Genomic DNA, 922746 nt, shown 5'->3' with positions numbered 1-922746 from the left:
GAACGTGCGAGCCGTGACGCAAAACCGCGCGATGGCGGCCTGCTGCGGCGTTTCGACCGGGCGCGTGGATATGCTCGCGTTCGGGCTTGGCTCCGGCATTGCCGGGTTGGGGGGCGTGGCGCTTTCTCAGCTGGGTAACGTCGGCCCCGAGCTCGGCCAGGGCTATATCATCGACTCCTTCCTGGTGGTGGTGCTGGGCGGCGTCGGGCAGCTTGCCGGGAGCGTGGCGGCGGCGTTCGGGCTGGGCATCTTCAACAAGATCCTCGAACCGCAAATCGGCGCGGTGCTGGGCAAAATTTTGATTCTGGTGCTGATCGTGCTGTTCATTCAGAAGCGGCCACAGGGGCTGTTTGCGCTCAAAGGGAGGGTCATTGACTGATGAGTATGCCGCTGACTTTAACACTCGGGCGTAAAGCCCCGCGCCTGACTTTGGTGTTGGGGACGCTGCTGGTGATTTTGCTGCTGACGCTGCCGTTTCTGACGCTGTTGCCTGCCAGTAATCCGCTCAGCCTGTCGACCTACACCCTGACGCTGATCGGCAAAATCCTTTGTTATGCCATCATCGCGGTGGCACTGGATCTGGTCTGGGGCTATGCCGGGTTGCTTTCCCTCGGGCACGGCCTGTTTTTCGCTCTTGGCGGGTACGCCATGGGCATGTACCTGATGCGCCAGGCCGCCGGTGACGGGCTGCCCGGCTTTATGTCGTTTCTCTCCTGGAATGAGCTGCCGTGGTACTGGTCCGGCACACAGTACTTCGCCTGGGCGCTGCTGCTGGCGATGGCGGCCCCGGGGCTGCTGGCGTTTGTGTTCGGCTATTTCGCCTTTCGCTCAAAGATTAAGGGCGTGTACTTCTCTATCATGACGCAGGCGTTGACCTATGCGGGGATGCTGCTGTTTTTCCGCAATGAAACCGGCTTCGGCGGCAATAACGGGTTTACCGGCTTTACCACTCTGCTGGGGATGCCCGTTACAGCGGTTGGGACGCGTATCGGGCTGTTTATCGCTACCGTGCTGCTTTTAGTGGCAAGCATTGGCCTCGGCTTCTGGCTGGCGCGCAGCAAGTTTGGTCGCATTCTGACGGCGGTGCGCGATGCGGAAAACCGCCTGTCGTACTGCGGGTACGATCCCCGGGGCTTCAAGCTGCTGGTGTGGACGCTTTCTGCGGTGCTGTGCGGCTTAGCCGGGGCGCTGTACGTGCCGCAGGTGGGCATTATTAACCCGGGCGAAATGTCGCCGACCAACTCTATTGAGGCCGCTATCTGGGTGGCGTTGGGCGGGCGCGGGACGCTGATTGGCCCGGTGCTGGGCGCGGGGCTGGTGAACGGGGCGAAAAGCTACTTCACCATGGCGGTGCCGGAGTACTGGCAGCTGTTCCTTGGCCTGATTTTTATTCTGGTGACGCTGTTTTTACCGCGCGGGGTAATTGGCCTGCTGCGCAAAGGAGAGAAATGATGCAGCCTGCCGAATCTCTTTTTACCCGCCAGTACCCCACGGATCGCTTTCGCGAACAGACCGATCCGGTGCTGGCGCTGGAAAATATCAACGTTAACTTCGATGGGTTTCAGGCGTTAACCAACCTGTCGCTGAATATCGGCGTGGGGGAGCTGCGCTGCGTGATTGGGCCGAACGGCGCGGGAAAAACCACGCTGATGGACGTGATCACCGGCAAGACCAAGCCCCAAAGCGGCAAGGCCTTTTACGATCAGTCCATCGACCTGATGCGGCTGGAACCGATTGAAATCGCCCGGCGGGGCATTGGCCGTAAATTTCAAAAGCCCACGGTATTCGAGGCGCTGACGGTCTTCGAGAACCTGGAGATCGCCCAGAAAAACGAGAAGTCGGTGTGGGCAAGCCTGCGGGCAAAACTCAGCGGCGAACAGCGCGACCGCATTGATGACATGCTGGTGACGCTGCGGCTTGCCGGGGAGCGCCATCGCCGGGCCGGGCTGTTGTCCCACGGGCAAAAGCAGTTCCTCGAAATCGGCATGTTACTGGTCCAGGAGCCGCATTTGCTGCTGTTGGACGAGCCTGCGGCGGGCATGACCGATGCCGAAACCGAATACACGGCGGAGCTGTTTCGTAGCCTGGCGGGGAAGCATTCGCTGATGGTGGTTGAGCACGATATGGGCTTTGTGGAAACCATTGCCGACCACGTTACCGTGCTGCATCAGGGGCAGGTGCTGGCGGAAGGTTCCCTGCGCGAAGTGCAGGCGAATGAGCAGGTTATTGAGGTCTACCTTGGCCGTTAAGGAGCAAATATGCTGCAGGTGAATGAGCTTAACCAGTATTACGGCGGCAGCCATATTCTGCGCGGCGTCAGTTTTGAGGTCCGCGTGGGGGAAGTGACCTGCCTGCTCGGGCGTAACGGCGTGGGGAAAACCACGCTGCTGAAAAGCCTGATGGGGCTGGTGCCGGTGAAAGGCGGCAGCGTTAGCTGGCAGGGGAAAACCATCACCCAGCGCAAACCATACCAGCGTGTTCAGGCCGGTATTGCCTACGTGCCGCAGGGGCGGGAAATCTTTCCGCGGCTGACGGTAGAAGAAAACCTGCTGATGGGGCTGTCGCGATTTTCCGGGCGTGAGGCAAAGGCCGTCCCGGACGAGATTTACCAGCTCTTTCCGGTGCTAAAAGAGATGAAGCTCAGGCGGGGCGGCGATCTCTCCGGCGGGCAGCAGCAGCAGCTGGCGATTGGCCGCGCCCTGGCCTGTAAGCCACAGCTGCTGATTCTGGATGAGCCGACGGAAGGGATCCAGCCGTCGATCATCAAAGAGATCGGCCAGGTGATTCGCCACCTCGCCGGGCGCGGGGATATGGCAATTCTGCTGGTGGAACAGTTTTACGATTTTGCCGCAGATCTTGCAGACCAGTATCTGGTGATGTCGCGCGGGGAGATAGTCCAGCGCGGGCACGGCAGCGCCATGGAACAGGAAGGCGTTCGGGGGCTGGTGGCGATATAAGTGGTCTGCCAAAAAATACCGATTGTGGTACTTTTGGCTGAACCTCTGTGCGCCTATAGTTTTCGACATTCACCATCGAATTCCAGAGGTTAGCATGTCGTTTACCGTCAACAGTTTCCAGCAGCCGATTGGCTTATCTCTTCCTGACTGGCAGCGCCGCCCGCTGCCGGAGCGCGTCACGTTAAACGGACAGTTTTGCCGCCTCGAGCCATTAAGTGCGGCCCGGCACGGGGCGCAGCTTTGGCAGGCCTGGGGGCAGGCTGAAGATGCGAGAGGCTGGACTTATCTCAGCGTTGGGCCGTTCGATACCGAAGCCGATTTTATGCAGTACATTGCCGGGGCAGAAACAAGCGCCGATCCTTTTCATTTTGCCGTGGTGGATACCGCCAGCGGCCAGCCGCTGGGCACGCTGTCGCTGATGCGCCTTGACCCGGCGAACGGCAGTATTGAAGTCGGCTTTGTGGTGTTTTCGCCGCTGCTGCAGCGTACCGCTCTGGCCACCGAAGCCCACTTTTTGCTGATGAAGTATGCGTTTGAAACACTGGGCTACCGCCGCTATGAGTGGAAGTGCGACAGCCTGAACGGGCCATCTCGCCGCGCGGCGCTGCGTCTGGGCTTCCGTTTTGAAGGCGTGTTCCGCCAGATGGGCATCTATAAAGGGCGTACCCGCGATACGGCGTGGTTCTCTATCACCGATGGCGAGTGGCCGCTGGTGAAAAGCGCGTTTGAACGCTGGCTTGCCGCGGACAATATGCCTCACGGCGAACAGCGTGTTGGGTTGGCGGCTATTCGCGACGCACTTAGCCGGCAGAAAAGCGAACCCGCTCGGCAGGTGAATGTCCGCCTGTTAACGGCGGGCGACCGGGCGCAGTGGCAGGCGCTCTGGCAGGGCTATCTGACCTTTTATGATGCTCAAATCAGTGACGGTGTCACCGATTTGACCTGGGAACGTTTGCTGGATGCGCAGGAGCCGCTGTGGGGATTCGGGGCTTTTGACGACCAGGGAACTATGCTTGGTTTCACTCACTTCCTCTATCACCGCAGTACCTGGTCAGCAACCCACTACTGCTACCTGGAAGATCTGTTTGCGACGCCTCAGGTGAGGGGCAAAGGCGTTGGTCGGGCGTTGATTGAAGCGGTACGCCAGCAGGCTGCAGCCAACAACAGTTCGCGTCTGTACTGGCATACCCATGAAACCAACGCCACCGCGCAGACGCTGTATGACAAAGTGGCGAAGAAGTCCGGCTTTATCAAATACGAAAAAGACGTGTAATCACGAGCGCCTCGTCAGGCCGTTATGGGCTGGCGGGGCGGCGTATTCATGCCGATCACAATGGCGTAGTAAGCCAGTACAATTGTCGCCATCAGCACCACGAACAGCATGTAAGGCGGCAGCCAGCTCAACAACAGCCCGGTGACCAGCGGGTTGCAGGCTCCACCAAGCCAGCCGAGCTGCTGGGCGGCAAAGTAGCTTGATTTCAGCCCCGACGGCGCGATGTTGTCGACAAGCATGTATTCCCCCGGCGCGTAGATCAGTTCCCCAATGGTAAACACCAGCGAAGACAAGCCCCACAGCCACAGGTTTGTGCCAGAAATCATAAAGCCGCCGAGGCCGCAGACGAAAAACAGCGTGCCGTAGAACATCATCTTTTTGATGTTATCGGGGCGGATGTTTTTACCCAGGAAGTACTGGAAAGCGACAACCACAATGGCGTTGACCGACAGCACGACGCTGACCACCTTTTCCGCCAGCCCGGTATCGCCGATAACAATCGCATATTGCGACAGGCAGCCGGCGAACGCGCCGTAAACCATCGAGCCTAAAAATGCCGAGGTCGTGAACCACATCAGCTGTTTGTCGCGCAGCATCATGCGCGGCGACGGCAGCACCTTGTCTTCCATTTCCGTGGCGCGGCTGCTTACTGGCTGGCTTTGTACGTAACGGGCAATCATCAGAATCGGCAGCAAGGCGGTCATGGCGGAGAGCCAGAACGGCAGATTGGTGCTGTACATCACCACGAAGGTGCCTATCGGCGGGCCAACCGTCCAGCCAACGTTGACGAAGGTGTAGTTGAGGGAGAAGATTTTGGGCTTCAGGCTGATGTCCAGCGTTTCGGAAAACCAGGCTTTCACCACCACGGAGAACACGGTGTAAGAGCAGTTGATAATCGAGTAAAACAGCACCACCAGCCCGGCGTTGTGCACCAGCGGGATAACCGCAAAACCGCCGAGGAAGATGACGATAGCCAGCAGCATCGCTTTTTTCTTATCAAATTTATCCGCAAGGATGCCAAACCACAGGCTGAAGATCACCCCGGCCACCAGCGCGATAGTAATCGCCAGGCCGATATCTTTCAGCGCCATGTGGTATTCGCGCGAAAGATAAATAGTCATAAACGGCAGCGTCAGGCCGCGCCCGATAGTCAGCAGCAGCGAAGAGATAAGTAACACAGTTGTTGCAAGTTGTTTGCCTGCAAACAGATTTCTGAGGGCGGTCATGTCAGCCTGTTTTAGTCATGGTGAGGTAAGAGAACGAGAAAGATTTATCACGAAAAATCAGCCTGGTATAGCAACCAGATCTGACATAAGCACGATACATCACATCTGTACTCCTGACAAAAAGTGGGATCTGTATCTATTTACTCAGGGGGATAAGGTTTATTTTTTTACAAATCGATAATAAATACAGGGCGGGACAATGACGCGTAAAGATGGATTGCTGGCGCTGCTGGTGGTGGTGATTTGGGGCGTGAATTTTGTGGTGATCAAGCTGGGGCTGCACAATATGCCGCCGCTGATGCTGGCGGGGCTGCGCTTTTTGCTGGTGGCGTTTCCGGCCCTGCTGTTTGTGGCCCGGCCAAAGCTGCCGTTCCGGCTGCTGGCGGGCTATGCGCTGACCATCAGCTTCGGGCAGTTTGCCTTCCTGTTTACCGCGATCAAGTTTGGCATGCCCGCCGGGCTGGCCTCACTGGTGCTGCAGTCTCAGGCGTTTTTCACCATTATTCTGGGAACGTTTTTCTTTGGCGAGCGGCTGCAGGCTAAGCAGCTGGCCGGGATCACCCTGGCGGTCTTCGGCGTGCTGGTGCTGATTAAGGGCAGTTTCGAAGGCCAGCACGTCGCGCTGCTCGGCTTTATGCTGACGCTGGCGGCGGGCATGAGCTGGGCGTTCGGCAATATCTTTAACAAGATGATCATGCAGCATGAACAGCGCCCGGCGATCATGTCGCTGATTGTCTGGAGTGCGCTGATCCCGGTGCTGCCGTTTTTTGCGGCAAGCTGGCTGCTGGATGGGCCGGCAACGATGCTGCAAAGCCTGGTGAACATCGATACAACGACCATTCTGTCGCTGATCTACCTGGCGTTTATCTCTACCATTGTGGGCTACGGTATCTGGGGCACGTTGCTGGGGCGCTATGAAACCTGGCGCGTGGCGCCGCTGTCGCTGCTGGTGCCTGTGGTGGGTATGGCCAGCGCGGCGTTGCTGCTCGGTGAAAAGCTGACGGTAATGCAGTTGCTGGGGGCGATACTGATTATGGGCGGGCTGTATATCAACGTCTTTGGTCTGCGTTTTGGCCGGTCGGTGAAGCGGGCTTCATCCTGATATTCGCGGCACCCGCCCAGCATCGGGCGGGTCAGCCTTTATCTTACGAACGCGAATGACCGTGGTAGTACGGGGAGCCCAGCTCTTCTGAACGTTCAGCCGCCGTTTGCTGCGGGCCTTTAGACAGTTGACTGCCGGAGCAGGTGATCATGTTGCCGTAGTTGGCCTGGGTGGCGTTGAAGCTGCCGGACTGCTCCGCAAGAGCGTTGGTTGATGCCAGCGCCAGAAGGAGCGCGGCTGCGGAGATGACTTTCATATTTCCTCGGTTACGTCTGTAAAACGGACGGTGATGCGTTAGTTACACAAACTGCAATACTGGTTGTACGGGTGCAGATATTTGCCTTCGCCAGCGAGACGGGTTACGCGGTACTTGTGCGGCGGCACCGAGAAGTAGTTCTTGAAGGTGCGGGTTAACGTCTGCTGCGATTCAAAACCGTAGCGCTCGGCCAGATAAAGGATCGGTTCGTTGCTCTCTTTAAGCTTCAGGGCGATTTCGGTCAACTTACGGTTGCGGATGTACTGGCCCATTGAGTGGCCGGTTTCTTTTTTAAACATCCGCTGCAGATGCCACTTGGAGTAGCCTGAGCGCTGAGAAACCTTCTCCAGCGAGAGCGGGGTTTCCAGGTTCTCTTCAATCCACCCCAAAATGCTTTGAATTGTGACCGCATCATTGTTGCGTCTGGACATCGTTTCACCTCTTTGCAGGTTTACGGCAATACCTTTTTCAACAGGCGATAAAGCGTATCGACTTCGTCGTCCGTAAGGTTTTTAGTGAGTTCTTTATGGAGGCTAAGCCCCACCAGGTTTCGGCATTCTTCACACAGCGCCACGCCTTCCGGCGTCAGCCTGATCAGAACGCCGCGCTTATCGTTGGGGTTCGGCAAACGCTCGACCCAGCCTTTGCACAGCAGGCGGTCCAGCATTCGGGTTAACGCACCGAGGTCAACGGAAAGCACTTTTTTCAGCTCGACTGGGGTAATACACACTTCATAGTGAATGGAGCACAGCACCTTGAACTGGGTCGCGGTGATATCCAGCGGGGAGAGCGAATCGTTTAACAGGCGATCTTTATGCTGATTCACCATGTGGATCAATCGCCCGAGGGGGATCATTTCGTTAAACAGATCACAGGTGCTTTTCACTATGTTTGCCCAGGCAAGTAGATTAGTCACGGCAGATACTATTGCCGAGGCAAGTATAAGTCAACGTGATGATTCAGCCTATGCCACGAAAAGCTAAAACGCTTCAACAGCGGTCAGTAAACTGCGGGCTGCTATAGTCTAACCTGCGCTATAGCTGCTCAATAAAGGACAAAAAAGGATAAAAATATGATGGATTTACTCAGGGCCATCGGCCTTGGCCTTGTGGTACTGCTGCCGCTGGCGAACCCGCTCACCACCGTGGCGCTGTTCCTTGGGCTCTCCGGAGACATGAATAGCCGGCAGCGCAACCGCACGGCGCTCATGGCTTCGGTGAATGTGTTTGTCATCATGATGGTGGCGTATTACGCCGGGCAGGTGGTGATGAACACCTTCGGGATTTCGATTCCCGGGCTGCGTATTGCCGGGGGATTGATTGTCGCCTTTATCGGCTTCAGGATGCTGTTCCCGCAGCAAAAAGCGCATGAATCGCCGGAGGCAAGAAGCAAGTCGGAAGAGTTAAGCGAAGAGCCGGAAGCCAATATTGCGTTTGTGCCGCTGGCGATGCCGAGCACGGCGGGGCCGGGAACCATTGCGATGATCATCAGCTCCGCTTCAACCGTGCGGGCAGGCTCCGACTTCCCGGGCTGGGTCATTACCGTTGCGCCACCGCTGATCTTCCTGACCGTCGGCGTGATTCTCTGGGCCAGCCTGCGAAGCTCTGGGGCAATTATGCGTATGGTGGGTAAAAGCGGCATCGAGGCGATTTCCCGCCTGATGGGGTTCCTGCTGGTGTGTATGGGCGTGCAGTTTATTATTAACGGCGTGCTGGAAATTATTAAAACTTATCCTGCCTGATTTGAGCGTGATCGAAAAAAATGCCCTCGTGATGAGGGCATTTTTGTTAATGCGTAGGCCGGGGCTGCTCTTCCAGCGTCACCGGCCAGCGGCGGAACACCAGAATGGACCAGACCAGCGCGATAAGCGCCGGAATCGCGCCGATAAAGCCGATATCTGACATGGAGATATGCAGGCTGACCTGATTCCCCACCAGCGCGCCCGCGCCAATGCCGATATTAAAGATCCCGGAGAACAGCGACATCGCCACGTCGGTGGCATCCGGCGCCAGGGCCAGGACTTTAACCTGCATCCCCAGGGCCACGATCATAATTGAAATACCCCAGAACAGGCTGAGCCCGGCAAGGGTGAGTTCGCTTTGCGCGGCGGGCAGCAGGAGCACCAGGCAAGCGGCCATCAGCGCAATCGCGCCGGACACCAGCCCCGAAGCGTATTTATTCCCCCATTTGCCAAACAGCACGCTGCCGATGATGCCCGCGCCGCCAAACAGCAGTAAAAGCAGGGTGGCAAAGTTAGCGCTAAGCCCGGCAATTTGCTGGACGAAAGGTTCGATATAGCTGTAGGCGGTGTAATGCGCGGTGACCACCACCGCGATTAAGGCATAGATATTGACCAGCGCCGGGCGGCGGAACAGTTTGGGCACGCTCGACAGCGAGCCAGAATGCTCGCTCGGCAGTTTGGGCAGCAGTTTCATCAGGCAAAACAGCGTGATGGCCGCCACGACGCCAATGACGAAGAAGGTGGTACGCCAGCCGAAATACTGCCCGACGATACGCCCGATCGGCAAACCCAGAACCATTGCCAGCGCCGTGCCGGTGGCGAGCAGGCTTAACGCCTGCGCTTTTTTGCCCGCCGGCGCCATGCGAATGGCCAGGGAAGCGGTAATCGACCAGAAAATGGCGTGGGCGAAAGCAATCCCAATGCGGCTGATTACCAGCACGGTAAAGTTCCAGGCGAGGAACGACAGCACGTGGCTGACAATAAACAGCAGGAAAATGCTAATCAGCAGGCGGCGACGTTCAACCTGGCTGGTCATCAGCATAAAGGGCAGCGACATCAGGGCCACCACCCAGGCGTAGATAGTCAGCATGATCCCGATCTGCGCGGTTTCCATGCCAAAGCTTTGCGCAATGTCGGACAGCAGGCCGACGGGCACAAATTCGGTGGTGTTAAAAATAAAGGCGGCGACGGCGAGAGTGACGACCCGCAGCCACGCCGTTTTGCGTGAAACGGTAGCAATTGTCATAAGGGAATATGCAGGTAAATAAGGGGCAGGAATGGGGCGATCATAAAACCATCAGATCGGCGACACAACCCATTTTGTGATTTATGTCTCATTTGGGGCTAGCGCCTGAGTACGGTAGAAAAAAAACAGCACAGTTCGGGCGAGTATGTCATGGTAGAGGTGAAGAAAATAACAATGAAAAGCAGGAGTAACGCCAATGCAAGCAATTGACTTTTATATGGTAGATGCCTTCGCAGACGCAACGTTTGGCGGCAACGCGGCGGCGGTTTGCCCGCTCAGCGAATGGTTGCCGGATGAAACGCTGCTGAAAATGTCGCAGCAGCATAATCAGTCGGAAACGGCTTTTTTCGTGACCACGGATGAGGGCTTTGAGCTGCGCTGGTTCACCACCCAGGGGGAGATCAACCTTTGCGGGCACGCTACGCTGGCGGCCTCCCACGTTATTTTCGAGCATCTGGATTACCCGGAGGCGACGATCCGTTTCAGCACGCGTTTTGTTGGCCCGCTGACCGTGACGCGTAGCGGTGAGTGGCTGACGCTGGATTTCCCGGCCTGGGAAACGCAGCCGATTGCGCCGCTGCCGGAACTGCTAGCGACGCTTGGCATCAGCGAGTGTAAAGAGCTGCGAGTCGGGCGTGATTATATGGTGGTGCTGGAAAGCCAGGCGCAGGTTGAGGCTATTCAACCCGATATCAACGCCATGATCCCGCTGGAAAAAATGGTCTGTATTACCGCCGCAGGTGAAGGCGAGTATGACTTTGTTAGCCGTTTCTTTTGCCCGGGGGAATCGGTGCCGGAAGACCCCGTCACCGGTTCAACCCACAGCATGCTGATCCCTTACTGGGCGGATAAGCTGAATAAAACGCATCTGCTGGCGCGGCAGGTTTCTTACCGCGGCGGCGATCTGCGCTGCCAGTACAAGGGCGACCGGGTGTTGATTGGCGGCAAGGCCGTGACCTATCTGGTGGGGAAAGTGCTGCTTCGCTAACTTTCCGGGCAAAATTCACCGGGATTAGTGAATGCAGTTCATAAAGGCTGGCACGTCGGAAGCGATTATTAAGCAATCCGTCCGTGCCAGCCTTTATTGCATTCCATTATTCAGGAGAAAAACATGCCTTATTCCCTGGGTGTTATTGTCGTTATCGACAGCGGACAGATTGCCCAGGCAATAGCTGTAGCAACCAGTATTTATATTCTTAACCCACAGAATGCAGACCACTTAATAATGAGGCGGAGATGAGTTCACAAAAAGGTCATTTATTGAGATCTGCCTTAATCTTACCTGGTACAGAATATAATCCGCTTAATTTCTATTAAGCAGGGGACCAAATGCCTTTTCAAACGAGGGTAGCGGAACCTGAGTCAGTTCGATGACACTACAAGTTGTTCCAAAACAGTCCACCAGAATTTCGGGAAAGAGTTTTTCCTTAATTTTTTTACTTAAGACAGCGTTAGCCATACGGACACTAAAATGAAGTGGTGCATAAATCATCCTTAGGCGTTCTAGTAAATGCGGACTATGTTGCCCGACGAAGTACACTTTTCCTCGTCCAGGAATGAGAAGGTTTTTCACGTTTATCGCCACTTGAAGCTCTGCTAATGCAATGTTTTCAAAATAGATTTCATCAAATTTGCCCATGTAACTAAAATTAACTGTTTTCGTGATATCGGCCACAAAATCAGGTCGAATACCAGGATCAATATCCAGAGTGTATTCAGTTATATGATTATGCGGTACAACAAGGTCTTCCCTGTATCCTTTCCCACATCCAATAATTAAACAGCGTGGATGAGTTGTTTTAAACATTTCTTATTACCTCGAGTTGACGTTGCTCGCAATTTTTTAAGAATCAGCCACTCACGGCCAGGTTAAAAAAATTACTGAGCAATAATTTAATTATTAATTGCATCTTAACCACGCGACCCAACTGCTCAAATGTTACGTATTCTAAGTGCTGGGTTATCTATTTAACTGCAATATCATTGCAGATCTTGCCTGCGGAAACCACAGTGTTTATTTTTTATTTTCAGCCAGGGTGGATTGTTGAAAATGAAATGCAGATTTAATCCTTTATAAATGCAAGTTACTGCAGATTGCCCTCCGCGTCGGCACCGGCAAACATATTTTGCTGGCCGATATCACGCCGGAAAATAGCAATGCTGCACAGCACTGCTTATTACAGATCGGTTTCCGGGGGAGTACCGCCCCCGTGGATGTTTGCTCGCGGGAATCTATTCAGCAACCTGTCGAGTCAGGCGTTTCCAGCAGAGAAATAAAAGCGTCAAGCTGGCGGGTTTTGGCGTCTCTGCGCCACAGCAGCCAGGTATCAAGATAGCGCTTATCCTCCGGCAGCGGCCAGGTGCTCACCTGATGGCTGCCCGGCATACTCTCCAGCATACTCCGTGGCATCAGCGCCAGGCCTGCGCCTGCAATGACGCAGGCCAGCATCCCGTGGTAAGACTCCATTTCGTGGATCTTGCCCGGCATAGCCTGGCTGTCGTGAAACCAGCTCTCAAAGTGACGGCGGTAGGAGCAGTTGGCCCGGAAAGCGTAAATACTTTCGCCGTTAACGTCGGCCCCGCTGAGAATAGGGGCATGATCCGCAGGTGCGACGATAGTCATTTCTTCACGGTACACCGCCACGCCTTCAAGAGAAGGATGCAGCACCGGGCCGTCAACAAAGGCGGCGGCGAGGCGGCCTTCGAGCACGCCGTCAATCTGGTCGCCGGAAGGCCCGGTGGTGAGAGAAAGGTGGATTTTCGGGTAACGCTGGTTAAAGTTTGCCAGCACGCCAGGAATGCGCACCGCCGCCGTACTTTCTAACGAACCCAGCGCCAGCGGGCCCTGGGGTTCATCGCCGGACACCACCATACGAGCCTCATCCACCAGCGCCAGAATGCGCTTGCTGTAGGCCAGGAAGCTGTGGCCGGATGGGGAGAGCTTCAGCCGCTGGTTCTCGCGGATGAACAGCGCCACGCCCAAGTCCGCTTCCAGCTGCTTGATGCGGGTCGTGAGGTTCGACGGGACACGGTGTACCTGCTGCGCGGCGGCGCTGATGCTGCCGGTTTCAGCGACGGCGTTAAACATTTCCAGCTGAGTGAGGTCCATGGCTTTCTCAAATCGTGAAGGGTTTGCTTAGTATTATTCATTTTTAAACTTTGTGCCTCAAGGCTACTGTTAACATCTCATTCACCTGTCGAGGCACCACCATGCAATCAGTAACCGGGCAAACCCACGCCATTTCACGCAATCCCGCTACCGGTGAGCGCATTGCGGTTTATCCTTTTGAGAACGCCGCCCAGATTGATGCCGCGCTGGCCCGTAACCAGCAGGCTTTTAACGCCTGGCGCGTTACCCCGCTTAACGAACGTGCGCAGAAGCTGCGTGATTTGGGCGAGGCGGTGCGTAAACACGGCGAAGTAATGGCACAAATGATTACCGCCGAGATGGGCAAGCCTATTTTGCAGGCGCGCGCTGAAGTGGCGAAGTCCGCTAACCTTTGCGACTGGTATGCCGGGCACGGCCCGGCCATGCTGGGGGCAGAAGCGACTCAGGTTGAACACAATAAGGCCGTGATTGAATACCGTCCGCTGGGGCCGATCCTGGCGGTAATGCCGTGGAACTTCCCGCTGTGGCAGGTGCTGCGTGGGGCGGTGCCGATTCTGCTGGCCGGTAACAGCTATATTCTGAAACATGCGCCAAACGTGATGGGCTGCGCCGAACTCATTCGGCAGATGTTTGTTGACGCGGGCTTTGTGCCTTCTTTGTTCGAACTGCTTAACGTGGCACCGGAAGGGGTCAGCCAGGCGATTAACGACCCGCGCGTGGCCGCCGTCACCGTGACCGGCAGCGGCAGAGCAGGTGCTGCGATTGGTGCCCAGGCAGGTGCCGCGCTGAAAAAATGCGTGCTGGAGCTGGGCGGGTCCGATCCGTTTATCGTGCTGAATGATGCCGATCTCGACGAAGCCGTGAAGGCCGCCGTGGCCGGGCGCTTCCAGAACACAGGGCAGGTTTGTGCCGCCGCGAAACGCTTTATCGTTGAAGAGGGAATTGCCGCCGCCTTTACCGACCGCTTTATTGCCGAACTGAAAAACTATGAGGTTGGTACGCCGCAGGAAGAAGCTAATCGCATTGGGCCGATGGCACGCTACGATCTGCGTGATGAGCTGCATGAACAAGTGACAACGTCACTTAAACAGGGCGCAAAACTGCTGATCGGCGGGGATAAACTGCCTGGCGAGGGCAACTACTATGCGCCGACCGTGCTCACTAATGTCACGCCAGAGATGGCCGCGTTCCGCCAGGAGCTGTTTGGCCCGGTGGCCGCGATTACCGTCGCGCGCGACAGCGAACATGCCCTTGAGCTGGCAAACGACAGCGATTATGGCCTGTCCGCGACGGTTTATACCACGAATGAACAGCTGGCGCTGGAGATGGCGGCACGCCTCGAATGCGGCGGGGTATTTATCAACGGCTATAGCGCCAGCGATCCGCGCGTGGCGTTTGGCGGGGTGAAAAAGAGCGGGTTTGGCCGCGAGCTTTCCCATTTCGGGCTGCATGAGTTCTGTAATATTCAGACCGTGTGGAAAGACCGGCGCTAGCTTAGCCCACCTGACGTCGGTTTGCCGGGGAGGAATAATGCTTGTTTTCCCCGGTAAGGGCAGACGTTATGCTGGTTTATGCCCGCGCAATCAGTAAAAAGTAAGGCCGCCGTGAAGGTGGCCTTGTTTGTCATGAGAATGAAATAATTCTGTCATTTTCGCTCAGTACACTCGCGGCATCGTTGTGTTACTGAAGAAAATCATGAACATAAGTCAAATTTTTCGCCGTTTAAATCCCTTCAGGTTGCTTGCCCGTCGCCCTCGTGAGTTCGGGCTGCTGAGCGGGGTGGTTGGCGTTATAGCACTCTTTTCCGTGCTACAAATTCTCTCCACCGTGTCCCTGTCCAACATCCTGCACGAAACCCGCCAGAGCGTCCTCGAAAATAACCAGCTTCATCAGCAGCAGGTGGTCATGGAGAAGGCGAGAACCTCGCTGCTGATGACCAGTGACCTGCTGAACCGGGCGGGCGTTTACTTTATGCAGGACAAAGAGACCGGGTCGGTCGGCAGCTGGAACAGCCTGGTGGATGAGGCCGACGCCGCCCTGAAAGTTTCGCAGCAGAATTTTGCCGCCTGGCAGCAACTTCACCCGGCGGGCAGCGAGAGCCTGGCCAACAGCTATCAGCTGTTCTTCGGCGGATTGAAAGAACAGCTGGAAGGGATGCAAAAGAAGGCCTCCATCGATGCTTTCTTTGAAGTGCCGATTCAGGCTTTCCAGTCCGATTTCAACGAGCAGTACGCGCGCTATCAGACCGAAGGCGAGAAGCAAACAGCTGCGGCCAGCCACACATTGCTGGGCAGCCTGAGTCAGGCGCAAACGCTGTTTATTATCGCGCTGGGTATATTACTGGTCGTGGCGATTGCCGTCTGGCTGGGCGTGGCTCGCTGGGTGATTCGCCCGCTGCGCAGCCTTATCGAACATTTACATATTCTGGCCGCCGGCGATCTGTCGCGGCTCCCCGCTGAGCGAAAACTGGTTAACCGCGAGGTGAAACAGCTGCACGGCAGCGTACTGGAAATGCAGCAGGGCATTCAGCAACTGGTGCAAGAGGTGCGGGAATCCTCGGCCATCCTGTTAAGCAATATTGGCCAGCTTGCGGAAGGGAATAACGAGCTGTCTAGCCACTCTTCACAGCAGGAGCAGGAGCTGGAGAAAGTCACGCTGCATATCACCGAGCTGGAATCCCGCGTGCAGGAAAACAGCCAGTACGCTATTCAGGCGAACCAGCGCGCGGACGAAGCGCGTGAGATGGTGGCCGGCGGCGACCAGATGATGCACACGGTGAATACGTCGATGCAGGATATTGTGACCCGTTCCTCTGAGATGCGCGGCATTGTGGCGATGATTGATAACGTCGCTTTCCAGACCAATATTCTGGCGCTAAACGCCGCCATTGAGGCGGCTCATGCGGGCAACCAGGGGCGAGGTTTTGCGGTGGTGGCACGTGAAGTTGGCCTGCTGGCGAAACAGAGTAGTCAGTCGACCAGAAATATTCAGTCGTTGATAAATAACTCGCTGCAGGGTATTGAGCAAGGCAGCGAAGCCGTCTCAGAGCTGGAGACGCAGTTGAAGAATGTGATTGCCCTGGTGACCCGCCTGAGCGGGCTGCTGAATGAAATTTCCAGCGCCTCCGTTGACCAGGGCGCCAGCGTGCATCACGTCACGGCGCGGATCACCACGCTTAATCAGGCGGTGAGCCAGACCGGGCTGCTGATTAAGGCCTCGGCTAATACCTCAAAACGTTTGCTGGATGAGTCCCAACGCCTTGAAAAAGCGGTCGCTCGCTTTCAAATGACCGCCTGAGTTCGTCTTATTATCGGCCCGTGGCTCTGGTATACTTTCGCCGCTTAACATATGCCTCAGGAGCGCACGGTGCCGGTTCAATTAAACAATCAGTTACTGGAAGAGATCCTCGACCAGGTTCGCCCTTTGCTGGGTCAAGGAAAGGTCGCGAATTATATTCCGGCGCTGGAAGAGGTTTCCGGCAATAAGCTCGGGATTGCTATTTGTACCGTGGACGGAGAGTTCTTCAGCGCCGGGGATGCGTCAGAGCGTTTTTCTATTCAGTCTATCTCTAAAGTGCTGAGCCTGACGCTGGCGATGGGTCGCTATGATGAAGCTGAAATCTGGCAGCGCGTTGGCAAAGAGCCGTCCGGCCAGCCGTTTAACTCTCTGTTACAGCTTGAGCTTGAGCAGGGCAAACCCCGCAATCCGTTTATTAATGCCGGTGCGCTGGTGGTCTGTGACATGCTGCAAACCCGCCTCAGCGCGCCCAAACAGCGGATGCTGGAAGTCGTGCGGGCGCTCTCCGGTGCCGACGATCTAGTCTATAACACACGCGTCGCGCGGTCTGAATTTGAACATTCGGCACGCAATGCCGCGATTGCCTGGCTGATGAAGTCATTTGGTAATTTTGAGAATGATGTCATTACGGTGCTGCAAACCTATTTCCATTACTGTGCGCTGGAAATGAGTTGTCTGGAGTTAGCCAAAACGTTTTTATTTCTGGCCAATCAGGGGCGGGCTCTGCACATTGCTGAACCGGTGATCTCTGCTCAACACGCTCGGCAGATTAATGCGCTGATGATCACCAGCGGCATGTATGACGGCGCGGGGGAATTTGCCTATCGCGTGGGGTTACCGGGGAAATCGGGCGTGGGTGGCGGGATTATCGCCAACGTACCGAATGAAATGTCTATTGCCGTGTGGTGTCCGGAGCTGGATGCTTCCGGTAACTCACTGGCCGGGACGGCCGCGCTGGAAATTCTCTCTCAGCGCATCGGGCGCTCTATTTTTTAACCGACGCAGTTATTGCAGTAATAATAATCCCGGTATGCGCAACCATAGCACGCCAACCAGGCTAACGGTGGCCAGCACGGCCAGCATTATGGCGGTAATGATGAGTCGTTCCGCCCAGGGTGTTTTACGCATTTCAGCTCCGGGAAATCTTACGTTTATGGACTATAAGGCAACGACGTTAAACATCGGTTAAACCTGAGGCTGCTAATTATTCCCCGGCAATAAGTCTGAATTTTTAGCCACAAAGCCTGCCGTTGACAAAAGGCGGGGGAGAAGGTGGCAAAAATTTTACTTATGGCTGATAGTTCATGCGGAACGCTGGCGAGTTGAGTGAATTTTCTTCTTTCTCTCAATGCCCTGGATTGTTAGCGGGATAAACATGCTAAGCTAATGCTTATTTTCGCAATCACCTGATGGCGCTATTTATTTTCAGCGGTGATGAATAGATATGAACCAGGATAGCATGGTTAATCGACCTAAGTTTTCATTCTTTTCCCCCGATAAAATGCTGTTAAATGCGATCAGTGTTTTTGCGCTTACCACGCTATTTTACTTCTTTGGCGCTTCGCTTCGGCTGGTTAACGATCTTTCGCTATTCTGGCCGCTGAATGCGGTGCTGGTCGCCATCTTTGTGCGTAATCCGTGGCTGAACAAAGCCATTTATTATTTTATTTGCTATGCGGCAATGCTGGTTTATGACGCCTTTACCACCCAGTGGGGCTGGCAGTCTACGATCATCAACTTTTCAAATATGGTGTTTATTGTCACCGCCGCCCGTTTATTGCTGCGCTATTCGCGCAATATGGATGAGAGTAACTGGGCGCTAAATGCGTTTAATATTTTTAACTTTTCTCTGATTGCCGCCATATTATCTTCATTATTTGGCGCGGTAGGATCGCTGGGGATAAGCGGCGATTACCATGAAAAGTTTATGCCGCTCTATGCTGACTGGGTGAGCGAGCAGTTTTCAACCGGCGTGCTGATGCTGCCCTGTTTGCTGACCGCCAGCTGGCCTTCCTGGCGGAAACTGACCGGTATCGTGCCGTCAGACATGTATCCGTTTTTTTCCGTGGTGATTGCAGTCTGCACGGCGATGATTATCGGCGGGGCGGGCAGCCTGGCGTTTCCGCTCCCTGCGCTTATCTGGTGCGCCATTCGCTACCCCCTGCCGGTTACTGCGCTGCTGACGCTGATTACCGGCGGGGTGGAAATTGTGCTGGTGGCCCACGCGGCAATTAATCTCCATTCCGAACAACCGCTGCTGCTGGTCGATCAGATGTTCTCGGCGCGCCTGGGCATTGCCACTATCGCGATTTGCCCCCTGATTGTTTCCATCAGCGTGGATGCCATTAATCAGCTGATTAAGCAGACTTCGCTGCGTGCCGACTATGATTACCTGACGGGCGTTTATTCCCGCTCCGGGCTGTTTGAAGCACTCAAGCGCAGTGGGCGACATCAACCAACCCCGCAAGAGCCGCTGCTGTGCGTGATGCTGCTGGATATTGATTTTTTCAAACGAATCAATGACAGCTGGGGCCACGAATGCGGGGATACCGTGCTGGCCTCTTTCGCCAGCAGAGTGCTGGACACCGTAGGTGAGCGAGGAATGGTGGCGCGCATCGGCGGGGAAGAGTTTGTGGTGGTGTGCCGGGTTCGGGATAACCAGCAGGGTTTTGAGATTGCCGAGCAGATCCGCAAAACGATTGAAGTCAGTACTTTTCACTACGAAGAACAATCGCTCTTTATCACCGTCAGTATTGGCCTGGCTGAGGCGGCGCTGGGTAATAACACGCTGGAAGCAACCTTTAATCAGCTTATTCCCGAAGCGGATAAGTATTTGTATTTATCGAAGCGGCAGGGGCGCAATAAAACCAGCGCGAGTAGCTTCCACGCCGAAGTGTTTCCGGCCTCGCACATGCGTGATTCTTAATAGCCATGTTCACTTCGGATCCTTTATTATCGCGTAGTATGCCCGTGCAGTTTGTCGTGGCTGGTTCGTTTGCCTGAGATAGTTATGCGTACACCCGATCCTCACAAAAATGCCAGAACTCACGGCGCTCGCTTCGTTAATCGCATGTATATCATGCGTATGCTGGGGACGTTTCTGTGCTTCTTGCCCCTCTTTTCGGTACTGAATGAGCAGCAGTCCTCTGTGCCAGTTATGGCGCTGTTGGTCGTTAACGCTTTTGTCTGGCCGCACGTGGCGCTGTTAAAAGCGCGCTTTTCTGCTTCTCCCGTCAAGAGTGAAAAACAAAACCTGGTGATCGACGCGGCAGCCGGGGGCTTCTGGATTGCGATGATATCGCTCAGCGCGCTGCCGTCGGTAGTGATTATCACCATTCTGGTTTCCGACCGGCTGGCCGCCGGGGGAAAACCGCTGATGAAACGAGCGATGCTGGCAATCTTGCTTGCGTTTGGGCTGACCTGGATAAGCCACGGGATGCCGTTTAGTCCGGCGGTTTCTGCCCGGACAATGTACGCCACGCTGCCGCTGATTGCCGTTTACACTATCGCGCTCAGTATGCTGACGGCTTCGATAGCGCTGAAGCTGCGGGAAAAGAGCCGCGAGCTGGAAAACATTGCCATGATGGATCCCCTGCTGGGGATTGCCAACCGCCGCCTGCTGGAACGAAAAATCAGTAATGAGCTGGCGCGGCTGCGCATTGCCTGCGGCAGTTCGGCGCTGATGTTTATCGACATAGACAATTTCAAAGAAGTGAATGACCGTTTCGGGCATAAAGTGGGGGACGCCATTCTGATGGCGGTGTCCGACGTGCTGCGGATTGTCGCTCGCTCCAGCGACACGCCGGCACGCCTTGGCGGGGACGAGTTTGTGGTCCTGATGCCGAATACATCCCTGGAGGAAGCCGAAGGTATTGCCCAGCGGATCCTGCTGGAGTCCATTAATGTTCGAGTCCTGCCTGAAAAAAATGCGTTCTGCACCCTGAGTATCGGGATTGCCTGTGCGACAAAACAGATGCCGGATGCCGCCGAATGGTTAAAAGCGGCAGATGATGCACTCTATAACGCTAAACGTGCCGGGAAAAACCGCATTTACGCCGCCTGAGTAATGATCATCTAAACTGTAAGCAGACCCTATGATGAGTCTGCACCGGAGGATGAGATGCTCGATACCACCCTGACCGACGAGCTGACGGGCCTGCTGAACCGTCAAGGCCTTATGTTTTTGGGGCAATACGCCACGGGGAGCGCTAACCGCCGGGCTGAGCCGCTTTCTCTGGTATTTATCCACCTTGACGGGATGGCGCAGATTAACGACAGTTTGGGCCATGAGCAGGGCGATCGTGCGCTGGTCGCTTTCTCAGAACTTATGCGTTCTTCTTTCCGTGAAACGGATCTGATCGCCAGGCCGGGCGGCGATGAGTTTGTTCTGCTTTTTAACGGGACGAATGAAGAAGGGGCATTTATCGCCATGCAGCACCTGCAGGGCAAAGTGACCGATTTTAATCAGCGAGCAGATAATCGCTGGATGCTCTTCTTTCGCTGGGGATGCGCGGAGTACGACCCGCAGCGGCATCTCAGCTTTGAGGATGTGATAGCTGAAGCCGGCCAGGCTGGGGCAGCGGGCAGGATAAAATCATGAAAAGCTACAGACGATCGGTGTAATCATAATTCCTTATAGTGGAATGGAATTAACATCCTGAGTGGATATCTCCTCTGATGCGCTTTCATTGGCTGCAGCAAGGGGACAGTCTATTCTGGAACGAAAACCGCATCCTCCCAAACCGCCCATCCATATCTTTTCTGAATAGTGGGTTTCTGAGTTACCGGGTAAGCTGGTCTATTCTTATGTCCGGTAATATTCCGACATAACTTTTAACCACTGTTCAGGAGTCGCTGTGCCCGAGTATCGTATTCGTTCCCTGAAGGCCTGTGAATTTGCTGCCGCAACCGCATCATTAACGGATGTACTGATTGATTGTGTGGCTGGTGGGGCTTCGGTCAGCTTTTTACATCCTTTGGCGCCGGAAAAGGCCGCGGCGTTTTGGGGGGAGGTTGGCCAGAGCGTGGCGCGGGGAGAACGCACGCTGATTGTGGCGGAAGATGGGCAGGGGCGCATTGTGGGCACCGTGCAGCTGATCACCAGCCAGCCGGAAAATCAGCCGCACCGGGCCGATGTGGCCAAACTTCTGGTTCACCGCGTGGCGCGGCGGAAAGGCATTGCCCAGCGCCTGATGGCTTATCTGGAAGCCGTTGCCACCACGCAGGGAAAATCAGTTCTGGTACTGGACACCGCAACCGGCAGCGATGCGGAGATATTCTACCAGGGCATGGGCTGGCAGCGCGTGGGGGATCTCCCTCATTATGCGTTAATGCCGGACGGCAGCCCGTGCTCCACGACGTTCTACTACCGTAATTTATGATGCTATAAGTGACGGTGTCACTTATTCGATGCGTTTATGCTGACTCAGGCATGATATAGTGCCTGCAATATGGCAGTTGCAGGCATTCAGTATGGAAAACGCAGCCCTCTGGTTCCGGCAGTTTGGCGAACCTGAACAGGTCTTAACCCTCGAACAAACGCCGCTGGCGCCGTTTATCTCCGGCACGCTCCGGGTGCGCATGCACTACGCGCCCGTCAATCCCTCGGATCTTATTCCCGTTACCGGGGCTTATCGCCACCGGGTATTTCCGCCGCGTATTGCCGGGTACGAAGGCGTCGGCATTGTTGAGCAGGCGGATTCTCCGGAGTGGATTGGCAGGCGTGTGCTACCTCTGCGCGGGGAAGGCACCTGGCAGCGATGGGTTGACTGCCCGATTCAGTGGGCCGTGCCTGTGCCGGACAGCGTTCCGGATGAGCTTGCGGCGCGCGGATATATCAATCCTCTGGCGGCCTGGTTAATGCTGAAAAAGTGGCCCGTGGTGGGAAAAAGCGTGCTGGTCACGGCGGCAGGATCAACGTGTGCTGGTTTACTGGCGCAGTGGGCCAAAAGGCAGGGCGCCACGGAAGTCTATGGTGTTTACCGCTCGGCACAGCGTCTTCCGGCGTTGCTTAAATCCGGCATTATCCCGCTGAGCGGGGATGACGAGCATCGCATTGCCGAAGCTGCTGGAAAAGTTGACGTTGTGTTTGACGCCGTGGGCGGTGAGTTAGCCACATTGATGCTCGATCACCTTAATCCGAATGCCGAGTTGGTTTCTTACGGTTTGCTGAGCGGGAAGGCGTTCTCTCCGCGCGGAAAGAACATTACCGCGCAGCGATTTCATCTGCGCGATACGCTGGCGGTCACGCCGGTTGCAGAATGGCAGGGCTGGTTTATCTCACTCTGGGAACTGTTGCTACAAACGCAGCAGCCCGATGCGGCGGTGTATGCGCTGGAGGAGTGGCGGCAGGCGCTGGCGCTGTTCCGTGAACCTGGCCGCCAGCGTAAACCGTTGCTAAAACTGTAGGCGTTATTTATCCCCGAGGATGGTATTCAGCGTTTCGGCATCCGGCATGCCCTGATGCTGCTGCAGGCGGCCTTCGGCATTCAGGTAGTATATTGAGGGCGTGGCATTGCCGCCGAGATCGTCCATCAGCGTCAGGTTATCTTTTAGGGCCTCCCCGATAACCGGATCTATTTTCTCCGGTTTTTGCAGCGCCAGCTTACCTTTGCTGTTCTCATAGTCGGCGAGCGTTTTGGCCGGATCTTTCGACATCAGAATTGCCGCCGCTTTTTGACCGCTGTCCGGGCGCAGCATCCCGACGAGCAGCACCCGGAGCTGAACTTTACCCGACTTTATCCATGGCTGAGCCTGCTCCCAGAACTGGGTGCAGTACGGGCAGTATGGATCGGCAAACACGTAGACAATGCGCGGGGCTTTTTCGCTTCCGGCGGCTATCCAGCGGTGTTTCTCAAGGTTTTGCCACATGGCTTTGGCCATCGGCGCATAGACAAATTTCTCCACTTCCGCGTCGCTGAGGTTTTTCCCTTCGGCATCGACCATGTTGCCCATAATGGCGTGCTGTTTATCCGGCGTCAGGTATACGATGGTGCCTTGCCCCTGATACTGCATGGCATAAGCCTGCAGGTCGCCCGGTGCTTTAAATTCCCCTTTCAGCTCGAAGCCTTGCTTTTCCAGAGCAGCTATCGGCGCAGGCAGTTCAGCGCCAGCGGCAAAGGCCGACGCGTTAAAAAGCAGGGCCAGAGAAACGGACAGGGCAGATATTTTTTTCATCGAGCGGTCCTTAATTAAATGCTATTTTCTTCAAAGGGTAACATTCCTTTTTGCGTTAAGTCATCAGACTCATTTTCCTTTACGTAACGGAGCATTTCGGAGGTCAGAGAATGACGGTCAGACGAGCCACGCTCAATGAAGCTCAGGCGCTGTGGACAATAAGAAACGAGGCCATTCGCTTTGGCTGTCGGGAAACTTATCCAGAAGATGTGCTGGCCGCATGGACGCCAGATGAGATGCCCGAGGGTTACCGAAATGAAATCGTGAATAATCCTTTTTTTGTGGCGGATAATGAAAACGGCGAGCCGGTCGCCACGGGATTTTTGGATTTGAAAAACGGTTCGGTTGAGGCCATTTTTACCCTGCCGGCCTGGACGGGCCGGGGGCTGGCCAAACAGATCCTTCAGGCCATCAAACAGGAAGCGAGATCGAGGGGAATGAGCAGGCTGACGCTTTCCTCCACGCCAAACGCCCGCGATTTTTATCTGACGCAGGGATTTCGCGTGGTGAAAGAGGGGCTTTATCCTATGTCGCGCGGCGGCACACTGCTGCGCTGCTATGAGATGGTCTGTGAGCTGGATCCTGACATGTGAAAGGTGCCTGAATGAACGATCGCATCGATTACCAGATTGAAAAGTACAGTTTCACCGAAATAGAAGAGCCGCCCCGCCTCAGCCGCCAGTGGGAGGAAGTCAGGCAGGAGTTCCAGAGAGAGCCTCAGGACGCGGAGCAGCGCCTGCGCCTGGCGTTGCTGAACGTGGATTACGTGACCAGTTTCGAACTGCCTTTTAGGCTGCTGCTTCTGCGGGCGCCGCAGCTGATCGACAAGCTGCGCGGTGAGCTTCAACTGAGCCAGAAAACTGTGGTCATTAACGACAACAAGCGCGGAGAAGTCTACAGCATAAAAGACGATCTCAGCGCCGTGCCGGACGCCTTCCGCTATCGTTTCTCGAATCGTATACGCAGAATCGATCCGGGCGGTACGCCCGCGACGGCCTGGCAGCAGATCGCGCTGCAGGTCAGAAATCCGAGGGATCGGCTGAAAGTCGCCCTGGAAGGCGGGCTTCAGGTCAACGCTCTCGACGGTTTGTTTTGGTTTGGGCTGCAGCGCATTGCCGCCGATATCTCAGTGCTGAGGCAGTCCGGGATGCCGATTATCACGACAGAACGCACGGTCTTCGACAGCCTGACGGGAACGACCCGCCCCATTCCTGCCTACAGTTTGTAGCCTGAAATCGCACGGTGAGGAAAATGATGGCAAAGGAATACCTTTAAGGTTGAGCGAACATCAGAACAGGAAAAAATGATGAACTTCAGCCATATGCGTATTGCCCGTCCGGTGAGCAGTCTTGAAAGAAGCCGGGAGCTGTACTGCGAGGGACTTGGTCTTCAGCAAATAGCACAATTTAGCGATCACGACGGTTTCAGCGGCGTGATGCTGGGAGGTCCGTCGCTGGGCTGGCATCTGGAATTTACGGTCTGCCAGCATCATCTCATTACTCCCCGACCTACCGAAGATGACTTACTGGTGCTTTATGTGCCCGATCGTGTCGAATGGGAGGCCTTCTGCGCCAGAATGGTGACAGCCGGTTTTACCCGGCTGGGTGCATTCAACCCTTATTGGGACGTGAAGGGGGCTACTTTTATCGATCCCGATGGTTATCGGGTGGTTTTGCAGAAGAGCGACTGGTCACTTTAGTCAGCGGTATTAACGCCTCAGACCTTTGGCGTACTCGACAAGCTGATCGACAACGATATTCCAGCCGATGAAGAAACCCATTTCCTCATGTGCCAGTCGGGCTTCTGGTGTACGGTGGCGGGCGATAGCCGTGTAGCGCGTTTTGTCGTTGTCCGCATCTTCCAGAAGCAGGATCGCCGTCATGAACGGATTTTCAGCAGGCTTCCAGTCTTCGCCGTAGGCATCGGTAAACACCAGCTTTTTACCGTCCACAATATCCAGCCAGACACCGTTATTACGCATTTCATTCCCGTCGACGTTAAACACCGTATTGAAACGTCCGCCAACCCGAAGATCTATGTCACAGGCCGTTACGCTATGAGGCCGGGGCACAAAGAACTGCCTGATATGCTGCGGCTGGGTCCAGCACTCCCAGACAAGCTGCCTGGGAACGTCAATAATGCGCTCTAGTTTTAAATCGGTTTCAGCATCCAGATTCATAGTATTTCCTCGGCGAGTGGGTACCCGTATAGCCTGGCTGAGGATCCTTTCTACGGCTAACTATTTTGCTGTTGTAGCTGCCGGGTACGCAGGCCGCTTAAGCCTACGGCCAGTAACGTCGTTCCGGCGGCCAGCCAAAGATTGAGGGTAATGGCCTGCGACTCAAACGAGGCGGCATTTCCGTAAATAGCCAGCACAATACCGACGATGGCCGCCCCGAGACACTGGCCGAAAGTTCGCATAATGGCCAGTATGCCTGAGGCGTAGCCGCTATTTTCTCGTGAGGCGTTAGCCATCATCTCCTTGTTATTAGGGCTCTGGAAAATACCGAAGCCAATGCCGCATACCAGGCTCCGTAAACCGATGTCCCATGCCTGAGCGTGGGCGGGCAACAGGGCTAAAAGTATCAGGCCAACCGCAAACACGCCTAAGCCTGTGGTGGCGATAAGCGCCGGCGAATGTTTGTCGGCCAGTCGTCCGGCCCGGGGCGCTGCGAGCATTATTCCCACAGGCCAGGGCGTAAAGAGCAGGGCCGATGCAAAGGCGCTGTAGCCATAAACGTTCTGGAATAAAAACGGCAGGGCGACAAATGTGATCCCTTGCCCGATAAACGAAATCAGAGACGTCAGGGCCGCCAGCGAAAATCGCGCGGAGGCGAACAGCGTCAGCGGCAGCAGGGGCTGAGCGGCGCGGCGTTCTCGCCAGATAAATGCCGCGCCCGCCAACAATGCCGTCAGGCTATAAGCCACCGCCTGGGCAATACCTCCGCTTTTAGTAAAGCTGTCGGCGGCCACGATCAGCGCGCCCAGCAGCAGAGCAGACAGAAACGCACCGGCGTAGTCAAAGGGCTTGGGATGGGTGGCCTTTTCCCCCGGCAGGACGCGGAGGCTGAGCCAAAGCGCCACAATGCCTAGCGGTAAATTAACCGCAAAAAGCCATTCCCAGCCTAAGGTCGAAAGAAGCGTTCCCCCAAGGAGCGGCGCTATGGCCGTACTGGTAGCGATTAAGAATGCGTTCAGACCGAGGATCCTGCCCAGCAGGCGGGTGGGGAAAACCGAACGCAGGATTGCCGGGGAAATGCTCAGTACCGCCGCGCCGCCGATGCCCTGCAATATCCGCATCAAAACCAACATCTCGAGCGAGGTGGAAAGCGCACAGCCCGCGGATGCCAGCGTAAACAGGCTCAGCCCAAAGACGAAAATTTGCCTGAATCCCAGCCGGGTCGCCAGCGCGGCAAAAATCGCCAGCGTCATGGCGGCGGCCAGCAGATAGCCATTCGCGACCCAAACCGCGTCGCTGGCGGAAACGTCGAGCGCACGGGCAATATTTGGCAGCGCGATGTTCACCATTGAGCCATCGAACACCGCCATTGTGACCGTCGTCATCACGGCAAGCATCGCCATCATACGCGGGCGGCCCGGCAGGCCCTCATCCCCCGGCTGGTTTGAAAATAATTCCATCGTTGTTCCTTCCCGCTGCGCGGTCATCAGTCTCAGGTTGTCAGTGCTGCAAATATAGTGATACTTAAAGAGAGGTGGAAGACGCATCATATGCAGATAATAGTTGCACCAGACGCCATATCTCTTTACAGGATGCCTGAATGAATGACCCCGATCTGAATTTGCTGCTGGCGCTGGATACATTTCTGGCGGAAGGCAGCGTGGCTGGCGCCGCGCGACGCCTCGGACTCAGCGCGTCGGCGATGAGCCGCACGCTGAGCCGCCTGCGGGCGGCAACCGGCGATCCGCTACTGGTCAGAGCGGGCAGAAATATGGTGCTGACGCCCTATGCCGAAGCGATTCGCGAGCGGGCGAGAAACGCGGCGCTGGAGGCTCGGGCTTTGCTGAGCCCGTCCACGGCAGAGCTAACGCTTTCGACCCTGGAATGCACGTTTATCCTCCGGGCCAACGATGGTTTTATCGAAGCCTTTGCGCCTGCGCTTATCACTGCAGCGGCGGCTGTAGCGCCTCGAGTGCAGCTGTGCTTCACCTCCAAACCTGAAAAAGGTCCCCGGCATCTGCGTGAGGGCCTGGTCGATCTCGAAATCGGAGTCGTGGGCGAAATGGGGCCAGAAATACGGCTCCAGGCGCTATTCCGCGATCGGTTTGTTGGCGTGGTCCGCGCCGGTCATCCTCTGGCCGCTCTGCCTGAGGTTACCGTCGAGCAGTATCTTTCGTACGGGCACGTGGTGGCCTCCCGGCGGATCCGGTCAACTCGCGGGCCTGTAGACGATGCCCTCGATGAAAGAGGGCTGACGCGCAAAATTGCCGCCATAGTGCCGTCATTTCCTGCGTCGCTAAAGGTCGCGCAGGCGTCCGATCTTATTGCGCTGGTGCCTGCTTCTTTCCTGCTGAATCAGCCGGTTTTGGCGGTTGAGGGAGAGAACGCGAGACTGGCAATGTTTGAACTGCCGGTGAAGACGAGAGCCATTACTGTGTCCCAAATGTGGCACCCGCGTTCAGAGGCAGACCTCGCGCACCGCTGGCTTCGGCAGCTGGTACTAAACATCTGCCGACAAAGGGTAGGCGATCTGTCTTCATAGGGGGAACGCCGCGTTTGTCCGCGATATTATTCGCATTAGCGAACGCTGGCGCAGGGTGATACTGGCGTTTATGATAAGGGCCACTCTGGCACCGTCCGGCATCAACACAGAAACGCATGGCTGCGGCACCGTCTGCGCGATGGGCTCGTTTCTTAAAATAAGGATGATTATGCCTTCAGCAGTTGGATTTGGCCGCATTGCAGCGACGTTGCCTGTCAAAAATATGCCTGCCGCACTGGCGTTTTACGTGGGCGTTTTAGGCTTCACGAAGCGTTTCGAGAACGGCGAACCCGTTGGGTTTGTCATTCTCCGGCAGGGGGAAAGCGAGCTGCATCTTACGCTCCAGCCTCAGCATAAGGCCGCACATTTTCCGGTGGCCCATCTTCTGGTTGATGACATCGGGGCGCTGTTTGCTCTCTGTCAGCAGGCAGGCGTCAGGATCGTGAAGGTGCTCCAGGATAAAGAGTATGGCCTGCGGACGTTTGTGTTTGCCGATCCCGATGGGAACCGGATAGACGTCGGGCAGAGAGTCGATAAGCCAGGTCCGGGGGAATAGCCTGAATCAGTCATAAAAAAAGCCGCTGCGGGAGACCGCCAGCGGCTTTTTAATGGGAGTGGATGTGCATCCCGGGCACGACTTGATGAATGAAAAACTACCATTCATTAACGATCATCACCGTATCTGCTGAAAGTTTTACTTTAGTCACTTTAGGCGGCATCGGCTTGGGGAGTATAGTCATTCTCACGTCGAAATTTCCGCTGACGGACGCCAGGGACATTTTGAAGGGAGTGAAAAGGCAAAGGGCCAGCAAAAGTTGTTTCATATTAATACAGTTTGTTTACTTTTATTTAAAATCAATCGATTGGTCAAAATTATATCATATATGATGCCGCCGAGGGAACGGCTGCCGCTTTATTAACACTTAAAGCGTGTTTCAGACTGAAAAGTTAAAATTCTATAAATACGATAATTCAATGATATTTAAGGCAAGAGGTGGTTTATATGAGGTTTACGTCGCTACTCGCCAGGCTGTGTCTGGCTTCCTCCCTGATCTGGTCGGGCACCCTGTGGGCCGCTACCGAGCAGGCAATGGACGCGAATTTAGATAAGTTATTCAGCTCGCATGAAAACTATCATGCGTTTTTTGATAATTTTAAAACGCAGATTGCCGCGCAGAATAAAGCGGAAGTGGCAAAGCTAATTTCCTATCCGATAAAGATCGCGCTGGCGGGTAAAAAAGTGCAGATCAAAACGCCGCAGCAGTTCATTAAAAACTATGACGCCATTTTTACGCCGGATCTAGTGGCGGTGGTTAACGCGCAGAAATATCAGGATCTTTTTGCGAATTATCAGGGGCTGGCGATCGGCAAAGGGCAGATTTGGTTCTCCGGTATTTGCCAGGATAATCAATGTAAAAAATCAACCGTGCTGGTTATTGGCATCAATAAATAGCGTGGGGCTGGCCGTCATTCACGGCCAGCTTATCAGACATTACAAGGCAGCCAGATAACGCCGGTAGTTATCCTCTATCGCTTTTAGCAACTCGCTATCTTCGCTCTGGTGGAGGAGCGCCGAGCGCTCAGTACCCAGATCAACGCTTTCACATTGCGGGTAATACGCGGCCCGCAGCGACGGTTTGATGGCGTTAAAATAAGCCGTCGTGGGCACCTCAAAGGCGGCGGCAATATGCAGGGCCGACGAATCACAGGTATAGACTTTACTGGCGTGACGAATAATGGCGATGTAGTCAGACGTTGTCCGGGAATGAGAAGAAAGATCGATGCACTGCGGGTGATCTATTTTTCCAAAGCCTGCCACGGGCAGACCGTGCTGCCGATAGATATGATCGACTAAATCAACCAGCACGGCAGCCGGGATATCGCGAAGCGGCGTGCTGGCGCGGTGATTGAACAGAACGTAACGACCCTGCAGGGGGGAAGTTTCCTCTGGCATTCCGTCGCGTAGCCAGCGGTTAGCTTTTATCTCTTCGGGTACCCTCTCAGGGGCAATCCCCAGGTGGCGTAAGAAGAAATCGTGCATTTCCTGAGTGGCGAAATCCTCCCGGAAAAGCTGGTTCCCCGCGTCAATCAGCGCATCATATCCCTCCAGTGAAGCCAGTTCCTGAGGCATGAAATGCAGCTCATCGATCACTTTCCCCGCTAGCCGGTAAATCTCTTCCACATAAGACTGGCAGGTGTGAGGGCGCAGTACCGTCAGATGAAGTTTGGGATTTATGGCTTTAATAGCGTGCAGCGCTGCAATCCCGATCAGCGAATCTCCGAGCGTGACGCCCATGCCGTTGATAATACAGAGCCGCTGGATCTGGCTATAGTCGAGAGAAAAGGGACGTAAAGCATAGTTATAAATGCCGGGCTGCCGTAAAGCCTGCAGATGAAGACTGCGCTTCAGCTCAAAAGGCAAAGATTCAAGATCGTAAGAGGCGACTAGCGTTTTATCATCCTGGAGCAAACTTCCGACAAAAGTTTGAAGCGTAGGGTTCATGGGGTTCCTGGGATCTGGCCAGCACGGCGTAGAATATCCCTCTCACCTTAATGAGATTCAACCTGCTGTCAATTTCCTGCCATCGTTTTTTCAGCAAACCACCGGCATATAAAACGCACTACCAGGGAATCAACCCCATTTCATGTAATGCACCCAGAATCAGCGCGATAGACATGCAGGCATCAAAGGGATTAGGCATCGTGTTTCACCTTTACACAGAGCGTCGCTGGTTAAATTATAGCCTGTTTTGTGTGCTATTCACGAGATGACAGCCAGTCCCGGGTATTAACTCAGCAACCCGGCGCCCACGTTGACGGAAAGTCCCAGAATCGCCAGGTTGAAGATAAAAGAGATAACTGACTGCAGCAGGGTTATTTTACGCATGCCGGTTGTGCCGGTTGCCACATCAGCTGTTTGTGCGGCCACGGCGATGGTGAAAGAGTAATAAAGGAAATCCCAGTAATCCGGGTCGTCTGGTTTATCAGGAAAGATCATCGGGGTGATCTCTTTGCGGCGATGTAAATAATGTTGATGTGCATAGTGCATCGCGAAAACACTGGGCAGCAATGTCCAGGAGACGACCAGCGTCATTGCCGTCAGTAAAATATGCAGCACAAGCGGGGTTCCGGACAAAGAACGCAGCGACGGAAGTTCGCTCATAATCGCCACGAGGCTGGCCATGCAGGCAAAGATAAGCAGGCTCAACACAAGCGCGGCGCTTTGATCCTGTACCCTGGCTATTCTCGGGATGTCGCAGACTTCCGTTCGCAGCATACGAAACCAGATAAAAATCAGGTAAAGCCAGGCCAAAACATTCCAGCCAATCAACAGCCGCTGCAGCGTGCCGAGCTGGGCGGGAAGGGCGAAGTAACAAGCGACGCCGGCAGCCACTGAAATCAATAACCGCAGGCGGGCGAACAGGTGAGTCCTTAACGAAAAGCTCATGGGGTGATTTATTCGACGAGAATTAGATAAGTTAACTGTAGACGAGGCTAAAGCCATGATGGTTTGCAAGGGCAGATAAGTAGCGATTTCTTGACCATCCATTTGCATTACCTGCGTGAATTCTGACGCACTGGGATGCTGTCAAAAAAGGAATACGGCTTAGACAATCTTCACTTCGCCAACTGAAAAGCTGTTGGGCGGTATCCTTTCCCTCCAGAGGATACCTTTATCCCTCACTGAAAACGCCAGAGCATAAAGTGCATTTCTGGCGTGGTTATCTCCGATGATTAATGCAATGCCTTCGCAATAGCGCTGAACATCAGCGAAGCTTCCAGCGGCTGGGCGCTGAACGACGGTTCCGCCTGCGGCCAGGTTGACCACTGGACGATCACCAGATTTTCCGCACGGTTGACCATGATCATCTGCCCATAAATCCCCAGCGCCCACATGGAGCCTTTCAGCGAATCCTGCGGCGTTGGTACCACGTTTTTAGCGTTGGCAGGCACTTCGTTATTCCACCACTGATAGCCATACAGCCCCTGTGGATGCGCCGCAGAGACGGAGTTTTTCGCTTTGTTCCAGTCGGCCGACTGTGCAACCCAGTTCTCCGGCAGAACCTGCTTACCGTTCGGCAGGCGGCCGTTGTTCAGCACGAATTCGCCGAAACGTCCCCAATCTTCCAGCGTGGCGTTAAAGCCGTGTGCGCCAACATCATGCAGGTTTTTGGTATAGGCATGCCATACACCATCGTTCGCCATACCGTACGGCCGCCAGATATTGTTCTCAAGGTAGGTAGCAAGCGTCATACCCGTTGCGCGCTCCAGCACATCGCCCAGCAGCCATGCACCGCCGGAGGAGTAAGACCACACTTCACCCGCAGGGTGGGCGCGTTTCAGACCAGAAACCAGCGAGCGGACGCAGTCATAGGTACCCGCGTGCGCTTCACACTGCGTGAGTTTGGCGAAGTCAGACTGCGGGTTGGCGTAATCTTCATTCCACGCCACGCCAGAGGTGTGTTGAATCAACTGTTTCAGCGTCACGCCGTTCCAGGCAGTGCCTTTCAAATCAGGTTCATACTGCGTGACCAGATCGTCCATTGAGTGGATTTTTCCCTCTTTTAAGGCCACACCCACGAGTGTAGACACCACCGATTTCCCCACAGAACGAGAGGTCCAGAGTGTGGTGTCGGTATTGCCTTCACCAAGATATTTCCAGGCAATTTTACCGTCCTTCAGTACCAGCATACCGCTGACGTTCTGGCGTTTAATATAATCCTGTAGCGTCCATAGTTTGCCGTTGACCTGATAGCGAGCCTGCGTCAGTGGTTTTTCAGCCATCGCTAACGGCACGGATTTGCCGTGGTGGAAAACATCGCCCTGATAATTACGGTAATCGTTACGAAAACCGATAACACGCTCGGCTTGATCCCAGCTCAGCATCGTTTTGGTATCGGGAAGTTTTGCATCAAAAGGGGCCGGGCAGGCGGTGAGTTCGGTGCCTTCACAAGCCGCCATTACGGGAGAGGATAGGAATGCACCAGCCACCAGACCTGCCAGAAGGCAGTACTTTGCAGGCAAGGATTTATGTTTATTAATCATAGCGTTCTCTATTTAAGTTAAACCCATAGACATGTTGTCCCGGCGGGATGACGGGATGGATGTAGTATAAAAATGACCGCACTATAATAAAAAACGCGTAATGGGGGATAATCCCCCATAAACACGACAAAAGGAGCCCAACGTGCCGTCTTTGTCTTACTCTTTTTCTCAACTTGAAGCCTTCACTGCCGTTGCGGAACACGGCAGCCTGATGAAAGCTGCGATGAAGCTGGAGAAAGATCGCACCACGCTGCGCGATCTTATCGATCTGCTGGAAGATAGCTTTGGCTACCCGCTGTTTGTCCGCCAGGGGCGATCGCTGCAGCTGACAGCAGAAGGCGAACAGCTTCATCGCCAGGCGCACCTGCTGTTGCGTCAGGCAAGAGCATTCGATCAGTTTGCTCGTCAGGTGCCGTCGACGGAGGTTCAGGAGCTGGGCGTCGCCTACGACCCCTTTACACCCCGCCGTTTTTTGAAGGCATTAATTACGCGGATGGCAACGCGGGGGATCCGTTTGAGTCTGAGATGCACCTCGCGCGCGGAAGGCGAAAAAGCGCTGACGAGCGGGGTGGTCGATCTGGGCTTCTTTCAGGCCAACAATCACAGCGTCGGCAGCGACATGGAGTGGCGTGCGCTCGGGTCCATCGACATGGATTTTTACGCCGCAGAGCCGCTGTTTGAAGAAGCCAAACGTCCGTGTTCACTGCTTGACCTTTCTTTGACGCCACAGGTGGTGATGCACTCCACAAGCGACGTACCAATGGCGCGGCGGCTGCAAATCTCCGGGAATATCATTGTGGCCAATGAGCTTGAAATGCTGCGTAGCCTGATGGAAGCCGGGTGTGGATGGGGATTTTTACCGACTCATTTTGAGGCGGTGCGTTGGAAAAATGTTATGGCGATTCCCACGGTGGTGGGCAATGAAGGTATTAGCCAGACTATGGTGACGATTTGGCGGCCGGGGAGCGAAAAGCGGATGCTGATCGATGATTCGCTGACCTGGTTATCTGCGCTGTGGCGAGAGGTGAGCACGCACAAGGAATGGGACGTGTAACTTTGAATAGTTCCGGCATCTGAGCCAGGCTCAGCGCTTAACGGTAAAGCAGTACCTAACGTAAGAAAAGGGAGGTATCTCAAAAATCACAATATGCTGATTGCCGTGGCGGCACCACAGAACCACCAAGTAATAGACCCATGGATTGAATTTAACTATTTTGCGACTGTCATTACCTTCGCTATGACCGTGTACTTGAGATCCCCAATAATGCGGATGCAGAGTATTTGAACAAACTTTATACCAAGAGGCCGGGGGAAGAAATCAGTCTGCCTCAGGCTAAAGGCTGGCCTATTAAAAATAATACCTGTAGTAATTTCCTGACCGGCAGTCTGTAGTGAAGGACGGTCAAGCCGTAGAAGGATGTGCGGCGTATTATCCGATCAGATGAATACTGACGTCATCCAACTTTCTCCGACCCGTTTATGCAGACAAAATCTGGTTAATGCTTTTCAGCCCGGCTCTGCGTAGTGCGGTATGTTTATAGCGACTAACCGTCCGGTAGGGGATCCCCATCTTACGCGCGATGAGCGCTAACCGGTCGCCGTTGAGCAGCGCGCCGAGAATATACCGTTCTTCCGGGAGGTAAAATCGGGCATTTCTGCGGATGTTTCCCCGGGAAGGATTAACCAGGGCTTGCCGAAGGACGCCGGTCAGCTTGAGCAGCGGCATGCTTTTATCGATCACGGCATAAAACCCGGCCGTTTGTAGCGCCCGGCTCAGGGCCACTGATTCGGCGTCCGTGAGCAAAACATACCTGCACGACGGGTAATAAGGCATGTTCAGCAGCTGCGGCAGAACATTGGCCCGAGGGTCAATGCCGCAGATAACCATATCTGGCTTCGATTCAATCATCAGTTCCAGAAAGTGTGGCAGAGTCTGGGGAGTGCCAATCACCTGGCTCTCTAATTCGCTTTCGCACAGGCCTGCCAGACCCAGAGTGGCATACCCGCAGGGGTCGAAGATTAAAGCGCGCGGGTTACTTTTCGCGGCAGCCTTACCTTCGGCTATATTTTTTTCCATAAGCTATTTCCAGCCAAATTAGCCGCTCTAAGACGAGCGGGAATATAAGTGCTTACAGGGTAATGAGGAAAAGATTAAGGGTGTATCAGCCGGCGCTGGATTGTGCGTAGGAATAAGATAGAAAGGGTGTAGGGAAAGTATGACAATGGCGACAATTGCTTAGGCGTGAAACTCCTATTACACTGATAATTAAAGCGAACTGACAACGTGACTTTGGCTTTTCTTCCCCAGTCCAACAGGATAATAAATGAAAAACGTACTGATTGTTGATGACCATCCTGTCGCCAGGCTGGCAGTAAGAATGGTGCTGGAGAAGGAAAACCTGACCGTTATTGCCGAAACTGATGATGGCCTGCAGGCCATTCAGCTGGTCAGGAAAAATGCCCCGGATTTGGTGATCGTCGATATTGATATTCCCTCAGTCAACGGCATTGACGTGGTGCAAAGAATGCGCCGCGACGGGTTTAGCGGCGGGATCCTGGTACTCACCGGCAAAGAGGGCGATCACTACATTCGCCGCTGTGCCAGCGCCGGCGCGGACGGGTTTGTCAGCAAAAAGAATAATCTTTCCGAACTCAGCGACGCCGTGCGCGCGATCCGCAGCGGCTATGGCTACTTCCCCCGGCATCTGGCCAGGAGTGATGTTGCCGCCGGTGATGCGGCGGCAGATAAAGACAAACTGGGCGATCTGTCGGCGAAGGAGCTGGATGTGCTGCGCCATTTGGCTAAAGGCGTCAAGGTGGTCGACATTGCCCGCCAGATGAACATCAGCGACAAAACCGTGAGTACCTATAAAAGCCGCCTGATGGCCAAGCTCGGCCTGAAAACGATGATCGAACTGTACGATTTTACCCAAAAACATAACCTGGACTGACGCCGTGATGCGCGCCTTGCTGCTTTGCTGTTTTTTATTGAGCTTGCCCCTGGGCGTCCTGCGGGCGGAAGAGCCGAAGTCAATGACGCTTCACAGCCGGGAAACCGTCGCCCCGCTGAAATTCACGCTAAGCGACAGCGACTGGCGCTGGTTAGGGGAAAAGCGCCTCGTCAATATCGCCATTTATCAGCCCGCCACCCCGCCGTTTAACATATCTCCGGACGAGCAGACCTACGAAGGCATCTCCGCCGACTACGTGCTGCTGGTGATGCGCTACCTGGGCGTGCGGTTTCAAATCCTGAATTACGCCAGCCGTGATGCGGCGCTGGATGCCGTGCGCCAGGGCAAGGTGGATATGCTGGTGGATGACGGCACCGGGCAGATAACTGCCCCGCAAGGGCTGGCGTACAGTCAGCCGTTTATTCCCGATCGCCCGGTGCTTGTTTCGCGCCAGGCAGACATTACCGCGCCGGTCACTCTGTCAAAAGGGGCTCGCATTGCGGTGGCGGAGAACTGCCAGTGCGAAGCCTGGGTCAAACAGCGCTATCCCGGCACCAGGGTGACGGTATTCCCGACGGCGCCAAACGGCATGTCCTCGGTGGCCTTCGGCGAAAATGATTACTACATCGGCGGCTTTACGCTGTCGAGCTTCCTGATAGAACGCAACTTCATTAACACGCTGTCCATCGTCGATATTTTGCCCGACAGAAGCAACGGCGCGCGCTTTATTTTCAAACAGGACAACAGCGTGCTGATGCGGGCGGTCAATACCGTGCTGGGGGCGCTTACGCCGGTGGAGCACAAGGTTATATTCCGCCACTGGAGCCAGGGGCCAAACCTGTGGCTTTTTGAATCCACGCTGCCGCTTAGCGAGCGCGAGACGCAGTGGCTGGCGCAGAACAAAGATCTGCGCGTGGTGATCAATCCGCTGGACGCGCCGTTTACTCAGCTAAATGCCCGGCAAGAGTTTCAGGGTATTGCCGCGGACGTGCTGCGGCTGATCCATCTGCGTACCGGGCTGAACTTCACCGCCGTGACGGCAGACAACATGCCGGATATGTTGGGCGCCGTGGCAAAGCACAGGGCCAGTCTGTTTGCCGCCGTCAGCTTCAGCCAGGATCGCGATAAACAGCTGCTATTGACGCGCCCCTATGTGCAGCCGGAGTTCGTGCTGGTCGTCAAAGAGAGTCCTGCCGCCCCGGCTAACATCAGCGGAGCCAAAACGGTGGCCATCACGCCGGACAACGTGCTGCGCGGGCAGCTTGAAAAGCAGTACCCACAGGTCCGGTTCATCGACGCGAAGAGCGCCAGCGTGGCGATGAAAATGGTGGCCGACGGCAAGGCTGATGGGGCGGTACATAACCTGATCGGCGCCCGCTACATGATTGAAAATGTCTTCCCGGGTCAGCTGAAAATTGCGGCGAGGGTCGCCGATAAACCCGCGCTGATTGGTTTTGCCGTCGGGCGCGACAGCCCTGAGCTTTACTCGATTTTGAACAAGGCGCTGGCGGATATCCCGCCACGCGACATCTCGCTTATTGTCAATAAATGGCAGACGACGCCCAACGTTAAGCTGAATACCTGGTCTGAGTACCGGCACGAATTCTACTGGCTGGCCGCCATCTTCTCGGCGCTGGTGCTCACCTCGCTGGTATGGGTGTATTACCTGCAGCGCGCCAACCGATCGCGCAAAGAGGCTCAGGCCCGGCTGCAGGAGCAGGCCACGTTTCTGGCAACGCTGTTTAACGGCACGGCGGTGCCGGTGTACGTCATCGGGCGAGATGGCCGCATTATCAACAGCAATGCTGCGTTTGCGCGCTTTTTTGACCTCATGCCGGGTAACCTTCTGCAGCAGCCGCTGAGCGAGGATAAACATCCGCTGGCTGCGGTCTGGCAGCAGCTTGAACCGGGGCTCGATTCTCCCGAAGGGCTGGCGGCCTCGCCTCAGCGTTTTCTGGTCAATAACGGCGCTGAAGCGCGGGCTATCCTGCACCAGGCCGTGGCCTTCCGGGATAAAAACCAGCGTATCGCCGGGCTGATATGCAGCTGGCAGGATATGACGGAACACGATCGGCTGCTGATGGAAACCTCCTGCTCCCGCGAACAGGCGGAGCAGGCCAACCGCAGTAAAAGCACCTTCCTCGCCACCATGAGCCATGAAATACGCACCCCAATTGCCGCCATTATTGGTTTACTGGAGCTGGCGGTTACCAGTAAAGGGCCGCGGGAGAACGAGGCCGAAGCCGTGCGCGTGGCTTACGAATCAGCCCAGTCGTTGCTGGGCCTGATTGGCGACATTCTGGATATGGCGAAAATCGAGTCCGGCAAACTTGAGCTTACCCCGGAATGGGTCCGGTTTGATTCTCTGGCCGCGCCGATTGTCAGAGTGTTTGAGGGCCTGGCGCGGCAGAAAGGGCTCCAGCTGAGCTGCCATGTCGATCCGCTCCATCCCGATGAAATTTGGATAGATCCGATGCGCCTGCGGCAGATCCTGTCCAATCTCGTCAGCAACGCGATTAAGTTTACGCCCCAGGGTTCGGTGGCCGTGCAGGTCAGCTGCCCGGCTGATGGCGGCCAGGGGCAGCTGGTCTTCTCCGTGTCGGACACCGGCATCGGCATTCCCCAGCCGGAACAGGCCACCATTTTTGACCCTTACGTCCAGTCAGAAGAGGGGAAAAAGCAGAGCGGCACCGGCCTCGGGCTGGCTATCTGCCAGCAGCTGGTCACCATGATGGGCGGGACCATTACCCTGCACAGCCAGGCCGGGAAGGGCACGCGGATCGAAGTTTGCGTGCCGGTTAACTACCGGGACGGCGAAGAGGTGCAGGCCGGTGAGAATGAGGCGCAGGCCAGCGTTCTGCCTCCGCTTAATATTCTGACGGTGGACGATCACCCGGCCAACCGCCTGCTGTTAAAACAGCAGCTTCTGCGCCTGGGGCATCGGGTCACCGAGGCTGAAAATGGGGCACAGGCGCTGGAACTGTACCAGGCCGGGGAATTTGAGCTCGTGATTACCGACTGCAGTATGCCGGTCATGGATGGCCTGGAACTCACCCACCGGCTCCGGGCCGGGCCGGGCAGCCCGCTGGTTATTCTTGGCCTGACAGCCAACGCTCAGCCGGAAGAGCGCAAACGCTGCATTGCAGCCGGAATGGATGACTGCCTGTTCAAACCGCTTCGGCTCCCGCAGCTTGAAGCGGTGTTAAACCGCATTCCCCGGCAGGAAACCAGTGCCCAGGCCGAGGCTCTCGAGCTGGAGATACTGGTAGATTTACCGGCGCTAAGGGCGCTGGCCAGTCATGACGCAGAGCTGCTCCGTGGGTTACTCAAAGCAACTTATGATGAAAACCAGCGTGACGCCGGTCGCGCCCGGCAGCAGCTGGAGCAAGGTGACCTGGAGGGGCTGGCGCAGAGCCTGCACCGCCTGGCGGGCAGCACCCGGATCGTCGGGGCGAACGACGTGGCTGAGGCGTGCCACGCCCTGGAACAGCGGTGTGCGAAAGAACCCGAGCGCGAAGCGATAAACGCAGGGTTTGAGGACGTGACTCAAAAACTTAGCGCTCTGAACCGGGCAATCGCCCGGTTTATCGGTATAGAAGCGGCGTAACGGTTCCTTGTTGGCCCGTTACGCCAGCACTTAATTGAAGGTGACCAGCACCTCGGCGGAGGCTTTGATCTCTCCTGTCTGTAATTTGTCGCCGCCGGAGCAGAGCCGCCACGTCATCGTATTATTGATGAGTTTGCTTGTTTCGGTCGCACCAATTTTACCTAAATCTAGTGGCGTGGTATCAAACCTTACGCCGTTCACGGTGCCGCATAATCCTTCCGGCTGGCCGGACAAGGTCCCGGTCAAATAGGCGCCGTTAGGATCGCCGAAAGCCAGCTTATTGATTTCTGACGTTTTATACAGGCCGCTAAGCGCATTAAAGCGCACCTCTATATTGGTATCTTCGGTGTCTTCATCCTGGGTACAGGCCACATTGAAGGGTACCGTTTGCTCCTTTAGCTTGGCATCACGGTTTATATTCCGCGGCACATCGCCAAAATTAATATCCCGGGGCGTGTCAATATTGCACTCTAATGTGGAAATGCGCAGCGTGGTGCCCGGTGGGAACCAGGATTCCATGATGTTCCCCGTACGATCCGGGGTAAAAGACGCCGCGTGAATATCCGGGAAACGGATGCCGCGTCGCATCCTCTGCGTCCCGTCTGCCACAATGACCCAGTGGCCCTCAAATCTCACGGTGCGGGCTTCATTCGGGTCAAGAAGTTCGCTCCAATTATCAAATGCGCTCATAGTAAAGCACCATTGCCGATCGGTTTTTGACGGCCGCTGCAGCGGTAGCGTCTCCTCGTGTCCCATTGCAATGCCCCTGATATTGGCATGTCCCCCTTCGGTGGTAAAATTCCCACTGATGATGGCCCTATTTCCTGCCCCCCAACCTGAAGGGGATTGCCAGACTTCGCTATAAAAATTGATTCGCGGCGCAATCCCCACGCCGGGCGCAATTTCGTAAGCCAGTACTCCGGCAATCTCTGTTAGCTTACTGGCCTCAATACATTCGAAAGGTTGGTCAGACAGAGAAACATAACCCTCGGGAGACATGCTTTTCCCATCATTTAACATGCCGTATATCCCAACAGTACGCTGAAAACCGGCCCATAAAATTCCGGAGCCTTTGCCAATGGTGATGGTGTCTTTGGCCTGCGTGGTGGGGACGGCAGAAAGCAATAGTGCCGCTGCCGCCAGTATGTGGGGAGTATTCCTTAGTCGTTTCATCATTTGTCATTATCTCATTACTGGCAGACAGCCGTCAGGCTGCGGACCGGGTTCGTCGTGGAAGGCTGCTGGTTTTTAAGGTTAAAGCTGGCCCGGCACTGCTGGGTCGCCTGCTGGCCCCATTTCAGTAACAGGCTGCCTTGCTCCGGCAGGCCGCTCATATAGACCTGCCCGGCGTCGCCGACGATCCCGCTAATCGGTTCACCTTCGGCGGTGTTAACCAGCGTGGCCGTGGTGCCAAAGGGCACCGCTGCGCCCGCGTGCTGCAGGGTGATTAACGCCTGGTAGCCCAGCCGGGTATTGAACTTTGTCATCACCACCGCCCCTTTGGTCGGATAGACGGTATTGCTGGAGTGGGTGAGGTCGACATCATCGGGCAGCGTCGACGGGTCGAGGCTGATGTTGTTCGCCTGATAGTCAGATAAATAAGGCACTACGGCATAGCCGAAGCCGTCAATGGCCGTGCCGCCTACGCCCGCGCGAGTGCCTTCCGCGCCTGGGGCATGGACAATGGCTACCGAACTGCCGAGCGACCGGCTGAGCGTCACGCCGCCCGGATGGATAACCAGGCCGCCGCTGCCGGACAGGTTCAGCGAACGGGTGCCGCTGGTCTGGCTGTAGCCCGCCGATACCGAGCCTTTGCTGCCGGACCAGGCGCCGTTCAGCGAGGTGCTGTCGCTCTGGGCCCGCTGGTTACTCCAGCCCTGGCGCACGCCCCAGGACAGGCTGGAGTCCAGCGCGCTGCCGCTGAGGCCGGCCATCTGCTGCACCTGGCCGGTGTTGCTGCGGGTGGTCTGGTAGGTGGCATAGATCCGGTTCAGGGCGGAAGAGGCGCTGAACAGGCTGAAGGGCACCATCATGTTGAAGGCCAGCTGGCGGTTTTCCGGCCAGTTACCGTCGCCGCGGGTTCTGTCGATGGTGTAGGCCAGGCCGTAGCTGACGCCACGGTAGCTGCCGTTATAGCCGGTGGAGAGCGTATTTCTGACCTTGCTTTTGCCCCAGTAATCGTTGCGGGCGGCCGACACAAAGACCGATCCCAGGCCACCCAACTGCTGGCTCATATAAAGCTGGAAGGTGGACCGCGCCCGGGCCAGCGCCCACGGCTGGGTCTCTTTTTTCAACTGATAGCCGAGGCTGTTGTAGTCTGAAAAGCTGTAATAGTCGCTGGTCGAGTAGCGGTAGGCGGCCAGGTCAATGGTGGTACCGGTGCTGAGCATACTTTTGGCGTAGCGCAGGCGGTAAGACTCACCTTTTTGCTGCTCTTCCATGCCGGGTATTTTGGCGCGCGAGGCCGTGACGTCAGCCGAGACGGCTCCCAGTTTCCCCAGCGAGACGCCCGCGCCGGTCACCAGCGAGAAATAATCCCGCGCCGTGAGCGCCCCGCCGTAGAGGGTGAAATCATAGGGCAGGCCGAGGATGGCGGTGCCCTGCACAAACTCAGCCTCGCGCGATCCCACGGTAATGCCGCCGTTATAGCGGCCGGCGGTCACTTCATATTTTACTCTGCCCGGACGGCGCATCACCGGCACCGAAGAGATGGCGATCGTCTGGCTGTGAACCGTGCCGTCGGCTTCGGTGACATACAGCGTCAGCTCTCCGGCCTGGCCGGTTTGATTCAGATCGTCAATACGGAAAGGCCCGGGGGCGACGTAGGTCTGATAGACAATCGAACCGTTTTGCATCACCGTGACGCGGGCGTTACTTTGTGCGATGCCTTCAATGACCGGCGCAAAGCCGCGCTGCACATAGGGCAGCATCTCATCGGACGAACTTAGCTTTACCCCACGGAAGGGAACGCTGTCGAGCACGTCCCCGGAGGTGCTGCTTTCCCCCGCCAGCAGCTCCGATCGCCATGCCGCAATATCTCGCATCAGATAAGTATTGGAAAAATCGGTATGTTGATAACTTTGCCCCGCCTGACCCGGCGAGGTTTGCACGCTACGCGTCCAGTAGGCGTTGCTGCGCAGCCGCCAGGCGTGCAGGTTGGCGCCCAGACTCGTGCTGGCATACAGGTTGGTGTTTTCACTGCCGCCCGGCTGGCTGCTGCGGCTGCCGTTGAGGCTGTAATTCAACAGCAGCGCCGGCACGCCGTGGTCCCACAATTCCGGGTCAACCACGCCGCGCGAACTCGGCTGCATGGCGACCTGCGGAATGCTGAGTTCAAGCTCCAGTTTGGCAAAGTTAAACCGGGCGCTGGCGTGCTCGATCAGGTCGCCAATCGGCGGGGTAGCCTTGTCATCCTCAAGGGCGCGAAACGCCTCCAGCCCCTGGGTATTCACTCCGACCTCGCGTAAAAATACGGGCGTCAGCTGGGGCACCACGTTGCCCTGAGTATCCTCGGCAAAATCAACGGCGTGCTGGCCCATATCGGTGCGGTTAACTTTCACCGTCACAACGTAATTGCCCGGCGGCACCTTGCCCGAGGTTGAGAAAACGCTTAAGTCGACGGACTGCGCGGGCACGCCGTTTAAGGTTAAGAACGCCGGGTCAAAATAGTCCTCGGCGAACGCGGGCGACAGCGGGGCCAGCAGCGCAAGGCTGACCAGCCTTGAGAGCAGTTTGGGGCTCGGATTTTTTGGTTTCATTATTTTGGTTTCCATTGCGTCTTCGGCCCCACTAGTCCTGCTTCAGCGGCTCGGTATGCCAGCCGTCTTCATCAATCAGCTGCCACTCAATCTGGCCAGCGGCGCCCTGCGGGAAGCGGTAGGTCTGCTCGCCTTTCGGCGGCACCATCAGCCGGAGCTGAGCTTTATCCAGGGTATTTTTGCCCACGCTCAGGCGGGCAAAGGTCAGCCAGTAGGGCGTGGGGTTTTTGGCAATCAGGGCGTCTCCCCGGCGGGTGAAACTCAGCTTCCCGGCAACATCTTCGATGGCATACTTTTCCAGCCCTTCGGGGCGATAAAAGACCTTTATGCTGTTCACGACCGCCAGCACGACCTTGTTTTCACTCTGTTGTTTAGCGTCCGTTTTTTCGGCAGGAATGGCTTTCATGGCGATGAAAAAGACCGATTCGCGATCCTGAGGCAGCGGCTCCGCATTGCGACGAATGCGCACGGTCAGCTCGCCGTTGGCCTCCAGGCGCTCCAGCGGCGGGGTGACGATAAAAGGCGCATTAATTTGGCGCGCGTTATGGATATCAATGCTGCCGGTGGCCGGGTCGACCGGGCGAATAAAGGATTGCACCAGCCACGACCGGCTGGTTTTGTTGTGCGCCGTCAGCGTGACGCCTTTTTTCTCTGCCGCCGGGTAAACCACGCGGGTGACGTAATAAGTGAGGCCCTTGCCGGAATGACCCGGCTCAGCGCTGGCCAATGAAGGCTGCAGCAGAGCGAATAACACCAGCAGGCAGGAGAAGGTGTGGCTTATCTTCATGGTAACTCCGTAGGGGCCGCGTCGGCCTTGCAGAGCGGGGCCAGCCCGCCGCGATCGTTCACCCCCTGCCATGTCACATGGTGTGTGGGTCCCGCCGCGTCTAAAACCTGCCTGCCGAAAGGCGGCAGCATCAGCGGGGAGGCGTCGGCCTGGTGGGGTTGACCGTCCAGGGTTAGCACCCCAAGGGTGATAAAGTAGGGCGAGGGATTACGCACGCTCAGCCCGTTCCCGCTGCGGGAAAATCGCAAATCACAGGCGGGTAATTCATTGTTGAGCTTCAGCTTTGCCGGGCGATAAATCAGCTTGAGGTTAAAACGCAGGCCCGCCGAGACCTGGGCCGCCGCGTCGCTTTGCTGGCTGGCCGGAATCGCTTTAATTGAGAGATAAAACAGCGACTCCCGATCTTGTTCAGGCGGCTGCTCTTTGCGCAAAACCCGCAGGGTTTGTTCTTTCCCTGCGGCCAGACGAAACAGCGGCGGGGTGACAATAAACGGCGTACCTGTGTCAACCCCATCCAGCGTGGTCAGGCTCCGGCTGTGGATAAGCCAGGCTCTGTCGCTGTTGTTTTTGACGATCAGGGTTTGCGTTTTCTCGGCTGCGTTGAACACCAGTCGCGTTTTGGTCAGCGCAATTCCGCCGCCGTCGGCCAGGGCGAACAGCGGCAACAGAAGGCCCGCCACGCCCGAAGCACAGCTTAAAAGACTCAGCAATTTCATCATGACCTCAGGGGTGGTTGAGGGTGAACTCGATGGTGGCGTTAACTTCGCCCAGCGTAGCCGCCCGGCAGTTGGCAGTGGTGCCGCAGATCAGCCCTGCATAAAAGGTCAGGGTCTGGTTCGGGATTACCGAGCCGGACGTGTCTAAGGTGACTTTCCCGCCGTTGGTCAACGCCGTATGGCTGTAATCCGGCGGGGCATCGCTTTTCACCAGCATCACACCGACATTTTTTGCCGTGGAGGTTGCGTCATCGCGAAAGGCCCATTTCCCGAGGTTTTGCCCCTTGCCGCTGACGCTGATAAAGGGCTTCAGCGAGGTGGAGACATTGCAGTTTGAAATCTGTAGCTCCACTTTTTTAGCGCCAATAAGCCTGGATGCTATAAGCTCTGCAGGTCGCACCGGGTCCAGCAGCAGTTTGGGAATATCAAGTTCAAAATCGCAGCTGCCGGGCACCAGGTTGGCGGAAAAGTTGATCACGGTTAACGACCCGTGACCTGGGTTCAGCCCGGAGAAAGCCAGCAGCAACAGCAGGCCCGCCGATGCCTCAAGGCAGCTTCTGGCTAAACGCATTGTCACCCCCGTGGTCGTCGATAGTTTTCCACTTCACCGTGCCCTTCGCGGCGGGCAGCGGCCAGACATAGCTGGCAAACGGGGCGATCATTTTGGCGTCCGCTTTATCCAGAGGCAGTTTTTTCCCTTCAAGGCTGAGATGAGCAAAGCTGACGTGGTAAGGCGAGGTGTTGGTGACTTTTAAGCCCTGGCCCACGCGGGAGAACTGCAGGTTTTTTTGTGCATCCAGCGCGGTACCCGGCAAGCCTTTTGGCCGGTAAAACAGCTTTATACTTTTGCCCACGCCAAAACGAACCAGGCTGTTGCCGCTTTCATCTTTTTTGCTTCCTGGAATGGCGCTGGCGCGGAAATAAAACACGGACTCACGGTCGGCGGGTAAATTTGCTCCGCTGGCGAGGATGCGTAAATCATGCGTGCTGCCCGGCTCCAGGCGAACCAGCGGCGGGATCACGTTGAAAGGCGCGGGTTCGGCATGGGAGGAGACTTTGCTTATCCCGGCCTGCACCAGGTAAGGGGTTGTTGATTCGGTATTTCTTACCGTGACGTTAATACTGTTGCTATCTGCAGGATATACCAGTCGAGTAGTATTAATGCCAAACCCTGCGGCCTGAGAAATAGCCGGTAAAGTAAGCAATGCGGTGAGCGAGAGACTATTTCTGATAGCATTCAACATGGTTATATCCTGGCAATAATGCGGGCGCAACCTGCGCCCGTGGTTATTATTTAAATTAGTTGTAATCAAACTGGAAGGTAATTGGGGTGACAATGCTTCCTGACTTGGCTGTATTAGCCACAACGCTTGCCAGACCCACGGTAAACTCCTGGCTCAATTTATCAAACTTAGCGCCTGTCGCGGGATCGGGAGTAGGTGTTGCTGATGCATCAAATTCTGCCAGTTTTACCGCCTCTTTATTACTGATGTAGGTTGTCTCGCCTTTCTTCGACAGCATGATACCGACGTCGGAGGTGGACTCTGTATTAAACATATCATCATGCAAGGTCAATGTAGGGGCAGTAACAATCAGAGAGGCAATGCCGGTTGTATCGCCTGCAGCAGGATCTGAGCAATTATTCAGCTCAACCTTAAAGTCATTCTTACTACCGGCAACGGGTGTTTTTGCCGTGCTAAAATCAGTGGCGACGAAGTTACCGATATTAAGCGCCGGGGTACTCATAACCACATCACAGGTTGCTTTGGATACGTTCCCGCTAATGGTAATAATTCCGTTAGACCCTGCGGCCTGAGCCGGAACCATCGCGGCCATCATCAGCAGAGCGGCAGGGGCCAGTGTGTAGAAAGATTTACGCATATCAAAATTCCTTTATCTTTAATTAAATGTTTTACCGTCACTCAAACCGAGTGAAAGGGGCTGTGATGTCCGGCGTTAATAATCGCTTGCGTAGCCTGTGGCAAACAAAAGCTATTACTGATGGCGGACATCTGCTTTATTCGCAAGGTGATGCTATCTTGCGTTGAAATATAATAGGGGGAGGTGAGCAGCAGAAATAGTCAGTGGGCGATGTGTTACCTGTAGTCTCTCCATGGTGATAATGTAGGGGGACGACTACATGGCAAAGGCTTAAATATTTATATCACCTCTTGTGGCGGGAAATAATAGTTATTGGCAAACAGATTCCCGTCATCCCTTCAGCTATAGCTGACGCCAATGTCATCCATAGCTTACAAAAGTTAAAGCAGTCGGTGATATTAATCGTAGGGCAGCCCGATAATACTCGATTGAACCGCTCACCATTTTTTACCCCTACATTGGCCGCATCAAGGTGGCGGGAAAAACGCTGACCCAGGTCCGGGGGCTAAGGACCAGCCTCTGGTTTGAAACTATGGAGACAGGCCGCAACGTGGTGATCATTTGTGGCGCAACCGAAAAAGCGGCAAAACCTTTCTCAGTACATCGCTGGCTACGCTGGTGGCGCAGGCCGGGCAGAAGGTGCTTTTTATTGACGCGGATATGCGCCGGGGCGATGCCCATAAAATGTTTGGTCTGGATCGCAGGGAAGGTCTGTCGGCCTTGCTGAACGGGGATGTATCCAGTCAGCAAGCGGTAAGCCGCTTCCACGCTGGAGGATTCGACGTTATTACGCGGGGGAGATCCCGGCAGGATCCCATCCCATTGCTGGTGGGAGAAAGTTTCCCGGCTTTACTGGCCTGGGCGAAAGAGACTTATGACATGGTTATTGTCGATACTCCGCCCGTGCTGGCCGTAAGCGACGCGGCGATAATCAGTAAATCCGTTGCGAGCCTGACGCTGCTGGTGACAAGGGCAAGGCTTAACAGCCTGAAGGAAACCACCCAGAGTATTACCCGGCTGGAGCGAGAAGGCGTTCAGGTTAAAGGGATAGTGCTCAACGGCGCGGTCTCAAATGCGATGACGGAGTACTGTTCCGGTTACCGAAGCGCGGGATATCGCTATCAGTCTGAGGATGAAAGCGCCGAAACAAATCGGGCATAAGAGAACCCGGCGGGGGAGCCAGCTCTCACCGCCTTTTCATCGTTGGCTGGGCCGCGATAAAATCATCTATCGCCTGGTTCAGCGTCTGTACCTCCCCGAGCACGGCATCCAGCGTTTGTGCCTCAATGGCATAGCCCCCAGGTTGCCCGCAGCGCTTTTCCAGGTTAGCGCACAGGGTCGCAACCTTTATTGCCCCAATGATCCGCGCTGAACCCGCCATCCGGTGTAAACTGCGGGTCATCCCCGGCAGGTCATCTTCATCGAAACAGAGTCCCGCCACCTGAATATCACGCAGATTTTCGTCACGCGTGGTACACAGTAATCGGGTTAACATCTCGTCATCATCATGCACAAGTTCGCGCAGGGCGCGTATATCCAGCAGCGTACTCAGGGTATCCGGCTGCCACTGAGCTGCGCCCGAAAGGCGAGGGATCCCGGCAAGTAACGCTTCCAGCTGAGGCAGACGCAACGGTTTAAACAGGCATTTGTCCATGCCGGCCGCCAGGCAGCGAACGCGTTCCTCCGGCTGAGCGTTGGCCGTTAGCCCCATGATAGTCAGGCCGCCAGGCTGCTGATTACGCAGCCGCCGCGTCAGTTCAAACCCGTCCATCACCGGCATATTACAGTCGGTGATCACCAGCTGAATATTGTGCTGGTGCCAGAGCGTGAGGGCCTGTTCGCCGTTTTCAGCTTCAATCACGGTGTGCCCCAGCCGCGTTAACTGGCGTTTCAGCAGCAGGCGGTTCGCCGGGTGATCGTCTACCGTCAGAATGGTCAACGGCAGAGAACTGTTTCCCGGCAACGGCGCGTTTTTCCCTGGCAGGATTTTCGTCTCTCGGGTCAGAACCGGAATACGCACGCAGATGCGGGTGCCGCGTTTAGGCTTACTGCGCAGCTGTATCGTCCCGTTCATCATCGCTACCAGCTGCTCGCAAATAGCCAGTCCGAGGCCGGTACCGCTCTGTTTTTTTCCCGCCTCTGACTGTTCGTAGGGGTTGAAGATCAGCCGCTGTTCCGCCTCGCTAATACCAATCCCGGTATCGGTCACCACCATTTCGAGTATCGCCTGCTCGTGCCGGCCGGGTAAACAATGCACCTGTACCTCAACGGAGCCGTGGCTGGTGAATTTAATGGCGTTGCCGATCAGATTGGAGAGAATTTGCCGCAGACGCATCGGATCCAGCAGCAGTTCGTCCGGGTGCAGGATATCAACCTGGTGATGCAGGCGGAGTCCTTTTTGCCGCGACAGTCCCTCAAAAACCCGAACAACCGGCTCGGTGAGCGCATCAAACCGCACCCACTCCGGGGACAGTTCCAGCTTACCGGACTCAATTTTAGCCATATCCAGAATGTCGCCAATCAACCCCATCAGCGACAGCGAGGATTCATAAGCCACTCGCACCGACTCGTGATCTTCTTGCCGGTGATGCTGGGTCACCGCCAGCTCCAGCAGGCCAATAATAGCGCTGATCGGGGTTCGAATTTCGTGGCTCATGGTGGCGAGGAAAGTACTTTTCGTTCGATTTGCCTGTTCGGCATGCTCGCGGGCCAGGGAGAGGTCGGCCAGCAGCCGCTGGTGGTCGGTAATATCCTGCCAGCTGCAAATTAGCCCGGTTATGCTGCCGCGCGTGTCGCAAAAAGCCTCAAACTGATAGATCACGTCGCGATCTTCTACACCGTTATTGATCTTCCCGCGCTGAGGAACCAGACAGTACCCGCCGTCGCCTGATTGCGCCGCCTGTGTCTGATAAATGGCGTGCAGAGGATGGCCAGCGGAGGAGGGCTGCAGCGCGTAGACAGCGTCTGCGTTATGACGGAAGAACTGTTCCCAGGCGGGGTTGTGGTTGATCAGCTTCCCGGCCGTATTAATCACGCAGACGGGCACCGGCGTACCGTTAAATAAGGTTTCAAGAAACTTGGCCTGTTGCTGGAGGCTCACCTGAGCCTCTTTTCGCAGGCGCACCGCCCGGTGCAGGTGGTAATTCCAGAATGCCGACGTAAGCCCCAGAAGGGCTAATATCCCGGCCAGCCAGTAAAACTCACGCCGATAGGTGAGCCAGGTTTCAAGCTTGATATCCGGCGTCCCCTGCCATTTGGTGGCCAGCTGCGAGATATCCCGGGGAGGAATCGCCGCCAGTGCCATATTTAAAATACTCAGTAACTCGGGGTTATCCCGCGCTACGCCAAAGGCAATGAGGGCCGGCTCTTCCCCCAGTCGGGTGGCTATTGTGAGCCGGCCCCGGAAATAGCGGTCAATCATATAGCGGGCGGCAATCAAATTATTCACCGCGCCATCCACGCGCCCTTCATCAACCATTTGCAGGGCAATGCTGGTATTTTCAACGACGATCAGTTTGATTTTTGGGTAATTTTTACTTAGCCAGGTGGTCAGGGCGTGGTCAGGGGTAATGGCCAGGGTCCGGGTGGCCGCCAGCGTCATTGGGGTCGTCAGCGTGTTCTGGCTGACCATCACATAAGGCGGCCGCGCGTAGGGCCGGGTGAAAAGCACTTTTTCTTCCCGCCCGGGGCTGAAGGGCAGGGAGCCGATAAAATCGGCTTCATGATGCTGAACCATAGCCACCATTCCGCTCAGAGTGGCGGCTTCAACCATTGTGAAGTTGATGCCAGTGCGCAAATGGATCAAACGCAAAAGGTCGGCCGCCATGCCGTTAAACCGGTTTCGGCTGTCGCTGAGGGTGAAAGGAGCTTCCATGGAATTGACCACTACGCGCAGCGCTTTATGCTGCTCAAGCCAGCGTCGCTCTTTGTCCGTGAGCTGAAGCCGGGCGGCAGGTTTCCATACCCCAAGACCTTGGCTCCAGTGGGCAAAGATTAGCTCGTGCTGCCGCGGTGTCATTGCGTCCAGGACGGTGTTAATACTTCGCAGGAGGGGGGCATTGTTCGCTGAAAAAATAAAGCGTGGGCCGGTGTTTTGATCTTTAAAGACATTGACGACCGACAGCGTAGAGGCATAGTTGCGTTCAATGAGATAGCTGGCGGATATCAGATTGCCAATAAAATAATCATTCTCGCCAAAGGCGACTGAGGCCAGCGCGCTTTGGGCCGAGGGAAAACGCATGATGCGGATTCCCGGATAGTTGGCTTCAACCCAGCTGTCGCTCAGATAGCCATCGGCCATGGCTATTTTGCTTCCGGCGGGCAGGGGATCAAGATCCGACATCGACGTTTCCCGGGATACCAGCACTGGATGATCGGCCACAAACTGGCGGCTTTGTAATAGAGCGTGGTCCGGCTGGCGCTGACCGCCTCCGTCATCGATGAGCAAATCGCTTTCGCCGTTGGACAGGGCGTTTAGCGCGTGCGCTCTGTCGGCGTAATAGACAATCTGGAAACGCAGACCAAGAGACTGGAGGATCAGCGCGGTATAATCGCTGGAAAGGCCTTCCAGCGTGTCGTTATCCACCACAAGGTCAAAAGGCGGGTTCTCTGGCCCATAGACACCTACCTTTAACTCTCTTTTTTCCCCGAGCCAACGCCAGTCGCTGTCTGCGAGAGAGAAGGTTAACGCCGTCCAGGGTTCCCTGCTGTGCAGGCGCATGGGGGATGCCGTCTCGGCCCGGAGACCGGCAAAGTTAAGGCCGAGAAACAGCGCAAATAAAACGAGTAAACGGGGCATGAGGGTATTAGTCGATATTATTCCGCTGGGTAAATTCGTAGAGTTCAATCATGTTTTCTAATTCCAGCTTTTCTAATACCCGGCTCTTATAGGTGCTGACTGTTTTATCGCTGATATTCATCACCTTCGAAATATCAACCACCTTCATACCGCGGGCCAGTAAAGTTAATACCTGCAGCTCCCGGGTAGAGAGGCTGGACATTTTTTGCTGATCGCTAAGTTCCCCGCTGGCCGAGCCCTGGCGTCCACGATTGAGCGGGAAAAAGCCATACCCACCTTTAATGGCGCGCACCGCGTCCTGCAGCTCCGTCAGATTATTGCGTTTACTGATAAAACCGTCGGCACCGGCATTGACGCAGCGCTTCACATAATGTTCGAGATCTTTGCCGCTTAATACCAGAATCCCGCCCGTGAAGCCGTTATTGCGAAGGCGTAAGACGAGATCTATCCCATTCAGGGAGGGCATATCGATATCCAGAATAATCAGCTCAGGCGAGTGTTTTCTGGTGAGCGCCAGCGCCTCCAGACCGTCGTCCGTCTCTGCGCAAACTACCATGTTGTCTTTTTCAAGCAGCAGCCTGACCGCCATGCGAACAACCGGATGGTCATCAACAATAAGAACATCCTTCATAATATAATCCTGTGAGTTTATTTACGGCTGATAATGCGATCCAATCATTTAATTATTTTCAAAATAATAGAGTGATAAGTGCTTGTTGGCAATGTTTAATTTAGTCAGGATCCCCCTACATAAATTATATCCTTTGACTACAGTAAAATCGCTGCCCCCTGATATTGGAATAATAATTTGTGATTTATAATATAACGGGAACGAAATGGTTGGCGTGGCGACTACCGGCATACCTTACCTGAATCCTTCTGCGGTACTATCCTGACCTTTAACTTTTAATTATTCCACAATATATATTGATACTATCAGGTTAATAGATCGGCAAGTTGATTAAAACTTGAAGCATTTATATCAAATTGCGTAGGTTCAGGCTTTGCATCAACATTTCCATTTGGGCCTGATTCTAATGGCCGGGATATAAATGCTGTACGCATGCCTTGTGCTTTAGCACCGTTAAGATCCTGTTTATGGCAGGCGACCATTAAGATTTCCTCAGGCTTTAATCCCAGATACTGGGGAGCAAGTTGATACACTTTTGGGCTGGGCTTTACTGTGTGCGCTAATTCTGACGTCATAATTAAATCCCAGGGCAAGTGACGTAATTTTGCCAGTTTTACCATATCTGCCATATCCGCATTGGACAATGTTGCAAGAGTAAATCTCTGCTTCAAACGATTTAGTCCAGATAAGGTGTCGGGCCATAATTCTAATCGTTGCCAAACAGAATTAATGCTCGCTAACTCTCGTTCACTAAAGCCATGACCTCGCATGATATTATCAAGCGCCTCACGGCGAAGTGAAGACAGACTTTGCCATGGACGTTTTTCGTTGTAGATTTCTGCGAATCCTGAAGGATATAGACCATGCCAACTGTTAGCAATTGCTCCCCAGTCCAAATTAATCCCTTTTGTTCGATTGATTATTTGTCCCTCATGAACAATTGTACCCCAATGGTCGGTGCACGTTCCTATGACATCAAAAACCAGCGCTTTGATCGTCGATGTATTGTGTTCCTGAGTGAGCGCCTGGGCTCGCTGAGTGAAGGATGATGATACGCCCCCAAATGCCATCGCCGTACCAATAAATAGTAAGTTACGACGTGATACTGACATTGATGTAATTTTCATTAATATTCTCTTTTATTCAGGTGTTAACTATTTTAAAAAATATTTTCCCGAGCGAGAGTGAGATCTAATAATTTCATAATGACCTGTTATAAAAATAACAGGTATAAATCTGTAATGATTAAAACATCCGAGATACAACGCTTTATAGCGAGTTTTTCAGTTTTGCTACAAATGCATTTCCAAAGGCATCAGAAGAAAAGGGTTGCTGGCCGCTGACGACTTCACGGTCTTCTACCACATTAACGGCCCATAGCCCGAGGCGATCAACATGTGCGCCAGCCTGCGCCAGGCCATCAGCGGCATAGTACGACACGTTGCCACCTAACTGGGCCTGGGCTCCTTCAACAGCGCTTTCTTCCGAACGAGAAAAAACCGTCAGGCGGTAACCGGCATAGGGCCAGTTTTTAGCGAGGGAGCCTGCAAGCTCGGGTTTTCCTGCCGCCAGCGCCTGAGTGAAAGCGGCCGCGTCGGGCAATGTGGAAATCAACGCCGCCGGCCCGTGGCAAATTACGCCTGTCGGTTTTCCCTGTTGGTGGAAACCGGTCAAGATTTTTCCAAGATCTTTATCAGTGGTCAGGTCCTGCATCGGTGACCAGCCTCCGGGGATAAATACCCCGACAAACGTCTTAGTACCGCCTTTGAGAATGTTTTTAAATGTCTGAGGATGCTTGAGAGCGTCCACGCCCTCAAGATAGCTCACCGCTTCGGCGCGTTTTTTATCGCTGCCATCATAGAAAATTTTATCGTTGGAAGCCTTATCGAACGTGACAGGATTGCCTTTCGGGTTAGCAAAAACGGGCGTGTATCCTGCTTCGATAATTTTACGCAGCGGGATCTCCAGCTCATCAAGGTAATAACCTGCGTGATAGGTTTTACCGTCGCGAAGCGCCACGGTTTGCTCGCTCGACAGTATTACCAGCACTTTACCTCGTTCACTCGCCTGCGCCGTGCCGGATGCCGCGAACGATGCCAGGAGGATCGCTGAAGCGATACCTTTACGAAGCAGGTTTATTTTTTGCGATTTCAGAATAGTCATACAGTTCTCCGCAGCTACGCATTGACAGGGAAGGGTGCAGCCAGGCTGGCGGCTGCATCAGCGATGTAGGAGAGAAGATAATGCTAATGGGCAATGGCTGAAATGACGTAAAAACTACGTTTTTAGGACATTAAGGTGGCGCCAGCGCACAGGTCGCTAGCGGGCGTTACGGCGGATGGTTTGTGGTGGCAGGCCGAAATTACGCAAAAAAGCTTCGCGCATCCTGCGCCGATCGATAAACCCTGTCTGGTCGGCAATTTGCTCAATGGTGTGTCGCCCTTGTTCCATCAGAAAACGAGCCGCTTCGAGCCTCAGGTTTTCCACTGCTTGTGCGGGCGACTGACCGGTTTCGGCTTTAAACGCGCGGCTGAACTGGCGTGGACTGAGATGGGCCACTTCCGCCAGTTCTTCCACGTTCAGCCGGGCGGCGAGATTTTGACGCACGTAGGTAAGCACGGTCTGAATACGGTCAGATTTGGATTCCAGCTCCAGTAGCGTTGAGTGCTGAGACTGGCCGCCAGCCCGGCGATGGTAAACCACCAACGCCTGAGCAACACGGTGCACAATCTCGGCTCCCAAATCACGCTCAACCATTGCCAAACCGAGATCTATACCCGCCGTCATTCCAGCTGACGTCCAGATATTGCCGTCCATGGTATAGATACGATCCTCATCCACATCAATTTGCGGAAACCGTGCCTGTAGCCCTCTGGCATAGGCCCAGTGTGTAGTTGCGCGCCTGTTTTCTAACAGGCCAGCCTGTGCCAGCACAAAAGCCCCGGAGCAAATGGACGCGACTCTCCGGGAAACCGTCGCACTGGCGCGAATAAAATTGAGCACTCCTGGCGGAGAGCCGTCGATAATAGATTCGCCTCCCGACACAATGATGGTGTCGAAATGGCGATCATCAAACGGAGAAGACATTACCGCTAGTCCACCGGATGATGTCACAGGGCCACCATGCAGGGATAGCACACTCGTGTCATAAAAGGGTGCTTTGTTGACTTTATTAGCAGTTTCAAAAACCGGCAGGGCAGCCAGCGCCATCGACTGGAATCCTTCCATAACCACAAATCCAAGAGTATGCATGCTGTACTCCAAATAACTCAGCAGCGATATTTTGCACTATAAGTAGGATTTTTAACTGTTGCAATCGGTGAAAAGGTCAGGAAGTAATCCAGATAATACGCCTGGGCACCCACACAGATCTTCGTTATTTAATGTAGCCCCCGGGTCATACCCAAACACGACATTATCACCCGGACGACTATATTTACGGCGACCCAGGTAGAATATCAATTATCATTAATGTCACTAACAGGGCTAAAATAATTGTGTCTCCGTTTATCTGCCGGGGAGCATGCCGCGCGAAGTGTGGTATGGCCGAAGCTAAAACCCTTCCTCAGGGAATATCCAGAAATTAATCTCGAACTGGTGGTTGATAACGGCTTTGTCAATATTGTTGAGGGGCGTTTTGATGCCGGGATACGCCTGGGCGAAAGCGTGGATAAGGACATGATTGCGGTAAGAATTGGGCCGGATATGAGAATGGCTGTGGTAGGGGCGCCGTCTTATTTCGCTGAAAATCCTGCACCTGAAACGCCGCACGAGCTACAAAATCATCGGTGCATCAATATGCGCCTGCCGACAGCCGGTGGGCTTTACCACTGGGAGTTTGAGAAGGAAGGGAAACCGTTACGGGTCAGAGTAGAAGGGCAGGTAACCTTTAATCTGCAGGCGGAACGAATTGATGCCGCGTTATCCGGTTTTGGTATCGCCTGTATACCTGAAGACAGAGTGCAGGAGTATATAAAGGCAGGAGAGCTTATTCAGGTTCTGCAGGACTGGTGTCCATCTTTCCCCGGATATTACCTCTACTACCCGAGCCGTAAGCAGCATCCGCCCGCTTTTGCGCTGATGATTGATGCACTTCGCTACCAGGAATAACGGGTCCGCCAATTCCAGCGGCCCCGTCCGGGTATTAACGGCCCACTCGAGCCTGATGTTCAGGGGAGTATCGTTCGCCGACGATTGTAATGGTTTCAAGCGCCTGCGTTATCTGACGTAAGTCATCCTGCGAAAGAATGATGTCGGCAGCCCCCAGGTTTTCCTCCAGTCGGTGCAGTTTGGTGGTACCAGGGATAGGAACAATCCACGACTTTTGTGCCAGCAGCCATGCCAGCGCGATTTGCGCGGACGTCACGCCTTTCTCTGCCGCCAGCTCACCCAGCAATAAGACCAGCTTTTCATTGGCTTCAATCGCCTGCCCGGCGAAACGCGGCACGGTGCTGCGGTAATCATCCTTAGCAAAAGTGATTCCTGGCTTAATTGATCCCGTCAGGAAGCCTTTGCCTAATGGGCTGAAGGGAACGAAACCAATGCCCAGTTCTTCCAGTAATGGCAGGATCTCCTGCTCAGGCTCGCGCCACCACATTGAGTATTCGCTTTGCAGGGCAGTGACAGGTTGTACGGCATGTGCACGACGAATGGTTTGCGCACCGGCTTCGGACAGGCCGAAATGTTTAACTTTGCCTTCAGCGATCAGGTCTTTTACGGTACCTGCAACATCTTCAATTGGGACATCCGGATCGACACGATGCTGATATAGCAGATCAATAACATCAGTCTTGAGACGGCGTAACGATCCTTCCACAGCTTCACGGATATGCTCCGGTCGGCTGTTTAAAATCTGTTGCTTGTTGTCTTCGCCAAAACTAAAACCAAACTTGGTGGCGATAACCACGCGGTCACGAAACGGTTTTAAGGCTTCACCGACAACCTCTTCATTAAGGAAAGGGCCATACACTTCAGCGGTATCGAAGAAGGTGACGCCACGTTCAACCGCAGCGCGAATGAGCTCGATAGCCTGTCGGGTATCGGTCGCCGGGCCGTAGCCGTGGCTTAAGCCCATGCAACCAAGCCCAAGTGCGGAGACTTCGAGTCGGGATTGACCCAGATAACGTTTTTGCATTGAATGAATACCTCTTTAATGACGCGGCGGTATCGATCAGGCGGTATCCCGTATCGATAGCATCAATAACGGCTCTTTCGCATTCAGCGGCATCAGACATCTGAAACACACCAAAGCCAACCAGGGGCATTTCAATCCCGTTGTTCAGTTTTACCGTTTGCATGACGTAATCCTTCAGCTGTTGTGTTGGAAAAGCATAACGCAAACTGATTTATTCGATTAGATGGGATAATCAGCTAGGGTTTATTAGATTTGTTCATTAAAGAGAACGTCCGCCTCAAGAAGCTACTCGCCGAAGCCATGCTGGATAAAGAGGCACTACAGGTGGCTTTGGGTCGAAAGTACTGACGACAGATCAGAAGCGGGAAGCATAACGTCCGGTAAGTAGAAGATGGGGGATAGGTAAGTGTATGATTAATCGTGGTCTGTGGCCGGTTATGAACTAAATGAGCAATGAATTTAATTTAACATAATATACATTATGCGCACCATTAAGACGTTAGAGAGAATCCAGCATTATGGTACAGGAAAACCCAGCCATCAGGTCACGGTCCATCAGAACGGCTCTGGTGAAGCTGTCTCGCCGGATTAGTCCCAAATCTATATCAATTACTGCGCGGCTTGGCCAACCCCGACCAGCACCAAAACAAGTTTTGTCACTTCCCGGCGTTACCGTTAAAAACATGAATGCCAAAGCCTTTGCAGCCACAATAACTTCTGTCCTATTTTTTCTAATCGCAGTACTCTCTCTGGTGCAGCCATCCCGACTGTATATAACGGGAGCACCCTATGACCTATGAATGTTACTGTTTGTAGCTCTCCGGCAATTTCGCGATGTAAATCGAAGGCTCCATATCAAAATCGCTGGTAAAATTCTCATTTTGTTGGATTGTTTTGATCACATGATTTTTTTTAAAGCCTGTAGAGCAAATAATTATATCAACAATCAATAGCGATAAATCATTCATCGACTTTAGACCTATTTTTACCAAAATACGATTCTTTATGGCAGACACGGTTTTTATGGATCGATTTTCTTCTCGTGCAATTGATTTTTCTGTATCCCCGGATGTTAACCGCTTGACAATTATCATTTGCCTCAGTGTGATGTTGTTCTTTTCTTTTTTCCTCCCCTGCGCGCTATCAGACAAAAAACGATTAATGCTTTCTATGCTATCTCGTTTGGACAGACAACGAGAGTGAGAATAAAGCTTTTCCACTGGAATATCATATACGAGCGTTATAGCTGGTTTTTTTTCTGACATCCAACATACAAGTTCTCTGCTCATAGCTAAAGATCGAATGGATATTATGTAAAGCGTGTACGCTCTGCCCAGAATTTCTCTCAAGCATGTTTTAATATCTGTAAAGAAAACTGTGTCAACGCCATTGAATGTGATTTCCTCTAGCCCCACGAGATAGTAAAAATCATCTGATATTACACAAACTCTATGCATTGTAATGCTCTTATTAATCTGTAAATTAATTTTACATGTAACTTGAATGCCGATGATTGGTGTTTTTATTACATGTAGGCGGAATGATTATGGGAACACCTAAGTTAATCCACTTACTTTAACTTGTATCTTCATTCGTTTTCTCTTCATGATTTTTTTGCCTGAGAATTATCTTACGAGAGAGCGGTGGAATTTTCTATCTTAGCGTGGCAGACTTTATATTTATTAAATTTTGTTAAGGTTATGTGTGTTTATAATGATATCAGTTAATATATAACGTAATGATAATCATGAGTTATTAACTACAAGATTGCCTCTTGGTTACATGTTGATAACGAGGTCTTAAAAAAAGTAAAACTTAAAGAGATTGAATTTTCTAGAGGAGATGGAATGTCTGAAGTTATTTTAGTCAATCATCAGGTAAAATTTGATCCTGGCAACCACACGCTTTCATCGTTAAGCGCCCCAAAAAATTTTGTTACTCTGCCGGCATCAACAGCACGTTGCCTACACCTATTGCTGTCACAACATGGCCAGGTTATCACCATTAAACAGTTTCACACGTTAGTTTGGGGAAAGAACAAAACAATTGTTTCCAATAATACGATCTATCAGAATATTTCGATTATAAGAAAGGCATTGACCTGTGTGGGAGGTGATAAAAATATTATTGAAACTCTGACACGGCGTGGGTGGTGTGTGCCTGAAACCGTTGACATTAGTATTGAAAAAAAAGGAAAACCAATCGCGGGTATTGAAGGAAAAATGCTTGAGTCTCCACTGAAGAGGAACGAGGTACCGGCAGAGAAAGCACCGAAAAAACCCGTGAATATAATTAATGTAAATAACAATATGCAATCTAATAACAGTTTATACCCATGGGTATATTTAAGTGTTTTACTGATTATTGCATTGTTTATGCTTACCTTTATTTACTGGACATAAGCTTCTTGTCAGGCTTTCCAACTAAGAACGGCGTTATATTGCCTGGCCAGGATGGCATGTGATTCTCTCCCATTGTGCATGGTGCCTTGACTATTGCTCCATTATTCATTGACTGTTTCTTGATGTGTCTCTGACATGCTAAGAAAAATTCATATGAGGTGGGAAACGTGCTGATGTATCGAAAATTGATGTGTTGGGTATTTGTATTATGTTCTATAGCTGCGCTAAGCGGCTGCGTATCCCTTTTTTAAGTGCCAGAGAGACTATGAAATCGTTAATTATCCTGATGGTATATTCATCTATTTTTGCACTTACCGGATGCTTGTCCGTTGGCACCCACCTGTTTACCCGATAGAGGTTACATTGTCTAAGGGATGCCGAAAGAGCATTTACCCTCCTTTACTGCATCACCATGCTAATACGACTTCTTGTGGGCGTTGGGCAGAACCACCCGTATGTCCAGGTGGTTCTGGGAATGCTAGTTCAGAAGAATGATGACTTCGCATGCCAGCCATCAACTGTCAGAAACCAGTTGACCATTATTACGCGACGGGAATATGCCAAAGTTATCCTCGCCCCAAAAACGCCAGTTGTTCACTGGAACCGAATGATGTAATCGACGTTCACGTTGGTCGGTCGGGATTCTTTATCCCCCCCGCTGATGGTGTGAGTGTGGATACCGTCAGTAGAGGTTGGGGATGCAGTGGTATTATTCTGCGCCAACTCTACCCCCATCACGACATCGATGGTATGCGTATCGGTCGGGACGTTATACATCGTATGATTATGGTCGCCGTCGGTTGAGGTGATGAACGGCGTGACCGGAGCCCCTGTTAGAGACACGTTGGTGGTCGTTCCCACCGCGATGCTTCCTGCCCCAATCACAAAATAGCCCCGCAAATCGGGTACCTTGAATTTCAGTGGAGCTTCACCAAACTGGCTTCCGATAACGCTGTAAAGCGCCTGGAAAGAAGCAATGCGCAGGGCGCTGCCATCACAGGGTAGCCAGCCGTCGGCCATGAGCTGGGCGGTTACCCCAGGATCGGTAATATCACCGCCAAAGCTCATAATCGATCCCACTGGAGGCGCGGCCAACTCAATATTGTCATTGGCAATGAGGAAGTTGGCGTAGATATTCTCTGGCCGTGTCTCTTTGTCCCCGCCGATAAGCGAATGGTTATGATCGCCACTTTGGGAAGAGGTTGTATAAGCATCTGTCCATTCCATACAATTGTAAGCCAAAGGGCCTGATGCCCCATAGGCGGCATTGTGGTACTGGTTTGGAATCAAGGTGATGTTGTGTGCATGGGCACCCGCGTTATCGATGACTATGCCTTTTATGGATGCGCCTGTTGCATAATATTGTGCAGAACCAATGGCGTCACCGGTATTACCGCCGGTATTTAATGCGTGTCTGTTTACTGCATCGGGATCTCTGCCGGTGACGTGACTGGTGCCTCGTAAGAAATAGCCTCTGAAATCGGGCACATTGAATACCGCAACGCCGTCCCCGCCATAGTTATAGAAAATGGTGCTCATCAGGTTGCCGTAGGTATTGATACTGTACGCTGCACCGTTGCATTTCAACCAGCCGGTCGGCAGCGTATTTAAAGTGCCAGCGAAACCGACAACTGCGCCCGCTGGAATGATGCCGGAGGTGGACGAGGATTCGCTGACTTTAATAATGTAATACAGGGCAATATTGATTGGCTGTGTCGCGTTGTCAAAACCTGAAACCGTATGGCTGTGCGCTCCGGCGTTTTGTAATGTCGCATTGCCACTCCATCTGGCCATGGAATAGGTTGAACCATCCCAGGCCATATGCATATCTGAAGTAAGATGCTGGCAGGTATGCGTGTGCAGCCCGGCATGTTGCAGTACCCATTGATTAGCAGGCAGTGCTGTCGCGGTTTTTTCTAATGAACCGGTATTGTTGCCAGTTGCCCCGCCGGTAGCCGCTGCTACCCGGTTAGCCGCATCGGGATCTACTCCTTGCGTGCTGTCAGAGGTGCCCCTCAGGAAACGATTGCGCAGATCGGGCAAATTAAAATTATTGCCACCTCCCCCATTGCTCGTGCCAATCGCCGAGAATAAATCGGCGAACTGAGTGGTATCTAAAGATTTACCGTCGCAGAGGTACCAGCCTAGTTGATTTAAAGCATCGATCTTTGCGCTGGTCGATAAATCACCGCCGTAAGCGATCACGCTGCCAATAGGAAGACTGTGTGTAGTCGAAGAAATTAAAGTATTCATATCTTTCATAACCTCATAGAGTTATTTCAATGATTACTAAAAGCATTTAACTTTTTAACCTTCCTTTTGGCGTTTGTTTTTTAATCACCACAAGGACTATAAACGTATAGCACAGTAAAAATATTAATGAGGGATATTTATTTTTATAATAAATTCAAATAATAACATTGAGAATCCAATTTAAGCCATGCTTAAATTTCACTGAAAACCAAGTGTAAAATTAATTACCTTTGATAAGGCATGGTATATTATGTATCACTGATCTCGGCGATTTAATAATGCGCCTTCTTATTTAAATCATATGACTTTGAATATACGGTGAGAATCCTGGCATACACACTTATTCACTAATAATATTCATCTCAATGAAGATAATATGCTGAAGAAGAAAACGAATGTAATGTTGGGACAGAAAAAATCTCAATAAAACACATACTCGCTGTGGTTCTGAGTCGGTTCACGTCAGCGTTTAAAAAACAGCATCAGCCCTGAGACATAACCTATGTGTAAAAGTATGATGCCGCTAATTTCGTCAAATTCGTATGTGGTTTTCTTTAAAGGGGCGCTTCGGGTGACAAGATCGCACACTCTTTATCCAATAGCGCCTCCACCGAGGCCCGATTATTGCGATCCCAACCTCGCTTCGTGGTGAGCAAAATGAACCCTTTTTGATCGCCATAAGCGGTTGGAATGACGGCCACGCCCCACTCTGCCAGCTGTTCCGGCGATAAATGAAAATAGCTGGCGACGCTGTGAACAGGGTCAATTCCCATCACCGTCGGCTGCATCACCCGTCTCGCATACCAGGTGTAACGCAGGAGTTTATCGGGCAAGGGGCGCCATTCTTCCGTGATAAAGGGACGTTCTGCCAGCATCTGACGCCTGACGTCTTCCCGCAGACAGGTCAGATGAATATGAAGCTGGTTTTGGCTGCGGCCATAAGCCGAGTTAAGCGCCAGGCCAAGTTTATCGTCGGGAATTGGGCCGCCATACTGCCAGTCTAAAAGACGACGCATAAGCCAGGCATAGCCGAAATAGTCCGTGCGCCCCGCTGCTGCCAGCGCCGGGCTTTCGATGCCGGTCATCTTTGCTGTGGGGACAAGAATAAAATGGTAGAGGTAGCGCGGGTTCTGGATAACGCTAAAACCCTGGGCCTGCCCTTCAGGCATATAGATCTGCTGGCACGGCGCCGGGTTGCTCGTATGCTGATAGTTAGTCATGCAAACCTTATCGACCACGCCCCACAGTGCATCGGAGCGGGCACAGCCCACCAGCATAAAGATCCCTGTCAGGATTGCCCCTTGTTTGAAGCCGGCAGAAACCCGAGCCGCGATCCCGCTTCTTTTCATTATTTCTGCATCCTTACCGGTGAGCAACGGAGGGCTACGTTTATCCATAAAGCATAATCGGACACACGCCTGAGTGAATATGTTTTATTTTACAGAAATCTATACCCTCAGTACGCATTCATCTTTCATTCCTGGAGGTTTGCAATGGCAAGGATTTTTATTACTGGCTCGGCCGGTGGTCTGGGGAAAATGGCCGCTCAGCGTTTAGTCGCCCAGGGGCATCAGGTGGTGTTGCATGCGCGAAATAAAACGCGCGTGGCCGAGGCTCTCAAAAAGACACCCGGTGCAGAGGCAGCTTTTGCGGCTGATTTGTCGAGCATTGCCGAGACTAAAGCCCTGGCGGAAGCGGTCAATGCTTCGGGCCACTTTGACGCGATTATTCATAATGCCGCCGTCGGCTATCAGGAGAAAGAACGCCTGATGACCGTCGATGGTTTACCGCAGGTGTTTGCCGTGAATACCCTGGCCCCGTATATCCTGACGACGCTGATTCAACGCCCCAAACGCCTGGTCTATTTGAGTTCGTCGTTGCACGCCGAAGGAGACGCCACGCTGCAGGATCTGGCGTGGGAAAATCGGCGCTGGGACGGGCCGCAGGCTTATTCCGATTCGAAGCTACACATTACGCTACTGACATTTGCTATTGCCCGCCTTTGGCCTGAGGTGCGCTCTAACTGCGTGGACCCCGGCTGGGTCCCCACCAGGATGGGGGGCGTGGAGGCGACGGATGCGCTGGAACTCGGCCCAGACACTCAGGTGTGGCTGGCCGCAGATCCTTCGCTCGATAAAGCGCCAACCGGCGGGTATTTTTATCATCAAAAGGCAAGCAACGCGGTTAAAGACGCCTCCGATTCCGTTCTTCAACAGCGTTTATTTGCCGCTTGCGCGCAGTATTCCGGCATTGAGATCGCGTAATCACTGAGGTTGATTTTCCATGGGAAGGCCACGGCTTTTCCATGGTTCACTATTTTAATGTCCTGCCACCGGCGGGAAACGCTGAAAATAATCCATCAGAAAATCAATGCAGACCTTTAACTTCGCCGAGCCGCTGGTGCGGTTGGAATAAACCGCCCAAATATTGGCGGGCTGGTGCCAGTCGGGCAAAATCTGCACCAGCTCACCGCGGGCAATATAGCGCTGCACTTCCCATTGGGAACGCAAAATAATGCCGTGCCCCTTCAGCGCCCAGCTTAATGCCACGCTGCCGTTGTTGGAGGAAAGCTGGCTGCTGACGTGAACCTGTACGCTCTCCTCGCCGTTGGTTAACGGCCACACACCGAACTGCGCGCTACGCTCCTGAATGACAAGGCATTTATGGGCTTTAAGATCGGCTATGTTTTCTGGCATCCCGTGTTTTACCAGGTAATCCGGGGCGGCGCAGAGTATGCGGTTGTTGGTGGAGAGCTGCCGGGTGATATACAGGTCTTTGATATCGTCACCCACGCGAATTTCTATATCGACGCCCTCTTCTGGCAAATCAACGACTCTGTCCGTCAGCGTTAGCTTGATATTTAGCGCCGGATAGCGCTCCGCCAGCGCCGAAAGTGCATCCGGCATATACGTTGAGCCAAAACCAAACGAGCAGCTCATCTGAATATTGCCTTCCAGCGTGTCCCGCCAGGCGGCAAGCCCTGAGACAAAATCGCCCATGCTCTCCAGCACCGAAAGCGCACCGCTCAGCGCCTTATGGCCGTCGGCCGTTAAATGAATCGCGCGGGCACTGCGGTGGAACAGCCGCATCCCCAGGCTTTTTTCCAGCAGCGCGATGCGTTTGCTGACATAAGACGGAGACAGCCCCAGCTCCGCCGCCGCGTTGGCAAAGCTTTCTTTGCGCACCACGGTGACAAAAACATTCAAATCTTCAACAAGCGGCCAGGCGGCGCGTGGGGTTTCGTTGGGGCTCATCGGTATGCCATTTTCTGCGTCAGGTTAAGAAAGGCATAATAGCGCTCAACAGCACATCAGGACACTCCTCTTGCGGACTGTGCCCGCAGGGCATGGCTCGCCCACGAACGTCCAGCGCTTTTTCCTGCCAGGTCGCGGGGACATCATACAGCTGGCCCACGGTGCCTTTCTCCCCCCATAACACCAGCAAAGGGCTGGTAATACGCAGATGCTTGTCGGCTTCATCATCCTCAAGGTCGATAGTGGCCGAGGCGCGGTAATCTTCGCAGATGGCCCGCAGCGTATCGGGATTCTGGTAACAGCGCAGGTACTCGGCAAACGCTGCAGGTTCCGTCGCGCCTGGGGTTTTAAGCTGGCCATCAATATGTTTACGCAGGAAAAACGCCGGATCTGCGGCGATCATTTTTTCCGGCACAGGCGAAGGCTGGATCAGGAAAAACCACCAGAAATAGCGGGTAGCAAAAGTTTTGTCCGTCAGCGCATACATGGTTGCCGTCGGGGCGATATCAATAAAAATGCTGCGCTTAACCTGCGCCGGGTAATCCAGTGCCAGGCGATGCCCGACACGCGCCCCGCGATCGTGCCCCATAAAAGCAAAACCGTCCTGGAAACCGAGCCGCGCCACCAGCAGGACAATATCTTTCGCCATCTCTCGTTTGGAATAGCGGCGGTGAACTTCATCGCTGGCGGGCTTCGCGCTGTCGCCATAGCCGCGGATGTCCGGCATGATGACGGTGAAATGCTGTGCCAGAACCGGCGCGATTTTACGCCAGGTCACGTGGTTTTGCGGGTGGCCATGCAGTAAAACTAACGGTTCACCCTGTCCTCCCACGGCGGCGCGCAGGGTAATCCCGTTTTCCAGCGCCACGTCCATGAGCTGGAAACCCGGGATAAAGGGCGATTCGCCCCTGTCGCAAATAAATTCAGCGTTCTCTTTCATCATTGAAAATTAATCCTGAGTCAGTAGCCACGGATGCGCAGCAAAATGGCGCTGTTCAAACTCGCGAATCTCCTGCTGAAACTGCAGCGTGTAGCTGATGGCATCGTGACCCTCCAGCAGCATATGCTTTTTCAGCTCATCGACCGTAAAGGCAATATCTTTGCCCTCCACGCCAATCTGCTGCCTGGCGAGATCGACAGTAATGCGGTTAGCTTCAGGATTGTTTGCCGCCTGCGCCAGCCGCTCGATATCCTCCGCTGGCAGCGTCAGGGTCAGCACGCCGTTACGCTGGCAGTTGTCGTTGAATATCCCGGCGAAGCTGGTACCGATCAGCGCCCGTATGCCAAGTTGACGTAACCCCCAAACCGCATGTTCACGGCTGGAGCCGCAGCCAAAGTTAGGGCCGACGATAAGAAACTGCGCGTCCCGCCATGCGGGCTTGTTGAGGATAAACTCAGGATTCGGTGAGCCGTCGGTCAGAAAACGCTGGTCGAAGAAAACGCCTCGGTCCAGATTGTTACGATCGATACCTTTCAAAAACTGCTTCGGCATAATCACATCGGTATCAATGTTGGCTGCCATCATCGGCGCAGCCACGCCGGTGACGTGGTTAAAGGGTTCCATTTACGCCTCCCCCTGCTGTAAATACGGACGGACATCGGTGAGATGACCAGCCACTGCCGCCGCCGCGACCATGGCTGGACTCATTAAATGCGTTCTGGCCCCGGCCCCCTGGCGGCCAGCGAAATTACGGTTGGTACTGGAGGCGCAGCGGTCACCCGGCTGCAGCACATCTTCGTTCATCGCCAGGCACATGGAGCAGCCTGACTGCCGCCATTCAAACCCGGCGTCGATAAAGATCTGAGCTAAACCTTCTTGCTCGGCACGGGCGCGAACCTGCGTTGAGCCCGGCACAATAATTCCCCTCACGCCCGGCGCAATTTTTCTGTCTCGCAGCACCTCGGCAACCGCCCTGAGATCTTCAATTCGCCCGTTGGTGCAGGAGCCAATAAACGCATGGGTAATTGGAATCTGGCTCAGCGGCGTGCCCGGCGTGAGTCCCATGTATCTCAGCGCATTTTCAATATCACGACGTTTGGCCGCATTAGACTCACTGGCAGGATCGGGCACATATTCAGTGATGCCCCCGCCCTGGTCCGGGCTGGTACCCCACGTCACACGAGGCGTTAAGTTGGCGCAGTCGAGCACAACTTCTTTATCAAACACCGCGTCAGCATCGCTGTAGAGCGTTCGCCAGTATTTCAGCGCCTGTTCCCACATCTCGCCTTTGGGTACACGCGGTGCCGGTTTGATGTAGGCATAAACTTTTTCATCAGGTGCCATAAAAGCACCCCGTGCTCCGGCTTCGACCGCCATATTACAGATGGTCATCCGCCCTTCCACGCTAAGCGCATCAATGGCGCTGCCGCAGAACTCGATAGCAAAACCGGTCGCGCCGTCGGCACCAATTTCAGCGATCAGCAGCATGACAATATCTTTTGCCGTCGCGGCAAACGGCAGCTCACCGTTGACCGTCACGCGCAGCGTTTTTAGCTTTTTATAAGCTAACGTCTGCGTCGCCAGCATATGCTCAATTTCAGAGGTACCGATGCCGAATCCAAACGCGCCAAACGCGCCGTAAGTGGTGGTATGGCTATCCCCTGCGGCAATCACCATGCCCGGCAGCACGATCCCCTGTTCATGGGCGACGACGTGTTCAATACCCTGGCGTGGATCCATTACGTCGAACAGCTCAAGGCCAAAATCACGGCTGTTGGACTCAAAGTAGCGAACCTGCAGCTCGCCGCCCGGATCGGTCATTTCTGGCGTACGCTCTGGCCGGGTCGGGTTAACGTGGTCCACGTTGAGCAGGATACTGTTTGGCTGCCAGACCTTGCGGTTGGCGTCACGCAGGCCGCTAAATGCCTGCGGGCTGGTGTATTCGTTGAGGATGGAACGGTCGATATACAGCAGGACATTGCCCTGATCGTCCAGAGGGCGGATGACGTGGCTATCGATAATTTTATCGTACAGCGTTTTAGGCTTCATGACGGGTCACCTTGTTGCTCTCACAGCATAAAATAACGGCGTGCTGGCACGCAGATAAAAAATGAACAATTTCTACAGGAATAGTAGCAACCGGGTGATTAGGCTGTCAGTAAAGGCATGATGCACAAGCGTAATATGATAAAACACGAAATGTGTTTCATTTATTGTGATGATAAATAAGGATTTTGATCGCAAGCAAGGTTAGTCCGCATCGGCTTTACTTCACGGCGTTAGAGATTGACTTGATGTCGAATAGTATGAAAATGCTTGTTGTTCACCGACTGGCAAAATCTGGAGCACATCATCGCCACTTCAAGCCGCTTCTTCTCTGCCGCCAGGGGAAAAAAACCTGGCGCGATACTTGCCGCCGCGCTGCTTCTGGCGAGCTGCGCCTCTAAACCGCCGGTTTCTCTCGTCACGCCCTTGCCGGGCACTAAGCCGAATGTGACGACCCCTTCACAACATCATGAGCCGATGCGTGGCGTCTGGCTGGCAACGGTTTCCCGTCTGGACTGGCCACCGGTTTCATCCGTTAACGGCAGCAGCGCCGCCTTGCGCATCAGCCAGCAGCAGCAGGCGTTAAAAGACAAGCTGGATAAGCTGAAGTCATTGGGCATCAATACGGTGTTTTTCCAGGTGAAACCCGACGCCACCGCCCTGTGGCCTTCGAAGATTTTGCCGTGGTCAGATATGCTGACGGGAAAAATTGGCGAAGATCCTGGCTACGATCCGCTGCAGTTTATGCTCGATGAGGCGCATAAACGCGGCATGAAGGTACACGCCTGGTTTAACCCCTACCGGGTTTCTACCAACATCACGCCAGGCACAGTTGCCGCCCTGAACCGCACGCTTTCTCTGCAGCCCGCCAGCGTTTATGTGTTACATCGCGACTGGATAAAAACGTCCGGCGACCGCTTCGTGCTTGATCCCGGCATCCCGGAAGTGCGCGACTGGATAACCAGCATCGTCGCCGAAGTTGTTTCAAACTACGCCATCGACGGCGTGCAGTTTGATGATTACTTCTATACCGAATCACCGGGATCTACGCTCAACGACAGCCAGACTTACAGAACCTACGGCCAGGGCTACGCGTCCAAAGCCGACTGGCGGCGGCACAATACTGAGCAACTTATCGAGCAAGTCTCACGCACCATCAAACAGCTTAAGCCCGGCGTTGAGTTTGGCGTAAGTCCGGCGGGCGTCTGGCGCAATATCTCCCACGATCCGGCCGGGTCTGAAACGCGCGGCGCAGCAGCCTATGACGAGTCCTATGCCGACACGCGTCTCTGGGTGCAAAAAGGCCTGCTGGACTATATTGCCCCGCAGATCTACTGGCCTTTCTCCCGCAGTGCCGCCCGCTACGACGTGCTGGCAAACTGGTGGGCTAACGTAGTGAAGCCCACTCACACGCGTCTTTATATTGGGATTGCGCTGTATAAAGTCGGGGAGCCATCGAAGAATGAGCCTGACTGGACGGTGAGCGGCGGCGTGCCGGAGCTGAAAAAGCAGCTCGATTTGAACGACGCCGTGCCGCAAATTAACGGCACCATTTTGTTCCGGGAAAATTATCTTAACCAGCCCCAAACCCAGCAGGCGGTGAATTACATCAAGGAGCGTTGGGGGGAATAAGTTACGATTCGGGAGAAAATAGATGAGAATTAATCAAAATGTTTATGGTGTTATTACGCTCAATGCTATTGAGCTTATTAAACAGCATTACCCGCCAACTGAAGCATGGTCTCATGCTGTGAAAGGTAAAGAAAAAGGCTGCCCTAAATCGGCATTTCTGGCTTTATGTCAGTTTGGTTGGGTTCAAGACATACCCTGCGGAGAATATCTTTCTTCTCGCGCATTGAACGGACCTAATAAGGATTATGCCATCCGGGCTGCGCAGATTTTGCTCGCCAATCCCGGAGCTGACTATACTCCTCGTCAGCTGTGGGCATTGAGCCTTGTCGACTTCATCTTGCCACCAGCCAACCACAATCAGCAAATGAACGTGGTGCTCGCCCTTCAGGAAGCTGGCCTCCTTATCGAAGGTGCGATACCGAACGTTAACTATAGCCCGACCCGCTTACACTAGATGAAAAAAACCGGATCGCCCTTCCCTGGGCAGATCCGGGGGCTGTCTTACTGACCAGCCAGGTCGTCATACACATTGCGCAGCCGGGTGCGCAGATACAGAACGGCTTTGTGTTTGCGGGAGAGCAGCGCCTGCACGGTGTCGCCGCTCTCTGCCGCCAGTTCCTTCACGCTATAGTCGTGCAGCTCGGTTTTGATGAACACCTCACGCTGCGGCGCAGGCAGCTCCGACAGGGCCGTCTCCAGCTCTTCCCACAGCAGCTGCTTCAGGTACTCGTCCTCCGGCGTTTGCGGGATCCCGAACAGCGTTTCGGCCAGCTCATCTTCCGGGTAATCGTCCTCTTCATCTCCGCCAAACCAGCTCGCCAAAGGCAGCTCGCGTTTTTTCCTTGCCCGGTCAGTCATTTCATTTCGGGCGGCGCGGAACAGCCAGGCGGCGACGTTCTCCACCGGCTGTTCAACCTTCATAAGCTGATAGCTGACTTCCTGCAGAATATCGTCGGCGTCTTCACGCCCGGCGGTTCTCCCGCGAATAAACGCTTTCAGTCGGGTGCGGCAGCCGGCCAGCGCTGCCATCAGCAGAGATTCCCCCACTATTCCGGCTTTCATCGTCGTCACTCAGCGTCCGGTTTTTTAGCGCTGTTTTCATCTGGCTGGACTGGCTGCACCGGCGGCTGAGGCTGAGGACGTGGATCCGTTTTCTCATCCCAGCGGGAATGCCAGCCGCAGCGGTCGCGGTGACCAAAGCCAAATTTCTCGCGGCGATGCTGCATAAACTCTTCGCGCTGCTCCGGCGTCATTTGCATCCAGCGTTCGTGCATGCGGCGACGGGCTTTGCCAAACATGCCCGGGCGGAAGCCCAGGCCACCGAAAAGAATGCGGCACAGCGCCAGCAGGCCTAAAGACTGCCAGAAGCCAATCTCTTTCACGCCCAGCAGGCCAGGCAGCACCGCATTCCACAGCGTCATCACGATCAGGCCGAGTGCGACAAACAATGCCACGCAGAGCAAAATCGGCTTACCCATGCGGTGGCCACAGAATCCACGGCGGCGGTGTTCATGTCGGTGCATATCAAAATCTCTCATTATGTTTACCTCAGTAAAGTCACGGCTAATCACTTGTGATGAGGTAGACGAATCAGCGCGAGAAATATTGCTAAAAAATTCAAAATTTATTTTCACGCCACCGGGTAAGCGCCTGCGCATACGCTTCTGCCTTCGTTTTCAGCCCCGCAGCGTCGAGCTTATCGGCAGTGTAGACCACAAACGGGGTATGCCAGGTCAGGCCGCAGCGATTTGCCGTGGCCCGAAGGGGGGCTAACAGAGATTCGAGGGTAAAAAGATTACGGCCTCCGGGACGATAAGCTTCCTCCACGTTACCGGCGGTGACCGCCACATACAGCGGCGTTCCTTCCAACTTTCGCCCCTCCTCCTCGTAATGCAGGTAGAACATCCGGGTCAGCACCGCGTCCTGCCACTGGCGCATAATGGCTGGCATGGAGTACCAGTGGATCGGGAACTGCAGCACAATGCGGTCGGCGGCAAGTAGCCGGGCCGCTTCGCGCTCGCCGTCGCGGTAAATGTCGAGCCCGTCAGGGTAAAGCGCCTGGACATCGACCACCTCAACGTGTTCAAGTTTTGCAACTTCTTGCGCCAGCGCGGCATTGGCGCTGGAACGGGACAAATCCGGATGGAAAAGTAAAATCAGGGTTTTGTTCACGGGGCGTCTCCTTGGGTTGATGAGACGATAATGGCGAGGCCCAGAAAATTACTCCAACAGATAATCAAGATAATCTATTATCTGTCGTATGAATTTAAGAACGCTGGATCTCAACCTTCTGGTGGTGCTGGACGCCCTGCTTGACGAGGCGCACGTCACCCGTGCCGCCGACAGACTTTGCCTGTCGCAATCTGCCACCTCTGCAGCCCTTGCCCGCTGTCGCGATCTTTTTCACGACGAACTGCTGGAGCGTGGCAGAGGCACCATGCGGCTGACGCCCCTTGCTCAGTCTCTTCGTGCCCCGCTGAAATCCGTGCTGGGCGGCATTACTGAACTTATCGACCTGCCGGTGATTCCCCTGCATCAAATTAAGCAGCAACTGCGGATAACCATGGCGGATTTCCCGGCGCTGTTCGTGCTGGTGCCGTTGATGCAAAAACTTCAGCAGTCGGCCCCGGGGATTGGCCCCATCGTTCAGGGCTGGGCTGGCGCGGAACGGGCTGAAACAGCGTTGCTTAACGGCACCACGGATATCGCTATTTCGGTCTTTCCTCAGCCTGCCGCGGACATTCACAGCGAACTGTTAATGGACGAGCACTACGTCGTGGCGATGCGTGAGGGACATCCTGCCGCATCCGGGTTTAGCCTTGAGCGCTGGCTCGCCTGGCCGCACATTATCACCTCCGGGAAAGGGGAAAGCGTCACTCCGGTGGATGCGGAACTCTCAAGGTTGGGATTACGCCGCCGCGTCGGGCTGGTATTACCGAATTTCCAGATGGTGCCGCAGTTGCTGGCGGCATCGGATATGCTGGCCCTGCTGCCTTCCCGGGTCATACCTTTTACTGAAGGGCTCGTCGCCTTCCCCGCCCCTGTCGCTCTGCCGGGATTTTCACTGCACCTGGCCTGGCACAAACGCCGAAGCCAGGATGTGGCCCTGCAGCACGTGGCCGCTATACTGGTAGGGCTTTTAACCTGATCAAACCCGGGGCTGAGCGAGCACAAAATCGACAAAGGCTTTCAGCGGCATGGGGAGCTGGCGGCGGCTCGGATAGTATAGGTACAGCCCCGGATAGTAAGGGCACCAGTCCTCAAGTACCCTGACAAGACGCCCCTCATTCAGCGGGGCGGTGACCAGGTCTTCAAAAACATAGGCCAGGCCGCTGCCGTAGAGCGCCGCCTCGGCAATCAGCCCCATGTCGTTGAGCGTTAACGGCCCTTCTACCGCGTTATCCATCTTGATCCCGTCTTTTTCAAATTCCCAGCGGTAAAGACTACCGCTTGAAAAACGCAGACGAATACACGGCAGCGCCCGCAGATCCTTTGGGTGCCGGGGAACGGGGTAGCGGGTAAAAAACTCGGGGGTTGCCACGACCGCCGGGCGTATAAAGGGGCCAAGCGGGATTGCCACCATATCCGCATCCACCGTCTCGCCAAATCTCACGCCGGCATCAAACCCGTCTGACACTACATCCACCAGGGAATTATCGGCATCGATTTCCACGTTAACGTCCGGATACCGGGCAATGAATGTCGAAATAAGCGGCAGCAGTACGAGCTGTGCCGCAGGTCTGCCAGCGTTAATGCGCAGTGTCCCCATGGGCTGGCCGCGGAATTGGCTAAGATCTTCGAGGGCGGCATCAATGTCACGAAACGCAGGCTGAAGCCTTGCACACAGCCTTTGTCCGGCATCAGTCAGCGCGATGCTTCGCGTCGTCCGGTTGAATAATCGGACGCCTAACCGTTCTTCGATGCTGCGAAGCGAATGACTGAGCGCCGAAGGCGTTACGCCCAGTTCAACGGCGGCGCGGCTCATATTACGGTGCGTGGCAATCGCCAGTACCCACGCCAGTTCGTTATTACTGACCTTTTTCATTTGTGAGCTCTCTTCATAAGGTCATCAAGTTTTATTGGTATTAAATCAATTATTGCCGGGAGGTACATTACACACAATCTCGTGAATACGGCGAGTTTTTCTGATGAGGTAAGTCTATGAAAGTTTGGTTTATTACCGGTGCATCCAGAGGATTTGGCGCGCTTATCGCCGAAAAAGCACTTGAAGCAGGTGATGCCGTGGTCGCCACTGCGCGGAACCCTAAGCACATTGTTGAGCGTCTGGGTGAACACGAAAGGCTACTGTCCGTTGCGCTGGACGTCACTCATGAGCAGCAGGCTCAGGCAGCCGTCAATCTTGCCCTGCAGCGTTTTGGTCGCATCGATATTCTGGTGAATAACGCGGGCTACGGGTTGTTAGGTGCCGTGGAAGAGGCCAGCGCAGAAGAGGTGGAAAAAATCTTTAAAACGAACGTCTTTGGCCTTCTTTCCGTCACCAGAGCCGTACTGCTGCAAATGCGGACGCAGAAGTCAGGCCATGTGATGAACATCTCGTCTATCGGCGGATACCGGGCATCTCTGGGCTGGGGCGTCTATTGCTCAACAAAATTCGCCGTGGAAGCGCTGAGTGAAGCCCTGTTCCACGAGCTTAAGCCATTAAATATCAAGGTTACGGTGATTGAGCCAGGATATTTCCGCACCGATTTCCTCGATCGGCAATCGTTGAGTAGCACAGGCCGTCAGATTGATGACTATGCACCGACGGTGGGAGAGATGCGTAAATTTGCCGCTCAGGTGAACCACAGGCAGCCGGGCAACCCTCAAAAACTGGCTGAGGCGATTATTCAACTCTCTCAAACGCCAGTGCCACCGCTTCGATTGCCGCTGGGGAGCGACACAGTTGCCGCCCTTCGGGAGAAAAATAACAACGTGAATGATGAACTGGCGCGGTGGGAGGATCTTGCTCGCTCCACTGACTTCACCCGGTAAAACGGCTATACGCCGGGCATGGACTTCACAGCCCGGCTTCGCGCACCAGCATTTGCAGTAATTCAGCGGCGGGCATTTCGCGGATCAGGTTCACGCCCTGCCCGGCCCAGTGCGCGCTGTAGCCCTGGTGACCGTGGCTTTTTGCAAGGCCGGCAAGCACTTTACCAATATCGTAGGCCACCGGATAAGCCGGGACGGCATGCTGGCCAGCAGTCCGCCCGTGGCGGCAATAATCGTTTTCCAGGCTTCTGGCTGCCCTGCCTGAGATAGCGTGGGTCATTTCCGTCTGGTGCAATCGGCTGGATTTCAGCCGCTGCCGGTAGCCTGCATCGGCGGCTGACTCAGGGCAAAGCAGAAACGCGGTACCCAGCTGTACTGCATCCGCCCCCACGCTTAGCATGGCGTGAATACCGGCCCCGTCCATAATCCCCCCGGCGGCAACAATGGGCAGATCCACCTGTGTTTTCAGCAGCTGTACCAACGCGAAGGCGCTGAGCTGGGTATCGTGAGCTTTATCGTCGAACATCCCGCGATGCCCGCCCGCTTCAAAGCCCTGCGCCACAATAACATCCACACCGTTCGCCTGGATCAGCAAAGCCTCTTCGGGCCGGGTGGCGGTGGCAAGCGTCACAATTCCTTTGTCACGGAAGGCCTGCACAACGTCGCGATCGGGCATACCAAAATGGAAGCTGACCGCGGCCGGAGCCGTCTCCAGCAGCATCTCCAGCATTGCCTCGTGGCCAATAAAACTTTGATAAATTTCGCGGAGCGCTTCCGGCGGCGTGCCGCCAAACTCAGCGAACAGCGGCCGCAGGCTATCAATCCATGCGCGTTCCAGCGCCTCATCCCGTTTGGCAGGCTGATGGCAAAACAGATTCACGCTGAACGGGCGCGAGGTTAAGGCCTGCGTTTTCAGGATGGCTGCCCTGGCATGTACGACGTCGCTCGCGCCAACGCCCAGCGAACCAAGGCCACCGGCATTGCTGACCGCCGCCGCCAGTTCCGGGGTGGAGACGCCCGCCATAGGGGCCTGTATGATGGGATGGTCTATCGCGAGCAGTTGGGAAAGGCTACGAAACATGGCGCTACCTCAGGAAATGAGAGATTGAAGGCTTAACATCTTATTTGAAGATGTTAATATCAAGATCATTATCATATTGAGAATGAAAAATATGAACCACACCACACTGCAGATGTTCAAAATCGTTGCCGAAGAACAAAGCGTGACGAAAGCAGCCCAAAGGCTCGGCCGCGTGCAGTCGAACATCACCACCCGCATTCAGCAACTGGAAGAAGATCTTGGCGTCGCGTTGTTCGTGCGCGACAGCAAGAAAATGATCCTGTCGCCGGAAGGCGAAAGTTTTCTCTCCTACACCAAAAAAATACTTAGCCTGGCGGAAGAAGCCCGACAGGCGCTGCATCCGGGTAAGCCTGCGGGGGCACTGAATATGGGCTCGATGGAAGCCACCGCAGTCAGCCGCCTGATGCCGGTGTTCCAGCAGTTTCACCATCGGTACCCTGATGTCGCCCTCACCTTAACCACCCAGCCGACGCAGCAGCTGCTGGAGCAGGTTCGCCACGCTTCGCTGGACTGCGCCCTGGTGAGTTTGCTGCCGGAAGCCGAGGGACAGGTTCACTGCCCCGTAGATCTTGAGTCCATGGACGTGTTCACTGAACGCCTGGTGTGGCTCGTGCCTGAAACCGCCAGCGGCAATCATCCTCGTCTTGCCGCTTTTCCGCGCGGATGTTCCTATCGGGCGCGCGGTGAGGCTTTGCTCAACGCACAAACTCTGGTGGAAGTGCAGGACGTCAACTCTTATCACTCGATGATCGCTTCCGTTGCCGCAGGACGCTGCAGCGGCGTGCTCCCGGAAAGCGTCGCGGCGACGCTGGCTTTGCCGGAAGGAACGCAGCAACAGTTTGTGGCCGACGCGCTCACCCAGCTAGTCTGGCGCAAGGGCTACTGCTCCACCGCGCTTGAGGCGATGAAGCAGATTCTCGCCTCAGCCAGCAACCTTTGAACGCCCCGCCAGCACCAGCCCGCCGGCCAGCAGCAATGCGCCGGTGGCGGCGGCTAATGACCCGTTAAAATTGCCCGTTAAGCCGTAAAGCTCCCCGGCAACCAACGGCCCAATAATCTGCCCGATGCCGTAAATAGCGGTCATCGCCGCGATCATGTTGAAGCGTACCAGATGCGCCAGCCTCCTGGCTTCCGGTAAGGCTATCGTCACCGTGCCGGTGAACGTAAAGCCCACCAGCACAGCGCTTAACAGGCAAAAAAGCAGCGAGTGGCTAAAGGCCGGAAGTACTACGCCCGCGGCCTGAACCAGAAGATTGGCGGCAAAAGCGCGGCGATAACCATACTTCAAGACGATGTGATGCCAGACAAAACAGGACGGTATCGCGGCCAGGCCAAAGATAGCCCAAAGCTGCACCGGATCCAGCGTACTAAGTGACCCGGAAAGAAAAAGCGGTAAATAGGTGGCCGTAATGATATACCCGAAGCCCGCCAGGCCGTAGATAGCCAGCAGTTTCCACGCCGCTTTAGCATTCTCTGCCGCCGACTGAAGCTGACTGGAAGCCTGTCTTTGGTAGTCGATCAGATAATCCGGTGGGCTAAGCAGCAGTTTATAAACCAGCGTAAACAATAGCAGCGCAGCGATCCCGCACAGCAGCCAGATTTGCTGACTGGTGTAGCCATAAGCTTTACCAAGCGCGATAAATTCCGCAGATAAAAAGATCCCCAGCCCAACCCCGGCATACAGCACCGGCGCGCCGGTATGGTGTTTCATGTGCTGCAGAAGCCACAGTGAAGCCGCAATCAGCGACACCGCGCTCAACAGGCCGGCAAACCCCCGAACCGCTACCACCGCCCACGGCGATTTCGTCCATGCCAGCAGAAGCAGGCAGCCAATGGTTAACCCGACGGAGGCCATGTTTAACCGCCGCGCGTCAGCAGGCTTAGCTTTCGCCAGCAGTAAGGCACCAATAAGATAACCTGCGTAGTTAGCCGATGCGGCGAGGTTGCCCTGATGCAGCGACAGCAGCCCTTCTTTCAGCATCACCGGCAGAATGCCGGTATAGGAAAAACGCCCGTAGCCCATACCTATCGCCAGCACCACTGCACCCGCAAGCGCCAGCTGCAGCGCCCGAATTTCTGGCCTGAAATGCATTGTCATGACCCTCACCGTTTCAATCTCTAAAAATGAATGTTATTTTTATTTAAATCTTATTTTGAGATTAATATCGGCAGGAGCAACAAGCAAGCGGCTTTTCTGCCGCTTTGCATTTCATCGGAAGATCACAGCTGACGCAGATCGGTTTCTATGCGCTGGATCCAGCCTTTGGCCGTCTGGGTTTGTGCCAGCAGCAGCGCAGACTGCAGCGCCATGCTGAGTTCCAGGCCATATTCTGGTTGGCCACCGTAACGAATGTGCGCCTGAACCCGCATCAGCTCGGGCAGGTTCCAGAGTGATTGGTTGACGTCAAGCGCGGACAGCCGCTCGGCGATCATCGCTTCGGCTACCTCTGGCTGGCCTTTTTGCGCCAGCGCGGCGGCGAAATCAGACAGAAAAAGTGAATAAGCGGGATCAAAACCGTTATCCCGCAGCCGGGTAAGCATGGCGAGGATCTGCTGGGGAAGTACCGTTTCAGGCTGCTGGCGAAGCCTGCCCCAAAAGGTAAAAGCGGCCGCATAAAGCCGCCAGAAGCCCAGGCCGTGTTCCAGGGCGATGGCCTCAATCTGCGAGGCTACCTGTAGCACTCCAGCGGTATCTCCGGTTAAGGCCGCCAGCGTGCAGGTGCCTTCCGCGAGGGCCGCACACAGCGAACAGGCATGATCCAGCGCCCGGGCTTCTTCCACCGCCAGCTGCGCCGCTCTTCTGGCTTTCGCCACATCGCCAGTCACCCACAGCGCCCGCACCAGGAAAGCCCAGCCCGCCACGCGCTGATCCAGCCCAAAGCGGAAAGGCGCTCTCTGGCTGTCATCATCCACGGTGCGATCCAGCAAAGCCTGAATTTCGCTGAGCGCGGCCTGTTGCTCGCCGGAAAAATGCAGCGCGGTGCCTGCCAGGCGACGGGCGGTTAATAGCGCGCCGTAATCACCGGTTTGTGTCGCCAGTTCAGCCATTTTTTTGCCGTTCTCTGCGGCATCGGCGTAGCGGCCACTGCGCAGGTGATACAGCCACAGCCCGTACTCGGACTGTAATTGCATTTCCACATCGCCAAGAGTGCCGGCAATCTCCCCGGTTCGCCGCCAGGCCTGACCGTTTTCTTCAATGGGCCCCTGCGCCCAGCCCAGCGCCGAGCCCAACGCGGCCTGCATTAGCATCTCTTCACGCGGCGTGGCCTGACCATTGTACGAATCGTTAATTGCGCCGGTAATCCGCTGGCGACACTCGCCGTGGAGCGAAAGCTGGATCCAGAACGGCGTGGCGTTAGCGAGAATACTGCGTCCCAGCGGGGCGTTTTGACCCACACCAAAACACCAGTCTGCGGCCGCACGGAGATCGTCAATTAAATAGCCATACTGACGGCGCCACTGCGGACTGGACTCTTCGGCCCAGGCAACTTTTGCCCGCACCATGCTGTCGGCCACAAGTTGTGCATGGCGAAGAAAATACGGGGTGCTATTTGGGGCCAGCGTCCGGCGAGCGTACGTGCGCACAATGTTGAGATAGCGATACCTGGCCGGGCGCGTGCCCGCCTGCAAAACCAGCAGGGATTTCGCCACCATGCTGGCCACCACGTCGCTGACCTCTTGCTGATCTAACAATCCTTTCGCGGCGGCAAGGTCAAATTCACCGGGAAACACCGCCAGGGCATGAAACACTCGCTGTTCTTCAGCCGTAAGTAATCGATAACTCCAGTCCAGCGCCTCGGCCAGCGTTCTGTGCCGGGAAGCCGTCACTCCCGGCGTTTCGGGTAACGTCTCCCGCCCGCTCAGGTCGGCCAGCACGGCATCCGGTCCCAGGTTGGCAACGCGAGCAGCCACAATTTCCAGCGCCAGCGGTACGGCATCCAGCAACCGGCAGAGCGCCAGGATCGGCCCGATATTCTCTTCGCTCAGGCGGAACGCGTAATCCACCGCTTGAATACGCTGTACCAGAAACTCAACCGCGCTAAAACTTTGTGCCTCGCTGGCGGCCAGTTGTGCTGGCGGCAAAGTCAGCGGCCCAACGCGGTAAACCTGCTCCCCTTCAATCCCCAGCGGAGACTGGCTGGTGAGCAAAATGCTCAGTAATTCGTTTCGCTGTAGTAGATGCTCAATTTCCCTGGCGCAGGCGGCCGACAGATGCTCACAGTTATCAATCACCAGCAGCGCGGGGCGTGGCTGCAACGGCCCCGCGCCACGAATACCGGCCAGTGCCGCCCGCAAAACTGGGGCTGGATCTGATCCGGCGTTCAGGCTGGACAGGTCGGCAAAAAAGACGCCATCGGGATAAAGACTGGCGGATTCGCGGGCCACTTCCAGCAATAGCCGGGTTTTGCCGATGCCCGCCGGGCCCGCCAGCGTACAAATAGTATGCTCGATCAGCCGTTTTCTGATTTCACCCAGTTCTTTTTCGCGCCCTATCAGCGGCGAACGGGGACGAGGTAATGCCGTTGAAGAGGTGATGACAGGCAGAGACGACGTGGCCGCCTGCAGTTTATTCACCGTGGCGGTAAAGCAGTAGCCCCGGCCAAACACCGTGGTAATCAAATGGCGGTCGGGACCAAAAATTTTGCGCAAAGCGGAGATTTGCGCCTGCAGATTATTCTCTTCGACGATCTCTTTTGGCCAGACGGTGGCCAGCAGCGTCTCTTTGGTCACCACCTGCCCCGCTTCGCTGACCAGCAGCCGGAGCACGGCCATTGCCCGCTCGCCCGGCTCCAGCCGAACGCCGTCCCTGAGCAGCAATCCCAAATCCGGAAACAGCTGATAGCGACCAAAGACCACCATGTCGTCATCTCTTTCTGAGCGGAGTTGGGGCTCGTCGGCAGGCATAAGAACGGTCGCTTTTCAGGTGATTTCAGAAGTCTGAAATTCTAGGGCAAAGATTGCGGACGGACAATCGTTCAGCATCAGGGCTCGTCATTCCCAGAGATAAAAATCATGTCGGATAATCCCCTGAGCATCACCCTGAATCGTCCGCCCGAGGCGGAAAAGAATTCGCCTTTAACCTCCACTCTGCTGCTGATAATGGCGCTGGCCTGCGGGGTTTTTGTTGCCAATGTCTACTACAACCAGCCGCTGCTGGAACTGCTTCAGCAGGCGTTTCCGGGGCAGCTTGCGCTGGTCAGCCTTGCGCCGACGGCAACGCAGCTTGGGTTTGCCTTTGGTTTGTTCTTGCTTGTACCGCTGGGCGACAAGATTAACCGCCGCACGCTGATCCTTTGCCAGTCTGCGGGGCTTTCGGTAGCGCTGGCGTGCCTGGCCTTAGCGCCCAATGTTGTCACAATTATTATTGCCTCCGCTGCGGTGGGCGTAACCGGCTCCGTGGCCCAGCAAATAGTGCCGTTCGCCGCCGAGCTGGCTAAACCGGAACGCCGTGGACAGGTGGTCGGCACGGTAATGAGTGGCGTATTGTGCGGCATACTGCTTGGCCGGGCCGTGGGCGGTTTTAGCGGCGATCACTGGGGCTGGCGAGCGACCTTCTGGCTCGGTGCTGTGGCAACCGCATTCGGCTGGCTGATGCTGTTCTTTACCCTGCCGCACCACACGTCCGGTAATAAACAGAGCTACATGACCCTGATGCGCTCGCTGGTTTCTCTGTGGCGGGAAGAACCGCTGCTGCGTCGGGCGACCTGGATTCAGGCCGCGCTGTTTGGCTCGTTCATCGGCCTGTGGACCATTCTGGCCTTGCAGCTCCATGCCGCGTTTCATCTTGGTGCAGACGTCGCCGGTCTGATGGGCATTGTGGGTGCCGTAGGCATCCTGGTTGCGCCGCTTGCCGGGCGAATTGCCGACCGCCGGGGACCGTATGCCGTCATCGGGCTTGGGGCGCTGGTGATGGTCATCTCGTTTGCGGTGCTGGGGCTGTGGACTTCGCTCACCGGGCTGGTGATTGGCATCATCCTGATGGATCTGGGCGAGCAGTCGGCGCTGATCTCTAACCAGCACGTGATCTATGCCCTGAGGCCGGAAGCCCGTAGCCGTATCAATACGGTCTTTATGAGCGGCATGTTTATCGGCGGCGCGCTGGGATCCTGGGGCGCGAGCCTGATGTGGCGACTCGGCGGCTGGGAACTGGCTTCGATGCTGGGCGGTGGGCTTAGCCTTATCGGGCTAATCATTCATCTGATCGGGCAGCAAAAACGCGGTTAGTGCCCCAGGCGGCGGCACGAAAAGCGCCGTCGCCTGAAGCATGAGACGTTACTGAATCAGCACGCCCTGAACGAGGTTGGCCTTCACTACGGTCACCTGAGGGATTTTCAGGGCTTCCATGTAGCCCTGAACCAGTAGCAGGTTGCTGACGTCGGTGGCCCGGTAATCACCGCGTAGCTCTGAATCCCCTTTCCAGACCTGGCTGGCGGAAGATTTTTGTAGATCGGCGAGGGTGTAAACCTTTTCATTGAGCTGCTTGCTGACGGAGAAGTCATGCACCCCGCCGATACCCACGACGGTACGCTTAGCCAGCGCCTGTTTCATCTCCGGGCTGACGTGAGTGGTGGCATAGAAGCGAACAAAACGCAGCACGCCGTCACGCAGGGAACCAATCGGATTTGGCGAGCTAACATCATGCAAATCTTTGTTTTTCACCACGTCGATGATGTAGTTCTTCAGCGTGACGGAGGCCAGCTTGCCCTGGTAAATCTCCGGCTGCCATTTGTCGTGTTTTTGCAGCCAGGTCGTCATTTGCATCGACCCGCCGCCAATGTCCCAGACCACCATCTGGTCGTCTGCCAGCGGCACGGGCATCGAGGCTTTGGCGGACAGGAAGCCCAGCTCGGCCTCCTGTTCCTGAGTGATAATTTTTAGATTCACCGGAGCAGCACGGTTGAAGGCATCGATCGTCTGCTGGGCGTTAGACGCGCTGCGAAAAACAGCGGTAGCCACGCCGTTAAAGCGGGCGGGATGATAGCGGGCAGCCTCTGCAGCTAGCTCACGCAGCGCCGTCTGCCCCTGCTGTTGAATCGCTGGGCTGAGAGTGTTATCTGCAGATTTGGATAAATCTTCGTTAAAACCGATTGGACGCTGATCTTCGAACAACACTTTGTTGATGCGCCGCTGGCAGGTATCCACTTTGGCAACCACCAGCTTGGTGGTGCCGGAGCCCATGTCGATGCCTGCCCGGGTCTCCTCACAGCCAGCTGCGTGGGCCGCAATGCTCACGCCGGGTAATGTCGCTACCACCATCAGGGAAAAAAAATTGCGTCGAAATATTTTTGTCATATTGAGTATCCACTGTCGATCCATTAAAAAGCTATTGATAACGTAGCTTTAATATTCGGTAAAACATTTTTTAACAATACCTGCTGATTTTGTTGGAAAAAGTGCCGGCATTGTTCAGTGCAGGGGCCGGCAGGTATCAACGGCGTTAATGATAAAAGCAAGGGTAAGGACATAAAAATGAAGAAAAGTTTAGTGTGTGGCGCAGTAGCGCTGGTGCTGGTCAGCCTGACGGGTTGCGCAAACCAGCAGCAGGCTGCGGATCAAAAACTGGCGAGCCAGACGGTAATGGCGGTGGACTGGTTCCAGCAATCCGGCGAATACCGCGCGCTGGCGTACCAGTCGTTTAACAGCGCTCGCGCCGCGTGGGATCAATCCGCTAAACAGGGTAACGCTAAGCGGGCCGTTATCGTCGATCTGGATGAAACCATGCTCGACAACAGCGCCTACAGCGCGTGGCAGGCCAAAAACAACAAAGCGTTTGACGACAAAACCTGGTCCCGGTGGACTCAGGCTCGCCAGGCGCTGGCCGTCCCGGGCGCGGTGGATTTTGCTAACTACGTGAACAGCCACGGCGGCACGATGTTCTATGTGTCCAACCGCGACAGCAAAGACTTTGACGCCACCGTCGCCAACATGAAAGCTCTGGGCTTTACCGGCGTGAGCGACAAAACCGTGCGCCTGAAAACCGACAGCTCCAACAAGCAGGCCCGTTTCGATGCGATCAAAGCCGAAGGCTATGACGTAGTAATGTACATCGGCGACAACCTGAATGACTTTGGCAAAGCGACTTACCACAAGGATCAGTCCCAGCGTCAGCAGTTCGCCAGCGATAACCGCGGCAAGTTTGGCACCCAGTTCATTGTGCTGCCGAACCCAATGTACGGCGACTGGGAAGGTGCTTTAGCGCCAGACTACTACAAGCTGAATACTGCCCAGCAGGCTGAAGCGCGCGAAAACGCACTGCGTACCTGGTCCGGGAAATAAGTTTTCTGGCAACCCCACCCATGCGGTGGGGTTTTTATAGTGATAGTTAAAGGATGAAGGACATTCACTTTATCTATAATCCAGCAGGTAAAGAGCTTGATTTCGGCTGCTACTTTTCATATCCGTATAAATTGATCCTGCCCGAGAGATACTCGCCCAAATAGACTTCGCTAATTTTATTAAAGCCTTGCTTGATAACTTCATTTTCTAACCAGGCGTTGTCCTTGTTAAGGATTTCGAGCAAATCATGGTTAGCTAAACCATCAACTATAATTGGGTAGCGTATATTCTCATCACCACTTTGTATAATGGTTAATTGCCCATTCTGCTCGAGAACCACTCGCTTCAATTGTTCTATTTCATAAATGCCATTGGCCCTTAACTTGAACATCAAATCATTCGCAGAAACACCATTGCGTAAACACTCCCTAACATTGACACTGCCATTATGTACCAGGGTGATTGGCTTGCCATCAATAATCCTTTTAACTAGCCGATTGTTCTCTTTTAAAAATTTAAGAACAAAGACGAGGAAGGTCCATATAATTAACACCAAAACAAACTGTAGTACTGTTATCGATTCATTATAAATTACGCCACCGATAATCCCCCCGAGCACATAGTTCTGAACCTGGTCCATTGCGGATGAAGGCGCCAGATTGCCCTTCCCCATGAGATTGATTTGAATAATCAGACATAGTATCCCCAAGCCCAATTTTATCATGATCGGCGTATAAATTATCATTTCTGTTCCTCAGTTTTTTATGATTTCTATGCCTGGGTTTACTAACGACACCTCAACTAAACTATATGTTTTTTGATCCGGGCTTAAATTGACGCGATAGTAAAGATCATTAATTTTAATGATGATGCCATCCGAGAGTTGTACTGAATTTGAAAATATAGAATCTATACCCACTTCTTTTTCTTTTGATAGCAATTTAACAAAACTCACCATTTGTGATGATTGAGAGTGTATATTTTGACTGTCAGTATAATCTGCATACTGAACACCAGAAATGAAGAGTAAAAATAAAAACACTATAATTGTTAGGTCTCGATATTTAGTTTGTAAGCGATGACGCATGTACAGGCTAAAAAAAACGATCAGGATAAATAAAGTACTAAATATAATGATGTATTTTAAATAATCATTAATATTAGACTGCGTTTGTAGATACTCAATGCCATAAAATCTCATATAGTTATAATCCCTAACCCCTTAAGACCCCATTTTTTATTATAGTAACACATTGGCATTTCCCGCCCTAACGGCCGCGATCCGGGCTTTCTCCTCCCTGCCAGTTCACCCCTATCCCCCCTCCCTGCTTTCCATGTTGAAAACCTCTTGATCAACATTTAGTCCAGATATAGATTATTTGTCTAAATCTGGCCGCGCTTGAGAGGACACATGGCCCCGAACATTACGCTGCGCAATATTGAACAGGTTCCTGCCCCCGTGGGGCACTATTCCCATACCGCTACCGCAGGCGGTTTGGTGTTTATTTCCGGTCAGCTTCCCGTGGCGGCGGACGGCACGCCTCGCTGCGAAGCGCCCTTCGAAGAACAGGCTCAACTGGTGCTGCAGAATATTGAATCTTGCCTGGCCTGCGCGGGCGTAACAAAACAACATCTTGTCTCAGTGCGGGTGTACATCACTGATATCAATCTCTGGCCGCTGTTTAACAGCATTTATGCCGCGTGGATCGGTCAGCATCGCCCTTCCCGCGCGGTGGCCGGCGTGGCACAACTCCATTACGGCGCGGCGCTTGAAATTGAAGCCGTGGCGCTCTCTGAATAAGACAACCGTTTAAAGGTGGCAAAATGAGTGAATTAGTTCTCCCCGTTTATGAAGATGTGGTCGCGGCGGCTCAGCGCATTGCAGGCCATGCCAACCGCACCCCGGTCATGACGTCCCGCACCGTGAATGAAGAGTTTGGTGCCGAAGTCTTTTTCAAGTGCGAAAACTACCAGCGAATGGGGGCGTTTAAGTTCCGTGGGGCCATGAACGCTCTCGCTCAGTTTACGCCGGAGCAAAAAAAAGCTGGCGTGGTGGCCTTCTCCTCCGGGAACCACGCTCAGGCGATTGCGCTCTCCGCAAGGCTGCTGGGGATCCCGGCCACCATCGTGATGCCGGAAGATGCCCCGGCGGCTAAAATTGCCGCCACGCGCGAATACGGCGGCAAAGTTATTCTCTATAACCGCTACACCGAAGACCGCCAGCAAATCGGCAAAGATCTGGCTGACAAATATGGCCTGACGCTGATCCCGCCTTACGATCACCCGCACGTCATTGCCGGCCAGGGCACCGCGGCGAAAGAGCTGTTCGACGAAGTTGGCGAGCTGGACGCGCTGTTTGTCTGCCTGGGCGGCGGCGGGTTGATTTCCGGCTGTTCGCTGGCGGCGCGCCACCTTTCCCCCAACTGCAAAGTCTACGGCGTGGAGCCGGAGGCCGGGAACGATGCCCAGCAGTCACTCCGGCATCGACAAATTGTGAGGATTGATACGCCCAAAACTATCGCCGACGGCGCACAAACCACCTTCCTCGGGGACTACACCTTCCAGATGATTTGCCAGAACGTGGACGACATTTTCACCGCCACTGATGAAGAGCTGATCGATTCGATGAAGTTTTTCGCCGAGCGGATGAAAATGGTGGTCGAGCCGACGGGCTGCCTTGGCTTTGCCGCCGCGCGCGGAATGAAAGAGAGCCTGCGCGGGAAGCGAATCGGGATTATCATCAGCGGCGGCAACGTCGATATCAGCCGCTACGCTGAGTACCTCGCCGGCCCGCGTTAATTAACAGGAGAAATAGAGTGTCAAAATCAGAAAACAGTGCCCTGCTCGACCAGCTAGAAAACATCGCCCAGGGGTTGAGTGAAACCTTCGCGCCTTTTTGCGAGGTGGTGGTGCACGACCTGACGCAGCCCGAGCACTCTATTCTCTCCATCCACAACAACCTGTCTGGCCGCGAGGTTGGCCAGGGCGCCACGGAAATGGGGCTGGCGCGCATCGCCTCCCCTGATTTTCCGGCGGTGATCGCCAATTATGCCAACCAGTTTGCCGACGGACGCCCGGTCAAAAGCACCTCGATTGGGCTGAAAGATGACGCCGGGAACTATGTCGCCGCCCTTTGCCTCAACCTGGATATGACCTTGTTCAGAGGGATGCAAAGCGCACTCGCCCGCTTCACCGACACCAGCCCTGGCCCGGTGGAAGAACATATTGAACCCGCAGGTTCTGAAGCCATCCGGCTGAGAATCGATCGTTATGCGGCTGGCATAGCCACCACGCCGCGCGCGCTGAAAACTTCAGAAAGAATTGAGCTGTTGCAGACGCTGAAAAAAGAAGGATTACTGGATATCCGTAAGTCGATGGAGACCGTGGCGCAGCATCTGGGCGTTTCCCGGGCATCGGTTTATTTGTATGCAAAACAACAGCCGTCCGTTGACGACACGGCATAATTTAACCGCAGTATTTTTTGTCAGGGTAAACAAATGGGTTCTTTGAAGTGGCTGATAGCACCTCTATTTCAGGAGCCACAGCGCTCCGGTTCTTTGTTTCATCTCTTCACCGGGCTGCCGGTTGCGGCACTTCTTCTCAGCGTCAGCGGCTGCAGTTCCGCCAGTAATAACGCTTCATCTTCCCTGAAGCTGGATCGCCAGCTCAATGAGCAGATTGTGATGTTGCCCGTGCAAATAGAGGGTAAAACCGTTGAGCTGGAAACCACGCTGTATAAGCCTCCGGGCAACGGGCCTTTTCCCCTGCTGTTGATGAACCACGGTAAAAATCCGGGCAATGCCCGCACGCAGCCGCGTTCCCGTCATCTTCAAATTGCCTCTGTATTTGTTCATCGGGGATTTGCGGTCGCGATTCCGATGCGGGAAGGTTTTGCGGCCTCCGGCGGCGACTACCCGAAAGACGGATGCGATGTGCGTCGTCACGCGTTTGATGAAGCAGATGGCGTGGCTGCCGCCCTCAAGGAACTGGTCAAACTGCCCTACGTTGACCGCTCACGCATTGTGATTGCCGGCCAGTCTGACGGCGGGCTGGTGACTATGGCGCTGAGTACGCATCCACTTCCCGGCGTGCTGGGCGTGATTAATTTCTCGGGCGGTCTGCGCCAGCCAAAATGTGAAGGCTGGCAACAAAATCTGGTACGCGCCTATGGCGCGATAGGCAAACAGGCTCGCTACCCGTCGGTTTGGTTCTATGGCGATAACGACCAGCTCTGGCCGCAGCCGATGCCGGAGCAAATGTTTAATGCCTACACCGGCAACGCGGAGGGCGACGCCGGGCATGCCCGAATGATCGATATCGGCACCTTCGGCAAAAACTCCCATGACTTTGCCGACAGCAAAGCGGGCGTGAAGCTGTGGTATCCGCAGGTTAAAGCATTTGTCGAGTCTCTGGGACTGCCGTTCCAGCCTGTCTCTATTTAGGGCCGTGAATCGCTTTCCTTAGCGCGCCGGGCGTTAAGCTATAGCGAAGGCGAAACCGACTGATAAAACGGGACAGAGAGGCGTAGCCGACCTGTTCCGCTATTCTTCCCAGGGGCGTATCGGTGGTTTGCACATATTCCATAGCAAGGGAAAGCCGGACGTCCTCCTGGATCTGACGAAAGCTCTGCCCCTCCGCTTTGATTCGCCGGTTCAGCGTTGAAAGGCTCAGGCCAAGCCGCTGGGCAAACTGTTCCAGAGTATGGGGCACGGCGGGATCTTCGGCGATGTGGGCCGTTATCTGCTGGCTGAGTGTGGATAACGGCGCTTTGGCTGCAACGCTATAGCCGGCTAGCGCCAGGCGCAGCAGTACCCCTTCTAAATGATAATTCAACAGCGGGGCCGGCTCTCCGGTGGACGTGGAGCGGATCAGGCGCTGCCATGCTTCGTGGATGTCTGGGCTAAGCGGCACTGGAGCCGTGGTGGTTATTAGTCTACAGGCTGCAGTAACATCCCTGTAGCGGGCGTTAAACTCAGCCAGCGCCGGAGCGGAAAACGAGACAACAAGCGCCTCGTAACCTGAATCATCCGGAATGTGCTGCATGGGGATATGCTCATGCGGGGCATAAAAGATCAGGCTGTTGCTGCCCGCACTGCATTTCCCGCCGGGCAGATCCATGATCTTTGTGCCCCGGAGCACCAGGCAAAAACCGGGGCGCAAGAAAGTCATATTTCGCAGCGCGTGACGTTGATGGGCATGGTAGCGAGTCAGCTCTATGCCCTTGTCTTGTGGCTTATTTTTTACCGGGAGTACCATACACCGGACGTAGCTCCGCTTTGGCTAATACATGGGCATTAAGCTGATAGCCGACCAGAGCCCCACTGCTTTCGGCAGTCACGGGTAACGTCGGGGTATCCAGAGCCCAGATAGTAAACAAATACGGGTGTGACTTAAAGCCTGGCGGTGGGCAAGCCCCGCCGAAACTGGCGGAACCGTAGTCGTTACGCCCCTGCACGGCCCCGGCAGGCAGATTCTGGCCCGACACATTCCCGGCATCCGTTTTCAGCTCGTGAACGTCGGCTGGAATGTTGACCAGCGTCCAGTGCCACCAGCCGCTGACTGACGGCGCAGAGGGATCGTAAACCGTAATGGCGAAACTGCGGGTACCTTTAGGTGCGCCTTGCCAGGAAAGATCGGGGGAAACGTTGTTCCCGTGGCAGCCAAATGCGTTAAAAACCTGCGCCGGTTTCAGCATCTCGCCGTCAGCAATGGTATGGCTCAGCAGACGAAAGTCGCTGGCCTGTGACTGGGCGGTAAATAAGAGCGTGCTAACGATAAGTGAAGTGCTAAGACATTTGAACATAACCGGTCTCCTGATGTGTTGAGGAGACGAAGCATAGCCCCGGCAGCGCGGGGACGATGTGCGGCAAAATTCAATGTTTGTGCAGAAAATGTCACGCTCTGTTCTCCGGCGGGAAACGCGAGCTGTAAATCTCCTTCAGCCAGTCGATAAACACCCTCACCCGCGGTGAAAGCTGCCGGTTTTGCGTGTACACCGCGGATACCGCGATGGCCGGGCTTTGCCAGTCAGGCATCACTTCTACCAGCCGACCTTCGCTCAGTGCCTGTTCAACGTGGTAGCGCGGGAGCTGAACCAGGCCGCAGCCGCGTAGCGCACAGATCACGTAATTCTCAGCTTCGTTGACCGTCACCCAGCCTTTCGGCGAATAAGCCCGTCGCTCGTTATCGATAATGAATTCAAAGGGGTAATTCAGGCCGCCGGTCGTCGAGAAAAAGTTCACGCACTGGTGCTGGTCAAGATCGTCCGGATGCGCAGGCACGCCAAACGCCGCCAGATAATCCGGGCTGGCACATACAATTTGCGGCAGATCTGCCAGGTGACGGGCGACCAGCGAAGAGTCCTGTAATTTACCGGCGCGCACCACGCAATCTATCCCCTCGCGGACTAAATCCACCAGCCTGTCGCCGCTGCTTATAATCAGTTCGATATCCGGATAACGGCGATGAAACTCGTCCAGGCGCGGCAGCACGATGTGCGAGGCATGCGTTCCCTGCAGGTCAATACGCAGGATACCGCGAGGCCGGGCCACAACCGGGCGCAGTGCGGCTTCGGCATCATTCAGCTCAGCAAGAATGTACACACAGCGCTGGTAGTACGTTTTCCCATCCTGAGAGGCTCGCACATGCCGGGTGGTGCGCTCCAGCAAGCGGCAGCCCAGTTGGCTCTCCAGCTCTTTAATGGCATTGCTTGCCGTGGCCCTCGGGATACCAAGCTGATCGGCGGCCTGGCTGAAACTGCCCAGCTCAACAATGCGGGTGAACAGCTGCAAAGTGTCAAATTTATCCATCTGCTATTATTAACCAAAACGGAATTATTTAATCAAATTAGCACCATTTATCCCGAAATCAAAAACATTAACAATGCACCCACGCCCACTCGGGGCGATTCACTCACCGCATCTGGAGAACAACATGACGACTGCAAAGAAAACTGCCCTGGTGACCGGCGCTTCCCGTGGAATTGGCCGGGCAATTGCCGAAAGACTGGCCCGCGACGGCTTCACCGTCGTCGTGAACTACGCCGGAAATAAAGCCAGCGCCGATGAAACGGTCCAGGCGATTAAAAACAACGGCGGGAACGCCGTGGCGATTCAGGCCGATGTCTCTTCTGAAAGCGATGTCACCCGTCTGTTTGCCGAAGCGAAAGCTCTCCACAACCAGCTGGATGTGGTGGTGCACAGCGCGGGCATTATGCCGATGGTGAAAATTACTCCAGCAGGCCTGGCCGAGTTCGACAAAATCATCAATACAAATCTGCGGGGCGCGTTTATGGTGCTGGCCAACGCCGCAGAGTCTCTGCAGGATGGCGGCCGCATTATCGCCCTTTCAACCAGCGTTATTGCCAAATCATTCCCGGCCTATGGCCCCTATATCGCCTCCAAAGCCGGAGTTGAAGGCCTGGTGCACGTCCTCGCCAACGAACTGCGTGGCCGTAATATCACCGTCAACGCCGTTGCACCGGGGCCAACCGGCACCGACCTGTTCCTGAACGGTAAAACCGAAGAGCAAATTCAGGCCATCGCCAGCCTCGCCCCGCTGGGGCGCATCGGCACGCCAGAGGAAATCGCCAGTATTGTGGCGACATTGGCTGGCCCGGACGGCAGCTGGGTGAACTCTCAGGTGATCCGCGTTAACGGCGGCTTTGCATAAGACTGGCGACCAACAGGAGACAAACATGCAGCAAATTATACTGATAACCGGCGCATCCAGCGGCTTTGGTGCCTTATCCGCGCGCGCCCTCGCCCATGCCGGGCACACCGTTTACGCCAGTATGCGCGATATTTCAGGTCGCAATGCTCCCCAGGTTGAAAGCCTGCAAGAGTATTCGCGGCAACACGGCGTGGATCTTCGCGCCATTGAGCTGGACGTGCAGTCCGAGGCTTCTGCGGAGGCGGCAGTCGCGCATATCATCGCGGAGCAAGGCCGGCTGGACGTCGTGGTGCACAATGCCGGGCATATGTCCTTCGGCCCTGCCGAGGCATTTCTGCCGGAGCAGTTCAGCCAGCTATTCGACGTTAACGTGCTGGGCACCCAGCGGGTTAATCGGGCGGCGCTGCCTTATCTGCGTCAGCAAAGAAAAGGTTTGTTGCTGTGGGTCGGCAGCAGCAGCACTCGGGGCGGCACTCCGCCTTATCTGGCACCCTATTTTGCCGCCAAAGCTGCGATGGACGCCGTGGCCGTCAGCTATGCCGCCGAGCTTAGCCGCTGGGGCATTGAAAGCTCGATTCTGGTGCCGGGGGCTTTTACCAAAGGCACCAATCACTTCCTGCATTCCGGCAAGCCTGCGGACAGAGAGCGTGAGCTGGCCTGGACCCAAACTGGCCCAACCGCTGGACTGGAAGATGAAGCGCTGAAAGGCCTGGCGGCCTGTGAGCCAGAGGATGCCGACGTTGCCGACGTGGCGGCGGCGATGGTGGATATTGTGAATGCGCCGTATGGCAAACGCCCGTTCCGCGTGCACGTTGATCCCTCTGATGACGGGGCCGAAGTGGTCAACGCCGTGGCCGACCGTATCCGCAAGGAGTTTTTGCAGCGTATTGGTTTAGGCGACCTGCTGACTCCCCGGCAGTAATCCCCAGCCTGCGGCTTATCTCGCAAAGTTAAGCCGCAGGCCATTTCCTGGAGTGTTTTATGCGAACGTCGTTATTTCTGCTGAGCGGATTTTTGCTCGCCAGCGGCTGTTACCTGCTTATCCGCCTGTTTAGCCCGGACTACTCGCCAGCTCAGGCAATTATCGCCCGAGGCTTTGCGGTACTGTGGTGCCTGATTGCGGCGCTAAATATGCTGATCGGCGTCATTAAAGTAGGCTACGGCTGGGGCGAAGAACTGACCATTTTTGTCGTTATTTTCGCCCTGCCGGTGGTGCCGCTTTTGTGGATTGTTGAGCACTAATAGGGGGCGGCCCATCGCTCGTTAAGCCTATTGTTTAAGCAAAAATTGCCCGGCTGCTTTGAGCGAGATGCTGACGTTAAAGGCCGCTAAAGTGAAGAGTGACTAACCCTGTGTTTTAAGTTCGAAGGGTTCAGATATTGCCCACCGGGAAGCAAAATGTGCCTGATACTGAGACACGATGTGAGGCATGTTTTTCATAACGATGACATTCTCGCTGTTATCGTACTCTGCTGATTTTGCATAATTAAATGAACCTGTTTCTACTGTTGAACCATCAACAATCATCATCTTATCGTGCTGAATATGGTAATGCCCATCAATGCGCAGCTCCACTCCATGGCGAGTAATGTCGCGCATTGCCGCCAGTGATGTACTGCCTTTATTTCGACGTTTATCGATAACGACTTGTACTCTAACGCCTCGCTGTTGGGCTGCATCCAGTGCAGCAGCAATATCGTGGGCCTGAAATGCATATGCAACCATCTCGATAGAGGAGTGCGCTGAATTGATGGTATTTAGTACAAGCTGTTGTGCACTACCTTCCGGAGAAAATCCCACCTCTATTGAAGGGGCTGCAGAAGCTGAACCAGTAATAATGAGCAGTAAAAAGGCCAATTGTTTCATAGCGGCTGTTCCCAATGAGTCTTCGATAACGTTCAGGAGTCCTCATTACCGGGTCTACTGCTGCAGGAATGAGGACATCAATAATACTCCTGACGTCCGCATTTGGCACGGAGCGGACAAACTTGCTGGGATAAAACCGAAATGAGCGAAGAGCAGACATTTCATAACTTGCATTAGTCAACCTGACGAGCGTTCCATTCGTCGCGCGTGATTTCCCAGAGTTCGGAATCCTGCAGGCCGCTGACATACTCTTTCTTTTCAGTCCTGATAAGCCGCATGCCGCTACTGTCTGAAATACGTCTGGAACGGCTATTGAGAGCCGCTTTCGGCGCACGCAATACTGTCTTATTTAATGTATTAAACCAGTAATCAGTCGCGGCATTACTGGCCTCACGCATAAAACCCTGCCCCTGATATTCCTGCGCTAGCCAAAATCCACGGTTATTATCCTCAACGTCGTAAAGGCAGATTAAACCCATAAGTTCGTCAGGGGTCTGACGGTGTCTGATAGTCCAGATCCAGGCAATCCCTTTTTCCATATCAGGCAGGGCAACGTTATTGACGTAATTTTCAGCCCCGTTATCCGGATAGGGCCAGGGTACTGAGGAGACCATATAGCGAACGATCTCCCATCGTGGATAAAGCACCTGAATCTGTGAGGCATCTTCGGCGGCTAATGGCTTTAACAGCAAGCGTTCTGTATGGAGTTCTGGTATTTGCATATGTACTTCTCCTTCCCGAGTAAATATCTATTTCCGTTTTACCTGAAGCATTTGTAGTCCAGGCCCTCATCGCATTTATCGTCAACGAATTTGCCTGAGAACGTCAACCCACCAGCCCACTCACAAAGTCCAGAAATGCCCGGGTTTTCGCCGGCACATGATGCCGGGAGGGGTAATACGCATAGAGCGGGAATCGATGATCTGACCATTCGGGAAACAGCGGCACCAGCCTCCCAGAAGCGATGTATTCCTCGCTGCCCAGCTCGAATATTTGCACAACGCCCAGCCCCGCAAGACAGGTACTGAATGCGGTTTCCGCATCATTCACCGTTAACAGGCCGCGCGGCTGGATCATCAGTTTCTTTTTCCCCTGATGAAATTCCCAGCTGAAGGGCTTCCCCGTCAGCGGCTCGCGGAACAATACGCAGCGGTGCGGCTCCTGCTCCAGTTCCTGCGGTGTTTCAGGCCGCCCAAAACGCTGCACGTATTCAGGCGAGGCCATGGCAAATACTCGCGTGTCGAACAGCTTTCTGGCTATCAGCGATGAGGACTGAGGGTGACCAAAGCGCAGCGCCAGATCGAAGCCATCAGAAATAAGGTCCCCCAGTTCGTCCCGGCTGCGCAGCTCGATTTCAAGCTCAGGGTGTTTATCCATTAAAGTGCCGAGGCGTGGCCCTAAAACCTGGCTGGCAAACAGCGGATCAACATTCACCCTCAGTCTGCCGCGAATGCTCTGCCCGTCCCCTGCCGCGCCGCCGGTGACTTCGGCCAGGGCGCCAATCAGCGGCATAACCTGCTCGTAGAACGCCCGCCCCTCATCGGTCAGCCGCACTGAACGCGTGGTGCGGTCAAACACGCGAATACCGAGCCGCTTTTCCAGGCGTGCAATCGCCCGGCTGACGCCCGACTGCGACATATCGAGCATTTCGGCGGCAGCGCCAAAGCTTAGCGTATCCACTACCGCCGCCATCACGTCCACGCCTTCCAGCAGTTGCGAACTTAAGGCTCTCATTATTGACTCTCAGTCATAAGTGATATGCCTTTCATGCTATCGCATTCTGCCCGGCGCGACGCCACAATTTGTTCGTCATCTCGACCTGTTCACATTTTCAGGATGGTTTTATGCATTCAAGCAGTACACATATCGCTGCGCCGCAGGGCGCACACGTTTCACGGGCCCGCAGCATCGCGGCGGTGCTGGCGCTTAGCCTGGGTTGTTTCACTTTTGTCAGTACCGAACTGATGCCGGTGGGGGTGCTGCCGGGCATGGCTGCCGGGCTAAACGTTTCTCTCGGCGTGGCCGGTTACCTGGTCACTATTTTTGCTTTTATGGTGGCGCTCACCGCCGCGCCGCTAACCGGACTGCTGGGGCACATCAACCGCAAAGCGCTAATGTCTGGCCTGCTGGCCGCCTGCTTTGCGGGCAACCTGATTACCTGGCTGGCGTCGGACTATTTTGTTGTCTTTGTGGGCCGTATTCTGGTGGCCGCGGCTATCGGCGTATTTTGGTCCACGGCGGTGGTGACCGCCGTGCATCTGGTGGCAGCACGTAACGCCGTGCGGGCGACGTCCATCGTGTTTGGCGGCGTTTCTCTGGCCACGGTACTCGGCGTACCTGCGGGCACCATGCTGGGAGACTTTTACGGCTGGCGGGCGGTTTTTGCCGCGCTTTGCCTCCTTTGCCTGGCCGTTTTCACGCTCATTGTCTGGTCCGTTCCGGCGGTGAGGATCGCCCGGTCCGCTAAGCGCGGAGCGATTTCAGCCGTGTTTAAAAACGGCGCATTGCTGGCCATTTTTGGCATCACCGCGCTGGTCGTCTCCGGTAATTTCCTGGCTTACACCTATATCACGCCTTTTCTCGAACAAGTTGCCGGCCAAAGCAGCGGGCAAATTAGCATGTTGCTGCTGGCGTATGGTGCCGCGGGCGTGGTGACTAATTTTGCCGTGGGACCTTTTGCCGCTCGCGCTCCGCGCACAAGTCTGGGGATTGTGGCCGCATTGTTTGCCGCAAGCCTTGCCTGTCTGAACGTAGCCGCCGTAAGCCACGCATCGATCTTTGCGGCCATCGCGCTATGGGGGGCGGCCTACGGCGCGCTGCCGGTGCTGCTGCAAACCCTGGTGTTCAGGGAAGCGTCTCGCATGGAGGGCGGCGCGGATGCGGCAACTTCGGTCAACGTGTCGGTGTTTAACGCGGCAATTGGCTTCGGCTCACTGGTCGGCGGTGTGCTGATAAACCTGACCGGACCGCGCCCTATTCCCTACGTGGCCGCCGCTTTTGCGCTGGCCGGTCTGCTGGCGGTGATAGTGACCCGTGAAAGCAAATCCCGTGGTGGCTGATGGCCTTTTTACAACACCTGGCCAATCATGATTTTATGTCCTTCTGGCGTCGCGACGAGAAATTCGCGCATCCCGTGTGGACGGCTGGCCGGTGGTTGTAAAATGATGGCACCACGCCGGGTAAACTCGGCGTAGAGTGCATCCACGTCATCAACATGCAGATAGCCGAAATAACTGTGATCCCCAAGGGAAGCTGGGGCCAGCGCCTGCGGGCAATGGCCCAGCATCACCTTCACTGTCCCTCGCACCGCTAATTGCCAGCCGTTCGTGCCAGGCCATTCAAGGGTAAAGCCTAACGTATCGCGGAAATAACCTGCAATGTCATCAAGGTTGTTTACCGCCAGCACAAAGGCAAAAGGCGTAATATTATTAGTCATTTACAATCTCTTCAGGCTGAAAATTTCAGTGTAGAGCCGTTCATCATGTATCGCAAGAACGCCCTGTTTGTCATTTTTTTGTCATTTGTACGTCAGCACTTTGTTGGCGCCCGGGAACTACATTGGTCCTGACCCCCTTGTTGAATCCTGAGGATAGATCATGAAATTACGCCATCTCTCTGCTCTCGCCACCCTTGTGCTGGCGTCTCTTGGTACCACGGCGGCCCATGCCGACACCGCACCTGCTACACAGGAAGTGAAAAATATCGTGCTGGTGCACGGCCTGTTTGCCGATGGATCGAGCTGGGGCAAAGTTATTCCCCTGCTGCAGGCCAAAGGTCTGCACGTCACGGCGGTACAGAACCCGACGACCTCTTTAGATAACGATGTTGCCGCAGTAAAACGCGCCCTGGCGCAGCAAAACGGCCCGGTGATTCTGGTTGCACACTCCTACGGCGGGATGGTGATTAGCCAGGCGGGTGATGAGCCAGAAGTCAAAGGCCTGGTGTATATCGCCGCCCGCGCCCCGGAAGCGGGTGAAGATTACCCGGCGCTCACCAAAAAATACCCGGCGGCACCGGCTTCCGCTGGCCTTAAATGGAACGACGACGGCTACGGCGCGCTGAGCGAGTCGGCATTTATCCACGATTTCGCCGGCGACCTGCCGGAAAGCGAGGCCAAAGCCTATTACGCGGTGCAGCAGCCGATGGGCAAAGCCATCACCATGGCGAAAACCACGGTTGCCGCCTGGCATGACAAGCCGACCTGGTACGCGGTATCGACCGAAGATCGCACGATCAACCCGGATCTGGAGCGGTTTATGGCGAAGCGGATGCACGCCCAAACCATCGAGCTAAAATCCAGCCACGTTTCGCTGATTTCCCAGCCTGAAGCGGTGGCTAATCTGATCATGAAAGCGGCGCACGTGCCTGGCTACTGAGGTTCACGCCTCTTATAATGACGAGACTGGGGCGGTCTCCACGCCCTTTTCTCTTTTTTTGACGGGACCCGCTGCTTGAAAATCCTCATTATTGAAGACGAAGCGAAAACCGCCGCCTACCTGGTGAGCGGACTGAACGAAGCGGGCTATACCGCAGACTGGGCGGCCAACGGCATTGACGGCCTGCATCTGGCCCGGGAAGAAAATTATGACCTGATTCTGCTGGACGTCATGCTGCCGGAAATGAACGGCTGGACGGTAATGGAGCGTTTACGCGCCCACAGCCAGACGCCGGTGCTGTTTCTGAGCGCACGCGGCACGCTGGAGGACCGTTTACGCGGACTTGGTCTGGGTGCCGATGAATACCTCGTCAAGCCTTTCTCCTTTGCCGAACTGTTGGCAAGGATCCGCATTATTTTACGCCGCGGCCAGCCGCAGGCCGAAGCCGAAGAAGTGCTGACGATGGCCGATCTGCTGGTGGATGTCGCCAAATTTCGCTGCGAGCGCGAAGGCAAGCGCATCACCCTGACCAATAAAGAGTTCAAGCTGCTGGTGTGCTTTCTCCAGCATCCGGGGCAAGTTCTGTCGCGAACGTTTCTGGCTTCCCGCGTGTGGGACATGAATTTCGACAGCGACACTAACGTGGTGGACGTCGCGGTGCGCAGGCTGCGGCAAAAAGTGGACGACCCCTTCCCGGTGCGGCTAATCCATACCGTGCATGGCGTGGGCTACCGCTGCGAGCCAGAGTCATGAAGCGTACTTCGCTAACCTTCCGCCTTGCCGTGTTGCTGGCCGCCTTTTCCTTTGTGGCGTTTACCGTCATGGGCAGCGCGCTCTATTACGCCCTGCGCCAGCAGCTTTCTATCCGTGATGACGCGGCGCTGGTTTCCCGCGTGGACCAGATCAGTACGCTGCTGCGGGATCTGGATGCGCGGCAGTTGATCCGCGAAAAGCCCCATTTGTTTGCCAATATGCTGGGCAATACGGAATCTCTGCTGGTGATCCGCTATGTGGGCGGTGCCACATTGCTGGAAGTTAACCCCATGCAGCGCGCGCTTCCCACCGTGACGCCGGTTGCCGCCAATCAGCGGCTGACGCTTGAGGCCGTACATCACGCCAATAATGCGGACGGCACGCCGATGGTTTACATGGCGGCAATTAGCCCCTCGGCCAATAATTTACCGCAGCTGGAGATTGTGTCGGCACGGGTGCTGAGCGACAGAACCCATATTCTCGAAGAGTATCGCAACAAGATTATTCTCTTTGCCTCGATGATGGCGGCCATCTCGGTCGTGCTGGCGGTGATCTTTGCCCGCCGTGGCATTTCGCCTTTGCGTCGTCTGGCCGATCGCACGGCGACTATTGGCACCCAAACGCTCTCGTCGAGGCTGGATAAGCAGGATGTGCCGATGGAGCTTGATGCGCTGATTGACCAAATCAACGCGATGCTCGAGCGGCTGGAACGCGGGTTCCAGCAGTTAAAACAGGTCAGTGCCGATATGGCCCATGACCTGCGCACGCCGATAACCACCCTGCTCGGCCAGACAGAAGTTGGCCTCGGCGCGGCGAGGGACAACGCCTATTACCAGCGCCTGTTGGGCTCGAACTTTGAAGAGCTGCAGCGTATGTCGCGGATGATAGACAACATGCTGTTTCTGGCCCAGGCGGAACAGCCTGACCAGGAGATCCAGCGGCGTGATATCGACATTGTTGAAGAGATTCACCGCCTCGGTGAGTATTTTGAGGATCTGGCCGCCGAGCGTGAGGTGACGATTCAAACCCACGCCAGCGGCACGGTCAATGCGGATGCCCTTCTGCTGCGCCGGGCGCTGGCGAACCTGCTGTCTAACGCGGTGCGCTATGCCGAGCCCGGCAGTGAGATTGAGATTGCTGCCAGGCCTGAAGCGGAAGGTATGTCCATCGTGGTGATGAACCGTGGGGAGACCATTTCCCCGGCACACCAGGAAAGGCTTTTCGACCGGTTCTACCGGGCTGACCCTTCCCGCAACGACTCGGCGCACTCCAGCGGACTTGGCTTATCCATCGTGCATTCCATCATGCAGTTGCATCAGGGGCGCTGCTGGGTAGAAAGCCAGGCCGGGGTGACCCGCTTTGGTTTATGCTTCCCTGACCGAAACTAGCCAAACGCCTCAGGCTTTTTTGTCTGCGGCCAACAGTCCAAAAAGCGCTGAGTCAGAAATCACGCCGTTGATTTCCCAGCGCTGCCGCAGCAGCCCTTCCTGAGCAAAGCCCAGCTTTTGCAGGGCGGCTGCAGAAGCCTGGTTGCCAGGATCAATTTCAGCTTCGATGCGACGCAGATTAAGCACTTTAAAGGCATAGCTAATCAGCGCCTCGGCGGCTTCGTTAACCAGTCCCTTCCCCCAGTGCTCGCGCCCCAGACCAAACCCAATCTCGGCGCGGCGGGAATGAAAGTCAAAGCTGAAAAGCATACATTTTCCCGCCAGCTGGCCCGACTGTTTATCCCGAATGCACAGCGTCAGCGCAGAACGGTCCTGCATCTCTGCCGTTCTGCGGTCGATAAAACGCAGAGCATCGTCAAGGGAGCACCAGGGCGCGGAGTTCCAGTATTTCATCACCTGTGGATCGGAAAAAATGCTGAGCAGTGCCGGGGCATCTTCCGGCGAAGGTGGCGAAAGTATCAGACGCGGAGTTTCAATCACCACGTTGAACGGTGAGGCGTGTTCAGCCTGCTCTTCAGCAAGAAGCGTTCCGGCCGGGTAGCAAAAAGTTTGCATAACGTTATTTCCCTATAGCGATGGTGGCAGGCTGTTTTTTATGAATGCCGACGTAATATTTTGGCCGGAAGATAGCGCTGCATCGGCGTGGGCGACTGCCCGTCAATCAGTTTGCTGATCAGGTCATAGCAATGAAAAGCCAGCTGGCGGTTATCCTGCTGAATGGTGTCGATGCGCACCGACAGCGAGTCATAGAGGTAGTGGTCGTCAAAGCTGGCCAGGTGAATGTCGCTCTCCAGCAGGTTGTGCTGGCTCATGTAGCGCAGCACGCCCTCAAGCAGGCCGCAGGCGGCGGTAAACAGCGCTTTGGGCGGACGTCCAAGCTGCGCGCACAGTGCAGCAAAGGACTCATAGCCTGAGCTCGGATGATAGTTGCCGTGAATGATCCACTCCGGGCGCAGCGTGACGCCCGCCTGAGCCAGGCCCTGGGTAAACCCTTCCAGCCGATCCCGCGTGGGGGAAAGCCTCGGCTGGCCGCCTAAAAAGTAGAATTCATCCGCATGCTGGCGGGCAATCGGGGCGATCAGCTCGGCGGTAGGCTGCACGGAGTCGGTGGCAACCAGCGGCAGCGCGGTGTCGTTCATGTGCCGGTCAAACAGCACCACTGGCAGCTGCTCACTCAGTTTGTGGTAATCCACCGCTGTCAGCATGCTGGAGGCGACAATCAGACCGTCAACCTGGCGCGCAATCATGTTGCTGACCACCATGTTTTCCTGGCCCGGATTTTCGTCAGTGCAGGAGATAAGTAGCTGAACGCCCGCTTCACGGCAGAGCATTTCCAGCTCGTGGGAGAAAACGGCGAACCCGTAGTTGGTGATTTCCGGGACCACAAGCCCAATGGTATGGCTGCGGTCATCCCGCAGCGAGCGAGCGTGAATGCTCGGCTGGTAGTGCTGCTGTTGCGCAATCGTCATGATGCGTTCGCGGGTGGCCTGGGCTACCCTCAGCTCTTTGCCCCGGCCATTCAGGACCAGGCTGGCGGTCGCCTTTGAGACGCCCGCCAGTTCGGCAATATCTTTAATCGTGACGCGTTTGGTTTTTTTCACAGCGCAACCGTGGCAATGAGTCGAAAACCCTCATTGTATCATGCAGGAACGCAGCGGCCAGTAGCGCAACGTGACCGCCGACTCACCGTTGAAAGAGAGTCGCTCCGAAGGATGCGGGAAATAGCGGCTGCTCATCACGCCTTCCCCCTGATTGATGAAGATCTCAACGCTTGAGCTGTCGCAGAGGATCTGCAGCGAGGCAACCGCGCCATGCCAGTAACGGTGAAGCGGCTCGCCCGTCGCCAGGCTCGGACGCTGAAGCGTAATGCCCTGCCCGGTAACGTCCAGCGTCAGGCCGCCGCCAAAGCGGAGACTGAAGCGACCCGTGGCCTCTATCTGGAGTTCCAGGCGCGTTGCATCCAGCGCCGGAGCCAGGCTGGCTGGCCCCTGCCAGCGCTGTTCTTCTTCGCGCAGCAGAGCCAGTTCCGCTATCGGGTTTTGATAAAGCTTGCCGTTGTTAAGCGTAAGCTCCCGCAGGCAGGTCATCTGGTGGATCCAGCCCTGTTCACGGGTTGGCTGCAGCATCTCCTCGCCGTCCGGCACGCCCATCCAGCCGACGAGCAAACGCCGCCCGTCCGGCGCCAGTGCCGTTTGCGGGGCATAGAATTCAAAGCCTGCATCCAGTTCGTTCAACTCGCCGTGGCTGAATGTCGCCGTGGCGTAATCAAAGTCGCCAACCAGATACGCCGCAGGGTAAACGTTCAGAAAGCGTTCATTTTGACGAGCCAGCCCCTGCGGGCAGCAGAGCAGCACATGTTTACCGTCAAGAGGGAAAAGATCGGGGCATTCCCACATATAGCCTGCGTCAGCCAGCCCGTGGACGCCGTTCCCGGCAATTTCGCCTCTGTTTTCCCAGTCGCGCATATTCGGCGAAGAAAACAGCAATACCTTGCCCCGCTTGTGAAGATCCTGCGCGCCCAGCACCATGTACCAGACGCCCTCGTGCTGCCAGACCTTCGGGTCCCGCACATGTCCGGTGTAGCCCGCAGGCAGCGGTAGAACTGGCCCCATTTTGTCAAAGCCACCGGCGCTGTTTTCCACCGCAAGGCATTGCCAGGCCGTGCGGCTGCCGTCATCAAACTTAACATTGCCGGTGTAGCACAGCGCCAGCCTGCCTTCGAGGTCAACGGCGCTGCCGGAGTAGCAGCCGCTGCGGTCGTATTCTTCATCCGGCATCAGCGCCAGCGGCTCGTGTCGCCACTGCACTAAATCAGCCGAACTCCAGTGGCCCCAGCACTTGTATTTATGGTCCGCCGCCAGCGGGTTCCACTGATAAAACAGGTGCCAGCGCCCGGCAAACCAGGTAAATCCGTTCGGATCGTTCATCAACCCGGTCACCGGGGCGTGATGCCACTGCGGATAGTGTTTATCCTGCAGGGCCTTGGGCTGGCCTGTCATCACGGCCTGCAAAATGGCCGGTAAACGGGAAGCAAGCGTCATGCTTCAGACTCCGCTTTGTATTTCAGCAACAGGGAGAGGATGAACGCCACGCCAAAAGCGATAACCATCCCGATGATGTAGTTCACCAGCGAACTGGCCTGCACAATAGCCATGCCCGGCAGCGCGGTTAAGCCGACTGCCGTCATGTACACATGCACGGAAACCACCCAGGCCCCGCCCGCTGCGCCGCCCACTAGCGCCGCAATAAAGGGTTTAACAAACCTGAGGTTGATCCCGAAAATCGCCGCTTCGGTAATCCCCAGCATGGCAGAAAACGCCGAAGGCAGCGTAATTGCTTTGATTTTCGCATCCCGGGTTTTAAACCATACCGCCAGGCAGGCTCCGCCCTGCGCGACGTTTGCCATTGCCCAGATAGGCAGCAGGAAATTAACGCCGATGGCCGGATTGCCAAGCAGCCCGGCCTCAATAGCGTGGAAGCTGTGGTGAATACCCGTGATCACAATGACGGAATACAGCCCGCCAAAAAGCAGCCCGGCGAGCCAGCCCGCGTGGGCAATAAGCGTGCTGAGCACGAATGAGATGCCGTCCCCCAGCGCGCGCCCGGCCGGGCCGATAATCAGCAGCGCGATAAAGCCGGAAATGATGACCGTCAGGAACGGCGTCAGGATAAGATCCAGCGCATCCGGGATCACCCGGCGCAGCTGTTTCTCCAGCAGACTCATAAACCACACCGCCAGCAGCACCGGGAAAACCGTACCCTGGTAGCCAATCATCGCCACTTCCAGCCCAAAGAAGTTCATGGTGTGGAACCCGGCCGCCACGCCCCAGGCGTTGGTTAACGCCGGATGGGTTAAAATTCCGCCCAGCGTCGCGCCCAGGTAGGGGTTGCCGCCGAACTCACGGGCGGCGGTGAAACCAATCAGGATAGGCAGAATAATAAACGCCGCCGAGCTGCACATATCCAGCATGATATAGAGCGCATTATCCGGGCTGACCCAGCCGTAGGTTTTCACCATCCCGAGCAGCCCCATCAGCAAACCTGAGGCCACAATGGCAGGAATGATTGGCACAAAGATGTTCGACAGCAGACGGGCAATGCGCTGGAACGGATTCAGCTTTTTCGCCGCAAGATCTGCGGCTTCGGACTTGCTTGACTCTGCAATGCCTGCGGCCTGAATAAAGGCCGCATACACTTTATTCACTACGCCGGTGCCAAAGATGATTTGCATCTGCCCTGCGTTGCGAAAACACCCTTTCACGCCGTCGACTTTGCCAATCGCCTGTTGGTCTGCCAGCGCATCATCCACCAGAACCAACCGCAGCCTCGTTGCGCAGTGGGCCGCGCTGGCGATATTGTCTTTGCCGCCCAGCAGAGGAATCAACTCGCGGGCAATGTGATTGAAATCCATAGTCACCTCTAAACGCTTTCTTGTTATGTCGTGACACTCCCGCCGCAGCGGGAGGCCAGTTCGTTAAAACCAGGTTTCCATCTGAACGCCAAAGTTCCATTCCCCACTGGCGTTAAAGCCGCTGCTGCCGAAGGCGTCATTGCTGGCGTATTTGTCCAGTTTGCTGCTCCAGTCCATCCAGGTGGCAAACAGGCGCAGTTCCGGGCGGCTGAAGAAGTCGCCGATGCTGCCGGCCTTCAGCGTTGGGGCAAAGGTCAGCTTGTAGAAGCTGCCGTTGACCGCATTACGGTCTTTGTAGCCTTCTGGCCGCAGATCCATGTACTGATAGCTGCCCTCGAACGCCAGAGCAAAGTTCTGGGTGACTTCTTTGATAAGCCGCGCGTTGACCGTGGCCCATTCATAGCTGTCTCCCTTCACGTAGCGATCTTTACTGCTTTGCGCCAGCAACGCCGGGGCAATATGCCAGCCGCCGCCAATCGGCGTCACGCCAAAGCTGGCAAAACGCCAGGTATTCGCCTCCGACAGCAGCGCACCGTCCGACCCGATCCCTTTTACTTCGGCGCCAAGACCGTGGCCGTAGAGCAGCGCGGTTTTAGCGCTGCCTTCGCGCAGGCCGTAGAAGCTGTCGTTATGCAGCCCTACCAGAGTATGCACGCCGGTATTGGCGGCTTCTTTTTGAATCAAATCGCCATTGGCATCTTTTCGATCGTCGTTATCCTTTGCCCGCAGCCCGGTGACCATCAGCTGGAACGGCCCGGCAAAGTGATTCATGGTCAGCATATAGTTCTGGACGGTGTTGCCGGTGTCTTCGAGGTTGCCAAAATTACGGCCATAGACCGCAAAGTTGCTGCGCAGCCCGTCGTTCCATTTCACGTCATACACGCCGCCGCCGGTGCCGGCGAGAAACACCACGTCGGAGTCCAGCCAGTGAATGTCGAAATTGTCACGATCGAAGCGCTTGCCTGCCCACCAGGTACTGCCTTTCAGCGGGCCATCAAAGCCGGGGAGATTCCCCAGTTCGGCGAAGGCCTGGCGAATATTCAGGTCGCTGCTGTCCGCCGACCAGTCGTTGTAGGTCTTTTGCCCGTCCGCGAGCATAGCTTTAAAGCGGGTGGTGGTGCCATTGTCCAGCGTCTGGCGGTGCTCCAGATTCAGCTCAACGTAGGTATCGGCCTCGTTACCCAGTCGCCCTACTGCCCCCCCGGTTTCCCCGGCGGGCGTTAAGTAAGGGCCGCTTTTACTGCTGGATGCAGAATCATTCATTAACAGGCCGGAACGCGCGTAGCCGTGGAACTCAAAGCCAGTTTGCTTATCTGCTTTTGATTCCAGTCGGGCGGTACGGTCGGCCACCGCCTGAGTGGTTGCCTGAGTTTGCTGTTGTTGAGTGGCGAGAAGTTGCGCTTTGCTTTCGGCGGCGCTGGCGCGTTGTTCTGCGGCCTTCGCCCTGCTTTCTGCATCCTGTAAGCGCTGCTCCATCGCGGCAAGGCGTGATTCTATGCTGTTTAAATCTGTGGCGGCCTGCGCGGACGCCGTGCCGATCAGCAAGGCTATCATCACCGCCAGTTTCTTTTTCTTATACATGTTCGTCGTATCCCTGAGAGGCTAATGTCATTTGTTTAGCTAAACCGGTTTAGTTGAAAAAGGGTAACCAGGGCGAAATACCGAAGGCAACGAATTTTGCTAAACCGATTTAGTAAATGTGACAGGCACGACAATCAGAATATATTTTTACCGTATTACAGCGATTGCTCGACCTCTTCCCGGTGAGGCAGCGCGGTCATCGCGCCTTTCGCCGTTGTCGCCAGCGCCCCGCAAAGCTGTGCCTGAGCGATAATCCCGGCCAGTGCTTCTTCGCTGTCGGGTAAGCCCTGGGTCGCCAGGCCGCTGAGCAGCCCGGCAACAAAAGCATCGCCTGCCCCGGTGGTATCCACACAGACCACGGGCCTGGCATCAAAGTGGTAGATCTGACCGTGGTAATACACCAGCACGCCTTCCTTGCCCTGAGTGACCAGCAGAAGTCGCATAGCAAAGCGGCTGACCAGCTTTTTAATGCCCTCATGGAGATGGGTTTTCCCGCTGATAAAAATCAGCTCTTCGACGGAGAGTTTCACCACATCGGCCAGCAGCAGCGCCCTCGTCAGGCAAGCCTGTAGCTCTGCAACGTCATGCCAAAGATCGGGACGGATATTAGGGTCAAAGCTGACCTGGCCCCCGGCTTTTTTTATCTGCTCCATGGCGGAGAACGTCGTGCTCCGGCTGGGTTCCGCGCTTAAGGCTATCGAGCAGACATGCAGCCACTGCCCATGGCTGAAGGACGGAATATCATCGTATTCAAGGAATAAATCCGCACTGGGGCGAACCATAAAGGTGAACGTGCGTTCGCCGTGTTCATCCAGATCTACCACCACCGTGGAAGTTCTCTGGTTGGCATCCAGCCGCATAAATTCGGTGTTTACTCTTTCTTCCTGCAGCGTGCGTCGCATAAAGCGACCAAAGGGATCGTCCCCCACGCGGCCAATAAATCCGCTGCTGCCGCCGAGGCGCGCAATCCCGACGGCAACATTGGCCGGTGCCCCGCCAGGGCATTGCAGCAACCGGCCATTACCGTCCGGAAGCAGATCGACGACGGCATCGCCCAGAACCCAAACTTGTACGCTCATGGTGTCTCCATTCGTAAGCTAAATATTGCTAAACTGGTTTAGCTATTTAAGCACACTCACGGAACGTGCTGAAACAAAATTCCTGCCGATTTGAGGACTTGTGTAACCAAAGTTCTTGGCCTGACGGTGTCGGATGCAAAATCGCTGTGCCATAATATTGCGCGAAAACTTACCGAATGAGCCTTACTGGCAAGACGTTACGTCGAAAAAAGAGTATGCACATGGACATCAAACCAAAAAAACATCGCTCGCTTTACATCCCTTACGCCGGACCCGTTTTACTTGAATTCCCCCTGTTAAATAAAGGCAGCGCTTTCAGCATCGAAGAGCGCCGCAATTTCAACCTGCTCGGCCTGCTGCCGGAAGTGGTTGAAACCATCGAAGAGCAGGCGGAACGCGCCTGGATTCAGTACCAGGGCTTCAAAACCGAAATCGACAAGCACATCTACCTGCGCAACATCCAGGACACCAACGAAACCCTGTTCTACCGCCTGGTTGAAAATCATCTGGAAGAGATGATGCCGGTGATTTACACCCCAACCGTGGGGGCCGCCTGTGAGCGCTTCTCAGAAATCTACCGCCGCTCTCGCGGGGTGTTCATCAACTACGAAAATCGTCACCACATGGACGATATTCTGCAGAACGTGCCGAACCACAATATCAAAGTGATCGTGGTTACCGACGGCGAACGTATTCTCGGCCTGGGCGACCAGGGCATCGGCGGGATGGGCATTCCTATCGGGAAGCTGTCGCTGTACACCGCCTGTGGCGGCATCAGCCCGGCCTACACCCTGCCGGTAGTGCTGGACGTCGGCACCAACAACCAGCAGCTGCTGAACGACCCGCTGTATATGGGCTCTCGCCATCCGCGCATTACCGGCGACGACTACTACGAGTTTGTGGACGAGTTTATCCAGGCCGTGCGCCACCGCTGGCCGGACGTGCTGCTGCAGTTCGAAGACTTCGCGCAGAAAAACGCCATGCCGCTGCTGACCCGTTACCGCGACGAGATCTGCTCGTTTAACGATGACATTCAGGGCACCGCCGCTGTGACCGTCGGAACGCTGATCGCCGCCAGCCGTGCGGCAGGCAGCCAGCTCAACCAGCAGAAAATCGTCTTCCTGGGCGCAGGCTCCGCGGGCTGCGGCATCGCCGAGCAGATCATTGCCCAGATGCAGCGCGAAGGGCTGAGCGAAGAAGCCGCCCGTGGCAACGTGTTCATGGTTGACCGTTTTGGCCTGCTCACCGACAACATGCCTAACCTGCTCTCCTTCCAGACCAAACTGGTGCAGAGCCGCGAAAGCCTGGCGGAGTGGGATCTGGAAAACGAAGCGATTTCCCTGCTGGACGTGGTGCGTAACGCGAAGCCAAACATTCTTATCGGCGTTTCCGGCCAGACTGGCCTGTTCACCGAAGAGATCATTCGCGAAATGCACAAGCACTGCGCTCGCCCAATCGTGATGCCGCTGTCTAACCCGACTTCCCGCGTGGAAGCCACGCCGCAGGACATCATCACCTGGACCGATGGCGCCGCGCTGGTGGCCACCGGCAGTCCGTTTGATCCGGTGACCTGGAAAGATAAAACGTACCCTATCGCCCAGTGCAACAACGCCTATATCTTCCCTGGCATTGGCCTCGGGGTGATTGCCTCCGGCGCGTCGCGCATTACCGACGAAATGCTGATGGCGGCGAGCGAGTCGCTGGCTCAGCATTCTCCGCTGCTGAACAATGGAGAAGGCATGGTGCTGCCGGAGCTGAAGGACATCCAGAAAGTGTCCCGCGCTATCGCCTTTGCCGTGGCGAAGATTGCCCAGCAGCAAGGCGTAGCGGTAGTGACCTCTGCTGAAGCCCTGAAGCAGGCCATCGACGACAACTTCTGGCTGCCGGAATACCGCGACTATCGCCGGACTTCCATCTAACGAAGCCATTGTGGTACATGTTCAAACCCGCCTTTCGGCGGGTTTTTTATTTTCCGTTTCGCGCCTTAAGAAAGTCCAGAAAAGCGCGGAAAGCGGCGGACGGATGCTTACGATTCGGGAAATAGAGGTGAAAACCCGGCAGCTCCGGCAGCCAGTCATCCAGGACGGAAATCAGTTTCCCGCTCTGAAGGTGTGGTTCGGCCATCTCCCGCAGCACATAGGCCAGGCCCACGCCGTTAAGCGCCATGTCGAGAGCAATATCCAGATCGTCCACAACCACGGGTCCACTCACAACGACCTCCTCACGGCGTTCAGCTTGTTCAAAATACCAGCCAAAAGCTTTCCCGCTGGGGTAACGGAATTGAATGCAGTGGTGTTCAGTTAACCTTTGTGGCTCTGCCGGGATCCCATGCTGAGCAAAATATGCCGGCGTGGCGACAACCGCGTAGCGTACCGGCGGACCGACAGGAATAGCTTTCATATCCTTCTCTATAACCCGGTTGAGCCTCACGCCCGCATCAAGCTGCGCCTTGACGATATCGACCAGCCGGTCATCCATCTGCACTTCAACCTGAATATCAGGGTACTGACGGGTAAAGTCGGCAATCAGCGGCGCAAGCTGAAGTCTGCCGCCCTGGCGCACAACATTGAGCCGAATAATGCCCATCGGCGTATCTCGATAAAGGTTGAGTTCGTCGAGCGTGAGGCTGATGTCATCAAAAGCTGGGGCAACATTCTCATACAGTTTTCTTCCCGCCTCGGTGAGCGATACGCTGCGCGTCGTCCGGTTGAACAGCCTGACTTTAAGCCGCTCCTCCAGTTGTCGAATGGAATGGCTTACGGCCGAGGGCGTTAGCCCAACCTCTTCCGCCGCCTGACGAAAACTGCGGTACTTCGCCACAATCACGAAATAGCTGAAATCCACCAGCTTGATGCTCATTAGTGAATATTCCTCACTTCCCCAAGAAAATTCATGATCTTTATTACACACCAGGCGGGGGATAAAGTCTCGCTATCGCAATAGATATCCCTGATAACGAGGTTTTAAGATGAAAAACATTAAATTAGAAAAAGTCTTCATCGCCGGTGGCTACGGCATGATTGGGTCAGCCATCGCCCGCCAGATTCGTGAGCATTTTCCTGCGGTTGAACTGGTGATTGCAGGCCGTAATCCGGCAAAAGGCGCGAAGTTAATCGAGCAACTGGGGGGCGCGCACCCGGCGTTTATCGACCTCACCGGAGCGGAAGTGCCTGAGCACGCCGCTAACGCGCAGCTTATTATTGCCGCCGTGCCGGACCCTAAGAACCTGCTGGCGGAGTTTGCTATCAAAAATAACATCGCCTTCATAAATATTACTCAGGCAACGGGTGACACCATTTTGCCGCTGCTGAATTTCACTCAGCGATATCGGCCGACTCAGCCCGTCGTTCCGCTGGGCTATTACGAAGCGGGCCTGTTTTTACCGCTGGTTAGCCTGCTTGCTGCTGATTTTAGCGTTATTGATAGCGTGCAGCTTTCTGCGCTTCACGATCCGGCCGATCCGTTGGGAGAACTTTCCAGCAGCGAATTAGGCAACGAGCTTGCCCCCGCGCTGATTCGGGACTCAGGAAGCTGGACGCATTCATCCACTCCCCGGGATATCACTCTCCAGAATGGCGAAGTGATTCAGGGCGTGCCGTTCAGCATACTCGATACCACCGCGGTGGCCGCTATAACCAGCGCGAATTCGGTCAGGCTGGATATCGCGGCGGGCACGTCAATGGGTATGCATCAGCATGGCAAGCCGTCTATTGACCTGTACGTTGATATTGCCGGCACGGATAACGCTGGCGAGCATGTCAGAAAGCGCGTGATTGCCTCTGACCCACGCGGGCAGGCGCATATGACCGCCTTTGGCGTACTGACGGTGATTAAGGCGATGCTAGACAGTGAAAAAGGAGGCCTGGTTGCCGCTGAAATGCTGCTGGATATGGCTGCGGCGCTGCAGCAAATGAAAGACGCCGGGATCGCCATTTCCCGCGAATAAGAAAAATATCAATGCAGGGTCCTGCATTATATTCATCACGTTAATGAAGAAAGACCCACCTATAAACGATTCAGGCCGTAGGTATCAATATAAGTAAATATATGTAACTATATACAATGATCATTGTTGCGGACTGGAATTATTGATACTTTCCCGGCAGTTTAACCACACTCAAAAAAGGGAAATGTTATGAGGAAAGTGTCAGCTTTTATCGGTTCATTACTGCTGGTTTCTGGTTCCACATGGGCCGCGCCCGCTAAGGATTGTGTGAAAGTGGACAAAGCCGCGATAGAAGGCTTGTTCGACCGCTGGAATGACTCGCTAAAGACTGGAGATGCTAAAAAAGTCGCTGATACGTATCTTACCGATGCGGTGTTATTGCCTACTGTGTCAAACCAGGTACGTCTGACGGACGCCGAACGTGTGGATTATTTTGAACATTTTCTGGCGAAAAAGCCGGTGGGTAAAATTGACAGCAGAACGGTTAGAATTGGCTGCAATAAAGCGATTGATGTAGGGACCTATACCTTTACCTTTGAGGATAAAACGACGGTTTCTGCACGATACACTTTCACCTACGCCTGGGATGGCAGCGACTGGAAAATCTCTTCACACCACTCTTCCGCGATGCCTGAAGTTTAATTAATAAAGGCGGTGACGTTTGTCACCGCCTTTATTGGCTTGTCTGAATACCAACAGGGCCACTTTAATCGTGCGCGTTTCGTTTCTTGAAAAGCGATTATGGCTTTTTGTAGGCGTAACTCAGCAGAATAGGATCGTCAGGGACCTGCGTGAACTGCGTGATTATCTGGTGGTAGTCCGCCGTTGGGTCAAGATCCTGCAGTTTTTGCGGGTACAGGTCTTTGGCTAAGATTTCCATCCCGATAATGTTGTACGGGTGATTATAGAAGTGGTGATACACGCCGTAGACCTTGCCTTCTTTTACCGGCTCGATGTTCTGGAACGTGTTACGGGCCAGCAGTTTACTGAAGGTGGCGTTCACTTCCTGCGGTGTACCGCCGTAGCCAAACGGCAATACGCTCGGATTCGGGCGTTTAGAGCCGGACATAATATAGACGTCAGGCTTCATGGCGATGATCTGCTCCATAGAGACAAACCCGGCGCTGCCAGGCAGCAGCTTAGAACCAATGTTCCTCCCGCCTACCGCTTCCACCAGCGCGCCCCAGCCGTTGTGCCCGTGGGTGAAGCAGCAGTTCTCGGTGTTACCGGCGATCGGCTCAATAAACACCGTAGGTTTGTTTTTAACATCGGCCGCCACCTGCTGAATGCGGGCCAGGTGCTGCTGGTAATAGTCAGTGTACTCTTTGGCGCGTTTCTCCTGATTAAGCACGGTGCCCAGCAGCTTCACGCTGTTGGCGGTGTTCTCCACCGGGTGCAGCTCATAGTCAACAAACACCACCGGAATATTGAGTTTTTTAAGGGACTTAATAACGCCGGTTTGCTCCAGCGCAGGCTTGGCCCGCAGTTGCGCAATCATGATGTCCGGCTGCTGCGCCAGCACGCTCTCAAGGTTGACTTCGCCCTGATCGCTAAAGCCCATATCAATAATTTTGGTGGCTTCAGGCCATTTGCCCTTCAGCACATCCCAGGTTTGGGTGTCCTGTTTTTTCGGCAGGTTATTCCAGGCTACAACGCGTTTGAACGGATCTTCACGGTCAAGCAGCGCAAGCGACAAAATGTCTCGCCCATCCTGCAGGATCACATGCTGAGGTTCTTTTTCGATAGTAATACGCTGGTTATCCATGTCGGTAACCGTGATGGGATAAGTAGTTGCGCCGCAGCCCGCCGAAGCGAGCAGTAACCCTGTCAGGACCAAATTTGCTTTCATTGATTGATGCTCTCCATGAGAAAGAGATTAGTTATTATTACTATTTATATTAATAAAGCCTTAATTTCCCGCGGTATGGCAAGCACTGATTGGTTTAATTTTATTACGTGACAATGTCACAAAAACTTAAGCAAAATCGTAAATATATCGATACACCTCCCGTAACCCTCATTTGACGCATCTACGCTTTTCCCTTACCCTGCGCGGCATAAATGTATACAGCTCTTCGTAAATTCAGAGGAAAGCGTGAAGAACAGGACTCTTGGCAGTGTTTTTATCGTGGCGGGAACCACCATTGGCGCAGGCATGCTGGCGATGCCGCTGGCATCTGCTGGCGTAGGGTTTAGCGTCACGCTGCTGATGCTCGTCGGCCTTTGGGCACTGATGTGTTACACAGCACTCCTGCTGGTAGAGGTTTATCAGCACGTTCCGGCGGACACCGGTCTGGGTACCCTCGCCCGGCGCTACCTTGGCCGCCCCGGCCAGTGGTTAACAGGCTTCAGTATGCTGTTCCTGATGTATGCCCTGACGGCGGCTTACATTAGCGGCGCCGGTGAACTGCTGGCGGCAAGCCTTAGCCAGTGGCTGTCCACTTCTATCTCCGCCACTTCTGGCGTGCTGCTCTTTACCGTTGTGGCGGGCGGAATTGTCTGTATCGGCACCCACATGGTTGATATGTTTAACCGCGTGCTGTTCAGCGCCAAAATCATTCTACTGGTGGTCATGCTGGCCCTGATGATGCCGCATATCCACCACACCAACCTGCTCACAATGCCGATTGAGAAAGGCCTCGCGCTTTCCGCCATCCCGGTCATCTTTACCTCGTTTGGCTTCCACGGCAGCGTGCCGAGTATTGTCAGCTACATGAACGGCAATATTCGCAAGCTGCGCTGGGTGTTTATCGTCGGCAGCGCTATTCCTCTGGTGGCCTACATTTTCTGGCAGCTCGCCACCCTCGGCGCCATTGACTCGCCAACCTTTACCGGGCTGATGGCGGAGCATTCCGGGCTGAACGGCTTCCTGCAGGTTGTTCGTCAGGTGGTGGCCACCCCTCACGTTGAGCTGGCGATTCATCTGTTCGCCGACTTCGCGCTGGCCACCTCGTTCCTCGGCGTTTCCCTGGGCCTATTCGACTACCTCGGCGATCTTTTTGCCCGCAGCCGGAAAGCCTCTGGCCGCCTGCAAACCGGCCTGATGACGTTCCTGCCGCCGCTGGTTTTTGCCCTGTTCTACCCGCAGGGATTTGTGATGGCGCTGGGCTATGCGGGCGTTGCGCTGGCGGTGCTTGCCCTGCTGGTGCCGTCGATGCTGGTGTGGCAAAGCCGCAAACAGCATGCGGAGGTGACGTGGCGCGTGGCGGGCGGTAAGCCGCTGCTGGGGCTGGTCTTTGCCTGCGGGATCGCGGTGATTGTTATTCAGTTCCTGATTACCGTCGGCCTGCTGCCGGAAGTCGGTTAACGCTCTCGATATTCACGCGGGGCATTCGTCCCGCGTTCTTCATTTTTTCTGCTAATTCCCCGCTAAATCATCAGGATTTTGGACATAAAACCAGTAATTATGTAAGCAGAGTTAATATTGTAAATGCTAATTATTGTTATTATCATCTCAATTCCCATTATAAAATCGCTTCAGTTCAGATAAACAACATCATGAATCGCATTCCTTTTGGTTCTACTTTCGTTCGCCAGGCACTTCTTAATTCAAAATTATTAATCATTTCAACCTTCATCGTTGGGGCTCCGGCTTTCGCCGCCGACAAACCGAAGGAAGACACCTTAACCGTGGTCGCCAACGCTAACCCGGACGGTTCACCAACCAGCTATACCCAGGATGACTCCTCCATCGCCTCCCGCAGCAAAACGCCGCGCAGCGAAATCCCGCAGTCCGTTAGCGTGGTCACGCCGCAGGTGATTGACGACTACGCGGTGACCTCGGTCAATGACGCGATGAAGTTCGTCAGCGGCGTCACGCAGAGTAATACTCTCGGCGGCATCGAGGACGGTTTTGTCAAACGCGGCTTCGGCTCGAACAGCGACGGCTCCGTGTTTATTGACGGGGTGCGCAGCAACCAGGGCCTGGCGATGGATTCCAGCATCGACCATGTTGAGGTGCTGAAAGGCTCGGCCTCCCTGCTCTATGGCATCCTGAACCCTGGCGGCGTGATTAACCTCGTCAGCAAGAAACCGCAGTACAGCTGGAACACCCACGTCAGCGGCACCAGCAGCAGCAACGGCGGTGGCTCCGGCATGGTTGACGTCACCGGCCCGCTCGGCAATGGCTTCGCCTTCCGCCTGGTCGCCGAACGCCAGCATGAGGATTACTGGCGGAATTTCGGCACCGACGAACATACGCTGATTGCCCCGTCGCTCAGCTGGTACGGTGACAAAGCCTCTTTCAATATCAGCTACGTAGAATATAAGTTTGATATTCCGTATGACCGCGGCACGGCGTTTATCAACGGCAAACCGCTCAACATTCCTTACGACCGCCGCATTGACGATTACGCCAACCATGCCTGGGGCAAAAACAAACGCCTGACGACCAACTACTCGTACAAGCTGGATGACACCTGGGAAACGAACCTGAACTACGCCTGGATGCAGCGCCGCTACGACAGTAACGAAGTGCGTGCCACGGCGGTCGATCCTAACAGCGGCCTGGTTTCCCGCCGCGCGGATGCTAACCGCGGCTTTAACCACCAGACGGATTACGCGTCCTGGGACATCAGCGGCAGCCCTGAACTGCTGGGCATGACCCACGACATCACGCTGGGCGCGGATTACGAGCAAAACGAAACCTACAAGAAGTATTCGTACCGTGGGAAGGTGACGAAAACCTTCAATATGTATAACCCGGTGTACGGCGTCTCGCCGGTCACCAACGGCAGCACCTATAGCGATTCCAACAGCAACCTGCGCACTAATCTCTACAGCCGCTCCGTGTTTGCGAAAGACAGCATTCATCTGACTGACCAGTGGATTGCCGTATTGGGTGGCCGCCTGCAGCGCTATACCCAGACCTCCAGCGCCGGTTGGGTAAACCCGCAAACCACGCTGGAGGACCGGGGCAATGCCTTCCTGCCGCAGCTTGGCCTGGTGTACAAAATCGTGCCTGACGTGTCGCTGTACGGCAGCTACAGCAAGTCGTTCACCCCTTCCACGCAAACGGACGACAACGGCAACGTAGCGTCCACCGAAAAAGGGACGACGTGGGAAGTGGGCGCGAAATGGCAGATGGCACCTCGCCTGACCAGCAGCCTGGCGCTCTACCGCATTGATGAAAAAGACATGTCGGTCTTTATCAACGGCGTGACCCGCAATATCCCGAAAGCGCGCTCCACCGGTGCGGAATTAGAGCTTAACGGCGAAATTGCGCAGGACTGGAACCTGACGGCGAACTACAGCTATGACAAAACTGAGATCGTGGAAGATAACATCAATCCGGTGAACGTCGGCAACCGCCTGGTAAATGCCCCGACGACCATGGGCGGACTGTACCTCAGCCACACCCTGCGTTTCTCCTGGCTGCCGGGTGAATTACGCCTGGGCGGCGGCGGGCGTTACGTCGGCAGCCGCGCGGGTGACCCGGAAAACAGCTTCACCATGCCGGCATACACCGTGGCGGATGCGTTTGTGGCCTGGGACAGCAAGCTGCTGGGCAAAAATACCGAGCTGAAGCTGAACGTCAAAAACCTGTTCAACCGCGAGTACTATGAATCCAGCGCCGGTAACCTGCGCGTTATCGAAGGTGAACCGCGCACCGCTTATCTCTCCGCCAGCGTGGACTTCTGAGATGAAAAAGTCGCTGTTGCTCGCGGCCCTGCTGGCGCTTAGCGCCGGCAGTCAGGCCAAAACGATAACCGATATTCTGCAGCGTAAAGTTGAGGTGCCGGATAACCCGCAGCGCCTGGTCGTCGGTGAAAGCCGGATGATTTACACGCTCGCCCTGGTGGAGGACGGCAACCCGGCGAAGCTCGTGGTCGGCTGGCCTGCGGATCTGCAGCGTCTGGATCCGCAGACCTGGAACCGCTACACCGAAGCGTTCCCGGCTATCAAAGACATCCCGATTATCGGCAACAATAACTTCTCACAGATAAGCGTGGAGAAGGTTATCGCCCTGCGTCCGGACCTGGTGATTCTGCCGATCTACGCCAAAAAAGAGAGCAATCACGACAGCTTCCTTACCCAACTCACGCAGGCGCACATTCCGGTGATTTACGTTGATTTCCGCGTGGATCAGCTGAATAACACCATTCCCAGCCTGCGCATTCTTGGCGAAGCGCTAAACGACCAGCCGAAGACGGAAAAGTTTATCGCCTTCTATCAGCAGCACATGGCGAAAATTGCCCAACGCCTGGCTGAGGCTAAACCCGTGAAGCCGACGGTAATGTTGCAGCTGCATCTGGGCGATAAAAGCGACTGCTGCACCACCGTCGGGCGCGGCAATCTGGCGGATCTGCTGGCCTTTGCCGGCGGGGATAACATTGCCGTGAGCCGCTTCCCCGGCGTGTATGGCAAGATATCCCCGGAAGCGCTGCTGACGGTGAACCCGGATATTTACATCGCTACCGGCAGCGCCGGGCCGGATCAGACAGACCGGTTGAAATTGGGGTCGGAAGTCACAGCCGTTCAGGCGCAGCAAAGCTTTACGCAGGTGCTTAGCCAGCAGAAAGTGATTTCTAATCTGAACGCTATCCAGAGCGACAAAGCCTGGGCGGTCTGGCATAACTTCTACCTCTCGCCGTGGCATTTACTGGACGTTGAGTTCTTTGCCAAAACGTTCCACCCACAGCTGTTTGCGGATATGGATCCCCAGCAAACGCTGGATGAGATGAACCAGCAGTTTCTGGCGGTGAAAGAAACCGGCACTTACTGGACGAAACTGAAGTAGCCTGCGTGCGGGTCAGGCGCTCTGACCCGCCAATTTTACTAGTTGTATCTTTCATCCCTCAGGTAGACAGTAATGAAAACTTGTCTTCTTTCATGAGGTGTTCATGTCTACCACGTCCCCCGTTCAGCCCACGCTTCACCTCCTCTGCGGCAAAATTGCGGCCGGTAAATCCACCCTTAGCGCAAAGCTGATGGAAACGCACGATACTATTCTGGTCAGCGAAGACAGCTGGCTCGCGGCGCTTTACGGCGAGCAAATGCAAAGCGTGGCAGATTATGTCGCCTGCTCAGGCAAACTGAAAAAAGCGCTAACGCCGCATCTTGTTTCCCTGCTGAGGAACGGGCTTTCGGTGGTGCTCGATTTCCCGGCGAATACGCTGGCGAACCGCCAGTGGATGAAGTCGATTGCGGATGAAGCCGGGGCAGATAATCGCCTGCACTATCTGGACGTGCCCGATGACGTTTGCCGGGAGAGATTACGCGCCCGCAACAGCAGCGGAACTCATGATTTTGCCGCTACGGACGCGCAGTTTGATTTGATTACCCGCTATTTCGTTGCGCCCGATGAGCGCGAAGGGTTGACGATAATCCGCTACCCATAAGGTGACATTGTCACCTTTTAAAATTGACTAAAGGCTGTAACCCGGCTTTTTCAGCAGCGAATCCATCTCTGGCGCAATCTGCGTATCCCACACTTCGGCTTTCCAGTTCGCCTGATCGATCATTTTCAGCGCCACGGACAGCGACTCGTCCTTCGAGCCGAAGTGCTTTTTCAGCACGTCACACATTTCGCTGGCCACGGCCTGCTTTTGCTCTTCGGTCAGCTCACGGGGGAAACATTTGATTTCGATATGCGGCACGGTGATTCTCCTTTTTGTTGTTGAACAGTAGTTTTACTGCTTCAAGAGGGGATCGGGCAAGCGGCGGGTAAAAGAAAGGCCAGTTTGACTGGCCTTGAATGGTTACTGGATTTTTCGCGCCGGCGCTTTTCTGACCGGCGACTGTTCCGCTTTGTAATAGCTGGCGGTACTGCGCGGCAGCGGCGCTTTGCCGCGAATCGCATCGGCAATTTTTTCACCGATCATAATGGTGGTGGCGTTCAGGTTGCCGGTAATAATCTGCGGCATGATGGAAGCATCCACCACGCGCAGCCCCTGCAGGCCGTGAACCCGGCCCTGCTCGTCCACCACGGCCATGTCGTCGTGCCCCATTTTACAGCTGCCGCACGGATGGAAAGCAGTTTCCGCATGATTACGCACAAACTCATCCAGCTGTTCGTCCGTCTGGCAGTCAACGCCGGGGCTGATTTCGCGGCCACGGTATTTATCCAGGGCGGGCTGCTGCATGATCTCGCGAGTAATACGAATCGCGTCGCGGAACTCCTGCCAGTCCTGTGCGTGAGACATATAGTTGAACAGAATACTCGGGTGCTCGTGAGGGTCGCGCGATTTCAGCTTCACGCGGCCCCGGCTTGGAGAACGCATAGAGCCGACGTGGCACTGGAAACCGTGCTCTTTCACCGCGTTTGAGCCGTTGTAGTTAATCGCCACCGGCAGGAAGTGATACTGAATATTCGGCCAGCTAAATTCTTCGCGGCTGCGGATAAAGCCCCCCGCTTCAAACTGGTTGCTCGCGCCTACGCCGGTGCCGTTAAACAGCCACTCTGCACCGATTTTTGGCTGGTTGTACCATTGCAGCGCCGGGTAAAGCGACACCGGTTCTTTGCATTCGTATTGCAGGTACATTTCCAGGTGATCCTGCAGGTTTTCGCCCACGCCCGGCAGGTCATGAACGACAGGGATCTCAAGGCTTGCCAGGAATTCTGCATCGCCCACCCCAGAGCGCTGCAGAATTTGCGGCGAAGCAATCGCGCCGGCGCTCAACAAAACTTCTTTGCGCGCTTTTGCCACGGAATGCACCGGGCTATCGTTCACCAGGTATTCCACCCCAACCGCCCGCAAATTATCAAAGATAATGCGGTCAGTGGTTGCATGGGTCACGATGGTCAGGTTTTCCCGGCGCTTTGCCTCGTCAAGATAGCCACGAGCGGTGCTGGCGCGACGCCCTTTTGGCGTCACGGTGCGGTCCATCGGCCCAAAGCCTTCCTGCTGATAGCCGTTCAGATCGTCGGTACGCGGATAGCCCGCCTCAACGCCCGCTTCGATCATCGCGTGAAACAGCGGGTTGTTCCCCTGCTTCGGCGTCGTAACGGACACCGGGCCTTCGCCGCCGTGATAATCGTTGGGGCCGATATCGCGGGTTTCCGCTTTACGGTAGTAAGGCAGGCAGTCCAGATAGCTCCAGTTCTCCAGGCCCGGCATCGATGCCCAGTTGTCGAGATCCATCGCGTTTCCACGGATGTAGCACATGCCATTGATCAGGGATGAGCCGCCCAGCCCTTTGCCTCGCCCGCACTCCATACGGCGGTTGTTCATATACGGCTCGGGGTCGGTCTCATAGGCCCAGTTGTAGCGCTTGCCCTGCAGCGGGAACGCCAGCGCCGCGGGCATTTGGGTGCGGAAATCAAAGCGGTAGTCCGGGCCGCCTGCCTCGAGCAGCAGGACGGTGGTGTCGGGATCTTCCGTTAAACGTGCAGCTAAAACATTACCTGCGGAACCCGCTCCAATAATGATGTAATCAAATTCCATTCATCCTCCTCAGGTGGGGTTAAAAGATTGAGTGCCAGGTGCCCATCTCCAGCTGGATTGACTTAACTTGCGTATAGCTTTGCAGCGTCATCAGGCCATTTTCGCGACCAATGCCGGAATGCTTGTAGCCGCCCACAGGCATTTCTGCCGCCGACTCGCCCCAGGTATTAATCCAGCAAATCCCGGCCTCAAGCTGGTGAATTACGCGGTGCGCACGAGTGAGGTCGTTAGTGACTACGCCCGCCGCCAGGCCATAATCCGTGTCGTTAGCGCGGCGAATCACTTCCTCTTCTGATTCGTAGCTGAGGATTGACATTACCGGCCCGAAGATTTCTTCGCGGACGATAGTCATCTCATCCCGGCAGTCGGTGAACACCGTGGGCGCAACCCAGGCACCGTTATCAAACCCTTCTCCGCGCAGCTTGTCGCCGCCGCACAGCAGCGTCGCGCCTTCTTCACGGCCGGATTCGATGTAGCGCAGGACGTTTTCGCGATGCGGGAAGCTGACCAGCGGCCCAAAGTTGGTGTGCGGATCCATTACGTCACCGGCGCGAATGCGGCCCACGCGCGCCACAATTTTCTGCTCAAACTCGGCTTTCAGCGCCGCAGGGATGAAAACGCGAGTACCGTTGGTGCAGACCTGGCCGGAGCTGTAGAAGTTGGCCATCATCGCGATGTCCGCCGCCAGGTTGAGATCGGCGTCATCAAAGATAACCAGCGGAGATTTACCGCCCAGCTCCATCGTGACCTGTTTCAGCGTGGTACCGGCGGCATTCGCCATCACCTTTTTGCCGCTGGCTACGCCGCCGGTGAAGGAAACTTTGGCAATGCCAGGGTGTTCCGTCAGCAGTTGGCCCGTTTCTGCGCCAACGCCTGGTAGCACGCTAAAGACGCCGTCCGGCAGCCCGGCTTCGGTGTAGATTTCGGCAAGCTTAAGTGCGGTAAGCGGCGTCACTTCGCTCGGTTTGAAGATCATCGCGTTGCCAGCCGCCAGCGCAGGGGCAGACTTCCAAAGCGCAATCTGAATCGGGTAATTCCATGCGCCGATCCCGGCCACAACGCCCAACGGCTCCCGGCGGGTGTAGACGAATGAGGTATCCCGCAGCGGGATCTGCTGGCCTTCCAGGGTGGTTGTCAGCCCGGCATAATATTCCAGCACGTCTGCACCAGTGACGATATCGACGGCGGAGGTTTCGCTGAAGGCTTTGCCAGTGTCTAGCGTTTCCAGCTCGGCCAGCTCATCGTTACGCTCGCGCAGAATGTCGACCGCGCGGCGCAAAATGCGTGCACGCTCAACGGGCGTTTTTGCAGCCCATATTTTCTGGCCTTTCTTCGCCGCGGCCACGGCGCGGTCAACGTCTTCCCGGCCAGCGGCCTGAACGACCGCCAGCACTTCGCCGTTAGCCGGGTTAATGGTTTCGAACGTTTTACCGCTGAGCGCATTCACATAAGCGCCGTCGATATAGAGCTTTTGTTCACCCAATCGGGACATGATTTCTCCTCGCTAAATTAGCTTTTCACCGCAGTAAGATGCTGGTTGATGAATTGCGTGGTCAGTACGCTCGCCGCTTTGCGGTCAAACGGTTTGCCGCTCAGGGCCGCCCGCAGCCAAAGGCCGTCTATCAGCGCCGCGAGGCCATAGCCCGCCAGCCGGGCTTCCTCCTGTGGCAGCTCGCGCCTGAACTCGGCGGTGAGCGTGGATAACAGACGGCGGCTGCTCACCTGCTGTAACCGGTAGAGCATCGGCTGGTGCATGCTGCTGGCCCAAAATGCCAGCCAGGCTTTCATCGCCGCGCTGTGCGTTTGTGTCTCGTCAAAATTTCCGTCCACGATGGCGCACAGCCGCCGTTCGGCAGAAGCGCCAGGTAAAGCTTTCAGTCGCCCCACCACCGCATCGCGGAGCTGGGCGGTGACGTCCCGCATGGTGGCCTCCAGCAGGCCGTTTTTATCCTGGAAGTAGTGGCTGATGATGCCGGTCGAGACCCCGGCCCGGCGGGCAATTTGCGCCACCGTGGCATCATGCATGCCGACCTCATTTATGGCGTTTAATGTGGCGTCGATCAGCTGTCTTCGCCTTATCGGCTGCATACCTTTTTTTGGCATCGCCCTGCTCCATTCATCAGTAATTGTTATCTATTTAAGCGTTTATTGATTGAACGTTCAATATAAAATGTGTATTAATTGTTACGCAACGGCGTGAAAACAGAGAAACATTCGCGTTCCAGACAATGAAAATGAGGATTTTATTTGAATAAATACAATGCATTAAGTTTAAGTGTCAATTTAAGACCATAAATTGATTATGGAATTGTTAAAAAGCAATCTCACCTGCATTCACAAGAAAAACTTAACTGCTCATCTGAGTAGTCACCGTTACTTAACCTGAGGTAATCGATGACGAGTCCCGTTACTGCTCCTGCTACCAGTGAAAAAGACAAAATCAACCCGGTGGTGTTCTACACGTCCGCCGGGCTGATTTTGTGCTTTTCCCTGATGACCATCTTCTACAGTGATTTTTCCGCTAATCTGATTAGCCATACCCTAAGCTGGGTCTCCTCCCGCTTCGGCTGGTACTACCTGCTTGCCGCCACGCTCTACATTGTGTTTGTGGTGTTTATCGCCTGCTCGCGCTTCGGTTCTATAAAGCTCGGGCCGGAACAGTCCAAGCCCGAATTCAGCGTGCTGAGCTGGGCGGCAATGCTGTTTGCCGCCGGGATAGGCATCGACCTGATGTTCTTCTCCGTTGCCGAGCCGGTGACGCAATATATGCAGCCGCCGGAAGGTGCCGGGCAAACCATTGAGGCGGCGCGCCAGGCGATGGTCTGGACGCTGTTCCACTACGGCCTGACCGGCTGGTCGATGTATGCGCTGATGGGCATCGCGCTGGGCTATTTCAGCTACCGCTATAATCTGCCGCTGACGATTCGCTCGGCGCTGTACCCGATCTTCGGCAAGAAAATTAATGGCCCGATTGGACATACGGTGGATATCGCGGCGGTGATCGGCACGATTTTCGGCATTGCCACCACGCTGGGGATCGGCGTTGTGCAGCTGAACTACGGGCTGAGCGTGCTGTTTGACATCCCGGACAGCCTGGGGGCTAAAGCGGCATTGATCGTTCTGTCGGTGATTATCGCCACTATTTCGGTCACCTCCGGCGTGGATAAAGGTATTCGCGTGCTTTCCGAACTGAACGTGGCGCTGGCGCTGGGCCTGATCCTGTTCGTGCTGTTTATGGGCAATACCGAATTCCTGCTCAACGCGCTGGTGCTGAACGTGGGCGATTACATCAATCGCTTTATGGGCATGACGCTAAACAGCTTTGCGTTCGACCGCCCGGTGGAATGGATGAACAACTGGACCCTGTTCTTCTGGGCCTGGTGGGTGGCGTGGTCTCCGTTTGTTGGCCTGTTCCTGGCGCGTATTTCACGTGGCCGTACCATTCGTGAGTTCGTGTTAGGCACGCTGATTATTCCGTTTACCTTTACGCTGCTGTGGCTTTCGGTGTTCGGCAACAGCGCGCTGTACGAAATCATTCACGGCGACGGCACCTTTGCCCAGGAAGCGATGGCGCACCCGGAGCGCGGCTTCTACAGCCTGCTGGCGCAGTATCCCGGCTTCACCTTTAGCGCATCGGTGGCGACGATCACCGGCCTGTTGTTCTACGTCACCTCGGCGGATTCCGGCGCGCTGGTGCTGGGGAACTTCACCTCTAAGTTGAAGGACATTAACAGCGATGCGCCCAACTGGCTGCGTATCTTCTGGTCCATTGCGATTGGCCTGCTGACAATGGGGATGCTGATGACCAACGGCATTTCCGCGCTGCAGAACATGACGGTGATTATGGGCCTGCCCTTCAGCTTCGTGATCTTCTTCGTGATGGCTGGGCTGTATAAATCGCTAAAAATTGAAGATTACCGCCGCGTCAGCGCCAGTCGCGACACCGCGCCGTATATGATGACCGCGCAGGATCGTCTTGGCTGGAAAAAACGCCTCTCCCGGCTGATGAACTACCCCGGCACGCGCTATACGCAGAAGATGATGGATACCGTTTGCTACCCGGCGATGGAAGAGGTTTCTCAGGAACTGGAACTGCGCGGCGCGAAGGTCGAACTTTCCGTTGAGCCGCCGCTGCCGGATGAGAAGCTGGGGCACCTTGAACTGCGGGTGCATATGGGCGACGAACAAAACTTTGTCTACCAGATTTGGCCGCAGAAGTATTCGGTGCCGGGCTTTACCTACCGCGCCCGCAGCGGGAAGTCGACCTATTACCGGCTGGAAACTTTCCTGCTGGAAGGCAGCCAGGGCAATGACCTGATGGACTACAGCAAAGAACAGGTGATCATCGACATTCTCGATCAGTACGAACGCCACCTGAACTTTATCCACCTGCACCGCGAGGCGCCGGGGAACAGCATTACGTTCCCGAACGTGTAGCGGTTAGCACATCTTCTTATACGCGGCGGGCGTAATGCCCATTCGACGCACGAAGGCCCGCCGCAGCGTATCCACTCCGGAAAACCCGCTGGCGGCGGGTATCGCTTTTACCGGCAGCTCGCCGGACTCCAGCAGCTGCCTCGCCTTTGCCACTTTTTCGGCCTCCAGCCACTCGCCCGGCGTGATCTGTATTTCCTGATGAAACAGGCGCGTTAAATGCCGCACGCTGAGGTGAATATGTGCCGCCATCTGCTGGACCGTGGTAACTTCCGCAATGTTGGCGATGGTCCAGCGCTGGAGATCCTGCAGCGCGCTGCGGCCGCTGAGCGAGGTTCTCTGCTCGCGGATGAAGTGGTTCTGGTTCACTGGCCGCTTGAAGAACATCACCAGATTAGCCGCTACGTCCTGCGCGACTTCCCGGCCCAGATCCTCTTCCACCAGCCTTAGCGCGAGATCCAGCCCGGATGTCACGCCTGCCGCCGTGCGTAATGTCCCGTCCATGATGTACAACGCGTCGGCGCTGACTTCCGTTTCGGGGTAACGGGCGGCTAAAAGCGATGCAGCTGACCAGTGGGTAGTGACTTTCCTGCCTTTTAATAAGCCAGTTTGTGCCAATAAAAGCGCGCCGGTACAGACGGAGCCAAAGCGGCGGCTCTGGGTACAAAGCGCGATCATTTTTTTGCCCTGTTCGGCGCTAAGCGTTCTGTCTGCCGCATCCGGCGCACCGGCGACCAGAAATGTGGTTTCCCGCCCGCCCTCCGCGCTTTCCAGTACATCGTCAGCCAGCAGTTTAACCCCGGATGAAGCGACAATTGTCGGGGCTTCCAGCGCAACAATTCGTGAGTGATAAACCTCGCGGCACAGCACGCGGTTTGCTTCGGCAAACACGTCCAGCGGCCCGGAAACATCCAACAGTTGAACGCCCGGCACCGCCAGAATCAGGATTTGATGCGCCATTCTCTTCTCCACGTCGCGAACTGCGGCATAAGTCTTAAATCGTCGTTATGCGACCATTCAAGACATTTCAACGGAGGCCTATGCTACTCCAACACCAACATGAGGAGAAAGAGATGAGCTTAAAAATTAATGGCATTGCCATGCCTGATACCCAAATGGCGCGTGAAGCTACCCAACTGGTCCGCGACACCGAATCAGATTTACTGTTCCACCACTCCAGCCGGGTTTACTACTGGGCGGCGCTGGCCGGGCAGCGACGTGAACTGAAGGTTGATCATGAGCTGCTGTACATCGGCTGTATGTTCCACGACATGGGGCTGACCCACGAACACTGCAGCTGCGACAGGCGCTTTGAAGTGGATGGCGCGTTTGCCGCGCAGGATTTTATGCGTCAGTACGGCGTTAGCCAGGCCGATATCGACAAAGTGTGGACGGCGATTGCCCTGCATACTACACCGGGTATTCCTGAGTTTATGGCTCCGGAAATTGCGCTGGTCACGGCTGGCGTGGAAATGGATGTGCTTGGGATTGATTACGACAAATTCAGCGCGGAACATCGCGAGCAGGTGGTAAAACTGCATCCTCGCCCTGCGGCATTCAAGGAAGAAATTATTCAGGCATTTTACGACGGGATTAAAAACAAACCAGCCACCACGTTTGGCAACGTGAAGGCCGATGTTATTCGGGATAAAGAGCCTGCGTTCGAGCCGCTGAACTTCTGCAGTATTATTCGCGCTTCCCGCTGGGCGGGTTAAGCAAAGTCAGGCGGGTGGCTTAGCGGTCACCTGCCCTGCACGGCGGCAAGCGAATCAAGCCCGGTGCCAGGCTGCGGATCGTGAGCAAAAGCGCCAATAACCATAAGAGAGAGGATAATTGCCAGAAAGATGTTTTTCATAACCTGTGTTAACCGCTGAGCCGCCTGATGAGAACCGCCGATATGCTAAAAGAAAAAGGCTCAAATTGATAAAGGAAATTTTCAAAGTAACGTCAATTTTTGAATATTCCTCATATTATTCGGCCTTTTACCCTTGCACTGGTTTTGAAACAAGATATATCCACTATCTACGCGCGTACCGCTGCTATTTTATTTTGAGTTTTTGGATGTAATTTTACGATCCAGGCGGATCGCCGCAGCGCGCTGGCACGAACTGCGGCGTTAAAGTGGAAAGGTCAGGCTGGTTTTATCACGCCAATCCGTACCAGCATCGCTGAAAACTCTTCGAGGCTGATGCCATGGCGCGGATGGTCGAAGCGCAAATTGAAGTTTTTCTGCAGCAGGTCATAAACGTCTTGTGCACGGGTAAAGACCGGTGCGTTTTCCCCGGCGCTGTAGAGCGTATTTTTTTCGCCATTGGCCTTGTACAAACTCAGCGTCAGGCAGTGGCGGAAGTGCGACTGCGGCCACGTTGCCACGTAGTGGTTCCCGGCTTCGTAATCAGAGTCGTACTGCGGTTCGAGGCTAAAGCGATACAGGTTAATCACCTTGTCGGCGTCATGGAATTTCAGCAGCCAGTCGTGGTCAACGCGTTCGAAACTGTACACGCCATGCGTCGTCTGCTGCATTTCACCGGCCACCAGACGAACCGGTTCAGGCAGCGTTTTACCGCCGAAGCCGACGTCAGCGATCCAGTCCTGGCCGTCGACGGTAACCTTCGTGAGGCGATGCGTCCTCGCGGGCATCTGCGGCGGGTTGGCCAGCAGCACGCGGGCCGCTAAGTTTTCCACCTCAAAGCCAAGCTCGGCGAGAACATTGCGGAACAGGCCGTTTTGCTCAAAACACCAGCCGCCGCGCCCGGCCACGACCAGCTTTTCAAAGACGCTTTCGTCGTCGACATGGAGCGTTCTGCCGAGCAAAACGTCCAGGTTCTCAAACGGAATAGCGCAGGCGTGCGCCAGATGCAGCGCACGTAACGTTTCTACGGTGGCGCTGCGCGGCCCGTGATAGTTAATACGGTCGAAATAAAGCCCCAAGTCTAATGCCATTTTGCTGATTCCCTGCTGCGAATGAATGGCCTCACTATAAATGCGGAGCCCCGCGGGCAGATGATCGTTCGTGCTTTAAAGCATGCCGTTTCTGCCCAACACTTTATTGAGCTGAGGCAGCGCACGAACCTGATTAGCCACGGCGGCGAGCTTCGGCGTGTGTTGGTCAAACCAGGCCTGCCGGGGCCGCCAGCGGGTCATTGCCGGCAGATACAAATCCAGCAGCGTCAGCCGTTCGCCAAAAATATAGGGGCCAGCACCGAGCTGCGTTTCAAACCACAGCCACAGCGACTCGCGGTAGCGGTAAAGATTTTCGGTGAGGACCGTGGCCTCTTCTTCTACCCAGCGTTCACCGTAATCGCCGTAGGTGAAGGTGGGATAAACGTTGGCCACAACCCAGATAAGCAGGCGGTAAAACTGCTGCCGCTCAGGTGTGCCAATGGGCGGGGCGTACTGCGGGTGACGGTCGAGGATCCAGAGCGCGATGGCCGCGCTTTCGGTCAGCACCTCTCCGTTTTCCAGCACAAGGGTTGGCACCTGCGCCAGCGGGTTAATCTCCAGCAGCCGATCCCGCATTGGCCCCGCTGTATCAAACCCATCAACGTCGATGAATTTGTAAGGTTCCTCAACCAGCGTTAGCATCAATTCAGTAATGGCCGACCCAAAACTCGACACGCCATACAGTTTGTACATAAGTTTCTCCCGGCTTTCGCGTTATGTGTAGAATAGCCGCCCTACCAGCGTCTGCGAGAAGGAAGCCTGCAATGAAAGCGAAATCTGTGACACTGTACGATGTTGCCGAGCTGGCAGGCGTGTCGTATCAAACCGTTTCGCGAGTGATCAACCAGGCTTCGCACGTTTCGGCGAAAACGCGGCAAAAAGTTGAAGCCGCGATGAAAGCGCTGAACTATGTGCCTAATCGCGTGGCGCAGCAGCTGGCGGGGAAACTCAGCCAGACGCTTGGCCTGGCGACCACCACCCTTTCCCTGCATGCCCCTTCGCAGATTGCGGCGGCGATAAAATCCAAAGCCGGTGAGCTGCAGTTCAACGTAATGATTTCGATGGTTGAACAGCCCGGTGTGGAAGCGGCCTGCGGCGCCGTGAATAGCCTGCTTGCCCAGCGCGTTGACGGGCTGATTGTGAACATTCCGCTGGAAGCGTCGGAGGTGGCAGCCGTGCAGGCGGCCTGCGGCGATGTTCCCGTGTTGTTCCTTGATGTTTCGCCGGAGGTTTCGGCTAATCATATTGTTACCGACGCCGCTTCAGGTGCCGATCTTGCTGTGGAACATCTGGTCACACTGGGGCATCGCCATATTGCCTTGCTTGCTGGCCCTGAAAGCTCGGTCTCAGCCCGGCTGCGGCTTGAAGGCTGGCAGCGAACGCTGGCGGAGCATCAGCTTGCGCCTGCGGCCTTTCTGCGTGGGGACTGGAGTTCTCTGTCAGGCTACCAGCAGGTTAGCCAGCTTTTACGCGACGGGCAGAAGCCGACGGCAATTCTTGTGGCTAACGACCAAATGGCGCTGGGCACCCTGCGTGCCATTCACGAAGCCGGGTTCGTGGTGCCGCAGGACATTTCCGTTATTGGTTTTGATGACACCGAAGATAGCGCCTGTTTTCTTCCCCCGCTGACGACCATCCGGCAGGACTTCCGGCTGCTAGGCGAAGCCAGCGTGAACGGCATGGTGGCGCTTATTCATCAGGGAGGTGAATTAGCGGTGCTGCAGCCTGTCAGCCTCGTAGAACGCAAAACGACAGCCGCACCGGGTAGCCTGATGCAGCCCACGGCGGCACAGCTGGCCGACGAGCTTTCCCGCCTCGCGCAGCAGATTTCGCGCCTGAAATAAAACCGGGGTTCTTTGTGAGGCCCATCACCGAATACGGCGTGATGGCTTTACTCCTGAACAACTCACGCTAAATTGTGAGCGAATAACAATCATCTCGCAGGCGCATCACTATGACCAATATTTCACCTTCGCTCCATGCCACGCTGGCCCGCCGCGACTGGGAATCCCCCGGCGTGACCCAGCTTAACTCGCTGGCGGCTCATCCCCCGTTTTCCAGCTGGCGTTCGCTGGAAGATGCCAGGGATGATAAGTGCTCACCGTCGCGGCAATCCCTTAACGGTGAATGGGCGTTTAGCTATTTTCCTCGTCCCGAAGCGGTGCCGGAGAGCTGGCTCAGCGAAGATCTTCCTGAAGCCGACGCTATTCTCGTCCCGTCGAACTGGCAAATGCTGGGCTACGATGCGCCCATTTATACCAACATCACCTACCCGATTCCGGTCAACCCGCCTTTTGTACCGCAAGACAATCCCACAGGTTGTTACTCGCTCACATTTGAAGTCGATGAAACCTGGCTGACGAGCGGGCAAACGAGGATTATTTTTGATGGCGTTAACTCCGCCTTTCATCTGTGGTGCAACGGCGTCTGGATCGGCTACGCCCAGGACAGCCGTCTGCCCTCCGAATTTGATCTCAGCGCCGGGCTAAAACCCGGCTGCAACCGTATTGCGGTGATGGTGCTTCGCTGGAGCGACGGTACGTATCTTGAAGATCAGGATATGTGGCGCATGAGCGGTATTTTCCGCGATGTTTCGCTGCTGCATAAGCCGGAAACTCGGCTTGCCGACGTCCAGTTGCAGACCGATATTAACGAAGATTTTTCGCGCGGCGAGCTGCGGGCGTTAGTCAAACTTGAAGGTCAGAACATCAGCGCCTGCGAAGTACTGGTACAGCTCTGGCGCGGCGAGACATTGCTGGCGGCGAAACAGCAGGCTATCGGCAGTGAGATTATTGACGAACGCGGGGCTTATCACGACCGTACTACCCTGCATCTGCCGGTTGAACAGCCGCTGTTGTGGAGCGCAGAAGTGCCGAATCTCTATCGCGCCGTGGTTGTCCTGCAGCAAGGCAATGCGCTTATCGAAGCCGAAAGCTATGACGTTGGTTTCCGTAAAGTGGAGATTACCGGCGGGCTGCTGAAGCTCAACGGCAAACCGCTGCTTTTGCGCGGCACCAACCGGCACGAGCATCACCCGGTCAACGGCCAGGTGATGGAGGAAGAAACAATGCGGCGCGATATTCTGCTGATGAAGCAGAATAACTTCAACGCCGTGCGCTGCTCGCATTATCCCAATCATCCGCTGTGGTACAGGCTGTGCGACTTTTACGGCCTTTATGTTGTGGATGAAGCCAATATTGAAACCCACGGCATGGTGCCGATGAACCGCCTGAGCGACGATCCGACGTGGCTGCCAGCAATGGTCGAGCGCGTGACGCGCATGGTGCAGCGCGATCGCAATCATCCGTCCATTATCATTTGGTCGCTCGGCAACGAGTCCGGGCACGGCAGCAATCACGATGCCCTCTACCGCTGGATAAAATCCAACGATCCCACCCGGCCAGTGCAGTATGAAGGCGGCGGCGCGAACACGGCGGCCACCGACATTATCTGCCCGATGTATGCCCGGGTAGATCAGGATCAGCCCTTCACGCAGGTGCCAAAGTGGTCGATAAAGAAATGGCCGGGACTGCCTGAAGAAAGCCGCCCGCTGATTCTGTGCGAATACGCCCACGCGATGGGCAACAGCCTGGGCGGGTTCAGTAAATACTGGGAGGCATTTCGCCAGCACCCCCGGCTGCAGGGCGGTTTTATCTGGGACTGGGTCGATCAGTCGCTGGTGAAACATGATGAAAGCGGCCAGCCCTGGGCGGCCTACGGCGGCGATTTTGGCGACACGCCAAACGATCGGCAGTTCTGCATGAACGGCCTGGTCTTCGCCGACCGCACGCCGCATCCGGCGCTGCATGAAGCGAAGCATGCGCAGCAGTTCTTCCAGTTACGCCTGTTGCCAGACAATGGGCTGGAGATCACCAGCGAGTACCTGTTCCGCCCCAGCGACAACGAACGGCTGGTCTGGACGCTGAAACTCGAGGGTGACGTGCTCGCCAGCGGTGAACTGGCGCTGGACCTGGCCCCAGAACAAACCCGCGTGCTTCATCTGCCGCTGCCGGAGATTACGCGCCCCGGTGCTGTCTGGCTCAATGTCGACGTCCGGCAGGTACAAGCCACCTCATGGAGTGAGGCCGGGCATTGTTGCGCTCGGGCGCAGTGGCAGTTGCCGTCCACATTAGTCCGGCCCACAACCCTCCCCGGCGGTTCAGCGCCGTTGCTGCAAATGGACGACAGGCATGCCGATGTGTTCCACGGCGATCAGCACTGGCGCTTTGAGCGTAGAAGCGGCCTGCTTTGCCAGTGGTTTAGCCATCAGCAGCCTACGCTCCTCCAGCCGCTACAGGATAATTTCACACGGGCACCGCTGGATAATGACATCGGCATCAGCGAGTCCGCGCATATCGACCCTAATGCCTGGGTGGAGCGCTGGAAGGCCGCAGGCATGTACGACCTGACGCCGGAACTGCTGAGTTTCGACGTTGACAGGTTGGCCAACGCGGTGCTGGTTCGCACCGTCCACAGCTGGCAGGGCAACGGTAAAACGCTGTTTATCAGCCACAAAAACTATCTTATCGACAGCGAGGGCGTGCTGCATATTACGGTGGATGTGGACATTGCCTTCGGCACGCCAGCCCCGGCGCGCATTGGCCTTTGCTGTCAGCTTGCGGATATTGAATCTGAGGTGAACTGGTTTGGCCGCGGCCCGCATGAAAACTATCCCGACCGCAAAAGCTCAGCGCTGATGGACAGTTGGACGCTGCCGCTGGCGGACATGTACACGCCCTACGTTTTCCCGAGTGAAAATGGCCTGCGCTGCGATACCTCGTCGCTTGAATACGGCAGCCACCGCTGGCGTGGGGCGTTTCACTTCAATCTCAGCCGCTACGGCCAGAAACAGCTGCGGGAAGCCACGCACCGGCATTTATTGAAAGCAGAAGAAGGCAGTTGGCTGAATATAGACGGCTATCATATGGGCGTGGGCGGGGACGATTCCTGGAGCCCGAGCGTCTCGCCGGAGTTTCTGCTCTCCGGGTCGCATTATCACTACGCGGTTAGCTGGCAGAAAAAGTAGTCGAAAAGGCCGCCTGTTGTGCAGGCGGCCTTTACGCGTTCACAATCATCTGGTGATGGAAGAAATACCCTATTGCTCGTTAAAAAAAATGGAAAATCAATTCATTGATTTTCGGCTGATAACCACGAAGAGGGAAAAACCACGCTTTTTCCCTCTTCGTCAGCAACGTTAACGTGCCAGCCAGCCGCCGTCGACGGCAACGGTGTAGCCGTTCACGTAGTCTGACGCCGGTGACGCCAGGAACACAACCGGCCCCATCAGATCCGATGGTAGCCCCCAGCGCCCGGCCGGGATGCGATCCAGAATCTCACTACTGCGATCCGCATCCGCTCTTAACTGCGCGGTGTTGTTGGTGGACATATAGCCCGGAGCAATCGCATTGACGTTGATATTGTGTTTCGCCCATTCGTTCGCCATCAGGCGGGTTATACCCATGACGCCGCTTTTGGACGCGGTATAAGAAGGCACGCGGATCCCACCCTGGAAAGAGAGCATCGACGCAATATTGATGATTTTCCCCCCGCTTTTCTGCTTAATAAACTGCTTCGCCACCGCCTGAGAAAGGAAGAAAACCGTTTTGAGATTCACGTTCATCACGTCGTCCCAGTCCTGCTCCGAAAACTCGAGGGCATCCTGGCGACGAATGATCCCGGCGTTGTTCACCAGAATGTCTATGCGCCCATAAACGGCGGCGGCTTCATCGGCCACGTTTTTCACATTCTCATAGCGGCTCAGGTCGGCAGAGATATTCACGAAACGTCGCCCCAGCGTTTCAATTTGCTGGCGGGTTTCCTGAGGTTCGGCAATGTTTACGCCAATAATGTCGCAGCCCGCCTGCGCCAGGCCAACCGCCATACCCTGCCCCAGCCCGGTGTTACAGCCGGTCACCAGCGCAACCTTTCCTGTTAATGCAAACTGATCTAAAACCATGGTGTTCTCCTTGTGTTCGCTAGCGATTCAGCGGATATCTTTCATGGCAATGTGGTCCATGTCGTCGAAGGTTAAATTTTCGCCGATCATGCCCCAAATGAAGGTGTAGCGTTTGGTCCCGACGCCCGAGTGAATGGACCAGCTTGGCGAGATCACCGCCTGCTCGTTGTGCAGGACGACGTGCCGGGTTTCCTGGGGTTTGCCCATCATGTGGAAGACAATGGTGTCTTCATCCATGTCGAAGTAGAAATAAACCTCCATGCGGCGCTCATGAGTGTGGGTGGGCATTGAATTCCAGTTACTGCCCTCCTCAAGTCTGGTCATGCCCATGCTGAGCTGGCAGGTGTCGAGTATCTCCGGCACCAGATACTTACGAATGGTGCGCTTATTGCAGCTTTCCAGGCTGCCTAACGGCGCGGCCACCGTATCTGCGGCGGTAATGGTTTTTGTTGGATACGCGTGGTGGGCTGGCGCGCTGTTGTAATAGAGTTTGGCCGGCGTTGCGCTGTCCACGCTGGTGAACGTTACCTCTCGGGAGCCTTTGCCGATATACATCGCTTCTTCTTTTTCTACGCGATATTCGCTGCCATCGACAATAATCACGGCTGCACCACCGATATTAATCACCCCAAGCTCACGGCGTTCGAGGAAATAGTTCACGCCGAATTGCTTACCGACCTCTTCGCCAATAGAAACGCTTTTATTTACCGGCATAATGCCGCCAATCACGATGCGATCAATATGGCTGTAGACCATCGTGTATTTATCGGCTTCGAAAATCTTTTCAACTAAAAACTCTTTTCTAATCCCGGCGGTGTCGAGCGTTTTAGCGTGATCGCTGTGAATACTTTGTCTGATATCCATGTATAACTCCTTAGTCTGCAATAATTTTAATGCGAGCGAGTCCCTGGCATTGATTTGCCATAAAGGGAAGGTGTAATTAACTTAAAATGTCGGGTGTATATTTGCTTGAACGATTAATGCGTCGGTTGTTTAGCCATAACGACTTTTTGCTTCGGCAAAGATTTTTTTACCCGCTTTGCCCAGAGGGCGGTAAGAATAGGCACCAGGATAGAAGTGACAATCACGCTGGTGGCGACCAAAGCCGTTGCTGCCGGGGCCGCAGGGGCAAATTCAGGTACCATCTGTGCAATTAATACAGGGGTCGCCACCGCAGCACCCGCCGAACTCGAGGCGGCAATACCTGCCGTTCCATCGCCGCCACCGAGGAATTTATCGGCAAGAATAAGTGGAATGCCGGTGATTACAATAACCCCCACCCCCAACAGGATCCCGGCAAAGCCGGTTTCGGCAATGACCTGCAGCTTAATGGTATTGCCAAGCGCAAAGGCGAAGAACGGGATCAGTGTTTGCACCGCACCCCCGAACATTTTACGCAGTTCAGGGTCAAGATTGCCCAGAGCAAATCCCACCAGGAAAGGCAGCACGGCCCCAATGAACAGCTGTGGTTCAAAGGAGGCTATCCCTGCAGTACCGAGTATCACCATGGTCATCAGCGGCCCGGACTCTAGCGACATCAGCACAAACGCTCCGGCTTCTTCTTTAGAGCCATATTGATTCATCAGTGCGGCATAAAGCCCGCCGTTGGTCATGTCCATCGCCGCGACCAGTGCCAGCGTGGAAACCCCGGCAAAAATACCGACTTGAACGCCGTTTAGCGGCAGAAAAGCCCCTGCGACCATCGCCACCCCCCATGCGGTGGCAATCTTGGTCACAACAAGTACGCCTGACTTTCTTAACATCGTGCCGGTGGCTTTGAGCTCAATCGACGCCCCCATACAAAAGAACCAAACGGCAAGGATCGGCACCGTGCCGGTAATCAACCCGTTGGTAAATGAGCCAAGATATTTGCCGGTGCCGGGAGCAAAGGTGTTACACAGGGCGCCTAAAAATAGCGGCACCAGCATTAATCCCCCGGGGATTTTATCTATTGCCTTCTTAATTTGCATATCTGTTTCCTCGATAAAAGTGTTAGTCAATGGATTTTTTATTGCAAAACCCCAGACGTAAACCTCCGAGAATAATCCTCGGATAATTTACGGCCTGGTTAATACAGGTTTACTATTTAGTTATTGGGCTAGACTTCAGGCCAAAGTTTAATGCATTTGATATTTTCTCAGTGGTTGCCAGCAAATGGTTTAAATACTCTTCTTTTTTACCATTGGTGAATTGTGAAACCATGCCCGTTAACCCGATGGCGCAAAGTACATTGCCTTTAACGTCAAATACCGGGGCGGAAATACAGCGAATTTCATTGATATTCTCGCCATCGTCGTAGGCCCAGCCCTGCTGTTTCACCAGGGCGAGATGCTCTATAAAGTGCGTCTTGTCGGTGATGGTAGACTCTGTTTTCTTCACGAAAGTGGCCTTCGCCAGAATCTGTTCAACCTGCTCGATGGGCCGCCAGGCCAGCAGGATTTTCCCCAATGAGGTACTGTGCAGCCGAATGCGCTTCCCTTCCCAGGAGGTTAAAATAATCGCCTGTGGCGACTGAATTTTGCTGAGGAAAAAGGCTTCATCACCTTCCATAATGCCCTGGTGGCAGGTCAGCCCGGTGAGTTCGACCAACTCGTGCAGGTAAGGAATGGCCTCGAGACGAATATCCAGCCCGCTTGTCGCCAGGCCCCCCAGCTCAAACAGATGCAGCCCGAGAGCGTAACGCCCGTCGACGCGCATACGGAGCAGGTGCGTGGCGGACATCACCTCCAGCAAATGGTGGGTGCTGCTTTTCGGGATAGCCAGTTGGGTACTGATTTCGCTAAAACTGGCGCTGCCTTTTTCCGCAATAAAATCAAGAATAGCCACCAGTCTGACGGCTGCCGGCGCTTTACTCTCTTTTAAATTCTCGGGAATATGCATATTTATTTCCATTCAGCGATTCGTTTTATATATAGAACGCTTTTTGTTTTATATATCGAACCTATTTCACGACGTGTTTTACGCTGCTTTTGTTTCATATATAGAACTAAGGGATTCATATGTGAAACGATATACAAAAATTAGCCTAAAAAACGTTATGTGATGCAACTTATTATTCTTGCCTGTTATTTATAACTTAAATGCGTGAAGCGGATCACAGTTCGTTATTTTACTGATATCTTTGTCTCCCGAGGGTGGTTATTTAATAAAAAAGACGTTCCCTCGCGCATTGAATAAAGGATGTTATATGATTGTTGGAAATATTAATGAATTAGGTTTGAATCCGTGGCTTCCGGCGAAAATAACCGAGGTATTGGATTATGTTTTACAGAACATCAACGCTGAGTCTCATGCAGGGAAATACGATGTTGCGGGAGAGAACGTGTGGGTGATGGTCATTGAAGGGAATACCCGGTTAGCCGCTGAAGCCCTTCCGGAATATCATGAGAAATACCTTGATGTGCAAATTGTTTTGGCCGGACAGGAAGGTATGGCGTTTAGCCTGAAACCGCCGCACACGGAAGTCATGGAAGATAAACTGGCGGGGAATGATATTGCTTTTATTGGAACGCCGGATGATGAAACTATGATTACTATGAATGCCGGGGACTTTATTATTTTCTATCCCGGCGAAGTACACAAGCCACTCTGCATGCTTAATGGCAATGCCGCTCCAGTCAAAAAAGCAGTCATTAAAATAGCGAAAAATTATTTGTAATATGCTCCCGGACATTCTGTTCCATGCAATGTCCGGGGGGAATGAAATTAACACGTCAGGCTAAAGCTTTCGTCAATAAGGCCAAGGATTAATTCATCTGGTACCTTGTCAATTAATACCGTTACCCAATGTTCTTTGTTCATGTGATATGCCGGTAAAATTCCCGGCTGCATTCTCAGCGAGCCAACGGCGCCAGGCATCACTTTGACGTTGAGAATATCGACCACCTCATCGCTTTCCAGCCCCAGCTTTGCGGCGGAAATACTCAGCACCACGCCAAACCATTTCCGCTTGTAGCGATGGCGCAGCACGGCGTAGTCCTTAAACTTGTCCCACGGGTAGTCGGGCTCGACCTGATACTTCTCAAACACCGCCGCGAACAGCGCTTCTCGTTTCATCGTTTTTCCTTAACCAGCGACCCGGAAATCTTATCCGGGCTCGCGGGTAGTATAACCACAATTATTCGCAGCCGGTGCCAGGGTTAACTTTTTGCGGGGAGCGTTTTCTTGTCCGGGCTTATCACCAGCCAGACGGAGAAACAAACAATGACTGCCCCGATGATAAACGCTTCGCTAATGGTTTCGTGCAAAATGAGGTAGCCCCACAAGACACCGAACGGTGGAATGAGAAAAGTCACCGTGAGGCTGCGTAACGGCCCGATATCGGCAATTAAGTGGAAGTAAAAAATATAGGCCACGGCGGTACAGAGGATCCCCAGACCCAGCACGCTGAGCCAGACATCGCCCTGCAGCCAGTTTATTGCCGGACCGGTCGCCACGCTCCAGGCAAAGAACGGTAACAGGAAAAGCGTGGCCCCGATTTGACTGCCGAAGGCGACGATTTTAGGGTCAAGCCCGCCTTTATTGGAGATCCAGCGGCGGGTTAAAAAGCCTGCCACACCGTAGCAACTCGTGGCCACCAGGCAGGCGATAATTCCGGCGATCTTCTCCCCGCTGGAGTGCGCATCCCCGACCGAAGTAATCACCATTATCCCTGCCAGGCCCAGCACTACGCCCAGCCATTTTCGCGCCGTTAATTTCTCACTAAAGAAGGAGAAGCCAATAATGGCGCCCATTAGCGGCGTGGTGGCGTTTAAAATGGCGGAGTATCCGGCAGGTAACCATTTTGCGGCGAGACAATACATAAAAAAGGGCAGCCCGGAGTTAATTGCGCCCAGAATAAGCGCCGAACGGAATTTCCCCTCAAAGCGGAAGGATGATCTCAGGGTGAAAAGAATCACCGCCAGCCCTGTACAGCCAAAAAACACCCTTAAAAAGGCCGTATTTACCGCCCCGAACGCTGGTGCCGCTATTTTCATAAAAAGGAAGCTGGCTCCCCACACCGCGGCAAGAAATAACAGCCGGATATAATCTGACACACGCATGCCTTCACCCTTCCCCATAAAATAAACGGTTGTTTATTATTTTGCTGGCTGAAACCCATTCAGCCAGCAAAACTTTAAACGAGCATCCGCGAAAGAAAAACCGTTTTCTGTTTGGGGAGAATTAGTTAGCAAGATTTAGGGGAAAGCAGACGACCCGCCAAACTCGAGATAAATTTTTGCCAGATTCTGGAGCTGGTTGAAGCGATTTTCATCCAGCAATAGCTCTGCCTGGCGGCGTTTCTCCTGGGCATCTAGCCAGAATGAGATACGCGCGGCGCCCTGGCGGTAACGTACCTCATTCAAGCGCTCAGACTTACGCGCAAGATCCAGCCCCTCCCGGAGTCTTATCTCCTGAGCCAGGAGCTGATCGCGCAGGGAGAGTTCGTCTTCAAGGCTGCTCATCGCCTTATAAAGCGACTGTTTAAACGCCAGCACCCGCTGTTCGTAATCGTTACGGGCAATTTTCACCTCCACGCCCCGCTGCCGCCATTCCAGGAACGGCAGCGTCAGACTTGCGCCAACGGAAGCGATGGGATTATGCAGCACGTTTAGCAGCGAGCTACTGCCGGAACCAAGCGATCCCGTCAGGGTGAATGCGGGATAGTATTCGGTGCGCCGTATATCAACATTGGCCAGGGCTTCACGCACCCGCCACTCTTGCGCGCTGATATCGGGCCGATGCATCAGTACGCTGGCAGGAATGTTGGCGTTAACCTGCGGCAGAGGGCCGTCGGGCAGTTTTGTAGGCTCAACCACAGAGCTGCCCGGAGCGGTACCCAGCAGCACGGCCTGCTGATTCAGAACCTGCAGCCGCTCTCGCTGCAATCCAGTGAGCCGATTTTCCTGCGCCAGTAAACTTTGCTGCGCGTCCACAACATCCAGCGCGGAAGCACCTCCTGCACGATAACGAGCCCCGGCAAGGCGAAGCGTTTCTTTTGCATAGCCGATGCTCTGCAGGAGGACATTGATTTGTTGGTTCACAAAGCCAATGCGCCAGTAATTATTGCTGGCCTCTGAAAGCAGCGTCAGGCGTGCGGCGCGTAAATCTTCTTCGCTGGCATGAGTTGCCCACTCCGCCGCATCGCGCTGGCGTGCTATTTTGCCCCAGAGATCAAGCTCATAGCTGGTGCTGAGACTCGCGGCGCTGCTTTTTGTCCAGCCTGACGAGTTATTGAGCTGATTTTTCCCGTCTACGCCTAGTGAACCTCTGAGCCCGGGATCGTTGGTGATACCGACTCTTTCCGCGTCGAGTCTCGCCCGATACACCCGCAGTACGGCAATCGCGACATCGTTATTGCTGGCCATAACCTGGCGCAGCCAGTTATCCAGGTGGGGATCGTTAAACGCCTGCCAGTCAAACGGGGCCAGGTCGCGGGTAGCATCGCTCTTGTCCCAACTGGCGGGATAGCGTACTTCCGGAGCGTGATAGTCGCTTTTAAGCGTATTTGCGCAGCCTGCGCTCAGCGCGGCAGAGAGGCACAAAGCCAAAGGTGATAAAATTTTCATAGGTTACTCGCTGGCCAGTGAAACGACCGGGTCCATCCTTGCCGCTTTTCGGGCGGGGAGATAACCGAAGATCATGCCGATTAAAGTTGAACAGCAAAACGCGGCGGCGGCGGCCTGCCACGAATAAATAGCCGTGAACATCCCGCCTGCCAGGGCGGTAAATAGCGCTCCGGCGGCATACGACAGCGCAATACCTAACGCGCCGCCAATCAGGCAGACCAATACGGCTTCAATCATAAACTGCTGCATGATGTCGCTCCGCCGCGCGCCTACCGCCATACGCACGCCGATTTCATGGGTTCGTTCGGTGACCGACACCAGCATGATGTTCATCACGCCGATACTGCCGATCATCAGCGAGATGCAGGCAACCATCAGAATTAAAATGCTGAAGGTCATCGAGGTACGCTCGATAGATTTTCTGATCTGTTCGAAGTTATAGAGCTGGAAATCTTTTACGCCGTGGCGCTGAGTAAGTAGCTGGGAGATAGCGCTCACCGCCGCTTCGTTTGCCACATTGTCTTTCAGCCGGACGCTGATGCTGGTCAGCACCGGCTTGCCTACCATGCGGTACATTACCGTGCTGTAGGGCATCCACACGGTAATGCGGTTTGGCGCGTAGCTCCGGTTATTGCTTTGGGCAATGCCCACCACCCGTGCCGGCACGGAACCAAGAAAAACAATTTGCCCCAGCGCCTGTAATCCGGCGGCGTCGAACAGCGCTTTGCGGGCATTTTCATCAATAATGACCTCCTGCAGAGCGGTACGGTCGTCCCTGAAGGTGGTCCCTTCCAGAAGCTGAATGCCATTAACGCGGAAGTGATCTCGCCCGACGCCGTTTATAGACGCGGTTGCAGACTTACCCAGAAAACGAATGTTGTCCGAGGCGCTTACCTCCGGGCTTACGCTGTCGACAAATCCCTGCTTTGCCAAAGCCTCTGCGTCAGCCGGCACCAGAGTACGAATGCCCTCAATGCTGTCATCAAAGAAATCTCGCCCGGGATAGATACTCACCACGTTGGTGCCCAGATCTTTAATGTTCTCCAGCGTCTTTTGCTTCGCGCCCTCGCCCAGTGCCACGACGGTCACAACGGCGGCAATACCGAAAATGATCCCGGTCATGGTGAGCGTGGTGCGTAAACGATGCGCGTTCATCGCTTTGAGCGCCATTTGCAGCGATTCACGCGTGCGGTCGAGCATACTTTGCCAGCGGCTTTGGCGGGTACGGTTAGGCGGCGGCAAAGTTTGCGTGGCGGTGACCTTACTGCCGCTATCGGCGATAATTTCTCCGTCTCGCAGTTCAATAATCCGCTGAGCGTGCTGGGCCACCTTCATGTCGTGAGTCACCATCACTACCGTATGGCCACGCTGGTTAAGTTCGCTCAGGATGGCTAACACCTCCTGCCCTGACTGAGAATCCAGCGCGCCGGTTGGCTCATCGGCCAGAATAATTTCCCCGCCGTTGATCAACGAGCGGGCAATACTGACGCGCTGCTGCTGGCCGCCAGAAAGCTCGCCGGGCTTATGGTGCTCACGCCCTTCCAGGCCCAGCCTGCCAAGCAGTGCGGCGGCGCGCAGCCGGCGCTTGTCACGCTCGGTGTTGGCATAAATAGCGGGAATCTCAACGTTGCCCAGCGCGCTAAGGTCAGGCATCAGATGGTAGCGCTGGAAGATAAAGCCGATATGCTCCCGCCGAACCCGGGCCAGTTCATCCGGCGAAAGCTGGGCGGCATTTTGCCCGCCAATGTAATAATCGCCGCTGTCGGGCACGTCGAGACAGCCCATGATATTCATCAGGGTCGACTTACCCGATCCTGATGCACCGATGATCGCCACCATTTCCCCGGCGGCGATGGTCAAATTGATGTTTTTCAGGACGGTCAGCGCCTGACCGCCGTTACCGTAGGTCCGGCTAATGCCCTTCAGCTCGATGATATTACTCACAGCACAAACCCTTCCCCAGGCGCTTTCTCACCCGGCTGTGACAGCACGACATTTTCCCCGACTTTTAGCCCTTCGAGGATCTGAATATCCACGCTGTTGGTGATCCCGGTTTTCACCTCTCGGGCCTCCAGCTTGCCGTCAGCCAGCAGCACCTGCACCTCCTGCTTATTCCCTTCAGCTTTATGCACGGCCTGAATCGGGACCAGCAGTGCATCTTTGGCTTCACCGGCCAGCAGCGTGACCTGTGCCGTCATCGCGATGCGCAGGCGATTGTCTGGGTTAGGCACGTCGAGCAGAGCGTTGTAGTAAACGGAAGCATTTGAGGTGCCAGACCCTGATGCCGAACTGCTCCCGGCAAGAGAGTCATCTTTCATTACCGACTCTGGCGCCAGCTCAACGGTGCGCAGCGTCGCGTCATAGTGCTTGTCCGGCTCAGAGAAAATCGTGAAACGAGCCTTTTGTCCCGGAGAAATACGGGTGATATCGGCCTCAGAGATCTGTGCTTTGATGGTCATCACATCGAGGCGAGCCAGCTTGATAATCGTCGGCGCACTCTGGCTGGAGTTCACCGTCTGCCCCTGCTGCGTGACCACGGCAATAACTACGCCGTCCATTGGCGCAACGACTCGGGTATAACCCAGATCGACGGTTTTCTTATCTACTTCGATTTGCGCCTGGACAAGCCTGGCATTCAGAGAGAGTAATTCCGCCCGCGTAGTGGCGAGCGTAGCCTCCGCAGACTCAAAATCCTCACGCGAACTGGCGTCCTCGCTCAGCATTTGCCGCTGGCGTTTGAACCGCAATTCAGACTGTTTCAGGAGCGCTTGCTTAGCCTGCAGTTCGGCTTTGACCACATTGAGTGCGGCTTCGGCGTTACGCAGGTCGTTACGCTGGGGCACATCATCAATGTCGGCAATGGACTGCCCTTTGGTGACATGGTCGCCCAGCTTCACTTTGAGCGACTTGACCTGGCCTGAAACCTGCGCCCCGACGTTAACGCGTTCGATAGCATCAATACGACCGGTTGCCAGGACAGAGTTTTCGATATCGCCCTTGCGTACAGGAGCCGTGACATAATCAGGTGTATCGGGGCTTCTGAGGAAGAAGAACAGAGCGATGGTGAGGGCAATTATCAGCGCTACGGCCACGGCAATGGCACGGCGAGAAAAGTGTTTCAATAGCATTGGGCAGGTTTTCCATAACAATAAAAGCGATGATCCCAGAAACTCATAGTGAACGCCCCAGTCTCTACTGGAGCTAAACACGTTTCATCTGTTTGGATTTTATTCAGGTCGGCACAAAAGGCTACCTGTTTACCTCACTGAGACTCATTCCGCTTAGTATTGTTCCTGCGAACAGAGATTATTCTGCGGTATTTAAACCGTTTCATGCCGCGGCAAAGATAATGTGAAGGTACTACCTCGCCCCGGCTCACTGACCACGCTGATTTTGCCGCCGTGCAGTTCCGCAATGGTTTTCACAATCGCCAGCCCCAGCCCGGTGTTTTCCGTGGCGCTGCGGGAGGCTTCTCCCCGGAAAAAGCGATCAAAAATCAGCGGCAGATGTTCGGGTTTGATGCCTTCGCCATTATCACTCACGCTCAATATCACCCGTTCATCGGCAATTTTTGCGCTGAGCGTGATAAGTCCCTTTTCTGGCGTGTGGCGCAGCGCATTAGAGAGCAGATTAGAGAACGCGCGCTGGATAAGCTGCGGGTCAGCATAGAATGAAACGTCTCCCCGGCTTTCGAGGGTGATCTCTTTTTCTTCTGCCAGAATGTCGTAGAAACCAATCAGTTTTTCGAATTCATGGGCGCTGCTGAGCCATTCGGCATTCAGCACTTCGCGGCTGTTGTCCGCCCTGGCAAGGAACAGCATAGAGGAGATCATGCGCGACAGACGTTCGCCCTCTTCAATGATTGCCGCCAGCGTGTCCTGATACTCTTCGGCGCTGCGATCTTTGGTCTGAATGACGCTGGCGGCCGAGATCAGGTTATTTATCGGCCCGCGCAGCTCGTGGGCAATGTCCGAGGAAAAGCGATTTAGCTGATGGAACGAAGCTTCAAGGCGCATCATCATGCGGTCAAACGACGCCGCCAGCGCGTTCAGCTCCGGCGGCCAGCGCTGATCCAGGATCCGGGTATGCAGATCGTTGGCGTGAATTTTCTCAATTTCAGTGGTGATCGTGCGCAGCGGCGCTAATCCCCTTCGGGCAAGCCACCAGCCAAAGGCGGCAAACAGCAGAATCGCCAGCGCGGCGAAAAACTGCATTCGCTTGTAATAGGTATTAATGATTTCATTGTTGCCGGAGACGTTGAGCGCCGCCTGCACCAGCCATTTCTGGTTATTTTTGAGGGTGAACAGCGTGGAGGTAATTAAGTATTTTTGCCGGATATTCTCTGCGCGATAATGCCATTCCCGGTAGCTAAACCCGGGGCCCGGCAGCGGAAAATCCTGCTCCGGGATAACCATATTGTTGGATTGCGCGTACACCTTACCTTCCGGGCTGAAGATGCGCAGCGACAGGCGCTCCTGCCGCACCACGGACTCCAGCAGCTCGGTTTGCCACTCCTCCCCGTTGTCCTGGCGCTCGCCAATCGCCGTGGCAATTTCCTGCTGGAACTGGATAGAACTTTGCAGCTCCAGCTCATCTTTATGGTTGAGCTGCTGGCGCATGGTCGAATAAAGCACGCCGGACACGCTGTAAAGCACGATGGCCATCGTGACGGAGAAGTAGAGCGTCAGGCGCGCCGTGATCGACAAATGCGACAGTTTTATCATCCGCGTAATTCCAGCACGTACCCCGCGCCGCGCAGGGTGTGGAGTAATTTATCCTCAAAACCGTCGTCAATTTTGTTGCGCAAACGGCGGATGGCGACGTCTATGACGTTCGTTTCCGGGTCAAAATTCATGTCCCACACCTGCTCGGCAATCACCGTGCGGGAGAGCACTTCGCCCGAGCGGCGCATCAGCAGGCTTAGCAGCAAAAATTCTTTTTGCGTCAGCTCTATTCGCACCCCGGCGCGGGACACTTTGTGCCGCAGAAAATCGAGCTTCAGATCGCCCACCTGCAGCAGATTTTCTTCAAGAATGGCGGTGGGTGGCGCGGAGCGGCGCAGAATCACCCGCGCACGCGCCAACAGCTCGCTAAAGGAAAAGGGCTTGATCAGATAATCTTCCGCGCCCAGTTCGAGGCCATGGACTCTGTCCTCCACATCATCCCGCGCGGTCAGAAACATGATGGGCGTCTGTTTTCCGGCCTGCCGCGCCATTTCAATGATCTTCCAGCCGTCAATACCGGGCAGCATCACGTCAAGGATCGCCAGGTCATAGTCAGTGGTCAGGAGATAATGCAGGCCGTCGATACCGTTCCCGGCGACGTCGACCACGAAGTCGTTCTCGCGCAGCCCTTTGGCAATGTACTCCGAGGCCATTTTCTGATCTTCCACCAGCAGAATTTTCATCGTCACTCCTTCGTTCCTTGTGGGTTGCCGTCAAACAGCAGGAACAGAACCGGCGTAATAAACAAGGTGATCAGCTGCGAGAACAGCAGCCCCCCGACAATCGCCACGCCCATCGGCTGGCGCAGCTCGGCCCCGGCCCCCAGACCAAGCGCAATGGGGATCGCCCCCATGATGGCGCAAAGCGTGGTCATCATAATCGGGCGGAACCGCTGCAAGCAGGCCTGCATAATCGCATCATGCGGCGTCATGCCGTGTTCACGCTGCGCCACTAACGCGAAATCTATCATCATGATAGCGTTCTTTTTGACAATACCTATCAGCAGCAGAATACCAATCATCGCGATAAACGTAAGATCGAGATTAAACAGCCTGAGCGCCAGCAGCGCGCCCACTGCCGCCGACGGCAGGCCAAGCAGAATGGTCAACGGGTGGATCCAGCTTTCATACAGCACGCCGAGAATCACGTAAATCACCGCCAGCGCCAGCACAATCAGCCAGATCTGGCTGCTTTGGGACTGCTGGAACAGCGCCGCCTGCCCGGCGTAGGTGCCAAACACCGAAGACGGCAGATGAATCGCCTGCTGGGCCAGGGCAATGGCCGCCGTCGCATCCGACAGCGATTTCCCCGGCGCAAGGTCGAACGAAAGCGTAATCGCCGGCAACTGCCCCTGGTGGTTGACCGCCGTCACGCCCTGGGTGCGCGAAATCGTTGTAAAGGTGGTGATGGGCAGTAGCGCCCCACTTGATGACCGGACATAGATTTTCGACAAATCACTTTCGTCCTGTCGGAACGGCTCCTGCACTTCCATGATCACTTCGTAGCTGTCTTCCGGGGCATAAATTGTCGACACCTGGTAAGTCCCGAAGGCGTCATACAGCGTGTCGCGAATCTGCTGAATATCCACGCCCATCAGCGAAGCTTTGTTTCTGTCGATGACCAACTGCGCCTGTAGCCCGTTGAGCTGGGCGTCGGTATTCAGGCCGACAAACACCCCGCTTTTTTGCATCTCTGCCATCAGCCGGTTGGCCCAGTCGTTGAGGCTGGTATCGCCGCTGCTGACCGCCTGCAGCGTGTACTGGTAGCTGCTTTTCGCACTGCGGCCGCCCACGCGCAGGTTTTGCACCGGGCTAAAGTAAACTTTAATGCCCGGCAAATAGCCGGTTTCCGAACGCAATTGTTTCAGCACCGCGTCCAACGGCGGGCGCTGACCTTGATCTTTTAGCGTCAGGCTTAACTGCGTGGTGTCGTGGTCAACGCGGGTCAGTACGTCGCTGACGCTCGGATCTTTCATTAGCGTTTTGCCCAGCTGCTGCGCCACGCCCAGCCGACCGAGATAAGACATATCCTGCGGCGCATCAATGCTGGCGGTGATCTGCCCGATATCTTCCTGCGGGAAGAAGCCTTTCGGTGAAAACCAGTACAGGCCGATGGTCAGCGCAATCGTGCTGAGCGCGACGCCGATCATAATCACGCGATGAGACACGGCCCATTCCAGCCCGTTCCCGTACTGGCGGCGCAGCGCTTCGAACCCACGCTCAAAGACCTGGCTCCAGCGCGGTTCAGGTTTGTCTTCCGGCGTATGCTCGCGGATAAGTTTAGGGACCAGCAAAGGAATAATGGTCAACGATGCCGCAGCCGAAACCAGAATCGTCAGCGACACCACATAGGCAAACTCGTGGAACAGCAGGCCAATCGTCCCCGGCATAAAGAAGATCGGAATAAACACCGCCACCAGGGAAAGCGAAATGGAGATAACGGTGAACGCCACCTCTTTCACCCCTTTCAGCGCGGCGCGATACGGCGTTTCCCCTTCTTCCATGTAGCGCATGATGTTCTCCAGCACCACAATCGCGTCGTCCACCACCAGGCCTACGGCAATGGTCAACCCCATCAGCGAGATATTGTCGAGGCTCAGGCCAAAGGCGTACATCAGGCCGAAGGCACCGAGCAGGGAGATCGGCAGGCTGAGCGCCGGAATGATCGTCGCCCGAATATGGCGCAGGAACATCAGGATCACCATCACCACCAGCGCGATGGTCAACAGCAGAGTTAACGTCACGTCATGAATCGCCGCTCGGATCGACAGCGAACGGTCGTTCAGAAACTTCACGCTCACCGACGACGGCATTTGTGCCTGCAGTTTAGGCATCAGTTGGCGAATGGCATCGATGGTGGAAACAATGTTCGCGCCGGGCTGACGCTGCACGCTGAGTACAATCGCGCGGTTACCGTTCACGGCGCTATAGCTCAGCGTATTTTCGATGCTGTCCTGCACGGTGGCCACATCTGATAGCCTGACCGGCTGGCCGTTTCGCGTGGCGACAATAACTTTGGCGAAGTCCGCCGCGTTGCGCAAATCGCCGCTGGTTTGCAGCATCACCATCTGGCGTTTACCGTCCAGTTCACCGATCGGCGAGTTGTCGTTGGCGGCCGCGAGCGCGGTATGCACATCCTCCAGCGTCAGATTTGTCGCCGCCAGCTTGTCCGGGTTCACCTCCACGCGCACGGCATAGCGTTTCTGCCCCAGCACCGTCACCTGCGCCACGCCGTTCAGGGTGGAAAGCGCCGGTGAGATCAGGTCATCCGAGAAGCGATTCAGGTCAGACAGCGCCATCGACGGGGAATCGATGCCAATTTGAATGATCGGCGCATCCGCCGGGTTAATTTTGCGGAATGACGGCGGCGTGGTCATCTGCGACGGCAGCTGCTTTAACGCCTGGTACAGCGCGGACTGCACGTCCACCGCCGCCGAATCAATATCCCGGAACGGATCGAACTCAATGACTATAGTCGTGGCGCCCTCCAGGCTGTTGGAGGTCATGTTCACCACGCCGGGAATGGTCGACAGCTTTTTCTCCAGCGGTGTCGCCACCGACGAAGCCATGGTTTCAGGGCTGGCACCGGAAAGCGAAGCGCTGACCTGAATCGTCGGCGTGTCGTAGTTGGGCAGCGCGGCAATGGGCAGTTTAAACCAGCACACCGCGCCGGCGACCATCACCGCCAGCCACAGCAGCATCACGGCAATTGGCCGTTTCAGGCATTGTTCGGCAAATGTCATGATGCAGACCCCGCTGGCGCGTTAACCACCTTCACGGCCATTCCCGGACGCAGGGCGTTGGCCCCTTCCAGCACCACTTTCATGCCGGGCTGAATGCCGCTCACCACCGCCATTTGCTGCTGGATGCGCAACAATGTGACCGGTTGCGTTGTGGCGTGCATTTGGGCGTCGATAACGTAGACAAAATGCCCGTCGGGGCCGTCCTGCACGGCCTGAGGCGGTAAAACAACGACATTCGGCGTGCTGCCCGCGCTGACCGTAATGTTCTGCCAGGCCCCCGGCCAGAGCTGGTTTTCACCGTTCGCAAAGCGGGCTTTAAAGTTCACCGTGCCGCTGTCCTGGCTGACGGTGTTATCAATGAAACTGAGCGTGCCGGTCACCGGTTTTCCGCTGGCGTCGGTCACCTGCACCTCTACCGGCCCCTGATGCTGCGCGGCGACCACCGCATTGAGATCCTGCTCCGGCAGGGTAAATTCTGCGCCAATCGGGTCAAACTGATTAAGACTGACCATCGGTAGCGTGCTGCCCGGCTGCGCAAGGCTGCCGATGTGCACGTTCAATGCGCCTGTTTTGCCGCTGACTGGCGCGTAAATGCGGGTCCAGGCGAGCTGCGCCTGGGCGGTGTGAATATCATCCTGGGCGGACTTGTACTGCGCCGCCGCCTGCTGTTGCGCGCTGACCAGCGCATCCCAGTCTGAAGACGAAATATAGTGGGTTTTCAGCAGCGGCTGGCCACGGCTGAGATCGCGAGCGGCTTTATCCAGCTCGGCTTTAATGACCCCCAACTGGGCCTGGGCGTGACCCAGCGCGGCCTGCTCTTCGGCATCATCCAGCACAAACAACAGCTGCCCTTGCTTAACAAAATCCCCTTCGTGGAAGGCAACCTGGCTCACCGGGCTGGTGATTTGCGCGCGAATATCCACCTCATTGAGCGACACGAGATGCCCCTGGGTGGAGAACGTTAGCGGCAGCGTTTGGCTGGCCGCGGCTATCAGGCTAACTTTCGGCAGCGCCGTTTTTTTTTGCGTTGCCGGCGATGAGGCCTGGGAGTACAGCCAAAGTCCTGCCACCCCCGCCAGCACGCAGGCCATCGCCAGCCCTTTTTTTGACCATTTTATGTTCATGATGCAGCGCTTCTCTGAGTCCCGGTATAGCAGGAATGTTACGCCCGTCACACCAACAGAACGCCGCCACTAAAATGACAAGTTTGTAATTTTGCTTCTCATTCAATTTTCTGCCAGGATTCCTCGCCCTCTTTTTCACGGCCTCCGCAGCCAGAATTAACGGGCGGAAAAGGACGGCGCTTTTTAACTCAAAGGCAGACAGGAATCTCAATGAAAACAAAGACTGAAGCGGAACACCGCGCCGCCAAACGGCGCTGGTTGAATTCTCAGGACTCGGGGTATCACCAGGCGATGGGCAATCGCCACGTGCAGATGATTGCTATCGGCGGTGCCATCGGTACCGGCCTGTTCCTCGGCGCAGGTGCGCGCCTGCAGGCAGCAGGGCCCGCGCTGGCGTTAATTTATCTGGTTTGCGGCATTTTTTCTTTCTTCATCCTCCGCGCTTTGGGCGAGCTGGTTATCCATCGCCCGTCCAGCGGCAGTTTCGTCTCCTACACCCGTGAATTCCTCGGTGAAAAAGCCGCCTACGTTTGCGGCTGGATGTATTTCGTCAACTGGGCGATGACCGGTATCGTGGACATCACCGCCGTGGCGCTCTACATGCATTACTGGGGCGCGTTTGGCGATGTGCCGCAGTGGGTCTTCGCCCTCGGCGCGCTCGCCGTGGTCGCGGCGATGAACATGATTGGCGTGAAATGGTTTGCCGAGATGGAGTTCTGGTTTGCGCTGGTCAAAGTATTGGCTATCGTCGCCTTCCTGATCGTCGGCACCATTTTCCTCGGCACCGGGAAACCGATTGACGGTAACAGTACCGGGTTCCATCTGATAACCGATAACGGCGGTCTCTTCCCCCACGGTCTGCTGCCTGCGCTGGTACTGATTCAGGGCGTAGTGTTCGCCTTCGCCTCTATCGAATTAGTGGGTACCGCCGCCGGGGAATGTAAAGACCCGAAAACCATGGTGCCGAAGGCCATTAACAGCGTTATCTGGCGTATCGGCCTGTTCTATGTTGGCTCCGTGGTGCTGCTGGTTCTGCTGCTGCCGTGGAACGCCTATCAAGCGGGGCAAAGCCCGTTCGTGACCTTCTTCTCGAAGCTCGGCGTGCCTTACATCGGCGACGTGATGAATATCGTGGTGTTAACCGCCGCGCTCTCCAGCCTGAACTCCGGTCTGTACTGCACCGGGCGTATTCTGCGTTCGATGTCGATGGGCGGTTCCGCGCCACAGTTCATGTCGAAAATGAGCAAGAATCAGGTGCCGTATGCCGGGATTCTGGTCACCAGCGGCGTGTACGTGCTTGGCGTGTTCCTCAACTATCTGGTGCCTTCGCAGGTGTTTGAGATCGTGCTGAATATGGCGTCTCTGGGCATCATCACCTCCTGGGCGTTTATCGTGCTGTGCCAGATTCGCCTGCGCAAGGCGATTAAAGAAGGGAAAGCGGACGACGTGAGCTTCAAGCTGCCGGGCGCGCCGTTTACTTCCTGGCTGACGCTGCTGTTCCTGCTTGGCGTGCTGGTCTTGATGGCGATGGATTACCCGAACGGGACGTTCACGATTGCTTCTATTCCGGTGCTGGCGATTCTGCTGACGCTGGGCTGGTTTGGCGCCCGCAAGCGCGTGCATGAAGTGGCTCAGCAGGTTCACGATCACCACGAGTAGTGCCCCTCACCCTAACCCTCTCCCCACCGGGGAGAGGGGAATACGTGTCCCCTCTATCACCTTCCTCGCCATCACATTCGCAGTAAACTCATTCACAATACCCCGCTAAACACCACCGGGCCGGTCGGCTGCCCGGTTGGCGAACCGCCCTGCGGCTCAAGGCTGATGGCGATCGTCACACCTCGTGACAATGTCACGTTTCCGTTGCTCACCTGAGTCACAGATTGACTGTCCAGAAGCCCCAGAGAGACAGGCTTCGCGCCCACGGGAATCGCCCAAAGCTGCAGGCTATTGCTGGCGGAGATGGAGGCCGGCTGCAGCGGCGTCAGGCGCAGCGTTTTACGGTCGCTGTCGGCGCTCACCAGCCACTGCCCTTGCTGGCTGGCACCGTTAAGCACCATAAGTGGTGCCAGTTCCGGTGCTTTGCTACTGAAGTATGGCACCAGCGCAACCGCAGCAAGCCCGGCGGCAAGCGCCCAGCCGAGATAGTTCCAGTTCCAGCGCGAGCGCACGACGGCATTACGCTCGGGGGGCAGGCTTAGCTGAATTTTCTTCCACACCGTTTCCGGCGGAAGCTGAGGCTGGGTCTGGCTGTCCAGTCCACCAAGCAGGGTTTGCCAGCGGCCCACGAGCGCGGCGAGATCCGGCTCGGCATGGAGACGTTTTTCGAAGCGCAACCGGGCACTCCCGCGCAGCGTGCCCAGCGCGTATTCAGAGGCCAGGGCGTTATCTATTTCTTGGCTGCTGTTCATAGTCCGACGCAATCCTTAAGGTGATCCAGCGCCCGGCGGATCCAACTTTTCACCGTGCCGAGCGGCTGCTGTAGCCAGTCGGCAATATCGCCGTGGGACATCCCCTGATAGTAGGCCAGCACCACGCTCTGCCGCTGCTCGCTGGTCAAATTGTCCAGACAACCGCGCAGACGACCTGCCTGTTGTTCATCGCCCCAGCCGTTGTCCCCTTCACTTTCTATTTCCGCAGCGTTGTCGCTGAGTTCGTTTTCCTGATTTGCCGCACGGGACTGGCCGCTACGCAGCCAGTCGATACAGCGGTTACGCACAATGTGGGTCAGCCAGGTCACGGGGGCGCTGATGGCCGGATCGTAGCCTGAAGCTTTATTCCATACCGTGAGAAAAGCATCGTGCAGAATCTCTTCGGCCCACGCCCGGCGCTGCACGGTACGCAGCGCCACGGCAAACAAATGGGGGGACGTCAGGCGATAGAGTTGTTCAAATGCGCGGCGGTCGCCTTCAGCAACCGCCCGCATCAGTTTTACCTGCTGTTCTACCAGAGTTTTATCCATAATTTTCTCGACCAGGCGACGGGCCTGGATCGAGTATAGACACTCACTTCGGCATCAGTACGGTATCAATCACGTCTATCACGCCATTTTTCTGGTTCACGTCATAGGTGCTGATATTGGCGATGTTGCCTTTCCCGTCTTTAATCTGAATATTGTGCGGGCCATTGTTCATGATCCACAGCGGCTGGCCGTTCACCGTTTTTAATTCTGCGCTGCCGCCACCCTGCTGGATTTTTTTCTCCAGCGCTTTCATGTCGTATTTCCCTGCCACCACGTGGTACGTCAGGATGCTGGTCAACGTGGCTTTATTTTCTGGTTTCACCAGGTTGCTGACCGTGCCCGCCGGCAATTTGGCAAAGGCGGCATCGGTTGGGGCAAAGACGGTGAACGGCCCTTTGCTCTCCAGCGTATCGACCAAACCAGCGGCTTTCACCGCCGCAACCAGCGTGGTGTGATCTTTAGAATTCACGGCGTTCTCAACAATATTTTTTGACGGGTACATCGCAGCCCCGCCGACCATTACGGAATCGTTCGTCATTGAGGCAATGCTCAGCGTACTGAAAAAAGCGGAGGCGCACACGGCGGAAGCAAAATACTTGTTCATGTTGAATTCCTCAATTGTAGGGAGCAAGAGAGTTGCTCACAGTCTGATATACGATGGAGGGTGCGCCGCTGGATGCAGAAAAAATTAAAAATATTTCGCCGTTAATTTCCTCAGTCATAACCCATTGTTAACGTTACGTGCGCTAATAATTTTCAAAACTTAAACACAAGAACTAACATATACAGTTCACAATCCTGACAATTGCGCATACCGTAAAACACTCCCCGATGAAGAAACCCCAGAACAAGACGCTCCACACGCATAAAACCGCCCTTTCCCTTCTCCTGATCCCGGCTTTAGCTCCCGGCTTTACGCAAGCCGCTGACACACAGGCCAAAGACGAATCCACGCTGCTGGTCACCGCTAAACCGACAACCGTTTCTGAGCTCGATACGCCAGCCGCGGTCAGCGTGGTGTATGGCGATGATTTGCGCCAGGCAGCTCCGCGGATTAACCTGTCGGAGAACCTCGGCAGCGTGCCGGGACTGCAAATTCAGAATCGCCAAAATTATGCTCAGGATCTGCAGCTTTCCGTGCGCGGCTTTGGCTCGCGCTCGACGTACGGCGTGCGCGGCGTGCGCATGTATGTGGATGGCATCCCGGCCACCATGCCCGATGGCCAGGGGCAAACGTCCAATATCGATTTGAACAGCGTGGACAGCGTGGAAGTGCTTCGCGGCCCGTTCTCCGCGCTCTACGGTAACTCTTCCGGCGGCGTGGTTAACGTCAAAACGGAAACAGGCCGACAGCCGCCAACCGTTGAGGCCAGTAGTTACTACGGTAGCTTTGGCAGCTGGCGCAACAGCGTGAAGGCCACCGGCTCAACCGGCGACGGCACGCAGGCCGGGGATGTGGACTATGCAATTTCCGCCTCGCGCTTTACAACGCACGGCTACCGTGACCACAGCAGCGCGCAGAAGAATCTTGGGAATGCAAAGCTCGGCGTCCGCCTGAACGATGTCAGCAAGCTGACATTGCTGTTCAACAGCGTGGATATTGACGCCAACGATCCCGGCGGCCTGACCGAGCAAGAGTGGCGCGATAACCCAACGCAGGCACCCCGCGCCGATCAGTACAATACGAGGAAAACAACGAAGCAAACCCAGGGCGGCCTGCGTTACGAGCGCCAGCTCAGCGAGCACGATGATTTAAGCGTGATGATGTACGCGGGCGTGCGCGAAACAACGCAGTATCAGTCCATTCCTGTGTCAGCGCAAAAAAACGCAAACCATCCTGGCGGCGTGATCCAGCTGGCAAGGCATTACCAGGGCATTGATACCCGCTGGACGCACAACGGCGAACTCGGCAGCGTGCCGGTCAGCTTCACCACCGGGCTCGACTACGAGACGATGACCGAGAAGCGCAAAGGTTACGAGAACTTTGTGACGGTCAATGGCGCGACGCTGCTAGGGGAACAAGGTAATCTGCGCCGCAACGAACGCAACCTGATGTGGAACCTCGACCCGTACCTGCAAACCACGTGGCAGCTCACCGACAAACTCAGCCTGGATGCGGGCGTGCGCTACAGCTCGGTCTATTTTGATTCCAACGATTATTACATCGTCGGGACAAACGGCGACGACAGCGGCAGCGCCAGCTATCACAAGTGGCTGCCTGCGGCGTCGCTGAAATATGCCGTCACCGACGGCTGGAATATTTACACTTCCGCTGGCCGCGGGTTTGAAACGCCGACCATTAACGAACTTTCTTACCGCGACAACGGCGCGTCCGGGCTTAACTTTGCTCTGCAGCCGTCCACCAGCACCACGGTAGAAGTGGGCAGCAAAAACCGCGTTGGCAATGGCCTGTTTACCGGCGCCCTGTTCCAGACCGACACCGATAATGAGATCGTGGTTGATCAAAGCGGCGGCGGGCGTACCACCTATAAAAATGCCGGCGAAACTCGCCGCCGTGGGCTGGAACTTTCCCTCGATCAGCAGTTTGCCGCCGACTGGCGACTGAAAATGGCCTGGACGTACCTGGAGGCGACCTACCGCACCAACGTATGCGGGGCAAATGACTGCCGCGGTAACCGAATGCCGGGCATCGCCCGCAACATGGGTTACGCGTCGTTTGGCTACGCGCCTGAAGACGGCTGGTATGCAGGCGCGGATGTTCGCTACATGAGCGATATCCAGGCGAATGACCAGAACAGCGCCAAAGTCCCGACCTGGACCACCGTGGGATTGAATACCGGCTACAAGCTGCACGTGCGGCAAAACTGGCTGCTGGACATCTGGGGACGAGTTGATAATCTGTTCGACCGCGATTACGTCGGATCGGTGATTGTCAATGAAGGCAATAGCCGCTATTTCGAGCCAGCACCGGGTCGTAACTATGGCGTGGGCGTCAACGTCAGCTACAGCTTCCAGTAAGTTTTTCCCCTCCGGCTTTTGTCGGGGGGAGATTAAAAAGGAATTTTATGTCACCTAATCTCACCCTTCGGGATGCCACGCTGGCGGACATCGAGACTATTTTCACCATCCGAACCAGCGTCAAAGAGAATCATCTGTCGCGCGAAGAAATGGCCGAAATGGGCATCACACCGCAGACTATTGCCGAGATTATTGCCGAATCGCCGTGTATCTGGCTGGCAGTCGTGGACGGTGAGCCAGCGGGGTTTGCAATGGCGATTGCCGAAGAGGCCTGCCTGTTTGCCATGTTTGTTCTGCCTCAGTTTGAAGGCCAGGGCGTCGGCAGACTGCTGCTGGAAAAAGCCGAGGCGTTTCTCTTTGCTCAGCAGCCCACTATCTGGCTTGAAACGGCGGCAGCCAGCCGCGCCGCTGCGTTTTATCAGCGCCACGGCTGGCTGGCTGTGGGTGAGCAAGGTGGGGAAGATATTCGCTTCGAAAAATCACGCCCCGCAGCTGCGAAATAACAACTCCCTTACCCATCGGTGCGCGCTGTCGTGATGCGTGCGCGCATGCCAGGCGGCGACTTTGGTAAAACCAGGGATCGCCAGCGGCGGCTGATGGCTGACGATATTCGCTTGTCCGGCAATAAGCCTCGCGGGTACCACGGCCATCAGATCGCTGGTTTTTAAAATCTCGGTTAAAAATAAGAAGCTCTGCACCGACAGGCTAACCCGCCGCGAACGCTTTATTTTTTGCAAAGCGCTGTCGGTCACGCCGCTAAACTCCCCGCCGCTCCACGACACCAGCGCATGATCGCAGGCGCAAAACTGATCCAGGGTGATCCGCTGCTGCCGGGCCAGGCTATGCTGCTGCCCCATCGCACAAACGTAATGCTCCTCATAAAGCGTATGAACGTGGAGGTCAGCCGGCAGCGAAAAAGTCGTCATGATGGAAAGGTCCAGCTCGCCGCTTTCAAGCATCGGCTGAAGCTGGCCGTCAACCGGCGGGCGCACCGAGACGCGCATATTCGGCGCTTCACGCCGGAGTGCATTAATAAAAGGCAGCACGATGGCCTGCAGCGCGTAGTCCGTGGCCGCGAGGGTAAACGTCAGCGTAGACGTTTTAGGGTCGAACTCAGCCGGGCGCAGCAGCAGTTCAACTTCGTGCAGGATGCGTTTCACCGGCTGCTCGAGCTGTAACGCTCGCTCCGTTGGCACGATGCCCCGCTGGCTGCGGATAAACAGCGGATCGTCGAAGCTTTCGCGCAGCCTCGTCAGCATCCCGCTAACGGCAGGCTGTGTCAGGGACAGGCGCGAGGCGGCCCGCGTCACGCTGCGTTCCTGCAGCAGAGCGTCGAAGGTTTTCAGTAAGTTAAGATCCAGACTGCGTAAATCGCGCATCGCTTGCCTCCAGATATAAAATCACATTATATCTGAGATAAAATTTGACGATTGGTTTTATATCCAGCGTGTCGATATTCTCGCCTCACAGCAACGAAACGTGAGGAATCCAACGTGCATTCAATTCATTGGCCGCAGGGCTTTATCCCCGGTTTTAGCGACAACTTCGCTTCTAACGAAATCATTATGACCGGACTGGACGCCAGTGAAGTCTGGCGCTGGCTGACGCAAACCTCGGCGTGGGAACGCTATTACAGCAACGTGTCCGATATTGTGTTTCATGATGCCAGCGGGCCGACGTTAACGGCAGGGTCGCGCTTCCGCTTTACGACCTTTAGTTTCCCGGTTGAAGCCGAAGTGGTGGAGTTTGTTGCCCCGCAGGGGGAAATCCCAGGCCGTCTCGCCTGGCACGGCTGGGTTGGCAGCGCAGAGTCTCCCGAGCTGGACGTGCATCACGCCTGGCTGATTGAGAATCTGTCGTCTGGCCGGGTACGCATCTTGACTCAGGAAACGCAAAACGGGCAGCCCGCGCGTGACCTGGCGAGCACGTTGCCTAACCCTATGCTAAACGCACATCAGGAGTGGATTTGCGGCCTGGCAAATTATGCGCTGAGCCAGAAGAAATAGCGTTAAGGTTTTTGCCCCGCCGTCTGTGCCGTCTGCCAGCGTTATAAAATACCCACCCTGTAGCGCTGTTCCTCATCGGCCAGCGCTCTCCCCGGCCGTATCGCGTGCTAATTTCCTTACAGGAAAAGAGTGTTGTCCAGATGGCAATTCGTATCTGCAGGATTCTCCCCTTATGCTGAGCGTCGCTATTACACTGAGGACGCCATGACACGCTTTCTAATCTGCAGTTTTGCCCTGATTTTGCTCTACCCTGCGGGCATTGATATGTATCTGGTCGGTTTACCGCGTATTGCGGCCGATCTTAACGCCAGCGAGGCGCAGCTGCATATTGCCTTCTCCGTTTATCTTGCCGGAATGGCCTGTTCCATGCTTTTTGCCGGCCGCGTGGCGGACCGCTCGGGGCGTAAGCCGGTGGCAATATTCGGTTCGGTGATTTTTATTGCCGCCTCCCTGATATGCGCCTCGGCGCAGCACAGCACGCTGTTTCTGGCGGGCCGGCTGGGTCAGGGGATCGGGGCGGGAGCCTGCTACGTGGTCGCTTTTGCAATTCTGCGGGATGCCCTGGATGAGCGACGCAGAACCAAAGTGCTCTCGTTAATGAACGGAATCACCTGCATCGTGCCGGTGATGGCGCCGGTGCTGGGGCATCTGATTATGCTTATTTTCCCGTGGCAAAGTTTGTTCTATACCCTGACCGGAATGGGGCTCGCGGTATTGCTGCTTTCCCTGCTGGTACTGAAAGAGACGAGGCCAGCAGCCAACGGTGCCAGCTCATTGGCTTCTTTGCCGAAAGCCGAATCGCTGATTAACCGTTTCTTCCTCAGTCGGCTGGCCATAACAACCCTTAGCGTAACGGTCATCCTCACCTTCGTTAACACCTCCCCCGTGTTATTGATGGAGGGGCTGGGCTTAGCTCGCGGGGAATACGCCACCACAATGGCGTTAACGGCCGTCGTCAGCATGAGCGTTTCATTCTCTACTCCGTTTGCCCTGAGCGTATTTCAGCCCCGCACAATGATGATAGCGTCTCAGACGCTGTTTCTGGCGGCGGGTATGCTCCTGAGCATGGCCGATTCAAACTTGCTCACGCTGGTCGGACTCACGCTTGTGTGCGCAGGTTTCTCCGTCGGATTTGGCGTGGCCATGAGCCAGGCGCTGGGGCCATTTTCACTTCGGGCAGGAGTAGCCAGCTCAACGCTCGGAGTGGCACAGGTGTGTGGTTCATCATTGTGGATATGGCTGGCCGCCATTTTGCGTATCGATGCGCTGAATATGCTGATCGGAATTCTGATTGGCTGTAGCATTGTCAGCCTTTTACTGATTTTCCTTGTCGCCTCTCCCAGAGCCGTAGTTGAGTATGAAGAAAACAATCAACAGCCTCGATCTTAATTTGCTGCTCTGCCTGCAGTTGCTGATGCAGGAGCGCAGCGTCACCCGCACGGCAAAACGGCTGAGCGTCACGCCTTCGGCGATCAGCAAATCGCTGGCAAAACTGCGGGCGTGGTTTGATGATTCATTATTTGTAAATACTCCTCAGGGACTCGTCCCTACGCCACTGATGGTGAGCATGGCGCAGGAACTGGCGGACTGGATGCAAATGAGCCATCAGCTGCTGGATAACGCTCACCATGAGACGCCGAGCGGACTGAAGTTTGAGCTTGTGGTTGAATTACCGCTGATGATGATCATGTTCAACGCCCTGTCGCAGCAGATTTATCAGCGCTATCCTCAGGCGACTATCAGGCTGCATCACTGGGATTACGACGCGCTGGACGCCATTACGAGTGGAAGTGTGGATGTTGGTTTCACCGGCCGTGAGAGCTATCCGCGTTCTCAAGGACAGCTGAGTCTGCCCTTGTCTATCGACTGTGAAGTGCTCTTTTATGACTCTCCCTGTGTCTGGCTGAGGGAAGATCATCCGGCTCTCCAGGAAGAGTGGAACCTGGACACTTTTTTGCGCTATCCCCATATCAGTATTTACTGGGAACAAAGCGATACCTGGGCGCTGGATGATATCCTGAGAGAAATGGGGCGCAAGCGGGATATTGCGTTGAGCCTGCCGGGATTCGAGCAGTCTCTGTTTATGGCCGCTCAGCCCGGGCACTCTCTGCTGACGACCGCTCCGGGCTACTGCCGGCATTACGGCCAGCTTCACCACCTGCCGCTGGTCTCCCGCCCGCTGCCGTTTGATGCCGGGCTTCTGCAAAAATTCCGGGCACCCTATATGATGATCTGGCACAAACGTAACCGGCATAACCCGAAAATTATCTGGCTCAGGCAGGCGATTAAGGCGCTTTATGCCGATCTCGTTATCGGCGGTAAAACAGCCAATGTCTAAACGTTTTCCAGCTAAGCAAGGCCGATAGAATCCCGGCGCGAGTGAATGTTTCTTCCCCCGCGCCAGGGCAGGCTCTAGCTGCGTTCGATGTCTTTTGCCGCCTGATCCAGCGTGTCGATAATCTTATACAGCGTCTCTTTTGACAGCTCGGCGCTGCCCAGTTTGGCGTGCAGCGCCGTTTTAAAATTATGAATAGCCCGCTGCACTTCGGGCAAACGGCGGTTGTCGCCGAGAACGCCAAGGGTAGCGAGTCGAGTGGTCACCGCTTCCAGTTCGAGCTGCTGCTCTTCAAGCGAGGTTTGTCCTTCCGCCGTCAGCGTGAAGGATTTTTTCCCACTTTGTCCTTCGCCCACGGTAATAAAGCCCATCTCCTCCATCAGCGTCAGGTTCGGGTAAATAATACCGGGGCTCGGCACATATTCCCCTTTCGCCATCCCTTCGATGGATTTGATCAGTTCATAGCCGTGGGCCGGGCCATTTGCCAGCAGATGCAGGATCAGCAGGCGGATATCGTTGGCGTCAAACAGACGTTCGCGGCGATGGCGAGCGCGCCCCTCCGGGTGGCTTTGCTCATGGCGGCCATGACCGCCCCTGCCGCGATGCTGTTCGTGGCGCTCGCATTTGTGCTGTCTCAGATGATGAATACGCATAGTTTGGGACCTTATTTGTCATGCCAGTAGGCGACGGCGCGCACCAGGTCGGCGTCCAGGCCGCGGTCTTCCAGCAGGTAATCTCCCAGCGCTTTAGCCTCTTTGCCTTCGCCAACAATCCAGATGTAATAGTCGTCGGCAGGGATCTCAATCTGCTTCAGGTACCCGGCGATCTCCGCGTGAGTCAACGCCCGCACATTTACCGCAGGGAATTCGTTCAGATAGCCCAGGCTGTCGGAATGGTGGCAGTTAACCAGGACTTCGACCTGAACATCCTGACTCAGCGACTGCAGACGGCGGCGCACCGCAGGCAGCCCGCTTTCATCGGTCACGTACAGCTGCCAGTGATAATCCGTTGGGGTGACCAGAGAGCCCCGTGGGCCACCGATGAACAGCTTGTCACCCGGCTGCGCATCTTTCGCCCAGCTGCTGGCTACGCCGCCGTCGTGTAAATAGAAATCCAGGGTTAATTCACCGCGTTCGGCATTGAAATCCAGCGGCGTATAGTCACGCGACTGTGGGCGAGCCCCCTCTCCCCAGACAATGCCCTCGCTGGTGACCTGTGGCGGAGTGAATTCGCCATTTTCAGCCGGGAAGAAGACTTTGATGTGGTCGTCAAATCCCTGGGAAGAGAAATCTGCCAGCTGTGGGCTGGTGAAGACCAGGCGGTAAAACGTATTGGCAATCAGCGTTTTCGTTTTAACCGTTAATTGACGAAACTTCAGTTCGTTACGAACCCGAACCGGCACTTTTTTAGCGTTATTTTGCGTTGTCATAGCGTACCTTTTAGGTGTGTAAGATATATCACAGACATATCTTAGTGTACGACTTTGCGTCTGTCTTTATCATTTTGCGGCGTTATCATCAGGTTTAAGCAATCAGAATGACATCCATTCCGACAGCGTGCCGCCGGGATCGCAAATTGACAAAACGATGCTTTTTTGTACTTTCCCTTATCGCAAATTCGGTTCTAAACTGAAGTTGGCATCAGCCAGTTGTTAATCCACTCACCAACCTACTGACCAGGGAGGCCTGACATGTTTCCTGAGTACCGTGATTTGATTACCCACCTGAAGTCCGAAAACCCCCGCTTTCTCAGCCTGTTTAACAAACACAACCGTCTTGATAGCGAGATTTTGCGCAAGGAGGGGCCGCAAGGGACGGGATACAACGATGAAGTTGTGCAGATGAAGAAAGAAAAACTGAGGGTAAAACAAGAGCTTTATCAGATGTTGAAACAGGCGAGCCAGCCGGCCTGATAGCATTGAAACCGGGGAAGGGTTTGCCCTTCCCTTGTTGTCTCCAGAGGTTACAGCCCCACACCCAGCGCCCGCAGTATGCCAATCATTTTCCCAGCCCCCAAATAGTTCAGGTGATCGCCGTCGCGGAAATCTTCGCGTGCAAAAGCGGGATGTTCTGAGAGGTCGATAAAACGCGACTGCGCCCCTTCAAGGTCTGTAAAATATTGGCGATGCGTCTGTTTCATCTCAGCATCAAGATTGCCCACGTAGTCTGACGGGAAAGGCGGCGTTAGCCAGATAACCTTTTTGCCTTTTGTCGCCAACTGGACGCTCATCTCAGCCACGCGGGGTTTATTCTCTGCAAGCGTTGTCTGGTGCTTCACTGATTTCGAGTGAGAGATCCCCCGCTTTCGAGCTTCCTCTTTCTGCTGCATGGCAGGGAGTGAGTCGCTGCGGGCAAAGACAAGGCGTGCGGACTCACAAATTTGCTCCCTGGCATTATTATCCTCGAGTCCATTTATCGCTTGCCCTTGCACCGGCGTCGGCATCACCAGCCGGCTAAACGCCTGCATGCCGTCGGCGGTTATCCCTTCTTCCGGTTTGATCCTGTAATGGCTATTGAGCTGGCTCCAGGCGTGGATGATTTGCTGGTTAAAGCCATCTTTTGTTTTTAACAGGTCGCTGTACAGATCAAAGAAGCCCAGGCAATACACAAAGTTTTGCACGTGCGGATAACGCTCAATAATATGCGCCGTTAATTGCTGGGCCTGCTTCAGCCCCAGGCTGTGGGTAGAAAGATTTATGCTGTGTTCAAACAGCGCGTCAGGGAAGCCATAAAAACTGTAGGAGTTACCTATAATGACTGTTCTGACGTTTGGATTAGCCAGCGCGGTATATTGCTGCGCCAGCAAATGCGTGTACTGAGTAGCTGTTGTGCTTAAGGGAATGAAATTATCAATCAGCAAATCGTACAACGAAATGCAGCCTATGGCCTGAGGATGTTCAACCGCAAAGGCCAGCTTTAATCCCTGCGGATCGTAGAGAATAAAAGGGGCCGTGCTGGCGGAAATTTTGTTATGAAAAGCGGTGATTTCCTGCTGATTTGTCTCTTCATAACTGAGGTAATAGAGGTTATTGATGGCCGAATCTCTGAAGCGCGACCCGAGCATTTGCAGCTTGTTCAGCTCGCCAAAATAAAAAATATCGATACCGTTGCGCGCCAGCGCGCTCAGCCAGAAAAGATAGAGTGACAGGTAGAGTTGATTCAGGTTTTGCTGTTTACCTTCCAGCCAGTCACTCAGGGCATTAATCAAATCGAGCGTAATATTGCTTTCATCCAGGCACGTCTGGTTTGAGAAAAGATAATCGGCGAGCCTCTGAGGAACCTGAGCCGCCTGCTCAGCGTTTTCTATGTCCCTCAGAAAATGCTGGAGCTGTTTTAAAAAGTGATTTTGCATAATGTCTGGTTGTATTCGCGCAAGAAGTATCGCTGATACTACCAGCCACCAATACAAGCAAACGCACGATTACCCCCCTTCCATCATGCTAATCTCGGGCGAAGGATTAGCTCACCAGCCGGAACGAAATCTCGTACAACGCATTCAATCCCGGATAGATTTCACCAATCACCTGTTTAAGCTCTGCCAGCGTCATGTTCTCCTGGCGGGCGTGTTCCTCGTCCAAATCATCAAGCAGCACCGGCTTCACACTGGTCACGTCGATCGTACAGAAATAGACGTCATCTTCGTAGCGGCCCACGCGCAAACGCTGGCCGGGCTGAAAATGGGATTCGCTGCTGTCGCGCAGTGTAATCGTTTTTAGCCCGGCGATAATGTCGTGCTCAAAGCGGCGGAAAAAAGTGATATCGTTAGCCATGCTACCTCCTGATAAACATTCGGCAGCATGATAAATCCCTTAGACGAACGGCGCTAACGGATCCGCCGTTTCAAAGGCGATTTTTCTGTCTGCCACCGGCGGGTAAATGAGTTCCTGAGTAATCGACAGCTTAATTTTCTTCGCTTCCTCGCGCACGTGCGTCACTTTTTGCTCCCAGCCTTCGGTAAACACCGCGCCCCAGCCGCCGAGATCGAGACAGGTGACATAGTTAATCTGGCGGTATGGCAGTGGAGTGATGTCCAGCAGGCTTGCCGCCACGTTATAGCCCACAAAGCGGCCCAACATGATGGCGTGCTGGCAGGTCATGAGCGCGAGGTTGCCCTGTTCATCCGTCTCGGCACGCGCCACATCCCCCGTCGCAAAAATAGCTGGCTGCCCTTCCACCCGCAAAAAGGCATCCACGTGCAGACGGCCTTGCTTATCACGCGAGGCATTAATCTGCGCGGTTAGCGGGCTGGCCTGCACGCCAGCGGTCAGAATTACCGTGCTGGAGGCGATCCGTTCGCCGTCGGCCAGTACAATGCCGTTCGCATCAATTTCGCGGACGTCGGTATTCAGTCGCCACTCCACGCCCAGCTCTTCGCTGGCGGTCGCAATAACATCCCGCAGTTCGCGGCTGTAGCGACCGCCGATTTTATCGCCCCGTTCCACCACAATAACGCGAGCATTTGTTTCCTGGCCCAGTACCGCGCGCAATCTTCCCGGCAGTTCGGTCGCCATTTCAATGCCTGTAAAGCCACCGCCACAGACAATGACCGTGTTGCGGGCTTCGCTTTCCGGCTGCTGCGCTAAGTCTGAAATGTGCTGCTCCAGGCGCAGGGCGCTCTCGAGCTGGTCGAGGTCGAAAGCATGCTCTGCCGCGCCGTCGATCAGGTCGCGCTTGAGGTTGCTGCCGGTAGCCAGAACAAGCCGATCGTACTGTCGCGGTGTGCTATTGCCCTGCTCGTCACGGTACCAGACGCACTGATTGACGCTGTCGATACGCTGCGCCTCGCCTTTCACAAAGGCCACGCCGGTGACGTCGAACAGCGGCTGAAGAGGAGCGACCAGCGAAGCCACCTCGGTTTCGTAAAAACGTGGGCGAACGCGCAGCTCAGGCTGGGGAGCCAGCACGGCGATCTCAATGTCGTCACGGTTATGCATCGCCACCAGTCTGGCCGCGCTCAGGGCCGCCCACATACCGGCAAAGCCGGCGCCAAGGATCAGGATCTTCTGTTGCATGGTTCTACTCCGGTAAAGGCCCTCAGTGGCCAACGACTGCGACTATACTTGTCGCAGTTAACTACGACAAGATCTTTCGGAGTTTATTTTTAATCCTCTGTTTTCGGGGTTACAGATTGCATCACGTGAGTAAAATCCCTACATTACCTGGATTAAATGAGTCGGAGGCAGCATGGCGTTTTACAGTTCGGGCGTGGAGTACGGCATTCATAGCCTGATATGCATGGTGGATGGCAAAGGCGAAGGCCGCGAAATGAACGTGCGCGAAATCGCCGAACTGCAGGGCGTGCCCTACGACTACCTCGGTAAAATTTTCACCAAACTTTCCAGGGCTGGGCTGGTCATCAGCAGCGAAGGTAAAGGCGGGGGATTTATCCTTTCTCGCCCGCCGGACCAAATCAGCGTGCTGGACATTGTGGCAGCCATCGACGGTGAAAAAAGTATTTTCGACTGCAAAGAGATTCGCCAGCGGCTGGCCGTGTTTGAAGCAACGCCGCCCGAATGGGCCTGCGAAGGGATTTGCGGCGTGCGCGCGGTAATGAACATTGCCCAGCAGCGTATGGAAGAAGCGCTAGCCCAGCATACCGTACTGGATCTGGCCCGCCGCATGTACCGCAAGGCACCGGATGAATTTGTTATCGAAGTCCAGGACTGGATCCGCGACCGGCGGAGCAATTAGCCTGTCGCTTAGTACAATTTCGCAAGTTCAAAGCCAGCCAGCGCATAAGCCGCTGGCTTTTTTGTTTAAAAAACAGGCTTAAACCGGCAAAAGATGGCTCGTTTAGCCATCCCCCATTCCGGACATCCGAACGGCTTTCCTTCCCTACCGCCAGAACAGCACATTATATTACTTTCCGATCTAAACGACGGGTTTATGTTCTTTAGAAGCGTCAATTCGCCGCCCTATCATTCCATACATGAACACTTTTCATGTTGAGAGAACGATGATTGCCGATTCCGTCCTGGACCTGATAGGCCATACCCCGCTGCTGCGGCTTAATCACCTTGATACCGGCCGCTGCGAGCTGCTGCTTAAGCTGGAAAACCAAAACCCCGGCGGTTCAATTAAAGACCGCGTTGCCCTGTCGATGATCGAACATGCCGAGCGCAGCGGTAAGCTGCAGCCGGGGGGCACGATTATTGAAGCCACAGCGGGCAACACCGGGCTGGGGCTGGCGCTGATTGCCACGCAAAAAGGGTACCCGCTGATTCTGGTGGTGCCGGACAAAATGAGCCAGGAAAAGATTTTCCACCTGCGGGCGCTGGGCGTGGACGTGCGCCTGACCCGCTCGGACGTCACTAAAGGCCACCCGGAATATTACCAGGATTACGCCCTGCGGCTGGCGGCAGATATTCCGGGCAGTTATTACATCGATCAATTTTCTAACGCCGCAAACCCGCTGGCCCACACCAGCGGCACGGCCGTTGAGCTTTGGGAGCAAACCGGGGGCCACATTGACGCCATCGTCGTAGGCGTCGGTTCCGGCGGCACGCTGGGCGGCCTGCAGCAGTTTTTCCACCAGCATTCCCCGCAAACCGAGTTTGTGCTGGCCGATCCCTGCGGATCCATTCTTGCCGATGTGGTTGAGCACGGTAGACATGGCGAAGTGGGCAGCTGGCTGGTGGAAGGCATCGGTGAAGACTTTGTGCCATCGCTTGCCGACTTTGAGCGCGTCCAGCACGCATACCGGATCGGCGACCGCGAAGCGTTTTCCACGGCCCGCGAATTGCTAACCCACGAAGGCATCCTGGCGGGTTCTTCTACTGGCACCCTACTCGCCGCCGCCTTGCGCTATTGCCAGGCACAGAACACGCCGAAACGCGTGGTCACCTTCGCCTGCGATAGCGGTAACAAATATTTATCAAAAATGTTTAACGATCAATGGCTCAGCCAGCAAAACCTGGCGTAACTATTAAGGAAAATTCATGAATAAATTTGCTACCCAGAGCGTGCACAGCGGTACTTTCGAGGATGCACACGGCGCGGTGATGCCACCGATTTATGCCACATCGACTTTTGCCCAACCGGCACCTGGCCAGCATACCGGTTTTGAATACTCGCGCAGCGGCAACCCCACCCGCCAGGCGCTGGAAACGGCGATTGCCGAACTCGAAGGCGGCCAGCGGGGTTACGCGTTTGCTTCTGGCCTCGCGGCTATCTCAACCGTGCTCGAGCTGCTGGACAGCGGCAGCCATATTATCGCCGTTGACGACGTGTACGGCGGCACATGGCGACTGATTGAAAACGTGCGCAAACGCAGCGCCGCGCTCCAGGTAAGCTGGGTAAAGCCTGACGATCTCGACGGGCTGCAGGCGGCCATTCGGCCTGAAACACGCATGATTTGGGTGGAAACCCCCACCAACCCGCTGCTTAAGCTGGCAGACCTGGCGGCGATTGCGGATATCGCCAAACGCCATCACCTGATAAGCGTGGCCGACAACACCTTCGCTTCGCCTGCGCTTCAGCGCCCGCTGGAGTCCGGGTTCGATATCGTGGTGCACTCTGCCACCAAATACCTGAACGGCCATTCTGATGTTGTCGCCGGGCTGGCGGTGGTCGGCGCTAATGACGACCTGGCGCAGCAGCTTGGTTATTTGCAAAATGCGGTCGGCGGCGTGCTCGACCCGTTCAGCAGTTTCCTGACGCTGCGGGGTATTCGTACTCTGGCGTTGCGCATGGAACGCCACAGCAGCAACGCGCTCCAGCTGGCAGAGTGGCTCCAGACGCATCCTGAGGTAGAAAAAGTCTATTTCCCATGGCTGGAGACTCATCCGCAGCATCAGCTTGCGCGCCAGCAAATGTCGCAGCCTGGCGGCATGATTTCTATTGTGGTTCGCGGGAATGAAAAACGAGCCGAGGAAGTGATCCGCAAGCTGAAGCTGTTTACGCTCGCCGAAAGCCTGGGCGGCGTGGAAAGCCTGGTCAGCCAACCCTTCAGCATGACCCACGCTTCTATTCCGCTCGAACAGCGTTTAAGTAACGGCATTGTGCCGCAGCTAATTAGATTGTCGGTGGGGATTGAAGATGCCGGAGATTTGCGGGCCGATCTCGCGCAGGCGCTGAGTTAGCCGAACGCCAATTAATGCTGCCATAAATATAAATGATGGCCTTTTGCTGGCTCTGAGCACATCCAGAGTAATACAAAAGGCCATTTATTTGCTGTGCGTTAATAAATTAAAGACGTTTAGTCTTTAACCAAAGTACTGTCGGCGTAAAATATCTGCTCCGTCGTCTATCGCTTTATGAATTGCTTTCACGCTGCGCTTTTCATCTTTTTCGGCCAGGGCTTCCAGCAGATCGTCGTAATTATGATGCCCCTGAGTCATTTCTTCCGACTGCGGGTACAGATAATTAAAGCATGGTCCAATGCGCACCCAAAGCTGCTCAATTAATACGGTAAGCGTTGGCATCTCTGCGTACTCAAACAGTTGGAAACGAAACTCCCGATTGGCCTGCAGCGCCGCCTCAACGCTGATATGTTTCGCTTCAAGAAACGCATCGCAAAGCTGCTGCAAACGGGCGAGTTTGGTTTTATCCATGTAACGCGCCGCCTGCTCTACCGCCATACCCTCCAGATTTTTACGGATGGTTGTAATTTCGTGGTAGCGCCCCAGAGAAATTTCAGGCACCAAAAAAGCCTGCGCCGGCGTCGCGTCCAGTGCGCCAGAAGAAACAAGACGTAAAAGCGCTTCACGCACAGGCGTAATGCTGGTGCCAAGCTGCTCTGCAATCTCTTTGGTCACTAATCTTGCGCCGGGTTTTAAGGTTCCCACGATCAACGCACTCTTTAACCTGCCCTCGACTTGCATGGTTAAACTCATTCTTTGCGCTTTTTCTAAGTCAAGCATGTTTATTTCCTATAGCAAAATAACTACTTTGTATTTGCAGTTTAATAACTGGCTTGTCATCAATGGAGTATATAGGATATATCATGTACTCTTACCACAAATTTATACCACCATGCGAATTAACCTGACGAAACATTCGATATCCGTCAATAATTTAGACGGTAACGTATAGGGATTGACTACAATGAAAGCATCTGGCCGTAAGCTCGCAACTCTGGCTGTATTAATTAGCCTGGTAACCCCCTTTAGCTACGCAAGTGAATTAGTTATAGCCCAACCTGCTTCCGCCACCGCGATGGATCCCGGTTTTCTTAAAGAAGCCGCCACCCTGGTGGACAATATTTTCGATACGCTGGTCCTGCGCGATAAAAACATGCAGCTCCAGCCCGGTCTTGCCACCTCCTGGAAAGCGCTGGATGACACGACCTGGCAATTCGATCTGCGCCCTGGCGTTACGTTCACCAACGGTGAACCCGTTAACGCGGCGGCAGTGAAATTCTCTATTGACCGCATTCTGGACCCGGCCAACCACGCGCCAACCATCTCTTACATCCGCACCATCAAGTCGGTAGAAGTGACCGGCGACTATCAGATTCGTATTCACACGGATGGCCCGGACCCGTTGCTGCCAACCCGTATGAGCCGTTATCCGACCTACATCGTGCCGCCTGCCTATGTAAGTAAAGTCGGTGCTGCGGAATTTGCACGAAAACCTATTGGTAGTGGAGCATATACATTAAAAGAATTTATACCAGATGAACGTGTCGTTATGCAGGCTAATCCACATTATTGGCGTGGAAAACCTACAATTGACCAGGTGACATGGCGTCCAATCCCGGAAGCAACTGCCCGCATTACCGCCCTGTTAACAGGGGAAGTACAGCTGGTTGACAGCGTCCCTGCTGACCTCGTTTCTACGCTGAAAAATAAACCGGGCATTCATCTTGAACAGGTGAAAGGCGGCGGATTGACTATTTACCTCGGCCTGAAGAATGGTGAGAAACCTTTAAGTGATGCCCGCGTTCGACAGGCGCTGTCGCTGGCGCTGAATCGTCAAGCCTATACCACCCAGCTGCTGCACGGTTTTGGTACGCCAACCGGCACCATGGCTGGCGCCAAGGACTTTGGTTACCTCAATGTTCCGGCCCCTGAGCAGGACATCGCCAAAGCTAAAGCCTTGCTTAAGGAAGCGGGTTACCCGGACGGCTTCACGCTGAAATTCCAGGCGCCGCGTCGCTATATCGCCAGCGCCGAAGTGGCTCAGGCGATTGTGCAGGACCTGGCTGCCATCGGCGTGAAGGCGCAGCTTGAGGTGCCTGAGTGGTCCGTCTATACCCAGCAGGTGGCTTCCGGTAAACAGGCGGAAATGTACATGCTGGCGTGGGGCTCAACCCAAACCCTGGATGCCGATGCCGCGCTGTACCCTATCCTGCACTCCGGCGAGCCTTACTCCACGGTCAGCAACCCTGAACTGGATAAACTGCTGAACGCCAGCCGCTCAACGGTAGATGCGAAGAAGCGTGAAGTTATCCTGCAGGATATCCAGAAAGTTGTCGCCAAAGAGCAGCCGCTGATCCCGCTGTACCGCGAGGATTCTCTGTATGCCAACAGCGACAGCCTGAACTTTACCGGTCGCGCCGACGCCCGCATCCCGCTGTATGATTTGAGGCTGAAATGATTTTTCCCGGACGCGCCCTGACCCGTCGCCCTCGCCGCCTGATCTCAGGTGACGGGGCGCTGGGGGGCTTATTGCTTGGCATCGTGATCCTGCTGGCACTGGTGGCCCCGTGGCTGCCCTTGCCCGACCCGTTAACCAACAACCTGGCGGATACCTTCCTGCCGCCGGGCAGCGAAACGGCAAGCGGGATGCACTGGCTCGGCACCGATCAGCTCGGGCGCGATTTGCTGGCAAGGATCCTGGCGGGTACCCGCCTATCCCTGACGGTGGTGTTACTGGCGGCGGCAATTGCCGCCGTTATCGGCACCCTGCTGGGCATGCTGGCAGGCTATGTTGGCGGCTGGCTGGATGCCGTTATCATGCGCCTGATGGACATCCAGCTGGCGGTGCCGTTTATTCTGCTAATTTTGCTGGTGATGGCGCTGTTCGGCACTTCACTGGAAAACATTATTCTGATCATGGGCGTGACCAGTTGGGCGATTTACGCCCGCGTGGCGCGCGCCAAAACGCTCGAGCTACGCGAACTGGAATACATCGAAGCCGTTCGCGCCATGGGCTTTTCCACGCCGCGTATTCTGCTGCGACATATTCTGCCTAACCTCGCCACGCCGCTGGTTGTTCTGCTGACGCTGGATATTCCAAGGCTGATTGTCCTCGAAGCCTCCATTGGCTTTCTCGGGATGGGGATCCAGCCGCCAACGCCTACGCTCGGCAACCTGATTGGTGAGGGCCGTTCCTACATGCTGCTGGCGGAATGGCTGGTGCTGTGGCCGGGGCTGATTATCGCGGCGCTGGTGGTCGGCTGTAACCTGCTCGGCGACAGCCTGCTGCGTAAAACCCACACGAGGCTCGACTGATGCTGCGCTACATTCTTTCCCGCTTCGCGCAGGCCGTGCTGGTGATGTTTGGCGTCTCGCTGCTGATCTTTTACAGCCTGCACCTGACCGGCGATCCTGCCGCGGTGATGATGCCGCCCGGCTCTTCCCAGCAAGAAATAGACAACTTCCGCCACGCAATGGGTTTTGACCGTCCGCTGCTCTGGCAATACGGCCATTACCTGACCGGCCTGCTGCACGGCGACCTTGGCCTGTCGCTCCGCTATGATCAGCCAGTGACCGAGCTTATCGCCCAGCGCGTGCCTGCCACGCTGCTGCTGGCCGTTTCTGCCCTGGCGTGGAGCACCGTAGTTGGCCTGCTGCTTGGCCTGGTGAGCGCGGTCTGGCGCAACAGCGTTTGGGACTTACTCGCCCGCCTGTTTGCCTTCAGCGGCCAGGCCGTGCCGGTATTCTGGCTGGGTCTGTTGATGATTATCTGGTTCAGCCTGCATCTACGCTGGCTGCCCTCCAGCGGCTACGGCACCTTCAGCCATCTGATCATGCCCGCCATCAGTCTTGGGGCCTATTACATGAGCGCCATTGCGCGCCTGGTGCGTGCCAGCCTGATCGACGTACTGGCTCAGGATTACATCCGCACGGCGCAGGCCAAGGGGCTAAGTTCGTGGCGGATCCTGATTCGCCACGGCCTGCGCAATGCGCTGATCCCGGTCGTCACCGTGCAGGGAATGTATTTCGCTTCCCTGCTGGGCGGCGCGCTGGTCACCGAAATTATTTTTGCCTGGCCCGGCATTGGCCGCCTTGCGGTGCAGGCCATTCAAAACCGTGACTTCCCGCTGGTGCAGGCGATTGTCCTGCTGGCCGCGCTGGTGTTTGTGGTGGTGAACCTGATCATTGATTTGCTGTATGTGGTACTGAACCCGAGGATCCGGCTATGAAGTCACTCGATGCAACGCTGGATCTCCTGCACCAGCTGACGCCTTTCCGCAGCGTGGCGGGCAATATCGACCAGCAGCGCGACCTGGCGCAGTGGCTCGAGCGTTGGTTAATTGAAGAAACTGATGCTGAAGTGCTTTACCCGGTCAGCCAGCAGCTTCAGGACGACGCACCGCCGCTGGTACACGTGCGAATTAATATCGGCTCACCACGAACCCTCGTGCTGTACAACATGTACGACGTGATGCCAGCCGAAGAAGATGGCTGGGAGGTCGATCCGTTCGTGGGCGGGCTCAAACACTGGTCGGATAAAGGCGATGTGTTTATTTCCCGCGGGGCTGAGAACAACAAAGGCCCGCTGGCAGGCATGCTGAGGGTGGTGCGCGATCTCTACCATTCGGGCCGCCTGCATACCAACATTGAAATCCTGCTGGAAGGCGAAGAAGAGATTGGCAGCGGCAACCTGCGCCGTTACCTCGCCCGGCAGCCTTGCCCGGTTTCCCCGGCAGAAGCGGTGCTTTTCCCTTCCCTGTGCGAATACGGTGGCGGCGCACCGCGCATTTACCTCGGCTTCACCGGCCGCAGCGGTGGCCGCTTGGTAGTCAAAGGCGGCAGCTGGGGCGGCCCGAAGGCGGCGATTCACGCCAGCAACGCCGCATGGATCGATAGCCCAGTCTGGCGGCTGGTGCAGGTGTTAAGCACTCTTGCCCCGCCTCACGCCAACGGCGTGCTCGAAACGGGCGAGCTGGACGAAGAAGCCAGCTCCATTCTGGACGACCTCGCGCGGGAATTTAACCTGGCGGACGAACTGACCTTCCGCCGCAGCGAAAAATACGCCATCACTGGCGACAGTTTCAGCAACCTTGCATACCTGCTGGGCAGCGCGGTGCTAAGCGTGTCGGAGATAGCCAGCCTGCCGCGCGGTGCTCAGGGCGTGATCCCCCCGGAAGCCTTCGCCGATGTGGTGCTAAGAACACCGCCCGTCGTCGATGGCGAACGCCTGATGCGGCGCATAAAAGAACAGCTTGCCAGCCCGGCACTTGCCGGAGCGGTGCTCGAGCCGGGGGACAGCTACCCCGGCTACCGCTTCAGCATTGATGACGTCGGCGTGCTTGAGCTGATGGCGAGCTATCACCAACAGCAGGCAAAACCGCAAATCTGGCCCTGGGCGCCAGGCTGCGCCCCGGCCTACGCCTTCGCCCCTGTGGCACCAGCCTTCCTGATCGGCGGCCTGGGCTACGGCGGCAACGCCCACGGCGTGAACGAATTCGTCACGCTCAGGGGCTTACAACGCTACCAACAATCGCTTAATGACTGGCTACTTGCCTTTTAAATACGGCCAGCACCCGGGAACCAGACAGGATAATGCATGAAAAACGTCAATGATTTTGAACGTGTTACGCTCGGATTCTTCCCCACGCCGCTGGAATCTTTACCTCGTCTGAGCGAAACGCTAGGCGTTAACGTAAAAATTAAGCGCGACGACTACAGCGGTTTTGGCGGCGGCGGCAACAAAGTCCGCAAGCTGGAGTACCTGATGGCCGAAGCCTGCCGCGAAGGGGTAAAAGTGGTGATAACCACCGGCGGTCACCAGTCTAACCACGCGCGCATGGTCGCGGCGGCCGCCCGTAAATTTGGCATGAAGCCGGTGCTGGTTTTACGCGGCGATGAGCCACAGACTTATCAGGGTAATCTCCTGCTGGACAAACTGTTTGGGGCAGAGCTGCAGTTCCTCGACCCGGAAGGCTATTTCACCCAGATTGAAGGCGCGATGCAGGCCCATGCCGATGCGGCCACGGCTCGCGGCGAAAAGCCGATGATCATTCCGCTGGGAGGTGCCACGGCGCTAGGTGCGCTGGGCTATGTGCGCGCCGTTGAAGAGATGGATGCTCAGCTTCGCGCCGCGGGCGAATCTGCCCCGGACGTGATTATCGCCCCCACCGGCTCCGGCGGCACGCTGGCCGGGCTGTATGTCGGCGCCCGCCGTTACTGGCCGCAAACGCAGATTATCGGCGTCAGCGTCAGCGCCAAAGCCGACTGGTTCCAGACCCGAATCTCCGCCATGGCCGAGGACTGCGCTCGCCTGCTCGACTGGGATCAAACCTGGCAGCCGCAGGATATCCTGATCGAAGACGGATTTGTTGGCAGCGCCTACGGCGTGCCTTCTGACGGCGGCATTGAAGCGATTTATCAGGTCGCGCAGCAGGAAGGCGTGCTGCTGGATCCGGTTTACACTGGTAAAGCGATGCACGGTTTAATCACCCTCGCGAAAGAAGGCCGTATTGCCACCGGCAGCAGCGTAGTGTTCATGCACTGCGGGGGCTCTCCGGCGCTTTACCCGTTCGCTCAAAAACTTCTGGAGCACTGATCATGCAGATAGTGAACCGTCAGCAGGTGGTCGACCTTGGGGGGAATGATCCGGTACAGGCTCTGCAGGACATCGAGGATACCGTGCGGCTGCTGAGGCGCGGCGAGGCAGCGATGCCCGCCGAAACCCACGTCAACCTCGATACGCCGCTGGGGAAGGTTTACGCCCTCCCGGCCAGGGTCGGCGGGCGGTTCAATGCGACGGGCGTAAAATGGACGGCGCATCGACCTCGCGCCAACGACGGCTATCCACAGGCGATAGCCACCACGCTGGTTAATCGCGCAGACAGCGGTTTGCCGATAGGCCTGGTCGAAAGTAGCAGCCTGACCGCGACCCGAACCGCCGCCGTATCGGCCCTCGCCTTGAAGCTGGCGGCTCCCCGCCGCCCTTCACGTGTTTTATTGCTCGGCGCTGGCGTGCAGGCCCGCGCTCATCTCGAGATGCTGGCTGCACATTTTCCCGATCTGGACATGGTCTATTGCTGGAACAAAACGCCGGAGCCTCTCGCCGACATGCTCAGCCATGCCGACAAACTCCCCTGGCCTGTCACCCAGTTTGAAACACTAAGCGATGCGCTGCGCCAGCACTGGGACGCGCTGATTACCTGCACCAGCGCCAGCGAGCCGTTTTTACGCCCTGGTATCTGGCGGGCCGGCACCCTGGTGCTGCAAATCGGCTATCACGAAGTGGCCTTTGAGACGATTGCCGCCGCCGACAAGGTAGTGGTCGACCTTTGGGGAGACTTCAAGCTGACCAGCGCCAAAAGCCTGTTCCAAATGTACCGGGCCGGGCTTTTTGACGAGCAAAACGTCTCTGCAGATTTAACAAATTTACTGGTCGATGGCTGGCGGCCTGCGGAAACGGACAAGGTTTATTTCTCTTCTTTCGGCCTCAACGTGTTTGATATCGCCCTCGCTGCCCGCGTTCTAAGCGCGGCGGCTGAACAGGGCAAGGGCAGCAATCTGCCTTTTGGCTGGGAGACCGCCGATGCTGATTAACGCTCCCGATCTGGTAAAACGAATCGAGAACGGCGAGACATTTGCGCTGATCGATGTCCGTGAACGAGAGGCCTGGCAAACGGCCTCCCTACCGGGCGCGCTGAATCTTAACGTCTATGACTATTTTGTGTCTGACTCGAGCCCGAAAGGTTACGCCGCGATGGCCGGGGCATTTGTTCATGCCTGGCAACAGCTCGGTATCGCGAGCGGAGCTACGCCGGTATTCTTCGAGCAAACCGTGGGCATGCGATCTCCGCGTGGATTATGGTTTTTGTGGTTTGCGCTGGGTGCAGAAGGACTGATTCTGGACGGCGGTGTAGAAGCCTGGGCAGATGCCGGGGGAAAATTAACGCCGGGGAAAGGCCCAGCTGCGATTGTTTCTGACGCCGGAGCCCCTGAATGTCAACCGGCCATGGTTCGGCTGGCCGCCACCCGCGCCGAAACGATCGACGCCGATCCGGCATCAACGCTGCTGCTGGATGCCCGCAGGCCAACGGAATATGACGGCAGCTTTGTGCATGAATGCTGCGCGCGAGCGGGACGCATTCCTGGCTCAAAACTGCTTTTCTGGGAAGATGCAGTCGAGCATGGCCGGTTCAAATCCGCTGCAGCGCTGGCAAGCCTTGCCGCCGAAGCCGGATTTACGCCGTCAAAAAGAGTGATTGCCTGGTGCCACCGTGGCGCTCGCGCCGCCACGGTTCTGGTGGCTCTCAAACTTGCAGGTTACCAGGACGTGGCCGTTTACGTCGGCTCCTGGCACGAATGGGCGAGTCACCCGGAATTACCGCTGCTTAGTGGGGAATAATCACCCCACCTTCCGCAGCTTCAGCGCCTGCTGAATATCCGGCGCGGCGGCAATCAGCTGCCGCGTGTATTCATGCTGCGGCTTGTCCAGCACCTGCTTTGTGGCCCCCGTCTCCACAATTTCACCGCGATACAGCACCACAACTCTGTCACACGCCTGACGTACGGCGCCAAGGTCGTGGCTGATAAACAGCACGGTCAGACCCAGGCGGTCACGCAGATCGGCGAGCAAGGCGAGGATCTGCCCTCGCACCGAAAGATCCAACGCCGAAACGGCTTCATCGGCCACCAACAGTTCAGGTTCAAGCGCCAGCGCGCGCGCAATGGCAATGCGCTGCCGCTGCCCGCCGGAGAAAGCCGACGGCAGACGATTCGCCGCCGCAGCATCCAGCCCGACCAGCTCCAGTAATTCGCGAACGCGGCTTTGAACTTCCCCCGCGGGTCTCAATTTATGCACGCGCAGCGGTTCGGCAATTTGCTCACCCACCGGCATTTTGGGATCGAGGCTGGCGTAGGGATCCTGGAAAATAATCTGCGCCCGGCGGCGCATCCCCTGCCGCTGCTCACGGCTGGCGCGACGTACGTCCAGACCATCAAAAATAATGGTGCCGCTGTCTGCCGGAATTAAGCCTATGGCCGCCCTGCCGAGCGTCGTTTTACCCGAACCGGACTCGCCGATCAGCCCGACGATCTCGCCTCGCTCAATTTCGAGGCTGGTAGGCTTGAGCACGGTCTGGCGGCTGTCCGGGAAAAACGGCAGCGTATGCCCCTGCGGGTAGCTTTTGGTGAGCTGCGACAGCTGCACCAGCGGCGAACGGGTAACGTCTTTGCGCCTGGCGGGCTGAGGCTCCGGCTGAGAAGCGGCAATCAGCCGACGGGTGTAGTCGGCCTGCGGCGCGGTCAGCAGCGTTGGCACATCGCCCTGCTCAACAATATTGCCCTGATACAGCACGCAGGCACGGTCTGCATAGCGAGCCACCACGCTTAAATCGTGGGTGATGAACAGAATGCCCATCGCCATTTCCTGCTGCAGTTCCTGTAGCAAAGTCAGGATTTGCGCCTGAATGGTGACGTCCAGCGCGGTGGTGGGTTCGTCGGCAATCAGAAGCGCAGGTTTGCAGCTAATGGCGCTGGCAATCATCACGCGCTGGCGCATGCCGCCGGAAAGCTGATGAATATACTGTTTTGCCCGCTGCTCAGGGTTCACAATCCCGACCCTGTCTAACAATGCGACAGCCTCACGGTGCGCCTGCTTCCAGCTGAGCTTTTGGTGGCGCACCAGCACTTCCGCAATTTGCTCCCCCACTTTCAGCACCGGGTTCATGCTGCTCATCGGCTCCTGAAAAATCGTGGCGATTTGCTGCCCGCGAAGCTCTCGCGGATAGGTTTTCCCCACAGCCGATACAACCTGTCCGTTAAACGTTACGTCACCGCCCGTTTGCCGCACGCCCCCCGGAAGCAAACCCATAACCGCCAGCGAGGTTAACGTTTTCCCCGAGCCTGATTCGCCTACCAGCGCAACAATCTTCCGGCGTGCAACGCTGAATGAAGCGTCCCTCACCAGAGGTTTACCTTCCAGCGTACTGATACAAAGCGAATTAACGGTTAACAGCGGGGTTTGATCGGTCATACGGGTTCCAGACGGGTGCTAACAGCGTGATTTTTGAGACTATAATATCTGCCCCAGTGCGACAAGATGATTTGCTGATAGCTTATTCATTTGGTCTTACTCTTCGGCATTATTTATACTTTAGTCATGCCGACCTGATGTGATTGCCGCCATGACAACTCAAACTCTTCCCCGCCGCTGGGCGCTGCCTGCAGGCCTCGTGGCCTTGCTACTGAGCGGGCTGGCGCTGGTGTTTATCAGCCATCACTGGAGCGCTTTTATTCAGTGGTGCCTGAGTATGCAGATCAGTCTGCATCGCTACCTGGTCTTCTACTTACTGCAAATCAACAACCACCAGTACATCGGCGGCGTCTGGCTGCTGGTCGGCAGCTTCTTTTACGGCGTACTCCACGCCATCGGCCCTGGGCACGGTAAATTTATCGTCACAACCTACCTAAGTACCAACCCGGAAACGCCTCTCGCCGGACGAGTGGTGCCGTTTCTCGGCAGCCTGATGCAGGGCGTGAGCGCCATCGTATTTGTCTTTGTGCTGGCGATTGCGCTTAATTTGTCCAGCGGCGATCTCAGCGAAAGTCGCTGGTATGTGGAAAAAATAAGCGCGGTGATGATTGGCTGTTTCGGGATTTTTATTGTGCTGAAAGCGCTGCGACAGCAAGCGCCGCTCAGGATGAAATCCTTCACGCCGATAAGCAGTGATGCACCAACGCTGAATCATCATTCACACGATGATCGGTGCGGCTGTGGGCACAACCACGGTGTTGGCTACGATGGCCGGGGCGGTAACTGGCTCACGCACCTGGGCGTCATTCTGGCGATTGGCGCTCGGCCCTGCAGCGGGGCCATCATGATTCTGGTGTTTTCGAATGCGTTGGGATTTATTAGCTGGGGCATTGCCGCGGTGATGACTATGGCTTTTGGTACAGCCCTGTCGATTCTCGGACTGTCCGTGTTGGTCACCCACACCCGCGACTCGGTGGGCAAACTCTGGCTTTCGCGCACTCCTACTCAGGTTCGCATTATCACTACCGGGCTGAAAGTGATTGGCGGCTTGCTGATCGTGCTTTTTGCCGTGGTGCTATTTATCACCACGATTCCCGTTAGCGCCAACGGCGACTTTATCGCGGCAGGCTGTTAGTTCAGAACGGGTTAGAACAGAGAGAACAGCAGCGCGACCGGGAAACTCATCGGCCAGGTGGCGCCAATCAGCACTGAACAAAGCAGCTTAATGCGTTTAGAGTCTTTGGCGAGCAGCCAGGTGATCCCGGCGCAGATTAACGCCATTACGGCGTAAAAAACCAGCATGTGTTGATAAAGCGTCATACAAGACATTACTACTTGTTAAAAATTTTTGCAGAATATGCTCTTTTTTATGACGCAGATCAAGTTTAGAAACTTTATTTACTCAGTAATAGCTGACTTCCGTCGTCACCTGCTGCCGCTGGGTCTGCTGCGTTTTTCCGATGCCGGTCACCAGCGTGATGTCGCAGGCGATGGGCGACAAGTGCTCGTCGTAGCGGCAGTGGCTTTCCGTCGTCAGGAACGGCGTTCTCATCGTTTCAGTCACCAGTTTGTAGTCAAACGGACGGCGCTCCGCATTCTCGTAGCTGACTTTGGTTTGCGAAGCCACTTTGTCATTCAGGTAAAAATCGATCTGACGAGGGAGACCGTTAGCATAGTATTCATGGTGAGCGATGCGTTGCCCGCCCGGCATGAAAAAAATATCTTTCAGCAGCCCGCCAGGCCAGTAGGCGTATTTCACTTCGCCCAGCTCATCTTTTCTCTTTTTCACCAGACACTTTTCATCAAGCTTGAGGGTTAACGGTTTGCCGTTTTGGGTCCCCGTCAGGGCGTTGCCTTCGCGGTGAAGCTGTAGCACCATTTTTTGCGCCGAGTCTCTGATATCAAGGCTGGTAACACACCCGGCACGGTCTACCTTCAGTCGGTTCTCATAGTTAACCTCCCCTGACGGATGCTTCATGACGGTATGCATTTCGCGCACGTTGCCTGCCGGGGCATTGAAATCAAACATTGTCGCCAGGTTGGCGATAACCGGGTTTCTTGCCGTTTGGGCATAAGCGAAAGAACAGAATACAAGTGGGATTGCCAGCAGAATGGCTCTTTTCAACGTCATACATCATCCTTGAAAGCAGGCCAACACCTCGTCGGCAAATAGCAGAAAATAAACAGATTAATTCTGAGGTTTAACGTGACACTTTACGCGATCCACCAAACAAAACCCACCGAAGTGGGTTTTTAGGGCACTTACAGCTTAGGAATAATCAGTACCTGTCCGGGGTAAATTTTATCCGGGTGGCTTAGCATCGGCTTATTCGCTTCAAAGATGGTGTTGTACTTATTGGCATCGCCGTAGACATGTTTAGAAATGGCGCTCAGGGTATCGCCCGATTTCACCGTATAGTAAGTGGCTTCCTGCGCAGCATCCGTCGCCTGAATATTATTTTCAACGCTGCTGATACCGGCCACGTTACCTACCGCCACCTGAATTTTTTCTTTCAGCGCCTGAGTCAGCCCATCTCCCCCGGAGATCACCGCTTTGCCGTTTTCTACGGTAACATTCACTTTGTCAGCGCCCGGAATGCCGCTGTTTTTCAAATGCTCCTCAAGCTTGCTGCCCTGCTCGCCTTCATTCCCTTTCAGCGAATCCCACAGTTTCGCACCTGCGTCTTTGACAAAATCAAATAATCCCATGGTCTTTTCTCCTGTTTACTGGTCCCTGTAAGCCTGGCAAAAGCAGCCAAAACCGCCAGTCGCACGCTCAGTGCTTAATCATCACATGCCGAATAACGGTGTAATCCTCCAGCCCGTACAGCGACATATCTTTGCCGTAGCCCGACAGTTTTTGCCCGCCGTGCGGCATTTCGCTCACCAGCATAAAATGCGTGTTCACCCAGGTGCAGCCGTACTGCAGCCGGGCGCTCAGGCGATGTGCCCGGCCCACGTCCTGCGTCCATACCGAAGAGGCCAGGCCGTAGCTGGAGTCATTGGCCCACGCCAGCACCTGCTGCTCATCGTCAAATTTTGTGACGCTGACGACCGGGCCAAACACCTCTTTTTGCACAATCGCATCGCCCTGCTTCGCCCCGACCAGCAGCGTAGGCTGGTAGTAATAGCCCTCGCCGGCGACTTTACTGCCGCCGGTAATCACTTTGATATGCGGCAGCGCTTTGGCTTCCTCCACGGCTTTGCTGACTCGCTCAAGATGTGCCTCTGAACTCAGCGGCCCCAGCTCGGTGCTTTCGTCCTCAGGAGGCCCATATTTGAGACTGGCCACGGCTTCCCCGAGCAGCTCAACCAGCCGGTCGTAAATCCCGCTTTGAGCGTAAATCCGGCAGGCGGCGGTGCAGTCCTGCCCGGCATTGTAATAGCCAAAGGTTCGCACGCCTTCGACCACCGCCTGGAAATCCGCATCGTCGAACACGATAACCGGCGCTTTGCCGCCCAGCTCCATGTGCGTGCGCTTAATTGACGGGGCGGTGTGGCTAATAATGTGTTCCCCGGTGGCGATAGACCCGGTGAGCGACACCATCCGCACTTTTTCATGCCCGGTCAGCGCATCGCCGACGGTTTGCCCGCGCCCAAACAGCACGTTAATCACGCCCGCCGGGAAGATATCCTTCGCCAGTTCGGCTAGCTTAAACGCGGTCAGCGGCGTAATTTCGGACGGTTTGATCACCACGCAGTTCCCGGCGGCCAGCGCCGGAGCCAGTTTCCAGGCCGCCATCATCAGCGGATAGTTCCAGGGAGCAATAGACGCCACCACGCCGACCGGATCGCGGCGGATCATCGAGGTGTGTCCGCTCAGATATTCTCCGGCGGTCAGGCCGCCCAGGCAGCGGCTCGCCCCGGCAAAGAAGCGAAAGACATCCACCACCGCCGGGATCTCATCGTTGAGCACGCAGTGGAAAGGTTTGCCGCAGTTCTGCGACTCCAGCCTGGCGAAGGCTTCCGCGTGTTGCTCGATGGCGTCCGCTAGCGCCAGAAGATGTTCGGCACGTTCTTTCGGCGTCGTCTGCCCCCATGCGGCAAAAGCTTTATCCGCCGCCAGGACCGCATCGTTAACTTGCTGAGCCGTGGCTTCCGCCACCTCCAGCAGCACCTGCCCCGTGGCCGGGTTGTAGACAGGCTGCTTCTCTCCAAGGCCAGCCACAAGCAGGCCGTTAATCAATAGCTGACTTTGCATCCCTATCTCCTTTCCCGTTCTGATAATCATGGCCCCAGCGGCGTTCTGGCTTAAAAGGACTGAAGTAAAAAGCATAGCGCCGGCTTGACGGCGGCAGCGGTGTCGGGCGGTGATTTTCACCAGGTTGTGATGCACTGCGCAGTAAGCCGGCCCCGGCGCTCCCCTTTGGTATAACAGGCCGCGGCGCAAATGAGGTATCTATTGAAAATTAATATGAAAAGAAGGCGGGATCCCCCTATGCTTTAGGCAGTCTTTTTCTTAGTTCACCGCCAGGAGGCACCATGAGTATTTCCGCCCGCAATCAGTTAACCGGCACCATCAGCAACGTCACGGCCGGCGCCGTTAACGACGAAATAGAATTAACCCTGAACGGCGGCGGCAGGCTGGTCGCGGTGGTGACCCGCAGCAGCAAGGAAGCGTTAGGCCTTGTTAACGGCAAAGAAGCGCTGGCACTGATCAAAGCCCCGTGGGTGGTGCTGGCCAGTGAAGACTGTGGCTATCACTTCTCCGCCAGAAACCAGTTTCCAGGCGCGGTGAAAGCCATCGCGGAAGGCGCGGTGAACACCACCGTGCATATTCAGACCGACGCGGGTTTTGCATTAACCGCCGTGGTGACTAACGAAGCGGCAGATGAAATGGCGCTTAAGGTGGGGTCCCGCCTGCTGGCACTGGTGAAAGCCTCATCCGTGCTGATTGCGGTAAAAAAATAACGCCTTAACGTCCGGCAGCCACTCCGGCTGCCGGTTTTAACTCACTTACTTGTAGCTTACGTCAAGCTTGCTGTAGGCCACCACCGATTCAGAACCATCCTTGTTTTTGTCCTGGTTGTAGTTGCCCGCCTTGAAGTATAGCTGGATCCCTTCCCAACCCTGCTTCGGATAGTCAAAGGTTTGGCTGGCCTTTTTGCCGCCGGCGCTGGCCTCCACCGTCACCTTCATGCCGCTCGCCGTGCCTTTGGCTTTGATGCTGTAATCAATCTTGTCTTTCAGCCCGACGCCCGAAAGCAGCGTGGTGCGTTTTTCCGGGTCGCCGTAGTTTTCTTTCACGCCTGCCACTATCGCGCCGTCTTCCCAGCGCAGTTTCAGCATCTCTGAGCCGCCGGGTTTGTCGCCGTGAATTTGAGCAAAAATAATCGAGCGCGTGGACGGATTTTTGACGATATACACCGACCCGCGCTGCTCATTGTCAAACTCGCTGCCGTTAACAAAATTGTGCGTGGCTCTCAGCTCGACGCGAGGAAATTCACTGTGCGGCGTAGATCCAAACCCGGACGGGGCTTTAAACACCATCGCCCCCGCCGGAATGGCAGAATCACAGCTTTTGTCCCCACCGCAGTTGCTGTAGAAATAGCGGTTATGCAGCCCGGGCGTGATTTTCACCTCATTCGGTTTTTCGCTGCCATCAAAGGATTGCAGCAAATAGTCCTTTGTCACCACCGGATAATTTTCGCCCGGCGCGTTCTGGCCGCTCTCGGCCCATGCACTGCCGCTAAGCGCCGCCAAAAACAAACTCACCGGCAGCCCGTAACTTACTGTTTTTCGCCTCATCTTTAACCCCAATGCAAAATGTAAACCTCGCAATACCAGCTAACCATTAATCAGCGTAGATGCTTTACTTAAAATCTGTTGCTGTGGCATATCAGTAGTAACAACGGGTTTCCGATAATTAACCTGATGCATGAAGGGAACAGTCATGATTAAAAAACTGCTTGTTTCAGTCCTGTTTGCGGCCAGCTACTCCGCCTTCGCGCTGGCGGATAACGCAGGGGCAGCGTTTAAGACGTTTCCGCTCGGCAAGCTTGAGCTCACCGCCCTGCACGATAAAGACAACGCCCTGCCCAACGATGGCAAAGTGATTGGCATCAACGTGGGAGAAAAAGCCGTGGCCGAAGTGCTGTCCGCCGCCGGCGCGCCAACGGACAGTATTAAGCTCAGCGTCGATGCCCTGCTGGTGAAAGACGGCAGTAAAGTCATTCTGCTGGATACCGGGCTTGGCCCCAACGTTCAGGGCCAGCTGGTTGAGAGCCTCGCAAAGGCGGGTTATAAGCCAGAGCAGGTAACCGATGTGCTGATCACCCACGTTCACGGCGACCATGTTGGTGGCCTGCTGACGGCGGACGGCAAGCAGGCATTCCCCCACGCCACGGTGCAAATCTCCGCCCCGGACTGGGCATGGCTGCAAACGCTGCCGAAGATGAAGGCGCTGGCTGAGGCCATCCAGCCGCAGGTGAAAACCTTTAAGCCTGGCGACCAGGTGCTGCCGGGGATCACCTCTGTGCCGCTGCCGGGCCACACGCCGGGGCACGTTGGCTACCAGATTGTCTCCGGCAAGCAGCGACTTTTAGACATTGGCGACTCGGCGCACAGCGCGATTGTGTCGCTGACGAAGCCCGAATGGGCGATTGCCTATGACAACGATCGCCAGGAAGGCATAGCCAACCGCAAAGCGCTGCTGGCCAAACTGGCCGCCGATCGTGAACTGATTTTTGCCCCGCACTTCCCGTTCCCGGGCGTCGGGCATATTGTGGCTAAAGGCGACCATTACGTTTTTCAACCGACAGAATAGCGGTGACACAAGCCGATTCGCCGGCTTTTAACCTTCCTGCCGGTGAATCTGATACCAGACATGCCGGAGCAGCGGATGCTGCTCCGGCACCATGGGATGGTCAAACTCTCCGCTTCGGCGCATGCCCAGCTTCTCCATCACCCGCTGAGACGGCAAATTTGGCAGTGCGGTAAAAGCCACAATGCTGTCCAGATCGTATTCGTCGAAACCAATGCGCAGCGCTTTCCTCGCGGCCTCAGGCGCGTACCCTTTGCCCCAAAACGCTTTTCGAAGCCGCCAGCCGATCTCGACACAGGGGCCAAACGGCAGCGAGTAGCCAGGGCGATTCAGGCCAACAAACCCGGCCAGCTCACTGCTGTGTTGCTCTTCCACCGCCCAGAAGCCAAAGCCGTTTTCAGCCATACGCTGGCGGAATGTCTCGAGGTAACGCTGGCTTTCTTCCGACGTCAGGGGCTGCAAGAAATAGCGCATCACCTCCGGGTCAGCGTTCATTTCGGCAAACGGAACCAGGTCCTCGTCTCGCCACGCTCTCAGCAGCAATCTTTCAGTCTTGTACATGGTGTTCCTCAATCAATTCCTTGATTAAACGTGACAACGTCACCACCGCCTGACGCTCTCTTTCGCCCCAGTTCCACGAGGCGTTGAAGCGGAAATAGTTATCCCAGGCCCTGCCGGTGGTGAACATTTTCCCCGGGGCGATGCTTATCTTATGCGCCAGCGCCCGCTCGTTAAGCAGGCTGGTATCCAGCCCCTCCGGCAGTTCAATCCACAGGAAATAGCCGCTTTCGCTGCGGTGGATTTTGACTTCAGGAGGGAAAAGCTCACTTAGCGTTTGCCAGGCCTGCTGCTTGCGTTCTGCCAGCTGTCGCCGCAGGCGGCGCAGGTGTGTGTCATAGCGGCGGGTAGCCAGAAAATCGACCAGCGCCAGCTGCATCGGCGAACTGGTGGACAAGGTGCTCATCAGCTGCAGCTGCTGAATTCGGCGGGCGTGCTTCCCGGCGGCAACCCAGCCAATGCGAAACCCGGCCACCAGACATTTTGAAAACGAGGAGCAATGCAGAGTCATGTCGTGGGCATCATACGCCCGGGCAGGCAGCGGCCTTTCACGCCCGTAATAAAGCTCGCTATACACATCATCTTCAATCAGCGTGACGTTATGCGCCTGTAACAGCTGCACCAGCTGCGCTTTTTTCTCCGGCGGCAGCGTCACGCCCAGCGGGTTCTGGCTGTTAGTCATTAACCAGCAGGCTTTGACCGGGTATTCGGCCAGAGCCTGCGCCAGGGCATCGAGATCGATCCCGCTTACCGGGTCGGTGGCGACCGAGAGCGCTTTCAGCCTCAGACGCTCCAGCGCCTGCAGCGCACCGTAGAAGCAAGGGTTTTCGACAATTACCCAGTCACCCGGCTCGGTAACCGCCTGCAGACTGAGGTTGAGCGCCTCAAGCGCGCCGGCGGTGATAACAATTTCGTCCGGTGAAACATGCATCCCCTGCTGGGCGTAGCGCTGGGCGATGGCGTGGCGCAGCGCTTCGTTGCCCGGCGGCAGGCTTTCAATCACGCTAATGGCGGTCGCCGTTTTGCTGACCGCCGCCATTGAACGGTGGAGCGCCTGGAGCGGAAACAGGCGAGGATCCGGGAACGCAGAGCCAAACGGCACCACGGAAGCATCCGTGCTTGCCTGCAGCACATCAAAAATATAGGTATTGATATCGACGGTTTCTGCGCGGGTGACCTGCACCGCAGGCGGCGCAGTGCGTGCCACGGGTCGGGGCGCAACGTAGTAGCCGGACTGCGGTCTGGCCACAATCGCCCCCTGGCTTTCCAGCATCTGATAGGCGTGGCCGACGGTCATAAAGCTCATGCCGCTGTGGCTGACCTGCTCACGCAGCGACGGCAAACGATCCCCTGGCTGCCAGACGCCGAGGGCAATCTGGTCGAGGATCTGCTGTGCCAGCTGCTGGTACTTTTTCATGCGCTGCTCCCTGTCTATATCACAGCGCTAAAAATACGCTGTTTTGTACAACTGTTATAGTCAGAAAGTGATTTTTTAACACGGAAAAACGGGCGGTAAAACCGCCCGTGAAAAGGTAAACGTGGGGATTTTACTTCACATCGGCCAGCGCGGTTTTCTCAACATACGGCTTCATCAGGCTGTCCGCCGTTTGCTGGGCGGACTTCGCTGCCGCTTCCGGGGTCACCTTTTGATCGTTCACCACCGCCGCCAGCTGGTTTTCCATCGCCTGACGAACGGCAACCGTTTCATAAGTCGAATACCAGGGATGGGCATATTTCAGCTGATCCAGCGCGATTTGCGCCCGCGGATCTTTCTGCAGGTACTCTTTCATTTCCGGCGTGTCGTAGGAGGCCTTCAGCGGGGAGAAATACCCGGTGAAACGGCTCCACGCGCCGTTAACCTGCGGGCTAACCAGATACGTCAGGAACTGATAAGCCGCCTTTTTCTGCGCGTCGGAAATGCCCTTGAAGCTAACCAGGCTCGCGCCGCCGATAGGCACCGCCCGCTGTTCTTTGGCGGGCATCATCGCCACTTCCATATCAAAATCTTTGCTGTTTTCGCGCATAAAGCCCAGCGCGCCGGTGCTCAGCATCGCCATGCCCAGTTTACCGCTGAAGAACGCAGCGCTGATCTGCTTGGAGTTAAGCACGCCGGACGGCATCACTTTGTCGCGGTAAACCATGTTCTGCCAGAAGCGCAGCGCGCCAATGGTGGTCGGCGAGTCGTAATACACTTCGCCCGGATAGTTTTCGTTGAAGTAGTTGCCGCCGTTGGCACGTACCAGCGAGGAGAAGATCCAGCCGCCGTAATCGTCGTTGGTGGACGGCAGCATGATGCCCCACTGCCCTTTGCTGGCATCGGTCAGCTTCTTCGCATCGGCCAGCATTTCGGCCCAGGTCTGCGGCGGCTGCTTGATGCCCGCCTGATCGAACATCGTTTTGTTGTAGTACAGGATTGGCGTGGAGTTATGGAACGGAATCGCGTAAGTCACGCCCATGACCTGGGCATTCTTGTGCATTGCCGGCCAGAAGTCGTTCATCAGGAAATCGCCCGCCTTACGGTTGCCGTATTTAAACAGCTCGTCCATCGGCAGAATTTCGTCTTTTAGCGCAAGGTCGGTGGTGAAGTTGGCCGACATAATGACCAGCGCCGGCGGCTGCCCGGCTTTCTGGGCGGATTCCGCTTTAATTTTGGTGGTGTCGTAGCTGCCGGTAAAAATACCGCGGACTTCGACGTCCTGCTGCGAATCGTTAAACGCCTTGATGACGCGGGTCATCTCCATTGTCAGCTTGCCGTCGACCGGCGCCGGGAACATAAAATCAATTTTCTCTTTTGCCAGCGCTGCGCCGCTCACGGCCAGCGAACAGCAAACGGCAAGCGCCCGCCATTTATGCATCAGGGGGTTAAACATGGTCAATCTCCTGGTGTAAGTTGTGGTGAAGGTCTGTGTGGAAAAGGTGTATATCCGATGAAGAAAAACCGAGGGTAAGCGTATCGCCTTTTTCTGGTACCTCGCCGCGGTGGCGACGGGTGTAGCGTAACGTTCCCAGGGGGGTACTGACATGGAGCAGATAATCTGCGCCCATCAGTTCTCGTTGCAGCACCGTCGCCGTTAGCGTCAGGTGCCCGTTTTCTGGCCTGTCGGTGAGGTGCTCGGGGCGGATCCCGAACCAGACGCTTTGCGCTTTTTCCGCCGCAGGCGGCAGAGGCAAATTCATCGTGGCGGGCAAAACGCGGCCGTTTTCACAAGGCAGAGAAACCAAATTCATGGCCGGGGAGCCAATAAAACCGGCAACAAACAGGTTGGCTGGATGGGCATAAAGGTGCTCCGGCTCGCCCACCTGCTGCACCACGCCGCCGTTCATCACCACTATGCGATCCGCCATCGACATGGCTTCCGTCTGATCGTGGGTGACGTATATGGTGGTGGTTTTAAGCTGATGGTGCAGCGCCATGATGCTGTCGCGCACTTCGGTGCGCAGGCGTGCATCCAGGTTAGAGAGCGGTTCATCCATCAGGAACAGACGCGGATTGCGCACAATGGCTCTCGCCATTGCCACACGCTGGCGCTGTCCGCCGGACAGTTTGGCCGGTTTACGGTCGAGCATTTCACCCAGCTGCAGCATCGTGGCCACCTGCTCGAGGCGCGGCTGCCAGCTGGCTTTATCTTCTTTACGGATCTTCATGCCAAAGGTGATGTTGTCCCGTACCGTCAGGTGCGGAAACAGCGCATAGTTCTGGAAGATCATCGCGAAGTTGCGCTCACGCGGCGACATCGCCGTAATGTTCTCGCCGCCGAGCCAAATCTCGCCGCCGCTAACCTCTTCCAGCCCCGCCAGCATCCGCAACAGCGTACTTTTGCCGCAGCCGGACGGCCCGACCAGAACCACAAACTCGCCTTCGTCGATGCTGAGCGACAGCGCGTTCAGCGCCGCTTTGCCTTCAAACTGCTTGCTTACCTGATTCAGTCTTAGCATGGCGATTAATACTCATCCGTCGGGCAACTGATCGCCGCGTCATACAGCCACGGGCCAGCATAATGCGCCAGAGAATGCTGATAGCTCACCCACTGGTCGCCCACCTGGCGGTGCATCAGACAGGACGGCGGCGACAGATCGTAATACGGGCGGCTGTCCTCAAAGTGATACGGGACCTGGTGAACCGTGCCGGGAATCGTCGCTATCGTTGCCTGGCGGTATTGGGTCATCGTCAGGCTGTGGTTGTGGCCGCAGAAAATACGCACCAGCGACGGGAAACGGGCGACCAAATCAAGCAGCAGGTGGCCGTTTTCGCAGGCGATTTTGTCCATTTGGGCGTTGCCCAGCGGCAGCGGCGGATGGTGCATAAAGACCGCCGTGGGCTTGTCGCCGCTCGCGGTTAACTGCGCTTCAAGCCAGGACACGGTATTGTCGGTCAACCAGCCTTTAGAGTGCCCGGCGAGGCTGGAGTCGATAAACAGCAGCCGGGTATCGAAGTCGTCCACCGCATAGCGGATGTTTTCCGGGTCGTCCCCCAACGGCGGGCAAAGCGGGCGCAGGTATTCCAGAAAATGCGATTTATCGTCGTGGTTGCCGGGGATCAAATAAAGCGGCGACTTGATGGTGCCGAGCACCTGGCGCGCGACCTCGTACTCTGAAGGGCGCCCGCAGTTGACGATATCCCCGCTGACGATGACCGCATCCGGGCGCTCACGCAGCGCGTTCAGCTGCGAGGCCACGTCGGCATTGCCCGCGTTGATGTCGATAAAGCCGTACAGTTTCTGGTTCTGACTGCGGAAATGGGTGTCGGAAATATGGGCCAATAACATCACTCAACTCCTTACTTGATACCTGAAAAACCAAAACTTCGCAGAAACTGCTTCTGGAAGGCGATAAAGGCGAGCATCAGCGGCAGGCAAACCATAATGGTCCCGGCGCTGATGGTGCCCCACTGGCCGCCGGATTCGGCGCCCATAGCAAACGAAACGAGCCCGACCGTCAGCACCTGCTTGTCCGGGTCGTTGAGCATCATTAGCGGCCACAGGTACTCGTTCCAGTGGTAGGTAATACTCACGGTGGCGAAAGCCAGCACCGACGGCCAGCACATCGGCAGCAGCACGCGGTAAAGCACCTGCCACCAGCGGCAGCCCTCCATCAGCGCGGCCTCCTCCAGCTCTTTCGGGATGGCGAGAAACGCCTGACGCATCAGGAACACGCCGAACGCGGAGGTGAAATACGGCATCATCACGCCGGTCAGCGTATTGAGCAGGCCCAGCGCTTTGAGCGTCATCATGTTCGGCACCATCATCACGACGGGCATGATCATCAGCTGCACCAGAAACAGCAGGAACAGCATTTGCTTGCCGCGAAACTCATGGCAGGCAAAAACGTACCCGGCGGAGGTGATGGTGATGAGCTGCACGAAGAAAGTACCGAAGCTGAAAATCAGGGTATTGGCGTACAAGCTGAGCCAGTCGGCGCTCTGCCACGCATCACGGAAGTTATCCAGCGTGAGCGGAAAACGCGGCAATATTGAGGCCATGCCTTCCCCGAAGGTGCTGGCGCTAAAAGCCGATGAAAGCATCCAGATAAACGGACTAACCCACAGCAGCGCCAGGCAGCACATCAGCACGGTGAGCGTCGCACCCTTTGATTTTCGCAGGCGCAACCACAGCGGCTGCGGTACGCTACGCGCGTTGACAACGGACCCAGAAAACTCAACGCTCATGGTGGGCGCCCCTTTCCAGCAGTTTGAGGTTAACGAACGAGAAGACAAACAGCCCGGCCAGCGTCAGGAAGGTGGCGGCAGAGGCTTTGCCTAAATCATGGGTGTCCCAGGCGAGACTCTGGATGTAGTAAAGCAGCACGGTGGTGGCGTTATCCGGCCCGCCGCGCGTCATCACCGCTACGTGGTCAATCTGCGTAATCGAGTAGATAAGCGCCGTGGTTACCACAAAGCTCAGCGTCGGGCGAAGCAGCGGTAAAGTGACTTTGAAGAATACCTGCGTGGAGGTTGCCCCTTCCATGATCGCCGCTTCACGCGCCGAGGCTGGCAGGCTTTGTAAGCCGGCGAGGAAGAACAGCATGTAATAGCCGGCGAACTTCCAGACACCAATCAGCGCCAGGGCGTACAGCGCGCTGTTGCTGCGGCCGAGCCAGTTGTTATTCATCGGCCCGAACAGCTTCGCCAGGTAGTAATCCAGCATCCCCATGCCCGGCATAAAGATGAACAGCCACAGCGCTGCCGCACTGACCATGGGAATGATCATCGGGAAGAAAAACGCCGTCCGCAGCCAGCGGTTAACGCGGTGGTTTTCCCACAGCGCAACCGCCAGCAGCAGCGCGAGCGCCACGCCGGGGATCACGGTCAGCACGATATAGAACAGATTATTCACCAGCGATTTCCAGAAAACCGCGTCGGCAAAAAGGCGAACATAGTTGCCTGCGCCCACATACGCGCCGGCCTCGCCCGCCAGACGCGTATCAAACAGGCTGTCGTACACCGAGCGGATCAGCGGGAACCAGGTAAAGAGCAGTAAAAAGATCAAAGATGGCGTGAGGATCAGCCACGGAAGCCAGGGACGTTTTGCCATTGTCTGCAAACCTGTCAGGGGTCAGAAGTCAGTCAGTATGGGAGGGGTTTATGGCAGAAACGTGACGGGGAAATGGCAGTTTTGCGCCAGATAAAACAGGCAGCGTCCCGGCTGAGGGATAACTGCCTGTCGTTCAAAGAGATTGTCTTTGCAGGGATATATTCTTTAACCGTGCAAGAATGCTACTGCATCTGTTCCAGACTGGCCTTTTTCGTTTTGCGGTTATAAAGACACAGTTCTTTGCCAGGCACCGGCTGGCTGTTCTTAAATTTGTAGTTGCCTGAAATCACCACCGCCGAGTAACCGACCTCGTCGCTGAAGTCAGTGCGCTTCCCTTCTATCTTTTTCTCCTGCAGGGCGCTGATGGCGAGACAGCTTTTTTGCACGTCTTTGTCCAACTGCTGCCAGGCCGCTTCCGAGGAAGCCAGGCTGCTAAAGGTCGTCAGTAAAACCGGAATTGCGGCGAGAGCATATCGCTTCTTCATGGACACCTCGAAAACAAACGGATAACGGGCTTTCACTCCCCTCAGGCGGATAATCTAAAACATTATCCGCCCGGAATTATCTGTATTGTAGCCAGGGCCCTGTATCACTTGCCCAGCTTCGACAGCATCTCAGGCCGCATAAACTTATGGATGACCAGCATAAACAGCAGCGACGGTACCAGCAAAATCAGCGCGGTAATCGACGATACCTGGTAATTCCCGGACATGCTGGCGTTGTAAAGCAGCAGCGGCAGCGTGGTGATATCCGGCGCGCCGACGAAAAAGGTGCCGGTAAACTCATCCAGCGATTCCAGGAACACGAAAATCCCGGCGGCCATGATCCCCGGCAAAGCCTGCGGCAGCACGATATGCCAGAAGGTAAACAGCGGCCCGGCGCCTAAATTACGGGACGCCCGCGCCTGCAGCGGATCGACAGCCGAAAACGCGGCGACGCAAATCCAGACTGAATACATCAGGCCATGTACGCTGTGCACCAGCACCACGCCAGCCACCGTGCCGTTCAACCCCCACTGATAGAAAAGCCGGGCGATGTTCATATACACCGTCAGGTTTGGAAACGCCTGCGGGATCAAAAACAGCAGCATAAACACCACCCGGAACGGCATCGCGCGACGGGAAAGCGCGTAGCCTGCGGGAACGGAAATCAGCAGGCAAACCAGCACCGACAGCACGGCAATAAACACGCTGGTCAGCAGCGAGCCGGACACATCGCTGTACGGGCTAAACACCTGATACCAGTACTTTAATCCCCACTGGTTCGGCAAGGTATGCGGATAAAACCAGCTTTCCGCCACCGTCCAGATCAGCAGGTTCAGCAGCGGGCCAAACATCGCAAACAGCATAAAGGCCAGCAGCAGCCCCTGCAGCGGCAGGCCGAATCGGCCTTTTATCAGGCTCATGCTTCCCCTCCTTTCTGGCGCAGGCTGTGGCGCAGATAAAACCATGACAGCGCCCCGCAAATCAGCAGGGAGATCACGCCCAGCGCGTTAGCCACCGCATAATCGCTGTAGGAGTTAACGCGGAATGCCATGTCCACGGTCAGCATCGTTGGAGTCCCAGTGCCAATCATCAGCGGCACGGACAGCACGGACATCATGGTCACCGTGGAAAGCACCAGCGCGACGCCAATAGCCGGTAACACCTGCGGTAAAATAATGTCGAACAGAATGCGAACTCGCGAAGCCCCCAGGTTTCTGGCAGCCAGAACCTGCGAAGGCTCCAGCGCCGCCATCGCCCCACAAATCAGCAGGGTGGCAAACGCCAGCTGTTTCCAGACAAAGGTAATGATGATCCCTTTCCAGCCGAGCCAGGAGATCGTGTCCAGTGGCTGCACCAGATCGCTGGCAACCAGCAGGTTATTCATCAGGCCGTTTTTAGCCAGAAACGTGCGCATCATCTGCGCGGCAACGATAAACGGAATAAACAGCGGCAGGCGGTAAAGCATGCCCAGCAACCGAACAACAGGGCGGCAGGAAGAAAGCGCGATCACCGCCGAGATCGTTATCGACAACGCGGCCAGCAGCGCAACCGACACCAGCACGATAAACACCGTGAACAGGATATCGTTGGAGTACAGCGCCAGGACTTTGGCAAAGTGCTGTAACGTCAGCGCCCCGGCATCAGAAGTAAAGGCGGCCACCAGAGAAAAGCCCAGCGGGTACAGAAACAGCACCACAATCATCAGCGCGGCGGGGCTCACCAGCAGCAGATAGTTTAACGAAACGCGCATAGCAAACCTTTGAACTTGAGCATGGCGCCCGACCTGAACCGGGCGCCAGGAAAGGATTAGTTAGACACCTGGCTTTCGTACCCTTCTTTGATGTCGTCAAAGTAAGGCGCTATCGGGAAGCTCTTGCCGTAATCGGCGAGCGCTTTCGGGGAAATCTCGGCAAACAGTTTGCTCCAGGTTGCGTCGTCCAGCTTCGGTTTGACGTACTTAGCGTCAATGCCCGGATACCAGTTGAACTGCTTCACGATCCCGTCGGCCTGCACTTCCGGGCTGGTTGCCAGCGCAATGAACTCGCGCGCCAGCTCAGGCTGTGCCGCTTTGGCCGGCGTGACGTAATACATCGGCTGCCCCGGCATGCCCGGTGAAAGCAAAGCGAGCTTGATGGACGGCGGCAGTTTGCCCTGATCTTTCCAGGTGTAGAACATATCCACCCAGACCGGCCCCATGGCGATTTCCCCGCGGGTCAGCATATCCAGCGTACCGGCGTTGCCCGGCGTAAAGGTCACGTTCTTATTAAACGCTTTCAGCTTCTCAAAAGCCTGTGACCAGTTTTTCTCTACGCTCTTATCGTAAGGCAAGGCGGATAAACGCTGGGCGTCGGTGCCGTAGGCGTAGATCCAGCCAACGACAAAACTGACGCCGGACATGCCGTTTTTAATACCGTTGTAGCCGAACGCCTGAGGGTGTTTCGCCGCCCACTCAACCAGCTCGTCATAAGAGGCCGGTGGCGCTGTCATGGTTTCACTGTTCCAGGCGATGGCCGTCTGGCTCAGGAACATCGGCATCACATAGCCGTCCACGTTCACGCCCAGCGCATTTTTCGCGTTATCCGCGGAGACCATGTCGCCCGTTTTGATGTGCTGGCGGTATTTTTCCAGCAGCCCTTTTTCCACCAGTTCGCCGCCCGCTTTCTGGTGAACCACCGCCACGTCGATATCCCAGGTTTTGGCCCCGCTCTGCTGCTGAGCGCTCAGTTTTTCGATGATTTTATTCGAGCCTGCGTCCCCCGGTCCGGTGCCGACCACGCGCACTTTTACCCCCGGATGCGCGGCCTCAAACTTTGGCCCCAGCCAGGTTTTGACGTAATCCACCATATTCTGGTCACCGGCGGTGGCCACGTTTAAAACGGTTTCCGCCTGTACCCCATAACTTAAAAACAGCGCCGTTACGGCGGCAAGTCTGGTTTTAGTAAACATAATTACCCCTCAGAAAAATAGACTGGTTCAAGCTGTGTAGGACGAACTAAAAATATGCAGGGCTGACTCAGGCACATGCAGCCTGACTTTTGTATTCAACGGCAAATTATCAACAGAGTCGGCATGGAAAAGACGCTGCCGGCAGCGAATGGCGTAGCGATAGTTGTGGCCAATAAAAGCATTTTGCTCAACCACCCCTTCAAGCGTTAATCCACCCTCCGGGAAAGACTTATTTAATGATGAAAGCGCGGCATCCGAACTTCTGAAATAGACTTCCTGGTCACCGCTATTATTTAGCGAGGCCAGGCCCAGGGTATTTATTTCTTCCGCCGTAATACAGTTATCGGCTCCCATAAAATCAGCCACAAAGGGTGTGGCGGGCTTTTGATAAATCTCTTCCGGGGTGCCGGTTTGCTCGATTTGGCCGTTATTCAGCACCACAATGCGGTCGGCCATCACCAACGCTTCCTGCTGGTCGTGGGTGACGATCACCGAGGTGAAGCCCAGCTTTTTCTGCAGTTGCTTGATTTCGTGGCGCACGTTCAGTCGGACTTTGGCATCCAGGTTCGACAGCGGCTCATCCAGCACCAGTACGTCTGGCTCGATGGCCAGCGCGCGCGCCAGGGCCACGCGCTGCCGCTGCCCGCCGGAAAGTTCGGTGATTTTAGCCCCGGCAAGGCCGGTCAGGTTCACCATCTGTAATAGCTCAAGCACTCTGGCCTGAATCGCGTCCCGCCGCCACTTGCGTAGCTTCAGGCCATAACCAATATTTTGTTCCACCGTTAAATGCGGCCACAGCGCATAGCTTTGAAATACCATGGTGATATTTCGCTGCTCCGGCGGGCTTTGGGTAATATTATTCCCGGCCACAACAATATGGCCCTGCTTAACAGGAATAAACCCACACAACGCGTTCAATAACGTTGTTTTCCCGCAGCCGGACGGGCCCAGCAATGCAATCATCTCGCCTTTCTTCACGGCAAGATTAATTTCTTTTAGCACCACCTTTTCGCCGTAACTAATTTGCAGGTGCGCCATTTCCAGGTAGCTCATAACGGTATCCGACATGTTTGTTTACGTCTTTTTTGCTCTGAATGAACACGTGTTCATTTCACTGTAAAAAAAATGAAACGCCGCTCAGAGATGATGTGAGCCTACTGTGGCGTGTCTTTGTGACACTTTAATTAACCGCGATAAATTTTTAGCGAGGGGCAATGAAAATCGACGTGCTTGGCTGCGGCAGCGCTTTCTCCCGCTGGCAAAATACTTCCGCGCTGCGGATTGTTGATGACGAAAACCGGCAATGGCTTATCGACTGCGGCCCCACCATTCCCCGTGCGCTGTGGCAGCGCGGCGGCGGCATCAACGACATCGACGTGCTATTTTTCACCCACGTGCATCCCGACCACTGCACCGGGTTAACGGCGCTGCTTAATCACTGGAAGAGTTTTGCCCGCCAAAAGCCGCTGGTGATCTACAGCCAGCCGGCACAGCGCGAAGTGTTGATGCAGCTGGCCTCGCTCGCCAACTGGCCAGAACCTTCGCTCTGCTTCCCCATCGAATGGCGCGACAGCGAAGCTGATTTTCACTGGCATCACTGGCGGATTCGCACAGCCCCAACCCGCCATGAAATGGCCAATCTGGCGCTGCGCGTGGATATCCGGGAATATGCTTTGTTCTATAGCGGCGACGGGCGGCCCACCGAAGCTTCCATCGCGCTGATGGCCGGTGTGGACCTGGCGTTTCAGGAGTGCGCCTCGCTGTCTGAACTGGCGGAGGACGCCTCCCACGGTGATTTCCCGGGCTGCATGAAGCTCTTTACGTCGCTGGGGTTGCCGTCACTGGGGTTGTATCACTGTAACGATGCCATTTTGCCCGCGCTGAAGCTGGCCTGCCGCCCCCACGCCGGGCTGTTCGTCAGCCAGGACGGGCTGCAGTACGACTTCCATCAGCAGCGGTTTTACACTGAGGATTATTTGCCTTGAGTTCGTCGATGCATAAACAAAGCGTGACCGCCGAAGATGTGGCCCGCCGGGCGGGCGTTTCGCGCGCCGTGGTTTCCCGGGCGCTGAGCAACAACGGCAGTATTTCCCCTGCCACACGGGAACGCGTGCTGCAGGTAGCCGAAGAGCTTGGTTATCAGGTCAATTTTCTTGCCCAGGGCCTTAACCGTCGCCGCAGCCATCTGATTGGCGTCATCGTGTCGCGCATCAACGATCCGTTTCGCAGCAGCCTGCTTGACGGCCTTCTCAGCGAAATTCAGCGCAACGGCTTTCAGGCTCTGGTGACAGAGATCCGCTCTGAGCAGGAGCTGGCGGAAACGCTGCGCCACTTCACTCAGTTTCGCGTCTCCGGCGTCATCGTCACCTCCGGCAAGCCTCCCGAAGCGCTGGTGAACGAGTGCGTGCAGCAGCATATTCCGGTGGTTGGCATCAACCGCCAGCCCGACATTCCCGGCGTGGATTACGTCTGTTCGGATAACGCCGCCGGGTCGGTGCTGGCCGCCGAACAGCTGGTCAACAGCGGGTGCAAACATTTTGGCTGGCTCAATAATCACTCTTCTACCTGGGCCGGCAGAATGCGCGGCGAAGCGTTCCGCCAGGCGCTGATCGAACGTGGTGTAAACGTTGAGCAAAACCTTGCTTCGCTGCTTTGTGCAGAGGAAGGCTATGAAGGCGGCTGGCAGGCCGCAGCGGCCGTAACGCAGATCCCCGACGGTATTTTCTGCGCCAACGCTCAGCTGGCGTGTGGCTTTCTCGACGGGATGCGCCAGCGCGGCAAATATGCTCCACAGGATTTTCAGCTGATCGGCTTCGACAACACGCCACAAACGGCGCAGTACAGCTACCGGCTCACCACCCTTAACCAGGACGTGGCGGAAATCTCCCGGCTGGCGCTGGCTCACCTGCTGGAGCGCGCCCGAACGCCTGCACAGCCTTCACGCACCAGTTGGGTGAAGGTCAACCTGATTCACCGACACACGTCAATCTCCCTTACTTAAGAGCAAAACATGACCGAACAACAGCTACAGGCGTTATGCACGTTAATCCGCGAAGCCGGCGCCCGCGCCCAGGCGCTGCGCGATGCAGGCTTAAGCGTGGAAAAAAAAGGCCGCCAGGATTTCGTCTCACAGGCGGACATTCTGGTTGAGCAAGAGATTAAAAGCTGGCTGCAGACGCATTGCCCTCAGGACGGCTTTCTGGGGGAAGAAAGCGGCCTGGTGGAAGGCGAGCGTGGCGTCTGGGTACTCGACCCGGTTGACGGCACCACTAACTTTATTCTTGGCATGGACTACTGGTGCGTCTCCCTGGCTTACGTCAGGCAGAATGTTATTGAGCTGGGGATTATCTATGCCCCCGATCGCGATGAGTTCTTTTTCGCCCGGCACGGCGCGGGCGCATTCCTGAACGATAAACCGCTCAAGCTGCACGATCCGTCCCCGGAAGGCGTGGTCATCGGCCTGGGCCGTTCCAGCCGCGCGCCGGTTCCACTCTATGCGCGCACTATAGAAGATGTGCTGAGCGACGGCATGGAATACCGGCGTTTTGGCGCAGGCGCGCTGATGCTGGCGCACGTTGCCGCGGGCCAGGTCCACGCCTACTACGAGGAGCATATGAACAGCTGGGACGCGCTGGCCGGGCTGCTGCTGATCACCGAGGCGGGCGGCAGCAGCACTGCATTTCTCGCCAACGGCGGCCTGTTGCAAGGTAATCTGGTACTGGCCGGCTGCACCAGCGTGCAGGAAAGGTTAATGGCGCTGCTGGATGGCGAAATGAATTGATTAAGCCCTCTGCAACTTAGCTAGTTCTGAAGTAGTGCAACGTTCTCATGGGGTATCCAACCCCATTCCCCTTCAGATGTCTCTGCCCAGTACCAGCCGTTCAAAGAGCGCTTGACGGTAAGTCTCTCATTCACGTTTACCGTCAGTTCGTGTGCAGTGTAGTCTTCCAGACAGACCGCTTCATGCGGCCCCGACAGGGTAAAGATTTGCTGCGGCGCCCAGCCTGACTTGCCGCATGAGAGCGTGACCCACACCCAGCCGCGCCACTCGAGATCGCTATGGCTAATGGCGACGGTTTCATGGCGTTTGATCTGAATGGGATTCGGGAAAGCTGAGAGATAATTCCGGGTAACAATCACGACGCTATTCACAATACGGCCTCCATTGCTCAGTGAACAGCTAAAGCCTGGCACAACGCTGGTTACTGCGAAAGTCACCTTTGTGCCCTTCGGGCTAAATCGCCCTGAAGGACAAAAAGGTTAGCATTCAGTGCTCAATCACAAAGTCTTCGTCATTGGTCCGCCAGCGCAGCGGCGGTGACAGGCTGTAGTTCCCTTCTCTGAGAAAACGGCGCTGCTCAAGCTCAACTCGCGACGTATCTTCGTGGGCTTTTTCTTCCCGCATAATAGTCACCCGGGCATCTAAAAACGCGTTCAGCCAGGCTTTCTCGTTACCGCCCTGTGAGGGTGTTTGGGCTACTTTTTTTGCCGCCGCACGAATGCCACCGAACGCCTCCCGTTGATCACCCGGCCCATGCATCACCAGCGCATCATGGTAGATAAACTGCCCGAGCGTGCTCAGCCCGTCGTCTTTCGCTTGCTCGACGGCGGGCTCCAGATACTGCTCCGTCAGAATTTCATCCTGCGCCTCCCGAAATGCGGGATCTTTTGCCGCCCGTCTCCAGGCATCAACAAAATCAGGGTCAAGTCCGGTATGGGCGCTACTTTCTTCTTCCGCGAGCTTTTTCAAGGCTGGCAGATACTTCGCAAGCGGGTTGGCCGCCCGCTTTGACGTGTAGCGCTCCACAACGTCGAGCATATCGTCATTGGCGGAAGTAAAGCCGATCAGACCAGCGGTATAGCCGCGATCGTCGTCGATATCTTCTATATAGGCATACTGTTTTCGCCAGTCCAGCGAGGAGTTTTCCGCGCTGGAGACCAGCTGCATGGCGATCTCTCTTTTGGCGGGGGACAACAGATCCAGGGCAAAAGCCGGGGACGCCAGGCAGAGTCCAATCAGTAAAAATACGCCAAACTTCGGTGACAGCATCTTGTTCCCCTAAAAGAGTATTCGCGATATAGACTGGAAAGTTTGGAATTAGTTCTCAGCCAAACTGTTATCCCTTTTTCGTGCCCCTCTGTTTCTACATCCCGGACGTGGTGCGGCCTACAATCGAGCCGAATAATTTGCTATGCGGAGTTCTGCATGTTCGGTTTAGACGCTTTTCACCTGGCGAGGATCCAGTTTGCTTTCACTGTCTCCTTCCACATTATTTTCCCGGCCATCACCATCGGGCTTGCCAGCTACCTCGCGGTACTTGAGGGGCTCTGGCTTAAGTCTAAAAACCCGGTTTACCGCTCGCTGTACCACTTCTGGTCGAAGATTTTTGCCGTTAACTTTGGCATGGGCGTGGTCTCCGGGCTGGTCATGGCCTACCAGTTCGGCACCAACTGGAGCGGGTTCTCGCAGTTTGCCGGCAGCATCACCGGCCCGCTGCTGACCTACGAAGTGCTGACCGCTTTCTTCCTTGAAGCCGGTTTTCTGGGCGTGATGCTGTTCGGCTGGAACCGCGTTGGCCCGGGCCTGCACTTCTTCGCCACCTGCATGGTAGCGCTCGGCACGATTATCTCCACTTTCTGGATCCTCGCCTCAAACAGCTGGATGCAAACCCCGCAGGGCTTTGAGATCCACAACGGGCAGGTCGTGCCGGTGGACTGGCTGGCGGTGGTCTTTAACCCGTCATTCCCTTATCGCCTGCTGCATATGTCCGTGGCGGCGTTCTTGAGCAGCGCTTTCTTCGTCGGGGCCTCCGCCGCCTGGCATCTGCTGCGCGGCAACAGCACACCGGCCATTCGCACCATGTTTTCAATGGCCCTGTGGATGGCGGTGATTGTCGCCCCCCTTCAGGCAATGATCGGCGACATGCACGGCCTGAATACGCTCCAGCATCAGCCGGCCAAAATCGCCGCCATTGAGGGACACTGGGAAAACCGTCCCGGCGAGCCGACGCCGCTGCTGCTGTTCGGTCTGCCGGATATGGACCAGGAGCGCACCCGCTTTGGCCTGGAAATCCCGGCGCTCGGCAGCCTGATCCTCACCCACAGTCTGGAAAAACAGGTGCCAGCCCTGAAAGAGTTCCCGAAAGAGGACCGCCCTAACTCGCCGATTGTCTTTTGGTCGTTCCGCGTGATGGCGGGCTTAGGCATGCTGATGATCCTGCTCGGCGTCGCCAGCCTGTGGCTTCGCTACCGCGACCGGCTGTTTGAGAGCCGTCCGTTCCTGCGTTTTGCGCTGTGGATGGGGCCATCGGGGCTGATTGCCATTCTCGCCGGGTGGATTACGACGGAGGTTGGCCGCCAGCCCTGGGTCGTTTATGGCCTGCTGCGTACCAAAGATGCCGTGTCTGCCCACGGTACGCTGCAAATGAGCCTCAGCCTGGCCGCTTTCTTTGTGGTGTACATGTCGGTGTTTGGCGTCGGCTACGGCTACATGATTCGGCTCATCAAAAAAGGCCCGCAGCCGTTCGACGACCATCCGGCACAAGGCACCCCATCCCGCCCGCTGTCTGCGGTCGCTGAATCACTCGAGGAGACGCGCTAATGGGCATCGATTTATCTGTTATTTGGTTTGTGATTATCGTCTTCTCCACCCTGATGTATATCGTGATGGACGGTTTCGATCTGGGGATTGGCATTTTGTTTCCGTTTATTCGCGACGCTGAAGACCGCGATGTGATGGTCAACAGCGTGGCACCGGTCTGGGACGGGAACGAAACCTGGCTCGTGCTGGGTGGGGCTGCCCTGTTTGGTGCCTTCCCGCTGGCGTATGCGGTTATTGTCGATGCCCTGACTATTCCACTCACGCTGATGCTGGTGGGGCTGATTTTTCGCGGCGTCGCCTTCGAGTTCCGCTTTAAGGCCACGCCGGCGCATCGCCCCTTCTGGGACAAAGCGTTCCTGGGGGGATCGATTCTGGCGACTTTTTGCCAGGGTATTGCCGTCGGAGCCGTTATCTCAGGCTTTTCAGTCAGCGGGCGGCATTTTGCCGGTGGCCAGCTTGACTGGTTGACGCCGTTCAACCTGTTCTGCGGCCTGGGTCTGGTCATAGCCTACGCTTTACTGGGTGCCACCTGGCTGGTGATGAAAAGCGAAGATCCGCTGCAAAGAAGAATGCGGAGCCTGACCCCGGCATTGCTGCTGGCGCTTTTGGCCGTGATAGCGGCGATCAGCCTCTGGACGCCGCTTCGCCACGCGAATATTGCCGAGCGTTGGTTCTCCCTGCCAAATCTGCTGTTCCTGCTGCCGGTTCCGCTGCTTGTCGTGCTCTTAAGCCTGTGGCTCTGGCGCAGCGTGCGGGCAACCGACAGCCTGCACGCCACGCCGTTTGTGCTGACGCTGGGGCTGATTTTTCTGGGCTTTAGCGGGCTGGGCATCAGCATCTGGCCAAACATCATTCCGCCGGACATCACGCTGTGGCAGGCCGCTGCGCCACCGCAAAGCCAGGGCTTTATGCTGGTTGGCGCGCTGTTTATTATTCCGATAATCCTGGTTTACACCTTCTGGAGCTATTACGTATTCCGCGGGAAGGTGCAGCCTGGCGAGGGCTACCATTGATGAAAGAGACCGCTAAACGTGTCATGTGGATGGTTATTCTATGGAGCGTCAGCGTATTTGCGCTGGCCGCAGTGGGGATGGGTTTTCGTCTGCTGATGACCGCCGCAGGCTTTAAATCTTAATTCGCTGAGCCGTACGTCGTGGGAAGGAATATGTTCAGTCCTTCCCCGTTAACTCATCCTAAATCCATGGTGAAGAAATTGATTTTCTTTAGAACTGTGCTAATTCTTTAATGCGTTAATGAGGAAAAACAGTTAACCATTTCAATGAAACATTCAGAGGATGACAAAGATGAAATATATGCTACCCGCACTGGCTTTAGCGCTGTTAGTTTCGTCACCTGTTTTTGCGGCAAAACAAATTACTCATGAAGAATCATCTGGTTATACAAAAATTGGCGATCTTTCCCTGGAACAAGACGGGACCCCGACCGTCGGACACAAGGATTTATCCAAAGAGGTAAATCAAAAGTGTGAAGCGTCCAACGTGAAGCCTGCCGACTGCTTTTATGTGATAATCGCCGCCACCGGCGACGAGTCTAATCATAAAAATATTAATATCGAAGTCTTTAAGAAATAAATAACCAGACGGCCCTAAAACAGGGCCGTCATTCATTTTTATTTCACTTCTGTTTTCACGCTAGCCTGCGGTACATTACGATATTGTAATATTCCAGCGGCAACATCTAAATAACGCAGCGAAAAATACACTCTGTCCTGCCCCGCTGCGGGTTTGACAGACATTAAGCGCTCCTGATCGGCAGTAGAAACAGGCTCGGCGCTAAAGTGAGCGGTATTTTTATCCTGACGGAAGAGTTCGATCACCTCACCGCTGCTTTGCGTTTGCCGGTACAGCGCTCGCGCAGCTGGCGTTAACACGCCCGTCCCGGCCCCGTCCTGCACCCAGATTTTCACCCCGCTGTGGCTCAAGGTGGTCACCCATTTTTGGTAGCCATCCGGCGACATATTGCCGGCAAAGAAGCTGCTGACGGCAATCGGTTTATCGGCCACCGAGGCGAGAGACTCATGGGTTTTTGTCAGCCATGCCAGCGCGGCCTGCTGCATATCCGGACTTCGCCAGCGGCGGTCGTCCAGCTCGCTGCTGATGTACCAGCCCGCAATGTTTTCAGCCCCGAGCACCTGTGTCCAGCGCGTGGCAACCGCCACGTCCCGGGCGCGCAGCAGGTTAAAATAACTTTCAAGCGCAGTGAGCGGCTGATTTTGCCGTTCGAAGAATTTATCGTCCGCGGCCAGGCCCAGCACCAGCTTCAGCCCGCTGCTTTTGACCAGACGCGCCTTCCCTTCCAGCCAGTGCTGCGACTCCCCGCCGGCGAAGGCGTCCCCATAGCGGCTCCACTGAAAGACCAGAGTATCAATGCCCTGTTGCTTCAGCTGCGCCAGCATCGTGGTCCATTGCTGGTCGGTCATCGACATATCACGCAGCTGGGGCTGATACATTACCGCGTTAATGGCAAAGGCAGACGCCGGGCAAAACAGCACGGCCGCCAGCGTTAATGCCGGAGTAAATTTCATTACCAACGCACTCCTATGGTAAGGAACAGACTGTTTTTGGAATCTATATCGCGGTTACGGCCGTCGAATACCCGCTGGTATTCCAGCCCCACGCTCGCCTTGTGGGGATAAGCATCATAATGTGTTTCGCCAAACCAGGTGTTATAGCGAACGCCTACGCCGCCGAGCCTGTTATCCGTACTGCGTGAATGCCGCGTCTGGTTGTTGTACTGCACATGCCAGTAAGGTTCGATCGTGTGTCGCGCCGAAACCTTGTGGTGCCAGCTTTGGCGGTAATCGGCCGTGTACAGCTGATAGTCGTATTTCACGAAATGCGCCGCGTCCAGATAGAGGTTCTGCGCAAACCAGCCTTTACCCAGCGGGTGCCAGTCATCGCTGTACTCCCCGCCGTTCAGGAACGAGGCGCTGGCTCGCAGCATCATATCCGTCCGGGCATCGTTCGCCTTATCGAGAGGAAGCTGCTGCTCCACCGCCAGATAAATAACCTGCTCACGCAATGGCTTCCAGCGAACGCCCATTCCCACCATCGGCTGATAGACAGGCGCGATATTGCTGTGCCCTGCGCTGCCGCCAAACAGTCGGGTATAAACCGAAAGCTGATCGCCATCCAGAATTTGATTCTGACCAATGCGGTATTCAGCTTCAGCCTGGCCATAACTACGGTTGCTTTTATCTCGTGAGACGCCGCCGCCTGCGCCCGCTTCATTTTTAGAGGCGGAAGTCAGGCCCAGCGAACTGTCAAAGGAGAACGTCCAGCGCCGCTGGCTATCTTCGTGCACGCGGCGGAAGGCGAAGCGCTCTTTTTGCTGCGCGTCGGTTAAGCCTTTAGACGGGGTCAGCGTGTTGTCGATATCATCCACAACGCGCTCGCTGTAGCGTTTGGTTTGCGGCTTGTCATCCAGCCGCTGGTTGATATAAACCATCTGTCGCAGGATTTCCGGCGAGTCAGGCATGGTTTGCAACGCTTGCTCCAGCTCGCTGCGCGCGCCGGGCATATCTCCCGCTTTAAACAGCGCAAAACCGCGCGTGGCGTGATCCTGCTCCGGCGGGGTCTCAAAGTTCAGCTCCGGCATGGCTCGCTGCCAGGCCACCTGTCGCCAGTAGTCAAGCGCGGCGCTGTCTTTCGCCAGCCAGGCGCTGCGCGCTGCGGCACGGATGTCTTCATCGCTAAGCGTTTTAACCGGCACGCTCCGCAGGCTACTTTGCGCCAGCGCGTAGTCTTCTACGGCAAACGCCAGATAAGCCACCTGCCGCGCGTAGTAAGGATTAGCATCGCGGGATTGAGCCTGCTGGGCGGCATACAGCGCCATTCCCGGCGAGGTTTGCTGGTAGCATTCCGCGAGGTGCGACCAGCTCTGCGCATCGTACTGCGGCGACATGTCGCCCAGGATGGTGATGACTTTATCGCACTGGTCCTTAAGCACGCGCGCCTGAGCCATACGGATTTCAGCGCCGGAAAGCGGTTTGGGCTTCACAACCGGCAGCGCCGTCTCTGGTAGCTTCAGCCCGCCCCACGTCACCATCAGATAGCGCCAGTTATGTTTCTCACTGTCCGTATCAAAGGCAGGCTTGTGGCTGGACAGGTAATTTTCCAGTTCGGGATGTTTCTTGCGCTCCGCCAGGGACTGCGCGTAGGCCAGCTGCATACCCGGCGTGTTCATGACGCCCTGCTGCTGGAGATCCAGAATACGGCGATCGCGCCCAAGATGAAGCAGGATGGCAAACCACTGCTGATACTGCTCTTCGCTCAGCGTCGCCAGCCTGTCCTGCAGGGCAAAGCCGCGATCGGCAGTTTGCCACTCCTGCAGATAAATAGCGCGCTGAGTCAGGTTGTTAATCAGCGTGTGCCCCGCAGGCGAGGTGCGAAACGCATCGTCGTTGAACTGCTGCAGCGCGATATCCAACGCCCCAAGCTTAACGGCAAAGTTACCCACTTCGGCGCGGCATACTACGGAAGGAGAAGCGTTGCATTCGTCGTTAAACGCCAGCAGTTGCTCACGCGTTGTCACATTTTTAGCTGGACGGGGAATAGCGTCCCTCGCCCGACGGACCTGCGCATTGTCGGGCGTTTTGCGTAGTTGCTCATTCAGCAGCGCGGCCGCTTTATCGTCATGGTGAAAATGGCGATACGCTTCGGCAAGCCAGAGCGTCAGTCGGACGCTATCCGGGGCCAGCTCGCGGGCGTGCTGAAAACTGCTGATGGCACGCTGCTCATCGTTGGCTTTCAGCGCCTTTTGCGCGCGCTCAATGTGTGGATACACCTTGAAGTAGCGGTAATCGCTTAACCCCAGATCCTCTTTCGAACCTTCGGTGGCCGCCAGGGAATACCCGGCGATCATCAGGCCGCATGTCAAAATAGCTAACGGTTTAAGGCTGAACTTCATGCTATTTCTCCCGCAAGGCTGGAGATTTGCAGGCTGCTTAACCCGGCTTTATGCATCAGCCCATTTAAAGAAGGCTGGAGTATTTTTTGCTGTTCCAGCGCGCGATCGACCGCGTGTTGGTCGACAACTTGTTCCTGCACCAGGAAATCACCAAACTGCATTTCACTGCGCTCGTAGCGCAGCAGTACTGCTTTCAGGACCGCCTCATCCAGGTGACTTTCCGTAATCAGCACTTCGGCAAACAAAATTTGCCCGGAGACATACTCCTGCCAGATAGCCTCGGCCTGCTCCGGACTTAACATTTCCGCATTTACCGCTCTGCTGAGCAGTTCCGACGGGTCGTTTTCAGACTGGAGATACCAGCGACGTAGCCCCACCACAACTTCACCACGCGGCACGATAACGTAACTTACTGGACGCTGAACTTTGCGCCCCAGCGCAGCAAGAGAAACGGGGTCAATGGCGCTTTCACTGGCAAAAATCAGCGTTCCCTGCTCCTCGCGTAGCGGAAGCACCGCGTAGTGCAGCGCCACATTTGCCGGCACCGATTTAACCAGCGCCTCATCTAAACGACGGCTGTCGATGATTTCCATCGGCACGCTTGCCTGTTCCGCCAGAGCATTCGCTAGCTGTTGGGCCGTAATCACCCCTCGATTAACGAGGCTACCCCCAAGTTTGAGGCCAGGTACTCTGTTTTGCAGCGCTTCCATCAGTTGCTCTTCGCTGATAACGCCCTGGCTGACCAGGATTTCACCCAGCGGACGAAGAGCACGGTTGCGGGTATTGACTGTCGGGAAGTCATGGGTTGTTTTATCCCAGGCAACGCGCCTCGGATCTCCATGCTGGATCACCTGACGAATTGCACGCCAGTTGGCCATAAAGTTGATTAAGTTGCCCCAGAACAGGCGTGGAATGGACATCAGTCCCTGCCCTAAGCCGTAGTAACCGGTGACGAAAATAATTCGCTGTAAAATTCGGTTGGCCATCAGGAAAAAGTTTATCCACAGCAGAGTGCTGAGCCATGCGCCGCCGACAAAGATCGACAGGAACTGCCAGGCGCCTTCTACGCTGCGCTGATAAATTAACAGCGCCACCAGTTGCAGCATCACCAGCATGGCGGCAAAACTCAGGAAGTTAGCCACGGCGCCTTTCCGGTCGCGCCACAGGAAGTAGTTAAGTACCCAGTTATTGCTCCAGCGATGCGTCTTAAATCCCTGAAAAACGATACCAATAATCCAGCGGGACTTTTGGCGCACCGCAGTCGTATACGTATCCGGGAAATATTCGCGCACGCAGATCACTTTTGCGGTGCGTTTACGCTGGCCGAACGGCCTTGCGGAACGATCGGTGTCATCCACCACCGGGAAGCGACAGAATATCTCCTCCATCCCTTTTTGCCGCAGGCGGAAACCGATGTCATAGTCTTCGGTCAGACTTTGCACATCAAAGGCGATACCGTCACCATCGGCAAGCAGCGCCAGCACCGCGCGGCGGCTGAAGCAGGTGCCGACGCCAGCGCTTGGCACCTGGCCTGCCAGCGCCTCACGCACCGGGACATCCTTGCCGTGCAGCTCGGAGAACTCGTCGAGATAGCTCAGGCTGGTGAAATGGGTCCAGCTGCGCTCGAAGGGGTAAACCGGGATCTGAATCAGATCTTTACGATCAACGAGGTAGTTGAACAGCCGCAGCTCCATCGGGGAGATAACATCTTCTGCATCGTGCAGAATAAACCCTGAAAAGGAGAACCGGGCGTTACGCTCAAACTGCAAAATCGCATCAAGGATATTATTCAGGCAGTCGGCTTTACTGGTTGGGCCTGGGCGGGCGCAAACCACTTTGTGTACGTTAGGGAAACGGGCACACACCTCATCGACGTCGCGCTGCGTGTCAGGGTCGTTGGGGTAGGTACCGACAAAAATATGGTAATTCTCGTAGTCGAGCGTGCTTGCCGCAAGGCTCGCCATATTGCCAATAACGCCGGTTTCATTCCAGGCCGGCACCATAATAGCAAGCGGCTTTTCCTGTGGTTCATACAGCTGCTTATAGCCTAAATGATTATGCCGACGATAAACGGTACAGGCGCGCCAAAGGCGGCGGACCCAGAACACAATATCAATAAACAGATCGTCGATTCCGCTGATAAGCATCAGAATCGCCAACCCAATCGCTATGACCTTCAACCCATACAGATAAGTAGAAAAATAGTCTACTAACCAGTCCATGCCTCACCCCGAGGTTATTTATCGTTAACGACACTACACGACATCGCAGGCATACGGTCAGCCTCAAATGTTACCGGTATCATAGTTGATCAGAAAAATCTTACAAAGGATAATATTTTGCTATTTTCTTTCCTCAACATTAAAGACACTGCTCATTAACCATATAACCAGCTCAAGATTCTTTAATTAACAAATTAAACAGTTCATAAACATTCATCAGGATGAGTTCGCCTTTTTACCTGCCCGTCTTTCGAAAAATACGGCACCAGGTCAAAATAGCGCTCCGCAACCGCCGTCTCTCACTGGATACACCGACATGACCTACAGCTGGCTTATTCTCGCAATCGTTGCCGAAGTGATTGCCACCACCGCGTTAAAACTTTCCGATGGTTTCAGCCGCCTGTGGCCAAGCGTCGTCACGATTCTTTTTTATGCTGTCGCATTTTACGCGCTATCTATTACCATGCGCACTATCCCAACCGGGATCATTTATGCCATATGGTCCGGCGCCGGCATCGTGCTCATTGGTATGATTGGCTGGCTTTTCCTCGGGCAAAAACTCGACTGGCCTGCGCTGGCAGGGATGGCGCTGATTATACTCGGTGTGCTGGTGATTAACCTCTTTTCTAAATCCGTTGCACATTAACGAGCGCCGTCAGGGCTGTCTTATCACGGCAGCCCGGGTTTGTTAATTTTGCTCGGCCACCATAATGGCCATCGTGTCCGGCTCCAGCGCCCGGAAAATATGCGGCTGATCTGCCGGGTAGCAAATATAGTCTCCGACGCCCAGCTCTGCGGCAGACTCCGTCAGGCCGACCAGAGCCCGCCCCTGCGTCACAATAATATGCTCCACCGAACCCGGTGGATGCGGCTCTGAAAGCCTTGGCGTGCCGGGCTGCGCTTCGACCAGATAGATATCCCGACGCACGCCTGGCGGACAGGTTGCCAGCAAAATAGCGACATAATTAGCCTGTTCGGCGGCAATGCGGCTGCCCTCACCCCGGCGAATAATCTGCGTCCGGGCGCTTTGCGGCTCCAGCAGCGTGGCGAACGGAATATTTAACGCCACGCACAGCGCCCAGAGCGTCTCCAGGCTAGGATTACCGTTCCCGGCTTCCAGCTGTGAAAGCGTGGATTTCGCAATCCCGGCCCTGCGGGCGACTTCCGCCAGCGACAGCCCCGTCCGCCCACGTTCACGCACCAAACTTTTTGCGATGGTGTCTATTGGCTGGGTCATAAAACTCCCCCACTGTTCGTTAAAATGAACGATTCGTTCGCTTGATATGGTAACAGATTGCGGTCATTATAATGGCGATTTCGTTCGATATGGAAAACATAAGATGATGCGAGAACATCTCCGCACCCTGCCCGGAGACACCAAAAAAGCGATATTTCTGGTCTGCCTGGCCGTCGGCGTCGTGGGCGTCTCCTACGGCTCGCTGGCGATGGCCTACGGGTTCCCGCTCTGGCTGCCGGTTCTGGCCTCTTTTGTGGTGCTGGCGGGGGCATCCGAATTTATGTTTATCGGTATTATTGCCAGCGGCGGGAATCCTTTTGCCGCCGCGATGGCCGGTCTGCTGGTCAACGCCAGACATATTCCGTTTGGCGTCGCCGTGCGGGAGCTGGTGGGCACACGCCTGCTAAGCCTGTTGGGCTGCCATATCATGAACGACGAAAGCGTGGTGTTCGGACTGTCCCAGGCCACGCCTGAAAAACGCAAAGCCGCCTACTGGCTCTGCGGGGCTGGCGTCGGGTTCTTCTGGCCCGCAGGAACGCTGCTTGGCGCAGGCGTAGGCAGCCTGCTTCCCTCTCCGGAGGTTATCGGGCTGGATGCTGTATTCCCGGCTATCCTGCTGGCGCTGGTGATCCCGGCGTTTAAAAGCCGTACTACCCTGGTTCGCGCCTCGACCGGAGCCGCCATTTCACTTGCCGCCACGCCTTTCGTCCCCGTTGGCCTGCCGGTGCTGCTTTCAATGCTGGGCCTGCTGGCGAGGAAAAAATAATGACCAATACATTCACCGTGCTTGCCGGCCTGGCCGTGCTCTCCGCAGGAACATGGCTGATGCGCTTCAGTGGCGCAAAGCTCGGCAGCAAGCTGGCGCTTTCCGAACGCTCGCAAAAGCTGCTTAACGACGGAGCAACGACGCTGCTGTTTTCGGTGGCGCTGGCAACCACCTTTTTTGAAGGTGCGCACTTCGCCGGATACGCCAGGTTTGCAGGCGTTGCCGTGGCCGTAATCCTTGCCTGGCGCAAAGTACCGCTGATTTTTGTCATTATCGCCGCGGCGCTGGTTACCGCACTCCTGCGCCTCGCCGGTCTTCACTGATGGGCTGCCGCTTTTGCGCGGCCCTTTGCATATTCAGCCTTAACCGCAGCGCAACAAAACGCCTTCCTTGCCCGTTTTTACCTTGCTGACAAACCTTTAAATCACTTTTGATTCACCGAATAGTTTCGCGCGGGGATTATCGCTAGAGTAGCCAGGTTGTGTACTGACGCTGCCCCTCATCCCGGCCTTATCCCCAAAAGGGGATAAGGTGGAAAACAAACGACAGTGAATTTTTTATCCCCTCACTCCTCAGAGGAAAGAAAAAACAAGCTTCCGGGTGTTTTTATCCCCTATCCCCTTTGGGGAGAGGGTTAGGGTGAGGGGCGCAAACAACAATGGCTCAAGAAAAAACACCCACGAGGCGTGGCAAGATGGCAATAAAACAACCGCTCAACATTATCCTGTTATTAATTGTTACCGCACTCTTCTCCGGCCAGACCATGGCTGAACGTCACGGACATGAATACTTCGTGGTGAAAGATATGGACATTCAGCTTAGCCACCAGGCAGACAGCGACGAACTGCGCCAGGCGGCAGAAGATTCCGCTGATGATTTTCGCGAACACCATCATGCGGTCACCCACAGACGGCCAGCCACCTATTTACGTTAAGTCGATTTTCAACAATCGTTAGTAAATTTTCTTCGTTCTCATCCTTTATTGCCTGAGTTGTTATGGGTTTCAAGGCGCTGCGTGCGCCGCTAACAATCAGACAATAAAGGATAACACCATGCCATCATCGCCTCGCCAGAATACGATCGCTCGCGGTCTGGCATTAGCAGCAGCCTTTGCTGCTTTCAGCCCCAGCGCCGCCCCGGTAAAAGGCGGGGAATTGGTCTACCTGGAACAACAGGCTCACACTAACCTTTATCCTCCGGCCGGGGGCTTTTACCCTAACGGCGGCATCCTGAACCAAATTACCGACAAACTGACCTGGCAAAACCCCAAAACGCTGGAAGTGGAACCGTGGATCGCCGAATCCTGGACCAGCAATGCCGACAAAACCGAATACACCTTCAAGCTGCGCCCTGGCGTGACTTTCTCCGACGGCACCCCTCTGGATGCCAGTGCCGTGGCCAAAAACTTTGATACCTACGGCCTCGGTAACAAAGCCCTGCGCCTGCCGGTATCTGAGGTGATCAACAACTACGACCATAGCGAGGTTGTTGACCCGCTGACCGTCAAATTTTTCTTCAAAAAACCGTCACCGGGATTTTTACAGGGCACGGCAACCATCGGCTCCGGCCTGGTTTCCCTGAAAACGCTGTCGCGCACCTTTGACGAGCTGGGCGATGCCCGCAACATCATCGGTTCCGGCCCGTTCGTGGTGCAAAACGAAACCCTGGGCCGGGAAGTCGATCTGGTCGCGCGGAAAGACTACCAGTGGGGGCCGAAAAACAGCCCGCAGCAGGGGCCAGCTAACCTCGACGGCATTAAGATTCTGGTGACGCCGGAGGACAGCGTACGCATCGGCGCGCTGCTGGCGGGCCAGGCGGACTTTATTCGCCAGGTGCAGGCCTATGACGAAAAACAGGCCACCGATCAGAAGTTCCCCATTTACGCCGCCCCGACCCGAGGCGTGAACGACGGCATAGCGCTGCGCCCGGATAACCCGCTGGTCGCTGACGTCAAAGTTCGTCAGGCGCTGCTGCACGGCACCAACGCTCAGCAGGTTGTCGACACCCTGTTTTCCGCCAACTATCCGGTTGCCACGTCGGTGATCGCCAGCACCGCAGCGGGCTATGTTGACCTGCGCGACAAGCTGAAATATGACCCGGCGCTGGCAAACAAACTGCTTGATGAAGCCGGATGGAAAAAAGGCAGCAACGGCATTCGCCAGAAAGACGGCAAGACGCTGGCGCTGACCATTTACGAATCCCTGCCGCAGCCGCAGAACAAAGAAGTGCTACAGCTGGTTGCCCAGCAGTGGAAGCAAATCGGCGTGGGCCTGAGCGTGCGCGCCGGGGATGCCGGTAGCCGGGTGCTGGATACCAACGATCCGCAGAAAACCGGGGTTAACGTCATCGAAGTGGGTCGCGCTGACCCGGACGTGATCAAAAGCCAGCTCCATCCGGCCAACCGCGATGCCCTGCTGCAAAAAGGCGGCCTCAGCGCCGCCTCCCAGTTTACCGACGACAAGCTGAACGCCCTGCTGGTGGGGATCTCTTCCGAAGTGGATCCGCAGAAGCGCCTGGCGCTGGCGGGCGATGCCCAGTGCTATCTTATCGACCAGGCCTACGTCATCCCGATCTTTGAAGAGCCGCAGGTCTTTGCCGGTGCGCCGTGGCTGAAAGGCGTGGCGTTTGAAGCGGTCGGACGCCCGTCGTTCTATGCCGCCTGGCTTGAAAAACACTAAGGGGCAACCATGACACGTTATCTGGCCGGGCGCATAGCCCAGGCGTTGCTGGTACTGTGGGCGGCCTATAGCGTGTCGTTCATTCTTCTGCAGCTCTTGCCGGGCGATGCCGTCCTGATCAAATTCCAGAACCCGGATCTCGGCCTGAGTGCCGAACAAATTCAGGAGATGCGGGTGATCTATGGCGAAAGCACCCCGCTCTGGCAGCAATATTTGACGACGCTCGACCATATGCTGCGCGGTGAGTTTGGCTACTCCATCGAGGCTGGAGTGTCCGTCAGCCAGCTGATTGCCGCCAACCTTCCTTCGACGCTGCGGCTGGCCGGGCTGGGTTTTGCCGCCGCAATTATTCTTGCCGTGGGCATTTCAGCGGCCTCAACCCTCGCCCCGCTTCGCTGGCTGAGAGCGCTCTTTGCCAACCTTCCGGCGCTGTTCATTGCCGTCCCGACGTTTTGGCTCGGCATTGCGCTTATCCAGCTGTTTTCCTTCCAGTGGCGGCTGATCCCGGTGATCAATCCCGGCTTCTGGCAGGGGCTGATTTTGCCGGTCGCCACGCTTGCGGTGCCCATTAGCGCCCCGCTGGCCCAGCTGCTGATGCGAAATATCGACCAGGTGCTGACTCAGCCGTACGTCGCCGTTGCCAGGGCAAAAGGCGGCAGCCGCGCAGGGGTACTGTGGCGGCACGTGGCGCGCAACGCCCTGTTGCCGGTGCTGACCGTGGCCGGTTTGCTGCTGGGCGAGTTGATTGCCGGGGCGCTTATCACCGAAACCGTCTTTGGCCTCAACGGCCTGGGCCAGCTGACGCAGCGGGCGGTGAATAATCAGGATGTCGCCGTGCTGCAGGCGGTGGTGATGATCTCCGCCCTGAGCTTCGTGGTCATTAATCTGCTGGTGGATGTGCTTTATCCCCTGCTCGATCCGCGCCTTAAGTCTATTCGGGGAGTCACCGCATGACGACTGTTGATATCAATACCCCGCTGCCGCGCCGGGCGGTAAGCCGCTTTTCGGGCCTGCGCGCTAACGTTCAGCCCGGTCTTTGGCTGGCCTGGTTAACGCTGATTATTGTCGCGCTTTGGGCATTGTTCCCGGCGCTATTCACTCAGTGGAGCCCAACCGAAGGCGTCCCGGGCGCGCAGCGCCTTGCACCTCAGGCCGGACACTGGCTGGGCACCGATCAGCTTGGCCGCGATCTCTACGCGCGAATCGTCTGGGGCGCATCGCATTCGCTTTCCGGCGCGCTGGTCGCGGTCGCGCTCGGGCTGGTGGTCGGCACTGCACTTGGCGTCCTGGCCGGGGCAACCGGCGGCAAAACGGAACACGCGCTCATGCGAGGCGTGGATGTCCTGCTGGCGATCCCCGGTCTGCTGCTGTCGCTCAGTGTGATTATTCTGCTTGGATTCGGCACCGTAAACGCCGCCATCGCGGTGGGCGTGACGTCTATTGCGAACTTTACCCGCCTCGCCCGCGCGGAAGTGGTTCGTATTCGCCACAGCGATTACGTCGAGGCGGCGGTCGGCAGCGGCGGCACCTTCCTGCAGGTGCTGTGGCGCCATATTTTGCCGAATGCTTTGACCTCCGTGTTCGCCTTTGCCGCGCTGCAGTTCGGCTCCGCCATTCTGGCGCTGTCTACGCTGAGTTTTCTGGGTTATGGCACGCCGCCGCCAACGCCGGAATGGGGCCTGTTGATTGCCGAAGGTAGGAACTATCTGGCAACGGCCTGGTGGCTTTCCACCTTCCCCGGCGTGGTTGTCGTGGCCGTCGTGCTTGCCGTCAACCGTCTTAGCCACCATTTTGCCCGGAGATCGTCATGAATACACCGCTGCTAAAAATCACCGACCTGAGCATCGCCTGGCGCCAGCGCGGCGGTAACAAACGCGTGGTGCATAACGCCTCCTTTAGCCTGAACGCTGGCGAGGTGCTGGCGATTGTGGGCGAATCCGGCTCAGGGAAAACCACCCTCGCCCAGTCGATTATTGGGCTGCTGGGCGACAACGGCGTAATTGAATCCGGTGAAATTCAGCTCAACGGGGAAGCCATCAGCCGCTGGTCTGAACGCCAGCTCGATGCCCTGCGAGGAGCCAGCATCAGCCTGATCCCGCAGGATCCGGGCAGTTCCCTGAATCCGGTAAAAACCATCGGCGAACAGGTGGCAGAGGTGCTGAAACTTCACACGCGGTTGCCTAAAGCCGAGCGGGAAAGCCAGGTTGTGGCCCTGCTAGAAAAAGTGGGCTTGAGTCACCCGGCGCAGCGCGCGGGGCAATATCCGCACCAGCTTTCCGGCGGGATGAAGCAGCGGGTGCTGATCGCCATGGCTATCGCCCTGAAACCCGCGCTGATTATCGCTGATGAGCCCACCAGCGCGCTGGACGTTACGGTGCAGAAACGCATTCTTGATTTGTTGGATACTCTGCGGCGCGAGTCCGGTACGGCGGTGCTGTTTGTGACACACGACCTGGCGCTGGCCGCCCAGCGTTCCGACCGTATTCTGGTATTCCGCGACGGGCGAATCCAGGAGGCTGGCCCGACGGCTAATGTGGTTAAGCAGCCTAAAAATCCTTATACCCGCCAGCTGTTTGCCGATGCGCCAGGGCTGTCGCGCACGCTGCGAGCCTGGCCTTTACGCGCCCCGCAAACGGCGGCCATCGAAATCCGTAACCTAAGCCAGCACTTCTCCCTGGGGAGAGGCACTGACCAGACGCTCCGGGCTCTGGACAACGTGTCATTTACCGTAGCCAAAGGCACCACCCACGCGCTGGTTGGCGAGTCAGGCTCAGGTAAATCCACGCTGGCGCGCATTCTGCTTGGCTTCCAGAAGCCGGACAGCGGGCAAGTGCTGATCGACGGCATCGACACCACCGATCTCAGCCCGGAAGCGCGCCGCCAGCTCCGGCAGAAAATTCAGCTGGTGTACCAGAACCCCTTTGCCTCGCTCGATCCGAGCCAGACGCTCTTTCGCATCATCGAGGAGCCACTGCTTAACTTCGGCAAGCTGTCGAAGGCCGAGCGGCGCGCCAAAGTAGAGGCGATTACCGAACGCGTGGCGCTCCCGCTGGAGGCGTTGACCCGCAAACCTCGTGAGCTTTCCGGCGGGCAGCGGCAGCGCGTGGCTATAGCCCGCTCGCTGATTCTTGAGCCACAAATTCTGGTGCTGGATGAGGCCACCTCTGCGCTGGATGTCACGGTACAGGCACAAATTCTGCGCCTGCTCGACGATCTGCAGCAGCAGCTCGGCCTGACTTACCTGTTTATCTCCCACGACCTCGCCACCGTGCGCCAGCTGGCCCACAGCGTTTCGGTGCTGCGCGCCGGAGAACTGGTGGATAACGGCCCGATTGCCGACGTATTTAACGCCCCGGCCAGCGATTACACCTGGCAGTTGCTGAACGCTATTCCCGATATTGGCTTTGGCCATAAGGACGTTGCATGACCATTAAACGACTGGGCTTTTTTACCCGCCTGCTTGACCATGCCCCGGCAGCCGAACGCTACCGGCTGGCAACGGAACAAATTATTCACGCCGAATGGCACGGTTTTGATGCCGCCTGGGTGGCGCAGCACCACTTCCACGAAGCCGAAGGCGGCCTTCCCGCCCCGCTGGTGTTTCTCAGCCACGTGGCGGCCCATACCCGGCGCATCCGCCTTGGCACAGGGATTATTACCCTGCCGATGGAATCCGCGCTGCGCGTGGCCGAAGACGCGGTTGTCCTAGATCTGCTGAGCGGCGGGCGCTTTGAACTTGGCGTCGGCTCCGGCGGCACACCGGGCTCCTTTCCGGCATTTGGGTTACAAAGCGCGGAAAGGGGCAAAATTTACGCCGACAACCTCTCATTGCTGCGCTCAGCCCTGAACGACGAGCCGCTGGCGGGCACGGATAACCATCTTTACCCGGCCTCCCCGCAGCTAAAAAACCGCATCTGGCAGGCGACTTTTTCCGTTGACGGCGGCGCGCGGGCTGGAAAAGCGGGCGACGGGCTGATGCTTTCCCGCACTCAGCCTCGCCAGGCCGACGCGCTGGATACCCCGCTGGATGAGATACAAAACCCGATCATCGATGCCTATCTGGACGCCTTGCCCGACGGCGTTGAACCTCGCATCCTCGGCTCCAGAACCGGTTTTGTCACCGACGACGGCGAGCTGGCAAGGCAGCTAGCGGCCAAAGGTCTGCGCCAGCAGGCAGAGCAGCACCGGGCGCAGGGGCATCCGGTGCCGGGCGATACCCTGGATAGCCATATTGCCTCGTTTGACGTTCACCTGGGCACGCCGCAGCAGGTCATTGCCTCCCTGACGCGCGACAGCACGCTCCAGCGCGTGACCGACCTTTCGTTCCAGGTGCACTCCATCGATCCGCCGCATGCCTACATTTTGCGTTCTATTGAACTGCTGGCGCAGCAGGTTGCCCCGGCGCTCGGCTGGGTTCGCAGCAGCGCCCGCCCAACCTCTACCTCGTCATTGTCTAAGGAGTCATTATGAGTCATTCGGATTTGCTCAATCATCTGGCGGGCGTTATTCCCGGCACCGCGCTTGCAAAAGCGCGTGAAATCCGCGAGGCCGCCACAGCCCACGCGCAGGGCAGCTATGAGGCGCTTTTCGGTGAGGCCAGTTCAAGTGGCCTGAGCCTGCCAGAAAGGCTGCATCTCGCGAGGCGAGTGGCAGACTGGCACGACGATGCCCGGCTCACGGACCATTACGCCCAGCGTCTGGCTGGCCAACCCGCCAGCGAACGCTTTAGCGCTTTACTCGATCATGCCGAAAGACTGAGTTTCCAGCCGGTGCAGGCAGGCCCGCAGGACGTCCAGACGCTGATTCAGGCGGGCTTTAGCGAAGAAGAAGTGGTGACACTGTCACAAATTATTGGCTTCGTGGCCTTCCAGAGCCGACTGCTGCGCGGCCTGCGCCTGATTGGCGGCCAACCGGTTGACGGTGAACAGGTTCGCATTCCCGCCGCCGGCGAGTGGCACCGCCAGCCGTTAACCGCCAGCGGCAAATCCGCCCCGGTGACATTTACCCAGGCCGAGCTTAACTGGGAACCCTGGATAGCCGCCCTGCCTTACGCGGAATTCGCCCCGGAACAGCAGGAAACCCTGAAACGTTTTGGGCACCAGGACTCGGATTATTTCCGCCTGCTGGGCCGCAATCTGCCGGTGCTGGAACAACGCACGCTCACCGATAAAGGCATTTTCTATACGCCGGGCGGTTTGCCCCGCGCCGAGCGCGAACTTGCCGCCACGGTTGCCAGCAAGATCAACGGCTGCATTTACTGCGCCTCCGTGCACGCCCGCAAGGCCAGCCAGCTGTCAAAACATAACGAAGCGATTGAACGTCTACTGGCCATCGAACCTGGTGGGGCGCTGGGCGACGGGCAATCCCCTCGCTGGCAGGCAGAAATTAATTTTTCGGCGGCATTATCCGCCACTCCGGCAAGCGCCAATGCGCAACAGATACATGCCCTGAGGGAACTGGGATTAAGCGAGCTTGAGTTGTTGGATTTGGTGCAGTCCACGGCCTTTTTCGCATGGGCCAACCGTCTGATGCTGACCCTGGGCGAGCCGTATAACTGATTGCAGGCAGGCAAACGTGCCGGGGAAATATGATCCACCGGCACGCTTAAGTGAAACCGTCACGGATGATTAATGATTCGCCGCCTGACGAAGATCGCACACCCGGATAGCTTTTCCTTCTGAACGCGGCAGGCTGCCGCAGTTCACGATGGTGATATCCGTTGAAATCCCCACCATCGACTTAATGCGGTGGCGCAGCTCATGGCAAACCGCGCAGCGCTGTTCGTGGCTGAGATACAGGCTGCTTTCCTTCAGTTCCACCTTGATCGCCAGGGTATCCAGGTGCCCGCGACGATGCACCTCCAGCTGATAATGCGGCGCCAGGTGCTGGAATTTCAGGATCTCCTCTTCCAGCTGGGACGGGAACACATTCACGCCCCGGATAATCAGCATATCGTCTGAACGGCCGGTTATCTGATCCATTCGGCGCATGGTACGAGCGCTGCCCGGCAGCAGGCGCGTTAAATCGCGGGTACGGTAGCGGATCACCGGCAGCGCCTCTTTGGTCAGCGTGGTGAACAGCAGTTCGCCGTGCTCGCCGTCGTCCAGCGGAACACCGCTCTGCGGGTCAACGATTTCCGGGTAGAAATGGTCTTCCCAAATCGTCGGGCCATCCCGGGATTCCAGGCATTCCATTGCCACGCCCGGCCCCATCACTTCCGACAGGCCGTAGATGTCCAGCGCGGTAATGCCCAAGCGACGTTCGATTTCCGCCCGCATCGCTTTGGTCCACGGCTCCGCACCAAAGACCCCGACGCGGAGCGAGCAGCCGCTGGCGTCGCCGCCCATCTGCCGTTCCAGCTCTTCAATCAGGTTCAGGCACCAGGACGGCGTGACCATGATCATGTCCGGTTTAAAATCACGGATCAGCTGCGCCTGTTTTTCCGTCTGGCCGCCGGACATCGGGATCACTGTCGCCCCGAGGCGCTCTGCGCCGTAGTGCGCCCCCAGCCCGCCGGTAAACAACCCGTAGCCGTAGGAGACGTGAATTTTATCCTTTGGCGTTCCGCCTGCGGCACGCAGCGATCGCGCCACGAGGTTAGCCCAGGTATCAATGTCGTTTTGGGTGTAGCCCACAACGGTAGGTTTGCCCGTGGTGCCGGAGGAGGCATGAATGCGAACTACCTGCTCCATCGGCACGGCGAACGTGTCAAAAGGATAGTTATCGCGTAGATCCTGCTTGGTGGTGCACGGGAACAGGCGAATATCTTTCAGCTCTTTAAAATCGTCAGGGTGCACGCCCACGGCGTCAAATTTGCGCTTATACATCGGGACGTTGCTGTAGGCATGGTTCAGCGTCCATTTCAGGCGCTGCGTCTGCAGGGCCTGAAGTTCATCCAGCGATGCGGTTTCAATCGGTTCCAGCTTAGTTTCAGAGGTTATCATTATTAGGGTACTCGCAGGTTTGACTAGCTCACACGCTCAAGGACCAGGGCAATGCCCTGACCCACACCGATACACATGGTGCAAAGGGCATACCGCCCGCCGTGCCGGTGCAGCTCCAGGCTGGCCGTTAACGCCAGTCTGGCACCGCTCATCCCCAGCGGGTGTCCCAGGGCAATCGCGCCGCCGTTAGGATTCACATGCGGGGCATCATCCGGGAGCCCCAGTTGGCGAAGCACGCCGAGCGCCTGCGCGGCGAAGGCTTCGTTGAGTTCAATCAGATCCATGTCGTGGATGCTTAATCCGGTCATCTCCAGCACTTTACGAACCGCAGGCACCGGCCCCAGCCCCATCAGGCGAGGCTCCACGCCCGCCGTCGCCATCGCGACAATGCGCGCCTTAGGCGCCAGGCCGTGCTGCAGCGCGGCGGCTTCGCTGGCGATAAGCAGCGCTGCCGCCCCGTCGTTCACGCCGGAAGCATTGCCCGCCGTCACGACGCCGTTCGCGCGGAACGGCGTTTTTAGCGCCGCCAGCTGTTCAAGCGTGGTTTCCGCACGCGGGTGCTCGTCTTCCCTTACTTCCGTCACCGCGCCTTTGCGACCGCTTAGCGTGACCGGCACAATCTCTTCAGCCAGAATGCCTGTCTGCTGCGCGAGAGCGGTACGCTGCTGGCTGCGAAACGCAAACCGGTCCTGGTCTTCACGGCTTATTTTTAACAATTCCGCTACATTCTCTGCCGTTTCCGGCATGCTGTCAGTACCAAATTGCGCTGCCATGAGCGGGTTCACAAAACGCCAGCCAATGGTGGTGTCAAACATCTCGGCCTGGCGCTGGAACGGCGAGCTGGCTTTGCCCATCACAAACGGTGCCCGAGACATGGATTCCACCCCACCTGCCAGCATGAGCTGAGCGTCACCGGCTTTGATGGCGCGAGCCGCAAAGCCCACGGCATCCAGCCCGGAGCCGCACAGGCGGTTGATCGTGGTGCCCGGCACAGTCTGTGGTAAACCGGCCAGCAGCGTCGCCATGCGCGCCACGTCGCGGTTATCCTCCCCGGCCTGGTTCGCGCAGCCAAAAATCACGTCGTCTACGGCGCTCCAGTCGAGAGTGGGATAGCGTGCCAATAGCGCTTTTAGCGGCAGCGCGGCCAGGTCATCCGCACGCACGCTCGCAAGCGCGCCGCCGTAGCGGCCAATCGGGGTGCGTACCCCATCGCAAATAAAAGCCTGACTCATAATTTTTCTCCTGAAACCGTCGTCCCGATGCGATGGGCGCGGCCGCGAAACAGCGCCAGCGTCTTCTCGTCCTGATTAATGATCTCGATGTCGTAGACGCCCGTCTGCCGCCCCTGCTGGCGCACCCGAGCCACCGCTTTAAGCCGGTCCCCTGCCTTGCCGGGACGCAGAAATTCAATGCTGCAGCCGGAGGCTACCGCCGCCAGCCCCTGGCTGTTGCAGGCGTAGGCAAAAGCGGTGTCGGCGAGCGTAAACAACTGCCCGCCGTGGCAGGTCTGGTGCCCGTTAAGCATGGCCTCAGTGATGGTCATGGTGAGCAGCGCAAAACCGTCGCCCATCTCAACCACTTCAATGCCCATCTGTCTGGCGCAGTTGTCCCGCGCGTACATCACGCGGGCGTTATCCCAGGCGTTAGTGCTCATGTTGGTTCTCCAGCAGCGCGCGCTGGCGCAGTAAAGAGGTCGGGCGGTAGCGTTCTTCGCCGTAATGGCGCTGCAGATTTTCCAGCAGCGTGAGGATGTTTTGCCAGCCCAGCCGGGCTCCCCAGGCCAGCGGCCCGTGCGGATAGTTCACGCCGAGCTGCATGGCGGTATCGATGTCGGCTTCAGCGGCCACGCCTTTTTGCAGCGCGTCCAGCGCCTCGTTGGCGAGCATCGCCACGGTGCGCCAGGCCAGCATGCCGGGATAGTCGTTAATCACCAGCACCTGTTTGCCCTGCTGCTGGAAGTAATGGGTGACCTTCGCCAACTGCTGAGGCGTGACCGAAGCCGACGGCGCTAACACTTCCAGCGAAGACTCGGCGAGTCTGTCCCGCAGCACTACCGGGCGTTTCAGCTCGGCCGACATGGCGGTGGCCGTAATACCGCTGGTTATGGAAACGGCGATGTCGTCGATTTCAAGAGTTTTGCCGACCTGAGCGACCTGTTTAGCCGCCAGTTCGGCAGGCACTTTAGGCTGATACTCCGGTTTCACCTCAAGCGGCCAGCGGTAGACGCCCTGCCCGGTTTTCTTGCCCAGCCGCTTGCCAAGCACCAGTTCCTGCTGGGTGAGAGAAGGCAGGAAACGACGCTCCTGCCAAAAGGCGTTAAACACCGAGCAGGTGACGGCGAAGTTGACGTCCTGACCTATCAGATCCGTTAACGCCAGCGGCCCCATCGGGAAGCCCGCCCCGTCGCGTAACGCGGCATCGATAGCCGCCGCCGGGGCAACCTGCTCCTCCAGCGCGCGCCAGGCTTCGGCATAAAAAGGCCGTGCCACGCGGTTAACGATAAAGCCCGGCGTGGAATGGCAACGCACCGGCTGTTTTCCCCAGCGCAGAGCCAGCTCGCAAAGCCGCTCGGCGATCTCCGGCGAGGTTTCCAGGCCGCTGACCACTTCGACCAGTTTCATCACCGACGCAGGGTTAAAGAAATGCAGTCCGACCACGCGCGCCGGGTGGCTGATGCCGCTGGCGATGGCGGTGATAGAAATGGATGAGGTATTGCTGGCAAAGACGGTCTCAGCCCCGCAGACCGCCGCTAAATCGCGGAAGATGGCCTGCTTGACGTCAATTTGTTCGGCGGCAGCCTCAATCACCAGCGCGGCCTGAGCCAAATCTGCCAATGTTTCTGCCGGATGCAGCCGGGCAAGCGTTGACTGACGGAGCGCCTCGTCAAGTTTGCCTTTGCCTACGCGGGCGCTGAGTACGGTATCAATGCCGTCTATCGCACGCTTTGCTGCGCCGGGCTGAATGTCGTACAGCCACACCGGATGACCCGCGCTGGCGGCCACCTGGGCAATACCTGCGCCCATGGTGCCGCTGCCAATCACCGCAATCACGGCCTCAGGAGTTAACATACTTATTTCCCCTTAAAGGTGGCCGGGCGCTTCGCCAGAAAAGCAGACACCCCTTCGCGGTAATCTTCGCTGCGGCCAGCCAGGCGCTGATAGTCGCGCTCCAGGTCGAGCTGGGCGTCCAGGGTGTTGATTTCCGAGGCGTAAAGCGCCTGCTTGATAAGCCCCAGGCCAAAGGTCGGCTGGGTGGCAAAGTGCTGGGCCAGCTGGCGGGCGGTATCGCTGAGCTGCTCGTCGTCCACGACCTGCCAAATCATGCCCCAGTCGTGCGCCTGTTCGGCGGTTAGCGTGTCGCCAAGTAACGCCAGCCCCATGGCACGCGCCCGCCCGGTCAGGCGAGGCAAGAACCAGGTGCCGCCGCAGTCGGGCACCAGCCCCAGCTTGCTGAAAGACATAATAAATTTTGCTGAACGCGCGGCGATAACCATGTCGCAGCCCAGCGCCAGCGTAGCCCCGGCTCCCGCCGCCACGCCGTTAACCGCCGCAATCACCGGCTTCGGCAATTTCGCCAGGCGGCGCAGCAGAGGGTTATAAAACGTTTCAACCGAGTAGCCGAGGTCCGGGGCGTCACCGCTTGGGTCAACGTTGCGATCGTTGAGGTCCTGCCCGGCACAGAAGCCGCGTCCTGCGCCAGTGATTAGCAGGCAGCGGATGGTTTCGTCCCGCTCGGCCTGGGTGAGAATTTCCGCCAGTTGGCGATGCATTTCGTCGTTGAAGCTGTTCAGCCGCTCCGGGCGGTTGAGGGTCAGGGTCATCACCCCGTTTTGCACATCGCTGACAATAAAACTCATGATTAACGTCCTTTGAATTCAGCAGGTCGTTTTTCCAGGAAAGCGGCGAGGCCTTCCCGACGATCTTCGGTGGCGGCGAGCAGCGTAAACAGCTGGCGTTCCTGCAGCAGCCCCTGGCTCAGGCCCGTGTTCTGTGCCTGTTGAAGCGCATTTTTGGCGGCCTGCAGCGCCAGCGGCGCATGACGGGCAATACCGGCGGCAAGCTTCTGGGCGTATTCCAGCGTCAGGGCTGCGGGATGCACTTCGGCGACCAGCCCGGCACGTAAAGCCCGATCCGCGTCGATAGCTTCGCCGCTCAGCACCATGCGGTAAGCCAGCGCTTTGCCTACGCTACGAATAAGCCGCTGCGTGCCGCCCGCGCCGGGCATAATCCCCAGCGTAATTTCCGGCAGGCCGAAGCGCGCGTTATCCCCGGCCACGATGATGTCGCTCAGCAGCGCCAGCTCGCAGCCAGCCCCGAGCGCATAGCCGTTCACGGCAGCGATCAGGGGTTTAGGGAAACGCTCGAGACGAGCCCAAAGCTGTGGCCGGGGGTCGTTGAGCGTGGCGGGCATATCCCGGCTGGCCATCTCTTTGAGATCGGCTCCGGCAGCAAAAAAACGTTCGTTGCCGGTAATGACGACGGCACCAATGGCGGCGTCCTGCTGCGCAGCTTCGAGCGCTTCGGCAATCAACGTCAGCAGCGCGTTGTTGAGCGCGTTCCGCGCCTGCGGGCGGTTCAGCGTCAGGGTTAACACCCGGCCGTTTTGCTGGCTAAGAAGTTCGCTCATCACAACCCCTGCGCGTCAAAGTCGAGCACCACGTCGTCGCCCTTCGGCAGCGCCTGACAGCTCAGGACGTAGCCTGCGGCCAGCTGATCCGGCTCCAGGCTGTAGTTGACGCCCATTTCCACTTCGCCCTGCAGCACCTTGCAGCGGCAGGTGGCGCAGACGCCGCCTTTGCAGGCATACGGCAGATCCGCGCCCTGGCGCAGGGCCGCGTCGAGAATGCTTTCGTCCCCGGCGGTCAGGGTAATCTGGCGATCTACGCCGTCCTGGCGCAGGGTAACGGTTTTACCTGCCGCCTGAGCGCGGGAACGGGCACCCGGCGCAATACCCGGCGTGTTGAAATGTTCGAGGTAGATATCCTGAGGCGCGACGCCCATCTCTTTCAGCGCGGTTTCGGTGGCCTGCATCATGCTTTGCGGGCCGCAGATAAACGTGCGGTCAAAGCCTTTGACGTCCAATAGGTGGTCGCCAAGCTGCTTCAGTTTTTCGCCGTCCAGCCGGCCGCTGAGCAGGTCGCTGTCCGACCTTTCCTGACTGAACAGGTAAATCAGCTGCAGGCGCTGCGGGTAGCGATCTTTCAGGTCGGCCAGTGCCTGGCGGAACATCATGCTGGCGCTGCTGCGGTTGCCGTAAACCAGGGTCATGCTGCTTTCTGGCTCGGTGGCGAGCGTGGCGCCGATAATGGCCAGCATCGGCGTGATGCCGGAGCCAACGGCGAGCGCCAGATAGTTGCCGCGGGTTTCCGCTTCCGGCTGGTAGCCAAACGTTCCCTGCGGCACCATCACCTCGATCGACATCCCAGCGGTTAAATCGCTGACCGCATATTGTGAAAAACGGCCGCCTTCAATGGCTTTTACCGCCACGCAGATTTCGCCGGGATCCTCAGAGCGGCAAATAGAGTAGCAGCGGCGCAGCTCTTCCCCGCCCAGCCGGGCTTTCAGCGTTAAATGCTGCCCTGGACGAAAGCGATACTGCCCGCGCAGCGCGTCCGGCACCGCAAAGGTAATCGCTACCGCCTCTGCGGTTTCGGGTTCGATGCGTGCCACTTTCAGGGAATGAAACGTTGTCATGGCATCCTCAAATACATTTAAAGTAATCAAAGGGTTCCCGGCAGCTGTCGCAGCGGTAAAGCGCTTTACAGGCCGTGGATCCGAATTCACTGATGAGCGACGTGTGTTCGCTCCCGCAGCGTGGGCAAGTCACCTGGGCGGCGACCGTCGCGTGGCAGGCATGTCCCTGCGGCGGGCTGATGCCGTATTCGCGCAGCCGGGTTTTAGCCTCCGGCGACATCCAGTCCGTCGTCCAGGCGGGATGCAAAACCTGCCTGATGTGCACCGGGCTCAGCTTTGCGGCTTCCAACGCTTCCCGGATGGCGGCCAGCAAAAATTCAGTGGCCGGGCAGCCGGAATAGGTTGGCGTAAAACCGATATGCCAGCCGTCCGGGCGGTGCTCGACGCTGCGCACCATCCCGAGGTCAGTGATGGTCAGCACCGGGATTTCCGGGTCACTGATTTCACTCAGCAGACGCCAGACATCGCGGACGGCAGCGGGCTGAAGCGTGGCGGTTTGCATCCTCTCCTCCTTACCACTGCTGGTTCGGGTAAGCGCGCTGCAGGTACTGCATTTCAGCCAGCAGCGGGCCGAGGTGTTCGGTGTGTAAGCCTTGCTTACCGCCGGTGCGGTATGGCTGCTCTGCCGGCGCCTGCAGCGAGGCATCGCTCAGTCCGGCGGTCACTTCCTGCAGCCATTCGGCCTTGAGGCTAAGCGGGTCGACGGCGATGCCCTGCTCCGCCAGCATGGTTTCCAGCTCGTCGGCAACGAACATTTCGCCGCTGAAGCGCCATAGTTTGTTTAAAGCACTTTGCGTTTTTGCCTGCGAAAGCTCAGTGCCGTTGCCCAGGCGAACCAGCCAGCCACGGCTGAAGCGCAGGTGATAGCGCACTTCTTTAATGGCTTTGGCTGCGATGGCCGCCAGCTGCGGATCTTTGCTTTCTACCAGGCGGCTGAACAGCGAGACGTGCCACGCGTCCAGCAGGTACTGACGCACCAGCGTTTCGGCGAAATCACCGTTGGGCTGTTCCGCCAGCAGCAGATTGCGGTACTCGCGTTCGTCGCGGCCAAAGGCCAGCCTGTCTTCGTCGAGGTGCTCGCCTTCGCGTTCGGCGGCGTAGGTCAGGAAGTTGCGCGCCTGGCCGAGCAGGTCGAGGCCAATGTTGGCCAGCGCCAGATCAATCTCCAGCTCCGGCGCATGGCCGCACCAGGCGCTCAGGCGCTGTGCCAGCACAAGGCAGGTGTCGGCGAGACGCAGGCTGTAGGTCGCTACAGGATCGAGTGTCATTGGCGGCCTCACATGTGCTCGATGCCGTCAGGCAGCGTGTAAAACGTTGGGTGGCGGTAGACTTTGCTGTCTGCCGGGTCGAAAAATTCCGGGCGCTCTTCCGGCTGGGAGGCGACGATTTCGCTCGCTTTCACGACCCAGATGGAGCAGCCTTCGCTGCGGCGGGTGTAGGCGTCGCGCGCGTTTTCCAGCGCCATCTGGTCGTCGGCGGCGTGCAGGCTGCCAACGTGGCGATGGGACAGTCCTTTTTTATTGCGAATAAAGACTTCATACAGCGGCCAGTAAATTTTGCTCATCTCTTACTCCTTCAGGCGGCGGTGCGGGCCTGTTGTTTTTCGGCATACGCAAGGGCGGCTTCGCGCACCCATGCCCCCTCTTCCCAGGCTTTGCGCTTGGCGGCGAGGCGCTCTTCGTTGCATAAGCCGCGCCCGGCCACCACTTCGTTGAATTCCTGCCAGTCGATGTCGCCAAATCGGTAATGCCCCGTGGCCTCATCGCGATACAGATCGGGATCCGGCACGGTCATGCCCAGCAGCTCAACCTGCGGCACGGTATTGTCGACAAAGCGCTGGCGCAGCTCGTCATTGCCGAAGCGTTTGATTTTCCAGGCGAGGCTTTGGGCGCTGTTCGGCGAGTTGTCGTCGTTGGGTCCAAACATCATCAGCGCCGGCCACCAGAAGCGGTTAATGGCGTCCTGCAGCATCTGGCGCTGTTCGGGGCTGCCGTTCGCCAGCACGGTGCAGGCTTCAAATCCCTGCCGCTGGTGGAAGCTTTCTTCTTTGCAAATTTTCACCATCGCCCGGGCGTACGGGCCATAGGAGGTCCGGCACAGCGCAACCTGGTTAACGATGGCGGCCCCGTCCACCAGCCAGCCAATCACGCCGATGTCGGCCCAGTTGAGCGTCGGGTAGTTAAAGATGGAGGAGTATTTCATCTTGCCGTCCAGCATCTTCTGGTAGATATCTTCCCGGGCGCAGCCCAGGGTTTCCGCCGCGCTGTAGAGGTACAACCCGTGCCCGGCTTCATCCTGCACTTTGGCCAGCAGAATGGCCTTGCGGCGCAGGCTGGGGGCGCGAGTTATCCAGTTACCTTCCGGCAGCATGCCGACGATTTCCGAGTGCGCATGCTGGCCTATCTGGCGGATCAGCGTTTTGCGGTAAGCCTCCGGCATCCAGTCCTGTGGTTCGATGGCGGTTTCCTGCTGGATGCGCTCATCAAAGCGTTCTTGTTCTGTCACGGCATCACCTTATGATTCAATTTAACTCAATAAGCTGCGATATTGCGAATCACTTCATGATTAAAAGTTACAGATAAGTTAACGAAGATCGCAAAGATTACACCGCATGTTTGTGAGGCTTATCACGCTAAATATCGTAAAAATGATATTTATCATTGATATAAATCAATAATAAAAAACACAACCCATCACAATGTTAACAATTTATTAAATTACAGCTTGATTTTTATGATTCATAAAACAAACACTGTAATGATTAAATGCAGTATGTAATGGAGAATGAGATGCAACAGTTAACCAGCTATCTGTCCGGGACGTGGTTTAGCGGCCAGGGAAAAGAAAGAACTATTTTTCATGCCGTTAGCGGCGAACCGCTGTGGCAGGTGACCAGCGAAGGAGCGGATATGGCGGCGGCAAAGCGCTTCGCCATTGCGCAAGGTGGCAAAGCGCTGCAGGCGATGACGTTTATTCAGCGTGCCGCGATGTTAAAAGCGGTGGCTAAGCACCTGCTGGCGCAGAAAGAAGCGTTTTACCAGGTCTCTTACCAGACCGGTGCCACCCGCGCCGACAGCTGGGTAGATATTGAAGGCGGCATCAGCACGCTGTTTGCCTACGCCGGAATGGGCAACCGCGAGCTGCCGGACGACACGCTGTGGCCGGAAGACGAATTGATGCCGCTGTCCAGACAGGGGGGATTCGCGGCCCGCCACGTACTCACTTCGAAGTCAGGCGTAGCGCTGCACATCAACGCCTTTAACTTCCCCTGCTGGGGAATGCTCGAGAAACTGGCCCCAACCTGGCTGGCCGGGATGCCCGCGATTATCAAGCCCGGCACGGCGAGCGCGCAGTTAACTCAGGTGATGGTGAAAGCGATTGTGGAATCAGGGCTGGTGCCTGACGGAGCGATAAGCCTGATCTGCGGCGGCGTGGGCGATCTGTTTGAGCAGCTGGATGAGCAGGACGTGGTGACGTTCACCGGCTCGGCCAGCACCGGCCAGAAGTTACGTTGTCACTCAAATATCGTTGCCCGATCAATTCCCTTCACCATGGAAGCCGACTCGCTGAACTGCTGCGTACTGGCGGAAGATGTCACGCCTGAACAACCTGAATTTGCGCTGTTCGTGCGGGAAGTCGTGCGCGAGATGACCGCCAAAGCCGGGCAAAAATGCACCGCCATTCGCCGGATTATCGTGCCGCAAAGCCGGCTGGGTTCGGTGATTGAAGCGCTGAAAGCGAAACTGGAAAAAATACAGCCCGGCGACCCGGCACTGGAAGGCGTGCGCATGGGGGCGCTGGTCAGCCTTGAGCAGCGGGATGACGTGCAGCGGAAAGTCGACCAACTGGTTGCCGCCGGCTGTGATGTCCTGCTGGGCGGCAAGGCCGATACTGCACAGCCGGGCGCGTTCTTCCCGCCAACCCTGCTGCTTTGCCAACAGCCTGACGAAACGCCTGCGGTGCATGAGCTTGAGGCCTTCGGCCCGGTAGCGACCGTGATGCCATACCGGGATGCCGAACATGCCATGGCGCTGGCTCGCGCCGGTCAGGGCAGCCTGGCGGGGACGCTGGTGACCGCCGATGAGCAAACGGCACGTCACTTTATTCTCGGCGCGGCCCGCGCTCACGGGCGCATTCAGGTGCTGAACCAGGAGTCTGCAGTGGAATCCACCGGGCACGGTTCTCCGCTGCCAATGCTGGTGCACGGCGGCCCAGGCCGCGCGGGCGGCGGGGAAGAACTCGGCGGCCTGCGGGCGGTGAAGCACTATATGCAGCGCACCGCCATTCAGGGCAGCCCGACGATGCTCGCCGCCGTTAGCGGGCAATGGAACTACGGCGCTAAAGTACACGAGGACGCCGTGCATCCATTCCGCAAGCATTTTGAGGAGCTGCGCATCGGGGAAAGTATTCTGACCGCCCGCCGCACCGTAACCGAAGCTGATATCACCAACTTCGCCAACCTGAGCGGCGACCGGTTCTACGCCCATACCGACAAAATTGGCGCGGCGGAGTCGTTCTTCGGCGAGCGCGTCGCGCACGGTTACTTTGTGGTGTCTGCCGCCGCCGGGCTGTTTGTTGACCCAGGCGTCGGGCCGGTGATTGCCAACTACGGCATGGAAAACCTGCGCTTTATCGAGCCGGTAAAAATCGACGATACCATTCAGGTGCGCCTGACCTGCAAACGCAAAACCGCCAAGCCGCAGAAGACGGCGGAAGATAAGCCGGTTGGCGTGGTGGAATGGGCGGTGGATATCACCAACCAGCATCAGCAGATTGTTGCGCGCTACTCGATCCTGACGCTGGTGGCCCGTCTGCACGGTGATGTTGCCTGTTAGGCCTTAAACGTGAGTACGGTCAGGCATCGCGTCTGGTTTTTACCCTCACCCTAACCCTCTCCCTGGCAGGGAGAGGGAATAAATAACGAGTCCCATCGTTTCCCTCTCTGCCACGGAGGGAGAGGGAAGAAACAAATCCCCGCAGGTTGCCTTCCCCCTCTCCCTCTGGGAGAGGGCCGGGGTGAGGGCTGGATTTAGCCCGACGCTCATCGACCCGGAGTCACAATCCTCCCCAATTCCGCATTCTGGCAACCACAGCAAAACACTTGGCAGGGAGCACAAGGGAAGCTCTGGCGGAAGTTGTTATGTTGAATCCGACAGTCTTTATCCAGCACGCACATAACAACACAACGCACTTGTAAGGTGAGAAAGCGATGACAATGAAAACTGGAAAAAAAGCGCTGGCGCTGGCTATTGCGCTCCTGACTTCGGCGGGGATTAACGCCCCCGCTTTTGCCCACGGCGGCGAGGCACATATGGTGCCGATGCAAAAAACGCTGACGGATTTTGGCGCCGACGTCCAGTGGGACGATTACGCGCAGATGTTCACCCTCGTGAAAGACGGTGCCTATGTGAAGGTGAAGCCTAATGCCACCTCCGCCATCGTTAACGGCAAAACGCTGAAGCTTGAAGTGCCGGTGATCTTTAAAGGCAAAACGGCGTTTATCTCCGAAGGGTTTATCAATGAAGTCTTCCAGTCCGGGCTGGATCAAACCTTTGCCGTCGAGAAGAAGCCGCACCCGCTGAACTCTCTGAGCGCCGACGAAATTAATAAAACGGTGGAGATAATCAAAGACGCGGCTGACTACAAGCCGACTATTCGCTTTACCGAAATCTCACTACGCGAGCCGCCTAAAGAACAAGTCTGGAAGTTTGTGATGGACGGCACCAGCGTCAGCCAACCACGCGAGGCGGACGTCATCATGCTGGATGGCCGCCATATTATTGAAGCCACGGTGGATCTGGCCGCCGGGGTAGTTAAGAGCTGGAAACCTATCGAAGGCGCACAGGGCATGGTGCTGCTGGACGATTTTGCCAGCGTGCAGTCAATCATCAACAACAGCAAAGAATTCGCGGAAGCGGTGAAAAAACGCGGTATCAGCGATCCGTCGAAGGTCGTCACAACGCCGTTGACGGTCGGCTATTTCGACGGTAAAGACGGCCTGAAGCAGGATCAGCGCCTGCTGAAAGTGGTGAGCTACCTTGACGTTGGCGACGGCAACTACTGGGCGCATCCGATTGAAAACCTGGTCGCGGTGGTGGATCTCGAGCAGAAAAAAATCATCAAAATTGAGGAAGGCCCGGTCATTCCTGTGCCGATGACGCCCCGCCCTTATGATGGCCGCGACCGGCAGGCCGCCAACCTCAAGCCGCTGGATATCATTGAGCCGGAAGGAAAAAACTACACCATTACCGGCGACACGATTCACTGGCAAAACTGGGATTTGCACCTGCGCCTGAATTCCCGCGTTGGCCCGATTATTTCCACCGTGACTTACACCGACAACGGCACTAAACGGAAGATCATGTATGAAGGATCGCTCGGCGGGATGATTGTGCCGTATGGCGACCCGGACATCGGCTGGTATTTTAAAGCGTATCTCGACGCAGGAGATTACGGCATGGGCACGCTCACGTCCCCTATCGTGCGCGGCAAAGATGCGCCGGCTAACGCGGTTCTGCTGGACGAAACCCTGGCCGATTACACTGGTAAACCCACCACCATTCCGCGAGCTATCGCTATTTTCGAGCGTTACGCCGGGCCGGAATACAAACATCAGGAAATGGGGCAGCCGAACGTTAGCAGCGAACGCCGTGAGCTGGTGATCCGCTGGATCAGCACCGTCGGCAACTACGACTACATCTTTGACTGGGTCTTCCATCAGAACGGCACCATTGGCATTGATGCAGGCGCGACCGGTATTGAGGCGGTCAAAGGCGTGAAGGCCAAAACCATGCATGATGCCACCGCCAAGGAAGATACCCGGTACGGGACGCTGATCGACCATAATATTGTCGGCACAACGCATCAGCACATCTACAACTTCCGCCTGGACCTGGACGTGGACGGCGAAAACAACAGCCTGACCGCGATTGACCCGGTGGTGAAGACAAATACCAGCGGCGGCCCACGCACCAGCACCATGCAAACGAATGAATACGACATCAAAAACGAGCAGGACGCCGCGCAGAAATTTGACCCTGGCACTGTCCGCCTGCTGAGCAATCCGAACAAAGAAAACCGCATGGGCAACCCGGTGTCCTACCAACTGATCCCCTACGCGGGCGGGACTCACCCGGTCGCCACCGGCGCGAAGTTTGCCCCGGACGAGTGGATTTATCATCGCCTGAGCTTTATGGATAAGCAGCTGTGGGTGACCCGCTACAACCCGGATGAGCGCTATTCCGAAGGGAAATACCCGAACCGCTCCGCACACGACACCGGTTTAGGTGCATACAGCAAAGACAATCAGTCGCTTGAAAACACGGACAACGTGGTCTGGCTAACCACCGGCACCACGCATATCGCCCGCGCCGAAGAGTGGCCCATCATGCCGACCGAGTGGGTACATGCCCTGCTGAAGCCGTGGAATTTCTTTAACGAAACGCCAACGCTTGTGAAATCAGAGAATACAGCGAGTAAATAGTACAATTTACGGCGCACCATTTCGGTGCGCCATTGTTTAAATAATAATTTATATATTGAGATTATTTATCTCTTTCATCTCAGGTAATAATGACGATCGGGTTCAATCAATTTAGGCTTTAGGCGCACTCCCTTTGCATTACGAATAGCACCTACTTTATTTACGATGTGTGGCAGCCCGCCAAGAACAAAATATACTTCCTCAAACTCACCATATGCCCATATTTTTCTTTGCGTAATATTAGCCAACTCTTGTGCTACACTGAGCTTGCCTGAGGCCGGTTCAGCCGCCCCCGAATAACAAGCAACTAAATGCAAAGGTCTTTTATCTTTGGCTAAGTCCAGTGAGTGCCTGCGAATAAGATAATAATAGAACTCCCTGGGCGTAAAATGGGTGCTGCGCACGCCAGCACCAACTACTCTAATTCCATCGGTAACAATATTTAACTTTCCATTCATATTACCATGAACCATAATCCCGGGTTCACCCGTACCCAAAAAGTCACTGACATATCCATGTGAGTCTTTAAAGCATTTAATTATTTCAAGAAAAAATGTTTTATAGTGAACTACTGGTTTTGCATTATCAGGATTTAAATTTATCTGCAAATTTTTTTTCAAATCCACCAGATTTAAATTCCCTTGCTGCTGTGACACGTTCTTTTTAAAAAAACTCATGATACTCCTCGGCTTATTTAATTCAAGCGAACTGTGAAGAGTATTGAACCGTGAGATAAAACGCCATATATAACACATTAATTAAGATGTCAGCCTGACTAAAAGCAATCTGAAACCGAAGTTTTTATTCACTGCGAAAGTACTAAAAAGTGGCCAATTATGTCCACCAGGTGGGTGCATGCCCTGCTTAAACCATGGAATTCCTTTAACGAAACGCCAACGCTTCCTAAGTCAGCGGAAATGAGCAGTAAATAAATGAATTGCGGCACGCGACTTCAGCGCGCCGTTTATTTAAGACTAAGTTAAGACTAAGATCTGATTGCCTGCCAGCCGTGAATCAGCAGCGACTGGAAGAATGACGTTGCGCTGGCAAATCCTGCTTCGCGCAGCAGCGCCTCGGTTTGGGCTGGCGGCAACAAAAGCAACCGCTGGTTGAGCTCAGCTTTCACCTCAGAAATATCCCTCTGCCGTTGGGTATAAGCCTGCTGCAGCGCGACCCAGTTTCTTAATTGTCCGTCAAAATCGGGATCCGCCATATCTCCCGCTATTTCAGCGGTAATCAGCTGCCCGGCTGGTTTAAGCCTGTCTCCAATCTGCCGGTAGATCCCATCCCGCTGCGGATGTTGAATAAAATGCGCGACCAGCAAACAGAGTGCAGCATCAAATTTATCCTGTTCGGGAACGTCTTTGACGTGACCTTCAATCAGCCTGCAGCGGTCGCGCAGCCCTTCCCGCTCGAGCTTCTCTGCGCAGACGGCCAGCATATCGGGGGAAGGATCGACCCCGGTAAAACGCCACTCGGGATGCTGCTTTCCCAGCCGGACGATTTCGGTGCCGGTACCTACGCCAACGCAAAGCACTTTCGCCTCCGCCCGAAGATCCCTGAGAAGCAGAGACAGTAAGGCGTACAGGTTGTTAGAGATGTCTTTCAGACGTTCGCTGCTGGCATCGTACTGGCGGGAAAACTCTGCATTAAAAATATCATTTGTGTCGGTCATGATTTCACCTTCTGAAGGGATCCGGGTCTAACATCGGCGATCCGTGAATGAAAACTAAGTAAAAACCGCCATATCATGTAACTTACAATATAACATGATATTGATAATGGAAAGACATTCCGGTCTCCGCTGCAACCTCCCGCTCGCTTGTTTTTCACCCAATACATACCCACGCAGCAAAGCAATAATATTTCCTCTACACGGAAGTATTATTTCCGCAGAAAGTAGAAAAAACCAAATGAGGAAATTAAGCACTTTTAGTTAATAAAAAATCAAAAACAAGAAAAATCAGGATGATGTTTTTTATTTCAAACTACAAATGATATACTCTAAAACGAATTGAACTTGCCATCACCCTATAAAAAGCACGTATAACGTGTATTTTATCTCTGCCTTTAGCAGTCGTTTTATGGGGCATTTGCGCCATAGCTGAATACCGAGAAAAAACAATATGACACGACACAAACTTCAAGACACCATCGAAAAATACAGCCAACAAGTTAAAAAACATCCTCGTTTTCGAGAAGCCATACAGCATCATTATGATCACCTGCTAATCACCTATAAAAAACAACCTCTTTTTTATAAAACCATTCTGCAAAGCTCGCGCTTTCATGTGGTTCTGGCCCTGCTCTGTTTTCACTACGGTGACCGCCAGGCGGTGCTCGCAGACATCAAAGAGTTTTGCGTAAAAATGGGGTTGACCAGCCTGAACACCGTGAATTCTCTGGTCACGCTCCTGCGCATCACCGGCAGAATGACGCTTGAAAAAAGTGAGGACGACCGCCGGGTCCTGCTGTATTCGCCGAGCGTAAAGGGCCTCAATGAAACCCGCAGCTATATGCAAATATCCATCCCTTCATTGAAATTTTTGCTACCGGAAAATGCTCTGTCGTTTCACGCCCTGGAGGATGAAAACACATTTGCGAATTTTTTCCGGCGCAGCGCCAACCTTCTTTTTGACGAAGTCATTTTAAGTCGACTGGTACCCAACAGCGCCATGTTTGTTGATAAAGATGCCGGGCATATCATTATGTTGAGAATATACCTGGGGGCAAAACAGGATGATGATGGCCGCTGGTGGCTAAAGCCTAATTATAATAAAACGTCCAAAGATCTTTTTGTGTCGAGAATGCATCTGAGACGCATTGTTAATTGCGGCATTATGGCCGGATTATTCAGTGAAGACAGTGAAGGCAAGCTCGAAATACACCGAGCCTTTATGGAGACGGCTGAGTCTTATTTTGGATATTATTTTTCCTTTATCATGTACGGTCTGGATATCGACCCGACGATATTTTAAACAACATCAAGCCGGCTTTCGCCGGCTTTTTTGATTATCGTTCTCTGAGCGCTTCCTTTGCTTTATTCAGCGGTTTCAGCAGATAATCGAGTACCGATTTGCTACCGGTTTTAATATCCACGGTGGCAATCATCCCCGGAAATATCGGAAACATTTTGCCGTCCCTGTTTGTCAGTTGGCTGACATCGGTGCGGATGTAAACCCGATAGTAGTAAACATCACGTTTGACCTCATCCTGAATCGTATCCGGTGAAATAGTGGTCACCATGCCCTTTAACCCGCCATAAATCGAGTAGTCATAGGCGGTGATTTTCACCAGTGCCTTTTGGCCGGGATGAATAAACGCCACGTCACGAGGTGAAATTTTTGCCTCAATCAGCATTTGATCGTCCAGCGGAACCAAAGTCATGAGTTTTCCGTTTGGCGGGATGACGCCGCCCACCGTAGTGACCTCAATGCCCTTCACTATCGCCCTGACCGGCGCGGTAAATTTGAGCCGGGTTAACGAATCCTCTCGCCCGCGCATCACTGACCGCTGGGTTTCAATTTCTTCGTTAGTTTTTGCCAGCTCTTCGCGCGCGCGCACGTAATACTGGTTCTGCATTTCGGTAATTTTGTTTTCCAGCTCGTTTTTTTGTCTCTGCAGGCGCAGGACTTCCACGCTGCTGGCGGCCCCCTGTTTAACCAGCGGCTGCGTCATCGCCAGCTCGCGCTGAACCAGCGAAATGGCTTCCCGCAATCCGGCAACGCCTTTTTCAAGGCTGCTCCGGCGCGAGTTATAAAGCGCGGTTTCCTGGCGAACAAGTTCGCTATCTCCGGGTAACATGTCGGGAAAAACCAGCGGCGTGGCGCCCACTTCTGCCTTCAACCGTGCGGCGGTGGCCATCGCCGCATGTAGCCTGGATTCACTCTCCTGCACGCCAGACTCGGTTTTCGTGCGATCAAGCTGCGCAAGGACCTGGCCCTTCTCTACAATATCCCCCTCTCGAACGTCCAGTTTGTAGAGGATGCCGCCTTCCAGGGACTGAATAACCTGCTCGCGAGAGGACGGCACGACTTTGCCAGACCCGGTGGTCACTTCGTCCAGAGTGAAAAAATTTGCCCACAAAACAAAAGTGAGCAGCATCACGCCAAGCGCCCACGCCACCAGGCTTGCTCGCGGAAGCGCCGGCTCTTTCAGTCGGCTGTTATAACGCGTGATGTCGTTCATGCCCGAACCTCCGTGTCACCTGCCGGCTTTAAGGTCGCGGTTCTGCGAGGGGCAGCTTTTTTTTCCATAAGGCCGTGCTGCTGTAAGATTTGGTCTCGTGGACCGTCCATTACGATGCGGCCGTTATCCAGCACGATGATGCGGTTAACCAACTGCAAAATTGGGATGCGATGCGTGGCCACCACCAGCGTGCGGTTGCCGAGCCACGGGCCAAGCTGCTGAATAAGCTGCTGCTCGCTGACTTCATCCAGCCACGCTGTAGGTTCATCCAGTAATAAGATTTGCGGCTGCAGGATCAGCGTTCTGGCCAGCAAAAGTGCCTGCCGCTGGCCTCCCGATAGCCCACTACCGCCTTCGCTTATCGTGTAGTTGAGGCCGTTTTTCTGTTTTTGCACAAATTCCAGCGCCCCGCTTAGCGCCAGCGCCCGGTAGATTTCTTCGTCCGTGGCTAACGGGCGCCCCATGGTGAGGTTGTCACGTATTGAGCCGAAGAATAGCCGCGCCTGCTGGCTGAGCAGATTCATATCGCGCCTCAAATCGGCAGTGTCGATTTGCCCGAGACTGGTGTCGTCCAGCAAAATCTGGCCGTGCTGAGGCGTTTGCATCCCCGCCAAAAGCTGAAGTAGCGTGCTTTTACCCGAACCGTTTCGCCCGAGCAGCGCAATTTTTTCCCCGGCGCGGATCGTCAGGCTGGCAATGTCCAAATCGTTGACCTTCTCTTCTTCATCGTAATAAAACGCCGCGTAGTTAAGCTGGTAGTTCCCCTGCAGGTGGGCTTTATGCACTTTCTTGCCCTGTTCAGGATCGTCCAGCGGGCGCTGCATCAGGTCGTCCAGCCCTTTGCGCGCCACCTTCGCCTGCTGCCAGCGCGAAAGCACGCCGGAAATCTGCGCCAGCGGCGCGATGGTGCGTGAGGCCAGAATAGAAGTCCCCACCAGGGCGCCGGTGGTCATGTCGCCGTTAATCACCAGGTAACAGCCGACGAGCAGCACCACGGCGTAAACGATGGACTGCACTTCCTGCGTCCAGGTCATGAGCAGGCTGGTCAGCCAGCGCTGTTTCATCCCGACCGCCGCGGCAACGTCGTTGGTGTTGTTCCACTGGTTCTGGAACCGCTGTTCGGCGCGCAGCAGTTTAATGTCTTCGATGGACTGGACGGCTTCTACCAGCGTGGCATTGCGAATGGCCGACTCGCGCATCCCCTCATTCGAAAGGTGCGCCAGCGGGCGCTGCACCAGTAAACCGGGGATCAGCAGCAGCGGGATCGCCAGCAGCACAACGAACACCAGCGGGCCGCCTATTAGCCAGAGAATAAAAACAAACAGCAGGAAGAACGGGATATCCGATACGGTGCTGATGGTGGTGGAGGTAATCAGCTCGCGCACAGACTCCAGCTCGCGAATTTGCGAGATAAAGGAGCCGGTAGATTTTGGCCGGGCGCTGTTTTTAATGCGTAACGCCCTGGCAAAAACCCTGTCGGAGATGCGCAGGTCGGCTCTTTTACCGACCACATCGGCAATATGAACGCGCAGCATACGCATAGTAAATTCAAAGAGAATAGCCAGCATGACGCCGCCAAACAGCACCCACAACGTCGGGACCGACTGCGACGGCACCACGCGGTCATACACCTGCATGGAGAAAATCATCCCGGCCAGCGCCAGCACGTTGGCCGCCATCGCCACCAGCATGATATCGCCGTAGCGTTTCCAGTCTTTCAGCGCCAGCGTCCAGAACCAGTTTTTCTGATAGGGCTTCACGTAATCATCGACGCGCGCATCGGGAATTGAATTCAGCGGGCGCAGCACAACCAGGCTTTTTAGCCTTTTGGCCAGCACATCCCGAGCGATCACCGTCTCCAGACCGCCATCGCCGCTAAGCTGCAGGCTTAGTTGCCCGTGATTATCCATATGGGTAACCACCGCTATCTGGCCCCCCTCAAGCTCGGCCACCAGCGGCAAGCGCCACGGGTCGATAAGCGAGACGTCCGCCGGGGCATGACGCATCGCTAAACCAAGCTGGCGGGCCATATCTTCCAGCACCAGCTGCTGGGGGCTTTGGTTTTCCTGGTTAACCACCACGCGGACGTGCTCTTCCGAGAAATCCAGCCGATAGTGGTGCGCGACGGCCAGCATGGCCTGCAGCCAGGGTTCATAGCTTGTATTCGTTGAGGTCATGGTGTTTCACATCCTGCGAAAATGGCAAAAAACGCCTGTGTCGTCCTTTCCGCGGCTTGTTTCATAAACATGTTTTGTACCGGGTAATAAAAATTAAACTGCTGATATTCCGCCGGACTTAAGGCCCGGCGGAATAAGGGCTAGATAACTAACAGTTGGTGGTTAGCCAGCAGCGTGGCGAGATCGGTTTGTACCCCGTTGAGCGTGACTACCGTGGTCGGGTCAAAGACGCCGCCCTTGCCGTCGCGGTCAATTTGAATCTCAGTGCTGCTGCCGTTCTGCACCACTTTGATGTAGTCCCCGATATTGCCCGCCCCGGCCCCCAGCTGCGCAACGCCATTAATGTAATGCGCCGATGCGTCCCCGGCGTAGCCGCTGCCCTGCAGCAGCTCGCGAAGGTCAATGCGATCGCTGTCCGCCGTACCTTCCCAGGTCCCCACGCTGAAGCCGTTCACCACATCATGGCCGTTGCCGCCGGTGGCATCCGAACTGTTCAACAGCTTGTAGAGCAACGTATCGTGGCCGCCGCTGCCGATGTTGAAGGTGTCGTTGCCGCCGCCGCCTTCAAAGGTGTTGTTCCCGCTATTGCCGGTGATCACGTCGTCATGGCTGGAGCCGACGATCCCTTCGATGTTGGTGAAGGTTGCCGTGTTAAAGCCGGTGTTTTGCGCCCCGGTTTTGCCCAGATCAACGGTGATGCCTACCCCGGAGTTACGGAAGTCAACCACATCCATCCCGCCCGTCGCGCTCCAGGTCTGGTGATCGGATGAAGTTTCCCAGCCGCCGCCGCCGTTATAGACGTAGGTTCCCTGCTCGGCGATAAAGGTATCGTTATAGCCAGTGCCGTTCAGCGTACCGCCGTGAACGCCGGTGGCGGCCTCCGCCGTCAGGGCATAGCTTTCTTTCCCGTCTCCGGCGGTTAGCCCATTCCAGGTCACATTGCTGGTGACGCCGTTAATCGCTCTGACCAGCTCGGCATGGTAGGTTTCATTCGGGTTGAGGCCGTAGAAGCTCACCAGCGCCGACGCGTCGTTCGCCCCAATGCCCGACTGGGCGTTGATAATCTGCGTCGAAACCAGCTTCCCGGCAGAGTCATACAGCCGGACGGTATTGCCGTAGAAGACGTTGATCCCTTCACTGTCGACAATGCGCAGGTGCATCGCGGTACCCGGGGCGATGGTATTGGTGTTGGCCACCAACACCACTTTCCCGTTTTGCTGAGAAACCAGCAGATCCTGAGTACCGTTCCAGTCGTAGTCAGCCACCGCAACGCCCGTGACGTTAACCAGTCCTTTTGCCAGCTGGCTTTCGGTCCAGTTCTTGCCGGTGCCGTCGTTGCTAAACAGACGCGCTGTCTGACTGGTGCCGTAGGTGGAAAACTTAACAATATCCATGTCGCCATCACCGTCCCAGTCCACGGCCACGGACATATAGCCTGCGTTAGCCGCCGTGGACGTAGACTCCACGCTGGTGTAGTTGCTGTTCAGCTGACCATTGCCATCGTTGTAGAAAATCTTCCCGCTGTAATTCACCGTCGCAGAGGTCACGCTCCGACCGGTGGCGATATAGAGATCCAGGTAGCCATCGCCGTTGAAGTCGGCCCACGTCATGGAGGCAGCGGTCGTCGTGTTCGCCGCGTTATCGACAAACACGTTGGCAATAGACTGCAGGGTCGTCAGCTTGCTGCCGTTGTTAGAAATCACGCTCAGCGCACTGGTCCCGTTGCTGTTGGTATGCTGAACAATATCGATGTTACCGTCATTGTTGATGTCCACGCCGGACAGTTCGCGGTAGCTGACGCCGGTCAAGCCGCCGTTGCCATTGGTCCCGTCGGCCACCATGCTACCCTTGTTGTTAATCAGGTAGGTTCTGGAGTCCCCCCCGGCGTCACCGTAGGCCAGATCGACATAACCATCGCCGTTTTTGTCATAGGCGATAACGCCGCCGTACCAGATCGTGGTGCCGTTGGCCTGGGTACTGGTGGTATAAGTGCCATTGGCGTTGGCGATCCACATGGTCTGTACCGCGTTGCCGTAAGTGGTTTCCGTGCCGTAGATATCAACGGTGCCGTTACGGTCAAAGTCCAGCGCGGTGTAGCTGACGGTATTCGCACGCGTATTAGGCAGCGACGTCTGCGTGTAACTGTTCAGATCCGTGCCGTTGTATACCGAGGTATTGGTCACCAGCGTCCACAGGCCGTTATTGTTGAGCATTAACGTGCTGGCGCTGTTGTTCGCATTGCCCGCCGTGCTCGCCCAGCTGGTGTCATTGGCCGTTTCGGCATGCACGACCAGCGATCCTGTCTGGATCCCGGTGTTGTTGCCGTTACCCGCGCTGCTCTTCACTTGGGCGGTGACGTTGTAGCTGTTCAGCCCCAACAGGTCGCTGTCAGGAATTTGCAGATACCAGCGGTTGGATGAAGGATCGACCACCACCGGACCTCCGCGCTCGGAGCTGTACGTTTTGCCATTCACGGTCACGACCACGAATTCACCATTCATCAGTTGAGCACTGACATCCCCGGTGAGAATCGGCGTGGTATCTGAAGTCGATACCGCATCTACGTGGGCAATTGTCGTCGGCACCGAGGTATCGACCGTCAGCGTGAAGTCGTTCGACTCGGTGTAGTTCCCCGCTTTGTCCGTCACGCGCAGAACATAGTGGTAATTTCCGTCCAGCAGGCCAGAATCCGCAAAGGTCCAGCTTGTACCGCCGGTAATGGTCACCTTGCCTACCAGCACGCCATCGCGGAAGATCTGGGCAATTTCACCGTCGGCCAGCGCATGGTTCAGCGTACCGTTCAGGACCGGTGATGTATCGTCGGTGGAGTAGCTGCTGTCGAAATTACCGGTACGCTCGCCGTTATTATCCGTATAGCTGACGATAGTGCCGACGGTATCCGGCGCTACGGTATCAACGGTGACAACCTGGGCTGCGGTTGAACCCACGTTTCCGGCCTGATCGATAATCCGCACCTGATAAAGATGGTCGCCGTCCGGCAAAGTACGTCCATCCACGTAATGCCACGCCGTGCCGTTCACCACGGCATCCACCCAGCTCTGACCGCCGTCCAGGCTGATTTGCACGCGTTCGTCGCTGGCAAGGGCGTGGCCCAGGGTGCCGTTCAGCGTCAGCGTGGTATCCATAGTGATAAAGTCGCTGGCGCTCTGCCCGGTATCATCCGAAATACTGTCGATGGTGATGCCGTAGGTTGGCGCGACGGTATCTACCGTTACCGTCTGGCTGGTGGTTGCTCCCACGTTTCCGGCAAGGTCGACAACGCGAACCTGCCAGGTGTGGTTACCGTCCGCGAGCTGGCGCCCATCGGTATAGCTCCAGCTTGTCCCGTTGACGGACGTGGCGTTAACCCAGCTGGCTCCGCCGTCGAAGCTCACCTGAACATATTCATTTTTGCCCAGCACCGCGCCAAGTGAGCCGTTCAGCGTCAGCGTGTTATCGTTGGTGATAAAGTCGCTGTTGCTGAAGCCGCTGTCGGTGGTGATGCTGTCCACGGTAACGGTGATAGCCGCATCCGGCGACGTGGTGTCTACCGTTACCGTCTGAGAAGCGCTCTGCCCGACATTACCCGCAGCGTCGACCACGCGAACATAGTATTGATACGTGCCGTCGGTTAACGTTCGCCCGTCGGTAAAGTACCAGGTTGTGCCTACCGTGGTGACCGTTTTCCAGGTGAGGCCGCCGTCCATGCTTATCTGCACATATTCGCCGTCCAGCAGTGAAGCGCCCAGAGAACCGTGGATAGTCAGCGAGGTGTCGCTGGTGACAAAGTCGCTATTACTCAGCCCTGTATCGTCGGCAATGCGGTCAATGGTGACGGATTTGCTCGCATCCGGTGCCACGGTATCAACGGTGACCAACTGGCTGGTGGTTGCCCCGATATTGCCCGCATCATCAATCACGCGCAGTTGATAGAGATAATCCCCGTCGGCCAGCGTGCGGCTATCGATGTAGCTCCATGTGGTGCCGCTGATACTCACGTCAACCCAGGTTTTTCCGCCATCAATACTGATCTGGGCATGTTCACCGACCGCCAGCGTTCCCCCTAACTTGCCGCTAATGGTCAGCGTATTGTCACTGGTAATAAAGTCGTGCGCATCGAGACCCGTATCCTGGGTAATGGCCTCAACGGTAATGGTTTTACTGGCATCCGGCGCAACAGTATCAATAGTTACATTTTGCGTTGCCGTCGAGCCCACGTTGCCGGCATTGTCGATGACGCGTACGTTATAGGTCACGATACCGTCCGGCAGCGTGCGCCCGTCGGCATAGCTCCAGGATTTGCCGTTAACCACAAGGTCAATCCAGCTGGATCCCCCGTCGAGGCTTATCTGCGCCTTTTCGTTATTGCCGAGTGCCGCGCTCAGGGAACCTTTCACCACCACCTTGTTATCGGCGGTAATAAAGTCGGTCTTGCTCAGCCCGGTGTCGTTTTGCAGAGCGTCAATGGTAATGGTCATCTGCGGCGGTGTGGTGTCCACCGTGACGGTGCGATCTGCTCCCGCACTGTTACCGATGCTGTTGCTGACGCTGGCATGAATCACATACGAGCCGCCATCGACCAGCGCGGAAACCGCACCGCTGCCGAGGGTGTAGCTCCAGGTGCCGTCGCCGTTGACCGTGGTGGTATAGCTCTGATTATTCAGGGTGATAGTCACCGTCTGGCCCGCAGGCGCGTTGGTCACGCCGCTTATCACCAGCGGCGTGCCGTGTTCTGCGGCGCTGACAATGTTGTCCTGCGCGAAGTCATTGACACTGATGGTCGGCACCTCGCCGTTCAGGGTCACCTGCTTATTCGCACTGCTGCTGTTCCCGGCTTTATCGCTAACGCTGGCGGAAATCTGGTAACTGCCGTCTGTCGCGCCCAGGAAGTCCTGTGCCGGGACGGTCACAGACCATGTTCCGGTGTCGCTCACCACCGCCTTATAAGAGTGATTATTGAAGGTAATGGTTACCGTCTGCCCAGGCTGAGCGTCAGTGGTGCCGCTAATGACCTGGCCTGCCTGCTGCTCGGCGCTGTTGATGATGTCGTCCCCCGCCACCTTGTTAAAGGTGATGCCTGGCGGGGTGGTGTCCACCGTCAAAGTACGATCCGCGCTGCCCGGGTTTCCTGCCTTATCCTGAACGGAGGCGCTAACGTTGAAGTCACCGTCGGTAAGCTTCGCCAGGTCGTCCGCGGCAACGGTCACGCTCCAGGAGCCGTCCGCCTGCACCGTAGCTTCGTAGCTCCCGCTTCCCAGCTTAACGGTCACTTTTTGCCCGGCTTCCGCGCTGCTGGTGCCGCGAATGGTTAACGGCAGCTGCTGTTCCGCCGCGTTGATCACGTTGTCACCGGAGATATCGGCGAGGGTGATGACCGGCGCTGCGGTGTCTATGGTGATGTTATGGCTTGCCGAAGTGGCGTTATTTGCGCCGTCCGTCGCCGATGCCACGACCGTGTAGCCGTTACCGTGCACCAGGTTTTGTACCTGATTCGCCGGCACGGTAACGCTCCAGCCGCCGCCTTGTTGAACAGTGGTGTGGTACTGTACGCCGTTCAGCGTAACGGTCACCTGAGTGCCCACGGCAAGTTCAGCGCTACCTCCGCCGATAACCAAATCCTGCTGAGATTCTGCGGCGTTAATCACGTCGTCATCGCTAATAGTCCCGATGGTTAGCCCGACACGGACGGCGTTAACCTCAACCGTATGGGTGTTAGTGCCCTCGTTGCCGGCGCTGTCGGTGAGCGTGGCGGTAATCGTTGCCGTGCCGTTTTTCAGCGATGAAATCGCCGAAGCCGGGACGCCTATGCTCCAGTTGCCGTTGGCATCTATCTGGGTGACATACTGAGTGCCGTTGAGGGTAATAACAATTTTATTCCCTGCCGCTGCGCCGCTGCTGGAGCCAGAGATAATCTGCGCCTGAGCGTGCTCTTCAAAGTTGATGATGTCGTCACCCGCCACGACGTTAAAGCCGATCGTCGGCGCGGTGGTGTCTAGCGTTATCGTTTTGCTGCTGGTTGATCCGTTGCCCGCCGCATCGCTGACGCTCGCACTAAGCTGATAGTTGTTATCTGCCAGGCTCCCCAGGGCTGTAGCATCAAGCGTTACGCTCCAGGTGCCGTCCGCTTTCACTACGCCAGTATAGGTTTTTCCGTCCAGGGTCAGCGTGACCGTCTGTCCGGCTTCCGCGTTTGACGTTCCGGTGACGACGACGCCCGCGCCTGCTTCTGCGGCATTAATAACGTTGTCCGTGGCAATGGGGTCAATGGCAAGCCCCGGCGGCGTGGCATCCACGCTGAACTCACGCTCTGCGCTGGCTCCGTTGCCGTTCACGTTAGTCACGGTAGCTTTTACTGACGCATCGCCATCCTTCAGCCCAGCCATATCGCCTGCTGGCACGGTGTAACTCCAGCTCCCGTCGGCCGCAACCTGCGCCGTATAGGTGTGCCCGCCAAAGATAAGGGTGACGTTTTGCCCGGCCTCAACGTTCTGAGTCTTACCTGAAAGAACCAGATCGGCCCCTTTCTCAGCCGCGTTAAGCACGTTATCTGCTGTGATAGCGTCAACGCTGACCGCAACCGGGCTGAGGTCGACATTCACCATGCGATCGATAGAGATCGGGTTCCCCGCGCTACTGCTGCCCGCGGCGGTAACAGTGACATTGCCTGCCGCCCACTGGCTGACATCTTCCGCAGGTACGGCGGCCGACCAGGTTCCGCTTGCGCTCACCGTTGCCAGGTAGCCTTTGCCGTTGATGGTGACGGTCACGGCACTGCCTGCGCTCATACCGCTGGCGCTTCCGCTAACAATCAGGTTCTGATTGTGTTCAATGGCGTTGATCACATCGTCCCCCGCCACGGTGTGGATCCGAAGACCCGGCAGGCTGGCATCAATGGTAAATTCACGTTCTGCCGTGCCGCTGTTGCCGTGCCCGTTAGTGACCGAGGCCGTGGCGGTGAGTTTTCCGTTCCCCAGGGCGGTAAGCACGCTAGCAGGCAGGTCGAGGCTCCAGCTCAGATCGCTCTGCACCGTCGCGGTGTAGGTTTTCCCCCCCAGATTGATCGTGACTGTGTCGCCGGCTGCCGCATTGCTGACTTTTCCGCTCAGAGTCTGGCCTGCTGCGATTTCAGACGCGTTAAGGACGTTGTCTGCGGTCACTGGATTAATCGTGACGCCCGGCGCGGCGGTGTCTACCAACAAACTGGCGTGAGTGCTGGCACTGTTGCCGATAGCGCTTGTTGCGGTAGCGGTCAGCGTATAGTTGGCTTCGCCCAGCCCGGCCAGATCGCCCGGCTGAACGTCAACGCTCCAGTTACCTCTGGCGTCGGTGGTGGCGGTATAATTTTTACCGTTAAGCGTGACAATAACCGCAGTGCCCGGGGCCAGATTGGCGCTGGTCCCGCTCAGGGTTAGTGTTTCCCCTTTTTCACTGGCGTTAAGCACGTTGTCACCGCTTACCGGATTGAAGCTGAGCGACGGTAAACCGGTATTGACCACAACGTCATGGCTACCGATCCCCGTATTACCTGCTGCATCCGTCAGGCTGGCGTGAATAGTGACGGTGCCGTCCGCCAGCTGGCTGACGACGCTTGCCGGGACGCCAATGCTCCAGTTGCCCGCAGCGTCCACGGTGGTGGTCCAGCTGTTGGAGCCAATGGTCACGGTAATTTTGTCCCCTGCCGCAGCGCCGCTGCTGGAACCGGAGATAATTTGTGCCTGCCCGTGCTCGGCGAGGTTAATCACATCGTCGCCCGCAACCACACCAAACGAGATGGTCGGCACGGTGACGTCCACGCTGAAGTTATGGTTCGCGGAGGTGTTGTTGCCTGCGGCATCGCTGACGCTGGCTTCAACTGAATAGACGCCGTCGCCAAGCGCAGAAGCCTTCTCCGCCGGAACGGTTATGCTCCACGTTCCGTCAGTCTGCACGGTGCCGGTATAAGTTTCATTGTTCAGCTTCACGGTCACGGTCTGGCCCGGTTCCGCATTGCTGGTACCGTTGATGACCAGCGGCTGCCCGGCCTCGGCTGCATTGAGCACGTCATCCCCGGCGATAGTGTTGATTTGCAGGGTTGGGGCTGCGGTATCCACGCTGATTTCACGCCCGGCCGATGCTCCGTTACCGCTCACGTTAGCGACGCTAACTTCCACAGAAGTCTCGCCGTCTTTCAGCCCTTTCATATCATTAGCCGGTACGGTAAATGTCCAGCTACCGTCGCTCGCTACCTGAGTAGTGTAGGTGTGCCCGGCAAAGGTAATGGTGATGGTCTGCCCGGCCTCCACATTCTGTGTTGCCCCGGACAGCAATAAATCAGCGCCCTTTTCGGCTGCGTTCAGCACGTCGTCCCCGGCAATCTGGCCGATGGTTATCGCCACCGCGCTGAGATCAACATTGACGGTGTGATCGATGGACACCGGGTTGCCTGAGCTGCTGATTCCGCCTGCCGAAACGGTAATATCGCCGGCCTGCCACTGGCTGACTTCGTTTCCTGGCACCACGGTCTGCCAACTGCCGTCGGCGCGTACCGTCGCGGCATAGTCTTTACCGTTGATGGTCACGGTTACCGCACTGCCTTCGCTCAGGCCGCGGCTGGTGCCGTTGATAATCAGGTTCAGGCCATGTTCAATGGCGTTGATAACATCATCGCCCGCAATGGTATTAATCCGGATGCCCGGCAGGGCCGCGTCGATAGTGACTTCGCGAGAACCGGTACCGGTGTTACCCGCGCCGTCCGTCACGGAAGCATTAATTTTAAGCGAGCCGTCGCCCAGCGCGGTCAGCACATCCTGGCTAAGGGCCAGGCTCCAGGTGAGATCGCTTTGCACCTTCGCGGTATAGTTGACGCCGCCGATATTAATGGTCACGTCTGCGCCGGCCTGCACGCCGGTCACGCGCCCGGTGATCGTCTGGCCAGCGGCCAGCTCGGAGGCATTGATAATGTCGTCGATCGCCACGGCATTGATAATCACGCCCGGCAGCGTAGAGGCGACTTCCAGCGTGCTGCTCTGGCTGCCAGCGTTGCCCACGCCGTTGCTGGCGCTGACGGAAACCTCATAGAAGGCCTCGCCAAGTTTGCCCACGTCGCCTGCTGGTACGGTGGTGGACCATTTGCCGTCGTCGCCCACGGTAGCGGCATAGTTTTTACCGTTCAGATGTACGGTGACGGCGCTCCCGCTCGCCAGCCCGGTAGAGGAACCGCTGATGATGACATCCCCGGTTTTCTCATCGGCATTGAGGATGTTGTCCCCCGCAATAATGTCGATAGTCAGGGTTGGTGCCGCGGTATCGACCTTGACGCTGTGAATCGCATCGCCGGTATTGCCTGCTTTGTCGGTAATGGAGGCCGTCACGGTGTAGGTGTTATCGCCCAGCGCGCTGATATCCGCCCGCGGGACGCCGACGCTCCAGTTCCCGCCCGCGTCCACTACGCCGGTGTAGCTTTTACCGCCCAGATTAACGGTAACAATATCGCCAGCCTGCGCGCCGGTGCTGGTACCGGAGATCACCTGCGCCTGGCCGTGTTCGGTCTGGTTAATCACGTCGTCAGTAGCGACGGTGCCGATGGTCACTTCAGGCACGGTTTTATCAACCAGCACGTCGCGGCTGGCGCTGCCCGGGTTGCCCGCGCGGTCTTCCACGCTTGCGGTGACGGTGACGTTACCATCAACCAGTTTGCCGACGTCCGATGCAGGTACGGTCAGACTCCAGTTTCCGTCTGCCTTTACCGTTGCCTGATAGCTTTCGCCGTTCAGCTGCACGGTCACGGTCTGGCCCGCCTCTGCGGTACTGGTTCCGCTGATAATCAGATCCTGCTTAGCCTCTGCGGCATTCAGCAGGTTATCCTGGCTGACAGGATCCACGGTCAGGGTAGGAGCAAGGCTGTCGACGCTGACGTTTTGCGCCGCTTCTGTGCTGTTGCCATTTTTGTTGGTCACGCTCACCTGAACGGTGGCGTCACCCTCTTTCAGGTTCACCATATCCGCCGCCGGAACGGTGTACTTCCAGCTGCCGTCCGCCTGAACCGTGGCGGTGTAGGTGTGCCCGGCAAAGGTAATGCTGACGGTTTGCCCCGGCTCTACGTTTTGCGTCGTGCCGGAGAGTTCGAGATTGGCGCTCTTTTCGGCGGCGTTCAATACATTATCGCCGGTTATGGCGTTAATGCCGATCACCACTTCGCTGAGATCGACGGTAACCTGATGCTGGATAGTCACATCATTTCCCGCGCCGCTGCTGCCCTTCACCTCAATGGTGACGGCACCTTCTGCCCAGCGAGCGACATCTTCTCCCGGTACGGCGGCCTGCCAGCTGCCGTCCGCGCGAACGGTTGCCGCGTAGTCTTTACCGTTAATCGTTACGGTTACCGCGCTGCCCGCGCTGAGGCCGGTGCTGGTACCGTTGATAATCAGGTTCTGGTTATGCTCGATGGCGTTAATCACGTCATCGCCCGCGACGGTGCCCACGCGCAGCCCCGGCAGGTTCGCGTCGATAACAATATCGCGACTGCCGCTGCCGGTGTTGCCGTGTCCGTTGGTCACAGAAGCGGTAATGGTCAGCTCGCCGTTGCCCAGCGCGGTGAGGATCTCTTTGGAAACCGACAGGCTCCAGCTTAAATCGTCCTGGACGGTCGCCTGATACAGCTTGCCGCCGAGATTAATAGTGACAACGTCACCTTTCGCCGCCCCGGTGACGAGGCCGCTGAGCGTCTGGCCGCTGGCAATTTCCGTGATATTGAGAATATTGTCGCTGGTGACGTTATTGATAGTGACGGTTGGCAAGGCGCTATCGACCTGCACGCTGTGGCTGTCGCTATTGCTATTGCCGTGGGCGTCGGTTACCGCCGCGGTCACCGTGTAATTAGCTTCACCCAGCTTGCTGACGGCAGAAGCCGGAATCGTTGTGCTCCAGCTGCCGTCGGCTCCGGCCACGGCCTGGTAATTAATCCCGTTCAGGGTGACGGTGATGAGGGTGCCAGCGGGCTGGTTGCTGGTTCCGGAAAGCACAAGGTCCTGCCCCTTTTCCGTCGCGTTAATAACGTCATCCACCGCAATGGCGGCAATCGAGATCGCCGGCAGAGCTGTGTTGACGCCCAGCGCGCGATCGGCGCTGCCGCTGTTGCCAGCCGCATCGGTGACGCTGGCGGTGATGGTGTAGCTGCCGTCCGCCAGGCCATTAATGACCGACGCCGGGATGCCGACGTTCCAGTTACCCCTGGCATCAAGCGTTGTGGTGAAGGTGAACGACGTTCCCTGCCCGTTGGTCACCACGACGGTAACCACATCCCCCGCAGCAGCTCCGGTGCTGGTGCCGCTCACGGTGTGGGCCTGGTTATGCTCGCTGGCATTAATGATGTCATCGCCTGCCACGGTATCAATAGTCAGCTTCGGCTCGGTAATATCAACCAGCATGCCGCGATCGGCGTTTGCAGGGTTTCCTGCTTTGTCAGCCACGGATGCGTTGACGGTGATAATGCCGTCCTTGAGCGCGGCTAAATCATTGGCCGGAACGCTGACTCTCCAGCGGCCATCGGCGCCAACGGTCGCGGTATAGTTGACGTTATTCAGCGTCACCGTAACGTCCTGCCCCGGCTCTGCGCTGCTGCTGCCGCTGACAATCAGCGGCTGCCTGGCTTCTGCGGCGTTAAGCAGGTTATCCCCGCTCAGCGGATCGATAAGTAACGTTGGCGCGCTGGCGTCCACGCTGTATTCCTGGGCGGCGTTTGCCGGGTTACCGTTCACGTTGCTGACGCTGACGGTCACCTGAGCATCACCGTCTTTCAGTTTTGCCATGTCGGCGGCAGGTACGGTATAGCGCCAGCTCCCGTCGTCATTCACGACGGTGGTATAGCGATGCCCGGCGAAGGTAATGGTGACGGTCTGGCCCGGCTCAACGTTAGTGGTCAAGCCGGAGAGCACCAGATCGCTGCCTTTTTCTGCCGCGTTCAGCACGTTATCGGCCGTGACGCTATTCACGCTGATGGACACCGGCGCTAAATCGACGTCCACGATACCGTCGATGCTGACCGGGTTTTGGGCGCCATCCTCTGCTTTTGCGGTTACCGTCAGCACGCCGTCAGGCCAGCGGCTAACGTCGCTTCCCGGTACGGCGGCGCTCCAGGTGCCGTCGGCGTTTACCGTTGCCAGATAGTCTTTCCCGTTTAGCGTCACGGTCACCACGCTACCCGCGTTGAGACCGATGCTGGTGCCGCTGACAATGAGATCCTGGCTATGCTCCGCGAGGTTGATCACGTCATCGCCCGCGATAGTATTGATACGCAGGCCCGGCAGCTGGGCTGCGATCGTGATGTCATGATCCGCGCTGCCGGTGTTACCGCGCCCGTTGGTGACGGAGGCGTGAACGGTAAGCTCACCATCGCCCAGCGCGGTGAGCATCTCTTTGCTCAGCGGTAAACTCCAGCTCAGGTCGCTCTGGACGATAACCGTATAGCTTTTACCGCCAAGAATGACGGTAACTTCATCTCCTGCCGCCGCGTTGAACGCGCTGCCGCTGAGCACCTGTCCGGCGTTAACCTCCGCCAGGTTGATGATGTTGTCGCCCGCGACGGTATTAATAGTGATGACAGGCAGCGAGCTGTCGACCAGCACGCTGTGACTGGCAGAATTGCTGTTACCGCTGGCATCCGTGACCGATGCGTTAACGGTATAGCTAGCCTCACCCAATTTTGCGACGTCCGGCGCCGGGATCTTAACGCTCCAGGCACTGCCGTTGACGACGGCAGCATAGTCAACGCCGTTCAGATTCACGGTGATTTGTGTCCCGTCCGGCTGGTTGCTGGTCCCGCTAATGGTGACTTCTGCGCTCTTTTCTGCCGCGTTAATCACGTCATCCTGCGCGATGACATTGATGGTGATTTGCGGCAGTCCGGTAGCAACATCAAATGCCAGCGAGCTACCGCCGACGTTGCCTGCTTTATCCGTCACCGCGACCGTTGCGGTATATTTGCCGTCTGCCAGACCGCTTATCACCTCTGCAGGCAGGCCAATGCTCCAGTTTCCACCGGCGTCCAGCACCGTAGAATACTCGACGCCGTTAACGGTGACTTTTACGCTGTCGCCCACGGCCGCGCCGGTGACTTTACCGGACAAGATCTGCGCCTGGGAATGTTCGGCGCGGTTAACGATGTTATCGCCAGCGAAAACATTGATGGTGACCACCGGCACGGTGGTATCGACCAGCATGCCGTGGTTGGTGCTGGCCGGGTTGCCAGCTATGTCGCTGACGCTGGCGCTGATAGACCAGTTACCGTCGGTTAGATTAGCCAGATCTGCAACCGGCACGGTGACGCTCCAGGTGCCATCGGCCAGCACCTGCCCGGTGTAGCTTTGGTTATTGAGGTTCACGGTGACCGTTTGCCCCGGCTGCGCGGTGCTGGTACCGGTGATGACCAGGTCTTGTGCCGCTTCGGCATGATTAAGAATATTGTCAGCCGTGACGCTGTGGAGCGTGATTGACGGCGGCTGGGTATCGACCAGCACTTCCCTTGCGCCGCTGGCGCTATTACCGCTGGCATTGGTGACGCTCACGGACACTTCTGCGCGGCCATCAATCATGTCGCGCATATCCGCCGCTGGCACGGTATACGTCCAGTCACCGTTTTCGTTAACGGTTGTGGTGTAGGTGTGCCCGGCAAATTTAATGACTACAGTTTGCCCGGTTTCTACGCCCTGAGTTTTCCCGCCCAGGGTAAGATCTGCAGCCTTCTCAACCGCATTCAGCATGTCATCGCTGGTCACGCTGTTGATGGAGATAGCGACGGAGTTCAGGTCAACGTCCACCGGGCGGGAGACCGCAACCGGGTTGCCCCATTCATCGGCAGAACTGGCGCTAATGTCCAGCTTACCGTTCGGCCAGCTGGCCAGATCGCTTGCCGGGATCCCTATTTGCCAGGTGCCGGTGGCGCTTACAGCCGCCGGGTAATCTACGCCATTCACGCGAACGGTAATAATTGTCCCGGCGTTGAGGTGCGAGCTGGTGCCGCTCACCGTCAAATCCTGATGCTGCTCGATGGCGTTAATCACGTCATCCCCGGACACGGTATTGATGCGCAGCCCCGGGAGCTGGGCGTTGATATTAAAGCTGCTGTCACCCCGGCCGGTATTGCCGTGACCGTTGGTCACGGAGGCGACTACGGAAACATCGCCATCACCCAGCGCCTGCAGGTCGCCCGCAGAAACAGTGATGCTCCAGGTCAAATCGCTTTGTACTTTGGTGGTGTAGTTTTTTCCACCTACGTTAAGGGTAACCGTGTCGCCTTCATGCGCGCCGGTGACTCGCCCGCTCAGCGTCTGGTCGTTAGCGATTTCGCTGTTGTTGATGCGGTTGTCGCCCGCGAAGGTCGAGACCACTACCGTAGGCAGTGCCGTATCAACCAGCAGCGTTGCGTTCGCCGTCCCCGTATTTCCCGTACTGTCCGTGCCGCTGACGCTCAGCGTGTAAGTGGTATCGCCCAGCTTGACGACATCCTCAACGGGTACCTGAACCTGCCAGACACCGCCCTGAACGTCCGCGGTATAATTGACGTTATTCAGCCTGACGGTGACGGTGCTGCCGTCCGGTAAATTGCTGGTGCCGCTCAGCGTTAACGGCTGAGTCGCCTCAATGGCGTTCAGCACGTTGTCCTGGCTTATCGGATGGAAGGCAACCGCAGGCGGCGTGGAGCTGACGGTGATGTCATGCTCTACTCGGCCACTGTTTCCCGCCGCATCGGTGATGGTTACGGTCACGGTATTTGTGCCTTCCGGCAGCGATGAAATGACTTCTTTAGGTACGCCCACGCTCCAGCTGCCGTCCTGCTGCACGCTGGTTTGGAAGGTTTCTCCTCCAATAGAAACGGTGACCTTGTCTCCAGGGGCTGCGCCACGGCTGGTGCCAGAAATGATCTGTGCCTGATCCTGTTCGCTGACGCTGAGAATATCATCCCCGGCCACGGTATTGACGCTGGCTTCCGGCGGCGTGGTGTCTACCAGCAGGGACGCGTTAGTGGTGGTGGTGTTGCCCGCTTTATCGCTGACGCTGAAGTTCAGCGTGTAGCTATTGTCCGCCATAGTCTGCACATCATCCGCCGGCACGGTCATGCTCCAGCTGCCGTCTGCGCTTACAGTTGCGGTATAGGTTTTGCCGTTCAGCTTAAGCGTGACCACCTGCCCGGCTTCGGCGTCAGTTTTACCGCCGATGATCGCCGCCGCGCCGTGTTCAGCCGCATTAATAATGTTGTCGCCGGCGATGGCATTTACCGTTAGCCCAGGCGCTTTCGTGTCCACCACCAGCGTTTCGCTGGCAGAGACATTGTTGCCTGCGGCATCTTTCCCGCTCACGGCTACCGTCCAGCTCCCGTCCGCCAGGTTTTTGGCGTCGGCTGCAGGCACGGTTACGCTCCAGCTACCGTCGCTACCTACGGTTGTGCTGTAAGTTTTCCCGTTCAGGGTGAGGGTTAACGCTGTGCCGCTGGCCAGCGCCTGCGAACTGCCGCTGATGATAACGTCATTTGCCTGCTCCGCAGCGTTGATCATATTGTCGCCTGCCGTCGTCGCGACGGTCAGTGAAGCCTGAGCGGTAACAACATTGAGGGTAATCTCCCCGGCAGAGGTGACTTTATTGCCGTCGATTTGCACCACGCTCCAGGTGTGCGTCCCGTCCGACTGCTCGCTCAGCAGCACTTTCCAGTTGCCGTTGCTGTCGACCATGGTGCTGGCAATGGTGTTGCCGTTGCTGTCTTTGACCTGAATAGTGGCTCCCGGCTGCCCGGAGCCGCTGAAGGTTGGCGTTGCGTCGTCGGTCACCGCGTTGCTGCTCAGCAGCCCTTTGCTGTCGCCTTTGTTGTCGGTAACCGTGAACGTTGGCCGGGCGCTTTCGACCTCTTTGGTATTGTCGATAACGGTGGTGTGTGACTTCCCGCCGCCGTGTGCCAGCAGCGCCCCGATACCCGCCCCCCCGGCCACGGCACCAGCAACCCAGCCCCACGGCACATCGCCGAGCGCAGAGCCGTCCATGAATGGTGCAATGGATTCGATGGGGACGGAGGTTGCCGTTAAAGCCGTGCCCTGGGTGCCAACCGCGGCGCCCGCTTCGTCGAAAGTGATATGCGTCAGTGCCTTGCCGTCATCAAACACCAGTTCTGAATGGTGCCCAGACCGCCCTTCTTCCTCCACAAAATAGCCATTGCAGCGAATAACGCTGCCGTCTTTCATGTATACCAGCAGATCGTTGCCCTGACGCAGATAGTGCGCCACATCTTTAGCGCTGCCGTGAATCTGAATGACAGAGGGGGATGAAAGCGAGACAGAGAGATTCCCATCGCCTGTTACCAGGGTTTTCTCTGCGTCCTTGCGGGAAATAACTTCAAGAATCTTACTCATAGCACTTCTCCTTATATATGCCGGAACGAGGCATACGGTATTAATTTTTGGATGTGGATACCCCTGAGAATTCCGGATCTCATTTCACATCAACTTATTTTTATGTGGCGGGGCTAAGCCACTACTTTCACACCATTTATTTCAAATCCGGTAATTTCGAGGCGGCATTTTTCTCGACTCCTGTCAGGGGCAATAAATTATCAACGGCGGCAGCGTAATTTACCGCCGCCTGCCAGCCGTCGAAGTCCGCATTTATTTGTGCATAGGCCGCCTGGAACACATCCTGCTCCACGCTTAATAAGTCGTTGAGACTGCGCTTGCTTAATTTATATTCATTTTTATAAACTTCCCGCGCGCGTCGGGCATTTTCCAGCTGGAGTTTTCCCGCCGTTTCACGGCCTCTGGCCCCGTTCCAGTCAGCCATTGCCACAGACGCTTTTTGCAGCACGTCGAATTTCGCCTGCTCAACCTGAGAGGCCGCAATACGTCTGGCTCCCTGAGCCTGCTCGACCTGAGCGGAGACCGCGCCGCCCTGATAGATAGGCGCGTCCACGCTCAGCTGAATCTGATCGTCCCAGTACGCGCTGTTGTTGGACTGGTAACGAGTGCGCCCGCCCTTAAGGCTTAATGTTGGCCAGTGGCCCGATTTCGCTTTATCTACGGCATACCCTGAGGACTCACGCATGGCCTCCGCCGCCAGCACGCTCGGGATCAGCGAGTAATCAATGTTGTCGAGCGGTTCCTGTTCAAGCGCCAGGCGTACCGGCATGGCCTGATATTGCGCGGCGCTGATTCCGGTTAATACCGCCAGTCTCGCTTTCGCGCTTTGGAGCGCCGCCTGATATTGTTCAAGCGTTGAGCGCATACCGGCAATGCGAGTCTGGGTTTGCAGCACGTCCGAACTCGAGCTCAGCCCGGCATCCGCCCGCAGCTTTGCCATGGTGTTGACGTTTTGCAGCGCGGCAATACTCTCTGTCGTTGCCGCGATCAGCGCCTGGTTACGCTTCACATCGACATAGGCCTGCGCCGTTTTTTCTGCCACACCGGTCAACGTCGCCATAAGCTGGTAGCGATAGCTCTCACGCTGGCTCTCCTGCTGACTAATGTTGCTGCTGGTTTTCCCAAAGTCATACACCAGCTGCGTCAGGCTAAGCCCGTAGGCAGCCGAGTTCTTGAGGGAACCGCTGGAGTCCGTGGTACGCGAATGCCCGGTGCTGCCGCTGAGGGAGATCTGCGGCATCCAGGCGCTTCGGGCTTGATCAATCTGCGCCTGACCAATCCCGAACTGAGCTGCCTGCTGAGAAACGGCAGGATCGCGGTCAAGTGCGAACAGAATACTTTCGTTCAGCGTGAGGGTTGCCGTTTGCGCGATGCCGGGTGCTGTGGCCCAGGCCGGCGCTGGTGCGGCATTCACCCGCATGCCGCTGCCGAAAAAAATAACGGCAAGCATCGCGACCGGCAGGGAATAAGACTGAAGCATAAACGGCAATATCCTTATCCATTAAATAATCAGGATGATGTTGCTCCTTCCTGTATTGGGAATAAACAGGCACGGATGAGTAGCTGATGTATTTAAACGACTGTAATGGTTGAATTAAAACGCCCACATTATGGCGCCCCGTTTATTTCTGGAGCGAGACGTTGTGACTATAAAGAGGTAGAAAGCTGTCGATCGCTTTCATGTCTTCTTAATAAATGAAGGTCATGATTTCACGTTGCCTTTTTATATAAAGGCGTTACGCAATATGACTTATTTAGTCCTGCGGAGCAAATCACTTAGATCCTTTTTCCGAATCATCCCTAAGAAAAATCCTACCAAATAAAAATTAACCTCACCAATGATTTATTGTTAAGAGTATGTTGCTCAAAAGGAGAGGCTCTGAAAAAACAGATCGATTGATCTCGTGAATAGAGACATCGTGATAAATAGCTAATAGTTATAATTCATAAACTTATGGCATAAGCATTGATTTACATCAATTTTACATTCCAGCGAAATTCTTCAATAAATCCGGGCTGCTCATTTTTGGTTGTTTTTCCATAAATGTTACATTGCCGCAAGTTCTACGCAAAATAAGGGCGTTGGGCAGATGTTAACCCGGGGAGATCGTCACGGAAAAAAATCATTTCATGACTAAAATAACGTCTTCTTGACAAAAAAATGCAAAAAAAAGACCGGGGGGAAACCCGGTCTGAAGGTAGCAACATTTCTTATCAAGATTAATGGTCAAGATCGGACAACGATCTTCCCTCGCGGGAGGGGACCTGCAGATTACCAGCGGCAACTTATTCCGGGACGTGATAAGTACCGAAATGTGCCAACGTTCAGTAACGCACGCACACGGTTTTGGTTTCGGTATAGGCGTCAAGCCAGTCCGGGCCAAAATCACGCCCGTAGCCCGACTGCTTCATACCGCCAAACGGCATATTCGCGTCGATCAGCGTATGGCTGTTCACCCAGACCGTGCCCGCCTGTATGCGGCCGGTGTACTGCATCGCCGCCTGCAGATTGTTGGTCCACAGGCTTGCCGTCAGGCCGTAGTCGCTGTCGTTGGCCTGTCGCAAGGCTTCTTCCGCATCCGCCACGCGCACGAGGTTAACCACCGGGCCAAACACCTCTTCTCTGGCAAGGCGCAGAGAGGCGGCAGGGTTCACTACCAGCGTTGGGGCAATATAGTAGCCGCTGCCCTGCGGGCCTGAATTCCCGGAGATTAGCTCCGCGCGCTGCTCTTGCGCCTGCGCCAGATATCCGGCCACTTTTTCCTGTTGCACTTTCGATACCAGCGGGTTGATGTGGGCCGCTGGGTTCATGCCCGCCCCCACCTGCAGCGATTTCACCGCTTGCTCAAAGCCGCTCACCAGCGTGTCGAACAGCGGGGCTTCGATATAGATCCGCGAACTGGCGGCGCACACCTGCCCCTGGTTAAGAAAGCTGCCCGCCATTAAGCCTGCAATCACCATCGCCGGATCGGCATCTTTCAATACGATTGCCGGGTTTTTCCCCCCCAGCTCCAGCGTGACGCGCGTTAGCCTGTCCGCTGCCGATTTGGCAATGCCTTTGCCCGTCGCCGTCGAGCCGGTGAAGCTGACTTTGGCAATCAGCGGATGTTCGGTCAGGGCTTTACCGCAGCCGGATCCGCTGCCGGTGACGACGTTAAATACGCCGTCCGGCACGCCTGCTTCTGTAGCCAGTTCGGCCATACGCAGCAGCGTTAGCGGCGTAGTTTCTGATGGTTTGACGACAATCGAGCAGCCTGCCGCCAGCGCCGGCATCACTTTCCACATGCCAATAAGCAGCGGGAAGTTCCACGGCACGATCCCGGCCACGACCCCAACGGGTTCTTTGCGCGTCCAGGCCTGATAGCGCGCCCCTTCCGGCATCGGGATAGAAACATCCAGCGTCTGGCCGCTGATTTTCGTTGTCAGGCCTGCGGTATAGCGCATCCAGTTCAGCGTGCAGCCCACTTCAAATGCGCGAGAGATGTTAATGGACTTGCCCTGCTCCAGCGTTTCAAGCTGCGCCAGTTCTTCCGTGTTTTGCTCAAGCAGGTCGGCAAACCGCAGCAGGATACGCTCCCGCCCGGCGGGCAGCATGTTTGCCCAAACGCCGCTGCTGAAGGCACGCCAGGCAGACGTTACCGCGCGATCCACATCGGAAGCGGTAGCATCGGCGCTGCTGGAAATTTGCTGCCCGTCAGCCGGGTTAAAGACCGGCAGCCGCGCTTCGCTGTCTGACGGCTGCCAGCGGCCGTCAATGTACAGCCCATGTGAACGCTGAAGAAACTGTCGCACACTGCCCAGCACGCTTACCGTTTCTGGCTCAGTCATAGCATCTCCTTATCAAGGTCATTATCGTGTAGCCCACCTTCATTCTAGGCGCTATGTTGAGGTTAGGGTTTTCTCCGGCTGACATTCGCTTTGCTGGTTGTGACACGCTACACAAATGTTGATGATGATTCTTTTTTTGAATCACGTTTACCTATAGTTATTGGCTTCTGGCGGCAATCAGTGAGGGTATATGGTAGAAAAGCAGTGCAACGAGCGATTCGAAAAATGGCTTGACCAGGTGAATCGCGCATGTGGTCGTTTTTCAGGTGCGGCGCTGGAGAGCGGGTTTCACGGCAGCCTGAGCGAACACCTTGCCCATGCCATTAAACTTAGCGTGGTGGAAATTAACCAGGCACGCCTGCTGCGCACAAAGCAGGAAGTTACCCAAAGCAACGACGCCTGGTTTTATACCGTTTTTCAGCTGGAGGGCGAAGCCGTCATGGAGCAAGGCGATCGCCAGGCCGTGCTTACTCGGGGTGATATTACGCTGATTGATGCTGCCCGCCCCAGCTGTTTTACCTACACCGACGGGGCGAAGCAGGTTTCGCTTTTACTACCGCGCCATCTGCTGGAACAGCACCTTCGCCAGGGCGAAGTCCCCTGCGCACAAAGACTCTCCGCAGAGATGCCTGTTGTGCGCCTGAGCCACGGCTTGCTGCGTGAAAGTATGGGTAGCGAGGGGCTCAGCGGCGGAGAAAGTGAAGCCACGCTCGAAGCGATTGCCTGCCTGCTCGCGCCGGCGCTGATTCAGCACAGCCTGCCGGGCTCAAAGCGCGACCGCCACCTGCAGAAAGTCATGTCGCTGATTGATGACCATATTCAGTCCGAAACGCTGCGCCCGGAGTGGATCGCCGCCGAGTCGGGGATGTCGGTGCGCAGCCTTTACCGACTGTTTGCCGATAAAGGCCTGGTTGTGGCGCAATACATTAAGAATCGCCGACTGGATCTCTGCGCCCAGGCGCTGCGCACGGCCAGCCACAGTGAAAAACTGGCGGGGATTGGCTACAGCTGGGGATTTGCCGATCACAGCCATTTTTCAACGGCGTTTAAGGGCAGGTTTGGCGTGTCGCCGGGGGAGTATCGCAAGCGTTTTCAATCAGCCTGAAAGGCAACCCTCACCCCGGCCCTCTCCCAAGGGGAGAGAGGGGAGACAAATGAGGGGGAATAGACATAAAGCTACTTCTTCATCCACTGCCCGTTCAGCCCGCGGACGTATTCTCCGGCAGGTGCCCTGTCCACCAGCTTCTGACCGGCCAGGCGAGCAACCTCATTGAGCGAGACATTGTTGGTGTCCGCCAGCTGCTGATAGTGCTGGGCGCGACCTTCATTGATGCTTTGTACCAGTGCCAGCGTCTCCGGATCCTGCTTGATGGGCGCAATATAGCCGCTTAGCGTTTCGCCCACCCGCCCCTGCTCACGCGCTTCGTTTAGGGTCAGCGCCATCACGGATGTGCTGAACAACAGGCCAGCCAGCAGCACGCCTTTAATCATAGAGTTCATCGCCGTTCCCCTTCTCAGAACAGATCGCTACGGTTTTTAAGCAGGCTTTCAACGTCTTTATCCACTTTGATGTGGATTTCGTGTTCGATTTTGACGTTCATATTGATGGTGATCGGCTCTTTAGGGGCGGCCACTTCAATGCGCGGCGTGCAGCCTGTCAGCATCAGCGCCGCCGATGCCAGCAGCACAGGGGTAAAATAGTTCATTTGGGTTCCTCACAGGCTTCACCGGGCTGGGTGCAGCGAGCCGTTGGCAGCGCGGCGTTCTCTTCCAGCCAGGTTTGTAAATTATCGCCAAAGCGCAAACTGCGCCACAGGGTAAACAGGTTTTCCTGATGGGTATAGTTGAGATTGACGGTGTTAGTTTTTCCCTCCACGTGGCTGATGCCGGTCACGCTGGAGCGCATCCTGACCACGCCGAGGTTGTCGAGGTCGATTTGTGTCCATGAGCGCGAGATCTCCATGTAGCGCAGCCAGTTGATTGCCGCGCCAGCCGCCATGTTGTTGTCCACGATGGCATCCGCCATGTCTTTGTCCATGCGGAAGGTCATTGGGCCAGGGTTGGTCAGCCAGCCGTCTTTGATAATCCACTGCGGGTGATTGAGCCACAGCGGCAGCGCGCCGTTGAAGCGCCCGGACATACTGAACTGTTTAGGGTTGATGGCGGTGACGAGCTGGCTGGAGGAGAGCCCCTGCAGCCGTAAAAGCGCCGCGTCCCGCTGGGGCATGCGCAATTGCTGCATTGAGATCTTGCCGCCCAGCACATCCGCATTGACGTTGGTCAGCAGCAGCGGCTGCTGCTCGCTCCATGGATACCAGCCTTCCAGATCGGCGGTGATGTTTTGTGCCGCTATCTGGTTGCGAATTTCAGCAATGCGCAGCGTGACCGGCCTACGCCTGCCAAAGTGCCAGGTTGAATCGCTAAAGCGGAACGGCAGCACAAAATCGACGCCGTTAATCTGGTTATCCGGCATCCACACGCTGCCGCTTTTGACCACGCCGTGGCCCCCGGCTTCAAAGCCCTGCCCGGCCGCCGCGGAGAAGGCCACCTGGGCGTAGAGATCGCCCCCTTTCAAATCCATTTTCCAGTCGGCGGGCAGCAGCGGCTGGAACACGGTAAGCGTCTGTTTTGGCCACCACGCGTTGCCTCTCAGGCGCTCCCCGTCCCAGCGTCCGACCACACGCACCGGGCCAATTTTCCCGGCGTGTAAATTGCCTTTGAACAGGAAAGCGGTCGGGTTTTGCCCGTCCACGCTGAATTTAAGCGTCGATGGCGGCAAGGTGCTGCCGCCGCTGAAGGTGGTCGCCCCCGCGTCCAGGGAGAAATCGCCGGTGAAGATCTCTTTTTCTTCGTTCCGCTCCCAGCGCAGCGGGTTGTCCAGGCTAAGACGAGGCTTCGACATCAGCATTGAGCCGTACTGCAGCTTGTCGAAACCGGTGGACAGCGAACTCAGTTCAATGGCGCTGTCACGCCATTCGCCCACGCCGCGAACGTCCCATTTTGCCTGCATCGGCGTAAAGCTGCCTTTGCCCCAGTAGCGCCATTGCCACAGCCCGGCGTCCGGCAGGAAGTCATTGGCTTTCCCGTCCAGATGCAGTTCCACGGCGCCCATTTCATTGTCGTGGGCGCGTAAGATAGCCTGTAGCCTGCCGTCGATGCCTTTACTGGAGACTCGCACGCCCGCCAGCGGCCAGCGCACATCGTCAATATTCAGCGTTTCAATCAGGCGGCCACGGGAGCGCAGCAAGGCGCCCGGATGGAACAGCAGCGACGGGTCGGTCAATGCGCCCGTCAGTTCACCGGGCAACGCGGCATAGAAAATCAGCTGGTCCTGCTTCGCCTCTCCGGTGAGCTGCAGCGGCAAAGCGCTGTCGGTCAGGCTGAGTTTTCCAGGGCCGAAGTTAAGCACGGCGTTGCCCTTCCCGGCATCGCCCTGAGTCAGCACATTCAGCCGCCCGGTGAAAATGGCGTTATCCAGCCCGGCCTGCCAGTTATCCACCTTCAGCGACACTCCGCCACCCAGCGGGAAACCTTCATAAGGCCAGCGCCACCGCCCGGCGTTAATCTCAAGGGCGTTTTCGCTCAGGCGCCAGGGAATGCTCAGCAGCGGGGGCTCATCGCCTGACAGCTTTTTCACCGTCAGGTTACCGGCGTTAGTATGCCAGTTCAGGGCCACGTGCAGCCTGTCCGGCTCCTGCGGAATTTGCACCTGCGTGGCCACTTGCCCATCCGTCGGCAGGCCATCCGGCACCAGCGGGAGCGTTAAGTCACCCACCAGCTCAAGCGGCGGAAGCCCTTCGAATGCCCCGACTTTCAGGTCGCTAATTTTCAGGTTTTGCCCTTTAAGCGTGGCGGAAAGCGTGAGCAATTTCCCCTGATAATCCAGCTGTTGCTGCTGCGGGGTCAAAGAGAGATGCAGCGCCCCCGCATACTGCAGCCACGGCGTGACGTTAAGCTGGTCGATAGTCAGCCAGGTGTTCGGCAGCATTTTCTGCCATTCTTCAAGGGTGCGAGGTGCGGCGGGAGCCACATCATCGGCGGGGATCTGGCTGATGCAGTCTGGATTGAGATTCAGCTCCGCGAGGTGCAGCCGCCAGCGACTCGGGTGGTTGAGGCTTGCATCTTTGAGGCTGGCAAGCTCGCACTCCCCCGCCAGATAGCGAAGATCGGGGATAATAATCGCCCCGTTGTGCAGGCGCGGGCTGGCCTCCAGCGCAATGCGAGTGCCCTGTGGCAGCCAGATCCCGGCGAGCGTCGGCAGCCAGTACGCCACCGTGAGCAGCAGCGACAGCGGCAGCAGAATCAATGCAAGTATCAGCGCAAGCGCGGCTTTATATTTACCCTTCATGGGTGGTTAATATCCTGATTCAGCGACAATTTAAGCCGAAATATGTCATTATTCTGGCACGATTCAGGCCGGGCGTGAAGGCGGCGGCAAGAGTAAGCATAGTCTGTCCGGGAAGTGAAATAGTCACCTGCCGTTAAAATTTCAGTTTATAAATTGTATGATTATTTTAAGCATGATAGTTTTGGAACCAACCCTTTCTGGAGATAAGTCTTATGAAACTTGCGGTTTATAGCACAAAACAGTACGACAAAAAGTATCTGGAGCAGGTTAACCAGGAATATGGCTTTGATCTTGAATTTTTTGACTTTCTGTTGAGCGAAAAAACCGCCAAAACGGCCAACGGCTGCGACGGCGTGTGTATTTTCGTTAATGATGATGGTAGTCGCCCGGTGCTGGAAGAGCTAAAAAAACACGGCGTTAAGTTTATCGCGCTGCGCTGTGCCGGCTTTAACAACGTCGATTTAGACGCGGCGAAAGAGCTTGGTATGCCGGTGGTTCGCGTCCCTGCCTACTCGCCGGAAGCCGTGGCTGAACACGCTATCGGGATGATGATGTGCCTTAATCGTCGCATTCATCGCGCCTACCAGCGCACACGTGACGCCAACTTTTCGCTCGAAGGCTTAACCGGTTTTACCATGCACGGCAAAACGGCAGGCGTGATCGGCACCGGGAAAATCGGCGTTGCCGCGCTGCGTATCCTGAAAGGGTTTGGCCTGCGCCTGCTGGCGTTTGATCCGTATCCGAGCGCTGCGGCGCTGGATTTAGGCGTGGAATATGTCGATCTCGAAACGCTGTTTGCGCAGTCCGACATTATTTCCCTGCACTGCCCGTTGACGCCGGAAAACTATCACCTGCTCAACCACTCCGCCTTTGATCAAATGAAAGACGGCGTGATGGTGATAAACACCAGCCGCGGCGGGCTGATTGATTCCCAGGCCGCCATCGACGCGCTCAAGCACCAGAAAATCGGCGCGCTGGGCATGGATGTGTACGAGAACGAACGCGATCTGTTCTTTGAAGATAAGTCTAACGATGTGATTCAGGACGACGTGTTCCGCCGCCTTTCCGCCTGCCACAACGTGTTGTTTACCGGCCACCAGGCATTTTTGACGGCGGAGGCGCTGACCAGCATTTCCGAAACGACGCTTGAAAACCTGCGTCAGCTGGATAAAGGTGAACCTTGCCCTAACCAGTTGAATTGATTTTCCGCCCGCCTCTCGCAGGAGGCGGTTAATTTTAAGAGTATCCTTACTGATTCATGCGCCACATCCTGCGAAAGTGGCGCGCTTTCATTGATGACTGATAAAACTTAGGGAGAAGAAATGAAAAAGTTCGCTTCACTGATGCTGGCAAGCGTAGTGCTGGCAGGTTGCGCCCAGCCGTCGGATTCCGATAAAGGTGCCGTGACCGCACAAGATTTGCAGCACCATCGCTTTGTGCTGGAGAGCGTAGACGGTAAGCCTCTGGACGTGAAAAACAGCAAACGCGCGCCTGAGCTTAGCTTCGGTGAAAATATGCAGATTTATGGTCAGATGTGTAACCGCTTTATGGGCCAGGCAACCCTGGAGCACAACACGCTGAAGGCGAAAGGCGTGGGCATGACGATGATGCTTTGCAGCGACCCGCTGTTGAACGACCTGGATCACCGTATTAATGACATGCTGACCAGCGGGGCCAAAGTTTCTCTGGCTAACCAGCAGCTGGTGCTGAAGAGCGGCCAGCATACGCTGACGTACAAACTGGCCGATCTCGTTAATTAATCAGTAGCTTCCACAGGTGCCAGCGGCAAGCGAGTTTTCGTTACAGCGCTTGCCGTTCGGCATGGCACACATGCCAATCGCGCTGCCGTCCAGCTGACGCGCAACGCTCATCGTACCGCCAATCATCGCACAGTTCGCTTCGCCCTGGCTGGACATTGCCGCCCTGAGGCCCGGAGGAACGTGGGCCGCAGTGGCCTGTTGAGGGGGTTCATTACTGCATGCCGATAATAACAGTGCGGCACAACCGGCTAAAAACGCAGCGCGCATGGCTTCTCTCTCCCGTCTGAATATGCAAAACCTTTGCATAATGGCGCATGGTTCCCGCTGCGTCGAGAGCATAAGGCAATAAAATGTGTTGATTTTTGTGGCACAGATCACCTTTCAAGCCAAAACATCAGAGTTTTCTGAGCATCCTTAATTCCTTTTATGATTCAGCGCAGTACGTCCCCAGGTTATTTCACTGTTAATCGTGGATCAATTTGTGCACTCGGCAGGCCCATAACTTCTAATGGCCAGGGTGGACACACTATAATTGAGGAATTACAACGGGGCTCCAGGCTTTCAGGCGAGTCCCTTTATTTTGCGCAATGTAAGGGTGTCTTATGATCACTATCGACGGCAACGGCGCAGTCGCCTCCGTGGCGTTTCGTGCCAGCGAAGTAATTGCCATCTACCCGATTACTCCCAGCTCGACAATGGCGGAACAGGCGGATGCCTGGTCGGGCGACGGCAGGAAGAACGTGTGGGGCGATGTCCCTCGCGTAGTCGAGATGCAGTCTGAAGCAGGCGCGATTGGCGCGGTGCACGGGGCGCTGCAAATCGGGGCGCTTTCCACTTCGTTTACGTCATCGCAAGGCTTACTGCTGATGATCCCGACGCTGTACAAGCTTGCGGGCCAGCTGACGCCATTTGTTCTCCACGTTGCCGCGCGCACCGTGGCCACCCACGCGCTTTCCATTTTTGGCGATCATTCTGACGTGATGGCCGTGCGCCAGACCGGCTGCGCCATGCTGTGCGCCAGCAGCGTCCAGGAAGCACAGGACTTCGCACTGATTTCCCATATTGCGACCCTGAAAAGCCGCGTGCCGTTTATTCACTTCTTCGACGGCTTCCGCACCTCGCACGAAATCAACAAAATTGTGCCGCTGGCGGACGATACCCTTCGCGGCCTGCTGCCGCAAAAAGAGATCGATGAACATCGCGCCCGCGCCCTGAACCCGGAGCATCCGGTGATTCGCGGGACTTCGGCCAACCCGGATACGTACTTCCAGTCCCGCGAAGCGACCAACCCGTGGTACAACGCGGTTTACGCGCACGTTGAACAGGCGATGAACGACTTTGCCGCCACCACCGGCCGTAGCTATCGTCCGTTTGAGTATTACGGCCACCCGGAAGCGGAGCGCGTGATTATCGTGATGGGCTCCGCCGTCGGCACCTGCGAAGAAGTTGTCGATGAATTGCTGACCAGGGGCGAAAAAGTCGGCGTGCTGAAAGTGCGCCTGTACCGCCCCTTCTCCGCCGAACATTTGCTGGAAGTTCTGCCGCAAACCGCGCGTCAGGTGGCGGTGCTTGACCGCACTAAAGAGCCGGGCGCCCTTGCTGAGCCGCTGTATCTCGACGTGATGACCGCGCTTGCCGAGGCAGTAAGCCGTGGCGAGCGCGAAACGCTGCCTCGCGTGATTGGGGGCCGCTACGGGCTGTCATCCAAAGAGTTCGGTCCGGAATGCGTCCTGGCTATTTTCAATGAACTTCGCGAAGCCAAACCGCGCCCGCGCTTTACCGTGGGCATTTACGACGATGTGACCAACCTGTCGCTGCCGTTGCCGGAAAATACCCTGCCGAACCGCGCTAAACTCGAAGCGCTGTTTTATGGCCTGGGCAGCGACGGCAGCGTGTCTGCCACCAAAAACAATATCAAAATTATCGGTAACTCCACGCCGTGGTTTACCCAGGGTTATTTCGTTTATGACTCCAAAAAGGCCGGGGGGCTGACGGTTTCTCACCTGCGCGTGAGCGAGCAGCCGATCAACTCCACCTACCTGATTGAGAAAGCCGATTTCGTTGGCTGCCACCAGCTGCAGTTTATCGACAAGTACCAGATGGCCGAGCGCCTGAAGCCCGGCGGTATTTTCCTGCTGAACACGCCTTACGCCGCCGACGAGGTGTGGAGTCGCCTGCCGCAGGAAGTTCAGGCGGTGCTCAATCAGAAGCAGGCTCGCCTGTACGTCATTAACGCGGCGAAGATCGCCCGCGAGTGTCATCTTGGTGCCCGTATCAACACCGTAATGCAGATGGCATTCTTCCACCTGACGCAGATCCTGCCTGGCGACACCGCGCTGGCAGAGCTGCAGGGCGCGATTGCCAAAAGCTACAGCAGTAAAGGGACGGAAATCGTCGAGCGTAACTGGCAGGCGCTGGCGCTGGCTCGTGACTCCCTCGCCGAAGTGCCTCTGCAGGACGTTAACCCGGAAAGCGCAATGCGTCCGCCAGTTGTGTCCGACGCTGCGCCTGATTTTGTGAAAACAGTTACCGCCGCGATGCTCGCTGGCCTCGGCGATGCCCTGCCGGTTTCCGCCCTGCCGCCGGACGGGACCTGGCCGATGGGCACGACCCGCTGGGAAAAACGCAACATCGCCGAAGAAATTCCTATCTGGAAGCCGGATATTTGTACCCAGTGCAACCACTGCGTCGCCGCCTGCCCGCATTCGGCTATTCGTGCCAAAGTGGTTCAGCCTGAGGCAATGGAAGGCGCCCCGGAAGCCCTGCAGTCGCTGGACGTGAAGTCCCGGGATATGCGCGGCCAGAAATACGTGCTGCAGGTAGCGCCGGAAGATTGCACCGGCTGTAACCTTTGCGTAGAAGTTTGCCCGGCCAAAGATCGCCAGAACCCGGAAATCAAGGCGATTAATATGCTGTCTCGCCTTGAACACGTTGAAGAAGAGAAAGAGAACTATGACTTCTTCCTCGCGCTGCCGGAAATCGATCGCACCAGCCTGGAGCGCATCGATATCCGTACCTCGCAGCTGTTAACGCCGCTGTTTGAATACTCCGGGGCCTGCTCCGGCTGCGGCGAAACGCCGTACATTAAAATTCTGACCCAGCTGTTCGGCGACCGTATGCTGATCGCTAACGCCACCGGCTGTTCGTCTATTTACGGCGGCAACCTGCCATCCACGCCGTACACCACCGACGCAAACGGCCGCGGGCCGGCATGGGCTAACTCGCTGTTTGAGGATAACGCCGAATTTGGGCTGGGCTTCCGCCTGACGGTGGATCAGCACCGCGCCCGCGTGATGCGTTTACTGGGCCAGTTTGCCGATAAACTTCCGGCCGAGCTTAATGAGCAGCTTCACGCGGAAGCGACACCGGAAGTCCGCCGTGAACAGGTTGCCGAGCTGCGTAAACATCTGGCGAACATTGACGATGCTGATGCCCGTCAACTGGTCACCGATGCCGATGCGCTGGTGGAGAAATCCATCTGGCTGATTGGCGGTGACGGCTGGGCCTATGACATCGGTTTCGGTGGCCTCGACCACGTGCTGAGCCTGACCGAAAACGTCAACATTCTGGTGCTGGATACGCAGTGTTACTCCAACACCGGCGGCCAGGCGTCTAAAGCCACGCCGCTGGGCGCCGTCACCAAGTTTGGCGAGCACGGCAAGCGTAAAGCACGTAAAGATCTGGGCGTCAGCATGATGATGTACGGCCATGTGTACGTCGCGCAGATTTCGCTGGGGGCACAGCTGAACCAGACGATGAAGGCCATTCAGGAGGCGGAGGCTTATCCTGGTCCATCGCTGATCATCGCCTACAGCCCTTGCGAAGAGCACGGCTACGATCTGGCGCTGAGCCACGATCAGATGCGCCAGCTGACCGCCACCGGCTTCTGGCCGCTTTATCGCTTCGACCCGCGTAGGGCTGATGAAGGCAAGGTGCCGCTGGCGCTGGATTCCCGTCCACCGTCCGATGCGCTGGCCGATACGTTAATGAAGGAGCAGCGTTTCCGCCGCCTGAACGCCCAGCAGCCGGAAGTCGCCGAGCAGCTGTGGAAAGATGCCACCGCCGATTTGCAGAAGCGATACGACTTCCTGGCGCAGCTGGCGGGTAAAGCGGAGAAGGTTAGCGAGTAATCGGGGGAATTACCCTCACCCCGGCCCTCTCCCTGGAAGGGAGAGGGGGAAAACATAGACTGGCACTCTTTTATTCCCTCTCCCCATAAAGAGAGGGGGAAAACATAGACTGGTGCTCTTTTATTCCCTCTCCCCATAAAGAGAGGGGGAAAACATAGACTGGCGTTCTTTTATTCCCTCTCCCCATAAAGAGAGGGGGAAAACATAGACTGGCGTTCTTTTATTCCCTCTCCCCCATAAAGAGAGAGGGGAAAACATAGACTGGCGCTCTTTTATTCCCTCTCCCCATAAAGAGAGGGGGAAAACATAGACTGGCGTTCTTTTATTCCCTCTCCCCCATAAAGAGAGAGTGAAAGCATAGACTGGCGTCTTTTTATCCCCTCTCCCCCATGGGGAGAGGGTTAGGGTGAGGGGAAAACACGCCCACCCCGTTTCAGATACCTTCGCCCCTGTGGGAAGAAGGTCAGGCGGAGGAGAAAACGCGTTTACTTCAGCAGGCGAACCTTCACTGATTTACCTTTGATTTTGCCCTGCTGCAGCTGTTTCCATGCATGACGCGCCACGGACTGGCGCACCGCAACGTAAACATGGATTGGGTGGACGTCGATTTTGCCGATGTCCGCACCTTCCAGCCCCATATCGCCGGTTAACGCCCCCAAAATATCGCCCGGACGCATTTTGGCTTTCTTGCCGCCGTCAATGCACAGCGTCGCCATTTCCGCTTCCAGCGGCTTCACGGAAACGCCGGACGGCACCTGCTGCCATTTCAGCGAAAGATTCAGCATTTCAGCCAGCACGCTCGCGCGCTGCGCTTCTTCCGGGGCGCAGAAGCTGATAGCCAGCCCGCTTTGCCCGGCTCGCGCGGTACGGCCAATGCGGTGAACGTGCACTTCCGGGTCCCACGACAGCTCGTAGTTAATGACCATTTCCAGCGCTTTGATATCCAGCCCACGTGCCGCAACGTCTGTTGCCACCAGCACGCGGCTGCTGCCGTTGGCAAAACGCACCAGCGTCTGGTCGCGATCGCGCTGTTCCATGTCGCCGTGCAGCGCTAACGCACTTTGATGCCGCTCGTTCAGCGCATCGCACACGGCCTGGCAATCTTTTTTGGTGTTGCAGAACACCACGCAGGACGCCGGCTGATGCTTGCTGAGCAGCGCCAGCAGCAGGCCGATTTTGCCCCCGCGTGAGATTTCATAGAACTGCTGTTCAACGGACGGCAGCTCATCAACGGTATCAATTTCGATAGTCTGCGGGTCGCGCTGAATCCGTCCGCTGATAGCGGCAATGGCTGCAGGCCAGGTGGCGGAGAAAAGCAGCGTCTGGCGTTTGGCCGGCGCATGGGCAATAACTTCATCGATGGCGTCGGCGAAGCCCATGTCCAGCATACGGTCGGCTTCGTCCAGCACCAGCGTTTGCAGAGCCTCCAGCTTCACCGTCTCTTTTTTCAGGTGATCTAACAGGCGGCCCGGCGTGGCCACGATAATGTGCGGCGCATGCTGTAACGAATCGCGCTGTACGCCAAACGGCTGGCCACCACACAGGGTTAAAATTTTAATATTTGGCATGTAGCGCGCCAGGCGACGCAGCTCTTTGGCAACCTGGTCGGCCAGTTCGCGGGTTGGGCACAGCACCAGCGACTGGGTTAAAAACTGGCTGGCATCAATGTGCTGCAGCAGGCCAAGGCCAAAAGCTGCGGTTTTGCCGCTGCCGGTTTTGGCCTGAGCACGGACGTCTTTTCCGGCCAGAATGGCGGGCAAGGCCGCTTCCTGAACGGGCGTCATTTCGTGATACCCCAGTTCGCTAAGGTTGGCGAGTTGTGCTTCAGGTAAAGCGTTCAGTACGGAAAAAGCGGTCACAATGGTCATCTCTTAATAATAACGGGCAGGCGCGTATGCTAGCAGATTCGCGTGGTTCAGGCGTGAGTTTATCAATTTTGCTGCGTTAGCGAGTGAAACAGTAAAAACGGTGCCTTTCGCTAAGGCACCGTTTTCCATTGGGAATAATAGCGCTATTCGCTAATCGGCAAATAACCCTGCCATTCTGGCCTGAAGCGTTCGCCCTGCTCCGCTTTTTCCAGATGGATAAAATAATCCCCCACGCTTTCTAACAGCAGGCAGTCATCGACATCTTTCAGGTTGTCTTTGTGCTGCTGGTAGCTTTCGACCAGCAGGTTGGCAATCGCCTTCTCTTTTGCCAGGGCCGGATTTTCAGCCACGAAGAAATCAAAGTCATGCAGCTCCGCCAGCGTTTTCGGGCTGTAGCCGCCGACGTTCACAAAAAAGAGCTTTGGCGTTTGCTCAACGGGTTTATCGGAAAGACTGATGCGGTAGCCGTCGGCCCAGCGCAGCTTGCCGTACCCGTCGATATGGATTTTATCTTTGTCACCAAACCAGGCCGCCCGCAGCGCGGGCCACGCGTCCTCTGGCTTCTCTGCAGCCACAAACTGGACGTCATGCACTTCGATATTGGATTTTCCGGCATTGCCGCCCACATAAAAGACGTAAAGTTCCATTTGTTCTCCTTATTAATCGCTATATAAAATAATATATAACGATTGATATTTGAATGACTTTCATGTGGCAGAAAGATTGATCGCAAGCAGGAAGACGGATAAAAAAACGATTACTATGCTTGAGCTTTTCGCCCTAAGCTAAATCAGCAGCCAGAGCAGAAGCTTAAACAGACAAGGAGCCAGAATGTTCGAAGATAATGACTATAAGCTGTATGTCATCGTGAACCGCACTGCCGACGTCAGCGTGCAAATGAATGCCGTGGGCCACCTCTGCGGCGGTATTATGCTTAAAGTCGATGAGCCTGTATTTCATGACTATCCCAACCAGGATAGCGGCTTAAGCGCCTGGATGAACCATTATCCAGTGGTTGTACTTCAGTCTAAAAACAGCAGCCAGTTGGGGACGACGCTGGAGAAATGCAGGGAAGAAGGCGTGCTGTATAACTTCTTTACCACCACCATGCTGTCGCACTCTTCTGAGCAGCAGATCAAAGATACGCGCGACACGCCTTTCGCTGAGCTCGATTTTGTTGGCATCGCGCTGTACGGCGAAACGGAAAAACTCAAACCGCTGACCAAAAAGTTTTCCGTCTTTAAAGGTTAAACATTCCGGGTAATGATGCCTCGCGCAGTTACCCAACCCTTACCCTTCGTCTCCGGCGTAAAAATTGATGATGTCATCTTCAAACCAGCAGCCCACTTTGTAATACATCGCACAGCCAATCAGAAAACTGGCAATGAGTATTAATGCTGTCAACAATCCTTTCACTTAGAAACACTCTCCCATGATACTTGCTGTGATATTGACAGGCCGGTTGAAAAAAAGTTCAGCGGCGAAACTATTCTGGCCATAGCACGATCATCACAGACGCTTCGGTCTTTGCGATGGCAATTCTGTCACAACGTTCTGGTTAAACTAGGGTTGCTAATTTTCTGAGCAAACCAGGTGTCATTGTGTCCGATAACCACCTTCATTTCAAAAACGTCAGCGGTTTCTTTTTCCGCGCCGTTCCGGCGGAGTTCCTCAGTAGCGTGCTGTCGCGCACCCGGCCCGATTCCCCAGGACGTTATCATCGCCCGGGGCAAACAATTCTTTATATGAGCCCGGTACCTGAGTGGGCAAGGCTGGCGGTTGCCGCCCATATGCAAAAAGACGGCAAGCCGCGGCTGCTCGTCCCACTGTATGTCGAAGGCGCCAGGGTGCTGGACCAGCGAGATGAATATTCATGCCTGGCCTTAGGCATCAACCGCGATCTGTCTAATCACTGCTGGCTCAGCGCTCTGCAGCAAAATATTGAACCGCCTTCCTGGCAAAATGCTGACCGGGCTCGCTTCTCCAATGCCGATGGCATTATCGACCGTTCCCGAAGTATTCCCGATGGCTGGCACCTGAATTTATTCCGCTGGAACGAACTTGGCGGCCCACGCGTCGCGGTGTGCGGGGAACCGATCGCTGTTCCGCTTCCCGAAAAAGTGAATGTGTAACGGCAGCACATTCAGCACACCCACGCCTGCGGCAGATCGGCATAGCGAGTGGTATAGCGCGGCGACAGCATATCGCGCTTCATAGCCCACGGCTGCTGTATGCCCTGCCCGGCAAAATAGAGCGTGCCTTTGCCCTGTTTTTGATTCAGAAAGTCCAGCACGGTCATTAATTTTTCGCCGTTAGGGCGTGGAATATTGCTGTCGAACAAATCGAATTGCGCCACGCCCTGACTAAAAAAATCCCCCAGCATAACGCCGGCTTTCTGGTAGCGATGCCCCGACTGCCAGATAGCGTCCAGGCTCTGCAACGCGGCCTGGATAATATCCCGGCTGTCCTGTGTGGGGATAAGCAGCGAGACGGACGAGCAGTTGCCGTAATAGGGTTCGTTCACGGCAAACGGACTGCTTTTCACAAAGGCAGAGATCACCCGGCAATATTGGTGCTCAGCCCGCAGCTTTTCCGCCGCCCGGCTGGCGTAGCTGCCGATCGCCTGGCGCATAGCCTCATACTCGGTAATGCGTTCTCCGAACGAACGGCTGCAGATGATCTCCTGTTTGGCGGCGGAGAATTCATCCATTTCAAGGCATGATTCCCCGCGCAATTCGCGCACGGTTCTTTCCAGCACCACGCTGAAATGCCGTCGAATAAAACGAATATCCGCGTCGGCAAGCTGTAAAACCGTTCTGATGCCCATGTCGTCGAGTTTTTTCGACAGCCGCCGCCCCACGCCCCAGACTTCGCCCACGGGCAGCTGTGCCATAAGCCAGCGCTGGTGCTTCGGGCGGGATAAATCAACCACGCCACCGGTTCGCTCTTGCCAAGTTTTTGCTGCCAGGTTTGCCAGTTTAGCCAGCGTTTTTGTCGGCGCGATGCCCACGCCCACCGTCAGGCGGGTGCGCTGGCGAATGGTCGAACGGATCGTCTGGCCAAAGGCCTTCAGGTTGTAGCAATTGCTCACGCCCGTTAAGTCACAAAATGCCTCGTCGATGGAGTAAATCTCGACCCTGGGCAGCAGCTCTTCAAGCACGCCCATCACCCGCTCGCTCATGTCGGCATACAGCTCGTAGTTGCTGCTAAACGTCAGCACGCCATGCCGCCTGAGCGCCTCTTTCTGTTTAAAAAAAGGCGCCCCCATTTTGACAAAGGGCCGGGCTTCCGCAGAGCGGGCGATGACGCAGCCGTCATTATTGGATAAAACCACCACCGGCTTTCCGGCTAAATCCGGGCGGAATGCCGTTTCGCAGGAGGCGTAGAAGCTGTTGACGTCCACCAGCGCAAACATGTTTAGCCCGCCGCTTTGATGATAAAAGTGACGATGCCAAAAATATCGAGTTCGGCCTCATCGGTGACGGGAATCGGTGCCCAGGCGCTGTTCATCGGCAGTAGCATCACCGTGGGGCGAAGCTGCAGGCGCTTCACGGTGAACGCCCCGTCAATCGCCGCAATCACAATATCGCCCTGTGACGCGGTTCTTGAGCTGTCCACAATCAGCAAATCCCCTTCGCCAATTCCCCCTTCTACCATCGAATCCCCCGCCGCCTTTACGAAATAGGTCGCGCCGGGATTGCGCACCAGCAGCTTATTAAGATCGATACGTTGCTCAACATAGTCCTGAGCCGGTGACGGAAACCCGCACTGGACCAGGTCAGCAAAGAGAGGAAAGGAAGCGTCCGGGCAACAGGCCGCAGGTTTGAGAAGGTTCATGATACCGCCAATACAAATACTGTTTAAATATACAGTATCAGGTAAAAAAGACACTTCAAGTAAGAAAACACGTACTTTTGCTAAGCCCTTCGTTTTGCAAACGAAAAAATTCGAGCATGCTGGCAGAAACCACAAAAGCCTTCAGGTGTAATGGGCATAAGCATAATGATATGGTCGATTGCAGGCCCGTTACCCAACAAAAGGACGCGTGATGACACAGCCAGTGAGTCAGGATTTGCTTAGCCAGCTCGAAACCCCGGAAGATGCCGCGGCGCTAAGCTGGGTGGAAAAACAAAATAAGCGCACCACGGACAGGTTTGCCACGGGAGAGCGCTTCCAGCAGATGCGGGGCGCGATCCTGCAGTCGCTGGACGATAAAACCAACATTCCCTGGGGGAGCCACTACCGCAACGCGGTGTATAACTTCTGGCAGGATGACGAACACCCTCGCGGCATCTGGCGCCGCACCACCGAAAGCTCTTATTTTACCGCCGAGCCAGAATGGGAAACGGTGCTGGATGTCGATCGCCTGAACGAAGAGGAGGACGCGAACTGGAGCTATCACGGCGCCGATCTCCTCCACCCGGACTATTCCCGGGCGCTGATATTTTTATCCAGCGGCGGCGATGCCTGTGAAATTCGTGAATTTGATCTGATAAATAAAACGTTTATCCCCGAGGGTTTTTTCCTGCCGGAAAGCAAAAGTTCGGTCAGTTGGCTGGATGAAAACACGCTGCTGCTGGCGCTCGATGCAGGGGATGATACGCTCACCACCTCCGGCTATCCACGTCGCGTCTATCGCTGGACTCGAGGGACATCACCGCAGGATGCGCCGCTGATCTACGCCGGTGAAGCAACGGACATGGCCGTTTCCGCCTGGCATGATGATACCCCCGGTTTTGAGCGGGATGTGGTGCACTGCAGCAAAGACTTTTACCACGGGCAAACCTGGCTTTTGACCGGCCAGAATACCCTGACGCTTATCGCCATTCCGGAAGATGCCTCCTGCGGATTTTTCAAAGACTGGCTGCTGGTGACGCTGACTTCCGACTGGACAATCGCTGAGACAACCTGGCCTGCAGGCGCTCTGCTGGCTATTGATTTAGCTGATTTTCAGCGAGGTGAGCGCAATTTCATTTCGCTCTTCACGCCAAATTCGCGCACGACGCTGCAAGGCTACAGCTCAACCCGCGATTACCTTCTGCTGAACCTGAGCCAGGACGCCGTTGAGAAGGTCGAATTTGTGAAAATCGACGGCGGCCAGCGGCACTGCATAAAAACGCTTGAGCTGCCCGATTTTACCAACGTTTCCGCCGGCGGCATCGACGATGAAAGTAACCGCTACCGGCTGGTCAGCCACGGTTTCCTGCAGCCCCACAGCCTCAGCTATGGCGATCTGGACGACGACACGCTAAGCCTCGTGAAACAGGATCCAACCTGCTTTGACGCGGGAGAATTTAGCGTGACCCAGCACTTTGCCCTTTCACTGGATGGCACCCGCGTCCCCTACTTCCAGGTGGCCGCCAAAGCACTGGCGCTGTCCGGTGATAATCCGACGCTGCTGTACGGTTACGGTGGATTTGAGGTTTCTTTAACACCGCATTATCTGGACTCAAAAGGCGCGACGTGGCTGCAAAAAGGCGGGGTTTACGTCGTCGCGAATATTCGAGGTGGCGGTGAATACGGCCCCGGCTGGCACCAGGCTGCGCTCAAACAGCATCGTCATCGTGCCTGGGAAGATTTTACCGCTGTCGCAAGCGATCTGGCGGCGCGGAAAGTGACCTGTGCCGCGAAGCTTGCCGCTCAGGGTGGGAGCAACGGCGGCCTGTTGATCGGTAATATGCTCACCGACTACCCAGAATTATTTGGCGCGCTGGTGTGCGAAGTCCCGCTGCTGGATATGCTGAACTATCCCCGCTGGCTCGCGGGAGCCTCCTGGATTGCCGAGTATGGCGACCCGGACATTGCCGAAGAACGAGAGTGGCTGCAGCGTTATTCTCCGTTCGACAAAGTGTCCGCCGATGTGAATTATCCCCCCACGCTGTTCACCACCGGCACCCAGGATGACAGGGTTAGCCCGGCCCACGCGCGTCGGATGGTGGCGCGGATGCAGCAACAAGGGCACGACAACGTCTGGCTGTATGAGGAAACGGATGCCGGCCACGGCAGCGCGCCGGAAAATAGCCAGACGGCGGCCCACCAGGCCATGATCGAAGAGTTTCTCTGGCAGATGCTGACCGGGAAATAAGCGCGGGCGGTGCGTCAAAGGCGCGCCGCCTCATCATTAGCGCACCTAATGCAACAGCATATTTTTTAATTTTTATTTATCGCTCAAACGCTATTTAATTCGTCCTCAATCAATGAAAAGGAGACGGATAAATGGCTGGCGAGAATAACCTGGCAATCCTACTGAGCAATGCTGCCCCGGAGCTTAACCTGGGTAAATATGTTTTTTGCACTTTAGCCTCACCTTCTGCGGAATTAAAAGATGCCGCCATTGTGACCGTCCGCGAGGCTGAAGGCGTCACCCTGGTCCTGCCTCAGGATCTGGCTGATAAACATGCCGTAAGCTACGACTACGTCGCCAGTTGGATCACCCTGAAGATTCACTCATCCCTCGCTGCCGTTGGCCTTACCGCCGCATTTTCACGCGCGCTGGCGAAAAAAGGTATCAGCTGTAACGTGGTGGCTGGGTATTATCACGACCATATTTTCGTGGCCCATAAAGATACCGAGTCGGCGATGGCGGCCTTGTCATCTTTGGCATCCGAGGCATAAGCGGGGAAATAAGAAGGGGAAGCTTTCGGCCTCCCCTGATAACAGCGCTATCAGCTGCGGATAAATTTCAGGATATCCGCATTGATGGTATCGGCATGCGTGGTATGCATCCCGTGAGGATAGCCGGGGTAGATGTGCAGCGTGCTGTTGCTGAGCAGTTTATCCTGCAGAATAGCCGCATTTTTGTACGGCACAACCTGGTCGTCATCGCCCTGCAGAACCAGAACCGGCACGGTGATGGCTTTCAGATCGTCGGTCTGGTCGGTTTCTGAAAACGCTTTGATCCCTTCATAGTGGGCCTTCGCGCTGCCGGCCATGCCCTGCCGCCACCAGTTCCGAACACTCCCCTCAGAAACATCGGCGCCCTGGCGGTTAAAGCCGTAGAACGGGCCTGAGGCAACATCAAGGTAAAACTGCGCACGATTTGCCGCCAGCGCCTTACGGAAGCCGTCAAACACCTCGAGCGGCGTTCCGCCCGGATTACTCGCCGTTTTCACCATCAGCGGCGGAACGGCACTGACTAAAACGGCTTTCGCAACGCGCCCCTGAGGCTGCCCGTATTGGGCGACATAGCGAGCTACTTGCCCACCGCCGGTTGAGTGGCCGACGTGCACGGCATTTTTAAGATCCAGATGTTCCACCACCGCCGAGGCATCTGCCGCATAATGGTCCATATCGTGCCCGTCGCTGACCTGGTCAGAACGGCCATGCCCGCGTCTGTCGAACGCGATAACCCGGAAGCCTTCGCCTAAGAAAAACAGCATCTGGTTATCCCAGTCATCGGCGCTGAGCGGCCAGCCGTGATGAAAAACAATCGGTTGCGCCGTTTTCGGCCCCCAGTCTTTATAAAAGATATTGACGCCATCTTTCGTCTTTACGAATGTCATAAACCTCACTCCTTGCTGCTATGAATGTTCGGTAACCTGGTAAAGCATAGTCGATGGAGGTGGCATGACCGTAAATCCTGCTGGCATTCGCCGCCGCAATCCGTACCCTACGCGCCGGCATGACACGCTGCGCGTGTTGGATTCAGAGCCCGAGACTTTCATGACCGCTCAAAAAAAACAGTACAACCTAAACAAGTTAGCCTTTTGTTCTTAAATCCTCTGATTTTTAAATTTTATTTATTTTTCAGACAATTAAATCGCAAAAACAATCCCAACCAAGTACCCGGAACCTCCTTTTTAATGCCCTTCTCCTTATAAAAATAAAGGGGATCGTTCACCAATTATTGCTTTAAACCGATCACAAAAAATAAAATCATCTATTTTGCGTTCAAGAAACACTTCATTGCGGAAGAGCATGTTATGATTACGGTCAATTAGTTGATACTGTAAATCCTCATCATGCAAAAAAACAATGAAATAGAAATATTAAGGGCCGTGGGAATTATATTTGTAATAATGGCTCATTTAAACGTTTTTTTAACCTGGAACCCTTCATGGGTTTCATTAATGAATAGTAATTTTCAGTATTGGGGTGGGGTTGATCTATTCTTCTGTGTTTCTGGTTTTGTCATAACGAAAAGCATCTACAATAAATTACTCTCTAGCAGTGACGGAGTGAAAATAAATGTATTGAAGACGTTCTGGATAAAACGAGCTTTCAGATTACTCCCTGCCTCTTTGTTCTTCATAACATTAACATTTATCTTAAGCCTTTCTTATAACAACCACGGAGCATATGGTTCCCCATCTGCTAATTTTGCTGATATAATCACTCAGCTTTTTCAGCTTTCTAACTTTAGATATCATTTATGTTCTACTGGAGCATTTGAGTGTGGGAAGAACTCAATATACTGGTCTCTGTCACTGGAAGAGCAGTTTTATATATTAATGCCCTTACTCGTCTTAGCCCTCAGAAACAAAACACCTGTCTTCCTTATAGCTCTGATTTTAATTCAAGCACCTTTGATTAGACCAATGTTTTCACTTCCGTGGATGATTAGAACGGATTCCATCGCCTGGGGCTGTTTAATCGCCATAGCCAGCAATTCACAATTTTATAATCGTATAAAACCCGCATTTTTACACAACAAACTTGCTAGTATGGTAGTTTCAATGGCGTTGATTTTATCTCTTGCATTTATTACCCACGGCCATGGTTTTGTATATAACTTGAGCGCAATGGCGATAGTAAGTGCGCTGATGGTTTTCATCGCATCTTACAATGATGGCTTGTTATTTAAATACATTAAAAACAACACTATTGCATTATGGATTGGCTCTAGATCTTATAGTATCTATTTGTGCCATGTACCCTGCTTTTACTTTGTATCTGAGACCATTCAAAACATATTCCATAGAGAACTCAATGGCAGTGATACATTCAGAATGTTATTTTTTGGATTGCTGTTGACATGCCTGATTGCTGAATCATCGTTCCGAATTCTGGAAACACCGGCAAGAAGGTATGGGAAGGAATTGCTTCAGAAAAGATTCAGCAAAACTGCGTTTTAGATTATAAAGCGCTGTGTTCAAATACAGCACAGCGCGTTTGTATTATCTATCAAGCAATACACATCATTCTATTTAATCAGTAAAATACCGATGTATTTTTGATCAACAGAAAACAAAAAAACTCCGAGGCGGGTCCGCTCGCTTCTTGTCTGGCGGTAGTGCTTGTTAATCGCAGCGGGTGGTCCCGCCCCCAGGGTAGTTGTCTCAAAGTGGCTCACACCAGTTACCCTCAATCGCCATGGCATGGCGCTTGAGCTTTCTTCTGATCTGTTTAAAGCTGGCAGCTTCGTTTTTATGCCGCTCATGCATAAGGGCGAACAAAAACCGTATGACAACGTGTCGAGCATTGGTGACCGTTGGGGCGCAGCTGTAAAACGTGCTGGAATTCGCCGCCGGAATCCGTACCATACACGCCACACTTACGCATGCTGGTTATTGTCGGCCGGTGCGAATCCCTCTTTTATTGCAAGTCAGATGGGGCATGAAAACGCGCAGATGGTTTATGAAGTCTATGCTGCATGGATTGAAGAACTGAGCGGCGACCAGGTGAATAGGCTTCACAGTAAGCTGGCGCTTTGAAAAAGTTTGCCCCTTATAGGCCCCTTTTGGTTTCAGAGACAGTAAATAATGCAATCGAATCAAGAAGCTACAAAAAAAGAACAGTACAACCTGAACAAGTTACAGAAGCGCCTGCGCCGCAACGTGGGTGAAGCGATTGCCGATTACAACATGATTGAAGACGGCGACCGCATCATGGTTTGCCTTTCCGGCGGCAAAGATAGCTACACCATGCTGGAAATCCTGCGTAACCTGCAGCAAAGCGCGCCAATCAGCTTTAGTCTCGTGGCGGTAAATCTCGACCAGAAACAGCCGGGGTTTCCTGAGCACGTGCTGCCTGCCTACCTGGAAAGCATCGGCGTTGAATACAAGATTGTGGAAGAGAACACCTACGGCATCGTGAAAGAAAAGATCCCGGAAGGCAAAACCACCTGTTCTCTGTGTTCGCGCCTGCGTCGCGGCATTCTTTACCGCACCGCCACCGAGCTGGGCTGTACCAAAATCGCCCTGGGCCACCATCGCGACGATATTCTGCAAACGCTGTTCCTGAACATGTTCTATGGCGGCAAGATGAAGGGCATGCCACCGAAGCTGATGAGCGACGACGGAAAACATATTGTTATCCGCCCGCTGGCCTACTGCCGCGAGAAAGACATTGAGCGTTTTGCCATCGCCCGCGAATACCCAATTATTCCGTGCAACCTGTGCGGCTCGCAGCCGAACCTGCAGCGCCAGGTGATTGCCGACATGCTGCGCGACTGGGATAAACGCTACCCGGGCCGCATTGAGACGATGTTCAGCGCGATGCAGAACATGGTGCCATCACATCTCTGCGATACCGAGCTGTTTGATTTTGCAGGCATTACCCACGGTGCAGAAGTGGTGAACGGGGGCGACCTGGCGTTCGATCGCGAAGAGATCCCTATGCAGCCCGTCGGCTGGCAGCCGGAAGAAGACAGCGCTGACGCCCCGCTGCAGCGTCTGGATATTCTGGAAATTAAATAATCCCCATTCCCTCTCCGTCCGGAGAGGGAAAACTTCAATGGTGTGTCGGCGGGTCGATTATCGGCCTTGGATCCGGGTCGGTCGGCGGATCGGGTATGGGCTGTGGCCGCGGAAGCGGGTCGGGTACCGGCACGGGTTCGGTGGGGAAAGCCGGGTCGCTCATCATCAGGCTGTTGCGATACAGCATCGTCATCTCCTGGGTGGGTGAATCGCCCTTTAAAGCATAGTCCACAAATTGCAGGCAAAAAAAAGCCGACTTTGAAAGTCGGCATGGTATGAATCAATTGTGCTATGCAGTAATTCTAAAAAAGGAAGTAAGACAATATGGAGCGCAACGCCCATCGCTTGACGTTGCATTCACCTGCAAGAGAGAGTTTGCCGCGGCAAGGCTTTCGGTTTCTTGATTTTGCTCAATAACAGCGCCGTTTTCGCCCACAAACTCGTTCCAAATCCCGCAACTTTACAGCCATTTACTGCGATGTAACCACCAGGCAACACCACCAATCATAACCACCAACATTATGCAGAACAGTGCAAAACCGAAGGCCCAGCCTCCGCCGGGAATACCGCCGAGGTTCACGCCAAACAGCCCGGTTAAAAACGTGCTGGGTAAAAATACCATCGCCATCAGCGACATGGTGTAGGTCCTGCGGTTTAAGGATTCCTGCATGACCTGGGAGATTTCATCAGTCATCACGCCGGTGCGGGCGATGCAGGCGTCGATTTCGTCCAGCCCCCTGCCCAGCCTGTCGGCAATATCCTGCATGCGGCGGCGCTGATCGTCGTTCATCCAGCTGAGCCGCTCGCTGGCGAGGCGCGCATAGACGTCACGTTGCGGAGACATATAGCGCCGCATGACAATCAGCTGTTTACGCAACAACGCCAGCGCCCCACGAGGCGGCACCTGCTGGTCGAGCAAATTGTCTTCAAGGTCGATGATTTTATCGTGCATTTGCTCGATAAATTCGCTGGCGTGGTCGGTGAGCGCATCGCAGGCATCCACCAGCCAGCTGCCACAGTCGGTCGGGCCGGTGCCTTCATTCAGGTCGTTCACCACATCATCCAGCGCAAGAACCTGCCGCCTGCGGGTTGAGACAATCAGCCGTTCGTCAATGTAGAGCCGCACGGCTACCAGCTGGTCCGGGCGTTCATCGGTATTGCCGTTGATGCAACGCAGAGTGATTAGCGTGCCGTCACCCACGCGAGAAACGCGGGGACGCATGCTTTCACCGGCTAACGCCTCCCTGACATAGTTCGGCAACAGAGGCGTGTTGGCCAGCCAGTCGGCGCTGTCGGCGTTGGTGTAATTCAGGTGTAGCCAGCAGGGATGCTCGCTGTCGATAATTTCATTGTTGTCGAGAGGCCTGACGCCGCCCCTGCCATCCAGTTGCCAGGCAAACACCGCGTCCGGCACGTGCAGCTCGCTGCCTTTAATTACATCCACTGCGCAATCCTCAAGCTGAATCAGTTCTTTCTGTCAGTCTAGCCATCTCTGAAACGAAGGCAACCACCAGAGGTTATCAAACGCGCTGAATTTGCAGAGAAAAGAGTAAATAAAGCTTAACCGGAGACATAAAAAAACCGGGCGATGGCCCGGCTCTTGCTAGCGTAACTGGCTGTCTTTCGAGCCACGGCGGTTATAGCCTGAGAATGTGGCCCGCCGCGCATCTTCCGCCTGCTGGCAGCGAATACACAACCGCACGCCCTGAATCGCTTTGCGCCGTGCTTCCGGAATGCGTTCGCCGCATTCTTCGCAGTATTCGAGGCTTTCGCCCTTCGGTAGCTCGCTGCGCGCTCTGGCCACAGCGTCGTCCACGGTACTGTCGATTTGCTCCTGAACGGCGCCGTCATTGGCCCAACCTGATGCCATCTCGTCACCTCCGCAATCGCTATGCCTGAGGTGACGATTGTAGCACTTTTTCTGATTAAACTTTAGCCATACTTAGTGTTTGATAATATACATCGTGCGGCTGTAGGCCACGTCTTCCGGGTTGTTGATCGGATAGCCCTTCAGCCACGGTTTGATCAGGCGACCGTTGGTGTACTGGTAGATTGGCGCGATAGGCGCTTTTTCCTGAATGATTTTTTCGGCGGCGTTGTAATCCGCATTCCGCGCTTTGTCGGTAGTTTCCTGCGCGGCCTGGGACAGCAGCTTGTCGTATTCCGGGGAATTGAAGCGTGAAATATTCCCGCTGTGGGTGGACGTTAGCAGCGACAGGAAAGTAGAAGGTTCATTGTAATCCCCGACCCATGACGCACGAATGACGTCGAAATTGCCGGTGTTGCGGCTATCGATGTAGGTTTTCCACTCCTGATTTTGCAGCTTCACGTCAACGCCCAGATTTTTCTTCCACATCGACGCAACGGCAATCGCTATCTTCTGGTGGTTTTCAGAAGTGTTGTACAGCAGCGTCAGTTTAAGCGGTTTGGCATCGCCATAGCCGGCGGCACGCAGCAGCATTTTCGCCTGGGCGTTCAGCTCCTGCTGGCTCATGTCTTCGAACGGAGAGCGGTCTGGCTTAAAGCCCGCGGTAACGTCAGGCGTAAAGCGCCAGGCCGGTTTCTCTCCCGTGCCCAACACTTTTTCAGCCATCAGGCGGCGGTCGATGGTCATACTCAGGGCGAGGCGAACGCGAGCATCCGCCGTCGGCCCTTTTTGCGTGTTAAACGCATAATAATAAGTGCCAAGCTGCGGCGGCGTGTAAACCTGCCCCGGAATGTCCTTCAGCAGTTTCTGGTAGAGATTTTTCGGGAAAGATTCGGTGATGTCGATATCGCCGGCCAGGTAACGCTTGGTGGCCGCCGACTCCTGGTTAACAGGAATAAAGGTCACTTTGGTCAGCACCGTTTTCCCGTTGTCCCAGTAATTTTTATTCGGCACCACAACCAGCTTCTCGTTCACCACGCGGTCCTGCAGCGTAAATGCGCCGTTGCCCACGAGATTGCCGGGTTTCGTCCATTCATTACCCAATTTTTCAACAACCGCTTTAGGCGTGGGATAGAAGGCAAAGTTTGCCGCCAGGCTTGGGAAGAACGGCACGGGTTTATCAAGCTGTACGCGCAGCGTTTTAGCATCTACGGCAGTAACGCCGAGCTTATCAGCCGGCATTTTCCCGTCGATAATCGCCTGCGCATTGGTGATACCCGCCAGCGCGGCAAACCAGGCAAACGAAGAGGTATTTTTAGGGTCAACCAGCCGCTGCCAACTGTAAACAAAATCCTGCGCGGTGACAGGCGTTCCATCCGACCAGCGGGCGTTATCACGAAGTGTAAACGTCCAGATGCGGTTGTCGTTGCTTTGCCATTTGGTGGCAACACCCGGCACCAGCTCACCCTTTTCGTTTTGGTTAACCAGGCCTTCAAATAAATCGCGAATAACCTGAATTTCCGGCAGACCAACCGCTTTGATTGGGTCCAGGCTCGCAGGTTCATCTTTAATATGTCTGACTAACTCCTGACTGCTCGCCAGCTTCGTTCCCGCAGGAACATCCGCCGCCCAGGCGCTTTGCAGCATGGCGGCCACGGCCAACGCACAACAGCTAAAACTGAGGCTTTTTTTCATCGCTTTCCTTCCGTGTTTTTGCATTCAGGAGATTGGTGTAAGTTACTGTAGCGTAATTTATTCTTTTGATTCCAGGAAAAAGCTCACATCTGCGGATTAAGGTGAGTTTTCCCTAAAACATTGCTATTAATGACGTTAATAGCCGCTTTATTCAGTGAGAGGAATATCATGCCCACGACCCGCCCTCGCCCCCAGCGCGGCCACCTGCCGCCGGGCTGTGAACGCTACGGCAAATCGGTACTAGGTGCGCCGTTGCTCTATTTCCCCGCCACTCAAACGGAAGAACGCAGCGGACTTATCATTGCCGGTACTCACGGGGATGAAAACGCCGCGATGGTGGCGCTTTCCTGCGCCTTAAGAACGCTTGAGCCTCAGTTCAGGCGGCACCACGTGGTGCTGGCGGTTAACCCGGACGGCTGCCAGCTTGGCCTGCGCGCCAACGCGCACGGCGTCGATTTGAACCGCAACTTCCCGGCGGCCAACTGGAAAGCTGGCGATACCGTTTACCGTTGGAACAGTAGCGCGGACAAGCGTGACGTGGTGCTTTCTACCGGGCAAACGCCGGGCTCCGAATCAGAAACCACCGCGTTATGCCAGCTTATTCATCAGCTGCAGCCCGCCTGGGTAGTCTCTTTTCACGATCCGCTGGGCTGTATTGAAGATCCGCACAGCTCCGCGCTGGGGCACTGGCTGGCTGAAGCCTTTGCGCTCCCGCTGGTGACCAGCGTTGGCTACGAAACACCGGGGTCGTTCGGCAGCTGGTGTGCCGATTTAGGCCTGCCGTGCATTACGGCTGAATTCCCACCGATTTCAGCCGATGAGGCCAGCGAGCGCTACCTGCGGGCGATGACTGACCTTTTGCACTGGCACAGATAAGCATTAGGGATAGAGTTTTCCCGTTTCAAAATGCAGCGAGGGCTCCACGTCGACGGCAAGCCAGGTGGGGCCATCGAGATCGGCAAAGCGCACCTTAGCCGCCAGCGGTAAAGCGGCGGCAATGGCGCGGGATGTGCAGAGCATACAGCCGAGCATGACATCAAAACCCTGTTCCCGCGCGGCCTGAGCCAGCAATAATGCCTCAGTTAAGCCCCCGGTTTTATCGAGCTTAACGTTCACCATATCGTAGCGTCCGGCAAGCGCTGGCAGGCTGCTACGGGTGTGACAGCTTTCGTCGGCGCAAATAGGCAATGGGTGAATAAAATTCGCCAGCGCATCATCATCCCCCGCCGGCAGCGGCTGTTCCAGCATTGCCACGTTGAGATCGGCCAGCAGCTGGCAGCGGGCGGCCAGGCCATCGCTCCGCCAGGACTCGTTGGCATCCACAATCAAAATGGCTTCCGGCACCGCCGCCCGGATGGCCACCATTCGTTCGGTGATAAGGCGATCGTCCAGTTTCACCTTGAGCAGACGGGCGCCCTTCTGCCAAAGCAAAGCCGCTGAGGCAGCCATTTGTTCCGGGGCGGCAATCGTAACGGTTTGCGCCGTGGTCACCATTTCCGGCAATTCGACGGCGTTCAGGGCCGATACCGTGGTGTGTTTCTGGCGGGCTTCAAGGTCCCAAAGCGCGCTGTCAATGGCGTTCCGCGCCGCCCCAGGCGGAAGAGCCTGCTGTAATTCAGCGCGCGTCATGCCACGCTCAAGCTGTGAAAGTACCGTGGTGACCTGGGCCAGCACCGAAGCATCGCTTTCGCCATAGCGTGGATACGGCGTGCATTCGCCGACGCCTTTTATGCCGTCCTGTTCGATTTCGACCACCACGACAACCGCCTCGCTGCGGGTTCCACGCGAGATTACAAATGGCGTATGGAGCGGCCAGGCTTCCTGGTAAACTTTCACTGTTCTCATCATCAGTCTCCCTTGGGGTTATCGCCTGAGTATAGCGAGCCCACGCTTTTGCATGTACTTTCAGTTTTTTATGTTCATCACGGATTTCCTGGAATACACTGTTCCCGGCGTTAATTTTATGTAAAAGGAAGATTAAACATGTCACAAACCGTTCATTTCCAGGGCAACCCGGTCAAGGTTGCAGGTCAGATCCCACAGAAAGGCAGCAAAGCCGCCGCCTTCTCTCTGGTCGCGAAAGATCTTTCTGACGTTGCGCTGAGCCAGTTTGCCGGCAAACGTAAAGTGCTGAATATTTTCCCAAGCATCGACACCGGCGTGTGTGCCGCGTCCGTGCGCAAATTCAACCAGCTGGCTACCGAGCTGGATAACACCGTTGTGCTGTGTATTTCTGCCGACCTGCCGTTCGCTCAGTCCCGTTTCTGCGGCGCTGAAGGCCTGAACAACGTTGTCACCCTTTCCACCCTGCGTAACCCTGAGTTCCAGCAGACCTACGGCGTCAGCATTGCCGAAGGCGCGCTGAAAGGCCTGACCGCACGTGCGGTAGTGGTTATCAATGAAAACGATGAAGTGATCTTCAGCGAGCTGGTGAATGAAATCACCACCGAGCCGGATTACGCTGCGGCACTGGACGTGCTGAAGGCTTAAGCCTCAGACCTGTATGAAAAGAAAACCCCGGATTTCCGGGGTTTTTTGTTTTTACTCTTCGCCCTTCTTCTGGCTCAGGCCATATTCGCGCAGCTTGTTGGCGATCGCGGTATGGGAAACACCCAGCCGTTTTGCCAGCTTACGCGTACTTGGATAACTGCGGTACAGCTGCGTTAACACGGAACGCTCAAAACGGCTGGTAATATCGTCCAGCGAGCCTTCCATCGCCTCTTCCCCCACGGCCAGGCTGGCCGAATCGAAGTCCGGCAACAGGATGTCCTGAGGGCGCAGCTCGTAGCCTTCCAGCTGAGTTAACGCGCGGTAAATGGCGTTTTTCAGCTGACGCACGTTACCCGGCCAGCCATAGCGGGTCAGCACGCTGCTTAAATCGTGAGACAGCTTAGGCCGCGGTACGCCCTGCTCGTCGGCAAAGCGCGCCACAAACAGCTCCGTCAGCGGCATGATGTCCTGCGGGCGATCGCGCAGCGGCGGCAGGTTCAGGGTCAGGACGTTGAGGCGATAATAGAGATCCTCGCGGAACTCGCCTTTCTGCACCAGCTCCACCAGATTTTTTTGTGTCGCGCAAATCACGCGGACATCAACATGCACCTCATGCTCTTCGCCGACGCGACGGAACGTGCCGTCGTTCAGGAAGCGCAGCAGTTTGGTCTGCATACGCGGCGACATTTCACCGATTTCGTCCAGCAGCACAGAGCCACCGTTGGCCTGCTCAAAGAAGCCTTTTTTCCCTTCGACGGCGTTGGCATAAGCCCCGGCCGCGTGACCAAACAGTTCGCTTTCGATCACGTCGTCAGGAATAGAGCCGCAGTTCAGCGCCAGATAAGGTTTTTGCGCTCGCGGGCTGCTCAGGTGGCAGGCATTGGCCAAAAGATCTTTGCCCGTACCGGTATCGCCCACAATCAGCAACGGGGCATTCAACAGCGACAGTTTGCGCGCCTGCTCAACCACATGACGCATTTTCTGGCTGACGGCGACAATCTGGTCGAAGGCACTGAAATCGCTGCTGGAGAGATTTTGCAGCTGGCGCCCCATGCGCACGGTAGAGCGCAGCATCACCACCGCGCCAACCAGCAACGGCTGATTATCTTCGCCGTCCAGGTGAACCGGGGTGATCTCCAGCAGGAAGTTTTGCCCGTGGATCACAACATGTTCGGTGTGGGAGTCGTGCGGTTCGCTCTCCAGCCAGCGGGTAAAGTTAAATCCGCTGATCAACGTGCCCGCATTATGGTTACGCAGACGATCTTCGCTCTGCCCGAACAGCGCGCAGCTTGCCGGATTGGCCAGTTCAACTTTGCTGCGCATATCCAGCGACAGCACCGGCTCCGGCAGCGCCTCAAGTAGCGCACTCAGGGCGCGATGTTCGCGCTCGGAAGGCATCCACGGCACTTTACGCACGTCGGTAACGTCTGGGATGCGGCGAATTTCCGCCATCAGGCTGCTGAAAGATTCAAAATCAAGGGAGGAAAAATTAAGGTAAATACGCCCGATCGGGTCAATTTCGATACCGCGCAAATCAATACCGCGCAGCACTAACAGATCGAGCAGTTCACGAGTGAGACCAAGGCGGTCCTGACAAAAGACTTCCAGACGCATGCAGGTGACCTTATGTTACGGAAAACGGCCTATACGATCTTCAGCCGGGCTGAAGGACCTCATAGAGTTGCAGGGATAATAACGCAGTTAGCCGTTAGCAAGAAGATGCCTGTCATGAAATGTTGACACTAAAAGACAAACCACTGGTCAACAAGCACGAAATTTATACGTGTGCTGTAAACAACAAAGGGCAGCCGAAGCAGCCCTTTAGGTCAATGATACAAATTCAGTTGGTAGGTTTGTTTTTCCCGGAGGCCAGCGTCTCTTTCAGCTGAACCAGAAGCTGTTTGCGGAAATCCCCCAGCCGGGGCTTGTCATCCTCCAGCCACGGCAGCGGACGGCAGAGCTCCATCGCCTTAATGCCCAGGCGGGCAGTTAACAGCCCGGCCCCAATCCCCTGCGCGGCGCGAGCCGAAAGTCTGGCGGCAATGTCCTGCGACATCCAGTCCATGCCGACTTCACGCACCAGCTCGCTCGCCCCGGCGAAAGCAATATTCAGCAGCACCAGGCGGAACAGGCGAATACGGCTGAAATAGCCCAGTTCGATACCGTACAGCGTGGCGATGCGGTTGATCAGGCGCAGGTTGCGCCAGGCAATAAAAGCCATGTCCACCAGCGCCAGCGGGCTGACGGCGATCATCAGCGTGGATTCGGCAGCAGAGCGGCTAATTTCACGCCGGGCCTGAGCGTCCAGTACCGGCTGAACAAGCTGAGCATAAAGCGCCACGACTTCCCGGTCGTTGTGGGTTTCATGGATCGAGGCATACCAGCGCTGCAGCGCCGGATGGCCTTTATCCAGCCCGGCCTGGCTGGCCAGTTTTTCGCAGAACGCCCGCCCTCTGCCCGTGCTGTGACTGGCGAGCAGTTCTCGTGCCTCGTCACGCTCTTCGGCACGCTGGCGCAAACGCCACAGCCGCCGCCATTCGCTGGCAATCGAGCCGACGCCAGCCGCGACGATAAGCCCCCCGGCAAGGCCGCCGCCAAGCGCGATCCAGTCCTGAGTCACAAAAGCGTTGTGGGTCCACTGTACGCCCTGGGCCACGACGCTGACGCCAAACAGCGCCAGTCCGGCTGTCACCATTTTGCGCCACAGGCTGCGTTTCGGTCTTAAAGCAGCCTCAATAACGGCCTCGGCCTGCCCTTCTTCGTCGGCGAGCGTTTCAACGCTGGTGGTGATCGGGGTAAACTTTTGCGCTTCCGGTTCACTGAACGCGTGTGCCGCTTTCCAGTCCTGCTCTTTTTCCGCCTCCAGCGGCTGCGCAAAATCGATGCGCGGTTTAATAGGATCGCTCATCGCAATTTATCTCCAATTAAAAATTCCAGCGCCGCGTCCAGCCTGATGTGCGGCAGCGGACGGTCAACGTCCATCACCTGCGGCCGGAACTGTTCGAACTGAAAGCCCTGATTTTGCCAGAAAGCATTGCCGGGCAGGCGCGAAGGCACCTCCCCCGGATACACCGTCAGCGGCGCACCGTCGCACAGGCGATTGCCGCGCAGCGCCGGAATTTGCTCCCCCTGCACGTCCACCATGCCGCTTTGCGTTGCCTGCACGGAGGCCAGCCCCATGCAGTCCATGCTGATGCCTTCGAAGGCCGCGTTTTGCCAGGCGTCCTGCACCAGCTGTTGCAGGAGAGAAACCATGTTAGCGTGCTGGTCTACCGTGACATGGTCGGCTTTGGTGGCGGCAAACAGCAGCTTATCGATCACCGGGGAAAACAGGCGACGGAACAGCGTGCGCTGCCCGTAGTGGAAGCTTTGCATTAGTTGGGTTAACGCCAGGCGCATATCGTTGAACGCCTGGGGCCCGCTGTTGAGCGGCTGCAGGCAATCCACCAGCACGATCTGTCTGTCGAAGCGCAGGAAGTGATTCTTATAGAACCCTTTCACCACCTTTTCACAGTAGTAATCAAAACGCGCGCGCAGCATGCCGATGTTGCTGGCCTTATCCGCCTGGGCCAGCTTCGACTCACCAAAAGCATCCACATCCGGCCACGGGAAAAACTGCAGCGCGGGCGCGCCCGCCATATCTCCGGGCAGGACAAAGCGCCCCGGCTGAATAAAATGCAGCCCTTCTTTTTTGCAGCGCATCAGGTAGTCGGTCCACGCTTCGGCAACCGCCGCCAGGCGGTTTTCATCGGCGGGAGCGAGAGGATCTAAACCCTCGCAAAGGCGACGCCATTCCGCCGACCACTCGGCACGCTGGCCCTGCAGCAGGCCTGTCATCTGGCGCGACCAGCTCAGGTAATCCTGCGCCAGCATGGGCAGGTCAAGCAGCCACTCCCCCGGATAATCAACAATCTCCAGGTAAAGCGTGGACGTGTCTTTGAAGTGGCGCAGCAGCGAATCGTTGGAGCGGTAGCGTAACGCAAGGCGCATTTCGCTTACGCCACGAGTCGGCGTCGGCCAGGCCGGTGGCGTGCCGAAAAGCTGCGCCATGCCTTCATCATAGGTGAAACGCTGAATGCCCAGATCGCGCTGCGGCACGCGCTTAACGCCAAGCAAACGATCTTCACGCGCGGCGCTAAGCATTGGCAGCCGTGCACCGGTGTGAATGCCCAACAACTGGTTGACCATCGCGGTGATAAATGCGGTTTTACCGCTGCGGCTCAGCCCGGTTACCGCGAGGCGTAAATGACGATCAACGCCCCGGTTTACCAGGGCGTTAAATTCGTTTTTGAGTCGGTTCATAAGCGTCCTGATTGCCTTCCGCTGCAGAAAATACCTTTATTGATAATATCAAATGGGGCTGATTACCAAGAATCAAAACATTAAGCGGAACATTTCGCCGCCGCGAGGAGGGTTATTTTGCCATGCGGCGGTCGTAACGGTCAGAGACGTTGCGCAGGATGCGGGTCAGTAACGGCTCCAGCACCACGGCCAGTATCATTTTCAGCGGGCGGCGGGCTACCGATTTGATTGCCCACGCCGCAAAACCCGCCGGGCCGAACCGCAGCGCGGCAAGTAAAGCAAGCTTCCCGGCAAGTTTCAGGCCTGGTTTAGCTTTCTGGCTGACGGAATGGAATGTAGTCATTGTCTCTCCAAAAGCGGTTAATTGCGGTGGGTGGTTAGCATTGAGCCTGTGCGCCCTCACCCCGGCGTTCTCCCCCAAGAGAGGGAGAAAACCTGTTTATCCCCTCTCCTGGGGAGAGGGTTGTTTTACAGCTGGCGAAAACGGCTGCGCAGCGTGAAAGTGTCAGACGTAATGTAACGCTCCATTGAGCGTAAACGTTGCTCACCGGCGGCCAGTTCCGCATCCACCGCGTTCAGCAGATCGCGGTTGGTCGGTTGCGTATCTTTTTCATCTGCGCCGTAGGGCATCGGGTCCAGCACAAATGTCATCACGATGTAGGCCACCAGCACAAAGAACGACAGGCCAAAGAATATCGATAAAATTGCAATGGCGCGGACCAGTTTGACCGGCACATCAAGGTATTGCGCAATACCCGCGCAAACTCCTTTTACCATCCCTTTCTCAGGGATACGCCACAGCTTACGACCGGAAAATGAATTCACCATTAGTTGTTTCTCCAGTTCGGGTGTTCAGCATCAAGGATCTGTTCCAGAGACTGAATGCGCTCCCGCATCTGTCGCGCCTCATCGGTCAACTGGGCGAGCCGCTGCTGCTCACTCTGTGAAAGCTGCCCAGCATCAGGACGATTGCTGTAGTGAAGCCACAGCCAAATCGGTGCCACAAACAGCACAAAGATGGTCAGCGGGATAGCAAGAAAAAGCGCAGTCATGTGTACTCCTTACGGGTCAGGCTTGAGTCGCGATGCGCCGGGCGCATCGCGGCCTGGATTATTATTGACGATCCTGGTTCATTTTTGCTTTCAGCGCAGCTATCTGGGCGCTGATTTCATCATCGGCTTTTAGCTCGGCAAACTGCGCGTCCAGAGACTTCTGTTTGCCAAAGGCGTGGCTTTCCGCCTCGGATTCCATCTGGTCGATGCGGCGCTCGAAAGATTCGAACCGGGCCATCGCTTCATCCAGTTTACCGCTATCCAACTGGCGGCGAACATCGCGTGAAGAAGAAGCAGCCTGATGACGCAGGGTCAGCGCCTGCTGGCGAGCGCGGGTTTCGCTCAGCTTGTTTTCCAGCTCGCCGATTTCTTTCTTCATGCGCGCCAGAGTTTCATCCACGTGCACAACTTCATTTTCCAGCGTGACGATCAGGTCGGTTAGCTTCTGTTTTTCAATCAGCGCGGCACGCGCCAGATCTTCTTTTTCTTTACGCAGCGCAAGCTCGGCTTTTTCCTGCCATTCGGCCTGCTGCGCGGTAGCTTGTTCCACACGGCGGCTCAGCTGTTTCTTTTCGGCCAGCGCGCGGGCTGAAGTGGAACGCACTTCTACCAGCGTGTCTTCCATTTCCTGAATCATCAGGCGCACCAGCTTCTGCGGATCTTCCGCTTTCTCCAGCAGGGAGTTGATGTTCGCATTCACGATGTCGGCAAAACGAGAAAAAATACCCATAATTCAATCCTCTTAGTCATTATCTCAGGTGCCAGGCACTCTGCTCTGACAGGATATTGCAGCATCCGTGCCAACTTTTTACTTCATTGATTAATAAGAATTAATGTAAATTTGACGATCCCACAAAAGCCGCTATAGTGGTTAAATTAACTAACTATTAGGGAATTTAACCATGCCTGAAAACAAGGACAGCCTCATTGGAGAAGCTAATAGCTTTCTGGAGGTCATGGAACAAGTTTCCCGCCTGGCCCCGCTGAATAAACCGGTGCTGGTCATCGGCGAACGCGGCACCGGGAAGGAACTCATCGCCAACCGCCTGCATTTCCTCTCCCGCCGCTGGCAGGGGCCTTTTATCTCCCTCAACTGTGCGGCACTGAACGAAAACCTGCTCGACAGCGAGCTGTTTGGCCACGAAGCCGGCGCGTTTACCGGCGCGCAGAAGCGCCATCAGGGTCGTTTTGAACGAGCTGAAGGCGGAACGCTGTTTCTTGATGAGCTGGCCACGGCCCCAATGTTGGTGCAGGAGAAGCTGCTGCGGGTGGTGGAATACGGTGAACTTGAGCGCGTGGGCGGCAGCCAGCCGCTACAGGTGAATACTCGCCTCGTCTGCGCCACCAATGCCGATTTACCGGAGCTGGCCGAACAAGGGAAATTCCGCGCCGATTTGCTCGACAGGCTGGCGTTTGACGTGGTGATGCTCCCGCCCCTGCGCGAGCGGCGATCGGATATCCTGCTGCTGGCCGATCACTTTGCGATTCAAATGTGCCGGGAACTTAATTTGCCGCTGTTCCCCGGTTTTACCGGGATGGCCTGCGAGACGCTGCTTAACTACGGCTGGCCGGGCAATATCCGCGAGCTGAAAAACGTGGTTGAGCGCTCGGTGTACCGCCACGGCTCAAGCGATGAGGCGCTGGACAATATTATCCTTAACCCCTTCACTCATAAACCTGCCCCGCTCCATCAGGCCAGACAAGAGGCTCCGGCGCACCTGCCCGGCCTGCCGCTCGATCTGCGAAGCTGGCAAAACGAGCAGGAGAAAAACCTGCTGGAACAAAGCCTGAAGCAGGCAACTTTTAACCAGCGCCGGGCTGCAGAACTGCTGGGCGTGAGTTATCATCAGCTACGAGCGATGCTGAAAAAACACCAATTAAGCAGCCTGACGCCGGACTGAGCGGCGTTTTTTTCATCGTCCTGCGCAGAAAATTGCCGATCGTCACCAGTAATTTTGGGGAGAAGGCAAGAGTGCGATACACTTTGCCCATCACTTGAGATAACTCAAAAACTTATGCGCGGAATGCTCTCCTCCCTGTTACTGGGTTTATGCTGCCTGAGCGGCGCGGCGCGTGCCGCTGCGCCCGCTGAAAAACCGGCAGATATTCGCCGCAGTGGCTTTGTTTATTGCGTCAACGGGCAGGTCAACACCTTTAACCCGCAAATGACCAGCGGCGGCCTGACCGTCGACACGCTGGCGGCGCAGCTTTATGACCGCCTGCTGGACGTTGACCCTTATACCTATCGCCTGGTGCCTGAACTGGCGGAAAGCTGGGAAGTGCTGGATAACGGCGCGACTTACCGTTTCCACCTGCGCCACAATGTCCAGTTCCAGACTACCGCCTGGTTTAAACCCACCCGCGCGCTAAACGCCGATGATGTGGTGTTTACCTTTGAGCGTATCTTCGACCGCAACCATCCGTGGCATAACGTTAACGGCGGCAGCTACCCCTATTTCGACAGTCTCCAGTTCCCGGAAACGGTGAAAAGCGTTCGCAAGCTGGATGACAATACCGTTGAATTCCGCCTCAATAAGCCGGACGCCTCCTTCCTCTGGCATCTGGCGACCCATTACGCGTCGGTGATGTCCGCCGAATACGCCGCGCAGTTGACCAAATCTGACCATCAGGAATTGATGGACAGACAGCCGGTCGGCACCGGCCCTTTCCTGCTCAGCGAATACCGTGCCGGGCAGTACATTCGCCTGGCGCGCAACCAGCACTTCTGGCGCGGCGTACCGCTGATGCCGCAGGTGGTGGTCGATCTCGGTTCCGGCGGCACCGGCCGTCTTTCCAAACTGCTCACCGGCGAATGCGACGTGCTGGCCTGGCCTGCGGCAAGTCAGTTGACTATTCTGCGCGACGATCCGCGTCTGCGCCTGACGCTGCGCCCGGGCATGAATATCGCGTACCTGGCGTTTAACACCAACAAGCCGCCGCTGAATAACCCGGCCGTTCGCCACGCGCTGTCCCTTGCCATTAATAATCAGCGCCTGATGCAGTCTATTTATTACGGCACGGCAGAAACGGCCGCATCCATTTTGCCTCGCGCCTCCTGGGCCTACGATAACGACGCAAAAATTACCGAATACAACCCGGCGAAAGCCCGTGAGCAATTACGGGCCCTGGGCGTGGATAAACTGGAACTCCGCCTGTGGGTGCCGACCAGCTCCCAGGCCTGGAACCCAAGCCCGCTCAAAACCGCCGAGCTGATTCAGGCGGATATGGCGCAGATTGGCGTGAAGGTGATTATCGTGCCGATGGAGGGCCGCTTCCAGGAAGCCAGACTGATGGACATGAACCACGATCTGACGCTTGCCGGCTGGGCAACGGACAGTAACGACCCGGACAGCTTCTTCCGCCCGATGCTGAGCTGCGCGGCCATCGGCTCGCAAACTAACTATGCCCGCTGGTGTAACCCGCATTTCGACAGCGTGCTGCAAAAAGCGCTCTCTTCCCAGCAGCTTTCCGCCCGTATTGAAGCCTACAACGAAGCGCAGGATATTCTTTCCGCAGAGCTGCCGGTGCTGCCGCTGGCCTCTTCGTTAAGGCTGCAGGCCTACCGCTACGACATGAAAGGCCTGGTGCTCAGCCCGTTCGGCAACGCCTCGTTTGCAGGCGTGTCCAGGGAAAATGAAGAGGCGAAAAAATAATGATCATTTTCACGCTACGACGATTATTGCTGCTGCTGATCACTCTGCTGTTTCTGGCGGTGGTCGGCTTTAGCCTCAACTATTTTACGCCCCACGCGCCGCTGCAGGGTGCCTCGCTGTGGAACGCCTGGGTGTTCTGGTTTGAGAGCCTGTTGCACTGGGATTTTGGCGTCTCAAGCATTAACGGCCAGTCGATTAACGAGCAATTACGCGACGTGTTCCCGGCCACCATGGAACTGTGCATTCTGGCCTTCGGCCTGGCACTGCTGATTGGTATTCCGGTGGGGATGCTGGCGGGCATCATGCGCAATAAGTGGCAGGACAGGCTGATCAGCGCCCTGGCACTGGTCGGTTTTTCTATTCCGGTGTTCTGGCTGGCGCTGCTGCTGACGCTGTTCTTCTCGCTGACGCTGGGCTGGTTCCCAGTCTCCGGGCGTTTTGACCTGCTTTATGAGGTTAAGTCCGTCACCGGCTTTGCGCTGGTGGATGCGTGGCTCTCGGACTCGCCTTATCGCAGCGAAATGATCGTCAGCGCCCTGCGCCATATGGTGCTGCCGGTCGCCGCCCTGGCCGTCGCCCCGACCACCGAAGTGATTCGCCTGATGCGGATCAGCACCATCGAGGTGTTCGATCAGAACTACGTCAAAGCCGCCGCCACGCGCGGGCTTTCCCGCTTCACTATTTTGCATCGCCACGTGCTGCACAACGCGCTGCCGCCGGTGATCCCTCGCCTGGGCCTGCAGTTTTCAACCATGCTGACGCTGGCGATGATCACCGAAGTGGTCTTTAGCTGGCCGGGCCTTGGCCGCTGGCTGATTAACGCTATCCGCCAGCAGGATTACATGGCGATTTCCGCCGGGGTGATGGTGATTGGCTCGCTGGTGATTATTGTTAACGTGATTTCCGATATTTTGGGCGCTATGGCCAACCCACTGAAGCATAAGGAATGGTATGCCTTACGATAGCGTCTACCGCGAAAAGCGACCGCCAAGTACGCTGCGTCTGACGTGGCGTAAATTCTATGGCGATACCACCGCGATGATTGGCCTCTACGGCTGCGGCGGCCTGGCTATTCTGTGCCTGTTTGGCGGTCTTTTTGCCCCGTATCAAATTGACCAACAGTTTCTGGGCTATCAGCTTTTGCCGCCGTCATGGTCCCGCTATGGGGAAGTTTCGTTCTTCCTCGGTACCGACGATCTTGGCCGTGACGTGCTAAGCCGCCTGCTGAGCGGCGCAGCTCCGACGGTGGGCGGCGCGTTTGTCGTCACGCTTGCGGCAACAATCTGCGGCATCGTGCTCGGCGTGATAGCGGGGTCGACCCACGGTCTGCGCTCAGCGGTGCTGAACCACATTCTCGATACGCTGCTGTCGATTCCTTCTCTGCTGCTGGCGATTATTGTGGTCGCCTTTGCTGGCCCCCATCTCAGCCATGCGATGTTTGCCGTCTGGCTGGCGCTGCTGCCGCGAATGGTGCGTTCAGTCTACAGCGCGGTGCACGATGAACTGGAGAAAGAGTACGTGGTCGCCGCCCGTCTGGATGGCGCTTCCACGCTAAATATTCTCTGGTTTGCCGTCATGCCCAATATCACCGCCACGCTGGTAACAGAAATCACACGAGCGTTGTCTATGGCTATTCTGGACATTGCCGCACTCGGTTTTCTCGATCTTGGCGCGCAGCTCCCTTCCCCGGAATGGGGCGCAATGCTCGGTGATGCGCTGGAGCTGATTTACGTTGCGCCCTGGACGGTAATGCTGCCGGGGGCTGCCATCATGATAAGCGTCCTGCTGGTTAACCTGCTTGGCGACGGCCTGCGCCGCGCGATTAACGCGGGGGTGCAATAATGCCGCTACTTGATATCCGCAATCTGACCATCGAATTTATGACCTCCGAAGGTTGGGTAAAAGCCGTCGATCGCGTGAGCATGACGCTGGGCGAAGGGGAAATTCGCGGCCTGGTCGGCGAATCCGGCTCAGGGAAAAGTCTCATCGCGAAAGCTATCTGTGGCGTCACCAAAGATAACTGGCGGGTTACCGCCGACCGTATGCGCTTTGACGATATCGACCTGCTGCGGCTCTCGCCGCGTGAGCGTCGCCGCCTGGTGGGCCACAACGTGTCGATGATTTTCCAGGAGCCACAATCCTGCCTGGATCCGTCGGAAAGAATTGGCCGTCAGTTGACCCAAAATATTCCCGGCTGGACTTATAAAGGCCGCTGGTGGCAACGCTTTGGCTGGCGCAAGCGCCGCGCCATCGAACTGCTGCACCGCGTGGGGATTAAAGATCACAGAGACGCCATGAGCAGCTATCCGTACGAGCTGACGGAAGGCGAATGCCAGAAGGTTATGATCGCTATCGCGCTGGCAAACCAGCCTCGCCTGCTGATTGCGGATGAGCCCACCAACGCCATGGAGCCGACCACGCAGTCGCAGATTTTCCGTCTGTTAACGCGGCTCAATCAGAACAACAACACCACCATTCTGCTGATTAGCCACGACCTGCAGATGCTGAGCCAGTGGGCGGATAAAATTAACGTGATGTACTGCGGGCAAACCGTGGAAAGCGCGACGAGCGAAGAGCTGGTTGCCACGCCACACCACCCGTATACCCAGGCGCTGATCCGCGCGATCCCTGACTTTGGTAGCCCGATGCCGCACAAGAGCCGGTTAAACACTATGCCGGGCGCGATTCCGCTGCTGGAGCAATTGCCGATGGGCTGCCGTCTGGGGCCACGCTGCCCTTATGCCCAGCGCAAATGCATTGAAGCGCCAAGGCTTGAAGGGGCGAAAAATCACCTCTACGCCTGTCATTTCCCGCTGAATATGGAGAGTCAGTAATGGTCGAAACGCTGCTGGAAGTCCGCAATTTAAGTAAGACGTTTCGCTACCGTACAGGTTTGTTTCACCGCCAGCACGTCGAAGCGGTGAAGCCGCTCAACTTTACGCTGCGCGAGAAGCAGACGCTGGCGATTATCGGGGAAAATGGCTCGGGTAAATCTACGCTGGCAAAAATGCTGGCGGGGATGATTGAGCCGACCACCGGCGAGTTAGTGATTGACGATCACCCTCTCCACTTCGGCGATTACTCCTGGCGTAGCCAGCGGATCCGCATGATATTCCAGGATCCCAGTACTTCCCTGAATCCACGCCAGCGCATCTCGCAAATTCTGGACTTCCCGCTGCGGCTAAACACCGAACTTGAGCCAGAGCTGCGGCAAAAGCGCATTCTGGACACCTTGCGCATGGTTGGCCTGTTGCCGGACCACGCCAGCTATTACCCGCATATGCTGGCGCCGGGTCAAAAACAGCGTCTGGGCCTGGCCCGCGCGCTGATCCTCAGGCCGAAGGTCATTATTGCCGATGAAGCGCTGGCGTCGCTGGATATGTCCATGCGATCGCAGCTGATTAACCTGATGCTTGAACTGCAGGAAAAACAAGGCATTTCTTATATTTACGTGACCCAGCACATTGGCATGATGAAGCACATCAGCGACCAGGTGATGGTGATGCACGAAGGCGAAGTGGTGGAGCGCGGCAGCACGGCCGACGTGCTCGCCTCCCCGCTGCATGAGTTGACTAAACGGCTGATTAACAGCCACTTCGGCGAGGCTTTAACCGCTGACGCCTGGCGTAGGGATCGTTGATTTAGACTACTTCGCCACGATCATTCTCCCCCAACTTCCACTAGATAATTTGAGTTGCAGGTAGGCGGCAAGGGAGCAGTTTTCAGGAGCTTACTGAAGTAAGTGACTGAGAAATGGGCGTGCAGCCAACACCCCTGCGGCTCAAATTATGACGTGGAAAAGTGGTCGGATTAACGCTTACGCGGGAGTCATGTTAGAATCGCCCGGTCTTAACGTCGGCCTGCCTGTTTTTTCACCTGCTGGCCGCAACAACAATGACTATTAAGGATTAAAGCTATGGGTTTTCTTACCGGTAAACGCATTCTGATCACTGGCGTCGCCAGTAAACTCTCCATTGCCTACGGTATTGCACAGGCGATGCACCGCGAAGGCGCCGAGCTGGCATTCACCTACCAGAACGAGAAGCTGAAAGGCCGTGTGGAAGGTTTTGCTGCCGAGCTGGGTTCAAGCATCGTGCTGCCTTGCGATGTGGCTGAAGATGAGAGCATCGAAGCGCTGTTTACCGAACTGGCGAAAAGCTGGCCGAAATTTGACGGTTTCGTTCACTCCATCGGCTTCGCACCTGGCGATCAGCTGGATGGCGACTACGTGAACGCCGTTACCCGTGAAGGCTTTAAAATTGCCCACGACATCAGCGCATACAGCTTCGTTGCCATGGCAAAAGTTTGCCGTGAAATGCTGAACCCAGGTTCCGCCCTGCTGACCCTGTCCTACCTGGGCGCAGAGCGTGCAATCCCTAACTACAACGTTATGGGCCTGGCCAAAGCATCTCTGGAAGCTAACGTTCGCTACATGGCTAATGCCATGGGTCCAGAGGGCGTGCGCGTGAACGCCATCTCCGCTGGCCCAATCCGTACTCTGGCCGCTTCCGGTATCAAAGACTTCCGTAAAATGCTGGCCCACTGTGAAGCCGTTACCCCGATTCGTCGCACCGTAACCATTGAAGACGTGGGTAACTCCGCAGCCTTCCTGTGTTCTGACCTGTCTGCCGGTATCTCCGGGGAAGTGGTTCACGTTGACGGCGGCTTCAGCATCGCAGCCATGAACGAGCTGGAACTGAAAGACTAATTTCTGTTCCTGAGCGAAGCGGGCTGCGGCCCGCTTCGCTATTTCCCCCTGCTTTCCTCCCCTGAATCCGATTTAGTTATACCTTTCCGATATTTATTATCACCGATCATTCTTTTGTCACCTCCCGAGCTTGCGCCAGGATAAAACAGCGAACCAGGCCCGGTTTCCACGTTGTATCCGGGTCTGCAAACTTTTTGACCAAGGAACGACCATGGAACAACGCCGCTTTTCTGGTAAAAGCCACTGGTATCATGAAACCCAGTCCAGTCTGTGCCCGGCGGATGTACTGCCTTTAGTTCCCGAAGCAGCGCAGGTTGAAGACCGCTTTCTGCTTGATGTAGCCCCTTCTGAAGCACAATTGATTGTTGAAGCCCCGTGGCTTGATGCCGCCCGAGCGGTAGCCGATGTGCTGCTGCCGGAAAGGATTAACGTGACGCGTTTACACACCCTGAGTAGCTACGATCGCCTGAGCACGGCGCTGACCGTTGCGCAGGTCTACGGGGTCCAGCGCCTGTGTAACCACTATGCCGCTCGCCTTGCTCCCCAGCCCGGCCCTGACTCATCCCGCGAAAGCAACCGTCGCCTGACTCAGATCACCCAGTTTGCCCGCCAGCTTGCCAGCCAGCCGACGCTTATCGACGATAGCGCCTTAGCGCAGTTGGATGAATGCGGCCTCTCGGTGGACGATATTGTCTCCTTTACCCAGATTATCGGCTTCGTGGGCTTCCAGGCGCGCGCTATTGCCGTCTGGCAAGCGCTGCAGGGGCTGCCCGTTCGCTGGCTGCCTGGGCTGGACGGGCAACAGGACGCGGAACCTGCGTTGTTTACGCCGTACCCGGTCAACTGGCTTCCGGGGCTGGCGCCCGTTGAAATGCGTTATGCCCGGGCGGAACAGCTGGAAGTCTTGAGCATCAGCCAGCCGCTGCGCACGCTGCGTGATATTGCCTGGCTGCTTGCTCACGATGAGCGGGCGCTGTCTTACCTCAGCCAGCTTACCCGTCTGTTCTGGCAGACCACCGCGCAGCAACCAGACGATGCGCTACTGGTGGTGATGCTGACGTCACGGATTAACGGCAGCGCCGCCTGCTTTAGCGATGCCGCGGCGGCCTGGCAGGGAGATGCTGGATTACCGGACGCGATGCGCAACGGGGAACGGGCGCTTAACGCCTGGAGTCACAATCACCCTCGTGAAAAAGCGATTATTCAGGCCGTGCAGCTGTTAACCCGCGCCCCGGACAGATTTAGCGCCGCGCAGATTCAACCTTTGTATGAGCAAGGTTTTAGCGAGCAGCAGGTGCTGAAATTACTGGTTAGTGCCGGGCTGTCCGGGTGGATAAACCGCCTGAAAATTGGCCTGGGAAATACCGCTCAAGCGCTGAATCCATAAGCCTTCACGGCAATCAGCGCTTGCCGCAAGGTACGGTTTCGCGTAAAACTGTCAGCCGCTCTTTTGGCCACGAAAACGAAACGATATGCTTCAGGATAACCCGCTGCTCGCGCAGCTAAAACAGCAACTGCATTCTCAGACTCCACGCGCTGAAGGCGTGGTGAAAGGCACGGAAAAAGGGTTCGGCTTCCTCGAAGTCGATGCGAATAAAAGCTACTTTATTCCGCCGCCGCAGATGAAAAAAGTGATGCACGGCGACCGTATCAGCGCCGTCATCCACACCGATAAAGACCGTGAGTCCGCCGAGCCGGAAACGCTTATCGAACCTTTCCTGACGCGTTTTGTTGGCCGCGTTCAGAAAAAAGACGACCGCCTGTCAATTGTGCCGGATCATCCGCTGTTGAGAGATGCCATTCAGTGCCGCGCAGCTCGCGACGTGACCCATGACTTCCAGAACGGTGACTGGGCGGTAGCTGAAATGCGCCGTCACCCGCTAAAGGGCGACCGTGGCTTCTATGCCGAGTTAACGCAATTCATCACCTTCGGCGACGATCACCTTGCGCCGTGGTGGGTGACACTGTCACGCCACAATCTTGAACGCGAAGCGCCGGACGGCGTCGCCACCGAGATGCTTGACGACGGCCTGGTGCGCGAAGACTTAACGTCGCTGGATTTTGTCACCATCGACAGCGCCAGCACCGAAGATATGGACGATGCGCTGTACGTTGAAGAACTTGCCGACGGCAAACTGCAGCTGACCGTGGCCATCGCTGACCCAACGGCGTGGATCGCAGAAGGCAGCAAGCTCGACGGCATCGCCAAAATTCGTGCCTTTACCAACTATCTGCCTGGCTTCAACATTCCAATGCTGCCGCGCGAGCTGTCAGACGATCTCTGCTCCCTGCGAGCCAACGTTGTCCGCCCTGTCCTCGCCTGCCGCATGACCATTGAGCAGGACGGCGCTATCGCCAGCGACATTCATTTCTTCGCCGCCAATATCGAGTCCAAAGCCAAGCTGGTTTATGACGAAGTCTCTGACTGGCTGGAAGAGAAAGGTGGCTGGCAGCCGCAGAGCGACGCCATTGCGCAGCAAATTCGCCTGCTGCATCGCGTTTGTCTGACCCGCAGCGAATGGCGCCAGACCCACGCTCTGGTCTTTAAAGACAGGCCGGACTACCGCTTTGTTTTGGGCGAGAAAGGCGAAGTGCTGGATATCGTGGCCGAGCCGCGTCGTATCGCAAACCGTATCGTTGAAGAGTCGATGATTGCGGCTAACGTTTGTGCGGCCATCGTGCTGCGCGAGAAACTGGGCTTCGGGATTTATAACGTTCATACCGGTTTCGATCCGGCCAATACTGAACAGCTGGCAACCATGCTGCAAACCCACGGCATCACCGTGGACGCGCAGGAAGTCCTTACGCTGGACGGTTTCTGCAAACTGCGCCGCGAACTGGACGCCCAGCCTACCGGGTTCCTGGACAGCCGCATTCGCCGTTACCAGTCGTTCGCCGAGATCAGCACCGAGCCTGGCCCGCACTTCGGCCTTGGTCTCGAAGCCTATGCCACCTGGACTTCCCCAATCCGTAAATTCGGCGATATGGTTAACCACCGTTTGCTGAAAGCGATTATTAAAGGCGAAGCGGCGACGCGTCCGGCGGAAGAAACCACCGTCCAGATGGCGGAACGTCGCCGTCTGAACCGGATGGCCGAGCGTGACGTGGGCGACTGGCTGTACGCTCGCTTCCTGAGCCCGAAAGCCGGCACCGATACTCGCTTCGCAGCAGAGATTATCGATGTTAGCCGCGGCGGGATGCGCGTACGCCTGGTGGACAACGGGGCCGTGGCATTTATCCCTGCACCGTTCATCCACGCGGTACGTGATGAGCTGGTTTGCAGCCAGGAAAACGGCACCGTGCAGATCAAGGGCGAAGTCGTTTATAAAGTGACCGACGTTATCGACGTGACCATCGCGGAAGTTCGCATGGAAACGCGCAGCGTTATCGCTCGCCCTGCGGCCTGATCCTGATTTTCACCGTATAAAGCCGGGCGCTCTGCCCGGCTTTTTCATTTCTGTCATCTCAATGTGCCGATATATTGCACATCCTCTGCAAAAACAAGATCTTTTCCTCTTTACCGGGGCTTTAACATCGGCCGTCTGTTGCTACTATAAATAATAGATTTAGGTGATATTTTCCCCTGAGGCTCAGGAGCACGAATGAAAGACGATTTGGAGCAGAACCTGCTTTATCGTTACCTGGGGACGACCAGCCCCTACTGGCGTCTACCGGCGGACAGCAACGCCCTTCAGCTGGCGGCCAGCGAAGATTCAGACACCGGCCAGGTGGTGGCGCTGGACATGATACAGGCCGACGAAATTCGTCAGATGACGGTGATTACCTCCAGCCTGACTATGACGCTGTCGCTGTTCGGCATAGAAGTCCCGGTGCATATGGTCGGCCGCAAAGTGTCTAAACGCGAGTGGGCGGGCACCGCCTCGGCCTGGCACGACACCCACTCGGTGGCCCGCGACCTGGTCCAGGGCCTCTCTTTTGCCGAGCAGGTTGTCTCTGAAGCGAATTCAGTCATTGTCATTCTTGATAAACAGGGAAATATTCAGCGCTTCAACCGGTTAAGTGAAGAATACACCGGGATGAAAGAGCATGAGGTCATCGGTCAGAATGTCTTCAAGCTGTTTATGAGCCGCAGCGAAGCCGCCGCCTCAAAGCGCAATATCAGCGGATTTTTTCGCAATGGCAGCTCCTATGAAGTTGAACGTTGGGTCAAAACCCGTAAAGGCCAGCGGCTGTTTTTGTTCCGCAACAAGTTTGTCCACAGCGGCAGCGGCAAAAACGAAATCTACCTGATTTGCTCCGGCACCGACATTACCGAAGAGCGCCGCGCGCAGGAGCGACTGCGGGTGCTGGCCAATACCGATACCATCACCGGACTGCCTAACCGCAACGCCATTTACGACCTGATCACCGAGGCCATCGCCAAACGGGGCGACACGCAGGTCGGCATCGTTTATCTGGATCTCGATAACTTTAAAAAAGTGAACGATGCCTACGGCCACATGTTTGGCGATCAGCTATTGCAGGCCGTGTCGCTGGCGATTTTAAGCTGCCTCGAAGAAGGCCAGGTGCTGGCGCGCCTCGGAGGCGATGAATTTATTGTGCTGGCAACAAACACCTCTCAGGGCTCGCTGGAAGCGATGTCTTCCCGCATTCTGACCCGCCTGAAGCAGCCCTTCAGGATCGGCCTGATTGAGGTCTATAGCGGCTGTTCGCTGGGTATCTCTCTCGCCCCGCAGCACGGGGATGAACGAGAGAATCTGATTCGTAACGCCGACACCGCCATGTACACCGCCAAAGAGAGCGGCCGCGGGAAGTTTTGCGTGTTCTCTCCCGAGATGAACCAGCGGGTATTTGAGTATTTGTGGCTGGATACCAATCTGCGTAAAGCGCTGGATAACGATCAACTGGTGATCCATTACCAGCCCAAGATGACCTGGCGCGGCGAAGTCCGTAGCCTGGAAGCGCTGGTGCGCTGGCAGTCTCCGGAACGGGGTCTGATTCCTCCTCATGGCTTTATTTCCTATGCCGAGGAGTCCGGCCTGATTGTGCCGCTAGGGCGCTGGGTGATGGTTAGCGTTGTGCAGCAGGTGGCGAAGTGGCGGGACAAAGGCATTAATCTCCGCGTGGCGGTCAACGTGTCCGCCCGCCAGCTCGCCGATCAGACTATTTTTAGCGATCTCAAGCAAGCGCTGAAGGATCTGAATTTTGAATATTGCCCGATTGACGTTGAACTGACCGAGAGCTGTCTTATCGAGAACGAAGAGCTGGCGCTGTCGGTTATCAAGCAATTCAGTCAACTGGGAGCGCAGGTGCATCTGGATGACTTCGGCACGGGGTACTCGTCCTTATCGCAGCTGGCGCGCTTCCCTATCGACGCCATTAAGCTCGATCAGTCCTTTGTGCGCGACGTGCATAAACATTCCGTGTCTCAGTCGCTGGTGAGAGCCATCGTGGCCGTGGCGCAGGCGCTGAATTTACAGGTGATCGCCGAGGGCGTGGAAAACCAAAAAGAAGACGCCTTTCTTACCAAGAACGGCGTCAACGAACGGCAGGGGTTCTTATTTGCAAAACCAATGCCCGCTGCCGTGTTCGAGCGTTGGTTTAAGCGCTATCAGGCCAGAACAAAGCGCTAGCCCGCTTTACGCAGAGCCGTCGACGTATGGCGGTTTTGCAGCATGACTAGCCGTTCCATGTAGGCAATGTCCTTGTCCTCCAGGCAAAATGCGGCATCCACCCAGTCTTCGGTGATATCCATCAGTTCTGAGCGCGGCAGCTGTAACACGCGCTGCCGCGCGCGCAGCATGGCCTTCACGCCGTTAAGTTTAGGCTGTAGGGTATCGATGAAGGTACGCGTGGCCAGGTATCCCTGCCCTGGCTCAAACAGCTGATCTACCAGCCCGTGCTGCTGGTACCATTCCGCCGTGTGGGACTCGCCCTTATAGATCAACTCTTCAGCAAGTTTCATGCCCGAGCGGCGAGCAACCAAAGAGTACGCCCCCATCCCGGGAAACAGGTTGAAGGCAATTTCCGGGAATCCCAGCCTGGCATCGCGCTGTGCCAGCAGGAAATGGTGCGCGAGCGCCGCCTCAAATCCGCCGCCAAGCGCACTGCCCTCGACCATCGCCAGGCTGATCGCCCCCGTATCAAAACCGCGAGACGCAGCGTGCACGCAGTCCACGCAGGCGCGGGCATAAGCGCGAAGTGCCTCCCGACGCCCATTGCGAATAGTTTCCACAAAAAAGCCTAAATCGCCGCCGGTATTGTACATTCCGGGGACCAGCGAGCCGGTAACCCAGAAATCGACTTTAAATCCGGCCTTCTGGACGATATATCCCAGGTTCATTATTTCCTCGATAAGTCCGTGATTGAAGCAGGGGCGCGGGCGGGCACGAAGCATCATCCAGACTGTACGGCGTTCTTCTTCGTAATATCCAGACAGTTGAGTAAAACGTGCAGTGTCAGTAAAGAGTTTGCAGGTTGGTTGGTTGATAACTGTCATAGCCAGATCCTCATTAAATGAATGTGCGGTCATCGCAGGATCAGACTAATCCACGGCTGTAGTTTGATGAATGCAGCGTAAGGATTAATAATTAATGCTTATATGTTGTGCGATAATTTATTGAAGAATAAGGCTAAGAATTCGCCGACTGCCCTTCTCTTTAACGGCTATTTTTTGCATTATGGATAAATGATTCATTCCCTAACACAGACAGGATTAACCATGCCAACACTGGATCCACAGCAGCTTGCCAAACGTATTGATACCGTGCTGGATATTCTGGTTGCCAAAGATTATGCCTCCGCGATAAACAACCTTGAGATCCTTAAAGCGGAATTGCTGAGCATAAATAACGATGAAAACAAGCAGGACGGCGAGCAAAAAAAGTCGCCCTGGGAAATTTAATTCTTTTGGAAATATAGGCCACCGCGAACGGTGGCCATAAATGATTAGAGCGTTAACGAGCCGAAAGCCCCCTGCCAGTCTTTTTCAAACCCGTCTATCGCCGCCGTCACCGCAGGCGTGACCAGCATCTGTTCGACCACATCAATCGGCAGCGTGATCGCTTCGCAGCCGGCCAGAAGGCATGACATCGCCTGGTGCGGCGTGCGGAAGCTGGCTGCCAGCACTTTCGCGTCAGGGGCATGCAGCGTCAGAAGCTGCTGGAGATCCTGCACCATCTGAATTCCGTCCCCGCCCTGAGCATCCAGCCGGTTCACATAAGGCGCAACGTATTCAGCGCCCGCCAGCGCGGCCAGTAGCCCCTGCGTCGCGCCATAAACTGCCGTACCCAGCGTTGGGATCCCGAGGACTTTAAGCTGTTTAAGTGCCGCCAGGCCTTCCGGCGTAGTAGGAACCTTAACAACCAGCCCTGGTACCCGCGTGGTTAGCAGCTGTGCCTCTTTCACCATTTCATCAGCATGGTTCGCAATCACCTGAGCAAACAGCTGACCTTCGCCCCCCAGAGCATCCTGCAGTGCAGGCAGCACTTCCCACAGGGATATTCCCGCTTTGGCAACGATGGAAGGGTTGGTGGTTACGCCCTGCAGCGGCAGAACACGGGCAAGACGCTTAACGGCGGCAACATCTGCGGTATCTAAATACAGTTCCATTACGCTCTCCAGAATTAGAGTGATCTCTCATTGACCGCATCATAACCCGACTGTCGATTGATTAGCTGATCAATATCAATATAACTTTCATTCGAAAGTAATTTAATTTACGAAAGAAACAAAACAGAGATGATGCCATGCTGTTCAATATTCAGCGCTACTCCACGCACGATGGCCCAGGGATCCGCACGGTGGTCTTCCTGAAAGGATGCTCGCTGGGCTGCCGCTGGTGCCAGAATCCCGAAAGCCGTAGCCGTGAATGCGACGTTTTGCTGGACCGCCGTTTGTGCATCGCCGGCTGCGAACTTTGCCAGCAGGCCGTACCGGACGTGGTTTCCCGTGTAGACAGCGAACTGGTTATTGCCCGTGGCAAACTCAACCCCAATGCTATCAATGCGCTGAGGGAGTGTTGCCCTACCCAGGCGTTGACCGTCTGCGGTGAAGTAAAAACGGCGGATTCTATTATGGCCACAGTGCTGCGCGATAAACCTTTTTATACTCGCAGCGGAGGGGGGATTACGCTTTCCGGCGGGGAGCCTTTTATGCAGCCAGAGCTGGCGCGGGAACTGCTACAGCGCAGTAAAGAGGCCGACCTGCATACTGCCGTGGAATCCTGCCTGCACGTGCCCTGGAAATACATTGCGCCTTCATTACCTTTTTTGGATTTGCTGCTGGCGGATCTTAAGCACGTAGACAAAGCGCGCTTTCAGCAGTGGACCGACGGCAACGCCGAACGCGTGATGGATAACTTTCGCAAGCTGGCCGCCCGCGGCGTAGAGATGACCATCCGCGTGCCGTTGATTCCCGATTTTAACGCCGATGAACGCTCCATCCGCGCCATCAGCGATTTTGCCGCCGACGAAATTGGCGCGAAATCTATCCATTTTCTGCCTTATCACACCTTAGGGATTAACAAATACACCCTGTTGGAGCAGCCCTACCTGGCCGCCAGCAGGCCGCTTGATGCACCAGACCTTCTGCACTTCGCCGAACAGTACGCCAGCCAAAAAGGCATGACAGCCTGGATTAGAGGATAATCATCATGACCGAACTGAACCTGAATTTTCTCAGCCCACGTATAAAGGCGCACAAAGAAGCGCTGATACATATCGTGAAGCCGCCGGTCTGCACCGAGCGTGCCCGCCACTACACTGCTGTTTACCAGCAGCATCAGGATAAACCGCTGCCGGTTCGCCGCGCGCTGGCGCTGGCCCATCATCTGGCGGAGCGAACCATCTGGATCAAACATGACGAGCTGATCGTCGGCAACCAGGCAAGCCATGTGCGCGGGGCGCCGTTCTTCCCGGAATACACCGTGGGTTGGATTGAGAGCGAAATCGACGAGCTTGGCGACCGTCCGGGTGCCGGCTTTTCAATTTCCGACGCGGATAAAGCGGCCATGCATGAAATTTGCCCCTGGTGGCGCGGACAGACGGTGCAGGATCGCTGTTATGGCATGTTTACCGACGAGCAAAAGGCACTGCTGGCGACCGGGATCATAAAAGCCGAAGGCAATATGACTTCCGGCGACGCTCACCTGGCGGTGAATTTCCCGCTGCTGCTTGAGCTGGGTATTAGTGGGTTGCGTGACAAAGTCGCCGAGCGACGCGGGCGTTTGCAACTTACCGACTGGGACGACCTGCACAAAGAGCAGTTCCTGAAGGCCATTGATATGACTTTTGCTGCCCTGAGCGACCATATATTACGCTACGCAGAATTGGCGAAGAAAATGGCCTCCGACGAAAAACGAGAGGCACGCCGGGATGAACTGTTGGCGATCGCTGAAAACTGCGAACATATCGCCTGCAATCCGCCGGTCACTTTCTGGCAGGCTTTACAGCTCAGCTATTTCGTACAGCTTGTACTGCAAATTGAATCCAACGGGCACTCCGTCTCCTTTGGTCGGCTCGATCAGTACCTTTATCCGTGGTACCGCCGGGATGTAGAATTACAGCAAACCACCAGCCGGGAACAGGCCATTGAACTGTTGCAAAGCTGCTGGCTGAAGCTGCTTGAGGTGAATAAAATTCGCTCCGGCTCGCATTCAAAAGCTTCCGCCGGCAGCCCGCTTTACCAAAACGTCACCATCGGAGGACAAACGCTGGTGCACGGCGTCGCGGTGGATGCCGTTAACCCGCTCTCCTGGGCCATTCTTGAGTCCTGCGGCCGCCTGCGCTCAACTCAGCCTAACCTCAGCGTTCGCTATCACGCCGGGATGAGCAGCGACTTCCTTGATGCCTGTGTGCAGGTGATTCGCTGCGGATTCGGCATGCCGGCGTTTAACAATGATGAAATTGTTATCGAGGAATTCATAAAGCTTGGCGTCAGCCGGGAAGATGCTTATGACTATGCGGCTATCGGCTGCATTGAAACCGCCGTCGGCGGAAAATGGGGCTACCGTTGCACCGGCATGAGCTTCATCAACTTTGCCCGCGTGATGCTGGCAAGCCTTGAACATGGCCGGGATGCCACCAGCGGAAGCATCTTCCTCCCACAGCAAAAGGCGCTGTCTGAAGGCAATTTCACTTCGTTTGACGAAGTCCTCGAAACCTGGGACCAGCAAATTCGTTATTACACGCAAAAATCGATCGAGATCGAATGCGTGGTAGATACCGTGTTGGAAGAAAACGCGCACGATATTCTTTGTTCGGCGCTGGTGGATGATTGCATTGAACGAGGCAAAAGCATCAAGCAAGGCGGCGCCAAATACGACTGGGTTTCAGGGCTTCAGGTCGGGATTGCCAATCTTGGGAATAGCCTTTCAGCCGTAAAAAAACTGGTCTTTGAACAGGGCATCATCGGGCAGCAACAGCTGGCGGATGCCCTGGCCAACGATTTTGCCGGGCTGAGCGGCGAGCAGCTTCGCCAGCGACTAATGAACGGCGCGCCAAAATACGGCAACGACGATGACGAAGTCGATATGCTGCTCGCCCGCGCCTATCAAACCTACATTGATGAACTTAAGCGCTATCACAACACGCGCTTTGGCCGCGGCCCTGTTGGCGGAACATACTACGCGGGAACCTCTTCTATTTCAGCAAACGTGCCGTTTGGCGCAGCCACAATGGCCACACCGGATGGCCGGAAAGCACATACACCTTTGGCAGAAGGCGCCAGCCCCGCGTCCGGGACCGATCATCTTGGCCCTACGGCAGTTATCAGTTCCGTGGGCAAACTGCCGACCAATAAAATCCTCGGCGGTGTTTTATTGAACCAAAAACTGAATCCTTCAACGTTAGATAATCCGCGCGATCGTGAAAAATTAATGTTTATGCTGCGCACCTTCTTCGAATCACACAAGGGCTGGCACGTTCAGTACAACATTGTCTCCCGCGAAACACTGCTTGAAGCCAAACAAAATCCTGATAAATATCGAGATTTGGTGGTAAGGGTTGCAGGATACTCGGCCTTCTTTACGGCCTTATCTCCTGACGCGCAGGATGATATTATAGCCCGCACGGAACATACTCTTTGACGAGAAGGCGGGGTTAATCCCCCCGCCTGACTACTGGCTGACATGAACTCAAGACAACAAATTATCCTGCAGATGGTTATCGATCAAGGCCGGGTTAGCGTCGCCTCTCTGGCGAAAACAACCGGCGTTTCAGAAGTCACCATCCGCCAGGATTTAAACCTGCTGGAAAAAAATAATTACCTTCGTCGCACGCATGGTTTTGCCGTCCCGCTGGATAGCGATGACGTTGAAACTCGCATGATGAACAACTACACCCTCAAGCTGCAGCTTGCGCAATATGCCGCCTCGCTGGTGAATGATGGTGAAACCGTGTTTATCGAAAACGGCAGCAGCAACGCGCTTCTCGCCCGTACTCTGGCGGAGCAAAAAAAGGTCACGCTGATCACCGTCAGCAGCTACATCGCCCATTTGCTGAAAGACACCGATTGTGAAGTCATTCTGGTCGGCGGGATCTATCAGAAGAAAAGCGAAAGCATGGTCGGGCCGCTTACCCGCCAATTTATCCAGCAGCTGCATTTCAGTAAGGCTTTTATCGGCATCGACGGTTTCTTGCCAGAAACCGGTTTTACCGGGCGCGATATGCTGCGTACCGACGTGGTGAATTCTGTGCTGGAGAAAGGTAGCGAGGCCATTGTGCTGACGGACAGCAGCAAGTTTGGCAACGTGCATCCGTATACTTTGGGCCCGATTTCACGCTTCAACCGCGTTATCACCGACGCCGCAATTAGCCAGGAGACGCTGGAGCAACTGAAAGCAGTCCACCTGCAGGTGGATATTGTTGACCCCTACGCCGCCGTCTAAGTCTCTGTTGCCCGTGCCGCGCGCGGGCTTCTTCTCTCTCAGAATATTCCCACGCTTGAATTAAGAGTTTTTACCTGTGTTAATCATACGGAAAAAATAGAATAGAATTTAGCGATATAACAGGGAGTAATAAACGCACCTGCCCTTTTTTAAGCTTATATCGCGACATCGTTTCACGAACCGTCCGGTAAAGTGGTGAATTCTTACTATACTTACCTGAGACTGGCTTCCGTGAATCAATTATTCTGGAGAAAGTATGATGACCTTAAATAACAAAAAAGTGGCCGCTGCAATGCTGGCTATTACCCTCGCAATGTCCCTGAGTGCATGTTCTAACTGGTCTAAGCGTGACCGCAACACGGCAATCGGCGCAGGTGCCGGTGCGCTGGGTGGCGCAGTACTGACCGACGGCAGCACGCTGGGGACGCTTGGCGGTGCGGCAGTAGGCGGTATTATCGGTCACCAGGTGGGTAAATAAGGCAGGACGCCAGCAAAAGCTAACTCGCTTTGACGAATTCATTACGTGTTAATTTTCAGGTCTGACTAACAGCAGTAAAAATAAAAGGCCACGGTATTTGCCGTGGCCCAATAATTAATATTATTCCGAATTACCCGCCCGCGAGTTTCACTTTCATGCCTTTCGCTTCAAGCAATGATTTTATCAAATCGCGCTTATCGCCCTGGATTTCAATCACGCCGTCTTTGACCGCCCCACCGCAGCCACATTTCTTTTTCAGCTCCGCAGCAATGGCTGCCAGCGTCGCATCGTCGGCATCAATACCAGAAATCAGGCATACGCCCTTCCCTTTGCGGCCGCTGGTCTGCTTTTGAATGCGCACAATGCCGTCGCCTTTTGGGCGCTGAACTTCAACTTTAGGTTCGTCTATACGCCCGGTTTCCGTGGAGTAAACCAGCCGGCTGTTATTGTCTTTCATCAAGCCCCCTGCACCAGCGAGGCGCGAATATCGCGCAAAGTCTGCGCCGGGTCAGCAGATTGGGTGATCGGACGCCCAATGACCATAAAGTCTACCCCGGCTTGCTGAGCCTGCTGCGGTGTCATGATGCGGCGCTGGTCGCCGGCATCACTGCCAATCGGGCGAATGCCAGGGGTAATAAGCTTGAATTCTCGGCCTAATGCCGCCTTAAAACGTACCGCTTCTTGCGCAGAGCACACTACGCCGTCCAGGCCACACTCTTTGGTCAGCGCCGCAAGACGCTCGGCATAATCTGCCGGGCTGGCGGTAATGCCCAGATCGGCCAGGTCGCTGGCTTCCATGCTGGTCAAAACGGTAACGGCGATCAGCAACGGCGCATCTTTCCCAAATGGGGCAAGTGCTTCTTTTGCGGCGCACATCATTCGGGCTCCACCCGTAGCATGAACGTTGACCATCCACACGCCCATTTCTGCAGCAGCAGCTACGGCCCGCGCGGTGGTGTTCGGGATATCGTGGAATTTCAGATCGAGGAAGACATCAAACCCGCGCTGTTGCAGGTCGCCCACCAGCTGTGGACCAAACAGGGTAAACATCTCCTTCCCAACTTTCAGACGGCAGTCGCGCGGGTCGATACGGTCGACAAAGGCCAGGGCGCTATCGCGATTATCATAATCAAGAGCAACGACTATCGGCGATTCAGTGGCAACACGGGAGGAGGATGACGCAGTTGAATTCATGGCAAAACCTTCTGACTGTTGGGCACCAGCGCGGCGCAAAAAAGTTAAACGGCAGCATTCTACTCGTCAGCCAGGTAAATTTACAGCCGCGATTGCCCCCTGCTAAGCGAAAGTTGCACGATGCTGAAACTGGGGACGATGAAGCATTTATTAGTATGTTGTAACTAAAATATGGGTTTTTAAAAAACGCGGGCTATTGCCCATCCAGCCCGCGAATTGGTTTCACCGTTGACCAGGCGCGGCAGGACGGGCAATGCCAGTACATGGTGTAGGCAGTAAAGCCGCATTTTTGACAGCGATAGCGGGGCTTGGTGCGAATTTGCTCGCCAACCATATCCCTCAGTACCATCAAGCTTTCTTTCGCTCGCCCTTCCTCCGCCTCATGCAGGTGGTAATCCATCAGACGATGGAATACCCGCATTGTTGGATGCCTTTGCAGTTGACGGTTGATATACATCTGGGCCGTTTCAGCGCCTTCGCGCTGCTCGAGAATACTCGCCAGCATAAGCTCTGCCACCGCCCCGCTGTTTTCTTCCACGCAACGCTTGAGGAAAGTTTCCCACTCGTCAGGTTTGCCTAGCTGCTGATAGCACACCTGCAGCATCTCCAGCGTTTCGCTGACCAGTTCGCTATCTTGCTCAATTACGCGTTTTAACGAGTCTACCGCTTTGGCATATTCGCCTTTTTCCATGAAAATACGCCCCATCATGATGGAGACCCGGGCGCAATTTTTATCCGCAGCCGCCCCTTTTTTAAGCAGGGACATGGCCTTGTCCGTGTCGTCATTGCCAATGTTTTGCAGCGCAAGTTCACAGTAGAAGTGCGCGATTTCCACACGCTGTTTGTCTTTGCCGAGCTTAACCAGCCGTTCGGCCACGTCGATGGCTTTCTGCCAGTCGCTTGTTGCCTGGTGAATTTGCAGCAGCTGCTGCAGCGCGCTGATGCGGAAGTCGGTTTCGTCGATAAGCTGGCTGAACATATCTTCGGCGCGGTCATAAAGCCCGGCGGCCATGTAGTCTTTGCCGAGTTGCTGCACGGCAAGCAGACGCTGGTCGTAGTTGAGCGACGCGCTTTCCATCAGCGACTGGTGGATACGAATGGCCCGATCAACCTCGCCACGCTGGCGGAAGAGATTCCCTAACGTGAGGTGAGCTTCAACGGTGCCGGTGTCCTCTTTAAGCATATCGAGGAACAGATCGACCGCTTTGTCCTGCTGGTTAGCCAACAGGAAGTTCACCCCGGCGACATAATCGCGAGAAAGGCGACTGGCCTCCTGCTGTTTGTCTTGCAGCGCACTTCTGCGCCCCATGTACCAGCCATAAGCGGCTGCAACGGGTAACAGCAGAAACAGCAGTTCCAACATAAAAGATTATTCCTTCACGGCCGGCACAACGGGCGCCGAAACATCAGTAGTAGGGGTAACCTGCTGCTCAAGACGTTTAATTTTTCGCTCAGCACGGGCCAGGGACACACGGACGCGCAGCCAGAACAGACCGCAAATCAGCCATCCAAGAATAAACCCTGCCGCAAACAGCGTCGCCAGCAAAGTAGACACCCGGTACTCGCCTTGCGCTAACAGGTAATTAAAGTTCACAACCTGATCGTTTTGCGCCCCTAAAGTGATAGACACCACAAAGATGGCAAGTACCAGTAAGAAAATGAGTAAATATTTCACATGACATCCCGTTATGTGGTCACAGCTGGCTTAGCTATGCCAAAAATGAGTCCCGTAGGTATAAACTACCATTTCAGGCGAAACCGGGGAATCCATTAACCTCCCCGAATGCATAAGAAATGGGGGTTAAAACGCTATTCTCAACTTTTTTCATGCCGTTCGGCTATTTCCTGGTCTTCTTCTGCCGGCGGAGTCAGCGGCCCACACCAGCGCTGCGCCAGCCACGTCGCCAGAATAACTAACAAACCAGAGATAATCGTGGCGACAACCAGGTCACGTGGCCAATGCATGCCCAGCCACAGTCGACTTCCCATTACGCCAGTTGCCCATAACAACAATACCGCCAGGGTAAACGTCCGCCTGCGCGGCCAAAGTAATCCTACGCCCAACAGCGCCCAACTGGCAGCAAACATCGTGTGACCAGAAGGAAAAGCGAAGCCGGTTTCGAACTGCCAGTGTTTGCGTAACCAGCCGGGAATTTCATCCTGCCCTTCCAGCTGCGCTTTCACCAGTTCCGCACGCTGAGTACGCTTTAAAGTGTAGAACTGGTCGGTAGTGATATGGTGAGTTTTTTCCAGCCAGACGACGAATGGCCGGGGTTCCTGCACTTTGTTCTTGATAACGGACTTAATGCCCTGACCTATAAGGATAGCGGCAGCTAGGATAGCAAATAACATTAGCGCAGGCTTAAGGCGATAACGCAGGCACCACAGAAACCAGGCACAAAGCACAACATGCGTAATGACGCCCCAGGGCTGCGTCACGGTCTCAGTGACCCAATAAAGCATTTTTAACACGCTTTCATCGCCTCCAGGGGCCCATTCCCAGCCGCTGAACCAGACGATTAACGGCATGATTAACAGAAGCGTTGTGCCTGCGGTGATGCGTTTTGCTATTGCCTGCATGAAAACCTCATGATAATGAAAGCCTTTAAAGAATAACCGAAAAATGCCCAGGAAGGTTAAACCGCGAGGCCGTCATTGGCAAAAATGGCTTTTTAATCTGTCAATGAAGCGAACGACCGCGCGTTATGGCAAAATATCTGACATTAACGTACAGGCCAGACTTCTGGCAGACACCACGGTGTCAAAATAAGTACCTGGAGAATCACATGCAGCTTAAACGTGTGGCAGAAGCCAAACTGCCAACCCCCTGGGGCGATTTCCTGATGGTGGGTTTTGAAGAAGTGGCAACGGGGCAGGATCATGTTGCCCTGGTTTTCGGTGATATTAGCGGTGAAGAGCCCGTGCTCGCACGCGTCCACTCCGAATGTCTGACCGGTGATGCGCTGTTCAGCCTGCGCTGTGACTGCGGCTTCCAGCTTGAAGCCGCGTTAACCCACATTGCTGAACAAGGGCGTGGCGTGCTGCTTTACCATCGCCAGGAAGGCCGTAATATCGGGCTGCTGAATAAAATCCGAGCCTATGCGCTGCAGGATAAAGGCTACGACACGGTAGAGGCTAATCACCAGCTCGGCTTTGCCGCCGACGAACGTGACTTTACGCTGTGCGCCGACATGTTCAAACTGCTGGGCGTGGATGCCGTGCGTTTACTCACCAACAACCCGAAAAAAGTCGAAATTTTGACTGAAGCCGGGATCAACATTGTTGAGCGCGTACCCCTCATCGTCGGACGCAACCCGAAAAATGCGCATTATCTCGACACCAAAGCAGCCAAAATGGGCCATCTGTTGTCTGAGTAAAGACGCTCATCTCGTAAAAAAGCCCCTTTTCAGGGGCTTTGTCGTTTCTTACTTCAGCATATTCCTGATCACATAATGCAGGATGCCGTCGTGACGGAAATAGGTCAGCTCATTGCCGGTATCAATGCGGCAGCGGCAATCAATGACCTGTTGGCGCCCATCGGCAAAGGTCAGCGTAACCGGGACGCTGGCGCCAGGCTTCAGTTGGTTTAACCCGCTAATATCCAGCTTTTCCTCCCCCGTTAGCCCCAGCGTTTTTCGCGTGACGCCCTGAGGGAACTCCAGCGGTAAAATGCCCATGCCGATAAGGTTCGAGCGGTGAATGCGTTCGAACGATTCGGCAATGACCACCCGTACGCCCAGCAAGCGAGGGCCTTTGGCCGCCCAGTCGCGGCTTGAACCGGAGCCATACTCTTTCCCGGCGATTACCGCCAGCGGAATGCCCCGCTCTTTGTAACGCATTGCAGCGTCATAAATAGACAGAACTTCTTCACCCGGCAGTAACCGCGTCATGCCGCCTTCAACGCCCGGCACCATCTCGTTGCGAATACGAATGTTGGCAAACGTCCCGCGCATCATTACTTCATGGTTACCGCGACGCGAACCGTAGGAGTTAAAATCTCTGCGCTCTACGCCATGCCCCTGCAGGTAGCGCCCCGCCGGGCTGTCAGGTTTAATGCTCCCCGCCGGGGAAATATGGTCGGTAGTGACCGAATCCCCCAGCATCGCCAGCACGTTAGCCCCGTGAATATCTTCCACTGGTTTTGGCTCGGCGCCCATCTCGTCAAAGAACGGCGACAGTCGGATATAGGTTGAGTCGTCCTGCCAGCCGTAGGTGGCCGACCGCGCCACCTCAATGCTGCGCCACTCTTCGGTACCTTCAAACACTTCAGCATATTCTTTGTGGAACATCTCGGTAGTCACCTGCGCGACAGCCGCAGCAATTTCCTGGCTGCCCGGCCAGATGTCTTTCAGGTAGACGTCAGCGCCATTTTTATTCTGCCCTAATGGCTCTTTAGTCAGGTCGATGTTCATGTTGCCAGCCAGCGCGTAGGCGACGACAAGCGGCGGTGAGGCCAGCCAGTTCGTTTTCACCAGCGGGTGAATACGGCCTTCAAAGTTGCGGTTGCCGGAAAGCACCGCGCCCACGGTAAGATCGCCTTTTTTAATCGCCTGCTCGATAGGATCGGGCAGCGGACCAGAGTTGCCTATGCATGTAGTACAGCCGTAACCCACCAGGTTAAAGCCCAGCTCATCAAGGTATGGGGTTAATTTGGCTTTCGCCAGATAATCCGAGACCACCTTAGATCCCGGCGCAAGCGAGGCCTTCACCCAGGGCTGCGGCTTCAGCCCCAGACTGACGGCTTTTTTAGCCAGCAACCCTGCCGCCATCAGCACGCTGGGGTTTGACGTGTTGGTACAGGAGGTGATAGCGGCAATCACCACGGCGCCATCCGGCAATTGATGCTCTTCGCCCGCCAGCGTGTAGCTGACCGGATGACGATCTTTGTGGGAAGCGTTGACTTCAAGCTCGTTGCTGGCGGCAAACGCTTTTGGCACTCCACCGAGTGGGACACGATCCTGCGGGCGTTTTGGCCCGGCCAGGCTTGCCTCAACGTCATGCATGTTTAAAGAGAGCGTGCTGGTAAACACGGGTTCATCCCCCGTATTGCGCCACATGCCCTGCGCCTTAGCGTAAGCTTCAACCAGAGCCACCTGCTCTTCACTACGCCCGCTGAGGCGCATATATTCCAGCGTTACGCCGTCGATCGGGAAGAAACCGCAGGTCGCACCGTATTCAGGAGACATGTTGGCGATAGTTGCCCGGTCGGCGAGCGGCAGAGAATCAAGCCCGTCGCCGTAAAACTCAACAAATTTGCCCACTACGCCGTGTTTACGCAGCATCTGGGTGACGGTCAGCACAAGGTCCGTCGCGGTGATCCCTTCCCGCAGTTTACCCTCTAGCTTAAAGCCGACCACATCGGGGATCAGCATAGATACCGGCTGGCCCAGCATCGCCGCTTCAGCTTCGATACCGCCCACTCCCCAACCCAGCACGCCAAGGCCATTAATCATCGTGGTATGCGAGTCGGTGCCAACCAGCGTGTCAGGGTAAGCGACAAGTTCGCCGTTCTGTTCTTCACTCCAGACGGCTTTGCCCAGGTACTCAAGGTTCACCTGGTGGCAAATGCCGGTACCGGGTGGCACAACGCTGAAACGGCTGAAGGCCTGCTGGCCCCAGCGTAGAAAGACATAGCGCTCGTGGTTGCGCTCCATTTCAAGACGAACGTTTTCCTCGAAGGCATCGTTGTCGCCGAAATGGTCGACGGTCACCGAGTGGTCAATCACCAAATCGACCGGGGAAAGCGGGTTAACTTTCGCCACATCACCGCCGAGGCGCTTAACCGCCTCACGCATTGCGGCAAGATCGACCACCGCCGGTACGCCGGTGAAGTCCTGCATCAGTACCCTGGCAGGACGATAGGCAATTTCGCGGTCGGCGTGGGCCTGTTTCAGCCAGCCGGCCAGGGCATGAATATCTTCGCGGGTGACGGAGTCTTCATCCTGCCAGCGCAGCAGGTTCTCCAGTAAAACTTTTAGCGACTTAGGTAACCGGCTGATATCCCCCAGCTCTTTTGCGGCCAGCGGCAAGCTGTAGTAATGCCAGGTTTTATTTAGCGCCCGTAGAGTGTCCTTACTGGCTTCGCGTAGGGTTAACGACATAGCTCCTCCTTTATGACAGGGATAGCGAGTGCCCTGATTATTCGCAGGGTCACTATTAAAGATAACACAAACCTGCCGTAACGATTTGATAACAACCCAAATTGATAAATGAGGCGAAGGGAATAAACCGTGAATAAACAAACGCCCCAACGGAATGTCGGGGCGAGAGGCGAATCGGGAGCATTATTCGAAGCAGTATGACAGCGGCGCTCAGCCACTCAACGAAGATTAATTCGCGAAGACACGCAACACTTCTACCCAAAACAAGGCAGACAGCGTGAAAGCACCGATCCATGACCAGTATTTCACGGCATTGTGATTATTCATAGAGTTAACTCAATGTGACTATATGCAACAAGACTGCTTAATTAAGCAATCACCAGAATGTATTGCTGTGTGTAATTAATAGTGAATAACAGGTTACCCTGCGGTAAATAAAAAGCACTTTTAATTCCGCAGAAAAAATAAACAATTCAATAACGATTTTATTGTTTTTTGCTATCGTCTTCAGAAAACAAATCAATAAAGGCCTGCTGCTGTTTCGTCAGCGTCCAGCCTTCAGGTGTCGTGCTTCCCTCTTTCTTAACGTCTTTTCGTGGTTTGCCGCTGTTGCGGGCCACAACTTTAGGTGCAGGAACCCTATCCCGAGTAGACATAGCTACCCCCAAAAATGCCAGGCAACCAGCGCCACAACCAGCCAGAACAAGGCTGACACCAAAAACACCGCGATCCATGCCTTGCGTTTCAGGGATGGATCCTGCTGCGATTCCTCACTGCCTGATGACATTGCTAGCCTCATACAATCGACACCACTTATCGTAACGTTTCTAAACAATCGGTATAACTAATCGCCAGTTGGGATTAATCCTAAAGAAACTCTAGCTCAAAAGCCAGAAAAATTGCGCAATAAGCAGGAGAAAAGATTTAATCTTTTGACCTGAAATAAATAATCGAAACACCAGGTTTGCGCAACCACGAATTATTTACTAGCTGTGTCTCTTAATTGCGACACAATAACCATTAACAGGATGTGGCTTATTTGAGGGAATGGGAATAACGAAGAAATGCGTTTAATTCTTGTTTAATAATGACTCGGGTATCTTCGGATGCGCCGAAGATACCCTGGGGAATTATTTGGCGGGTAATTTTATATCTTTAAACATCGCTTCAATATCTTCGTTCGAGCGTAATGCCACGGCGGTATCCACCACGTCACGGGTTAAATGTGGCGCAAAACGCTGAATAAAATCATACATATAACTGCGCAGGAAAGTGCTGCGACGGAAACCTATTTTCGTCGTGCTGTGGCTAAATACGCCCTGGGCTTCGATACGGACTAAATCCGGGTCTGAAATCGGATCTACCGCCATGCTAGCAATGACCCCTACTCCGAGTCCCAGGCGAACATAGGTTTTAATCACATCGGCATCGGTGGCGGTAAAGACGATTCGCGGCGTTAACCCTGCGCGGTTAAAAGCAGTGTCCAACTCGGAACGGCCGGTAAAACCAAAGGTGTAGGTGACCAGCGGATACTGCGCCAACTCTTCGATGCTAACCGACTCTTTCGACGCCAATGGGTGATCCGGCGTAACCACAATGGAGCGGTTCCAGTGGTAGCAAGGCAGCATCACCAGGTCATCATAAAGATGAAGCGCTTCGGTGGCGATAGCAAAATCGGCATTGCCTTTGGAAACCGCCTCTGCAATCTGCGTCGGCGAGCCCTGATGCATATGCAGTGAAACCCGAGGATAACGCTCAATAAAGCCTTTAATCACGCCAGGCAGCGCATAACGGGCCTGTGTGTGGGTTGTCGCCACATAGAGCGAGCCTTTGTCAGGCCAGGTGTGTTCTCCGGCAACGGACTTGATGGCGTCGACTTTAGACAGCACTTCACGGGCGATACGAATAATTTCCTGCCCCGCAGGGGTGACCTGGGTCAGGTGTTTTCCGCTTCGGGCAAATATTTGTATCCCCAGCTCGTCTTCCAGCATACGAACTTGCTTACTGATCCCCGGCTGAGAGGTATAGAGCCCTTCCGCCGTAGAAGAGACATTAAGATTGTGGTTTACGACTTCAACGATATAACGCAGCTGCTGTAATTTCATAGCTTACCGTCCAGGGTCAAAGGCCCCGGCGCAATGGGCGGGGTTAAGACGCAGAAAAAACGAAAATTGACATTGCTTTACTCACTATATCAGTTATAGCTACTTTGTATAGATGGGATAAAAAGATAATAAACGAGTTATATAAAGCACCATAAAAAAACCGGAGACAGGCTCCGGTTTTCACAGGTTCAGGCAGAATTACTTCTTACCAACGACCCATTTGCCGTCAACGAAGAAGGCTGACCAGCCGGTCGCTTTACCGTCTTTATCAGAAGCCACGTATTGCTGCTTCGTTTTACGACTAAAGCGAACGAACGCTTTATTCCCCTCTGGATCTTCCTGAGGAGCGTCGGCCAGATAGCGTAGCTTCTCCGGCAGGCGATCGCGGAAGCGATGCAGCTCTTCAACCAGCGGCGCGCGCGTTTCACGAGATTTCGGGAACGTGTTCGCGGCCAGGAAGACGCCAGCGGCGCCATCACGCAGCACGAAATACGCGTCAGACTTCTCACACGGCAACTCTGGCAGCGGCACCGGATCTTCCTTCGGTGGCGCTACTTCGCCGTTACGCAGGATCTTACGGGTATTTTTACACTCGTCATTAGTACAAGCCATGTACTTGCCAAAACGCCCCATTTTCAGGTGCATTTCGGAGCCACATTTCTCACACTCAACGATTGGGCCGTCATACCCCTTGATGCGGAATTCACCCTCTTCGATTTCGTAGCCATCACAGGTCGGGTTATTACCGCACACGTGCAGCTTGCGCTTCGGATCGATAAGGTAGCTGTCCATCGCCGTGCCGCACTTCTGGCAGCGACGCTTGGCGCGCAGGGCGTTAGTTTCCGCATCGTCACCTTCCAGCACGTTAAGAACTTCGTTCTCCGGCACCAGGTTGATGGTGGTTTTGCAGCGCTCTTTCGGCGGTAACGCATAGCCAGAACAGCCGAGGAACACGCCGGTACTCGCGGTACGGATCCCCATTTTACGGCCGCAGGTTGGGCAGTCGATGCTGGTCAGAACCATCTGGTTCGGACGCATACCGCCTTCTTCCGGATCCTGCTCCGCTTTCTCAAGCTGGCCGCTAAAATCAGTGAAGAAGTTGTCCAGCACGCCTTTCCATTCGGCCTGGTTATTGGCCACCTGGTCAAGACTGTTTTCCATTTGCGCCGTGAAGTCGTAATTCATCAGCTCGCGGAAGTTCTCTTCCAGACGATCGGTAACAATTTCACCCATTTTTTCAGCGTAGAAACGGCGGTTCTCAACGCGCACGTAGCCACGATCCTGAATGGTTGAAATGATAGAGGCATAGGTAGACGGGCGGCCAATTCCGCGTTTTTCCAGCTCTTTCACCAGCGACGCTTCGCTGAAACGCGCAGGCGGCTTGGTAAAGTGCTGGGCTGGAAGCAGTTCAACCAGCGTCAAAGATTCGCCCGGATTCACCGCCGGTAAGGTGCGATCTTCATCCCCCTTGCGCAGCGCAGGCATCACTTTCGTCCAGCCATCAAAGCGCAGCGTGCGGCCACGCGCCTTCAGACGGTACTCACCGGCTTCCACCGTCAGCGTGGTGGAGTCGTATTTCGCTGGCGTCATCTGGCAGGCGACGAACTGGCGCCAGATCAGCTGATAAAGCTTCTGGGCATCCGCCTCCATGTCTTTTAAGGCTTCCGCCTGCACGGCCACGTCAGAAGGACGAATCGCTTCGTGCGCTTCCTGAGAGTTATCCTTGCTGGCGTATTGATTGGCATCCGCCGGCAGGTATTTCTTACCGAAGTTTTCTTCGATGTAGCCGCGTACCATGCTCACCGCGTCCTGGCTCAGGTTAGTAGAGTCAGTACGCATATAGGTAATGTGGCCCGCTTCGTAAAGACGCTGCGCCATCATCATGGTTTTCTTCACGCCGAAGCCAAGGCGGGTGCTGGCAGCCTGCTGCAGCGTGGAGGTGATGAACGGCGCCCCCGGTTTGCTGCTGGTCGGCTTGTCTTCACGATCCAGAACGGTGTAACGCGCTTTTTCAAGCAGGCTAACGGCCGCCATGGTCTGCTCGCGGTTAACCGGACGGAATGGTTTGTCTTTATGGTGACTCACCTGCACCGGCAGCGCATCGCCCTTCGGCGTCGACAGGTTGGCATCAATTTCCCAATATTCTTCCGGGACGAACGCTTTAATTTCGCGCTCACGTTCAACTACAAGGCGAACCGCCACGGACTGAACGCGCCCGGCAGACAGGCCACGCGCAATTTTTTTCCACAGCAGCGGAGACACCATATAGCCCACAACGCGGTCCATAAAACGGCGCGCCTGCTGGGCATTCACACGGTCAATATTCAGTTCACCCGGCTTTTCAAACGCCTGACGAATCGCATTCTTAGTGATTTCATTAAACACCACGCGGCTGTAGCGGGTGTCGTCGCCGCCGATAACTTCCCGCAGGTGCCAGGCAATGGCTTCCCCTTCGCGGTCAAGGTCGGTTGCGAGATAGATGTGGTCTGCTTTTTCTGCCAGTGATTTCAGCTCGGAGACCACTTTCTCCTTGCCAGGCAGCACTTCGTAATGAGCATCCCAGTCATGCCAGGGATCGACACCCATACGGTTGACGAGCGCTCCGCGTTCATCCTTTTTGACCTTTTTGGCCCCTTTGGCGGCGGTAGAGTCAGCGCTCTTCTTGGTGGTTGATCCACTGGTCGGCAAATCACGGATATGACCGACGCTGGACTTCACCACGTAGTCGTTTCCGAGATATTTGTTGATCGTTTTGGCTTTTGCCGGGGACTCAACGATAACGAGAGCTTTACCCATTTTCACCTTTACCTATTTAATTCTTCCAGGAATACGTCGCAAATTTTCACCTTCCACTGGCGACGCGCTTTTTTATATTGCGGCAGCGTAGAAGGAGATCAACTCTTTTTTTCAATAACCTGCAACACCCACGGCTCACTCATCGGGTATTGAAGGCCAAAAGTCTCAAACAAGTGGCATAGCACGACGGAAGTTTGGTCGAATGTCAAGCAATTCTGTTGCCAGATTTGCGAAAGCGTCACACTCTACCTGATAAAATATGTTACGCAACTTTATTAGCATGCAATACCGGATCCCGCCAGCACGGTTAACTTTTTTAAGGCCACAGGGTTTACAGGGAAAATTTGCCCTTTTCCCTCAAGCGGACGTAAACTAGCGCCAGTTTTTTAAGGAGAACATCATGCAAGAGACAACTCAGCCTATTGACCGCGAATCCCTCCTCGCAGAGGCGAACAAAATCATTCGTGAACATGAGGATTTCCTGCACGGAATGGAAGCCACCGGCGTGGAGCAAAAAAACGGCGTGCTGGTCTTTAGTGGAGAATACTTCCTGGACGAACAAGGTTTGCCCACTCCGAAGAGTACGGCGGTGTTTAATATGTTTAAACACCTGGCCCACGTCCTGTCAGAAAAGTATTCGCTGCAGGGCTAAACGAAAAGCGAGGCTTAAACGCCTCGCTTTTTTGCTTTACAGCAGTGGTTTTTCACCACGCTGCCACCAGCGCAACAGCAGGCGATCTAAGCTATTCGCCGCGCTACCGGTGAAGCGGTCCATCACTTTTTTGCGCTGCAAATAACGTACATTAATAGCGTCAAAATCTTTCATCATCCCCAGCAGCAGATCGTCGCTGGTCGCCACGTCATCAACCAGACCTTTTTCTTTCGCCTGGGTACCGTACCAGTGCTCGCCCGTAGCCACTGATTCGATATCAAGGCCCGGACGCATGCTGCTGACAAAATGTTTGAACAGGTGATGCGTTTCGTTGAGATCTTCCCTGAACTTCTCACGCCCCTGCTCAGTGTTCTCACCCAGCAGGGTCAGCGTGCGCTTGTACTGCCCCGCGGTGTGCAGCTCCACGTCGATGTCATTGCGCTTAAGCAGGCGATGGAAGTTAGGGATTTGCGCGACAACGCCAATCGAGCCGATGATCGAGAAGGGCGCGGCCACAATGCGCTGGGCCACACACGCCATCATATAGCCGCCGCTAGCCGCCACTTTATCCACCGCAATGGTTAAAGGCACGGCTTTGTCCCGCAAGCGCTGGAGCTGTGATGCCGCTAGCCCGTAGCCATGAACTACTCCGCCAGGGCTTTCCAGCCGCAGCAAAACTTCATCCTTGGGTTTAACTACCGATAGCACGGCGGTAATTTCTTCACGGAGCGAGCTGACTTCGTGGGCATCCATACTGCCTTTAAAGTCGAGGACGTAAAGCGTCGGCTTGCCTGAACTGACCTTTTCGCCACGTTTAGCCCGCGCCTTTGCCTGCTTCGCTTCGAGCTTAAGCTTTTTCTTTTCTTCTTTAAGCCACAGCTTCTGCTGATGCGGGTCGAGCATAGCGACCTGCATCTCCTGCTGTACATCCTGATACTGCTCGCTCAGATTCGTCAGCCTTAGTTCACCCCGGCCCTGTTTCTTACGTTGCGCAACGTTCACCAGGATAAGTGCAACGGCACCAATTGCCACCACGATGGTCACCGCTTTAGCCAAAAAAAGTCCATAGTCAGCAATCAGATCCACATTTACCGCCTTTATCACCAAGCATTGTTAATCTCCGCAGTGTACCCGAGCGGGCACACGTTCGTCTGTAAGTAACTATAAAGGCAGCATGAGGGCATCCTTAAAAGATTTGGCTCGGGGAAATTTTTGCAAAATGTTAATCCTTAGCATTGTCTCCGGCTGACTGATTGAAATACGCCCGTCTTTAAGGCATAAAGCCAGGTAACTTAACGAGAAATAAGACGTGAGCATATTGCATCACGCGAGGAGTAAAACCGTGCACTATCAGCCGCAAGATAATTTACTGAAAAATCGCATTATTTTAGTGACCGGTGCCAGCGATGGCATCGGCCGCGTCGCCGCACTCACCTATGCCAGATTTGGTGCTTCGGTGATTTTGCTGGGGCGCAATGAGCAAAAACTCCGCGCCGTCGCCGGTGAGATCCAGTCTCACGGTTTGCTCCCCGCGCACTGGTTCACGCTTGACCTGGCTACCGCCACGTCGGGAGATTGCCATGCGCTGGCTAACAAGCTTAGCGCGCTGGTTCCCCGCCTCGATGGCGTCCTGCATAATGCCGGTATTCTTGGCGATGTCGTGTCGATGGACAAGCAGGATCCCGACACCTGGCAGGCCGTCATGCAGGTGAACGTCAATGCGACCTTTTTCCTGACTCAGGCTTTGCTTCCTTTATTACTTAAATCCGAATCTGGCTCTCTGGTGTTCACCACCTCAAGCGTGGGTCGCCAGGGCCGCGCTGGCTGGGGCGCTTACGCCGCCTCGAAGTTCGCGACGGAAGGCATGATGCAGGTGCTGGCGGAGGAGTATAAGCAGCACAACCTGCGCGTAAACTGCATCAACCCTGGCGGTACTCGCACCGCAATGCGCGCCAGCGCCTTCCCCACGGAAGATCCGGCTAAACTGAAAACGCCCCGGGATTTAATGCCGCTTTATCTCTGGCTGATGGGCGACGACAGCCGCCGTAAGACCGGCATGAGTTTTGATGCCCAGCCTAACCGTAAACCGGGGATTTCAGAATGAGCGAAGAGCGTTATCAGCAGCGCCAACAGCGCCAGAAAGAAAAGGTTGATGCGCGCATTGCAGAAGCCCAGCAGGAACGCGGGATCCTGATAGTCTTCACCGGCAACGGGAAAGGTAAAACAACCGCCGCATTCGGCACCGCTACCCGCGCCGTAGGCCACGGCCAAAAAGTCGGCGTCATTCAGTTTATCAAGGGCCAGTGGCCGAACGGCGAACGTAATCTGCTGGAGCCACACGGGGTTGAGTTTCAGGTGATGGCGACAGGCTTTACCTGGGAAACGCAAAACCGGGAAACGGATACCGCCGCCTGTCTTGCGGTGTGGGAGCACGGCAAACGGATGCTGGCAGACGCCACGCTGGATATGGTGATCCTCGACGAGCTGACCTACATGGTGGCTTATGATTATCTGCCGCTGGAAGACATCTTAAGCGCGCTGGCTAACCGCCCGGCGAATCAGACAGTGATTGTGACTGGCCGCGGGTGTCACCGCGATATTCTGGAGATGGCCGACACGGTGAGCGAACTCCGCCCGGTTAAGCATGCGTTTGACGCCGGGGTGAAGGCGCAGATGGGTATTGATTACTAATAAAAAACCCCTCAAAAGAGGGGTTAAGATTTAGCTGCCACTGCCGTTATTACGGCTGCTGCTGGCGCGGCGGTTACCACCGGTCACTTGGGTGTGACGCTTCACGGCACGACGAATCTGGTTCGCTTTCATGCGGCGGCGATCTTTTTCTACCGCCACTTTACTGCTGGTTTCTTCCGGCAGTTCCACCAGCGTACGCAGGTAGTTTGTCTGCGCCAGGTCAAGCTCGGTATAGCCCCCGCGCGGAAGTCCTTTCGGTAGCTTAATGTCACCGTAACGCACGCGAATAAGGCGGCTCACCTGAACACCGACAGATTCCCACAGGCGACGAACCTCACGGTTACGGCCTTCGGTCAGGGTCACGTTATACCACTGGTTAATGCCTTCCCCGCCGGTGAACTTGATGGTTTTGAACGCCGCCGGGCCATCTTCAAGCTGCACGCCACGAGACAGTTGTCTTACTTTGTCGTCATCCACCTGGCCAAACACGCGTACGGAGTATTCACGCTCCACTTCACGGCTTGGGTGCATCAGGCGATTTGCCAGCTCCCCGTCGGTGGTGAACAGCAGTAAACCACAGGTATTCACGTCCAGACGCCCAACGGCAATCCAGCGTGCACCGCGCAGCTTTGGTAAACGGTCAAAAACGGTTGGGCGCCCTTCCGGGTCGCTGCGGGTACACAGCTCACCTTCCGGCTTGTAATAGGCCAGCACGCGGCAGATCTGTTCCGCTGATTCACGGATGGAGATCAAATGACCATCGATGCGGATTTTAAGCGACTGGGTAATTTCAACGCGATCGCCCAGCGTGGCAATTTTACCGTCAACGCTTACGCGGCCTGCAGAGATAATGGTTTCAATCTCACGACGGGAACCATGGCCAGCGCGAGCCAGCACTTTTTGTAACTTTTCGCTCATTGAGCTTCCTCGGGTGTCGCCTTCACAGGCGTCGATGGAAAGAATATATTTTTCAATTACTTAATTAATTGAAGTGTCAGGCATTATACATGACTTTTGCAACCATGTAACCCGCTAATCACCGTCTGTTTCAGGCCGTTTGCAGGCGCTTTTCCACCCGTTTTGAAAGCATATAAATAACCGTCGCCATGACCACGTAAAAGAGCGCCGTCAGAGAATAGGTTTTAAAAAATTCAAAATTGCCTGCCGCAAGCTCCTGCATACGGGCAAACAGTTCCGGATACTGCACTAAAAAGGCCAGCGAACTGTCTTTCAGATTATAGATGACCTGATTGGTCAGCGCCGGAATTGAGCTCCGTAAAACCTGAGGCAGTATGATCCAGAGGTAGATTTGCGCCGGGCTAAAACCTTGCGCGGCGGCGGCTTCTATCTGCGTTTTGTCCATCCCATTGTAGGCCGTAAGCAGATAAGCGGCATTGTAGGCGGCAATATTCAGCGTAAATCCCAGCAGGGTGACTTCAAATGGCGTCAGCCGGATAGCCAGCTGCGGGAGTCCGTAATAAAGAATATAGATGATGCAGATTAGCGGCGTGCCGATGAAAAAAGATTTGTAGCGCTCAACGAAACGCGCCACCTTTGGGCGGCGGCTAAGGCTAAAGTAAAAAACGACGATACCCAGGAGAAAACCTGTTAGCGACATCGCAACGGTTAATCCTATCGTGGCGCCAATCCCCCGTATGATGAGCGGCCACTGATCTAAAAAATCATGGTAGAAACTGAGCAGATTGCTAGCCATGACTTGTGTTCCCAAAAAATTTTTCCACCTGTGGCAGGCCACATTTCGCCAGATATTCCACCGCCCCCTGAGCCTGAATCACGCCGCCGCTCATAAATATCACGTTCTGACTAATTTGCCCGGCAAAAGCAATATCATGCGTGACGCAAACCGTCGTAACCTTACGGTGTGATAGCCGGTTAATCAGCTGAGCCACCTCCTGACTCATCAGCGGATCCAGCGCGGAGGTAGGCTCATCGAGAATGATAATCTCGGGTTTCATCACCAGGCTTCGTGCCAAAGCTACACGCTGTTTTTGCCCGCCGGAAAGCTGAGCCGGAAACTTTTGCTCATGGGCAGACATATCAAAATAGGCCAGCTCCTCCCGCGCCATCGCATTCGCCTGCGCCCTGCTCTTCCCCTGAAGCTTTCTCAGCGCCAGGGTTAGATTATCGAGCACGCTAAGATGGCGGTATAAAGCAAAGCTCTGAAACACGAAGCCGATTTTGTTGCGCAGTCTCTGAGCGCTCCGCTGATCCTTCAGCAGATTTTCACCCTGGAAACAGATTTCTCCCGCGTCGGGCAGCTCAAGCAGATTAAGGCAGCGAATTAACGTGGTTTTTCCGCAGCCGGATGGGCCCATAATAACCTGAGTGCAACCCGTCTCTATTTCCAGATTGATACCGCTAAGCACAACATTTTCACCGTAGCGCTTACTGAGATTTTTTACCGTTAGTATCGCCATCCCGCCCCCGTAGCTTATTCCACCGCATAGCGGTTCTTAATTTTCGTTAAAACAATCTGAAAAAACTTATAAATGAGGAAGTAAAGCACGCCCGCCAGCATGTAGATGCTCATGCCAAGCATGGTAGATGCGGTCAGTGCTTTTGCCTGCCCGAGGATCTCGGTGACGCCCACGGTGTAGGCAAAGGGCGTGTTTTTCAGGATCGCCGTCAGTTCATTCATCACGCCGGGGACGGAAAAACGCAGCATTTGCGGAAACTCAATGAAGCATAAAATCTGCCAGGCGCTAAAACCGCTGGCGCGTGCAGCCGCCATTTCCTGCTCATCCACCGCTAACAGAGCCCCCCGAAACACTTCGGACAGATAAGCGCCCCCGATTAATCCCAGGCTTAAATTCATTGCCACAAGCGGAGGCACGCTAAAGCCAAACCCGGGCAGGCCGAAATAGATCAGGAAGAGCAGTACCAGGACCGGAATAGCGCGCAGAATAAACACCATCAGATCAAGGATCCGCCCCACGCGACTGCCGGTGAGCCGCCGCAGCGCGGCGACTCCCAGCCCCGAAATAAAAGCCGTTGCAAAACAGGACAGAGTGATAACAAAGGTGTACACCACGCCATGCAGCAGCAGGCCCGTAATATCGAAGAGCTCTTTAGCCAGCATGGGTTATGATTTCAGCCATTTATCCATAATGGCGGCCAGCTTTTTCGGGCCTAATTGTTTCAGATAAGCATTGAAGTCGTCGCGAACCGGAGAGCCCTGCTGGAACGCAAAGCCGAGGTGATCCACCCCTTTGAAAGAGTAACTGATAGCCAGCGGCATTTTTTGATGGAAGCGATAATTGTCGTACACCGGCTCTTCGATAAAGGCCAGATCCAGGTTTCCGTTTTTAAGATCGGTCACCGCTTCGTTGTAGGACGGGTAGAGCTTTACATCGGCAACGTTATAGAAGCCCTTCGGTTCCAGGTCGCTTTTGATCAAATCGGTATACGCCATACCGCGGGGGTAGCCAATACTGTATTTTTTGAGCTGCGCCAGGTCGGTTATTTTCAACTTTTTAGACGCCAGGCTAACAAGGTTGAACGAGTTTTCGTAATAGGAGTCAGAGAAATCCATCACTTTTTTACGCTTATCGGTGATGGAAATGCCGGAGAACGCGACGTCAGCCTGTTTGCTGGCTACGGCACCTAACATGCCGTCCCAGTCATACTCTTTGGTTTCAATTTTGCAGCCGCGGGCCTTGCAATAATCATTGAAAATCTCGAGATCAACGCCCTGTAGCTTCCCGCTCTGGTCTTTAAATAGCATTGGGGGTGAATTAGGTGAAATAGCCACAATCAGCGTTTTACCTTTCACCGGATCGGCGGCGTAAGCCCCTGATGCGGTAATGGCTAATAAAGAGATCAATACCGCTTTTTTGATATTTTTCATATTAATCCTATAGCGTAAAATGAAATGGTTTAAGGTGTATAAATATTCATTTCGGACTTAGCGCTGGCGATGCTACGTAGACGGTAAATTATCGTCAATATGGATAAATTTCTTGCATTACCGCATCTGGCATTATTAAAAACCAAAGAATTGTGGCGAACTGGATTTAAACATTGAAGAAAATAAGAACAACAATATCCAATAAGAAATGAGAGCGTGCTCCTTGCGCAATCCTGCTAAAAGGTTTCAACATCACTTCGAATGTAACTGTTTATTAACCATCTGATTTTACACAGTATTATAAAATGTTAAGCAGAATATTAATAGCGCAGTAAATTAATTATGAAATCGCTCTCATACATAAATATTATTATATTTATTCATGGTTTTTTATTATGCCTTCAGCAGCTAATTAGCTTATCGACATTAAGGTTATCCCATTGTTTTGACTGCTTATGAAACTTCGGCACATAAAAAAGAGGCCAGGGGCCTCTTTTTAGTTATCACCGTCCAGGGATTAATTCGTAGGTACACCAGAAAATGATAACCGGGCGTTTTTTCGCTCTATATTCGCGGGTACTCCAGCAAGGAATACCGGTCGGCCTTCGCTTTGCCAAAGGTCGTATGTCGTTCGCTGACTGGCTGTCAGCGTTTTGTCAGACCAAATCATAATGTGGTCCGCATGAATACGGCTAAGATCCGGGCAGGGAATGCCGCGATCCAGGACCTCAACGCAAAAACCGTCGCTGGCAAAACGGATCCCTTCCAGCCAAAGCTCGACGGGATCTTCAAGCGACAGCGCCAGAATAAACAGACTACCGCCCGGGCGCTTACGCCCGCTGGCCAGGACGAACGTCGCATATTCAATCAGCGCCGTATCAAGTAATGCGCTACTCATCGCCTGTTCCTGCTGTGCATCAGCGTTAAGCCATAGTCTCAGCGGGCGGATAACCTCATCAATAAAAATGGCGGGCGGGACTTCGCGGCCATAGCGCCAGATGAGCCCCCGGAGCTTCGCCGGCTGCATCGCTTCACACTGCGCCAGCAGGGCTTCCTGAACGTCGAGCCATCTGAAAGGCGGAGATATCTCCTCGCCTTTCAGCAGCGCCAGCATATCCGACAGAGCTACCCCTTTCTCAAGCCAGCCAACAATCGCGGCGACCTGCGAACAGTGGGTAAAATCAAAAAAACGGTGCCCGTTCTCATCCACCTGCGGCTTGATCAACCCATAACGCTGCCAGCTACGAATATTGGCGGGCGTCACGCCGCATTGAGAAGCCAGAACATCAATGTTAAATCGGGCCATAGCGATTTCCTTACAGGAAAGGTTTAACGTCCCCGACGCCCTCGCGCATAACAACCGGCGCGTCTTCAGTCAGATCGATAACCGTGGTGGGCTGCTGCCCCAGATAGCCACCGTGGATAACCAGATCCACCACTTTCTCGAGGCGATCTTTGATCTCTTCAGGATCGGACTCGGTAAACTCGCTACCCGGCAGCATCAGCGAAGTCGAGAGCATCGGCTCATTCAGCACTTCAAGCAGCGCCAGCGCAATCGGGTTTGACGGCACGCGCAAACCGATAGTTTTACGTTTTTCCTGCAGCAGGCGGCGGGGAACCTCTTTGGTGCCCTTCAGGATAAAGGTGTAATTCCCCGGCGTGTTGTTTTTAATCAGACGGAATGCCACGTTGTCGACAAAGGCGTATGTCGACAGCTCCGACAGATCCCGACACATCAGGGTAAAGTTGTGGCCATCGGGGAGCTGACGAATACGGCAAATGCGCTCCATGGCGCCCTTATCTTCAATCTTGCAGCCCAGCGCATAGCCGGAATCGGTAGGGTAAACAATGACCCCGCCTTTACGAATAATATCGACGGCCTGATTAATCAGGCGCGGCTGCGGGTTATCCGGGTGGATATAAAAAAACTGACTCATACTGCCCTCTCTTTAGCGATGCGGCTCTGCTCCCAGTGCTGCCAGACGGGCTCAACGCCCGCCGGTAGCCACAGCTTACGGCCCAGTTCAATCCACGCGCAGGGTAGATGAAAATCAGACCCCTGCGACGCCAGCAGATTAAACTGCTTAGCGTAGCTCGCAAGCTGGGTGCGTTCGTTGGGAGCCTGCTGGCACTGCGCAACTTCCATGGCATCGCCACCGTGTTCGGCAAAGTGCGCCAGCAGTCGTTTTAGCCATTTTGCGGTCAGGCCGTAGCGCCCTGGATGCGCCAGCACCGCCTGCCCGCCAGAATGATGAATTACATCAATAGCTTGTTCTATTGTACACCACTGGGGCGGAACGTATCCGTTTTTCCCCTTAGCCAGATACTTTTTGAAAACATCGCCCATATTGCTGGCTTTGCCCTGCTCGACCAGAAAACGAGCGAAATGCCCGCGGGTAATTGCCCCGCTGCCTGCGTGACGCATTGCCCCTTCCAGCGCTCCGGGAATACACGCTTTATCCAGACGTTCGGCAATCATTACGGCGCGCTGGCTGCGGCGTTCACTTTGCTGTTCAAGAAAAAGCTTCAGCGCCGGGTGCTGTTCATCAATACCCAGGCCAACGATATGGATTTCGTGATTTTCCCAGACGGTGGAGATTTCAACGCCGCTAATTAACTGTAGCGGTAAATTCAGGCGCTGCATTTCAGCCCTTGCGGCAGGCAGACCAGCCACGGTGTCATGATCGGTAATGGCAAGTACCGTGACGCGCATATCTACGGCGCGATTAACCAAAGCTTCAGGAGACAACAGGCCGTCCGAGGCGGTAGTGTGGCTGTGTAAATCGTGGATCGTGGCCAAGGTGGGCTCGCTCAAAATGGCTCCAGAATGGATAAACAGAAATTTAGCGGCCCATGATAACGATAATCGGCTATTTTAAAAAATCAGTATTGACAATATAGCCGCGAACCAGTTTACTAGTACGCAAGTTCACATGACGAGGTATCTGAAATGAAAGCGATGAATTCCCTGCACGGTTGGTGGCGTACTCCCTGAACTCGGGCGGTGCGATCGCGTACGCTGTTTAACAGCACAGATACCAGGCCCGCCAACGATGCGGGCTTTTTTTTGAACAAAATTTGAGAACTAAAATGCAAACACAAAAACCGGCACTTGAACTCCTGAGCAGCGAAGCTGCCTACCGTGAAAACCCAACGGCCCTTTTCCACCAGCTGTGCGGCGCGCGCCCTGCGACGCTGCTGCTGGAATCCGCAGACATCGACAGCAAAGACGACTTAAAAAGCCTGCTGCTGGTCGATAGCGCCATGCGCATTACGGCCTTAGGTGACACCGTCACCTTACAGGCCTTGTCTGCTAACGGCGCTTCCCTGCTGCCTCTGCTGGATGCCGCCCTGCCGGCTGGTGTCGAAAACGAGCACTTCCCGGATGGCCGCACCCTTCGCTTCCCAACGGTCAGCACGTTATTAGATGAAGACGCGCGCCTGTGCTCGCTGTCGGTCTTTGACGCATTCCGCATTATGCAGGAACTGGTGAGCGTGCCCGCGGATGAACGCCATGCGATGTTCTTCGGCGGTCTGTTTGCCTACGACCTGGTGGCCGGTTTTGAGGACCTGCCGCAGCTTAAACAGCACAACCGCTGCCCGGACTACTGCTTCTACCTGGCCGAAACCTTATTGACCATCGATCACCAGAAAAAACAAACCCGCATTCAGGCCAGCCTCTTTACGCCTTCCGTGAGCGAAAAACAGCGCCTGCAGAAACGCACCGAACAGCTGCGCCAGCAAATCAGTGAAGAGCCCGCTGCCCTGCCGGTGCAGAAAGTTGAGCACATGAGCTGCGATGTCAATCAGACAGACGAAGAGTTCGGGGCGGTTGTTCGCCAGATGCAAAAAGCCATTCGCATCGGTGAAATTTTCCAGGTTGTGCCGTCCCGCCGCTTCTCGCTGCCTTGCCCGTCACCGCTGGCGGCTTATCAGACGCTGAAGAAGAGCAACCCAAGCCCGTACATGTTCTTTATGCAGGACAACGATTTCACACTGTTCGGCGCCTCCCCGGAAAGCTCGCTCAAATATGATGCCACCAACCGACAGATTGAGATCTACCCGATTGCCGGCACCCGCCCTCGTGGCCGCCGCGCCGACGGATCGCTGGATCGAGACCTGGACAGCCGCATCGAGCTGGAAATGCGTACCGACCATAAAGAACTCTCAGAACACCTGATGCTGGTTGACCTGGCGCGGAACGATCTCGCCCGCATTTGTACGCCGGGCAGCCGCTACGTGGCGGATTTAACCAAAGTCGACCGCTACTCCTTCGTGATGCATCTGGTTTCCCGCGTTGTCGGCGAGCTGCGTCACGACCTGGACGTGCTGCACGCCTACCGCGCCTGTATGAATATGGGCACCCTGAGCGGCGCGCCGAAAGTGCGTGCGATGCAGCTGATTGCCGGGGCCGAAGGCGTTCGTCGCGGCAGCTACGGCGGCGCGGTGGGTTACTTCACCGCCCACGGCGACCTCGATACCTGCATCGTCATCCGCTCAGCCTACGTCGAAGACGGCATTGCCACCGTGCAGGCCGGCGCTGGCGTTGTCCTTGATTCAGACCCGCAGTCCGAAGCCGACGAAACCCGCAACAAAGCCCGCGCTGTTTTGCGCGCCATTGCTACCGCGCATCACGCCCAGGAGATTTTCTAATGGCTGACATTCTGCTGCTCGATAATATCGACTCATTCACCTATAACCTGGCGGACCAGCTGCGCGCGAACGGCCACAACGTGGTGATTTACCGTAACCACGTCCCGGCACAAACGCTGATCGAACGCCTGGCCACCATGGACAACCCGGTGCTGATGCTGTCCCCTGGGCCAGGCGCCCCAAGCGAAGCGGGCTGCATGCCGGAATTACTGACACGAATGCGCGGTAAACTGCCGATTATTGGCATTTGCCTCGGCCACCAGGCCATTGTGGAGGCTTACGGCGGCTACGTCGGCCAGGCGGGCGAAATCCTGCACGGCAAAGCCTCCTCTATTTCCCATGACGGTGAAGCAATGTTTGCCGGGCTGCCTAACCCGCTGCCGGTGGCGCGCTATCACTCCCTGGTGGGCAGCAACATCCCTGCCGGCCTGACCATCAACGCGCATTTCGACGGCATGGTGATGGCGGTTCGCCACGAGGCTGACCGGGTTGTGGGCTTCCAGTTCCACCCGGAATCCATTCTCACCAGCCACGGCGCCCGCCTGCTGGAGCAGACCCTCGACTGGGCGCTGCAGAAGCTGAAGCAGGCCAATACGCTGCAGCCGATCCTCGACAAGCTTTATCAGGCGCAAACCCTGAGCCGCGAAGAGAGCCACCAGCTGTTTTCCGCCATCGTTCGCGGTGAGCTGAAGCCAGAACAGCTGGCGGCCGCGCTGGTCAGCATGAAGGTGCGCGGTGAACACCCGAACGAAATAGCCGGGGCTGCATCCGCCCTGCTTGAGCACGCCGCGCCGTTCCCAAGCCCGAGCTACGAGTTTGCCGATATCGTCGGCACCGGCGGCGATGGCAGCAACAGCATTAACATCTCCACCGCCAGCGCCTTTGTCGCCGCCGCGGTCGGGCTAAAGGTCGCCAAACACGGCAACCGCAGCGTTTCCAGCCGTTCGGGCTCCTCCGATCTGCTGGCAGCGTTTGGCATCAACCTGGAAATGAACGCGGATGCTTCCCGTAAAGCGCTGGACGAGCTGGGCGTTTGCTTCCTGTTTGCGCCTAAGTACCATACCGGTTTCCGCCATGCGATGCCGGTTCGCCAGCAGTTGAAAACGCGTACCCTGTTCAACGTTTTAGGGCCGCTGATTAACCCGGCGCATCCGCCGCTGGCGCTGATCGGCGTCTACAGCCCGGAACTGGTGCTGCCGATTGCTGAAACCCTGCGCGTACTCGGCTATAAACGCGCAGCTGTAGTTCACAGCGGCGGCATGGATGAAGTGTCGCTCCATGCGCCGACGCTGGTTGCTGAGTTAAATAACGGCGAAATCAAAAGCTACCAGCTGACTGCGGCCGATTTCGACCTTCCGGCCTATCACCAGGAAGCGCTGGCGGGCGGCACGCCGGAAGAAAACCGTGACATTCTGACTCGCCTGCTACAAGGTAAAGGTGAGACCGCGCACGAGTCTGCCGTCGCGGCTAACGTCGCGATGCTGATGCGATTGCACGGTCATGAAGACTTGAAGGCTAACGCCAAAAAAGTGCTGGATGTATTGCGCAGCGGGGCCGCATATGACCGCGTCACCGCGCTCGCAGGGAGAGGATAAGGGAATGCAGGAGACCGTTTTAAACCGCATCGTGGCTGATAAGGCGCTGTGGGTCGAAGCCCGCAAACAGCAGCAGCCGCTGGCGAGCTTTCAGAATGATATTGTGCCAGCCACGCGGAACTTCTACCACGCGCTGCAGGGTGCCCGCACCGTTTTCATTCTTGAGTGCAAAAAGGCATCCCCGTCTAAAGGGACGATCCGCGATGACTTCGACCCGGCACGTATCGCCAGTGTTTATAAGCATTATGCGTCTGCCGTGTCGGTGCTGACCGACGAGAAATACTTCCAGGGCAGCTTCGATTTTCTGCCGATCGTCAGCGGGATTGTCAGCCAGCCGGTGCTTTGCAAAGACTTTATTATCGACGCCTACCAGATTCATCTGGCGCGCTTTTACCAGGCGGACGCCTGCCTGCTGATGCTCTCGGTGCTGGACGATGAACAGTATCGCCAGCTGGCCGCCGTGGCCCACAGCCTGAACATGGGCGTGCTGACCGAAGTTAGCAACGAAGAAGAGCTGGAGCGCGCCATCGCGCTCGGGGCCAAAGTGGTCGGTATCAACAACCGCGACCTGCGCGATCTGTCCATTGACCTGGACCGCACTCGCCAGTTAGCGCCTCGTCTGACCCACGGCGTGACGGTGATCAGCGAATCGGGCATCAATAATTACGCCCAGGTTCGTGAACTCAGCCACTTCGCCAACGGGTTCCTGATTGGCTCGGCGTTGATGAGCGAGGATGACCTGAACGCCGCGGTACGCCGCGTGTTGCTGGGTGAAAACAAAGTTTGCGGCCTGACCCGAGGGGAAGATGCTCGTGCGGCGCAGGAAGCCGGGGCTATTTACGGTGGCCTGATCTTCGTCCCGACTTCGCCGCGTTTTGTCAGCGATGAGAAAGCCGCCGCAGTCATTGCCTCCGCCCCGCTTCGCTACGTGGGCGTATTCAGAAATACGCCGGTAACAGAAGTTGTGCAGAAAGTAGAAACGTTCTCACTGAGCGCAGTTCAGCTTCACGGCGCTGAAACCCAGGCATACATTACTGAGCTGCGAGCGCTGCTGCCGGAGAAAACACAAATCTGGAAAGCGTTGAGCGTAGGAGACACGCTTCCTGAGCGGAATCTTCAGCACGTCGATAAATACGTGTTCGATAACGGCCAGGGCGGCACCGGGCAAAGCTTTGACTGGCGACTGTTAGCCGGACAAAAGCTGGACAACGTGATTCTGGCGGGCGGCCTCGGAGCGGATAACTGCGTTGAAGCGGCTAAAGCCGGCTGCGCGGGACTGGATTTCAACTCTGGCGTGGAAAGCGCGCCGGGAATAAAAGATGCTAACAAGCTGGCTGCGGTCTTCCGGACCCTGCGGGCTTACTAAGGAAGAGATACCATGACTTTACTGAACCCTTATTTTGGTGAATTTGGCGGGATGTACGTGCCGCAGATCCTGATGCCTGCTTTGCGCCAGCTCGAAGAAGCTTTCGTGGCGGCGCAAAGCGATGCTGAGTTCCAGGCGGAGTTTACCGATCTGCTGAAGAACTACGCGGGCCGTCCAACGGCGCTGACCAAATGCAAAAACCTTACGGCTGGTACCAACACCACGCTGTACCTCAAACGTGAAGATCTGCTTCACGGCGGCGCGCACAAAACTAACCAGGTGCTGGGCCAGGCGCTGCTTGCCAAACGCATGGGCAAAACCGAAATCATCGCCGAAACCGGCGCGGGTCAGCACGGCGTAGCTTCTGCCCTCGCCAGCGCCCTGCTCGGCCTGAAATGCCGTATTTATATGGGAGCCAAAGACGTCGAGCGCCAGTCGCCAAACGTCTTCCGTATGCGCCTGATGGGGGCCGAAGTCATTCCGGTGCACAGCGGCTCATCCACCCTGAAAGATGCCTGTAATGAGGCGCTGCGCGACTGGTCTGCAAGCTATGAAACCGCGCACTACATGCTCGGCACCGCCGCAGGTCCGCACCCGTTCCCGACCATCGTGCGTGAATTCCAGCGCATGATCGGCGAAGAAACCAAAGCGCAGATTCTGGAAAAAGAAGGTCGCCTGCCTGACGCGGTAATCGCCTGCGTGGGCGGCGGTTCTAACGCCATCGGCATGTTTGCCGACTTTATCGACGAAACCAGCGTGGGCCTGATTGGCGTTGAGCCAGCCGGGCACGGAATCGAAACCGGCGAACACGGGGCGCCGCTGAAACATGGCCGCGTGGGGATCTATTTCGGCATGAAGTCGCCGATGATGCAAACCGACGAAGGGCAAATTGAAGAGTCGTACTCTATTTCTGCCGGGCTGGACTTCCCGTCCGTGGGGCCGCAGCACGCGTACCTGAACAGCACTGGCCGCGCCGATTACGTCTCTATTACCGATGACGAAGCGCTGGATGCCTTTAAGGCACTGTGCCGCAGCGAAGGGATTATTCCCGCGCTGGAGTCCTCCCACGCCCTCGCCCATGCCTTAAAAATGATGCGCGAGAACCCTGAAAAAGAGCAGCTGTTGGTAGTGAACCTCTCTGGCCGCGGCGACAAAGACATCTTCACCGTCCACGATATTCTGAAAGCACGAGGGGAAATGTAATGGAACGTTATCATCATCTGTTTGAACAGCTGCAGGCCCGCAAGGAAGGCGCATTCGTTCCCTTCGTGACGCTGGGCGACCCAAACCCTGAGCTTTCGCTGAAAATTATTGATGCACTGATTGAAGGCGGCGCGGACGCGCTCGAGCTGGGCATTCCGTTCTCCGATCCGCTGGCGGATGGTCCAACCATCCAGGGCGCGGCGCTGCGGGCTTTCGCCTCTGACGTGACGCCAACCCAGTGCTTTGAAATGCTGGCGACGATCCGCCAAAAATACCCGGAGATCCCGATTGGTCTGCTGATGTATGCCAACCTGGTCTTTAACCGTGGCATCGACGAATTTTATGCGCTGTGCGCCAAAGTGGGCGTGGATTCCGTGTTGGTTGCCGACGTGCCGGTGGAAGAGTCCGCTGAATTCCGCCATGCCGCAATGCGCCACAACGTCGCGCCTATTTTCATCTGCCCGCCAAACGCCGACGAAACGCTGCTGCGCGAAATTTCGGCTCATGGCCGGGGTTACACCTACCTGCTTTCCCGTGCAGGCGTTACCGGCACCGAAACGCGCGCTCAGCTTCCGCTGCATCATTTAATTGAGAAACTGGGTGAATATCAGGCCGCGCCGCCTCTGCAAGGCTTTGGTATTTCCGAACCGTCTCAGGTACGCGATGCCATTGCCGCCGGTGCTGCAGGCGCGATTTCAGGCTCTGCGGTGGTGAAAATCATCGAAAAAAACCTGACACAGCCTGAAGTAATGCTCAGCGAACTGAAACAGTTCGTGCAGAACATGAAAGCCGCCACGCGGGGTTAAGGTAAACAAAAACGGCGGCCGACCGGTTTAGTCCCCCGATCTGCCGCCGTATTAACAGAAATTGTGGTTATGTTAACTGGCTGCTTTATTTTCCAGCTCTTCCTGATATTCAAAAAAGCGCTGTCTGAATCTCATTGGATCTTTAATAAAACGAATCGGCGCGTGACCAGCCCCGGAATCACTGATCACCAGAGAACCATAACCCAGCATGCGACCAATAATCCCTTGTCGAACCTGAAGGCTGGATATTTTCTTAATCGGGATTTCAACGGTATCACGTTTAATTAAGCCCGATTTAGCGATCAGTCGCTTATTAGTAATAGCCGCTTCATTGGAGCGTACAACAAAATACCCCAATGGAATCAGGATAAAACCAACGATGGTCATGAACCCTAAAATTAGCCCCCAAAGGATCCAGGGCAGCCATGCCCACAGAGTCACCTGCCCACGATATAAAACTTCTTCATTGCCAATTAAGTTGGAGTCGATATATGCCATTTTTCTACCCATTAAAAGAAGACGGAGAATAATAGCATCTCATTTCAGAATATGACTAATTGAAATTTAATGTACGCACTCAAAGAAACTGGCTATTAAACAGCCAGTTTCTTCCGATGAAGAGAGGCTTAAAAACGGTAACCCGCAGAGAACATAAACACCCACGGGTCGATACGCGTCTTGATGCTCTGCTGATCTTCCCCGGCTTTAAATTTCACCGTGGTGTCGATGTCCATATACCAGACGGACATGTTCAGCAGCCAGTCTTCGTTCACCAGATAATCCAGCCCGACCTGACCCGCAGCGCCCCACGAATCTTTCACTTTCAGATCGCTCAGGCCCGCGCTTTTGCCGGTGTCGTTGAAGCTTGCATCAAAGAAAGTGGTGTAGTTTACCCCGACGCCCACGTAAGGCCGCACTTTGCTGCCCGCATCGCCAAAGTACCACTGCGCCATCAGCGTAGGCGGCAGCTGGTGCACGGTGGCAAGGTCACCGGTTGGCCCTAGCCCGACCTTGTGACGGAACGGCGTCGCCGCCAGCAGCTCAATCCCGATGTTATCGGTGACCATATAGTCGAAGGTCAGCCCCAGCTGCGTATTGTTATCAACTTTAAAGCCGCCCATTTTGAGCACGTCATCCGAGCCAGCGGTGGGTCGAACCGTCGCGGTACCCGCGCGCATAAAGAATTCCCCCGCCTGATGCGCCGACGCCGCACCGGACAAACATCCCATCGCCAGTAATGCCAGTGTGAGTTTTTTCATAGCCCTTCCCTTGTTATGGTTTTTAACAGCGGGCTGAATATACTCAGAAAGAAGTACAAAGTGATCTAACACCGATCACACTTTATCCTCTAATTTAACATTCAATGATCTGGATTAATTTTTGGTAGCGCAGTTAAAAACAACAAACCGAAACCAGATCAACTTTGTGAATAATCACATCCTGAAAATTCTTCCTCATCCGCCTCTTGCAAAAAGCCCTGCCCTGGCTAATTTGGGTGTTCTCCTCAACCGTTGAAACGTGAAATCAGAAGTTGCAGGTGCAAGATGAGCGATAACCCTTGTATGACTTGTGGTGCATGTTGTGCTTACTTTCGTGTCTCTTTCTACTGGGCTGAAGCCGACGACGCCGGCGGCCTGGTCCCTTCGCATTTAACCGAGCCGGTGACCCCTTTTCTGCGCTGTATGAGCGGCACTAACCAGCGCAACAGCCGCTGCGTGGCGCTGGAGGGCGAGCCAGGTCAGCGGGTCAGCTGCGGCATTTATGAGAATCGTCCTTCGCCGTGCCGCGAGTTTGCGATGTCCGGGGAGGACGGCGTCACCAACGATGCCTGCAACCGGGCACGAGCCCGCTACGGCCTGGTGCCCCTGTACGGAACTGACGCTATTCAACCGCTTATAGAAAGTCTTTGTGGTGCCACGGCAGCCTCATCCAGGGTACAATTGCCCCCAGATTGATAACCGCTAGCAACATCAAGGAGAGTGCATGTCTATCACGGCAGGTTCCGTATACCGTGACACGGGGAATTTTTTGCGTAATCAGTTTGTTACCATATTGCTGATTGCGTTACTTTGCGCCTTAATTTCGGTGATTATTGGCCGTGCGTTCTCGCCCAGCGAAGAACAAATGGCGATTCTGAGTGAGGGAGATAACCTGGCGGGCAGCGTCGGGCTGTTTGATTTAGTGCAGAATATGTCGCTGGAACAGCAGCAAGTGTTACTGAAAGCGTCTGCGGCCTCCACGTTTTCGGGCCTGATTGGCAACGCTATTCTGGCGGCCAGCATGATGGTGCTGATGCAAATCGTTTCTGCAGGCCAGCGCGTAAGCGCCCTGCGCGCGATTGGTGCCTCTGCGCCCGTGCTGCCCAAAATGTTCATTCTGATCTTCCTGACCACGCTGCTGGTGCAAATCGGGATCATGCTTGTGGTTGTGCCCGGCGTGCTGCTGGCTATCCTGCTTTCGCTTGCGCCAGTGATGCTGGTACAGGATAAAATCGGGATTTTCCGCTCTATGCGCAGCAGCCTGCGCCTTGTGTGGGCGAACATGCGCCTTGTTGCCCCTGCGGTCGTCGCCTGGCTGGCGGCCAAAACAGCGTTACTGCTGCTGGCATCCAGCTTTGCCGCGCTGTCGCCGGAAGCCGGGGCCGTGATTGCGAATACCATAAGCAACCTGATTTCAGCCGTGCTGCTGATCTACTTATTCCGCCTGTACATGTTGATACGTCAATAACCTTCCCCGACTCCTGACCGCGCGTTATAGTCAGGAGTCACCTCTTTACGGAACAGATTATGAAGCAGTTTCTCGACTTCCTGCCCCTGATTGTCTTCTTTGCTTTTTATAAGATGTACGACATTTTTGTCGGCACCTGGGCGCTGATCATCGCCACCGCCCTCGCCCTGGTTTACAGCTGGGTGAAGTACCGCAAGGTGGAAAAGACCACGCTGGTCACCTTCGTGATGGTTGCCGTGTTTGGCGGCCTGACCATTTACTTCCACAATGCCGAATTCATTAAGTGGAAAGTCACGCTGATTTACGGCCTGTTCGCCGCGGCGCTGCTGGTGATGCAGTTCGGCATGAACAAGCTGCTGATTCAGAGCATGCTGGGTAAAGAAATCACTTTGCCAACCGAGGTGTGGACTCGCCTGAATATCGCCTGGGCGCTGTTCTTCATCGCCTGTGGTTTATTGAATATTTACGTGGCGTTCTGGCTCCCGGAAAGCATCTGGATTAACTTTAAAGTGTTCGGGCTGACCGCCATCACGCTGGTCTTTACCCTGCTGAGCGGCGTCTACATCTACCGTCATATGCCAAAGGAAGAGCAGTAATGCCGAACGAATTACCGCAAGGTGAATTAGTGCTGCGCACCCTGGCGATGCCAGCGGACACCAACGCCAACGGCGATATTTTTGGCGGCTGGCTGATGTCGCAGATGGACATGGGCGGCGCCATTCAGGCCAAAGAAATTGCTCATGGCCGCGTCGTGACCGTGCGTGTGGACGGCATGACCTTCCTGAAACCGGTGGCGGTGGGCGATGTAGTGTGCTGCTACGCCCGCTGCGTTAAGCGCGGGACAACGTCCATCACCATCAATGTGGAAGTCTGGGTGAAAAAGGTCTCTTCTGAGCCTATCGGCCAGCGCTATAAAGCCACCGAGGCGATTTTCATCTACGTAGCCGTGGATAAAGAAGGCAAGCCTCGCGCGATACCTCAAGCCGAGTGACTATCCTGCCCGGTTACGCCGGGCAGTTTATTTTCCCCTCACGCGACCGGCCGGTTTTCCCCCATTTCCTGCAGAAGATAATCAATAAACAGGCGCGTTTTGGCCGGAATCAATCGACCCGGCGGCATAATGCCGTAGACGCCGCCCCGATCCTGGCCTTTCCAGGCCGGCAACACCCGAACCAGTTGCCCACAAGCAAGCTCGGTCGTGATAAGCCAGTCGGGCACCAGGGCAATCCCCACCCCATCCACCGCCGCCTGCAGCAGGGCTTCTGAATTGTCCGTCTGCAGCGGGCCCTTAATTCGCACGGTGGCTTTGCTGTCGCCGTTCACCAGAATCCAGTCTGGCCAGCTGGCATGACTCACCAGTCCCAGGCAATGATGCTCGCTGAGGTCCGCGGGGGAAGCGATCTCGCGCTGTGCCAGCCAGGCCGGGGAAGCGACAAGCTGGTATTCAAACTGCCCCAGCGTGCGGGCAATCAACGCGCTGTCGGTCAGACGCCCGACGCGGATGGCCACATCGTAGCCCTCGGCCACCAGATCCACCAGCCTGTCGGTAAACCTGACGTCCAGGTGAATGCCGGGATACTCGGCTAAAAAGGCCGACAGTTTGGGGGTAATCCAGCGTCGGCCAAAGGTCAGCGGCAGAGAAATTTTAAGGTTTCCAACCGGGGCAGCCGTGAATTCACTGACTTCCAGCTGAGCATTGCGTAACTCATCCAGGATGCCCCGCACGCGGCGGTAAAAAAGCTCCCCGGCCTCGGTCAGCACAACATGACGCGTGGAACGAGCCAGCAGCCGGGTACCCAACCGTGATTCAAGGTGCTGAATTCTTCTGGATATCACGGTAGCGTTACGGTCCAGCACGCGCGCGGCTCCGGCAAAACCGTTGTTTTCCACCACCGCGGCAAAGGCGGCCAGCTCGTCAATTTTAAGATGCTCGCTGAATTCATGCATATTTTGCATTAAACAAATGCTCCAGTGATGGATTATCTACATTTATGCAGATGATACAGTGCTCGCGAACTTATTGAGGAGTAAATGATGAAAACTTTTCTTAGCATTGGGGCCGGGCCGGGGATCGGCTATGCCACGGCGGAACGCTTCGCCCGTGAAGGTTTTGTGGTGATTTTAGCCGCAAGGAATGCATCGAAACTTGGCGAACTTGCGGCACGCCTCGCCAGCAAAGGCTTCCTGGCGCACGCTAAGGTTGTCGATGCCGCCGATGCCAATGCCGTTGCAGCTTTAATACAGGAGACTGAGACCGAATTCGGCACCCTCGACGTGGTGCACTACAACGCGGCGCATCTGCACCCGGGGTCAGTGCTCGACCAGCAGATCGCCACCTTTAACCCCGACCTTGCGGTCAATATCGGCGGGGCGCTGGCCGCCTCCCAGGCCGCATTGAAAACTATGTTTGCCCGCGGACGTGGCGCCCTGTTGTTCACCGGCGGCGGCTGGGGAGTGCACCCCAACCCGGAATACATCTCGATCAGCATTGGCAAAGCAGGCGTTCGCGCCCTGGCGCTGGGGCTCTTCCCATATGCCAGAGCGCATGGCGTACACGTAGGATCCGTCACGGTAGCAGCGCTGATTGAGCCGGACTCCGCCGAGGCCACCGGCGTGGCCGATACGTTCTGGGCGCTGTACCAGCAGCCCGAAGCCGAATGGGTGGCTGAAATGACGTTTAGCGGATAAAAGTTAGCCTGATTCTGATGGCGGTAAACGCCCGGCAGCGCCGGGTATCATGCAAATCCTGAAGAAGGTCTGTAAGTTCTCAGCACGCAGGCAACGCCAGGTGAGCTTATGGAGGCGATCGGCAGGCCGTATAGGTAAGGTGCTAACTGACTGGCATATAAAGTAAAACCCCGGCCTGGTGGCCGGGGTTTTTACAGGATTAATCAGGATCTGATGGGGGCACTTTACGGGCTTTGCGTTCATCTAGTTTGGCGAAAATCCAAGATCTAAATGCTGTCGCTGTTCCTGCAATAATACTGGCAACTAAAACATGTTTAATATCTGATTGTTTAATATCCACTTCATGACTAATAACAAATTTCACAATTATTAGAGCCACGGAAAAAAATATTACGCAACAGAAAACCATATATGCAATGCTCAGAAACAGTAAGCCTACAGTAGCTTTATTTTTTCGTTCCATTTATTTCATCCTTTACTGCATTGCTGATAAATTCGCCACCTATAGCACCAATAATATCACCTGTGGGAGCTGAACCTGAACCTAAAACAGGGCCTGCTTCCTGTTAATACAATTTTTTCCGCTTTCTTTATTGGCACATCTGAAGTAATGAGATTATTTTTATAACCCCACTTTATATCACACCATGAAAGATGAATGTTTTTATCAATAAAATCAAAAGGTATTGGATATAAATTCATATTATTTTACCTTAGGAGGTCGTTGGTTAGGAATACCAGTAATGCTACCACCTTCAATAAACCTTTGGTGCGTTACGTTTCCTTTATTATCATAGATATATTCAAATATACCTTTCTTATCGTTAAAGGCTCCTTCAGTTTGCAGTGGTTTTCTTTCTATACCATCGCCGCCTTTGATAGTGAAAACTTTTCCATCCATCAATTGCTCACGGCTCAGATAACTTGCTCCCCTATGAGTAGATCTGGTTTTAACCCACTACCAATACGGTCTGCGTCCAGAATTTTATTAACAACCGAAGATTTTAATGCTGTTTCTACCATACCAGTGGTCTTCGCGATCACTTTCTCCGTCAGTACCACGCCTCCTTTTACCACTCCGGCACCACCAGCGAGCAGACTGGCAATATCCGTAACTAACTTCCCACCTTCAACACCGGCATTAAATGACCCGCTGGCTCCAGCATTCTGGTACTCGACTGTGAGTTTATCTATTCTGTCGATATAGGACTGTTTGATTGCATCGCTTACATTACTCAATGCCCATCGCCATCGAATAAAGCAGCAATAGAATTCCAAGTATCAGCAGGGCTCATTCCTGCTTTTACAATCCCTTCAACGGTTTCGTACAATGAAGCAGGAACCCCGGCAATCATGCCTGCTGCAAAACTGCCGTCCTGTCCCAGATCGATGGCTGTCCATTTGGCCTTAGCACCGGCTTTGCAAGCAATGCTCTGACATTCAGCAATTTCTTTATCCCTCTGAACCTGCTGTTTGATGCTCAGATAGTTATTCTCAACCAGACTCACTATAACGTGCTGGAAGTTTGTACCCTTCCGGTATTTCAGGCCAAGAATCTTGCTGATTTATCATTACAACGTCATCAATAATATCCTGGTAAAGATTAGACATGTTTAAAGATGCTATTCTTACCCTTGTTAATGCACATCTAATAGCCACTTGATCTTTTTCTTTTATTGTTTCTTCAAGCAATTTAGTCGCGTTTAAAAAGTCAGCAGAATATTTTTCGTAATTTCCAACGACATCTGATTCAATATTTATACTGGATGCTATTTTTTTCTCTACCATAAGAGTGAGAAGACTACATTTTAGCCTATTTAAGGATGACATCATTTTAGTTTCCGTCCTTCAGCTTCTTGAGTTTTTCTTTCATTTATAGAACCATCTAAATTCAGAACAGCCCTGAAGTTTCCTCGTTTATCAAAAACTTCAATATGATCTTTATGTAGACCATCCAGATAAAACTGATCGCCTTTTTTAATCTAACCACCAACATTATCAGTGGCTTTATAAATGCTCTGCCCCTGGTATTGCTGATTGGTTTTTTGGGTATTGTCCTTAATGGTGCTACCAAATCCCGGCTGCTTCAGGAATTCGCCCATATTTCCAACAGAATTTTTATTTGGATCATATCCCTGATTTTCCATGTGATTTGGTAGATCAGGAGCACCTTCATTATTACCTGTATTGTTCGGTAATTGTTCTACCGACTGATCTCCGCCAGTGTGGTTTGGTCCGATATTAATCTGACCGCCATTATTACCCGTATGATTCGGTCCGGTATTACTCTGACTATTATTGTTCCCTGTATGATTTGGCCCGATATCAACCTGACCGTCGTTATTTCCCGTATGGGAAGGGCCATTTTCTCCCTGATTTATCATTGCCTTAATTGCCGCAATAGCAACCTGAGTCGCTACCGGACAATCTCCCCCAGAGAGGCACTGTTTCACTATGTCACTACCAAACTTTTTCACCACTGCATCCAGCTTTTGCGCCAGCACTGCATTAGCTTCCGTCTGTGGTGTCGTCTGCCCTGCCACTGGCGGAGGTGGTGTCATTAGACTGAGTAAGAAATTATTCTCAACCGCATTCTTCCCGGCCTGCGCGCCCGTGGTCGCCGCTGCGGTGCTGTTCCCCACCACGCCGCCGGCGATCCCTGCCGCCATAGTGCCCAGCAGGCTAACGAGCTGTTTCTGGTCCTGATTCAAATCTCCAGGTTTTGTATTCGGGAACATCTCTGCGGCAATATGCCTTGCCGCCAGTTCGCCGCTGAATGCCCCCGCCGCGCCTGCCGCCGCATTGCCGCCTGAGAGCTGCGCCGCCAGAGCGCCCCAGACCGCATGCGCCATCAGATTGGCAGGTTCATTGCCTTCAGTGGTGCCCTTAATAGCCTGCGCCATCACCGGATTCAGGCCACCCGCCAGGGCTTTATTGAAATCGCCCCCGGCGGCGCCCGCCAGAATGCCGCTCACCGACTGCGCCACCATCTGGTATTTACCGCCGATGCCGTAGTCGCCAAAGGCTTTCTGGTAGTCCTCCGTATTACGCAGTTCTGCAGCGCTCATGCTGGCGTATTTGCTATCTTTGGCACGCACGACATCCAGCGCCTGCAGATCGCCATAGGTGGCCACCACACTGGTCATCTGGCCGCCGATTTCACCGACCAGCTGCGCCGTCTGCAGGCGTTTTTGCTCTTCCTCTTTGTTAAAGATCTGCCCGATACTGCCGTTGGCATGTTCGGTGTCTCGACTCAGCGCAGCAACGTCCTGCTGCTGATTCTCCTGCTACGTTATGCCTGATAACGTCTACTCTCATTAATATGGAAGATTTGAGGATGGCGAGCGGGAACCACAGGATGAATTGAAGCTGAAGTTTGAGGCGATTAAGCAGATGGACGAGGAAGAACTGAAGTCAGTAACATCGATTCTGGATGCGTTGATCCTGAAGCATCAGGCTAACCGACCGATAGAATAGATATTTAACGCGGCTTTAGCGTGATTGCAAGTCAGAGATGATCACAACTGAAGCCCCGGAGCTAAAAACCCGCCGTTATACCGTGGGTTATATCCGTGACTGGAAGACCCCCAACAAGGCCACTTCATCCATCACCCTGAAGGGAATCTGGCTTGATGAGGCGGACTTTGAGACCGGGACGCCGTTGAAGGTACGGGTGATGCCGGATTGTCTGGTGCTGACAGCAGAAGAACCATTGCCGCCACCGCCGCTCGAGCCGGAGATTATGCAGACGCTAAGGAAGGTCTGTAAGTTCTCCGCCCGCAGGCAAAAGCAGGTGACGGAGCTGATCGAGGTCATCGGCAAGACACAGCGATAAGACACTAACTGACTGGTGTATAAAGTAAAATCCCGGCAAAAGTGGCCGGGATTACTTATTTTAGAAGAGAGTCTGCATATTCTTTTACATTGAACATAATTTCATTTATTTCATTTATTGATATTGTTACGTCTTCTAACAATGGTTTAGCTATGCTCTCCCATATATTTCTTCCTTCACTTTCATCTTTAACAAGATGTTCTGTTATACCACCAATGATTCTCAAAGATACATCGTTTGCGACAGCAAAAAAGCATCCACCAAACTCACTGACGTTTGGTGATGTAATACAATAGTCAAATACTTGTTCAGGATACTCATCTTCTTCAGAAGGCTCAGGATAAGCTAAACGAAACAAATTCTTAAATGCATCCTCTGTGGGTAAAGAAAAAATATCCTTATTTTGAGGATGTGATATCAAAGCACAATCGTTAGCAATAATCTCATAGAGATCAGAAAACAATGTCGACGTCCTAACATCACCTGGATATAAATTTCCATTTATGACTAAATAAAACAATCCATTTTTAATAGCCCCTCCCCATTGAGGGACATATTCTGTCCAAATAGCAAAACGATATGGATCACCAAAAATCATATTTACCTCCATTTTCCTGGCAAGCCGAATTCTTTTTTAACACTATTTGGAACATCACTTTTCTTTAACGGTACAGTTTTATCTCCTGTGCTCCCAGACCAGTGCCATGTCCCATCATTTGTATTGGTAAATTGATGAACATTTCCTTCAGCATCAATTGAATATCGTTTTTTTCCACCAACAACGGATGTTCCAAATAGATCTATAGAGTTTTTGGGTTCTGTTCCGGCATTGAAACTATAGCCTTGTTGTCCTGGTGTATGTTTCGGGTTGGATTGATAATTCAGACCATTTTTTGCAGGAGTTGCGATAGGTGTTGGTAGTGGGCTACCTTTACCTGCTTTGCTCACGCCACCAAAAGCCGTAGCCGCTGCCGCCGCGATAGTATTTGCCTGAACAACATCAAGACCATACTGCTTTTGGAGTGCTTCCGACACTTGCGTGGTTGCAACAACACCTTCCACTTCCAGTTGCTGCGCAAAGGTCGCCGTCAGATCGTAGACCATCTTGATCGGGATATCTTCACCCAGCGCACGATCTATCGCCTGCTTCACTGCCAGACTATCGGTCAGCACGTCGCCGTATTTTTGCTGACAGCTTTCCGGACTGGCGGCACAGTCGCTGATTAACTGCTTCTGCTGCGCGATGCTTAACTCTTCATACTTCTTAATTATACCGCCGCAGTCCCCTCCAGAAGCCTGACAGGATTTCATTTCAGCGGACCAGTCATCCACCTGCTTGCTGCTTAAATAATTATTCTCAACAGCATTCTTCCCGGCCTGAGCGCCGGTAGTCGCCGCTGCGGTGCTGTTCCCTACCACGCCGCCAGCGATCCCTGCCGCCATGGTGCCCAGCAGGCTAACGAGCTGTTTTTGGTCCTGATTCAAATCCCCAGGTTTTGTATTCGGGAACATCTCTGCGGCGATATGCCTGGCCGCCAGCTCACCGCTGAATGCCCCCGCCGCGCCTGCCGCCGCATTGCCGCCTGAGAGCTGGGCCGCCAGGGCGCCCCAGACCGCATGCGCCATCAGATTGGCAGGTTCATTGCCTTCAGTGGTGCCCTTAATAGCCTGCGCCATCACCGGGTTCAGGCCACCCGCCAGGGCTTTATTGAAATCGCCCCCGGCGGCGCCCGCCAGAATGCCGCTCACCGACTGCGCCATCATCTGGTATTTACCGCCGATGCCGTAGTCGCCAAAGGCTTTCTGGTAGTCCTCCGTATTACGCAGTTCTGCAGCGCTCATGCTGGCGTATTTGCTATCTTTGGCACGCACGGCATCCAGCGCCTGCAGATCGCCATAGGTGGCCACCACGCCGGTCATCTGGCCGCCGATCTCACCCACCAGCTGCGCCGTCTGCAGGCGTTTTTGCTCTTCCTCTTTGTTAAAGATCTGCCCGATACTGCCGTTGGCATGGTCGGTGTCGCGGCTCAGCGTGGCAACGTCCTGCTGCTGATTCGCCTTGTCACGCACGGTGATACTACCATCTGCCACGGCGGATTGCGTGGTGCCTTCGGCGTGGCCTTTCCCGTTCATCCCGGCCAGCAGCGTACCAACGTTCGCGAGGCCGTTAGTGGCCAGCATTGATCCGGCAGATATATTAGTCCCGCCGGACAGGCTCACTCCGCTATGGCTGACGCTGTAGTCGGCTTTATTGCTGATATCAGTGAAGCCCAGCGTCCCGGTATCGAGGCTGTTTTTATCCGCCCCGGCCCGGCTGGCTATCACCGCCCCGTTAAGCTGGGTATGGTTGCCCACGGTAATGTCAAAGCCGCCGTTTCCGGCAAAAATACCGCTTTGCTCCAGCACCGAGTCATAGGTGCTCTTCATCTTGTCCTGGCTGAGACTGACAGAACCGGATGCGCCCGGGTTGGTGCCCCAGGTGTAGCTGCCCCCTGCGGCCATGCTGGTTTGCTTGCTGTCGTAGTTGTTCGAGTCCTGCTGGCTGCCGATCAGCAGGTCCCGGCCAATTTCGGCGACAACTTTATCGCCGTTGACCTGGGCCCCGTTCAGAATGGCGTCCCGGCCGCTGGTGAGCGACACCGCGCCGCCGCTGTCGAGCGTGGTTTCCGTCCAGCTGGTGCCGTTCCCTTTGTCCTTACCGTTGGCGGCGTTGACGTTGGCAAAGACGCTGAGCCCCGCCGAACCGCTGTTCACGCCGAAACCAACGCCAATCCCGCCGCCGCTGCTGCTGTTTTTGCCGGTCGTCAGCTGCGTATTGGCCGCCCCGCCCAGGACAATATCCTGGCTCGCAGAAAGCGATGTATCGCCGCCCGCTTTAAGCTGGCTGCCGCCAATCAGGATATTGCCGCTGTCCGCACTGTTTCCTTTTCCGGTGGCGGTGATGCTCAGATCATTCCCGGCCGTCAGAGTCGAGCCTTTGACCACATCCGACTCGGCGTGCTGCTCAGATTTCGATTTTTGCGTGGTCAGGGAGACGCTTACCCGAATGCCGTTGTCAGGATCTTTGTCTGCCCCCGCTTTCTGGTCGTTCAGATACGCCTGGCCCCCGGCCAGCGCCGTTTTCGTTGCCTGTAGGGCAGCCAGTCTGCCGTCACTTTCATTTTTGGTTGTTTGCGCGGTCTCTACCGCGCTGTTGACAGCGTCGCCTACCGCCCCGGACAGCGCCACGGTCAGCCCGGTGCTCTTCTGCTCAAATTTCTCATCGCGGGTACGTTTGTCGTGCCCCGGCTCAATGAGCACGCTATCGCCAGCGACCGACAGATCCTTACTTGCGACCAGGTCGGCGCCGCCAATATGCGCCGTTCCGCCTGCATTGACGCTGACGTTGCCGCCGGTAGATCCTACGGTGCTGACGCTTTGACTTTGCGTGGTCCCCTGCTCGCGCAGATCGTGGGTACTTTTGCTGCTGCCGATGGTAAAGCCGATGCCGCCGGTGCCCATCAGGCCGCTCTTTTTGGTCTCCTTGTAGTGCCAGGCCGTGTCAGTTTCCGTCGCGGCCACGATATCGACGTTATTGCCCGCGTTCAGCACCACATTGCCGTCGCCCACCACGGAGGAGCCTTTCACCAGCAGGTCGTTGCCCGCTTTCAGCGTCACGTTGTCGCCGCTCAGCAGCGTTCCGGCCTCGTGGGTCGAGCTGGTTTCATTGATGGTGTGCGTGGTTTTGCTGCTGAGGAAACCTTTTTTGGTTTTGGTTTCTTCGTCGTAGTGGTAGTCGCTCTCGGTGGCCGTGGCCAGGTTGATATCCCGTCCTGCGCCCACGCCGATATCCCCGTGGGCCGTCACCTGCGCGGCCTCGGTGTTAACATCGCGCCCGGCAATAATTGTGGTGTTACCGCCGCTGGCGATCTCCGTGCCCTGCTGGCGCACGGACTCGTTGATATCCACCTTTTTCTTCGCGGTGTATTGGTCGCGGTGGGTAGATTCCGCCGCCTCTAAGTTAACGTCCCGCCCGGCCTGTAAACCGACGTTGTTTTCGGAGTACAGGTTACTGGCCTTAACAGCAATATCGCGACCAGCCTGCAGGCTAAGCGTTCCCCCGCTGGTGATTGAACTTCCCTTGTACCCACTGTTTTCTTCAAAATAACTACCGACCTGCTTACGATCCACAAGCTGGTTGCCCGTAATAGTGATGTCATCCAGCGCCTTTAGCAGCATATCGCCACCTGCACTGAGGTTGGCCCCGGTATTGAGGATGTCTTTGCCGGCGCTGAGGCTCAGGCCATCGGCGGCTGTAATGGAAGCGAGTGGGCCAACTTCCGTATTGGTGAATGCCAGTACCGGATTGTTACGCCCGCTCGCCTTACCGCCAGTATCCCACTGGCTGGTCAGCGTCTGGTTAATGATGCTGCCGCCCACGCTCTCGAGGCTGACTTTCTGCCCGGCGATGGTGGAGCCAATATTGTTGATATCCCCCAGGGCGCTGAGCTGCAGGTTACCGGCGGAATTCATTGCCCCGCCGTTAATATTGCTGATGGCGTTCTGGCTGCTGGCGCTCAGCAGCGCTTTGCCCTGCAGCGTGCTGCCGTCGTTGGTAATATTGCCGGCGTTGAGGATCACCTGATTCCCGGCGATGACGCTGCCGTTATTCACCGCGACGTCCTTCGGCGAGATATACAGTTTAGGGACCAGGACATTTTGTCCGTCGATTACCGCGTTCTCCCACCACAGGATGCTGGAATCCAGCGCCGCGACCTGGTCCGCGGAAAGGCTGACGCCCAACTTAAGACCCAGTTTGTCCCGAGCCTGAGCGGCATGATCAATCAGGTACTGCATCTGTTCCAGATCGGAGCCGACGCCATTCACGTAACGGTTGCCGGTCTGATTCAGGATCTGATTGCTGACATAGCGGGTATCAAAGGCCGCGTCCCCGAGGAAGCGGTAGTCATAGTCCGGGCGCAGGTTCAGGCGAGCGAGGAAATAATCCGAGCCCAGGAATTTATTGGTATCGGTATAAGTGGCACGCGTTTCCTGCGGTGCGGTTGGTCCGGCCATCCCGGCAAGCTTGTAGATATCATTGAACAGGCTGTTGTCCAGCTGTCCAAGACTATCCAGCTTGGGGTTGGTGACGATCAGATACGGGCTTTTCGGATCTTTATTCGCGACAAAATAGCCGTTATCGCTGGCAGGCAGCGGATAATCGCTGAGCTTAACTGGCGACCCGCTGGCCGTCAGCTTCGAGGTAATCGCCGAAATATCCGTCAGTTCAATCGGACGATAATCATACCCTGGCGGCGGCGGTGTTTTCCCCCCGCTGGAGAGCTCGATAATTTTCGTCGTCACCGCCACTATCTCGCCATTCTTATCCCGGGTGGCAAGCTCTGATTTATTCCCGGCCTGCTGGTTTGCCAGCCCGACGGTATTATCAGAGATAGCGGTGAGCTTGCCGCCGTTATTATTGGCCTCGGTAAGGGACGTTGTATTGGCGGCCAGATCGATAGCTGAACCGGAACCGCCATTCTGCTGGTTTAGCCCCTGAGAATTGATCGCCGCCAGCTTGCCTCCGGCCTGCCCGTAATCCCCGATGTTTTGCTGCGAACGATCGACGGTCGCCAGGCCAGTGTTACCGCCCGCCCGGTCAGTCAGGTTTTCAGCCTGGCCGACGGTGTTGCCGTTTGCCGGTAACGTAATGGCGGCCTGCGGAGCGGCCACATTATTGCTGGTGCCCGCGTTTAGGCCCGTGGCCTGCGTGCCCGCGCTTACGCCCGGCCCCGTCGCTAAATTCAGCCCTGGCGCGCTGCGCCCAGGTGTATAGCCCGGCGTATTCGCTGTCACGGAAGTATTGCTGATATTGTTGCTGAAATTGGCAACAACTGCGCCCCCGGCCTGAATCACAGCCCGATAGGTGACATCCCCTTCGGATGTTTCAGTGATTACCCCAGGCTGGAGTGCGTATTTGAAAATTGTGTTTGCAGAATCCCCTCGAAGACCACGTTTAACACTCTCTATACTTCCATCGACAGGAATACTATTCCATCCATTATTGCACCTGTCCGGATATTGTTGACAGAGCGGATCAACAGGTGTGCTGTAAACCTGGTAAACTGACGTCTTACCTGATATCGCAGATTTATTACTCAGTGTTTCACCAGTAATTTGGATGTTATTTCTTGCCAGAAGATTACTTGCATTATTTTCTAATTGATTGGCCGACAAATAAAAATTATTGCCGGATGAAATTCGTGCGGCACTCCCTTGCGCTGTGGCCGTTACCGTTTTCTCACTTATCAGTTTTTTAATTTGATCTGGATACATTAATTTTAAAGAAAATGTATCTACGCAGGTTTTACCGGAGTTTTTTTCACTACCTCCGGTACATTTTTCACCATAGTAATAAGCTAACTTGCGAGGATCGATATCACCAGCGCGAATGTAAATATAAGACTCACCACTCCCCGGATAATTCTGCACGCTCTCGGAATAGGTAAACCCATCCCGCTCATTCAATAAATGCAAGGTGCGAATAGAAATATCGCCATTCTGCGTTTCAATACTTCCCGAGGTATTCACCACTTCCGCGTTGGCGTTGCCCGCCGCATCGCGCTGCATCCACAGGCTGTTGCCCGCCAGAATGTCGCCGCGATAGTTGCGGATGCTGTTGGCCAGCAGGCTCATATTATTGCCCGCATACAGCAGGGCGCTGTTGAGCAGCGTCCCGCCCGCGCTGGCAATTAAATCACCGGCGGTGCCGACGAAGCCCGCGTTGTTGATACCGTTCTGGCTGGTCAGGCGCAGCGTCCCGCCCGCCTGCACGCTGCCTGCACCGTTCAGGTTCAGCTGACCGGCACTGAGGTGGCTTTCGCCGTAGCCCGCCCGAACCTGCCCGTTATTATTCAACGTGCCTGCGGCAGAGAGTTGCACGCCCTGGCCCTGCAGCAGGCCATTGACGTTAATATCGCCCTGACTGCTGACCGCCAGCGTATTGCCAGCCGCCAGCGTAGTCAGCTGGTTGTAGCTGCCCTGACTGTTCAGCGACAGGTTGCCCAGCGCCGCCACCTGTCCCTGCAGGCTGGTATTCCCGGCGTTGATCCCCATATTGCCCTGGCTAAGCAGCCGCGCCCCGGCAGCGCTGTTAACCAGGCTGGCCGTGATGCCCAGATTCTGCGTCGCGTACACGGTGCCGTTGTTGTCCAGTTGCCCTGGGTTAACGGTTAAATTGCCCCCCTGCAGCATGCCGTTATTCAGGATATAGCTGCCGCCGATCGTCCCCTGCTGCTGTGCCAGTACCGTTCCGCCGTTGTTGAGCGAGCCCGCATTAAGCGTAAGTGCGAAGCCCTGAACCCAGCCGCCGTTGGTAAACCCAGGCGTATTGAGCGTAAGCAGACCGCCGCTCAGGAGCTGCCCCTGGTTGCTACCGCTGTTGCGCAGGTCGATGCGAGTATTGCCGTTCCCCTGAACGGTGCCGGTGTTGGTTAGCTGCTGCGCCCCAAGATCCAGGCTGCCCTGGCTGAGCAGGACCGCATTCTGTCCGTTATCCAGGCTGCCGCTCAGCGTGCCGGTGAGGGCAGAATTCGCTTCTATACGTCCCTGATTGCTCAGTGCGGCGGCGTTGAGCGTCACCGCGTTGCCCTGGACGTGGCCCAGGTTGGTAATGATATTGGCGCCCACCGACAGCAAACCGTTGGTCAGTAGTTTGGCGCCGCTTTGCACATCGAGGTTACCGCCCAGCGAGATCCCCAGCCCATCAACGCCGCTGATAGTGCCGCCGTTATTGAGTGAGTTGCCGCTGAGCGTGAGATTTTTGGCCTGGATCTGCCCCTGGTTTGTCATCCCCGGCGCCGTGACGGTCGCCGCGTCATTGGCCGTTATTGAACCGCTATTCGTCAGACCGGACGCCAGCGCCAGATCGAGGTTACCGGTACTTTGCAGCGTGCCGTTATTTTGCAACTGCTGCGCGTCCAGCTTCAGGTACTGCGCCTGCCACAGGCCGCCGTTGGTGACGTTCTGCCCGGACACCAGCATCGCGCCCTGGGTTTGCATGGCGCCGCCCAGCCGGTTGTTGATGTCCTGCTGAGGCTGCAGGGTCAGCGATTTCAGGCCAATCACCGAACCCGCGTTGTCTATCGCCCCGTTGTTGGCCGTGAGATTGCTGCCCTGAATATTGCCGCGGTTCAGCAGCGCGCCGCCGCTGAGCGTTAAGTCCCCCTCGCTCAACACTGCGCCGGTGTTGGTTAACGATCCGGCGGTTATCTGGCTCACGCCCTGGCTGAGCAAACGCCCGCCGTTGGTCAGGTGGTTATCAACCTGGGCCGTCAGCCCGTTGATACCGAGCGCGCTGCCGCTATTGTCCCAGTCAGTCGCTTTCACGCCCAGGGTCTGCCCCTGCATAACGCCGGCATTGCTGATCTGTTGGCCATTCAGCGCCAGCTGCCCGCCCGTGAGCATTTTGCCGCCTGACAGGTTGGTCAGCGTAGCGCCGTTAACTGTCAGGCCATTGTCTCCCTGCACCGCACCCGAGTTATTCAGAATCGATACGGCCAGCGAGGCATTGCTGGCCGCCAGCTGCCCGGCGTTGTCCAGTTGCCCGCCGGTTAACGTTAACCCTCGCAATGCAACCAGGCGCGCGCCCTGCTGATTATCGAGATGGTTAGCCGCATTCAGCGTCAGATCTTGTCCCTGAAGCGTGCCCTGGTTTTCCAGGGTGTCGGCACTGACGCTCAGCCCCTGACTGGAAAATATTACGCCCTGATTCAGGAGCTTAGGCAGCGCAAGCGTGAGCGCCCCGCCGGTAAGAATTTGTCCCTCTTTCTGGTTGGTCAGCGTCAGGGTGGCTGGCGTGGCAGACGCCAGTCTCAGCGCCGTATTGCCCTGCAGTAAGCCTGCGTTATTCAATGCGTTGGCGGTGATCCCCACGGTGTCTGCCGCCAGCGTGCCCTGGTTATTAACGTCCGCCGCTTGCAGAGAAAGATCTTTCTCTGCCAGAATTTTTGCCGCGCTGCGGTTGAGAATACTGTTCGCAAAGTTCAGCGCTACGCTGCCGCCCTGCAGCGAGCCCTGGTTGTCCAGGTTTGCCCCTGAAAGCACCAGGGCATCTTTCACCGAGATCAGGCCCAGGTTGACCATCTGCGGAATTGTCAGATTAACCGAGCTGCCGCTGACCAGCTGCCCGCCCGCCAGGTTGTTAAGCTGCGGGGTATGCAGCGCTAGCGCGTTTTCCCCCTGAATCACGCCCAGGTTATCAACCTGGCCGCTGCTGAGTTCGAGTTTGTCGGCCGCGACAACCCCGCTGTTGCCAAGGGTACCGCTTTGGCTCTTCAGCTCGCCGGAGGCCAGCAACCTGCCGGTGCTTTGGTTATTGAGCTGTCGGGCGATGTTAAGCGTTACGTCCCTGGCGGACAGTCGCCCCTGGTTATCCAGGGCATCGGCACTCAGAAGCAGGCTATCGCGGGCCTGAACGGTTCCTGCGTTGGTAAACTCCGGCAGGTTAAGCGCCAGAGAACTGCCGGAAAGGATCTGCCCGCCGGTGAGGTTTTCGAGTCTGTTGGTCTCCAGCGTAAAGGCTGATGTGCCCTGCAGCAAACCGCTGTTGCCAATGCTGTCAGCTTTCAGGCCGAGGCTATCCGCCGCCAGCTGCCCGTGGTTAGCCAGCGAGCCGGTGTTAAGGTCCATCGCCTGGAGGCCGATGAGCGAGCCGTCATTATTCCAGCGGTTCGCCGCCAGTGTCAGCGCCTGCCCCTGTATTGCCCCGGCGTTATCCACGCTGTCGGCGGTCAACGCAAGGTTTCCGCCGCTTAATAGCTTCCCACCGCTCAGGTTGTTCAGGACGCGCACGACCACAGGCTGAGCTGCAGCAAAACTTCTCAGCCGCATGGTCTGCGGGCGAGTTTCACCGGCACCGGAAAGCGAAAGGCCGGTATTGCCCTGCACCAGTCCGCCATTATTGAAAATGTTGACCGCCAGGCGTGCGTTATCCGCCGCCACGGTGCCGCTATTGGTGAGTGACTCGCCGGTGTAATCCAACGAACCGGTTGCCAGAAGTTTCCCTGTCGCCTGGTTAGTTAGCCCGTTTTGCAAGGCAAGTGTGAGCGTGTCCCCCTGAACGATACCGTCGTTGTCGAGGCTGGTGCCGGTGATATTCAGCCCCTGCTTAGCCAGCAGCGTGCCTTTGTTTGTCACGGCGGCACTGTGAAGATCCAGCGTACTATTGCTTTGGAGCGTGCCAAGATTGTGAAGCGTGTCAGCCTGAACACCGGCCCTGGTCGCGGCCAGGACGCCATTATTATCCAGCTGGCCGGTGGAAAGCTGCAGCTCTCCCTGACTCAGAATCTGCCCGTCGTTAGTGACCGATTTATCGGTGTTAATCGACAGCCTGTCTTTGCCGGACAGCGACCCCGTATTGCTGAGATTTGTGCCCTGCAGCGTCAATGTTTGCCCCTGCAGCAATCCCTGATTGCTCAGCTGGTCGCCTTGCATATCGAGCCAGCCGCCGGTCAGCACTTTACCTGCCGCGCCGTTGCCAAACTGAGTGGCGTTGAGCTTCAAACTGCTGTCGCCCTGCAGCAGGCCATCGTTTTGCCCCTGTATAGCAGAGAAGGTGACGTTGTCACCGATAATCTGTCCGGCGTTAGTCCAGCCGCCAGCGGTCATTGCCAGCCGGTTGTCCGCCTGCAGTGAGGCTCCGGCCAGATTGTTTAACTGCCCGCTCAGGTTGAAATCCAGATTTTGGGCGTCGATGGCGCCGAGGTTATCTAAACGTCCCCCGTTGAGCTGGAGGTGTTTGACTGCAGAAATGCTGCCTGCATTATTTAACACCGGCAGGGTCAAAGTGACGTCATCGCCCCCGGCCACCGTTGCCCCTTTATCGTTTTGCAGGGCAGCGGCGGTGAAGGTGAGTTTGCCGTCGGCCTGAATCAGACCGCTGTTGTTGACCTGGGCTGACCCGGTATCAAGACTCAGGGCAGAGGCCGCGATAATGCCGGTATTGCTGAGTGGACCGGTCGTCAGGCCGAGAGTGTTCTGACCGATTAGTCGACCGCCATTGTTGAACGCCCCGCCAAACAAAATATTCAGCGCGTCGCGACCAAGGATCTGCCCCGTATTTTGCCCGCCGTTTTGCCCACCGGTGAGCGAAATAGTTCTCCCCTGCAGTCGGCCGGCGTTATCCAGACGCCCAGCATTCACGGCAATGCTTCCGTCACTTAATAGCTGGCCTGTGTCACCGTTAGTCAGCGTTTTGCCCCGAGAGCTAATACTCTGGTTACCCTGGAGCAATCCATTATTGGTCAGGTCATCAACCGTCAGGGTAGTATTGTTGGCAATCAGTTTCCCGGCGTTACTGCCCTCAGGAGTTATCACCGAGAGCGTGTTGTCGGCGAGGAGCACGCCACCGGACTGGTTATCCAGCTCTTGGGCAAGCCTGAGGCTAAGGTCACCGGCTTCAATATTACCGCTGTTTTGCAGGGCCAGGGCATCAATGGCCATCCCTTGTCTGACTGATATCAGCCCGGCATTCACCAGTTGTTCAACCCGCAATTCCCCGGCCTGACCGCTCATTTCCGCCCCGCGGGCATTGCTCACCGTCTTACCGCTCAGCGACAGCGACTCAGAACCGTGCACGATACCGCCGTTCGTCATCCGGGCGGCATCCAGCGTCGTAAGACGGCTCACAACCTGCCCCTGATTATCGAAGAGGGGCGTCGACAACTGTAAGGCGTTATCGGCCAGCAGAACGCCTGTCGCCAGGTTATTCGCCCGTTCGCGGGCAGTCACCTGCAGGTCACTGCCTTCAATGTGACCGCTGTTATCCAGCATCGCCACGCCGATCGTCAGCCCTTGTTCCACCGAAATCAGCCCGGCGTTAATCAGCGTCGGAATGTTCAGCGTCAGACCACTGCCGCTGATAATTTTCCCCTGCGCGAGGTTATTCAGCGCCGTGGCACCCAGATGCAGCGATTTTTCGCCCTGCAGCAGGCCGCTGTTGACGTTACGCTGGCTGTCGACGCTGAGGTCGGCCGCCGCCAGCGTGCCCTGGTTTTCGAGGCTGCCGCTGGTCAGGGCGAGTTTGTCCTTGCCGAGAATTTTACCCGTGTTAACAAGGCTATCTGTCGCGGTCAGGTTGAGGATGGACAAGCCAAGCAGCTTGCCGCTGTTGGTCATCTGGCCGGCATTGAGCGTCGCGCTGTCGGCCTGAATCTCTCCCGCATTGGTCATCTGGCGAGCGGCAAGTGTCAGCTGCCTTTCAGCCAGTACGGTGCCCCCCGTGGCGTTGTTGAAGGTATCGCCTGTGGCTTTGAGCGCAGAATCCCCTTGCAGCAAGCCCGTGTTAGTGACGTTTTGTGCGTCCAGAACGGTACTGTCGGCAATTAACTGGCCGGCGTTATCTAACTCAGGAGCAGAAAGCTGCAGGTTGCGTTTTGCCACCAGCACGGCGCCGGCAAAGTTATTCACTTTGTCACGCAGTTTTAGCTGAAGATCCTGCGCTTCAATGCGGCCCCGGTTATCGAGCGTCAGCCCTTCGAGGGTTGCGCCCTGGTTAGCGGAAATCACCCCCGCGTTCACCAGGGCCTGAACGGTCACGTTCGCCCCGCCGCCGCTTTGCAGCCAGCCTTCGTTGGTCACGCTCCCGGCGCTGAGATCAAACTGACCGCCGGCGATGACGCCCTGAGCGTCCGGCTGGCCGACGATGATTTTCCCTTGTGGGCCGTTATTCAGATCCCCGCTAACGCTGGCCGTTAAGCTCTCGCTTCCGCGGGTCAGCCCGCTGTTATTCCATTGCCCCGCGCCGATAGCGAGATTTTTTCCCTGCAGGCTCCCGGCGTTATTGAAGCTGCCAGCCGAGAGCGAGAGCGCATCTTTCGCCAGCAGTGCTCCACTGGCCTGGTTGTCTACCTGCTGGCCCGCTTTCAGCGTCATCGCCTGAGATTCAATATTCCCGCTGTTAACCAGCATCAGGCTATCAATGGCCAGCCCCTGCTGAACGGAAATCAGGCCTGCATTGGTGAGCTGCGGGATGCTGAGCGCCAGGCCGCTGCCGCTGATGATTTTGCCGCCGCTTCGGTTAGCCAGGTCCGCGGCCGTTAACGTGAGATTCTGACCGCCCTGAATCAGGCCGCCGTTGTCTAGCGTGGTGCCATGCAGCGCGAGGGAGGCCGCCTCAAGCTGGCCGGTGTTTTTTAGCTGTGCCGCCGTTGCATTCAGGTTTTTCTCAGCCAGCATGCTGCCGGTGTTGGTCAGGGCGGTCTGCGCAGCGACGTCAAGCGCGGAGGCCGCTACCTGCCCGGCGTTGTTAAAGCTATCGGAGGTACTGTTCAGTCCATTGCGTGCGGTGATTTTGCCGCTTGTCTGGTTGTCGATATTCCCGACGATGGCCAGCGTCAGCGCATCGCTGTCCAGCGAGCCCCGGTTGGTAAAGTTCAGGGCATTAAGCTGTAAGTTGTTTTGCGCCAGCAGGGCACCACCGGCCTGTTGCACAATATTGTCTGCGGTGAGCAACATTGCGCCATCAGCCTGAATATTTCCGCTGGTGTCGATCTGACGGGCGCCAAGCGTAACGGTATTACCTTTGGTGCTTCCGCTGTGTGTCAGTGTGCCGGTGTTAATCACGAGCGCACCTTTTGCGGCCTGCGTACCGCTCAGCGTGAGGCTATTATTAGCCTGCAGCAGCATATTGCCTTCAGATTGCAATTGCCCGCCGGCAAGGGTTTCAAATCGCCCGCCCTTGAACGTCAGATCTTTTTGCGAGGTGATTTGCCCGGCGCTTTGTAGCTGCTGCGTAACCAGCTCAAGGTTGCCCCCGCTTGCCAGCGAGCTTCCCTGTTGGCCGTAAAACTGCTGGCTGCTTAATGCGACCGCCTGCTTACCATTCACCGTCCCCGCATTACTGAACGTTCCGGACTCAAGCGCAAGATTGCCGCTGCTCAGCAGTTGACCATTCCGGCCAATATTGAAGGTGTTGCGACTGGTCCACGCCTGGTCGGTGCCGCTGCTCAACATGCCGTCTATCCAGGCATCCCCGGTCGTGGCCGTGAGTCCTGCCCCGGCCAGCATCTGGCCGCTGTGTGTGAACGAACCGAGGTCGAGCTGGATATTACGCTGTGCCTGTATGTTCCCGCTGTTGTTGAGGCTGCTGGCTCTGGCGTTCAGGTCCCCGTTGGCCGTAATCTGGCCGCTGTTGCTTACCTGGCCTGCGGATAAAGCAATGTCTCGCCCCGCCGTCAGCTTCCCGGCATTGCCCATGTCTGCCCCCGCGCTGGCCCGGATCGCGCCGCCCGCGTTGGCCTCGCTGGCCGCGTCCATGCTTACCGCCCCGGCATTGAGAGCAATGTCATTGCCTGCGGTGAGCTGGCCGTTGTTCAGCGTCAGTTTTCCGCTGCCGTTCAGCGTGATTTCCCTGTCGCTGGCTAACTTACCGTTGGCGATGGTGATGTCAGAGCGGCTATTAACCTGCGTTGCGCCCCCACTTTTATGCTCGCCGCTCAGCACGACGCTATCCGCCTGAGCCGAGAGATCCCCGCTTGCAAGGCTGTTATTCACCACCAGCTTGCCGCTGGCATCCAGGGTGATGTCGCCCTGGCGCGCGTTCAGGTTCCCCAGGTTGACGCCCACGCCTTTGTCACTGGAAACAAGGTGAATACGATTGGCATACATGCCGCCCAGCGCGCCGGTATCCACTGCAACCACGGGCGCGGCACCTTCTCCGGCTATCGGCGTGACCGCGCCCGTGGATGAAACACGGTTGGCGCCCACGGTCACCTTAAGATCTTTGGCGTGAATACCGGCGTTGACTTCCGTTGCTCGGGCAATGATCGACAGCGCATCGGTTTTGCTGGCATCGAGGCCCTGGCCTTCGACCGTGATGGTACCTTTGCTGACATCCAGCGCCAGCAGGTTACCTGCCGCATCAAACTGAGGTTTGCCCGTGGTCAGCGTGGCATTGGGGGTATTGATAAATCCACAGCCGTTACAGGTAATGCCGTAGGGGTTAGCGACCATCACGTTGGCCGCCTTGCCCGCCACTTCGGTATAACCCTGCAGCTGTGAGCGATTGCCGCCGATGACTTCATTGATGATGCCGGTCGCTTCCTGGCCGGCCCGAAGGTTAGGGTTGTTCTGAATAATCCCCCCGAGCTGAGTTTGCGTCATCTGCCCGGTGGCGTTGTTAAGGATCAGTCCCTCTTTTCCGACGTTATAGTCCTGGTACTGGTTATGGGAAATACCCGCCTGGTTGGGCGTGGCGATGTTAACTACCGGGACGCCGTTTCCGGCCTGATCCATCTGCGTACCCGGCGTGACCGGGTTGATGGTCGCCGCCACCGCCGGAAAGACCGGCTGCCCGGCAATCAGGCAGATGATGAGGTAACTTAACAGGCGCTGCGCTAATCCAACCGGGTGCTTATCCATATTTTTACCTTAAATCGCCAGGCCCAGGCGGTAATAAATCACGAGATGGTCCGGTGCCAGATAGCCCGGATAGTGAAGCGGCGTGCCAACGGTGAACTGGCTGGAGTAGTAGCGCCCGGCGACAGCGAGGCCAGCGGAGGCACCCCAAAGCGTGCCGGAAGCCTGCCGGTCTTCGTTGTCATTGCGCAGCCAACCGCCATCTACGGCAGCGTTCAGGCTGACTTCGCCCAGATAAGGGAGGCTGAACAGGGCATAGTTCAGTTCGTTGCGAAGATAGCCCCCATTATCGCCGGAAAGGTATTGCTCTTTGAAGCCACGCACAGAGCTTTCACCGCCTATCGTTAAGCGCTCGCTGCCGTAAAGCCGATCGGGCGACCATTGGCCGTAGACGCTGGTCAGCCACCAGATTTTTTGCGTCAGCGGGCGCTGAAAACTGCCGCTCAGGCTCCATTTTTTGAATTCGGCTTTTGGCACATCTCCCCGCTTGCCGTTATCGTTTTCGGCCCCAAACCACGGTACGCCGTGGCTGAATGACGGGTTCAGGGTTGCCACGCCGCCCGCGATTTTCTGCGTGTGGTTAAGGCCGAACTGCAGGCTGGTGAGCTTCCGGCTGCTGCTAAGCAACGGCGCATCGTTCAGGTAGTTGCGGCTAATACGGTGAGTCAGGCCGATGGAGGCGGCGGTTTTTAAGTCACCGTTTCGGTAAAGCACGCGGGAGAAGTTCAGGCGATGCGTTTCGGCTCGCCCGGTCGAACGCCACAGATAACCTTTGTTATCGAGGGTGGTGAGGTAGTCGCTCCAGCTGTAGCTGTAATCAACGAGGCTATAACCCCAGGGCACGTTGACCCCGGCCTGAAAGTTTTGGGCATCATGGTCGCTGGCAAAATCGCTGCTGCGCCCGCCGCTGATAAACCATTTATCAGCCAGCCCCAGCGGATTGTTGGCGGTCAGCGAGGCGGTAAGCTGCCCGGTGCCGGTGCTTTTTTGCCCGCTGTTATCAAACCCGACGGCTGCGGAAAATGGAAATTCAGGCGTGGCCGTGAGATTGACTATCGATTCCCCGGCCTTCTCGCCCGGTAATATTTCAATTTGTACCGGCGTGGTGCGTAACCGGTTTATTTGCTCCATCCCCTGCTCAATATCGCGCAGGTTAAGTATTTTCCCTTCCAGTCCCGGAAACGCCATTATTAGCTGGCGTGAAGGAGCCCCTTCAATACGAATAGCCTGCAGCCTGCCCTCCAGCACCGCAATATGCAGCGTTCCCCCCGAAAGATCCTGCTCGGTCAAAAATGCCCGGCTGGTGATATATCCGCGGCTAATATACCAGTCAGATATATCCCGGGTTAGCTGATTGATCTTCGCCATGCCGAGGCAGTGATCAATATAGGGCGTAATTAGGCGATTCCGGGCCGGGTCGGAAAGCAGCGTGGCATTTTCAATATCAATATGGCGAATGGTGAAGCAGGGCCCCTGGTCAGATTGGGCCACAGGGCTTGCCAGTCGGGGCTGGAGGCTACGCTGGATCTCCTCTCGCTGCTGCCTGTTCTGCAATAACAAATCCTGCTGCTGCTGGAGAATAGTGTCCCTGTCGGCAGGCGTAAGCGGCGCAGCATAGTTTAAGTCGGAGTAAAAAAGCACGCACAAAAAGGCGGCCTTATAATAATGGCGCATAAAAGAAGAGTCTATTTTTGTCATCTCCCTTTAGTATGCCAGCGCAGCAATAAATAAGAAAAGTCTTAAATAAACACCCTATTAATATTAGTAGTTAATTTACCTTAAGTTTGATTATTGAATTTAGGATAAGGAATGAAAAAATTCATTTATTATTTTTCTGGAATCGTTTAATTGATGAATATTTAAACAATAATTGTCCCACAACATTAGGCAAAACAGGTCACGAAATAAAAAAGCCACGTATTCTCATACGTGGCTTTTTTAAAAGGTGGGTGATGATTATTAATCCATGCTTGCGCCGCCGCTAATGCGGAACTTGATGTTGACGGTAATGCCCTGCCCTGGCTTCCCGCTCTCATAGCGCCACTTCTTCATCGCCTGCTTAACTTCACGTTCGAACATGTTTGCAGGCTGGGCGGAGAGGATCTCAACGTTATTCACCCGGCCATCGGCATCGACATCAAACTTCACGCGAACATTGCCGTCCATACGCAATGCAAAAGCTCGCGTAGGGTACTGCGGCCTGTCGCGGCTGATCGCTCGCGGCCCGGTATTCACCGATGGTGCAGGCGATGCAGGAGCTGGTTTCGCCGCTGCCGTTGGCGCAGGCTGCACGGGCGCATTGTTTTCAAACGGAGAAGTCTGGCGAGGCTCAACCGGCTTAACCTCACGCTTCGGCTGCTCAACCTTTTTCACCGGCTTAGGCTTCGGTTTTGGCTTAGGCTTGTGAATAACAACGGGCGCCTCTTTCGGCGGCTCGGGTATCGGCTCTGGCTCCGGTTCGGGTTCTGCGACCGGCTGTGGCGGAGGCTGAACAACCTGAGGCTGAGGAGGCTCAAGATCAGCAGGCGCAACCATCGTGACGCTGATCGGCTGCGAAGGTGCTGGGGACTCAATAACCTGATGTACCGAGGTGTAGAGCAACCCGGCCACAACGGCACCATGAATCCCGACGGAGAGAAGAGTCGGCCACGGAAAGCGGCGAGGTAATTCCAGGGTCATTGACGTCATAATGGTTTCAGTGTCTTTCAAGAGACGACAATTTTAAATGCAAATAACAATCATATTCAACAACGCATTGCCCAAAGGCGCACTTTTTCCTGCTGTCTGCGCGAGTTTCCCGCTATTTTCTCAAGGATTTAACATCCCGTTTATCTTTCAATTGCAGTCTGCCCGAGGTTCACTTACCGTGGTTTACAACCCAACATCAAGAAGGAAGTGTGCCCGTGCTGTACGTCATTTATGCCGAAGATATTGCTGATTCACTGGAAAAGCGCCTGTCCGTTCGCCCTGCCCACCTGGCTCGCCTTCAGGTACTGCGTGACGAAGGTCGTCTGCTGACCGCAGGCCCGATGCCGGCGGTTGACAGCAACGATCCCGGCAGCGCCGGCTTTACTGGTTCCACGGTGATTGCCGAGTTTGCTTCTCTGGAAGAGGCGAAGGCCTGGGCTGATGCAGATCCGTATATCGCCGCAGGCGTTTACGCTAAAGTCGAAGTGAAGCCGTACAAAAAAGTGTTCTGATTTCGCTGAAGACAAAACAGCCACCCTTATCACGGGCTTTTCGGAAATGCTGTTGTTTTTTCCGACAGTCAGGAGTGATTATGGTAAGAGAAAAGGCTTGACGGGCACCGCACACGGTGCCCTTTTCTTATGCCCAGCGATCGTGGATGGCAAACAGCAATGAATTACGCTGCTGGTTAACCAGGCACTTACGAATAGCATGAATGCGCATATTGCGCCGTGACTGGCTTTCCAGCCAACGCGCCCTGCGCTTCTGCGTTTGACGCTGCATACGCCAACGCCCAACTTCCGTTCTGCTACGTCTCATGTCTACGACTCAATTTCCTAAAAAAGACCCGCCATTATAGAACCTTCTGCCGGGCAAACCATCCGTTTTGCGTATACTTTTAGTGTTAAGCAATGAAAGTTCTGCGTACACTCTCAACTCTTCGGTTTCAAAAGGATTTTTAAGGCATGACAACCTTCTATACCGTGGTGAGCTGGCTGGTCATTCTCGGCTACTGGCTGCTTATCGCCGGCGTTACGCTGCGTATATTGATGAAACGCCGCGCCGTCCCTTCGGCAATGGCCTGGCTATTGATCATCTATATTCTGCCGCTGGTCGGGATTATTGCCTATCTCTCCGTGGGGGAACTGCATCTCGGTAAACGCCGGGCAGAGCGCGCGCGCGCCATGTGGCCGTCTACCGCTAAATGGCTTAAAGAGCTGAAAAACTGTAAGCATATTTTTGCCTCAGAAACCAGCGAGGTCGCCAGCTCGCTGTTCCAGCTTTGCGAGCGCCGCCAGGGGATTGCCGGCGTGAAGGGCAATCAGCTCCAGCTGCTAACCAGTTCGGATGACACCATGCAGGCGCTGATCCGCGATATCCAACTGGCACGCCATAACATCGAGATGGTGTTTTATATCTGGCAACCCGGCGGCATGGCCGACCAGGTGGCAGAATCATTAATGGCTGCTGCACGACGCGGCATTCATTGCCGTTTGATGCTCGACTCCGCGGGTAGCGTCGCCTTCTTCCGCAGCCCGTGGGCCAATATGATGCGTAACGCGGGCATCGAAGTAGTCGAAGCACTGAAGGTTAACCTGATGCGTGTTTTCCTGCGTCGGATGGACCTGCGCCAGCACCGTAAGATGGTGATGATCGATAACTATATTGCCTATACCGGTAGCATGAACATGGTTGACCCCCGTTTCTTCAAGCAGAATGCGAATGTGGGTCAGTGGGTCGATTTGATGGCGCGTATGGAAGGCCCGGTCGCCACCGCAATGGGCATCGTATACTCCTGCGACTGGGAGATTGAGACCGGGAAACGTATTCTTCCGCCGCCGCCGGATGAGAATATCATGCCGTTCGAAGAGGCCAGCGGGCACACCATTCATACTATCGCTTCAGGGCCAGGGTTCCCGGAAGATCTGATTCATCAGGCGTTGCTGACCTCCGTTTATGCCGCTCGTGAATACCTGATCATGACGACCCCCTACTTCGTACCGAGCGATGATTTGCTCCACGCCATTTGCACCGCAGCTCAGCGTGGCGTGGACGTGAGTATCATCGTGCCGCGTAAAAACGATTCTTTACTGGTGGGCTGGGCAAGCCGCGCGTTCTTCACTGAACTGCTTGCCGCTGGCGTGAAAATTTACCAGTTTGAAGGCGGGCTGCTGCACACCAAAAGCGTGCTGGTCGATGGGCAACTCAGCCTGGTCGGCACGGTTAACCTGGACATGCGCAGCCTGTGGCTGAATTTTGAGATTACGCTGGTCATCGATGATGAAGGTTTTGCCGGTGATTTAGCTGCGGTGCAGGACGACTATATCTCCCGCTCGCGGCTGCTGGACGCGCATTTATGGTTAAAACGCCCGCTCTGGCAGCGAATGACCGAGCGACTGTTTTACTTCTTTAGTCCGTTGCTGTAAAACGTGGCGCATCAGCACTCGATAAGTGGATGTAGAGATGGAAATGGATCTGAATAACCGCCTGACCGAAGACGAGACTTTAGAACAGGCGTACGATATTTTTCTCGAGCTGGCGGGCGATAATCTCGATCCTGCTGACATTATTCTTTTCAATCTGCAGTTCGAGGAGCGCGGCGGTGCGGAGCTGTTTGACCCGGCCGAAGACTGGCAGGAGCACGTCGATTTCGACCTGAACCCTGACTTCTTTGCAGAAGTCGTTATCGGGCTGGCGGATACCGACGGCGGCGAGCTGAACGATATCTTCGCTCGCGTCCTGCTGTGCCGTGAGAAAGACCACAAGCTGTGCCACATCCTGTGGCGTGAGTGATACTGGCGCGGCCTTCAGGCCGCGCTATTACTTCTCGTTGGGCGGCAAATGCTCCCCGCAGGTTTTGCAGTAATGCGCGTTGCTGGCATGATCCTGCTGATGACAGCGCACACATTCCCTAACTGACCGCCTTCTTTGCATATCCTGCGACATCTGCGCCGTTAAAATCCCTGTGGGAATGGCTATTACCGAATAGCCAATCAGAATCAGCAGCGAGGCAACGAAACGGCCCAGCGCGGTGTGCGGCACAATGTCGCCATAGCCGACAGTGGTGACCGTCACAACCGCCCAGTAAACCGCTACGCCAAGGCTGGTAAAGCCGTTGGCCTTCCCTTCTATACCGTACATCAGCGCTCCCGCCGCGACCATCACGATGGCAATAAACGAATAGAACAGGATCAGCTGATTGCTGGCGTTAATCAGGCTGCGCCACAGACTTTTGAGCGCGGGCATGTAGCGCAGAAGTTTGAGGATACGCAGCACGCGAATGGCTCGCATAGCTCGCCAGGCAAAATAGTAGTGAATAGCAAACTCAGGCCAAAGCCACAGGACATACAGCGGCAGCATGGTCGCCAGGTCAATAATGCCCCAGAAGCTAAACACGTAGCGGATGGGCTGCGGCCACGTTAGCACTCGCAGCAGATATTCGCAGGTGAACAGCAGCGTGAAGATGATTTCCAGCCAGATAAACAGCTGCCATTCGCCGTAGGTTAGCCGGGGATCGCTCCCGACGCTGGATTCGGTAAAAACAACGGCCACGCTGAGCAGCGCCAGCAGGCCGCAAAACGCCTCGAACCGGCGCCCTGAGCGGGTATTCTGATCAAACAGAAAGCGGTAAAGCAGCGCACGAAGTGATGAAATGTTGCCTGGCACGGTGATCCTCGCAAAAAGAAAGGGCCAGCGCGGTGCTGGCCCCAGGCGAGATTATAGCGGGTCAACCTTCAGACAGGAAACCGCATGGCGGAAACTGCCTTCCAGCACCGGACGCGTTTTGGCGCATTCCGGGCCGGCAATCGGGCAGCGGGTGCGGAACACGCAGCCTGATGGCGGATTGATGGGCGACGGCAGCTCCCCTTCCAGCAGCTGGATAGTTTTATTCTTTTCCAGATCCGGGTCGGGGATCGGCACCGCCGACATCAGCGCTTTGGTATAAGGGTGCAGCGGATTGTGGTACACCTCATCGTAGGTGCCCAGCTCCACCGCATGGCCCAGATACATGACCAGCACGCGATCGGAGATGTGCTTCACCACCGCGAGATCGTGGGCGATGAAGATTAACGACAGCCCCATTTCGCGCTGCAGTTTCTGCAGCAGGTTAACCACCTGCGCCTGAATCGACACGTCCAGCGCGGAGACCGGCTCATCACAGATGATGAGTTTTGGCTCAAGAATCAGCGCGCGTGCGATACCGATACGCTGGCACTGGCCGCCGGAGAATTCATGCGGGTAGCGGTTGACCAGGTTTGGCAGCAGGCCAACTTTCATCATCATCGCCTTCACGCGGTCGCGAACTTCCTGCTTCGGCATTTTGGGATGATAGGTCAGCAGCGGCTCGGCGATGATATCGCCGATGTTCATACGCGGGTTCAGCGAAGCCAGCGGATCCTGGAAAATCATCTGAATATCGCTGCGCACGTCGCGCCACTCTTCCTGTTTCATGCCCAGAAGATCTTTTCCCAGCCAGGCTACGCGGCCATCGGTCGCTTTCACCAGGCCAATGATGGCGCGGGCAAAGGTCGATTTACCGCAGCCGGACTCGCCCACCACGCCGAGGGTTTCCCCTTCGTACAGGCGCAGCGTCACGCCATCCACGGCTTTCAGGGTTTTGGAAGGCTGCCAGAACCACTGTTTGCCGTCTTTGATGTCAAAATGCACCTTCAGGTCGGCGATTTCTAACAGAACTTTTCTCTCTTCTGCAACGGTGCTCATACTAATTCCTCCACCGATCTAAAGCAGGCACGCAGGCGGCCATCACCAAACTGCTCCAGTGGCGGAGCACTATTACACGCTTCCATCGCAAACTGGCAGCGAGGCTGGAACGGGCACCCCTGCGGCAGGCGCAGCAGGTTCGGCGGGTTGCCAGGAATGGTCAGCAGAGATTCACCTTCCGCATCCAGACGCGGCACCGCGTTCAACAGGCCGATGGAGTAAGGGTGTACCGGCTTATAGAAGACGTCACGCGCGTTGCCGTATTCCATCGTACGCCCGGCGTACATCACCAGCACTTTGTCGCAGATCCCTGCCACAACGCCCAGGTCGTGGGTGATCATGATGATCGCCGTGTTGAACTCACGCTTCAGCTCGTTCAGCAGCGTCATGATCTGCGCCTGAACGGTAACGTCCAGCGCGGTAGTCGGTTCGTCAGCAATTAACAGTTTTGGCCGGCACAGCAGCGCCATGGCAATCATCACGCGCTGGCGCATCCCGCCGGAGAACTCGTGCGGGAACATGCGCATACGCTTCCGCGCTTCCGGCATTTTTACCGCATCCAGCATCCGCACAGACTCTTCAAACGCTTCCGCCTTACCGAGTTTTTTGTGCAGCATCAGCACTTCCATCAGCTGATCGCCCACACGCATGTACGGGTTCAGCGAGGTCATCGGATCCTGGAAAATCATCGAGATTTGCTCGGCGCGCAGGCGGTTAAGCTGCGACTCCGGCAGGTTCAGGATCTCTTTGCCGTTGAATTTCGCAGAGCCGCCGATACGACCATTGGCCGCCAGCAGGCCCATCAGCGCGAAGGCCGTTTGGGATTTGCCCGAGCCGGACTCACCGACAATGCCGAGGGTTTCACCGGCACGCAGGCTAAAGTTGAGATCGTTTACTGCCGTGACGTCGCCGTCGGGTGTGCCAAAGGTCACACGCAGGTCTTTAACGTCCAGCAGGACCTCAGATTTGTTCAGTGGAGCGGCCACCGGAGAGGTTTCAATAGTACTCATGGAGGGACTCCTTAACGATCTTTCGGGTCGAGGGCATCACGCAGGCCATCGCCGATAAAGTTAAAACAGAACAGCGTAACCACCAGGAAGCCTGCCGGGAACAGCAGAAGCCACGGTGATACCTCCATGGAGTTTGCACCGTCGCTTAACAGCGCTCCCCAGCTGCTCAGAGGCTCCTGCGTGCCGAGGCCCAGGAAACTCAGGAAAGATTCGAACAGGATCATGCTAGGTACCAGCAGTGAGGCGTAAACCACCACCACGCCCAACACGTTCGGCACAATATGGCGCAGAACGATGTTAATGGTCGAAACACCGCCTACGTGTGCCGCTTCGATGAACTCTTTGCGTTTCAGGCTCAGGGTCTGGCCGCGCACGATACGCGCCATGTCCAGCCAGGACACCATCCCAATAGCCACGAAAATCAGCAGGATGTTTTGCCCGAAGAAGGTCACCAGCAGGATCACGAAGAACATGAACGGGAAGGAGTTCAGGATCTCCAGCAAACGCATCATCACGGAGTCGATTTTGCCGCCGAGATAGCCGGCCAGACAGCCGTACAGCGTCCCGACAATAACCGCCACCAGCGCAGCAGAAATACCCACCATAAGGGAGATACGTCCCCCAATGGCAACACGCACCAGCAGATCGCGACCGGACGAATCGGTCCCGAAATAGTGACCGGATGCCATGTCAGGGGCCGCCGACATCATGCCCCAGTCGGTATCAAAGTAGGTAAACTGCGACAGAACTGGCGCAAAAGCCACGAACAGCGCAATCAGAGCCAGGACAAACAGGCTGGTGATCGCCGCACGGTTATGGATAAAACGGCGACGCGCGTCCTGCCACAGGCTGCGGCCTTCAACTTCCAGTTTTTCACTGAAGTTTTCCAGCGCCTCGCTGTTTTTCTTAGTCAACATTATGGCCACTCCAGCTTAGTAACGGATTTTCGGGTCGATAACGGCATACAGCACGTCAACTACCGCGTTGAACAGAATCGTCAGCGCGCCGACCAGAATGGTCAGGCTGAGAACCAGTGAGTAGTCACGGTTCAGCGCCCCGTTAACAAACAGCTGACCGATGCCCGGCAAGCCATAAATTGTTTCAATCACCATGGAGCCCGTGATGATGCCCACAAACGCTGGTCCGAGGTATGACAGGACCGGCAGCAGCGCAGGTTTCAGGGCATGGCGCAGCACGATACGACGCATCGGCAGGCCTTTGGCACGTGCGGTGCGGATAAAGTTAGAGTGCAGGACTTCAATCATTGAGCCGCGGGTAATACGCGCGATGCTCGCGATGTACGCCAGAGACAGGGCTATCATCGGCAGTATCATGTACTTCGGCGCCCCCCCGTTCCAGCCGCCACCGGGCAGCCATTTAAGGGTGATAGCGAAGATCAGTACCAGCAACGGCGCCACCACGAAGCTGGGGATAACCACCCCCGTCATGGCAAAGCCCATTACCGTGTAATCCCATTTGGTGTTTTGATTCAGCGCCGCAACCACGCCCGCCGTCACACCCAGCACAATGGCAAAGATGAAAGCAGCTGCACCTAATTTTGCGGATACCGGGAAGCTGGAGGCCACCAGGTCATTGACCGAATAGTCTTTGTATTTAAATGACGGCCCAAAATCCCCATGCGCCAACTGTTTTAAATAGCTGAAATACTGCGTGGTGATCGGATCGTTAAGGTGATACTTCGCTTCGATGTTCGCCATGACCTCTGGCGGCAGCGTACGTTCGCCGGTAAAAGGACTCCCCGGTGCGAGACGCATCATAAAGAAGGAAATAGTGATAAGAATAAAGAGTGTCGGAATTGCTTCCAGACAACGACGTAGAATAAATTTCAACATTGCCCGTACCTTCTGGCCTGTGCCTTTGCAGTGCGATGTAAATAAGACACGATGGGGCAGACCTTATCCACCGGCCGAAACCGGTGGGCCCTGCCCCACGAATTGCCATTAATGTTTGATAATGTATAAGTCTCTTACGTAGACATTATCCATCGGGTCTTTACCGGTGTAACCACCCACCCACGGCTTAACCAGACGGGCGTTAACGTAGTAGTAAACCGGGACGATGGCTGAGTCTTTATCAAGCTGCTGCTCAGCTTTCTCATACAGCGCGGTACGCTGGGCTTCGTCGGTCACTTTCAGGGTGTCGGCAATAATCTTGTCGAACGCCGGGCTCTTATAGTGCGCGGTGTTGTTAGAGCTGTCGGACAGCATGGTGTTCAGGAAGGAAGTCGGTTCGTTATAGTCCGCACACCAGCCCGCACGCGCCACGTCGAAGGTCCCCTGATGACGGGTATCCAGGAAGGTTTTCCACTCCTGGTTCTCCAGCTTGACGTTCACGCCCAGGTTTTTCTGCCAGATAGACGCCACGGCGATAGCCAGCTTCTTGTGCAGATCGGAGGTGTTGTACAGCAGGTTGAAGGTCAGCGGCTTGTCTTTGGTGTAACCTGCTTCAGCCAGCAGTTTTTTGGCTTCTTCGTTACGCTTGTCCTGAGACCAGGTGAACCACTCTGGCGGGGTCAGTTTCGCGCCATCGGTATACGGCGGGGTGTAACCATAAGCCGGCAGGTCGCCCTGGTTTTTCACTTTGTTCACGATGATGTCGCGATCCAGGCCCAGTTTCAGCGCCGCACGAACGCGAGGATCGGTAAACGGTGCTTTCTGGTTGTTGATCTCGTAGTAATAAGTACACAGGTACGGATCGGCGTGAACTTCAGTTGGAATTTCTTTTTTCAGTTTCTGGAACAGCTCAATCGGCAGGTTGTTATACGTCATGTCGATTTCACCGCTGCGGTAGCGGTTAACGTCTGTTACTTCAGAAGAGATTGGCAGGTAGGTCACCTGGTTAATCACGGTTTTCGCGTTATTCCAGTAGTTGGTGTTACGCACCAGAACGATACGCTCGTTCACCACCCAATCTTTTAATTTGTATGCACCGTTGGTCACGATGTTGGCAGGCTGAGTCCACTTGTCGCCGAATTTCTCAACGGTCGCTTTCGGTACCGGAGAAACGGATGGGTGAACCAGCAGCTTGTAGAAGTACGGTACCGGCTCGCTCAGGGTGACTTCCAGAGTGTGGTCATCGATGGCTTTCACGCCCAGATCGCTGGTCGGCTTTTTACCGGCAATGATATCGTCGATATTGGTCAGGTGACCGTACTGCAGGTAGCTGGAATAAGGAGAGGCGGTTTTCGGGTCAGCCAGGCGCTGCCAGCTGTAAACAAAGTCCTGCGCGGTGACAGGTTCGCCGTTGGACCATTTCGCGTCTTTACGCAGATGGAAGGTCCAGACTTTAAAATCTTTGTTGTCCCAGGACTCTGCGACGCCCGGAGACGGATGGCCCTGCAGGTCGCTTACCAGCAGACCTTCGAACAGGTCACGGCTGATATTGGACTCTGGCACGCCTTCGATTTTGTGCGGATCAAGAGATTGAGGTTCTGAGCCGTTGTTACGAACCAGATCTTGTTTCTCTGCCAATTGCACACCCGCCGGAACATCTGCCGCCATCGCGACATTGCCAGCAATCAGCGCAGTTAAAATGCCCGCTGCAATCAGGCTTTTTTTAGTGATATTTGTCATTGTGTTGGTACTCCACTCATTATAATTACCGACCCGAAAGTCGGCCTCTTCCCCTCAGGGGTCCCTTACAGCGCAGGAGCGTTAAACGTCCGTACGGGATACTGCTTTCCTTACTACTTCGCTATCACCGACTTTATTTTCGGGCCGCTCTATTCGGCGACCTCATTACGTCGATTCTTTCTGCCGCCGATTGCGTGGTCGACGGCCATGATTTAGTTGTTCGCAGGACATGATTACGCTGCGAAATCATTCTCATCTAGAAAAGAAACATTTTTCAGCGAATTGTTTTGCCCGGAAAGTATCAAAAGCTTCAGATACCCGCCAATACAATTTGCAAATTTGTTAACCATTTCTCTTTTATGGAGAGATTGTGGGGAGCGTCATGCAGGAAGGATGTTTATAAAAACCCAATCATAATCTTTATTATCATGGAGTTAGTATACTATCACTGCATTAGAGAGGAGGTCGGTTTATCGCCTGCTTCATCACTCACAAAAAATTAACAATTGATTATTTTTTAGCACATTCCTCTGCGGGAAGGCATGAATTACTAATATCATCTCAATAAACCCGCAGCAAGCCTGATTGCATAACGGATGCTAAATATCATTTCGATCGCCACTTTTCTGTACAGCTTGTTACAACGTCAACCTCTAATATACGGTTTTCCAAAGCATTTTCTTATGAAAGATTCGCATTTACTTTTGCAATGATGGGGATAGCGGACAGGTGAAATTTTCTTCTACGGAAAGAAAAAAAGCAGAATAGAGATTCTGCTTTTTCATTTGAAAGCGGCAGCGGAATTAACTTGTCAGGCCCGGGAAGATAGCCCTGACCCCGGTGACAATAAATTCGATCCCCAGAGACATCAGAAGCAGGCCCATGATGCGGGTGATCACGTTGATTCCGGTTTGCCCCAGTATGCGCACCAGCCACGGTGCAATGCGGAACAGCAGCCAACAGCAAAATGCAAACAGCGCAATGGCCAGGGAGAATCCCAGCAGGTGACCCCAGCTATGATAGCGACTTCCCCAGACAATCGTTGAACTGATGGCACCCGGCCCCGCCATCAACGGCAATGCCAGGGGAACAACCCCCACGCTTTCGCGTATCGCGCTCTCCGACTTCTCTTGCTTATTCTGTTTATCTTCACCCAACTTACCGCTGATCATTGACATAGCAATGGTCACCACAAGAATGCCGCCGGCAATGCGGAATGAATCAATTGAAATACCAAAAACTTGCAGAATACCGTCACCCAAAAAAAGTGAGGTCCAGAGAATAATCGCCACCGAGAGGTTGGCCGTGAGGTTGGTTTTATTTCTTGCGGCGGCACTCTGGTAACTGGTCATACTAATAAATACGGGAATGATCCCTACCGGGTTGACCAGAGCAAACATCCCGATAAAAAACTTAATATAGGTTGGCAGGTCGAAAAAGGATTGAGCCACACAAAACTCCGCAAATGGAAAAAGCAAAAGCAGGCATAATGTAATGGAAAAGCCCCTCTGCCGCTACGCTATTTCCCTGCTTAATCGATGCCTGCAACGACTTATTTTAGCATCATGGCGAACTGTTACCCGAATGTTGAATTTGTGATACTTTGTTTTGACATTGCTGTGACTAAATTTTTAAAGATTTATCAATCACCTGGATAGCGCCTGCTGAATGGTGTCAGCATCGATTAGTTGTGATTTAGATCACGAAAAACCTACTCAGAAGTGAGTACTCTTGGACACATCTGAAAAGCAGGTTTCTTCACTAACACGGCTTATTCAGATGAGGCTCTTTTAGTAAATCAGCGCATGAATCCAGGTCATTTTCATGACAGTTTTTTGTCTTAAACACGCATTCGGTGGCTGCTGACTATACTGTCGACTCGCGCAGCTTATTTACTAAAAGAGTTTAACATTATCAGGAGAGCATTATGGCTGTAACTAATGTCGCGGAACTGAACGCCCTCGTAGAGCGCGTAAAGAAAGCCCAGCGTGAATATGCCAACTTTACTCAAGAGCAAGTCGATAAGATTTTCCGTGCTGCCGCCCTGGCCGCTGCCGACGCTCGAATCCCCCTGGCTAAATTAGCCGTCGCTGAATCCGGTATGGGTATCGTCGAAGATAAAGTGATTAAAAACCACTTCGCTTCTGAATATATCTATAACGCTTATAAAGATGAGAAAACCTGCGGTGTGCTGTCTGAAGACGACACCTTCGGTACCATCACGATTGCCGAACCTGTCGGTATCATCTGCGGTATCGTGCCCACCACTAACCCAACTTCAACCGCCATTTTCAAATCGCTGATCAGCCTGAAAACCCGTAACGCGATCATCTTCTCCCCGCACCCACGCGCTAAAGATGCAACCAACAAAGCAGCAGACATTGTTCTGCAGGCTGCAATCGCGGCGGGCGCACCAAAAGATCTGATCGGCTGGATTGATCAACCTTCCGTCGAGCTGTCTAACGCCCTGATGCACCACCCGGACATCAACATGATTCTGGCGACCGGTGGTCCTGGCATGGTTAAAGCTGCTTACAGCTCCGGTAAACCGGCTATCGGCGTAGGCGCAGGTAACACCCCTGTTGTGGTAGACGAAACTGCCGACGTTAAACGTGCTGTCGCGTCTATTTTGATGTCAAAAACCTTCGACAACGGCGTTATCTGTGCGTCTGAACAGTCCGTCATCGTTGTTGATTCTGTATATAACGCCGTTCGTGAACGTTTCGCCAGCCACGGCGGTTACCTGCTGCAGGGCAAAGAGCTGAAAGCCGTTCAGGACATCATTCTGAAGAATGGTGCGCTTAACGCCGCGATTGTGGGCCAGCCGGCAGCCAAAATTGCAGAACTGGCAGGCTTCACCGTACCAGCAGATACCAAAATCCTGATCGGTGAAGTGTCTGCAGTCGATGAGTCCGAGCCGTTTGCTCATGAAAAACTGTCCCCTACCCTTGCCATGTATCGCGCTAAAAACTTTGAAGACGCAGTAGTAAAAGCAGAGAAACTGGTTGAGATGGGCGGTATCGGCCATACCTCTTGCCTTTATACCGACCAGGACAACCAGCCTGCGCGCGTTAAGTTCTTCGGCGATAAAATGAAGACCGCACGTATCCTGATTAACACTCCGGCTTCTCAGGGTGGTATCGGTGACCTGTATAACTTCAAACTTGCGCCGTCTCTGACGCTGGGTTGTGGTTCATGGGGCGGTAACTCCATCTCCGAAAACGTGGGTCCTAAGCACCTGATCAACAAGAAAACCGTTGCTAAGCGAGCTGAGAACATGCTGTGGCATAAACTTCCGAAATCTATCTACTTCCGCCGTGGCTCTCTGCCAATTGCGCTGGATGAAGTGATTACTGATGGCCACAAACGTGCGCTGATTGTGACCGACCGTTTCCTGTTCAATAATGGCTATGCCGATCAGATCACCTCCGTGCTGAAAGCCGCTGGCGTAGAAACCGAAGTCTTCTTCGAAGTTGAAGCTGACCCTACGCTGACCGTTGTTCGCAAGGGTGCTGAACTGGCAAACTCCTTCAAACCAGACGTGATCATTGCGCTGGGCGGCGGCTCCCCAATGGATGCAGCCAAAATCATGTGGGTCATGTACGAGCACCCAGAAACCCACTTCGAAGAACTGGCGCTGCGCTTTATGGATATCCGTAAACGTATCTACAAGTTCCCGAAAATGGGCGTGAAAGCGAAGATGATTGCGGTCACCACCACGTCCGGTACCGGTTCTGAAGTCACACCGTTTGCGGTTGTTACCGACGATGCAACCGGACAGAAATACCCGCTGGCTGACTACGCGCTGACCCCGGACATGGCAATTGTTGATGCTAACCTGGTGATGGATATGCCTAAGTCGCTCTGCGCCTTTGGTGGTCTGGATGCCGTGACCCACGCGCTAGAAGCTTACGTTTCCGTCCTGGCAAGCGAATTCTCTGACGGCCAGGCTCTGCAGGCACTCAAACTGCTGAAAGAAAACCTGCCAGCTTCCTATAATGAAGGGTCTAAAAATCCGGTTGCACGTGAACGTGTTCACAACGCAGCGACTATCGCCGGTATCGCGTTTGCTAACGCCTTCCTTGGCGTGTGCCACTCCATGGCTCACAAACTGGGTTCTCAGTTCCACATTCCTCACGGTCTGGCGAACGCCCTGCTAATCTCCAACGTTATTCGCTATAACGCGAACGACAACCCAACCAAGCAGACGGCTTTCAGCCAGTACGACCGCCCACAGGCTCGTCGCCGCTACGCTGAAATCGCCGACCACCTGGGTCTGACCGCAGCGGGTGACCGTACCGCGGCTAAGATTGAGAAACTGCTGGCATGGCTGGAATCAATCAAAGCTGAACTGGGTATTCCTAAGTCCATCCGCGAAGCAGGCGTGCAGGAAGCAGACTTCCTGGCACACGTGGATAAACTGTCCGAAGATGCCTTTGATGACCAGTGCACCGGCGCTAACCCACGCTATCCGCTGATTTCTGAACTGAAACAGATTCTGCTGGATACCTACTACGGCCGTCCGTTTATTGAAGGTGCTGCGGCTAAAGAAGCTGCACCAGCGGCAAAAGCTGACAAAAAAGCCAAGAAAACGGCTTAATCGGTAGCCCTTAAAATGCAAAACCCGCCTTTTGGCGGGTTTTTTTTCTGTCTGAATACGTCACTCAGGCCTGCACAGCATGTTTAATGTAGAAGCGTTACAGGAAGTCCTGCCCGGTGAATCAGTTGCCCTGAATGGCCTGTAGAGAGCCTTTAAGCAAGGCTTCTTTGTAATGCTTACGGCAGACCGAAACATAGCGCTCATTCCCGCCTATCACCACCTGTTCACCCTCATTATAAGGCCGACCTTCCTGATCGAGACGCAGCACCATACTGGCTTTACGGCCACAGAAACAAATCGTTTTCAGCTCAACCAATTTGTCTGACAGCGCCAGCAGGTACTGACTGCCGCTGAATAACTCCCCGCGAAAATCCGTTCGCAGCCCGTAGCATAAAACAGGAATGTCCAGCTCATCGACAACATCAGATAAAGCATAAACCTGCTCTTTAGATAAAAATTGGCTCTCGTCCACCAGAACGCAGTGTATCGGGGCAGATTCCTGTTCGGCGCGGATGTCGGCCAGCAGGTCCGTTGTCGGATTATAAAGCCGGGCCGGGGATGACAGACCAATACGCGAACTGACCTTACCCACACCAAAGCGATTATCAATTTCGGCGGTGTAGACCAGCGTACGCATCCCTCTTTCCTGGTAATTCCAGGATGACTGAAGTAGCGCCGTCGATTTTCCCGCATTCATTGCTGAGTAGTAAAAATAGAGTTGAGCCATTGCACCCGTTGCCTGAATCAAAAGTGTAAATTATGTTTCGGCGGATTGTACCACACTGTAACGTGCGGTGGATGGCGGATTACCTCGCTAAACATCAAGGTTAATTGTATCCGATATATTAATAAATCACGCTTATACATTGAGTAATAGCGGTACGCCGGATACATGAAACGGCTATGACGGTTCGCCTATCCAGACGGGTTATCGCCGCTAATGAAATGCTTCACCTGCTCAATTATTATAAATTGTAAACGACCGCTATCCATCCTATGCCTAAATACCCGTGCTTGATATTTGATGATTAATGCGAAATTTTTATCTTTCTCTCATCATGACAAACCCTTTTGATGGCAGGGTTGTTGTCTAAAAATTGAGTCTTGAAGTGCCATTTCACGTGGTTTAGCGGCCAGGAATTAAGTTAACCGTATTTAAACTGCCACTTATATATCAGCAAATTTTGAATTACTTACATTCACAGCTATTGCAGAACCTAATATAACGCTCTATTATTAGCTCAAACGTCACCCCCCAATAATAAGTTTGAGATTACTACAATGAGCGAAGCACTTAAAATTCTGAACAACATCCGTACTCTTCGTGCCCAGGCAAGAGAATGCACCCTGGAAACTCTGGAAGAGATGCTGGAGAAATTAGAAGTTGTCGTTAACGAACGTCGTGAAGAAGAAAACGCGGCGGCGGCTGAAGTTGAAGAGCGCACTCGTAAACTGCAGCAATACCGTGAAATGCTGATTGCTGACGGCATCGACCCTAACGAACTGCTGAACAGCATCGCTGCTGTTAAATCTGCAGGTAAAGCGAAGCGCGCTGCGCGTCCTGCTAAATACCAGTACATCGACGAAAACGGCGAAACTAAAACCTGGACTGGCCAGGGCCGTACTCCAGCAGTTATCAAGAAAGCAATGGATGAGCAAGGTAAGAAACTGGAAGACTTCCTGCTGTAATTCCCTCAGTGCTGCTTATTAAGATCCCGCTCCGGCGGGATTTTTTATTTGTGACGCACTTCATTTTAATGCCCCTGCTATGAGCCACTTTAGTAAAACAATCCTATAACAGCTTACGTTTCTTTATTAATGAATCGTATTTAATATCTTTAGATACAATACCTGTCCTTTAGTACAGTTAATTTCTCCCGCTAATCATCAGGTTAAGCCTGACGCAGATTTATCTGACGTTAAGGTAATCCATTTCTCGGGCTGATATACTCCATAAGCGTTATCAACTAAAAATGTGGCGTTACTACATATAGTTGAATCCTTGCCTGAAGATCTCATGCCGAGAGATTATTGAGTATCCCATACGTTGCTTTTATCTCGCTTACGCCGAGACTGGTTCGCCCCACATACGCGCCGTGAAGTATATTAGTGCCACTTTTATCGCTCATATTTACACGGCCCATTGTTATCAGCGTTTAGTCGCTCGCTTATCTTTCTGCTTCAGATGCACCCTAATGTTCAAATAACGAGCACAGCGCTTGACCTTAACCCCGATAAAGGTTTTGTCCATCGAGCACGGCAGAATATTGCAGAAACACGGCTGAAAAGCCCTGTAGGAGCCTAATAGCGGGGATTTAAAATCTTAGGAGTGGTACGAGAAGGAGAACGTGACCGGCAGCGTACAGGCTCTCTGGTGCGCTGTCGTGCCGGTCACGATAAATAACAACAGACGGGCGTTATTTAAACAATATTAATGGAAGCACCGCGGCCGATTGCGTAATAAACAAAACCACGCTTATTCAGTCTTTCTGGATCATAAAGATTACGACCATCGAAGATGACCGGCTGCTTCAGGGATTTCTTCATCAGATCGAAATCCGGAGCCTTAAAGCTCTGCCACTCGGTACAAACCACAAGCGCATCAGCGCCCTGCAGGGCCGCTTCTTTGGTTCCCATCAGCCTTAAATCACTGCGGTGGCCGTAAATACGCTGAGTTTCATCCATGGCTTCTGGATCGAAAGCCTGAATCTCTGCGCCTCGTTCCCACAGTGCCTCAATCAGCACCCGGCTGGAGGCTTCACGCATATCGTCTGTATTAGGCTTGAAAGAAAGTCCCCAAAGCGCAAAGGTTTTGCCTTTCAAATCCTGGCCGAAGTGGCGGGTCACGAATTCAGGCAGCTTTTGCTTCTGAGCATAGTTAACCTCTTCGACCGCCTGCAGAATTTTTGGCGTGTAGCCAATCTGCTCTGCGGTGCGAATCAGCGCCTGAACATCTTTCGGGAAGCACGAGCCACCGTAGCCGCAGCCTGGATAGATGAAGCTGTAGCCAATCCGGGAATCAGACCCGATACCCATTCGCACTTTCTCGATGTCAGCCCCGAGACGTTCGGCCAGGTTAGCGATCTCGTTCATGAAGCTGATTTTGGTCGCCAGCATGCAGTTAGCGGCGTATTTGGTCAGCTCGGCGCTGCGGATATCCATCAGAATCATGCGATCGTGATTACGGTTGAACGGCTCATACAGCTCACGAAGCAGGTCAATAACCTCTTCGTTATCCGTCCCGATGACGATACGCTCAGGGCGCATGCAGTCGGCAACCGCGGCACCTTCTTTCAGGAACTCGGGGTTAGAAACCACATCAAAGTTAATCTCCAGACCGCGAGATTTCAGGGTTTCTTCCATCACCGCACGGACTTTGTCTGCCGTGCCAACGGGCACCGTTGACTTGTCGATGACGACTTTATGTGAATCCATGTACTGCGCAATGGTACGCGCAACGGAAGTCACGTATTTCAGGTCAGCGGAACCGTCTTCATCAGGCGGAGTCCCCACGGCGATATAGTGCATTTCGCCATGGTTGACGCCCTCTTCAGCATTGGTGCTGAACTGCAGGCGCCCTTCTTCATAATTTTTCTTCACCAACGGCGCAAGGCCTGGCTCAAAGATAGGGATTTCACCTTTTTTCAGGTTTTCCACTTTCTTTGCGTCCACGTCGATGCACATGACGTCATGCCCAACATCAGCGAGCACGGCGGCCTGGACTAAACCAACGTAGCCAATACCAAATACGGTAACTTTCATCTTACCATCCTGCGTTGAATTAACTTATTTCTTCGCGCCAACGGTGGCTTCAAGCCAGGTTTTAAAGTCTGCACCCAGCGTGTTATGACGAATACCGTACTCAACAAACGCCTGCATATAGCCCAGCTTGTTGCCGCAGTCGTGGCTCACGCCTTTCATGTGGTAGGCTTCAACGGTCTCTTTTTCCATCAGCATGGCGATAGAATCGGTGAGCTGAATTTCATCCCCGGCACCTGGAGGGGTTTTCGCCAGCAGCGGCCAGATATCCGCGCTCAGCACATAGCGTCCGACAACGGCCAGATTGGATGGCGCAACGTCAGCTTTAGGTTTCTCAACAATCCCGACCATTGGCACGCTGTCGCCCGCAGAAAGCGCAGCGCCTTTGCAGTCAACCACGCCATAAGCGGTTACATCCGCAACAGGTTCAACCATGATTTGGCTGTGTCCGGTTTCGTCAAAGCGGCGGATCATTTCGGCCAGGTTGTCCTGAGAAAGGTCGGATTCGAACTCATCCAGAATCACGTCCGGCAGGATCACCGCAACCGGCTCATCACCGACGACAGGATGTGCGCACATCACGGCGTGGCCCAGCCCTTTCGCCAGCCCCTGACGCACCTGCATAATGGTGACGTGCGGCGGGCAAATAGACTGCACTTCTTCCAGAAGCTGACGCTTAACGCGCTTCTCAAGCATGGCTTCCAGTTCAAAACTGGTGTCGAAGTGGTTCTCGATGGAATTTTTAGAAGAGTGGGTAACCAGCACAATCTCGGTAATACCGGCAGCGATACACTCATTAACGACATACTGAATCAGCGGTTTATCAACCAGCGGCAGCATCTCTTTTGGAATTGCCTTTGTTGCCGGCAACATACGCGTTCCCAACCCCGCTACCGGGATAACAGCTTTTCTTACTTTAGAATTAATGGCAGCCATTGAAAAAACCTCCAGGACTGTTCAAGTTTCACACTTGTCGTCAATTTAAAAACGCGGTTGAGTATATCAGCTTAAAAACGAAAACCGCCCCCCGTTTACTCCGGCAGCGGCTAATTTAAGACAAATACGATTAGGTTGGTCGCGATATTACCACCGCCGGGGTTCCAGGAAAAAAGCTAAATGTAATCAGTTGTTCCGTTGTTTATTCTGCAGACAACATCAGCCGTAAACGCCCACCGGAGCCCCACACCTGGCATTGCCAGGCTTCGCACCGCTGGCTGATTTGATTGAGGTAGGCATTGCCCAGCGTCCCCAACGGAACGCCGTTGCTGACCTGGATTTGGTGCTCGCCGGTATTTAATGTGGCATTAAGCCCGGCGGAGACCAGAATGAGGTTTTTTAATCCGCTGTGATAATAACCCACAATGAGCGGAAATTGTCCGTTCAGGTTTGCCTGACGCAATAGTTGATTGACCTGTTTTAGTAAATTACCCAGTTCAGGTAAACGCTGGCCCTGATGCGAAAGTTGTTCCTGTAATAATCCGTTGAATAACGCTCTGAGCAACAGCGCGGCTAATACACCGTTATCGCCAGCACGGGTAACGTCTAAACAATAAAAAGCCAGATCATTATCTGAAAGTGGCGCAATATCGAGCACCAGACCAGGCTGATCGACGGCAATTAACTGGCGATAATTTATTCGGCAGCGCGACATAACCTGCTGGACCGGCGGCTGCAGTTCTTGCAGCAGCTTCGATGCAGCCTGAGGATCCCGTGCCAGCGCATCCCAATCCTGAAACAGCCGCTCCTCCTCCTCTACCCGGGAATTAAACATTGTGGGGTAGATACAGGACAATACGGTCTCTTTTAATCGATTAAGATCTTTAATGGGTTTCAGCAACACATCCTGCACACCGAGCCGTAAAGCCTGGGCTATATCAGACATATTTTCCGTCGCTGAAATAACTAAAATGGGCGTTTGATTACCTTCGTTACGGATATGCTCCACCAGTTCAAGGCCATTCATTCGTGGCATCGCCAGGTCACAAATCAGCAGATCCGGCGTAAATTGCTCTAGCTTCTCAAGCGCATCCATTCCGTCCCAGGCAAGCAGCGTGCCCGCGCCAAGCGACGTCAAATAGCTGTCCAGCAGAGAGCGGAAAACGGGCTCGTCTTCAACAATGAGGATCTGCTTTCCTTCCAGCGGGTAACTCATGCGCTTTCCTCTGCCTGGCAATATTTCAATAGTGGCACGGTATCGCAACGAGCGCCTGTCAGAAACGGGTTAAGTATTAACTTAATCATGAGTACGAACCAGCGGCAGTAGCTCATCCATTTTTTTCTCAACCGCAAGGTAGCCTGCCGCGATAGCTTCGGACGCGCGATGAAAATCGAGGGTGGAAATTTGCGGGCAAAAGGGCTGCAGAAGAATATCGGGAGGATCGCCCGCCATGCGGTTACGCTTGAGGCGGTTTTCCAGCACCTGAATCGAGGTGGTCATAATTTCCATCGCCGTCGGCGTAACATTGGCCCGGCGGTGGGTCATTTTTCCCAGACGCTCCCGTAAACGACTGCGCCAGGACGCAGGCTGCGCCAGATTGTCCTCCCCGGCAGGCGTCATATTCACCGACAGCAGATCCTGCTGCATCAGGTGCGCATCGTGCTGCAAGTCGACCGCAATGACGATATCCGCCCCCAGCGCACGAGTGAGCGAAATCGGCACCGGATTAACAATAGCGCCATCCACCAGCCAGTAACCATTGTGCGCAACGGGAGACAGCAGCCCCGGCATGCTGCAGGAAGCGCGAATAGCCTGATGGAGGTCGCCGTCGGTAAACCACAGCTCTCGCCCGGTACTCAGGTTGGTGGCCACGGCACCAAATCTCATGCCACAGCCCTCAATAGCGGTTTCTGGAATGATTTTGCGAATATTGTTAAACACGCGTTCACCGCGGAGCAGCCCGCCGCGACGCCAGGAAAGATCCATCAGACGCAGGACATCCCAGTAGCTGAATGATCGCACCCATCGCTCCATCACCGGCAACCGCTGGCTGGCATAGGCGGCACCGACCAGCGCGCCGACGGAACACCCTGCCACGATATCAATCTGAATCCCTGCTTTTTTTAACGCATTGATAACGCCAATGTGCGCCCATCCTTTGGCCGCACCCGACCCTAATGCCAGGCCGATCTTTACCTGTCTCATCACGCCTCGGTCAATCTTCCCCGGTAATCACTCCGTGACGCCAACGCCACCGCTCAGTTAACATAAGTGCTGCCGTCGTATTATTGGCGTCGTTTATTTTTTCCTGGAGATATTATGTTGCAACTTTGTCCCTGTGGCAGCGGTTTGGAGTATAGCTTATGTTGCCAGCCTTACCTAAGCGCGGCCCAGCATCCGCAACGCCCGTCACAGCTTATGCGCTCTCGTTACACCGCTTTTGTGAAACAGGATGCGGATTATCTTGTTGCAAGCTGGCATGAGAGCTGCCGCCGTCCGTCGTTAAAATCAGAAATATCCAGCGGCTTCGGCGACACGGAATGGCTCGGCCTGACGATATATGAGGAAGCCGAAGGCAAAGATGCCAACGAAGGATTTGTCAGCTTTGCTGCCCGTTTTCAGGAAAACGGTAAGCAAAGCGCGATAATCGAACGCTCTCGTTTCGTCAGGGAAAGCGGTCAATGGTACTATATCGACGGCCTCCGCCCGCAGTTCGGTCGTAATGACCCCTGCCCTTGCGGTTCTGGAAAAAAATATAAAAAATGCTGCGGATGATAGCCTTCGCCGCATAACAGCATTATTGTTTCGCAAACACCGTTCAACAGGATTTATCTCTTCATGCAGGCATTACAACGTAAAGTTCTCCGCACAATCTGCCCCGATCAGAAGGGTCTCATCGCGCGAATCACTAACATTTGCTACAAACACGAACTCAATATTGTTCAGAACAACGAATTTGTCGATCATCGTACCGGCCGCTTCTTTATGCGTACCGAGCTTGAAGGCATTTTTAACGACACCACGCTGATGGCCGACCTGGACAGCGCGCTGCCGGAAGGCTCAATTCGTGAATTGACGCCTGCGGGCCGCCGTCGCATTGTAATTCTGGTCACCAAAGAAGCCCATTGCCTCGGCGATTTGCTGATGAAATCCACCTATGGCGGCCTGGACGTAGAAATCGCTGCCGTCATCGGCAATCACGAAACCCTACGTACCTTAGTGGAGCGTTTCGACATTCCGTTCCAGTTAGTCAGCCACGAAGGGATGACGCGCGAAGAGCACGACATGCAAATGGCCGATGCTATCGAAGCACATAAACCAGACTACGTCGTGCTGGCCAAATACATGCGCGTATTGACGCCTGAGTTTGTCGCCCGCTTCCCGAACCAGATAATCAACATCCATCACTCGTTCCTGCCGGCGTTTATCGGCGCACGCCCTTATCACCAGGCCTACGAACGCGGCGTGAAAATTATCGGCGCCACCGCGCATTACGTTAATGATAATCTGGACGAAGGCCCGATCATCATGCAGGACGTGATCCACGTCGATCACACCTACACCGCCGACGACATGATGCGTGCCGGGCGTGACGTAGAGAAAAATGTGCTAAGCCGGGCGCTCTACGAAGTGCTGGCCCAGCGAGTCTTCGTTTACGGCAACCGTACGATTATTCTCTAATCACCCAGAAAATGAATTGGTTAGCTTTGCGGCGCTCAGCGTAAAAAAACGGCAAACGATTCATTTTCCTCAAGTGAATGCTTTACAGCGGCGCTTCATTTGATATGATGCGCCCCGCTTCCACAGCGAAGCAGGCCAGTAACAAGCATTACCCCGTGGTGGGGTTCCCGAGCGGCCAAAGGGAGCAGACTGTAAATCTGCCGTCATCGACTTCGAAGGTTCGAATCCTTCCCCCACCACCATTATTCACCACAGCGATGTGGTAATACCGATGAGATGAGACAAAGTTTTCACTTATCGGGAAGGGTGAGAATCTTCGACCAAGGTTCAAATCGAGCGAAAGCGAGATAACGCTGCTAAAGCAGCGGCCCGAAGGGTGAGGAGTGAAGCGACGAATAATCCTTCCCCCACCACCATCTCAAAGTTCAAAGCATTAACCCCTGGCGGGGTTCCCGAGCGGCCAAAGGGAGCAGACTGTAAATCTGCCGTCATCGACTTCGAAGGTTCGAATCCTTCCCCCGCCACCATCTTCCTGAATAAATCCAAACCCAGAAGCTTACACCATCTTCCAGATCCCCGTTGGGGAAGGACGAGAAGCTTCGATTAAGGTTCGACTCACGTCAGTGAGAACGCACTTGTGCGGTCATCCTTCCCCCGCCACCATCTTCCAGAACAAATCCCAACTTCAGAACTCGCACAATCATCCAGATTCCCATTGGGGAAGGATGAGAAGCTTCGATTAAGGTTCGACTCACGTTAGTGAGAACGCACTTGTGCGGTCATCCTTCCCCCACCACCATCTTCCAGAACAAATCCCAACTTCAGAACTCGCACAATCATCCAGATTCCCATTGGGGGAGGACGAGAAGCTTCGATTAAGGTTCGACTCACGTCAGTGAGAACGCACTTGTGCGGTCATCCTTCCTCTGCCTCCCTATTCCTGGCACCCGGGTTAATACTCTTATAAAACGCCATTCTCTGTTGTTCTCTAAGAATAAAAAAGGCGAGCCAAACTCAGGCCCGCCAGTTGTACAGCCCGATTACATCACGGCATTTATGACAAAGAAACCGACAGCGGTCATTAACAGTGAACCCAGTACGTGAGCGAAAACGGACGCCATCGCCCAAGCATAATTCCCCCCCTGCAGCAGCGAAAACAGCTCAACAGAGAACGTTGAAAAAGTACTCATGCCGCCGCACAGGCCGGTGGTAATCAACAACTTCCAGCCGGGATCGAGCTGCGGCTGACGCAGAAAGAAAGCCATAGCACCACCGATAATCAACCCGGCCAACAGGTTGACCGCCAGCGTACCGAGGGGCAAATGAGGGAAAAGGCCATTCAGACGTAACGCAAGGAGCCAGCGAATAACGCACCCAGCCGAGCCGCCAACAATAACTGCAAACAGTGGTTTAACCATATTTCCCTCAAAAAAATCTAAACGATACAGTGTTGTTAAATAAGAACTTTGCTTTTATCTTTCATGAATAAAAGCGCTACGTCCGGCAAAATGTGCATCTGCGCCTAGCGCCTGTTCAATTCGCATCAACTGATTATATTTTTCTACCCTTTCGCCCCGACAAGGCGCGCCGGTTTTCAGGTGCCCCGCACGCAGGGCAACCGTCATGTCGGCAATAAAGCTGTCCGTCGTTTCACCGCTGCGGTGCGAAATGAACGTTCCCCAGCCGTGCTGCTGGCAAAGTGCCACCGCGTCAAAGGTTTCGCTCAGGGTGCCTATCTGGTTCAGCTTGATCAGCGCCGCGTTAGCCAGGTTCTCTTCTATGCCACGTCGGATGTATTTCACGTTAGTGACGAACAGATCGTCCCCCACCAGCTCAACCCTGTTGCCCAATTTTTGGTTCAGGTGCTTCCAGCCTGCCCAGTCATTCTCGGCCAGCCCATCTTCAAGCAGCACAACAGGAAACTGGCCCAGCAGCTCGGCATAATAGCTCGTCATCTCTTCGGCGCTAAGCGTGCTTTTTTCCGTTCTTAGGTGGTATTTACCCTCGGTATAGAATTCGCTGGAAGCGGGATCGATACAGATGCTGATATCTTCCCCTGGCCGGTAGCCCGCTTTCTCAATCGCCTGCACGATAAACTGCAAAGGTTGTTTATTAGAGGACACCGCCGGGGCAAATCCGCCTTCGTCACCCACGGCTGCAGAAAGATTGTTATCCAGCAGGATCTGGCGAAGCGCCTGGTAGACTTCGCTCCCCTGGCGCACGGCTTCGGTCAGGCTGGCCGCACCATGCGGCGCAATCATAAACTCCTGAAAATCCGCTCCCTGCCCCCGGGCATGCACCCCGCCGTTAACAATATTCATGCAGGGAACCGGCAGCAGGTTCGCCCTCAGCCCACCGAGATAGCGAAACAGCGGCTGGCCGGTTACCTGAGCTGCAAGCCGCGCGGCGGCCAAAGAAACACCGAGAATGGCGTTAGCCCCCAACCGTGCCTTGTTTTCCGTGCCGTCCAGCGCCAGCAGAATATTATCCACCCGCCGCTGTTCACGGGCATCAACGCCCGCAAGCGCCTGATGAATTTCGGTATTGATCGAATGCACTGCGTTCTGCACCCCCTTGCCGTTGTAGCGCTGTTTATCGCCATCCCGTCGCTCAATGGCCTCCCTTGAACCGGTGCTGGCACCGGACGGAACCGAGGCCCGGGCCATAACACCCTCTGTGGTATAAGCATCAACTTCAACGGTCGGGTTCCCACGAGAATCCAAAATTTCACGAGCAACTATTTTATCCAGCGTAAAATTCATGGTGATTACCTCATTTTTTGCCATCGATATGTTTAATCAGCACGTCAACATTCAGATGATTGACGTATTGCATCGAGTCAGAAGCGATCTGCCCCAGCCAGCGGTTGCGGTGCCCGGCCAGCACCAGGTCCACATCCAGTGAAGAAATGCATTTTTCAACGTCTTCAAAGCGGTTCAACGTCACCAGCTCCCGCGTTTTTACCGGCACGTTGACCGAGCGCACCAGCTCGCTAAACAACGCTTTCGCCTGAATCAGGTCGGCAGAAACGTTGTCATCCATTCGCGCATCGGAGACGTAATTCATCTCCCGGTAGTCTTCGCTGATGTGGACGAGGGTGATTTGGACGGGCAGCGCCCCGGCAAGGCGAGCGGCATGTTGAATCAGCACCTGTCCGTCGGTCTTGCCCTGAATAAGTACGAGAACGTGGGAGTAGAGGTTCATAGCGGGCTCCTGGCGGGATTGAGCTGGCTTTGCAGCCAGGGGAGAAGCTGTTTTTTGCGGCTCATCATGCCCGGCATCACGCGGGGCTGCGCCCCAGGCATCAATGAAGAGGTGGAGAAATAGAGTTCAGATGCACAAGCATTAATATCGGTCACCATCAACACGACAAGATCGACATCGGCGTCGACCGCATGCAGATTCATTTCTTCCAGCAGAGCATCCAGTTGAGGAGCAAGTTGCGTTAGAGAGTAGAGTTCCAGCTGCGCAATTTTTAGCCGAACACCATTGATGTCAAAACGCTTGAGATCTTTGTGCAGCAGCTCCCTCGCGCTCAGCCCGGCCACAGAGGTCTTGGCCGTGAGCAGGTCGGCAATAAACTCTTCATAATCGATACCGATGCGCCCGGCCAGCCCATCCGCCGCCAGCCTATCCTCAGGTGTGGTCGTGGGCGAACGTAGCGCGACGGTGTCACTGAGCAGCGCGCCCAGGAGCAAAATAGCCTCGCTGGCAGAGATCCCGGCCCGAAGTCGGGCGTCCATAAGCTGCCAGATCACCGTGGCCGTGCTGCCTACGGGTTTGATGCACACCTCCGGCGGCAACCGGGTAATCAGCCCGCCCAAACGGTGATGATCGATGATCCCAACAATATTGCCGGTGATAAGCGAGTCTGGCCCTTGCCCTGGCTCGTTAAAATCCACCAGCCAGATGTCTTTGTTGCTCAGAGAAGACGAGAGAAGCCCGGGCAGAGGAAGTGCGGCACGGGAGAAAATCAGTTCAGTTTCACGGTTAACCTCGCCGCAGCGCCACGCCTGTGCCGTGCGGCCCCGCAGCGTTAACCAGCGAGCAACCATCACGGCGCTGCAAACGGCATCGCTGTCGGGATGAAGGTGACCAATAACATGTATCATGGCTCGAGCCCCGTTAAGGGAAGCATGCAGAGCCGGGGGGTAAACGTTGACCAGCCTGACATGCCTCTTGGATTAAAAGAGTCATACCAGGCGTCATCAGCCTCTGAACGAGGCGGTTGGGGGAAGGTGGAACGCCATCACCTTGCGAAGTATTGTGAACCCTTCCCCTCAGGGTTTCAAGCGGGTTTTACGGTTTCAAGCGCTGGCCCTGCTCATCCACAACCGGCTCGCCGTCCTCTTTACTGAACGCACCCTGCTGCCCTTCAGGCAGGATATCCAGCACGCGTTCCGAAGGGCGGCAAAGTCTCGTCCCCCGTTCAGTCACCACAATCGGGCGGTTAATTAACAGCGGGTACTGCACCATCAACGCAATGAGTCGCTCCTCGCTGAATTGCCCTTTCTCCAGCCCTAAAACTTCATAAGGCTCAACGTTTTTGCGCAGCAGTTCACGGGCGCCGATTGCCATGAAGAAATAGCGTTCCTGCTAAAAACATGTTCACTCCCGCTTCAGTAAAACAACGCCATCATATGTGAAAAAACGAATGTGTTTAGTTAAATTTTTTTACTGGCAAAGTGCCATAGCCCCGCTAGTCTCTATGCGTTTCAAACGCTCCAGCACTTCATGGCCCTGGCTTTGCCAGGCCTGCTCAATGACCGCCGCCGCCCACGCGGGCATGTGGGGTGAAAGGCGATAATAAACCCATTTCCCCTCTCTTCTGTCCTGCAGCAAACCGCCCTCGCGCAGCATCGCCAAATGCCGGGAGACCTTAGGCTGCGGCAGGTCCAGCACAGCAGTTAGTTCGCAGACGCAAAGCTCGCTTTTCGCTCTTAGCAGCAGAGTGATAGCCAGCCGGGTTTCTTCCGATAAATGTTTAAAAAGCTGTAAAGGCGTCAGGGCAGTCATGGTGAGATCTCTTGAAAAGACGCTGCCATAGTAAAGCTCACGGCGTTAAAGTCAACTTTCATATTCGAAAAAACAAATTTGTTTATCGTGTAAAAAGCCCGGCATAAACCGGGCTTGTGATCGTTCATGCAGACTAGCGGCGAGCGCGAACAATCTGGTATTTGCGCGTCAGGTATTCCACCGGCGCGCTCCAGATATGCACGAGGCGCGAGAACGGGAACAGCAGGAACAGCGTCATGCCCAGCACCAGATGAACGCGGAAAATAAACGCCACGCCGTCGAGGTAGTCAGATGCGCCACCGCGGAAGGTGACCACGTGCTGCGCCCAGTTCACCAGCTTCATCATTTCGCTGCCGTCCATATGCTGGGCGGAGAACGGAATAGTGCCGAGGCCCAGCGCACACTGGAGCATCAGCAGGCTAAGGATCAGGATATCGGCCCCTGTGGTGGTAGCGCGAACGCGTGGGCTGAACAGGCGACGCTTCAGCAGCAGCAGGCCGCCCACCAGCGTCATCACGCCGCTGGCTCCCCCGGCAAACATGGCCATTTTCTGTTTAATTTCTAGCGGCAAAAACGCCTCGTACATCCAGTGCGGCGTCAGCATGCCAAGGAAGTGCCCGGCAAAGATCCCAAGAATACCGAAATGAAACAGATTTGAGGCCAGGTTCATGCCCTTGCGATCCAGCATCTGGCTGGACGCTGCGCGCCAGGTGTACTGCCCGTAGTCATAGCGCAGCCAGCTGCCAATCAGGAACACGGCACCGCAAAGGTACGGGTAGATATCAAAGAAGAAGACGTTGAGAAAATGCATTATTTCCCTCCTGCTATATTCAGGTACTGCGGAGCCACCGCCCCGGCAAAACGGCGCTGGTGTGCGGTAATGTCAGTCTCTCCGCAGCTGTCATCGGCCATGAATTTCACCTGCTCCTCTTCCCACACCGCATCCAGCGCCTGAGGCGTGTCGTCGCGCGCTTCGTTAGCAATTTGCTGGCGGACCGTTTCGACGTTGACGTCGCTTTCAGCCAGAGCAATCAGCAGATCGAAGAGCAGCGCATAGTCGCTCTCACGCTGTTTCAGACGCGCGCTGAGCAAAGCCAGGATCGGCGCGATGTCCTGCAGCCCGCCCTGCGCTTCTGCCCGCGTGCGCTGGGACAGGTATTCCAGATAAAGCGGCAGATGGTCCGGCAGTTCGCGGCTGTCAATTTCCAGGCCGGCCTGCTGATACTGGTTCATCAGGTTAACCATCGCCTGGCCCCGATCGCGCGATTCACCGTGAACGTGCTCGAAGAGCAACAGCGAAGTGGCTCTGCCCCGGTCGAATAGCTCGCTGTAGCTGGATTGCGCGTCCAGCAGCTCCCGCTGGCAGAGTGAGTCGATAAACCCATCCAGACTGGCGCGCTGCATTTCCGTCAATGTCTCGCTTTGGGCCAGCGCCTCATGCAGCTCCTGATGATGCTGCCACAGGGCAGCATCCGGGTACTCCAGCAGGCGGGAGATAATCAGTAGTTCAATCATGGATGCGGCTCCGTTTTGCTCGAGACGTCGATAGCGTCAATCCGACGGCTGTTGAACAGATTGAATTTGGTGTCGCTGCCGTGACAGCCGTCGCCAAAGCTAAAGCCACAGCCGCTGTGCTCAGGGAAAGAGTTCTCAGCCAGTTCGCGATGGCTGGTCGGCACCACAAAACGATCTTCGTAGTTAGCGATAGCCAGGTAGCGGTACATCTCCTGCGCCTGAGCTTCGGTTAGCCCCACCTCTTCCAGCGCGCGCGTGTCGATCACGCCTTCAACGGTTTCAGCACGTTTGTAGTGACGCATCGCCATCATGCGCTTCAGCGCCCGCAGCACCGGCGCAGTGTCCCCGGCGGTCAGCAGGTTGGCCAGGTACTCCACCGGAATACGCAGGCTTTCGACGTCAGGCAGAATGCCGGTGTGCGGCAGCTGGCCCGCATCGCTCGCGGACTGAATCGGCGACAGCGGCGGCACGTACCAGACCATCGGCAGCGTGCGATATTCCGGGTGCAGCGGCAGAGCCAGCTTCCAGTCCATCGCCATTTTGTACACCGGCGACTGCTGAGCCGCCGTAATAACTCCCTGCGGGATACCGTCTTTCAGCGCTTGCGCAATGACCGCCGGATCGTTCGGATCCAGGAATACGTCCAGCTGGCGCTGATACAGATCTTTCTCGTTTTCCGTGCTGGCCGCCTGCTCAATCGCATCGGCGTCATACAGCAGCACGCCGAGGTAGCGAATACGTCCTACACAGGTTTCTGAGCAGACCGTCGGCATCCCCGCTTCAATGCGCGGGTAGCAGAAGATGCACTTCTCGGACTTGCCGCTTTTCCAGTTGAAGTAGATTTTTTTGTACGGGCAGCCGGTGATGCACATCCGCCAGCCGCGGCATTTATCCTGATCAATCAGCACAATGCCGTCTTCTTCGCGCTTGTAGATGGCCCCGCTCGGACAGGTGGCGACGCAGGCCGGGTTCAGGCAGTGCTCGCACAGGCGCGGCAGGTACATCATGAAGGTGTTTTCGAACTGGCCGTACATCGCCTTTTGCATATTGACGAAGTTCTGGTCCTGCGCGCGTTTTTCAAATTCGCCGCCAAGCAGCTCTTCCCAGTTCGGACCAGCTTCGATTTTGTTCATCCGCTGGCCGGTAATCAGCGAGCGAGGCCGGGCCACGGGCTGCGCTTTGCTGCCCTCCGGCGCGGTGTGCAGGTTCTGGTAGTCGTAGTCAAACGGCTCGTAATAATCATCGATCCCCGGTAAATGCGGGTTAGCGAAGATTTTACCCAGCAGCATCGCGCGGTTGCCCATGCGGGGCTGCAGCTTGCCGTTGATTTTGCGGATCCAGCCCCCCTTCCATTTGTCCTGGTTTTCCCAGTCGTTTGGGTAGCCCAGGCCAGGCTTGGTTTCCACGTTGTTAAACCACGCGTACTCCGTTCCTTCGCGGCTGGTCCAGACGTTTTTGCAGGTCACCGAGCAGGTATGGCAGCCGATGCATTTGTCCAGATTCAGCACCATGCCAATTTGTGAACGAATTTTCATTTTACGCTCTCCTGTACCTGGTCATTGCCTTCGCCGTCTAACCAGTTAATCTCTTTCATTTTGCGAACCACCACGAACTCATCGCGGTTAGAGCCGACCGTGCCGTAATAGTTAAAGCTGTAGGCCAGCTGGGCGTAGCCGCCAATCATGTGGGTTGGCTTCAGCGTGATGCGGGTCACCGAGTTATGAATGCCGCCGCGCTGGCCGGTGATTTCAGAGCCCGGCAGGTTCATGATGCGTTCCTGCGCGTGATACATCATCGTCATCCCGGCCGGGACGCGCTGGCTCACTACCGCACGCGCCGTCAGCGCCCCGTTTTTGTTAAACACTTCAACCCAGTCGTTATCGGCGATGCCGATTTCCTTCGCGTCCGCTTCACACAGCCAGATAATCGGGCCACCACGCCCCAGTGTTAGCATCAACAAGTTGTCGCTGTAGGTGGAGTGGATGCCCCACTTCTGGTGCGGCGTCAGGAAGTTAAGCGCTTTTTCCGGGTTGCCGTTGGACTTGTGGCCCATCATGCCTTCGACGGAACGGGTATCAATCGGCGGACGGTACACCACCAGGCTCTCGCCAAAGTCGCGCATCCACTGATGATCCTGATAAAGCTGCTGGCGGCCGGACAGGGTACGCCACGGGATCAGCTCGTGAACGTTGGTATAGCCCGCGTTATAGGACACATGTTCGTCTTCCAGACCAGACCAGGTCGGGCTGGAGATAATTTTGCGCGGCTGAACCTGAATGTCGCGGAAGCGAATCTTCTCTTCTTCTTTCGGCAATGCGAGGTGCGTGTGATCGCGACCGGTAAATTCACCGAGCGCGGCCCAGGCTTTCACCGCCACCTGGCCGTTGGTTTCCGGCGCCAGGCTGAGCACAACCTCGGCGGCATCAATGGCCGTGTTGATCATAGGCTGGCCTTTAGCCGGGCCGTCGGTCTTCACGTAGTTGAGCTTGCGCAGGAACTCGACTTCTTTTTCGGTATTCCAGCTAATGCCTTTCCCGCCGTTGCCCATTTTTTCCAACAACGGCCCTACGGAGGTAAAGCGTTCGTACGTCGCCGGATAGTCGCGCTCGACGGCGATAATGTGCGGCGCGGTTTTGCCCGGGATCAGGTCACATTCGCCTTTCTTCCAGTCCATGACGCCATACGGCTGAGCCAGTTCAGCGGCGGAGTCGTGCTGAATCGGCAGCGTCACAACATCGGTCTCTTTGCCGAGGTGCCCGACGCAAACTTCCGAGAACTTCTTCGCAATACCTTTGTAGATTTCCCAATCGCTCTTCGACTCCCAGCAAGGATCGACGGCGGCGGAGAACGGGTGAATAAACGGATGCATATCCGAGGTATTCAGATCTTCTTTCTCATACCAGGTGGCGGTCGGCAGCACAATGTCGGAATACAGGCAGGTGCTCGACAGGCGGAAGTCCAGGGTGACCACCAGATCCAGCTTGCCGTCCAGGCCGTTATCGACCCATTCCACCTCCTCCGGCATCAGCCCGCCTTCCTGGCCCAGATCTTTCCCCTGAATGCCGTGCTCGGTGCCCAGCAGGTATTTGAGCATAAATTCATGCCCCTTCCCGGAAGAGCCCAGCAGGTTCGAGCGCCAGATAAACATGTTGCGCGGGTGGTTATAGCCGGAGTCCGGCTGCTCCGCCGCAAAGCGGATGCCGCCGGATTTAAGTTGTTCAACGGTGTAATCCACCGGCGACATTCCGGCCTCTTTTGCCCGGTCAGCAATGCGCAGCGGGTTAGTGCCAAGCTGCGGCGCAGACGGCAGCCAGCCCATGCGTTCGGCGCGCACGTTGAAGTCGATCAGGTGGCCGGTGTAGCGGGACTTATCCGCCAGCGGCGACAGGAACTCATCCGCCGTCACCGTCTCGTAGCGCCACTGGCTGGAGTGGTTATAGAAGTAGGAGGTGCTGTTCATGTGGCGCGGCGGGCGCTGCCAGTCGAGGGCAAACGCCAGCGGCATCCAGCCGGTCTGCGGACGCAGTTTTTCCTGACCGACGTAGTGGCCCCAGCCGCCGCCGCTCTGCCCGATGCTGCCGCAGAAGATCAGCATATTGATCAGCCCGCGGTAGGCCATATCCATATGGAACCAGTGGTTCACACCCGCGCCAACGATAATCATCGAGCGGCCGTGAGTTTTGTCCGCGTTATCCGCGAACTCACGGGCAATGCGCACGATATCCTGGCGAGGCACGCCGGTGATCTGCTCAGCCCAGGCTGGTGTATAGGCCTTCATTTCATCGTAGCTGCTGGCGCAGTTATCATCGTTCAGGCCGCGATCCAGACCGTAGTTGGCCAGGGTGAGATCGTAGACCGTTGCCACCAGCACGCTTGAGCCGTCCGCCAGCTGCAGGCGTTTAACCGGCAGCTTATGCAGCAGTACGTCCTTCAGTTTGACGTTGTCGAAATGCTCGGTGCTCTCACCGCCAAAGTACGGGAAGCCCACCTCGGCAACTTCATCATGGCTGCCCAGCAGGCTCAGGCGCAGCGCGGTTTCTTCCCCGGTGCTGCCGTCACGCTGCTCGAGGTTCCACTTGCCTTTTTCACCCCAGCGGAAGCCAATGGATCCGTTAGGTGCAACCAGCTCGCCGGACCGATCGGCCAGCGCCACGGTTTTCCACTGCGGATTATTTTCCTGGCCGAGACTGTCGACCAGGTCTGCCGCACGCAGCAAATTCGCCGGGGCATAGAAGCCGTCACGGGCTTCCAGCGTCACCAGCATCGGCATATCGGTGTAGCGACGAACGTAGTCGGTGAAGTACTGGCTTGGTTTGTCGAGATGGAACTCGCGCAGCATAACGTGGCCCATCGCCATCGCCACCGCGGCATCCGTCCCCTGCTTCGGCGCCAGCCACTGGTCGCACAGCTTGGAGATTTCCGCATAGTCCGGCGTGACGGCAACCGTTTTGGTGCCTTTGTAGCGGACTTCGGTGAAGAAGTGGGCGTCCGGGGTACGCGTCTGCGGAACGTTAGAGCCCCAGGCGATGATGTAACCGGCGTTGTACCAGTCCGCGGACTCCGGTACGTCAGTCTGCTCGCCCCAGGTTTGCGGAGACGCTGGCGGCAGGTCGCAGTACCAGTCGTAGAAGCTCATGCAGGTGCCGCCGATAAGCGACAGATAGCGGGTGCCTGCGGCGTAAGAAACCATCGACATGGCCGGGATCGGCGAGAAGCCGGTGATGCGGTCCGGGCCGTAGGTTTTTGCGGTATAGACGTTCGCCGCCGCGATCAGCTCGTTAACCTCTTCCCAGGTCGAACGAACAAATCCCCCGCGGCCACGAGCCTGTTTGTAACTTTTGGCTTTGTCGGGATCGTTAATGATCGATGCCCAGGCTTCAACCGGATCGTTATGCTGCGTTTTCGCTTCGCGCCACAGCTTGATCAGACGTTTACGCATCTGCGGGTACTTCAGGCGGTTGGCGCTGTAGAGATACCATGAGTAGCTTGCCCCGCGCGGGCAGCCGCGAGGTTCGTGGTTCGGCATATCCGGGCGGGTACGCGGGTAGTCCGTTTGCTGGGTTTCCCAGGTCACCAGGCCGCTTTTGACATAAATCTTCCAGCTGCAGGAGCCGGTACAGTTCACGCCATGCGTGGAGCGCACCACTTTGTCATGCTGCCAGCGCTGGCGATACCCTTCTTCCCAGTCGCGATTGGTATCGAGTAGCTGGCCGTGTCCATTGGCGAAGGTTTCTCCCTTCTGCCTGAAATAACGAAACCGGTCGAGGAACTTGCTCATCGGGATACTCCTGATGTGGAGCCTGGTGGCTCTTCTGGTGAAATCGACATTGCTTGATGCCCGAGACGGTAACGCCTCGAAAGCTGGGGATTTTTGATAACGATCAACTGCTTCTGGTGTGGTTTTTGGTCGCCCGGCGGCCACTACCACCAAAGTGTAAGGCTTTAATGATCACTAACTAGCTGAATATAAATGCAAAAAAATAAAAACCTATCGGGGAAGGGGTAGCAACAAGCCGGGTTTGGGTATTAAGGGGTAGGCGGCGAATTAACCAGCGCTGAAAACGTAACGGGCAAAAAAAAGCGCGGACGAAGCCGCGCAAAGGGATAACCAAAAAGGTCAATGCATTAGCGAGAGGATTTCCGGCCATAAACGGCCCAGGTAATAACCACACACACAATGTAAAAGACGAGGAACAGCTTCATCGCCCCGGCAGGCGAGCCGGTCAGCGCCAGGGAGGTGCCGAAAGCTTTAGGGATAAAGAACCCGCCGATGGCGCCAATGGCCGAAATAAAGCCCAGCGCTGCGGCGGTATCCGTGGCGGCCTCGCGCAGGGCGACTTCATCGCTGCCACCGGCGGCTTTTACTCTGTCCATTGTCAGCTTACGGAAAATCACGGAAATCATCTGGAAGGTCGAGCCACTGCCCAGCCCCGCCGTCAGGAACAGCATCAGGAACACGCCGAAGAAGGCGATGAAGTTCCCGCCCTGACCATTAGCTGGCAGCGTGGTGAACAGCAGCGCGCTGAAAATGGCCATCAGGATAAAGTTATACAGCGAAACGCGTGTGCCGCCCCAACGGTCAGAAATCGCTCCACCGGCAGAACGAGCCAGGGCGCCAAACAGCGGGCCAAAGAAAGCAAAGTGCAAAATGTTGACGTCCGGGAACTGGGTTTTAGACAGCATCGCAAACCCGGCAGAAAAGCCGATGAACGAGCCGAATGTCGCCAGATAAAGCAGCCCCAGAATCCAAAGATGGCCGCGTTTAAGCACCGGCAGCTGTTCACGCAGGGACGCTTTCGACGCCGAGAGATCGTTCATTCCGAACCAGGCCGCTAAGGTGAATACCGCCAGAAACGGCACCCAGATCCACGCGGCATTTTCCAGGAACAGCATCGTGCCGTCGCCCTGTGCCACGCCTTTGCCACCAAAAACGGCAAACATCGACAGGGAGATAACCAGCGGGGCCACCAGCTGCATCACGCTCACGCCCATATTCCCCAGCCCGCCGTTAATCCCCAGCGCGCCGCCCTGCTTTGCCTTCGGGAAGAAGAAGCTGATGTTTGCCATGCTGGAGGCAAAGTTCGCCCCGGCAAAGCCGCACAGCAGAGAGATACAGATGAAGGTGTTAAACGAGGTGCTGGTGTCCTGCACGGCAAAGCCCAGCCAGACGCACGGAATAATCAAGATCCCCGTGCTGAACGCCGTCCAGCGGCGGCCGCCAAAGACCGGCACCATGAACGAATACGGGACGCGCAGCAGCGCGCCGGAAACGGAAGGTAACGCCGTGAGCATAAACAGCTGATCGGTGGTGAAGGTAAAGCCGACCTTATTCAAATTCACCGCCACCGCGCTGAACAGCATCCAGACGCAGAAGGCCAGCAGCAGGCTTGGGACGGAAATCCACAGGTTGCGGCTGGCGATCCTATGACCTTTTTGCTGCCAGAACTGCGGGTCTTCCGGCCGCCAGTCGGTAATCAGTGCGCCCGACGGCTTCTCGGGAACGGGAGACTGTGACATAAACACCTCATTTCGTGTGAGTAAATGCCGCAACCTTAGGGTTCCTGTGTCGAGATTAGTTGATGTAAATCAAGGGATAATCTATCTCTCCGGCGAGCAAAAAAGCCCCCTCATTCTTTGTGAGTAATCTTCTGGCAAAAAAATAACGTGATTTATCACAACCCTGCGGGACTTGCTGCAGACCGTTCCCATTGCCCTGCCACCTCTGGAAATTTGGGGGTAATCCTTTGGAGGTATGGGTATACTCCAGCTGTTGACTGAAAATAGCGCCACTCGTCACCTTTCCCACTCAGGAGCCCGTTTGCCAATGCTAAAACGCCTGTTTTCTCCCCTTTCGCTGGTCAATCAGCTCGCGCTGGTTGTCATGCTGCTGGCGATGTTAAGCGTGGTGGGAATGGCGATGGCCGGCTGGCTGGCCCAGGGGATTTCGGGCAATGCCCACGCGATCAACAAAACGGGCTCCATGCGCATGCAGAGCTACCGCCTGCTGGCGGCCATTCCGCTGACAGAGCAGGACAAGATGCTGCTGCGAGAAATGGAGCAAACCACATGGAGCGACGATCTCCGCCTTGCCGCCGAGCGCGACGGGCAGCAGGCCAGGCTTCAACAGCTACAAGATTACTGGCGCAGCACGCTTGAACCCGCGCTGATTGCCGCCCAAACGCCGCAGCAGGTAAAACCCACCGTCGCCCATTTTGTCGCCAGCATTGATGAACTGGTCAGCTCCTTCGACCGCACCACCGAGATGCGTCTGCATCACGTGATTTTGCTGCAGCAGGGTATGGCGGTGTTACTCGGGCTGTTGATCGTCTTTACCCTGATTTGGTTACGCAAAAGATTACTCCGCCCGTGGCGTCAGCTACTGGCGATGGCCACCGCCATTGGTCAGCGAGACTTCACCCAACGGGTGAATTTTCGCGGCCGCGACGAAATGGCCACGCTTGGGAGCGCGCTTAACAGCATGTCCAGCGAGCTGGCGCAAAGCTACGCCGTGCTCGAGCGGCGGGTCCGGGAGAAAACCGCCGGGCTTGAGCAAAAAAACCAGATGCTCACCTTCCTCTACGAGGCTAACCGCCGCCTGCACGCGCAGGCTCCGCTGTGCCAGCGGATTTCCCCTGTACTGAGCGAACTCCAGGTTTTAACCCCGCTACTGGGGATCGTGCTGCGGGTGTACGAGTACGAAGATGAAGAGAATTATCAGGAATACACGTTCCAGCCGGACGCGCACTGCGATGCCCGGGGCTGCCAGCTGTGCCCGGATGCCGGGGCAGCGCTGCCGCAGGACACCACCACGCTGAAATGGCGCCTCACCGATAACCATCTTCATTACGGTCTGGTGCTGGCCCAGCTTCCGTTGGGCAAAACGCTGACCGAAGACCAGCTGCAGCTTATTGCCACGCTAATGGAGCAGCTCACCGCCACGCTCGCCATGGAGCGTCAGTATGAACACCAGCAGCAGTTAGTGGTGATGGAGGAGCGATCTGCCATTGCCAGGGAATTGCATGACTCCATCGCCCAGTCGCTTTCCTGTATGAAGATGCAGGTCAGCTGCCTGCAAATGCAGGGCAAAACGCTGCCGGAGGAGAGCCGGACGCTGCTGGAGCAAATACGCGGCGAGTTGAACACCTCCTGGCGGCAGCTGAGAGAATTGCTGACCACCTTCCGCCTTAAGCTCACCGAGCCTGGTTTGCGCCCGGCGCTTGAGGCCAGTTGCCAGGAGTTCAGCGACAAACTTGGCTTCCCGGTGGCACTGGACTACCAGCTCCCGCCACGCTTAGTGCCTTCTCATCAGGCCATTCATTTGGTGCAGATTGCGCGTGAAGCGCTGAACAACAGCCTGAAACACGCGGAAGCCAGCGCCTGCGGTATCAGCGTTACCCGCCACGGAAATCAGGTACGCCTTACGGTGTGGGACAACGGGCGCGGTATTTCCGGCAGCGGCGAGCGCAGCAACCATTACGGCCTTATTATCATGCGCGACCGCGCCCAAACCTTGCAGGGTGACTGCCAGGTTCGCCCTCGTCCCTGCGGCGGCACCGAAGTGGTCGTCAATTTTATCCCCGAAGCACCGCTTTCTTCCGTAATAAGGAGCGAAGAATGAGTCATCAGGAAGCAGCAACCATTTTGCTGATAGACGATCATCCCATGATGCGTACCGGCGTTAAGCAGCTGATCAGCATGGCGCCAGAGCTGGCCGTCGTCGGAGAGGCCGGCAGCGGCGAACAGGGCGTGCAGCTTGCTGAAGCGCTCGACCCAGACCTGATCCTGCTCGACCTGAACATGCCGGGCATGAACGGGCTGGAAACGCTCGACTGCCTGCGCGAAAAAGCGCTGTCAGGACGCATTGTGGTGTTTACCGTTTCGAACCATGAAGAAGATGTGGTCACCGCCCTTAAGCGCGGTGCGGATGGCTATTTGCTGAAAGACATGGAGCCGGAAGATTTGCTCAAAGCCCTGCAGCAGGCCGCAGCGGGAGAAATGGTACTCAGCGAAGCGCTGACCCCGGTGCTGGCGGCCAGCCTGCGGGCCAACCGTGCAACCTCAGACCGTGACGTCAATCAGCTTACTCCGCGGGAACGCGATATCCTGAAGCTGATAGCCCAGGGGCTGCCGAACAAGATGATCGCCCGTCGCCTGGACATCACCGAAAGTACGGTGAAAGTGCACGTCAAACATCTGCTGAAGAAAATGAAGCTCAAGTCCCGAGTGGAAGCGGCCGTTTGGGTTCACCAGGATCGTATTTTTTAGCGCCGGTTACTCCTCCGGCAGCAAGGAGTAACGCGGGTCACTTTCGGGGGCAATCAGCAGCGGTGCGGCAGGCTGGAGCACAATCTCATTCGACGAGACGCGCTGCCCCTTTTCGTCTTCCACGGTGACCGACAGGTGATATTCATTTGCGGCACCTGCCTGCCACGCAGGCAAAATAATGCTCCAGCCGTCGGTGCTGAGCGGCCGTGCCGGCGGCGTCAGGCTGAGCACCTGGGTATCTCCCTGCCATACCAGCCGCCGGATGCCATGCGTCGCTTTCACCTGCAGCTTAAGCAAAACCGTTTCTCCCGGCTGCAGCTGCCACGGCGGCGTGGCAAGGAATACTGACAACGTTTTACGCTGGCGGAACTGCATCACGGGCGCGGACTCGCGCTCAACGCTATCGTAGCGGCTGCCGCGCAGGGAGCTGGTCGCGGCCACTTCGTCCGCCGAGAGCTGCTTCTGCAGCGGCACCCCGAAACGATAATTCAGCTTGAGCCCCAGATTTTCCTGCGCGACGCCGCTTTCACCCTGCTTGTGCTGGGCCGTGAGCGTGATCAGCGGCACGGGCGTATAGTTAATGCCCATCGTCACCGCGACTGGGTTTCGGTATCCGCTATCGCTGTCGAAGAGTGTGACGTTGTCACCAAAGTATTGTTCGAAGCTGAGACTGGTCGCAATATGCCGATAAAACGGCAGCCAGGCCTGCGCCGTGACGTCATAGCCCCGGGCCAGGCGCTGCTCAAGCGTGTCGGTTTGCCCGCGCCAGCCGTTCAGCGGCTGGTAATAATTGGCCGAAAGCCGCAGGTATTCGCCCCAGGCTTCGGCGCCAAATCCCGCCCGCTGTAGCTGCGTAGTCAGCTGATTATCGTAGAACGAGTTGTAGCCCAGTAGCCAGCTTCCGGCGACCCAGCGCTGCCCCAGCCCGAGGTTACCGGTGGTGCCGTATTTTTGCTGGCTAAAGCCGAGCTGGCTCCAGGTCAGATAGCGGCTGTTGTCCTGCCAGGGCGTGAAAAGCGAACCATTGCTACCCTTCCAGCTCCCGTGTTCATCCACCCGCAAATTGACGCTGGCTTTGCCCCAGGGAGAAAGCAAAGCCTGGGTTTCATCGGTCACTTTGTCGGCCAGTAAATCTCTCAGGCTGGTAAAAGCGAACAGTCGCGCCTGCTCGCCGGTATCCAGCCCGTTGTCCACCATGCTGTCTTCGCCAAACTTCTTCGCCATTGCGGCAATCCTGCGCGCGGCAGCATCGGTTTCAGGCGCAAGGCCCATGTTCGGCAGGTCATCAGCGGGAGAAGAGAAAGGGTTTGGGGCCGCGGGAACAACGTTGTCTGAGGTACTCATTGCCCCTCCCGGACGAGGGAGCAAACAACACAAGGTTAAAAGCGGAACGGCAAATCTACGCATTGATTAATGATAACACACTGGTTTTGCTCTTAACCCACCGGGGACACATGCATGTACGACTCCAGGATTAATCCTGCTTTTCCGGGCACAAATCATACCCAGCGATAACTCAGGGCGATACACTGCTTCTCACGCTCAGCGTTATCATCAAGGAGAAACCCATGCAGAAGATAGTCATTATTGCCAACGGGGCGGCGTACGGCAGCGAATCGCTTTTTAACAGTTTGCGGCTGGCCATCGCCCTACGTGACCAGGAGCCGCAGCCAGAAGTAAAACTGTTTCTGATGTCCGATGCGGTGACCGCTGGCCTGCGCGGTCAGAAGCCAGCCGAGGGATACAACATTCAGCAGATGCTCGAGATTCTCACCGCGCAAGGTGTGCCGGTGAAGCTCTGTAAAACCTGTACCGACGGACGCGGGATCACCAGCCTGCCGCTCATTGAAGGCGTTGCCATCGGCACGCTGGTTGAACTTGCCGAATGGACGTTAGCGTCGGACAAAACCCTCACTTTCTAATTATTTCAGCGCGGGAATATTATTTGCTTATACCCTCTCCCGCGCCATCAAGTTACCTGCATTTGTTGCCGATATTTTGCTTAGGACAACACAGCAGCAGGATAATAATTATGGTTAAATCTCTTCGTACACGTCTTCTTTTAGTCACGGCAATTTGCCTGGTCTCAGCTCTATGTCTCAACACCTTCATTAATTACGCCGTCACCAGCCGCGATAACCAACGTGCCATCACCGACACACTAACCAGCACCAGCCTGAGCCATTCCGTCGCTATCGGCGACTGGGTCAGCGGTAAAATGGCGATCGTTAGCTCCCTGGAAAACACCGCGCTGAGCGAAGATCCCATCCCGGTCTTCACACAACTGGCCAAAGCCGGCGGCTTCACCAATATCTACGTGGGCTATGCGAATAAAACCGCAAAATTCTCTGACCCAACGGGGGTACCGGCCGACTTCGACCCTACCGGGCGCCCGTGGTATCAGCAGGTGGTGAAAGACGACGCTCCCGTCGTCACCGCCCCTTACGTGGATGCCGGTACCGGTAAGCTGGTCGTGACTTTTGCCGTGCCCATTAAGCAAAATGGCAGCCTTAAAGCCGTCGTCGCGGGGGATGTGGCGATGGACAGCGTGGTGGTGAACGTGCGCAGCATTAACCCTACGCCCGCCAGCAGCGGGCTGCTAATCAACAGCGATGGAACATTGATTGCCGCTCAGGATCCGACCCTGACGCTGAAAGCCTTTTCTGATGCCGTTCAACAGGCTGATTTACCTCAGTTACTCGGCGATACACATCGCGCCGTCGGCATAATCAGCGGGCAAAGCAAACAGCTGATGGCTACGCCGATTAGCGGCACGCATTGGTATCTGGTCGTTGCCCTCGACGAACATGATGCCACCTCCGGGATGCGCGCTTTACTGAAGGCTTCCGCCATCGCCCTGCTGGTGTTGGTGCTGATTTCTGGTGCAATTGTGCATCTGCTGATTAGCAAGGTGATGAGCCGCCTCGGGACGATTCGCGACGGGATGCGCGCCATCAGCAACGGCACAAATGATTTATCTCAGCGGTTGCCGGAAACGGGTCACGATGAAGTGACGGAAATCGCCCACGCCTTTAACGCCTTCAGCGACAAGTTGGGCGTAGTCATGACCCAGCTCAGGGATTCAAGCGCCTCGGTGAAAGTCGCCGCCAATGAAATTGCTGCAGGCAATCAGGAGCTTTCTGCCCGCACCGAGCGGGCCGCCTCCAGCCTGCGAGAAACAGCCAGCGCCGTAGAGCAGATCACAGCCTCTGTCGCAAATTCTACGGCTTCTGCCGCTCAGGCCAACACTCAGGCCCACAGCGCCGGTGAAGCCGCTGAACGCGGGGGTGAAGTGGTCTCGAAGGTCATTACCACCATGCAGGCCATTGAGCTGGCCTCCGGCAAGATTGGCGATATTACCGGCGTCATTGACAGCATCGCTTTCCAGACCAACATCCTGGCGCTAAATGCCGCCGTTGAGGCCGCCCGCGCCGGTGAACAAGGCCGGGGATTTGCCGTAGTCGCTGGCGAAGTACGCAACCTCGCCAGCCGCAGCGCACAGGCGGCGAAGGAGATCAAAAGCCTGATCGACTCCACCACCGCAAGCGTTGCCGATGGCTCGCTTTACGTGCGCCAGGCCGGTGAGGCGATGGATAAAATAGAACAAAGCGTCGGCAGCGTTTTGGTCATCATGCGCGAGATAACCCTCTCAACCGATGAACAGATGAAAGGGATTCAGGAGATTAATCACGCGGTGACCCATCTGGACAATATGGTACAGCAGAATGCTGAACTGGTAGTGGAATCTGCGGCGGCGGCGGGTGCATTGCAAAGCCAGGCTGGAGAGTTAGCGGAAACCGCGGGGCATTTCCGTATTTAATGGTGCGCGGGCGGACGTTTGCCAACGAAACGCCCGCCAGCTGAAAGGTTTCAGGCACAATATGATTATTGTTTAATCGTTGCGGCATTTTTTGATCAACATCAGCATTTACCCCTCTCGGCTCTGGTGTGATGCCACGAGTGATTTGTGAACAACATCACGAACCAGGACAGCACCTTTGGGGGCCAAAAGGCCATGTTTGATGCGGGAGTGGAGTGAAAAATGCCAGTAGTAAAAGCCAGTCTAAAACTTTTTGGTGGCGATACCGTGGTGGTTCGCTGTTCGAATAACTGTCATATCCATTTGATGTGCGACTCAGACAGGCGCGGTAGCGCGGAGGCCGACGTGCTAAGCGTACAAAATCGCCAGTCGGCCTATATCGCCGTGCCCTACAGCGGGACCTGGAAGGTGCTGATCGACAGTCATACCCAGTCGCTGGAACACTCCATCAGTTTTGTTCCGGCATAAAACACTGAGGCCACCTTTCGGTGGCCTTTTTCTTACTATGCAAAACCGGGCTGCAGCCCGCTGTTATCCTCATGCCCGCTCAGCCAGGCCCGCACCTGGTTTGCCAGTTCGGACATACAATCGTCCTTCATCCCGTGCTTTTTCATTTCCTGCTCGAGCGAAAAAAGATACTGAGCATTGGTGCCCAGCGGCCCGCTGGCAGAAGCGATCAGCGGCGCGATGGTTTCTGCCCGGGTATCCGCCTCATAAAGCGGGTGACGCGGGTCCATAATGAACACCAGAGCGTTGACCGTCCGCCCATCGTCCAACTCCAGTTTGCACCAGGTTGGCAAATAGCAGCCGGTAATCATCTCCCGCTTCCAGACCAGCGTCAGCTCGTCTTCCAGGCCAGCCTCCGGCAACCGGTAAGCCAGCCCGGTTGTTCTGCCGCCCTCTTTAAGCGCGAGCATACGTCCAGGACGGCAGGCGGTTCCACGCCCCGCCGTCAACCGCAGGCAAAATGCACGATGCCAGCCCACCAGCATGCCGGGGGCTGACTCTTCAAATTCAAAAGCCGGGTTCCACATCAGTGAACCGTAACCAAAGAGCCATACCGGACTTTGGTCTGGGCGACAAGCGAGCGTGGCGGCCAATGACGCCGAACGCTGCTCAGGGGACCACAGTAACGATTCCTCAATGGCACCAAAAGCCGTCTTACAATCCGCTTTCATTAAGAAATCACGCGTTAACACGATATACCTCCGCCACTGCTTGCTTCCGTGCGACTGCACACGCTGCGCCTTCCCGGCATTTATTGACAACTTTTGCCTACTAATAGAGCAATATATCAAGACCATAAGCAATTCACCGCGCGCTGGCAAGCATGATAGCGATCACAAAACAGATAAATTGTCATTTTTTCTTGCCAGACTGATGTGTGTTACCCTGTCGCCACTAAATTAGTCACACATAATGAAGGGTTAATTTTCATAACACTTCTTTTTGTAAACAATGTACTCGCCCGTTACTCTATCTCTAACATACTGATTTCGCGCTCAGGTTATGATTTTCATGCCAATACCCGGAACAAACGCCGTCAAAAACAACGGTTATTTGATTGAATTAAATTCATATCAATATGTTTTATTTAAATTAAATAAAGAATACACGCCGTTTTGGTGCCCCAGACTTAAATTTAAATAAATGCCGTAAAAATAAGTAAATTTTTAACTAAAAGTAACGGTTTTTTGCTAGTTTATATGACTTCAAAAACCTGACTATAATGATCAAAACAGGTTATCGCCTGCAGAGATGGAGAAGTTGAATGACAAAAACACAACATGAGGCGGTAAAAACCCGCCACAAGGAGAGTTCTCTCATTTTCCCGGTACTGGCACTGGCGGTACTGGCAATGTGGGGGTCAAGCCAGTCCCTGCCGGTGGTTGTCGGCATCAATATTTTGGCGCTGGTCGCCATTCTGGGCAGTGCCTTTAGCGTTGTTCGCCACGCGGACGTGCTGGCGCACCGTCTGGGTGAACCCTACGGCTCACTGATTTTGAGCCTGTCGGTTGTTATTCTTGAAGTTAGCCTGATTTCCGCGCTGATGGCCACCGGAGATGCTGCCCCGACGCTGATGCGCGACACGCTCTATTCCATCATCATGATTGTGACCGGCGGCCTTGTGGGCTTCTCCCTGTTGATGGGCGGCCGCAAATTTGCCACGCAGTACATGAACCTGTTTGGTATTAAACAGTACCTGATCGCGCTCTTCCCGCTGGCGGTGATCGTGCTGGTGTTCCCGATGGCGCTTCCGGGCGGCAATTTCTCGCTGGGTCAGTCCCTGCTTGTAGCGCTGATCTCTGCCGCCATGTACGGCGTGTTCCTGCTGATTCAGACGAAAACGCACCAGAGCCTGTTTGTTTACGAGCACGAAGATGAAGGCGACAGCGACGACCCGCACCACGGCAAACCATCCGCGCACAGCTCCGCGTGGCACACGGCCTGGCTTATCGTCCACCTGATTGCAGTGATTGCCGTGACCAAGATGAACGCCAACCCGCTGGAGCATCTTCTGGACGCGATGGATGCCCCGGCCCAGTTCACCGGCTTCCTGGTCGCCTTGCTGATTCTGTCTCCGGAAGGGTTGGGCGCGTTAAAAGCGGTGCTGAGTAACCAGGTGCAGCGCGCCATGAACCTGTTCTTCGGTTCCGTGCTCGCCACCATTTCTCTTACCGTACCGACGGTGACGCTGATTGCCTGGTTCACCGGCAACGACCTGGTTTTCGCCCTCGGCATGCCGCAGATGGTGGTGATGATGGCGGCGCTGGTCCTGTGCCAGATATCGTTCTCCACCGGACGCACCAACGTGCTTAACGGCACCGCGCACCTGGCGCTGTTTGCCGCCTACCTGATGACAATCTTTGCCTAAGTAAACAGCAAGACCGCCTGTAAAGGCGGTCTTTAATATTTGCTCCCCCTCCCACGGGGAGAGAGCATCAGGCCACTACGGACTCATTTCGCTGTCTCCCTCAAGAGAGGGAGACAAATATAAAAAAACCCGCCGAAGCGGGTTTTCTTTTTTGCAGCAATTATTTGCTGGTGTCCAGCGGCTCGAAGTTCTTCACCAGATCGTCAATCGCTTTAATCTGGGTCAGGAAAGCTTCCAGCTTCGCCAGCGGCAGCGCGGATGGGCCGTCGCAGCGCGCGTTATCCGGATCCGGGTGCGCTTCAATAAACAGGCCAGCCAGGCCAGTCGCCATGCCGGCGCGAGCCAGTTCCGTTACCTGAGCACGACGACCACTTGACGCTGCACCAAACGGGTCACGGCATTGCAGCGCGTGGGTGACATCGAAAATGACCGGCGCGCCGTTAGAGACCTGCTTCATCACGCTGAAGCCCAGCATGTCGACAACCAGGTTGTCGTAGCCGAACTGCGTGCCGCGATCGCACAGGATGATTTTGTCGTTGCCGCCTTCGGCGAATTTATCCACGATGTTGCCCATTTGGCCTGGGCTAACAAACTGCGGTTTCTTCACGTTGATGACAGCGCCGGTTTTAGCCATGGCTTCAACCAGGTCGGTCTGGCGAGCCAGGAATGCGGGCAGCTGAATCACGTCAACCACATCAGCCACAGGCTGAGCCTGGTGAGCTTCATGCACGTCGGTGATGATTTTCACGCCGAAGGTCTGCTTCAGCTCCTGGAAAATCTTCATGCCCTCTTCCAGGCCCGGGCCGCGGTAGGAGTGAATGGATGAACGGTTAGCTTTATCAAAAGAGGCTTTGAACACGTACGGGATACCCAGTTTTTGGGTCACGGTCACGTAGTGTTCGCAGATACGCATTGCCAGATCGCGGGACTCCAGCACGTTCATGCCGCCAAACAGCACAAACGGCAGGTCGTTTGCGACGTTGATATCGCCAATGTTAACCACTTTTTGTTTCATATGTTCGCCTTATCAGGTGTGAACTTAATGCAGGGTAATCTGCTTGTGCGCAATCGAATTGATTTGCGCCTTAATCATTTCGCTAATTGGATCTTCCGGGCACTGCTCAACAAAATAGCTCAAGTCGTTGAGCGCCACGTGCTCGCAGTCCAGCTGCGCATAAATCAGGCCGCGGTCGCGAATTTCGTACGGATCTTCCGGATTAAACTGCAGCAGTACTTCGCTGGCGCGCAGCGCCATCTCCATCTGCCGCTCCTCCATCAGCGCGGACTTGAGCGTATCCAGCAGCTTGCGGATCACCTCCGCGTTGTCGGACTCGTCAAGATCTTCGTCGAACAGCTCCGCCGTCGGGTTAATATTGCCCTTGATCCACACTTCCAGCGTGTGCTCATCCAGCGTATCGCCGTTAAACGGATTGATAAGCCACATTTCGCCGTCCATCCAGTCGGCACGCAGAATAAGCTGCGTCGGGAAAATCACCGGCATCAGCGGAATATCAAGCTGTTCGGCAAGCCACAGCAAAATTGCCCCAAGGGAAACCGCGCTCCCCTGACGACTTTTTAAAACGTTGTCCAGCCACAGGGCGTCGGACAGGCGATACACACCGCCTGAGTCCTTAAAGCCCCATTCGCCGTAAAAGAGTTCCAGCAGTTTTTCCAGCTGCAGGTCGGGATGTGTCCCCAGGCAAATCTCTTCTTTTGCCAGCTTCACCAGTTCCCCGAGCTGCGCTTTCACTTCTGCGGTCGGGAAATCATCCCGAATCAGCTGCGAGACCAGAATCATGCCCTCGCAGAGCGGTGCCTGATTAAATTCGAAATCGGCTAACGACTTCATACTTACCCCAATATCGGTATTTTAGTGGTGGCGAGTTTTATGATGATGTAAAGCACCACCAGCCCCAGCAGAAAAGCAAACCAACGAACCTGCTGGCTGCGCGGACGTTTTCCCAGCGCGATAAAACCTAAAGCGATATAGATAATAACGCCAAACAGCTTTTCAGTCAGCCACGTTCCCTGCGGCGTAAAAGGATAGAAATGGGTAACCATAACCAGCGCAAAACCGCTGATCAATAACAGCGTATCATTAACGTGCGGTACGATGCGCACCCAGCGCTTGCCGGACATCGCAGACCCGCGATATTGCCACCAGTAGCGTAAAACAAACAGGCTGATTGAAATAACGACGGTGAAAATATGCAGATATTTAAGTGAAAAATAAGTCGCCAAAATGTCTGTTCCTTAATAAGTCAAAGATAGCGTCCTGACGTCAGGCGATCGTTATCGCCATAATCTTTGTAGCTTGCAACCTCGGTAAAACCGGCATCCCGCAGCAAACGCTGCACGCTTTCGCCCTGCATCCAGCCGTGCTCCAGCACCAGCCAGCCGCCGGGTTCAAGAAAACGGCGTGAATCGTTAACCAGGGTTTCTAAATCGGCCAGACCATGATTCTCCGCTACCAGCGCGCTTTTCGGTTCAAAGCGAACGTCACCTTCACTGAGGTGCGGATCGGCTTCGTCGATATACGGTGGATTACTGACAATCAGCGCAAAGCGCTGGGCATCAAGGGCGTTAAACCAGTGGCTTTGCAACACCCTGACGTTGGTTATGCCCAGGTTTTCTGCGTTCGTTTTCGCCAGCGCCACGGCTTCCGGCACCACGTCAAGCGCGGTGACGTCACAGTCAGGACGTTCGCTGGCCAGCGCCAGTGCAATAGCGCCAGTCCCGGTGCCAAGATCCAAAATTGCACACGGAGCGGTTGGCAGCTTTGTTAACGCATGTTCGACGAGGCATTCGGTATCAGGGCGAGGAATCAGCGTCACCGGAGAAACACGCAGCGGCAGCGACCAGAACTCTCGCTCCCCAACAAGGTGCGCAATCGGCTCGCCACGTTCCCGGCGAGCCAGCAGATCTTCAAGCTCGCTTTGCTGCGCTGGCGCCAGCGAGGTTTCACCAAACGCGAGAATAAACGTGCGGGATTTGCCGGTGACAAACCCCAATAAAATCTCCGCATCTCGCTTTGGGCTTTCGCTTTGCGCCAGGCGCTGAACGGCCTGGCGAAGCCATGACTGAAACTCCATTAATCCTGCTCGGACAGCGCCGCGAGCTGATCGGCCTGGAACTCCTGCACAATCGGCTCGATCAGGGCGTCGATTTTCCCTTCCATCACTTCATCCAGACGGTAAAGCGTCAGGTTAATGCGGTGATCGGTCACGCGCCCCTGCGGGAAGTTGTAGGTACGGTTGCGGTCAGAGCGGTCGCCTGAGCCGAGCAGGTTACGGCGAGTGGAAGCCTCTTCCTGCTGACGTTTGGCGACTTCGGCGGCGCGAATTCGCGCACCCAGCACGGAAAGCGCTTTGGCTTTGTTTTTATGCTGGGAACGTTCGTCCTGGCACTCCACCACAATGCCGGTTGGCAAGTGAGTAATACGGATTGCGGAGTCGGTGGTGTTAACGTGCTGCCCACCCGCCCCAGAGGAACGGAAGGTATCGATGCGCAAATCCGCCGGGTTAATGTCCGGCAGTTCCGCCTCTGGAATTTCCGGCATCACCGCCACGGTACACGCGGAAGTATGAATCCGCCCCTGGGATTCAGTGGCCGGAACACGCTGCACGCGGTGTCCGCCGGATTCAAATTTCAGGCGGCCATAGACGCCCTCGCCGCTGATTTTTGCGATCACTTCTTTGAAGCCGCCGTGCTCGCCTTCGTTGGCGCTGATGATTTCAATCCGCCAGCGACGGGCTTCGGCATAGCGGCTGTACATGCGGAACAGATCGCCGGCAAACAGCGCGGCTTCGTCCCCGCCGGTGCCGGCACGAACTTCGACAAACGCATTGCGCTCATCGTCGGGATCTTTTGGCAGCAGCAGAACCTGAAGCTGCTGCTCCAGCTCTTCGCTGCTGGCTTTGGCTTCGGCCAGCTCTTCCTGCGCCATTTCGCGCATTTCCGGGTCGCCGAGCATACTTTCTGCGGTTTCAATGTCTTCCTGTACCTGACGCCATTGCAGGAAACAGCGCGATACATCGCTTAACTGGGCATATTCACGAGACAGGGCGCGGAAACGGTCCTGATCGGCAATGGTCGAGGCATCGCCTAGCAGGGCCTGAACTTCTTCATGGCGCTCCTGCAAGGCTTCCAGTTTGGCAACAATAGAAGGCTTCATGGGCGGTGGTTCACCTTGTAATAAGAGTTGTGTGTGCTAATCCAGCCCGAGGCTGTTACGCAGGATTTGCAGGCGTTCGTCGTCCCCGTCACGGGCAGCCTGCGTGAGCGATTTGGTTGGGGCATGAATCAGGCGGTTGGTCAGTTTCCAGGCCAGATCCTGCAGTACGGATTCCGCGTCGCCGCCCTGTTGTAGGGCAGCCAGCGCTTTGGCAGCCAGGTCGTCTCTCACCTGCTCTGCCTGACTACGGTATTCGCGAATGGTCTCGGAGGCGCTTTGCGCGCGCAGCCAGGCCATAAATTCACTGCATTCCTGCGCCACGATAGTTTCAGCCTCAACCGCCGCCGCTTTGCGCTGCGCGAGGTTGCTCTGAATAATGGCCTGCAGGTCGTCCACGCTGTAAAGGTAGGCGTTCGCCAGCTTACCGACTTCGGGTTCAACGTCACGCGGTACGGCGATGTCTACCAGCAGCATCGGCTGGTTACGACGGGCTTTAAGCGCGCGTTCCATCATCCCCTTGCCGATGATAGGCAGCGGGCTGGCGGTAGAACTGATGATGATATCGGCATCCGCCAGACGTTCGTCAATTTCACTCAGGCTAATCACTTCCGCGCCGACCTCATCGGCCAGCACCTGAGCGCGTTCTCGGGTGCGGTTGGCGATAATCATCTTCTCAACTTTATGCTCGCGCAGATGGCGGGCAACCAGTTCGATAGTCTCCCCGGCACCGACCAGCAGGACCGTTACCGAGGAGAGAGATTCAAAGATTTGCCGTGCCAGGGTGCAGGCGGCAAACGCGACGGAAACGGCGCTGGCGCCAATGTCGGTTTCGGTGCGCACGCGCTTGGCAACGGAGAAGGACTTCTGGAACATGCGCTCCAGCTCGCTGGAAAGCGAATGGCCTTTTTGGGAGTCGGCAAAGGCTTTTTTTACCTGCCCGAGGATCTGCGGTTCGCCCAGCACCAGTGAATCCAGGCCACTGGCCACGCGCATCAGATGGCTGACGGCGTCGTTATCGTGGTGCCAGTAAAGGCTTTTACGCACTTCCTCTTCGTTGAGGTTGTGGTAATCACACAGCCAGCGCACCAGCCCTTCGTGCAGGTTTTCCTGTTGCTCAACGCTCAGATATAACTCGGTTCTGTTGCAGGTCGACAGCACCACTCCGCCCTGAACCATAGGCTGTTCCAGCAAACTGCCCAACGCCTGGTCGAGCGTGTCTGGCGAAAACGTTACACGTTCTCGCAGCGATACCGGCGCGGTTTTGTGGTTAATTCCTAACGCTAACAGGGTCATGGAGCGGTCTGAGTAATACCGATGTTGATAAGGATTTCTGGTCGCATCATACAGGATGAGCCGAATCAATAAAAGAGAGCTTCCCCTTGTGGAGTAAGTGGATGATTTATGATTTAAGACAACATGACCGTAGACGCCCTGCCGCCCGCCCGCTAGCATGAACGGTTGACCACAAAAATGAATTTAAGGATTTGCTGCCGCCATGTTGATGCCAAAAGCCCGCCTGATGCGCCTTCTGCCCCTTGCCAGCCTCGTGCTGGCCGCCTGTTCAGTCACCCACCCGAGCGGCCCGGGCAAAAGTCCTGACTCGCCGCAGTGGTTAGAACACCAGCAACAAGTGCAAAAAATCACCCAGTATCAGACGCGTGGCGCTTTTGCTTATCTCTCCGATAGCCAAAAGGTATATGCCCGCTTCAACTGGCAGCAAACAGCCCCGGACCGTTACCGCCTGCTGCTGACCAACCCGCTCGGCAGCACCGAACTAGAGCTTAACGCTCAGCCGGATCGGGTTCAGTTAACCGACCGCGACGGCAAGCGCTACACCGCCACAGATGCGGAAGAGATGATCGGCAAGCTGACCGGGATGCCTATTCCGCTGAACAGCCTGCGCCAGTGGATGCTCGGCCTGCCGGGCGACTCCACGGACTACAAGCTGGACGACCAGTACCGCCTGCGCGAAGTAAACTACACCCAGGGAGGCAAAACCTGGAAAGTGGTGTACAGCGATTACGACAGCAAAACCCAACCTTCTCTGCCGTCCAACATGGAATTGCGCGAAGGCGACCAGCGTATCAAGCTGAAAATGGACAGCTGGACGGTGAAATAATGATTTCCCGCTGGCCTGCCCCTGCAAAACTGAACCTGTTTCTGTACATCACCGGCCGCAGGGCCGACGGTTATCACAACCTGCAGACGCTGTTTCAGTTTCTTGATTATGGCGATACGCTCACCATCGAACCGCGTCCCGACGGCGTCATTCGGCTGGTGACGCCGATTGACGGCGTGCCTGATGAAGAAAACCTGATTGTGCGCGCCGCCCGTATGCTGATGGAATACGCGGCAGAAAAAGGCACCCTACCCGCGAGCGCAGGGGCCGATCTCGGCGTTGAGAAGCAGCTTCCGATGGGCGGTGGACTGGGCGGTGGTTCTTCCAACGCGGCCACCGTGCTGGTGGCGCTGAACCAGCTCTGGAAAACCGGCTGCAGCGAAGACGAACTGGCCGCGCTGGGCATTCGCCTTGGTGCCGACGTGCCGGTCTTTGTCAGGGGCCACGCCGCCTTTGCTGAAGGCGTCGGTGAAATCCTGACGCCGGTTGAACCTGAAGAAAAATGGTACCTGGTTGCTCATCCGGGCGTCAGTATTCCAACGCCGGTCATTTTTGGCGATCCTGACCTCCCGCGCGAAACCCCGATCAGGTCAATTACGACGTTGCTAAAATGTGAATTTGTCAACGATTGTGAGGTTATCGCAAGAAAACGTTTTCGCGAGGTTGATGCCGCGCTTTCCTGGCTGTTAGAATACGCGCCGTCGCGCCTGACCGGCACCGGCGCTTGTGTGTTTGCTGAATTTAACACCGAGCACGCCGCCCGGCAGGTGCTTGAGCAAGCCCCGGAATGGCTGCATGGGTTTGTTGCGCGAGGCGTTAATAGATCTCCGCTGCATCAGGCCATATCCGGGCAAGCTGGGCATTGGTGACAACGTCACCTCGTTTCAGACGTTGCATCGTGCTCTTTAATACACCGCCTGGATGGGGGCTACCCCGCCCGCACATTATGCGGTAGCAACCATCCGCCACTGGACGCATGCCTGAGGTTCTTCTCGTGCCTGATATGAAGCTTTTTGCTGGTAACGCCACCCCGGAACTAGCACAACGTATTGCCAACCGCCTGTACACCTCCCTTGGTGACGCCGCCGTCGGTCGCTTTAGCGACGGTGAAGTAAGCGTACAAATCAACGAAAATGTACGCGGTGGTGATATTTTCATCATCCAGTCCACCTGTGCCCCAACGAACGACAACCTGATGGAATTGGTTGTTATGGTTGATGCCCTGCGCCGCGCTTCTGCAGGTCGTATCACCGCTGTTATCCCTTACTTTGGCTACGCTCGCCAGGACCGCCGCGTGCGCTCCGCTCGTGTACCCATCACTGCGAAAGTCGTTGCTGACTTCCTCTCAAGCGTAGGGGTTGACCGTGTTCTCACCGTGGACCTGCACGCTGAACAAATCCAGGGCTTCTTTGACGTCCCGGTAGACAACGTCTTCGGTAGCCCAATTCTGCTGGAAGATATGCTGCAAATCGGCCTGGAAAACCCAATCGTGGTTTCCCCGGACATCGGCGGCGTGGTACGTGCCCGTGCTATCGCTAAGCTGCTGAACGACACCGATATGGCTATCATCGACAAGCGCCGTCCGCGCGCTAACGTTTCCCAGGTTATGCATATCATCGGTGACGTGTCCGGCCGTGATTGCGTACTGGTTGACGACATGATTGATACCGGCGGCACCCTGTGTAAAGCAGCTGAAGCGCTGAAAGAACGCGGCGCTAAACGCGTATTCGCCTATGCCACTCACCCTATCTTCTCCGGTAACGCGGTGCACAACCTGCGTAACTCGGTGATCGACGAAGTGATTGTCTGCGATACCATTCCGCTGTCTGACGAAATCAAAGCCCTGCCAAACGTCCGTACCCTGACCCTGTCCGGTATGCTGGCAGAAGCCATTCGTCGTATCAGCAACGAAGAATCTATCTCTGCGATGTTCGAGCACTGATAGACGTTGCTTTTAAAACCCGCTGCGGCGGGTTTTTTCGTTTTTGAACTACTCTTTTTCAATGCCTCCTTCACCTGCCTGAACGACAGATGATGCGCTCACGGATGGAATCACAAGTGAAAACCGTATCTTCTTCTCACGTAATGCCATTCCGCGCCCTGATTGATGCCTGCTGGCGCGAAAAGTACACCCTGTCCCGCTTTAGCCGCGACGCCATCGCCGGTGTGACCGTCGGGATCATCGCTATTCCTCTGGCTATGGCGCTGGCCATCGGCAGCGGCGTTGCGCCGCAGTACGGTTTGTATACTGCCGCCGTCGCCGGGATTGTCATCGCCCTTAGCGGCGGCTCGCGCTTCAGCGTCTCCGGCCCGACAGCGGCTTTCGTGGTGATCCTCTACCCGGTCGCGCAACAATTCGGGCTTGCTGGCCTGCTGGTTGCCACGCTGATGTCCGGGATATTCCTGATCCTGTTTGGGCTGGCACGCTTTGGGCGGCTTATCGAATACATTCCGCTGTCGGTGACGTTGGGCTTTACCTCCGGGATAGGCATCACCATTGCGACAATGCAGGTGAAAGACTTTTTCGGCCTGACGCTGGAGCACGTGCCGGAACACTACCTGAATAAAGTGGCCGCGCTGGCGATGGCGCTGCCCACGCTGAATATGGGCGACGCTGCGATCGGCATCGTGACGCTGGCGGTGCTGATTCTCTGGCCGCGCCTGGGGCTTCGCCTGCCGGGGCATCTGCCTGCGCTGCTGGCGGGCTGCGCCGTGATGGCGATGGTGACTTTGCTTGGCGGTGAAGTTGCGACGATTGGCTCCCGGTTCCACTACGTGCTGGCCGACGGCACTCAGGGCAACGGCATTCCCCAACTGCTGCCTCAGCTAACGCTCCCGTGGGCAATGCCAAATTCGGACTTTACGCTTAGCTGGGATTCGCTAAGCGCCCTGCTGCCTGCGGCGTTCTCTATGGCCATGCTGGGTGCCATCGAATCCCTGCTTTGTGCCGTGGTGCTGGACGGCATGACCGGCACCAAACATAACGCCAATAGCGAGCTGGTCGGCCAGGGGCTGGGAAATATTATTGCCCCGTTCTTCGGCGGAATTACCGCCACCGCGGCCATTGCTCGCTCAGCCGCCAACGTGCGTGCCGGGGCAACTTCGCCGGTGGCCGCCATTATTCACTCGCTGCTGGTGATCCTGGCCCTGCTGGCGCTCGCCCCCCTGCTTTCCTGGCTGCCTCTCTCGGCGATGGCGGCCCTGCTGCTGATGGTGGCGTGGAACATGAGCGAGGCGCATAAAGTCGTCAACCTGCTGCGCCGGGCGCCGAAAGACGACATCATCGTGATGCTGATCTGCATGTCCCTGACCGTGCTGTTTGACATGGTGATTGCCATCAGCGTCGGCATTGTGCTGGCGTCGCTGCTTTTCATGCGCCGGATAGCTCGTATGACCCGCCTCGCGCCGCTTAGCAATGTGAGTGTGCCTGAGGATGTGCTGGCGCTGCGCGTCACGGGACCGCTGTTCTTTGCCGCTGCCGAAGGACTGTTCATTCAGCTGGCCCAGCAGGTGCCGGGGCATAGGGTGGTTATTCTGCAATGGGATGCGGTTCCGGTGCTGGACGCAGGGGGTCTGGATGCCTTCCAGCGCTTTGTAGAGAAAATGCCGGAAGGCTGCGAACTACAGGTGACGAACCTTGAATTCCAGCCCCTGCGCACTCTAGCAAGAGCTGGCGTGAAACCCATTCCTGGCCGCCTTGCGTTCTTCCCGGACGTTCAGGCCGCACTGGCCGCCAATTAGCGGCCAGGTTCACTCCTACTCCTGCCCGGCTTCGCGTCGCCGCCGGGCGCTCACGCTTTCACGATTCACGCCCCAGTTGTCGGTTTCAACCTCGTCGATAACCACAAAGGTGTCGGCGGGCTTTTTGTTTAATACCTGCTCCAGCATGTCGGTGACGCCCTCAATCAGCGCCAGCTTTTGCTCTGCGCTGACCCCTTCCCGGGTGACGCGAATATTAACATATGGCATAGCGGCTCTCCTGTTACCAAACCCCGGCGGTGCTGCCGCCGTCCACGGCCATGACCGTACCGCTGACGAACTGTGAATCCGTGAGATACAGTACCGCGTTTACCACATCCTGCACGGTGCCTGTCTTCCCGCTCGGCGACAGCGTGCTGAGAAAACCTATTGAGCCTGAATAATCCGCGTGCAGCGGCGTCTCGATAATGCCAGGCGCAACGGCGTTTACCCGCACATTATCCGCCGCCAGCTCTAAAGCCAGCGCCCTGGTCGCCTGATTCAGACCGCCCTTCACCATCACCGGCAGCAAGGCAGGCACCTTGACGTTAGGCTGCATGGCCACGCTCGCCGTGATGTTCACAATGTGCCCCGACTTGTTTTTGCTCATATGGCTGGCGGCCAGCTGGGACGGGAACATAAACCCTTTCAGGTTGGTGTTAATCAACGCGTCGATATCCTGCTCGCTGTAGTCGCTCGCCGGTTTCGGGATAAAGATCCCGGCGTTATTGATCAGAATATCCACGCGGCCAAAAGCGGCGATAGCCTGCTTAAACAGCGTTTCTGCGGTACTCTTCAACGCAATATCTCCGGCCACCAGCAGGAAATTCGCCGGGTTACCGAGGCTTGCCGCCGCCGTTTCTAAGCGCTTCAGCGTGCGGCCATTGCCGACAACATTGTAGCCGCGAGCCAGGTAAGCCTGCGCGATAGCCAGGCCGATGCCGCTTGAGGCGCCGGTCACAATAACGGTTGGGGTTGAGTTCATGATTTGCTCCTGTGGGTGAATGTGGAGCTCACTATACTTATGACACAATGACCGATAAATTAGCCATCCGTAACATGACAAGATACCTCATGTAATAAATAGAAAGAGAGCATCGGAATGAAACGCCACTTCGAAGAGATGCAGATCGGCACGCTGGAGCTGTTTTGCCAGGCCGCGGAACAGCTGAGCTTCAGCGCGGCGGCCAATTTTATGGGGATCACGCCCGCGGCGGTCAGCCGCTCTATCGCCCGCCTGGAAGAGCGCTTAGGCGTGCGCCTGTTCGTGCGTACAACCCGCCAGATCAGGCTGACAGAAAGCGGAGAGCGCTACTTCCGCCAGTGCCAGCAGGCGCTGCAGCAGCTCAGAGAGGCGGAGCGGGAAGTCACCGGCGCGCAGAGAGAACCCGCTGGCGTGCTGCGAATCAGCCTCCCTACCCCGTATGCACATCATCGAGTGCTGCCGCTGCTGCCGGAATTCAGGCAGCTTTACCCCCGCGTCTCGGTGCAGGTTCACATCAGCAACCGCAACATCGACTTTGCCGATGAAAGTTACGACATTGCCATTCGCGGCCGCTCACCTCAGGACTCATCGCTTATTGCCCGCAAGCTCGAAGACGCGGAGCTTATCACCGTGGCTTCCCCGGTCTATTTAGCCCGGGCGGGAATACCCCAAACGCTGGACGACTTAAATCACCACGAGTGCATCCAGTTTGAGCTGCCGAGCACCGGGCGAAAAGTCCCCTGGACGTTCAGCGTCGACGGCAAAGATACCGACATTTTTACCCGCGGCGGCTTTACCTGCGCGGAAGATGTGTTGGGAATAGTGGCGCTTGCCAGAAGCGGAGCGGGCCTGATTCAGACCTACCGGTTTATTCTGGAGCAGGATGTGGCCGACGGAACGCTGGTTGAGGTGCTGCCGGAGTATGGCGGCACCTCACGACCATTTATTTTACTTTACCCTCACGCTCGCCATCTCTCTTTACGCGTCAGGAGCCTGGTTGATTTCTTAGTCCAGCGGCTTGGAACATAGCGCCAATCGCCCGCTGCAGCCAGGCCAGCACCTCCGGCGTCATCCAGGTGCCTTTGGCAAGCTCTGGTTCGTTCGCCATCGCGGTGCGGAATTTTTGCTGCGTCTGCACAGACGGCCCGGCAAACGACTGAAAGAGTTCCAGCCAGCGACGTGCGAGCTGCTGCGCCTGCTCTGATTCAGCCTGCACGCCTTCCGCATTGGCCTTACGCACCGCGGCCACCAGCGGCGGCCACTCCTGCATACGGTCGAAATAGTGGCGGCTGGTGAAAGCAAACTCCTCATCGTTGAGGTAGCGCCGGTAAATGTTCAGCTTGCTGTGGCCGAATGCGTGCGTTACGTATTCGGTCAGCGCCGGCGAAATCCCGGTCTGGCGGGCCATGTCCGGCTCAGCCTGATGCATTTTGTTCAGGCGAACCAGAAAATCCGGCTCACCCGCCGTGTCACGCTCCAGCATTTCCATCCAGCGCGTAGCCAGACGCTGCGCCCGATCGTCATCTGGCGGAACGCCTTGCGCATGCAGCCCGGCCACCTCGTCGACCAGTTGTTTCCATTCCCCGTCACGGCGGCTATCAGCCTGCGCAAAAGGCAGGCGCTCTAACTCTTCTTTTGAAAAATAGCGATCGTACATCGTCATTAACTCCAGCGTAGTCAGCCATTCCTCGAGATCAGGTTCTGCGCCGCTGCGCAGAGTTTCACGCAGCGTAACCAGCCGCTGGCGCAGCACGGCGATTTCAGCCAGCTGGCCATCAAGCACGGAGATCTGCGAATCCAGGATCTCCTGGAGCGACAGAGCCTGACGCTCGAGACAGTCGCGCACCTCACCCAGGCTCATTCCCATCCGGCTCAACGCCTGAATATGATGCAGCCGGGCGATATCCAGCCGGTTATACAGTCGATAACCCGCGGCGGTGCGGGCAGAAGGCAGCAACAGGCCTATAGCTTCATAGTGGTGTAGCGTCCGTACCGTGATCCCGGCACGCTTTGCCAGTTCACCTACTTTGAACAACATGTCCTGCTCCTTTTGGCTTCTGCTGAGAGGGAGTGTGCAGCCTCACGTAACGTGAGGGTCAATCCGTTAAGCATAAAAAAAACGGCCCCTGAAAAGGAGCCGTTTCTCAAAATCTGCTAAATATTAGCTGTGGCGATGATGTTCATCCCGGCGGCAGCGTTTATCGTAATGGCGAACCCACCAGTAACGGTCGCAGACCTGTTCACGTCCGCCAATACGCGCCCCGGCAAGCCAAAGTACAGCCCCAACGAAGATGCTCAGCACGGCACCGTGGGCGAAAAACTGCGGCAGGTTTAGCTGTGGGAGCTGGTTCAGAATTGAATAGCCCACGCCGACCACCATCACAACCAGTCCCAATCCCATGAGGACATTACCGAGTAACGAAGCGTTTCTGCGTTTCATATGTCACCTCCGCACTATTACGGGTCGGTGGGGAACATCCCCTATCCTTGTGACTAAAGTATAGACAATGCCCCTAAAGAGCGTGTGCGTGAGCGATCACAATTACGAATGAAAGACCTACAAAAGTTTACAAATAAGCGTCTGAGTTACTTGAAATTCTAATGGTTCAGATCCTCAACTATTCAAGAATGTGTCGGCTGGGGGATTGCGCTTTGTCAACGCCGCCCTCGCGCAGTAAACTACGCGGCTGTGAACGGTTTTCAGGAATTTAAACGTGAGCATTAAATTAATTGTCGGCCTGGCCAACCCAGGCGCTGAATATGCAGCGACCCGCCATAATGCCGGGGCCTGGTATGTGGATTTACTGGCCGAGCGCCACAATCAGTCGCTGAAAGAAGAAGCGAAATTCTTTGGCTATACCGCCCGCATTAATCTGGGTGGAGAAGACGTTCGCCTGCTGGTTCCGACCACGTTTATGAACCTCAGCGGGAAAGCGGTTGCCGCCATGGCCACCTTCTTCCGCATCGCCCCGGACGAAATCCTGGTGGCGCACGATGAACTGGATCTCCCTCCGGGCGTGGCGAAATTCAAGCTGGGTGGCGGCCACGGCGGGCACAACGGCCTGAAGGACATTATCAGTAAACTCGGCAATAACCCGAACTTTCACCGGTTACGCGTGGGGATTGGCCATCCGGGCGATAAAAACAAAGTTGTCGGCTTTGTGCTCGGCAAACCGCCGGTCAGCGAACAGAAGCTTATCGACGACGCGGTAGACGAAGCGGCGCGCTGCACCGAAGTCTGGCTGAAAGAAGGCCTGACTAAGGCAACTAATCGTCTGCACGCCTTTAAAGCACAATAAACCGGCCTTCCCCGCACCGGGAAAGGATTTCCACGCCCGCTGGCGGCGGTTTCAGTGTATAATGCGCAAAGTTATCTACATTTTTTCAATGAAAACAGTTAAATTCATTGATAATCAAGCAATTAAGGTGATTTAAACCATGGGATTCAAATGCGGTATCGTCGGCTTGCCGAACGTGGGCAAATCCACGCTGTTCAACGCCCTGACCAAAGCAGGTATCGAAGCGGCTAACTTCCCGTTCTGTACCATAGAGCCGAACACGGGTGTGGTGCCAATGCCGGACCCGCGTCTGGACAAGCTGGCCGAAATCGTTAAACCCCAGCGTATTCTGCCGACCACCATGGAATTCGTGGACATCGCAGGCCTGGTGAAAGGCGCATCTAAAGGTGAAGGCCTGGGCAACCAGTTCCTGACCAACATCCGTGAAACCGAAGCTATCGGCCACGTGGTGCGCTGCTTTGAAAATGACAACATCATCCACGTAAACAATAAAGTGGATCCGGCTGACGACATTGAAGTTATCAATACCGAGCTGGCGCTGTCTGACCTGGACACCTGCGAGCGCGCTATTCACCGCGTACAGAAGAAAGCCAAAGGCGGCGACAAAGACGCTAAAGCCGAGCTGGCAGCGCTGGAAAAATGCCTGCCACAGCTGGAAAACGCCGGAATGTTGCGCGCGCTGAAAAATCTGACCGAAGAAGATAAGGCGGCGATCAAATACCTGAGCTTCCTGACCCTGAAGCCAACCATGTACATCGCCAACGTTAACGAAGACGGTTTTGAAAACAACCCGTACCTCGATAAAGTCCGCGAAATTGCCGCGGGTGAAGGTTCCGTCGTGGTTGCCGTCTGCGCCGCGGTTGAATCCGACATCGCCGAGCTGGACGATGCTGACCGCGAAGAGTTCATGGCCGAGCTGGGTCTGGAAGAGCCGGGCCTGAACCGCGTGATCCGCGCAGGCTACGAGCTGCTGAGCCTGCAAACTTACTTCACCGCTGGCGTGAAAGAAGTGCGCGCGTGGACCATCCCTGTCGGCGCAACTGCTCCACAGGCGGCGGGTAAAATCCACACCGACTTCGAAAAAGGCTTCATCCGCGCGCAAACCATCGCCTATGAAGACTTCATCACCTACAAAGGCGAGCAAGGCGCAAAAGAAGCCGGCAAAATGCGCGCCGAAGGTAAAGACTACGTCGTGAAAGACGGCGACGTGATGAACTTCCTGTTCAACGTCTAATTCGTTTCTGTTGTCTCATGCGATTTCAGTGAATCGCATAAAAAATGTAAAACCCCATAAAATCCACGCAATTGCGTGGATTTTTCATTTCATAATGTCTCAGCTCATCTCGTAACAACGCTGTAGAAAATGAGTAAATGGATGAGTACAACATTCTTCCATCTTCATTTTAAGTGAGTACAATAACGGTATAATAAATAAGGCCCCGTTATGCTCACCGATACGCAATGCAGCACTGCCAAGCCGAAAGAAAAACTCTATCGACTCAATGATTTCAACGGTCTCTACCTCGAAGTGAAACCCAATGGCAAAAAGGCATGGCGCTATCCGTTTAAACTCAGCGGTAAATCCAGCATGTTTGCGTTGGGTGAATACCGAACGGCCAAACATGCTAAAGCCCGCGAGAAATGCGAGCAAGCACGTAAGCAAGTAGCGGATGGAGTTAGCCCAACACAGGCTCGCCAGTTAGATAAGATCCGCAAGGTCAATGACGCATCCAATACTGACGATAATATCAACAGGATAATGCAGACAGTATAGAAGGCGTTTCGGATCAGAGACATGGGCAGGTAACATCAAAATGAAAACAGCATGTTACCCGACACCGCTTAATGCGACAGAACCGTTAAAACGTAGAATTTGTAAATTAAGACGGAATTAAGACGGTTTATGTTGTCCTCTCCTCCTCAATAATTAACATATAGTCTCCATGTGTTAATTATTGAGGGAATCATGTCTAATTTATTTAAAATTAAACTAAAAAAATTTAATGAAAAACTGGACAAAGGAAAAATAGCTGAATTCCAGGATGAATATGTTAAAAGGAAAAATAAAGAACTCGAGACCAGGAATTTATTAACCAACTGGAAACACCGTATTGGTGATGGCGGAGATCTTAAAATCATTCATACGATCAGCGGTTCAGGAAGTGTGAGCTCCATTGGTCGAAATACAATCTCACCCTTTTCACAACGTCGTATTGAGGATGTATTAAGTGGATGGGACGTTATTTCATGTTCCTGTGTTATGAAACGACTTCCAACAGACACACCTTGGAAAGGTGGTGTTGGCGCTCTTTGCATTGAACTGGACCTGGATGTGCCAATTCAGAATATCCTTGGGGTGCATCCGCATGATGTTAATTTTCCTAATTTTGCAGGCAGAGAAGGAGGTCTCCCTCAAGGGCGGATTTTAAACAGTTATGAATTGGCTGACTCCATATTCCAGGGCAAGGCAAAACCTAGTTTATTCAATTTTATTATGGATAAGCCTTACAATAGCTTATTGCCTGCCGAGGTTATTTATGACCACCTCATTAACTGCAGGTCAAGCTATAGCAAGTCAAGCTATAATGAAATACTTGTAATTGGTCGTTCAGGTATAAATATCCACCCTGGATTTCCACCGACAAATAAAATAAAATTAAATGGTATTTCTTACCGTCCTAATTATTCAGTAATTGATAAGATTCTCGGTGGTCAAACATATCACCATCAAGAGTTAAGATTAATTTTAGAGGATCTATTATTTATTAAAAAACTATTGCAGATGAATAATCTGGAATACTTTAACTCCACCTTATCAACAAGAGGCCTCGCAAATAACGTGCGTTTTAATACAATCCTTGAGAATGCAGGATTTGAGCGACACCGCACTAATCCTCAGTTATTTAAAGTTACACGGGATAGTTTCGCTTAATAATCATACTCTATGGAGTATTATTTCGTTCATGGTTAGGAAACTGAATTATCGCTTTAAAAATCTCCTGACCTTGAATTTTTTTGCCGGAGGTCCCCTTATGGCGTGCGAACGGGCAGGTTATGGTGAAAAAATGCGGATTTCGGCTCATTTCAGCCTGAAAATCATTTTTCAGGCGAGCTTACCCTGCTGCCCGTGCCAGAAGCCATCGCTTTCGGTCTATCCCGTGCAGCCTTTCCGACACTAACTCCGACGCGTGCCTACAGACTTGGGCGCTGACAAAGAGCAGCCGGGCTTTTCCGGTTTTTTCCTCGGCTCCATCTGCAGGGCTTCGTACACTTTCGGCAGCAATTCGCTCCGTTTCGAGGTTTGACGCTCAATGGAACGAAAACTCAGGTTCTGTCGCGTTAGCGACAGGAATTCAGCAAAAGTTGTGTTGCCTGTTTTTCAGGCAACCAACAGATAAAACTGTTCTGCCTGTGACACCCCTTCACTTTACGGGTGGTGATATGGTTCTGTCGCGTTAACGTAATACGCCCTTATCAGAGAGCTCAGATAGTTAAATTCAATAAAGTAAGCTAGTCCTTCACCTTCATCGTGAAACCAAACATACCCCGTCTACCTCAAATTTTATTTTCATTTAATTTACTCGCCAGAACAATAAAGTTGAGTCATTTCTGATCTCCTTCAACAAGTCACGCTTTACCTTTACGGAGGATAAGCATGCTGAGATTTGCCGCCAACTGACAGAACGTAGGCAGATGAATAATCTCTCCGGAGAGACAGCGGAAAAATTAGATCAACCAGCAACGATAAATTAATCCAGATATAATAAATGACACATCCGCTCGTTCAATAAACTCTTTCTTGCTGCCATAAAAAATCCACGCTTCTACGTGGATTTTTTTTAAACAAAGAAAAATCAGCGGGCCGCGTTATTCGGGTAAACCGTCGCCGCTGGCAGAACGCGTTTATCGAGGCGATGCAGGCCATAATAGAGAATCGCCGTACCAAACCAGCCAATGATCCACGACACATCGTTGCCGTCGAATAGCCACGTCAGCGAGCCGTGGAAAAGCGGGTTCTCAATAAACGGCAGCTGAATCAGCACGCCGACGATATAAACCCCTATGCCAAACAGGTTCCAGCGGCCATAGCGCTTATCGGCATCAAACAGCGCGGGAATATCTACGGCTCGGGACGAAATAAAGAAGTAATCGGTCAGGCTAATGGCGCTCCACGGCACAAAGAAGGCCAGTAAGAACAGCAGGAAATGAGTGAAGTGTTTCAGGAATGCCGGTTCACTCAGCAGCGCAATGATGCATGAAGCCGCCACCATCAGCACCACAAACAGAATGCGGTTCTTCTGGCTCAGGGTCACCTGCTTGCGGAACCCTGACACAATGGTGGTCAGCGACATAAAGCTGCCGTAGGCGTTCAGCGTGGTAAAAGTAATTTTGCCGAAGCAGATAGCAAAATAAATCAGCATCGCCATGGTTTCGGTTTTGCCCAGCCCCACAATGTAGCCGACTTCGTGTCCGGAAAAAGCGCTCCCGGCAATCGCAGCGGTGATAACGCCCAGCGTCATTGAAGCCTGAGTCCCCAGCACGGTGCCGCTAAACACCGAGAAAAACACCTTCGGGCCAGACACGTCTCGCGGCAGGTAGCGCGAGTAATCGGAAACATAGGGGCAAAAGGCAATTTGCCAGGAAGAGGACAGCGACACCGCCAGCAAAAACATCGGCATGGAGAAATGGTTATTTTGCAGAATGGCCGCAAGATCGGTATTGAACAGCAGCGACCCAAACAGCCAGGCAAAAGCCAGCACGCCAACAACACTGGCGACCTTGCCAAGCTTATGGATCACGCGATACCCGAGCACGGCAATGACGATAATAATGGCGCTGAACAGGATCATCCCGCTGACATCGCTGATTGACAGCAAATGCGCCATTGCCTGCCCCGCCAGCACGGTGCCGCTGGCGGAAAAGCCGATATACATAATGCACACCAGCACCAGCGGAATCACCGCCCCGTAAACGCCAAACTGCGCCCGGGAGATGATCATCTGCGGCAGGCCAAGGCGCGGCCCCTGTAAAGCGTGGAAGGACATGATCGATGCCCCCAGAATCTGCCCCACAAACAGCCCCACCAACGACAAGACGACGTCGCCGCCCAGCACCACTGCCAGCGCGCCGGTGACAATCGCGGTGATCTGCAAATTGCCGCCGAACCAAAGAGTAAACTGGCTAAAAGGATGCCCGTGACGTTCCCCGTCAGGAATGTAATCAATAGATCGGCTCTCGCTTAGACGTGAGCTCTTTTTGGACTGTTCTTCTGTGGATGAAAAGGAAGACATAACGACCTCGCTGAACCTGATTAAACGCCGGAAAACCCATCGCACATCAAATGATCACTCATGTATATACAAGCAATGCGCGCAAACCACACCCTGCTGATAATGAATTTGCGAACTAAGTTGTAGATTTTATGTAACCAAATTGATGTGTAGATGTACCAATATGAAAAAATGATGACCTCCAGGCGTGGAAGACCGGCCCAATGGTTGACGGGAGGGCGAACGTTTAGAAAAGAGAGAAACTAAGGCGTCAGTTAATGCCAAAAGAAACCCACGCTGACGGTGGGTTTCCTACATTACCGCCTGCCACACAGGCTGAACAAAATGGGGATTACAGCCCGGCGGGGCGCGGCACTTCGAAATAGTTACCGTTAATATCCTTCTGGTAATAGCTGCCGTTACGCACGTAATAGCGTTTGCCGTTGTAATCCAGCACGCTGACGCCAGAATTGATGCTGGACGGCGTCTCCACGCGAATGTATTCCGCTCCCTGACGCTGGTAATAAATCCCGTTGACCACGTAATAGGTCAGGCCGCCTACGATTATGGCCGTGGCAAGCCCTGGCAAAACGGTTAAACGCGGTCCGCCATAGAAATAATGCGGCCCCGGATAATAGCGCGGGCCAGACCAGAATCCTGGACCATGACCAAACCAGGGGCCAGGACGCGCCTGCGCCATGGACGGCACAACAATCAGCGCAGACATAGCCAACACATACAGATACTTTTTCATCTTAAACTCTCCTGACCTGCGGCTGAACGCGGGCATTCGCCCGCTTTATGTCGATTATAATCCCGCCGCCTCAGGCTTTTCCGTATAGGGAAAGTAAATCCGTGAAATCTCCACAATCCTGCTTCTGGCGTCTTTATTTATCCATAGATGTAAAAAATCCACGCAAAGCGTGGATTTTTTTATCTGCAAGAGCGCTGGCGTTAATTTATTCGAAACAAACGTCAGGGTTTTCCGCCAGGGAAACAAAGGATTTGCTGTTTTTATCCAGCGTGCGAATTTCACCGCTTTCGATATCGTAAACCCAGCCGTGCAGGCGCAGGCCGTTGTTACGCAGCCCTACCGCGACGGAAGGATGCGTTTTAATATTGTTCAGCTGGGCGATAACGTTTTCTTCTACCATGGCGTTGACCTTATCGGTCTCGTTGTTCCAGGTTTTCTTTTCCACGACCGCTTTTGCCGCATCGGCATAGTGCAGCCAGTGCGCAACGGCCGGCATCGGATCCAGGCACTGGCAGGAGGCTATAGCTTTCATCGCACCGCAGTTAGAGTGCCCGCAAATCACAATATCGGTTACGCCAAGGGCAACAACCGCGTACTCGATGGTTGCAGAAACGCCGCCCGGCTCCGGACCGAAAGAAGGCACGATATTGCCGGCATTACGAATAACGAAGAGCTGCCCCGGTTCCTGCTGTGTTACCAGCTCCGGCACCAGTCGGCTGTCGGAACAGGAAATAAAAAGCGCTTTAGGATTTTGGCTGGACGCCAGGCTGCGAAAGAGCTCTTTGCGCTGCGGGAAAATCTCTTTCTGGAAGTTAAGAAAGCCTTCGATGATATGTTGCATAGCACGTTCTCTTGTTCTGTAGTGACCCCGACATGATAGAGATCACATTGAGTTAGTCCAGCCCCAATGCCGCTTTTTCTCTGGCGACAAATCGGAATAAATCCATATTAAATGTGGATTTATTCCCTGCTACCGGCGGCAAATACTTAGCCGCATCGGGCTTTAATCGCCGAGACGTTTTTCTCCAGATTCGCCGGGTCGTATTCCGCCAGCTGAAAATTAAAACCTTGATTCCTTTGTAGATCCAGGCGCTCCGGGCGCAGCATATTCGGATTACTGTCGACGTCGAACAGCTTAGCAATATGCCCCGGATCGATTCGCCCGTGCGCCATGTTCATAAAATGCGTATTGATATCGTTCAGCGATACCGGCTGTGCAGCTTTCTTGCTCATCCAGTCGTCAAGACGCAGGGGACGAGTCGCGCCTTCACCTAGATCAGACTGATACAGAAACGCATCGCGCCTTGGTTTTGTGCTGGCCGGAAGATCAATCACGTAAGCATGGCCCATACCTGCGTCATTCACGCGCAAAATAAAGTGTTTGTGGGCGGGTAAATTGGCAAGCTGTTGCTGAAGCTGGGGTAACGACATTGTTCGCCCGTGTTCAAAAGCGTAGCTGAAATGGTCGGTGTCGAGGAAAAGCTTCATCACGTTATTCGCCGTAACGCCGCAAACAGGCTCGTTAATGCGCTTGCTGCTGCCCAGCATCGCCTCAACCTCATGCTTAGGCATCCCCCACTCTCTGGCCGTATTTGAAATATTATCGTCTATCGCTTTCAGCAGCGCCGACGGACTTTTATGGTGAATAGGTACCGAATTATCATCGCTGTTAAGCAACACGTTGGCCCTCAGGTTTTTGCCGCTTAGCTTCGCGAAATCCTGCACCAACCGTGTGGACGGGTTATTCACGTTGCGGGACGACGATGCCGTGGCCGACGTTCTGGCGGTGCGGCTTGACTGGCCACTTTGCGCCTGCAGGCGAGGATCGGACTGTGTAGGACGGAAAGTATTAAGGATGTTTCTCATCGGAGGGTATTCCACTCGTTGTGCAATTGAGGCTGAGTGGTAGCGCCGGCGCGCAGGTTCCCCGAGAGAGGTAAAAAACCCACGCCGCAGCGTGGGTAGCAGGATTATTTAAGATTCAATGGATTGGTTGATTTCAGATTGACATTATCCGCCAGGAGATTGACCTTCTTCGTCTCTTCCTTGTCAAACGGGGTGCGTTTCTCATCGGTCAAACGAGCCGCAACGTAAGTCTGAACATATTCGGCGTTATGGGTCGCGCGGCTGGTTTCCACGCTCGCCAGATTGCCCTTTTTGAACGCCAGCGTTGTTTGGGTCGACGTTTCTTCACTAATCACATGATAAGTATAGTTTTGTGAGGATTTCAGTCCCGTGAGATCCAATTTCCCGCCCGGGACCAGCGACTCATGATAGCTGGCCTTGAGACTCGCCTTCGTGCTCTGAGCCAGCTTGCTCAGGTCACCCCGGGTATCGGTGCTGCCCTGAGTGGTCTGGCTAAAGTCATAGGAAAAACTGTCTTTTTCCTCTGACTTGTAAGGGTTTGAGGCCACGTCCGACTGTTTAAAGGACGCGGTAAAATCAGCCAGCCCGCTCAAGTAAGAGCGTGTTTTATCTTCTGCAGAAACAGTGATGCTTTGCTGTATCCCACTGATTTTCGATTCGTTAGAGCCATAATCGCTGTTCAGCGCGTGGAAGGCGCTTTTAAACAGGGCAAGCTGGGCTTTGTTCGCATGGCCGCGGGATCCGGCTCCGTCGAGCTGTTTCTCATAGGCGGAAAGCGCCTGGGCCTGCTGACTTTTGCTGCCCAATGTCCCCGCGTTACTGAGGTCGGTCGTCAGGTTAAACGTGGCGTCGCCATCTTTATAACTGAGCGTGCGCCGAGCGCTGTCGCTCTGGAAACTCAGAGACTGGATTGAGCTGCCGGCCTGGCTGACATCGGTGTTCAGCTCCACGGACTTGAACAGCCTGCTATCAACGTTGAGCAGTCCGCCAATTTTTATCGCCGGTGGCTGCTGCGACAGGCCATCAAGCACGTTCTGGAAGCCATCCGCCAGGCCCGAGATCGCCGCCACGTCGTCGTCGGTCAGATCGCCGCCGCTGGTCTGAACTTGCGCGACCAGCCCTTCAGACTGGCGGGATAACGAAATGCTGACCTTAACGCCGCTCTTTGTCTCGATATTCAGCGCGACCGCGCTGTCTTTGTCCTGCACAACGTCGCCCTCTACGGCGGCCGCCGCAGGCGAGGCAACCGCCAGAGAGAAGCCTTTCGGATTGTCTTTCAGCGCCAGCAGAAGCTCTTTACCCAGCCCCTGGAACGAGACAGAGCCCGGTTGCGAAAGGGTTGCCCCCATCAGCGCGGATAAACTGCTGTTGCCTGCGGGCGTATTCGCCCGAAGCTTTTGGGCACCGAACGAGTAAACGGCGCTGATGCTGTCGCTCGCTCCGCTGAGGGTGACGCGCGTTGAGGCCTGGATCGCCGGGGCGGGGACCACCGGAGCTTTAACCTTTGCCGCAATATTTGCCCCCATCGAGGGAACAGAAACGCCAATGCTGCCAATCGGACCTGTCATTTAATTCATCCCATATTGTTGGTCTGCAAAAAATATCGGCCCGGGCGGGGCTAACTTGAGTGCGAAAGCACCCACGGACAAACGTGCCTGGCGCAGCGTATAGCCGCCATCGCAATAAATTGTACTGCCGGTAATATTATGATTATCCAGTAAAAAAAGTGCCGTTGCGGCCTGTTCATCTACGTGTCCTGGGCGACCATTTAACGCCAGACTGTTCCAATATTGGTAGGTCGATTCACGCACTTCAGCCGGTCGGCTACGCCAAAGTTCGCTGTCGGTGGTGCCCGGCGACAGGCAGTTGACCCGCACCGGCTTCAGCTCCACCGCCAGGCCCCGAGCCAGTCCCTCAAGCGCCGCGTTACAGGCGGCATAGGCTGGCGCACCAATGGGGCGAGCAGAAGCCGCGCCGGACATCAGCACCACGGCAGAGGAAGCATGCAGATTAGGAAGAGCTTCATAGACGGCCCAATACTGTGACCAGAATTTGGCCTGAAACAGCGCTTCGGACGTGGCGGCATCGCCGTCGCGGAAATCACCAGTTTGATAAGAGGCCGCCGGGGTAAACAACCCCGCCAGCGGCCCGGCCTCCGAAAAGAATGCCCGGAGAGACAGGCGATCGGTCACGTCCACCGTTTTACCTGCGGCATTTTGGCCAAGCTCAGCTAATGCCGCCTGCAGTTTTTCCCCCGATCGTCCGCCGATAAGGACGCTGTCTCCGCGAGACGTCAGCTTCCGGGCAAGCGCCAGCCCGATACCAGAGCTGCCGCCCAAAATAGCATAACGTGCATTGGCCATGATTTTCTCCTCGTGAACTTGCAGGCCAGCATTAAAACCTGAAAGCCCGGAGGCGGATAGCTCAATAGCGGATATGCATTTTCACCGGGTAACTAATGCGTTAGCTGCTTCAACACCTGCGAGAAGTCCGCTTTGATCTCTGCGTCTTTCTCATGCCGCCCTTCGCGTATCACCCATTTCCCGCCGGTCATAACGTCTTTGATTGGGTTAGAAGAGCAGGCAAAAATCCAGCGGTTCAACAGCTCGCTATCTTTCGCTGTCGCCAGGAACGGATCGTCCCCGTCCAGCACCAGCCAGTCGGCCCTCGCCCCTACGGCCAGCTCGCCAATGTTTTGCCCCAGCGCCATGCGCCCACCGTGAAGCGCCCCCTGGTAGAGCACGTTGCCGACATAAGGCTCCGTTTCAAGGTGCAACAAATTGCGACGGCGGTTATTCAGCCGCTGGCCGTATTCAAACCAGCGTAAATCCTCGCTAACGCTGACGCTGATATGGCTGTCGGAGCCAATGCCCCAGTTGCCGCCCTGCTGCAAAAACGTCTGCCCGGGGAAAATGCCGTCCCCGAGATTCGCTTCGGTCGTCAAACACAACCCGGCAACTGCGCCGGAATCAGCAATAAGCCGTGTTTCGCTTTCAGTGATGTGGGTGGCGTGAATCAGGCACCAGCGATCATCGACGGGCATATTGTCATACAGCCACTCGACGGGGCGCAGCCCGGACCAGGCGAGGCAGTCCGCCACCTCTTTCTGCTGCTCGGAAATATGAATATGTACCGGCTGAGACTGCGGCTGGCTGGACAGCACCAGATGCATTTGTTCCGGCGTCACGGCGCGCAGCGAATGGAAGCATAACCCAGCGCGCTGCATCGGTTCTGGGGCAAGCGCTGTGGCAATGCTGTCATACAGCTTCAGGTAGCTGTCGGTGTCGTTAATAAAGCGACGCTGCCCTGCCGATGCGGGCTGGCCCCCGAAACCGGAATGCGTATATAGCACCGGGAGCAGCGTCAGGCCAATGCCAATATTTTTTGCGGCCTGAGCAACGCGCAGCGCGAGCTCCGCAGGCTGCGCGTAGGCTTTGCCGTCCACATCGTGATGCAGATAGTGAAACTCGGCCACCGAGGTATAGCCGGCTTTTAACATTTCGATATACAGATAGCTGGCGATGGTCTCCAGCTGTTCCGGGGTGATTTTGCCTACCAGGCGATACATTAGATCGCGCCACGTCCAGAAGCTGTCTGCCGGGTCGCCAACGACTTCCGTCAGCCCCGCCATCGCCCGCTGAAATGCGTGCGAATGCAGGTTCGGCATCCCCGGCACAACAACGCCGTCCACGCGAATATCGCCTTCATCCGGCACGCTGTCAGCAGCCACTGACTGAATGACGCCCTCGGGCGAAACGCCCACTCTGACATTTTCCGCCCAGCCCTGCGGCAGAAGCGCTTTTGCCGCGAAATATACCGCCATATCAGCCCCCCGGTTCGATGTTAATCAATTGTATATACATGCATGTATATATACATCCAAATAGGGGTAGAGTAAACTTTAAAGGATACCCGGGCGAGGAATGATGAATGGCACAAAACGACGTTTTTAAAGCAGCGGCAGAGACCGACAATCTGGACCAGCCGGCCCCCTATTATGAAAGGGTCAAAATCATTATTAAGACCAATATTCATAGTGGATTATGGCCAGTAAACTACCGGGTTCCCTCCGAAAGTGAACTGGTGAATCAGTTTGGCTACAGCCGCATGACCATCAACCGCGCCCTGCGTGAACTGACCGCCGAAGGTCTGCTGGTGCGTATGCAGGGTATCGGGACTTTCGTCGCCGAAGTGCGCGGGCAGTCCGCGCTGCTCGAAATAAATAATATTGCCGACGAAATTGCCAGCCGCGGCCACCGCCATCACGCCCGCGTGCTGGAGCTAACCCAGGTGTATGCCGACGCGCAGCAGGCCATGGCCTTCAATTTACCCAAGGGAAGCCGCCTGTTCCATTCGCTGATTTGCCACTACGAAAACGGCGTCCCGGTGATGCTGGAAGACCGCCTGGTGAACTCGCTGATCGTGCCGGATTACTTCCAGCAGGATTTCACCCGTATCACGCCTAACGCCTATCTTTCGTCCATCGCGCCCATCGTTGAGGGCGAGCATATTATTGAGGCGGTAAACGTGCCTCGCGAAGAGTGTGCTTATCTGGAAATCGACGAGCACACGCCTTGCCTGCAGGTCAATCGTCGCACCTGGACCGGCCGCCAGAACAAAAAAATCGTCACCAGCGTGCGCCTGGTTTACCCGGGTTCACGCTACCGCCTCGAAGGAAGCATGCACAAATGATCCAGCTTCTGCCCTACGAGCAGTGCCCGGAAATGCCCTGGAAAAACGGCCAGGGCGTGACGCGGGAAATTTATCGTTTCCCGGCGACAGATAACTACGCCTGGCGCATTTCGGTGGCGACCATCCGCCAGGACGGCCCTTTCTCTCTTTTTTCAGGCTATCTGCGCAATATCAGCGTGCTGGAAGGCGAAGGCATGTATCTCACCGTCGACGGCGAACAAAGCCCGCTGATTCCACCGTTCCAGGCCACGGATTTTAGCGGCGAGAGCGAAGTCAGCTGTGCGATTGTCGGCGGGCCGCTGCTGGACTTTAACGTCATCTATAAAGCAGAGAGCACGCGAGCCACGGTAAGCTGGCTGCGGGAAGGCACCTGGAAACACCAGCAGGGTACACAGCTGCTATTTAATGCCGGTGACGTTCTGGAGGTTAAGGTCAACGGTGAACGACAGGTATTACAACACTACGACAGCCTGTTGATGAGCGCCCCGGCCACGGTCAGCGTGGTTTCTGCGGCCTCTTCCCTTTTCGCTCGCGTCACCCTTTCGGCATAAAAAAAACCGGCAGACTGGCTGCCGGTTTCAGCGTTATCTCACTTCATCGCCCCTTAAACTCGGGCGATTGCTTATTTTTAAACGCCACCAGCCCCGCCGCCCGGTCTTCGCTGTCGGCAATTAACGCAGAGAGCGATCGCTCGTAGGCCACGCCCGCGCTCAGCGGCATTTCGTAGCTGGCCGCCACGGCTTTTTTGATCATCATCGCGGCAAGCGGCGCGGCTTTTGCCACCTGAGTCGCCAGCGCTAAAGCCTGCTCTTCAAGCGAATCCGTCACGCGGCTGACAAGCCCGGCCTGCAGCGCTTCCTGCGCGTCAATTCTTCTGCCGCTTAACAGCATGTCCATCGCCAGCGATTTGCCCACGGCGCGCACCAGCCGCTGCGTCCCGCCCGCCCCGGGGATAATCCCGATGTGGCTTTCCGGCAGGCCGAAGACGGCGCTGGAATCGGCGATGATAATGTCGCACAGCAGCGCCAGCTCCAGGCCACCGCCCAGAGCGTAGCCAGACACGGCGGCAATCAGCGGCGTTTCAATGCTCGCCACCCGATCCCACTTCTCGCTGAACCCGCTGCGCCATAATGTTGTCGCCGAAGCAGACGCCAGCGTGCCGGTATCCGCCCCGGCAGAAAATGCTTTGGGAGAGCCAAGCAAAACGATCGCCCTGACGTCCGGTCGCCCGTCCAGCTCGGTTAAGACGCCGAGCAGCTCATCAAGCATCTCAGCCGTGAGCGCGTTGTATTTCTGTGGCCGGTTGAGCGTCACCACCGCAACCGCGCCATCAACGAGAGAAAGGATATCACTCATGCTTCTCTCCCCCGGTCAGCTGCCTGACGATTTCATCCCGGTGGCGCATTCCGGCTGCGGCGGTCTCTGCGGTCCACCCATAGAAGCCCTCCCCGCTTTTCGCGCCGAGCTTACCGCCGGCCACTTTGGCTTTTAGCCACGCAGGGAGTTCACGGCTGTTATCCAGTGCTGGCAGTAAAATACCGGCCACTTTTTCTACCGTGTCCAGCCCGGCAAAATCCATTAGCTTCATCGGCCCCATCGCCGCCCAGCGGGGCGCCAGCGTGCGCTGCACCGCCCGATCTACATCCTCTACGGAGCCGATACCGGCATCCACCAGGTAAAGCGCCTCGCGTAGCATCGCGTACTGCAGCCGGTTGATAATAAAGCCCGGAATATCCCGGTTGACGACGATAGTCTCTTTCCCCAGGTGCTGGCAGATGTCCCTCACGCGCTGGCAGATGTCATCCCCGGTCTGTGCCCCGCGCACAATCTCGATCATCGGCATGGTATCCGCCGGGTTAAACCAGTGCATACCGATCAGCCGCTGCGGCTGGCTCAAGGCCGAGGCCAGCAGCGTAATAGACACGCTTGAAGTGTTCGTCGTGATAACGCAATGTTCACTCACCAGCCGCTCGACATCCCTCAGCACTCGCTGCTTGAGCGCTACGTCTTCGGCAACGTTCTCGGACACCAGGTCGGCGTCGCTCAGGCAAGCCTCAAAGGAGGTGGTGAACTCTACGGTTTCACCAGCGCCGAGCGATGCCACAATAGTCCGCGCTTTATCGAGCGTCGGCTCAGAGCGCGACCACAGGCTAACGCGGTAGCCCGCTCGCGCCATCACCACGGCGATGCGTGCGCCCATCGTTCCAGCCCCGACCACCGCCACTTTCTTTATTTGCACCATTTTCGTTCTCCGCCGGTTAAATGACGCCCTGCGCCTTGAGCTGCGCCAGCGTGGCCTCGTCGATAGCCAGTAATTCTCGCAGCACGCTGGCCGTATGCTCACCCAGCCCAGGCGGCACCAGCGCGGGCTCGGCCTGCATGGCGCTCATTTTCACCGGCTGCGGAACAATAGAGATGGTGCCTGCCGTCGGGTGCGTTACCTGCTTAACGAGTTCACGTTCTTTCGCATAGTCGCTGGTCAGAATCTGGTCGAGACGCAGCACGGCAGAAGCCGGGACGCCCGCATGGTCCAGAATGGCCTGAGCGTCGTTCACCGTTTTATCCGCCAGCCAGCGCTCAATTTCTTCCCGCAGTGGCCGCTGGTTCGCCAGGCGTAGCGGATCGGTGAGATACAGCGGATCGCTTGCCAGTTCGGGCTTATTCATCGCCGAGCAAAGCTGGCGGAAAAGTTTATCGTTGGCGACAGCAATGACAATGTGGCCATCCTGCGCCGGATAGCTGTCCATCGGGGCGCTGATCGGGTGCGCGTTGCCCAGTCGCCCGGCGGAAGGCTGCCCGCCGATCCACTGGGTCAGGGAAACCATTTGCATCGTCACCATCGTGTCGAGCATCGACACATCAAGATGCTGCCCTTTGCCGCTGATCCCGCGCTGCAGCAACGCCGCGAGTACCGCCCAACTGCCGTACAACCCGGCCACAACATCCCCAATGGCATCGCCGACGCGTGTTGGCTCTCCTTCCGCCCAGCCGGTGACCTGCATAATGCCGCCGTAGGCCTGCACGATATGGTCGTAGGCAGCTTTGTGAGCCATCGCCCCGTGCTGCCCAAACCCGGAAATGCTGGCGTAAACCAGCCGCGGGTTGATTTCCTGCAGCGTCGCGTAGTCGATGCCGAGGCGTTTGGTTACGCCCGGACGGAAGTTCTCCACCAGCACATCGGCCTGCGCCACCAGTTGCTTAAGAATGGCTAGCCCCTCCGCTGCCTTTAAATCCAGAGTGACGCTTTTCTTGCCGTGGTTAAGCTGCATGAAGTAGCTGCTTTCCCCGCCGATGTGCGGGGTGAAGCTACGGGAGTCATCCCCGCTGCCCGGCATCTCAATCTTGATGACTTCCGCCCCGAGATCGTTCAGCAGCGCGGCGCACCACGGGCCGGCCAGCACACGGGATAAATCAAGCACTCTGACGCCTTTCAGCGGTTGCAATGCTTCACTCATGTTCGGACTCCTCAACCAGGGCGAGCAGCCGTTGGCTCAGCTCACCTTCAGCAATCAAATCGCGCACGGCATGCATATCCGGGTATAGCGCCGTGTCCGTCTCCCGGAACGGCACGCGGGCACGCACCATGCTCAGCGTTAACTCCGCGCCAACCGAGGCGCGAAGCGGACGGTGAAACTCCAGCGCCTGGCTGGCGCACAGCAGCTCAATGGCAACGATATCCACCGCGTTGCTCACCGCCAGCATTGCTTTACGTGCCGAAGAAACGCCCATGCTGATATGGTCTTCCTGCCCGGCGCAGGTGGTGACGGTATGCACGCTCGACGGCGCGGCCAGGCTGCGGTTATCCCCCGCCAGCGCGGCGGCCACGTAAGGCGGGATCATCATCCCGGAGTTCGCGCCGCTTCTGCCCACCAGGAACGCAGGCAGGCCGCTCAGGTGCACGTTGGTAATACGATCCGATCGCGCCTGGGACGCCGTGCTGACCTGGGCAATGGCAACGGCCAGAGAATCCAGCGCCAGCGCCAGCGGCGCACCGTGCCCGTTGCCACCGGGCAGAATAACCAGCGCATCTTCTTCGATAAGGAAGACCGGGTTATCGGTCACCGAATTGAGTTCAATAGTCACAATCTGGCGGCAATGGGCGAGCTGGTCGCGCACCGCGCCGTGAATTTGCGGAATGCAGCGCAGGCTGAGCGCATCCTGCACCCGATGGTCGCGGTAGCGGGCAAAGATCTCGCTGCCGCTCAGTAACCGGCGAAGAATCGCGGCGGTTTTCTGCTGCCCATCGTGCGGACGCAGGGCGTGCAGACGGGCATCATAGCCACGAGTATTGCCCTTCAGCGCCTCAAGGCACATACCGCCGGCCATGTCCGCCACAGGCAGCAGCCGCTCAAAATCATGCACGGCAAGGCACGCCAGGCCGGTGATTTCGTAGGTGCCGCTGATCAGCGCATGGCCTTCGCGCGGGCCTGGCACTCGGGGAGCAATCCCCGCTTTTGCCAAAGCTTCGGCGGACGGCAGAAGCTCGCCCTGATACCAGCACTGCCCCTCGCCAAACAGAGACAGCCCGATATGGGCCGTCGCAATTAAATAGCCGACCGAGCCGCTGGCCGGTGACCATGGCGTCACCTGCCGGTTAAGCATTTCGGCCATGCGTGTCGCCAGCTCGGCGCTGACGCCGCTATAACCCTGCAGCAGCGACTTCAGCATCACCGCCATCATGGCGCGCACTTCACGCACGGACAAATCTGGCCCCATCCCGCAGGCGTGGCTGCGCAGCATATTGAGCTGCACGCTGGCGATTTGGTCGGCGGAAAGGCGCTCCGTCACCAGGTCGCCTACCCCGGTGGTCAGGCCGTAGATCACCTGCCCCTCATCTATTGCCCGTCGAATATAGCCGCTGACGTGGTTCATATTCGCCAGGGCTTCGGGGGCCAGTTCGACCGGCGCCCCGTCGGCAATGCGTACCAGCTCGTCAATGGTGGTTTGCGCCCTGCCTAAGGTGACGGTTTCATGGGAACGTGCGGTGGAGCCAGTTTGTCTTGTCATCGTTCGCCCTTACTTGCTCAGACCATGTTTAACCAGCCACTGATGCGCCACGTCATCAATGCTGGCAAATTCCGCAAGCTGCCCGTTCATGGCGATCAGATCCGCGGTGGTCAACTGAGCCGAGACTTTATTCAGCGTGCCCTCAATCGTCGGATTCAGCGTAGTAGTGGCCACAATCGGGACGATATTTTGCGCCGCAAACAGGTTTTTCGGATCGGCCAGCGCCACCAGATGGTCTTTCTGAATTTCCGGCGTGGTGGAGGTTAAATCCGCCGCCTGAATTTGGTTGTTCTTCAGCGCGGTCAGCGTCAGCGGGCCAGCCACGTCCAGCACTTTGAAGCTCTTGAAGTTCAGGCCATACACTTCTTTCAGCCCCGGCACGCCTTCGTGACGCGTTTTCCATTCGGCCGGGCCGCCCAGAATCAGCTCCGCCGCGTGAGGCTTCAGGTCTTCAATCGTTTTGAGGTTGTATTTATCCGCCGTTTTTTTGGTGACGGCGATAACGTCGCTGTTTTGCGCCACGGAGGTATTCAGCATTTTCACTTGGGCCGGCAGCTTCGCCGCCAGCGCGGTCGCCACTTCGTCAGAACTGTGCGCCGTGTTCTTGGCATCCAGGTAGCTCAGCAGTGCGCCGCTGTACTCAGGGATAACGTTAATGGAGCCGTCCAGCAGGGCCGGAATGTAAACTTCACGGCTGCCGATGTTGAGCTTCTTCTCCACCGGGATGTTCTGTGCTTCCAGCGCCCCGGCGTAAATCGTCGCCAGCAGCTGGTTTTCCGGGAAGTCAGCCGAGCCAATAATCACCTTCTGCCCCGCATCTGCCGCCCACGCGGAGGAAACAACGGACAGCATCGCGGCACTCAACAGCGTCAAACAACGTTTCTTCATATTCATCGCTTTCACCTTGTGTAATTAACGGGCTCAACATCACTGGGTTTTGATACGTCGGGAAATGCCGTGGGACACCACGTACTTCACCGAAAGGGAAAAGAACACATCCACGAGCAGCGCCAGAATGGCAACGAGCACCGCGCCAGCGGTCATCTGGGCAAAATCGTTCGCCGCACGGCCATCGATAATCAACCGCCCCAGGCCGCCAAGGGAGACGTAGGCCGCGATGGTGGCAGTAGAGATAATCTGCAGCGTGGCGCTGCGAATGCCGGACAGAATCAACGGCGTGGCGCAGGGCAACTCCACCTGAGTCAGCACCTGGAACGGCGTCAGGCCGATGCCTTTGGCGGCGTCGTGCACGCTGGGGTCTACGGAGCGAATCCCCGCATGCACGCCCAGCGCTATAGGCGGCAGGGCTAATACCACCAGCACGATGATGCACGGCAGAATAAAGGCCATGTCGGACTCGAAGTAGCCCGCCATCAGAATAACCAGCAGGATAATCAGGCCAAACGACGGCAGGGAGCGCAGCGCGTTGGTGGTGCCAATCAGCAGCGCCTCCCCTTTGCCGGTATGGCCGGTGTAGCAGCCCACCGGAAACGCAATGGCTATCGCTATCGCCAGCGCCACCGCGCTGTAGCCGATATGCTGCGCCAGCAGCGGAAGAATACCGTCATCGCCATACCAGTGGCTGAGCGTAAAGAACCAGTCAGACATACTTTATCCCCTTGTTGGCTGCCAGCGGCTTAATGAGCGGGTGACGGCCACAACCACGCAGTCGAGCACGAAAGCCAGCACGATACACAGCACGATGCCGGCAATAATCGGTGTCAGAAACTGCAGCTGAAACCCCTGGGTAAACAGCGACCCGAGCTGCGGGGCACCGATCAGCGCAGCGACGGAAACGATGCTGACGTTAGACACCACGGCAACCCGCATCCCCGAGCCAATCACCGGTACCGCCAGCGGCAAATCAACCTGGAAAAACTGGTGCACCGGTTTGTAGCCGAGGGCAAAGGCGGACTGCCGGGTGTCGGTGGGTACTGAATCCAGCCCGTCGCACACGGTTCTGACCAGCAGCGCAAAGCTATAAATTGTCAGCGCCACCACCACGTTGATCGGGTCGAGGATCTGCGTGCCGAGAAGCGGCGGCAGCAGCACAAACAGCGCCAGAGACGGGATGGTGTACAGCAGCCCGAACAGGTTAAGAATGACGCCCTTCACGCGCGGCATACTGCTCACCAGCCAGCCAGCCGGAATGGCCAGCAGCAGGCCAATCAGGATCGGCGTCACCGAAAGGTAGAGATGCCACAGCAGCAAATGGAAAATTTTGTCGCTCTGCGCCCACAGCCAGTCAAATCTCATACCGCCTCCCGCGCCATCGACTTACAGGCATCCAGGACGTGATCCAGCCCCAGCGTCCCCAGCACCTCTGCCCGCTCGCCAATCACCACCGCCCGGTGGCACGGCGAGCTGAGCGCAGAGTCAAGCATCTGGCGCAGCGTGCCGGTTTGCGGGAAGAAGGTGGCGCCCAGATTAATGTGCTCCGGCACCACGGCCTCAACCTGCTGATGCGTATCAAACCAGCCGCAGGCTTTGCCTTCGCGGGTGACCAGCAGCCAGCGCTGCACCGCAATGTTGCGAGCCATATCAATAGGCGTGCCCACTTCGGCGGTCGGCTCCGTTTGCATTGAGGCAAGCGGCCCGGAATTGTAGAAACTCAGCTTGCGATAGCCGCGGTCGCGGCCAATAAAGTCGGCGACAAAATCACTCTGCGGGGCGTTAAGCAGTTCACCCGGGGACGCCATCTGCCCCAGCTTGCCGCCGGGCTTCAGGACCGCGACCAGATCGCCCAGCTTCATCGCCTCGTCAATATCGTGAGTCACCATAATGATGGTTTTACTCACTTCCTTTTGAATGCGGAGAAACTCCTCCTGCAACTGGTCACGCACCACCGGGTCCACGGCGCTAAAGGGTTCATCCATCAGCATGAACTCCGGGTCAGCGGCCAACGCTCGGGCAACCCCGACACGCTGCTGCTGGCCGCCGGAAAGCTGCCACGGATAACGTTTGGCCAGCTGCGGGGCCAGGCCGACGACTTCCAGCAGTTCCCCCGCTCGCGCACGGGCTTTAGCCTTAGGCATGCCGTTGAGGATCGCGGTGGTAGCAATGTTGTCGATGATGTTTCGATGCGGGAACAGGCCCGCATTCTGAATAACGTAGCCAATACGGCGGCGCAGCTGCACCACGTCCATGGCGGAGGTGGATTCGCCGTTAAGCAGAATGTCGCCGGAAGACGGCTCAATCAGCCGATTAATCATGCGCAGTGACGTTGTTTTCCCACAACCGGAAGGGCCTACCAGCACGGTGATCTTGCCGCCGGGTGCGGTGAGATTCAGTCCATCCACCACGACCGTGCCGTCGTCATAAAACTTGGTCACATTGTTGAAAGTAATCATCGCTACGCCTCATGGTCATCTGGCTGCCGAAGAAATGAACGGCTGCGTAAAAAAGCTATGTATAGCATTGTATGTACAATCTGCAAAGCCTGTGCCATAACAAATGCGCAACATTAAAAACAATCAAATTTATTGTTTAAAAACAAATAAATAATGAATTTATTAAATTTTAAGTGTGATCAATCCGTGATTTTCATCAGGATTAAACGGTGCCTTCCGGGGGATTTGCCAGCTATCTTAACTGCTATTTTTGCCCCAAAAAGGATCAATCTCTTTGTAAAGAGCGCCAAAATGGTGCGCAAGAGGTCGAAAAAGAAACAATATATGATGTAACTACTTATCATTTATTATTTAATATGTTGATTTAAAAGGACAATAAAATGTTTTTCGTGCCTGGCATCAAATGTGCTAATCATGTATATACAAGCAAACGAAAAGATGACATGGTATTTTTCGTGAGCACTTTCCCCGTTATCTCAAAACAAGGTGAACCCCATGAAGAGTGAGTTTTCTCGTTATCGTGATGTTGAAATCAGGGCGCCACGCGGCACAAAGCTGAATGCCAAAAGCTGGCTGACGGAAGCCCCGCTGCGCATGCTGATGAATAACCTCGATCCGGATGTGGCTGAAAACCCGAAAGAACTGGTGGTTTACGGCGGCATTGGCCGGGCGGCGAGAAACTGGGAGTGCTACGACAAAATGGTCGAAGCGCTTAAAGCCCTGAATGACGATGAAACCCTGCTGGTGCAGTCCGGCAAGCCGGTTGGCGTCTTTAAAACCCACGCCAACGCCCCTCGCGTACTGATTGCCAACTCTAACCTGGTGCCGCACTGGGCCAACTGGGAACACTTCAATGAGCTGGACGCCAAAGGCCTGGCTATGTACGGCCAGATGACCGCCGGGTCGTGGATCTACATCGGCAGCCAGGGCATTGTGCAGGGCACCTATGAAACTTTCGTGGAAGCAGGCCGCCAGCACTACAACGGCTCGCTAACCGGGCGCTGGGTGCTCACCGCGGGCCTCGGCGGCATGGGCGGCGCGCAGCCGCTGGCCGCTACCCTTGCCGGTGCCTGTTCACTGAACATTGAATGCCAGCAGTCACGCATCGACTTCCGCCTGCGCACCGGGTATGTCGACGAGCAGGCTAAAGATCTGGACGACGCCCTCGCCCGCCTCAAATGCTACACCGGCGAAGGGAAAGCTGTTTCTATTGCCCTGCACGGTAATGCGGCAGAAATTCTGCCTGAGCTGGTGAAGCGCGGCGTGCGCCCGGACATGGTCACCGATCAGACCAGCGCCCACGACCCGCTCAACGGCTACCTGCCCGTTGGCTGGAGCTGGGAAGAGTATCGCGAGCGCGCAGCCGTTGAGCCTGCGGTGGTCACTCAGGCGGCGAAAGCGTCCATGGCGGAGCACGTGAAAGCGATGCTCGCCTTCCAGCAGCAGGGCATTCCTACCTTTGATTACGGCAACAACATCCGCCAGATGGCCAAAGAGATGGGCGTCAGCAACGCCTTTGATTTCCCGGGCTTTGTGCCGGCCTATATTCGCCCGCTGTTCTGCCGTGGGATCGGGCCTTTCCGCTGGGCCGCACTCTCCGGCAGCCCGGAAGATATTTACCGCACCGATGCCAAAGTCAAAGAGCTGATCCCGGACGACAAACACCTGCACCGCTGGCTGGACATGGCCAAAGAGCGTATTAGCTTCCAGGGTCTGCCGGCGCGTATCTGCTGGGTCGGCCTCGGCCAGCGCGCAAAACTGGGCCTGGCGTTTAACGAAATGGTCAGAAGCGGCGAGCTGTCCGCCCCTATCGTCATTGGCCGCGATCACCTTGATTCCGGCTCGGTGGCAAGCCCGAACCGCGAAACCGAATCGATGCAGGATGGCTCCGATGCCGTGTCCGACTGGCCACTGCTGAACGCCCTGCTGAACACGGCCAGCGGCGCGACCTGGGTTTCCCTGCACCACGGCGGCGGCGTCGGCATGGGCTTCTCACAGCACTCCGGCATGGTTATCGTCTGCGACGGTACCGACGAAGCGGCGGAGCGTATTGCCCGCGTGCTGAACAACGACCCGGCCACCGGCGTGATGCGTCACGCGGATGCGGGCTATGATATTGCTATTGAGTGCGCCAAAGAGCACGGCCTGAACCTGCCGATGCTGGCAAAGTAGTTCGTTCCCCTGGGGCGCGGCTTTCGTCGTGCCCCGTCCTGATGAGAGAGATCTTATGCGGATTTTATGGCGTAACTGCCGCATCACCACCATGGTCAGCGGCAAGTACAATATTATCGAAGACGCAGCGATGCTGACCGAAGGCGAGAAAATTGCCTGGATTGGCCCCGAAAGGCAGCGTCCAAACCAGTCCCACGACGAAGAACGCGACCTTCAGGGTAAACTCGTCACCCCCGGCCTTATCGACTGCCACACCCACAGCGTGTTCGGCGGCAACCGCAGCCAGGAATTTGAGATGCGCCTGAACGGTGCCACCTACGCGGATATTGCCGCGGCAGGCGGCGGGATAGCCAGCACGGTGAAAGCCACGCGTCAGGCCAGCGAAGCCGAGCTGCTGGCAAGCGCCAGTCGCCGTATCAATGCGCTGCGTAAAGACGGCGTGACGACTCTGGAAGTGAAATCGGGCTACGGCCTCAGCTTTGAAGACGAGCGAAAAATGCTGCGTGTTGTCCGCCAGCTGGCGCAAAGTCTGCCGCTGACGATTTACAGTACCTGCCTGGCTGCACACGCCCTGCCCCCGGAATACAAAGACCGCAGCGACGATTTTATCACCGACGTTTGCGAACGTTGGCTACCGGAATTGCATCGCGAAGGGCTGGTTGACGCCGTCGATGCCTTCTGTGAACACCTGGCCTTTTCCGTGCCGCAGGTTGAGCGTGTCTTTGTGAAAGCTCATGAGCTGGGCCTGCCGGTTAAGCTTCATGCCGAACAGCTTTCGCTGCTGCATGGCGCGGGGCTTGCCGCCCGCCACAATGCGCTTTCCGCCGACCATCTGGAATATCTCTGCGAGGACGATATTACGCTGATGGCAAAACACGGCACGACCGCCGTGCTGCTGCCCGGCGCATTTTACTTCCTGCGCGAAACGCAGAAGCCGCCGGTGGCGCTGCTGCGTAAACATCATGTGCCAATAGCCATTTCCAGCGACCTGAACCCGGGCACCTCCCCGGTGCAATCCCTGCGTCTGATGATGAATATGGCCTGCACCCTGTTTGGCCTGACGCCGGAAGAAGCGCTTGCTGGCGTGACGCTGAATGCGGCGCGCGCACTCGGGATCGGTGAGAAAACGGGCACTCTTGAAGCCGGGAAAGAAGCCAGCTTTGTTGCCTGGGAAATAGACCATCCCGCCGAGCTGAGCTACTGGCTGGGCGGCACGCTCTCCAAACAGGTTATCTATCAAGGTAAAGAGGTGTGGAATGATTAAGGGCTTTGAGCTTCATCAGGGCAAGCTGCCGCTGCTGATCAGCATGCCGCATCCCGGTACACAGTTAACGCCGGAAGTGGCAAACGGGCTGACGGCGCGGGCCAAAAAACTGGAAGATACCGACTGGCATATTCCCAAACTTTATCAGCCTATACGCGAGATGGGTGCCAGCATACTCAGCGCCAACTACTCCCGCTACGTGGTGGATTTGAACCGCCCGTCGGACGATAAGCCGCTGTACACCACCGCCACTACCGGGCTTTACCCGGACATTTTTTTCGACGGTGAACCGCTGTTCGAGGCGGGAAAATCCCCCGATGTGCAGGCCAGAGCGGATATCCTGACCAACATCTGGCAGCCCTATCATCAGGCGCTGGCCCAGGAACTGGCAAGGCTGAAAGAAACCTTTGGCTATGCGCTGCTGTGGGATGCGCATTCCATCAAATCCGTGGTACCTCGCCTGTTCGAAGGCCGCCTGCCGGATCTTAACTTCGGCACCGCAGACGGCACCAGCTGCGATCCGGTACTCAGCGCTGAACTGTTAAAAACCAGCGAGCATTTCAACGGCTACAGCAAAGTGCTGAACGGGCGCTTCAAGGGCGGATACATCACGCGCCATTACGGTGCGCCAGAGCAAAATATCCATGCGGTACAGCTGGAAGTGGCGCAGTGTTGCTACATGGATGAAGAGAGTTTTGCCTGGTCTGACGAGAAAGGAGCCCAATTCCAGCAGGTGCTAGCCCGACTGATTGAAACCGCCCTGGCCTGGGGACAGCGGCATTACAACTAGCCCACTTGACTTAATTTGTTAAAAGCGTACTTTTCAGGACATGAAAACGATCCTGATAATTGTCCCTGACGGCGGCATGCTGTTCGAAGCCGCCGGTATCGCCGATATTCTGATGCAGGCTAACCGCCTGCATGCGGACGCCTTGACCGAGCCTCGCTACCGCATCAGTATCGCCACCACTCAACCTCATCACGTCGTGCACGGCATGTCCGGCCTGAACCTGCTGGCTGACCACAGGCTGGCCGACCTCGCCCCCAATGAGCCCCGCGACACCATCATGATAACCGGCAAAGGCCAGAGCGAGCCGGAAGGCAGCGCGGTGGTCGACTGGTTATGCCGCGCCGCGCCAAATACTCAGCGCATTGCCTCCGTGTGCGGCGGTGCGATGCTGCTGGCCCGCGCCGGGCTGCTGGATGGCCGCCGGGCAACCACCCACTGGCGAATGCTGGAAGAGATGCAGGCCAGGTGGCCGCAAATCAAAGTGGAAGGCGGCCCTTTGTATATTCAGGACGGCCCGGTGTGGACCTCCGGCGGCGTGAGCTCCGGCTTTGACCTTACGCTGGCGTTAGTTGAGGTGGATTACGGCTTTACCCTCGCGCGGGATGTGGCCCAGGATCTGGTGATGTACCTCCATCGCCCCGGCGGTCAGCTACAGTTTAGCCGCTATCATCTGCGCCAGGCAGCCAATACCGGGCCGATAAGTCAGCTCCAGGACTGGCTGCTGGATAACCTGGGGGATGATTTATCGGTGGAAAAACTGGCGGAACGGGTCGCCATGAGTCCGCGTAATTTTACCCGCGTCTTTACCCGTGAAACTGGCGTCACGCCCGCCCGCTATGTGGAAGAAGCCCGGCTGGCCGCCGCCCGCCATCATCTTGAACAGTCGAACGACACCCTGGAGCGGGTCGCCTGCGCCTCGGGCTTTGGCACCGCCATTAACCTGCGCCGCGTCTTTGAGCGCCAGCTTCACCTCACGCCGGGGGAATACCGCGAGCGCTTCCACTGCCGGAAATTGGCATGAATTGATCCTTTTTTGTCATTTACGCCATTTCACTCTGCGCCTACTCTGACCTCAGACATTCAAGAGAAGGAGTGAATCATGGTTAAGGTCGGGATTAATGGTTTTGGCAGAATCGGACGTAACGTGTTGCGCGCTGCCCTGGGTAACCCCAATATTGAGATCGTGGCCATCAACGATCTGACGGACAGCAAAACCCTTGCGCACCTGTTAAAACACGACTCGCTGATGGGTAAACTGCCTGCGCCAGTGGAAGCCTCCGAAGGGCTGCTCCACGTTGACGGCAAGCCGGTTCGCGTTTTCAGCGAAAGAGATCCGGCGCAGATCCCATGGCGCGAGGTCGGCGTAGATGTCGTTATCGAGGCCACCGGCTTTTTCACCAGCCGCGAAAAAGCTGAAGTTCACATTACCCACGGCGGCGCAAAACGCGTGATCATTTCTGCCCCAGGCAAAGACGACGATCTGACTATCGTGCTGGGCGTGAACCACGAAAGTTACGATCCGCAGAAACACTTTGTGGTCAGCAACGGCAGCTGTACCACCAACGGCCTGGCCCCTGCCGCGCAGGTGCTGCATCAGGCATTCGGCATTGAACACGGCCTGATGAACACGACTCACGCCTACACCAACAGCCAGGCGCTGCACGATCAACCGGAAAAAGACCTGCGTGGTGCACGTGCGGCAGCGCTATCGATTGTGCCGTATTCCAGCGGCGCGGCTAAAGCCCTCGGCAAGGTTATCCCCGAGCTTGACGGTCGCCTGACAGGCTACTCTTTACGCGTGCCTGTACCAGTGGTGTCAATCGTTGATTTAACCGTGACGCTCAAACGCGATGTCACGGCGGAAGAAGTGAACGCCGCGTTCCGCAAAGCCGCTGAAGCTGGCCCACTGAAAGACATTCTGGGCTACAGCGATGAGCCGCTGGTTTCCAGCGATTATCAGGGCGACCCGCGATCTTCGATTATTGACGGGCTTTCGACCCTGGTGATTGGCGGTAACCTGGTGAAAATCCTGGCCTGGTACGACAACGAATGGGGCTTCTCTAACCGCCTGGTTGACCTTGCCCTGCTGATGGATAAACGCGGGCTGTAACGGCAACTGAAATAGAAAAGCCAGCCTTGCGGCTGGCTTTTTTTATCATTGCCTCTGTCGTAACAGAGGCTGGCTGAGGCGTTAACTTACAGTGCCATGTCGTGCTGGGTAGCCGCGTCCGCTTTCGCTTCGGCTGGTTTTGCTACCGGGGTTGCGCTCTGGTCGTTCATTTGAATGACCGGCGGTTTGGTCAGCTGCAGCGTGGCCGCGGTGTCATCCCACACTTTTTGCGTCAGCGCCGCGTTGCCGTTCATCTCCTGACCGTAGCTTGGTACAACAGCGCGGATCTTACTCTGCCACTCAGGCGAGTTGAACTGCTGCGGGAACATCTGCTTCAGCACGTTCAGCGTAATCGGTGCCGCAGTAGACGCGCCTGGTGATGCGCCCAGCAGAGCAGAAATGGTTTTCTGCTGGTCAACAACCACTTCGGTACCGAGCTTCAGGACGCCGCCTTTGTTCTCATCTTTTTTGATGATCTGCACGCGTTGGCCGGCCTGAATCAGTTTCCAGTCTTCTTTACGCGCCTGCGGGTAGTACTCTTTCAGCGCTTCAAAGCGGTCTTCATCACTCAGCATCACCTGACCAATCAGGTATTTCACCAGGTCAAAGTTATCCAGACCTACGTCGGTCATCGGCATAAAGTTGCTGGTGGTGGTGGTGCTCAGCAGATCAAAGAAAGAGCCGTTTTTCAGGAACTTGGTAGAGAAGGTCGCGAACGGCCCGAACAGCACCACGCGCTTGCCGTCGATAAAGCGGGCATCAATGTGCGGCACGGACATCGGCGGTGCACCCACGGAGGCCTGGCCATACACTTTTTCAAGATGCTGGCTGGTTACCGCCGGGTTTTCGGTCATCAGGAAGGAGCCACCCACCGGGAAACCGGCGTAGTTTTTCGATTCCGGAATGCCGGTTTCCTGCAGCAGTTTCAGCGCGCCGCCGCCTGCCCCGATAAAGACATATTTCGCGTCGATGGCGTGCTCTTTGCCGCTGGTCACGTCTTTGATGGTGACGTGCCAGGAATTATCGCCGTTGCGTTTGAAGTCGGTGACTTCAGAAGAGGTTTGCAGGGAGAAATTCGGGCTTTTTTTCAGGCTGCCGATCAGCTGGCGGGTAATTTCACCGTAGTTAACGTCGGTCCCTACTGGTGTCCAGGTCGCCGCCACTTTTTGATTCGGGTCGCGCCCTTCCATCACCAGCGGAGCCCACTGTTTAATTTGCTCGTGGTTAGTGGAGAATTTCATGCCCTGGAAAAGCGTGGTTTTCTGCAGCGCGTCATAGCGCTTGGTCAGATACTCAACGTTTTTATCGCCCCAGACAAAACTCATGTGCGGCGTGGAATTAATAAATGAATGCGGGTCGTTCAAAATACCGCGCTGAATTTGTGCGGACCAGAACTGGCGGGAAATCATAAACTGTTCGTTAATTTCCAGCGCTTTGCTGACGTCAATAGAACCGTCCGGGCGCTCCGGCGTATAGTTCAGTTCCATATTTGCCGAGTGCCCGGTACCGGCGTTATTCCAGCCGTTAGAGGACTCAAGCGCCACGCCATCAAGCTTCTCAACCATGACCTGTTTCCAGTCCGGCTGCAGCTCCTGGAGCCACGTCCCGAGAGAGGCGCTCATAATACCGCCGCCAATCAGCAGGAAGTCAGTTTTTTGCGTGGAATCCGCGTTAGCGTAGCTAGCCGAGCTTACAAATAACGCCAGTGTTGTCAGAGAAATAATTGTCTTTTTCATTGCAGGCATAATAATTCTATTGCATCGCAGGTGAATGAAGTACATCTATGTTAACCCACTTTCACGATATTTTAAAATCTCATTCACATCCTGATTAATCCATACAATTAATGCCAATGATTTTTTTAATTAAAAAAACCAAATAAAATCAAATATTATAAAAATAACACCGCCGAATAATACATCCTGTATTACGGGTATTATTAGCGGTAATTCGCTTAGTTATCGGGATGTTATTGGCAAAAAAAATCCACACACATGTATGGATTTCATCCTTATTTTGTTGCCATAAAAGGCGATAAATCCGTCGTTAACGGTTTGTGCTATTCTGCTCTACCGCCTTAATAAAGACGACAAGCTGGGTACGAATAGACGCCGCCGTGGCGGAATCAATTAAACGCCCGTTCTCTAATTTCTGATTCGCAAAGCTGACCGCCAGCTCCGGCAGCGGCACCATATTGCACAGCATTGAGGCCAGCGTTTCCCGCAGCTGGTATTGCGCCCTGACGCCGCCAAGCGCGCCGGTCGACTGCGAAACGAAAAAGACATATTTTCCCAGCATACAGCTGGCTCTGACCGGCCGAGACAGCCAGTCGAGCGCATTCTTGAGTACGCCGGGCATGCCGTGATTGTATTCCGGTACCGTAATGATCACCGCATCGGCCTCAGCCACTAACCGGCGGGCGCTTACCACCGGCTCCGGTAATTCCCCCTTTTCCAGATCCTGGCAGTAATGTTCCATGGCGCCAATATCAAGCACGCTAAAATGACTCTGCTCAGGCAACATTTCACCAATGCTGTTGAGCAATGCACGGGAAGCGGAATCTACCCGCAAGCTACCGGCGATACCTACGAAGCGTAATGTTTTCATCTTGTTCTCCTCTAATTTTCTCGATGCAGGCATTATCAGAAAAAGAATGAGATAATTCTTTCGCTAATTCGCCAAAACACTTCGCAGGAGTGCCAACATGCCAGACGCCCTATCCGTGGCTATCGCTGCTTCCGACATGGCCCATCACCGGGGTGACGATGTGACGTTTCACCGCCATATACACGGCCAGTTAAGCGTGACGCTGGAAGGCACTCTTCGTCTGCAAAACGAAACCGGTTGGTGGCTGGCTACGCCCGGTAACGGCATTTGGGTGCCGCCGGGCCTGCTACACAGGGCGCTTTACACCGAGCGTTCGCGGCTGATCAATTTGCGTTTCAGGCAAGGATTTGAGCTGCAATTGCCGGAAAATAGCTCGCTTATCGTCGCCTCCAACCTGCTGACGGAACTGGCCAAAGAAGCCTTAGCGATTCAACACCACGTCGATTCGGGCGCGCAACTTGAGCTCATTGCACAACTGCTGCACTTCCAGTTGCGCAAGCAAGTTTTGAAAACCGATCTGTTTGTGCCTGAGGGTAAAGATAAGCGGCTGAGGCTAATCACCAGCCTGCTGCGGGAAGATCCGGCCTGCAACAAAACGCTGGTGCAGCTGGCAGCCGTTGCCTTCATCAGCCCCAGAACATTAGGCCGTCTCTTCGAAAGCGAAGTCGGGATGAGTTTTACCCGCTGGCGGGAAAGAATGCGGATTATCAGTTCGGTGGAGAAATTGGTTAACGGTGAGCCGATAACCCAGGTGGCGTATGATATGGGCTATCAAAGCGCCAGCAGCTTTACCACTGCTTTTACCCGAATTATCGGCCAGCCGCCGGGGCGTTATCTCAAAGAGACTTTCACCCCGGACAAAAGCTGACGGCGGGTAACGGCGGCAACCGCCAGCGCCAGCATCATCACGATTTCAGCCGCCAGGAAACCGATCATCGCCACGGAGTAATCCCCGCTTTGATGCTGCAGATGCAGGAACAATGCTCCCAGGACCGCCGGGCCAAGCCCCAGCGCAGACTGCTGCAGAGTGCTTAATATGGCGCTTGCCGCCCCGGCATCGTTCAGGTCGATATCTCGCATCCCGATGCGATAGAAACTGTTCACAATCAGCGCCTGGCCGTAGCCCACCACCAGCGTCGCCGGGGCAATAGCCAGCGGACCTGCATGGGTGCCAAAGTGGTAAAGCGTAAATATCAGCCCCAGCAGGCCCACCACCTGGATAGCAATCCCGCTCAGCAGAATCGTGCTTAGCGAGTGGCGCACGATAAGCCTCGGCGCAAACCACGCTGAGACAAAATACGAAATGCCCATGGCAATAAAGCTGTTCCCGGACTGCCACGGCGCCATTCCCATGCCCGACTGGAGCGTCAGCGCCATGCAGAACATGAAGCCCGACCAACAGGTAAAGAACAACAGCGCGATCAGCAGGCCAAACCTTATGCTGCCCAGCTTAAGCAGTCTTGGCGGCAACAGCGGCTGTAGGCCCCGCTGCTGTTGGTTAAGCGCGCCAACGCGCATCAGATACCCGAGCGGCAATGTCGCCACCAGCATCAGCTGCATCGGCCATGGCCAGTGCAGCTCGGGGCCAAGCGCCATCGGGAACAGCAGGCAACACAGCACCAGCGCGAGCGTGACGGTGCCCTGCCAGTCAATACGCGAGTGGCTTTCGCTTCGCGTTTCAGGAATATAAAACCGGCTCAGCACCAGCACCAACAGGCAGATTGGCACGTTAATAAAGAACGCGTTTCGCCAGCCCAGCCCGGCAATATCCGCCGACACCAGCCAGCCGCCGCCCATCTGGCCGATAATAAAAGCTATCCCACCAATGCCGCCGTACAGACTGATGGCGCGGGCGTGAGCGGTGCCCTTGAGCGTCACGTGCAGCGTGGCAAGGATCTGCGGCACGATCAGCGCAGCCCCGATGCCTTGCAGAGTCCGGGCCGCCAGCAGCTCGGTGACCGAGCCGGAGATCCCGCACAGGAAAGAAGCAATACCGAACAGGGCCACGCCCCAGAGCAACGTTCTGCGTCGGCCGTGGTTATCCCCCAGCTTGCTGCCCACCGCCAGGCTGACGGCAAAGGCAACGCCGTAAAGTGCCACAATAAGTTCAAGCTGGGTTGGCGTGGTGCCGAGGGACTGGGTGATCGAGTCCAGCGCCACGTTGGTGATAGATGTGTCGATTAACGGCAGCATCTGGCCCGTCAACAGCAGCACCAGGCCTGCACGACCGGGTGAAACAGGCGAATTATTCATCAGGGACTCCATTGCATAGTTCAGGATACCGACGTAGGATCCCTGAACATTTAACCGGGTACCAGTTCTTGCTTATACTGGTACTGGCACTACTATTCTGGAGTATTTGTGATGCTCATCACTCAGCCTGAGCTGCGACATGGCCCGCTGGACGACAGCCGTAAAATGCTGGCGCTGTTTTTGCGCACCCGGCGTGAAAGTCTGGACCCGCAGCGGCTAGGGCTACCGCGCAGCGGGCGTCGCCGCACGCCTGGCCTTCGCCGTGAAGAAGTGGCGCTGCTGGCTGACATCGGCGTAACCTGGTATACCTGGCTGGAACAGGGCCGAGAAGTGAATCCATCCTCAAGCGCCATGGCGGCGATCGCCAGCGCGCTGCAGTGCTCCCCGGCGGAAACCCGTCATTTGTTTATTCTGGCCGGACTGCCTCCGTCCGAAGCGCCCGCCGCCGCGCAGTGCGAGGGGCTCAGCCCCGCCGCCCGCCGGATGCTGGACGCCCTGATGCCCAACCCCGCCAGTATCCAGAAGCCGAACTTCGACATCCTCGGCTACAATTCACATTTTTGCCAGCTAATGGGGGTCAATCTCGACAATGAGCCGCCGGAGCATCGCAACTGCATTTATCAATATCTGACCAATGAGACCTGGCGCAGCCGGGTGGACTGTAACGAAGATGTGCTGCCCAAGTTTGTCGGCTGGTTCCGCGCCGGGATCACCGAGCACCGCGGCGACCCGCGCTGGGAAGCGCTGCTGGAGTCGTTTTTCACCGCCTCTCCCGCGTTTAAAACGCTCTGGGAGCAGCGCTATGAAATCCGCAATATCGAAAACCATATCAAACAGTATACGCATCCGCAGATCGGCACCTTCGGTATGCAACAGGTCAACTGGTACTCTGCCCCGCGAGACGGTTCAAGGCTGCTGGTTTACCTGCCGATCGATGAAACAGGTGAGCGAGCTTTGCGGTTATTTTCTCAATCGAGCGGAGCCTGAACCTCTGCCTTCTCATCGGGCATCCTGAAGACGGCCCGATGTTTTTTTATTGTTTTAAGAATAACCTCAGGGAAACCCCAAAAGACGATTTGCATTGACCACAGAATAAAAATAACACCACAACGAAAAGTCTGAATTTATCAAATAAATTCAAAAAATTACCGCCATCTCCCTACTTTTCATTCCTTTTAAGTGGCGAGCCGATTACATTTACCTCAGCCCAATTTTTTACTGCGCTAACCCAACATCAAACCTTCATGTACGTAATAGGTTATTCCACTGTTATAACACCATTGAATTGTTAACCGGGCTATGTAAAATCACGCTACTATGCTGAAACCACGCGAATTCCTTGCGCCGGCGAGATACTCAAGCCGCCGCACCGTTTTGCGTGGGCGTATCTCACGTCGTGGATAATTTTCCTGTGCGGCGCTCCTTGCTCCCGCGGCGGTTGAGTTTTAACCTTTTTCTCAGGGAACGTCTCAATGAAATTGCGAAGCCTGTTAGTCCTCCTTGTTGTCACTACGGTTGTCGGCTGTAAAGCGCCGCCGCCGAAGATGACCGACGACACCATTGTGACCAGCACGGTAAACGGCGTCACCCTGACTCACCGCTATATCGTTGAAGTACCAAAAGAATTTACACCTGTTGACGCCGAGTATCGTGCGCTTTATCCGGGCTCCATCATGAGCAAACCCGATTTTGGTGGCAAAGTGCTGGCCCAACTTGAAAACGGCCAAAGCTACACGGTGCTGGGCGAGGTAGAAAATCACTGGTTTGCTATCGCGGAGCAGGATAAACAAGAACTGCTGGGCTATGTGCCGCTCAGGGCGCTGGTAAAAAGCGAGCTGTATACCCAGACGCTGAAAAAAGACCGGCCTCGCCCTCGCCGCGCGGCCAAAAAATCCACCTGCGTTGCGGTAGATAATAAAAGCAAAGCCTGCCAAAACGCCGACAACGGAACGTGGATCATTAATTAAACTTCCCCTTCGGGGGTTTTCTAACCAAAGATTTTGGTATGAGAGTAGCAACGACTCGCCCGGCAACCTGTATGGGCGTTAACGTAGCCCCTCTTTACACACAGGCTAACAAGGATTTTTATGAAACTCTGGCTTTCGGGTATGGCGTTGCTGCTGGCATCCACTACCGTCTGGGCAGGGAACTACCGCATCGTTCAATCGCCGTCCCAAAAGCTGGACGTGTGGATAGACAACATCAAAAGCAATGCCCCGCAAAGCTGGTGCGGAAGCGATCTTCCGGTTCGAATTGTCGCAAACGGGGATAAAAATCCCCTTATTCTGAAAACGTTCATGCCTCGCCTCGGCGCGCTTCTGGAAAACCAGTGCAGCGAGATTGAGCGCGTCAACTGGCAGCTTGAAGATCCCGAGGGAGCTTCCCTCGCTCGCGGGTCTGCCACCAAAACCAGCGGCTGGGGAGTGACTATCGAGTCCCCGCTTTCTTCGGTAGCGACCCGTAATGAGCGCCCGGAAGATCTTTCCACGCCTCTCGACCGCACGCCGTGGCTGGAATTCACCCTACAGGATGGCTGCCACTTGCGCACATTCTGGCAGGGCGATGCCTCCAGCAGTTCCCTGTTTATTCCGGGTAAAGAGAATGGCAAATGTGAAAAAGGCGGCTGGCTGAACGGCACCAGCGAAGTGGTGCAGCGCGGCGTCGGCGGCGAAAAGCGCATTATGATGACGTTTGTCCACGGTTTCCCGGTCAGCGGACTGAACCCCTCAGCGGACGCCGACAGCCTGCTTATCACCAGCGTGAACAATGAGCGCATGGTCGTCAGCAGTGAACAGGCACCGCAAAGCTGGCTTATTTTGCCTTACCACCCTGAAATTAACGGCTGGAAAGCCAGCGGCACCGTTGCCGTGGAAGTGTCTCGCGACATGGCATTGGATGAACAGCGTCTCCAGACGCGGCTCAACGAGGTGCGCAAGCTCTGGTCCGGCTGGGTGACGCCGGGGACGGCCATTACGTTGTTGCTGGTCGAGTCCCTGCACCCGCAGCTGCGCGACCCGGCCGCGGGTGCCTGGCGTGCCCAAAAATAAATACGCCGCATGTTGCATGACTACGCGCAGAGAACATCATGATAGATAACGATTTTATTCCAAAAGTGCCCAATGCTCTGCCGCCTGGCTACCGCTTTGACGAATTTGAAATTCAGGAAGCCATCGACGCCAGCATGACCAGTATTCTTTACCGGGCGTGGGATCATCAGCTCGAGCGTCTGGTGGCTATCCGTGAATACATGCCTAAAGCTTACGTCATGCGCAATGACGTGATGGAGCTGGTGCTGCACAGCGAGCGCGATCACCTGGTCTACACCACCGGTCTGAACGGCTTTATGCAGGAAGCGCGTCAGCTGGCGCACTTTAATCACCCGAATCTGCCTCAGGTGCTGCGCATCTGGAGCGACAATAATACCGCTTACGTCGTGACGCTGTTTTATAGCGGCATTACGCTGGATGAACTGCAAAAGCAGCAGCCGTCGCCGATCGATGAAACGTGGATCCGCCGGATGCTGCCCATGCTTTGCGGCGCGCTGGCAACGCTTCACGCGGCCGAACATCTGCACCGCAACCTGTCGCTGAAAAGCATTCAAATTCAGGATAACGGGCTGCCCATCCTGCTCAATGCCGGCGCACTACGCAGGGGACAAGGCTCACTGGATGAAGGCAATACCCTGCTTCACCCGGGATTTGCACCGCTGGAGCAGTACACCGGCGATCTGGCAAGCCAGCTGGGGCCGTGGACAGATATTTACGCCGTCGGAGCCGTGCTTTATACGCTGATTACCGGCAATGCACCGCCAGCCAGCGTCGCCCGCAGCATTCAGGACAGCTGCATCCAGCTCGCGGAAAACCAGCCCGAGGGCTATTCCCTGAATTTACTGCAGGCGGTTGATAAAGCGCTGTCGCTGAAGCCGGAAGATCGCCCCCAATCCATTGACGCTTTTGCGGCCCTGCTGAATATCCAGCCAGACGACGTGCGTGAACTGATCGGTAATAAAAAAACGGGTACCGCGCTGGTGCCGGTAGAAGATCCTGAGAACACGGCGACGCGTCCGCTCTGGAAGCGCTATCAACCTGCCCTGCAAATTGGTGCGGGCGCCGTCGCGGGTCTGATTGTTGGCGCGGTACTTTTTGGCCGGGGAAGCCCTTCAGTGAGCTCGCCGGAACCCGCTCCCGCGCCGCTTGCAGTTAATCAAAGCCCGACGCAGGCAAGCCCGGCCCCTGTAGCCACCGCGGCTGAAAGCACGCTTGCCCGAGTGTATGTTCGAATGAACGACGGCGAACAGCTGGCGGTCAACGGCAAAGCGCAAAAGCTGACGCCCGCTGCCAACGGTTTTGCGTCGCTTCAGCTCCCCGCTGGGAAATACTTGTTGGCGCTGAGCGGCGGCGAAACGCCCCGCAAGCAAACTATTGTGGTAACGAATTCCGGCACGTGGCTGGTAAACCCGCAGGGGTGATTACAGAGGCAAAACATCCGGGTATAGTGCTGGCTGAAATATTTTGACATCAATAAAGGAAGCGATGATGACATCTGCCGTAGCCAGCTATACCTCCCGGGCAATACAAAAGTTACAAAAGCTGGGCATCATGCCGGCACCAGATGCCGAAGCGCCGGTACTGGTGCTACTGGATGCAATTGTGGACCTGGATACCGATCGCGTTACCGCCATCGGCAGAACGTTACAACAGCAAAGCGCGTTTAACGCCGTTGTTCGCGACAATATCTCAAGCATGGACGTTGCCAACCGCCAGACAAAAATCGTCGCCGCTTTCGACTCTATCCGCCAGGATGCAACCCAAATGGTGGGCTGGCTTGACGACGGAAAACTTGACCTGATGGAGCGGATTAAATCCGGCTGGATGACTCTTCGTCGCGGCTCCATTCCGGATCGCTTCAACGCCATTAAAAAAACCTGGCTCGAGGTGGCCAAAGCCTCCGATGATCAAATCTCCCGTGAGAAAGTTATTCTCGACGCCTATCAGGATTTCCGCTTTGGCCTGAAAGAGGCCCATGTGGATGCCATGGCGCTCATGACCGTGGCAGAGCAACGCGTAGAACAATGCCGTCAGACGCTGCTGAACGCTCAGTCCGCCGCCGACAGTAATGATACCTCTGACGGCGCAGAGCGTTCACGCCGCGAGTTAGTCCGGGATGAAGCCCTGCGCGCAATGCAAAAAGAAGATGAGCGCTATCAAATCGTCAAGGATCTTACCGACAACCTGCTTATCGCCTACAACGCGGCGGAAGCTGTATTTGCACGGCTGCAGCAAACTAACGCGATTAAAGAGCGCGTTTACCGCCAGGGCGTGACTTTCTTTGCAACGAATGAAATCGTCTTTACGGCGCTCTCCGCTTCAATGACCTCGCTGCAGGGGCTAGACGAAAGCACCAAAACGCTGGAAGCAATGAAAGCTGGCATCAACGACGGGCTTAACACCATTGCCTCCAACGGCACCAAACAGCTGGAGGCGGGGCTTCGGGCTGGTTACGGCTCAACCATCAAGGCTGAATCGGTGCGCTCTCTGGTGAACGCCATCGTCAGCTTCCAGGAATCCAGCTACAAAATGATTGAAGAGCTGCGCGGCGAAGCCACGAAAAATGCTGCAGAGCTGGCGGCGGTGGTTGAAGACGGGAAGCGCCGTTTTACCAGTATTGTCAATAAAGCAGAATTGACTCGCTAATGTCGGGATTTAAACAACGATATACCGGGGCGATTTACGGAGAACTTGTATTAAATGGAAGCCTATAAACTGGCACGGGCGCTGGCACAAAACACGGCGACCCAGCGCCTGCAACTCTCATCGGTAGAAGCCTCCGTGGCAGACCTGCGCGGGCAGCAGCTCTCTTTACAGCAACAGATCGCCTCTCTTTATCAAAAAATGGCGACAGTGCTGTTGCAGGAGTCCTCATCCGTGCATGTCGATGAGCAGAGCATTCAGACTCTGCTGCAGCAGCTCAACAAAGAAATTGACCTTACCCGTCAACAGCTGGCGGCTGAAGAACAGCGTTTTCAACAGCGCCAGCGAGCTCTCGTGGCGCTGGATGAACAAATTGACCAGCATGAAGCTGAACGCGACTCGCAGCTTGCCGCAGATCCGCTGGCCGAACAGGCGCGGGTGGACAAAGAAAATTTTGCCATCGAACTTGAAAAACAAACCTTGCTTCACGCTGAACTTGAGGCTGAAGTTGCGGAGAAAACGGCCGTTTACGGCCAGCAAAAACTGTTCAATTACCTGCTGGAAAAAGGCTACGCCACCGAAAAATATCACGCATGGCGCCTTCGGCGTAATCTCGACAACTGGATTGCCGGGCTGTGCCGCTTCAACGAAAACGCTGCCAATTACCGGATGCTTTTTGCTCTGCAAAAAGCATCCGAAACCAAACTACAAACGCTGGAGCAGCAAGCTGCGGCGAGGGATGAGCTGTTCAGAGGCTTTGTCAGCCGGGTCGAAAAGGACATCGGTTTGCCCGAGCTGTATCAACGGCTTGAGGCACTGGAAGCCAAACTGACCGTAAGTCAGCAAAAAGTTAGCCAGCTGCAGTTAAAAATACAGGCCTTTGCCAGCGGAGAAGGTGAGAATTTTCAGCGAATTATGCGACAACTGTCTGAGCAGATGTCCCGTCTGCCTCAGCAAAAACTCAGCGAACTGGTGGCGCGAACCGCCTCGCCTGATGACGATATTATGCTTGAGAGAATACGCACGCTGATTCCGCAGGAGGCAAGCCTCACCGGGCGTATTGCCGCCGTTCAAACCGATCGGGAAAATGCCCGGAAAGACCTAGGCCTGGCGGAAGCGCTGGAAAGCGCCTTCCATCGGAATGGCCTTAATAATGACGATCTTGAGTTTAAATGGGGGCTGTTCGATAGCGAGGAAAAACAGATCAGGCGCTATATGAACGGCGAACAAAGCCTGAGAGAAATTTTGGCGAAAATCTCTGCCGCCTCCCGTAAACGCCCCAGACCTGCCCCGGCCAGCAGCTATAACAACGCTGGCAGCAGCCGCCGTTCCTCTTCCGGCTCGGGATGGACATCTCGTTCATCCTCTGGCACAAACGCCAGCAGAGCATCGTCTGGGGGAGGATTTAGCGCTTCTTCCGGCGGGAGCAGCAGTTCAAGCGGCACATCATCCGGGGGCGGTTTTAGCTCTTCCTCTTCAACGGGTGGTGGCAGCTACCGGACAACGGACAGTTTCTGATGGATAAGATAAAACTGAGCGATCAGTTGGGGGCGATGGCCATCATCGATGCGCTCCATGCCCAACAAATTGCCGTTGACGAGCATTTAGACTTGCCGCTGCTGCGGCAGAAAATCAGCCAGCGCATACGCGATTACTACCAGCAGTCGGGCATGGCCGTGAATGACGAGTTGATTGAAGAAGGTGTGAAAACCTGGTTCAAGCACCGCTTGAGCTACCAGTCCCCGGCGTTAACCCTCAGTCAAAGGATTGGCACAAGTCTGTATTTGACAAGCCCTAAGTGGTTGAAGGGACTGAGTGTTCTGCTACTGTGCATCATGCTGTTTACGGGGTATCGTATTTATGATTCCCATCGTCAGCAGGAAGCGTTGAACAGTAGCCTCGCGGTGCAAATAAACAGAAGCCACGACCTGACAGGCATTGCCGACTATATAAAAGGCACGCTGGATGTTGCCAATAAGGCGGCACTTGTCTGGGCCACCAGGCCTTTAGCCGACGTCGACGATAAAGTAAACGGCATGTTGGCTCAGTTTGCGCGCCAGCAGCCACAAACGCTGGCCATAGCGGATGCCCGCGAACAGCGTGAGGCGCAGTTACAGGCGCTGATAGCGCTGAACGACAGGCAAAGGGACCTCCTGCAAAACGCCAGTAGCCTAATCGGCGATGTTCCCCGCCTGCTTCGGGCTGACGGCTCACTGCAGAAGATTACCACTGATCCACAGTTCCCCGTTTTACTGGCCCAATCCTCGGACGTTGCGGCCAAATTCGAGGCAGCTAAACGGGCTATCCTTGAGAATAGCCCAACGATGGAGGCCGCCGTTGCAGAAGTCAGCCCCGTCATTGAGCAGCAGAAAAAGCGGGCTGAGCGAGCAGCGCTCTTTGAAGAAAAGAAAAACAAACTACTCGGGCTTCCCCTGTCCAGTCACGACAGGAAAACGGTCAGCGATTTTATCGCCGGCCAGGCACGTATCCAGGCCGAAAACGAAAATATGAATGTCGCGGTGCCTACGGAGTGGATAGCGTCCCTTAACCGCCTGGATGAAATGTACGCCTACATTGTGGAGCCTTTAACTTTCATCGTCGTGGATCGCATTGGTGAAAAATCAGGCGTGGAGCGAACTTACGATGAATCAGGCGGCCGCAGCTGGTATCTGATCGCCGAGGCGATCAACAGTCGCGGCGTGCCGCAGGCAGTCTGGGTCAAAGACAGTGAAACCGGGCGGGAGCGCAAGACGACCACCTTCGGAATTCGAATCTCCCAGGCTGAATACGAGAAGCTTAAGAAAGATAAACAGGACGATGGGCATATCGATAACTACATTGTGGGCAACAAGCCTGCCAACCAGCTTAATATTCGCTATCAGCGTCCGGTCATGAATGGGCGGATTCTGAGCTGGTAATGATGAAACCTGAGTCTGCCTTTTTTAGGCAGTGAATGTCAGACGATACATTAGCCCCGCTCTGCGGGGCTTTTTTATGGGGTAAATAATCCGGTTTTTCTCTTTTTATCTTCAACAGCGCTCGAAATTCGGAAAATTCAACTAAGGTTTTCAGGGAGTTGATCGCAACGTAGCGTGTTGCGTCCCGTCGATGGAGAAGGAATGATGATAAAACCCGTTTTGCGCCGGCCTTATGCGCTTTGCTTTGCGGCCCAAATGGCCGCTGCCGGTGCCGTATTTGGCCTTACGCCGCTTGCTTCGTTTGCAGCCCAGGAAACCGAATCCCCACGCCCGCCCGAGCCTCAATCGCCCGACGAGCTTTTTGGGCCTTTGTTTATTGATGTCCAGACCGCGAAGCTGTTCCCCGACCAGAAAACCTTTGCGGATGCCGTGCCCAAGGGCGATCCGCTGATGATCCTTGCCGATTATCGTATGCAGCGCCGGCTCTCGGGGTTCGACTTACGCCATTTTGTTGATGTGAACTTTATCCTGCCAAAGGAAGAAAAAAAGTCTGTGCCGCCGGAAGGAGAAAGCCTGCGGGAGCATATCAACGGGCTCTGGCCAGAACTGACCCGTTCCGCGAACAGCGACAACAAATGGGACCCGCTTCTCCCGCTACCAAAACCTTACGTTGTGCCCGGCGGGCGCTTCCACGAGCTTTACTATTGGGACAGTTACTTCACCCTGCTGGGGCTGGCGGAGAGTGGGCGCTGGGATGACGTGCAAAATATGGTGGACAATTTCGCCCACGAAATAGATACCTGGGGCTACATTCCCAACGGGAACCGCAGCTACTACCTGGGCCGTTCACAGCCGCCGTTCTTCGCCATGATGGTGGAACTGCTGGCGAAGAATAAAGGCGATAGCGTTTACACAGCCTACCTGCCGCAGCTGAAGCAGGAGTACAGCTGGTGGATGGAGGGCAGCGACGCCCTCAAACCGGGCGAAGCCCATGCCCGCGTGGTAAAACTCAAAAATGGTGCCCTGCTCAACCGTTACTGGGATGAGAAAGACACGCCGCGAACCGAGTCTTACCTGGACGACGTCACCACTGCGAAAAATACGCCGTCGCGTGCGGCCACGGATATTTATCGTGACCTGCGAGCTGCCGCCGCTTCCGGCTGGGACTTCAGCTCCCGCTGGATGGATAATCCAGCCCAACTGGGCACCATCCGTACCACAAGCATTGTGCCCGTGGACCTTAATGCGCTGCTCTATCAGCTTGAAAAAACGTTGGCTCACGCCAGCGAGCTGGCAAAAGATAGCGACGCAGCACAGCGCTATAAGCAGGCCGCGGACGATCGACAGAAAGCCATTGAACACAACCTGTGGAACGCCAAAGAAGGCTGGTACGCGGATTACGATCTGAAAAGCCACACGGTTCGAAACCAGCTAACCGCCGCCGCCCTGTTCCCACTGTACGTTCATGCGGCGGCGCAGGACAGAGCGGACAAGATGGCGAAAGCCACCCGTCAGCACCTGCTCAGCGCGGGCGGACTTGCCACGACCAGCGTAAAAACCAGCCAGCAATGGGATGCCCCCAACGGCTGGGCACCGCTGCAGTGGGTGGCCACCGAAGGTCTGCAAAATTACGGGCATAAAGATCTCGCGCTGGAAGTCAGCTTCCGCTTCCTGAGTACGGTGCAGAACCTCTACAACAAAGAGCAAAAGCTGGTTGAAAAATACGATGTGACAGCCGGAGGTGCGGGCGGTGGAGGCGGTGAATATCCGCTTCAGGATGGCTTCGGCTGGACCAACGGCGTCGCGCTGAAAATGCTGGATATGCTCTGTGCAAAAGAAAAACCCTGCGACAATGCGCCGGATAAGCTGCCTTCGGCCACGCCCGGCCCGGTAACGGAAGCGGCCAAACCTGCCGCAGATAAAACGGAGATCTCACCCGCCTCGAGCAAGCCAGCGCCGTAACCTGACCGCACTGACCACGGCGTGATTGCCGCTTAATCATTTCATTTAAAACAATAAGCCCATGAAATCATCATTGATTTCATGGGCTTTTATGCATTAAAAAAACATCGCGCGCCTTGCACCTGATAATAATAACGATAACAATTCTCATTCGAAAACGCATTTAAAAACTGCGTTTTCCCGTCGCATGCCGGCGGAGGACTTCCATCAGGATGATGATCTCAATACTTCCGGACAAAAAATGATAAAGGACCTTACCGTAAAGCGCTCCGCTTTACTCTGCACGCTGGCGCTCATCGCTCCTTTTTCTTCATCGGCTGAAGAAACACTGGTTGTGACCGCCAAACCTGCTGACACCGCAATCTCTCCAACAATAGGTTATACCGCCACCACAACCCGTGGCGCGACCAAAACCGACGAGCCGCTGATCACCACCGGGCAAAGCATTTCCGTCGTGACCTGTCAGCAAATGGAAGACCAGGGCGCGCAAACCATTAATAGCGCGCTGAACTATACCCCGGGCGTGTTTACCGGATTCTCCGGCGGTGCAACCCGTTACGATACCGTAGCATTACGGGGTTTCCACGGCGGCGACGTGAATAACATCTTCCTTGATGGCCTCCGCCTGATGAGCGATGCGGGCAGCTTTAACGTGGTCCAGGTCGACCCCTGGTTCCTGGAACGCCTTGACGTCATCAAAGGCCCGTCTTCCGCACTTTACGGCCAGACTGTTCCGGGTGGCCTGGTGATGGAAACGTCTAAACGCCCGCAATTTGTCGAAGAAGGCCACGTGCGGGCGATATACGGCAACCACAATACCAACGGCACGGCGTTTGATTACACCAACGCGATTAATGACCAGTGGGCCTTCCGTATCACCGGCCTGACCAAAAATAGTGATACACAGTATGACAACACGCGTGACGAACGTTACGCTATTTCACCGTCCCTTCTTTGGCAGCCGGATGATACAACGTCTCTGGTGCTAAGAGCCTACCTGGAAAAAGATCCGTCCGGGGGCTACCACGGTTCTGTTCCGGGCGACGGCAGCCTTTACACCACCACGGGACGCAAGCTGGATACTGGCTTTTCTGACGTACAGCCGGGCGATGACGCCTTTAAGCGCCACCAGCAGATCTACAGCTACGAGTTTGCTCACGTCTTCGATGAGGTCTGGTCTTTCCGCTCAAACGCCAGCTATACCCACTCAAACGTAGCGCTACGCCAGGCCTATCAAATTGGTTGGGCAGATACCGCGCATAACGAACTGTCGCGCTACTACAGCCGTGAAAACTCCTCGCTGGATGCCTGGGCCATCGACAATCAGCTGGAGGCCGACTTCGCAACCGGCGATCTGCAGCATAAAGTGGTGCTCGGTGGGGAATATCACCGGTTCACCAACGATCTGACCGACGGAACGGGCTACACCACCAACCTGAACCCATGGACCGGCGTTTCTGGTGGCGTTGGCGGTTACTATTATTACGATCCACGTGACCCAGGCTACGCGACAATTAATCAGGGGCTTTTGGTTAAATCAGGCCGCCGCCAGTATGAGCAAACCGGGGCTTATCTGCAGGATGAGATGAAGTGGGACCGCTGGCATATGACGCTGTCTGGCCGCTACGATCATCTGGTGACTAAAAGCCATCTGGTGGCGACGGCGATCGACAGTGACGTGACGGACAACCGCTCGGACAACCACTTTAGCGGCCGCGCTTCCCTGCTTTACGCCTTTGATAACGGCATTTCGCCGTATGTGAGCTACAGCCAGGCCGTCACACCGCAGGTACTTTCCGATGCCGAAGGCAAGCTGCTGAAACCCACGACCGCAGAACAGTACGAAGCTGGCGTAAAATACCAGCCTGCGGGAACCAGCGATCTTTATAGCGCCGCCGTTTACGATTTGACCCAAAAAGATGTGGGGAACCGTAACGTGCAGGGAGGATATTTTGAACCGGCAGGCAAAGTGCATTCGCAAGGACTTGAGCTGGAAGCTCGCACTCAGTTGACACCACGCCTGTCAACCATCGCCAGCTATACCCTTAACCGGGTGCGCTATAAAGACGCCATTGACGGTAATGACGGCAACACGCCATACGTCACGCCAAATCAAATGGCGAGCCTGTGGAGCACGTTCAAAGCCGATTATGGCCTGAGCCTGGGTGCAGGGATTCGCTACATCGGCAAACAATGGGTCGACAACGAAAATACCCTGCGTGTTCCTTCCGTAACGCTGCTGGATGCCATGGTTCGGGCAGACATGGGCGCATGGACACCGGCGTTGAAAGGCGCGTTTGTGCAGCTCAATGCGACCAACCTGACGGGCCGTGACTATGTGGCGGGCTGCTACGGGACGGGCTATTGCTATTGGGGCGCGGAACGTTCAGTCATTGCGACCGTGGGCTACGATTTCTAAACTTATATAGAAAGCTAAACGTAAAAACGGCCCTGAAGGGCCGTTTTTTTGTAATGAATGACTTTCTACCGTCGTACCATCCTGAAAATAGCCAGCACAATAATGGCGCCAATCACCGCCACAAAGAAACTTGGCCAGTTAAAACCGGTTACCGGTCCGCCAAGGTGCAATGCCGTCGCCACCCAGCCGCCGACAACCGCGCCCACGATCCCCAGAATACAGGTGAGGATAATACCGCCGCCGTCTTTGCCAGGCATAATCCACTTAGCTACCACACCCGCGATAAGACCAAAAATAATCCAGGCCAGGATACCCATTTTAGAACGTCCTCTTCTACATTGTGAGCTTTAGCAGGCTCGCCCGAGGCTGTCTGCGCCCCGGCCAGCGACCTGCTGTCAAAAAGAGTATAGTTCGGTTGCAAAAAAACGTGATGAATCTCACCTGGTTATGCGCATTTTCAGGAAAAAATAGTCAAAAATTTGTATTAAGTTTTGTGCGGTTTTGCCGATAAGCTTCGTTACCACAACCTGAAAACACAACAAGGACTTGAGCCTTGAGTCACTATAACGATCAGTTCCTGAAGCAGTCTCCTCTGGCAGTATTAGGTGTGTTACGTGATTTACACAGACAGCAGGTTCCCGTCAGGCTGGAATGGTCTAACGGGCAGTTCATCAGCAAAATTCTCGATGTCTCGGCGGAACGTATAGTACTGGACTTTGGCAGCCAGGCGCGGGAAAACCTTTCCGTGCAGAAGGCCAACGATATTGATTTCATCGCTGAAACGCAGGGGGCAAAAGTCGAATTCTCGCTGCCGGGCCTTAAAGCGACGGAATATCAAAATCTCCCGGCGTTTACCACGCCGCTGCCGCCATCGCTGTGGTTCGTTCAGCGCCGGGAATATTTCCGCATTACCGCGCCTACGCAGCCCCAGTATTATTGCCGTACCGAACTTGCCGACGGTTCTCAGTTTGCCTTCCGGCTCTGCGACCTGTCTCTTGGTGGAATGGGCGCCCTGGTGGACGGCACGTTACCGCCGGGCCTTGCACCCGGGCTGCGTTTTGGCCGCGTAGAGATGGATCTCGTGGAATGGGGCAAGTTTTACTTTGATATGCAGCTGGTGATGGTTTCAGAGCGAAAAGTCGTGGACAGTAAAAACGAGACCATTTCTACTCCGCGCCTGAGTTTTCGTTTCTTAAACGTCAACCCGGCGGTCGAGCGCGAACTGCAAAAGATTATTTTCTCGCTGGAGCGGTCGGCCCGGGAAAAGGCCAACCGCGTGAAATAGCTTAAATGGCGTTCATGGCCCGCGTGACCTTATACAGGTAGCGCGGTGCCTGCGGCGCAGGATGGTTGGTTGCTACATGCTGATAGAATTCATCCGGGCTCAGGCGGTTAATTTTGTCGATTGCGGTCTGCCTGTCGGAATCAAAGGTTCTTAGTAGCGCCCCCGCCCCGTTCACGTAAGAAACAATCAGCGCGTACTGCATCACCTGCGGGTCGTTGATTCCCCGCAAAATGCCGTGTTCCAGAATACTCAGATAAGCCGTACCGATATCGATATTACGCGCCGGCTCTCTCAGTTCACTGTCCGATGGCTGCCCTCTGAAGCCCTGATTGCGATACACCTCTTTGCCCGCCGTGGAGCCTTTGATCTGCATCAGGCCGATGGCATTAGAGGCGCTAACCAGCTGCGGATTGCCGCCCGACTCTACCGCAATAATTGCCGTTATCAGTCTCGGACTAACGCCCCATTGCTGGCCTGAGAGTTCGGTCAGCGGCATCCAGTTCAGCGCCCGCTGGGTGGGGATCGTCGGATCCCACGGCGCCTGCTGCTGCGGAGAATGGCTGGAGCAACCGGCCAAAAAAAGCACCAGAATGATAAACCCTCTTAATTTCACGCCTCTATCCTTATTGATGTGGCCGGCCATAACGGCGATGACAAGCGCTCTCGATAGCGGCATGATAACCAATTCATATTCAGCAAGGAAATGCCATGTCTCTGATTCATTTAATCGCCCCGTCCGGCTACTGCATTAATCAACAGGCCGCCGCCAGGGGCATTCGTCGGCTGGAAGAGAATGGGCATCAGGTCGTCAATCAGCAGGCAGTGACCCGGCGTTTTCAGCGTTTTGCCGGCACGGACAGTGAGCGACTGGCTGAACTTAATCAGCTGGCGGCGCTGCCGTCGGAAACGGACATCGTGCTGGCCGTGCGCGGGGGTTACGGCGTGAGCCGCCTGCTTGAGCACATTGATTTTTCACGTCTTGGGGCTTCGCTTCGCGCCCGGCCACAAATTATTTGCGGTCACAGCGACTTCACCGCTTTCCAGATGGCCCTGCTGGCACAGTGCGGAGCCATCACCTTCAGTGGCCCGATGCTGGCCGGAAATTTTGGTGCCGAGGAAATGGATGAATATACCTGGCGCCACTTCTGGCAGGCGCTCAGCGAACCGACGTTCACGCTAAGTTGGGAAAACGATGCGCCCGCGATGCAGGCCAGCGGCACGGTTTGGGGCGGCAATCTCGCAATGCTAATCTCTCTGGTCGGCACGCCGTTTTTGCCGCCAATAGACGGCGGTATTTTGGTTGTGGAAGACATCAACGAACATCCCTTCCGCGTTGAGCGCATGCTGCTGCAGCTTTACCATGCGGGCATTCTGTCACGCCAGAAAGCGATTGTTTTAGGAAGTTTTAACGGTACAACCGCAACGGATTACGATGCAGGATATACTTTTGAAGTAATGCGTAAAACGCTGCAACAGCGCCTGAACGTGCCTGTCCTTTCCGGCTTGCCTTTTGGACATGAACCACAAACCGTGACGCTGCCGCTCGGCGCGTTTGGCGAGCTGGCCCACGACGGCGTTACCTCCCGACTGACGTTAAGTGGACACCCGGTACTTCGCTAAAGAAGCCCGGTTTAAGCGCCCTTTTTGAGCGTTTGGGTAACAGATGACATGTTACAATTCGACAACATAGACAAAGGAGACGAATGATTTTGGACGCAGGGGCGATTGTCAGTCTGTTTATTTTGGGTTCCGTTCTGGTAACTTGCAGTATCTTATTAAGTTCTTTCTCCTCTCGTCTGGGCATTCCCATTCTGGTTATCTTTCTGGCTATCGGCATGCTGGCCGGGATCGATGGCCTTGGCGGTATCCCGTTTGATAATTATCCCTTTGCCTACCTGATCAGCAACCTGGCGCTGGCGGTGATCCTGCTTGACGGCGGGATGAGAACCCAGGCGAGTTCGTTTCGCGTAGCGCTGGGCCCCGCGCTCTCGCTGGCAACCGTTGGGGTATTAATTACCTCCGGGCTGACCGGGATTGCCGCCGCCTGGCTGTTCAACCTGAACCTGATTGACGGCCTGCTTATTGGCGCCATTGTCGGCTCCACCGACGCCGCCGCGGTCTTTTCCCTGCTCGGTGGGAAAGGCCTGAACGAACGCGTAGGCGCGACGCTTGAAATTGAATCGGGCAGCAATGACCCGATGGCGGTGTTTCTCACCATCACGCTGATTGAGATGATCCAGCAGCACCAGACCGGCCTGAGCTGGCTGTTCCTCGTGCATATCATTCAGCAATTTGGCCTGGGGATTGTGCTTGGTCTCGGCGGCGGCTATCTGCTGCTGCAAATGATTAACCGCATAACCTTACCCCACGGGCTTTACCCGATGCTGGCCCTGAGCGGCGGGATTATGGTATTTGGCGTCACGACAGCGCTGGACGGCAGCGGTATTCTGGCGGTTTATCTGTGCGGCTTTGTGATGGGCAACCGCCCGATTCGCAACCGTTTCGGGATCCTGCAAACCTTCGACGGCCTGGCCTGGATGGCGCAAATCGGCATGTTCCTGGTGCTGGGTTTACTGGTAAACCCGTCCGATCTGCTGCCAATTGCAGTCCCTGCTCTCCTGCTTTCCGCGTGGATGATCTTCTTTGCTCGCCCGCTGTCGATTTTTGCCGGTCTGCTGCCATTCCGCGGTTTTAATCTGCGCGAGCGCGTATTTATCAGCTGGGTTGGGCTGCGAGGCGCAGTGCCGATCATCCTGGCGGTGTTCCCGATGATGGCCGGGCTGGATAACGCCCGCCTGTTCTTCAACGTGGCCTTCTTTGTGGTGCTGGTGTCTCTGCTGCTCCAGGGCACGTCGCTGGGCTGGGCCGCCAAAAAAGCCAAAGTCGTCGTGCCGCCAGTAGGCTGGCCCGTTTCGCGCGTGGGTCTGGATATTCATCCTGACAATCCGTGGGAACAGTTTGTCTACCAGCTAAGCGAAGAGAAATGGTGCGTGGGTGCCGCCCTGCGTGACCTGCATATGCCAGAAGAAACGCGTATTGCCGCGCTGTTCCGCAATAACGTACTGCTTCACCCAACGGGCAGCACCCGCCTGCGAGAAGGCGATGTACTTTGCGTTATTGGCCGGGAACGCGATCTTCCCGCGCTGGGGAAACTGTTTAGCCAGTCGCCGCCGGTGGATTTGGATCAGCGTTTCTTTGGCGACTTTATTCTGGAAGCCAGCGCCCAGTTCTCCGACGTGGCGACCATTTACGGCCTGACGCTGGATGAAGAAGTAGATACTCAGCAATCGTTAGGTGATTTTGTGCTGGGGATGCTCGGCGGCGCGCCGGTGGTTGGCGACCAGGTGGAGTTTGCCGGAATGATTTGGACGGTGGCCGAGAAAGAGGACAACCTGGTGCGTAAGATTGGTGTCCGGGTGGCTGAGGAAGAAGAGGAGTAGTCTCCCCTCACCCCGGCCCTCTCCCAGAGGGAGAGGGGGAAAAAAACAGCGGAAACCTTCTTTATCCCCTCTCCCTCTGGGAGAGGGTTAGGGTGAGGGTAAAAAAACCAGAAGCGATTATGCGGTTAAATTCAGTGCCTGTCATCAAGCAAGATGACAGCGAGACAACATCTCGAGAGAAGCAGAAACGTTAACTCATCACCACCGGCACTCTCGGCGCTAACGCACACATTAGCTCATAGCCAACCGTACCCGCGGCGCTGGCGACATCGTCAATTTTGACGTTTTTGCCCCACAGCTCAACCGGGCTGCCGATACCCGCCTGCGGGCAAGGCGTCAGGTCTACAGCGATCATATCCATCGATACTTTGCCCACCAGGCTGGTCATGACGCCATCCACCATGACCGGCGTTCCATCCGCCGCAATACGCGGGTAGCCGTCCGCATAGCCACCAGCCACAATCCCGATTCGCTGCTCGCCTCTGGCGGTGTAGCGGCTGCCGTAGCCCACGGTATCGCCTGCCTTCAGGTTCTGAATGCCGATAATTTCGCTGCTCAACGTCATTACCGGCTGAAGGCCGCTGGTGGCGATATCCTGCCATTGCCCGCTCGGAGAGGCGCCATAAAGGATTATCCCCGGGCGAACCCAGTCAAAATGCGCCTCCGGGTGCCACAGCGTAGCCGCCGAGTTTGACAGCGAGCGAGGGGCGTCAATCCCCTCCGCCGCCTGTGCAATGCGCTTCATCGGCTCTGTAATGCCTTCTGGCTGCTCGGCATCGGCAAAATGCGCCATCAGGGTCAGTTCGCCCACATTCGGGATAGAACGGAGTTTTTGCCAGATGCCGTGCACGCGATCGGGCGTAAACCCGAGACGATTCATCCCGCTGTTGATTTTGAGATAAACATCCAGCGGCGCGCTCAGCTTCGCGTTGGCTATCGCCTTCACCTGCCAGTTGCTGTGCAGGCTGGTGGTCAGCCGGTATTTGTCGAACAGCGCCAGCTCATCGGCATGGAAGAACCCTTCCAGCATCAGGATCGGCCCTTTCCAGCCGCGCTCACGCAGCAAAATGGCCTCCTCGAGATTCAGCATGGCAAAACCATCGGTCGCGCCTAACGCCGACCAGATACGGTCGAGACCGTGGCCATATGCGTTGGCCTTAACGACCGACCAGACACGCGAACGCGGGGCGGCTCTGCGCACCACTTCAAGATTATTGCGCAGCGCGCTGAGATCCAGCGTCGCTACCACAGGACGGGACATGACGGCTCCTTTTAGTTATGTGCGCCATGGAGGTGGCGGGCGCTCAGTGGCGTAAAACCAGGCGCGTAGCGTGCGATGCCTAAATCCTCGCTTGGGATAGCCGGAGTGCGCCCGGAGATCAGGTCGCTCAGCATCTGGCCCGAACCGCATGCCATTGTCCAGCCTAGCGTGCCGTGTCCGGTATTAAGCCAGAGATTCTTGAACGGCGTACGCCCTACAATTGGCGTCCCGTCTGGCGTCATCGGACGCAGCCCGGTCCAGAACGTGGCCTGCTCGACGTGCCCGCCGCGCGGATAGAGATCCCTGACGACCATTTCCAGCGTTTCACGGCGCGGCTGCAGCAGTTCAGTGTTAAAACCGACGATTTCTGCCATGCCTCCCACGCGGATGCGGTTGTCAAAGCGGGTAATAGCGATCTTGTAGGTCTCATCCAGAATGGTTGAAACCGGCGCGCCCTGTTCGTCGGCAATAGGAATTGTCAGGGAGTAACCTTTCAAAGGATAGACAGGAATATCGGCGATGCCCTTGAGCAGGCCAGTGGAATAGGACCCGAATGCCACGACGTAGGCATCCCCCTTCACCACTTCCTGGCCGCACTGTACGCCGCTGATTTGCTGGCTGTCGTAAAGCAGACGATCAACCGGCGTATTGAAGCGAAACTCAACGCCGGCTTCCGCCGCCATCCGCGCCAGGTTTTGGGTAAACAGCTGGCAGTCACCGGTTTCATCGTTCGGTAAACGCAGGCCGCCGGTCAGCTTGTGGGCTACGTCCGCCAGCGCGGGTTCAACGCGGTTAAGCTGGCTGGCTTCCAGCAGCTCATACGGCACGCCTGCGTCTTTCAAGACGGCGATGTCTTTGGCCGCGCTTTCATACTGCTGCTCGGTGCGGAACAGCTGCAGCGTCCCGCCCTGCCGGCCTTCATACTGGATGCCTGTGGCGTGGCGCAATTCTTTCAGGCAATCACGGCTGTACTCCGCCAGGCGTACCATGCGGCCTTTATTTTCCATGTAATGCCGGGTATCGCAGTTGCGCAGCATCTGCCACATCCACTTGAGCTGGAACTGGGTTCCGTCGAGGCTGATAGCCAGCGGCGCGTGGCGCTGGAACATCCACTTAATGGCTTTTAACGGGACGCCCGGTGCCGCCCACGGAGCAGCATACCCCGGAGAGATCTGCCCGGCGTTGGCCGCGCTAGTTTCCTGCGCCGGCCCTGATTCGCGATCGATGACAGTGACTTCATGCCCGGCCTGACGTAAATACCAGGCGCTCGCCACGCCGACGACACCACTTCCCAGCACCACAACACGCATATCTGCTCCGCAATTAGCTAAAAGAATAATCTTCTGATTACATATTGATAACTCAGTTGAATATGTTATTCAACATATGGCTTTATTATGGTGACTAAACTCACAAACCTGCCCGCCAGCGCTGGAGCGGGATAATTAGCATCTCCTGTACGGGAAAACATTTTCGTCAAAATAAAATGCTAAGTGACGCGCTAAAAGCCCGCTATTGAGATCAATAAATCGCGAAGAAAAAATTTTACTTGTCGGCGCTATCTTTCAGGAGTTGTCTATTCTTGAGAATGAGGCTTTCCATCCAGAGAAAGTCGAAAACAATGAGGGCGCGCTGATGGCTAACGTAACTGATTTCGCCACAAAGGATCCCACCCGTCTGAGTGACGGCCCCGACTGGACGTTTGAGCTACTGGACATTTACCTGGCCGAGATTGACCGGGTAGCAAAGCTCTACCGCCTGGACACCTATCCCCACCAGATTGAGGTCATTACTTCAGAGCAGATGATGGACGCGTATTCCAGCGTCGGGATGCCGATTAACTACCCGCACTGGTCTTTTGGCAAAAAATTCATCGAAACCGAGCGCCTGTACAAGCACGGGCAGCAAGGGCTGGCGTATGAGATCGTCATCAACTCTAACCCGTGCATTGCCTATTTGATGGAAGAGAACACCATCACCATGCAGGCGTTGGTGATTGCGCATGCCTGTTACGGGCACAACTCTTTCTTTAAAAACAACTACCTGTTCCGCAGCTGGACGGATGCCAGCTCGATAATCGACTACCTGATTTTCGCCAAAAATTACATTACGCAGTGTGAAGAGCGCTACGGGGTTGATGAGGTAGAGCGCCTGCTGGACTCCTGCCATGCGCTGATGAACTACGGCGTAGACCGCTATAAACGCCCGCAGAAGATATCCCTGCAGGAGGAGAAAGCGCGCCAGAAAAGCCGGGAAGAGTATCTGCAAAGCCAGGTGAATACGCTCTGGCGCACGCTGCCGCGTAAGGAAGAGGAAAAAACCGCAGAATCCGCCCACCGCTTCCCTTCGGAGCCGCAGGAGAATCTGCTGTATTTTATGGAGAAGAATGCCCCGCTGCTGGAGCCGTGGCAGCGTGAGATCCTGCGTATTGTGCGCAAGGTGAGCCAGTATTTTTATCCGCAAAAACAGACCCAGGTCATGAACGAGGGCTGGGCCACCTTCTGGCACTACACCATTCTCAATCACCTGTATGACGAGGGCAAAGTCAGCGACCGCTTTATGCTGGAGTTTTTGCACAGTCATACCAACGTGGTGTTCCAGCCGCCCTATAACAGCCCGTGGTACAACGGCATTAACCCCTACGCGCTGGGGTTCGCCATGTTCCAGGATATCAAACGTATTTGCCAGTCGCCGACCGAAGAAGACCGCTACTGGTTCCCGGATATTGCCGGCAAAGACTGGCTGGAAACGCTGCATTTCGCCATGCGTGACTTCAAGGACGAAAGCTTTATCAGTCAGTTCCTGTCGCCTAAGCTGATGCGCGACTTCCGCCTGTTCACCGTGCTGGACGATGACCGCAATAATTACCTGGAAATTTCGGCCATCCACAACGAAGAGGGATACAGGGAAATACGTTCCCAGCTATCGGCCCAGTACAACCTGAGCAACCTCGAGCCAAATATTCAGGTTTGGGATGTAGATTTGCGCGGGGATCGTTCGCTAACGCTGCGCTACATCCCGCACAACCGCGCCCCGCTGGATAAAGGGCGCAGAGAAGTGCTCAAGCATGTGCATCGCCTGTGGGGCTTTGACGTCGTGCTGGAGCAGCAAAATGCGGATGGTAGCGTGGAACTGCTGGAGCGCTGCCCGCAGCGAAACCCGCTGTAAGAGTGAAAAAAAACGCTTCCCTGGGGAAGCGTTTAAATTAGCCGAAAATCAATGAATTGATTTTCCTGTTTTTTAACGAGCCCTCTGTTATTTCTTATATCACCAGAGGTTTGTCAACAGTCTGTAGCGCTTCCTTCTGGAAGCGTTTTTTATGCTTGCCTAGCGACTGTGCATCGCCAAATCGCCAGGCAGGTTTTTCTGCATACGGTGCCAAATCTCGCCGCTCTCGCGACCGTAGTTACGCACGGTATCAAAGACCTGCTCGTGAAGCCCCTGCTGGCAGATTTCTGCCAGGCGGTGGTAGAAGCCCAGCGCCAGACTACGGGCTTCAGGATTGGAGAAGTAGTGACGCCCGATGCGGGTGTACAGCCCTTTCATTCCGTTCAGGATCAGCCCATAAATTGGGTTACCAGACGCAAACGCCAGGCCGCGGAAAATGTTGTAATCCAGCTCAGCAAAGGCGTCCGCGTGGTCTTCAACTTTGCTAGCCGTGGCCAGCACTTCCTGCGCTTTATCTGGATACTGACGAATCGCCGTACGAATAAATATCGTGGAGATATTGGTTCGCACCGAAAGCAGATTATCAATCAACTGCGGCACGCTGTCGTGATCGAGACGAGCCAGCGTTTCCAGAATGTTTAAGCCCGAGGTTTCCCAGAAATTGTTCACCCGCGTCGGCTTCCCGTGCTGAATTGTCAGCCAGCCGTCGCGTGCCAGACGCTGAAGCACTTCACGTAAAGTGGTACGCGTAACGCCAATCAGTTCTGAAAGTTCACGCTCTGCCGGCAGAATAGAACCCGGCGGAAAACGGCTGTTCCAGATACTTTCTATAATATACTCTTCCGCGAAACCCGCTGGGCTCTGCGCCTTAATGACCATAGTAAGATTTCCATTACTCAGGTTTTGCAAATTGGACTCATCATACCAGATGCCATGCGCGCCAGATAGCGGGGGCGACGCGCAAATGCGGGATCGGCGTTGAATTTTGACGATAAACGCCTTAACTCAGGATTTCCTTCGGCTTGATCGCGTGCGCCATAAACGAGTACCCTGAAGCGTTATCTTTTTAAACATCAACATAATACAACGGATAATGGTAACTATACGATGGAAATGTCCTTTGGGCGGGCGTTGTACCGCAATTTTCTGGGTCAATCACCTGACTGGTACAAACTGACGCTGCTTCTCTTTTTAGTGCTTAATCCGCTAGTCTTTTGGTTTGTCAGCCCGTTTATCGCGGGATGGATGCTGGTGGTGGAGTTTATTTTTGCGCTGGCGATGGCGCTGAAATGCTACCCGCTGCTGCCGGGTGGCCTGCTGGCCATTGAGGCCGTGCTGGTCGGCATGACCAGCCCCGATCGCGTTCGTGCTGAAATTGCTTCAAACCTCGAAGTGCTGCTGCTGCTGATGTTTATGGTGGCCGGGATTTATTTCATGAAGCAGCTCCTGTTGCTGCTCTTCACCCGCCTGCTGTTGGGGATCCGGTCTAAAGTTGCGCTGTCGCTGGCCTTTTGCGTCGCCGCCGCGTTTCTTTCCGCCTTCCTTGATGCCTTGACGGTCGTGGCCGTTGTCATTAGCGTCGCCGTGGGCTTCTACAGCATCTATCACCGCGTAGCATCTGAAGCACAGGATGACAGCAACGTTCAGGACGACAGCCATATTCGGAGCGACAGCCGCGAGGTGCTTGAGCAATTCCGCGCTTTCCTGCGCAGCCTGATGATGCACGCTGGCGTCGGTACCGCGCTGGGCGGCGTAATGACCATGGTTGGCGAGCCGCAAAACCTGATCATTGCTAAAAACGCTGGCTGGCACTTCGGCGATTTCTTCCTGCGCATGATGCCGGTGACCGTGCCGGTGCTGATTTGTGGCCTGCTCACCTGCATTCTGCTGGAACGCTTTAAAGTGTTCGGCTACGGGCAAACGCTGCCGGAAAAAGTGCGTGGGATCCTGTATGACTTTGATGCTCAGAGCACCAGGAAGCGAACAAAGCAGGACAAGATGAAGCTGCTGATCCAGGCGCTGATTGGCGTCTGGCTGATTATCGCTCTGGCCTTCCATCTGGCAGAAGTTGGTCTGATTGGCCTGACGGTGATTATTCTGGCGACATCGCTGTGCGGGGTTACCGACGAGCATGCTATCGGCAAAGCCTTTACCGAAGCGCTGCCGTTTACCGCCCTGCTGACCGTTTTCTTCACCATCGTGGCGGTTATCATCGACCAGCATCTGTTTAGCCCAATTATTCAGTACGTGCTTGACGCCTCCCCGCACGCTCAGCTGTCGCTGTTTTATATCTTCAACGGCCTGCTATCCTCGATTTCCGACAACGTCTTTGTCGGTACTGTTTATATCAACGAGGCAAAAACTGCGCTGCAGAATGGCGCCATCAATATGCAGCAGTTCGAACTACTGGCGGTGGCTATCAATACCGGTACAAACCTGCCTTCGGTGGCAACGCCAAACGGCCAGGCCGCGTTCCTGTTCCTGCTGACCTCTGCGCTGGCGCCGCTGATTCGCCTCTCTTATGGCCGCATGGTTGTGATGGCGCTGCCCTACACGCTGGTGCTGACCCTTGTGGGCCTGCTGTGCGTGGAATATAACCTGGCGCCTGCTACACAGTGGATGCTGGACAGCGGCTGGCTGAATACACCGAACGCTCTGGTTGTACCACACTAAGGCAATTTGACGGGAAGTCCGCTTCCCGTTACAAATTTTTTCCTTATAAACATCCGATTACTGCGTTATTTTCATCTGCGCTACTGGCGCAAAAAGGGAATTGGTTTACACTGCCGATTCTACGCATGCTGCAGGGAAACTGATTATGTTGCGATATTTAAACCAATGCTCTCTTGGGCGCACCGCCTGGCTGCTTTTAGCCTTTACGGCATTTGCGCTTGAGATGGTGGCATTGTGGTTCCAGCACGTTATGGGGCTGAAACCTTGTGTGATGTGTATTTATGAACGTTGTGCGCTGTTTGGCGTGATGGGGGCAGGCATCGTGGGCGCGATAGCCCCTAAAAGCCCGCTTCGCTATGGCGCCCTGGCCATCTGGCTCTACAGCGCAGGGAAAGGCGTTCAGCTGGCATGGGAGCACACCATGCTGCAGCTTCACCCTTCTCCGTTTGTGACCTGTGATTTCTTCGCTCGCTTCCCAAGCTGGCTGCCGCTGGATAAATGGCTACCGCAGGTCTTCGTTGCCAGCGGTGACTGCTCCGTTCGCCAGTGGGAATTCCTGTCGCTGGATATGGTGCAGTGGCTGCTCGGGATCTTCGCGGTGTTCCTGGTAATCGCGGTGCTGGTGCTGATTGCCCAGTTCTTCAAACCTAAGCGTCGCGATCTGTTTGGCCGTTAATTTCGCGAACGCCCGATAGCAATAACCCACCTTTCGGTGGGTTATTTTTTTCAGGAATGATCGCGCCGGTACAAAGCCCATTCATCAATTCTTTCCCCGCCTGGCAGCAGGCAGTCACTTCTTTCGCCCTCAGGCGTTTTCACCATCACAGATTTCCCGCCTTTGGCCTGGCAGTAAACCGAAGCCGGGTTCGCCATGCCTACGCTGTGCGGAGGCTTCGGTGCCTCACGCACTGCCGTCGCACAGCCGCTGAGCAGCAATATACCCAGGATAGTTGTTAGTTTTTCCATTTTTCCTCCTTTGAGGACGGAATCTTAACAGCGCGGCCGGGAAGAAGCCAAAGACTGTTGCCCCAGCGGGCTAAAACCGGAGAAGGTCGCATTTAACGGACGATGAGCGGACGCCTGCATTGCGGATTTGCAAAAGATACAGACTGCGCCATGGGGATTTGATTCTCGGACATCGTAGGGGGAGGTGCGATACTGCGATCCGCCACATGACGGACACTGGAATGTTAAATTCAGGATAAAAACTCTCTTATTTTGGTTATTGAAACTCTATCCTATCACAAGATTGGTTATATAAAGGATTTATTTTCATTCCCGACCAGCATCGAAATGCGCTAGTCAGCCCATTCGGGCTTGTTGAGAATGTGATCCTGCCAGTCACGAACCTCGGACTCTTTCACCGCGATATGACGCACGGAAATGCGCTCACCGTGCATGGCGGCTTTTGAACCGGTAATCAGCGGGTGCCATTCCGGCAACGGTTTGCCTTCGGCCAGCAGGCGGTAAGCGCAGGTGTGCGGCAGCCACTCAAAAGTCGGCAAATTGTCGCGAGTGAGTTTGATGCAGTCCGGCTCGTATTCAAAGCGGCGGGCGTAGTTCTTGCACTGACAGGTTTTGATATTGAGCTGCTTACAGGCGACGTTGGTGAAATAAATCTCGTCGGTGTCTTCGTCCATCAGCTTATGCAGGCAGCACTGGCCGCAGCCGTCGCACAGGGATTCCCACTCGGCGTCGCTCATTTCGTCGAGAGTTTTACTTTGCCAAAAAGGAGTGGGTGTCATAGCGGTTCCTGCATTTAAAAATTAAGCTGCACCTTATAAACAGTCTGACACCCGGATGCAAGTTTTGCCGCCCTGAAGCGGCAAATTGTTTATAAAACGCGCGTCGTCAGGCTGTGACCGGCAAAGCTCACTTCCAGCTCATCGCCGCTAAGCAGCGGGCCTACGCCTTCTGGTGTACCGGTCAGGATCACATCCCCCGCGCGCAGGGTAAAGAATTTGCTCATGTAGGCAATCAGCGGCACGATTTTGTGGATCATGTCTTCGGTATTGCCCTGCTGGCGAATTTCACCGTTGATCTTCAGCTCCAGCGGGGTGTTTTGCGGATCGTGAGTGAACTGTGCCGCAGGGATAAACCCGGAGATTGGGCAAGAGTTATCGAAGCCCTTGGCTTTTTCCCACGGCTGGCCAGCTTTTTTCAGTTTGGCCTGCAGATCGCGCAGCGTAAGGTCCAGCGCAACACCATAGCCGGCGATGGCTTTTTGCACGTGCTCTTCGCTTGCCTGCTTAAGGGTTGAGCCGATCAGAATGGCCAGCTCTACCTCATGATGCACGGAGCCGAATTCCTGTGGTAACGCCAGCGGCTGGCGAATATCGCACAGGGCGCTTTCAGGCTTGATAAACACCACCGGTTCGTCCGGCGTCGCACTGCCCATCTCTTTAATATGTTTGGCATAGTTGCTGCCAACACAGACTACTTTGTTTACCGGAAAATCAAGCAGCGCACCCTGCCAGTTATGATGTTGATACATGCCTTTCCTCTGTGTCGTGTGTGTTAACTGCCTTTGATACTAGATAAAAAAATGCCTGCTGAATACCGGGGAAGTGTTTCTAAGCGTGCCTTATTTATCTGCGATGGCATCCGCCATTTTGCCGATACTAATGGCAAAGTAGTAAGAACGGTTCCAGTGCATCAGGGTGCGGAAGTTGTTATAGACCAGGAACGAACGATCCAAACCATCGTCTGGCTTCACCAGCCAGGCTTTCTTTGATGACGTTGGAAGATGGGAGCCTTTTGGCAGCGTCACGCCTAGTTTTTTCCACTGGGCCAGGGACTTGCCCTGCCCCGGGCTTGTGCCCAGCAGCGAAGTATTAAAGCCTGCAGGCAATTTCACTTCATAGCCCCACGCCCCACCACGCTGCCAGCCCTCTACCGCCAGGTAGTTAGCCGTGGAAGCGAAAACGTCGCGGGTGTTATTCCATATATCAATTTTGCCGTCGCCATCGCCGTCTTTGCCGTAGCGCAGCAGCGAACTCGGCATAAACTGGTTTTGCCCCATCGCCCCGGCCCATGAGCCTTTCATCTGTGTCGCGCTAACATCACCTCTCTGGATAATTTTCAGCGCCGCCATCAGCTCGTTGGTGAAAAAAGCTTCACGACGTCCCTCAAAAGCGAGCGTCGCTAAAGCAGAAATGACATCTTCTTTGCCCTGCAGCCTGCCGAAGTTACTTTCCAGTGCCCACAGCGCGACGATGTAGCGACTCTGCACGCCACTGTTGGCGCTGACTTTTTCCAGATCTGCCCGGTGCTGGCGGGCCAGGCTACGCGCCTGTTTGATTTTGGCGGGAGTAATAACGCGTTTTAAATAGTCATCCAGCGTTATTTTCTTTTCCAGCTGATTGCGATCGGATTGAATTACCCGATCGACAAAATGAATATTGGCAAAGGCTTTTGCCAGCGTCGCATTGGTGATGCCCTCTGCTCTGGCTTGTTGCTTTAACTTTTCGACGTAAGCCGGGAATTCAGCGGGGTTGCGCCCTTGTTCAGCCAGCGTGGTGGCTTCAGGCGTGCGGCTTTGAGGAGCTGAGGCGACTACGGGTGCCGCCTCAGCAGCGGGGAGATAACCGGCCCCGCTGGAAAGTATTAAGGCGCTGAAGGTGTAACGCAAAGCTGCATTTTTCATCATCATTTCTTCAATAATGTGTTTCACACATTTTCCGTGTGAATACATAGAAAAGATTTACCTTCAGTCCGAAAGTTATTTTTTAGGACTCTTTTCCAGGTGCATTGTCAGCAAACTTTCTACCGGAGGTGGGATCTGTAAATAATAGCCCTCAGTTTCCAGCGCCTGTTTCACTTTATCCAAATCGGCATTGGCCAGTTTTTTGCTGCCGTCCAGCGGCAACAGCATCGACAGGACCGGTTTGCCAAAGCCTTTCATCAGCTCTTCCGGCACTCGGGAGAAATCGTCTTTTTTTTCGACATAAAGATATGTCTGGTCACGTTTAGTACTTCGGTAGATCACACAAAACATTTTTTTTACTCTATTTTCGCCAGCGAGTGGCTTGCCTGAATATAAGCTGGACTATAACATGCCTAGTGTACTTCGGAATATCGTCCCACAATAGTGGGGATTGAAACTGAATTGAGTAAGGCCAGGATGTCAAACACGCCAATCGAGTTAAAGGGCAGCAGTTTTACCTTATCTGTGGTTCATTTGCATGATGCACAACCTGAGGTTATTCGCCAGGCTCTGGAAGATAAAATCGCCCAGGCTCCCGCATTCTTAAAGAATGCCCCGGTGGTCGTTAACGTCGCCAGTCTCGATGGTTCCGTCAACTGGAAGAAAGTACAACAGGCCGTCACCGCAACCGGCCTGCGCGTAGTGGGTATCAGCGGCTGTAAAGATGAAGCTTTAAAGGCTGAAATTGAGCGCGCTGGCCTGCCCTTGCTGACCGAAGGGAAAGAAAAGGCCGCAAGAACGCCAAAAGCCGCACCTGCTGAGCCCGTGGTGGTCACCGAGCCGGATGTTACACCGATCACAAAAACGCGTTTAATTGATACTCCGGTCCGTTCCGGGCAGCGCATTTATGCGCCAAACTGTGACTTGATTGTGACCAATCACGTCAGCGCCGGTGCAGAACTGATAGCAGATGGTAATATTCATATTTATGGCATGATGCGTGGCCGTGCGCTGGCTGGCGCAAGCGGCGATCGTGATGCACAAATATTTTGTACTAACCTGGTAGCAGAGCTTGTCTCTATTGCGGGCGAGTACTGGCTGAGCGAACAGATCCCAGCCGATTATTATGGAAAAGCGGCTCGCCTGAATCTGGCGAGTGGTGCGCTCTCCGTTCAATCTTTGAATTAAGCCCTTTTAACAAGGAAATCCTTTATGGCACGCATTATTGTTGTTACATCGGGTAAAGGGGGCGTCGGTAAGACCACGTCCAGCGCGGCCATCGCTACGGGGCTGGCCCAAAAGGGAAGAAAAACCGTCGTTATTGATTTCGACATTGGTCTGCGTAACCTTGACCTGATCATGGGCTGCGAACGCCGCGTTGTGTACGATTTCGTTAACGTGATTCAGGGCGATGCCACGCTGAATCAGGCGCTTATCCGCGATAAACGCACTGAACAGCTCTATATCCTGCCTGCTTCACAAACCCGCGATAAAGACGCTCTGACCCGCGAAGGCGTGGCCAAGGTGCTGGAAGACCTGAAAAACATGGACTTCGAGTTTATCGTTTGTGACTCCCCGGCAGGTATCGAAACCGGCGCGCTGATGGCGCTGTACTTCGCGGATGAAGCGGTTATCACCACCAACCCGGAAGTCTCCTCGGTGCGTGACTCAGACCGAATCCTCGGCATTCTGTCGTCCAAATCCCGCCGCGCTGAAAACGGTGAAGAGCCGATTAAAGAGCATTTATTGCTGACCCGCTACAACCCAGGTCGCGTCAATAAAGGCGATATGCTGAGCATGGAAGACGTGCTCGAAATTCTGCGCATTCCGCTGGTTGGCGTTATCCCTGAAGACCAGTCAGTGCTGCGTGCGTCCAACCAGGGCGAGCCGGTGATTCTTGACGGTGAATCGGATGCAGGCAAAGCCTACGCCGATACCGTGGAACGCCTGCTCGGCGAAGAACGCCCTTTCCGCTTCATTGAAGAAGAGAAGAAGGGTTTCCTGAAACGCCTGTTCGGAGGATAAGTTATGGCATTACTCGACTTTTTTCTGTCACGAAAAAAGAACACCGCCAACATCGCGAAAGAGCGTTTACAGATCATCGTAGCTGAGCGTCGCCGTAGCGATGCGGAACCGCATTACCTGCCGCAGCTGCGCAAGGACATTCTCGACGTGATTTGCAAATACGTGCAAATTGACCCGGAAATGGTCAGCGTCCAGCTCGAGCAGCGGGATGGAGATATTTCGATTCTGGAGCTGAACGTGACGCTCCCGGAAGCGGAAGAAGCCAGTAAGTCGGCATGAATAAAAACCCCCCTGCATTTGTCAGGGGGTTTTATTTTTATGCAGTCACTTAACGTTTATTAAGTTCATTCTTGTTGCAGCCTGCCAATATATTCAAACCCGAGAACAATACTGTAATTATTCCCAGGTCATATAAATAATCAGTATTCCACCAGCAATTTCGTTAACGCCTCTGCCATTAATTCTGCCCGCCAGCCGCTAATTAATTCCGGAGCCACGCTTTGCGGTTTCAATTTCCAGTGCCAGTTTAACAGCTGATTGATTTGGCGGCGGGAGGCCAGTAATTCGGCGCTCAGCCCTTTAGCCTCGCTCACTTCCTGCACCAGGGCTTTAATGGCCTTAAACACTTTGCGGTAGCCCGGCATATCCACCAGGTTTTGCAGCGGCTGCGGCAGCTCACTCTCCGGCAGCGCCTGCGCCTCGGCCACCAGGGCGATAAGCGTTTTGCCGTGGAAGCGAATTTCGCTGCCGCTCAGGCCAAGCGAGTCCAGTTCGCCCAACGAGCCAGGCATGTATCTCGCCACCTGCCACAGGTTTTCTTCGCGGACGACAAAGTTCACCGCCATGTCGCGCTCGCGGGCTTTACGCAAGCGCCAGGCCGCCAGCTTTTTGAGGCAGGCCAGCTGTCGGGTACGCAGCTGCCAGGCATTGCCTATTTCGCGCCAGGCTTCTTCCGGATCGAGCTGATCGCGACGACGGGAGCACATCAGATGGCACTCATCGAGAGCCGCGCCTATCCAGCCCGCTGCTTCCGTTTCGGCCATCAATTTCTCAGCGATAGGCAGCAAATAAAGCACATCTGCTGCGGCGTATTCACACTGCCTCTCCGTGAGCGGACGCGCCAGCCAGTCGGTACGGGATTCACTTTTATCCAGCACAATACCGGTATAGGACTCAACGATGGTGGCAAAACCGCAGGACAGCGGGCGGCCAGTAAAGGACGCCAGAATCTGCGTATCAATAAACGGATCAGGCAGCATGCCAAAGGCATTCAGGAAGACTTCGAGATCTTCACTGCCCGCATGCAGATACTTGATGGTGTCAGGATCCTGCAACAACGCCTTGAACGGCGACCAGTCGCCGATGGCTAAAGGATCGATCAGCGAAACCTGCTGGCCGTCATAAAGCTGGATCAGCCCCAGCTGCGGGTAATAGGTTCTGGTGCGAACAAATTCGGTGTCCAGCGCCAGCGCGGGGAACTGACGAGCGGCCTGGCATACGGCGGCCAGCCCTTCATCGGTAGTAATCATCTGGTAAGTCAAATTCAGTTCTCTTAGGTTGCGCCCATAAAAAATGCCGGCGAACCGGCATCAGGACGAGTGACTTGGAGCTCAGGCGTTATTGTTGCCTGTCTTGCCCGCTTCGTCACGCAGTTCTCGTCGTAAAATTTTCCCGACGTTCGATTTTGGCAGTTCCGTGCGGAATTCAATCAGTTTAGGCACTTTATAGCCGGTTAATTGGCGACGACAGAAGGCGATCAGCGCCTCTTCCGTCAGGGCAGGATCTTTTTTCACCACAAAGATTTTCACCTGCTCACCGCTCACCCCGGCAGGAACACCCACCGCAGCGACTTCAAGCACGCCTTCGTTCTGCATGACTACATCTTCAATTTCGTTCGGATAAACGTTGAAGCCGGAAACGAGGATCATGTCTTTTTTGCGGTCAACGATGTTCATGAAGCCTTCTTCGTTGATCACCGCAATATCCCCGGTGCGCAGCCAGCCGTCTTTAAGGATTTCATCCGTTTCTTTCGGTCGCTGCCAGTAGCCCAGCATTACCTGCGGGCCTTTAACGCACAGTTCGCCAGGCTCACCGGGCGACACTTCATTGCCCTGATCGTCTACCAGCTTCACATCGGTGGACGGCACCGGCAGGCCAATAGATCCGCTGTGATAATCCATATCATGCGGGTTCGCGCTGACCAGCGGGGCACATTCCGTCAAGCCATAGCCTTCAAGCAGGAAGCGGCCCGTGAGTTTTTCCCAACGTTCGGCAACCGCGTGCTGGACGGGCATACCGCCACCCGCAGAGAGGTGAAGGCTTGAAAAATCAAGCTGCTGGAACTCTTTGTTATTCAATAACGCGTTAAACAACGTATTCACGGCGGTCATGGCTGTGAAAGGATATTTTGCCAGCTCTTTTACCAGCCCCGGAATGTCGCGTGGGTTGGTAATCAACAGGTTCTGCCCCCCCATGTCGATAAACAGCAGGCAGTTAATGGTCAGAGCAAAAATGTGGTACAGCGGCAGCGGAGTCACCACCAGCTCTTTACCTTCGTGCAGCAGCGGGCTGTATGCCGCCCTGACCTGCTCGAGGTTGGCCAGCATATTACGGTGCGTCAGCATGGCGCCTTTAGCTACGCCGGTTGTGCCGCCGGTGTACTGCAGGAAGGCTAAATCGCCATTGATAATTTCAGGTTTGATGTACTGCATGCGGTAACCGCTTTGCAGCGCCCGACGGAAAGAGATGGCGTGCGGCAGATGGTATTTCGGCACCAGACGCTTGATGTACTTCACCACGAAGTTAACCAGCGTCCCCTTCGGCCCGGAGATCTGGTCCCCCAGGCGAGTCAGGATGACGTGTTTCACCTGGGTTTTTTCGACCACTTTCTCCAGCGTGTGGGCAAAGTTTGACACGATCACAATCGCGCTGGCCCCGCTGTCATTCAGCTGGTGCTCCAGCTCTCGCGGGGTATAGAGCGGGTTAACGTTAACCACCACCATACCGGCGCGCAGAATGCCGAACAGCGCGACAGGATACTGCAGCAGGTTAGGCATCATCAGCGCCACGCGGTCGCCTTTTTTCAGGCCCAGCCCCTGCTGAAGGTACGCGGCAAATGCCCGGCTGCGCTCTTCCAGTTTACGGAAGGTCATCACCTCCCCCATGTTGATAAAAGCAGGTTTGTCAGCGTAGCGAGTGACAGCCTGCTCAAACATATCAACCAGGGATTGATAGCGGTCGGGATTTATTTCAGCCGCAACGTCGGCCGGGTAGCGGTTAAGCCAAACCTTATTCAAGGATCCACCTCTGAAATTATTATTTGTCGTCATCACAACCCCAGGGAATACATTTCGTTAACATAATATTAACTCAGCGTACCAGTTTATTAATTAGCCTGATTAAAGGTTGCGAAGCACATCACTAAATTTTTTCATCCGTCCTGGATAAAAACAAACAGCGGCCAGGCCGCTGTTTGAAAACATTTTAAAAACAACAGATTATTCGGTTACAACGGTTTGCACCTGTGCAGGCCCCGGATTGTACCAGCCGCCGCCCCACATGTCGTAATGGTGGCGATACGGGTAAGGCCCGCCCCAGAACCACGGATCGATCGGCTGCGGCGGCATGACGACCTGCTGGACTACGTTCCAGCGCTTGTATCCCGTCGCCTGCATGGTCATGAATTTATAGGGCGTCTGGCCAATCTTACCTTCTGCCGTGCCGGTAATTGGCCCAACGACGGTCACCAACTGATTGCGGAAATCTACCGGATCAAGGAAGCCATTGACGTCGGCATAAATGCGCCCTTGCGAAGGCTCATTCAATGCCGGACGGGCACCTTCATCGAGGCTGACGGTGGCAATCTCCAGGCGAGTTTTGCCCTTCAGGTTGTCCACGTTCACCACTCGCCCGCCAAAGCGCGCTTCCTGCCCGACATAGAGCTGGGGCGCACTCATCACCGCCGTCAGATCCTGCTGCGGGGTCGCGGAAGTCCCTTTAATCGCATCCGGCACGCTCACGCAGCCGCTCAGGACCAGCGCCGCAGCGGCGGCCAGCAGCCAGCTGCATTTTTTGACATTACAAACAGCCATACCTCATCTCCTTAACCTGCCCGCCGTTTAGCGGGATCGGTCTTACTCTCTGCCAGGTAGCTTTTTCCAGGTGACTTCGTTACGCAGGTAGACAGGCTCCGCATGCTCGACGGCGACGGTTTTGCCGGCGCTAAACGCCTGCTGCGCCAGAGGAAGCATATCTTCAGCTTCAGGCAGCGTAGTTTCACCGTCCTGCAACAAAAGTCCGCTATCCTTCGCCATATCAGGCCAGGCCTGCCAGCCTGTTCCGACTGTAGCCCAGGTGCCGCTCAGATGCTTCAACCGTCCGGCAACGTCTTCAGGCTTAAGGACGGCTTCGCTTGCTTCACCGTGCCACACGCCCTGCTCGTCACGCTCATATTCAGCCCAATAAACTTCGCCCATGCGGGCATCTATTGCGGCGAGTACGCGGGTGGCGCCCGTTCTGCGCCATGCGCCCTGAGCCATTGTCGCCAACGTTGAAACGCCAATCATCGGCAGCTCAGCACCCAGCGCCAGCCCCTGCGCAATCCCAATCCCAATGCGCACACCGGTGAAACTGCCCGGCCCACGCCCGTAGGCAAGTGCGTTCACCTCAGACAAAGTAATCCCGCCCTGGTTCAGGATCTCTTTGACCAGCGGTAAAATTCTTTGCGTGTGCTCACGCGGGCAGAGTTCGAAATGGGCGTAGGACGCCGCGTCGTTTTGCAGGGCAACAGAACAGGCTTCTGTTGCGGTATCGATGGCTAAAATTCGCATGGGCTTGCCAACCTCTGGCGGAGATAAGGTCAAAAAACGGCGCGCATCATACCATAGCCTGGCACAAATTACTGCGCACCAGAGGCATTGAGGAACTCAACTGCCCGATTTATATCCCGGGTACGCGGCGTGGGCGGCAGGCTGTTAAGGAAAACAGCGCCATACGGACGCATGACCAGGCGATTATCGCAGATAACCAGGACCCCACGGTCTTCCACATCGCGGATGAGGCGACCGACACCCTGCTTAAGGGTGATCACCGCGTCAGGCAGTTGGACATCGTCAAACGGATCGCCCCCGCGAATGCGGCAATCTTCCATACGAGCCTTGAGCAGCGGATCGTCCGGCGAGGTAAAGGGTAGCTTGTCGATGATAACCAGGGAGAGCGTGTCGCCGCGCACGTCTACGCCTTCCCAGAAGCTGCTGGTCGCCACCAGCAGGGCGTTACCGGCCTCAACAAACTGCTGCAGCAGCTGGCCTTTGCTGGTTTCCCCCTGCAGCAGCACGGGCAACGTCATGGTGGCCCGGAACTGTTCCGCCAGGTCGCGCATCATGGCGTGGGAAGTACAGAGCATAAAGCAGCGCCCGTTGTTCGCCTCAATGAGCGGGCGCAACAGGTTAGCCAGGTAACGGCCAGCGTGGGGCTGATTGGGCGTCGGCAGCCCTCTCGGCACGCACAGCAGCGCCTGTTTTGCGTAATCAAACGGGCTGGCAAGCAGCAGCGTTTCCGCCTCGTCGATTCCCAGCCGCTCGGTGAAATGGCTCATATTGTCATTCACCGCAAGCGTGGCCGAGGTAAAGACCCAGCAGCCCGCTTTTTCACGAATGACTTCCTTAAACTTGTCGGCCACGGACAGCGGCGTCAGGGCCAGCGTGAAGTGGCGGGCGTTGCATTCATACCAGTAGCTGTAGCCCGGCTGATTAATCTCTTTCAGCCGTTTGATTCGCCCACGGTAAATTACCGCGCGTTCAAATGCGGCATCCAGCAGCGCCGAGCGGCCAAGAGAAAGCTTTGCCACGTCATAACACAGCTCCAGGGCATCATCGAGCAGCAGCAGCGAACGCTGGATATTCGCGTCCGCAAGCAGCTCCCGCAGGTTCCCCCGGTAGCCCGGATCGCCTATTTGCAGGCGGAAGTCCTGCGTGCGCTGGGCGAGGCTGTCGGCGCTTTTTTGCAGCTGCTGCGCGTCACGAACTTCCGTGCGGTAGGCAATGGAAATGTCTTTGGCGAGGTCGAGCAACTGCCGGCTGGAGATAGACTGGCCAAAATACTGGCTGGCGATATCCGGGATCTGGTGGGCTTCATCGAAAATTGTCACCTGAGCCTCGGGAATAAGCTCCGCGAAACCGCTCTCCTTCACTACCATGTCGGCCAGATACAAGTGATGGTTCACCACCACCACGTCGGCATCCATCGCCTTTTTACGCGCCTTGACCACAAAGCAGTCCTGATACTGCGGACAATCCTGCCCCAGACAGTTATCGTTGGTGCTGGTGACCATCGGCCAGACGGTGGAGTCTTCGGCAACGGACCCACAGGTGCTGATATCGCCATCCACGGTTTCGCTGGCCCAGCCGCGCAAATGCATCACGTCGCTTAACGCCTGCACGGGCAAATCACCACCCGCCAGCGACTGCTGCTCCAGCCTTTCCAGGCAGAGATAGTTAGAGCGCCCTTTCAGCAACGCAACCCGGCCGGTAAATTTCAGCGCGCGAGAGATAGTCGGCAGATCGCGAGAAAACAGCTGATCCTGCAGCGCTTTTGAGCCGGTAGAGATAATGACTTTTTTGCCAGAACGCAGCGCGGGGGCAAGATAAGCGTATGTTTTCCCTGTACCGGTACCGGCCTCTACCACCAGCTCGCCGCCGGCTTGAATCGCCCGGGTTACGGCCTCCGCCATGTCACGCTGAGCTTCACGCGGCTTGAAGCCCGGAATGACCTTAGCCAGTTGGCCGTCTGCTGCAAAATCGTCCGTCACGTTACCCCCTGGTTAAATTGCCAGTGATTATGTCAGCCCCGGCGAGGTTTATCCAGCCAGGCGGTGGCGCCGGGCAGTGGATTGTGGCAGTCTGTGCCGCACATATCGTTTGTTGTTAAGGAGTTGCCATGAGTATTGCGCGTATTAAACCTGAAGCCCGCTGGTCTGATGCGGTTATCCATAACCAGACCGTGTACTACACCGGCGTCCCGGAAAACCTGGATGCTGACGCCTACCAGCAGACGGCAAATACCCTGCAGCAAATCGACACCCTGCTGGCCGAACTCGGCAGCGACAAGACCCGCATTCTGGATGCAACGATTTTCCTGCCGGATGGCGAAGATTTTGCGGCGATGAATAAAGCGTGGGATGAGTGGGTCGTGGCGGGTAAAGCGCCGGTACGCTGCACCGTACAGGCTAAGTTGATGAACCCGCGCTACAAAGTGGAAATCAAAATCATCGCAGCGGTGTAACGCTAAGTCGCTAAGGCCCGGCTAGTCCTGCGGGTCTTCTTCTTCGCCGTCTTCATCTTCAAAGCGTACGGCGACGTTACCCCCGGTATGCGAGGCACGAATCTCACTGGCTACCAGGGCGATGGCTTCGCCGCTGCTCATGCCGTCGGCCATCAGTTCGTGAATACGCTCGACGGCCTGCTGCTGCTGCTCGTGGCTAAGCGCCGGTAATCCTGAAATCATGTTTAACTCCTGTTACAGTGCTGAAGTCGCTATTTTACTCTGCTCCTGACGATGCTACCAAGATGAATGTTACAACCTCCCCCGTTTTTCGCGAACTCAGCTGGCAGGCCGATGCCGTTCAGCACTATTTCCGCTCGGTTTCCGCTCAGCCCTGGGCCATGCTGCTTCACTCTGGCTTTGCCGACCATCCGCATAACCGTTTTGATATTATGGTTGCCGGCCCGCTTGCAACACTGGTCACACGCGGCCAGGAAACCGTGATTGAACGCCACGGGCTTTCATCGCGACACAACGAATGCCCGCTTGAACTGTTACAGCAAACGCTGGACAGCTTTGACCTTGCCACCACGTCCACTAACGATATTCCGTTCTGCGGCGGCGCGCTGGGGCTATTCAGCTACGATCTGGGCCGCCGCTTTGAGAAAATCCCCGCGACGGCAGAACAGGATTTAACCACGCCGGACATGGCCGTCGGCATTTATGACTGGGCGCTGATTGCAGACCATCACCTGCAGCGTCTGACGCTGGTTTGCTGGGGAGACATTGAAGCTCGTCTGGCCTGGCTGAATGCACTCTCGCCCCGGAAAAATGTGCAGCCTTTCCGGCTGACCAGCCAGTGGCAGTCCAATATGTCCCGCGAAACGTACGGCGAGAAGTTCCGCCAGATCCAGGCTTATCTCAGCAGCGGAGACTGCTACCAGGTTAACCTGGCTCAGCGGTTCCACGCCCGCTATGAAGGGGATGAATGGCAGGCTTTCGAAACGCTAAATCAGGCGAACCGCGCGCCGTTCAGCGCTTTTCTGCGGCTGCCGGACAGCTGTATTCTTAGCCTTTCTCCGGAGCGGTTTGTTCTGCTCGAAGACAAGCAGATTCAAACCCGCCCGATTAAAGGCACGCTGCCTCGTCTTGCCGATCCGCAGGCCGACGCAGCGCAAGCTGAACGCCTGGCGAACTCGCCAAAAGATCGCGCTGAAAATCTGATGATTGTTGATTTGCTGCGCAACGACATTGGCCGCGTTGCGGTGCCGGGCACGGTGAAAGTACCGGAGCTGTTTGTGGTGGAGCCTTTCCCAGCGGTGCATCACCTGGTGAGCACGATTACCGCCAGGCTGCCTGAGACGCTTAGCGCCTGCGATCTCCTGCGCGCCACCTTCCCCGGAGGTTCAATCACCGGTGCCCCTAAAGTACGGGCAATGGAAATTATTGAAGAGCTTGAGCCTCAGCGACGTAACGCATGGTGTGGCAGTATCGGCTACATTAGCTTCTGCGGAAAAATGGATACCAGCATCACCATCCGTACGCTCACTGCCGAAGGCGGGAAATTATATTGCTCTGCCGGCGGCGGGATCGTTGCCGACAGTCACGAGGCGGCGGAATATCAGGAAACTTTTGATAAAGTTAATCGTATCCTGCCCTTAATGGAGAATTAATGCATGCCTGGTTCGTCCCTGACGCTGAATGATTTCCTTACCCGGTTTCAACTGTTACGCCCGGCGGACAGCGGGCCGGTCAGCAACAAACGTCAGGCGGCGGTACTGGTACCCATTGTGCGGCGCCCTCAGCCGGGGCTTTTACTCACCCAGCGCTCGCTGATGCTGCGCAAACATGCAGGCCAGGTGGCCTTCCCCGGTGGAGCGGTAGATGACACCGACAGTTCGCTGATAGCCGCCGCGCTGCGGGAAGCCCAGGAAGAAGTCGCCATTCCACCAGAATCCGTCGAGGTTATCGGCACGCTCCCACCGGTGGACAGCGTGACGGGTTTCCAGGTGACGCCGATTGTCGGCATCATTCCCCCTGATTTGCCTTGGCGCGCCAGTGAAGATGAAGTTTCTGCGGTATTTGAAATGCCGCTCGCCGAGGCGCTGAGCCTTGGGCGCTACCATCCGTTAGATATCCATCGCCGCGGCAACGCGCATCGCGTCTGGCTTTCCTGGTATCAACGCTATTTTGTCTGGGGGATGACGGCGGGGATTATTCGCGAACTCTCTTTACAGGTAGATAGCGATCCAGGCGACACTTTAAAACGCTGAAAATGGCTATATTTAAGCAACAGAAAGACCATAAATCATCTGCTATTAGGTGATTTATGGTTAAGCATTAGTTTAATTCATGTGAATAGTTTCCTGGTGGAACCAATAAATTTTTAAACTAGCGCTTAGCCATTTCAAAGCATCATGTTCCATGAAACAGGGTGCTATCAGAGGAGTTTTAGAGTGATTAGCATATTCGACATGTTCAAAGTCGGCATCGGGCCTTCCAGCTCCCATACCGTCGGGCCAATGAAGGCCGGGAAACAGTTTGTCGACGCACTGATCGAACAGGGACTGCTGGACAGTACCACCCGCATCGCGGTGGACGTTTACGGTTCTCTTTCCCTGACGGGGAAAGGCCACCACACCGATATCGCGATTATTATGGGTCTGGCCGGCAACCAGCCTGATAACGTCGATATCGACGCTATTCCGGCTTTTATTCGCGACGTGGAAACCCGCGGTCGTCTGCTAATTGCTCAGGGTCGTCATGAAGTCGATTTCCCGCAGGATAACGGCATGCGTTTTCGCAGCGACAACCTGCCGCTGCATGAAAACGGCATGCAGATCCACGCCTATGACGGCGACAAAGAGATCTACAGCAAAACCTATTATTCCATCGGCGGCGGCTTCATCGTCGACGAAGAACACTTTGGTAAAGATGCGGCCAGCGAAGTCACCGTGCCTTATCCATTCCATTCCGCACAGGAAATGCTGCAGCACTGCAAGGACACCGGGCTTTCCGTGTCCGGGATGGTGATGCAGAACGAACTGGCGCTGCATAGCCGCGAGGAAATCGAAGAGTACTTCGCCAATATCTGGCAAACCATGCGCGCCTGTATCGATCGCGGGATGAATACCGAAGGCGTGCTGCCTGGCCCGCTGCGCGTGCCGCGCCGCGCCTCTGCCCTGCGCCGGATGCTGGTGTCCAGCGACAAGCTGTCCAACGATCCAATGAACGTGGTTGACTGGGTGAACATGTTTGCCCTGGCGGTGAACGAAGAGAACGCCGCAGGTGGCCGCGTTGTGACCGCGCCAACCAACGGCGCCTGCGGGATCGTGCCTGCGGTGTTGGCCTACTACGACCACTTTATCGAGCCGGTCACGCCGGACACCTGGATTCGCTACTTCCTGGCGTCCGGGGCTATTGGCGTGCTGTACAAAATGAACGCCTCTATTTCTGGCGCTGAAGTAGGCTGCCAGGGTGAAGTCGGCGTTGCCTGTTCGATGGCGGCGGCGGGCCTGGCTGAAATTCTGGGCGCAAGCCCGGAGCAGGTTTGCGTTGCGGCAGAAATCGGCATGGAACATAACCTCGGCCTGACCTGTGACCCGGTCGCCGGGCAGGTACAGGTGCCTTGTATCGAACGGAATGCGATTGCTTCGGTGAAGGCTATCAACGCCACCCGTATGGCGATGCGTCGTACCAGCGCCCCGCGCGTTTCGCTCGATAAGGTCATTGAGACCATGTACGAAACCGGTAAAGACATGAACGCCAAATACCGCGAAACATCGCGAGGCGGGCTGGCTATTAAGGTTCAGTGCGATTAAGCCACGTTCGTTATAAAATGAGCGGGAAGTACCGTAAGGTATTTCCCGCTCACATCGTTTTACTGAGCATCCGCCTGTTCTTCCCCCGACATTCAATATCTAAAATTCAATCAGCCGGTCACCATCTGCAGGAAGCGATCTCGCACAGGATCGTTTAACTGAGCATTCCAGGCAATGCCCGTTTGCCAGATGGTATGTTCACCTTCGAGTGCCACAAGCCTGACTCCGGCTGGCAGAATATGGCTTACCCCCGCCGGCAGTAATGCCACGCCCTCTCCGGCGGCAACCAGCGCCAGCAAAGTCTGAATATCATCTGCCGCTGAAACGGTGCGGGGAGCGAGATTATTGCCTGAGAGAAAACACGCTGCCTGTGCCGACAGCCCTTCTCCCCGATTGCGGGATAGCTGCAGCAGTTGGCTCATTTGCAGCAACTCTGTTGCCGCAGCTGTTTCCGTATTAGCCGCCTGAGCCACGGCAAGAACCAGCCGCTCTTCCGCCAGGACTCGACTTTCCAGCTCTGCAGGCGCAGGCAATCGCACAAACCCAACCTGAAGACTGCCCTCCATTAGCTGGCGAAACTGTTCTGCAGAGGACATATCATTCAGGGATACCTGCACATCTGGAAACTGGCTGCGAAAAACAGCCACCTGCCGAGGGGCCAACTGGAAGGAGGAGATTCCAAAGCCCATGGTCAGTTTCCCCGCCCGCCCTTTCTGAATATCGGCCACTTCGGAACAGAAAAGATCGTGGCGTTCGAGTACCGCAGCGGCGCCCGGGAGCAACAGTTCTCCTGCCACGGTCAGCCTTGCCCCATGGCGACCTCGCTGAAATAGCGTGATGCCGGAAAGAAACTCCAGCGTCTGGATCTGCTTGGTCAGTGCAGGTTGCGTGACGCACAGTTTTTCAGCGGCTGAATGATACGACCCTGACTGTGAGAGGGTAACGAAAGCGCGCAGCAGTTTTATATCCATTCCGTCTGGTTATCGTATGGGGCGAAATCGTGATTATACACGCGAACGTGCTCTCTGATGGAATAGCCTCCGAATCGTTAAATAAGGAGTGAAAAATGGATACCCATATTCGTACTGCCACAGTTCAGTTCTGCCACCGGGCGGGAGATAAACAGTACAATTTATCGGTGATGGAGAAATTTATTATTCAGGCCGCCCAGGAGGAGGTAAAGATTCTGGCCTTCCCTGAAATGTGCATTACCGGATACTGGCATGTGCCGGACCTCAGCCGCCAGGCGCTGAATGCGTTGTCTGAGCGGACTGACGAGAGCGCATCATTAGCCCGGATCGCCGCACTTGCAGAAAAATACCAGATGGCCATTGGGGCCGGGTTCATTGAAAAGAGCAGCGACGAACGCCTGTATAATGCCTACGCCATATGCATGCCAGATGGCACGCGGCATGTGCACAGGAAGCTCCACGCGTTTGAACACCCTGATATTGCCTCCGGCAACAGTTTTACTGTTTTTGACACGCCGTGGGGAGTGCGTGTCGGGGTGCTTATCTGCTGGGACAATAATCTCGTGGAAAATGCGCGTATTACGGCCTTGCTGGGCGCCGACGTTCTTATCGCTCCGCACCAGACCGGGGGAACCCATTCGCGAAGTCCCTTCGGCATGAAACCTATTCCACCCAGCCTCTGGGAAAACAGACATAACGACCCGCAGACGCTGGAGGAAGCCTTGCGCGGGGATAGCGGCCGGGGCTGGCTGATGCGCTGGCTACCTTCTCGCGCGCATGATAATGGCTTTTTCATTCTGTTCAGTAATGGCGTCGGCCTGGATAACGGAGAGGTTCGGACAGGAAATGCCATGATTATTGATCCCTACGGCAGGATTGTCAGCGAAACAGGTTCCTTTGAGGATACGATCGTGTACGCCGATCTGGATCTGGAATTGCTGCCGATGTCTACCGGCCGCCGGTGGATTCACGGCCGACGACCTGAGCTGTATGGTGTCCTGGGCGAATCACAGGGCTACGAGCGAGATGCGAGGACTGCGCGATTTTCTGAAGATCTACCCGGTTTTGGCGGTGACCATCGAAGCAAGGCCGGGAATAAGGCTGAATAGGTTGCCAGATAAGAGGGGAAAAGGAGGCCAATACTCCGCCTCGTAAGAGGCTGACGTCAGCGACATGAATAATATAGAACACCGCTTATGCGGTGTTTTTTTATCTTATCTTTTTTATTTTTTTCGCGCTCTGATATCCCGCTACACTTTGATGATAACGTTACGCCTCATTTCTTGCGGTGAGAAACAGGGAAACAGGGATGCAAACGGCACAGCGGATTATTTCTGACTATCGCCGCAGGCGAGTTATTGTCTGCGCTGTACTCGCCATTTTAGTTTTAATCGTTACGCTTAGCGTCAGATATGCGGTGGAGCGAAATCTTAACGAACAACGCGTCGCCCAATTTAATCAGCGAATCATTACCACGCTCGATACTCTCCTCGCTCCGCTGAATACCGTCAGCGACGATATTATGCAGCTTATCGGGACCTCCTGCGACGACGCGCAATTAAAAATTCGCGAACACGCCGCCAAAATGCAAACGGTACGCGCCATTGGTTTAATCAAAGATGGCGTGCTGTACTGCTCCAGTATTTACGGCAGCCGCAACGTGGGTATTCATCAGCTCCATACTCGCCTGCCTTCGGATGAATCGCTGCTGTTTTTATCCCGCGACAGCTCATTGTTAAAAGACACACCGGTGCTGATTTTCTGGCGACCGCTGCAGGGGCAGCCACACGATGGCGTCATGCAGATTATTAATATTCAGATGTTAACCAGCCTACTGCTTAAGCCGGAGCATCCCTGGGTGACGCGAGCGGTACTGAACGTCGGCGACGATAATCTTGAATACGGTGCCGGTCTGCTGGGGAAGATAGAAACAAACGGAGATGATGTATCTAAACAGACAGTATCTAAGCTTTACCCTTATTCTATTACTGCCATTGGCCCTTCTGCCGACCAGTTAACGCTGCAAAATTTACCGGCCCAGCTTCCACTGGCTTTATTACTCAGCCTGCTGGTGGGCTATATTGCCTGGCTTGCGACCGCCAACCGAATGAGCTTTTCCTGGGAGATCAACCTCGGCCTCGCCGCCCGGGAATTTGAAGTCTTTTGCCAGCCGCTGGTCAGCGCCCGAAACTTAGAGTGCGTTGGCGTAGAGCTGCTGCTGCGCTGGAATAACCCAAGACAGGGCTGGATTTCGCCTGAAGTGTTTATCCCCCTCGCGGAACAGCAGCAGCAAATCGCCCCGCTCACGCGCTTTGTGCTGGATGAAACCGTGCGTCACCTGGAGATCTTCCCCAAAACGCCCGGGTTTCATATCGGCCTTAACGTTGCCCCCAGCCACTTCCACGACGGCGCAATTATTCGAGACCTGAAACGTTACTGGTTCCCGGCCACGCCTAAGCAAAAGTTGACGCTGGAACTCACCGAACGAAATGCCCTGCCCCCAATGGATCACGGCGTCGTTCAGGAGCTACACAGGCTCGGTATCGACCTCGCTATTGATGATTTCGGCACCGGCCACAGCTCGCTGGCTTATCTTGAAACGCTGAATCCCAATGTGCTGAAAATCGATAAATCCTTTACCGCCGCCATCGGGACTGATGCGGTGAACTCGACGGTGACGGACATTATTATTGCCCTTGGGCAAAGACTGGGGATCGATTTGGTGGCTGAAGGGGTGGAAACGCAAGAGCAGGCAGAATATTTACGGCGTAACGGTGTCGATGTGCTGCAGGGCTTTTTGTATGCCAAACCCATGCCGCTGAGAGATTTCTCTCACTGGCTCGAGGGCAACACGCCGCCGCCCCCTCGCCATGAAGACCGGGCTATCCCGGCCTTCCCTATGCGCTGACTTACTCTTCTTCGTCCTCGTGTGGAGAGCGTTCTTTTTCCACACGAACTAAATCGACGCGATAATCGTTGGCTTCGACTATCTGAATCCGCAGCGGCGCGACTTCGATCACGTCCCCGACTTTAGGAATATGACCATTCACCGCAATCACAAGGCCGGCGATAGAAGCAATATCTTCTTCGCTGTGCACCAGGCGATGGATGTCCAGGCGCTGCTGCAGCGCATGCAGGTCCGTTGAGCCTTTCACCAGCCAGCCGTCACCGTCACGAACGATTTCAGGCGTTTCATCCGCATCCGGGAATTCACCGGCAATCGCTTCCAGCACGTCCAGCGGCGTGACCAGCCCCTGCACCACGCCAAATTCGTTGTTAACGATAACGAAGCTGCCGCGAGCACGACGCAGCACGCCAAGCAGGTTGATTGGGTCCAGCGTTTCCGGCACAACAATCGCCGGTGACTGCGCGGCAATCGCCGCCACGTCAACGCCTTCGTCCAGGGCAACCAGCAGCTCTTTCGCACGTACGACGCCAATAATTTCATCCAGTTCGCCCCGGCACACCGGGAACAAGCTGTGGGGAGAGGCAAGCAGCTGTTCGCGGATCTCCGGCACGCTCTTCATCGCATCAACCCACGAAATCTCACCACGCGGTGTCATAATGCTGCGCAATGAGCGCGAAGCCAGCGTCAGCACGCCGTTAATCATATAGCGCTCTTCTTCCGCAAAGGATTCCGCCTCAATTGGCGTCATGGCTTTGCTGTCTTCGCTGCTTTGCACACGTTCCTGACGCTTACCACTCATCATGCGCAGAATCGCATCGGCAGTACGCGCTCGCAGAGGCTGGCGCGACTGATGACGAATAAAGTTACGACGCGCGATCTGGTTAAACAGCTCGATGATGATCGAGAAACCAATGGCCGCGTACAGGTAGCCTTTTGGAATGTGGAAACCAAAGCCTTCTGCCACCAGACTCAAACCAATCATCAACAGGAAGCTCAGGCAGAGCACCACCACCGTCGGATGTTGGTTAACAAAGTTGGTTAGCGGTTTGGAGGCAAGCAGCATGACGCCCATCGCAATGATGACCGCAGCCATCATCACCGGCAGATGGTTGACCATCCCCACGGCGGTAATCACCGCATCCAGCGAGAAGACGGCATCCAGCACCACAATCTGCAGCACCACCACCCAGAAGCTGGCATAGCCCTTACCGTGGCCGTCATCATGCTGACGGTTTTCAAGGCGTTCGTGCAGTTCCGTGGTCGCTTTAAACAGCAGGAAGATACCGCCCACCAGCATAATCAGGTCACGGCCTGAGAAGGTGAAATCCGCGATGCTGAACAGCGGCGCAGTTAGCGTGACCAGCCACGAAATCAGCGACAGCAGTGCCAGGCGCATAATCAGCGCCAACGACAGGCCAATCAATCGAGCCTTATCCCGCTGCTTAGGCGGAAGTTTATCCGCAAGAATGGCGATAAACACCAGGTTATCAATACCCAGTACGATTTCCAGCACAACAAGCGTGAGTAAACCGGCCCAGATTTGCGGGTCCATTAACAGTTCCATGTCAGACTCCCGTTAAGGGCACAGCAAGTCGGCATTCCGCAGGTTACGGACGCAAAGCGGCTGGTTAATCGTATTTGCGGGCATAAAACGCCGCTGAGAGGGTGGGATTTAGGCATCCCGGCAGTGAAAAGACGTCGGTGACGGTCCATAGGGTGGGCTACTGCCCGCTACTCCTGAAAGTTAATCGGACGCTAACATTATCAAAGTAAACCAGGGCTTGGCAAAGATTTACCTGACTTTGCAATTTTTTTGCAACTTATGCTGACCATATTTTACAGCGTAATGCCATGAAATCACGGCAACGTTAAATTACGGATCTTCATCACATAAATTATTTTTTCACTGTCTAAAATAATTCCGGCAAATAGTTTGTTCTTTCTTGAACGTGCTATCTGAATCGATTCGCTGAAACGATCCCGATACACCACCGCACCCTTCGAGGGTGTTGTAATGACAAAAACAGGAGGTAGCAAGTGACTATTGCTATTGTCATAGGCACACATGGCTGGGCAGCGGAACAATTGCTGAAAACCGCCGAAATGCTATTAGGCGAACAAGAGAACGTTGGCTGGATAGATTTCGTCCCGGGTGAAAATGCTGAAACCCTGATCGAGAAATATAACGCTCAGCTGGAGAAACTGGACACCAGCAAAGGCGTGCTATTCCTCGTGGATACCTGGGGTGGCAGTCCATTCAATGCGGCAAGCCGTATCGTTGTGGATAAGGAACATTACGAAGTGGTCGCCGGGGTGAATATCCCGATGCTGGTCGAAACCCTGATGTCGCGGGACGACAATCCCACCTTCGACGATCTGGTTGCCCACGCCGTTGAAACGGGCCGCGAAGGCGTGAAAGCGCTGAAAGCTAAGCCGATTGAAAAAGCCGCACCGGCCCCCGTTGCCGCAGCACCAAAAGCCGCTGCGCCAGCCAAACCGATGGGTCCAAACGATTACATGAACATCGGTCTCGCGCGTATTGATGACCGTTTAATTCATGGCCAGGTCGCCACCCGCTGGACAAAAGAAACCAACGTTACCCGCATTATCGTCGTCAGTGATGAAGTGGCGGCAGACACCGTTCGCAAAACGCTGCTGACCCAGGTCGCACCGCCGGGCGTCACCGCCCACGTGGTGGATGTCGCAAAAATGATCCGCGTTTACAACAACCCCAAATACGCGGGTGAACGCGTCATGCTCCTGTTCACCAACCCAACCGACGTTGAGCGCATTGTTGAGGGTGGCGTAAAAATCACCTCCGTCAACATCGGCGGCATGGCTTTCCGCCAGGGCAAAACCCAGGTTAACAACGCTATTTCCGTAGATGAGAAAGATATTGAGGCCTTCAAAAAACTGAATGACCGCGGTATTGAGCTTGAAGCGCGGAAAGTGTCTACCGATCAAAAACTGAAAATGATGGATCTGATCGCGAAAGTTAAATGATTGTCATCACTAATAATATTGCTCAGATTTCACACATAAGTCATCGTCAATAGGAGAAGTACAATGGAGATTACCACTCTTCAGATTGTGCTGGTGTTTGTCGTAGCCTGTATCGCCGGTATGGAGTCGGTGCTCGATGAATTTCAGTTCCACCGTCCGCTTATCGCCTGTACGTTAATCGGCGCCGTCCTCGGCGACATGAAAACCGGCATCATCATCGGCGGTACGCTGGAAATGATCGCCCTGGGCTGGATGAATATCGGTGCCGCCGTGGCCCCGGATGCCGCCCTCGCTTCAATTATCTCGACCATTCTGGTCATTGCCGGGCACCAAAGCATCGGGGCCGGTATCGCGCTGGCTATCCCACTGGCTGCTGCGGGCCAGGTGCTGACCATTATCGTTCGTACTATTACCGTGGGCTTCCAGCACGCGGCGGATAAGGCGGCCAATAACGGCAACCTGACGGCGCTTTCCTGGATCCACGTCTCTTCCCTGTTCCTGCAGGCAATGCGTATCGCTATTCCAGCGGTTATCGTCGCCATCTCCGTAGGCACCAGTGAAGTTCAGAACATGCTGAACGCCATTCCTGAAGTGGTAACCAGCGGCCTGAACATCGCCGGCGGCATGATTGTGGTGGTCGGTTACGCGATGGTCATCAACATGATGCGCGCGGGCTACCTGATGCCGTTCTTCTACCTCGGTTTCGTTACCGCAGCGTTCACCAACTTCAACCTGGTGGCACTGGGCGTGATTGGCGCAGTGATGGCCATTCTCTACATTCAGCTCAGCCCGAAATATAACCGTAGCGCGGGTGCTCCGGCTCAGGCTGCTGCCGCGAACGATCTTGATAACGAACTGGACTAACAGGTGAGCGAAATGGTTGATTCCACTAAATTAACGACTGAGAAGAAAATCACCCAGAGTGATATCCGTGGCGTATTCCTGCGTTCTAACCTGTTCCAGGGCTCATGGAACTTCGAACGTATGCAGGCGTTAGGCTTCTGCTTCTGTATGGTGCCGGTTATCAAACGCCTGTACCCGGAAAACAACGACGCCCGTCGCCAGGCTATCAAGCGCCATCTGGAATTCTTTAACACCCACCCTTACGTTGCCGCCCCGGTACTTGGCGTAACGCTGGCAATGGAAGAGCAGCGTGCTAATGGCGCAGAAATTGATGACGGTGCGATTAACGGCATCAAAGTTGGCCTGATGGGGCCGCTGGCCGGCGTAGGCGACCCTATCTTCTGGGGTACCGTCCGCCCGGTCTTTGCTGCCCTGGGTGCCGGTATCGCCATGAGCGGTAGCCTGCTTGGCCCGCTGCTGTTCTTTATTCTGTTCAACGCGGTGCGCCTGCTGACCCGCTACTATGGCGTGGCCTATGGCTACCGTAAAGGCGTCGATATCGTTAAGGATATGGGCGGCGGCTTCCTGCAAAAACTGACGGAAGGGGCGTCTATTCTCGGCCTCTTTGTCATGGGGGCGTTAGTTAACAAATGGACGCACGTTAACATCCCGCTGGTGGTGTCAAAAATTACCGACCAGACCGGGGCCGTTAAAGTGACCACCGTGCAAACGATCCTCGACCAGCTGATGCCGGGCCTGGTACCGCTACTGCTGACCTTTGCCTGTATGTGGCTGCTGCGCAAAAAAGTCAACGCGCTGTGGATCATTATGGGCTTCTTTGTGATCGGCATTGTGGGTTACGCTATTGGCCTGCTGGGTCTGTAATTTGTTCTGACAAACGGGGGCATTCAGCCCCCGTGATGTTGTTAACAAAGAGAGAAAAAGCATGGTTTTTCCCTCTTTGTTGTTATCAGCCGAAAATCAATGAATTGATTTTCCAGTTTGTTTTAACGGGCCATCTGGTACTTCTTCTGTCGCCAGAGGTTTGTCAGCAGTCAGCCGGGGGCATTCAGCCCCCGTTTTTTTATCTCTAAGGGGAAGTTTCATGACGTTAACGGATGTCGTGCTGGTTGTGTTTATCGCGTTGCTGCTGGCTTTTGCCGTTTACGATGAGTTTGTGATGGACAAACTAAAGGGCAAAACCCTGCTCAAAATCCCCCTGCTTCGCCGCAATCGCGTGGACAGCGCCATCTTTGTCTTTCTTGTCGGCATTCTTATCTATAACAACGTGACCTCGCACGGTACCCCGCTAACCACATGGTTATTATCTGCTCTGGCGCTCATGGCCATTTATCTTTCCTGGTTCAGGCAACCGAAGATCGTCTTCAAAAGTCATGGTTTTTTCTTCGCCAATGTTTGGGTGGAATATAACCGCATTAAAGAAATGAATTTATCGGAAGATGGCGTGCTGGTGATGCAATTAGAACAGCGGCGCTTATTGATTCGCGTAAAGAATATTGATGACCTCGAAAAAATTTACAAACTAATGGTTTCAACTCAGTAAGTTACAATTATAGCAATGTCTATATTGGCGGGCTATTTTTCATCAATTGAAACATAGCCTTTGCTATTTCATAAGATTTATATGGCTTTATTTTAACCTTTTCATTGCATGTCTCATTAAAACGAAAATCGTTATCAATAAATGATCAGAAAAATAGAATTCAAAGATTGTTTTAATTTAAAAAAATATGTTAAGGTTGCGCCCGTCGTTGGGGAGTAGCCGATTTCTGCCACAGGCAGAAATGTACATGTCAACATACTCGTTATATCCGCTCCTGAGATTAACGTGGCATGTACGCCTCAGAGTTCTGAGTAGGCGAGACCATAGGCACGCGCCATCGTAAAGTTGGGGATGGTTTGCGTGTATATGGATATTCCCAACTGAGGCGTAACGATGAATCTCTCCGCAACAATCCTGCTTGCTTTCGGCATGTCCATGGACGCATTCGCCGCTTCCATCGGCAAAGGCGCCACTCTACACAAACCTAAATTCTCAGAAGCCCTCCGTACCGGTTTGATCTTTGGCGTCATTGAAGCCATTACTCCGCTTATCGGCTGGGGCCTTGGCCTGCTGGCGAGCAAAGTTGTGCTGGAATGGAACCATTGGGTGGCCTTTATTCTGCTGGTGTTCCTCGGCGGGCGTATGGTGCTGGAAGGCTTCCGCGGGGCAGCTCAGGAAGATGCGCCTAAAATTCATCGCCACGGTTTTTGGCTGCTGGTGACCACCGCGATTGCCACCAGTCTTGATGCAATGGCCGTAGGCGTTGGGCTTGCCTTCCTGCAGGTCAATATTATTCAGACTGCGCTAGCCATCGGCTGCGCTACCGCGACTATGTCCACGCTGGGGATAATGGTCGGCCGCTTTATCGGGCCTATGTTAGGCAAACGCGCCGAGATCCTAGGCGGTATCGTGCTGATAGGCATCGGCTGCCAGATCATGTACAGCCACTTCGCCCCTTTTAACTGATCAATCGCGCTGCCAGACCCGCACCACAAAGTCAGTTTCACAGCTAAATGCCGTTTCTGTTTTCAGCCCGTCCCAGACTTCCGGGCGGGCGCGCCAGGCGAACGGCGTCATTTGCAGCAGAGCGGCAGCCTCATGCCCACGCAGGTTCATCATCCAGCCAGGCTGAAGCGTCTGCTGCAGCGTAAAGCCCGGCATAGATTCAACCTCTTCACTGTGCAAGACAATATCATGATAAATCAGCCCTTTTAGCTGCATCAAATGGCGTGGGCCAGGCGTGGCTGTCACCACTACGCCGCCACGCTTCACGACCCGGGCAAGCTCTTCGCCCTTGCAGGGTGCAAAAATGCGCACAATCGAGTCCATACTCTCGTCGGCAAACGGCAGGCGGTGGCTGGATGCTACGCAAAATTTAACTTCACGGTAGCGTTTGGCGGCGTAGCGAATCGCAGCTTTTGAAACATCCAGCCCCCAGGTTTCACCCCCGTTATCTGCCACAACCGACGCAAATCCCGCCGTGTAATACCCTTCCCCACAGCCAATATCCAATAGCGCCGAGGGCGCTATCTCTTTTAACAGCTGGCAAACGGTATCGCGTAGAGGCTGATAATGTCCGGCGTCGAGGAATGCCCGGCGAGCCTGCATCATTTCCGCGCTGTCACCCGGGTCTTTCGAACGTTTATGCTGAACGGGCAGCAAATTAACGTAGCCTTCTTTGGCAATATCAAATTGATGGCCCTGAGGGCAACGATAGCTGTTCGCGCTGGCGCTAAGCACGGAATGGCAGAGTGGGCAAAGCCAGGACATAAAAAACTCCGGAAACAACAAAGGGCGCAATTTTAGCGCCCCTTTTGCCAAACCGCTACATGGCGGCGCGGTCATTCTCCATTTTGTTCAGTACCATAATGCTGTTGTCTCCGGCGGGCAGCCCGTCCGGCTCAATATTTTCCAGACGTAAAACATCACCCATGATTTGGCTGAAAACAGGGGCAGAAACCGCACCGCCGTAGTACTTCCCGTTGGAAGGATCGTTAATCACCACCACCAGAGCATAGCGAGGATTACTGGCCGGCGCCACGCCAGCCGTGTACGCAATGTACTGATCTATATATTTGCCATCAGGACCGATCTTTTTGGCTGTGCCCGTTTTCACCGCCACACGGTAGCCATGAACTGCTGCCTTAACGCCCCCGCCGCCGGGCAGCGCCACGCTCTCCATCATATGTTCCACTTCATGCACGATTTCTTCAGGCATAACCCTTTTCCCTTCCACCGGCGGGTCTACGCGGGTGATGGAGAGCGGCCGGGAAATGCCAAAGCTGCCGATCGTGGCGTAAACATGAGCCAGCTGCAGCGGGGTCACCATCAGGCCATAGCCAAATGCGAAAGTGGCGCGATCCAGTTCTCCCCAGCGCTGGCGCACCGGCAACAGGCCGCGGCTTTCCCCCGTCAGGCCGATTGCGGTGGGGACGCCAAAGCCAAATTTATGATAAGTGTCCCAAATATTCTGAATCGGCATCGCCAGTGAAAGACGGGACACGCCGGTATCGCTCGATTTTTGTAGCACGCCTGTCAGGGTGAGCTGCGGGTAATACCCCACGTCACGAATGTGGTGCCCGTCCAGTGTAAATGGATGAGTATCAATAACGCTGTCAGGCCGGACAATTCCCTGCTGCAGCGCGGTCATTACCACCATCGGTTTTACGGTTGAACCGGGTTCGAAAGTGTCGCTTATCGCACGGTTACGGAAATCGTCGAGCTTTGCGTCATCGCGGTTGTTCGGATTAAAAGTCGGGTAGTTAGCCATCGCCAGAACTTCACCGGTCTGCACATCAATGACCACCGCGGCGCCTGACTCGGCTTTGTTCCAGGACACGGCGTTGCTGAGCGCATCTTCAGTCACGGTTTGCAGCCGTTCATCGATGCTGAGCTGGATATTATGCGCCGGGCTGGCAGGGTTCTCAGTAATATTCTCTACAACATGGCCGTAACGGTCTTTACGTACCAGGCGCTCACCTTCTTTACCGGTCAGCTGCTGGTTAAAGCTTTTCTCGATCCCTTCAATGCCCTGATCGTCAATATTGGTGAAGCCGATCAGGTTTGCCCCAACCCGGCCTGCGGGATAAAAGCGGCGAGATTCATCGCGCAGCGCAATACCAGGGATATTTAGTTTGTCGATGTATTGTGCCTGCTGGGGATCCAGCTGGCGCGCAAGATAGATAAAACGACCACGCTCGTTGCTGTGAATACGCGCGGCAATCTCGCTCAAAGGGACGTGCAGCGCCGAGGCCAGCGCCTGCCAGCGGCTGTTAACCAGTACGCCGCCTTTCTCCATAACCGTTTTGGGATCGGCCCACACAGCCTCGACCGGCACACTGACCGCCAGCGGTTTTCCGTTGCGATCTTCGATCATCCCACGGGGCACCTCAATCGGCTCCTCGCGCAGGGAACGCATATCCTCCTGTTTAACCAGGTTATCCGGGGAGATAATTTGCAGCCAGGCGATACGTCCGAGCAGGAACACCAAACTCCCGGTGATGGCCACACACAGAAGCCCAAAACGCCACTGGATAAAATTACCGGTTAATACGGGGACACCCTTCTTCACAACTATTCCTTGAGGAGCCTAAGCGATTGAAAGATTTAACCAGATCCCAGACATTTTGCCGGGAGAACAGTGCTAAAACCTTCGCAGCTTTGCAACAAGAGGCAACAAATGATTCAATTTGTTAATAGCTTGAAAAACAGTAGATTAGCAACAGAAATGAAAAAGCCCCGTCGGAACGGGGCTTTTATCTCAATTCGGCGTTATTCGCGCCTGAGCTCTAATCCAGAAGAATTAGATGGCAGTCACGTTAACTGCAGCAGGGCCTTTCTGGCCGTCCTGGATTTCGAATTCAACGTTCTGGCCTTCAGCCAGAGTTTTGAAGCCGTTACCCTGGATTGCAGAGAAGTGTACGAATACATCTTTGCTGCCGTCTGCTGGAGTAATGAAACCAAAACCTTTAGACTCGTTGAACCACTTAACTTGACCTTTAATCTTTGCCATTTTGCAAATTCCTTAGATTGTATTCTTCGCCCGCAGGCATAACTTAGATAAAACAGAGACATTACTGCATGAGGCACTAATATAAGGCTCGGCAGAGAAGCGGTATTCAACGACAACGTGTTTACTCAGGTCTTCTTTACTGAAAATGCCACACATAAACAGAACTGTACCTCGTTTAACCCAACGTGTTATCACACACAACGTAAACAATGGCAAGCCATTTTTAAGCATGTGTCGATCTGCCGCACAGATTCAGAAAATTACACGATTACTTTGGGAAAGTAATCTGCGCTTTTTGATATATATTTTCACTACACAAGATTGTCGCAACAGATTGTGTTTTAACAACATTCCGACAACTTCTGAACCTTAGCGTAAAGTGCACTTTTCGTCCAGACACATGAACAATAAAATCCTTTTTGAAGGATATATCTTTATGATTTTTTATGCATACCTATGCACAAATCAACCTAAAGCCAGTCATCGCGTTCGATACCCGGATTTTATCCCTGTATTTTTTATGTCCACCGAATAAAGCCTGTACAACAGACCACATATTCTGCACCAAAATAATGAAAGTTTAATGACACCTTGCCCCAGGATAAGGCAATAAAAACGTTTCGATGGAATTTAAGGCATGATTATCAGGCGTTAATTTAGCCAAATAGAAATAAAGCTCTCTGCACGGGCAATAATAATTAATTCTTATTTTTTGTTAGGGGCAAACTTTGACCAATACGCAGCGGTGAAAACAGATCATCGCTTTCCCCTTTCTCACGCAGGGCCGCCAGCAATTCCTGCGGCGGTTTATCGAGAGACTCATCGGCCAGCTCAAATACGCCCCAGTGGATAGGAATTGTTTCAGGCTTGCCAATTGCTTGCCATAAAGTCACCGCCTGTTGCGGATCCATATGATGATCGCCCATAAACCAGCGAGGCTCATAGGCCCCGATCGGCAATGCAGCCATGTCAAATGGCCCCAGCCGTTTTGCGATCTCCGCCAGAGACGGGGTATAACCCGAATCACCGCTGAACCAGAAGCGCAAATTCCCCTGCTCCACAACCCAGCCGCACCAGAGCGAACGGTTACGATCCCAAAACGTTCGCATACTCCAGTGCCGGGCAGGCACGGCGGTGAAAACCATGCCGCACCAGTTAAAGCTTTGCCACCAGTCCAGCTCTGTTACCTGCTCAATGCCGCGCTGGCTGAACCATGCTTTCAAGCCCAGGGGCACAAAAAAATGCACGTCGGGAAAACGCTTGATCAAGCGACGGACAGTTTTTTTGTCCAGATGGTCGTAGTGGTTATGGGAGATGAGTACCGCATCAAGTCGAGGCAACTGGTTAAGGTCGAGCGGGACTTCGGTTCGCCGGACAGGGCCGGCAAAAGAAACCGGGGAAGCGCGACGGGAAAATACCGGATCGGTCAGCAAAAAATGACCATTAAGCCGCAATAACAGGCTGGCATGGCCCAGCCACCATATGCGGTCATCGCTACCGCTCAGTTCGGCCTGTTGCCACCAGCGTTCAATAAACGCGGAATAACCTTCACCGGGAGGATGCGGCAGATTCTGCGCTTTGCGCTCCTGCCGCCACCTTTGGACGTCGCCAGGTTGCCGGACTGCAGGCTCAGCGTTACAAAACCCATCAGGTAGATGGTGGGATAACTGCGGATTGTACCAGGGGTTTTTCCAGCTCATCCCACCTCCAGCCTGATTAGCGTTCCGCTACCAGACGAACAAAGTCGTCGTCATTTTCTTCTTCAGCCTTCGCAGTCGGTTTGTGTTCCGGCTCGGGTTCGTTGGCTTCGCACAGGCGACGCAGCAGGGCATTTTGACGTTTCTGTAAATCAACCAGCTCTTCAAGCAGCGCAATCTGCTCGTTTGCACGGCTACTGGAACGATTGACAAAAAACCACAGGACAAGACCGACAATCAACGTCACCAGCGAGATTGCCAGCGGCATGATACTTAAAGCACTAACACCCAGTTCGTTCATCTTACCACCTCAAAAAAAACGCATTCTACACCTGAGGCAGAGAGAGACAAATCACTACCAGGGGATAAATTTATTAATGGTACAAATGCCGCTGAAAAATTGCACATCCTGGTCGCACATCACATTTATCATTTGAGTCCATAGCAGCAGGCAGGTAACAACAATCACCAGAACGATCACCCATCTGTACTTTCTCACTACATCGCCACCTCTTGACCATAGAATTTCGCTAATTTAACACTAACCAACTAAACCATAAGTAACGTTTCCTGCTTTTTCATTTCAGAATCATCAGATTGTGACGTCAATGATTCAGAGTAGGGTTGATGCAGGATTGGATTGATGTTTGAGGTCAGTATGCGAGCGATTATTCGTACCATCATTGTTATTGCCATCATCTGGATTGGCCTGTTGCTTTCAGGCTATGGCGTTTTGATTGGCAGCAAAGAAAATGCGGCCGGACTGGGATTGCAATGCAAGTACCTGACGGCGCGTAATACCGTGACAGCACAGTTTATTCATACCGACAGCGGAATTATTGGCCTGACCAACTGCCCACTGCTGCGTAAGGTCGACACGCCGATTGATAATGGTTAGAACTAAAGGGCCGAGTGTTCTGTGCGGCCCACTTTAACAAAATCAGAAAGGAGAGTGGTGATAGCCCATTTGCTCTGACAGCGCACGCGCAGCCTGATGAAGAAGACTAACGTATTCAGACAGTCCCTCATCCGAATAGCGAAGCGTTGGAAATGAAATACTCATTCCCGCAATGACAGTACCAAAACGATCAAACACCGGTACCGCCACGCAGCGAATGCCTTCTTCCTGTTCTTCGTTATCTTCGCCATACCCCTGCTCACGCACTAGATCAAGCACCGGGAGAAGCGCTTCAGTACTGACAATAGTGCGTTCCGTGCTGCGGACATATTCTACGTCAGAGAGAATATCCAGAATCTCCTCGCGCGGTCGCCAGGCCAGCAAAACCTTCCCTATTGCAGTACTGTACAAAGGATTCCGACGCCCTACGCGGGAATACATGCGTAAATTATAGAGCGAGTCAATTTTATGGATATAGACAATACTGCTGTCGTCCAGCGCCCCGAGGTGAATCGCCTCTTTGGTTCGCCGGGAGAGCTCTCGCATCTGTATGTCTGCACTGCGGACAAGATCAACGTTCTGCAGGGCGCTGCTGCCAAGCTCAAAAAGCTTCAGCGTCAGCGCATATTTCTCTAACTCGCCTTCCTGAGAGACATAGCCCAGGGACTTCATGGTCTGCAAAAAGCGATACACGGTACTCTTGGACATCATCACACGCTGAGAAAGTTCGGTTATCCCAATCTCTTTTTCTTCCCCAAGCGCCTGCAGGATGCCGAAAACCTTCAGCACGGAAGAGACTGCATCGGGCTGTTTGTCGGAGTCTGAGAGTGCCATACATCACCTCGGGTGTTATTGTTTTATAAAAATCAGAACTGCTTTTTAGTATATTGATGCCCCGTGAGTGTCGCAATCAAAGCCTGCTGATTCGTTACAAATCTGCGGCATCAGCGAGATTAATTAATGATAAAATCATTACCCTCCTAACGACTTCAGACAGCCTTTTCAAAGTATGGATAAATCAGTGTCCGACGGCTTGCCTACGCCCCAGCGTTATGGCGCCATTTTCACCATCGCGCTCGGCATTATGATGGCCGTGCTGGACGGCGCTATTGCTAACGTTGCCCTGCCTACCATTGCGCACGATTTGAATGCCAGCCCGGCGGAATCTATTTGGGTGGTTAACGCTTATCAAATAGCGATTATTGTCTCGCTGCTGTCGCTTTCGTTTCTCGGCGATATTTTTGGCTACCGCCGTATCTATCAATGCGGTCTGGTCCTGTTCTGCCTGACCTCACTGTTTTGTGCCGTCTCAACTTCATTACCGATGCTCACCTTTGCCCGCGTACTGCAAGGCTTTGGCGGTGCGGCGCTGATGAGCGTAAATACCGCCTTGATACGCCTCATTTATCCTCAACGTTTTCTTGGTCGTGGGATGGGGGTCAATTCATTTATCGTTGCCGTCTCCTCCGCGGCAGGTCCCACCGTTGCCGCCGCGATTCTTTCGGTGGCCTCCTGGCAGTGGCTGTTTTTAATCAATGTGCCGATTGGCATCGTTTCGCTGATTCTGGCGCTGCGCTATTTACCTCCAAATCAGCAAAAATCCCAGGGGCAGCGTTTTGATATCCCGAGTGCGGTGATGAATGCCCTCACCTTCGGTCTGCTGATTTCAGCGATCGGTGGTTTTTCACAGGGCCAGCCGGGGTCAGTCATTATCGGTGAGCTGGTTGCGCTTGTCGTGATTGGCTATTTCTTCATCCGTCGCCAGCTTAGCTTGCCGTTCCCTCTACTGCCGGTAGACCTGCTGCGAATCCCGATTTTTTCGCTGTCTATCGGCACATCAATATGTTCGTTCGGCGCTCAAATGCTGGCGCTGGTTTCACTGCCCTTTTTCTTGCAAACCGTCCTGGGCCGGAGTGAGGTTGAAACCGGTCTGCTGTTAACGCCGTGGCCGCTGGCGACGATGGTGATGGCCCCGCTGGCCGGTTATCTTATCGAACGTGTTCATGCCGGCCTGATGGGCGCCGTAGGGCTTTTAGTGATGGCCTGCGGCCTGTTTGCTTTGGCCATGCTCCCGCACGATCCGTCTGACCTGAATATTATCTGGCGTATGGTGCTGTGTGGGGCAGGATTCGGCCTCTTCCAGTCCCCGAATAACCACACCATTATCTCCTCGGCGCCCCGCCATCGCAGCGGAGGGGCAAGCGGAATGCTGGGGACAGCTCGCCTGCTCGGGCAAAGCTGTGGGGCTGCACTGGTCGCGCTAATGTTTAACTTGTTTGGTAACAGTGGGACGCATGCCTCGCTGATTCTTGCAGGCATATTTGCCACCATTGCCGCCGTCGTCAGCGGGTTGCGAATGTCCCAGCCTCGGGCTCAGGCATAAAAAAAGCGTGCCACGTGGGCACGCTTTTTCACTTCAACCTTCCGGTTACTTCAGGTATTCACCGCTGCGCAGCGCTTCGATACGTTTGTCCAGCGGTGGGTGAGTCATGAACAGTTCGCTCATTGACTTAGCCTTACCGTTGATGCAAAACGCCATCATGCTGCTGGCTTCCTGCGGCTCGTAGCTGGTTTTCAGGCGCTGCAGCGCAGCAATCATCTTCTCGCGGCCCACAAGCTTCGCGGAACCCGCGTCGGCATGGAATTCACGATGGCGTGAGAACCACATGGTGATGATGCTTGCCAGAATGCCAAACACCAGTTCAAGCACCGTCGCCACCGCAAAGTAAATCAGCGGGTTGCCGTTGCTGCTTTCGTTATCATCACGGTTCCCGGACAGGAAGCCGGAAGCGACCTGAGCGATGATACGGGAGATAAAGATAACGAAGGTGTTCACTACACCCTGAATTAGCGTCATGGTGACCATATCGCCATTGGCAATGTGGCTGATTTCATGCGCGATAACCGCTTCCGCTTCGTCACGACTCATGTTTTGCAGCAGACCTGTGCTGACCGCAACCAGAGAGGCGTCACGGCGCGCTCCGGTGGCGAAAGCATTGATGTCTGGCGCATGGTAAATCGCAACCTGCGGCATGGCGATACCCGCCTGCTGTGACTGCCGACGCACGGTTTCCATCAACCAGTGCTCAGTTTCATTACGAGGTTGCTCAATCACCTCACCGCCTACTGAACGTAATGCCATCCATTTTGACATCAGCAGGGAAATAAAAGAGCCGCCAAAGCCAAACAGCACCGCCATGATCATCAGACCCTGAACGCTGCTCGACTGGATCCCCGTCAGGCTTAGCACCAGCCCGAAAACGACCATTACCGCAAGGTTGGTCAACAGGAAAAGCCCGATACGCATCATAATTTTCTTTTTACCTCGGTTAAAAACACGCTCTTTGCGCTCCCCCACATCGTAGGGGCGCGCCGCCTATTTTCAAGCATCCGTCCCGCCCAAGTGGTTAATAATACATAACTTTACATTTTGTATGCATTTATCTTACATCGCGGAGGACGGGCAAAAAAATGGGCACCGCTTTGGTGCCCATCTGGGAGGTTATTTCGCCGCCGGCTGTTCAGCCGGCCTGTCTTGCTCCATACCGGCAAGATCGATGGCAATGTGTACCGTCTCGTCGAGATACGGGTCGGGCTCCTGGTAATCCTTCGGTAAATCGTCGAGTTTCTTAAGCGGCGCTTTCCCTTCCCGCTTGAAGCGATCGTTGATTCTGGCCAGGCGCGTCGCGTCGTCTTCCTGATTCTCTTTTTCACGTACCGCATAATTCAGAGAAACAGCGTTACGTTTTTCCTTCAGGGCATTGAAACGAGCAATGTCCTTCATGATGTACTGGAATTCAGGATCTTTGGCGATGCGGTCCTGATGCAGCTTCAGCAACTCAGGTTCAAACGGCGTAAGGTCACCGGTTTTTACATAGGTCGCTGCGTTGATGCTGTCCCACGGCAACGCGTTGTCTTCGAACTTCTCGCCGGTCTCAGTTTGCTCAGTCCCGGTTGGCATCATGATGTCCGGCGTCACACCTTTCCGCTGAGTGCTGCCGCCGTTGATGCGGTAGAACTTCTGAATGGTGTACTGAACCGAGCCCAGCGCAGGCCATTCCGGACGCAGCATCTGATCGTAAATGCGATTCAGCGAACGGTACTGCTGCACGGTGCCTTTCCCGAAGGTCGGCTCGCCGACAATCAGCGCGCGGCCATAATCCTGCATCGCCGCCGCAAAGATTTCAGATGCCGAGGCGCTAAAGCGGTCAACCAGCACCACCAGCGGCCCTTTGTAGTAGACCACGCCGTCGGTATCGCTATCTTCACGGACTTTACCGTTGTTGTCGCGGACCTGAACGACCGGGCCACTTGGGATAAACAGTCCGGACAGGGACACCGCTTCAGTCAGCGCCCCGCCGCCGTTAGAACGCAGATCGATAATTACGCTCTTCACGTTCTGTTTTTCCAGTTTCTGCAGTTGAACCTTCACATCATCAGTGAGGCCAACGTAGAAGCCAGGAATATCCAGCACGCCGACTTTGTCTTTGCCGACTGTCTTCACAGACATCTTAACCGCGCGGTCTTCGAGGCGAATACGTTCGCGGGTCAGCGTCACGGTACGCGTCTTAGTGCCTTTGCCCGCTGGCAGGATTTCAAGGCGAACTTTGCTGCCTTTTGGCCCTTTAATCAGCGCCACAACGTCGTCCAGACGCCAGCCGATAACGTCAACCATCGGTTTACCCGTTTGGCCTACGCCAACAATACGATCGCCGACGGTGATGGCCTTGCTCTTCGCCGCCGGACCACCGGCAACCATGGAGTTGATCAGCGTATAATCATCGTCCATTTGCAGCACAGCCCCGATGCCTTCTAAAGACAGGCTCATTTCGGTGTTGAACTGTTCGGTGCTGCGCGGAGAGAGATAGTTCGTATGCGGGTCAATCTCATGAGCAAACGCGGTCATCGCCAGCGAGAACACATCTTCACTGTTGCTTTGCGCCAGACGGCGGATCGCAAACTGATAGCGCTTGGTCAGGGTTTCACGAATTTCCTGCTCGGTTTTACCGGTCAGCTTCAGGCTCAGCTCGTCGTATTTAACTTTCGCATCCCAGAGCTTATCCAGCTCATCGACGCTCGTTGGCCACGGCGCCTTGCTGCGATCCAGATTGATGGTGTCGTTACCGGTGAAATCCATCGGCTTCGCCAGCACCTTCAGGGCGTACTGGTAGCGTTCAAAACGGCGCTTCTGACCCAGATTGTAGAGGTCGTAAAAAACATCGAGCTTACCGCTACGCAGCTCGTCGCCGATCTGCCCTTTCTTCGCAGCGAACTGGGCGACGTCGCTGGCTAACAGCACGTTATGGCTGTAATCCAGCAGGTTCAGGTAGCGGTCAAAGATTTTTGCCGAGAAATTGGCATCCAGATCGAACTGACGGTAATGCGAGCGCGTAAAACGCGAGGTCACACGCTCACTCACCGTAGCGTGCTGAGCTTCTTCCTTTAACTGAGGAATTTGGTCAGCACGGGTAATGTTGTCCAGGGCCAGGGCACTGCCTGCCACGAACAGCAGGCTGGCGATAGCCGTAAGCTTAAAGAGTTTGTTCATGCCTGAGTCAGGCCTCCGTTTCAGAACTGCAAGTGTTCTGCGCGTACGATCATTGCCATACCAGAAGTCAGCTGTACACGGACGCCATCTTTGGTAATTTCCAGTACGGTAGCATCCATTGCGTTGTTACCGGCTTTGACTTTAATGGCCTGTCCAACCTGCAGAGCAGAAATATCGGTCACCGGCGTACGACGCTCTTCACGAGGTGCCTTAGGTGCCGGTTTTTCTGCGCGAGGTTTACGCTCTGCCCCTTCTTTACGACGCGGTGCTGCCGCCGGACGAGGTTTGCGTTCGCGACGTGGAGCGTCTTCCGTTACGCCTGCGGCTGCCGCGGCTTCACGTTTCTTCGCCTGTTGCTCAGCGCGCTGGGCCTGAACGCGGGCTTTCGCTTCATCCAGCTGCTGACGTGCATGTTCAACATGCTGTTCGTCCAGCTCACCGCAAGGGTTGCCATCAAGATCGACGCGAGTCGCGCCAGCTTTGATGCCGTACAGGTAGCGCCAGCTTGACGTATAGAGACGTAACGCTGAACGAAGCTGTGTTTTGCTGAGGCTCATTTCGCCTTCAACACGAGAGACTAAATCCTGGAAGATACCAATCTTCAACGGACGAGCTTCACCTTCAGCGCTAAAACATTGAGGGAAACGCTCGGCCAAAAATGCGATAACTTCTTTACTGCTATTCAACTTAGGTTGATTTTCCATGAAATTTCCTGATTACAACGGAATTGCCAATAAGTCGCAGGCATGAACAGGCGACATTATAATGACGCCATCGCTAAATGCCACGTTATCCGTTGCTTATCATGCTATCGAGGGAAGAATTTTTTAAAATCAGTGCCGCTCAGCACGTCTGAAAGCCGCGAAATCAAGGTTTTTAAACCCATTTCGTCTTCTTCCGAAAAACGGCCATACTCGGTGCTGTCGATATCCAGGACACCAATCGTCTGGCCGTCAACCGTCAGGGGCAGCACAATTTCCGAATTGCTGGCCGCATCGCAGGCAATGTGCCCGTCGAAAGCATGCACATCCTCCACACGCTGAATCGTGCCTGTTGCGACGGCTGTGCCGCATACGCCCTTGCCGACAGGGATTCTTACGCAGGCAATTTTGCCCTGGAAGGGCCCCAGAACTAGCGTTTGGGCTTCGAGAAGGTAGAATCCTGCCCAGTTGACGCCTTCAAGGCGCTCAAAGAGCAACGCACTGGTATTCGCCAGTGTTGCAAGAAAGCTGGTTTCACCTGCCATTAACGCACTAAAATCGCGATTCAGATCCGCGTAAAATTGTTCTTTGTTCATTAAATAACCGTTATGTTGTCTTGCTTTACTTTGTAGCATATTAAAATAAGCATTAAATGCACGGTGCCACAAGGTGTATCATTTTATGAATTACGATAGGCTAAATGCATCATTCAGATAACAACGCTCCCGGCTTACGACGCACAATGAAAATACACGCCATCAGTCAGGCATTGCCTCAGGCACGTTATCAGCGTTGTCCCCAATGCGATACCCTTTTCTCTCTGCCCCAGGTTAAATCAACACAAAGTGCCTACTGCCCCTGTTGTGATGCAAGAGTGCATCATGGCCGTGACTGGTCATTGACGCGCCTGGGGGCGATGGCCGTGGCGATGCTGGTGCTCATGCCCGTCGCCTTTTCCGATCCGCTGCTGCGTATCTATCTCCTGGGTTCGAGTATTGATGCCAACGTTATGCAGGGCATTTGGCAGATGGCAAGCCAGGGAGACGTGCTTACCGCTGCCGTCGTGCTCTTTTGCGTGGTCGGCGCACCGGCCACGCTGGTCGCGGCTATTGCCTATCTCTGTTTTGGCAACATTCTCGGCATGAACCTTCGTCCGGTACTGCTGATGCTGGATAAGCTTAAAGAGTGGGTGATGCTGGATATCTATCTGGTGGGCATTGGCGTGGCCTGCATTAAGGTTCGCGAGTATGCGTTTATCCAGCCCGGCCCAGGGCTGATCGCTTTTATTGCGCTGGTGGTCTTGAGTCTGTTGACCATGATCCACCTGAACATTGAGCAGCTATGGGAACGTTTTTACCCTCAGCGCCCGGCTCGTGCCTTTAATGCGCAACTGCGGGTTTGCCTCGGCTGCCATTTTACCGGCGTTCCTGACGAACGAGGCCGCTGCCCTCGCTGCCACATCCCGCTGTACCATCGCCGTAAGCAAAGCTTACAAAAATCCTGGGCTGCACTGGTTGCCTCCCTGGTCTTCCTGCTTCCGGCTAACCTGCTGCCGATTTCTATTATTTACGTGAACGGGGCACGCCAGGAAGACACCATTCTTTCGGGCATCATTTCCCTGGCGCACAGCAATATCGCCGTCGCTGCCGTGGTGTTTATTGCCAGTATCCTGGTGCCGTTTACTAAAGTTATTGTATTAATTACGCTACTTATCAGTATTCATTTCAAATGCCAGCAGGGATTACGAACCCGCATTTTATTGCTGCGCTTTGTCACCTGGATTGGCCGCTGGTCTATGCTCGATCTGTTTGTCATCGCGTTGATGATGTCACTGGTTAACCGTGACCAGCTGTTAGCCTTTACGATGGGTCCCGCCGCAGTCTTCTTTGGCGCGGCGGTTATATTAACTATTCTTGCCGTCGAATGGCTGGATAGCCGACTACTTTGGGACGCACATGAGTCAGGAAACGCCCGCTTCACCGACTGAAGCGAGAATTAAAACGAAACGCCGGATTTCCCCTTTCTGGTTATTACCTGTTATTGCGTTACTGATTGCCGGCTGGCTGATCTGGACGACTTACCAGGAACGCGGCAACACCGTAACCATCGACTTCATCTCCGCCGACGGGATAGTCGCTGGCCGCACGCCCGTGCGCTACCAGGGCGTTGAAGTGGGTACCGTGCAAAACATCAGCCTGAGCGATGACCTGCGTAAAATAGAAGTCAAAGTCAGCATCAAAAGCGATATGAAGGATGCGCTGCGGGAAGACACACAATTCTGGCTGGTAACTCCGAAGGCTTCCCTCGCTGGGGTATCCGGGCTTGATGCCCTGGTAGGCGGGAACTACATCGGCATGATGCCGGGTAAAGGCGAGCCGCGTGACCATTTTACCGCCCTCGATACCCAACCCAAATATCGCCTGGATAACGGCGAGCTGATGATTCACCTCCACGCCCCGGATTTAGGCTCCCTTAACAGCGGGTCGCTGGTCTATTTCCGCAAAATTCCGGTTGGCCGCGTGTATGACTATGCCATCAATAAGAACAAGCAGGGCGTCACCGTCGACGTGCTTATCGATCGCCGCTTTACCAGCCTGGTAAAAAAAGGCAGCCGTTTCTGGAATGTGTCCGGCGTAAAGGCCGATGTTGGCCTGAGTGGAGCCAAAGTTGAGCTAGAAAGTCTGGCAGCCCTGGTTAATGGGGCCATAGCTTTCGATTCCCCTGACGATTCAGAACCGGCCAAAGCAGATGATGAATTCGGCCTTTACGAAGACCTGGCGCACAGCCAGCGCGGCGTCATCATTAACCTCGATCTCCCGAGCGGGGATGGCCTTAAAGCAGGCTCGACTAAGTTAATGTATCAGGGGCTGGAGGTGGGTTCGCTGACTAAGTTAAACCTCAATCCAGGCGGTGCCGTCACAGGGGAAATGACCGTTGACCCCGGCGTGGTTAGCCTGATGCGTAGCGGCACGCGCATCGAACTCCGTAGCCCAAAAATCTCGCTGGATAATCCAAGCATCAGCACGTTGCTCACGGGCAGCACCTTTGAACTTGTGCCGGGTGACGGCGAGCCGCAGGATCGCTTCACCGTGGTCTCCAGCGATCAAACACCGCTCCAGCAGCCGAATGTGTTAACGCTTTCGCTGACGGCCCCTGAAAGCTACGGCATTGATGCCGGACAACCGATTATCCTGCACGGGATACAAATCGGCCAGGTGGTGGCGCGGGCACTGTCAGCGAAAGGCGTCACGTTCTCCGTCGCCATTGAACCGCAATACCGCCATCTGCTGCAGGGCGACAGCAAATTCGTGGTCAACAGCCGCATTGATGTGAAGCTCGGCATGGACGGAGTGGAATTCCTGGGCGCCAGTGCTAACGAATGGGTCAACGGCGGTATACGCGTGCTGCCGGGCAGCAAAGGCGAGATGAAAAGCAGTTATCCGCTTTATGCCAACCTGGAAAAAGCGATTGAAAACAGCCTGAGCGACATCCCGACCACCACTCTGACGCTGACGGCCTCCAGCCTGCCTGATATCCAGACCGGCTCCGTGGTGCTGTACCGCAAATTCCAGGTGGGCGAAATCATCACCATCCGCCCTCGCGCCGAGAACTTTGATATTGATGTTCACATCAAGCCGGAATACCGCAAGCTACTGACGCCAAACACCGTGTTTTGGGCTGAAGGTGGCGCAAAAGTTCAGCTCAACGGCAGCGGGCTAACGGTGCAGGCCTCCCCGCTCTCTCGTGCACTCAAAGGGGCCATCAGCTTTGACAACATGAGCGGTGCCAGCGTCGGGCAGGTGAAAGGTGAGAAACGCGTGCTGTACGCCTCTGAAACCGCGGCAAGAGCGGTGGGCAGCCAGATAACGCTGCACACTTTCGATGCCGGAAAACTTTCCGCCGGGATGCCAATTCGCTATCTGGGCATTGATATCGGCCAGCTTGAGTCGCTGAACCTGACGCAATCCCGCAACGAAGTGGAAGCGAAAGAGGTACTTTACCCTGAGTATGTGTCTACCTTCGCACGCGCCGGCACCCGCTTCTCCGTTGTCACACCGCAGATCTCTGCGGCGGGCGTCGATCATCTTGATACCCTCCTCCAGCCTTACATCAACGTTGAACCCGGTAAAGGTGACCCCCGCCGCGACTTCGAGCTGCAGGAAGCGTCTATCACCGACTCTCGTTACTCCGACGGGCTGAACATCGTGCTGGAAGTGCCTGAAGCCGGCTCGCTGAGCATAGGCACGCCGGTTCTCTTCCGCGGGATTGAAGTCGGTACGGTAACCGGCATGACGCTCGGCAATCTCTCTGACCGCGTGATGGTGGGCCTGCGTATAAGCAAGCGTTACCAGCATTTGGTCCGGGACAACTCCGTCTTCTGGCTGGCTTCCGGCTACAGCCTGGACTTTGGCTTAACTGGCGGCGTGGTGAAAACCGGAACCTTTAATCAGTTTATTCGCGGTGGCATTGCGTTTGCGACGCCGCCGGGGATCCCGCTTTCCCCTAAAGCAGAGGCCGGGAAACACTTCCTGCTGCTGGAAAGCGAGCCGAAAGAGTGGCGTCAGTGGGGCACCGCCCTTCCGCGCTGAACCGCAAGCCCGGGCGGTACGTCGCCCGGGTAATTCCGTGTTAAACTGCGCCCCTTAATTTTTTCAGGGGCGTTTTTCATGGCTCAATCTACTGCCGTTTATCTTCCTCAACCTTTTCTCGACGCGATTCGTGACGCACTTCCCGCCGGCCAGACGCTGGAAAGTTTTATCGAATACTGTCAGCAGCCGCTGCGCCGCAGCCTGCGCGTCAATACGCTGAAGATATCCGTGGCTGACTTTCTGACGCTCGTCGCGCCCTATAACTGGCGTTTAACGCCGGTGCCGTGGTGCGAAGAAGGTTTCTGGATTGAACGAGAAGATGAAGAAACCCTGCCGCTGGGCAGCACCGCAGAGCATTTGAGCGGCCTGTTCTATATTCAGGAAGCCAGTTCAATGCTGCCCGTTGCCGCGTTGTTTGCCGACGGCAACCAGCCGCAGCGAGTGATGGACGTCGCCGCTGCGCCGGGATCAAAAACAACCCAGATTGCCGCCCGCATGAATAATACCGGCGCAATTCTTGCCAATGAATATTCCGCCAGCCGGGTAAAAGTCCTGCATGCCAACATCAGCCGCTGTGGGATCAGTAACGTAGCGCTGACGCATTTTGATGGCCGCGTATTCGGTGCCGCTCTGCCGGAATCCTTCGACGCCATTCTGCTGGACGCCCCCTGCTCCGGTGAAGGCGTGGTGCGAAAAGACCCTGATGCACTGCGCAACTGGTCGCCTGAAAGCACGGCTGAAATTGCCGGCACACAGCGCGAATTGATTGAGAGTGCTTTTCATGCGCTCCGCCCCGGTGGGACTCTGGTCTACTCGACCTGTACGCTGAATCGCCAGGAAAACCAGGATGTCTGCCAGTGGCTGCTGGATACCTGGCCGGACGCGGTAGAAATTGCCCCCCTTGACGAGCTTTTCCCGGAAGCAGCACGCGCGTTGACGCCGGAAGGTTTCCTGCACGTTTTTCCACAGATTTACGACTGCGAAGGCTTTTTCGTTGCCCGTTTGCGCAAAACGGCCGCTATCGAACCGCTGCCGGCCCCGGGCTATAAAGTAGGGAAATTTCCCTTCGCGCCGATGAAAGGCAAAGCCGCAGCCGAACTAACCGCCGCGGCGGGAAAATCGGGCCTTACCTGGGGCGATGAGCTGAGTTTATGGCAGCGCGACAAAGAGATCTGGCTGTTTCCGAGTGAGATTGAGCCGCTTATCGGGAAAGTGCGTTTCTCTCGCATTGGCCTGAAGCTCGCCGAACAGCACAACAAAGGCTTCCGCTGGCAGCATGAAGCCGTGGTTTCTCTGGTCAAAAGTGACAACCCGCTTTGCTTCCCGCTGAGCGAGACCGAAGCCGAGGAGTGGTACCGTGGGCGGGATATCTATCCAGAAGTGACACCGTCACGGGATGAAGTGATTGTCACTTTTCAGGGGCAGCCGCTCGGCCTGGCGCGCAAAGTTGGCTCACGCCTGAAGAACAGCTACCCAAGGGAATTAGTGCGCGACGGCAAGCTGTTCGCCACCCCGCAGGCTGGCTAAAAAAATAAGCACGTTTTAAGTTGGCAATTTGTGCTGCCTTGACTACGCTGAAATTGGAGTGACCGACTGGTCATACCACCCGCCGCGGATAACAAGGAGCCAAAGATGACAAAGACTAACGTTCGGATCGGCATCTTCGAGATCGATGATGCCGAATTACACGGTGAACAACAGGGGGATCGAACGTTAAGCATTCCCTGCAAGTCCGATCCCGACCTGTGCATGCAGCTGGATGCATGGGATGGGGCAACCTCTATTCCCGCCGTGCTGGACGGCGAACATTCCGTACTTTACCTGCAGCATTACGATCGCCAGCGCGATGCCTGGGTTATGCGCCTTGCATAATTCAAGATGAACCCGTCCCTGAGACGGGTTATATAGATGACAAACAGCCAAAAACGTGGTTTTCAGCGGTCTGGAGTAAACCAGAGAACATCATTCATTGCTTTTGTTAGACCCAGGTGCAGTTTTTAAATCAATGATTTTTGCCAGCACTTTCTCCGTCCACGGGACGGATTAATTATTTCCCCCACTCCCTTACGCTCCCCTACACTTAAACCAAACGAAGCGGTTCTGAGGCGCTAATGTTTGCTTTGGTTTTATTTGTTTGTTACCTGGACGGCGGCTGTGACGATCTGGTGCTGGAAGTCTTCACCAGCGAACGGCAGTGTCTGAGTGCGATGAGCGAACAGCGTATGCGCCACGGCGGCTGCTACCCGGTGGAAGAGTTTATCGATGGATTCTGGCGGCCTGCCCAGGAGTACAGCGACTTCTGAGCAGGGCCAGGCGAGATTAGCGCTTGTTCGGGCGAAGGAACATTCGTATTTGCTTCCCGTGGTATTCAACGTAGTACTGGAAAGTAAAGCCGAAGCGCTCTGCCAGACAAATAGAACGCTGATTATCATCATCAATAATGCAGCATACCGGCTCGCTGAAATTGTCATCCGCCCAACTTAACACTGCGCTGAGCGCCTCCGCCGCATAGCCTTTACCGTGTACCGCAGGAATAAGCGACCAGCCCGCCTCCGGGTGTGCCAAAGCCGGGCTGAGATTTCGTTTAGCGTCCTGGAAACCAAACGACCCGACGAATCGCCCGCTCTGTTTTTCAAACAACGCCCAGTAACCGTAGCCCAGCGCCTGCCAGTGACCGATATAGCGCATCAATCGCGCCCAGCTCATTTCACCGTCCTGCGGTTTTCCGCCGCCGATAAACTTTACCATCTCCGGGTCAGACCAACAGGCAACCAGCGCCTCATAGTCGTCCAGCGTAAAATGGCGCAGGATAAGGCGTTCCGTTTCAAGACGTGGGGCTTCAGTAATCATCATGACTCCGCTCAGTATTACTCTTGTAGTCGTTGTTTAAGGCCGGATTTGCAGGCGTAAATGATAGCGCACAGCAGCAGGCTAAACAGCATGGTACCCAAAAACACACCCGCACCGGTCAGGGTTAGCATAACGCCGCCAATCAGCGGCCCAAGCGCTATACCTAACGTCGTCAGGGTCGATGCTCCCAGGTACGCACCGCGGTGCTCATCCGGTGCCAGCTGATCCAGCAGAATATTCAGGTTCGGCATCAGAATGGCCTCGCCGATGCTGAAAATAACCGTCACGCTCACCCACAACAGCGCATCCGGCGTACGGACGGACCAGAACAAAAGCTGTGACAGCGCGAAGATAGCGCCCCCCAGCAAAATACGGTTAGACAGGCTAACTTGAGCCAAAAAGCGAACCAGAAAAAGCTGGGCAATAAGCACCGTACAGGCGTTCGACACCAGAATCAGCGTGATTAACTTTACGGCCGCCTCAGCGTCCAGCGTCAGTAAATAAAGCGGCACCACGGATTCATAATGTACGAAAACCACGGCGCATAACGTGCTGCACAGCAGCGCCGCAACGAACAGTTTGTCCCGGGCGATGATTAGCATAACGTCGCGTAATCTGACCCCGGGTTTATGTTCGCTATCTTTGGCAACCAGCTTGCCTGCAGGAATAAACAATAAGGTGTAAATAAGCAGCGGCAAATAACTCACAGCAGTGATTACGAATGTCCCTTTCTGCGAAGTCAGCCCGAAAGCAATGCCGACCAGTGGCCCGGTGACCGCCGCCACATTCACCAAATAATAGCGAATCTGCAGAGCCAGAGCACGACGACGGCGGTCGCCCAGTAAGTCACTCATCAGCGCTCGTGTCGGCGGCTCTACCCACGCGAAACAGACGCCAACAATCATTAGCCCAATGATAAATAACGCCATTCCCGTTGCCAGCCCAAGCAGAGCATAGCCAACAAACGACAGCGCACAGCCGAGGGAAAGCACGCCCCGGCGGCCTAATTTATCCGACAGCTGCCCGCCATACATTCCCAGCCCCACTGCCAGAAGCGCACTGCTGGTCATCGCCACGCCTACAGAGATGGGCGAAAGATGATAATTACGGGTCATGATCACCGTCATAAACGGCCAGGCCATAAAATAGCTAAAGCGAATCACCAGGGTAAAAAGCAGCAGCGCAATCACCGTCGACGGGAAGGTTTTGACCGTCGGCCAAAAACCGCGCGCAGCGTCCTCACGGACGGCATCGTTTGTCGTCATAAAGTATCCTGTTAATTATCGTTATAGTGGAGGCGGGGCCGCTTACGCTGAGTAAGCGGTTAAATAGTAATAAGTTATTCTTTATTGACTGGCAACGTAAATGTTACTGAAATGTTTATTTCCCCAGCTTGTCGTTTAAACCATCAGCCGGGCAGCGGAAAGTAGTGGAAAATTGTGACCTGCCGCTCAAAAAATGGCATTTCATGCTGGGAATGTTTGGGGAGAGCCGGCAGCGAACGCCGCCGGTAGAACCGCTAAAGTTTTCCGCTCAGACGCTGATGGAAATCGGCGCTGTGGGTGTCCAGGCCAACAATTTTGACCTGCGCCTGATAACGCTGATAGCGTGTTTCAATGGCATCTAATACGGCAACGGTGGAGGCATCCCAAATTTGTGCCTGAGTCAGATCGATCACCACCCGCGCCGGGTCGTCAGCATAGTGAAAATGCTCGACCAGGTCGTTGCTGCTGGCAAAGAACAGCGGCCCACGAACCCGGTAAGTCACTTCGCTCTCATCCGCTGCCAGCTGCCGCTCAGCACGCACCACATGTGCAATACGGCGAGCAAACAACATCATAGCGAAGATAACGCCTCCCAAAACGCCAAGCGCGAGGTTATCGGTATAAACCGTTATAGCGACGGTCGTGAGCATCACCAGCGTTTCCGGCACCGGCATTCGGCGAAGCGTAACTGGAGAGATGCTATGCCAGTTCAGCGTTTTCACCGCCACAATCATCATGATCCCAGCCAGCACCACCATCGGAATTTTTGCCATCACTTCACTCAGCACGGTGACCAGCAGCAATAGCACCAGCGCAGCCGCCACGGTAGACAGCCGCGTACGCCCTCTTCCCAGCTCAACGTTGACGACGGTTTGCCCAATCATAGCGCAGCCCGCGATGCCGCCATAAAAACCGGCGAAGATATTCGACACGCCCAGTCCCCAGCATTCACGCCGCTTGCTGGAAGGTGTATCGGTGAGATCGTCCACCAGCTTGGCCGTTAGCAAGGACTCCATCAAGCCAACAAAAGCGATGCTCAGCGCGCAGGGCCAGATAATGCGCAGCGTCTCAACGTTAAGCGGCACTATCAGTTCCGTTAACCCGGGCAAACCGGCTTTCATCGGCCCGCTATCGCCTACCGTGGGCATTACCCATCCCAGGGCAATACTCAAGCCGGTCACCAGAACAATCGCCACCAGCGGCGAAGGCACAGATTTAAGCAGTCTCGGCAACATTAAAACGACGGCGAGCGTCACGACGAACAGGCCCCAAACCAGCGGGGATTGCCCCCAGACATGAGGCACCTGAGCAAAGAAAATAAGAATACCCAGCGCATTCACAAACCCGGTCATTACCGAAAGCGGGATATAGCGCATCATTCGCGCCAGCCCGCTTAGGCCGAACAGGATCTGGATCCCGCCCGCCAGCACCACCGCAGGCAGGATATACCCCACTCCATATTGATGAACCATCGGTCCAATCACCAGCGCCACCGAACCGGCCGCGGCAGTAACCATTGCCGGGCGGCCACCCAGAATCGACATAGCAAAACAAAGTACGATCGAGGCAATCAGGCTGACCTTCGGATCCACGCCCGCGATCAGGGAAAAAGAGATCACTTCGGGGATCAGGGCCAGCGCGGTGACGACTCCGGCCAGCAGTTCACGCTGGATGAGGCGGGGGGAACGAAGCACGGCGCGCAGGCTATTCTCACGCGTATGTTGAGCGGCAAGCTCGGTTTGATTTGTCATAGTGGGATGCAGGCTTATTATCAGGAACGCCGCATTTCTCATGGAATGCGGTCAACGAGGCCAAAAGTGTAGCGTTGTCGCGGCAGTGATGCGAATTTTTGTGACCAGGCTCATTATTTTTTGAATATTATAACGCGTGATCTATCTTAATCCTCCCGGAAACACATGAATCAATAACACCATCCAGCATCACAACCTTGTGCTTATTGACATGCCCCCAGCCCAGCTCATGAATACTTAAGGTTTCTCGATATCGAGAAACCTCAAAAGCTAGTTAAGTAGATAAGGTGCGATTTTGCTCACAAAATATACCGACCCTGCGGGTGACAAATGTCCCCAGTCTGCCGTAACCAGGCCTTTCGGATCATCATTGACTCTCGTAAGGCATTCACCAGAGCGGCACAGTATATCCAGCGCAGATATATAGGTAACACCCTCGTTAGACAATGATGATTTGAATAATGCATCCCACTCAAACATTGTTTTGTTTAACCCATAACTCATATACAAAGGAGGATATGTTTTGAACTCAGACCAATATGCCAGCATTACTGCAACTAATGTATTGTTCCACTGCGGAACAGGCCCAATAATGATGACTCTGGTATCAGGTGATGCATTTTTAATTCGTGCAATAGTATCCTTGATTCCCGCAACAGCTTCTGCATGTGTTTGTATGGAATTAGAACCATTGACCATCCACGTAATGACAACTTTTTCCGGTTTCATTTCAGCCAATATATCCAGCTTTTCCTGGTTGACCAATTCGATATTTTTCTTATTATCAGCCAGTCCCGTATTTTTAAAGAAAGGCGCACCATTTCCATCGGTGAACTGCTCAATAGAAAACGCGTTGTTACTTCTTTTCTGTAGTGCCAGCAATCCTGGATACAGGGCTGCAGTATAAGAGTCTCCCCACATAAATAACTTATGAGGCCCCGATTCGGCACACTTCCCGATCCGTGCTGCTTTACTCATTTCTATTGGCGAGGAATGACATACTCCATTACGCCACACCCCAGGAATATCAAAAAACGAATAAACATCTTTAATTTTAGCAAGTTCACTTATTTCACCTTCATAGCGACCAGGCAACCCTTGCTTAAAATAGACGATCCCACCCATGATTGATGCAACAATAAACAAAATCGATAGTCGAAATCTTCCCAATACGCTGGAACTTGCTTTGATTAGATTCTTTTTACGGAATTTATTTTCCACTAAATGATACGATGCAGCGCCAAGAATCAATGAGGCAAAAATCCCGAGAATGATGATGTAAGTACCTGAGAGATTATGTTGCCGTATAAACACGACCACTGGCCAATGCCAAAGATACACTGAGTAAGAACTCACCCCTATATATTGAAGGACTGGATTATTGGTGAATATAGAGTTCTGCCGATTTGCTATAAGGATAAAGCAAGCACCTAAAACAGGAATCATCGCGAGAAAGCCTGGCCATGGAAAAGTGCCCCGCATCATAATGCATGTGGCGATGACCAATGCTAATCCTGAAAATTCAAATAGCTTAGACTTCTTTTCCGTGAGGTGTAATTGACAAAGATAAACCAACCCACCACAAAGCATTTCCCAAGCCCGAGCATAAAGCAGATAGAAGGATGAGTTTTGATATATCTGCGGTGTAAAAGATGAAATAAAATAAGAAAAAACACAAACACTAGCTAACGCATAAGTGATATTTTTGCGACCAAAAAGCCTGATAAAAATAAGAACAATGAACGGGTAGAGTAAATAAAACTGCCACTCTACGGAAAGTGACCAGGTATGTAATAGCCATTTGGTTTCTGATGCCGAATCAAAATATCCGGCCTCCGACCAATATGTGACGTTCGATACGAATAAAAGGCTAGCCAGCACATGCTTGCCGAGCTGCATTAACTCTGCGGGGGGGAGACTGTAAATGCCGTAGCAGCAGAGCGCCGTACAGAGTACCGTTAAAGCAGGTAGAATTCTGCGCCCTCGGTCGAGATAGAAATTCCAGATATTCAATTGGTTAGCATCATATCTCTGCAATATGATACTGGTCATTAAAAAACCAGATATGACGAAAAAAATGTCTACACCGGAAAAACCGCCTGACAACCAAGAATGATTAAAGTGGAAGAGGACAACCGCCAGCACCGCAATGCCACGCAATCCATTGATATCGTTACGAAAAGTCATTTGTTTTATTAACTTGTTTTTAAGACTTCAGGAAAGGAGTCAAACATACCGTTAGAACATGAGAATAGCAAACATCTTATCTCTATCCTGCCATACGGAAGACTTGGTACTAGCCGGCACCACCGCATACCCCGCCCCCCAACGGTTAGATAGCAATCGGCATTTGCTTTGACACTGGATTCTATAATAATCGGGAAATACTTAACACCATTACGGTGTGCCCACGAAGAGCGACAAAGTGTACTTTTAATTTTCACATTGTATTATCACTTCAATACCCTTTCAAAACAGTGACAATGAGAAATCACCGTTCGCCTCGCACAGCAACTTGATATTGATAAGTAATAGTGGCAACCTTTAATGCATAAGTGCCCTAAGAACAGTTGATAAACAGCACAATGGCTTATGGATAATAAATGAACTCTATATACATCGCGAATTTCATAAAAAAAGACAACAACAACCTTGACTTTATCAGACTACTTTGCGCTTATTTTGTCATTTACTCACACGCCTATGTCCTGGCGCCATCATTTGGAAGCGATGATATTTTATATAAAACATTCCAGTTAGGTGATATTGGTTTTGGGAGTATAGCTGTTAAAACATTTTTTTTGATAAGCGGCATACTCATCACAAATAGCTTAATGTCTGGTGGAAATCTCTTTTCTTTTGTTATTTCACGTTTCGCAAGGATTTATCCTGCATTTTTCGTTGTCGTTGTGATCTCTGCTACCGTCATCGGCCCTCTGGTTAGCACCTTGAGCCTCTCTGATTATTTCTCTTCGAATGAGGTATGGCTGTACATTTCAAAAACACTCAGACTTAATATTCAATACTTACTTCCCGGTGTATTTAACAATAATGCATTGCCTGCCATCAATGGTTCCATTTGGACGATACCAATGGAGGTTAAAGCTTATCTTTATTTAATGTTAACATATCTGTTAAGTATGGTTTTTGGTCACTACAAAAAATACTTCATCGCCTTCATATCAATAGTAATTATTGCTGAACCTTTTACTCCATTTAAAGGTGTTTTTCTGGCCAAAACTGATGTCATTGGTATTTATTTGTTATATCCATTCTTTTCAATCGGTTGCCTTCTGGCACTATTCAAAGAGAATATCAAAACACATCATCTACTATTAATTTCAGTTTCATCACTTATCGCATTTATCGTTTTTTCAAAGTCAGAGTTGAACCGAACATTTTGCTTTCATTTATTTTCATCTCTATTTTTAATTTACATAGCTTCAACGCCACTCATCAAAAAAATAAAAATCAATAATGACATATCTTACGGCGTTTATCTTTGGGCATTTCCCGCTCAACAATTAATAGCCTCTGCTTACCCTCACTCCCCATACATTAATATGATTATCGCTTTCATACTCTCAAGCATATTGGGCTTAATAAGCTTCCATGTAATAGAAAACCCATCAATGGTGGCTGGGAGAAAGATAAAAAAATCACGATTGTTTCTACGTCAGGGACATACGTCGTAACAGCAGCGACATGTAGCTGGATCCGAGAGAAAAGGCAGCATACTGCCCTACATTTACCTGGTTAAAAAAATGTTAAATCGAAAAATAGTGTGGTATAAGGAAAAAGGCCTGAATGTAGAAATTCGAGTAAACGTCGAATGATTTCGAAACGGCCTCTGTAAGTGATTGTAATAGCTTACAAATAAAAAAAGACCGAATACGATTCCTGTATTCGGTCCAGGGAAATGGCTCTTGGGAGAGAGCCGTGCGCTAAAAGTTGGCATTAATGCAGGCTAAATCGCCTTGCCTCTTAAGAATAGATTACCGGCGCAGGTTTTCCAGTCCGCAACAAAAGCGGTCAGAAAAAAGGCGCAATAAAGGTGACTATTTATGCAAAAACAGCAATATCCCATTGAGGCTATTGCTGTTTTTTTATGCCAGGAAATGCGTATTTTTTATTCACTGCAAAGCTTTTGCGCGCGCTCAATGAAGGGTTCGAGACTCATCTTCTGGCCTGGATGCTGCGGGTCGTCCACCTGAATAACGCTGATTGGCTGCCCGCTCGTTTTACCGCTCTTGATCTGCTGCTCGGCAATAACGTTCAGCGGGTACTGCATCAACGTACTTGGGTTGATGGCAAACAACGCATTCCCCGCTCTGCAGCTCAACATCACCTCTTCACGATTGAACGCCCATTTGTCTTTACCCACCTCAAACCGACTCACGGTGATAATTTGCGGGGCAGCCAGCGCAGAACTCGCGCAGGCCAGCAGCAGTAAAGTCAAAATGCTCTTTTTCATGAATCTCTCATATAAACCAGTTTGCGCCGTCAGAACGGCTCCCAGGTAGCATAGATGCTGACAAGCAGCAGTACTCCTACCGATAAAATCACTTCCAGCCACGTAAGCTGAATAAATCTTCGCTGAGCATCGGCCTGAACAACGTCAAAACGCGGCACCAGTATATATCGGTTGATCAGCGCCAGCATAACCATCACCAGCACCAGCACAACCTTCAGCGCCAGCAATCGAACATAACCACTTTCCAGCGGCAGCGCCCAGCCGAGGATAAGCAAGCTATTCACCACGCCGGTCACCAGTACCGCAGCCACTGCAAGATGCCCGTAGCGCGAAAAACGCATCATTGCCGTAATCGCCGGAGTACGCCAGCGCGGCTTATGCGCCATATACATACAAACCAGCAAAGGCAGCAGGCCCCCCACCCACCAGGCCGCGCTCAGAAGATGAATCGCATGGTTCATCCGCTGAAAGACACCGAGCGCGCCATCGTGCATTGCGGCATGCCCGACGCCAGCCAGCATAATTAGCTGCGCCGCGGCTAACAGCAGCAATAACCCCGGCATTGCCCGGGGAGCGATCGGCACAGCGGCCAGCGTGGCCAGGCCCAGCAATAGCTGCCATATCCAGACTGAACCAAAGCGAGTCGTCAGTACCGCCTGCCAGACATCCGGCGAGAGAGTATCGCGCCAGCCGTCACCCATTTGCCCGGCCTGAGCCATGAATAGCAGACAGGCGCTAATGAGCGACAGCCAGACGGCAGGCCGCCACTGCGCCCTGAGGCGACGCACAAGAACGGGTTTAAACTGCTGCGGGGCAAGGAGCGAACAGCAGATGGCGCTGCCAAGCAGCACCATCAAGGCAGTGAAATGGATAAAACGCAGCGCGATGTAAAACGCCGACAGCATGGCGATTACTTCACGGAGAAGTGATAGCTACCTTTGGTTTTGTGTCCGTCGACCGACACAACATGCCAGTCCACGGAGTAATCACCCGGTTTCAGGGCTTCTTCAACCGGCACAATCAGCTGTTTGTTGTCGGTCTCAGCAACCTTCACTTTCCCGGTCTTCACGGCAGATTTCTGCGGGCCGGTCACAGTCACGCCGCTGAAGCCAGGCTCCACGCCTTCAGAGAAGCTCAGGGTCAGCGACTGCGGCGATGCTGTCACGGCGGAATCTGCCGCCGGAGACTGCTGCTTAAGGTGCGCGTGTGCAAACACCGCTGGAGAAACGGCCATAGCAGTGACAAATGCCGCCACGGTTGCGATGCGGGAGGAGATGAACGCCATATTAACTATTCCTTTTTGTTATGTGTTGAGGCGGCAAGGATACCCCCGCGTTAATACCAAGTCGAGACGGGAAAAACTATTGTTGCTTGTCATCCGGGGCGCAAAACAGTAACTTCTGCGCTGACATTGCAGGAGGATATGATGAGCTACAATCTCGCCGATTTACCCCAGGAAGAAATGGATAAAGTTAACGTCGACCTTGCCGCTGCCGGCGTGGCGTTTAAAGAGCGCTATAACATGCCCGTAGTGGCTGAAATGGTGGAGCGTGAGCAACCTGAACACCTGCGGACCTGGTTCCGTGAAAAGCTGATTGCCTATCGTCTGGCCTCGGTGAATCTTTCCCGTTTACCGTATGAACCGAAGCAAAAATAAAAACTTAAGAATTTTCTCTTTGATTCAAAACTAGTGCTACTCTCTTCCTTGTTCAGTTGACCACAAGCTTTGGCTCATCCCTCACGATTGCAGGACGCAATCGTTGGATGAAAGATTAAGGAAGAACCTATGCCACGCTGGAATGTTGCCGCTGCGCAATACGGTGCCGTTGCCGGAAGTTATCAGGCCAACATCGACCACCATCTCGATTTCATTCGCTGTGCCGCCGAAGAAGGCATCGATCTTCTGGTTTTCCCTCATCTCTCTTTATCCGGATTACGCCCCGACAACCATCCTCCGGCGTTTACCGATCCGCTGTTCGACCCGCTCAGCGAGGCTGCTCGCAGCTACCATATGACCGTGATCGTCGGCATGTCGCTCAGAGACGAGGCGCATAGCGCCGCCGGTATGGTAGGTTTTCTGCCGGACGGGTCGCGTATCGCCTGTTGCAAACGCCCCGCAACAGCTATCGATGTAAATGCTCAAACCCCCGTCGCACCACTTTTGGGGCAACGTTCCCGCAATATTGCCCTGGCCGTTTGCGCCCAAAGCGATGATGAAGCCTGGCCCCGAAGCGCCGCTGATATCGGCGCCGATCTATACGCCACCGGCGCCGCAATGACAGAACTAAGCTACCAGCAAGATGAGATGTATATGCAACGCTGGGCGCACAAATATGGACTCACCATTTTGCAGGCCAATTACGCCTGGTCCGGGGCAGAACTTCGCTCCGCAGGCCGCAGCGCATGTTGGGATAATTTAGGCCAGCTAGTCGTCAGAGCCGACCAGGGTGAATTGCTGGCGATTGGCCGCCGGGATGAGAGAGGTTGGCACGGCGAGGTCATTCCTTTACGCTAGTCGCCTGAGGCCTGTTAACGGAGACTGCGATGCTGCGCATTATTGATACGGAAACCTGCGGATTACAGGGAGGCGTAGTGGAAGTTGCGTCGGTCGATATCATCGACGGCAAGATTGTAAACCCGATGAGCGATCTTGTCCGTCCTGACCGACCAATAAGCCACCAGGCGATGGCCATCCATAAAATTACCGAAGAGATGGTGGCCGATAAACCCTGGATTGAAGACGTCATCCCCCGCTATATCGGAAGCCCCTATTACGTGGCGCACAACGCCAGTTTCGACAGCCGCATGCTGCCGGAAATGCAGGGTGACTGGATTTGCACGGTGAAGCTGGCGCGTCGCCTGTGGCCGGGCATCAAATATAGCAACATGGGCTTGTATAAATCGCTAAAGCTGCATGTGGATACACCTGCCGGGCTGCATCATCACCGCGCCCTGTTTGACTGTTATATCACCGCCGCCCTGCTGCTGAGAATTATGGATGTGTCCGGCTGGACCGCAGAAGATATGGTCACGATTACCGGGCGCCCGGCGCTGGTAACCACCATGATGTTTGGCAAATACCGGGGCAAACGCATTGCCGAAATAGCCGAAGACGACCCGGGTTATCTTCGCTGGATGCTCAACAACATCAAGGAGCTAACGCCGGATCTCCGCATGACGCTAAAACATTACCTGGCCGCCAGCGCGGCCGATTAATGCACACGCCCTGGCAGCGTCCCCTGCGCCAGGGCAATCAGGAAAGCAAACTCCAGTGCCACGCCTTCGTAAGATTTGAAGCGCCCCGACTTGCCGCCGTGCCCGGAATCCATGTCGGTACAAAGCAGCAGCAAGGTCTCATCCCGCTTATAGTCACGTAATTTGGCAACCCACTTAGCCGGCTCCCAATACTGCACCTGCGAATCATGCAGTCCGGTGGTCACTAACAGATGGGGATAAGCCTGCTCACGAACCTGGTCATAAGGGCTGTATTGCTTCATATAGCGGTAATATTCTTCATCCTGGGGGTTACCCCACTCTTCAAATTCCCCGGTGGTAAGCGGAATCGACTCGTCCAGCATCGTCGTCACAACGTCGACAAACGGCACCTGAGCCACCACGCCATGGAATAATTCAGGGCGCAGATTGATAGCTGCACCCATCAGCATTCCGCCCGCGCTGCCGCCCATCCCATAAAGCAGTTTAGGATCGCCATATCCCTGCTTGATCAGCTCGTCGCACACGTCCAGATAGTCGTTAAAGGTATTCATCTTTTTCAGGTATTTACCGTCTTCATACCATTGCTGGCCCAGTTCACCGCCGCCGCGGACATGGGCGATGGCGAAGACAAACCCCCTGTCCAGCAGACTCAAACGGCTGCTGCTAAAGTCAGCATCCATACTGCTGCCGTAAGATCCATAGCCATAGACCAGCAGCGGGCTTTTGCCCCGGCGAAAGTGTTTCCGGTGATAAACCAGTGAGACCGGCACCAGAACGCCATCCCGCGCCGTCACCCACAGATGTTCGCTGCGGTAATGGCTAGCGTCAAAACCGGCAACCTGGGTTTGCTTGATAACCCGCCGCTCACCGCTGTCCATATCCAGCTCGAATAGGGTGTCCGGCGTCGTCATTGAAGAGTAACCGTAGCGCAGGTGCGAAGTTTCCGGCTCAGGATTGTAGCCAAGCCAGGTGACATAGGCCGGGTCGTCAAAAGCGATACCCGTGGACTCACGCGTATGGCGATTAATCTGGCGCAGGCTGGTCAATCCCTGCTGGCGCTCGGCAACCACCAGCCAGTCGCGGAACAGCGTAAAGTCTTCAAGCATGACCTGTTCCCGCGCGGCAATCAGCGTTTCCCACTGTTTTTCGTCCCGCACAGCACTGCGGTAGAGTCCGAAATTTTTACCGTCTTTGTTGGAACGAATGTAGAACCCATGCTGGTAGTGATCGACCGTGTATTCATGATCTTTCCGGCGCGGGGCAAAAACTTGCGGTTCGGCGTCTGCCAGTTCGGCATCCAGTAACAAAGCCTCACTCGTCGTCGCGCTGGCAAGATGGATGACAACAAAATGCCGGGAGGTTGTTTTATGCACGCTGACGTAAAAAGCGTCATCTTTTTCTTCATACACTAGTTGGTCATCGGCCACCGGGTGGCCCAGCGTGTGCCGCCAGACCTGATAAGGCAGTAAGGTTTTGGGATGCTTGCGCACGTAGTAAAGCGTGACGGAGTCATTTGCCCAAACAAACCCGGTCGAGACATTATCCAGCAACTCCGGGTACCAGTTCCCGGTTTTCAAATTGCGCAGACGGATGCCGAACTGACGGCGGGAGAGATAGTCCTCTGCCAGGGCCATCACGGCATTGTCCGGCGTAATGGCCAATCCACCCATGGTGTAGAACTCGCTATGGGCGGCACGCTGGTTGGCATCCAGCAAAACGTCCCACTCGCCCCACTCTTCTCTGACCGCAGATTGCCGCTGATAAATCGCGTACTCATTCCCTTTGTCATACACCTGGCGGTAGCGATAGCCGTTCTTCACATACGGGGCGGAAACATCGCGAGGAGGAACGCGAGCGATCATCTCTTTGAGCAATTGATCCTGCAGCGCGCGCTGGCTCTCCATGATCCTTTTACCGTAATCATTTTCCTGCTCGAGGTATTTCAGCACATCGGGATCGGCGCGGTCATCATCCCGCAGCCAGTAATAGTTATCCGTGCGGGTATCGCCATGCAGCGTCATAGCGTGAGGTATTTTTTTGGCTTTTGGCGGCATCACTTTCATCATTTTCCGTTTAACACCCCGTAAGGGTGGCAAATTCAGCCGGGCTTGCAAGCGGAACATGAAGGATTAAAAGAAAATGCCGGGAGAAACCCGGCACAGGCTGATTGCAGGAGGATTACACCGCGAGCGGTTGTTTTTGCTGCTGAATATCTTGCTCAATACCGGAGCGGACATCCGGCGGTATGTTTAGCGCATCGCCCAGAGCGCTCAGGTAGCTACGTTCCATAAAGTGATCGATATCGATAGCCGTGCAGCTAAGGTAATAAAGCTCCAGCGCTTCCTCCTCATTTCTCACACCTTGTGCAAGCTGGTGAGGATCTAACGGCCTGTCGATCGCCCGTTCGACGAGCGCTTTACCTTCCCCGTCGATACCGACTTCACGCAGCTGTTGCTCAATAAACTGACGCTCTTTTGCATCGATATGGCCGTCGCTTTTCGCCGCAAAAACCAGCGCGGTAATTAATCTTTCGGTACGAACATCAACCGACGAGTGCGGCTCACTCCAGCCTGTGGAAACGGGCTGGCTCTGGCGAACCCGCTCCTTGTATTTGTTCCATAACACGCTTCCGGCCACGGCGCCGCCGCCGACCAGAAGCGCACTGGTGCCGTATTTTGTTAATAGTTTGCGGGAAGATTTACTCGCCAGCAGTAACCCGGCTAATCCACCCAGCGCCCCAGGCACCAGAAGTTTACCGATCCCTTCAGAGCTATTACCGGCTGCAGGCTGTGAAGATTGAGGAGAAGTAGATTGCCCCAGGAGCGACTGAAGCTGCTGTAACCAGTTATTCATGACGGAGATCCTCTGTTGACTTAACTCGTCGAGAGTAGGCCACAGGACGTCAAGAAACGTCGGACAGCGCTAAAGATGGGAAAAGAATCGCGCCGGCTACCCGGCGCTTACAGCAGAACCGTATTACGCGGCTTTGGTGCGTTTACGTCCAGGGTGCTCGCTGACGTTGTCTTCCGCAGTTGGCGGTTGTTCAAGCGCTGAGGACTCTGCGTCTGGCTCAAACTGACTTAATTCAGGCTCTGGCAGCTTGCCGTTTTTCAATACGCCCGCCAGCAGATCCTTGTTTTCCGCCATCCACATCGCCAGGGTGTCGCTCTGCCCTTCATCCAGCGCAATCGGGCTTTGCTGCAGCCAGTCGCCGAGGACTTCAGCCAGATCCAGCATTTTATCGTAAGCGTCAGCATCCTTTTTACTGGCAAAGGCCATTTTTTCTTGTCCCTCTCTCACTACAACATATTTAATCTCGACCGCCATTTTGCAGCTCCGTTTTACCTGTTTATTTATCCAGTATATCGCCATTCATTTTATCACACAAGCCGGAAAGCCGCTGCCAACGCAAACGTTTTCGTTTATACTACAGCGGTCTTTTTCTTTGTTAAGGCTAAATCACATGTCAACGTTGGGAACCGCTCTGCGCCCGGCAGCTACGCGAGTTATGCTGCTGGGTTCCGGTGAATTGGGTAAAGAAGTGGCCATTGAATGCCAGCGCCTCGGGGTAGAAGTTATCGCGGTCGATCGCTACGCAAATGCGCCGGCAATGCACGTCGCACACCGCAGCCACGTCATTAATATGCTGGATGCCGCGGCGCTAAAAGCGCTTGTCGCCGCCGAAATGCCCGATTTTATCGTTCCTGAAATTGAAGCCATTGCCACCGATGCCCTGCTGGAGCTTGAAGCCCAGGGTCAGCGAGTGGTGCCGTGCGCCCGCGCCACCAAACTCACCATGAACCGCGAAGGGATCCGCCGCCTGGCCGCAGAAGAACTTCAGTTGCCCACTTCCAGCTATCGCTTCGCCGACAGCGAAGAAGCCTTCCAGCAGGCCGTGCAGGAGATTGGTTTGCCGTGCATTGTTAAACCGGTGATGAGTTCCTCCGGCAAAGGGCAGAGCTTCATCCGCACAGCCGACCAACTGGCAAAAGCCTGGGAATACGCCCAGCTAGGTGGGCGGGCCGGTAAAGGCCGCGTTATTGTTGAAGGCGTGGTCAATTTTGATTTTGAAATCACCCTGCTGACCATCAGCGCCGTTGACGGCGTGCATTTCTGCGCGCCTATCGGGCACCGTCAGGAAGAGGGCGACTACCGTGAATCCTGGCAGCCGCAGCAGATGAGCGACATCGCGCTGGCAAAATCGAAAGAGATTGCTGAAAAAGTGGTTACCGCTCTGGGCGGCCAGGGCCTGTTCGGCGTGGAGCTGTTTGTCTGCGGCGATGAGGTGATTTTCAGTGAAGTCTCCCCTCGCCCGCACGACACCGGCATGGTGACGTTGATTTCACAGGATCTGTCTGAGTTTGCGCTGCACGTTCGCGCCTTCCTCGGCCTGCCTGTCGGCGAAATTCGTCAGTATGGCCCTGCCGCATCGGCGGTGATCCTGCCTGAGTTGCAAAGCGATAACGTTAAATTTAGTAACGTGGGAGCAGCGCTGGGCGGCGGTTTACAGGTTCGCCTGTTTGGTAAGCCGGAGATCGCAGGTAAACGCCGCATGGGCGTGGCGCTGGCAACCGGTAACAGTGTCGATGAGGCAGTGACAAGGGCCGTGACGTCAGCCGCTCAGGTAAAAGTTGAAGGATAAAAAAATCGCCCTCAAATGAGGGCGATTGAATCAGTGGGCCCGCGTACTGCGGGCTTTTTTATGGCTTACTGCTTAGCGCCTTCCACCGCTTCACGGGCAAGCTTAGTGATGCGGTCGTAGTCACCCGCTTCCAGCGCATCGGCCGGAACCAGCCAGGAACCACCGATGCACAGCACGCTTTTAAGCGCCAGGTAATCGCGATAGTTAGCCGGTGAGATCCCACCGGTTGGACAGAAACGCACCTGAGAGAACGGTCCTGCAATGGCCTGCAGCGCTTTAGTGCCACCGTTGGCTTCAGCCGGGAAGAATTTGAACTCTTTCAGGCCGTAGTCCATCCCCAGCATCAGTTCTGACACGGTGCTGATGCCTGGGATCAACGGAATGGTGCCTTCGGTTGCGGCTTTCAGCAGCGGCTCGGTCAGACCCGGGCTGATGGCAAACTGCGCGCCAGCTTCGGTCACTTCCGCAAGCTGCTGCGGGTTCAGCACGGTGCCCGCGCCGATAATGGCTTCAGGCACTTCTTTCGCAATCGCACGAATGGCATCGATCGCACAAGCTGTACGCAGCGTGACTTCCAGCACGCGGACGCCACCGGCCACCAGCGCTTTCGCCATTGGCACCGCATGCTCCAGCTTGTTAACAACAATAACCGGCACAACCGGACCGGTTTTCAGGATCTGTTCCGCTGTAGTTTTCCAATTTTTCATCTGAGCGCCTCTTAGCCACTTTTAATCTGTTCCGGGCATTACTGCCGCGGGCTTAAAATTTAATGCAGGTTGCGCCTTGTTCAGCGCCCGAAAGCTGTTCGCGCAATGCGCCGAATAGCTCCCGACCGGTCCCTACGCGCTCGGCGCTGAGATCCGGGTGATAAGCAGTGCGCGCCGCAAGTACGGCTTCATCGACCAGCAACGTTAGCTCGCCCGTTTGGCCGTTGACGCGAATAATGTCGCCATCCTGCACCTTCGCCAGCAGCCCGCCGTCATACGCTTCCGGGGTAACATGGATTGCGGAAGGCACCTTCCCTGAGGCACCGGACAGTCTTCCATCTGTCACCAGAGCAATTTTGAAACAGCGGTCCAATAATACTCCAAGCGGCGGCATAAGTTTATGCAATTCTGGCATGCCGTTCGCTTTTGGCCCCTGATGGCGGACGACAACAACACAATCGCGGTCCAGTTTGCCGGCTTCAAAAGCAGGCAATACGTCATGCTGGCTTTCAAAAATAACCGCCGGTGCTTCAATCACCTGATTTTCTACCGGCACCGCTGAGGTTTTCATCACCGCCCGGCCCAGATTCCCGCTCAGCACTTTGGTTCCGCCGTGGCGGGAGAATGGTTTTTCCATCGTGGCAATAACGTCGCTATCCAACGGCTGGCTCGCACCTTCACGCCAGGCAAGCTGACCGTTGTCGAGCCACGGCTCCATGGTGTAGTGATGCAGGCCAAAACCGGCCACGGTGTTAACGTCTTCGTGCAGCAGGCCACCTTTCAGTAGCTCACGCAGCAGCACCGGCACACCGCCCGCCGCCTGGAAGTGGTTAATGTCGGCAGGACCGTTAGGATATAAACGAGCCAGCAGCGGCACAATTTCGGAGATCTCGGAGAAGTCGTCCCAGTTAATAATGATCCCGGCAGCGCGAGCCATCGCAACAAGATGCATGGTGTGGTTCGTCGAGCCGCCGGTAGCCAGCAGTGCAACAATGCCGTTCACCACCACTTTCTCATCAATCATTTTCCCGAGAGGCATCCATTCGTTTCCGTTGCCGGTCAGGCGAGTGACCTGGCGCGCCGCTGCGTCCGTCAGCGCGTGACGCAACTCTGCATCAGGCTGAACAAACGAGGACCCCGGCAACTGCATGCCCATAAACTCAACCACCATCTGGTTGGTATTCGCCGTGCCGTAGAAAGTACAGGTCCCCGGGGCGTGATAAGAGGCAGCTTCCGCTTCCAGCAGCGCGAGGCGGTCAACTTTACCTTCCGCATAAAGCTGGCGAATACGGACTTTTTCTTTGTTCGGCAAGCCGCTGGCCATCGGGCCTGATGGCACAAAGACTGCAGGGAGATGCCCAAACGACAGCGCGGCCATCGTCAGCCCCGGCACGATTTTGTCGCACACGCCAAGATAGAGCGCCCCGTCAAACATGTTATGGGAAAGGCCAACGGCGGTAGACATGGCAATCACTTCCCGGCTCAGCAGCGAAAGCTCCATACCATCCTGGCCCTGAGTCACCCCATCGCACATCGCCGGGACGCCGCCTGCAACCTGCCCCACCGCGCCCACAGAATGCAGCGCCTTACGGATTTGCTCAGGGTAATGTTCATACGGCTGATGGGCGGAGAGCATGTCGTTGTAGGACGTGATGATCGCAATATTGTTACGCAACATGCTTTTCAGCGCCGCCTTATCGTCCGGCTGGCAGGCAGCGAAACCATGCGCGAGGTTACCGCAGGCAAGTTCCGAGCGGTGAACCGTATTGCTCCGGGCTTTCTCAATGCGTGCCAGGTAGGCTTCGCGCGTTGGGCGGGAGCGTTCGATAATACGCAATGTTACCCGTAACAAATTTGGATGCATAGAAGTTCCTCAGAAAGTGGCTGTTCTCCCGCATTGATACCGTCATGTTCAGAGCTGATGAAAGTAACTTTGTAGCCCATCAGACTTGATGTCGGGAGCAAAAACGCTTCAGCTAGTGTAAATAAAAAAGCCCCGCGGGTGAATCCACGCGGGGCTTTTATTCATAAAAAACTATGCCACTTCTGTGTTAGATCATGTTACCGGTAAAATAAGACCTCTTTGTTAGTGACTTTTTACCGGCCATGTTTACAGCCTGTTACTCAAACTCGTTCCAGGAGTGGCCATCACGGGTAATCATCGCCACGGAAGCCACCGGCCCCCAGGTACCGGCCTGGTAAGGTTTCGGCGCATCGTTATCCGCAGCCCAGGCTTCGGTAATGGAGTCGACCCATTTCCACGCCTCTTCCACTTCATCACGACGAACAAACAGCGCCTGAATGCCCCGCATGGTTTCCAGCAGCAGACGTTCATAGGCATCCGCCAGGTGAGATTCATTGAAGGTCTCGGAGTAGCTCAGATCCAGCTTGGTGGTTTGCAGGTTATGCTTGTGCTCCAGGCCCGGGACTTTGTTCAGGATCTGAATATCCACGCCTTCATCCGGCTGCAGACGGATAGTCAGCTTGTTCTGCGGCAATTCCTGCCAGGAATCTTTAAACAGATTCAGCGCAGGGTTTTTGAAGTAAACCACGACTTCAGAACATTTGGTTGGCAGACGTTTACCGGTACGCAGGTAGAACGGCACGCCGGCCCAACGCCAGTTATCGATATCTACTCGAATAGCCACGAAGGTTTCGGTGGCGCTGGATTTGTTCGCGCCCTCTTCTTCCAGGTAGCCAGGCACTTTCTTGCCCTGCGCAAAGCCTGCGGTGTACTGACCGCGCACGGTCTTATCACGCACGTTGGTGCGGTCAATGCGGCGCAGCGACTGCAGAACCTTCACTTTCTCATCGCGAATATGGTCCGCAGTCAAATCAGACGGTGGAGACATGGCAATCATACACAGGATCTGCAGCAGGTGGTTTTGGATCATGTCGCGCATCTGCCCGGCCTGATCGAAGTAACCCCAGCGGCCTTCAATACCCACTTCTTCGGCCACGGTGATTTCTACGTGATCGATAGTGCGGTTGTCCCAGTTGTTAGCGAACAGGGAGTTAGCAAAACGCAGTGCCAGCAGGTTAAGAACGGTTTCTTTACCCAGATAGTGGTCGATACGGTAAACCTGGCACTCTTCAAAGAACTCGCCCACCTGATCGTTGATCTGCTGGGAAGTTTCGAGGGAAGTCCCCAGCGGTTTTTCCATGACGACGCGAGCAGGCTTGGCGTTAAGCTTCGCTTTACCTAACCCTTTGCAGATAGCGCCAAAGGTGCTTGGCGGCATAGCGAAATAGTTGATGGTGACGCGATTCTGCTGGTCGAGCATTTTCCCCAGCTTGGTAAAAGCAGAGGTGTCGTTGACGTCCAGGTTACAGAAATCCAGACGACCGCTCAGTTTGTCCCACAGGCTCTCGTCAATCTTCTCTTTCATGAAGGTTTCGAGGGCTTCGCGGACAACTTTGGTGTATGCCTCTTTATCCCACTCTGCGCGGCCAACACCCAGAATACGGGTCTCCGGATGGATTTGACCTGCTTTTTCCAGCTGATACAGGGATGGCAACAGTTTCCGGCGCGCCAGGTCGCCTTTTGCACCGAAAATGACCAGGTCGCACGCCTGGGCTGTTTGCGTTACCGCCATGTTTGTCTCCTCGTTTCGGATATCCCGGCTTTTACCGGCCCTTTGGGGCCCGGATAGCATTAAGCCAGGCACGTCTTGTAATTTTATTACGCTGCAATGTACTGCTTTTGCTGAATCGAGGACAACCGTTAACCCCGGTTTGACCGCCTCAATTGCTAACTTTTCCCACAATGCCGCACTAAAGCGTCATTTACTGGCGTTTTATTGTGCGATGTAACCGTTGCCAAAGTTAGACACCGATCATGTAATGAAAAAAAACAACAACATTACCTGGGCGACTCGCCCTATCACATTTTAGCAAGAGTATATTCTTGCTAAATCGGCCCACGATTTCTTCTGTTGCTGAAATCGCTAAAACCCATGAGTGCCCGCCTTTATGAATATGCTGGAAAAAATCCAGTCACAGCTGGAACACCTTAGCAAATCGGAACGCAAAGTCGCAGAAGTGATTCTTGCTGCGCCTCAGGACGCCATTCACTCCAGCATCGCGACGCTTGCCCGCAGCGCGGACGTCAGCGAGCCCACCGTGAACCGCTTTTGCCGTCGCCTTGAAACCAAGGGCTTCCCGGATTTTAAACTGCATTTAGCTCAGAGTCTGGCGAATGGCACGCCGTATGTAAACCGGAATGTTGATGAAGATGATAGCGTCGAGTCGTATACCGGCAAGATCTTTGAATCCGCTATGGCGAGCCTTGACCGGGTCCGTCAGTCGCTGGATATGTCTGCGGTGAACCGGGCCGTGGATTTGCTTACCCAGGCAAAGAAAATTGCCTTTTTTGGACTCGGATCATCCGCCGCCGTCGCGCACGACGCTACCAACAAGTTTTTCCGCTTTAATGTCCCGGTAATTTACTCAGATGACGTTGTTATGCAACGTATGAGCTGTATGAATTGTACCGAGCAGGACGTGGTGGTGCTTATCTCTCACACCGGCCGGACTAAAAATCTGGTTGAGCTGGCGCAGTTAGCCCGTGAAAACGATGCCATTGTGCTCGCCATCACATCGGAAGGCAGCCCGCTTGCCCGTGAGGCGACGCTTTCTCTGCTGCTGGATGTGCCAGAAGATACTGACATTTATATGCCGATGGTGTCTCGCCTGGCGCAGTTGACCGTCATTGATGTGCTGGCGACGGGCTTTACTTTGCGTCGAGGGGCAAAATTCAGGGATAACTTGAAGCGAGTCAAGGAAGCGCTCAAAGAATCGCGCTTTGATAAAGAACGTCTTCTCTCAGGCGATGAACGTTAATTTTTGATAACAAAGTTGTAACTTATTAGGCTGTTCGGTTACGTTGTCATGGGTGTTCACAGCACACCCTGACCTACCGAGTTTTTGTTCACGCAACACCAAGTTGTTTCAGTCAACGGAGTAATACATGTCCAGACGGCTACGTAGAACCAAAATCGTTACCACCTTAGGCCCGGCAACCGACCGCGATAATAATTTAGAAAAAATTATTGCCGCCGGCGCTAACGTGGTGCGAATGAACTTCTCCCACGGCTCAGCTGAAGACCATCAGCTGCGTGCAGATAAAGTGCGTGAAATTGCCGCAAAACTGGGGCGTCATGTGGCGATCCTCGGCGATTTGCAAGGCCCTAAAATTCGCGTATCTACCTTCAAAGAAGGCAAAGTATTCCTTAACCTGGGCGACAAATTCCTGCTGGATGCCAACCTCGGCAAAGGCGAAGGCGACAAAGAGAAAGTGGGCATCGACTATAAAGGCCTCCCGGCCGACGTTGTCCCAGGCGACATCCTGCTGCTCGACGATGGCCGCGTGCAGCTCAAAGTGCTGGAAGTCCAGGGCCTGAAAGTGTTTGCCGAAGTGACCGTAGGCGGCCCGCTGTCTAACAACAAAGGGATCAACAAGCTGGGCGGGGGTTTGTCCGCTGAAGCGCTGACCGATAAAGACAAAGCCGACATTGTTACCGCTGCAAAAATTGGCGTTGATTACCTGGCCGTCTCCTTCCCACGCTGCGGCGAAGATTTGAACTATGCCCGTCGCCTGGCGCGTGATGCGGGCTGCGATGCGAAAATTGTGGCGAAAGTAGAACGCGCGGAAGCCGTTTGTGACGAAGCCGCAATGGACGACATTATTCTCGCCTCTGACGTGGTGATGGTAGCCCGCGGTGACCTGGGCGTAGAAATCGGCGACCCGGAGCTGGTTGGCATCCAGAAAACCCTGATTCGTCGTGCTCGTAAGCTGAATCGTGCCGTGATCACCGCCACCCAGATGATGGAGTCGATGATCACCAACCCAATGCCAACCCGTGCGGAAGTCATGGACGTGGCAAACGCCGTACTCGACGGCACCGATGCGGTGATGCTGTCGGCAGAAACGGCGGCAGGCCAGTATCCTGCTGAAACCGTAGCGGCAATGGCGCGCGTTTGCCTGGGCGCAGAGAAAATCCCAAGCATTAACGTCTCCAAGCACCGTCTCGACGTGCAGTTCGATAACGTGGAAGAAGCCATTGCGATGTCCGCGATGTATGCCGCTAACCACCTCAAAGGGGTTACCGCCATCATTTCGATGACCGAGTCCGGGCGTACCGCGCTGATGACGTCTCGTATCAGCTCCGGCTTGCCTATTTTTGCGCTCTCTCGCCATGAGCGTACGCTGAACCTCACGTCACTCTATCGCGGCGTGACCCCGGTTTACTTTGACAGCGCAAGCGAAGGCGTCGCCGCCGCTAACGATGCGGTAAACCTCCTGCGGGATAAAGGCTACCTGATTTCTGGCGACCTGGTCATCGTGACCCAGGGCGACGTGATGAGCACCATCGGCACCACCAACACCACGCGTATCCTCTGCGTTGAGTAATTCTCGCCCGCTATAAAGCCCGACAGAGCCGCGACACACGTTCGCGGCTTTTTTATTATCTGCCCCGCTTCCCAGGCCGTAAACCCACACGCAATGCAGCGTTTTAATTTCCACATCATTGTGAAATGATATGTTATAACGTAACAATTAATGGCAAAGTAGAGTCTTGCGGCGCCACTTTCTGAACAGGCACGTTCATTCTGAGTTGACACATACACAATGAAAATCAAACGCCCCTTCCCGTATGCCTGCGTCGCATTGACGTTTTTATCTTCTCCGCTTTTGGCCGCCAATTGTCCTCCCGCTGAGTGTGAAGAAAACATCACCGTAGAAAGCCGAACGCCCGCAGAACTTCAGCCTGCAGGCGGCACGGCGTCACGCCTGGGCCTGACGGATAAAGAAATCCCCCGCTATGTGGAAACCTTTTCACAAAAAGAGATCCGCGTCCGCGGCGACCGCACGCTGGCCGAAACTGTCAGCCATGCAACCGGCATGTCCGGCGTCGCTTCCCCTACGCTCTCCAATAGCTTCTCGCTGCGCGGCTTTATGCCGGTAAGCTGGCTATTGGACGGAATGGAAATGCCAGGCAGCACGCTCCAGTTGGGCAACCCGGCACACTACGGCCAGGTGGATATTTTGCACGGCCCCGGTTCCACCCTGAACGGTTTGAGCGCTACCGCCGGCAGCGTCAATCTTGTGTCACGTCAGCCCAGCTTCGTGGACACACCGGCGATGCTCAACTATCAATTCGGCAGCCACAGCACCCAGGCATTGCAGGGCGGAGCGGGAGGAACGCTGTTGCAGGACAAAATTGCCTGGCGGCTGGATGCTTCAGGCAGCGGCGGTAACAGTCAGGTCCAGCATGAGCGCAATCGACAGTCGAGGGTTAGCGGCTCGCTGCTCTTCCGCCTGACCGACGACACCACCCTGACGCTCTACGGCGACCGGATGAACAACCGGAGCAACAATCCTTACTTCGGGACCCCGTTGATAGAGGGCAAAGCACTGAAGTCACTGCGCGGCCTGAACTACAATAATCTGACCGACGCCACGATTGCCAGCCACGCAACGGCCTTGCAGGCCGTACTGGACAGCACTCTTGCTCCGGGGCTGAGCTTCAACAACCATACCTGGTATTACACCGGCTACCGCGCCTGGCACAACGTGGAACGCTATCGCTACAGCACAGCAGCTCCGGACTTAGTGAATCGCGACTCCTGGGGCGATCTGAGCCATAAGAATACCCTGCTGGCTAACAGGTCGAGTTTGTCCCTGGACGGTCCTCTGCTGGGTTTCGATAACCGCCTGGTGGCCGGAATCGAGCTGCAAACCAGCCGCTTTGATTATCAAAAAAACGGCTTCCCCGGCTCGCAAGATGTGCCCATATTTAACCCGCCGCGTGAGCCTTTCAGTGCCGAAACCGGCGTTACCCGCGCGCCCTGGAGTCGGGTCACTCAACGCCAGTCTGCTGCTTTTCTGGAAGATAGCCTGCAGTTGACCCGCAGCCTCAGCCTGTTAAGCCAGCTGCGCTTTACGAAGCTGGATATGGACTGGCGCTACTACACGCCGGCGCGCAGTGAAAGTCAGACCTGGAGCTTCCTGAATTCAGGTCTCGGCCTGAACTGGGATATTACCGACAACACCGCGCTATACGTCAGCTATGCCAACGGCAAAGAGGCTGGGGGCGACATCTTTTTCTTAAGCGCCGACCAGACTCACCTGCCGCTGACGCAGTCACAGCAGTGGGAAACGGGGATCAAGAGCCAGTTCTGGGATAACAAAGTGGCCACCCGGCTTGCTCTCTACCAGCTACGTAAAAATAACCTCTTCACCCCTTCAGCTATCACGCCGGGGGAGCTTACCGCCGTGGGGCAGCAAACATCTCGGGGAATTGAGTTTTCCACGACTATTCACCCCAACGAGCGCTGGGAGATGGCGGGAAATCTGGCCTGGACTCACGCAAGATTTGACCGTTTTAGCGCGGGTAACCCGTCTGAAAATCTGGACGGGAATCAACCGGCTTATGTCCCGACCTGGACCGGCAATCTCGCACTTACCTGGCACCCCATAGCTCCTCTTAGCTTGCGGAGTGACCTGCGCTATGTTGGCAGCAGCTTCAATGACAATCGCAATACCCGCCCGATGGACGATTACATTACCCTGGATCTGGCCGCAGAATACCGGCTGACGCCTAAAGTGACCGTGGGTACGCGGGTGCGCAACCTGACCGACACGTTTTATACCTGGCAGCGGACTTACGACGGCCAGGCGCTAATCGCGCCGTCACGCACCTGGGAAGGTTGGGTGACGGTATGGTTCTGAGGACCGCGCCAGCGGCTTTAATTCTTGTGGCAGCGGGACTTCTGTTTCCCTCAGCTCTACGGGCTATTACCCTCCCTAATTGTGCTGAACCACAGCGCTTTGCTGACGTACCGACGCGTATCGTGGTTTACGGCAATCCGGCGCTGGAAAATCTTCTGGCGCTGGGGGCGCAGGAAGAGATTGTCGGCGTCGTGGGCTACGATCCAGCCCACGACCCTCAGCACCTGGCTGACGGCAACGCCCTTTCACTGCCGATCGTGGCAAAGAAGGGGTTAATTTCTGCTGAGGCGCTGCTGATGCTGCATCCTGACATGGTCTACTCCTCAAGCTGGTACTGGTTCTGGTCACCTGAAGGAGCGACCCGCGACCAAATGACATCGTGGGGAATATCGACCTGGCTTTCATCAGGTGCCTGCGGAGGTCAGCAAAGTACCCCAGGGCGAAATATCAGCTTTGATGCGCTGTTTCAGGAAATTGAGGATTTAGCGCAAATCTTACGCCGGGAAAAACAGGGCAAGACGCTTGTAGACCAAAATCGAAAGTACCTGGCAGCCCTGCGCCAGCGTGCGGACACATTGCCCCCGGCTCGTCTCCTCTGGTGGTATTCCGGCACGGATTCACCCTACGTGGCCGGGTGCTGCGGCGCGCCGAATATGCTGAGCATGGCCAGCGGCAGTCAAAATATTTTCTCCGATCTCTCTGCGCTGTGGCCAAACGTTGCCTGGGAAGAGATAGCCCGTCGCGATCCGGACATTTTGGTGCTCGCCGATCTGCCCAGGGGCGGCCCCGGGGATAGTGCCAAAGATAAAATAGCCTTTGTCGAGCATTTCCCTCTCACCGCCGGGCTGCGCGCCGTGAAGGAAAAGAAATTCATCATCCTGTCCGGCTATGACATGGATCCCTCGATCCGCTCGCTGGACGCGCTAAACCGGCTCATTGCCTCACTTTCTACCAAGGAAAAACATGACTGACATCACATGGAACACTCTTGTCACGCTCTGGGATCGGCAGCAAAGCGCTTATATCGCCAGCCGGGAAGCGCGCTTCGACGCCCTGATGGACATACTCGCCCTGCAGTTTGACGATGCCTTTTCACTGCTCGAACTCGGGTGTGGGCCGGGTTCCCTCACGAGGCGCATCCTGCAACGGTTCCCTGCTGTGCACGTTACCGCGGTGGATGTTGATCCGGTCATGCTGGCCATCGCCCGTGAAACGCTGCTTCCTTTCGGCGATCGGGTGCGTATTCTTTCGGCCGATTTGGCCACGCCTGACTGGCAGCAAAAAATGGTCGGGGCTCGCCCGGAAGCTATTGTTTCAAGCACCGCGTTACACTGGTTAATGCCCGACAGACAGCATGCTCTGCACGGTGAAATTCATAGAATGCTGGCCGATAACGGCGTGTTCCTGAATGCCGATCACCAGCGTTTTAACCCCGCGGACCTCCACAAGAAAGCGATCAGCGAGCGCCACGATGCCCAAACTCAGCAGCGGGCCTGGGCTCACGGCGCTGTGGACTGGGAGGCGTGGTTTATCCTCGCTAAAGAGATAGAGGACATCGCCAGGCTGATTCCGGCCCGGGAAGCCGTGTTCGCGGGGCGCCCGGTTCCCCCGCCGACGACGGTGGCCTTTCAGCTGGCAAGCCTGAGTCAGGCTGGCTTCAGCGAAACAGGCACGCTGTGGCAGCTTATGGACGATTACCTGATTGCCGGCTGGAAATAAGCGCGTGAAGCCGCTGCGCCTGCTGCTGTGTGCCATCGTCACTTTGCTGGGATTGATTTATAGCCTGCGCTACGGGGCCGTCACATTATCCTTAAGCGAAGTGATTCAGTTCCTGAATCCGCACCCCGCAGAGGATCCCGTGCTGGCCCTGTATCAGAAAATCGTCTGGTCGCTACGGCTGCCCAGGGCGCTGCTGGCGATGGCCTGCGGCGGTGGGCTGGCGCTGGCTGGCGCCGTGCTACAGACATTAACCCGTAACCCGCTGGCTGACCCGTGGCTGCTCGGCATCTCTTCCGGCGCCGGTCTGGGCGCCGTGCTCATTATTGCGCTCGGCGTCCAGCCGCTGCTCATAGCCATGCCCTCCGGCGCGTTTATCGGGGCGCTGACCGCATTCGCTCTGGTTGTGCTAATGGCTGGCCGGGCCGTGACACAGCCAGCGCGATTTATGCTATCGGGCGTGGCCGTGGGGCAGTTACTGAGCGCCTTCACCTCGCTGATTGTTTTCTGGCAAACGGACGCCACCACCTCACGTGGCTTTACCTTCTGGCTGCTTGGCGCGTTTGGTCAGGCCACCTGGCAGCAGGTCGCGATTTGCAGCGGCGCGCTGTTTGTTATCGGCACATTTTGTCTGGCACTGTCCCCGACGCTAAACGTCATGGCGCTGGGTAACGTTGCCGCTCAGGGGCTGGGCGTTAACGTAGCCGCGCTGCAAATGTGGCTCTACCTCTCCATGACGGTATTAACCGCCACGATGGTCGCCTTTTGTGGGGCGATTGGCTTTGTCGGTCTGACCGTTCCACACCTGGCAAAGCTGATGTTCGGCCATCGCCACCAGTGGGTTTTACCCGCCAGCGTGTTCTTTGGCGCGCTGCTGACGCTGGCTTCCGACACGCTTGCGCGCACGCTATTTGCTCCGAGGGAACTGCCTCCTGGCGTCATCACGGCGCTGATCGGCGTGCCGGTGTTTCTTCTCGCCCTGCGCCACCGCCCACAACCCTGACCCCTCCGCCTCCAGGCCGTTTCGCGCGAACAGGCTCTTGCCCTCCCGCCGCCTCGAGAGTTATCACGAAATTGTTAACTCTTGAGGAGGATTTAGTAAGTATTCTTTTTATAAAGTGCAGGCATAAATACATGAGGAGCCCCGTTCTTTCCGCCCGGCTCTCCGTTCTCACTCTGATACAGGAACATCATGATGCTGGTCATTATTCTTGCTTATCTGGGCGGCCTGTTAACCATCGCCAGCCCTTGTATTCTGCCGGTACTGCCGTTTGTTTTTGCACGGTCCGACCAGCCGTTTGTCCGCACAGGGCTGCCGCTTCTGGCGGGCATGGCGATAACGTTCACGTTATTCGCAACTCTGGCAGCCGTCGGCGGTGGCTGGGTCGTCGCGGCCAACCAATATGGCCGCGGCGTGGCATTAGTGTTGATGGCGGTGTTTGGTATCACGCTGCTATTTCCTCGCCTGGCTGAGCGCGTCATGCACCCTCTGGTTAACGCGGGTAACTCGCTGTCTAACCGCGTGGCTCCGGGCCAGCCAGCAGGTCCAGGCGCTTCGTTTTTACTAGGTATTGCAACCGGGCTGCTTTGGGCACCCTGCGCTGGCCCCATTCTGGGACTGGTGCTGACCGGTGCGGCCCTGCAGGGGGCAAATGTAGGCTCTACGCTGTTGCTGTTGTCTTATGCCGCAGGTGCGGCCACCTCACTGGCGCTGGCGCTTTTGATCGGTGGCAAAGTATTCAGCGCCATGAAACGCTCTCTGGGCGTAGGGGAATGGATCCGTCGAATTCTGGGCGCAGGGATGTTACTGGGCGTCGTCGCTATTTCTTTTGGCTTAGATACCGGCGTCCTGGCCCGACTTTCTACAGCGTCAACCGGCGGCATCGAACAAGCGCTGGTGAAACGCCTCTCTCCAGACAGCACCACGGCCAATGCCCCCACGCCCGCCTCCGTGGTGAAAACGTCAGATGACGACACCATTCCAACGTTGACCGATGCTGGCGTGATGCCTTCATTGAGCGGTGCGACGCAGTGGCTAAACTCGCCACCGCTGACGGCTGAATCGCTGAAAGGCAAAGTCGTCCTCGTCGATTTCTGGACTTACTCCTGCATTAACTGCCTGCGTTCTTTACCGTATGTGAAAGCCTGGGCCGAAAAATACCGCGATCAGGGCCTGGTGGTGATTGGCGTCCACGCGCCGGAGTTCGCCTTTGAGCGTGACGTCAATAACGTGACCAAAGAAGCGAAGAAACTGGGCGTAACTTATCCTGTCGCCATTGATAACGATTACAGCATCTGGCGGGCGTTCAATAACCAGTACTGGCCAGCGCACTACTTTATTGATGCCAGCGGCCATATTCGCTACGAGCACTTTGGCGAAGGCGACTATGCGCAATCCGAACGCGTTATTCAGGAGCTGCTGCGCCAGGCAGGCGCTAAAAACGTTAACAGCGGCATCAGCACCGTTTCTGCCAGCGGCGTAGAACAGGCGGCCAGCGGCCAGAATGACATCTCTTCAGAAACCTATCTAGGCTATATGCGGGCGCAGAACTTTGCCTCTGGCGAAGTCACCGGAGATAAACCGGCAGACTACAAAAAGCCTTCCGCACTGCCGCTGGACAGCTGGGGACTCGAAGGTAACTGGACCATCGGCGGGGAGAACATCACGCTTAATCGCCCGAATGGCCGCATTGTTTACCAGTTTCATGCCCGCGATTTGCACCTCGTTCTCGGCCCTGGCACAGCAGGCAAGCCGGTGCGTTTTAAAGTCACAATCGACGACCAGGCACCCGGCAGCGTTCACGGTTCAGATGTTGCCCCGGACGGCAGCGGCACGGTGACGGAACAGCGCCTTTACCAGCTGATTCGCCAGTCGAACGGCAGCGGCGAACACACGTTCAGTATTGAATTTGAAGATCCGGGCGTGAACGCCTATGCCTTCACGTTCGGTTAACCGGGGAGCATTACGATGAAACCGACACTCTTTTCGTCCACCAAACGCCGGCTAGCGTTGTTCAGCGCTCCTGCACTTATCGTTGCTGCACTTGTCTTTCAGAATACGGCCTGGTCCGAACCCGAACGTGCGGTGGCGATCCCTGCACCACTGCAGGATGAGTCGCCCACGGGCCAACATCTTGAAACCGCCGTCTTTGCCGGGGGGTGTTTCTGGGGCGTTCAGGGCGTCTTTCAGCATGTAAAAGGCGTAACCAGCGCAATATCTGGCTACACGGGCGGTAAAGCACGGACGGCAAATTATGAGACGGTCAGCATGGGGATGACCGGGCACGCCGAATCCGTGCAGGTTATCTTTGATCCAGCCAAAGTGACTTATGGTCAGCTATTACAGGTCTTCTTTTCCGTCGCGCACAACCCCACGGAGCTAAACCGCCAGGGGCCGGATTACGGAACACAATACCGTTCTACCGTTTTTCCGCTCAGCGAATCACAGGCGAAGGTGGCCAAAGCGTATATCACGCAGCTCGACGCCAGCCATAGGTTTAGTGCGCCGCTGGTTACAACAATTGAAGAACATGCACAGTTCTATCCGGCGGAGAAATACCACCAGAATTTCCTGAACGACAACCCAAACTACCCTTACATCGCGATCAACGACATCCCCAAAGTCGAGCAGCTTAAACAACTCTTCCCGGCGCTGTGGAACAAAGATCCTGTGCTGGTGAAAGGGTGAAAAAAAAACCGCGCCAGTGAAAGATAGTGGCGCGGTTTTCCATTACGCAATATGCGCTATTTTTTCTTTTTCGGGTACAGCTCATCCCGGCAGTAAGGCTCTATCTCGCCCTCTTTACGGGTCTTCAGGAGCTTGAGGATCCAGGTATATTGCTCCGGATGCGGGCCCACCAGCAATTCCACCTCTTCGTTCATTCGGCGGGCGATGGTATGGTCATCGGCCTCGAGCAGATCATCCATCGGCGGACGAATAAAAATATCCAGCCGGTGAGTGTCGCTGTTATAAACCGGGAACAGCGGGATCACGCGGGCACGGCATACTTTCATCAGGCGCCCAATGGCCGGGAGAGTTGCTTTGTAGGTCGCAAAGAAATCGACAAATTCGCTGTGTTCTGGCCCGTGATCCTGATCGGGAAGATAGTAACCCCAATAGCCCTGGCGAACGGAACTGATAAACGGTTTGATCCCGTCGTTGCGGGCATGCATCCGGCCGCCAAAGCGACGGCGCACCGTATTCCAGACATAGTCAAACAGCTGGTTGCCCTGGTTGTGGAACATCGCCGCCATTTTCTGGCCTTCAGAGGCCATCAGCATGGCCGGAATATCGACGGCCCAGCCGTGCGGCACGAGGAAAATCACGTTTTCCTCTTTAGCACGGATTTCATCCACAATCTCTTTGCCGTGCCAGTCCACGCGAGCCATGACCTTTTTCGGGTCACGCAGCCCCAATTCCGCCATCAGCACCATCGCCTGCGGCGCCGTGGCGAACATGCGATCGATGATTGATTCACGCTCGGCTTCCGGTAAATCCGGGAAGCAGTAAAGCAGGTTAATTTGTGCCCGGCGTCTGGCGCTTTTGCCCAGGCGCCCCGCTAAGCGCCCAATTTTCCCCAGCAAAGGATCCCGAAGCCCCGGAGGAAGAAGCGCCAGCCCGACAAAAGCGCCAACGCCAAGCCATGCGCCCCAGTAACGCGGGTGCAAAAAGGCTTTTTGAAATTCAGGGATAAACTCACTGTGGTTTTTTTTTGCTTTTTCCATGCGGCTCTCAGTAGTTCGCCAGCAGTCTGGCGAGACAAATTTATCGTTATTTTAGCGGGGCTGCGGCCAGCAGACAAAAGAAAAAGCCGGTTACAAGAACCGGCTTTTCGTCAAAGGGAAAAATCAGTCTATGCGCAGCTGCGGCAGCACGTCTTTAACCTGCGCCAGGTAATCACTGCGATCGGAGCCGGTCAGGCCCTCAGAACGCGGCAGCTTGGCCGTCAGCGGGTTAACCGCCTGCTGGTTGATCCACACTTCGTAATGCAGGTGCGGGCCGGTAGAACGCCCGGTATTGCCAGACAGTGCAATACGGTCACCGCGCTTCACTTTCTGGCCAGGTCTCACCAGCAGCTTCTTAAGGTGCATGTAACGGGTGGTATAAGTCCGGCCATGGCGGATAGCCACAAAGTAACCTGCGGCCCCGCTGCGCTTAGCCATTACCACTTCACCATCCCCGACAGCCAGTACAGGTGTCCCCTGTGGCATCGCAAAATCAACGCCTTTGTGCGGCGCGACGCGGCCGGTCACCGGGTTAAGACGACGAGGGTTGAAGTTAGAGGAAACGCGGAACTGCTTCACGGTTGGGAAACGCATAAAGCCTTTGGCCAGGCCAGAGCCGTTACGGTCGTAAAACTTGCCGTCTTCCGCGCGAATGGCGTAGTAATCTTTTCCGTCGCTGCGCAGGCGCACGCCGACCAGCTGGCTCTGCTCACGCTTGCCGTCCAGCATTTCGCGGGACATCAACACGGAGAATTCATCGCCCTTCTTCAGCTTGCGGAAGTCCATCTGCCACTGCATAGCTTTGATAACAGAACTGATTTCTGCGCTAGTCAAACCGGCATCACGTGCGCTGGAAACAAAACTTGCCCCCACCGTGCCCTTCAGCACGCTGTTAACCCAATCGCCCTGCTGGGTTTCGCTGCTCATTTTGAAACCGTTATCAGTGCGATCGTAAGTGCGCGTTTCGCGGCGCGACATTTCCCAGGTCAAACGCTGCAAATCGCCGTCTGCGTTAAGCGTCCAGGAAAGCTGCTGACCAATTTTCATGTTTCGCAGGTCTTTATCAGCGGAAGCGAGCTGGCTGATGTCACCCATATCGATGCCGTACTGATTCAGAATGCTGCTTAGCGTATCACCTGTGGAGACGACATATTCATGAACGCCCGCTTCGCCGGAGGTTTTATCATCCAGCTCATCCTGAGGCAGGGTGTCATCTTCGGCGTCCGGGGACTGGTCGAGGGGTTCGCTGGCTTCCGGCAGCAGCGAATGTATTTCGCTTTTTTGAAGTTCGATAGTCTTGATTATCGGACTGGACTGCGGATGGTAAATTGACGGTCGCCATACCGCGACCGCCAGAGTGAGAACCGTAAGCGACCCCAGCATAACGCGATGGGGCCGTGATAAATTGTCAAATGCCATGGCGACAGAGCGGGCTATCTGTTGCACGTATTCACTTCCTCGTTAATCTCCTTTCAGGCAGCTCGCATACTGGTTCGCAAGTCCGGTCATAAACTGCATATAGCTGTTTTTACCTAATGCGACTTCAATTCCCAGAGGATCTAAGGTGCCGGAGCGAACGTTAGTGCCTCTGGCAACGGCGTTAATTACCGCTGGCCTGAATTGTGGCTCAGCAAAAACGCAAACCGCTTTATGCTCAACCAACTGTGTTCTGATTTCATGTAAACGCTGCGCACCTGGCTGTATTTCAGGGTTAACGGTAAAGTGGCCAAGCGGCGTTAAACCGTACTGTTTTTCAAAGTAGCCATAGGCGTCATGAAAAACGAAATACCCTTTTCCTTTCAGCGGTGCCAGCACGGAACCCACCTGTTTATCGGCGTCGGCTAAGCCTGACTCGAAATCTTTCAGGTTGGCGTCAAGTTTGGCTCGATTTTCGGGCATAAGTTCCACTAATTTATTGTGGATTGCAACCGCCGACAGCCGCGCTACTTCTGGGGAGAGCCAAATGTGCAAGTTGTATTCACCGTGATGGTGATCTGCGTCACTCTTTTCGCCATGGCCATGTTCATCGCCGTGCTCATGGTCGTCGTCGTCACCGCCTTTCATGAGCAGCGGTTTCACGCCGGCAAGCGCCGCCAGCTCAAGCTGTTTTTGCTCGGGAAGCTGGCGCACAGACTTCTGCATGAAAGCTTCCATTTCAGGCCCAACCCAAACGACTAAGTCCGCGCCCTGTAAGCGTTTTACATCGGACGGACGAAGTGCATAGTCGTGCTCAGAGGCGCCATCAGGCAGTAATACTTCTGTGCTAGTCACCCCGTCGGCAATGGCTGAAGCGATAAAGCCCAGAGGCTTGATGGACGCCACAACGGCGGCGTTGATGTCGGTGACGGCAGAGCCCCAGAGGGCAGCAGAAAATGCAGCGAAAAGAAGTGTCTTTTTATGTAACATAATGCAACTTATCATCGTGATAATCAGAATAATTGTGATATTATAACATCCGCTAACTTATGCAACCCCTGAAATTGTCATGACAAATTTGGTTGAACTGGAAAATATCTCGGTCTCTTTCGGCCAGCGACGCGTGCTGGCCGATATCTCACTTGCGCTAAAGCCTGGCCGTATTCTTACGCTGTTGGGGCCAAACGGTGCAGGTAAATCCACCTTAGTGCGCGTCGTGCTCGGCCTGGTCACACCCGATCAGGGCGTCATTAAGCGCGATCGGCATCTGCGCATTGGCTACGTGCCGCAAAAACTTCATTTGGACGCCACGCTGCCGCTCACGGTTAGTCGTTTCCTGCACCTACGCCCGGGAGTAAAAAAGGCCGACATTCTCCCGGCGCTTAAACGCGTGCAGGCCGCTCATTTGCTGGATGCGCCAATGCAGAAGCTCTCTGGCGGTGAAAACCAGCGCGTTCTGCTGGCACGGGCGTTGCTGAATGAGCCTCATCTGCTGGTACTGGATGAACCCACCCAGGGCGTGGACGTCAACGGCCAGCTCGCGCTTTATAATCTGATCGACCAGCTTCGCCACGAGCTAAACTGTGCGGTGCTGATGGTTTCTCATGACCTGCACCTCGTCATGGCCAAAACCGATGAAGTGCTGTGCCTGAACCACCATATTTGCTGCTCCGGTACGCCAGAAGTCGTCTCCACCCATCCTGAGTTTATCTCGATGTTTGGGCCCATCGGTGCCGAACAACTGGGCATTTATCGCCACCATCATAACCACCGTCACGATCTGCAGGGTCGCATCGTTCTGCGCAGAGGGAATGGACAGTAATGCTTGAATTGTTGTTGCCCGGCTGGCTGGCCGGGATTTTGCTCGCCTGTGCGGCAGGGCCGCTGGGCTCTTTTGTGGTCTGGCGTCGGATGTCCTATTTTGGCGACACGCTGGCTCACGCCTCATTGCTGGGCGTCGCGTTTGGTCTGCTGCTCAATGTGAACCCTTTTTATGCCGTTATCGCAGTGACGCTGTTACTTGCTATTGGCCTGGTCTGGCTGGAGAAACGCCCTCACCTCGCCATTGATACTCTGCTGGGTATTATGGCGCACAGCGCCCTGTCGCTCGGTCTGGTGGTGGTCAGCCTGATGTCTAACGTCCGCGTCGATCTCATGGCTTACCTTTTCGGCGATTTACTGTCAGTCACGCCGTCGGACATTATCTCCATTGCCGCTGGCGTGGCCGTCGTGCTTGGCGTACTGGCCTGGCAGTGGCGTAGCCTGCTGGCGATGACCATCAGCCCGGACCTTGCCCACGTGGACGGCGTCAATCTTCAGCGAGTGAAAATGCTGTTGATGCTGGTGACCGCCCTCACCATCGGTGTTGCAATGAAATTCGTCGGGGCGCTCATCATTACCTCGCTGCTGATTATACCGGCCGCAACCGCACGGCGCTTCGCCCGAACGCCTGAACAAATGGCGGGCTTTGCGGTTCTCATTGGTATGATTGCCGTCACCGGCGGGCTGGCTTTCTCGGCGCTTTACGATACTCCGGCAGGCCCATCCGTTGTGCTGGCCGCCGCCGCGCTGTTTATTCTTAGCATGGCTAAAAAGCAGCCGGCTTAAACCTCACGTAAACACGAAAAAGGCGCCCTGAGGCGCCTTTTTTATTGCGGAATATTCACGGCTGAGCCGGAGGGACAATCCCAAAGTGCGTCCAGGCCCGCGGCGTGGCAATACGCCCGCGCGGCGTTCGCTGCAGAAAGCCCTGCTGAATCAGGAACGGCTCCAGCACGTCCTCAATGGTTTCTCGCTCTTCGCCGATAGCGGCGGCAAGGTTATCCAGCCCAACCGGGCCACCGAGGAACTTGTCGATCACCGCCAGCAACAGCTTGCGGTCCATGTAATCAAACCCTTCGCTATCCACATTCAGCATGTCCAGCGCCTGCGCTGCTACTTCGGCAGTAATCGCCCCGTCATGCTTTACTTCAGCAAAGTCGCGAACGCGGCGAAGTAAGCGGTTGGCAATACGCGGCGTACCGCGAGCGCGGCGGGCAACTTCCAGAGCACCATCATCGCTCATCTCCAACCCAAGCACGCTGGCGCTTCGCCCGACAATATGCTGCAGGTCGGCCACCTGATAAAACTCCAGCCGCTGCACAATCCCGAAACGGTCGCGCAGGGGCGAAGTCAGGGAGCCCGCGCGGGTGGTCGCGCCAATCAGGGTGAACGGAGGGAGATCGATTTTAATCGAACGTGCAGCCGGGCCTTCGCCAATCATGATATCGAGCTGATAGTCTTCCATCGCCGGATACAGCACCTCTTCCACCACCGGGGAAAGGCGGTGGATCTCATCGATAAACAGCACGTCGTGAGGCTCAAGATTGGTTAGCATTGCCGCCAGATCGCCAGCTTTCTCCAGCACCGGGCCGGAGGTGGTTCGCAAATTCACGCCCATCTCGTTGGCCACGATGTTAGCCAGGGTGGTTTTCCCCAGCCCCGGTGGGCCAAAAATCAGCAGATGATCGAGCGCATCGCCGCGCAGCCTGGCCGCCTGAATGAAGATTTCCATCTGCGAGCGCACGTGCGGCTGCCCGACATACTCTTCGAGCAGCTTCGGGCGAATGGCACGATCGATTAACTCGTCCTGGGTGATATTTCCTGGGGATACCAGGCGGTCTGCTTCAATCATCCTCTACCTCATAGCGCCGCGCGGAGCGCTTCGCGGATCAGGGTTTCGCTGTCGGCACCGGCACGGCCCACTTTGCTGACCATGCGGCTGGCTTCCTGTGGTTTATAGCCCAGAGAAACGAGGGCAGCAACGGCTTCCTGCTCGGCATCGTCGGCCTGGCCGTTATCCGGCGAGGTTAGCACCAGATCGGCTGCAGGGGTAAACAGGTCGCCATGCATGCCTTTGAAGCGGTCTTTCATCTCCACAATCAGGCGCTCGGCGGTTTTCTTACCCACGCCCGGCAGCTTGATAAGGGAACCAATTTCTTCGCGCTCGACGGCATTCACGAACTGCTGAGCCGACATCCCGGAGAGAATAGCCAGCGCCAGTTTTGGCCCTACGCCGTTCACTTTAATCAGCTCGCGAAACAGCGTCCGTTCCTGCTTATTGTTAAACCCGTAAAGCAGCTGAGCGTCTTCACGCACCACGAACTGAGTGAACACCACCGCCTCTTTGCCAATGTCCGGCAGCTCATAGAAGCAGGTCATCGGCATATACACTTCGTAACCCACGCCGTTGGTTTCCAGCAATACCAATGGGGGCTGCTTTTCCAGAACGATGCCTCTGAGTCGACCTATCACAATGTGCTCCTGCGTATTTACGTTGATGCGCGAAAAAGTAACGCTATGATATAAAAAAGGCTGGATAGATATCCAGCCTTAATTATTTTAATCGCCCTCGCGCCAAATTAAGCCGCGATTCGCTCATCTGGACCGAGTTTTGCGTCACATGGCAATGCGTAATGGCGATAGCCAACGCATCCGCCGCATCCGCCTGCGGGTTGGCCGGGAGCTTAAGCAGCGTGCGCACCATGTGCTGCACCTGGCTTTTCTCCGCGCTGCCTATGCCCACCACGGTTTGCTTTACCTGACGTGCCGCGTACTCAAACACCGGCAGGTCAGCATTCACCGCAGCGACAATGGCCGCGCCGCGCGCCTGCCCCAGCTTAAGCGCGGAATCCGCATTTTTCGCCATAAACACCTGCTCAATGGCAAAATACTCGGGCTGGAACTGGGTAATGATTTCGCTCACCCCCGCGTAGATAAGCTTCAGACGCGAGGGTAAGTCGGCAACCTGCGTTCGGATACAGCCGCTGCCCAGATAGGTCAACTGCCGCCCGGTCTGGCGAATAACGCCGTAACCGGTGACGCGCGATCCCGGGTCGATGCCGAGAATAATCGCCATCACGCGTCTCCTGAGTACAGGTCAGATACTGGCTGCGCCATTAAAGGGTAGCCGCCACCTCGTCGGAGATCTCACCGTTGTGGTAAACCTCCTGCACGTCATCACAGTCTTCCAGCATGTCGATCAGACGCATCAGCTTAGGCGCGGTGTCCGCATCCATGTCTGCTTTGGTGGAAGGGATCATGGAAACTTCTGCATTGTCCGCCTTCAGGCCCGCCGCTTCCAGCGCATCCTTCACCACGCCCATTTCTTCCCATGCGGTGTAAACGTCGATAGCGCCGTCGTCGAAGGTCACAACGTCTTCAGCACCGGCTTCCAGCGCAGCTTCCATGATCTGATCTTCGTCGCCCGCTTCGAAGGAGATAACCCCTTTCTTGCTGAACAGATAGGCTACGGAGCCGTCGGTGCCCAGGTTCCCGCCGCATTTGTTGAACGCGTGACGCACTTCGGCAACGGTACGGTTACGGTTGTCGCTCAGGCATTCCACCATCACGGCAGATCCGCCAGGGCCATAACCTTCATAAATGATGGTTTCCATGTTCGCATCATCATCACCGCCCACGCCGCGTGCAATCGCACGGTTCAGGGTGTCGCGCGTCATGTTGTTCGACAGCGCTTTATCGATAGCTGCGCGCAGACGCGGGTTAGACCCTGCATCACCGCCGCCCAGACGGGCAGCCGTTACCAGCTCGCGAATAATTTTGGTGAAAATCTTACCGCGCTTGGCATCCTGTGCCGCTTTGCGGTGTTTCGTGTTGGCCCACTTACTATGACCTGCCATAACAATCTCCAAAAGCGCCTGTATCAGGCGGCATCAATTACAAACTCTTCAATCGCCTGCCGGTTGCTCCATGACTTGGTCATCAGAGCCGCCTCTTCGGCGGGCACCCATTTCCAGGCCAGATGTTCGGTAATCGTAATCTGGCGTTCATGAGGCAGCGCAAGACAGAACCACGATTCCGTATTGCGCGTAATCCCCGGCGCATAGCGATGACGCAAATGAGTAAATATCTCAAACTCCACCCGGCGCTGGCAGTCAACTAACGGCAGCGGCTCATTGAGCACGTCGATAGCGACCTCTTCCTTTACTTCACGCCGGGCGGCATGCAGCGCGCTTTCCCCTTCTTCAAGGCTGCCGGTAACCGACTGCCAAAAATCAGGATCGTCGCGCCGCTGTAACATCAGCACCCGCTTCGTATCTTCTGCGTAAATGACCACCAGAACCGAAACGGGACGCTTATAAGGCATCAGTTTTTCTCTGCCTTTTTGATGACTTCAATCCCCAGCTCGGCAAGCGAAGCCGGGTTAGCGAAGCTTGGCGCTTCGGTCATCAGACAGGCGGCAGCCGTGGTTTTCGGGAAGGCGATAACGTCACGGATGTTGTCGGTGCCGGTCAGCAGCATGGTCAGGCGATCCAGACCAAACGCCAGGCCCGCATGAGGCGGCGTACCGTACTTCAGCGCGTCCAGCAGGAAGCCGAATTTCTCGCGCTGTTCCTGCTCGTTAATGCCCAGAATGCCGAACACGGTCTGCTGCATCTGGCCGTTGTGAATACGCACGGAGCCACCGCCCACTTCGTAGCCGTTGATAACCATATCGTAGGCGTTGGCAATCGCGGTTTCCGGCTGAGCAGCCAGTTCTTCCGGCGTCATGTCTTTCGGCGCGGTGAACGGGTGGTGCATCGCGGTCAGGCCGCCTTCGCCGTTGTCTTCAAACATTGGGAAGTCAACCACCCACAGCGGCGCCCATTTTTTCTCATCGGTTAACTGCAAATCTTTACCGATTTTCAGACGCAGTGCGCCCAGCGCGTCGGCAACCACTTTCTTGCTGTCCGCGCCGAAGAAGATCATGTCGCCGTCGGCTGCGCCGGTACGAGCCAGGATAGCTTCCACGATATCCGCATTCAGGAACTTGGCGACCGGGCTGGTGATACCTTCGATACCTTTCGCACGTTCGTTAACCTTGATGTACGCCAGGCCGCGAGCGCCGTAAATTTCGATGAACTTGCCGTAGTCGTCAATCTGTTTACGACTGATCTGTGCGCCACCCGGCACACGCAGTGCGGCAACGCGGCCTTTGGCGTCGTTTGCCGGGCCGGAGAAGACCTTAAACTCTACGTCTTTGACCAGGTCAGCCACATCCACCAGCTCCAGCGGATTACGCAGGTCCGGCTTGTCGGAACCATAGCGGCGCTCAGCTTCGGCGAAAGTCATCACCGGGAAGTCGCAAAGGTCAACGTTAATGGTGTTGATCCACAGTTTGCGCACCAGGTCTTCCATCACTTCACGCACCTGTGGCGCGGTCATGAAGGACGTTTCAACGTCGATCTGGGTAAATTCTGGCTGACGGTCGGCGCGCAGATCTTCGTCGCGGAAACATTTCACGATCTGATAGTAGCGGTCAAAGCCGGACATCATCAGCAGCTGTTTAAACAGCTGAGGAGACTGCGGCAGCGCGTAGAATTTACCTTTATGGACGCGGGAAGGCACCAGATAGTCACGTGCACCTTCTGGCGTGGCTTTGGTCAGCATTGGGGTTTCAATATCGAGGAAACCGTGGTCGTCCATAAAGCGGCGCACGAAGCTGGTAATTTTTGCGCGAGTTTTCAGGCGCTGAGCCATTTCTGGACGACGGAGATCCAGATAACGGTACTTCAGGCGCGCTTCTTCGGTATTAACGTGGTTGGAGTCCAGCGGCAGCACGTCAGAGCGGTTGATGATGGTCAGTTCGGTGGCAAACACTTCCACTTCGCCGGTCGCCATATCTTTATTAACGTTGCGCTCGTCGCGAGCACGCACGGTGCCAACAACCTGAATACAGAACTCATTACGCAGTTCAGAGGCGAGCTGGAACGCTTCCTGACGGTCCGGGTCGAAAAACACCTGCACGATGCCTTCACGATCGCGCATATCAATAAAGATAAGGCTACCGAGGTCACGGCGACGATTGACCCACCCACTAAGCGTTACTTGCTGTCCCACATGGGATTGATTGAGCTGCCCGCAATATACTGTACGCATGAGATATCCCTTAATCAGCTGCACGCGACCCGCCACCTGCGACGGCAGGCGCTTTGGTGGCAGCTATTTCGACTGTCACAACTGGATGAAAAAAGGGGGCTATTATACTGGAAATAATGGCTGGCGATAACCCCGAAACCGCCGACTGGCGCGAATCGCAGCACCGGTATTGCAGATTCTCACAAAAATTAACAAAATTTGTAAACTCAGCCACCTGGCTTCCAGCGTAAGGTATTGACCCTTAACCCCAATGTTAACCGGAGTCACAATGACACAACTCAACGCATCTCGTACTGCCCTGGTGGTGATTGACCTGCAGGACGGCATTTTACCGTTTGCCGGTGGCCCCCACAGCGCCAGCGACGTCGTGGCTCGTGCAGCGCGCCTGGCTGAAAAATTCCGCGCCAGCGGTTCGCCGGTGGTGATGGTGCGCGTGGGCTGGTCAGCCGATTACGCAGAAGCCCTGAAACAACCAGTTGATGCCGCACCTCCGGGCCATGCCCTGCCTGAAAACTGGTGGAGCTACCCGGCCGCGCTCGGTAAAAAAGACAGTGACATTGAAGTCACCAAACGCCAGTGGGGAGCGTTTTACGGCACAGACCTCGAGCTACAGCTGCGCCGCCGCGGCATCGACACCCTCGTCCTTTGCGGTATTTCGACCAATATTGGCGTCGAGTCCACCGCCCGTAACGCCTGGGAAATGGGATTCTCGTTGGTTCTGGCTGAGGATGCCTGCAGCGCCTCCAGCGTCGAGCAGCATAATAACAGCCTGAAGTTTATCTTCCCGCGCATATCCCTCGTTCGCAGCACCGACGAGATAATCGCTTCGCTATGATTTATATTGGCCTTCCTCAGTGGCAGCACCCGAAATGGAACCGGCTGGGCATCACTTCGCTGGAAGATTATGCCCGCCACTTCAACTGTGTGGAAGGCAACACCACGCTGTACGCCCTGCCAAAAGCAGAAATCGTACAGCGCTGGCGGGAAATGACGGGCGACAGTTTTCGCTTCTGTTTTAAATTTCCCGCCACCATTTCCCATACCGCCGCCCTTCGCAACTGCGGCGATCTCACCGCCGAGTTTTTCGACCGTATGTCGCCGCTGGCGGGCAGAATAGGCCAATACTGGCTTCAATTGCCGGCCACTTTCGGGCCAGGTGACCTCCCGGCGTTATGGCATTTTCTCGATGCGTTGCCGGCAGAATTCACCTACGGCGTTGAAGTGCGGCACCCGGCCTTTTTCGACAAAGGTGCGGATGAACAGGCATTGAATCGCGGCCTGCATGACAGGAAAGTGAATCGAGCCATTCTCGACAGCCGCCCGATTCACAGCGCCGTACCGCACAACGAGGCGGTGCGGGAAGCCCAACGTAAAAAACCCAAAGTTCCGGTGCATGCCATTGTCACGGCCTGCCATCCTCTGGTGCGATTTATCGGCAGCGACAACATGACGCAAAATGCCGAGCTGTTTGATGTCTGGTTAAAAAAGTTGCCTGAATGGACGGCAAAAACAACGCCATACCTTTTTCTCCACACCCCGGACATTGCCCAGGCGCCGGAGCTGGTTCATACCCTGTGGCCCGCGCTGCAGCACGTTTTTCCTGAATTAGGTGCTCCACCCGCCATCCCGCAACAGGCCACACTTTTCTGAGCACTAGCGACAGCACTCCGCTTGCGAGCTATCATAGCGTGAGCCGTAACTGTTACGACATGGAGTTAATATGGTAAGCGCGCTGTATGCGGTGCTGGCTGCTCTGCTGTTAATTAAGTTTTCGTTCGACGTTGTTCGCCTGCGAATGCAGTACCGGGTTTCCTACGGCGACGGCGGCTTTAGTGAACTCCAAAGCGCCATCCGTATTCACGGTAATGCGGTGGAATATATTCCCATTTCCCTGCTGCTTTTACTGCTGATGGAGATGGACGGCGCCGAAACCTGGATGGTGCATATTTGCGGTATTATGCTGCTGGCCGGACGCCTGCTGCACTACTACGGATACCATCATCGCCTGATCCGCTGGCGCCGTTCAGGCATGAGTGCCACCTGGTGCGCGCTGATGCTAATGGTGCTGGCCAACTTATGGTATATGCCGTGGGAGTTGGTTTTCTCGCTCCATTAACGCAAAATACGCCCCTTTCGAATTTCCGGATTTAACGTTATGTCTGACCGCGATACGCTGTTTTCCGCCCCGATAGCCAAACTGGGCGACTGGACCTTTGATGAACGGGTAGCCGAAGTCTTCCCCGATATGATCCAGCGCTCGGTGCCAGGTTACTCCAATATCATCTCCATGATTGGCATGCTGGCGGAGCGCTTCGTGCAGCCCCACAGCCAGGTTTACGACCTTGGCTGCTCTTTGGGCGCGGCAACATTATCGGTCCGACGCAACATTCATCATGATGACTGCAAAATCATTGCCGTCGACAATTCCCCGGCCATGGTCGAACGCTGCCGCCGCCATCTTGACGCCTTTAAAGCGCAAACGCCCGTTGAAGTCATCGAAGGCGATATTCGCCATATTGCCATCGAAAATGCGTCGATGGTGGTGCTGAACTTCACGCTGCAGTTCCTCGAGCCCGACGACCGTCAACTGTTGCTGAATAAAATCTGGCAGGGCCTGAGGCCGGGCGGTGCACTGGTGCTTTCGGAAAAATTCAGCTTTGAAGATGCCGAAGTCGGCGAGCTGCTGTTTAACATGCACCACGACTTTAAGCGCGCCAACGGCTACAGCGAACTGGAAATCAGCCAGAAGCGCAGCATGCTGGAAAACGTGATGCTGACCGACTCGGTCGAAACCCATAAAAAACGCCTCAAACAGGCGGGCTTTGAGCACGCCGAACTGTGGTTCCAGTGCTTTAACTTTGGCTCTCTGGTAGCCGTCAAATCCGGAGAAGTCGCGTGATTGATTTCGGTAATTTTTATCAGCTGATTGCAAAAAACCACCTGGCCCCGTGGCTGGAAACCCTGCCCGCGCAAATTGCCAGCTGGCAGCGTGAATCCCTGCATGGCCAGTTCAAGCACTGGTACAACACGGTGAACTATCTGCCGGAGATGACGCCTCATCGTCTCGATCTCCTGCACAGCGTCACCGCTGAATCCGCCATGCCGCTGAGCGAAGGCCAGCAGCTTGGCATTGAAAAGCTGCTCCGCAACCTGATGCCCTGGCGCAAAGGGCCCTATTCGCTGTATGGCGTAGATATCGACACCGAATGGCGCTCAGATCTTAAATGGGATCGCGTCTTGCCGCACATTTCGCCGCTTGCCGGGCGTACCATTCTCGACGTGGGCTGCGGCAGCGGCTATCACCTGTGGCGCATGATTGGCGCAGGCGCCCAGCTGGCGGTTGGCATCGATCCGATGCAGCTGTTTATTTGCCAGTTCGAGGCGGTGCGCAAGCTGCTTGGGAACGATCAGCGCGCCCACGTTCTGCCGCTCGGTATTGAGCAACTTCCAGAGCTGAACGCCTTTGATACCGTGTTCTCGATGGGCGTGCTTTACCATCGCCGCTCGCCCCTGGATCACCTCTGGCAGCTGAAGAATCAGCTGGTCAAAGAAGGCGAACTGGTGCTGGAAACGCTGGTGGTGGAAGGCGATGAAAATACCGTATTAGTGCCGGGCGAGCGCTATGCTCAGATGCGCAACGTTTACTACATCCCGTCCGCGCTGGCATTGAAAAACTGGCTGGAGAAATGCGGTTTTGTCGACGTAAAAATTGTCGACCACTGCGTCACCACGCAGGAAGAACAGCGCCGCACGTCGTGGATGATCACCGAATCGCTGGGCGATTTCCTCGACCCAAATGACAGCGGCAAAACTATTGAAGGTTACCCCGCCCCGCTTCGTGCCGTTCTGGTGGCCCGCAAGCCATAACCCACAAACAAAAAACCCGGCGCTGATTGCCGGGTTTTTTATCTTCGTCATCGCTTAGCGATAAACCTGTGCGGTGCCACTCCACAGGCTGGAGTCGCCCGGCGTGCCCAGGCCAGTAATGTTAATTTTGCTGCCGCCGATTTTCTCGGCCTTTACCTGCAGTCGGTTGATGGCATCATCAGTGCTGCCGGATACGCCACGAATGGACACGACGCCAATTTGCTCCTGTCCTGCCGGGCTGCTGTTAAGCACTTCGGGCAGCGGTGCGGCAAAAGCGGCAGATGCAAAGACGGATGACAGAGCCAGGATGACAGTTGCAGTTATTTTTTTCATTTTTAATTCCCTCTAACATAAATAGTTGTCGGAGAGGATTATTCACCCCAGGGTGTTTTGTAACGTAAGTGACTGGCAAACGAAGTTAAACAATGTGTACAAAAAGTGAAGGAAAGGTTACGCGACGCATCGCTGGTTACAAAATAAAAAAAGCCCCAGCAATACGCCGGGGCCTGGTACGAGCAAGCATCATATTGGGCGACATGATGCGCGGTAGAAATCTTTCAGCGCGGCGGGTTTGCGTCCACCAGCGCGTTTTTCATGGCCGCTACTACGTCTGCATCCACGCAGTAGCGATTAAACTCATCGGCTTGTGCGTCGGCGCTCATCGACACGCCCGCTTTGCGATAGCGCATTGGAGAAGGCACCGAACGCCCTGCCGAGCTGTGAAGTTCCTCAATACCGTTGGCAACAAACTTATCGAGGTTGCTCAGACGCACGCCTGCGCCAGCCATAATAATTGGAGCACGGGAATGCTGTTTTAGTTCCCGAAGAAGTGAGATTCCCGTTTCGGCCGTTTGCTGCTGCCCTGAAGTCAGGATCCTTGCTACCCCTAACGCCGCCAGTTGCTCAAACGCCTGCAGCGGATGCTGGCACATATCAAAAGCCCGGTGGAACGTCACCGCCATGCCCTCAGCGGCCTGCATGACCTGCTCCATTCGCGGTAAATCAATATTGCCGTCTACATCAAGCATCCCGATAACAAGCCCGGGGAAACCGAGTTCACGCACAAACGCAATATCTTCAAGCATGGTGGCAAATTCGCCGTCGGTGTAGCAAAAATCACCGCCGCGCGGGCGAATAATCGGGTGCACCGGGATCGATACCTTCTGCCTGACCTGGCGCAGCACGCCAGCGGACGGCGTCAGCCCACCTTCTTTAGGCGCCGAGCAGAGTTCAATTCTGTCCGCGCCGGCCTGTTCTGCAGTAACAGCACAATCTATTCCATAACAGCATATTTCAAGTAAAGCCATTGATTACTCCTGATAAAACCTGCAGTTCGCCGGTTGTGTCCCCGTCACTGAATGATAATCTTAAATGAGGTCCACAAAAAGGTAGCGTACTATGGCATTCAATTTTGATGAATGGATCGACAGGCGTCACAGCGACAGTTCGAAGTGGAATAAATTTGCTGAAAACGTGCTTCCCATGTGGGTTGCTGACATGGATTTTCGCTCCCCGCCCTGCATCCTTGAGGCACTTCAGGCACGCGTCCGACACGGCGTATTTGGCTACGGCAAACGCCCGCATGAACTGATAGATGTTCTGACCGAAAGACTCGCCAGCCGCTATCAGTGGCGCATCAAATCCGAATGGCTGGTCTTTTTGCCTGGCGTTGTTTCCGGCCTGAATCTCTGCGTTCGAGCCTTTACCGCCGCCTCTGAATCGACGATAGCCCCGACGCCGATATACCCGCCGTTTCGTAAAGCATCCGAACTTGCCCGGCGTACGCAGATTAACGCACCGCTCAGGCTCACAGAAAAGCGCTGGACTCTTGAGCTTGAGGCATTAGCGGCCAGCATGACCGGCAATGAAAAACTGCTGATGCTGTGTAACCCGCAGAACCCTGGCGGCACGGTTTACCGCCGTCACGAACTAGAGCAGCATCTGGCCTTTGCGCAGCGGCACGAGTTAATTGTCTGTTCCGACGAAATCCACTGCGACTTATTGCTGGAGCCCGGCGTAACGCACATCCCCTTTGCGACTTTAAGTGAAGATGCAGCGCAGCGTTCAGTGACGCTACTATCCCCGTCCAAAACCTTTAATATTGCCGGGCTTGGCGCCTCGGTGGCCGTTATTCCCAACCCTGACCTGCGGCGCAAATTCAAAGCCGCGCGGGCAGGCATTGTTCCGGAAGTGGATATTCTTGCCCTGACGGCGGCGGAAGCTGCATGGCGAGACGGCGAGGCGTGGCTGCAGGCGCTGCTGGTTTATCTGCGCGCAAACCGGGATCGGCTGACTCAGGCCATGAATGCCACGCCGGGTTTAACGATGATATCGCCGGAAGCCACTTATCTAGGCTGGGTTGATGCCAGCGGATTAGGCGTAGAGAACCCGGCGGAATTCTTTTTCAACGCCGGGCTGGGCTTTTCTCCCGGCATCGATTTTGGCGAGCAACAGTTTGTCCGCATCAACTTTGGCTGTACGGCCGCTGTCCTTGCCGAAGCCCTTAGCCGCCTGCAAACTGCGGTGCAGCAGCGCTAATCAGTCACCCTGTTCGCTGGCGACGATCTGCTCAATGCTCCAGGGGTGGAATTTGATGGTCACTTTACCGTCGGTGACCGCAAGCGTTGGATTGGGCAATCTTTCGCGCTCGCCTTTCGGGGAGCTGGTTTTCACCGAAATTCCCGTTTCACGCAGCCCGGCGTCAGACAACAAGTCCAGCGCCCGCGCGTTAAGCGTTTCTGGCTCGCCCGCCAGCACAATCTCAATGTGCTCCCAGCCTTCATGCGGGTAACGCTTTTCCCCGGGCCAGGGCAGTTCCACAACCGTAAACCGCCAGTGCTCGACGCACACCGGCTCATCGAGCTTGAATAAGCAGATCGGGCGGCCATTGATAATATTTTCACTCAGCAACGTGCCGCATTTTTCCAGCCCTGTACGCCAGCGTTCGGCGGTCACGTTCTGGTGGCAGCGCAAAGAAATGTGATCGGCATCCAGGGGCGCAATCTCCAGCCCAAGTCGGGTGGCAAGTTCTGTTAACGCTTTTGTAAATCTCGGCAGATCTGCCGAAATATCATGCAGTTCATCTACCGTCTGCCAGTGTGCCATGCCGCCATCCTCTTTTTTAGAAACCGCGTAATCTACCCTGTTCCTGGCAGGCCGCCAACTCCCCGCCAGGGCCAAATGCCGATGAATGGTTATTCATTGCGCCGTTAATAATAATTGCACCGCCCGCTAGCGAGGCTTTTGCTGACGTCGGAGCGTAAATAACGTTATACTCACGCCCTGTTTCTTTCCTCATTTTTAGGCGGCCCTTGACGTGGCGGCCCAGTACAAATTGTAAGGTATCCCGGTGAATATTCAGTCTCTTCTCTCAGAAAAAGTCAGCCAGGCGCTGATTGCTGCAGGTGCGCCAGCGGACTGCGAACCGCAGGTTCGTCAGTCAGCAAAAGTCCAGTTCGGCGACTATCAGGCCAATGGCGTGATGTCCGTTGCTAAAACGCTGGGCATGCCGCCGCGACAGGTTGCAGAGAAGGTCATCGCTAACCTCGATCTGACCGGGATCGCCAGCAAAGTTGAGATTGCCGGCCCAGGCTTTATCAACATTTTCCTCGACCCGGCATTTCTGGCGAAAAACATTGATGAGGCCGTGGCGTCCGATCGCGCTGGCGTGAGCGTGTCTGAACCGCAAACTATCGTCGTCGACTACTCTGCGCCAAACGTTGCCAAAGAAATGCACGTGGGCCACATTCGCTCCACCATCATCGGTGACGCGGCCGTGCGCACCCTCGAGTTTCTTGGCCACAAGGTCATCCGTGCCAACCACGTTGGCGACTGGGGCACTCAGTTCGGCATGCTCATCGCGTTCCTGGAAAAACAGCAGCAGGAAAACGCGGGCGAAATGGCGCTGGCCGACCTGGAAGAGTTTTACCGCGCGGCCAAAAAACACTACGACGAAGACGAAGTTTTTGCCGAGCGCGCCCGTGGTTACGTGGTAAAGCTGCAGGGCGGCGATGAATACTGCCGTGAGATGTGGCGCAAGCTGGTCGACATCACCATGACCCAGAACCAGAAAACCTACGAACGCCTCAACGTGACGCTGACCCGCGATGACGTGATGGGCGAAAGCCTCTACAACCCAATGCTGCCTGGCATTGTGGCGGATCTGAAAGAGAAAGGTCTGGCGGTAGAGAGCGAAGGCGCGACCGTGGTGTTCCTGGACGAGTTCAAGAACAAAGACGGCGACCCGATGGGCGTGATCATCCAGAAGAAAGATGGCGGTTACCTCTACACCACCACCGACATCGCCTGTGCCAAATACCGCTACGAAACCCTGCACGCCGACCGCGTGCTCTACTTCATCGACTCTCGCCAGCACCAGCACCTGATGCAGGCGTGGACCATCGTGCGTAAAGCTGGCTACGTGCCGGAGTCCGTCACCCTGGAGCACCAGATGTTCGGCATGATGCTGGGCAAAGACGGCAAGCCGTTCAAAACCCGCTCCGGCGGCACCGTGAAGCTGACCGACCTGCTGGATGAGGCAATGGAACGCGCCCGTGGTCTGGTTGCGGCGAAGAACCCGGATATGCCTGCAGACGAACTGGAAAATCTGGCGAAAGCGGTAGGTATTGGAGCGGTGAAGTACGCCGACTTGTCCAAGAGCCGTACCACCGACTACATCTTCGACTGGGACAACATGCTCGCCTTCGAAGGGAACACCGCGCCGTACATGCAGTATGCCTACACCCGCGTCCTGTCCGTGTTCCGTAAGGCCGACCTCGACGAAGCCGAACTGCTGAAAGCGAAGGTTGTTATTACCGAAGACCGTGAAGCTCAGCTGGCCGCCCGCCTGCTGCAGTTTGAAGAGACGCTGAATGTGGTTGCCCGCGACGGTACGCCGCATGTGATGTGTGCCTATCTGTACGATGTTGCCGGCCTGTTCTCCGGCTTCTACGAGCACTGCCCGATTCTCAGCGCCGCCGATGAAGCAACCCGCAACAGCCGCCTGAAGCTGGCGTTGCTCACCGCGAAAACGCTGAAGCTGGGTCTGGATACGCTGGGTATCAACACCGTAGAACGTATGTAATTCTTCAGCTATACAAACAAAAACCCGGCCACCGTGCCGGGTTTTCTTTTTTAAGCGACTCAGTAATAGCCGCGCAGATATTCCGTCATACACAGAATGGTCATCAAATGGCAAAAACACAAAGGGACCCCGGGCATGAGTCACTGATTGATAAAACAAAAGGGTTTAACGCGGAAAACGAGAGGTCGGCCAGCGGATGAAGCCCGCTGGCCGGGAAGAGAGAAACTTACTGCACGTAGTTAACGATGACCTGATTACTGCGCACCCGCAGCGGCGGGTACATAGAACCGCCGCCCGGTACTTCCCAGACAAAGCGCAACGGCTGATTTGCATCGGTGTTGGTCAGCCCGCGCGTGGTGCCGTTTTCACCCTCAAGCGGGGTGCAATTCGTCGGCGAACAAAGTTTGACGGTCAGCCCCGCAGGCGTCGGGCCATCCAGCACGTAAGTCCAGGCAATCAGCGTCATTCTGCCGCTGACGGGCTGCATCGGTTTCAACGGCCGGGACGAGGCCGTTACGCCCCGGTTACTGAGGGTCACGCCAATCCCGCTGTCCTGCCAGGAGCCCTCACCTAACGCCAGGGCACCAAACGGCACCAGCAGCATCAAAAGTAACGCTTTCATTCTTTATTTCGCTCCGATAGTTGCCGTCATGCGGATATTGCGGTTGTCGGACAGCTCCAGGCTCGAAAGCACAACCAGCTGCGGTAGCGTTCTGCGTAAGAAGCGTGCCAACAGCGGACGCAGGGCATGGTTCACCAACAGCACCGGTGGTGCACCCAGCATTTCCTGGCGCTGCAACGCATCCTGAGTCTGTTCCAGCAGGCGATCCGCTAGCCCCGGCTCAAGGCCGCCCCCGCCCTGCAGCGCCTGCAGCAGCAGACGCTCAAGAGACGCATCCAGGCCGATAACCTGCACTTCACCGGCGCCAGGGAACCATTGCTGGGTGATAGCCCTGCCCAGCGCCACGCGAACCACGGCGGTGAGCTCATGCGGGTCGCTCTGAATAGGCGCATGCTCCGCCAGCGTTTCCAGAATGGTTCGCATATCGCGGATCGGCACTTTCTCTTCAAGCAGGTTTTGCAGCACTTTATGCAGCGTGGTCAGCGTCACCACCGCCGGGATAAGATCTTCCGTCAGCTTAGGCATTTCCTGCGTCACGCGGTCAAGCAGCTGCTGCGCTTCCTGGCGGCCAAACAGCTCTGGCGCAAACTGTCCGATAAGGTGGTTCAGGTGCGTTGCCACCACGGTACTCGCTTCAACCACGGTGAAGCCCTGAATTTGCGCCTGCTCTTTCAGCGCGCTCTCAATCCAGATGGCGGCCAGGCCAAAGGCCGGATCAATGGTCGCCTCGCCCGGTAACGTCCCTGCGGCGGTGCCGGGGTTAATCGCCAGCCAGCGGCCTGGGTAGGCATCCCCGCTGCCAATTTCTACGCCCTTCATCAAAATACGGTAGCGCGCAGGGGGCAGATCCATATTGTCGCGAATATGCACCACCGGCGGCAGGAATCCCATCTCCTGGGCGAATTTTTTACGAATACTGCGAATACGGCCCAGCAGCTCGCCGTCCTGCTGGAAATCCACCATCGGAATCAGGCGATAACCCACTTCCATGCCCAGCGGATCTTCCAGCTGCACGTCATTCCAGGTCGCTTCCACGGCCTGATTATTTTCCGGCATCTTCACCGGCTGAGGTGCTTCCGGCTCGGCCATCTGGCGGCCACGCATCCACCAGGCCAGGCCCAGCAGTGCGGCGGTAAACAGCAGGAACACAAAGTTCGGCATACCCGGCACCATCCCGAGCAGCCCCAGCACGCCAGCGGCCAACAGCATCACGCGCGGGTTGTTGAACAGCTGGGTCACCATCTGTTCACCGACATCCTGATCGGTCGCCACGCGGGTAACAATCACGCCCGCAGCGGTGGAAATCACCAGCGCCGGGATCTGGGCGACCAGGCCGTCACCGATGGTCAACAGCGTATAGCTCTGTGCCGCCGCCCCCATCGCCATATCGTGCTGGATAACCCCGACCATCAGGCCACCCACCACGTTAATCACCATGATGATAAGCCCGGCCACGGCGTCGCCGCGCACAAACTTACTCGCCCCGTCCATTGAACCGTAAAAGTCAGCTTCCTGGGTCACTTCAGACCGGCGTTTTTTCGCTTCCTCTTCACCAATGATCCCGGCGTTCAGATCGGCATCGATAGCCATCTGTTTCCCTGGCATCCCGTCCAGCACAAAACGCGCCCCGACTTCGGCGATACGTCCTGCACCCTTGGTGATAACCATAAAGTTGATGATAACGAGGATGATAAACACCACGATACCGATGGCGAAGTTGCCGCCCACCAGGAAGTGGCCGAAGGCTTCAACCACTTTACCCGCCGCCGCCGCACCGGTATGCCCTTCCAGCAGGATGATACGGGTAGAAGCCACGTTTAGCGCGAGGCGCAGCAAAGTGGTAAACAGCAGAATGGTCGGAAACGCCGCGAAGTCCAGCGTGCGCTGGGTGAACATCGCCACCAGCAGCACCATGATCGACAGCGCGATGTTAAAGGTAAACAGCAGGTCGAGGACAAACGGCGGCAGCGGCAGCACCATCATCGACAGAATCAGCAGGATCAGTACCGGTCCCGCAAGAATTTGCCATTGCCCAGATTTCATGTTGCCCGGCAGGCGCAACATCGCAGCCAGATTAGCCATCGGAGTCCTTCTCGTTTGCAAAGTCCAGCGCCTCAGGCACCGGCAGATTTTCAGGTTTCTTCGGAATTAAGCCGCCCGCCACGCGCCAGCGGCGCAGCTGCCAGACCCAGGCCAGCACTTCCGCCACGGCAGAATAAAGCTGGCCGGGGATCTGCTGCCCAATTTCCGCATGTCGGTACAGCGCACGCGCCAGCGGGGGGGCTTCCAGCATTGGGATGCGGTTTTCATTGCCAATTTCTTTAATGCGCTGAGCGATCAGCCCGGCACCTTTCGCCAGGACTTTAGGCGCGCTCATTTTGTTTTCGTCGTACTGCAGAGCCACCGCATAGTGGGTCGGGTTGGTCACGATAACGTCAGCTTTTGGCACATCGGCCATCATGCGGCGGCGCGCAATCGCTCTTTGCTGCTGGCGAATACGCCCTTTAATGTGCGGGTCGCCCTCGTTCTGTTTGTACTCGTCACGAATATCCTGGCGAGTCATGCGTAACTTTTTAATGTGGCTGTAAATCTGGAAGAAGACGTCAAATCCCACCATCGGGATAAGCCCCAGAATCACCAGCAGGGCGCAAAGCGCCACCATGTTGAGCGCACTGGCAAGGGCAGTAACCGGGGACTCACTCATCAGGCGCATCATCGCCGGCCAGTTGTGCCACAAATACCAGGCGGCTACGCAGCCCACCAGCACCGCTTTCAGCAGCGCCTTAAGTAACTCCGCTGCCGTCTGCATGGAAAACATCCGCTTAATGCCGGCAATCGGGTTGAGCTTGCCGAGATTAAACTTGATCGACTTGGCGCTAAAGTTCACGCCCCCCAGCAGCATCGGCGCGGCTATCGCGACAATAACCAGGCCGGAGATCAGCGGCAGCAGCGCCATCACGGCAAGCTTAATCAAATGGCTGATCTGATTCACAATCAGGCTGGGGTCGTTGATGATTTTGTGGTCGAAGTGCAGGCCATCAGACAGCATGGCGCCGAGCATCTTGCCCAGCGACGCCCCGCCCATCCAGATAATGCACAGCCCTACCAATAACATCAGCAGGGACGTCAGTTCACGGGAACGCGGGATCTGCCCCTCTTCACGCGCCTTTTCAAGTCGGTGGGCCGTGGGGGCTTCTGTTTTTTCCTGATCGCTATCTTCAGACACCGCAACAATCTCGTGGCCGCATTTTCAAGGACAGCATGCCAGAGCACGGTTGGGCTAATAGAGGAATTACAAACGTTTTTGTACGTTTATTTTGACGTTAACGGGCGGCCTCCCCCACGCACGCGAGAGCGGCCGCCGCTATTTTAAAAGCCTAAGCTGTCCAACAAATCATCAACCTGATCCTGACTTGCCACCACGCCGGCGGCGGAAGCATCAAGCTGCGGGCCGTTCAGCAAGCCTTCGTTCACGCGCTTGGCGCGGGCGTCCGGCTCCGGCATGTTTTCCAGCAGCACCATCAACAGCTGGCGTTCGATCTCCTGGATAACGTCCATCATGCGCTTGATAACCTGGCCGGTAAGGTCCTGGAAATCCTGCGCCATCATGATTTCCAGCAGTTGGGCGTTGGTGAAGCTGGTGTGCTCCGGGACGCCTGACAGGTAGCTGCGGGTGTCAGTCACCAGTTCGCGCGCATCTTTCAGCTCGATCGGATTTTCAAACCATGCATCCCAGCGGCCGCTCAACGCTTTCGCTTCACTTTCCAGCTGGTTCTGGTGAGGCTGAGACAGCTCCACGCAGTTCAGGGCGCGCTCGGCGGCCTGCGCGGTCATCTGCACGACATAGTCCAGGCGATCGCGGGCATCAGGAATAGCTTCAGCCGCTTCAGCAATGGCCTGGTCGAGCCCCAGCTCACGCAGGCTGTCGCGCAGCATGCGGGTCAGGCTGCCGATACGTGCAATGATATCGGTTGGTGAATGCTCGTGTATCTCTGTTGCCGGGTTTGTTGATGAGTGCATTTGCGCCTCCTTACATGCCGAGCTTTTCGAAAATTTTGCCCAGTTTCTCTTCCAGTGTTGCCGCAGTGAATGGCTTAACGACGTAGCCGCTTGCCCCGGCCTGTGCGGCTGCAATGATGTTTTCTTTTTTGGCTTCTGCCGTAACCATCAGCACCGGCATCGCTGACATCGCGCCGTCGGCACGAATGGTTTTCAGCAGCTCCAGACCGTCCATGTTCGGCATGTTCCAGTCGGAAATCACAAAGCCGAAACCACCGGCCTGCAGTTTGTTCAGCGCGTCTACGCCGTCTTCCGCTTCTTCAACGTTATTAAAACCCAGCTCTTTAAGCAGGTTACGCACGATGCGGCGCATGGTTGAAAAGTCGTCTACGACCAGAAACTTGAGTTCTTTGTCCGCCATAAAATCCGGGCTCCTTCAGTTAAATACGTATTGCCTGTCCGGCACTAATTTTCGCCAGCATCTGCTGGCTAACCTGGCTTAAATCGACCACTTCGCTGACGCCACCGGAATTGATGGCCTCACGCGGCATGCCGAACACCACACAACTTGCTTCGTTTTGGGCGATGGTCCACGCCCCTGCCTGGTGCATCGCCAGCATCCCGGCGGCACCGTCATTACCCATCCCGGTGAGGATCACGCCCACGGCGTTACGCCCCGCGTGTTTCGCCACCGAATGGAACAGCACATCCACGGCCGGGCGATGCCGGTTCACGGGTGGGCCGTCATGTAATTTGATTTGATAGTTTGCACCGCTGCGCGCCAGCTCCATGTGCTTATCACCCGGGGCGATATAGGCATGGCCCGGCAGTACGCGCTCGCCGTCTTCGGCCTCTTTAACGCTGATCTGGCACAGCTTGTTCAGCCGCTCGGCGAACGAACGGGTGAAACCCGGCGGCATATGCTGGGTAATCAACAGCGCCGGGCTGGAAAGCGGCAGCGGCTGCAGCACATGGCGAATCGCTTCGGTGCCGCCGGTTGAAGCCCCAATGGCAATCAATTTTTCCGAGCTAAGCAGCGGCCCGGCCTTCAACGTCGCAGGCACGGCGGCTGGCGCATGTGCGGCAATCTTAGCCCTGGCGGCGGTTCTCACCTTTTCAGCAATCATTTCGCTGTAGGCCAGCATCCCTTCGCGAATGCCCAACTGCGGCTTGGTCACGAAGTCGATAGCCCCCAGCTCCAGCGCGCGCAGCGTCACTTCCGACCCTTTGCCGGTCAGCGAAGAAACCATCACCACCGGCATGGGCCGCAGGCGCATCAGCTTCTCCAGGAAGTCGAGGCCGTCCATTCGCGGCATTTCGACATCCAGCGTTAACACATCCGGATTGAACTTTTTAATCAGATCGCGCGCCACCAGCGGGTCCGGGGCGGTAGCAACCATTTCCATATCGCTATGACTGTTGATAATTTCCGTCATTATCTGCCGCATCAGCGCAGAGTCATCGACCGATAAGACACGTATTTTCGTCATGTTCTTTCCTTACTCAGGCCATAGACCGTCTGACCACGCAGCCAGAAGTCACGGCTGAGGTTACTGAAGTTCTCCGAATGCCCGGCAAACAGCAGCCCGCCGGGTTTCAGCAGCGGAACAAAGCGCTGCAAAATCGCCTGCTGTGTAGGTTTATCGAAATAAATCATCACATTGCGGCAAAAAATGGCGTCAAATGGCCCCGGTACCGGTGCCTGCTTGTCCAGCAGGTTGATCGGCGCAAAATCAATATGATTCGACAGTTCACTGCGCACCCGGACCAGCCCCTCATGCGGCCCCGTGCCGCGCATGAAATAGCGCTGCATCTGTACCGGCGAAAGCGTTTTCAGCTCTTCCTGGCGATAAACGCCGCTCTGGGCTTTCTCCAGCACCTGAGTGTCGATATCGCTGGCAAAAACCTTCCAGCGTCCTGCGCCGCCCCCCAGCACATCCGCCAGGGTAATGGCGATGGAATAGGGTTCTTCGCCGGTCGAAGCCGCCGCACTCCAGACTTTATAGTCCCCGCTGCGTTTGCGGGCATGCTCCGCAAGGATAGGGAAATGGTGTCCTTCGCGAAAAAAAGCGGTCAGGTTAGTGGTCAGCGAGTTGATAAACGCCTGCCATTCGGCGCTGCTGGAGTTAGCTTCCAGCATGCCTAAATAGCGGCCAAAATCATCCAGACCCAGCAGACGCAGGCGGCGAACCAGACGGTTATAAACCATGTCCCGTTTATGGTCGGCCAGCACGATACCCGCGCGCTGATAGATCAACTGGCATATCCGACGAAAATGCGCGTCGGACAGCGGCAGACGCTGTGTCATCTGTAGCATTAATGACTGTTGCCCGGTGGGCGTCGATGATGTCATAGCGCCTTCTTTATTCCCTTCAAGATGTTACCCATTCTCCGGTCGCGGCGAATTCACTGGCTGCGGGCTCAGCGTCGGCACCGCTCAGGTGAAATACCGCCACCACGCCGGAAAGATATTCAGCCTGCCCCGCCAGCGCATCGGTGGCGCTGGCGGCTTCTTCAACCAGCGCGGCGTTTTGCTGCGTGACCTGATCCATCTGGCTGACCGCCTGAGCGACTTGCTCAATCCCACGGCGCTGCTCATCTGACGCCGAGGCAATTTCGCCCATAATGTCGTTCACCTGGGTGACCGAACGGACAATTTCAGCCATCGTTGTCGCCGCCGTATCGACCAGCTTCGATCCCTGCTGCACGCGGTCAACGGACTCTTCAATTAGCACTTTGATCTCTTTGGCCGCCTGCGCGCTGCGGCTGGCCAGGTTACGAACTTCCCCGGCAACCACCGCAAAACCACGCCCCTGCTCCCCGGCACGTGCCGCTTCTACCGCCGCGTTCAGCGCGAGGATATTGGTCTGGAACGCAATGCCGTCGATCACGCTGGTAATGTCGCTAATTTTCTGCGAACTGCCGGCGATGTCACGCATGGTGTTTGCCACGTTCGCTGCCTGCTGCCCGCCCTGCTTCGCGGTATCAGCCGCGCTGCGGGAAAGCTGTGCCGCCTGGCGAGCGTTATCGGCGTTCTGCCCGACTGTAGCCGTGAGCTGCTCCATGCTGGCCGCAGTTTCTGCCAGGGAAGCCGCCTGCTGCTCGGTTCGAGCCGACAGGTCGCTGTTGCCTGCGGCAATCTCACCGATACCGGCGTGCATGGAGCGGGTGCCGCTGCGCACCTGGCTGACCGTCTCTTTTAACGCCGTCTGCATATTTTTCAGGCTGGCGAATATCTCCGAGATCTCATTGCGCCCGAAGACCGAAATTGGCTTCGCCAGGTCCCCGGCGGCAATGCTGTCAAAGTGGCTACGGACAATCGCCAGCGGCTGCACAATCATCTTGCGCGACCAGGCCAGGGAGCCGAGCAACAGCACCACGGCGATGATCGTCACCACGGTGAAAATCACCGCGGAGATATGGTAGTTTTTCTGGCTGTCGCCGCTCGCGGTTTGCACAATCTGATTAATGCTCTGCTGCCAGGCATTGAAGTTCGCATCAAAAACGCCCTGCGACTTCTGTACCGGCGCGGTCATAAAGTCGGAAAGCTGGTTGTTCTCAAGCCACGTTGCCTGATGCTGGAGATCGTCTCTGAACGCCGTATAGCTCTCTTTCGTCGAGGCCAGCATTGTCTCAGCCTCGCCCTCTTTCGCCGGGATCTCGAGGAACTGGTTAAACAGCATATCCGCCTGCTTCAGGCTGCTGCGGGCATCCGCCATCAGGCGTTTGATATCGTCCGGTGGATAGCTGAGTGCGGTCAGCGTACCCGCCCGGTTTAAGGCATTGCTGGCCTGCAGTAACGCGGCCCGGCTTTGGGTTAACGCATCGCGCTGCTGATTGCTAACCTCGACCCTTTTCAGGTTCTGGAAATCGTCACGAAAAGCCCAGAAAGACAACCCATTACTGCCAATCTGCAAAACGCCGCAGACAATCAAAATCAGGAAAAGCGTGGTCGAGATCCGGATACGGTTTAACATCAAAGCTTCCCTCTGCCGGCCAGCAGGCCGGTATTCATCTGATCAGAAAGTTTCCCAGTTATCGTCATCCCCGGCCCGGGCCGGAGTACGCGGGGCATGAACCACAGGGCTTTGCGCTACCGGCGCGGCCGCTGCAGGTTTTTTACTACCCGCATTCCCTTGCAAACGGAACGTCGCAACCGACTGAGTCAGGCGACTGGCCTGCTCCTCCAGCGCGGCGGCCGCGGCAGCAGACTCTTCCACCAGCGAGGCGTTCTGCTGCGTCACTCTGTCCATCTCAGACACGGCCAGGGCGACCTGGTCGATACCCCGGCTTTGCTCATCAGAGGCGGAAGCGATTTCCCCCATGATGTCCGTGACCCGCGTCACCGCGTTCACGATGTCGCTCATGGTTTCCCCTGCGCTTTCCACCAGCACGGACCCCGTGTCCACGCGCGAAACGGAATCTTCAATCAGCAATTTAATTTCTTTTGCCGCCTGGGCGCTGCGGCTGGCTAAGTTACGTACTTCCCCGGCGACAACCGCGAAACCGCGTCCTTGCTCGCCCGCACGCGCGGCTTCTACCGCCGCATTCAGCGCCAGGATATTGGTCTGGAAGGCAATCCCGTCAATCACGCTAATGATGTCGGCAATTTTCCTGGAGGAACCCGCGATGTCATGCATGGTTTTCACCACACCATCCACAACCTTGCCGCCGCGCTGCGCGGTTTCGGACGCATTCAGCGCCAGCTGAGAGGCCTGACGCGCGTTTTCGGCGTTCTGCTTCACGGTGGCGGTGAGCTGCTCCATGCTGGCGGCGGTTTCTTCCAGGGACGCCGCCTGTTGCTCGGTGCGGGATGACAGATCGTTATTGCCTGCGGCAATTTCGGTGGTGCCGCTGTAAATGGCATCCGACCCTTCGCGCACGCTGCTGACGGTGGTAATCAGTTCCTGCTGCATGTGCTGCACGCTGGAGGCAAGCTGGGTCAGCTCGTTTTTCCCTTCAACGTTAATTTTTTCCGTCAGGTTACCGGCCGCAATCTCGCGGATATGCCCGATCACCACGTTCAGCGGCTTAAGCAGAATCTGACGCATCCCGACCCACACCAACAGAATGACTGCGGCCAGCGCCAGGGCTAAAATGCCAAGCTGCCAGATAGCGAAGGTGTAGCCGTCGCGGCTGTCGACGTACGAGGCTTCGTACATGCGATCGTTCAGCGCCAGGTAGCCGTCGTAGGCTTTTTCCAGCGCATTCTGCATACCCTGGGTCGACTGACCGAAATAGGCATCCATGTTGCCGCTTTCCAGGTAGCCAATCAGCTCCGCCAGCGCCTGATGGTAGGTCTGGTAATCACCGTCGATATCTTTCACCACGGTGTTCATTTCGGCTGAAATGGGCGCAACCTGTTTAAAGTTGTTGTAGTGCTGCTCGGCGCTGGCGAGGGATTTCTTCGCATTGTTCAGCAGATCGGTTTTGGCTGCGCTCTGGCTATTGGCCGGATCCATCATCATGCGCGCGGCAGAGCGGCTAAGGTTAATGCGCGTGTGCAACATCAGGATCCATGCCTGATTTAATTCGGCCTGCTGCACCCGCAGTTCGCGGGAGACTTTGAAGTTATCATTGTTGTTTTTTAACGAATTAAAGAACATTCCACCGGAAATGATTTGCAGCAGCGCGAACACCACCAGCACCATCATCAGCATGGTGACAACGCGAATACGCTTTAACATAGGACGCCCTTTTAACGACTTGTTCCCGAGGTTATCGGCACCGTCAGCGGGAACTTTACGTTAAGTCACAGGGAAATTAACCGGTTGCGCCATGGCAACCGGCTATCTGTCAGTAAGAGGAACGATCAATAGGTTACGGTAATGGTCACCGTGTCAGCATAGTTGTCTGGCGTGTAATTGGTGCTCGGAATAGTGACATAGACCTGGTATTGCTGCGCTCCCCCGTTACCGGTGCTGGACGGCATGTTCTGCGACGTGTTGCCCCACACCGCCCCGGAGGTTCCGGTGGCTTGTCTTAGCTGATAAGGCACCTGATCGGTATTACTTCCCGTGCCTGACAGCACCCCGGTGCCGCCCGTGTTGCCGTTCGATGGCGTCAGGCCCACGGTGTAAACCGTACCGGTGGTGCAGGCAATGCCGATGGTGTTATTCGACGCCACATTGCTTTGCATAGCCGCCACCGGCCCGAAGCTAACGTTATTGGCGTAGCTGACGTTGCACTGCTTGCCCACGGTCGCCACCACGTTGAAGGGAAAGTTTGCGACCACGCTGGTGCCACAGCTGGAGGGGGGAGCCAGCAGGCCGGTATTCATTGTGACGGTGGTCATGCCGCTGGTGTAAGTATCCTGATACCCGCCTTGCGCGGCGGATATTTGCGGCAGCGTCATTTGGGCGTAGACCGTCAGGCTGCCGGTGACGGGCGTCAGGTTAAGTAAATTGAGCGGCACCATTGGGTAGGTCGTTCCCGACTGAAACTGGCTCCCCCACGCCCCCCCGCTTAACGTTCCCTGATAAAGCTCATAGGACAGCGTACTGGCAGGCGGCCCGGCAAAAGACATTTTGTGATTCCCTACCCCGGCCCCGTCAATATTAAAGCAGAGTGTCACCCCGGCCAGCAGATCGCCCAGTTGTTTGGAGCAGCTGTAATCGAAGGTCATTGAAGTGTTGGGCGTGCCTGTCGCCAGCGGGTTGATGGTGCCAAAGTTAACGGTTTGCACGTTGCTCACCGAGCATACAACCGCATGGCTAATCCCGGGGGACAGCAAGAGCACCGCCAGCAGCAGTAATTGTTTTAATCTCATGCGGGTCACTCCTGTCTCAAAAGTCCACGCGTACGCTATCGGCACACAACCGGGCCAATAGTCGGTACGCTTTTCTGATTCTCTGGATAGTCAAACTCAGCCACACAGATGCCGCTTTCTGTCGTCACCCGGAGCTGATTGTGCAGCTCAAGCGCATCGAAATAGGTCATGCCATCAAACCCGACAATCGAGTCCTGTCCAGTGCCTGACTTCAGCCTGACCGGGCTGCCTTCGGCGATGGCTTTGCCTTTCGCGTCAACCAGGCTTATCTGGGCGGCGCGAACCGGCTTGATATCAAAATGCACCAGCGTCCCGGAGCGGTCGGCTGGGGTAGCGTTCAGGCTGACGCTGCGGATCCGCATGTTGGCCGGCAGGTTCATCGGATCGATACTGATCAGGTTGTTCTGGTAGCTGTTGAGCGGCGTCACCAGTAGCCGTCCGCTGCTGTCGCTGTTGCCCACCAGGTTATGCTGCAGCTTGACCGGTACATCGGGAATACCGTCCGTAGAAACCACGGCAAACCCGTTGTTGATCTCCCGGGCGGCAAACACGCCGCCGCCCATCATCACCAGCGACCCCGTCGCCCCCGCATAGCCGTAATTATTGTCTGGAATGCTGCGGAAGCCGGTATATACGCGGCCATAGCGCCCCAGGTAACCCACTTCACCCTGCCCGGTTTGCTGTGAACTTTGCTGGCTGGCGGCCACGTTCCAGCCAACCCCGCCCTCGGACGGTGGATTCTGGCTGGCATTGAGCTGGTAACCCATCTTGTCCCCGGTACGCTGCACCGTCGCTCCGGCCGTCAGGCTATTGCTGGTACTGACGGTCAGCATCAGGTACACGCTGCGGTCGCGGGTATCATCAATATTCTGGTTAAAGCTGGCGCTTAAGGAGATGTTTTCCGTGATGGGTTTAAACCAGCTGGCGTTGGCGTAGCGAATAGCGCTTTGGTCAGGGTAGCGAAACTGCAGGTAACTCAGACTGAGATTCCCCCCCACGCCAAAGTTATACCCCACTACCGCGCTGCCGCTGAAGGCAGGCGGCGGGGCTCCATAGCGTGTGGCAACATCGTGATAATCGCCGGAGGTCGCCGTGGCGCTGGAGCTAAAGCTGAAGCGCCCGCCGGACCAGCGATAGCCGAGCCCATACAAATAGCCATTCTCCCCGGCATCCGAACTTGCCGCCAGCGCGGTTGAGATCGTCCCGGACTGGCTCCAGGGGATCCAGTCGCTGCTGACGCCCCCGTTGACCAGGCTGTCGCTGGCCTCCATATGGCCCCCGGCGGTCAGGCTGTTGCTGAAGCCCCGCCGCCAGGTACCGCTGAACGCGGGTTCGCTGGCGTAGTCGAAGGAGGAATAGCCGTAGTTTTTTCTGACCACGCCCAGCTCAAGGGACCAGTCCGTGAGTCCTTCCCTCAGCAGGAGCTGATCGTTATAAAAAGAGAAGTTCTGCACGCTGGTTCTGCCCAGGGCATCGGTCATCATCACCTGAGCATTCCCTGCGCCGGTGATGTTTGGCAGCGTATTCAACTGGAAACTGCCCGCCGGAACCTCGCCGTTATAGTATTTAACCCCGTTGACATACAGCTCAACGCTGGAGGGCAGCGTGGCCGACCCCAGAAACGCCGGCAGCGGGGTCGTGGGCATATAAGGGTTGAGGCCAAAATCCGTCCCGATTTTCACCCCGGCAATGCGGGTCTGGCGGGACCATGAAAGCGAACTGGTGAGCGTATCGCCGAGCGTAACTGCCAGCATTTTATCGGGAAAGGAGGAGCGCCAGCTGGTGTCCAGGCGGCTAAAAGACTGATTGCTATTCTGTTCCGTGCTGTAGCGGGTAAGCTGGGTCGAGCTCAGGACGCCTGCCGAATTAAACGCCCGGAACTCACTGAATGTGTTGAAATTGCTGTTCTTGCCGCTGTCGCCGTAAAGGTCGTAATTCAGCAATGCCCCAAAGGCATTGTCGGCCTTCGGCGAGGACATATCGGACTGATTGAGCTGGGTGGTTTTCAGATCTAACAGGCTCAGCGGCGCGGTCAACGCCAGGGTTTGTTGCTGCACGTTATAGTCAACTTTGACCTGGGCAATGTCATTCAGGTAATACGGCGGCTGTGCTTTTTCCGGCAGGTGAAATCCCAACTGACGCAGGGCCATCGCGTCGCCGTAGAGTTTTCCCTGCGCGTAGCCAAGATGAACCAGACCCACGGCATTCCCGTTCACCGTCGTGTCCAGATATAAATCCACGCCTACAGGCTGAGCTGTATCATTGCTGGCCGCATTCTGAGGTAAGTCATTATTAGTATTTTGTGCTGCTGTCATGCCTGAGAAAAATAAACCATTAAGCAATACAATATTTACCAAAGAATATGGCCAGTCATAGATTTTGTTCTGTTTTTTGACCATTGATAGTGACTTCAACCTTTCCACTGTGATAAGCATCACTGGCAGACGAAGATATTATCCACCGCATAGTTGAACCGGGAAGAACATAACCTAACAGACCTGGCGTAATCGTTTTTCGCACGCCATTAGCCTGAATAAATGTCATGGCAGAAAGCTGGGCGTGGCTGTTTCCCTGATTACTCACGTCAACAAATGTTTTGCCATCGGTTTGCACCAATGCCCATTTAAGTTTCGCGGTGTTTTCAGCCTGCCCCACAGGCTGCAAAAACACCGGGACGGAATAGCGCATAACATACTGAATAGTATTTTTCTGCACTTTGGCAGGCGGCAGCTCATCAATAAACAAGCGATAGGCCTGTTCCACCTGATTGGTGGCAGGCGTCGTGCGGATCACGCGAACAAGCTGGCGCTCCCCGGCGGGCAGCGTCACGATGGGGGGGCTGATAACCAGCCCCTGAGAGGTTGACAGCCTGTCGGCATTGCCGCTTTGCTGCCAGTTGAAAACCCGTACCTGCGCGTTGAGCGGCGCAGTCCCTTCATTACTTAACCAGATACCGTCCGCATTTTGTGCGGCGCTCAACGTCAGGTTAACCGGCGATATCTGCAGGCCACCGGCTAACGCATTTTGTCCCACGGCCAGCGCCAGCCACAGGCATGCGCTGGCCGGGCGTCCACCTAATTTCATTTTCATCCGTTATCCTGAAATCAGTAGTTAACGTTGACGGTCACCGTATCCGCATAGCTATCTGGCGTGTAGTTGGCGCTCGCCGCAGTGGCATAAACCGTATACGAGATAGCCAGCCCGGTGCCCAGGCCCGCCACGCCGTTACCCACCGTGGTTGTGGTGGCGGTGTTACCCCAAACTGGCCCGGTCGCCGAGGTTTGGTTCAACTGATAAGGGACTTTGTCGGTGTTGGTGGCAGAGTTAAGCACGGACGACATGGCTCCCGAACCGGTGGCGGTGCCGCCGTTGGCCGCAGAAGGCGCAAGCCCGATAAAATAGGGCGTTGCCTTGGAGCAGTTCACGGTGAACGTATTACTTTGCGAGGTGTTTACTGCGCTGGCGGCAACCGACCCGAGGTTAATGTTCGAGGCTGCACCCGCCGTTACTGTACAGGACTTTGTAATCGTAATGAGGACCTGAAATGTACCGTTTGCCACCGCCGCATTAGCCGATGGAATAACCGCAAACGCAGTACAAGAGAGAATTAAGCGTGCTGCAGTGGCTGAATTCATATCCTTACCCTCATTCAAATGACTCAATCATACTTCGTGAATACACAACGAAGCGGCACGGGATGATTTAACGCTAGTCTATATTCCGCTTTAATAAAGAAGGCGGACGCCATAACTTGTCTTTTATATAATTCGTCATGAAGCCAAATGGCTGCCCATCAGATCTCGTTCATGCTGTATAAAAAATCATTTTGCCCACAAACAATCCCAATCGTTCATTTATCAAGCAAGCAAAACGGTTTCTGGCCGCAACCTTTATGGGCCTGTCGGTAAGAAAAAAATCAGTACGTTACGCCATCACTTAGTTGAAATTTAGTTTAGAGAATGGGAAATAACCAGACCACGTCAAAAAATTCATTCAGAAGGATAATTGACACAATATTATCAATAAAAACAATAAATTAAATACAAAACACCTTACATCACTGCAAAACGAAAAGAATATATCCGTAATTTTGTGACGGTCATCACAAATAATGATTAAGTGCTGCTTAATTAACAATTAACAGAATTTATAAAAAAGAGTTGTATATCGACGCAGTTTGATTCAATTTATGCTCCGCGCATTTACTGCCCGGAAACAATAATTATATAAGGGTCAGTAAGTTACAAAAAAACACACATTAACTACAGTCAACTACGGGGTTACTAAGTCAGTGGCAAGTTCAAACAAACTCACGCTATTCATCATTTTGTTCATGATAGCGGGGATCTTCACCGGTGCGGCCATCCACGAATACGCCGCCGCCGACGTCATCAAAAGCTACGCCGATAACATCACGCTGTTTACCGATATCTTCCTGCGCCTGATCAAGATGGTGATTGCGCCGTTGGTCTTCAGCACCCTGACGGTCGGTATCATGAAGCTCGGCGAAACCTCCACCATTGGCCGCGTCGGCGGTAAGGCGATGGTCTGGTTTGTCTCTTCTTCCGTGCTGTCTATTCTGGTCGGCCTGTTTATTGTCACCCTGGAGCATCCGGGTGCAGGCATGAACCTGGAAGTGCCAGCCGAAGCCGTGCAGACCGGCCTGGCCGTCAGCGGAATGACGCTGAAAGCCTTTATTTCCCATACCATCCCAACCAGCATTGCCGGAGCGATGTCGGACAACGAGATCCTGCAGATTGTGGTGTTCTCGATGTTCTTTGGTATTGCCGGCGCGTCTTTGGGCGAGAAATTTAACGCCCCGTTGGTGAGCGCGCTGGACGTTGTCTCCCACATCATGCTGAAAGTGACCGGCTACGTGATGTATGTCGCGCCGCTGGCTATCTTCGCCGCCATCTCTTCGGTAATTGCCACCCAGGGCCTGGGCATTCTGCTCAACTACGCTTCGTTTATCGGCGGCTACTATGTGGCTATCGTGCTCACCTGCATCGTACTGATTAGCGTGGGTTACATGGTGCTGAAGCGTGATGTGTTCCGCCTGCTGGCGATGCTGAAAGATCCTGTTCTGGTGGCCTTTACCACCAGCAGCTCTGAAGCGGCCTATCCGAAAACGCTGGACCAGCTTACCCGCTTTGGCTGTTCCCGCAACATCGCTTCGTTTGTGCTGCCGATCGGTTACTCCTTTAACCTGGTAGGGTCGATGGTCTACTGCTCCTTTGCGTCCATGTTTATTGCCCAGGCTTATAACGTGCATCTCTCCTTCTCTGAGATTGCCGTGCTGATGCTGACGCTGATGCTGGCGTCCAAAGGGATTGCCGGCGTGCCGCGCTCCGCGCTGGTTGTGCTGGCGGCAACAATTCCAAGCTTCAATATTCCGGTAGCAGGCATCCTGCTGTTGATGGGGATTGACCACTTCCTGGATATGGGCCGCTCGGCAATCAACGTGCTGGGCAACGGCGTGGCAACTGCGATGCTGTCCAAGAACGAAGGCATGCTGGAAGAAACCGGCACCGTGCCGGTGGAAGAAGTTAAGGCATAAAAAAAGGGCTACCCTCGGGTAGCCCTTATCGCAGGCCGGCGATGTCTGGCAAACGAACCAATACCAGATTCCACCAATAAATATACTGGAAAATCACTTTGTGATTTTCGGCTGATAACCACACAGAGGGAAAAACCACGCTTTTTCCCTCTGTGTAAAACAATAAAAGGGCTACCCTCGGGTAGCCCTTCTTATTTTTAGCAAACCGGATTAAGCGACCGCAGAATCCAGCAGCTCCATCTCTTCGCTGTTCAGCAGCTTCTCAATGTTCACCAGAATCAGCATACGTTCGCCCAGCGCGCCCAGGCCCGTCAGGTATTCAGTTGACAGAGTGACAGCGAACTCTGGCGCAGGACGAATCTGATCCGCCGTCAGCGACAGCACATCGGACACGCCGTCAACCACAATCCCGACCACGCGTTTTTCCAGGTTCAGCACGATAACCACGGTATTGTCGTTATATTCCACGCCATCCTGTTCGAACTTCAGGCGCAGGTCGATAATCGGCACGATCACGCCGCGCAGGTTGGTGACGCCTTTAATAAAAGCAGGCGTGTTCGCGATGCGCGTCACCTGATCGTAACCGCGGATCTCCTGCACCTTCAGGATATCAATGCCGTACTCTTCAGCGCCGAGGGTGAACACCAGAAACTCCTGGCCTACGTTTTCCCCGGTCAGTTTTGTCACATTCGTTAGTGCAGTCATTTGCGTACCTATTCTTTTAAGCGGTTAATCAGGCGACGGTTAGCGCCAGACGTTGTTCACGGTTTAGCCCCTGCAGCGCAGAAACATCGACGATCAGCGCCACGCTGCCGTCACCCAAAATGGTGGCTGCAGAAATACCCGGCACCTTGCGGTAGTTGCTTTCCAGGTTTTTCACCACCACCTGATGCTGGCCAATCAGCTGGTCGACCAGCAGCGCGTAGCGGCGTCCGGCACTTTGCAGGATCACAACGATGCCCTGCGTGGCTTCGGTTTTTGCGCCCTGAACGTCAAAGACTTTCCACAGCTCAACCAGCGGCAGATATTCCCCACGCACTTCCAGTACGCGTTCGCCGCCCGCCAGCGGGTGAAGATCTTCTTCCTGCGGCTGCAGAGATTCCATCACCGCGTTCAGCGGCAGGATAAAGACTTCGTCGCTCACTTTAACCGACATGCCATCGAGGATAGCGAGCGTCAGCGGCAGCAAAATGCGGATGGTCGTCCCTGCTCCGGCTTTCGACTGGATTTCGACGTGACCGCCCATCTCCTGGATGTTACGTTTCACCACGTCCATGCCCACGCCACGGCCAGACACGTCGGTGACTTGCTCGGCGGTGGAGAAGCCCGGCGCGAAGATCAGCATCCCGACTTCGTCGTCGGTCATGCTTTCACTGACCGGCATCCCCTGGGAAATCGCCTTCGCCAGAATACGCTCGCGGTTGAGTCCTGCCCCGTCGTCGGTCACTTCGATACAGATATTGCCGCCCTGATGTTCCGCAGACAGGATCAGGTTCCCGACTTCGGACTTCCCTGCCGCACGGCGTTTTTCCGGCGACTCGATACCGTGGTCAAGGCTGTTACGTACCAGGTGCGTTAGCGGGTCGATAATGCGTTCAATTAGGCTCTTATCCAGCTCGGTGGAGCTGCCCATCAGCGTCAGTTCCACCTGCTTGTTAAGCTTCCCGGCCAGATCGCGGACCAGACGCGGGAAGCGGCTGAAGACGTATTCCATCGGCATCATGCGGATAGACATCACCGATTCCTGGAGGTCGCGCGCGTTACGCTGCAGCTGCCCCATGCTGGTGATCAAATCCCCGTGGTTGACAGGGTCGAGCTCGTTAGAACGCTGGGCCAGCATGGACTGGGTGATCACCAGTTCGCCCACCAGGTTAATCAGTTGGTCAACTTTCTCTACCGCCACGCGGATACTGGTCGATTCAGATGCGCGAGCGGCAGGTTTATCGCGCTCAACGCGCCCTGTCGCAGGGGTCAGCGGCTCAGGCAGGCCCGCTTTTTGCACGGCGACAGCCGTTTGAGCAGGTGCTTCAGGCACCGCCACCGAAGTGGTTTCTGCCACCGCTGGCGCGCTGGCTGCGGTAACCGGCACAAAGCTGATTTGCTCAGGCTCAATCACGAAGCAAAGTACGGCCGTAATATCGTCTTCAGTGACGCTGGTTTCCAGCGTGGCCGTTACGGAAGCGGCGTCTTTGACCACCTCGCTCAGGGTGCCCAGATTCCCCAGCTCTTCGAGCATCAGGTCACGTTCAGCTTCTTTCAGGCCGTCAATCACCACGCGCAGCCTGCCACCGTTGTCGGCAGGCGCGGACGCAGGCTGTTCGGTTTCTACCACGGAGAGTTTGGCCGGCGCCGATGGTGCCTCGCCTTTGGCTTCCAGGGCCAGCTGACGCAGCGCTTTGCAGATGTAGTCGAAGCTTGCGGCATCCGGCTCTTCAGAATTTTTATAGGCGTCCAGCTGTTCCTGCATAATATCCTTGGTTTCCAAAAACAGGTTGATGATATCGGTGTTGAGCTGCATCTCACCGCGCCGCGCTTCGTCGAGCAGGTTCTCCATCAGGTGGGTCGTTTCCTGCAGGATGGAGAAGCCAAACGTGCCGGCCCCGCCCTTGATGGAGTGGGCCGCACGGAAAATAGCGTTCAACTGTTCAGAATCCGGCGCCTCGGGCACCAAATCCAAGAGATGCTGCTCCATATCGGCCAACAGCTCGTCGGCTTCGTCAAAAAATGTCTGGTAAAAATCGCTAATATCCATGCTCACGCTATCACCTCGTGCCTGGTTGTGGCGCAACTGTGTTATTTGCCGGAGCCGCCGTAGGATCCTGCTGCAGAACGCTGAGAGGCTGGTTCTCGCTCTCGGAGTTCTCATGCATGATGGCGTCTTCGGTCTGTTTATTAAGCACCAGCAAACTGATGCGACGGTTAATGGCGTCCCCGCCTCCACGTTTGGAGAGGCTCATCTGCGAGGACATCCCGATGACGCGCAGCACTTTGCCATCGTCGAGGCCGCCGGCGACCAGCTCACGGCGGGAAGCATTCGCGCGGTCGGCGGAAAGCTCCCAGTTGCTGTAGCCGCGCTCGCCGTTAGCATAAGGCAGGTCATCGGTATGGCCGGACAGACTGATCTTGTTAGGAATACCGTTCAGCACCGGGGCAATTTTGCGCAGGATGTCGCGCATGTAAGGCTCCACTTCCGCACTGCCGTTTTTAAACATCGGGCGGTTCTGGCTGTCGATAATCTGAATACGCAACCCTTCCTGAACCAGGTCGATTTGCAGGTGTGGGCGTAGCGCGCGCAGCTTAGGGTCAGACTCAATAAGCTGGTCCAGATCCCCTTTGATGCGCTTCAGGCGGTTGGCTTCCATGCGCTTGCGCAGCTCTTCAATGTTGGGCTGTTTTTTCACTTCGCCCTGCTGCTGGGTGACATCATCGCCCCCGCCCGGAATAGGACTTTCGCTGTCGGCGATACGCTGGCCCCCGGTAATGGCCTGCGCCAGCGGGGTGCGGAAGTAGTCAGCAATTTGCGCCAGCTCTTTCGGGCTGGAGATAGAAATCAGCCACATGACCAGGAAGAAAGCCATCATCGCGGTCATAAAGTCCGCGTAGGCAATTTTCCAGGAGCCGTGGGCCGCCCCGCCGTGTCCCTTGTGCTTGCGGCGCTTTACGACAACGATGGGATGGGCCTGATTCTTCATACTTCTTCTTCCGTCGCGCGCTGCGAGTTCGGGGAACGTACCGCTCTGACGTGCTCTTCCAGTTCAATGAACGATGGGCGCTCGCTGGAGTAAAGCGTTTTACGGCCAAATTCCACCGCGATTGGCGGGGCATAACCGTTGAGGCTGGAGAGTAAAGTGACCTTCACGCACTGCATCATTTTGGTGGTTTCGGCACTTTTTTGGCGCAGCACGCTCGCTAATGGGGAAATAAAACCATAGGCAAGTAAAATACCGAGGAAAGTACCCACCATAGCGTGCGCAATTAATGCGCCTAATTCCGCAGCGGGACGGTCGGCGGATGCCAGAGCGTGCACAACCCCCATTACCGCAGCAACGATACCGAAGGCCGGTAATGAATCCCCCATTAACGCAAGGCTGTTGGCCGGTATTTCCGCTTCGCTTTCATGGGTCTCGATTTCTTCATCCATCAGCGCTTCAATTTCGAATGTATTCATATTTCCGCTGATGATTAAACGCAAATAATCGACAATAAAATCAAGCATCATGGTGTCCGCTAAAATACGCGGATAGCTGGCAAAGATTTCGCTTTCTTTAGGATTTTCGATGTCTCTTTCGAGTGAAAACATACCCTGCTGACGCGACTTAGCCATCAGACGATAAAGCAATGCCATCAAATCCATATACATGCTTTTGGTATATTTTGAGCGTCGGAAGAGCAGCGGCAGCGCTTTTAAGGTGCCCTTAATCGCCTTGCCGTTATTCCCTACAATGAACGCCCCAATACCCGCCCCACCAATGATCACAAATTCAGCAGGTTGATAAAGTGCGCCAAGGTGGCCGCCGGTCAACATGTAACCGCCGAACACTGTCCCTAAAACAACCAGGTAACCTATTAAAATCAGCACGAGATCATCCTTACGCCGTTGAGTGTAGCGAGGATGCCCAGGAGGCAGGTGCAGCGTCGTGTTTGGGCATAAAAAAAGCAGCGGTAATCACTCACCGCTGCTGGAATACGCAAACACAGAATCTGTTACACAGCCTGTTCCACCTGGTCATCCAGCAGTTGTGGAATAATATCGGCAGCATTCTGGGAAAGTTTACGTCTTTTTACCGCCCTCGATGGCGGCTGGCACAGACTGCAGGCAAAGCTGCCGACCGGCTGATGTGCGTGGGTAATAAAATTGCCCCCACAGCAGTTACACTGGCTCAGCTGGAGCATGCCGCTCTCAACAAAACGCACCAGCGTCCAAGCGCGAGTCAGCGCCAATAGCGGGCCGTCTGACTGGGAAGGACATTGTTCAAGGTAGAGCCGATAGGCCTTAATCACCGCATCAACGCCGGTGCAGAGCCCACTACGAAGTAAAAACTGCCAGGCATTACAGAACATGGAAGCATGAATATTTTGCTCCCAGGTCATAAACCAATCAGTAGAGAAAGGCAGCATCCCTTTTGGAGGAGGACTTCCACGGAGTTCTTTGTAGAGTTTGATCAGGCGACCACGGCTCAACTGCGTTTCGCTTTCCAGCATTTGCAATCGGGCACCCAGTGTTATCAGCTCCATAGCGAGCTGAATGTCGCGAGCTTCCTGGACAATACTTTTCTCGCTCATTTGTTATGCCCTTTTTTTCTTAGGTGCCTCGGCAGGCGACGACACCTCACTCAATAAACGGGTCGATAACAAAATACCGGTATGAATTTGCTGTAAATCATCCACACGGGAGTCTTGTGTTAAGCGAGTAATTGCCTGACTTTCGCTAAAACGGAACTGACAAACTAATTGGTTAGTTTCTGCCAATTTCACCATCTGGGGCAACGTGAGTTCCCCTAACGTATTTGCCATATCTTCAGCGATACCTAAGCGAAACATAGCCGAAGCTTTGTCCTGACTAATAAGACGCTGTGCAAGCAATAAGTACGACAAATTGATGTCGTAAATATGTTTTAGCAACTCGGAAGTATGCATTTTTTCCATCCCGAATAACCAACTATTATTGTATGCGGCCCAGCCTAAATATGTCGGATGACAGTAACGTGTCAGCGCGAGTAAATTCTCCAGAAACTTACGGTTGTAAGAAGCCGAAGCGCATCTGTCGCGCCATTACTGTTTTCTGAACTATTAGGGGGTTGTTACCGCACCCCGCGATGTCGCCGGGTTGCCCCGGTTAAATTAAAACAATCGTTACGGCCAAAATGCACGGATAAATCTTCAGCCCTGACTCAGCCCCTCCGCATCCCACGTAGAAGCCATTTCCCTGACAGAGCCCGAACGCCTGTTGTCGTTCATCATTTTATTACAAAAAACTAAGATTTTTCCTAATTCGGGCAAACTCTACTCGCAGCCCCTGGCACATACAATGCGGCCACCTGCGATTTTGGAATTTATGTGACGCAGATCACATAAATACATCATCCTTAGGAGTGAAAAGCATCAGAATCGCTTTTCATTTGCTTACTTTTTAATCTGATTAAGAATTTTACCGAAGCCGGCAGACGAATAGTGATACTGAAAGATCACAACTCCATGAGTTGTCATTGCTTTTTATCTGATACTGACGGCCAGGAATGCCTGAGCGATCACACTTTATGAAAGCAGTTAAGAGTAATCTGCTGTTATTCATAGACTTAAGTGAAATTATAGCGGCATTTTAACCGAGCGTTATGATTTCAAAAGCGTCAGTTACCGAAAGTTATCACTCGATCCAGGTTCTCAAATTAATCCGTTCGTCTGATGGAAAATTTTCACATTTCGTCTACGAAACAATGTTGCAAATTCGTTTCATAAGAATAACTAAACAATTTCTATGAGTGGCTTCACATTTCGTACCGCTGCACGCGTTGCGCCTGAGTCACAACTGGTGTAAGAAAATGTTAACAATTCACACTAAATGTGGAGGGGTTATATGAGCTATCGTCATGTGCTGGTTGCCGTTGCTATCACGCCTGAAAGCCATCGTCTGGTGCAAAAGGCCGTCTCCATCGTCAAACCCGTCAACGGCAAAATTACGCTGATCACGCTCGCGTCCGATCCCGAACTGTATAACCAGCTTGCCGCCCCAATGCTGGAAAACCTCCGCGATCTGATGCTGGAAGAAACCCATCTTTTTCTCGCTGAGCTGAAAGAGAAAGCGCAATATCCTGTTGAAAAGGTAATTATTTCCACAGGGGAACTAAGCGAGCACATTCTGGATATCTGTGAAAAGCAGGACGTTGATTTGGTGCTTTGCGGTAATCACAATCAGAGTTTCTTTGGCAAGGTTATGTGCTCAGCCAAGGCCGTGGTGGCGTCAAGCCAGGTTGATGTACTGCTGGTCCCGCTTTAATCGCCTCCTCCGACAGAAAGCGGAGCCAGCTCCGCTTTTTCGGCCTCAACTCAACCACCGTTTTGATTATTCCATAGCGACTAATCACGCTTTTTTCTGAAAAATTAACTTTTTATCCTGCATTTTAGCGACTGCCTTCATTAACAAGGAAGACGCTCATGCGCGCGGCAGGATTTTTGGATTGCGCCGGATCTGCGGCTGCGTGGTTTCTGGCTGGAGATACCTCTACGGGAGGATGCAGACGGCTTTTAACCGTACATTGTTGCCAACAGAGCCACATTTGACTGCGTCAGGTAAAAAAATCAATTCATTAGCCGTATCAGCGGATCCCGCTGTATTTCCCCTTCTGGATTTGATTATTTTTTATACCGGAGTGTTTTTCTTACACAACAGCGGCCTGGATCGCAAAACACCTCTCGAACTCCGCGAGCGCAAATTTTGTTTTAAACCCAGATGACAAAATTCCCACCCAGGAGACAGAAACCGCAAACATGACCTCAACACATACAAACAGACAACATTAAAGCCACCCCAAAACTCAAAAATGATTCACATTAAAAATAATTCACGGACTGAACAAACCTCATTTCTGATATAAAGCAAAACAGGGATAAAAATAAAAAACCGATAAATATATTTTATATAAAATACAATGTGTTACGAAAACTCAAAACATGGATAACTTCATGATCTTTTTATCTTAAGGAAAATCAAAAAAAAATAAAAATAGCCAGAATTAGGACTTTTCTCGTCCGTGATAGCGGCGTATGTTTATTTCACCTCTTCATAAAAGTGCTCATGAAATAAGGATATTTATATGCCCACTGCCAGCATGATCCAGAAACTTAATGCGCAAATTAATCGTGAATTCTATGCCTCCCATCTATGTCTGCACCTGAGCGCCTGGTGCGCCAAACACAGCCTGACGGGGAGTGCGAATTTTTTACGTAGCCAGGCACAAAACAATGTGACCCACATGATGCGGGTCTTCAATTTTATGAAGCAGTCCGGCGGTATGCCCAGCGTCGGTACTATGTCCCCGCCTGACTGCCACTGCCTGACGCTGGAAGAGCTTTTTCAACAAACGCTGGATGATTACCATCTCCGGCATGAAACGCTGACCGCGCTTAAGGAAGAAGCTAAAGCCGTCAATGCCGGTAGAGTCGTCAGTTTTTTAATGGCGCTAGGCTTAGAACAGGATCGGGAGGGAGAGCGGCTGAAAACGATTCTCGAAGAGGTCCGGGATGCCAACAAGGCAGGCCTGTGCATGAGCCAGACCGACAGGCGCGTACTCAGTTTTGTCGAACAAGACTATCACTGAGCAGCCGCGACTCAGATAAAAAGCACCGCAACTGGGCGGTGCTTTTGCTTTCTGGCAGCGGATAAAAACTTCAGTGCGCTTCTTTTTGCTGCGTAAATTTAAGCTCAATCAGTGCGATGGCTTTTTGAATCGCCCGGCGCGTGACCGGATCAACGGCCGCAGGATGGGTAGTAAAATCGATGGTTTTCAGCTGTTCCGCCATCTTGTCGCGGACTTCAACGGGCGCAATCACATCAATCACGTCGAGAATTTGTTTAATCACTAACTGGCACGCCACGACATCGGAAACCAGTTCCTGATCGGCAGAGAGTTGTTCGGCCATTTTAATCTCCTGTTTTATTTGCGCGACAGTCTACCTGCGCGCCTCTGCACGAGGCAACAGCCCATTCGCTGGAAGCGCGGTGAAGCGGAAGCAAAATGCCCCCGCCGACTCATTTTTCGAACTGCCAGCAGGCCACGCGGTGACCCGGCGAGATCTCCTGCATTCGGGGAGGTTGCTGGTGACATTGGCCCATTGCTCGCGGGCAGCGGCTGGCAAACTTGCAGCCAACGCTTTCCCCCGTATCACCGCCGATTTCGCCTTTTAGCCCACCCTGTTCCAGCATCTGAATATGCGGGTCGGCAATGGGAATAGACGCGAGCAGCGCGCGAGTGTAGGGATGAGCGGGCTGGTTATACAGCGTTTCCGCAGGCGCCTCCTCCACCAGAGAACCAAGATACATCACCCCGATGCGGTCAGAAATGTGGCGAACCATAGACAAATCGTGGGCGATAAACAAATACGTCAGCCCAAATGTCTGCTGCAGATCCTGCAAAATATTCACCACCTGTGCCTGCACTGAGACATCGAGGGCCGACAGCGGCTCATCGCAAAGAATAAATTCGGGATTCACCGCCAGCGCCCGGGCAATGCTGATTCGCTGCCGCTGGCCGCCGCTGAACTCATGGGGAAAGCGGTCCAGGTGCTCCTGATTTAATCCCACCTGCCCGAGCAGCTCCAGAGTGCGGGCTTTGCGCCGTGCCGCATCATAACCGTGAATACGCATTGGCTCAGCGATCAGCTGCGCCACCGTCATACCGGGGTTTAGCGACGAATAGGGATCCTGGAAAACGGCCTGCATCCGGCGGCGGATAGGCTTTAGCTGACGCTCGTTAAGTGCCGCAATATGTTGCCCGTCGAACTCAATTTCGCCGTCGGTCACCTCGAACAGCCGCAATAAGCTTCGCCCGAGCGTCGACTTCCCGCAGCCGGATTCCCCCACCAGGCCATAAGTTTCCCCCGGAAAAATATCGAAGCTCACGCCATCCACGGCTTTTACCGTGGTCCCCGACCCGAACCAGCCCCGATTAGCGGTGAAATGTTTGTGCAGATTACGCACGCGAATCAAAGGAGTGATGTCAGGCATGAGCGGCCTCTTTTTTCCACAGCCAGCAGTTGACTTCATGGCCGTCGGCGAGCGTGTATTTGGGTGCTGCCGTGTCACAAATGGCCATGCGCTGCGGGCAACGAGCGGCGAAAGGACAGCCGGGCGGCGGATTGAGCAGACCCGGCGGGCTACCCTCAATCGGCGACAAGCGCGCTTCGCTGCCGTCAGGGCGAGGCAACGAAGCCAGCAAACCACGCGTGTAGGGATGGGCAGGCCGATAAAAAATCGCCTCAACGCTGCCCTGCTCCATCACCAGCCCGCCGTACATCACCACCACCCGGGAACAGACTTGCGCCACCACCCCCAGGTCGTGAGTGATCAGTAAGATAGCGGTGTCCGTCTGCTGCTGAAGGTGTTTCAGCAGGCGCAGAATTTGCGCCTGAATGGTCACGTCCAGCGCGGTCGTCGGCTCGTCGGCAATCAGCAATGACGGATGGCACGACAGCGCGATCGCGATCATCACCCGCTGGCGCATTCCGCCGCTGAACTCGTGTGGATACTGATCATAGCGTTTTTCCGGCTGGCTGATGCCCACCTGCCCTAGCATCGCTATGGCCTTCTCTTTCGCCGCCTTCTTACTCAAACTCTGGTGGCGAATAAGGATTTCGCTCATTTGCCGCCCGATGGTCAGCACCGGATTTAACGCCGTCATCGGATCCTGGAAAATCATCGCGATTTCGCTGCCGCGAAGGTGGCACATTTGCTCTGCCGTTTTACGCGCCAGGTCTTCTCCCTGAAAACGGATATGACCTCCCACCACCTTGCCATGGCTGCCCAGCAAATTGATCACCGATTTACAGGTAACGCTTTTGCCGCAGCCGGACTCGCCCACAATACCCACCACTTCCCCCCGCTGCACGCTGAAGGTGACGCCACGTACCGCCTGCACTTCACCCTCGCGGGTAAAGAAAGAGGTTTTCAGGTTTTCAATTTCCAGCAAATTACGCATCGCGATTTGCCCCCGGCTCGAAAGCGGTACGGAACACATCGCCGAGCACGTTAAAACTCAGCACCGTCAGCAGGATCAGCACGCCCGGGAACATGGCAAGCCAGGAGGCTTCGCCGATGTAGGACTGAGCATTATTCAGCATGCTGCCCCAGGAGGCATCCGGCTGCTGCACGCCGAGACCAAGAAAGCTCAATGTTGACTCCATTAGAATCGCCGAGGCGATATTCAAAGTGGCCGCCACAATAATTGTCGGCAAAATATTCGGAATAATGTGCCGGGCGATAATCCTCAGCGGATGCTCCCCGGAGGCCCGGGCATAAATCACGTATTCCCGCTCTTTCAGCGTCAACGTTTCTGCCCGCACCAGTCGCGACATATTCATCCAGGTCAGCGCGCTGATAATCAGAATGATGTTAGCGATGCCGGGCTTCAGGTAAGCATTGAGCACCAGCAGCAGGAAAAAAGCCGGGATCGCCATTAAAATGTCCACCAGCCTCATCAGCAGGTTATCAACTTTGCCGCCAAAGTAGCCGCTGACGGTTCCCACCAGCGTGCCAATCAGCGTGGAAAACAGCATGGCTAAAAACCCGACCATCAGGGAGATTTGCCCGCCATAAAGTGCGCGGGTGAAGTAGTCCCGGCCATATTCATCCGTGCCAAACCAGTGGCTCACATCCGGCGGCAGCATCCTTCCCTGAAGCGACATTTGATTAGGGTCCCACGGACTTAAAAAAGCCGATAATGACGCCAGTGCAAAAATCGCCAGTACCGTCAGAGAAAGCTGCGCGGGGCGGCTGCGTTTCAGGCCCTGTTTAACCTGATTCCATCTTCTGCTCATGGTTACCTCAGCGCCTTAATGCGCGGGTCCGCCACGCGATACAGAAGATCGGCCAGCAGATTCCCCACAATCAGCATCAACGCTGAGAGCAGAATAATGGCCATGATCAGCGGGTAGTCGAGGGAAGTGATGGCCTGGATCCCCAGCAGCCCCATTCCCGGCCAGGAAAAGACGCTTTCCGTCACGTAGGCGCCCACCACCAGCTCGCCAAAAGAGAGGCCAAACAGCGTGATCACCGGCAGCAGCACGTTCTTCAGCACATGCCGGAACAGAATAGTGCGCCGGGTTGCCCCGTAGGCCAGCTGGGTTTGCACATAGTCGGCGGACAGCTGGCTAATGGTATTCGACCGGATGTAGCGCACATAGCTGGAGAGGTTGTAAAACGTCAGCGCGATGCAGGGCAGAATGCCGTGACGAATCACATCGAGCCAGGAGTCCTCCGCGCCGATGGTTCGCATCCCCATGCTCGGCAGCCAGTTCAGCTGCACCGAAAACACGGTAATCAGCAGGATGCCAAACCAGAAGATCGGCACCGAGATCCCGACGTAAGCGAACAGATTCAGAACATGGTCGAGCCAGCGGTGTTTGTACGCCCCCGCCAGCAGCCCCAGCGGGATCGCCAGCAGGATAGCTAACAACAAGGACGCGCCCATCAGGCCAAGGGTGGCCGGGATACGTTCGCCGATCATCGTCAACACCGGGCGGTGGTAAATCAGGGAGTAGCCGAGATCGCCCTGCAGCAAATTTTTCAGCCACAGCAGGTACTGCACCGGCAGCGGCTTATCCAGCCCCATGCTCTGACGGATGCGTTCGATATCCTCCGGGCTCATGCGCGGGGTGATATACGCCTGCACAGGATCGCCTGGGGCCAGCTTCACCAGTAAAAAAGAGACCAGCGAGATAAAAAGCAGCATCGGGAGCAGCTGCAGTAAGCGCCGGAAAAGAAGGTTATTCATAGTTTCGCCTTCCTCCGCCCGGCCAGCACAAACCAGCCGGACGGAGGGTCACTCATTGTTATTGTTGATAAATTTTCGACAGATCCTGGAACATATACACGGGCTTAGGCTCGGCTTCTTTCGTGCCGCCAAAACGTTTGTCCACCGCCACAACCGCGTTGGTGTAGGCAATCGGGTACCAGGCCATATCGCTGGCGACGGTTTGCTGGATCTGCTTGTAGATAGCCGCGCGCTTCGCCGTATCCGTTTCCGTTGCGCCCTGCTCCCACAGCGCATCAAACGCCGGATTTTTATAGTGCGCGTAGTTATAGGCTTCGTTGCTCATATACAGCGACTTATAGCCGTCCGGCTCAGAGCCCATGATGTAACCGCCCAGGCTTAATTCATAGGCCGTGTTTTTCATGTCCTGACTGCGCTGGGACATCGCGTTCGCATCCAGCGGCAGCAGTTCAACGTTGATGCCTATCGCCTTGAGCTGCTGCTGAATGTACAGCCCCATGCTTTCCTGGGTTTTATTGCTGTTGATGTAGGCCAGGCGTAGCTTCACGCCCTCCGGCTGCCCGGACGCTTTGAACAACGCTTTGGCTTTATCAAGATCGAACTTGTACGGCGCCACATCGCTGGTCTGGTAGAGGGTATCCGGGGTCAGAATAGAGGCCGCAGGTATGGCGTAATCGAGCGAGGTGAACGCCGTTTGCACAAGGTCATCTTTGCTCAGCGCGTAGGCGATGGCCTGACGAAGATCTTTGCTCTTCATGCTGTCAACGTTCTGGTTGAAAGTCATGTAGGCCAGGCGGCCTTCCGGGTAAATAACAAAATCAAACTTGCCGGTGGCTTTCAGGCGCGAAACATCCTGCGGATCGACCATCTTGAGATTGATCTCACCGTTCTGCAGCGCGAGGTTGGCAGAGTTGGCGTCCTTCGCGAAGCGGTAGGTGACCGAGTCGAGTTTCGGTTTACCGTTCCAGTAATCATCAAACCGCGTCAGGGCGTAGTACTGACCCGCCCGGTACTCTTTAAACTTGAACGGACCGGAGCCGACGGGCGCATCATTGCGGGTGCTCTTTTCCAGATCGCCCGCTTCGCTGCCGAAGATATGCTGTGGGATCGGGAAGATTTGCACCAGCGTACCGGCAAAGGCGGCGCTGACCTGAGGCAGCGTAAATTTAACCGTGAGCGGATCCACTTTGCTCACGCTCAGGGGCTTGTTGCCATAAACAAACATGCTGCGGAAGAAGCTATGCTGCTTTTCATCCAGCAGTTTATTAAAGGTGAACACCACGTCATCGGCGGTAATCGGCTGCCCATCCTGCCATTTCAGGTCAGGCTTGAGTTTGAGCGTCCAGGTGAGGTTGTCGGCTGACGGCGTCAGGCTTTCCGCCAGGCCCCATTCGATCTTGTCGCCGTTGTAGCTGTACAGCGGCGAGTAAAGCGCCTGCATGATGGTTAACGTAGTCCGATCGCTGGCGTACAGCGGGTTCATGGCCAGCGGATCGCCGGAGGTGATGCCGATTATCAGGCTGCCGCCCTGCTGCGCTTCTTTAGCCGGGGCGGGGGCCGCCGCGGTCTCTTTTTTAGCGTCATCACAGCCGCTTAAGGCCAGGGCCAGCGCGGCGACCAGCGCCGACAATACCAGAGGTTTACGCATTGCTTCAGAAACTCCTTGCTCAATAAGAGCCCGCATAGTGCGACACTCGCGATCGCTTGTAAATGTGCCTAAAAAGCATAAGCTTAGCCGATTTTTAACTATCCGCACGGTGCCTGACGCCAATGCCTGCGGGGAATATTATTTCCCCCATCTGCGTCACATATTTTTGTTTCCGCGCCTGTTTAAGACGTAAAAAAAGCAGCCCGGAGGCTGCTTTGTCACATGCGTGGTTTTCAGACTGCGTTAAGCCGGAACATTGCCACCGCGTCATGCAGGTGGTGCGCCTGTTTCTCCAGTTCAACGGAAGAGAGCACCGACTTCTGGACCAGATTCACGTTCTGCTGCGTCACGCTGTCCATTTCCCGAACGGCGATCCCGACCTGCCCGATGCCCTGACTTTGCTCGAGGGACGCGCTGGCAATCTCCCCCATGATGTCATTCACCTGTTTCACGGCGCGGAGGATCTCATCCATTGCCTCCCCCGCTTTACGCACCTGCTGCGAGCCGGTGTGAATATTACTGACCGAATCGTTGAGCAGGGTTTCAATCTCTTTTGCGGCCCCGGCGCTTCTGCTGGCCAGATTACGTACCTCGCTGGCGACGACCGCAAAACCTTTGCCCTGCTCTCCCGCCCTTGCCGCCTCCACCGCGGCATTTAGCGCCAGAATGTTGGTCTGGAACGCAATGCTGTTAATCACCGTGGTGATATCGACAATTTTGTTCGCGCTGCTGGCAATCACGTCCATGGTCTTCACTACCTGCTTCACCGAATCCCCGCCGTTTACCGCGGTGTTGGTGGCATTCTGTGCGAGGTGGCTGGCGTGATTTGCATTGTCGGCGTTCAGCTTCACCGTGCTGTTCAGCTGCGCCATGCTGGCGCTGGTCTGCTCCAGCGCGGCGGCCTGTTGCTCCGAGCGGGATGACAGGTCGGTGTTAACCCCGGACACTTCGGTGGCGTTGGTGCGAATAGCCTCGGCGCTGTCCCGGATGCGGCTCACCGCCCTTTGCCAGTTTTCCTGCATTTTTTGAATCGGCGGCACCATCAGGCCAATACAGTTGCGCCCCAAATCCGGCAGCGTGGCAGCCAGTTCGCCCTGCGCCAGAACATGCATGTGGTGGCGGATCGTATTAACCGGCTTTACCAGGCAAAACCACAGGTAGCGTTCTGTAAAAATGACGATCGCAATGCTGATAGCAATGGAGATAATCAGCATCCGTTGGGCCGTGTTAATCCACGTGAGCTGATCCGGGCTCAGCGCAAGCTGTTGCTTGAGGTTATGTAATAGCCATAGCGTCGCGCCCGCCACGCAGATCCATGCCAGCGTGGAAAAGATTTGTATCAGCACCACCATCGCGCGAATTTTAATATTGCGAACAATGTTCATTTTTGGTTCCCCGGTAAAAAATAAAATGCACTTCCTGTGCGGCTTTAGCGACGCGCGTCCTGATTTATTCCCTCGTATACCTGCATAAGTGAAATTAAATCGCGCCGTAGCGCTATTGTCGGCACGGTTCAGCAAAACTTGACGCGTTTTTGATCAAAAAATCGCCGCGTATTTTGTGGGGAATTTACGTTAGGTAAAAAGTTTTTATTTCGTAATTTGAATTAAGGGTTATTTAAAATTCGAAATTTATGGAATTTACGGCCCGCCTAATCGAACAGGCTTTTCTGCCCGCCACGCGTGCTACCATGAAGGCGGTTAAGTATGAGGTATGAATCAAAGATGAAGCGCATTTATCTGGCCGTTACCGCCCTGTTACTGAGCGGATGCACCGTAAGCAAAACGCCTGTTCCGCTCAATGCCAATGAGCCTGCCGGTGTTGTTCGCCTCGCCTATAGCCTGCCGCCGCTGCAAACGGCCAAAGTGGATAAATTCCTGGCCCAGTCCACGGCATCGCGTCAGTGCCAGCAATGGGGCTATGCCAGCGCACTCCCTTACGGCAGCGATATCAAGACCTGTACCACCTACAGCGGCACCCTTTGCCTGAACACCCAGGTGGTGCTGGAATACCAGTGCCGCGGCGTGACCGGCCCACAGTATGCGGGCGTCACCAGCAACTGGTAATCTGTGAATACTCCTCTATTTTTAGAGACATCTGCACAAAGAGAAGCCTGACGCCAATGTAACCCGTTCCTGACGATAAATATCTCGCGCTGCCGTTTTCCCACGGCGGCTTGACTCTATTTTTTCATCAGGAACTTAACATGCTTCTTTTATTGCTACGCGCCCTGCGCCAGCACCGCTGGTTCACGCTGCTCGGACTGGCGCTGCTGTTTTCTTCCGTAGGTAACGGCCTGACTTACGTTCTGGTCTTCAGCCAGCTGTTAAACAGTCATGCTACCCCCGCCTGGCTTTCTCTTGCTTACGTCCTCGCCCTTGCGCCCGGCTTACCTGCCAGCTTTGCTGGCGTGTGGTTATTAAAGCGCTGGCCGACGTTTTCCGTCCTGCTTCTCGGCGAATTTTTCGGTCTTACAGGTCTGCTTCTGCCGTGCCTTGCGCTGTGGAATGAACACCCAGGCTTGCTGTTGTTAAGCCAGGCCGCCGCCGCTTTTAGCACCGGCCTGACGGTGCCGGCCTTAAGTCAGCTTTTCAAACAAGGTTTATCTAAAGCGCTAATGCCCGCCGCCGCAGGCGTTGAAACGCTGGTGTTTGCCGCCAACGTTATCTTCGGCGTGGGGCTTGGGACATTATTATATGGCCACGTCAGCCTCTGGCTGATGCTGCTGCTGGATGCAATCAGTTTCATCGTTGCCATAGGGCTGCTCTGGTACGCCTCGGCGGCCTTTGTTATGAAGGGAGAAGAAGACAGCGCCCCAGACGAAAGCGAGGAGTTTAGCTGGCAGAACGTTACCCCGGTGCAAAAGCGCAGCCTGTTGCTGTTGCCCAGCCTTGCGCTGGTCGGCGCCCCCGTAATGGCTTTGCTCCCGGCGCTGGCTCCTGCGTTGCCGGGTGATAACGCGGCCAATGGCCTGGCGCTACTGTTTGCCCGTAGCGCTGGGCAACTGCTCGCCCCGCTCCTGCTCAGCGAAAAACAGGTGCGCAACCGGGCGGGTAAAAGCTTCCCGCTAATGCTGGCGCTGCTGCTTTTTACTTTGTGTTATTTCGCCGTGGGTTACTCGGGCACTTTGTGGCTGGCGGTGCCGCTGATCGTTATCGCTCATTTGTTCAGTAACTGGTTCTATCTGGTCGCCACGCTCAACGTGATGGACAGTTTCCCTGGCCCACAGGTTGGCGCCGCTATGGCGGCAACCTGGCGACTGCAGCTCGGTATTACGTTAGTCGTCCCGCTGGTCACGGGAACGATTGCCGGATACTTCCCGGCGCAGTGGGTGCTGCCCGGCAGCGGCATCTGCGGGATTATTATTGCCCTATTGATGCTCGGCGACTTGCGAAAAGTGCGGAATTGTAATTTTATATCGCGGCGGAATCATTCCGCATTTAATTTTAATAATGATGATGACAGCAAGACAGGTGGATAATGGTATTTTATAAAGCAACACTGGCCGGGGCATTAGCTCTGGCTCTGACGGGCTGCGTCACGCCAGCGAAAACCACATCGGCGGTTACCGCCCCGGCTAAACAGTGCCAGGCTGGCGATACAATGACGCAAACCACGCTCTATTTCGGTATCAGCCGCCCATCCGGCGCGGAAATTACCGCCAATGAATGGCGTAGCTTCGTGGATAAAGACGTGACCCCGCGCTTCCGCGAAGGGCTGACCGAATATGACGCCAAAGGCCAGTGGCTGAATGCTAAAGGTGAAGTGACCCACGAACCGAGCAAAGCGATTATGCTGATTCGCGGCAGCGATGCGGAGAGCAGCAAAAAGGTAGACGAACTGCGCTCTATCTATAAAACTCGCTTTGCGCAGGAATCCGTCATGCGCATTGACCAGCCGGTCTGCGCCGCGTTCTGATGATTTTGCGTTAAAGAAACGGCGGGGAAACCCGCCGTTTTTTTGTTTTTACAGAACCAGCCCGGCAAACGCCGCGGACAGCAGGCTGACCAGCGTCGCGCCGTATACCAGGCGCAGGCCAAAGCGAGACACCACGTTCCCCTGCTTTTCGTTCAGCCCTTTGATGGCGCCTGCCACAATCCCGATGGAAGCAAAGTTAGCGAACGACACCAGGAAGACCGACAGGATCCCCAGCCCGCGCGGTGACAGGGTCGCCATGATCTTCTGCAGCTCAATCATCGCCACAAATTCATTCGCCACCAGCTTGGTCGCCATAATGCCGGCCGCTTTCAGCGCATCCGCCTGAGGAATACCCACCAGCCAGGCAAACGGATAGAAAACGTAGCCCAGAATTTGCTGGAAGCTCAGACCGAAGACGGTCGCGAACAGCGCATTAATGGCGCTGATAAGCGCGATAAAACCAATCAGCATCGCCAGAATAATCATCGCCACTTTGAAACCTGCGAGGATGTATTCCCCCAGCATTTCAAAGAAGCTTTGGGATTCGTGCAGCTTCTCAAGCTTGATTTCTGGCTCAGCGCCCGGGCGGGTCGGGTTAATGATCGACAGGATAATGAACGTGCTGAACATATTCAGGATCAGCGCCGCCACCACATACTTCGGCTCCAGCATCGTCATGTAAGCCCCGACGATGGACAGCGAAACCGTGGACATTGCCGTCGCGGCCATGGTGAACAGACGGCGAGAGCTAAGGTCGCCCAGCACGCCTTTGTAAGCGATAAAGTTTTCGGACTGACCCAGAATCAGCGAGCTTACGGCGTTGAATGATTCCAGCTTGCCCATGCCGTTCACTTTAGAAAGCAGCGTACCGACAATGCGAATAATAATAGGCAGAATGCGGAAGTGCTGCAGGATCCCGATCAGCGCCGAGATAAAGATAATCGGGCACAGCACGCCGAGGAAGATAAAGGCCAGGCCCGCTTTGCTCATGCCGCCAAAGACGAAGTCGCTGCCCTGCCCGGCGAAGGTCAGAAGGTGACCAAAGAAACCGGACACCCCATTAATCACCCACAAGCCGCTGTCGGAGTGCAGGAAGAAGAACGCCAGCAGGCCTTCAATGACGACAAGTTGTAACAAATAGCGGATGCGGATGGTTTTACGATCGAAGCTCACCAGCCACGCCAGTCCCATGATGACAAAAAGTGCGAGAAGAAAATGAAGAATATTCATGTGCAGTCTAATTTTGAAAGAAACGTATTTAGCCACAGCTCCCGCGTCAGATAAATGGCGGACATAAGAATATTTAGCCATAAGATTTTCCAATGACAACATAGTCTTACTCTTAGCATGGTTACCATTTTGCGCGGCTAAATATGACTAATTCATGACACGTTATTTGGCAATAAAATAGCGAAGCAGAACAAGATTAATTCTCATTATTAATTCATTTTGTCACAAATAAAATAATAGTAACAACCATTCTCATTACACTAATATAATTAACAATTTCTTTGCATTATGGAAAATTAATAATTAAAGTAGCGCCATATTAACGTCCCTCAAAAAATATGGAGCCTGTGATGCTGAAGACGGAAATGATTGAAAAACTGAACGAGCAGATGAACCTTGAACTCTACTCCTCCCTGCTTTACCAGCAGATGAGCGCCTGGTGCAGCTATCACAGCTTTGAAGGGGCTGCCGCGTTCCTGCGCCGCCACGCTCAGGAAGAGATGGAGCACATGCAGCGTCTGTTTGCATATTTAAGTGATACCGGGAGCATGCCGCGTATTAACGCCATTCAGTCCCCGTATTTAGAATACGCTTCACTGGACGAATTATTTAAAGCGACCTACGAGCACGAGCAGTTAATTACGCGTCAGATTAATGCTCTGGTCCATTCCGCAATGACCTCTCAGGATTATCCAACCTTTAATTTCCTGCAGTGGTATGTTGCCGAGCAGCATGAAGAAGAGAAACTGTTTAAATCCGTGCTGGATAAACTCAGCCTGGTGGGCAAAAGCGGCGAAGGTCTTTACTTTGTCGATAAAGAGCTGGCCACGCTGGACGCTCAGGCTTAATTGCCGTTAAGTAGCAGGCCATTACGGCCTGCTATTTTCATTTTAGTGCAGCGCCCCGCCGTTTCGCTGGCTGTGCCAGTACCCGTATAACGCCAGTGCCGCAGGTTTAATCGCCTCAATGCTCGCCAGAAATGCTTCCGGCGTCAGGCTTTCAAACTTCGCTTCATTCTCTTCCAGCCCATGCAGGGCAATTGCCTCCAGCTCTGGCTGAAGTTCTGCCGGCAGCGCAGGCCAGCTTTCCAGTGACACACCGCGCATGTAGCCGTAGCACCACTCTTCCACGATGGTGATTTCGCGGTTATCCACTTCGCTGGTACCAAACAGAGGCTCAAACTGCCCCGGATACTCCGCCAGGCGTTCGGCAATGTCGTTCATATGCTGGAACACCAGTACGCTAAAGCGCGTCAGCTCTTCTTTGCTTTCCCATTCAGGCTCGACATCGCCGCCCCATACCGCCCGCAGCACGGTAGCAGGTTCGGTCACAGTTGGCCCTGACAGCAGCGCCGTGAGCAGCCCATCCAGCTCGGCTACATCAATCACCGAATGCGCGGTGCCGTACTTCAGCAGAATGTCATCCAGCCAGATAATTTCGTCTTCGTTCAGCGGGCCCTGGGTCATTTTTGGCTTCCTCGTCTCGCGTTTTGAATAAAATTTGGCGTAGTGTACCCGTTCTACGCGCGACGAGTCATTTTCATTCCGCTTTCGTCAGGCATTCCACCAACAATTGACAGGTTTTGTCGTAGAGCGAGTGCGTGTGCTGCAGCGCCTGCCAGACGCTGTTGTGGTCGGCACCCGGCACGGTCAGCAAAGCATGTTTGCCCTGCCCCGATGCCGAATCATAAAGCCGGGGCGGGATCTCCGCCGGGATCACCCTATCTTCAGCCGCGGCAATCACCAGAATATTGCCGCTAAATTCAGCCACGGCCTGCCAGGCGTCACTGTCGGCCCAGCTTCGCGGCTGGCGGATAATGGCAGAAAATTCAGGCCCGAAGTTTACCCGGTAAGCCGAAGGGTGGTACACGCCCGGCACCATCAGGATAAGGGAACGCAGAGACACAGATTTGCTCAGTTGCAAAGCGTTGTAGGCCCCCATGCTGACGCCCATGCAGCCGGTCAGTTGGGAACCTAAATGTTCGGCAACCGCCAGGGCCTGATCGGTGCGGCAGATTAAAGAAGAGTGAGAGAGATCGCCGCCAGTTTCACCATGGCCGATACAATCAAAAGCCGTACTGCCAAAACCCAGCTCAGCCATTAAGTACCGGTAGCGAAGGCTCGCCTCGCGGTCTTTTGAACCTCCGTGGATCATCAGGACGTGGCCTTTACTGGCGAAAATACTGTCAGCCTTGAGAGCACGGCCCTGAAAAGCGATATCAAATGGGTGTCGGGAGAAAATGTTCATAGTTGCCAGATGGAATGCCAGGGAAGGGTTTAGCATGGCATTCTTTTAGCAGAACAGGCAGGATAATTTTCAGAAAGGCAAATCGCAGGCAATAAAAAACCACCCGAAGGTGGTTTACACGACACTGCTTATCATTGATTTTATTCTTTTTATTCCCATGGTACCCGGAGCGGGACTTGAACCCGCACAGCCATAAGCCGAGGGATTTTAAATCCCTTGTGTCTACCGATTTCACCATCCGGGCTCGGGAAGAAATTGGAGGCGCGTTCCGGAGTCGAACCGGACTAGACGGATTTGCAATCCGCTACATAACCGCTTTGCTAACGCGCCAAAATCTTTTGCCTTTTCAGGCAGGCAACAGAAAGTCTATTACCTGAATTTGGAGCGGGAAACGAGACTCGAACTCGCGACCCCGACCTTGGCAAGGTCGTGCTCTACCAACTGAGCTATTCCCGCTTTTTGTACAAGTGACTGTTGGTGGCTATTAAGCTAATCACTTGATTTTATTATCTTCCGGCAAACCTTGCTGCCTTTCGATGCGTTGCATTCTACTTACCTGACGCAATGAGTCAATGAAATTTTCTAACACCACGAATCGTTTGCTGAATTTTGCGCCGGATAGATCACGGTTCGAGCAAATCACCGCGTGCCGCGGCCAAATATTGGAACATTGACCAGAACGTTAGCACCGCCGCAACGAAGAAAAGCGCGATACCAGTGTACTCAATCCACATGTTTGGCCGCCAAAGCATGCCAATCAGCGCCAACATTTGCGCCATTGTTTTGGTTTTACCGATCCAGGAAACCGCCACACGGCTGCGCTTACCAATTTCCGCCATCCATTCACGCAGCGCGGAAATAATAATCTCACGGGCGATCATCGTGGCCGCAGGCAAGGTCACCCACCAGGCGTGATAATGCTCTACCACCAGCACCAGCGCCACCACCACCATCACCTTATCGGCAACGGGATCGAGGAACGCGCCGAAGCGGGTACTCTGGTTCCAGCGACGCGCGAGAAAACCGTCAAACCAATCGGTTATGGCCGCCAGCCAAAAAATGAAAGCGCAAAGGAAAGGTGCCCAGTTGAACGGCAGATAAAACGCCAGCACAAAGAACGGGATAAGGATGACACGAAACAGCGTGAGCAGTGTTGGGATATTGAATCGCATAGTGCCAGTTAACTATCTGTCATAAGTGGAAATTGTCTCTATGTTGCTACAGAGCCCTTAATGTTTCAACGAGTAGTAGATCTTTTCTGCCAATGCCTGCGAGATGCCCGGCACTTTTGCGATCTCCTCAATGGAGGCGTTGATTAACGGTTGCAATCCGCCCATATACTTCAGCAGCATCTGACGGCGCTTTGGCCCGATGCCTTCAATCGTCTCCAGCGAACTGGTGCTTTTCACCTTCGCTCGTTTTTTACGGTGGCCGGAGATCGCATGATCGTGTGAATCATCGCGAATGTGTTGGATCACATGCAGCGCCGGAGAATCCGGCGGTAAAGAGAACCCCTCACCTTCTGGCTCAAAGAATAATGTTTCCAGCCCGGCTTTGCGGTCGCTGCCTTTGGCCACGCCCAACAATAAAGGATGGTGTTTATCCCAGGGCACGTCCAGCTCGGCAAACACCGCCTTCGCCTGCCCCAACTGCCCCTTCCCGCCGTCGATCAGGATCACGTCCGGGATTTTGCTTTCTTCTATTGCTTTACCGTAGCGCCGGCGAAGCACCTGATTCATGGCGGCGTAGTCGTCCCCCGGCGTAATACCGGTAATATTGTAGCGGCGGTATTCCGCCCGAAGCGGGCCGTTACTGTCGAACACCACGCAGGAAGCGACGGTTTGCTCCCCCATCGTATGGCTGATATCAAAACACTCCATCCGCTTCACTTCAGGCAGTTTTAGCACTTCGGCCAGCGCTTTCAGGCGCTGCTGGATGGTGGACTGCTGAGAAAGTTTTGTCACCAGCGCCGTTGCCGCGTTGGTGCGGGCAAGCTTCAGGTAACGCGCCCGATCGCCGCGAGGTTTAGTCTGCACATTCACTTTACGCCCGGCCAGCTCGCTCAACGAATCCGCCAGCAGAGATTTGTCCGCCAGCGCGAAGTCGAGCAGGATTTCAGACGGCAGCGTGCGCATCTGGCTGCCCTGGAGATAAAACTGCCCGACAAACGTCTCCACCACTTCGCTAAGTTCGGTGCCTGCCGGGACTTTCGGGAAGTAGCTGCGGCTGCCCAATACTTTGCCCTGGCGAATGAACAAGACGTGCACGCAGGCCATGCCCGCATCAAAGGAGACACCAATCACGTCCAGATCGTCGCCGGTGTTGGAGACAAACTGTTTTTCGGTAATACGTCGGACCGCCTGAATTTGATCGCGGATCCTCGCGGCCTCTTCAAATTCAAGATTTTTGCTCGCCGCTTCCATGCGGGAAATAAGCTGCGTCAGCACCTGGTCGTCCTTCCCGGCTAAAAACAGGCGAACATAGTCCACCTGCCGGGCATAGTCTTCTTCTGTGACCAGGCCTGAAACACAGGGACCAAGACAGCGGCCGATTTGATACTGAAGGCAAGGCCGCGAACGGTTACGGTACACGCTGTTTTCACACTGGCGAACCGGAAAGACTTTTTGCAGCAGAGCCAGCGTTTCCCGCACCGCATAGCCGTTAGGAAACGGGCCAAAGTATTCTCCCTTCGCGTGCTTCGCGCCGCGGTGCATCGCCAGCCGCGGATGGCTGTCGGCACTCAGGAAGATAAAGGGATAGGATTTATCGTCTCGCAGCAGCACGTTGTAGCGCGGCTGATAAAGCTTGATGTAGTTGTGCTCCAGCAGCAGAGCCTCGGTTTCCGTGTGGGTCACCGTGACATCAATGTGCTGGATCAACGCCACCAGCGCCTCAGTTTTACGGCTGGCAAGATTCGTGCGGAAATAGCTGGAGAGGCGTTTCTTCAGGTCTTTAGCTTTGCCGACATAGATAACCGTGCCGCCGGCATCGTACATGCGGTAGACGCCGGGCTGGCTGGTTACCGTCTTGAGAAAAGCCCGGGAATCAAAAGGTTCACTCACTGCTGATTAACGTCTCCGCATTGAATAACCCGTGGCGAATCGCCAGGTGCGTTAGCTCCACATCCCCGCTGATATTCAGTTTACTAAACATGCGGTAGCGGTAACTGTTCACCGTTTTAGGGCTGAGATTAAGCTGCTCAGAGATCTCATTGACCTTCTGGCCTTTAGTGATCATCAGCATAATCTGTAATTCACGCTCAGACAAACTGGCAAAGGGGGATTCTGCCTCGGGTGCAATCTGGCTTAAGGCCATCTGTTGGGCAATGTCGGAGGCGATGTAACGCTGGCCCGCATTAACGGAACGGATGGCATTTACCACGTCCTGAGGCGCTGCGCCTTTACTTAAATACCCTGCCGCACCGGCCTGCATGACTTTGGCAGGCAGCGGATTCTCGGTATGGATAGTCAACATGATAACTTTGATATCTGAAGAGTAGCGGGCAATTTTGCGGGTGGCTTCCAGGCCACCGATCCCCGGCATATTCATATCCATTAACACGACATCGACCGGGTTACTGCGGCACCATTTGATGGCATCCTCACCGCAGTTCACTTCACCCGAGACTTTGATGCCTTTAATCTCTTCCAGAATGCGTCGTATCCCTGCGCGCACCAGTTCGTGGTCATCAACAAGAAGAACGTTGATCAAAGGGCTATTCTCCAGAAAGGGATAACGCTGCTGATAGCTAATTGGCCATATATTAACGTTTTTCCGGCAACATTAAAATCCAAATTGCGGTCAGCACATTCTGTTAACACTTAAGAAGAATATATCTTTACTTTCAGATCTGTTTCTGCGGCACATCTCAACATTCTAAGCATCGTGTTCAGGCGATTATTCTCTGATTAAAAAACAGCTAATTATCAAAATGCGACCATCATCAAGAATAAAATCCTTCTTCTCTCTCTTTATTTAACGTTAGTTAAACGAGAGCGAAACAATTTTTTTTAATTCTCATCGCTTCCTGCAGGAATAACCCTGAGCAAGGGTTGTTTATTACCATAAACATTCAGACGTATTCTCATTCGTCGAACATGAATAATTCTGATGAATGTTATGGTATACTCCGCCGCCTTATGAATATCACTGTGCATAATGGCAGCGTACAAACTAAGCATTGAGGAAAGTAAATGAGCACTCCAGATTTTTCCACCGCCGAAAACACCCGTGAACTGGCACAAGAAGTCACCTGTCTGAAGACGCTGTTAACCCTGATGCTGCAGGCTATGGGCCAGGCCGATGCGGGCCGCGTTATCCTGAAAATGGAAAAGCAGATCGCTCAACTGGAAGACCCAACTCAGGCTGAAGTATTCAGCAATACCGTTAAGCAAATTAAACAGGCTTACCGTCAATAAGCCGGGGCGGCTGGCAGAATCCTGGTTCGCCAGCCGTCAGCACCTGACGCAACACTTGCCCTCCAGGTTCAGATAATCCCCATCGCCGCCGCATAGCAGGCTATCTGCGTCTTGTTTGGCGCGTTGAATTTCTTCTGCATATTCTTCTGATGGAAGTTCACCGTGTTCTCAGAAATGGACAGGATAATCGCAATTTCCGCCGACGTTTTCCCTTCGCCGGTCCACTGAAGAATCTCTCTTTCGCGCTTGCTGAGCTTCATGTCAATCATCTCGACCGACGGATCGTCCAGCCGATTTAACGTCGCCATACTCAGCTCGGCCAGGTAACTCAGCCGCAGCCCGAGTTCATCTTCCGACACAAGTTCCTTGCGAACGCCAGAGCGTGAAACAGAGAGAAAACCCGCCGTACGATTAGGGGCCATGACGCAATGTGTGCGCCCGGTCGCCAGACCGTGATCGCGCGCGGCATCCCAAAGCTCACGAGATTCAGCAAACAGGGCATCGCTCCAGATTATTTCACCCCGCATGAAATTAGACTGTTTCAATACCGGGTCAATGGCAAAATAGTTTTCAGTGACGTACCACTCCAGCCATTTTTGCGGATAAGAACTCTGCAATGATAATTTAGGCCGCGTAAAAGGCACCGGGTGCCGAACACACAGCGAAAAATAATCAAACTCGAGGCACTGAGTTTGTTGTTGAACTAAAGTTTGTAATTCGCTGGCTTCAGTAATTGACAGGAAAAGCTCGAGCGCTTCCCGTCGCCAGCTAAAAAAGTTACGTTCCAGCATTATATCTGGCGTCTCTCCTGGCGCTAAAAAGTATTTCATTAATAGAATGTAATAAGCTAACACATTTATTAAACTAATTAATGTGATTTATGGTTTTTCCGCCACAATTCTTCGGTTTTTACATATGTCAGGAAAAATTTACTGGAGCTCTGTATGGTTAAATCTTCGTTTTCCCTCCTCTTCGGATCAATGGTCCGGGAGTTGGGACTGGAAATCGCGCAGCCGTCAGTGGCCGTGACGGGCAAAGGTGAGCTCAGTTCCCGTTTTCCTGTGACCGAATTCGCCACAGCCAGCCTGGCGACGGCGGGTTGTGCCCTGAGAGCGCTGCTTGCTCGCCCGGATGCGCCGCTTTATATAGACCAGCGGCTGGCCTCATACTGGTTTTCAAGCAGCCATTTTCCCGTGAACCGCGCTCCCGCCGCACTGTGGGATGAGTTTGCCGGGGATTATGCCACTCGGGACGGCTGGATCCGCCTGCATACCAACGCGCCGCATCACCGCCAGGCAATGGAAAGCGTCCTGGGTGTGAGCAAGGATAAGTCAGCGCTCGCCCAGCGAGTTACCGCGTGGGGAAAAACTGAGCTTGAAGCGGCGATCGTTGCCGCAGGTGGATGCGCGGCAGCGATGTTAAGCCACGACGAATGGCTGAAGCATCCTCATGGGAAAACCGTTGCGGCAGAGCCATTGTTCTGGCAGCAGCTCCACGCCGAAGCCCCTCGCCCTGCATTAGCATTGCCACCAGCCCGCCCGCTGGCAGGCCTCCGGGTGCTGGATCTCACCCGTATTATTGCTGGCCCGGTTGCCACCCGATTTTTGGCCGGGCTTGGGGCGCAGGTGCTGCGCCTTGATCCTCCTGAATGGGAAGAGCCGACGCTGGTTGAGGAAGTTACTCTCGGGAAAACATGCGCGAGGCTCAACCTCAGATCTGCCGAAGGCAGAGAGCAGTTCAAGGCCCTGCTCGCCGATGCCGATGTGCTGGTGCATGGCTACCGGGCGGATGCTCTGGAAGCCCTGGGTTTTGATGCCGAAACCCGACAGCAGCTCTCTCCCGGTCTGATAGACGTGTCGCTCAACGCCTGGGGATGGCACGGGCCGTGGCGTAACCGCCGTGGTTTCGACAGCCTGGTCCAGATGTCCAGCGGTATCGCCGACGCGGGCATGCACTGGAAAAATACCGGGCGGCCTCACCCGCTCCCCGTTCAGGCACTGGATCACGCCACGGGTTACCTGCTTGCCGCTGCAGTGCTAAAAGGTCTCCAGGTCCGGCATGAGCAGCGTCAGGGCTACAGCGCACGCCTGTCGCTCGCCCGAACGGCCGCTTTATTAATGTCTTGCCCGGCAGGAGATCAATCAGCGCTTGCCGCTATCGGCCCGCATGATTACCAGCCGATGATGGAGTGGTCCGCCTTTGGGCTGGGAAACCGGTTAAACTTCCCGCTGAGGCTGGCAGGCACGCCGGTTATCTGGGGCACACCACCGGCGGCACTCGGCTCCGCGAAAGCCGCCTGGGGGTGAAACCAGGCCTGCCTCGCGGTTACTGGGTCAAAAATTTCTCCAGAAATTGCCGCGTGCGCGGCTGCTGTGGGCTGGCGAAAAGCGCTTTTGCCGGCCCCTGCTCCACAATCTTTCCCTGATCCATGAATATTGCCCGGTCGGCCACATCGCGAGCGAAGCTCATTTCGTGGGTCACAATGACCATGGTGCGTTTCTCATTCGCCAGCTGGCGAATAGTATTCAGCACTTCTCCCACCAGCTCAGGATCCAGCGCCGAAGTCGGTTCATCGAACAAAATAACTTCTGGCCGCATGGCTAACGCACGGGCAATCGCCACCCGCTGCTGCTGCCCGCCCGACAGGCGACGCGGGTAGCTGTTCTCTTTCCCGCCTAAGCCCACCTTCTCCAGCAGCTCGCGCGCCCGGGCAATGGCTTCAGCTTTCGGCTCGCCCTTAACGATGACCGGGCCTTCAATAATATTTTCCAGCACCGTGCGGTGTGGAAAAAGATTGAAGCTCTGGAACACAAACCCCACCTGCTGGCGCAGCGCACGAATTTTCTCTTTCTGCTTTGCCAGAGACTGTCCGGCATCAATCGAGATATTCCCCACCTGAATCGTGCCGCTGTCCGGCTCTTCCAGCAGGTTAATACTGCGCAATAGCGTGGTTTTTCCTGAGCCGCTTGGGCCGATGATCGCCACCACTTCGCCGGGTTTAACATCCAGATCTATGCCATGCAGCACCGTCTGCCCGTGGAATTTTTTCACCAGTTTTTTAACGTCAATGGCGCTCATTTCGGCTCCCTGTCCTGGCGATTAAGCTGGTTTTCAAAATAGTTCTGCAGCGTGGAGAGCACCGTCGCCATCACCCAGTAGACCAGGGATGCGGCGAGATACATGGTGAACACTTCCAGCGTGCGGGAGGTGATCAGCTGCGCCTGGCGGAACAGCTCCGGCACCTGAATGGTGGCCGCCAGCGAGGTGTCCTTCACCAGGCTGATAAAGCTGTTCCCCAGCGGCGGCAGCGCCACGCGGGCCGACTGCGGCAGAATCGCGCGGCGCAGCGTTTGCCAGCGAGTCATCCCGATACTGGCCGCCGCTTCCCACTGGCCTTTATCAATAGAGGCAATGGCCGCCCGAAGGGTTTCAGAGGCGTAAGCGGCCGTGTTTAACGACAGGCCAATCATCGCCGATGGGATAGGATCCAGCTCAATGCCAAACTGCGGCAGCCCGTAATAAATCATAAACAGCTGGGCGATAAGCGGCGTCCCGCGAAAAATGGAAACATAAAAACGCGACAGCAGCGAAAAAGGCCAAAAGGCCGACAGGCGCATCAGCGCCAGCATAAACCCGAGGATCAGGCCAAAAAACATCCCGCCAATACTCAGCTGGAGCGTGAAAACCGCCCCTTTAAGCAGATATGGTGCTGAATCCAGCACCAGTTGCAAACTTTCTTGCATGGTGATTCCTGATGATTAAGACCAGACCCGCGTCTTACAGATGCGGATGGTAGGCAAACAGCGCCGGCGCTCCGCCGGTATGAATAAAGGCAATGGGCCCCTGATCCTTAAATCTTTTTTGCGCCACGCCGTCAATAAGCCCGGCCATCGCTTTGCCGGTGTAGACCGGGTCAAGCAGGATGCCTTCAAGTCTGGCCAGCAGCTTCACCGCTTCCATTCCCTCTTCATTCGGCGTGCCGTAGCCTGGCGCGAAATAGTCATCCCACAGAATAATTTCGCTGGTCGCGCTAACCTCAAGCGACTTCGCCACGGCCTGCTGCAGGGCGACAACTTTTGGTTTTTGCTGCGCCACAGTTCTGGACACCGTGACGCCAATCAGCTCCACGTCCGGCATCAACTGCTCAAGGCCGACCGCCAGACCAGCATGCGTCCCCGCGCTGCCCGAGGCAACCACCACGGATGACAGGTTCACGGCGTTCTCACACTGCTGGGCAATTTCCAGCGCGCTTTCAACATACCCCAGCGCACCTAACGCATTAGAGCCGCCGACCGGAATAACATAAGGCCGGAATCCCTGCGCTTCCAGACGCGTAGCCACCGCTTCCAGCTGCTTATCCGGAGCGTTCAGCGCCTCGCACATTTCGACTTCGACATTGAAAAGATCGACCAGCAGACGGTTGCCGTTGGTCAGGTAGTTTTCGGCTTTTGTCCCGATAGGATTTTCAAGCAGCGCCACGCAATGTAGCCCAAGCTTTGCCGCCACCGCCGCCGTCTGGCGAACGTGGTTAGACTGGATAGCGCCTGCAGTGACCAGCGTATCGGCCCCTTCCCGCAGCGCATCCGCCGCCAAAAACTCAAGCTTGCGCAGCTTGTTGCCGCCCATCGCCATCGGCGTCACATCATCACGTTTAATATAAATTTCACGGCCAAGATAGTCCGAAAAGCGCGGCAAATATTCCAGCGGCGTCGGTGCGCCAATAAATTCCAGACGAGGAAAACGCGTTAGGTGATGCAGTGACATAGGGCCTCCTGAGCCGATATCAATATCCAGTTTTATTATGCACCAGAGAGACGACTTCATTCTCTGGTGTCAATAAAAAAAGGTGCTGAAATCAGCACCTTTTCACTGTGATACCGCGCTACTTAGTGACGTCCGCCCCGAACCATTTATCGGACAGCTTAGCCAGAGATCCGTCTTTCTGCATCTCAGCGATAGCCGCATCGATGGCTTTCAGCAGATCTTCATTGCCTTTACGCACGGCAACGCCCGCTTCCTGACGGGAGAACGCATCGCCCGCTACCGCCAGCGTATTATTGGTTTTCTTAACCAGATCCAGCGCGGCGAGGCGGTCGACCAGAATCGCGTCAATACGGCCCACGCGCAGATCCTGATATTTGGTCGGGTCATCATCATAGGTACGGATATCTACGCCCGGTACGTTTTCACGCAGCCACTGCTCATAGTTAGTCCCAAGGCCAACGCCAACTTTTTTGCCCTTCAGGTCGGCGGCGGTTTTAATCCCACCTTCGTTGCCTTTTTTCACCAGTGCCTGAATACCGGAGATGGTGTAAGGGGTGGAGAAGTCGTATTTTTTCTTACGTTCGTCGGAAATGGTGACCTGATTAATCACCACGTCAATGCGTTTAGAATCTAAAGACGCCAGCATCCCATCCCATTTGGTCGGCTTCAGCGCCGCTTTAACGCCAAGATGCTGAGCCAGCTGCTCGGCAAATTCGACCTCAAAGCCGGTCAGCTTGCCGTCATCGCCCTGGAAGCTAAACGGTGGATAGGTGCCTTCCAGCCCTACCAGCAAAGTGCCGCGCTCTTTGACTTTATTCAGAAGATTTTCTGCCGCGAAGGTTTTCACGCTTGCGCCGGCCACCAGAGCAACGGCCAGCACGCCCATCAGCGCCTGACGCCCGATCATTTTTAATTTCATGTTTACCCCGATTATTTACGTTTTTTTGTAGTGTAGCGGGCGGCTTCGGGATATATCAAAACCAGTCCGCTACAACTTATGCAAATTTAGTATATATCGGAGGTTGCGCTAATTTCCTGGCTCGGGATCGCATGTCCCTGCACCTGGAATTGCCAATATTTGCGTAACGCAATGCGGTAATTATTGGTGCTGGTGCGGGGCAGCCAGGCGTCCAGCGTCTCGTCCAGCAGGCCTTGCAGCGAGCCGGGAAGCGGGACTTTATGCTCACTCAGATGGTTACCCAGGCGGCGCAGACGAACCACGTACTCACGGATCGTGCCGTGGCTCATTTCGGTTTGCTCAAACAGATACTGTTTGAAGCCAATAATATCGAAGTAGTTGTTTTGTTCTTTGCAGTGTAAATCACCGCAAAAACGACACAGCGCCATCCACTCTTTCTGCTCGATAAGCCAGGTGGCTTCATCAATAAGCGTATCAAGTTGAGCAATGGTGGCTTTATTGATAATCACCCCGCTGCGCGTGAGCGTGATGCGGTCGAGCAGCTTACTGCAATGTGCACAATGTGTCTGGGTGTGTTTGAAATCTTTGAGATAGCGGCTTAATGGCCGTCTTTTTGACTGCTGCACCGTCATGATAATTCCCAGGTCGTCAGATAATTGTGCGGCACTCCCTACAACTTACCCAGTTTGGTGCGCAAACGCTTGATCGCCTGGCTATGCAACTGGCTAACCCGTGACTCACCCACATCAAGCACCGCGCCAATCTCTTTCAGATTCAGCTCTTCCTGGTAATAAAGCGTCAGCACCAGTTGTTCGCGTTCCGGTAAAGCCTCAATGGCTTCCATTACGCGCTGGCGAAGATTGCTGTCCAGTAATTGCTGTAGCGGGTTTGCCTGCTGGTGTTCCTCGGTGACCAGTTCAATGCTATCGCCATGCTCTTCCCGCCACTCGTCATAAGAGAAGAGCTGGCTGTTATTGGTGTCGAGCAACATCTGGCGATACTCTTCGAGCGGGATGTCCAGCCGCTCCGCGACTTCCGTCTCGGTAGCGTTACGCCCCAGCTCTTGCTCCAGTTGACCAATCGCCTGTGCCACACCGCGAGCGTTACGCCTGACGCTTCGCGGCACCCAATCACGGCTGCGCAACTCATCAAGCATCGCCCCACGGATGCGCTGCACCGCGTAGGTAGTAAATGCCGTTCCCTGCAGGGCATCGTAACGTTCGACTGCATTCAACAACCCGATGCCGCCTGCCTGTAGCAGATCGTCGAGCTCCACACTCGCCGGCAGACGTACCTGCAGGCGCAATGCTTCGTGACGCACAAGCGGTACATAACGCTGCCACAGCGAGTGTTTATCCATTACACCTTCAGCGGTATACAGTGAATTCACGATAAACAGCCCTGCGTTAGTTGAGTTATCGGCATGATTATCCGTTTCTGCAGGGGTTTTAATCGGATGAATAGTGGGTGAAATGGGGGGTTATTTGGAGGTTATGAAGAAATAAACCCCTGGAATTTTAACCATAATGTATGGCAAATCATGTTCTGGCTTACTTAAAAGTATCAATTGGTTGTTAAATATTAACGTCACATACTATAGCGAAACCGGAGAAATTAAGCCGGAGAATCTATCCTGCAAAAAAAGGATAAAATCATCTGTTATTCCAGGCCTGATCTCTGGCGGGTTTATCATACAGTGATAAATATACGCGTCGTTTCTCTGCGGCAAACTTCCCCCTGCCGTCAGGCGAAGCAGATTACAAGACAGGTCATTTACATGAACATTTTAATTACGGCTATAGGGTCAATGTCTGCGCCAGCCGTGATAAATACGCTGAAACGTGCATCCCACACCGTCATCGGGTGTGATATCTACCCCGAGCAATGGGTGTATGCCTCTCGTCTGGTCGACAATTTTGTTCAGGTTCCGCGTGCAACGAATAGCCAGGTCTTTATCGAAAGTATCAATGCAATTTGCGACCAGCATCGCATTGACGCCATCATCCCACTAACCGATGTTGAAGTTGACACGCTTTCTGATGCCCGTGGTGAACTGTGTTCGTCCGCCATGCTGGCGCTAATGGCAGCAGAATCTATCGCGGTTGCCAGGGATAAGCTAACCTGGAGCCAGCGATTTTCCCATAACGAGGCGTTTCTCTCGCTGCCTACTGTCGCCCTCGCTGAGTCCCAAACGCTTTCATTTGGTTTCCCGGTTATCCTTAAACAGAGAAATGGCCGCAGCAGCGAAGGGCTTCGCCGCGTAGAGACCCAGGCCGAACTGATTGAGCTACGTCAGCGGCTGAACGGCAACGACTGGATTGTCCAGCCGTATCTGCCGGGAGATGTTCACGTCATTGATATTGTCCGGCAGCGCGAGACCGGCGAATGGGCGGGCGTTGCCCGCAAAGAGCTGTTGCGCACCGCGAACGGCGCCGGATTAACCGTTGAGATTACCCAGGATGAGGCACTGCTCGCCAAAGCGGCAGAAGTTGCCCGCCTGCTCGACCTGAACGGCTGCATCAATATTGAATTTATGCGCCATTCCACCGGGGATTACCTGATGGACATCAACCCCCGCTTCTCCGCCGGGGTCGAATTTTCGGTCATGGCAGGCTACGACATGATTACCAATCATCTTCACTGTTTCACCCGCCAGCCTATTCAACCCGCAGTTACCGTACAAAACGCCGTCTTTACGCGCCACTACGTCGCTGAGAAATCATTCACAGGATAGAGATATGAGCCAAATAACAGAGCCTGAAAAGCTCACCACGGCCGAGGACTGGGACCATAAATGGCAGGGTATTTTCGACCACTACCAAAACGATCTTCGCCATGCCTACTATATTGATGCGGTGAGAAAAAGCCGTGAAAAGCGGGTTCTGGAGATTGCTGCCGGTAGCTTCCGCGATATCGTCCAGTTGACGAAGCGTGGCGCAGAGGGCCACGGAATAGACTTTTCGCCGGAATCCGTGAGTCTTGCGAAAAAGCTTTATCCTTCCCTGCAGGATCGTTTTTCCGTGATGAATGCCTTCGAGCTGCAGTACCCGGACAAGCATTTTGACATCAGTTACCACAATGGGTTTTGGGGGCTATTTGCGGATGAGGATATCCAAAAAATGGCGCTTGAGCAGGCCCGCATCACTCGCGGCAGAATGATCGTCACTGTACATAACGCCCATAACCTGTCGTTCGTTGATTATTTCAATTCGAAAAAAGAGACCGACTCGCTGTTTAACATCCGCTTCTTTACCGTCAAACAGATGCAGGAAATCCTCGGCAAAGTCGCCCGCAAAGTCACCATTATCCCGGTCGGCAAAGGCAAAAAAACGCACGAAGACTGGCTGATACGCCACGGACTGCATAATCCACTATTGATTAACGGCATGTTCAAATTGTCCGGCCAGCGCTATCTTGAGCGCAGCGAGCGCTTGATGTGTATCGCCGAGCTATAACAGCACGCTCAAAACGGTAAAAAGGGCCTTGTCGCAAGACAAAGCCCTTTTTTATTCCCGCAATAACCCTGTCAGGCAGCGACGCTCTGCCCCTGAGCAATTCGTCTGACAGCCGCGATGATACGTAGCTGCTCTTCTTCCTCAAGATCCGGGAATATCGGCAAACAGAGCACCTTATTAGCCAGGTCGTTGGCTACCGGCAGATGCTCCGCGGCGGAAGACGGTAAATGCCGATACATCGCGAAGGAGCTGATGAGCGGATAGAAATAGCGGCGGGTATAAATCCCCTCTTCTTTTAACGCGTCGTAAAGTGCGTCGCGGCTCACCGGGAACCGTTCATCTATCAGCACGGGATAGTAGGCGTGGTTCCACTCGTAATCGCTTTTCTGGGTATAAAATTCAAGGCCAGGAATATCGGCCAGACCTTCACAGTAGCGCTGATAAATTTCGGCCCGGGCGCTCAAGGCGCCGTCAATATGCTGGAGCTGCAGCAGGCCAAACGCCGCCTGCACCTCATTCATTTTGGCGTTAATGCCCGGCGCGATCACCGTGGTTTCGTCGGCAAAGCCAAAGTTTTTCAGGTAATCAATGCGTTTTTTGGTTCTGGCATCCGGGCAGATAATCGCCCCGCCTTCGATGGTATTAAACACTTTGGTGGCGTGGAAGCTCAGGATAGACAAATCACCGCAGTTCAGGATGCTGCTGCCGTTCTGCTTCACACCAAAGGCGTGGGCCGCGTCGTAAATAACTTTGAGGCCATAGGTGTCGGCGATACGTTGAATTTTATCCACATCGCAGGGAATACCATAACAGTGCACCGGCATAATGGCCGTAGTTTGCGGGGTGATAAGCGCCTCAATCGCGTCGGCGTTAATATTGAACGTCTGCGGATCAATATCAGCAAAGACCGGCGTCAGGCCATTCCATAAGAGGCTGTGCGATGTCGCCACAAATGAGTAAGGCGTGGTTATCACTTCGCCACTCAGCCGCAGCGTCTGGAAAGCGGTCAGCAGCGCCAGCGTGCCGTTAGAAAACAGCGAAAGATATTTTACGCCCAGATAATCGGCCAGCGCCTGCTCAAGCTGCTGATGAAATGGCCCGTTGTTGGTCAGGTGCTTGTTCCCCCAGATTTGCTCGAGATAAGGAACAAATTCCTCCAGGGGCGGAAGCAGAGGGCTGGTAACAAAAATATTTTTCATAGTACACCTCGGTGTGAAACCAGTTGGCGCGGCCCGCGCCTTATTCCAATACTGTGAACGTACGGTGCGCTTCACCGGCACAGTAAATTCGCCATGCTTCCCGCAATGCGCGCCCAAATGTACCGGCGACGTTAAAGCCATCCGCGGTTTCCGCCGGCATTCTTTCACGCATTGTCATGCGTATTTCATTCAGTTCAGGGAGTCGGTCGCCCCAGCTCAGCGCCTTCTGGATGTAATCCTCTTCGCTGTAGGCAATAAAGTTTTCCAGCCCATGAATGCGCATAATATCGACGCCCTGTCGGGCAGCCATCGTGGCACCGCACAGCGTCAGCGTTGGCACGCCCATCCAGCAGGCGTGGTTACTGGTGGTACCGCCAGAGTAGGGAAATGCATCAAGTAAAATGTCGATTTCATTGTGGTAAGCCAGATAATCAAGCAGCGGTGCTCTTTTCTTGAATATCAGGCGCGACGGTTCAATTCCCAGCAGCTCGAGTTTCCTCGTCATCTCGGCCACCATTTTTTCATCGTTCATAAAACCGATAACAAATTTGGCTCCAGGAGACTGCGCCAGGATAGAGGCCCACACCCTAAGGACTTCATCGTTGATCTTTTTAGGACGATTAAAGCTGCCGAAGGTGAGGTAACCGTTTTTAAGCGCCGGGAGAGTTTCGATATCAGGGCTTTGCGGATCGGGCTCAAAGAACTTGCGCATCTCAATAAACATGATGCTTTCGGTCAGCTGCTGTTCAAGATCGGCTGGCTCAGCGAGCGTCGCGGTCACAATGCGGTAATCCATCGTTTTCAAACCGGTTGTGCCGGGGTAGCCAATCCAGGAGATTTGCACCGGTGCGGGGCGAAGCGCAAACGCCGGCAGACGGTTGTCAGAGGTGTGGCCCGAGAGATCAAACAGAATATCAATCCCGTCATGATAAACTTGTTCGGCAAGCTGCTGGTTGCTTAACTTGTCCACCTGCCGCCATAGCACGGAACCGGCTGCAAAATGTTCAGTAACCTCGTCATGAACATAAGAGGTGCTGTAACCCACCAGCTCGAAATGATTTCTGTCCAGCCCATCCCAGAACGGCGCCAGGAAGTGGCTCACCGGATGCCTGCGTAAATCTCCGGAAACAAAGCCTACACGCAGTTTTTTATCAGGATTCTTTATACCCCGATAAGGCAGCTGCAGATGACAAGCCGCGGCCCATGCTCCTACCGTCTCACCGTATTGCAGATGTTTCTGGTAAAGCTGCTCTGCCGTGACCTTATGGTCGTGGGTCATTGCAAACAACAGTGCGGTAAAGTAATCAAAATTACTCGGTTCCAGCGCTATCGCTTTGTTAAGAAACCAGGCGGCCTCGTCAAGTTTTTGGCTATCGCTGAGAATAACGCCCATCGTGGCATAGTGAATCGCTTTCACCTCGTCGCAGCGCAACGAAACGCGAGAACATTTTTCCGCCAGGGACATTTCACCCAGCTGATAATATGAGTACGCAAGGCTATGCCAGAAATTGACGTTTTTATCTTCCAGCCTTAACAACCCCTGCAGAAGAAGAATCGCGTAATAATGTTGGTTTGTTTTCTGTAGCCCTGTCGCCAGATCGTAATAAATATCCAGACTGGAGAAATAGTGCCCCATCAACCGACAAAGCACTTCTTTTGCTTCATCCCAGCGATTGGACAGCACAAGCGTTCGCGAATAACAGCGCAGCGCGGCAATATCCTCCGGGTTCTCTTTCAGCAGCTTCTCAGCACAGGTTTTCGCATCCTGAATCTTTTTCTCACGAATTAAACGGTTAATCCGGTCGTAAGTGTCTTCCGCGTGTTCTGATTCACGCTGGGGTAAATCATTAACATCTTTGCTAAGCAAGCCACCTCGCGATATGGAAACACTCAGCAGCAGCAAATTGTTCAACAGCGGTAGCAAAAATTGTGTTTTCCCCGTGCGTAAAAAAAGCTGGTAGTGCTTTTTCCAGGCAGTCGGAGACCCCGTCAACGCGCCTTTTTTACGTAGCGACATAAAACACTGCCACGCCTCGGCATCCACACCGGCTAAACCGTGTTGCAAATAACGCGATTCTTCCGGCGTGACAGAAAATTCGTCGCCCCACAGGTTCCTATAAACTTGCGGAGCATTCCCTTCTGGCGCGCCGTTTTTCAGCGATAAAATGGGCTGTAGCGTGTCATTTTCAGCCCGATCATACGCGCCTGGAGTACAGCGCCAGTAGAGTCCTGCCGGCTGAGTGAGATACAGATCTTCCAGCACTTTCAGAACTGCCTCGCGCACGTCGGTATTGTCTTCCGGCTTGCGGCAGTTAATGACCAACTGTTCGACGCTCAGGCTGAATGGCCAGGCAGCCCCAAGCAGATCCAGAATGCGTAAAGTGATCGGATTCTCACTACTGGATTGCTGCCCATCCCCGCCAATATGGCCGTTGTATATCGCCCCATTCTCATTCATTTTGCGGCTAAAGTTTCCCGCCCAATGAAGTGATTCGAGGCGCGAACTGTCGGGCAGTGCCGGGAAGTGTTCATCGGTTCTGGCCGCACGGAGCAGACTGAAGCGCTCGGAACGCGATACCGCAAAATCAAGATATTGTTGGGCGGCAATGCGCTGCTGGCCGGCGACGAGGGCGTGCAGCGTGGCGACCTTGTCACCATAAGCGCGCGGCAGCTCATACTGAGGCACCACATCGCCGACATAGCTTAATCCCAGGTCGCTGGTCTGGTGGCAAAACTCAGTAAAAGACAAGGCTGCCGTGGTCGGAGAGAGATAACGCAGGGTCAGGGCAAGATCGCTCTCTTTCTCAGCCTCTTCAACCTGAGCTTTAAGTGTTCCTGCCGGCAGCGTCATCGCCAGATAGCTCAGCATGCCTCGCGCAGCATTAACCTGAGACTCAGGATCGGCATTCGCATCACGGGCTGCATGGTAGCTAAGCGCCTCGCGAATGGCCGTGGTGTCAGCTTCGCCGGTGGAGGGATACCAGTGCAGGCAGACCACGCCGGAGGCAGAAAGATTTTGGCGGCACCAGAGCAAGAGTGCCTCTCGCTCCTGGCGGCCGAGTAAAGAGAAAACACCGCGAATCACGATGTAGTCAAACTGCCCGCCTTCGGTGGCGAGAATATCCCCAAGTCCGGCGGAGAACAGCTCAATATTGCTGAGCCCTAATGCCTGAGTATGACGCTGCCCTGCGGCAATCAAGCTTTCATCAATATCAATCCCCATCACCTGGCTTTCCGGGTACGCCAGCGCGTGGGCCGTAATGCATCCTCCCTCGCCGCACCCTATTTCCAGCACGCGAGCGTGCGCAGGCTCCACCGTAGAAAGATGGTAGACGCAGGCCGCAGACTGAATAGCAACGGGCGAAATACGATGATCCGGGTAATACTGACTCACGTTATGCTTATCCATTATTTTGAAGAAATAAATGCAGACTCAACCGATTAACGCGCTGTACTTTTCCAACAGCGACGCTTTGTATCGACGGTAATCCTCACTCTCAACCCCGGAGTGAGCCAGTATCCAACTAAACGCGTCCTCGCCGTGTGCCGCATCCACCAGCGTATGCGGCTGAGCCCGGCCTATTGCCATTTTATCCAGTGCACTAAGCTCATTTTCGACAGCGGCCAGTGCCACTTGATTGAGAAACCGTTCAGCATTGTTGCGCTGTAAATTGCGATCGATAAACCGGGCCACGGCGGCCAGATATTTCGTCGACAGCTCGCCCCCTTCACAATAGAGACACGCCGCCAGAATCGACGCCCAGAACGGCGCGGTTTCATCCCAGGTCAGCAGTAAATCTTTCACATCTAACTGCCCTTCCATCCCGGCCCACGACTTCCTGACGAGGCTGTTCGCCTCAAGCAGCAGGACAGGCGTGGTCATTTTTTCCAGCGCATGAGATAAAAAGACCAGCCGGCGACTGGCATAGTGCACATTCGCTGCCGTTCCCGGAGTCACTGCCTCGCTGCTTAACGAAATAGCCAGCTCAGGCATCGCGTTGCGAAGCCCCGTAATCTGCTGGGCCAAGCCAGCATCACAGTTATAAATATGGAAATGAACGTTAAGCTCGTCGCGATTGGTGTCGAACAGAGAAAGCAGCAGCGGCAGGCCATGAGCGGTAAAGCCGGCGCCATCGCAAGCGACCAGCACGGTAGTTTTATTGTTATTTACCGGCTCAATTAACCAGCTATAACGGCCAGCGTCAGGCTGCCAGTCAGGCACGTCTAACGGGCTGAAATCGATAAAGGAGTCCGGGCGGCCTCCCAGCTTGTAGATGGCCGTGACGACCATCAGCAGCGTCATAGGATCTTCCCCGATAAGCGCCATGTTCTCAGTAAGCTGCTGAATAATGACATATGCCTGATTAAAATCTTCTTCCATCAGGCAGATGAGCAAGAGAATTTTTAGCGCAACGGATGACTCACTGAGCTCGGAAAGATTATTGGATATGAGGAAAACGGCAGAATTTATTTCATTAATGCGGAACAGAATCTGAACGGCGACTACCAGGTAATTTTTATTCCCGTCAAGCTTAAGCGCTTCAACGATACACTGCGTGATTTTCTCAACATTCTCCGCGTCAATCGCTTTAGGCTTTTCTCCAGTCGGACCGCAGATCGCCGCATTGGCCAGAATAATCGCCCCCATCATCAGCTTTAACGCTCTGTCTTGCTCGAGATTCAACTCCGTCTGTGCCTGGTTTAATTTATCGTCGAGGGCAGCAAAATCAGGATTGGCAAAATTAAGGACTTCGGTCACCAGCCACGCAGGTAAAGCATCGGCTTCCGGCAGGTGAATCGCCCGGGTAAACAGATCGCGGTAATATTGATGCATTGCCCGAGTGCGGGAGAAACTATTCATAACTGTCCTTTAGGTTGCAATATTTTGCCAGACGGGTGATTGTCCGATGCTAGCACCCGGCCAGTAAGCATAATGCGCTGAACAAAACCGAAATTAACGGCTTAACCTTCATATTAAAAACGCCCTGCGCCTCCCCTTTTGGCAAAAACAAAAAAAGGCTGCTGTTTCCAGCAACCTTTCTTGTAGCGGTCTGCGAAATTAACGCAGCAGGGACAGCATTGCCTGTGGAACCTGGTTTGCCTGAGACAGTACAGAAGTACCAGCCTGCTGCAGGATCTGCGCGCGGCTCATGTTGGATACTTCGGTCGCGTAGTCAGCGTCCTGGATACGGGACTGAGCAGCAGACAGGTTGGTGATGGAGTTGTTCAGGTTGTTGATGGTAGATTCGAAACGGTTCTGAATCGCACCCATGTTAGAACGTGCAGTATCGATTTTCGCGATAGCAGCATCAGCAGCAGAAACAACAGCCTGCGCGGTAGAGTGGTCGGTAATAGCGGTGCTCAGACCAGTGCTCAGGCTACCGGAAGATGCGTTGATCAGAGAGTCGCTGCCGATAACGATGGTATCGTTAGCGGTGGTGTTAGCGCCAACCTGAATGTTCAGACCAGTAGTTACGGAACCGTTCAGCAGGTTTTTGCCGTTGAAAGAAGCGCCGCCTGCGATGCGGTCGATTTCAGACAGACGCTGGGTGATTTCAGTCTGTACGGATGCCAGGTCAGTGGTGCCGTTGGTGTCGTTCGCGGCCTGCAGGGACAGTTCACGGATACGCTGTAAGTTGGTGTTGATCTCGTTCAGGTTACCTTCAGCGGTCTGAACCAGAGAGATACCGTCGTTAGCGTTACGAGCCGCCTGAGTCATACCCTTAACCTGGGAAGTCATACGGTTGGCAATCGCCTGACCAGCAGCATCGTCTTTCGCGCTGTTGATACGCATACCGGAAGACAGACGCTCGATAGCGGTACCCAGGGAAGACTGAGCTTTGCTCAGGTTGTTCTGAGTAGTCAGGGACAGCAGGTTAGTATTGATTACGGACATAGTATTAATTCCTTAAAAATTGGGTTTAGGTTCGGTGCCTAACACTCACGGCGTCTCTCACCGTCAACAAGGTTATCGACGCCCTCTGTGCCAACTTTAGAATTAATGATAAAAAAAAATCAAATAACTGAATTATAAAGAAATTAAATTTACAACCAGCGCTAAACTTAACCTTTCCTACACTTTCAAACGCGGCTTATCGCATTTGAGCAAATATATCTTTGCCTCCCTTTACGCCATCGGCCACGCTATTAACGTCACCGTCTTTTCCGACAATCGTCATATAAGGCCGATCCACTGCCTGCTATTCGGCTGATTATTTTTTTTCCCCGGCTGTAAACTTTTCATTGAGTCAGCCGATAAGTGAATGAAACTACCAGCGACTTAAAGGAAGACATCAATGGCATCGATTTCAAGCCTCGGGGCAGGTACCAGCCTGAACCTCCAGGATACTTACGATAAGCTTTACACGGCTGAACAAACAAAATTAACCATCTTTGATACACAAACAAAGACTTATCAAGCCCAGTTTAGCGCCTTTGGTCAGTTGAAAACCGCGATTTCCGGACTGGAAACGGCTACCGCTGCGTTAACAGCGAAGGGTTCTCTGGTGTCTACCTCCGTCACCAGTACCAATACCGCTTTTAGCGCGACCACGACCAGTGACGCTATCCTTGCTGACTATACAATTAACGTACAGCAGATGGCGAAGGCTCAGGTGCTCTCAACCGGCAGCATCAGCAGCAATACTGCGCAGCAGGGTGCGACCACCGGCGGTACACGTACGATAACGATTACTCAGCCTGGCACCACTAAGCCACTGAGCGTGACGCTTGCCGACGGCGATACCTCATTAAACGGTATTGCAAAAGCGATTAACGCCGCGGGCGGAAACGTCTCGGCATCCGTGGTTAAAGCTAACGACGGCGACTATCGCCTGATGATTGCTTCCAAGAGCACCGGCACGCAGTCAGACATGACCATCACCGTCACCGGTGATGACCAGCTCCAGGGCGTGATTGGGTACAACTCAACGAGCAAGACCGGGGCTTTAACAGAGCAAACTGCTTCGCAAAATGCTCAGGTGAAAGTGAACGGCGTCATGATTGAGCGTCAGAGCAACACCATCTCTGATGCCATGCCGGGCGTAACGTTGAACCTTAAGGCGAAGAGCACGGCCGATGAAACGCTGAGCGTGGCGCGTACCAGCGATGCCAGCAAGAAAGTGATTAATGACTGGGTTAAAGCCTATAACACCCTTCAGTCAACGATTGCTACCGTGACCAAATATGTAAAAGTTGACCCAGGTTCCGCCCAGGATCCAAACAACGGCGCACTCGTCGGGGACAGTACCGTACGCGGTATCCAGGCTGATATCCGTAGCATGCTGACCCAGGTACAGGGCGGCGATTACAGCATTATGGCGCAGTTGGGCATTACCCAGGATCCCGTACTGGCCCCGGATGGCTCCAGCCAGCTAAAAGTCAATGATACCCAATTAACCAAAGCGTTATCCGACAACCCGCAGGGCGTTATTAACTACTTTGTAGGCGACGGGAAAACGACAGGGTTTGCGACACAGCTGGATACCAAACTGAACAATATGCTGAGCACCAGCTCCATTAACGCTGGCGTGATTAAAAATGCGCAGGATGGCCTGACCTCAACATTGAAAACCGTGGCCGATCGTAAACAGGCGATGAGTGACAGCATCGACGAAACCATGGCGCGTTACAAGGCACAGTTTACTTCTCTGGCAAGCCTTGTTAACTCGATGACAAACATGGGGAACTATCTGGCGCAGCAATTCAACAAAAGCTAAGGATTTTGTATGTACAAGAGTTCTGGTGTACAAGCCTATCAACAGGTCGGTCTGGAAAGCGCCGTTATGAGTGCCAGTCCACACCAGCTCGTGGTGATGTTGTTCGATGGGGCACTCAGTGCCCTGGTTCGTGCACGCTTGTTTCTTGAACAGGAACAAATACCGCAAAAAGGCGAGGCGCTCTCAAAAGCCATTAACATTATTGATAATGGCCTGAAAGCCGGCCTGAATATGGATGTCGGAGGAGATTTGCCCGCTAACCTCGCGAATCTTTACGATTACATGGTCAGGCGTCTCCTGCACGCTAATTTGCGTAATGACGTAGAGGCCATCGCCGAAGTCGAAAGATTACTTGCAAACATCGCGGATGCATGGAAGCAAATCGGCCCTACTTCCCCTACATTTCAGGATGCTATCTGATGAATGATTTCATCTCATCCCTCAATGGATGGCGTGCCCTGCTCGCCCTCAGTCAAACCATGCTTGACCTTGCCCATAGCGGAAGGTGGGATGAGCTGATTGATCATGAGGTTAAATATGTTCAACTGGTAGAGTCGATTGCCAGCAACCCAATTGCGCAGTCAAGCCAAAGAAGTCAGGAAGAAGCTAAGGCGCTGCTTGATCTGATTCTCGCCAATGAAAATGAGATTAAAGGGCTGCTTAACAGCCGTCTGAGCGAGCTTCGCGACCTGATTGACCAGAGCGGCCGTCAGAAATCACTGAACAACACCTACGGTTTTCTCTCCGGCAACGTGTTAACACCGAGCGATCTGAACCAGTAAACCTGTCGTATTTCGATTCTTATTCCATACTCCAGAGGTCAGCTAAATGACTTCTGGAGCACGGACAAGATGACGAACCCCACCCTGTTACAATTTTTTCACTGGTACACCCCCGGCGACGGAACGCTCTGGTCAGAAGTGGCCGACCGTGCGGCCAGCCTCAGCGACATCGGCATCAACATGGTTTGGCTTCCCCCTGCGTATAAAGGCAGCGCGGGCGGTTATTCGGTTGGCTACGACAGTTACGATCTCTTTGACCTCGGTGAGTTTGACCAGAAAGGTAGCATCGCCACCAAATATGGGGATAAAGCACAGCTGCTGGCGGCCATAAAAGCCCTGCGGGACAACGAAGTTTCGGTGCTGCTGGACGTTGTCGTCAATCATAAAATGGGCGCCGACGAAAAAGAGCACATCCGCGTCAACCGGGTAAATGCCGATAACCGCAACGAGATCTCGCCGGAGGTTATCGACTGCGAGGCCTGGACCCGCTACACCTTCCCCGCCCGTGCCGGACAATACTCACAGTTCATCTGGGACTACAAATGCTTCAGCGGCGTCGATCATATTGAAAACCCCGATGAAGACGGCATCTTCAAAATCGTCAATGACTACACCGGCGACGGCTGGAACGACCAGGTGGACGACGAGCTGGGGAATTTCGATTATCTGATGGGCGCCAATATCGACTTCCGCAACCATGCGGTGACCGAAGAGCTTAAATACTGGGCGCGCTGGGTGATGGCCCAGACGCAGTGCAACGGCTTTCGGCTCGACGCCGTCAAACACATTCCCGCCTGGTTTTATAAAGAGTGGATTGAGCACGTCCAGGACGTGACCGAAACGCCGCTGTTTATCGTGGCGGAATACTGGTCCCATGAAGTGGACAAACTGCTGGAATACATCGCCCAGGTAGAGGGCAAAACGATGCTGTTTGATGCCCCTCTACAAATGAAATTCCATGAGGCATCCCGGCTTGGGCGTGACTACGACATGAGCCAGATTTTCACCGGCACGCTGGTTGAGGCCGACCCGTTCCACGCCGTCACGCTGGTGGCTAACCACGACACCCAGCCGCTACAGGCGCTTGAAGCGCCCGTAGAAGCCTGGTTTAAACCGCTGGCCTATGCGCTAATTCTGCTGCGCGAAAACGGCGTACCGTCGGTGTTCTACCCGGATCTTTTTGGCGCCAGCTACGACGATAAAGGCGGCGACGGCCAGAGTTACCACATTGATATGCCAGTCATCGAACAGCTGGATGACCTGATTCACGCGCGGGAGCGCTTTGCCCACGGTGTGCAGACTTTGTGGTTCGATCACCCCAACTGCATTGGCTTTAGCCGCAGCGGCACGGCAGAAGCCCCAGGCTGCGTAGTCATCATGTCCAACGGCGATGACGGCGAAAAGCACGTCACCTTAGGGGAAGATTTCGCTGAGAAAAACTGGCGTGATTATCTCGGCAATCGCGAGGAAACGATTCACACCGACGCGGGCGGCAGCGCAACCTTTACCTGTCACGGCGGCAGCGTTAGCGTTTGGGTGCTGGAGGATGTGCTGTGAGTAACCTTCGCTCCGACCCTCGCCCGCCCTCACGGGCCGGGCTCACGTTAAAAATAAAATTAAACGAATATACCGAATAACCCATCTTCGACAGAACGTTCGGTTTTCCGCTCTCTATTCAGTTTGAGTATCAAACACCAGCGTAACAGCCCCACGCCAGGTTGATCCTGGGGATTTCATCATCGTTTCAACGCCGGGTTTCCGGACCCTGAAGTCAACCTGTGAGCGACGATCAACCACAAACTTGCCGGGAGGCTGGATGACATGACCCGCCGGTAATGAATTCAGCAACAGATTTCTGACTTCACTGCCGTTCTCCGCCTTAAAACCCGGTAACGTGAGGGCAACCTCCAGCGGTATTTTTTCTCCGGTGGGTGAGTCGCGCAGCGCGCATCCCTCGTCCACATCATACTCACAGCGCATATTGACGGTGAAACCAGAAGTGGACGACAGGGTGAAGGGGACTTCTTTATTAAGTAAGTCCGGCACCGGCCCACCGTTCACCCACTGGCTCCAGCCGCCTTTGGGAGCCAGGCTGACGTTTTCACTGCCCGGTGCGAGGAAGAACTTGAACGCATGACGAACGGTGGCTTTTATTTTGATTCGAATTTCGCTGTCGGAGGTCGTCTCGGTATTAAAGTTAATATCCCCTCCCTCACCAACGGTATAAACCACCTCACCTTCATAGTCCCCGGAATAAACGGCCAGTGGATTCGGCGTCGTTAAATTATAGCCAAAGCTGAAGTTGTCAATGCGGACATTTCCCTGAAACTTACCGTCATCGCTAAGTTTACGGTAGCAAGTTAATTTTGCCTCTGGCACACCCCATGCATGTGTGTACCAAGAATCACCACCAGACCCTATTCGCCCCGAGCATCCACCGGAAGGGCTAGCACCTGTGCCAGTCATGGCGTTAAACAGATGACCATTGCTGGCATCCAGTCTGTTGTGCCGCATACCAAAAAAGGCAAGCCGAAACTGACTCTCAAGCGTATTCCCTGTTTTAGGATCGGTTAATACCACATCTCTTGTTACCCCATCGAGTGATATTGATACATGATTTTTTATCAAATCCGCAGACGCGTAATCAAAGTATTTCTCACCGGTTAAACCGGAGATCAAAATACTAAAATCCCTCGGCTCACAATCTTGAGGACGATCTGCACAAAATCCTGAGACCGGTGTAGTATTTACAAAGGCATTCTTCTGCGGCTGCGACAGGTCGGCAATAAATTCGGTGGTCACGTCCACCGTTGCGGCTCTGACCACCGATGTCATTGCCAACAGAAGAGTACCGGACAGTGCTGCCAGTTTTATTGCATAAAACATAGGCTTATTATTAAGTGAGAGATTACAGCCTTGCCTGATATACATTATATGTCCTTATTGTTTTTTCCTGAACGGAACTCAGCCATTGCATTTTCCGCCACAGACAAGTCATCCCCGCCAGAATGCTAAGAAAAACAATCTCAGCCACAGCTTCTCTTCTTTCATCCGCAGACATAACTATCACCATTAAATTTTGTTTTGACGCATTATGTTTATGTTTTTAAAGATTGTTTAATATCTTTCCTCTTAATTAAGAGGGTATAAGTCTTAACTTAATTTAACCCCCTATACTGCAAGAAAGTTAAGACTATGGATTTAATCGCACGACCGTAAATTTTAACCGGCCTGAATAAAGAGGCATGCGACGAGGTGCTATGGGGTTGTTTCATCATGATAATCTATGTGTGATAAATAGTGATAACCATGACCAATGACTGGTTTTTTAAGAAAGGTAATGACTATATGGAGCCTGAATTTTTTTGGAGAGCGGCAGAACCTTATCGTGATAATACGGGTTCATCAGCCCAAAGAGAGGGAGAAATTATAGCCAAAATTTTGTACACTAAAATCCCTTCGCCCCCTTCGGGAGAGGGCCAGGGCATTATTTTTTCTCTTTGGATAACTCTCCGCCCAAAGGGTTTTTAGCAAGAAAATCAGCGCATTCCGGCGTTAAACGATCCACACGCTTCAACGTCATCCCGGCGTACTCCAGCGTGTCGCCGTTAAGGCCGATGTCGTAAATCTCACGCTTGACGGTGACATTACGCAGATCGCCAGACAAATGCGTCAGCTTACCCGGAACCCCAATCACCCGCTGCCACTGGCGGCAATCCAGCGTATCGCCCTGCGGCGTGACCACCAGCGAAGCAATCGCCTCCGGGCTAACCAGCTCGCTCTGTGGCCCGCTGGACTGCCAGTAGCCTGCCATACCCGCCGGTGCTTCGGTACGAACGACCTGCTTATAATCTCTGATCTCGGTGCAGCCGCTCAGTGCTACCAGCGCCGCCAATACTAAAAGCTTCTTCATCGTCTATCCTGACTGCGGAGAAAAAATAATTCTGGCATTAAAGCCCAATGCATGCCAGCAATTCCGCCTGGGGCACAAAAATTGATCCAGATTGTTTTTTCGTCTTTTCAGCCTGTTAAGCCCAAAAGATGGGCGTATGATGGCGCCCTCTTTTGCCCTTCGCGGCACGTTCTTCTGAGTTCAGAGGCGAAAAAAATGACCTGGCACTCCTTTAAACACCAATACCTGGTAACCTTCTGGAAACCGATGCCCGCGGTGATCGCGGCCGGGATCCTCTCCACCTGGTACTTTGGCATCACCGGTACCTTCTGGGCCGTCACCGGCGAATTCACCCGCTGGGGCGGCCAGCTCCTGCAGCTGATGGGCATTCACGCCGAAGAATGGGGTTACTACAAGCTAATTCACCTCGACGGCAGCCCGCTAACCCGTATCGACGGCATGATGATCATCGGCATGTTTGGCGGCTGTTTTGCCGCAGCCCTGTGGGCCAATAACGTCAAGCTTCGTTTGCCCCAGCACCGCATCCGCATCATTCAGGCCGTGCTCGGCGGGATCATTGCAGGCTTCGGCGCACGACTGGCAATGGGCTGCAACCTCGCGGCGTTCTTTACCGGGATCCCACAGTTTTCGCTGCACGCCTGGTTCTTCGCCCTTGCCACCGCCATCGGCTGCTGGTTTGGCGCGCGCTTCACGCTGCTGCCGATGTTCCGCATTCCGGTCAAACTGCAAAAAGTCTCCGCGGCCTCCCCGCTCACCCAGCAGCCGGATCGCGCTAAGCGCCGTTTCCGTATGGGAATGCTGGTGTTTATCGGCATGCTCGGCTGGGCGGGTTTCACCGCCATAAACCAGCCAAAACTCGGCCTCGCCATGCTGTTTGGCGTCGGCTTTGGCCTGCTTATCGAACGCGCACAGATTTGCTTCACCTCCGCCTTCCGCGACATGTGGATCACCGGTCGTACCCACATGGCCAAAGCGATTATTCTGGGGATGGCGGCCAGCGCCATTGGCATCTTTAGCTATGTTCAGCTTGGCGTGGAAGCCAAAATCATGTGGGCAGGGCCAAACGCCATCATCGGCGGGCTGTTGTTTGGCTTTGGTATCGTGCTGGCCGGGGGCTGCGAAACGGGCTGGATGTATCGCGCGGTTGAAGGTCAGGTTCACTACTGGTGGGTCGGTCTCGGCAACGTGATTGGCTCTACGCTGCTGGCCTGGTTCTGGGATGATATTTCTCCGGCGCTGGCCACCAGCTGGGATAAAGTCAACCTGCTGAATACCTTTGGGCCGCTGGGCGGGCTGCTGGTGACTTACCTGATGCTTCTCGTCGCTTATCTGCTGATTGTCGGCTGGGAAAAACGCTTCTTTCGCCGTAAAAACCAAGCTATCGGCACCACAACAGGAGAAACCGCATGAGTCAGAACATTGTCCCGGATTACCGCCTGGATATGGTAGGTGAGCCCTGCCCTTACCCGGCTGTTGCCACGCTGGAGGCGATGCCGCAGCTGAAAAAAGGTGAGATCCTGGAAGTGATCAGCGACTGCCCGCAGTCCATCAATAACATCCCGCTGGACGCCAAAAACCACGGCTACACGGTGTTGGATATTCAGCAGGACGGCCCCACCATTCGCTATCTTATTCAGCGTTAATCATGAAAGGGGCAAAGCTGCCCTTTTTCAACGAACCGGCTTCACCCACGCCCCGGAATCCAGCAGGAAACGCTCTGCGCTGGCAATTTTCTGTACCGCCCTGTCTCCGTGTTTAGCTACCAGCATCGCCAGCAAGCATTCGGCAATGCCCATGGCCGACACTACGGAAGGAAAGAACGATGGGCTGTGCGCGGAGAAATAAAGCGTGCTGGCGGCGTGTTTCGCGAGTGGGGAGAGTGGAGAGTCTGTCAGCGCAACAATTTTGCTTCCGGCCTGCCGCGCCGCGCCCAGCACGTCAAGCGACTCACGCGAGTAAGGGGCAAACCCTATCATCAACACCACATCTTTGGGCGTCAGTTCGCGGGTGAAAATTTCGTAATTGCTCGCCTGGCCGTCGATAAGCGACACGTTCTTATTAAACAGGCGATAGATATAGAACAGCGTGTAGGCCACCGAATAGCTGGCCCGAAAGCCGCACACATAAACATGTTCGGCCGCATCCAGGACATCAACCGCCTGTTCCATTGCCTGAGGATTTTCAGCCTCGGTATGGGAAAGATTTACCGCATGAGCGTCAAACACTTCCTGATAGAGCGACGCCGTGCTGCCCTTATCGACCAGCTTTTCGGCCCTTGCCTGATGGGTTTCAATATTCAGGCCAAGCTCCTGAATAACGGCGGCTTTGAACTCTCCCCAGCCGACATAGCCCAGACGCTGAGCCAGGCGCAGCAGCGTGGCGGGCTTGACGCCAATACGTGCGGCAAATGCCCGCATCGAAAGCGCAATTAAGTCCTTCATGTTATGCAGGCTCGACTCTGCGGCCCGCTGCAGCTCGGGGGTTAATGTCTCGTAATGTTCTTCTAGCTTTTGTTGCGGGGTCATAGGCTGACAGGACGCTCCCATTTAGACCGGAAATCCCTTCCGGTGTCTTGAAGGTATCGTCCTGATAGTGCAGTGAAATTACTTTTGACGTCAAATAAATACGAATCTTATTCTGCGATGGCAGATAAAACGGCAATTTATTCATTCAGAGAGACCAGGACATTTCTTAGTCATAATGCGATATCAAATAATAGTGCAGTTCTTTTTTTAAACTATCGGTAAATACTTACGCGACCTGATTATTTAATGTTGAATGTGGTCGTTACATTCCTTCTTGATGTAGAGCAGAAAACAGGCTCTCACCGTTAAGGGTCCCCAATGCATTGGCGCTTTACGTCGTTGACGGAGTGTAAGTGTCAGCCTCCTTAGCCCCCGTCAAAGTGCCCGTTCAGGCCCTTGCTATCTGCTTTTAGACATCACAGACCTCTTTCATGGCCAACGCGCCTACAGAGAAGATGAAAGCAAGACCAGGTGGCGTAGTCAGGACAGTTCGGGCTTTCAAGAGAGGGGGAGTGACAAAATTGGTGGTGCAGTTTAGGTTTTAAAATCTAGAAAATTCCTATGTTTGTCGGTATAGTTATTAAATAAATCTCTTGAAAACTATTGAGTCACTCTTATAAGCGCTGTGCATAACATCGCCACGGCCTCCCCTTGCCGTCATGCTGCGTAAACGTTGCATATTGCGGGCCTGAATCGGTGCAGACAGAGAAAACAGTTTCCATACATTGCGTTACTACACCTGGAAACAGCGAGTTTCACTCCTGCAGTGCTATTCAGACACGGCCTGAAGTAAATAAAAATTAGTTAGTAATCAAAAACTCTCTCGACAATGCGTCGTTACTTTCGAAAAAGCATAATTTGAACTATTAGGTAAAATATGGAAAATTTGTCTATCATCACGCGCCAGGCAAGTATTAAGCGATTACTGGTCTATTTCTTTTGGGATGAGGACGGTATCGTTGATGATTACGTTATGCACTCTCTGAAGGCACTAGGAGAGCACTCTTCCGAAATCATTGTTGTTGTCAATGGAGAGGTCAATCCTACCGGCTACAGAAAACTTCGTTCTGTTTCTAACCAGCTGATCATTCGTGAAAATTACGGTCTGGATGCCTGGGCATACAAAGCAGCATTCGAGACTGTAGGCTATGACTACTTGAGCGAATTTGACGAAGTTTTGGTCACCAACTTTACTTTGTTTGGGCCACTCTTCCCGCTTACCGACACATTCTCAAAAATGGACGCAACGCCTTGTGATTTCTGGGGGCTAGCCGGTTACAACGAAAAGGTCAAAGACCAGCGCGATATTCAACACCTTCAATCGTATTTTGTGGTGTATCGTAAATCCCTTACCGCCTCACGAGACTTCCGTAACTACTGGCAAAATCTGCCAAAAATCGAAAGCTATGTCGACTCGGTTAATCTCCATGAATTAGCGCAAACGCCTTATTACACTGATAAAGGATACACTTTCGCGAGCCTCTCTCCGATGGAGAAATACGCGAATATCTCCCCGTATAACTTTGTCATTAGCTGTGCAGACCGTGTTCTTGTCGAGGATCTCTGTCCTTTCATTAAGCGCAGAGCCCTGTACTTCGCTAATGGGTACTTAGAGCAAGGCGCAAGCATCGAAAAACTCGAGCATATTTCGAACTTTATAAAAAGTCGTACCGACTACGACATTAATTTTATCCTTGAAAACATCGAGCGCACTCAAAAACCGAAGCCTCCTGAGCCGGTAATTGCTCCCCCGATTGTTTACCCAGAACCCATAACTCGATATCGACACTATAAAAGGTTGCTTGGTTCGTATATACACCCAAGGAAAGATGTCCGCGACCTCCTCAAGCACCTCCTCTGGGAGGAGGCTCAGCCACGGCCTGTGATCGTCCCTCAAGTCGTGCCGCAGGTACACGAACCTCACCCCCTGTGGGAGCGATATCTCAATTGCTTTAGAAGACAAAAGCATTGTCCACACCCTGTGCAACCGGGTGCACCGCGAATCCAACACGTTGGGCGTTACAGCTATGCCGCACCAGATACGCATATTCAAAGTGTCAGCACGGTCATTGGCTCATTCTGCTCAATTGGTCAGCGCGTAGTTATTGGTCACGGTAAGCACCCCAAAGACTATTTGTCGTCATCTCCGTTCTTCTATTTTGATGAGCTTGGCTTCAAAACACGTGAAATGCCGACTTATGATGAATACTGGTACATTGAGCCAGTTATCATCGGCAACGATGTCTGGATCGGTGATGGTGCCTGGATAAAGAATGGGGTGACTATCGGAGATGGCGCCATTATTGGTGCAAGGGCTGTTGTCACTAAAAATGTCCCTCCTTACGCTATCGTTGCCGGGGTCCCTGCTGACGTCATCGACTATCGCTTCAGTGAAGAGACCATTAGCGCTTTACTTGAAAGCAAGTGGTGGGATTTACCTGTGGATGTTATCCACCAGATCCCCTTCGATGATATCGAAAAGGCAGTAGAATTCCTGTCTGGCATTAAGCGTAAACTCACTGCCGCTGAAAATTCCGAACAGGCTAAGGTTTTGCCTGCTCGTAAGAAAGAAGCCGTCGTCAGCAGGATCTAAATAGCATTACCTGATATACCTCAGCATCTTTGCCGGCCTGTCTTTCCTACGAGGAAACAGGCCGGCAATTTCCAGAACAGAAACCACAGCCCGTCGAAAATCCCTGAAGAAAAGTTGGTGCGTCACTCGGTGAGATTAGTCGAACTGACGTTAATCTCTGGGCGTTTGTTTGCAACCGGCAATTCTTAACGCAAATTAGACTTGCAGACGGTCATCATACGGTGGGGATAACGCGGGGGTGGGATAATGCTAATACACTAGCTGACGCAAACTATATAGCTTCAGACCGACTTGCGTATATCGTTAAAGCAGCGACAGGCCCGAATATTGTTCCCAGACAATCCGCGCATCCTGCGCCTCAAATGAAGCAAACCGGCCCCATCATGCCCATACTATCGGGCATGATAGTTGATGATTAGGTTGTAAAAATTTAAACCTGCATGTTCATCACTTCCTGGTAAGCTGCAACCAACTTGTTGCGCACCTGAATGCCCATCGCCAGTGAAACGGAAGATTTCTGCAAATCCACCATGACATCGTTCAGCGCCACGCCTGGCGTGCCGAGAGCAAATTTTTCCGCCTGGGCACGCGCGGTGTTGGAGGTTTCGCTTATCCGTCCCAAAGCGGCCTGCAGCTCGCCGGCAAAACTTACCGTTGGCGCGGAGGCAGCCGAAGCCGCAGGATTGGTCGCCGACAGCGCGGTCGCCTGAAGTTGTTGCAGTACGCCTTCGATACCCTGAATAGCCATTTTTACGCCCCATGTGTATTAAGCCGAGGAAGATTACCACCTTGTCAATAGGATAAAGGCGTTAAATAGACGTAAAAAATAGAGCTAATTCAGCCATCGAAAATTCCTGAAACGAAAATAATGACACTGCCATCCATATGGAACTTTTGTCGTGTTTGTCGACCCGGGAGTCAGTCTTGTTCACTCATTACTCTAAAAATTCTGTCAACGCTAAGCCGCGAGGTGTGGAATGACCACTGCTGCTCAGGCGCAAACGCCGCAAAACAAGACACTTGAGTGGTTAAATCGCCTTCGTGCTAATCCCAGAATCCCGCTGATAGTGGGCGGTGCCGCCGCCGTTGCCGTGCTGGTGGCCCTGGTGCTTTGGGCAAAATCTCCCGATTACCGCGTGCTGTACAGCAACCTCGCCGATCAGGACGGGGGCGCGATTGTTACCCAGCTTCAACAAATGAATATTCCCTACCGCTTCTCAGACAACGGTAGCGCCATCATGGTCCCGGCAGACAACGTCTACGACCTGCGTCTGCGCCTGGCTCAGCAGGGCCTGCCTAAGGGCGGTGCCGTCGGCTTCGAGCTTCTGGATCAGGAAAAGTTTGGTATCAGTCAGTTTAGCGAGCAGGTGAACTACCAGCGGGCGCTGGAAGGCGAACTGGCCCGCACCATTGAAACGCTTGGCCCGGTGAAGAATGCCCGCGTGCATCTCGCCATGCCGAAACCATCCCTGTTTGTTCGTGAACAAAAGTCCCCGTCTGCTTCCGTTACCCTTAGCCTCGAACCTGGCCGCGCGCTGGATGAAGGTCAAATTAATGCCGTAGTGCATATGGTTTCCAGCGCCGTGGCCGGTTTACCGCCGGGTAACGTCACGCTGGTCGATCAGGGTGGCCATTTGCTGACGCAGTCCAACAACGCAGGCCGTGACCTTAACGACGCCCAGCTCAAGTACGCGACTGACGTAGAGAGCCGCTACCAGCGCCGTATTGAATCTATCCTTGGCCCGATTGTGGGCAACGGCAACGTGCATGCTCAGGTCACCGCGCAGATCGATTTTGCCAACAAAGAACAAACCGAAGAGCAGTATCACCCTAATAGCGATCCGGCCCAGACCGCGGTCCGCTCTCGCCAGCTGAACCAGACCTCTCAGGTCAATGGCCAGTTCCCGGGCGGCGTACCGGGCGCGCTTTCCAACCAGCCTGCGCCGGCAAACACGGCACCCATTTCAACGCCGCCGCAGAACAACCAGGCTAATCAGCAGGCTAACAACGGCCAGCAGAACCAGACCAGCACCACCGGTCAGAACGGCAGCAGCAATACTTCGCGTGACGAAACCACCAACTATGAAGTGGACCGCACCATCCGTCACACCAAGCTGAACGTGGGGGATATTCAGCGTCTTTCCGTGGCCGTGGTAGTGAACTACCGCCAGCTTGCCGACGGGAAACCTTTACCGCTCACCGCCGACCAGATGAAGCAGATCGAGAACCTGACCCGTGAAGCGATGGGCTATTCCGAATCCCGCGGCGACACCCTGAACGTGGTCAACTCTCAGTTCACCGCCACCGAAGACGACAGCGGCAGCAGCCTGCCATTCTGGAAGTCTCCGGCCTTCTTCGACATGCTGCTCTCAGCGGGTCGCTGGCTGATTGTGCTGATTGTCGCCTGGCTGATATGGCGGAAAGCGATTCGTCCACAGCTCACCCGCCGCGCGGAAATTCTGAAAGCCACTAACGAAGCGAAGCAGAGCGCTAAAGCCGAAGAAGAAGCCGTGGCCGTTACGCTAAGCCGCGACGAGCAACAGCAGCAGCGTAAAGCTAACCAGCGCCTGAGCGCAGAAGTCATGAGTCAGCGAATTCGTGATATGTCCGACAACGATCCTCGCGTAGTTGCGCTGGTGATCCGCCAATGGATGAGTACTGAAATATGAGTATGACCGGAACAGAAAAGAGCGCCATCCTGCTGATGACCATTGGCGAAGACCGCGCCGCTGAGGTGTTCAAGCACCTCAGCCCGCGTGAAGTACAGCATTTAAGTGCGGCGATGGCTAACACCCATCAAATCTCGAACAAACTGCTGACTGAAGTGCTGGCGGAATTTGAGCAGGAAGCGGAACAGTTCGCCGCACTGAGCATCAACGCCAACGACTACCTGCGCACCGTGCTTATCAAAGCGCTGGGCGAAGAGCGCGCCTCCAGCCTGCTGGAAGATATTCTCGAAACCCGCGATACCACCAGCGGCATCGAAACGCTCAACTTTATGGAGCCGCAGAGCGCCGCCGACCTTATTCGCGACGAACACCCGCAGATCATCGCCACCATCCTGGTTCACCTCAAGCGTGGCCAGGCGGCGGACATTCTGGCGTTGTTCGACGAACGCCTGCGCAACGACGTGATGCTGCGTATCGCCACCTTTGGTGGTGTCCAGCCGGCCGCGCTGGCTGAGCTGACCGAAGTCCTGAACAACCTGCTCGACGGCCAGAACCTCAAGCGCAGCAAAATGGGCGGCGTGAGGACGGCGGCGGAAATCATCAACCTGATGAAAACCCAGCAGGAAGAAGCCGTTATTACCGCCGTGCGCGACTTCGACGGCGAGCTGGCACAGAAAATTATCGACGAGATGTTCCTGTTCGAAAACCTCGTGGCCGTGGACGACCGCAGCATTCAGCGTCTTCTGCAGGAAGTGGAGTCCGAATCTCTGCTTATCGCCCTCAAAGGTGCAGAACAGGCGCTGCGCGAGAAGTTCCTGCGCAACATGTCCCAGCGTGCTGCGGACATCCTGCGCGACGACCTTGCCAACCGTGGCCCGGTTCGTCTATCGCAGGTGGAAAACGAACAGAAAGCTATCCTGCTTATCGTGCGTCGCCTGGCGGAAACCGGCGAGATGGTGATCGGCACCAGCGAGGATACCTATGTCTAATACGCTGCCATGGAAACGCTGGACGCCTGAAGATCTCGCCTTCCCTACGCCGGTTTTCGAAGAGATTGTGATGCCGGAAGCGACGGCCGATCAGGAAGAGCCGGAAAGCGAGCCGGACCTCCAGCAAACGCTGGCGATGATGCAGGCCCAGGCCCGAGAACAGGGCCACAGCGCGGGCTTTGCCGCCGGGCACGATCAGGGCGTGGAAGAAGGCCGTAAAGCGGGCTTCCAGCAGGGGCTTGAACAGGGCATCAATGAAGCCCGCCAGCAGCAGGCACCGGTTCACGCCCGGATGCAGCAGCTGGTGAGCGAATTCCAGTACACGCTGGATGCGCTGGACAGCGTGATTGCTTCCCGCCTGATGCAAATGGCGCTGGAAGCCGCGCGGCAGGTCATTGGCCAGACGCCTGCCGTAGATAACAACGCGCTGATCAAACAGATTCAGGGCCTGCTGATGCAGGAACCGCTGTTCAGCGGTAAACCGCAGCTGCGCGTACACCCGGATGACTTACAGCGGGTGGAAGAGATGCTGGGTGCCACGCTAAGCCTGCACGGCTGGCGTTTGCGCGGCGACCCAAGCCTGCATCAGGGCGGCTGCAAAGTCTCCGCCGATGAAGGCGACCTTGACGCCAGCGTGGCCACTCGCTGGCAAGAGCTGTGCCGTCTGGCCGCGCCAGGAGTGCTCTGATGACCGCGCGCCTGACCCGCTGGCTGAACACGCTCGACAATTTTGAAGCGCGGATGGTCGAACTGCCGTCCGTTCGCCGCTACGGCCGCCTGACCCGCGCCACCGGCCTGGTCCTGGAGGCTACTGGCCTGCAGCTGGCGCTGGGCGCGACCTGCATCATTGAGCAGCACGATCGCGAAGTCGAATGTGAAGTCGTGGGCTTCAACGGTCACAAACTGTTTCTTATGCCGCTGGAAGAAGTGGAAGGCATTTTGCCTGGCGCCCGGGTTTATGCCCGCTCGGCGACGGCGGAAGGCCTGCACAGCGGTAAAAAACTGCCGCTCGGCCCCGCCCTGCTCGGCCGCGTGCTCGACGGCAGCGGCCGTCCGCTCGACGGGCTGCCTTCGCCGGATTCCGACCTGATGGGCGCGCTGGGTGCAGCCCCGTTTAACCCGCTCCAGCGTACCGCGATTGAACATGTTCTTGACGTTGGCGTTCGCCCGATTAATGCCCTGCTGACGGTAGGTCGCGGGCAGCGTATGGGCCTGTTTGCCGGTTCAGGCGTGGGGAAAAGCGTCCTGCTCGGCATGATGGCGCGTTATACCCAGGCTGACGTGATCGTCGTGGGCCTGATTGGCGAACGTGGTCGCGAAGTAAAAGACTTTATCGAGAACATTCTCGGTGCCGAAGGCCGGGCGCGTTCCGTTGTGATTGCCGCTCCGGCGGACGTTTCTCCGCTGCTGCGTATGCAGGGTGCCGCCTATGCGACAAGAATCGCCGAAGACTTCCGCGATCGCGGCCAGCACGTCCTGCTGATTATGGATTCACTGACGCGTTACGCCATGGCCCAGCGTGAAATCGCCCTCGCCATTGGCGAACCTCCGGCGACCAAAGGCTATCCGCCTTCGGTCTTTGCCAAGCTCCCGGCGCTGGTTGAGCGTGCGGGGAACGGCATTCACGGCGGCGGCTCGATTACCGCGTTTTATACCGTACTCACCGAAGGCGACGATCAGCAGGACCCGATTGCCGACTCCGCGCGAGCCATTCTTGACGGCCACATTGTGCTGTCGCGCCGCCTGGCAGAAGCTGGCCACTACCCGGCCATCGACATCGAAGCTTCTATCAGCCGTGCCATGACATCGTTGATTACCGAGCAGCATTACGCCCGGGTACGTCGTTTCAAACAGTTGTTATCCAGCTTCCAGCGCAACCGTGATTTGGTGAGCGTGGGGGCTTACGCCAAAGGCAGCGATCCGATGCTCGATAAGGCCATTGAACTGTGGCCGCATCTTGAAGCCTTCCTGCAACAAGGCATTTTTGAACGCGCAAACTGGGAAGAAGCCAGCCTCGCACTGGAGACGCTTTTCCCCACGGTTTGATGAGAGGTGACCATGAACCAAAACAGCGCACTGGATACTTTGCGTGAACTCGCCGCCCAGGAAGTGGAAAAAGCGGCGATTCGTTTAGGGGAGATGCGTCGGGGTTGCCAGCAGGCGGAAGAGCAACTCAACATGCTGATTAACTATCAGTTTGAGTACAGCAACAGCCTGAATGACAACATGAGCCAGGGGATTGCCAGCAACCGCTGGCAGAACTACCAGCAGTTTATACGCACGCTGGAAAAAGCCATCGAACAGCACCGCCAGCAGCTGATGCAGTGGACCAATAAAGTTGATCAGGCATTGGGCGCGTGGCAGGAAAAACAAAAGCGCCTGCAGGCATGGCAAACCCTGCAGGACAGAAAGGCAGCGGAGCTGTTGCTCGCAGAGAACAGACTCGATCAGAAGCAGATGGACGAATACGCCCAGCGGGCCACATTGAGGAAAGGTGAATGATCACATTGCCAAAAATTCTGTTAAACACCGGGGCCGATACCGCTGCCGCCGGGGATGCAAAAGTCGCGGACGGCAAAGGCTTCGGTGAAGACTTCCTGACGCTGCTGGGCAAAGCTTTGCCGGCAAACGTCGCTTTGGAGGACGGCAAATCGCTGCCTCTGGGCGCGGCGTTAAGCAAAGTTGCCGCGGCCAATGCGGCCAAAGGTGAGACCCAGGACGACCAGGCGACCCTGACGGAACTGCTGAACTCAACGGAGCAACCTGAAGCGCTTTCCACCCTGCTCACCTCCCTCGGCAAAACAGAAGCGGGTGATAAGCCAGAGGCGGAGTTGAAAGACGCCAAAACCGATAAGCCTCTGAGCGACGCAGAGCTGCAAACGCTCAGCGCGCTGTTTGCGATGCTGCCTCAGCCCGTGACCGCTGCACAGCCCGCGGCGCTAGCTAAAACAGCTACCGACACGGCATCGCTGTCCGCCCTGACCTCTGCGGCAGGGAATACCGCAGGCAAAAATACCGCGGACAGCCTGCTGCCTGCTGGCGGCAGCGCGAAGAAAGCCGCCCCGGTGGGCGCAACGCTTGCGGACAGTAAATCCGCTGCTGCCAACGCGCCGGCAGTAGCCCAGCCGCAGGGGGATGACAAAGCCCAACTGGTCGCTAGCAACACCCCTGACAACCGTGACAACGCGGCGCCACAGGCAAATAACACCGCCCCAGTTACGGCGCAGATAACCCCAGCCATCAGCAGCGCCACCGTCGCAACCCCAACCACAACGCACATCGCTACCCCTACGGCACCGACGATCAGCGCCCAGTTAGGGAGCCATGAGTGGCAACAGCAGATTTCTCAGCACGTTACGCTGTTTACCCGTCAGGGTCAGCACAGCGCCGAGCTGAGATTGCACCCGGAAGATCTCGGTCAGGTGCAAATTAGTCTAAAACTAGAAGATAACCAGGCGCAGCTGCAGATGATGTCGCCGCACAGTCACGTGCGCGCCGCGCTTGAAGCCGCGCTGCCGTCACTGCGTACTGCGCTGGCGGAAAGCGGCATCCAGCTTGGTCAGAGCAACATCAGCAGCGAAAGCTTCGCTCAGCAGCAGTCCGGCCAGCAGCAACAGCAGCAAAGCACCCGCGGCGGGGAACGTTTTTCCCTTAATGGCAATGACGTCGAACCGCTCCCGGTGGCCGATAGCCTGCAGCGTCTGGCCAGCAGCAACGGCGCGGTGGATATCTTCGCCTGAGCCCCGTTAAAGGGTAAACGCCAGAGCTAGCGACAATAAACGTGTGTTTTCCGGGCTTTGACCGCCCGGAGACACGGGATAATTGCTATTCAGCAGTACCGATACAGGAATAAAGCGTTCAATGACTGATACCGCTATCACGAAAGGCCGTAAACGCGCCATCTGGGTGCCGATACTGGTTCTTATCACACTCGCCGCGTGCGCCACCGCAGGCTACAGCTACTGGCGCATGCAGCAAACGCCAGCCACAGCCCAGGCTAAAACGCCTGAGCCACCGCCTGCGCCAGTGTTCTTCGCTCTGGATACGTTTACCGTCAATCTGGGTGATGCGGATCGCGTGTTGTACATCGGCGTCACGCTGCGTTTGAAAGATGAAGCGACCCGCCAGCGCCTGAGCGAATTCCTGCCGGAAGTCCGCAGCCGTCTGTTGCTGCTGTTCTCTCGCCAGGACGCCAATCAGCTTGCCACCGATGCCGGTAAGCAGAAGCTGGTGGAAGCGATTAAAACTACTCTGGCGCCGCCTCTGGTCGCCGGGCAACCTCAACAGGTAGTCAGCGACGTGCTGTATACCGCCTTTATTTTGCGGTAAGTCCATGGGCGACAGTATTCTTTCTCAGGCCGAAATCGATGCGCTGTTAAACGGCGACAGTGAGAATAACGACGAGCCGAAGGCCGGGGCGCCGGGCGAATCCGATATTCGTCCCTATGACCCGAATACCCAGCGTCGCGTAGTGCGCGAGCGCCTTCAGGCGCTGGAAATTATTAATGAGCGTTTTTCCCGTCAGTTCCGTATGGGGCTGTTTAACCTGCTGCGTCGTAGCCCGGACATCACCGTCGGGGCCATCCGTATCCAGCCGTACCATGAGTTTGCCCGCAACCTGCCGGTGCCAACTAACCTGAACCTGATTCACCTGAAACCGCTGCGCGGCACCGGGCTGTTCGTATTTTCACCCAGCCTGGTGTTTATTGCGGTAGACAACCTGTTTGGTGGGGATGGCCGCTTCCCAACGAAAGTGGAAGGCCGGGAGTTTACCCACACCGAACAGCGCGTGATCAACCGTATGCTGAAGCTGGCGCTGGAATCCTACAGCGACGCGTGGAAGGCGATTTACCCGCTGGACGTGGAATACGTTCGTTCGGAAATGCAGGTTAAATTTACCAACATCACCACGTCGCCTAACGACATCGTGGTTAACACCCCGTTCCACGTCGAAATTGGCAACCTGACCGGGGAGTTCAACATCTGCCTACCGTTCAGCATGATTGAACCGCTGCGCGAGCTGCTGGTGAACCCTCCGCTGGAGAACTCTCGTCAGGAAGATCAAAGCTGGCGCGACACCCTGGTGCGCCAGGTGCAGCATTCCGAGCTGGAATTGGTGGCGAACTTCGCCGATATCCCGCTGCGGTTATCCCAAATCCTAAAACTGAAACCTGGCGATGTGCTGCCCATCGAAAAGCCAGATCGTATTATCGCGCACGTGGACGGCGTACCGGTCCTGACCAGCCAGTACGGCACCATTAACGGCCAGTATGCCCTGCGCGTCGAACATTTGATCAACCCGATATTGAATTCGCTGAATGAGGAACAGCCCAAATGAGTGATATTAATCAACCGTCCGATGACAATGCAGGCTCAGTGGACGATCTGTGGGCTGATGCGTTAAACGAGCAGAAAAGTTCCGGGAAAAGTAACGCGGATAACGTATTCCGCGCGCTGGAAGGCAATGACATTGCCGGCAACGTGCAGGATATCGACCTGATCATGGACATTCCGGTCAAGCTGACCGTCGAACTGGGCCGTACCCGCATGACCATCAAAGAGCTGCTGCGCCTGACGCAGGGTTCCGTGGTCGCGCTTGACGGACTGGCCGGCGAACCGCTGGATATTCTGATCAACGGTTACCTGATTGCCCAGGGGGAAGTGGTTGTCGTCGCCGACAAATACGGCGTGCGTATCACCGACATCATCACCCCGTCAGAACGTATGCGTCGCCTGAGCCGCTAAATGACAACCCAGGCCACCGTCACTCAGCCCAGCGTCAACGCCAGCTCGCCGCTTGTTCAGGTCAGCGGGGCGTTGGCCGGCATTGTTATTTTTATTCTGGTGGCCGCATGGCTGGCAAAGCGCTTTGGTTTTCACGGGGCGGGCGTCGGCGTAAAGAAGTCGCTGAACATCAGCGCCAGCGTGAGCGTAGGCCCGCGCGAGCGCGTTGTGGTGGTGGACGTCGAAGACGCTCGTCTGGTCCTCGGCGTCACCGCCAGCCAAATCACGCACCTGCACACGCTGCCTCCTGCGCCGGTCACGGATACTGTTGAAAAAGCCCCCGCGCCTGCCGATTTCCAGAAACTGATGAAGAACCTGCTTAAACGTAACGGGAAAGATTGATGAAACGTTTGCTGACGCTCTCGTTACCGGGCCTATTTTTGCTCCTCCCTGCGGCCGCCTTCGCACAATTACCGGGCCTGATAAGCCAGCCCCTCGCCAACGGCGGGCAGAGCTGGTCCTTGCCGGTGCAGACGCTGATCTTTATTACCTCCCTGACCTTCCTGCCGGCCATTTTGCTGATGATGACCAGCTTTACGCGCATCATCATCGTTTTTGGCCTGCTGCGTAACGCCCTGGGCACACCGTCCGCCCCGCCTAACCAGGTGCTGGTTGGCCTGGCGCTGTTTTTGACCTTTTTTATTATGTCGCCGGTGTTCGACAAAATTTATACCGACGCCTACCAGCCCTTCAGCGAAGACAAGATCTCGATGGAAGTGGCGATGGATAAAGGCGCTCAGCCGCTGCGCGAATTTATGCTGCGCCAGACCCGTGAAGCCGATCTGGCGCTGTTTGCACGTCTGGCGAACACTCAGCCGCTGCAGGGACCGGAAGCCGTGCCGATGCGTATTCTGCTGCCAGCCTATGTCACCAGCGAGCTGAAAACCGCGTTCCAGATTGGTTTTACCGTATTTATCCCGTTCCTGATTATCGACCTCGTGATCGCCAGCGTCCTGATGGCGCTCGGGATGATGATGGTTCCCCCCGCGACAATTGCCCTGCCCTTTAAGCTGATGCTTTTCGTGCTGGTCGACGGCTGGCAGCTGTTGGTGGGTTCCTTGGCGCAAAGTTTTTACAGCTAGCGGAGAAAGAAAATGACGCCAGAATCGGTCATGATGATGGGCACCGAAGCGATGAAGGTGGCCCTTGCCCTTGCGGCCCCGCTGCTGCTGGTTGCGCTGATAAGCGGCCTGGTTATCAGCCTGCTGCAGGCGGCCACGCAGATCAACGAAATGACGCTGTCGTTTATTCCAAAAATTCTGGCCGTGTTCGTGACCATCGTCATTGCCGGGCCGTGGATGCTTAACCTGCTGCTGGATTACATGCGCTCCCTGCTGACCAATCTGCCGAACACCATTGGATGATCCACGTTGACAGCACCCAGTGGCTAAACTGGCTAAGCCTCTACTTCTGGCCGCTGCTGCGCGTGCTGGCGCTGATCATGACCGCCCCTATCCTGAGCGAGCGGTCGATCCCCAAGCGGGTTAAGCTTGGGCTCGGGCTGATGATCACCTTTATCATCGCGCCTTCCCTGCCTGCAACCGGCGTGACGATTTTTTCCGCCGCGGGTTTCTGGCTGGCAATACAACAAATTCTTATCGGTGTGGCGCTGGGTTTTACGATGCAGTTCGCTTTTGCTGCCGTGCGTACCGCCGGGGAACTTGTGGGCCTGCAAATGGGGCTCTCTTTCGCCACCTTCTTCGATCCGGGCAGCCGCCTCAATATGCCGGTTCTGGCCCGCTTTCTTGATATTCTGGCGATGCTGCTGTTCCTGACCTTTAACGGCCATTTATGGCTGATTTCGATGCTGGTCGATACTTTTCATACCCTGCCTATCGGCGGTGAGCCGATCAACAGCAACGCGTTTATGGCGCTGACCCGAGCGGGCGGTCTGATCTTTCTCAATGGCCTGATGCTGGCCCTGCCGTTAATCACTTTGTTACTAACGCTTAACGTCGCCCTGGGACTGTTAAACCGTATGGCTCCCCAGCTATCGGTATTTGTTATCGGTTTCCCCGTCACCTTATCTATCGGCATGCTTATTTTTATGGTAATGATGCCGCTTATCGCCCCCTTTACCGAACATTTATTCGGCGAGATTTTTGATCTGCTCGCGGATATTGTCAGTGAAATCCCCGCAAATTAATAACCCTGATTTTCATACTGCCTCTCTGAGGATATTCCTAAAAAAATATGTTAATAACATCCGCCAAGATATATCTGGCGCGGAATATAAGTTTTTACCTTGCTCACAATACACAACATTCACTTTACTTTAAGAACATTCCTGGCAAATTATAGGCAACTTTCCGGGATAGTGATTTCGCCTTTTAAATTATTAATAATGGTTACCCATAAATAATTAGAACTGCGGAAAATGCGGCGGATTGGCTTTGCCCTGGGACTGACATTGTCACTCGCAGTACAAAACCAGTACAGCTTTCAATCTGCGCTCCTGATTATTACGGGTATAACGCGCTTAGTGAGGGTTTGCTATGTCAACGATTATTATGGACTTATGCAGCTATACCCGGCTGGGGCTTGTCGGCTACTTAGCCAGCCGCGGGGTTAGAAAACGGCATATTGCAGATGTAGAAACGGTAGAACAGCTGGCACAGGCATGCCAGTCGCAGGCACCCAGCGTGGTGTTTATTAATGAAGACTGTTTTATTCATGACCCGGAAAGCAGTCAGAGAATTAAGCAGATCATTAATCAACATCCAGGGACGCTATTTTTAGTCTTTATGGCGATTGCTAATATTCACTTTGATGAATATCTTCTGGTCAGAGAAAATCTGCTGATCAGCTCGAAATCCATCAAGCCAGAATCTTTAGACGATATTTTAGCGGAATACTTAGCAAAAAATGCACAATGTATTGGACATATTAATTTGCCGACACTTTCTCTTAGTCGCACAGAGTCCAGCATGCTAAAAATGTGGATGTCAGGACAGGGAACGATTCAAATCTCTGATCAAATGAACATCAAGGCAAAAACCGTTTCGTCTCATAAAGGAAATATTAAACGCAAAATCAAGACCCATAACAAGCAGGTGATATATCATGTAGTTCGCCTCACCGACAACGTCACCAACGGTATTTTTGTTAACCTCCGGTAGCTGACTTACTCTGCATCCCTACGCCACTTTGGCCGCAGTATTTAATCTCTGACGCCCGTCAGAGATTAAATACAAGTTAAACGACACTCTTTCCCGTAACAAAACCGCAACCTTTGCTAAAAAAAGCAGAAAAATCTCACTAGACTTACGCCATACAAGTATACATGGAGAGATTTGTTGCTATGGTAGCCGTTATTGTTCTTGGCATTTTTATTATCAGCGTCTTTTACGCCCACTCCCGCGGTGTCGAAAAACAGAAGTTTTCCCGCCAGCTTTTTGACCACTCGACCTTTATGGCCCCGGTCAATATGTTCATGACGCGTTTCTCGCGTCTGCCGCCTGAACAGCCGTATTTCCCGACCAGTGACTTTCCGGAACTGCAAAAGCTGACGGACAACTGGGAAATCATTCGAGAGGAAGCGCTGCGCCTGCAGGGCCACATTAAAGCGGCAGAAAGCCACAACGATGCCGGGTTTAATACGTTCTTCAAGCGGGGCTGGAAGCGTTTTTACCTGAAGTGGTACAGCGATGCACACCCGTCTGCGCATGAGCTTTGCCCGATCACCACAAAGCTGGTCAGCGAAATTCCGTCTGTCAAAGCGGCGATGTTCGCCGAACTCCCTGCTGGTTCTTACCTGGGCAAGCACCGGGATCCGTATGCCGGATCGGTGCGTTACCACCTTGGGCTTGCCACGCCCAACGACGACCGCTGCTTTATTGAAGTCGACCGACAGCGCCACAGCTGGCGCGATGGCGAAGCGGTAATTTTTGATGAAACCTACGTACACTGGGCGGAAAATAAGAGCGAACAGACCCGTATTATTCTGTTCTGCGATATTGAGCGCCCGATGAAATGGCGCTGGGCGCAGGCCGTTAACCACTGGGTAGGCACCACACTGATGTCAGCCGCCAGCTCGCCAAATAGCGACAGCGACCGCACCGGCGGGCTGAACCGCATCTTCAAGTATGTTCACGCGCTGCGCGACAGCGGGCAAAACCTGAAGAAAAGAAACCGGAAAGTGTATTACGCGATGAAATATTCGGTGATTACGGTGATTTTTGCGGCGATTATTGTGCCTAGCGTGGTGTAAAGACTGCCCCTCCCCCTCTCCCTTCCGGGGAGAGGGCCGGGGTGAGGGTCATACATCCTTTACCCTACTCGTCGCGCTCCACAAAAATGCCGTCCGGGTGGCCTGACTCATTAAAGAACCAGATCCCCAGTGGATAATCCTCCAGCGACACAAGATACATCGTTCCTTCGTTAAATGGCTCCACCGCCAGAACGACCCCCGAACGCCGCGGGCCGCCATCGGTCTTTACGGTCACCCGATCATTGATTTTCATGGTTATTTCCTCCAGAGACATTGCCTGCCATTGTAGATCAAAAACACCTTGAGCGCCCTTACTCCGGGCCACCTGGCGCATTATCTGAAACGGCTATACTTAAGGGTGGTAGTCAGCGAGGGCAAAGTCATGAAGAGCGTGAAAATCAGCGGCAGCGCGGCGCATCAGACAACGGAAGTGGATGTTGACGCACTGCTTGCCGCCATCAACGAAATTAGCGAAAGCGATATCCGGCACGCCAGCAGCGAGGAACACCCGCAGCGAGTGAGCGTGGATGGGCGAGACTGGCATAGCTATAAGGAGCTGGCGGATGCTTTTGAGCTGGATATTCGGGATTTTAGCGTGAATGAAATTAACCGCTAAGAAAAGCATCCCGGCCGGGGAGCCGGGATGAAAACTTGCTGAAGCAAGAAGCACTTGAAATTCGTTACATCAGGAAATCTGATGTGTGGACCACATTACCTTAAATTTTATTGAATACAAGGATATATTCTTTTCAGGAATGTCTATAACTGCACTCATTGACGCAATCAATTTGAGCCCAATGCCTTGTTAAATCGTTTTTTTAAACCTGATGCCCGCACCAAATGGCCATTTGAGCGCTGAATAAATTAAGATTTATCCTAAACTAAACGTTCTGATTTCGCCTGCCGTACAGGGACGAATAAAAAATAAACGCGCCTCTGGCTGGCCCACTACGTGACAAAAACATTACGCCTGCTTTAGCGAGCGCCCTCTTCGATAAGCGAATAAAACATCAGCAACGCTTATATGATATAGCGGCCATGCCCGACGGAAAATCAGTCCTGGGTGCAAACCTGGTTGCGTCCGTTCTGCTTCGCCCTGTACAGCCGCCGGTCGGCAATGGACTGCAAATGCTCAAAATCATAATCGTGGCGCTCATGGGCGCAGCTCACGCCAAACGAGGCGCTGATTGTGAGAGTCTGTCCGGCCTGCAAAAGCAGCTCTTTGGTATTGATGCGGTGCCGAATTCGCTCGGCGACGGCTGCCGCTTCCGGAAGCTTCGTGCCCGGCAGCAGCACGCAGAACTCTTCCCCGCCCACGCGCCCGGCAACATCCTCTTCCCGAAGGGAGGAAGCAAGCAGCGCGGCGGCATGCGACAGCACTTTGTCGCCAGCGTAATGCCCGTAGCGATCGTTAATGCCTTTAAAGAAATCGAGGTCCATCTGGATCACTGAGAACGGTTTTTCCTCGCGCTGGCAGTCCAGCGCCATTCCGTGGGCAATATCGAAGAAGGCGCCGCGATTGTAGAGCCGGGTCAGGGTATCGTAATTTGCCCGCCAGCTCAGCGTTTGCTGCAGCGTCAACATATTGCTGACCAGCCGTCGGATAACCCGCCAGGAGATGAACAACATCAGCGTAAAGAGCAGCCAGAGCAGCGTCAGTACAATGCTGATTCGACCAAATTCCCCCTGCACGCCCTCGCCCAGGGTATGCACTTTGATCAACACGCCGTCAAAATTCATCAGCTTCGCCCACGTCACAAAGCGGCTGTCCATCCGCAGCTCTCCCTCTTCTCCACTTTCCATGGAGCGCGCAATCTCGGCCTGCTGTTTTGCGTTAAACACCGGCGCCAGCGGCGCGCTGTCCGCCGCGGTGGCAATGAGCGAGAAATGGCTGTCAAACAGCATCACGGTGCCTTCATAGCGATCGTGAGACAGCTCCTGAAGGAATGCATGCATCCCGCTGACGGGAAAATCCATCGCCAGCACGCCGTACCAGCGCTGATTAAGATCCAGCGGCACCGAGGCTGTAATAATCTGCCCATTTGGGGTGTCTGGATTGTAGGTATGCATCCACTGAAGGCCACGGCCTGGGTTATTTTGCGGCGACTGAGCGCCAAAATAAGGCTGGGCAATTAGCCGATAATAGAGCGACACCAGGCCCGGATCGTTTTCCGGCGGCGTACTGGAAAGAAAGAAACCCGCTCTGGAGGCATAAAACACGCGTCTTTGCAGATCTCGCTTGTCATCGGCAAGCTGCATGATGTAGCTGAACTCCAGCGCCGCCTCCAGCTCAGGATAAAGCCAGCGCTCATCGCGGTCGAGCACGTGGCTGTGGCTGACAAACTCGTCGGAAACGCCGTTAATCGGCATCCCGCGATTAAGATCCAGCTTTAATTGCCAGTAAGGCTGCGTTCGCTGGACGGCAAAATCCGCCAACGCCCGACGTGAAATATCGGTGGAAATAGGAGACTGCAGCGCATAATGCATGGTGTTGCGGTAAAACAGCAGGCTATCAATGCTGTGCTGCAGCTGCCGGTCCAGCGCGGTGGCAATATTATCGAGGCTGTTACGCTGGCTAGAAATATAGGCGGATTCCAGCACGGCCACTTCACGCCAGGTCAGTAACGTTGAGCATAGAAACACAACGACAAAACAGAGGTTTACCACCCGCTGCGGTCTTTTATAGCGGCTTAAAAACCGCTCAAATGCATTACCGATCAAGGGGGATTCTCCCTGGCGGGCGACCCGGGCCGCGGTTGTCAGTTCCTTCCGAAAACCCCGGAAGAATGAAGTCTTTACGGATTTTGCCACCGCAACAGCGCTTTGTCGAAGCTGGCCTGCAGAAAAGCGCCTTATCGTATGATAAAAAAACCCGGCATAGCCGGGTTCCGTTAAAAAACCAGACACATCAAGCCTGCTGATGCTCTCTGGTTTCCGCTGGCGCAAGGTCATCCTCACGAAACGCCTCGCGCTTTACGCCGTATCCGTCGTACCAACGGCACTCCACCATGCCACTGGAATAACCCGTGACAATCATGCGTGGACCGCCGTTCTTACGCCGGACTTCATCGCTGACCACATAAACCATAGCCGCCTCCGGCGTTAGGGGTGAAAACCTCTAAAGGTATAGTCAATGGTCAGCGTTTTTTCCTGACTAAAGCGTTATTTTTCATCTCGAACTTAGTGTGAAGCGCTCCCGCGAAGGTGATTTATGCCGTTCACCACCAGCAGCACAATCCCGCCCGCAATAAAGCCGAGCACCAGGTTGGCAAGCGTCGGACCGGCAAGCTCAACCACGCCGCCAAACTGCCCCATCCATTGCTCAATGCCGTGATGAAGCACGGGCACGCCGTGCACCAGGATACCGCCGCCGACGAGGAACATGGCCAGCGTCCCGACAAACGTGAGGGTTTTCATTAGCCAGGGAGCAAGAATAAGCAGCCCTTTCCCCACCGCCTGTGCCAGCGCCGCACGTTTATCTGCCAGCCAGTATCCGAGATCGTCAATTTTCACGATCATCCCGACCAGGCCGTACACGCCGATAGTCACCAGAATGGCTATTCCTGCCAGGATTAATACCTGATTTAGCAGCGGCGCTTCCGCCACAATGCCAAGCGTGATAGCGACGATTTCCGCCGAAAGAATAAAGTCCGTGCGCACCGCCCCTTTCACCTTATCTTTTTCAAAGGCCAGCGGGTCCTGGGCGGCAACGGCCTCCAGCCTCGCCTGCTTTTCCTCCGCGCTTTCTTTATGCTTTCTCGCCTGCAGGCTGTGCAACACTTTTTCCACGCCTTCAAAACATAAAAACGCTCCGCCCACCATCAGCAGCGGCGTAATTGCCCAGGGTGCAAAGGCGCTAATAACCAGTGCCAGAGGCACCAGGATAAGCTTATTTAGAAACGATCCTTTTGCCACGCTCCAGACGACAGGCAGTTCCCGATTCGCGCGCAGGCCAGAAACCTGCTGAGCATTCAGCGAGAGGTCATCGCCCAGAACGCCTGCCGTTTTTTTTGCCGCGAGTTTGCCCATAACCGAAATGTCGTCCAGCAGCGTGGCGATGTCGTCGAGCAAAGTGAGTAAGCTACTTCCAGCCAAAATATCTGTCCTTATTGATGTCGATACCCAAGAGTATGAAGCAAAAAGCGCGCCGCGAAAAATCGCCGCGCTTGTCAATAAAAATTAACATTACATCAACAAGTATAAAGCTCGCTATCCGCCCGCTTTTGGCGTTAACTGTCGGCCTGAAATTGGTGTCTGGTGAGGGATTATGCGAGCTCGTTCTGGTCAATTAGTGCCGCTGGTAGCGGCGCTGTTTGCGTTGTACATCATCTGGGGTTCAACCTATTTGGCGCTGGCTATCGGGGTAAAAACCTGGCCGCCGTTTATCCTCGCCGGTACGCGCTTTATGCTTGCGGGTTCGCTACTGATGGGCATTCTCCTGCTTCGCGGCCACAAGCTGCCCAAGCTGCGCCCGACGCTTAACGCCGCCCTTATCGGCGTGCTTCTGTTGGCCATCGGCAACGGCTGCGTCACGGTGGCCGAACACCAGCACGTCCCTTCCGGCATTGCCGCCGTCATGGTCGCCACCGTGCCACTGTTTACCCTCTGCTTCAGCCGCCTGTTTGGCATTAAAACGCGCAAGCTGGAGTGGCTCGGCATTGCCATTGGCCTCGCGGGTATTGTGCTGCTGAACAGCGGCGGCAATCTCAGCGGTAACCCATTCGGCGCTGTTTTAATTCTTATTGGCTCCCTGAGCTGGGCGTTTGGGTCGGTTTACGGGTCGCGCATCGAACTGCCCGAAGGCATGATGGCGGGCGCGGTGGAAATGCTGGCAGCCGGGATTGTGGCGCTCAGCCTTGCGGCGCTCACCGGCGAACGGCTGACAACGATGCCGGACACCTCCGGCTGGCTGGCGCTGGGCTATCTCGCGCTGTTTGGCTCGATGATCTCCATCAGCGCCTATATGTACCTGATTCGAAATGTCTCCCCGGCGGTGGCGACCAGCTATGCCTACGTCAACCCGGTTGTGGCCGTGCTGCTGGGCACCACCTTTGCAGGGGAAAACCTGTCGGCGATTGAATGGCTGGCGCTGGGGATCATTATTTTTGCCGTGGTGCTGGTCACGCTGGGTAAATACCTGTTCCCGGCCAAACCGGTGATTGAGACGTGTGAAGTAGAAAAATAGTTAGTCAGTGGCCAGCCCCTGCTGGCCGCTGTCGTGTCGCTGATGAATCCCGGTCACGTTAATTTCCGCGCTACGCCCGCCGCTGCAAATCCACTCTTCTAACCGTTCACACAGCGCCCGATCCTGCATTTTCTCACGGCCACGCAGCGCGCATTCCCAGACAATTAAAACTCGCCAGCCCTGCGCCAGCAAAAGCGCCGTGTCTCGCTTATCCCGCACAACGTTGCGGCCTATTTTTTCCAGCCAGAACTCGGTGCGCGTGGCCGGGACTTTAAACAAATAGCAGTCGTGATGATGCCAGAAACAGCCGTGGGTAAAGATAACGCAGCGGTATTCATCCACCACAAAATCAGGTTTGCCGGGTAGCGCGGCATCCTGCACGCGAAAGCTAAACCCGCACTCTGCCAGCAGCCCGGCCAGACGTTTTTCAATGGCGGTGTCACGCGTGGCAATCGCCCGCATGTTTTTACTGCGTATCGCCTTGCTGTGTACATCCGCCATTTCTTTCTCCGCTTAGCGCTTTTTCACCGCTTGCTTGATCACCGGCTCCAGCAGTTTAGCCACCGCGGCAAACGCGGGAACGACGACGGAGTTACCAAACTGGCGATAAGCCTGAGTGTCAGACACCGGGATGCGGAACGCTTTCCCTTTCGGCGCTTCAAACCCCATCAGCCTGGCGCACTCGCGCGGCGTCAGGCGACGCGGCCTGTTCACCTGGTTATCAGGATGGTTAAAATCTGCCTCGCCCAGCGCCATGTCCCAGCCGCGATCGACCAGGATCTCCGCGCCATCTTTGAAATAACGAGCCGACAGCGTTCTTGCTACGCTTGCCGGGTTTTTCGGGTCAACCAGGCCGTAACCAAAGCCATTGCCCTTGGCCTGATGCTTCTTCGCGTAGTTATAGAGGTATTTCCACAGCGTTGGGGTCAGCACATATTTCGCGTCAACCTCATCGTCCAGCAGCTCGCCAAAGGTCGGGCGACGAGCCGGATAGAATTCGCTAAGTTTTGCTAACGTTACCGCCGTATCCAGTTTCAAATCGCGGCGCGTGCCGACCAGCACAATGCGTTCCCGGTGCTGCGGCAGGAAATTTTTACCGTCGACAATTTTCGGATCGTCACGCCCGGAAACCGCGGCATCAGCCACGTCGTAACCCAGCTCGTCCAGGGTCTGCATGATAATGCGGAACGTATTGCCTTTATCATGGCTCTTCAGGTTCTTAACGTTCTCCAGCACAAAAACCGGGGGACGTTTGGCGGCAATGATCCGCGCCACGTCGAAGAACAGCGTGCCCTGCGTTTCACAGGCAAAACCGTGCGCGCGCCCAAGGGCATTTTTCTTCGACACGCCAGCCAGAGAAAACGGCTGGCAGGGGAAACCGGCCAGCAGCACATCATGGTCGGGCAGCGTGGCCTGGATGTGGGCCGTCGCCTGCTCGTCCGTGACGTCGCCACGGTTGCTGAGCGTCACGTCGCGGATGTCTTCATTAAACTGGTGCTGCGTCGGGTCGCAGTACCAGTTTGCCTTGTAGGTCCTCACCGCGTATTTATTCCATTCGCTGGTAAACACGCACTGGCCGCCGATGGCCTCAAAGCCGCTGCGGATCCCGCCTATCCCGGCAAACAGGTCGATAAAACGAAAAGCATAGCGCCCGTGATGCGCCGGCGGCGACGGCAGCATACTTTGCAGCATCTGCACTTCCACTTCGGTTAAACCACGAGGCGCAGACTTGCCGTTATACCAGCGGTTCAGGGACTCACGCGTCCAGTCGCCTCCCACCTGACGCAGGCGGAGCGCAACGGTTTTTTGATCGTAGATTTCAAGTAAACGGCTGACCAGCGCATTGTCTTCTTCTTGTTGAGTTTGTTTGTGGCGCTGTGCCTGAAGGGAGAGGTGTTCTGCTATCGCGTCAAGATCGTTCATCGTGAACCAAAAATGGGAAAAGGGAGTGAAACTGTATCACCGATTTGACCCAGAAAAAATGAAAACAGCCCGCAGAATGGACTACGGGCCGGAAGGATTAAGCCTGTGATTTAAAACGCTGCAGGACCTGCTCGTCCACCTGCAGGTAGTCGCCTTTCAGCTCGGCGCACAGCTTTGCCATATAGCCGACGAGGAAATCCGCATTGTGCCGCGCCAGCGCGCGCCCGGCTTCGGTTTGCATTGACTCCGGCAGGCGCAGAAGCTTTTTCTGGAAATGGTCCACCGAATACTGCGTATCGTCCAGTTCACGGCGATCGGCCAGCGGATCGTCGCTGTCAAACAGCGAACGCCCCAGCGCGCCGGAAACATAAAACACCCGCGCCAGGCCTATCGCGCCCAACGATTCCAGCCTGTCCGCATCCTGCACTACTTTCGCTTCCAGCGTCTGCGGCGCAATAGCCGCGCTGAAACTGTGGGCCCGCACCGCATGGGCTACATCGTCATACAGCTCGCGGGGGAAGTCCGGGAAGTGCGTTTCCAGAATACGCAGCGTCTCCTGCGCCGCCTGCGTTGAGGCCAGATGCCGCTCCGGGTGGTTCTTGGGCAGGTTAACGATGTCGTGGAAGTAGCAGGCGGTCAGCACCACCAGCCTGTCCGCCTCCGTCCCTTCCATAATATGCTGGGCGGTTTTCCATACGCGCCGAAAATGCGCCACGTCATGGGCTTTGTCATCCTGCGCCCAGTTCTCAATCAAATAGTTCTCAAACTGCTGCTGCCAGCGGGCAATCGGCATACACGTATTCCCCTTCTCGTGAAAAGCGCCAGTCTGAGTATAACCAGATTTATGACAAGATTATGACTTCCTCGCGGAACACATCCACCACGGCCTGCGTCGTCGCCGCGGCCAGCAGCCTCTCCCGGAAGGATTCATGCATCAGCCGCCGGGCTAAAACTGAGAATATCCGCATATGCTGCTCCTGCTCCTGCTCGCTGAGCGTCAGCATAATCACCAGCCGCACCGCCACGCCGTCTCCCCAATCCAGCGGATCTGCCAGCCGCAGGACGGAAATACTGCTGCGGGAAATCGCGGCAGACTTACAGTGCGGAATGGCGATGGAAAAGCCCAGCGCGGTGGTAAAGACCGCTTCACGCTGCCAGATGGCCTGCTCGGCGAGCGTCGCAGAAAGTGCCCGTCCCTGAACGTCAAGGTTATCCGTCAGCCGTTTAATCACCTCATGCTTGTCATGAAGCTTTTCATCCAGAAACACCAGCGCCGGGCTGAACATGCCCGCTTCCTCGCTCACGGGTTCAGCAGCAAACTTTTTGCATTCCAGCGCGTACCAGCGCTGCGCCACGTCATCGGGTGCCGCCAGCACAAACCCGTGTCCGGCGCCCAGCAAGTATGCCCCTGCTCCTGCGGCAAAGAGCGGCTTCGTTGAGGCCAGGCACAATAGCGGCGTCGCAAACGCTCGGGCGAATATTGCGGTATGGGACGTTTCGCCGCCTGTCGGCATCACAATCCCCCGCAGAAATGGCCCTTGCAGCATGAGCAACTGGCCCGGCGTCAGCACGCCATCACCAATCACCAACGCGTCTTCATCCAGCTGCGGCAGCCCCAGCCGCGGGTCGCCGGTCAGTTCGGCCGCAATCCTCAGCCCCAGGTCAAAAACATCCAGCTCCCGCTGGCGGAGATATTCACTGTCGCTTTGCCGGAAAGGCTCCCGCAGTACGTCCAGCGCTTTTGCCAACGCGGCCAGCGTATTGCGGGCGTCATGCTCGTCCAGCAGACACTCTTCAACGGTTTCATCCTCCAGCAGCTGACTTTGCGCATCCAGAATCTGCGCCGCTTCATCCGCTTGCTGGCTGATATCGTCCCGTAAACGCAGCCGCGCAGCCTGCAGGGCGACAATCAGCCGCTGTTGCTGCAGAGGAAACGGTTCTTCATCGTGCCGCAGCGCCAGCGCGTGGAGATCGATCTGCTCAACAAAAACGGCCTTTGCCAGCGCCGCCCCCGGACTAACGCCCTTCCCTTGCCAAACAGGGGATGCACTTCGGGACAGGAACACCGGCAGCGGTTGCTCTTCTTCAACGGCAGCGGCCAGCGGCGAATCACACTGCGCGAACTCATGCTCAATAAAATGGCCGAGCGCCTGCCGGGCTACCTGCTCGTCCGGGCCTTCAATCAGCAGCTGGCATTCATCGCCAGCGGCAACATCCGCCCCCACCAGCGCGAGGACGCTCCTGGCATCACCCTGGCGTGACTTAGTCTGGTTCACTAACGTCACCGCGGAAACAAAGCGTGAAGCCTGCCGTTCAAGTGCGCTGGCTGGCCTGGCGTGCAGCCCGTTCACCAGCGGGCAACGAAATAACAATGTCTGCATATGGATAGCGCCTTATTCAAATGAGCGAATTAGCCAGGAAACCGGGGTACTTGCTTCGACAGCGCCCGTTGGCGTGGCCGGAATTTCCGCTAGCGTGACCTGCTCCAGCGTGCCGTTTGCTGTCGGAGGAACGTTTTTGAGCGGCGTCAAGCCTGGGTTCCAGCCCCTGAGCACTAACGCCTCTTCGTTTTGCGCTTTTTTCAGGGTGCTGAAATGCACGGCGCTTTCCCAGCTCAAGACGCTGAAGTGCGGCGGGAAGGATTTCCCGTGGGGGTTGGTGCGAAAACGCGACCAGCCAGAATCCAGGTAGCCCGAAGCCGGGGTGCGCCACTGCTCGACGGCCTGCCAGAACGCAGGGCTTTGCCCGTTATCCATCGGCATGACGGCCAGGTGAAACGCGTGATGGCCGGGTATTTGCGAGTCAGGAGCAGGCAGCACCATGCCGGATGCCCGTCCAGGCCGCCATTCCAGTGCGGGCCGTCCGAGCCAGCCCACGCTGCGGAACAAGGTAATCGCCAGCGTATCAGGCTGCCCGACAGGAATTTCGTACTCCCGCAGCCCGGCGGTCACCACGCCGAGGCCGCGCCGCGCGTGGTGCATCATCACCAGGCTCTGCATCGGCCACAGTGAGGCAGGCGCTTCCGTCCAGTTTTCCTGCTGCCAGATCTCAAGCGCACGAGGGACATTGTCACGTTCTATCAGGCCAAAAGGCTGATCGGCAAAATGGGTCGACTGATATAAACCGGTGGGCAGTTCAATCTGCAAACGGTGGTCACGCAGCGTGTTGTTAACGTCAACGACAACATCCAGCCAGGCGCTTTCATGCGGCAGGGAGATGGTCATTACCACGTCCAGCCGGGCATCAAACCGCCTGGCCTCGCGTGCATCGGCATCGGCCGGGGCAGGAATGTGCAGCGTTAGCTGCAGGGTGTCTTTGAGCACGCCGCGCGTCAGCATGGCCTGCTGCAGGCAGCCTTCGCTGTTAATCTTCCAGTCAACCGTCGGCGGCGAATAGTTATAGTTGTCCCCCGCGTCTTCGCCATCGACCAGACGAAGGATGTGTGGGTAGACTTCGCCCGTGCGTTTATCGGTCAGCGTCAGCTCTCCGGCTTTATGCTCCAGCCGCAGCCAGGCGTTTTCCAGGCAGTCAATCTCCCCGGCCAGTTTATCAAACCCTGCGGCTTCCCCTTCCTGCAGGTAAAAGGTCGTGTAGCCACAGGCCGGCAGCGCCTTCGCCTCCAGCAAAATATGGCATTTACGATACCAGGTGGTTGTGGTGCTGTTGGAAAGCTCCTGCACCACCAGCGACATGTCCTGAAGCTCTTCGTGCAGCAGTTGCCAGCGGCACGGATCGCCCTCGCTATCCACGATGCGGAAGTCCTCTTCCGGGGTATAAAGCGTGAGGCTCACCTGCGTATCGCGCCGCGCGGGTAGCGGGTTAAAGACCACGATTTTTTTACCCTGCTGGCTCACGGTAATCCCTTCCGCAAGCATTTTCATGTTCAGCTCAAACAGCTGCCCGGCACTCTCTTTGCCGGACTGCAAACGCCCCTTAACCATCTGGTTAACGCGGTCTGAATTACAGCCGCCGATGCTGTCGTGGGCGTGAGATTGCATCGCTTCCCGCCAGATGTGCTCCACCGCCTGGTGCGGATAAGGCAGCCCGAGCCGCCAGTTGAGCGCCAGCAAGGGCTCCAGCGTCTGGCTGACAAACTGTTCCAGCGAGGCATTAAGCTGCTTGATATCCATTCGGGTAGAGAAAATACCGCGATGAATACGCATGTATTTGGGGCTGAGAAGCTCGCCGCGTAAAACAGGCAGGGTGTGCTCGTCGTTCCGCAGAGCGGCGAAAAAATCGCTGAAGCTACTGCGCCTGAAATGGTATTCGCTCTGGCTGGCATTCAGTTTTTCCAGCGCCCCAGGCACCGCATATTCGAACGGCGACTGATCGTTGCCGTTGGGGAGCAGAAGGTGATTCGTGGCGGAAAAACGCCCCTGTTTTTCCAGGATCGGCGGTAATTTTTCAGCCAGTTCCTGCGATGCCGTAGGCAGCCACTTCGCGCAGCCGTAACCCCAGGGAAGCACGGCGGTGAGCACCTGCTGCCCGCCCTGCGCCTGCCAGCAAAATTCGCTGGTCGGCACATCATGCTCGCACCACCCGCGCCAGAGCACTGCGCTGTCAATGGCGAACTCGCTTAGAAACATTGGCAACTGCGCGCTTTGCCCGAAAGAGTCTGGCACATAGCCCACCGGCATATAGCTCCCCCAGGCTTTACAGTCCGCCAGCCCAAGCAGCAAATTGCGGGTTATCGACTCCGCGCCCACCACCAGGAAGTCACTTTGGGTGTACCACGGGCCAATCAGTACCCGCCCGTCGGTAATTAATTTTTGCAAGCGTGCCCGGTGCTCTGATGCCACCTGTAAAAAATCCTCCAGCATCACCGTTTGGCCATCCAGAATAAACGGCCCCAGCGCTTCGTCTTGTTCCAGCCGGGTGATTAAATCCAGCATAAAATAATAGAGCACGATTTTTGAGTCGTTCTCGGTGAAATACCACTCTCTGTCCCAGTGTGTGTGTTGAATCAAATGCACAGTCTTCATAACATCACCTTATTGACGGCTGAGGAGAAATATTTAAGGCGTGGCTATCCCCGACATGAAATACCGTAAAAACACAGCCCACATGGTCTGAAATAAATGAACCGGGCGGCTAGCGCCCTACTTTAAATTTAGGCACGGCAGCCGAAGGTTTATTTTCAACGACAGTTTCAGCCCGAAACACTAATAACGATCCCACGGCAATGATCCCCGCACCGACAGCAATAGACAGCACATAAATGGGCCATTGATCTACCGCCAGCCAGCCGTAAAAACCCGAAATCGGCGCATGGTTTACCGCACCCAGCCCGACGGCCAGCGCGGCCCCGGTGGCAGAACCCACCACATTGATGACGATAATTTTGGGGTTTGCCAGCGCGAAAGGAATCGCCCCTTCAGATACGCCAATCAGGCCCATCAACGTCGAAGCCTTGCCCGCCTCGCGCAGCGAAGCCGGGAAGCGCTTAGCCCAGATGAGCGTTGCAACCCCGAGGCCAATCGGCGGGACAATAATCGCCACTTGTGCGGCGGTGTTGGGGTCGTAAATCCCGGAAGCTAACAGCGCCATCGCGGTGGTTACCGCCGCCTTGTTCACCGGGCCGCCCAGGTCAAAGCCCACCATCCCGCCCACGACGGCTGCCAGAATGATTTTGTTAGTCCCGGACATCGCCAGCAGCCAGCTTTCCATCCCGTGATTCAGCGCCGCCAGCGGGCCACCGATAATAAATGCCATCACCATACAGGTCAGCAGCGTGCCGCCCACGGGCAGAATAAAAATAGGGCCAGCCGAGGCCAGCGCAGCAGGCAGTTTGATCCAGGTTGCCAGCGCCCGCACGATGTAGCCCGCAACAAAACCGGCGGCAAGCGCCCCAAGAAAGCCAGTACCCAGGCTGCTGGCCAGCAGCCCGCCCACCATACCCGGAGCCAGGCCTGGCTTATTGGCGATAGCAAAGCTTATATATCCGGCGACCACCGGCAGCATCAGCGACAGCGCCAGGCCACCAAATCCGTCGAATTTATGCAGCATCTGCACAATGATGCTCGCCGCCTGAGCGTGGCTGGCATCCCAGATATTTTCGATGCCGTAGAGCGAAGCACCGATGCGCGCGATGCCCATGATCACCGCCCCGGCAATGACAAACGGCAGCATCCATGACACCCCGGTCATAATGGCATTTTTGACCTCTTTGCCGGTCGACATCCCCGCCTCTGCCCTGAATTTAGCCATTTGCTATCTCCGCCTCTATCGCCTCAAATACGGCCTCGCCAAACTTGATAGGATCGGCCACGCTGCACTCTAGTTTCATCATGCCGTCAAAACGTTCTTTGCCGGTAATCGCCACATCAGCGGCGAGAATAACCGCATCGGCCCGGGCAAGATCGTCGGCGGTAATTTCGTTTTCAACGCCCATGCTGCCCTGAGTTTCGACTTTCACCTCATGGCCGCGCTGTTGGCCAACCAGGGCCAGCGCTTCCGCAGCCATGTAGGTATGGGCGACGCCCGTAGGGCAAGCTGCAACACAAACGATATACATAACAACTCCTTATCTGGCTGAATAATGGCAATAAAAAAGCACAATGGCTGAAAAGCGCATTGTGCTTTGGGAACGAACAGCGGCCAGCATCGCGGCGTCTCCGGCATCACCACCGGCGTGAAGACACTTCATCAGCTGATGCAGGCTGGAAATACGGCACAAGAACGAGAGTTCATAGCGTTTGCGAACGGCCAGGCGGTGCGGGCGTGCAACTCTATGCCCTCTTTTTAATAACGGAGGATGTGAATAGCGAAGCGAATGATATAGAGCCCCTGCGCTGCACCATAGCCGGGACCAATTCACGACGCAGGCGTTATCGAGCGAATCAAAATAAACGGCGTCGTCTTTTTCCAGTTCACTCACGCTATTAAACCAGCAGCTATTATTCAGCCAAACGCGCGCCTTGTTGCCAAGCATCAGCAACATAAAGCGAAAAAGCGTTATGACCCGAACAATATAAACGCGCATAGTTTCTCCTATAAACCTTCCCGCAGTGTAGACAGTTCGAAAAATAACAAACGTGACTTTACGCACAGTTATATAAATACGATAAACCCTCTTTTTAATGAGGAATAAATAGTATTGCAGCGCAGAGAAAAATTAAATGATGCCGGGAAAGAGCATGAAATAAATAGGCTGGCTTCAGCGGAAGTTTTACAGCGGGAAGGTATACAGCCTGAGCCACGCAAATGCAGGTGGCTCATCGGGCAATCTGGTTTCAACGCAGCCGGTTTTCTCTGGCGCGAACGGGATAAGCACGCGGCCTTGTGTACCACGCTATCCAGCCCAGCACCGCCGCAACGGACCCGAGCACCAGCAACCCCATCAGCGCGCCGAGGAGTTTACCGCTGAAGGTGCCTAAATCGCCGCTGGTTACCCCGCTGACGACCCAAAAATAACGCACCATTGCCCAAACGATGTACAAACAAAAAGCATAGAACAGCCACAGCGCAATTTTACCGCCGGGGCTGCGAGTTGGTTTCGCATCCATAACGTTCGACCTAACTTTTCAACTGAAACAAAAACGGGTTGTCGACGGCAGTTCCCCCGCCGTCATAATGTGATTTTTATCACACTAGCGCAGTAGATGAACCGTCAGAAGCGTTAAATTTTGTTTCAAATCAAAGCCTGTAGGGCATAAATAGGCCTTGTCAGTGGGGTTTGATTTAACTTAAGGAAAATTCTTAATCGCCGTGAGACTTAGGCCTGGCGGCAAATGGCTTCCCAAAAACAACGGCATCACGACAAGCAGCATAATAAAAGAGACAGGCTTTACCATGACCAGCACTGTTAACCCTCCACATTAATATCACGCATGGATGTTTTCCTCGTCAGGAATAAGAGCGTTTTGCCGGAGCAGGCCTGAGGCAGGCAATGCCTCATCACGACTACTTATCACTTTTAATGTAAATAAATATCTTGCTGCCAAAGACCACTTAATGCGTGCGCCATTAGATTCCTTCGCCCTGTCATCATGAAAAAGCACACTCTTCTTAATTGAAGTCTTAATTAATATCCTGTTTATAGAGGAAAACCAGGCTGGCGTGTACCTTAACTTTGCATCTGTGTATGACAATCAATAGGGAATAAAATGCCAAATACCTCCAACATGCCATTTTCTCCAAGTGTGTTATTCAGTATTGAAAAAGACATTAACGCAGAAATTGGCAAATGCATCACTACTCCTCCCGATAATACTTTAGAGTCAATGAAAAATGATATTCCTCGCCTTGCATACTGCATTGAGGGCATCCGCGCTAATGATTTCAATACATTAATTAAAATATCCTCAGCATCGCAAAATACCATCTGGATTAAAGATAATATAACTGGCTTGGCCTTCATTCACCAGGGGCTTTATCAGGTGATAATGGACCACTCAAAGATAAAATATAAAAACCATGATGTTTTATGCGTTGGGCTAGATGTGAGGAACTCTTTTGTTCTTTTTAACTTCTACACGAAAAATCAAAAACATTATATTTCAATATCCGCAGGGGGTAAGATTTCAGCGCTGGTGACAAAGGGCGATACTCTTTTGGCCATGAGAGACAAAAGTAACATCAGTTTTTCTTTAACAATGGAATTCATCCCATTCAAAAAAACGTTCTTTGGCACTCAAAGACCGAAAGTCAGAGTATTAACGCAACCCAAAGATTATACATATGAATTAACATTTACGGAAAGTTTTGAATAATAGAGGAATACAAACGTGCTCAATCTTTTCTCAAATCAAAGTCGGCAGGGTTTGATTTGGTTTAAGAAAAATACTTAATAGTGGTGACACCTCGTCCCTAGCAAGAACCGAAACAAACCGTCCCCTCACCCCGGCCCTCTCCCCAAAGGGGCGAGGGAGAAAACTAGCTGCGGAAACATGGTTTATTCTCTCTCCCTTTCAGGTGGAGGGTAAAACCAGAAGCGACATTGTGGTTGAGGGAAACACTAGCCGTACAGCGAGATACGGTACCGGCTTAAATCACCTCCGTTTCCTCTCCGACTGGCCAGTCTCCGGCCGTCGGGAACGGCTGGAGGTTGAGAGCGTCGGGAACGCATCTCGACCGAGTCAGGACCAGGAGATAAAACGGAGGTTTGCCGCTTCAGCGGCCGATTTATTTCGCCGGGAGTCTGAGTTCTTAGGGGAATGACGTGTACTGAACCCCAAAACCCAGCCGGTTCTTCATAGTGCGTATTTTTGACGAAGTGCCCCTTCCTGGGAGAAGGAAAACTCGATTTTGCAAGAGAGACAAAAATACCCTTTATTCTCTTCCCTCAATATTCCCTCACTGAAATATAAACGAACACATTTAATTTCCACTCGCGGGTTGACAATAGTACTGCCCATGGGTAGATTTCACGGGCCGAAGTTGCGGCCTTTCCTAACCTGACATAAGAGACTAATGGATACTGAATTTAGTAGCTGCCCGAACATGGCCTTAATGGCGGTTCGGGAAAGTAAACATGAAATCGATTGTGATCACTTCTTCGTTTTGGTGTGTCTCGCCGGAGCCTGATGCTCTCGTGTTGTCCCACCTCGACCAGGGTTTTCACGGTCCCGAGGTGTGTTATGAACTTCAAATCTACCCTTTTTCCTGGTGTCAAAACAATGACATCAACACTGCGTGTCCGGCCGCTCCGCGATCGGGTGTTGTCCGCACGCAAAAAACAGTCAAACTCAATTTTCTCTTCGAAAATCAGTGAGTTGAATCAACGCATCACTAACTGGCGTGTCAGTCCTGTCACCGGCCAGCTGGAGCGTCGTTGCAGCTTCTCTGATGGCGAAGACCCACAAAGTCGACCCTTCGTAGCCTGATTCAGCCGTTACGCCGTAGGTTCGTCTGCGCGCTATGTCGCAGCCCGCTTCCGTGCGCCTCGCTGAGTTACGTCACTGCTGGTACCTGTTTATTCGCTGATGCCTTCTGGCATATTTCTCAGCAGGAATAAACACGTCCCGAGAAAAGAAAATATAAATTTCTTACCTGTTTATTTTTAATAAATAAATAGTGAGAAATCCTGTGCGAAATTAATTTAAAACCGATCGCTCATGCGGCATCGGGCTATTTTTGGCCGCCCTTAATCTGGCGTTTACCTTAAAGAGTCTGCTGCCGTCCGGCGACAGGAGCACCACCATGACTGTACAAACCAAGAACCGTAATAAAAAAAGCACGCTGTCTATGCGTGCCGCCCAGGAAGCCAAAAACGGCATCGCAGAAACCCTGGTCAACCTGAACACCACCCGGGAAGGGCTGCAGGAAGCCCACGCCAGCGCCCGGCTGGAGCGGGATGGCCTGAACGAAGTTGCCCATGACAAGCCGCCTCACGCGCTGGTTCAGCTGCTGATGGCATTTAATAACCCATTTATCTACGTGCTCGGCATTCTCGCCGGGATCAGCTTCTTTACCGATTACTGGCTGCCCACCAGCCACGGCGAAGACGGCGACCTGACGACGGTGATTATCATCGGCACCATGGTGGCGCTCAGCGGCCTGGTGCGTTTCTGGCAGGAGCACCGCTCGGCGAAGTCTGCCGAGGCGCTAAAAGCGATGGTTCGCACCACCGCCACGGTTGTGCGTCGTGAACACGCAGGGCAAAAAGGAACCCCGCGTGAAATCCCGATGCGTGAACTGGTCGTGGGCGATATCGTGCAGCTCTATGCGGGGGACATGATCCCGGCAGACGTGCGCCTCATTGAGTCCCGGGATCTGTTTATCAGCCAGGCCGTGCTGACCGGTGAAGCGCTGCCGATTGAGAAATACGACACCCTGGGCGACGTGGCGCAAAAGTCCGCGCACGATAAGGCGATCGACAGCGAAAACCTGCTGGATATCCCTAACATCTGCTTTATGGGCACCAACGTGGTCAGCGGTACCGCGCAGGCTGTGGTGGTTGCCACCGGGCCACGCACTTACTTTGGCTCACTGGCTAAAGCGATTGTCGGCAGCCGCGCGCAAACGGCCTTCGACCGCGGCGTGAACAGCGTCAGCTGGCTGCTGATCCGCTTTATGCTGGTGATGGTGCCGGTGGTGTTTCTGATTAACGGCCTGCTGAAAGGCGAATGGTGGGATGCCCTGCTGTTTGCCCTGGCGGTAGCCGTAGGGTTAACGCCTGAAATGCTGCCGATGATCGTCAGCGCCAACCTCGCCAAAGGCGCGGTGGCGATGGCGAAGCGTAAAGTGGTGGTTAAGCGCCTGAACGCTATCCAGAACCTGGGCGCAATGGACGTGCTGTGCACCGACAAAACCGGGACGCTGACTCAGGATAAGATCATCCTCGAGCATCACGTGGGCACCAACGGCCAGAAAAACGAGTCCGTGCTGGGGCTGGCCTGGCTGAACAGCTACCACCAAAGCGGCATCAAAAACCTGATGGATCAGGCAGTCATTTACTTCTCTGACAATGAGCCAAACTTCGTCAAACCGCAGGGCTACAGCAAAGTCGACGAGATGCCGTTTGATTTCGTCCGCCGCCGCCTGTCGATTGTGGTGAAGGACAGCCAGAGCAATCACCTGCTGGTGTGCAAAGGCGCCGTGGAAGAGATGCTGAGCATTGCCACCCACATGGAAGAGAACGGCAAGGTAGTCGCGCTGGATAATCAGCGTCGTGACGCCATGCTGGCAATGACCAATGACTATAACAAAGACGGTTTCCGCGTCCTGGTAGTGGCCACTCGCGATATTCCTAAAGCCGAGGCGAAAAAACAGTACGGCACCGACGATGAGCACGACCTGATTATCCGCGGTTTCCTCACCTTCCTCGATCCACCGAAAGAGAGTGCAGGCCCGGCAATTGCTGCTCTGATGGACATTGGCGTAGCGGTGAAAGTGCTGACCGGCGATAACGCCATCGTCACCACCCGCATCTGCCGCCAGGTCGGGCTGGAGCCGGGTGAGCCGGTACTCGGCCCGCAGATTGAGCAACTGAGCGACACCTCCCTCCAGCAGCTGGTAGAAGAGCGCACCGTGTTTGCCAAGCTGACGCCGCTGCAGAAGTCTCGCGTGCTGAAGGCGCTGCAGGCCAACGGCCATACCGTGGGCTTCCTGGGCGACGGGATTAACGACGCCCCTGCCCTGCGCGATGCCGACGTCGGTATCTCGGTCGACAGCGGCACCGATATTGCCAAGGAATCCGCCGACATCATCCTGCTGGAAAAGAGCCTGATGGTGCTGGAAGAAGGCGTGATCAAAGGCCGCGAGACTTTTGGCAACATCATGAAGTACCTGAACATGACCGCCAGCTCCAACTTCGGCAACGTGTTCTCGGTGCTGGTCGCCAGCGCATTCATCCCGTTCCTGCCGATGCTTGCGATCCAGCTGCTGCTGCAAAACCTGATGTACGACATTTCCCAGCTCGCGCTGCCGTGGGACAAAACGGACAAAGAGTTCCTGAGCAAGCCGCGCAAGTGGGATGCCAAAAACATTGGCCGCTTCATGGTCTGGATTGGCCCGACGTCGTCCATTTTTGACATGACCACCTTCGCGCTGATGTGGTTTGTGTTCAGCGCCAACAGCGAGCACATGCAGACCCTGTTCCAGTCCGGCTGGTTCGTTGAAGGCCTGCTGTCGCAGACGCTGGTGGTGCACATGCTGCGTACCCAGAAAATTCCGTTCATTCAGAGCACCGCCGCCTGGCCGGTACTCATGATGACCGGGCTGATTATGGCGATTGGGATTTACGTACCGTTCTCTCCGCTCGGGCCGTTGGTTGGGCTGCAGGCGCTGCCGTGGCAGTACTTCCCGTGGCTGGTGGCTACCCTGCTCGCCTATTGCTGCGTGGCTCAGGGCATGAAAACGTTCTACATGCGTCGCTTCAAGCAGTGGCACTAACGCTGCGTTAAGTAAGGTAAAAAAAGTGCCGCTTCGGCGGCACCTTTCAGGCAAGTAACACAAGCTGGAAAGCATTATGGAAAAGCAACATTCCATTATTTTCCTGATTAAAAATAAGACCATCGCACTGGTTGTCTTATTTTTAATGAAAATAACCCGCACCCTTCGCGTCCACGCCCTGGCCTGGTTCGCCGGAGGGAAAATCAATTATCGACACGCGAAAGCGTTACTGAACCTCGCCAGCGCCATACATCGTTTTTCGATCAGGTTACTGCGTTTTGTTACACCACCCGCCCTGAAGAGGGGGAATTGATTATGTCCGGAACTACTCTGTTAATTAACCTGGCTGGCGCCATCGCTTTGCTGCTCTGGGGCAGCCATATGATTTCAACTGCGCTGCAGCGCGGCTTCGGCACGCCACTGCGCAACTGGATGGGACGCCACCTCACCAGCCGCTGGACGGCCCTGCTCGCCGGGATCGGCATTACCGGCGTTCTGCAAAGCAGCACCGCGGTAAGCATGATGGCGACGTCATTCACCGCCGCCGGGACGCTGAGCCTTGCCCCAGCCCTGGCGGTGATGCTCGGCGCGAATATCGGCTCCACGCTGGTGGTACAGCTGATGAGCTTCAATATGGAAATGGCCATCCCGCTGCTGCTGCTGGCCGGATTTGTGGTCTTCAAGCTGCGCGACCATTCCAACTTTGAGAGCGTGGGCTGCGCCCTGATTGGCCTCGGCCTGATGCTGCTTGCCCTGCATTTACTGAGCGGCACGCTGGCAGAAATCGAAGTCACGCCGGTGTTTCACGCCGTGATGCAGGGGCTGCAGGGTGATATCTTAATCGCCCTGCTGGTGGCCGCGATCCTGACGCTGCTGTGCCACTCCAGCGTGGCGATCATTTTGCTGATCGCTTCCCTCGCGGCCACCGGCGCGATGGGGCCAGAAACAGCGCTGATCCTGGTGATGGGAGCCAATATTGGTGGGGCGTTGCCGCCGGTGCTGAACGCGGGCTCCGCCGTGGCTCGTCGCCTGCCGGTTGGCAACCTGATTGTTCGCCTGGTCGGCTGCGCGCTGGCGCTCTTAATGCTCCCGCTGCTGACGGATCTCGCGCAGAAGTCCGGGCTGAGCACGCCGCAGCTGGTGGTGTGGTTCCACACGGCCTTTAGCGCCGTGCTCGCGCTGTTGTTTATCGGTCTGACCGCGCCGATGGCTCGTTTCCTGGAGCGTTTGTTCCCGGAAGAAGAGCGCGTGGGCGACCCTGGGATGCCGATGTATCTGGACGATGCCGGCCTCGAAGTGGCTTACATCGGCCTGTCTAACTCAGTCCGTGAATCGCTGCGCGCAGCCGATATGCTGACCATCATGCTGGACCGCCTGCTGGTGCTGTTTGTCACCCAGGAAAAGCAGGCCGCCGATGAGATTCGCCAACTTGATCAGTCGGTGGATCTGCTCAGCGCGGCGGTGCGTGCTTACCTGGCCGATATCAGCCATGACGGGCTGAATGACGCGGATGCCGATCGCGCCCAAGAGATCCTGATGTTCATCATCAACTTCGAGCATGCTGGGGACATTCTTTCCAGCAACCTGACCCAGTTAGCTACGCGCCGCGCGCGCCGTGGCGAACTGTTCAGCGACTTTGAATTACACAATATTCGCCTGCTGCACGCGGAGATCCTCACCAGCCTGCGCCTCGGCATCGCCGCGTTTATGCGTGAAGATTTATCCGCTGCCCATCAGCTGGTACAGCGCAAGGAAACTATTCGTCAGCTCGAGGCTTCCGCCAGCCGCGAGCACTTCAAAAAACTGCGAGAGGACAAAAATGCCTGGGCGGAATCCGGCGACATTTTCCAGCGAGTGCTGCGGGACTACCGCCGCGTACATCACCACATCGCGGCCGTGGCCTACCCGGTGATTGACCGTCTGGGCGATAAGTCACTGCGCTTTATCGAAACGCCGCCGGACGCTTAAAAAACAATAACCGCCGCAAGGTGGACGAAGCATCTTTTCAAGGAAAGCAACGTTAAGGTACAGAAAAGTGAGAGTTTTAATTTGCGCAGGTCGGTTTTATGCCGACACCCATACCCTCACCCGCGTGCTGGATTTATATGCCAGCACGCAGACAATGAATGTGCTGATCCACGGGGGACATCAGTCGCTTGGCGGCGCCATTGAAACCTGGGCACGCGGCACCGACATGCACGTCATTCGCTACCCGGCCAACTGGGCGCTGCACGGTAAATACGCGGAAACCCGTCGCAATCTGTTTATGCTGGAGGACAGCCGCCCCGACGTACTGCTGGCCTTTCCTGGAGGAGACGATACGGCGGAGTGTATACGAATGGCGCGCAGTTCCGGCGTGAAGGTAATAGAGATTTAATCCACCCGGGCTGCGGCAGGATAATGTTACCGCAGCCCGTTTTTTTTAGGCCGTGACAGGGGCCAGGTTTACGTCTTTCAGGAATTCGGTAATACGTGGGTTCTCTCCGCTACGCAGCGCCTGAGGAGAGTCATCGCAAACAACTCGCCCTTTTTCCATAAACACAATTCTGTCCGACACGCTGAACGCGAAGTTCATCTCGTGGGTGACAATCACCATCGTGATGCCCTCCTCCGCCAGGTTCTCAATCACCTGCAGCACCTCATTCACCTTTTCAGGATCCAACGCCGAGGTAGGCTCATCGAACAGCATGATTTGCGGACGCATCATTAAAGCCCGGGCAATCGCCACCCTTTGTTGCTGCCCGCCGGAAAGCTGGTGCGGGTATTTGTGGGCGTGCTCGAGCATGCCGACTTTGCGCAGCAACACGCAGGCCTCGCGCTTCAGCTCTGCATCCGTCGCCAGGCGATGGTAGTGCGGGGCCAGCATCAGGTTTTTCATCACCGTTAAGTGCGGGAACAGGTTAAAGCCCTGAAACACCATGCCGATGTTCAGCCGGTGCGCGGCGTTTTCCACATACTGCGGCTTCTGGGCCCCGTGTTTTTCCAGGCGAATAAACGGCTGGCCGTTGATCAGGATCTCGCCGTTATCCAACTGCTCGAGGCCGTTCAGCAGACGAATCAGCGTGGTTTTGCCGGAGCCAGACGGGCCAATAACGGACACCACTTCACCGGGCTTGATGTCCAGGTTCACCGCGCCAAGCACCTCCACGTTGTTGTAGGCCTTGTGCAGCTTGCGGGCCTGCAGCGCGGGAACATTCACTGCCAGAGCCGGGCGAGCAACCAGCCCGCTTTCCTGTGCCGCCATCGCTTCCAGTTCGGCTTCCGGCAGGCGTGCGGTTTTGCGCTGGGTAACATCCAGTCGTTTTTCCAGCAGCTTCAGCAGGAAATCAAAAACGGTCACGATAAACACATAATAGAAAGCCACCGCCGCCATGGTCTCCATCACCAGGAAGTTTTGCGAGTAAAGCCGCTGCCCAACCATCAGGATCTCGGTCAGTGAAATCACCGAAACCAGCGAGCTAAGTTTCACAATGGAGATGTATTCGTTCGCCAGCGACGGCAGCGCCACCCGCAGCGCCTGCGGCACAATGACCAGCCACTGAATGCCGGCGTAGCGCAGCCCCAGGGCATGGGCGGCCTCACGCTGCCCGCGAGGGATAGCCAGCAGGCCACCACGGTGAATCTCGGCAATATAGGCCGTTTCACTCAGCACCAGCGCGATAAGCCCGGCCCAGAACGGGTCGCTTAACAAGGCCGAGCTGCCGGGCAGCGCCTGAGGCAGGTTATAGACAAAAATCAGCAGCACCAGCAACGGCAGGCTGCGGAACAGCCAGATATAGGCCCGCGCCGGTAAAGAGAGCCAGGGAGACGCCGCCTGTTTGCCCAGCGCCAGAAGAAAGCCAAAGCCAATGCTGATTACCCAGCTCAGCAGGCTCAGCTTAATCACGGTCCAGGTTGCCTGCCAAAAATCGGCATTGCTAAACAGGCTGAATAAATAGTTCCAGTCAAACGACATATCTGTACTCCCGGGCGGTAATGATTACAAACTGCTGGCCTGAATTTCGGCTTCGGACGGCTCCGCCAGGTGATACTTTTTCACTAATGCCGAGTACTTGCCGCTCGCTTTAAAGGCCGCAATGCCGTCGTTCAGCGCTTTTTTCAGCTCCGGGTTGGTTTTACTCACCCCAAGCCCCACCAGCACCGGGTACAGCAGGTCGGTCGAGGTCACCGCCAGCCGCCCTTTCATTTTGTCCACCACCTGACTTGCCACGGCGGCATCGGTCATCTGCACTTCAACCGCGTGGGAAAGCAGCGCCTGGGTTGTCTGCGGGTCGGTTGAGAATTCGCTGACCGTAATCGGCTTCAGCCCCTGCTTCACGCAGTAATCCGCCGACAGCGTGTGCAGTTTTTCCAGCCAGTAAGTGCCCTGCATCGACCCGACTTTATGCCCGCAAAGCTCTTCCGGCTTGGTTGGCTTGAAGCTGGCATTGCTCAGCGTCAGCAGCGACTCGCCGGTTTTCAGGTAAGGCACCATGTCGATCACCTTCTGGCGCTCCGGGGTGATAAACAGCGCGGAAGCAATCAGCTCGAAGCGTTTCGCCTGCAGGCCGGGGATCAGGCTGGTGAAGCGGGTATCCACATAATTGGGCTGCAGCTTCATCGCTTCGGCCACGCCGTTGATAAATTCAATATCGAAGCCCGCCGGGGTTTTGCCGTCGAGGTATTCGTAAGGCGGGAAGGTAATATCGCTCCCCACCGTAAGCTGGCCGGGGGTCATCACGACCGCCTGAGCCCCGCCGCTGAGCAGTAAAGGCAGCGCCGCCGCCATGCAGGAAAATAACGCCTTGCTGTGTGAGGATGTAAACATGCGATGACTCCAGTGCAGGTGGTTAATCATTTTTATGGATGCCCAAACGGCGGCACCTGAAACAACGGATGATTTTCGCGCCGGGGAATGCCTTGCAATATATTCGCCAGGACGATAATCACTCGATGAGCGTTTGCGATGGGGCCATGCTGCAGGAGAAGCGCGTCGGGATAAAGGACGAAAAATATGCCTTACCTCTATAAAAAATTGTTTTAATGCAATGGTTATTTTTTTGCACCAGCGCAGCGCAAGATATTAATTCGCCGAAGAAAAGCCAATAAAGACATATTTCAGGCAGATAATAGCGGCTCAAAATATTCACCCGCACCAAAAAGGTGCGGATTATTTTTCGTCTGCCACTTTTTGGGGATAATTCGTGGCCAATAAAAATGAAAATATTTTTTCAGGGCATAATTTTACCGTTTGTGTCCACCACTGTGACACCTGGCATGAGCCTTGCTGCAAACTGACTGCATAGCCTGAAACTCTCTTCAAGGCTGCATTGACAATAAAAAAGCGGGGTTAGCGCCATGACACATTTCACGCTCAAGCAGCTCAAGTACTTTGTCACCGTCGTGGAGGCGCAGAGCATCGCTGAAGCCTCAAGGCAGCTGCATATCGCCCAGCCTTCCGTTTCCATTGCCATCAAAAACCTGGAAGACACTTTTGAGCAGCAGTTTTTTATTCGCCACCACGCGCAGGGCGTTTCGCTCACGCCCGGTGGGCTGCGGTTTTATGAAAAAGCTCGCGAGCTGCTGCGGCTTTCATACCAGTTTGAGCAAAATGCCAAAGCGGATAACGACCTGGTTTCCGGCACCATCGCCATCGGCTGCTTCGAGTCCGCGGCCCCGCTTTATCTGCCGAGGCTCATCGCCGGGTTTCGCAAGCTTTATCCTGACATAACCATCCGACTGTACGACGGGGAGCAAAATGAGCTGACCCACGGGCTGCACCGCGGGCGCTTCGACCTCGCCTTTATGTACAACCTGGAGTTAGAGAGCACGCTGCATACCGAAAAACTGAACGCCCCGCAGAAGCCTTACGCTCTGCTGCCTGCGGCTCATCCGCTGGCGAAAAAAACCACCGTCACGCTCAAAGAACTCAGCCGTGAACCGATGATCCTGCTGGACGTTATTCCCAGCAAAAGCTACTTCATGAACATTTTCACCGACAAAGGCCTGCACCCGGAGGTGGCCTACAGTTCGCCGTCGATTGAAATGGTGCGCTGCATGGTCGGCCAGGGCATGGGATTTTCGGTGCTGGTCACCCGCCCCTGCACCGACATAACCTATGACGGCCAGCGCGTTAAGCAGGTGGAAATCATTGATGATATGGCGGCCTCTACGCTGGTGATGGCTTATTTACGCAATAACGAGCCGACCCGGCCGACGCGCTTATTTATGGATTACTGCCGCACCTTTGAGCTGATGCCGAAAACCCTGGGCGAAAATTAAAAAGTGGTGTTTCACCGTATTAAAATACAGGAAATTCATAGCCCATAGCTGGAGGATACTTTATTTATACCTTATCCCTAGATTTATAATATTTTACGGAATGTCTGCCGCTTAATAACCTTGTGCCATCGCGAAGCTGCGCTGAACCTTATTTCCCGAGCACCAAGGAAACAGACATGACCGAAATAAAAACACTGACAGATACCCTTGTGATTGGTGCCGGCCAGGCCGGGATCGCCATGAGCGAGCACCTGACGCACCTCGGCATTCCCCATCTGGTGCTGGAGAAAAATCGCATTGCCGAAGCCTGGCGCAGCGGCCGCTGGGATTCGCTGGTCGCCAACGGTCCGGCCTGGCACGACCGCTTTCCTGGCCTTGAATTTGACGCCGCCGACCCGGACAGTTTTATCCCCAAAGACGAGGTGGCGAACTACTTCCAAAACTACGCCCGGAAATTTGAAGCGCCGGTAAAAACCGGCGTAGAAGTGAAAAGCGTGACGCGCCATCACGGCAGGCCGGGTTTCACGGTGGAAACCAGCGACGGTATTGTCGAAGCAAAGCATATCGTGGCTGCCACCGGGCCTTTCCAGCGCCCCGTCGTCCCGGCTATTGCCCCGGCAGATGACAGGCTGCATCAGATTCATTCCGCCGCCTACAAAAACCCGGCTCAGCTACCGGCTGGCGCGGTGCTTGTGGTGGGGGCAGGCTCCTCCGGAGTACAAATCGCCGATGAGCTACAGCGTGCGGGCAAGCAGGTTTACCTGTCCGTGGGTGCCCACGACCGCCCTCCCCGCGCCTACCGTAACCGAGACTTCTGCTGGTGGCTGGGGGTGCTTGGGCTATGGGATGCGGCGGCCAATCAACCCGGCAAAGAACACGTCACCATTGCAGTGAGCGGCGCACGCGGCGGCCACACCGTTGATTTCCGGGCCCTCGCGCACCAGGGCATTCACCTCGTCGGCCTGACCCAGCGGTTTGCCGGAGGGAAAGTCTTTTTTGAAGATAACCTGGCGCACAACATCCGCCAGGGCGACGAAAGCTACCTGGCCCTGCTGGACGCCGCCGATGCGTGGATTGCCCGTAATGGGATAGATCTGCCCGAAGAGCCGCAGGCCCGTGTCTTCCCGGCCGACCCGCTGTGCGTCACCCAGCCCACGCTGGAATTGAACCTTGCCGAAGCGGGCATCACGTCGATTATCTGGGCAACCGGATACGCCCCGGACTACGGCTGGCTCAACGTGGATGCTTTTGATGCTCAGGGCAAACCCCGCCACCAGCGCGGCGTTTCCAGCGAGCCGGGCGTCTATTTTCTCGGCCTGCCGTGGCTTTCCCGCCGGGGCTCGACGTTTATCTGGGGCGTGTGGCATGACGCGAAATACGTCGCCGACCACATTGAAACCCAGCGCAAGTACAGCCGTTATCTCGACGCTTCCCAGCGCTAACCTTTTTGCCAACAAGGAATTAACCGATGCCCACGCATACCCGTATTCGCATGTTTAACACCAAAGAGACTTACCCTAACCAGTCGCTGAACAACGATCTCTGCCAGGCGGTGCGCGCCGGAAACACCGTCTATGTCCGCGGGCAGGTCGGGACGGATTTTGAAGGGAATTTGATTGGGCTGGGCGACCCGCAGGCGCAGGCTGAGCAGGCGATGAAAAACGTTAAACAGTTGCTGGAAGAAGCCGGGAGCGACCTTTCCCATATCGTAAAAACCACAACTTATATTATCGACCCGCGCTACCGCGAGCCGGTGTATCAGGAAGTCGGCAAATGGCTGAGAGGCGTCTTTCCCATTTCTACCGGATTGGTGGTTTCCGCCCTCGGCCAGCCGCAGTGGCTGATGGAAATCGACGTTATCGCGGTGATACCGGACGACACTCAGGGGGAAAAATGACCTTTTCCATCGCCGCACGCTGCCGGGATACCGGCCAGCTTGGCATCGCCATTAGCTCGTCCAGCATCGCGGTCGGCGCTCGCTGCCCGTGGCTGGTGCCGGGCGTCGGCGCGGTGTCGAGCCAGAATATTACCCTGCCCGCGCTGGGCCCGATGGTGCTGTCGAAGCTGGGCGAAGGTGCCACGCCGCAGGAGGCGCTAAGGCTGGTCGCCAGTGAACATCTACACGGCGACTACCGGCAGGTGACGGTCATCGACAGCAACGGCAAAACCGCCTGCCACAGTGGCGTTAATTCACTGGGCATTTACCACGCCGTGGAGGGGGACAACTGCGTGGCGGCGGGCAATATGCTGGCCGATAAGTCAGTAATTAACGCCATGATCGAACGCTTCGAACAATGCCCCGGCCCGTTGGCTGACAGGCTGATGGCCGCCCTTGAAGCGGCGCTGGAAAAAGGCGGTGAAGCCGGGCCGGTACACTCGGCGGCGTTAAAAGTGGTGGACACCGTAGCCTGGCCGGTTGCCGACCTGCGCGTGGACTGGGCGGACGATAACCCGATTGCCGCGCTGCATTCGCTCTGGCTGGCCTATAAACCGCAAATGCAGGATTACCTGATCCGTGCGCTCGATCCGCGAGAAGCCCCCAGCTACGGCGTGCCAGGCGATGAATAGCCAACTGATTCCTTTATTGCAGAAGTTACTGGCGCGAGACACCACCAGCAGGGAGTCGAACCTGGCGCTGATCGAGGATATTCGCGATTACCTTGCCGAATGGGGCATCAGCGCGGCGCTGTTTCACAGTGAAGACGGGCGTAAAGCCAATCTTTATGCGGTGTTTGGCCCGGCAGGCGGCGGCGGAGTTATGTTGTCCGGCCATACCGACGTGGTGCCGGTGGACGGGCAACAGTGGAGCGTCCCTCCTTTCGACATGACTTACCGGAAGGGCCGCTACTACGGGCGCGGCGCGGCGGACATGAAGGGCTTCATCGCCTGCGTGCTGGCCTCCGTCCCGGCGTTTCTTTCACAGCCGCTGAAAATACCGCTGCACCTCGCCTTCTCCTACGATGAAGAGGTCGGTTGCCTTGGCGTGCGCAGCCTGGTGGAGCACCTCCGTGCTTCCAAAGAGAAACCCGCGCTTTGCATTGTCGGAGAGCCAACCGACATGCGCCCGGTTTACGGGCACAAAGGGAAAATCGCCATGCGCTGCGAGGTGCATGGCCATGCCTGCCATTCTGCCTATGCGCCAGAAGGGGTGAACGCCATTGAATATGCCGCCCGGCTTATCGGCAAACTGGGAGAAGTTCGCGAGGCGCTGACCCAAAAGACGGATGCCCGCTTTGATCCCCCGTTCAGTACGCTCCAGGTTGGCACCATTCACGGCGGCAGCGCGCTGAACATTGTGCCGCAGGAATGCCAGTTTGATTTTGAAATCCGCTACCTGCCGGGCGTCGAAGCCACAGCGGCGATCGCCGACATTCAGGGCTATGCGCAGCAAAAACTGGTGCCCGCCATGCAAAACATCTCCCCGGCAAGCGCCATCCGGTTTACTCCCTTGAGTCACTACCCCGGCCTGCTGACGGACGCCCAGTCAGAATTTGCCCGATGGCTGGCGCAGTGGTGCGACAGCGCTGATTTCAGCACCGTGGCATTTGGCACCGAAGGCGGGCTTTTTGATGAAGCCGGGATTGCCACACTGATTTGTGGCCCCGGCAGCATGGACCAGGGGCACAAGCCCGATGAGTTTGTTGCCGAAGAGCAGCTGCAAAAGTGCATGGCGATGCTGGAAAACCTGCGCCAGTGGATGAGCACCTGATCGCTAAAAAGCGCGCCTGTATTTAGCGCGCAAACCGCTTTTTCGCCGCCTCAGTGACCGGCGTGTAGAGTGAAATAAGCGTGCCCTCCGGGTCACGAAACTGCATCGTGCGGTTGCCCCACGGCATCTCTTTGGGTTCATGTACCATCTCAACGTGGTCGCTTAACCGGGCAAACTCCGCGTCCACATCCTCCACCCTAAACTCCAGAATGACCGAGCGGTTGCTGGCAGGCTCCGCACTGCCCGCTTTAAAGAGCGGGACGGTTTCCGCGCTCCCTATGGCGATAACCCCCACCGGCGTGATAATTTCGGCGAAAACCGGGGCCAGCCAGTCGGCGCGAGCGCCGGTCACCTGTTCATAAAACGGCACCATTTGCTGCATGTTTTGCGTAATCAGACGGACAGACACAAATTTCATTGATGATCTCCTTATGGGCGGCGAACGGCGCGGCCCTGACGGTATCATCCCCCAGGCATGCTGCCAGCGTGGTGGCAACAGGATTAAAAAATGCGGCGAGCAGACAGATTATTTCAGCTGATCCAGATCCTCAGGCGCGCCTCCCGCCCGGTCACCGCCGCGCGCCTGGCCGAAGAGCTGGAGGTATCGAAACGCACGGTTTACCGGGATATCGCCGACCTGGCCGGGCAGCGGGTGCCGGTCGAAGGCGAAGCCGGAAGCGGATATACGCTCAGCGCAGACTACGACATGCCCGCCCTGATGTTCACCCCAGATGAGCTGGAAGCCCTGATGTTAGGTGCTGAGTTTGTCAGCAGACTGCCGGACGCGACGCTCGCCAATAACGCCCGGGATGCGCTGACGAAAATCCTGTCGGCCCTGCCGGAAAGGCTGGCTTGGACTGTCACAAGTTCAGCGGTGGCGATCAGGCCGGATATCATGCCAGCGCAGCAGCCGGATACCCGCCTTATCAGAGCCGCCATTCGGCAAGGTAAAAAGCTGCGGCTACGCTACCGGGCAGCCAAAGGTGAAATGTCTGCAAGGATTGTCTGGCCGGTTGTGCTGGGCTATGACCTTGAGCGCTGCCTGCTGATTGCCTGGTGTGAAACCCGAAGCGACTTTCGCCACTTCCGAGCCGACCGCATTGAGGAGATAACTGTGCTGGAGGAGAAAATACCGTTAGCGGCATCCGCGCTGAAGGAAAACTGGCAGCGCTTGCGGGAGGAGCTGTTCAGGTCAGCCTGACTCTACACATGAAGAGTAAATACCCCCAGTCCCTCACGACTTAGCTCACAAAATTAATGACATAGTTGTAAAGCGCTACCCAAGGAGACGAGCCAGGTGATAACGTGTCGGTCGGTCTCTGAGCAGACATAAGCATTAGCGATGAATAACGCTTCAGAGAAGAAGGGGAAAGAGTAAAATCAGGCAGAGTAAGTGGCGGAGAGAGGGGGATTTGAACCCCCGGTAGAGTTACCTCTACTCTAGTTTTCGAGACTAGTCCGTTCAGCCGCTCCGGCATCTCTCCGTTCTGGTGGTTGCCATCATGCCAGGTTATGCGGCATTTTAACAGTCTGGGTTCTTTCGTTTCAGTTCAAACGATGACTTTGCGAGCAAGTAACATGATTAAGTGGCCCTGGAAAGCAACCGATTCAAGCGCCGCCCCCGCGTTACCGTGGGAGCAAGCGTTAGCCATTCCCGTGCTGGCATCACTCAGTGAAACCGAGCAGCAGAAATTAATTGGCCTTGCGGACCGTTTTTTACAGCAAAAACGGCTGGTTCCGCTGCAGGGTTTTGAGCTGGATGATCTGAAATGCACCCGTATTGCACTTCTGTTCTGCCTGCCGGTGCTGGAACTGGGCATTGAATGGCTGGACGGTTTCCACGAAATCTTGCTCTACCCTGCGCCGTTTATTGTGGATGACGAATGGCAGGACGACTTCGGCCTGGTGCATAGCCAGCGGGTGGTGCAGTCCGGGCAAAGCTGGCAGCAGGGCCCAGTCGTTCTGAACTGGCTGGACGTGCAGGACTCCTTCGACGCCTCCGGTTTTAACCTGATTGTTCATGAAGTTGCCCACAAGCTGGACAGCCGCAACGGCGACCGCGCCAGCGGCGTACCGTTAATTGCTTTGCGGGATGTGGCCGGCTGGGAACACGACCTCCACGCCGCGATGGACAGCATTCAGGATGAAATCGACATGGTGGGCGAAAATGCCGCCAGCATCGACGCCTATGCCGCCACCGATCCGGCTGAATGTTTTGCCGTGCTTTCCGAATATTTCTTCAGCGCGCCGCAGCTTTTCACACCGCGTTTTGCCTCACTTTACCAGCGTTTTTGCCAGTTCTATGGGCAGGATCCACTCCAGCGCCTGGTTGAGCGTGAAAACTCCCCCGGCACTGCCGGAAATACGGTGCATTAAATCAGCAACGAGGCGTAAATTTAACCATATGAATTAATGCGTTACTTTTACTGTTGACAGATTTTATGGCTGACGCTAATATTCGCCCCGTTCACACGATTCCTCTGTAGTTCAGTCGGTAGAACGGCGGACTGTTAATCCGTATGTCACTGGTTCGAGTCCAGTCAGAGGAGCCATATTTAAGAAGCCCGCTTAAGGAAACTTAAGCGGGCTTTTTGCTTTCTTAATGAATTGAAGAGCATCCTATAGCTTCGTTTTTTATTAAATGCACTTTGCTTTACGATGATAAGTTACTGCTTAAGCTTCGAACCTGTATAACCTACCGGACAAAAAATTTAAAGGAATAACCAGTTATGGAGGGTGTTCAATACTTTCATTTTTTTACTAATTCCATCATGGTATCCGACATCACTCAGGGCGTTAAAATATGCTTTGAAACTCGCCTTTCTTGCTGACATCTTATCATTGCAATAAAACAAAACTTCATGAGCTGTAAATTTTGGTTTATAACCAAAAATCATTAACCCGATTGCTTCACGAACGAAAACCCTCGGCCCCCAAGGGGCATAAAATACAGTGGGATTATCAGCAAACCATTTTTTCCAATTACTTATTATCTTAGCATTGTGATCTGACGCTGAAAATGATGGTGCATTACACCCAAAACGAAACAGCTGCCTTGCTCCTACAGCGGTTTGTAGAGGTAACTCATTCATTTTATCCACCAATCGTTGATGACCAATTCCCTCACACACCAAGTGAAAATCTTGATAATGATGAATACCACCTAACAGCCATGCATCGTTCATTAGGGGATTCCACATTCTGTCAGACAAAATACTACCACTTTTTCTTATCGAGTTATCAGCACAGGAGTTGCTATTAAGCCATCCTCCCAACCATGGTTCACTCACTCCATGTCCATAAAAAGAGTTTAAACCGAAATTTTGAACCAATGACTTTTGCTTTCTCATTGACTCTTCCCCCAACAAAAGCATTCCAAGCTGGTTTCTTTTACTGACGTTATAAATCCCCCAACACCTTTCAGCATTAATGTCGCCATGCAAACTTTCATTCTTTGGCATATCCAGCAAAAAATAATCTTTAGCCCACTGATTATGGTGCAATGATGTACTATAAATGTCTTTCAATTCGCTCATAAAAGATGTTTTATTCACAATCACCACTCTAAAAACATATCAATAAATATATAGAAAATAAAGCTTAATCATGATATTGACCTGATCTACGTGCAGAAACGAGCATGAAAAATCGTTCAACCATCAATAAAATAAATCAAGCGCCTATAATAAGTGATTGATTTATAAATTTAAGCATCGTTAAAAAACCTTAAGCCGATCGCTTATTTTAGGCCAAAGTAATCAGAATAATCATCGCAGAAAACCTCATGCTCTATCACTGGTAATGTTGGGTTAAGAGCCTTCAACATTTCCACCACTCGACTACCATCCCTCATATCATGCTCACTTCTTTTTAAACCTGAACGTCTTTGCCAATATATCCCAACGACTTCTACCGGGGCGGTTAACCTTAAACCAGGGTTGCTATGCTTTGTCGCTGCATAAATATTCACATCTTTCTTTCCTACAACGAGGACTTCATTATGGCCTCTGGTCCTATCAAGCAGTCATTCTGGGTTCATCATTGAAGCATAGGTTTGATTCGGCAGCGTTCTGGCATAATACTCTTTTCTTCTATCATTTATGGTCGGTTTATGTATGCCATCAAAATAGCTTTCAGCCAAAGCATAAGTATTTTTCATTATGCCATTTTCATAACCCGCATGGTTTTTAAAACTAACATCGCCGTGAAAAGTCCCCACGATATTTTATGAGGGAACAGAGAGAATAAACCCAACATCAACCCACTGAATTCGATTATATGACGTATCTTGCATTCTAACCAGAGAAGCACTGATAATATCGATGTTTATGTATGGCGTTAAGTATTTCCCTTTGAACCCCCGCCCATCCTTTCAGAGCGTTAGATGCACGGCTAAATATGTCAGAATCTATATGCCGGCCGAATATTTTCATACCACACCTTAAAATAAGTCGATTTTATTAAGAGGTGATTATAAAAAAGGTCAACATTAAAACAATCTTTAAAGCATTAACAACCATTCTTTTACTTGAATTAAGAATGAAACATCTAAACACGCATCCGACAATTTTTCTAAGCCTATCAATTCAACAAATCAATCAGTTCAACATCAGATTAATTCCTTAATTAATAATATTAATCAAGGGTTTCACCCCAGACATTTATGTTTGAATTCCCGTTGCCAGCCGACCCAATACGCCGTATGTTGAACTCCCTTCTCTACTCCTGATGTCGTTGCTTTACGCGTTGAGGAAAAATGGAATCACTGTTTGTCTACGGCACGCTTCGTCCCGGTCACGTTAACGCCCACATCATGGAAAACATTGGCGGCGAGTGGCTGCCGGGCTATGTGCGCGGCACTTTCTACGAACGCGGCTGGGGGGCTGCCGCCGACTTCCCCGGCATCGTGCTGGATGAAAATGGCCCGGAGGTTCACGGCTACCTGTTTCTCTCTCAAAATCTGAATGAACACTGGCCGATGCTGGATGAATTTGAAGACGGGTACGACCGGGTAGAAGTCGAGGTCACCACGCGTGATGGCCGCACCACCATCGCGTGGATTTATGAGCTGCAGCCGCTGCGTTAACCGGAGACCGAACACGGGTTCGGCCACCTTCTTCAGGTCGGTTAATTTACCCCGAGCCGCAGCGCTAAATAGTCCGGATAAGGGTTGAAGTAATTCTGCGTCAGCAGATAGCGATCCGGGTACTCCGCCAGATAATGTTTCAGTAGCGTCAGAGGCGCCAGGATCGGCAACAATCCGTCGCGATAATGCAGGATCACATCCCGCAGCTCACCGCGCTGGCGAGTATTCAGCTTTGGACGAAAATAGCCCTGAATATGCATCAACACATTGGTGTGATTTTTACGCGAGGCGGGCGTTTTAAGGATTGCCATCAGCTTCTCACGGTAGGCCACAAAGAAGCTCTCCAGGTCGTCCCACTGATGCAGCGAGGCGACGAAAGGCCCAATCTCGCGGTAGCCCGCCTGATGGTGCGCCAGCAGTTGAAGTTTGTACCGACTATGGAAATCGAGTAACGCGCGGCGGCTCAGGCCGTTAACCCGCAGCGTGTTCAGTTCATGCAGCGCGAAAACGCGCTCCACAAAGTTCTCCCGCAGCATCGGATCGTGCAGGCGGCCATCTTCTTCCACCGGCAGCCAGGGAAATGTCTCCAGCAACGCCTGGGTGAACCTCCCCACGCCCTCCTTGCGGCCAGGGTTGCCCTTCACGTCGTACAGCCTGACACGTTCCATCCCGCAGCTCGGCGATTTAGCACAAACGATAAATCCAGCCAGCCCATCCAGACCCGAGACGTAGTTTGTGGCGAAATCGGCCATTTTCTCCGTGACGTCGTCATGCGGCGCCTGGCTAAAACGCATTCTGATCTCCCCTTCGCCCAGTTTCACCAGGCGCAGAGCGGGCCGGGGAACAGGCAGACCAATCGCCATTTCCGGGCAGACAGGTTTGAAGGTCACACTTTGTGCCAGCCCCTCCATCACAAAGGCCATACGTTTGTGCCCGCCGTCAAACCGCACGGCCGAACCGGTTAAACAGCCGCTGATCCCAATCACAGGTTTGGTGCTCATAGCTTTATCCTCTCTGACTACGCTTTGCGGGTGAAGAAAAGCGTGACTGTGCCTACGGTAACCCCGAATTTTTTCATCTCGGTTTTATTGAAGATATGTTTGTCGTCCTGGAGGTACATCCAGTCGTCAAAGTGCAGGAGCCAGGTGCTGCCGTTGGCTTTAACGTTCATGCTGTAGCGCCAGTTAAAAGCGTTCCCTGCGGCCTGGCCCGTCGCCACGCCGTCGATATCCCCGGCCGTACCCTCGAAGCGTTCCGCGCTGACGCGGCGGATGCGCCACACCCGCTGCTGCTGTTCCCCATCGTCATAGAGGAAATGTTCATTCAGCGTCAGGGTGTCCCCCACAACATTGCCGTCGACCTCAACGTGAAAGCGGCGCAGCTGTTTCCCGCTGCGATCCTGCACCATGCCCCACGCCTCAGTTTTGCCCTGGAAATAATGGAAGATGTCTAGCGTAGGCTGCTGGTGACGATAATCAGTAATCTCGGTGCTACAGCCAGCCAACAGCATCAGCATCCCCAAAGTGAGTAACAGTATGCGTTTCATTTTTCACCTCCGGTCAGCTGCTGGCGCAGCTCAGGGTATTGCGTTCGGGGTCCCAGCCAGATGGCCAGAAAGCGCGTACTGAAATCAGCAGTCTGTCGCGGCCCTAGTGGCGTAAAGCTTTTTTGCGCCGCAGAGGCGCGATACCAGAACTGGCCCTGCCCGTCAGTCAGGACAAAAGCCAGCTGCGCATCTGGGGTGACATCCGGCCAAAGCGTTTGCAGCATCCGCAGCCAGGCCTCACTTCGCGGTTCGCTCGCCAGGATACCCTGCGCCTGCCACTGCTCGCGGGTGGCATCCACCAGCGCCTGGCGGTCGATATCGTGCTTATAGGTAATGATCAGCGCCTGATCTTTCTTCAGCCCCTGATAGCGCCCATCCGGCGTGCGCAGCTGAGAGGTATAGACGGTAAACGGCCCCCAGGTCAGGGTCGCGTCCCCCACTTTGCGCCAGCTAAGCCAGTCGGCAGCGTGGGAGGCCGGCGAAAGCGCGCTCAGACACAGCAGCAGAAAAACTTGCAGATAGCGTTTCATACCCGCTCTGCGGTCAGCTGCACCACGCTGATGGTGCGAGCGTTGAATCCGGCCTCACAGTAGCCGAAGTAATAAAGCCACATCCGGCGGAAGCGGGCGTCAAACCCCAGCGCCTCAATCTCCTGCCAGGCATGAATAAAACGCTGCCGCCAGTGCGCCAGCGTGCGGGCATAATCGGGCCCCATATCAAACAAATTACGCACCACAAAGTCGGTGTGGCGGGTCATCAGGGCACTCATCACCGTCACGCTGGGTAAGAAACCGCCGGGAAAGATGTAGCGCTGGATAAAGTCGACGCTTTTGCTGTAGTCCCGGTAGCGCTGATCCTGAATGGTGATAGCCTGTATCGCCATTTTTCCCCCCGGGCGCAGGCGTGCCTGGCAGGTGCGAAAGAACGCGGGCAGATAGCGCTGCCCTACTGCCTCGATCATCTCTATCGAAACCAGCTTGTCATATTGCCCGGTCAAATCCCGATAATCACAAAGCAGCACTTCGACTCTGTCCTGCAGTCCCGCACGAGCGATGCGTGCCTTCGCCCAGTCGAATTGCTCCTGTGACAGCGTGGTGGTGGTAACCCGGCAGCCATAGTGAGACGCGGCGTACTCCGCCATCGCCCCCCAGCCGGTGCCAATCTCAAGCAGATGATCGCTTGCCTTTAACGTCAGCTGTTCACACAGGCGCGCCATTTTTGCACGCTGGGCTTGAGCAAGATCCTGCTCCTCAGAGGCAAACAGCGCGCTGGAGTAGAGCAGTTCTTGATCGAGAAATAGCGAATAAAAGGTATTGCCCAAATCATAATGTGCGGCGATGTTTTCCCTAGCCTGCTCCCGGTGATTACGCCGCGTCCAGTGGCGAAAACGCTCCACGGGTTTACCCAGCAGGCGGAAACCGTTTTCCAGCCGCCCTAAAACACGCCCGTTTAGCGCCAGAATTTGCAGTAACGGGGTTAACTCTTCGGTCTCCCAGTCACCGTCCATCCAGGCTTCGGCGGCCGCCAGGCTCCCGCCGGTGAGCACTCGCCAGTAAACTCTCGGGGAGATAACCTGCACCCCGGCGCTAAGTGAGGCGGCTGCATCACCAAAATGGAAGGTCTGCGATCCTTCACGTACGGTGACAGACCCTTGATCTATGCCGCTCAACAAGCGAAACAGCAGCCAGCGTGCGATACGGACGCTGCGAGGCACATCAGGTTCAAGCGCGAAGGCGGGATTGGTCATGAACGTTCACTCCTGCTGGCCGGATGATTGTAAACAGGCACACGTTTGAGCCACAGCCGCAGCGCCTGCCAGTAAATGGCGACCGCAGTTTTTAACGTCATCACTGGGAAACGCAGCAGCATGGACGTCAGATTTTTGCGCGTCAGGGGCTGACGGCGCAGCAACAGCGTGGCATCAAACACTTTCGAGGCCTGATGATTTTCAATATGCATGTGCAGCGTTTTGCCGGGGGGGTTAAAACGCCAGTGGTACACCATGTCCATCGGGTTAAACGGCGAAACGTGGAAGGCTTTTTCAATCGGACGTGACGTCTGTCCATCCACGGCATAGTAATGGCGCTCGTTCCAGGGAGTATTACGCACTTCGGCAAGAACCCAGCGCAGCGTGTTATCGCCGTCATAGCAGTAGTAAAAATTGACCGGATTAAAGTGGAAGCCGTAGTAGCGCAGCTGGGTCAGAAGCATGACTCGCCCTTCAGGCTGCTCCCCCGTCAGGTCTTTCACCCGCGCAAGAACTTTCTCTTTGAGCGGTGCGCCCAGCGGGTAATCCACATCGTGAAAAGCAGCTGCGGCGAAGCGGTTACGGCGGATGCCAATCCCCGGCAGCGCATCAAGCTCGTCTAAATCAAGCCAGGCCATGAACACGCGATAGGTAAAGTGGTGCGTTTTAGGCTGAAGGCGGCGGTGGCGCAAGATCCCCTCATAAAGGCAACTGTTCATCTTATTGCCCTCCTCCGGCCGCAATGCCTTGCACCACATCCAGCGCACTGTGCACGCCATCTTCATGAAAACCGTTGTACCAGTAGGCACCACAGAACCAGCTTCGCTGGTGGCCGTTAATCTCGCCGCGACGGGCCTGCGCACGCCAGCTTTGCGGGTTAAAGAGCGGGTGCTCATAAACAAACCGCTGCCAGACGAAGCGAGGGTCGATGGGGGTTTCCGGGTTAAGCGTCACGCAAAACAGCGGCGCTTCTTTCGGCAACCCCTGCAGAATGTTCATGTTGTAAGTGACGCAGGCGCTGGCCCGCTCCTGCGAACTCAAGCGATAGTTCCAGCTTGCCCAGGCGCGTTCCCGTCCCGGCAGCCAGCGGCGATCGCTGTGTAACACCACCTCGTTACGCTGCCAGCCAATACCGCCCAACACTTCGCGCTCGGCCTGAGTGGGGTGCTCAATCATCGCCAGCGCCTGAGCCGAGTGGCAGGCAAAAATCACCTGATCGAACGCCTGGCTTGAGTGTTCCAGTTGGATGTTAACGCCGTCATGATGACGGACAACGCACTGTACCGGCGAGTTGAGATGCACGGTCAGCCTTTCACCCAGCTGTGCCAGCATCGCCCGGATGTATTCCCGAGAACCACCGGGTACCACGTACCACTGGGGACGCTGAGTAATATCCAGCAGGCCATGGTGCTCAAAGAAGCGCAGAAACAGCGCCAGAGGAAAACGGCGCATCTCTTCCAGCGAAGAGGACCAGATAGCGGCTCCCATTGGCAAAATGTAGTGACGTGCAAAAAAGGCGCTGAATTGCTGCTGAGCAAGGAAGTCCTGCAACGTCGCCAGGGGATCAATCTCTCCCGCCAGCGCGGCTTTTGCCTGTCGGTTAAAACGGACAATCTCTTTTAGCAGTCCCCAAAATGCCGGATTAATCAGGTTGCGACGCTGGGCGAACAGCGAGCTCAATGTGTGGCCGTTATATTCCAGCCCGTTTTGCGGGTTATGCACCGAAAAACTCATCTGCGTTTTTTGCCCACGGATGCCAAGCTCGCTCAGCAGGCCCATAAACCGCGGATAAGTCCTGTCGTTATAGACAATAAACCCGGTGTCTATGGCATAGGTTCCCTGCGGAGTAGCAACATCCACGGTGGCAGTGTGGCCTCCCACGCTGGAGCCCGCCTCAAAGAGGGTAACCTGATGATGTCCGGCGAGCCGCCAGGCGCAGGTCAGCCCGGCGATACCGCCGCCGATAATAGCGATGTTCATGCGCGAACCATCCTGCGCAAAAAGAGGCGCTGTAGGCCTACGGGTAACCCCGCCAGCAGGCGCATCATCAGGCCAAATCCGGTCGGGAAAGCAATTTCATCGCGGCCTTTAGCCAGGCCACGGCGAATCGCCCTCACCGCAGCATCAACGCTTACCCGGCCAGGCATGGAAAAATCGTTTTTTTGAGTTAACGGTGTGTCCACAAAGCCCGGTGAAACCACCGTGACGGCAATCCCTTTCGGCTCCCAGTCCAGGCGCAGGCTATTAGCAAACCAGGTCAGCGCGGCTTTCGAAGCGCCATAGGCTTCTGCCCGTGGAAATGGCAACCAGTGGGCCATCGAGCTGACCAGCACGACGCGGTTGCCGGCAACAAGCCGAGGCTGAAGCGCGGCCAGGCAGTTGACCGGCCCAAGAAAATTGGTCGCCATCACCCGCTCAACAAGCGCGGCATCCACCTGGCCGCGATCCAGATACTCACAGGTTCCCGCGCAAAGGATAACCAGATCAGCCCGGCAGCCGGCCAGCGCTTCGCGGCTGGCATCCCGGTCGGTCATATCGAACTGGCGTACCGCGATGTTTGAGCTGTGCAGCTGCAAGGTTGCCAGCCGCGCCGCATCTCTGCCACAGGCAATGACGCGATGACCCTCATCGGCCCAGGATTTTGCCAGCCCGGCGCCGATGCCGGAGCTTGCGCCCGTAATAAGGACAGTCATCATGGGCGCACCCTTCTTTTCACGCTGCGAACCGCCCAGCCCAGCAGGGGCAGATGTTCGTACAGCATTTCTCCGGCATCGTAGTAGTCCCGCTGGCGAATAATCAGGTCGTTCTTGAGATCAACCACCGAACAGCCAGGCAAGGACAGCCCTTCTCCACCGGCGACCTTCGGGTGAGACCAGTGCATTGTCCAGCCGACGGCAAAACGCGCCTCATCACATAGCGGGGGATCGATAGCAAAGCGGCAGGACGTCACGCTGCCCAACAGGTGGGCGAAGTAGCGCTGGATCTCAGGCAACCCGCGATGTTCGCCAAACGGATCGATGAGTATGGCATCGGAGGCGTACAGCCCGGCGAGCGCCGAGGGCGGCTGCTTGTCCAGCCCGGCGTAATAATCAACAAAGCGATGAATGGCGGTTGGCGTTGTGCCCATGAGTTTCACCCTCGCGGTGAAGCACCTGACGTTATCGTATACTTAAAACTTGCACAAATACTTATATTTGTCCAAGTTTTGATTGTGATATTTTTAAAAAACAAAAAATTTCAATAACTTAAAAACAGACAGACGATACGGGAGATTTTCATTTTTTGATAGCACTGCTCGGCCCACCGCGTTTTCAGCGGGCCGCTGGGGGAGGATATTGTGGAGGGGAAAACGAGCCTAGAGGGGGATGACCTCGAGCGTGGCACCCTGCTGCTGCCAGAGTTCAAGCTGCTTTTTACGTGTCGCCGTCAGCTTACCGGAGGTGACCAGCAGCCATTTTCGATCGGGAAAGATTTCCGGGGCCAGGACGGCAGGCGGAACGGGAAGCACGTCGATGCGGTGTCCCTGGCCGGTTCGCCTGAGCGCCTCCAGCCAGATTTCGCAGGGGTCACTCAGATGCCAGCCGGTAATCAGGCAGTTGTCACCGGGCGCTCTTTTATCCCCTTCAAGGCAAAATGAGGTGTAGGCGATAATGATGCCGTCGAGAATTTCGCGCAGGGTCATGATGGCCGGTACGTTAGCCGAGACTTTACTGCGCAGCGGGCGCAACACTTCCGTCACCAGTTCCGCGCGCGGATATTCCCGGCCTGCATCGTAGAGAAGCTGGCGAAGAGATTCGATTTTCCCCTCATTCAGCCGCTGCAGCATACTCTCCTGCAGGCCAAGCCAGTTGTTCGCCCGGCGCGTTTCAGGCCGGGCCAGCAGCGGCTTAACCTGGCTGACCGGCACCCCTTTTTTCACCCAGTCGAGAATGTTAAGCGCCTGCTGGATATCTTCGTCGCTGTACTGCCGATGACCGCCATCGGTTCGCATCGGCTTGAGCAGGCCGTAACGACGCTGCCAGGCACGGAGCGTGGTGGCGTTTATCCCGCAGAGCCGGGCAAATTCGCCGATGGAGTAAGACATGAAGAGCACCTGATAACCATCAATACTCACAATATACTACGAATTATACCGGGCTGAATGAAGCGCGAAGCGTTTGCACTTTATTTTCAATGCCCAAAGGAAAAACATTTGCCCCGTTACCGGCTTTGTCCACGCCAGGAGAAACCCTGCCTGGCAAATGTCTGGCGGGGCGCCGCCCGACTAAACGGCTGATTAACTTAAATCGTGCAGTCCTTTATCCAGCGCGGCACTCAGCATCATTTCTTCGAAGTTCACCGCCAGCCCGCCACGCTGCGGGGTGCAGCACATCACGCCTACCCTGCATGCGTCGAATCCGGGGAAATGCGCCAGTCTCAGCAGCGGCCAGCTTTTGCCGTCAACGGAATACTGCAGCCGCAGGCTCTCCCCTTTTCGGGTCAGGCGCATCCAGAACAGATTTGCTTGACCGGGAAAGACGCCGGTTGCCCAGTCGGAATGGCCCTGCGTCAGCACGCTGCCAATAGCAGGCGCGTCGTCGTTAAACTCGATGCCCGCTTTTAGCCAGTGGGATTCATCCCCCAGCAACATGATGCCGGCCTGGTCGTAGAGTGCGCTAAATTCAGCTTTGACCTTCACCTGGAAAGTAAAATCCCCCCGCACGTTGCAGCCATAAAAATGGCCGGAGAAACGCTCAAACCCGTACCATGTTTTGCGCCAGAAGTCGGTTTGTTCATCGGTGACAACCGTCAACCCGCCGTCGCCTTCTTGCCAGACTTTTGGCTCATTAATCCAGTAAAAATCCTCGCTCATAGCATGACCTTTTCCCTGTTTTATTTAGCGCCAGCCCAACTCTGGTGCAACGTGCTTCAGAATAGATTCGATGACATGCGCGTTATAATCCACGCCCAGCTGGTTTGGCACGGTTAACAGCAGCGTGTCGGCTTCAGCAATCGCTTCATCCTGCGCCAGTTGCTTAATGAGCAGTTCCGGTTCAGCGGCATAGCTGCGGCCGAAAATGGCCCGGGTTTGTGGCTCGATGTAGCCAACCTGATCGCCTTCTTTGCCGCTGCCGCCGAAGTAGTTGCGGTCGCGCTGGTCCATTAACGCGAAGATGCTGCGGCTGACGGAAACGCGCGGCTCACGCGTATGGCCCGCCTCTTTCCACGCGGCCCGATAAGCGCGGATTTGCTTCGCCTGCTGGATATGAAACGGCTCGCCGGATTCATCGGTTTTCAGCGTGGAGCTTTGCAGGTTCATCCCTAACTTCGCGGCCCACTCCGAGGTCGCGTTGGAGCTGGCTCCCCACCAGATTCGCTCCCGCAGCCCGGCAGAAAACGGCTCCAGACGCAGCAACCCCGGCGGATTAGGAAACATCGGCTGCGGGTTAGGTTCGGCAAAACCGTCCCCTTTCAGCGCCTCGAGGAACACTTCGGTATGACGGCGCGCCATATCGGCTTCGGTCTCTCCTTCGCCCGGCACATAGCCAAAATAGCGCCAGCCGTCGATCACCTGCTCCGGCGAGCCACGGCTGATTCCAAGCTGCAGGCGGCCCCCGGATATCAAGTCCGCCGCCCCCGCGTCCTCCACCATGTAAAGCGGATTTTCATAGCGCATATCGATCACGCCGGTGCCGATTTCAATGCGTTTGGTTTTTGCCCCGATGGCCGCCAGCAGCGGGAAAGGCGAGCTTAGCTGACGAGCAAAATGGTGCACGCGGAAGTAAGCGCCGTCCGCGCCAAGCTCTTCTGCAGCAACGGCAAGATCGATGGACTGCAGCAGCGTATCCGCCGCAGAGCGCGTGCCGGACTGGGCGGCAGGCGACCAGTGGCCAAACGAGAGAAAACCAATCTTTTTCATCGGATATCATCCTTAGACTCGTAGGTAACCGGCCTACAGTGACAAAATTCCCGCCCCGAGTGCCAGCAAAATATTGCGATACCGCACTAAACGGATCGTCGCTTTCAGCAAGGTCAGACACAGCGCCCGGCGATTGTAATCAAAAAGTAAATGTCGTATAACAGGCACCTCCGAGGGGTGTCCTGTATGGGCTGAGATGGCGTAAGCCGAACCCTTTGAACCTGATCTGGGTCATGCCAGCGAAGGGACGGTCGGCAATCACAGCTCTGTTATTGTCTGTTCATACCTCTGCGCGCCCGGATCTCCACTTACCCAGGAGGTCCCATGTACACCCCGCTTTTCGAAAACGGTCTTTATGGACGACTGCGCGAGCAGGCCGGCCAGCACTGGCAGGATTACGTCGATCACCCTTTTCTGCAGCAGCTTGCCGTCGGCACGCTGCCTGAAGCCGCATTCAAGCGCTATCTGACCCAGGATTATCTTTTCCTGATTCATTTTGCCCGCGCCTACGCCCTGCTGGTCAGCAAGCTTCGCACGCTGCCGGAAATGCGCACCGCAACCGCATCGCTGAATGCCATTGTCTCCGAGCTGCCGCTCCATGTGGCTTACTGTCGAAGTTGGGGCCTGGACGAAGCGCAAATAGTGGCCGAGGCGGAAGCGCCAGAAACCATGAATTACACCCGTTACGTGCTGGATATTGGCCATTCAGGCGACGCGCTCGATCTGCTGGCTGCGCTGCTGCCCTGCGTGGCCGGATATGCAGAAATCGGCCTTGGCCTGCTGCATAGCCCCGACACGGTGATGGCAGGCAATCCCTACGCGAACTGGATCCGTAACTATGGTGATGAAGGCTACCTCACCGGCGTGCGGGCCGCTGTGCAGTTGCTCGAAAACGTAGGCCACCAGCGTGGCGCGGAAAGCCGTTTCTCAGAGCTATCACAGATTTTTACCACCGCGACGCAGCTTGAATCCGCGTTCTGGCAGATGGGGCTGAACGCCTCATGACCGACAGCGCGACTTCGCCGGGCATTCAGGTGCGGGATCTCAGCCTGCGCTTTGGCCAGCAGACCATTTTTGAGCGGCTGAATTTTGATATTCCCGGCAGCAGCTTCGTTGCCCTGCTGGGCGCGAGCGGGGCCGGTAAAACCAGCCTGCTAAAGATTATCGCCGGGCTGGCGCAGGCCAGTGGCGGAAGCGTGACCTGCAGCGACGGCCTGCCGGTTGCCGGACGTATCGCATGGATGGGGCAGAAAGATTTGCTCTACCCGTGGCTCAGCATTGAGCAGAACGTGGCCCTCGGAGCTCGCCTGCGTGGTGACGCGGTCGACAGACAATGGACGGAACATTTGATTGAGCAGGTCGGGCTGGCTGGCTATGCCAAAGCCCTGCCAGCTTCGCTATCGGGCGGGATGAGGCAACGTGCCGCCATCGCCAGAACGCTTTACGAAAAGCGCCCGATAGTGCTGATGGATGAGCCGTTTTCGGCACTGGATGCCATCACCCGCACGGCCATTCAGGATCTGGCGGCCAGGCTGCTGGCAAAAAATACCGTGCTGCTGATCACTCACGATCCGATGGAGGCCTGTCGGCTCAGCCATCGCCTGCTGGTGCTCTCCCGCTGGCCTGCGGGCATCGACGATACGCATGTTATTGCCGGGCAGCCGCCCCGCGCGCCGGACGATGTAGATCTACTCCAAAGCCAGGCCGGGCTGCTGCAACAGTTGATCAGGGCCGCCGAATGAAGCTGACTTCAGACACCCCTGCCACACGCCTGCGCCGCGGGCTGATCGTCTTTGCCGGGCTGCTGTTACTTTGGTATCTGCTTACCCTCGGCAATATTCCCGCCTTTCTTTTGCCCTCTCCCGCTTCGGTGGCACTGGCGTTATGGGACGGCCGCGATTATCTCGCCTGGCACACGCTGGTCACCGCCTCAGAGATTATCAGCGGGCTAATTCTGGGCGTGCTCCTCGGTGCAGGTCTGGCGCTGGGCATGATGTTTTCCCCCCGCCTCCAGCGCTGGCTGATGCCGCTGGTACTCACCAGTCAGGCAATCCCGGTGTTTGCCCTCGCACCGCTGCTGGTGCTGTGGTTCGGCTTTGGCATGAGCGCCAAAGTGGCGATGGCGGTGCTGGTGATTTTCTTCCCGGTGGTGTCGTCGTTCTTTGACGGACTGCGCCGGGTGAATAACGACTATCTGGATTTGGCCCGTACGATGGGGGCTTCACGCTGGGCACAGCTGAGGCACGTCCGGCTGATGGCGGCCCTGCCTGCTTTTGGCTCGGGGCTGCGCATGGCCGCCGCCGTCGCCCCCATCGGGGCAATTATTGGCGAATGGGTGGGCTCTGCCGAAGGGCTGGGCTACGTCATGCTGAACGCCAACGCCCGCATGCAAACCGACGTCTGCTTTGCCGCGCTGTTTATTTTAGTCCTGATGACCGTTCTGCTTTGGCTGGCGGTCGATGCCCTGCTGCGGCGGCTGATTGTCTGGTCGCCTGAAAACAACGAATAACCGCCTTAATTAAGGAATTAAGAAGATGAAAAAAACGCTGTGTGGCCTGCTGCTCACCGCCGCCTTTGCCGCTCAGGCCTCCGCCGCTGAAAAGCTGACCCTGGTGCTGGACTGGTACATTAACCCCGATCACGCGCCCATTATGGTGGCCGAACAAATTGGCGCTTTTAAGGCCGAAGGGCTGGACGTGAAGATCATCCCGCCGTCTGACCCGGCGTTGCCGCCGCGCCTGGTTGCCGCCGGGCAGGCCGATCTGGCCATTACCTACCAGCCACAGCTGCATTTCTTTGCCGATCAGGGGCTGCCGCTGGTGCGCGTCGGGACGCTGATTAACACCCCGCTGAATACGGTGATGACGCTGGATCAGAGCATCAAATCACCAGCGGATCTTAAAGGCAAAAAAATCGGCTATTCCGTCAGCGGTATCGAGCAGGCGACGCTTGCCACCATGCTTGAGCATGAGCACGTCAAACCGGAAGAGATGAAGCTCATCAACGTCAACTTCCAGCTCACCAGCGCCCTGCTGGCGGGCCAGGTGGATGCGGTGATCGGCGGCTACCGCAATATCGAAGCGCTCGAGCTGAAGCTTCAGGGTAAACCCCCGGTGGTGTTTAACGTCGAGGACTACGGCGTCCCGGCCTACGATGAGCTGATTTTTGTGGCGAATCGTAAAACGGCGAATGAACCGAAGATCAAAAAATTCTTCGCCGCGCTGAAAAAAGGCAACGAGTACCTGCAGACGCATCCGCAGGAAACCTGGCAGGCCTTTGCGAAAGCCCATGCAGAGCTGAATACCGAGCTGAATAAGCAGGCCTGGCAGGCAAGCCTGCCGCTGTTTGCTACCGACCCGGCTAAACTCGACCGCGCCCGCTACCAGGCCTACGAACAGTTCCTGTTTGATAACAAGCTGATCAAGAAAATCACCCCGGTGGATGACTACGCCGTAGAGCTGCACTAAGACTGGTTGCTCGGTTGCCTGCCAACGGGCAGCCGGGCCTTCAGTCAGTCGAACCAGGCATCAACCGGATCGTAATACCGTGCCCAGGCTTTAGGCCCTTCTGCCATTTCGGCATCGGTGAGTAAGGCATACTCCAGCTTCTCGCGCAGACTCGCCTCGTCCATATCAATGCCGATGAAAACAATCTCCTGGCGCGCATCGCCAATACCGTCTTCCCAGTGCTTTAAAATGTGCCGGAGGCTGTCGGCATCCTGCGGCCACTGCTCACGGGGAATGCTGGCCCACCACATCCCTGCCAGCCCCTGGCGCATCACACTGCCCGCATGGGACCAGGATCCGGCATGCTGAGGGCGACTCGCTAGCCAGAAAAAGCCCTTGGAGCGAATCACGCCTTTCAGACCGCCGTCGGTCACCATCTGGAAACGCGCCGGGTGGAAGGGACGCCGGGCACGAAAAACAAAATTACGAATGCCGTATTCTTCGGTTTCCGGCGTATGTTCGCCGCGCAGTTCTTTTAGCCAGCCCGGCGCCTGAGCGGCGGCATCGAAGTCAAACAGCCCGGTATCCAGAACCTGATCAAGGCTAACCTGGCTAAACGCCGAAGTGATGATTTTTGCGCGTGGGTTAAGGGAATGCAGCACGGACATCAGGCGGCGTTTCTCCGCGTCGCCGATAAGATCCGTTTTGTTGAGTACAAGCACGTCGCAAAATTCTATCTGGTCAATCAGCAGGTCGACCACGGTGCGCTCGTCCGCTTCGCCCATGGACTCGCCGCGAGACTGAATGCTGTCGTAGGATTCATAATCCCGAAGGAAGTTAAAACCGTCCACCACCGTCACCATGGTGTCGAGCCGGGCGATATCGGACAGGCTTTCACCCTTATCATCCACAAAGGTGAACGTTTCCGCCACGGGCAGCGGTTCGGAAATACCGGTAGATTCGATGACCAGGTTATCAAAACGCCCTTCCCGGGCAAGCTGGCTTATTTCCACCAGCAGATCTTCACGCAGCGTGCAGCAAATACAGCCGTTGCTCATCTCCACCAGCTTTTCATCGGTGCGCGTCAGGCTGGAACCGCCCTCACGCACCAGCGCAGCGTCAATATTCACCTCGGACATATCGTTGACGATCACCGCCACCCGCCGCCCTTCCCGGTTATTTAGGATGTGATTCAGCAAAGTGGTTTTTCCGGCACCCAAAAAACCGGACAGCACGGTAACGGGCAGTTTCTTTGGCCGATTGTGGGCCTGTGTTAACGATGACATTGCAACTCCTTACTGACTGCGCAGCTATTATTGATATGTTATAACATATCAATAATAAGCAACGTTGTCATGCCGGAGATAAAAACCGTGCGTAGAAATGAAAAAAGCCAGCTAACGCTGGCTTTGAGAAGGAAAGCTGAATTACTGCAGGCGGAACACCCGCACCAGGTCACGCAGCTGCTTCGCCTGGTCATTCAGAGATGCCGCGGCGGCAACCGATTCTTCCACCAGCGCGGAGTTTTGCTGGGTGGTGGAATCAATCATACCAATGGCGCTGTTGATCTGGGAAATTCCGTCGGTTTGCTCCTGACTGGCCTGTTTGATCTCCCCGAGGATGGTGTTCATTTCCTGCACGTTTTCGATCATACCGGCAATCTGGGCATTCGCTTTTTCCACCAGCCCCATGCCCTCGCGAGTCTGGGTGGTTGAGTTCTCAATCAGGCTTCTGATCTCGCTCGCAGATGAAGCACTTTTTTGCGCCAGCTGGCGAACTTCCCCGGCGACCACGGCAAAACCACGGCCATGCTCCCCGGCACGAGCCGCTTCCACCGCCGCATTCAGCGCCAGAATGTTAGTCTGGAACGCGATGGAGTCGATGAGGTTAATGATGTCCGACATACGGTTGGAGGTTTCATTAATCACGCGCATTTTGCTGGTGACCTGAGACATCATCTGGCCGTTGTTTTTCACCACCGTTGCGGCTTCGGAAGAGAGCTTGGTTGCCTCGTTGGTGTGGTCAAAGGTGTTTTTCACCGTGGAGGTGATCTGCTCCATGGAAGCCGCCGTTTCCTCTACGGAGCTGGCCTGCTCTTCGGTGCGAGCCGCAAGATCCTGGTTCCCGGCGACAATTTGCGCGGCGGCAGAAGAGATAGTTTCCGATCCCTGCTGAACCTGATGGACAATCTCTTGCAGGCGGACTTTCATGCTCATCAGCGCCTGCAGCAGTTCGCCTGTTTCATCTTTATGGGTAACCGTGATGCTGCCCGTAAGATCGCCTTCGGCAATCGCCCCGGCAAATTCAACGGCACGAACCAGCGGGCGAGTAATGGACCGCACCACAAACAGGCCAATGAGGCTGCCCAGGGCGATACTCAACAGCGTCAACAGAACGGTGACCAGCCGGTTAGAGTGGTAATCTTTATCAACCTGCTGGCCAGCAGCGGACATTTTTTGATTCTGGATAACGATAAGCTCTTGCACCTTATCTTTATATTTTTCCTGAATCTGGATGGTGGTGGACATCATTTCCTGCAGCGCGGCGGCGCGATCGTTCTGTTGCACCGCCTGTAAAATACGAAAACGCGAGTCCAGATACTGTTTACGAATATCGGCCAGCTCCCGCAGCGCTTTTTGTGACGCAGCGTCGGTACTGGATTTGTTCAGGTCCGTCAGCAGCGCTGTAATATGCGCACTGATCTCCGCAAGGTGTTTTTCCGACTTCTGACGAAATACACCGGCTTCATCCAGCAGCATCAGCTGCTGCGTATTCACGAACTCCTGGAAACTATCAATCAGATCGTTGGCTTTAACGGTCGTCGGGTAATCATCGTTAACAATGGTTTGAATGCCGGTATTTGCTCTGCTCAGGCTAAGTAAAGAAAGCCCTGAGCTGAAGACCATCAGCACAATAAAAATAGCAATAGTCAGCGTTAACTTGCTGCGAATTTTTACATCATGTAGTGACATTTTTTCTCCCTTGAGAAGCGTATTTTTATGAATGCGCAAAATCCTCTGCTGCCTGAACAACAGAGAATAAATAGCACAAAGGGATGGAAGCACCTCGTACAGGCTTATCGGATATATTCAAATTAACTTTATGAATTTGATCGGTTTTTTCTTATGGTCAGGCCAGATGGATAGCTGAAAGCTATTAATTGATTTGCGATTGATCGATGATTTGCGATAAGGAACGTTTTTTTATTCTATTTTTAGGGGAGCCGTACTTTGCCAAACACTATTTTTTTAAATACAGCAAGCGCGAGGTAAATATAAATTCACCCCGCGCCGGTTTATTTAATTATTTAATATTTCATTAACAATACTGAATTGCCCTTTTCAGGGCAGGGAAAAATCAGATTTGATAATCGATGGCGGGTTCTTCTGGCTCCAGCGCCAGGCGCTTAATTTCCTCGACCGACAGCTCAGGGTTGCACAGCTCAATAAAGCGCCAGACATAGTTCCGCTGCAGTTGCCCACGGCGGATCCCGAGCCAGACGGTGTTCGCGTCAAACAGGTGGCGAGTGTCCAGCCGCACCAGGCTCCCTTCTTCCCCACTGGCCTGGTCAGCCACCAGCCCAATACCCAGGCCGAGTTCAACGTAGGTTTTAACCACGTCGGAATCCTGCGCGCTAAGCACAACATCAGCCGTTAAACCACGCCGGGCAAACGCTTCGTCTATACGAGAACGCCCGGTGATACCCTGCCGGTAAGTGATCAGCGGCCAGCGACTGATATCGTCCAGCGTGAGCGGGCTGGTATGAATTAACGGATGTCCCTGCGGAACCAGCAGGCTGTGATACCAGCGGAACCACGGGTAGGCTACCACCAGAGGATCGGTGCTTAGACGCTCGCTGGCAATGCCAATATCCGCCGCCCCGCTGTGCAGCAGTGATTCGATTTCCTGCGGCGTGCCCTGAATCAGCTCGAGGCGAACTTCAGGGAATAAGGCGCGGAAGGCTTTGATCACCACCGGCAGGCTATAGCGAGCCTGTGTGTGGGTGGTGGCGATAGTCAGGACACCGCTGGTGTCGTTGGTAAAAAGATCCGCCAGGCGACGCACGTTGCTGGCTTCGTTGAGAATACGTTCGGCAATCACCAACAGGGCTTTACCCGGTTCGGTCATACCTAATAACCGTTTGCCGCGGCGGATGAATATTTCAATCCCCAGCTCTTCTTCCAGCTCGCGAATATGGCGGCTTACGCCAGACTGAGAGGTGAAAAGCATATTGGCGACTTCGGTGAGATTGTAGTCCCGTCGCGCCGCCTCGCGGATTATTTTTAGTTGCTGGAAATTCACATCGCCCCCGGGATCGTGACTGTTCTTTACACCATTGTTAAAGTCACAGCCCCGGCGGGACAAATAATAAAAACCAGCAACCTATTCCATTTAGTAATAAGCGGAGTTAGCCCACCAGCATCAGTTCGCGATTTTCCAGCGCCGGGCGGGTGACCAGAGACATAAGAATTTCTTTTACCGCCTGGGCCTGAGGCGAGAGCGGTAAACGTGCGGACAGGTTCAGCGACAGCGGTAAATTTAACGACGGGCTGGTAATGCGTGCCATCCAGCCACCGGCTGAATCGGCAAGTGAACGCGCGGCGGATTCCGGCAGCACGGTCACGCCCATACCGCTGGCAATAGCCGCAGTTAAGGTCGAAATAGATTCGATCTCGCCGATAATTTTTGCCGTCAGGCGGCGCAGGGAGAAAGCCTCATCCACGCGCTTGCGAACCGCGCTGTAGTCGCGGGGCAGGAAAAGATTCATGGCGGCAACGTCTGACAAATCAACGCTGTTACCCGGGCAATCACGGGTGCCCACGAGGAACAAATCCTCTTTGAGCAGCGGCTGGCTGGTCAGCCCCGCCGTTGGCGTGCGGTCATACAGCACGGCCATATCAAGCTGCCCGCTGAGCAGTTTGTCATTCAGCTGTGAACCGCTATTCTCATGCAAATACACCTGCACATCCGGCAGTTCGGCGCGCACGGCCTGCAGCAGCGGCATGGTAATAGAGGACGCCGCCATCCCCGGCGCAAGACCAATCGAGACGAGGCCTTGCATAGTCTGGCCCACGTTATTCACCGCCAGCTGAGCCTGCTCACACTGGCGCAGAATCGTCCGCGCGTGGGCGTACAAAATCTTCCCGGCTTCCGTCGGCGTGACGCCGCGTTTGGTGCGGATCAACAGCTGCTGATCCAGCTCCCCTTCCAGAGTGGCAACCTGCTGGCTGAGCGCCGGCTGTGCGATGTGCAGTACTTCTGCGGCCTGGGTCAGGCTGCCAATATCAACAATTTTTACGAAGTACTTCAGTCGTCTTAAATTCATTTTGCCCCCTATTACGGAATGCCAGTGCCAGTCATGGCTGTGATGTCGTAAAAGGTTTTGCAATATGCTTGCCACATTTTTCGTTTACGGCGCAAACGAGATAACAGGCTGGATAATAAGAGAAACTGATAAAGCCCCCACGAGGATTAACGAAACAGGAGGCTTGCTTATGCCCCATAAGAGGTACAAATGCACCGCAATGGTGCATTTCAGAAAAAAACTGCGTGCCGGTGATAAGCCGGCACGATGAATCACACGCCGGCCCACCACAGGCGAATTTTCATTCCCCAGTAGCTCGTCCAGCCGCTGGTAGTGGACACGACCTGGCCTTTATCGACGATGACGAATGTCGGCGTGACGCCAATTTGCCAGCTGCGGGAAATGGCGCCATCGGCATCATTGACCACCGGGAACTGAACGCCTTTACGCGCCAGCCAGCGGGAAACCTCGCGTTCATTACCTGAGCGAAGCGCAATGGTTATCACGTTCTGCCCTTCAGCCTGCAGCTTCGCCACGTCCGGCGTGGTAAAACGACAAACTGCGCACCAGCTGGCCCAGAAATAGACCAGCAGCGGGCGTTCCGCGCTCAGCGCGCCGAGCGTGACATCCTGCCCGTCCAGCGTGTGCAGCGGCGTGGCATCAAAAGCCACTGGGGACTGAGGCGCACGCCACCAGTCCACCACCAGCATCACCCCCGCCAGCAAAATCAGCAGAATTAAGCCTTCCCGCAGCCAGCGCCGCAGCTTACTTGCCATGGGCAGCCGCCAGTTTTTCTTTTACTACCTCTTCCAGCGTTTCCCACGGAACCGCCCCAGGGATCATTTCATCGCCAATAATGGTGGCTGGTGTGCCCTGCACGCCCACGATACGCGCTAGCTGAAGGTTGGTGCTTAAGGTTTCCATGCTTTTTTCATCCGGGGTGACCGGCGTTGCCCCGCTCTTTTCAACCGCAGCCGCAATGCTCGCCGCATCGTGATAGCCCTTCTTCTGCATCAGTTTTTCATGCAGCGCCAGGAACTGATCTGGATGCTGGCGCCAGGTCGTCAGGACAGTACGCGCCGACAGCACGGAGCTTTCCCCTTTAAACGGCAACGGCTTCACGATCACCGCCACATCCGGGTATTTCTCCACAATTTTTTCCAGCATCGGATCGAGCTGTTTGCAGTACGGGCAGTTGTAATCGGTGAAGTTCACGAGGGTTAACACGGGCTTTTTAGCACCAAATCGCGGACTGGCCGGATCGTTAAACAGCGCCTGTTCAATCAGCACTTCCAGCTGCTTTTGTTGATCGGCGGAAAACGGCGCGGGGGCTTCTTTTGCCGCCAGCGCCAGGCCGGAGAACAGCGAGAGGATTAAAATAAAAGCGTATTTCATGGTTTCGCTCCTTTGGCATCATCCAGGGTTGTCAGCACCGAATCGCGGGAGAGCAGCGTCGGCAGCACTTTGCCTTCCGGCAGGCCTGGGCCATAAATTTGGTTGAACGGCACGGCAACCTGGCCGCGGCTTCTCAAAAAGTCAGTGATTTGCTGGGACGGCAGCGTCCAGTCGCCGCGCAGGGCAACCACATCCGGCGCCTGCAGCGCAGCCTGCACGTCCTCTTTGCTGAGCACGTTGTATTTGTTGGCTTTACAGGTAATGCACCAGTCAGCGGTGACATCAATAAAAACGCGCTTATGCTGCGCCAGCGCGTCCTGAATCGCCTGCTCGCTGAGCGGCTGCCAGGCGATATTTTCCTGCGCTGGCTTGCTAGCCGAAACACCGAAATGCACCAGCAGCAGGCTTGCCAGCCAAATCGCCGAACCTAACATCAGCAGGCCAAGCACGCGGCGCAGCCAGGTCATCCACTTGCCCGGGCGGGGCAAACGCATCGCCAGACCGGGACGGAGCGCGATCAGTAGCCACGGCAGACTCATCCCCAGTCCTAAGGCCAGGAACAGCCCCCACAGCACCGGATAAGAAGCCGTGAGCGCCACCGCCACCGCCGTGCCGAGGAAAGGCGCGCTACACGGCGTCGCCAGCAGCGTGGCGAAAGCGCCCTGCCAGAAATGCCCGGCCATGCCATTGCCGCCCTGCGTTGCCAGCCGGGTGTTCATATTGGAAGAGAGCCTGAATTCAAACAGGCCGAACAGGTTAGCGCTGAACACCAGCATCACCAGCACCATAAAACCGATGAACCACGGGTTCTGGAACTGAATGCCCCAGCCCAGCGCCTGGTTGGTCAGCCGCAGGACGGTCATCAGCAGCGCCAGCGCCATAAATGAAGCGATGATCCCCGCCACCGAGGCTAAAAACTGGCGACGCACCAGGCCCCGGTCTTTCTGCTGCACCAGCAGAATAGAGCCCAGCTTCATGCCCAGTACAGGGAGTACGCACGGCATCAGGTTAAGGATTAGGCCGCCCACCAGCGCCATCAGCACGACCTGCCAAAGCGGGAAGGCATCATTTCCCCCTGCCGCGACGGGTGCTGAACCAATGGTGAGCGTGTTTTGCTGAGCAATGCCGTTGTCGGCCAGCACCAGGGTGACTGATTTCCCTCGCAAATCTGGCGCACCTTCTCCCCAACTGTCGCTGACCGGTACGGTGGCCTGCAGCGAGTCGCCGTCGATGCGGAACGCAGGCTTGCCAAGATCGGCCTCTTCCGGCGGGTCAAGATAAAGGCCTGGACTTGTCCAGCCTCCGGCACGCACGGCATTAATTACCAGGCTTCCCGGACGATAATCGGCTTTTAGCGAGTCGGTCAATCCGCTTTCAACCGGCACCTGCCCCATCGCCTGAGCGAAATCATGGGCAAACTGAGCATCTGCCCCGGAAGGCGTGATGCTAAAGGAATAATCGGTCAGCAGGCAGACGTTGCTGCAGGTAGAAAGCGTCAGCACGCCGCGGATAGTCGCCGGAACCGGGCCGTGAAACACCATCGGAATGGTGACCCGATCGTGGTAGCCCTGGGTCGTGATCCCGGCGACGTCAAAACGCGCAGGCGTCGGCCAGAACCACTCTACTTTGGGCATCTCACCCTGCCAGGCAATAGCTGGCGCAACGCCGCCTTCCCCTGGGGATCGCCAGTAGGTTTTCCATCCTTTTTCGAGCTTCACGTCCAGTAAAAGACGCGTTTCGTTACTGCCCGAGGTATCCGCGCGCAGCCTGACGCTGGCGTGATCGTTATCCGGCGATTGCAGCCAGCCTGACTCTGCCGCCCAGGACACGGGCAACCAAAGCATGAGCAGGCACAGCAGCGCCTGCCTGAAGCGAATAAACATGTTTTTTCTCCATAAATGATTAACTAACTGTCGGAAACAGCCGGTCTGTCATTCACGGAAGACGCAGAAACGAAGATGTACCCTGAGGGTGGGAGGTGAAGTCGCTCTTGGAGCTGAAAACGGCATTCGCGTGGAACGCACGGGCGCCAGTAAGGAAAGCAGCAGGCAAAGTGCGAACAGCGCCCCATCAAACAAGACTGGCGGCACGCTCAATAATGATTTAGCGCTAAGTTCGCACGGCGTGACCGGCGAGTCAGCGTCAGCCTGCGGGTTATCCGCCTGGGCAGCAACGGCGCTGGCCGCGGTTTCCATCTGCAACGCGTGCAGACCCGCCATGCGCTGCGCGGTACAAACCAGTACCACAACACATGCCAGGCAAAGAAACCAAATCCCTATACGCCGCTGTTTTACCATCAGGTCCTCACTGTTTAACCCGGCTTATCTTAGCGGCTGGCGAAAGATTGGCAATCTTTGTGCTGTAAAGTTATGTCTGAGCCTGTTTTCTGGCAATTTTTGCTTGTTTTATCGGCAAACGATACAAAAGACGCTTTGGAGGCTTTGACAAGGCCGTGTGGCCTCGCTAATATGCGGCCCGTTCACACGATTCCTCTGTAGTTCAGTCGGTAGAACGGCGGACTGTTAATCCGTATGTCACTGGTTCGAGTCCAGTCAGAGGAGCCATATTTAAGAAGCCCGCTTAAGGAAACTTAAGCGGGCTTTTTGCTTTTGATTTTCACAAAGTTTTCTTTCCTTCACAAAATTCATTTTTCCTCTGCATCAGCCGTTCACTTTTTAAATTAGTCGGCTACTATTCAGTTATACCGTACGCTTTTCACGCAACCCAGCTCCGCCGCGTTATAAAATATTTTCCCCACATGCAGGTCGTTATGTTAGTAAATTTTCGCGGAGAATTGCAGCATATTGCAGGGAACTGCATTGAACGAGCAGGCTTCTTAATCGATATAAAAGAAAAGCCCCCGCAAATGCAGGGGCTTAATTTTCTTTATTTTTATTTTTTGTAATGTAAAATTACAAGTGCTTACAATCTTGTGCATCGGGAAATCGGTGTACTAGATAATAATCTGTGAACATTTCCCTTGGTGTTGCTCAGGTCTTTGACCGCCTGACCCGCTTGCGTGTTGGCGCGGCCGGTCAGGATTTTTTTAAGTTTAGAGAAGGCCTTAGGCAAAAAAAAGCTGTCTTTAAGTACAGGGGACCTCCACATACAGGGATACGCGATGTGTTCTGCAATTGAATTTTTTATAAGTAATCATAATGATTTACACCCCGGTCTCGCCCGGGAATTGTATGCGTTACGCAAAAAAACATTTCACGAACGGCTCGAATGGAAAGTGGAATGTGAAGATAATCAGGAAAGAGATCAATTCGATAACGCAAATACAACTTATTTAATGGGCATGTTGGAAGGTAAATTATTTTGCGGCGCACGCTTTATTGACGCCAAACATCCGACAATGACAGATGAAATATTTTATCAATATTTTAATAACATTAGTTTACCAAAAGATATTCCATGCTGTGAAATCACCCGATTATTCCTCGACAAAGATCGTCGTGACGAAGGTAATTTACGCACCCTACCCGCCAGTAAAGCATTATTTCTGGCGATGATTATGTATTGCATGAAAAATGGCTATCCCGGTATGCACGCGGTGACAAGTCGCGGAATGTACGCCATTTTCCGTCAGGCCAACTGGAAGGTTGATGTGCTGCAGAAGGGGCGCTCAGAAAAGGACGAAGCGGTTTATTATATTTACATGCCTGCTAATCAACAGGTTATAGAAGATATTATTAATAAAGATAAAAACAGCGCATGGCTGCGTGAGACGCTCACCCAGCTCAATAACCTGTAACCTCGTCGGTCAGGCACCCAGATCCAACAGCCTGAGTTCGATACTTAGTTTAACCGCGTGACGCGCATTGTTAACGCCAAGCTTTTTCATGGCATTGCCCATGTGGAATTTCACCGTGCGCTCGGTAATGGACAAGATAGTCGCAATCTCGGCATAGGTTTTTCCGGTATAGACCCATTGCAAAATTTGCTGCTCACGCGGTGACAAGAAAACATTCTTTTTCTGCCGAATATCGCTGTATAAATTCAGCATTTTTTGGTGCAGCTTGATAAAGAAAGCGATCGCCGCCTCACGGTTTTCAGTGAGGTTAACATCTGAAGGCTGATGGCTAATCAGCGAAAGCACCGCAAGATTGTTCACATAGTCGTGGAGCGGATAAGTATGCCCTTGCACAATATTGTGCTGTGAACCTTCGTCAAAAATACGCTTCAGCGTATATCCGGAAGAGACCATCATCCCGCTGTCCCATGAAAAATCCTCCAGGCTGCTGAGAGACCGGACAATCACTGGGTCAATAAATTGATATTTATTCTCAAGATAAATGTTAAACCATTGCGGATTGTTATTAATAATACGCATTTGGGAAGGGTCTTTCTTATTCATCACAGCATACGCGTAGGTCGTATGTTTGTAATCCAGAATAAATTCATCAAGTTCGCGCTGAATTAATGAATTTACTTTACTGTCATTATAATAAGTGTCCTTCACAACCATCGCCGTCCGTAGAATTAAGAGAGCAAAGTATAGATCATTTCCCTTCGCTTGCCACACCTCAATGCCACCGATTTGATGAATAAACGCAGGAATGGCCTAATATCCATTCCTGCGTCAGCCAGGAAAAGTTAAATCAAGTTATTATCACGCCTTAGATTTCGGTCAGGATCTGACTGAAATCGAGGCGCGACTTTGGCAGTCCAGCGTTAAAGTCCTCCACGCTGCGGTAGCCCAGCGCCACCATCACCACGCTGGTCAGGCCCTTCTCGCGCAGGCCAAACTCTGCGTCCAGCGCGGCGGCATCAAAACCTTCAATCGGCACGGCATCAATGTTCAGGGTGGAAACGCCCAGCAGCAGCGTGCCGAGGTTGAGGTAAACCTGCTTCTCCATCCAGTGCTGCGCATCTTTCAGGTCAAACCGGTGTTTATTGGCATAGAAAGAGCGGCCTTTGTGCTGCCCTTCTTTGGCCTGTTCGGTAGCAAAGCGCCCATCATCCTGTTCTTTTTGCAGCAATGTTTGCAGGTGCGCATCGTCATAAACTGTTTTGGCGCAGAACACCACGACATGAGAAGCATTCAGCACTTTAGGCTCGTTTGCCGCGTAAGGCCCGGTGGTCGCTTTGGCAATACGCGCCTTGCCTTCATCACTGCTTACCAGCAGGAAATGCCACGGCTGCGAGTTGGTGCTCGACGGGCTCAGGCGCAGCAGATTTTTTATTTTATCCACGTCTTCAGCGACAATTTTTTTAGACGCATCAAAAGCTTTAGTGGCATAGCGCCGGGAGGCAGCATCAACAATGTTCATTATTTTTCCTGAATAAGTCGTTGTGTTTTGCAGCGGCCAGCCTGGCCGCCGCGAGTAAAGTGTTAAACGGCAACTTCGTCCAGCGGTACCAGCTTCAGCGGTTCCGCCAGCAGGGCGTCCATTTGTTTCACAAAGGCCTGGAAGTGAGGCAGCGCAGTGTGCAGGTCGAGCGCCTGCTGCCCGCGCCATGATTCGCGAACGTAAAACGTATCCGGCTCTTGCTGAAGCTGAAACAGGGTGTAGTCGAGGCAGCCTGGCTCAAGGCGGCTCGGGGCGACCAGCGCTTTCAACGCGGCTTTCAGGTTTTCCTGCTGGCCGGCTTTCGCCTTCAGCATGGCAATAATCGTCAGGGTTTCTGTCGCTGCCATATCAGAATCCCTCCAGCACAATTTTGCCCACCGCGCGCCCGGTTTCCAGCAGCGAATGGGCACGGCGAAGGTTGCCCGCGTTAATTGTGCCATAGTGTTCGCCGAGCGTAGTTCTTAACACGCCCTGATCGATAAGCGTGGCCACGCGCGTCAGCAGATTATGCTGCTCAATAATATCGCTGGTGACGAACATCGAACGGGTGAACATAAACTCCCAGTGCAGCGAAATACTTTTGGCCTTCAAGGCGCGAACGTCCAGCGCGGTCGGATCATCAATCAGCGCAAATTTCCCCTGCGGAATGAGCGCCTCAATCAGCTGGGCATAATGTTGTTCGGTATTGGTCAGGCTGGCAACGTGCGTAACGTGCTTCACGCCAATACGCTGTAATTCTTCCGTCAGCGGCTGGCTGTGGTCGATAACGTGGTGGGCGCCGAGTTCGCTCACCCACTTTTGGCTTTCCGGGCGAGAGGCGGTGCCAATCACGGTGGCTTTTGTTAGCCTGCGGGCAAGCTGGGTCAGAATTGAGCCCACGCCGCCGGCCGCGCCCACAATCAACAGTACGGCATCTTCACTGCCGTTTTCCTGAATCCCCAGGCGGTCGAAAAGCATTTCCCACGCGGTAATTGCCGTCAGCGGTAATGCGGCAGCAGCGGCATTTTCCACGGACTGAGGCTTAAGTGCCGCAATACGTTCGTCCACCAGCTGAAACTCACTGTTGCTGCCCGGGCGAGTCAGCGACCCGGCGTACCACACGGCATCGCCAGGCTTGAACAGCGTGACGGATTCACCCACTTCCACAACGGTACCTACGGCGTCCCAGCCCAGTACGCGCGGGGTTTCGCTACTAAAGCCACTGCGAACTTTGGTATCAACGGGGTTCACGGAAATGGCGTTCACCGCTACCAGAATGTCGTGCCCCTGAGCAACGGGCTTCGGCAGCGTGATGTCCTGCAGCGCATCAATATTGTTACCGTCTTTTGCGGCGCGTGTAATAGCAATAGCTTTCATAGCAGCTCCAATAAGGTAATGGGTTCATCAATTGAGTAAAATCATGGTACAAGGAGCGCGTCAGGTGAAAAACCGGCGTCAGGAAACAACACTTATACTCGGAGAGTGAAAATGCTCAGGCTGGAAGACCTTGCGCTGTTTGTCAGGGCGGCGGCGTTAAACAGTTTTAGCGATACCGCCAGGGAAGCCGGGCTGCAGCCAGCCCAGGTCAGCACCGCCATTAAGCGCCTGGAGCAGAACCTCAATATTCGCCTGTTCGCCCGCTCAACGCGCAGCCTGCGCCTGACGCCCGAAGGTGAAGCCTGGCTGCCATACGCCCAGCAGGTGCTGCAGACGCTGGATGCCGGGTATGAACAGATTCAGCCCCCCAGCGACGAAGTACGCGGCACGCTGCAAATCGCCGTCCCTTCGGATCTTGGGCGAAATCTCCTGTTGGATGTTTTTCAGCAATTTCGCAGCACTTACCCGGCGCTAAGCCTGAAACTTCTGTTTTCCGATCGAATCACCGATGTGTTTAAAGATCCGGTGGATGTGGCTTTTCGCTACGGCAATAACGATGATGCGTCTTACATCGCCCTGCCGGTCGCGCCAGAAAACCGCCGCGTGCTGGTTGCATCTCCCGCCTATCTGGCACGCTATGGCGAACCCCAAACCCTTGCCGACCTGGCCCAGCACAATGCGCTGACGTTTGTGCTTCGCGGGCGGGTGCACAATAGCTGGTCGTTCAGCCTGCGCGGCAAAATGCAGCAGGTGGCGGTCAAAGGTTCAATGATGAGCGATGATGCGGAAGTCATTCACCGGCTGGCGGTAAAAGGTGAAGGTATTACCTATAAATCCTGGCTGGATGTCAGCGACGATGTGCAGGCAGGCCGTTTAAAGCTGCTGCTGCCGCAGTATGAAGGGGACAGAATTCCACTGAATCTGATTTGCCCGCACCGTAAGCAACTGTCGACCACGGTGCGGCTGCTGCACGAAGCGGTCAAGGCGCGCTGCGAAAACGCGATGCGCACCCTGCCCGCTATCGAAACTTAAAACGTGACCCAGTCATCTCCTGCCGTGGTGGCTGCTGCGGCTTTTGCCTGAGGTTTGACTTTCGTTTCCACCACGGCGTGTTCTTCGCGCCCGGACAGACGGAAACGCGCCACCGCTTTTTGCAGCATTTCAGTCTGGCCTTCAAGCGCCGCCGCCGCCGCCGAGATCTGCTCCACCAGCGCGGCGTTTTGCTGCGTCACGCTGTCCATTTCGCTGACCGCCACGCTCACCTGAGAAATGCCTTTACTCTGCTCATCCGTCGCCGAGGCAATCTGCTTCATGATTTGCGTGGTGTCAGACACCGCCTTCAGCACCTCTTTCATGGTGTTGCCTGCCTCGTTGACCAGCGCCGCGCCGCTGTTCACACGGTTTACCGAGTCAGCAATCAGCGTTTCAATCTCTTTCGCCGCGCCCGCACTGCGGCTGGCCAGGTTGCGCACTTCCCCCGCTACCACGGCAAAACCTCTGCCCTGTTCACCTGCGCGGGCGGCCTCAACGGCAGCGTTTAGCGCCAGAATGTTGGTCTGGAAGGCAATGCTGTTGATGACGCTGGTGATCTCACTGATTTTGCGGGAACTGTCGGAGATCCCTTCCATCGTGACCACCACATCACCCACCAGCTTGCCGCTGCGGCTGGCGGTTTGTGAAGCTTTTTCCGCAATGCTGCTGGCCTGGCGGGCATTCTCGGCGTTGAATTTAACCGTGGCCGTGAGCTGCTCCATGCTGGCAGCGGTTTCTTCCAGCGCGGCGGCCTGTTCTTCTGTGCGAGAAGAGAGATCGTTATTGCCGGAAGAGATCTCCGCCGAGCCACGATAAATGTTCTCCGTGCCGCTGCGAATCGCGCTCACCGCATCACGCAGGCTGCCCTGCATCTCGGCCAGCAGCGGGAACAGTTTGCCGACGCAGTTCCGCCCAAAGTCCTCCACCGGGTGGCTGAGGTCGCCTTTCGCAATGACCGAGAAATGATCCCGAATGCGGTCCAGCGGTTTCACCAGCAGGTTCACCAGATAGCGATCGGTAAACAGCAGGATCAGCAGCCCAATCACAATCGCCACCAGCACGGTGATTTTCATCAGGCGAGTCAGAGAGTCCACGGCAACCCGCGTCCGGTCCAGTCGTTCTTCGGCCACGGCGGTAAACTTGCTGCTGCTGGCTCCGAAGGCACGGCTGAGCGGCGGCGTGACCTGGGTGGCCTGCTGGCGATAATCCGACGCGCTTCCCTGCTGGGCAAGCTGCATCTGCACCGCCACGCCGTTATCTAAAAGCTGCTGCCATTTTTCGATCACGTCGGCGGAAACGGCCGGATCCATTGGCCCAGGCGAAACGCTCTTCAGACGCTCAAGCTCGCTTTTCATGTTATCCAGCGCTTCCTGCACGGGCTTAAAATCGGCAGCTTCCCCCGCCGTCTTCGCCTCCATCACCCGCGAAAGGCGGGTAATAAAGCGAAAATACTGGTCGTTACCTTTGCTGAGTATCGTCATCTGCGACACCAGCTGATGGTCAACGGCGTTGCCGTCCCCCAGCTTCGCCAGCGAATAAACAGTAAACACGCCCACGGCTGACCACAGCAGGCAAAACAGCCCCAGCACGGTGAGCAGCACCCGGCGTACGGTAAAATTCTTTAACATTCCCATGTCGTTCCCCTCATCGTTATTGTCGTTATCCCATCAAGCTCGGGTATCAATGGGGTTATCGGCAGCCGCTGCGCGGGTATTCATTTTTTTGTGATGAATTTTTTATGAGGCTCGCAACTCTCCCCGTCTTCCGCTTCCGTTCTGCGCCCGGCATGACATACTGAGACACTAACCCGGCGAGAACCGGTAAAGGAGAATCAATGAATAATAACGTTGTATGCCAGGGGCTGACGCCTGCTGAAGCCCTGGACAAGCTGGAAGCATTGTACGAAAGTTCGGTAACCGCCCTTCGCGATGCGATTGCCCTCTACACCCAACATGGCGCGCTGCCGGACGTAGACGCGCGTTCCGACGGGCTGTTTGTCTATCCCGAACTGCGGGTGAGCTGGGACGGCGTTCCCCGTGGCCCGAAAAATACCCGCTCCTATGCCCGCTTTACCCATTCCGGCAGCTACACCACCACGGTGACCCGTCCCGCGCTGTTTAAGAGCTACCTGCACGAACAGTTGAGCCTGCTGAGTGAAGACTACGGCGTTCACATTGAGGTTGGCCCTTCTCAGCATGAGATCCCTTACCCGTACGTGATTGACGGCCTGAACCTCGACCGCACGATGAGCGCCGGACTGACGCGCCATTTCCCGACCACCGAGCTGTCGCAGATTGGCGATGAAACTGCCGACGGCCTGTTCCACCCGACGGAAGCCTGGCCGCTGTCGCACTTTGACGCCCGCCGCGTGGATTTCTCACTGGCTCGCCTGCGCCACTACACCGGCACGCCGGTGGAGCACTTCCAGCCCTTCGTGCTGTTCACCAACTACACTCGCTATGTGGACGAGTTTGTCCGCTGGGGCTGCCAGCAAATCCTCGACCCGGACAGCCCGTATATCGCCCTCTCCTGCGCCGGAGGCACCTGGCTGACCGCCGAAACCGAAGCCCCGGAAGAGGCTATTTCCGACCTGGCGTGGAAGAAACACCAGATGCCAGCCTGGCACCTGATCGATAAAAACGGCAGCGGCATTACGCTAATTAACATTGGCGTAGGCCCGTCCAACGCCAAAACCATCTGCGACCACCTCGCGGTGCTGCGCCCGGATGCCTGGCTGATGATTGGCCACTGCGGCGGCCTACGTGAAAGCCAGCAAATTGGCGACTACGTGCTGGCCCACGCCTACCTGCGCGACGATCACGTGCTGGATGCGGTGCTGCCGCCGGATATTCCTATTCCAAGCATCGCCGAGGTGCAGCGCGCCCTTTATGACGCCACCAAGCAGGTCAGCGGCATGCCGGGCGAAGAAGTGAAACAGCGCCTGCGCACCGGCACGGTGGTCACCACCGATGACCGCAACTGGGAGCTTCGCTATTCAGCTTCTGCGCTGCGCTTCAACCTCAGCCGCGCGGTGGCTATCGACATGGAAAGTGCGACGATTGCCGCACAGGGTTATCGCTTCCGGGTGCCTTACGGCACGCTGCTGTGCGTTTCAGACAAACCCTTGCACGGCGAAATCAAGCTGCCGGGCCAGGCCAACCGTTTCTATGAAGGGGCGATTTCCGAGCACCTGCAGATTGGCATTCGGGCCATTGATTTGCTGCGCGCCGAAGGTGAAAAGCTGCACTCACGCAAGCTGCGTACCTTCAATGAGCCGCCGTTCCGTTAACAACAATAATTAGGAAGCTGGATGCAACACACTTCATCACTCGGCGCACTGCGGGTGCTGCTCAGGGAGCGCGAACTGGATGGGATCATCGTGCCACGTGCCGACGCCCATCAGAGCGAATACTGTGCGCCTCATGACAATAAACTCGAGTTTATCAGCGGCTTTACCGGTTCCGCCGGGCTGGCGCTAGTGCTTGCTGGCCGCGCCCTGCTGTTTGTGGACGGACGCTACCAGGTTCAGGCTCGCCATCAGGTGAATCTGGCAGAGTTCGAGATTCATCATCTGCACGACGAGCCGCTGCACCTTTGGCTCCGCGATAATCTTCCGGCAGGTAAACGCATCGCCTTCGAACCGCTGCTGATGGTCAACAGCCAGTACGAAAGCCTGCGTACCAGCGGCTGCGATCTGGTCGCGTTAGATGACGATCCGCTTGATGCTATCTGGCCCGATCGCCCGGCAGCACCCTGCGGGAAAATCATCGCCATGCCGGACGACATCAGCGGCGAAAGCGCTGCGTCAAAGCGTGAGCGTATCGCCCAGGTGCTGAGCACAGCCGGAGCGGATTATCTGGCGCTGACGCAGCCGGACAATATCGCCTGGCTGCTGAACGTGCGTGGCTCGGATATTCCAATGAGCCCGGTGCCGCACTCCTTCGCGCTGTTGAGCGCCAAGGGCGACATTGAATGGTTTGTGGCGGAAGGCAAACTGCGGAAGCTGGATAAAGCCTGGCTCAACGGCATCACGCTCCGCCCGATGAGTGAATTCCTTGCCCGCTGCCAGCAGTTAGCGACCGGGAAACATATCCTCATCGACGCGGACTCTGCGCCGGTCGCCGTGCGCTTTGCCGTGGAGCAAGGCCGGGGCAGCGTGCTGTGGGCGCCGGATCCTGTCACGCTAATCAAAGCCAATAAGAACGAAACCGAACTGGCAGGCTACCGCGACAGCCACATCGAAGACGGCGTGGCCTGGGTGAATTTCCTTGCCTGGCTGACCCGAGAAGTGCCGCGCCGCGAAGCCGCAGGTAACCCGGTCACCGAGCTGGAAGCGCAGGAAAAACAGCTGAGCTTCCGCCAGCAGGGCTCCACCTTTACCGAGCAAAGCTTTAGCACTATTTCTGCCGCGGGCAGCAACGCCGCGATGTGCCACTATCACTCTTCGCCGGAAACGAACTTCGCCCTTACCGCCGCGCAGTTCTACCTCAATGATTCCGGCGGGCAGTATATCAACGGCACGACGGACGCCACCCGTACGCTCAGCTTTGGCGAGCTGGGCTCAACCCGCCGCCTGCACTATACCGCCGTGCTGAAAGGCTTCCTGGCGCTGATCTCGCTGCAGTTCCCGCAGGGGACTCAGGGCCACCAGCTCGATGCCTTTGCCCGCCGCCCGCTCTGGGAACTGGGGCTGGACTACGACCACGGCACCGGGCACGGCGTCGGCCACCGGCTGATGATCCACGAAAACCCGCACCGCATGGCGAAGAAGGTGAACCCGTGGCCGATGCTGCCGGGCAACATCCTCACCATTGAGCCGGGTTATTACCTGGCGGACAGCCACGGGATCCGCATCGAAAACCAGGTCGAGGTCATTGCCTCCCGGCCTGGCTTCTGCAAGTTCTCGTCGCTGACGCTGATCCCTATCGATCTGTCCGCCGTTGACGTTGATTTGCTCAGCCCGCAGGACATCGTCTGGCTTGACGACTACCACCAGCAGGTGCGGGAAACGCTCTCCCCACGGGTGAACGGAGAGGTTCGGGAGTGGCTTGAGGCCGCCACACAGCCCGTCGGCCAGTTGTGCAAGTAGTAACCTTTCAAGGCCGCGTTTGCGGCCTTTAACGCTGCTAACAAAGAGGGTAAAAGCGTGGTTTTTCCCTCTTTGTGGTTATCTGCCGAAAATCAATGAATCGATTTTCCTGTTTGTTTAAATGCGCCGTCTGGTATTTATTCTCTCCTCAGAGCTTTGTCAGCTGCCTGTTAAGGCCGCTTTTGCGGCCTTTTTCATTGATTTGCTGGATTAATCGGCAGTTGAACGCATTTCACCAAAACAGCCTTTGACAACCCGGACTCACGCCGTTAGTATTCGCCCCGTTCACACGATTCCTCTGTAGTTCAGTCGGTAGAACGGCGGACTGTTAATCCGTATGTCACTGGTTCGAGTCCAGTCAGAGGAGCCATATTTGAGAAGCCTGCTTAGGAAACTAAGCGGGTTTTTTGCTTTTATGAGCTGACAAAATCTCGAACAAAAAAGCCCGCTTAATGCATATTAAGCGGGCTTCTTCTTCTCTAACGCAACACACCTTACTCCCAGGCACGCTCGGCCTTGGTGGCGTCAAACACCGGCGGTGGCCTGCGGAAACGGCGTGTGAGGAAGGCCAGATACAGAATACCGACCGCCGCCCACACCAGCCCCAGCGTCAGGGACGTCACTTCCAGGTTCACCCACAGCACCGCCACCGTCGCCGCGCCAATCAGCGGCAAAATGAGGTAATGCAGCTTCTCGCGCCAGGTTTTGTTGCGGCCTTCGCGACGCCAGAAGTGGTTAAACACCGACAGATTCACGAAGGTAAAGGCCACCAGCGCGCCGAAGTTGATCAGCGCCGTCGCCGTCACCAGGTCAAAGAACAGCGCGGACAGGGCCACGATCCCGACCATGATCACATTCAGCGCCGGGGTGCGCCATTTCGGGTGCACGTAGCCGAAGTATTTTTCCGGGAAGACGTTGTCGCGCCCCATCACATAAAGCAGACGGGAAACGCTGGCGTGGGAGGCCAGCCCGGATGCCAAAGTGTTAACGAAGGTGGTGCAGAGGAAAATCGACTGGAACAGCTTGCCGCCAACGTACAGCGCAATCTCCGGCAGCGCTGCGTCCGGGTTTTTAAAGCGGCTGATGTCCGGGAAGAACAGCTGCATAAAGAACGAGGCAACGATAAAGATAATGCCGCCGTAGGCCGCAGTCAGGAAAATAGCTTTCGGGATGGTGCGCGCCGCATCAGGCGTTTCCTCCGACAGCGTGGTCACCGCATCGAAGCCGAGGAACGAGAAGCAGACTATCGTCGCGCCGGTAATCACCGGGATCAGGTGCGCATTTTCGCTGATAAACGGCTGCAGCGACCAGACGGTGCCCACGCCTTCGCCTTTGTGCAGCCCCTGCACCACCAGAATGATAAACACCACCATAATGGCGATTTGGACCAGCACAAACAGAGTGTTGAAGTTCGCCACCAGATTGACGCTCTTCAGGTTGGCCGCCGTCAGGATGCAGACAAAACCGACCACCCAGATCCACGGCGGGACCTCCGGGAACAGCGCCGAAAGGTAGATTTTTGCCAGCAGGACGTTAATCATCGGCAGGAACAGATAATCCAGCAGCGATGACCAGCCCACCATAAAGCCTACGTGCGGACTAATGGCCTTTTGGGCGTAGGTATAAGCTGACCCGGCCTGTGGGAACTGGCGCACCAGTTTGCCGTAGCTGATGGCAGTAAACAGCACGCCCGCCAGCGCAAGCAGGTAGGATGCCGGGACGTGGCCGTCGCTGATGCCGGACACAATCCCGAAGGTATCAAACACCGACATCGGCGTGAGATAGGCCAGGCCCATCACCACCACCTGCCAGAGTTTCAGAGATTTACGCAGCTGCGGTTTTCCCGCCTGCGAAACAATATCTGCGGAAGAGTTAGTCGCCATGACGATGTCCCCCCACGCGAATACAGGTTTGCGAAACGTTGTTCGTTCGGGCAAACCTGCTTAGCCTGGGGGTTAATCGTAACTGTCGGGGAACGGCAATGGGCTTCACGCAGGCCACTGGCCCGTCGTTGTCAATACGGCAGCAGCGTTCGCCCTCGCCGTGCGGATATTTAAACATTTGCATCTGCATCATTTCATTTCCTCGCCGTACACATTGTCGTTAACTGAAGACCCGTTGCCGCCCGCGCTCCATTACGCGACTTCGGGAAATGGCAGGTTGCCCTGCAAAACGTCCGGCCTGGCTCCGCTCAGTCCGTATGATGCTACTTATTTATTCGCGTGCCCGGACACGTAAGCTCTGCCGGGCAGGCGCCACACTCAGGCGTTTTTCAGCATCCACTCAATTTCAGTTTCTGTGATTAAACGCTCAAACTGCACCAGCTCATCGTGCTTGCACGCATGGAAAACATGGCTGAAACGCTCGCCCAGCAGGTCGCGCAGATGATCGTTCTGGGTGAACTCCCACAGCGCGTCGCTCTGGCGGATCGGGAACGGCAGCCCTTCCTGCTCCAGCCCGTTGCCCTCTACCTCTTCCTGCAGCGGCAGGTCGTTATCCAGCCCATGTAAAATCCCGGCCAGAATAGTCGCCATCACCAGATACGGGTTGGCATCCGCCCCCGCCACGCGATACTCCACGCGATGATTGTCTCTGTCGCCGCAAGGAATACGCAGCGCCACGGTGCGGTTGTTATGTCCCCACGACGCCTGAGTCGGGACGTACATCCCCGGCTGGAAACGACGCCATGAATTCACATTCGGGGCCAGCAGCGCCATAGAAGAAGGCATCAGGTGGATCATGCCCGCCAGCGCGCGCTTCAGCAGCGCTGAGTCTTCGCCGTCGACGTCCGCCAGCACGTTTTCACCTTTGTTATTCAGCACGCTGATGTGGATATGCATCCCGCTGCCCGCATGCTCTTCATACGGCTTCGCCATAAAAGTGGCGTGCATCTTATGCTTCTCGGCGACAGTTCGCACGAGGCGTTTTAACGCCAGCGCATCATCGCAGGCATCCAGCACGTTATCGGTGTGGTGCAGGTTGATTTCGAACTGCCCCGGCGAGGCTTCCGCCACCGCGCCATCGGCGGGGATCAGCTGCAGGCGGGCCAGGTCGTCGATGTCGGTCAGCACGTCGGCGAAGTGGTTGAGGTTATCGACGGAGTAGACCTGGCTTTGGGTATTGCGATCGTCGGTGCCCGGCGCGCAGGGCGGCTGCAGGTAGCCTTCGGCGTCACGCTGGCGGTCAATTAAATAGAACTCCAGCTCTACCGCTACCACGGGGAATAGACCACGCTGGCGCAGCTGCTGCCAGAGTCGGTTCAGCACGTTCCGCGGCTCAACGTCAAAGGGAGCGCCATCTTCATCCAGCATGGTCAGCATCATCTGGCCGATAAATTCCGGGTCAGCCGCCGAAGGGGTCAGCGTGCCCGGCACCGGCACGCAGCGGCGGTCCGGCTCGCCCAGCTCCTGCCCCAGCCCGGCCTCTTCTACTACGTTCCCGAGAATATCCATGGCAAACACGGACGCCGGGAAGTAACAGCCCTTCTCTACCTTACGCAGCCCGGCCACCGGAATACGTTTCCCCCGGAAGCAGCCGTTCAGGTCAGTGAGCAGGACGTCGACATATTGGGTATTGGGATAACGTTCAAGGAAGGTATTCACTTCGCGTGCAAACGCGCTACTTCGTCTCTCTTCGGAATGCTGAACAAAATTCTCAACTTCTACGATATTGGTTTCCATGATTCACCGCCGTTGCGTTGGATGCCGGTCGCTGATGTCGACCGTTAAATATAATGTCCACTTATCGACAATGGTGTGAAACAAAATGTTTGTCAAATGTTAATTTAAGTTTGCAAGACAGTTAAACCGCTGCTAAGTTGAGAAAATATTGAACGGAAATGGCCAACATGGAATCGTTTGGAAATAATTTAGTCCAGAATGTGAGGTTGATCATGGTCGATATATTTGACAAGCCGTTAATCGGCGTTGTGATGTGCAGAAACAGGCTTAAGGGTCATCTGACCCAAACATTGCAAGAAAAGTACCTGAACGCGGTATTGAATGCGGGCGGCTTGCCCATTGCCCTGCCCCACGCGCTGGCAGAGCCGGAACTGCTGGAAGCGCTGCTGCCAAAACTGGACGGGATCTTCCTGCCGGGCAGCCCCAGCAACGTGCAGCCGCACCTCTATGGTGAAAACGGCGATGAGCCTGACGCCGACCCCGGGCGTGATGAACTGAGCATGGCGCTTATCGCCGCCGGGCTCAAAAGGCGCATCCCCATTTTCGCCATCTGCCGGGGTTTACAGGAACTTGTTGTCGCCACCGGCGGGACTCTGTATCGTCGCCTGAGCGATCGTCCCGAGTTTCTGGAGCACCGTGAAGATCCGGAACTCCCGGTGGAGCAGCAGTATGCCCCATCACACGAAGTCCAGGTTCATGAGGGAGGATTGCTTTCGCAGTTGATACCGGGCTGCAACACGTTTTGGGTGAATTCATTACATGGCCAGGGAGCGAAAACGCTGGGTCCGCTGCTGCGCGTCGAGGCGCGTTCACAGGATGGTCTGGTGGAGGCCGCGAGCGTTCACGATCATCCTTTTGCCCTCGGGGTTCAGTGGCATCCGGAATGGAACAGTAGCGAATATGCACTATCGCGTTTGTTGCTTGAGGGTTTTATCACCGCCAGTCAGAACCACCTCGCTGAAAAGCAGCGGCTCTGACCACTACCGTTAAGGAAATGCCACTATGAGCGATGACGGCCTGGCGCCGGGTAAACGTTTGTCAGCGATCCGCCAGCAACTGGGTCTCTCTCAACGTCGTGCCGCCGAACTGTCTGGATTAACGCATAGCGCCATCAGCACCATAGAACAGGACAAAGTCAGTCCTGCTATCAGTACGCTGCAGAAGCTGCTGAAAGTCTACGGGCTGTCGCTCTCCGAGTTCTTCGCGGAACCGGAAAAACCTGATGAGCCGCAGGTCGTGATTAATTACGAGGACCTGATTGAAATAGGCAGTCAGGGTGTTTCAATGAAATTAATACACAATGGGAATCCTAACCGTACGCTGGCGATGATCATTGAGACCTATCAGCCGGGAACCACCACCGGCGAGAGGATCAAACACCAGGGTGAGGAGACAGGCACGATACTGGAAGGTGAAGTGGTTTTGACCGTAAACGGCCAGACCTGGCACCTGGTTGCGGGGCAAAGCTATGCCATTAATACCGGCATGCCGCACAGCTTCAGCAACACCTCGGCAGGTATCTGCCGCATTATCAGCGCCCATACCCCCACCACGTTCTAATTATTTTCAGGCCTGAGTAATCAGGCCTTATTTCAAAACCTTTTTTAACAGGACTTATTTCCTGGGGCTTTTTGCAGCCCAAATTTGCCTGAAGAATCCAGTAAGGCCATTTATCCGATTGAATAAAAGGAGTCATCATGGACTTTCAGCATCTTAATTACTGGCAGGAGAAAGCCAAAAATACCTCGCCGGAAACGCGCTTGTTTATTAACGGCGAATATTGCGCGGCACAGGACGGCGAAACATTTAGTACCGTCGATCCTTTTGCCCAGCGTGACCTTGCCGAAGTGGCGCGAGGCAAAAAAGCGGACGTCGATATTGCGGTGAAGGCCGCCCGTGATGCCTTTGATCGCGGCGACTGGGCGCAGGCTTCCCCGGCCAAACGCAAAGCCGTGCTCGGCAGGCTGGCAGATTTAATGGAGCAGCATCGCGAGGAGCTGGCGCTGCTGGAAACGCTCGACACCGGCAAACCTATTCGCCATAGCCTGCGCGATGATATTCCTGGCAGCGCCCGCGCTATTCGCTGGTACGCCGAGGCCATCGACAAAGTCTACGGCGAAGTAGCCACCACCGGCGTCAACGAACTGGCGCTGATTGTGCGCGAACCCGTTGGCGTAATTGCCGCCGTTGTGCCGTGGAACTTCCCGCTGCTGCTGGCCTGCTGGAAGCTAGGCCCGGCGCTGGCGGCGGGCAACAGCGTGATCCTTAAACCTTCTGAAAAATCACCGCTGTCGGCAATTCGTCTTGCGGCGCTGGCTAAAGAAGCTGGCCTGCCGGACGGCGTGTTTAACGTCGTGACCGGGTTTGGTCACGAAGCGGGCCAGGCGTTGGCTCGGCACCCGGACGTGGACGTGATTACCTTCACCGGCTCCACCCGCACCGGCAAACAGCTGCTGAAAGATGCGGGCGACAGCAACATGAAACGCGTCTGGCTCGAAGCCGGCGGGAAAAGCGCCAATATCGTTTTTGCCGACTGCCCGGATCTGCAAAAAGCCGCGGCAACCACCGCCGCTGGTATTTTCTATAACCAGGGTCAGGTTTGCATCGCCGGGACTCGCCTGCTGCTGGAAGAGAGCATCGCCGACGAGTTTATTGCCCTGCTGAAAGAGCAGGCAAAAAACTGGCAGCCCGGCAATCCGCTCGACCCGGAAACCACCATGGGGACGCTGATCGACTGCGCCCACGCCGACAACGTTCACGGCTTTATTCGCGACGGGGAAAGCCAGGGCAAGCTCACACTCGACGGGCGGAACAACGCTCACCCGGCGGCTATCGGCCCGACGATTTTCACCGATACGGCGGCGGATGCGCGTGTGGGCCGGGAAGAGATCTTCGGCCCGGTGCTCGTCGTCACCCGTTTCACCTCCGAAGCCCAGGCGCTCGCCCTTGCCAACGACAGCGATTATGGCCTCGGTGCTGCCGTATGGACCCGGGATCTCTCCCGCGCTCACCGCATGAGCCGCAGCCTTAAAGCCGGTTCCGTTTTCGTCAATAACTACAACGACGGCGATATGACCGTCCCGTTCGGCGGCTACAAGCAGAGCGGCAACGGCCGCGATAAATCCCTGCATGCCCTTGAGAAATTTAGCGAACTGAAAACCATCTGGATTGCCCTGGAGCCTTCATCATGACTGAACATACCACCAGCTATTACGCGGCCAGCGCCAACCACTATGAGCCGTTCCCGCAGCTGAATGAATCCGTGACCTGCGACGTGTGCGTGGTTGGCGGCGGCTATACCGGCCTTTCGTCTGCGCTGCATCTGTCTGAAATGGGTTATGACGTGGTGCTGCTGGAGTCTGCACGCATCGGCTTTGGTGCCAGCGGGCGCAACGGCGGGCAACTGGTGAACTCCTACAGCCGCGACATCGACGTGATTGAGCGCCGCTATGGCCCGGAAGCGGCCAAAATGCTCGGCAGTATGATGTTCGAAGGCGGGGAAATTATTCGCGAGCGCATCAAGCGCTACCAGATTGACTGCGATTATCGTCCGGGCGGCCTGTTTGTGGCGATGAACCATAAGCAAATGGAAACCCTCGAAGAGCAAAAGGCCAACTGGGAGCGCTACGGCAACACCCAGCTTGAACTGCTGGACGCCAGCGAACTGAAGCGGGAGGTGAACAGCGACCGCTACGTCGGCGCTCTGCTCGACCACAGCGGCGGCCATATTCACCCGCTCAACCTGGCCATTGGCGAGGCTAATGCAATTCGCCTGAACGGTGGGCGCATTTTCGAACAGTCCCCGGTGACCCACATTGAGCACGCCAGCCCGGCCGTCGTAAGCACGGAGAAAGGCAAGGTCACGGCGAAGTACGTGATCGTCGCCGGGAACGCTTATCTCGGCAATAAACTCGAACCTGAACTGGCGAAGCGCAGCATGCCGTGCGGCACGCAGGTGCTGACCACCGAGCCGCTGGGAGAAGATCTCGCCCGCTCGCTGATCCCAAAAAATTACTGTGTGGAAGATTGTAACTACCTGCTGGATTACTACCGCCTGACCGCCGATAACCGCCTGCTGTACGGCGGCGGCGTGGTGTACGGCGCCCGTGACCCGGCGGATATTGAACGCCTGGTGATGCCCAACCTGCTAAAAACCTTCCCACAGCTGAAAGGCGTGAAGATTGACTACAGCTGGACCGGGAACTTCCTGCTGACCCTGTCTCGCCTGCCGCAGGTGGGCCGCCTGGATAAGAATATTTACTACAGTCAGGGCTGCAGCGGGCACGGCGTGACCTATACCCACCTGGCCGGCCGCCTGATTGCAGAGCTGCTGCGCGGCGATGCGGAGCGCTTCAATGCCTTCGCCAACCTGCCGCATTACCCGTTCCCGGGTGGCCGCACGTTCCGCATCCCGTTTACCGCGATGGGCGCGGCTTACTACAGTCTTCGCGATCGCCTTGGGGTTTGATTTGCCTTCGCTATTGCGCTAGAGGCTCAGCTACGCTGGGTCTGACGAGCAATAACCCGACGCACGGAGCGATCCCCTCCGTGCGTTTTTTTATTTGCGGCCCACCGTTTTATAGCCACCAAAACTTCACGTTGCCGCAGATTAATGAAAGAAAAAAATAAGCTGGCTGATATTAATTTACAGTCAATAACACCCGAATATTACCAGCCAGAATTTTTGAAAGTCTTCATCAATAATGCCGGCTGTTCATTACGCAGGTGGCAACGTAGCATGCAACGCATTCACCGACGACTCACTTTAATACCTACATTGAGAGACTCAAAATGATGCGCAAACTGATTAACTCCGCCCTCGCCCTGACCGTATTAACCGCCCTTACCGGCACGGCTTTAGCCGCCACCGAAGTCCAGCAAACTGGTACCGGGCCGAGCATTGGCACAGTGTCAACCAGCGGGGCATACACCCTGGATCAGGCGATAAATCAACTTTCCGATAAAGCAGATAAAGCCGGTGCCACGTCCTTTAAAGTGACTTCCGCTGGCGGAAAAAATAAACTTTTTGCTACCGCAGAATTATTCAAATAAATAAAAGCTCGCGATTTGCGAGCTTTTATTTTTCTGACTGAATATTACAGTCGCCCTGTTTCCGTGGCGGCTGTATTTATTTGGATTGGCATCCCCGAGCGTCTATTAAGCGCCTCACTTACCACCGTCGGATTCACACCAGACGACTGAGTTTCGCCGCGCAATATCGTGGTCATCGGCAGCGGCACTTTCTTGTCGGACTCAAACTCCGCGCGGTTGCGCGACAGCGGTTCGTGCACCTCCAGCCAGCGTTTGCCGTCCGGCTCCACGGTCACCTTCACCGGCTGATCGATGAGCTGAACGCGGGTCCCGACCGGCACATTATCGAACAGGAATTTGATATCGTCGTTGCGCAAGCGGATGCAGCCCTGGCTGACGCGCAGGCCGATGCCAAAATTGGCATTGGTGCCGTGGATGGCGTACAGCTTGCCGATGTAAATGGCGTACAGGCCCATCGGATTATCCGGCCCCGGTGGCACAAAGGCAGGCAGCGTTTTGCCCTCTTTGGCGTATTCGCGACGGGTATTCGGGGTTGGCGTCCAGGCCGGGGCATCCTGCTTGCGCTCGACGCGGGTCAACCAGTTGCGCGGCGTTTCGCGTCCGGCCTGACCAATACCTATCGGCAGGATTTCTACGGTGTTAGTGTCCTTCGGATAATAATAAAGGCGCATTTCCGCCACGTTCACCACAATCCCTTCCCGCACGGTATCCGGCAAAATCACCTGCTGCGGAATAACCAGCTGCGTGCCCACTTTGGGCAGGAACGGATCGACGCCTGGGTTGGCCTCCAGCATATTGCTGAAGCCCTGCCCGTACTGAGCGGCAAAGTGTTCCAGCGGCTCTTTGTTCCCTTCCGGCACGGTAATCGTCAGGGGCGCACCCACCAGGCGGCTGCCTTCCGTCGGTAAAGGATAGGTCACGGCCATCGCGCTCTGCGTAACCGCCGCCAGAGCAAATGCCAGCGTGGAGAAACGAATCATAATTTCCCTGTTAGTTAACATGATGTGAATGCATTAAGCATAACCGCCCTGAGACAATTCTGTAAGGATTGCGCGTTAATATGTCTACTAATTGTACAGTCGGGTTGCGACCGCGGACCGCAGAGGGCATGATGTCCTCTTGTTTTTTAAAGGAGACGTTATGCAGGAATTGATATCCGCCCTCGAGCAATACGGCATTCAACCCAGCCACACCACTTCCCTGATCGTCATTTTCGGCATCATTTTTCTTACCGCGCTGGTGGTGCATTTTATTCTGCACGGCATTGTTCTGCGTGCCTTTGAGAAGCGCGCACAGTCCAGCGCCAGCCTCTCTTTGCAGATAATCACCCAGAACAAGCTGTTCCAGCGGCTGGCGTTTCTGCTGCAGGGCATCATCGTTAACGTTCAGGCGGTGCTTTGGCTGCAAAAAGGCAGCGACGCCGCCACCATTCTGACCACCTGTGCCCAGCTATGGGTCATGCTCTATGCGCTGATGTCCTTTTTCTCGCTGCTGGACGTGATCTTCGGTCTGTCGGGGAAATTCGCCTTTGCTTCTCAGCTACCGCTGAAAGGCATTTTCCAGGGCGTGAAGCTGCTGGCCGCGATTGTCGTCGGCATCATGATGGTGTCGCTGCTTATCGGGAAATCCCCGGCAATATTGATAAGCGGTCTCGGTGCGATGGCCGCCGTGCTGATGTTGGTGTTTAAAGATCCGATTCTCGGCCTGGTCGCTGGCATTCAGCTTTCTGCCAACAGCATGCTGAAAATGGGCGACTGGCTGGAAATGCCGAAATACGGCGCGGACGGAGCGGTGATCGACATCGGCCTGACGACGGTGAAAGTGCAGAACTGGGACAACACCATTACCACTATCCCAACCTACGCCCTGGTGTCCGACGCGTTTAAAAACTGGAGCGGGATGTCGGCCTCAGGCGGGCGCCGCATCAAGCGCAGCGTGAACATTGACACCACCAGCATTCGTTTTCTGTCGCAGGACGAGCAGGAGAAGCTCCTTAAAGCGAAACTGCTGCAGCCGTATATGGCGGAACGTGGGAAAGAGATCAGCGAATACAACCAGCAGCACGCCGACGACTCGGTGCTGAACCAGCGCCAGATGACCAACGTCGGCACCTTCCGGGCCTATCTGAATGAGTACCTGCGCAACCACCCGCGCATTCGCAAAGACATGACGCTGATGGTGCGCCAGCTGGCCCCTGAAAGCGAAGGATTGCCGGTGGAGATTTATGCCTTCACCAACACCGTGGCTTGGGCCGAGTATGAAAGCATTCAGGCCGACATTTTCGACCACATTTTTGCCGTAGTGGACGAGTTTGGCCTGCGTATTCACCAGACGCCAACCGGCAACGACATGCGGGCCATTGCCGGGGCTTTCGAACGCTAAACGGTGCTTTCTCCCTGAACCGAAAGTGGTTCTTTCGGCGGTCGCGGGTATTTTTTCAGCCAGCGGCCGCTGACCATTCGCCAGTAGAAGCAGGCGCCGCGCACCGCCCAGTCGCCGAACATCCCCAGCCAGACGCCCACTACGCCCATGCCCAGTACAATACCCAGCGTATAACCGGCGATAACGCGGCAGCCCCACATCCCCGCCATCGACACCCACATCGCAAAACGTGCGTCACGGGCGCCCTTCAGCCCAGCAGGCAGCACCCAGGACGCGGCCCAGATTGGCATAAAGGCGGCGTTCATCCACAGCAGGACTTTGACGACTTCTTTGACATCATCTTCGCTGGTGTAGAACGAGGCAAACAGCCCGGCGAACGGCGCGGTTCCCCAGGCAATGATCGTCAGGCCAATGGTGGCGAGCCAGAACGTATGGCGCAGCTGGCGCTCGGCCTGGCCGATTTGCCCTTTCCCTAACCGTCTGCCGACGATGATCGTTGACGCCGACCCGAGGGCGTTACCCGGCAGGTTAATCAGCGAGGCCACCGAGAAAGCAATAAAGTTACCGGCAATCACGTTGGTCCCCATCCCGGCAACGAACATCTGCGTCAGCAGCTTACCGCCGTTGAACAGCACCGACTCGACGCTCGCCGGAATACCGATGCCGAGCACTTCCCACAAAATGCCCCAGTTGAGCGGCGTAAAATAACTTTTCAGCGAGATACGCAGCGCCGGGTTAAAGCCAATCATCAGCACGAAGATAATGCCCGCCGCGCCGATGTAGCGGGAAATCGTCAGCCCCAGTCCCGCGCCAACAAAGCCCAGCCCGCCCCAGCCGAAGATGCCGTAGATAAGAATGCTGCTGATGATGATGTTGAGGATGTTCATGCCGCCGTTAATCAGCAGCGGGATTTTGGTGTTCCCCGCCCCGCGCAGGGCGCCGCTACCGATAAGCGCTATGGCTGCCGCCGGGTAGCTCCAGACGGTGGTTTGCAGGTAAGAAAGTGCGAGAGCTTTAACTTCCGGCGTGGCGCTCCCGGCAATGACATCGATAATGTGCGTGCCCGCCAGATGAATGCCTGCGGCCATGATAAAAGAAACTATGGTCATCAGCACCAGAGACTGCCGGGCCGCAGCCCTCGCCCGCTCCGGATCCAGCCTGCCAAAGCTGAACGCCACCACCACCGTGGTGCCGAGATCGATAGCGGCGAAGAACGCCATGATAACCATGTTAAAACTGTCGGCGAGCCCTACGCCCGCCATCGCCTCTTTCCCTAACCAACTGACGAGGAAGGTACTCAACACCCCCATCAGCAATACGCAGGTGTTTTCGAGGAAGATTGGCACCGCCAGCGGCGTTATCTCACGCCAGAACAGCACCCGATAACTCTTACGTTTGGCGTACCACGGCGTTTTCGCCACGCTCTGGCGAAGGACTGCATGTAAGTTCAAGCGAGGACCTGCAAGGAAAGATAAAACGGCATTTCAAATAATGGGCGACAAATCGTTATCCTGCAAAGGATTTTTTTGTCTCTGATTGCCTGAAAAGGCAACAAGATGTTGATAGTTTCCGCAAACGCACCACAGGGTGAGATTTTGCCTTTGACAAGCCCCGGAGCCGCCGCTAATATTCGCCCCGTTCACACGATTCCTCTGTAGTTCAGTCGGTAGAACGGCGGACTGTTAATCCGTATGTCACTGGTTCGAGTCCAGTCAGAGGAGCCATATTTGAGAAGCCCGCTTAAGGAAACTTAAGCGGGCTTTTTGCTGTTGATGGTTCAGGCAAAGGCGTTACTTCCCGCAACCGAGCTCGATGAATAATCCGTTGTTGTCGATGAAAAAGCCATATCGATAGACTTTGTTATTCAGCGTATAGGACGTTTGGTAGATGTAGCCACGGGTAAGCGGAACCTTTATGCAGGTATCTGGATAAATGAGGTGTTTGTAGTCAGCAACAGCAAGATTTTTAAAGTCGTCACCTTGTAATGAAGAAATTGAATAGCGACTTAGTACATCGGATTTATCAACGGTAAAACAGAGATTGCCGTTAATAATGTCATAGCTTCGCCACTCGCCTACACCTAGATTTTCACCCACACAGCCAGTAAGCAAAGAACAAGCAGAAACAAATGCAACAACATGCTTCATAAAGGAAATCTCCCCAGTATTTTCTTGTACCGTGACAACAGTGAAACCGTCGGCTCTGCCGGGTTAAGGTGGCGAAGATTGTAGAGGTGGGAATATCCTGCAAATCCATGGGTTTTTAGCAGCCAGTAATCGCTTACAATGCAGGCTTGTTGCTCCAGGCCGTAATCAAGCAGTGTCGGTTTTTCGAGATCATAGGTGTAGTCAGCGGCCCAGGAGAAAGCTCCGCGAGTGCGCACCCACATCCCTCGCTGATGCTGCCAAACATGCATCATTTCATGCATGAATATGTGCTGCCCATCAATGCGTTTCATTGTCATGTGCGACATTGAATAATCAGATTCATAAACACCCGCCTGAAACCATATTTCTCCATTAGGCGTCATGGCGTAGTTATTACTCTGCATGTTGAAAGGCAAATAACTTCCACGATGAATCCAAACTTTGTGATATTCAATAGCGTTACCGTAGAGTGTTCTGGCGAGCTTAATTTCCCCAAGCGTCAGCAGCCTTAGGCCACCTCGCTTTATTCCTTTAGACATAAACCCTCCTTTTGGAAGGGTTTATGTTACCATCGGATTAAAATCATACAATTATTTAGTTTATGAATGAATTACGATAATGTAATCATGCGGGAAATAGTATGTGGCCGATATATCTTTGAGTCTTAGTAGATTTTCATTAATATTTTTCTTCTTTAAAGTTCATCTCCGGCCAGAGAAGCCAAACTGTGAAGCCCATTCAAGCATTTTTTCCTTTACTGCATGAACTTATTTATTCCAGATCTTTTAAATCCATTTATTAAATAGTTTTAAGGCAAAATCAGTTCTTTTGGTATAACCAATGCTTAGGCGCAATAAAACCATCGCCACCCGCAAAACGCCGGCGGCGGATCCTTGCTATAAATCCAGCTCCCACTCCTCTCCCCCAAGCACCTTGCCGTTCACCTGAATCTCGATCTTCTGCACGCCAGGGTAATACTGGCGGGTGGTGATTGTCTTCACCGCATGTTTTTTCTCTATCGTTACCGTTCCGTTGGCCGGGAGTTCGAACGTTCGGAGCTTGAAGACCTTCGAGGCAGTGCTGCCGTTGGCTTTCATAAAGTGGAGCACGTAGTCCACCACGATGTTTTGCGGGGTGCTGCTGGTTGAGCGGAGGCTGACTTTAAATGCCAGGTATTCGCCCAACGCAATCGCTTTTTGTTTGAGGGAGAATGCATCCAGCGCGACGTCCGCGCCGTGCTGCACGCCAATAAGCGCCAGCGCATCCGGGTGACCATTCTTAATTAAGGTGCGCAGCGAGTGACGGGTTATCCACGCGACTTTTTTTACGTCGTCACCGCCGGACTGTTTCGCCTGTAACTGCCAGTTTTGCAAAAGCTGAATCACGTAGTCCGAGTGGTCTTTGGTGATGTCGTTCAGATGGTTGGCGACGCTTTTTCTGACGTAAAGCTCCGGGTCGAACTTCAGGGCGTCCAGAATGGCTCTGGTTCCCGCCGGGTCTTCGATAAACAGATGCAGTTTTTCGCCCCACGGCACGCGCGGGCGTGTGCCTTCTGAGGCCCAGCGGCGGATGTCCACGCTTTCGTCCTGCGCACATTTAAGCAGAAACCGCATGGTCGCGTCGGGATCCTGCCTGATAAAAGGCCTCACCGCCCATTCGGCGGTAAAGCAGACTGTCACCACTTTCAGGGCTTCGAGGGAAAGTGCCGGGTGGTTCAGGCCATAGACCTGAATAAACTCCGCAAAAGGCCAGACGGCAAAACCGCGCAGCTTATGCTCTTTTAATACAGCAACCACCACGCCCAATGCAGCCGGGTAGTCCTGTGGCAGCTCAGCCGCCAGCGCGTCGCGGATGGCCTGAACTCTGGCCTTCATTTCCAGCTTATCGAGGTTTTCCGCTTGCTTTAAAAACGCTTTGGCGTTGAAGGCAGGATGATGCCGCGCGATTAAGCTCGCGATGTCCTGCAAAAGCCCATGATTAAAAGCATGTTTAAACGCGTTCTGATTTTCGACGGGCTCACTCACTGCACTACTCCATGGCGGATAACGTATTGCCGGAGTCTATCACTGTTTTTTCTTTGCTTTTTAGCCGTTTGCTATAAAAAAACTGCTAACTAATTCGCCCAGGATTCGTTAGCACCTGGCGGAATTTTTCTATGTCGCAAATCACGTATTCATGGGCCACTTTCTGAATGTACTGCTCTTCTATCAGCTGGTTGATCACCCGGCGGTAGGTTCTCTCGGAGCAGCCAAACCGTTCAGCCTCGCGGGATACCTGTGAGAAGTCCACCAGCGGCTTGCTCTGCTGATGGCGTTCATACAGGTCGGCCACGATGTTAAACACCAGCGGCTGCAGGAAACGCTCCATGGTTCTCGCCATCCCGCGCTGGTAGCTGGTGGAAAGCAGCTGGCTGAGCCAGACGCCGACTTCCGCGTGGCTGGTCAGAATGGTGTCCATCATCGCCAGCGGGATGACTTTGACCGTCATGGTGTCGTGGGCAACGACCGAGAACTGGCTCGGCGTGTGGGTGAGATATTCGATTTCGCCGATGATAGTGTCGCTGACAAAGCGCTGCCCGAGACTGAACGCTTTCCCGTTTTCGGCGTTGTAGTGCATGGTGTACTCGCCGAGCGTGATCCAGTAGAGCGCTTTGATCTCTTCGCCCTGGCGCAGAATAAATTCGTCGGGGCCGATCTCTTTGCTTTTCAGCGGCGCGGCGTACACGGCATCGCGTAGGATCTGGTGCCCGCGCTGAGCGAATTGCTGAATAATATTCATGGTGTTGTCGCTCTCCGGCAGGCTGCCTCGCAGCTAAATAACGTCAAGTATTGCCTGTTTCGCCAGAATCTGCGGCGAAAAAGGCGGCTGAGATTAACTATCGCCCCTCGGTATTGTCAATACTCCGCGTTTTACTCCCCCCTCACCAGCCCTGGCGTGTCACTTTTCTTGCAAAGGCAAAAATCAAATTTGTGATCGCCGTCGGCCTGGTCGGACATTTGCCTTTTTCTACAAGCAGCGAGATTTCTATCGTAATGGCATAAAACCAGCCAGGAGATCGTCTGATGACGCCACATATTAACGCCAACCCCGGCGACTTTGCCGAAACCGTGATCATGCCCGGCGACCCGCTGCGCGCGCAGTACATTGCGCAGACGTATTTAACCGATGCAAAGCGCGTGTGCGATACCCGCAATATGTTTGGCTTTACCGGCCACTACAAAGGCAAGCGACTTTCCGTGATGGCTCACGGGATGGGCATTCCGTCCGTTTCCATTTACGCCCATGAATTGATCAACGCCTTTGGTGTGAAACAGCTTATTCGCATCGGCACCTGCGGCGCGGTAGATGAAAGCGTGGATATGCGCCACGTGATTGTCGCCACCGGCGCGGGCACCTCATCTTCGGTAAACCGCGACCGCTTTGGCGGCTACGACTACGCCGCCGTACCGGATTTTGATCTGCTGCGTCGTTGCTGGACAGCGGCCGAGCAACACAATATTCCGACCCGGTTCGGCAACACTTTTACCAACGACCTGCTGTACGACAAACCCGAAGGCATGCTCCCTGCCCTCAAAAAGATGAACATCCTTGCGGTGGAAATGGAAACCTCGGCGCTGTTCACTATCGCCGCGCAGTACCGCGCCAAAGCCCTGAGCCTGCTGACCGCCTGCGTAAGCAGCGTCACGGGGGAAGAGCCGACGGCAGAAGAACTACAAAACACGTTAGACAACATGATTGAGCTCGCTTTAGAAACCGCACTTCTCTGCGATTGATTTCTCCCATAAGGGTTCTCCGATGACAAACTCTACACATCAGCCGGCCTCGGGCGGCATAAAAGTTGAAGCAAACGGCGTGAATGCCGTCCCGGAAGCTGAGCGCTACGGCAAACCCGCCGGGCTGTTTCCGATCTGGTTTTCCTGGAACGTCTCTATTCTGGGGATGACCTACGGCATTTACGTTTACTCACTTGGCCTGAGCGTCTGGCAGTCAATCACCGCCGGGATTATCGGCTACCTGCTTTCCTGCTGCCTGGTCGGCGTGCTGGCGGTGGGCGGGCCAAGAACTGGCCTGCCTACGCTGACCCAGACCCGCTTCTGTTTCGGCTATCACGGCAATAAATTCCCGACGCTGTTCGCCTATATCTCCAACATGGGCTGGAAAATCACCATTATTACCCTTGCCTCGTCCACTGGCGCGGCGCTGTTCGCCAAACTCTGGCCTGCGGCTTTTGCGCTGGCGGACGGCAAACCTACGCTGGTGTGTATTCTCGGCTGGTTCATCGTCAGCCTGGCGCTGACCATGTCGGTCGCCATTTATGGTCACCAGCTGATCATGAAGGTGGAGAAATACATCGCCTGGCTGACCGGGTTTATGAGTATCATCTTTATCTTCCTGATGCTGCCGCATATTCACTGGGAAAAGCTGGGCCAGAGCGCGGCGCACGGCGACCTGTTGACCTACATCGGCGGCGTGGTGATGGCGATGACGATGGTGGGCCTTGGCTTCCTGAACTACGGCGGCGACTTCGCGCGCTATTTGCCGAAGAAAACCCAGGCCTCGAAGGTTATTTTCTGGACGACGACGGGGATTTCTCTGCCGGTGAGCATTCTGCTGGTGCTGGGCGCATTCCTTGCCGACAGCAACCCGGACCTGAGCGCGGCGGCGGCGCAGTCGCCTATTGCCTCGCTGACTAACCTGCTGCCGTTCTGGTTCTACGTGCCGTTCTCCATTGTGATTATTGTTTCGCTGCTGGCGGCGGCAATTACCGGCGTATACAGTTCAGGTCTTGCCCTGCTGGCGCTTGGTATTCCGGCCAGCCGCGCCACGACGACCACGCTGAACGCGGCTATCATCGGCTTCGGCGCGTTCTACCTGATGTTTATTTCCGATTCGTTCCTGGCGACCTTCCAGTCGTTCCTGGCCTCTATTTCGGTGGTGATCGGCTCCGCCGGGGCGATTCAGCTGATCGACTTCCTGCGCCAGAAGCGCCTGGGCTGGGATGTGGCGATGGCGAATAAAGCGGGTTTTGGTGGCCGCGATGGCCGCTGGACGGCACTGCTTTCACTGGGTATCGCGACCTTTGTGGGGCTGGGCACAATTACTTCCGGTGACCCGTACATCGCGCACGTGGTGGGCTTCCTGCTGACGGAAGAAACCCGCCACAGCGTCTTTGCGACGGCGAACCTGGGCGTTATTGTCTCGATGCTGACCGGGGGCGTATTGTATTCGCTGCTGACCTTCGGCCTGAAAATTGAGCTGCCGGGCATTTCGTCTGCACAAGCGGCTTCAACAGTGCAGGGTAAAACCCAAAAAGCGCTGTAAGCAGAAAAACAGGCCCGCTAAGCGGGTCTGTTATTTTCCCACTGCTGCAAAAAGTCTATCAGCGCACGCACCTTCGCCGGAACATGCTTCGTGTTCGGGTAAACCGCATAAATTCCCTGGGACGGGAAACGGTATTCCGGCAGCAGATGCTGCAGCTCACCGCACTCTATCGCATTGCGCACCAGCCATTCGGGTAATAAGCCTACGCCACAACCCTGAACCACAAAAGCCATGAGAGCCGCCGCCGTGTCGGTCATAAAACGGGCTGGCCCGGTTATCGTTAGCTCCCGAGTTTCCTGGTCAGGCCCAATGACCTGCCATTCTCTGGGGGTCGGCAGCCGACGATGAATGACCCATTCCGCTTCGGCCAGCGCCTCCAGGCTGCCAATCGGGTTACGCTCAAGCCACTGCGGCGCGGCAACCGCCACAATCTCGAACCGCTCGATCAGCGCCGCGCGGTAGGATGAATCCGCCAGCTTGCCCAGGCGAATAGCCACGTCAAACTGCCCGGAGATAAGATTAGCCGGAGCAGATGAAGATTCGTGCCGGATGGTCAGCCCCGGATGCAGCCTGCCAAAGGCGCTTAACGCCGGGATAACCTTTGCCTGGCCGTATTCCGGCGTTGTCGAAATACTCAGTTCGCCAGAAAATCCGCCGTGATGCCCCTGCACATCTTCCACCAGCGCTTCGCTCTCCCTTAACAGCTGCAGAGCGCGCTGGTAAAACACTTCCCCCGCCTGGGTTAACGCCACGCGCCGCGTGGAGCGTACAAGCAGCGAAACGCCAAGTTCCGCTTCAAGCTGGCGAACGTTAAAGCTGATCGCCGCTTTCGTTTGCTGCATGGACTGCGCTGCCGCGGTAAATCCCCCGGCCTCCACCACCGCAACAAACTGCGCCACCCGCTGCAAGTTGAGCATGCCAATTCGCCTGATTATCAAATTATTTTTGACAGTGTATCAGCCGGAACGGGATTTATCCGCCTCGCAGAACCTGCTGAAATCGCCTTTTCTTTTTCACGAGAGCCGCCATGCCTTATCGCTACAGGGTTGCCGTCGTTTATCTGCTCGGTTTTTTTCTCGACTTAATCAATATGTTTATCTCCAACGTTGCCTGGCCTGAAATGGGGAGGGAGTTTCACGCGCCGGTTACCGAGCTGGCGTGGATAAGCCACGGCTATCTTTGCGGCCTGACGCTGGTTATCCCCTGCAGCGCGTGGCTGACGCAGCGGCTGGGTGCCAGGCGCCTGTTTATGCTTTCTTTGGGGCTTTTCTCTCTCGGCACGCTGGCTTCCGGCCTGGCTCCCGGCCTTGAAACGCTGGTCGCCGCACGTATTCTGCAGGGCGTCGGAGGCGGACTGCTCATCCCTGTTGGCCAGGCCCTGACCTGGCAGCTTTTTGCGGTGCACGAGCGGGCAAAGCTTTCCTCGGCAATTATGCTGGTTGCGCTGCTGGCTCCGGCGCTTTCGCCAACCGCAGGTGGATTGCTGGTGGAATCTTTTGGCTGGCGCTGGATATTTCTCTCCAGCCTGCCGCTGGCGCTGCTGACACTAGTTCTGGCTGGATTTTGGCTAAAACCTGCAGAGCAACAAACTGCCCGCAGGCCGCTGGACGTTAAAGGGCTAATGCTGGGTTCGGCGGGGCTATTCGCTATTTTGCTGGGCGTCACGCAGGCCGGAAACCCGTCGGCTCATGGCGCGGCATTAGTGTGGCTCATCGCTGGCATGCTTATTCTTTGGCTTTTTATTCGCCGGAATGGCAAACATCCGACCCCGCTGTTCAGCCTGCCGCTGCTGGCAGATCCTCTGCTGCGTTACGCCATGCTGGTTTACCAGTGCATTCCGGGGATTTTTATGGGCACCAGCCTGGTCAGCATTGTCTATCTGCAAACGCAGTTGGGCCTGTCTGCCACTCAAACCGGAATGTTGATGCTGCCGTGGGCGATGGCTTCTTTTGTCGCGATTTCATTTACCGGCAAGATGTTTAATCGCCTCGGCCCTCGCCCGCTGATAGCCGCCGGGGGCATATTTCAGTCCGCAGGGATTTTGCTGCTCACACAAATCAACTCCGGCGAGCAAGCCTCGTGGCTGGTAGCTGCTTACGCGTTGATGGGCCTGGGGGGAAGTCTTTCCAGCAGCACAGCGCAGAGCACCGCTTTTATCGCCATCCCGTCGGAGGCTATGCCGGAAGCGAGCGCACTGTGGAATATTAATCGCCAGTTAAGTTTTTGCTTTGGCGTGGCGCTACTGAGCCTGCTGTTGACTGTTTTACAAACGCTGATGCCCGCCCCTCGCGCTTATTTTTTCACTTTTAGCCTTGCCGCCGCCGGGACTCTTGCCCCGCTGGTTTACGCCTGGCGGCTCAACAATCAGCAGATTAAAAATCAACTGACCCAAAAGGAACTCTGAGCAATGAATATCTGGTTTGAAGAAGTGATTGAGGCCCATGTTGCCATTGAGCAATGGCTTGGTGCGGGCAAGGGGGAGCTGGAAGCGCTGCTGGCATGCTTTGCAAACGACTATTCTATGGTCGCGCTGAGCGGCGCAAAGCTGGATTACCCGGCACTTTGCGGCTTTTTCCGTACCAGCGGCGGCAGCCGCGAAGGGCTGGCGATTGAGGTCGATAACCTCCAGTTGCTTGACGAATGGCCGCAGGGCGCCGCCGTGCTTTACCGCGAAACGCAAACGCTGAACGGCTCTACCACCGTGCGCTGGTCTACAGTTGTTTTCCGCAAGGAAGGTAGCAAGGTGCTCTGGCGGCATTTGCAGGAAACCGGGCAACTTTAATTTTTCTTGCTTTGAAGGGGATGCCGGGCGGGCCTCCCCTTTTGCAAAACTACAGTGTGAAATTAGCATGGGTCACGCCCAGCGCTTCAAGGCGATGCTGGAGATCGGCGGGGAGTGCCTCAAACCATCTTTTTTCTTCACCAGGAAGCGGCAGGATATGTCCGTACTCCAGCATGTTGTCTGGCTCAATGTTGTTGAGGTAAATCCAGATATCTTCTGCCGCCACGCCCGTGAGAGAGGCAATGTCTGTTTTAAGCGCCAGTATAAGTTGCTGCAGCTGGGATTTTGTTCTTCCGGCACGGATATCAGCACGAACCCAAATATGCTCGCCCGCAGGCTCTCCGCCAAGATAACGAATTTTATTGGCGTCCTCTTCAATCACGACCTGTACAAACCAGGAAGGCGCGCCCGTGGCTTCGGTATGCCGCGCAGTGATGGCGTGAGCCAGCCGGTGTTTATCCACGTCTGAAACGCGATTTTTGGGAAGGTGGCAATAATAGGTAGGCATTAGCGTATTCCTGGTCTTAAGGGCGAATTTTTGTACCGAACTCATCTGAGGCAACCAGCGCCAACAGGGAGAGCAGCGCCTGATGCTGTTCAGCCGTGAGCGCGTTTTCAAACCGCTTTTGCAGCTCCGCCCAAATCAAATGCGACTCTTCCAGCTTTGCCCTGCCACTCGCGGTCAGCGTCACGCGCTTCAAACGCTTGTCTTTTTCGCCGGGGGATAACGCGAGATAACCATCGCGGATCAGCGGTTTTATGTTGTGCGAAAGCGCCGTTTTATCCAGCACCAGTACTTCGGCGAGCAGCGTCATGGTGGGGGATTGCAGTTGGTCTACATGACGCAGAATCGTACGTTGGGTAGTTTTCAGTCCGCAGGCCTGGAGGGCCTCGTCGTAGATTTGGGAGATCCTTCGCGTAGCCTTGCGCAATGCCGTTGCATTGCAGGGAGGCGTCGTATCGTCGTAAAAGCTGATAATTTTGTCGTTGAGCGTCATGGGACCGGCCATCTTCAAGAGATGGCGATAAGGGTGCGCCGATTAAGTTGCATATGCAACTATTATATTTTACATTTGCCCTTAACGAAGAGAAATGACACCAGATATTGGCTGCCAGAAAGAAGGTGTCGCTGGTGAAAAATGAGGTCGGCGAGCCACTCCCCACCTCATTAGAGGGCGATATTGAAATGCGTGCCGTCCGGCAGCTCGATATCCAGCTTAACCTTCCCCCCCGCCGCCTCAACGTAACGCTTGAGGGAAGAAAGCTTGATGTCGCGGCCTTTTTTTTCCATTTCGGCAACGGTTGGCTGCTTCACGCCCAGCTTCTGCGCCATCTCAGTCTGCGTTTTTCTGACTTTGTCACGAAGTTCAGCCAGATGGATATTCAGCAGCATTTCGTCGGCCATGGCCTGCGCGGCGGCCACCACTTCGGGTTTTTCTTCGGCAAGTAGCTGTTCTAGTGTTCGACCCATTCTGTTTGTTCCTTTTCCGTTAACTGTTTCGGATGAGCTGCAAATTCCTTATCGGCCCGAGGAATCATGACGTCATAAAACCGCTTCTCGTTTCCGACCTTGTTACCTGCACACAACAGGATGGCACAACGCCTTATATCAAAAGCGAAAAATAGCCTTAATGGTTCACCTTTGCATTGAACACGCAGCTCTTTCATGTTCGCGTATTGCGACCCTCTCACGGTGTCAGCGTAAGGCCTGCTTAACAAAGGTCCCCTGCTCTTTAGCAACACCATTGATGCTATAACACAGGCTTTGGTTGCATCATCCGATGCCGTAAACCAGGCATCAAACGTATCCGTCATTTTAATCGACCACACATCGCCCCCCGCAATATAGGTTAAATGCTATATAGGAACAAGCCTATGTGCCGATTGTGTGAGCAAAGGCCCGGTTAATCATTTGGCCTTGGGTGAATGGTCGAGAGAGATTCGGAAATGAATAATGACGTTCAGCGAGTTGCAGCCTCACTGGAAACGGACTCGTAAATTTGCTCGGATGAAAGGTGAATGAGAAAACCCCATCCACCCTGACTGACTAATTATGATTTACGGCTGGCAATAATATCGTCGGCCACGTTACGCGGCGCTTCGGCATAATGATGGAACTCCATGCTGTAGGTCGCCCTGCCCTGAGACATTGAGCGCAGCGTGGTGGAATAACCAAACATTTCTGCCAGCGGGACATCGGCCCGAATAATCTGGCTGCCAAAGCGTTCTTCCATGCCCTGCACCATGCCGCGACGGGAAGAGAGGTCGCCCATAATGTTACCGGCGTAGTCTTCCGGCGTTTCCACTTCGACGTGCATGATAGGCTCCAGAATAACCGGATCCGCTTTGCGCACGGCGTCCTTGAAACCGAAGATCGCCGCCATCCTGAACGCCATTTCCGAAGAGTCGACGTCATGGTAAGAGCCGAAGGTCAGCGTGGCTTTGACGTCCACCACAGGGTAACCGGCGAGCACACCTGTATTCATTGCCTCACGCAGACCTTTTTCCACAGAAGGAATGAACTCGCGTGGCACTACGCCCCCTTTGGTGGCATCTTCAAACACAAAGCCTTTGCCCGGCTCAAGCGGTTCGAGCGTCAGCACTACATGTCCATACTGGCCTTTACCGCCTGACTGCCGCACAAATTTCCCTTCCACGTCTTTCGCCGTTTTACGGATCGTTTCGCGGTAGGTGACCTGTGGCCGGCCAATATTGGCTTCCACGCCAAACTCTCGCTTCATGCGGTCAACGATGATTTCCAGGTGAAGCTCGCCCATGCCGGAGATGATCGTCTGGCCGGATTCTTCGTCCGTATGCAGGCGAAAAGAGGGATCTTCCGCCGCTAAACGCTGCAGCGCGATACCCATTTTCTCCTGGTCGGCCTTGGTCTTCGGCTCGATAGCGAGGGAAATCACCGGCTCAGGGAACTCCATTCGCTCAAGCGTGATCGCCGCATTCGGGTCGGTTAACGTATCGCCAGTGGTGACGTCTTTCAGCCCTACGCAGGCGGCGATATCACCGGCGCGCAGCTCATCCACCTCGTGGCGGTCGTTCGCATGCATCTGCACAATACGTCCGATACGCTCCTTTTTGCCTTTCACCGGGTTGTAAACCGAATCGCCTTTTTTCAGCACGCCGGAATAAACACGGATAAAGGTCAGTTGTCCAACATACGGGTCGGTCATCAGCTTGAAAGCCAGCGCCGAGAAGGGTTCATCATCACTGGGATGGCGTTCCGCGTGTTCCCCCTTTTCATCCACGCCGTCAATGGCAGGAATGTCGAGCGGAGACGGCATCAGCTCTACCACCGCATCCAGCATGCGCTGCACGCCTTTGTTTTTAAACGCGCTGCCGCACAGCATCGGCTGAATTTCCCCGGAAATGGTGCGCTTGCGCAGGCCGGTAATAATTTCCGCTTCGCTCAGATCGCCGGTTTCCAGGTATTTATCCATTAGCTCATCGTCAGCTTCCGCCGCCGCAGAGACCATTTTTTCGCGCCACAGTTGTGCAGTCTGCAGCAAATCCTGCGGCACAGGCCCATAGCTGAACGTCATGCCCTGGGTCGCATCGTCCCAGATAATGGCGCGCATTTTGATGAGGTCCACCACGCCAGTGAAGCTGTCTTCTGCCCCGACCGGGATGACGATGGGAACAGGATTGGCTTTCAGGCGGTCAATCATCATCTGCACCACACGGAAGAAATCAGCGCCCGGGCGGTCCATTTTGTTAACGAAGGCCAACCGCGGCACGCGGTACTTATTTGCCTGCCGCCAAACGGTTTCTGACTGCGGCTGCACGCCGCCCACTGAGTCGTAAACCATTACCGCGCCGTCCAGCACACGCATGGATCGCTCCACCTCAATGGTGAAGTCCACGTGTCCCGGCGTGTCGATGATGTTGATACGGTGCGGTTCAAAACCGCGATCCATACCCGGCCAGAAGCAGCTCACCGCGGCGGACGTAATGGTAATACCGCGCTCTTGCTCCTGAGCCATCCAGTCTGTCGTTGCTGCGCCATCGTGAACTTCACCCAGTTTGTGGCTCATGCCGGTGTAAAACAAAATACGTTCGGTCGTGGTTGTTTTACCGGCATCAATATGGGCTGAAATACCAATGTTGCGATAGCGTTCGAGAGGGATGGGTCGGGGCATGATGTGTCCTTAGTCTTGTTGACTGTTAAGCGACGGCCACTATGGCCGCCAGAGTTGTTCGCCATCAGCATAGTACAATTGTACGAGTATATTCGAACAATTTGAGCTATCGTTAATATCAATACATTCGAAGGGCATCAAGTTTGCTATCAAGTTTGCTATAGTAGCCGGCCGCCGTGCCGCCACCGCCTACAGGAAGAGTATGATCGCCAACCATCCGGAACGAGAACAAATCCGCCTTGAAAATGTGCTTTTTGCGCTGGGCAACCCTTTGCGGATGGGGATCGTCAGATCGCTTGCCGGGGGGGAAGAGCTTACCTGTGGCGCTTTAATTCAGGACGTGGCGAAGTCGACCATGACCCACCACTGGCGGGTTCTGCGCGATAGCGGCGTAATCTGGCAGCGCCCTCAGGGACGTGAAAATTTGATTTCGTTGAGGCGTGAAGATCTGGATGCTCGGTTCCCCGGACTGCTGGAAACCTTACTGCGGGTGATGGTGAACGAAGCATAAAAAAACCGCCCTGAAGGCGGTTTTTTCATCGCTGAAGTTATTCAGACTTGGTGTCAGCAACTTTCTGCTCGCCCATCACTTTCAGCTTCTTAGAGATCTCGCGACGCTCTTTAGACAGCTCGGCGTTTTTGATGATGTAGTCATCCACGCGGTCTTCGTAGTCGGTTTTCATGCTGGCAATGATGCCCTGCACCGCTTCGATACTCATGCCTGGCTTGATGTAGTCGCTCAGGTTATCAAGCAGCAGCACGCGCTTTTGGTTGTCACGGATCTTTTTCTCTACGTCCTGAATTTCACGCTGCAGTTTGTTTTTACGACGGAACAGACGAACAAACTCCAGAACGTCCTGGAAGGTAGGTTTGATATTTTCCATTTTTACACCCCTGCTAAATTGGTACTCGGATTCGTTAAGACAACCGCCATAACCTTAGTAGTAGCGGTTGACGATTACAATTTTTTGTCAGTCTCACTAACGGGCTTGCCCTATCTTAACCTCAATTTCTGCTGAATCGAAACAAGCATTGTCATTTCTGTGCTTTACGCGCGCTATTTGCGCAGTGCGCGGCAAATGAGGTGCGACAGCAGCTCAAGCTGGCGGGCCAGTTCAAGGCTAAGCCAGACGTAGCCGTGAATAGGCGTTTCCTGCAGCTGACTGCCCTTGCCCTCCTCCATCAACTGGCGAAGTTCAAAAACGATCTCATTCAGTTTCTCGGTGTTGGCTGAGATGGGCGAAGGGTTCCCTTCATACAGCGCCGTTGCAATGGCCGACAGTGTACGCTGCGTCATTTGCTGCGTATCGCGCAGCGTATGGGCGTTGATCATCACAAAATGACTTTCCCGCGTCGCCCAATAGGCGTTGATTTGCAGCTCAAGGGTGCAAACCATGTTGCGATTAATGGTCTGAATCGCCTCAAAGACTGACTTCTGAATACGGGTTTCCTTACCCGCGGGGCCAATCAGGGCGCGCATCTTGACCACGTCATTCAGGATTTTCTGCAACGGTTTTTCCAGCCGTGGGCGCTCCACAAGGTTTGGCGAGAACCCCGCAGTGTAGATTTTGCTAAACGCCTGCACGAAGGTCGCCATCTGGATACGCCAGTGGATAAACGCCCGCTGTGGGTAAACGCTGGTAAACAGCATGGCCAGAAGCGAGCCGAAGATAACGTCGCCGCTGCGCCACAGAGCAACTTCCATATCCCCCGGCGGCGCCCCTACAACCACGGAGAGCGTGATGCCGATAAGTAACGCCTGGTAGGGACGTTTACCCAGCGCCAGATAGCCGCACAGGAACATCGCCAACCCGCACCAGATAATCATCAGCGGCAGCGAAAAAAGCTCCAGCTTGAGGGCTATCAGCCCGATGGCCGCGCCAAAAATGGTGCCGCCAATACGCTGGAAGGCGCGCGGAACCACGTTCCCCCAAAAGGAAATGGGGCCCATCACCACCACCAGTGTGATAAGCGGCCAGGTGCCTTCGGGGATGTTCAGCAGACGAACCAGAACAAATGTCAGCACAAAAGCAAGGGCGATACGTATGCCGTGGGCAACGCGATAGTTACGGTAAATACGGATCTCAAACGGGGTCAGTGATTTGTCGGGGCGCACACCCGGCTCTCCGAAAATAAAAAAGAAATTGTACCCGTTTTTCTCACAAAGAAATCATGTTGCCAGGTGCGGCGGGGCTTTTACGCGGAATATTTCACATTTCTTTGCTGAATATCAGAAATGGGCGGCAGATTGCCGCCCGGATTCAAGCCAGCTAGCGCAGCCAGGGCGTAACGGTCACGCCAACCAGCAGCCCCTCAGGACTGAGCATACGTGACACCGTTTGCCCCCAGGGCTCGATACGGTTATCCACCAGCATCTGATACCCGGCCTGCTTTAGCACCGCTGTCGCCTGCCCGACATCTTCTACTTCAAATTCGACCCAGCTTTGGGGCGCGACAATGTGCTCGGGCCAACTGTCCACGCCGAAGCAGGACTGTGCCGCCTGAGCGAGCGGCCAGAGCGCAAAATGCTTCACGCCATCCAGCTCACCATGTTCCGTTGCCAGATAGTCCTCGTTGCCTTCCATCGCTTTTAGCGGCAGACCGAGCACCTGCTGATAAAACCCGGCACTGGCCGCCACGTCGCGCGTAACGGGGCCATACCCGGCGATGAATAACACGTTTAATCCTGCGATAGCTTCCGTCATGGTGAGCTCCTGTCAGACTTTAGCGACCGGGATATACATATCAATTTCCCATACGCCGGACGCCGAGCCGTCGTTGAGATAGATTTCGTAACAGGGGTTGCCGGTTAACTGATAGTCACCATCAGCCTCTACCTGGTCAAAGAAGGTTTCCCAGGCTTCCTGAAATGCTTCATTTTTTACGATGGCATGCCCGATGGCGTAAGTATCTGCCTCAATAGCCGTGATGATAACGCCTTCGCTGTTTTCCGGTAGTTTGAACTCTTCAGGTACGCCCAGTACCGTGTCCACGCGGAGCTTTTCTGGCGGAACAACATCGGGGTCATCATAGTAAATGGCCAGCCAGTCGCCATGCAGGCTGTGGGTTTTCGCCCACATAGCCAGTTGGCCAAACCCTTGCGGAACCGTGGTTTCCCACGGCCCGACCAGATGAAAACCGGCCACTTTACGCGCCGGAACATGCTGAACTTTGAATGTCATACTGCCTCCACGCTGATGAATAAATACACTGTATATTTATACACTATCTTTTTTAAGGATGGCGTACAAGCTGCCAGATTTGGGAGCTGCTTCGCAGGAAATAGAGACAAAAAAACCGCGCAGAGCGTGGTTCCAGACGGCTGACAAACCACTGATGAGAGAAGAAATACCTGACGGCTTGTTAAAGAAAACAGGAAAATCAACTCGTTGATTTTCGGCTGATAACCACAAAGAGGGAAAAACCACGCTTTTTCCCTCTTTGTCAGCAACCTCAAACCGCGCAAATCGCGCGGTTCATCAACAAGACAGAGGGTTAAAGCTTGCGGCTGATAAAGTCGCCGAGACGCGAAAACAGCCCGCCCTTCTCCACCGGTGTGAGGTTCACTAGCGGCCAGTGGGAGATAAGCTTGTCGCCATCAAACAGCTGGATCTCGCCTACCTGCGTATTGGCTGCCAGCGGGGCCTCCATGTCCTGTTTACTCAGCACATACTTTGCTTTGATGTTCGGCACTTCCGATTTAGGCAGCGCGAGGAAGACGTCCTGATCCGGGCCCACATTGATATTGGCCTTGTCGCCGTACCAGATGTGCTCGCTGCCGATAGGTTTGCCTTTTTGCAATACCTGCACGGTGTCGAAATTATCCTGCCCCCAGTGCAGCAGCTTACGGGCCTGCTCTTCACGCCCTTTTGAGCTAAGGCCGCCCATAATCACCGCAATCAGGCGGCGCTGGCCCAGCACGCTGGAGGCAATAATGTTAAACCCTGCTGTTTCGGTATGCCCCGTTTTCAGGCCATCCACGTTCAGGGATTTATCCCACAACAGGCCGTTGCGGTTTTGCTGGGTAATCCCGTTCCAGGTGAGGCTGCGCTCGCTGTACATATGGTAGAACTGGGGTTCACCGTGGATGATAGCGCGGGACAAAACGGCAAGATCATAGGCGGAGCTGTGCTGCCCCGGCGCATCCAGGCCATGCACGGTTTCAAAATGAGTATCGTGCAGGCCAAGCTGGTCGACGTAGTGGTTCATCATGGCGACAAACTGCTTCTGTCCCCCGGCAACATAATCTGCCAGCGCAACGCAGGCATCGTTGCCGGAATCGATAATCAACCCGCGGCTGAGATCGCGTACGGTCACCCGGTCGCCCGGCTTAATGAACATCAGTGATGAGCCGTCAAACACCGGGTTACCTTTTGCCCAGGCGTCTTTCCCCACTGTGACGACGTCGTCCGGGGTAATACGTTTACTGTCGATTGCGCGGTCAACGACATAGCCGGTCATCAGTTTTGTCAGGCTGGCCGGGTTACGCTGGACGTGTTCATTACCTGCGGTCAGCACCTGCCCGGTGGTGTAGTCCATCAGTACCCATGCGCCGGCTTCTACCTGAGGCGGCTGCGGCTGATGGGGGAAAATATCATCAGCATAGGCAGCATTGACGGAAAGGGACAAAAAGCTCAGGGCAACAAGCAGGCGGGTTTTCAACGGAATTTCCTCAAAGACTTAATTTACAGCGGCTCGTTTTACGGGAGTTCTTGTTAATTTGCTTCTTTAAATTGCAAGAAAATATGACATTTCATATTTGGCAATAATAATGAATGATATTTGTACTAAATATATTCCCTCAGACATCACACTGCGTTTATTCCGATATTCCATGTTTGCGTGACATTCTGATTGTGGCGGCGCTGATTCATTTTTACTCTGACCGAAGAATACACGCATAAAGGTCATCGTATGGTGGATAGTAAACGCTGGTCTCCTGAGCTGGAGGGGCTGCGAGGGCTGGCCTCGCTTTGGGTTTTACTCGGCCACATTTGCCTGCTGGTGCAGTGCCGCATTCCCCTTCTTTACGATCCGGGGATGGGGGTCGATTTATTTATTTTGCTGTCAGGGTATTTGATGGCAAAAAATTATCAGGAGCGTCGGGAAAAAGAGCCGTGGAATAGCCCGGATACCTTTCGCAAATTCTGGCTACGCCGCTTCTTTCGCATTGCCCCGCTCTATTATTTGCTGCTGGTCGTTGCGCTGATTTTTGGTAGCTGGTTCGGCGAAATGCGCGATATTATCGCCAGCGCCTGGCCGACAACCGCCACCGCAAGCAGCCGCTATGCCGACCACTCCGCAATGAATATTTTCAGCCATCTGACGTTTATTTTTGGCCTGTTACCGGCCTGGTCCTTCCGCACCGTGTTGCCAGACTGGAGCATTGGGCTGGAGATGCAGTTTTATCTGCTGTTCCCGTTCATTATGCTGCTGGTGATGCGCTACGGGTTTGCGGTTAGCGCGACGCTGCTGATGGTGGTTTGCCTGGCGGCCCGCTGGCTCTTCCCGGACTACTTCAACGCCTTTCCTATGCCGTCGATGATCCTGATAAAACTGCCGCTGTTTATCGCCGGAATGCTGATATCCCACGCGGTAATGCAAAAAAACCTGCGCTATTGCGCGCTGGCGCTGCTCGCCCCGGTCATTGCCTGGCAGATGCATATCGCCGAAACCCATCTGCGGCTGGTGGCAGAGTGCATGATGATTACCGGCATGACGCTGCTGCTCTGGCAGCCTGACAAAGAAAATCGCCTGCGCCGAATCACGGCGGCACCTCGCCAGCTGCTCACCTGTCGGTTTAGCCTGTTTCTGGGGGATGTCTCTTATTCGGTGTACCTGCTACACCTGATGATTGTCCTCCCCACCATCGGCCTGCTCGTCCGCTACACCGGTTTTGCCCATCAGCCTTCGCTGATGCGTTTCCTGATAGTCACGGCCATCGCGCTGCCCGCCGTCTGGCTGATTGCCGTTGCGCTTTACCACAAGGTTGAAAAACGCGGCATCGCGCTGGGTAAACAGTTGCTTAGCGGGACGGAAATGAAGTCCGAAAGGTCCATATCTTAAACGCGCTTTTCCTTCTGATGCGCCGGCAGATGGTTTACCATTGAGTCTGATGATAACTAGCTCAATGGTAACCTCTGTGTCCGATTCTGCCTCACTTGCTACCTTTCTGTTTCACGATTACGAAACCTTCGGCAAAAGCCCTTCGCTGGACAGACCGGCCCAGTTTGCCGCGATTCGCACCGACAGCGAATTTAACGTTATTGGCGAACCGGAAGTGTTTTACTGCAAGCCTGCGGATGACTACCTGCCCCAGCCTGAAGCCGTGATGATCACCGGCATAACGCCCCAGCAGGCACTGGCGCGCGGCGAGAACGAAGCGGCCTTCGCGAAGCGTATTCACGACATCTTCACGGTGCCAAAGACCTGCGTGGTGGGCTACAACAACGTGCGCTTCGACGATGAAGTGACGCGGAATATTTTTTACCGTAACTTTTACGATCCGTATGCCTGGAGCTGGCAGAACGACAATTCCCGCTGGGATTTGCTCGACGTGATGCGCGCCTGTTACGCCCTGCGTCCCGAAGGCATTGTCTGGCCGGAAAATGAGGACGGGCTGCCGAGCTTCCGCCTTGAGCACCTGACCAAAGCCAACGGCATTGAACACGCTAACGCACACGATGCGATGTCAGACGTTTACGCCACCATCGCGATGGCTCAGCTAGTGAAAACCCGCCAGCCGCGCCTGTTTGAGTATCTCTACAGCCATCGCTCAAAGCAGAAGTTACAGACGCTGATTGATATCCCGCAGATGAAGCCGCTGGTCCATGTATCCGGCATGTTCGGCGCCCAGCGCGGCAATACCAGTTGGATAGCGCCGCTGGCCTGGCACCCGGACAACCGCAATGCGGTGATAATGGTCGACCTGGCCGGGGATATCTCGCCGCTGCTGGCGCTGGATGCCGCCACCCTGCGTGAACGCCTGTACACACCCAAAGCCGAACTGGGTGATAACGCAGCGGTGCCGATTAAGCTGGTGCATCTGAATAAATGTCCGGTGCTGGCCGTCGCCAACACTCTGCGCCCGGAAGATGCTGAACGCCTCGGCATTAACCGCCAGCAATGCCTGGATAACCTGAAAGTACTGCGCGAACACCCGGAAGTGCGTGAGAAGGTGGTGGCGCTGTTTGCCGAAGCCGAGCCGTTTGTGCCTTCCGATAACGTCGATGCCCAGCTTTACAACGGCTTCTTTAGTGACGCTGACCGTGCGGCCATGCGTATCGTGCTGCAAACCGACCCGCAGAATCTGCCGGCGCTGGATATCACCTTTGCCGATAAGCGCATTGAGAAGCTGTTGTTCAACTACCGCGCGCGCAACTGGCCGGGCACATTAAGCGAAGAAGAGCAGACCCGCTGGCTCCAGTATCGCCGGGACGTGCTTTCCCAGGAAGCCCTGCAAGCGTATGCCCTTGAACTGGAAGCGCTGTATAACCAGCATGAAGGGGATAAAGAGAAAATGGCGCTGCTGAAAGCCCTGTTTGAATACGCTCAGTATCTGGTTGGTTAACCCTTTCGACAGACAAAAAAATGGCTCCCATTGGGAGCCATTTTTATTGCTTCGAAACTGATTAAGCGATGTCTTCGTTGTACTGAGGCACCGGGTTACGGAAGCTGCGGGTCACGCAGGCCACGTAAATCAGGCCGATAGCACCCCAAATCAGGCCGAGGATCATCGAGCTTTGCTCCAGGTTAATCCACAGCGCACCTACGGTCAGGGCACCAATCGTCGGCAGAACCAGGAAGTTCAGGTGATCTTTGAACGTCTTGTTGCGCTTTTCGCGGATCCAGAACTGCGAGATAACCGACAGGTTAACGAAGGTAAAGGCAACCAGTGCCCCGAAGTTAATCAGCGCGGTGGCGGTAACCAGGTCAAAGTCGATAGCCATCAGCGCAACTGCGCCCACCAGCAGCACGTTGAACGCCGGGGTACGCCATTTCGGATGAATATAACCAAAGAAGCGGTTCGGGAACACGCCGTCACGGCCCATCACGTACATCAGGCGGGAAACGCCAGTGTGCGCGGCCATACCGGAAGCCAGTACGGTAATGGTGGAGAAGATCAGCGCGCCAACCTGGAAGGCTTTACCCGCCACAAACAGCATGATTTCCGGCTGAGACGCATCCGGATCCTTGAAGCGAGAGATATCCGGGAAGTACAGCTGCAGGAAATAGGTGGAGACGATGAAAATCAGGCCACCAATCAACGCGGTCAGGAAGATAGCACGCGGAATCACACGCTCGGCGTTCTTGGTCTCTTCGGACAGGTTGCTGATGCCGTCAAACCCGGTAAACGAGAAGCACAGGATTGTTGCGCCGGTAATCATCGGCACAATATGCGCGTTCTCGGACCAGAACGGCTTGCTGCTTGTCAGCGTACCCGCACCTTCACCGCCCGCAACGCCGTACACCACCATTCCCATGATTACCGCAATCAGCAGAATCTGCAGGATAACGATGATGCTGTTGAAGTTGGCAACAGTTTTAACGCTGCGCAGGTTAGAAACGGTCATAAAGCCGACCAGCACGACCACGAAGATCCACGACGGCACCTCAGGCACCAGCGCTTCAAAGTAGATTTTTGCCAGCAGGATGTTAATCATCGGCGCGAACAGGTAGTCCAGCAGCGACGACCAGCCCACCATAAAACCGACCAGCGGGTTAATGGATTTTTGGGCGTAGGTATAAGCGGAACCCGCAGACGGGAAACGACGCACCAGCTTGCCATAGCTCAGCGCGGTGAACAGGATCGCCACCAGAGCAAAGGCATAAGCCGTCGGCACATGGCCATCGGTCATCCCGGAAACAATACCGAAAGTATCAAACAAGGTCATCGGCTGCATGTAGGCAAGGCCCATCATGACTACCGGTACCAGCGTCAGGGTCTTACGCAGACCTGGGCGGGTGTTTGCACCTGCGGTGACGTTAAGCGACATGGTTGTTTCCCTCAGTGGAGAAAGCCTGCGCAAAAGCAAAAATCTGCCCCATCTTAATTTCCTCGGCGACACGACTGTCGTTTTTTAAAAGCTAGTATCTATCCGGTACGAAGCCCGGCCTCTTGGTTTTTTTGGCAAATGCCGTTTGTCTGACTTAATTGATTGCAAAAAAATAACCGACGTCTCTTAAACGTCGGTTAGTTTTCTCTTTTGCAGGCCGCGTATTTTGCACCATACGAAGGCACAATGACAAGATGTTAAAGCCATCTTTGGCAATTTCTTTTTCAGCGCCTGGCGGAAGTAAAATCTCCCACATCCAGCACGGCAGAAGAAGATAATCCCGTTCCGGCACATCGCTGCCATAACGCACTGCCTGACTGCCATTCAACATAGCCAGGTTAGTAAAATCCCGCCAGTCAAAAAGGCACTATTTTTCTACTGGCAAATACACCTGGGCGATATGCGGGTCGGCGACGATTTTTTCTCGCCACCATTCGCTGGCAAGCCCGGCCGTTTGCTCATTCCAGCCTATCCAAACCGGTACATAAGACACCTGCCCCGCAACCTGTTTTTCCACCAGCGCACCACTCTCAATATAGCGCTGCGCCATATAGCGCGGCATATACCCGCAGCCAATGCCGCTGATTTGCAGCTCGAGCTTGGTTTTGAAATCAAACACGGTGATCGCCTCCTGCTCTTCAAGCAAATGCAGCGCTCGGGCGGACTCGATTCTGGAGGTGTCTCCGACGACCACCGCCCGGGACTGCTTAACCAGCCGTCTGGGCAGGGGCTCCTCCGCTTTCGCCAGCGAATGATGTGGGGCGACAACAAAGACGATCTCCAGGCGGCCCAGAAGCGTAAAGCCAAAACCGCTCAGCGAAGGCGGCTCGCTCATCGCCCCGACAATAATGTCCGCCCGCCCTTCCGTGAGCGCTTCCCACGAGCCGCCAAGCACATCGTTGATAAATTTTAGCCGCGTTACGCTGTAGCTTTGATAGAACGCCTCGATTAAGGGCGTCAGCAGGGAAAAGGGAAAGGCATTGTCCACACCGATGGTGAGTTCGTGTTCCCAGCCCTGCTGGAGTTTGATCGCCTGCTTTTCCAGCTCGCGTACCGAATGCAGAATTTCCCTGCCTTTTTCCAGCAGGAGCTGGCCGGTTCGCGTAAAGCGCGCCCGGTGGCCGCTGCGATCGAGGATTTGAATATTGAGGTCGCTTTCCAGCTTTTGCACGCTGTAGCTCAGCGCCGAAGGGGTTTTAAAGAGCTTTGCCGCCGCCGCAGCAAAACTCCCTTCTTTATCCAGCGCATCGAGAATGATCAGGACCTCCAGCAAAGGTTTCATACTCACTCCCGGATGTGCGGCTGAATTTACTGCATAGGCATAAGCAGCGGATTAGGATATTGATAGTCGAAGCCTAGCTCATTACAGATGCGGCTGCCGTCAATCAGCTTGCCGTGGCCGGTTGCCGCGTCTTTACGGAACGACGGGGCCTCAAGGCCAATTTGCCGCGCCATAAGCGAATAAAATTCTTCCCGCGTTGGGTGGGCCGGAGCACAAAGATTATAGACTCGCCCGCCTTTAGGTGCCTGAAGCAGCAGCGTGATGGCCGAAATCACATCTTCCAGATGCACGAGATTTACGCCGTGCTGCCCGTTTGCCACGTCCCTTTTCCCCGCTAAAAAACGCCCAGGATGGCGTTCCGGCCCCACCAGCCCCGCGAGACGGAGGATATCCACGGACGTCCCCGGGAGTTTGTGCAACCAGTCTTCCAGCTCTTTAAGCACTTTCCCGCTGGCGGTGACAGGTTTAAGCGGGGACGTCTCTTTTACGCTACCCTCGCCTTCCCCATACACGGAGGTCGAGCTGGTAAAAATAATGCGCGGCACGGAATGCACCAGCGCGCTGTCGACTATTTCCTGCACCGCCTGCAGATAAAAATCATCGCCTTCTCCAGTGCGTCGGGCGGGCAGCGTCACCACTAACGCGTCAACGTTCAGCAGCGCTTCCAGGTCCTCACTGTCGCAAACCAGTTCCGGCTGCAGATTCAGCCGGTAACTTTCGATCCCGCACATGCGAGCTGCTTCTACGCCATCCAGCGTGGTTTTGCTGCCGGTGACCTGATAACCGCGCGCTGACAATGAGAGCGCCAGCGGCATACCCAACCACCCCAATCCGACTATTGCGACCCTTTTCATGCCTTGTCTCCTGACCTTGCAGCATTATCTTCTGACGAGTGAATTTAGCTCTCCGTTAAGGCTACGCCACCCGGGCAGAACTGACAATTCCCTCAGTCTTACAGAATATTAATCAGCGAGGAAAAAACCCCTTGCGCTCGGTGCGTCATCTGGTTTACGTTAATTGGCACATAATGAATAGTCATTCATACGAGAATTTTATGACACGCGCTCAGTTTAAAAACCACCATCATCACCATCACCCTGACTAGTCTTTCAGGCGATTGGTGCTGGGAGACGAAAAGATCTTCCAGTGGTGCGTGAACGCGAGAAAAAGCCCCCGGAAGATATCTTCCGGGGGCTTTTTTATTGGGCGTCAGACAGGAATTGATAAGGGGTAACTACCGATGACCGACAACAACCGTTTACGCATAGCTATGCAGAAATCTGGCCGTCTTAGCGATGATTCACGCGAATTACTCGCCCGCTGCGGCATAAAAATTAACCTGCACACCCAACGCCTGATTGCGCTGGCCGAAAACATGCCCATCGACATCCTGCGCGTGCGTGATGACGACATTCCAGGGCTGGTGATGGACGGTGTCGTAGACCTCGGCATCATCGGTGAAAACGTGCTCGAAGAAGAGCTGCTGACGCGCCGCGCTCAGGGCGAAGATCCGCGTTATTACACGCTGCGTCGCCTGGACTTTGGCGGCTGCCGCCTGTCGCTGGCCACCGCCGTAGACGAGCCGTGGGATGGCCCGGCCAGCCTCAACAACAAACGCATTGCGACTTCTTACCCGCACCTGCTGAAGCGCTACCTAGACCAGAAAGGCGTGCAGTTTAAATCCTGCCTGCTGAACGGCTCGGTAGAAGTGGCCCCACGCGCCGGTCTGGCCGATGCCATCTGCGACCTGGTGTCTACCGGCGCAACCCTTGAAGCCAACGGGCTGCGTGAAGTCGAAGTTATCTACCGCTCCAAAGCCTGCCTGATCCAGCGTGACGGCGAAATGCCGGCGGCCAAGCAGCAGCTGATCGACAAACTGCTGACCCGTATCCAGGGCGTGATTCAGGCTCGCGAGTCCAAATACATCATGATGCACGCCCCAACCGAGCGCCTGGATGAAGTGATTGCCCTGCTGCCGGGCGCCGAGCGTCCAACCATTCTGCCGCTGGCTGGCGATCAGCAGCGCGTGGCGATGCACATGGTGAGCAGCGAAACGCTGTTCTGGGAAACCATGGAAAAACTGAAGGCGCTGGGTGCCAGTTCCATTCTGGTGCTGCCGATTGAGAAGATGATGGAGTGATGTGATGAGCAACTTCAACACGCTGATTAACTGGAACGACTGCGACGAAGCCGCGCGACGCGCGCTGCTAATGCGCCCGGCTATCTCCGCTTCGGACAGCATCACTCGCACCGTGGCGGAAATCCTGAACAACGTTAAGAGCAACGGCGATGCAGCCCTGCGTGAATACAGCGCGAAGTTCGATAAAACTGAAGTGAAGCAGCTGCAGGTCACTCAGCAGCAAATCGATGAAGCCGTCGCGAGACTCGGCAACGAGATTAAAGAGGCGATGGCCGTGGCCGTCGCTAACATCGAAAAATTCCACCTCGCGCAGCAGCTTGCCCCGGTGGATGTGGAAACCATGCCCGGCGTGCGCTGCCAGCAGGTGACTCGCCCTGTAGCCTCCGTGGGCCTGTACATTCCAGGTGGATCCGCCCCGCTGTTCTCCACCGTGCTGATGCTGGCCACGCCTGCCCGCATCGCGGGCTGCAAAAAAGTGGTGCTTTGCTCCCCGCCGCCGATTGCCGATGAGATCCTTTACGCGGCCCAGCTCTGCGGCGTGCAGGAAGTGTTTCAGGTCGGCGGTGCCCAGGCTATCGCAGCGTTGGCGCTCGGTACGGAAAGCATTCCTAAAGTGGACAAGATTTTTGGGCCAGGCAACGCCTTCGTTACCGAAGCAAAGCGCCAGGTCAGCCAGCGCCTCGACGGCGCGGCCATTGATATGCCTGCTGGCCCATCGGAAGTGCTGGTGATCGCCGACAGCGGCGCCACGCCTGACTTTGTCGCCTCCGACCTGCTTTCTCAGGCGGAACACGGCCCGGATTCTCAGGTGGTTCTGCTGACCCCGGACAGTACCATGGCCCAGGCCGTTGCCGATGCCGTTGAGCGCCAGCTTGCCGCCCTGCCGCGCGCAGAAACCGCACGCATAGCGCTGGAAAGCAGCCGCTTAATTGTTGCCCGTGATTTAGCGCAGTGCATTGAGATTTCCAACCAATACGGTCCTGAGCATCTGATCATTCAGACCCGCAACGCCCGTGAACTGGTGGACGATATTACCAGCGCAGGCTCGGTATTTCTGGGCGACTGGTCGCCGGAATCCGCCGGGGATTATGCCTCCGGGACAAACCACGTCCTGCCGACCTACGGTTACACCTCCACCTGCTCAAGCCTCGGGCTGGCGGACTTTCAGAAGCGCATGACCGTGCAGGAGCTGTCTCCGCAGGGTTTTGCTTCTCTGGCAAAAACCATTGAAACCCTGGCCGCCGCCGAGCAGCTGACCGCCCACAAAAACGCCGTTACCCTCCGCGTCGCCGCCCTGAAGGAGCAAGCATGAGCCTCGAAGAGTTAGCCCGCGCCAACGTTCGCGCCCTGACCCCATATCAGTCTGCCCGCCGCCTGGGCGGGAACGGCGACGTCTGGCTGAACGCCAACGAATACCCGACGCCGGTAGAGTTCCAGTTAACCACGCAGACGCTGAACCGCTACCCGGAGTGCCAGCCAAAGCAGGTCATCGCCAACTATGCCAGCTACGCAGGCGTGAAGCCTGAGCAGGTTTTGGTGAGCCGCGGCGCGGATGAAGGTATCGAGCTGCTGATTCGCGCGTTCTGCGAACCGGGCAAAGACGCGATTCTCTATTGCCCGCCGACCTACGGCATGTACACCGTCAGTGCCGAAACCTTTGGCGTAGAGTGCCGCACCGTGGCCACGCTGGATAACTGGCAACTGGATCTTCCGGCGATTGCAGAGAACCTCGACGGCGTAAAAGTTGTTTATGTTTGCAGCCCAAACAACCCAACCGGCCAGTTGATTAATCCGCAGGATCTGCGTGTACTGCTGGAAATGACCCGCGATAAAGCGCTGGTCGTTGCCGATGAAGCCTATATCGAGTTTTGCCCCCAGGCGACGCTGGCAGGCTGGCTTCAGGAATATCCCAACCTGGTCGTGCTGCGGACGCTCTCCAAAGCATTTGCGCTTGCAGGCCTGCGCTGCGGATTTACGCTGGCGAATGAGGAAGTGATTAACCTGCTGCTAAAAGTCATCGCCCCTTACCCGCTTTCTACGCCGGTAGCTGACATCGCCGCCCAGGCGCTAAGCCCGCAGGGCATCAACGCGATGCGTGAGCGCGTGGCCGAAGTGCTGCTTAATCGCCAGTATCTGATCAATGAGCTGAAAAGCGTCCCTTGCGTTGAGCAGGTTTTCGACAGCGAAACCAACTACGTCATCGCCAGAATGACCGCCTCCAGCGCAGTCTTTAAATCGCTGTGGGATCAGGGCATTATCTTACGTGACCAGAATAAACAACCGACGTTAAGCGGCTGCCTGCGCATCAGCATCGGCACGCGAGAAGAGTGCCAGCGCGCCATTGAGGCGCTGCGTCAGCAACCCGGCCTGCAGGCCACGGAGAGCAAATGAGCCAGAAAGTACTTTTTATTGACCGCGACGGGACCCTGATTTCCGAGCCACCGAGCGATTACCAGGTCGACCGCATGGAGAAACTCGCCTTTGAGCCTGCGGTGATCCCGGCTCTGCTGCAGCTGCAAAAGGCGGGTTACCGCCTGGTGATGATCACCAACCAGGACGGCCTGGGTACCGCCAGCTTCCCTCAGGCCGATTTCGACGGCCCGCACAACCTGATGATGCAGGTGCTGACCTCACAGGACATTATTTTTGATGAGGTGCTGATTTGCCCTCACCTGCCGGCGGACAACTGCGACTGCCGCAAGCCAAAGCTGGCGCTGGTCACTGGCTACCTGCAGGACGGCGCGCTGGATAAAGCCAATAGTTACGTGATTGGCGACCGCGCCACGGACATTGAGCTGGCCGCAAACATGGGCATTCAGGGCCTGCGCTACAACAGCGATGGCCTGGACTGGAAGCAAATCGCCGAGAAACTCACTAAGCGCGATCGCTACGCCCACGTGGAACGCAACACCAAAGAAACGCAGATTGACGTGAAGGTGTGGCTGGATCGTGAAGGCGGCAGCAAGATCGCCACCGGCGTCGGTTTCTTTGATCACATGCTGGACCAGATCTGCACCCACGGCGGCTTCCGCATGGAGATCGCGGTGAAAGGCGATTTATACATCGACGATCACCACACCGTGGAAGATACCGGCCTGGCGCTGGGCGAAGCGCTGAAGCTGGCGCTGGGCGACAAACGTGGCATCACCCGCTTTGGCTTTGTGCTGCCGATGGACGAATGCCTCGCCCGCTGCGCGCTGGATATCTCCGGCCGGCCGCACCTCGAATATAAAGCCGAGTTCAACTACCAGCGCGTGGGCGATCTCAGCACTGAAATGGTGGAACACTTCTTCCGCTCGCTCTCTTACACCATGGGCGTGACGCTGCACCTGAAGACCAAAGGCAAGAACGATCACCACCGCGTGGAGAGCCTGTTTAAAGTCTTTGGCCGCACACTGCGCCAGGCGATTCGCGTAGAGGGCGATACGCTCCCCTCCTCGAAAGGAGTGCTCTGATGAACGTGGTGATCCTCGACACGGGCTGCGCCAACCTGCATTCGGTGAAATCGGCCATTCAGCGCCACGGCTATGAGCCGCTGGTCAGCCGTGACCCGGACGTAGTGCTGCGCGCCGATAAGCTTTTTCTGCCGGGCGTAGGCACTGCACAGGCGGCCATGAACCAAATCATTGAGCGCGATTTGGTGGAGTTGATTAAAGCCTGTACCCAGCCCGTGCTGGGCATTTGCCTGGGAATGCAGCTTCTCGGCAGCCGCAGTGACGAAAGCCACGGCGTTGAAATGCTGGGCATTATCGACCAGCCGGTATTGCAGATGAAAGACTTCGGCCTGCCGCTGCCGCACATGGGCTGGAACCGCGTTTACCCGAAGGCGGGCGACCGCCTGTTCCGCGGCATTGAAGACGGGGCGTATTTCTACTTCGTTCACAGCTACGCAATGCCGGTCTGCGAAAACACCATCGCCCAGGCAAACTACGGTGAAGCCTTCACTGCGGCGGTGCAAAAAGATAATTTCTGGGGCGTTCAGTTCCACCCCGAACGTTCCGGTGCGGCTGGGGCTCAGCTGCTGAAAAACTTTCTGGAGATGTAGACGATGATCATTCCGGCTCTTGATTTAATTGACGGCAAAGTGGTGCGTCTCCATCAGGGAGATTACGGCCAGCAGCGTGACTACGGCAGCGGTCCGCTTCCACGTTTACAGGACTATCAGGCCCAGGGTGCGGAAGTGCTGCACCTCGTTGACCTGACCGGGGCTAAAGATCCGGCGGCCCGGCAAATCCCTTTGCTGCAAAAGTTGCTGGCTGGCGTGAGCGTGCCGGTTCAGGTTGGCGGCGGTGTGCGTACCGAGCAGGACGTTGAGGCCCTGCTGGATGCGGGTGCCGCTCGCGTGGTGGTTGGCTCCACCGCGGTGAAATCTCCGGCGCTGGTACAAAGCTGGTTTAAACGCTTTGGCGCCGATGCTCTGGTGCTGGCGCTGGACGTGCGCATTGATGCCGAAGGTAACAAACAGGTTGCGGTGAGCGGCTGGCAGGAAACCTCCGGCACCACGCTGGAACAGCTTGTCGATGAGTTCCTGCCGTTTGGCCTGAAGCATGTGCTGTGCACCGACATCTCTCGCGACGGCACGCTGGCAGGCTCAAACGTCGAGCTTTATCAGGAAGTGTGTGCGCGCTTCCCGCAGGTCGCCTTTCAGGCTTCCGGCGGTATTGGCGGGCTGGATGATATTGCCGCTCTGCGCGGCAGCGGCGTGAAAGGCGTGATTGTTGGGCGCGCGCTTCTGGAAGGTAAATTTAACGTGAAGGAGGCGATTTCATGCTGGCAAAACGGATAATCCCTTGCCTGGACGTGCGTGACGGCCAGGTGGTGAAAGGCGTGCAATTCCGTAATCACGAAATCATCGGCGACATCGTGCCGCTGGCGCAGCGCTATGCTCAGGAAGGCGCAGACGAACTGGTGTTTTATGATATCACCGCCTCGAGCGATGGCCGCGTGGTAGACAAAAGCTGGGTGACTCGCGTGGCGGAAGTGATCGATATTCCTTTCTGCGTGGCAGGCGGGATTAAATCCGTTGAGGATGCCGCGCAGATCCTGTCGTTCGGAGCGGATAAGATTTCCATTAACTCCCCTGCTCTGGCCGATCCTGAGCTTATCACTCGCCTGGCGGATCGCTTCGGCGTGCAGTGCATCGTGGTCGGCATTGATACCTGGTTTGACGCTGAAACAGGCAAATACCACGTGAATCAGTACACCGGCGACGAAAGCCGTACTCGCGTAACAAAGTGGGAAACGCTGGATTGGGTGCAGGAAGTGCAGAAGCGCGGCGCCGGGGAAATCGTCCTGAATATGATGAACCAGGATGGCGTGCGTAACGGCTATGACCTGACGCAACTGAAGAAAGTGCGTGAAGTGTGCCACGTGCCGCTTATCGCCTCAGGTGGCGCAGGCACCATGGAACACTTCCATGAGGCCTTCCGCGATGCGGACGTTGACGGCGCTCTGGCAGCTTCCGTGTTCCATAAGCAAATTATCAATATTGGTGAACTGAAGGCGTATCTGGTTCAGCAAGGCGTGGAGATTCGAGTGTGTTAACAGAACAACAGCTAGCCCAGCTGGACTGGGAAAAAACCGATGGCCTGATGCCGGTTATCGTTCAGCACGCGGTGTCCGGTGAAGTCCTGATGCTCGGCTATATGAATCAGGACGCGCTGGCAAAAACCCAGGAAAGCGGCAAAGTGACCTTCTTCTCGCGCACCAAACAGCGCCTGTGGACCAAAGGTGAAACGTCAGGCCATTTCCTGAACGTGGTACGTATTGCGCCAGACTGCGATAACGACACGTTGCTGGTGCTGGTGAATCCCATCGGCCCAACCTGCCACCTCGGCACCTCAAGCTGCTTTGGGGGTACTCACCACGACTGGCTTTTCCTGTTTGAACTTGAACAGTTGCTGGCCTCGCGGAAAACTGCCGATCCCGCCAGTTCCTATACCGCCAAACTGTACGCCAGCGGCACCAAGCGTATTGCGCAGAAAGTGGGTGAAGAAGGCGTGGAAACCGCGCTGGCAGCAACCGTGAACGATCGTCACGAACTGACCAACGAAGCTTCTGACTTGATGTATCACCTGCTGGTGCTGCTGCAGGATCAGGATTTGGACTTGAGTACGGTAATTGAGAATTTACGGGCCCGGCATAAATAAGCCCGGGAACAGATGTAAAAAAGGCCGCTAATGCGGCCTTTTGTTTACTGTGGGCTGGCTATTAATCAAGCCATTCGGTGTGGAACACACCTTCTTTATCGGTACGCTTGTAGGTATGCGCCCCGAAGTAGTCACGCTGAGCCTGGATCAGGTTAGCCGGCAGAACCGCTGCGCGGTAGCTGTCGTAGTAGGCTATCGCCGCGGAGAAGGTCGGCGTTGGGATACCGTTCTGCACAGCGTAAGAGATCACATCACGCAGGGCCTGCTGGTAATCGTCGGCAATCTTCTTGAAGTAAGGGGCCAACAGCAGGTTCGCAATAGCTGGCGTTTCAGCATAGGCATCGGTGATTTTCTGCAGGAACTGGGCACGAATGATGCAGCCCGCACGGAAAATCTTCGCGATTTCACCGTAGTTCAAATCCCAGTTATTCTCTTCAGATGCAGCACGCAGCTGGGAGAAGCCCTGAGCATAAGATACGATTTTACCCAGGTACAGTGCGCGACGAACTTTCTCGCTAAACTCAGCTTTGTCACCGGTAAATGGCTTGGCCTGCGGGCCACTCAGCACTTTAGACGCCGCCACACGCTGCTCTTTCAGAGAAGAGATATAGCGCGCGAATACGGATTCAGTGATCAGGGACAGCGGCTCGCCGAGATCCAGGGAGCTCTGGCTGGTCCATTTGCCGGTACCTTTGTTGGCAGCTTCGTCCAGAATCACATCAACCAGGTATTTCCCTTCTTCATCTTTCTTGGTGAAGATATCTTTGGTGATGTCGATCAGGTAGCTGCTCAGCTCGCCTTTGTTCCACTCGGTGAAGGTTTCAGCCAGCTCTTCGTTAGACAGATCCAGACCGTGCTTCAGCAGGGAATAAGCTTCTGCAATCAGCTGCATATCGCCGTATTCAATCCCGTTGTGCACCATCTTCACGTAGTGACCAGCCCCATCAGGCCCGATATACGTTACGCAAGGTTCGCCGTCTTCAGCAACCGCAGCGATCTTGGTCAAAATTGGAGCAACCAGCTCGTACGCATCTTTCTGGCCGCCAGGCATGATAGATGGGCCTTTCAGGGCGCCCTCTTCACCGCCGGAAACACCGGTCCCGATGAAGTTAAAGCCTTCAGCCGACAGATCGCGGTTACGACGAATGGTGTCCTGGAAGAAGGTGTTACCGCCATCGATGATGATGTCGCCTTTGTCGAGATAAGGCTTCAGGGAGTCGATAGCAGCATCAGTGCCAGCGCCCGCTTGCACCATTAACAGGATGCGACGTGGTGTTTCGAGAGACTCAACGAACTCTTTCACGGTGTAGTATGGAACCAGCTTCTTGCCTGGGTTCTCTGCGACGACTTCTTCAGTCTTCTCACGGGAGCGGTTGAATACGGAAACGGTATAGCCACGGCTTTCGATGTTCAGCGCCAGGTTGCGCCCCATCACGGCCATACCAACAACGCCGATCTGCTGTTTGGACATTACATACTCCTGTCAGGTGTGTGCCACCACGGCCACTGCGCCATGGCTTCAAAAATTATTCATGGTATGAAATAGAGCAATGGCTGACATTCAAAACAAAAAAAAACATCATTGCAACAACTAAAGTGTTAGGAAGCACACTTAACTCAATTTTAGCTTTCTGCTCATCGCCCCACTCACCTTTTTAATCAAAGGGTCGGTCAAATAAGCGGCAACAAGGCTCAGTCCAACGATGATGACGTAGAAGAACAATGTTTCACCAAAATTGAGTTTTTTGAAATCAATAATTTTAAATAAGAAATATAAAATCTGATGGTGGTACAGAAAAGCAACAAACGAATATTTGGCTGTAAAATCTATTGGGACACGTAATGAAGCAATATTTTTTAATCCATCTGGCAACATAGCCAGCAGGCAAAATATAGAGCAACCGAATAACAACATATACAATTGTGAATAGATTTTATTTTGCAATAACAAAATCAACATGCACAGTATAATTATACCAGTTAGGAATAATATTCTCCGGGCATTTTGTGATTTAACAAAATAGAATCCGTATAACATGCCAAAGAAAAAATCTGGCAATCGCATTATAGGGTTACAGTTGATATAAACTGAAAATAGCGATGTATAGTTTACAGACAATCCCAACATTATGAGAACTAACAGTGTTATCGTAATTTTAGGCCAGTTTAATAGGCCTTTAAAAAGTATCGGGAAAAACAGATAAGTAAGAATCATGTAGCCCGAATACCATTCACCAACCAAGTAATAGTTGGCCATACGATACAAGAAGAAACCATCGAGGCCAAGAAGTGATAGAATAAACTTCCAGTGTTTACCGTCACCCACAAACCCGCTGTTAGCAATAAAAATAAAGACAGCGACTATACAATATACGACCCAAAAAGCGGGGTAGATCGCGACAATTCTTTTCTTGAAAAAGCGAACAACATCTAATTTTCCGCCAGTGCTTACAACCAACGAAAAACCAGAGACGATAATAAACAGCGAAATGGCCATATCGCCGACGGTCTGACCACCGTAAACTAAACTGCCAATCATATTCTGGCCCGCATAGTTCATAGATATTTCCATATTAAAATGGAAAAGTACTACGGCGAGAAATGATATTGCACGAATAAAATCAATAAAAAAGAAGCGCTGCATATGCATTACTGTCCATATTTTATTTAAGTTAGTATTTTATTAGCACGGAATCTACCACATACCCGCTTCCAATATATGTAACCAATACTTTTCAGATGCCACATAAAGTTTTTACTGACAAGCTTTCTATTTTCATTCTGGCAAAAATGAACGGCTTTAATCCCTGGCAAATAATAAAGATTAAACCCTAATGCCTTCGCACGTATGCAAAGATCTAAATCTTCACAATACATAAAGAAGTTTTCATCAAATCCCTTGAGTTTTTTAAATACATCAGATTTAACACCCAAGAATGAACCAGCACACCAGTCTACATGCTGTGGCTGGTAAATGTTTGAACGATCTATAATACTATTATTGAAACCCAGAATATATGACGTCAGGAAATTGAAAATTGTTGGAAACTTTCTAACCGACGGATCTCGTACTGACATATCTAAATTTTTGTAGAGATCGATTGTAAACATATCATAGCGATGAATACCTACTTCTTTATTGATATCCTCGATGACACATGGCTCAATAAGTACATCGGGATTGACAAATAAGAAATAGTCGTCATCATCAATTTTTCTATTATTATGTATATACTCAACAGCTAAGTTATTATTTTGGGCAAAACCTGCCCTTATATCTGAACGCAGATATATAACATTACTATCAGCACAAAATTTGTTTAACCGTTCGCTATTAACATTATCTTTTACATAAATAAGAAAGCTTTCCCCTTGCTGTCTATGTAGCTTATTGACCAAGGGAATAACATAGTCATCATGATTATGACTTACGATTATGATATGTAGCATAAATATTTTTTAAACCATCGCGAACAGATTTTAAATAGTATTTCAAATATCCCACATCTCTTTTAGCAACAAAAAGAATTACCTGATGGATAAATGAAAAAACAATTTCCCTGCACGATATTAACTTGGGAACATGTGGCATTAAAAGAAGATAGAATCCATTTCTGACGCGAAAATAACGGCGCCAGGGGGAATGAACCGGAATGACAAATCGAAATAGGGATATATGCATATCACCTATTTCATGCTGCATTATCACATTGGGCGTAACAAAGATTTTATACCCACGTTCAATTATCCTCAAACACCACTCTGTATCAACATAGTCAATAAACAGTGACTCATCCATTAAGTTACCTTCGATGAGCACTGCATTATCGATTAAACAGCCAGACGCAATAATGCAAGATACCTCGAGAGGTTGAGTTGTCTGTGGGTCTGGGATAATTTTCGTTCGCAAACCATGTTTAGACAAATGAATAACTGGGTAGATTTTCTTATAGCGACTGTCCTGTAAAGTAGGCCCGAGTGCACCTATATTATTTTTTTGCTTAATGGTAAGAAAATCTTTAACCATTTTCAAAACAAAATCATCCGTTACAGTACTGTCTTGATCAAAGAAAAGCGTAAAGTCATCACTATTGCTCAGGCCTTGACGAATACCAATATTTTGCGCAGCGGCAATGCCAACATTATTCGGAAGTAATAAAAGATGAATGCCCGGCAGCTCTTCTTTAATTATGGCAATTTCATTAGCGTTATTACTTCCATTGTCGACAATGATCGTATTGCTTACTTGCCGTTGTAATGCTGATACCAGGGATGAAAGGTTAGAAATTACAGGATTGTAGGTTACAATTACAGCCGTTACCTTAAACTCCTGCGAATTATCGTTGTTTATCATCGCTGTGGCCATTTGCCATTATTTCTTCAATTTTACTGCTATTACCCCAGATAGCTGGAGAATCATATGCCCGTGCAGGGAAAACGTTATACTCCGGCTTAATTTTCATTTTATGCTGAGCAATGAAACCTTCTACCATCGTGCGCAAGCTTCTTGGTTTGCCGCTGCTACAGTTAATAATTCCACAAATATCAGTTTGAACAGTCGCGGCAGCAATTTGTTGAGCCAGACACTCAATATCAATAAAATCGTAGAGCATTTCGCCGCTATTAAGAGGGAAGGTTTCTTTCCCAGCGTCTTCGGCTGCAATAATTTTAGAAAAAATAGAGTTACTATTTCTATCATCACCAAGGATGTAATACATCCGTAACCATTTAAGTGGTACGTTGGCTTTTTCCATTTCGTAGGTACATGCCTGGCGTAAAAAATTCTTTGCAATACCATACGGATTACTAGGGTTACATGTCGTATTTTCAGTGATCTCGCCGACATGGTAGCCAATTTCATGCATGGTACCAGCAACAGAAATATTGTTTACGCCAGCACCAATAAGTGCCTTCAGGAAACGATAGTGCCCCATGACATTGGCAATATGCCCTTGATCGTGGTGATTGAAGCCTGCGCTCCAGGCTAAATGAAGCACAGCATCGAATCCGCTGAATACTTCATTAATCTCATTATCGGTTGCAGACAAAATATCCATCTCAATAATACTCCCTGTCAGGGTATTATTGGAATTTGGATATGTTATAGCAATAACCTCATGGCCCATTGAAGATAAGGCTTTTACAACATGTTTTCCGATGTAACCACCGGCACCAGTAACAGCAATTTTCATAATCAATTTTTCTTCTTAAATTTAGCGAGTTTATAGATCTTTTTTGTCAGACGATAAGGTCCATACATCAATTTCGAGACACGGGGATATTTCTCCCACAAGGTACGTCGAAATGAGCTAAACAGGAGTTTCGTGCACCCACTTAGTACAGCATTAAACTCTGGCCTGCCCGTTTTAGCGTCTATAAATAAGTCACGCAAACTTGTGTATTGCCAATTCACGTCACCATTTGGAAGTGTTGACATGATTTTTTGATGCTTAAATTCCAACTTCGTATAATTCTTTTCCGCCTGCTTCGGTGTCATGACGCTATATACGCTGAAACCTTCATTTTTTGATACATAACTGATTATCCGCTCCAGAACATGCGACAAACCGCCATCGACGTGAGCAGGTTCCGCATTGAACTCTGTCCACTTCCAGTTGTGCTCAAATAGAGGACGCAAGGCAGCGGGCCTAAACCAGAACATTGTACCGAAGGCTGCGACAGGAGTATCGTCATCTAAAGGAACCTCGATACCCAATTTTTTACATAGCGCAGCTGTTGGTGCGTAGTTAGCAAACCAGGCATGGCCCATCGTTGGGTAACCAATATGAACCAATGGAGGGAATACTAGCCCAATATCACTATTTTTATTCATCAAGCCGATAAGGTTGCTGATGTATTCCGGTGACCCAAGAAGGTTTTGGTAGAGATGCTTTTTAAATGAATCTGCACGCGAGAAACCATTTTGTGGTGACTTTTTGGAATGAACGCGGCAGACATAGTCATATTTGTCACTAACGCCAATATCTTTGAAGGTAATGAACAGTGAAGACATATCGCGGCCACGGTTCTCTTCAACAACACGAATATCAACAGGCGAGCCAATACTCTCTGTTTTTTCCTTGAGGATATCCGCATCTTCATCGCTTGAAGTTGAAATATACAGGTCGTACTTATAAGGAATGTTTTTTATGTAATCATAAATTTCTTCCCACATATCAGAATAAAAAACATGCGCAATTACAGCAATCTTAGGTTCATTGCTGATAATGTCAGTATATTCTGGGGAAAGATAATTATCAGGAACGATTCTCAATTGTTCCAGGTTAGTATAAAGAACTCTTGGTTTAACCGTACGGTTGATGTTTTGATTGATAAGGGCGAGATCGTAATCGCTAGTCTTTTCAATCGTTTCTATCGTTCCACGCAAGTCAACACAGTTAATGTCAAGCCACATTGGATCGTGGAAGAAAAGACGACGCTTAAGAATTGGAGATCTATTTTCAATAGTCTGCTTAACATCAATAAATGTCGGATATGCTGATGGGTAGTCATCGTTATTGATGTAAACAGATGATACAAAGCCCATAGATTCAAAATGATTTGTAAAACGTGATTCGTGACGAAGAACTGAATCGGTGTAGCTTTTAATCATTGGCATATCTTGCCAATACTTCTTAAATTCAAGCGAGCCTAACATTTTCTTGCGTACGGCAATAAAATGAGACTGAATATGACGCGGTAATACGCCTACCCCAGTGAACGGGTTAGGGACCATTTCATCATGTTCACTGATGCCCCAAAAGTCACATTCCCTTTCAGACATCTCATCAAATAATTCAGAAAACGGGAAAATTGGTGCGAAAAAGGTATAATTAAGGAGGATTGCTTCATCATAATCCTTAGCCAGACGATCATAGCCAACCGATTCAATACCTTCTTTATAACCCCAGACGTCAAAGCCGACATTTTCACGACAAATAACTTTAGCGCCAATGCCTTCGAGTTTAGCACGCCCTGCAGCTGTCATTTTAGAATTCGAAATAACAATGATATCTTTAACGAATTCTTGCAACGCACTAAGCTTTACAGGAATGTAATCATCAACTTCACCGTTTTCATCATAGAAAAGATAAAAAGCAATTCTACGCATCAATATTAACTCTCATTTTTTAAGTATTGATTTATGATTTCATCAGGCTTACCATCGGCAATTATCTTTCCATGATCAACCCAAATAACCCTGTTGCAAAGCTCTTCTAATAGTTCCATTTGGTGAGAAACGAAAACCATTATATTGGAATCTTCTATTAGACCTTTCATTCTAGCTTGTGCTTTTTTGATAAAATCAGCATCACCGCCGGCGAAGAGTTCATCAAGAATCAAGATATCAGGTTTAGTTGCAGTGGCGATAGAAAAAGCCAATTTCATATACATGCCCGTAGAATAATACTTTACAGGCATATCAATAAACTTCTCAAGCTCTGAAAATTCAATAATCTCAGACTCGATCTCTTTTAGCTTTTTGAAGCTGTAGCCAAGAATAGTACCATTAAGATATATATTTTCTCGTCCACTTAGTTCAGGATTGAAACCGGCACCAATTTCAAGCAAAGGTGCAACTTTACCATGAATAGAAATACTACCCGTTGTTGGCGTGTAAATTTTACATAGTATCTTTAATAGAGAACTTTTACCGGCACCATTATGGCCAATGATGCCTAACCTGTCGCCGTGATTAATTTTTAAATTGATATTACTTAATGCCGCGAAGGTTTCTGTTTTATTTCTAACAGAATTGGTGAATAAATCAGCAAATAACTCTTTTACGCTTGAGCTTTTATTGTTGTAAAGCGTAAACTGTAGTCCGACTTTTTCAAGAGTGATTCCAGAATTCATAATTACAACCTAAATATAACTTTTGAATCATTGCGTCTAAAGAATAGCACACCGCATACAACACTCATTATGGAAAAAATTGAGCATATAATTAATGAGCTAACCTCCGGCAAAACACCGGAATAGATAGGCGCACGGAAAAGATCGATATAATACACCAAAGGATTCCAAACAAATATTGAATGGAACTTCTCTGGTATCGCTGTAATAGGATAAATAATCGGCGTGGCAAAATACAATGCCTGCAAAATAACGCCTATTAAGTACTGAACATCTCTATAATACACCGTCAAAACTGAGAGTATCAGAGCAATGCCAAGGGAAAACGAGGCTAACAACAGAAAAGCAACGGGTAAGAAGAAGAGTGCGAATGTTATTTTAGCACCCAAGAACACAGCAATAATGAACAGGCATGCCGTGCTCAGCAATGAGTCAATCAGCGTAGAAATAACCACCGAGACAACAAACAACTGTTTGGGCAAGTAGATCTTTTTAAACAATGACTCGTTTGCTAGTAATGCCCCGCCCCCTTGATTGAGGGAATTAGAAAATATTGACCACGGAATCATTGCTGCAAATAAGAATATCGCATATTCATTGACCTGAAACTTCATTACCAGGGAAAATACAGCAGCAATGATTGCCATATTTAGCAATGGATTCAGTAAGGTCCAGAAAAACCCAAAAAACGTTCTTCTGTATCTCATCGTAATTTGTTGATGTATCAGTTGTTGTAAAACCTGTCGATACTCAACTATTTCACTAATAAACGGAATCATAATTATTTACTTTCATCAATAAGTGCGCTAATAGATTGGTTAAAACCAATTGAAAAATTTGAGCGCTTATAACCAAACTTTTCTAGTTTATCGCAATTTAAAACACTATATGAAGGTCTCTTTGCTGCAGATGTATATTCTGACGAGCTGATACCCTCTACTTTTGAATTTGAGACAGTTACGGATTCAGCAATTTTATGAGCAAAATCATACCAACTCATTACCTGATCGCCGCTAAAATGATACAACCCAGGCTGTAATTTGTCATCCCTGATAATATCAACGATCAACTTTGCTATATCTGGTGCATACGTAGGCGCGCCTATCTGATCGGATACAACTTTAATATCTTTATCGTTTTCAATTAATTTGAAAATAGTCTTTAAAAAATTCTTACCGTATTCGCTATAGACCCACGATGTTCTTATAATGATAGCTTCGGCATGGTTTTCTAATACCGCAATTTCTCCATGCATCTTGCTTGTGCCATAAACATTAAGAGGCTCAGTTATATCTTGCTCGGTATATGGATTTGCAGACTTTCCATCGAAAACGTAATCAGTGGAAACATGGATTAGCTTGATTCCATTATTTTTGGCTGCTTCAGCAATATATTTTGCACCCAAAAAATTCACCTGCTCCGCTAGTTCGATACTTACCTCTGCCTCATCAACAGAGGTAAATGCTGCCGCATTGATTATGACATCAGGTTTGAAAGATGAAATAACGCGATTTACATTGCTTTGATTTGTGATATCAAGGAATATCTTATCCGCAGGCAGCACAACCCAGTCTGTCGGAATATATTGACGTAGACTTTGTCCTAACTGCCCGTTTGCTCCAGTTAGTAATACTCTCATTTATAAAGATTCACCAATGTTAGGCCTTTTTTATCCTTGTCCGATAGCTTAGGATTTACAACAGGCCATTCAATAGCGACATCTTTATCATTCCATAACAGACACCCTTCATGCTCTGGATAATAATAATCAGTGCATTTATATTCAAAATCTGCCGTATCCGTCAGCACACAAAAACCGTGGGCCAGACCAGGCGGAATCCAGAGTTGTTTTTTGTTTTCAGCAGAAAGCTCAACGCCAACCCAGCAGCCATAGGTTTCTGATTCAGGGCGAATATCTACCGCAACGTCAAACACCGCACCGCTAACAACTCGTACCAATTTACCCTGTGGGTTAATTTTTTGATAATGCAGACCACGGAGAACGTCTTTTGTCGAGCGAGAGTGGTTGTCCTGCACAAAATCAAGGTCAATATTCAGCATTTCCTGATAACGTTTCTTCTCAAAAGTTTCCAGAAAAAAACCACGCTCATCGCCAAATACTCTCGGCTCAATAATTTTCACATCATGGATTTTAGTATCAACAACTTTCACTGAACTGCCCCTTGACTATATATTTTTTAAAAACGACTTGTTGGTTTTTAGACAACGTTATCGTCTCTGTATTGCATTTCCTTAGTTTTTTCTTTTACTATTTTTAATTTATTAAAACCTAACTAAGGGGAAGCAACTATGAATAGACGATAAATAATGCTCTGCAGCGCTAATTTTACCTCTCCAAAATTACAGAGAATAATGTCAATAAATATGGAGAGGTACACGCTATTATTCGTTAATCAGCATTTTCAGGTAGCGACCGTAGTCTGTTTTAGCAAGCAACGCAGCTTGCTCTTCAACCTTTTCTTTACTCATCCAGCCTTTACGGTATGAAATTTCTTCAAGGCAGGCAACCTTCATACCCTGGCGTTTTTCTATCGTATGAATAAACTGTGATGCTTCTACCAGACTGTCGTGCGTACCGGTATCCAACCAGGCAAAACCACGACCCAGCAGCTCAACCTGAAGATTCCCCTGTTCCAGATACATCTGGTTTAGAGTGGTAATTTCAAGTTCGCCGCGAGCAGAAGGTTTGACCTGCTTTGCCATTTCAACAACGTTTTTGTCGTAGAAATAAAGTCCAGTCACCGCCCAGTTTGATTTTGGTTTTAGTGGCTTCTCTTCGATTGACAGAGCTTTATAGTTATCGTCAAACTCCACAACGCCGAAACGCTCCGGATCTTGTACCTGATAACCAAATACCGTTGCTCCGTCACTCATCTGGGCTGCTGCTTCCAGCTTCTTACCAAAACTCTGACCGAAGTAGATGTTATCACCCAGCACCAGTGCACAGGGTTCATTGTTAATGAACTCTTCACCAATGATAAATGCCTGAGCGAGACCGTCCGGAGAAGGCTGAACGGCGTAAGACAAATTAATACCAAACTGCGAGCCATCACCCAACAAACGCTTGAACGCCGGCATATCGTCTGGAGTAGTGATCACCAAAATATCACGGATTCCAGCCAGCATAAGCACAGAAATAGGGTAAAAAATCATGGGCTTATCATACACAGGCAACAACTGCTTTGACACGCCTTGAGTGATTGGATAAAGACGAGTTCCTGAACCACCCGCAAGTACAATACCTTTCATCATTCTTTCCTTATTATTCTGCCAGTCCTAAACGTTCACCAGTGTACGAACCATCCATCACTCGCTGCCACCACTGCTCATTAGCTAAATACCATTCAACCGTTTTGCGAATACCTGACTCAAATGTTTCCTGCGGTACCCAATCCAACTCGTCTTTGATTTTGCTGGCATCAATGGCATAACGAAGGTCGTGTCCTGGGCGATCGGCTACATAGGTAATGAGATCGGCGAAATGGTTTACGCCAGCCGGCTTGTCCGTAATAACGTCATCCAGAATGCTGCAAATGGTCTTCACAACATCAAGGTTTTGCCGCTCATTGTGACCACCAATATTATAGGTTTCGCCAATTACCCCTTCCGTCACGACTTTATACAGCGCACGAGCATGGTCTTCGACAAACAACCAATCACGGATCTGCTGGCCATTACCATAGACCGGCAGTGGTTTACCTGCCAGCGCACTCAAGATGATGAGTGGAATCAGTTTTTCAGGGAAATGATACGGACCATAGTTGTTAGAGCAGTTAGTCACTAGCGTTGGCAAACCGTAGGTACGCTTCCAGGCGCGAACTAAATGATCGCTTGAGGCTTTTGAGGAAGAATAAGGACTGCTTGGAGAATATGGCGTTGTTTCAGTAAATAACGGCAATACGCTGCCAGCCGGCATCTCATCAGGATGAGGCAAATCGCCGTATACTTCATCAGTCGAGATATGATGAAAACGAAATGCATCTTTGCGTTTTTCATCAAGTTGTGACCAGTATTGACGAGCAGCCTCAAGCAGAACATAAGTACCGATGATATTCGTTTCAATAAACGCCGCAGGCCCAGTGATTGAGCGGTCAACATGGCTTTCTGCCGCCAGGTGCATCACTGCATCTGGTTGATGTTCCGCAAAAATCCGCGCCATAGCGCCAGCATCACAAATGTCGGCTCGCTCGAATGCGTAACGCGCATCATCTGCAATTTCACTCAACGACTCGAGATTGCCTGCGTAGGTCAACTTATCTACGTTTACGACAGAATCTTCAGTATTCTGAATAATGTGACGAACAACAGCAGAGCCAATAAAGCCCGCCCCGCCAGTAACAAGGATTTTCACAATAATTTTCCCGCGATTTATTTTGCTTGAACTGTGTTTTAACGACGTAAAGCCAGGATATGTTTCTTATGGGTTGCAATGAGTTACGGGCATGCTACCGCCCCTGGCTCAACAGCTACCAGTGCACTGTACAACAATAGGCGATAGTGCATTTTCGGTGCACTCACAAAGAGAGCGCCACGATTTTATATTTCATACTGCAATTCTCAAGGAAGATCTTCGGTCTGTACAAGCCGACAGAAAGATGGTAATACCTTGAAAAACATAATCATTAATAAAGCAAAACGGCGGCTCAACGTTCAATGCCTACCTCAGACTGAACGCTATGCCACCGTTTATCGCGCTCTCCTCCATGACAGCGACTTAAAACAGAACTTATGCCTTAGCTAGCAGCTTCTGAATTCTTTCGCGAAACTTCTGGCCTTCCTTGTGGTTGCGTAGCCCGTACTGGACGAACGCCTGCATATAGCCCATTTTCTTACCACAGTCGTAGCTCTCGCCGGTCATCTGCATCACTTCAACCGGCTGAGTTTCATTCAATACCGCGATGGCATCCGTGAGCTGAATACGTCCCCATGCACCCGGTTCTGTTTTTTCCAGCAATGGCCAAATATCAGCCGAAAGTACGTAACGCCCAACGGCTGCAAGATCGGAGTCCAGCGTTTGCGGCTGGTCAGGTTTTTCAACAAACTCGACCATACGGCTCACCTGCCCTTCATTCTGCAGCGGTTCTTTCGTGGTGATTACAGAATATGCCGCCAGATCTTCATTTGGCATGTGCTTAGCAAGAACCTGAGTTCGCCCCGTTTCATTGAAGCGAGCCACCATGGCAGCCAGGTTATAGCGCAGCGGGTCGGCAGTAGCACCATCAAGCACAACATCCGGCAGTACCACAACAAAAGGATTGTTACCCACGATAGGCTGCGCGCAAAGTATAGAGTGCCCCAGCCCAAGCGGTTGGGCCTGACGAACGTTCATGATGGTGACGCCTGGCGGGCAAATAGACTGGACTTCGGCCAGCAGCTGACGCTTAACGCGCTGCTCAAGCAGGGCTTCCAGCTCGTATGAGGTGTCGAAGTGGTTTTCAACAGCATTCTTGGAAGAGTGGGTTACCAGCACGATTTCTTTGATACCAGCGGCAACAATTTCGTCGACGATGTACTGGATCATCGGCTTATCAACAATAGGCAGCATCTCTTTAGGAATAGCCTTAGTGGCAGGCAGCATATGCATGCCCAAACCGGCTACCGGGATAACTGCTTTTAAATTAGTCATTCTTAGTCCCACCTCTAAATGGTTGGAAGATTATAGTCTTTTCGTGCTCTGATGCCAGCATGAATTTATTAAACGAATGATTCATGCTAACGCCATAGAAGTGTCAACGAAATATGTCAACGCCGCTATTTCAGCCTCTGTTGACTCAGAATTGTCGTAAAAGGGGTTGCATTATTATTTACTTACTTTTGAGAGCGTAAAATTAAGATTCTCACCGTTGACGTGGAGCTGATCGATCCGGTCTATGTCTACCGAACTTTGCCCCCTTTCATTCACCGCGTGAATATTCGCCAGCGACAGCAGCGTGCCGTCTTTGGCCATGAACTTGCCGCGTACGTCCTTACGGAGGTCGAAGTTCAGCTTCAGGGCTGGTCCTGCCGTAGAAAGCTGCATTACGTTGATATTTCGCATGAAAAGGTGCTGAGGTTTGTTGTGAAACTCAAGCGAGGCGCGCTTGAGTGTGACGTTATTCAGTGCCACAAAGGAGGTTGCGTTCCCGGATGAGATCTGAATGCCGCGCAGAGGGCTACTCAGTTCGCTATTATCGAGTTTAATATCGCTTAACTTAAAGTTTTGCGGAATAGACAGGTAATTTCCCTTAATGACGCCATAACCAATCAGCATCCCGGCGCTGTTAACCATATCCACATCGTCAATCACAAAGTTATCGCAGCCATATATTGCCACGGTTGCGTTATCAATCCCTGCCGTGCGGCTAAAGTTCGGATTAATATTGCGTGCTTTTACGTTACGAATAACGAAATGCTTCCCATTCTCAACATGGACTAATTGCCGGCAGTTGCTGCCGGTGATATTAGCCACGACGAAGTTTTTTACCGCCTGATCTTCGGGATAATTATTGTCATATGTGCTGCCCGCCAGCCCGATGCCTATGCCCCAGTTAATCTTTCCATTAGTACAGTTAATGTTGTCAATAACGTGGTCAGAAATCAGCAGGTCGTGGTCGTTGATCGCCACATTCCACTCAATGGCATCCCCTTGCAGATGGCTGAAGTGGCCGTTGGTGATACGCACATTCTCCATCCGGTTGTGAAACCCCTGCCGCAGGATGGCGTAGTTGGCATCATGTACCGTGATGTTGTCGATAGTCAGATTGCGCATAGTCCGGTTATCTTTCCCGCCAATGTAAATCTGCGCCACATTGACAAACCCGCTCATATCTATGCCCCTGATCGTACAGTCGGATCCCCTTACATCCAGCGTGATGTTGTTAAATCGCCCTTTTCCCTCCCCGACTATCTGGCAGCTATCCTGCAGTACAAATCGCCCTTTGCCATTCCCTTTCAGCCCACCAGCCACATGAAGCGTTTTCCCCTGCGGCATAAAAATGGCGGTATTGATGCTGTCATAGACAACGTCTGCCGGGACTTCAACCACATCCGCTGCGGCAAACGCCTTGTTAAACGCAGCGATCCAATCGGCCTGGTAGAAATCTTTGATGTTTACCTGTGTTCCCCGGCCAATGGCGTTTACCGTGCCGGGAATAAGGGATGTCGCCGCTAACGCAGAGCCTGCGGCGAGCAATTTGCGGCGAGACGCAGAGAAAGGAAGATGCTTCAGTGAATTGCTTTTCGACATAAGTCCTCAGCATAAGATTCGGTGATTTATAGCGTCTGAAGCTGACGGGCAAGCTGCTGGTAGATAACCTGCTGATTGAACTGGCCGGCGACTTTCTCTCTTGCCCGAGTCAATATTAACTGCAGGTCACTTTCTGGCACAGAAGCCGCAACCTGTAGCTTATCGGCAAGCGCAAAAGCATCCTTTTCCGGCACCAGCCAGCCCGATTCATCGGCGTCGATAAGCTCAGGAATGCCGCTATGAACGGTAGACACGACCGGAATGCCAACGGCCATCGCCTCCATCAGCGCCACGGGGATGCCTTCCATATCCCCGTCTTCTCCGGTCACCGAAGGAAGCAAGAACAGGTCGGCCTGGTCCAGCATCGCCTTCACTTCATGACTCGGCTTAAAACCGGGCATAAAGACCACGTCCTCCAGCTGCAATTGCTCAATCAGCGTCTTCAGACGACGCTCCCAGGGGCCAATGCCTAAAATGTTGTAGCGAAATGCCACGCCGCGCGCTTTCAGCAGGCGGCAGGCTTCAATGGCAAAATGTAACCCTTTTTTTTCCGTCAGCCGCGCCACCGAGATAATCTCCAGCGTCGCCCCCGGCGTTTTCATGGGTCTTAAAGAAAACTTGTCCATATCCACGCCCATCCTTGAGACCGCAATTTTGCTTTCCGGGCAGCCCATGTTCTTCAGGCGGCTGGCCCAGAGATTGCTGATGGGCAGCATTAAGTCCCCACGCTCAAACAGCTGCCTGTATTCCGGCGTATAGTGAGCCAGCGCATCCCGGTGCGAGATATCAATCCCGTGAAACACGGTGGCAATTTTGCCGTTGAGCACGCCAAGCTCCTTCAGCTTGGCGGCCGTAACGCCCGCCGGACCAAAGTGAGCAATAAAAACGTCGGCCTCCAGCGGCTGTTTCTGCCGGCCACAAATCGAGGACAGGATCAGATTGCGGGCTTCATCGCCATAGCGCGTGCGGTTAAGCGCTCGCCACGTGCTGCCTCGCAAAGCCCCCCGCAGCGTATTCCACGCCCGGTTTTTCAGCTTCGCGACTTTACCTTCTGGCTCGTCGAGCAGCCAGACGGTTTTTTCCGAAAGCCCATAGCTTTTAAACGCCGCGTGGGTATTGGTCATGTCGCCCTTTTGCAGGGCAACAATCTCAACCTCGTGGCCCATGTCGATAAAAGCGGTTATCTGATTCAGCACAAAAGTTTCCGACGCCAGGGGAAACTTCAGCAGGAAGAAACCGACCTTCATTTATCCTCCTTAACTCGCTCAAGCACCGACCGCACCATGTTCATGCCGTTAGCACGCTCAGCGCTCACTGCCACCGTAAGACGTTGGTTAATCGCGGGCAATTGCCCTAAAACATCCGCCACTACGCCCTGCAAAGAGCCGTCCAGCAACTGACGAATATCAATAGCCATTTCTGGCATCCCCAGCTGCTGCATGATGCCCGCAGATTTGTGCTCGTAGTTGATGGCGATAGCCGGCGTGCCGAAGTTCATCGAAATAATGGCCGAGTGGAGACGCGTACCCACCGTGAGCTCGCAGGCAGCAAAAATCTTGCCCATTTCCAGGTCGTTCAATTCATCCATCACGACGTGGTAGTCATCGGGCTGGTTGATGTACTGGCGGATATTGAGCGCCACCATGCGGTCGTCTTTGTTATAGCTGTCGATGCCGGTGCAGGTGGAAAGCGCCAGGACCTGATAGCCCTGTTCAATCGTGCGATTTACCACTTCGGCAAAGGCCTTCTCGTAAGCTTCCTGGGTGGTGCCGAGGCGTTTATCAAACGGCGCCAGTTCGCGGAGCGTAATCGCCACGGTTTTCTTTCTCTCGACCACGTCCAGCCAGTGCTTAACCGCATAACCCGGCACAAAATCCTCTTCATGCTGCGCCACCAGCCACGCCGTATCGACGCCCTGTTCCACCTTGCTGGTGTCGATTTGACTTTGCTTCATCAACTCCAGGCTTACTGTTTCGCGCAGAATCAGGGATTTAGCGTGCCCAAAGACGTAGTTCGCCAGTTGGTTAAACTGCGGCTCCTGGAACGGGCCCACGCTGTGACCAACCATATAAACCGGCTTGCGGGCCATAAAGCTGCACAGCGCGTGCTCAAACTGCGTGACGCCATAAAGATCGACAAAGAAAGAGCCACCCACCTGAATAATCGCGTCGTATTCCTGCAGCGATTTCACAAAATCAATAAACCCCTGTGGGATGGCGATGTTACGCAATCGCCCGGTGTTGCTTGCTTTCGCCACCAGCAGATGGTGCTGATATCTACGGCGCAGGACTTTTTTGACCCGCCCGACCAGTCCGGCGGCGTTGTTATACCGCTTCATCTGCTTGTAGAGCCCGTCACCCAGCACCGGGCGCCCCAGCAGCCAGGCAGAACTTACCGGGTAGCGGCTCATCACATCCACATGAATGCCGTCATCAAGCGTCGTGATGGCGTCAATCAACCCGCGCAAAATGGCGCTATCACCGCGATTGCCGCAAGTATGGTTGCCAAGAATAAGTAATTTCATATCGACCTCTAACTTTATGACAAAGGGGAAAATGTGGTTTCCCCTCTTTGTTGTTCTTAGCCAGCGCGGAGCAGCGCTTTCAGGCGTTCGCTGCGGCAAAACTGCCGCTTCAGTTCAACGATCAGCGCATTGCGGGACAAAATAATCATCACGATAAACGCCGCCGCTCCCGCGACGACCTGTGCCGCCAGCAACATCGCCAGAGGTAAATGCCCGGTCAGCGCGATGCCCAGCCCGGCGCTGACAATCAGCGTTGGGAGTGAGAGATAAAAAGGCAGCCAGATGCTGAGGATGTATTCCCGATAGCTGGAGCCCAGCACGGGTTTAATCATGATGAAATAGCTGAGCACGGTGTTCACAACCTGAACCAGCAGGAAACCGAGCGTCACGCCGAGCGCGCCGCCGAGCTGGCCGCCGACAATAATCGCCGGAATAAACAGGCAGGTTTTAAACACGTTGAATTTGAAGCTGATGTCCACGCGCGCTTTGGCCATCAGCAACGAACCGATGGGATTCCCGATGGAACGCAGCAGGCCAACAACGCACAACAGCTGCAGGATGGGCGTGATGAACTGCCACTTCTCCCCAAACACCAGCGGGACGAAGTTATTGGAGACCACCATCAGCCCCAGCAGCGCCGGGAAATTAATGATGCCCACAATCGACAGCAGCTTGTAAAAATTTACCCGGAGCTTCGCCGTGTCGTCCTGAATTTTGGCAAACGCCGGAAACAGCACGCGGGTGATGATCGGGTTGAGCTTCATCGGAGGCACAACGGCCACGTTATAAGCCAGGTTATAGCCGCCGGCGACCCCAGCCCCGAGAATACGCGCCAGTACCAGCGTGGAAAGGTTGGTATTGACGTAGTTGATCACGCTGTCGGCGGTCAGCCAGGCGCCAAACTTCAGGTTTGCACTGACCGACTTCAGGGAGAAGTGGAAGCCAGGGCGGTAAATTTTGCGGCCAAAGAAGCCAAACAGTGAGGTACGAACGACGGTATTCACGAGGTAACCGATGATTGCCGTGATGGCGAACGGGTAGTACATCGCCGCCGTCACGGTGACGCTGAACCCCACCAGCACGGACACCGTCTCAATCGAGCCGATTTTTGAAAACTCCAGCTCCTTCTGCATCAGGGCGCGAAACTGCTGCCCGTGAGGGATGACAATGAAAGCAAAGGCCAGCGTTTTAATCAGCGGCGACAGGTCCGGGTTATGCAGCACGCCGGCAATCACATCGCTCAGTAAAAACACCGCGATGCACACCAGCACGCCCAGCCCGACATTCAGCCAGTAGAGCGTGGTCAACTCCAGCTGGCTTATCTCTTTGCGCTGAATAATCGAGTTGGCGATACCAAAATCAGACAGCGTATCGGCCAGGGCGATGATCACCAGCGACACCGTCAGCAGGCCAAACTGGTGGTTATCAATAGTTCTGGCCAGAATCGTCATCTGCGCCAGCCCTAAACCAATAATGATCACCGTTGCAATCGCGGACCACTTCGCCCCGCTGATGGTTTTTTCTCTCAGGCTCATGTTGGATTCCGGTCAGTATGCCGCTTTGTGGACAAAGCCTTTGAAAACGGTCAGGAAGACAATCTTGATGTCAAACCACAGGCTCCACTCGCGAATGTATTCCAGGTCGAACTCCACGCGCTTTTCCATCTTGTCGAGAGTGTCCGTTTCCCCGCGCCAGCCGTTAATTTGCGCCCAGCCGGTAATGCCCGGCTTGACCTTGTGGCGCAGCATGTAGCCTTCTATTAACGCGCGATATTGCTCGTTATGGGCCACGGCATGGGGACGAGGGCCGACGATGGACATACCGCCCAGCAGCACGTTGATAAACTGCGGCAGTTCGTCGAGGGAGGTGCGGCGCAGAAAGCTGCCTACCGGCGTGATGCGCGAATCGCCTTTCGTGGCCTGCACAACTACCGCGTCGTTTTCCATCACCTTCATAGAGCGGAATTTCCACACTTTGATTGGCTTGCCGTCCATGCCGTAGCGCGTCTGACGGAAAATCACCGGCCCGGGGGAAGTCAGCTTCACCGCGAGGCTAATGCAAAGCAGAACCGGGGAAATCAGCAGCAGAATAAAAGAGGAGAGCACGATATCTTCCAGCCGTTTGAGTACGCTGTTAAAGCCACTCAAAGGCGTTTCAAACAGCGGCACAACCGGCACGCCGTTGACCTCTTCGGTGCGGGCATTAAGGATATTGAAGGTGAAAACATCGGGGATCAGCAGTACCGAACAGGTGGTATCCGCCAGCTCACTCACCAGCTTTTTAATGCGCGACTCGTGGCTCATTTCCATCGCGATATAGACTTTATCAATTTGGCCGCTGCGGGCGTCCGCCACCAGCGTATTGAAGTTGCCAATATAGCTAACCAGGGCGCCTGCAGGCGGCTCATCGTCATACACGCCAAGCACGTTGAAGCCGAGCCACGGTTCATTCTTGAAGCTCTGCGCCAGCACCTGTCCGACCGGCAAAGATCCCGCAATGGCAACGCGTCGCGTATTAAAACCTTTATTACGCAGCCAGCCTGCGGCAAAACGGATCCATGACCGGCAGATAACCATCCCCACACCGGTCAAGGCATACCAGGCCAGATAAACCCAGAAAGAGCCATCAAAATCGCTGTTAAACGCCAGCAATCCGGCGCTGAAAACCACGCTCAGCGTCCAGTTTTGCAGCAACAGGAATAGCTCGCTGGACATTTTCACCCCGCGCCATGAGCGGTAAAAATCCGTCATCCCACCGATCATCTGGAACACAACGAGGGTTAATAAAGCCATCAGCAAATGCATATAGAGAAAAGGCAAAGCGTTAGCCTTGCAAACCATCCATAGCCCGGCAAACATGATGCTGATGTCAGAAAAACGTTGCACCATAGAGATCAACGATGCGTTGGTTTTTGGCAGCTCACGCTTTTTTAGATTTGTCATCGTTTTACCTTTGAAAGTTGTCGCATCGGTGTTTTCCCCCTCACCCCAGCCCTCTCCCCACGGGGGAGAGGGAGAAAAGCTGGCACCTGACTATTCCCTCTCCACTGGAGAGTGCGAGAAAAGCTGGCACTTGATATTCCCTCTCCCTACCAGGGAGAGGGTCAGGGTGAGGGTCAAACACCTCAATACGGCAGATTATTGGTTCAGCAGAGCCATAATTTCCTGCGTTCGCGCCTGCATCAGCGCCTCGTTTCCGCGAGACTCCACGTTCAGGCGCACCACCGGCTCGGTGTTAGAGCTGCGCAGGTTGAAGCGCCAGTCGCCAAACGCCATGCTGATGCCGTCCGTGTGGTCAATCTCTGCCGCGTGCGGGCCGAAATGCGCGCGAACACGTTCAATCGCCTCTGCCGGGGTTTCCAGCTTGCTGTTGATTTCACCACTTGCTGGCCACGCCGCCATGCGATCCTCGACCAGCTCGCCCAGCGTTTTGCCCTTCAGGCACAGCAATTCGGTCACCAGCAGCCAGGGGATCATCCCGCTGTCGCAATAGGCAAAATCGCGGAAATAGTGATGGGCGCTCATCTCCCCGCCGTAAATGGCATCCTCTTCACGCATACGCTCCTTGATAAACGCATGCCCGGTTTTCGACATCACCGGCTGGCCGCCCGCTCGCTCGACGATATCGACCGTGTTCCAGGACAGGCGCGGATCGTGAATGATTTTTGCTCCGGGCTGTTTTTCGAGGAACGCCGCCGCCAGAAGACCCACGATGTAGTACCCCTCGATAAACTGCCCTTTCTCGTCGAACAGGAAGCAGCGGTCAAAATCCCCGTCGAAGGCGATGCCCATATCTGCCCCGTGCGCAATCACCGCGTCGCGGGTATCGGCGCGGCACTCCGGCAACAGCGGGTTAGGGATCCCGTTCGGGAAATTGCCGTCCGGCGTGTTGTGCACCTTCACAAACGTCAGCGGGACATTAAGTGCCTTAAAGCGTGCTTCGATGGCGTCCACAATCGGGCCGGCCGCGCCGTTACCGGAGTTCACCACCAGCTTCAGCGGCTTGATGTGGCTGACGTTGATGTAGGAGAAAAGATGGTCGAGATAAGCGTCTACCACCGACACTTTCTGATAGCTGCCGCGCGCCGCCTCATCCACCGGCGGGAAGTCGTTGGCTTCCGCCAGGCGCTGTACGTCACGCAGGCCGGTGTCACCGCTGATAGGGCGAGCCCCCTGGCGCACCAGCTTCATGCCGTTGTAGTCCATCGGGTTGTGGCTGGCGGTCACTTCGATGCCGCCGTCCACGTCCAGGTGCCAGGTGGCAAAGTAAATCTCTTCGGTACCGGACAGGCCGATATCCAGCACGTCCACGCCCGCATCCTGCAGGCCACGCGCCAGCGCCTGTTTCAGCGATTCGCTGGTCAAACGTACGTCGCCCCCGAGGACGATGGTTTTTGGCTTCAGGTACTCGCCGTAGGCGCGGCCAATGCGCCAGGCGATGTCTTCATTTAGCTCGTCGCCCAGGCGACCGCGGATGTCGTAGGCTTTAAAACAGGTCAGTTGCTGCATGATTTCGCTCCTTCGGGCAACAGTTACCCAACCCACGGGTTCTTGGCCCGTGGAGCTTGTTTTTTAGTCAGGGATTAAATACGTCCGTAGCGATCCTGGAAGCGGACGATGTCGTCTTCTTCCAGATAGGTACCGGAGCGAACCTCAATCAGGTCGAGGGGAATTTTGCCGGGGTTTTCCAGGCAGTGGGTCATGCCGAGGGGAATGTAGATAGACTCGTTTTCACCCAGCAGCTTAATCTCATCCCCCAGAGTGACTTTGGCGGTGCCCGCCACCACAATCCAGTGTTCGGCGCGGTGGTGGTGCATTTGCAGCGAGAGCCCTTCGCCAGGCTTAACGGTGATGCGCTTCACCTGGTAACGCTCCCCGGCGTCGATGGAGTCGTATTTCCCCCACGGGCGGTAAACTTCCCGGTGGTTGTGGTGCTCGTGGCGGCCATCGCCTTTGATGCGCTCCACCACTTTCTTCACGTTCTGTACGTGGTCACGGTCGGCAATCAGCACCGCATCTTTGGTTTGCACCACGACCAGGTCTTTCACCCCCACGGTAGTGACCAGGCCGGATTCGGCATAGATGTAGCTGTTTTCGGTTTCGTGACTGATGACATCGCCGTGATGTACGTTCCCTTCCGGGCTCTTGGCGCTGATTTCCCACAGCGAGGACCACGAGCCCACATCGCTCCAGCCGGCGTCCATCGGCACCACCACCGCATCGGCAGTTTTTTCCATTACCGCATAGTCGATAGACTCATCCGGGCAGGCCAGGAACGCCTGCTCATCCACGCGGACAAAATCCAAATCCGGGTCAACGCCCGCCATGGCTTTTTCGCAGGCGGCCAGAATGTCGGGGCGGAACTTCGCCAGCTCTTCCAGATAGCGGCCCGCGCGGAACAGGAACATGCCGCTGTTCCAGTAGTATTCGCCGCAGGCGACATAGGCCTGGGCGGTGGAGAGATCGGGTTTTTCGACAAACTGCGCGACGCTAAACGCCAGGGCATCGACGCCGTTTTCCGGCGTCGCCACTGCGCCACGGCGAATATAGCCGTAGCCCGTTTCCGGCAGGTCGGGGACGATCCCAAAGGTCACCAGCTTGCCAGCTTCCGCATAAGGCATCGCGCAGCGCACCGCCTCGCGGAAAGCCTCTTCATTCTGAATGACGTGATCGGCCGCGAGGATCAGCATCAGCGGGTCCTGCTGCGGCTGGTTACGCAGCGCGGCCAGGGCGGCCAGCGCAATGGCTGGCGCGGTGTTGCGCCCGGCCGGTTCCAGCACGATATTTTCGGTCAGCTTACTTAGCTGGCGCAGCTGCTCGGCGACAATAAAGCGGTGTTCCTCATTGCAAATCACCACCGGGCTTTCGCACTCTACCCCGTTCAGGCGATTGATGGTGGTTTGCAGCATGGTCAGATCCCCTTTCAGGCAGAGGAACTGCTTGGGGTACAGCACGCGGGACAGCGGCCAGAGACGGCTCCCGTTTCCGCCCGCCATGATCACCGGATAGAGTTGTGACTGACTCATCATTTATCCCCGAATGTCAGCAATAAATTGGCTTAACACGTTCTCTTTTTCGAGCGTGCGTTCGGCATATTCACGTGCCGTCGTGTTGTGTTGTGGCAGCTGCAGACAGCGTTCAATGCCCGCCGCCAGCGCATCGGCGGACTCAGGCATCACGCAAACCGCAATGCCCGGATACGCTTCGCAAAGCTGGCCCAGCTCTGTTTCAGGCTCGGCGGTAATCACCGCATTGCCGCCGACGGCCAGGATATTGGTGAGTTTTGACGGCAGGACGGCGTCCGCCGCTCCCCGGCGCTGGATAACCAAATGACAATCGGCCAGGCAGAGCAGCGCGGGCAGCGCGTCGTAAGACTGAAGCGGGTGGAACACCACGTTACTCAGCCCGTGAACGTGCACCAGTTTTTCGAGCCTCTCTTTACCGCCGCCCTGGCCCACAATCACGAACAGATACGGGCTCTCAGAGAAGCGGCTCGCCACTTCAATCACCGTTTCCAGCCCCTGTTTTTCGCCGATATTGCCGGAGTACAGAATGATTTTTTTATCTGCCGGCAGATTGAGCGCCTGGCGCACGGCCTGGATTTGCGCCGGATCAACGTCACGGAAACGCGCCACTTCCGACCAGTTAGGGAAAAAAATCACCCGCTGTGGGTCGACGCCTTTCTCGGTAGCCTTGTTCATCATCGAGCGAGAAATGGTGGAGACGTTATCAACGTTGTGCAGTCCGCTTTTTTCAAAGCGCTGGGCCAGGCGAGCAATTTTTCCCGGTGTCTTTCCGGCCATACCGAGGCCGAGCATCGCGTCCACCTCATAGTCCTGAATGTGCAGCAGCGTGCGCGCCCCGCTCAGTTTTGCCAGCAGGCGCATCCCCGGCACGCAAAACAGCGTCGGCACCACGCCAATGACCCGGTCTGGCTTCCAGCTGCGTTGCGCCAGAAGCGGGAAAAATGAACTCAGCGCGAAGCTGCCCAGGTGAATCAGGCGTTTGAGCGTCGAAGGCTGCTTCGGCACATACAGCGGGCAGCGCCAGACGGTCGCTTTCCCCTGCTCTTTTTTGTATTTCCACGCCGAGTAGTCCGGGTGCACGCGCCAGACCGGATAATAAGGTGGCGCGGTGATCACCCGCACCTCATGGCCCCGGCTGGTCATCCACTCCACCATTTCACCGGTGTACTTGCCGATGCCGGTCAGCTCCGGGGAATAGTTAATGCCGTAGACCAGAATTTTCATAAGCCCGGTACCTTCCCTTTGCCCTGAGTGATGAAGTAAGCGCGGCTGTTGTCGTGCACGTCTTCCCGCTTGAGCAGCGCTTCCGGCGTCAGCCAGCAGTAGGCTTTGTGCTGCTCAGCAGGCAGGCTCAGCTGTTTGTCGTCCACCCGCAGGCGGAAACCCAGCACCACGTAATGGGTCGAGAAATCCTTCCCGGAGAAGTTATCGCCGTAGAAATGCTGCCAGACGCCGTAAAACTCCCCGTCCAGCAGAGTGAACGATTTGCCCAGCTCAGCCTCGGTGAGACGAATAAAAGCATTCGCCAGCGTTTCGTTCTTCAGCACCCTGCCCCCCGGCACAAACCAAAAGCCCTTCGCAGGGCGATTGGTCCGCAAACCCAGCAGGAATTCGCCCGCCTGGTTTTCGACAATAAGGTCGATGGAGATCAGCGGCGTGGCGCTCACTACGGTGGCAAAATCTTCCGCGCTCAAAAACATGCTTACCCCCGGAACCGCTGCTGATTTTCGAGGAACCACTGGTAAGTGCTGGCGAGGCCCGCCTCCAGGGTAATCTCGTGATACCAGCCGAGGCGATGCAGGCGGGAAACGTCCAGCAGCTTGCGCGGCGTGCCGTCTGGTTTAGTGGCGTCGAACACCACACGCCCCCGGTAGCCGGTGACTTTCGCCAGAGTCTGCGCCAGTTCACGAATGGTGCAGTCCACGCCGGTGCCGACGTTAATGTGCGACAGCATCGGGTCGGTATTCTCCTGCCACACTTCCCGATCCAGCTCCATCACGTGAATGCTGGCCGCGGCCATATCGTCCACGTGCAAGAACTCACGCATCGGCGTGCCGCTGCCCCACACCACCACGTCCGGGGCATTTTCCTGCGTAGCTTCATGGAAGCGGCGCAGCAGGGCCGGAATAACGTGAGAGTTACTAGGGTGGAAGTTGTCGTTCGGCCCGTACAGATTGGTCGGCATCACCGAGCGGTAATCCCGCCCGTACTGGCGGTTGTAGGACTCGCACAGCTTGATACCGGCAATCTTGGCAATCGCATACGGCTCGTTCGTGGCTTCAAGCGTGCCCTGCAGCAGCTCGCTTTCGGCCATCGGCTGTTTCGCCATCTTCGGGTAAATACAGGATGAGCCGAGGAACAACAGTTTGTTCACGCCGTGCGTGTGCGCGGCATGAATAATGTTGCTTTCGATCATCATGTTCTCGTAGATAAACTCTGCCGGGAACGTGTTATTGGCGACGATACCGCCCACTTTTGCCGCCGCCAGGTAAACCTGGTCGATTTTCTCGCTGGCGAAGAAGGCATTAACGTCCCCAGCGTCCAGCAGATTCAGCTCATCGCGCCCGCGCAGCACCAGCTCAACGTCATCGCGCTGCCCGAGCAGGCGGACGATGGCCGAGCCGACCATCCCACGGTGCCCGGCAACAAAGATACGTGTCTTATTCATGCTCAGGACTCCAGCGCGATGGCGACCTCGTAACCATGGGACTTCAGCAGGGAGTGTTTCTTCGCCGCTTCCAGGTCTTTGGCTACCATTTCACCGACCATCTCCTGCAGGGTAATCTCCGGCTTCCAGCCCAGCGTTTCATGCGCTTTGGTTGGGTCGCCCAGCAGGGTTTCCACTTCCGCAGGACGGAAGTAACGCGGATCAACGGAGACGATAACGTCGCCTGGTTTCACGCCCGGCGCGTCGTGGCCCGTGACGGAAACCACAATGCCTTTCTCTTCCACGCCCTGGCCTTCAAAGCGCAGTTTGATGCCGAGCTGTGCCGCCGCCATTTCTACGAACTGACGCACGGAGTACTGCACGCCGGTGGCGATCACGAAATCTTCCGGTTTTTCCTGCTGCAGCATCATCCACTGCATTTTCACGTAGTCTTTGGCGTGGCCCCAGTCGCGCAGGGAATCCATGTTGCCGAGGTACAGGCACTTCTCCAGGCCCTGCGCGATATTGGCAATCGCGCGGGTAATTTTGCGAGTGACGAAGGTTTCGCCGCGACGCGGAGATTCGTGGTTGAACAGAATGCCGTTACAGGCATACATGCCGTAGGATTCACGGTAGTTGACGGTGATCCAGTAGGCGTAAAGCTTGGCGACTGCGTACGGGGAACGCGGGTAGAAAGGCGTGGTTTCTTTCTGTGGGATCTCCTGCACCAGGCCGTACAGCTCTGAAGTGGATGCCTGGTAGAAGCGAGTTTTCTTTTCGAGGCCGAGGAAGCGAATGGCTTCCAGCAGGCGCAGGGTGCCCATCGCATCCACGTCCGCGGTGTATTCCGGTGACTCAAAAGAAACCGCGACATGGCTCATCGCGCCCAGGTTGTAGACTTCATCCGGCTGCACTTCGGACAGAATACGGGTCAGGTTGGAGGTGTCGGTCAGGTCGCCATAGTGCAGATGGAATTTTGGGTTACCCGCGTGCGGATCCTGATAAATGTGGTCCACGCGTTCGGTGTTGAAAGAAGAGGCGCGGCGCTTGATACCGTGAACTTCATAGCCTTTTTCCAGCAGGAATTCCGCCAGGTAAGAGCCGTCTTGTCCGGTGACACCCGTAATGAGAGCTACTTTAGTCATGATAATTTATCCTCTGTGAACATTTTTATTGGCCCTTACCCCTCACTCCCTGTCTCTCCGCAGGGGAGATAAACAGTCACAAACAGAGCAAGGGTGAAAGCATTACGCGCGGTCGCGTATTTTTACTGCCGGGTTTCCCCTGCAAACGGCATTCGCCGGTAATGATTTATAAACGCTGCTCCGGGCTCCCACCACGCAGCCATCGCCTATCGTGACGCCCGGGGAAACAAATACATCCGTTGCCAGCCAGCATTTTTCGCCGATAACAATCGGTGACTGGGTAATATCGAAATGCTGACTCATATAATCGTGACTGCCGGTGCACAAATAACATTTTTGCGACACCACGGAATTTGCTCCGATGCTAATTTCACCGAGGGTATAGAGCACGGCATCATCGCCAACCCAGGCATAATCTCCGAGCGTTAACTTCCATGGGTAGGTAATTTTCACCGAGGGGCGAATAACAACCTTCTTGCCTACTTTCGCCCCAAAAACACGTAATAAAAAGGCACGCCACGGATATAAAACTTGCGGAGACCAGGCAAATAAAGTGGCCTGAACCGCCCACCACAACTGCACTTTAATGCCGCTCGCGCCGCGAAATCCCCTCGGTACACTGAAGCCGCTTAAATCCTGCATAATATTTCCTGTGAGCTTTAAGCTTTGTTATAAAGCGCTTTTGCTTTGCCGGTTGTTTTTAACCTGAGTCGGAAAGAGAGTTCGGCAATAAAGCCCGGTACGCGTAATATTTTTCGCTGAACATGTCTCGCATCACGGCACAATTCAATATTGTTAGAGGTAGACACGCCGCCCATTGAAAATTCAGACACCAGCCCTTTGATACGCTTAAAGGCATAGCCGTTTTTATACATTTTTGCCGCCAGCGCGTAATCGGATGAGACTTTATATTGCAGATCGTAGGGATATTTACGCAGTCCAGAGAGCGGGAAAAAGATAGCCTGATGGCTGGCCGGCAAGCTGTGGTAGATATACCAGCCCCGCTTGGCGCTGCGGCGAATTTTATTGCCGTCGCCAAAGTCCAGCAGCGCGTCACCAATCACCATCGCGTCATCGCGCTCGCCTAAGGCTGCCAGCTGATAAATCACCTCGGCAATCTCAGGGTGGAAAGCATCGCCGGAGTTCAGAAAGAGCGCATAGCGCCCCTGCGCCATGACGATGCCTTTGTTCATCGCGTCGTAAATGCCGCTGTCTTTCTCACTGACAAAACGCAGGTTGTACTGGCCCTGCAGGCCAGCAAGAAACTCAGCCGTGCCGTCTGGAGAGTTGCCGTCCACCACAATCCATTCGAACTCGATGCCTTTGGCCTGTGCCAGGTGCGCCAGCGATTGCCAGGTCTTCACGACCCCGGCATGGTTACGCCATGCCACTGTAATAACACTTAATAACATTATTGCGCACCTCCTGGCAGCGAATGCTTAATTGCTTTACGCAAAATAAATGGGCAAACAATTAAAAATGCATATTCCGGGCTAAAAATAGAACCGGTAAAGAACAAAGATACAGGCATAAACAACCAAAGCTGAACACGATAATTCTCATTATTGCCAAAGGCATTGCGCATCATTTTCATGACTCGCCACATATAGCCAGCGGTCATTAATACTGCAAACCATGAGAAATAAATAATCAGCAGATACAGTCCATTGTCCACGGTTTTCCCTACATCCGCACCGTTAAATATTCCGAATGATGCGACATATTCATAGAGAGAACCAAACCGTACTACGCCATCAACATTTTCCAGAGAGTAGCCAACCATCGCCAATGGACCAATAATACGGTAATACGATGACGATCCTTCTGTTCCCAAATCACCAACACGGGTTGCGATATAAGGGAAAGCGAATACTAAACCGATTAAAAAAACAGCCAGTGAAATAATTGCCAATGGCAATTTCTTTTTAATGGCGCTTTTATTAAGGTATTGAAACGCCCACTCCAGCAGATAAAACAAAATAAACGTCATTACCCCGGAGAAAGATCCTGACAGGATTATCCCTAAAAGAATCATAACATCAGTTTTCGGTGTTTTGATACCAAACTGTTTGATGCTGAGCCAAATTGAGATTAATGCCAGGGCGAAGAAAGCGGGCTCGAAATAGAGCGCCGTAGTACGCCGCCCACCAAAGCTAATAAAGTTGAGCACGTAACTGTTGCTGTAGATGAGAAACTTTGAAATTTTCTCAATCAGGCTACTGCCGCCGGTCAGAATAATCTGAGCCATTTCCGCCGCCGCCAGCGCCACAATAATGCCCACCACGGCATAGAAAAACCGTAATATCTTGCGGTGATTGCGCTGAGAAATAGTTTTGAATCGGCAGCTCCATGTCATGCCCAATATCAGCACAATATAGACAAACAGCATCATCGAGGTGACGTACTTGGCCGGGTCGAGCGACTGGCCAAAAATGTAGTTAAACGCCGTCAGTCCCGCCCCGACACCCAACGCAATCATCAGTTTTTTAAGGTTGATGCGCTCGATGTACAGAAACAAAATCGCCGGCAGGAAGGTCACGATGGTTATCGGGAAGCTCTCCCCCAGAGAGGCGAGCTTAATGTTCACCACCAGATAGATGAACGGCAGCAGCAGATAGCTACAGACCCTGATAGAACGAGACATATTCCTCCAGCATCTGCTTGCCGCTATAGGCCGTGCGGCTGGCTGCACGGAAGGTCGCTAAATCAGTCGCGAAAACCTGCTCTGCCAGCTGCGTTTTTTTAAGCTGCACCAGCGCCAGAACGTGTTCCGGGGTGAAGGTTTTGCCCCCCACTTTACGCAGAACTTCATCCGCGGCCTCGCTGCTCGTCGCCACCACCGGCACGCCGATAGACAGCGCCTCGCACAGGATCAGCGGATAGTTATCCACGCGGGAACTGAACACCAGGCTGTCCATCGTGTTCAGCTCGCTCATCAGCGCGCGCTTGTCGGTCATATAGCCGTGGTTCACCACGTTAGCGCCTTCAAACGGCGAGAATTTGCCAAAGGTATGCAGCTCAATTTTGTCGCCCAGCGCCATCATTGCCTGTACCAGTTTCTGGTTGGTTTTGCCGTCGTAGCGCAGGTCGTGGGCCACAATAGCCACGCGGGGTTTCACCGTCGCGACGCCGCTTTCAGGCAGCTCCGCCAGAATCGCCTCGGTGGCGACGTCAATACCGTTATTAATGATGCTGCAGCGCCCGGCACCATAAAGCTGATTAAAAGCCTCTGCGACGTGCTGGCTGGGGGAGATAAACTTGCAGCCCAGCGCCAGCATCTCGCGGAACAGCTGGCGCTTGCCCGCCACCTGCTGGTGCGCCTTATCCACTTTGACCGGCGGATAGTTGTTCAGCGTCGGGCATTTAACACAGCCGGTTTTCCAGCCTTCGCAGCCGTCCAGAAAGGCGCAGCGCCCGGTAATGCTCCAGTGATCGTGCAGCGTCCAGACGAAGGTAACATCCGGCTTGTGCGCCTTCACCCGCTGGCAAAACGACACCATTTCGTCCAGGTTCAGCCAATAGCTGTGCACCACGTGGAAGTGCAGCACAACCGGCTGTGGGCTGCGAGTGACCCGACGGTAAAGCTTATTCAGATTGCCGAATGGATCGCGGTTCAGAAAACGGAACAGCGCGATATTGGCAACCGACACCAGGCGAGGCGTGTGTTTCTCAACGTCGGGATAAATGTCATGGCTGGCGCTTTTCTTACCGCCTTTGCCATAGCCATAGATAAAACGTGAGGAGAGCCCGGCCAGACGTGCACGCTGGTGCAGATCGAGCGCCACGCCCGCCGCACCACCTTCGGCCAGGCGGACATTAAATTGCATGATGTTCATTGGATCACCTTCACCCGAGCTTTTTCACCGACCACCAGCGCATTGTCCGGCACGCTGTCCAGCACCACGCTGCCCGCGCCTACAGTCACGTTATTACCGAGGGTGATATCGCCCACGACGATCGCGTTAGCGCCCAGTTCAACGCCGTTGCCAATCACCGGGCAGGCGAGACTGTTCCCCCGGTTACCAATGGTGACGCCGTGGCGGATGGTGAAATCATCCCCGGCGACGACGAACTTATTGATAACCACCGCATAGCCGTGATGAATAGTGAACCGGCGGCCAATGGTGGCTCCCGCCTGAATTTCATAGCCAAACAGGCATTCGGTAATAAAGCGGTAGGCCAGCAGCACGGGCGCGGCCCAGAGGTTGTTGATGACGTTTTTCTTGCGCCACACCGAGCAAAAGTGGGCTACGCGATAGGCCAGCACCATGCAGCACGGGCGCAGGCTCCAGCTATTGGCACGAATATCCTCCAGCACGCTTACCTCCCCCGCAGACTATCGGCCAGGCGCTTGCCGTTGCGCACCGTCAGCAGAGCTAACAGGGTGCGCCACGACATGCGCTTATTGCGGATTTGGTAGAGCGTATACAGCTGATATTTCTTACTGGCCCGGTCGAACTTGGCTTTGTGCTTGCGGTAAAAGTGGAAATAACCGGCAAATTTCTTTGGGGATTTGGTTATCTGCATTTCGCCGTGATTAACGTGCAGAATTTGGGTCGCCTCCTCCACCTTCCACGGCTGGCCGAACGCCACCACCATGCGCAGGAAGATGTCGTAATCCTGCGCCGCCTTCAGCTCGGTATCAAACAGGCTGCTCTTAAAGCGCTCGGCGTAGGTAAAGACCTGATTGCCGATGATGTTGCGCTTGTAGAACAGCTTCAGGGAATAGGGCGACTTCGGGTACAGCGGCAGGCTGGTCGGCTGCGAGTAGACCTGCCCTTCACACAAATAGTCGTTGGCATATAAAAATGCGTGGGTGACCAGTTGATGCTGGTGGGACAAAAATACCGACAGGCGGTTCGGCGTCCATTCGTCATCATCATCAATGCCGGTGATAAACCGCCCTTGCGCCAGCCCAATGGCCTGGTTACGTACTGCGCAGGCACCGCTGTTCATGTCGTTGTGAATGTAACGCACCCGAGGATCGCCGAGGTCTGCAACAAACTGCTCCAGCTGCTGGAAGCTGGCGGAGCAGTCATCGACGATGATCATTTCCCAGTGATCATAATCCTGCCGCAGCACCGAGTTGATGGCGCGAATAGCCAACTGCTGGCGGTTCCAGGTCGGCATATATATAGAGATAAGCGGGCGAGTTGCGCTGCTGTTCATGGCTATCACCTTATTTAGCATCCGACTTATATTCGTATTCGTAATACCCGTAATCCTGGTAGCCCGTGGCCCGGCGGAAAATCGAGTTAAGGATCACGCCGCGCACGGCAATGCCGTTCTGCTCAAAACGGCTCAGGCTGGTTTCCACTTCTTTCAGCGTGTTCACCGCGTAGCGCGCCACCATCAGCGTGGTGCCAGCATGGCGCCCCACAATCGCCGCGTCCGTGACGGCCAGAATCGGCGGCGTATCAATCAGCACCAGGTCATAATTTTCACTGGCCCACTTCACCAACTGAGAGAAGCGCTCGTTCATCAACAGTTCGGACGGGTTAGCCGGGACCTGCCCGCGTGGGATAAGGTCAAAGTTCGGCACGGAGGTTTTCTGCGCGCAGCGGCTAATATCCCCCTGCCCTGACAGCACGTCAGACAGTCCGTTAACGTTGGTGGTCCCCAGCAGTTCGTGGGTATAGCCTTTGCGCATGTCGCAGTCCACCAGCAGCACGCGCTTGTTGGTCTGGCTAATCACCGCCGCGAGGTTGGCACACACAAAGGTTTTACCGATAGACGGGCTAACGCCGGTGAGCATCAGGACGTTGTTGGGGGCCTGCATCATGGCGAAATGCAGGCTGGTGCGCAGGCTGCGAATGGCTTCAATGGCCAGGTCGGTCGGGTTACCCACCGCCAGCAACTGGCTCTGTTTGAAGCGCTTAGTGCCTTTGACGTTGCGCAGGTTGGCCTGGTCGCGGGTTTTCTGCCATTCGGAGAGCGGAATGCTCGCATACACGCTGAGCCCCGCCTCTTCCAGCACGGTCGGGCTTTCAATGCCGCCGTTAAACAGCGAGCGCAGCAGCACCCCGATCACAGACACAATCAGGCCCAGAATGATGCTGCCCAGCACCACCAGCACGCGCTGAGGTTTAACCATGCCAGGCTGCGTGATCGCCGGGTCGACGATGCGCACGTCTCCCACCGTACTGGCTTCGGTGATTTTCAGCTCTTGCTGCTTGTTCAACAGCTGCATATAAACCTGCTGCCCGGACTCCACATCGCGGGTCAGGCGCACAATTTCCTGCTGGGTTTTGGGCATCGCGGCGATGCTGTTGGTCAGGCGAGCTTTCTGATCTTCCAGCGTTCGGCGCTGCTCCAGCAACGTGCGGTAGGACGGGTGGGCTTTGGTGTACAGCTTGGAGATTTCAGCTTCTTTGAAGGTCAGCTGATTCAGCTGAGCGTCGATGTTGACCACGGAATCCAGCAGCGATTTCGCCTCCAGAGAAAGATCCACCGAATCCTGGCGCTGACGATAGGCATTCAGTTTGTTCTCTGCGGCATCCAGATTGCGACGCACTTCAGGCAACTGCTCGGCCAGGAACTTCAGGCTTTTGGCGGCCTCTTCAGATTTACGCTGCACGTTCTGCGCCAGGTAGTTGCGGGTGATACTGTCGAGAATGGTGCGGATCTGATCTTTATCTTCCCCGGTGTAGGACAAACTAAGCACGCCGGTATCTTTGCCGTTTTCAGTCACCGTCAGGTTGCCCAGCAGCTGGTTGATCATCCCGAGCGTGGAATACTTCACCACCGTGAAATTGTCACCAGGCTGCGCCTGGATGCCATCCACCTGCATCGTGACGCCCGATTTACTCAGCAGCTTGCCCACTTCACCTTTGGCGCTAAAGCCATTGTCGCTGGTCAGCTGATACTGTTTATCGTTCAGCACTTCCACGGTAAAGGTGTCTTTGTTCATCGCTGCCGGCAGCGTAAACGTGGTGACATTCACCGTGTCGTTCTGGTGCCCCTGCAGGCGGTCCCAGCCAGCGCCGAACAGCCAGAAGGTGTTCTTAGTCACCGAGATGTCCAGATTCAGGTCATCAACGGTTTTCCCCAGCACCATGCGGGACTGGATCAGCTGAATTTCTGCGGCAGACGCCGGTGGCTTATTGCTGAGCGCAGAGCTGATGTCGTTCACCAGCGTGTTACCGGCATTTTGTTCGATTTGCACCAGCGCGTCGGCCTTGTAGACCGGCGTGGCAAACAGGGCATAAACCGCGGCCAGCACGGCGAACAGCCCCGTAATGCCGATAACCCACCAGCGAGCCTCCAGCACGGTGCCAAACAAACGGCCAATATCAATTTCGTCATTGCCCTCGGTCGGGGCGCTCGAACGGCGTACTTTCTCTGTCATTGTTATCCCTGATGAGCGTTGAGTGCGTTAGCCCACTTTTGGGCAGAAAGGTCGAGCATGCTGTAGACCGCTTCGAAGGCGTCACGGCTTTTACGATAGGGGTCAGGAATTTCTCTGCCGGCATCCCAGTGGCCAAACAGCATCACTTTGCCGCGCATTTCGGGTGCCATTTCGCACAGCGTGGTGATGTGACGTTTTTCCATCGCCAGAATCAGATCGTGCTCCCGGCATAGACGCCCCGAAACCTGGCGGGCTAAATGCCCCTCAAGCGAAAGGTTGTGCCGCCCGGCAACCTCAACAGCACCGGCATCCGCGCCCTTCCCGACCAGCGCCCCCAGCCCTGCTGAGCTGACGCTAAGCTCCGGGTGGTAGCGTTTGAGCAGCCGTTCAGCCGTGGGGGAACGGCAGATGTTCCCCACGCAAACCACAAGTATTTTGTTGAACATAGTGCGTTACCAGGTATGGATATCTTTGGCGGTATCGGTCATGTAACGCACGCCGCTGATGGTTGGCAGAAGCTGGTTGATCAGGCGATTCCAGCGAGAAACCGGTGCCGTGGTCACGTACACCACGTCATACGGCTGGAGCTGGAACTCGGTGCCCATCACCAGCGAAGTCGCATCGGACATATCGAGCTGATAAATGTTGGCAATCTTGCCGTTTTGCTGCGTCTGGCCCTTGAGCGGACGGATCACGAAGATGCCGCTGGCGTTGGACGAGGTGAGATCGATACCTTCGGCCTGGCCAAGCGCCTCGGTAAGCGTCATGCCGCTGAAGTCCATTTTGAGGGTGGTTTGCTTCTTCACTTCCCCCATCACAAACACTTTCAGATCGTCATTACGCGGCACAAACAGAATGTCGCCGGGGTAGAGCAAATGGTTTTGGCTGAGGTCGCCGTTTTGCATTAGCGCCTGCAGAGAAATGCGTTTTTCCTGCCCGTTATGGGTCAGAACGACGTTACGCCAGTCGGCTACTTCGGTTAAACCGCCTGCGGCATTGATCGCGTCGAGGATAGTCAGCGGTACGTTAGTGATGGGCTGCTGGCCGGATTTATTTACCTGCCCGGAGATATAGGCTTTTTGCGAGCGGAAGGCAGCGATATTAACGTCCACCTGCGGCTGGGCAATGTACTGCGCAAGACGGCTGGTAATATCGCTGCGAATTTCTGCCAGCGTTTTGCCGGTCACGCTGATTTTGCCCACATACGGATAGAACATGGTGCCATCGGGCTGTACCCAGTTACCAGTGTCGCTTGAACTGCGATATTGCCCCGCTGGCGTGGTGAGTTCAGGGTGATCCCAGACCGTGACGTTTAATACATCCCCCGGCCCGACGCGGTACTGGTAATTGGCGATATCTTTATCCAGTCCGGCATTCGGCTGGGCAACCACTGGACGAGGCCTCAGTTGCTCCACCAGTCGCGGCGTTAAAGGATAAACGTTGACCATTCGGTCAAGGTCGAAATCAGCATCCTGTTGTTTGATGACGTCTTTTCCCGACGTAGACATATTGCTGCCGGGAAATATCGTGCAGCCGCTCATCAGGGTGACTGACACCAATAATGGCATCAACTTCAGTTTGTATTTTATCATTGAATATTTATCACTATGGCAGAGTAATTATCCTGAGCGAATAAAACAGGCAAGCAATTAACCGTGAGAACGAAGTACAGAATTGAACATATTCAGAGAATGAGAAAACTGGCATTATTCCTAAAATAAGCTTATTCCCCGACATTCTGATGGCGCCATCACTTGCTGTTATCTGGCCGCATCCGGGCACGCTACCGCCCCTGGCTCACAGTCACCAACCCACTGAAAAAGTTAAATAATCCTAATAACCTGAGATTCTCTAATATCCGGAAAATATTAAAAAAAATGAATCAGGTCTTATGACAATGCTGGGACAAACTATTACTAAACGGGTAATCACACATTCATTGCTAATCATCGCCAAAGATTGTTGCAGCTTAAAACTCAGCAGGCAAGGAGACAAAAGGCTGGAGGCGGACTTTTAAGAATAATATGAACCACGCAATAATAACATTTTAGGATTTTCTTTATATTGACAATGGAAATAATAAGACAATGTCTGGAAAAATATGCAGAACTATCTCATAGCGGTGTATTCATATATAAAATATATAACTCAAATGCTTCTTTAAATATTATCCGCAATAATTTGCCGGGCATTCATTTAATGCTGAAAATTCTATAAGTCATTACGGATTATTCTCAGACAAACATTGCTTTTTGTCCGACAATTATCCATCATTTCCGTGTGGCATTTGCCCGTAAGTTAAAGGCTATAAACCCCGTATGGAATGGATTGCCGACCCCTCAGTCTGGGCCGGGTTAGTTACCCTGGTCGTTTTAGAACTGGTTCTGGGCATTGATAACCTCGTTTTTATTGCCATCCTCGCCGAAAAGCTGCCTCCTAAACTGCGCGATCGCGCCCGCGTCACGGGCTTACTGCTGGCGATGGTTATGCGCCTGCTGCTGCTGGCCTCCATTTCGTGGCTGGTGACGCTTACCCGACCGCTATTCACCCTTCACGACCTTAGCTTTAGCGCCAGGGATCTGATCATGCTGTTGGGCGGTATGTTCCTGCTGTTTAAGGCCACGATGGAGCTGAATGAGCGGCTGGAGGGCAAAGACAGCGAGCATCACACGCAAAAACGGGGGGCCAAATTCTGGCCCGTTGTGGCGCAAATCGTCATTCTTGACGCCGTATTTTCCCTTGATTCGGTAGTCACCGCCGTTGGCATGGTCGACCATCTGGCGGTCATGATGGTCGCGGTTATCATCGCCATCGGGCTGATGGTGCTGGCCAGCAAGTCGCTGACTCGGTTTGTGAACAGCCACCCGACCATCGTGATTTTGTGCCTGAGTTTCCTGCTGATGATTGGCTTTAGCCTGGTGGCCGACGGCTTTGGCTATCAAATCCCGAAAGGCTATCTCTATGCCGCCATCGGATTCTCGGTGATGATTGAATCACTCAATCAGCTGGCGATATTTAACCGCCGACGTTTTCTTTCCGCAAATCAGTCGCTGCGGGAGCGCACCGCCGAAGCCGTGCTGCGGCTGTTGAACGGTAAGAAAGAAGAAGCGGAACTGGATGCCCAGACCGCCTCACTTATAGCCGACAGCGGCATTAACAGCGATGTTTTTAACCCGCAGGAAACGCGGATGATCGAACGCGTGCTGCACCTGAACCAGCGCAGCGTCAGCAGTATCATGACCTCCCGCCACGACGTCGAGCATCTGGACATTACCGCCCCGGAAGCCGAGGTTCGCGAACTTCTGAATAAAAACCAGCACACGCGCATCGTGGTCACGGACAATGACGATGACATCCTCGGCGTGGTGCACGTTATCGATTTATTGCAGCAGTCGCTGCACGGCGAAGCGCTGAATATTGCACCGTTGATTCGTCAGCCGCTGGTTTTCCCGGAGGCATTACCGCTGCTGCAGGCGTTAGAACAGTTCCGTAACGCGCGCACCCATTTTGCTTTTGTCGTCGATGAGTTTGGCTCGGTGGAAGGCATTGTCACCCTGAGCGACGTAATGGAAACCATCGCCGGTAATCTGCCGAACGAAGTGGAAGAGATAGATGCCCGCCACGATATCCAGAAAAATCAGGACGGTAGCTGGACGGCTAACGGCCACATGCCGCTGGACGACCTGGTGCAGTACATCGCCCTTCCCCTGGATGAGAAACGGGAATACCACACCATTGCCGGGTTGTTGATGGAGCATTTGCAGCATATTCCAGCCGAAGGCGAGAGCGTTGAAGTGGGGAATTATTTGCTCAAAACGCTGGAGGTGGTGAATCACAGGGTCAACAAAGTGCAAATCATCCCGCTCGAACAAGACGATAATCAGCTGGATTATGAGGTATAAAAAAACCGGCGAGAGCCGGTTTGGGTTGCTGACAAAGAGGGAAAAAGCGTGGTTTTTCCCTCTTTGTGATTTTTAGCCGAAAATCAATGAATTGATTTTCCTGTTTTTCTAATGAGCTGGCGGGTATTTCTTCTCTCGCCAGAGGCCAGTTATCAATCTGAACTGGCTTCCGCCGTTTTTTTGTCGTTAAAGCTTATTCAGTAACTGCTGAGCGTCTTTCGCCTTGTCGCTCTCTTTATGCTTATCCAGCCAGTCATTGAGCCGACGCTTAGCTTCATCCTGCAGCTGCTTGCGTAGCACCTGGTCAACCTGAAGCGTGTAATTCAGCTGCTGCCACGGGCCATAAACCCGGAGCGGAACGGCCGTGTTTTTTAGCACTTCAATCAGTTTACTGTCGCTGCCCTGCCAGCCGCCGCTGACTTTAATTGCAAAGTTGGTGTCGCAGACCTCTTTCACCAGATCCATCGTGCCTTCGCCGGTCAGGGACAATACGCTGGACTCACCGACCATCTTCGTCATCGTCAGAAGCCCATTATCCAGCGACGCAGACGTGGAGAAGTGATCAAGCTCGGTGACGTTCTGAACATTCTGCTGCGCATCCACGCCCTCATTGTTCCGACTGACCGCCTGCTGAATCAGCTGCTGGAAGTTCATCCCCTCGAGGCGGGAATGGGCCAGCTCAAGCTGGGCGTCTCCCTGCCAGTTACTGCGGAAATCCTCCGCATCAAGGCGTTCACCGCTGAAATCACCCGTCATAGAAAACTGCCCGGTTAACGCAATCGGGTAATCAAACGCGGTCAGAATTTTGCCTATCTCAACATTTTTCACCTGCGGCTGGAAGGCAAGCTCAGGCGTCTTGCCGCTGGCATCCAGGAAGCCCGGCAGCGAGAGCGTGCCCTGCCCCAGCTTGCCGTTGAGCTGGTTAATGCTGAGTTTACCCGCCTGATTCACCAGCGCGGTCTGCACATCGCTGAACGCCAGGCCGCGCCAGCGTACTTCACCGGCCTTGATATTCAGTACGGCATTAAAATTACGCAGGCTGTGATAGTTGGTTTCACCCTGTTGTTCGGCAATCACCGGGCCCGGACGGGACTGTTGCTGAGCCTGCTGGGCCTGTTGGTTAATCAAGGTATCCGCAACGGGCGCATTGGCCACCAGTTTGTCGAGGTTGAGCAGGCGAGATTGCAGATCCACCGTCCACTGCGGTTTATTCTGCATCGCCACGCTGACATTGCCCTGTAAATCACTGTCGTTGGCCGTGAGCTGCATATTTGTCAGCGAAAGCTGGCTGCCCGTGTTTTTCCAGCCCAGTTGAAGCGATCCCGAGCCGCCGATGCCGCCAGCCGGAAGGTCGGCGCCCTGCAGCCGGTAGTCAATTTGGCTTAGCGTGGCGTTGATTTGCTGTGGATAGTCATGGAGATCGACATCTGCGGTGACCGAAAGCATTAAATCCCGCTGGTCACGGTTGATTTGGCTGCTGAGTTCAATATGCGCCTGGCGCTTATCATCCTGCGTCATTTGCAGGTTAATATTGCGGACGGTGACCTGCTCGTCATTGATATGCTGGAAGACCAGCACGCTGTCGACGACCTTAAGCTTCGCAACATCAAAGGACCAGCCACGCCCGGTATCCGGTTCACTAATGGTGTCTTTTGGCCCTACCGGCGCGTTAGCCGAAAGCTTCGCTTCAGCCTGCGGCGTCATCTGAATCACCGCGCTTTTCAGCATGACCTGGCGAACCTGAAGCTGGTGAGAAAGCAGCGGAATCAGCGCTACATCCAGACGCATATTTTCCGCGCTAACCATTGGCAAACTGGCACCCGGCGCAGTCAGCGACATGCGGCCAGACAAAATACTCAGCTGCGGCCAGACATGCCAGCGCAGCGGCCCTTCCAGCTCAAGGTGATAGCCGCTGCGGGCCTCAACCTGACGAACCATATAACCACGGAAGTCGTTAGGGTTAACCAACAACACGAGTGAGGTCAGGCCGGCTATCAGCACAACCAGCAGAATCATCAACGTGGTTAATAGTCGTCTCATAACATTCTCCATATCATTCGCCAGAGGGCGAACAACTCACTGCAATTCAGTCTTTATCGATACGGCTTGCTACCGCACCCTGCTGGTCGCGGTATTTGGCATCCTGACGGCGATTATAAGGGCGAGCGGCTGGCCCGGAGAGGGGTTCAAAGCTCAGGGCGCCAATCATCATTCCCGGACGCAGCGCCAGCGGCAGCTTCCCTGAATTGTAGAACTCAAGCACGATACAGCCATGCCAGCCCGGATCGATGCGGTGGGCGGTGACGTGTACCATCAGGCCCAGGCGCGCTAACGAGGAACGCCCATCCAGCCAGCCCACAAGGTCGTCCGGCAGCGTGACAGATTCCAGCGTTACCGCCAGCGCCAGTTCACCGGGGTGTAGAAAGAAAGCTTCACCTTCTTCCAACACAATCTCATCACTCATCACGCGCTCTAACGCTTCGGTGACTTCATCTTTAGGGCCGCTGAGATCGATAAAAGGTGCGGTATGCCCGCTAAACGTGCGGAATTTATTGCCGAGGCGCACATCCACGGTGGCACCGTTAATGCGTTCAACCGGAGGACGGGGGGTAATCGCTAAACGGCCATCATCCAGCCAGGCTTCGATATCACGATCGCAAAGGCGCATCGCAGATTCTCCTTATCAATCTCAGTTTACACACACTGCCACAGAGCGTCGACGATAGCCAATTGGCAATGGATGAGGGATTCAACGTAAAAGCGAGCGGCTTACGCGCGCTCGCAAAGGTCTTTATTCAAAGAACTGACTGATTTTGGCTTTCAGAATATCGATTGCGATGCGGTTCTTGCCCCCGCGCGGCACGATAATATCGGCGTATTGTTTGGAAGGCTCAATAAATTGCAGGAACATTGGGCGTACCGTTTTTTGATACTGCGCCATCACGGAATCCATTGAACGGCCGCGCTCGTTAACGTCGCGCTTCATACGGCGCATCAGGCAGATATCCAGCGGTGTATCAACAAAAATAGAGAAGTTCATTTCCTGGCGCAGGCGCGCATCGGTCAGCAGCAGGATGCCTTCCAGAATGATCACCTTCTTCGGGACCAAATGCACGGTCTGGTCGGTGCGGGTGTGCTCCACGTAGCTATAAACCGGCAGTTCGATTGCTTTGCCGGACTTCAACGTCTGCAAATGCTGGAAAAGCAGGTTGTGGTCCATTGCGCTGGGGTGATCGTAGTTGGTTTTAACACGCTCTTCCATCGACAGATGGCTTTGATCTTTGTAGTAACTGTCTTCTGGAATGACACCAATGTGTTCATCGCCGACTTGCTCGCGCAGTTCACGATACAACGTGCTGGCAATGAGGCTTTTCCCTGAAGCCGATGCGCCGGCTATCCCGATGATGACGCATTGATGAGACTGATCGGTCATATTATTTACGGCCTGAATACGAAAAGTGTTGGAAGGACGACGCGGAGGCGTCAAACGCCGCAATTATAGGGACAACCGCCTTTTGATACCAGTCTCTTACCCCCTGCAATCGTGAAATTACGCGGCAAAAGGCCAACAAAGTGACAAAGGCATGACAGCGCACCATCGCCAGGCAACGGGTGAAGTGGAATTATTTAATTACGTGATTTGACTACGCAATTTCTGACACTCTGTAGGTAAATTCTGACAACCGAGCATAGGAATTGTAAATTGTTTGTACTAGCATAAACCGATTCTTTATTTATATGCATCCGGGCATGGCTCCTGGCGGCAGTGTCCAAGCGGATTTGCGGTAATGATTAAAAAAAACAGACAAACAGAAGCCGCCGTCCATTCACTGATACTGCTGGCTGGCTTGGGGTTACTCAGCTTTGTTTTCACCCTCTATTCCCTTGAGCTGACGTTAAAAGGCACCGACCTGGTGCCTATATGGTTTACCACCTCGGTGATGATGGCGGCATTTTTCCGTTCTCCTCTCCGTCAATGGCCGTTCATTGCCGCCGTCTGTGCACTGGGCAGCATGGCAGCCAGCGCCACCGTTTTTTCATTTAGCGGTCTGAATATCTCGTTAACCGCGATAAACCTGGCTGAGGCGCTGCTGGGCGCGCTTTTGTTACGCCGCTTTTTGCCGCGGAAAAATCCCTTACAAAACCTCAATAACTGGTCACGACTTGCCGTGTGCAGTGCGGTAATCCCTCCGCTGGTCGGCGGCCTGCTGGTGACGCTATTGCCGATACCGGTTGACTCCTCGGCGCTGAAAACCTTCTTTATATGGGGGCTGTCTGAATCCATCGGGGCGCTGGCGCTGATGCCGGCAGGGCTGCTGTTTAAACCTTATTATTTGCTTCGTCACCGCAAAGCGGCCCTGCTGTTCGAAACCGTGGCAACCTTCGCCGTCACGCTGGCGCTCAGCTATTTTTCATTAATTTACCTGCCCTGGCCGTTCACTTTTATCATCGTCATTCTGATGTGGAGCGCCATTCGGCTGCCGCGTCTGGAAGCCTTTATTATTTTCCTTGCCACGCTGATGATGGTCTCGGCGATGATAGCCATCGGCAAGTTCCCGATGTTAACGCCCCACCCGCGCGTGCTGGAATATGCGCCGTGGCTGCCGTTTCTGCTGATTCTGCTGCCGGCAAACGTCATCACAATGGTGATGTACTCCTCCCGCACAGAGCGTAAACACATCACCGAAAGCGAAACGCGCTTTCGTAACGCGATGGAATACTCGGCTATTGGCATGGCGCTGGTCTCTACCGAGGGCAAATGGCTGCAGGTCAATAAGTCATTATGTAAGTTCCTCGGCTATTCCAGCGAAGAGTTGAGCGATCTCACCTTCCAGCAAATTACCTGGCCCGAAGATTTGAATCTCGATCTTCAGCACCTGAGCAAGCTTGAGGCCGGGCACATCAATAGCTATTCAATGGAAAAGCGCTATTACACCAGCGCGGGCAATGTCGTGTGGGCCATGCTCACGGCGTCCGTTGTGCGTCATACCGACGGCACGCCGCTCTACTACATCGCCCAGATTGAAGACATCAACGACCTGAAGCATACCGAGTGGATCAACAAGCGGCTGATGGAGCGGATTACGCTTGCCAATGAAGCCGGCGGCATCGGCATCTGGGAGTGGGATCTGACCAACGATGTCATCAGCTGGGATAAGCGGATGTTTGAGCTTTACGACGTGCCGCCGCATACCAAACCGACCTACCAGCTCTGGCTGAACAGGCTGGTGAAAGAAGATCTCGCCCACTCGGAAACCGTTATTCGCGAGTCGTTAAAAAATCGCCTGCCGTTTAAGCTTGAATTTCGTATCCATGTCAAAGACGGTATCCGCCACATCCGCTCCCTGGCTAACCGCGTGCTGAATAAGAACGGCGACGTGGAACGGCTGCTGGGCATCAATATGGACATGACCGAAGTTAAGCAGCTTAACGAAGCGCTGTACCAGGAAAAAGAGCGGCTGCACATCACGCTGGACTCGATCGGCGAAGCGGTAATTTGCACCGACGTCGACATGAATGTCTCCTTTATGAACCCGATTGCCGAGAAGCTCAGCGGCTGGGCGCAGGAGGCGGCCATCGGCCAGCACATTCTGGCGATTCTGCGCATCACCTTCGGCGATAACGGCCCGGTGATGGAAAACATACACAGCGGCGATTTTTCCCGGAGCGCTATAGAGCAGGATGTCGTGCTACATTGCCGCAACGGCGGCAGCTACGACATCCACTACACCATTACGCCGCTGACTACGCTGGACGGCCAAAGCATTGGCTCCGTGCTGGTTATCCAGGATGTGACTGAGTCCCGGAAAATGCTCAAACAGCTGAGCTACAGCGCCTCGCACGATAGCCTGACGCACCTGGCCAACCGGGTAAGCTTTGAGAATCACCTGAAGCGCTTACTGCAGGGTGCGGTTGAACACCGCCAGCGCCATGCCCTGGTGTTCATTGACCTCGACCGTTTTAAAGCCGTAAACGACTCCGCGGGCCATGCCGCAGGTGATGCTTTGCTGCGAGAGCTGGCGGCGATGATGCTGAGTATGCTGCGCACAGGGGATTTCCTTGCTCGCCTCGGCGGCGACGAATTTGGTTTGCTGCTGCCAGATTGTTCCACTGAAAACGCACGTTATATTTCTGAGCGCATCATTCGCAGTATCAACGACTACCACTTCATGTGGGATGGCCGTCTGCATCGCATCGGCGCCAGCGCCGGGATCACGCACATTGACGGCGATAATGCTATCGCGTCTGAAGTGCTCTCCCAGGCCGATATCGCCTGCTACGCCTCGAAGAACAACGGCCGCGGCCAGGTCACGGTTTATGAACCGCATCGCCACTACATGGAGCAAGGGCGAGACACCATGCCCCTCGACGAGCAGTGGCAGGTGATCAAAGACAATCCCATGCTGATGATAGCGATGGCGATTGCGCCGCCGCGCATCCCGGAATCCACCTGTTTCTATCTCCTGACCTTGCGTTTCTGGGGCAACGAAGGGGACGTTATCAACGAACCCGCATTCCGCTCAGGCCTCGCCGACCCGGCACTTCACCATGCGCTGGATCGCCGCGTATTTAGCGAATTTTTTGACAAGTATGCCGCTCAGGTCGCAAGGAAAGGTTTTGGCGTCGCGCTGCCCGTTTCCGGTGCGGGCCTGGTCAGCGACACCTTCGTCAATGAGCTGCTGGAACAGCTTTCCGCCCGCAGAATGCCGGCCCGTCTGCTGCACCTGACGATTCAAAGCAGCGACTTGCTCGCCGAGCCACAGCGCGCTTATGCCAGCCTGAAACGGCTGCGCAAAGCCGGTTGCCGCATGGTGCTGAGCCACGTTGGGCGCGATCTGGAACTGTTTAATACCCTGAGCCATCATCTGTTCGACTACGTGATGTTAGACCCGGGCCTGATCCTCAACGTGCACTGTAATCTGATGGACGAAATGATGGTGACGATTGTGCATGGTCACGCCCAACGCATGGCGCTGCAAACTATCGCCGGTCCGGCGGATATGCCTCTGGTAATGGATACGCTGTCGGGCATTGGCATTGATTTAATCTATGGGGAAACCATCGCCCAGCCGCAGCCGCTGGAGCTGCTGCTGACGAATAGTTATTTTGGCATTAACTGACCGGCGTCCAACCGTCGCTATACCAGATGTGTAACAGCGCGTAGGAGCGCCAGGGCTGCCAGCGCTCGGCGTAGCGGCGGATTTGTGCAGGCGTCATATCAGGAAAGCGCTGTTTAATCAGGTAATCGTCCGGCAGGAAAACGTCGCTGGCCTGCCAGCCGCGCAGGGCGAAATAGTTGGCAGTCCAGCGCCCGATACCGGGCAATGCTATCAGGGTTTTTATTCCCTGCTCCAAATCATCGGGTAGCTGCAGCGGAAACTGCCCTTTCACCACCTCTCCGGCAAGATGCACAATAGCCTCTGCACGCTTAAGCGACATGCCTAAAGATTTCAGCTGTTGAATATCGCAGTTTGCCAGCGTCCTGGCATCCGGAAACAGATACCAGCCATCATTACCTTCAAGCTTCCTTCCGAAGGTCTTTGCCACTTTGCCGGTCAATTTTGCCGCCATCGCCACGCTAACCAGTTGCCCAAGAATGGCCCGAATGGCCTGTTCGAACGGGTCCATACATCCCGGCAGACGCAGGCCGGGCCGGGCTGCCGCCAACGAGCCCAGGCTGCTTAAGACCTGCTGCGGATCCTTGTCCAAATCCAGTAAGTTCTTCACGCGCTGTAAAACTTCGCCTGCCACAGGCTGCAGGCCGTCGCTTAGCGTCACATTGAGGCAAAGATTTTTCTCGTCTGGTTCAAGCGTCACGAGCCCGGCATATTCTCCCAGCGCGAAGCTGCGCTGATAGCGACTGGCGGTAACAACTTCCACGCCCTCCACGGCACGTCCCCGTAAAAAGCCGAGGATCCAGGACCAGTCATAGGGCGGTTGATAGCTAAGGGTGTACATAAATAATCCTGAAGAGAATGAGGGCATTAGGCAGACAACACTGCTTATTTAGCATACCGCCAAATGCCGATTTCTGCCTTGCTTTCATATTCAGTTGCCCACGGACCGGCATTCCGCTAAAGTCGCCCCCCTTCTCACTGGCATGGGGATAATCAACGAAAATGAAAATCGGTTTTGACTACGGGACGGCGAACTGCTCGGTCGCCATTATGCGCGACGGAAAACCACAGCTGCTGGAGATGGAGAACGGCTCATCGCTGCTGCCTTCCATGCTCTGTGCACCGACGCGTGAAGCGGTGAGCGAGTGGCTCTTCCGTCACCACGAAGTTCCGGCTACGGGAAGCGAGACCCAGGCGCTGCTGCGCCGTGCGGTGAGCTACAACCGCGAAGAAGACATTGATGTGCTGCCCGGCAGCGTAAAATTTGGCTTAAGTTCTCTTGGCCAGTACATGGAAGATCCGGAAGAGGTTTACTTCGTTAAATCGCCGAAGTCCTTCCTCGGCGCCACCGGCCTGAAACCGCAGCAGGTCGCGCTGTTTGAAGATCTGGTCTGCGCGATGATGCTGCACATCCGCAAACAGGCGGAAAACCAGCTGGAAGGGACCATCGACCAGGCCGTGATTGGCAGGCCGATTAACTTCCAGGGACTGGGCGGGGAAGATGCTAACCAGCAGGCTCAGGGGATTCTGGAACGCGCCGCGCATCGCGCTGGCTTCCGCGACGTGGTGTTTCAGTTTGAACCCGTAGCCGCGGGGCTGGATTTTGAAGCCACGCTGCAGGAAGAAAAGCAGGTGCTGGTGGTCGACATTGGCGGCGGCACCACCGACTGCTCGGTACTGCTGATGGGGCCTGACTGGCACCAGCGCCGCGACCGCGAACAAAGCCTTCTGGGCCACAGCGGCTGCCGCGTGGGCGGTAACGATCTGGATATTATGCTGGCCTTTAAACAGCTGGCTCCGCTGCTTGGCATGGGCGGCCAGACGGAAAAAGGCATCGCGCTGCCGGTATTACCCTGGTGGAACGCCGTCGCGATTAACGATGTCCCGGCTCAGAATGACTTCTACAGCGCGGCTAACGGCCGCTCGCTCAACGAGCTGGTGCGGGACGCGCGCGAGCCGGAAAAGGTGGCGTATCTGCAGAAAGTCTGGCGTCAGCGCCTGAGCTATCGCCTTGTCAGGGCGGCAGAAGAGAGCAAGATTGCGCTCTCCAGCAGCCAGCAGGTTTCAGCATTGCTGCCGTTTATAGCCAAAGACGTCGGCTGCGATATCAGCCAGGAAGCGCTGGAAACCGCTATCAGCCAGCCGCTACAGCGCATCATGGAACAGGTCACGCTGGCGATGGACAACAGCCAGGCTAAACCTGATGTTATTTACCTGACCGGCGGCAGCGCTCGTTCTCCGCTGCTGCGCCATGCGCTCGCCCAGCAGTTGCCTGATATTCCGATTGCCGGAGGGGATGATTTTGGCTCGGTGACGCAGGGGCTTGCCCGTTGGTCAGACGTGGTTTTCAGATAATCACGTTCAAACATACCGCTCAAACCGCAGGCCTCCTGCGGTTTTTTTATATCTGGAAACGCCGGTCGCTTTCTGGAAACTCCAGATGCAGCGAAAGTTTACCGCCCAGCGCCTCAACGTAGCGCTTCAGCGTGAGCACTTTGAGATCGTTACCGCGTTGTTCAATCGCGGCGATTGCCGGCTGGGAAACCCCCATTTTTTGCGCCACTTGTTTTTGAGAAAGCCCCTGCTGCTCACGCACCAGCTGCAATCCCGTTTCCAGAATTAAGACTTCGGTCATTGCGCGGATCTCGGCCTGCTCTTCCGCCGAAAACTCCGCCATCACTTCAGTTAACGTTTTCATTTTCATCCTCCAGTTCTGCCAGGTGATGCGCAAACTGCGTATCGGCCACTTTTATCTGCGCCTGATAAAAACGCTTATCGTTTGATTTGTCTCCACCACACAGCACAACGGCTCTGCGATGCGGGTCAAAAGCAAAAAAGATCCGATAGGGCTTGCCGCGCCATAGCAAACGTAATTCCTTCATATTGGGATAGCGAGCTCCCTTTACCGTGTCCGCCTGCGGGCGGCTTAAAGCAGGCCCCCAGAACTCAATATTGCCGAAGGCCGCCACAAGTCGTTTGCGGAGCTCTACGGGCTGGGCCTGATACCAAAAGTAGAAATAGTCGGTAAATATCACGCGCCAGATCATCACTCACCTCATAAACTATAGGTTATATTTAAGATATAAACCACAGCTTATTTCTCGCTTCGTGATATGACTACTCCTGGGACTGAAACTTGCGTGACACCTCGGAAAACGTTTTGGGAAAAACAGTTTTATTTGGCCACGAAAACATCACTTACTTACTATATGTTGCTAATCTGACAGTACTTCATATTTCCTCCATCATTGCGGGGCTATCCGTTACTAAACTAGTAACATTACGCCTAAAATCGTTTCAGGAAGAGAACACGTCATCTATGAAAGGCACGCAGACTTCTCGCTGGTTGTGGATTACAGCCTTTATTCTGGTGGTGATTGCCACCGTCTGGTTCTGGCGCAGCCACAATACATCTTCGGGGACTCAGCCCCAGGCTAAATCAGGCCAGACATCCGCCCAGGGCGGCCGACGCGGAATGCGCGGTGGTGCGCTGGCCCCGGTTCAGGCCGCAACGGCAACCAGTGAAGCTGTGCCGCATTACTTAACCGGCTTGGGCACTATCACCGCGGCCAATACCGTGACGGTACGCAGCCGCGTTGACGGGCAACTTCTGGCCATTCATTTCCAGGAAGGCCAGCAGGTAAAAGCCGGTGATTTGCTGGCAGAAATTGACCCGAGCCAGTTCAAAGTCGCGCTGGCTCAGGCCCAGGGGCAGTTGGCTAAAGATCAGGCCACCCTGGCAAATGCTCGCCGCGACCTCGCCCGCTACCAACAGCTGGTAAAAACCAACTTAGTCTCCCGCCAGGACCTCGATACTCAGCTGTCGCTTGTGGAATCCACGCTCGGCACGGTTAAAGCCGATGAAGCCAGCGTTGCCAGCGCTCAGCTGCAGCTTAACTGGAGCCGCGTCACCGCGCCTATCGACGGCCGAGTTGGCCTGAAGCAGGTCGATATTGGCAACCAGATTTCCACCGGCGACACCAACGGTATTGTCGTCCTGACGCAAACACACCCGATTGACCTGGTGTTCACCCTGCCGGAAAACGACATAGCCACGGTGATTAAAGCGCAGAAAGCCGGCGAAACGCTGAGCGTTGAAGCCTGGGACCGCACCAACAGCGTAAAACTCAGCAGTGGTAAACTGCTGAGCCTTGATAACCAAATCGATACCACCACCGGCACCATCAAGCTGAAAGCCCGCTTTGATAATCTGGATGACGCGCTGTTCCCAAATCAGTTTGTGAACGCCCGTATGCTGGTGGACACCCAGCAAAATGCCGTGGTGATCCCAGCCGGTGCGTTGCAAATGGGCAACGAAGGCCACTTCGTCTGGGTACTGAACGGCGATAATAAAGTCAGTAAACACCTGGTCACGCCGGGGATTCAGGACAGTCAGAAAGTCGTGATTACCGCCGGCGTTTCCGCAGGCGATCGCGTGGTGACAGACGGTATTGACCGCCTGACGGAAGGCGCACAGGTTGAGGTTGTCGAACCGCACAGCGCGGCCGACGATAACGTCAAACCTACCGCGCAGACGAAATCCGGCCACAAACACAACGGAGCACGCTCCTGATGCAGGTGTTACCTCCAGGCTCCACTGGCGGCCCTTCCCGTCTGTTTATTCTCCGTCCGGTTGCCACTACTCTCTTGATGGTGGCAATTCTGCTGGCGGGGATTATTGGCTATCGTTTTCTCCCGGTATCAGCACTACCGGAGGTGGACTACCCTACCATTCAGGTGGTCACGCTCTATCCCGGCGCCAGCCCGGATGTCATTACTTCGGCGATCACTGCCCCGCTCGAACGCCAGTTTGGGCAGATGTCTGGCCTGAAACAAATGTCATCGCAAAGCGCCGGAGGGGCGTCGGTTATCACCCTTCAGTTTCAGCTGACGCTGGCGCTTGACGTTGCCGAACAGGAAGTGCAGGCGGCCATCAACGCCGCAACCAACCTCCTGCCCACTGACCTGCCAAACCCGCCGGTTTACAGCAAGGTCAACCCGGCGGATCCGCCTATCATGACGCTTGCCGTGACCTCAACCGCCCTGCCGATGACGCAGGTGGAAGATATGGTGGAAACCCGCGTAGCCCAGAAAATCTCCCAGGTTTCTGGCGTCGGTTTGGTCACGCTGGCGGGCGGCCAGCGCCCCGCCGTTCGCGTTAAATTGAACGCTCCGGCGATTGCCGCACTCGGCCTGACCAGCGAAACCATTCGCACCGCTATCACCAATGCCAACGTCAACTCCGCCAAAGGCAGCCTTGACGGCCCGGAGCGCGCCGTCACACTCTCCGCCAACGACCAGATGAAGTCGGCCCAGGAATACCGGGATTTAATCATCGCTTATCAGAACGGCGCGCCAATCCGCCTCGGGGATATTGCCACCGTTGAGCAAGGGGCAGAGAACAGCTGGCTCGGTGCCTGGGCGAACAAGCAGCAGGCCATCGTGATGAACGTCCAGCGCCAGCCTGGGGCCAACATCATTGAGACGGCAGACAGCATCCGCCAGATGCTGCCGACGCTGACCCAAAGCTTGCCGAAGTCGGTTGAAGTAAAACTGCTCAGCGACCGTACCACCAACATTCGCGCCTCCGTGACCGACACCCAGCACGAGCTGATGCTGGCCATTGCGCTGGTGGTGATGATCATTTACCTGTTCCTGCGCAACGTGCCGGCCACTATCATTCCTGCCGTCGCCGTGCCGCTGTCGCTGGTCGGCACATTTGCGGTGATGGTATTCCTTGATTTCTCCATCAATAACCTGACGCTGATGGCGCTGACCATCGCCACCGGGTTCGTGGTGGATGATGCCATCGTGGTGATAGAGAACATTTCTCGCTACATCGAAAAAGGCGAGAAGCCGCTGGCCGCCGCGCTAAAAGGTGCCGGGGAAATCGGCTTTACCATTATTTCCCTGACCTTCTCGCTGATTGCGGTGCTCATTCCCCTGCTGTTCATGGGTGATATCGTGGGCCGTCTGTTCCGCGAGTTTGCCGTGACGCTGGCAATTTCTATTTTAATCTCCGCCGTGGTTTCGCTGACGCTTACCCCGATGATGTGCGCCAGAATGCTGAGCCACGAATCATTGCGTAAGCAGAATCGTTTCTCCCGCGCCAGCGAGAAGATGTTTGATAACATCATTGCCGCCTATGGTCGCGTGCTTAGCAAAGTGCTGAATCATCCGTGGCTGACGCTGAGCGTTGCTTTTGGCACGCTGGCGTTGACCATTGTGCTGTGGATCTTTATCCCCAAAGGCTTCTTCCCGATTCAGGATAACGGCATTATCCAGGGCACGCTGCAGGCTCCGCAGTCGGTCTCCTTCGCCAGCATGGCCCAGCGCCAGCAGCAGGTCGCGGACGTGATACTGAAAGATCCGGCGGTGGAAAGCCTGACGTCGTTTGTCGGCGTAGACGGCACCAACCCTTCGTTAAACAGCGCCCGCCTGCAAATTAACCTTAAGCCGCTCAGCGACCGTGATGACCGCATCCCGACGGTGATTGATAGACTGCAGCAGAATGTCGCCAGCGTCCCGGGCGTGCAGCTTTATCTGCAGCCGATCCAGGATCTGACTATCGACACCACGGTGAGCCGCACCCAGTACCAGTTCACCCTGCAGGCGACCTCGCTGGACGAACTGAGCACCTGGGTGCCGCAGCTGGAAGATAAGCTTAAAACGCTGCCTCAGCTCGCGGATATCAGCAGTGACTGGCAGGATCAGGGGCTGATGGCCTACGTCAACGTTGACCGCGACAGCGCCAGCCGCCTCGGCATCAACATGTCATCAGTGACCAGCGCCCTGTATAACGCCTTCGGCCAGCGCCTTATTTCAACCATTTACACCCAGGCCAACCAGTATCGCGTGGTACTCGAACATGACACTAGCACCACGCCAGGGCTGAGCGCGCTCGACAACATTCGCCTCACCAGCAGTACCGGCGGCAGCATTCCATTAAGCGCGATTGCGAAGGTGGAGCAGCGCTTTGCCCCGCTGTCGATCAATCACCTCGACCAGTTCCCGTCCACCACGTTCTCCTTTAACGTGCCGGAAGGGCAATCGCTGGGCGACGCGGTGAACGCCATCACCTCGGCGGAAAAAGAGCTGGCGATGCCGTCCGATATCACGACGCAGTTCCAGGGCAGCACCCTCGCCTTCCAGGCGGCGCTGGGCAGCACCATCTGGCTGATTATTGCTTCGGTCGTGGCGATGTACATCGTGCTTGGCGTGCTGTATGAAAGCTTTATCCACCCGATCACTATCCTGTCGACGCTGCCCACGGCGGGCGTTGGCGCGCTGCTTGCATTGATGCTGGCGGGGGCCGAACTGGACGTTATCGCTATTATCGGCATCATTCTGCTCATTGGTATCGTGAAGAAGAACGCGATCATGATGATCGACTTTGCGCTGGCCGCCGAGCGTGAACAGGGTATGGCCCCGTACGAAGCGATTTACCAGGCCTGTCTGCTGCGTTTCCGTCCGATTCTGATGACCACGCTCGCCGCGCTGCTGGGTGCACTCCCGCTGATGCTTTCAACCGGCGTTGGCGCAGAACTTCGCCGCCCGCTGGGTATTGGCATGGTGGGCGGCCTGCTGCTCAGCCAGGTGCTGACGCTGTTTACCACGCCGGTGATTTACCTGCTGTTCGACCGCCTGTCGCACTACACGCGCCGTCGTTTCGGCCGACAGCATGAGGAGGCGTAAGTGAAGTTTTTTGCCCTCTTCATTTACCGCCCGGTGGCGACGATTTTATTGACCGTCGCCATTACGCTGTGCGGCGTGCTGGGCTTCCGCCTGCTGCCGGTTGCCCCGCTGCCGCAGGTCGATTTTCCGGTGATCATGGTCAGCGCCTCGCTGCCGGGCGCGTCGCCGGAAACCATGGCGTCGTCCGTGGCCACGCCGCTGGAGCGTTCCCTGAGCCGCATTGCCGGGGTCAACGAAATGACCTCGTCCAGTTCGCTGGGCAGCACCCGCATCATTCTGGAATTTAATTTCGACCGTGACATCAACGGTGCCGCGCGGGACGTGCAGGCGGCGATCAACGCTGCCCAAAGCCTGCTGCCAAGCGGGATGCCGGGGCGGCCAACTTACCGCAAGGCCAACCCGTCCGATGCGCCGATCATGATCCTGACGCTCACGTCGGACACACTATCGCAGGGTGAGCTGTATGATTTTGCCTCCACGCAGCTCGCGCAAACCGTCTCACAAATCGACGGCGTGGGCGACGTGGACGTCGGCGGAAGCTCTCTGCCCGCGGTGCGCGTGGACCTCAACCCTCAGGCGCTGTTTAACCAGGGCGTGTCGCTGGATGCCGTCCGGACTGCAATAAGCAATGCCAACGTTCGCCGTCCCCTTGGTTCGGTAGAAGACAGTACAAGCCGCTGGCAAATTCAGACCAACGACGAGCTAAAAAAAGCGGCAAACTATATGCCGCTTATCGTGCATTACAATAACGGTTCGGCCGTGCGGCTTCAGGATGTCGCCAACGTCACCGACAGCGTACAGGACGTGCGTAACGCCGGGATGACCAACGCCAAACCAGCCATTTTGCTGATGATTCGCAAGTCGCAGGAAGCGAACATCATCGAAACCGTGGACCGCATCCGCGCCAAAATACCCGAACTACGAGAAACCATTCCGGCTTCTATCGACCTTCAGGTGGCACAGGACCGGTCACCGACCATCCGCGCCTCGCTGGCCGAAGTAGAACAATCGCTGGTGATCTCCGTGTCGCTGGTGATTCTGGTGGTATTTCTGTTCCTTCGCTCAGGGCGCGCGACCTTTATTCCGGCGGTGGCCGTACCGGTGTCGCTGATCGGGACTTTTGCCGCCATGTATCTGTGCGGCTTCAGCCTCAATAACCTGTCGCTGATGGCGCTGACCATCGCCACAGGTTTTGTGGTCGATGACGCCATCGTGGTACTGGAAAATATTTCCCGTCATTTGGAAGCGGGCGTGAAGCCCATGCAAGCGGCGCTCCAGGGCGTGCGGGAAGTGGGCTTTACCGTACTTTCCATGAGTCTGTCGCTGGTGGCGGTATTCCTGCCGCTGCTGCTGATGGGCGGGCTGCCGGGGCGCTTATTCCGCGAGTTTGCGGTTACGCTTTCGGTCGCTATCGGGATTTCGCTGGTGGTGTCGCTCACGCTCACGCCAATGATGTGTGGCTGGCTCCTGAAAAACCGACCTCCTGAAAAGAGAAACAAAAACCGTGGATTTGGTCGCCTGCTGATTGCCATGCAGGGCGGCTACGCGCGCTCGTTGAAATGGGTGCTAAATCATACGCGGCTGGTGGGTGTGGTACTTCTGGGTACGATAGCCCTGAGCGTCTGGCTCTACATCGCTATCCCGAAAACCTTCTTCCCGGAGCAGGACACGGGCAGGCTGATGGGCAATATTCAGGCCGATCAGAGCATCTCTTTCCAGGCCATGCGCGGTAAGCTGCAGGACTTTATGAAGATCATTCGTGAAGATCCGGCGGTGGATAACGTCACCGGCTTTACCGGCGGCTCTCGGGTTAACAGCGGCATGATGTTTATCTCACTTAAGCCATTGAGCGAACGCCAGGAAACCGCCCAACAGGTGATTGACCGACTGCGCGGCAAGCTTGCAAAAGAGCCCGGCGCCAACCTCTATTTAATGGCGGTGCAGGATATTCGCGTTGGTGGCCGTCAGGCGAACGCCAGCTACCAGTACACGCTGCTTTCCGATGAGTTAAGCGCCCTGCGAGAGTGGGAGCCGAAAATCCGTAAAGCGCTGGCGGCGCTGCCGGAACTGGCTGACGTTAACTCCGACCAGCAGGATAACGGCTCGGAAATGGACCTGATTTACGACCGTGAAACCATGTCGCGGCTAGGGATCAACGTCTCGGATGCCAACAATTTGCTCAACAACGCCTTTGGTCAGCGCCAGATTTCCACCATCTACCAGCCGTTGAACCAGTATAAGGTGGTCATGGAGGTCGACCCGCGCTACACCCAGGACATCAGCTCGCTCAACCAGATGTTTGTGATTAACAGCGAAGGGAAGTCGATCCCCCTCTCCTACTTTGCCAAATGGCAGCCAGCGAACGCCCCGCTGTCGGTTAACCATCAGGGGTTGTCCGCCGCATCAACCATCTCGTTCAACCTGCCTGACGGGATATCGCTTTCTGAAGCCAGCGACGCCATCGACAGAACCATGACCTCGCTGGGCGTACCGACCACCGTGCGCGGCAACTACGCCGGGACGGCACAGGTGTTCCAGCAGACGATGAACTCGCAGGTGATTCTGATTCTGGCAGCCATTGCCACGGTGTATATCGTGCTGGGTATATTGTACGAAAGCTACGTTCACCCGCTGACCATCCTCTCGACGCTGCCTTCTGCGGGCGTCGGGGCGCTGCTGGCGCTGGAACTTTTCGGCGCCCCCTTCAGCCTGATTGCGCTAATCGGTATCATGCTGCTGATAGGTATCGTGAAAAAGAACGCCATTATGATGGTGGACTTCGCAATAGAGGCGCAGCGTAAGGGCGATTTAACGCCAGAAGAGGCGATTTTCCAGGCCTGCCTGCTGCGCTTCCGCCCTATTATGATGACCACGCTGGCCGCGCTGTTTGGCGCGCTACCGCTGGTGCTAACCAGCGGGGATGGCGCAGAACTTCGTCAGCCGCTGGGGATCACCATCGTAGGCGGGCTGGTGATGAGCCAGCTGTTGACGCTTTACACCACGCCGGTGGTTTACCTGTTCTTTGACCGACTGAGATTGCGCTTTAGCCGCAAACCCCGTGAAAGTAAGGCTCTGTCCGTATGACTGATTTGCCCACCGCCGTTCGCTGGCAGTTATGGATTGTCGCTTTTGGCTTCTTTATGCAGGCGCTGGACACCACGATTGTGAACACCGCGCTTCCCTCGATGGCGCATAGTCTGGGCGTAAGCCCGCTGCATATGCACTCGGTGGTGGTGGCCTACGTGTTAACGGTTGCGGTCATGCTCCCGGCAAGCGGCTGGCTGGCGGACAGAGTGGGCGTTCGCAATATCTTCTTCACGGCGATAATTCTTTTTACCCTCGGGTCCCTGTTTTGCTCCAATGCCTCTACGCTCAACGAGCTTGTTCTCGCCCGCGTCGTGCAGGGCATTGGCGGGGCCATGATGGTACCGGTGGGGCGCCTCACGGTGATGAAAATCGTGCCGCGGGCGCAATATATGGCGGCGATGACTTTCGTGACTATCCCAGGCCAGGTAGGCCCCCTGCTTGGCCCTGCGCTGGGCGGCGTGCTGGTGGAGTACGCCTCCTGGCACTGGATTTTCCTGATAAACATTCCTGTCGGCATTGTCGGGGCCATCGCTACCCTGTGGCTGATGCCCAACTACACCATGCAAACCCGACGCTTTGATATTTCCGGCTTCCTGCTGCTGGCGTTTGGGATGGCGGCGCTGACCATTGCGCTGGACGGACAAAAAGGACTGGGCATTTCCAGTGAAACGCTCGGGTTGCTGATCCTCGGCGGGGTTATCGCCATTCTGCTTTACCTGTGGCATGCCCGCGACAACGAAAACGCGCTGTTCAATCTCAATCTGTTCAACACGAAAACCTTTTCGCTTGGCCTGCTGGGCAGCCTGTGTGGACGCATCGGCAGCGGCATGTTGCCGTTTATGACGCCGGTGTTTCTGCAGATTGGTATGGGTTTCTCGCCATTCCATGCCGGGCTGATGATGGTCCCAATGGTGCTTGGCAGCATGGGCATGAAGCGTATCGTTGTGCAGGTCGTCAACCGCTTCGGCTACCGCAACGTGCTGGTCGTCGCCACGCTCGGCCTGGCGCTGATCACGCTGATGTTTATGGGTACGGCCCTGATGGGCTGGTTCTGGCTGCTGCCGGTCGTCCTGTTTGTACAGGGCATGGTCAACTCCATGCGCTTCTCTTCCATGAATACGCTGACGCTAAAAGATCTGCCGGATGACCTCGCCAGCGGCGGCAACAGCATGCTCTCAATGGTCATGCAGCTTTCCATGAGTATCGGCGTGACCGTCGCGGGCCTGCTGCTGGGCATGTTTGGCCACCAGCAGCTTCCGGCCGGTGGGGAACAGGCTCACAGCATCTTTATGTACACCTATTTCTGCATGGCGCTGGTCATTGCCCTTCCGGCATTGCTGTTTGCCCGCGTCCCAAATGACCGTTCAGAAAACACGGTAATCAGCCGCCGTAAAAGGAGCGAAACATGAAACTTTACCGCTCCGGGATCACCGGGAAATTATTCCTCGCCATATTCTCCACCTGCCTGCTGGTGCTGGCCATCATGCACTGGGGCGTGAGGTTAAGCTTTGAGCGCGGCTTTATCGACTACATCAAACGCGGCAATACTCAGCGCATTGAGATGCTAAGTGATGCCCTGGGCGAACAGTATGCGCTGCACGGCAACTGGCGCTTCCTGCGGCACAACGACAGGTTTGTGTTTCAGATTTTACGTTCGTTTGAGCGCGAAGGGGATGAAGCTCACGGCATGCCGCCGCAGGGCTGGCGCACTAAGTTTTGGGTGGTCGATCAAAACTATCAGGTTCTGGTTGGCCCGCGCGAGAAGCTCCCTCCAGACGGGATGCGCAAACCGATTAACGTCAATGGTCAGGACGTTGGCTGGGTGATCGCCTCCCCCATTGAGCGTCTGACCCGCAATACCGACATTAACTTCGATCGCCAGCAGCGACGTACAAGTTGGATCATCGTCGCCCTGTCCAGTTTGCTGGCGGCAGCGGCCACCTTCCTGCTTGCCCGTGGCCTTCTGGCCCCGGTGAAACGCCTGGTTGAAGGTACGCACAAGCTGGCCGCCGGAGATTTTTCCACCCGGGTCGCGGTCGGCAGCCAGGATGAGCTGGGGCGGCTGGCACAGGACTTTAACCAGCTTGCCAGCACCCTGGAAAAAAACCATAAAATGCGCCGGGCTTACATGGCGGATATTTCTCACGAGCTGCGCACCCCGCTTGCCGTTTTGCGCGGTGAGCTAGAGGCAATTCAGGACGGCGTGCGTCAGTTTACGCCGGAGTCCGTCACGTCACTGCAGATGGAAGTCGCCACCCTGACCAAGCTCGTTGACGACCTGCACCAGCTTTCCATGTCCGATGAAGGCGCGCTGGCCTACCAGAAAAAATCGCTGGATATCATTGCGCTGCTGGAAGTGGTTGCCGGGGCATTTCGATCCCGTTTTGAGTCACGCGGGCTGACAATACGCCTTGCGCTACCGGAAACCGCGACTATTTTCGGGGACGGAGACCGCCTGATGCAGCTGTTCAACAATCTTCTGGAAAACAGCCTCCGCTACACCGACAACGGTGGGCAACTGGTGATCGGCGGTAAAATTGTGAATCAGCAGTTTGTGATGAGCTTTGACGACAGCGAACCCGGCGTCTCGGACGAACAGCTAGGCCAGCTTTTTGACCGTTTCTACCGCGCGGAAGGTTCCCGCAACCGCGCCAGCGGCGGTTCAGGGCTGGGCCTGTCTATCTGCCAGAATATTGTGACCGCCCATGGCGGAACGCTAACCGCCTCCCATTCACGCTTTGGCGGCGTTAGTATTACCGTTGAACTTCCTCTGGAAACAGAAACGTCGAGGACACTATGACCGAGCTACCGATTGACGACAGTACGCCCCGTATTTTGATCGTAGAAGATGAACCTAAGCTTGGGCAGTTGCTCATCGACTACCTCCGCGCGGCAAGCTATGCCCCTACTCTGCTGAACCACGGCGACCAGGTGCTGCCGTATGTTCGCCACACGCCGCCGGATCTCATTCTGCTGGATTTGATGCTGCCCGGCACAGACGGCCTGACGCTGTGCAAAGAGATTCGACGTTTCTCCGAAGTCCCCATCGTCATGGTGACCGCCAAAATAGAAGAAATTGACCGTCTGCTGGGGCTGGAAATTGGCGCTGACGACTATATTTGCAAGCCTTACAGCCCGCGCGAAGTCGTCGCCCGCGTGAAAACAATCCTCCGCCGCTGCAAACGTCAGCTTGCCATTTCCGCCGGGTCGGAAGAAAGCCCGCTGGTGATTGATGAAGGCCGTTTCCAGGCTATCTGGCGCGGTAAATTGCTGGATCTCACCCCCGCCGAGTTCCGCCTGCTAAAAACCCTGTCCCACGAGCCGGGGAAGGTGTTCTCCCGCGAGATGCTGCTGAACCATCTGTATGACGACTACCGCGTGGTCACCGACCGCACCATCGACAGTCACATAAAAAACCTGCGCCGCAAGCTTGAGGCGCTGGATACCGATCAGTCGTTTATTCGCGCCGTTTACGGGGTGGGTTATCGCTGGGAGGCGGACGCCGGCCGAGTAATTTAAACTCATATCCGGGACTACTACTTTTAGTAGACTGCTCAGAGAACCCAAAAAACTCTACGATAGAACGCAGGCCGGTCAACATTTACCGGCGTCTTCCCTGCAAGGAGATTGTCGTGGAAAAGTATGTTTTCTATAGCCGGGATATTGCTTTCAATATCTACCCGAAGGCATCTCTTGGTGTGGAAGAGAAAAAACAGTTGACCGCTGATGGATTTAAAAAAATTGGCTTCGAGATACTGGCGACGGATGAAGCCGCCGCGCTCGACAAGTTCATCGCGCATTTCAAAGAAAATACCGAAGCGCTGAAAGAGTACACGGAGAATATTGCCTTCGCGTCGCTCCTTTTTGTCGGTATCCCGCTCATCGCCTGAATCCGCAAGACGGTTTACTCCCCGGCTTCACGGCGCTACAATTCCCGCCCTTAAATTGTGGTAATCCACTCGACTTTAGCCGCTTCACAAGGTGGAGCGGTTCTGACCTGATATCAGAACGAGAACTTCATGTTTAAACCGGAACTCCTCTCCCCGGCGGGAACGCTGAAAAACATGCGTTACGCTTTCGCCTACGGCGCAGACGCCGTCTACGCTGGCCAGCCGCGCTATTCGCTACGCGTGCGCAATAACGAATTCAACCACGAAAATCTCCAGCTCGGGATCAACGAAGCCCACGCGCTGGGTAAAAAATTCTACGTGGTGGTGAACATTGCCCCGCATAACGCCAAGCTCAAAACCTTTATTCGCGACCTTAAGCCGGTTATCGACATGGGCCCGGATGCGCTGATCATGTCCGATCCAGGGTTAATCATGATGGTGCGCGAGGCGTTCCCGGAAATTGACGTTCACCTCTCCGTGCAGGCTAACGCCGTTAACTGGGCAACAGTGAAGTTCTGGAAGCAAATGGGGCTGACGCGCGTGATTCTTTCCCGCGAGCTGTCGCTGGAAGAAATCGCCGAAATTCGCGAACAGGTTCCAGAAATGGAGCTGGAGATCTTCGTCCACGGCGCGCTGTGCATGGCGTATTCAGGCCGCTGCCTGCTCTCCGGCTATATCAACAAGCGAGATCCTAACCAGGGAACCTGCACCAACGCCTGCCGCTGGGAATATAAGGTTCAGGAAGGCAAAGAAGACGACATCGGCAATATCGTCCACGTGCACGAGCCGATTCCGGTGCAAAACGTTGAGCCTACGCTGGGCGTCGGTGCGCCAACGGACAAAGTGTTTATGGTGGAAGAAGCCAAACGTCCAGGCGAATACATGACCGCTTTCGAAGACGAACACGGCACCTACATCATGAACTCGAAAGATCTGCGCGCCATTGAGCACGTGGAGCGCCTGACCAAAATGGGCGTGCACTCGCTGAAAATCGAAGGCCGTACTAAGTCCTACTACTACTGCGCACGTACCGCGCAGGTGTATCGTCGCGCCATTGACGATGCCGCAGCGGGCAAGCCGTTCGACCCTACGCTGCTGCAAACGCTGGAAGGCCTGGCCCACCGTGGCTATACCGAAGGTTTCCTGCGTCGACATACCCACGACAGCCATCAGAATTACGAGTACGGGCACTCCATTTCCGAGAGCCAGCAGTTTGTGGGCGAGTTTACCGGCGAACGCCGGGGTGACCTGGCGGCGGTGGCGGTTAAAAACAAATTCCTGCTGGGCGACAGCCTTGAAATGATGACCCCACAGGGGAATATCACCTTTACGCTGGAAATGCTGGAAAATGGCAAATCCCAGCCGATAGACGTGGCTCCGGGCGATGGTCATACCGTATGGATGCCTGTACCTCAGGAGATAGCGCTGGATTATGCTCTGCTAATGCGCAATCTCTCTGGTCAGACAACCCGTAAACCGCACGCAAACTAGTGAATTAGGGTTATTTTTCGCGCTAAAGCCATTCTTAGAAACCGATCACATACGGTTACACAAGATAACGTTATTATCCGCAAGCTGAAAAACATAACCCATAAATGCTAGCTGTACCAGGAACCACCTCCTTGGCCTGCGCAATCTCCCTTGCGCAGGCTTATTTTTATGCAACGCCCACCGCCAGATGCTCACTTTTCATCCATCGATAATAAATATTGTCCAGGTCATTAACCTCACTCAGAAAAAAACACTGATTTTGAAAAAAGAAATTTATGTGTCCCTATAAAGAAAATTAGTTATTATTTGCCGATAAATCTATTGAGGTAGTCTATGGATAAGAAACTTGAATCGCTCCAGGCTCTGCGCGGCATCGCTGCATTTTTAGTCATTTTTTTTCACTATCGTTTTTTCCTCAAGGAACAGGGCGAAACGGGGCAGAATATTTGGGATGCGTTGTTTGGCTGGGGAATTATCGGCGTTGATATTTTCTTTGTCATTAGCGGCTTTATTATGATCTACACAACCCAACATTACGCTGCAAAAATATCTTCAGCAAAACGGTTTCTGATAAACAGAGCAATACGCATTATTCCTTTATACTACACAGGTCTCCTTATTGCATTTTTTCTATCTGGTGCAATGAGTACCTTTCATTATCCTGACAAAGTACAAAACTTATTTAGCGCACTTACATTCACCGTTTACAAGACATCTATAACACCACACTACATTGATGATGGTGGCATGTATAACGTCCGTTGGACACTTAATTATGAAGTTTATTTTTATATCGCATTTGCCCTATGCCTGCTGGTTAAACGTCGCTTATTAGCGCTGACTGGCTTTGGGATTTTAATGGTCGGCATTATTCCCTTTATGGCAGGTTTTCAACCTACCATAGGGATACAAGGTTACCCTTTCTCGTCGCCAGCCCTGGGGCTGTTGACCAACCCTCTTTTTCTTGAATTTATTATTGGCGCAGCAGCTGGATATCTATATATTAAGCTAAAGGATAAGTTCCTGTCTAATAATATGCTTATCGCTGCGGGGTTGATCGCTTTATTTTTATTCATCTATATTGCATTTGGAATAAAAAGTGGAGAAATTCGAGCCTTTAACATTGAAAGCACAATATTAATCGCTTCATTTGTTTTATTTTTAACGCTTGGCGAGCCTGTCATTAAAAAAATCATCCCGCGTGTATTAGTTTATCTCGGCGAGATTTCATTCTCACTCTACTTGCTTCATGGTGCAATTGGAATTGCCGTAATGAAAAGAATGTCGTCATTTGAACCGGCTGAATACAGAGGTGCAGCCACTGTATTAATCGCAATTTCATTATCTATATTCGTTGCTCACTTAACACATAAAAATATTGAGGTACGATTAACCCGGGTATTAAAAAACAAATTTCTGCCAAGGTCAGAGTCGCGGCAAATTACGGAGAATCCGGCTGGCTAACTGCCGACCTGCGGTCCAAATTCCACCCGTTTTGCCGGGCGATACTCCGGGTGGAAAGCGATCGCAGGGCTGTCTCTATGTCCTTTCTTTTTTCCGCTGATTCAGCCAGTTCTTACTCCTCCGCGCCAGCTTTGCTCTACACTTTGATAATGCTCACTTTTCTGAGGTAAGTCATGGAGAGATCCCCGCATTCATTTTTGATTCTGAACGGCAAAGGCGCCGGTAACCCACAGCTGCGCGAGGCCGTGCATACGCTGCGTGAGGAAGGTTACACCCTGCATATCAGGGTGACCTGGGAAAAAGGTGATGCCAAACGTTACATTGACGAAGCCCTGAGCCTCGGCGTAGACACCGTGGTTGCCGGCGGCGGTGACGGCACAATCAATGAGATTGCCACCTGCCTCGCGAAACTTTCTGCGGGCAGCCGCCCGGCATTGGGCATTCTCCCGCTGGGGACGGCCAACGACTTTGCCACCAGCGTCGGTATTCCTGAGGACTTTGAAAAAGCGCTGCGCCTCGCGCTGTTTGGCAAAGCCGCCAATATCGACCTGGTGCAGGTCAACGATGAAGCCTTCTTCATCAACATGGCGACCGGTGGATTTGGCACGCGCATCACCACTGAAACGCCGGAAAAACTCAAAGCAGCGCTTGGCGGCGTCTCTTACTTTATTCACGGTTTAATGCGTATGGACATGCTCAAGCCGGATCGCTGCGACATTCGCGGAGAAGGCTTTAGCTGGCAGGGCGACGCATTAGTGATCGGTATCGGTAACGGTTGCCAGGCCGGCGGCGGGCAACAGCTTTGCCCGGAGGCGTTGATCAACGACGGGCTGCTTGATCTACGGATTTTCACCGGCGAAGACCTGCTTCCTGCGCTGTTGACTACGCTCACGCGCCCGGATGAAAACCCGAACATTATTGAAGGGAAATCGGCCTGGTTTGAGATTTCGGCCCCGCACGATATTACCTTTAACCTGGACGGGGAACCGCTGAGCGGACGGCATTTTCGCATTGAAGTGCATCCGAATGCGCTGGCCTGTCGTTTACCGCCTAATTGCCCGCTATTGGGGTAAGCCAGCACGGTGAAGCCTTTTCCCCTCTACCCGGCCCTCTCCCCAAAGGGAAGAGGGGGAAAAACAGGTGACAGGGAATATAATTTTCTCTCTCCTCCCAAAAGGGAGAGGGTTAGGGTGAGGGTAATAATGCCACAGTATAAAAATTCGCATAAAAAAGCCCTCATAAAAGAGGGCCTTATAACCTTACTCAACAGAGCTTAAGCGATAGTCACTTTCTCATTCAGGTAAACATCCTGCACGGCGTTGATCAGCTTCACGCCGTCGGCCATTGATTTCTTAAACGCTTTGCGCCCCAGAATCAGCCCCATACCGCCCGCACGTTTGTTGATCACCGCCGTACGCACCGCATCCGCCAGGTCAGTTTCACCGCCTGCGGCACCACCAGAGTTGATAAGGCCGGCGCGGCCCATGTAGCAGTTAGCCAGCTGGTAGCGCACCAGGTCGATAGGGTTGTCGGTGGTCAGCTTGCTGTAAACTTTTTCGTCGGTGTAGCCAAAGTTTACCGCTTTATAGCCGCCGTTATTCTCCGCCATTTTTTGCTTCACAATATCGGCCCCGATAGTCGCCGCCAGGTGGTTAGCCTGCCCGGTTAAGTCGGCGCTGACGTGATAATCCACCCCGTCTTTTTTAAACGCGGAGTTACGCAGATAGGCCCACAGCACGGTGACCAGGCCAAGTTCATGCGCACGCTCAAAGGCGGCCGAGATCTCTTCAATCTGGCGGCGGGATTCCGGTGAACCAAAGTAAATCGTGGCCCCGACAGCAACGGCGCCCATGTTGAAGGCCTGCTCTACGCTGGCGTAAAGCGTCTGGTCGTAGGTGGTCGGATAGCTCAACGTCTCATTGTGATTAAGCTTCACCAGGAACGGAATGCGGTGGGCATAGCGGCGTGAAACCGAGGCCAGTACGCCATAGGTAGAAGCCACGCAGTTACAGCCTGCCTCAATGGCCAGTTCAACGATGTTTTTCGGATCGAAGTAGAGCGGATTCGCGGCGAAAGAAGCCCCCGCCGAGTGTTCAACGCCCTGATCGACGGGAAGAATAGAGAGGTAGCCAGTCCCAGCCAGACGCCCGGTGTTGTACAGCGTCTGCATGTTTCGCAGCACCGCAGGCGGGCGATTGTTGTCTACCATCACCCTGTCAACGTAGTCCGAGCCGGGCAGATAAAGCTGGTCTGCCGGAATGGTCATACAACGATGCTGTAACAAGCCGTCGGCATCTTTGCCAAGCAACTGCGCAATATCAGTCATAATACGCTCCCGTAAAGGCAGCGAGCCCCCTGCCCGCTGCGCATGAAGAATCCTGTTCTGCCGGGTCGAAAAAACCGGCCGCACTAATCCTGGTACCGACGGCGGGGATTTGCCAGTTCAAGCGCACTTTTGCCTCCTTTCCAGGAGTAAAGCCAGGTGGCCACCCCTGCTATTTTTGCAAAGGCGATCATAGAATCGACGCAAAGGTATTTAAAAGGTATTATTAATTGGTATGGTTAAGGCACACCCTACACCTGTCATGAAGGTCCTGAGCATGAAACGTACAACGATTAGCCTTTCGTTCATGATGTTTATGGAATGGTTTATCTGGGGCGCCTGGTTTGTGCCCCTGTGGCTGTTCCTCAACAAAAGTGGTTTTACCGCCGGTGAAATCGGCTGGTCCTACGCCTGCACCGCCATCGCTGCTATTCTGTCTCCTATTCTGGTCGGCTCGCTGACCGACCGCTTCTTTGCCGCACAAAAAGTACTGGCGCTGCTGATGTTTGTCGGCGCCGGGCTGATGTATCTGGCCGCCCAGCAAACGGAGTTTGTCTATTTCTTTCCGCTGCTGCTGGCTTACTCGCTCACCTATATGCCGACCATCGCGCTGACCAACAGCATCGCGTTTTCCAACGTCGACGACGTGGAGTGTGATTTCCCGCGTATTCGCGTGATGGGCACCATCGGCTGGATTGCCTCCGGGATCGTGTGTGGCTTCCTGCCGCAGATAATGGGCTTTAGCGATATCTCGCCAACCAACGTGCCGCTGCTGATCACCGCCATCAGCTCGGTTATGTTAGGCGTATTCGCGTTGTTCCTGCCGAACACGCCGCCGAAAAGCACCGGCAAGCTCAGCCTGAAGGTGATGCTGGGCCTGGACGCACTGGTGCTGCTGAAGGACAAAAACTTCCTGGTCTTCTTCTTCTGTTCCTTCCTGTTTGCGATGCCGCTGGCGTTCTACTACATCTTCGCCAACGGCTATCTGACCGAAGTCGGGATGCATAACGCCACGGGCTGGATGACGCTTGGCCAGTTCTCGGAAATCTTCTTTATGCTGGCGCTGCCGTTCTTCACTAAGCGCTTTGGTATTAAAAAGGTTCTACTGCTGGGCCTGATCACCGCCGCCATCCGCTACGGCTTCTTTGTGTACGGCGACGCGTCGCACCTGTTCACTTACGGCCTGCTGTTCCTCGGCATTCTGCTGCACGGCGTGAGCTACGACTTCTACTACGTCACCGCCTACATTTACGTAGACAAGAAATCCCCGGTGTACATGCGCACCGCGGCGCAGGGGCTGATCACCCTTTGCTGCCAGGGCTTCGGCAGCCTGCTGGGCTACAGCCTCGGCGGCAAAATGATGGAAAAAATGTTTGCTTACTCCTCACCGGTGAACGGTCAGACCTTTAACTGGGCGGGGATGTGGGGCTTTGGCGCAATAATGATTGCCGTCATCGCCGTGCTGTTCATGGTCTTCTTCCGCGAGTCGGACAAAGAGATTGCTGCCATCGCCGTTACCGGTGATGAATCTGAAAAAGTATTAAAGGAAGCGTAACAATGGAAAATCGTATTCTGGGAGCCTTTTACGGCCAGATGTTAGGTGATGCGATGGGGATGCCGTCCGAACTGTGGCCGCGCTCGCGGGTGAAGGCCCACTTCGGCTGGATAGACAAGTTCCTGCCGGGCCCGGCAGAAAACAACGCCGCCTGTTATTTTGCCCGCGCTAAGTTTACCGATGACACTTCGATGGCGCTGGCGCTGGCGGACGCCATCATCGAGCACCACGGGGTTATCAACCCGGATGCCATTGGCCGCCATATTCTGGCGTGGGCAGAAGGGTTCGACGCGTTTAACAAAAACGTGCTCGGCCCGACGTCGAAAATAGCCCTGAATGCGATTAAACAAGGCACGCCGGTAAGCGAGCTGGAAAACAACGGCGTAACCAATGGGGCGGCGATGCGTGCCTCCCCGCTTGGCTGCCTGCTGCCCACCGCCAGTCTCGATGAGTTTGTGGACGAGGTCGCGTTAGCTTCGAGCCCGACGCACAAATCAGATCTGGCCATTGCCGGGGCAGTCGTAATTGCCTGGGCCATTTCCCGGGCTATCGACGGCGCAAGCTGGGCCACAATTTGCGATGAGCTGCCCTCCATCGCCCGCCACGCGCAGGAAAAACGCATCACGACATTTAGCGCGTCCCTCGCGGCACGCCTGGAATTAGCGCTGAGCGTGGCAAGAAAAGCGCGCGGCACCGAATCCGCCATGGAAGAGATTTACCAGCTGGTCGGCACCGGTACCAGCACCGTTGAGTCGGTACCGGCGGCGATTGCGATGGTCGAACTGGCGAAAACCGACCCTAACCGCTGCGCCATCCTGTGCGCCAATCTCGGCGGAGACACCGACACCATCGGCGCCATGGCCACCGCTATCTGCGGCGCGCTGAACGGCGTGGAAAGCATCGACCCGGCGCTGAAACAGGAGCTGGATGAAGAGAACCAGCTCGACTTCACGCGCTACAGCCGCATCTTTATGGCCTATCGCCAGCAAAGAGAGGCCAACCATGAAGCCAAATGAACTGCTGAGCAAACTGCCCCAGCTGCAGGCTCAGCGCCCGGTTTGCGTGCTCGGTTCGGCGGTGATTGACGTCATCGCCGACGCCTACGCCCTCCCGTGGCGCGGCTGCGATATCGAACTGCATCAGCAGGGCGTGAACATTGGCGGCTGCGCGCTGAACATCGCCATCACGCTTTCGCGCCTCGGCATTGACTCGCAGAACGCGCTGCCAATTGGCCAGGGCACCTGGGCCGACATTATTCGCAACAGCCTGGAAAAACAGCACATCCGCAGCGAGATCCACACCGATACGGGAGATAACGGCTGGTGCCTGGCGCTGGTCGAACCCGACGGCGAACGCACCTTTATGTCGTTTCGCGGCGTCGAGCATCAGTGGAATCAGGCCTGGCTTGACGGCCTGACCATCCCGCCAGGTAGCCTGCTCTCGCTCTCTGGCTACCAGCTTGCCGGGCCGTGTGCGGAACTGCTCGTGGGCTGGCTGGAGTCGCTGCGGGCAATTACCCCGTTCATCGACTTTGGCCCGCGTATCGCGGATATCCCGCAGCCGCTGCTGACGCGGATTATGGCCTGCAAACCGATTGTTTCGCTCAACCGTCAGGAAGCGGCGATTGTTGCCGAATGGCTTGACGTGGAAGCGGAAAATATTGAAGCGATTTGCCGTGCATGGCTCACCCGCTACGGCAGCCCGCTGATCGTTCGTTTAGATAAGGACGGCGCGTGGTTTGCAGCCGGCGATAGCATGGGGATCGCTGCGCCCTTCCCGACTACCGTCGTGGATACCATCGGCGCGGGCGACAGCCACGCGGGCGGCACAATTGCGGGCCTGGCGGCAGGCTGGAGCCTGGAAGAAGCAGTCAGCCTCGGGAATGCGGTAGCCAGCTACGTGGTCGGCCACCGGGGCGGGGACTGCGCGCCAAAACTCGCGCAGCTCGAGCAAACCTTACTCCTCGCAGACGAAAACGTATAAGTCGCTGCGGCAATGGCTGATGCTGTACTCAATGGGCCGGTTGAGCGGGTCGAACGCCACCTGTTTGATGACCAAAACCGGCACCGGCGTTTCCAGTTTGATGTGTGACTGGAATTCGCTGTCCGGCATTCTGGCGCTGACCCGGCTGCGGGTGCGCTGCGGAATAATGTTCTGGCTGCGGAAGTAGTCGTACAGCGAAACGCCAATCTCATCCGGGTCGGCAATCAGCCCGGTCGGCACGTAAGACTCTTCGATAGACACCGCATCTTCATCCACGTAGCGAATGCGCTTGAGCAGAAAAACCTCGCTTTCCGCCGGGATCGCGAGCTGTTCAGCCACGTCTGCCGGGCATTTCACCACGCGTTTGTTCACCCACAGCGTATTTGGCTTTTTACCCCGAAGCACAACCTGCTGCGAAAAGCCCCTGGCCTCTTTCAGCGAATACTCAAACGTCGCATTAATTTGCGTCCCGTAGCCGCGCGAACGCGTCACCACGCCGTCATCTTCCAGCGCCTGCATCGCCTTGCGCACGGTAATGCGTGACACCCCCGTAAGCTGGCTGAGATCGCGCTCCCCCGGCAGGATATTGCCCTGCGGCAACAGGCCCGCGCGCACGGCGTTTTTCACCGTTTCGACAAACTTGAGGTACAGAGGAGCGTTATCCGGGGCGGCAAAGCGCTGTTTGAGCTGTTCAACTAACTGGTGATGAGCCTGTTCCATGGTACGCAATTGTCCGGCAGGGAAGATGAAGCCAGTATAGTACCACTGGTATTACGCTGGCTAAAAACTTCTCTCTTAACTGACAGTTACCACCATTCGTGAAAGTGATGTACCGGGCCGATACCGTGCCCGACCTCCAGCGAATCCGCCTGAGCCAGCGCCTTCGACAACCAGATTTTTGCGGCAGCCACGGTTTGCGCCCAGTCGTCATGGCGGGGGCGGAGCGCAGCCAGCGCGGCAGATAAAGTGCAGCCGGTGCCGTGGGTATTTTTTGTTTGCACGCGCGGGGCGGTAAAGCGCTGGACATCGTGGCGAGTAAATAGCCAGTCCGGGCTTTCTGCGTCGTCGAGGTGCCCGCCTTTCATCAGCACAGCCTCGCAGCCCATTGCCAGCAGCGCTTCACCCTGTTCGCGCATCTCTTTTTCACTGCGCGCGTGGGGCGCATCCAGCAGCGCTGCCGCTTCCGGGAGATTGGGCGTGATCAGCGCGACATGCGGCAATAGCTTCCGACGTAAGCTTTCCACCGCCGACGGGGCCAGCAGCGGATCGCCGCTTTTCGCCAGCATCACCGTGTCCAGCACCACGTTTGGTGCCTTATAGAACGCCAGTCGCTCTGCGACGGCTTCAACGATATCGGCCTCTGCCAGCATGCCAATTTTTGTGGTGTCTATTCGCACGTCGCTCAAGACAGAATCTAACTGCGCCGCCACAAACTCAGGCTCAATACGGTAAACGGACTGCACGCCGCGGGTATTCTGCGCCACCAGCGCAGTGATCACGCTTGTGCCGTAAGCGCCGAGCGCGGAGAAAGTTTTCAGATCCGCCTGGATCCCCGCCCCACCGCTTGGGTCGGTTCCGGCAATAGTTAATGCGTTGATGCGTTTCATGCCAGTCCCTCCGCATTCAGCAGATAAAGGGCGTCGAGGAAGGCTGGGGTAAAACTGCCCGGCCCACGGCTGGCGGCGATGGCCTGCTCGCCGGCAAGCGACATAAAGCGGCAGGCGCTGGCGACGTTGTCCAGCCTGTCTCCCGGTAAAGCGCAGCACGCAGCAACCACGGCGGAAAGCGCGCAGCCGGTGCCGACCACACGCGTCATGAGTTCTCCCCCGCCGGTCACGGCAAACGTTCGTTCGCCGTCGGTGACGTAATCAGTTTCTCCGGTTACGGCAACCACTGCACCGGTTTCGCGCGCCAGCCTTTGCGCCGCCGGGATCGCCGAAAGTGCATCATCGGTGCTGTCTACGCCACGGCCTCCGGCCTGCTCCCCTGCCAACGCCATGATTTCAGACGCATTACCGCGAATGGCGGCTGGTTTCAGTTGAATAATTTCGCGAGCGAAACGCGTGCGGAAAGCCAAACCACCTACGGCGACCGGGTCAAGTGCCCACGGCGTTTCGGCGCTATTGGCGGCGTGAATAGCAGCCAGCATCGCCGCCGCGCGTTCTGAAGTCAGGGTGCCAATGTTGATCAGCAGCGCGCTGGCAAGCCCGCTAAACTGTGCCGCTTCTTCGGCTTCAATCACCATCGCCGGGGCAGCCCCAAGCGCCAGCAGCACGTTAGCGGTAAAGGTTTGCACTACGTCATTGGTCATGCAGTGAACCAGCGGCGAATGCTGGCGGAGGTGGTGCAAAACGGAGGCGGCGGTTGCGCCGGGTAGCAGGTCAGGTTGCATAACAGTAAGGCTCCTGTCCGGCGTGAAAGAAGGGACGCCGGACAGGCATCTGACTTCCCTACGCTGGCATTATCCAGATCAGGTGGTACGGGTATTTCTCAGCCTTCACAAGGAAGGGCACCCCGAGTCATTTACAGCAATATGTTGTGATTAATGCAGGTCATTAATCCGTGCAGAGGATGGTAATGCCAGCGGGAAGTCTTGTAAACGGCAAAAGAGGTCATCATCCCGTCGAATTTAGCCGCTCCACGCCCTTCTGCCATCAAGCTGCCCGCGAGTAACTGCACTTTCAAACGTAAGCTCCTCACCTCTTTTCACCCCGATTGTAACAGCGGTGTGAGCAGCCTGGCACCAGCGCAAATAATGAATGTGAACGCCCTGTTTTATCGCTTTTAAACACTCTCCACTAAGAATTTTCTTATGATTTAGATCAAGGATTGCATTGTCACATTCCGGGATAGTTCCTCGCCGTTATTAGTGCACTCAATAATGCATTGGAACGTTCAATTTATTTATGGTGAGAGAAAAATGAAATCCTTTAACTTTGGTCAATCAATGGCTTTGGTGTTTATTTTGGTCCTTTCGACTTCAGTCAGGGCTGATGTGGTAAGCGGCTTCTATAATAATATGGTGAATAAATCTATTACCTGGCAGGAAGCAAAGGCCAGTTTTGAAAGTATGGATGCGTCGCAGCAGCAGGCTGTACGGGATTACGATCGCGCCCATAATACAAATTACACAAGCGATTTTGTAGGTAAGGTTACCACTACGCCGCATCTCGATGCTCCCCACTCAATCGTCGCCAGCACGCTTGCCCCTTCAACGGCGATAATTATGGATCCGGTTGTACCGTCCACAGCCGATAAAAGTTCACACCTGGACAGCCCGGTGACGGATGCCGACCGCCAGGCAGCCAAAGATAAAGCGATGATCGAATATGTCCAGTCTCAGGTTAAAAACGGCGCTGATGGTAAAAACGGGACCAACGGTATTAATGGCAAAAATGGCCTGACGACAACCGAAACGAAACTTGATACGGCAACGCAGGTACGCGTATCCACTAACGCTAACAATATTTCTTTAAATACGGAACATGCGGAAAATAATACCCGCCTGATTCAGGCCAACAGCCAGTCGATAGACAAATTAAATAATGCATTTTCTGCATTAAAAGACGAAGTTAACAATAATCAGAAAGAGGCCAACGCGGGTATCTCTGGCGCGATGGCAATGAGCAATATACCTCAGGTGATGAATAATCAAACCGTGGCTATAGGGGCAGGGATTGGCGGCTATGAAGGTGAAAATGCTTTAGCCGTGGGCGCCTCTACACGTATCGGAAATGCTGTTGTTGTGAAAGCCACCGTCAGTGATGATACAGAAAACAATGTGGGTTACGGCGCGGGGTTATCTGTAGGCTGGTAAGTTTTTTCAGGCAACATTTACTTCGCTAAAACCACTGCTAAGCTCTATTTCAGCGCCTTTTCAAAGGCGCATTTTTGGCAGTCGGGGCTTTGGCCCGGCAGGGAATGAGCAAAAAAAACACAGTGGTCAGATAACAATATGAAATATATTATTTTACTCATCATTATTATTTCAGTGGTCTATGTACATTACCGCGGCAAGATTCGTTTTCGTTTCTGGCGGCAGCTGTCGGACCATTCCACGTTTACCGCCCCGCTTAACGGTTTTATGTATCTTTTCTCCAGGGTGCCGAATACGCCCTATTTAACGCCGGAAACCTTTCCCGAGCTGACAGCGCTGCGGGAAAACTGGGAAGTGATTCGCGACGAAGGTATGCATCTGCAACAAATGGAGCAGATAAAAGCCGCGGATAAATTTAACGACGCCGGTTTCAACTCCTTCTTTAAAACAGGCTGGAAGCGCTTTTACCTGAAATGGTATGAAAACGCCCACCCGTCGGCCAGCATACTGTGCCCGAAAACCACCGAACTGCTGCGCACCATTCCTTCCATCAAAGCTGCGATGTTCGCCACCCTGCCCGACGGCAGCCGCCTGCCGAGGCACCGGGATCCGTACGCCGGTTCGCTGCGTTTTCACCTTGGACTTGCGACCCCGAATGACGATCGCTGCTTTATTGAAGTGGACGGGAAGCGCTATAGCTGGCGGGACGGCGAAGGCGTGCTGTTCGATGAAACCTATATTCACTACGCGGAAAACACCAGCGGCGAAAATCGCCTGATTCTGTTCTGCGACGTGGAAAGACCGATGCGCTACCGCTGGGCTCAGGCGGTTAACCACTGGCTGGGGCGCAACCTGATGAGCGCCGCGTCGGCACCTAACGATGAAAACGACCGCATCGGTGGGATCAACCGCGCTTTCCGCTACATCTATCAGATTCGTATCGTCGGCAAGAAGTTAAAAAGCTGGAATAAAACGGTGTATTACATCGTGAAATGGATCCTGTTTGGCGGGATTGCCGTGCTTATCTGGCGGGCGTTTTAGTTCACCTCCGCAAAATAAACGAGCCTTTGCAGTAATAGCCAGGGCTCGTTATCCGTTATCCGTAATCAGGCCAGTGACGCAATCTGGCTTTTGGCATCGGCGAGTGCGGCGCTTTTCGCTTCGTCGCCACGGCTCAGGTTTTCTGCGCGAATAATGGTCACATCGGTCAGGCCAATGAAGCCCAGTACCGCTTTCAAATAGGATTCCTGATGCTCCAGGAATGCCGCCGGGCTGTCGCCGGTGTACTGGCCGCCGCGAGAAGACGCGATAAACACTTTTTTGCCTTTTGGCAGCAGGCCTTCCGGGCCGTTGGCGCCGTACTGGAAGGTACGTCCAGCCACACACACACGGTCGATCCACGCCTTAAGCTGGGATGGAATAGAAAAGTTGTACATCGGCACGCCAATGACAATCACGTCTGCGGCGAACAGGTCGTCAATAAACGCCCCACCGGCCGCGAGATCTGCACCCAGCTCAGCGTCGGTCACTTCCGCGCCCTGGAAAGCCGCAATGTGCTTGTCGGACAGGTGCTGAGCCGGGGACTGCACCAGGTCGCGGTAAATCACGGTGGCACCGGGGTGCAGCGTTTTCTGGCGGGCAACAATCTCCGCCGACAGCTGGCGGCTGACGGAATAACCGCCCAGAACACTGGTATCAATATGCAGGATAGTCGACATCGTTTTAGCCTCTGAAATGGAGTCTGATTTAGGGGATAAGCGCGTTAAGAGTTTTTTTAGAGCCGTTAACATAGGTGTGCTCAATCTTTAAAATTCGCGGAACATGGCAGCCACTATGCCACCGCCTTTCTCACCCGAACAGCCGTTATATTTCGATGCAATCCATCGCCATGTCCGATACATCATCGCCAATGACAAACCCATGCCGAAGGGCTATATTGCGCTTCATCCCTTCACTGCCAGGCAGGAACCACAATGCTGGACGGTATTTCGCTGGACCAACTTCGCACGTTTATTGCCGCCGTCGACGAAGGCAGCTTCTCTGCGGCTGCTCGCAAGATGTACCGCGCCCAGTCGGTGATCAGCGATTTGATTAAGGGGCTCGAAGCCCAGATCGGCGTGCAGCTGTTCGACCGTTCCGGCCGCTATCCAAAGCTAACGCCAGAAGGTGAGGTGCTGCTGATCGACGCCCGCTGCATTGTTTCTGGTGTTGATTTTATGAAGGCGAGAGCGCGCGGTATGTCGTCGGGGCTGGAATCGGAACTTTCGGTGGTGGTGGACGTATTCTTCCCGCTGGAGGCGATGACTTCGGCGGCCAAAGCCTTCCGCGAACAGTTTCCCGGCACGCCGCTGCGTCTGTTTGTAGAGGCGCTGGGCGGTGGCTACAAACCGGTGCTTAACGGCAGCGCAGGGATTGGTATTCTGGGCTCACTGCCGGATATGCCGGCCTCGCTGACCGGGGAGCGTCTGACCGGCGTTTCGCTGGTGATGGTAGCCGCGCCCGATCACCCGCTGGCGCAGTTCAAAGGCATCATTCCGAAATCCGAACTGACCAAACACGTTCAGCTGGTACTGACCGACCGCTCGGAGCTTTCCAAAGGGAAAGAGTTTGGCGTGATGTCACCTTCCACCTGGCGGCTGGGCGATCTGCTGGCCAAACACGCCTTTTTGCTCGATGGCCTCGGCTGGGGCAGCATGCCGTCACACGTTGTCGAACGAGATATTCGCGAGGGGCGGCTGGTGCGGCTGAACATTGAGGATGTTCCGCCGGCAGGGCTCGCGCTGCCGATGTTTGGCGTCTACCCGATTGCCTCCCCGCCCGGCCCGGCCGGACGCTGGCTGATTGAACGGCTTAAAAACCTCTGCCCGGCAAAACTGGCCGCCAGTTCGCCCAAAACTAGCGGCGAGTAAGCAACCGGTGAGTCACCCTCTCCTCACCGAAAACGGCCTGAAACCCGGCGGCCTCATAAAAAAGAAAGGCGTGTTCGGGAGCATGGGTGTTATAAAAATCAAACCAGTGGTCTCCGCCGGCAACCAGGGCCTGCAGCAGTTGCTGCCCTGCTCCTTTTCCCCGCCAGGCCGGGCTAAGGTACAGGTGTCGAATACGCCCCGCGCGTTCGTCTGCTGAAAACGGGTCGCGATTAAGCCCGCCAATGCCGACCAGTTCCTCACGGGCAAAGACACCGAGTAGTTTTTCTCCGGGCAAGTCAAAACGGTTTTCTCCGCTAAGCCAGTTGGCTTCAAGCCGGCGCAGCATATTGTAATGTTCCTCAACGCTTTGCGCTTTGAGTGAGGCAAAGCCTTTGTTATCTGGCGTCACCAACATTATTCGTAGCACGTTTATCCCTCCCATTAATCCCACTGCTAGTCGCTATCAATATCCAGCAGGTTATTTAAAGCATGAGCCCGCAGCTCGTTAACTTTACTGATGCTTTTCTCCGGCGAGGAGCGAATCACATCGCGCGGATCGTTAATCAGCACGCGGCCATGGCTATCGACTAAGAATTGCAGATCGTCGATATGCAATTCATGATTTTTCAGCTTGTTAATAATGGCGTTACAGTCGGCCAGGACGTTTTGATTGAATTTCTTATCGTCCGGCAGGCTTTTCTTATTATTCACGATATCTTCGGAATCAAAAGCGTTGTGAATGTAGTCTTTCTCCACGCCCACGTGACCGCCATGTTTAATCAATGCATGAGCGTCCACCACGGGAAAACCGAGATGCTTAAGCTGTTTGGTCGTTTCCAGCTCTTTTAAAGCGTACTGCTCCGCTGAAATGGTGCCGGTGGTGCCGGGTCTGAACAGGCACAGGCACTTGCGCGGATCCTGTCGTGAGTGAAAAACATCTTTTTGACTGCCTGCGCCAATTTTCTGCCCCAGCGACGGTACATCCTGAAACGCCGTGGCCGGTGTCTGTACATTAGACGTATGAAAGTGCTTCCCTTGAGCTGCATTGCTTGAAACGGTATACACGATGGACTCTCCTGTGTGGTTCAACACCACGGTTCAGTAAAGCCCTTGAGTGGCCAAAGCAGACGACAGGTTCCCGTCAGCCTCGCCCTGGCATCTTTCGTAACCAGAAAAATTCCCGCGTCCCCATTCCAAACGCTATGAGATCGATTATCATTCCCTTCCTAAATTTTCCCGTTCTGAAGGTCATCCATGTTCACAGTGTTTACCGCCAAAGCTCGCTGGCTGCTCGCCGCCGTTGCCCTGCTGAGCTTCGCCGCCCAGGCCGCCCCGATTGTTGTTACCGACGTAGCGGGCCGGGAAGTGACGCTGCCCCATCCGGCAAAGCGCGTGATGCTGGCCGATGCGCGCGCCCTGCTGGCGCTGAATATTATTCACCCGAAGGATCCGCTGGAAAACATCATTGCCTGGGATAACTCACTGAAGACCAAAGCGCCCGATCTGGCGGACGCCTATGCGCGAAAATTCCCCCAGGTAAGCAAAATTACGATGTTTGAAAATCCGTACTACACGGATTTCAGCGTTGAAAAAGCGGTCGCCTTACAGCCGGATCTGATTATTTTTGACATCGGCGTGCTGGCCAAACTGAAGAACAGCGGCGTGCTGAGCCAGCTGGAAAAAGTGGGTATTCCGGTGCTGATTATCGACTTCCGCCAGCAGCCGCTGACCAACACTTTGCCCAGCATTGAGCTACTGGGCAAAGTGTTTGATGAGCAGAAAAACGCAGACGCCTTTATTCAGCACTACCAGCAGCGGATGAACCTGGTGCGCGAGCGCGTGGCGACGCTGAAACCTGAGCAGCGCCCGAGCGTGTTTATTGAACGAGCGGCGGGCATTCGCGGCGACGAATGTTGCCAGACCTTCGGCAAGGGCAGTTACGGACAGTTTATTGATACCGCCGGCGGGAACAATATTGGCAGCAAGCTGTTCCCGGAAATGAGCGGCCAGGTGAATACCGAGCAGGTTATCACCAGCAACCCGGACTTTTACCTGATGACCGGTGCCGACTGGAACCGCGGTAACCGTTCGCCAAAAGCCGTGCCGCTGGGCTATATGGCCGATAAAACCGTGGCAGAGCAGAAGCTCAAAGGGCTGATGAACCGGACCGGCATTAACGTGCTCACGGCGGTGAAAGAGAAGCGCGTGATGGCGATTTACCATCAATTCTACGACTCTCCGCTGAACTATATTGCGGTGGAAACTATCGCTAAGTTCCTGCACCCGGATTTGTTCAAGGACATCGATCCGCAGGCCGACATCGAGCAGGCTCATAAGCAGTTCACCGCCCTGGATTACAGCGGCGTGTTCTGGGTTACCCCTTAACAGCCTGAATTCCTGGTCTGTTCATCTGTACTGCCGAGCGGTCATCCAACCGCTCGGTTTTTTTTGCTTACTTTTCGCCTTATCCCGAATTATTCCGCAACAAAACTATTTACTTGAAAATAATTATCATTAAGATTGTCATTTCCAAAAAAACTCATAACGACAACCCCATAATTCTATAGGAATGATGATGCGCCCCCTTTTTCGTGTCTCTCTCCTGGCAAGCGCGATAGCATTTGCGCTGCCAGCGCTCGCCGCTGATAACACACAAACAGATAAAGCTCCCGCAGATAAAAAAGCTGACGACATTACCGTCGTCGGCAACTGGCTGGATAATCCGGACACCAGCACCGTGCTGCTTAACCACCCCGGCGCACGCTCGATCGTGACAGATCAGCAGCTTCGTGAGCAAGGTTCAGAGACGCTAGCCGATGCGCTAAAAGGCATTCCGGGCGTGCAGGTGCGTGACAGCAACGGCACCGGCGGCAGCGACATTTCCCTTAACGTTGGCGTGCGCGGCCTGACTTCTCGCCTGTCCCCACGTTCAACCATCCTGATGGACGGCGTGCCGCTCGCGGTTGCCCCTTACGGCCAGCCACAGCTTTCCATGGCGCCGCTAGGCATGGGCAACATTCAGTCCGTGGACGTGGTTCGCGGCGGCGGCGCAGTGCGTTATGGGCCGCAAAACGTTGGCGGCGTGATTAACTTTGTTACCCGCGACATTCCGAAAGAGTTTGGCGGCACCGTCAGCGCGCAGACCCAGGGCGCCAGCCACGGCGGCCTGAAAACGCTGACCAGCGCGTCCGTGGGCGGCACGGCGGATAACGGCTTTGGTGCAGAACTGCTCTACTCCGGCCTGCACGGCCAGGGCTACCGTGAAAGCAACGACAATACCGACATCGACGATTTCATGCTGAAGACCAAGTACAACTTCACCGATCGCGATGAGCTGCAGGCTAACTTCCACTATTACGAAGCCCAGTCAGGTATGCCAGGCGGCCTGACGACCGCACAGTATGCGAAAGATCCGTTCCAGTCGGACCGCCGCTGGGACAGCTTTGAAGGCCGCCGCAAGGACATGTCCTTCAAATATAAACACACAGAAGACGATAAAAAGCTGGAAGTCCTGACCTACTTCACCGACAGCTACCGCAGCAGCGATCTGGAGTATTTCAAGGGCAACAAACGTACCCTGAACTCAGCGCCTCGCAACTACTCCACCTGGGCGATTGAGCCAACCTATTCTCAGCTGTTCCGCTTCTGGGATATGTCTCATGAAGTCACCCTGGGCTACCGCTACCTGAACGAAACGTCGGACGAGAAAGGTTACCGCACGCCAAAAGCGTATGATCCTTCGACAACCTTCACCAAACCGGACATGACCGAGTACTACCAGCACAGCTCGGGCGGTACTGCAGCGAACGCTTTCTATATTGATGATGCCATCAACGTCAGCGACTGGACGATTACGCCGGGTCTGCGCTATGAAAGCATCAAAACGCACACCAGCGACTCCTTCCAGAACATCGATCGCGAGAAGACCTACAGCCAGCCGCTGCCTTCTATCAGCGTGATGTACCATATGTCTGATGCCTGGAAACTGTTCGCCAACGCCAGCACCTCCTTCGGCAGTATGCAGTACTTCCAGCTGACCCGCGGCGGCAGCGGCAATCAGCCGGCAGCCGGCCTGACCCCGGAAAAAGCGCATACCTATGAGTTTGGTACCCGTTATGACGACACCGCGCTGAAGGCTGAAGCGACGCTGTTCTACATCGACTTCGACGATCAGCTCCAGTACATCAACAACATTGTGGGCTGGACAAACCTCGGTGCAACCAAACACCAGGGCCTTGAACTGGCGCTAAATTACGATCTGAGCGAAGTCAACCGCGCACTGGACGGCGTGAGCGTATACACCACGTACACATACACCAAAGCCACCAGTGACAAAGGGGACTTCGCCGGGAAAGATCTGCCGTTCTACTCTCGCCAGGTTTACACCGTGGGCACCCGCTACGCGACCGGTAACTGGGTATGGAATCTGGACAGTTTTGCGCAGTCTAAACAGAGCTCTCCGGGTACCGGGCCGAACTACATCACCGACGAAAGCGCGGACGGGCAGTTTGGTAATATCGCAGGCTATATGGTGTGGAATATGCGCGGCGAGTACGACTTTGGGCCGTCGCTGTCTCACCTGAAGCTGGGTGCCGGGATTAAAAACCTGTTCGATCAGCGTTATTACACACGTTCGAATGACAATAACTCCGGGAAATACGTAGGTGAGCCGCGTACCTACTTCGTACAGGCTTCGATGGCGTTCTGATAACGACCCTCCCCCTACCCCTCTCCCTAAAAGGGAGAGGGGATAAAACGGTATTTCTCCCCTACCTTCTGGGCAGGGAGAGGGGAAAAAGCTTTGGTTCTTAGATTTTTCTCCCTCGCCCCTCTGGGGAGAGGGCCGGGGTGAGGGGAAAATTACGCCAGATCCCCGCCGTTACTGGCAATCACCTTCTTATACCAGTAGAACGACTTCTTCGGCGTGCGCGCCAGCGTTCCCTGCCCTTTATCATCACGATCGACATACACAAAGCCGTAGCGTTTGCTCATCTCCCCGGTTGACGCTGACACCAGGTCAATGCAGCCCCACGAGGTGTAGCCCATGACCGGAATACCGTCCTCAATTGCCTCACCCATGGCTTTAATGTGTTCCCGCAGATAGCTGATGCGGTAGTCATCGTTGATTTCCCCATCGGCGTTCACCTCGTCCTTCGCGCCCAGCCCGTTCTCCACCAGGAACAGCGGTTTCTGGTAGCGGTCGTACATCATGTTCATGGTGATACGCAGGCCGAGCGGGTCGATGCCCCAGCCCCACTGGCTGAAAGTAATGTGCGGGTTCTTGAGCGATTTAATGATGTTAGCCGGGTTGGTATTCCCCTCGTTCATGTCTGCCGAGGCACAGCGCGAGGCGTAATAGCTGAAGGAGACAAAATCGACGGTGTTCTTCAGGATCTCGTCGTCGCCAGGCTCGGTGACAATCTCAATCCCTTTCTCACGGAACATTCGTGCCGCGTAAGCGGGATAAGCGCCGCGCGCCTGCACGTCAATAAAGAACAGATTTTCGCGGTCTTTCTCGAGCGCCGCCCAAACGTCCTCCGGCTTACAGCTGTACGGATAAAAGTTCCCCCCCGCCAGCATGCAGCCAACCTGATTTGCCGGGTTAACCTGGTGAGCGATTTTAGTGACCAGCGCGCTGGCCACCAGCTCGTGGTGCGCGGCCTGGTACATCACCTGCTCTTTGTTATCGCCTGCTTCAAAGACCAGCCCCGCGCCAGAGAACGGGCTGTGCAACATGATGTTGATTTCATTGAAGGTAAGCCAGTATTTCACCAGGCCGTCGAACGCCTCAAAGCAGGTGCGCGCGTAGCGGCTGAAAAACTCCACCATTTTACGGTTGCGCCATGAGCCGTATTCCTGCACGAGGTGCATCGGCACATCGAAGTGACACAGCGTCACCAGCGGTTCGATGTTGTATTTCTTGCACTCGGCAAACAGGTCGCGGTAGAACGCGATCCCTTCCGGGTTCGGCGCCGTTTCATCCCCTTTGGGGAAGATACGGCTCCACGCAATGGAGGTTCTGAAAACGGTGAAGCCCATTTCGGCCAGCAGCGCGATGTCGTCTTTATAGCGATGGTAAAAATCTATGGCCTCGTGGCTCGGGTAAAATTCATCGTCGCGCAGCGCAAACCGCTTTTCCACCCCGAGCTTTACCCCAAGGCGGTTGTCGCCATGGGGGATCATATCGACGGTGCTTAATCCCTTGCCACCGGCCTGGTACGCGCCCTCAGCCTGATTAGCCGCGATAGCGCCGCCCCACAAAAATCCTTTTGGAAAAACTGTCTCAGCCATGCTTACCTCTGCTTAAAGTGTTTTTACTGCATTATCTGGTCTTACAAACGCCGTGCTGCTGCCCTGCTCTTCGGCTTTCGGCTCCTCGACGGGAAGATCGTCAAAGCCGAGAATAAGCGTAGTAATAAACGACAGCACCACGGCCAGAATCATCACCGCCCCCACCCAAACGATGCTCATCGGGTTGGCAGGATCGAAGAACTGCACGCTGGTGAATAGCCCCGGTGAAGCCATGGAATGGCTGGCGAGCCCGCCAATACCGGCGACGGCACCGCAAATAAAACCGCTGATAAGGCAGGCAACCAGCGGGCGTTTCAGCCGCACCGCGACGCCGTAAAGCGCAGGCTCTGAAATGCCAGCCACGATTGCTGAGGCTGCGGCAGCAAGCGCCGTCTGACGCAGTTCAGGGTTTTTCGTTCGCCAGGCGACGGCCAAAGACGACCCGCCGAGGGACAGGTTAGCGCCAATTTCCGACGGCATAACCATGCCTTCTTTGCCCGTTTCGGCGATGGTCTGGATAATCGTTGGCGTAAACACGCGGTGCATGCCGGTCATCACCAGCAGCGGCCAGATAGCCCCCATGATGGCGACGGAAAGCCAGCCCAGATAACCGTGCACGGTGTACACCAGCGAAGAGATCCCGCTGCCAATCCAGATACCTAACGGCCCAATCAATAAAATCGCTATCGGCGCGGAAACCAGCACGATCAGCATCGGCTTGAGGAAGTTTTTGGTCACCGCTGGCGTAATGCGATCCACGCCTTTTTCGATGTACGACAGCAGCCAGGTCATTACCAGCGCGGGGATCACGGTGTAGGTGTATTTCACGGCGGTGACGGGTATGCCCATAAAATCAACCACCTGCCCCTGGGCCGCCTTCGCCATCAGGTCAATAAAGGCCGGATGTACCAGCACCCCGGCGATAGCAATCGCCAGCGACATGTTGGTTTTAAATTTCACGGCGGCAGAAGCCGCCACCATCACCGGCAGGAAGAAGAAAGCGCCGTCGCCGATGAGGTTAAGAATGGTAAGCGTCGAGGAGGTCGTTTCAAATACCCCGGTCATCGCGAGGATCATCGCCAGCAGCTTCACCATCGAGCCGCCGATAATCGCCGGGATAAGCGGCGACATGGTGCCAATCAGCGCATCCAGGATGCCCGCGCCGATGCGTTTCAGGGTCAGTTTGCCCTTTGCCGCCTGCGGCCTGTCGCCTGCCCCTTCGGGGAGATGTTTCAGCACTTCAGCGTAGGCCTGAGACACGGTGTTGCCGATAATGACCTGACATTGCTGGTCGTTTTTCACCACGCCCAGCACGCCGGAAATGGCCTTCAGCCGGGCACTGTCCACCCTTGCATCGTCCTGTAAAACAAAGCGCAGCCGCGTCATGCAATGGGTTACCGCCACCACGTTTTCCGCGCCGCCTAAAGCCTCAACAATCTGTCGGGATACTGCCTCGTACTTGTTAGCCATGAGGTGAAACTCTCTTGTTATGATTTTGTAGGTAACCGGTTCCACATAATCATGTGTAGTTGAAAATTAGATCACAATGATTATTTTTATTGAGATCGATTTTTGTGATTTACATCGAAATACAGGCTGCGCTGCGCCCTGGCCGCGAAAAGTGTAAAATGGTCAGAAATGACGAACTTACGAGAAGCCTTTATGTCGACGATGCAGGAAGTGGCGAAAAAAGCAGGCGTATCAAAGGCGACCGTTTCGCGCGTGTTGTCGGGCAAGGGCTACGTGAGCGAGGCCACTAAAACGCAGGTGTACCAGGCCATTCAGGAAACGGGATATCGCCCTAATCTGCTGGCACGCAATCTGGCGACCAGCAAATCAGGCTATATCGGCCTGGTGGTGACCAACACGTTGTACAGCGGGAACTATTTTAGCGAACTGCTTTCCCAGGCTGCGCTAAAGCTCGAAGCCAGCGGGCGGCAGCTGATTCTGGTCGACGGCAAACACAGCGCCCAGGAAGAGCAGGCTGCCGTGCAGTTTCTGCTCGATTTGCACTGTGACGCGGTGATCATTTACCCGCGTTTTTTAAGCGTGGATGAGATGGATGCGCTGATTGAGCAGCATAAGCAGCCGATCATGGTGATGAACCGCAAGCTGCGTAAACACCAGAGCCACTGCATTTGCTGCGATCACAAAGGCTCCAGCTTCAAGGCCACGCGCTACCTGATTGACCAGGGCCACCGGGATATCGCCTTTATCACCGGCGTCCTCGACTCCCCCACGGCGAGAGAGCGACTGTCTGGCTACCGCGAAGCGCTGGAACAGGCCGGGCTGCCGGTCCGGGACGAGCTTATCGCCACCGGAAAATGGACGCCTGCCAGCGGGTCGGCGGCGGTAGAAACGCTGCTCTCAGCGAAACCAGATTTTAGCGCTCTGGTCGCCAGCAACGATGACATGGCTATCGGCGCTATCAGCAGGCTCGGCCAGTCGGGCCTGTCGGTGCCGCGCGATGTGTCGGTTATTGGCTTTGATAATGTCCCGACCGGGGCTTTTCTCACCCCGCCGCTGTCGAGCGTGAAAGAGCCGGTGAGCGAGATGATCCATGAAGTGATTAACCGCCTGACGGCGATGCTGGACGGCGGCTATTTCTCACGGGATAACTTGTACAGTTCTGAGATGATCGTGCGCGATTCTGTGACGAAAGGACCGTATTTTCAGCCAAAATAAGGTAAAAAAAGGAGCGAAATTCGCTCCTTTTCTGTCATTAAGCTCGGCGACCAAACACCGCTTCTACGGCAAAAGCAGCAATTTGCCCATCCTGCTCTTTCGTGGCCCCCGACACGCCAATCGCGCCAATAACCGCGCCCTCCGCGTTGCGCAGCGGGATACCGCCGTCAATGCCCACCAGCCCACCGTTGCTGTTTTCCAGCGAATACGCCGGGCCGTTCGGGTGCAAATTAGCGCCGACATCTTCGCTATTGGCCTGGAACAGCACCGCCGTACGCGCTTTGCGCATAGCGATATCAATGGTGGCCAGGAATGTCCCGTCCATGCGGGCAAAGGCCGTCAGGTGGCCGCCGCTGTCCAGCACCACCACGGAAACCGGAGGAAAGCGGTGGGCCTCCACCGCCGTTTTGACGCCGGCGAGCAGCGCTTCTGCAAGAACTAAACTGACTGTCACGGTGAAAACCTCAATGTGCTAACGGCGGATGTTTTTTGGCGTCAATAACCGCCCAGGTGTGGATCAGCAGGCCGAAGACCGCCAGAATTGCCCCGACCCAGCCGGTGGACTCCCAGCCAAAGCCTGCGGAAATGGTCACCCCACCAAGCCAGGCGCCTAACGCGTTGGCAATGTTGAACGCCGAGTGGTTCATCGCCGCCGCCATAGTTTGCGCGTCACCGGCCACGTCCATCAGGCGAATTTGCAGCACCGAAGAAAGCGACACCATTGTGCCAACCAGCATCACGGTGACCGCGCCCAGCCACGGATAGTGGGAGGTGTAAACGTACGCGCTAAGCACCAGAATCGCCCAAATCAGCAGCAGGCGAACGGTTTTCTCCAGCCCGCGATCCGCCAGGCGGCCGCCGACGATATTGCCGACAATCATGCCCAGGCCGAACATCGACAGGATCACCGGGATCATGCCTACCGACTGATGCGCCAGCTCCAGCATCGTTGGCTTAACGTAGCTGAAGACGGAGAACATTCCGCCGCTGCCAATCGCGCCGATAGCCAGCGTCAGCAGCACCTGCTTGCGGGTCAACGCGGTCAGCTCACGCAGAGGGCTGGCGTCTTTGTCCCCGGCATGCCACGGCACCCAGATCCACACCAGAATCAGCGTCAGCACGGCAAGCCCGCCCACGATAGCAAACGCGCTGCGCCAGCCGAACAGCTGCCCAATGGCCGCCACGGCGGGCACGCCCAGCAAGTTGGCTATCGTCAGGCCGAGCAGCACCATCGACACCGCCTGCGCCCGCTTCGAACGCTCCACAAGGCTTGCCGCCAGCAAAGCCGCGACGCCAAAGAACGTGCCGTGCGGGAAACCGGCCAGGAAGCGCGCCAGCATCATGGAGTAGTAGCCTGGTGCAAAAGCGCTCAACAGGTTGCCAACGGCAAACATCGCCATCAGGGCAATCAGAAAGTCACGCCTCGCCATGCGGGCACCCAGCACCGCCAGCAGCGGAGCGCCAACCACCACGCCCAGCGCATAAATGCTGATCAGGTGGCCTGCAGAAGGAATAGAAACGTGCAGCCCGTTTGCGGCATCGGGTAGCAGTCCCATGATGACGAATTCGCCGGTACCGATGGCGAAGCCGCCCATGCCGAGCGCGAACAGCGCTTTTAGCAGCCCCGCTCGCGACAGGGAAACCGTCTCGGCCCCCTGTTCCAGGGTTTGTTCATTCAGTGATGACATAGTTTTTTTGACTTGTGCAGGTGAACAACAAAATACGCCCCGGCGCGATTCAGCGGGGCGCGGGAGAGAACTAAAGCGATGTTTTCCGGTGCGGAGGTGCCATAAATTCGGCCCCCAGCGGGGTGCTAATATGTCTGGATAAAATGTGATCAATATCGCATTTATCTTCGGCGGTCAACGTCCAGCCGGACACGTCTTCCACCCCGTTGAGCTGTTCAGGACGACGAGCGCCCCACAGCGCAATGGTTGGGCCGGCATCCAGCACCCAGCGCAGTGCCAGGGCCATCACGCTCTTGCCGTAGCGCTCTGCAGCAAACGCTTTCAATTCTTCGACTGCGGCCAGATACTGCGCAAAGCGCGGCGGCTGGAATTTCGGATCAAAGCTGCGCAGGTCGCCTTCGCCAAACGCGGTTTCCGGCGTCATGCGGCCGGACAGCAAGCCCCGACAAATCGCGCCGTAGGCCAGCACCACCATCTGATGGTATTTCGCATAGGGCAGAAGATCCGTTTCTGTCGCGCCGCGTTCAAACAGGTTGAGCGGTGGCTGCATGGTTGCCAGCGGCGCGGCGCTGCGGAATCTGTCCATTTGCGCTGGGGAATAGTTGCTGACGCCGAGGGCGCGGAATTTCCCTTGCTGATGCAGCGTTTCCAGCACGCGCGCGGTTTCGTCTATCGCCACTAAATCGTCAGGCCAGTGTACCTGGTACAGGTCGATATAATCCGTTTGCAGGCGGCGAAGCGAGTCTTCAATTTCCTGACGAATGCGCTGCGGCGTGGAATTACGCGTCACCCGCCCGGCGTCGTCCCAGTCCAGCGCCACTTTGGTGGCAATAATCGCTTTGTCCCGGCGGCCCACCAGCGCTTTGCCCACCACCTCTTCGGAATGCCCAAAGCCGTACACCGGCGCGGTATCAATAAGGTTGATGCCGCGCTCAAGCGCCTCGTGCAGCGTCGCTATCGACTGCCCGTCGTTGCTGCCGCCCCACATGCTGCCGCCAATGGCCCACGTGCCCAGGCCGATACGGCTGACGGGCTCAGAGATGCCCGCGATGTGAATTGTTTCGATTGCCATGATTTACCCCTGTCTGTTCTGTGAACCAATTGTAACTCATGTTAAGTTGAATTAATTTCAACGAACCCTTGATGACAGAGGCCCCTTTTATGCCGGTTCCGGTCCGTGGCGAACTCGCCGATCTCAACGTTTTTTTGACCATCTGCCGCCGGAAAAGCTTCCGCCTTGCCGCCTCTGAGCTGGGCGTGTCTACCTCTGCGCTAAGCCACACGATGCGCGGGCTGGAGGAGCGACTTGGGGTGCGCCTGCTTAACCGCACCAGCCGCTCCGTTGTGCCTACCGACGCCGGTGAAGCGCTGCTTGGGCATCTGGAAACCGGGTTTTCCCATATCCGTATGGCGCTTGATGAGCTGGATCATTACCGCGAATCCCCGGTCGGACGGCTGCGGATCAATATCCCGCGAGATGCCGCCCAGCTGCTGTTTGCGCCCGTACTGGCAAAATTTATGGCGATGTACCCCCGGCTGCAGATGGAAATTACCGTCGATAACACGCTGGTTGATATTATCGGCAGCGGCTACGACGCCGGGATTCGCTACGGGGAGAGCGTCCCTAAAGACATGATTGCGATGCCCGTGACGCGCAAGCTTAGGTGGATTGTGGTGGCCTCGCCGCAGTATTTAAACCATAGCGCGCACCTCCCACTGAACCACCCGGACGATCTCTTTCAGCACCAGTGCATCCGGATGCGGCTCGGCAACGGCACGCTGTATAAATGGGAGCTTAACCGGGGCAAAGAGGCGCTGGCGCTGGATGTGCCCGGCTCGCTGATCCTCAATGAAAGCGAAATGATCATTGATACCGCCCTGAACGGCTTCGGGCTGGCGTATTGCCTGGATGTGCGAGTGCGGCCGCTGCTGGAGAGCGGGCAGCTGGTGCAGGTTATTCCGGAATGGGTGTGTGAAGATGAACCGATGGTGATGTATTACCCCAGCCGCAGGCAGCTCCATCCCGGCTTGCGGAGACTTATCGAGATGATACGGGAGGCTACGCTGTACTGACCGCCCCATAAAAATACTTCATTTTAAAAATCAATGAGTAAACATCACTCCATATTAATTTGCGATTAAATAGCTTGCAATAACATAGCGCCCTATTTAAATTCATTACCGCCAACACCCAACAACGATAATCCACAACCAACTAAATAGCACGCGATACAATCGCAAAGGAGATAATATGCCACGTTCATTACTGATCGCCATGACGTTAGCCGCTTCCGGCCTGGCCCCTGCTTTTGCCGCCGACGCACCGACCCCGACCGTCGGCGTGAGTAAGTTTCTCTCTGTTTTAAACAGCGGCGGGGGCAAACCCATCGAGCAACTTTCTCCCCAGGCCGCCCGCCAGGTCCTGATCGATGCTCAAAAAGGCGCCAAACTTCCCCCCGCTGATATCTCTGAAAAGACAATTACCGTTGGCGGCAAGCCGCTAACGCTCACCATTGTTAAGCCCCAAAATGCCAGCGGCAAACTGCCGGTATTTATGTTCTTCCACGGCGGTGGCTGGGTGCTGGGTGACTTCCAGACTCATGAACGCCTGGTGCGCGATTTAGTTTCTGAGTCGGGCGCTGCGGCGGTGTTTGTGAACTACACCCCATCCCCGGAAGCGCACTTCCCTGTGGCCATCAACCAGGCTTATGAAGCAACACGCTGGGTGGCCGAACACGGAAGCGAAATTGGTGTAGACGGCAGTCGCCTTGCTCTGGCCGGTAACAGCGTGGGCGGTAACATGGTTGCCGCCGTAGCCCTGCAGGCCAAAGCGCAGCAAACCCCGGCGATTCGCTACCAGGTTATGCTGTGGCCAGTAACCGACGCGCGCTTTGATACCGGCTCTTATAACCAGTTCTCAAACGGCTATTTCCTCAGTAAGAACATGATGAAATGGTTCTGGGACAACTACACCACAAAAGAGAGCGACCGCCACAATATTCTGGCTTCACCGCTGGAGGCCAGCCGTGAGCAGTTGAAAGGCCTGCCACCTACTCTGATTCAAACAGCGGAGCTTGACGTCCTGCGTGATGAAGGCGAAGCCTTTGGCCGGAAGCTAGACGAAGCGGGCGTACCGGTGACCGTGACCCGCTATAACGGCATGATCCACGATTACGGTCTATTGAATGCCATCAGCGATGAGCCAGGAGTGCGTACCGCCATTTCACAGGCCGCAGGCGAGTTACGTGCCCATCTGAACTGATTTCGGGGCTATATTATTGAGGGGGATAACGGCGGTTATCCCCTTTCTGTCTCTAACTGCTATTCCGCTTTCGCAGGCTTCAGGCGCTGAGTCAGACCACGCAGGAAGTAGCGCAGGAACTGATCGCCGCACTCGCGGTAGTTTTTATGATCCGGGTTACGCATCATGGCGGTAATTTCCGGCATAGAAATGCGGAACTGCTGGGCGGTCAGGATCTCCAGCACGTCGTCAGACTTCAGCTCAAAGGCGATACGCAGCTTTTTCAGAATAATGTTGTTGGTCATCCGACGCTCAAGCTTCGGCTCCGGCTTGCTTTCGTCTTTGCCGCGTTTGAAGTAGATCAAACCGTTAAGAAAGTTCGCCATGATCAGATCCGGGCAGGCTTTAAAGCCTTCTTCGTCTTCTTTCTTTAACCACGGAACGATCTGTTCCGCAGGGACGTCGGTGCCGGTCAGGGCAAGGATCTTAACGATTCCATCGTTATTCAGGTTCAGCATGTAGCGAACGCTAAGCAGTACGTCATTATTCAACATGGGGCAATCTCAGGGCTCAAAAGCGGGCAGTATATAGAGAAGCGAACGCGTTGTAACAAAAACCGCGCGGATTTGTCCGCCGGAGCTAAATTTACCGGCGGTGAATTGGCACTCTTCAGGCTTAAGGGTAGACTCAATGGGCTAACTTTCATCCTAAAAGGCAATCATTTGATCCTACGACTTTGGCAAGAATCCGATCGTCCCTTCTTACGCACCCTTTACCTTCACGCCCGCCGCAAAGCCTGGCCCTGGCTCGACGGCAGCGCCTGGCAGCTCGAAGACTTTGACAGCGCCACTCAGGATGAACGCATCTGGGTAGCCGAAGATAACGGCCACCGCATCGGCTTCGCTTCCGTCTGGGTGCAGGATAACTTTTTGCATAACCTGTTCGTCAGCCCGGAACATCAGGGAACGGGCGCGGGAAAGGCGCTTCTGGAGAAAGTGCAGAGTGAATTTACCGCAACGGGTTCGCTAAAGTGCCTGGCGAGAAATGAACACGCGATTGAGTTTTATCGACGTAACGGCTGGCATATTGAGGCTCCAGGAGAGGGGCCGGACGGTGAATACTATTTGATGCATTTTGTGTTGAGGTAGTCCCCCACCGGCAGTCACTGAATAGAGAATCAAGGAAAAGGGTAGCGTGGCTAATTTTGCTTACGCTACGCCATTGTTACCATGACGCCTAAAGGCCGGGCGCTGATTCAGTGCGGTATACCAGCGCTCAATTTCCGCCATCTGAGGATGAGCGAACGGCGTCATCTTCCAGCGATTAACCGACAGGCCAAGGACAATATCCGCGAGGGTAAACTGGCTGCCGGTTACCCATGCTCCGGTTTTCTGAAGTTGCTCATTGAGAATTTGCACACAACCTGTCCAGGCAGAAATGCTTTCCTGAATCTGATTCGCATCCTGAAAACGTGGATCCTTACGCACCAGAGCCATGAACGCATAGCGCCAGGCCGTGTTAAACTCCGTTGCCTGCCAGTCCATCCAGCGCTCGACGTCCGCCGCCCCTTGCGGTGTGGAAGGAAGCAGATCTTCCCGTCCCGCTTTGCGCGCCAGATAACGGCAGATGCTGTTCGACTCCCACAGTACAAAATCGTCATCCAGCAGTACCGGCACCAGGCTATTGGGATTGAGGGCAAGGAAATCCGCAGACTGAATCGACCGGAACCCGCTCCCATAATCTTCCTGCTGGTATTCCAGCCCCGACTCTTCGCAGGTCCACAGCACTTTGCGTACGTTAATTGATGAGCGTTTACCCAGTATTCTTATCATCGCCTGCAAACCTCAATCACAACAAAGTGGTGTTTCACTTTTGCAAACAAAAACGCCTCTCCATGACGGGAGAGGCGTCTCGTTTTACACCGCTTTGAAGGCGATCTCGCCAGGGATCACGTCTCCGTTCCAGTAGAGCTGAGACGCCACGCGCCCCGCCAGGTCGCGGTACAGCGTAGTGATGTCGCTTTCCGGGCGATTAATGACCGTCGGCTTACCGGCGTCGAGGTCTTCACGCAGGGTAATGTGCAGCGGCAACTGCCCCAGCAGCGTGGTGTGATACTGCTGCGCCAGCTTCTCCGCGCCGCCGGTGCCGAAAATCGGCTCCTGGTGACCGCAGTTACTGCAGATATGAATACTCATATTCTCGACAATACCTACCACCGGCACCTCAACTTTCTCGAACATCACGATCCCTTTACGGGCGTCGATCAGCGCGATGTCCTGCGGCGTGGTCACGACCATCGCCCCGGTAACCGGAATGTTTTGCGCCAGCGTCAGCTGAATGTCACCGGTGCCCGGCGGCATGTCAATCACCAGGTAGTCCAGATCCGGCCACAGGGTTTCCTGCAGCATTTGCATCAGCGCTTTGCTGGCCATCGGGCCGCGCCACACCATGGCGTTTTCGTCGGTGACGAGGTAACCGATCGAGTTTGTTGCCAGGCCGTGCGCCACGATCGGCGCCATGTGCTTGCCGTCCGGGGAGGTTGGACGCTCGTGTTCGGCCCCCAGCATGGTTGGGATCGACGGGCCGTAAATATCGGCATCCAGAATGCCCACTTTGGCCCCTTCGGCCGCCAGCGCCAGCGCCATATTTACCGCGGTCGTCGATTTACCCACCCCGCCTTTACCCGAGCTGACGGCAATAATATTTTTAACGCCGTTAATGCCGGGCTGGTTTTTCACTCGCTTCAGCGTGGCAATGTGATGGCTTAGCTTCCAGTCCACTGCCTTTGCGCCGGTGATCCGCAACAGGTCTGAACTGCAGGTCTCTTTCAGGGCGTCAAATCCGCTTTGCCAGGCGAACGGCATCTGCAGCTCAACGTGCAGCGTGTCGTCAAGCATGGCGACATGGTGCAGCGCTTTCAGCGCGGTGAGGTTGTGTTTCAAGGTAGGGTGCTGAAAATTAGCCAGGGTCCCGGCAACCATCGCGCGTAGCTGTTCCGGGGACTTGCTGGACGGGGATTGCGAATTCATCCCGACTCCTTATGTTTTTATCGGACATTGCAATACGCTAAGCATACCAGAAACCACGCCGCCTATTCATGTGCGGTTATTGCGGGCTTTGGGGTTACTAAACAATTGCCAATCCGGTAATATCAAGTCCCCTTTTTTAAAATCAGAAGATGCAATTCCCACTATGACTCAACCCGCGAAGAAAATATTGGTAACGTGCGCCCTGCCGTACGCAAACGGCTCAATCCACCTCGGTCACATGCTGGAGCATATTCAGGCTGATGTCTGGGTCCGTTACCAACGAATGCGCGGCAACGAGGTTAACTTCATCTGTGCAGACGACGCCCACGGCACGCCTATCATGCTGAAAGCGCAGCAGCTGGGTATCACCCCAGAGCAGATGATTGCCGAAATGAGTCAGGAGCATCAGACTGATTTTGCAGGCTTTAACATCAGCTATGATAACTATCACTCCACCCACAGCGACGAAAACCGCGAGCTGTCGGAGCTGATTTATGGCCGTCTGAAAGAGAACGGTTTTATTAAAAACCGCACTATCTCTCAGCTCTACGATCCGGAAAAAGGCATGTTCCTGCCGGACCGTTTTGTCAAAGGCACCTGCCCGAAATGTAAAGCCCCGGACCAGTACGGCGATAACTGCGAAGTGTGCGGCTCCACCTACAGCCCAACTGAGCTTATCGATCCAAAATCCGTGGTGTCCGGCGCGACGCCTGAAATGCGTGATTCCGAGCACTTCTTCTTTGACCTGCCGTCCTTCAGCGAAATGCTGCAGGCATGGACCCGTAGCGGCGCGCTGCAGGAGCAGGTGGCGAACAAGATGCAGGAGTGGTTCGAATCAGGTCTGCAGCAGTGGGATATCTCCCGCGATGCGCCTTACTTCGGCTTCGAAATCCCTAACGCACCGGGCAAATACTTCTACGTCTGGCTGGATGCGCCAATCGGCTACATGGGTTCCTTTAAGAACCTGTGCGACAAGCGTGGCGACACCACCAGCTTCGACGAATACTGGAAGAAAGATTCCACCACCGAGCTGTATCACTTCATCGGCAAAGATATCGTTTACTTCCACAGCCTGTTCTGGCCTGCCATGCTGGAAGGCAGCAACTTCCGCAAGCCAACTAACCTGTTTGTTCACGGCTATGTGACGGTTAACGGCGCGAAGATGTCCAAGTCTCGCGGCACCTTTATCAAAGCCAGCACCTGGCTGAACCACTTTGATGCCGACAGCCTGCGCTACTACTACACCGCGAAGCTCTCTTCCCGCATCGACGATATCGACCTGAACCTGGAAGACTTCGTGCAGCGCGTGAACAGCGATATCGTCAACAAAGTCGTAAACCTGGCATCCCGTAACGCTGGCTTTATCGCCAAGCGTTTTGACGGCATGCTGGCCGCAGAGATTGCCGATGCAGAGCTGTATAAAACCTTCACCGACGCGGCAGAAAGCATCGGCGAAGCGTGGGACAGCCGCGAATTTGGCCGTGCAATCCGCGAAATCATGGCGCTGGCGGACATTGCTAACCGCTACGTGGACGAGCAGGCTCCGTGGGTTGTGGCTAAGCAGGAAGGCCGCGATGCCGACCTGCAGGCTATCTGTACCATGGGCCTGAATATGTTCCGCGTACTGATGACCTGGCTTAAGCCAGTTCTGCCGTCGCTCACCGAGCGTACAGAAGCCTTCCTGAATGCTGAACTGAGCTGGGACAGCATCGCTACTCCGCTGCTGAACCACAAGGTAAACAGCTTCAAGGCGCTGTATAACCGCATTGAAACCAAACAGGTGGAAGCCCTGGTGGAAGCGTCTAAAGAAGAAGTGAAAGCGCTGAATGCGGCGCCGGTAACCGGCCCGCTGGCTGACGATCCGATTCAGGAGACCATCACCTTTGATGACTTCGCAAAAGTGGATATGCGCATTGCGCTGATTGAGAAAGCAGAATTCGTGGACGGCTCCGACAAGCTGCTGCGCCTGACGCTGGATCTCGGCGGCGAAAAACGCAACGTCTTCTCCGGCATTCGTACCGCTTACCCGGATCCGTCTAAGCTGGAAGGTCGCCTGACCGTGATGGTGGCCAACCTCGCCCCACGTAAGATGCGCTTTGGCGTGTCTGAGGGGATGGTGATGGCCGCAGGTCCTGGCGGGAAAGATATCTTCCTGCTGAGCCCGGACAGCGGCGCTCAGCCTGGCATGGCGGTTAAGTAATTCCCTACCCCAGCCCTCTCCCCACCGGGGAGAGGGTGAAAAAACAGATTTATCCCGCTTTATCCCCACTCCCGTTCAGGAATGGGCTGCAAAATAATCGAACTACCTTATCTTTAGCCCCTCTCCCTTTTAGAAAGGGGAATACCCTGCTTTTGTCCCCTCTCCCTTTTAGGGAGAGGGTTAGGGTGAGGGTAAAATCAGGCGTCTCTTGCCTGCCCAACAGTTTTATCCTTCAGGAACAACACCATCAGGCCAAGCCAGACCACCCCGCCCAGCAGGTTAAACAGGCTGAACAGACCGTTGCCGCCGAACTGGTAGGCGTGCTTGCTCAGCTCAATACCGACGGTAAAGATCAGCATTTGCAGCATGCCCATCGCCGCCGACACCGTGCCTTTACTCATCTCGCTGGCAAACAACGTCAGGCGCACAAGACCCGCATTCGCCAGGCCTATACCAAAGGCGTACAGACTCAGGCCAGCGGTCATCCACAAATAAGCATGAGAAGAAACCACCGTAGCCACTGCCGCAACAATCAGCCCCGGCACAATCCACCAGCCGCCCATGATGATCAGGCTTCGCACGCTACGACGGGACGTCAGTTTGGCCAGGACCAGGTTACCGAGGATCAGTGCGCCAAAGATGGGTACCTGCAGCAGACCGTATTCATAAGTGCTGAGATTCTCCCCGCTGATGATGATCACCGGCGACTGAGCAATCCACGCCAGCAGCGGCAGGCTTACAAAGCCCGTAGCCAGCGCGCCCGAGACAAAACGCAGGTTTTTCAGCACCAGCTTGTAGTCATGCCCAAGTTCTTTCAGCGAAAGCTTTTCGCCAAGACGCGTCGCGGTTTCCGGCATCGCCTTGTGCAGCCCAAAGAAAGAGATAGCGGCCAGCAGCGCAAACAGCACGAACATCGTTTCCCACGGAGCGACGTGGATCCACGCCGCGCCCACCAGCGGCCCAAGCAGCGGCGCGATGAGCGCCACGTTAGCCATCAGCGCGGTTATCTTGATGCAAACCGACTCTTCGAACGACTCCTGAATAGCGGCGTAGCCCACCGCGCCAATAAAGCACAGGCTGACGCCCTGCAGGAAACGCAGGAAGGTGAACTGCTGAATATCCTGGGCCAGGAGCGTTGCAAGGCAGGTGACAATAAACCAGACCACGCCGGTCAACATCACCGGGCGGCGGCCAATACGGTCAGACAGCGGCCCGAGCAGCCACTGCAGGAACATCCCACCCGCCAGGTAAGCCGTCATTGAGGTCGGCACCCATTCCACGCCCGCCTGGAACTGATCCACCACGGCCAGCATGCCCGGCTGGATCATGTCATTGCCGATATAAGTTGAGAATTCGTAGAGCACCAGGCAGAGCGGGAACAGCAGCGCCTGACGGCCTAACGTTTTGTTAGCTATCGTATTATGTTGCATTAGGAACTCAGAAGATAAAGAAACGCGCAGAGTGTATTCAATTGCCCGTACCAGCGGTAGTCAACGGCTGACAAATAGCACGGGGTGTAAAGCCGCGCACATCATACCTCAATTCTATTAAGGATTTCTTAATCTGTGATGAATATTCTGCTGCCATGCATTTAAGGTCAGTACGGTCTTCGCCAAATACAAGATGAAATATTTTCCTAAACCAACGGTAAATAAGACAAAACTGCTTTACCGACTACCGTCCCGCTTCTATCTTTTCCAGCTTTGCATCCTGATAATACTGGCTGCCGTTTTTAGCTGGCTTTCCCGGAATGAAGAGCTGGATCGCTGGCTGACCGGGTTCTGGTTTGATGCCGCCAGCCACAGTTTTCCGCTGCAAAACGATCGGCGGCTGGATTTGCTCAACCACCGCCTGTTAAAGGACCTGGTGATTGCAGGCGGGGTTATCGCGCTGCTATGGGGACTCTGGCGTCGTCAGCCACGGCTGGTGGTAGTGGCGTTGCTCATTGGGCTTGGGGCATTAACGGTCGGCGTTCTGAAAGGGTTTAGCCACCACTCCTGCCCGTGGAGCCTGGTGGAGTACGGCGGGAATGCCGCCTCGTACCCGCTTTTCAGCCCCGCTCCGGCAGACAGCGGGCCAGGAAGATGTTTTCCCGGCGGCCATGCTTCCAGCGGCTTTGGCGTTATGGCGCTGTTTTTTTTGTTTTACCGTGAACGCCCGCGTCTGGCGTGGCTTTTACTCGGTCTTGGCGTTTCTCTCGGCCTGGGAATGGGGTACGGCCAGGTGATGCGCGGCGCGCACTTTTTCAGCCACAACCTGTGGGCAGGTTGGTGGGTATGGTTAACCCAGGTGGTGCTTTACGGCGCGATATCCACCTGGTCAGTTAAAGCACAGGACAAGTCATGATGGAAACGCTCAACCAGAATCTGTTTTTGCTCATAAATGCCACCCCGTCATCACCGGAGTGGATGATAAAACTGGCGATTTTCTTCGCCCGGGATCTGATCAGTATCGTCCCGCTGCTGATCGTCGCGCTCTGGCTGTGGGGCCAGCGTAAACAAATGCCGGCCCAGCGCCAGGTGGTGATCAAAACCGGCATGGCGCTGGTGATTAGCGTGGCGCTGTCGTGGATCATCGGTCATATGTTCCCGCATCCTCGCCCTTTTGTGGTCGGGCTGGGCTACAACTTCCTGCATCATGCACCGGATGATTCTTTCCCGAGCGACCACGGCACGGTAATCTTCACCTTCGCCCTGGCATTTTTGTGCTGGCACCGCATCTGGTCCGGCGTGATGCTGTTTGCGATCGGCTGCGCGATTGCCTGGTCCCGAGTCTATCTCGGCGTGCACTGGCCGCTGGACATGCTCGGCGGCCTGCTGGTCGGCATGAGCGCCTGTCTGCTGTCGCAGGTAGTCTGGAACCTGCGCGGGCCACAAATCCACCAGCGACTGCATCAGATTTACCGCTACTGTTTCGCTCTCCCCATCCGTAAAGGCTGGGTGCGTGACTAAGCGGTGCGCCACAGGTAATATGCATTAACTAAAGCCCTGCTTAGCGGGGCTTTTTAATGTTCAGAGGCCGCTATGGAAACCCGCCGTGAAGAGCGCATTAACCGCCTGCTACAGGCGCTGAAGCGCAGCGATAAAATTCATCTCAAAGAAGCCGCTCAGCTGTTGGGCGTCTCCGAAATGACCATCCGCCGCGACATTAACAGCGAACCGGGTCAGGTTGTTCTGCTGGGGGGATACGTGGTGCTGGAGCCTCGCAGCGCCGGGGCCAGCTACTATCTGCTTAGCGATGAAAAAACGCGCCAGGTTGAAGAGAAACGCCACGCCGCCAGGCTCGCCGCGCAGCATGTTCGCCCGCGCCAGACCGTGTTCTTCGACTGCGGCACCACCACGCCTTACATTATTGACGCCCTTGACGACGATCTGCCTTTCACTGGCCTGTGCTATTCCCTCAACACTTTTCTGACGCTGCAGGAGAAGCCGAACTGCCGGGTGATTTTAAGCGGCGGCGAGTTTCACGCCAGCAATGCGATTTTCAATCCGATTAACTTCCAGGAGTGCCTGGGAAATATCTGCCCGGATATCGCCTTTTTATCCGCGGCCGGCGTCCACCTGCGCTACGGCGCAACCTGCTTTAATTTGAATGAGCTGGCGGTGAAGCATTGGGCGCTGAGCATGGCCCAGCGTAATATTCTGGTGGTGGATGACACCAAGTTTGGCAAGGTTCGCGCCGCCTGCATGGGGCCGCTGACGGCGTTTGATACGATTATTACCAACCGGCCTCCCGCCGCGGAGTTTATAGACTATGCCACGGCGGAAAACCTGACGCTAACGTGGTAAGCGCTTAAGAGAACCAGCTCCCGAACCAGCCGTGGAGCTTCATCAGCACAAAGTCCCACATGCGGCTGAAGAAGCCGCCCTCTTCAACCGGCTCCATCACCAGCAGCGGGCGCTGCTCAATGGATTTGCCGTTCAGCAGGAAGTCGATGGTACCGACGGCCTGGCCTTTCTTCAGCGGCGCGGTTAGCTGAGGTTCATTCAGGGTAAAGCTGGCTTTCAGGTTTTTCAGCTGGCCACGGGGAATGGTCACCGAGCCGCCCTCGCCTGCCCCCAGATTGACTTCACTCTTATCGCCAAACCAGACACGCTGGGTCACAAAAGTCGCGTCAGGTTTGATTGGCGTTACGGTTTCGAAGAAGCGGAAGCCCCAGGTCAGCAGCTTTTCGCTCTCGTTGAAGCGAATGCGGTCAGTTTTTGTCCCCAGCACCACGGAAATCAGGCGCATATCGCCGGAGGTTGCCGACGCGACCAGGTTATAGCCCGCGCCCACGGTGGTGCCGGTTTTCATGCCGTCAACGTTTAGGTTGGAGCTCCACAGCAGGCGGTTGCGGTTCGGCTGCTTGATATTGTTAAAGGTGAACTCTTTCTCTTTGTGTACCGCGTACTCGTCCGGCACGTCGTGGATCAGCGCCTGGCCCAGCAGCGCCATGTCGCGCGCGGTGCTGTACTGCCCTGGAGCATCCAGGCCGTGAACAGTTTTAAAGGTGGTGTTGGTGAGCTTGAGCTTCTGCGCGTAGTTGTTCATCAGGCTGACAAACGAGTCCTGGCTACCCGCCACATAGTCGGCAATCGCAATGCTGGCGTCGTTCCCGGACTGAATAATGACGCCTTTGTTCAGATCTTCCACCGAGACTTTATCGCCTGGTTTCAGGAACATCAGCGAAGAACCGCGCAACACCGGGTTACCGGTGGCCCAGGCATCTTTCCCGATAGTCACCATATCCGTCAGGTGAATCTTGCCTGCTTTCAGCGCCTGTCCTACCACGTAGCTGGTCATCAGCTTGGTCAGACTTGCCGGATCGAGCTTTTCGTCGGCATTTCCTTCCGCCAGCACCTTCCCGCTGGCGTAATCCATCAAAATCCAGGCTCTGCCATCGACCTGGGGCGCATCTGCGGTCTGCTCAGCGCTCAGCGCAGGAGCCGCCATCAGCAGCAGGGTTGTCCCTGCGACTAAACCACGTAGTGTTGCAGGCATTTGCAAGATCGTCATAAAACCACCTGAGTATCCATTCTTAAAAAATTCACGGTGCGCACCGCCACCCAAAAGTCAGGGTGTGAGTAATAACGCACGAATCCACTTAAAGAAACATAGAGTTGGTAAAGTTTTTTAAGTTTATTCGATATCTGCGCGAGTTGCCGCCGTCACGCCATTTTTTTTAGCTTCGGTTGAGAAACAGTGGTGTTTTCGTGACCGGAGCCGGGCATACTCGATGTCCACCTGCAAAAAAAGGAACCACCATGATTACCGTTTGGGGCAGAGATAACTCCACCAATGTGAAGAAAGTGCTGTGGTGTCTGGAAGAGCTGCAACTGCCGTACCGCTCCGTGCCCGCGGGCGGGAAATTTGGCCTGACGCACGACGCTGAATACCTGGCGATGAACCCGAATGGCCTGGTGCCGTGCATTCACGACGACGCACACGGGCTGACGCTGTGGGAATCCAACACCATCGTGCGCTACCTGGCGGCTGAATATGGTCGCGATTCGCTGTGGGTAAATGCCCCGGCAGAACGTGCCAAAGGTGAAAAATGGATGGACTGGTCCGCTACGGCAGTCGCTGGCCCCTACCGTGGGGTGTACGCCAGCCTGGTCAGAACCCCGCCGGAAGAGCGCGATCAGAAGCTGATTGAGCAAAGCATTGTGGCCTGCAACAAGCTGTTTGCGATTGCAGATGCGGAACTGGCTAAACAGCCCTGGCTGGGTGGCGAAACCTTTGGTCTGGGCGACCTCGCCTTTGGCCCGCAGATCTACAGCCTGCTCAACCTTGATATTCCGTGGGATGCGGTGCCAAATCTTCAACGCTGGTATCAGCAACTGACCCAGCGCCCGGCGTTCAAGAAAATTGTGATGATCCCGCTGACCTGATTTAGCCTTCAGCCGGGCTGATTTTTAGCAGCTCGCCGTCAGATTCGTCGGTCAGGACATACAGATAGCCGTCCGGACCGACGCGCACATCGCGAATACGCTTTTTACGATCCCCCAGCAGCCGCTGTTCGGCCGTCGCCTTGTCGCCGTCCAGCGTTAGCTCAATCAGATTCTTTTCCTTGAGTGCGCCGATAAACAGCTTGCCTTTCCACTGCGGGAAGGTGTCAGCCGAATAAAACGCCATGCCGCTTATGGCAGGAGAGACTTTCCAGTAATGAATCGGCGGCTCGGTGTCTTCAACTTCCCCTCCTTTGGCTTCGGGGATCTTAAGCCCGCTGTAATTAATGCCCCAGGTCGCCAGCGGCCAGCCGTAGTTTTTCCCGGCTGCCGGGATATTGATTTCATCGCCACCTTTCGGCCCGTGCTCGTTTAGCCACAGCTCGCCGTTGGCCGGATTAATGGCTAATCCCTGCGGGTTACGGTGCCCGTAAGACCAAATTTCAGGCCGGACGCCTGGTTTGCCTGTAAACGGGTTATCCTGCGGGACGGAACCATCGGCATTAAGCCGCACCACTTTGCCCTGCAGCTTATCGAGATCCTGAGCCGTAGCGCGCTCGTTGTTTTCCCCCAGCGCGATAAACACATGGCCTTGCCCGTCAAACGCCATGCGTCCGCCGAAATGGTTGCCGGTGGAGAGTTTTGGCGTCTGGCGGAACACAACCTTAAAGTTTTCCAGCCGCTTCAGATCCCGGCTTAACGTTCCATACCCGACGGCAGTACCGGCTTTATTGTCGCTGCCGCCTTCGGCAAAGCTAAGCCACACGCGGCGGCTGCTGGCAAAGTCCGGGGCCAGCACAACATCCAGCAAACCGCCCTGCCCGTGTGCCCAGACAACGGGCACGCCGCTAATCGGCGCGGACAGTCCCTTGCCCTGCTGCCACAGATGCAGCTCCCCGCCACGCAGGGTAATCAACATGCCCTGGTTATCCGGTAAAAAGTCCAGCGCCCACGGGTGGGACAGGTTGGTTTGCAGGACTTCAACGTTGGTTTTGGCAGCCAGGGCATAAGAAGCAGAGAAAAGTAGCGCGGCGGCAATAAGCGTGCGGGACGGGAACGGCGGCATGGCAATCTCCTGGTTTTGGCTATTCCTTAAGGGTAGCCGCCGGAGATAATCGACTGCCCGGTTTTACATAACATTAAGAACGGGGAGCCAGGCAGACTCCCCGCGCTCGGGTCAGGCTTCAATGGCCTTTCCGCGTTCTGCCAGTGCATTCAGGCTACGGGTGAGCTGCATCAGGCTGGTTTCAAGCTTTGCCGCATCAACCGCGATGTATTGCGGGCAGTCTTTACGCCCGCTCATCAGGCAAAGTGCGGCGGATGAACACGCCTCAACGGCATGGCGAAAATCATCTTTTTCATCGTCGGCCAGGCTCGCCTGCAGCACAAAGGCGGCATCGCGGCTCCGGTGGCAGACATCCAGCAAGCGGGTCCGCAGCTGTTCGCTTTCGCTGACAGACATGTACCCTTTGGCCTTTCTCAACGCCAGGTAGGCGGCGATCTCCCCCTTCGCGACCTGCAGCTTTTGCAGCAGGTCGTGTTTGAGCGTACGTCCGGACATAGCGCATCCTCCTCGTGGGTTACCCATTAACCCACAGATTAAGTATGGTCAAGGGATGGGGATTCGCAGCGAATATCTTTCGCATTTGATGCTATTTACCGGGCAAGCCCGAGTATGCGGTGGGCAAACCGAAGCGGAATAAATCACGTCTAACGCAAACTGCAATTCTCCAGTACAAATTCCCGCCCAACCTCTGTAGAATCCCTGCCCTAATCTTTCTAATAATTGAACACTTTTTAAGCTATGAGCAATGTGACCCAACAACCCCGTATCGGGTTTGTCTCCCTCGGCTGCCCGAAAAACCTCGTGGACTCCGAACGCATCCTGACTGAACTGCGCACCGAAGGCTATGACGTGGTGCCAAGCTATGACGACGCCGACATGGTCATCGTCAACACCTGCGGCTTCATCGACAGCGCCGTCCAGGAATCACTGGAAGCCATCGGCGAAGCGCTGAACGAAAACGGTAAGGTGATTGTCACCGGTTGCCTGGGTGCAAAAGAAGATCAGATCCGCGAAGTGCATCCGAAGGTACTGGAAATCACCGGCCCACACAGCTACGAGCAGGTTCTGCAGCACGTTCACCATTACGTGCCCAAACCGCAGCACAACCCGTTCCTGAGCCTGGTGCCGGAACAGGGCGTGAAGCTGACGCCGCGTCACTACGCGTATCTGAAAATTTCCGAAGGCTGCAACCATCGCTGCACCTTCTGCATTATCCCGTCCATGCGTGGCGATCTGGACAGCCGCCCAATCGGCGACGTGCTGGCAGAGGCAAAACGTTTGGTTGAAGCGGGCGTGAAAGAGCTGCTGGTGATCTCCCAGGATACTTCCGCTTACGGCGTGGACGTTAAGCACCGCACCGGGTTCTGGAACGGCGCTCCGGTCAAAACCAGCATGGTTAGCCTGTGTGAGCAGTTGGCTAAGCTGGGCGTCTGGACGCGTCTGCATTACGTTTACCCGTATCCGCACGTTGACGATGTGATCCCGCTGATGGCGGAAGGCAAGATTCTGCCGTACCTCGACATCCCGCTGCAGCACGCCAGCCCGCGCATTCTGAAGCTGATGAAGCGCCCTGGTTCTGCGGATCGTCAGCTGCAGCGCATCAAGCAGTGGCGTGAAATCTGCCCGGATCTGACCCTGCGATCGACCTTTATCGTCGGCTTCCCGGGTGAAACCGAAGAAGACTTCGAGATGCTGCTCGACTTCCTGAAAGAAGCGCGCCTGGATCGCGTGGGCTGCTTCAAATACAGCCCGGTTGACGGCGCGACCGCCAACGAGCTGCCTGACCAGGTGCCGGAAGAAGTGAAAGAGGAGCGCTGGAACCGCTTTATGCAGCTGCAGCAGAAAATCTCTGCCGAGCGCCTGCAGGAAAAAGTGGGCCGCGAGATTCTGGTCATGGTGGATGAAGTGGACGAAGAAGGCGCCATCGGCCGCAGCATGGCGGATGCCCCTGAAATCGACGGCGCGGTTTACCTGAATGGCGAAACCAAGCTGAAACCAGGCGACGTTGTCCGTGTGAAAGTTGAAAACGCGGATGAGTACGATCTGTGGGGTTCAGTGGTTTAGTTTGCCCCTCACCCTAACCCTCTCCCCACAAGGGAGAGGGAATAATCCCCCCCCTCTATCCTTGTTTTCTCTCGCCCCTTTGGGCTGAGGGGCGAAAATACTTAAAACGTATAACTCATCCCCACCGTTAACTCCCGCAGGTTATTTTTATTCACCATTGGGCTGTCGCTGATAGCACTCGGATAAAAACGCTGGGTGAACTGCGCCCACGTGTTCCAGAGCGGCGTCCAGGCGTAGTTCATTGCCAGCTGCGCGTAAGGCACTATGCTGCCCTGTGGCCGCCATGCCGCAAGGCCTGTTTTTGCCGACTCTTTCTCTGAAACGCCATAGTAATAGCGCGTGTTTTGCGCATTCGAGAAGTCCACTCCGGCTTCCGGCACCAGCGTGAAATCGCCCCACTGCGCCATTGCAATATAGGCCGTATTCGCCGTTAGGCCGTTGCTGACGCCCAGCGTGTCGCCCGCAATTGTCGCGCTGAACGCGCCTATCGGCGTGGTGTATTGCATCGTCATGCCGCCCATCATCGTGCTATGTCGATTATTCAGCCCCCGCAGCGCGGGCGTCTGCCCGGTATCTGCCTGATACAGGGTATCGTAGTAATAGACTTTAGCGCGCAGCAGCAGCGTGTCGGTATTGATGAAGTTATAGCCCGCTTCGGTGCCGTCGAGGTACCAGGTTTTGCCGTCGTAGCCGACGTAGGGCAGCGCCCAGCGAAGCTGGTGCCGGGTTTGGTAAGGGGTTTGATACAGGCCCCCCTGCGCGCCAAGCGACCAGTTGGCCGCCGGGCAGGCAGTGGCAATCAGCAACGGGCTTAGCAGAAGTGCCCCGGTTATTTTTCTCATTTCTTCACTCCAGGGCAACGAATCTACTGACTCAGCTTAGCCTTTAATTTTCGGATCCAGCGCGTCCCGCAGTCCATCCCCCAGCAAGTTGAACGCCAGCACGGTCAAAAAGATGGCAAGACTCGGGAAAATAGCCACATGCGGGGCAATCACCATATCCGCCCTCGCCTCGTTCAACATAGCGCCCCACTCCGGCGTCGGTGGCTGAGCCCCGAGGCCGAGAAATGACAGGCTTGCGGCGGAAATAATCGAGGTCCCGATGCGCATCGTGAAATACACCACAATTGACGAAACGGTTCCCGGCAAAATATGCCGGAAGATGATAGTCGCATCCGGGGCACCAATGCTACGAGCAGACTCAATAAAAGTTTGCTGTTTCAGCACCAGCGTGTTGCCGCGCACCAGGCGGGCAAAGGCCGGAATACTGAAAATCGCCACCGCAATAACCACGTTGGTCATGCCGCTGCCCATCACCGCCACCACCGCAATTGCCAGCAAAATACCGGGGAAAGCAAACAGCACGTCGCAGATTCGCATGATAATGCGGTCCCACCAACCTTCGTAATAGCCCGCCAGCAGGCCAAAGAAGGTGCCGATTAGCGCGCCGATAAGCACCGAAAAGACGCCAGCGGCCAGCGAGATTTGCGCCCCGACCAGCACACGACTAAAAATATCCCGCCCGAGCGAATCAACGCCAAACCAGTGCAGCATCGACGGCCCGTCGTTCAGCCTGTCGTAATCGAAATAGTTTTCCGCATCAAAGGGGGCAATCCACGGTGCTATGAGCGCAATCACTATCAGCAAAAGCACAAATAGCCCGGCAGTCATCGCCACGGGCTGCTGGCGAAAACGCCGCAGAAACTCGCTCCACGGGGTACGAATTTGCCCGGCACGTACCACGGGCATCGCGTTGACTATGGCCTGGCGTCGCCAGTTTAAAAGTCGCATCCTTATTTGTACCTGATGGCCGGGTTAATGGCGGCATATAGCAGATCCACCACTAAGTTGATCACAATAAACTCCAGCGAAAACAGCAGAACCTCGGCCTGAATAACCGGGTAATCACGCATCTCCACTGAATCCACCAGCAGGCGCCCTAATCCCGGCCAGTTAAACACTTTTTCCACCACAATAGACCCACCGAGCAGGAAGCCAAACTGCAACCCCATCATGGTGATCACCGGGATCATGGCGTTACGCAGGCCGTGTTTTACCACGATCAGCGTTTCGCTCACGCCTTTCGCCCTGGCGGTACGCATATAATCTTCGTGCAGCACATCCACAAACGACGCGCGGGTGAATCTCGCCATGACCGCCGCCACCGCCGCCCCAAGGGTAATGGACGGCAGAATGTAGTGCTGCCAGCTGTCGGCCCCCACCGTGGGCAGCCAGCCCAGCTCAACCGAGAAAACCTGCATCAGCAGCATTCCCAGCGCGAAGGCCGGGAATGAAATGCCGGACACGGCAATCGTCATGCTCAGGCGATCCGGCCAGCGGTTGCGCCAGACGGCGGCCACAATGCCGGTCACCAGGCCAAACAGCGTCGCCCATGCCATGCTGGTCAGCGTCAGCCACAGCGTGGGCATAAAGCGGCTGGCAATCTCTTCAGACACAGGGCGGCGCGAAACCAGCGAGGTGCCAAAGTCCCCCTGCACGACGTGCGTGATGTAATGCAGGAACTGCCGCCACAGCGGTTGATCCAATCCCAGCTGTTTGCGAACAAGTTCGATGACCGTGGCGTCCGCTTCCGGCCCGGCAATCAGCCGCGCCGGGTCGCCGGGCAGCAGATGCACGAACAGGAATACCAGCACCGCCACGATGAACAGCGTCGGGATCAGGCCCAAAAGGCGTTTGAGGAAATAGTTAAACATCGCGGCCCCTCACCCTAACCCTCTCCCCAGAGGGGAGAGGAAATCAAGAGACAAGGCACCAACAGGCTTAGTTTTCCCCCTCTCCCTTTTAGGGAGAGGGCCGGGGTGAGGGTCATTATCACGCTACTTCAGATCCGCATTATCAAAACTAAACCCGGTATCCGGCATCACATAGAACCCGGTGAGATTTTTGCTGTGGGCAGAAACCAGTTTTTCCACCACCAGCGGCACCCACGGAGACTCTTTCCAGATCGTATCCTGCGCGTCTTTGTACAGCTTCGCCTTCTCTTCCGGTTGAGTGGTTTTCAGCGCATCGGCCAGGTCTTTGTCCACCTGCGGATTGCTGTAAAACGCGGTGTTAAACAGCGTTGGTGGCCAGTTCTGGGAAGCAAACAGCGGCGACAGCGCCCAGTCAGCCTCGCCGGTTGACGCTGACCAGCCGGTGTAGAACATTCTCACGCCACTCTCTTTCTGCCCTTTTGCTTCCACTTCGGCAGCACGCTGCCCGGCGTCCATCGCCGTCACTTTCACCTTGATACCCACCTGCGCCAGCTGCTGCTGGGTAAACTGCAGCACTTTCTGCGCGGTACTGTGGTTGTGGGAGGACCAAAGCGTGGTTTCAAAGCCGTTCGGGAAGCCCGCTTCTTTCAGCAGCGCTTTGGCTTTGGCTGGGTCATAAGGCCAGGGTTTGAATTTCTCGGCATAGGCAAGCGACGGCGGCACCACGCCTTCTGCTGGCGTAGCGAAGCCGGAGAACGCCACTTTCACCAGCGCCTGGCGGTTAATCGCATAGTTGATGGCTTCGCGGACTTTCGGGTTATCAAACGGTTTTTGGGTGACGTTCATGCTGATGTAGCGCTGCATGATCGACGGCGAGGCAACCAGCTCAAGCTTGCTGTTTTTCTCCAGCACGCCCGCCTGCTCGTAAGGGATCGGGAACGCGAACTGCGCCTCGCCGGTTTGCAGCATCGCCGCACGGGTATTGTTATCCACGACCGGGCGCCAGGTAATGCTGTCCAGCTTCGGCAGGCCTTGCTGCCAGTAACCGGCGAATTTCTTCACCTTCACAAAATCGGTCTGGTTCCAGGTATCCAGCTGATACGGGCCGGTCCCCACCGGATGGAAGCCGATATCTTTGCCGTATTTTTGCAGCGCAGCCGGGGAGATCATCGCCGTCGCCGGGTGGGCCAGAATATTGATGAACGCCGAGAACGGCTCTTTTAAGGTGATTTTCACCGTGGAAGGATCGACCACCTCCGTTTTGGCAATGGTTTTATACAGGTTATAGCGCTTGAGGTGGTTGTCCGGGTTGCTGGCGCGATCGAGGTTCGCTTTTACCGCATCGGCATTGAAGTCAGTGCCGTCCTGGAACTTCACGCCAGTGCGCAGCTTGATGGTGTACACCAGGCCGTCGCCAGACACTTTGTAGCTTTCTGCCAGCACGTTCTGCAGTTTCATGTCTTTATCAAGCCCGAACAGCCCCTGATAGAACGATTTGGCCACCGCCTGGGACAGTGTGTCATTCGCGTCGTAAGGATCGAGCGTGGTGAAGTTTGAGGCCACCGCTACGACGACATCTTTAGCAGCGAAAGCGGGCGTGGCGATAACGGCGGAGGCAAGTCCCGCCGCCAGCAGCCATTTTTGCGTTGTGTTAGCTGTCATTATTGTTTTCCTTTATAGGCGATTTTCACTGCTGCCGATGGGGTGGCGGGCGACAAAATGTCCCGGCCCCACCGCAACCAGCGGTGCTACGTGCGGTTCATCCCCCAGGCTGCGCGTGGCGCTGGGGATCTCATCAGACACTAAAACAGGCTTGCGTCCCTTGCGGGTTGGGTCAGCCACCGGTACCGCCGCCATAAGTTTGCGGGTGTACGGATGCTGCGGGTTTTCAAACACGGCGCGGCGCGGGCCAATTTCAACAATCTGGCCCAGATACATGACCGCCACGCGATGGCTGATGCGTTCCACGACGGCCATGTCGTGGGAAATAAACAGAAAAGCGATGCCAAATTCGCGCTGCAGGTCGAGCAGCAGGTTAACGATTTGCGCCCGAATCGACACATCCAGCGCCGAGACGGATTCGTCGGCAATCACCACCTTCGGATTCAGCGCCAGCGCGCGGGCAATACAAACCCTCTGCCGCTGGCCGCCGGAGAACTCATGCGGGTAACGCCACGCGTGCTCAGGCTGTAAACCGACTCGCTCAAGCAGCCAGGCGACGCGCTGCTGGGCCTCTTCTTTAGGCATCGCCTGGTGCACCAGCAGCGGCTCCATAATGGAGTAGCCGACGGTCTGGCGCGGATCCAGCGAGGCATACGGATCCTGGAAAATAAACTGAATGTCTTTGCGAACGTGCTGCAGCTCGCCGTTAGGCAAATTATCAATACGCTGACCGTTAAAGGTGATGGTGCCGCCCTGGGTTTCCACCAGCCGCAGCAGCGAGCGCCCGGTGGTCGATTTACCACAGCCGGACTCGCCCACCAGCGCCAGCGTTTCGCCGGGCAATAAATCAAAACTCACCTTTTCAACGGCATGCACCTGGCGCGTCACCCGGTTGAATATTCCGCTACGCAGCGGGAAGCGGGTCACCAGATCGCGAACTTCAAGCACCGGCTTCGCGCCGGGAGGAATCGTATCCTGCTCGGTTTCGGGCTCTTGCTTATTCGGTTGGCCTGGGACTATCAGCGGGAATTTGCGCGGTAAATCGCTGCCGTTCATGGCGCCAAGCCTTGGTACGGCAGCCAGCAAAGCCTGGGTGTAGGCGTGCTGCGGGTTCTGGAATATTTGCTCCACGGTGCCGGTTTCAACCGCTTCCCCCCGGTACATCACCAGCACCCTGTCGGCGATGTCCGCCACCACGCCCATATCGTGGGTGATAAAAATGACGCCCATCTGCATTTCATCCTGCAGAACGCGAATAAGCTGCAGGATTTGTGCCTGAATAGTCACGTCGAGGGCAGTTGTCGGTTCATCGGCGATCAATACCGCCGGGCGGCAGGAGAGCGCCATAGCAATCATCACTCGCTGGCGCATCCCCCCGGAAAGCTGGTGCGGATAGCGGTTCAGGATGGCCTGTGCCTCAGGAATACGCACGCGTTCTAACATGCGCTTTGCTTCCGCCAGCGCCGCACGTCCATCCAGCTTTTGATGTAAACGGATGGACTCAGCGATTTGTTCGCCCACGGTGAACACCGGATTAAGCGAGGTCATCGGCTCCTGGAAAATCATGGCCACATCCGCCCCGCGCACGCGACGCATCTGGGCGTTGCTCAGCTCGGGCAGGTTCAGCACCTCTTTATTACGCCGACGCAGCAGCAGCTTGTCGCAGCTAACCTGCCCGCCGCCCTGCTCCAGCAGGCGCATCAGCGCCATCGCCGTGACCGACTTCCCGGAACCAGACTCGCCCACGATAGCCAGCGTTTCGCCCCGGTTAAGGGTCAACGACAGGTGGCGTACCGCGTCGGTAACCTGCTGCTGTTGGCGAAAGCGAATATTGAGATCGCTAACGGCAAGCACCTGCTCGTCCGGTAGCTCATGGCTGTGCGGCATTAACTCTCCTGGTCACGATAAATTCCTACGTTCGGGGCATCGCCGACAAAGCCAAAGCCACGGTACATTCCTTCGCTGTTAAACGGCAGCGCGACGTTCCCCTGATTGTCGATGGCAATCATGCCGCCGCTGCCGCCTAGCGCGGGCAGTTTCTCCATCACCACGCGGTCAACGGCCTGCTGCAGACTTAGTCCGGCATACTCCATCAGGGCCGCAATATCGTAGGCCGCCAGCGTGCGGATAAAAACTTCGCCCGTGCCGGTGCAGGACACGGCCACGTTGGCGTTGTTGGCATAGCAGCCCGCGCCGACTAAGGGAGAATCCCCTACCCGGCCCGGCAGTTTGTTGGTCATTCCGCCGGTGGACGTTGCCGCCGCCAGATTCCCCAGTTTATCCAGCGCCACTGCGCCTACCGTGCCAAATTTTTTATCGGCATCAATCGGCTCAGCCCCGTCATGATCCAGCAGAGTCTGTTGACTTTCACGGGCGCGCAGCAGCTGCTGATAGCGTTCTTCGGTCGAAAAGAGCGTGGCCTCGACCGGCTCAAGCCCATTCTGCGCGGCAAAACGCTCCGCCCCTTCGCCAATCATCAGCACGTGCGGGCTGTTTTCCAGCACTAATCTTGCCGCCAGGATCGGGTTGCGAATATGGCTCACGCCCGCCACCGCCCCGGCATTCAGGCTGTTGCCATCCATCACGCAGGCGTCCAGCTCATGTGTACCATCACTGGTGAACACAGATCCTTTCCCGGCGTTGAACAGCGGGCATTCTTCGAGCAGGCGCACCGCCTCGGTCACCGCGTCCAGCGCGCTGCCGCCGCGTTCAAGGATCTGCTGCCCGGCTTCAACAATGTCGGAGAGTGCGCTAATAAATTGCAGCTCTTTTTCCGGCGTCAGGTGGGCGCGGGTCAGGGCTCCGGCCCCGCCATGAATAGCGATAACGGCTTTGGTCATTCGGCATTGCCTGTAGAAAGTGATATCCGGCAGCGTTTTTTCTATAAATATCAGAATCGTTGCCAAACATTGATACGATTTTTGAATATAGAAAGACGTAAAAGTGTTGTAAAGAAAATTGACTTTACTCTATGAGCCTTTTTCCGCCCTGGCGGGAAGGAGAAATAGCGGCCAATTAAACCAAAGCCGCTATTTCTGTGGTAATAACAAAATCTTAGAACTTCGCGCTGATCCCCACGTTGTAGCTGGTCTGGTTCCCGTCGCTTAAGCCTGCCGTTTGTGCCACCGCCGCGAATGCGGACACGGTATTCGAAAGCGGCATATCTGCCCCGATGGCGATATCGGCCCAGTTTTTATCCAGCTGAGCACCGGTGCGGCTGAAGGTCAGCGCCGTGGATTTGAGGCCGCCGTTCGCACGATAACTGTCATCGCCGAACTGATGGCGATAGCTTGCCTGCGCCCAGGGATTAATGACGCCCAGCTTCGTGTCCACGCGCCAGCCCGCGCTGCCGATTTGCGAATGGCCGTTCTGGTCGCCAAAGCGCATAGCCGTGCTGCTGCTGCCGTTTTCGCTGTAGCCGTTTACGTGGCTGTAATCCCAGGCGTACTGCAGCACCGGCCCCGTGGTTAGCCAGGCCGTGACGGGGATATCGTAGCCAGCCGTCAATCGCGCGCCATACAGCCTGCCGTCGGTGTCGCCTTTTTCCGTGCGGGTAAGCTGCCCCAGGGTGATATCGCGCTGAATATTGGTGAAGTCGGCAGAGAGATAATGCACGTCCCCGTTCAGCCAGGCCTGGCCCGCGCGAAGCTGGCCAAAGAGCGCCGCCTGAAAACCTCGGGTATCGTAGCGGTAGCCGTCGTCCGGGCGCTGATTGTCCAGCGAACCGGCGATCAGCCCGCCCAGCACCACGTTTTCGTTCAGCTGATAGTCGAGACCGACCGTCAGGTTATTGGTGTTACCTTTGCCGTCGCCGGTTTCGCTATTGCCGCTGTACCGCTGATACCCGCCGCTGTAGCCGCCAAACACGCCCAGTGAACCTGCGGCGTTATCACCCTGCCGCAACTGCTGATAGCGGCTGTCAAGCGTTGCCCGGCTGCCGCGCACCATCGCCTGCGTGCCCTGGTTCAGGCGTGTGACCTGGACGGGCGCGACGATAATCGACTCAATGTACTGGGCAATGATGCTGTGAACCTGCGGGCTCGGGTGGAAATGATCGGCAAACAGATAATCCTGCGCGGCGTTAAATCCCGGCGTGGCGCTGGTGCAGTCGGTCGCCGCCACGCCCGGCGGGCAGGCCATCCCGGCGGTGTTTGTCAGACCGAAGGCCTGAGGATTAGCCAGAATCTCCTGGAAGACGCCGTTGATATCCGCCCGCGCGATATTCCCCCCATGCTGCAGCAGGGCCTGATCTTCGGCGCTGTTGTAGAACGTGGTAAGCAAAGCGGCCTGCTGCACGGCCCGATCGTAGGCGGCTATCAGCTGCGCGGCTACCCCTTGCTGAACGAGCGGATTGGCACTGACAACGGAAGCCGCCGCCTGCAACGCCTGATGAATCGCCTGCTGACGACTCGCCAGGTCAGGCGTTTGTGCCGCATCCAAAGACGCATAGGCAGCCTGAATCGCAGGCGTGGCCGCCGCCCCAAGCCCGGCGCTGAGTACCAGTTCCATTAGCGTTGGCGTGGCGCCGATATTCGGAACGTTCGGCACCACCACCAGCCCGGCGCCCGCATCAAGCAAAGCCCCCACCTGAGCGGCGGCGTTGGCCGCGCTGTTAGCCGCTATCCCCTGCGCCAGCGCAGGCTGAGTGGCGGCCGCGGCAAGATCGTTGCCACCGATCCAGTGAATATATAAGCCGTTGCCATCCGCCCGCCCACCGGTCTGGCTCAGGTAGCGCTGAACCTGGCTTTGCGTATTATCGGCTGGATTAAGCGCGGGCACAGCGGTGCCCCCGCCTGCGGCATAGTTGCTCCCACCTTCGCGGGAAGGCGCCAGCGTCAGGCCATAATGTGCGGCGAGCTGCTCGTCATAGAGTTTGTTCTGACTGTTGTTCCAGGTCCAGCGCCCGTTGTTGCCGGTATCGCTGAGGCTGTCGCCAAAAACGGTGAGGGAGTCAAAGGCAAATGCAGATGAGGTGAAGCCCACAGCGGCGGCCAGCATACTGAATTTGAATGCTTTTTGTTTGCTTATCATCAGTTCTTCCTTGCAAGGTTTTTTATTAGCCACAATGACTATAGCCAATGGCGATTGACACGCAGGCCGAGCGTAAAGAAGAAACGTGACAACGTGATGTAACGCATGTCCGACCACTGACGAAAGGTTTTTACCGATCCCAGACATGCCGTCAGGCGGCGTTTTCTGCCATACTAAGGCCTTATTTTGTCCCTGCCCCAGGAGTCATGAATGGAATTTACCGCCGGGCTGATCCCGCTTGAAACCGCACTTGAACAGATGCTGTCCCGTATTCATCCGTTGTCTGAAACAGAAACCCTGCCGCTGCTGCTGGCCACGGGCCGCGTCACGGCGGCCCCGGTGGTCTCGCCGCTGGATGTCCCCGGTTTCGATAACTCAGCAATGGACGGCTACGCGGTGCGGCTGGCGGATATCAAAGCCGGGGGCGCACTGCCCGTCGCCGGGAAAGCCTTCGCCGGACAACCGTTTAGCGGTGAATGGCCTGCAGGCACCTGCGTGCGCATCATGACCGGCGCGCCGATCCCTGTCGGAGCTGAAGCCGTTGTGATGCAGGAAGAGACGGAAGTCACCGAAAGCGGCGTGCGTTTTAGCGCTCCGGTGAAGAACGGCCAGAATATTCGCCGTCGCGGTGAGGATATCCATCAGGGCGCCAGCGTGCTGGCCGCAGGCGTGAAATTAACCGCCGCTGAACTGCCGCTGATTGCCTCTCTGGGCATCCCGGAAGTGAAGGTCTTTCGCAAAGTGCGTGCGGCGGTGTTCTCCACCGGCGACGAACTCCAACTTCCGGGCCAGCCGCTGGCCGAAGGCCAAATCTACGATACCAACCGCCTGGCGGTACAAATCATGCTGAAGCAGCTGGGCTGCGAAGTGATCGACCTCGGCATCGTTCGGGATGACCAGGCGGCCCTTCGCGCGGTGTTTAACGAAGCGGACAGCCGGGCAGATGTGGTCATCAGCAGCGGCGGTGTTTCCGTGGGCGAAGCCGATTACACCAAACAAATCCTCGAAGAGCTGGGCGAAGTCGGCTTCTGGAAGCTGGCGATTAAACCGGGCAAACCGTTTGCCTTTGGACGCCTGAAAAACAGCTGGTTCTGCGGCCTGCCGGGCAATCCGGTTTCCGCCGCTCTGACGTTCTACCAGCTAGTGCAGCCGCTGCTGGCGAAGCTGAGCGGGCAAATCGCCAGCCCTCTGCCGCCGCGCATGCGCGTTCGCACCGTCGGCAAGCTGAAGAAATCGCCTGGCCGCCTCGACTTCCAGCGCGGCATTCTTCGCCGCAATGAGCAAGGCGACCTGGAGGTGTTAAGCACCGGGCATCAGGGATCGCATATTTTCAGCTCCTTCAGCCAGGCCAACTGTTTTGTGGTGCTGGAGCGCGAACGCGGCAACGTAGAGGCCGGGGAATGGGTTGAGGTCGAACCGTTTAATCCGCTGTTCGGAGGCTGAAATGGTCGAGCTTAGCGATGAGGAGATGCTGCGCTACAACCGCCAGATTGTGCTGCGCGGCTTTGACTTTGACGGCCAGGAAAAGCTTAAGGCTTCGCGAGTGCTCATCGTCGGGCTAGGCGGGCTGGGCTGCGCGGCGGCGCAGTATCTGGCAGCCGCGGGCTTGGGCCAGCTCACGCTGCTCGATTTCGACACCGTTTCGCTCTCAAACCTCCAGCGGCAAACGCTGCACAGCGATGCCACCATTGGCAAACCGAAGGTGGATTCCGCGCAGGATTCGCTGGCGGCGATTAATCCGCATATCCAACTCGACACCGTCAATGCGATGCTCGAATACCCTCAGCTTTCCGGGTTAATCGCCCGCCACGATGTGGTGCTGGACTGCACGGATAACGTGGCTATACGCAACCAGCTCAATCGCGGCTGCCATCAGCATAAGATCCCGCTGGTGTCCGGGGCGGCCATTCGCATGGAGGGCCAGATTAGCGTCTTCACGTATCAGGATAACGAGCCCTGCTACCGCTGCCTGAGCCGTCTGTTTGGCGAAAGTACGCTGAGCTGCGTTGAGGCTGGCGTTATGGCCCCGCTGGTCGGGATTATCGGCTCGCTGGAAGCCATGGAGGCCATCAAGCTGCTGGCAAACTACGGCACCCCAGCGCGCGGGAAAATCGTGCTTTACGATGCGATGACCTGTCAGTTCAGAGAGATGAAGCTGGCACGTAACCCGCAGTGTGAAGTTTGCGGGTAAAAACGAAAACGGGGATATCATTATCCCCGTTATTTTTAGACCGCCAGATCGGTGAGCATCACCTTGGCGATTTCGAAGTAAATCAGCAGCCCGGTTCCGTCGATTAAGGTCGTGATAAACGGCGCCGACACCACGGCCGGATCGATATTCACCTTACGAAGCAGCATCGGAATAATCGAAGAAACAATCGCGCTCCAGACGGTAATAGCGATGAGCGTCAGGCTGACCACCATCATCACTTCCATACCCACGCCCAGCATCCAGGCCCGAATAAACCCGGCGGTGCCAATGGTTAAGGCAATGAGCACCGAGGCCGAGATCTCCTTGCGCAAAATAGCGCCCAAATCCTTTAGCCCCACTTCGCCGAGCGCCATCGCCCTGACCAGCGTCGAGGTAATTTGTGTGCCGGTATTGCCGCCGGTGCCAATCAGCAACGGGATAAAGAACGCCAGCGCAATCGCCGCCTCAAGCTGATCTTCAAACGATTTAATCACCGAGCTGGTGTAAGCCTCGGCCACAAACAGCAGCAGCAGCCAGACCGATCTTTTGCGCCACAGCGTAAAGACGCTGCTTTGCAGATAGGGCGTTTCCAGCGGCGACGACGCGCCCTGCAGCTGGCTGTCCAGCGTGTTTTCGTCCTCAAGCAGCTGAGCGATTTCCTGCGGGCCCAGCACGCCTTTCAGCTTGCCGTAGCTCAAAACAGGGATGTAGTTAGCGCCCGCCTTTTTAATATCCACGCAGGCTTCATGCCGCGTTTTTTCCGGCGTTAATGAGAACGCCACGGGCCGCATCAGATCACTGAGTAGCGCCTCTTTGTCGGCCTGCAGCAGTGATTTTACCGGCACGAGGCCAAACAGATGAGCATCGTCGTCCATCACAAATATCTGCGACGGGATCTGCTCATTTTTAATGCCCGAACAGAACAACGCCTGCGCATCCTGCACCGAAGTGCCCGGCGGTAAAGCGATGTAATCCTGGCTCAGGTAAGCCAGCACGGTGTTTTGTGAGTCTGAGGATGGCAGTTTGACGGACACGGCCAGTGAAGCGCGGGTGTGCGCTGAGGTATTAGTTGAAAAGGTCATGATTTTTCCCCGGTTACTGTTTTAAAAATAAACAGTCCTCATCCTGGGGCGAAGCAAGATATGAGAGTGCTGACGCTATCTCCATGTCTCGGTTTTAGCACTGCACAACGTATCCCCTAAAGCGGGGGAAGTTACCTGGGGTTATACCTTCGCTCGATATAACCTGTCCTAATCTTGGGCGTCTCTCGACGTCGTCAGATCAGCAACCTATGTTTGTACAGGAGCCTCGCCTAACGAGATACTGCAAGTCTTCCGCGGCCTATAGTAGGGATTTAAACTTCGGGCGCAAGGCAAAGAACCTGCGCTGTTTAGGGTTTATTTATGCTTTTTTTCTGCTCAGTCGTAGAGTTTATCGCTGGTCACCGCCACTCGACCTTTCCCCGCTCCCACGCGCCGCACTGACGCCTGCACCTTCAGCGTACCGCCCAACAGAATATTCACCACCGGCGCTTCCGGGCGCATCAGGCGCTGCTGCAGCAGTTGAACCGCCTCCTCACCCAGCTCGTCCCTGGGAACATGAACCGAGGTTAAAGGCACGTCATGGATTTCGGCCAGGTTAAAGCCATCGATGCTCATTACCGACATATCCTGCGGCACGCGCAGCCCTGCTTTTTGCAGAGCACTAACGGCACCTGCCGCCATAAAGTCGCCGCCGACTAACAGCGCGCTCGGCAAGGCCGGTCGCGGCGTAACGGCCAGATAATCGCTGATTAAGGCCTCGCTCTCTTTGGCACCGAAGCTTTGGGCGACTAACAAATGCCGGGTCTCATCAAACGACAAATTACGGCTGTCCCACGCATCCCGAATCCCGGCCAGGCGCTGGTCCATGGTGTAGCGACGCAGGCACATTAACGTCAGTACGCCTTTATGCCCCATGTCGAACAGATAATTTGCGGCAAAGCGGCCGGTCATCAGGTGATCCGGCGCCACGCCTGAAAGACGCATTTTGCGATCCTGGCAGTTGATCAGCACGCAAGGCTTGCCCAGATCCGCCGCCAGATCGTGGATGTGCGGATCATCAATCCCCAGCAGAATGGCCGCTTCGGTTTCCGGCTCGTTCATCTTGCTGAGAAACAGTCCGGTATCGCTGTCATTCTCTTCCAGCGCGCAGAAGCGCAGCCTGGCGTCGTGAGGCACCAGCGCCTTGCCGATGCCCTGCATCACCCGGTAGTAGAAGACGTCCAGCCGCTCATCAAACGCCCGACGGGGCGCAAAAACCACCAGGCTGTTGACCAATAATCTGCCCGCGGCAATGCCCTGCAATACCCCCTTAGCTTTGGCGCAGGCCAGTACCCGTTGGCGGGCCGACTCGCTGGTATTCCCCTTACCCGCCAGCACGCGGGAAACGGTGCTTATCGACAGCCCCGTTTGCGCGGCAATTTCGGTGATTTTTAGCGTTTTACTCATTTTGTGATCGACGCCCGTTTGTGAAATGAAAAAATTTTCATGACTGTGAGTACGCCATAGTGCCGGAGATTTAGCGTTATTTCTTCGCGTCGGATCGAGGTAGTGAAAATATTTGCAAAAATTGCGCTATTGGTTGGCTGATAACTCAATTACGCTCCATTTTGTTAACCAATAAGGTTCTCACTGAAAACACAAATAGAATTAAATATATAAAAATCAAATAATTAAATTAAATCCATCGCCAAAAATAGTGGCATACCAATTCTACTAATTACCCTACAAGGTGGAGTGAACTATGAGTCATGGCATCGACCAACCGATAACCGCCGTTAAGGCAGGACGCGTTTTACGGCATTTGCGCTGGTGGGTTCTGGTTCTGTTCTTACTTGGCGTCACCGTGAACTACATCACGCGTAATGCGCTGGGGATCCTGGCGCCTGAACTGAAAACCTCCCTCGGCATTACCACCGAACAATATTCCTGGATAGTCGGTGCTTTTCAGCTGGCCTATACCCTGTTCCAGCCTCTCTGCGGCTGGCTGATAGACGTGATTGGCCTGAAGATCGGCTTTCTGATCTGCGCCAGCATCTGGGCGGTGATGTGCATGCTGCATGCCGGCGCCGGGAGCTGGTTACAGCTGGCTATTTTGCGCTTCATGATGGGCGGTGCGGAGGCCGCAGCCACGCCCGCCAACGCCAAAACGCTGGGTGAATGGTTCCCGAAAAAAGAGCGACCGATTGCCGCAGGCTGGGCCGGGGTGGGCTTTTCCATCGGCGCAATGCTGGCTCCGCCGATTATCTATTTTGCCCACAGTTTTTTTGGCTGGCAGGGTGCCTTTATGTTCAGCGGCGCGCTGGCGCTAGGGTGGGTTGTGCTGTGGTGGCTGTTTTACCACAACCCGGAGCAGCACCCGAACCTGAGCAAGGAAGAACTGGCGTTCATCAAGCAGGACAACGAGCCGCCCGCCGTGAAACTGCCGTTTTTCACCGCCCTGAAAACCGTCTCCAAAAATAAACGCTTTTACGGCATCGCCATTCCAGCTTTTATGGCGGAACCCGCCTGGGCGGTCCTGAGCTTTTGGGTTCCGCTTTACCTGGCCAACGAACGCGGAATGGATCTCAAACAGATTGCTATGTTCGCCTGGCTGCCGTTCCTCGCCGCCGATATCGGCAGCATTGCCAGCGGCTATCTGACCAAAGTTTACGTCCGTATTTTTGGCTGCTCGCGCACCAATTCAGTGGTGGCGAGTTCGGTAACCGGCGCGTTCCTGATGCTTTCTCTGGCGCTGGTCGCCGTCACCAAAGATCCCTGGATTGCCATCCTGCTTATCTCCATCGGCGGCTTCGGGCACCAGATTATCTCCTGCATGCTCAGCGCGCTGGTGGTGGACTCGTTTGATAAAGGCCAGATGGCCACAGTCAACGGCATGCGCGGTTCGGCGGCCTGGATTGCCAGCTTTATCTTCTCTCTGATCATCGGCGTGACCGCCGACAAGATTGGCTTCAACCCGCTGTTTATCGCCATGGGCTTTTTTGATCTGATCGGCGCGGTGTTCCTGGTGGCATTTATCGCCGAACGCCGCGCAAAACGCACCTGAATGGATGGTCTCTCATGAAAACACTTAAGAACTGGACGCTCGCAAAACAAGATGACAGCCAGGTTATCCTGACCCTCGACGGCATGCATTCGCTGCACCTGTATGTGCTGGAAGATAAGCTGTTTCGCGTGCTGATTAAACGCCAACAGGGCCTGGCGCTGGACCGCACCTGGAGCATCGCCCCGCAGCAGGATGTCCCGTGGGAGGGGCGCGACCGCGAAAGCCACGCCGGGTTTACCCTGCCCGGCTTCACGCTGGAACAGCAATCGGATAGGCTCATCATCAGTAGCGAAAGCCTGCGCGTGACCGTGCGCCAGCCGCTTTATCTGGAGTGGGAATACAAATCCGCCCAGGGCGAATGGCTGCCCCTCGCCTGCGATCGTCCCACCAGCGCCTACCAGCTTAACGCTCACGGCGATGGCGTGGCCCACTATCAGCGGCGCTTTGCCGGGGAGCGCTTTTACGGGCTGGGTGAAAAAGCCGGGCCGCTTAACCGCACCGGCAGGCGCTATGAGATGCGTAATCTGGACGCAATGGGCTATAACGCGGTGTCGACCGACCCGCTTTACAAGCATATTCCCTTCACCATTACGCGCCGGGACGACGTCAGCTTTGGCCTGTTCTATGACAACCTGAGCAGCTGCTGGCTGGATCTGGGCAACGAGATAGACAACTATCATCTGGCCTATCGCCGCTGGCAGGCGGAAGCCGGCGATCTGGACTATTACCTTTTTCTCGGCCCGCGCGTGCTGGACGTCACCAAGGCCTTCGTGCGCCTGACCGGGAAAACCTTCTTCGGGCCAAAATGGAGCCTCGGCTACAGCGGCTCAACGATGCATTACACCGACGCACCCGACGCCCAAAATCAGCTGATGAACTTTATTCGGCTGAGCCAGCAGCACGCGATTCCTTGCGACTCATTCCAGCTTTCGTCGGGCTACACCTCCATCAATAACAAACGCTACGTGTTTAACTGGAATTATGAAAAGGTGCCGCAGCCGAAGGTGATGAGCCAGGCGTTTATGGCGGCGGGTATCCGTCTTGCGGCCAACATCAAGCCTTGTCTGCTGCAGGATCATCCGCGTTATGAGGAGGCTGCCACGGCCGGGCTGTTTATCAAAGATTCGGAATCCGATGCGCCAGAACGCTCCAGCTTCTGGGACGATGAAGGCTCTCATCTGGACTTCACCAACCCGGCCACGGTGACATGGTGGCAGGCTGGCGTCACCACGCAGCTGCTGGAAATGGGTATTGGCTCCACCTGGAATGACAACAACGAATACGAAGTGTGGGACGGGGAAGCGCGCTGTCACGGCTTTGGCCAACCGATAGCCATCAAACATATTCGCCCGGTCATGCCGTTGCTGATGATGCGAGCCTCAATGGAGGCTCAGCAGAAATTCGCCCCGAACAAGCGCCCGTATCTGATTTCCCGTTCCGGCTGCGCCGGGATGCAGCGCTACGTCCAGACGTGGAGCGGTGACAATCGCACCAGCTGGGATACGCTGCGCTATAACACGCGAATGGGCGTCGGCATGAGCCTGTCCGGCCTGTTTAACGTCGGGCATGACGTTGGCGGTTTTTCAGGTGATAAACCTGACGCCGAGCTTTTCGTGCGCTGGGTTCAGAACGGCGTGATGCACCCGCGCTTCACCATCCATTCGTGGAATGATGACCATACCGTGAACGAGCCCTGGATGTATCCGGCGGTGACTCCGGCCATCCGCAGCGCCATTAAGCTGCGCTATCGCCTTCTGCCCTATTTCTACACGCTGCTGTGGCAGGCGCATGCGGATGACGAACCCATGCTGCGGCCGACCTTCCTTGACCATGAACATGACGTGAACACATTTGATGAATGCGATGAATTCCTGCTGGGCCGGGATCTTCTGGTGGCAAGCATGGTGGAACCAGGACAACGCGAACGTACTTTATGGCTGCCGGCCAATGAGCACGGCTGGTACGACTATTATTCCGGCCAGTGGTTTAGCGGCGGCCAGACCATCACCCTGCCCGCCCCGCTTGAGCGTTTGCCATTGCTGGTTCGCGCCGGTGCGGCTCTGCCTCACAGCGAACGCATCAGCTACGTTTCCCCGCAGGACGATACCGTTCGTGAGCTAAAAATTTACCCGCTGCAGGGGACCGGGACGTCCCACGGCGTGTTGTTTGAGGATGACGGAGAATCCTGGGGCTATAAAGAAGGCAACGCGCTCTGGCTTAGCTGGGAAATAACCTGCTCAGCCAACGAGATTAACGTGGCCTTTAGCCGCAAGGGGGATTATTTGCCCGCGTGGCGCGAGATTAAGCTGTCTTTGCCTGAGGGAGAAAGGCGTCGATTGCTGGTGAACGGCGTGGAATGCGAGGTATGGGGGCTGTAATTGCCCCTCACCCCGGCCCTCTCCCCAGAGGGGTGAGGGGGAAAACAACAGGGCAGAACAGTACACAATCTATTCCCTCTCCCCAGAAGAGCGAAGGGGAAAACAACTGGGCAGAACAGTACGTAATCTATTCCCTCTCCCCAGAAGAGCGAAGGAGAAAACAACAGGGCAGAACAGTACGTAATCTATTCCCTCTCCCCAGAAGAGCGAAGGGGAAAACAACAGGGCAGAACAGTACGTAATCTATTCCCTCTCCCTTTTAGGGAGAGGGTTAGGGTGAGGGTAAAATTACCCGTCGATCCCTTTGCTACGCAGGTAATCTTCGTAGCCGCCGGTGAAGTCAATCACGCGCTCTGGGGTAATTTCCAGCACGCGGGTTGCCAGCGAGCTAACAAACTCGCGGTCGTGGGAAACGAAGATCAGCGTCCCCTGGTACATTTCCAGCGCCATGTTCAGCGACTCGATGGATTCCATATCCAGGTGGTTGGTCGGTTCATCCATGATCAGGATGTTTGGTTTTTCCATCATAAGCTTGCCGAACAGCATACGGCCTTTCTCGCCCCCGGAAAGGACTTTGGCCGGCTTCTTGATGTCGTCCTGGCTGAACAGTAGACGACCCAGGATGCTGCGCACCGCCTGTTCGTCGTCGCCTTCCTGCTTCCACTGGCTCATCCAGTCAAAGACGGTCAGATCGTTTTCGAACTCGTATTCATGATCCTGGGCGTAGTAGCCAATCTGAGCATTTTCAGACCACTTCACGCTGCCGTTTTCCGGGGTCAGCTCGCCGACCAGGGTTTTCAGCATGGTAGATTTACCCACGCCGTTGGCACCCAAAATGGCAATCTTCTCGCCCACTTCCAGCAGCAGGTTGAAGTTTTTAAACAGCGGGCCGTTCTCAAACCCTTTGGTCACGGCTTCAACTTCAAGGGCGTTACGGAACAGTTTCTTATCCTGCTCGAAGCGGATGAACGGGTTCTGACGGCTGGACGCCTTCACTTCATCCAGCTTGATTTTATCAATCTGACGGGCACGGGAGGTGGCCTGGCGAGATTTGGAGGCATTGGCGCTAAAGCGGCTAACGAAGGATTGCAGGTCTGCAATCTGCGCTTTCTTCTTCGCGTTGTCCGCCAGCAGGCGCTCGCGAGCCTGAGTTGCCGCCGTCATATACTCGTCGTAGTTGCCTGGGTAAACGCGCAGCTCGCCGTAGTCCAGGTCAGCCATATGGGTGCAGACCATATTCAGAAAGTGACGGTCGTGCGAGATAATGATCATGGTGCTGTCGCGCTCGTTCAGCGTCTGCTCCAGCCAGCGAATGGTGTCGATGTCCAGGTTGTTCGTTGGTTCGTCGAGCAGCAGGATGTCCGGGTTAGAGAACAGCGCCTGCGCCAGCAGCACGCGCAGCTTCCAACCGGGAGCGACTTCGCTCATCGGGCCGTAGTGCTGCTCCAGCGGAATGCCCACGCCAAGCAGCAATTCACCGGCACGCGCTTCTGCGGTGTAGCCGTCCATCTCGCCGTATTTCACTTCGAGGTCGGCAACTTTGTAACCGTCTTCTTCGCTCATTTCCGGCAGGGCATAAATGCGGTCGCGTTCCTGCTTCACTTCCCACAGCTCGCCGTGGCCCATGATAACGGTGTCGAGTACGGTGAATTTTTCGAAGGCGAACTGATCCTGACGCAGCTTACCGATACGCTCGTTTGGGTCGAGAGAAACGTTGCCAAGCGTTGGCTCTAAGTCCCCGCCGAGGATTTTCATGAACGTGGATTTGCCGCTTCCGTTCGCGCCAATCAGGCCGTAACGGTTGCCGCCGCCAAATTTAACGGAGATATTTTCGAACAGCGGTTTGCTGCCAAACTGCATGGTAACGTTGCTGGATACAAGCACTGGTATGTCCTGGAGAAATAAGTTGTCGAGATTTTGGAATGTGATTTCGGCCACATTATGCCATAACTATGATAAAGGGTCGCCCCGCATCTTCACCGTACGATAGTTAATCAGTGTGAAAAAATTGTGATTTCATCCACATCTGATTTCCCAGATGAATGTAATGCACATATAATGCGCGGCTGAATCGTCCATGAACACTCACTAGCTGGCCCGTCTGGCATAACACTCGCATAACATGAATATGAAATTACGCTCGCTTTTACTGGCTTTTGTGGCTGTCGCGTCTTTCTCTGCTTCCGCCGTGACTTATCCGTTACCGACTAACGGCAGCCGCCTGGTTGGTGAAAACCAGGTTATCACTATTCCTGAAGGCAGCACCGCGCCGCTGGAAGAGTATGCCGCACAGTACCAGATGGGTCTGTCTAACATGCTGGAAGCTAACCCAGGCATTGACCCGTACCTGCCAAAAGCCGGCACCATCCTGAACATCCCTCAGCAGCTGATCCTGCCGGACACCGTGCATGAAGGGATTGTGATCAACAGTGCCGAAATGCGCCTCTACTATTACCCGAAAGGCACCAACACGGTGATCGTGCTGCCAATCGGTATCGGCCAGCTGGGGAAAGATACCCCGATCAACTGGACCACCAAGGTAGAGCGTAAGAAAAATGGCCCAACCTGGACCCCGACGGCGAAAATGCATGCGGAATACGCCGCTGCCGGTACGCCGCTGCCAGCCGTTGTTCCCGCTGGCCCGGACAACCCAATGGGCCTGTACGCGCTGTACATCGGTAACCTGTATGCGATTCACGGCACCAACGCCAACTTCGGTATCGGTCTGCGCGTAAGCCACGGCTGCGTGCGTCTGCGTAACGAAGACATCAAGTTCCTGTTCGACAACGTGCCGGTTGGCACCCGCGTTCAGTTCATTGATGAGCCGGTAAAAGCCACCACCGAGCCGGACGGCAGCCGCTACATCGAAGTTCACAACCCGCTTTCCACCACCGAAGCGCAGTTCAACTCCGATGAAATCGTGCCGATTAAACTGACCAGCAGCGTTCAGCAGGTGACCGCTCAGTCCGACGTTGACACCACCGTTGTTGACCAGGCGATTCAGAACCGTTCCGGGATGCCGGTTCGTCTGAACTAAGTTCAGCAGTTTGCAAAATAGCGGCCTCCGGGCCGCTTTTTTATTGCCCGAAATCCGCCCGACAACCTTCACGCAGGGAATGTTTGTTATGCTGATAATTCATGATGTGATGGATAGCACAATTTTGAGTTTAATTGTATGATGAATGTGTTTCTTAAAGGGTAACCTCCATGCGTAACTCGTTCACGATAATCTGGCAGTATCTTCGCGCTTTTGTCTTAATTTACCTGTGCTTATACGCCGGTATTTTTGTCGCCTCTTTACTGCCTATCGTCATTCCCGGCAGCATTATCGGCATGCTGATTTTGTTTGTGCTGCTGTCGCTGCAGATCCTGCCGGCGAAGTGGGTAAAACCCAGCTGCCATTTGCTGATTCGCTATATGGCCCTTTTGTTCGTCCCTATTGGCGTGGGCGTGATGCAGTATTACGACGTGCTGAAAGCCCAGTTTGGCCCGGTGGTGGTATCCTGCTTGATCAGCACGCTGGTGGTGCTGGTTATCGTGAGCTGGAGCTCACATCTGGTACACGGTGAAAGAAAAGTGATTGGTGAAGGCGAGGCAGAGAAAAAATGATGCACTTTATATGGTGGTCTTTACCGTTAACGCTGGTGGTATTTTTTGCCGCCCGCAAGCTGGCCGCCCGGTTGAAATCCCCGCTGCTGAACCCGCTGCTGGTTTGCATGGTGGTGATCATTCCTTTTTTACTGCTGACCGGCATTCCTTACGACCACTATTTTAAAGGCAGCGAAGTGCTTAACGACCTGCTGCAGCCGGCGGTTGTAGCGCTGGCCTTCCCGCTTTATGAGCAAATTCACCAGATCCGCGCCCGCTGGAAGTCCATTATTACCATCTGCTTTATTGGCAGCATGGTGGCGATGTCCACGGGCACATCAATTGCGTTATTGATGGGGGCGTCCCCGGAAATTGCCGCTTCGATCCTGCCTAAATCCGTCACTACGCCGATTGCAATGGCGGTTGGCGGCGGCATTGGTGGTATTCCGGCTATCAGCGCCGTCTGCGTTATCTTCGTCGGTATTCTTGGCGCGGTATTTGGCCACACGCTGCTGAACATGATGCGCATCAATACCAAAGCCTCACGCGGGCTGGCAATGGGTACCGCTTCCCACGCGCTGGGCACAGCTCGCTGTGCGGAACTGGACTTCCAGGAAGGGGCTTTTAGCTCGCTGGCGCTGGTAATTTGCGGGGTCATGACGTCGCTTATCGCTCCGTTTTTATTCCCGGTACTGCTGAAGCTTTTCGGCTAAAACTTGCGAGAGATCGCGCACTTTCAGATTTGTTTTCATAAGTTGCATAAACAATTAGAAGTAGATCACATATTTGGCCGGTACAGATCCGTAAACTACGTTTCCGTTACCTTTGATGAGGCTTTAACATGCGTTCACGTTTTGATGCCGCCGTTGTGCAACTTCCTTCCGCACTGCAAACCGCTTTGCAACCCCTGCTTGCCGACGATCGCTTCCCGGCTATGTTTACCGCAGCCGAAGTTGAAGCGCTAAAACATCAAACCGGGCTGGGTGACCAGGACCTGGCTTTCGCTCTGTTGCCGCTGGCCGCAGCCTGTGCCCGCGCAGACCTCTCTCATTTTAACGTCGGCGCCGTCGCGCGAGGCGTCAGCGGGAATCTCTATTTTGGTGGCAACATGGAGTTTCTGGGGGCCACCATGCAGCAAACCGTGCACGCCGAACAAAGCGCCATTACCCACGCGTGGATGCGCGGCGAAAAAGGCCTGGTTGATATCACGGTCAACTACACTCCCTGCGGCCACTGCCGTCAGTTTATGAATGAACTGAACAGCGGCACCGCGCTGGGTATTCATCTGCCTGGCCGCAAGCCTTCCACTCTGGGTGAATATCTGCCGGATGCCTTTGGCCCGCGCGACCTGGACATCAAAACGCTGCTGCTGGATGAAGAAAACCACGGTTTTGCGCTGAAAGGGGATGCCCTGACTCAGGCGGCAATTAGCGCGGCTAACCGCAGTCATGCGCCTTACAGTCAAGCCCCGGCAGGCGTTGCGCTGGAAATGGTCGACGGGAAAATCTTCACCGGCTGCTATGCGGAAAACGCCGCATTCAACCCTTCCCTGCCCCCGCTGCAGGCTGGGCTAAACCTGCTTTCTCTGAATGGCTACGACTATCCGCAGATTAAACGCGCCGTGCTGGCAGAAAAAATCGATGCGCCGCTGCTGCAGTGGGATGCCACCTCCGCCACGCTGAAAGCGCTGGGCTGTGAAGCCGTTGAGCGTGTTAATATTGCTCAATAATTCTCCGTTGCGGGTGTACCCACACTCGCATTGTTGAAATTTGCCCCAACTGAACCCGCGTTCCTTGCTCTTGAGGGCCGGGTAAAGTAGCCTTGGATGAAATTTCACCCCGCGAATGAGTCTGCAAGTCCATGTTGAAGCGCGTGTTTTACAGCCTGCTTATTGTTATCGGCTTAACGCTGGCGGCTGCGCTCGGGCTCGACCGCTGGATCAGCTGGAAAACCGCCCCCTACGTCTACGATGAACTGCAGGATCTGCCCTATCGCCAGGTGGGTGTGGTGCTCGGCACCGCCAAGTATTACCGCACCGGCGTCATCAATCAGTATTACCTGTACCGTATTCAGGGCGCGCTGAACGCCTACAACAGCGGCAAGGTGAACTACCTGCTGCTCAGCGGCGATAACGCGCAGCAAAGCTACAACGAGCCGATGACCATGCGCAAAGACCTGATCGCCGGCGGCGTTGATCCGGCGGATATCGTGCTGGACTACGCGGGCTTCCGCACGCTGGACTCAATTGTCCGTACCCGTAAAGTCTTTGATACCAACGATTTCATCATTATCACCCAGCGCTTCCACTGCGAGCGTGCGCTGTTTATCGCCCTTCATATGGGGATTCAGGCGCAGTGCTACGCGGTACCTTCCCCCAAAAATATGCTTACCGTGCGTACCCGAGAGTTTGCCGCTCGCCTGGGCGCATTAGCCGATCTCTATCTCTTCAAGCGTGAGCCGCGTTTTCTCGGCCCGTTAGTCCCTATTCCGTCGCAGCAGGAAGTCCCGGAAGACGCGCAGGCCTATCCGGCCGTTACGCCGGAACAGCTGCTGGAAATCCAGAAAAAAGAGAAGAAGTGATATCGGCGTTATTGCTGAGCAAAAAAAAGCCCGCACATTATCTGGCGGGCTTTTTTGTATAATCCAGGAATTACTTCTTACGCGCGTACTTCAGTGAGTCCAGCGCCACGGCGAAGATGATAATGCCGCCCTTGATGATGTACTGCCAGTAAGGGTTCACGCCAATATAGGTCAGGCCGTAGTTAATAACCGTAAAGATAATTACCCCGGTCACCACGCCCAGCACCGTCCCTACCCCGCCGCTGAACGACACGCCGCCCACCACGCACGCCGCAATCGCATCCAGCTCGTACATAAAGCCGAGGTTGTTGGTGGCCGAGCCGATACGGCCCGCTTCCAGCATCCCGCCAAAGGCATAGAACACGCCGGACAGGGCATAAATCATGATCAGGTTCAGCGCCACGTTAACGCCGGAGACTTTCGCCGCTTCCGGGTTGCCGCCGATAGCGAAGATGTTTTTCCCGAAGCGGGTTTTGTTCCACAGCACCCACACGAACAGCACCGCAAACAAGGCGTAGAACGTAATGTACGACAGGCGGAAGCTACCCAGCGCGATAAAGCCCTGCGTGAAGGTAGAGAAGTGGGAGTCAAACCCGGAAATCGGCGACGCGCCCACGAAGTCGTAATACAGGGAGTTGATCCCGTACACGATGATCATGGTGCCCAGGGTGGTAATAAACGGCGTCACGTTCAGGTAAGCGATAATAATCCCGTTCACCAGACCAATCACCGCGCCCACGGCGCAGACAATCAGCAGCACCAGCGGAATCGGCATGGTGTGCATGTCCGGGAACACCTTGTTGACGTTATCCATGGATTGCAACAGCGTGGCCGCCACTACCGCCGCCAGCCCCACCTGGCGCCCTGCGGACAGGTCCGTCCCCTGGGTGACAATCAGCCCGGCCACACCGAGCGCGATGATAATACGCACCGAGGACTGGGTGAGGATGTTACTCAGGTTAAGCAGGCTTAAGAACGTCGGATCCTGGAAAATAATGATCGCCAGCAACACCAGCAGCACCACGTAGATGCCGCCCTCTTTTAGATAAGTTAGAAAACTCTTCTTATTTAACGCACTCATTTTTAATAGCCCCTAAATCATCACAGGTGCACAGACGCAAGACGTAAAATTTCGTTCTGCGTTGTTGTTTTGGTGTCTACAATTCCGGCCACGAGCCCGTTGCTCATCACCAGAATACGGTCTGTAATCCCTAACAATTCCGGCATCTCGGACGAAATGATAATGATCCCTTTCCCTTTTTTGGCAAGCTCAGCAATCAGCTGATAAATCTCAAACTTGGCGCCCACATCAATGCCGCGCGTCGGTTCATCCAGCATCAGGATTTCCGGCTGGGTCAGCAGCCAGCGGCCAATGATCACCTTTTGCTGGTTACCGCCGGACAGCGAGCCGATGGAGGTGCGGTGCCCCGGGGTTTTCACGCGCATGGAGTCGATAACCCACTGGGTATCGCTTTTCATGCGGGAGTTATCCAGCAGGCCGACCTTATTTTTGTAGTTACGAATATTGGAAATGAGTGAGTTAAAGCCGATATCCAGGTAGGCGTAAATCCCGGTTGAGCGACGCTCTTCGGTCACCAGCGCAAAACCGTGATTAATCGCTTCGTTCGCGCTGCTGTTGTTGATTTTTTTGCCGTGCAGCGTAATGGTACCGCCAGATTTCTCGCGGATACCAAAAAGCGTTTCTACAATGTCGGTACGCTTCGCCCCGACGAGGCCCGCAATGCCGAGGATTTCACCTTTATGCAGATCAAAGGAGATATCACGAATCGACGGCTGGCGCAGCGAGGTCAGGTTGCGGACTTCGAGAATAACTTCCCCAGGCACGTTGGATTTGTCCGGGAAACGCTGGTTCAGGGAACGGCCTACCATCATGGCGATGATTTTGTCCATATCCAGCCCTTCCAGCGGCTGGGTAGCAATCCACTGCCCGTCGCGCAAAATCGTAATTTCATCGCACAGCTGGAATATTTCTTCCATTTTATGGGAGATATAAACAATCCCGCAGCCGCGATCTTTTAATTTGCGAATAATTTTAAAGAGATGATTAACTTCTTTTTCCGTCAGCGAGGACGTTGGCTCATCCATAATAACGATTTTGGCGTTATAGGAAAAAGCCTTGGCGATTTCAATCATCTGCATTTGAGAAACGGACAGCGTACCGACGCGGGCTCGCGGATCGATATCAATATCCAGCTCATCAAATATCTCTTTGGTGTCGCGGTACATTTTATCCTGATCGACAAACACGCCTTTGGTCGGGTAGCGCCCAAGCCACATGTTGTCCATCACGGTGCGCTGCAGAACCAGGTTAAGCTCCTGATGCACCATAGAAATACCGTTTTCCAGCGCCTCTTTCGTGCTGCTGAAATTCACCTCTTTTCCCTGGAAAAGGATACTGCCGGAATCTTTGCTATAGATCCCAAAAAGGCATTTCAATAATGTCGATTTGCCCGCACCGTTTTCACCCATCAGGGCGTGAATAGAGTGTGGCCGTACTTTTAAATTAACATTATCCAGTGCCTTAACGCCGGGGAAGGATTTATTAATGCCGGTCATTTCCAGCAAAAATTCCGTCGGCGTAGCTGAGTTATTGTCGACCATAATTATACCTGTGTCGCTGAGTAACCTGCCTAAAGCCGGGCGCAGGTATCTGCGCCCGTGTACAACTAAAAAACGTTACCCTAAATAATTCGAGTTGCAGGCAGGCAACAAGCTCGAGAATCCCCAGGCGCTTACATCAAGTAAGCAACTGGGGTGAGCGAGTGCAGTTCACGCCCCTGTGGCTCGAAGTATGACGGGTATTTATTTGCCGATGAACTGTGCGAGATTATCTTTATCCACGCCTACGTAAGGTACGCGTACGATTTTGTTCTCGATCTTCCAGTTGGTGCCTTCAGCGGCTGGTTTACCGTCGGCCAGGTTTTTCGCCAGGTCGAAGGTCGCTTTAGCCTGGTTGTTGGCATCGTTCAGCACGGTCCCGGCCATCGCACCGGATTTCACCAGTGCCAGCGCTTCCGGCAGGGCATCTACGCCAAATACTGGAATAGACGATTTGTTGTGGGCTTTCAGCGCTTCTACCGCCCCCATTGCCATTGCGTCGTTGTTAGCAATAACCACTTCGATTTTGTTAGCGTTCGGGCCAGAGAGCCACGCGTCCATTTTGTCTTTAGCCTGAGCGGTATCCCACATCGCGGTATCCAGCTGCAGCTGCTGAGTTTTCAGGCCTTTGTCGTTCAGCTCTTTGATAACGTAGGTGGTACGTGCTTCGGCATCCGGGTGACCTGGTTCGCCTTTCAGCAGTACGAACTGGATCTGGCCGTCTTTGTTCAGGTCCCAGGCCGGGTTAGCCGCCCAGTGTTTAGCAATCAGGTCGCCCTGGATGATACCGGACTCTTTGGAGTCGGTGCCGACGTAGTAAGCTTTGTCGTAGCTGTCCAACGCTTTGCGGGAAGGTTCTTTGTTGAAGAACACCACCGGCACGTTTTGCGCGCGCGCTTTTTCGATAACGGTGCCCGCTGCGGCCGGGTCAACCAGGTTGATGGCCAGCGCTTTCACGCCTTTTGCCAGCAGAACGTCGATCTGGTCGTTCTGTTTGGACTGGTCGTTCTGGGAGTCGTTCATCAGCAGCTGTACGTCAGGTGACGCTTTCGCATCTTTCTCGATAGCTTTACGAACCACTGACATGAAGTTGTCGTCATATTTATAAATCGTCACGCCAATACGGTCAGCGGCGTTCGCTGCGGCACCAAACAACATGCAGGACATCACGGCGGACAGAGTCAAAACCTTCTTATTCATGGTATCTCCGGTTTTTATTTTGCAGGGTAGTTCGCGTTCGAAACCAGGCAGGACAGTAATGTTATAAAAAAGTTACTGAATGCCGAAGTTATCCTAAAAAATGTGCACTTCCGTGTTCGGTAACAATCCAATACTGCGTTTTTATGAGCGTTAATGGCCTTATCACGATGCTAAAAATGAGCAGTCACCGTTACATCGTGTTTCAGCTGATAAAACGCTGACATAATAGTCAGCGCAATGTTAATTAACTGTGAATTTACTCACAGATTGAAACCGGTTACATCTAACTCTTTGGCAGCGGAGTGATCGACGCCACAATTTGCCTGCTCGACACCGAATGACGGCGAACTAAAGTCGGCATAAAACAGTGCGTTACATCACGATCCAGCTGGCCTGCCGCGCCCTGTAACGCCAGTTCTGTCGCTAAACGCGCCATAGACACCACCGGATAGCGCACGGTCGTTAGCTGCGGGTCGGTGTAACGGGCAATGGGAATATCGTCGAAGCCGATGATAGATACATGCTGCGGCACGGCAATGCCGTTGTCTTTTAGCGCCGTTAGCGCGCCAGCGGCCATGCTGTCGTTATAGGAAAAGACCGCGCTAAGCTGCAGGTTGCGGCCAAGCAGCTCAACCATCGCCGCTTCCCCGCCCTGCATATCCGGCGTGCCCATGCCGACCCAGCCCTCCGGCGGCACGATCCCCTGCTCCGCCAGCGCCTGCAGCCAGCCCTGATGCCGCTGGTCGTTATCCTCAATTTGATGGCTGGAGGCCAGGTACCCGATGCGCGAATGCCCCTGGTTCAGCAGCATCCGAGTAGCCATCACCGCGCCGCTGACGTTGTCCAGACAAACACAGCGGTGAGCGTAGCCGGGCACCAGACGATTGATCAGCACCATGCCGGGAACCTGCTCCAGAAAAGTAGCCAGTTCCTCGTCGCTCAGCGCCTTGGCGTGCACAATCAGAGCGCTGCAGCGCTGGCGGATCAGCACTTCAATGGCATGCCGCTCTTTGTCTTCCTGGTGGTAGCTGTTGCCGATCAGCAAATATTTATTGTGCTGCTGGGCAACCACATCCACGGCTTTGACCAGCGCCCCGAAGAAGGGATCGGAAACGTCCATCACCACCACGCCGATGGTGTCGCTCACTTGAGTAGCCAGCGCTTGCGCGTTGGCGTTTGGACGGTAGCCCAGCTCAGCAACCGCCTGCATGACGTTTTCGCGCGTTTCCGGGCTGACCAGCGCGCTGTTATTTAATACTCGGGATACTGTCGCTACTGAAACCCCGGCGATACGGGCAACGTCACGAATGGTAATCGGCGTTGGGGGAGTCGGTCTCATAGGTGCACCCTGTTTTAGGCAAGGTGGCTATTTTGCGGCGAGTGGGGGGCGGTTCGGCGTGAAGTCGATCACAGTGATGAAAGCGGTTACATACAATTCGTTAACCTTTGTGACGAATATCATTATCTCTGTGCTTTGTGTAAGGCGGTCCCTGAAGCACGGGCGGTTAGCTGCCGCCACAGCCATTCCACCGGTCCCTGGCGGAAATAGCGCAGCCATAACACCGACAGCAGAATGTTCGCCGCCCACACCGCAGGCACAAAAGCCAGCAGCGACAAACGGTCAAATTTCATATAGAAACCAAAGCGATAGAACAAGGTTGTGCAGAGGATGGTTTGCAGCAGGTAGTTGGTCAGGGCCATGCGACCGACGCAGGCAATCCAGCCCGCCAGCCGGAAACGGGACAGCTGCGGCCAGAAGCCCCAGGCCAGCGCAGCATAGCCAATCGCCTGAAACGGGGCGCTCAGCTCACGTGGGGCCTGTAACAGCAACGCACACCAGCGGAAATCCCACTTCAGGTGCCACTGGGCTAAAATTGCCGGCAGGTTAATCGCCATGCCGATGACGATCAAAATGACACCGGTTCGCCGGTAATGCTTCAGGCTAAACTCCCCTTTCAGCCAGCCGCTGCGCATCAGTGCCGCGCCAATCAGCATCATGCCCGCCAGCTGCCAGCCGTATTGCGCCCCCAGCGCCACCAGGTTCGAAGAGAGCAAATCGGCGCGGTTGCTGATAGCTTCCACGCCGCCACCGAGCTTCCACCACTGCTCATATTGCAGGTTGGCCGCATCCGGCACCCAGGAGCGATTAATGCCGTCACCTGAAATGACGCCCAGCAGCAACAGCACGCCAATACCGATGAGGTACAGCACGACGCCGGTATTAAACAGCTGTTTTTGCCCCGTCGCGTCACGAATCAGCCGCCAGCACACCAGCCCGGTCAGGCCGTATGCCAGCAGAATATCGCCGTCCCACAGCAGCAGCGCATGCATAAACCCCAGCAGCACCAGCAGCGTCAGGCGTGACTGGATCCAGCGTGAGCCGCGAGCCAGCAGCATTTGCAGGCCAGCCCCAAAGAGCAGCGCAAAAAGCGTGAGGAATTTAACTTCGGCAAACAGGTCCATCACCGCCCAGGTCCAGGCGTCGCGAGAGGTTATCTCGCCGTACCAGGCCGGGTTGAGATAAGCCGCCTTCGGCAGGCCAAAGGCGACAATATTGAGCAGCAGAATGCCCAGAATGGCGGTACCGCGGACGAAGTCCAGGGTGACATTTCTCTCCACGGATACCTGCCTGGGGGGATTAATTGTGGCGTACTGCGCGCAGGAACTCCTGACGCGTATTCTGGCTGGACTTAAACAGGCCGCCGAGCGAGGTGGTGGTGGTCGCGCTGGTGGCGTCTTTTACGCCACGCGCTTTCACGCAGTAATGCACCGCATCAATGGACACCGCCACGTTGTTGGTGCCCAGCAGCGTTTGCAGCGCAATCAGGATCTGCTGGGTCAGGCGTTCCTGAACCTGCGGGCGCTGAGCAAAGAACTGCACGATGCGGTTAATTTTTGACAAGCCGATGACGGTATCTTTCGGGATATACGCCACGGTGGCTTTCCCGTCGATGGTCACGAAATGGTGCTCGCAGGTGCTGGTCAGGGTGATATCACGCACGGTGACCATTTCATCCACCTTCATTTTGTTTTCAATGACGGTGATTTTCGGGAAATTGGCGTAGTCCAGGCCGGAGAAAATCTCATCGACATACATTTTGGCGATGCGATGCGGAGTTTCCATCAGGCTGTCGTCACTCAAATCGAGATTAAGCAGCTGCATGATTTCCGTCATATGGGCGGCAATCTGGCTTTTACGGGTTTCATTATCCAGTTCACGCAACGGCGGACGCAGCGGCGTTTCCAGACCGCGCGCAACCAGCGCCTCATGAACCAGGGCGGCTTCTTTCGAGAGTGATGACATGCTGTTTTCTCCTGCAGGTGTGGCTGACCTCTGCCCTTCATGGGGCAAAGTGTCCGCTTATTGTGCGGCAGCACGTGCTTAGAATCCAGTAGTGCCGGGCATAATTATTGAAATCGAAAATACCGTTCATTGCCTGAGCGGGCGAGAACAATACCGTTGCGGCCATAATGCGGGATGGCTAGACTCAGGTGAAGTGAAAGTTGTTCATAAGTCTTGAAAATAGATAAGGATCCTCTGGATGGAATTACTGGAAGAACACCGATGTTTCGAAGGCTGGCAGCAGCGCTGGCGCCACGCGTCCACCGTACTTAACTGCCCAATGACGTTCAGTATTTTTCTCCCACCTCCGGCAAGCGCCTCCCCGCCACCGGTGGTTTACTGGCTTTCCGGGCTAACCTGTAACGACGAAAACTTCACAACCAAAGCGGGCGCGCAGCGCGTAGCGGCCGAGCTTGGTATTGTTCTGGTAATGCCGGACACCAGCCCCCGTGGCGAAGAAGTCCCTAACGACGCAGGCTATGACCTGGGCCAGGGCGCGGGCTTTTACCTCAACGCGATTCAGCAGCCGTGGGCCACGCACTTCCGCATGTACGATTATCTGCGTGACGAACTGCCGCAGCTGATTGCAGAGAACTTCAGCGTCAGCGAAAAAGCGTCGATCTTTGGCCATTCTATGGGCGGACACGGCGCGTTGATCATGGCGCTGAAAAACCCCGGACGCTTCCGATCGGTATCGGCTTTTGCACCGATTGTTAACCCAACCCGCGTGCCGTGGGGGCAAAAAGCCTTTAGAGCCTATTTGGGTGAGGATGAATCCTTGTGGCAAGAGTGGGACAGCTGCTGCCTGCTGGGTAAAGCCTCGCCATCGGCGCAGTTACCGACGCTTATCGATCAGGGAGATGACGATCAGTTCCTCGCCGATCAGCTAAGGCCGGAAGAGTTTGAGAAAGTTGCGCAGGAGAAAGGCTGGCCGCTGACGCTGCGCATTCAGCCGGGCTGCGACCACAGCTACTACTTCATCGCGACGTTTGTAGAGGATCATCTTCGTTTTCATGCGGAGTATTTGCGGGGATAGGGCGTTGCCTGTCACCTGGACGCTGTCTCTTAGTCACAAAGTCGCGCTATGAAGGATCGGCTAAAGTTCCGTTCACTTCCAGTCCTGCTTTATATACCACTCCCGAACTTGTGAACGGCTCGGGGGAGTCACCGTCACTCCCCTGAGAACCCGGACTCCCGGCCAAATAAATCGACCGCTGAAGCGGCAAACCTCCGTTTTATCTCCCAGTCCTGGGTCGGCTGAGATGCGTTCCCGACGCTCTCAGCCTCCGGCCGTTCCCGACGCCCGGACCCTGGCCAGTCGGAGAGAAAACGGAGGCGATTTAAGCCGGAACCGAGCCTCGCTTCAAGCTCATAGCCACACGGAACGTTAACGTTGCTGCAAGTCCTACAGCCATGCCCTTGTTCCCGGCTCTCATCGCCCCCGGGTATGACCCAACTCAGGCGGGGTTGAGCTGTCGGGAACAGCGAAAGAGAGCGATCGTCGGGAACGAATCGCGAACGACCCCGAATGTTTGGGTGATAGCCGGTGGGTTTACCGCTTCAGCGGCGATGAGCTCGCCGGGCGCCGGGGGTTGTCAGGGGGAATGGCGTAATGCCCCCTGACACGTTCACCGTGCTCTGAGCGTATAGGGAAAACAAATCTACAGGTGAACGGAACAACGACAGGGCAAAAGATCTCTCCCTGAAGATTTAGAAAGAAAAATATAGTCACCGCCCTGGACAGCGGAATTTAAAGAAACATTGCCGCCGTTCCAGGGACGGGTATCCACAACTTAGAAACTATAATCCAGCGCCATAAAGTAGCGGCGACCGTCTTCGTTATAGCTGTAGATATCACGATTCAGATCTTTGTCGCCGAGGTTCAGAACCCCTGCCCGCACCTTCACGTTCCTGGTCGCTTTCCAGGCTCCGCCGGTGTTCCACACGATGTAGCCGCCGGGCGTTTTATCCGTTGCAGAAACCGCACGCTGCTTGCCGGTGTAGTTCGCCGACACATAGAACGACCAGTCTTCCAGCGGCGCCCAGTCAACGGTGCCGTTTGCGGTGTGGAACGACTGCTGCTGCAGCGGCTTATTGCCGCCGTTGCTCAGGTCGCGTCCGTCGTTATAGGTGTAGTTCAGCGACAGCTTCCACTGGTCGTTAAACGGTATTTTCAGCTCGGTTTCTACGCCGCGGATGCGAGCTTTGTTCACGTTGTAATAGCGGAAGATCGGGTTACCGCTCTTATCAAAGCCCACAAAGTTTGAGTAAGACGGTGCCACGCTACGGTTCGCGGTACGCTGAATATCAATCATATCCTCAACGTTGTTCTGGAAAGCGGTCACGCTGCCGCTCACGCCGTCCAGAATGCCTTCGTCCCCGGCGTAATACAGCCCCAGCTCAAAGCTTTCGCTGGTTTCCGGCTTCAGGTCAGGGCTGCCGACAATCTGGCAGGCACCACGGCAGGATTTACTGGTCCAGTCCGGGCTAAGCTGCAGCAGAGACGGCGCTTTGAAGGCCGTAGCCCAGCCGCCTTTGACGGTGACGGTATCCGTCGCGTTATAAACGAGATAGGCCCGCGGGCTCCAGTGGTCACCGTAAGTTTCATGATCATCCATACGAATGCCGGTGGTCAGCGCCAGCGGCTCGAAGATGCGCCATTCGTCTTCAATAAACAGGGCGTACTGGCTGGCCGAGGTTTGCGAGCTATTACCGCCGGTAATATTCACCGGATCACTCAGCTTGTCATGCCGCCACTCCCCGCCGAAGGTCAGGAACTGGTTGATGTCGCTGAGCGGCAGCACCAGCTTGCCGTCCAGGCTGTTGTTGCGTGAAGTGATTGCCCCGCTGTTGCCTGGATTCAGGTTATCGATTTTGTCGCCATAGAAACGCAGTTCAGTATTGCCGAAGCCCCAGCGGCCGTTATGCCCGAGGGAGTAATCCTGACGTTCGATGCGATTCTTATCCAGCGAGTCAGATTCCCTGTCCTGGCGGTCAAAGCCGTAGCCCACGGTGACATCCTGATTATCCGCCGGCGTCCAGGCAAACTCGGTGCTGGCATTGCGGGAAGTGAAGCCTTCAATCTGCGGCGTCAGGCCGCTGGCGTTGGTCGTTGATGGCTGTTGGCCGTCCTTCTGGCGCTTGCCCAGGCTGCCATAGACTTTTACGCCCAGCACGTCGTCAATCAGCGGGCCGCTGGTGAAAAAGTTGCCGTTATAGGTGTCGCCGCGATCGCGGTGTTCTTGCACCGTTGAATCTACGGTGAAGGTGCCGTGCCAGGCTTTACCGACTTTACGGGTGATGATGTTCACCACGCCGCCAAGGGCATCGGAACCATACAGAGAGGACATCGGCCCGCGCACCACTTCGATGCGCTCGATGGCATCCGCCGGGATCCAGTTCAGATCGAAGTCGTTATGGCGGAATACCGCATTACGGGAGTTGACTCGTTTACCGTCCACCAGAATCAGGGTGTAGCTGCTGTCCAGGCCACGCAGGCTGACGCCCCGGCGGTTATCCCCTTCGTTGGTCAGCTGGACGCCAGGCACGTTCTGCAGCACATCCTTCAGATTGTTAACCGGTTTTTTTTGCAGTTCGTCCCGGGTGATGACGCTGATACTGGCGGGCGCATCTTTGAGGTTTTGCTCGGTGGCAGACGCGGTGACAACGAGGGTTTCTTCGCGATCGTCAGCGATGACGGGGAAAGCCAGACCGAGTACAGACGCACAAAGTCCTCCCCGGACAATGGGATTCAACCTTAACATTTCTTTCTCTCCATGAGGTGAATTACAAACGAAACAACCGTTTAGCGCTCACATTGCACTATGCGCCAGCGGCTACATTGGCCGCCGGCTGCATACTGTGTTCCTTAGTATTTCTGAAATGCGTTGTTATACGGTGGGCGTTTCCACCAGGCCGTCGATCAGCACCTGGGCAACGCCCTGTGAGCAGCGTTCAATGCGCCCCTTCACGCCGTAAACCTGGGCCAGACTGCGCGGAGTAATCACTTCCTCCGGCTCGCCGCTGGCAACCAGTTTGCCGTCGCGCAGCATGAGAACGTGCTCGCTATGGCGTAAAGCAATATTGATGTCGTGCACCACCACAACGGTGACGATATTACGCTCGCGGGTTTCGCGGGCGACCAGATCCATGACGTGGAACTGGTAATTTAAATCCAGCGCGCTCAGCGGTTCGTCGAGCAGCAGCAGGGACGGACGGCGAATCAAAGACTGCGCCAGGCCCACCAGCTGTTTTTGCCCACCGGAAAGCTGGTCGAGGTAGCTCAGCGCCAGGTGCGAGATCCCCAGCTGTTTCAGCAGTTGCATGACCTGCGCTTCGCTTTCAGCGCTGTGGCGGCCACCGGACGCGCGCTGCGCCACGATAATGGACTCCAGCACGTGGAGATGGACGCCCTGCGGCAGCGACTGCGGCAGATAAACCACTTTTTCGGCGCGTTTGGCGAACGGCAAAGCCATTAAGTCTTCACCATCAAGATACAGCTGCCCTTCCGCGCGATTCAGCCCCGCCAGCGAACGCAGCAGCGTCGATTTCCCGCAGCCGTTCGGCCCCAGCAGCACGGTGATTTTGCCCCGCGGCAACGTTGGCACGCTCAGGTTTTCGATGATTTGACGCTTCGGGTAACCGGCGTTGAATGCATCAATCTTTAAGCCCTGCATCACACGTTCCCCTTATGGCGCAGAATAATACTCAGGAAGAACGGCACGCCCACCAGCGAGGTGACAATCCCCACCGGAATAATGACGCCAGGGATAATGTTTTTAGAGGCAACCGACGCCAGCGACAGCACCAGAGCACCGACCAGCACGCTGCCCGGGAGATAGAAACGATGATCTTCGCCAAACAGCATACGGGCGATGTGCGGTGCCACCAGGCCGATAAAACCGATGGGGCCGACAAACGCCACGGACAGCGCGGACAAAATACTGATGCGCAGCAACGTGCCTAAACGCAGACGCTTTACGTCGATGCCAAAACTGACAGCACGATCTTCGCCTAAGCGCAGCGCGGTCAGCTTCCAGGAACTCAGCATAGAAATCGGCATGATGATGGCGAAGGCCAGCAGCAGCACGCCGAGCTTGTCCCAGGAGGCTCGCGCCAGGCTGCCCATCGTCCAGAACACCAGCCCCTGCAGGGTGTCTTCGCTGGCGATAAACTGCAGCATCGACACCAGGGCGTTAAAAGTGAACACCAGCGCGATACCAAACAGCACCACGCCGGAACTTGCCACGCGGGTCCAGCGGGTAATGGCGTCCAGCATCAGCGCGGCAAACAGTGCAAAGACGAAGGCGTTGGCGGAGATAAACCACTGATCGGGCACCCCAGGAATACCGATGCCGAGGATAATCGCCAACGCGGCACCAAAGGCCGCGGCGGAGGAAACGCCGAGGGTAAACGGGCTAGCCAGCGGGTTATTGAGGATGGTTTGCATCTCCGCCCCCGCCAGGCCCAGCGCCATACCGACCAGCAGCGCCATCAGCGCATAAGGCAGACGAATGTCCCACACGATCACCCGCGTACCGGCGTTAGCGCTGGCCGGGTCAATCAGAGTCTGCCACAGCGTATCCAGCGGCAGCCCCGACGGGCCAAGGGTAAAGTCCAGCAGCAGCGAGGCGAAAATCGCAATAACCAACGCCCCCATCAGCAAATAGCGGTGACGTAGCACCTGCTGGTATCGCCCCATTATGGTGGCAGGCTGCGCCTCGTTTGGCATTGGATCGGTGGTGACACTCATTAAGTCTTACCTTCGTTACTTCTTAAGATCGGTCCAGTACGTTCCCGTTGGCTCGACCGCCAGGAACTGTTTATAAAGTTGCTGCATTGTCTGTTCCGGGTTCACCTCAGCAAACTGCTCTGGATGGAACCAGGTTGCCATCGCCTGAATCGCGAGGATGTTGTACGGCGAATTGTAGAAATTGTGCCATACGCCATAGGCGCGCCCTTCTTTGACCGCCGTTAACTGGTCAATGCCTTTACGCTCCAGCACGCTCTTCAGGCTGGCCTGCGCTTCGGCCTGAGTAGCCTGAGCGCCAAGCACTACGCCCGGAGAGGTTGAGCCAGGGGCTTTACCGCCGCTGGCGATATAAATCTGCGGGTCAGCGGCAAGCACTTTTTCCAGGTTTACGGTGCCCAGCGCGCCCGGCAGCAGATTTTTGGCAATGTTCGTGCCACCCGCCAGGTCGATGAAGTCGCCCATGTTACCCTTGCCCGCCGAACCACAGCACTCTTCCATGGCCGCCGCACGCAGTTCTATGAACACGGATGGCTTGTCTTTTTCCGCCATCTTGCCGGTGACGTCGGTAATTTTTTTCAGGTTTGCTTCATAAAAGGCGATGTAATCATCGGCCTGTTTCTCGCGATGCAACACTTTGCCCAGCACGCGCATGCTCGGCAAGGTATTTTTCAGCGGCGAGGTACGAAAATCGACGAAGACCACCGGGACGCCCGCTTTTTCAAGCTGAGAGACCAGCTCGCTGTGGCGGCCAGGGCCGTGACCAGACAGGCCAAAAATCGCCACGTCTGGGTGTAAAGTCAGCACTTTTTCCGGGCTGACGCTGTCGGCGGTGGTACTGCCAATCAGCGGAATGTCATCAATTTTCGGGAATTTCGCTTTATATTCCGCGTAAGTCTGCGTATCTAACTTCCGGAAATCGCCCTGCCAGCCGACGATACGGTCAATCGGTTTTTGCCCTTCCAGCAGCGCCAGAGCATAAAACAGTCGCCCTTCCCCCAGCAAAATGCGGTCAACCTTCTGCGGGATGGTCACTTCACGCCC

General features: G+C 55.2%; 837 protein-coding genes, 10 tRNA genes, 1 other RNA gene, 11 pseudogenes, 5 riboswitches and 2 other annotated features (2 of these 866 running past the window's edge). Of the genes and pseudogenes, 360 read left to right on the top strand and 499 right to left on the bottom strand.

Features of this window, described 5'->3' with window-relative positions; all coding sequences use genetic code 11:
• The 5 genes from urtB to F3J28_RS22610 form a co-directional block, all read left to right on the top strand.
• Positions 1 to 379, top strand: the 3' end of a protein-coding gene (gene urtB, locus F3J28_RS06630) for an urea ABC transporter permease subunit UrtB (RefSeq protein ID WP_166874017.1). The gene continues 1193 nt to the left of window position 1, outside the view; the window shows 379 of its 1572 coding nt (coding positions 1194-1572); its start codon lies off the left edge, out of view; the stop codon is at positions 377 to 379.
• The gene (gene urtC / locus F3J28_RS06625; RefSeq protein ID WP_166874015.1) at positions 379 to 1452 is read left to right on the top strand and encodes an urea ABC transporter permease subunit UrtC; all 1074 of its coding nucleotides are present in this window, start codon (positions 379 to 381) and stop codon (positions 1450 to 1452) included. The genes urtB and urtC overlap by 1 nt, the downstream gene beginning before the upstream one ends.
• Entirely contained in the window at positions 1452 to 2249 is a 798-nt protein-coding gene (gene urtD / locus F3J28_RS06620; protein ID WP_166874504.1) for an urea ABC transporter ATP-binding protein UrtD, read from the top strand. The genes urtC and urtD overlap by 1 nt, the downstream gene beginning before the upstream one ends.
• A 9-nt stretch (positions 2250 to 2258) precedes the next feature.
• Positions 2259 to 2957 (top strand): urea ABC transporter ATP-binding subunit UrtE, encoded by a 699-nt coding sequence (gene urtE / locus F3J28_RS06615; protein ID WP_166874012.1) that lies wholly within the window; start codon positions 2259 to 2261, stop codon positions 2955 to 2957.
• Between the two features lie 94 nt (positions 2958 to 3051).
• Positions 3052 to 4230, top strand: coding sequence for a GNAT family N-acetyltransferase (locus F3J28_RS22610; RefSeq protein ID WP_166874009.1), 1179 nt, complete (start codon positions 3052 to 3054; stop codon positions 4228 to 4230).
• 14 nt (positions 4231 to 4244) lie between these two features.
• On the opposite strand, the gene F3J28_RS06605 is transcribed toward F3J28_RS22610, so the two are convergent.
• Positions 4245 to 5456, bottom strand: a complete 1212-nt coding sequence (locus F3J28_RS06605) for an MFS transporter (RefSeq protein WP_166874006.1) — start codon at positions 5454 to 5456, stop codon at positions 4245 to 4247.
• A gap of 199 nt (positions 5457 to 5655) precedes the next feature.
• Here F3J28_RS06605 and eamA point away from each other — a divergent pair, with 199 nt between their 5' ends.
• The gene (eamA, locus tag F3J28_RS06600; RefSeq protein WP_166874003.1) at positions 5656 to 6558 is read left to right on the top strand and encodes an O-acetylserine/cysteine exporter; all 903 of its coding nucleotides are present in this window, start codon (positions 5656 to 5658) and stop codon (positions 6556 to 6558) included.
• 43 nt (positions 6559 to 6601) lie between these two features.
• On the opposite strand, the gene marB is transcribed toward eamA, so the two are convergent.
• The 3 genes from marB to marR are packed head-to-tail and all read right to left on the bottom strand — an operon-like array spanning position 6602 to position 7700.
• Positions 6602 to 6814, bottom strand: a complete 213-nt coding sequence (gene marB / locus F3J28_RS06595) for a multiple antibiotic resistance regulatory protein MarB (protein WP_008459034.1) — start codon at positions 6812 to 6814, stop codon at positions 6602 to 6604.
• Between the two features lie 38 nt (positions 6815 to 6852).
• A complete protein-coding gene (marA, locus tag F3J28_RS06590; protein ID WP_008459033.1) occupies positions 6853 to 7245 on the bottom strand; it encodes an MDR efflux pump AcrAB transcriptional activator MarA in 393 nt (130 codons plus the stop codon).
• A gap of 20 nt (positions 7246 to 7265) precedes the next feature.
• Positions 7266 to 7700, bottom strand: a complete 435-nt coding sequence (gene marR / locus F3J28_RS06585; RefSeq protein WP_008459031.1) for a multiple antibiotic resistance transcriptional regulator MarR — start codon at positions 7698 to 7700, stop codon at positions 7266 to 7268.
• A 186-nt stretch (positions 7701 to 7886) separates the two neighbouring features.
• Here marR and F3J28_RS06580 point away from each other — a divergent pair, with 186 nt between their 5' ends.
• Positions 7887 to 8555, top strand: a complete 669-nt coding sequence (locus F3J28_RS06580; protein WP_166864123.1) for a MarC family NAAT transporter — start codon at positions 7887 to 7889, stop codon at positions 8553 to 8555.
• Between the two features lie 46 nt (positions 8556 to 8601).
• On the opposite strand, the gene F3J28_RS06575 is transcribed toward F3J28_RS06580, so the two are convergent.
• On the bottom strand, positions 8602 to 9801 hold the full coding sequence (locus F3J28_RS06575) for a sugar transporter (protein WP_166874000.1): 1200 nt from the start codon (positions 9799 to 9801) through the stop codon (positions 8602 to 8604).
• Between the two features lie 196 nt (positions 9802 to 9997).
• Between F3J28_RS06575 and F3J28_RS06570 the strand changes: the two genes are divergently transcribed.
• A complete protein-coding gene (locus F3J28_RS06570) occupies positions 9998 to 10789 on the top strand; it encodes a PhzF family phenazine biosynthesis protein (RefSeq protein WP_166873997.1) in 792 nt (263 codons plus the stop codon).
• 315 nt (positions 10790 to 11104) lie between these two features.
• On the opposite strand, the gene F3J28_RS06565 is transcribed toward F3J28_RS06570, so the two are convergent.
• Positions 11105 to 11608, bottom strand: a complete 504-nt coding sequence (locus tag F3J28_RS06565; protein WP_166873994.1) for a hypothetical protein — start codon at positions 11606 to 11608, stop codon at positions 11105 to 11107.
• 429 nt (positions 11609 to 12037) lie between these two features.
• Complete coding sequence (gene ptrR / locus F3J28_RS06560; protein WP_166873991.1) at positions 12038 to 12910, bottom strand: putrescine utilization regulator PtrR; 873 nt, start codon at positions 12908 to 12910, stop codon at positions 12038 to 12040.
• Positions 12911 to 13011: 101 nt separating this feature from the next.
• Here ptrR and F3J28_RS06555 point away from each other — a divergent pair, with 101 nt between their 5' ends.
• The 3 genes from F3J28_RS06555 (at position 13012) to glsB (ending at position 17203) form a co-directional block, all read left to right on the top strand.
• Positions 13012 to 14403 (top strand): aldehyde dehydrogenase family protein, encoded by a 1392-nt coding sequence (locus tag F3J28_RS06555; protein ID WP_166873989.1) that lies wholly within the window; start codon positions 13012 to 13014, stop codon positions 14401 to 14403.
• A gap of 202 nt (positions 14404 to 14605) precedes the next feature.
• A complete protein-coding gene (locus tag F3J28_RS06550) occupies positions 14606 to 16207 on the top strand; it encodes a methyl-accepting chemotaxis protein (protein ID WP_166873986.1) in 1602 nt (533 codons plus the stop codon).
• Positions 16208 to 16276: 69 nt separating this feature from the next.
• Positions 16277 to 17203 (top strand): glutaminase B, encoded by a 927-nt coding sequence (gene glsB, locus F3J28_RS06545; protein ID WP_008459016.1) that lies wholly within the window; start codon positions 16277 to 16279, stop codon positions 17201 to 17203.
• 9 nt (positions 17204 to 17212) lie between these two features.
• On the opposite strand, the gene F3J28_RS22450 is transcribed toward glsB, so the two are convergent.
• On the bottom strand, positions 17213 to 17335 hold the full coding sequence (locus tag F3J28_RS22450) for a hypothetical protein (RefSeq protein WP_254902675.1): 123 nt from the start codon (positions 17333 to 17335) through the stop codon (positions 17213 to 17215).
• Positions 17336 to 17651: 316 nt separating this feature from the next.
• On the opposite strand from F3J28_RS22450, the gene F3J28_RS06540 reads away from it, so the two are divergent.
• The 5 genes from F3J28_RS06540 to F3J28_RS06520 all read left to right on the top strand — a co-directional run bounded on the left by F3J28_RS06540 (position 17652) and on the right by F3J28_RS06520 (position 22615).
• A complete protein-coding gene (locus F3J28_RS06540; protein ID WP_166873983.1) occupies positions 17652 to 19133 on the top strand; it encodes a GGDEF domain-containing protein in 1482 nt (493 codons plus the stop codon).
• 84 nt (positions 19134 to 19217) lie between these two features.
• Positions 19218 to 20270, top strand: a complete 1053-nt coding sequence (locus F3J28_RS06535) for a diguanylate cyclase (RefSeq protein ID WP_205247084.1) — start codon at positions 19218 to 19220, stop codon at positions 20268 to 20270.
• 57 nt (positions 20271 to 20327) lie between these two features.
• On the top strand, positions 20328 to 20807 hold the full coding sequence (locus tag F3J28_RS06530; protein WP_166873980.1) for a GGDEF domain-containing protein: 480 nt from the start codon (positions 20328 to 20330) through the stop codon (positions 20805 to 20807).
• Between the two features lie 256 nt (positions 20808 to 21063).
• A complete protein-coding gene (locus F3J28_RS06525; RefSeq protein WP_166873978.1) occupies positions 21064 to 21588 on the top strand; it encodes a GNAT family N-acetyltransferase in 525 nt (174 codons plus the stop codon).
• Between the two features lie 91 nt (positions 21589 to 21679).
• Positions 21680 to 22615, top strand: a complete 936-nt coding sequence (locus F3J28_RS06520; protein ID WP_166873975.1) for a zinc-dependent alcohol dehydrogenase family protein — start codon at positions 21680 to 21682, stop codon at positions 22613 to 22615.
• A 3-nt stretch (positions 22616 to 22618) separates the two neighbouring features.
• Here the strand turns inward: F3J28_RS06520 and dsbG are convergent, their stop codons facing one another.
• A complete protein-coding gene (dsbG, locus tag F3J28_RS06515; protein ID WP_502706897.1) occupies positions 22619 to 23365 on the bottom strand; it encodes a thiol:disulfide interchange protein DsbG in 747 nt (248 codons plus the stop codon).
• A gap of 128 nt (positions 23366 to 23493) precedes the next feature.
• On the opposite strand from dsbG, the gene F3J28_RS06510 reads away from it, so the two are divergent.
• The 3 genes from F3J28_RS06510 (at position 23494) to F3J28_RS06500 (ending at position 25082) form a co-directional block, all read left to right on the top strand.
• Positions 23494 to 23976, top strand: a complete 483-nt coding sequence (locus F3J28_RS06510; RefSeq protein WP_166873970.1) for a GNAT family N-acetyltransferase — start codon at positions 23494 to 23496, stop codon at positions 23974 to 23976.
• Positions 23977 to 23987: 11 nt separating this feature from the next.
• Complete coding sequence (locus F3J28_RS06505; protein ID WP_166873965.1) at positions 23988 to 24611, top strand: ECs1377 family protein; 624 nt, start codon at positions 23988 to 23990, stop codon at positions 24609 to 24611.
• Positions 24612 to 24689: 78 nt separating this feature from the next.
• Positions 24690 to 25082: a VOC family protein gene (locus F3J28_RS06500; protein WP_166874498.1), complete on the top strand. Its 393-nt coding sequence runs from the start codon at positions 24690 to 24692 to the stop codon at positions 25080 to 25082.
• 9 nt (positions 25083 to 25091) lie between these two features.
• Here the strand turns inward: F3J28_RS06500 and F3J28_RS06495 are convergent, their stop codons facing one another.
• Positions 25092 to 25562, bottom strand: coding sequence for an SRPBCC family protein (locus F3J28_RS06495; RefSeq protein ID WP_166873962.1), 471 nt, complete (start codon positions 25560 to 25562; stop codon positions 25092 to 25094).
• A gap of 56 nt (positions 25563 to 25618) precedes the next feature.
• Positions 25619 to 27022: an MFS transporter gene (locus tag F3J28_RS06490; RefSeq protein WP_166873959.1), complete on the bottom strand. Its 1404-nt coding sequence runs from the start codon at positions 27020 to 27022 to the stop codon at positions 25619 to 25621.
• A gap of 140 nt (positions 27023 to 27162) precedes the next feature.
• Between F3J28_RS06490 and F3J28_RS06485 the strand changes: the two genes are divergently transcribed.
• The 3 genes from F3J28_RS06485 (at position 27163) to F3J28_RS06475 (ending at position 29557) form a co-directional block, all read left to right on the top strand.
• Positions 27163 to 28104, top strand: a complete 942-nt coding sequence (locus F3J28_RS06485) for a LysR family transcriptional regulator (RefSeq protein WP_166873956.1) — start codon at positions 27163 to 27165, stop codon at positions 28102 to 28104.
• Positions 28105 to 28273: 169 nt separating this feature from the next.
• On the top strand, positions 28274 to 28660 hold the full coding sequence (locus tag F3J28_RS06480; RefSeq protein WP_166873953.1) for a VOC family protein: 387 nt from the start codon (positions 28274 to 28276) through the stop codon (positions 28658 to 28660).
• A gap of 447 nt (positions 28661 to 29107) precedes the next feature.
• The gene (locus tag F3J28_RS06475) at positions 29108 to 29557 is read left to right on the top strand and encodes a hypothetical protein (RefSeq protein WP_166873950.1); all 450 of its coding nucleotides are present in this window, start codon (positions 29108 to 29110) and stop codon (positions 29555 to 29557) included.
• 39 nt (positions 29558 to 29596) lie between these two features.
• Here the strand turns inward: F3J28_RS06475 and F3J28_RS06470 are convergent, their stop codons facing one another.
• The 3 genes from F3J28_RS06470 to F3J28_RS06460 form a co-directional block, all read right to left on the bottom strand.
• Positions 29597 to 30607, bottom strand: coding sequence for a glycosyltransferase family 9 protein (locus F3J28_RS06470; protein WP_166873947.1), 1011 nt, complete (start codon positions 30605 to 30607; stop codon positions 29597 to 29599).
• Positions 30608 to 30892: 285 nt separating this feature from the next.
• Positions 30893 to 31552, bottom strand: coding sequence for a DUF1345 domain-containing protein (locus F3J28_RS06465; RefSeq protein ID WP_166873944.1), 660 nt, complete (start codon positions 31550 to 31552; stop codon positions 30893 to 30895).
• A gap of 287 nt (positions 31553 to 31839) precedes the next feature.
• Complete coding sequence (locus tag F3J28_RS06460) at positions 31840 to 33150, bottom strand: serine hydrolase domain-containing protein (RefSeq protein WP_166873941.1); 1311 nt, start codon at positions 33148 to 33150, stop codon at positions 31840 to 31842.
• 142 nt (positions 33151 to 33292) lie between these two features.
• Between F3J28_RS06460 and F3J28_RS06455 the strand changes: the two genes are divergently transcribed.
• On the top strand, positions 33293 to 34204 hold the full coding sequence (locus F3J28_RS06455; RefSeq protein ID WP_166873938.1) for a LysR family transcriptional regulator: 912 nt from the start codon (positions 33293 to 33295) through the stop codon (positions 34202 to 34204).
• Positions 34205 to 34627: 423 nt separating this feature from the next.
• Here the strand turns inward: F3J28_RS06455 and F3J28_RS06450 are convergent, their stop codons facing one another.
• On the bottom strand, positions 34628 to 35227 hold the full coding sequence (locus F3J28_RS06450; protein WP_166873935.1) for a helix-turn-helix domain-containing protein: 600 nt from the start codon (positions 35225 to 35227) through the stop codon (positions 34628 to 34630).
• A 247-nt stretch (positions 35228 to 35474) separates the two neighbouring features.
• Between F3J28_RS06450 and F3J28_RS06445 the strand changes: the two genes are divergently transcribed.
• Together F3J28_RS06445 and F3J28_RS06440 are read left to right on the top strand one after the other, a co-directional pair.
• Positions 35475 to 36101 carry a response regulator gene (locus F3J28_RS06445; RefSeq protein WP_166873932.1) on the top strand — a complete coding sequence of 209 codons (627 nt, stop codon included), beginning with the start codon at positions 35475 to 35477 and terminating at the stop codon, positions 36099 to 36101.
• Between the two features lie 7 nt (positions 36102 to 36108).
• A complete protein-coding gene (locus F3J28_RS06440) occupies positions 36109 to 39708 on the top strand; it encodes an ATP-binding protein (protein WP_166874494.1) in 3600 nt (1199 codons plus the stop codon).
• Between the two features lie 30 nt (positions 39709 to 39738).
• Here the strand turns inward: F3J28_RS06440 and F3J28_RS06435 are convergent, their stop codons facing one another.
• The 7 genes from F3J28_RS06435 to F3J28_RS06405 are packed head-to-tail and all read right to left on the bottom strand — an operon-like array spanning position 39739 to position 46850.
• Positions 39739 to 40884 (bottom strand): hypothetical protein, encoded by a 1146-nt coding sequence (locus F3J28_RS06435; RefSeq protein WP_166873929.1) that lies wholly within the window; start codon positions 40882 to 40884, stop codon positions 39739 to 39741.
• Positions 40885 to 40898: 14 nt separating this feature from the next.
• Positions 40899 to 43466: a fimbria/pilus outer membrane usher protein gene (locus tag F3J28_RS06430; protein WP_166873926.1), complete on the bottom strand. Its 2568-nt coding sequence runs from the start codon at positions 43464 to 43466 to the stop codon at positions 40899 to 40901.
• 31 nt (positions 43467 to 43497) lie between these two features.
• The gene (locus F3J28_RS06425; RefSeq protein ID WP_166873924.1) at positions 43498 to 44253 is read right to left on the bottom strand and encodes a fimbrial biogenesis chaperone; all 756 of its coding nucleotides are present in this window, start codon (positions 44251 to 44253) and stop codon (positions 43498 to 43500) included.
• Positions 44250 to 44972 (bottom strand): fimbrial biogenesis chaperone, encoded by a 723-nt coding sequence (locus tag F3J28_RS06420; protein WP_166873921.1) that lies wholly within the window; start codon positions 44970 to 44972, stop codon positions 44250 to 44252. The genes F3J28_RS06425 and F3J28_RS06420 overlap by 4 nt, the downstream gene beginning before the upstream one ends.
• A gap of 4 nt (positions 44973 to 44976) precedes the next feature.
• Entirely contained in the window at positions 44977 to 45540 is a 564-nt protein-coding gene (locus F3J28_RS06415; protein ID WP_166873919.1) for a fimbrial protein, read from the bottom strand.
• The gene (locus tag F3J28_RS06410) at positions 45515 to 46213 is read right to left on the bottom strand and encodes a fimbrial biogenesis chaperone (protein ID WP_166873916.1); all 699 of its coding nucleotides are present in this window, start codon (positions 46211 to 46213) and stop codon (positions 45515 to 45517) included. The genes F3J28_RS06415 and F3J28_RS06410 overlap by 26 nt, the downstream gene beginning before the upstream one ends.
• A gap of 55 nt (positions 46214 to 46268) precedes the next feature.
• Entirely contained in the window at positions 46269 to 46850 is a 582-nt protein-coding gene (locus F3J28_RS06405; RefSeq protein ID WP_166873913.1) for a fimbrial protein, read from the bottom strand.
• Positions 46851 to 47411: 561 nt separating this feature from the next.
• Here F3J28_RS06405 and F3J28_RS06400 point away from each other — a divergent pair.
• Positions 47412 to 48011 carry a polysaccharide biosynthesis tyrosine autokinase gene (locus F3J28_RS06400; RefSeq protein WP_166873910.1) on the top strand — a complete coding sequence of 200 codons (600 nt, stop codon included), beginning with the start codon at positions 47412 to 47414 and terminating at the stop codon, positions 48009 to 48011.
• A 25-nt stretch (positions 48012 to 48036) separates the two neighbouring features.
• On the opposite strand, the gene F3J28_RS06395 is transcribed toward F3J28_RS06400, so the two are convergent.
• The 5 genes from F3J28_RS06395 to F3J28_RS06375 form a co-directional block, all read right to left on the bottom strand.
• Positions 48037 to 51570 carry an ATP-binding protein gene (locus tag F3J28_RS06395; RefSeq protein WP_286177968.1) on the bottom strand — a complete coding sequence of 1178 codons (3534 nt, stop codon included), beginning with the start codon at positions 51568 to 51570 and terminating at the stop codon, positions 48037 to 48039.
• An 85-nt stretch (positions 51571 to 51655) separates the two neighbouring features.
• Positions 51656 to 52279: a response regulator gene (locus tag F3J28_RS06390; protein ID WP_166873905.1), complete on the bottom strand. Its 624-nt coding sequence runs from the start codon at positions 52277 to 52279 to the stop codon at positions 51656 to 51658.
• Between the two features lie 305 nt (positions 52280 to 52584).
• Positions 52585 to 53406 carry a haloacid dehalogenase type II gene (locus F3J28_RS06385; protein ID WP_205247082.1) on the bottom strand — a complete coding sequence of 274 codons (822 nt, stop codon included), beginning with the start codon at positions 53404 to 53406 and terminating at the stop codon, positions 52585 to 52587.
• A 142-nt stretch (positions 53407 to 53548) separates the two neighbouring features.
• On the bottom strand, positions 53549 to 54442 hold the full coding sequence (locus F3J28_RS06380) for a type 1 glutamine amidotransferase domain-containing protein (protein WP_205247081.1): 894 nt from the start codon (positions 54440 to 54442) through the stop codon (positions 53549 to 53551).
• Positions 54443 to 54598: 156 nt separating this feature from the next.
• Entirely contained in the window at positions 54599 to 55531 is a 933-nt protein-coding gene (locus F3J28_RS06375; protein ID WP_166873902.1) for a GlxA family transcriptional regulator, read from the bottom strand.
• Between the two features lie 249 nt (positions 55532 to 55780).
• Here F3J28_RS06375 and F3J28_RS06370 point away from each other — a divergent pair.
• Positions 55781 to 56389 (top strand): annotated as a pseudogene (locus F3J28_RS06370) (LysR substrate-binding domain-containing protein); the annotation flags it as partial.
• Between the two features lie 34 nt (positions 56390 to 56423).
• Here the strand turns inward: F3J28_RS06370 and F3J28_RS06365 are convergent.
• Both F3J28_RS06365 and F3J28_RS06360 read right to left on the bottom strand, forming a co-directional pair.
• Entirely contained in the window at positions 56424 to 57413 is a 990-nt protein-coding gene (locus F3J28_RS06365; RefSeq protein ID WP_166873899.1) for an aldo/keto reductase, read from the bottom strand.
• Positions 57414 to 57432: 19 nt separating this feature from the next.
• Positions 57433 to 57576 (bottom strand): annotated as a pseudogene (locus F3J28_RS06360) (aldo/keto reductase); the annotation flags it as partial.
• Positions 57577 to 57674: 98 nt separating this feature from the next.
• On the opposite strand from F3J28_RS06360, the pseudogene F3J28_RS22605 reads away from it, so the two are divergent.
• Positions 57675 to 57784 (top strand): annotated as a pseudogene (locus F3J28_RS22605) (IS3 family transposase); the annotation flags it as partial.
• A gap of 432 nt (positions 57785 to 58216) precedes the next feature.
• Here F3J28_RS22605 and F3J28_RS06355 read toward each other — a convergent pair.
• Positions 58217 to 58678: a LuxR C-terminal-related transcriptional regulator gene (locus F3J28_RS06355; protein WP_166873896.1), complete on the bottom strand. Its 462-nt coding sequence runs from the start codon at positions 58676 to 58678 to the stop codon at positions 58217 to 58219.
• 582 nt (positions 58679 to 59260) lie between these two features.
• On the opposite strand from F3J28_RS06355, the gene F3J28_RS06350 reads away from it, so the two are divergent.
• Entirely contained in the window at positions 59261 to 59815 is a 555-nt protein-coding gene (locus F3J28_RS06350; RefSeq protein WP_166873891.1) for a winged helix-turn-helix domain-containing protein, read from the top strand.
• A gap of 594 nt (positions 59816 to 60409) precedes the next feature.
• Here the strand turns inward: F3J28_RS06350 and F3J28_RS06345 are convergent.
• Positions 60410 to 62068, bottom strand: coding sequence for a tail fiber protein (locus F3J28_RS06345; protein WP_166873888.1), 1659 nt, complete (start codon positions 62066 to 62068; stop codon positions 60410 to 60412).
• 554 nt (positions 62069 to 62622) lie between these two features.
• Positions 62623 to 63345: a CDP-diacylglycerol pyrophosphatase gene (locus F3J28_RS06340; RefSeq protein WP_166874487.1), complete on the bottom strand. Its 723-nt coding sequence runs from the start codon at positions 63343 to 63345 to the stop codon at positions 62623 to 62625.
• A 216-nt stretch (positions 63346 to 63561) separates the two neighbouring features.
• Between F3J28_RS06340 and F3J28_RS06335 the strand changes: the two genes are divergently transcribed.
• Entirely contained in the window at positions 63562 to 64332 is a 771-nt protein-coding gene (locus F3J28_RS06335; protein WP_166873885.1) for an SDR family NAD(P)-dependent oxidoreductase, read from the top strand.
• A gap of 54 nt (positions 64333 to 64386) precedes the next feature.
• Here the strand turns inward: F3J28_RS06335 and F3J28_RS06330 are convergent, their stop codons facing one another.
• Genes F3J28_RS06330 through leuC form a run of 4 tightly spaced genes read right to left on the bottom strand, consistent with a single transcriptional unit; the run spans position 64387 to position 68311 of the window.
• On the bottom strand, positions 64387 to 65322 hold the full coding sequence (locus tag F3J28_RS06330) for a LysR substrate-binding domain-containing protein (protein WP_166873882.1): 936 nt from the start codon (positions 65320 to 65322) through the stop codon (positions 64387 to 64389).
• Positions 65323 to 65341: 19 nt separating this feature from the next.
• On the bottom strand, positions 65342 to 66265 hold the full coding sequence (locus tag F3J28_RS06325) for an alpha/beta fold hydrolase (RefSeq protein WP_166873879.1): 924 nt from the start codon (positions 66263 to 66265) through the stop codon (positions 65342 to 65344).
• Positions 66266 to 66271: 6 nt separating this feature from the next.
• A complete protein-coding gene (gene leuD / locus F3J28_RS06320; protein WP_166873876.1) occupies positions 66272 to 66886 on the bottom strand; it encodes a 3-isopropylmalate dehydratase small subunit in 615 nt (204 codons plus the stop codon).
• Entirely contained in the window at positions 66887 to 68311 is a 1425-nt protein-coding gene (gene leuC, locus F3J28_RS06315; RefSeq protein ID WP_166873873.1) for a 3-isopropylmalate dehydratase large subunit, read from the bottom strand.
• Positions 68312 to 68614: 303 nt separating this feature from the next.
• Here leuC and F3J28_RS06310 point away from each other — a divergent pair, with 303 nt between their 5' ends.
• Complete coding sequence (locus F3J28_RS06310; protein WP_502706896.1) at positions 68615 to 69940, top strand: glycoside hydrolase family 10-like protein; 1326 nt, start codon at positions 68615 to 68617, stop codon at positions 69938 to 69940.
• Positions 69941 to 69962: 22 nt separating this feature from the next.
• The gene (locus F3J28_RS06305; protein WP_166873871.1) at positions 69963 to 70394 is read left to right on the top strand and encodes a DUF6979 family protein; all 432 of its coding nucleotides are present in this window, start codon (positions 69963 to 69965) and stop codon (positions 70392 to 70394) included.
• Between the two features lie 47 nt (positions 70395 to 70441).
• Here the strand turns inward: F3J28_RS06305 and F3J28_RS06300 are convergent, their stop codons facing one another.
• The 3 genes from F3J28_RS06300 to F3J28_RS06290 all read right to left on the bottom strand — a co-directional run bounded on the left by F3J28_RS06300 (position 70442) and on the right by F3J28_RS06290 (position 72112).
• Positions 70442 to 71002 (bottom strand): RNA polymerase sigma factor, encoded by a 561-nt coding sequence (locus F3J28_RS06300; RefSeq protein ID WP_166874480.1) that lies wholly within the window; start codon positions 71000 to 71002, stop codon positions 70442 to 70444.
• A 5-nt stretch (positions 71003 to 71007) separates the two neighbouring features.
• Positions 71008 to 71478: a hypothetical protein gene (locus F3J28_RS06295; protein ID WP_166873868.1), complete on the bottom strand. Its 471-nt coding sequence runs from the start codon at positions 71476 to 71478 to the stop codon at positions 71008 to 71010.
• Positions 71479 to 71557: 79 nt separating this feature from the next.
• Complete coding sequence (locus tag F3J28_RS06290) at positions 71558 to 72112, bottom strand: NAD(P)H-dependent oxidoreductase (RefSeq protein ID WP_166873865.1); 555 nt, start codon at positions 72110 to 72112, stop codon at positions 71558 to 71560.
• An 88-nt stretch (positions 72113 to 72200) separates the two neighbouring features.
• Here F3J28_RS06290 and F3J28_RS06285 point away from each other — a divergent pair, with 88 nt between their 5' ends.
• The gene (locus F3J28_RS06285) at positions 72201 to 73088 is read left to right on the top strand and encodes a LysR family transcriptional regulator (protein WP_166873862.1); all 888 of its coding nucleotides are present in this window, start codon (positions 72201 to 72203) and stop codon (positions 73086 to 73088) included.
• On the opposite strand, the gene F3J28_RS06280 is transcribed toward F3J28_RS06285, so the two are convergent.
• Positions 73089 to 73985 (bottom strand): LysR family transcriptional regulator, encoded by an 897-nt coding sequence (locus tag F3J28_RS06280; RefSeq protein ID WP_166873859.1) that lies wholly within the window; start codon positions 73983 to 73985, stop codon positions 73089 to 73091.
• A 116-nt stretch (positions 73986 to 74101) separates the two neighbouring features.
• On the opposite strand from F3J28_RS06280, the gene F3J28_RS06275 reads away from it, so the two are divergent.
• Positions 74102 to 74932 carry an oxidoreductase gene (locus tag F3J28_RS06275; RefSeq protein ID WP_166873856.1) on the top strand — a complete coding sequence of 277 codons (831 nt, stop codon included), beginning with the start codon at positions 74102 to 74104 and terminating at the stop codon, positions 74930 to 74932.
• Between the two features lie 25 nt (positions 74933 to 74957).
• On the opposite strand, the gene F3J28_RS06270 is transcribed toward F3J28_RS06275, so the two are convergent.
• A complete protein-coding gene (locus F3J28_RS06270; RefSeq protein WP_166873853.1) occupies positions 74958 to 76013 on the bottom strand; it encodes an NAD(P)H-dependent flavin oxidoreductase in 1056 nt (351 codons plus the stop codon).
• 91 nt (positions 76014 to 76104) lie between these two features.
• Here F3J28_RS06270 and F3J28_RS06265 point away from each other — a divergent pair, with 91 nt between their 5' ends.
• Positions 76105 to 76953: a LysR family transcriptional regulator gene (locus tag F3J28_RS06265; RefSeq protein ID WP_166873850.1), complete on the top strand. Its 849-nt coding sequence runs from the start codon at positions 76105 to 76107 to the stop codon at positions 76951 to 76953.
• Here the strand turns inward: F3J28_RS06265 and F3J28_RS06260 are convergent.
• Positions 76936 to 78111 (bottom strand): YbfB/YjiJ family MFS transporter, encoded by a 1176-nt coding sequence (locus tag F3J28_RS06260; RefSeq protein ID WP_166873847.1) that lies wholly within the window; start codon positions 78109 to 78111, stop codon positions 76936 to 76938. The genes F3J28_RS06265 and F3J28_RS06260 overlap by 18 nt on opposite strands.
• Positions 78112 to 78233: 122 nt before the next feature.
• The gene (locus F3J28_RS06255; RefSeq protein ID WP_166873844.1) at positions 78234 to 80918 is read right to left on the bottom strand and encodes an ATP-binding protein; all 2685 of its coding nucleotides are present in this window, start codon (positions 80916 to 80918) and stop codon (positions 78234 to 78236) included.
• Between the two features lie 108 nt (positions 80919 to 81026).
• Here F3J28_RS06255 and F3J28_RS06250 point away from each other — a divergent pair, with 108 nt between their 5' ends.
• Positions 81027 to 82238 carry an MFS transporter gene (locus tag F3J28_RS06250; RefSeq protein ID WP_166873842.1) on the top strand — a complete coding sequence of 404 codons (1212 nt, stop codon included), beginning with the start codon at positions 81027 to 81029 and terminating at the stop codon, positions 82236 to 82238.
• Positions 82239 to 82286: 48 nt separating this feature from the next.
• Here the strand turns inward: F3J28_RS06250 and F3J28_RS06245 are convergent, their stop codons facing one another.
• On the bottom strand, positions 82287 to 83270 hold the full coding sequence (locus tag F3J28_RS06245) for a Ppx/GppA phosphatase family protein (RefSeq protein WP_166874478.1): 984 nt from the start codon (positions 83268 to 83270) through the stop codon (positions 82287 to 82289).
• Between the two features lie 213 nt (positions 83271 to 83483).
• Between F3J28_RS06245 and F3J28_RS06240 the strand changes: the two genes are divergently transcribed.
• Entirely contained in the window at positions 83484 to 84290 is an 807-nt protein-coding gene (locus tag F3J28_RS06240; protein ID WP_166873839.1) for a 5'-nucleotidase, lipoprotein e(P4) family, read from the top strand.
• Between the two features lie 109 nt (positions 84291 to 84399).
• Here the strand turns inward: F3J28_RS06240 and F3J28_RS06235 are convergent, their stop codons facing one another.
• On the bottom strand, positions 84400 to 85035 hold the full coding sequence (locus F3J28_RS06235) for a DUF421 domain-containing protein (protein ID WP_008458933.1): 636 nt from the start codon (positions 85033 to 85035) through the stop codon (positions 84400 to 84402).
• A 9-nt stretch (positions 85036 to 85044) separates the two neighbouring features.
• Positions 85045 to 85491 carry a DUF3290 domain-containing protein gene (locus F3J28_RS06230; RefSeq protein ID WP_166873836.1) on the bottom strand — a complete coding sequence of 149 codons (447 nt, stop codon included), beginning with the start codon at positions 85489 to 85491 and terminating at the stop codon, positions 85045 to 85047.
• Positions 85492 to 85701: 210 nt separating this feature from the next.
• Here F3J28_RS06230 and F3J28_RS06225 point away from each other — a divergent pair, with 210 nt between their 5' ends.
• From F3J28_RS06225 to F3J28_RS06210, 4 genes are read left to right on the top strand one after another with little or no spacing between them, the layout of a single operon-like run.
• Positions 85702 to 86091: a RidA family protein gene (locus F3J28_RS06225; protein WP_008458929.1), complete on the top strand. Its 390-nt coding sequence runs from the start codon at positions 85702 to 85704 to the stop codon at positions 86089 to 86091.
• Between the two features lie 23 nt (positions 86092 to 86114).
• The gene (locus F3J28_RS06220; RefSeq protein WP_166873833.1) at positions 86115 to 87089 is read left to right on the top strand and encodes a threo-3-hydroxy-L-aspartate ammonia-lyase; all 975 of its coding nucleotides are present in this window, start codon (positions 86115 to 86117) and stop codon (positions 87087 to 87089) included.
• A gap of 17 nt (positions 87090 to 87106) precedes the next feature.
• Complete coding sequence (locus F3J28_RS06215) at positions 87107 to 87754, top strand: helix-turn-helix transcriptional regulator (RefSeq protein ID WP_008458926.1); 648 nt, start codon at positions 87107 to 87109, stop codon at positions 87752 to 87754.
• A 33-nt stretch (positions 87755 to 87787) separates the two neighbouring features.
• A complete protein-coding gene (locus tag F3J28_RS06210; protein WP_166873830.1) occupies positions 87788 to 88732 on the top strand; it encodes a dienelactone hydrolase family protein in 945 nt (314 codons plus the stop codon).
• Here F3J28_RS06210 and F3J28_RS06205 read toward each other — a convergent pair.
• The 3 genes from F3J28_RS06205 to F3J28_RS06195 form a co-directional block, all read right to left on the bottom strand.
• On the bottom strand, positions 88725 to 89546 hold the full coding sequence (locus F3J28_RS06205; protein WP_166873827.1) for a helix-turn-helix transcriptional regulator: 822 nt from the start codon (positions 89544 to 89546) through the stop codon (positions 88725 to 88727). The two genes, F3J28_RS06210 and F3J28_RS06205, sit on opposite strands and share 8 nt — an antisense overlap.
• Entirely contained in the window at positions 89524 to 90093 is a 570-nt protein-coding gene (locus tag F3J28_RS06200; RefSeq protein WP_166873824.1) for a YbhB/YbcL family Raf kinase inhibitor-like protein, read from the bottom strand. The genes F3J28_RS06205 and F3J28_RS06200 overlap by 23 nt, the downstream gene beginning before the upstream one ends.
• Before the next feature lie 91 nt (positions 90094 to 90184).
• Positions 90185 to 91099 carry a LysR family transcriptional regulator gene (locus F3J28_RS06195; RefSeq protein WP_166873821.1) on the bottom strand — a complete coding sequence of 305 codons (915 nt, stop codon included), beginning with the start codon at positions 91097 to 91099 and terminating at the stop codon, positions 90185 to 90187.
• Positions 91100 to 91223: 124 nt separating this feature from the next.
• Here F3J28_RS06195 and F3J28_RS06190 point away from each other — a divergent pair, with 124 nt between their 5' ends.
• The 3 genes from F3J28_RS06190 to F3J28_RS06180 are packed head-to-tail and all read left to right on the top strand — an operon-like array spanning position 91224 to position 93203.
• Entirely contained in the window at positions 91224 to 91961 is a 738-nt protein-coding gene (locus F3J28_RS06190) for an SDR family oxidoreductase (RefSeq protein WP_008458914.1), read from the top strand.
• Positions 91962 to 91986: 25 nt separating this feature from the next.
• Entirely contained in the window at positions 91987 to 92883 is an 897-nt protein-coding gene (locus F3J28_RS06185) for an SDR family NAD(P)-dependent oxidoreductase (RefSeq protein ID WP_166873818.1), read from the top strand.
• Between the two features lie 59 nt (positions 92884 to 92942).
• A complete protein-coding gene (locus F3J28_RS06180; protein ID WP_166873815.1) occupies positions 92943 to 93203 on the top strand; it encodes a hypothetical protein in 261 nt (86 codons plus the stop codon).
• 102 nt (positions 93204 to 93305) lie between these two features.
• Here F3J28_RS06180 and F3J28_RS06175 read toward each other — a convergent pair whose 3' ends face one another.
• The 3 genes from F3J28_RS06175 to F3J28_RS06165 all read right to left on the bottom strand — a co-directional run bounded on the left by F3J28_RS06175 (position 93306) and on the right by F3J28_RS06165 (position 95561).
• On the bottom strand, positions 93306 to 93827 hold the full coding sequence (locus tag F3J28_RS06175; RefSeq protein WP_166873812.1) for a phospholipase D family nuclease: 522 nt from the start codon (positions 93825 to 93827) through the stop codon (positions 93306 to 93308).
• Between the two features lie 173 nt (positions 93828 to 94000).
• Positions 94001 to 94549: a GNAT family N-acetyltransferase gene (locus F3J28_RS06170; protein ID WP_166873809.1), complete on the bottom strand. Its 549-nt coding sequence runs from the start codon at positions 94547 to 94549 to the stop codon at positions 94001 to 94003.
• Between the two features lie 103 nt (positions 94550 to 94652).
• Positions 94653 to 95561 carry a LysR family transcriptional regulator gene (locus F3J28_RS06165; RefSeq protein WP_166873807.1) on the bottom strand — a complete coding sequence of 303 codons (909 nt, stop codon included), beginning with the start codon at positions 95559 to 95561 and terminating at the stop codon, positions 94653 to 94655.
• A 110-nt stretch (positions 95562 to 95671) separates the two neighbouring features.
• Between F3J28_RS06165 and F3J28_RS06160 the strand changes: the two genes are divergently transcribed.
• Positions 95672 to 96886 carry an MFS transporter gene (locus F3J28_RS06160; RefSeq protein ID WP_166873805.1) on the top strand — a complete coding sequence of 405 codons (1215 nt, stop codon included), beginning with the start codon at positions 95672 to 95674 and terminating at the stop codon, positions 96884 to 96886.
• An 8-nt stretch (positions 96887 to 96894) separates the two neighbouring features.
• Here the strand turns inward: F3J28_RS06160 and F3J28_RS06155 are convergent, their stop codons facing one another.
• A complete protein-coding gene (locus tag F3J28_RS06155) occupies positions 96895 to 97263 on the bottom strand; it encodes a VOC family protein (RefSeq protein WP_166873802.1) in 369 nt (122 codons plus the stop codon).
• A gap of 160 nt (positions 97264 to 97423) precedes the next feature.
• Between F3J28_RS06155 and F3J28_RS06150 the strand changes: the two genes are divergently transcribed.
• From F3J28_RS06150 to F3J28_RS06140, 3 genes are all read left to right on the top strand, one after another.
• Positions 97424 to 98203: an alpha/beta fold hydrolase gene (locus tag F3J28_RS06150; RefSeq protein WP_166873799.1), complete on the top strand. Its 780-nt coding sequence runs from the start codon at positions 97424 to 97426 to the stop codon at positions 98201 to 98203.
• Positions 98204 to 98278: 75 nt separating this feature from the next.
• On the top strand, positions 98279 to 98956 hold the full coding sequence (locus F3J28_RS06145) for a heavy metal response regulator transcription factor (RefSeq protein WP_008458900.1): 678 nt from the start codon (positions 98279 to 98281) through the stop codon (positions 98954 to 98956).
• Positions 98953 to 100344, top strand: a complete 1392-nt coding sequence (locus tag F3J28_RS06140) for a heavy metal sensor histidine kinase (RefSeq protein ID WP_166873796.1) — start codon at positions 98953 to 98955, stop codon at positions 100342 to 100344. The genes F3J28_RS06145 and F3J28_RS06140 overlap by 4 nt, the downstream gene beginning before the upstream one ends.
• A gap of 9 nt (positions 100345 to 100353) precedes the next feature.
• Here the strand turns inward: F3J28_RS06140 and F3J28_RS06135 are convergent, their stop codons facing one another.
• The 6 genes from F3J28_RS06135 to cscK form a co-directional block, all read right to left on the bottom strand.
• Positions 100354 to 100959 carry a GNAT family N-acetyltransferase gene (locus F3J28_RS06135; RefSeq protein ID WP_205247080.1) on the bottom strand — a complete coding sequence of 202 codons (606 nt, stop codon included), beginning with the start codon at positions 100957 to 100959 and terminating at the stop codon, positions 100354 to 100356.
• Positions 100960 to 100997: 38 nt separating this feature from the next.
• Positions 100998 to 102005, bottom strand: coding sequence for a LacI family DNA-binding transcriptional regulator (locus F3J28_RS06130; protein ID WP_166873793.1), 1008 nt, complete (start codon positions 102003 to 102005; stop codon positions 100998 to 101000).
• 30 nt (positions 102006 to 102035) lie between these two features.
• A complete protein-coding gene (locus F3J28_RS06125) occupies positions 102036 to 103445 on the bottom strand; it encodes a sucrose-6-phosphate hydrolase (RefSeq protein WP_166873790.1) in 1410 nt (469 codons plus the stop codon).
• Positions 103442 to 104815, bottom strand: a complete 1374-nt coding sequence (locus F3J28_RS06120; RefSeq protein WP_166873787.1) for a sucrose-specific PTS transporter subunit IIBC — start codon at positions 104813 to 104815, stop codon at positions 103442 to 103444. Before F3J28_RS06120 ends, F3J28_RS06125 begins: the two co-directional genes overlap by 4 nt.
• A gap of 63 nt (positions 104816 to 104878) precedes the next feature.
• Positions 104879 to 106396 (bottom strand): carbohydrate porin, encoded by a 1518-nt coding sequence (locus tag F3J28_RS06115; protein ID WP_166873784.1) that lies wholly within the window; start codon positions 106394 to 106396, stop codon positions 104879 to 104881.
• Positions 106397 to 106551: 155 nt separating this feature from the next.
• A complete protein-coding gene (gene cscK, locus F3J28_RS06110; protein WP_166873781.1) occupies positions 106552 to 107475 on the bottom strand; it encodes a fructokinase in 924 nt (307 codons plus the stop codon).
• Positions 107476 to 107696: 221 nt separating this feature from the next.
• Here cscK and F3J28_RS06105 point away from each other — a divergent pair, with 221 nt between their 5' ends.
• Positions 107697 to 109394 (top strand): NAD-dependent malic enzyme, encoded by a 1698-nt coding sequence (locus F3J28_RS06105; protein ID WP_166863902.1) that lies wholly within the window; start codon positions 107697 to 107699, stop codon positions 109392 to 109394.
• A gap of 46 nt (positions 109395 to 109440) precedes the next feature.
• Here F3J28_RS06105 and F3J28_RS06100 read toward each other — a convergent pair whose 3' ends face one another.
• Positions 109441 to 110334 (bottom strand): LysR family transcriptional regulator, encoded by an 894-nt coding sequence (locus F3J28_RS06100; RefSeq protein WP_166873778.1) that lies wholly within the window; start codon positions 110332 to 110334, stop codon positions 109441 to 109443.
• Positions 110335 to 110443: 109 nt separating this feature from the next.
• Between F3J28_RS06100 and F3J28_RS06095 the strand changes: the two genes are divergently transcribed.
• Together F3J28_RS06095 and F3J28_RS06090 are read left to right on the top strand one after the other, a co-directional pair.
• The gene (locus F3J28_RS06095) at positions 110444 to 111421 is read left to right on the top strand and encodes a saccharopine dehydrogenase NADP-binding domain-containing protein (protein WP_166873775.1); all 978 of its coding nucleotides are present in this window, start codon (positions 110444 to 110446) and stop codon (positions 111419 to 111421) included.
• Between the two features lie 189 nt (positions 111422 to 111610).
• Positions 111611 to 112063, top strand: coding sequence for an SgcJ/EcaC family oxidoreductase (locus F3J28_RS06090; RefSeq protein WP_008458880.1), 453 nt, complete (start codon positions 111611 to 111613; stop codon positions 112061 to 112063).
• 97 nt (positions 112064 to 112160) lie between these two features.
• Here the strand turns inward: F3J28_RS06090 and F3J28_RS06085 are convergent, their stop codons facing one another.
• Positions 112161 to 113270, bottom strand: a complete 1110-nt coding sequence (locus F3J28_RS06085; RefSeq protein WP_166873772.1) for an ABC transporter substrate-binding protein — start codon at positions 113268 to 113270, stop codon at positions 112161 to 112163.
• A gap of 246 nt (positions 113271 to 113516) precedes the next feature.
• Between F3J28_RS06085 and tyrP the strand changes: the two genes are divergently transcribed.
• The 4 genes from tyrP to F3J28_RS06065 all read left to right on the top strand — a co-directional run bounded on the left by tyrP (position 113517) and on the right by F3J28_RS06065 (position 118761).
• Positions 113517 to 114728 carry a tyrosine transporter TyrP gene (tyrP, locus tag F3J28_RS06080; protein WP_166873770.1) on the top strand — a complete coding sequence of 404 codons (1212 nt, stop codon included), beginning with the start codon at positions 113517 to 113519 and terminating at the stop codon, positions 114726 to 114728.
• A 191-nt stretch (positions 114729 to 114919) separates the two neighbouring features.
• The gene (locus tag F3J28_RS06075; protein WP_205247079.1) at positions 114920 to 117061 is read left to right on the top strand and encodes a TonB-dependent siderophore receptor; all 2142 of its coding nucleotides are present in this window, start codon (positions 114920 to 114922) and stop codon (positions 117059 to 117061) included.
• Position 117062: 1 nt separating this feature from the next.
• Positions 117063 to 118160, top strand: coding sequence for an ABC transporter substrate-binding protein (locus F3J28_RS06070; protein WP_166873767.1), 1098 nt, complete (start codon positions 117063 to 117065; stop codon positions 118158 to 118160).
• A 103-nt stretch (positions 118161 to 118263) separates the two neighbouring features.
• A complete protein-coding gene (locus tag F3J28_RS06065) occupies positions 118264 to 118761 on the top strand; it encodes a P-loop nucleotide/nucleoside kinase family protein (protein ID WP_166873764.1) in 498 nt (165 codons plus the stop codon).
• A 27-nt stretch (positions 118762 to 118788) separates the two neighbouring features.
• Here the strand turns inward: F3J28_RS06065 and pptA are convergent, their stop codons facing one another.
• From pptA to betI, 4 genes are all read right to left on the bottom strand, one after another.
• On the bottom strand, positions 118789 to 119019 hold the full coding sequence (pptA, locus tag F3J28_RS06060) for a tautomerase PptA (protein ID WP_039293536.1): 231 nt from the start codon (positions 119017 to 119019) through the stop codon (positions 118789 to 118791).
• A gap of 102 nt (positions 119020 to 119121) precedes the next feature.
• Complete coding sequence (gene betA / locus F3J28_RS06055) at positions 119122 to 120807, bottom strand: choline dehydrogenase (RefSeq protein WP_166873761.1); 1686 nt, start codon at positions 120805 to 120807, stop codon at positions 119122 to 119124.
• A gap of 19 nt (positions 120808 to 120826) precedes the next feature.
• On the bottom strand, positions 120827 to 122299 hold the full coding sequence (gene betB, locus F3J28_RS06050; RefSeq protein WP_166873758.1) for a betaine-aldehyde dehydrogenase: 1473 nt from the start codon (positions 122297 to 122299) through the stop codon (positions 120827 to 120829).
• Positions 122300 to 122316: 17 nt separating this feature from the next.
• Entirely contained in the window at positions 122317 to 122910 is a 594-nt protein-coding gene (gene betI, locus F3J28_RS06045) for a transcriptional regulator BetI (protein ID WP_166863880.1), read from the bottom strand.
• A 291-nt stretch (positions 122911 to 123201) separates the two neighbouring features.
• On the opposite strand from betI, the gene F3J28_RS06040 reads away from it, so the two are divergent.
• Positions 123202 to 125244 carry a choline transporter gene (locus F3J28_RS06040; protein WP_008458860.1) on the top strand — a complete coding sequence of 681 codons (2043 nt, stop codon included), beginning with the start codon at positions 123202 to 123204 and terminating at the stop codon, positions 125242 to 125244.
• Between the two features lie 3 nt (positions 125245 to 125247).
• Here F3J28_RS06040 and F3J28_RS06035 read toward each other — a convergent pair whose 3' ends face one another.
• Positions 125248 to 126201, bottom strand: coding sequence for a GlxA family transcriptional regulator (locus F3J28_RS06035; protein ID WP_166873755.1), 954 nt, complete (start codon positions 126199 to 126201; stop codon positions 125248 to 125250).
• Positions 126202 to 126314: 113 nt separating this feature from the next.
• Between F3J28_RS06035 and F3J28_RS06030 the strand changes: the two genes are divergently transcribed.
• On the top strand, positions 126315 to 126956 hold the full coding sequence (locus F3J28_RS06030; protein WP_166873752.1) for an HD domain-containing protein: 642 nt from the start codon (positions 126315 to 126317) through the stop codon (positions 126954 to 126956).
• 415 nt (positions 126957 to 127371) lie between these two features.
• On the opposite strand, the gene F3J28_RS06025 is transcribed toward F3J28_RS06030, so the two are convergent.
• Together F3J28_RS06025 and F3J28_RS06020 are read right to left on the bottom strand one after the other, a co-directional pair.
• Positions 127372 to 128184 (bottom strand): arylamine N-acetyltransferase family protein, encoded by an 813-nt coding sequence (locus F3J28_RS06025; protein WP_166873750.1) that lies wholly within the window; start codon positions 128182 to 128184, stop codon positions 127372 to 127374.
• Between the two features lie 75 nt (positions 128185 to 128259).
• Positions 128260 to 128877, bottom strand: a complete 618-nt coding sequence (locus F3J28_RS06020) for a glutathione S-transferase family protein (protein WP_166873747.1) — start codon at positions 128875 to 128877, stop codon at positions 128260 to 128262.
• 71 nt (positions 128878 to 128948) lie between these two features.
• On the opposite strand from F3J28_RS06020, the gene F3J28_RS06015 reads away from it, so the two are divergent.
• Both F3J28_RS06015 and F3J28_RS06010 read left to right on the top strand, forming a co-directional pair.
• On the top strand, positions 128949 to 130028 hold the full coding sequence (locus F3J28_RS06015) for a LacI family DNA-binding transcriptional regulator (protein WP_166873744.1): 1080 nt from the start codon (positions 128949 to 128951) through the stop codon (positions 130026 to 130028).
• Between the two features lie 110 nt (positions 130029 to 130138).
• Complete coding sequence (locus tag F3J28_RS06010; protein ID WP_166873741.1) at positions 130139 to 133210, top strand: beta-galactosidase; 3072 nt, start codon at positions 130139 to 130141, stop codon at positions 133208 to 133210.
• 168 nt (positions 133211 to 133378) lie between these two features.
• Here F3J28_RS06010 and kduD read toward each other — a convergent pair whose 3' ends face one another.
• From kduD to F3J28_RS05990, 4 genes are all read right to left on the bottom strand, one after another.
• A complete protein-coding gene (gene kduD, locus F3J28_RS06005) occupies positions 133379 to 134140 on the bottom strand; it encodes a 2-dehydro-3-deoxy-D-gluconate 5-dehydrogenase KduD (protein WP_166873738.1) in 762 nt (253 codons plus the stop codon).
• A gap of 27 nt (positions 134141 to 134167) precedes the next feature.
• Complete coding sequence (kduI, locus tag F3J28_RS06000) at positions 134168 to 135004, bottom strand: 5-dehydro-4-deoxy-D-glucuronate isomerase (RefSeq protein ID WP_166873735.1); 837 nt, start codon at positions 135002 to 135004, stop codon at positions 134168 to 134170.
• Positions 135005 to 135117: 113 nt separating this feature from the next.
• Positions 135118 to 136110 (bottom strand): 2-keto-3-deoxygluconate transporter, encoded by a 993-nt coding sequence (kdgT, locus tag F3J28_RS05995; RefSeq protein WP_166873732.1) that lies wholly within the window; start codon positions 136108 to 136110, stop codon positions 135118 to 135120.
• A 112-nt stretch (positions 136111 to 136222) separates the two neighbouring features.
• On the bottom strand, positions 136223 to 137020 hold the full coding sequence (locus tag F3J28_RS05990; RefSeq protein ID WP_166873729.1) for an IclR family transcriptional regulator: 798 nt from the start codon (positions 137018 to 137020) through the stop codon (positions 136223 to 136225).
• 307 nt (positions 137021 to 137327) lie between these two features.
• On the opposite strand from F3J28_RS05990, the gene F3J28_RS05985 reads away from it, so the two are divergent.
• Entirely contained in the window at positions 137328 to 137798 is a 471-nt protein-coding gene (locus F3J28_RS05985) for a NanQ anomerase/TabA/YiaL family protein (protein ID WP_166873710.1), read from the top strand.
• A 47-nt stretch (positions 137799 to 137845) separates the two neighbouring features.
• On the opposite strand, the gene F3J28_RS05980 is transcribed toward F3J28_RS05985, so the two are convergent.
• From F3J28_RS05980 to F3J28_RS05940, 9 genes are all read right to left on the bottom strand, one after another.
• Entirely contained in the window at positions 137846 to 138196 is a 351-nt protein-coding gene (locus tag F3J28_RS05980; RefSeq protein WP_166873708.1) for an MmcQ/YjbR family DNA-binding protein, read from the bottom strand.
• A gap of 83 nt (positions 138197 to 138279) precedes the next feature.
• Entirely contained in the window at positions 138280 to 139182 is a 903-nt protein-coding gene (locus F3J28_RS05975) for a DMT family transporter (RefSeq protein ID WP_166873706.1), read from the bottom strand.
• 135 nt (positions 139183 to 139317) lie between these two features.
• Positions 139318 to 140688 carry a macrolide efflux RND transporter outer membrane subunit EtsC gene (gene etsC, locus F3J28_RS05970; RefSeq protein WP_166873704.1) on the bottom strand — a complete coding sequence of 457 codons (1371 nt, stop codon included), beginning with the start codon at positions 140686 to 140688 and terminating at the stop codon, positions 139318 to 139320.
• A 3-nt stretch (positions 140689 to 140691) separates the two neighbouring features.
• Entirely contained in the window at positions 140692 to 142632 is a 1941-nt protein-coding gene (locus tag F3J28_RS05965; RefSeq protein ID WP_166873701.1) for a MacB family efflux pump subunit, read from the bottom strand.
• On the bottom strand, positions 142629 to 143816 hold the full coding sequence (etsA, locus tag F3J28_RS05960) for a macrolide efflux RND transporter periplasmic adaptor subunit EtsA (RefSeq protein ID WP_166873698.1): 1188 nt from the start codon (positions 143814 to 143816) through the stop codon (positions 142629 to 142631). The genes F3J28_RS05965 and etsA overlap by 4 nt, the downstream gene beginning before the upstream one ends.
• A 192-nt stretch (positions 143817 to 144008) precedes the next feature.
• Positions 144009 to 145412, bottom strand: coding sequence for a heavy metal sensor histidine kinase (locus tag F3J28_RS05955; RefSeq protein ID WP_166873695.1), 1404 nt, complete (start codon positions 145410 to 145412; stop codon positions 144009 to 144011).
• Positions 145409 to 146095 carry a heavy metal response regulator transcription factor gene (locus F3J28_RS05950; RefSeq protein WP_008458831.1) on the bottom strand — a complete coding sequence of 229 codons (687 nt, stop codon included), beginning with the start codon at positions 146093 to 146095 and terminating at the stop codon, positions 145409 to 145411. The genes F3J28_RS05955 and F3J28_RS05950 overlap by 4 nt, the downstream gene beginning before the upstream one ends.
• 2 nt (positions 146096 to 146097) lie before the next feature.
• Positions 146098 to 149154, bottom strand: coding sequence for an efflux RND transporter permease subunit (locus tag F3J28_RS05945; RefSeq protein WP_166873692.1), 3057 nt, complete (start codon positions 149152 to 149154; stop codon positions 146098 to 146100).
• On the bottom strand, positions 149151 to 150278 hold the full coding sequence (locus F3J28_RS05940) for an efflux RND transporter periplasmic adaptor subunit (protein WP_166873689.1): 1128 nt from the start codon (positions 150276 to 150278) through the stop codon (positions 149151 to 149153). Before F3J28_RS05940 ends, F3J28_RS05945 begins: the two co-directional genes overlap by 4 nt.
• A gap of 210 nt (positions 150279 to 150488) precedes the next feature.
• Between F3J28_RS05940 and ansP the strand changes: the two genes are divergently transcribed.
• Positions 150489 to 151937 (top strand): L-asparagine permease, encoded by a 1449-nt coding sequence (gene ansP, locus F3J28_RS05935; RefSeq protein WP_008458826.1) that lies wholly within the window; start codon positions 150489 to 150491, stop codon positions 151935 to 151937.
• A gap of 92 nt (positions 151938 to 152029) precedes the next feature.
• On the opposite strand, the gene F3J28_RS05930 is transcribed toward ansP, so the two are convergent.
• The 3 genes from F3J28_RS05930 to F3J28_RS05920 are packed head-to-tail and all read right to left on the bottom strand — an operon-like array spanning position 152030 to position 153844.
• Complete coding sequence (locus F3J28_RS05930) at positions 152030 to 152689, bottom strand: anti-sigma factor (protein ID WP_166873686.1); 660 nt, start codon at positions 152687 to 152689, stop codon at positions 152030 to 152032.
• Entirely contained in the window at positions 152686 to 153240 is a 555-nt protein-coding gene (locus F3J28_RS05925) for an RNA polymerase sigma factor (RefSeq protein ID WP_166873683.1), read from the bottom strand. Before F3J28_RS05925 ends, F3J28_RS05930 begins: the two co-directional genes overlap by 4 nt.
• Positions 153241 to 153283: 43 nt before the next feature.
• The gene (locus F3J28_RS05920; protein WP_166863824.1) at positions 153284 to 153844 is read right to left on the bottom strand and encodes a fasciclin domain-containing protein; all 561 of its coding nucleotides are present in this window, start codon (positions 153842 to 153844) and stop codon (positions 153284 to 153286) included.
• 227 nt (positions 153845 to 154071) lie between these two features.
• Between F3J28_RS05920 and pqqU the strand changes: the two genes are divergently transcribed.
• On the top strand, positions 154072 to 156219 hold the full coding sequence (gene pqqU / locus F3J28_RS05915; protein WP_166873680.1) for a TonB-dependent receptor PqqU: 2148 nt from the start codon (positions 154072 to 154074) through the stop codon (positions 156217 to 156219).
• A 47-nt stretch (positions 156220 to 156266) separates the two neighbouring features.
• Positions 156267 to 156722 carry a GNAT family N-acetyltransferase gene (locus tag F3J28_RS05910; protein ID WP_166873677.1) on the top strand — a complete coding sequence of 152 codons (456 nt, stop codon included), beginning with the start codon at positions 156267 to 156269 and terminating at the stop codon, positions 156720 to 156722.
• On the opposite strand, the gene F3J28_RS05905 is transcribed toward F3J28_RS05910, so the two are convergent.
• Positions 156699 to 157598 carry a LysR family transcriptional regulator gene (locus tag F3J28_RS05905; RefSeq protein ID WP_166873674.1) on the bottom strand — a complete coding sequence of 300 codons (900 nt, stop codon included), beginning with the start codon at positions 157596 to 157598 and terminating at the stop codon, positions 156699 to 156701. The two genes, F3J28_RS05910 and F3J28_RS05905, sit on opposite strands and share 24 nt — an antisense overlap.
• Before the next feature lie 114 nt (positions 157599 to 157712).
• Between F3J28_RS05905 and F3J28_RS05900 the strand changes: the two genes are divergently transcribed.
• The 3 genes from F3J28_RS05900 (at position 157713) to yidZ (ending at position 160563) form a co-directional block, all read left to right on the top strand.
• Positions 157713 to 158225 carry an SRPBCC family protein gene (locus F3J28_RS05900; RefSeq protein ID WP_166873671.1) on the top strand — a complete coding sequence of 171 codons (513 nt, stop codon included), beginning with the start codon at positions 157713 to 157715 and terminating at the stop codon, positions 158223 to 158225.
• A gap of 204 nt (positions 158226 to 158429) precedes the next feature.
• Entirely contained in the window at positions 158430 to 159614 is a 1185-nt protein-coding gene (locus F3J28_RS05895; protein ID WP_166873669.1) for an MFS transporter, read from the top strand.
• Positions 159583 to 160563 (top strand): HTH-type transcriptional regulator YidZ, encoded by a 981-nt coding sequence (gene yidZ / locus F3J28_RS05890; RefSeq protein ID WP_166873666.1) that lies wholly within the window; start codon positions 159583 to 159585, stop codon positions 160561 to 160563. Before F3J28_RS05895 ends, yidZ begins: the two co-directional genes overlap by 32 nt.
• Before the next feature lie 74 nt (positions 160564 to 160637).
• On the opposite strand, the gene F3J28_RS05885 is transcribed toward yidZ, so the two are convergent.
• Positions 160638 to 161213 carry a PadR family transcriptional regulator gene (locus tag F3J28_RS05885; RefSeq protein WP_008458805.1) on the bottom strand — a complete coding sequence of 192 codons (576 nt, stop codon included), beginning with the start codon at positions 161211 to 161213 and terminating at the stop codon, positions 160638 to 160640.
• Between the two features lie 11 nt (positions 161214 to 161224).
• The gene (locus F3J28_RS05880; protein WP_166873663.1) at positions 161225 to 161989 is read right to left on the bottom strand and encodes a siderophore-interacting protein; all 765 of its coding nucleotides are present in this window, start codon (positions 161987 to 161989) and stop codon (positions 161225 to 161227) included.
• A gap of 261 nt (positions 161990 to 162250) precedes the next feature.
• Between F3J28_RS05880 and F3J28_RS05875 the strand changes: the two genes are divergently transcribed.
• Complete coding sequence (locus F3J28_RS05875; RefSeq protein ID WP_008458803.1) at positions 162251 to 162472, top strand: HP1242/YdcH family protein; 222 nt, start codon at positions 162251 to 162253, stop codon at positions 162470 to 162472.
• Positions 162473 to 162522: 50 nt separating this feature from the next.
• Here the strand turns inward: F3J28_RS05875 and F3J28_RS05870 are convergent, their stop codons facing one another.
• The 3 genes from F3J28_RS05870 to F3J28_RS05860 form a co-directional block, all read right to left on the bottom strand.
• Positions 162523 to 163911, bottom strand: coding sequence for a type 2 periplasmic-binding domain-containing protein (locus F3J28_RS05870; protein ID WP_166873659.1), 1389 nt, complete (start codon positions 163909 to 163911; stop codon positions 162523 to 162525).
• A 106-nt stretch (positions 163912 to 164017) separates the two neighbouring features.
• The gene (yqfB, locus tag F3J28_RS05865) at positions 164018 to 164329 is read right to left on the bottom strand and encodes a N(4)-acetylcytidine aminohydrolase (protein WP_166873657.1); all 312 of its coding nucleotides are present in this window, start codon (positions 164327 to 164329) and stop codon (positions 164018 to 164020) included.
• Positions 164330 to 164368: 39 nt separating this feature from the next.
• Complete coding sequence (locus F3J28_RS05860; RefSeq protein ID WP_166873654.1) at positions 164369 to 165571, bottom strand: NAD(P)/FAD-dependent oxidoreductase; 1203 nt, start codon at positions 165569 to 165571, stop codon at positions 164369 to 164371.
• A gap of 172 nt (positions 165572 to 165743) precedes the next feature.
• On the opposite strand from F3J28_RS05860, the gene F3J28_RS05855 reads away from it, so the two are divergent.
• The 3 genes and pseudogenes from F3J28_RS05855 (at position 165744) to F3J28_RS05845 (ending at position 168640) form a co-directional block, all read left to right on the top strand.
• Complete coding sequence (locus F3J28_RS05855; protein ID WP_008458799.1) at positions 165744 to 166250, top strand: RrF2 family transcriptional regulator; 507 nt, start codon at positions 165744 to 165746, stop codon at positions 166248 to 166250.
• A 265-nt stretch (positions 166251 to 166515) separates the two neighbouring features.
• Positions 166516 to 167475 (top strand): annotated as a pseudogene (locus tag F3J28_RS05850) (PLP-dependent cysteine synthase family protein); the annotation flags it as partial.
• Between the two features lie 22 nt (positions 167476 to 167497).
• The gene (locus F3J28_RS05845; protein ID WP_166873648.1) at positions 167498 to 168640 is read left to right on the top strand and encodes a trans-sulfuration enzyme family protein; all 1143 of its coding nucleotides are present in this window, start codon (positions 167498 to 167500) and stop codon (positions 168638 to 168640) included.
• A gap of 123 nt (positions 168641 to 168763) precedes the next feature.
• Here F3J28_RS05845 and F3J28_RS05840 read toward each other — a convergent pair whose 3' ends face one another.
• Complete coding sequence (locus tag F3J28_RS05840; RefSeq protein ID WP_166863791.1) at positions 168764 to 169420, bottom strand: GntR family transcriptional regulator; 657 nt, start codon at positions 169418 to 169420, stop codon at positions 168764 to 168766.
• A 184-nt stretch (positions 169421 to 169604) separates the two neighbouring features.
• On the opposite strand from F3J28_RS05840, the gene F3J28_RS05835 reads away from it, so the two are divergent.
• From F3J28_RS05835 to F3J28_RS05805, 7 genes are read left to right on the top strand one after another with little or no spacing between them, the layout of a single operon-like run.
• Positions 169605 to 171098: an ABC transporter substrate-binding protein gene (locus F3J28_RS05835; protein WP_166873646.1), complete on the top strand. Its 1494-nt coding sequence runs from the start codon at positions 169605 to 169607 to the stop codon at positions 171096 to 171098.
• The gene (locus F3J28_RS05830; protein WP_166873644.1) at positions 171095 to 171955 is read left to right on the top strand and encodes an ABC transporter permease; all 861 of its coding nucleotides are present in this window, start codon (positions 171095 to 171097) and stop codon (positions 171953 to 171955) included. Before F3J28_RS05835 ends, F3J28_RS05830 begins: the two co-directional genes overlap by 4 nt.
• Positions 171955 to 172869 (top strand): ABC transporter permease, encoded by a 915-nt coding sequence (locus F3J28_RS05825; RefSeq protein WP_166873641.1) that lies wholly within the window; start codon positions 171955 to 171957, stop codon positions 172867 to 172869. The genes F3J28_RS05830 and F3J28_RS05825 overlap by 1 nt, the downstream gene beginning before the upstream one ends.
• Positions 172866 to 174200: a M20 family metallopeptidase gene (locus F3J28_RS05820; RefSeq protein WP_166873638.1), complete on the top strand. Its 1335-nt coding sequence runs from the start codon at positions 172866 to 172868 to the stop codon at positions 174198 to 174200. Before F3J28_RS05825 ends, F3J28_RS05820 begins: the two co-directional genes overlap by 4 nt.
• A 36-nt stretch (positions 174201 to 174236) precedes the next feature.
• Positions 174237 to 175235, top strand: a complete 999-nt coding sequence (locus F3J28_RS05815) for a 1-aminocyclopropane-1-carboxylate deaminase/D-cysteine desulfhydrase (protein WP_166873635.1) — start codon at positions 174237 to 174239, stop codon at positions 175233 to 175235.
• Positions 175236 to 175237: 2 nt separating this feature from the next.
• Positions 175238 to 176233 (top strand): ornithine cyclodeaminase, encoded by a 996-nt coding sequence (locus F3J28_RS05810; protein WP_166873633.1) that lies wholly within the window; start codon positions 175238 to 175240, stop codon positions 176231 to 176233.
• A complete protein-coding gene (locus F3J28_RS05805; protein WP_166873631.1) occupies positions 176223 to 177038 on the top strand; it encodes a sulfurtransferase in 816 nt (271 codons plus the stop codon). Before F3J28_RS05810 ends, F3J28_RS05805 begins: the two co-directional genes overlap by 11 nt.
• Here F3J28_RS05805 and F3J28_RS05800 read toward each other — a convergent pair whose 3' ends face one another.
• Positions 177039 to 178667 carry a dipeptide ABC transporter ATP-binding protein gene (locus F3J28_RS05800; RefSeq protein WP_166873629.1) on the bottom strand — a complete coding sequence of 543 codons (1629 nt, stop codon included), beginning with the start codon at positions 178665 to 178667 and terminating at the stop codon, positions 177039 to 177041.
• A gap of 151 nt (positions 178668 to 178818) precedes the next feature.
• On the opposite strand from F3J28_RS05800, the gene F3J28_RS05795 reads away from it, so the two are divergent.
• Positions 178819 to 179802, top strand: coding sequence for a nickel/cobalt transporter (locus tag F3J28_RS05795; RefSeq protein WP_166873626.1), 984 nt, complete (start codon positions 178819 to 178821; stop codon positions 179800 to 179802).
• A gap of 11 nt (positions 179803 to 179813) precedes the next feature.
• On the opposite strand, the gene F3J28_RS05790 is transcribed toward F3J28_RS05795, so the two are convergent.
• The 4 genes from F3J28_RS05790 to patD all read right to left on the bottom strand — a co-directional run bounded on the left by F3J28_RS05790 (position 179814) and on the right by patD (position 182868).
• A complete protein-coding gene (locus F3J28_RS05790; RefSeq protein WP_008461495.1) occupies positions 179814 to 179987 on the bottom strand; it encodes a GhoT/OrtT family toxin in 174 nt (57 codons plus the stop codon).
• A gap of 82 nt (positions 179988 to 180069) precedes the next feature.
• Positions 180070 to 180798 carry a YnfC family lipoprotein gene (locus F3J28_RS05785; RefSeq protein WP_166873624.1) on the bottom strand — a complete coding sequence of 243 codons (729 nt, stop codon included), beginning with the start codon at positions 180796 to 180798 and terminating at the stop codon, positions 180070 to 180072.
• A 131-nt stretch (positions 180799 to 180929) separates the two neighbouring features.
• Positions 180930 to 181376 carry a peptidoglycan-binding protein LysM gene (gene lysM / locus F3J28_RS05780; RefSeq protein WP_008461492.1) on the bottom strand — a complete coding sequence of 149 codons (447 nt, stop codon included), beginning with the start codon at positions 181374 to 181376 and terminating at the stop codon, positions 180930 to 180932.
• 67 nt (positions 181377 to 181443) lie between these two features.
• Positions 181444 to 182868, bottom strand: coding sequence for an aminobutyraldehyde dehydrogenase (gene patD / locus F3J28_RS05775; protein ID WP_166873621.1), 1425 nt, complete (start codon positions 182866 to 182868; stop codon positions 181444 to 181446).
• A gap of 281 nt (positions 182869 to 183149) precedes the next feature.
• On the opposite strand from patD, the gene F3J28_RS05770 reads away from it, so the two are divergent.
• Entirely contained in the window at positions 183150 to 183578 is a 429-nt protein-coding gene (locus tag F3J28_RS05770; protein ID WP_166873619.1) for a TOBE domain-containing protein, read from the top strand.
• 45 nt (positions 183579 to 183623) lie between these two features.
• Here F3J28_RS05770 and F3J28_RS05765 read toward each other — a convergent pair whose 3' ends face one another.
• Complete coding sequence (locus F3J28_RS05765) at positions 183624 to 184415, bottom strand: polysaccharide lyase family 7 protein (RefSeq protein ID WP_166873617.1); 792 nt, start codon at positions 184413 to 184415, stop codon at positions 183624 to 183626.
• A 145-nt stretch (positions 184416 to 184560) separates the two neighbouring features.
• Between F3J28_RS05765 and F3J28_RS05760 the strand changes: the two genes are divergently transcribed.
• Complete coding sequence (locus F3J28_RS05760; RefSeq protein WP_166873614.1) at positions 184561 to 185433, top strand: MBL fold metallo-hydrolase; 873 nt, start codon at positions 184561 to 184563, stop codon at positions 185431 to 185433.
• Between the two features lie 27 nt (positions 185434 to 185460).
• On the opposite strand, the gene F3J28_RS05755 is transcribed toward F3J28_RS05760, so the two are convergent.
• The 12 genes from F3J28_RS05755 to F3J28_RS05700 form a co-directional block, all read right to left on the bottom strand.
• Positions 185461 to 185991, bottom strand: a complete 531-nt coding sequence (locus tag F3J28_RS05755; RefSeq protein WP_166873613.1) for a GNAT family N-acetyltransferase — start codon at positions 185989 to 185991, stop codon at positions 185461 to 185463.
• On the bottom strand, positions 185978 to 187405 hold the full coding sequence (locus tag F3J28_RS05750; RefSeq protein WP_166873610.1) for an aminotransferase-like domain-containing protein: 1428 nt from the start codon (positions 187403 to 187405) through the stop codon (positions 185978 to 185980). Before F3J28_RS05750 ends, F3J28_RS05755 begins: the two co-directional genes overlap by 14 nt.
• 130 nt (positions 187406 to 187535) lie before the next feature.
• The gene (locus tag F3J28_RS05745; RefSeq protein WP_166874469.1) at positions 187536 to 188843 is read right to left on the bottom strand and encodes an ABC transporter substrate-binding protein; all 1308 of its coding nucleotides are present in this window, start codon (positions 188841 to 188843) and stop codon (positions 187536 to 187538) included.
• A 7-nt stretch (positions 188844 to 188850) separates the two neighbouring features.
• Complete coding sequence (locus tag F3J28_RS05740; protein WP_166873608.1) at positions 188851 to 189924, bottom strand: ABC transporter ATP-binding protein; 1074 nt, start codon at positions 189922 to 189924, stop codon at positions 188851 to 188853.
• A 5-nt stretch (positions 189925 to 189929) separates the two neighbouring features.
• On the bottom strand, positions 189930 to 190754 hold the full coding sequence (gene gpdQ, locus F3J28_RS05735) for a glycerophosphodiester phosphodiesterase GpdQ (protein WP_166874466.1): 825 nt from the start codon (positions 190752 to 190754) through the stop codon (positions 189930 to 189932).
• An 11-nt stretch (positions 190755 to 190765) separates the two neighbouring features.
• Positions 190766 to 191653: a carbohydrate ABC transporter permease gene (locus tag F3J28_RS05730; protein WP_166873605.1), complete on the bottom strand. Its 888-nt coding sequence runs from the start codon at positions 191651 to 191653 to the stop codon at positions 190766 to 190768.
• On the bottom strand, positions 191643 to 192518 hold the full coding sequence (locus F3J28_RS05725; RefSeq protein WP_008461472.1) for a carbohydrate ABC transporter permease: 876 nt from the start codon (positions 192516 to 192518) through the stop codon (positions 191643 to 191645). Before F3J28_RS05725 ends, F3J28_RS05730 begins: the two co-directional genes overlap by 11 nt.
• A gap of 182 nt (positions 192519 to 192700) precedes the next feature.
• The gene (locus F3J28_RS05720; RefSeq protein ID WP_052045593.1) at positions 192701 to 193003 is read right to left on the bottom strand and encodes a hypothetical protein; all 303 of its coding nucleotides are present in this window, start codon (positions 193001 to 193003) and stop codon (positions 192701 to 192703) included.
• 104 nt (positions 193004 to 193107) lie between these two features.
• Positions 193108 to 193923, bottom strand: a complete 816-nt coding sequence (locus tag F3J28_RS05715) for an ABC transporter permease (RefSeq protein WP_166873601.1) — start codon at positions 193921 to 193923, stop codon at positions 193108 to 193110.
• Positions 193920 to 194753: an ABC transporter permease gene (locus tag F3J28_RS05710; RefSeq protein ID WP_166873598.1), complete on the bottom strand. Its 834-nt coding sequence runs from the start codon at positions 194751 to 194753 to the stop codon at positions 193920 to 193922. The genes F3J28_RS05715 and F3J28_RS05710 overlap by 4 nt, the downstream gene beginning before the upstream one ends.
• A gap of 56 nt (positions 194754 to 194809) precedes the next feature.
• Complete coding sequence (locus tag F3J28_RS05705) at positions 194810 to 195949, bottom strand: ABC transporter substrate-binding protein (protein WP_166873596.1); 1140 nt, start codon at positions 195947 to 195949, stop codon at positions 194810 to 194812.
• 27 nt (positions 195950 to 195976) lie between these two features.
• Positions 195977 to 197002 carry an ABC transporter ATP-binding protein gene (locus F3J28_RS05700; protein WP_166874463.1) on the bottom strand — a complete coding sequence of 342 codons (1026 nt, stop codon included), beginning with the start codon at positions 197000 to 197002 and terminating at the stop codon, positions 195977 to 195979.
• 161 nt (positions 197003 to 197163) lie between these two features.
• On the opposite strand from F3J28_RS05700, the gene F3J28_RS05695 reads away from it, so the two are divergent.
• From F3J28_RS05695 to F3J28_RS05685, 3 genes are read left to right on the top strand one after another with little or no spacing between them, the layout of a single operon-like run.
• Positions 197164 to 197934 (top strand): MBL fold metallo-hydrolase, encoded by a 771-nt coding sequence (locus F3J28_RS05695; protein ID WP_166873594.1) that lies wholly within the window; start codon positions 197164 to 197166, stop codon positions 197932 to 197934.
• A gap of 8 nt (positions 197935 to 197942) precedes the next feature.
• Positions 197943 to 198950: a LacI family DNA-binding transcriptional regulator gene (locus F3J28_RS05690; RefSeq protein ID WP_166873591.1), complete on the top strand. Its 1008-nt coding sequence runs from the start codon at positions 197943 to 197945 to the stop codon at positions 198948 to 198950.
• 9 nt (positions 198951 to 198959) lie between these two features.
• On the top strand, positions 198960 to 199730 hold the full coding sequence (locus tag F3J28_RS05685; RefSeq protein WP_166873589.1) for an inositol monophosphatase family protein: 771 nt from the start codon (positions 198960 to 198962) through the stop codon (positions 199728 to 199730).
• 20 nt (positions 199731 to 199750) lie between these two features.
• On the opposite strand, the gene F3J28_RS05680 is transcribed toward F3J28_RS05685, so the two are convergent.
• The gene (locus F3J28_RS05680) at positions 199751 to 200167 is read right to left on the bottom strand and encodes an SH3 domain-containing protein (protein ID WP_353620570.1); all 417 of its coding nucleotides are present in this window, start codon (positions 200165 to 200167) and stop codon (positions 199751 to 199753) included.
• Positions 200168 to 200216: 49 nt separating this feature from the next.
• A complete protein-coding gene (locus F3J28_RS05675; RefSeq protein WP_166873585.1) occupies positions 200217 to 200999 on the bottom strand; it encodes a chitosanase in 783 nt (260 codons plus the stop codon).
• Positions 201000 to 201155: 156 nt separating this feature from the next.
• Between F3J28_RS05675 and F3J28_RS05670 the strand changes: the two genes are divergently transcribed.
• From F3J28_RS05670 to F3J28_RS05655, 4 genes are all read left to right on the top strand, one after another.
• Positions 201156 to 202550, top strand: a complete 1395-nt coding sequence (locus tag F3J28_RS05670) for a cytochrome ubiquinol oxidase subunit I (RefSeq protein ID WP_166873582.1) — start codon at positions 201156 to 201158, stop codon at positions 202548 to 202550.
• Complete coding sequence (gene cydB, locus F3J28_RS05665; RefSeq protein WP_166873579.1) at positions 202550 to 203563, top strand: cytochrome d ubiquinol oxidase subunit II; 1014 nt, start codon at positions 202550 to 202552, stop codon at positions 203561 to 203563. The genes F3J28_RS05670 and cydB overlap by 1 nt, the downstream gene beginning before the upstream one ends.
• Positions 203563 to 203685: a DUF2474 domain-containing protein gene (locus F3J28_RS05660; RefSeq protein ID WP_008461441.1), complete on the top strand. Its 123-nt coding sequence runs from the start codon at positions 203563 to 203565 to the stop codon at positions 203683 to 203685. The genes cydB and F3J28_RS05660 overlap by 1 nt, the downstream gene beginning before the upstream one ends.
• 169 nt (positions 203686 to 203854) lie before the next feature.
• Positions 203855 to 204142 (top strand): hypothetical protein, encoded by a 288-nt coding sequence (locus F3J28_RS05655; protein ID WP_166873576.1) that lies wholly within the window; start codon positions 203855 to 203857, stop codon positions 204140 to 204142.
• A gap of 38 nt (positions 204143 to 204180) precedes the next feature.
• Here F3J28_RS05655 and F3J28_RS05650 read toward each other — a convergent pair whose 3' ends face one another.
• The 3 genes from F3J28_RS05650 to nfrB are packed head-to-tail and all read right to left on the bottom strand — an operon-like array spanning position 204181 to position 209701.
• Complete coding sequence (locus tag F3J28_RS05650; protein ID WP_166873572.1) at positions 204181 to 205095, bottom strand: DUF4434 domain-containing protein; 915 nt, start codon at positions 205093 to 205095, stop codon at positions 204181 to 204183.
• On the bottom strand, positions 205095 to 207479 hold the full coding sequence (locus F3J28_RS05645) for an NfrA family protein (protein ID WP_166873570.1): 2385 nt from the start codon (positions 207477 to 207479) through the stop codon (positions 205095 to 205097). The genes F3J28_RS05650 and F3J28_RS05645 overlap by 1 nt, the downstream gene beginning before the upstream one ends.
• Positions 207476 to 209701 (bottom strand): cyclic di-3',5'-guanylate-activated glycosyltransferase NfrB, encoded by a 2226-nt coding sequence (gene nfrB, locus F3J28_RS05640; RefSeq protein ID WP_166873567.1) that lies wholly within the window; start codon positions 209699 to 209701, stop codon positions 207476 to 207478. The genes F3J28_RS05645 and nfrB overlap by 4 nt, the downstream gene beginning before the upstream one ends.
• 316 nt (positions 209702 to 210017) lie before the next feature.
• On the opposite strand from nfrB, the gene F3J28_RS05635 reads away from it, so the two are divergent.
• On the top strand, positions 210018 to 210347 hold the full coding sequence (locus tag F3J28_RS05635) for an SMR family transporter (protein WP_008461433.1): 330 nt from the start codon (positions 210018 to 210020) through the stop codon (positions 210345 to 210347).
• 42 nt (positions 210348 to 210389) lie between these two features.
• On the opposite strand, the gene F3J28_RS05630 is transcribed toward F3J28_RS05635, so the two are convergent.
• Positions 210390 to 210938 carry a helix-turn-helix domain-containing protein gene (locus tag F3J28_RS05630; protein WP_166873564.1) on the bottom strand — a complete coding sequence of 183 codons (549 nt, stop codon included), beginning with the start codon at positions 210936 to 210938 and terminating at the stop codon, positions 210390 to 210392.
• 106 nt (positions 210939 to 211044) lie between these two features.
• Between F3J28_RS05630 and F3J28_RS05625 the strand changes: the two genes are divergently transcribed.
• The 9 genes from F3J28_RS05625 (at position 211045) to F3J28_RS05585 (ending at position 219940) form a co-directional block, all read left to right on the top strand.
• The gene (locus tag F3J28_RS05625) at positions 211045 to 211704 is read left to right on the top strand and encodes an AzlC family ABC transporter permease (protein ID WP_166874458.1); all 660 of its coding nucleotides are present in this window, start codon (positions 211045 to 211047) and stop codon (positions 211702 to 211704) included.
• A complete protein-coding gene (locus tag F3J28_RS05620; protein WP_166873561.1) occupies positions 211704 to 212027 on the top strand; it encodes an AzlD domain-containing protein in 324 nt (107 codons plus the stop codon). Before F3J28_RS05625 ends, F3J28_RS05620 begins: the two co-directional genes overlap by 1 nt.
• Positions 212028 to 212398: 371 nt before the next feature.
• On the top strand, positions 212399 to 212638 hold the full coding sequence (locus F3J28_RS05615) for a DUF2554 family protein (RefSeq protein WP_039302993.1): 240 nt from the start codon (positions 212399 to 212401) through the stop codon (positions 212636 to 212638).
• A gap of 118 nt (positions 212639 to 212756) precedes the next feature.
• A complete protein-coding gene (locus F3J28_RS05610; RefSeq protein WP_166873558.1) occupies positions 212757 to 214382 on the top strand; it encodes a TIGR04028 family ABC transporter substrate-binding protein in 1626 nt (541 codons plus the stop codon).
• 9 nt (positions 214383 to 214391) lie between these two features.
• Entirely contained in the window at positions 214392 to 215336 is a 945-nt protein-coding gene (locus F3J28_RS05605) for an ABC transporter permease (protein ID WP_166873556.1), read from the top strand.
• Complete coding sequence (locus F3J28_RS05600) at positions 215333 to 216193, top strand: ABC transporter permease (protein ID WP_166863704.1); 861 nt, start codon at positions 215333 to 215335, stop codon at positions 216191 to 216193. Before F3J28_RS05605 ends, F3J28_RS05600 begins: the two co-directional genes overlap by 4 nt.
• The gene (locus F3J28_RS05595; RefSeq protein WP_166873553.1) at positions 216190 to 217809 is read left to right on the top strand and encodes a dipeptide ABC transporter ATP-binding protein; all 1620 of its coding nucleotides are present in this window, start codon (positions 216190 to 216192) and stop codon (positions 217807 to 217809) included. Before F3J28_RS05600 ends, F3J28_RS05595 begins: the two co-directional genes overlap by 4 nt.
• Positions 217806 to 218852, top strand: coding sequence for a putative FMN-dependent luciferase-like monooxygenase (locus F3J28_RS05590; protein WP_166873550.1), 1047 nt, complete (start codon positions 217806 to 217808; stop codon positions 218850 to 218852). Before F3J28_RS05595 ends, F3J28_RS05590 begins: the two co-directional genes overlap by 4 nt.
• Positions 218849 to 219940, top strand: coding sequence for an alkylhydroperoxidase domain protein (locus F3J28_RS05585; RefSeq protein ID WP_166873545.1), 1092 nt, complete (start codon positions 218849 to 218851; stop codon positions 219938 to 219940). The genes F3J28_RS05590 and F3J28_RS05585 overlap by 4 nt, the downstream gene beginning before the upstream one ends.
• A 69-nt stretch (positions 219941 to 220009) precedes the next feature.
• Here F3J28_RS05585 and paaK read toward each other — a convergent pair whose 3' ends face one another.
• The 11 genes from paaK to paaA are packed head-to-tail and all read right to left on the bottom strand — an operon-like array spanning position 220010 to position 229524.
• Positions 220010 to 221326 (bottom strand): phenylacetate--CoA ligase PaaK, encoded by a 1317-nt coding sequence (gene paaK, locus F3J28_RS05580; RefSeq protein ID WP_166873542.1) that lies wholly within the window; start codon positions 221324 to 221326, stop codon positions 220010 to 220012.
• A 23-nt stretch (positions 221327 to 221349) separates the two neighbouring features.
• Complete coding sequence (gene pcaF / locus F3J28_RS05575) at positions 221350 to 222558, bottom strand: 3-oxoadipyl-CoA thiolase (protein ID WP_166873539.1); 1209 nt, start codon at positions 222556 to 222558, stop codon at positions 221350 to 221352.
• Positions 222555 to 222980 carry a hydroxyphenylacetyl-CoA thioesterase PaaI gene (gene paaI / locus F3J28_RS05570; RefSeq protein WP_008461417.1) on the bottom strand — a complete coding sequence of 142 codons (426 nt, stop codon included), beginning with the start codon at positions 222978 to 222980 and terminating at the stop codon, positions 222555 to 222557. Before paaI ends, pcaF begins: the two co-directional genes overlap by 4 nt.
• On the bottom strand, positions 222970 to 224394 hold the full coding sequence (locus tag F3J28_RS05565) for a 3-hydroxyacyl-CoA dehydrogenase (RefSeq protein ID WP_166873536.1): 1425 nt from the start codon (positions 224392 to 224394) through the stop codon (positions 222970 to 222972). The genes paaI and F3J28_RS05565 overlap by 11 nt, the downstream gene beginning before the upstream one ends.
• Positions 224395 to 224396: 2 nt before the next feature.
• Complete coding sequence (paaG, locus tag F3J28_RS05560) at positions 224397 to 225185, bottom strand: 2-(1,2-epoxy-1,2-dihydrophenyl)acetyl-CoA isomerase PaaG (RefSeq protein WP_166874455.1); 789 nt, start codon at positions 225183 to 225185, stop codon at positions 224397 to 224399.
• The gene (paaF, locus tag F3J28_RS05555) at positions 225185 to 225952 is read right to left on the bottom strand and encodes a 2,3-dehydroadipyl-CoA hydratase PaaF (RefSeq protein WP_166873533.1); all 768 of its coding nucleotides are present in this window, start codon (positions 225950 to 225952) and stop codon (positions 225185 to 225187) included. Before paaF ends, paaG begins: the two co-directional genes overlap by 1 nt.
• The gene (paaE, locus tag F3J28_RS05550) at positions 225952 to 227019 is read right to left on the bottom strand and encodes a 1,2-phenylacetyl-CoA epoxidase subunit PaaE (RefSeq protein WP_166873531.1); all 1068 of its coding nucleotides are present in this window, start codon (positions 227017 to 227019) and stop codon (positions 225952 to 225954) included. The genes paaF and paaE overlap by 1 nt, the downstream gene beginning before the upstream one ends.
• 7 nt (positions 227020 to 227026) lie before the next feature.
• Complete coding sequence (gene paaD / locus F3J28_RS05545) at positions 227027 to 227521, bottom strand: 1,2-phenylacetyl-CoA epoxidase subunit PaaD (protein ID WP_166873528.1); 495 nt, start codon at positions 227519 to 227521, stop codon at positions 227027 to 227029.
• Positions 227522 to 227531: 10 nt separating this feature from the next.
• A complete protein-coding gene (gene paaC, locus F3J28_RS05540; RefSeq protein WP_166873525.1) occupies positions 227532 to 228287 on the bottom strand; it encodes a 1,2-phenylacetyl-CoA epoxidase subunit PaaC in 756 nt (251 codons plus the stop codon).
• Positions 228288 to 228295: 8 nt separating this feature from the next.
• Positions 228296 to 228583 (bottom strand): 1,2-phenylacetyl-CoA epoxidase subunit PaaB, encoded by a 288-nt coding sequence (gene paaB, locus F3J28_RS05535; RefSeq protein ID WP_008461407.1) that lies wholly within the window; start codon positions 228581 to 228583, stop codon positions 228296 to 228298.
• Positions 228584 to 228594: 11 nt separating this feature from the next.
• Positions 228595 to 229524: a 1,2-phenylacetyl-CoA epoxidase subunit PaaA gene (gene paaA / locus F3J28_RS05530; protein ID WP_166873523.1), complete on the bottom strand. Its 930-nt coding sequence runs from the start codon at positions 229522 to 229524 to the stop codon at positions 228595 to 228597.
• Positions 229525 to 229808: 284 nt separating this feature from the next.
• On the opposite strand from paaA, the gene paaZ reads away from it, so the two are divergent.
• Together paaZ and tynA are read left to right on the top strand one after the other, a co-directional pair.
• Positions 229809 to 231854 (top strand): phenylacetic acid degradation bifunctional protein PaaZ, encoded by a 2046-nt coding sequence (gene paaZ / locus F3J28_RS05525; protein WP_166873520.1) that lies wholly within the window; start codon positions 229809 to 229811, stop codon positions 231852 to 231854.
• Between the two features lie 374 nt (positions 231855 to 232228).
• Positions 232229 to 234502, top strand: coding sequence for a primary-amine oxidase (gene tynA / locus F3J28_RS05520; protein ID WP_166873518.1), 2274 nt, complete (start codon positions 232229 to 232231; stop codon positions 234500 to 234502).
• Positions 234503 to 234576: 74 nt separating this feature from the next.
• Here the strand turns inward: tynA and F3J28_RS05515 are convergent, their stop codons facing one another.
• Positions 234577 to 235179 (bottom strand): hypothetical protein, encoded by a 603-nt coding sequence (locus F3J28_RS05515; RefSeq protein WP_166873515.1) that lies wholly within the window; start codon positions 235177 to 235179, stop codon positions 234577 to 234579.
• Between the two features lie 308 nt (positions 235180 to 235487).
• A complete protein-coding gene (locus F3J28_RS05510; RefSeq protein WP_166873512.1) occupies positions 235488 to 236177 on the bottom strand; it encodes a class I SAM-dependent methyltransferase in 690 nt (229 codons plus the stop codon).
• A 451-nt stretch (positions 236178 to 236628) separates the two neighbouring features.
• On the opposite strand from F3J28_RS05510, the gene F3J28_RS05505 reads away from it, so the two are divergent.
• Positions 236629 to 237480, top strand: coding sequence for a hypothetical protein (locus F3J28_RS05505; protein WP_166873510.1), 852 nt, complete (start codon positions 236629 to 236631; stop codon positions 237478 to 237480).
• Positions 237481 to 237514: 34 nt separating this feature from the next.
• Here F3J28_RS05505 and F3J28_RS05500 read toward each other — a convergent pair whose 3' ends face one another.
• From F3J28_RS05500 to F3J28_RS05480, 5 genes are all read right to left on the bottom strand, one after another.
• Positions 237515 to 238690 carry an HlyD family type I secretion periplasmic adaptor subunit gene (locus F3J28_RS05500; RefSeq protein ID WP_166873507.1) on the bottom strand — a complete coding sequence of 392 codons (1176 nt, stop codon included), beginning with the start codon at positions 238688 to 238690 and terminating at the stop codon, positions 237515 to 237517.
• A complete protein-coding gene (locus F3J28_RS05495) occupies positions 238687 to 240867 on the bottom strand; it encodes a type I secretion system permease/ATPase (protein ID WP_166873503.1) in 2181 nt (726 codons plus the stop codon). The genes F3J28_RS05500 and F3J28_RS05495 overlap by 4 nt, the downstream gene beginning before the upstream one ends.
• Positions 240868 to 241007: 140 nt before the next feature.
• Positions 241008 to 257240, bottom strand: a complete 16233-nt coding sequence (locus tag F3J28_RS05490; RefSeq protein ID WP_166873500.1) for an Ig-like domain-containing protein — start codon at positions 257238 to 257240, stop codon at positions 241008 to 241010.
• Between the two features lie 136 nt (positions 257241 to 257376).
• On the bottom strand, positions 257377 to 258720 hold the full coding sequence (locus tag F3J28_RS05485; RefSeq protein ID WP_166873497.1) for a TolC family outer membrane protein: 1344 nt from the start codon (positions 258718 to 258720) through the stop codon (positions 257377 to 257379).
• Between the two features lie 845 nt (positions 258721 to 259565).
• Positions 259566 to 261068 (bottom strand): aldehyde dehydrogenase family protein, encoded by a 1503-nt coding sequence (locus F3J28_RS05480; protein ID WP_166873495.1) that lies wholly within the window; start codon positions 261066 to 261068, stop codon positions 259566 to 259568.
• 190 nt (positions 261069 to 261258) lie between these two features.
• Here F3J28_RS05480 and feaR point away from each other — a divergent pair, with 190 nt between their 5' ends.
• A complete protein-coding gene (gene feaR / locus F3J28_RS05475; protein ID WP_166873492.1) occupies positions 261259 to 262173 on the top strand; it encodes a transcriptional regulator FeaR in 915 nt (304 codons plus the stop codon).
• A gap of 71 nt (positions 262174 to 262244) precedes the next feature.
• Here feaR and F3J28_RS05470 read toward each other — a convergent pair whose 3' ends face one another.
• From F3J28_RS05470 to F3J28_RS05460, 3 genes are read right to left on the bottom strand one after another with little or no spacing between them, the layout of a single operon-like run.
• Positions 262245 to 262568 (bottom strand): YdbL family probable chaperone protein, encoded by a 324-nt coding sequence (locus tag F3J28_RS05470; RefSeq protein WP_166863657.1) that lies wholly within the window; start codon positions 262566 to 262568, stop codon positions 262245 to 262247.
• Between the two features lie 14 nt (positions 262569 to 262582).
• Complete coding sequence (locus F3J28_RS05465) at positions 262583 to 262774, bottom strand: YnbE family lipoprotein (RefSeq protein ID WP_008461390.1); 192 nt, start codon at positions 262772 to 262774, stop codon at positions 262583 to 262585.
• Positions 262771 to 265416: a YdbH family protein gene (locus F3J28_RS05460; protein ID WP_166873489.1), complete on the bottom strand. Its 2646-nt coding sequence runs from the start codon at positions 265414 to 265416 to the stop codon at positions 262771 to 262773. The genes F3J28_RS05465 and F3J28_RS05460 overlap by 4 nt, the downstream gene beginning before the upstream one ends.
• Before the next feature lie 212 nt (positions 265417 to 265628).
• Here F3J28_RS05460 and F3J28_RS05455 point away from each other — a divergent pair, with 212 nt between their 5' ends.
• Positions 265629 to 266618: a 2-hydroxyacid dehydrogenase gene (locus tag F3J28_RS05455; RefSeq protein WP_166873486.1), complete on the top strand. Its 990-nt coding sequence runs from the start codon at positions 265629 to 265631 to the stop codon at positions 266616 to 266618.
• A 120-nt stretch (positions 266619 to 266738) separates the two neighbouring features.
• Positions 266739 to 267176 carry a heat shock protein HslJ gene (gene hslJ, locus F3J28_RS05450; protein WP_008461387.1) on the top strand — a complete coding sequence of 146 codons (438 nt, stop codon included), beginning with the start codon at positions 266739 to 266741 and terminating at the stop codon, positions 267174 to 267176.
• Here the strand turns inward: hslJ and F3J28_RS05445 are convergent, their stop codons facing one another.
• Positions 267177 to 267443 carry a putative hemolysin gene (locus F3J28_RS05445; protein ID WP_008461385.1) on the bottom strand — a complete coding sequence of 89 codons (267 nt, stop codon included), beginning with the start codon at positions 267441 to 267443 and terminating at the stop codon, positions 267177 to 267179.
• Positions 267444 to 267778: 335 nt separating this feature from the next.
• Here F3J28_RS05445 and nifJ point away from each other — a divergent pair, with 335 nt between their 5' ends.
• A complete protein-coding gene (nifJ, locus tag F3J28_RS05440) occupies positions 267779 to 271306 on the top strand; it encodes a pyruvate:ferredoxin (flavodoxin) oxidoreductase (protein ID WP_166873483.1) in 3528 nt (1175 codons plus the stop codon).
• Between the two features lie 485 nt (positions 271307 to 271791).
• Here nifJ and dbpA read toward each other — a convergent pair whose 3' ends face one another.
• The gene (gene dbpA / locus F3J28_RS05435; RefSeq protein WP_008461381.1) at positions 271792 to 273165 is read right to left on the bottom strand and encodes an ATP-dependent RNA helicase DbpA; all 1374 of its coding nucleotides are present in this window, start codon (positions 273163 to 273165) and stop codon (positions 271792 to 271794) included.
• 152 nt (positions 273166 to 273317) lie between these two features.
• Complete coding sequence (locus tag F3J28_RS05430; protein ID WP_166873481.1) at positions 273318 to 273821, bottom strand: DUF1543 domain-containing protein; 504 nt, start codon at positions 273819 to 273821, stop codon at positions 273318 to 273320.
• 184 nt (positions 273822 to 274005) lie between these two features.
• Here F3J28_RS05430 and F3J28_RS05425 point away from each other — a divergent pair, with 184 nt between their 5' ends.
• Complete coding sequence (locus F3J28_RS05425; protein WP_166873478.1) at positions 274006 to 274425, top strand: DUF2000 family protein; 420 nt, start codon at positions 274006 to 274008, stop codon at positions 274423 to 274425.
• A 350-nt stretch (positions 274426 to 274775) separates the two neighbouring features.
• The gene (locus F3J28_RS05420) at positions 274776 to 275306 is read left to right on the top strand and encodes an RES family NAD+ phosphorylase (RefSeq protein ID WP_166873475.1); all 531 of its coding nucleotides are present in this window, start codon (positions 274776 to 274778) and stop codon (positions 275304 to 275306) included.
• A gap of 11 nt (positions 275307 to 275317) precedes the next feature.
• Here the strand turns inward: F3J28_RS05420 and umuC are convergent, their stop codons facing one another.
• Complete coding sequence (gene umuC, locus F3J28_RS05415) at positions 275318 to 276589, bottom strand: translesion error-prone DNA polymerase V subunit UmuC (RefSeq protein ID WP_166873472.1); 1272 nt, start codon at positions 276587 to 276589, stop codon at positions 275318 to 275320.
• A 2-nt stretch (positions 276590 to 276591) separates the two neighbouring features.
• Positions 276592 to 277011 (bottom strand): translesion error-prone DNA polymerase V autoproteolytic subunit, encoded by a 420-nt coding sequence (gene umuD / locus F3J28_RS05410; RefSeq protein WP_039293957.1) that lies wholly within the window; start codon positions 277009 to 277011, stop codon positions 276592 to 276594.
• Between the two features lie 211 nt (positions 277012 to 277222).
• Between umuD and F3J28_RS05405 the strand changes: the two genes are divergently transcribed.
• A complete protein-coding gene (locus F3J28_RS05405; RefSeq protein WP_166873469.1) occupies positions 277223 to 279259 on the top strand; it encodes a prolyl oligopeptidase family serine peptidase in 2037 nt (678 codons plus the stop codon).
• A 131-nt stretch (positions 279260 to 279390) separates the two neighbouring features.
• A complete protein-coding gene (locus tag F3J28_RS05400) occupies positions 279391 to 279789 on the top strand; it encodes an ACT domain-containing protein (RefSeq protein WP_166873466.1) in 399 nt (132 codons plus the stop codon).
• Positions 279790 to 279839: 50 nt separating this feature from the next.
• On the opposite strand, the gene F3J28_RS05395 is transcribed toward F3J28_RS05400, so the two are convergent.
• Positions 279840 to 280676: an alpha/beta fold hydrolase gene (locus F3J28_RS05395; protein WP_008461370.1), complete on the bottom strand. Its 837-nt coding sequence runs from the start codon at positions 280674 to 280676 to the stop codon at positions 279840 to 279842.
• A gap of 459 nt (positions 280677 to 281135) precedes the next feature.
• Here F3J28_RS05395 and F3J28_RS05390 point away from each other — a divergent pair, with 459 nt between their 5' ends.
• The 3 genes and pseudogenes from F3J28_RS05390 to ttcA all read left to right on the top strand — a co-directional run bounded on the left by F3J28_RS05390 (position 281136) and on the right by ttcA (position 283811).
• A complete protein-coding gene (locus F3J28_RS05390; RefSeq protein WP_166873463.1) occupies positions 281136 to 282248 on the top strand; it encodes an acyltransferase family protein in 1113 nt (370 codons plus the stop codon).
• Positions 282249 to 282533: 285 nt separating this feature from the next.
• A pseudogene (locus tag F3J28_RS05385) lies at positions 282534 to 282827 on the top strand (tyrosine-type recombinase/integrase); the annotation flags it as partial.
• Positions 282828 to 282875: 48 nt separating this feature from the next.
• Positions 282876 to 283811, top strand: a complete 936-nt coding sequence (ttcA, locus tag F3J28_RS05380; RefSeq protein WP_166873461.1) for a tRNA 2-thiocytidine(32) synthetase TtcA — start codon at positions 282876 to 282878, stop codon at positions 283809 to 283811.
• 34 nt (positions 283812 to 283845) lie between these two features.
• On the opposite strand, the gene ynaL is transcribed toward ttcA, so the two are convergent.
• From ynaL to F3J28_RS05365, 4 genes are all read right to left on the bottom strand, one after another.
• On the bottom strand, positions 283846 to 284004 hold the full coding sequence (gene ynaL / locus F3J28_RS22600; protein WP_269320697.1) for a proline-rich small protein YnaL: 159 nt from the start codon (positions 284002 to 284004) through the stop codon (positions 283846 to 283848).
• A gap of 267 nt (positions 284005 to 284271) precedes the next feature.
• Positions 284272 to 285255, bottom strand: a complete 984-nt coding sequence (gene zntB / locus F3J28_RS05375) for a zinc transporter ZntB (RefSeq protein WP_008461367.1) — start codon at positions 285253 to 285255, stop codon at positions 284272 to 284274.
• Positions 285256 to 285414: 159 nt separating this feature from the next.
• On the bottom strand, positions 285415 to 285681 hold the full coding sequence (locus F3J28_RS05370; protein WP_166873458.1) for a DksA/TraR family C4-type zinc finger protein: 267 nt from the start codon (positions 285679 to 285681) through the stop codon (positions 285415 to 285417).
• A gap of 72 nt (positions 285682 to 285753) precedes the next feature.
• The gene (locus F3J28_RS05365) at positions 285754 to 287373 is read right to left on the bottom strand and encodes a peptide ABC transporter substrate-binding protein (protein WP_008461365.1); all 1620 of its coding nucleotides are present in this window, start codon (positions 287371 to 287373) and stop codon (positions 285754 to 285756) included.
• 168 nt (positions 287374 to 287541) lie between these two features.
• On the opposite strand from F3J28_RS05365, the gene mpaA reads away from it, so the two are divergent.
• Positions 287542 to 288249 (top strand): murein tripeptide amidase MpaA, encoded by a 708-nt coding sequence (gene mpaA / locus F3J28_RS05360; RefSeq protein WP_166873455.1) that lies wholly within the window; start codon positions 287542 to 287544, stop codon positions 288247 to 288249.
• 3 nt (positions 288250 to 288252) lie between these two features.
• On the opposite strand, the gene ycjG is transcribed toward mpaA, so the two are convergent.
• Positions 288253 to 289218 carry an L-Ala-D/L-Glu epimerase gene (gene ycjG / locus F3J28_RS05355; RefSeq protein ID WP_166874448.1) on the bottom strand — a complete coding sequence of 322 codons (966 nt, stop codon included), beginning with the start codon at positions 289216 to 289218 and terminating at the stop codon, positions 288253 to 288255.
• Between the two features lie 138 nt (positions 289219 to 289356).
• Between ycjG and tpx the strand changes: the two genes are divergently transcribed.
• The gene (tpx, locus tag F3J28_RS05350; RefSeq protein ID WP_008461361.1) at positions 289357 to 289863 is read left to right on the top strand and encodes a thiol peroxidase; all 507 of its coding nucleotides are present in this window, start codon (positions 289357 to 289359) and stop codon (positions 289861 to 289863) included.
• Positions 289864 to 289914: 51 nt separating this feature from the next.
• Here the strand turns inward: tpx and tyrR are convergent, their stop codons facing one another.
• The 7 genes from tyrR to pspA form a co-directional block, all read right to left on the bottom strand.
• A complete protein-coding gene (tyrR, locus tag F3J28_RS05345) occupies positions 289915 to 291477 on the bottom strand; it encodes a transcriptional regulator TyrR (RefSeq protein ID WP_008461360.1) in 1563 nt (520 codons plus the stop codon).
• A gap of 226 nt (positions 291478 to 291703) precedes the next feature.
• Complete coding sequence (locus tag F3J28_RS05340; RefSeq protein ID WP_166873452.1) at positions 291704 to 292771, bottom strand: YcjF family protein; 1068 nt, start codon at positions 292769 to 292771, stop codon at positions 291704 to 291706.
• Positions 292768 to 294165, bottom strand: a complete 1398-nt coding sequence (locus F3J28_RS05335; protein WP_166873449.1) for a YcjX family GTP-binding protein — start codon at positions 294163 to 294165, stop codon at positions 292768 to 292770. The genes F3J28_RS05340 and F3J28_RS05335 overlap by 4 nt, the downstream gene beginning before the upstream one ends.
• Before the next feature lie 112 nt (positions 294166 to 294277).
• Positions 294278 to 294508, bottom strand: coding sequence for a phage shock protein PspD (gene pspD, locus F3J28_RS05330; RefSeq protein WP_008461357.1), 231 nt, complete (start codon positions 294506 to 294508; stop codon positions 294278 to 294280).
• Between the two features lie 125 nt (positions 294509 to 294633).
• The gene (gene pspC, locus F3J28_RS05325; protein WP_039303566.1) at positions 294634 to 294993 is read right to left on the bottom strand and encodes an envelope stress response membrane protein PspC; all 360 of its coding nucleotides are present in this window, start codon (positions 294991 to 294993) and stop codon (positions 294634 to 294636) included.
• Positions 294993 to 295217, bottom strand: a complete 225-nt coding sequence (gene pspB / locus F3J28_RS05320) for an envelope stress response membrane protein PspB (RefSeq protein WP_008461355.1) — start codon at positions 295215 to 295217, stop codon at positions 294993 to 294995. The genes pspC and pspB overlap by 1 nt, the downstream gene beginning before the upstream one ends.
• Positions 295218 to 295278: 61 nt before the next feature.
• Complete coding sequence (pspA, locus tag F3J28_RS05315) at positions 295279 to 295947, bottom strand: phage shock protein PspA (protein WP_008461354.1); 669 nt, start codon at positions 295945 to 295947, stop codon at positions 295279 to 295281.
• A 172-nt stretch (positions 295948 to 296119) separates the two neighbouring features.
• Between pspA and pspF the strand changes: the two genes are divergently transcribed.
• From pspF to pdeR, 10 genes are all read left to right on the top strand, one after another.
• Positions 296120 to 297118: a phage shock protein operon transcriptional activator gene (pspF, locus tag F3J28_RS05310; RefSeq protein WP_166873446.1), complete on the top strand. Its 999-nt coding sequence runs from the start codon at positions 296120 to 296122 to the stop codon at positions 297116 to 297118.
• Positions 297119 to 297232: 114 nt separating this feature from the next.
• On the top strand, positions 297233 to 298870 hold the full coding sequence (gene sapA, locus F3J28_RS05305) for an ABC transporter substrate-binding protein SapA (RefSeq protein WP_166873444.1): 1638 nt from the start codon (positions 297233 to 297235) through the stop codon (positions 298868 to 298870).
• Positions 298870 to 299835, top strand: coding sequence for a putrescine export ABC transporter permease SapB (gene sapB, locus F3J28_RS05300; RefSeq protein ID WP_166873441.1), 966 nt, complete (start codon positions 298870 to 298872; stop codon positions 299833 to 299835). The genes sapA and sapB overlap by 1 nt, the downstream gene beginning before the upstream one ends.
• On the top strand, positions 299822 to 300712 hold the full coding sequence (sapC, locus tag F3J28_RS05295) for a putrescine export ABC transporter permease SapC (protein WP_008461347.1): 891 nt from the start codon (positions 299822 to 299824) through the stop codon (positions 300710 to 300712). The genes sapB and sapC overlap by 14 nt, the downstream gene beginning before the upstream one ends.
• Positions 300712 to 301704, top strand: coding sequence for a putrescine export ABC transporter ATP-binding protein SapD (sapD, locus tag F3J28_RS05290; protein ID WP_166873439.1), 993 nt, complete (start codon positions 300712 to 300714; stop codon positions 301702 to 301704). The genes sapC and sapD overlap by 1 nt, the downstream gene beginning before the upstream one ends.
• A complete protein-coding gene (gene sapF / locus F3J28_RS05285; RefSeq protein WP_008461344.1) occupies positions 301704 to 302510 on the top strand; it encodes a putrescine export ABC transporter ATP-binding protein SapF in 807 nt (268 codons plus the stop codon). The genes sapD and sapF overlap by 1 nt, the downstream gene beginning before the upstream one ends.
• 276 nt (positions 302511 to 302786) lie before the next feature.
• Positions 302787 to 303578 carry an enoyl-ACP reductase FabI gene (gene fabI, locus F3J28_RS05280; RefSeq protein ID WP_039294025.1) on the top strand — a complete coding sequence of 264 codons (792 nt, stop codon included), beginning with the start codon at positions 302787 to 302789 and terminating at the stop codon, positions 303576 to 303578.
• Positions 303579 to 303789: 211 nt separating this feature from the next.
• The gene (locus F3J28_RS05275; protein WP_166873436.1) at positions 303790 to 304965 is read left to right on the top strand and encodes a CMD domain-containing protein; all 1176 of its coding nucleotides are present in this window, start codon (positions 303790 to 303792) and stop codon (positions 304963 to 304965) included.
• Between the two features lie 85 nt (positions 304966 to 305050).
• Positions 305051 to 306985: an exoribonuclease II gene (locus F3J28_RS05270; RefSeq protein WP_166873434.1), complete on the top strand. Its 1935-nt coding sequence runs from the start codon at positions 305051 to 305053 to the stop codon at positions 306983 to 306985.
• A gap of 195 nt (positions 306986 to 307180) precedes the next feature.
• Complete coding sequence (pdeR, locus tag F3J28_RS05265) at positions 307181 to 309172, top strand: cyclic di-GMP phosphodiesterase (RefSeq protein WP_166873431.1); 1992 nt, start codon at positions 307181 to 307183, stop codon at positions 309170 to 309172.
• Here the strand turns inward: pdeR and F3J28_RS05260 are convergent.
• Complete coding sequence (locus tag F3J28_RS05260; protein ID WP_039294035.1) at positions 309169 to 310038, bottom strand: crotonase/enoyl-CoA hydratase family protein; 870 nt, start codon at positions 310036 to 310038, stop codon at positions 309169 to 309171. The genes pdeR and F3J28_RS05260 overlap by 4 nt on opposite strands.
• A gap of 222 nt (positions 310039 to 310260) precedes the next feature.
• Here F3J28_RS05260 and yciZ point away from each other — a divergent pair, with 222 nt between their 5' ends.
• Positions 310261 to 310443 (top strand): protein YciZ/DeoL, encoded by a 183-nt coding sequence (yciZ, locus tag F3J28_RS05255; RefSeq protein ID WP_008461338.1) that lies wholly within the window; start codon positions 310261 to 310263, stop codon positions 310441 to 310443.
• Between the two features lie 44 nt (positions 310444 to 310487).
• On the opposite strand, the gene fsa is transcribed toward yciZ, so the two are convergent.
• Positions 310488 to 311150: a fructose-6-phosphate aldolase gene (gene fsa / locus F3J28_RS05250; RefSeq protein ID WP_166873428.1), complete on the bottom strand. Its 663-nt coding sequence runs from the start codon at positions 311148 to 311150 to the stop codon at positions 310488 to 310490.
• 137 nt (positions 311151 to 311287) lie between these two features.
• On the opposite strand from fsa, the gene F3J28_RS05245 reads away from it, so the two are divergent.
• From F3J28_RS05245 to osmB, 4 genes are all read left to right on the top strand, one after another.
• Positions 311288 to 312187 carry a glycyl-radical enzyme activating protein gene (locus tag F3J28_RS05245; protein WP_166873425.1) on the top strand — a complete coding sequence of 300 codons (900 nt, stop codon included), beginning with the start codon at positions 311288 to 311290 and terminating at the stop codon, positions 312185 to 312187.
• Between the two features lie 5 nt (positions 312188 to 312192).
• On the top strand, positions 312193 to 314625 hold the full coding sequence (locus F3J28_RS05240; RefSeq protein WP_166873423.1) for a formate C-acetyltransferase/glycerol dehydratase family glycyl radical enzyme: 2433 nt from the start codon (positions 312193 to 312195) through the stop codon (positions 314623 to 314625).
• A gap of 42 nt (positions 314626 to 314667) precedes the next feature.
• The gene (yciT, locus tag F3J28_RS05235) at positions 314668 to 315426 is read left to right on the top strand and encodes a DNA-binding transcriptional regulator YciT (RefSeq protein WP_166873420.1); all 759 of its coding nucleotides are present in this window, start codon (positions 314668 to 314670) and stop codon (positions 315424 to 315426) included.
• A 259-nt stretch (positions 315427 to 315685) separates the two neighbouring features.
• Positions 315686 to 315904 carry an osmotically-inducible lipoprotein OsmB gene (osmB, locus tag F3J28_RS05230; protein ID WP_008461331.1) on the top strand — a complete coding sequence of 73 codons (219 nt, stop codon included), beginning with the start codon at positions 315686 to 315688 and terminating at the stop codon, positions 315902 to 315904.
• A 130-nt stretch (positions 315905 to 316034) separates the two neighbouring features.
• Here osmB and yciH read toward each other — a convergent pair whose 3' ends face one another.
• From yciH to pgpB, 5 genes are all read right to left on the bottom strand, one after another.
• A complete protein-coding gene (gene yciH / locus F3J28_RS05225) occupies positions 316035 to 316361 on the bottom strand; it encodes a stress response translation initiation inhibitor YciH (protein WP_166873417.1) in 327 nt (108 codons plus the stop codon).
• Complete coding sequence (pyrF, locus tag F3J28_RS05220) at positions 316361 to 317098, bottom strand: orotidine-5'-phosphate decarboxylase (protein WP_166873413.1); 738 nt, start codon at positions 317096 to 317098, stop codon at positions 316361 to 316363. Before pyrF ends, yciH begins: the two co-directional genes overlap by 1 nt.
• 193 nt (positions 317099 to 317291) lie before the next feature.
• Complete coding sequence (gene lapB, locus F3J28_RS05215) at positions 317292 to 318461, bottom strand: lipopolysaccharide assembly protein LapB (protein ID WP_166863585.1); 1170 nt, start codon at positions 318459 to 318461, stop codon at positions 317292 to 317294.
• 6 nt (positions 318462 to 318467) lie between these two features.
• Entirely contained in the window at positions 318468 to 318773 is a 306-nt protein-coding gene (locus F3J28_RS05210) for a LapA family protein (protein ID WP_008461324.1), read from the bottom strand.
• 140 nt (positions 318774 to 318913) lie between these two features.
• The gene (gene pgpB / locus F3J28_RS05205; protein WP_166873410.1) at positions 318914 to 319678 is read right to left on the bottom strand and encodes a phosphatidylglycerophosphatase B; all 765 of its coding nucleotides are present in this window, start codon (positions 319676 to 319678) and stop codon (positions 318914 to 318916) included.
• Positions 319679 to 319884: 206 nt separating this feature from the next.
• On the opposite strand from pgpB, the gene ribA reads away from it, so the two are divergent.
• A complete protein-coding gene (gene ribA / locus F3J28_RS05200) occupies positions 319885 to 320475 on the top strand; it encodes a GTP cyclohydrolase II (protein ID WP_008461322.1) in 591 nt (196 codons plus the stop codon).
• Positions 320476 to 320523: 48 nt separating this feature from the next.
• Here the strand turns inward: ribA and acnA are convergent, their stop codons facing one another.
• The 6 genes from acnA to topA all read right to left on the bottom strand — a co-directional run bounded on the left by acnA (position 320524) and on the right by topA (position 328100).
• Positions 320524 to 323199 (bottom strand): aconitate hydratase AcnA, encoded by a 2676-nt coding sequence (gene acnA / locus F3J28_RS05195; protein WP_166873407.1) that lies wholly within the window; start codon positions 323197 to 323199, stop codon positions 320524 to 320526.
• Positions 323200 to 323427: 228 nt separating this feature from the next.
• Positions 323428 to 323526, bottom strand: a complete 99-nt coding sequence (gene ymiC / locus F3J28_RS22440) for a small membrane protein YmiC (protein WP_273969969.1) — start codon at positions 323524 to 323526, stop codon at positions 323428 to 323430.
• 158 nt (positions 323527 to 323684) lie between these two features.
• Positions 323685 to 323855: a YciX family protein gene (locus F3J28_RS22435; RefSeq protein WP_286177943.1), complete on the bottom strand. Its 171-nt coding sequence runs from the start codon at positions 323853 to 323855 to the stop codon at positions 323685 to 323687.
• 2 nt (positions 323856 to 323857) lie between these two features.
• Positions 323858 to 323986: a YmiA family putative membrane protein gene (locus tag F3J28_RS05190; protein ID WP_166873404.1), complete on the bottom strand. Its 129-nt coding sequence runs from the start codon at positions 323984 to 323986 to the stop codon at positions 323858 to 323860.
• Positions 323987 to 324329: 343 nt separating this feature from the next.
• On the bottom strand, positions 324330 to 325304 hold the full coding sequence (gene cysB / locus F3J28_RS05185) for an HTH-type transcriptional regulator CysB (RefSeq protein WP_008461319.1): 975 nt from the start codon (positions 325302 to 325304) through the stop codon (positions 324330 to 324332).
• Between the two features lie 198 nt (positions 325305 to 325502).
• Positions 325503 to 328100, bottom strand: coding sequence for a type I DNA topoisomerase (gene topA / locus F3J28_RS05180; RefSeq protein WP_008461318.1), 2598 nt, complete (start codon positions 328098 to 328100; stop codon positions 325503 to 325505).
• Positions 328101 to 328500: 400 nt separating this feature from the next.
• Between topA and F3J28_RS05175 the strand changes: the two genes are divergently transcribed.
• On the top strand, positions 328501 to 328752 hold the full coding sequence (locus tag F3J28_RS05175; protein WP_166863569.1) for a YciN family protein: 252 nt from the start codon (positions 328501 to 328503) through the stop codon (positions 328750 to 328752).
• Between the two features lie 36 nt (positions 328753 to 328788).
• Here the strand turns inward: F3J28_RS05175 and sohB are convergent, their stop codons facing one another.
• Complete coding sequence (gene sohB / locus F3J28_RS05170; RefSeq protein WP_166873401.1) at positions 328789 to 329838, bottom strand: protease SohB; 1050 nt, start codon at positions 329836 to 329838, stop codon at positions 328789 to 328791.
• A gap of 256 nt (positions 329839 to 330094) precedes the next feature.
• Here sohB and F3J28_RS05165 point away from each other — a divergent pair, with 256 nt between their 5' ends.
• Both F3J28_RS05165 and cobO read left to right on the top strand, forming a co-directional pair.
• On the top strand, positions 330095 to 330856 hold the full coding sequence (locus tag F3J28_RS05165) for a YciK family oxidoreductase (protein WP_166873398.1): 762 nt from the start codon (positions 330095 to 330097) through the stop codon (positions 330854 to 330856).
• The gene (cobO, locus tag F3J28_RS05160) at positions 330853 to 331443 is read left to right on the top strand and encodes a cob(I)yrinic acid a,c-diamide adenosyltransferase (protein WP_166873396.1); all 591 of its coding nucleotides are present in this window, start codon (positions 330853 to 330855) and stop codon (positions 331441 to 331443) included. Before F3J28_RS05165 ends, cobO begins: the two co-directional genes overlap by 4 nt.
• A gap of 30 nt (positions 331444 to 331473) precedes the next feature.
• On the opposite strand, the gene rluB is transcribed toward cobO, so the two are convergent.
• The 8 genes from rluB to rnm all read right to left on the bottom strand — a co-directional run bounded on the left by rluB (position 331474) and on the right by rnm (position 338144).
• Positions 331474 to 332361, bottom strand: a complete 888-nt coding sequence (gene rluB / locus F3J28_RS05155) for a 23S rRNA pseudouridine(2605) synthase RluB (RefSeq protein ID WP_166873393.1) — start codon at positions 332359 to 332361, stop codon at positions 331474 to 331476.
• Between the two features lie 130 nt (positions 332362 to 332491).
• Positions 332492 to 333157 carry an amino acid ABC transporter permease gene (locus F3J28_RS05150; RefSeq protein ID WP_166873390.1) on the bottom strand — a complete coding sequence of 222 codons (666 nt, stop codon included), beginning with the start codon at positions 333155 to 333157 and terminating at the stop codon, positions 332492 to 332494.
• Positions 333150 to 333881 (bottom strand): amino acid ABC transporter ATP-binding protein, encoded by a 732-nt coding sequence (locus tag F3J28_RS05145; protein WP_166873387.1) that lies wholly within the window; start codon positions 333879 to 333881, stop codon positions 333150 to 333152. Before F3J28_RS05145 ends, F3J28_RS05150 begins: the two co-directional genes overlap by 8 nt.
• Before the next feature lie 14 nt (positions 333882 to 333895).
• Positions 333896 to 334543, bottom strand: a complete 648-nt coding sequence (locus F3J28_RS05140) for an amino acid ABC transporter permease (protein ID WP_166873384.1) — start codon at positions 334541 to 334543, stop codon at positions 333896 to 333898.
• Between the two features lie 3 nt (positions 334544 to 334546).
• Positions 334547 to 335311 (bottom strand): transporter substrate-binding domain-containing protein, encoded by a 765-nt coding sequence (locus F3J28_RS05135; protein WP_166863552.1) that lies wholly within the window; start codon positions 335309 to 335311, stop codon positions 334547 to 334549.
• 517 nt (positions 335312 to 335828) lie between these two features.
• Entirely contained in the window at positions 335829 to 336617 is a 789-nt protein-coding gene (locus F3J28_RS05130; protein ID WP_286177941.1) for a MerR family transcriptional regulator, read from the bottom strand.
• Between the two features lie 10 nt (positions 336618 to 336627).
• Positions 336628 to 337248 carry an L-threonylcarbamoyladenylate synthase gene (locus F3J28_RS05125; RefSeq protein ID WP_008461305.1) on the bottom strand — a complete coding sequence of 207 codons (621 nt, stop codon included), beginning with the start codon at positions 337246 to 337248 and terminating at the stop codon, positions 336628 to 336630.
• The gene (gene rnm, locus F3J28_RS05120; protein WP_502706895.1) at positions 337245 to 338144 is read right to left on the bottom strand and encodes an RNase RNM; all 900 of its coding nucleotides are present in this window, start codon (positions 338142 to 338144) and stop codon (positions 337245 to 337247) included. Before rnm ends, F3J28_RS05125 begins: the two co-directional genes overlap by 4 nt.
• Before the next feature lie 138 nt (positions 338145 to 338282).
• Positions 338283 to 338380, top strand: a sequence feature (Trp leader region).
• Between the two features lie 21 nt (positions 338381 to 338401).
• Between rnm and F3J28_RS05115 the strand changes: the two genes are divergently transcribed.
• The 5 genes from F3J28_RS05115 to trpA are packed head-to-tail and all read left to right on the top strand — an operon-like array spanning position 338402 to position 344934.
• Entirely contained in the window at positions 338402 to 339964 is a 1563-nt protein-coding gene (locus tag F3J28_RS05115; RefSeq protein WP_166873378.1) for an anthranilate synthase component 1, read from the top strand.
• Positions 339964 to 341559, top strand: coding sequence for a bifunctional anthranilate synthase glutamate amidotransferase component TrpG/anthranilate phosphoribosyltransferase TrpD (gene trpD / locus F3J28_RS05110; RefSeq protein WP_166873375.1), 1596 nt, complete (start codon positions 339964 to 339966; stop codon positions 341557 to 341559). The genes F3J28_RS05115 and trpD overlap by 1 nt, the downstream gene beginning before the upstream one ends.
• Before the next feature lie 4 nt (positions 341560 to 341563).
• Positions 341564 to 342925, top strand: a complete 1362-nt coding sequence (trpCF, locus tag F3J28_RS05105; RefSeq protein WP_166873372.1) for a bifunctional indole-3-glycerol-phosphate synthase TrpC/phosphoribosylanthranilate isomerase TrpF — start codon at positions 341564 to 341566, stop codon at positions 342923 to 342925.
• 12 nt (positions 342926 to 342937) lie between these two features.
• On the top strand, positions 342938 to 344128 hold the full coding sequence (trpB, locus tag F3J28_RS05100) for a tryptophan synthase subunit beta (RefSeq protein ID WP_008454293.1): 1191 nt from the start codon (positions 342938 to 342940) through the stop codon (positions 344126 to 344128).
• The gene (gene trpA, locus F3J28_RS05095; protein ID WP_166873369.1) at positions 344128 to 344934 is read left to right on the top strand and encodes a tryptophan synthase subunit alpha; all 807 of its coding nucleotides are present in this window, start codon (positions 344128 to 344130) and stop codon (positions 344932 to 344934) included. Before trpB ends, trpA begins: the two co-directional genes overlap by 1 nt.
• Positions 344935 to 345006: 72 nt before the next feature.
• On the opposite strand, the gene F3J28_RS05090 is transcribed toward trpA, so the two are convergent.
• Both F3J28_RS05090 and ompW read right to left on the bottom strand, forming a co-directional pair.
• The gene (locus tag F3J28_RS05090) at positions 345007 to 345432 is read right to left on the bottom strand and encodes a PH domain-containing protein (RefSeq protein ID WP_166873365.1); all 426 of its coding nucleotides are present in this window, start codon (positions 345430 to 345432) and stop codon (positions 345007 to 345009) included.
• Positions 345433 to 345560: 128 nt separating this feature from the next.
• Positions 345561 to 346193 (bottom strand): outer membrane protein OmpW, encoded by a 633-nt coding sequence (ompW, locus tag F3J28_RS05085; protein WP_008454288.1) that lies wholly within the window; start codon positions 346191 to 346193, stop codon positions 345561 to 345563.
• Positions 346194 to 346478: 285 nt separating this feature from the next.
• On the opposite strand from ompW, the gene F3J28_RS05080 reads away from it, so the two are divergent.
• From F3J28_RS05080 to yciA, 4 genes are read left to right on the top strand one after another with little or no spacing between them, the layout of a single operon-like run.
• Positions 346479 to 346889 carry a YkgJ family cysteine cluster protein gene (locus F3J28_RS05080; protein ID WP_166873363.1) on the top strand — a complete coding sequence of 137 codons (411 nt, stop codon included), beginning with the start codon at positions 346479 to 346481 and terminating at the stop codon, positions 346887 to 346889.
• A 28-nt stretch (positions 346890 to 346917) separates the two neighbouring features.
• Positions 346918 to 347661, top strand: a complete 744-nt coding sequence (locus F3J28_RS05075; RefSeq protein ID WP_039294109.1) for a YciC family protein — start codon at positions 346918 to 346920, stop codon at positions 347659 to 347661.
• 59 nt (positions 347662 to 347720) lie between these two features.
• On the top strand, positions 347721 to 348257 hold the full coding sequence (locus F3J28_RS05070) for a septation protein A (protein ID WP_166873360.1): 537 nt from the start codon (positions 347721 to 347723) through the stop codon (positions 348255 to 348257).
• On the top strand, positions 348257 to 348652 hold the full coding sequence (gene yciA, locus F3J28_RS05065; RefSeq protein ID WP_008454281.1) for an acyl-CoA thioester hydrolase YciA: 396 nt from the start codon (positions 348257 to 348259) through the stop codon (positions 348650 to 348652). Before F3J28_RS05070 ends, yciA begins: the two co-directional genes overlap by 1 nt.
• A 38-nt stretch (positions 348653 to 348690) precedes the next feature.
• On the opposite strand, the gene F3J28_RS05060 is transcribed toward yciA, so the two are convergent.
• Entirely contained in the window at positions 348691 to 349617 is a 927-nt protein-coding gene (locus tag F3J28_RS05060; protein WP_166873357.1) for a LysR family transcriptional regulator, read from the bottom strand.
• Between the two features lie 75 nt (positions 349618 to 349692).
• Between F3J28_RS05060 and F3J28_RS05055 the strand changes: the two genes are divergently transcribed.
• Both F3J28_RS05055 and F3J28_RS22595 read left to right on the top strand, forming a co-directional pair.
• Positions 349693 to 350349 (top strand): SDR family oxidoreductase, encoded by a 657-nt coding sequence (locus tag F3J28_RS05055; RefSeq protein ID WP_286177935.1) that lies wholly within the window; start codon positions 349693 to 349695, stop codon positions 350347 to 350349.
• A gap of 40 nt (positions 350350 to 350389) precedes the next feature.
• Positions 350390 to 350515 (top strand): annotated as a pseudogene (locus F3J28_RS22595) (hypothetical protein); the annotation flags it as partial.
• 33 nt (positions 350516 to 350548) lie between these two features.
• Here the strand turns inward: F3J28_RS22595 and F3J28_RS05050 are convergent.
• The 7 genes from F3J28_RS05050 to F3J28_RS22430 form a co-directional block, all read right to left on the bottom strand.
• On the bottom strand, positions 350549 to 350812 hold the full coding sequence (locus F3J28_RS05050; protein WP_166873354.1) for a hypothetical protein: 264 nt from the start codon (positions 350810 to 350812) through the stop codon (positions 350549 to 350551).
• 56 nt (positions 350813 to 350868) lie between these two features.
• A complete protein-coding gene (locus F3J28_RS05045; protein ID WP_286177934.1) occupies positions 350869 to 351051 on the bottom strand; it encodes a DUF2247 family protein in 183 nt (60 codons plus the stop codon).
• Between the two features lies 1 nt (position 351052).
• Positions 351053 to 351250, bottom strand: a complete 198-nt coding sequence (locus tag F3J28_RS22370) for a hypothetical protein (RefSeq protein ID WP_286177933.1) — start codon at positions 351248 to 351250, stop codon at positions 351053 to 351055.
• A gap of 14 nt (positions 351251 to 351264) precedes the next feature.
• Positions 351265 to 351588 carry a hypothetical protein gene (locus tag F3J28_RS22365; protein WP_205247075.1) on the bottom strand — a complete coding sequence of 108 codons (324 nt, stop codon included), beginning with the start codon at positions 351586 to 351588 and terminating at the stop codon, positions 351265 to 351267.
• Positions 351585 to 351857: a hypothetical protein gene (locus tag F3J28_RS22360; RefSeq protein WP_205247074.1), complete on the bottom strand. Its 273-nt coding sequence runs from the start codon at positions 351855 to 351857 to the stop codon at positions 351585 to 351587. Before F3J28_RS22360 ends, F3J28_RS22365 begins: the two co-directional genes overlap by 4 nt.
• Positions 351844 to 352182, bottom strand: coding sequence for a hypothetical protein (locus F3J28_RS05035; protein WP_166873351.1), 339 nt, complete (start codon positions 352180 to 352182; stop codon positions 351844 to 351846). Before F3J28_RS05035 ends, F3J28_RS22360 begins: the two co-directional genes overlap by 14 nt.
• A 149-nt stretch (positions 352183 to 352331) precedes the next feature.
• Positions 352332 to 353201 carry a VENN motif pre-toxin domain-containing protein gene (locus F3J28_RS22430; RefSeq protein ID WP_286177932.1) on the bottom strand — a complete coding sequence of 290 codons (870 nt, stop codon included), beginning with the start codon at positions 353199 to 353201 and terminating at the stop codon, positions 352332 to 352334.
• Between F3J28_RS22430 and F3J28_RS22425 the strand changes: the two genes are divergently transcribed.
• The 3 genes and pseudogenes from F3J28_RS22425 (at position 353193) to F3J28_RS05015 (ending at position 354184) form a co-directional block, all read left to right on the top strand.
• Positions 353193 to 353651, top strand: coding sequence for a hypothetical protein (locus F3J28_RS22425; protein ID WP_286177930.1), 459 nt, complete (start codon positions 353193 to 353195; stop codon positions 353649 to 353651). The two genes, F3J28_RS22430 and F3J28_RS22425, sit on opposite strands and share 9 nt — an antisense overlap.
• A 28-nt stretch (positions 353652 to 353679) precedes the next feature.
• Positions 353680 to 353826, top strand: a pseudogene (locus tag F3J28_RS22590) (helix-turn-helix domain-containing protein); the annotation flags it as partial.
• A 37-nt stretch (positions 353827 to 353863) separates the two neighbouring features.
• Positions 353864 to 354184: a SymE family type I addiction module toxin gene (locus tag F3J28_RS05015; RefSeq protein WP_166873348.1), complete on the top strand. Its 321-nt coding sequence runs from the start codon at positions 353864 to 353866 to the stop codon at positions 354182 to 354184.
• Positions 354185 to 354239: 55 nt separating this feature from the next.
• On the opposite strand, the gene F3J28_RS05010 is transcribed toward F3J28_RS05015, so the two are convergent.
• From F3J28_RS05010 to tonB, 4 genes are all read right to left on the bottom strand, one after another.
• Positions 354240 to 354782 carry an immunity 42 family protein gene (locus tag F3J28_RS05010; RefSeq protein WP_166873345.1) on the bottom strand — a complete coding sequence of 181 codons (543 nt, stop codon included), beginning with the start codon at positions 354780 to 354782 and terminating at the stop codon, positions 354240 to 354242.
• 2 nt (positions 354783 to 354784) lie between these two features.
• Positions 354785 to 369583, bottom strand: coding sequence for a hemagglutinin repeat-containing protein (locus F3J28_RS05005; RefSeq protein ID WP_166873341.1), 14799 nt, complete (start codon positions 369581 to 369583; stop codon positions 354785 to 354787).
• A gap of 9 nt (positions 369584 to 369592) precedes the next feature.
• Entirely contained in the window at positions 369593 to 371254 is a 1662-nt protein-coding gene (locus F3J28_RS05000) for a ShlB/FhaC/HecB family hemolysin secretion/activation protein (RefSeq protein WP_166874442.1), read from the bottom strand.
• Between the two features lie 285 nt (positions 371255 to 371539).
• Positions 371540 to 372259, bottom strand: a complete 720-nt coding sequence (gene tonB, locus F3J28_RS04995; RefSeq protein ID WP_205247128.1) for a TonB system transport protein TonB — start codon at positions 372257 to 372259, stop codon at positions 371540 to 371542.
• Between the two features lie 224 nt (positions 372260 to 372483).
• On the opposite strand from tonB, the gene F3J28_RS04990 reads away from it, so the two are divergent.
• Positions 372484 to 372780: a YciI family protein gene (locus F3J28_RS04990; RefSeq protein WP_166873335.1), complete on the top strand. Its 297-nt coding sequence runs from the start codon at positions 372484 to 372486 to the stop codon at positions 372778 to 372780.
• A gap of 127 nt (positions 372781 to 372907) precedes the next feature.
• On the opposite strand, the gene F3J28_RS04985 is transcribed toward F3J28_RS04990, so the two are convergent.
• A complete protein-coding gene (locus F3J28_RS04985) occupies positions 372908 to 373087 on the bottom strand; it encodes a YciY family protein (RefSeq protein ID WP_008454259.1) in 180 nt (59 codons plus the stop codon).
• 146 nt (positions 373088 to 373233) lie between these two features.
• Between F3J28_RS04985 and cls the strand changes: the two genes are divergently transcribed.
• The gene (cls, locus tag F3J28_RS04980) at positions 373234 to 374694 is read left to right on the top strand and encodes a cardiolipin synthase (RefSeq protein ID WP_166873332.1); all 1461 of its coding nucleotides are present in this window, start codon (positions 373234 to 373236) and stop codon (positions 374692 to 374694) included.
• A gap of 37 nt (positions 374695 to 374731) precedes the next feature.
• Complete coding sequence (locus tag F3J28_RS04975; protein WP_008454257.1) at positions 374732 to 375061, top strand: HI1450 family dsDNA-mimic protein; 330 nt, start codon at positions 374732 to 374734, stop codon at positions 375059 to 375061.
• 27 nt (positions 375062 to 375088) lie between these two features.
• Here the strand turns inward: F3J28_RS04975 and F3J28_RS04970 are convergent, their stop codons facing one another.
• The 7 genes from F3J28_RS04970 to F3J28_RS04940 all read right to left on the bottom strand — a co-directional run bounded on the left by F3J28_RS04970 (position 375089) and on the right by F3J28_RS04940 (position 383044).
• The gene (locus F3J28_RS04970) at positions 375089 to 375934 is read right to left on the bottom strand and encodes an ion transporter (protein WP_166863523.1); all 846 of its coding nucleotides are present in this window, start codon (positions 375932 to 375934) and stop codon (positions 375089 to 375091) included.
• A 51-nt stretch (positions 375935 to 375985) separates the two neighbouring features.
• Entirely contained in the window at positions 375986 to 376990 is a 1005-nt protein-coding gene (gene oppF, locus F3J28_RS04965; protein ID WP_008454255.1) for a murein tripeptide/oligopeptide ABC transporter ATP binding protein OppF, read from the bottom strand.
• On the bottom strand, positions 376987 to 378000 hold the full coding sequence (locus F3J28_RS04960; protein WP_166873330.1) for an ABC transporter ATP-binding protein: 1014 nt from the start codon (positions 377998 to 378000) through the stop codon (positions 376987 to 376989). The genes oppF and F3J28_RS04960 overlap by 4 nt, the downstream gene beginning before the upstream one ends.
• An 11-nt stretch (positions 378001 to 378011) precedes the next feature.
• Positions 378012 to 378920 (bottom strand): oligopeptide ABC transporter permease OppC, encoded by a 909-nt coding sequence (oppC, locus tag F3J28_RS04955; protein WP_034807489.1) that lies wholly within the window; start codon positions 378918 to 378920, stop codon positions 378012 to 378014.
• Positions 378921 to 378932: 12 nt separating this feature from the next.
• Positions 378933 to 379853 (bottom strand): oligopeptide ABC transporter permease OppB, encoded by a 921-nt coding sequence (gene oppB / locus F3J28_RS04950; RefSeq protein WP_008454251.1) that lies wholly within the window; start codon positions 379851 to 379853, stop codon positions 378933 to 378935.
• Between the two features lie 108 nt (positions 379854 to 379961).
• Complete coding sequence (gene oppA, locus F3J28_RS04945; RefSeq protein WP_008454249.1) at positions 379962 to 381593, bottom strand: oligopeptide ABC transporter substrate-binding protein OppA; 1632 nt, start codon at positions 381591 to 381593, stop codon at positions 379962 to 379964.
• Between the two features lie 803 nt (positions 381594 to 382396).
• The gene (locus tag F3J28_RS04940) at positions 382397 to 383044 is read right to left on the bottom strand and encodes a YchE family NAAT transporter (protein ID WP_008454247.1); all 648 of its coding nucleotides are present in this window, start codon (positions 383042 to 383044) and stop codon (positions 382397 to 382399) included.
• 476 nt (positions 383045 to 383520) lie between these two features.
• Here F3J28_RS04940 and adhE point away from each other — a divergent pair, with 476 nt between their 5' ends.
• Complete coding sequence (adhE, locus tag F3J28_RS04935; protein ID WP_166873326.1) at positions 383521 to 386193, top strand: bifunctional acetaldehyde-CoA/alcohol dehydrogenase; 2673 nt, start codon at positions 383521 to 383523, stop codon at positions 386191 to 386193.
• Positions 386194 to 386314: 121 nt separating this feature from the next.
• On the opposite strand, the gene tdk is transcribed toward adhE, so the two are convergent.
• Complete coding sequence (gene tdk / locus F3J28_RS04930) at positions 386315 to 386920, bottom strand: thymidine kinase (RefSeq protein WP_166873323.1); 606 nt, start codon at positions 386918 to 386920, stop codon at positions 386315 to 386317.
• Between the two features lie 554 nt (positions 386921 to 387474).
• On the opposite strand from tdk, the gene hns reads away from it, so the two are divergent.
• On the top strand, positions 387475 to 387882 hold the full coding sequence (gene hns, locus F3J28_RS04925; protein ID WP_008454242.1) for a histone-like nucleoid-structuring protein H-NS: 408 nt from the start codon (positions 387475 to 387477) through the stop codon (positions 387880 to 387882).
• A gap of 732 nt (positions 387883 to 388614) precedes the next feature.
• On the opposite strand, the gene F3J28_RS04920 is transcribed toward hns, so the two are convergent.
• From F3J28_RS04920 to rssA, 4 genes are all read right to left on the bottom strand, one after another.
• Positions 388615 to 389955 carry a UDP-glucose dehydrogenase family protein gene (locus F3J28_RS04920; protein ID WP_166873320.1) on the bottom strand — a complete coding sequence of 447 codons (1341 nt, stop codon included), beginning with the start codon at positions 389953 to 389955 and terminating at the stop codon, positions 388615 to 388617.
• A 24-nt stretch (positions 389956 to 389979) separates the two neighbouring features.
• The gene (gene galU / locus F3J28_RS04915; RefSeq protein WP_008454237.1) at positions 389980 to 390888 is read right to left on the bottom strand and encodes a UTP--glucose-1-phosphate uridylyltransferase GalU; all 909 of its coding nucleotides are present in this window, start codon (positions 390886 to 390888) and stop codon (positions 389980 to 389982) included.
• A gap of 202 nt (positions 390889 to 391090) precedes the next feature.
• Positions 391091 to 392104, bottom strand: coding sequence for a two-component system response regulator RssB (gene rssB, locus F3J28_RS04910; protein WP_166873317.1), 1014 nt, complete (start codon positions 392102 to 392104; stop codon positions 391091 to 391093).
• An 81-nt stretch (positions 392105 to 392185) separates the two neighbouring features.
• Positions 392186 to 393094 (bottom strand): patatin-like phospholipase RssA, encoded by a 909-nt coding sequence (gene rssA, locus F3J28_RS04905; RefSeq protein ID WP_166873314.1) that lies wholly within the window; start codon positions 393092 to 393094, stop codon positions 392186 to 392188.
• A 114-nt stretch (positions 393095 to 393208) separates the two neighbouring features.
• On the opposite strand from rssA, the gene F3J28_RS04900 reads away from it, so the two are divergent.
• From F3J28_RS04900 to F3J28_RS04880, 5 genes are all read left to right on the top strand, one after another.
• Positions 393209 to 393664 carry a YchJ family protein gene (locus tag F3J28_RS04900; protein ID WP_166873311.1) on the top strand — a complete coding sequence of 152 codons (456 nt, stop codon included), beginning with the start codon at positions 393209 to 393211 and terminating at the stop codon, positions 393662 to 393664.
• A gap of 63 nt (positions 393665 to 393727) precedes the next feature.
• Positions 393728 to 394570 carry a formyltetrahydrofolate deformylase gene (purU, locus tag F3J28_RS04895; protein WP_008454230.1) on the top strand — a complete coding sequence of 281 codons (843 nt, stop codon included), beginning with the start codon at positions 393728 to 393730 and terminating at the stop codon, positions 394568 to 394570.
• Between the two features lie 157 nt (positions 394571 to 394727).
• Positions 394728 to 394812, top strand: a tRNA-Tyr gene (locus tag F3J28_RS04890).
• A 43-nt stretch (positions 394813 to 394855) separates the two neighbouring features.
• Positions 394856 to 394986: non-coding RNA, RtT sRNA (locus F3J28_RS04885), on the top strand.
• A 26-nt stretch (positions 394987 to 395012) separates the two neighbouring features.
• Positions 395013 to 395097: transfer RNA gene (locus F3J28_RS04880), tRNA-Tyr, on the top strand.
• A gap of 513 nt (positions 395098 to 395610) precedes the next feature.
• Here F3J28_RS04880 and crcB read toward each other — a convergent pair.
• The 11 genes and pseudogenes from crcB to F3J28_RS04825 all read right to left on the bottom strand — a co-directional run bounded on the left by crcB (position 395611) and on the right by F3J28_RS04825 (position 408118).
• Positions 395611 to 395988, bottom strand: coding sequence for a fluoride efflux transporter CrcB (gene crcB / locus F3J28_RS04875; RefSeq protein WP_008454228.1), 378 nt, complete (start codon positions 395986 to 395988; stop codon positions 395611 to 395613).
• Between the two features lie 54 nt (positions 395989 to 396042).
• The gene (eno, locus tag F3J28_RS04870; protein WP_166873309.1) at positions 396043 to 397332 is read right to left on the bottom strand and encodes a phosphopyruvate hydratase; all 1290 of its coding nucleotides are present in this window, start codon (positions 397330 to 397332) and stop codon (positions 396043 to 396045) included.
• Between the two features lie 10 nt (positions 397333 to 397342).
• Positions 397343 to 397774, bottom strand: coding sequence for a universal stress protein (locus F3J28_RS04865; protein ID WP_166873305.1), 432 nt, complete (start codon positions 397772 to 397774; stop codon positions 397343 to 397345).
• Complete coding sequence (locus F3J28_RS04860; RefSeq protein ID WP_166873302.1) at positions 397771 to 398682, bottom strand: DHH family phosphoesterase; 912 nt, start codon at positions 398680 to 398682, stop codon at positions 397771 to 397773. The genes F3J28_RS04865 and F3J28_RS04860 overlap by 4 nt, the downstream gene beginning before the upstream one ends.
• An 80-nt stretch (positions 398683 to 398762) precedes the next feature.
• Positions 398763 to 398833: riboswitch (Fluoride riboswitch) on the bottom strand.
• A gap of 36 nt (positions 398834 to 398869) precedes the next feature.
• Positions 398870 to 399148: pseudogene (locus F3J28_RS04855) on the bottom strand (ArsC/Spx/MgsR family protein); the annotation flags it as partial.
• 96 nt (positions 399149 to 399244) lie between these two features.
• Complete coding sequence (locus tag F3J28_RS04850; RefSeq protein WP_166873296.1) at positions 399245 to 399586, bottom strand: metalloregulator ArsR/SmtB family transcription factor; 342 nt, start codon at positions 399584 to 399586, stop codon at positions 399245 to 399247.
• Between the two features lie 133 nt (positions 399587 to 399719).
• Entirely contained in the window at positions 399720 to 400397 is a 678-nt protein-coding gene (gene narI / locus F3J28_RS04845; RefSeq protein ID WP_008454218.1) for a respiratory nitrate reductase subunit gamma, read from the bottom strand.
• Positions 400397 to 401101, bottom strand: coding sequence for a nitrate reductase molybdenum cofactor assembly chaperone (gene narJ, locus F3J28_RS04840; protein ID WP_166873294.1), 705 nt, complete (start codon positions 401099 to 401101; stop codon positions 400397 to 400399). The genes narI and narJ overlap by 1 nt, the downstream gene beginning before the upstream one ends.
• A complete protein-coding gene (narH, locus tag F3J28_RS04835; RefSeq protein WP_008454215.1) occupies positions 401098 to 402636 on the bottom strand; it encodes a nitrate reductase subunit beta in 1539 nt (512 codons plus the stop codon). The genes narJ and narH overlap by 4 nt, the downstream gene beginning before the upstream one ends.
• Positions 402633 to 406379: a nitrate reductase subunit alpha gene (locus F3J28_RS04830; RefSeq protein WP_166873290.1), complete on the bottom strand. Its 3747-nt coding sequence runs from the start codon at positions 406377 to 406379 to the stop codon at positions 402633 to 402635. The genes narH and F3J28_RS04830 overlap by 4 nt, the downstream gene beginning before the upstream one ends.
• 347 nt (positions 406380 to 406726) lie before the next feature.
• On the bottom strand, positions 406727 to 408118 hold the full coding sequence (locus F3J28_RS04825) for a NarK family nitrate/nitrite MFS transporter (protein ID WP_166873287.1): 1392 nt from the start codon (positions 408116 to 408118) through the stop codon (positions 406727 to 406729).
• Between the two features lie 307 nt (positions 408119 to 408425).
• Here F3J28_RS04825 and narX point away from each other — a divergent pair, with 307 nt between their 5' ends.
• On the top strand, positions 408426 to 410219 hold the full coding sequence (narX, locus tag F3J28_RS04820; RefSeq protein WP_166873284.1) for a nitrate/nitrite two-component system sensor histidine kinase NarX: 1794 nt from the start codon (positions 408426 to 408428) through the stop codon (positions 410217 to 410219).
• A complete protein-coding gene (narL, locus tag F3J28_RS04815; RefSeq protein ID WP_008454210.1) occupies positions 410216 to 410866 on the top strand; it encodes a two-component system response regulator NarL in 651 nt (216 codons plus the stop codon). The genes narX and narL overlap by 4 nt, the downstream gene beginning before the upstream one ends.
• A 6-nt stretch (positions 410867 to 410872) precedes the next feature.
• Here narL and F3J28_RS04810 read toward each other — a convergent pair whose 3' ends face one another.
• Positions 410873 to 412273 (bottom strand): YchO/YchP family invasin, encoded by a 1401-nt coding sequence (locus F3J28_RS04810; protein ID WP_166873281.1) that lies wholly within the window; start codon positions 412271 to 412273, stop codon positions 410873 to 410875.
• Positions 412274 to 412434: 161 nt separating this feature from the next.
• Between F3J28_RS04810 and F3J28_RS04805 the strand changes: the two genes are divergently transcribed.
• The 3 genes from F3J28_RS04805 (at position 412435) to F3J28_RS04795 (ending at position 415154) form a co-directional block, all read left to right on the top strand.
• On the top strand, positions 412435 to 412788 hold the full coding sequence (locus F3J28_RS04805) for a DsrE/DsrF/TusD sulfur relay family protein (protein ID WP_166873277.1): 354 nt from the start codon (positions 412435 to 412437) through the stop codon (positions 412786 to 412788).
• Positions 412789 to 412898: 110 nt separating this feature from the next.
• Positions 412899 to 414686, top strand: coding sequence for a methyl-accepting chemotaxis protein (locus F3J28_RS04800; protein WP_166873275.1), 1788 nt, complete (start codon positions 412899 to 412901; stop codon positions 414684 to 414686).
• Positions 414687 to 414908: 222 nt separating this feature from the next.
• Positions 414909 to 415154: a DUF1883 domain-containing protein gene (locus tag F3J28_RS04795; RefSeq protein ID WP_008454200.1), complete on the top strand. Its 246-nt coding sequence runs from the start codon at positions 414909 to 414911 to the stop codon at positions 415152 to 415154.
• Between the two features lie 35 nt (positions 415155 to 415189).
• On the opposite strand, the gene F3J28_RS04790 is transcribed toward F3J28_RS04795, so the two are convergent.
• On the bottom strand, positions 415190 to 415885 hold the full coding sequence (locus F3J28_RS04790; protein WP_008454197.1) for a gamma-glutamylcyclotransferase: 696 nt from the start codon (positions 415883 to 415885) through the stop codon (positions 415190 to 415192).
• A gap of 572 nt (positions 415886 to 416457) precedes the next feature.
• Here F3J28_RS04790 and chaA point away from each other — a divergent pair.
• A complete protein-coding gene (chaA, locus tag F3J28_RS04785; RefSeq protein WP_166873271.1) occupies positions 416458 to 417561 on the top strand; it encodes a sodium-potassium/proton antiporter ChaA in 1104 nt (367 codons plus the stop codon).
• 160 nt (positions 417562 to 417721) lie between these two features.
• Here the strand turns inward: chaA and kdsA are convergent, their stop codons facing one another.
• From kdsA to hemA, 6 genes are read right to left on the bottom strand one after another with little or no spacing between them, the layout of a single operon-like run.
• Positions 417722 to 418576, bottom strand: coding sequence for a 3-deoxy-8-phosphooctulonate synthase (kdsA, locus tag F3J28_RS04780; protein WP_008454194.1), 855 nt, complete (start codon positions 418574 to 418576; stop codon positions 417722 to 417724).
• 24 nt (positions 418577 to 418600) lie between these two features.
• Positions 418601 to 419410 carry an invasion regulator SirB1 gene (gene sirB1, locus F3J28_RS04775; RefSeq protein WP_008454192.1) on the bottom strand — a complete coding sequence of 270 codons (810 nt, stop codon included), beginning with the start codon at positions 419408 to 419410 and terminating at the stop codon, positions 418601 to 418603.
• 2 nt (positions 419411 to 419412) lie between these two features.
• A complete protein-coding gene (locus F3J28_RS04770; RefSeq protein WP_166873267.1) occupies positions 419413 to 419802 on the bottom strand; it encodes a SirB2 family protein in 390 nt (129 codons plus the stop codon).
• A gap of 20 nt (positions 419803 to 419822) precedes the next feature.
• Complete coding sequence (gene prmC / locus F3J28_RS04765; protein WP_166873263.1) at positions 419823 to 420653, bottom strand: peptide chain release factor N(5)-glutamine methyltransferase; 831 nt, start codon at positions 420651 to 420653, stop codon at positions 419823 to 419825.
• Positions 420653 to 421735 (bottom strand): peptide chain release factor 1, encoded by a 1083-nt coding sequence (gene prfA, locus F3J28_RS04760; RefSeq protein ID WP_008454187.1) that lies wholly within the window; start codon positions 421733 to 421735, stop codon positions 420653 to 420655. The genes prmC and prfA overlap by 1 nt, the downstream gene beginning before the upstream one ends.
• Before the next feature lie 36 nt (positions 421736 to 421771).
• A complete protein-coding gene (hemA, locus tag F3J28_RS04755) occupies positions 421772 to 423028 on the bottom strand; it encodes a glutamyl-tRNA reductase (protein WP_008454185.1) in 1257 nt (418 codons plus the stop codon).
• Positions 423029 to 423230: 202 nt separating this feature from the next.
• Here hemA and lolB point away from each other — a divergent pair, with 202 nt between their 5' ends.
• The 4 genes from lolB to dauA all read left to right on the top strand — a co-directional run bounded on the left by lolB (position 423231) and on the right by dauA (position 427595).
• Complete coding sequence (gene lolB, locus F3J28_RS04750; protein WP_166873261.1) at positions 423231 to 423854, top strand: lipoprotein insertase outer membrane protein LolB; 624 nt, start codon at positions 423231 to 423233, stop codon at positions 423852 to 423854.
• Positions 423855 to 423856: 2 nt separating this feature from the next.
• Positions 423857 to 424723, top strand: a complete 867-nt coding sequence (ispE, locus tag F3J28_RS04745; protein ID WP_166874439.1) for a 4-(cytidine 5'-diphospho)-2-C-methyl-D-erythritol kinase — start codon at positions 423857 to 423859, stop codon at positions 424721 to 424723.
• Between the two features lie 125 nt (positions 424724 to 424848).
• Positions 424849 to 425796 (top strand): ribose-phosphate diphosphokinase, encoded by a 948-nt coding sequence (prs, locus tag F3J28_RS04740; RefSeq protein ID WP_008454180.1) that lies wholly within the window; start codon positions 424849 to 424851, stop codon positions 425794 to 425796.
• Between the two features lie 116 nt (positions 425797 to 425912).
• Positions 425913 to 427595, top strand: coding sequence for a C4-dicarboxylic acid transporter DauA (dauA, locus tag F3J28_RS04735; RefSeq protein WP_166873257.1), 1683 nt, complete (start codon positions 425913 to 425915; stop codon positions 427593 to 427595).
• Positions 427596 to 427610: 15 nt separating this feature from the next.
• On the opposite strand, the gene F3J28_RS04730 is transcribed toward dauA, so the two are convergent.
• Together F3J28_RS04730 and F3J28_RS04725 are read right to left on the bottom strand one after the other, a co-directional pair.
• Complete coding sequence (locus tag F3J28_RS04730) at positions 427611 to 427823, bottom strand: tautomerase family protein (protein ID WP_166873254.1); 213 nt, start codon at positions 427821 to 427823, stop codon at positions 427611 to 427613.
• Positions 427824 to 427836: 13 nt separating this feature from the next.
• The gene (locus tag F3J28_RS04725) at positions 427837 to 428577 is read right to left on the bottom strand and encodes an SDR family NAD(P)-dependent oxidoreductase (RefSeq protein WP_166873251.1); all 741 of its coding nucleotides are present in this window, start codon (positions 428575 to 428577) and stop codon (positions 427837 to 427839) included.
• A 117-nt stretch (positions 428578 to 428694) separates the two neighbouring features.
• Between F3J28_RS04725 and F3J28_RS04720 the strand changes: the two genes are divergently transcribed.
• On the top strand, positions 428695 to 429606 hold the full coding sequence (locus tag F3J28_RS04720) for a LysR family transcriptional regulator (protein ID WP_166873248.1): 912 nt from the start codon (positions 428695 to 428697) through the stop codon (positions 429604 to 429606).
• Here the strand turns inward: F3J28_RS04720 and F3J28_RS04715 are convergent.
• Together F3J28_RS04715 and ychH are read right to left on the bottom strand one after the other, a co-directional pair.
• Positions 429563 to 430615, bottom strand: a complete 1053-nt coding sequence (locus F3J28_RS04715) for a MerR family transcriptional regulator (RefSeq protein ID WP_166873245.1) — start codon at positions 430613 to 430615, stop codon at positions 429563 to 429565. The genes F3J28_RS04720 and F3J28_RS04715 overlap by 44 nt on opposite strands.
• A gap of 123 nt (positions 430616 to 430738) precedes the next feature.
• Complete coding sequence (ychH, locus tag F3J28_RS04710; protein ID WP_008454166.1) at positions 430739 to 431017, bottom strand: stress-induced protein YchH; 279 nt, start codon at positions 431015 to 431017, stop codon at positions 430739 to 430741.
• 274 nt (positions 431018 to 431291) lie between these two features.
• Here ychH and pth point away from each other — a divergent pair, with 274 nt between their 5' ends.
• The 4 genes and pseudogenes from pth to F3J28_RS04690 all read left to right on the top strand — a co-directional run bounded on the left by pth (position 431292) and on the right by F3J28_RS04690 (position 434808).
• Entirely contained in the window at positions 431292 to 431876 is a 585-nt protein-coding gene (gene pth / locus F3J28_RS04705; protein ID WP_008454164.1) for an aminoacyl-tRNA hydrolase, read from the top strand.
• Between the two features lie 139 nt (positions 431877 to 432015).
• A complete protein-coding gene (gene ychF / locus F3J28_RS04700) occupies positions 432016 to 433110 on the top strand; it encodes a redox-regulated ATPase YchF (RefSeq protein ID WP_039303845.1) in 1095 nt (364 codons plus the stop codon).
• Positions 433111 to 433320: 210 nt separating this feature from the next.
• Positions 433321 to 433614 (top strand): annotated as a pseudogene (locus F3J28_RS04695) (Arm DNA-binding domain-containing protein); the annotation flags it as partial.
• A gap of 228 nt (positions 433615 to 433842) precedes the next feature.
• Positions 433843 to 434808, top strand: coding sequence for a hypothetical protein (locus F3J28_RS04690; protein ID WP_166873242.1), 966 nt, complete (start codon positions 433843 to 433845; stop codon positions 434806 to 434808).
• Between the two features lie 181 nt (positions 434809 to 434989).
• On the opposite strand, the pseudogene F3J28_RS22585 reads toward F3J28_RS04690, so the two are convergent.
• From F3J28_RS22585 to F3J28_RS04655, 8 genes and pseudogenes are all read right to left on the bottom strand, one after another.
• A pseudogene (locus F3J28_RS22585) lies at positions 434990 to 435171 on the bottom strand (IS91 family transposase); the annotation flags it as partial.
• A gap of 559 nt (positions 435172 to 435730) precedes the next feature.
• Entirely contained in the window at positions 435731 to 437167 is a 1437-nt protein-coding gene (locus F3J28_RS04685) for a purine-cytosine permease family protein (protein WP_166873239.1), read from the bottom strand.
• 331 nt (positions 437168 to 437498) lie between these two features.
• The gene (locus tag F3J28_RS04680) at positions 437499 to 437900 is read right to left on the bottom strand and encodes a DUF6515 family protein (protein WP_166873237.1); all 402 of its coding nucleotides are present in this window, start codon (positions 437898 to 437900) and stop codon (positions 437499 to 437501) included.
• A gap of 205 nt (positions 437901 to 438105) precedes the next feature.
• Entirely contained in the window at positions 438106 to 438741 is a 636-nt protein-coding gene (locus tag F3J28_RS04675; RefSeq protein ID WP_166873234.1) for a carbonic anhydrase, read from the bottom strand.
• A 146-nt stretch (positions 438742 to 438887) separates the two neighbouring features.
• A complete protein-coding gene (locus tag F3J28_RS04670; RefSeq protein ID WP_166873231.1) occupies positions 438888 to 439766 on the bottom strand; it encodes a cycle-inhibiting factor in 879 nt (292 codons plus the stop codon).
• 104 nt (positions 439767 to 439870) lie between these two features.
• Positions 439871 to 441334, bottom strand: a complete 1464-nt coding sequence (locus F3J28_RS04665; RefSeq protein ID WP_166873227.1) for a hypothetical protein — start codon at positions 441332 to 441334, stop codon at positions 439871 to 439873.
• Positions 441335 to 442129, bottom strand: a complete 795-nt coding sequence (locus tag F3J28_RS04660) for an SDR family oxidoreductase (RefSeq protein WP_286177922.1) — start codon at positions 442127 to 442129, stop codon at positions 441335 to 441337. It lies immediately after the preceding gene.
• A gap of 92 nt (positions 442130 to 442221) precedes the next feature.
• A complete protein-coding gene (locus F3J28_RS04655; protein WP_166873225.1) occupies positions 442222 to 443589 on the bottom strand; it encodes a formimidoylglutamate deiminase in 1368 nt (455 codons plus the stop codon).
• A 107-nt stretch (positions 443590 to 443696) separates the two neighbouring features.
• On the opposite strand from F3J28_RS04655, the gene hutC reads away from it, so the two are divergent.
• Positions 443697 to 444458: a histidine utilization transcriptional repressor HutC gene (gene hutC, locus F3J28_RS04650; RefSeq protein ID WP_008454147.1), complete on the top strand. Its 762-nt coding sequence runs from the start codon at positions 443697 to 443699 to the stop codon at positions 444456 to 444458.
• Positions 444455 to 445009: a HutD/Ves family protein gene (locus F3J28_RS04645; protein ID WP_166873222.1), complete on the top strand. Its 555-nt coding sequence runs from the start codon at positions 444455 to 444457 to the stop codon at positions 445007 to 445009. The genes hutC and F3J28_RS04645 overlap by 4 nt, the downstream gene beginning before the upstream one ends.
• Before the next feature lie 43 nt (positions 445010 to 445052).
• Here F3J28_RS04645 and F3J28_RS04640 read toward each other — a convergent pair whose 3' ends face one another.
• Genes F3J28_RS04640 through F3J28_RS04605 form a run of 8 tightly spaced genes read right to left on the bottom strand, consistent with a single transcriptional unit; the run spans position 445053 to position 452815 of the window.
• Positions 445053 to 445814, bottom strand: coding sequence for an enoyl-CoA hydratase-related protein (locus tag F3J28_RS04640; protein ID WP_166873220.1), 762 nt, complete (start codon positions 445812 to 445814; stop codon positions 445053 to 445055).
• Positions 445807 to 446700: a 3-hydroxyacyl-CoA dehydrogenase family protein gene (locus F3J28_RS04635; RefSeq protein WP_166873217.1), complete on the bottom strand. Its 894-nt coding sequence runs from the start codon at positions 446698 to 446700 to the stop codon at positions 445807 to 445809. Before F3J28_RS04635 ends, F3J28_RS04640 begins: the two co-directional genes overlap by 8 nt.
• Positions 446701 to 446716: 16 nt before the next feature.
• Positions 446717 to 447913 carry a CaiB/BaiF CoA transferase family protein gene (locus tag F3J28_RS04630; protein ID WP_166873214.1) on the bottom strand — a complete coding sequence of 399 codons (1197 nt, stop codon included), beginning with the start codon at positions 447911 to 447913 and terminating at the stop codon, positions 446717 to 446719.
• The gene (locus F3J28_RS04625) at positions 447906 to 449465 is read right to left on the bottom strand and encodes an HAL/PAL/TAL family ammonia-lyase (RefSeq protein WP_166873211.1); all 1560 of its coding nucleotides are present in this window, start codon (positions 449463 to 449465) and stop codon (positions 447906 to 447908) included. Before F3J28_RS04625 ends, F3J28_RS04630 begins: the two co-directional genes overlap by 8 nt.
• 9 nt (positions 449466 to 449474) lie before the next feature.
• Positions 449475 to 450359, bottom strand: a complete 885-nt coding sequence (locus F3J28_RS04620; protein WP_166873208.1) for an ABC transporter substrate-binding protein — start codon at positions 450357 to 450359, stop codon at positions 449475 to 449477.
• A gap of 33 nt (positions 450360 to 450392) precedes the next feature.
• Positions 450393 to 451073: an ABC transporter permease gene (locus F3J28_RS04615; RefSeq protein ID WP_039303879.1), complete on the bottom strand. Its 681-nt coding sequence runs from the start codon at positions 451071 to 451073 to the stop codon at positions 450393 to 450395.
• A gap of 3 nt (positions 451074 to 451076) precedes the next feature.
• Positions 451077 to 451721, bottom strand: a complete 645-nt coding sequence (locus tag F3J28_RS04610; protein WP_008454132.1) for an ABC transporter permease — start codon at positions 451719 to 451721, stop codon at positions 451077 to 451079.
• On the bottom strand, positions 451718 to 452815 hold the full coding sequence (locus F3J28_RS04605; protein ID WP_039303885.1) for an ABC transporter ATP-binding protein: 1098 nt from the start codon (positions 452813 to 452815) through the stop codon (positions 451718 to 451720). Before F3J28_RS04605 ends, F3J28_RS04610 begins: the two co-directional genes overlap by 4 nt.
• A 495-nt stretch (positions 452816 to 453310) precedes the next feature.
• Here F3J28_RS04605 and hutU point away from each other — a divergent pair, with 495 nt between their 5' ends.
• The 5 genes from hutU (at position 453311) to gap (ending at position 459151) form a co-directional block, all read left to right on the top strand.
• Positions 453311 to 454987, top strand: coding sequence for a urocanate hydratase (gene hutU / locus F3J28_RS04600; protein ID WP_166873205.1), 1677 nt, complete (start codon positions 453311 to 453313; stop codon positions 454985 to 454987).
• Positions 454988 to 455042: 55 nt separating this feature from the next.
• Positions 455043 to 456251 (top strand): imidazolonepropionase, encoded by a 1209-nt coding sequence (gene hutI, locus F3J28_RS04595; RefSeq protein ID WP_166873202.1) that lies wholly within the window; start codon positions 455043 to 455045, stop codon positions 456249 to 456251.
• Entirely contained in the window at positions 456244 to 457041 is a 798-nt protein-coding gene (hutG, locus tag F3J28_RS04590) for an N-formylglutamate deformylase (RefSeq protein WP_166873199.1), read from the top strand. Before hutI ends, hutG begins: the two co-directional genes overlap by 8 nt.
• 40 nt (positions 457042 to 457081) lie before the next feature.
• Entirely contained in the window at positions 457082 to 458062 is a 981-nt protein-coding gene (locus F3J28_RS04585) for a GlxA family transcriptional regulator (protein ID WP_166873196.1), read from the top strand.
• A 78-nt stretch (positions 458063 to 458140) separates the two neighbouring features.
• Positions 458141 to 459151 (top strand): type I glyceraldehyde-3-phosphate dehydrogenase, encoded by a 1011-nt coding sequence (gap, locus tag F3J28_RS04580; RefSeq protein WP_166873177.1) that lies wholly within the window; start codon positions 458141 to 458143, stop codon positions 459149 to 459151.
• 86 nt (positions 459152 to 459237) lie between these two features.
• On the opposite strand, the gene mqo is transcribed toward gap, so the two are convergent.
• Both mqo and F3J28_RS04570 read right to left on the bottom strand, forming a co-directional pair.
• Positions 459238 to 460896, bottom strand: coding sequence for a malate dehydrogenase (quinone) (mqo, locus tag F3J28_RS04575; RefSeq protein WP_205246635.1), 1659 nt, complete (start codon positions 460894 to 460896; stop codon positions 459238 to 459240).
• A gap of 301 nt (positions 460897 to 461197) precedes the next feature.
• Positions 461198 to 461758 (bottom strand): NADPH-dependent FMN reductase, encoded by a 561-nt coding sequence (locus tag F3J28_RS04570; protein WP_166873174.1) that lies wholly within the window; start codon positions 461756 to 461758, stop codon positions 461198 to 461200.
• Positions 461759 to 461855: 97 nt separating this feature from the next.
• Between F3J28_RS04570 and F3J28_RS04565 the strand changes: the two genes are divergently transcribed.
• Entirely contained in the window at positions 461856 to 462626 is a 771-nt protein-coding gene (locus tag F3J28_RS04565) for a helix-turn-helix domain-containing protein (RefSeq protein ID WP_166873171.1), read from the top strand.
• Here the strand turns inward: F3J28_RS04565 and F3J28_RS04560 are convergent.
• On the bottom strand, positions 462590 to 464011 hold the full coding sequence (locus F3J28_RS04560; protein ID WP_166873168.1) for an MFS transporter: 1422 nt from the start codon (positions 464009 to 464011) through the stop codon (positions 462590 to 462592). The genes F3J28_RS04565 and F3J28_RS04560 overlap by 37 nt on opposite strands.
• Positions 464012 to 464122: 111 nt before the next feature.
• On the opposite strand from F3J28_RS04560, the gene F3J28_RS04555 reads away from it, so the two are divergent.
• From F3J28_RS04555 to F3J28_RS04515, 9 genes are all read left to right on the top strand, one after another.
• A complete protein-coding gene (locus tag F3J28_RS04555) occupies positions 464123 to 464998 on the top strand; it encodes a helix-turn-helix transcriptional regulator (protein ID WP_166874436.1) in 876 nt (291 codons plus the stop codon).
• A 485-nt stretch (positions 464999 to 465483) separates the two neighbouring features.
• A complete protein-coding gene (locus tag F3J28_RS04550) occupies positions 465484 to 465978 on the top strand; it encodes an SH3 domain-containing protein (RefSeq protein WP_166873165.1) in 495 nt (164 codons plus the stop codon).
• 120 nt (positions 465979 to 466098) lie between these two features.
• Positions 466099 to 467058 (top strand): hypothetical protein, encoded by a 960-nt coding sequence (locus F3J28_RS04545; RefSeq protein ID WP_166873162.1) that lies wholly within the window; start codon positions 466099 to 466101, stop codon positions 467056 to 467058.
• Positions 467059 to 467096: 38 nt separating this feature from the next.
• On the top strand, positions 467097 to 468479 hold the full coding sequence (locus F3J28_RS04540; RefSeq protein ID WP_166873159.1) for a serine/threonine protein kinase: 1383 nt from the start codon (positions 467097 to 467099) through the stop codon (positions 468477 to 468479).
• 64 nt (positions 468480 to 468543) lie between these two features.
• Positions 468544 to 469704 (top strand): merozoite surface protein 3b, encoded by a 1161-nt coding sequence (locus F3J28_RS04535; RefSeq protein ID WP_286177920.1) that lies wholly within the window; start codon positions 468544 to 468546, stop codon positions 469702 to 469704.
• 54 nt (positions 469705 to 469758) lie between these two features.
• On the top strand, positions 469759 to 471219 hold the full coding sequence (locus F3J28_RS04530) for a coiled-coil domain-containing protein (RefSeq protein WP_166873156.1): 1461 nt from the start codon (positions 469759 to 469761) through the stop codon (positions 471217 to 471219).
• Positions 471219 to 472619 carry a DUF6384 family protein gene (locus tag F3J28_RS04525; RefSeq protein ID WP_166873153.1) on the top strand — a complete coding sequence of 467 codons (1401 nt, stop codon included), beginning with the start codon at positions 471219 to 471221 and terminating at the stop codon, positions 472617 to 472619. The genes F3J28_RS04530 and F3J28_RS04525 overlap by 1 nt, the downstream gene beginning before the upstream one ends.
• A gap of 204 nt (positions 472620 to 472823) precedes the next feature.
• Positions 472824 to 474581, top strand: coding sequence for an alpha,alpha-trehalase TreA (treA, locus tag F3J28_RS04520; RefSeq protein ID WP_166874431.1), 1758 nt, complete (start codon positions 472824 to 472826; stop codon positions 474579 to 474581).
• A gap of 241 nt (positions 474582 to 474822) precedes the next feature.
• On the top strand, positions 474823 to 477000 hold the full coding sequence (locus tag F3J28_RS04515; RefSeq protein WP_166873150.1) for a TonB-dependent siderophore receptor: 2178 nt from the start codon (positions 474823 to 474825) through the stop codon (positions 476998 to 477000).
• A 65-nt stretch (positions 477001 to 477065) separates the two neighbouring features.
• Here the strand turns inward: F3J28_RS04515 and F3J28_RS04510 are convergent, their stop codons facing one another.
• Positions 477066 to 477317: a GlsB/YeaQ/YmgE family stress response membrane protein gene (locus F3J28_RS04510; protein WP_008454104.1), complete on the bottom strand. Its 252-nt coding sequence runs from the start codon at positions 477315 to 477317 to the stop codon at positions 477066 to 477068.
• 236 nt (positions 477318 to 477553) lie between these two features.
• Here F3J28_RS04510 and ycgR point away from each other — a divergent pair, with 236 nt between their 5' ends.
• On the top strand, positions 477554 to 478285 hold the full coding sequence (ycgR, locus tag F3J28_RS04505) for a flagellar brake protein YcgR (protein WP_166873147.1): 732 nt from the start codon (positions 477554 to 477556) through the stop codon (positions 478283 to 478285).
• Position 478286: 1 nt separating this feature from the next.
• Here the strand turns inward: ycgR and emtA are convergent, their stop codons facing one another.
• Entirely contained in the window at positions 478287 to 478898 is a 612-nt protein-coding gene (gene emtA, locus F3J28_RS04500; protein WP_008454102.1) for a membrane-bound lytic murein transglycosylase EmtA, read from the bottom strand.
• A 95-nt stretch (positions 478899 to 478993) separates the two neighbouring features.
• On the opposite strand from emtA, the gene ldcA reads away from it, so the two are divergent.
• Complete coding sequence (gene ldcA, locus F3J28_RS04495; protein ID WP_166873143.1) at positions 478994 to 479905, top strand: muramoyltetrapeptide carboxypeptidase; 912 nt, start codon at positions 478994 to 478996, stop codon at positions 479903 to 479905.
• An 89-nt stretch (positions 479906 to 479994) separates the two neighbouring features.
• Positions 479995 to 481725 carry a potassium/proton antiporter gene (locus F3J28_RS04490; RefSeq protein ID WP_166874428.1) on the top strand — a complete coding sequence of 577 codons (1731 nt, stop codon included), beginning with the start codon at positions 479995 to 479997 and terminating at the stop codon, positions 481723 to 481725.
• Positions 481726 to 481915: 190 nt separating this feature from the next.
• Here F3J28_RS04490 and dadX read toward each other — a convergent pair whose 3' ends face one another.
• Both dadX and F3J28_RS04480 read right to left on the bottom strand, forming a co-directional pair.
• Positions 481916 to 482986, bottom strand: a complete 1071-nt coding sequence (gene dadX, locus F3J28_RS04485) for a catabolic alanine racemase DadX (RefSeq protein WP_166873141.1) — start codon at positions 482984 to 482986, stop codon at positions 481916 to 481918.
• Between the two features lie 11 nt (positions 482987 to 482997).
• On the bottom strand, positions 482998 to 484296 hold the full coding sequence (locus F3J28_RS04480; RefSeq protein ID WP_166873138.1) for a D-amino acid dehydrogenase: 1299 nt from the start codon (positions 484294 to 484296) through the stop codon (positions 482998 to 483000).
• Positions 484297 to 484621: 325 nt separating this feature from the next.
• Here F3J28_RS04480 and F3J28_RS04475 point away from each other — a divergent pair, with 325 nt between their 5' ends.
• The gene (locus F3J28_RS04475) at positions 484622 to 486154 is read left to right on the top strand and encodes a SpoVR family protein (RefSeq protein ID WP_039306344.1); all 1533 of its coding nucleotides are present in this window, start codon (positions 484622 to 484624) and stop codon (positions 486152 to 486154) included.
• A gap of 159 nt (positions 486155 to 486313) precedes the next feature.
• On the opposite strand, the gene fadR is transcribed toward F3J28_RS04475, so the two are convergent.
• Positions 486314 to 487033, bottom strand: a complete 720-nt coding sequence (gene fadR / locus F3J28_RS04470) for a fatty acid metabolism transcriptional regulator FadR (RefSeq protein WP_008454089.1) — start codon at positions 487031 to 487033, stop codon at positions 486314 to 486316.
• Positions 487034 to 487261: 228 nt separating this feature from the next.
• Between fadR and nhaB the strand changes: the two genes are divergently transcribed.
• Together nhaB and dsbB are read left to right on the top strand one after the other, a co-directional pair.
• Positions 487262 to 488827 carry a sodium/proton antiporter NhaB gene (gene nhaB / locus F3J28_RS04465; protein ID WP_166873135.1) on the top strand — a complete coding sequence of 522 codons (1566 nt, stop codon included), beginning with the start codon at positions 487262 to 487264 and terminating at the stop codon, positions 488825 to 488827.
• A 145-nt stretch (positions 488828 to 488972) separates the two neighbouring features.
• Complete coding sequence (gene dsbB / locus F3J28_RS04460; RefSeq protein ID WP_166873131.1) at positions 488973 to 489503, top strand: disulfide bond formation protein DsbB; 531 nt, start codon at positions 488973 to 488975, stop codon at positions 489501 to 489503.
• Positions 489504 to 489553: 50 nt separating this feature from the next.
• Here dsbB and F3J28_RS04455 read toward each other — a convergent pair whose 3' ends face one another.
• The 6 genes from F3J28_RS04455 to F3J28_RS04435 all read right to left on the bottom strand — a co-directional run bounded on the left by F3J28_RS04455 (position 489554) and on the right by F3J28_RS04435 (position 492824).
• Positions 489554 to 489793: a putative hemolysin gene (locus tag F3J28_RS04455; RefSeq protein WP_166873127.1), complete on the bottom strand. Its 240-nt coding sequence runs from the start codon at positions 489791 to 489793 to the stop codon at positions 489554 to 489556.
• Between the two features lie 24 nt (positions 489794 to 489817).
• On the bottom strand, positions 489818 to 490027 hold the full coding sequence (gene ymcF / locus F3J28_RS22580) for a cold shock small protein YmcF (RefSeq protein WP_502706894.1): 210 nt from the start codon (positions 490025 to 490027) through the stop codon (positions 489818 to 489820).
• 98 nt (positions 490028 to 490125) lie between these two features.
• Positions 490126 to 490572, bottom strand: coding sequence for a cysteine cluster protein YcgN (ycgN, locus tag F3J28_RS04450; protein WP_008454079.1), 447 nt, complete (start codon positions 490570 to 490572; stop codon positions 490126 to 490128).
• 89 nt (positions 490573 to 490661) lie between these two features.
• Positions 490662 to 491321 carry a fumarylacetoacetate hydrolase family protein gene (locus F3J28_RS04445; protein ID WP_085540087.1) on the bottom strand — a complete coding sequence of 220 codons (660 nt, stop codon included), beginning with the start codon at positions 491319 to 491321 and terminating at the stop codon, positions 490662 to 490664.
• A gap of 90 nt (positions 491322 to 491411) precedes the next feature.
• Positions 491412 to 492473, bottom strand: a complete 1062-nt coding sequence (locus F3J28_RS04440) for a lytic murein transglycosylase (RefSeq protein WP_166874425.1) — start codon at positions 492471 to 492473, stop codon at positions 491412 to 491414.
• Between the two features lie 75 nt (positions 492474 to 492548).
• Entirely contained in the window at positions 492549 to 492824 is a 276-nt protein-coding gene (locus F3J28_RS04435) for a YcgL domain-containing protein (protein ID WP_008454073.1), read from the bottom strand.
• A gap of 126 nt (positions 492825 to 492950) precedes the next feature.
• On the opposite strand from F3J28_RS04435, the gene minC reads away from it, so the two are divergent.
• The 3 genes from minC to minE are packed head-to-tail and all read left to right on the top strand — an operon-like array spanning position 492951 to position 494777.
• Positions 492951 to 493661: a septum site-determining protein MinC gene (minC, locus tag F3J28_RS04430; RefSeq protein ID WP_166873124.1), complete on the top strand. Its 711-nt coding sequence runs from the start codon at positions 492951 to 492953 to the stop codon at positions 493659 to 493661.
• A gap of 24 nt (positions 493662 to 493685) precedes the next feature.
• Positions 493686 to 494498: a septum site-determining protein MinD gene (gene minD / locus F3J28_RS04425; RefSeq protein ID WP_008454070.1), complete on the top strand. Its 813-nt coding sequence runs from the start codon at positions 493686 to 493688 to the stop codon at positions 494496 to 494498.
• Positions 494499 to 494501: 3 nt separating this feature from the next.
• The gene (minE, locus tag F3J28_RS04420) at positions 494502 to 494777 is read left to right on the top strand and encodes a cell division topological specificity factor MinE (protein WP_008454068.1); all 276 of its coding nucleotides are present in this window, start codon (positions 494502 to 494504) and stop codon (positions 494775 to 494777) included.
• Between the two features lie 140 nt (positions 494778 to 494917).
• On the opposite strand, the gene rnd is transcribed toward minE, so the two are convergent.
• From rnd to yoaA, 5 genes are all read right to left on the bottom strand, one after another.
• Entirely contained in the window at positions 494918 to 496039 is a 1122-nt protein-coding gene (gene rnd / locus F3J28_RS04415) for a ribonuclease D (protein ID WP_166873122.1), read from the bottom strand.
• A gap of 69 nt (positions 496040 to 496108) precedes the next feature.
• Complete coding sequence (gene fadD, locus F3J28_RS04410; protein WP_166873119.1) at positions 496109 to 497794, bottom strand: long-chain-fatty-acid--CoA ligase FadD; 1686 nt, start codon at positions 497792 to 497794, stop codon at positions 496109 to 496111.
• A 201-nt stretch (positions 497795 to 497995) separates the two neighbouring features.
• Complete coding sequence (locus F3J28_RS04405; protein ID WP_008454060.1) at positions 497996 to 498589, bottom strand: Slp family lipoprotein; 594 nt, start codon at positions 498587 to 498589, stop codon at positions 497996 to 497998.
• 42 nt (positions 498590 to 498631) lie between these two features.
• The gene (tsaB, locus tag F3J28_RS04400; RefSeq protein WP_008454058.1) at positions 498632 to 499327 is read right to left on the bottom strand and encodes a tRNA (adenosine(37)-N6)-threonylcarbamoyltransferase complex dimerization subunit type 1 TsaB; all 696 of its coding nucleotides are present in this window, start codon (positions 499325 to 499327) and stop codon (positions 498632 to 498634) included.
• 68 nt (positions 499328 to 499395) lie between these two features.
• Positions 499396 to 501306 carry a DNA repair helicase YoaA gene (gene yoaA, locus F3J28_RS04395; protein WP_166873116.1) on the bottom strand — a complete coding sequence of 637 codons (1911 nt, stop codon included), beginning with the start codon at positions 501304 to 501306 and terminating at the stop codon, positions 499396 to 499398.
• Between the two features lie 128 nt (positions 501307 to 501434).
• Here yoaA and F3J28_RS04390 point away from each other — a divergent pair, with 128 nt between their 5' ends.
• Complete coding sequence (locus tag F3J28_RS04390) at positions 501435 to 501779, top strand: RidA family protein (protein ID WP_039294440.1); 345 nt, start codon at positions 501435 to 501437, stop codon at positions 501777 to 501779.
• Between the two features lie 21 nt (positions 501780 to 501800).
• Here the strand turns inward: F3J28_RS04390 and F3J28_RS04385 are convergent, their stop codons facing one another.
• The gene (locus F3J28_RS04385; RefSeq protein ID WP_008454053.1) at positions 501801 to 502001 is read right to left on the bottom strand and encodes a YoaH family protein; all 201 of its coding nucleotides are present in this window, start codon (positions 501999 to 502001) and stop codon (positions 501801 to 501803) included.
• 62 nt (positions 502002 to 502063) lie between these two features.
• Here F3J28_RS04385 and pabB point away from each other — a divergent pair, with 62 nt between their 5' ends.
• From pabB to sdaA, 3 genes are all read left to right on the top strand, one after another.
• Positions 502064 to 503431, top strand: coding sequence for an aminodeoxychorismate synthase component 1 (gene pabB / locus F3J28_RS04380; protein WP_166873114.1), 1368 nt, complete (start codon positions 502064 to 502066; stop codon positions 503429 to 503431).
• A gap of 3 nt (positions 503432 to 503434) precedes the next feature.
• On the top strand, positions 503435 to 504031 hold the full coding sequence (locus tag F3J28_RS04375) for a CoA pyrophosphatase (RefSeq protein WP_008454050.1): 597 nt from the start codon (positions 503435 to 503437) through the stop codon (positions 504029 to 504031).
• Between the two features lie 183 nt (positions 504032 to 504214).
• Positions 504215 to 505579, top strand: coding sequence for an L-serine ammonia-lyase (sdaA, locus tag F3J28_RS04370; protein WP_166863343.1), 1365 nt, complete (start codon positions 504215 to 504217; stop codon positions 505577 to 505579).
• A 110-nt stretch (positions 505580 to 505689) separates the two neighbouring features.
• On the opposite strand, the gene F3J28_RS04365 is transcribed toward sdaA, so the two are convergent.
• Positions 505690 to 506550: a LysR family transcriptional regulator gene (locus F3J28_RS04365; protein WP_166873111.1), complete on the bottom strand. Its 861-nt coding sequence runs from the start codon at positions 506548 to 506550 to the stop codon at positions 505690 to 505692.
• A 95-nt stretch (positions 506551 to 506645) separates the two neighbouring features.
• On the opposite strand from F3J28_RS04365, the gene F3J28_RS04360 reads away from it, so the two are divergent.
• Together F3J28_RS04360 and pdeD are read left to right on the top strand one after the other, a co-directional pair.
• A complete protein-coding gene (locus tag F3J28_RS04360; protein WP_166873108.1) occupies positions 506646 to 507659 on the top strand; it encodes a nitrilase family protein in 1014 nt (337 codons plus the stop codon).
• Positions 507660 to 507859: 200 nt separating this feature from the next.
• Positions 507860 to 509458 (top strand): cyclic di-3',5'-guanosine monophosphate phosphodiesterase PdeD, encoded by a 1599-nt coding sequence (pdeD, locus tag F3J28_RS04355; protein ID WP_166873106.1) that lies wholly within the window; start codon positions 507860 to 507862, stop codon positions 509456 to 509458.
• 1 nt (position 509459) lies between these two features.
• Here the strand turns inward: pdeD and yoaE are convergent, their stop codons facing one another.
• Positions 509460 to 511022 carry a CNNM family cation transport protein YoaE gene (yoaE, locus tag F3J28_RS04350; protein ID WP_008454039.1) on the bottom strand — a complete coding sequence of 521 codons (1563 nt, stop codon included), beginning with the start codon at positions 511020 to 511022 and terminating at the stop codon, positions 509460 to 509462.
• Between the two features lie 473 nt (positions 511023 to 511495).
• On the opposite strand from yoaE, the gene manX reads away from it, so the two are divergent.
• The 5 genes from manX to mntP all read left to right on the top strand — a co-directional run bounded on the left by manX (position 511496) and on the right by mntP (position 515834).
• Positions 511496 to 512461 (top strand): PTS mannose transporter subunit IIAB, encoded by a 966-nt coding sequence (gene manX / locus F3J28_RS04345; RefSeq protein WP_008454037.1) that lies wholly within the window; start codon positions 511496 to 511498, stop codon positions 512459 to 512461.
• Between the two features lie 63 nt (positions 512462 to 512524).
• Positions 512525 to 513325 (top strand): PTS mannose/fructose/sorbose transporter subunit IIC, encoded by an 801-nt coding sequence (locus F3J28_RS04340; protein WP_008454035.1) that lies wholly within the window; start codon positions 512525 to 512527, stop codon positions 513323 to 513325.
• Positions 513326 to 513337: 12 nt separating this feature from the next.
• Positions 513338 to 514189 (top strand): PTS mannose transporter subunit IID, encoded by an 852-nt coding sequence (locus F3J28_RS04335; RefSeq protein WP_008454033.1) that lies wholly within the window; start codon positions 513338 to 513340, stop codon positions 514187 to 514189.
• 220 nt (positions 514190 to 514409) lie between these two features.
• Positions 514410 to 514868 (top strand): DUF986 family protein, encoded by a 459-nt coding sequence (locus F3J28_RS04330; protein WP_166873103.1) that lies wholly within the window; start codon positions 514410 to 514412, stop codon positions 514866 to 514868.
• Positions 514869 to 515066: 198 nt separating this feature from the next.
• A riboswitch (yybP-ykoY riboswitch) is annotated at positions 515067 to 515255 on the top strand.
• Positions 515256 to 515261: 6 nt separating this feature from the next.
• Positions 515262 to 515834 (top strand): manganese efflux pump MntP, encoded by a 573-nt coding sequence (gene mntP, locus F3J28_RS04325; protein WP_166873100.1) that lies wholly within the window; start codon positions 515262 to 515264, stop codon positions 515832 to 515834.
• Here mntP and rlmA read toward each other — a convergent pair whose 3' ends face one another.
• The 7 genes from rlmA to mgrB all read right to left on the bottom strand — a co-directional run bounded on the left by rlmA (position 515835) and on the right by mgrB (position 521076).
• Complete coding sequence (gene rlmA, locus F3J28_RS04320) at positions 515835 to 516638, bottom strand: 23S rRNA (guanine(745)-N(1))-methyltransferase (RefSeq protein ID WP_166873097.1); 804 nt, start codon at positions 516636 to 516638, stop codon at positions 515835 to 515837.
• A 55-nt stretch (positions 516639 to 516693) separates the two neighbouring features.
• Positions 516694 to 518439, bottom strand: a complete 1746-nt coding sequence (gene ftsI2, locus F3J28_RS04315) for a peptidoglycan DD-transpeptidase FtsI2/PBP3(PARA) (RefSeq protein WP_008454025.1) — start codon at positions 518437 to 518439, stop codon at positions 516694 to 516696.
• 231 nt (positions 518440 to 518670) lie between these two features.
• Entirely contained in the window at positions 518671 to 518880 is a 210-nt protein-coding gene (gene cspE / locus F3J28_RS04310; protein WP_001062678.1) for a transcription antiterminator/RNA stability regulator CspE, read from the bottom strand.
• 12 nt (positions 518881 to 518892) lie between these two features.
• Complete coding sequence (locus F3J28_RS04305) at positions 518893 to 519036, bottom strand: DUF2627 domain-containing protein (protein WP_008454022.1); 144 nt, start codon at positions 519034 to 519036, stop codon at positions 518893 to 518895.
• 542 nt (positions 519037 to 519578) lie between these two features.
• Positions 519579 to 520580, bottom strand: a complete 1002-nt coding sequence (locus tag F3J28_RS04300; RefSeq protein WP_166873095.1) for an MBL fold metallo-hydrolase — start codon at positions 520578 to 520580, stop codon at positions 519579 to 519581.
• A gap of 16 nt (positions 520581 to 520596) precedes the next feature.
• Positions 520597 to 520878, bottom strand: coding sequence for a YebO family protein (locus tag F3J28_RS04295; RefSeq protein ID WP_008454018.1), 282 nt, complete (start codon positions 520876 to 520878; stop codon positions 520597 to 520599).
• A 54-nt stretch (positions 520879 to 520932) separates the two neighbouring features.
• Entirely contained in the window at positions 520933 to 521076 is a 144-nt protein-coding gene (mgrB, locus tag F3J28_RS04290) for a PhoP/PhoQ regulatory lipoprotein MgrB (RefSeq protein ID WP_008454016.1), read from the bottom strand.
• 159 nt (positions 521077 to 521235) lie between these two features.
• Here mgrB and F3J28_RS04285 point away from each other — a divergent pair, with 159 nt between their 5' ends.
• Complete coding sequence (locus F3J28_RS04285) at positions 521236 to 521475, top strand: YobH family protein (RefSeq protein ID WP_008454013.1); 240 nt, start codon at positions 521236 to 521238, stop codon at positions 521473 to 521475.
• A gap of 42 nt (positions 521476 to 521517) precedes the next feature.
• Here F3J28_RS04285 and kdgR read toward each other — a convergent pair whose 3' ends face one another.
• Positions 521518 to 522309 (bottom strand): DNA-binding transcriptional regulator KdgR, encoded by a 792-nt coding sequence (kdgR, locus tag F3J28_RS04280; RefSeq protein ID WP_166873092.1) that lies wholly within the window; start codon positions 522307 to 522309, stop codon positions 521518 to 521520.
• A 175-nt stretch (positions 522310 to 522484) separates the two neighbouring features.
• On the opposite strand from kdgR, the gene F3J28_RS04275 reads away from it, so the two are divergent.
• On the top strand, positions 522485 to 523858 hold the full coding sequence (locus F3J28_RS04275) for an MFS transporter (protein WP_034807375.1): 1374 nt from the start codon (positions 522485 to 522487) through the stop codon (positions 523856 to 523858).
• A gap of 45 nt (positions 523859 to 523903) precedes the next feature.
• Here the strand turns inward: F3J28_RS04275 and htpX are convergent, their stop codons facing one another.
• From htpX to msrC, 4 genes are all read right to left on the bottom strand, one after another.
• Positions 523904 to 524785, bottom strand: a complete 882-nt coding sequence (htpX, locus tag F3J28_RS04270) for a protease HtpX (RefSeq protein WP_008454007.1) — start codon at positions 524783 to 524785, stop codon at positions 523904 to 523906.
• A gap of 192 nt (positions 524786 to 524977) precedes the next feature.
• The gene (gene prc / locus F3J28_RS04265) at positions 524978 to 527023 is read right to left on the bottom strand and encodes a carboxy terminal-processing peptidase (protein WP_008454005.1); all 2046 of its coding nucleotides are present in this window, start codon (positions 527021 to 527023) and stop codon (positions 524978 to 524980) included.
• Positions 527024 to 527043: 20 nt separating this feature from the next.
• Positions 527044 to 527727: an RNA chaperone ProQ gene (proQ, locus tag F3J28_RS04260; RefSeq protein WP_166873089.1), complete on the bottom strand. Its 684-nt coding sequence runs from the start codon at positions 527725 to 527727 to the stop codon at positions 527044 to 527046.
• A gap of 104 nt (positions 527728 to 527831) precedes the next feature.
• Positions 527832 to 528320 carry a free L-methionine (R)-S-oxide reductase MsrC gene (gene msrC, locus F3J28_RS04255; protein ID WP_166873085.1) on the bottom strand — a complete coding sequence of 163 codons (489 nt, stop codon included), beginning with the start codon at positions 528318 to 528320 and terminating at the stop codon, positions 527832 to 527834.
• A gap of 146 nt (positions 528321 to 528466) precedes the next feature.
• On the opposite strand from msrC, the gene yebS reads away from it, so the two are divergent.
• The 5 genes from yebS to F3J28_RS04230 all read left to right on the top strand — a co-directional run bounded on the left by yebS (position 528467) and on the right by F3J28_RS04230 (position 534616).
• Entirely contained in the window at positions 528467 to 529711 is a 1245-nt protein-coding gene (gene yebS, locus F3J28_RS04250) for a membrane integrity lipid transport subunit YebS (RefSeq protein ID WP_434082333.1), read from the top strand.
• Positions 529680 to 532313: a PqiB family protein gene (locus F3J28_RS04245; RefSeq protein WP_166873079.1), complete on the top strand. Its 2634-nt coding sequence runs from the start codon at positions 529680 to 529682 to the stop codon at positions 532311 to 532313. Before yebS ends, F3J28_RS04245 begins: the two co-directional genes overlap by 32 nt.
• 78 nt (positions 532314 to 532391) lie before the next feature.
• A complete protein-coding gene (rsmF, locus tag F3J28_RS04240) occupies positions 532392 to 533840 on the top strand; it encodes a 16S rRNA (cytosine(1407)-C(5))-methyltransferase RsmF (RefSeq protein ID WP_166873076.1) in 1449 nt (482 codons plus the stop codon).
• Positions 533841 to 533945: 105 nt separating this feature from the next.
• Positions 533946 to 534185: a YebV family protein gene (locus F3J28_RS04235; RefSeq protein ID WP_008453991.1), complete on the top strand. Its 240-nt coding sequence runs from the start codon at positions 533946 to 533948 to the stop codon at positions 534183 to 534185.
• Positions 534186 to 534424: 239 nt separating this feature from the next.
• Positions 534425 to 534616, top strand: a complete 192-nt coding sequence (locus tag F3J28_RS04230) for a YdfD/YebW family protein (RefSeq protein WP_061272228.1) — start codon at positions 534425 to 534427, stop codon at positions 534614 to 534616.
• Between the two features lie 16 nt (positions 534617 to 534632).
• Here F3J28_RS04230 and F3J28_RS04225 read toward each other — a convergent pair whose 3' ends face one another.
• The 4 genes from F3J28_RS04225 to F3J28_RS04210 form a co-directional block, all read right to left on the bottom strand.
• The gene (locus F3J28_RS04225) at positions 534633 to 535166 is read right to left on the bottom strand and encodes a GNAT family N-acetyltransferase (RefSeq protein WP_205247071.1); all 534 of its coding nucleotides are present in this window, start codon (positions 535164 to 535166) and stop codon (positions 534633 to 534635) included.
• A gap of 14 nt (positions 535167 to 535180) precedes the next feature.
• Positions 535181 to 536428 (bottom strand): MFS transporter, encoded by a 1248-nt coding sequence (locus tag F3J28_RS04220; RefSeq protein WP_166873073.1) that lies wholly within the window; start codon positions 536426 to 536428, stop codon positions 535181 to 535183.
• A gap of 254 nt (positions 536429 to 536682) precedes the next feature.
• On the bottom strand, positions 536683 to 538179 hold the full coding sequence (locus F3J28_RS04215) for a SulP family inorganic anion transporter (RefSeq protein WP_166873071.1): 1497 nt from the start codon (positions 538177 to 538179) through the stop codon (positions 536683 to 536685).
• Between the two features lie 270 nt (positions 538180 to 538449).
• On the bottom strand, positions 538450 to 540366 hold the full coding sequence (locus F3J28_RS04210; RefSeq protein WP_166873067.1) for an acyltransferase family protein: 1917 nt from the start codon (positions 540364 to 540366) through the stop codon (positions 538450 to 538452).
• A gap of 416 nt (positions 540367 to 540782) precedes the next feature.
• Here F3J28_RS04210 and F3J28_RS04205 point away from each other — a divergent pair, with 416 nt between their 5' ends.
• Positions 540783 to 541874, top strand: coding sequence for an acyltransferase family protein (locus F3J28_RS04205; protein ID WP_166873064.1), 1092 nt, complete (start codon positions 540783 to 540785; stop codon positions 541872 to 541874).
• A 434-nt stretch (positions 541875 to 542308) separates the two neighbouring features.
• On the opposite strand, the gene F3J28_RS04200 is transcribed toward F3J28_RS04205, so the two are convergent.
• From F3J28_RS04200 to yobA, 3 genes are read right to left on the bottom strand one after another with little or no spacing between them, the layout of a single operon-like run.
• Positions 542309 to 542653, bottom strand: a complete 345-nt coding sequence (locus F3J28_RS04200) for a YebY family protein (RefSeq protein WP_166873061.1) — start codon at positions 542651 to 542653, stop codon at positions 542309 to 542311.
• A gap of 29 nt (positions 542654 to 542682) precedes the next feature.
• Positions 542683 to 543558, bottom strand: coding sequence for a copper homeostasis membrane protein CopD (gene copD, locus F3J28_RS04195; RefSeq protein WP_166873058.1), 876 nt, complete (start codon positions 543556 to 543558; stop codon positions 542683 to 542685).
• Positions 543559 to 543563: 5 nt separating this feature from the next.
• Positions 543564 to 543938 (bottom strand): CopC domain-containing protein YobA, encoded by a 375-nt coding sequence (gene yobA / locus F3J28_RS04190; protein WP_166873056.1) that lies wholly within the window; start codon positions 543936 to 543938, stop codon positions 543564 to 543566.
• Positions 543939 to 544079: 141 nt separating this feature from the next.
• On the opposite strand from yobA, the gene F3J28_RS04185 reads away from it, so the two are divergent.
• From F3J28_RS04185 to exoX, 3 genes are all read left to right on the top strand, one after another.
• Entirely contained in the window at positions 544080 to 544310 is a 231-nt protein-coding gene (locus tag F3J28_RS04185; protein ID WP_008453979.1) for a DNA polymerase III subunit theta, read from the top strand.
• Positions 544311 to 544439: 129 nt separating this feature from the next.
• Positions 544440 to 545168 carry a carbon-nitrogen hydrolase family protein gene (locus F3J28_RS04180; RefSeq protein WP_166873053.1) on the top strand — a complete coding sequence of 243 codons (729 nt, stop codon included), beginning with the start codon at positions 544440 to 544442 and terminating at the stop codon, positions 545166 to 545168.
• 29 nt (positions 545169 to 545197) lie between these two features.
• Entirely contained in the window at positions 545198 to 545869 is a 672-nt protein-coding gene (gene exoX, locus F3J28_RS04175) for an exodeoxyribonuclease X (RefSeq protein WP_008453977.1), read from the top strand.
• Here the strand turns inward: exoX and ptrB are convergent.
• The 3 genes from ptrB to F3J28_RS04160 all read right to left on the bottom strand — a co-directional run bounded on the left by ptrB (position 545866) and on the right by F3J28_RS04160 (position 549196).
• Positions 545866 to 547923 carry an oligopeptidase B gene (ptrB, locus tag F3J28_RS04170; protein ID WP_166874419.1) on the bottom strand — a complete coding sequence of 686 codons (2058 nt, stop codon included), beginning with the start codon at positions 547921 to 547923 and terminating at the stop codon, positions 545866 to 545868. The two genes, exoX and ptrB, sit on opposite strands and share 4 nt — an antisense overlap.
• Before the next feature lie 124 nt (positions 547924 to 548047).
• Positions 548048 to 548722 (bottom strand): tellurite resistance TerB family protein, encoded by a 675-nt coding sequence (locus F3J28_RS04165; protein WP_008453974.1) that lies wholly within the window; start codon positions 548720 to 548722, stop codon positions 548048 to 548050.
• 123 nt (positions 548723 to 548845) lie between these two features.
• Positions 548846 to 549196 carry a YebG family protein gene (locus F3J28_RS04160; protein WP_166873050.1) on the bottom strand — a complete coding sequence of 117 codons (351 nt, stop codon included), beginning with the start codon at positions 549194 to 549196 and terminating at the stop codon, positions 548846 to 548848.
• Positions 549197 to 549332: 136 nt separating this feature from the next.
• Here F3J28_RS04160 and purT point away from each other — a divergent pair, with 136 nt between their 5' ends.
• Positions 549333 to 550511 (top strand): formate-dependent phosphoribosylglycinamide formyltransferase, encoded by a 1179-nt coding sequence (gene purT, locus F3J28_RS04155; RefSeq protein ID WP_166873047.1) that lies wholly within the window; start codon positions 549333 to 549335, stop codon positions 550509 to 550511.
• A 65-nt stretch (positions 550512 to 550576) separates the two neighbouring features.
• Here the strand turns inward: purT and kdgA are convergent, their stop codons facing one another.
• The 3 genes from kdgA to zwf all read right to left on the bottom strand — a co-directional run bounded on the left by kdgA (position 550577) and on the right by zwf (position 554814).
• On the bottom strand, positions 550577 to 551218 hold the full coding sequence (kdgA, locus tag F3J28_RS04150; protein WP_039304103.1) for a bifunctional 4-hydroxy-2-oxoglutarate aldolase/2-dehydro-3-deoxy-phosphogluconate aldolase: 642 nt from the start codon (positions 551216 to 551218) through the stop codon (positions 550577 to 550579).
• A gap of 52 nt (positions 551219 to 551270) precedes the next feature.
• Positions 551271 to 553082, bottom strand: a complete 1812-nt coding sequence (gene edd, locus F3J28_RS04145) for a phosphogluconate dehydratase (protein WP_166873044.1) — start codon at positions 553080 to 553082, stop codon at positions 551271 to 551273.
• A 256-nt stretch (positions 553083 to 553338) separates the two neighbouring features.
• A complete protein-coding gene (zwf, locus tag F3J28_RS04140; protein ID WP_008453964.1) occupies positions 553339 to 554814 on the bottom strand; it encodes a glucose-6-phosphate dehydrogenase in 1476 nt (491 codons plus the stop codon).
• A gap of 376 nt (positions 554815 to 555190) precedes the next feature.
• Between zwf and F3J28_RS04135 the strand changes: the two genes are divergently transcribed.
• The 8 genes from F3J28_RS04135 to msrA all read left to right on the top strand — a co-directional run bounded on the left by F3J28_RS04135 (position 555191) and on the right by msrA (position 565356).
• Positions 555191 to 556060, top strand: coding sequence for a MurR/RpiR family transcriptional regulator (locus F3J28_RS04135; protein ID WP_008453963.1), 870 nt, complete (start codon positions 555191 to 555193; stop codon positions 556058 to 556060).
• Between the two features lie 127 nt (positions 556061 to 556187).
• Positions 556188 to 557630: a pyruvate kinase gene (pyk, locus tag F3J28_RS04130; RefSeq protein ID WP_166873041.1), complete on the top strand. Its 1443-nt coding sequence runs from the start codon at positions 556188 to 556190 to the stop codon at positions 557628 to 557630.
• Between the two features lie 219 nt (positions 557631 to 557849).
• Positions 557850 to 559952: a TonB-dependent siderophore receptor gene (locus F3J28_RS04125; protein ID WP_166873038.1), complete on the top strand. Its 2103-nt coding sequence runs from the start codon at positions 557850 to 557852 to the stop codon at positions 559950 to 559952.
• On the top strand, positions 559943 to 560923 hold the full coding sequence (locus tag F3J28_RS04120) for an ABC transporter substrate-binding protein (RefSeq protein WP_166873035.1): 981 nt from the start codon (positions 559943 to 559945) through the stop codon (positions 560921 to 560923). The genes F3J28_RS04125 and F3J28_RS04120 overlap by 10 nt, the downstream gene beginning before the upstream one ends.
• Positions 560916 to 561671 carry a class I SAM-dependent methyltransferase gene (locus F3J28_RS04115; protein WP_166873033.1) on the top strand — a complete coding sequence of 252 codons (756 nt, stop codon included), beginning with the start codon at positions 560916 to 560918 and terminating at the stop codon, positions 561669 to 561671. The genes F3J28_RS04120 and F3J28_RS04115 overlap by 8 nt, the downstream gene beginning before the upstream one ends.
• Before the next feature lie 4 nt (positions 561672 to 561675).
• Entirely contained in the window at positions 561676 to 562671 is a 996-nt protein-coding gene (locus tag F3J28_RS04110; RefSeq protein WP_166873031.1) for a FecCD family ABC transporter permease, read from the top strand.
• 189 nt (positions 562672 to 562860) lie between these two features.
• Entirely contained in the window at positions 562861 to 564621 is a 1761-nt protein-coding gene (locus F3J28_RS04105) for a cytochrome c biogenesis protein DipZ (RefSeq protein ID WP_286177907.1), read from the top strand.
• Between the two features lie 15 nt (positions 564622 to 564636).
• The gene (gene msrA / locus F3J28_RS04100; protein ID WP_166873028.1) at positions 564637 to 565356 is read left to right on the top strand and encodes a peptide-methionine (S)-S-oxide reductase MsrA; all 720 of its coding nucleotides are present in this window, start codon (positions 564637 to 564639) and stop codon (positions 565354 to 565356) included.
• Positions 565357 to 565412: 56 nt separating this feature from the next.
• Here the strand turns inward: msrA and lpxM are convergent, their stop codons facing one another.
• From lpxM to znuA, 3 genes are all read right to left on the bottom strand, one after another.
• Positions 565413 to 566393, bottom strand: a complete 981-nt coding sequence (gene lpxM / locus F3J28_RS04095; RefSeq protein WP_166873025.1) for a lauroyl-Kdo(2)-lipid IV(A) myristoyltransferase — start codon at positions 566391 to 566393, stop codon at positions 565413 to 565415.
• Between the two features lie 123 nt (positions 566394 to 566516).
• Positions 566517 to 567839 carry a murein DD-endopeptidase MepM gene (mepM, locus tag F3J28_RS04090; protein WP_166873022.1) on the bottom strand — a complete coding sequence of 441 codons (1323 nt, stop codon included), beginning with the start codon at positions 567837 to 567839 and terminating at the stop codon, positions 566517 to 566519.
• A gap of 15 nt (positions 567840 to 567854) precedes the next feature.
• The gene (gene znuA / locus F3J28_RS04085; RefSeq protein WP_166873019.1) at positions 567855 to 568799 is read right to left on the bottom strand and encodes a zinc ABC transporter substrate-binding protein ZnuA; all 945 of its coding nucleotides are present in this window, start codon (positions 568797 to 568799) and stop codon (positions 567855 to 567857) included.
• Between the two features lie 79 nt (positions 568800 to 568878).
• On the opposite strand from znuA, the gene znuC reads away from it, so the two are divergent.
• Both znuC and znuB read left to right on the top strand, forming a co-directional pair.
• The gene (znuC, locus tag F3J28_RS04080) at positions 568879 to 569631 is read left to right on the top strand and encodes a zinc ABC transporter ATP-binding protein ZnuC (RefSeq protein WP_166873017.1); all 753 of its coding nucleotides are present in this window, start codon (positions 568879 to 568881) and stop codon (positions 569629 to 569631) included.
• Positions 569631 to 570416 carry a zinc ABC transporter permease subunit ZnuB gene (znuB, locus tag F3J28_RS04075; protein WP_008453940.1) on the top strand — a complete coding sequence of 262 codons (786 nt, stop codon included), beginning with the start codon at positions 569631 to 569633 and terminating at the stop codon, positions 570414 to 570416. The genes znuC and znuB overlap by 1 nt, the downstream gene beginning before the upstream one ends.
• Positions 570417 to 570471: 55 nt before the next feature.
• Here znuB and ruvB read toward each other — a convergent pair whose 3' ends face one another.
• The 6 genes from ruvB to aspS form a co-directional block, all read right to left on the bottom strand.
• A complete protein-coding gene (ruvB, locus tag F3J28_RS04070) occupies positions 570472 to 571482 on the bottom strand; it encodes a Holliday junction branch migration DNA helicase RuvB (RefSeq protein WP_166873014.1) in 1011 nt (336 codons plus the stop codon).
• 8 nt (positions 571483 to 571490) lie between these two features.
• Positions 571491 to 572102: a Holliday junction branch migration protein RuvA gene (ruvA, locus tag F3J28_RS04065; RefSeq protein WP_008453936.1), complete on the bottom strand. Its 612-nt coding sequence runs from the start codon at positions 572100 to 572102 to the stop codon at positions 571491 to 571493.
• A gap of 82 nt (positions 572103 to 572184) precedes the next feature.
• Complete coding sequence (gene ruvC / locus F3J28_RS04060; RefSeq protein ID WP_008453933.1) at positions 572185 to 572706, bottom strand: crossover junction endodeoxyribonuclease RuvC; 522 nt, start codon at positions 572704 to 572706, stop codon at positions 572185 to 572187.
• Positions 572707 to 572746: 40 nt separating this feature from the next.
• Positions 572747 to 573487 carry a YebC/PmpR family DNA-binding transcriptional regulator gene (locus F3J28_RS04055; RefSeq protein WP_166863260.1) on the bottom strand — a complete coding sequence of 247 codons (741 nt, stop codon included), beginning with the start codon at positions 573485 to 573487 and terminating at the stop codon, positions 572747 to 572749.
• Positions 573488 to 573510: 23 nt separating this feature from the next.
• Positions 573511 to 573954, bottom strand: coding sequence for a dihydroneopterin triphosphate diphosphatase (gene nudB, locus F3J28_RS04050; RefSeq protein ID WP_008453929.1), 444 nt, complete (start codon positions 573952 to 573954; stop codon positions 573511 to 573513).
• Complete coding sequence (aspS, locus tag F3J28_RS04045; protein WP_166873011.1) at positions 573954 to 575726, bottom strand: aspartate--tRNA ligase; 1773 nt, start codon at positions 575724 to 575726, stop codon at positions 573954 to 573956. The genes nudB and aspS overlap by 1 nt, the downstream gene beginning before the upstream one ends.
• Before the next feature lie 268 nt (positions 575727 to 575994).
• On the opposite strand from aspS, the gene F3J28_RS04040 reads away from it, so the two are divergent.
• The 5 genes from F3J28_RS04040 (at position 575995) to cmoB (ending at position 579593) form a co-directional block, all read left to right on the top strand.
• Positions 575995 to 576561, top strand: coding sequence for a hydrolase (locus F3J28_RS04040; protein WP_166873008.1), 567 nt, complete (start codon positions 575995 to 575997; stop codon positions 576559 to 576561).
• A complete protein-coding gene (locus F3J28_RS04035) occupies positions 576558 to 577376 on the top strand; it encodes a DUF72 domain-containing protein (protein WP_166873005.1) in 819 nt (272 codons plus the stop codon). Before F3J28_RS04040 ends, F3J28_RS04035 begins: the two co-directional genes overlap by 4 nt.
• Before the next feature lie 70 nt (positions 577377 to 577446).
• Positions 577447 to 577842, top strand: coding sequence for an MAPEG family protein (locus F3J28_RS04030; protein ID WP_008453920.1), 396 nt, complete (start codon positions 577447 to 577449; stop codon positions 577840 to 577842).
• Between the two features lie 39 nt (positions 577843 to 577881).
• A complete protein-coding gene (gene cmoA / locus F3J28_RS04025) occupies positions 577882 to 578625 on the top strand; it encodes a carboxy-S-adenosyl-L-methionine synthase CmoA (RefSeq protein ID WP_166873002.1) in 744 nt (247 codons plus the stop codon).
• The gene (cmoB, locus tag F3J28_RS04020; RefSeq protein ID WP_166873000.1) at positions 578622 to 579593 is read left to right on the top strand and encodes a tRNA 5-methoxyuridine(34)/uridine 5-oxyacetic acid(34) synthase CmoB; all 972 of its coding nucleotides are present in this window, start codon (positions 578622 to 578624) and stop codon (positions 579591 to 579593) included. Before cmoA ends, cmoB begins: the two co-directional genes overlap by 4 nt.
• A 54-nt stretch (positions 579594 to 579647) precedes the next feature.
• Here the strand turns inward: cmoB and F3J28_RS04015 are convergent, their stop codons facing one another.
• Both F3J28_RS04015 and cutC read right to left on the bottom strand, forming a co-directional pair.
• A complete protein-coding gene (locus tag F3J28_RS04015) occupies positions 579648 to 579926 on the bottom strand; it encodes a YdgH/BhsA/McbA family protein (protein WP_008453915.1) in 279 nt (92 codons plus the stop codon).
• Positions 579927 to 580150: 224 nt separating this feature from the next.
• A complete protein-coding gene (gene cutC / locus F3J28_RS04010; protein WP_166872997.1) occupies positions 580151 to 580900 on the bottom strand; it encodes a copper homeostasis protein CutC in 750 nt (249 codons plus the stop codon).
• Positions 580901 to 580991: 91 nt separating this feature from the next.
• Between cutC and F3J28_RS04005 the strand changes: the two genes are divergently transcribed.
• Positions 580992 to 582131, top strand: coding sequence for a MalY/PatB family protein (locus F3J28_RS04005; RefSeq protein ID WP_166872994.1), 1140 nt, complete (start codon positions 580992 to 580994; stop codon positions 582129 to 582131).
• On the opposite strand, the gene F3J28_RS04000 is transcribed toward F3J28_RS04005, so the two are convergent.
• Complete coding sequence (locus F3J28_RS04000) at positions 582132 to 582698, bottom strand: VOC family protein (RefSeq protein WP_166872992.1); 567 nt, start codon at positions 582696 to 582698, stop codon at positions 582132 to 582134. It lies immediately after the preceding gene.
• Between the two features lie 244 nt (positions 582699 to 582942).
• On the opposite strand from F3J28_RS04000, the gene argS reads away from it, so the two are divergent.
• Complete coding sequence (gene argS / locus F3J28_RS03995; protein WP_166872989.1) at positions 582943 to 584676, top strand: arginine--tRNA ligase; 1734 nt, start codon at positions 582943 to 582945, stop codon at positions 584674 to 584676.
• Positions 584677 to 584902: 226 nt separating this feature from the next.
• Here the strand turns inward: argS and flhE are convergent, their stop codons facing one another.
• The 13 genes from flhE to F3J28_RS03930 all read right to left on the bottom strand — a co-directional run bounded on the left by flhE (position 584903) and on the right by F3J28_RS03930 (position 599701).
• The gene (flhE, locus tag F3J28_RS03990; RefSeq protein WP_166872986.1) at positions 584903 to 585298 is read right to left on the bottom strand and encodes a flagellar protein FlhE; all 396 of its coding nucleotides are present in this window, start codon (positions 585296 to 585298) and stop codon (positions 584903 to 584905) included.
• 3 nt (positions 585299 to 585301) lie between these two features.
• Positions 585302 to 587380: a flagellar biosynthesis protein FlhA gene (gene flhA, locus F3J28_RS03985; protein ID WP_166872983.1), complete on the bottom strand. Its 2079-nt coding sequence runs from the start codon at positions 587378 to 587380 to the stop codon at positions 585302 to 585304.
• Positions 587373 to 588524 (bottom strand): flagellar biosynthesis protein FlhB, encoded by a 1152-nt coding sequence (gene flhB / locus F3J28_RS03980; protein WP_008453902.1) that lies wholly within the window; start codon positions 588522 to 588524, stop codon positions 587373 to 587375. Before flhB ends, flhA begins: the two co-directional genes overlap by 8 nt.
• Positions 588525 to 588667: 143 nt before the next feature.
• Positions 588668 to 589318, bottom strand: a complete 651-nt coding sequence (cheZ, locus tag F3J28_RS03975; protein ID WP_008453901.1) for a protein phosphatase CheZ — start codon at positions 589316 to 589318, stop codon at positions 588668 to 588670.
• Between the two features lie 10 nt (positions 589319 to 589328).
• Entirely contained in the window at positions 589329 to 589718 is a 390-nt protein-coding gene (gene cheY, locus F3J28_RS03970; RefSeq protein ID WP_008453900.1) for a chemotaxis response regulator CheY, read from the bottom strand.
• A 19-nt stretch (positions 589719 to 589737) separates the two neighbouring features.
• On the bottom strand, positions 589738 to 590787 hold the full coding sequence (locus tag F3J28_RS03965; RefSeq protein ID WP_039294605.1) for a protein-glutamate methylesterase/protein-glutamine glutaminase: 1050 nt from the start codon (positions 590785 to 590787) through the stop codon (positions 589738 to 589740).
• On the bottom strand, positions 590784 to 591650 hold the full coding sequence (gene cheR, locus F3J28_RS03960; protein ID WP_008453898.1) for a protein-glutamate O-methyltransferase CheR: 867 nt from the start codon (positions 591648 to 591650) through the stop codon (positions 590784 to 590786). Before cheR ends, F3J28_RS03965 begins: the two co-directional genes overlap by 4 nt.
• A 19-nt stretch (positions 591651 to 591669) precedes the next feature.
• Complete coding sequence (locus F3J28_RS03955; protein ID WP_166872980.1) at positions 591670 to 593274, bottom strand: methyl-accepting chemotaxis protein; 1605 nt, start codon at positions 593272 to 593274, stop codon at positions 591670 to 591672.
• 42 nt (positions 593275 to 593316) lie between these two features.
• Complete coding sequence (tar, locus tag F3J28_RS03950) at positions 593317 to 594984, bottom strand: methyl-accepting chemotaxis protein II (protein WP_166872977.1); 1668 nt, start codon at positions 594982 to 594984, stop codon at positions 593317 to 593319.
• 125 nt (positions 594985 to 595109) lie between these two features.
• On the bottom strand, positions 595110 to 596066 hold the full coding sequence (locus F3J28_RS03945; protein WP_166872975.1) for a Csu type fimbrial protein: 957 nt from the start codon (positions 596064 to 596066) through the stop codon (positions 595110 to 595112).
• A 35-nt stretch (positions 596067 to 596101) separates the two neighbouring features.
• The gene (locus F3J28_RS03940) at positions 596102 to 598381 is read right to left on the bottom strand and encodes a fimbria/pilus outer membrane usher protein (RefSeq protein WP_166872972.1); all 2280 of its coding nucleotides are present in this window, start codon (positions 598379 to 598381) and stop codon (positions 596102 to 596104) included.
• A 55-nt stretch (positions 598382 to 598436) separates the two neighbouring features.
• Positions 598437 to 599156: a fimbrial biogenesis chaperone gene (locus F3J28_RS03935; RefSeq protein WP_166872969.1), complete on the bottom strand. Its 720-nt coding sequence runs from the start codon at positions 599154 to 599156 to the stop codon at positions 598437 to 598439.
• Between the two features lie 14 nt (positions 599157 to 599170).
• A complete protein-coding gene (locus tag F3J28_RS03930) occupies positions 599171 to 599701 on the bottom strand; it encodes a Csu type fimbrial protein (protein ID WP_166872966.1) in 531 nt (176 codons plus the stop codon).
• 656 nt (positions 599702 to 600357) lie between these two features.
• On the opposite strand from F3J28_RS03930, the gene F3J28_RS03925 reads away from it, so the two are divergent.
• On the top strand, positions 600358 to 601623 hold the full coding sequence (locus F3J28_RS03925) for a dicarboxylate/amino acid:cation symporter (RefSeq protein WP_166872963.1): 1266 nt from the start codon (positions 600358 to 600360) through the stop codon (positions 601621 to 601623).
• Positions 601624 to 601833: 210 nt separating this feature from the next.
• Here F3J28_RS03925 and cheW read toward each other — a convergent pair whose 3' ends face one another.
• From cheW to flhD, 6 genes are all read right to left on the bottom strand, one after another.
• Positions 601834 to 602328, bottom strand: coding sequence for a chemotaxis protein CheW (gene cheW, locus F3J28_RS03920; protein ID WP_008453882.1), 495 nt, complete (start codon positions 602326 to 602328; stop codon positions 601834 to 601836).
• 28 nt (positions 602329 to 602356) lie between these two features.
• Positions 602357 to 604375 carry a chemotaxis protein CheA gene (cheA, locus tag F3J28_RS03915; protein WP_166874413.1) on the bottom strand — a complete coding sequence of 673 codons (2019 nt, stop codon included), beginning with the start codon at positions 604373 to 604375 and terminating at the stop codon, positions 602357 to 602359.
• Between the two features lie 10 nt (positions 604376 to 604385).
• Positions 604386 to 605315 carry a flagellar motor protein MotB gene (gene motB, locus F3J28_RS03910; protein ID WP_008453876.1) on the bottom strand — a complete coding sequence of 310 codons (930 nt, stop codon included), beginning with the start codon at positions 605313 to 605315 and terminating at the stop codon, positions 604386 to 604388.
• On the bottom strand, positions 605312 to 606202 hold the full coding sequence (gene motA / locus F3J28_RS03905) for a flagellar motor stator protein MotA (RefSeq protein ID WP_166872960.1): 891 nt from the start codon (positions 606200 to 606202) through the stop codon (positions 605312 to 605314). Before motA ends, motB begins: the two co-directional genes overlap by 4 nt.
• A gap of 125 nt (positions 606203 to 606327) precedes the next feature.
• Positions 606328 to 606906 carry a flagellar transcriptional regulator FlhC gene (gene flhC, locus F3J28_RS03900; protein ID WP_039294634.1) on the bottom strand — a complete coding sequence of 193 codons (579 nt, stop codon included), beginning with the start codon at positions 606904 to 606906 and terminating at the stop codon, positions 606328 to 606330.
• 3 nt (positions 606907 to 606909) lie between these two features.
• Positions 606910 to 607260 (bottom strand): flagellar transcriptional regulator FlhD, encoded by a 351-nt coding sequence (gene flhD, locus F3J28_RS03895; protein ID WP_008453867.1) that lies wholly within the window; start codon positions 607258 to 607260, stop codon positions 606910 to 606912.
• A gap of 937 nt (positions 607261 to 608197) precedes the next feature.
• Between flhD and uspC the strand changes: the two genes are divergently transcribed.
• Together uspC and F3J28_RS03885 are read left to right on the top strand one after the other, a co-directional pair.
• Entirely contained in the window at positions 608198 to 608617 is a 420-nt protein-coding gene (gene uspC, locus F3J28_RS03890) for a universal stress protein UspC (protein WP_166872957.1), read from the top strand.
• Between the two features lie 817 nt (positions 608618 to 609434).
• The gene (locus F3J28_RS03885; RefSeq protein ID WP_166872954.1) at positions 609435 to 609938 is read left to right on the top strand and encodes a non-heme ferritin-like protein; all 504 of its coding nucleotides are present in this window, start codon (positions 609435 to 609437) and stop codon (positions 609936 to 609938) included.
• 70 nt (positions 609939 to 610008) lie between these two features.
• Here the strand turns inward: F3J28_RS03885 and F3J28_RS03880 are convergent, their stop codons facing one another.
• The 7 genes from F3J28_RS03880 to F3J28_RS03850 form a co-directional block, all read right to left on the bottom strand.
• Complete coding sequence (locus F3J28_RS03880; RefSeq protein ID WP_008453864.1) at positions 610009 to 610260, bottom strand: DUF2766 family protein; 252 nt, start codon at positions 610258 to 610260, stop codon at positions 610009 to 610011.
• Positions 610261 to 610369: 109 nt separating this feature from the next.
• Positions 610370 to 611344 (bottom strand): ABC transporter ATP-binding protein, encoded by a 975-nt coding sequence (locus tag F3J28_RS03875; protein WP_166872951.1) that lies wholly within the window; start codon positions 611342 to 611344, stop codon positions 610370 to 610372.
• A complete protein-coding gene (locus tag F3J28_RS03870; RefSeq protein WP_166872949.1) occupies positions 611337 to 612314 on the bottom strand; it encodes an ABC transporter ATP-binding protein in 978 nt (325 codons plus the stop codon). Before F3J28_RS03870 ends, F3J28_RS03875 begins: the two co-directional genes overlap by 8 nt.
• Positions 612307 to 613152 (bottom strand): ABC transporter permease, encoded by an 846-nt coding sequence (locus F3J28_RS03865; protein WP_166872946.1) that lies wholly within the window; start codon positions 613150 to 613152, stop codon positions 612307 to 612309. Before F3J28_RS03865 ends, F3J28_RS03870 begins: the two co-directional genes overlap by 8 nt.
• 2 nt (positions 613153 to 613154) lie before the next feature.
• Complete coding sequence (locus F3J28_RS03860) at positions 613155 to 614108, bottom strand: ABC transporter permease (RefSeq protein ID WP_008453857.1); 954 nt, start codon at positions 614106 to 614108, stop codon at positions 613155 to 613157.
• 58 nt (positions 614109 to 614166) lie between these two features.
• Positions 614167 to 615756 carry an ABC transporter substrate-binding protein gene (locus F3J28_RS03855; RefSeq protein ID WP_166872943.1) on the bottom strand — a complete coding sequence of 530 codons (1590 nt, stop codon included), beginning with the start codon at positions 615754 to 615756 and terminating at the stop codon, positions 614167 to 614169.
• A gap of 233 nt (positions 615757 to 615989) precedes the next feature.
• On the bottom strand, positions 615990 to 617141 hold the full coding sequence (locus tag F3J28_RS03850) for a methyl-accepting chemotaxis protein (protein ID WP_008453853.1): 1152 nt from the start codon (positions 617139 to 617141) through the stop codon (positions 615990 to 615992).
• A 339-nt stretch (positions 617142 to 617480) separates the two neighbouring features.
• On the opposite strand from F3J28_RS03850, the gene yecR reads away from it, so the two are divergent.
• The 3 genes from yecR to F3J28_RS03835 all read left to right on the top strand — a co-directional run bounded on the left by yecR (position 617481) and on the right by F3J28_RS03835 (position 619674).
• A complete protein-coding gene (gene yecR, locus F3J28_RS03845; RefSeq protein ID WP_008453851.1) occupies positions 617481 to 617822 on the top strand; it encodes a YecR family lipoprotein in 342 nt (113 codons plus the stop codon).
• Positions 617823 to 617962: 140 nt separating this feature from the next.
• Positions 617963 to 619237 (top strand): MFS transporter, encoded by a 1275-nt coding sequence (locus F3J28_RS03840; RefSeq protein WP_166872941.1) that lies wholly within the window; start codon positions 617963 to 617965, stop codon positions 619235 to 619237.
• Positions 619237 to 619674 carry a DUF3574 domain-containing protein gene (locus F3J28_RS03835; RefSeq protein ID WP_166872939.1) on the top strand — a complete coding sequence of 146 codons (438 nt, stop codon included), beginning with the start codon at positions 619237 to 619239 and terminating at the stop codon, positions 619672 to 619674. Before F3J28_RS03840 ends, F3J28_RS03835 begins: the two co-directional genes overlap by 1 nt.
• A gap of 48 nt (positions 619675 to 619722) precedes the next feature.
• On the opposite strand, the gene F3J28_RS03830 is transcribed toward F3J28_RS03835, so the two are convergent.
• Positions 619723 to 620904, bottom strand: coding sequence for a NupC/NupG family nucleoside CNT transporter (locus tag F3J28_RS03830; RefSeq protein WP_008453845.1), 1182 nt, complete (start codon positions 620902 to 620904; stop codon positions 619723 to 619725).
• A gap of 350 nt (positions 620905 to 621254) precedes the next feature.
• On the opposite strand from F3J28_RS03830, the gene ftnA reads away from it, so the two are divergent.
• Complete coding sequence (gene ftnA / locus F3J28_RS03825; RefSeq protein WP_166872936.1) at positions 621255 to 621752, top strand: non-heme ferritin; 498 nt, start codon at positions 621255 to 621257, stop codon at positions 621750 to 621752.
• A gap of 42 nt (positions 621753 to 621794) precedes the next feature.
• Here ftnA and F3J28_RS03820 read toward each other — a convergent pair whose 3' ends face one another.
• The 8 genes from F3J28_RS03820 to uvrY all read right to left on the bottom strand — a co-directional run bounded on the left by F3J28_RS03820 (position 621795) and on the right by uvrY (position 626862).
• A complete protein-coding gene (locus F3J28_RS03820) occupies positions 621795 to 622370 on the bottom strand; it encodes a UPF0149 family protein (protein ID WP_008453841.1) in 576 nt (191 codons plus the stop codon).
• A gap of 73 nt (positions 622371 to 622443) precedes the next feature.
• Positions 622444 to 623187, bottom strand: coding sequence for an alpha/beta hydrolase (locus F3J28_RS03815; RefSeq protein ID WP_166872933.1), 744 nt, complete (start codon positions 623185 to 623187; stop codon positions 622444 to 622446).
• A gap of 122 nt (positions 623188 to 623309) precedes the next feature.
• A tRNA-Leu gene (locus F3J28_RS03810) sits at positions 623310 to 623395 on the bottom strand.
• A gap of 12 nt (positions 623396 to 623407) precedes the next feature.
• Positions 623408 to 623481, bottom strand: a tRNA-Cys gene (locus F3J28_RS03805).
• A gap of 50 nt (positions 623482 to 623531) precedes the next feature.
• A tRNA-Gly gene (locus F3J28_RS03800) sits at positions 623532 to 623607 on the bottom strand.
• 167 nt (positions 623608 to 623774) lie between these two features.
• Positions 623775 to 624323 (bottom strand): CDP-diacylglycerol--glycerol-3-phosphate 3-phosphatidyltransferase, encoded by a 549-nt coding sequence (gene pgsA, locus F3J28_RS03795; protein WP_008453839.1) that lies wholly within the window; start codon positions 624321 to 624323, stop codon positions 623775 to 623777.
• Positions 624324 to 624380: 57 nt separating this feature from the next.
• Positions 624381 to 626213: an excinuclease ABC subunit UvrC gene (uvrC, locus tag F3J28_RS03790; protein ID WP_008453838.1), complete on the bottom strand. Its 1833-nt coding sequence runs from the start codon at positions 626211 to 626213 to the stop codon at positions 624381 to 624383.
• Positions 626206 to 626862 (bottom strand): UvrY/SirA/GacA family response regulator transcription factor, encoded by a 657-nt coding sequence (uvrY, locus tag F3J28_RS03785; protein ID WP_008453836.1) that lies wholly within the window; start codon positions 626860 to 626862, stop codon positions 626206 to 626208. Before uvrY ends, uvrC begins: the two co-directional genes overlap by 8 nt.
• A gap of 482 nt (positions 626863 to 627344) precedes the next feature.
• Here uvrY and F3J28_RS03780 point away from each other — a divergent pair, with 482 nt between their 5' ends.
• Positions 627345 to 627569 carry a DUF2594 family protein gene (locus F3J28_RS03780; protein ID WP_008453834.1) on the top strand — a complete coding sequence of 75 codons (225 nt, stop codon included), beginning with the start codon at positions 627345 to 627347 and terminating at the stop codon, positions 627567 to 627569.
• Positions 627570 to 627637: 68 nt separating this feature from the next.
• On the opposite strand, the gene sdiA is transcribed toward F3J28_RS03780, so the two are convergent.
• Positions 627638 to 628360 carry a quorum-sensing transcriptional regulator SdiA gene (gene sdiA / locus F3J28_RS03775; protein ID WP_166872930.1) on the bottom strand — a complete coding sequence of 241 codons (723 nt, stop codon included), beginning with the start codon at positions 628358 to 628360 and terminating at the stop codon, positions 627638 to 627640.
• A gap of 153 nt (positions 628361 to 628513) precedes the next feature.
• On the opposite strand from sdiA, the gene F3J28_RS03770 reads away from it, so the two are divergent.
• Positions 628514 to 629875 carry a CoA transferase gene (locus F3J28_RS03770; protein WP_166872927.1) on the top strand — a complete coding sequence of 454 codons (1362 nt, stop codon included), beginning with the start codon at positions 628514 to 628516 and terminating at the stop codon, positions 629873 to 629875.
• Positions 629876 to 629894: 19 nt separating this feature from the next.
• Here F3J28_RS03770 and tcyN read toward each other — a convergent pair whose 3' ends face one another.
• The 6 genes from tcyN to fliA all read right to left on the bottom strand — a co-directional run bounded on the left by tcyN (position 629895) and on the right by fliA (position 634642).
• The gene (gene tcyN, locus F3J28_RS03765; protein WP_166872924.1) at positions 629895 to 630647 is read right to left on the bottom strand and encodes an L-cystine ABC transporter ATP-binding protein TcyN; all 753 of its coding nucleotides are present in this window, start codon (positions 630645 to 630647) and stop codon (positions 629895 to 629897) included.
• A complete protein-coding gene (gene tcyL, locus F3J28_RS03760; RefSeq protein WP_008453825.1) occupies positions 630644 to 631312 on the bottom strand; it encodes a cystine ABC transporter permease in 669 nt (222 codons plus the stop codon). Before tcyL ends, tcyN begins: the two co-directional genes overlap by 4 nt.
• A 34-nt stretch (positions 631313 to 631346) precedes the next feature.
• Entirely contained in the window at positions 631347 to 632333 is a 987-nt protein-coding gene (gene dcyD / locus F3J28_RS03755; protein ID WP_008453823.1) for a D-cysteine desulfhydrase, read from the bottom strand.
• 118 nt (positions 632334 to 632451) lie between these two features.
• The gene (gene tcyJ / locus F3J28_RS03750; protein ID WP_008453821.1) at positions 632452 to 633252 is read right to left on the bottom strand and encodes a cystine ABC transporter substrate-binding protein; all 801 of its coding nucleotides are present in this window, start codon (positions 633250 to 633252) and stop codon (positions 632452 to 632454) included.
• A gap of 86 nt (positions 633253 to 633338) precedes the next feature.
• Positions 633339 to 633884, bottom strand: coding sequence for a flagella biosynthesis regulatory protein FliZ (gene fliZ / locus F3J28_RS03745; RefSeq protein WP_008453818.1), 546 nt, complete (start codon positions 633882 to 633884; stop codon positions 633339 to 633341).
• 38 nt (positions 633885 to 633922) lie between these two features.
• The gene (fliA, locus tag F3J28_RS03740) at positions 633923 to 634642 is read right to left on the bottom strand and encodes an RNA polymerase sigma factor FliA (RefSeq protein WP_008453816.1); all 720 of its coding nucleotides are present in this window, start codon (positions 634640 to 634642) and stop codon (positions 633923 to 633925) included.
• Between the two features lie 387 nt (positions 634643 to 635029).
• On the opposite strand from fliA, the gene F3J28_RS03735 reads away from it, so the two are divergent.
• Both F3J28_RS03735 and F3J28_RS03730 read left to right on the top strand, forming a co-directional pair.
• On the top strand, positions 635030 to 635986 hold the full coding sequence (locus F3J28_RS03735) for an ATP-grasp domain-containing protein (RefSeq protein ID WP_286177904.1): 957 nt from the start codon (positions 635030 to 635032) through the stop codon (positions 635984 to 635986).
• A 4-nt stretch (positions 635987 to 635990) separates the two neighbouring features.
• A complete protein-coding gene (locus tag F3J28_RS03730; RefSeq protein ID WP_166872921.1) occupies positions 635991 to 636707 on the top strand; it encodes a class I SAM-dependent methyltransferase in 717 nt (238 codons plus the stop codon).
• A 71-nt stretch (positions 636708 to 636778) separates the two neighbouring features.
• Here the strand turns inward: F3J28_RS03730 and F3J28_RS03725 are convergent, their stop codons facing one another.
• From F3J28_RS03725 to F3J28_RS03710, 4 genes are all read right to left on the bottom strand, one after another.
• Positions 636779 to 637906 carry a DegT/DnrJ/EryC1/StrS family aminotransferase gene (locus F3J28_RS03725; protein ID WP_166872918.1) on the bottom strand — a complete coding sequence of 376 codons (1128 nt, stop codon included), beginning with the start codon at positions 637904 to 637906 and terminating at the stop codon, positions 636779 to 636781.
• A gap of 40 nt (positions 637907 to 637946) precedes the next feature.
• Complete coding sequence (locus F3J28_RS03720; RefSeq protein ID WP_353620569.1) at positions 637947 to 641300, bottom strand: O-linked N-acetylglucosamine transferase family protein; 3354 nt, start codon at positions 641298 to 641300, stop codon at positions 637947 to 637949.
• Positions 641301 to 641339: 39 nt separating this feature from the next.
• Entirely contained in the window at positions 641340 to 642767 is a 1428-nt protein-coding gene (locus F3J28_RS03715; protein ID WP_166872912.1) for a hypothetical protein, read from the bottom strand.
• 198 nt (positions 642768 to 642965) lie between these two features.
• Positions 642966 to 643802 (bottom strand): flagellin N-terminal helical domain-containing protein, encoded by an 837-nt coding sequence (locus F3J28_RS03710; protein ID WP_166872909.1) that lies wholly within the window; start codon positions 643800 to 643802, stop codon positions 642966 to 642968.
• 400 nt (positions 643803 to 644202) lie between these two features.
• Between F3J28_RS03710 and fliD the strand changes: the two genes are divergently transcribed.
• The 4 genes from fliD to amyA all read left to right on the top strand — a co-directional run bounded on the left by fliD (position 644203) and on the right by amyA (position 647963).
• On the top strand, positions 644203 to 645624 hold the full coding sequence (gene fliD, locus F3J28_RS03705) for a flagellar filament capping protein FliD (protein WP_205246345.1): 1422 nt from the start codon (positions 644203 to 644205) through the stop codon (positions 645622 to 645624).
• Between the two features lie 9 nt (positions 645625 to 645633).
• A complete protein-coding gene (fliS, locus tag F3J28_RS03700; protein WP_008453801.1) occupies positions 645634 to 646044 on the top strand; it encodes a flagellar export chaperone FliS in 411 nt (136 codons plus the stop codon).
• Positions 646044 to 646406, top strand: coding sequence for a flagella biosynthesis regulatory protein FliT (gene fliT, locus F3J28_RS03695; protein ID WP_008453799.1), 363 nt, complete (start codon positions 646044 to 646046; stop codon positions 646404 to 646406). Before fliS ends, fliT begins: the two co-directional genes overlap by 1 nt.
• A 69-nt stretch (positions 646407 to 646475) precedes the next feature.
• Positions 646476 to 647963, top strand: a complete 1488-nt coding sequence (amyA, locus tag F3J28_RS03690; RefSeq protein ID WP_166872907.1) for an alpha-amylase — start codon at positions 646476 to 646478, stop codon at positions 647961 to 647963.
• Between the two features lie 114 nt (positions 647964 to 648077).
• On the opposite strand, the gene F3J28_RS03685 is transcribed toward amyA, so the two are convergent.
• Both F3J28_RS03685 and yedD read right to left on the bottom strand, forming a co-directional pair.
• Positions 648078 to 649337 carry a hypothetical protein gene (locus F3J28_RS03685; RefSeq protein ID WP_286177902.1) on the bottom strand — a complete coding sequence of 420 codons (1260 nt, stop codon included), beginning with the start codon at positions 649335 to 649337 and terminating at the stop codon, positions 648078 to 648080.
• A gap of 556 nt (positions 649338 to 649893) precedes the next feature.
• Positions 649894 to 650319, bottom strand: a complete 426-nt coding sequence (gene yedD / locus F3J28_RS03680) for a lipoprotein YedD (RefSeq protein ID WP_166872905.1) — start codon at positions 650317 to 650319, stop codon at positions 649894 to 649896.
• A 195-nt stretch (positions 650320 to 650514) separates the two neighbouring features.
• Between yedD and yedE the strand changes: the two genes are divergently transcribed.
• Together yedE and yedF are read left to right on the top strand one after the other, a co-directional pair.
• Positions 650515 to 651729: a selenium metabolism membrane protein YedE/FdhT gene (gene yedE / locus F3J28_RS03675; protein WP_166872900.1), complete on the top strand. Its 1215-nt coding sequence runs from the start codon at positions 650515 to 650517 to the stop codon at positions 651727 to 651729.
• On the top strand, positions 651726 to 651962 hold the full coding sequence (gene yedF / locus F3J28_RS03670) for a sulfurtransferase-like selenium metabolism protein YedF (protein WP_008459977.1): 237 nt from the start codon (positions 651726 to 651728) through the stop codon (positions 651960 to 651962). The genes yedE and yedF overlap by 4 nt, the downstream gene beginning before the upstream one ends.
• 27 nt (positions 651963 to 651989) lie before the next feature.
• Here yedF and F3J28_RS03665 read toward each other — a convergent pair whose 3' ends face one another.
• A complete protein-coding gene (locus tag F3J28_RS03665) occupies positions 651990 to 652844 on the bottom strand; it encodes a MurR/RpiR family transcriptional regulator (RefSeq protein ID WP_166872897.1) in 855 nt (284 codons plus the stop codon).
• Between the two features lie 877 nt (positions 652845 to 653721).
• Here F3J28_RS03665 and F3J28_RS03660 point away from each other — a divergent pair.
• On the top strand, positions 653722 to 655437 hold the full coding sequence (locus F3J28_RS03660) for a rhamnan synthesis F family protein (protein ID WP_166872894.1): 1716 nt from the start codon (positions 653722 to 653724) through the stop codon (positions 655435 to 655437).
• Positions 655438 to 655867: 430 nt separating this feature from the next.
• On the opposite strand, the gene fliE is transcribed toward F3J28_RS03660, so the two are convergent.
• On the bottom strand, positions 655868 to 656185 hold the full coding sequence (gene fliE, locus F3J28_RS03655) for a flagellar hook-basal body complex protein FliE (protein WP_008458146.1): 318 nt from the start codon (positions 656183 to 656185) through the stop codon (positions 655868 to 655870).
• Between the two features lie 229 nt (positions 656186 to 656414).
• Here fliE and fliF point away from each other — a divergent pair, with 229 nt between their 5' ends.
• From fliF to lpxO (F3J28_RS03580), 15 genes and pseudogenes are all read left to right on the top strand, one after another.
• Positions 656415 to 658106, top strand: a complete 1692-nt coding sequence (gene fliF, locus F3J28_RS03650) for a flagellar basal-body MS-ring/collar protein FliF (protein WP_166872891.1) — start codon at positions 656415 to 656417, stop codon at positions 658104 to 658106.
• On the top strand, positions 658103 to 659095 hold the full coding sequence (gene fliG / locus F3J28_RS03645; RefSeq protein WP_166863136.1) for a flagellar motor switch protein FliG: 993 nt from the start codon (positions 658103 to 658105) through the stop codon (positions 659093 to 659095). The genes fliF and fliG overlap by 4 nt, the downstream gene beginning before the upstream one ends.
• The gene (gene fliH, locus F3J28_RS03640; RefSeq protein WP_166872888.1) at positions 659088 to 659783 is read left to right on the top strand and encodes a flagellar assembly protein FliH; all 696 of its coding nucleotides are present in this window, start codon (positions 659088 to 659090) and stop codon (positions 659781 to 659783) included. The genes fliG and fliH overlap by 8 nt, the downstream gene beginning before the upstream one ends.
• Positions 659783 to 661141, top strand: coding sequence for a flagellar protein export ATPase FliI (gene fliI, locus F3J28_RS03635; protein ID WP_008458141.1), 1359 nt, complete (start codon positions 659783 to 659785; stop codon positions 661139 to 661141). The genes fliH and fliI overlap by 1 nt, the downstream gene beginning before the upstream one ends.
• A gap of 12 nt (positions 661142 to 661153) precedes the next feature.
• A complete protein-coding gene (gene fliJ, locus F3J28_RS03630; RefSeq protein ID WP_166872885.1) occupies positions 661154 to 661597 on the top strand; it encodes a flagellar export protein FliJ in 444 nt (147 codons plus the stop codon).
• Positions 661594 to 662835 carry a flagellar hook-length control protein FliK gene (locus F3J28_RS03625; RefSeq protein WP_166872882.1) on the top strand — a complete coding sequence of 414 codons (1242 nt, stop codon included), beginning with the start codon at positions 661594 to 661596 and terminating at the stop codon, positions 662833 to 662835. Before fliJ ends, F3J28_RS03625 begins: the two co-directional genes overlap by 4 nt.
• 121 nt (positions 662836 to 662956) lie before the next feature.
• A complete protein-coding gene (gene fliL, locus F3J28_RS03620; protein WP_008458135.1) occupies positions 662957 to 663424 on the top strand; it encodes a flagellar basal body-associated protein FliL in 468 nt (155 codons plus the stop codon).
• 4 nt (positions 663425 to 663428) lie between these two features.
• On the top strand, positions 663429 to 664433 hold the full coding sequence (fliM, locus tag F3J28_RS03615) for a flagellar motor switch protein FliM (RefSeq protein ID WP_166872879.1): 1005 nt from the start codon (positions 663429 to 663431) through the stop codon (positions 664431 to 664433).
• Positions 664430 to 664840, top strand: coding sequence for a flagellar motor switch protein FliN (fliN, locus tag F3J28_RS03610; RefSeq protein WP_126355780.1), 411 nt, complete (start codon positions 664430 to 664432; stop codon positions 664838 to 664840). Before fliM ends, fliN begins: the two co-directional genes overlap by 4 nt.
• Complete coding sequence (gene fliO, locus F3J28_RS03605; RefSeq protein ID WP_166872876.1) at positions 664841 to 665221, top strand: flagellar biosynthetic protein FliO; 381 nt, start codon at positions 664841 to 664843, stop codon at positions 665219 to 665221.
• Complete coding sequence (gene fliP, locus F3J28_RS03600) at positions 665221 to 665961, top strand: flagellar type III secretion system pore protein FliP (RefSeq protein WP_166872873.1); 741 nt, start codon at positions 665221 to 665223, stop codon at positions 665959 to 665961. The genes fliO and fliP overlap by 1 nt, the downstream gene beginning before the upstream one ends.
• Positions 665962 to 665973: 12 nt before the next feature.
• The gene (fliQ, locus tag F3J28_RS03595; RefSeq protein WP_008458124.1) at positions 665974 to 666243 is read left to right on the top strand and encodes a flagellar biosynthesis protein FliQ; all 270 of its coding nucleotides are present in this window, start codon (positions 665974 to 665976) and stop codon (positions 666241 to 666243) included.
• A pseudogene (gene fliR / locus F3J28_RS03590) lies at positions 666240 to 667032 on the top strand (flagellar biosynthetic protein FliR); the annotation flags it as partial. The gene fliQ and the pseudogene fliR, both read left to right, overlap by 4 nt.
• A 342-nt stretch (positions 667033 to 667374) precedes the next feature.
• A complete protein-coding gene (gene rcsA / locus F3J28_RS03585; RefSeq protein ID WP_008458120.1) occupies positions 667375 to 667998 on the top strand; it encodes a transcriptional regulator RcsA in 624 nt (207 codons plus the stop codon).
• Positions 667999 to 668180: 182 nt separating this feature from the next.
• Positions 668181 to 669089 carry a lipid A hydroxylase LpxO gene (lpxO, locus tag F3J28_RS03580; protein WP_008458118.1) on the top strand — a complete coding sequence of 303 codons (909 nt, stop codon included), beginning with the start codon at positions 668181 to 668183 and terminating at the stop codon, positions 669087 to 669089.
• Positions 669090 to 669153: 64 nt separating this feature from the next.
• On the opposite strand, the gene dsrB is transcribed toward lpxO (F3J28_RS03580), so the two are convergent.
• The gene (dsrB, locus tag F3J28_RS03575) at positions 669154 to 669342 is read right to left on the bottom strand and encodes a protein DsrB (RefSeq protein ID WP_205247070.1); all 189 of its coding nucleotides are present in this window, start codon (positions 669340 to 669342) and stop codon (positions 669154 to 669156) included.
• Positions 669343 to 669471: 129 nt separating this feature from the next.
• On the opposite strand from dsrB, the gene yodD reads away from it, so the two are divergent.
• The gene (gene yodD, locus F3J28_RS03570) at positions 669472 to 669705 is read left to right on the top strand and encodes a YodD family peroxide/acid resistance protein (RefSeq protein ID WP_008458114.1); all 234 of its coding nucleotides are present in this window, start codon (positions 669472 to 669474) and stop codon (positions 669703 to 669705) included.
• A gap of 437 nt (positions 669706 to 670142) precedes the next feature.
• On the opposite strand, the gene dgcQ is transcribed toward yodD, so the two are convergent.
• The 3 genes from dgcQ to F3J28_RS03555 form a co-directional block, all read right to left on the bottom strand.
• Positions 670143 to 671810 (bottom strand): cellulose biosynthesis regulator diguanylate cyclase DgcQ, encoded by a 1668-nt coding sequence (gene dgcQ, locus F3J28_RS03565; RefSeq protein ID WP_166872866.1) that lies wholly within the window; start codon positions 671808 to 671810, stop codon positions 670143 to 670145.
• 187 nt (positions 671811 to 671997) lie between these two features.
• Complete coding sequence (locus tag F3J28_RS03560; RefSeq protein ID WP_008458110.1) at positions 671998 to 672177, bottom strand: YodC family protein; 180 nt, start codon at positions 672175 to 672177, stop codon at positions 671998 to 672000.
• Between the two features lie 92 nt (positions 672178 to 672269).
• Entirely contained in the window at positions 672270 to 673187 is a 918-nt protein-coding gene (locus F3J28_RS03555) for a DUF808 domain-containing protein (RefSeq protein ID WP_353620574.1), read from the bottom strand.
• A gap of 169 nt (positions 673188 to 673356) precedes the next feature.
• On the opposite strand from F3J28_RS03555, the gene yedA reads away from it, so the two are divergent.
• A complete protein-coding gene (gene yedA / locus F3J28_RS03550; RefSeq protein WP_166872860.1) occupies positions 673357 to 674274 on the top strand; it encodes a drug/metabolite exporter YedA in 918 nt (305 codons plus the stop codon).
• Here yedA and F3J28_RS03545 read toward each other — a convergent pair whose 3' ends face one another.
• From F3J28_RS03545 to drpB, 9 genes are all read right to left on the bottom strand, one after another.
• Positions 674275 to 674775, bottom strand: a complete 501-nt coding sequence (locus F3J28_RS03545; protein WP_166872857.1) for a very short patch repair endonuclease — start codon at positions 674773 to 674775, stop codon at positions 674275 to 674277.
• Between the two features lie 12 nt (positions 674776 to 674787).
• Complete coding sequence (locus F3J28_RS03540) at positions 674788 to 676197, bottom strand: DNA cytosine methyltransferase (protein WP_166872854.1); 1410 nt, start codon at positions 676195 to 676197, stop codon at positions 674788 to 674790.
• 97 nt (positions 676198 to 676294) lie between these two features.
• Positions 676295 to 676990 (bottom strand): phosphohydrolase, encoded by a 696-nt coding sequence (locus tag F3J28_RS03535; protein ID WP_008458100.1) that lies wholly within the window; start codon positions 676988 to 676990, stop codon positions 676295 to 676297.
• Positions 676991 to 677039: 49 nt separating this feature from the next.
• Positions 677040 to 678578, bottom strand: a complete 1539-nt coding sequence (locus tag F3J28_RS03530) for a fructose PTS transporter subunit IIA (protein WP_166872851.1) — start codon at positions 678576 to 678578, stop codon at positions 677040 to 677042.
• A 12-nt stretch (positions 678579 to 678590) separates the two neighbouring features.
• Positions 678591 to 681179, bottom strand: coding sequence for a glycoside hydrolase family 38 N-terminal domain-containing protein (locus F3J28_RS03525; RefSeq protein WP_166872848.1), 2589 nt, complete (start codon positions 681177 to 681179; stop codon positions 678591 to 678593).
• Between the two features lie 109 nt (positions 681180 to 681288).
• Positions 681289 to 682404, bottom strand: a complete 1116-nt coding sequence (locus tag F3J28_RS03520; RefSeq protein WP_166872845.1) for a PTS fructose transporter subunit IIC — start codon at positions 682402 to 682404, stop codon at positions 681289 to 681291.
• Complete coding sequence (locus F3J28_RS03515; RefSeq protein WP_039294815.1) at positions 682397 to 682711, bottom strand: PTS fructose transporter subunit IIB; 315 nt, start codon at positions 682709 to 682711, stop codon at positions 682397 to 682399. Before F3J28_RS03515 ends, F3J28_RS03520 begins: the two co-directional genes overlap by 8 nt.
• 9 nt (positions 682712 to 682720) lie before the next feature.
• Positions 682721 to 683179 (bottom strand): hypothetical protein, encoded by a 459-nt coding sequence (locus F3J28_RS03510; RefSeq protein ID WP_205247069.1) that lies wholly within the window; start codon positions 683177 to 683179, stop codon positions 682721 to 682723.
• Positions 683180 to 683429: 250 nt separating this feature from the next.
• Positions 683430 to 683702, bottom strand: coding sequence for a cell division protein DrpB (gene drpB / locus F3J28_RS03505; RefSeq protein WP_008458086.1), 273 nt, complete (start codon positions 683700 to 683702; stop codon positions 683430 to 683432).
• Between the two features lie 600 nt (positions 683703 to 684302).
• On the opposite strand from drpB, the gene F3J28_RS03500 reads away from it, so the two are divergent.
• From F3J28_RS03500 to F3J28_RS03480, 5 genes are all read left to right on the top strand, one after another.
• On the top strand, positions 684303 to 684908 hold the full coding sequence (locus F3J28_RS03500) for a hypothetical protein (protein WP_166872842.1): 606 nt from the start codon (positions 684303 to 684305) through the stop codon (positions 684906 to 684908).
• Positions 684909 to 686337: 1429 nt separating this feature from the next.
• Positions 686338 to 689031 (top strand): magnesium-translocating P-type ATPase, encoded by a 2694-nt coding sequence (mgtA, locus tag F3J28_RS03495; protein WP_166872840.1) that lies wholly within the window; start codon positions 686338 to 686340, stop codon positions 689029 to 689031.
• A gap of 76 nt (positions 689032 to 689107) precedes the next feature.
• Positions 689108 to 689344 carry a hypothetical protein gene (locus F3J28_RS03490; protein ID WP_008458080.1) on the top strand — a complete coding sequence of 79 codons (237 nt, stop codon included), beginning with the start codon at positions 689108 to 689110 and terminating at the stop codon, positions 689342 to 689344.
• 2 nt (positions 689345 to 689346) lie between these two features.
• Positions 689347 to 690999, top strand: coding sequence for a Na/Pi cotransporter family protein (locus F3J28_RS03485; protein WP_166872837.1), 1653 nt, complete (start codon positions 689347 to 689349; stop codon positions 690997 to 690999).
• Positions 691000 to 691066: 67 nt separating this feature from the next.
• Entirely contained in the window at positions 691067 to 691408 is a 342-nt protein-coding gene (locus tag F3J28_RS03480) for an SLOG family protein (protein WP_166872834.1), read from the top strand.
• Positions 691409 to 691453: 45 nt separating this feature from the next.
• On the opposite strand, the gene F3J28_RS03475 is transcribed toward F3J28_RS03480, so the two are convergent.
• Positions 691454 to 692986 carry an amino acid ABC transporter permease/ATP-binding protein gene (locus F3J28_RS03475; RefSeq protein ID WP_166872831.1) on the bottom strand — a complete coding sequence of 511 codons (1533 nt, stop codon included), beginning with the start codon at positions 692984 to 692986 and terminating at the stop codon, positions 691454 to 691456.
• A gap of 24 nt (positions 692987 to 693010) precedes the next feature.
• Positions 693011 to 693838, bottom strand: coding sequence for an ABC transporter substrate-binding protein (locus tag F3J28_RS03470; protein WP_205247068.1), 828 nt, complete (start codon positions 693836 to 693838; stop codon positions 693011 to 693013).
• 530 nt (positions 693839 to 694368) lie between these two features.
• On the opposite strand from F3J28_RS03470, the gene F3J28_RS03465 reads away from it, so the two are divergent.
• The 5 genes from F3J28_RS03465 to argE all read left to right on the top strand — a co-directional run bounded on the left by F3J28_RS03465 (position 694369) and on the right by argE (position 699001).
• Positions 694369 to 695292, top strand: a complete 924-nt coding sequence (locus tag F3J28_RS03465) for a LysR substrate-binding domain-containing protein (RefSeq protein WP_166872829.1) — start codon at positions 694369 to 694371, stop codon at positions 695290 to 695292.
• A gap of 176 nt (positions 695293 to 695468) precedes the next feature.
• Positions 695469 to 696734 carry a flavin-containing monooxygenase gene (locus tag F3J28_RS03460; RefSeq protein ID WP_166872826.1) on the top strand — a complete coding sequence of 422 codons (1266 nt, stop codon included), beginning with the start codon at positions 695469 to 695471 and terminating at the stop codon, positions 696732 to 696734.
• Between the two features lie 26 nt (positions 696735 to 696760).
• The gene (locus F3J28_RS03455) at positions 696761 to 697189 is read left to right on the top strand and encodes a RidA family protein (protein WP_045783033.1); all 429 of its coding nucleotides are present in this window, start codon (positions 696761 to 696763) and stop codon (positions 697187 to 697189) included.
• The gene (locus F3J28_RS03450; protein WP_166872824.1) at positions 697186 to 697860 is read left to right on the top strand and encodes a DUF1028 domain-containing protein; all 675 of its coding nucleotides are present in this window, start codon (positions 697186 to 697188) and stop codon (positions 697858 to 697860) included. Before F3J28_RS03455 ends, F3J28_RS03450 begins: the two co-directional genes overlap by 4 nt.
• Positions 697853 to 699001: an acetylornithine deacetylase gene (gene argE, locus F3J28_RS03445; protein WP_166872821.1), complete on the top strand. Its 1149-nt coding sequence runs from the start codon at positions 697853 to 697855 to the stop codon at positions 698999 to 699001. Before F3J28_RS03450 ends, argE begins: the two co-directional genes overlap by 8 nt.
• 22 nt (positions 699002 to 699023) lie before the next feature.
• Here argE and F3J28_RS03440 read toward each other — a convergent pair whose 3' ends face one another.
• On the bottom strand, positions 699024 to 699419 hold the full coding sequence (locus F3J28_RS03440) for a VOC family protein (RefSeq protein WP_166872818.1): 396 nt from the start codon (positions 699417 to 699419) through the stop codon (positions 699024 to 699026).
• A gap of 90 nt (positions 699420 to 699509) precedes the next feature.
• Between F3J28_RS03440 and F3J28_RS03435 the strand changes: the two genes are divergently transcribed.
• Entirely contained in the window at positions 699510 to 700202 is a 693-nt protein-coding gene (locus F3J28_RS03435) for a helix-turn-helix transcriptional regulator (RefSeq protein WP_166872815.1), read from the top strand.
• A gap of 193 nt (positions 700203 to 700395) precedes the next feature.
• On the opposite strand, the gene F3J28_RS03430 is transcribed toward F3J28_RS03435, so the two are convergent.
• Positions 700396 to 700485: transfer RNA gene (locus F3J28_RS03430), tRNA-Ser, on the bottom strand.
• Positions 700486 to 700579: 94 nt separating this feature from the next.
• On the opposite strand from F3J28_RS03430, the gene mtfA reads away from it, so the two are divergent.
• Positions 700580 to 701377, top strand: a complete 798-nt coding sequence (mtfA, locus tag F3J28_RS03425; RefSeq protein ID WP_166872812.1) for a DgsA anti-repressor MtfA — start codon at positions 700580 to 700582, stop codon at positions 701375 to 701377.
• Between the two features lie 100 nt (positions 701378 to 701477).
• Positions 701478 to 701553, top strand: a tRNA-Asn gene (locus F3J28_RS03420).
• 159 nt (positions 701554 to 701712) lie between these two features.
• Here F3J28_RS03420 and F3J28_RS03415 read toward each other — a convergent pair.
• The 3 genes from F3J28_RS03415 to F3J28_RS03405 form a co-directional block, all read right to left on the bottom strand.
• Entirely contained in the window at positions 701713 to 702555 is an 843-nt protein-coding gene (locus F3J28_RS03415) for a hypothetical protein (protein WP_166872810.1), read from the bottom strand.
• Between the two features lie 185 nt (positions 702556 to 702740).
• Positions 702741 to 702971: a hypothetical protein gene (locus F3J28_RS03410; RefSeq protein WP_166872808.1), complete on the bottom strand. Its 231-nt coding sequence runs from the start codon at positions 702969 to 702971 to the stop codon at positions 702741 to 702743.
• 54 nt (positions 702972 to 703025) lie between these two features.
• Complete coding sequence (locus F3J28_RS03405) at positions 703026 to 703220, bottom strand: hypothetical protein (protein ID WP_166872806.1); 195 nt, start codon at positions 703218 to 703220, stop codon at positions 703026 to 703028.
• Positions 703221 to 703757: 537 nt separating this feature from the next.
• On the opposite strand from F3J28_RS03405, the gene F3J28_RS03400 reads away from it, so the two are divergent.
• The gene (locus F3J28_RS03400; RefSeq protein ID WP_166872804.1) at positions 703758 to 704087 is read left to right on the top strand and encodes a gamma-glutamylcyclotransferase family protein; all 330 of its coding nucleotides are present in this window, start codon (positions 703758 to 703760) and stop codon (positions 704085 to 704087) included.
• A gap of 41 nt (positions 704088 to 704128) precedes the next feature.
• On the opposite strand, the gene F3J28_RS03395 is transcribed toward F3J28_RS03400, so the two are convergent.
• The 11 genes from F3J28_RS03395 to F3J28_RS03345 all read right to left on the bottom strand — a co-directional run bounded on the left by F3J28_RS03395 (position 704129) and on the right by F3J28_RS03345 (position 713279).
• Complete coding sequence (locus tag F3J28_RS03395) at positions 704129 to 705088, bottom strand: YbgA family protein (protein ID WP_166872801.1); 960 nt, start codon at positions 705086 to 705088, stop codon at positions 704129 to 704131.
• 17 nt (positions 705089 to 705105) lie between these two features.
• A complete protein-coding gene (locus F3J28_RS03390) occupies positions 705106 to 705633 on the bottom strand; it encodes a DUF3833 domain-containing protein (protein WP_166872799.1) in 528 nt (175 codons plus the stop codon).
• The gene (locus F3J28_RS03385) at positions 705630 to 706163 is read right to left on the bottom strand and encodes a hypothetical protein (protein WP_166872796.1); all 534 of its coding nucleotides are present in this window, start codon (positions 706161 to 706163) and stop codon (positions 705630 to 705632) included. The genes F3J28_RS03390 and F3J28_RS03385 overlap by 4 nt, the downstream gene beginning before the upstream one ends.
• The gene (locus tag F3J28_RS03380) at positions 706160 to 707380 is read right to left on the bottom strand and encodes an SAM-dependent methyltransferase (RefSeq protein ID WP_166872793.1); all 1221 of its coding nucleotides are present in this window, start codon (positions 707378 to 707380) and stop codon (positions 706160 to 706162) included. Before F3J28_RS03380 ends, F3J28_RS03385 begins: the two co-directional genes overlap by 4 nt.
• The gene (locus F3J28_RS03375) at positions 707377 to 708099 is read right to left on the bottom strand and encodes a DUF1365 domain-containing protein (protein ID WP_166872790.1); all 723 of its coding nucleotides are present in this window, start codon (positions 708097 to 708099) and stop codon (positions 707377 to 707379) included. The genes F3J28_RS03380 and F3J28_RS03375 overlap by 4 nt, the downstream gene beginning before the upstream one ends.
• A gap of 1 nt (position 708100) precedes the next feature.
• On the bottom strand, positions 708101 to 709360 hold the full coding sequence (locus F3J28_RS03370) for an NAD(P)/FAD-dependent oxidoreductase (protein WP_166872787.1): 1260 nt from the start codon (positions 709358 to 709360) through the stop codon (positions 708101 to 708103).
• On the bottom strand, positions 709357 to 710076 hold the full coding sequence (locus F3J28_RS03365) for an SDR family NAD(P)-dependent oxidoreductase (RefSeq protein WP_166872784.1): 720 nt from the start codon (positions 710074 to 710076) through the stop codon (positions 709357 to 709359). Before F3J28_RS03365 ends, F3J28_RS03370 begins: the two co-directional genes overlap by 4 nt.
• A complete protein-coding gene (locus F3J28_RS03360; RefSeq protein ID WP_166872781.1) occupies positions 710073 to 710507 on the bottom strand; it encodes a nuclear transport factor 2 family protein in 435 nt (144 codons plus the stop codon). The genes F3J28_RS03365 and F3J28_RS03360 overlap by 4 nt, the downstream gene beginning before the upstream one ends.
• A gap of 228 nt (positions 710508 to 710735) precedes the next feature.
• On the bottom strand, positions 710736 to 711464 hold the full coding sequence (locus tag F3J28_RS03355; protein ID WP_166863039.1) for a MerR family transcriptional regulator: 729 nt from the start codon (positions 711462 to 711464) through the stop codon (positions 710736 to 710738).
• A gap of 192 nt (positions 711465 to 711656) precedes the next feature.
• Positions 711657 to 712232 (bottom strand): DUF1349 domain-containing protein, encoded by a 576-nt coding sequence (locus F3J28_RS03350; RefSeq protein ID WP_166872778.1) that lies wholly within the window; start codon positions 712230 to 712232, stop codon positions 711657 to 711659.
• A gap of 24 nt (positions 712233 to 712256) precedes the next feature.
• Positions 712257 to 713279, bottom strand: coding sequence for an LLM class flavin-dependent oxidoreductase (locus F3J28_RS03345; RefSeq protein ID WP_166872775.1), 1023 nt, complete (start codon positions 713277 to 713279; stop codon positions 712257 to 712259).
• A gap of 163 nt (positions 713280 to 713442) precedes the next feature.
• Positions 713443 to 713544, top strand: a riboswitch (TPP riboswitch).
• Positions 713545 to 713603: 59 nt separating this feature from the next.
• Between F3J28_RS03345 and F3J28_RS03340 the strand changes: the two genes are divergently transcribed.
• The 4 genes from F3J28_RS03340 to F3J28_RS03325 are packed head-to-tail and all read left to right on the top strand — an operon-like array spanning position 713604 to position 716746.
• Positions 713604 to 714284, top strand: a complete 681-nt coding sequence (locus F3J28_RS03340) for a TenA family protein (protein ID WP_008458016.1) — start codon at positions 713604 to 713606, stop codon at positions 714282 to 714284.
• Positions 714281 to 715021: an ABC transporter ATP-binding protein gene (locus tag F3J28_RS03335; protein WP_166872772.1), complete on the top strand. Its 741-nt coding sequence runs from the start codon at positions 714281 to 714283 to the stop codon at positions 715019 to 715021. Before F3J28_RS03340 ends, F3J28_RS03335 begins: the two co-directional genes overlap by 4 nt.
• Positions 715018 to 715788 (top strand): ABC transporter permease, encoded by a 771-nt coding sequence (locus F3J28_RS03330; protein ID WP_166872769.1) that lies wholly within the window; start codon positions 715018 to 715020, stop codon positions 715786 to 715788. Before F3J28_RS03335 ends, F3J28_RS03330 begins: the two co-directional genes overlap by 4 nt.
• 25 nt (positions 715789 to 715813) lie before the next feature.
• Entirely contained in the window at positions 715814 to 716746 is a 933-nt protein-coding gene (locus F3J28_RS03325; RefSeq protein WP_166872766.1) for an ABC transporter substrate-binding protein, read from the top strand.
• Between the two features lie 44 nt (positions 716747 to 716790).
• Here the strand turns inward: F3J28_RS03325 and zigA are convergent, their stop codons facing one another.
• The 8 genes from zigA to F3J28_RS03285 all read right to left on the bottom strand — a co-directional run bounded on the left by zigA (position 716791) and on the right by F3J28_RS03285 (position 725722).
• Positions 716791 to 718011: a zinc metallochaperone GTPase ZigA gene (gene zigA, locus F3J28_RS03320; RefSeq protein WP_166872763.1), complete on the bottom strand. Its 1221-nt coding sequence runs from the start codon at positions 718009 to 718011 to the stop codon at positions 716791 to 716793.
• Between the two features lie 141 nt (positions 718012 to 718152).
• Complete coding sequence (locus tag F3J28_RS03315) at positions 718153 to 719697, bottom strand: methyl-accepting chemotaxis protein (RefSeq protein WP_166872760.1); 1545 nt, start codon at positions 719695 to 719697, stop codon at positions 718153 to 718155.
• Between the two features lie 385 nt (positions 719698 to 720082).
• Complete coding sequence (gene cbl, locus F3J28_RS03310; protein ID WP_008458004.1) at positions 720083 to 721027, bottom strand: HTH-type transcriptional regulator Cbl; 945 nt, start codon at positions 721025 to 721027, stop codon at positions 720083 to 720085.
• Positions 721028 to 721133: 106 nt separating this feature from the next.
• A complete protein-coding gene (gene nac / locus F3J28_RS03305; protein WP_008458002.1) occupies positions 721134 to 722051 on the bottom strand; it encodes a nitrogen assimilation transcriptional regulator NAC in 918 nt (305 codons plus the stop codon).
• A gap of 251 nt (positions 722052 to 722302) precedes the next feature.
• Positions 722303 to 722806: a protein disulfide oxidoreductase gene (locus F3J28_RS03300; protein WP_166872757.1), complete on the bottom strand. Its 504-nt coding sequence runs from the start codon at positions 722804 to 722806 to the stop codon at positions 722303 to 722305.
• Positions 722796 to 723425: a DsbA family protein gene (locus F3J28_RS03295; protein WP_166872754.1), complete on the bottom strand. Its 630-nt coding sequence runs from the start codon at positions 723423 to 723425 to the stop codon at positions 722796 to 722798. Before F3J28_RS03295 ends, F3J28_RS03300 begins: the two co-directional genes overlap by 11 nt.
• The gene (locus F3J28_RS03290; RefSeq protein WP_166872752.1) at positions 723422 to 725308 is read right to left on the bottom strand and encodes a protein-disulfide reductase DsbD family protein; all 1887 of its coding nucleotides are present in this window, start codon (positions 725306 to 725308) and stop codon (positions 723422 to 723424) included. The genes F3J28_RS03295 and F3J28_RS03290 overlap by 4 nt, the downstream gene beginning before the upstream one ends.
• A 48-nt stretch (positions 725309 to 725356) precedes the next feature.
• Positions 725357 to 725722: a hypothetical protein gene (locus tag F3J28_RS03285; RefSeq protein WP_034808929.1), complete on the bottom strand. Its 366-nt coding sequence runs from the start codon at positions 725720 to 725722 to the stop codon at positions 725357 to 725359.
• 191 nt (positions 725723 to 725913) lie between these two features.
• Here F3J28_RS03285 and F3J28_RS03280 point away from each other — a divergent pair.
• Both F3J28_RS03280 and F3J28_RS03275 read left to right on the top strand, forming a co-directional pair.
• A tRNA-Asn gene (locus tag F3J28_RS03280) sits at positions 725914 to 725989 on the top strand.
• Positions 725990 to 726546: 557 nt separating this feature from the next.
• Positions 726547 to 727182: an acyl-homoserine-lactone synthase gene (locus tag F3J28_RS03275; RefSeq protein WP_166872749.1), complete on the top strand. Its 636-nt coding sequence runs from the start codon at positions 726547 to 726549 to the stop codon at positions 727180 to 727182.
• A gap of 9 nt (positions 727183 to 727191) precedes the next feature.
• Here the strand turns inward: F3J28_RS03275 and F3J28_RS03270 are convergent, their stop codons facing one another.
• From F3J28_RS03270 to F3J28_RS03255, 4 genes are all read right to left on the bottom strand, one after another.
• Entirely contained in the window at positions 727192 to 727896 is a 705-nt protein-coding gene (locus F3J28_RS03270; RefSeq protein ID WP_166872747.1) for a helix-turn-helix transcriptional regulator, read from the bottom strand.
• Between the two features lie 151 nt (positions 727897 to 728047).
• Entirely contained in the window at positions 728048 to 728701 is a 654-nt protein-coding gene (nfsB, locus tag F3J28_RS03265) for an oxygen-insensitive NAD(P)H nitroreductase (protein ID WP_166872745.1), read from the bottom strand.
• Between the two features lie 62 nt (positions 728702 to 728763).
• Positions 728764 to 729069, bottom strand: coding sequence for a putative quinol monooxygenase (locus F3J28_RS03260; protein WP_166872741.1), 306 nt, complete (start codon positions 729067 to 729069; stop codon positions 728764 to 728766).
• A 1-nt stretch (position 729070) separates the two neighbouring features.
• Positions 729071 to 730078 carry a zinc-binding alcohol dehydrogenase family protein gene (locus F3J28_RS03255; RefSeq protein WP_166872738.1) on the bottom strand — a complete coding sequence of 336 codons (1008 nt, stop codon included), beginning with the start codon at positions 730076 to 730078 and terminating at the stop codon, positions 729071 to 729073.
• 111 nt (positions 730079 to 730189) lie between these two features.
• Here F3J28_RS03255 and F3J28_RS03250 point away from each other — a divergent pair, with 111 nt between their 5' ends.
• On the top strand, positions 730190 to 731110 hold the full coding sequence (locus tag F3J28_RS03250) for a LysR family transcriptional regulator (protein ID WP_166872735.1): 921 nt from the start codon (positions 730190 to 730192) through the stop codon (positions 731108 to 731110).
• Here F3J28_RS03250 and F3J28_RS03245 read toward each other — a convergent pair.
• Entirely contained in the window at positions 731107 to 732744 is a 1638-nt protein-coding gene (locus tag F3J28_RS03245) for a methyl-accepting chemotaxis protein (protein ID WP_166872732.1), read from the bottom strand. The genes F3J28_RS03250 and F3J28_RS03245 overlap by 4 nt on opposite strands.
• Positions 732745 to 732944: 200 nt before the next feature.
• On the opposite strand from F3J28_RS03245, the gene F3J28_RS03240 reads away from it, so the two are divergent.
• From F3J28_RS03240 to F3J28_RS03230, 3 genes are all read left to right on the top strand, one after another.
• Positions 732945 to 734399 (top strand): AMP nucleosidase, encoded by a 1455-nt coding sequence (locus F3J28_RS03240; RefSeq protein WP_166872729.1) that lies wholly within the window; start codon positions 732945 to 732947, stop codon positions 734397 to 734399.
• Positions 734400 to 734420: 21 nt separating this feature from the next.
• Positions 734421 to 736199: an aminopeptidase P family protein gene (locus tag F3J28_RS03235; RefSeq protein ID WP_166872726.1), complete on the top strand. Its 1779-nt coding sequence runs from the start codon at positions 734421 to 734423 to the stop codon at positions 736197 to 736199.
• Positions 736200 to 736493: 294 nt separating this feature from the next.
• A tRNA-Asn gene (locus tag F3J28_RS03230) sits at positions 736494 to 736569 on the top strand.
• 124 nt (positions 736570 to 736693) lie between these two features.
• Here the strand turns inward: F3J28_RS03230 and F3J28_RS03225 are convergent.
• The 3 genes from F3J28_RS03225 to F3J28_RS03215 form a co-directional block, all read right to left on the bottom strand.
• Positions 736694 to 738082 carry an APC family permease gene (locus F3J28_RS03225; RefSeq protein WP_008454957.1) on the bottom strand — a complete coding sequence of 463 codons (1389 nt, stop codon included), beginning with the start codon at positions 738080 to 738082 and terminating at the stop codon, positions 736694 to 736696.
• Positions 738072 to 738275, bottom strand: coding sequence for a hypothetical protein (locus F3J28_RS03220; RefSeq protein WP_166872723.1), 204 nt, complete (start codon positions 738273 to 738275; stop codon positions 738072 to 738074). Before F3J28_RS03220 ends, F3J28_RS03225 begins: the two co-directional genes overlap by 11 nt.
• A gap of 185 nt (positions 738276 to 738460) precedes the next feature.
• Entirely contained in the window at positions 738461 to 739879 is a 1419-nt protein-coding gene (locus tag F3J28_RS03215; protein WP_166872720.1) for a glutamine synthetase family protein, read from the bottom strand.
• A 212-nt stretch (positions 739880 to 740091) separates the two neighbouring features.
• On the opposite strand from F3J28_RS03215, the gene puuD reads away from it, so the two are divergent.
• The 5 genes from puuD to F3J28_RS03190 all read left to right on the top strand — a co-directional run bounded on the left by puuD (position 740092) and on the right by F3J28_RS03190 (position 744931).
• Positions 740092 to 740856, top strand: coding sequence for a gamma-glutamyl-gamma-aminobutyrate hydrolase (gene puuD, locus F3J28_RS03210; RefSeq protein WP_008454959.1), 765 nt, complete (start codon positions 740092 to 740094; stop codon positions 740854 to 740856).
• Positions 740857 to 740881: 25 nt separating this feature from the next.
• Complete coding sequence (gene puuR / locus F3J28_RS03205; RefSeq protein WP_166872717.1) at positions 740882 to 741439, top strand: HTH-type transcriptional regulator PuuR; 558 nt, start codon at positions 740882 to 740884, stop codon at positions 741437 to 741439.
• Between the two features lie 137 nt (positions 741440 to 741576).
• Positions 741577 to 743070, top strand: a complete 1494-nt coding sequence (gene puuC, locus F3J28_RS03200; protein WP_166872714.1) for an aldehyde dehydrogenase PuuC — start codon at positions 741577 to 741579, stop codon at positions 743068 to 743070.
• Positions 743067 to 744347: an NAD(P)/FAD-dependent oxidoreductase gene (locus F3J28_RS03195; RefSeq protein WP_166872711.1), complete on the top strand. Its 1281-nt coding sequence runs from the start codon at positions 743067 to 743069 to the stop codon at positions 744345 to 744347. Before puuC ends, F3J28_RS03195 begins: the two co-directional genes overlap by 4 nt.
• A gap of 323 nt (positions 744348 to 744670) precedes the next feature.
• A complete protein-coding gene (locus F3J28_RS03190; RefSeq protein ID WP_166872708.1) occupies positions 744671 to 744931 on the top strand; it encodes a YdgH/BhsA/McbA family protein in 261 nt (86 codons plus the stop codon).
• Positions 744932 to 744975: 44 nt separating this feature from the next.
• On the opposite strand, the gene ldtA is transcribed toward F3J28_RS03190, so the two are convergent.
• Positions 744976 to 745911 (bottom strand): L,D-transpeptidase, encoded by a 936-nt coding sequence (gene ldtA / locus F3J28_RS03185; RefSeq protein WP_166872705.1) that lies wholly within the window; start codon positions 745909 to 745911, stop codon positions 744976 to 744978.
• 160 nt (positions 745912 to 746071) lie between these two features.
• Here ldtA and F3J28_RS03180 point away from each other — a divergent pair, with 160 nt between their 5' ends.
• Entirely contained in the window at positions 746072 to 747313 is a 1242-nt protein-coding gene (locus F3J28_RS03180; protein ID WP_166872702.1) for a mechanosensitive ion channel family protein, read from the top strand.
• Here F3J28_RS03180 and F3J28_RS03175 read toward each other — a convergent pair.
• Positions 747310 to 748764, bottom strand: coding sequence for an EmmdR/YeeO family multidrug/toxin efflux MATE transporter (locus tag F3J28_RS03175; RefSeq protein WP_166872700.1), 1455 nt, complete (start codon positions 748762 to 748764; stop codon positions 747310 to 747312). The genes F3J28_RS03180 and F3J28_RS03175 overlap by 4 nt on opposite strands.
• A 197-nt stretch (positions 748765 to 748961) precedes the next feature.
• Between F3J28_RS03175 and F3J28_RS03170 the strand changes: the two genes are divergently transcribed.
• Positions 748962 to 749037, top strand: a tRNA-Asn gene (locus tag F3J28_RS03170).
• Between the two features lie 66 nt (positions 749038 to 749103).
• Here the strand turns inward: F3J28_RS03170 and F3J28_RS03165 are convergent.
• From F3J28_RS03165 to F3J28_RS03150, 4 genes are all read right to left on the bottom strand, one after another.
• A complete protein-coding gene (locus tag F3J28_RS03165) occupies positions 749104 to 749460 on the bottom strand; it encodes a putative T6SS immunity periplasmic lipoprotein (RefSeq protein WP_008454976.1) in 357 nt (118 codons plus the stop codon).
• The gene (locus tag F3J28_RS03160; protein WP_166872697.1) at positions 749457 to 749999 is read right to left on the bottom strand and encodes a type IV secretion protein Rhs; all 543 of its coding nucleotides are present in this window, start codon (positions 749997 to 749999) and stop codon (positions 749457 to 749459) included. Before F3J28_RS03160 ends, F3J28_RS03165 begins: the two co-directional genes overlap by 4 nt.
• Before the next feature lie 357 nt (positions 750000 to 750356).
• Entirely contained in the window at positions 750357 to 751484 is a 1128-nt protein-coding gene (locus F3J28_RS03155) for a DNA alkylation repair protein (RefSeq protein ID WP_166872695.1), read from the bottom strand.
• A gap of 85 nt (positions 751485 to 751569) precedes the next feature.
• A complete protein-coding gene (locus tag F3J28_RS03150; protein WP_008454985.1) occupies positions 751570 to 752238 on the bottom strand; it encodes a Crp/Fnr family transcriptional regulator in 669 nt (222 codons plus the stop codon).
• A gap of 281 nt (positions 752239 to 752519) precedes the next feature.
• On the opposite strand from F3J28_RS03150, the gene deoD reads away from it, so the two are divergent.
• On the top strand, positions 752520 to 753233 hold the full coding sequence (deoD, locus tag F3J28_RS03145; protein WP_286178017.1) for a purine-nucleoside phosphorylase: 714 nt from the start codon (positions 752520 to 752522) through the stop codon (positions 753231 to 753233).
• Between the two features lie 22 nt (positions 753234 to 753255).
• Positions 753256 to 754782: a purine-cytosine permease family protein gene (locus tag F3J28_RS03140; protein WP_166872689.1), complete on the top strand. Its 1527-nt coding sequence runs from the start codon at positions 753256 to 753258 to the stop codon at positions 754780 to 754782.
• A 17-nt stretch (positions 754783 to 754799) separates the two neighbouring features.
• Here the strand turns inward: F3J28_RS03140 and F3J28_RS03135 are convergent, their stop codons facing one another.
• Positions 754800 to 755699, bottom strand: a complete 900-nt coding sequence (locus F3J28_RS03135) for a LysR family transcriptional regulator (RefSeq protein ID WP_166872686.1) — start codon at positions 755697 to 755699, stop codon at positions 754800 to 754802.
• Positions 755700 to 755809: 110 nt separating this feature from the next.
• Between F3J28_RS03135 and F3J28_RS03130 the strand changes: the two genes are divergently transcribed.
• On the top strand, positions 755810 to 757186 hold the full coding sequence (locus tag F3J28_RS03130; protein WP_166872683.1) for an MFS transporter: 1377 nt from the start codon (positions 755810 to 755812) through the stop codon (positions 757184 to 757186).
• A 3-nt stretch (positions 757187 to 757189) separates the two neighbouring features.
• Positions 757190 to 757564, top strand: a complete 375-nt coding sequence (locus tag F3J28_RS03125; protein WP_166872680.1) for a DUF4440 domain-containing protein — start codon at positions 757190 to 757192, stop codon at positions 757562 to 757564.
• 49 nt (positions 757565 to 757613) lie between these two features.
• On the opposite strand, the gene F3J28_RS03120 is transcribed toward F3J28_RS03125, so the two are convergent.
• The 5 genes from F3J28_RS03120 to fusA form a co-directional block, all read right to left on the bottom strand.
• Positions 757614 to 758072, bottom strand: a complete 459-nt coding sequence (locus tag F3J28_RS03120) for a tautomerase family protein (RefSeq protein ID WP_166872678.1) — start codon at positions 758070 to 758072, stop codon at positions 757614 to 757616.
• 16 nt (positions 758073 to 758088) lie between these two features.
• The gene (locus F3J28_RS03115; protein WP_166872675.1) at positions 758089 to 758562 is read right to left on the bottom strand and encodes a MarR family winged helix-turn-helix transcriptional regulator; all 474 of its coding nucleotides are present in this window, start codon (positions 758560 to 758562) and stop codon (positions 758089 to 758091) included.
• A gap of 170 nt (positions 758563 to 758732) precedes the next feature.
• Entirely contained in the window at positions 758733 to 759035 is a 303-nt protein-coding gene (gene proR / locus F3J28_RS03110; RefSeq protein ID WP_166872672.1) for a transcriptional regulator ProR, read from the bottom strand.
• Positions 759020 to 759394 carry a type II toxin-antitoxin system RelE/ParE family toxin gene (locus F3J28_RS03105; RefSeq protein ID WP_166872668.1) on the bottom strand — a complete coding sequence of 125 codons (375 nt, stop codon included), beginning with the start codon at positions 759392 to 759394 and terminating at the stop codon, positions 759020 to 759022. Before F3J28_RS03105 ends, proR begins: the two co-directional genes overlap by 16 nt.
• Positions 759395 to 759615: 221 nt before the next feature.
• On the bottom strand, positions 759616 to 761715 hold the full coding sequence (gene fusA, locus F3J28_RS03100; protein WP_166872664.1) for an elongation factor G: 2100 nt from the start codon (positions 761713 to 761715) through the stop codon (positions 759616 to 759618).
• 202 nt (positions 761716 to 761917) lie between these two features.
• On the opposite strand from fusA, the gene F3J28_RS03095 reads away from it, so the two are divergent.
• Positions 761918 to 762226 (top strand): ArsR/SmtB family transcription factor, encoded by a 309-nt coding sequence (locus F3J28_RS03095; RefSeq protein ID WP_008455004.1) that lies wholly within the window; start codon positions 761918 to 761920, stop codon positions 762224 to 762226.
• Between the two features lie 37 nt (positions 762227 to 762263).
• On the opposite strand, the gene F3J28_RS03090 is transcribed toward F3J28_RS03095, so the two are convergent.
• The 5 genes from F3J28_RS03090 to dacD all read right to left on the bottom strand — a co-directional run bounded on the left by F3J28_RS03090 (position 762264) and on the right by dacD (position 766377).
• A complete protein-coding gene (locus tag F3J28_RS03090; protein ID WP_008455006.1) occupies positions 762264 to 762599 on the bottom strand; it encodes a DUF496 family protein in 336 nt (111 codons plus the stop codon).
• 173 nt (positions 762600 to 762772) lie between these two features.
• On the bottom strand, positions 762773 to 763831 hold the full coding sequence (locus tag F3J28_RS03085) for an FUSC family protein (protein WP_166872661.1): 1059 nt from the start codon (positions 763829 to 763831) through the stop codon (positions 762773 to 762775).
• Positions 763832 to 763985: 154 nt separating this feature from the next.
• Positions 763986 to 764420, bottom strand: a complete 435-nt coding sequence (locus F3J28_RS03080; RefSeq protein WP_166872659.1) for a VOC family protein — start codon at positions 764418 to 764420, stop codon at positions 763986 to 763988.
• Positions 764421 to 764432: 12 nt separating this feature from the next.
• Positions 764433 to 764897: a DNA gyrase inhibitor SbmC gene (sbmC, locus tag F3J28_RS03075; protein ID WP_166872656.1), complete on the bottom strand. Its 465-nt coding sequence runs from the start codon at positions 764895 to 764897 to the stop codon at positions 764433 to 764435.
• Between the two features lie 313 nt (positions 764898 to 765210).
• Entirely contained in the window at positions 765211 to 766377 is a 1167-nt protein-coding gene (gene dacD, locus F3J28_RS03070) for a serine-type D-Ala-D-Ala carboxypeptidase DacD (protein WP_166872653.1), read from the bottom strand.
• Positions 766378 to 766629: 252 nt separating this feature from the next.
• On the opposite strand from dacD, the gene F3J28_RS03065 reads away from it, so the two are divergent.
• Both F3J28_RS03065 and sbcB read left to right on the top strand, forming a co-directional pair.
• A complete protein-coding gene (locus F3J28_RS03065) occupies positions 766630 to 767781 on the top strand; it encodes an acyltransferase family protein (RefSeq protein ID WP_166872650.1) in 1152 nt (383 codons plus the stop codon).
• Positions 767782 to 767857: 76 nt separating this feature from the next.
• The gene (gene sbcB / locus F3J28_RS03060) at positions 767858 to 769285 is read left to right on the top strand and encodes an exodeoxyribonuclease I (protein ID WP_166872646.1); all 1428 of its coding nucleotides are present in this window, start codon (positions 767858 to 767860) and stop codon (positions 769283 to 769285) included.
• 61 nt (positions 769286 to 769346) lie between these two features.
• On the opposite strand, the gene F3J28_RS03055 is transcribed toward sbcB, so the two are convergent.
• From F3J28_RS03055 to F3J28_RS03040, 5 genes are all read right to left on the bottom strand, one after another.
• Positions 769347 to 770711, bottom strand: a complete 1365-nt coding sequence (locus F3J28_RS03055; protein ID WP_166872643.1) for an APC family permease — start codon at positions 770709 to 770711, stop codon at positions 769347 to 769349.
• On the bottom strand, positions 770701 to 770763 hold the full coding sequence (locus tag F3J28_RS22575; RefSeq protein ID WP_494493252.1) for a hypothetical protein: 63 nt from the start codon (positions 770761 to 770763) through the stop codon (positions 770701 to 770703). The genes F3J28_RS03055 and F3J28_RS22575 overlap by 11 nt, the downstream gene beginning before the upstream one ends.
• A gap of 102 nt (positions 770764 to 770865) precedes the next feature.
• Entirely contained in the window at positions 770866 to 771102 is a 237-nt protein-coding gene (locus tag F3J28_RS03050) for a hypothetical protein (protein ID WP_166872640.1), read from the bottom strand.
• 36 nt (positions 771103 to 771138) lie between these two features.
• Positions 771139 to 772053 (bottom strand): LysR substrate-binding domain-containing protein, encoded by a 915-nt coding sequence (locus F3J28_RS03045; RefSeq protein WP_166872637.1) that lies wholly within the window; start codon positions 772051 to 772053, stop codon positions 771139 to 771141.
• A 26-nt stretch (positions 772054 to 772079) separates the two neighbouring features.
• Entirely contained in the window at positions 772080 to 772907 is an 828-nt protein-coding gene (locus F3J28_RS03040; RefSeq protein WP_166872634.1) for an SDR family oxidoreductase, read from the bottom strand.
• Between the two features lie 200 nt (positions 772908 to 773107).
• Here F3J28_RS03040 and hisL point away from each other — a divergent pair, with 200 nt between their 5' ends.
• The 9 genes from hisL to hisIE all read left to right on the top strand — a co-directional run bounded on the left by hisL (position 773108) and on the right by hisIE (position 780342).
• A complete protein-coding gene (gene hisL / locus F3J28_RS03035) occupies positions 773108 to 773158 on the top strand; it encodes a his operon leader peptide (RefSeq protein WP_126358378.1) in 51 nt (16 codons plus the stop codon).
• Positions 773134 to 773256, top strand: a sequence feature (His leader region). (Overlaps the previous gene by 25 nt.)
• 37 nt (positions 773257 to 773293) lie before the next feature.
• Complete coding sequence (hisG, locus tag F3J28_RS03030; RefSeq protein ID WP_008455029.1) at positions 773294 to 774193, top strand: ATP phosphoribosyltransferase; 900 nt, start codon at positions 773294 to 773296, stop codon at positions 774191 to 774193.
• Between the two features lie 4 nt (positions 774194 to 774197).
• Positions 774198 to 775505: a histidinol dehydrogenase gene (hisD, locus tag F3J28_RS03025; RefSeq protein ID WP_166872631.1), complete on the top strand. Its 1308-nt coding sequence runs from the start codon at positions 774198 to 774200 to the stop codon at positions 775503 to 775505.
• On the top strand, positions 775502 to 776584 hold the full coding sequence (gene hisC, locus F3J28_RS03020; RefSeq protein ID WP_166872628.1) for a histidinol-phosphate transaminase: 1083 nt from the start codon (positions 775502 to 775504) through the stop codon (positions 776582 to 776584). The genes hisD and hisC overlap by 4 nt, the downstream gene beginning before the upstream one ends.
• The gene (gene hisB / locus F3J28_RS03015) at positions 776581 to 777648 is read left to right on the top strand and encodes a bifunctional histidinol-phosphatase/imidazoleglycerol-phosphate dehydratase HisB (RefSeq protein ID WP_166872625.1); all 1068 of its coding nucleotides are present in this window, start codon (positions 776581 to 776583) and stop codon (positions 777646 to 777648) included. The genes hisC and hisB overlap by 4 nt, the downstream gene beginning before the upstream one ends.
• Entirely contained in the window at positions 777648 to 778238 is a 591-nt protein-coding gene (gene hisH / locus F3J28_RS03010) for an imidazole glycerol phosphate synthase subunit HisH (RefSeq protein ID WP_039295104.1), read from the top strand. The genes hisB and hisH overlap by 1 nt, the downstream gene beginning before the upstream one ends.
• 3 nt (positions 778239 to 778241) lie before the next feature.
• Positions 778242 to 778979 carry a 1-(5-phosphoribosyl)-5-[(5-phosphoribosylamino)methylideneamino]imidazole-4-carboxamide isomerase gene (hisA, locus tag F3J28_RS03005; protein ID WP_166872622.1) on the top strand — a complete coding sequence of 246 codons (738 nt, stop codon included), beginning with the start codon at positions 778242 to 778244 and terminating at the stop codon, positions 778977 to 778979.
• On the top strand, positions 778961 to 779737 hold the full coding sequence (hisF, locus tag F3J28_RS03000) for an imidazole glycerol phosphate synthase subunit HisF (protein ID WP_166872619.1): 777 nt from the start codon (positions 778961 to 778963) through the stop codon (positions 779735 to 779737). The genes hisA and hisF overlap by 19 nt, the downstream gene beginning before the upstream one ends.
• A complete protein-coding gene (gene hisIE, locus F3J28_RS02995; RefSeq protein WP_166872616.1) occupies positions 779731 to 780342 on the top strand; it encodes a bifunctional phosphoribosyl-AMP cyclohydrolase/phosphoribosyl-ATP diphosphatase HisIE in 612 nt (203 codons plus the stop codon). The genes hisF and hisIE overlap by 7 nt, the downstream gene beginning before the upstream one ends.
• A 61-nt stretch (positions 780343 to 780403) precedes the next feature.
• Here the strand turns inward: hisIE and gnd are convergent, their stop codons facing one another.
• The 33 genes from gnd to F3J28_RS02830 form a co-directional block, all read right to left on the bottom strand.
• Positions 780404 to 781813, bottom strand: a complete 1410-nt coding sequence (gene gnd / locus F3J28_RS02990; protein ID WP_166872614.1) for an NADP-dependent phosphogluconate dehydrogenase — start codon at positions 781811 to 781813, stop codon at positions 780404 to 780406.
• A gap of 141 nt (positions 781814 to 781954) precedes the next feature.
• A complete protein-coding gene (locus tag F3J28_RS02985) occupies positions 781955 to 782992 on the bottom strand; it encodes an acyltransferase family protein (RefSeq protein ID WP_166872612.1) in 1038 nt (345 codons plus the stop codon).
• A 17-nt stretch (positions 782993 to 783009) separates the two neighbouring features.
• Entirely contained in the window at positions 783010 to 783792 is a 783-nt protein-coding gene (locus F3J28_RS02980; protein ID WP_166872609.1) for a glycosyltransferase, read from the bottom strand.
• Entirely contained in the window at positions 783764 to 784708 is a 945-nt protein-coding gene (locus F3J28_RS02975; RefSeq protein WP_166872606.1) for a glycosyltransferase family 2 protein, read from the bottom strand. Before F3J28_RS02975 ends, F3J28_RS02980 begins: the two co-directional genes overlap by 29 nt.
• Entirely contained in the window at positions 784680 to 785534 is an 855-nt protein-coding gene (locus tag F3J28_RS02970) for an NAD-dependent epimerase/dehydratase family protein (RefSeq protein ID WP_166872603.1), read from the bottom strand. The genes F3J28_RS02975 and F3J28_RS02970 overlap by 29 nt, the downstream gene beginning before the upstream one ends.
• Positions 785535 to 785536: 2 nt before the next feature.
• Positions 785537 to 787453 (bottom strand): rhamnan synthesis F family protein, encoded by a 1917-nt coding sequence (locus tag F3J28_RS02965; protein ID WP_166872600.1) that lies wholly within the window; start codon positions 787451 to 787453, stop codon positions 785537 to 785539.
• A gap of 5 nt (positions 787454 to 787458) precedes the next feature.
• A complete protein-coding gene (locus tag F3J28_RS02960) occupies positions 787459 to 788199 on the bottom strand; it encodes an ABC transporter ATP-binding protein (protein ID WP_166872597.1) in 741 nt (246 codons plus the stop codon).
• 2 nt (positions 788200 to 788201) lie between these two features.
• Positions 788202 to 788978: an ABC transporter permease gene (locus tag F3J28_RS02955; RefSeq protein ID WP_166872594.1), complete on the bottom strand. Its 777-nt coding sequence runs from the start codon at positions 788976 to 788978 to the stop codon at positions 788202 to 788204.
• 2 nt (positions 788979 to 788980) lie between these two features.
• Positions 788981 to 789838, bottom strand: coding sequence for a dTDP-4-dehydrorhamnose reductase (gene rfbD, locus F3J28_RS02950; RefSeq protein ID WP_166872591.1), 858 nt, complete (start codon positions 789836 to 789838; stop codon positions 788981 to 788983).
• Positions 789835 to 790371, bottom strand: a complete 537-nt coding sequence (rfbC, locus tag F3J28_RS02945; RefSeq protein ID WP_166872587.1) for a dTDP-4-dehydrorhamnose 3,5-epimerase — start codon at positions 790369 to 790371, stop codon at positions 789835 to 789837. The genes rfbD and rfbC overlap by 4 nt, the downstream gene beginning before the upstream one ends.
• Positions 790372 to 790602: 231 nt before the next feature.
• The gene (rfbA, locus tag F3J28_RS02940) at positions 790603 to 791469 is read right to left on the bottom strand and encodes a glucose-1-phosphate thymidylyltransferase RfbA (protein ID WP_166874395.1); all 867 of its coding nucleotides are present in this window, start codon (positions 791467 to 791469) and stop codon (positions 790603 to 790605) included.
• 13 nt (positions 791470 to 791482) lie between these two features.
• Positions 791483 to 792574: a dTDP-glucose 4,6-dehydratase gene (gene rfbB, locus F3J28_RS02935; protein WP_353620573.1), complete on the bottom strand. Its 1092-nt coding sequence runs from the start codon at positions 792572 to 792574 to the stop codon at positions 791483 to 791485.
• Positions 792575 to 792946: 372 nt separating this feature from the next.
• Entirely contained in the window at positions 792947 to 793846 is a 900-nt protein-coding gene (galF, locus tag F3J28_RS02930; RefSeq protein ID WP_166872581.1) for a UTP--glucose-1-phosphate uridylyltransferase GalF, read from the bottom strand.
• A gap of 174 nt (positions 793847 to 794020) precedes the next feature.
• Complete coding sequence (gene wcaM, locus F3J28_RS02925) at positions 794021 to 795445, bottom strand: colanic acid biosynthesis protein WcaM (RefSeq protein WP_166872577.1); 1425 nt, start codon at positions 795443 to 795445, stop codon at positions 794021 to 794023.
• A 26-nt stretch (positions 795446 to 795471) separates the two neighbouring features.
• Complete coding sequence (gene wcaL, locus F3J28_RS02920; RefSeq protein WP_166872574.1) at positions 795472 to 796692, bottom strand: colanic acid biosynthesis glycosyltransferase WcaL; 1221 nt, start codon at positions 796690 to 796692, stop codon at positions 795472 to 795474.
• Positions 796689 to 797969: a colanic acid biosynthesis pyruvyl transferase WcaK gene (gene wcaK / locus F3J28_RS02915; RefSeq protein WP_166872572.1), complete on the bottom strand. Its 1281-nt coding sequence runs from the start codon at positions 797967 to 797969 to the stop codon at positions 796689 to 796691. The genes wcaL and wcaK overlap by 4 nt, the downstream gene beginning before the upstream one ends.
• A 56-nt stretch (positions 797970 to 798025) precedes the next feature.
• Positions 798026 to 799504 (bottom strand): MOP flippase family protein, encoded by a 1479-nt coding sequence (locus F3J28_RS02910; RefSeq protein WP_166872569.1) that lies wholly within the window; start codon positions 799502 to 799504, stop codon positions 798026 to 798028.
• 12 nt (positions 799505 to 799516) lie between these two features.
• Positions 799517 to 800911 (bottom strand): undecaprenyl-phosphate glucose phosphotransferase, encoded by a 1395-nt coding sequence (wcaJ, locus tag F3J28_RS02905; protein ID WP_166872566.1) that lies wholly within the window; start codon positions 800909 to 800911, stop codon positions 799517 to 799519.
• Positions 800912 to 801106: 195 nt separating this feature from the next.
• The gene (cpsG, locus tag F3J28_RS02900) at positions 801107 to 802477 is read right to left on the bottom strand and encodes a phosphomannomutase CpsG (protein WP_166872562.1); all 1371 of its coding nucleotides are present in this window, start codon (positions 802475 to 802477) and stop codon (positions 801107 to 801109) included.
• 74 nt (positions 802478 to 802551) lie between these two features.
• The gene (gene cpsB, locus F3J28_RS02895; RefSeq protein ID WP_166872557.1) at positions 802552 to 803994 is read right to left on the bottom strand and encodes a mannose-1-phosphate guanyltransferase; all 1443 of its coding nucleotides are present in this window, start codon (positions 803992 to 803994) and stop codon (positions 802552 to 802554) included.
• 3 nt (positions 803995 to 803997) lie between these two features.
• Positions 803998 to 805218 (bottom strand): colanic acid biosynthesis fucosyltransferase WcaI, encoded by a 1221-nt coding sequence (wcaI, locus tag F3J28_RS02890; RefSeq protein ID WP_166872554.1) that lies wholly within the window; start codon positions 805216 to 805218, stop codon positions 803998 to 804000.
• Positions 805215 to 805694: a GDP-mannose mannosyl hydrolase gene (locus F3J28_RS02885; protein WP_166872551.1), complete on the bottom strand. Its 480-nt coding sequence runs from the start codon at positions 805692 to 805694 to the stop codon at positions 805215 to 805217. Before F3J28_RS02885 ends, wcaI begins: the two co-directional genes overlap by 4 nt.
• 2 nt (positions 805695 to 805696) lie before the next feature.
• Positions 805697 to 806662 carry a GDP-L-fucose synthase gene (gene fcl / locus F3J28_RS02880; protein WP_166872548.1) on the bottom strand — a complete coding sequence of 322 codons (966 nt, stop codon included), beginning with the start codon at positions 806660 to 806662 and terminating at the stop codon, positions 805697 to 805699.
• 2 nt (positions 806663 to 806664) lie between these two features.
• On the bottom strand, positions 806665 to 807786 hold the full coding sequence (gmd, locus tag F3J28_RS02875) for a GDP-mannose 4,6-dehydratase (protein WP_008455078.1): 1122 nt from the start codon (positions 807784 to 807786) through the stop codon (positions 806665 to 806667).
• Positions 807787 to 807888: 102 nt separating this feature from the next.
• Positions 807889 to 808428 carry a colanic acid biosynthesis acetyltransferase WcaF gene (gene wcaF, locus F3J28_RS02870; RefSeq protein WP_166872545.1) on the bottom strand — a complete coding sequence of 180 codons (540 nt, stop codon included), beginning with the start codon at positions 808426 to 808428 and terminating at the stop codon, positions 807889 to 807891.
• A 17-nt stretch (positions 808429 to 808445) separates the two neighbouring features.
• Entirely contained in the window at positions 808446 to 809198 is a 753-nt protein-coding gene (wcaE, locus tag F3J28_RS02865; protein ID WP_166872541.1) for a colanic acid biosynthesis glycosyltransferase WcaE, read from the bottom strand.
• On the bottom strand, positions 809198 to 810430 hold the full coding sequence (gene wcaD / locus F3J28_RS02860; RefSeq protein WP_166872538.1) for a colanic acid polymerase WcaD: 1233 nt from the start codon (positions 810428 to 810430) through the stop codon (positions 809198 to 809200). The genes wcaE and wcaD overlap by 1 nt, the downstream gene beginning before the upstream one ends.
• Positions 810405 to 811622, bottom strand: coding sequence for a glycosyltransferase (locus tag F3J28_RS02855; protein ID WP_166872535.1), 1218 nt, complete (start codon positions 811620 to 811622; stop codon positions 810405 to 810407). The genes wcaD and F3J28_RS02855 overlap by 26 nt, the downstream gene beginning before the upstream one ends.
• Positions 811619 to 812104, bottom strand: a complete 486-nt coding sequence (wcaB, locus tag F3J28_RS02850; RefSeq protein WP_166872532.1) for a colanic acid biosynthesis acetyltransferase WcaB — start codon at positions 812102 to 812104, stop codon at positions 811619 to 811621. The genes F3J28_RS02855 and wcaB overlap by 4 nt, the downstream gene beginning before the upstream one ends.
• Positions 812105 to 812106: 2 nt before the next feature.
• Positions 812107 to 812955 carry a colanic acid biosynthesis glycosyltransferase WcaA gene (gene wcaA, locus F3J28_RS02845; protein WP_166872529.1) on the bottom strand — a complete coding sequence of 283 codons (849 nt, stop codon included), beginning with the start codon at positions 812953 to 812955 and terminating at the stop codon, positions 812107 to 812109.
• 10 nt (positions 812956 to 812965) lie between these two features.
• Positions 812966 to 815134, bottom strand: a complete 2169-nt coding sequence (wzc, locus tag F3J28_RS02840) for a tyrosine-protein kinase Wzc (RefSeq protein WP_166872526.1) — start codon at positions 815132 to 815134, stop codon at positions 812966 to 812968.
• Positions 815135 to 815136: 2 nt separating this feature from the next.
• A complete protein-coding gene (gene wzb / locus F3J28_RS02835; protein WP_008455093.1) occupies positions 815137 to 815580 on the bottom strand; it encodes a low molecular weight protein-tyrosine-phosphatase Wzb in 444 nt (147 codons plus the stop codon).
• A gap of 6 nt (positions 815581 to 815586) precedes the next feature.
• On the bottom strand, positions 815587 to 816726 hold the full coding sequence (locus F3J28_RS02830) for a polysaccharide export protein (RefSeq protein ID WP_166862848.1): 1140 nt from the start codon (positions 816724 to 816726) through the stop codon (positions 815587 to 815589).
• A 726-nt stretch (positions 816727 to 817452) separates the two neighbouring features.
• Between F3J28_RS02830 and F3J28_RS02825 the strand changes: the two genes are divergently transcribed.
• On the top strand, positions 817453 to 819036 hold the full coding sequence (locus tag F3J28_RS02825) for a TerC family protein (RefSeq protein WP_166872523.1): 1584 nt from the start codon (positions 817453 to 817455) through the stop codon (positions 819034 to 819036).
• A 186-nt stretch (positions 819037 to 819222) separates the two neighbouring features.
• Here F3J28_RS02825 and asmA read toward each other — a convergent pair whose 3' ends face one another.
• The 3 genes from asmA to udk all read right to left on the bottom strand — a co-directional run bounded on the left by asmA (position 819223) and on the right by udk (position 822469).
• Positions 819223 to 821076 (bottom strand): outer membrane assembly protein AsmA, encoded by a 1854-nt coding sequence (gene asmA, locus F3J28_RS02820; protein WP_166872520.1) that lies wholly within the window; start codon positions 821074 to 821076, stop codon positions 819223 to 819225.
• Positions 821077 to 821122: 46 nt separating this feature from the next.
• Positions 821123 to 821704, bottom strand: a complete 582-nt coding sequence (gene dcd, locus F3J28_RS02815; RefSeq protein ID WP_008455101.1) for a dCTP deaminase — start codon at positions 821702 to 821704, stop codon at positions 821123 to 821125.
• A 123-nt stretch (positions 821705 to 821827) separates the two neighbouring features.
• Positions 821828 to 822469 (bottom strand): uridine kinase, encoded by a 642-nt coding sequence (gene udk, locus F3J28_RS02810; RefSeq protein WP_008455103.1) that lies wholly within the window; start codon positions 822467 to 822469, stop codon positions 821828 to 821830.
• Between the two features lie 355 nt (positions 822470 to 822824).
• Between udk and F3J28_RS02805 the strand changes: the two genes are divergently transcribed.
• Positions 822825 to 826157: a diguanylate cyclase gene (locus F3J28_RS02805; protein WP_166872517.1), complete on the top strand. Its 3333-nt coding sequence runs from the start codon at positions 822825 to 822827 to the stop codon at positions 826155 to 826157.
• On the opposite strand, the gene alkA is transcribed toward F3J28_RS02805, so the two are convergent.
• Entirely contained in the window at positions 826150 to 826995 is an 846-nt protein-coding gene (alkA, locus tag F3J28_RS02800) for a DNA-3-methyladenine glycosylase 2 (RefSeq protein WP_166872514.1), read from the bottom strand. The genes F3J28_RS02805 and alkA overlap by 8 nt on opposite strands.
• A gap of 161 nt (positions 826996 to 827156) precedes the next feature.
• On the opposite strand from alkA, the gene yegD reads away from it, so the two are divergent.
• Positions 827157 to 828509 (top strand): molecular chaperone, encoded by a 1353-nt coding sequence (gene yegD, locus F3J28_RS02795; protein WP_166872513.1) that lies wholly within the window; start codon positions 827157 to 827159, stop codon positions 828507 to 828509.
• Between the two features lie 46 nt (positions 828510 to 828555).
• On the opposite strand, the gene F3J28_RS02790 is transcribed toward yegD, so the two are convergent.
• Both F3J28_RS02790 and F3J28_RS02785 read right to left on the bottom strand, forming a co-directional pair.
• On the bottom strand, positions 828556 to 828852 hold the full coding sequence (locus tag F3J28_RS02790; protein ID WP_166872510.1) for a helix-turn-helix domain-containing protein: 297 nt from the start codon (positions 828850 to 828852) through the stop codon (positions 828556 to 828558).
• Entirely contained in the window at positions 828836 to 829201 is a 366-nt protein-coding gene (locus F3J28_RS02785) for a type II toxin-antitoxin system RelE/ParE family toxin (protein WP_166872507.1), read from the bottom strand. The genes F3J28_RS02790 and F3J28_RS02785 overlap by 17 nt, the downstream gene beginning before the upstream one ends.
• 272 nt (positions 829202 to 829473) lie before the next feature.
• On the opposite strand from F3J28_RS02785, the gene F3J28_RS02780 reads away from it, so the two are divergent.
• The 10 genes from F3J28_RS02780 (at position 829474) to yegS (ending at position 844854) form a co-directional block, all read left to right on the top strand.
• On the top strand, positions 829474 to 830727 hold the full coding sequence (locus F3J28_RS02780) for an MdtA/MuxA family multidrug efflux RND transporter periplasmic adaptor subunit (protein ID WP_166872504.1): 1254 nt from the start codon (positions 829474 to 829476) through the stop codon (positions 830725 to 830727).
• The gene (locus F3J28_RS02775) at positions 830727 to 833849 is read left to right on the top strand and encodes an MdtB/MuxB family multidrug efflux RND transporter permease subunit (protein ID WP_166872502.1); all 3123 of its coding nucleotides are present in this window, start codon (positions 830727 to 830729) and stop codon (positions 833847 to 833849) included. The genes F3J28_RS02780 and F3J28_RS02775 overlap by 1 nt, the downstream gene beginning before the upstream one ends.
• Positions 833850 to 836933 carry a multidrug efflux RND transporter permease subunit MdtC gene (gene mdtC / locus F3J28_RS02770; RefSeq protein ID WP_166872498.1) on the top strand — a complete coding sequence of 1028 codons (3084 nt, stop codon included), beginning with the start codon at positions 833850 to 833852 and terminating at the stop codon, positions 836931 to 836933. It begins immediately after the preceding gene.
• On the top strand, positions 836930 to 838345 hold the full coding sequence (locus tag F3J28_RS02765) for an MFS transporter (RefSeq protein ID WP_166872495.1): 1416 nt from the start codon (positions 836930 to 836932) through the stop codon (positions 838343 to 838345). The genes mdtC and F3J28_RS02765 overlap by 4 nt, the downstream gene beginning before the upstream one ends.
• Positions 838342 to 839736 carry an envelope stress sensor histidine kinase BaeS gene (baeS, locus tag F3J28_RS02760; RefSeq protein WP_166872492.1) on the top strand — a complete coding sequence of 465 codons (1395 nt, stop codon included), beginning with the start codon at positions 838342 to 838344 and terminating at the stop codon, positions 839734 to 839736. The genes F3J28_RS02765 and baeS overlap by 4 nt, the downstream gene beginning before the upstream one ends.
• Entirely contained in the window at positions 839733 to 840455 is a 723-nt protein-coding gene (gene baeR / locus F3J28_RS02755) for an envelope stress response regulator BaeR (protein WP_008455132.1), read from the top strand. Before baeS ends, baeR begins: the two co-directional genes overlap by 4 nt.
• Positions 840456 to 840568: 113 nt before the next feature.
• Entirely contained in the window at positions 840569 to 840826 is a 258-nt protein-coding gene (locus F3J28_RS02750; RefSeq protein ID WP_166872489.1) for a hypothetical protein, read from the top strand.
• A gap of 129 nt (positions 840827 to 840955) precedes the next feature.
• Positions 840956 to 842317, top strand: coding sequence for a prephenate-dependent tRNA uridine(34) hydroxylase TrhP (gene trhP, locus F3J28_RS02745; RefSeq protein WP_166872486.1), 1362 nt, complete (start codon positions 840956 to 840958; stop codon positions 842315 to 842317).
• Positions 842318 to 842650: 333 nt separating this feature from the next.
• The gene (locus tag F3J28_RS02740) at positions 842651 to 843781 is read left to right on the top strand and encodes an acyltransferase family protein (RefSeq protein WP_166872483.1); all 1131 of its coding nucleotides are present in this window, start codon (positions 842651 to 842653) and stop codon (positions 843779 to 843781) included.
• Between the two features lie 173 nt (positions 843782 to 843954).
• A complete protein-coding gene (yegS, locus tag F3J28_RS02735) occupies positions 843955 to 844854 on the top strand; it encodes a lipid kinase YegS (RefSeq protein ID WP_166872480.1) in 900 nt (299 codons plus the stop codon).
• A gap of 200 nt (positions 844855 to 845054) precedes the next feature.
• On the opposite strand, the gene fbaB is transcribed toward yegS, so the two are convergent.
• Complete coding sequence (gene fbaB, locus F3J28_RS02730) at positions 845055 to 846107, bottom strand: class I fructose-bisphosphate aldolase (RefSeq protein WP_008455139.1); 1053 nt, start codon at positions 846105 to 846107, stop codon at positions 845055 to 845057.
• Between the two features lie 259 nt (positions 846108 to 846366).
• On the opposite strand from fbaB, the gene F3J28_RS02725 reads away from it, so the two are divergent.
• From F3J28_RS02725 to F3J28_RS02715, 3 genes are read left to right on the top strand one after another with little or no spacing between them, the layout of a single operon-like run.
• Complete coding sequence (locus F3J28_RS02725) at positions 846367 to 847659, top strand: nucleoside permease (protein ID WP_166874392.1); 1293 nt, start codon at positions 846367 to 846369, stop codon at positions 847657 to 847659.
• Positions 847660 to 847661: 2 nt separating this feature from the next.
• Positions 847662 to 848675: an ADP-ribosylglycohydrolase family protein gene (locus F3J28_RS02720; RefSeq protein ID WP_166872477.1), complete on the top strand. Its 1014-nt coding sequence runs from the start codon at positions 847662 to 847664 to the stop codon at positions 848673 to 848675.
• The gene (locus F3J28_RS02715; RefSeq protein WP_166874389.1) at positions 848662 to 849642 is read left to right on the top strand and encodes a PfkB family carbohydrate kinase; all 981 of its coding nucleotides are present in this window, start codon (positions 848662 to 848664) and stop codon (positions 849640 to 849642) included. Before F3J28_RS02720 ends, F3J28_RS02715 begins: the two co-directional genes overlap by 14 nt.
• On the opposite strand, the gene F3J28_RS02710 is transcribed toward F3J28_RS02715, so the two are convergent.
• The 4 genes from F3J28_RS02710 to F3J28_RS02695 all read right to left on the bottom strand — a co-directional run bounded on the left by F3J28_RS02710 (position 849616) and on the right by F3J28_RS02695 (position 852327).
• Positions 849616 to 850362 (bottom strand): GntR family transcriptional regulator, encoded by a 747-nt coding sequence (locus F3J28_RS02710; RefSeq protein ID WP_166872474.1) that lies wholly within the window; start codon positions 850360 to 850362, stop codon positions 849616 to 849618. The genes F3J28_RS02715 and F3J28_RS02710 overlap by 27 nt on opposite strands.
• A gap of 86 nt (positions 850363 to 850448) precedes the next feature.
• Positions 850449 to 851249, bottom strand: coding sequence for a bifunctional hydroxymethylpyrimidine kinase/phosphomethylpyrimidine kinase (gene thiD / locus F3J28_RS02705; RefSeq protein WP_166872472.1), 801 nt, complete (start codon positions 851247 to 851249; stop codon positions 850449 to 850451).
• On the bottom strand, positions 851246 to 852034 hold the full coding sequence (thiM, locus tag F3J28_RS02700; protein WP_166872469.1) for a hydroxyethylthiazole kinase: 789 nt from the start codon (positions 852032 to 852034) through the stop codon (positions 851246 to 851248). The genes thiD and thiM overlap by 4 nt, the downstream gene beginning before the upstream one ends.
• 38 nt (positions 852035 to 852072) lie before the next feature.
• Positions 852073 to 852169: riboswitch (TPP riboswitch) on the bottom strand.
• Positions 852166 to 852327, bottom strand: coding sequence for a hypothetical protein (locus tag F3J28_RS02695; RefSeq protein ID WP_166872466.1), 162 nt, complete (start codon positions 852325 to 852327; stop codon positions 852166 to 852168). Its footprint overlaps the riboswitch before it by 4 nt.
• 196 nt (positions 852328 to 852523) lie before the next feature.
• Here F3J28_RS02695 and F3J28_RS02690 point away from each other — a divergent pair, with 196 nt between their 5' ends.
• Positions 852524 to 853459 (top strand): YadA C-terminal domain-containing protein, encoded by a 936-nt coding sequence (locus F3J28_RS02690; RefSeq protein WP_166872464.1) that lies wholly within the window; start codon positions 852524 to 852526, stop codon positions 853457 to 853459.
• Between the two features lie 138 nt (positions 853460 to 853597).
• A complete protein-coding gene (gene lpxO / locus F3J28_RS02685; protein WP_166872461.1) occupies positions 853598 to 854500 on the top strand; it encodes a lipid A hydroxylase LpxO in 903 nt (300 codons plus the stop codon).
• 65 nt (positions 854501 to 854565) lie between these two features.
• Here lpxO (F3J28_RS02685) and F3J28_RS02680 read toward each other — a convergent pair whose 3' ends face one another.
• On the bottom strand, positions 854566 to 855177 hold the full coding sequence (locus F3J28_RS02680; protein WP_205247066.1) for an FMN-dependent NADH-azoreductase: 612 nt from the start codon (positions 855175 to 855177) through the stop codon (positions 854566 to 854568).
• 255 nt (positions 855178 to 855432) lie between these two features.
• Between F3J28_RS02680 and F3J28_RS02675 the strand changes: the two genes are divergently transcribed.
• Positions 855433 to 856368, top strand: coding sequence for a LysR family transcriptional regulator (locus F3J28_RS02675; protein ID WP_166872455.1), 936 nt, complete (start codon positions 855433 to 855435; stop codon positions 856366 to 856368).
• On the opposite strand, the gene F3J28_RS02670 is transcribed toward F3J28_RS02675, so the two are convergent.
• Together F3J28_RS02670 and hopBF1 are read right to left on the bottom strand one after the other, a co-directional pair.
• Complete coding sequence (locus F3J28_RS02670) at positions 856355 to 856810, bottom strand: GNAT family N-acetyltransferase (RefSeq protein ID WP_502706863.1); 456 nt, start codon at positions 856808 to 856810, stop codon at positions 856355 to 856357. The genes F3J28_RS02675 and F3J28_RS02670 overlap by 14 nt on opposite strands.
• An 11-nt stretch (positions 856811 to 856821) precedes the next feature.
• Positions 856822 to 857433 carry a T3SS effector protein kinase HopBF1 gene (hopBF1, locus tag F3J28_RS02665; RefSeq protein WP_166872452.1) on the bottom strand — a complete coding sequence of 204 codons (612 nt, stop codon included), beginning with the start codon at positions 857431 to 857433 and terminating at the stop codon, positions 856822 to 856824.
• A 189-nt stretch (positions 857434 to 857622) separates the two neighbouring features.
• On the opposite strand from hopBF1, the gene F3J28_RS02660 reads away from it, so the two are divergent.
• Both F3J28_RS02660 and F3J28_RS02655 read left to right on the top strand, forming a co-directional pair.
• Positions 857623 to 858753, top strand: a complete 1131-nt coding sequence (locus tag F3J28_RS02660; protein ID WP_166872449.1) for an ABC transporter substrate-binding protein — start codon at positions 857623 to 857625, stop codon at positions 858751 to 858753.
• A 190-nt stretch (positions 858754 to 858943) separates the two neighbouring features.
• Entirely contained in the window at positions 858944 to 861076 is a 2133-nt protein-coding gene (locus tag F3J28_RS02655; protein ID WP_166872446.1) for a TonB-dependent receptor family protein, read from the top strand.
• A 152-nt stretch (positions 861077 to 861228) separates the two neighbouring features.
• Here the strand turns inward: F3J28_RS02655 and F3J28_RS02650 are convergent, their stop codons facing one another.
• Together F3J28_RS02650 and ascF are read right to left on the bottom strand one after the other, a co-directional pair.
• Positions 861229 to 862659 carry a 6-phospho-beta-glucosidase gene (locus tag F3J28_RS02650; protein ID WP_166872443.1) on the bottom strand — a complete coding sequence of 477 codons (1431 nt, stop codon included), beginning with the start codon at positions 862657 to 862659 and terminating at the stop codon, positions 861229 to 861231.
• Positions 862660 to 862671: 12 nt separating this feature from the next.
• Positions 862672 to 864129, bottom strand: coding sequence for a PTS cellobiose/arbutin/salicin transporter subunit IIBC (gene ascF / locus F3J28_RS02645; RefSeq protein WP_166872440.1), 1458 nt, complete (start codon positions 864127 to 864129; stop codon positions 862672 to 862674).
• Between the two features lie 192 nt (positions 864130 to 864321).
• Here ascF and F3J28_RS02640 point away from each other — a divergent pair, with 192 nt between their 5' ends.
• Positions 864322 to 865344 (top strand): LacI family DNA-binding transcriptional regulator, encoded by a 1023-nt coding sequence (locus F3J28_RS02640; RefSeq protein ID WP_166874384.1) that lies wholly within the window; start codon positions 864322 to 864324, stop codon positions 865342 to 865344.
• Positions 865345 to 865381: 37 nt separating this feature from the next.
• Here the strand turns inward: F3J28_RS02640 and F3J28_RS02635 are convergent, their stop codons facing one another.
• The 3 genes from F3J28_RS02635 to F3J28_RS02625 all read right to left on the bottom strand — a co-directional run bounded on the left by F3J28_RS02635 (position 865382) and on the right by F3J28_RS02625 (position 868104).
• A complete protein-coding gene (locus F3J28_RS02635) occupies positions 865382 to 865798 on the bottom strand; it encodes a GlcG/HbpS family heme-binding protein (RefSeq protein WP_166872437.1) in 417 nt (138 codons plus the stop codon).
• A 10-nt stretch (positions 865799 to 865808) separates the two neighbouring features.
• The gene (locus tag F3J28_RS02630; protein WP_166872434.1) at positions 865809 to 867032 is read right to left on the bottom strand and encodes an MFS transporter; all 1224 of its coding nucleotides are present in this window, start codon (positions 867030 to 867032) and stop codon (positions 865809 to 865811) included.
• A 70-nt stretch (positions 867033 to 867102) separates the two neighbouring features.
• Positions 867103 to 868104 (bottom strand): aldo/keto reductase, encoded by a 1002-nt coding sequence (locus F3J28_RS02625; protein ID WP_166872431.1) that lies wholly within the window; start codon positions 868102 to 868104, stop codon positions 867103 to 867105.
• A gap of 71 nt (positions 868105 to 868175) precedes the next feature.
• Here F3J28_RS02625 and F3J28_RS02620 point away from each other — a divergent pair, with 71 nt between their 5' ends.
• Both F3J28_RS02620 and F3J28_RS02615 read left to right on the top strand, forming a co-directional pair.
• Positions 868176 to 869105: a LysR family transcriptional regulator gene (locus F3J28_RS02620; protein ID WP_205247065.1), complete on the top strand. Its 930-nt coding sequence runs from the start codon at positions 868176 to 868178 to the stop codon at positions 869103 to 869105.
• A gap of 178 nt (positions 869106 to 869283) precedes the next feature.
• Positions 869284 to 870294, top strand: coding sequence for an alpha/beta hydrolase (locus F3J28_RS02615; protein WP_166872428.1), 1011 nt, complete (start codon positions 869284 to 869286; stop codon positions 870292 to 870294).
• A 59-nt stretch (positions 870295 to 870353) separates the two neighbouring features.
• Here the strand turns inward: F3J28_RS02615 and F3J28_RS02610 are convergent, their stop codons facing one another.
• Entirely contained in the window at positions 870354 to 870827 is a 474-nt protein-coding gene (locus F3J28_RS02610; protein ID WP_008455188.1) for a YehS family protein, read from the bottom strand.
• A 168-nt stretch (positions 870828 to 870995) separates the two neighbouring features.
• Here F3J28_RS02610 and F3J28_RS02605 point away from each other — a divergent pair, with 168 nt between their 5' ends.
• Positions 870996 to 871421: a GNAT family N-acetyltransferase gene (locus F3J28_RS02605; protein WP_166872425.1), complete on the top strand. Its 426-nt coding sequence runs from the start codon at positions 870996 to 870998 to the stop codon at positions 871419 to 871421.
• 60 nt (positions 871422 to 871481) lie between these two features.
• Here the strand turns inward: F3J28_RS02605 and F3J28_RS02600 are convergent, their stop codons facing one another.
• Both F3J28_RS02600 and apbC read right to left on the bottom strand, forming a co-directional pair.
• Entirely contained in the window at positions 871482 to 872105 is a 624-nt protein-coding gene (locus F3J28_RS02600; RefSeq protein WP_166872422.1) for a glutathione S-transferase family protein, read from the bottom strand.
• An 84-nt stretch (positions 872106 to 872189) separates the two neighbouring features.
• A complete protein-coding gene (gene apbC, locus F3J28_RS02595) occupies positions 872190 to 873302 on the bottom strand; it encodes an iron-sulfur cluster carrier protein ApbC (protein ID WP_166872419.1) in 1113 nt (370 codons plus the stop codon).
• A gap of 163 nt (positions 873303 to 873465) precedes the next feature.
• Between apbC and metG the strand changes: the two genes are divergently transcribed.
• Positions 873466 to 875502 (top strand): methionine--tRNA ligase, encoded by a 2037-nt coding sequence (gene metG / locus F3J28_RS02590; protein ID WP_166872416.1) that lies wholly within the window; start codon positions 873466 to 873468, stop codon positions 875500 to 875502.
• 197 nt (positions 875503 to 875699) lie between these two features.
• On the opposite strand, the gene F3J28_RS02585 is transcribed toward metG, so the two are convergent.
• Complete coding sequence (locus F3J28_RS02585; protein ID WP_166872413.1) at positions 875700 to 876932, bottom strand: MFS transporter; 1233 nt, start codon at positions 876930 to 876932, stop codon at positions 875700 to 875702.
• A gap of 193 nt (positions 876933 to 877125) precedes the next feature.
• Here F3J28_RS02585 and F3J28_RS02580 point away from each other — a divergent pair, with 193 nt between their 5' ends.
• The 3 genes from F3J28_RS02580 (at position 877126) to deoR (ending at position 879290) form a co-directional block, all read left to right on the top strand.
• Positions 877126 to 877848, top strand: a complete 723-nt coding sequence (locus F3J28_RS02580) for a phosphatase PAP2 family protein (protein WP_166872410.1) — start codon at positions 877126 to 877128, stop codon at positions 877846 to 877848.
• Positions 877845 to 878453, top strand: coding sequence for an undecaprenyl-diphosphate phosphatase (gene ybjG / locus F3J28_RS02575; protein ID WP_166872407.1), 609 nt, complete (start codon positions 877845 to 877847; stop codon positions 878451 to 878453). The genes F3J28_RS02580 and ybjG overlap by 4 nt, the downstream gene beginning before the upstream one ends.
• A 72-nt stretch (positions 878454 to 878525) precedes the next feature.
• The gene (deoR, locus tag F3J28_RS02570; RefSeq protein WP_166872404.1) at positions 878526 to 879290 is read left to right on the top strand and encodes a DNA-binding transcriptional repressor DeoR; all 765 of its coding nucleotides are present in this window, start codon (positions 878526 to 878528) and stop codon (positions 879288 to 879290) included.
• 4 nt (positions 879291 to 879294) lie between these two features.
• On the opposite strand, the gene dacC is transcribed toward deoR, so the two are convergent.
• Positions 879295 to 880500 carry a serine-type D-Ala-D-Ala carboxypeptidase gene (gene dacC / locus F3J28_RS02565; protein WP_008455204.1) on the bottom strand — a complete coding sequence of 402 codons (1206 nt, stop codon included), beginning with the start codon at positions 880498 to 880500 and terminating at the stop codon, positions 879295 to 879297.
• A gap of 248 nt (positions 880501 to 880748) precedes the next feature.
• Here dacC and F3J28_RS02560 point away from each other — a divergent pair, with 248 nt between their 5' ends.
• The gene (locus F3J28_RS02560; RefSeq protein ID WP_166872402.1) at positions 880749 to 881375 is read left to right on the top strand and encodes a glutathione S-transferase family protein; all 627 of its coding nucleotides are present in this window, start codon (positions 880749 to 880751) and stop codon (positions 881373 to 881375) included.
• Between the two features lies 1 nt (position 881376).
• On the opposite strand, the gene F3J28_RS02555 is transcribed toward F3J28_RS02560, so the two are convergent.
• Positions 881377 to 882498, bottom strand: coding sequence for a PQQ-dependent sugar dehydrogenase (locus F3J28_RS02555; protein WP_166872399.1), 1122 nt, complete (start codon positions 882496 to 882498; stop codon positions 881377 to 881379).
• Positions 882499 to 882609: 111 nt separating this feature from the next.
• Entirely contained in the window at positions 882610 to 882993 is a 384-nt protein-coding gene (locus F3J28_RS02550; RefSeq protein ID WP_166872396.1) for a biofilm formation regulator BssR, read from the bottom strand.
• A gap of 243 nt (positions 882994 to 883236) precedes the next feature.
• On the opposite strand from F3J28_RS02550, the gene rimO reads away from it, so the two are divergent.
• Positions 883237 to 884562, top strand: coding sequence for a 30S ribosomal protein S12 methylthiotransferase RimO (gene rimO, locus F3J28_RS02545; protein WP_008455208.1), 1326 nt, complete (start codon positions 883237 to 883239; stop codon positions 884560 to 884562).
• Between the two features lie 101 nt (positions 884563 to 884663).
• On the opposite strand, the gene F3J28_RS02540 is transcribed toward rimO, so the two are convergent.
• The 7 genes from F3J28_RS02540 to F3J28_RS02510 form a co-directional block, all read right to left on the bottom strand.
• Positions 884664 to 885404 carry a MipA/OmpV family protein gene (locus F3J28_RS02540; RefSeq protein WP_166872394.1) on the bottom strand — a complete coding sequence of 247 codons (741 nt, stop codon included), beginning with the start codon at positions 885402 to 885404 and terminating at the stop codon, positions 884664 to 884666.
• A 36-nt stretch (positions 885405 to 885440) separates the two neighbouring features.
• Entirely contained in the window at positions 885441 to 886352 is a 912-nt protein-coding gene (gsiD, locus tag F3J28_RS02535) for a glutathione ABC transporter permease GsiD (RefSeq protein WP_166872391.1), read from the bottom strand.
• Positions 886353 to 886354: 2 nt separating this feature from the next.
• Entirely contained in the window at positions 886355 to 887275 is a 921-nt protein-coding gene (gsiC, locus tag F3J28_RS02530; RefSeq protein WP_166872389.1) for a glutathione ABC transporter permease GsiC, read from the bottom strand.
• Positions 887276 to 887398: 123 nt separating this feature from the next.
• Positions 887399 to 888937, bottom strand: a complete 1539-nt coding sequence (gene gsiB, locus F3J28_RS02525) for a glutathione ABC transporter substrate-binding protein GsiB (protein WP_166872384.1) — start codon at positions 888935 to 888937, stop codon at positions 887399 to 887401.
• Between the two features lie 12 nt (positions 888938 to 888949).
• Positions 888950 to 890824: a glutathione ABC transporter ATP-binding protein GsiA gene (gene gsiA, locus F3J28_RS02520; protein WP_166872381.1), complete on the bottom strand. Its 1875-nt coding sequence runs from the start codon at positions 890822 to 890824 to the stop codon at positions 888950 to 888952.
• Positions 890824 to 891777 carry a beta-aspartyl-peptidase gene (gene iaaA / locus F3J28_RS02515; RefSeq protein ID WP_166872377.1) on the bottom strand — a complete coding sequence of 318 codons (954 nt, stop codon included), beginning with the start codon at positions 891775 to 891777 and terminating at the stop codon, positions 890824 to 890826. Before iaaA ends, gsiA begins: the two co-directional genes overlap by 1 nt.
• A 214-nt stretch (positions 891778 to 891991) precedes the next feature.
• The gene (locus F3J28_RS02510; RefSeq protein ID WP_502706893.1) at positions 891992 to 893935 is read right to left on the bottom strand and encodes an autotransporter outer membrane beta-barrel domain-containing protein; all 1944 of its coding nucleotides are present in this window, start codon (positions 893933 to 893935) and stop codon (positions 891992 to 891994) included.
• A 243-nt stretch (positions 893936 to 894178) separates the two neighbouring features.
• On the opposite strand from F3J28_RS02510, the gene moeA reads away from it, so the two are divergent.
• Positions 894179 to 895411, top strand: coding sequence for a molybdopterin molybdotransferase MoeA (moeA, locus tag F3J28_RS02505; protein WP_166872371.1), 1233 nt, complete (start codon positions 894179 to 894181; stop codon positions 895409 to 895411).
• Between the two features lies 1 nt (position 895412).
• Complete coding sequence (gene moeB, locus F3J28_RS02500; RefSeq protein WP_166872368.1) at positions 895413 to 896159, top strand: molybdopterin-synthase adenylyltransferase MoeB; 747 nt, start codon at positions 895413 to 895415, stop codon at positions 896157 to 896159.
• A gap of 35 nt (positions 896160 to 896194) precedes the next feature.
• Here moeB and F3J28_RS02495 read toward each other — a convergent pair whose 3' ends face one another.
• Together F3J28_RS02495 and F3J28_RS02490 are read right to left on the bottom strand one after the other, a co-directional pair.
• Positions 896195 to 897241 (bottom strand): magnesium transporter, encoded by a 1047-nt coding sequence (locus F3J28_RS02495; RefSeq protein WP_205247064.1) that lies wholly within the window; start codon positions 897239 to 897241, stop codon positions 896195 to 896197.
• Positions 897242 to 897313: 72 nt separating this feature from the next.
• A riboswitch (M-box (ykoK) riboswitch) is annotated at positions 897314 to 897486 on the bottom strand.
• Between the two features lie 91 nt (positions 897487 to 897577).
• A complete protein-coding gene (locus tag F3J28_RS02490) occupies positions 897578 to 898648 on the bottom strand; it encodes a LacI family DNA-binding transcriptional regulator (RefSeq protein WP_166872365.1) in 1071 nt (356 codons plus the stop codon).
• A 295-nt stretch (positions 898649 to 898943) separates the two neighbouring features.
• On the opposite strand from F3J28_RS02490, the gene F3J28_RS02485 reads away from it, so the two are divergent.
• Together F3J28_RS02485 and F3J28_RS02480 are read left to right on the top strand one after the other, a co-directional pair.
• The gene (locus F3J28_RS02485) at positions 898944 to 900245 is read left to right on the top strand and encodes an MFS transporter (protein WP_166872362.1); all 1302 of its coding nucleotides are present in this window, start codon (positions 898944 to 898946) and stop codon (positions 900243 to 900245) included.
• A gap of 14 nt (positions 900246 to 900259) precedes the next feature.
• A complete protein-coding gene (locus F3J28_RS02480; protein WP_166872359.1) occupies positions 900260 to 902623 on the top strand; it encodes a glycoside hydrolase family 31 protein in 2364 nt (787 codons plus the stop codon).
• Between the two features lie 288 nt (positions 902624 to 902911).
• Here F3J28_RS02480 and F3J28_RS02475 read toward each other — a convergent pair whose 3' ends face one another.
• A complete protein-coding gene (locus F3J28_RS02475; protein ID WP_008455235.1) occupies positions 902912 to 904507 on the bottom strand; it encodes an ABC-F family ATPase in 1596 nt (531 codons plus the stop codon).
• Positions 904508 to 904745: 238 nt separating this feature from the next.
• On the opposite strand from F3J28_RS02475, the gene ldtB reads away from it, so the two are divergent.
• From ldtB to sanA, 5 genes are all read left to right on the top strand, one after another.
• Complete coding sequence (gene ldtB / locus F3J28_RS02470) at positions 904746 to 905660, top strand: L,D-transpeptidase (protein ID WP_008455237.1); 915 nt, start codon at positions 904746 to 904748, stop codon at positions 905658 to 905660.
• 170 nt (positions 905661 to 905830) lie between these two features.
• Positions 905831 to 906232 carry a CidA/LrgA family protein gene (locus F3J28_RS02465; protein ID WP_039295384.1) on the top strand — a complete coding sequence of 134 codons (402 nt, stop codon included), beginning with the start codon at positions 905831 to 905833 and terminating at the stop codon, positions 906230 to 906232.
• A complete protein-coding gene (locus F3J28_RS02460; protein WP_166872356.1) occupies positions 906229 to 906924 on the top strand; it encodes a CidB/LrgB family autolysis modulator in 696 nt (231 codons plus the stop codon). Before F3J28_RS02465 ends, F3J28_RS02460 begins: the two co-directional genes overlap by 4 nt.
• Before the next feature lie 128 nt (positions 906925 to 907052).
• Complete coding sequence (cdd, locus tag F3J28_RS02455; RefSeq protein ID WP_166872353.1) at positions 907053 to 907940, top strand: cytidine deaminase; 888 nt, start codon at positions 907053 to 907055, stop codon at positions 907938 to 907940.
• 131 nt (positions 907941 to 908071) lie between these two features.
• Positions 908072 to 908791: an outer membrane permeability protein SanA gene (gene sanA / locus F3J28_RS02450; protein WP_039295390.1), complete on the top strand. Its 720-nt coding sequence runs from the start codon at positions 908072 to 908074 to the stop codon at positions 908789 to 908791.
• Between the two features lie 70 nt (positions 908792 to 908861).
• Here sanA and mglC read toward each other — a convergent pair whose 3' ends face one another.
• The 6 genes from mglC to folE form a co-directional block, all read right to left on the bottom strand.
• Positions 908862 to 909872 (bottom strand): galactose/methyl galactoside ABC transporter permease MglC, encoded by a 1011-nt coding sequence (gene mglC, locus F3J28_RS02445; protein WP_039295392.1) that lies wholly within the window; start codon positions 909870 to 909872, stop codon positions 908862 to 908864.
• 20 nt (positions 909873 to 909892) lie between these two features.
• Positions 909893 to 911413 carry a galactose/methyl galactoside ABC transporter ATP-binding protein MglA gene (gene mglA / locus F3J28_RS02440; protein ID WP_166872350.1) on the bottom strand — a complete coding sequence of 507 codons (1521 nt, stop codon included), beginning with the start codon at positions 911411 to 911413 and terminating at the stop codon, positions 909893 to 909895.
• A 201-nt stretch (positions 911414 to 911614) separates the two neighbouring features.
• Complete coding sequence (gene mglB, locus F3J28_RS02435) at positions 911615 to 912610, bottom strand: galactose/glucose ABC transporter substrate-binding protein MglB (protein WP_008455250.1); 996 nt, start codon at positions 912608 to 912610, stop codon at positions 911615 to 911617.
• A 283-nt stretch (positions 912611 to 912893) separates the two neighbouring features.
• Positions 912894 to 913949, bottom strand: a complete 1056-nt coding sequence (gene galS, locus F3J28_RS02430; protein ID WP_166872347.1) for an HTH-type transcriptional regulator GalS — start codon at positions 913947 to 913949, stop codon at positions 912894 to 912896.
• Between the two features lie 122 nt (positions 913950 to 914071).
• Positions 914072 to 915229 carry a DUF418 domain-containing protein YeiB gene (gene yeiB / locus F3J28_RS02425; RefSeq protein WP_166872344.1) on the bottom strand — a complete coding sequence of 386 codons (1158 nt, stop codon included), beginning with the start codon at positions 915227 to 915229 and terminating at the stop codon, positions 914072 to 914074.
• Between the two features lie 19 nt (positions 915230 to 915248).
• A complete protein-coding gene (folE, locus tag F3J28_RS02420) occupies positions 915249 to 915914 on the bottom strand; it encodes a GTP cyclohydrolase I FolE (RefSeq protein ID WP_008455254.1) in 666 nt (221 codons plus the stop codon).
• 238 nt (positions 915915 to 916152) lie between these two features.
• Here folE and fghA point away from each other — a divergent pair, with 238 nt between their 5' ends.
• Positions 916153 to 916989, top strand: a complete 837-nt coding sequence (fghA, locus tag F3J28_RS02415; RefSeq protein ID WP_166872341.1) for an S-formylglutathione hydrolase — start codon at positions 916153 to 916155, stop codon at positions 916987 to 916989.
• A 757-nt stretch (positions 916990 to 917746) separates the two neighbouring features.
• Here fghA and cirA read toward each other — a convergent pair.
• The 4 genes from cirA to F3J28_RS02395 form a co-directional block, all read right to left on the bottom strand.
• Positions 917747 to 919717, bottom strand: coding sequence for a catecholate siderophore receptor CirA (gene cirA / locus F3J28_RS02410; RefSeq protein WP_166872338.1), 1971 nt, complete (start codon positions 919715 to 919717; stop codon positions 917747 to 917749).
• 126 nt (positions 919718 to 919843) lie between these two features.
• A complete protein-coding gene (locus F3J28_RS02405) occupies positions 919844 to 920632 on the bottom strand; it encodes an ABC transporter ATP-binding protein (protein WP_085938913.1) in 789 nt (262 codons plus the stop codon).
• The gene (locus tag F3J28_RS02400; protein ID WP_166872335.1) at positions 920629 to 921705 is read right to left on the bottom strand and encodes a FecCD family ABC transporter permease; all 1077 of its coding nucleotides are present in this window, start codon (positions 921703 to 921705) and stop codon (positions 920629 to 920631) included. Before F3J28_RS02400 ends, F3J28_RS02405 begins: the two co-directional genes overlap by 4 nt.
• Before the next feature lie 15 nt (positions 921706 to 921720).
• Positions 921721 to 922746 carry the 3' portion of an ABC transporter substrate-binding protein gene (locus F3J28_RS02395; protein WP_166874376.1) on the bottom strand. 90 nt of this gene lie beyond the right edge of the window, so the window shows 1026 of its 1116 coding nt (coding positions 91-1116); its start codon lies beyond the right edge, outside the window — the gene reads right to left on this strand; its stop codon occupies positions 921721 to 921723.

This window comes from Enterobacter sp. Ap-1006 (assembly GCF_011752835.1).
Lineage (GTDB): Bacteria > Pseudomonadota > Gammaproteobacteria > Enterobacterales > Enterobacteriaceae > Cedecea.
The sequence above is the reverse complement of the archived record's forward strand: the minus strand, read 5'-3'. Positions and strand labels throughout refer to the sequence as shown.

Coding starts and splice junctions, on each gene's coding strand:
- dsbB (WP_166873131.1), top strand. CDS start 488,973: ATGTTGCGATATTTAAACCAATGCTCTCTTGGGCGCACCGCCTGGCTG.
- F3J28_RS03255 (WP_166872738.1), bottom strand. CDS start 730,078: ATGAAAGCTATTGCTATTACACGCGCCGCAAAAGACGGTAACAATATT.
- F3J28_RS03865 (WP_166872946.1), bottom strand. CDS start 613,152: ATGAGCAGAAGATGGAATCAGGTTAAACAGGGCCTGAAACGCAGCCGC.
- F3J28_RS04985 (WP_008454259.1), bottom strand. CDS start 373,087: ATGAGACGTAGCAGAACGGAAGTTGGGCGTTGGCGTATGCAGCGTCAA.
- uspC (WP_166872957.1), top strand. CDS start 608,198: ATGAGCTATCGTCATGTGCTGGTTGCCGTTGCTATCACGCCTGAAAGC.
- yegS (WP_166872480.1), top strand. CDS start 843,955: ATGGAGAGATCCCCGCATTCATTTTTGATTCTGAACGGCAAAGGCGCC.
- puuD (WP_008454959.1), top strand. CDS start 740,092: ATGGTCGATATATTTGACAAGCCGTTAATCGGCGTTGTGATGTGCAGA.
- F3J28_RS05050 (WP_166873354.1), bottom strand. CDS start 350,812: ATGGAACGAAAAAATAAAGCTACTGTAGGCTTACTGTTTCTGAGCATT.
- ruvC (WP_008453933.1), bottom strand. CDS start 572,706: ATGGCGATTATTCTCGGCATCGACCCGGGATCGCGCGTCACCGGTTAC.
- F3J28_RS02985 (WP_166872612.1), bottom strand. CDS start 782,992: ATGCATATGCAGCGCTTCTTTTTTATTGATTTTATTCGTGCAATATCA.
- F3J28_RS06345 (WP_166873888.1), bottom strand. CDS start 62,068: ATGAATACTTTAATTTCTTCGACTACACACAGTCTTCCTATTGGCAGC.
- F3J28_RS06025 (WP_166873750.1), bottom strand. CDS start 128,184: ATGGCATTAGACTTGGGGCTTTATTTCGACCGTATTAACTATCACGGG.
- fliH (WP_166872888.1), top strand. CDS start 659,088: ATGTCTAATACGCTGCCATGGAAACGCTGGACGCCTGAAGATCTCGCC.
- F3J28_RS05770 (WP_166873619.1), top strand. CDS start 183,150: ATGAGTATTTCCGCCCGCAATCAGTTAACCGGCACCATCAGCAACGTC.
- F3J28_RS02715 (WP_166874389.1), top strand. CDS start 848,662: ATGAAGCCAAATGAACTGCTGAGCAAACTGCCCCAGCTGCAGGCTCAG.
- F3J28_RS02460 (WP_166872356.1), top strand. CDS start 906,229: ATGATGCACTTTATATGGTGGTCTTTACCGTTAACGCTGGTGGTATTT.
- F3J28_RS04805 (WP_166873277.1), top strand. CDS start 412,435: ATGCAGAAGATAGTCATTATTGCCAACGGGGCGGCGTACGGCAGCGAA.
- F3J28_RS05695 (WP_166873594.1), top strand. CDS start 197,164: ATGAAAATCGACGTGCTTGGCTGCGGCAGCGCTTTCTCCCGCTGGCAA.
- F3J28_RS06245 (WP_166874478.1), bottom strand. CDS start 83,270: ATGGTGGTAGCGACATTACCCGGCGTGAGCATTGCGGCCCACGCAGCT.
- sapC (WP_008461347.1), top strand. CDS start 299,822: ATGCCTTACGATAGCGTCTACCGCGAAAAGCGACCGCCAAGTACGCTG.
- cysB (WP_008461319.1), bottom strand. CDS start 325,304: ATGAAATTACAGCAGCTGCGTTATATCGTTGAAGTCGTAAACCACAAT.
- F3J28_RS06410 (WP_166873916.1), bottom strand. CDS start 46,213: ATGTTGAATGCTATCAGAAATAGTCTCTCGCTCACCGCATTGCTTACT.
- F3J28_RS02960 (WP_166872597.1), bottom strand. CDS start 788,199: ATGAATTCTGGAATCACTCTTGAAAAAGTCGGACTACAGTTTACGCTT.
- ribA (WP_008461322.1), top strand. CDS start 319,885: ATGCAGCTTAAACGTGTGGCAGAAGCCAAACTGCCAACCCCCTGGGGC.
- hisB (WP_166872625.1), top strand. CDS start 776,581: ATGAGCCAGAAAGTACTTTTTATTGACCGCGACGGGACCCTGATTTCC.
- umuD (WP_039293957.1), bottom strand. CDS start 277,011: ATGAACCTTCTCAAACCTGCGGCCTGTTGCCCGGACGCTTCCTTTCCT.
- pyrF (WP_166873413.1), bottom strand. CDS start 317,098: ATGAATTCAACTGCGTCATCCTCCTCCCGTGTTGCCACTGAATCGCCG.
- F3J28_RS05905 (WP_166873674.1), bottom strand. CDS start 157,598: ATGCGCGATTTACGCAGTCTGGATCTTAACTTACTGAAAACCTTCGAC.
- F3J28_RS04625 (WP_166873211.1), bottom strand. CDS start 449,465: ATGACAAGACAAACTGGCTCCACCGCACGTTCCCATGAAACCGTCACC.
- F3J28_RS02600 (WP_166872422.1), bottom strand. CDS start 872,105: ATGATAAGAATACTGGGTAAACGCTCATCAATTAACGTACGCAAAGTG.
- F3J28_RS05975 (WP_166873706.1), bottom strand. CDS start 139,182: ATGCGTGTGTCAGATTATATCCGGCTGTTATTTCTTGCCGCGGTGTGG.
- flhC (WP_039294634.1), bottom strand. CDS start 606,906: ATGAGCGAGAAAAGTATTGTCCAGGAAGCTCGCGACATTCAGCTCGCT.
- F3J28_RS04555 (WP_166874436.1), top strand. CDS start 464,123: ATGCTCATCACTCAGCCTGAGCTGCGACATGGCCCGCTGGACGACAGC.
- F3J28_RS05045 (WP_286177934.1), bottom strand. CDS start 351,051: ATGAATTTATATCCAATACCTTTTGATTTTATTGATAAAAACATTCAT.
- rsmF (WP_166873076.1), top strand. CDS start 532,392: ATGGCTCAATCTACTGCCGTTTATCTTCCTCAACCTTTTCTCGACGCG.
- tdk (WP_166873323.1), bottom strand. CDS start 386,920: ATGGCTCAACTCTATTTTTACTACTCAGCAATGAATGCGGGAAAATCG.
- F3J28_RS03940 (WP_166872972.1), bottom strand. CDS start 598,381: ATGACAGCAGCACAAAATACTAATAATGACTTACCTCAGAATGCGGCC.
- F3J28_RS06160 (WP_166873805.1), top strand. CDS start 95,672: ATGCATTCAAGCAGTACACATATCGCTGCGCCGCAGGGCGCACACGTT.
- F3J28_RS06240 (WP_166873839.1), top strand. CDS start 83,484: ATGAAGAAAAGTTTAGTGTGTGGCGCAGTAGCGCTGGTGCTGGTCAGC.
- gsiC (WP_166872389.1), bottom strand. CDS start 887,275: ATGTTTAACTATTTCCTCAAACGCCTTTTGGGCCTGATCCCGACGCTG.
- F3J28_RS04225 (WP_205247071.1), bottom strand. CDS start 535,166: ATGATGATTACTGAAGCCCCACGTCTTGAAACGGAACGCCTTATCCTG.
- F3J28_RS22610 (WP_166874009.1), top strand. CDS start 3,052: ATGTCGTTTACCGTCAACAGTTTCCAGCAGCCGATTGGCTTATCTCTT.
- F3J28_RS06465 (WP_166873944.1), bottom strand. CDS start 31,552: ATGAGCTTTTCGTTAAGGACTCACCTGTTCGCCCGCCTGCGGTTATTG.
- F3J28_RS05060 (WP_166873357.1), bottom strand. CDS start 349,617: ATGCAAAATATGCATGAATTCAGCGAGCATCTTAAAATTGACGAGCTG.
- F3J28_RS06390 (WP_166873905.1), bottom strand. CDS start 52,279: ATGAAGGATGTTCTTATTGTTGATGACCATCCGGTTGTTCGCATGGCG.
- F3J28_RS04245 (WP_166873079.1), top strand. CDS start 529,680: ATGAGTCAGGAAACGCCCGCTTCACCGACTGAAGCGAGAATTAAAACG.
- F3J28_RS04330 (WP_166873103.1), top strand. CDS start 514,410: ATGACGTTAACGGATGTCGTGCTGGTTGTGTTTATCGCGTTGCTGCTG.
- F3J28_RS05245 (WP_166873425.1), top strand. CDS start 311,288: ATGCTGTTCAATATTCAGCGCTACTCCACGCACGATGGCCCAGGGATC.
- F3J28_RS03040 (WP_166872634.1), bottom strand. CDS start 772,907: ATGAAAAGGGTCGCAATAGTCGGATTGGGGTGGTTGGGTATGCCGCTG.
- F3J28_RS04800 (WP_166873275.1), top strand. CDS start 412,899: ATGGTTAAATCTCTTCGTACACGTCTTCTTTTAGTCACGGCAATTTGC.
- F3J28_RS04535 (WP_286177920.1), top strand. CDS start 468,544: ATGATGACATCTGCCGTAGCCAGCTATACCTCCCGGGCAATACAAAAG.
- yegD (WP_166872513.1), top strand. CDS start 827,157: ATGAAAATCGGTTTTGACTACGGGACGGCGAACTGCTCGGTCGCCATT.
- F3J28_RS06235 (WP_008458933.1), bottom strand. CDS start 85,035: ATGATAATTTATACGCCGATCATGATAAAATTGGGCTTGGGGATACTA.
- fliI (WP_008458141.1), top strand. CDS start 659,783: ATGACCGCGCGCCTGACCCGCTGGCTGAACACGCTCGACAATTTTGAA.
- F3J28_RS03830 (WP_008453845.1), bottom strand. CDS start 620,904: ATGAATATTCTTCATTTTCTTCTCGCACTTTTTGTCATCATGGGACTG.
- F3J28_RS05430 (WP_166873481.1), bottom strand. CDS start 273,821: ATGGAACTTTACGTCTTTTATGTGGGCGGCAATGCCGGAAAATCCAAT.
- F3J28_RS04405 (WP_008454060.1), bottom strand. CDS start 498,589: ATGGCTGTTTGTAATGTCAAAAAATGCAGCTGGCTGCTGGCCGCCGCT.
- cheW (WP_008453882.1), bottom strand. CDS start 602,328: ATGACTGCACTAACGAATGTGACAAAACTGACCGGGGAAAACGTAGGC.
- F3J28_RS05985 (WP_166873710.1), top strand. CDS start 137,328: ATGATTGTTGGAAATATTAATGAATTAGGTTTGAATCCGTGGCTTCCG.
- F3J28_RS05630 (WP_166873564.1), bottom strand. CDS start 210,938: ATGACCCAGCCAATAGACACCATCGCAAAAAGTTTGGTGCGTGAACGT.
- fliT (WP_008453799.1), top strand. CDS start 646,044: ATGAATGATTTCATCTCATCCCTCAATGGATGGCGTGCCCTGCTCGCC.
- wcaL (WP_166872574.1), bottom strand. CDS start 796,692: ATGAAGGTCGGTTTCTTCCTGCTGAAGTTTCCCCTGGCGTCGGAAACT.
- F3J28_RS05820 (WP_166873638.1), top strand. CDS start 172,866: ATGAAGTCACTCGATGCAACGCTGGATCTCCTGCACCAGCTGACGCCT.
- cheY (WP_008453900.1), bottom strand. CDS start 589,718: ATGGCGGACAAAGAACTCAAGTTTCTGGTCGTAGACGACTTTTCAACC.
- galU (WP_008454237.1), bottom strand. CDS start 390,888: ATGGCTGCCATTAATTCTAAAGTAAGAAAAGCTGTTATCCCGGTAGCG.
- F3J28_RS06150 (WP_166873799.1), top strand. CDS start 97,424: ATGAAATTACGCCATCTCTCTGCTCTCGCCACCCTTGTGCTGGCGTCT.
- F3J28_RS05685 (WP_166873589.1), top strand. CDS start 198,960: ATGACCGAACAACAGCTACAGGCGTTATGCACGTTAATCCGCGAAGCC.
- trhP (WP_166872486.1), top strand. CDS start 840,956: ATGTTTAAACCGGAACTCCTCTCCCCGGCGGGAACGCTGAAAAACATG.
- F3J28_RS02690 (WP_166872464.1), top strand. CDS start 852,524: ATGCATTGGAACGTTCAATTTATTTATGGTGAGAGAAAAATGAAATCC.
- F3J28_RS02610 (WP_008455188.1), bottom strand. CDS start 870,827: ATGTTGAATAATGACGTACTGCTTAGCGTTCGCTACATGCTGAACCTG.
- F3J28_RS05835 (WP_166873646.1), top strand. CDS start 169,605: ATGAAAGCATCTGGCCGTAAGCTCGCAACTCTGGCTGTATTAATTAGC.
- pspB (WP_008461355.1), bottom strand. CDS start 295,217: ATGACTGCGCTTTTTCTTGCTATCCCGCTGACCATCTTTGTGCTGTTT.
- F3J28_RS05800 (WP_166873629.1), bottom strand. CDS start 178,667: ATGACCGATCAAACCCCGCTGTTAACCGTTAATTCGCTTTGTATCAGT.
- sapB (WP_166873441.1), top strand. CDS start 298,870: ATGATCATTTTCACGCTACGACGATTATTGCTGCTGCTGATCACTCTG.
- F3J28_RS06495 (WP_166873962.1), bottom strand. CDS start 25,562: ATGAATCTGGATGCTGAAACCGATTTAAAACTAGAGCGCATTATTGAC.
- narI (WP_008454218.1), bottom strand. CDS start 400,397: ATGCATTTTCTCAACGTCTTCTTCTTTGATATCTACCCGTACCTTTGC.
- F3J28_RS04715 (WP_166873245.1), bottom strand. CDS start 430,615: ATGTTGTTCAAAGTAGGTGAACTGGCAAAGCGTGCCGGGATCACGGTA.
- F3J28_RS03840 (WP_166872941.1), top strand. CDS start 617,963: ATGCTTCTTTTATTGCTACGCGCCCTGCGCCAGCACCGCTGGTTCACG.
- F3J28_RS04105 (WP_286177907.1), top strand. CDS start 562,861: ATGATGCTGGTCATTATTCTTGCTTATCTGGGCGGCCTGTTAACCATC.
- F3J28_RS06040 (WP_008458860.1), top strand. CDS start 123,202: ATGACGAGTCCCGTTACTGCTCCTGCTACCAGTGAAAAAGACAAAATC.
- F3J28_RS03225 (WP_008454957.1), bottom strand. CDS start 738,082: ATGGCGACTAACTCTTCCGCAGATATTGTTTCGCAGGCGGGAAAACCG.
- F3J28_RS06190 (WP_008458914.1), top strand. CDS start 91,224: ATGACGACTGCAAAGAAAACTGCCCTGGTGACCGGCGCTTCCCGTGGA.
- F3J28_RS02675 (WP_166872455.1), top strand. CDS start 855,433: ATGCTGGACGGTATTTCGCTGGACCAACTTCGCACGTTTATTGCCGCC.
- F3J28_RS06510 (WP_166873970.1), top strand. CDS start 23,494: ATGACGGTCAGACGAGCCACGCTCAATGAAGCTCAGGCGCTGTGGACA.
- F3J28_RS04205 (WP_166873064.1), top strand. CDS start 540,783: ATGAACTCTATATACATCGCGAATTTCATAAAAAAAGACAACAACAAC.
- F3J28_RS06565 (WP_166873994.1), bottom strand. CDS start 11,608: ATGTTTAAAACAACTCATCCACGCTGTTTAATTATTGGATGTGGGAAA.
- yqfB (WP_166873657.1), bottom strand. CDS start 164,329: ATGGCTAACGATATCACTTTTTTCCGCCGCTTTGAGCACGACATTATC.
- F3J28_RS03530 (WP_166872851.1), bottom strand. CDS start 678,578: ATGCAGACATTGTTATTTCGTTGCCCGCTGGTGAACGGGCTGCACGCC.
- F3J28_RS02540 (WP_166872394.1), bottom strand. CDS start 885,404: ATGAGAAAAATAACCGGGGCACTTCTGCTAAGCCCGTTGCTGATTGCC.
- F3J28_RS02655 (WP_166872446.1), top strand. CDS start 858,944: ATGCGCCCCCTTTTTCGTGTCTCTCTCCTGGCAAGCGCGATAGCATTT.
- F3J28_RS02970 (WP_166872603.1), bottom strand. CDS start 785,534: ATGAAAATTGCTGTTACTGGTGCCGGTGGTTACATCGGAAAACATGTT.
- F3J28_RS05955 (WP_166873695.1), bottom strand. CDS start 145,412: ATGATAAAACTGTCGCATTTGTCGATCACGGCGCGCCTGACGCTCTAC.
- F3J28_RS06280 (WP_166873859.1), bottom strand. CDS start 73,985: ATGAAAAAGGTCAGTAATAACGAACTGGCGTGGGTACTGGCGATTGCC.
- F3J28_RS06425 (WP_166873924.1), bottom strand. CDS start 44,253: ATGAAGATAAGCCACACCTTCTCCTGCCTGCTGGTGTTATTCGCTCTG.
- F3J28_RS06250 (WP_166873842.1), top strand. CDS start 81,027: ATGTCGGATAATCCCCTGAGCATCACCCTGAATCGTCCGCCCGAGGCG.
- F3J28_RS03815 (WP_166872933.1), bottom strand. CDS start 623,187: ATGCTAAACCCTTCCCTGGCATTCCATCTGGCAACTATGAACATTTTC.
- F3J28_RS04860 (WP_166873302.1), bottom strand. CDS start 398,682: ATGATACATGTTATTGGTCACCTTCATCCCGACAGCGATGCCGTTTGC.
- F3J28_RS05015 (WP_166873348.1), top strand. CDS start 353,864: ATGATCACAACTGAAGCCCCGGAGCTAAAAACCCGCCGTTATACCGTG.
- F3J28_RS05455 (WP_166873486.1), top strand. CDS start 265,629: ATGAAACTTGCGGTTTATAGCACAAAACAGTACGACAAAAAGTATCTG.
- F3J28_RS04340 (WP_008454035.1), top strand. CDS start 512,525: ATGGAGATTACCACTCTTCAGATTGTGCTGGTGTTTGTCGTAGCCTGT.
- F3J28_RS06180 (WP_166873815.1), top strand. CDS start 92,943: ATGCGAACGTCGTTATTTCTGCTGAGCGGATTTTTGCTCGCCAGCGGC.
- F3J28_RS05390 (WP_166873463.1), top strand. CDS start 281,136: ATGCAAAAAAACAATGAAATAGAAATATTAAGGGCCGTGGGAATTATA.
- F3J28_RS04690 (WP_166873242.1), top strand. CDS start 433,843: ATGTCTAATTTATTTAAAATTAAACTAAAAAAATTTAATGAAAAACTG.
- yodD (WP_008458114.1), top strand. CDS start 669,472: ATGAAGAGCGTGAAAATCAGCGGCAGCGCGGCGCATCAGACAACGGAA.
- F3J28_RS04455 (WP_166873127.1), bottom strand. CDS start 489,793: ATGGAAAAACTAACAACTATCCTGGGTATATTGCTGCTCAGCGGCTGT.
- fadR (WP_008454089.1), bottom strand. CDS start 487,033: ATGGTCATTAAGGCGCAGAGCCCAGCGGGTTTCGCGGAAGAGTATATT.
- ychH (WP_008454166.1), bottom strand. CDS start 431,017: ATGAAACGCAGAAACGCTTCGTTACTCGGTAATGTCCTCATGGGATTG.
- F3J28_RS05785 (WP_166873624.1), bottom strand. CDS start 180,798: ATGACGTTGAAAAGAGCCATTCTGCTGGCAATCCCACTTGTATTCTGT.
- F3J28_RS06375 (WP_166873902.1), bottom strand. CDS start 55,531: ATGCATACTCTTGGATTTGTGGTTATGGAAGGATTCCAGTCGATGGCG.
- F3J28_RS05635 (WP_008461433.1), top strand. CDS start 210,018: ATGACCTACAGCTGGCTTATTCTCGCAATCGTTGCCGAAGTGATTGCC.
- F3J28_RS03625 (WP_166872882.1), top strand. CDS start 661,594: ATGATCACATTGCCAAAAATTCTGTTAAACACCGGGGCCGATACCGCT.
- F3J28_RS03465 (WP_166872829.1), top strand. CDS start 694,369: ATGACACATTTCACGCTCAAGCAGCTCAAGTACTTTGTCACCGTCGTG.
- rcsA (WP_008458120.1), top strand. CDS start 667,375: ATGTCAACGATTATTATGGACTTATGCAGCTATACCCGGCTGGGGCTT.
- F3J28_RS05845 (WP_166873648.1), top strand. CDS start 167,498: ATGAATAAATTTGCTACCCAGAGCGTGCACAGCGGTACTTTCGAGGAT.
- F3J28_RS03240 (WP_166872729.1), top strand. CDS start 732,945: ATGAATAATAACGTTGTATGCCAGGGGCTGACGCCTGCTGAAGCCCTG.
- F3J28_RS04920 (WP_166873320.1), bottom strand. CDS start 389,955: ATGAAAGTTACCGTATTTGGTATTGGCTACGTTGGTTTAGTCCAGGCC.
- paaK (WP_166873542.1), bottom strand. CDS start 221,326: ATGATAACCTCTGAAACTAAGCTGGAACCGATTGAAACCGCATCGCTG.
- znuB (WP_008453940.1), top strand. CDS start 569,631: ATGCTTGAATTGTTGTTGCCCGGCTGGCTGGCCGGGATTTTGCTCGCC.
- tpx (WP_008461361.1), top strand. CDS start 289,357: ATGTCACAAACCGTTCATTTCCAGGGCAACCCGGTCAAGGTTGCAGGT.
- F3J28_RS05275 (WP_166873436.1), top strand. CDS start 303,790: ATGGAACAACGCCGCTTTTCTGGTAAAAGCCACTGGTATCATGAAACC.
- F3J28_RS02615 (WP_166872428.1), top strand. CDS start 869,284: ATGCCACGTTCATTACTGATCGCCATGACGTTAGCCGCTTCCGGCCTG.
- nhaB (WP_166873135.1), top strand. CDS start 487,262: ATGGAAATGTCCTTTGGGCGGGCGTTGTACCGCAATTTTCTGGGTCAA.
- cpsG (WP_166872562.1), bottom strand. CDS start 802,477: ATGCAGCAACTGACCTGTTTTAAAGCCTACGACATCCGCGGTCGCCTG.
- folE (WP_008455254.1), bottom strand. CDS start 915,914: ATGTCATCACTCTCGAAAGAAGCCGCCCTGGTTCATGAGGCGCTGGTT.
- F3J28_RS03285 (WP_034808929.1), bottom strand. CDS start 725,722: ATGGTAAAACAGCGGCGTATAGGGATTTGGTTTCTTTGCCTGGCATGT.
- tyrR (WP_008461360.1), bottom strand. CDS start 291,477: ATGCGTCTGGAAGTCTTTTGTCAGGACCGCCTTGGTCTCACTCGTGAA.
- F3J28_RS02620 (WP_205247065.1), top strand. CDS start 868,176: ATGACAGAGGCCCCTTTTATGCCGGTTCCGGTCCGTGGCGAACTCGCC.
- wcaF (WP_166872545.1), bottom strand. CDS start 808,428: ATGCAGGATTTAAGCGGCTTCAGTGTACCGAGGGGATTTCGCGGCGCG.
- kdgA (WP_039304103.1), bottom strand. CDS start 551,218: ATGAAAAATTGGAAAACTACAGCGGAACAGATCCTGAAAACCGGTCCG.
- F3J28_RS06010 (WP_166873741.1), top strand. CDS start 130,139: ATGACCAATATTTCACCTTCGCTCCATGCCACGCTGGCCCGCCGCGAC.
- proQ (WP_166873089.1), bottom strand. CDS start 527,727: ATGGAAAATCAACCTAAGTTGAATAGCAGTAAAGAAGTTATCGCATTT.
- mntP (WP_166873100.1), top strand. CDS start 515,262: ATGAATCTCTCCGCAACAATCCTGCTTGCTTTCGGCATGTCCATGGAC.
- F3J28_RS03715 (WP_166872912.1), bottom strand. CDS start 642,767: ATGAATAGTTTCTCCCGCACTCGGGCAATGCATCAATATTACCGCGAT.
- F3J28_RS03725 (WP_166872918.1), bottom strand. CDS start 637,906: ATGAAAAATATTTTTGTTACCAGCCCTCTGCTTCCGCCCCTGGAGGAA.
- yciZ (WP_008461338.1), top strand. CDS start 310,261: ATGCCAACACTGGATCCACAGCAGCTTGCCAAACGTATTGATACCGTG.
- F3J28_RS03935 (WP_166872969.1), bottom strand. CDS start 599,156: ATGAAAATGAAATTAGGTGGACGCCCGGCCAGCGCATGCCTGTGGCTG.
- cheZ (WP_008453901.1), bottom strand. CDS start 589,318: ATGCACTCATCAACAAACCCGGCAACAGAGATACACGAGCATTCACCA.
- F3J28_RS06065 (WP_166873764.1), top strand. CDS start 118,264: ATGTCTACCACGTCCCCCGTTCAGCCCACGCTTCACCTCCTCTGCGGC.
- F3J28_RS04530 (WP_166873156.1), top strand. CDS start 469,759: ATGGAAGCCTATAAACTGGCACGGGCGCTGGCACAAAACACGGCGACC.
- F3J28_RS02965 (WP_166872600.1), bottom strand. CDS start 787,453: ATGCGTAGAATTGCTTTTTATCTTTTCTATGATGAAAACGGTGAAGTT.
- F3J28_RS03855 (WP_166872943.1), bottom strand. CDS start 615,756: ATGCGTAAACCTCTGGTATTGTCGGCGCTGGTCGCCGCGCTGGCCCTG.
- ycgN (WP_008454079.1), bottom strand. CDS start 490,572: ATGACACCCACTCCTTTTTGGCAAAGTAAAACTCTCGACGAAATGAGC.
- leuC (WP_166873873.1), bottom strand. CDS start 68,311: ATGAAGCCTAAAACGCTGTACGATAAAATTATCGATAGCCACGTCATC.
- cobO (WP_166873396.1), top strand. CDS start 330,853: ATGAGCGAAGAGCGTTATCAGCAGCGCCAACAGCGCCAGAAAGAAAAG.
- cydB (WP_166873579.1), top strand. CDS start 202,550: ATGGGCATCGATTTATCTGTTATTTGGTTTGTGATTATCGTCTTCTCC.
- F3J28_RS04850 (WP_166873296.1), bottom strand. CDS start 399,586: ATGACTGCCCTGACGCCTTTACAGCTTTTTAAACATTTATCGGAAGAA.
- F3J28_RS03195 (WP_166872711.1), top strand. CDS start 743,067: ATGACTGAACATACCACCAGCTATTACGCGGCCAGCGCCAACCACTAT.
- F3J28_RS03330 (WP_166872769.1), top strand. CDS start 715,018: ATGAAGCTGACTTCAGACACCCCTGCCACACGCCTGCGCCGCGGGCTG.
- F3J28_RS05810 (WP_166873633.1), top strand. CDS start 175,238: ATGCAGATAGTGAACCGTCAGCAGGTGGTCGACCTTGGGGGGAATGAT.
- topA (WP_008461318.1), bottom strand. CDS start 328,100: ATGGGTAAAGCTCTCGTTATCGTTGAGTCCCCGGCAAAAGCCAAAACG.
- nac (WP_008458002.1), bottom strand. CDS start 722,051: ATGAATTTAAGACGACTGAAGTACTTCGTAAAAATTGTTGATATTGGC.
- cheA (WP_166874413.1), bottom strand. CDS start 604,375: ATGGATATTAGCGATTTTTACCAGACATTTTTTGACGAAGCCGACGAG.
- F3J28_RS03270 (WP_166872747.1), bottom strand. CDS start 727,896: ATGGTTGTGAAGGACACTTATTATAATGACAGTAAAGTAAATTCATTA.
- F3J28_RS06165 (WP_166873807.1), bottom strand. CDS start 95,561: ATGAGAGCCTTAAGTTCGCAACTGCTGGAAGGCGTGGACGTGATGGCG.
- F3J28_RS05075 (WP_039294109.1), top strand. CDS start 346,918: ATGTCTATCACGGCAGGTTCCGTATACCGTGACACGGGGAATTTTTTG.
- F3J28_RS04525 (WP_166873153.1), top strand. CDS start 471,219: ATGGATAAGATAAAACTGAGCGATCAGTTGGGGGCGATGGCCATCATC.
- narX (WP_166873284.1), top strand. CDS start 408,426: ATGCTAAAACGCCTGTTTTCTCCCCTTTCGCTGGTCAATCAGCTCGCG.
- F3J28_RS05910 (WP_166873677.1), top strand. CDS start 156,267: ATGTCACCTAATCTCACCCTTCGGGATGCCACGCTGGCGGACATCGAG.
- F3J28_RS05465 (WP_008461390.1), bottom strand. CDS start 262,774: ATGAACTATTTTACCCCTGTGCTGCTGGCATCGGCGGCGCTGATGCTG.
- hutI (WP_166873202.1), top strand. CDS start 455,043: ATGCGGATTTTATGGCGTAACTGCCGCATCACCACCATGGTCAGCGGC.
- F3J28_RS06295 (WP_166873868.1), bottom strand. CDS start 71,478: ATGAGAGATTTTGATATGCACCGACATGAACACCGCCGCCGTGGATTC.
- F3J28_RS04510 (WP_008454104.1), bottom strand. CDS start 477,317: ATGGGTATCCTGGCCTGGATTATTTTTGGTCTTATCGCGGGTGTGGTA.
- yciA (WP_008454281.1), top strand. CDS start 348,257: ATGCCGAACGAATTACCGCAAGGTGAATTAGTGCTGCGCACCCTGGCG.
- kdgT (WP_166873732.1), bottom strand. CDS start 136,110: ATGCAAATTAAGAAGGCAATAGATAAAATCCCCGGGGGATTAATGCTG.
- F3J28_RS03345 (WP_166872775.1), bottom strand. CDS start 713,279: ATGAAAAAGATTGGTTTTCTCTCGTTTGGCCACTGGTCGCCTGCCGCC.
- F3J28_RS02585 (WP_166872413.1), bottom strand. CDS start 876,932: ATGCAACATAATACGATAGCTAACAAAACGTTAGGCCGTCAGGCGCTG.
- purU (WP_008454230.1), top strand. CDS start 393,728: ATGCAGGCATTACAACGTAAAGTTCTCCGCACAATCTGCCCCGATCAG.
- F3J28_RS06095 (WP_166873775.1), top strand. CDS start 110,444: ATGAAAAACATTAAATTAGAAAAAGTCTTCATCGCCGGTGGCTACGGC.
- dacC (WP_008455204.1), bottom strand. CDS start 880,500: ATGACGATCTTGCAAATGCCTGCAACACTACGTGGTTTAGTCGCAGGG.
- F3J28_RS04285 (WP_008454013.1), top strand. CDS start 521,236: ATGCGAGCGATTATTCGTACCATCATTGTTATTGCCATCATCTGGATT.
- rlmA (WP_166873097.1), bottom strand. CDS start 516,638: ATGTCCTGGCTTTGCCCACTCTGCCATTCCGTGCTTAGCGCCAGCGCG.
- galS (WP_166872347.1), bottom strand. CDS start 913,949: ATGAGACCGACTCCCCCAACGCCGATTACCATTCGTGACGTTGCCCGT.
- F3J28_RS04615 (WP_039303879.1), bottom strand. CDS start 451,073: ATGTCTGACTGGTTCTTTACGCTCAGCCACTGGTATGGCGATGACGGT.
- F3J28_RS06435 (WP_166873929.1), bottom strand. CDS start 40,884: ATGATGAAACGACTAAGGAATACTCCCCACATACTGGCGGCAGCGGCA.
- betA (WP_166873761.1), bottom strand. CDS start 120,807: ATGGAATTTGATTACATCATTATTGGAGCGGGTTCCGCAGGTAATGTT.
- sirB1 (WP_008454192.1), bottom strand. CDS start 419,410: ATGAAGTCGTTAGCCGATTTCGAATTTAATCAGGCACCGCTCTGCGAG.
- F3J28_RS06185 (WP_166873818.1), top strand. CDS start 91,987: ATGCAGCAAATTATACTGATAACCGGCGCATCCAGCGGCTTTGGTGCC.
- F3J28_RS05115 (WP_166873378.1), top strand. CDS start 338,402: ATGCAAACACAAAAACCGGCACTTGAACTCCTGAGCAGCGAAGCTGCC.
- prc (WP_008454005.1), bottom strand. CDS start 527,023: ATGAACAAACTCTTTAAGCTTACGGCTATCGCCAGCCTGCTGTTCGTG.
- F3J28_RS04030 (WP_008453920.1), top strand. CDS start 577,447: ATGGTAAGCGCGCTGTATGCGGTGCTGGCTGCTCTGCTGTTAATTAAG.
- F3J28_RS02630 (WP_166872434.1), bottom strand. CDS start 867,032: ATGTCATCACTGAATGAACAAACCCTGGAACAGGGGGCCGAGACGGTT.
- F3J28_RS06195 (WP_166873821.1), bottom strand. CDS start 91,099: ATGGATAAATTTGACACTTTGCAGCTGTTCACCCGCATTGTTGAGCTG.
- F3J28_RS05480 (WP_166873495.1), bottom strand. CDS start 261,068: ATGACTGAGCCAGAAACGGTAAGCGTGCTGGGCAGTGTGCGACAGTTT.
- F3J28_RS05035 (WP_166873351.1), bottom strand. CDS start 352,182: ATGATGTCATCCTTAAATAGGCTAAAATGTAGTCTTCTCACTCTTATG.
- ansP (WP_008458826.1), top strand. CDS start 150,489: ATGAAAACAAAGACTGAAGCGGAACACCGCGCCGCCAAACGGCGCTGG.
- fliO (WP_166872876.1), top strand. CDS start 664,841: ATGACAACCCAGGCCACCGTCACTCAGCCCAGCGTCAACGCCAGCTCG.
- F3J28_RS06485 (WP_166873956.1), top strand. CDS start 27,163: ATGAATGACCCCGATCTGAATTTGCTGCTGGCGCTGGATACATTTCTG.
- F3J28_RS02670 (WP_502706863.1), bottom strand. CDS start 856,810: ATGGGAGGGATAAACGTGCTACGAATAATGTTGGTGACGCCAGATAAC.
- narL (WP_008454210.1), top strand. CDS start 410,216: ATGAGTCATCAGGAAGCAGCAACCATTTTGCTGATAGACGATCATCCC.
- deoR (WP_166872404.1), top strand. CDS start 878,526: ATGGAAACCCGCCGTGAAGAGCGCATTAACCGCCTGCTACAGGCGCTG.
- ruvB (WP_166873014.1), bottom strand. CDS start 571,482: ATGATTGAAGCAGACCGCCTGGTATCCCCAGGAAATATCACCCAGGAC.
- pspD (WP_008461357.1), bottom strand. CDS start 294,508: ATGACTACATTCCATTCCGTCAGCCAGAAAGCTAAACCAGGCCTGAAA.
- fliL (WP_008458135.1), top strand. CDS start 662,957: ATGACTGATACCGCTATCACGAAAGGCCGTAAACGCGCCATCTGGGTG.
- hslJ (WP_008461387.1), top strand. CDS start 266,739: ATGAAAAAGTTCGCTTCACTGATGCTGGCAAGCGTAGTGCTGGCAGGT.
- F3J28_RS04565 (WP_166873171.1), top strand. CDS start 461,856: ATGCCAGACGCCCTATCCGTGGCTATCGCTGCTTCCGACATGGCCCAT.
- F3J28_RS03470 (WP_205247068.1), bottom strand. CDS start 693,838: ATGTTTACATCCTCACACAGCAAGGCGTTATTTTCCTGCATGGCGGCG.
- F3J28_RS03395 (WP_166872801.1), bottom strand. CDS start 705,088: ATGAGCACCAAACCTGTGATTGGGATCAGCGGCTGTTTAACCGGTTCG.
- F3J28_RS04585 (WP_166873196.1), top strand. CDS start 457,082: ATGAAAACGATCCTGATAATTGTCCCTGACGGCGGCATGCTGTTCGAA.
- F3J28_RS03355 (WP_166863039.1), bottom strand. CDS start 711,464: ATGTCTTACTCCATCGGCGAATTTGCCCGGCTCTGCGGGATAAACGCC.
- F3J28_RS05500 (WP_166873507.1), bottom strand. CDS start 238,690: ATGAACGACATCACGCGTTATAACAGCCGACTGAAAGAGCCGGCGCTT.
- motB (WP_008453876.1), bottom strand. CDS start 605,315: ATGAAGAATCAGGCCCATCCCATCGTTGTCGTAAAGCGCCGCAAGCAC.
- F3J28_RS04830 (WP_166873290.1), bottom strand. CDS start 406,379: ATGAGCAAGTTCCTCGACCGGTTTCGTTATTTCAGGCAGAAGGGAGAA.
- F3J28_RS05860 (WP_166873654.1), bottom strand. CDS start 165,571: ATGCAACAGAAGATCCTGATCCTTGGCGCCGGCTTTGCCGGTATGTGG.
- fghA (WP_166872341.1), top strand. CDS start 916,153: ATGGAATTACTGGAAGAACACCGATGTTTCGAAGGCTGGCAGCAGCGC.
- fcl (WP_166872548.1), bottom strand. CDS start 806,662: ATGAATAAGACACGTATCTTTGTTGCCGGGCACCGTGGGATGGTCGGC.
- F3J28_RS03870 (WP_166872949.1), bottom strand. CDS start 612,314: ATGCGTAATTTGCTGGAAATTGAAAACCTGAAAACCTCTTTCTTTACC.
- F3J28_RS05825 (WP_166873641.1), top strand. CDS start 171,955: ATGCTGCGCTACATTCTTTCCCGCTTCGCGCAGGCCGTGCTGGTGATG.
- ascF (WP_166872440.1), bottom strand. CDS start 864,129: ATGGCTAACAAGTACGAGGCAGTATCCCGACAGATTGTTGAGGCTTTA.
- prfA (WP_008454187.1), bottom strand. CDS start 421,735: ATGAAGCCTTCTATTGTTGCCAAACTGGAAGCCTTGCAGGAGCGCCAT.
- F3J28_RS03390 (WP_166872799.1), bottom strand. CDS start 705,633: ATGAAACGCATACTGTTACTCACTTTGGGGATGCTGATGCTGTTGGCT.
- marA (WP_008459033.1), bottom strand. CDS start 7,245: ATGTCCAGACGCAACAATGATGCGGTCACAATTCAAAGCATTTTGGGG.
- F3J28_RS06105 (WP_166863902.1), top strand. CDS start 107,697: ATGGACATCAAACCAAAAAAACATCGCTCGCTTTACATCCCTTACGCC.
- F3J28_RS05805 (WP_166873631.1), top strand. CDS start 176,223: ATGCTGATTAACGCTCCCGATCTGGTAAAACGAATCGAGAACGGCGAG.
- sanA (WP_039295390.1), top strand. CDS start 908,072: ATGTTGAAGCGCGTGTTTTACAGCCTGCTTATTGTTATCGGCTTAACG.
- F3J28_RS03500 (WP_166872842.1), top strand. CDS start 684,303: ATGCCAAATACCTCCAACATGCCATTTTCTCCAAGTGTGTTATTCAGT.
- mqo (WP_205246635.1), bottom strand. CDS start 460,896: ATGCCTGCAATGAAAAAGACAATTATTTCTCTGACAACACTGGCGTTA.
- F3J28_RS02780 (WP_166872504.1), top strand. CDS start 829,474: ATGAAAGGCACGCAGACTTCTCGCTGGTTGTGGATTACAGCCTTTATT.
- F3J28_RS02485 (WP_166872362.1), top strand. CDS start 898,944: ATGAGTCATGGCATCGACCAACCGATAACCGCCGTTAAGGCAGGACGC.
- F3J28_RS05760 (WP_166873614.1), top strand. CDS start 184,561: ATGATTAAAAAACTGCTTGTTTCAGTCCTGTTTGCGGCCAGCTACTCC.
- F3J28_RS02955 (WP_166872594.1), bottom strand. CDS start 788,978: ATGATTCCGTTTATTAGTGAAATAGTTGAGTATCGACAGGTTTTACAA.
- F3J28_RS03955 (WP_166872980.1), bottom strand. CDS start 593,274: ATGTTAAACCGTATCCGGATCTCGACCACGCTTTTCCTGATTTTGATT.
- yedE (WP_166872900.1), top strand. CDS start 650,515: ATGACCTGGCACTCCTTTAAACACCAATACCTGGTAACCTTCTGGAAA.
- F3J28_RS05710 (WP_166873598.1), bottom strand. CDS start 194,753: ATGCGCGTTTCGTTAAACTATCTGCTGCTGGTGAGCCCCGCCGCGCTG.
- F3J28_RS03120 (WP_166872678.1), bottom strand. CDS start 758,072: ATGCCTACCTATTATTGCCACCTTCCCAAAAATCGCGTTTCAGACGTG.
- rimO (WP_008455208.1), top strand. CDS start 883,237: ATGAGCAATGTGACCCAACAACCCCGTATCGGGTTTGTCTCCCTCGGC.
- F3J28_RS06305 (WP_166873871.1), top strand. CDS start 69,963: ATGAGAATTAATCAAAATGTTTATGGTGTTATTACGCTCAATGCTATT.
- apbC (WP_166872419.1), bottom strand. CDS start 873,302: ATGAATTCGCAATCCCCGTCCAGCAAGTCCCCGGAACAGCTACGCGCG.
- sapD (WP_166873439.1), top strand. CDS start 300,712: ATGCCGCTACTTGATATCCGCAATCTGACCATCGAATTTATGACCTCC.
- F3J28_RS06605 (WP_166874006.1), bottom strand. CDS start 5,456: ATGACCGCCCTCAGAAATCTGTTTGCAGGCAAACAACTTGCAACAACT.
- F3J28_RS02805 (WP_166872517.1), top strand. CDS start 822,825: ATGATTAAAAAAAACAGACAAACAGAAGCCGCCGTCCATTCACTGATA.
- F3J28_RS05080 (WP_166873363.1), top strand. CDS start 346,479: ATGAGCGATAACCCTTGTATGACTTGTGGTGCATGTTGTGCTTACTTT.
- F3J28_RS04900 (WP_166873311.1), top strand. CDS start 393,209: ATGTTGCAACTTTGTCCCTGTGGCAGCGGTTTGGAGTATAGCTTATGT.
- F3J28_RS03885 (WP_166872954.1), top strand. CDS start 609,435: ATGCCCACTGCCAGCATGATCCAGAAACTTAATGCGCAAATTAATCGT.
- F3J28_RS05670 (WP_166873582.1), top strand. CDS start 201,156: ATGTTCGGTTTAGACGCTTTTCACCTGGCGAGGATCCAGTTTGCTTTC.
- F3J28_RS06570 (WP_166873997.1), top strand. CDS start 9,998: ATGCAAGCAATTGACTTTTATATGGTAGATGCCTTCGCAGACGCAACG.
- F3J28_RS04000 (WP_166872992.1), bottom strand. CDS start 582,698: ATGGCACACTGGCAGACGGTAGATGAACTGCATGATATTTCGGCAGAT.
- wcaA (WP_166872529.1), bottom strand. CDS start 812,955: ATGAACAGCAGCGCAACTCGCCCGCTTATCTCTATATATATGCCGACC.
- lysM (WP_008461492.1), bottom strand. CDS start 181,376: ATGGGATTATTTGATTTTGTCAAAGACGCAGGTGCGAAACTGTGGGAT.
- F3J28_RS06540 (WP_166873983.1), top strand. CDS start 17,652: ATGAACCAGGATAGCATGGTTAATCGACCTAAGTTTTCATTCTTTTCC.
- F3J28_RS22425 (WP_286177930.1), top strand. CDS start 353,193: ATGCGCCATCAGATTGGCAGGTTCATTGCCTTCAGTGGTGCCCTTAAT.
- moeB (WP_166872368.1), top strand. CDS start 895,413: ATGGTCGAGCTTAGCGATGAGGAGATGCTGCGCTACAACCGCCAGATT.
- F3J28_RS05335 (WP_166873449.1), bottom strand. CDS start 294,165: ATGAACCGACTCAAAAACGAATTTAACGCCCTGGTAAACCGGGGCGTT.
- F3J28_RS05600 (WP_166863704.1), top strand. CDS start 215,333: ATGACGACTGTTGATATCAATACCCCGCTGCCGCGCCGGGCGGTAAGC.
- F3J28_RS06420 (WP_166873921.1), bottom strand. CDS start 44,972: ATGATGAAATTGCTGAGTCTTTTAAGCTGTGCTTCGGGCGTGGCGGGC.
- F3J28_RS05340 (WP_166873452.1), bottom strand. CDS start 292,771: ATGAGCGATCCTATTAAACCGCGCATCGATTTTGCGCAGCCGCTGGAG.
- rssA (WP_166873314.1), bottom strand. CDS start 393,094: ATGAGACAGGTAAAGATCGGCCTGGCATTAGGGTCGGGTGCGGCCAAA.
- F3J28_RS05140 (WP_166873384.1), bottom strand. CDS start 334,543: ATGCTGGCTAAAGAGCTCTTCGATATTACGGGCCTGCTGCTGCATGGC.
- tcyN (WP_166872924.1), bottom strand. CDS start 630,647: ATGAGCGCCATTGACGTTAAAAAACTGGTGAAAAAATTCCACGGGCAG.
- F3J28_RS02910 (WP_166872569.1), bottom strand. CDS start 799,504: ATGAGCCTGAGAGAAAAAACCATCAGCGGGGCGAAGTGGTCCGCGATT.
- F3J28_RS05705 (WP_166873596.1), bottom strand. CDS start 195,949: ATGTTTACTAAAACCAGACTTGCCGCCGTAACGGCGCTGTTTTTAAGT.
- F3J28_RS06210 (WP_166873830.1), top strand. CDS start 87,788: ATGGGTTCTTTGAAGTGGCTGATAGCACCTCTATTTCAGGAGCCACAG.
- F3J28_RS05830 (WP_166873644.1), top strand. CDS start 171,095: ATGATTTTTCCCGGACGCGCCCTGACCCGTCGCCCTCGCCGCCTGATC.
- F3J28_RS03525 (WP_166872848.1), bottom strand. CDS start 681,179: ATGAAGACTGTGCATTTGATTCAACACACACACTGGGACAGAGAGTGG.
- galF (WP_166872581.1), bottom strand. CDS start 793,846: ATGACTAATTTAAAAGCAGTTATCCCGGTAGCCGGTTTGGGCATGCAT.
- eamA (WP_166874003.1), top strand. CDS start 5,656: ATGACGCGTAAAGATGGATTGCTGGCGCTGCTGGTGGTGGTGATTTGG.
- gnd (WP_166872614.1), bottom strand. CDS start 781,813: ATGTCCAAACAGCAGATCGGCGTTGTTGGTATGGCCGTGATGGGGCGC.
- F3J28_RS06575 (WP_166874000.1), bottom strand. CDS start 9,801: ATGACAATTGCTACCGTTTCACGCAAAACGGCGTGGCTGCGGGTCGTC.
- hns (WP_008454242.1), top strand. CDS start 387,475: ATGAGCGAAGCACTTAAAATTCTGAACAACATCCGTACTCTTCGTGCC.
- F3J28_RS05460 (WP_166873489.1), bottom strand. CDS start 265,416: ATGAAGGGTAAATATAAAGCCGCGCTTGCGCTGATACTTGCATTGATT.
- F3J28_RS03485 (WP_166872837.1), top strand. CDS start 689,347: ATGTCCGGAACTACTCTGTTAATTAACCTGGCTGGCGCCATCGCTTTG.
- puuR (WP_166872717.1), top strand. CDS start 740,882: ATGAGCGATGACGGCCTGGCGCCGGGTAAACGTTTGTCAGCGATCCGC.
- F3J28_RS04960 (WP_166873330.1), bottom strand. CDS start 378,000: ATGAGTACTATTGAAACCTCTCCGGTGGCCGCTCCACTGAACAAATCT.
- F3J28_RS03375 (WP_166872790.1), bottom strand. CDS start 708,099: ATGAACAGTTGCCTTTATGAGGGGATCTTGCGCCACCGCCGCCTTCAG.
- F3J28_RS06550 (WP_166873986.1), top strand. CDS start 14,606: ATGAACATAAGTCAAATTTTTCGCCGTTTAAATCCCTTCAGGTTGCTT.
- F3J28_RS05365 (WP_008461365.1), bottom strand. CDS start 287,373: ATGAAAAAAAGCCTCAGTTTTAGCTGTTGTGCGTTGGCCGTGGCCGCC.
- F3J28_RS04360 (WP_166873108.1), top strand. CDS start 506,646: ATGGATACCCATATTCGTACTGCCACAGTTCAGTTCTGCCACCGGGCG.
- F3J28_RS06580 (WP_166864123.1), top strand. CDS start 7,887: ATGATGGATTTACTCAGGGCCATCGGCCTTGGCCTTGTGGTACTGCTG.
- F3J28_RS04515 (WP_166873150.1), top strand. CDS start 474,823: ATGATAAAGGACCTTACCGTAAAGCGCTCCGCTTTACTCTGCACGCTG.
- flhE (WP_166872986.1), bottom strand. CDS start 585,298: ATGAAAGCGTTACTTTTGATGCTGCTGGTGCCGTTTGGTGCCCTGGCG.
- F3J28_RS05515 (WP_166873515.1), bottom strand. CDS start 235,179: ATGAGTTTTTTTAAAAAGAACGTGTCACAGCAGCAAGGGAATTTAAAT.
- asmA (WP_166872520.1), bottom strand. CDS start 821,076: ATGAGACGACTATTAACCACGTTGATGATTCTGCTGGTTGTGCTGATA.
- F3J28_RS03125 (WP_166872680.1), top strand. CDS start 757,190: ATGAATATCTGGTTTGAAGAAGTGATTGAGGCCCATGTTGCCATTGAG.
- F3J28_RS04675 (WP_166873234.1), bottom strand. CDS start 438,741: ATGCAACATATCATCGAAGGCTTTCTTAACTTCCAGAAAGAGATTTTC.
- F3J28_RS04230 (WP_061272228.1), top strand. CDS start 534,425: ATGTTTGCTTTGGTTTTATTTGTTTGTTACCTGGACGGCGGCTGTGAC.
- mglC (WP_039295392.1), bottom strand. CDS start 909,872: ATGAGTGCGTTAAATAAGAAGAGTTTTCTAACTTATCTAAAAGAGGGC.
- F3J28_RS04975 (WP_008454257.1), top strand. CDS start 374,732: ATGGAAATGGATCTGAATAACCGCCTGACCGAAGACGAGACTTTAGAA.
- F3J28_RS03045 (WP_166872637.1), bottom strand. CDS start 772,053: ATGAAACCTTTGCTGGAGGTCCTGATCATTCTCGATGCGCTGGATAAA.
- F3J28_RS03545 (WP_166872857.1), bottom strand. CDS start 674,775: ATGGCGGATGTACACAGCAAGGCGATACGCAGTAAAAACATGCGGGCG.
- F3J28_RS06090 (WP_008458880.1), top strand. CDS start 111,611: ATGAGGAAAGTGTCAGCTTTTATCGGTTCATTACTGCTGGTTTCTGGT.
- F3J28_RS06285 (WP_166873862.1), top strand. CDS start 72,201: ATGAATTTAAGAACGCTGGATCTCAACCTTCTGGTGGTGCTGGACGCC.
- oppB (WP_008454251.1), bottom strand. CDS start 379,853: ATGTTGAAATTTATTCTACGTCGTTGTCTGGAAGCAATTCCGACACTC.
- F3J28_RS04185 (WP_008453979.1), top strand. CDS start 544,080: ATGAGCTACAATCTCGCCGATTTACCCCAGGAAGAAATGGATAAAGTT.
- F3J28_RS04655 (WP_166873225.1), bottom strand. CDS start 443,589: ATGGCGGTATATTTCGCGGCAAAAGCGCTTCTGCCGCAGGGCTGGGCG.
- F3J28_RS03335 (WP_166872772.1), top strand. CDS start 714,281: ATGACCGACAGCGCGACTTCGCCGGGCATTCAGGTGCGGGATCTCAGC.
- nfsB (WP_166872745.1), bottom strand. CDS start 728,701: ATGAACATTGTTGATGCTGCCTCCCGGCGCTATGCCACTAAAGCTTTT.
- F3J28_RS05855 (WP_008458799.1), top strand. CDS start 165,744: ATGGCGTTTTACAGTTCGGGCGTGGAGTACGGCATTCATAGCCTGATA.
- F3J28_RS06225 (WP_008458929.1), top strand. CDS start 85,702: ATGGCCCCGAACATTACGCTGCGCAATATTGAACAGGTTCCTGCCCCC.
- fliM (WP_166872879.1), top strand. CDS start 663,429: ATGGGCGACAGTATTCTTTCTCAGGCCGAAATCGATGCGCTGTTAAAC.
- feaR (WP_166873492.1), top strand. CDS start 261,259: ATGGTAGAAAAGCAGTGCAACGAGCGATTCGAAAAATGGCTTGACCAG.
- F3J28_RS02550 (WP_166872396.1), bottom strand. CDS start 882,993: ATGTCCGGACGTACGCTCAAACACGACCTGCTGCAAAAGCTGCAGGTC.
- F3J28_RS04005 (WP_166872994.1), top strand. CDS start 580,992: ATGGCATTCAATTTTGATGAATGGATCGACAGGCGTCACAGCGACAGT.
- F3J28_RS05505 (WP_166873510.1), top strand. CDS start 236,629: ATGACACGACACAAACTTCAAGACACCATCGAAAAATACAGCCAACAA.
- F3J28_RS03245 (WP_166872732.1), bottom strand. CDS start 732,744: ATGGGAATGTTAAAGAATTTTACCGTACGCCGGGTGCTGCTCACCGTG.
- F3J28_RS04665 (WP_166873227.1), bottom strand. CDS start 441,334: ATGACAGGTCCGATTGGCAGCATTGGCGTTTCTGTTCCCTCGATGGGG.
- F3J28_RS04670 (WP_166873231.1), bottom strand. CDS start 439,766: ATGAGAAACATCCTTAATACTTTCCGTCCTACACAGTCCGATCCTCGC.
- F3J28_RS05000 (WP_166874442.1), bottom strand. CDS start 371,254: ATGCGCCATTATTATAAGGCCGCCTTTTTGTGCGTGCTTTTTTACTCC.
- etsA (WP_166873698.1), bottom strand. CDS start 143,816: ATGCTATTGAAACACTTTTCTCGCCGTGCCATTGCCGTGGCCGTAGCG.
- gsiA (WP_166872381.1), bottom strand. CDS start 890,824: ATGCCGCACAGCCATGAGCTACCGGACGAGCAGGTGCTTGCCGTTAGC.
- F3J28_RS04685 (WP_166873239.1), bottom strand. CDS start 437,167: ATGTCTTCCTTTTCATCCACAGAAGAACAGTCCAAAAAGAGCTCACGT.
- F3J28_RS03235 (WP_166872726.1), top strand. CDS start 734,421: ATGCAACACACTTCATCACTCGGCGCACTGCGGGTGCTGCTCAGGGAG.
- F3J28_RS03295 (WP_166872754.1), bottom strand. CDS start 723,425: ATGAAATACGCTTTTATTTTAATCCTCTCGCTGTTCTCCGGCCTGGCG.
- F3J28_RS03835 (WP_166872939.1), top strand. CDS start 619,237: ATGGTATTTTATAAAGCAACACTGGCCGGGGCATTAGCTCTGGCTCTG.
- F3J28_RS05470 (WP_166863657.1), bottom strand. CDS start 262,568: ATGAACTCTATGATTAAAGGCGTGCTGCTGGCTGGCCTGTTGTTCAGC.
- F3J28_RS04275 (WP_034807375.1), top strand. CDS start 522,485: ATGGATAAATCAGTGTCCGACGGCTTGCCTACGCCCCAGCGTTATGGC.
- fliZ (WP_008453818.1), bottom strand. CDS start 633,884: ATGACGGTGCAGCAGTCAAAAAGACGGCCATTAAGCCGCTATCTCAAA.
- F3J28_RS04115 (WP_166873033.1), top strand. CDS start 560,916: ATGACTGACATCACATGGAACACTCTTGTCACGCTCTGGGATCGGCAG.
- F3J28_RS03180 (WP_166872702.1), top strand. CDS start 746,072: ATGCAGGAATTGATATCCGCCCTCGAGCAATACGGCATTCAACCCAGC.
- tsaB (WP_008454058.1), bottom strand. CDS start 499,327: ATGCGAATTTTAGCCATCGATACCGCAACAGAAGCCTGTTCTGTTGCC.
- F3J28_RS05240 (WP_166873423.1), top strand. CDS start 312,193: ATGACCGAACTGAACCTGAATTTTCTCAGCCCACGTATAAAGGCGCAC.
- F3J28_RS06440 (WP_166874494.1), top strand. CDS start 36,109: ATGCGCGCCTTGCTGCTTTGCTGTTTTTTATTGAGCTTGCCCCTGGGC.
- F3J28_RS02560 (WP_166872402.1), top strand. CDS start 880,749: ATGATTACCGTTTGGGGCAGAGATAACTCCACCAATGTGAAGAAAGTG.
- F3J28_RS05885 (WP_008458805.1), bottom strand. CDS start 161,213: ATGCGTATTCATCATCTGAGACAGCACAAATGCGAGCGCCACGAACAG.
- F3J28_RS03660 (WP_166872894.1), top strand. CDS start 653,722: ATGGAAAATTTGTCTATCATCACGCGCCAGGCAAGTATTAAGCGATTA.
- fsa (WP_166873428.1), bottom strand. CDS start 311,150: ATGGAACTGTATTTAGATACCGCAGATGTTGCCGCCGTTAAGCGTCTT.
- F3J28_RS05005 (WP_166873341.1), bottom strand. CDS start 369,583: ATGGATAAGCACCCGGTTGGATTAGCGCAGCGCCTGTTAAGTTACCTC.
- proR (WP_166872672.1), bottom strand. CDS start 759,035: ATGGGTCGAACACTAGAACAGCTACTTGCCGAAGAAAAACCCGAAGTG.
- F3J28_RS04620 (WP_166873208.1), bottom strand. CDS start 450,359: ATGAATATGAAGAAACGTTGTTTGACGCTGTTGAGTGCCGCGATGCTG.
- trpD (WP_166873375.1), top strand. CDS start 339,964: ATGGCTGACATTCTGCTGCTCGATAATATCGACTCATTCACCTATAAC.
- znuA (WP_166873019.1), bottom strand. CDS start 568,799: ATGTTACATAAAAAGACACTTCTTTTCGCTGCATTTTCTGCTGCCCTC.
- yedA (WP_166872860.1), top strand. CDS start 673,357: ATGCGAGCTCGTTCTGGTCAATTAGTGCCGCTGGTAGCGGCGCTGTTT.
- nifJ (WP_166873483.1), top strand. CDS start 267,779: ATGATCACTATCGACGGCAACGGCGCAGTCGCCTCCGTGGCGTTTCGT.
- pcaF (WP_166873539.1), bottom strand. CDS start 222,558: ATGAGTCAGGCTTTTATTTGCGATGGGGTACGCACCCCGATTGGCCGC.
- F3J28_RS03685 (WP_286177902.1), bottom strand. CDS start 649,337: ATGTATATCAGGCAAGGCTGTAATCTCTCACTTAATAATAAGCCTATG.
- lpxM (WP_166873025.1), bottom strand. CDS start 566,393: ATGGAAAAAGCAAAAAAAAACCACAGTGAGTTTATCCCTGAATTTCAA.
- cpsB (WP_166872557.1), bottom strand. CDS start 803,994: ATGAGTCAGTCACAACTCTATCCGGTGATCATGGCGGGCGGAAACGGG.
- F3J28_RS02465 (WP_039295384.1), top strand. CDS start 905,831: ATGCGTAACTCGTTCACGATAATCTGGCAGTATCTTCGCGCTTTTGTC.
- F3J28_RS02725 (WP_166874392.1), top strand. CDS start 846,367: ATGAAGGTCCTGAGCATGAAACGTACAACGATTAGCCTTTCGTTCATG.
- paaB (WP_008461407.1), bottom strand. CDS start 228,583: ATGAGCAAAATTTACTGGCCGCTGTATGAAGTCTTTATTCGCAATAAA.
- F3J28_RS04375 (WP_008454050.1), top strand. CDS start 503,435: ATGCCTGGTTCGTCCCTGACGCTGAATGATTTCCTTACCCGGTTTCAA.
- tynA (WP_166873518.1), top strand. CDS start 232,229: ATGACAATGAAAACTGGAAAAAAAGCGCTGGCGCTGGCTATTGCGCTC.
- F3J28_RS02400 (WP_166872335.1), bottom strand. CDS start 921,705: ATGAGTGTCACCACCGATCCAATGCCAAACGAGGCGCAGCCTGCCACC.
- F3J28_RS05765 (WP_166873617.1), bottom strand. CDS start 184,415: ATGAGGCGAAAAACAGTAAGTTACGGGCTGCCGGTGAGTTTGTTTTTG.
- yebS (WP_434082333.1), top strand. CDS start 528,467: ATGAAAATACACGCCATCAGTCAGGCATTGCCTCAGGCACGTTATCAG.
- F3J28_RS03055 (WP_166872643.1), bottom strand. CDS start 770,711: ATGTCGCTTAACGTCACCGCAGGTGCAAACACCCGCCCAGGTCTGCGT.
- pgpB (WP_166873410.1), bottom strand. CDS start 319,678: ATGCAGGCAATAGCAAAACGCATCACCGCAGGCACAACGCTTCTGTTA.
- F3J28_RS03400 (WP_166872804.1), top strand. CDS start 703,758: ATGGAATCACTGTTTGTCTACGGCACGCTTCGTCCCGGTCACGTTAAC.
- ybjG (WP_166872407.1), top strand. CDS start 877,845: ATGATGGAAACGCTCAACCAGAATCTGTTTTTGCTCATAAATGCCACC.
- F3J28_RS02765 (WP_166872495.1), top strand. CDS start 836,930: ATGACTGATTTGCCCACCGCCGTTCGCTGGCAGTTATGGATTGTCGCT.
- nfrB (WP_166873567.1), bottom strand. CDS start 209,701: ATGGACTGGTTAGTAGACTATTTTTCTACTTATCTGTATGGGTTGAAG.
- F3J28_RS03780 (WP_008453834.1), top strand. CDS start 627,345: ATGAGCACTCCAGATTTTTCCACCGCCGAAAACACCCGTGAACTGGCA.
- wcaM (WP_166872577.1), bottom strand. CDS start 795,445: ATGTCGAAAAGCAATTCACTGAAGCATCTTCCTTTCTCTGCGTCTCGC.
- F3J28_RS03965 (WP_039294605.1), bottom strand. CDS start 590,787: ATGACGAAAATACGTGTCTTATCGGTCGATGACTCTGCGCTGATGCGG.
- F3J28_RS06140 (WP_166873796.1), top strand. CDS start 98,953: ATGAAGCGTACTTCGCTAACCTTCCGCCTTGCCGTGTTGCTGGCCGCC.
- F3J28_RS02975 (WP_166872606.1), bottom strand. CDS start 784,708: ATGGCCACAGCGATGATAAACAACGATAATTCGCAGGAGTTTAAGGTA.
- hutC (WP_008454147.1), top strand. CDS start 443,697: ATGGCACAAAACGACGTTTTTAAAGCAGCGGCAGAGACCGACAATCTG.
- hisG (WP_008455029.1), top strand. CDS start 773,294: ATGACCGACAACAACCGTTTACGCATAGCTATGCAGAAATCTGGCCGT.
- F3J28_RS04215 (WP_166873071.1), bottom strand. CDS start 538,179: ATGACAAATCAAACCGAGCTTGCCGCTCAACATACGCGTGAGAATAGC.
- etsC (WP_166873704.1), bottom strand. CDS start 140,688: ATGAAAATTTTATCACCTTTGGCTTTGTGCCTCTCTGCCGCGCTGAGC.
- baeS (WP_166872492.1), top strand. CDS start 838,342: ATGAAACTTTACCGCTCCGGGATCACCGGGAAATTATTCCTCGCCATA.
- F3J28_RS05745 (WP_166874469.1), bottom strand. CDS start 188,843: ATGCATAAATGGCGGGCGCTTGCCGTTTGCTGTTCGCTGGCCGTGAGC.
- F3J28_RS03475 (WP_166872831.1), bottom strand. CDS start 692,986: ATGTCGTTTGACTGGAACTATTTATTCAGCCTGTTTAGCAATGCCGAT.
- F3J28_RS02710 (WP_166872474.1), bottom strand. CDS start 850,362: ATGGAACAGGCTCATCACCAGTTAGTTGAACAGCTCAAACAGCGCTTT.
- F3J28_RS03515 (WP_039294815.1), bottom strand. CDS start 682,711: ATGTATATCGTTTGTGTTGCAGCTTGCCCTACGGGCGTCGCCCATACC.
- F3J28_RS06170 (WP_166873809.1), bottom strand. CDS start 94,549: ATGCAAATACCAGAACTCCATACAGAACGCTTGCTGTTAAAGCCATTA.
- F3J28_RS04125 (WP_166873038.1), top strand. CDS start 557,850: ATGAAAATCAAACGCCCCTTCCCGTATGCCTGCGTCGCATTGACGTTT.
- F3J28_RS04220 (WP_166873073.1), bottom strand. CDS start 536,428: ATGACGACAAACGATGCCGTCCGTGAGGACGCTGCGCGCGGTTTTTGG.
- F3J28_RS05920 (WP_166863824.1), bottom strand. CDS start 153,844: ATGAACAAGTATTTTGCTTCCGCCGTGTGCGCCTCCGCTTTTTTCAGT.
- gsiB (WP_166872384.1), bottom strand. CDS start 888,937: ATGACAGCTAACACAACGCAAAAATGGCTGCTGGCGGCGGGACTTGCC.
- F3J28_RS05445 (WP_008461385.1), bottom strand. CDS start 267,443: ATGCGCGCTGCGTTTTTAGCCGGTTGTGCCGCACTGTTATTATCGGCA.
- pdeR (WP_166873431.1), top strand. CDS start 307,181: ATGAAAGACGATTTGGAGCAGAACCTGCTTTATCGTTACCTGGGGACG.
- cspE (WP_001062678.1), bottom strand. CDS start 518,880: ATGGCAAAGATTAAAGGTCAAGTTAAGTGGTTCAACGAGTCTAAAGGT.
- fliD (WP_205246345.1), top strand. CDS start 644,203: ATGGCATCGATTTCAAGCCTCGGGGCAGGTACCAGCCTGAACCTCCAG.
- F3J28_RS04645 (WP_166873222.1), top strand. CDS start 444,455: ATGATCCAGCTTCTGCCCTACGAGCAGTGCCCGGAAATGCCCTGGAAA.
- trpA (WP_166873369.1), top strand. CDS start 344,128: ATGGAACGTTATCATCATCTGTTTGAACAGCTGCAGGCCCGCAAGGAA.
- F3J28_RS03540 (WP_166872854.1), bottom strand. CDS start 676,197: ATGAACGATCTTGACGCGATAGCAGAACACCTCTCCCTTCAGGCACAG.
- F3J28_RS06470 (WP_166873947.1), bottom strand. CDS start 30,607: ATGAACCCTACGCTTCAAACTTTTGTCGGAAGTTTGCTCCAGGATGAT.
- F3J28_RS05945 (WP_166873692.1), bottom strand. CDS start 149,154: ATGACATTTGCCGAACAATGCCTGAAACGGCCAATTGCCGTGATGCTG.
- F3J28_RS03065 (WP_166872650.1), top strand. CDS start 766,630: ATGGTGGATAGTAAACGCTGGTCTCCTGAGCTGGAGGGGCTGCGAGGG.
- msrA (WP_166873028.1), top strand. CDS start 564,637: ATGAAACCGACACTCTTTTCGTCCACCAAACGCCGGCTAGCGTTGTTC.
- rluB (WP_166873393.1), bottom strand. CDS start 332,361: ATGAGCGAAAAGTTACAAAAAGTGCTGGCTCGCGCTGGCCATGGTTCC.
- F3J28_RS03665 (WP_166872897.1), bottom strand. CDS start 652,844: ATGACCCCGCAACAAAAGCTAGAAGAACATTACGAGACATTAACCCCC.
- F3J28_RS05895 (WP_166873669.1), top strand. CDS start 158,430: ATGACACGCTTTCTAATCTGCAGTTTTGCCCTGATTTTGCTCTACCCT.
- paaE (WP_166873531.1), bottom strand. CDS start 227,019: ATGACAACGTTTCATTCCCTGAAAGTGGCACGCATCGAACCCGAAACC.
- F3J28_RS06300 (WP_166874480.1), bottom strand. CDS start 71,002: ATGAAAGCCGGAATAGTGGGGGAATCTCTGCTGATGGCAGCGCTGGCC.
- minE (WP_008454068.1), top strand. CDS start 494,502: ATGGCATTACTCGACTTTTTTCTGTCACGAAAAAAGAACACCGCCAAC.
- F3J28_RS05755 (WP_166873613.1), bottom strand. CDS start 185,991: ATGTACAAGACTGAAAGATTGCTGCTGAGAGCGTGGCGAGACGAGGAC.
- F3J28_RS05715 (WP_166873601.1), bottom strand. CDS start 193,923: ATGAGCCTGATAAAAGGCCGATTCGGCCTGCCGCTGCAGGGGCTGCTG.
- F3J28_RS06445 (WP_166873932.1), top strand. CDS start 35,475: ATGAAAAACGTACTGATTGTTGATGACCATCCTGTCGCCAGGCTGGCA.
- htpX (WP_008454007.1), bottom strand. CDS start 524,785: ATGATGCGTATCGGGCTTTTCCTGTTGACCAACCTTGCGGTAATGGTC.
- F3J28_RS04300 (WP_166873095.1), bottom strand. CDS start 520,580: ATGAGCTGGAAAAACCCCTGGTACAATCCGCAGTTATCCCACCATCTA.
- cdd (WP_166872353.1), top strand. CDS start 907,053: ATGCGTTCACGTTTTGATGCCGCCGTTGTGCAACTTCCTTCCGCACTG.
- hisD (WP_166872631.1), top strand. CDS start 774,198: ATGAGCAACTTCAACACGCTGATTAACTGGAACGACTGCGACGAAGCC.
- F3J28_RS04295 (WP_008454018.1), bottom strand. CDS start 520,878: ATGAACGAACTGGGTGTTAGTGCTTTAAGTATCATGCCGCTGGCAATC.
- hutG (WP_166873199.1), top strand. CDS start 456,244: ATGATTAAGGGCTTTGAGCTTCATCAGGGCAAGCTGCCGCTGCTGATC.
- minC (WP_166873124.1), top strand. CDS start 492,951: ATGTCAAACACGCCAATCGAGTTAAAGGGCAGCAGTTTTACCTTATCT.
- kduD (WP_166873738.1), bottom strand. CDS start 134,140: ATGGTTTTAGATCAGTTTGCATTAACAGGAAAGGTTGCGCTGGTGACC.
- trpCF (WP_166873372.1), top strand. CDS start 341,564: ATGCAGGAGACCGTTTTAAACCGCATCGTGGCTGATAAGGCGCTGTGG.
- F3J28_RS06015 (WP_166873744.1), top strand. CDS start 128,949: ATGAAAGCGAAATCTGTGACACTGTACGATGTTGCCGAGCTGGCAGGC.
- F3J28_RS03460 (WP_166872826.1), top strand. CDS start 695,469: ATGACCGAAATAAAAACACTGACAGATACCCTTGTGATTGGTGCCGGC.
- F3J28_RS04660 (WP_286177922.1), bottom strand. CDS start 442,129: ATGGCCAATGCACGTTATGCTATTTTGGGCGGCAGCTCTGGTATCGGG.
- F3J28_RS06500 (WP_166874498.1), top strand. CDS start 24,690: ATGAACTTCAGCCATATGCGTATTGCCCGTCCGGTGAGCAGTCTTGAA.
- F3J28_RS06340 (WP_166874487.1), bottom strand. CDS start 63,345: ATGCTGGTGGGCTGTGCCCGCTCCGATGCACTGTGGGGCGTGGTCGAT.
- wzb (WP_008455093.1), bottom strand. CDS start 815,580: ATGTTCAACAAAATACTTGTGGTTTGCGTGGGGAACATCTGCCGTTCC.
- patD (WP_166873621.1), bottom strand. CDS start 182,868: ATGCAAAGTCAGCTATTGATTAACGGCCTGCTTGTGGCTGGCCTTGGA.
- F3J28_RS06260 (WP_166873847.1), bottom strand. CDS start 78,111: ATGACAATGCATTTCAGGCCAGAAATTCGGGCGCTGCAGCTGGCGCTT.
- F3J28_RS04630 (WP_166873214.1), bottom strand. CDS start 447,913: ATGAGTGAAGCATTGCAACCGCTGAAAGGCGTCAGAGTGCTTGATTTA.
- zwf (WP_008453964.1), bottom strand. CDS start 554,814: ATGGCGGTAACGCAAACAGCCCAGGCGTGCGACCTGGTCATTTTCGGT.
- treA (WP_166874431.1), top strand. CDS start 472,824: ATGATAAAACCCGTTTTGCGCCGGCCTTATGCGCTTTGCTTTGCGGCC.
- yciH (WP_166873417.1), bottom strand. CDS start 316,361: ATGAAAGACAATAACAGCCGGCTGGTTTACTCCACGGAAACCGGGCGT.
- betI (WP_166863880.1), bottom strand. CDS start 122,910: ATGCCAAAAAAAGGTATGCAGCCGATAAGGCGAAGACAGCTGATCGAC.
- F3J28_RS06120 (WP_166873787.1), bottom strand. CDS start 104,815: ATGGATTTCAATCACATTGCCCGCGAGTTGATTCCTCTGCTGGGCGGC.
- F3J28_RS04365 (WP_166873111.1), bottom strand. CDS start 506,550: ATGGATATAAAACTGCTGCGCGCTTTCGTTACCCTCTCACAGTCAGGG.
- F3J28_RS06430 (WP_166873926.1), bottom strand. CDS start 43,466: ATGAAACCAAAAAATCCGAGCCCCAAACTGCTCTCAAGGCTGGTCAGC.
- cls (WP_166873332.1), top strand. CDS start 373,234: ATGACAACCTTCTATACCGTGGTGAGCTGGCTGGTCATTCTCGGCTAC.
- rssB (WP_166873317.1), bottom strand. CDS start 392,104: ATGAGTTACCCGCTGGAAGGAAAGCAGATCCTCATTGTTGAAGACGAG.
- F3J28_RS05795 (WP_166873626.1), top strand. CDS start 178,819: ATGACAACTCAAACTCTTCCCCGCCGCTGGGCGCTGCCTGCAGGCCTC.
- hisA (WP_166872622.1), top strand. CDS start 778,242: ATGATCATTCCGGCTCTTGATTTAATTGACGGCAAAGTGGTGCGTCTC.
- argE (WP_166872821.1), top strand. CDS start 697,853: ATGAATAGCCAACTGATTCCTTTATTGCAGAAGTTACTGGCGCGAGAC.
- F3J28_RS06255 (WP_166873844.1), bottom strand. CDS start 80,918: ATGCCTGCCGACGAGCCCCAACTCCGCTCAGAAAGAGATGACGACATG.
- F3J28_RS06490 (WP_166873959.1), bottom strand. CDS start 27,022: ATGGAATTATTTTCAAACCAGCCGGGGGATGAGGGCCTGCCGGGCCGC.
- F3J28_RS05400 (WP_166873466.1), top strand. CDS start 279,391: ATGGCTGGCGAGAATAACCTGGCAATCCTACTGAGCAATGCTGCCCCG.
- dsrB (WP_205247070.1), bottom strand. CDS start 669,342: ATGAAAATCAATGATCGGGTGACCGTAAAGACCGATGGCGGCCCGCGG.
- F3J28_RS04160 (WP_166873050.1), bottom strand. CDS start 549,196: ATGGCGGTCGAGATTAAATATGTTGTAGTGAGAGAGGGACAAGAAAAA.
- F3J28_RS03250 (WP_166872735.1), top strand. CDS start 730,190: ATGCTCAGGCTGGAAGACCTTGCGCTGTTTGTCAGGGCGGCGGCGTTA.
- wcaI (WP_166872554.1), bottom strand. CDS start 805,218: ATGAAAATTCTGGTCTACGGCATTAACTATTCCCCGGAGCTGACCGGC.
- F3J28_RS05725 (WP_008461472.1), bottom strand. CDS start 192,518: ATGGCAAAACGTCCCTGGCTTCCGTGGCTGATCCTCACGCCATCTTTG.
- cheR (WP_008453898.1), bottom strand. CDS start 591,650: ATGACATCATCGACGCCCACCGGGCAACAGTCATTAATGCTACAGATG.
- flhD (WP_008453867.1), bottom strand. CDS start 607,260: ATGCATACTTCCGAGTTGCTAAAACATATTTACGACATCAATTTGTCG.
- F3J28_RS05925 (WP_166873683.1), bottom strand. CDS start 153,240: ATGGATAAAACTCTGGTAGAACAGCAGGTAAAACTGATGCGGGCGGTT.
- thiD (WP_166872472.1), bottom strand. CDS start 851,249: ATGAAACGCATCAACGCATTAACTATTGCCGGAACCGACCCAAGCGGT.
- mglA (WP_166872350.1), bottom strand. CDS start 911,413: ATGGTCGACAATAACTCAGCTACGCCGACGGAATTTTTGCTGGAAATG.
- dcyD (WP_008453823.1), bottom strand. CDS start 632,333: ATGTCACTGCATCACCTAACGCGTTTTCCTCGTCTGGAATTTATTGGC.
- F3J28_RS05650 (WP_166873572.1), bottom strand. CDS start 205,095: ATGAAATTTACTCCGGCATTAACGCTGGCGGCCGTGCTGTTTTGCCCG.
- pabB (WP_166873114.1), top strand. CDS start 502,064: ATGAATGTTACAACCTCCCCCGTTTTTCGCGAACTCAGCTGGCAGGCC.
- nudB (WP_008453929.1), bottom strand. CDS start 573,954: ATGCCTTATAAGCGTCCCGTTTCGGTTCTGGTGGTCATTTACGCAGAA.
- F3J28_RS22370 (WP_286177933.1), bottom strand. CDS start 351,250: ATGGATGGAAAAGTTTTCACTATCAAAGGCGGCGATGGTATAGAAAGA.
- fliE (WP_008458146.1), bottom strand. CDS start 656,185: ATGGCTATTCAGGGTATCGAAGGCGTACTGCAACAACTTCAGGCGACC.
- F3J28_RS03115 (WP_166872675.1), bottom strand. CDS start 758,562: ATGACGCTCAACGACAAAATTATCAGCTTTTACGACGATACGACGCCT.
- F3J28_RS05840 (WP_166863791.1), bottom strand. CDS start 169,420: ATGCTTGACTTAGAAAAAGCGCAAAGAATGAGTTTAACCATGCAAGTC.
- F3J28_RS06330 (WP_166873882.1), bottom strand. CDS start 65,322: ATGAGCCCCAACGAAACCCCACGCGCCGCCTGGCCGCTTGTTGAAGAT.
- F3J28_RS06230 (WP_166873836.1), bottom strand. CDS start 85,491: ATGAGATTTTATGGCATTGAGTATCTACAAACGCAGTCTAATATTAAT.
- F3J28_RS02555 (WP_166872399.1), bottom strand. CDS start 882,498: ATGCCGCCGTTCCCGTCCCGCACGCTTATTGCCGCCGCGCTACTTTTC.
- pdeD (WP_166873106.1), top strand. CDS start 507,860: ATGCAAACGGCACAGCGGATTATTTCTGACTATCGCCGCAGGCGAGTT.
- pgsA (WP_008453839.1), bottom strand. CDS start 624,323: ATGCGATTCAATATCCCAACACTGCTCACGCTGTTTCGTGTCATCCTT.
- F3J28_RS06085 (WP_166873772.1), bottom strand. CDS start 113,270: ATGAAAGCAAATTTGGTCCTGACAGGGTTACTGCTCGCTTCGGCGGGC.
- F3J28_RS02720 (WP_166872477.1), top strand. CDS start 847,662: ATGGAAAATCGTATTCTGGGAGCCTTTTACGGCCAGATGTTAGGTGAT.
- ychF (WP_039303845.1), top strand. CDS start 432,016: ATGGGATTCAAATGCGGTATCGTCGGCTTGCCGAACGTGGGCAAATCC.
- F3J28_RS06115 (WP_166873784.1), bottom strand. CDS start 106,396: ATGTATAAGAAAAAGAAACTGGCGGTGATGATAGCCTTGCTGATCGGC.
- F3J28_RS03135 (WP_166872686.1), bottom strand. CDS start 755,699: ATGCTCAACTTGCAGCGGGTGGCGCAGTTTGTTGCGGTGGTGGAGGCC.
- F3J28_RS03300 (WP_166872757.1), bottom strand. CDS start 722,806: ATGGCAAGTAAGCTGCGGCGCTGGCTGCGGGAAGGCTTAATTCTGCTG.
- F3J28_RS05090 (WP_166873365.1), bottom strand. CDS start 345,432: ATGGCATATATCGACTCCAACTTAATTGGCAATGAAGAAGTTTTATAT.
- F3J28_RS03050 (WP_166872640.1), bottom strand. CDS start 771,102: ATGTTGAATGGCAGTCAGGCAGTGCGTTATGGCAGCGATGTGCCGGAA.
- F3J28_RS06530 (WP_166873980.1), top strand. CDS start 20,328: ATGCTCGATACCACCCTGACCGACGAGCTGACGGGCCTGCTGAACCGT.
- F3J28_RS05135 (WP_166863552.1), bottom strand. CDS start 335,311: ATGAAAAATATCAAAAAAGCGGTATTGATCTCTTTATTAGCCATTACC.
- cscK (WP_166873781.1), bottom strand. CDS start 107,475: ATGAGCGTACAAGTTTGGGTTCTGGGCGATGCCGTCGTCGATCTGCTT.
- mglB (WP_008455250.1), bottom strand. CDS start 912,610: ATGAATAAGAAGGTTTTGACTCTGTCCGCCGTGATGTCCTGCATGTTG.
- F3J28_RS04475 (WP_039306344.1), top strand. CDS start 484,622: ATGGCTAACGTAACTGATTTCGCCACAAAGGATCCCACCCGTCTGAGT.
- sbmC (WP_166872656.1), bottom strand. CDS start 764,897: ATGACATTCAAAGTTCAGCATGTTCCGGCGCGTAAAGTGGCCGGTTTT.
- mtfA (WP_166872812.1), top strand. CDS start 700,580: ATGATTAAGTGGCCCTGGAAAGCAACCGATTCAAGCGCCGCCCCCGCG.
- fabI (WP_039294025.1), top strand. CDS start 302,787: ATGGGTTTTCTTACCGGTAAACGCATTCTGATCACTGGCGTCGCCAGT.
- F3J28_RS04570 (WP_166873174.1), bottom strand. CDS start 461,758: ATGAAAACATTACGCTTCGTAGGTATCGCCGGTAGCTTGCGGGTAGAT.
- F3J28_RS02980 (WP_166872609.1), bottom strand. CDS start 783,792: ATGCTACATATCATAATCGTAAGTCATAATCATGATGACTATGTTATT.
- F3J28_RS03380 (WP_166872793.1), bottom strand. CDS start 707,380: ATGACCAATCCCGCCTTCGCGCTTGAACCTGATGTGCCTCGCAGCGTC.
- F3J28_RS06405 (WP_166873913.1), bottom strand. CDS start 46,850: ATGCGTAAATCTTTCTACACACTGGCCCCTGCCGCTCTGCTGATGATG.
- F3J28_RS03385 (WP_166872796.1), bottom strand. CDS start 706,163: ATGAAACGCTATCTGCAAGTTTTTCTGCTGCTGTGTCTGAGCGCGCTT.
- F3J28_RS03130 (WP_166872683.1), top strand. CDS start 755,810: ATGCCTTATCGCTACAGGGTTGCCGTCGTTTATCTGCTCGGTTTTTTT.
- F3J28_RS03710 (WP_166872909.1), bottom strand. CDS start 643,802: ATGTCCGTAATCAATACTAACCTGCTGTCCCTGACTACTCAGAACAAC.
- F3J28_RS06520 (WP_166873975.1), top strand. CDS start 21,680: ATGGAAAACGCAGCCCTCTGGTTCCGGCAGTTTGGCGAACCTGAACAG.
- F3J28_RS04200 (WP_166873061.1), bottom strand. CDS start 542,653: ATGAAAAAGAGCATTTTGACTTTACTGCTGCTGGCCTGCGCGAGTTCT.
- F3J28_RS02495 (WP_205247064.1), bottom strand. CDS start 897,241: ATGACCTTTTCAACTAATACCTCAGCGCACACCCGCGCTTCACTGGCC.
- F3J28_RS22430 (WP_286177932.1), bottom strand. CDS start 353,201: ATGGCGCATGCGGTCTGGGGCGCTCTGGCGGCGCAGCTCTCAGGCGGC.
- F3J28_RS03820 (WP_008453841.1), bottom strand. CDS start 622,370: ATGACCCAGGGCCCGCTGAACGAAGACGAAATTATCTGGCTGGATGAC.
- F3J28_RS06385 (WP_205247082.1), bottom strand. CDS start 53,406: ATGAAAATTACATCAATGTCAGTATCACGTCGTAACTTACTATTTATT.
- ycjG (WP_166874448.1), bottom strand. CDS start 289,218: ATGAGAACAGTGAAAGTTTACCAGGAAGCCTGGCCGCTCCATACGCCA.
- F3J28_RS04435 (WP_008454073.1), bottom strand. CDS start 492,824: ATGTTTTGTGTGATCTACCGAAGTACTAAACGTGACCAGACATATCTT.
- iaaA (WP_166872377.1), bottom strand. CDS start 891,777: ATGACCAAAGCCGTTATCGCTATTCATGGCGGGGCCGGAGCCCTGACC.
- ftnA (WP_166872936.1), top strand. CDS start 621,255: ATGCTGAAGACGGAAATGATTGAAAAACTGAACGAGCAGATGAACCTT.
- alkA (WP_166872514.1), bottom strand. CDS start 826,995: ATGTACACCCTTAGCTATCAACCGCCCTATGACTGGTCCTGGATCCTC.
- F3J28_RS06535 (WP_205247084.1), top strand. CDS start 19,218: ATGCGTACACCCGATCCTCACAAAAATGCCAGAACTCACGGCGCTCGC.
- yobA (WP_166873056.1), bottom strand. CDS start 543,938: ATGGCGTTCATCTCCTCCCGCATCGCAACCGTGGCGGCATTTGTCACT.
- F3J28_RS06365 (WP_166873899.1), bottom strand. CDS start 57,413: ATGCAAAAACGTTATCTGGGTCAATCCCGACTCGAAGTCTCCGCACTT.
- lpxO (WP_166872461.1), top strand. CDS start 853,598: ATGAAATATATTATTTTACTCATCATTATTATTTCAGTGGTCTATGTA.
- ptrB (WP_166874419.1), bottom strand. CDS start 547,923: ATGCCGCCAAAAGCCAAAAAAATACCTCACGCTATGACGCTGCATGGC.
- F3J28_RS06125 (WP_166873790.1), bottom strand. CDS start 103,445: ATGACGCTTGCTTCCCGTTTACCGGCCATTTTGCAGGCCGTGATGACA.
- F3J28_RS05055 (WP_286177935.1), top strand. CDS start 349,693: ATGATGAAAACTTTTCTTAGCATTGGGGCCGGGCCGGGGATCGGCTAT.
- F3J28_RS03325 (WP_166872766.1), top strand. CDS start 715,814: ATGAAAAAAACGCTGTGTGGCCTGCTGCTCACCGCCGCCTTTGCCGCT.
- F3J28_RS04545 (WP_166873162.1), top strand. CDS start 466,099: ATGAAACTCTGGCTTTCGGGTATGGCGTTGCTGCTGGCATCCACTACC.
- copD (WP_166873058.1), bottom strand. CDS start 543,558: ATGCTGTCGGCGTTTTACATCGCGCTGCGTTTTATCCATTTCACTGCC.
- rfbA (WP_166874395.1), bottom strand. CDS start 791,469: ATGAAAGGTATTGTACTTGCGGGTGGTTCAGGAACTCGTCTTTATCCA.
- F3J28_RS02580 (WP_166872410.1), top strand. CDS start 877,126: ATGAAATATTTTCCTAAACCAACGGTAAATAAGACAAAACTGCTTTAC.
- F3J28_RS03160 (WP_166872697.1), bottom strand. CDS start 749,999: ATGTCTAAAGGAATAAAGCGAGGTGGCCTAAGGCTGCTGACGCTTGGG.
- F3J28_RS04055 (WP_166863260.1), bottom strand. CDS start 573,487: ATGGCAGGTCATAGTAAGTGGGCCAACACGAAACACCGCAAAGCGGCA.
- F3J28_RS03520 (WP_166872845.1), bottom strand. CDS start 682,404: ATGGCTAAATTCAGGGCAGAGGCGGGGATGTCGACCGGCAAAGAGGTC.
- F3J28_RS06100 (WP_166873778.1), bottom strand. CDS start 110,334: ATGAGCATCAAGCTGGTGGATTTCAGCTATTTCGTGATTGTGGCGAAG.
- F3J28_RS03535 (WP_008458100.1), bottom strand. CDS start 676,990: ATGCCGATTGCCCGCTGGCAGCAGCAGTTTGAGAACTATTTGATTGAG.
- hisC (WP_166872628.1), top strand. CDS start 775,502: ATGAGCCTCGAAGAGTTAGCCCGCGCCAACGTTCGCGCCCTGACCCCA.
- F3J28_RS06450 (WP_166873935.1), bottom strand. CDS start 35,227: ATGGAAAAAAATATAGCCGAAGGTAAGGCTGCCGCGAAAAGTAACCCG.
- cutC (WP_166872997.1), bottom strand. CDS start 580,900: ATGGCTTTACTTGAAATATGCTGTTATGGAATAGATTGTGCTGTTACT.
- F3J28_RS03735 (WP_286177904.1), top strand. CDS start 635,030: ATGAACATTTTAATTACGGCTATAGGGTCAATGTCTGCGCCAGCCGTG.
- F3J28_RS02625 (WP_166872431.1), bottom strand. CDS start 868,104: ATGGCAATCGAAACAATTCACATCGCGGGCATCTCTGAGCCCGTCAGC.
- hisF (WP_166872619.1), top strand. CDS start 778,961: ATGCTGGCAAAACGGATAATCCCTTGCCTGGACGTGCGTGACGGCCAG.
- F3J28_RS04335 (WP_008454033.1), top strand. CDS start 513,338: ATGGTTGATTCCACTAAATTAACGACTGAGAAGAAAATCACCCAGAGT.
- F3J28_RS02740 (WP_166872483.1), top strand. CDS start 842,651: ATGGATAAGAAACTTGAATCGCTCCAGGCTCTGCGCGGCATCGCTGCA.
- moeA (WP_166872371.1), top strand. CDS start 894,179: ATGGAATTTACCGCCGGGCTGATCCCGCTTGAAACCGCACTTGAACAG.
- lapB (WP_166863585.1), bottom strand. CDS start 318,461: ATGTTGGAACTGCTGTTTCTGCTGTTACCCGTTGCAGCCGCTTATGGC.
- oppF (WP_008454255.1), bottom strand. CDS start 376,990: ATGAGCACCGTTGCAGAAGAGAGAAAAGTTCTGTTAGAAATCGCCGAC.
- F3J28_RS05645 (WP_166873570.1), bottom strand. CDS start 207,479: ATGAAGTTCAGCCTTAAACCGTTAGCTATTTTGACATGCGGCCTGATG.
- F3J28_RS05585 (WP_166873545.1), top strand. CDS start 218,849: ATGAGTCATTCGGATTTGCTCAATCATCTGGCGGGCGTTATTCCCGGC.
- F3J28_RS03440 (WP_166872818.1), bottom strand. CDS start 699,419: ATGAAATTTGTGTCTGTCCGTCTGATTACGCAAAACATGCAGCAAATG.
- F3J28_RS03860 (WP_008453857.1), bottom strand. CDS start 614,108: ATGAATAACCTTCTTTTCCGGCGCTTACTGCAGCTGCTCCCGATGCTG.
- F3J28_RS03365 (WP_166872784.1), bottom strand. CDS start 710,076: ATGATGACTGTCCTTATTACGGGCGCAAGCTCCGGCATCGGCGCCGGG.
- ttcA (WP_166873461.1), top strand. CDS start 282,876: ATGCAATCGAATCAAGAAGCTACAAAAAAAGAACAGTACAACCTGAAC.
- F3J28_RS04135 (WP_008453963.1), top strand. CDS start 555,191: ATGAATATGCTGGAAAAAATCCAGTCACAGCTGGAACACCTTAGCAAA.
- F3J28_RS05655 (WP_166873576.1), top strand. CDS start 203,855: ATGAAATATATGCTACCCGCACTGGCTTTAGCGCTGTTAGTTTCGTCA.
- wzc (WP_166872526.1), bottom strand. CDS start 815,134: ATGACAGAGAAAGTACGCCGTTCGAGCGCCCCGACCGAGGGCAATGAC.
- F3J28_RS05125 (WP_008461305.1), bottom strand. CDS start 337,248: ATGAGTCAGTTTTTTTATATCCACCCGGATAACCCGCAGCCGCGCCTG.
- F3J28_RS05190 (WP_166873404.1), bottom strand. CDS start 323,986: ATGTCATCAGGCAGTGAGGAATCGCAGCAGGATCCATCCCTGAAACGC.
- osmB (WP_008461331.1), top strand. CDS start 315,686: ATGACCTTAAATAACAAAAAAGTGGCCGCTGCAATGCTGGCTATTACC.
- F3J28_RS05150 (WP_166873390.1), bottom strand. CDS start 333,157: ATGGCTAGCAATCTGCTCAGTTTCTACCATGATTTTTTAGATCAGTGG.
- F3J28_RS04445 (WP_085540087.1), bottom strand. CDS start 491,321: ATGTATCAACATCATAACTGGCAGGGTGCGCTGCTTGATTTTCCGGTA.
- F3J28_RS04635 (WP_166873217.1), bottom strand. CDS start 446,700: ATGGTGCAAATAAAGAAAGTGGCGGTGGTCGGGGCTGGAACGATGGGC.
- F3J28_RS05010 (WP_166873345.1), bottom strand. CDS start 354,782: ATGATTTTTGGTGATCCATATCGTTTTGCTATTTGGACAGAATATGTC.
- ymiC (WP_273969969.1), bottom strand. CDS start 323,526: ATGAATAATCACAATGCCGTGAAATACTGGTCATGGATCGGTGCTTTC.
- F3J28_RS05485 (WP_166873497.1), bottom strand. CDS start 258,720: ATGCTTCAGTCTTATTCCCTGCCGGTCGCGATGCTTGCCGTTATTTTT.
- urtE (WP_166874012.1), top strand. CDS start 2,259: ATGCTGCAGGTGAATGAGCTTAACCAGTATTACGGCGGCAGCCATATT.
- ldtB (WP_008455237.1), top strand. CDS start 904,746: ATGAATATGAAATTACGCTCGCTTTTACTGGCTTTTGTGGCTGTCGCG.
- fliQ (WP_008458124.1), top strand. CDS start 665,974: ATGACGCCAGAATCGGTCATGATGATGGGCACCGAAGCGATGAAGGTG.
- F3J28_RS04540 (WP_166873159.1), top strand. CDS start 467,097: ATGATAGATAACGATTTTATTCCAAAAGTGCCCAATGCTCTGCCGCCT.
- F3J28_RS03315 (WP_166872760.1), bottom strand. CDS start 719,697: ATGTCACTACATGATGTAAAAATTCGCAGCAAGTTAACGCTGACTATT.
- F3J28_RS02490 (WP_166872365.1), bottom strand. CDS start 898,648: ATGAGTAAAACGCTAAAAATCACCGAAATTGCCGCGCAAACGGGGCTG.
- F3J28_RS05615 (WP_039302993.1), top strand. CDS start 212,399: ATGGCAATAAAACAACCGCTCAACATTATCCTGTTATTAATTGTTACC.
- acnA (WP_166873407.1), bottom strand. CDS start 323,199: ATGTCGTTAACCCTACGCGAAGCCAGTAAGGACACTCTACGGGCGCTA.
- F3J28_RS06205 (WP_166873827.1), bottom strand. CDS start 89,546: ATGGTACTCCCGGTAAAAAATAAGCCACAAGACAAGGGCATAGAGCTG.
- F3J28_RS05405 (WP_166873469.1), top strand. CDS start 277,223: ATGACACAGCCAGTGAGTCAGGATTTGCTTAGCCAGCTCGAAACCCCG.
- F3J28_RS05750 (WP_166873610.1), bottom strand. CDS start 187,405: ATGAAAAAGTACCAGCAGCTGGCACAGCAGATCCTCGACCAGATTGCC.
- betB (WP_166873758.1), bottom strand. CDS start 122,299: ATGTCCCGATTGGGTGAACAAAAGCTCTATATCGACGGCGCTTATGTG.
- urtD (WP_166874504.1), top strand. CDS start 1,452: ATGCAGCCTGCCGAATCTCTTTTTACCCGCCAGTACCCCACGGATCGC.
- F3J28_RS06350 (WP_166873891.1), top strand. CDS start 59,261: ATGTCTGAAGTTATTTTAGTCAATCATCAGGTAAAATTTGATCCTGGC.
- minD (WP_008454070.1), top strand. CDS start 493,686: ATGGCACGCATTATTGTTGTTACATCGGGTAAAGGGGGCGTCGGTAAG.
- F3J28_RS06325 (WP_166873879.1), bottom strand. CDS start 66,265: ATGATGAAAGAGAACGCTGAATTTATTTGCGACAGGGGCGAATCGCCC.
- F3J28_RS02785 (WP_166872507.1), bottom strand. CDS start 829,201: ATGATCTGGCGCGTGATATTTACCGACTATTTCTACTTTTGGTATCAG.
- F3J28_RS05940 (WP_166873689.1), bottom strand. CDS start 150,278: ATGAACATAAAATGGTCAAAAAAAGGGCTGGCGATGGCCTGCGTGCTG.
- F3J28_RS05270 (WP_166873434.1), top strand. CDS start 305,051: ATGCTTCAGGATAACCCGCTGCTCGCGCAGCTAAAACAGCAACTGCAT.
- F3J28_RS03340 (WP_008458016.1), top strand. CDS start 713,604: ATGTACACCCCGCTTTTCGAAAACGGTCTTTATGGACGACTGCGCGAG.
- F3J28_RS04305 (WP_008454022.1), bottom strand. CDS start 519,036: ATGTGTGGCATTTTCAGTAAAGAAGACCTGAGTAAACACGTTGTCGTT.
- pspF (WP_166873446.1), top strand. CDS start 296,120: ATGCCTGAAAACAAGGACAGCCTCATTGGAGAAGCTAATAGCTTTCTG.
- F3J28_RS03090 (WP_008455006.1), bottom strand. CDS start 762,599: ATGGAAAATATCAAACCTACCTTCCAGGACGTTCTGGAGTTTGTTCGT.
- sapA (WP_166873444.1), top strand. CDS start 297,233: ATGCGCGGAATGCTCTCCTCCCTGTTACTGGGTTTATGCTGCCTGAGC.
- F3J28_RS02680 (WP_205247066.1), bottom strand. CDS start 855,177: ATGTCGACTATCCTGCATATTGATACCAGTGTTCTGGGCGGTTATTCC.
- marB (WP_008459034.1), bottom strand. CDS start 6,814: ATGAAAGTCATCTCCGCAGCCGCGCTCCTTCTGGCGCTGGCATCAACC.
- F3J28_RS05610 (WP_166873558.1), top strand. CDS start 212,757: ATGCCATCATCGCCTCGCCAGAATACGATCGCTCGCGGTCTGGCATTA.
- ynaL (WP_269320697.1), bottom strand. CDS start 284,004: ATGACGATGCTGTATCGCAACAGCCTGATGATGAGCGACCCGGCTTTC.
- F3J28_RS22435 (WP_286177943.1), bottom strand. CDS start 323,855: ATGTCTACTCGGGATAGGGTTCCTGCACCTAAAGTTGTGGCCCGCAAC.
- F3J28_RS06355 (WP_166873896.1), bottom strand. CDS start 58,678: ATGTCAGAAAAAAAACCAGCTATAACGCTCGTATATGATATTCCAGTG.
- F3J28_RS02510 (WP_502706893.1), bottom strand. CDS start 893,935: ATGCTGGCCGCCGCTGTGGGCTTCACCTCATCTGCATTTGCCTTTGAC.
- drpB (WP_008458086.1), bottom strand. CDS start 683,702: ATGGATGCGAAACCAACTCGCAGCCCCGGCGGTAAAATTGCGCTGTGG.
- F3J28_RS05990 (WP_166873729.1), bottom strand. CDS start 137,020: ATGCATATTCCCGAGAATTTAAAAGAGAGTAAAGCGCCGGCAGCCGTC.
- F3J28_RS04605 (WP_039303885.1), bottom strand. CDS start 452,815: ATGATTACTTTCAACAATGTGACCAAGTTTTATGACGACGGCACGGTC.
- trpB (WP_008454293.1), top strand. CDS start 342,938: ATGACTTTACTGAACCCTTATTTTGGTGAATTTGGCGGGATGTACGTG.
- F3J28_RS06480 (WP_166873953.1), top strand. CDS start 28,274: ATGCCTTCAGCAGTTGGATTTGGCCGCATTGCAGCGACGTTGCCTGTC.
- F3J28_RS03275 (WP_166872749.1), top strand. CDS start 726,547: ATGTGTTCTGCAATTGAATTTTTTATAAGTAATCATAATGATTTACAC.
- fusA (WP_166872664.1), bottom strand. CDS start 761,715: ATGCCCCGACCCATCCCTCTCGAACGCTATCGCAACATTGGTATTTCA.
- edd (WP_166873044.1), bottom strand. CDS start 553,082: ATGCATCCAAATTTGTTACGGGTAACATTGCGTATTATCGAACGCTCC.
- F3J28_RS04120 (WP_166873035.1), top strand. CDS start 559,943: ATGGTTCTGAGGACCGCGCCAGCGGCTTTAATTCTTGTGGCAGCGGGA.
- F3J28_RS06135 (WP_205247080.1), bottom strand. CDS start 100,959: ATGCAAACTTTTTGCTACCCGGCCGGAACGCTTCTTGCTGAAGAGCAG.
- msrC (WP_166873085.1), bottom strand. CDS start 528,320: ATGAACAAAGAACAATTTTACGCGGATCTGAATCGCGATTTTAGTGCG.
- F3J28_RS06070 (WP_166873767.1), top strand. CDS start 117,063: ATGAAAAAGTCGCTGTTGCTCGCGGCCCTGCTGGCGCTTAGCGCCGGC.
- F3J28_RS04035 (WP_166873005.1), top strand. CDS start 576,558: ATGATTTATATTGGCCTTCCTCAGTGGCAGCACCCGAAATGGAACCGG.
- F3J28_RS03490 (WP_008458080.1), top strand. CDS start 689,108: ATGGAAAAGCAACATTCCATTATTTTCCTGATTAAAAATAAGACCATC.
- F3J28_RS05145 (WP_166873387.1), bottom strand. CDS start 333,881: ATGGCGATACTAACGGTAAAAAATCTCAGTAAGCGCTACGGTGAAAAT.
- F3J28_RS02640 (WP_166874384.1), top strand. CDS start 864,322: ATGTCGACGATGCAGGAAGTGGCGAAAAAAGCAGGCGTATCAAAGGCG.
- F3J28_RS04730 (WP_166873254.1), bottom strand. CDS start 427,823: ATGCCATATGTTAATATTCGCGTCACCCGGGAAGGGGTCAGCGCAGAG.
- F3J28_RS03150 (WP_008454985.1), bottom strand. CDS start 752,238: ATGAATATTATTCAGCAATTCGCTCAGCGCGGGCACCAGATCCTACGC.
- puuC (WP_166872714.1), top strand. CDS start 741,577: ATGGACTTTCAGCATCTTAATTACTGGCAGGAGAAAGCCAAAAATACC.
- F3J28_RS05815 (WP_166873635.1), top strand. CDS start 174,237: ATGAAAAACGTCAATGATTTTGAACGTGTTACGCTCGGATTCTTCCCC.
- F3J28_RS03215 (WP_166872720.1), bottom strand. CDS start 739,879: ATGGAAACCAATATCGTAGAAGTTGAGAATTTTGTTCAGCATTCCGAA.
- F3J28_RS05675 (WP_166873585.1), bottom strand. CDS start 200,999: ATGCTGTCACCGAAGTTTGGCGTATTTTTACTGATTGGACTCTGCCTG.
- F3J28_RS04235 (WP_008453991.1), top strand. CDS start 533,946: ATGACAAAGACTAACGTTCGGATCGGCATCTTCGAGATCGATGATGCC.
- wcaJ (WP_166872566.1), bottom strand. CDS start 800,911: ATGACAAATCTAAAAAAGCGTGAGCTGCCAAAAACCAACGCATCGTTG.
- F3J28_RS05930 (WP_166873686.1), bottom strand. CDS start 152,689: ATGAACAGCAGCCAAGAAATAGATAACGCCCTGGCCTCTGAATACGCG.
- tcyJ (WP_008453821.1), bottom strand. CDS start 633,252: ATGAAATTAAAAATGATCGGGCGTCAGGCGCTGATGGGCGTGCTGGCC.
- sapF (WP_008461344.1), top strand. CDS start 301,704: ATGGTCGAAACGCTGCTGGAAGTCCGCAATTTAAGTAAGACGTTTCGC.
- aspS (WP_166873011.1), bottom strand. CDS start 575,726: ATGCGTACAGTATATTGCGGGCAGCTCAATCAATCCCATGTGGGACAG.
- hemA (WP_008454185.1), bottom strand. CDS start 423,028: ATGACCCTGTTAGCGTTAGGAATTAACCACAAAACCGCGCCGGTATCG.
- sdiA (WP_166872930.1), bottom strand. CDS start 628,360: ATGCTGGAACGTAACTTTTTTAGCTGGCGACGGGAAGCGCTCGAGCTT.
- rfbD (WP_166872591.1), bottom strand. CDS start 789,838: ATGAGAGTATTACTAACTGGAGCAAACGGGCAGTTAGGACAAAGTCTA.
- mpaA (WP_166873455.1), top strand. CDS start 287,542: ATGCCCACGACCCGCCCTCGCCCCCAGCGCGGCCACCTGCCGCCGGGC.
- flhA (WP_166872983.1), bottom strand. CDS start 587,380: ATGGCTAATCTGGCTGCGATGTTGCGCCTGCCGGGCAACATGAAATCT.
- yedF (WP_008459977.1), top strand. CDS start 651,726: ATGAGTCAGAACATTGTCCCGGATTACCGCCTGGATATGGTAGGTGAG.
- cmoA (WP_166873002.1), top strand. CDS start 577,882: ATGTCTGACCGCGATACGCTGTTTTCCGCCCCGATAGCCAAACTGGGC.
- F3J28_RS05625 (WP_166874458.1), top strand. CDS start 211,045: ATGCGAGAACATCTCCGCACCCTGCCCGGAGACACCAAAAAAGCGATA.
- yidZ (WP_166873666.1), top strand. CDS start 159,583: ATGAAGAAAACAATCAACAGCCTCGATCTTAATTTGCTGCTCTGCCTG.
- F3J28_RS03850 (WP_008453853.1), bottom strand. CDS start 617,141: ATGAACATTGTTCGCAATATTAAAATTCGCGCGATGGTGGTGCTGATA.
- F3J28_RS06155 (WP_166873802.1), bottom strand. CDS start 97,263: ATGACTAATAATATTACGCCTTTTGCCTTTGTGCTGGCGGTAAACAAC.
- F3J28_RS05980 (WP_166873708.1), bottom strand. CDS start 138,196: ATGAAACGAGAAGCGCTGTTCGCGGCGGTGTTTGAGAAGTATCAGGTC.
- F3J28_RS03165 (WP_008454976.1), bottom strand. CDS start 749,460: ATGAAGCATGTTGTTGCATTTGTTTCTGCTTGTTCTTTGCTTACTGGC.
- F3J28_RS06030 (WP_166873752.1), top strand. CDS start 126,315: ATGAGCTTAAAAATTAATGGCATTGCCATGCCTGATACCCAAATGGCG.
- znuC (WP_166873017.1), top strand. CDS start 568,879: ATGACAAATTTGGTTGAACTGGAAAATATCTCGGTCTCTTTCGGCCAG.
- udk (WP_008455103.1), bottom strand. CDS start 822,469: ATGACCGATCAGTCTCATCAATGCGTCATCATCGGGATAGCCGGCGCA.
- F3J28_RS03945 (WP_166872975.1), bottom strand. CDS start 596,066: ATGAGATTAAAACAATTACTGCTGCTGGCGGTGCTCTTGCTGTCCCCC.
- leuD (WP_166873876.1), bottom strand. CDS start 66,886: ATGGAACCCTTTAACCACGTCACCGGCGTGGCTGCGCCGATGATGGCA.
- fliJ (WP_166872885.1), top strand. CDS start 661,154: ATGAACCAAAACAGCGCACTGGATACTTTGCGTGAACTCGCCGCCCAG.
- F3J28_RS04795 (WP_008454200.1), top strand. CDS start 414,909: ATGCCAGTAGTAAAAGCCAGTCTAAAACTTTTTGGTGGCGATACCGTG.
- F3J28_RS02825 (WP_166872523.1), top strand. CDS start 817,453: ATGGAATGGATTGCCGACCCCTCAGTCTGGGCCGGGTTAGTTACCCTG.
- thiM (WP_166872469.1), bottom strand. CDS start 852,034: ATGCAACCTGACCTGCTACCCGGCGCAACCGCCGCCTCCGTTTTGCAC.
- F3J28_RS05565 (WP_166873536.1), bottom strand. CDS start 224,394: ATGTTAACTCCTGAGGCCGTGATTGCGGTGATTGGCAGCGGCACCATG.
- F3J28_RS06020 (WP_166873747.1), bottom strand. CDS start 128,877: ATGTACAAACTGTATGGCGTGTCGAGTTTTGGGTCGGCCATTACTGAA.
- zigA (WP_166872763.1), bottom strand. CDS start 718,011: ATGTCATCGTTAACACAGGCCCACAATCGGCCAAAGAAACTGCCCGTT.
- F3J28_RS06270 (WP_166873853.1), bottom strand. CDS start 76,013: ATGTTTCGTAGCCTTTCCCAACTGCTCGCGATAGACCATCCCATCATA.
- wcaD (WP_166872538.1), bottom strand. CDS start 810,430: ATGTCTCGTTCTATCAGGGTCTGTAGCTATCTGCTGCTGCCGTTCATC.
- F3J28_RS03730 (WP_166872921.1), top strand. CDS start 635,991: ATGAGCCAAATAACAGAGCCTGAAAAGCTCACCACGGCCGAGGACTGG.
- narJ (WP_166873294.1), bottom strand. CDS start 401,101: ATGATTGAACTACTGATTATCTCCCGCCTGCTGGAGTACCCGGATGCT.
- F3J28_RS06035 (WP_166873755.1), bottom strand. CDS start 126,201: ATGGCGCATCAAATCCTGATTCTGGCGGTGCCGGGCGTTCAACTGTTG.
- tcyL (WP_008453825.1), bottom strand. CDS start 631,312: ATGCAAGAAAGTTTGCAACTGGTGCTGGATTCAGCACCATATCTGCTT.
- fliG (WP_166863136.1), top strand. CDS start 658,103: ATGAGTATGACCGGAACAGAAAAGAGCGCCATCCTGCTGATGACCATT.
- F3J28_RS02830 (WP_166862848.1), bottom strand. CDS start 816,726: ATGATAAAATACAAACTGAAGTTGATGCCATTATTGGTGTCAGTCACC.
- F3J28_RS06460 (WP_166873941.1), bottom strand. CDS start 33,150: ATGATTAATAAACATAAATCCTTGCCTGCAAAGTACTGCCTTCTGGCA.
- F3J28_RS05590 (WP_166873550.1), top strand. CDS start 217,806: ATGACCATTAAACGACTGGGCTTTTTTACCCGCCTGCTTGACCATGCC.
- F3J28_RS02885 (WP_166872551.1), bottom strand. CDS start 805,694: ATGTTTTTGAGCGCGGAAGATTTTGCCACCGTAGTGAGCGCCACGCCG.
- paaC (WP_166873525.1), bottom strand. CDS start 228,287: ATGACACTCGATCCTGTAGCGACCTACAGCCTGCGTCTCGCCGACACC.
- F3J28_RS03435 (WP_166872815.1), top strand. CDS start 699,510: ATGCGGCGAGCAGACAGATTATTTCAGCTGATCCAGATCCTCAGGCGC.
- F3J28_RS05130 (WP_286177941.1), bottom strand. CDS start 336,617: ATGGCCCGATTTAACATTGATGTTCTGGCTTCTCAATGCGGCGTGACG.
- F3J28_RS04040 (WP_166873008.1), top strand. CDS start 575,995: ATGACACAACTCAACGCATCTCGTACTGCCCTGGTGGTGATTGACCTG.
- F3J28_RS06200 (WP_166873824.1), bottom strand. CDS start 90,093: ATGTTCAAATGTCTTAGCACTTCACTTATCGTTAGCACGCTCTTATTT.
- yciT (WP_166873420.1), top strand. CDS start 314,668: ATGAACTCAAGACAACAAATTATCCTGCAGATGGTTATCGATCAAGGC.
- F3J28_RS05395 (WP_008461370.1), bottom strand. CDS start 280,676: ATGACATTCGTAAAGACGAAAGATGGCGTCAATATCTTTTATAAAGAC.
- F3J28_RS04385 (WP_008454053.1), bottom strand. CDS start 502,001: ATGATTTCAGGATTACCGGCGCTTAGCCACGAGCAGCAGCAGCAGGCC.
- F3J28_RS05790 (WP_008461495.1), bottom strand. CDS start 179,987: ATGACGCTTTATCAACACATGCTGGTTTTTTACGCCGTAATGGCGTTA.
- ompW (WP_008454288.1), bottom strand. CDS start 346,193: ATGAAAAAACTCACACTGGCATTACTGGCGATGGGATGTTTGTCCGGT.
- pyk (WP_166873041.1), top strand. CDS start 556,188: ATGTCCAGACGGCTACGTAGAACCAAAATCGTTACCACCTTAGGCCCG.
- paaZ (WP_166873520.1), top strand. CDS start 229,809: ATGCAACAGTTAACCAGCTATCTGTCCGGGACGTGGTTTAGCGGCCAG.
- F3J28_RS05260 (WP_039294035.1), bottom strand. CDS start 310,038: ATGACAGTTATCAACCAACCAACCTGCAAACTCTTTACTGACACTGCA.
- cirA (WP_166872338.1), bottom strand. CDS start 919,717: ATGTTAAGGTTGAATCCCATTGTCCGGGGAGGACTTTGTGCGTCTGTA.
- F3J28_RS02790 (WP_166872510.1), bottom strand. CDS start 828,852: ATGAAAACGTTAACTGAAGTGATGGCGGAGTTTTCGGCGGAAGAGCAG.
- exoX (WP_008453977.1), top strand. CDS start 545,198: ATGCTGCGCATTATTGATACGGAAACCTGCGGATTACAGGGAGGCGTA.
- lolB (WP_166873261.1), top strand. CDS start 423,231: ATGTTGATGCCAAAAGCCCGCCTGATGCGCCTTCTGCCCCTTGCCAGC.
- fliN (WP_126355780.1), top strand. CDS start 664,430: ATGAGTGATATTAATCAACCGTCCGATGACAATGCAGGCTCAGTGGAC.
- F3J28_RS05730 (WP_166873605.1), bottom strand. CDS start 191,653: ATGAGCGTTGAGTTTTCTGGGTCCGTTGTCAACGCGCGTAGCGTACCG.
- F3J28_RS03770 (WP_166872927.1), top strand. CDS start 628,514: ATGGTTAAATCTTCGTTTTCCCTCCTCTTCGGATCAATGGTCCGGGAG.
- F3J28_RS04610 (WP_008454132.1), bottom strand. CDS start 451,721: ATGAGATTTGACTGGCTGTGGGCGCAGAGCGACAAAATTTTCCATTTG.
- F3J28_RS03220 (WP_166872723.1), bottom strand. CDS start 738,275: ATGATGCAGATGCAAATGTTTAAATATCCGCACGGCGAGGGCGAACGC.
- F3J28_RS05720 (WP_052045593.1), bottom strand. CDS start 193,003: ATGAAGAAGCGATATGCTCTCGCCGCAATTCCGGTTTTACTGACGACC.
- F3J28_RS05690 (WP_166873591.1), top strand. CDS start 197,943: ATGCATAAACAAAGCGTGACCGCCGAAGATGTGGCCCGCCGGGCGGGC.
- F3J28_RS06555 (WP_166873989.1), top strand. CDS start 13,012: ATGCAATCAGTAACCGGGCAAACCCACGCCATTTCACGCAATCCCGCT.
- urtC (WP_166874015.1), top strand. CDS start 379: ATGAGTATGCCGCTGACTTTAACACTCGGGCGTAAAGCCCCGCGCCTG.
- pspC (WP_039303566.1), bottom strand. CDS start 294,993: ATGGTGAATTCATTTTCCGGTCGTAAGCTGTGGCGTATCCCTGAGAAA.
- F3J28_RS03880 (WP_008453864.1), bottom strand. CDS start 610,260: ATGGCCGAACAACTCTCTGCCGATCAGGAACTGGTTTCCGATGTCGTG.
- F3J28_RS04720 (WP_166873248.1), top strand. CDS start 428,695: ATGAAACGCCACTTCGAAGAGATGCAGATCGGCACGCTGGAGCTGTTT.
- pspA (WP_008461354.1), bottom strand. CDS start 295,947: ATGGGTATTTTTTCTCGTTTTGCCGACATCGTGAATGCGAACATCAAC.
- F3J28_RS02480 (WP_166872359.1), top strand. CDS start 900,260: ATGAAAACACTTAAGAACTGGACGCTCGCAAAACAAGATGACAGCCAG.
- F3J28_RS06475 (WP_166873950.1), top strand. CDS start 29,108: ATGAGGTTTACGTCGCTACTCGCCAGGCTGTGTCTGGCTTCCTCCCTG.
- gmd (WP_008455078.1), bottom strand. CDS start 807,786: ATGACTAAAGTAGCTCTCATTACGGGTGTCACCGGACAAGACGGCTCT.
- F3J28_RS03080 (WP_166872659.1), bottom strand. CDS start 764,420: ATGACGGAAGCTATCGCAGGATTAAACGTGTTATTCATCGCCGGGTAT.
- F3J28_RS03290 (WP_166872752.1), bottom strand. CDS start 725,308: ATGTTTATTCGCTTCAGGCAGGCGCTGCTGTGCCTGCTCATGCTTTGG.
- kdsA (WP_008454194.1), bottom strand. CDS start 418,576: ATGAAACAAAAAGTGGTTAACATTGGCGATATCAACGTCGCAAACGAC.
- dcd (WP_008455101.1), bottom strand. CDS start 821,704: ATGCGCCTTTGCGATCGTGATATCGAAGCCTGGCTGGATGATGGCCGT.
- F3J28_RS06265 (WP_166873850.1), top strand. CDS start 76,105: ATGAACCACACCACACTGCAGATGTTCAAAATCGTTGCCGAAGAACAA.
- fliP (WP_166872873.1), top strand. CDS start 665,221: ATGAAACGTTTGCTGACGCTCTCGTTACCGGGCCTATTTTTGCTCCTC.
- F3J28_RS06335 (WP_166873885.1), top strand. CDS start 63,562: ATGGCAAGGATTTTTATTACTGGCTCGGCCGGTGGTCTGGGGAAAATG.
- wcaK (WP_166872572.1), bottom strand. CDS start 797,969: ATGAAATTACTTATTCTTGGCAACCATACTTGCGGCAATCGCGGTGAT.
- gap (WP_166873177.1), top strand. CDS start 458,141: ATGGTTAAGGTCGGGATTAATGGTTTTGGCAGAATCGGACGTAACGTG.
- F3J28_RS06380 (WP_205247081.1), bottom strand. CDS start 54,442: ATGACTATTCTGAAATCGCAAAAAATAAACCTGCTTCGTAAAGGTATC.
- F3J28_RS02775 (WP_166872502.1), top strand. CDS start 830,727: ATGCAGGTGTTACCTCCAGGCTCCACTGGCGGCCCTTCCCGTCTGTTT.
- mgtA (WP_166872840.1), top strand. CDS start 686,338: ATGACTGTACAAACCAAGAACCGTAATAAAAAAAGCACGCTGTCTATG.
- F3J28_RS04560 (WP_166873168.1), bottom strand. CDS start 464,011: ATGAATAATTCGCCTGTTTCACCCGGTCGTGCAGGCCTGGTGCTGCTG.
- lpxO (WP_008458118.1), top strand. CDS start 668,181: ATGGTAGCCGTTATTGTTCTTGGCATTTTTATTATCAGCGTCTTTTAC.
- paaD (WP_166873528.1), bottom strand. CDS start 227,521: ATGCAAACCGCCACGCTTCAGCCCGCTGCCGTCCGCGATGTCTGGCGT.
- chaA (WP_166873271.1), top strand. CDS start 416,458: ATGACAAAAACACAACATGAGGCGGTAAAAACCCGCCACAAGGAGAGT.
- F3J28_RS05660 (WP_008461441.1), top strand. CDS start 203,563: ATGAAAGAGACCGCTAAACGTGTCATGTGGATGGTTATTCTATGGAGC.
- F3J28_RS06175 (WP_166873812.1), bottom strand. CDS start 93,827: ATGAAACAATTGGCCTTTTTACTGCTCATTATTACTGGTTCAGCTTCT.
- F3J28_RS05605 (WP_166873556.1), top strand. CDS start 214,392: ATGACACGTTATCTGGCCGGGCGCATAGCCCAGGCGTTGCTGGTACTG.
- F3J28_RS05620 (WP_166873561.1), top strand. CDS start 211,704: ATGACCAATACATTCACCGTGCTTGCCGGCCTGGCCGTGCTCTCCGCA.
- F3J28_RS03140 (WP_166872689.1), top strand. CDS start 753,256: ATGACAAACTCTACACATCAGCCGGCCTCGGGCGGCATAAAAGTTGAA.
- F3J28_RS03260 (WP_166872741.1), bottom strand. CDS start 729,069: ATGGCAGCGACAGAAACCCTGACGATTATTGCCATGCTGAAGGCGAAA.
- F3J28_RS05870 (WP_166873659.1), bottom strand. CDS start 163,911: ATGCAAAATCACTTTTTAAAACAGCTCCAGCATTTTCTGAGGGACATA.
- F3J28_RS03370 (WP_166872787.1), bottom strand. CDS start 709,360: ATGAACATCGCTATTATCGGCGGCGGTATCGCCGGGCTGACCTGCGCC.
- ldcA (WP_166873143.1), top strand. CDS start 478,994: ATGTCTCTGATTCATTTAATCGCCCCGTCCGGCTACTGCATTAATCAA.
- F3J28_RS05950 (WP_008458831.1), bottom strand. CDS start 146,095: ATGAAAATTCTGCTGGTGGAAGATCAGAAAATGGCCTCGGAGTACATT.
- tar (WP_166872977.1), bottom strand. CDS start 594,984: ATGTTAAAGCGTATTCGCGTTGTCACCATGCTGATGATGGTGCTGGTG.
- F3J28_RS03360 (WP_166872781.1), bottom strand. CDS start 710,507: ATGGGCACAACGCCAACCGCCATTCATCGCTTTGTTGATTATTACGCC.
- F3J28_RS04390 (WP_039294440.1), top strand. CDS start 501,435: ATGAGTATTGCGCGTATTAAACCTGAAGCCCGCTGGTCTGATGCGGTT.
- prmC (WP_166873263.1), bottom strand. CDS start 420,653: ATGGAGTTTCAGTCATGGCTTCGCCAGGCCGTTCAGCGCCTGGCGCAA.
- F3J28_RS04725 (WP_166873251.1), bottom strand. CDS start 428,577: ATGAACTCAACCCCAACCGTTATTGTGACCGGCGCCTCAAGCGGCATC.
- F3J28_RS06415 (WP_166873919.1), bottom strand. CDS start 45,540: ATGCGTTTAGCCAGAAGCTGCCTTGAGGCATCGGCGGGCCTGCTGTTG.
- hisH (WP_039295104.1), top strand. CDS start 777,648: ATGAACGTGGTGATCCTCGACACGGGCTGCGCCAACCTGCATTCGGTG.
- F3J28_RS05700 (WP_166874463.1), bottom strand. CDS start 197,002: ATGAGCTACCTGGAAATGGCGCACCTGCAAATTAGTTACGGCGAAAAG.
- F3J28_RS06220 (WP_166873833.1), top strand. CDS start 86,115: ATGAGTGAATTAGTTCTCCCCGTTTATGAAGATGTGGTCGCGGCGGCT.
- paaI (WP_008461417.1), bottom strand. CDS start 222,980: ATGAGCACTAACGCCTGGGATAACGCCCGCGTGATGTACGCGCGGGAC.
- F3J28_RS02650 (WP_166872443.1), bottom strand. CDS start 862,659: ATGGCTGAGACAGTTTTTCCAAAAGGATTTTTGTGGGGCGGCGCTATC.
- F3J28_RS05595 (WP_166873553.1), top strand. CDS start 216,190: ATGAATACACCGCTGCTAAAAATCACCGACCTGAGCATCGCCTGGCGC.
- F3J28_RS04480 (WP_166873138.1), bottom strand. CDS start 484,296: ATGCGTGTTGTGGTGCTGGGAAGTGGTGTCGTCGGCGTGGCGAGCGCC.
- kduI (WP_166873735.1), bottom strand. CDS start 135,004: ATGGATATCAGACAAAGTATTCACAGCGATCACGCTAAAACGCTCGAC.
- F3J28_RS22450 (WP_254902675.1), bottom strand. CDS start 17,335: ATGCGTAAAACACCCTGGGCGGAACGACTCATCATTACCGCCATAATG.
- F3J28_RS05490 (WP_166873500.1), bottom strand. CDS start 257,240: ATGAGTAAGATTCTTGAAGTTATTTCCCGCAAGGACGCAGAGAAAACC.
- F3J28_RS04015 (WP_008453915.1), bottom strand. CDS start 579,926: ATGAAAAAAATAACTGCAACTGTCATCCTGGCTCTGTCATCCGTCTTT.
- F3J28_RS05425 (WP_166873478.1), top strand. CDS start 274,006: ATGTTCGAAGATAATGACTATAAGCTGTATGTCATCGTGAACCGCACT.
- F3J28_RS04165 (WP_008453974.1), bottom strand. CDS start 548,722: ATGAATAACTGGTTACAGCAGCTTCAGTCGCTCCTGGGGCAATCTACT.
- F3J28_RS02855 (WP_166872535.1), bottom strand. CDS start 811,622: ATGAACATCATGCAATTTAATGTCCGCCTGGCCGAAGGTGGTGCGGCG.
- metG (WP_166872416.1), top strand. CDS start 873,466: ATGACTCAACCCGCGAAGAAAATATTGGTAACGTGCGCCCTGCCGTAC.
- F3J28_RS06505 (WP_166873965.1), top strand. CDS start 23,988: ATGAACGATCGCATCGATTACCAGATTGAAAAGTACAGTTTCACCGAA.
- F3J28_RS06395 (WP_286177968.1), bottom strand. CDS start 51,570: ATGCGCCTGCACAGCAGGGAACCCTGGACGGCGTTAACCTTCTCTCTC.
- narH (WP_008454215.1), bottom strand. CDS start 402,636: ATGAAAATTCGTTCACAAATTGGCATGGTGCTGAATCTGGACAAATGC.
- F3J28_RS04640 (WP_166873220.1), bottom strand. CDS start 445,814: ATGAGTGATATCCTTTCTCTCGTTGATGGCGCGGTTGCGGTGGTGACG.
- gsiD (WP_166872391.1), bottom strand. CDS start 886,352: ATGCGACTTTTAAACTGGCGACGCCAGGCCATAGTCAACGCGATGCCC.
- F3J28_RS04825 (WP_166873287.1), bottom strand. CDS start 408,118: ATGTCACAGTCTCCCGTTCCCGAGAAGCCGTCGGGCGCACTGATTACC.
- F3J28_RS04865 (WP_166873305.1), bottom strand. CDS start 397,774: ATGAACCTCTACTCCCACGTTCTCGTACTTATTCAGGGCAAGACCGAC.
- F3J28_RS03510 (WP_205247069.1), bottom strand. CDS start 683,179: ATGCGCGTTTATATTGTTCGGGTCATAACGCTTTTTCGCTTTATGTTG.
- F3J28_RS04680 (WP_166873237.1), bottom strand. CDS start 437,900: ATGAAAAAGTATCTGTATGTGTTGGCTATGTCTGCGCTGATTGTTGTG.
- yoaE (WP_008454039.1), bottom strand. CDS start 511,022: ATGGAACTGTTAATGGACCCGCAAATCTGGGCCGGTTTACTCACGCTT.
- amyA (WP_166872907.1), top strand. CDS start 646,476: ATGACGAACCCCACCCTGTTACAATTTTTTCACTGGTACACCCCCGGC.
- F3J28_RS05070 (WP_166873360.1), top strand. CDS start 347,721: ATGAAGCAGTTTCTCGACTTCCTGCCCCTGATTGTCTTCTTTGCTTTT.
- F3J28_RS05510 (WP_166873512.1), bottom strand. CDS start 236,177: ATGACCGACACAAATGATATTTTTAATGCAGAGTTTTCCCGCCAGTAC.
- F3J28_RS03350 (WP_166872778.1), bottom strand. CDS start 712,232: ATGAGCGAGGATTTTTACTGGATTAATGAGCCAAAAGTCTGGCAAGAA.
- fliS (WP_008453801.1), top strand. CDS start 645,634: ATGTACAAGAGTTCTGGTGTACAAGCCTATCAACAGGTCGGTCTGGAA.
- purT (WP_166873047.1), top strand. CDS start 549,333: ATGTCAACGTTGGGAACCGCTCTGCGCCCGGCAGCTACGCGAGTTATG.
- F3J28_RS06075 (WP_205247079.1), top strand. CDS start 114,920: ATGAATCGCATTCCTTTTGGTTCTACTTTCGTTCGCCAGGCACTTCTT.
- yecR (WP_008453851.1), top strand. CDS start 617,481: ATGAAGCGCATTTATCTGGCCGTTACCGCCCTGTTACTGAGCGGATGC.
- F3J28_RS04440 (WP_166874425.1), bottom strand. CDS start 492,473: ATGAAAAATGCAGCTTTGCGTTACACCTTCAGCGCCTTAATACTTTCC.
- F3J28_RS02660 (WP_166872449.1), top strand. CDS start 857,623: ATGTTCACAGTGTTTACCGCCAAAGCTCGCTGGCTGCTCGCCGCCGTT.
- adhE (WP_166873326.1), top strand. CDS start 383,521: ATGGCTGTAACTAATGTCGCGGAACTGAACGCCCTCGTAGAGCGCGTA.
- F3J28_RS05495 (WP_166873503.1), bottom strand. CDS start 240,867: ATGACCTCAACGAATACAAGCTATGAACCCTGGCTGCAGGCCATGCTG.
- yedD (WP_166872905.1), bottom strand. CDS start 650,319: ATGAAGAAGCTTTTAGTATTGGCGGCGCTGGTAGCACTGAGCGGCTGC.
- tonB (WP_205247128.1), bottom strand. CDS start 372,259: ATGACCCTGGAATTACCTCGCCGCTTTCCGTGGCCGACTCTTCTCTCC.
- F3J28_RS05370 (WP_166873458.1), bottom strand. CDS start 285,681: ATGGCATCAGGTTGGGCCAATGACGGCGCCGTTCAGGAGCAAATCGAC.
- paaF (WP_166873533.1), bottom strand. CDS start 225,952: ATGAGCGAACTTCTTAGCCAGCAAAACGGCCGGGTGTTAACCCTGACG.
- ptrR (WP_166873991.1), bottom strand. CDS start 12,910: ATGGACCTCACTCAGCTGGAAATGTTTAACGCCGTCGCTGAAACCGGC.
- fliF (WP_166872891.1), top strand. CDS start 656,415: ATGACCACTGCTGCTCAGGCGCAAACGCCGCAAAACAAGACACTTGAG.
- F3J28_RS05175 (WP_166863569.1), top strand. CDS start 328,501: ATGCAAGAGACAACTCAGCCTATTGACCGCGAATCCCTCCTCGCAGAG.
- oppA (WP_008454249.1), bottom strand. CDS start 381,593: ATGACAAATATCACTAAAAAAAGCCTGATTGCAGCGGGCATTTTAACT.
- baeR (WP_008455132.1), top strand. CDS start 839,733: ATGACCGAGCTACCGATTGACGACAGTACGCCCCGTATTTTGATCGTA.
- F3J28_RS04180 (WP_166873053.1), top strand. CDS start 544,440: ATGCCACGCTGGAATGTTGCCGCTGCGCAATACGGTGCCGTTGCCGGA.
- F3J28_RS03455 (WP_045783033.1), top strand. CDS start 696,761: ATGCCCACGCATACCCGTATTCGCATGTTTAACACCAAAGAGACTTAC.
- eno (WP_166873309.1), bottom strand. CDS start 397,332: ATGAATTTTACGCTGGATAAAATAGTTGCTCGTGAAATTTTGGATTCT.
- F3J28_RS04810 (WP_166873281.1), bottom strand. CDS start 412,273: ATGCGTAGATTTGCCGTTCCGCTTTTAACCTTGTGTTGTTTGCTCCCT.
- wcaE (WP_166872541.1), bottom strand. CDS start 809,198: ATGTTATTAAGTGTTATTACAGTGGCATGGCGTAACCATGCCGGGGTC.
- F3J28_RS05875 (WP_008458803.1), top strand. CDS start 162,251: ATGTTTCCTGAGTACCGTGATTTGATTACCCACCTGAAGTCCGAAAAC.
- F3J28_RS04550 (WP_166873165.1), top strand. CDS start 465,484: ATGAAATTGCGAAGCCTGTTAGTCCTCCTTGTTGTCACTACGGTTGTC.
- umuC (WP_166873472.1), bottom strand. CDS start 276,589: ATGTTTGCGCTGGTGGACGTCAACAGCTTCTACGCCTCCTGCGAAACG.
- pqqU (WP_166873680.1), top strand. CDS start 154,072: ATGAAGAAACCCCAGAACAAGACGCTCCACACGCATAAAACCGCCCTT.
- dadX (WP_166873141.1), bottom strand. CDS start 482,986: ATGTCCCGTCCTGTGGTAGCGACGCTGGATCTCAGCGCGCTGCGCAAT.
- ldtA (WP_166872705.1), bottom strand. CDS start 745,911: ATGATTCGTTTCTCCACGCTGGCATTTGCTCTGGCGGCGGTTACGCAG.
- gpdQ (WP_166874466.1), bottom strand. CDS start 190,754: ATGTTATTGGCCCATATTTCCGACACCCATTTCCGCAGTCAGAACCAG.
- F3J28_RS03930 (WP_166872966.1), bottom strand. CDS start 599,701: ATGAATTCAGCCACTGCAGCACGCTTAATTCTCTCTTGTACTGCGTTT.
- F3J28_RS04210 (WP_166873067.1), bottom strand. CDS start 540,366: ATGACTTTTCGTAACGATATCAATGGATTGCGTGGCATTGCGGTGCTG.
- kdgR (WP_166873092.1), bottom strand. CDS start 522,309: ATGGCACTCTCAGACTCCGACAAACAGCCCGATGCAGTCTCTTCCGTG.
- F3J28_RS05880 (WP_166873663.1), bottom strand. CDS start 161,989: ATGACAACGCAAAATAACGCTAAAAAAGTGCCGGTTCGGGTTCGTAAC.
- fbaB (WP_008455139.1), bottom strand. CDS start 846,107: ATGACTGATATTGCGCAGTTGCTTGGCAAAGATGCCGACGGCTTGTTA.
- hutU (WP_166873205.1), top strand. CDS start 453,311: ATGAAGAGTGAGTTTTCTCGTTATCGTGATGTTGAAATCAGGGCGCCA.
- F3J28_RS06275 (WP_166873856.1), top strand. CDS start 74,102: ATGAAAGTTTGGTTTATTACCGGTGCATCCAGAGGATTTGGCGCGCTT.
- F3J28_RS05740 (WP_166873608.1), bottom strand. CDS start 189,924: ATGCTAAGACTGAATCAGGTAAGCAAGCAGTTTGAAGGCAAAGCGGCG.
- F3J28_RS03450 (WP_166872824.1), top strand. CDS start 697,186: ATGACCTTTTCCATCGCCGCACGCTGCCGGGATACCGGCCAGCTTGGC.
- F3J28_RS03190 (WP_166872708.1), top strand. CDS start 744,671: ATGATGCGCAAACTGATTAACTCCGCCCTCGCCCTGACCGTATTAACC.
- F3J28_RS03875 (WP_166872951.1), bottom strand. CDS start 611,344: ATGCCTGACATCACTCCTTTGATTCGCGTGCGTAATCTGCACAAACAT.
- F3J28_RS03560 (WP_008458110.1), bottom strand. CDS start 672,177: ATGGTTTATGTGGTCAGCGATGAAGTCCGGCGTAAGAACGGCGGTCCA.
- F3J28_RS03095 (WP_008455004.1), top strand. CDS start 761,918: ATGATCGCCAACCATCCGGAACGAGAACAAATCCGCCTTGAAAATGTG.
- crcB (WP_008454228.1), bottom strand. CDS start 395,988: ATGGTTAAACCACTGTTTGCAGTTATTGTTGGCGGCTCGGCTGGGTGC.